Raw genomic sequence first — 922,746 nt, forward strand, 5'->3', positions numbered from 1 at the left:
CGCCGTCATCCAGGCGGGCCTCTATCCGCTCCTGCACCTCGGCCGGCCGTGGTTCGCCTACTGGCTCGTCCCCTACCCCTCCACGCTCCAGACCTGGCCCCAGTACAAGAGCGCATTGCCGTGGGACGCCGCGGCCATCTTCACGTACTTCACTGTCTCTCTCGTCTTCTGGTACGTCGGGCTCGTCCCCGACTTCGCGTCCCTCCGCGACAGGGCGCCCGGCCGGGGCCGCCGCGTCGTCTACGGCATCCTGTCGCTCGGCTGGCGCGGCTCCGCGCGCGCCTACCGCCACTACCGGCTCCTCTACGGGCTGCTCGCCGGGCTCGCGACGCCGCTCGTGGTCTCGGTGCACTCGATCGTGAGCACCGATTTCGCCATGGCGCTCGTCCCGGGCTGGCACGCGACCATCTTCCCCCCGTTCTTCGTCGCCGGGGCCATCTTCTCCGGCTTCGCGATGGTGCTGACGCTGCTCATCCCGGCGCGCCGCATCTTCCACCTCGGGAACGTGGTCACCCAGCGGCACATCGACAACCTGAGCAAGCTGACGCTCGTCACCGCGTTGATCGTCACCTACGCCTACATCATCGAGTTCTTCGCCGCCTGGTACAGCGGATCGGAGTACGAGATCCATCAGTTCTTCGTCGCGCGCCCCACGGGGCCGGGCGCCGCGGTGTTCTGGGCGCAGATGGTCTGCAACGTGGTCGTCCCCCAGCTGCTCTGGTCCTCGCGGGTCCGGAGCAACATGGTCCTGCTCTGGATCATCTCGATCCTCGTGAACGTCGGGATGTGGTCCGAGCGGTTCGTGATCATCGTCCTGTCGCTGCAGCGCGAGTTCATCCCGTCCGGGTGGCACGCCTACGGCCCGACGTGGGTCGATGTCTCGATGTTCGCCGGGACGATCAGCTTCTTCCTGCTGCTCTTCCTGATCTTCCTGCGCCTGTTCCCGTTCATCCCCGTGGCCGAGGTCAAGGAGCTGAACCGCGAGCTCGGCAAGGAGGAGCACTGAGATGAAGAGAGGACTGCTCGCCGAGTTCGAGACGCCCGAGGCGATGCTCCTGGCGATCGCGGAGCTCAGGAGCCGCGGCTACCGGCGGCTCGACGCGTTCACGCCGTACCCGATCCACGGCGTCGACGCCGCGCTCGGCCTCGGCCGCTCGCCGCTCACGTGGATCGTCCTGCCCTTCGCGATCGCGGGCGCCGCGGGCGGCTACCTCGTCCAGTGGCACAATAGCGCGTACGCCTACCCGCTCAACGTCGGCGGGCGGCCGGCGCACGCGGCCCCGGCCTTCGTGCCGATCACCTTCGAGATGATGGTGCTCGCGAGCGCCCTCGCCGGGTTCGTCGTGATGCTCTTCCTCGCGCGGCTGCCCGAGCTCTGGAGCCCGTTGTTCGACGTCCCCGGGTTCGAGCGCGCCACCATCGACAGGTTCTGGATCGGCATCGACGCCCGCGACCCGGCGCTCATCAGCCCCCTCGCCGAGCGCGATCTCACCGATCTCGGCGCGATCACCGTCGCCTGGGCCGGAGGGGCGCGCTCATGAAGCGCGGGCGGCTCCTCTCGCTCTCCTCGGTGACCGCGGCGCTCTGCCTCGCGTGCACCCCTGTGACCTCCGAAGGCCCCGAGCCCGGCGAGGGCGACACGCTGGATCTCGAGCGCATGATCCGACAGCATCGCTACGCCCCCTACCAGGCATCGGAGCTCTTCCACGACGGCGCGGTCATGCGCCGCCCGCCCGAGGGCACCGTGCCGAACGATCGCGTGACCGGCGATCCCGGGCTCACGCGGGGTGTCACGGGCGCCGCGGGCGGAGCGTACGTGGCGCGCGTCCCGGTCCCGGTGACGATCGAGCTGCTCCGGTACGGCCAGGGGCGTTACGAGATCTTCTGCGCCGCCTGCCACGGGATCGCCGGAGATGGCGAGTCGGAGGTCGCGCGCAACATGACGCAGCGCCGCCCGCCGTCGCTCGTCGACCCGCGCGTGCAGGCGTTCCCGCCGGGCCGCGTCTACCAGGTCATCGTCGAGGGCTACGGGCTCATGCGCTCTTACGAGGCGAACATCCCGCTCCGCGAGCGCTGGGCGATCGTGGCCTATGTGAAGGCGCTCGGGAGGAGCCGCGCCGCCGCGCTCGACGCGCTCCCTCCACCCCTCCGCGAGCGCGCCCGGAAGGAGCTCCCGTGACGTTTCGTATCCCGGTCTACCGGGGCGGCCGCGCGATCGTGACGCGGTCCGTCGGCCTCGCGCTCGTCGGCGCCGCGCTGCTCGTCGTCGGCGCGTTCGTGGACCGCGAGCGGCTCTTCTACGCGTACCTCGCGGCGTACACCTACGCCGTGACCACGGTGGTCGGCGCGCTCCTCTTTCTCATGATCTGCCACGCCATGAGCGCGACATGGCCGGTGGCCGTCCGGCGCCTCGCCGAGGCGATCGTCGGCGCGCTGCCTCTCCTCGCCGCGCTGTTCATCCCGCTCCTGTTCGGGCTGGACGCGCTGTACGGCGAGTGGCTCCACCCCGAGTCGATCGGCGACGAGCACGTCCGGGCGGTCGTGGTCCACAAGCAACCCTACCTGAACCTCCCCTTCTTCCTCATCAGGACGGGGATCTACTTCGCCGTGTGGCTCGCCTTCGGCGCCCTGCTCCTGCGCGGCTCGCTCCGGGGCGACGCGAGCCCGGCGCTCGCGGGCGGCGGGCGGCTCCGCACGATCAGCATCGCCGGCCTCCCGCTCGTCGCGCTCACGCTCTCGTTCGCCTCGTTCGACTGGCTCATGTCCCTCGCGCCGACGTGGGTCTCGACGATGTTCCCTGTCTACGTGTTCGCCGGCGGCTTCGTCGCGGCGATAGCGCTGCTCACGGTGCTCGCGTTCGCCGCCGAGCGCGCCGGGTTCCTGCCCGGGCTCCGCACGTCGCACTACTACGCCCTCGGCCGGCTGCTGCTCGCGTTCACCATCTTCTGGGCCTACGCCGCCTTCTTCCAGTTCATGCTGATCTGGATCGCGAACAAGCCCGAAGAGGTGGAGTTCTACCTGCTCCGCTCGCACGGCCCGTGGGGGACCGCGACCCTCGTCCTCGTGCTCGCGCGGTTCGTGATCCCGTTCGCGATCCTGCTCAATTACGGGATCAAGCGGCGGCCAGCCTGGCTGTCGGCCGTCGCCCTCTGGATCCTCGTCGCGCATTACCTCGACATGCACTGGCTCGTCGTGCCCGAGGCCCCCGGCGCGCGCGCGCCGCTCCACTGGCTCGATCTCGCGGCGCTCCTCGCCGTGGTCGGCCCGTGCGTCGCGTTCGTCGCGCTGCGCCTGCGCGGCAAGCCGCTCGCCCCCATCAACGACCCGGCCCTGCCGGCCGCCTTCCGTTACGAGAGCCTATGACGTCCCACTACCGCCGTCCCGACGTGCGCCAGGAAGAGGATCTCCTCCCCTGGCGGAGGATCCTCGCCGTCGCGTTCGCCGTCGTCGTGATCTTCTTCATCCTGGGCATCTGGTCGAGGATGATCCTGCGCGAGCGCGAGGCGGAGCTCCGCCCCGCGGGCAGGACGCTGGAGCGCGCCCGGGAGGGCTTCACGCCGCGCGGCGTGGTGGCCGGGGTGGATCAGCGGATCTTCCAGCGCCGGGCCGTCGGCGAGGAGGGGCTCGGCACGATGCTGAACCGCAGGAAGCTCGAGGAGCTCGGCCGCTTCGGCTGGGCCGATCAGGGCCGCGGGATCGTGCAGATCCCGATCGAGGACGCGATGAACCTCGTCGTTGAGGAGAGCCGCTGATGAGGATGCATCCCGTGTCCGCCGCCGCGCTCCTCTCGCTCGTGTTCACGCGCGCGCCGCTCGCCGCCGCCGCGGATCCGCCGTCGCTCCCGCCCGCCGCGCGCGAGGCCGACATCGAGGAGCGCCTCGGGGGCGCGGTCGACAAGGCGCTCCAGTTCACGGACATGGACGGGCGGCGCGCGCCGCTCGCCGAGCACTTCGACGGGCGGCGGCCGGTCCTCGTCGTCCTCGCCTATTACCGCTGCCCGACGCTCTGCGGCCTCGTGCTGCGCGGCCTCGTCGCCGGCATGGCGAAGCTCGATTACCGGCTCGGCGACCAGTACCGCGCCGTCACGGTGAGCTTCGATCCGCGGGATACCCAGGAGTCGGCGGTGCGGAAGCGCGGCGCCGCCCTGTCGGCGCTGGGCATGGCGGGCGCGCCGGAGCGGGAGACCTGGCCGTTCCTCACCGGCGAGCTGCCCGAGATCCGCGCGCTCGCCGGCGATCTCGGCTTCCGGTTCGCGTACGACCCGCGGACCGAGCAGTACGCGCACCCCGCGGCGGTCTTCGTGCTCACGCCGGACGGCCGCATCTCCCGCTATCTCTATGGCATCGAGTTCTCCGCCCTCGACCTCCGGCTCGCGCTCCTCGAGGCCAGCCGCGGGCAGGTCGGCACCTCCTTCGATCGCGTCCTCATGACGTGTTATCGCTACGACCCCGCGAGCCGCCGCTATGGCCCTTACGTGGCCGGCTTCCTGCGGATCGGCGCGGCCGCCATCCTGACCTGGGTCGCCACGATGCTCGCCTTTTTCGGGTGGCAAGGGTGGCGGCGCAGGCGGCGGGAGGGCGCGCGATGAACGAGCTCCTGCGCCAGCTGCTCTTCCTGCCCGAGCAGCGCTCCTCGCTGGCCCGCGAGATCGACGGGCTGCACTACTTCGTCATCCTCGTGACGATGGGCGGCGCCGCCCTGATCACGCTGATCGGCGGGTATTTCCTGATCCGTTATCGCCGGCGGGTCCAGGACACCTCGCGGCCGTACGCCGGGGTCCTCGCGCGGCCGGCGCTCCTCCTGGAGACGGCGGGGCTCTTCGGCCTCGGCTTCGTGTTCCTCACCTTCTGGAACATCGGCACGCGCCAGTTCGTCGACCTGCGCACGCCGCCGGACGACGCGCTCGACGTCTATGTCACGGCCAAGCAGTGGATGTGGAAGTTCAGCACGCCGGAGGGAGAGAGCATGATCTCGGTGCTCTACGTCCCTGCGCGCAGGCCGGTGAGGCTCGTCATGACGTCGCGCGACGTCATCCACAGCTTCTTCGTGCCCGCGTTCCGCATCAAGCAGGACGTCCTCCCGGGCCGGTATACAACGGCCTGGTTCGAGGCGAGCGCGCCCGGCGCGTACCCCATCCTCTGCACCGAGTACTGCGGCACGAGCCACTCGGAGATGCGCGGCCAGGTGATCGCGCTCGAGCCGGACGACTACGAGCGCTGGCTCGCGGGCGGCGCGGCGAGCACCCCGGCGTTCGCGCAGGCGGCCGCCGACGACGCCGAGCTCGCCGCGGCGGAGCCGGCGATGCCCGTCCGCGGCGAGCGCGCCGCCGCGCGGCACGGCTGCCTCCGCTGCCACACCCTCGACGGCACGCCGCACGTCGGCCCCACCTGGGCCGGGCTCTACCGCGCCGTCGTGCCGCTCGAGGACGGCGGCGAGCGCATCGCCGACGAGGCCTACATCACCGAGTCGATCATGGATCCGCTCGCCGTCATGCACCGCGGCTTCCCGCCGGTCATGCCGTCGTATCTGGGGCAGATCACGCCGCCCGACATCGCCGCGATGATCGAGCTCATCAAATCGATCCGCGACGTGCCCCGGGGTGCCGTGGTGCCGTGGGACGGCGGAGTCAGCGGGGGCGGCGCCCCCGCGCCGGGAGGGATGACGCGATGATGGCCCATGAGGTCGAGGGGACAGCGCCCGTTCACGGCTCGCACGAGCTCGATTACCTCCGCGCCGGCGTCGGCGTGCGGTCGTGGCTGCTCACGACCGATCACAAGCGCATCGGGCTCATGTTCTACGCGCTCGTGGTGCCGATGCTCATGCTCGGCGGCGCCTTCGCGCTCGTCCTCCGGACAGAGCTCCTGACCCCCGGGCCCACCGTGATCGACGCGTCGACCTACAACCGCATGTTCACGCTCCACGGCGTGGTCATGGTCTGGCTCTTCATGATCCCGTCGATCCCGAACATCTTCGGGAACTTCGTCCTCCCGCTCCAGATCGGCGCCAAGGACCTCGCCTTCCCGCGCCTCAACCTGGCGAGCCTCTACTTCTACGCGATCGGCGCCGTGGTCACGCTGGCGGCGGCGATCTTCGGGGGCGCGGACACCGGGTGGACGTTCTACCCGCCGTACAGCACGACCACGCCCACGGCCGTCATGCCGGTCGTGATCGGCATCTTCATCCTCGGCATCTCGTCGATCATGACGGCGGTGAACTTCATCGCCACGACGCACACGATGCGCGCCAGAGGGCTCGGCTGGGGCCGCCTGCCGCTCTTCACGTGGGCCATCTACAGCACGAGCATCATCATCCTGCTCGCGACGCCCGTCCTCGGCCTGACGATCCTGCTCGTCGGGCTGGACCACATCTATCATTTCGGCATCTTCGACCCGACGCTGGGCGGAGATCCCGTGCTGTTCCAGCACCTGTTCTGGTTCTACTCCCACCCGGCCGTCTACATCATGGTGCTCCCGGCGCTCGGGGTCATCAGCGACGTGGTCTGCACCTTCTCGCAGCGGCACCCGGCGTCCTACTGGGCGATCGCCATCTCGTCGCTCGGCATCGCCTTCATCGGGTTCACCGGCTGGGGGCACCACATGTTCGTGGCCGGGATGAGCGAGCTCGACGCCGGGATCTTCGGCGCGCTCTCGATGTTCGTCGCGATCTTCTCTGCCATCAAGGTCTTCACCTGGGTGGCCACGCTGCAGAAGGGGGCCATCCATTTCAACACCCCGATGCTCTATTTCTTCTGGTTTCTGTTCCTCTTCGTCTTCGGCGGCATGACCGGCGTCGCCGTCGCGACGCAGTCGCTCGACGTCCACTGGCACGACACCTACTTCGTCGTGGCCCATTTCCATTTCATCATGGTGGGCGGCACGATCACCGCGTTCCTCGCGGCCGCGCACTACTGGTTCCCCAAGATGTTCGGCCGCATGTACTCCGAGCCGATGGGGCTGCTCAGCTCATTCGGTATGTTTCTGGGGTTCATCCTGACGTTCCTCCCGCAGTTCTTGCTGGGCAACGCCGGGATGCCGCGCCGTTATTACAGCTACCCGGAGGAGTACCAGTGGCTGAACGTCATCTCGACCGGCGGCGCCTACCTGCTCGCGGGCGCGCTCGTGCTCTCGCTGGTGAACCTCCTCATCGCCATGCGCTGGGGGCCGCGCGCTGCGGCCAATCCATGGAGGTCCCGCAGCTACGAGTGGGAGACGCCGCCCATCCCACCGGCGCACAACTTCCCTGTGACCCCGATCATCGAGCGCGGCCCGTACGACTACCACCTGACCGACGAGGAGGCCCATGCCCGAATCTCAGCCGCCCGCTGAGCCGCTCGCCCCGGCGCGGCTCGCCATGCAGTTCGAGGATCTCGAGAAGCAGACCCACGCCGCGCACTTCGGGATGTGGATCTTCCTCGCCAGCGAGATCCTCCTCTTCGGCGGGCTCTTCGCCCTGTATGCCGCCTACCGCGCGGTCTTCGGCGCCGAGTTCACCGCCGGCGTCGCGCACAACAACGCCACCATCGGCACGGCGAACACGGCGATCCTCCTGACGAGCAGCCTCCTCGTCGCGCTGAGCGTCTATGCCGTGCGCCTCGATCAGCCGGTGAGGGCCGGCCGCCTCCTGCTCGGCGCCATCGCGCTCGGCCTCGCCTTCCTCGCGCTGAAGGGCGTCGAGTACACGCACCACTTCCACGAGGGCATCTTCCCCGGCGCCGCCTACCGCTTCGAGGCGCTCCCGCAGCCGGGCGCGAACGTGTTCTTCACGCTCTATTACCTGACGACCGGGCTCCACGCCATCCACGTCACGGCGGGGCTCGTGGTCCTCGGCTGGCTCGCGTGGGGGTGCTTCCGGCGCCGGTACGGCGCGGGCAACGAGACGCACGTCGAGCTCGGCGGGCTCTACTGGCACCTCGTCGACGTGATCTGGATCTTCCTCTGGCCGATGCTCTACCTGATGCACCGCTAACGGCATGTAGCGCTCATGATCGTCAAGCACCTCTCCTCGCGGACCTACGTGATCGTCTGGCTCGTCCTGATGGCGCTCACGCTGGCCTCGTACCTCCTCTCGCTCGCCCACCTCGGCCGGGCCGACGTCGTCGCGGCGCTGCTCATCGCCACGGCGAAGACGGTGCTCGTGCTCCTGTTCTTCATGCACCTCATCGAGCAGCGCTTCGCGAACGCCCTGCCCATGATCGTGTCGGCCCTCCTCCTCGGCCTGCTGCTCACGCTGATGATCGCCGACGTGGCGACGCGCGAGACGATCTCGCGCGGCCCGGTCCCGCCGGCTCCGCCGCCCGAGGCCATCGCCCCGCCCCGGTGATCCGGGGTCGCCCTGTCGGAGGACGCAGGACGCCGATCTCACCGCATCGGCCGCCGCTCAACTGGGCTGTCCACCGCCCCGGTTCGGTCCTACAAACACCTGCGCTCGGCGCTGCGTGACGGCACGGCGGAATGGCGCCTGCGCCAGGGGCATTGCACGTTCGGCAGGAGCGACCATGAAGAGGTGGATTGGACGGGCCGCTGTCTCGTGCTGTCTCGCCGCGGCGGCGTGCACCGCCGGCCCGGCGGACGCGCCGTGGCTCGCGGAGGAGGACGGGTCTCCGGTGGTGGACTGGGCGGCGCGCGCTCCGGCGGCGTTCCGCGGCGCCCCCGGCAACGACGCCCCGGCCGCGCCGTGCGCCGCGCGGGTCCTCTTCGCCGAGGGCTTCGCCGACAACGCGGCCAGGTGGAGCCTCGCGCCGGGGTGGGAGCTTGGACCGGCGAGGGCGTCCAGCGGCCAGCGCGCAGGGTTCCCGGATCCGGCGACCGATCACACGACGTCCGGCGACAACGGGGTCGCCGGCGTGCTCCTCGGCGGCAGCCCGAGCGTCACCGCCTCGCACCCGCAGCGTTACCTGACGAGCCCCGCCGTCGATGCGGCCGTGAGCGGGCGAGTCACGCTGTCCTTCTGGCGCTGGCTGAACACGACCTACCGCAACAAGGCCCGTGTCGAGGTCTTCGACGGCGCGCGCTGGAGGATCGTCTACGAATCTCCCCACGAGGACGTCACCGACCCCGCATGGTCGAACGTCATGTACGATCTCACGCCGTACAAGAACCGGAGTCTCCGGGTGCGGTTCGGCTACAGCGCCGTCCTCGCCTTCGGCGGCGCGCCGATGTCCGGCTGGAACCTCGACGACGTGCAGATCAGCGCGTGCCGGTAGGTGAAGCCGGGGTTGGACCCGGGGAGGCGGGGAGGGGGGGGCGCGGCAAAAAAATCAATGCCACCAATATCTTACCGCTCCCATGGAATCCCTCTCCAGGCGCGCTCGAACACCGCCTGCCGCTCGGCCTGGCCCCTCGCTTGCTTGGTCGAGCCGCAGAGCGCGCAAGGACGAGATCTTGCGCCATGTTGTGCCGCAGAAAGGACTTAGCGAATCATGGCCATTCAGAAAAAGCGCAAGGTGCTCCGGGCTCCCTTCATCGTGACCGTCGCCGCGGCGGCCTCGCTCGCGGGCGCCGTGGCCCTGCCGGGGTGCGACCCCACCGTGCAGGGCGGCGGCTGTCCCGAGGTGATTCCGGAAACGGGATCGAGCTGCGACGCGGACGACCTGTCCTGCGACTACATCGACTCCTGCGACAACCCCATCGAGTACGGGTGCGTGGACGGGGCGTGGCAGGTGGAGGCCGAGATGTCCTGCAACCCGCCGCCGCCGCCGGAGTGCCCGGACGAGCTGCCGGCGATCGGCAGCGCGTGCTGGCAGCTCGGGGCGAGCTGCGCCTATGCCAGCCCTCCCGATTGCCCGGAGCCGACCATCGTGACCTGCGGCGAGGACGGCGCGTGGTCCGTGACGGTCGCGGTCTCCTGCAACCCGCCGCCGCCACCGGTGTGCCCCGAGGAGAAGCCGGCCAACGGGGATCCCTGCGACGGCGGGAGCGGGACCTGCGGCTACGAGATGATGACCGGCTGCGGTCCGATGCCGATCGACGCGGCGTGCGTCCTGAAAGACGACACCTGGCGCTGGCAGGTGCACGAGATCTTCTGCAACCCGCCGCCGCCGGACCTGTGCCTCACGGCCGGCACCGCGAACGAATGCGCGGGCCTGGGACCGGCATGTCAGTGGCTCGTGCCAGGCTGCGCAGAGGGCTCAGGGACCCCGGCGCTGTCCGCGGAGGGCTGCTTCCCGAGCCTGCCGTGCGAGGCCGACGCGTCGTGTCCGGCCGGAACGCTCTGCCAGGAGGTCGTCGTCAACCCCTGCGTCGCCTCGTCTCCCGGCGGGGTGACCTGTGCCGCGTGCGGGTCGACAAAGAACGTCTGCGCGCCGCCCTCCGCGGCGACCGCCCCGGGGGCGACCGCCCCGGGGGGGTGAGCTCCTCCGCTGCCGGCGCGCTCCCGCCTCCCGGCCGCCGCGGCGGCGTGAGCCGGTCTGCGGCCGCGCACCAGCCTCCGGCTGCGGCGGCGTGAGCCGCTCCCCGGCCGGCGCGCTCCGCCTCCTGTCTTGCCGCTCCCAGACCCCGCGCATAGCGTGACCCCATGACGGACGCCCCCGACGCAAAGCAAGACGGCACCGCGGTCGCGGAGCAGGCGCCGCTCGAGCAGCCATCGCCCGTCGCTCGCGCTCCCCTCCCCCCCGCGAGCGACGCGGTGCGCGCCGAGTGGGGGCGGCGCGTCGAGGCCGAGTACCGCTCGGCGGCGATCACACAGCACCTCACGCTCTGGCTCATCCAGATGGGCGCGTCGCCGGATCTCATCGACGACGGCCTGCGCATCGTCAAGGACGAGCTCGCGCATGCGCGCCTGAGCCATCGCGTCCACGCCCTCGCGGGCGGCGGGGCCTTGCCGGCGCTGCGCCGCGAGACCCTCGGCCTGAAGAGCAGCGGCGACGATCCGCTCGAGATGGCTGTCGCCCGGGCGGGCGTCGAGGTGTTCTGTCTCGGAGAGACGGTCGCTGTCCCGCTCTTCAAGGTGCTCCGCGAGGGGTGCACCGTCCCTGTCGCGCGCCGGGCGCTCGACCGCATCCTGCGCGACGAGGTGCGGCACCGCGACTTCGGCTGGACGCTGCTCAGCTACCTGCTCGAGCTGCCGTGCGCGCCGGCGGTGAGGCAGCTCGTCGACCGCGAGCTCCACGCCATGTTCACGCGGCTGCGCAGGAGCTACATGCCTCCCGGCGGCGCGAGGCGCGCGGCGATCTCGGACGACGACCGCGCCTGGGGCCTGATGCCGGTGGCCCGTTATGGCGAGATCCTCGAGCGTGCCATCGAGCGGGACTACGTGCCTCGCTTCGGCGAGCACGGCCTCGACGCGGCCGCCGCGTGGCGCCGCTCGGCGAGCGCGCCCGACAGGGCCGCCGCGCCCACCTGAGCCGGCCCCGCCCGCCTCCGACACAGCGCCGCGAGGCCCTGGAGCCCGCGCCGGCGCGGGCGCCCGCTACGCCCTCACCCGGAGGACCCGCCGCTCCGGCAGGCTCGCGCGTCTCTGCTCCCATTCGCCGCGCGCCGCCCACTCGAGGATGCGGCGCAGGAGCAGCGTGGGCGCGTCCGCCTCGACGTGGTGCTCGCGGAAGGCGCCCTGGCCCGCGCAGGCCACCTCCGCGCTCTCCATCAGGAGCCGGTCTTGCCGGAGGATCGCCGGCTCTTCCTGGCGAAAGCGCACGCGCGCCCCGAAGGGCAGCGCCCTCGCGCTCAGCCATTCCAGGCGGCATCGATCGGGCGCGGTCGGGACGAAGTGCAGGACGATCCGGCGCGCGGGCCCGCCCAGCGAGCGGACCTCGACGCGGTCGGGGAGCTTGAACGAGAGCAGCGTCTGCGGCGACCGCTTCCCGGCCGCGCCGCCGTCCTCGCGGACCGGCCCGCGCAGCGTCATCCCGTCGGGGGTCGGCCGCATCTCGACGAGCTCCTCGCGCAGGCCGCGGAGCAGCGTGAGGTAGAACTGCCCGTGCGTCCACGGGTGCGCGAACGCCGGATGACACCAGTCGAGGTTGTTCTCCAGGCCTTTGACCGACGCGCACCCGTGCTCCACCGAGCCCTGGTCCCAGCGGTGCGCCGCGAAGCCGTCGATGCCCGGCACCGGCGGAGGCGCGCCGTCGCGGTCGCCGCCGAGCCAGACCCACACATACCCGTCCTGCTCCGCGCACGGGAACGCGGGGACACCGCACCTCTCCGGGATGCGCCTGCCCCGCGCGAGCGACGGGATATGCACGCACTCCCCGCCGCCGCCGTATCTCCAGCCGTGGTATCCGCACGCGAGGTCCCCCCGGCTCACGCGCCCGAGAGACAGCTTGACGCCGCGGTGGCAGCAGCGATCGGCGAGCGCGCGGGGACGGCCGCCGCCTCCGCGAAATACAACGATGTCCTGATCGAGCACCCGGACCGCGCGAGGGGCGTCCCCGAGCTGCGAGGACGCGCACGCAACATACCAGTACTCCCTGAGGAACATGACCTCACCTCCAGCAAACATTCACGGATGTATGTAAATTGCCAAAAAAAAGCGCCTGTCTCAGCGCCGGAGCCCGCGGACGAACGTCGCGACCATGCGGCGCACGGTGGCCCTGGGCCCCAGCGTCTTCGGGTCCATGAGGTGCAGCGCGGTCGCGCCGTTCACGAGGCTGACAGCCGCGAGCGCCGCCGCCTTCGGATCGATGGCGCGGTCGATCTGGCCGGCCGCGATCCCCTTGCGCACGAGGTCGGCGACCACGTCGACGAGGCGGCGCACGCTCGCGATCTTCTGCTGGAACCCCGGCTCGAGCTCGGGCGTGAGCTCGGTCTTGAACAGCGTGATCGAGAGGACCGCGCGGTACGCCGGATCTTCCTCCAGGTACTCGAGCGATCGCGTGAGCAGGCGCTCGATCGACTCGAGCGGCGAGTACCTCGGGGACAGGGCCTCGGCGAGGACCTCGCTCGCCCTGGCGAAGCGCTCGCCGACGAGCGCCGAGTAGAGCTCCACCTTCCCCTTGAAGTGCCAGTAGACTGCGCCCCGCGTCAGCCCGGCCTCCGCGGCGACGTCCTGGAGCGTCGCCGCCGAGTACCCCTTGCGGCTGAAGACGAGCAGCGCCGCGTCGAGGATCTGCTCGCGGGTCGCCGCCGCTTCCTCCTTCGTCCGTCGCACGCAGGGGGTATACATTCACGGATGTATGTTTGCAAGCCCGGTCGCCGCCCGGGCCGCGCCGGGCGGCGACGGCGACCGGGCGGGCCGGTGTCCTTCCGGGGACGGCGGGAGGTCAGGTCTTGAAGAGGTCGAACTCGGGGCTGTAGATCACGACGCCCCGGGCGCGCTCCAGCGCGCGCTCGGCGAGCTCCATCGCCATGAACGCCTCGTCGACCGCGTACTCGTTGCCGAGGCCGTACAGGCTGGCCTTCTTGAACCCGAACCGGGCGTAGTACCCCGGCTCGCCGAGCACGACGGCGAACGCATGGCCGGCGTCCCTGCACGCCTCGAGCCCTCGTCGCGCCAGCGCGGAGCCCACGCCGCGGCCATGGAGCTCCGGCAGCACCGCGAGCGGCGCGAGGCCGAGGCCCCCGCCGGGCGCGCCGTCGCCGGCGATCGTCACGGGGCTGAACAGGACATGTCCGACGATGGCACTCTCCATCTCCGCGACCAGCGAGACCGTGGAGCGCCCCGCGTCCCGCAGCCTGTCCACGAGCTCCACCTCGAGCGCCGAAGGAAACGCGGCGATGTGCACGGCGCGGATCCCGGCCTCGTCCCCCGCCCGCTCGGACCGGAGGTTCATCATCGACCCACCTCGCCACGACGGCGCGTCTCCACCGATCCGCCCGATCCGCCGGCGGCCTCCGGCGCGATCCCTCGCCCGCGGTCAGCGTCAAGCGCCAAGGCGCGCCTGGCTGTGACAGACCACGTCCGACCGCGGCCACGCGTGGAGAGCGTCCCGAGGACTCCAGTTCTCCACAGGCGTTCTCCACAGGAAATCCCCCGGTGCAACAGCTGGATTCTGTCGATTACCATCGCGGCGCGCGCCTCCTGTCGTCATGGCTCCCGCAGAGCCTAGCCGAACCGAGCGCGGACGGGCGATCCGGCATTCGCTCCGCGCATGCAACCATACGTAATTGTTAGATTTTCATGCGCGAGAGGCCCCGCCGTCCGACCCTGACAGGTTGGGACAATGTCCGTCCGATCGATCCCTTTCCGGACGGGTCGAAGGTGGCTATCCATGGTAGACATCAAAAACACGGCGCGACGGCGTGTCTCTCGCGCCACGCGTGTAAATGGCGCGCCGGAATGCTTCGTTTTGGAGGAGACTTCATGGAAAAGATCTCGCTCACGTACTTTGTCGACTTCGTTCTCAAGGCCGGGACGCCCAAGCTGACCGGCGTCAGGGAGTTCAAGGAGCGGAAGGATGAGCTCCACACGGACTTTTACAGGCAGGTCCGCGAGGCGATCGTCGACATGCACAGGAGCGGAAAGCCCACCAGCGTGCTCGACGGCTTCCTCGCCGCCCAGCACGACGAGCGGCGCCGCCGCATCTACCCCTCGGTGGTGAATGGATACCGCAAGTTCCTCGCCTCGACGAAGATGACGTGGTTCGAGCCGCCGGCGTCGACGTACCGCCTCGGCGATCTCGAGATCAATGTCAATCCGGAGCTCGGGCTCCTCATCGATGGGACGCCGCACGTGATCAAGATGTATTTCCGCGGGGAGCCCCTGTCGTCCAAGCGGGTGTCGGTCGTGCTGAATCTCCTGATGAACGGCCTCGCCGAGAGCACGCCGGGCGGCGCCTTCGCGGTGCTCGACGTGCGGAACGCCAAGATTCACACCTTCAAGGTGCCGAACCCACGGCTCAGCCTGCTGCTCCGCGGCGAGGCGGCCTCCTTCGCCACCATCTACACCGGGCTGTGACGGCCGCGGCGCCAGGCGAGGCGGCGGCGCGCAGCGCGAACGTCGGACGACGTCATCGCTCGGGGTCCACCGAGCCCGGAGCGCCCACCGCACCACCGGCGCCGCCGCGCCGCGCGCCCTCCGCCGCTCATCCTGGCGGCGGGCGCGCGGCGCTCGCGCCCGCCCAGCGCAGGAGCCGGCTCAGCGGACCGGCAGGCGAGCGGCCTCGCGGCGACGCCGTGACGCGGCAACGCCATGACGCGGCGGCGCCGCAACGCCGCGGCACCGTCACGCGGCAGCAGCGGAATGATGCAGCACTGAACCCGCGACGAACGGCGCACAGGCAATCAGCTGTAGGAGATCTACGCCTTTGGCCACATCGCAGCACGCACAAGCAGAGCAAAAATGACCGACTCCGTGAAAGAGAACTACGATCAAGCCGTCAGCTTCAGTTATCCTCAGGCTGCTATGGACCGCCGCGCGCAGATCACTGCAACCCCGCTTCATGTACCCAGCATTCTTGTGGTCCTTGATCCGGCGTGGCCGGCGCTCTTCAGCCTGTGCCTCACGGTGGCGCCGGGCTGCGGGGTGCTCCTGCACCGCTGCGACGCGGCCACCGCCGCGACGATCGCCGCCGAGCGGCGGCCGCTCGCGATCATCCTGTCCAACAGCGTCTACGCGATGGAGCCGGCCGAGTTCGACGCGCTCGCCCGCGACGTCCGCTCGACGCTGCTGCGGCTCGACGAGGAGGTCAGCGAGCGAGAGCTGGAGGCGATGCTGAGCGGCGCGCTGCGCGAGACGCGCGAGACGCGCGAGATGAACGCGGGGCGGCGCGACGAGGGCAGCGGGCGCTACACGCTGATCGGCGCGCAACTCAGCGAGGCTGTCGGCGCGAAGGGCGCGGACCCGCGCGCGGCGCCGAGGCCGGGCGCGAGCGCCGATCCCCGGCTCGCGCAGCGTCACCGCGAGTCGTCGCCGAGCCACAGCACGATGCCGCCGCCGTCGTCGCGCGCCGGCTCCCCGCCCTCGGTCCGGCTGCCGCTGCCGAGCCGCCCGCTCACCCCGGTGCCTCCGTCCAGCGCGCCGCCGTCGTTCCGCTCCCCGCCCTCGATGCGCTCCGCGCAGCCGAGCGCGTACGCGACGGGCGTACCCCGCTCGGTTCCACCGCCCGCCTCGCGCCCGCTCTCGGGCCTCCCGCCGGCCCATCCGGCGGTCGCCGCCAGCGCCCCGCTGTCGGTCCCGCCCCCGTCAACGCGCGCGGCGGCCGCCTCGGTGCGCGCGGAGCTGCGGTCGAGCCCGCCTCCTTCGATGCGCGCCCAGCCGAACGCGTCGCCGCCGTCGTCGCGCGCGCTGCCGGGAGGCCCGGCGACGCGGCGGCCGACGCCGATGCCGCCGTCGAGCGCGCAGGCGGGGCCGCCTCCCTCCACGCGGAGCCTGCCGAGCCCGCCGTCCATGCGCGGCATCGCGAACTCGCCGCCCTCGGTCCGCTCCACCCCGCCCGGCCGGCTCCCGGGCACCGAGCCCCCGCCGTCGATCCGGACGATGGGTCCGCTGTCGGCGCGCCTGGCCCCGCCGTCGTCGGTCCGCCCCGAGCTGTCGCCGCGCTCGGGCGTGCGGGAGCGGGGCAGCGAGGAGCTCGACGCCGTGTTCGAGGATCAGAAGCTGCCGCTCGACGCGCTCGCGCTCGGCAACCGGGGGGGCACGACGACGCGCTGAAGCGCGGGGGCCTCTGCGGCGCTGTCCGGCGAACGCTGTAGCTCGTCGGACGGCGGCGGCTATCCGCGGGGACGCGTGATCCACGACACGGTGGAGGCCGCAGCGCGCCCGAGCAGATCGCCGGCGATGTCGCTCAGCGCAGGAGGCGCGGGCGCGCCGAGATCGCGGCCCAGGTCGACGAGGATGCGGTCCACGCACTCCATCGCGCTCGAGGCGGCGAGCTCCATGCCCGCGCCGCGTCCGCCGGCGGCGCGCCCCGCGAGGTAGAGCCCTCGCACGGGCGTGTGCACCGCCGGCCGCGCGCGGCCGACCTGGCCAGGCGTCTGCGCCGTCCCCGCGGCGAGTTCGCCGCCCGGGACGCGCGCTTCCCCGCGCCCGTTCCCGGGCGAGTCGTCGACGCCGTCGACGAAGAGCGCCGCGGAGAGCAGGCCGGGCACCGCGCCGGCGAGCGCGCGCAGGAGCTCGTCGGCCGTCGCGGCGGGCGCGCCGGGCGAGGCGCCGCCGCTCGCGCCGGACACGGCGCACGCGCAGAGGAGCTCATGCCCGGGCGGCGCGAGCGACGGATCGAAGCGCGTCGGCGCGAGGCAGTAGAACGGCAAGGCCGGCGCGCCGTCGCCGCCGCCGCCGAGGCCGGCGAGCGCGCCCGCCGCGACGAGCCGCTTGCGCAGCCCGATCTTCACCTGGGCCTGCCTCGGCTGCGGCGTCAGCGCGCGGGCGCGCGCCACGTACGCCTCCGGGAAGTGCGGCTCGCCCACGAGGCCCGCGACGGTGGGCAGGAGGCCGGCCGTGCTCACCACGACGCGCGCAGACAGCGTCGTCCCGTCCTCGAGCTCCACGCCGCGCACGCGCCGAGCCTGCACCAGCACGCGGCGCACGGTCGTGCCCGTCCGCACGGCGGCGCCGTGCTCGCGGGCCAGACGGCAGAAGACGTCGGGGACCCGAGCCGCGCCGCCCTCGGGGTAGCTCTGCCGTCCGGAGCGGGCGAGCCGGCGCAAGGAGAAGAGCGCCTCGCCGGCCGACGCCTCGGATCCGGGAAGCAGCAGCGGCAGGCCGAGCAGCCCGCCGAGCCGCGCCGCGGCCGCGGCGCGCGGGAGGAAGCGGGCCGCATACGCCTCGGCCGTCACGTCATCGCACGCGGCCAGGTCCACGTCGCGCATCGCCGTGGCGTGCGCGAGGAGGCGCGCGGCGCGCGCGGCCTCCAGGGGCGTGAGCTCGAGGGCGCGCGCGAGATCCAGCGCGGACGCGGCCAGCCGCCGGTGATCCGCCGGCAAGACAACGCGGCCGCCGCGCGGCGCCCCGGCGCGAGCCCCGCGCGCGGCGCCCGCGAAGCAGAGCGCGGCGGGCTCGCTGCTCTGCCGGAAGGCGATCGCGTCGCCCTGGCCCACGCGGCGGAGCACGTCGCCGAGGGGGCCCTCCTCGCCGCGGCAGAGCATGTGCGTGCCTGTATCGACACGGAAGCTGTCCCTCTCGTAAGCCGCAGCGGAGCCGCCCAGGCGGCGCTCCTTCTCGGCGAGGAGGGTCGGGATGCCGGCGTGCGCCAGGAGGAGCGCCGCGGCAGCGCCGCCGACGCCCGAGCCGATCACCACCGCGCGCAAGGGGACCTCGTCCATGACGTCGCGAGAACATAACGCGGCGAGCCCGTGCGCGGCATGTCGTGCAGCACCCTCCGGCGTCGCAGGAATCACGCCACGTGCGCAAGGAGCACCAGAAGCGCTGGGAGCGCACACAACGCTGGGAGCGCAACGAGCGGAGCGGCGGAGCGTAAGCAACGCTGGACGCGCCAGGCGCGCGGCGCCCGCGAGTAGCGCGCAGCAGCGCAAGCCGACAAAGGGTCGAGGCGCGCGCCGAGCGTTGACCCTCGAGAGTGGCCCCTCGTAGAGTGTAGCCTTGCAGCCGACGTGCCCGCCATGAAGACCTGCCCGCAGTGCCATCAGCGTTATCCGGCCGACAGCGCCTTCTGCTTCATCGACGGCTCGTCGCTCGTCTCCGAGAAGGATCCCCGCATCGGGATGTCGATCGCGGGCCGGTACGTCATCGAGCAGGCGCTCGGGATCGGCGGGATGGCCACCGTCTACCGGGCCTACAACAAGCTCATCGGAACGCCCTGCGCCATCAAGATCCTGAGCCGCGAGTTCGCGCAGGACACGACGACGCGGGAGCGCTTCCGGCGCGAGGCGCGGCACGCGCAGCGGCTCGCGCACCCGAACATCATCGAGATCTTCGATCAGGGCGACACCGACGAGGGGCTGCCCTTCCTCGTGATGGAGCTGCTCCAGGGGACGAGCCTCGCCGACGTGGTGGAGCGCAGCCGGGTGCCGCTCGCGCGGGCGCTGCCCATCTGGGTGCAGATGGCGCGCGCCCTCGGCCGAGCGCACGACTTCGACGTCGTGCACCGCGATCTCAAGCCCGAGAACGTGTTCCTGCTGAAAGGCGACTGGGTGAAGCTGCTCGACTTCGGCATCGCCCGGTGCGCGCAGGACGCGCGGCTCACGAACCTCGGCGAGATCTTCGGCACCCCGCAGTACATGGCGCCCGAGCGCAGCACGACGATCGACGCGGGCCCCCCGGCCGACCTCTACTCGCTCGGGGTCATCATGTTCGAGATGATCACGCAGCGGCTGCCGTTCGACGCGCCCGATCCGGCGAGCTGGATCCTGAAGCACATGAACGAGCAACCGCCGGCCCTCAAGGAGCTCGCCCCCGAGATGCCCGACGCGCTCGACCGGCTGGTCAGCGCCCTGATGGCGAAGGCGCCCTCGGAGCGCCCCGTCGACGCGTACCGCGTGCTCGCGGAGCTCGAGGAGATCGCGGCGGCGAACCGGATCGCGCTCCCCCCGCCGCCCGAGGCGATGCCGCGCGACTCGGCCGTGCGGTCGCGCGGCACCGGGCGCGATCCCTGGATCAACCGGCTCGATCTGTTCGAGAAGATGACGGCCCGCGCGTTCGGCGCGTCCGCGCCGGCGGACATCCAGCGGCAGCTCGAGGGGCTGCGCGGCCTCGTGCGGGAGCACGCCGAGCTCCGCTCGAGGGCGCTCGACGAGCAACGGCGCCTCGAGGGCGTCGCCGAGGAGTGGCGCGACGGCCGGCTGCAGATCGGGCGGGCGATGGACGCGCTCACGGTCGACGCCTCGCTCACGCGCGACGAGGCCCGCTCCTTCCGCGCCAGGGTGGCGCCGCTGAACGCGGCGACGCAGGCGTTCATTCCGGCGGTGCTGAGCGCGCACAAAGAGGCCGTGCGCTGGGAGGGACGGAGCGGGTTCGCCGAGCCCTACCTCGAGCTCGCCGCCAGCTACCGCCGGCTGGCCGAGCTCGTCGAGGGCTGGTACGCGTCGCGGAAGGCGGATTACGAGGCGGAGAGCGAGGCGATCGCCCGCGAGCACGAGGTGGCCGAGGTGGACGCGCAGATCAAGAAGCTGCGCGAGCGGCTCGAGGAGCTCGATCGGCAGCTCGAGGCGCGGCGCCGGGAGTCCCAGGAGCGCATCGCCGAGATGGGGCGCAGGGCCGATCAGCTCGACGCGGAGCTGCTCCACCTGGCCAGCCGGTTCTGCGCGCCGCTCCGATCGAAGCCGGAGCTCGGCACGCTCTTCGTGGAGCTCGAGCGGCTCGCCGGCTGAGCGCTCGGCGCCGGCGCGCCTCGGACGCGCCGCCCGGCGACGAGCAGGCCGCGTCGTCCCCGCGGAGCCCGTGGATCCGGCGCGGACGCGCCTCGGCGGGGATCGCGCCGGCGTCACAGCAGGCCCCCGTCGCCTGGTTTCATGGTTTCACGTCGCGCGCCAGCGCGGTCGCCGCACCTCTTGCGTACTAAGCTACCCTCCGTGACGCTCGCCCCCGCACCAGAGCCGCGGCGCCCGCCGCCGCGTGCGCCGGGACGCATGCGCCGCGCCGCGTCCGCCGCGGCGACGACGCTCGGGCTGGCTCTGGTGTTCACCGGCGCCGCGGCCGTCGGTGTCGCGCTCCACCTCGACACGCCCGCCGCGCGCCGCGTCGCCCGGGACGCCACGAACCGGCTGCTCGGTTCCCTCTTCCAGGGGCGGATCGTCGCCGACGAGATCGACGCGCTCAGCCTGAGCGGCGTGCGGATCCGCTCCGCGGTCGCGCTCGATCCCCGGGGGAACAAGGTGATCCGTGCGGGCGGCATCGAGGCGCGCGCCGACGTGCTCTCGATGCTCCGCGGCGCGCTCCTCGGGGCGGGCGCGCTCCGCATCGAGGTCCCGTACATCCGGGTCGAGCAGATGGAGGTGCTGGTCCAGGACAGCGGCGCGGGCGGCGTCACCCTCGGCGACACGTTCACGCCGCTGCCGCCGAGCCGCCCGCCGTCGCCTGCGCCCGAGGCCCCGCCGCGCGAGGTCGTCGTCGCGCTCTCGCGCATCGAGATCGGGCGCGGGTGGATCCACGGGCAGCTCGCGCCGCCGCGCGCGCTCGACGCCGACGTCAGCCGGCTCGTCGGGTCGGTGCACATCGGCCCGGAGGGCGTGGCGGTCGACGTGGACCAGACCGGCCTCGTGGATCGCGCCTTCCTGCCCGCCAGGACCGCGGGCACGGCGAACTACCACCTCCGCGCCGGCGAGAAGGTCCGGATGTGGAGCAGCTTCGCCGGTCGGCTCGCCGACGTCGAGGTCACCGCCCGGGCCGTGCTCGACGAGGAGCACCTCGAGGCGCACGCGAGCATCCCGCGCGCGACGCCGGAGCAGCTCCGGAGCCTCCTGCCGGATCACCCCCTCACCGAGCCGGTGGCCGCGCGCGTCTCGCTGAACGGCCATCTCCCCCAGCTCGACGTGGCCGCCTCGTTCTCGGCGGACCCTCCCGGCCCGGCGGGGGGCAGCGTCGCCCTCGCGGGGCGGCTCGACGTGACGGGGCCCGTCCGGCTCGACGCCGATGTGCAGGCGCGCGACATCGATCTGCGGGTCTTCGGCGTGCACCTCTCGCCCGCGGCGGCGGGCGGCGAGCGCGGCGCGGCCCCCATCAGGACAGGCGCGGCCCCCATCAGGACAGTCGCAGCCCCCATCAGGACAGGCGCAGCGGCGAAGTCCCTGCGGGAGAGCGGTCCAGCGCCCGTGGAGGCGGCGCCCTCGATCACCGCCGAGGGCCGGGTGCGCGTCGAGCTCGGCGACGAGCTCCGGCTCACCGTCGAGGCGCGGACGGAGCCGACCGAGCTGCTCGAGGAGCGGGTGCCGGCGGCGGACGTCCACCTCGTGCTCGACCGCGGCGAGCTCCACGTACGCGCGCACCTCCACGAGCCGGGCGCGCCGATCGACGCCGCCGTCTCGCTCCTGCCGGGCGACCAGGGTATCCGCTTCGCGGCGACGGCCGACATCCCGGCCATCGCCGCGGCGCCGCGCCTCGCCGGGCCCGTCGACGGCGCCGGCCGCGTGCGCGTCGAGGGGAGCCTGCGCAAGGGGGCGCTCGACGCGCGGGTCGAGGGCGCGTTCGCCGCGCTCCGGATCGGTCCGGACGTCGCGCTCGCGAGCGCGCGCTTCGCGGGGCGGGTCTCCGGGCCGGTCGACGCGCTCACGGTGAGCGGCTCGCTCTCCGGCCAGGAGGCGCTCGCCGGCGGCCACACGTTCGACGAGGTCACGGCGCAGATCTCCGGCCCGCTCGCCGCGCCGAAGCTCCGCGCGACGGTCACCGACGGCGACGACACCCTGAACGCCTCCGCCCGGCTGAGCTCCGCCACCGGCGCGCTCCGCGACGTCGAGCTCCAGCTGAAGCGCGACGGCGCCGAGGTCGCGGGGAAGATCGCGGCGATCCACCCCTCGGCCCGCGGGCTCGCCGTCGAGGGGATCGAGCTCGCCTCCGCCGAGCTCGGCTCGCTGAAGGGTCAGCTCGCGGTGCGCGGCGACGACGTGACCGGGCGCCTCCAGGGCAAGGACATCGACGTCGGCCGCCTCGCGCGGATGCTCGGGATCCCGCTCCGCGTGCGCGGGCGCGCGAACGTCGACGTCGCGCTCGACCGCGACCGCGAGACCGGGCGCTCGGGCCACGTGCGGCTCGCTCTCACGGGCGGCGAGGTCGCGTTCCTGTCCGGCGTCTCGGCGCAGCTCACGGCGACCTTCGAGCGCGACCAGCTCAAGGCCGACGGGCTCGTGCGCCTCGACGCGAGGACGCCGCAGGCGGCCGGAGGACCGGCGGGGAACGGCGCGTGGGGCGGCGCGCTGCCGCGGTGCGCCGGCACCCTCGCGAGCGTGCGCTTGTCCGGCGCCGAGGGCACGCTGAAGGGGCCTCTCCTGCGCGCGGAGACGTGGGCCGCTCTGGTCGGGCAGGCCGAGGTCGCCGCGGACGACTGGGACCTCGGGTGCCTCGCGCAGCTCATGCCGATCGGGCACATCGTGAGCGAGGTGCGCGGCAAGCTCACGACCCGCTTCCAGGTCTCGCGCGCGCCCGGCGAGCCGTTCCCCTCGCTGCACGACGTGCTCGTGCGGACGCAGGGCCTCGCGCTCGCCGGGCCTCACCGCCTGGGCGCCGAGCGCCCGGCCTGGGAGTCGCGCTTCATCGACGCGCAGCTCAAGGGCTCGCTCGACGGGACGACCGGCAAGGCCGACGCCGCGCTGACCCTGTACGACGGCGGGCTGCTCGCCGACGCCTCCGGCTCGATCGAGCTCGATCTCGCGGCGCTCGCGGGGCCGCCCGCGGGCCGGTGGTCGTCGCTCCTGCGCTCGCCCATCGCCGCGCAGGTCTCGCTGCCGCGGCGCGCGATGGACGAGCTCACCACCCTCCCCTCGTTCGTGCGCGACGCGCTCCCGCCGCTCGCCGGCGAGCTGCGGATCGACGCCTACGCCAACGGCACCCTCGCGCGTCCATCCCTGACGGCGCGCACCCTCTGGTGGGGCTTCACGTACGTGCCACCGGGCGCGAAGGGCGCGACGGATCTCCTGTTCCCCACCGACCTCGACGCGTGGCTCACGTACGACAGTGAGAAGGCCACGCTGGACGCGCACGTCACGCGCGGCGCGGACGAGATCGCGACCGTGCGCGCCGAGGTGATCGCGCCGCTCGACCGCCTGCTCGGGGACGCCTCGGCGCGCGCGCTGAGGGGCGCGCCTCCGCCCCCGGCGTGGACCGGCCGCTTCCGCGCGACGCTGCGCAACGTCCCGCTCGGCGAGATCCCGCTGCTCGGCGACAACGGCATCGGCGGGCACCTGAGCGGCGAGATCGAGATGCGCGATCTCAACGTCGCGCCTGCGCTCACGGCGCACCTCACGCTGCCGGGCGTCACGATCGGGAGCGATCTCGCCTTCGAGCGCGGCGTGCTCTCGCTGCGGATCGACCCCAGGCGCAGGACGGGGCGCGGTGACCTCCACGTCACCGAGCTCGCGCTCGAGGGCCGGCGCGGCGGCAAGCTCCGGGCGAACGCCTACGCCAGCGTGCGCTTCCGCGACGGCTTCCTCCCGATCCCCGACGGCGAGCGCACCGACCTCGCCATCTCGGCGGAGCGCTTCCGGCTCGCGGCGCTGCAGCCGCTGGTCGGCGGATTGCTGAGCAAGCTCGACGGCACCCTGGACGGCGACCTGCACGTCGAGCTCGGCGGCGCGTCCGGGGCCGACGGGGGCAGCATCCGCGCCCATCTGGAGGTCCGGGACGGGGTCGTGCACATCCCCGAGCTCGGGCAGGAGCTGCGCGACGTGGCCGCCCGCGTCACGGCCGACAGCGGCGTCGTCCGGATCGAGGGCTTACGCGCGGCGGGCACCACCGGGCAGGCGCAGGGCTGGGCGCTGTTCCGGCTCGACGGGCTCGCGCTGCGCGACGGGGCCGGGGCGCTGACCATCGCCGACGACCAGGCGCTCCCGCTCACGCTCGAGGGGGTGCCGCTCGGGACCGCCTCGGGGACGCTGTCGTTCATCGCCGAGAAGAAGCCGGGCGAGCTCGCGCTCTACGCGACGGTCCCGAGGCTCCGCCTCTCGCTGCCGGCGACGAGCAGCCGCGACGTGCAGCCGCTCGGCGACAACCCCGACATCTCCGTCTCCCACGCGCTCGGGCCGGAGAAGCAGAAGCGCGCGGCGGACGCGCTCCGCTACACGATGACGTTCGACGTGCGCGACGCGGCGGTCAGCGGCGCCGGGCTCCGGCTGCAGCTGAGGAGCGCCGAGGACGCGCCGCCGCGGGTCGTGATCGGCGAGGACGTGGAGGTGTCGGGCGGCATCGAGCTCGCGCGGGGCGAGCTCGAGATCTACGGCAAGGTGTTCGAGATCGAGGGCGGGCGCGTGCGCCTGCGCCAGGAGGAGACCTCGAACCCGCACCTGAACGCCACGGCGCACTGGGACGCCCCGGACGGCACGCGCATCCACGTCGCCTTCAACGGCAACCTCCGGCCCATCACCGAGCGGACGCTGCGCTTCACCTCGAGCCCGCCGAGCTCGCAGCAGGACATCCTCGCGCGGCTCCTGTTCGGCGCCGATTTCTCCGAGGGCGCGCAGGCGACGGGCGCCGAGACGCCCGCGCGGCTGGCCGCGGGCCGCATGGTCGCGTCGGTCGGCGGCGAGCTCGCGGCGGCGCAGTTCAACGCGCTGCTGAGCGGCATCGCGCCGCTGCGCGGGCTGTCGACGCGGTTCGGGACGACCTCGGACGGGACGCTGCGGACGAGCCTCATCTACCGGCTGAACGACGACCTGACGGCGAAGGCCACCTTCCAGGAAGGCGCGCTGCAGGGCTCCACGACGAGCGGGGGCGGGCCGAACCCCGGGGGGACGGCGAGCGAGCGCGGCACGCGGACCGAGGTCACCGTCGACTGGCGCTTCGACGAGCACTGGACGCTCCGCGGCACGGTGGGCGTCGACGCGCGCCAGACGACCTCGGGCATGCTCGACCTGCTCTGGCAGTACCGGTACTGAGCGGCGCGAGCGGGCGGAGCTAGCTTGCGGCCCGCGCGGGCAGCCGGATCTCGCGCCCGCTGACGCAGAGCGTGGGCGGCTCGGCTTCGACGAGCAGCGGGGCGAGCTGCGACTGCGCGTGGCGCGAGAAGCGCGCATCGAGCGCGCCGCCGCGGGCGCGCGCGTACACGACGCCGTCGTCGCCGAGGGAGAGCGTCGCCGGATCGAGCGGCTCCTCGGTGCCGTCGAAGAGGAGCAGCGTGACCGCGCCGCCGTCGCCGATCCGGAGCGCGTCGACGAAGAGCGGGGCGTCGTCGGCCTGGAAGTAGCACCAGTCGTAGCCGTTCGTGAGGATCGGACGGCCGTCGTCCGGGTGCCGCGCGATCCACGACCTGAGCCCGCGCTCGAGCGCCGGGTGGTCGACACGGGCGCCGTCGTGCCAGAAGCGGCCCTCGCGATCGAGCCGGATCGAGCTCTCGCGGGACGTCCCTGGGGGCGGCGCGAACCGGAAGAAGTCAGGATGGTCGCCGGGCTTCATGGGTCACCTCGCAGGAGAGATGCGCCCCGGCGCGGCGCCGCGCAAGCCGCGCGCGCCGGGGAGTACTATAGCGAGCCCATGCGATCCCAGACGGACGAGGCCGTGGCCGACGAGCACCTGCGCGCGACGCGGGCGTACTACGACGAGTTCTCCGCGCGCTACGAGGCCCGGCGCGGGGGGCGCGATCGCGGGGGCTACCACGACCTCGTCGACGCGCTCGAGGTCGACTTCGTGCGGCGCTTCGGCGAGGGCCGCGACGTGCTCGAGGTGGGGTGCGGCACCGGGCTCCTGCTCGCGCGGATCGGCGCGTTCGCGCGCTCTGCGCGCGGGGTCGACCTCTCGCCCGGCATGCTCGAGCACGCCCGCGAGCGCGGGCTCGACGTCGTCGAGGGGAGCGCGACCACCCTGCCGTTCGCCGACGAGAGCTTCGACGTCGCCTGCTCGTTCAAGGTGCTCGCCCACGTCGAGGACGTGCGCCGCGCGCTGTCCGAGATGGCGCGCGTGGTGCGGCCCGGCGGGCACGTGATCGCCGAGTTCTACAACCCTCTCAGCCTGCGCGGGCTCGTGAAGAAGCTCGGCCCGGCGGGCGCCATCAGCGACAGGACCCGGGAGAGCGCCGTCTTCACGCGCTTCGACGCGCCGCGCGCCGCCGCGGCCCTGATGCCCGAGAGCGTGCGCGTCGTCGCCTCGCGCGGCGTGCGCATCGTGACGCCGTTCGCGGCCGCGATGCGGGTGCCCGGCCTCGGGCGGCTCCTGCACCGGGCGGAGTGGGCGCTGTGCGACACGCCGCTCGCGCAGCTCGGCGGGTTCTGGATCGCCGCCGCGCAGAAGGCGTGAGCCGCGCGGCGGCCCCGGTCAGAACCGGCCGAGGAGCCCCGCGTAGAGGCCGCCGGGGAGCACCGAGATCGTCGGCGCGGCGCGGAAGCTCGGGGGCGGCGGCACGCGGCGCGTGCGGAAGGAGACCCTCTCCGGGACGAACGTGATCTGCGCGTGGGCGATCCCGGCCGCGACGAGCGTCGCGAACGCCCCGAAGGCCACGCGGTTGACGGCGGCCGCGGTGCCGATCCGGCGGTTCAGCGCGTCGATGTCGACGCTCTGCGCGGGCCTGCCCGGCGTCGAGGGCCTCGGCGTGACGTCGACGTTCTCGTAGCTGGACAGCGCCAGCGCCGACACGATCGAGGTCCCGCCGGCGACGGCCTGGCTGACCAGGAAGAACCAGCCGATCCCCTCGTCGCCGTTCTGGAACTGCCCCACCCCGAAGGGCAGCATCGCGGTCCATCGGGAGTTCCTCTCCACGACCCGCTCGCGCCCGGCGAGGCGGCGGAGCTCGGCGACCCAGCGGCGCTCGTCCTCGCGGCCCCGCTCGATCCGCAGCCGCTCCGCGCGCTGCGCCTCGGCCTTCTGCCGCGTCATCTCCTCGATCCGCGCCCGGATGCGCGCCCGGACCGCGGTGAACCGATCGATGACCTCGGGCTGGAACACCGCCGGGTTTGGCGAGTACACCGGGTTGTCGAGGAGGATCTGCTCGATGTACGCGTCCGCCTCGCCCGTGCGCCGCAGCGCCACGAGCGCCGCGACGGCGAGGCCGCGCGCCCGCTCGACCAGGACCGGATCCGCGATCCGGCACGGCTTGCCCTCCCCCTCGGTCGCGCCGCGCTCGCAGGGCGCGTTCGCGGGGTCGAGCATCGTCGCGAAGCGGCTCACGGCCTCCTCGTAGTGCCCGGCGTCGAAGCGCGTCTTGGCGAGCTCGAACTGCTGCATGTCGTCGGCCCGCGCCGGGCCCGTGAAGAGCAGCGCGAGGGCGCCCGCCGCGGCCGCAACGAGGCGCCGCGGCGCGAGCAGGGCGCGGCGGCTCCCGACCGATGGGAAGCGAGCGCCGGGAGACTTCCCGCCTGGAGTTCGCGCAGCCATGCGGAGGGGTGCGCCGTGATGTAGCGGAGTTTGGCCGGGGATGCTGAGATTTCAGGCGCCGACGCCTTGATTCTGTCGATGCCGTCAGCCGGACGGCCAGGAAACGGTGTTCGATTCGCCGGCCACGAGCGTCACGTTGCCGACGCGCGGCGCCGCGTCCGGCGTCGCGGGCGTGAAGATGCAGCGCCCGCTCCAGGACACGTCGTTCAAGGTCACCGTCTGCGGCGTGCCCGCGTAGCCGATCAGGCCGATCTGCGGACACGCGTACTGCGCGCTCGGCGGCGCGCCGCTCAGGACGACCGTGCTGGGCAGGATCTCCAGCTTGTGCACGATCCGCTGCGGCGCGGTGACGCCGGGCTTGGGCGCGACGACCGAGATGACGCCCGAGTACGACTTGCAGCACCGCGAGCCGGGCACGCTGAGTTGGATGCTGTGCGCGCCGACCTTGAGCGGCGTGACCTTGTTCGCGCCGAACCAGTGGATCTCGACGCCATCGAGCACCACCTTGGCGCCGCTCGGGACGATCTGGAAGACGACGTCGCGGAGCGCCGGGACCTCGCCCTGAGGCGCGGCCGACGGCGCGATCGACGGCGGCTGAGGCCGCCGGCGAGGCCGCGGCGCGCTCGCGAGCTCCGTCGCGCTGGGCGCGACCGCGCGCAGGTTCGGCGGCGGGATCAGGGCCTCGAGGGGCGCCGGCCGCGGCGGCTCGGCCGCGGCCGGCGCGTCCCCCTCCGGCGACGGCGGGGGCTCGCGGAGCGCGCGGGCGACACCGAACGCGGCGACGCCGAGCGCCACCGACCCGAGCGCGACGAGCAGCGCGCGCCGCGCGAGCAGCCTCCGGCTGCGGCTCGCGTTCAGCTTCGCGATCCGCTTGAGGATGCTCAGATCGTTCGGCGCGAGGGCGAGCGCCCGGTTGTAGTCGGCGGCCGCGCCCGGCACGTCGCCGCGCTTGCGGCCGGCCTCCGCGCGCGCCACGAGGCGCGGGACGAGCCGCGCGACGTGCCGCTCGGTGTAACCCGCCGGGTCGGCGAAATAGGCGGCGAGCTCGACGCGGGGCTCCGCGATGCCGAGCTCGGTCAGCTCGGCCCGGATCAGCTCGGCGAGCGCGCGCGGGCCCGCCGCGCGGGCCGCGATGTCGTGCGCCAGGGCGCTCGCGGCGATCCGGCTCCAGCGCGCGCCCACGGCGGGCCGCTCGCGCTCCGCCTCCGGGTAGGCCCCCTCGAGCACCTTGCGGAGCACCTGCGCCGGGTTCTTGCCCTCGAACGGCAGGTGCCCGACGAGGCACTCGTAGAAGAGCACCCCGAGCGCGAAGACGTCGGTGCGCGCGTCGACCTCACCTCCCTCGATCTGCTCCGGCGCCATGTGCGCCGGCGAGCCGAGCACCTGCCCGGTCGACGTGACGCCCTGGGCGTCGAGGATCTTGGCGATGCCGAAGTCGGTGAGCTTGATGACCACGCTCGCGCCGTCCCAGCTGACGCCGGGGCGGTCGGATGGCAGCTCGACGAGCACGTTCTCCGGCTTCACGTCGCGGTGGATGATCCCCGACGCGTGCGCGTGCTCCAGCGCGTCGCAGAGCTCGAGCGCCATGGCGGCGCCGATCTCGGCCGGCAACTCGCGGTGGGAGCCCAGGATCTTGCGCAGCGTGGAGCCGCGGAGCAGCTCGACCACGAGGTAGCGCTCGCGGTCCTGCTCGCTCGAGACGTCGTACACCTCGACGATGCCGGGGTGGCGCAGCTTCGCCGCTGCGCGCGCCTCGGCGACGAAGCGGGTGCCGACCTCCGCGTTCTCGCGGAGGTGCTTGTGAATGATCTTGACTGCGACCTCGCGGCGGAGCCGCGGGTCGCGGGCGCGGTAGACCGTGGCCATGCCGCCATGGCCGATCTCCTCGATCAGCTCGTATTTCTCGAGCTTCGGGAGGCCTTCTGCGCCCGCGTGTCTGGAGAGGGATTCCTGCTCGCCCGTCGAGCCCCTATCGCGGGCGGGCAGGCTCATTCAACAACCTTCACCCGAATCGTGTTGGTCGACCCCGAGACGCCGACAGGAGCACCAAAGATGGTGACGAGCTTGTCGCCCGGCGAGACGACGCCGTTCGCAAGCAGTTGACCGGTGGCGCGCTCGACCATCTCATCCGAGTTCCGGAGCGCGTCGACGGGGAACGGCACCACGCCCCAGAGCAGCGCGAGCCGCCGGCGCGTCGTGTCGTTCGGCGAGAAGGCGACGATCGGCACCACGGGGCGCGCCTTCGACGCGTACCGCGCGGTGAGGCCGCTCTCGGTGAACGCGATGATGAGCTTCGCCCCGATGTCCCGCGCGATGTCGCACGCGGCGCGCGCGGTCGCCTCGGGGACGTTCGCGCGCTGGCCGGGCTGCTCGCTCGAGAGATAGCGGTAGAACGAGCTCTGCTCGGCCTCGGTGACGATGCGGGCCATCATCCGCACGACGAGCGGCGGGTGCGCGCCGGTCGCGGTCTCCTGCGAGAGCATGACCGCGTCGGTGCCCTCGAAGACGGCCGTCGCCACGTCGCTCGCCTCGGCGCGCGTCGGGCGCGTCGCGGTCACCATCGACTGGAGCATCTCCGTGGCGACGATGACCGGCTTCTGGTGCACGCGGGCGAGACCGAGGATCTCGCGCTGGATGATCGGCACCCGCTCCGGGTTGAACTCCACGCCGAGATCGCCGCGCGCCACCATGACCCCGTCCGAGGCGAGGATGATCGACTCGAGGTTGTCGATGGCGCCCGGCGTCTCGATCTTGGACACGATCGGCGTCGGGCGGCCCCAGGCGTCGCAGATGTCGCGGACGTGCCGGACCTCGTCCGCGTTGCGCACGAACGAGAGGGCGACGTAATCGACCCCCTGCGCGAGGCCGAAGCTCAGGTCGGCCTTGTCCTTCTCGGTGAGGGCCGAGATGCGCACGCGCCTGGCGGGCAGGTGGACGCCGACGCGATCGCGCAAGCGTCCGCCCTGCGTCACGCCGGCGTGGACGCGCTCGCCGTCGACCTTGGTGACGGTGACCACGACACGGCCGTCGTCGATCAGGACGACGTCGCCCGGCTGCAGGTCGGAGGCGAGCCCCTCGTAGAGGATCGGGATCTCGCCCGGCGTGGCGACGGGGCTGTCCCTGTTCGCCTCGACCAGTGTGACAGAAGCCCCGTCAGCCACCTCGAAGGTGTTGCCGGGGAAGCGACCGGCTCGGATCTTCGGGCCGCAGAGATCCTGCAGGATCGCCACTGGCTTTCCGCAGGCCTCCGCAGCCGCGCGGACCGTGGCAATTGCCTTGCCGTGATCCTCATGCGAGCCGTGAGAGAAGTTGAGTCGAGCGACATCCATACCGGCGCGGATCAACTGCTCCAGCGTCGTTTGAGAGTCACACGAAGGACCAATGGTACAGACGATTTTCGCTCTGCGTACGAGCACGGGCGGAGCATGCCACGAGCAGGGGTCGCGACACTACCCTGATTGTGAAGGAGCCATGCTGACTTCACCGGATTCCAACAAACCGGCCGGGGCGACGGGCCCGGACACCGCGCGCGCGTCGACGCAGCCGCCGAGCGCGCCGGCCCGCGGGCGGGCAGCGATCGCCGCGCGAGGCCGCGGATCGCTGAAAAACAGGTGATTTTTGTGAGGAGCGTGAGCGTCGGGGAGGCCGGCGCGCGCCGCAGCGCGGCATGGCCTCCCCGTGTGGGGTCGCGTGACTAGGAGCGTCGCTCGCGGCGCTCGCGCGGCGGTCCGCCTCGATCGCGATCCATGCCGGGTCGCGATCCGCGGTCGCCGCCGCGCCCTCCGCCCGGACCATCGCGTCGCGGCGGCGGGCCGGCGTCGCGCGCCTGCGCCATGCGCTCGCGCGCCCGATCGCCCTCCTCGCCCTCCGGCAGCGGCAACAGCTCGCGCCGGCTCAGCCGGATCTTGCCGTCGCGATCGACGCTCAGCACCTTCACGTCGATCGAGTCGCCCTCCTTGAGGACGTCCTCGACGCGCTCGACGCGCGTGTGGGCCATCTCCGAGATGTGCAGCAGGCCGTCGGTGTTCGGGAGGATCTCGACGAAGGCGCCGAAGTCGGTGATGCGCTTGACCGTCCCCGGGTAGGTCGCCCCGACCTCGGGCTCGGCCGTCAGCCCCTTGATGATGTCGAGCGCCCTCTTCACCGCGTCGGAGTCGGCCGACGCGACGTTCACCGTGCCGTCGTCCTCGACGTCGATCGCGACGCCGGTCTGGTCGACGATGCCCTTGATGGTCTTGCCGCCGGGGCCGATGATGAGCCGGATCTGGTCGGGCTTCACGCGCACCGTGGTGATCCGCGGCGCGTACTGGCTGAGCTCGGGCCGCGTGGTCGCCAGCGTCTCGAGCATCTTGTTCAGGATGTGGATCCGCCCCTCGCGCGCCTGATCCAGCGCCTGCATCAGGATGTGCCGGCTCAGGCCGGCGATCTTGATGTCCATCTGGATCGCGGTCACGCCGCGCGCCGTGCCGCAGACCTTGAAGTCCATGTCGCCGAGGTGGTCCTCGTCGCCGAGGATGTCCGAGAGCACCGCGTAGCGCTGGCCCTCCATGATGAGCCCCATCGCGATGCCGGCGACCGGCGACTTGATCGGCACGCCCGCGTCCATCAGCGAGAGGCACCCGCCGCAGACCGCCGCCATCGACGACGAGCCGTTCGACTCGAGCGTCTCCGACACGATCCGGATCGTGTAGGGGAACTGATCCGGCGCCGGGATCATCCGCAGGAGCGCGCGCTCGGCGAGCGCGCCGTGGCCGATCTCGCGCCGGCCGGGGCCGCGCATCGGCTTCGTCTCGCCGGTCGAGAAGGGCGGGAAGTTGTAGTGGAGGTAGAAGCGCTTCCACGTCTCCCCCATCAGGCCGTCGATCTTCTGCTCGTCGGTCGAGGTGCCGAGCGTCGTCGTGACGATCGCCTGCGTCTCGCCGCGCTGGAACAGGGCGCTGCCGTGCACGCGCGGGAGCAGGCCCACCTCGCTCATGATCGGCCGGATGCTCTTGCCGTCGCGCCCGTCGATGCGCCGGCCCTCCTCGATGACGTAGGTGCGGACGACGTGCGCCTTGCGCTCCTCGAACTCGGCCTTCACGAGCCCTTGGATGGGCAGGAGCTTGTCGGCGCCGAGCTCGGCGGCCAGGGTCTCGGTCATCCGCTTCTTGAGCGAGCTGTAGCCCTCGTAGCGCGCCTTCTTGTCGGTCACCCGCGTCGCGGCCTTGAGATCGCCGTCGACGAGCTCGGCGACGCGCCGCTTGATCTCCGCCGGGAGCTGAGGGGCGACGAACTCGCGCTTCGGTTTGCCCACCGCGGCGCGCATCTTCTCGATGAGATCGATGACCGGCTGCGCCGTCTCGTGCGCGAACATCAGCGCGTCGATGATCTCGGCCTCGGTCGCCTCCGCGGCGCCGCCCTCGACCATCACGATCGCGTCGCGCGAGCACGCGACGACGAGATCGATGTCGCACTTCTCGATATCGGCGGCCGTCGGGTACGCGACGAACTCGCCCTCGAGCCGGCCCACGCGCACGCCGACGATCGGCCCCTCCCAGGGGACGTCCGAGATGTGCAGCGCGGCGCTCGCGCCCGTCAGGGCGAGGACGTCCGCCTTGTTCTGCTTGTCGCTGGAGAGGACCGTGGCGATGATCTGCGTGTCCCGCTTGAAGCCCTCCGGGAAGAGCGGGCGGAGCGGGCGATCCATGAGGCGGCACGTGAGGATCTCCTCCTCGCGCTGGCGCGCCTCGCGCTTGAAGAACCCGCCGGGGATCTTGCCGGCGGCGTACGTCTTCTCGACGAACTCGCAGGTGAGGGGGAAGAAGTCGAGGCCCGGCCGCTCGTCCTGCGAGACAACGGTCACGAGCACCATGGTGTCGCCGTAGGTGACGAGCACGGCCCCGTGGGCCTGCTTCGCCAGGCGGCCGGTCTCGAGGGTGAGGGCACGGCCGCCCACCATGACGGATTCACGAACAAACATTGGGATTTCAGCTCTCTCTCGCGATCGCGAGGGCCGCTGCGTGCGGCGCTACGCCGAGCGCGAGGGGCTGCTCTTCTTCCTCGGTCCCTGCGCAGGAGCCGAGCTGCTGCGCACGAAGCGAAGACGAAGACGCGCGGAGCCCGCGCTCGGAAACGGCGAGGCCTATCCCCCCGCCGGTCCGTGGTCAATGAATGACCTCCTTAGAGCGTTCGCTCTTCTCTCGCCAGCGCAAAAAGCAGGCGTTCAGGGGGGCGTGCCGCAACCCCCCGAACGGAAGGGACCGGAACGCCGGCCCGTCGTTCGTGGCGCGTCGATGGATCGATGGATCGCGGAGGGAGCGTGGAGTGGAAGGGAGCTGCGCGGCAGAACGGACCACCCCGGCGGGCTGTCGCCAGGGCTCGTCGCCTGCTCGCTGGTCACGTGAGGTCACGCGGGTCGAGCGCCTCGCTCGGGCGTGCCACGCGGGCGCTCGAGGCGCCGCGGATCGCGCCGGCGGGCCGGCGCGATCTGCCCAGAAATCCGCTACTTGCGGAGGTTGAGGCGGCCGATGAGGTTGCGGTAGCGCTCGATGTCGATGCGCTTGAGGTAGTCGAGCTGCCGGCGGCGCTGGCTCACCAGCTTCAGCAGACCCCGGCGGGAGTGGTGGTCCTTCTGGTGCGTGCGGAAGTGATCCTGCAGCTGGTTGATCCGCTCGCTGAGGAGCGCGATCTGGACCTCGGGGGACCCGGTGTCACCCTCGTGAACCGCGTACTTCTGAATGATATCCGTCTTCTGAATCGAGTGCAGCATGGCTGGCTCTCCATGGCCCTTCCGGTGCGCTACCGAGCGTCCGGGCCGGGGCGTCTTACAACGCCGGCGACTGGCCAAGCGACGCCTGAAGGCGAGCCCCGCGCCCGTAGCGGCGGGAGCCCACGAAGTTCAGGCCAGTGAGCTGAGGAGCGCGCGAGTATACGCAGACGCCTCGGTCCGTCAACGCGGTCGACACGGGCGCGCGATTTGTCACCCCCTGAACGGCCGATTGGCTACCCTCGGTCCGCGATGCCCGGCACCCTCCGGCCCCCTGACGACGCTCCCCGACTGCAGTCGGACCCTTCCCGACCCCAGTCGGACCCACGCGGCTCCCGACCGCAGTCGGACGTACGGGGCTCGCAGTCGGACCTTCATATCGCGAACGCGATGACGAGCCTGTCTACCTCCGCCACCGCGCTCCCGGCCTCCGGGAGCGACAACGCGACCCCCAAGGTCTGCCCCACCTGCGGGGTGCGCTACCCGGCCGAGTTCAGGGTCTGCCCGCGCGACGCCGCGACGCTCGACGAGTCGGAGGACGACGCGCTCCGCGACGACCTCGTCGGCAAGACGATCAACGAGACGTACACGGTCGTGCGCGTCGTCGGCGAGGGCGGCATGGGGCGCGTCTACGAGGCGCGCCACACCCGGATCTCGAGCAAGCGCTTCGCCATCAAGATGCTGCACCCGGAGTTCGCGCGGCAGCCGCAGGTGATCTCGCGGTTCCAGCGCGAGGCCGAGGCCGCCGCCGCGGTGCAGAGCCCGTACGTCGTCACCGTCTTCGACGTCCACCGCACCGCGGAGGGGCGGCCGTTCCTCGTCAACGAGTTCCTCGAAGGCAGGGAGCTCGCCGACTACCTCAATGAGGTCGGCAAGATGAAGATCGGCCCCGCCGTGCGCATCGTCCGGCAGATCTGCAAGGCGCTCACCGCCGCCCACGCGAAGGGCGTGGTGCACCGCGACATGAAGCCGGAGAACGTGTTCCTCACCGGCGACCTCACGATGCCCACCGCCAAGGTGATCGACTTCGGCATCTCCAAGGTCGACGACGCGCCGGGCGCCGCGCTCACGCAGACGGGCATGATCATGGGCACGCCGTCGTACATGGCCCCGGAGCAGGCCCGCGGCGAGCGCGTCGATCACCGGGCGGACATCTACGCCGTCGGCGCGATCCTCTACTGTGCCCTCACCGGCAGCCGGCCGTTCGACCGCAACGACCCGACCGCGACGCTGACCGCGGTGCTCACCGAGGACCCGCCGCGCCCGCGCTCGCTCGAGCCGAGCATCCCCGAGCCGCTGGAGATGATCATCCAGCGGGCCATGGCGAAGGAGCCCATCCATCGCTACCAGACGATGGAGGAGCTCGACGCGGAGCTCGCGCTCTACGACAGCAACGAGACCGAGCCGAAGGAGATGAGCTCCCCCGGCATCCAGTCCGGGCCGCGCAACTCGCTGCCATCGGCGCCGCGCGTCGCGCCGACGATGACGATGCAGCTCCGCCAGGCGCAGCAGGTGAGCATGGCGAGGCCGCTCATCCTGCTGCTGTCGGTGCTCGGCATCTTCTGGATCGCCGGCGGCCTCATCACGCTGGTCACCGCGATCATCCGCCTCTCGCGCGGCGGCACCGTGACCGACAACCTGACGGGCCTCGAGGCGGTCCTGCTCGCGTCCGGCATCGGCTTCGCGCTGATCACCCCCGCGCTGATCGGCGCGCGCCACGTGCGCCGGAGCGTGTGGAACAACAGCATGAGGGCGGTCGATCTGGCCGACAACCTCCGCCGGCCGATCGTCGTCGGGCTGTGCGCTTACGGCTTCGCGTCGCTGCTCGTGCGGGTCGTCGAGGCCGTCGTCCTCCGGCGCGCGGCCGGCGTCGCGTGGCCCATGTGGGACGTCGTGCTGTTCGCGATCGGCGCGGTCGGCGCCGCCGGCGCGTACCTGCTGCTCCGCAGCGAGAGCCGCTAGCGCCAGCGAGCGCCGCCAGCGCCAGCGAGCGCCGCCAGCGCCAGCGAGCGCCGCCAGCGCCAGCGAGCGCCGCCAGCGTCAGCGAGAGCCGCCAGCGTCAGCGAGAGCCGAAGACGCCGCGGCTAACCGCGCCGCCCGTCGAGCCAGGCCTGGAGCAGCAGCGCCGCCGCCGCCCCGTCGACGCGCTCCTTGCTCTTTCGTCCCGAGACGCCCCCGTCGCGCAGCCGCCGCGCCGCCTCGACCGTCGTCAGCCGCTCGTCGACGAGCTCCACCTCGACGCCGGCCGCGTCGGCCAGCACCTGCGCGAAGGCCACCGCCCGCCGCGCGGCGGGCCCCTCGGCCCCGTTCATCTCGAGCGGCAGCCCCACCACGAACCGCGTGATCCCTTCGTCCCGGGCGAGCGCCGCGAGGGCCGTCAGGAGCGCCTTCCGGTTCCGCCCGTCGAGCAGCGGCCGCGGGTGCGCGTAGAGCCCGAGCTCGTCGGTCACGGCCACGCCGACGCGGGCCTTCCCAAGATCGATCGCCGCAGCGCGCGTCTTCGCCTTCGCCATGCTTCTCGGAGAGAGCACATAGCCCCCGGACGGTGAGGCGGCGAGACCCAACGTACCGGGAAGCATCCGACCGGCTTGACCCGCTCGCCAGCACCGACCATAAGCGCCGCGCGATGGAACTGCGTGCGGTACGGGGGATGAACGACATCCTCCCCGAAGAGGTGGAGCGCTGGCACAAGCTCGAGGGGGCCTTCCGCCTCCACGCGGAGCTCCACGGTTATGCCGAGGTGCGCACGCCGCTGATCGAGCCGACGGAGCTCTTCCGGCACCAGATGGGCGAGACGACGGACGTGGTCGAGAAGGAGATGTACTCCTTCGAGCGCCACGGCGATCAGCTCACCGTTCGCCCCGAGGGCACGGCGGGCGCCGCGCGCGCGTACGTCGAGCACGCGGTGCACGCCAAGGAGCCGGTCACCCGCTGGTACTACCTCGGGGCGATGTTCCGCGGCGAGCGGCCGGCCAAGGGGCGCTACCGCCAGTTCTACCAGGCCGGCTGCGAGCTCTTCGGCGATCCCGGACCGCTCTGCGACGCCGAGACGATCGACCTCGTCGCGGGCTTCCTGCAGCGCATCGGCGTCGACGACTTCGTCGTCCACGTGAACTCGCTCGGCAGCGCGGGCACGCGCGAGCGCTACCGCGAGGCGCTGCTCGCCCACTTCACGCCGCGCAAGGGCGAGCTCAGCGAGGACTCGCAGCGCCGCCTCGAGAAGAACCCCCTGCGCATCCTCGACTCGAAGGACCCGCGCGACCACGAGGTGGCGCGCGACGCCCCGTCGATCATCGACCTGCTCGACGACGCGGACCGGACCCACTGGGAGGGCGTGCTGCGCTGCCTCGACGTGCTCGGCGTGCGCTACGTCATCGACCGGTCGCTCGTGCGGGGGCTCGACTACTACACGCGCACGCTCTTCGAGGTGAAGGCGACCTCGAGCGATCTCGGCGCCCAGAGCACGCTCGCGGGCGGCGGTCGCTACGACAACATGGTCGCCGGGCTCGGCGGGCCGAGCGTGCCGGCGATCGGCTTCGCGATGGGGATGGAGCGGCTGCTCACGGTGATGCCCGACGCCCCCTCGCGCCGCAGGCCCGGCTGCTTCCTCGCCCCGCTCGGCCAGGCTGGCGCGGACCGGGCGCTCGTCCTGGCGAAGCAGCTGCGCGCGCTCGGCGTCTCGGTCGAGCTGGACGGACGCGGCGGGCGGCTCAAGGCGATGATCCGGCGCGCGGACGCCCTCGGCGCGCGGCTCTGCGTGATCCTGGGCGACTCGGAGGTCGAGCGCGGCGTCATCCAGATCAAGGATCTCGTGGCGCACGTGCAGGAGGAGATCCCGCTCGAAGGGGCGGCGCGCGTGCTCGCGGATCGGGCCCTCGAGGCTTCACCCATCGGCCAGCGGGGAGCGCGTTGACCTCCGAGGCGATGGGAGCACCGGGCTGCTCGCGAAGGGCGCGCGGCGCTCCGGCGGGCGAGGAACAGGGCCGGGCGCGGCGCGCGGGCGCGGCGCTCTCGCTCGCCGCCGCGCTCGCCGCGCTCGCCGCGCCGTCCGTCGCGGCGGCGCAGGTCGGCTTCGGCCAGCCCGGCATGAGCCCGCCCCCCTCGAGCTCGCCGCAGCCGCCGCCCGGCACGCCGGAGACGCACGCGGCGCCGACCGCCGAGGAGAGCCCGATCCAGACCCAGGAGCCGACCCTGCCGGAGGACCCGCTGGCCGTGCCGCCGTCGGTCAAGAAGCAGATCGGCACGAACGACCCCGGCGAGTGGGAGGTCGGGCGCGCCGAGGAGATCCAGCGCGACTGGTACGGGCTCTATTACGGCGAGCGGAGCGGCAGCTACCAGTTCCGGACGCTCTTCCCCCTGTGGGCGGAGCGCAAGATGCCCGGCGACCGCGCCACGATGGTGACGCCGCTCTACTACAACCGCCGGAGCAAGGACGTCGACGCCGACGTCCTCTTCCCGTTCTTCTGGAAGCTGCGGGACCAGAACACCTACACGACGATCGTCGGCCCGTTCATGCACCGCGAGTCCGAGGGCCGCCCCGCGAGCCCCGGCCGCAAGGCGGAGCCGGGCCGGCACGACAACTGGCTCGCGCCGCTCTTCTTCGAGGGCAAGAGCGACGATGGGAGCGGCTACCTCCACATCCCTCCCCTGCTCACCTTCACGCACCACACCGCGCGGAGCGGCTTCAACCTGGTCGGCCCCCTCTTCTGCAGCTGGAAGGGCGGCCCCGCGTGCGACGCGCGCTCGGCCGACAAGATCGATCTCGGCCTGGCCCCGCTCTACTTCTACGGTCGTGACGAGACCAGCGAGTACGAGGTCATCCCGCCGCTCCTGCACTACTACCATTACAGCGACGTCGGAGACCGCTCGACGAACATCTGGGGTCCCTTGATGTGGCAGCACTCGCGCAAGGGCGACGTGTTCAACATCATGCCCTTCTACTGGCACAGCTGGGGCAAGAACCACGATCGAACCACGCTGTTCCCGTTCTTCCATTACGGATACGAGGGCAACTCGAACCTGCTCGTCACACCGCTCTTCGTGAAGGCGCGCGGCGAGGAGGGGCAGAGCACCTTCGCGACCTGGGGCTACGCTCGCTATCGAGGGCGGACGGAGCTCGACATGATCACGCCGCTCTTCTGGCAATACAGGGATCCGGACATCGATCTCGAGCGGACGTTCCTGCTCCCGTTCTATTACCGGAACACCTCGCCGCGCAGCGATGATCTCGTCCTCTTCCCGTTCTATGGCCGCTTCAAGCGCCACGGGTTGAGCGACACCACGTGGCTCACACCGCTGGTCCGGCACACGCAGGATCTCACCGGCTGGGAGACGGACATCTACCCGTTCTTCTACTCGGGTCGAAACCGCAACTCCACGCACCTCGTGGTCGCGCCGTTCCTCTGGGACTTCGCGTCGCCGACGTCGCGCACGACGGTGGCCCTGCCGTTCTTCTTCCGGTTCGCGGACCAGAACTCGGTGACGCAGGTCGCGCTCAACACGGTCTACCTCGAGCAGCGGGTGCGCACCGGCAAGGAGTGGGAGTTCCATTTCTTCCCCGTGTTCTCGTACGGCGAGACGCCGCAGGGGCACTGGTGGAACGTCCTGTACGGGCTCGCCGGGTACACGCGCAAGGGCACGATGTCGAAGATGCGCGCCCTCTACGTCCCGATCCAGCTGAGCCAGTGAGCCGGGCGGCCACCGCGCCGGCCGCGCTCGCGGGCCAGTACGGCCGGCGCGCGCGCGGCCATGGACATCGCCGCGGAGCTCGGCAATCGTGGGCGAGGTCGCGATGAGCACCCCCGCGCGCGAAGCGCCCTCCCCCCGTGTCGAGCTCCTGAGCCTCGGCGGAGCGCCGCCGCCCCCGGAGCTCGGCGCCGACCTGCGCCGGCTCCTGGAGCTGCCCGAGGGCGCGCGGCAGCGCCTCTGGGAGGCGCTCGGGCCCAGCCTCGGCGAGCCGGTGCCCACCGCCGTGGAGCGGCTCCTCGACGCGTTCTGCCGCCGGCACGAGGTCGACGCCGAGGCGCTCGCGCGCGTGCTCAAGGCGTGCCGCTTCCTCGTCCGCGAGGCGAGCAAGCGCGACCTCGACCGCGCCGCCCTTGCGGTCGACCTCGCCGCGCTCGCGCCCGGCGAGCGCGCCGAGGAGCTCCAGGCCCTCCTGCTCGCCGGCTACGACCAGGCCAGGGCGGTCGTGCGGCGGGAGATCGTGCGCGGCGCGCTGCTCGACCACGGCAAGCTGCTCACCGGCGTCGACTGGCGCATCGACACGATCGCGGCCGCGAGCCGCGGGGCGAAGATCGCGTCGCCCGTCGTCCTGCTCACGCTGAGCTACCAGGAGGGCGAGCACCGCTCCCGGATCACCCTCCAGGCCACCCCCGACATGCTGCGGGAGCTCCAGCAGCTCTGCGCGCAGATCCTCGGCTGACCGCGCGCGTCACCGCGACTTGCCGGCGCGCTCGAACGCGTCGCGCGCTCGCAGCACCTCGGCGCGATGTCCCTGCGCCCACATCGCGAGCACGCTGACCGGATCGAGGAGCGTTCGCCCGAGCTTCGTGAGGGCGTACTCCACCTGCGGCGGGTTCGTGGGGTAGACCGTGCGCTTCACGAGCCCGTCGCGCTCGAGGCCCCGCAGCGTGGATGTGAGCATGCGCTGCGAGATGCCGTCGATCGCGCGCTTCAGCTCGTTGAAGCGCTTGGTGCCGTCGCCGAGCAGCACGACGACCAGGACGCTCCATTTGTCGCCGACACGGTTCAATATCTCGCGCGTCGCGATGCAGTCGGCGTCGAAGCCGCCGGAGAGCTTGCCGTTCCCAAGTAACTTCAAAGTGCCTCCTTCTCGTCGTTCGCGGCGGTGCGTAACGTCGCCCGGGTCACCCATAGTAAGAGGAAAGTATGACGACCGAGAGCACGGAACGCGAACTCCCCCACCAGCCCTCGAACGGGCTGCACATCGGCCTCTTGATCGTCCAGGGATTGTTGGCGCTGACCTTCGTCGGCGGGGGCCTCTGGAAGCTGAACACGCCCATTCCGGAGCTCGCGGAGAGGATGCCGTGGATGGGACAGGTGTCGCCGGGCTTTCTCTACGTCACCGCCGCCTTCGACATCCTGGGCGGGCTCGGTGTCCTGCTGCCCTCCGCCACGCGCATCAAGCCCGTGCTTGCGGTGCTGGCCGCGCTCGGCTGCGTCGCGCTGATGGTGGGCGCGATCGTATTCCACGTCACACGCGGGGAGGCGGCGAACACGCCGTTCAACTTCCTGATGGTCGCGCTCTCACTGTTCGTCGCGTGGGGCCGCCGGTCGAAGGCGCCGATCGCCCCCCGCGTCAGGGCTAGGGCCACAAGGAGAACGTACCCCCGAGCTCGACGCCGAACGTCATCGGCTGGACCCACGGCCCGTAGCTTTCCAAGGTCGCGGGGAGCCGGCAGCAGGTAGTCCGTGGCGTTCAGGTATTGATGCACCTCACCGCCGAAGAAGTTCACGCTCGCCACGTTGGCGTCTCGGGCGGCCGTTGGATTCAGGCTCCCGGGCTCCGCCACGACGGCGCGGCCCACTCGCTCGGGGTAGCGCTGGAGGAAATAGGTCGCGTACGCGCCGCCCCAGGAAATGCCTATCAAGTGGACGGGAGCGTCGGGGCTCCAGAGCTCAGCTCGAGGTCGAATCGCCACGGCCGGCCCGATGGCCCCCTCGCCATCTCCGAACTGGGGCCTCACCGGGACGCCGGAGCGCCCCAGCCGCCGTGGAATCTTGCAGTTTCGCGACTATCTTCATGGGTGTTCCCTGCGCGGGGGAACTTTTCCTGCGAGCGCGGGTCGTCTGCTCGTGCACCCGCTCCACGCGCAGGTTCCCACCGAGAGCATTTCCCGTCCGCCCGCGCCCCATGGGCCCGACGTGCCCTGTGCGGCCGCGCTCCCGTCCACGGACAGGATCCCCAGCCTGCTCTTCGTGGATCCGCCCGCGCGGACCGATCTCGACGAGCTGCGACAGTCCCTCTCGTTCGCGTTCACCAGCGGCGTCTCCGGCGGGCTCTTCGGCCAGGCGCTCGATCGGGCGCCCATCGCGCCCTCCACGTGGGATCCGAAGAACTTCGCGCCGGACCTGTTCCTGGAGGAGTTCGTGGCCCGGTGCTTCCGCGTCCGCGTCGGGGGGCACGAGGCCGTCGTCAACCGAGGGTTCATCCTCCGCGTCCTCTCCCGGCCTCCGAGCGACCCGCGCGTGACCGAGCTCCGGAGGGGGATCCTCCACGAGCTCTCGGGCTCACCCACGTTTCGCAGGCAGATCGAGAAGCTCTACACGGCCTCGTGCCGATTGCGGGGCGCGCTCGAGGGCGCGGTGGCAGGGAAGAAGTTCGATCCGACGCGGCGGCAGCTCGACGTGCTCGCGATCGTCAAAGAGGTCTTCGACCTGATGAGCGCGTCGTTCGAGGGCGCTCGTTCGGGCCTCTCCCGGCTGCGCGATTTCGGCCAGGCGGTGCAGGCGACCGAGGGATATCGATCGATGGCCGATCTCCTCGATTATGACGAGCACCTCGCGACGCTCCGCCTGGACATCCGCGTCGGCGCCGACGGCCGCATCCGCGGCTTCGACGTCGTGACCGTCCGGGAGCGGCAGGAGAACCCGTTCGTCCTGTCGCCGGTGCGGCGCTGGCTCGCGAAGCTCGAGATGTTCTTCCGCGGGTACAGCTTTGGCGACGGAGAGGTCATGGCGAGGCTCATCGACGCGGTGTTCGAGGGCATCGAGGATCAGGTCGTCAAGCTGGTCCCGCTCGTCGGAGAGATGGAGGTCTACCTGGGAGCGCTCGGCTTCCGGGATCTCACCGAGGCGGCGGGGCTCGAGGTCAGCCTGCCGGAGCTCCGGTCCGTCGCGGAGGGCGAGCGCGTGCTTCTCGGCCTCTTCAATCCGCTCCTCGTCGCCAACGGAGGCAAGGCGGTGCCGTGCGACGTCGTGACCGATCGGGCCGACACGACGCTCCTTGTCACGGGGCCGAATTCGGGCGGAAAGACTCGCCTGCTCCAGTCGGTGGCGCTGGCGCAGCTCCTCGCGCAGGCAGGCATGTTCGTGCCGGCGCGCAGGGCGAGCGTCGTCTGCGTCCCGGGGCTCGTTGTGTCGCTCATCCAGGAGACGAAGTTCGATCAGAGCGAGGGGCGGCTCGGCATGGAGCTCCTCCGGATCCGGGCGCTCTTCGAGGAGCTCGGCCCGGGAGCGATGGTGATCCTCGACGAGCTCTGCTCGGGGACGAACCCGTCCGAGGGTGAGGAGATCTTCGAGCTCGTCGTCACGCTGCTCGCGAAGCTCCGCCCGCAGGCGTTCATCACCACGCACTTCCTGACGTTCGCGGCGCGGCTCGAGCGGGAGAAGGCGATCAGGAACCTCCGGTTCGTCCAGGTGGAGCTCGACGCGGCGCAGAAGCCCACGTACCAGTTCATCGTCGGCGTGGCCGCGACCTCGCTCGCGGCCCAGGCCGCGGCTCGGCTCGGCGTGACCCGCGGCGAGCTCGATGGCCTCATCGATCGCAACCTGCTCGCCTCCCGAGCGCTCTCCAGGGAGAGCTGACGTGGCGACGTTCCTCACGACGGAGCGGATGAACCCCGCGCTCAGCGCGCGCGTGGAGCGGGCCGTCAGCCACCGGGCGCGCGCACGCCATCACGCGGCTCGAGCCGGGATCAACGGGACGTTCGCGAGCGGGCAGCCGCTCGGGCGCGCACGGCTGCTCACGCTGCTGACGGCGGTGGTCATCGGACTCCTCGCGATCGCGATGTACGTCCACGATCGCCGCACCGTCGAGGCCGAACGGCGCGCCCTGCTGACCGTGCTCGACGAGCGCCGCGCGGGGCTCCCCGCGGGCTACGAGAGCTTCGTCGAGGCGACGGATCGCTGGATCGGCGAGGCCGCGAGCGACGGGGATCCCGCCGACGTCGTCGACCCCTCGCTCCGCGCTCCGGGGGCTCTCGACGCCCTGCTCCGCCGGCCCGCGGTGTACGTGCGCGCTCCTCGCGCCGAGCTGCGCGACGCTCGCAGGATCGACGACGCCGCGCGCGGATCCGACAAGGATGCGTTCCTCCTGTGCCTCCTGAAGCCCCCGCCCTCCCCCTCGGAGCGCGATCGGCTCACGAAGGTGCGAGGCGTGTATTTCGGCGGGACAAAGGTCGACGAGGACACCGCGAACGTCCGCCGGCTGGTCGAGGCGCGGCTCGGCCTCGCGGTGCTCGGCCCCGCGTTCGAGGGCTCGGTGCGCGCGGCCCGCGAGCTCTCGGCGCTGAAGAGGCTCCGCAAGGCGCTGGAGGAGTCCCCGATCGAGCTGGCGAAGAAGGCGGCGGGCGCGGAGATCCTGATCGTCGTGGTCGAAAGCCCGATCGAGACCAAGACGTTCGTGAGCTCGGCGCGCGTCTCGATCGTGGATCTTGCGGCGAAGAAGGTTCTTTTGCGCGTGGGCCGGCGGGTCGACGAGCCAGGGCTCTCGCCGATGGGCGTGCTCCATCGCGAGCAGATCGAGGGTTGCGGCCTCGCCTTGGCGGTGCGGCGCAGCGTCGAGGAGCTGTAGAATCGCTCTACGCTGTCCACGACGATGCGCGTCAGCGCGCAGCGCACCCTCCTGGAGGAGCTGTAGAATCGCTCTACGCTGTCCACGACGATGCGCGTCAGCGCGCAGCGCACCCTTCTGGGCGAGCCTCCGCCTCCTCAGCGGGTGTCCGCGCGCGCCTCCCACTTCATCGAGCCAGCGATCTGCCTCGTGGTGACGTTGACGCGATTGAAGCAGTTGGTCAGCGCGATGTGCAGGATCAGCGCCGCGAGCGCCGGTTCGTCGTAATGCCTCGCGGCCTCCTCCCAGACGTCGTCGGGCACCGGATCCGCGCGATCGCTGAGCCTCGTCGCGGCCTCGGCGAGCGCCAGCGCGGCGCGCTCCGCGTCGGTGAAATAGGGCGCCTCGCGCCAGGCCGCCACGACGAACAGGCGCTCGTCGGTCTCGCCCGCCTTCCTGAGCTCGCGCGCGCCCATGTCGACGCAGGGGCTGCACCCGTTGATCTGGCTCGCCCGCAGGTGAACGAGCTCGAGCGTCCGCGCCGGCACGCCGCTCTTCTTCACCGCGCCGATCAGGGCGTAGATGGGCTGCATGATGTCGGGGATGAGCATCGCGGGGTTCGTCATCCGTGCTTTCAGCATGAGCGTGATCCTCTCGAGGGGTTCGGGTGTGCTCGCCAACCGTGACGGGGCGCTGAACGTCCGTTCGCGTCGTCACATCGGCTAGGGTTCGTTCGTCACAGCCATGACGAAGCGCGACGAGGGAGTGTGACCGATGGATGAAAATCGTTGGCTGGCGGAGCGGTTCGAGGGCCACCGGGCCCACCTGCGGGCGGTGGCGTACCGGATGCTCGGCTCCCTCGGCGAGGCGGAGGACGCCGTGCAGGAGTCCTGGCTCCACCTGAGCCGCGCCGACACGAGCGGCGTCGAGAACCTGGGCGGATGGCTGACGACGGTCGTGGCGCGGGTGTGCCTCGACATGCTGCGCGCGCGCAAGGCGCGGCGCGAGGAGCCCATGGCCGCGCCCGACCCCGCCGCGGACCGCGAGGCCGGGACCGACCCCGAGCGCGAGGCGGTGCTGGCCGACTCCGTCGGCCTCGCGCTGCTCGTCGTGCTCGACACGCTGACCCCCGCCGAGCGGCTCGCGTTCGTGCTGCACGACCTGTTCGCGGTACCCTTCGAGGAGGTCGCCTCCATCGTGGGCCGCTCCCCGGCCGCGGCGAGGCAGCTCGCGAGCCGCGCCCGCCGCCGCGTGCAGGGAGCGCCCGCGTCTCCGGACGCCGACGTCGGCCGCCAGCGCGAGGTCGTCGACGCCTTCCTCGCGGCCCTGCGCGGCGGCGACTTCGACGCGCTCGTGGCGATCCTCGATCCGGACGTCGTGATCCGCGCCGACGCCACGGCCGCGCCGCCGGCCGGGAACGAGGTCCGCGGCGCGCGCGCCTGGGCCAAGCAGGCGATCTCCGGCGCGCGCGGCGCCAAGCTTGCCCGCCCTGCCCTCGTGGACGGCACGGTGGGCGTCGTCGTGGCCCCGCACGGGCGGCTCTTCCGGGTGCTCCGCTTCACGCTCGCGCAGGGGAAAATCGCCCGGATCGACGTCATGGGCGACCCCGAGCAGCTCCGCGATCTCGACCTGTCGGTCCTCGACGACGGACCGCACCCGGAGACCTGGACAAGCCCTGTGTGAAGCGCGCTCCTCGGAGACGTGCTCGCCCGCATCCTGCTCCTGATCGGAGCGCTCGCGCTCGCAGCCATTGCACCGGAGCCGCGCGATGCCCCAGCAGAGCAGCCCGCAATCGAGGGACGTCCGTGAGCTGCAGCGCCAGCTACGAGCCCAAGGAGGCTCATGAGCACCGTGCCCGCTGCCCTTGCCCTGACCGCGCTCGCGCTCTGCGTGGCCGCCTGCGGGTCCGCGTCCACCGCCGGCACCGACGACGGCGACGGCGATCCCGCCGTGAGCGCGAAGCGGGACGGCTTCTGCAACATCGCCATCAAGTGCGCGCCGGGCTATCACTCGGTGGACACCGACGGCGACGGCTGCAACGACACCTGCGAGCCGGACTGCAACATCGCCATCAAGTGCGCGCCGGGCTATCACTCGGTGGACGCCGACGGCGACGGCTGCAACGACACCTGCGAGCCGGACTGATCTGCAACCGCAAGGCTCCTGAGAGATCGCCTCACCGGGACGATCCTCCACATGAAATGACCCTCGCCACCTCTCGCCGCGGAGGACGAGGGGCGTGGCAGGGTCGGGCGTGATCCAGATCTTCGGCACGGCGAAGTGCAAGACGACCTCGGCGCCGATGGCGGCTCGCGCCCTCGACGTGGAGGCTCTCGCCGCCATCCGCCCGGCGAGGCGTGCCCCGCCTCTCTGGACCAGAGGCCACGGCCAGACGATAACGCCGACTTCCGCAGCGCGAGGCGCCCTGGTGAGGCCGCCCAACGGGCGATCTCACGCCTGGCCCGGCGCTTGCTAACACTGCTAACACCAGCGATGACGCGGCGATGAACCCCGTCAACGACGGCTGCGGGAGGTACTTGAGCGCCGCAAGCGGCCTCGCCCGGGTGCCATCTTGCGGTTCACCCAGGTGCGCTGTCACCGAGAGCGTAGTTGCTCGTGGATAGCGATCCAGCCTCGATGAGGATTTCGCCGCGCGGGACAGCTCCGCCCGGCGAATTGCGGATGAACCGAGCGGGACGCGTCGAGCGCGCGACAGATCCGCTTGTTTGAGCTCGTTTTTGAGCGGAAGAGAGGACATTCAATCATGAGATCAAGTTCCAGCACTCTGTTGTCAAGGGTCACGGCCGGTCTCGCGCTCATCGCGCTGGCGAGCGGGGCGTGCGTCAGCGTCGAGCCGGGCGAAGAGGACGATGCCAATCTCGCTGCGTCGCCTCAGGCCGCCACGACGTCGGGACTGCCGCCCTCGACCGTGGCGGTGGACAGCGGGCTGCGTCCACCGCGCGGCGCGCTGCCCGGCATGGAGTCGAGGCGCGCGACAGCGCGGCCGACCGCGCTCGTGGTCGACGGCCACGGGACCGGCGCGGAGTTCGTGGCGGATGAGCTCCTCATCACGAGCGCTGACCGGGCTGCAGTGGACGCCTTCGCGGCGCGCTGGGGTGGCGCGGTTGTACACTCCGTCCCCTTGCGCGCGCTTGGCGTGACGGACGGGCGGACGACGCACCTCGTCCGCATCGACTCCCGGCGCGCGGACTCCGCGCGGCTCCCCCAGCACCTCGCCAGGCTCAGCCCAGGAGTCCGTTCGGATCTGCGCGTGTCGAGCCCCGCCGGCATCGCCACCTTGACCGCCGCCGCGGAGGCCGCGATCGAGGGCGTGAACGTCGGGATCAACTGGATCGCCGAGGGAGCGGGCTTCGACGATGGGGTCCTCACCGAGGCGCCGACTGGCACCAACGGCAACCCCGGTGGAGCAACCTACTCGCCGAACCCGTTCACCTGGGATTACCTTCGCAGCGGCGGCCCGACGGACATCGGCGTGACCGAGGCATGGCGCTTCCTGTCGCTGACCGGCAAGCTCGGCAACAAGGTGCGCGTCGGCGTGATGGACGGCGGGTTCAACTGGGCCGGCAATGCGGACATGCCCCCGGACGGCATCGCGGCCTCCGTGGTGCCCTTCGGAGCTCCCGCCGAGGTCTCGAACGACATGACGTGCGGCGGCAACCCCTGCCCGTGGCACGGAACGCAGGTCGCGCACGTGCTCACCGGCGTGGCGGACAACGGGGTTGGCACCGCGGGCGTCGCTGGCCCTGTGGGTCAGCTCGTCACCATCCGCACGTGGGGCGATTACGTCACCATGATCAGCGGCATTTCGATCGCGGCCTCGCAGGGAGTTCGGGTGTTGAACATGAGCCTCAGCGTCCCGGTCCCGGCCATCTTCGCGTGGACCGTCGCGCCGTTCGAGGCCACCACGGCCGCCGCGAGGGCCGCCGGCATGCTGATCTTCGCCGCGGCGGGCAACACGGGCGCCTCGCCCGGCGACCAGCAGAACGTCGACGACGAGGACTGCTTCCTCGGCATGTGCTGGGAGTCCACCTTGCGCACGCCTTGCGAGAACACGGGTGTCACGTGCGTCGGCGGCATCGCGAGCAACCGGACGCGACACAGCGGCTCCAACTTCGGCGCCAAGCAGGTGCTGACGTACGCGCCGTTCACGACCTTCGCTGGCCCGAATCCGGCGAACACGACCAACAGCGCGCAACCGTTCAGCGGCACGAGCGCCGCGTCGCCCTACGCTGCAGGCGTGGCGGCGCTGATCTGGGCCGCCGATCCGACGCTCAGCGCCAACGAGGTGATGGATATCCTGCGCACGACCGCCGACACGTTCAGCTTCGGGGACGCGCGCATCGTCGACGCGAGCGACGCCGTGAAGACGGTCCTGGGCAACATCCCGCCCGCCGTGGAGATCCTGAGCCCCGCGAACAACGCGAGCGTGCTGCACGGCACGGACCTCACGCTCTCGGCGCTGGCTGACGATGTCGAGGACGGCCCTGCGTGCTGCACGGTCCAATGGTCGAGCAGCCTGATGGGCTCGCTCGGCGGGGGCGCAACGCGGGAGGTGTTCCTCACCGAGGGCAGCCACACGATCACGGCCACTGCGATCGACTCGAACGGCGCCTCGACGACCACCTCGATCGTTGTGCACTCGGGGAACTCGCCGCCGGTGCCGGAGATCCAGCAGCCCACGGCCGGCAGCACCATCACCCAGAACGTGTTGACCACCCTTCAGGGCCGCGCGTTCGATGCCAATCTGGGGCTCGAGATGTTCCTGCCGTGCAGCAGCCTGCAGTGGAGCTCGCCGCAATTCCCGGGCTGGGCGCCCATCGGCTGCGCCGTCGCAAGGACGTTCCCGAACGTCGGGCCGGTGACGCTGAAGCTGAAGGCGACCGACGACAGCGGCGCGATCGGCACGGTCACGCGCACGGTCAACGTGGTGGCGCCGCCGCTCAACGCGCCGCCGAACGTGTACCTGTCCAACATCGTGAATGGCAACGGGATCGACTACCATGTCCCGAAGTTCATCAGCGGCGGCGCCGTCGACCCTGACGGCGGCAGCATCGTGTCGTACCGCTGGACGGTGATTCACGACGGGGTGGAGACCGAGATCCACGGCCCAGCGGCGACGCCCGGGTTCAGCTGGACCCCCTCGGCGCACCTGCCCACGCATTGCGGCGGCTACTCGGTGCAGCTCCGGCTGTACGCCACCGACTCGCAAGGTCAGGTCGGCTTCACCACGATCACCATCTACGTCTTCCAGCCAGTCTGCTGAGCTGCCCCGGCGCGAGTTGAGTTCGCCTCCGACGTCGAGGCGGTCCATCCGATGCGTGGATGGCGCGCGACAACGTTCCTCGCGTCGCTCCCTACCACGCTCGCAAATGGGTCGCGCGCCAGCGGGTGGCCCCTGCCGTTGACGCCGCTTGCCCGCAGCGGGAAGCTGAGAATTTGGGAGGCGCCATCATGCAGAATACATCTCGATCGCAACCGGAGAGCCGGGCTCCGCAACCGCTCGCCGGCCGCACCCGGCGGAAGATCGTGCGGGCGCTCGTCCGCGCCGAGTCACGGTCCAAGGAGGCGGGGCCGCCGCGGCTGGGGTCGCTCCTGCCGGGCATCGGGACGGCGATCGCGCTCGTGACCGACCCGACCGAGGTCCAGCGCGCAGGCCACGAGGCGCTTGGCGACGTATTCACCATCTCGCTGCTCGGGCTGCCCCTCACGTTCGTCGGCGGCACGGACGCCGCGGAGCGCTTCGTCGACGCGGGGGAAGAGCTGAACCTCGTGGACGCGTACCGGCGCCTGGCCGGCAGGATCCTCGGCGAAGACCTCTTCGTCGAGATCAAGCCCGAGGTGCTCCGCGCGCTCTCCGGCGCGTCCGTGCGTCGCCAGAGCGGCCCGCTCGCGGACTTCACGGCGCGGTTCCTGCGCGCGCGGCTCACCGGGGGCGAGGTCGACGCGCTCGCGCTCGCCAACGACCTCGTGCTCCACATGGCTTGCCGGTTCGTGTGCGGCGACACCATCTCCGAGCCGCTGTGCGACGATCTCGCCCGCCAGTTTCACATCTTCGAGAGCGAGCTGAACCTCACGGGCTTCTTCCTCCCCATCGAGACGCCCGCGGCGAAGCGCCGCAAGCAGGCGCGGGAGCGCATCCTCTCGATCTTCACGGACGCGGTGCGGCGCGTGGCGGCCGAGGGCGGCGCCGACCCGGAGGGCTACCTCCACGCGGTGATCAAGAGCGCCCTTGGAGACGAGCCCACGGCCGCGACACCGGAGCAGCTCCGCACCGCCGCGCTCGCGGTGATGGGCGCGGTGATGGGCGCGCACACGAACACGGCCATGAGCCTCGCCGTGAGCCTGTCGGAGCTGCTCGAGCACCCGCGGGTGCTCGCCGCCGTGCTCGAGGAGCAGTCTCGCGTCCTCCACCCTGGGCAAGCCCTCGATCTCGGCGCGCTCTGCCGCATGCCGGCGCTGCTCCGCTCGATCAACGAGTCGCTGCGCCTCCATGGCAACGGCGGTCTCTGGCGGCTCTCACGGAGCCCCGTGGAGCTGGGCGGACACGTCATTCCGGCCGGCAGCCTCATTGGCATGTCGATGGGGTTCGTCAACGGCGACCCGTCGGTCTACCGCGATCCGGCCCGCTACCAGCCCGATCGGTATTGCGACATGAAGACGGACGCCTTCCAGAGCCCTCCTGTCAAGGAGCGCCAGTTTGGCTCGTTCGGGCTCGGCCGTCACCTCTGCCCTGGCCGAGCGCTCGCCTACACGATGGTGGGAGTCGCGCTCACCGTGCTCCTGCGCGACTTCCGGATCGAGGTGCTCCGCCGGCCGCGCGCGTGGTTCGATCTCCTGATGGGCGGCATGGCGCGCCCGGTCGGTCAGCTCCGTATCCGTGTGACCCCCGTGACGGAGACGCAATGATCTGATCACGCCAGATCCACCCGGCGCGGCCACAGCCGCTCGCCGCCGCCGGCGCGCGCGTGTCACCGCTGAGCGCGCGTCACCGCGACCTCGCGCTCTCCCGCTCCTCGGCCTGGTTCGCCGTGACCACCTCGGCGATCGCGCTCAGCGCGTCCTCGGCGGAGAACGGCTTCTCCAGGAGCGGGCGGCCCGACGACGCGAGGAACCGCTCGAAGTCGGCGCCGAAGCCGACCCCGGTCATGAAGATGAACCCCTGCGCGAGCGCAGGATCGCTCTCGCGGATCCGCGTGTAGAAGACGTCGCCCGACATGCCGGGCATCCGCAGATCGCAGAGCACCACGTCGAACCGCTGCCCGCCGGCGAGCATCCCCATCGCCGCGTCCGCGCTCGGCGCGACGGCCACCTGGTGCACGCGGCCCAGCTGCTCGCACAGCGCCCGCGCGAGCGACGCCTCGTCCTCCACCACGAGCACCCGCGCCCGCGTCGACACGAGCCGCGGCACCGGCGCCACGCTCGGCGTCGCCTCCTCCGCGCGCCCCGCCGCGGGCAGCGAGATGACGAAGCGCGCGCCGCCCGGCGGCTCGCTCCCCGGGACCGGGCTCTCCGCCGTGATCTGCCCGCCGGCGCGCTCGATGATCTCGCGGCTGATCGACAGGCCGAGCCCCGTGCCGACCTCGGGCCCCTTCGTGGTGAAGAACGGCGTCCAGATGCGCGGGAGGTTCTCCTCCGCGATCCCGGCGCCCGTGTCGGTCACCACGATCTCGACCGTGTCCCCGTCGCTCCGCGTCTCGACCGTCACCGTCTGCTCGCGCGCCTCGTGCTTCGAGCCCGGCTTCGAGATCGCCTGCGCCGCGTTGACGAGGAGGTTCACGATGACCTGCCCGAGCCGGCCGTCCTCCATGAGGATCGGCGGCACCTCCGACAGGCTCTTCACGATCTGCGCCCGCTCGATGATCTGGCCGCGCGTGAGGCTCAGCGCCGACTCGACGGTGCGGTTCGCGTCCGTCAGCGCGCGCCGCGACCCCTCGGGCTGCGGCGGGCTCGCGAACAGCTTGAGATCGCGGACGATGTCGACGATGCGCTTGATCGAGTCGCGCAGCTCCCGGAGCAGCTCCGACGCGCTCGAGGCGGCGGCGCCCTCCATGCGCACGTTCGGGCCGCGCAGCAGGCGATCGAGCATGTCCAGGCCGAGCAGGATGAACGCGGCGGGGTTGTTGATCTCGTGCGCCACGCCGGCCGCCAGCGTGCCGAGCGTCGACAGGCGATCGACCTGGATGAGCCGGGTGCGCGCCGCGTGCTCGGTGCTCACGTCCGCGAGGACGCCCTCGATCGCCACCACGCGGCCGCGATCCGAGACGAGCGGATACACCGTGCCGCGCGCGGTGATCGCGTCGCCGCCCCGCCTGCGCAGGCGCGCCTCGTAGGACGACGAGGGGGCGCCGAGCTTGGCCCGCGCGACCGCGTCCTCGAAGCACATCACGCCCTCCGGATCGGCGTGGGCCTCGCCGAGGAAGCCCGGCGTCTTCAGCGCCTCGGTCACCGGCACGCCGAGGAGCCGCTCGGCGTGCCGGTTCAGGAACGAGAGCTCGCCGGTCTCGGGATCCAGCCGGAAGATGATCAGCGGCGCGTTGTCGAGGAGGTTCCTGTGCTGCTCCTCGAGCTCGCGGATCCTGAGGAGCCGCTCGGCGGCCTCGCGCTCACCGGCGACGACGCGCAGCGAGCGATCCAGGCCGGCGCCGAGCGTGTCGGCGAGCTGCGCCAGGAGCTCGATCGGCGCGGCGGCCGCCGCCGCGGCGTCGGCGTAGCCGAGGACGAGCGCCGCGATGACGGGGCCGCCGGACGGCCCGGAGCGCGCGGAGGCGTCGCCGCCGGGCGGCGCGGCCCGCACCGGGAGGGCGACGTACGAGAGGCACCCCGCGGAGGCCCCCATCCCGTCGAGCGCGTCGCCCGCGCGGGTGTCGACGCAGGAGAACGCCTTGCCCTCGCCGAACACCCGCCGGAAGAGCGCCACGGGCGCGGGCACCAGCGCGCTGAACGGCGCGGCGGCGAGCGTGTCGCCGCGGAAGGCCGCGTACGCGCGGAGCTCGCCCTCGGGCTCCGGAAACAGCATCGCCAGGACCTGGAACGCGGCGAACCGGCCCACGGCGTCGGCGAGCTCCTCGAACGGCCTCGGCAGGAGGAGGTTCGAGTGGCGGGCCACGACGGTGAGGACAGCGTTCAGCGCGACGAGGCGACGGTACCTCTCGCTCGCAGGCGCATCGTGCATTTCCACGCCATCTCACCACGTCAGCGCGCGGGAACGAGAGGCATTCTTCACTTTTGTCCGGCAGGCGGGTCGGATGGGGTCGCCGGGGACGCGGGCCGGGGCGCCGCGCGGTCGCACCGCTCCAGCAGGCGAAGGGCCGCGTCCCGGCGCTCCTCGCTCACGGCGGGCCCGGTGCCGGCCGCCCCGTCGTGGGCGGCGTACTGGGCGAACATCCGGCGGGCGGCCTCGGCGTCGTCGACGCCGCACGCGACCACGAGCCGCAGCCGCTTGGCCTCGATCCAGACCCGCTGGACGGGCAGGTGGGCCCCGAGCGCCCGGTCCAGGCGATCGGCCGCCTCGTCGAAGCGGCCGTCGTTCAGGTAGTGGCGGCCGAGGAGGTAGCTCGGCAGGCCGTCGCCGGGGGCCTGCGCGGCCCAGGCGCCGAGGAGCTCCGCCGCCCGGAACCGATCCGGCGCGCCGCCGCGGGTCCCGATCAGCAGCTCGACGACGGCCGCGCGCGCCCGCTCGTCGTGCGCGGCGGCGACCTTGACGTCGAGCGTCCGGAGCCGGTCCTCGTCGACGAGGCGGCCGGCGACCTCGCGGTACCAGGCCACCGCGCCCTCCCGATCGCCGGCCGAGAGCGCGACGTCGCCGAGCCGCTCCGCCGCGCGGTCGCGCAGGTGGCGCGGCACCGACGCGTCGCCGGCCAGGGCCGAGAGCTCGCGGACCCCCTCGCCCCGGCTGCCGGGCGCGTCGCTGGCGAGCCGCGTCTCCGCGATGGCGACGCGCGCCGCGGGGCTCCGGTCGAGCGCGAGGACGCGCCGGTACTCGGCGATGGCGCCCTCGTGGTCGCCGCGCGCGCGCAGCTGCTCCGCCTTCTGCGTGCACGCGTCGACCACGTGCGGGCAGCGCCGCTCGAAGACGGCGGGCCGATCGAACCGGGCCTTCGCCTGCGCCCTGGCGGCGTCGGGGAGCGACAGCGCGTCGAGCTCGGCGTGCCACGCGCGCTCCATCGGCTCCCACGAGGCGCCGGTGATCTCCGGCAGCGCCTTCCCGCCGTACCAGGCGCGCACCGCGGCGGGGCCGTACGTCGCGCGCACGTGGCCGACGAAGGCGCCGCTCACGGTGTACGCGGTCGACGAGTTCTCGGCCAGGAAGCCGAGCGCGAAGAGGCGCGAGAGCCGCGGCAAGATCCCGAGATCTCTCATGGCCTTGGCCCATTCGCGCGGGCTCAGGTCCTCGCCTTCCCTGGGCGATCCGGCGACGGCGATCCCCTCGATGAGGCCCGGGTCGGGGAGCCACCCGCCGAGCCGCCCGGCGACCTTGAACGGGCCGCGGGCGAAGGCGCCGGCGAGCACGTGCATGATCTCATGTCCGAGCGTCGGGTGCGGGAAGCCGGCGGCCTGCAGGTACACCTCGCGGCGCCACGGCTTCGCGACGTACGTGCGCGACGCGCCCATGAGCGCGCCCTTCTGCGCCGCGCTCTCGAACAGGTAGGCGCGGACCCGGAGCGGCTCGCCGTCCCGCTCGGCGGGCGCGCCGAGCCAGCGCTCGCCGGCCTCGATGTGGGCGTCGCACTCGCGCACGAAGCGCTGGATGTCGCCCTCGCGCATGCCGCGCGGGTAGACGACCTCGCAGCGCTGGCCCTGCGAGAACGCGCCGAGCTCGGCCGCGATGGTCTCGGAGGTCTGGAAGTGGCCGAGGCGCGCGCCTTCGAGGAGGTTCACGGCGCTCAGCGCGGCGCTCACCGCGCCGAGCAGGAGCAGCCCGGGGCGGCCTTGCGGCTGGAACGAGATCCGGCCGCCCGCGTCGTGCACGAGGTGCTGCGCGAGCACGGACGCGGCGAACAGGGTGGCCAGCGTCCCGGCGCGGTAGGTGAGCAGCCCGGAGGCGTCGACGACCGTGTCGTAGAGGGTGCCGCTGAAGAAGCCGACGAAGGGGTCGTAGGCGAAGACGATCGGGCTCGTGTAGAAGCGGACGGCGCTCACGCCGATCGAGGCGAGCGGGGCGGCGAGCGCGGCGAGGACGGCGACGAGCCGGCGCCGCCATGCCGGGGGTGGGGGCGCGGCGTCCTCGCGCCGGATGCCGGCGGCGAGCTCGCCCGCGACCGCGCCCCAGGCGCCGCCGAGCGCCGCGCCGAGGACGGGCCCGAGGGCGAAGTGCGCGGAGCCGCCGAGCACGTCGCAGAAGCCGGCGCGGAGGCCGTGCCCGAGCGTGGTGGCGTACGCGACGAGCGCGAGCAGGGCGCCGTTCGCGACGCCCCGCCGGAAGGCCTCGACCGGCAGGGGCCGGTGGGCGGCGACGTCGAGGGCGGTCGTGATCGCCGCGACGCTCGGCACGAGGAGGCCCGCGGCGATCGCGCTCTCGTAGCCGGGGCCGTCGAAGAGGGGCAGGAAGCCGACGAGCGCCATCGCGATCGCGACGAGCGCTGCGCCGAGCCTTACGGCCGGTGAACGGAGCAGCGTGGGCATGGGCGCGGGTGCCTCCAGGGCTGCCTTAGTAGCCGCGCCTGCCCGGAGAGGCGAGCGGGATGCGGGCCCCCCGACGCCCGGGAGTCGGGTTCAAGGCGCCTTGCCTCCCGGAGGCTCTCTCGGGCCCCTCCCTCCGGCGCGTTCCAGGAAGCTGGACTCTCCTTCCCGTTCTCTTCTCTTCTCTGCTCTGCTCTGCTCTGCTCGCCCCCCCGCGATGTCCCCTCCCCCCGCCGGCCTCTCTCGCCACCCCGATTTCCTGCGTCTCTGGGCGGCGCAGGCGGTGAGCGCGCTGGGCAGCCGCGTCAGCCGGACGGCGCTGCCCGTGATCGCCATCGTGAGCCTCGGGGCCGACGCGGGTGGCGTCGCGGTCCTCTCGGCCCTGTCCACCGCGCCGGGCGTCCTGGTGGGGCTCTTCGCGGGTGGGCTCGTCGATCGCTCGCGCAAGCGGCCGTTGCTCATCGGCGCGGATCTCGTGCGCGCCGCGCTGATCCTCTCGGTGCCGATCGCGGCCTGGGCCGGCGCGCTCACCCTTTTCCACCTCTCCGTGGTGGCCGCGCTGGTCGGCATGGCCACCTCCCTGTTCCAGATCGCCGACAACGCGTACTTGCCGGCGCTGGTCGGGCAGGACCGCCTCGTCGAGGCGAACGCCAGGCTGGAGGGGACCGAGGCCGCCGCCGAGATCGCCGGCCCCGGCGCCGCGGGCCTCCTGATCCAGGTGCTCACCGCGCCGGTGACGATGGTGGCGGACGCGCTCTCGTATCTCGGGTCGGCGGCGCTCCTCGGGCGCATCCGGGCGATCGAGGCGCCGGCCGCCGCCGGGGGCGACGCGGCCGAGGGGGGCGCCTCGCTGCTCGAGGATCTCCGGGTGGGGTTGCGCCACGGCCTCGGCCACCCCGTGATCGGGGCGACGTTCCTCGCCATGGGCGCGCACGCCCTGCTGAGCGGAGGGGCCTTCTCCGCGCTGTACATGCTCTATCTCCTGGAGCACCTGCGGCTGGATCCCGCCGCGGTCGGGCTGATCATCAGCGTGGGCGGCGTCGGCGCGCTGGGCGGCAGCGTCCTCGCGGGCTGGCTGGGCCGTCGCCTCGGCGCCGGGCCGGCGATGATCCTCAGCCTCATCGTGGGTCAGGCCGGCGCCGCGCTCATCCCGCTGGCCGCGCAGCTCGGGCCGCTCGCGGTCCCTGCCCTCGTGCTGCACCAGCTCCTCGGGGACGCGTTCCTCGTGGCGTTCATGATCCACGCGGTGAGCGTCCGGCAATCGATGCTGCCGCTGCACGTGCTCGGCCGGGTCAACGCCACGCTCCACGTGCTCACCGGCGCGCTGTTGCCGGCGGGCACCCTGGCGGCCGGATGGCTCGCCGGCCGGATCGGCGTGGAAGCGACGGTGTGGGCCGGCGTGATCGCTGGCTTCGCCGCGCCGCTCCTGCTGCTGCGCCCCGCGGTGTGGCGGCTGCGGGCGGTGTGAGCGCGCGCTGGCTCGTGGACGTGGCCGCGCGGAGGAAAGTCCTCCGTGTTCGCCGGTGCGGGCCGTTTTCACGCCCCTGTCATCGGTCGGCCGTGCCGCTCGGCTGGACAGCCGGGTCCGACTGAGATCCCGAGCCCGCCGCGCGGGCTTCCTCGACGCGGCGCAAGCAGGCCTGCCGATGGGCTCGAGCCGTGGCGTCGGGCACGCGAAGGAGCTCTGTCCTCCGCTCGATGGGCATGCAGTAGGTCGTCGCAGTCCACAGCTTCAGGTCGTCGACGCCGTGGAGCGGCTCGAGGTCGGTCCACACCCGCACCCCCTTGTCGTCCGACGCACTGACGATGCGCCGGCCATCGGGGCTGAACACCGCGGCGTTCACCGGGGAGTCGGATCCACGCAGGACCAGAGGCTCGTCCGTGCCATCGGCGTTCCATACCCGCACCGTCTTGTCCTGGGACGCGGTGACGATGCGCCGGCCATCGGGGCTGAACACCGCCGAATTGACCCAGTGCTCGTGCCCCCGGAGGACCAGTGGCTCGCCCGCGCCATCGGCGTTCCACACCCGAACGGTCTTGTTCATCAACGCGGTGACGATGCGCTTGCCGTCGGGGCTGAACGCCGCCGAAAAGATCGGAGCCTCGTCCCGGAGGACCAGGGGCTCGCCCGTGCCGTCGGCATTCCATATCCGGACCGTCCTGTCGCGGGACACCGTGAGGATGCGCCTGCCGTCAGGGCTGAACGCCGCAGAATGAACCCTGTTCTCGTGACCGCGGAGCACCGTGGGTTCCCCCGAGCCATCGGCGTTCCACACCCGCGCAGTCATGTCCTGGGAAGCGGTGACGATGCGCTTGCCGTCGGGGCTGAACGCCGCCGCGTAGATCTTCGCCTCGTGGCCACGAAGCGCGATGGGTTCTCCCGATCCGTCGGCGTTCCACACCCGCGCAATCGCGTCCTGGGACCCGGTGACGATGCGCTTGCCGTCAGGGCTGAACGCCGCCCAAAATATCGGCGCCTCGCCACGGAGGACCAGGGGCTCACCCGACCCATCGGCGCTCCACACCCGCGCAGTCTTGTCCAAGGACGCAGTGACGATGCGCTTGCCGTCGGCGCTGAACGCCGCCGAATAGACCCCATCCCCATGACCCCGGAGGACCAGGGGCTCGCCCGTGCCATCGACATTCCACACCCGCGCGGTCTTGTCGTCGGACGTGGTGACGATGCGCCTGCCGTCGGCGCTGAACGCCGCCGACTGGACCCCAGCCTCGTGCCCCCCGACGACCAGGGGCTCGCCCGTGCCATCCGCATTCCACATCCGCACGGTCCTGTCCAAAGACCCGGTGACGATGCGCCTGCCGTCGGCGCTGAACACCGCCGAATAGACCCGCTCCTCGTGCCCCCGGAGGACCAGGGGCTCGCCCGCGCCATCGGCATTCCACACCCGCGCGGTCTTGTCCCACGACGCGGTGACGATGCGCTCGCCGTCGGCGCTGAACGCCGCCGAATAGACCGCATCCTCGTGACCCCGAAGCACCATGGGCTCGCCCGCGCCATCCGCGTTCCACACCCGCGCGGTCCTGTCCAAAGACCCGGTGACGATGCGCTCGCCGTCGGCGCTGAACGCCGCCGAATAGACCCCATCCTCGTGCCCCCGGAGGACCAGGGGCTCGCCCGCGCCATCCGCGTTCCACACCCGCACGGTCTTGTCCCACGACGCGGTGACGATGCGCTCGCCGTCGGCGCTGAACGCCGCCGAATAGACCCCATCCTCGTGCCCCCGGAGGACCAGGGGCTCGCCCGCGCCGTCCGCGTTCCACACCCGCGCGGTCCTGTCCAAAGACCCGGTGACGATGCGCTTGCCATCGGCGCTGAACGCCGCCGAATAGACCCCATCCTCGTGCCCCCGGAGGACCAGGGGCTCGCCCGCGCCATCCGCGTTCCACACCCGCGCGGTCCTGTCCAGGGACGCGGTGACGATGCGCTTGCCGTCGGGGCTATACTGCGCGTTCATGACGACATCCGGGTGATTGAGCACCGCGCGAGCGACCCACCGATGCAGCGCCCAGCGCGCGAGAACGGCCCACCCTCGCGGCACGTCGGGCGGCTCGACCTCGCGCAAGATCGCGAGCACGGTCGTCGGATCGGCTTGCAGCTCGCGCGCCGCGGCCATGCGGGTGGCGTTCCGCGCCTGCAGGGCCTCGGTTTGCGCACGCGCCGCCGCCTCGTCGGCGCGGATCGCCAGGAATGACACGATGAGCGCAATCGCACCGAGCGTGGCGCTCACGCCCACGGCGAGCCGCCGGCGCAGGCGCCGCGCGCGCTCGGCGAGGGCCACGACGGCCAGAAGATAGCGCTCCTCGCGCTTGCCGAGCCCGACGCGACGGTCCGCGCCCAGCGCCGCGCGGCGGCGCGCGTACCACGCCCGGGCGTCGTCCGCCGCACGATCACGCCAGAGCAGCCCCTCGGCGTGACCGCTGGCCTCCCACTGCTGGGCCGCGGCGCGGAGCCGGGCCAGGAACTGCGCGTCGTGCTCGCTCTCGGCGAGCCACTGCCCGAGCTTCGTCCACCGATCGATCAAGGACTCGTGGACCAGCTCCACGGTCGTGCCCTCGCGCTCGCCGCCGGTCTCGATGAGCAGGAGCCGCGCGCTGGCGAGGTGCTGGATCACCTGCGCAATCGCCAGGGCAGCGTCCTCCTCGCCGCCCGTCGCGAGCTCGCAGAGCTCGTCCAGGCTCACCACCGCGCGCGTGCGCTCGTGCGTGACCAGACGCAAGAGCACCACCCGGGCCAGCCGCTGCTCGCGCGGTGGCAGCGCTGAGAGCACCGCATCCGCGTGGGCGGACAGGGCGCCGGCGACGCCGCCGAGCTTCTCGTACGTGTCTCGAGTCAAGAGCCGGCGGGCGCGATCCCGCGCCTCCCACAGCTCCGCGGCCGTGAACTGCAGGAGCGGCAAGGGGCTGCGCGTGCTCTCCAGGCTGTCCAGTATGTGCTCGACCATCTCCGCGGTCTCGAAGCGATAGCCGGTCGCTTCAATCGGCCTCGTCAAGGCATCGCGCAGGCCCTCGTGCCCTATCGGCGGCAGGAACGAGAGGCCGCCCGCCACGTCGGCCATGAGGGGGTGGTCCTCGGCCATGCGATCGAGGAAGTCCGAGCGGATGGCGAGCAGGACGCGCAGGGGCGACGAGGCGTCGTCGGCCGCACCTTCCAGGCAGGCGACGAACGCCGCCCGTTCCTCGCGGCCGGCGCCGAGCGTGTAGAGCTCCTCGAACTGATCGACGAAGAGCAGGATATGGTGCCCCGTCCCCTCACGCCGACAGCACGCGCGCAGCCGAGCGCCCAGATAGCCAGGCTGGGCGCGCAACGTGGCGACGATCTCGTCGTGCTCGGAGAGCTCGGCCGAGCCCGCTGCTCTGCCGGCGAGCTCGGACTCGTCCACCTGCACGAGCACATCGGAGAGCGCGGACAGCGGGCGGCGCCCCGGGCGCAGGATGAACGTCTCCCAGCGGTCCTCGGAGCGCTTCAAGGTCGGGATCACCCCCGCGCGCACGAACGACGACTTGCCCGCCCCGGAGGGACCCGTGACCGTGACGAGCGGCTGGTTGCGCAGCCGCGCCGTCATGGCGGCGACGTCGCGATCGCGGCCGAAGAAGCGCGCTGCGTCCACCTCCTGGAACGCGGCCAGCCCCGCGAACGGGCTCTCTCCTTCGCCGAGATCAGGCGCCTGTCGACCGGACAGGAGCGCCTCGAGCTCGGCGAGGAGCTCCTTGGCCGAGCCGATGCGCTCGTTCTTCCGCTTCTTCAGGCAGCGGTCGACGAGGGCTCCGAGCGGGCCCACGTCCGGGCGCCGCGCGCTGACGCGGGGCATGGGAACATCGAAGTTCACGACGTCCGCGAGGCGCGCGAACGAGAACGGGTCGAGCGGGTGCACCCCCGTGAGCAGCGTGTACAGCAGGATGCCCACGGCCCAGAGGTCGCTGCGAGGATCGATGTCCAGGCCCAGCAATTGCTCGGGTGACATGTAATGCGGCGTGCCGGCGAGCGCGCTCTCATGGCTCCGGCCATCGCCTCCCGCGAGCGCCGCCCGCGCGCCCGTGATCGTCGGCATCATCTTGACATCGAGCTGCTTGGCGATGCCGAAGTCGAGCACCTTGATGCATCCTGCGTCGTCGATGACGATGTTCTCCGGCTTGAGATCGCGGTGAACGATCCCGAGCTCATGCGCGCAGACCAGCGCGCGGACCACCGGAATCATGAGCTCGACCACCCGGCCGGGCGCCATCGGCCCGAGGGCGCTCGTGTGCTCGCGCTGGGCCAGCCATTCGCGCAGCGTGCGGCCCTTGACGTACTCGAGCACGATGTACGGAGTTCCGTGGATCTCGTCCACTTCGTGGATGACCACGATGTTCTCATGCCTGCAGCGCGCGGTGGCCCGCGCCTCGGCCAGAAAGCGCTCGCCCCCTTGCCCGCTCTGCTGGTGGAGGAGCTTGATCGCGACGAGGCGGCCGAGCTTCGTGTCGCGGGCCAGGTACACGATCCCCATCCCCCCCTGGCCCAGCTTGCGGATGATCTCGTAGTGCTTGATCGTGACGCCGACGTCCGCGTGCATGGATCCCTGCGTGCGCTCCGCCGGTGTCGCTCCCGCCGGCGTGCTCGCGTCCTGCGTTGGCAGGGGGGCGTCCTCATGCGCCGGCTCCTCGGATGCCGGGCTGGTCGGAGCCTGCGGGGGCGCGAAGCCGGCGAGCGCGAGCGTGCGCTCGACGTCTTCACCAGGAGCGCTGCTCGAGCTCGGGCAGTCCGGCTGTCGCCGCGCCCGCGCCTCGGAGTCGCGGCTCGCCTCCTCTCTCGGCTTCCGGCTCTCCCGCATAGCCCCTGCGATCGCCGCCGCCTCGCGCGGCGTCGGTCGGCTCCCCTCCCTGCGGACCGAGCGTGCCACAGAGCGCGCAGTGTGCAGCTCCCCCTGAGCGTGGCTCAGGCGAGGAGCCGAGTTGGCGCCGTTCGGCTGTGGCCGCGAGAGCCGACCGCAACGCCGAGCCCTGGCGTTCGCTGAGGGCGTGCGGCCTGAGCCCCCGGGGCGCGACCCCTGGTTGAAGGGCGCAAACCATTGCGGAAGCAAGCAAGCGGTTGCGGAATCCCGCTGCGACCTGGCGCCGCGCAGGTTGTCCGTCCCCCACCGTCTATACTGTGCGCCTGCGCAGGGATCCGTGCGGACGACGCGGTGTCCTGAGCTACACTTACGGGCTCCCGACAAGGTGGCCCGACCGTCTCGGGTGGAAGCGGGCACCGGACCGGCTTTCCGCTGCCCCCCGCGCCTCCCGGCGCCCGCCCCGCAGGGCGGCGCCCGGACCCGCGTCAGCCGAGCAGCGGCTCCGCGCCCGCGACCTCGCCCTCGGCGCTCTCGTCGTCCTCGTCGAGCGGCGGCGCCTCCTCGACCACCTCTCCGGGGGCGGCCGCCGTGCGCTTCAGCATCGTGAGGCCGAGCTGGATCTGCGCCTTGACCGGGAAGCCCTGCCGGAGCGTCGTCGCCCAGTCGTTGAACCAGCCGCGCAGGCCCTCGAGCGCCTCTCGCTGCTCCTTCCGGGCCCGCTCCAGCTCGGCCGCCAACACCCGGGGCGACTGCGCCGGCGCGCCGGCGCCGGCCTCCAGCCGCGCGAGCAGATCGCGCATCTGCTGCATCCTCGCCTCGGTCAGCCCGCGCGTCGCGAGCACCTTGTGGACCTTCTTCGCGTCGCCGTCGCTGTTCCGGGCGAGCCCCTCGACGCGGCGAAGGAATGTCGCGACCGACATGATCTCCGCCGGCCCGAGCGGCTGCTGCTCCAGGTGCTTGAAGAACGCGACCTCGAACCCGTCGCGCCGCTCGCGTGGCACGACGCGGCGGATGATCGCGCGCGTGCGTGGGAACCACGTGTTCTCGAACGTATCGACCTCCTGGAGCAGCTGCATCCGCTCCGCCCCCTCCACGACCCCGCCGCTCGAGGCCTCCACGAACAGGTGCTCCAGCGGGCGCTGCTCGCCCGAGGCGAGCTTGAGCAGCCGCCACCCCTCGCGGTGCTCCTCGGCCGTGTACCCCTCGCGACGGGCCCGCGCGCAGAAGGGCGCGGCCTGGACGTTGACCAGGAGCCTGAGGGCGCGACCCAGGAGATCCTGCTCCGCCGCGGTCAGCACGAGCGGCAAGGACGCCTCGGACGGCTCCGAGGTCGCGGCCCGCGCTCCCGGATTCTTCGAGGCGCTCGCGGACTTCGCTTTCGGCATGTCGTTACTCCTCTCGCCGGCGCGTACCAGAGAAGGGCTGGCGCGCTCAGCGGCCGGCGCCGATTGCAAGCTGCGCGCCAGCGGGAATGGACTGTCGCCGCGCGTCCGCTACGTTACGCCGCCCTCGCCCCCTTCCACGCTCCCCCTTCCGCCCCCCCCGCGGGCGAGGAACCTGATGAAACCGACGTTCGGAACCGATCTGACGACCGGCAGCATCCCCAGACACCTCGTGACGTTCTCGCTCCCGATGCTCCTCGGGAGCTTCCTTCAGACCGCCTACAGCTTCATCAACGCCATCTGGGTGGGTCAGTTCCTGGGCACCGGGGCCCTCGCGGCCGTCACCGTGAGCTTTCCCGTCATCTTCACGATCTTCGGCGTCGGGATGGGGATGACCCTGGCGACGAACATCCTCGTCTCGCAGAGCTTCGGCGCCAGGCGGTTCGACGAGCTGCGGCGCGTGGTGGACGGCTCCACGGTGCTCATCTACGGCCTCGGCATCGTGCTGACGGCCCTCGGAGAGGTCTTCACGCCCGAGATCCTCCGGGCGATGGACACGCCGCCAGACGTCCTCCAGCCGGCGGTGAGCTACCTCCGGATCTACCTGCTCTCGCTGCCCTTCAGCTTCGGCATGTTCGCGCTCCGGAGCATGCTCCAGGGGACGGGAGACTCGAAGACGCCTCTCTATTTTCAGCTCGGCTCCGTCCTGCTCACGACGGTGCTCGATCCGCTGCTCATCTTCGGGCGGCTGGGGCTGCCCGAGCTCGGCCTGAACGGGACGGCCTGGGCCACGCTCGTCTCTCAGATCCTCCTGCTCGCGGCGCTCAACCTCCATCTCCACGTCCGGAAATCGCCCATCGCGCCGAGGTGGCCGCGCTTCAGCCAGCTCGGTCCGACGATCCGGAAGACGTGCCGTATCGGCGTGCCAGCGTCCATCCAGCAGTCGGTGGTCTCGCTGGGCATGGTGGTGGTGACGGGGATCGTGAACGGGTTCGGGGAGGTCGCGACCGCGGCGTTCGGCGCGGCCTCGCGGATCGACCAGATCGCCGTGTTGCCGGCGATCACCCTGGGGATGGCGATATCGACGCTCGCCGGGCAGAACCTGGGCGCCGGGCGCCACGACCGCGTGCGCGAGGTCTTCACGTGGGGCTGCGTGTTCAGCGGCGGGATGACGCTCCTGATCTCGGCGGCGGCCATCATCTTCCCCGAGGCGCTCCTCCGGGTGTTCATCACCGATCCGGTCGTCATCGGGCTCGGCGTCTCGTACCTGCATATCGTGGGCGCGTGCTATCTCTTCTTCGGCCTCTCCTTCGTGAGCAACGGCATCATCAACGGCTCCGGCGCGACCGTGGTCACGACCGTGATCTCCCTGCTCAGCCTCTGGGTGATCCGCAATCCGCTCGCCTACTGGCTCTCCCGCGAGATGCACAGCGTGGAGGGCGTCTGGTACGCCATCGCGCTGAGCTTCTTCGTGTCGATGGTCGCCAGCATGGCCTACTATTTCTCGGGGCGATGGAAGCGGTCCCTCGTCCAGCCGGCCGCTCCGGAGGACGCGACACGACAGGCCGACCCCGCAAAGACCTTCGCGAACGAGGTCGGCGAGGCGTGAGGACGGCGGGGAGCCGCACCGGCCGGTCGCCCGGCGCGGCGGCTTGCCTGGCCGCGCTCCCGCAGGCAGGCTGAGCCCATGGGCCAGCCCGCCGAGAAGCCCCGCCGCGCCACATACGCCGACCTCGAGGCCGTGCCGCCGAACAAGGTGGCAGAGCTCATCCGCGGCGTGCTGCACGTCTTCCCGCGGCCGGCGCCGCGGCATGCCTACGCCGCGTCGGGCCTGGGATGCGAGCTCGGCGGTGCGTTCGATCTCGGCAAGAACGGCCCAGGCGGCTTTTGGATCCTGGACGGTCCCGAGTTGCATTTCCCCGATCCGGAGTCGCCGGGCGACGTGGAGGCGGTCGTGCCGGACATCGCCGGCTGGCGCCGCGAGCGCATGCCCGAGCTGCCCGACACAGCCTACTTCTCGCTCGCTCCGGACTGGATCTGCGAGGTCCTGAGCCCCTCGACCGAGCAGCACGATCGCAAGGAGAAGATGCCCGTCTACGCGCGCGAGGGCGTGCAGCACGCGTGGCTGGTCGATCCCATCCAGAGGACCCTGGACGTCTTCTCGCTCGCCCCGGGCCGCGGCTTCACCCTGGTCGCCACCCACCGCGGCGCCGCGCGCGTCCGCGCCGCGCCCTTCCAGGCCATCGAGATCGAGCTCGCCGTGCTCTGGGCGACGTAGCGCGACCTCAGGCGGGCGCCGGCTCGTCGTCGAGCGCCAGCGCGCCCTCCCCCTCGCCGCCCTCCCCCTCGCCGCCCTCCCCGCCGTCCGGCCCCCGGAGCCGCTCCGAGAGCAGCCCCAGGAGGTCGTGCGTCGAGAGCTTGCCCGCCGCGTCCTTGCCGCCGAGGACCTGGGCCACGAGCGACCGCTTCTGCTCGTGCAGCGACAGCATCTGCTCCTCGATCGTCCCGAGCGCCACGAGGCGGTAGATGGTGACCGGCCGCCGCTGGCCCAGCCGGTGCGCGCGATCCGAGGCCTGGTCCTCGACCGCGGGGTTCCACCAGGGATCGAGGTGGATCACGTTGGTCGCCGCCGTGAGGTTGATGCCGAAGCCGCCCGCCTTGAGCGAGATGAGGAAGAGCGGCGCCGCCCCCTCCTGGAACTCGCGCACCCGCTCGCCACGCGCCTTCCGGGGCGTCTCGCCGTCGAGGTAGACGTACGCGACGCCGCGCGCCTCGAGCGCCTCGCGCACGAGCGCGAGGTGCGAGGTGAACTGGCTGAAGACGAGGGCGCGCTGCCCCTCGGCCCGCAGCTCCTCGACGAGCTCCAGAAAGCGCGCGAGCTTCGACGAGGCGAGCTCCGAGCGCTCGTCGTAGAGGCGCGGGTGCGAGGTGAGCAGCCGCAGGCGCGTGAGCGCCGCGAGCACCTCGACGCGCCGCTCCTGCTCGCGCCGGACCGACCGGCGCGACTCGAGATCGGACAGCGCCGCGAGGCGCGCGTCCTCGTACAGCTGCCACTCGGCGCCCGAGAGGACGACCGGCACGCGCACCTCGGTGCGCGCCGGGAGCTCGGCCTCCACCTGCGCCTTGGTCCGCCGGAGGAGGAAGGGGGCGAGCACGCGCGCGAGCGCGGGCGCCGCGGCCGGGTCGCTCTGCCGCTCGATCGGCGTGGCGTAGCGGTCGCGGAACGAATCCCAGCCGCCCAGCAGGCCGGGAAAGACGATCGCGAAGAGGCTCCAGAGCTCGCCGAGGTGGTTCTCGAGCGGCGTGCCCGAGAGCGCGAACCTGAAGTCCGCCTGGAGCGCCCTCGCGGCGCGCGCGCGCAGGGTGGTCGCGTTCTTCAGGTTCTGGGCCTCGTCGAAGACGACGGTGGCGAAGCGCCGGGCCGAGAGGCGCGCGGCGTCGCGCACGAGCAGGCCGTAGCTGAGCACCAGCACGTCGCCCGGGCCGAGCCGCGCGAGCGCGTCGTCGCGGTCGGGCGCGTCCGCGTAGAGCGTGAGGCGCAGGGAGGGCGCGAAGCGCTGCGCCTCGTCCCTCCAGTTGAAGGCCACCGAGGTCGGGGCGAGGACGAGCGCCGGCCCGCGCGCGCTGCGCTCGAGCAGGACGGCCAGCGCCTGCACGGTCTTGCCGAGCCCCATGTCGTCGGCGAGCACACCGCCGGCCCCCCAGGCCGCGAGCCGCACGAGCCAGCGGTAGCCGTCGAGCTGGTACGGGCGAAGCTCGGTCCCGAGCGCCGGAGGGACGGCCGGGCAGAGCTCGCCGGCGGCGGCGACGCGCTCGGCGAGCTGCCGGAAGGCGCCGTCCGCCTCGAGCGCGGCACCGGCCCGCTCGAGCTCCCACAGCACGCCGGCGGCCGAGGGGCCCACCGAGAGGCCGTGCCGGGTGGCGTGCACGTGGTCCGACAGGCGCTCGAGGTGGAGGCGCAGGGCCTCGCCCAGCTCCACGTAGGTCTGCGCCTCGACCTGCACGTAACGCTCCCCGCGCCGCGCCGCATCGAGCAGCCGAGCCAGCTCCACGCGCTCTCCCTCGACGCGCAGGCCGCCGAGGACGCCGAACCACTCGCGCCGCCGCTCGAGGGCGACCTTGAGGGCGTGGGGACCGCGGCTCTCCACGACACGCAGCGGCGCGCCCACCCACTCGAGCTCCGGCGGCGGCTCGCGCGCCGCGCAGGCCGCGAGCAGGTCGAACGCGCCGTGCGCGCTGGCGAAGCGGTAGTGGAAGCGATGGTCCTCGAACGGCTCGGCCCCGGCGAGCGGGAGCGCGGCGGCGAGCGCGGCGGCGAAGTCCTCTTCCCGGCGCAGGTCGCGCAGCGCGTGCAGGGCCTTCTCCCCGCGCCGCACGTGCACGTCGCGGGCGCCCGCGCCCGGCACGAGGGCCGGGCCGTCGGCGAGCGGCCGGATGCGTAGCTCGACCTCCACCGCGCCGCGGGGCTGGGCCGTGAGCCGCAGCACCGGGAGCAGCTCCGGCGGGACCGACTCGCCCATCACGCTGCGCGGCATGGCGACAGGCACGCGCTGCGCCCACCGCGACAGCGCGGAGAGGAGGGCGGCGTGGCTCTCGGGCGGGAAGACGTTGCCGTCGCGCAGGAGCACGTCGACGAGCGCCCGGACCTCGGCCTTGACGTCGAGCAGCGTGAGCCGGCGCGCGCCCTTGTCCCAGTCCCAGAGGAACACCACCTCCTCGGGACGGGCCCGGCGCACGCGCTCGATCAGCGCCGGAGGCAGCGCGGTGCCCTCGACGCCGGCGCTCACCCGCACGGCGCCGTGGCGCTCCTCGGCCACGAGGCCCACCGGCGTGCGCTCGATCCGCACCGCGACGTCGGGGGCCTCGTCGAGGAAGAGACGCGGGTGGCCGATGAGCGCGTCGAGCAGCGCCCGCGACGCGAACCCATCGCCGTCGGGCAGGAGGGCGGCGACGCGGGCGTCGTCGGAGGAGAGCTTCGCGCCGTGCTCCAGGAGGAGGCGCTTCCGGCCGATCCGCGCGCCGGCGCCGCGCTGGCCCTTCTTGCCGAGCCGGTGGATCCAGGGGGCGACCGCGACGCCGGCGCCCTCGACGACGTCGAGCCGGAAGGTGAGCTCGACGCCGGCGCGCGCGCCGGGGCCGTCGTCGAGGGCCCTGTCGAGCGCCAGCAACGTACGCTCCCAGGCGGGGCGCCCGAGCTCGTCGAGCGCCCGGAAGAAGGCGTCGCCCGGGGGCTGGCGGAGCCAGAGCAGCGCCGCGTCGATGGCCGCGAGCACGTGCACGCAGTCGACCGCGCCGCAGCCGCACTCGGCGCGGGGCGCCCCGGGCGCGAGGATCAGCCGCGCCTCGGGCCGGACGAAGCCGGCGCCCACGCGCTGCGACTCGAACGGCTGCGGGTCGTCGAGGCGAAAGCCGGGCAGCGCGGCGTCGAAGCGCAGCGCGGCGGCCCGGAGCGCCCGCTCGAGGCGCGGGGCAGCGGTGTCCGGGACGCGGGCGCGCAGGGCGCAGAGCAGGTCGTGCGCCGGGAGGGCCCGCGGCTCGTCGGGCGCCCGCAGCAGCGCGGGGACGGCGGCGCGCGCGAGCGCCGCGCCGGCGCGCTCGTCCTCGAGAAAGCGGAGGACGAGGGGCGGCAGCGCGTCGCGGAGGCGCGAGGGCGGGAGCCAGTCGAGCGAGCACGCCAGCTCGTCGGCGCTCGCGAGGTCGATGAGGCGCCGCCGCGCGCCGAGGACCCGCAGCTCGGGCCAGAGGGCGGGGTCGACGCGCGGGGCCACCGCCTCGAGGTTCAGCCGGGCGACGTGCGCGATGCCGTGGTGCGCGAGCCAGGACACGAGGGCCGCGCGGGTCTCGAAGGGCGCCGCCGGGGCTGCGGGGGGGACGGCCTGGGGGTCTCCTGGCATGGTCGGGCCGCGTAACGTTGTGGGTGCGCGGGCCCGGTTCAAGGGGTTTCGGCGCGCTGCCCCCCCCGGGAGCGAGCGCGCCGCGGGGCGCGGCCGCGAGCAGCAGCGCCCCGCCCGCGGCCGTGTCGACTGAGCACGGACGCACCGCCTCGACGCCGCGCCCCGAGAAGGTCATCGCCAGCGCGAACGCGAGCAGCAGAGGCGCGTGTCGACCGCTCCAGGGCGCGAAGAGAGGCTCACTCCTTCGTCACGGTGATGATGAAATCACCGACGTAGGTTCCCTCCTTCTTCCCCGTCAGCGACGCGGCGAGATCACCCGTCTGGGCGGCGTAGACCCCTTTGCCGGTGCCCGTGTAGCGACCGAGCGTTGCGCTCTCGAACGTCAGATCGAAATCCACCGAGGTCGGGACCGACGCGTCGATGGCCCCCGAGATGGTGCCTTTCTCTCCAGGAGCGCCGCTCCCGGCGAGACCGGTCGTCGTACCCGAGACCACTCCGGGGCCGGACAGGCTCAGGGTCGTCGTCACGGAAACGGGCGGATCGGTGTTCGCGATGACGATCTCGCCGTTATAGGTCCCCGCGAGCTGGGTCTGTTCTGCGTCGTCCGGCCCCTCGTCCTCGGAGCCGCAGCCGACCGCCACCAGCGCCAGTACCCCTACGATCGCTGCCTTGACCAATTGGTATCTCATGAAAACTCCTCGAAGATCGGCCAACAACGCTAGACGAACCCATCGGGTCGAGGCAAGCGCAGAGTGAGGCGAGATACGCCTCATTTCTTCTTGGGGTTCTCGTTCTTCTCTGCTTCCTTGAGGAGCTCCCTGAGGCGCGCCTTCTTCTGGTCGTCCGTGCGATAGCCCATCCACGTTGAATCGAGCTTTGCCTTGGGAAAGTGCTTCGATTTATACAGCCTGTTGAGCGCCTTCTTCTCGCCGGGGGTGAGCTGGTCGGCGACGCGGCGCACGTCCTGCTCGAGATCGACCTTCGCCGCCTGGTACCTCTGCTGCGCCTCGGCGTTCTGGCGAGCCTGCTCCCTGAGCTTCGCCTCGCGAAAGTGGGTCAGTCGAAGGTCGCCGATGACGATCAGGGGACCTCGCGGCGCGGAGAAGGCGCACTATCCGGTGCTGGTGATGCGCGCTGTGGGCACAGGCACGGACCCCCGGCGCCGCCATGCGACCTTGTAAGCGCATGTCCGCGACTGGCTCTCCGCGATAGTTGCGCAGTCCGCGATTCCCAGGGTCCCGTCTTCAGGATACGCTCTGGGCATGCCCCGGTCCCTGGCCCAAGCGCGTCGCCCGAGAGGCACACCGACGCGTCTGGGAGACAGAGGCGGCACGGAGGTGCTCGATCGTGTTCCAGCCATCCTCGTTCGATTCACAACCCGATTCCCAGAGAAGAGACGGCGCGCGCGCCGCGGCCGCGCTCGCTGATCGACCCGCAGACTCCCGCCCAGCCTCCTCGCGCCGCGCCGGACGGATGCGAGGCCGCCTCGTCGGCGGGCGTTACCGGCTCGAGCTCCCGCTCGGGCGCGGCGCCATGGGCGAGGTCTGGCGCGCGCACGACAGCGTCCGGCGCGTCGACGTCGCGCTGAAGTTCCTCGTTGTCGCGCGGAGCGGCCGGAACCTCGACGCGATCGAGCGGTTCCGCCTGGAGGCGCGGGTCGCGGCGCAGCTCGGGCAGAAGACCAGCGGCGTCGTCGCCGTGCACGACGCCGGGGAGGACCCGGCGGCCGGGCCGTACCTCGTGATGGAGTACGTGCGCGGCAGGTCGCTGCGGCAGCTGCTCCAGGAGCGGGGGACGATGCCGGCCGTCGAGCTCACGGCGCTCCTCCGGCAGCTCGGAGAGGCGCTGTCGGTGGCGCACGGCCTCGGCATCGTGCACCGCGACATCAAGCCGGCGAACATCCTGCTCATCGAGGGGAGCGACGGGCACCTCCGCGCCAAGATCGCCGATTTCGGGATCGCCAAGTGGGTCGGGCAGGATCGGCCGGTCGACTTCCGCCGCCGGACCGCGGACGGGGTGGTGCTCGGCACGCCCGCATACCTGAGCCCGGAGCACACGTGCGACGGGCAGGCGGGCCCGCAGCTCGACATGTGGTCGCTCGCGGTCGTCGCGCACGAGGCGCTGACCGGGCAGCAGCCGTTCCCGGGGCGCAACCTGGCCGCCGTGCTCGCGGCCATCCTGGTCAGCGGGCGCCCCCCGCTGGCCACGGTGTGCCCGGGAGCGCCGCCCGCCCTGGAGGCGTGGTTCGCGCGCGCGTTCGCCATCAGCCCGTCGGAGCGGTTCCCCAGCGTGGAGGCGATGATCGCCGCCTTCGCGGCCGCGGCCGGCGCGCCGGTGGCGATGCCCGCTGCGGCGCGAGCGCAGCGTCGTCCACGGCGCCTGCGCCTCGCGGCAGCCGGCGCGGCCGCGGCGCTCGGGGTGACGCTCGCCGCGGGCCCCCTGTGGGAACGGATCGAGGCCGCCGGCGCGCGCGGCGGCGTCGACGAGGCCATCCGCAGCGCCACGCAGATCGCCGGGCGCGCCGTCCATGCGGCGCAGGCCGTGACAGCGCGCCTCCTGGAACGGCAGGGCACAACGCCCTGATCGCGGAACTCGCGCCGCATTCGCCTCGCCAGGACGCGTGCACGCCGTCCAGGAACTCTGGCGCGCCGTCCAGGAACCGGGCCGGGCCGTCCAGGAACTCTGGCGCGCCGTCCAGGAACTCTGGCGCGCCGTCCAGGAACTCTGGCGCGCCATCCAGGAACCGGGCGGGGCCGTCCAGGAACTCCGGCGCGCCGTCCAGGAACCGGGCCGGGCCGTCCAGGAACGCTGGCGCGCGGTCTGCTGCATCCGGCCAACGGGCACGTCTTCAATGCGCCATCCGCGCTCGTGACCAAGCGGGAGGCGAGCAACCCGTCCACGTCGACGTGGGGAGAGGGGTCCTGCTTCGCCGTCGTCGAGTACGGATGGATAGAGTCAGGGGGCTAGGACAATCAAACGGCTTCCGCAAAATCAAGCCCTCGCTGCTGCTCGCGTCTCATACAGCCATGCTGGAGCTGACAGACGATTAGGGTTTGCATCGTGGTCTCCATCGCGGTGATGGGCACGAGCCGCCGCGCCGGCGGCGCGGCGCCTGTGCGGCCCGCGGCGCACGGCCCGGCGCTCGTTGAGGGGCTGAGGGGCGGCTCCGGCGGGGTCGGGACGCGCGGAGCTCGCGCCGGCCCCCGGGCGACTACCGCGTCATCCAAGGACGATCGAGCCCACCGCTCGCGTCGACACGCTGCCGGAGCCTTGCCGCTCGCCGGCGCCCGCAGGCTCTGCTGAGATCGCCCACGCTCAGTAGGTGCGTGCCGAAGCGTCCCTGATGCCTCCGGGAAAGCGGGGACATCGGTGTTCGGGCCCCAACTGGACTTCTTGTCCTCCTTGCGGTAAGGCTGTATAAACGACGCTGGGAGTGTAACCGGATGCTTGAGATGAAGAGGAACACCCAAACGCGACCGAACTTCTGCGCCTTTCTCGTCGTCGCCGCCACCCTCGCTGCGGGGGCAGGATGCACCGCTCCCGACCGGCATTTCTCGGACAGCGGCGCGGGTGGCGGAACGGGCGGCGGTCCGATCGATGCGCAGGGCGGCGGGGGCGACGGCGCGTCCGGTGGGGGCGGCGGAGGCGGGGGCGGCGGGGGCGCGTCCGACGGTGGAGGCGGGGGCGGCGGTGGTGATCCTGGATGTCAGATCCCGCCAGACAGCCCCACGCTCGCCGACGCCATCATGGTGGCTGCGGGCGGCAACCATACGTGCGCGATCCGGCATGACGGCTCTCTCTACTGCTGGGGGGACAACTCGTTCGGCCAGCTGGGTGTTCCGCAGGCGATGGCGGTCTCCTCGAGCACGCCGGTGAGAGTGCTTTTTCCCGCGTCGCTCGGCACGGCGACGATCACGCAGATCGCGTTGACCGAGCAGGCGACCTTCGCCATCGACAGCCAGCTCCGACTCTGGGCCTGGGGAAACAACGAGACCGGCATCCTCGCGAATGGCTCCAAGGACTCGATGGCCCACGACGCCCCGGCGATCGTCAATGACGGTACGGCCCCGTTGCTCGTGCGCAAGATCGCGCCCGAATGGTACTCGGCGTGCGCGCTCACCTCGACCAGCAGCATTTACTGCTGGGGGGCCAACCTGTTCTCGAGCCTCGGGCCGGATGCGACCGGCGAGGAGAGCCTCGTCCCGGTCAAGGCGTTCAGCTTCACCGCGACGGCCGGTCCGAGGGCCATCCTCGCGCGGGGTATCGGCTCGATAGGCAGCTGTTTCTCGACCGGGGCCGCGGAGGACGGGCTGCGTTGCTGGGGCGCGATGGGCGGCGGATATATCCTCACGAACACCCCCGCCGGCTCCGAGGGCGGCGCGAACTACAGCGCGCACATGCCGCTCATCGAGGCGGGAGCGACGATGCCCCTCTCCGATATCTCCTACGGCACGAACTTCGGCTGTGCGCGCGACGACGTGGGAGGCATCTTCTGCTGGGGGACGAACAACAGCTCAGGTCAGCACGGCGCCGAGGCTCCCCCGGCCGGGACGGCGGCTGCGATCCCGGGTGTCTGGGGTCCGATGTCCACCGGCTACGTCTTCGTCTGCGCGATCGACGACCAAAGGCAGCTCCGCTGCCGTGGCAGCAACGAGCAAGGGCAGCTCGGTCGCAGCACGCCGATGACGGGCGACAATGCGCGAATGGAACCCGTCGTGCTCGGCGACGGCAGGGCCCTCGCCAAGGTCGTCGCGGTGAGCGCCGGCTTCTTCCACACGTGCGCGATCGTCGAGGGGGCGTGCGGCCCCACGGGCCCTGGCCAGGTCCTGTGCTGGGGCAGAGGCACCCTGGGTCAGCTCGGCGACGGCACCGGGACGAGCTCCGCGATCCCCGTCGAGGTGAAGGCGCCCTGAGCGCTCTCGCGGTCCTGTCACGCACCGTCACGCCGGCATCTCCTCCCTACCTCAGGAACGGCCGGAACTCGTCGGGCAGGACGCCCCGATCGGCGGCGCTCCGGAGCGCGTCGCGGCAAACGGCGCACGCCGGGGCGTGCTCGCGGTAGCTGTCCGTAAGGCCGTCGACGCGGAAGATGCCGGCGGCCGCGGCCTCCGTGTCCGGGTGCACGTGGAACTGGACCGGCACGCCGAGCGCATAGAGCGGCTCGCCGTCGCGCCGCAGCGCATAGAGCGAGAAGGACGCGTCGTCGCGCGTGCGCCACCCGTCGATGGAATAGAGACAGGGCGCCTCCCCCGCGACGCTCGCGTGCCGGCGCAGAAAGCACATGTCGCCCGCGTACGAGACGAGCTCGTCGAGGTCGGTCGCCAGCGAGACGGGGATCGCGCGCTCGATCCACCGCTCGAAGGTGAGCCACACGGCCGCGAGGACCTTCGGGTCGGAAGCAGCGTGCTCGTCCACCACGAGCACGCCGTCGGAGGCGCTCGCCTCCGTGGGACCGCGCACGCCGTAGATCGACGCCAGGGCCGAGAGCGCGACCTCGGCGTCGAGCGGCGCGCCGGCGCGCTCCTCGTCGCACGCGGCCGCGAAGACCGCGGCGTCGATCTGGGTGGCGAGCCCGGCGCGGCGCAGGCGCGCGAGCGCATCCTCGGGGCGCAGGAGGGTCGTCATGTCGTCATGTTATCCGCTCGATGCCACCGCGGGAGCTCGGCTCGCGCCCCCGGGGCACCCTCGCGGCAGGGTGCACGATCCCGCCGTGGAAAGGTAGCGCCGCCCGGTCCGGCGCCGCCGGAGGCCGAGCCCCCGGAAGACGCGCCGGCCGCCGGCGCTCTCAGTAAGCCAGCGCTCGGCAGTGAAGTTCGACCCTCCGGATCTGCCCCGCGACCGTGTCGTACTGGAGATCCAGGCCCGTCATCACCTCCTGGGCCGGGCAGCTCAGGGTCACGATGCTCCCGGCGTACCCGATCGCCCAGGCGGTGTAGGAAGGCGCGGCGACGTCGAGGGCCATCCCGGTCGCGTCCTTGTGAGCGTACGCGATGCGCACGTCCTTCACGTGCGTGTTGCCGCCGCCCACCCTGAGCTGCAATCCGATGGGATAGGAGTCGATCGCGGGGACCTGAGCCCAGTGCAGGCCGGGGCGGTAGCTGGCCGCAGAGAAGATGTTCGCGTACCCGAGATTGCCGGTCCGCGGAAGGGCGGGAGCCGGGAGGTCGAACTCCCGGCACATGCCGTTCATGCTGGCGATGAACTCGGCCGGATTGGCGATGGGCTCCTCGTTCACGCTGAGGTCAGTCAGCAGGTATCCTTCACCGTAGTCGCGGTTGCAGTGAATGAACCCCGAGTCGAGATTCGCGACCAGGCCCGAATTCCACGTCGCGTTCGACGCGACGGTGCTGACGATCCAGTTCTCCGAGAGGGGCGGGGCGTCCACCGCGAGATCGGGGTCGGTCGCGTCGACGGCGCAGCCGGCCGCGAACAGGGCGAAGAGCGCGAATGCAGAGCGAGCGATGCGCATGACGATGTCTCCTCAGCTATCTTGTTGTCGAGGCAGAGGCGCCGGCCGCCCAGCGGGCCAGGATGGCCCGGTCGCGGCGGCGCCCCGCGACGCCGCGACATCGCAAGCACCTTGCCAGCGCCGGGCGGACGCGACGCCGTGGCACCCGCCACGGCCATCGCGGCGGCGCCGCGCGCTCCGCGGAAGGCCCTCGACCCGGCAGCCCGCGCGTCGGCGCGCGGCGGAGGCCATGAATGTCGCCCTCGCGGCACGGCAGCGCCACGCCGGCGCCCCCTGACACACGCCGGCTGTCCCCTGTCACATCGCCGCTGTCACATCGCCCCCTGTCACACCCCCTGTGGCAGGGACAGTGGCAGCGCGCCCCGCGTACCAGGCCGCGGCGCCGCTCAGGGCGCCACCCGGCGCAGCGCGCCGCCCGCGGCCGGGAGCGGCGCGCGCTCACTCGTCCCGTCGAGCCTCCCGGCGAACGCGTCGGTCACGAACACCCCCGCCCCGGTCGGACCGGGCGCCCAGCGGCGCAGCGCCTCGGGCACGGCCGCGTGCAGCAGAAGGCGCGGGAGGACGTCAGGGCGCGCACCGGCCCGCGCGCCGAGCTCCGCCCAGAGCTCGAGGACCCACCCGAGCGCCCGCTCCGGCGCGCGCTCGTACGGCGCGGGCAGCGTCGCCAGCAGCGCGTCGGCGCTCTCGACCACGAGCGTCGCCCCGATCCGGAAGAGCGCCGCCCGCGCCGCCTGGAGCAGGCGCTCCACGTCGGCGAGCGCCTCGTCGCCGGCGTCGTCCGGCGCGGCCAGCCGGGCCTCGACGAGCAGCGCGGCGCCGGGCCCGCGCGGCTCGTCGAGGCCGCAGGGCGCCGGCGCCGCGCCCCCGGGGCCCGGCCCGGCGACGGCCCCGCGCAGGGCCGCGAGCAGCTCGGAGACGCTCGCGTACCGGTCCGCCGGCTCCTTCGCCAGGCAGCGGCGCACCACGGCGTCGAACGCGGCCGACACGGGCGCGCGCTCGCTCGGGCGGGGCGGCGGCGCGCGCAGGTGCATCTCCTCGGTCTCGACCGCATCCGCGCCCTGGAACGGCAGCTCGGCCGTCACGAGCTGGTAGGCGAGCAGGCCGACCGCATAGATGTCCGTGCGCGCGTCCACCGCGCCGCCGAGGATCTGCTCCGGCGCCATCGTGAGCGGCGTGCCGAGGATCAGGCTGCTGCTCTTTTCACCGCGCTCGCCACCGCGCCCGCCACCGCGCCCGCCGCCCGGCGGGCGGAGGAGCTTGGCGATGCCGAAATCGACGAGCTTGATGCCCCGCGCGCCGCCCCCGCCGGCGACGGGGCGGATCATGACGTTCTGGGCCTTCACGTCGCGGTGCACGACGCCGATCGCGTGCGCGGCCGCGAGCGCGCCGCCGACCTCCTCGAGCAGCGCGACCGCCTCGGACGGCGAGAGGGCGCCGCGCGCGCGCAGCTCGGCCGCGAGGCTCCGGCCCTCGACCCACTCCATCGCGATGTACGGCCGGCCGTCGTCGAGCGCGCCGACGCCGCGGATCTCGACGATCGACGGGTGCCTGAGCCGCGCGAGCACCTCCGCCTCCTGCTGGAAGCGCCGGAGCATCGCCGGCAGGAGCGACAGCTCGCGGCGGAGCACCTTCAGCGCGACCGCCGCGCCGCCCCCGAGCGGCCAGGCGCGGTGCACGACGCCGAAGCCGCCCGCGAGGCGCACCTCGTCGAGCAGGTAGCCCCCGACCACGGCGCCGGCGGGGAGCGCGTCGCCGGCGGCGGTCGTCTGCAGCTCCTCCGGGCGACCCGAGATGACGGCGGTCTCTTCAGGGATGAGCTCGGCAGGCGGCAACATGGCAACCTACCCCAGTATACTCGCGCGTCATGCGCTGCTCCGAGTGCCATCGCCGCCTGCCCGGGCAGGCCGGCGCCGCGTGCCCGGGGCACCCGCTCGCGCCGCCGCCGGTGAGCGGCGCCGCCGAGGCGGTCGATCCTCCGGAGCCGCCCCCGCGCATCCCGGGGTTCCGCGTCGAGCAGATGCTCGGCGAGGGCGGGTTCGCGCGCGTCTACGCGGCGACGCGCGAGGACGACGGCCGCGCCGTGGCGCTCAAGGTGGCGCGGGGGCAGGACGACGGCCGGATCGCGCGCGAGGCCGCAGCGCTCGCCCGCCTCGCGCCCCCGCTGGCGCCCGCGCTGCTCGGCCGCGGTCACGCCGCCGACCGCCGCCCGTTCCTCGCGCTGGAGCGGCTCGAGGGCAGCTCGCTCGCGTCGCGCCTCGCGGACCTGCCGGGCGCGGGCGCGATGTCGCTCGAGGAGGCGGCGGCGCTCGTGCGCGCGCTCGCGGCGGCGCTCGACGCGGTGCACGACGCCGGCCTCGTGCACCGCGACCTCAAGCCCGAGAACGTGTGGCTGCGGCCCGGGGGAGAGGTCGCGCTGATCGACTTCGGCCTCGCGGCGCCGGCGCGCGATGCGGACGGCGCGAAGGGCGCGCTCGGGCCCGACCTGACGCGCACCGGCGCGGTCCTCGGGACGGCGGCGTACATGGCGCCGGAGCAGTGCCTCGGCGCGGGCGGCGTGGGCCCGCGGGCGGACGTCTACGCGCTCGGCGCGGTGATCTTCGAGCTGCTCACCGGCCGGCCGCCGTTCGTGGGCGAGGCGGCGGAGGTGCGGCAGGCCCATGTGGCGCGCCGGCCGGATCCGCCCTCGTCGTTCGCGCGGCTCCCGCCGGCCGCCGACGAGGCTGTCCTCCGCTGCCTGGCGAAGGACCCCGAGGCTCGCCCGGCCCGCGCGGGCGACGTGGCGCGCGCGCTCACGGCCTCGCTGGAGGCGCGCGCTGCCGTGTACAGCGGGCGCGCAGCCAGCGCCGACGCGCGCGCGCCCGCCGCCGGCCAGCGCCGGCCCGTGGCGCTGCTCGCCCTGCGCACGGGCGAGCGCACCGGCGCGCTCGTCGTCGTCGACACCGCGCGCGACGAAGGCGGCATCCTGGCGCGCTTTCGCGGGGAGCACACGGTGCTCGCCTTCCCCGCCGCCGCGGGGCCGAGCGATGGGGTGCGCGCGGCGGTGCGCGCAGCCCGGCGCCTCCTCGCTGCCGGCCTGGCGGCGCCACCCCTCGTTGTCCACCTGGCGCAGCTCCGGGTGCGCGAGGGCGCGCACGGCATCACGCTCGCGGGCACCGCGCTGGAGACCGCCGAGGCGTGGGGGGCCGGCCCGGAGAACGCAGGCGCCGCGCCGCCGGTCCTCCTCACGGCCGAAGCCCAGCGCGCGCTCGCGGAGGACCCGCACGACACGCCCGCCGATCCGCACGACGCGCCCCCCGATCCGCACGACACGCCCCCCGGCGAGCCCGGCGAGACCGCCCTGCGCGGACGCGACGCCGCGCTCGCCGCGGCCGTCGCCGCCGTAACGGAGGCGCTCGCCGGCGGCGGGCCGGCGCTCGTCACCGTGCTCGGCGCGGAGGGGCACGGCAAGACCCGCTTCCTCGGCGCGCTCGCGGCCGCGCTCCGCGCCGGCGGCGCGACCGTGCACGCCGCGGACGCACCCGGACCGGAAGAGGCCGAGCGCGGCGCGACCCTCGTCGCGCTCCTGCGGGCCGCCCTGGACCTCCCGGCCAGCGGCGCGCTCGACGCGACCGTCGACGCGGCGCTCGCCCGCCACCTGGGCGCGCCGGAGGCCGCCCGCGCGTGGCCGGCCGTGGGGCTCGCCTTCGGGCGGATCGCCGGCCGGGATCCCGCGGCCGCGCCCCTGCTCGAGGCGGCGGGCGCGCGCCGCCACGCCGAGGCGCGGGCGCTCGCCGCCGTCCTCGCCGCCGCCGCGCCGCTCGCGCTGCTGCTCGACGACGCCGACCGCGCAGACGCGGCCGCGCTCGACGCGCTCGAGCTGGCCACCGCGGAGGGCAGCCCGGCGCGCCTCGCGATCGTGCTCGCGGCCCGGCCGTCGATCGCGTCGCTCCGTCCGGGCCTGGGCGAGCGCGCCGCCCGCCGCCTCACGCTCGACCTCGGCCCGCTCGACGCCGAGGCCGCGGGCGCGCTCCTCCAGGACCACCTGCGCCCGGTGGAGTTCGTCCCGCGCGCCGCGCTCGATCACCTGCGCGCGCTCGGGCGCGGCGTCCCGCGCGATCTCGTGGAGGTCGCCTGCGCCCTGCGCGTCGGCGGCGCGATCCGGCGCGCCCGGGGCGGCGAGGGCTGGACCCTCGCGCCGCACGAGCTGCTCTCCCTCTCCGCCGCGCCGCTCGGCGAGCGCCTCGCCGCGCGCGCGCTCGCGGCCCTCCCGCCGCCGCTCGTGGACCTGCTCGAGCGCGCGGCGATCCTCGGCGACGACCTCTCCCCGGCCGAGATCGAGGGCGCCCTCGACGCCGCGGGCGCGCCGCCGCCGGCCGGCGCGCTGGACCCCGGCGTCGGCCTCGCGCGCCTCGCCCGGGCCGGCGTGCTCGTCGCGCTCCCGACGTCGCCGCCGCGGTACGCCTTCCGGCACCCGCTCCTGCGCGAGGCCGTCGAGGCGCGCATCCCGCCCGCCCGCCGCCGCGCGCTGCACGCCGCCGTCCTCCGGCGCCTCCTCGGCGCGCCGTCCGCCGCGGGATCGCGCGCCCGGATCGCCCGCCACGCCGCGGCCGCGGGCGACGCGGCCACCGCCGCGGAGGCGCACGCCGACCTCGCGGACGAGGCGCTCGCCCGGCACGACGTCGTCGAGGCCGAGCAGCGCTTCACCGCGGCCCTGCGCCTCTTCGACGGCGGCGACGCCGCAGCCCGCGGCCGGGCCCTCGCCGGCCGCGGCCGGGCGCGCTACCGCCTGCAGCGCCTCGGCGAGTCGCTCGCCGATCTGCGCGCCGCCCGGGCGCTCGCCGAGGCCGCGGGCGACCGGGGCCGCGCGGCCGAGCTCCTGCTCGAGGAGGCGACCGCGCTCGACTGGCTCGAGGACTTCCCCGCCTCGGCGGCGGCCGCGGCGCGCGCGGCGGAGCTCTGCGCGGGCCTCGGCGACGCCCGCCTCGACGCGCGCTGCCTGCTCGCGAGCGGCCGCTCGGACTGCCGCGGCCAGCGCGTCGACGACGGGATCCCCAGGCTGGAGCAGGCCGCCCGCGGCGCGCTCGCCCTCGGCGACCACGAGGCGCACGTCATCGCGCGGCTGCTGCTCGTCGGCTCGCTCTCGGTGGCCGGCCGCCTCGACGAGGCCGAGCGCCACGGCGAGGCCGTCGTCGAGGCCTGCCTGCGCGCCGGCGACGTCTTCCACCTCTGCACCGCGTACATCAACCGGCTCTTCATGTGGGTGAAGCGGCGCGACGAGGGCCGCGCCCTCGAGGACCAGCGGGAGGCGGTCCGCCTCGCCCGCGAGCTCGGCCACGCCCAGCTCGAGCGCATGGCCACGTTGAACCTGTCCGAGCTGCGCTACTGGATGGGCGCGCTGGACGAGGCCCTCCCGCTCGCGCGCCGCAGCCTCGACCTCCAGCGACGCTTCTTCAACCAGCGCCCTTCGCCGGACGACGCCCTCCTCCTCGCCCGCATCCACCTCGCCCGCGGCGCGTACGACGAGGCGGCCAGGCACCTGGCCGAGGCCCGCGCGAGCCTCCCCGAGCTCGACCTCACCCCCTGTGCCCGGACGCTGGCACGCCTGGTGCAACAGGCCCTGGACGACCGGGCAGCCGGTCGGTTCGACGCTGCGGCGTGGCGCGCGCTCGTGCAGGAGGCGCGGCACACCGCGATCCTCCATGAGCACGCCGAGGCGCTGTACGGCGCGGTCCTCTCGGCCCTCCGGGCGGGCGCCGCGGGCGAGGCGCTCGTGTTCCTGGAGGAGGCGAGGGCGGCCTCGGCGGGCTTCTGGGAGCAGCGGTTCGACGGGATCGAGCGCGCGCTCCTCGCGCCCGGATCGCCCGTCACCGCGTGAACCGGTCCGCCGTCTCGCCGGGACACAGAAAGGAATCTGACCACGTCATGATCTACCGGATCCATGGATTGCTTGTGCTCTGTCTCGGGCTCTCGATCGCCGGCGCCGGCGCGGGGTGCGTCGTCTCCGGCGGCGACGCCCCCTCGCTCGACGGGCCGCTGGTCTCCGTGCGGGGGGCCGGCACCGGGCCGGCCCCCACCGGGCCGGCCGGCACCGGGCCGGCCGGCAGCGCGTCGGCCGGCGATCTGGTCGCGTCGTGGGCGGACGCGGTGCAGGGCGTGTACGGCAACGGCCTCTCCGCCAGGGCGCTCACCCGCAACGCGCTGATCACGAACGCGCGCGCCAATCCCGTCATGGTGAGCGTCCCGCTCGCGACCGAGAGCTACGCCGACATCGGCGGTGAGCCCGAGCTCCGCTTCCAGCTTCGCCACGAGCCCACGCGCGAGGTGATGCGCTATCTCGCCTCCTGCGCCCTGGAGCCGGACCAGAGCCTCTCGTATACCGACACATCGACAGGCGAGAAAACCACATTTCCGGGCGAGATCGGGATCTGCCCTCAGTGGGCCACGGGCCCGGCGGGGGCGAAGTGCCGGCAGCTCATCACGGCGTGCCTGCTCTCGCGGGTGAACGCCGTGGGCCGCAATGTCACCCTCTCGATGCGAGGCCAGGCGTTCCCGGAGCATCGGCCGGGGCTCCTCACGCCGGCGCCGTCCGTACGCGTGGTGACCGTCACGGAGAACAGCGATGTCATCCCGAGCTTCGCGCGGTGCACGACCGAGATCTCGGGCGCATCGCGCGACTGTGGCTGGACGGCCGGGCACATCGGCTCCTGCACCCCGGGCTCGCACGTGTACCTCGGCGTCGGCGGCGAGCCGCTCGGCGACTGTGATGCCGACCCATCGAGCGCCGTCGGGCTGTCCCCCGGCGACACGGTCGTTCGCGTCTGCAGCGGCATCCGCGGCTGCGACACCAGCTCACCCGACCACATCGAGCCGGGCGAGGCGCGGTGCAGCGGGCGCAGCGAGCCCGCGCTCCACTTCGTCTGCCCCGCCAGCGGCCACTTCAGCGTCATGAACGGCCCGCGGACGAGCGGCCGCGCCGCCGCCGGCGCCCCGGGCCTGGGGAGGGTCCTTGGCGCGGTGGTCCAGCAGCACATGCGCTTCAGCGTCACGAGCCACCCGCAGCCGCACCCCACGCCGCCGCCCGGCGCCGTCTCCATCCTCGAGGCGTCGTTCGAAGACGCGGAGTATCCGGCGCCGGAGGCGCGCGTCTTTCGCTGGCGCGAGGGCGCGTTCTACGGGAGCTTCTGGGGCGAGAACCCGCTCGACGACGTGCTCACGACGGGGATGAACGAGGTGACGAAAGACGGCGTATTCCATGGTGCTCGGGCCTCCGGACAATCCGTGTTTCGACATGCCTTCGCCTGCACGGGCGAATACTGGACCGATCAGGCAGCCTACGTGGAACACCGCCTCTGCGCCGGCGCCGGGGAGGAAAAAGACTGCGTGGCGACCTCCGTGGGCGCCTGCGGCGACGCACACGCCTTCACGGACTGTCCGCCGCTCGATCAATGCTCCGTCGCCGACGGGGGGCTCGTCGAGGGCGACGGCGATTTCCAGGAGTGCAAGGGCAGCGGTGGTGGCACATGGCACCATCCGATCACGGTCTATCTCAACCACCCGTCGGACGTCATCCGGGACTCCCCCTTTGCGCGGTTCGTGTCCGGCGCGCTGTTCATCGACGCGCCGCTCTGCCGTTGAGCGGCGGCCGCTCGGCCGTCCCGCGGCGCGCTCGGCCGCCCCGCGGCGCGCTCAGCCGTCCCGGTAGTCGGCGGGCTCGATGCCGTAGCGCGCGATCCAGCGGTGGATCTGCGTTCGCCCCTTGCCCATCGCCCTCGCCACCGCGCTGATGTTCCCCCGGTGCTCGCGCAAGAGGCGGATCAGCGCCTCGCGCCGCTCCTGATCGTCCGCGCCGGGCCGCGGCCGCTCGCTCGGCGGGGCCTCGGGCCTCGAGGCCTCGGGCGGGAGGCTGCTGCGCGGCACGGCGACGGGCGGCGGCAGGTGGTCGAGCTCCACCCTGCCGCTGCCCGCGAGCACGATCGCGGTCGCCAGGCACTTCTCCAGCTCGCGGACGTTGAGCCGCCACTCGCGCAGGAGGAGCACGCGCGCCGCCTCGCAGCTCAGCGAGATCTCCCCTGCCCGGTCCGGGGCGGCGCGGCGGAGCAGGGCGGCGATGAGCAGGCCGAGGTCCTCCCGGCGCTTTCGCAGGGGTGGCAGCTCGAGCACGAACCCCGACAGGCGCGCGAAGAGATCGCCCCGGAAGTCGCCGCGCTCCACCATCGCCGGCAGGTCGCGGTGCGTGGCGACGACCACGCGGAGGTCGACCTTCACCGGGCGCGTCGCGCCGACCGCCACGACCTCCGACTCCTGCAGCACGCGCAGAAACGCGGTCTGCGACGCCGCGGGCAGATCGCCGATCTCGTCGAGGAAGAGCGTGCCCCGGTCGGCGGTGCGGATGAGGCCGGGCCGGTCCTCGCCCGCGCCCGAGAAGGCGCCCTTCTTGTGGCCGAACAGCTCGGACTCGATGAGGCTGTCGGGCAGCGCGCCGCAGTTGATGGCGACGAACGGCCCCGGCCGCCCCGAGAGCGCGTGGACGGCGCGCGAGACGACCTCCTTGCCGGTGCCGCTCTCGCCCTGGAGGACGACGGGGATGTTCGCGGGCGCGACGGCCCGGAGCGACGCGAAGCGCTCGGCCAGCGCGGGCGAGAAGGTGGCGAGCCCGAACGGCTGATCCGGCGCCGAGGTCGCGTCGCAGAGCGCCTCGTCGGGCGCGGCGATCTCGCGGAACAGAAAGAACGTGTGCCCGAGCTCGATCAGGTCCCCCTCGGCCAGGAGCGCGCTCCGCTGGGGCACGCCGTTCACGAAGGTGCCGTTCGTCGAGCCGAGGTCCTCCAGGCGGAGCCGGCCGCCCTCGCGCGTGATCCGCGCGTGCCGCGACGACACCCAGCCGTCCTCGAGGCGCACGTCGAGCAGCGCCCGCTCCCCCTCGGACCGCCGGCCGATCGAGCGCACCGGGCCTCGCCCGAACCCCACCTCGTCGACCCCGTCGAGCGGCAGCCGCGCCGGCGCGTCCAGCGGCCGCTGGCACTGCAAGACGAGGAACAGGAACGGCCGCGGCTCGGCGCCCGAGCCGGCGCGCCGCTGGGTGCGGACCAGCGTCGTCGGCTCGTCGCGCGCCGCGCTCATGCTGCCCCTCTCCGCCCGCGGGAGGACGCACGCGGAGGCGGCGCCGGGAAGTCGACCTGTGCCTGCATGCCCCAGGTCGACGATCTACCATGCCCCGCCGGCCTGCGGCGCTTCATGGTGCCTCGCGGCCGTGTCGCCGGGCGCGGCGCGCCCCCGGGACGTCAGGGTCGCCTGATCGCGGTGAGCAGCGGTGTCGCGGTGATGCCGCGCCTCGAGCTCCGCCCGCCGGCCGGCCGCCGTGCGGGGCGATCAGCGATACGGCCCGTGCGGGCTCGGCGCCGCGAGCGCGGAGACGATCGCGATCGCGCGCTCGATCCGGTCCCGCCCCGTCTCGAGCTGGCCGAAGACGAGCGTTACAGCGGCCTCGTCGCCCACGACCGCCGCCGGGTGGAGCGCGGCGATCTCGCGCCGAAGCTCGTCGCCGAGGCGCTGCATCACCCGGTCGGGCGCTTCCGCCAGCACCTCGTAGGCCCGCGGCAGGGCGTCGTCGCCGGACGGACCTCGGGCGCCCCTGGCCGAGCCGCGCCTGGGCCGTCGCCTCAGGGTGAATCGCTCCGAGGGCGACGCGGCGCGGGCGGCGCGGACGCGGGTGCCGAAAGCGCCCTTCTTCCCTTCCCGGCCGAACTCCACGGTGAGCAGCCTGCTGCGGTGCTCGATCTCGATGGTCATCTCGCCCTCGGACGAGGCGGCGCCGGACAGCAGCCGCCCGCCGAGCTCCTGCGAGAGCGCCCGCAGCTCCTTCGAGAGCGCCCGGCCGCGGCCGGCGACGAGCGCGGCGGCGCGGATGGCGCTCACGAGCTTCTCGGCGTCGTCCTCCAGCCCGGCGCGGATGGCGGTGAGCCGGTGCGACTCGAGCGTGAGCTGGTAGTCGGCGGCCGCGCGGAGCGCCTCGCGCAGCGGCGGCGTGAGCCACCAGCGCGCGAGCGTCGGGATGCTGGCCTTGACGACGAAGGCGCCGTCCAGCGCCGGGTCGCCGACGTCCACCTGCCTCGCCCGGAAGGCCCCGCCGCTCGCCCGGCGCAGCCGCTGCTCGTGGACCCGGAGCCTGAGGCCCGACGGGTTCCGCGCCGAACCGGTGATGCGGGTGTGGTACCGCACGACGGACGCATCGCCGTGATCGATGTCGTGGTCGACGAGCAACGCGACGTTCTCGAAGACCACGGAAATCTGCATCCGGGGGTCTCCCCGCTGGCCCGGCCCTGACTTGAACTCGCCGCCGACCAGGGCCGCGGCGCGCTGCCAGATGGGCCGCGCGATCCGCCATCGGGCCTCGGCTGCCCGCCTTGCCTCCTGCCGCGCCTGCGCGAAGCACCTCGCGAGCCCCGCGATTCCCGAGAGGATCATCAGGACGAAAATGGGCTCCATCCTCCGCCATCCTACACTCCCCGCCGGGCGCGCGCCCAGGCGTGAAGAGCCGGATTGCTGGCGGCGCTGTCGCGATCTCGAGTCCGGTGCGGCCCTCGAGAGGGCTCGGGATCTACCGGTGACCGAGCGTGAGGCCCCGGGAAGCTGCGGCACCGGCGTGGCGACCGAGGTCGGTCTACCGATCGCCGTGGATCACGAGGTGGTAGATGTCGCCAGCGGACACACCGGAGATGGGACCCGGTACCTGTCAGTGTTCACGGTCTCGTACAGGGTCACGCCCCCTGCCGACGGAGCTGTCGGTCCAGCGATAGTCCAAGTCGAGACCGGCGGCGGCGAGCACAGCCGCCGACAGCGCGGCCGTCCCCCACCAGAGCGCGCGGAGCAGCTCGCGCTTCAGGGGGAGAAGGAAGTTCAATGGAGGGGGGACAGAGAAGCTCGATGTGGGAAAAGGAAGTTCAATGTAGATGAGGGAGAGGCAAGGTCAAACGCTTCGGAGACGTCAAGTCCCAACTGCGGCCCTGCCCTGGGCTGAGAGAACATCTCTCTATGCGATCCGGCCTCTCTGGAAAAGCGACACCGCAACAACAACTTATCTATGCATCGACGCGGCCGCCTTCACTCAACAGCCTTCGGGAGTTGACATCCGCTATGTGAGCGTTCACATTGACGCTCGTCGGTATTCTCTTGCTTCGAACGATGAGATTTAGATCTCCACCGAGCTCTTCGGAGCGCTGAGCCTCAGCGCCGGCGACGATGCCGTCCCGAGGGGGGTCGGCACGTCCGACGACAACCCGCGCACGGGGCTCGACGCTGCCGACAACGGCTCGATCAAGGACACCTGACCGACGCGGTGGGGGAGAAGGAGGTCCAACCGCTTCGGAGACGTCAAGCCCCAACTGCGGGAGCTGCCCTGGGTTGACAGAGCATCTTTCCATGTGATCCGGCCCCATGGGAAAGCGACACCATATCAACAACTCATCCATGGGTCGAAGGGGCCGCCTTCACGCCACAGCCTACGACATGCCCGCTTGGGTACAGGAGAACCTCATGAGAATGCGATTTGAACGATGGCCCCTGCTGGCGACGCTCGCGCTCAGCGCGTGCGTCTCCGCCGAGCAGCTCGATGAAGACGGCTACGAGTTCGACGAACTGGCTGAAAGCATCACCATCGATACCGCGGCGACCTACACGATCGTCGGCGTCCAGAGTGGAAAATGCGTCGAGGTGGCTGGAGGCAGCACCGCTGACGCAGCGGCCTTGCAGATCGCCAGCTGCAACGGCTCGACGCGGCAACAGTTCCGCATGGAATCGACAGGCGGCAGCTACTATCGCATCCGCAACGTCAACAGCAGCCGGTGCATGGACGTCGCGAGCGCCTCCACCAGCGACGGCGCCCGCATCCAGCAATATTCCTGCTGGAGTGGGGAAAACCAGCAGTGGTCGTTCACGGACGTCGCCAGCGGCGTCGTGCGCCTCACTGCGCGCAACAGCGGCAAGTCCCTGGACGTCTACGGCCGCGGCACCGCGGACGGCACCGCCGTGATTCAATGGGCGTCGAACGGCGGGACCAATCAGCAATTCCGAATCACGCCCGTGAGCTCGGGCTCGGGCACGGGCAGCGGCGGCAGCGGCGGCAGCGGCGGCAGCGGCGGCAGCGGCGGCAGCGGCGGCAGCGGCGGCAGCGGTGGCGGTGGCGGCGGCGGCAAGTTCGTCGGTAACATCACCACTGGCGGGCAGGTGCGAGCGGATCTGTCCCGATACTGGAACCAGATCACCCCGGAGAACGAGGGCAAGTGGGGCTCCGTCGAATCCACGCGGGACGTCATGAACTGGGCCGGCATGGACCGAGTCCGGAATTACGCTCGCGAAAAGGGCATTCCCTACAAGGGCCACACCCTGATCTGGGGTGCCCAGCAGCCGGGCTGGCTCGCCGGTCTGTCGCAAAGCGAGCAACGCGCAGAGGTAGAAGAGTGGATCCAGGCGTTCTGCCAGCGCTACCCGGACGTCGCCATCATCGACGTCGTGAACGAGCCGCCCCCGCACACCACCCCGGTGTACATGAACGCCCTCGGCGGCGCGGGCTCGAGCGGCCACGACTGGATCGTGCAATCTTTCAAATGGGCGCGGCAGTACTGCCCGAACGCCATTTTGCTGCTCAACGACTACAACAACATCGAGTACAGCAGTGACAATCAGAACACGATCAATATCGTCAATCGGATCCGGGCGGCAGGGGCTCCCATCGATGGCATCGGAGCTCAAGCCCACGCAGCGTTCTCGATGCCGACCAGCACGGTGAAAGGCTTCCTCGACCGGCTCGCCGGCACCGGTCTACCGGTTTACATCACCGAGTACGATATCGCCCTGGCGAACGACGCGCAGCAGCTCAGCGTGATGCAGAGCCAGTTCCCCATGTTCTACGACCATCCGAGCGTGAGAGGCATCACGCTGTGGGGGTACGTCAGCGGCCAGACGTGGGTGGCCAACTCAGGGCTCATGAGCAGCAGCGGCCAGATGCGGCCCGCCATGTCCTGGCTGATGAACACCCTGGGGCGCTGACGCTGAGCGCGCTGACGCGCGGTTCACCCAGATCCGCGCGCCCGGAGATCGCTGCGCAGACTCGCCCGCCTGGTCGCAGGCCGACGGAGTCTACCCGTAGGTGCAGAGTTTGCGCAGCCGATCCCGGGCGCCTTCAATGTGTCTTGCTTCCCGCTTCGTATACCTTTGAACAGAGGGGATAATGATGAGAATCCGATTTAGACGATGGTCGCTGGTCACGACGTTCGCCGCCACGGCTGCGTGCGTCTCCGCCGAGCAGCTCGATGAAGACGGCCACGAGTTCGGCGAACTGGCTGAAAGCATCACCATCGACACCGCGGCGACCTACACGCTCGTCGGCGTCCAGAGTGGAAAATGCGTCGAGGTGGCTGGAGGCAGCACCGCTGACGCAGCGGCCTTGCAGATCGCCAGCTGCAACGGCTCGACGCGGCAACAGTTCCGCATGGAATCGACAGGCGGCGGCTACTATCGCATCCGCAACGTCAACAGCAACCGGTGCATGGACGTCGCGGGCGCCTCCACCAGCGACGGCGCCCGCATCCAGCAATACTCCTGCTGGAGTGGGGAAAACCAGCAGTGGTCGTTCACGGACGTCGCCAGCGGCGTCGTGCGCCTCACTGCGCGCAACAGCGGCAAGTCCCTGGACGTCTACGGCCGCGGCACCGCGGACGGCACCGCCGTGATTCAATGGGCGTGGAGCGGCGGGACCAATCAGCAATTCCGAATCACGCCCGTGAGCTCGGGCTCGGGCTCGGGCAGCGGGGGCAGCGGCGGCAGCGGCGGCAGCGGCGGCAGCGGCGGCAGCGGCGGCGGCGGCGGCAGCGGCGGCAGCGGGGGCGGCGAAGGCTGCGGCTTGCCCACCACCTTCCGCTGGAAGTCGAGCGGCATGCTGGTGAGCCCGAAGTCCGACGCGACTCACAATATCGTGTCCATCAAAGATCCGACGGTCTCCTTCTTCAACGATCGATGGCACATCTACGCCACCACGGCGAACACCGCCGGGAACTGGCAGATGACTTACCTGAACTTCACCGATTGGTCCCAGGCCGCGTCCGCGCCGCATTACTACATGGATCGCACGCCTGGCTTCAGCGGCTATCGGTGCGCGCCGCAGATGTTCTTCTTCAAGCCTCAGAACAAGTGGTACCTCATCTATCAAGCGCAGCCGCCGCAGTTCTCCACGACCAGCGACCCGAGTCGCCCGGAAACCTGGACCAGACCCCAGAACTTCTTCGCGTCCACGCCGGCCGGCATGCCCAGCCTGCCCATCGATTACTGGGTGATCTGCGACAGCGCCAACTGTTACCTCTTCTTCACCGGCGACGACGGTCGGATGTACCGCAGCCAGACCACCGTGCAGAATTTTCCGAACGGGTTTGGCCCGATCTCGATCGCCCTTCAGGACTCGAATCGCAACAATCTGTTCGAGGGGAGCTCCACGTACAAGATCAAAGGCACGAACAAGTACTTGACCTTGATCGAGGCCATCGGCCCGACGGGCGCCAGGTTCTATCGCTCATTCACCGCGGATCGCCTCGATGGCACGTGGACCCCGCTCGCGCATACCTGGAACGCGCCGTTCGCAGGTCAAAACAACGTCACCTACGCGCCGGGCGCGGCTGACTGGAGCGATGACGTCAGCCATGGCGAGCTGGTGCGCGATGGCAACGACGAAACTGCGACGATCGACACCTGCAATCTGCAGTTCCTGTATCAAGGACGCAATCCGAGCTCGGGCGGCGAATACTCGCAGCTCCCGTATCGCCTCGGCTTGTTGCAGGCGGATCGCTAGAGCGACAAACGGGTTGAAACCCCGACAAAAAGCAGGAATTTCACAGGGAGGCGAGGAGGCGGGGAGCGAGAGACGGCGAGAGGGAGAGATTCTTTTTTTTCTTCCTCCCCGCCTCCTCGCCTCCCTGTGAAAATTCTCCGGGTTTCAACATGATTGGTGGTCTAGAGGCACATCTTCGAGCGTAGGTGGACTGGCGCCGCGACCGGATCGCGGCGCAGTCCATGTGCGTCGCGGCGGCGGGCCGCTCGATCACGAGGTGGGTCGTCGTCGATCCGGGGACGATGGGGCGGCGCGCGCAGGCCGGCGAGCGCCTGCGGAGCGCCTCCTCCCGACGCCGCGATGCGCGCTCAGACCTGGATGCCCGCGAGCGGTGACGTGACCCGCCCCGCGTCGAGACCGATCTCCGTCGAGCTCGAGCCCATGACCTGGGCGATCGTCAGGAGCGCTTTGCTCAGGTTATCGCCGGGGAAGTTGTGATGCTCGTCGCCGCGCAGCCGTCCTCCGGCTTTCCCCGCGAGGAGCACCGGCCATTCTGCCTTCGTGTGTACCTTACCCCAGGCGGTGTCGGACGTGACGAACACGAGCGTGTTGTCGAGCAGGTTCGAGCTGCCGTGTGGCGTGCTCTTGAGCTTCGTCAAGAACTCGTTCAGGCAGCGCATCGTGTAGATCACGCCCTTGTCGACGCGAGGCTGACCCGATTGATCTCCGGCATCCCCGTGACAGATGGTGTCGTGAAAGTCGTCGTTCATATCCTGCGCGAGGTGCCGGTAGTAGACGTGCGCGGCGGGCAGCGAGAACATGAACGAGAGCACGCGGGTCCTCTCGCAGGCGAGCGCGAGCGCCGAGAGCTCGACCATGGCCGTGTTGACCTGCGGGGGCGCTTCGCTCTGCGAGTCCTTGCCGGCGGTGGGGGCCGTCGGGCTGCTGCATGCGGGCGGCGTGCCGCCGCCGGGCGCCGTCGTCTCGAGGCGCCGCTCGATGGCGCGGATCGACTCGAGGTGCTGCTCCACGCGCTGCTTGTCGGCCGCCCCGAGCCGTTGCTGCAGGCTCGCGCCGTCTTGCAGGATCGAGTCGAGCACGCTCCTCCGGACGTTCGCGAGCTTCGTGGCCTGGTCCGCGCCTTCGTCGCTCGGCGCGGGCGTGCCGCCCATGAACAGCCGATTGAACACGGCCCTCGGATCGAACTCCGGGTTGTTGCGCGAGTTCGGTCCCTTGTGTGAGACCGTATGCAGCGAGTCCGGAGCGCCGCCCGGCGTCGCCGGCGTCAATCCCACCTCCAGAGAGCGGTACGGCGCCCCCTCGGAGATGAGGTTCGCGACGACCTGGTCGATGGATGGGGCCCGCACGGCGTTCCCGCTGAGCGGCGCGCCGGTCGTGGCCCCCGCCGACCCCGTGGGGTGCTCGGAGCCGGATACAACGAGCTTGTTCTCGAGGCCGCTGATCACCGTGAGATGAGACTTGTGCTCCGCGAGCGGCTGGAGCTGGGGACTGAGCTCCCAGGCCGAACCGGAGCCCGTGCGCGCCGGCTTCCAGCGGCCGGGCAGCGTACCGTTCCCGAAGAACCAGGTGACGTAGAGCGGCGAGACCGGGGTGTTCGACTGGGCGAACGCCGTGCCGCTCTGGTTCAGCATGATCTCCAGCAGTGGGAGCGGGATGGTGACGGCGGCGCCCGTCGCCAGCATGCCCCGGAGAATAGTCCGTCGGTCCAAAGCTTTGATGGTCATGGGGGTACCGTGCGTTCAGGGTTGGGGGGCGACGGATGAGAAGGCTTCGTTCGTCACGACGTCGATGACCAGCTCGCGCAGCTTGAGCCCCGACGCCTCGAACGAAGCGGCCAGCGTGTTCAGCACGCTGCCGTCCACGGCTCGCTCTTCGTGGCCTGCTGCATACGAGTAGTACTTGCGGACGAGGCATCGAGCGACCTCGTCGCTCGCGCTGACGGTCATGCCGAGCTCGCGCGCGTCGGCGACCGGCACGCCGTCGAAGTCGCCGCTGGGGTCGATCGGCAAGCCGTGGTCGGTCGTGCGGTAACGGCCGATCGCGTCGAACGTCTCGAGCGGCAGGCCGAGCGGGTCCATGTAGGCATGACAGGCGGCGCAGGCAGGAGCGGTCCGGTGGGCTTCGAGCCGCTGACGTTTCGTGAGGGGCCTGTCCGCAGGCGGCTCCGGGAGCTCGAGCGCGACGTTACCGGGGGGCGGCCGTACGGGCGTGCACATGAGGGCGTCACGCATGAACTTGCCGCGCAACGTGGGCGACCCCTCTTTCTGGTTGGCGAACTGCGAGAGGAAGCCGGCTTTGCCGAGGATCCCGACGCGCGGGCCGTCCGCGGGCAACGAGCGAACCTCGAAGGTGCTCGAGCTCAGGCCGGTCGTGTCGAGGCCGTAGACCTCGGCGAGCTCCGTGTTGACGACGACCTTCGTGGTCGAGAACAGGTCGAGCGCGCTCACTTGCTCATCGAACGCGAGGACCTCCCAGGTGCCCCGCATGTCGCGAACCATCGCCGCCTTCAGCGCGGCGCCGTACTCCGGAAACAGCGCCGAGTCCTTGGCCTGCGTGCCGATTCGATCGAGCCGCATGTACTCCTCGGCGAAGGCACCGATGGCCTCGCGTCCAGCGGGCGCGTCGAGCAGCCGCGTCGCCGCGGCACGAATACCCTCGACGGTGTCGAGCATCCCGCTCGCGGCCTCGTCGAGCAACGCCTTGTCCGGCAGGCTGTTCCACACGAGAAACGAGAGCCGGGACGCCATCTCGTAGCCCGTCACGCGAAGCGACCCATCGGCGCTCGGAGCTCCGAGCTCCGGACGATACAGAAAGTTCGGCGACGAGAAGAGAGCCACCGTCGCCCAGCGGGCACCCTCGACGGCGCTGCCGAGCTCGGTCGCGGCCTCGCTGGCGACCGCCGCGAGCCTGTCGACCTCGGCTGTCTCGAGCGGGCGGCGCCACGCTCGAAGCCCCAGCACCTGGAGGAAACCGCGTACGCAAGCGTCGTCTTGCGCGCCGCTGGGCGTGCAACCGATGAACTGCTCCCGCTTCGCGGAATCCTTGAACACCGCGTCCACCGCGCTCTCGATGGCCGTGTGGTACTGCTCGACGCCTCGTTCCGAAGTCACGACGGTCGCGGCGCCGATGACCGCAAAGTTTCCGTTCCAGCTGTCGGAGTCGAGCGCATCGAGATTGACCTCCACGCCGAACACGTCGCGCACGGCGTTGCGGAATTGCGTTCTCGTCAAACGACGCAGCATCCCGACCGCGGGTTGGAACGGCGGAGGGGCCGAGCTCGTCGACGATCCATCGTCTTCGGCGGGGGATCCCCCAGCGCCATCCACCGAATCACCCAGCGTGCCCGTGCACGCGGCCGCGAACGCGAGCGCACAAACGGCGGCGACTTCTCTTGAGGAACGGAGCTCGTGCCCCGACGGCTTCTTCATCTTGCTCTCCGATACTGCGAGGGGTGACGACGCACGGGTACCCACATCTGGCGACGATGCCTGAGAGCAACTGCTCGCACTGCGATGCCCATCTCGCCCGGCGTGACGGAACGTAGAGCACCTGACCGCGATCCCCGGTGGATCACCGCTGGCGGAACGCCAAGGACCCTTATCGGCGATCGCTTTCGCGGCGACCGAACGGAACCCGTGCCGAAGCCGGTCAGACGACGAAGGCCTCGGCACGCAGGACGACCCCGCAGGGCAAAGCCAAAGGATACCCCGTGCAAAATGTGAACGATCACATTTCGTATGTCAAACCCAAACGACCGGCCCGACGGGGATCCTCGAGCCCGAGGTGCGGACAACGCTGGCGGGCTCCTCCGGAGCGCCGCGTCACGGGGGGCGGGCGCCGGACCGCGGTGATCGCCGGCCCGATGCGCTCGATGCCGACCAGCGCACCGACGGCTGGCGCTCGATGCCGCAGGCGGCCGGCGCCCTGGGTATCGCCTCTTGTACGCGGCGACTCGGGCGCGTGCTCCGGCCAAGAGCTCGCCCCGCATCGGTCGATTTGGATTGACGTGCGAAATGTGAGCGTTCACATTTGCGGAACTGCGATGGGGTGGCCGAGCTTTCCTTTCACCTGGTCAGGAGACGTCCGATGTCGAGAAGCATGAAGCTGATGGGTGCCGTGATAATGAGCGTCGGCATTGGCTTTGCAGTCGGCTTTGCCGGCGGCTTTGCGGGCGCAGCATGGGCCGCGAGCGGAACGGCGGACGTCCCCGCATCGGTCGCCGAGGGCAAGGATTTCGGCTGCGGCGCAAAAGGACAGAAAGCCTGTCCCATGCAGGGCTGGATGAAGACGGTGATGCAGTCGGCGACCACGAGCGGCGACGGCGCGAAGATCGCGTCGGCGCTGGACTACGTGGCGTCGAAGCCGCCGCCCGGGATGCCGAAGTGGGTCGCGATCTCGAAGGAAGGCGCGGAGAAGGCCAAGAAGGGCGATATCGACGGCGCCAAGGCGAGCTGCAAGGCCTGCCACGATCTGTACAAGGCGGAGTACAAGGCCAAGCTCCGCGACGCCACCTTCTGAGGCGCCGCGCCCTGTTCTCGCCCTCTCCGCTCCTCGCGCAGGGCGCGCGCTCCTTCCAGCCCCTGGCCCTACCGTCGGGTCGACTCACATCGAGCGTTGACAGGCGCGCCGTCGGCCACCGGCGTCGCGCGCTGCGAGGTGCCCATGCCCACATCTGCCCAAGGTCCGAAGTCGAGCGAACCCCTCACCCCCGTGCGCTGGGGCGTCCTCGGGGCGAGCAGCTTCGCGTTGAAGGTCAGCCTGCCCAGCATGAGGCGGGGGCCCCTGACCCAGCTCGCCGCGCTGGCGTCGCGCGACATCGGCAAGGCGCGCGCCGCCGCGCAGTCGCTCGGGATTCCGAAGGCGTACGGCAGCTACGATGAGCTGCTCGACGATCCGGAGATCGAGGCCATCTACAACCCGCTGCCCAACCACCTGCACGTGAAGTGGACGGCGCGCGCGGCACGCGCCGGCAAGCACGTCCTGTGCGAAAAGCCGATCGCGCTCAGCGCCAAGGACGCCGCGGCGCTCGTCGACGTCCAGCACGAGACGGGCAAGCGGATCGCCGAAGCGTTCATGATCCGCTACCACCCGCAGTGGCATCAGGCCAGGGACTGGGTGCGAAGCGGCCAGATCGGCGGCCTGGTCAGCGTCCAGGCGGCGTTCTCGTATTTCAACCGCGACGCCGTCAACATCCGCAACAGGAGGGAAGTCGGGGGCGGCGCGCTCTACGACATCGGCTGCTACGCGGTGAACATGTCGCGCTTCCTGTTCGGACGCGAGCCCCTGCGGGCGATGGCGCTCGTCGAGCGCGATCCCGAGTTCGGCACCGATCGCTTGACCTCGGGCCTGCTCGACTACGGCGGCGCGCACCTGACGTTCACGTGCAGCACGCAGGCCGTGGCCTACCAGCGCGTGAACGCGCTTGGTACCAGGGGCCGCATCGAGATCGAGATCCCGTTCAACGCGCCCGCCGACCAGCCCTGCAAGCTCTTCCTCGATGACGGCTCGACGCTGAACTGCAGCTCGGCCCAGGTCACCTCAACTGACGTCGTCGACCAGTACCACCTCCAGAGCGAGGCGTTCTCGCGCGCCATCCGCACGGGAGGCCCCGTCGAGAACCCGATCGCGGTCGCGGCCGGCAACATGCGGGTCATCGACGCGCTCTTCCGCTCCGCCGAGAGCGGGCGCTGGGAGAAGATCTAGCGGCGCCCGCAGCGCCCGGCGTCGTCACGGCCGCGACGGCGTGGGCGCCCCGCCCCGCTGCGCCTGCGAGCATCCTGCAAGGTCAGCGACGGGTCCGGCGCCGTCGCATCGCCAGGGCGGAGAGCCCCACGGCGAGCGCCGCGGCCCACGAGTTCGCCGTGGCGCTGGCTCCGGCGACGACGCACCCGCAACCTCCGTCGGAGGACCCCTCGTCCGGCGGTGTTCCGTCGATCCCACCTCCCTCGCCCGGTGCGTCGCCGCCCCCGGAGGAGGCGCTCGCCGTCCCCGTCCCGCCCACGCCGCCCCCGGAGGAGGCGCCCGCCGTCGCCGCCCCGCCCGCCCCGCCGGCGCCGCCCCCGGAGGAGGCGCTCGCCGTCGCCGCCCCGCCCGCCCCGCCGTCGCCGCCCCCGGAGGAGGCGCTCGCCGTCGTCGCCCCGCCCGCACCCGCGCCGGTGCCTGGCTCGGTGCCCTCATCGCGGGGCACAGCTCCGGTGAATCCGACCTGCCCCTCCCGTGTCAGCGACAGCACCAGCGTGCCATCTTTCACCGTCACGTTCTGTGGGTCGAAGTCGACGCGGTTCCCATCGAACGTCCAGTCCGCCTTGCTCCATCGCGCGCCGTCCAGGGAGTCGAACTCGTCCTGCCACGCGAGCTCGAAACCGCCGTTGTTATAGCGGTAGACCTTGATCCAGTTGACGAACTGGTGCTGCGGGAGGACGGAATCGTCGAACGGTCCGACCCATTCGGTGACATCGGACGACCACGTGTTCATGCGCAGGGACTGGGGATTCTTCAGGGTGCCCACCTGCGCACCCGTCGTCCGCCTGACCTCTCGTCCGTCGAAGCTCCAGGCGACGTAGTCCGGCGTCCACTCCAGCCCGTAGGTGTGATAGCCGTCCGCGAGGGAGACGTCCGTCGGGTGCACCTGCTCCGACGTCACCCTCGTGCCCATCCCGGTGATGATGTTGGACTGCCAGCCCCGGGCGTTGTCCTTCCCGAAGACCTCGATGTCGATCTCCTCCCAGAATGCACCGGACAGCTCGGAGCCGTCCTTGTAGGTGAAGAAAGTCGAGAGGATGCCGCTCCCGCGCGCCATGCGCATGCGCACTTCGATGCGACCATGAAGAACGCCCTGGGGAGTGTAAAGCTCTGCTCCCTTGTAGGGCTTCGCGACTGCGGTCGAGCTCACCGCGAGCGCCAGCGAGGCAGCGGCGAGCATCAGACCCGCGCGGAATTTCGTGAACATACTGGAACCTCCGATGTGAACGTTAACATGGGCAGCGCCCGTGCGATAGTTCATCGTCGGCTCCTCGTGTCAGGGCCTGGCCTGTTGACCGTCAGTTCGCGGCGGCCCCGCTCCGCCCGGCTCCTCGCGCACGACGCCGCCGCGCGACGGCCGCGCCCAGCGCGAACAAGGCGGCGAGCACGCCCGCGGGGGAGCTGGGCCCTGATTTGACCCGGCACGCACACCCGCCCCCGTCTTCGCCGGCGTCGTCAGGAGGGGTACCGCCAGCGCCGCCCGTGCCGCTGCCCGCCGTTGCTCCGCTGCCGGTCGTTGCCGCGCTGCTGCTGCTGCTCCCACCCTCTCCCGAGCCGCCGCTGCCCGTGGCTCCCCCTTCACCCATGTTGGGAGCCCCCCCGGCGCCCGTCGGATCCGGGTCCGGGGCGTCGAGCGGAGTGAACTTCCACCAGTTGAAATTGAACAGGGGGCCGCCTCCACCGGTGAACTTCAGGTAGAGATCGTGGATCCCTGTCGCGCCGTCGACCGCGCAGGACGTGGTAGCCCATGTCTGGGGGCCGCCGGTCCCCTGGACTGTACAGGTTCCCACCAGCGTGCCGGTCGTGCTGTCGAGGCGCAGCTCGATGCTGCCGCCGCTGGTCGCCGAGGCCACTCTTGCGTCGAAGGACACCGCGCCGGAACCGAAATCGACGCCCTTCACCTTGATGTAGTCCCCGTTCTCGATCGACGTGACGTTCATTCCGCCTTCGCTGCAGGCCTCGGTCTCGATCCCGGATTCCCAGGCAATGGTTTCAGCCTCCCTCATGACATACGGATTCAGGTTGCCGACGCCAGGCGCGCCCGCCTCGGTCATCCTGATCGTCGGGAAGGTACCATCGGGGTTGAAGGTGAATCGCTCGACGGCCGTCGATCGGTGAAAGCCTCCACCGCCCGGCAAGGCGCCGTTGTGATAGAAGAAGTAGGAGCTCCCCTTGAAGTCGATGACGCCCGCGTGATTGGTGAAGCTGCTGCCCTCTGTGGGCATGATGACCCCCCGGTAAGTCCACGGGCCCGTGGGGCTGCTGCTCGTGGAGTAGGCGATATATTCGGAAATAGGGCCACCCGCATACACCAGGTAGTACAATCCATCGCGCTTGTAGAGCCACGGACCTTCTTCGTACTTGGTTTTATGGCGATCATCATTCTTACGCCCGGTGCTCTGCCCAAAGCTCGCCGCCGTCATGGGCACGCGTACGACGTCCCCCTGGTAGGAGATCATGTCTTCGTTCAGCTTCACGTAGCACACTTCGGGGTTTCCCCAGTACAGGTAGGCCTGGCCGTCGTCGTCGATGAACGGCGTCGGATCGATGTCGCCGCAATTGGCAGTGATCAACGGCTTTCCCAGGGCGTCTTTGAAGGGACCGGTGGGACTGTCCGACACGGCCACGCCGATGGTATGCCTGTTGAGCGAGCGGCTCGTCACAGGAACGTAGTAGTAAAACTTTCCGTTTCTGGGGATGACCTGGCCCGCCCACGCGTCTCCCTTTGCCCAGCTGAAATCGCTATACCTCAGCGGTGAACCGTGATCCGTCCAGTTCACCATATCCGTGGAGGAATACACTCTCCATTCGTTCATCCCGAACCAGTCCGTGGCGCTGTCCTCGTCGTGTCCGGTATAGAGATATACCGTGTCATTGTGGACCAAGGGAGCAGGATCGGGGGTATAAAAAGTCTGTACGATGGGATTGTCCGCCAGGGCGCCGGACGGGAGCCCGGTCACGCCACAGATCGACAATGCCGCCGTGAGGAGCTTACGCTGGAGGGAGGCCGTGATCGTTGTCATGCTTGAATCCTTGGTGCTCTCCTGAAACTTCGTCAGGTGTTGCCAATGTCGCAGATCGCTCGGTTCATGACTCTCCGGCGCGTCTCGGCGGGGTGATTCGCCAAGCCAGCCCGCTGGGCGATCTGGCAGTGATTGTCTTCCGCGAGAGATGAAAAGATCGGCGGCAGACGACGCCCGAGCCCTCACGCTCGGATCCTCTCCGACGAAGCGCGCCGAGCGCCGTGGTGCTCGACTGCGCGTGTGCGGCACCCCTCACGATCATGGTCGTCGCGAACGTGTTCCGAGACGACCGAGCGAGCGCGTTGCCGAGGCCGAACGGACGACGAAGGTCTCGGCGCGCATGACGACCCATCCGGGGCGATGCAGGAAGCAGAAGGATGCCGCTCGGAGATAATGTGAACGTTCACATGCCCGGCGTCAATCCCGATCGACCCTCCCGCGGGGGTCCACCAGCGTCTCCCCTCCCCCGTGCCCAGGGCTGCATGCCAGCAGGCGGTCGCGGCCTGGCCGCCGTGTGCTCTCGTCCAGGACCAGCTCGGCCTCGACCACGACGCGCGACCAGGAGCGCTGGCTGCCCGCATTCTGGCCGAGTACGAGGTGGAGGCAGCGGCCGAGCTCGGAGAAATCCAGGCGCACGGTCGTGCGCAACGTCGTGGATGAAGACGAGGCCAGCGCCCGTTCCTCTCGACGCCGCGCTCCGGAGGGGCCCTGCCAGCCCCATCGTCCCTCGGGATCGAGGAGACCTCGGGCCGGTCGATCGGGATTGACACAAAAAATGTGATCGTTCACATTCGCCCCTGTTGGCATCTTTTGCTTCGCCCCGGAGGGGCGCCGGGCCGCTCACGAAGCTGGCATAGCCATTCGAACGAGACGCCATGTCAACCAGCCGAAGTTCGGTGTTCCCAGCTTCCATGCCGGCGTTCTCGCCGGACGGGTGTATAATGAGAATCTCTCTGCTCGTGGTACCTGCAATCACGGTCCTTCTTGCCTGCGGCTCCGATGCCGACCCGCCTCCGGACGATCAGGCTGCCTCCAGCTCGACCGGCGCTGGAGGTTCGGGCGGAGGAGCCTCGACGGGCGTCAGCACGAGCGCCTCCAGCAGCGCGAGCTCCGGCGGGGCCGGCGGCGGCGGCGGAGCCGGCGGCGGCGGCGGAGCCGGCGGCAGCGGCGGCGAAGACCTGCTCGCGGCGGCCGCCAACATCGACGGATTTCGCTGGGAGATGCCGTGCGACCAGGACCCGGGCAACAGTGACGAATGTACGACGTCCACGCGCGTCGACGAGATGCGGACGTTCGGCGGCTCGCCCGACACGATCTACCAGGTGACCGTCCGTCTCCGCGGCGTCGTCGAACCGGAGACGTACCGGGGCGGCACGCCCGACGGCATGCACTTTCGCGTGGGCGGTACACCCGACAACCCGACGTACAACGTCTACAGCTTCTCTGTCTCCGATCCGCCCGAGGTCTACTACCTCAACGACAGCCCCACCGTGGGTCACGACGTGTTCATCATCGACCATACGAAGACCATCCCGGTTCGGGGCGGAGCCAGCGTATCCTTCCTGGGCGACGATCCAAATCAGGTCATGATCGCCAACTTCAAGCATCTGGTCGTGGACGGCGTCCCCCCGGCGCCCGCGCCTTTCATCGGCCAATTCATACAGCTCGACGTCCAGTCCGTCGAGAAGACGCAGCCCTGACCGCGCGCCCTGGCGATCTCGTTCGACGTCGCCCCCGAGCGGGAGCGCGCCTCGGCATACGCCTCCGCCCGCTCCCGCAGCTCCGTTCGCGTTGCCCCGGCCAGCGTTCAGCCCGTCGGGCGCGATGAAGAGGGTGCTGTTCTCGGCAAGGTCCCAGAGCCCGTGAAACGGGCTTTGCGTCGTGTAGCACGGGATCGATTCTCTCGTGCAATCCACGACCTGCTCCGCGCTGCCCGTGTACCAGGGGCAAGCGAGGACCCATCGGTAAGGAGGGTTGTTGTCGTGGCCGGCGGGGAGCCACAGGATGTACTTGCGATCCTTGCCACCGCTCCGGATCGTGACGGTGCTCTTGTCCTTGAGCGTGGGCAGCGTCCCGCAGCCTTCGCTCGGAACGCCCCCGCCGCCCGAGCCGCCGCTGCCGCGCGCTCAAGCTTGAGCCCGAGGGACGACAAGGCTGGCGGGGGCTCCTACTTCACGGCCTTCTCTCGGGCGAGCTCCGCTGGGCAGCACGACATGGCGGGCTGGCCAACCGGCAGCACGGCCGCACCGCAGGTCTTCCAGGATCACCGCTTGAGCGTGACGTCAATCACCACGCTCCAGGAAGTCCATCAGCCACTGCATCGCCGGCCGCATCCTGTCGTCCGGATGCTGGATGCCGGTGTTGTCCCGCCAGGTGGTGCCGACGATGTAACCCCACAAGGTGATGCCCTGGACCGAGGGGTGATTCCAGTACATCGTGAACTGCTCCTGCATCACGTTCTTCTGCTGGTTGTCGTCCGCGATGCCGATGTCGTACTCGGTGATGTGCACGGGCTTGCCCAGCGAGGCGAGCCCGTCGATGTAGCCCTTGACGGTGTTTGTGTTGATCTTGTACGCGTCGTGGGCCTGCGCGCCGATGACGTCGACCGGGGCGCCCGCGTCGATAACCGCCTTCGCGATCCTCATGAAGTTGTTGTGGTCGTTCGGGTACTCGATGTTGTTGTAGTCGTTGAGGATCAGGACCGCGTTCGGGCAGAACTCGCGGGCCCACTTGAAGGAGTTGACGATCCAGTCCCAGCCGCTGGCGCCGTCTCCGCCGATGCCGTTCTTGTAGGAGGGCGTGGTGTGGGGCGGCGGCTCGTTGACAACATCGATGTACTTCGTCTTGGGGTAGCGCTCGCAGAACGACTTCATCCAATCCCGCACGGCCGCCTGCTGGTCCGGCCCGGAGATGCTCCCGATCCAGTCGGGTTGCTGGGCGCCCCACACGAAGACGTGGTGCTTGAAGATGATGTTGTTGTCCTGCGCGTACTTGTAGATCCTGTCGAGCGCGGTCCAGTCCCTGTTCCCGCGGGACCTCTCGACGGAGCCCCACTTGCCCTCGTTCTCGGGCGTGATCTGGTTCCAGTACTTCGAGAAGCCGTCGCGCACGGCGCCGCGCGTCGTGATGTTGCCGACGAACTTCCCCGTGGGCTCGGCGCCGCCAGCTCCGGTGGACGCGCTGCTCGAGGCGGTTGAACCGCCGCCGCCCTCGTTCGATCCGCCGGTGCCGGCGCTCGTCGTGCCGGCGCCGGTCGTGCCGGCGCCGGTCGTGCCGGCGCCGGTCGTGCCGGCGCTCGTCGTGCCGCCGCTCGTCGTGCCGCCGCTCGTCGTGCCGGCGCTTGTGCTGCCAGCTCCCCCCGAGCCGCCCGCGCCACCGTCACCGCCGTCGCCCCCTTCGGCGCATCCAAAGAGAGTCGCGACCCCGAGCGCGATCCACGTCGTGCCGCACAGCCATCGAGAAGAACGGTTCTTGTTCATGTTGGACTTCCGCAAGTTGAGCGATTGAAGTTGGTGATCCCTGGAGCGGCGAGCCGATAGGCAGCGGCGCGAGCTCCGAAACGTCTGCATCTCCTGATCCGTCAGGCGATGCTCGGGTCGACGAGCCCGCCTTCGAGGCGCTCGTCGCCGAGCGGGCCTCCCTACCCGTTGGTGCAGCCGACCCACAGAAACCGTATTGTTCACTCCGTCATCGAGCGCGGCATCGCGCTGGCCTGTTGCATGTGGCCCGCAACCGTTCAACGCTGGACGACTCAGACACGATCGGACCTCGTGAGCTCGCGCACGAACGCGATCACGAGAGATCGCGCGGTCTCGAGGAAGCGGCCCGGCAGCCGGCGACCTGCGGTGCGCCGATCCGCCGCCGGCGGCGCGCACCGCCGAGCGAACGGTACCGGTGCCGAGATCCATCGGAGGACGAAGATCTCAGTGCGCATGGACGACCCACCCAAAACGAAGCAAAAGAATACTGCTCCGGAGTACTGTGAACGGTCACATGATCGATGTCAAACCCAATCGACCCGCCCACGGGCATCCTCCAGCCCGAGAGAGGACGCTGGCATGGCCCTGTGACCGTGTTAACTGGAACTTTCCAGCAGCGACACGCATGCAGAGAACGCCGCCGCGTACGCCGAGCACCGGTGCCGGGGCGACGGCGCGACGAGCGCGGAGGCTACCAGCGGTCGAAGTAGTCGAAGACGTCAGGCAGCACGAGCGGAACCATTCCCGGATGGTCCGCATCGACTTCCTTGTACGTGACCGTGTAGCCGCCAGCCATCATCCAGTCGCGCAGCTCCCGGCTGCCGGTCAGGGAAGGCGTGCCGCGGGTCCCTTCCGTCACGAAGATGGGCACGTTGCGCAGCCGGTCCCACGGATAGCCCGACTCCAGGACGAAGGGGCCGGACATGGGCGCCAGAGCCTTCCAGTAGTCGGAGTATTTGGCGCCGATGTACCAGGTGCCGCCGCTCCCCATCGAGTGTCCGGTGAGGAACATCGAGCTGCGATCGATCGGGTACTCGTTCAGCACCAGCTCCAGGACGTTGATGACGTCCTTCTCGCTGAGCTCCTGATCGCGTTCGCGCTCGGGCGTACGCTCGGCCAGGAGCTTCTCCGCCTCCTCGGGTCGCCCGAACACGGCCGGCAGCCGCAGGAAGGTGCCGTACGCGCCGTGGTAGCCGAGCGGCGAGACCAGCAGCACGCCATGCTGGTCAGCCAGATTCACCATCTGCTTGTTGTTCTGATCCAGGTACGAGCTCTCGTCGTTCGAAGCGCCGTGCAAGAACATCACGAGGGGCAACTTCGACGTGCCGTCCCAGCGATCCGGGACGCAGACGCGGTAAGGAACGTCGGCGCCAGCGGCTGGAAAGCGATAAGTCCTCCGCTGGTCACCTTTGGCGCGCCACTGCGGAGAGCTGGGATCGGCGGCGGACTCGGCGAGCGCTCGCGCCTCGAGCACCTGAGCGCGCGGATCGAGCCTGGTCCCGAACGAGATGGTCACCGGCTCGAATTCGTCTGAACCGCCCGTCCCCGCCGAGCCCCCAGCGCCGGCTTCGCCGCCGGCCGCCGTCGTTCCGCCGCTGGGCGCTCCACCGCCCATGCCGCCGCCTGCTGGACCTCCCGCGCTGGCCGAGGCGCCTCCAGGAGACCCCCCGCTGGAGCCGCCAGAGGCGGCGCTCGCCGTGCTGGCGGCTCCGCCGCCACCTTGACCGGTGGAGGTGGCGCCGCTGCCGGCGTCATCGCTTCCGCAAGCGGCGAGCGACAGCGCGCAGCCGATGCAGGCCAGTGACGAAAGGAATCGATGTTTCTTCATGCTCACTCCGGGGATGTGATCAGCCCGTTCCAAGCGCGCCGCCTCGCGCCCGGCGCGGTACGGAACGAGCGATGCCCCCGCGACCTCACCCTTCCTCGCGCCTGCGACGACCGAGCGAACAGAGTCGGTGCAGCGGCTCGATCCCGAGCCCAGGACGGAGGGCACGGTGCGCAGTGCGGCCCATCCAAGGCAAAGTAGCGGGACATCCCGAGAGCGGACTGTGAACGTTCACGTTCGAGGCGTCCAACAAATTTGACCAGCCCGCGGCTATCCTCGGTCCCGATTGCTCTGGTCAGTTTCGAGCCAGGCGGGCGGCCTGGTGATGTGCCACACCGTCCGATGGCCCAGCGAGGAGATGGCGGCTCGCGGCCGCCGCACCGCCGTGCTGGTCGACGGCGACCACCGGAATCGTAACGTCCGGCCCCCTCTCGACAGCGACCACCGGCGCAGTGCGCCGCCTCCTCGAGCCCGAGGGGCGTGGACGCCGGGCCGTGGCGCGTCGTGTCGAAGCTGAAGCTGACCAGCCCAGGGTCGGCGAGCGCCGCCGGTGACGCGCCCTGCAGTACGGAGCTCGGGCGGTAAGAGTGGAATCCACATCGACCATGACTGGAATCCACATCGACCATGACTGGAATCCACATCGACCATGACTGGAATCCACATCGACCATGACTGGAATCCACATCGACCATGACTGGAATCCACATCGACCATGACTGGAATCCACATCGACCATGACCACGGCCCCGCGCCCGCCTCGCTTGACGCGCCGCTTCGTCGGAGTAGCTACGCCAGCCCTGTTCTCCCTCGGGCTCGAGAATACCCGCGGTCCCGCCGACAAAAGTTGACATCGAAAATGTGAACGATCACAATGTGTACCCACCGCGATCGCGGCGAGCGGAGATCCAGGGGGGACGATGGCCATCTCGGAGCCGGATCTTCCGGCCAGCAAGCAGCCAGCTTGGCATCGCGCGCCAGCACCCAGCGGCGGAGCGTACGCGGGTGCGCGTAGTGAAACCTTCCTTGTCGGTGTCGACGCTCCTCGGAAACTGCATCAATTTGGGCAGGCCGACCCCCTGGGGCCCCGGGCTGCTGGTGGCGCAAGTCAGCGCCGCGTCATTGGCGCAGCGCGTAGTCGGCGCGCCGCCTCAATGAATTGTAGGTATAGCGGTAAACAGCCAGCGCTCGTCACAAAAGGTGATGGTGCTGTTCGCATAAAAATCGCGTGACATCGCTGATGTCCTAGCTCCGTCGTCGGCCTCCGATCCTTCAATCAACTGGAAACGACCCCACGCTGAGGGCGCGCCTCGAACGCTGCCGATGAGAGCGAAGTCGCGCCTGGGTATTCAAATGACAAACAAACCTATTATCGCCAGAGCCACATTGTTCGCGACGCTGGCCGGCTCTTGCGCTCTCTGGGCTTGCAGTGGTGACGGCGCGAGCTCGTCGGGCAATGACCCTGACCCCGGAACGGGCGGGGCCGCCGTCTCGAGCAGCGGCAGTAGCACCACGACGGGCGGCGGCACCACGACCGGCGACGGCGGCGCGCCCGCGGGTGGAACGGGCGGTGAGGGAGGAACGAACGGAAGCGGTGGTTCGCCAGGAACCGGTGGCTCGGGCGGATCGATGGGAGGCAAGGTCGCCCCGGAGCCGAGCACGGGTTGCAACAAGGCCAATCCGCAGACGGGCAGCGCGCAGAGCCCGCTCACCGTATCGGGTCACCAGTACTACGTGAAGCTGCCGACCAACTACGACGCCAGCAAGCCGTATCCGGTGATGATCATGTTCAACCCGACGGGCAACCCGATCAGCTGGGCAGAGCAGAACGCGGGCTTCGAGGCGACCGGCCCCAAGGAGGCCTGGATCCGCGTCTACCCTCACCCGGCCAACTCCGGCTCGGGCTGGGGGGCGAGCGATGTGTCTTTCTTTCAGCCGTTCTACGATCAGATCACGGACAACCTCTGCATCGACAAGGCTCGCGTGTTCGCGGCGGGCGAGAGCTCGGGCGGCGACTTCTCGAGTATCCTTGGCTGCGAGCACGCGGACAAGCTACGCGCGGTGGGCCCCTGCGCCACAAAGAACGTACCCCAGTATCCGCTCAACGCCAGCACCCGAGCGTGTACCGGGCAGGTCACGTCCGTCGTCATCCACGGAGAGCGCGACTCGGTGGTCGGGACGGACAACGGCCCGAAGACGCGCGACTTCTATACCGAGCTGAACCACTGCCAGGCGAGCACGACGCCCGTCGAAGGGTACACGGACGAGCTCTCGAACTGCGTCATGGTTCAGGGCTGTGACGAGGACTATCCGGTCTATTGGTGCCAGCACGGAGACCCGAACTACAGCAACACGAATCACGGCTGGCCCGCGTTCGCGCCCAAGTTCCTCTGGAGCCTGTTCTCGACCTATTGAGAATCATGATGGGCCCGGCGGCGCCCGGCTCATCATGCCTGCATCAACCAGCCGGGGGAGCATGGCGGACGACCCGCGTTCGCCCGAGCCACCGACGAGCAACAGTTAGCGAGGTTGTATCCTTATGAGTAGATCTGTAGTTGGATTGAGCGTTCTTTTCACTGTGGGCGTGGCGACGGGGCTGGTCGCTTGCTCATCGGAGCCGGATTCCGTCGACCCCGGCCCTGGTGGATCTTCTGGCGCACCCACGAGCGCCGGTTCCACCTCGGGAGCGACGTCGGGCGGAGGAGCCGGTGGAAGCGGGGGCGGAGGCGCGGGCACGACCGCGAGCGCGGGCACGACCGCGAGCGCGAGCGCGGGCACGACCGCGAGCGCGAGCGCGGGCACGACCGCGAGCGCGAGCGCGGGCAGCTCCGGCGGCACGGGCGGCGACTCGGCCGGTGCCGGCGGTTCGGCGGACCCTGGCGACAGCGGCTCGATGGGCTGCGGCGAAGCCGTGACGCGCCCGGACCCTCGCCAGCAGCAGACGCTGACGGTCGGTGGGGTGACGCGCTACTACCTGATTCACGTGCCGGAGAACTACGACCCGAGCAAGCCGCTGCCGCTGGTCTTCGGTATCCACGGCCTGAACATGAACAACGTGTGGGCTGCGCACGACAACAGCGGATTCCAGCTCATCCAGGAGACAAAGAACCAAGCGCTGCTCATCTACCCGCAGGGCTTGCCGGCGGATGGGCAATCCAGGCCTCCGAGCACCCAATCGCAGTGGGGCACAGCAGACTCCAACTGGGGCGGTCCGCCGCCCAGCGCCAATCCGGCGCGCTTGGAGGCCGACCTGGCGTTCTTCGACGCCATGCTCGAGCATGCCAAGGCGAGCTACTGCGTGGATACGAAGCGCGTCTTCGCGGTCGGGTTCAGCCAAGGTGGTTTCATGACGAACACGCTCGGCTGTCAGCGCTCTTCCGTGTTCCACGGTCTCGCTCCGGTCGCCGGATGGGGCCCCAATGGATCCCAGCCCACGTGCAGCGACGCCGGCGCCGCGCACCCGCTGATTCAAACGCAAGGCGACACCGACGGGACCGTGACCCCCGCGCTGGGACAATCCACCCGCGACTTCTGGCGCGGCCGGAACGGCTGCCAGGCGACCACGATGCCGTCGGCGGACTTCGGCGATGGGTGCGTCGAGTATCAAGGCTGCAAGGAGGGCCTGCCGCTCGTGTACTGCACGCACCCCGGCGGTCACTCCGTACCGTCCGGCGCGGGCGGGCGAGCCTGGCGCTTCTTCCAGTCGCTCGAGTGAGCCCCGCGGGCTGTGGAGTGAGCGCGGCCTCCCGCAGGCGTGAATGATGTCGCGTCCGGGATGTCGTTGAAGCCGACGATGCTGATGTCCCGCGGCGCCTCGCGCCCGCTCCTCCTGACGCCGCGCTCCGGAGGAGCCGTGCCAGCCCGCGGGTATCCTCCCCCGGGCTGGGAGGATACCCGCGGGCGGGTCGATTCGAATTGACACTGACCTTGTGAGCGCTCACATTGAGTCCGACCGGTTTCCTTTGTCTTCGCCCTGGATGGTCGTCGCGCGCGCCGAGACGTTCGTCATACCATCGAGCTCGGCACCCATGCCGTTCGCTCGGCGGTGCGCGCCGCGAACGGCGGATCGGCGCACCGCAGGTCGTCCGCTGTCGCGCCGCCCCCCCGAGACCGCGCAAGCTCTCGCGATTCGCTCCGGCGCGAGCTCACGAGCTCCGGTGGTGGTCGAACTGTCCAGCGTCAATCCGTCGCGAGCCAAATGTTGCGGGTCAAACCAATGCCTCGCTCGATTTTGCGATGAACAAGACAGTTTCTGGATGAGGGTTGCATTGTAGCTACGCTGAAATAGCTGCTTTGTCACCCGAGCTTGGGTCAGGAGACAATGATGACCTCACCGTCTTTTTCGATGACCGGCTTGCCGCGCTGCAGGCGGGCGCTCGGCGCGGGGCTCTGCGTCACGGCGCTCCTGCTCGCGGGGTGCACGGGCTCCTTGGGCGATACGGAGGGGAGCGACGGCACCGTGCCGGGCGGCGGCGGCCCCGTCACCGGCGGCGTGGCGCGCGGCATCGACATGCCGGGCGCGCCGAAGTACCACCGGCTCGTGCGCCTCACGAACTCGCAGTGGGCGAGCAGCGTGCAGGTGGTGCTGAACCTCGCCGCTCCTTCGTCGCTGTCCGACGCGTTCGAGAAGCCCGTCGCCGGCACGACGGATTTCACGAACAACGAGCTCCTGCTGAGCGTGAACCAGCGCTCGTGGAGCGACTACCAATCGGCGGCGGAGGCGCTCGCCGACGAGGTGACGGCTTCGGATGCGGCGCTCGCCAAGGTTTACCCGGATACGGACGCGGCCGGCTTCATCGAAGCCGTGGGGCGCCGCGCGTATCGCCGTCCGCTGAAGGACGGCGAGGTCGCCAGGTACACGGCGCTCTTCGAGACCGGCACGGCGATGCCCGGAACGAAGAGCGCGTTCGCCAAGGGCGCGCAGCTCGTGATTCGGACGCTGCTGCAGTCGCCGCACTTCCTCTACCGCACGGAGCTCGGCGAGGCTCGCAAGCCGCTCAACGGTTACGAGATCGCGGCGAAGCTCTCGCTCTGGCTGCGCAACGCCGCGCCGAGCGACGAGCTGCTCGACAAGGCGTCCACGCTCACGACGCCGGAAGCGATCGCCGCGGTCGCCGAGTCCATGCTGGAGGAGCCCACGGCGGTCAAGGGCATGCGGTACTTCCATGGCGAGCTGCTCCACTTCGATCGCTACGCCACGATCAGCAAGCTCGGCGTGCCGAGCTACAAGGAATCGTTGAACGCGGAGTACGAGGAGAGCGCGTACCTGTTCTTCGAAAAGATCTTCACCGAGGGTCTCGGTGTCAAGGACATCCTCACGTCCACCAAGGGCTTCGTGGGGCCGGGGATGGCGAGCCTCTACGGCCTGGCGCCGAGCGGCAGCGGCGTCGTGGAGCGAGATCTCGGTCCCGATCGCGTCGGCTTCTTCTCGCAGCTCCCTTACCTGACGCTGAACGCTCTGAACGAGGAGTCGGACTCGATCCACCGCGGCGTCAGCATCAACCTCGACGTGCTGTGCACGCCCCTCGGTTCGCCGGCCCCCGACATTCCGCCGGTCCCGCCTCTCGAGCCCGGGCAGACGAACCGTGAACGCATCACGCGGCTCACCTCCGCCTGCGGTGGCGCGTGCCACAACCTGCTCATCAATCCCGTCGGCTTCGCCTTCGAGCACTTCGACGGCATGGGGCAAACTCGGGACGAGGAGAACGGTGGCTTGCCGATCGACAGCAGCGGTGTCTACTCCTTCTCCGAGGGACCCAGGTCGTTCGCGGACGCCGGCGAGCTGATGCACCACATGGCGGAGGGCGAGCAGGCTCACCTCTGCTACGCCAAGAAGCTCGCGAGCTTCGCGCTCCAGCGCGACGTCATCCCGTCGGACTTGCCGCTCGTCGAGACGCTGGCCGAGGTGAGCCGTGGCGCCGGCGGCTCGGTGAAAGAGATGATGCTCGAGCTCGTGAAGAACGAAGCATTCCGGACTCGCATGGGAGGCACGCTGTGAACCACAAGATCGCAATGAACCTCACTCATCCGCCCGTGGCGCGCCGGCCCGGTATCAATCGGCGCGCGTTCCTGCGCGCGGGCGGCGTTGCCATCGCCCTTCCGTTCCTCGAGGGGTTGCCGTCGCGCTCCGCCTGGGCCGCGGACAGCCCGCCGGTGTTCAGCCTCTACATCGTGGCGGCGTGCGGCGTGGTGGGTGACCGCTTCTTCCCGGACAAGACTGGCCCGCTCACGACCGACGGGCTCGGCGCCATGACGGGCAAGGCGACGCACGTGCTCGCGCCTCACGCCGCGAACCTGCTGTTCATCCGCGGTATCAACTTCCCGATGGGGGGCCCCAGCAACTGCGGCCACGCGCAGGGCCTGTGTCAGGCACTCACCGCGCGCCCGGCGCAGGGCGGTGGCAGAACCGCATCCTCGGGCGGCGTGTCCGCGGACATGGTGATCGCCGAACTGGTGAACGACGGCGGCGCCGAGCCGCTCACGCTCTACGCCGGCAACCGCAAGAACGGGTACATTGCCGAGCGCATCTCTTTCAAGGGCGGTGGTGCCGGGCAGGTGCGCTCGGCGGACGACAACCCGTACACGCTCTACTCCAAGCTCGTCGGCCTCTCGAACAGCGGCGGTGATAGCGGCGGGTCGCTCGCGGAGGAGCTCATCCGCAGCCGCAAGAGCGTGAACGACTTCGTGGGCGAGGAGCTGAACAGCCTGATGCGCATGTCGGCGCTGAGCTCCGCCGACAAGCAGCGCCTCCAACAGCATTTCGACTCCATCCGCGACACCGAGGTCACGATGGGCGAGATGAGCGGGGCCTGCAGCCAGGCAGGCCTCGCGACGTCGGAGCTCGAGGCGCTCGAGAGCGGCTTCGCGTTCAAGACGGACGGCATGATAGAAGACGTCGCGAAGCTCCACCTCGAGCTCGTGGCGCTGGCATTCGCCTGCAACTTCAACCGCGTGGCGACGCTGCAGCACGGCGACGGCACGGATCATACGAAGTATGCGGTGCCGGCGAACGCGGGGCTCGGCTGGCCCTTCCACCACATCAGCCACCGTGTGCAGTCGGACGCGGCTTCGGGCAACAACCCGACGGCCGAGCAAGCACACGCCGAGATCGACGTGCTCCGCATGCAGACGCTGCTCCACGGACTCGATCAGTTCAAGGCGCGCGGCCTTTTCGACAAGTCCATCATCATGTGGACGAACCACGTCGCGGACGGCCCGTCGCACAGCTTCCGCAACGTGCCGACGATCATCGCCGGAAGCGGGGGCGACTACCTGAAGCAGGGCGAGTTCATCGACGCCGGAAACGTCACGAACAACCGCCTCTTCAACGGCCTCATCGCCGCCGCCGTTCGGGACAAGACCGAGTGGACGGAGAACTTCGGTGAGGGTCAGGGCTCCGGGCCCATCGACGGCATGCTCGCCTGAGCGGCATCGCCGGGCGGTGAGCCTCGCTGGAGGGTGCATGGTCCCTCGGTGAGCAAATCCCGATCGTAGGCGCGAGATCTACGCTCAAAGCCGGTGGTTCTTGAGACAGCCGGCTCTTGGCGGCGCGACCACCATCGCACGACCTTACCGCCGCAGCGATCGTCTACAAGGACTTAAAGAACGACCACACGTCTTCCGGGACCCAGGTACAAGGGCACGTGTCCGAGCAGGTCTTGGGAGGTGTCGCGCACGAGTTCCATAGGTCCCCGGTCCCATCTACGACGGCGTTGCCGTGCCCCGACTGGTGCACGCACCAACGGAGGGGATGCCCGCTCGAGCATCCGGCGTAGTCAGTGCAGATATGCCCCCCGGGGTTCAAATAGGGGGGAGACTGAGGCGGCTGGGGCGGGTTCTGGGGGGTGCAGCCGTTGTTCTGGACGAACCTGTCGCGCATCGGTCTTGCATGGTCGAGAGTGCATGTGTTGTCAGCAAGGCCGGCCATCTGCCAGTATGCGATGGGGTCGTTGCCGCCTTCGCAGCCGCTGAGCACGGCTCCGTTGTAGATCGCGACCCCACGGAAGACATCCGCGCGGGCACACGCGATTGCGTAGCTCATGCCGCCGCCGTAGCTGAAACCATTGGCGAAGATGTGCGTCGTGTCGACGCAGTAATTCTCCTCGATCAGCTTCACCATGTCGTCGACGAATGGCAGGTTGTCTCCGCTCCATCCGCCGTTGAGCCCGTCGGGCGCGACGAAGATCGCGCCGTTGTTCGACAGTTTTTGGAGTCCAAAATGGGCCATGTTGTACCCATTCGATCCGCCGCTGTCGACTTCCTTGGAGTTGCCGCCATTCCAGTGAAACCCGAACACCAACCAGTAGGGCTTGTTCTTGTCGTAGTTGTCGGGAAGCCTCATGGCGAAGCCCCGATTCTGGCCGCCGCTCTGAATCCTAACATAGCCGCCCTCGCCGAAGCCGTTCGGCGGCTCGTTCGGGACCGGCTCGAACCTAATCGTCGAGGTCTTGCCGCACCCCGGGCTCGGCACCGCGCCAGAGCTGCCGTCATCCGGCCCTGTACCGCCGGAACCGCCGCTCGTGGAGCCACCGCTCGTGGAGCCACCGCTCGTGGAGCCACCGCTCGTGGAGCCACCGCTCGTGGAGCCACCGCTCGTGGAGCCACCGCTCGACCCGGAGCCGCCAACCGAGCTGCCGGAGCTGGCGGATGCGCCACCGCTTCCCGAGCTTTCCCCATCGCCGGAGCTCTGGCTACATGCGACCACCAGCAAGGCGAGGTACGCGGGGATTCGCGGCAGTGCTCGATTGCGCCATGCGCGGGCAAGGCCTCGATTGTTGTTCATCATGTCTGCAATCCTCCGGGGAGCTCGGCCAGGTTGTTCGTGCCAACGCATCGATATCCCGCACCCCCGGCGCGGAGGATCGGGATGACCGCCGCCATCAGGCAGCCGGGTCGGGCGCGCCGCGCGCGGCGCTCGTCGTTCAGGTTTCGGGGGGAAGCGGGCGTGACCCGGCGCGCCGCGATGTGCATGGTCCCTCGGTGGGCAAGTCCCGCAGTTGGGGTTTGACGTCTCCGAAGCAACTCGACTTCCTTCTCGCCGCAGACAGCGCCTGTCCACTGCAAGTAGACAGCGCTATTTGCGCAGCTCCTCGATGGCCGCGGCGAGCTCCGCGGGTGGCAGAGCGTCGGCGGCGCGCCAGGGCGGCATGCGCAGCGGCGAGGTCGCGGGTTCCTGCAAGCGAGCGATGACCCGGTCCTTCATTTCTCGCGACATGCCGTCCAGGTTCTTCACGTTGAACGCGGCGCGGCTCAGCGCCGGGTTCCCGCGACCGTCGTGGCAGCGCGAGCAGAGCTGCGTGAGCACGGTGCGCCCGCTCGCCCCCGGCGGCGGCACCAGGCCGACCTTCACCTTCGCGTCTGCGGAGAAGAGGTCGCGCAGATCGAGCAGGGATTGTCGCGGGGCTGCGCCCTTCACCACGTCGAGGTAGGACGTGGTCCGCGCCGCGCGGAGCGCAGGATCCGTCACGTCCACGAACGGGTAAGGCACCGGAATCGAATCACCCGCCAGCGATACGGCGAACTGCTCCTCCCAGGTCGGGCTCGACGAGCCGGCCTTGGCCTCTGCCTCGATGCGCGGGTCGAACGCGTTCGGCTGCGCCGCCTGGCCCTCGGCGACGAGCAACGCCTCGAGCTGCGCGCCGCTGCCCTCGTCGAGGGCATCCTGGATCGTCGCGACGGGGATGCCGCCGTACTGCGCGTCGAGCGCGTGGGCTTCGAGGAACTGCGGCGTGAGCACCCGATCGGACTCCGTGCGCTGCACGAAGCGCTGCGGGAACCAGTGCAGCCAGGGGAACTCCAGCTCCTGCATGCGCAAGATCTTCTTCGTGCCGTGGCCGTCGGGCTGGTGGCACGAGCGACAGTCGAGCGACGTATTTTCGACGTCTTCCTCGCTGTAAATGCTGAACGCGGTCCAGCCGTGCTCGATCTCTTCGGTGAGCACGCTCGCGAGATCGCAGCCAGCGTCGTAGTCACACTGCCGCTCGAACGTGAACAGGTAGAAGTTGTAGTCACCGCTCGAGAGGTCGCGGCTCACGACCTCGACGAAGGGCTCGCCGCGAACGAAGCCGAGCGCGGTCATTTCAGCCGGCTTTTCGCGCATGTCGGTCACACGCGGAAAGACGATGAGGCGCGGATTGACGGCGGAGACGGCCCTCTTCACCAGCGAGGTGGAGTTACCGGTGAGCGCGAAGGCGCGATCTTCGTCGAGCTTCGCGACCCTGAGCAAGCTGGCGAAGTCGGTGATGTTCGGCCGCGGCGCGGCGCACACCGCCTGCCAGAAGCTGTCGCCGCGCGGCGTCGCGCAGAGCGCGCGATACTGCGCCTCGCGACTGGGCAGCGCCGACAGCTCCGGGTCGGGAGCGCTCACGGGCGGCAGCGTGTCCCAATCGGTCACCGCCTCGTCCTCGGCAGCGCCCTCGCCGATCTCGCCGACGCACGCCGCCAGCAGCAGCGAAACCAGGCACAGGCTCGGCAGGCGCCTCACGACGGCCTCCTGCGGCGGGCGCCGAACGCCATCGACCCGGCCACGAACGCGAAGGCCAGGAGCGGCGCGCGACGGTCGACAGGCCCGCCCGTCACGCCGCAGTGAAGGCCAAAGAAGTCGTCCGGCTCCTGACCCGCGCCGTCACCCTCGCTCGGCTCCGAGTCGACGGAGCCGTCCAGCTGCTGCACGTAGGCGATGAGCTGCCCGAGCTCGGCTTCGCTGAGCGCGCTGGTGAAGCCGTGGCGATCTTCGGGATTGGCCGTGACGAGGACGTCGCGCAGCGTCGGCGCGGAGCCGTCGTGCAAGTACGGCGCCGTCTCCCACACGCCGTTCAACGTCGGTGTGTCGATGCCGAACAGCGGCTCACCGGCGCGCATACCGGAAGACGGCTTCACGGTGCCGACGTCGTGCAGCTTGCCACGCGCGCTGTCGGTCCCGTCGGGACCCGTGTGGCAGAAGCCGCAACCCAGGCGCTGGGAGATGGCGCGACCCGCGACGCCGTCCTCGGTGAGCGAGCCGTCGGCGTTGCGGAAGGGGCTCGGGCGGTAGGTGTCGAGCGAGCCGAGGAATGCCGCCAGCGCGTCGAGCTCGGGGCTCAGGCCGGCCTTCTTGTCGCCGCGCGGCGTGGCGACGGTCCCCACGGCGAGCTGCTCGGCGCTGAGGAAACCCTTCCCGCCGAACAGGTCGCGGATGTTGTCGTCAGAGTCCTGGATCTCGTCGAAGCTGCCGCTCCAGTTGACGTTGCCGTGGCCCGCGCCGCGCCGTCCGACCAGCGAGACGGTGTTGCGAAGCCCCTCCCCCACGCTGCCGAAGTCCCACACTCGTCCGTCCTCCGCGCCGTCGAAGTGACACGACGCGCAGCTGATGTAGCCCTGATCGCTCATGCGTATGTCGGCTGAGTTGAAGAACAGCTGCTTTCCGCGCAAGACCTGCGCGTCGAGCTTCTCCGCAGCGACGGTCGGAATGTCGGCCAGCTTCTTGGTGATGAGGTCGTGCGAGCTGACGACGTCGGCGACGTCGTAGACCGCCACCGTACGGCTGAGCGATGCGTGCACGAACAGCTTGTCGGCTTCGGTCAGAGCCAGGCCGCGCGGAGCAAAGCCCGTCTCCTTCAGCGCGGTCACGAACTCGCCCGTGTAGGCGTCGCGAACCTCCACCAGCGCCGAGCCGGCGACGCTGACGAACGCATAGTCGCCGAGCGGCGTGAAAACGACCTGGTTGGGCAGGTTGCGATCGTCCAGATCGATGCGCCGCGCGACGTCTTCGACGCCCTCCGCGAGGTTCAGCAGCGCCACGAGAGGCCGCACCGTGTTGTCGTCGGTGAGCGCGAGCTGATCGCGAGATGGACCACGAAAAATGTTGTCCTTCTTGCCCAGCACCCACGCGAACAAGCCGTCGGGCGAGAGCCCCACCGAAAACAGGTAGTTCGGCAGGCCACGCCCTTGTTGATCGGTGTCCTCCGTCGTGGTGTCCGCCGCGAGCTCGAAGCGCGCGCTCACCTGGAAGGTCGCCGCGTCGATGCGCGCGACCTCGCCGTGACTGTCCTCGGAGATGAAGCGCGTGACGTAGACCTGCGCGCCGTCGTGCGACACCGAGACGCCCCGCGGCGTACCGCCCAGCACCAGCTCGGCCACGACGGCGCCGCTCGCCACGTCCAGCTTCAGCAGCTTGCCGACCGCCATCAGCGTCACGTACGCGGCGTCCCCGGTCGGGCTGATCGCAAGGCCCATCGGCTGCGACGCGTACGGCAGCATGACCTCGCTCTCCACCGCCAATGACGCGGTGTCGATGATGGAGAGCGAGTGCGCCTCGCGGTGCAGCACCCACAGCTTGCCTTGCACCGTGAGCGCGAGCCCGACCGGGCCGCGCGCCACCGGCACCTCCGCGAGCCTGGTCAGCGCGCTCGTGTCGAGCACGCTCACGCTGTCGTTCTCGTAGTTGGCCGTGAAGATCCTCGCGTTCGGCTGGTCGTAGACGAGATCGGTCGAGCCCGCCGCGCTGCCCGTGACGAGCGGCCGGTGCACCGTGTGCACGAACGCGACGCTGGTGAACCCGACATCGTCTTTGACGGTCGCCAGCACCGGGTAGTGGCCGGGCGCGGCGTAGGTGTGAACCTGCTGCACGTCGCCGACCGTGAACTCGGTGCGTGTCTCGTCCCCCATGTCCCAGCGCACCTGCACGGGGCCGACCGCGTCGCCGATCGTCAGGTCGAACGTGACGGCCTCGCCGGTGAGCGAGGGCGCGCGTTCCGGGACGCTGGCCGTGACGGCGCGCGCCTCGGCCGGCCAGGCCACCGCCCAACAGATCCCTCCGAGCAGGCCGAGGAGCTTCGGCAGCGAGCGCATGACTCAGGGACCCGTCGTGAACGTCGACTTGAACTCGGCCGCGATGCCGTTGCCGACGAGATCTTTCATGCCGTCCTTCGGCAGGACGACCTCGTAGGTGGTGTTCGGCATCATGTCCTCGTCGGGATCGAAATTCACGATGCCCATGTACAGGCCGAACTTGCCCTTCACCGGCTGCCCGCCCACCGGTCGGACGATGAAGCTGCCGTGGTGAACCGTGGCGATCTCGATGTTGTCGGTGAGGCTGAGACCGATGCGCGACTTCCTGGACAGACCCGTCGCCCCGTCCTTCGGCAATACCGTGTCGACCTCCGGGGGCGTGGTGTCCGGATCCGTGGAGTGCGCGGCGATGACCATGCCGCGGTAGGGCAGCTCGTCGTCGGCCAACACCAGCAGGCTGCCGACCGGGATCGAGAACTGGTCGTCGCCGTTCGTGAACTCGAGCCGTCCCCAGACGCGACTCTCGATCGACATCTGGTGGATGTCGTGCACGTCGATCTTGGAGACGCCGGCGTCTGGCCGCAGGTGACCCAGGAACAGATGGCCATCGGAGAAGCTCATGTACTCGGACCCGGCGGGGTAGCCCTGGGCCCTGAACGCCGAGTCGGGGAGCGTGGCGAGGGGTGAATTGGCCGAGCCGATGTCGGTGGGATCGGTCAGCACGTCCCACACGCGCAGCGGCGACTGCACGTAGACGTGCTTGCCGTACAGGCCACACATGTAGCTCTTGCTCGGGGTAATGAAGTCGAGCGCGACCGGGTTCATCGGATCGCTGATGTCCATCGTCGCGATGCCGCCGTTGTCCTTGGGCGTCGTGATGACGAGCGTATTGCCGACGGCCCACAGCGGACCGGCGCTCACGCCGCCGAACTGCGAGATCGGGATCTTCCTTACGAACCTGACGTCCTCGGGATCCGCTGCGTCCAGGATGTGCAGGCCCGTGTTGGTGCCGCCGATGTAGATGACGCTGCCCTGCCAGTACATGCCCCACACGGAGTCGGTGAAGTCCCCATAGTTGACGCCCTCGAGCCGGACGAGCCTCACGTGACGAGGCGCGTGGGCGTCAGTGACGTCCCAGATATCGACGCCGGTGCCCGAGGTGGTGACCTGGTAGAATTTGTCGCCGTAGCGGCCGATCGAGGTCTGGTGCGACTCCGCCTCGCCGACGCCCTTGGGCCCTCCCCTCGGATCGAAGCCAGGGCTCTGAATGCGCGACAGCATCCTCGGGTTGGCCGGATCGGCGATGTCGTAGAAGACGATCTCGGCGTTGCCGGCGCCTTGAACGTAGCCATTGAGGACGATCGGCTGGTTCTGGTGGTGGTCCTTCTCGAGCGTCGGCGACACCAGGCCGTCTCGCCATCTGTCACGCGGCAGGTTGATCTTGTTCGCCGGCATCGGAGTGTTCGGGATCTTGCCTTCCGGGGCGGTGATCTTGTCCGGGCTAATTTCGCCCGAGCCTCCGCTGCCGGCTGTGACGTCTCCGCCCGAGCCGCTCGTGGAGCTGCTGCTCATGGAGCTGCCGCTCGTGGTTCCTGTCACCGGCATCGGCGCTGCGCCGCCACTGCCCGTCACCACGGTTGTGGTGTCGCCGGAGCTGCCGCCGTCATTTCCTTCCGGCGTTGTGCCGAGCTCGCCGCCGGAACACGCCGCGAGCAGGGCGGCGAACGAAGAAAAGCCGAGCCAACGCATCCCTAACCTCTTCTGTAGTGTGTGGACCATGACAGATGGTCAACCTGCGGGAACCTGGAGCCGACGGCATCCACGGTGTTCCTGCGGACGCGCGGACGCGCGTCGTGCCCCCGTCCCGAACAATGTGAACGTTCACATAATGGATGTCAAGTTCGGCCCGACCGGCTGCGCGGCGACCAGCACAACAACTACCCCGGCGAAAACCTGAGCAAAGCGCTCCTGACGGTCGCCCAGATCATGGACTCGAAGCTGACGGAGATCGGCCTCGACGCGGGGCGGGTCACGTCACCGCTCGCGGGCATCCAGGTCTGAGCGCGGCGTCGCGAGGTCTGGAAGGAGCGCGCCGCCCGCGCCCGCCCACGCCTGCCCGCAAGGTCAGGCGTGGCCTGGAGGTCGACGTGGGCCTGGAGCTGCCCGGGGGTGCTCAGCCCATCAACGTCAAGGTGAGGAGCAATCGCATGCGTCGATAGCGCATGATGAACCCGATACTCGGCACGACCCGCTTGACCGCGGTCGCTGCGGTTGGCGCCCTCGGCGGTTGCTCGTCCACCGACACCTCCGTGGTCGTTGATATCGAGCCAGCCGGTGCGCCGCCCTCAGGATGGCTACGTCAGGTTCGTGAGCGGCCCGGTGCAGTACCGCGGGTCGCCGAACGTTGTCCGGTCGTCGCCGAACAGATTCAAGACCGAGACGAGCAGATCGTTGTGCGGGCGGTTCGGGTACCGGACCCAGCGTCCGGTGCGCAGGCCTCCGCCGCCGCCGGCCAGCAGGAACGGCATGTTCGTCTTGTTGTGACTCGGCGGATCCGAGAGCTCGGACCCGAAGAAGACGACGCTCTCGTCGAGCAGCGAGTGTCCACCCATGTCGACCTTCTCCATCTCCTGCAGGAGGTAGAGGTGCTGTTTCGAATACCAGTTGCAAATGCGCTCGCACTCGTCCGGCCTGAAGCCGCCGTCGTGCTGGTAGAAATGGTGGTGCTCGGTCAAGTTGAGCCAGGGGAAGGTGTGCTTCGCCTCGGTGTCGCTCCACTGCAGCGTGCCGACCGCGGTGATGTCGCAGGCGAGCGACATCACCAGCATGTCCATCATGAGCTTGCCGATCTTGGGGATCGCCGCGTCGGTCGAGGTGTCCTTGATCGAGCCGGTGTCGGAGGAGTTGAGGCCCGTGCGCGGGTTGTAGTCGGACGTGTCGACCTTCTCCGGCGCCTTGCACGCGCTCGTCTCGACCGGCACGTTGGCGAGGCTCATCTCGATCTCGCGGATCTTCGTCAGGTGCTGGTCGATCTTCTGCCTGTCGGCGGCGCCGAGCCGCGCGGACAGGGCGGAGTAGCGCCCGTCGAGGAAGTCGAGGATCGATTTCTTTCGCGCGAGGCGGCGGGCGGCTTCGTTGCCGGCGCTGGGATCCAGCGAGCCGAAGAGCTCGGTGAAGATCTCCATCGGATCGAGGCGCGGCGGGATGGGCTTGAACGGCGCGGCGTTCTCGAAGTTGGCGGCGTTCATCGGCGACAGCAGGCCGTGGGACTTGCCCGTCGCCCAGCGCACCGCGATCTGGATGCTCGCCTTCGCCTTGATACCGGCGGAGATCTGGGAGGCGATCACCTGATCGACGGACGGCCCGTTCCCGTAACCGCCGTTCGGGGAGCCCTCCTGAGGGCTGCCCGTGAGCCAGGCGATGATCCCGCTCTGGTGCTGCTCACCGCGCGCGCTCTTCATGTCGAGGCCGTCGACGACGAGCAGCCGGTCCTGCACGGGCGCGAGCGGCGACAGGATGGGGCCCAGGGTGAAGCTCGTCTCGCTGCCGGTCGGCCGCCAGCGATCGATCACGGTCCCGCCCGGCGTGTAGATGGCAAGGAAACGCTTGGCGGGGGCGGGTTGCGCGCGCGCCGTGCGTTCGGGGCCCATGATCTCCAGCCAGGGGAGCGCGATGGCGATGGCGCCAGCACCGCGCAGCATGGCACGTCGGCTCAAACGAAATTTGGACATGACCATCCCTCCTAGCGGGCAACCGTGATGTAGTGGAAAGCATCCGTCTGTGTGAGCTCGATGAGGAGCTGCTTCACGTTGTACCCGGACGCCTTGAACGCGGTCGATATCGCCTGCTTTGTGCAAGCGTCCTCGGCGCGCAGGGTGAGACCGTAGCCGTACTCGGCCCAGCGCGTCGCGAAGCAGCCATGCACCTGTTCGGCCTCGGCGAGCTTCTTCACCAGCTCGGTCGGACCGCTCACCGTGCCCGGCGTGCCCGGGAGCGAGCCGCTCGCGTCGATCGTGACGTCGTTCTCTGTCGTGCGGAACAGCCCGACAGCGTCGTAGTTCTCGAACGTGAAGCCTACCGGATCCATGTACTGGTGGCACGTCACGCAGACCGGATCCTGGCTGTGCTGGCTGAAGCGCTCCCGCGCCGTCGCGCCGGTGTACGGATCCGGCGGCTTCACCCGCTCCAGGATGTCGCCGGTGGGGAGCGGGATCTTCTCACACATCAGCTTCTGGAGCACGAACGAGCCGCGGACCACGGGGTTCGTCGTGTTCGAGTGCGTCGTTCCGGCCATCACCCCCGCCTGGGTGAGGAGCCCGAGGCGCTGGGTCGTGTCGAGCTGCACCTGCTGGAACTCGTCGCCCGTCACGCCGGAGACGCCGTAGAACGCCGCGAGAGGTCCATTCATGAACGTGTACGGGGCCGTCAGGATGGATGCCCAGGTGCCGGTCCCCTCGAAGATCTCGTGCTCGAGGAACCGCTGCGTCTCCTCACGCATGAGCGCGCCGATCGTTCGAGAGAAGGTCGGGAACGCCTCCGCGTTCCGCTCGAGATCCGCGAGGTTGCTGATGGGGAGCAGGTTGTCGAAGAAGAACCGGATGGTGGTCCGAGCCCGAGGGTCTTCGAGCATGTGCTCGGCTTGCGCGCGCACGCCTTCCTTCGTCGAGAGCTCACCTGCCCGCGCCGCGATGCGTAGCTCCTCGTCCGGCATCGTGCCCCAGAGCAGGTACGAGAGCCGCGTCGCCATCTCGTCGCCCGTGGGCCGGCGAAGCTCAGGGTGCTCCGGGTCGGAGGTGCCCCATTCGATGCGGTAGAGAAAATCTGGCGATTGGAGCAGCGCCTCGATCACCGTCGCGATGCCGACGTCGAACGTCGCATCCGTCCGCCCGACGCTGTACAGCGCGAGGAGCTCGTCCGCCTCGCCGGCGGCGAGCGGCCTTCGATAAGCGAGCGGCGCGATCCGCTCGACGAGGGTGCGCGCGCACGCTTCCTCGCTCTCCGTCGTCACATTGCCCGCGCAATCGGCGAGCTTCGCGAGCGCCTCCCGGGAGGCGGTCGCGCGCCGGGCGACGCCCTCCGCGACGGTGCTCAGCTGCTCGGCCAGCAGGCTCGAGACCGACAGCGCGTCGGCGTCATTGCCAAAGCCGTTTCCGACATCCTCGCTCGGCAGCGAAAAGGCTGGCTCGGTCGTGTCACCGAAGAGGTCGCGAACCGTCTTGTTGTACTCGAAGCGCGTCAGCCGCCGCAGCGGCGCTCGCCCGGGGTGCACCGCGCCGTCCTCGCAAGCGCGCGGGTCCACCGTGGTGGGATTCTCCGTGGGTGGATCGTCCGTGGAATCGTTGGTGCGAGTCTCGCCCAGGTTTCCCGTGCAGCCACTGGCCAGGATCAACGCTATAGAAACAGCTGACCGAGAGCCTGTGAGAGGACGCGCCCGCTCATGTTCTGAGGGCCTAGACATGGTTCTCTCTCTTCGCCCGCTGTGGGCCTACTAAGTGGAGTGTAGGCGGGACCTGGTGTTTACCCTCGCCCGTGTCGCGGTCGATGAATCTCTTGACGGTGGCGGTGGATTTGCCATCGTTCTCGGCTCCGCCTCCACCCTGCACTGCCCACCCGGCGCACCGATTCTGACTCTCATGACCTCGTTGATGGGGGCCGAACACCGTCGAGCGGCATCGCTTCCGCGACGACCGAACGGAACCGATGCCAAGATCAACCCGATGACGAAGGTCGCGGTGCGCATGACGACCCGTCCATAGCGAAGCGAAAGGATACCCCTGACCGCAATGTGAACGATCACATAAGCGGTGTCAACACCCATCAGTCGGCCCTCGCGCATCCTCGATCCCGAGGGAGGACAGGGCTGGCGGGGCGCCTCCGGAGCGCCGCGTCAAGCGGGGCGGGCGCCGGACCGAGGTCGTCGCCGGCCCGACGAGCTCGATGCCGATCAGCGCATCGACGGCTGTCGCCTCTTGTGCGCGACGTCTGGAGCGCGCTCCGGCGACGCTCGGTCAGAACCGCGATCGAGGGCAGCCGCAAGCGGTTCATTTTGTTTGACCTCGAACATGTGAACGCTCACATCAAGCGAGGAGTCGGCGACGCGGACAGCGGCGTGCGACGGCCAAGCGGCGCGGCCCCGCCACTGGCGCTCAGCCCTGCGAGGGCCGCCGCGGCGCCAGCATCCCGCTGGAATCCCTCTCGCCCACCACCCCCGCCACGTGCATCGACCGCAGGGCGGCGATGATCTCCGGCGTGACGAGCGGCCCGCCGGGGGCATAGGACGGCGCCAGCGGCTTCAGCGGCTCCGGGAGGATCTCGGCGACCCGCGCGCCGATGGCCCCGCGCGACGCCGCGTGCCCCTCGCGCTCGGCCGCGTCGCGGAGCGCCCGCGCGAAGTCGGCCGCCGTCGGCCAGCGCGCGTCGCGATCGCGCTCGAGCGCCCGCGCCACGGCGGCCGTGACCGCCTGGCCCACGCCCTCGCGCTCGCTCGAGAGCGGCGGCACCTCGCGCCCCAGCACGGCGTGGAGGATCGACAGCATGCTGCTGCCGATGAACAGGCGCCTGCCCGCCAGCACCTCCCACGCCACGACCCCGAGAGAGAACACGTCCGAGCGCCGATCCAGCGGCCGCCCGTGCGCCTGCTCCGGCGAGAGATAGCTCAGCTTCCCCTTCACCGTCCCGGTCTTCGTCCGCGTCGTGCGGCGCAGGGCGTACGCGAGCCCGAGATCGCAGATGGACGCCCGCCCGTCCACGCCGACAAGCACGTTCGACGGCGAGATGTCCCGGTGGATCACCTGGAGCAGCTCCCCCGAGCTGTCGCGCGCCTCGTGCGCCGCATGCAGCCCCTCGGCCGCCTGCGCGATGAGATCGAGCGCGTCGCCGACCCCGATCATCTCGGGAGGTCGGGTGAGGTGCTTCAGCGTCACCCCCACGACGAGCTCCATTGCGATGTAGGGCGCGCCCCCCTCGCCGAGACCGCAATCGAGGACCGGCACGAAATTCGGGCTCGCGACGCGCGACGCGATGCCCGCCTCGTCGAAGAGCATCGCCGCATACACCGACTCGTACCGTAGATCGGCGCGGATCCGCTTCACCGCGACGAGCGGCTCGCGCTCGAGCTCCGCGCCGGCCTTCGCGTTCTCCCCGCTCCCGCCGCCCGCCCCGTCGACGGCCGCCGTGCGGGCGCGACGGGCGATGTAGACCTCGGCCATGCCACCCACAGCGAGCTGCACAAGCAGCTCGTAGGGACCGACAGTGCCCAGACCAGACGAATCCATGCTCGATACTCTGGGCGGTCGGTTATCACGTCAATGGAAATCCATCAACCCGGCCATTTTACGCGCCGTCGCCTTCGTTCGTCCTTTTCGTCCTTCTGCTGCTGCTCGCTGCCGCTCTCTCACGCTTGCGCCGGGCCGCGGGCGGCGAGCGCCCCGCCGCCCGCCCGCTCGGGCTCGTCGCCCCGCTCGACGTGCTCGGCCAGCACCCGCTCGTCGGTCTCACCCACCGAGCGCAGCCAGCGCGCGGCCGCACGGTGGCCGGCGGCGCGATCGCCGTCCGTGAGCATCCCGTAGGCGGCGTCGCGCACGAGGGCGTGACGGAACGTGAGCTCCTCGTGCCCGGGGTAGCGCGACACGCCCCGCCGGGCGACGAGCTCCTCCGACAGCAGGCTCTTCAGCCAGCGATCGAGCGACTCGGCCGACGTGCCGGCGCCGAGCAGCTGCCGCACCCCCTCCGGCCAGAAGCTGCCGCCGAACAGGCTCGCCGCGCGCAGCGTGCGCCTCGCCTCGGCCGGCAGCGCCTCGATCCGCGTGTGCATCAGCGCCACCACCGTGGGCGGCAGGTCGCCCCGGCCCTCGGCGCGCGCGCGCATCAGCTCCTCGAGGAAGAACGGGTGGCCGTCCGCGTGCTCGACGAGCCGCGCCGCCTCGGACCGCGCGAGCTCGTCGCCGAACACGCTGCGGACGAGCCGATCGGCCGCCCGCGGGCTGAGCGCGCCGAGCTTGATGTGCTGCACCCCGCGCGGAACCCACAGCCCGGGGAACGTCTCCATCACGCTGTGGCGCGCGAAGCCGAGCACGAGGAGCGGGCGATCCGAGAGCGCCTGCAGCGCCTCGTCCAGCACCGAGACCGAGGCGTGATCGCTCCAGTGCATGTCCTCGAGCACCACGACGACCGGCCCCTCGCCGCACCGCGCGGTGAGCCAGTCGAGCACGGCGCGGCGCGCCTGCTCGCCCAGGAGGACCGCGTCCCCCCGGGCGACGTCGAGCTCCGGATCCGGATCGTCGAGCGGCGTGCCCGCGATCTCGCCGAGGAACCACGCGATGCGCCGCGCGTCCGCGGCCGGCACGGCGCGCGCCACGTGCTCGCGGATCTTGCCGCGCCGCGCCTCGAGCGCCTCGCCGGGCAGGCAGCCGGCCGCCGCGAGGACGATCTCGCCCAGCATGCCGAACGGCGCCCCCGCGCCGATCGGGTCGCCGCGCGCCACGTAGACCGACGCGCGCGCGTCGACCTCGCGCACGACGCGGACGAGCTCGCAGCGCAGGCGCGTCTTGCCGATGCCCGCCTCGCCGAGCACCAGCGCGGCGCGCGCCACGGGCTCGTCGGCGCTCTGCTCGAAGAGGCCCCGCAGCATCGCGAGCTCGCGGTCGCGCCCGACGAACGCGGTGACGCGCCCGAGGAGCGTGCGCTCCGGCTCCGTGCCGTCGCGCTCACCCTTCAGCAGGAACGACGGGCCGTCGCCGATCACCTCGAAGCGCGGGGCCGCGAGCCCCGCCGTGACCTCGTCGATGCACACGTCGTCCCCGGCCTCGCGCAGCCGGGCGACCGCGCGGTCGATCACGTCGCCCGCGGGCAGGCGCTCGCCCACCTGCGCGCGGCCCGTGGCGAGCGCGACCGGGCGCCCGGGCAGGCGCGCCTTCATCGCGAGGGCGCACTGCGCGGCGCGCGCCGCGAGGTCGAAGGCGACCATCGGGCCGGAGCCGCCGCGGCCGGTGAACGCCTCGTCGGCGTGCGAGGACAGGAGCACCATCCGCGTGCCGCCGGCGAGCCGCACGCGCTCGCCGCCGAACGCCTCCGCGACGTCCGAGACGACGCGCTCGACGCCTCGATCGCTCGCCGGCTCGGGGTCCGCGGCGCCCACGTCGACGAGGACGACGCTGATGAGCCGCCGCTCGTCGCCCGTGACCGACGCCGGCGCGCCGTCCCCGCCCTCGCCGGGCGAGCGCGCGAGCAGGGCGCGCATCTCCGCGAGCGCGGCCGCCGCCGCGCGGCCGCCTTCGGGGCGCGCGGCCGGGTCCTTCGCCAGGAGGCGCGCGACGAGCTCGTCGAGCGAGGGCGGCACCTCGGGGCGTCGATCGGCGAGGCGCGGCGCCTCCTCGAGGAGGATGCGGCACATCTCCGCGAGCGGGTCGTCGGCCGCGAAGGGGCGCTGCCCGGCGATGCTCTCGAAGAGCAGCACCCCGAGCGCGAAGACGTCGGCGCGCGCGTCGACCTCGGCGTCGCCGCGCGCCTGCTCGGGCGCGACGTAGCCGAGCGACCCGACGAGCGAGCTGGCCTCCGTGACGAGGGTGGTCGACGCCGCCGCCCGCGCGACGCCGAAATCGAGCAGGACCACGCCGTCGACCCTGCCGTCGCGGAGGAGCACGTTGCTCGGCTTGAGGTCGCGGTGCGTGATCCCGAGCGCGTGCACCGCGGCGAGCGCCTCCGCGATCTGGTGCGCGACGAGCAGCGCGTCGGCGACGGGGAGCGGCCCCTCCTGGAGGCGCGCGTCGAGCGTGATGCCGTCGAGCCACTCCATCGCGAGCCACAGGGCGCCGTCGTCGCTCGTGCCGTGCGCGATGTGCTGGACGATGAGCGGGTGCTGCACGGCCTCGAGCAGGCGCGCCTCGCGCCGGAAGCGGGCCGCGAGCTCCGGGAGCGCGACCTTGAGCGCCACGGGGCGGCCGGTGAGCTGGTCGGTCGCGCGGTAGACCGTGCCCATCCCGCCGGCGCCGGCAAGGCGGTGCACCTCGAACCGGCCTGCGACCAGCGTGCCCTCGCGCATGGCGAGAGCTTATCCGAGAGCTCCTGCCACGTCCGCGGTCCGCGCGCTCGGTGGTGACGGTTCGGGGTGTTTGTTGTACGCTGTGCGCGTAGACGCCCGGAGGACCGCGCTTCGCGCACAGGACGCCTTCTCGGGTCGGCGGCTCGGCGGATTGGAGAGGGACCCCGATGAACCCCGGACAGCAGGTGACGAGCACGCTCAGGCTGGCGCGCGAGCTCGGGAAGGGGGCGATGGGGAGCGTGTGGGTGGCCGATCACCTCGCGCTCGGGACGCAGGTGGCGGTGAAGTTCATGTCGCCGGCCTACGCGGACCAGAGCGGCTTCGTGGAGCGCTTCCGGCGGGAGGCGATGGCGGCCGCGCAGATCAAGAGCCCGCACGTCGCGCAGGTCTTCGATCACGGCGTCATGCAGGAGGGCGTGCCGTACATCGTGATGGAGCTGCTCGAGGGGGAGGACCTGAAGAGCCGCATCCAGCGGCTCGGCGCGCTCCCGCCCATCGAGGTCACGACGATCGTATCGCAGACGGCGAAGGCGCTCGGGCGGGCGCACCAGCTCGGGATCGTCCATCGCGACATCAAGCCGGACAACATCTTCCTGCTCGACGTCGAGGGCGAGGTGTTCGTGAAGGTGGTCGATTTCGGGGTGGCCAAGCGGGTCCAGGGCGCGCCCCAGGGCGACCTCGGCATGACGTCGACAGGGAGCGTGCTCGGCACGCCGCTCTACATGAGCCCCGAGCAGCTGCTCAGCGCGAAGCACGTCGATTTCCGCGCCGATCTCTGGGGGCTGGCGGTGGTCGCGTACCACGCGCTCACCGGGCAGGTGCCGTTCGTCGGCGAGACGCTGGGCGCGCTGTCGGTGGTGCTTCACACAGGGATCTTCACGCCGCCGAGCGCGCTGAGGCCGGAGCTCTCCCCGGCGCTCGACGCCTGGATGAAGAAGGCGCTGGCGCTCGATCCCGCGGCGCGCTTCGGGTCGGCGCGGCAGATGGCGGAGGCGCTGGAGCACGCGGTCCTCGGGCTCGCGCGCGCGCCGTTCACGAACGATCCCTCGTCCAGCGGAGATCGGGTGAGCCACGGGGTCGCGCCCGGGAGCGCGTCGCAGCCGGTGCTGTTCGGGGCGCCGACGCCGGTGCCGTCGGCGCCGGGCGCGCGGCTGTCGACCACCGGCACGCCGTCGTCGGCGCCGGGCGCGCGGCTGTCGACCACCGGCACGCCGGGGCGGACGCTCGCCGGCATGGCGACCTCGGGGACGGACGGGTCCCGCAGATGGGCGCCGGCGATCCTGGCGGCGTCGCTCGCCCTGGGGGCGGCCGTGTCGGTGGGTGTGTTCCTGGCGACGAGGCCGTCGCCCACCGTGGAGGTGTCCCCCTCCTCGGACGACCCGGGCGCCCGGCAAGCCGGGCCGGGTGCAGCGCAGCCGGCTGGGCCCGCCGCAGCGCCGGGGCAGGCGGAGCCCGCTGAGCCCGGGACGGCAACCACGGCGGCGCCTGCGAAGGCGGCCACGGCGGAGGCCGTGGAAAGCCCCCAGCTGCCGCAGGCAGGCGCGGCAGGCACTCCGGCGGCCGCGGCGGGCACCCAGGCGGGCGCGCAGGCGGCCCAGGCGGGCGCGCAGGCGGCCCGGAAGGGCGCCCTGGCGGCGACGAAGCCCAGCGCGACCGTGGTGCCGCGCGGCGTCACGGACGGCCGCGGCCGGGTCACACCGCAGGGGACGACGACAGGTCGCCCGGCGGCAACGAGGCCACCGCCCCCGCCGCTCGAGGACACGATCGGCTTCTGAGACAGCCTTTCGGGTGGTGGCCCTGAGGAATCCCCTCAAATTTTTCGGAGAATTCACAGGGAGGCGGGGAGACGGGGAGTAAAATCTCAGAAAAACTCCCCGCCTCCCCGCCTCCCTGTTCAATTTCCCGCTGTAAACGGGCACAAAATGAGGGGATTCCCCAGGTGGTGGCCCTATTTGCCCCGGAGTGAACCCCATGGAGGCGGGAAGATGGGAAGATCATTGATCTTTTCTCCGCGCCTTCCCGCCTTCATGTTCAAATCTGGCCACCAAAGCGAGGCACAGTGGGCGCAGTGCGACATCCCGCCTCGCTCACCCTCCGTGCGGGGCCGCGAAAATCGGCGCGATCGCATTGCTGCAGGAGAATTTCGCATTGGCATGGACCGTGCGGTAGCCGTCGCGGGGGCCCGGAGCGAGGACGCGCTCACGCGAAGGAGGTCTCTTCATGGCGAAGCTCGTAATTGGCCTGGTACAGACGCGCGACGAGGCGGAAGCCGCGGCGGAACGCATCATCGACTGCGGCTACACGCGACAGGACGTCAGCCTGCTGATGACCGACGCGACGCGCCACAGGTGCTTCAGGGTTCCGGACGGAACGCCGCCGGCGCACACGTTCGGCGCCGCGATCGCGATGAGCGCCGTGGTTCCCGACCTCGAATTCGTGGTGGCCGGCCCGCTGGCCGCCGTGGTGGCGAGCGCGGTCTGCGCCAGGATCACCGGCGGCCTGCGCGAGATCCTCATCACCGCCGGCGTCCCGAAGCGCTGGGCGGAACGCTACGAAACCGGCGTCAAGCAGGGCAGGATCCTTGTGAGCGTATTCGCCCACAGCGAACGAGAGGCCGGCGTGCTTCACAGGGTCCTTGACGACCCCGACCCCGACATGTACCCGGTCCGCCCCGCGATCCCCGGACGCCCGTCGTCCCACACGTTCATCTGAGCGAACAGCGCGCAGCCCGGCGCCTCACCTCCGCAGACGTGAGGCGCCGGGCGCGCCGAGTGTCGGGCTCAGCCCCCCAGGGACCTGAGCCGCGCGCGCAGCATCAGCGCCCCGATGAGGTCTTCCTCGGCGTCGCTCCGGCGCGACCAGCCCAGCGCGAGGTAGCGCAGGAGCTCGCCGAACGTCGGTCCGGCCGGCGCCGCGCTCGTGCCGCCGCGGACGACCCAGAGCTGCTCGCCGTCGGCCTCGAGCGCGACGATCGCCCGCTGGGCCGCGCCGCCGCCGAGCGCCGAGCCCAAAAGCCGCGCGATCGGGTAGAGCTGCCGCGCCGCCGCCGCGTCCCAGCCGGGCTCGCGCTCGTGGCCGCGGAGCTCGTCCTCGCGGAGGAAGCGCAGCGTGCCCTCCACGGCGCCGATCGCGAGCTCCCGGTAGAGGTCCTCCGGATCCGCCGGATCGGCCCAGTCGTAGGCGCGCGCGAACGCCGCGTACGTGGCCGGCGGGGCGACGCCGCGGACGGGCGGCGGGGGCGCCGCCGGCGCGCCGCGGCCGTCCTCGCGCCGGAGCACCCGGTTGAGCCGCTTCACCTCGTCGGCGATCGACCCCGGCCCCGGCTCGACCAGGCGCACCTCGACCCGGCGCTCGGGCGCGAAGAGGCCGCCCATGAGCGCGCCGAGCACCGGGGCGCCCAGCTCGGCCGAGAGGAACGTCGAGCCGCGGTGCGGCCGGATCGCCCGGTCCGTGGCGTCGCGCTCCTCCTGCGCGGTCGCGGCGTCCGGGAGGTCGATGTCGACCGCGGCGAGGTCGCTCCGGTCGGGCGTCTCCACGCCGGCCTCGAGGCCCTCCTCCCCTTCCCTCGCGAAATGGCGGACAAACCCGCTCGCCTCGAAGCGCCAGCCGTCGTCGTGGACGACCTCCTCCGAGAACACGAGCACGAAGATCGTCGCCCCCGGGTGGCCGAGCTCGGCGGCCGCGTCGAGCACGGCGACGGGTGGAGAGAGCTCGTCCTCGAAGAGCTCGACGAGGTGGTCGAGCTCGTCGCCGCCACCGGCGGGCTCGCCGCTCGCGTAGTACGCGGCGCAGTACCCGGGCACGCCCGGGAGCGGCGCGACGAACAGGCGCGGCGAGGCGACGCCCCAGCCGCCGAGCGCCACGGCAAAGCCCTGGGACAGCGCGCGGTCCGGGATATCGGCGGGTCGAAAGATCAACGCAGCGAACGTGGTGGCCATGGGGCGCCCAGGGTAGCCGATCGCCCACCCGCGGCCGGTGTCCGACGCGCTCCGCGCGCCTTCATGACCGCTTGCTCAAGTTCTCCGTGGTTCCCCGGGGGGCGAGCGCGGTCCTCGGAGAGGATCCCGCCACCCGCGGCCGGGCGCCTGCCGGGAAACCACGAAGAGACCTCCGGAGCGGAGGAACCGGATGCCAGGCCCCGCCGGCGAGCCGCTGCGCGCCTCGCTGCGGCCTTGGACGCGGCGCGGCGCATCGGGTAGAGGACCCTCATGCTCGGTCAATCCACCCTGTCCGTCGGTGAAATCGCCCCTGACTTCACCCTGCAATCGCAGCGGCGAGAGGCGGTGAAGCTCTCCGATTTCCGGGGCAAGAAGGCGGTCGTTCTCTTTTTCTATCCCAAGGACGACACCCTGGTATGCACCGCGGAGTCGTGCGCGTTCCGCGACCACTATGACGCGTTCGCGGAGGCCGGCGCCGAGGTCATCGGCGTGAGCGCCGACTCGGAGGGATCCCACGAGCAGTTCGCGCAGAAGCACCGCCTGCCCATGACGCTGCTCAGCGACCCCGGCGGGCAGACCGCGGCGCGCTACGGCGTGAGGCCGCTCTTCGGGCTCCTCCCGGGCCGCGTGACGTTCGTCATCGATCGCGAGGGTGTCGTTCGACATGTCTTCTCCTCCCAGCTCCGCGCGGCGAGGCACGTCGAGGAGGCGCTCGCCGTCGTGAAGCGGATCGAGGCCTCCGGCCGCGGTTGACAGGCGCCGGGAGCGGCGCCTGATCTCCACCCGTCGCCCGTCGTTGACGCCCTCGAGAGGGGCGTTATGAACCCACACGGCGGGGCCATCGCACGCCTCCGCCGGGGGGAGGCGACGATGAAGAATGGATTGTGGACGACAGCGACGCTGGCGGCCGCCGCGTTGGGTTTTTCCCGGCCGGGGGCCGCGGCGGACGCGCTCTCGCTCCGCCGGGTCGTGCTCTCGACCGGCGGCGTCGGGTATTTCGAGTACGAGGCGCGCGTCCGCGGCGACGCCGAGCTCGCGCTCGAGGTGCGGCTCGATCAGGTCGACGACGTGCTGAAGAGCATCGTCGTCTACGACGAGCGCGGCGTGACCGGGAACATCACGCTTCCCGGGAGGGAGCCGCTGCGCGACCTGTTCCGCGAGCTCCCGTTCGACGAGGCAGCGCTCGAATCCGAGGCCGCCCTGCTGAACGCCTTGCGCGGCGCCGAGGTGCGGACCCGGGGGTCCGAGGGGGCCATCGTCGGGCGGATCGTCTCGGTCACGGCGGCGCAGGTGGCGCTGCCGGGCGGCGGCTCGGAGGACCGGCACCGGCTCGCGCTGATGTCGGAAGGCGCGCTGAAGCAGGTCGTCCTGGAGGAGACGGGCGGCGTGGAGCTCGTCGAGGAGCGCCTGCGACAGCAGGTCAGCGCGGCGCTCCTCGGGCTCGCGAGCCGGCGTGAGCGCAACCGCCGCGAGCTCGTCGTGCGCACGACCGGAGAGGGCGAGCGGGTCGTCCGGGTGGCCTACGTCATCGAGGTCCCGCTCTGGAAGACATCGTATCGGCTGACCGTGCCGGAGGACCCGCAAACGACGACCGCCGCGCTCTCCGGGTGGGCCATCGTGGAGAACCAGAGCGGCGGCGACTGGGACAGCGTGGATTTCACCCTGGTGTCGGGCAACCCGGTGACGTTCCGCCAGGCGCTCTACGAGATCTACTATGTGTCCCGCCCGGAGGTGCCCGTCGACGTCGCCGAGCGGGTGCTGCCGCGGCTCGACGAGGGCGCCGCGGCGCTCACGGCCAGGGCGGCGCGACTCGCGCGCTACCACGCCGGCGCGACCGCCGAGGCGCCCCCCGCGGCCGCCGAGAAGGGCGAGCCGGAGCGCGAGGAGGCGGCGACGCAGGTCGTGTTCCACTTCCCGGCGCCCCTCACGATCGCGAGCGGGCAGACGGCGCTCCTCCCGATCGTCGAGCGCGAGGTCCCGGCAGAACGCGTGTGGCTTTACCAGCAGGAGGCGAGCGCGCGCAGCCCGCTCGCCTCGGTGCGGCTGCGGAACGATGGCGACACGAGCCTGCCGCCCGGCGCGATGACGGTCTACGAGCGCTCCGCCCGGGGGGTCGTCACCTACGTGGGCGACGCCCGGCTCGCGCCGCTGCCGCCGGGCGAGTCGCGGCTCGTGAGCTTCGCCGTGGACCGGAAGGTGCGTATCGATCGCGAGGAGCGGGCCGAGGAGGCGTTCTCGCGCGCGCGGATCCAGGGCGGGATGCTGGAGATCGTCCGGACCGCCCGCAAGGTGACGGTCTACACGATCGTGGGCGCCGCGCGCGAGCCGCGCGTCGTGCTCATCGAGCACCCGCGCCTCGCCGGCTGGGAGCTCGCCGAGCCGAAGAAAGGCGTCGAGGCGACGCGCGACCGCTACCGCATCCGGCGGGATGTTGCCGCGGGCGAGACAGCGCGGCTCACGGTCGCGCTGGAGCAGCCCATCTCGCACACGATCGCGCTCACGAGCCTCTCCAGCGAGCAGATCGGGGTGTACCTGTCCTCGCGCGAGATCCCCGAGGCGCTGCGCGCGGTGTTCGCGCGGATCGCGGAGCTCAGGGCGACGATCGAAGGCCGGCAACGCGCGCTCTCGGCGCTGGAGTCCGAGCTCGCGGCGCTGCGCGGCGAGCAGGAGCGCGTGCGCGAGAACCTCAAGGTCGTGCCCGCGGGGAGCGCGCTCCACGAGCGCTACCTCAGGACGCTCAGCGAGCAGGAAGACCGGATCGCGGCGGTGTCGGCGAAGCTCCCGGGCGCGCGCGAGGCGGTGGCCGGCGCCGAGCGGGCGCTCGCCGACTACGTGCGCGACCTGTCGCTCGCGCCCTAGCGCTGCGCGCCGAGCCGAGCTGCCCGCCCGAGGAGACGCTGTCCGTCGCGGCGCCAACGAACAGCGTCTCCTCGGATCGCCGAGGCAGTGGCCTTTGGGCGCTATCGAGCGTTCCGGGGCCATGTCGTGTCCCCTGGGTGCAGCAGCGGCAAAAGCCGAGCCCGTCTCCGGTTCCGCCGGCCGGCGCACCACCGCGCGAGCGGCAACGAGCCTATCCGCAGATCACGGCGTTACGCCGCGCTACAGCGTAATGATCCGCTGTCACGACAGAGGTGCCGCATCGCAGCACCGCGAGCACGAAGTCGATGCTGCTTCCTGTATGGTCGCCGCGCGCGCTTCGGGATAGAAAAGACGATCTTAAGGAGTCATCGTCATGAAAAGAAGCGTGAATGCAGTGCTCTCCCTGTCTGCTGCCGTGGCGCTGCTGTGCCTCGGCACGCCTGCCGACGCGACGACGGCCGTCCTGCTCTCGCGCGAGGACCTCGTGCGCAAGTCAGCGACGGTGGCGCGCGTGACCGTCGGCCAGTCGTACGCGACGGAGTCCGACGACGGGAAATCGATCGTGACCCGCACCGAGCTCACGATCACTCAGCCGCTCAAGGGAGCCGAGGCGGACAAGGGGGGCGTGAAGGTGATTGTGCTGGAGCAGGTCGGCGGGACCTACAACGGCAAGACACAGCGGCTGCTGGGCGACGCCACGCTCTCGCAGGGCGAGGACGCCGTGGTCTTCCTGCGCCCAGGCGACAAGGGGCGATGGCACTTCACGGCGCTCGCGCTGTCGGTCTATCACGTCGACACGAAGGGTCTGGCGCGGCGCAGCCTCGAGGGGCTGCACCTCGTCCAGCGGAGCGGGGGCGCGCTCGTGCCCGTCAAGGCGCCCGCCGAGGAAGTCGAGCCCATCGAGAGCCTCATGACGGACGTGGTCCGCATCGCGGGAGTGAAGTGAGGTGAGGCGCCCCGTTGCCCTCGCCGTCTTGCTCGGCGCCGTCTCGTTCCACGCCGCGGTCCCCGAGGCCGCCGCGTGGACGCCGGTCGATTCCAGCGTCCCCCGCTGGGGTCAGCTGCCCGTCAGCTACTACATCAACCACGCGTCGATCCCGAGCTCGATCGCCGGCTTCGCCGTCGCCCGCGTCGAGTCCGGGTTCGAGGCGTGGTCGAGCGTGGGGTGTACGGAGTGGCAGACCAGCCTCCTCGGTGACACCACCGATCGTCACGACTACAACGACCGCAAGAGCGTGTTCCACTGGGTCAGCGACTCCTGGCCGAACATGCTCGGCGACGTCAACTCGGTCATCGGCGTCACGATGCCGGCCTGGGGGTCGTTTGACGGCATCATCGGGGACGCCGACATGGTCTTCAACAACGTCGGGTTCTGCTGGAACGACACCGGCAACGACGGCTGTGTCGACACACAGTCGATCGCCACACACGAGGAGGGACATTTCCTCGGCCTCGGCCACTCCAGCGAGCGGAGCGCGACGATGACCCCGTACTACGTCGTGGGCGCGTCGATGCGCACGCTCGAGGACGACGACGTCGAGGGCGTGTGCGCCCTGTATCCCATCGGCGAGACCATGACCACGAGCGTCACGAGCGCCACGAGCGCCACGAGCGGCGGCGGCGACGGCTGCGATAGCTGCTTCAACGGCTCGCTCGCGGACACCTGCAGGTCGCAGTATGACGCCTGCGGCGCGTCGACCTCGTGCCGCGCCTTCGCCGGCTGTTACGCCGACTGCCAGGACAACGCCTGCGTGGAGCGCTGCATGAGCGATCATGCCGCGGGCGCCAGCATCTATACCCGCATCATCGAATGCATCTGCAACGACTGCTCGACGGAGTGCACCGCCGAGTGCGCCGGCGTCGAGGACGGGGGCGGCGGCGGGGGCAGCGGCGGCGGGGGCAGCGGCGGTGCCGGCGGAGCGGAGGCGAGCAGCACGTCGACCTCATCGGCCGGCGGCGAATCGACCGCGAGCGCGACAGCGAGCTCGTCGGTCGCCTCGGGCAGCGGCGTGGGCGGCGCCGACCCGCCGACCGAGGACCCGCCGACCGACGGGGGGTCCGGCGGCGACTCCGGGTGCTCCTGCTCGACGAGCGGTCGATCGGCCGATCTGGGAGGGCTCGTGCTCCTCGGCGTGGTCGCCGCGCTGGGTTCACGTCGGCGTCGACGCCGAGCGCCGCTCGGTCGCGGGTAAACGATCCTCCCGGGTGAACCACGCCCGGTGGCGACGTCCCTGCTCGCGGTGCGCGCGTCGAGGATCATCCCACCGAGGCGCCGCCGCTCGCGCTGATCGAGGACCCTCGATCGCGCGTGGGCAAGGCGGGGCGTCGGCGGCCAGCCAGCCACGCAAGAACGATGTAGGGCGCGCATGTCGCGCGCGGGGCGTGTGCCGAGGTGGCCGCGCGCTGGCCGGCCGTCCTGGCCGGCTGGGCGGCCACACCACGGGATGACGACGGCCCGACCCGCCGCGTGGCCCGACAATTCGGGGCACGGCAGCAGGCCGAGATTTTGCACCCTCTCCAGCCAGGTCCCGACGCTCGCGGGAAGATCAACGCGAGCTCGGCTCAATCTTGGCCCACGCATGTGCGCTAATGTAGGCAAACGTGGGAAGAGGTCAACGTGCGAACCCTGGCTATCACGGTAATAACGCTGCTCGGCGTCGCGGCCTCAGGCTGCGGCAGTCATTCGGACACGGAGGTGGGCGAAGCTCGAACCGTCGAGATTCGCGAGCTCTCAGGGGAGATGTCCGCCCCTCCGCAGGTCGCGGATCCGCGGGCGGAGGCCGCGGCTCCGCAGGTGGAGGCGGAGGTCGCGGCTCCGCAGACGGAGGCCGACGGGCCGCTGGCCGATCCCACGACGAGCGAGGCACCGGTCGCCCTGCCCGGATGGACCGAGGGGTGCCCGGGCGGGATGGTGAGGGTGGAAGGCGAGTATTGCCCCGCCGTGGTGCAAGAATGCCTCGAGTACCACCCGGAGTGGACGAAGCGCCACGGTGAGCCGGGTGTGGCCGCCCGATGCGTGCGTTTCCGTGAGCCGTCGCGATGCGTCGCCAAGAAGAACGAGAACCTCTCGTTCTGCATGGACCGGTACGAGTACCCGAACGTTCCGGGCGAGCTGCCGCGCACGCTGACCTCGTGGGAGCAAGCCGCCGATCTCTGTGCGGCGGACGGCAAGCGGCTGTGCACCGAGGCCGAGTTCAACTTCGCCTGCGAAGGCCCCGAGGCGCTGCCTTACGCCTACGGCTACCAGCGGGACGCCGAGACGTGCAATCAGGACCGAGACTACCGCTTTCCGGACCACTCGCAGCGGCTGCTCCACTACGAAGCATGCCAGCAGAACGAGCGATGCGCCGCCGAGCTGTCACGCCTGGACGGCCGCGAGCCGGCCGGCGGACGCGCGGCGTGCGCCTCGTGGGCAGGCGTCTTCGATCTGAACGGCAACGCCAACGAGTGGGTTGTGCGCACCGATCAGAAGGCCCCTTATCGCAGCGGGCTCAAGGGCGGATGGTGGGGTCCGATCCGGAGCCAGTGCCGCCCGATGACGACCTTTCACAAGGAAGACGACTACGGCTACGAGGTCGGCTTCCGCTGCTGCTCGGACGTCGAGCCGCAGGCGACGTAGGACCAGCGGGCCCGTGGTGGCGACCTCGCCTTCTGACTGACCGCAGACGCGAGCAAGGGGACGAGCTCTCACGGAGGTCTGCGGGCCCCGGCGAGCTGCAAGGTGCCGGCGGCGACTCCAGGTGCGGGCAGGAGCCAGCTCCGCGGTCAGCTGATGTGCGCAGGCCGCAAGGCTGATGCTCGAAGATCTCTGTGTCCCCTCTCGCGGACCGACCGTACGGCGTGATAGAGGTGGCGGCCCGGGGGAAGCTCGCACAAAGCGAGGCGCGCACGCGCCTTGCTCAGGGCCCCCTCGAGCGGCGCACACGCCGCCAGGAGGCTTGAGATGGACGAGAGAGTTCAGCGGTACGTGGATATGGGGGTGGCGCTCGGGGTGAGCGTCGGCGCGAAGATTGTGGGCGCGATCCTGGTCTGGATCATCGGCCGGATGATCATCCGGGGGGTCCTCTCGGTGATGCAGCGCAGCTCCACGCTGAAGAAGCTCGACGTGACGCTGGCTCATTACCTCGAGTCGGCGACGTCCGTGCTGCTGAACATCCTGCTCGTCATCGCGATGCTCAGCGTCTTCGGCGTCGAGACGACCACCTTCGCCAGCCTGCTCGCCGCGGTCGGCATCGCCGTCGGCATGGCGTGGTCCGGGCTCCTCTCGAACCTCGCGGCGGGCATCTTCATGATCCTCCTTCGCCCCTTCAAGACGGGTGATCTCGTGACGGCCGGGGGCGTGACGGGCACCGTACACTCGATCGGGCTCTTCGCCACCACCCTGGACACGCCTGACAACGTCCGCACCATCGTGGGCAACGGCAAGATCTTCAGCGACACCATCCAGAACTACAGCACGAACCCGTTCCGTCGCGTCGACTGCACCGCGCAGCTCGCGCACGGCGCGGATCACGAGGCGGCGATCACGCGGCTCAGGGCGCACCTCGCGCTCATCCCCAACGTGGTGAAGGTGCCCGCGCCCAGCGTCGAGATCCTGGACTTCACCCTCGCCGGGCCCGTGCTGGCCGTCCGGCCCTTCTGCCATACCGATCATTACTGGGACGTCTACTTCGCCACCAACAAGGCCATCCGCGAGGAGCTCGGCAAGCTGGGGCTTCCTGTCCCGAGCCAGCACGTGCACATCAACCAGCTCGCGGCGACATCTCCCCCGCGCAGCGTGGGCGCAGAGGCGCACCCGGCGGCCTGACGCGCGGCCGCTCGACCCCGCGCGGCAGCCCGCGCGCGGTCGAGCGGAGACTTCGCGAGCGGCGCGCAGCGCGGGGTCCGCTGGGCGTAAGCCAAGACGCTGGCCCGTCCCGTCGTCATTGCCCGCGCTCGCCTCCGTGGATAAGAGGCGGGGGATGAAGGACTGGGAAGCGCTCTTTGCGAGGAAGCTCGATCAGACCGACCTCGGCGATGATCCGGCCCACGATCTGGCGCACTTCACGAGGGTCGTCGCCACGGCCAAGACGCTCGCGGCGGACGAAGGGGCCAGGCTCGAGGTCGTCGTCCCCGCGGCCTGGCTGCACGATCTCGTGAACGTCCCCAAGAACGACCCGAGGCGCTCCCAGGCCTCACGGCTCTCCGCGGCGGAGGCGCTGCGCTTCCTCCGGAGCATCGCGTACCCCGAGGCCTTCCTCGCGGACATCGCCCACGCCATCGAGGCCCACAGCTACAGCGCGGGGATCGAGCCGACCACCGTCGAAGCCAGGGTCGTCCAGGATGCCGACCGGCTCGACGGGCTGGGGGCGATCGGGATCGCCCGCTGCTTCGCCGTGGGCGGCCTGCTCGGCGTGCGGTTCTACGATCCCCGGGATCCGTTCGCCGAGCGGAGGCCGTGGGACGACCGCGAGAACGCCATCGACCACTTCCACGTGAAGCTGTTCAAGACCGCCGAGAGCCTCAGGACGGCCGCCGGGCGTCGCGAGGGCGCGCGACGGGCGGAGTTCATGAGACAGTACCTCGCCCGCCTCGCGATCGAGATCCGCGGCGAGATGCCCTGAGATCAGCCCGCGCCGGCGACGGTCACCGCGGCCGCCACGGCGACCGGGATCGTGAAGTTGTCGTCCATCCGCGACGAGAACAGCTCGGTGGCCGCCCCGGCCAGGCCCGCGACGGCGGCCAGGACGAGCCGCGAGGAGAGCGACGCGGGGCCGAGCGCCCACATCACCGCGAGGGAGCTCAGCGCGCCGGCCGCGAAGAAGGCGAGCGTCCCCTCCAGCGAGCGGCCGTCGAGCAGCCGCGTGCGGCCGAAACGACGGCCGATGAGCGCCGCCGCCGGGTCGGCCACCGCGAGCACCACCACGGCGAGCGACTGGCTCAGCCGCGTCCCGAACAGCGCCAGCAAGAGGAGCGCCGTCACGTACCAGGTCGACGAGTTCACCCGGTAACGCTCGTGCGGGTGCGCCACGAACCGGAAGAGCCGCATCAGCCGATCGTTGACCCGCTCGCTCACCCGGCGGGCAATCTCCATCGACCACGCCGCCGCCGCGAACGCGCCGCTCACGGCCACCAGCCAGCCGCGCTCGGGCAGGAGCTGGATCAGCCCGAGCACCGCCAGCCCCGAGCCCACGTGCCACACGCTGCGCGCATGGTTCGTCGGCCTGACGCTCGGCGGCGCCACGACGACCCCCCGCAGCGTCAGCAGCAACGACTCGTACGCAGGCTGCACCTCCCGCTGGAACGCTATCCACGCCGCCTTGGGCGAGGGCGTGCCGGTCGGGGTCGCCCGCTCGACCGCCGCGAGCAACGCGCGAAGGCGCTCGCGGAGCCGCCCGAGCGTGCCCGCCGCATCGTCGCGCTCGGCAGCCACGACGAGCTCCCGGAGCCGCGACACCACCCGATCGACCCGGGCGCGCACCTCGGGCTCGTCTCGGAAGACGAAGACCGCGGGATCAACTTGACGCAGAAGAGCGCAGAGCTCTTCGGAGACGAGCTTGGTCTCGACGTGCAAAGCGTGGATCACGTTGGCTTTTGTGAGGATAGTCTCCGGAGCCCCGCGCGGCATGTCAGCGCTTCGTCATACCCGCAGGTGGGCTGGCTCGCTGCGCCCGAGCCGATGCGGCGCGCCGCACGGCGCGTGATTGCGTACCCGCCTTCACGCTCGAACCCGCGCCGCAAGGTCGGGTACCGCAGGAGCCGCCGCCCGCCCGGCCACGTGGCCGGATTCCGGATGAGGCCGCAGGGGCGATGCCCCCGCCTCCTGCCCAGGTTGCCCAGGTCGCGGCGACCACGGCACACCCCGCGACCGGCTCGCCCCAACTCGCCGGCAGCGACCACAACAGTGCAATTCATGGATTCATGGAGTGTGGCGAAAGGTATCCTCTCTATTCCATTCCGGCCTCGGATCCGCCCGACTCGCGCCCTGACAAGCACCGGGACGAAATCGCATGAGAGGCACCTTACGACTCCGCACAGAGCGCGAGCCGTCGCGCTTCCCCTGCACGCACGCTGCGGCTAGGGTGCCTCGCGTCGCGGATTCGACGGGTGGGCGCGAGGCGCCCTGGACGCAGCGCGCGGCCTTCGCGCGCGCGTCCGATAGGCGTCGTTCCCTCGGAATCGGAGAATCGAGGAACATGAAGGTTTCAGTTCGGTACACCGCGCTGTCGTTCGCGCTGCTCGCCGGGCCCCTCGCCCACGCGCGGGAGCGCCCGAACCACGACGCCTACTTCAAGGAGCCGCCGGCGCTGCCCGCCGGCATGGCGCGCGTCGCGAACGAGGATGCGCCGGGCGTCGTCGTCGCGTCGACCGATCCGCAGCGCGGGGTGCCGACCTTCGTGTGGGCGACCTCGCCGGAGCACCGCCCGCCGGCCGCGACCCACAGCACGGCCGAGGCCGCAGCGCGCTGGTACGTGCAGCGGTACGCGCGCCTCTACAACCTGCCGCAGGCCGCGCTCGACACGGCCGTCGTGCGGCACGTCCACGACACCGGGCGCGGCGGCATCCTCGTGACACTGGGCCAGGACGTCGACGGGGTCCCGGTCTTCCGCAGCGAGCTCGGGGTGCTCATGAAGCGCGACCTCGCGCTCGTCGCGCTCGCGGGCAACCTGCACGCGTCGGCCGTCTCGCTTCCGCCCGGCGCCGGCTCGCTGCGGCCCGGCTCGAAGCGCAGCCGCGCGTTCTCCGGCTCGCCGGCCCAGGCGATCGTCCGCGCGGTGCGCGACGCGCACCGCGTCGACATCAAGACGGCCGACCTCCGCGACCGGGGCGAGGCGAAGGGCGGGTATCGGCTCTTCGAGCTCGCGGACACCGCGCACGCGCGCCAGCGCGCCGGGAGCCTGCGCTTCACGCAGCCGGCGCGGGTCAGGAAGGTGCTGTTTCCGCTGCCCGACCGGCTCGTGCCCGGCTACTTCGTCGAGCTCATCTCGGGCGACGCCGGCAGCACGAGCTCCGGAGCGTATGCGTGGGTGTTCGGGGCCAGCGACGGGCGGTATCTCTACCGGGAAAACCTCTCCCACGCCGCCACGTTCGATTACCGGGTCTGGGCGGAGGAAGGGGACAAGCACACCCCGCTCGGCGGGCCCCTCGCGGACATGTCGCCGCACCCGACCGGGCAGCCCGACGGCCATGTCCCGCGGTTCATCGCGCCGAGCCTCATCTCCATCGAGGGGTTCAACACGAGCCCGGACGGCAAGGCCGATCCGTGGCTGCCGGCGGACGCGACATCGACCCGCGGCAACAACGTCGACGCCTACGCGGATCATCACGCGCCCGACGGGTTCTCCAGCGGCGATACGCGCGCGGCGCTCACGGGGCCGGGCGCGTTCGACCACACCTATGACCCGCTCGCCGAGCCGCTCGCCGGGCCCGAGCAGATCATGGCGGCCGTCACCCAGGTCTTCTACGTCACGAACTGGCTCCATGACTGGTACTACGACTCCGGCTTCACCGAGGCCGCCGGCAACGGCCAGCGCGACAACCTCGGTCGAGGCGGCCTCGAGGGCGACCCGCTCCTCGCCGAGGCGCAGGACGACGCGCCCGGCGGCAGCCGCGACAACGCGAACATGGACGCGACGTACGACGGCGCGTCGCCGCGGATGCAGATGTACCTGTGGTCCGGGCAGGACCTGCGGTCCCTGAGCGTCACGCCGCAGAACGCCAACTACGCGTCGAACACCGCCATGTTCGGGCCCCAGCGCTACGAGGTGGCCGGTGAGCTCGCCCTCGGCGAGGACGACGTCGCGCCCCGGGGCGACGCGTGCGGGCCGATCACGAGCGACGTGGCCGGCAAGATCGCCCTCGTCGACCGGGGCGGGTGCACCTTCGCCGAGAAGGCGCAAAGCGCGCAGGAGGCGGGCGCCGTCGGCGTCATCATCGCCAACAACCGCGTGAGCGACGGGGCCCCGCGGCTCGCCGGCGACGCGCCCGAGGTGACCACGCCGGCCCAGAGCGTCTCGCTCGAGGACGGCAGCGCGCTCAAGGCGGCGCTCGCCGGGGCGCAGGCGCCGCTCGCGGTCACGATGACCCGCGAGCCCAGCGTGGAGCGCGACGGCACGATCGACAACACCATCGTGGCGCACGAGTGGGGCCATTACATCCACCTCCGTCTGGTCGCGTGCGGCACGCAGATGTGCGGCGCGCAGAGCGAGGGCTGGGCGGACTTCATCGCGCTGCACATGGCGCTGCGCGATGGCGACGACCTCGACGGCGCCTACCCGCTCTCGAGCTACGGGAGCGCGGCGATGGGCGACAGCTACTTCGGCATCCGCCGCGCGCCCTACTCCGTCGACTTCAGCAGGAACGGGCTGACGTTCAAGCACATCTCGGACGACGAGCGCCTCCCCGACCACCCGCTCAACGTCACGGCTCCCCAGAACTCCGAGGTGCACAACGCCGGTGAGGTCTGGGCAGCCATGATGTTCGAGGCCTATGTCGCGCTGATCCGGCACGGCGGCGGCCTGACCCCGCCGCGCGCGTTCGAGCAGACCCGGCGGAGGATGAGCGATTACGTGGTGGCGGGCATGAAGCTCGCCCCGGCCAACCCGACCTACACCGAGCAGCGCGACGCCGTGCTGGCCGCCGCGCTCGCCAGCGATCAGGGCGACTTCCTCGCGATGGCGGAGGCGTTCGCGCGGCGCGGCGCCGGCACGTGCGCCGAGTCGCCGCGCGCCGACTCGCACGGCCTCTCCGGCGTGGTCGAGAGCTTCAAAATCCAGCCCGAGATCGCGCTGGTCCGCGCGGAGCTCGACGACAGCGCCGGCTCCTGCGACCGCGACGGGCTGCTCGACGCGGAGGAGTCCGGCACGGTCGCGATCGAGATCGTCAATCGCGGCACGGCGCCGCTGACCGGGGCGGTGGCGTCCATCGAGGGGCCGGGCGGCGGGGTGAGCTTCCCGGAGGGCGCGCGCGTGTCGTTCGGCGACATCGCGCCGTTCGCGACCGGGACCGCGACCGTGGCGGTGAAGCTCGACCGGAGCGTGAAGCCCGCCGAGGACCTGAAGCTCAGCCTGACGCTGAAGAGCGCCGAGGCGTGCACGCCGACGCGGGTGGAGGCCCTGGTGCGCCGCGTGAACTACGACGAGGTCCCCGGATCCTCGGCGGTCGACGGCGTGGAGACGCAGAGCACGACCTGGACCGTCGAGGGGCTCTCCAGCGAGCTCGTGTGGTCGCGCGCCGAGGGGGACGCGCCGAACCGCGTGTGGCGCGGCGTGGACCTGGGGAGCCTGTCCGACGCGGCGCTCGTGTCGCCGGCCCTGGAGGTCAGCGAGACCGAGCGCTTCGTGCTGACGTTCGCGCACCGGCACCAGTTCGAGGCGAGCGACGGCACGTCCTGGGACGGCGCGGTGATCGAGATCAGCGCCGACGGCGGCGAGACGTGGGTCGACCTCGCGAGGACCGCGGATCCGGGCTACAGCGGGAAAATCACGAGCGAGTCGGGCAATCCGCTGGCCAGGCGGATGGCCTTTGTCGGCGAGAGCCCGTCGTGGCCCGAGGCCGACAGGGTGTCTGTCGACCTGGGGACCGCGTTCGCTGGGAAGACGGTGCGGGTGCGGTTCCGCGTGGGCACCGACGAGGCCGCGGGCGACACCGGCTGGGAGCTCGACGACATCGGGTTTGCGGGCGTGAAGAACAAACCGTTCGCGACGCTCGTCGAGGACACCGCCTCTTGCCAGAGAGGGCCCGTGGCCGACGCCGGAACGGATCAGGCGGCCGCGATCGGAGAGCTTGTGACGCTCGACGCGTCGGGGAGCTCGGATCCCGAGGAGGACGAGCTGACGTTCTCCTGGACGCAGACGGCGGGGCCGGCGGTCGAGCTGACCGGCGAGGGCGCGCAGGCGACCTTCGTGGCGCCCGAGGTGGCCGCGGCGACGACCTTCGCGTTCGAGGTGAAGGTCGGCGACGGGATCCTGGAGGCGACCGACCAGGTGAGCGTGGTCGTCGATCCGGCGATGGAGCTCGCGCCGGAGGGGTGCGGGTGCGCGATCCCGGGGGGAGCGCCGCGCGCTCCGCTGGGCGCGCTCGGGGCGCTCACGGCGGTCGCGGCGCTCGCGATGCGGCGGCGGCGGCAGCGCGGCGTCGGGGGGTGACCCCGCGCGGAGCTCCGGGTAAGGCGGGAGACCGCCCATTGACGCCCGCCGCCGGGTCCACCACGGTGGCCTACCGCATGGGAATCAGCAATCCTCCGCCCTCCGCGTCCGTCATGTCCGCCGAACGGGCGCTGCAGCGGCTGGCCGAGGGCAACCGGCGCTTCGTGGACAACATCCGCAGCGAGCACGTCGTGCTGGGAAAGCGGGCGCGGGCCGCGCTCGTGGACGGGCAGCAGCCCTTCGCCATCGTCCTCTGCTGCTCGGACTCCCGGGCGCCGGCCGAGCTGATCTTCGATCAGGGGCTCGGCGAGCTGTTCGTCATCCGGGTGGCGGGCAACGTGGTGGCGCCCTCGCTGATCGGCAGCGTGGAGTTCGCCGCCGCCGCCTTCGGGACTCGCCTCGCGGTGGTGATGGGCCACTCGCGCTGCGGCGCCATCGAGGCCACGCTGAGCGAGCTGCTCCAGGAGGAGCACGGCGGTCCCCTCACCGACAACATCCGCGATATCGTCGAACGCTGCCGATCCCCGGTGGAGACGGTGCTGAGCGCCGCCGGCAGCCACGCTGCCAGGGACTTCCTGCTGCGCGAGGCGATGCGGGCGAACGTGCGCAACTCGTGCGATCACCTCCGGCACGGCAGCCGCCTGCTCGAGCGGCTCTGCGCCGAGGAGAGCATGATGATCGTGGGCGCCGAGTACGCCCTGGAGACCGGCGAGGTGACGTTCTTCAAGCGCGCGTGAAGTCCGATCGCGCCGCCTCGCCGTGCTCCGGCACGCCGGCGCTCACGGCGCCGCGCGGCGCGTGACGATCGCGCGCGACGCCTCGTCGAGCTCGATGTCGGCGCGGGGGATCTCGCCTGTCAGGGTGGCGAACCAGAGGACGATCAGGCGCACCTCCTCGTCGCGCAGCTCCTTCCCGAGCTGGTGTCTCGCCATCATCCTCACGGCCTCCTCCAGCGAGGAGACCGAGCCGTCATGGAAATAGGCAGCGCAGGATCGCGCTCTCGAGCCCCGCCGGCACGTCGATGCCCCACGCGCTGACGGCCGCCGGCGGGGACTCGAGGCCCATGGGCGTCCATGTTCTCTCGACGAGGTGGCCACGCGGAGAGGCAGCCGCGGCCTCCCGGGCCCCGCAGCGCGATGCGGTCCTGCGGTCGGGAACATGGGCAAGGCGCTCCCCACCGGCAAGGGTCCGCAGCGGGCGAGCAGCGATGTCAGGTAGAGCCGGGCTCCTCGCCCGAGGCGCCGCATCGGTTCTTCTGCGCGCCTTCTGTTCGGACGACAGCGTCCCCGCTCCGCGACCGCCTCAGATATTGATGCTCTGCGGGATCTCGGACGGCAGGAGGACGACATAGGGGGCGCGCTGGACGTTGCGCTTGCCGATGGTCGTCTCGGTCTCGATCAGCGCGCGCTGGAACGCCTCGAGGGGCTCGCGGACCCGCGCGTCGGTGAAGTAGGTGCCCGGGATGTTCCGATCGTAGTCGCCGAGCCGCGAGTAGTAGACCCCGCCGAGGAGCGTCATCACGTTCAGCTGGAGCAGCGCCTGCTGCAGGGGCGGCAGGTGCTGGTAGATCTCCGAGGACGGCAGACCCGTGGTGACGCTCGGCGCCGGGGCGTAGGCGGCGAGCGGGAGCGCCGGGGTGAAGCCCATGATGGAGCGCTGCGGAAAGTTCACCGCCGCATGCTGGGCGCTGGCGGTGAAGATCACGTGCGTCAGCAGATCCGCCAGGTAAGCCACGGTGCGGATCGCCCCGTCCTCGCCGATGTCTTTCAGGGCGCAGCCCGCCGGGGAGGACAGCTCGGCGATCCAGCTCTGCAGCTCGTAATCGCCCTGCACGTCCGCATCGCTGGTATAATAGACGGCGAGGTACCGCGACACCCACGCTTGGATCGCTCCCCAGAGGAGGATCGCGTCGTCGCGGTAGGGGTAGATCGGCAGGGCATCCGGATCGTCGACGCCCCGGCGCGCGAGCGTCGCCGGGAGGAACTGCTGATTGACGCTGTAGCTCAGCACGGAGTCGACCGCGAGCTGGGTGGACGACGCGATCGTCCCGGCAAGCAGGTTGTCCACCGGGCCTCCCGGGGCGATCAGATCGGCCTCGGCGGCGCTGTTGATCGCCAGGGTGCCCTGGAAATGCGGGGTGAGCAGGACGTTCACCGGGTGCTCGGGGGCGAGCTGCCGCGGCGTGGCCATCGCGAACGCCTCGATGACGAGGTGGGTCTGCCCGAGGTGGGAGATCAGCTCGTGGTAGTTCCCATCGGCGACCTGCACGTGGAGCTTGGCCACCTCCCACCCCACGCCGTCCGACGGCGTGAAGATCGGGCTCGCCGCGCCCGGCGTCTGCGCGCACTGGATGGCGACCGGGCGGAGCAGACGGCCAGGCGAGCCCGCGGCGGGCACCGCGAAGAGCGCGAGCGGCGCCTCGACGTACTTCTGCTGATCCGGTGCGGTCCCGGGCACGAGCTGCGAGAGCGCCTTGTAGTCGGCCAGGTAGAGGCGCCCCTCGTCACCTGCGCTCGCCAGGGAGTCGTTCTTGCCCATCACCGACTGATACTGGGCGTCGGTCACGGGAAAGCTCGGCCCGGGCGACGTGACGCGCCTGAGCACGAGCGGGTTCGGCCCCGCCACCCGCATCCAGGCGAAGGTCGTGTCGTCCTGATAGACGCTCGCGATCTCCGGCAGCCGGAACGTCTGGAACTCCAAGACATAGTCGTACACGCTGGTCGCCTGCCCGTACAGCCCGACGAGATCGAGAAGGAGCTTCCCCGCGGCGCTCAGCAGCGTCTCCAGCAGCGCTTTGATGATGTCACCCACCTTGTCGATGGGATAGTCCATCGTGCCGGGGGCGTTGCCCACAGCGCGGCCCTCCACCGCCGTGACGCTCTGCTGCGCGACCCCCTCGATCCGCGCCACAGCCGGCCGGCGCGGGGGCGGAGCGGGGGCACGCTCGGGCTCGCCGTGGAGCGGCGTCAGCCAGAGGGTGAGCTTCCGATGGCGTTGCTTCAGATCTTCGAAGACGCCCTGGATCCTCTCGCTCGTCGCCTTGTCCATCGGGGCGCCGTCGGGGGTGCGAAGCGAGCCGTCCGCAGCCACGAGCTTGGACGCCTTGGCCACCACATTGCCAACGAGCTCGAGAACCACGAGCGCCGCCGACCCCACCAGGATGGGGGCAAAGCCCTGTCCGTTCGGAACGCTCTGAGCCACCCCGAGGGGCGCCAGACGAGTGTTGTGGTTGTAAACGTAGGTCTGCTGGGCTTGAGCGAGCTCGTTTTTGCGCTGCTGCTGCTCCGCGGGAGAGTCTTTCTGCGGCAGGGACGGGTTACTCATGATGCCCTCGATGTTGTGTTGAAGGAACTGCAATGAGCGCCACGCTACGACGGGTTTCCACTGCTGGCAATCCGGCGCGTTGCCAGATCTGCAGATCGGCAGTTGAGAAACGCCGGGCGAGCGCCTCGTCCTCACGCCCACAGGAAACGAGAATCGACCACAAAGGTGAGGGGGACCTGGAGGCGTGCCGGTGACGTCGCTGCATCGTCCGGATCCCACGGCGAGCTCCCTGGCCCGGCGCTGCCGTCCCGAGGCCGACGCTCGGCCCCGGGCGAGGCGCGACAGGGGCGTGGCCGCGGCGCGCTCGCCGTACGACGGCCGCTGACAGCGGCGAGTTCAAGCTTGGGTGTCGTCGTCGCGGCGAGATCGAGCTTGTGTGTCGCTGCCGCGTGCCGGTTCGGGCTTGGCGGCGGACAAGCGGTGGTGGAGAGTAGCCGCCCGCGCCGTCCTGGGAGACGAACCAGCAAGGCCCGACGGGCGCGGGCCCGAGACCACCTCCTGACCCAGAGAAATGCGATGCGAATATCACGAACGAGACTCAAGGCGCCATGGCGCGCGCCCGCGGCAGCGGCCCTCGCCGCGGCGGCCCTCTCCGCGATCGACCCGGCCGTGGCTCACGCCCACTTTACCCTGCTCGAGCCGGCTTGCTACTCGGAGCAGAATAACCTTGGCGACCCGCAGAAGAGCGCGCCCTGCGGCCAGGCAGACCCCGGGAGGCCGGTCGAGCTGACCGGCGACGTGACCACCTATGTCCAGGGTGAGACGATCACCCTGACGATCGAGGAGACCATATTTCACCCGGGCCATTACCGCGTCTCGATCGCGCCCGATCCGGAGTCCATCCCGCCGGATCCGGAGGTGACCCCCGGCTCCACGCCGTGCGGCTCCACCGTGATCGAGACCGATCCGCAGCTCCCCCTCGTGGCGGACGGCCTGCTCGTCCACACGGCGGCGATCTCGGGGACGCAATCCGTCGAGATCAAGCTCCCCGACGATCTCACCTGCGAGAACTGCACGCTGCAGGTCAGCCAGTTCATGTCAAACCACGCGATCAACAACCCGGGCGGCTGCTTCTATCACCACTGCGCGACGATCACGATCGTCCCGCGTGGGGGTGAAGCCGCGGGGTCCGGCGGCGCAGGCGGCAAATCCGGCGAAGGCGGCGCTGCATCGAGCAGCAATAGCAGCAGCAGCAGCAGCTCCGGCGACGGCGGCACCGCGTCGGCGGGGGGCAGCCCCGGCGACGGCGGCGCCGCACCCACCGGCGACGGCGGGAGCGCCGGGGCCGAACCGTCCGATTCCTCCTCTTCGTCCGGTTGTGGATGCCGTGTCGGCGCCGCCGAGAGGCCCACCGGCGCCTACGTCGCAGGCCTGCTGGCGCTCGGGCTCCTGCGCTGGCGCCGCCGCCGCTGAGCCCGTGTGGGCGCGCGAGGCGACCGGCGGCGAGCTCGTGAGATCCTCCGAGATCCTCTGAGCCTTCGTCGCGGTTGGCTCACGGCGGCGCCTGTGCAAGAGGTGCGATATGGCCCTGCGCGCGCTCCGCACCGTCGCCGTCGTTCCCCTGCTCATGGCCGCGTGTGCCCGCGAGGCGCCGCCTCCCGCCGCCGCGCCGGCTCCCTTGCCCTCGCCGGCGCCCCCGGCGGTCGCGAGCACGGCAACGGCGGCGCCCGCTGCGCCCGCGGCGGCCCCGCGACGCCCGGCGTGGGTGGAGCGCAGCAACGAGCACGCGCAGGTGCTCCTCGACGTGCTCGCCCGGTTCTCGCCGGAGCTCGCCGGCTCGGTGGGGATCGAGCGCGCGGACGCGGAGATCACCGATCCCTCGTTGGAGGCCGAGGCGCGGTCGCGCGCGGCCTACCGCGCGGCCATCGTCGAGCTCCAGAAGCGGCGAGAGGCCGAGAATGACCCGGCGGTCGCCGAAGATCTGCAGATCCTGCTGGACGCCGCGGACCGGGCCGTTCGCGGCTCGGAGCTCGACGAGAAGCACAGGGTCACCTACGTGCACGTCACGGGGCTCGTGTTCGAGGGCATCTCGAGCCTGCTGGACGACCGGCTACCCCCGGCGCGGCGGGCCGCGGCCCTCACGCGGCTCCGGCGCTATGCCGGCCTGGAGGCGGGCTACACGCCCATCGCCGAGCGGGCCAGGACCAGGCTCACGCAGGAGCTCGGAAAGCCCGGCTTGCTCGCCCCCTCCAGGATGGAGATCGAGCGGCACCTCGCCACGAACGCCCGCGTGCGGGAGGGCATCGGCGAGCTCTTCAGGAAATACGCTATCAGCGGCCATGAAGCGCCGCTCGCCGCGCTGACTCGCCAGCTCGAGGCGTACGACGCGGCGCTGCGGGCCGACGTGCTCCCCCGGGCGCGGACCGGCTTCGCGCTGCCGCCGCCGCTCTATGCGTTCGCGCTCGAGTCGTATGGCGTCGATCTCCCGCCCGCCGAGCTCGCGTCCCTGGCCCACACCGCCTTCGACGATCTGAAGGCGCAGATGCAGAAGCTCGCGGTGTCGATCGCCGCCGCGCGCAAGCTGCCTAGCGCGGATCACCGCGACGTGATCCGCGCCCTGAAGAAGGAGCAGCTGGTGGGCGAGGCGATCTTGCCGCACTACAAGGAGCGGCTCGCCCAGATAGAGGCCATCCTCCGGAGAGAGCGCCTCGTCACCCTGCCCGACAGACCGGCGCGCATCCGGCTCGGCACGGCCGCGGAGAGCGCCGAGGCGCCTGCGCCGCACATGCGGCCGCCGCGGCTGCTCGACAACCAGGGAGAAGAAGGGGAGTTCGTGCTGCCGCTGAGCCTCCCAGGGCCGCCCGGCTCCACGGGGGAGCTGCGGAAGATCGACGATTTCACCCATGCAGCGGCGTCATGGACGCTCACCGCTCACGAGGCGCGACCCGGACACGAGCTCCAGTTCGCATCGCTCGTCGAGCGGGGCGTCTCGATCGCGCGGGCCATCTTTGCGGACAACAGCGCCAATGTGGAGGGGTGGGGTCTCTATTCCGAGGCCATCCTGCTCCCGTTCATGCCGCCCGAGGGCCAGCTCGTCTCGCTGCAATACCGCCTGCTGCGGGCCGCGCGTGCCTTCCTGGACCCGGAGCTCCAGGCCGGCAAGATCACGCCGGCGGCCGCGCGCGCCTTCCTGGAGAAGGAGGTGGTGCTGTCGGCGCCGTTAGCGCAGTCCGAGGTGGAGCGCTACACGTTCCGCGCGCCGGGACAGGCGACGTCGTATTTCTACGGGTTCACCCGGCTGATGGAGCTCCGGGCAGAGGTCGAGTCCAGGATGGGCCCTCGCTTCGACGCGCAACGGTTCCACGATTTCGTGCTCGCCCAGGGGATCCTGCCGCCGAAGCTGATGCGCAAGGCGGTGATCGAGCGGTTCGTGGGGGCTCAGCCGGCGCTCTGAGCGAGGACGCGTACGAGGAGAGGAGAGAGAGGGCCGCCTCGATCCAGCGCGGGATCCCCTTGCGGTGCGCCTCGCCGGCCCCAGCTGTCCAGGAGGACACGGCAGCGCCGGAGGGTGACGCATGGAAATCAACGAGAACGCGGCGGTAAAGCGACAGCCGGCAGCGCCCGACTGCGCCGCGGCCGGACTCAAGAAGACGGGGAAGAAAGCGCGCGAGGAGCGGACTCCGGAGACGCCGGTCGACCGCGGGGGCGCGCTCTGGCCACGGAGGACGTCGGAGGCGCTGCTCGATCCGGAGGACGTCGCGTCGGACCTGTCGTTCCCGGCGAGCGATCCTCCGGCCTGGACGCCGAGCTACCTGGGCTGAGCGCCGGAGGATCAGCAGCTTCCGCTTCCGCGGCCGCATCTGCGCGACGTCGCCGGACGCATTGCCGGCTGCGCGCCCGTCACGCCTCGGGAACGTCCCCTTCGAGCCACTTGCGCGCGCTCTCGGCGGTGAGCTTGAAGGCCGCGGGCACCCTCGCCCGCCGCACGGCCTCCCCCGCCGCGTCCCACTCGGTGAGGATGGCGTGGGGGTCGTCGTCGTCGGGCACCACGTCGAGGTCCACCCGCACCCGCGCGCCGCCCTCGACCGCCGTCGTGACGCTCCGGTGCAGCTGCGCCCGGCGTTGCTGGGCGTGGCGCGCCAGCACCTCGTTCGCCGTCTTCACCAGGGTGGCGAAGGCGTTCGCGTCGAGGGGCTTCGGGTTCTTCTTGTCACGCCCCATCGTCCACGGCCCCACCAGCGAGGGCTCGCTCTGGCCGTCGCACGTCATCTCGACGGCCCACCCGTCGTCGTCCTCGTTCTTGATGACCCGCGCCGTCCACCCGTTGCCCCTCCACAGCTTCGGGTCCTGGTCCTCAGGGCGAACGGGGGGCGCCTGCCCCACCTCGTCTTGCGTCTCGTCCGTTGCGTCGTGCGTCGTGGCCATGGGCGCCTCGGTGTACCCGGTGTTCGCACGGCGCGTCCACCCCGTCCCGCACGGCTCGGGCATTTCCTGTCAGCTCCGGCGGCTCTGGAGCGCCTCCGCGGCGCCCGTCGATCCCCCTCGACGGCCAGGGGGCGGCACGACGCTGACTGCCGGCGCGGGCGGTTCGCCGGCCCGGCGCTCCACCCGCGCCGGCGCGCGCGCCAGCGGAGCGCCCGTCACAGCGTCTTCAGGTACTCGACGAGATCCCAGCGCTCCTGCTCGGTCAGCGCGGGCCCGATGACGCCCTTTCCGCGCGGCCCGTCGCGGTACTCGTGCCCGGCGTTCGAGTTGCCGGGGAGGTCCGTCACGAGCTCGAACCCTCCCTGAGAGGGCTCCACCCGGAGGCCGACGCGCCTCGGGTCGAACTCCGCGCCGCCGAGAGGGAACCTCTTCGAGCGCCGCTCTCCTGGGAGGAGCAGCTCATAGAGGCTCGGGACAGAGCCATTGTGGAGGTACGGCGCCGTCGCCCAGATCCCGTTCAGCTCGCGCGCCCGATACGCGAGCGGCGCGCGCCACCTGTTCGGGCGGTACCCGTCCCACGCGAGCCGCTGCTCCGCCGACAGGCCGTACTCCTCGTACTTCGTCTCGCGGATCGCCCACGTGCTGAGCTCCAGCGCCTGCGCCATCCCGATCCTCCCGAGCCCGAGCGCCCCCAGATCCACCTTGCGCTCGTTGAAGCTGACGGCGTGGGTCGGATCGGTGCCGATCAGGTCGAGCGGGGACATCATCGCTCTCCGGAAGCGCCTGCCGTGCTCGTTCGGGGGAGTCAGCCCGGGTTCGTGACAGCTCGCGCAGTGCATGCTGTAGAGGCGCCTGCCGCGGGCCGCCTGCTCCTTGTCGATGCTGCCGAGGAGGTGCTCTGGCCAGCGCGGCGCGCGGAGCTTCTCGACCTGCTGTTCAATCAGGCGCAGGTTGTCCACCCGGATGCTCGACTGGACATGCACCCTCGTCCCCTGCGACTCCGGGATGAGCCGCGTGTGCGTGCCCACCCCCAGGGCCTCCGCGATGTTGCGAGCCATCGGCTGCATGATGGATCCGTTCCACTGCACCCAGTCGTAGCTCGGCGCATCCCAGAGGTGAGGATAGTCGACAGGCGCGTTGGTCACGCGGACGTTCTCCGGGTTGATCGACCCGAACAGAAGGTTGCCGGCGCGCCCGAGCGCGTCCAGCCTGCCGAAGCCCGCGACGGTGGCGTGGGACCCCTCCCCGCCCCCGGTGAACGCTTGCAGCCGGACCACCTCCAGCATCTCCCCCACCTGCGCTCGCAGGGCGCGAGCGGAGTCCTCGCCGTAGTGGTCCTTGAGGACCGTCCGGGTGAAGCGGTCCAGCTTTTCCGGCGTCTTCAGCGTGCGGTCGAGCGCGCCGAAGACAGCCTCGGTGAAGGCGACCACGTCGATCCGCGCCGGGCCGCCGTCGATCCGGATCCTCGCCCCACGGTGGGAGATCTGGCGGGTGTGGCACGTCCCGCACGTGAACCCGACGTACACCTCGCCCGTCACTGGATCGACGTCCTTGGCGAACCCCACCGGGAGGCGCTCCGGATTGCTCTTCGAGCCCGGATCCTCGATGAAGCGATAGCGCGCCACATAGTCGCTCGCGACGAACCGCTCCGCGCTGTCCCCCCGCTCCAGCGCAAGGAACCACCCGAGCGGCAAGAGCCTGGTCCCCTGGGAGGCACGGTAGAAGATCCGACGCTCCTCCTCGCCCCACCCCTGGTCGAGGTACACGACGTCTCCCGCGCGCCGGCCGCCCCTCCCTTGCGCGCAGCCGGACGCTGCGAGCATCGCGAGCGCGATCGCACCGCTCTGGATCCACATGACCATCCCCCTTCGATGAGCTCCGCCCGCGACGCGCGCCGATCGCCACACCGCGTGTCAGAATCCGGCGACAGCGCGCTTTCCCTGATCGGCTCTCCGGAGCGCGACAGGGTCCCATTCGCGCGCTGCCGCGCTCCACCCCGAGCAGAGCGCAGCGGCGCGACACCCACGCAGGGAGCGTACGACGACACAAAGCCGAGTCAAGCTTGCGGGCAGCGCAAACTCGACTCGGATGATTTGATGTTTCGGACGTGCGCTGCTCGAGCGCCGACTCAGGATCTCGGTCCCCGGCGGCGAATCGGCAGATCCCAGAAGACGGCGAAGTCCGCGGGAGGCATGGCAACAGGATAGTTCGAGCGCGGCGACTGGTCAGGACCGCCGGTGCGGGCCTTGCCGGCCGCCGCAGGGCTGCGACACTCCCCGCATGCTCCTCCCCCGGCGCCCCTTCCTGGCCCTCTGCGCCGCCGCCCTGGCCCCGCGCGCCGCCCTCGCCGACCCTGCCGGGCCCGCGCCGCCATCTCCGCCGCCCGCCGCTGCCCCGCCCGCCTTCGACGTCCGCGACCTCCAGGTCCCCGGCGACCGCGCCCTCGGCCGGCGGTTCACGCTGCTCGTCCCGAGGCACCTCGCCCCGGGCGAGCGCGTGCCGCTGCTCGTGCTCCTCCACGGCCTCGGTGAGACCGGCGACCCGCGCCTCGGCGCCTTCGCGTGGCTCGAGCGCTACGGCCTCGGGTCCGCCTACGAGCGGCTCCGCCGCCCGCCGCTCGGCCGCACCTCGCGCCGGAAGGACTGGACCGACGCGCGGCTCGCCGAGATCAACGCCGCGCTCGCGGCGCAGCCGTTCCGCGGCCTCGCGGTCGCGTGCCCGTACACGCCCAACGTCCACAAGGCGCCGAACCCCTCCGCGGCGCTCGACGGCTACGCGCGCTGGCTCGCGGAGGTGGTCCTGCCGCGCGCTCGCGCCGAGGCGCCCGTGCTCGACGGCGCGGCCCGCACCTCGCTCGACGGCTGCTCCCTCGGCGGCTACGTCGGAATCGAGGTGTTCCTCCGCAGGCCCGAGCTCTTCGGCGCCTGGGGCGGCGTGCAGTCGGCCGTCAGCGCCCACCGCGCCCCCGCCTACGCCGACCGGCTCGCCAGGGCCGTCGCCGCGGCCGGCCCGCGCGACCTCCACCTGCTCACCAGCAAGGGCGACCCGTTCCACGACGCGAACGCCGCCCTCGCCGCGCAGCTCGCGAAGCGCTCCATCCCCCACACGCTCCGCGTCCTGCCGGGCCCCCACGACCAGCCCTGGCTCCGCGAGACCGGCACCCTCGAGATGCTCCTCTTCCACGACCGCCGCCCGCGCTGACCGGCCCCCGCGCGCAGCGCGGGCACCGGCAGGTTCACCGACGGGCACGGCTCCGCGACCCAATGAAAGTAGGCCGAACCGAGCGAGCCCCCCCGTGGTCTCGAGGGAGAAGGCCGTCGACGCCCTCGCCGGCGCGTATAGCATGGCGCGGCCCATGACCACGAAGACCAACGCGGCGCGCATCCTCGACAGCCTCGGCATTCCATACGAGCTGCGCGCCTACGAGGTCGATCCGACCGACCTGACCGCAGGCACGGTGGCCAGGAAGATCGGCCTGCCGCCGGAGCAGGTGTGGAAGACGCTGGTGGCGCGCGGCGACCGCCACGGCGTCTGTCTCGCGGTGGTGCCGGGCAACGCCCAGCTCGACCTGAAAGCGATGGCGCGGCTCACGGGGGACCGCAAGGTCGACACCGTGCCTCTCAAGGAGGTCCAGCCGCTCACGGGGTACGTGCGCGGCGGGGTCACGGCGCTCGGCGCGAAGAAGGCCTATCCGGTCTACGCGGATGAGACCATCGAGCTCTTCGACGTCGTCTCCATCTCGGCCGGCGTGCGCGGCACCCAGATCCTCCTCGCTCCCGGCGACTACCTGCGCGCGACGAAGGCCAGGGTCGGCGCCATCGCCATGCCCGGCAGCGACGCAGATTGACAGCGCGCGCCGCCGGATCGCGGTAGGATGGCAGAGCTCGGCTCGGCTCCGGGTCGAGCCCTGGGCGGCGACGAGGGATATGACCAGAGCGGCCAGCGACGTGCGCGACCCGAGCGAGCTGAGCACCGCCGAGCTGCGGCAGCTGTGCCAGGGCTGCCATCCGTGGGAGCTCGGGCTCGGGGCGGTCCAGCTGGTCGCGTCGACCGCGGCGAGCGGCGCCGTGCTCGTCGCGGCCGCCGCATGCATTCCCGGGCTGGTCCAGTGCATCAGCGTGGGCCCGGCGCTCGCGGCGGGGCTCGCCGTGTGGGAATCGCTCGGGGCGGCCAGGGCGTGGCTCCCGGGCGCGGCGTACCGCGAGGAGCTCGCGTTCCGCTCGTGGCACGCCGGGCTCTCGCCCTGGGCGGGGCCCCAGGCGCTGCGGCGCTGGGCAGGGCGTGCGATGGCGCGCCGGCCGGGGCCGGACTGGCTCCTCGTCCTCGAAGGCATCGCGCCGGCCGGCGGAGGGCGCCGCTGGGTCAAGGTCGAGCTCTCGCTGTCGCCGTCCTCGGACGGCCCGTTCCGCTCGCAGGCCGGCGGGCACGCGCTGCTTCACCCGGGCGGGGGCGGCACGGCCGGGCCGCGCGAGCGGCGCCTCGCGCCGGAGGAGCTCGACGACCTGCAGCGGGCGCTCGCGGAGCTCCCCGAGGGGCTCGCGCTCGACACCCCCGCTTCGCCCGGGAACCCGGCGGTGTTCGGCGGCCATTGCGAGCTGCTCATCGCCAGGAGGGCGCCGTTCGCCGCGGTCCAGCTGACGTGCGCGTTTCCGTCGCTCGAGGCGGGCTCGCAGCCGCCCTCGCCGTCCCTGCTGCACCGCCTCGTGCAGATGGCCTGGGGCGAGGGCGAGAGGGGCCCGGCCTGATCGGCCAGACGATTCGGCCCGGCGCTCGCCCCGCCGCTCCCCCTCATCGCGCTGACAGGCGAGCTGGCGCGGCGGCGGGCGGCGGCGCCTCGCGCATCAGGCGCAGGCCGCCGAGCACGAGCAGGGCCCCGGATACGAGGAAGGCCAGATCCCAACCCAGCTGACCGGGCCCTGGACGGACGTGGTGAATCTGGAGGAGGTGATGATCGATCACCCCCTCGACCAGGTTGAACACCCCCCAGCCCACGGCGGCGGCGCCCGGGAGGATCCGCCCGGGCAGCGGAGCTCCGCCCACGCGCAGCGCGCTCCAGAGCTTGCTGACTCCTGCCACGGTGAGACTGAATGCGACAACGCTGAACAAGCCGTCTGCGAAGATGTTTCTCCTCACATCCTCGATCGTGGCGCCCGGATGGCAGCTGAAGCAGATCAGGTGATGCCACTGCAGGAGCTGATGGAACAGGATCCCATCGATCAGCCCGCCCGCGCCCATGCCAAGGAGCACGCCGGCCGTCTTCACGGCGCGTGACGTCCTCATGGGGGTGGCGTTCTCGATCGGGCGGGCTGTGCTCATGGGGTCCTCCTGGGCAGAGCGCCATGCGAGGGTCAAACCACGGGCGCGTGCGGAGCGGGGCGGATAGGCCGGGTCAGCGGGGCGACCGGCTTGCGTCCGCGGGAGCGCGGGAGCCCGGGTCGACCGCTCTTGAGGCGATGTCTCGGCGACGTGGACCGGCCAACGCGGAGCTGGCACGGAGTTGGCACATGCCCTCGATCCTAGGTTTCCGCAGAATCGTCGAAAGGTGTGAGATGGATAATCGAATGAACCCGGAACGCGCCGCAGGAACGCCGGAGCCGGAGCACCAGGGCCCCAAGCCGGTCCCCTACACGTATCACGACGGCCGCGAGGACTATCTCCATGTCGGCCGCCAGGGGGGCACGGAGGCAGACCAGTCCGAGGTGCTGATCCCCCCTTCCGAGGGGGTGCCTTCACCGCTCCAGGCGACGGCCCTGCCGCCCGAGGCGAGCGCTTTGCCGCCCGAGGCGGCGGCCATGCCGACCGAGGCGGTGACCTCGCCTGCCCAGGCGAGCGCGCTGCCGCCCGAGGCGACGGCCCTGCCGCCCGAGGCGGTGCCTGGCGCAGCGGCGCAGCGCCCTCAGCAGGGGACCCGGATGAGCGAGATCGTCACGCGCGGGCTGCGGACCGGCGCCGTGCTGACGGCAGCGACGATGTGCACGATGATGGCAGCCTCCACCCTCAAGCGCGGGTCGCCCTGGGCCTCCATGAACGCCATGGCGACGGCGGTCGGGCTCGGGGGGCGCCGCGCGAGCGACCGATTCGACCCGGTCGTCACGCCGGCCGGGGTCGCGGTGCTCGCCGGGGGCCTGCTCGTGTGGGGCATCGGCTACGAGAAGGCGCTCGACGCGACGGGGCGGCGCAGCAGCCCGCTCACGGGCGCGCTGTCGGCGCTCGGCGGCTTCCTGTTCGACGAGCTGGTCTTGCCCGACCGGCTCATGAAGAACTTCCGCGCCAAGATGGGCGTGCTCGGCACCCTCAGCAAATACGTCGCCCTGGGCGTCGCGAGCGCCGCGGCCCCTCGGTGAGCGCGCTCGGCGCCGGCGCGGTCGCCCCCGGCTCGGCCTGATGGAGGGCCGGGAGCCGGGCGATCGCGCCGGGCTCCGCACGGCCGGGCGGGGAACATCCGGGTGGACCGCAAGCGTCTATCCGGTGCCCTCCGACGGTGGATGGAGGCCAGTCGCTGCCCAGTAACGACGGAGCTCGACCATCACGGGTCGATTCATCTGGAGAGCCGCCACCGTGGTGCGTCCCGGCGCTGTACACCCCGCGATGAGGGTCGCTCCCTCGCGCCACTCGAAGTGCTCCTCCCAGGCATCGTGGATGGGATGAAACAGCGGCACGCTCTCACCGGTGATGGGATCGAGGGCGTGCCTGCGCGCCGCCTTGTGGCGGTTGCATGTCGGGCAGCAAAGGCAGAGGTTGTCGATCGAGGTCGTGCCTCCCGTCGATCGGGGCGCGACATGATCGATCTCGAACGTCACGCCCATCAGGCTCTCGGCGCAGCGGCAGAACGCACACCTGCCGGCGTCGCGGGCGAGGACCAGCTTGCGGAGCCGGAAGGGGATCCGGCCGGCGGTCACGCAGCAGCCGTGCGGTGACGTTCCAGCTGGGCGAGCGTATACGCAGCTCTGGCCTTCAGCAGCGCAATGCGGTCGGCCTCGTCGAGCAATGCGTCGAGCTCCTGCCGCTCACCGTCCCCGAGCTCCCCCCGCGAGCTCCTGCGCAGAAGCGCCGTCATCCGTCGCTGGCGGCCCGACGCGACGACGGAGCTGGACAGCGCGACGAGCTCCGTCTCGCTCATCCCTCGTAGCGGTTCGAGCCCAGGCTGGCCGGGCGGCTCGACGCCAGGCGCTCCGGCCTCACGCAGGAGCGTCTCGGCAAGCTCGGCCTGCGCCTTCCGGGGCAGACGCCGCGCTGCGGCGAGGATCTTCTCCAGCTCAGAAGGGTCCGGCACGGCCATGGACACAGGATACCACGCCCGCTCAGCCGTTGCCTGCCGGCCACCACCACCCGCGCTCCCCCGCCGCCGCGCCCTGCTACCCCTGCCCGGCGGTCCTGCGCTCCTCCGCGCTCCGCTCCTCGTGCTGCGGCAGCGCGCCCGCCACCGGCCGCGTCTCGTCGGGCGCGTCGCCGCCCTGCGCCTCCTGCTCCTCGGTCAGCGCCTCCGCGCCCTCGGCCGCGATGCTGGGGTCCCGCGGCTCGAGCGAGCCGGCCGGGCCGCCGCGACCGGACTCCTCGTAAGGACCGCCGCCGAGCGTGCCCGGCGCGCGGAGCTCGGCGTCCTTCGGGTGCGGCCCGTCGAGCCGGAAGATCCCCTTCGACTGATCGACCTCGTCGATACGCCCCTTCCCCTGCGCCTGCGGCTCGGGCCGTTCCTTCTCATCGCGCCCCATGATTCCCCTCCCTCGGCGACGCGCGCCGTGCATCCCCCGCACACGCGCGGTGCAATCCGCTGCGTGCACGCGAGGTGCCGGCGCACGCCGGCCCCGCCCGCTCACGCCGGCCGCGCCGACCGCTGCTCTCCGGGGAATCCCTCCACCGGGACCGGCTGGGTGAGCTGCTCCGCAGGCGTCCCGGCGGCCATCTGCTGGGCGATGATGAGCTCCCGCGCCTGCTGCCGCAGCCGGGGGAGCCTCGTCGCGAACACCGCCGCGGCCACGATGCAGCAGGCGCCGCCGGAGGCCACGGTCGCGGGCGCGCCGATCCGGTCCGCGAGCCAGCCGGCGAGCAGCGCGCCGAGCGGGGCCATCCCCATGAACATCATCGCGTAGACCGCCATGACGCGGCCGCGGAGCGCGTCCGGCACCATCGCCTGCACGAGCGTGTTCGACCCCGCCATCTGCACCATCATCGAGAAGCCGACGGGCACGAGCAGCAGCGCCGACAGCCAGAACGACCGCGACAGCGCGAACAGCCCGAGCGCCACCCCGAACCCCGCGCACGCCGCGGCCACCCAGTGGCCGAGGCCCCGGAGCCGCCTGCGCCCGGCGAGGACGAGCGCGCCGAGCAGCGCGCCGATGCCCGACGCGCCCATCAGGATGCCGAGCCCCCGCGCGCCGCCGCCGAGGATCCGGTCGGCGAAGATCGGCATCAGCACCGCGTACGGCATCGCGGTGACGCTCACGACCCCGAGCAGCACGAGGAGCGCGCGGACCGCCCCGGTGCGCGCCACGAACCGGAAGCCCTCGGCCGTCTCGGCGAGCGCCGAGCCGCGCCGGACGGCGGGCGGCCGGGTCGGCACGCGCATCGCGAGGAGGCTCGCGATGACGGCGAGGAAGCTCAGCCCGTTCGCGAGGAAGCACCACGCCTCGCCGATCGCGCCGACCAGGATGCCGGCCACGGCCGGGCCGATGATCCGGGCGCCGTTGAACATCGAGGAGTTCAGGGCGATGGCGTTGGCGAGGTCCTCCCTGCCGACCATCTCGACCACGAACGCCTGCCGCGTGGGGATGTCGAAGGCGTTCACGACGCCGAGGAGCACGCTGAACCCGAGGATGTGCGCGACCTCGACGCGCCCGCTCAGGGTGAGCGCGGCGAGCCCGAGGGCGAGCACCATCGCGACCGATTGCGTCGCGATGAGGATGCGGTGGCGGCTCCGCCGGTCGGCCACGGCGCCGCCGATGGGGGCGAGCAGGAAGACGGGGATCTGCGTGGCGAACCCGACGGTGCCGAGCAGCAGCGACGAGCCCGTGAGGCGGTAGACGAGCCACGACTGCGCGACCGACTGCATCCAGGTGCCGACCAGCGAGACGAGCTGCCCCGAGAAGAACAGCTGGTAGTTCCGGTGGCGGAGCGCGCGCACAAGCGACGGGGCGGAGGCCGCCGGCCGCCGGCCGTCGCCCGCCCCCCGGAGCGGCGCCGCTTCAGGTTCAGGCTGACGCATGGCCGCAGTATGGTGTGCTGGAGGCGCAGGAACCCGGGATCGGAAGAAATCGAGCGCCGCGGGCGGTCAGGCGCACCGGGATGGGCGGGCAGGCTCCGCGGCGGCGAGCGGACCAGCCGCGCCGTGGAGCGCGGCCCAGCCTGCACCCGGAGCGCGGCTCAGCCCCCGCCCGCGTAGCCCGCGGGCCACGCGGCCGAGACGAGGCCACCGTCGACGATGATGTCCTGGCCCGTGATGAACGAGGCCTTGTCGCTGAGGAGGAACACGACCGCCGCGGCCACCTCCCCCGGCTTGCCGACGCGGTTCATGGCGTGGAGCGACGCGGCGAAGGCGAGGCCCTGGGGATCGTCGAGGCGCCAGCCCGCCGTGGCCATCTCGGACTCGACGACGCCGGGGCTCACCGTGTTGACGCGGATGCCCTTCTGCGCGTGCTCGACCGCGACGGTGCGCGAGAGCGCGACGAGGCCGGCCTTGGACGCGGCGTAGGCCGACAGCCCGGGGAAGGAGCGCGACGCGGCCACCGAGGCGCAGTTGACGATGGAGCCCCCGCCGCCCGCGAGCATGGCCTTGAGCTGGTACTTCATGCACCAGAAGGCGCCGCGGAGGTTCGTGTCCATGAACTGGTCGTAATCCTCGTTGCTCATCTCGATGAACGGCACCAGATAGCCGGCCCCGGCGTTGTTGAAGCTGCCGTCGAGGCGACCGTAGGTGGAGACCGCGGCGTCCACGAGCGCCTTGACGTCGCTCTCCACCCGCACGTCGGCGGTGACCCAGGTGATCTCCCCGCCGCGGTCCTTGACGGCGGCGACGAGCTCGCGCCCCTGCGCCTCGCGCCGCGCGCTCGCGACGACCTTCGCGCCCTCGGCGGCGAGCGCGGCGGCCGTCTCCCTGCCGATGCCCGAGCTCGCGCCTGTGACGATGACGACCTTGTCTTTCAAAGCTCCCATGCCGCACATCCTCTCGCGAAGGTGATCGGCGCCGCCGTGACCGGCTCCGGCGCTCGAAATGCCGAGTTCAAGCAACCGTCCTCGCTCGCCCGGAGCACCTCCCAGCGCGCAGAACGGGCCGCGACGATGCCAAGGGCGCGACCAAATGGGAAGCGATTCCGGCGCCGTTCAGCGCAGCGCGCCTTGCGTTCTCCGTGTGCCGCGCGGCGCGGATGTAGGATGCGCGGAGCGCGCCCGGCGGGGTCGGAGTTGGGTTATAGCGCTGCTCCCATGAACCGACCCCGCCTCGTCGCCGGCGCGCTCTTTCTGACCGGCCACCTCTTCGCGCTCGGTTGCAGCGCGCCCAAGCCGGAGCCCGAGATCGCCTCGTCGGCCCCGCAGAGCGGCTACGCCGAGCGCTACCCGGCCGAGCTCCAGGCCACGGCCACGTCGTTCAGCGAGCGCGAGGACCTCGCGAAGCGCGCCACCGACCAGCTCGCGGGCTACCCGGATGAGCTCAAGGAGCCGGACTGGAAGGTGGTCGTCGACGTCATCGAGCAGGCCGACGCGGCGGGCCGGAGCTACGACTATGTGGAGCGCGTGCGCGCCGTGAACGGCGCCATGGCGTTCTTCGACGACAACAAGGACGAGCTCAATCGCAAGGTGAGCGGCGCCGCGCAGTACGTCGTCAAGCAGAAGGGGTGCGACGCCGACGTCACCGGCGCCACCGCCCACGCGCTCGAGGAGGGCGTCGCGCGCCAGCTCGAGAAGTACGTCCGCGACCGCAACGAGGCGCACCGCCGCATCGACCGTCACCGCGCCTCGCTCGGCAAGGAGAACGCCGCGGCGCTCGAGAGGCAGGCCGATGCCGTGAGCTTCGCGAGCTACACCGTTCACATCGACATGGTCGAGCACAAGCTCCGGCTCCGCCGGATGCTCGAGGAGATCGAGGCGATCAAGGCGTCGATCGACGAGGCCGTGGCGGCGGAGCGCGCGTTCCAGTCCTCGGGCGATCGCACCGACGCGGAGAAGAAGGCGTCGGACGCGCGCATCGAAGACCTCGGGCGCAGCAAGGCGATGCTCGACTCGTCCGCGACGCAGGTGAAGCAGATCGACGAGACGATGGAGGATCGCCTCGCCGCGGCCCAGAAGCGCTACCGCGAGGCGATGGACGCCCTGATCGCCACCCTCCGCAAGAACGCCGGCCTCCCGCCCGCCGCCCGCGAAGACTGAGCCCCCGCCTCAACCCTCCGCCCCCGTCCCCGCCTTTCGCGCTCGTGCGCGAGCTCGCCCCCGCTCCCCTTCTCCCCTTCCCTACCCCCCCCACCGCTCCGCAATCGCGAGCGTCTTCTGGTTATCCGGCACCGTGAGGAACCTCTCCCTCCACACCGGATCGCTGATCTTCCCCGCCCTCTCCAGCAGCCTCTCCCGCGCCGCCGCGATCACCGCCGCGCAGTCCGCCTCCATCCCGTTCGCCGCCAGCGCCTCGGCATAGACGAGCCGCACCGCGGACTCCCCCTCCTCGATCGCCCCGATCGCCTCCAGCATCGAGAACGCCTCCCCCGCCGCCGACAGCCCCTCGTCGAACCTCCCCAGCCCGAGGAGCGCCCGCGCCCGCGCCGCCACCGCCGCCGCGCGCAGCGGCGGCGCGCTCTGCAGGATCTCCGCCGCCGTCGTCGCCTCGCGCTCCGCCCCCTCGAAATCCCGGGCGAGCAGCGCGATCCGCGCGAGGTACGTCCGCGCGCTCCCCTCCTGGCGCGGATCCCCGAGCCGCTGCGACAGCGCGATCGCCTCCCGCTCGATCCGCTGCGCCTCCTCGATGCGCCCCCTGTAGCCGAGGACGTGCCCCAGGTTGCTCAGCGTCGCCGCCACGAGCTCGTGCAGCCCCATCCGCTCGGCGCCTGCCAGCGCGCTGCGCAGCACCTCCTCGGCGCCCGCGAAATCCCCGAGCTCCGCGTGCATGTAGCCCACGTTCATGCGGACCGCGCAGGCGTTGCCGCGATCGCCCGCCCGCTCGAACGCCGCGAGCGCCGCCGACAGCCCCGCGAGGCAGGCGCCGGGATCGCCGTTCACGAGCGCCCGGATCGACCGCGCCTCGTGCAGCCGCGCCACCACCTCGGCCTCCCGCTCCGCGAGGTCGGTCCCGTCGCCCTCGATCGCCTCGATCAGCGCGTCCGCGAACGCGTAGCGCCCCCCGAACACGAGCAGCAGCGCGCCCTCGCCGAGGCACATGTGCTTCGCCACGAGCGCGCCCTCCGCCTCCGCCTCGGCGGCCTGCGCCGCGCCCATCCAGCGCTCCACCCGCTCGAAGCCGCCCAGCTTGCCCGCGGCGACCGCCACCTGCTTGATCGCCGAGAACCACGGCGCCGCGCCGGCCGGCAGCCGGTCCACCGCCTCCGTCCCGCGCTGCTCCGCGAGCGCGAGCTCCCCGCGCCAGACGTGCGCCTCGGCCTCCACGAGGCGCAGCGCCCCCAGCGTCTGCGCCGTCGGGCCGCACGCGACCCCGCGCTCGGCGCGCTCGATCGCGGCCGCGAGGTCCTGCGCCCGCAGCGCCTGCTCGGCCGCGCGGCAGTAGGCGGCCGCGGCCCGCGAGAGCTCGCCGCCGCGCTCGAAGTGCTCGCCGAGCGCCATCGCGTCCGCCGCGCCCGCGCGCGAGAGCCACTCGCCCGCGAGCCTGTGCCCGAGCCGCCGGTCGCCCTCGGTCAGCATCCCGTAGGCCGCCTCCCGGACGATCGCGTGCTGGAAGCTGTACTCGACCTCGCCGGGGAGGCTGCCCTCGCCGCGCCGGGCGATGACCTCGCGCTGCTCCAGCTCGACCAGCTTCGACGCCACCTGCGCCCCGCCCACGAGCGCCGAGACGCCGCCCTGCCAGAACGTCTGCCCGAAGATGCTCGCCGCCCGCAGCGCGCGCCGCGCCTCGACGTCGAGCGCCTCGATGCGCGCCTGCACCATCGCCAGCACCGTCTCGGGCAGGTCGGCGCCCTTGCCGTCGGCGACCGCGCGGATCTGCTCCTCCAGGTAGAACGCGTTGCCGTCGGCGCGGTCGACGATCATCGCGAGGAGCTCCGGCGCCACGTCCTCGCCGAGCACCTGGCGCACGAGCCGCTCGCTCGCGCGGCGCGGCAGCCCCGAGAGCTGCACCTCGTGCACGCCGCGCCCCGCCCAGAGCTTCGGGAACAGCTCGCGCACCTCGGGCCGGCCGAGCGCGAGCACCATCAGCCGCTGATCGCCGAGGTTGCGGAGCGCCGAGTCGACGAGCATCACGCTCGGCAGGTCGCCCCAGTGCAGGTCCTCGAGCACGAGCAGCACCGGCCTCGCCGTGCACTCGGCCCGGAGCAGCTCCTCCCAGGCGAGGCGGATCTGGTCGCTCATCAGCACGGGGCTGCGCCGCGCCGCCATGAGCTGCACGCTGTCGCCGTCGGGGAACGGCACGCCCATGAGCTCCCCGAGGAACGCCGCGGTGCGCGCGGAGTCGCCCCGGCCGTACCGCTCGACGCGCGCGCGGATCTTGTGCTGCCGCGCCTCGATCGGCTCGCCGTCGAACAGGCCGATCGCGCGCCGCAGCGCCGGGGCGAGCAGGGCGAAGGCCGACCCGGCGCTCATGGGGTCGCCGCGCCCGATCCACACCTCGATCTCCTCGCCGCGGTCGCGGAGGCGCCGGAGCAGCTCGGTGCGGAGGCGCGATTTGCCGGCGCCCGCGGGCGCGGTCACGAGCACGGCGCTCGGCGCCGACTCCTCGACGCAGTGGGAGAACGCGGCCTCGAGGAGGGCGAGCTCGCGGTCGCGCCCGACGCACGGCGTGGGCTTGCCGAGCAGGGGCGGCGTCGTCGCGAGCGCCTCGCGCTCGCCGTGCACGCGGAGGGCGCCCCTGTCGCGGGTGACGTCGAACCGGGAGCCGAGCAGCCCCGCGGTCACCTCGTCCAGGCGGACGGCGTCCGCGCCGGGCGGGGCGTGGGCGCCCGGCAGGAGGTGGACGGCGCGATCGATGAGCTCGCCGACCGGCAGGCGCGAGGAGATCTCGGCGCGGCCGGTGACGAGCGCGACGGGCACGCAGCCGAGCAGCGCGTTCAGCGCGAGCGCGCAGCGCGCGGCCTGGGCGGCGAGGTCGGTCGGCGCCCCGCCGGTGGAGAGCACGATGAGCGGGGAGCGGGACTCCAGGATCTCGAGCTCGCCCTGGTAGCGCTCGGCGACCGCGATGAGCGCCTTGCTGCGCTCCAGGTCCTCTTCCTGGGAGCGCGTCGCCTCGGCGTCGCCGGTCACGTCGCGCGCGAGCACGAGGCACATCATCTTGCGCTCGTTCGTGGTGATCTCGCTCCCGCGCACGGTGTTCGAGGGGCGGCTGCTCACGACGTCCGGGCCGAGGTCGTCGAGCGCGAGGAGCTCGGCCACGACCGCGTCGCCGTCGCGGGGCCGGTCCTTCGGCGGCTTCGCGAGCATGCGCGCGACGAGATCGTCGAGCGCCTCGGGGATGTCGCCGCGGAGCTCCCGGAGCCGCGGCGGGTCCTCGAGGATGACCTTGATGAGCACCGAGAGCCCGTCGGTGCCCTGGAACGCCGAGCGCCCGGTGAGGCACTTGAAGAGCACGCAGCCGAGCGAGAAGACGTCGGCGCGGGCGTCGATGTTCGGCTCGCTGCGGGCCTGCTCCGGCGCCATGTAGCCCGGGGTGCCGAGCATCGTTCCCGGCATGGTGAGGTGCCGGTCGATGGCGCCGAGGCGCACCACGCCGAAGTCGAGGAGGGTGACCCCCTCGATGGCGCCGCCCACGAGGAGCAGGTTGCTCGGCTTGAGGTCGCGGTGGACGATGCCGGCGCGGTGGACGACGCCGAGCGTGGCGGCGATGCTGGAGCCGAGCGCGAGGGTCTCGGCGACGGTGAGCGACCTGCGGGCGAGGCGCTCGGTCAGCGTCTCGCCGGCGAGCCACTCCATGGCGAGGTAGGGCTGCCCGGTCTCGGTCGCGCCGTGCGCGGTGTAGCGCACGATGCCCGGGTGCCGGAGCGCGGTGAGCGCCTCGAGCGCCTCCACCTCCCGCGCGAACCGGATCGCCTCCTGGAGCCCCCGGCGCTGCAGGACCTTGAGCGCGACCGGCTCGTTCGTGTCCAGATCGATGGCGCGGTAGACGTCGCCCATCCCGCCGGAGCTGGCGAGGCGCTCGATGCGGAAGCGACGGTCGATGACATCTCCCACGCGCATCTCGGCTTCCCGTGTTACCTGAGATCTCGCATGAGCTTGCTTACAACGGTGAGTAGACGAACTCGGCGCCGATCGCCAGCGAGTCCGCCCGGAGCGGCCGGACACAGCAGTACATTGCCGGTCGCGACCGAGCACAGAGTGTGAGATAAAAAACATACAGCGCCGGAGCACGGGCGGAGGCTCCATGCAGCGCGGAGCGCGACCCCGTGCGGCACCAGGAACCCGGCGGCTTCCCTGGGAGCGGGCTCGCTGCCGTCGGGCTCGCCTCGCAGCGGGCTCGCTCTTGCTCGGGCTGCCCCGCGGGGGGCTCGCTGCCTGTCGGGCTCGCGTCCGCTGTCACCCTGGCGGATTTGCGCTGGGGCGTGGCCGCGCATTTTCACCACAGCGAGGCAAAACGCCCTGTCCGCAGGATGCGCGTCACGACGTTTCATCGTCTCCGTCACGGTTGTCTGAACTCGAATCCATGGCATCCAGCGTGCTGGGCTGAAGCGCAAGTCGTCATGAAGCAGAAGACGCGACGCGCCCTTCGAAGGGCGGTCAAGGCCGTGTCGACGGCGACCGCGGCCATCCTGGTCGAGCCCCTCGGCGCCACCGCAGGGAGCTTGCTGAAGGACGCGTTGAAGCGGCGGCGGCGCGCCCGTTGAGGCGTTCCGAGGCGGGCCCCGCACGAGCGTCTCGCGCCTGACGCTCTCCTGGGGTAGGTTCCGCCGCCGATGGACACCCGAACTTACTTCCAGGGCAAGAGCGTTCTCGTCACCGGCGGATCGAGCGGCATCGGGCTGTCGTTCGCGCGCCTGGTCGCCGGCTACGGCGCCGCGGTGACGCTTGTCGCGCGCCGCCGCGCCCTCCTCGACGAGGCGGCGGTGGGCATCCGGCGGGAGCACCCGTCGGCGCGGGTCGACGTCCTGGAGCTCGACATCAGCCGTGCGGAGGACGTCGCGCGGGCGATGGAGTCGCGGCTCGCCGAGCGCCCGATCGATCACCTCGTGAACAACGCGGGCATCGTGATGCCGGGGCGCTTCCTCGAGCTGCCGATCGAGGAGTTCCGCGGCATGATGGACGTGAACTTCTTCGGCGCCGTCCACCTGTGCAAGGCGGTGCTGCCGGCGATGGTGGCGCGCGGCAGCGGCCATGTGCTCAACGTCTCGTCGCTGGCGGGCGTGGTCGGCATCTACGGCTACACGCCGTACGCTGCGAGCAAGTTCGCGCTGATCGGCTTCTCGCAGTCGCTTCGCGCGGAGATGTGGCCGCACGGCGTCCGCGTGAGCGTGTGCATGCCGCCCGACACCGACACGCCGCAGCTCGCGTTCGAGAACCGGTACAAACCCGCGGAGACCAAGGCCATCGCGGGCAAAGTGAAGACGCTGGAGCCGGACGCGGTGGCGCGCAGCATGGCCGAGGGCATGGCGCGCGGCCGGTTCGAGATCTACCCCGACCTCGGCTCGCGCGTGGGCGCGATCGCGCAGGGGGTGCTCCCGGGCGTGGTCCGCTGGGTCTGCGACAGCGCGCAGCGGAAGGCCGGCCCGGCGGCGGGCTGAGCGCCCCCGGCGGGCGGCGTGGGGCTCGCCCGCTTCCGCCCCGATTCGGCACCTCCTGGCATCCCACGCATCACGTGCGCTGGCCGGCGCATCCGCTGCGTCCCGAGCTGCTCCTCGCGGCGTGCTGGCGCGGAGACGGCGAGAGGCACGCTCCTTGCGTCTCGATCACGAACACACACGAGGACATCTCAGGGGAGAAAGCCATGGAATCGAATTCTTCGAGCATTTCGAGCGACACGAGGCCGTTCAACGTCCTTGCGGCCGTGGATCTCTCTCCCGCGAGCCGGGGCGTGCTCCTCCGCGCGCTGTGGCTGGCGAACGCGGAGGAGACGGGCGGCGAGGTACACGTGGTGTCCGTGGCGGACAGCCAGCCGGAGATGCTGAGCTTGCAGGGCCTCGCCCGGACCTCGAGCGCCGCGGACGCCGCGCAGCGGCTCCAGGAGCTCGCGACAAGCGTCGTCAACGAGTTCGCCGTGCCGTCGCGGCCCGCGCACGTCGAGCGCGTGGTCACGCACCTCCTCACGGGCGATCCGGCCCGGGAGATCGTCTGGCTCGCGGCGCACGTCGACGCGGATCTCATCGTGATGGGCACGCACGGGCGCACCGGCGTGAAGCGCGTCCTGCTCGGCTCGGTCGCCGAGCGCGTCGTGCGGACCGCGGGGTGCCCTGTCTGCGTCGTGCGCGACAAGCACCACGACGACTCCTGGCGCGTGCCGGAGATCGAGCCGCCCTGCCCGGATTGCCTCGCGGCGCGCAACCGGAGCGGCGGAGCGAACCTGTGGTGCGAGCGCCACCAGGGCCATCTCCACACGCACGTTTACTCCGGTGCCGAGACGACGCGGACGGTGCGGCGCGCGATGAGGCCCTGGGGGTTCTCGACCTGACGTTGCGTGAGGCGACGTTACGTGCCGGCGAAAGGCAGATCTGGAGCACCGTTCGCCCGCTCTGCCAGCGCCAGGCGAAAGGCGCAGGCAGAGCCCGAGCCCGACCTGAGCTGAACGCTCGCCGCGCCCGCGGCCCCGAGCGCCATGGTGCTTCACGTCGCGCCGACGAGCGCGCGAGCGAGCTCGCGCAGGAGCGCAGCCCCGTCGCCCTCGTACGCCCGGCCGTGCATGCAGGCGAGCATGCGGGGGGACGTGGCCGCGAGCTTCTCGAGGAGCTGGGGCGCATCGCGGCCGTGTGCGTAATAATCCATCGCCCGGCGCATGGCCTCGCTCGGCTCGAGGATGTCGTCGCGCGTAAGCGCGGGGTGGTCGGCGCCGGGCTGCGTGAAGAGATCGCCACAGAGCAGCGTGGCGGTGGACTCCTCGAACAGGTAGCCGCACTCCCAGCCGTGCGGCAGGTGGGGCGCGTCGAGCCAGCGCACCCGCCGCCCGCCCAGATCGAGGACCTCGCCGTCCTGGAGCGCCCGCGGCGCGCGGTCGAACATGTCCGCGTCGACCATCGCGGCGATCCGCCCGCACACCGGCACCGCCTGCGGGGCGGCGTCGAGCAGCTCGTTCATGGCGCCGCACTCGTCCGACTCGCAGTGGGAGAACGCCACGTAACGAAGCCGCTCGACCGGCATCACCCGCGCGATCGCCGCGCGCACCGCCGGGAAGAGGCGGCGCGAGCCGGTGTGGAAGAGCAGCGGCGCGTCGTCGACAAGGAGATACTGGTTGAACGAGAACGCCGCATTGCCGGTCCCCACCGGGGTGTGGAGCTGGTAAATCCCATCAGCCACCTCGGTGACCCGAGCCTCCATCGACGAATCCGTCATCTGCTCCTCCTCTCTCTCAAGCCGCGCCAGGCGCCGTTCCGCACCTGCCACCGATCGCGCCGCCGCGCGCAGGCTGCAAGCGCAGGCATGAATCCGCCGACGCGGTGTGTGTGGGATGCCGTCGCGAAGAACAGTTCAGCAGGAAATCATTTGTAAGGGAACGTGATATTTTCTCGTGTCGGCCCGACTTGCTTCCATGATGCGAATTGAAAACCAGATGAAAGGACGCCGCGCGGGGCTCGCTGTCGAAAATCCAGGAGCCGTGAACGCCGCCGGGCCGGCCGGCAGGTCAGGGCGAGAGCCGCCCGGCGAGGTAAGCCAGGGCGAGCGGATACCTGTACTCGATGGCCTTGTGCGTCGCGTCGAACAGCTCGAAGCGCACGTCGGTCACGCCGATGCCGGCGAGCGCACGGCGGAACGCCTCGGCGCCCAGATCGAGATAATACTCGTCGCGGGTGCCAGAGTCGATGTAGATGGCCCTCAGGCTCCGCAGGGCGTCCGCGTGCCTGGGCACCATCCGGACCGGATCCCAGGCCAGCCAGCGCTCCCAGACCTCCGGGATCAACGCGCCCGTGCTCGTATCCATCGGCAGGCGCACGGCGCCGTCCGGGTCGGCCGAGTAGCACGCGGCCATGCAATAGGTGTCGAGGAGCTCCGCGTCCGAGTCGTTCGCCAGGGCGGGGCGGCCGCGGAAATCGGCCCAGAAGCGCTCGAACGAGCCCTGATAGCGATCGCGCAGCGTGCGCGCGACCGTCCGGAACTCGGGCAGGTAGCAGACCTCGAACAGCGCGTCGCCCGCGTGCGTGGCGAGGCCGCCCCAGAGATCGGGCCGCAGCATGGGGGTGACCATGGCGCCGTAACCGCCGCTCGACTTGCCGGCGACGCCGCGGTGCTCGCGGCGCGCCAGGGTGCGGTAGGTGCTGTCGACCCAGGGGACGATCTCGTCGCAAAGATACGTGTGGTACCGGCCCGTGGCCGGCGAGTCGATGAACTGGCTGCCGCCGAGGCTCGTCCAGCAGTCGACCCAGACCACGATGCACGGCGGCGCGCCGCCCCCGGCGAAGAGCTCGTCCACGAGCTCCGGGAAGGTCTTGCGGAACGGCATGCGGTTCCTCCACATATCGAGCTGGCCGGTGAGGCCCTGGAGCATGTACACGGAAGGGTACCGACGGTCGGGCGCGTCGTCGTAACCGGGCGGCAGATAGACCCAGAGGGGCCGCTCGCTGGGGTCGCCGAGCGCGTTTCCCTCCAGCGCTCTGCTCGAAAACACGTGCTCGCGGAGGGCGCCTTTCCATCCGATCGACCAGGGTTGCATGGCCGCGGAGGATAGCCTGGATCGATGAGGCGCGGGAGCGCGGTGCGCGCCGTCACGCGATGGTTCGGCGGACCGCTGACCGCGAGCGCCGCCCGGCCGCGCTCGTCGTCGCGGCGCTCCGTTGATGTCGGCTGCCTGACGCTCGCCCGGTGCGACGCTGGACAGCACGGCGCCGCTCGGGAACACTCCGTCGTATGCGCAACGAGGGGGACGAGGACCGCGTTCAGCTGGCTCGCCGCGTGGAGGCGATGGAGCGCGAAATGGAAGCGTTGCGGGCGGACGCGCGCAGGTGGCGGGCGCTGATGGCGGCGCGCTGCCTCAGCGTGTCGACCCACCGCCCCGTCGGCAGGACGCAGCAGGTCAATCCCGGATGGGAGGCGCTCTGGCGGGCCCCGGCCGAGGTCTTCTTGCAAATGAACTACAACATGCTGGAGGACCCGCAGCTCGTCGAGAACGGCATCATGCCGCACGTCGAGCGGTTCTTCCGCGGCGAGGAGGTCACGATACCGCCGATCAGCTACGATACCGACGCTGTCGAGGAGCTCACGGGCAGGGCCGGCGGATCCGTGTGGGTCTGCTCCTTCGGCGTGCCGGTGCGCGACGCCGAGGACGGCTTCGAGGGCGTGATGATCCAGTTCGCTGTCCCGGAGGCGGCCGAGATCCAGCACAAGTACGAGGCCCTGATCGAGGATCAGCGGGCGCTCCAGGCGTCGCTGGAGGCGCGGAACCGGGAGCTCGAGGAGACGGTGCGGCTGATCGCGGCGCAGCGGGACGCGATCCAGGCGATGAGCGTCCCGGTGATCCGCGTCGCGGACGGCGTGCTCTGCCTCCCCATCGTGGGCATGATCGACGACGTGCGGGCCGGCGCGCTCCTGGAGCGCTTGCTCGAGGCGATCGCCGCGCAGCAGGCGGCGGAGGTGCTGCTCGACATCACCGGCGTGCCGGCGCTCGACGCCCGGGCCGCCGCGCAGCTCGTCAGGGCGGCCTCCGCGGCGCGGCTCCTCGGCGCGTCTTGCACGCTCGTGGGCGTCTCGCCCGCGCTGGCGCGGACCCTTGTCGAGCTCGACATCGAGCTCGGCGGCCTCGACACCGCGGCGACGCTGGCCGAAGGGCTGACCCGGGCCCTCTCCGGCCGCCGCGGGGCGGCTCAAAGGCGCACGGTAGCCGCGACGCGCGCGCCGGCGCCGGAGCGAGACCCACGGGGAGAGGCGCCGCGGTCGGGAGCAAAGGCCCTTGGAGAGGCTCCTCCCCGCAGGCGGTGAGCGCTCCTCCAGCTACGACGAGCAGTGCGGCGGGCGGACTTCTGTGCTGCTGTCCACCACGAAGCCTCCGGCAGATCGCCTGATGACGAGGTAGGTGGGCGTGCTGCTCATGTACTCGGCGAGCGCCGGCGGCGCCGGGATCCGAGCGGTCCATAGCCACGCGGGGGCGTGCGGCGGCGTGGCGCAACCGGACACGTCGGCGAGCTCGATGCGCTCCGCGGCACGGGCGCGCTGCAGGCGCAGGTGCTGAGCCCTCAGCCCGGGCGAGCCGCTCGCCGCGGACCTGGCTTCGGTCCAGGGCTTCTCGAGCCAGGCATCGACGAACGACTCGAGGTCGCTCGGCACATCGGCCAGCGGGCACGGTGAGGCGTCGAGCACCGCGCTCACGCGGGCGGGCTGCCCGCGGGGCTGCCGGACGACGACGAAGGCCTCTCGGCTCCACGCCTGCGGCGGATCGTGCTCCGCGTGGAGCTCAAGACCGAAGACCCACGCGCGCTCTCCAGCGCGGGGCTCGCACGCCCGGACGGCGCCGTACTGCCAGCGGACCCCCTCGGCGTCGAGCGCCCGCAGCAGCGCCGTCGCCCGCGTCCCTGCGAGCTCGGTCGGGTTCTCCAGCCTGTCTCGATACGCCGGCACGCCGAGCCAGCGCTCGACGAGCTCATAGGGCACGGCGCTGTCGTCGTTGCTCCGCAACCACCGCTCGCAGAGCCGCTCGCGCTCGCGGTCCGCCGCCGGCGATTCGCCTGGATAGCCATCGCGACAGCGGACGAATCGATTCACGTCGTAGGCCGACGTGGAAGCGTCGTACTTGCCGTCGTACTCGATCACCATGCGCCCGCCGAAGCCATCCACGGGATGGAGCCGCCAGAAGCCGAGACGTAGATCCGAAAAGCCGTGCTTCCTCGTCGGAAGCGGGCGCAGTCGCGCGGGCAAATCGGCCACCACCCGCAGGCAGCGCGGGTATTCCTCCTTCACCAGCAGCCGCGTGCCGGGATTCATGAAGCCCGGTTGGTACTCGACCCGGACGTCCCGCTTGCCGTCGGCGTTCAGATCCAGATCGGTGTCCACCGTGAACGGGAACTGGCCGTCCCAATCGTGAATACCGCGGGTCGCGAGGTCCGTCGGACAGGCGCGATCGGCGAGCTCGCTGATCCGGTACGCGAACCCATCGATGCCTGGAGGCACGCCTGACTCGGTGTACTGCGCCGAGCGAACCCGGCCCCGCAGGGCATACCTGCCCGGCGCGAGCTCCACCGACAGCGCCGGGCCACACGCCAGCACGTCCCCTGGGCCGGTATCGGACATCGCCTGCACGCTGATCAGCGCGCGCGTCGTCGTCAGCTCCGGCGACGGGAACGGCCCCGTGCTGGCCCACAGCCGCAGGGGCTTCGGCACCTCGATCACCCAGAGCGGCGGATTCGCGGCGTCCGCCGCCATGGCCTCGCAGCCGAGCTCGGCCTCCGTGCGCGCCGGCGTGAGCGGCTCGGGTCGCGCGGCGTACTCTCCAAGCTGCCATTCGAGCACGGGGACCGCAGCCGCGCCGCGAGACGGCGTGACAGCCACGACCGCATCGAGAGGCGACGCTCTCTCTGCCCCAGGCGCAGCCGCGCTCGGAGCGGCCGCTTCAGCCGGCCCGAGCGCTCCGGCTTTTCGTGGGATCTGCGAGGGAGCGCTCGCTGCCGGCCCGCACGCGCACAGGCTGAGCCCAAGAGCGACCAGATTCCGGCCCAGACGCGGCCCGAACGTGCCCGGAGCCGGACTCCCCTCTCGAAGACGCTCGCCACCGTTCATGCTGCGGCGCGCGCCAGCAACCCGCGTGCCGTACGCCGCATCCCGTCGGCGCCGTTTCTTTCATGATTCGCGCACCGGAACCGTCGCCGTCGGGACACAGCGACCGTGGGCGTCGAGACGCGCTCGGCGTCGACGGGGGCCATGGAGACAGCCTCTGCGACCTGCCGCGCGCCTGGCCGGCGATCCCGCGTCACCGTCAGGCCGAAGGGTCGTCCACCTTCCGCCGCGGCGCCCCCGGCGCGCCGAGCAGAGCCGCTGCGACACTTCCGCGCGGTACCTGAGGGGCTGAGACCGGACTGCCGCACTGCACATCTCGACGGACGGTTGACGCGGGAGGGAACCCTGCCGACCATGCAGGGATGCCCTTGCCTCATCGATATTTCGCGCTCGTCGCTCTGCCCGCTGCGACTGCCGCGCTGAGCGCGGGGTGCAGCTTCCCCGACGCCGTCTTCACCGAGCAGGCGAGCTCTGGTGGCGGCGGCGCGGGCGCCTCCGCGGTGTCGGACGCGGCGGGTGGCGGGGGCGCGGCGGCGTCCGGCGGCGGCGGGAGCGGCGGGGCGCTCTCGACCTCGAGCGGCGGCGGGGCGACATCGGGCGCGGGCGGGAGCGGCGGCGGGATCGTCGACTGCGACGCGGACAAGGACGGCTATCCGTCGATCACGTGCGACGGCGGCACCGATTGCGACGACGACCATGCGCAGGTCCACCCCGACCAGCCGAATACGTTCCATGACACGCCTGTCCGCCCCGGGGGCGGCTTCGATTATGACTGCAGCGGTCATGACGAGCCGCAGATCCCCGCGGTCCGCTGCGAGTCCGGCGGGCCCTGTCAGGACGCATCCAACGTGTACCTGCTGGAGGACGTCGCGTGCGGTGAGCCAGGCCCCGTCGGCAGCTGCAATCTCCTCTGCCAGCAGCGCGTCACGTATCGCGGGCTCAAGAGGGCCTGCCATTGAGGCCACCAGCGGACCAGGATGTCGTGATCGCGCGAGGGGGGCCCATGAGGCCGGTCTCGAGCGCCCAACCTTGTCTCGTCGCCCGCCCAGCGCCCTGCCGTTCTACCGCGGGCGCTTGACGACCGTCGGCAGGACGGCAGGGAGCAGGGCGGATCGTACAGGTTTCATCGGCTTGATAGCTCGGCCGAGGGCGGGCTCAAGCTTCAACCCGCTCCTCTGCTTCCCATCGCCCGATCGGCGCGTGCGCGATGATCGTCAGCTCGTTTCCCTCGATCGTGTAGTCCATGTCGAGCCCGCCCTCGGCCCGGACGCGCGCGAGGCCCAGGCCCGAGATCCCCTCGATCATCGCCGTCTCCGTGATGAGCTGGTCGTAGTGCTTCACCGGGTCGCTCGCGGCTTTCAGCGCGATGAGCTGCCTCTCGACCTCGCGCAGGCGCTCGGGCGACGCCTCGTTCCGCGCGCGGATCTTCATGACCTGCGAGCTCTGGTCCTCCTCCAGCGCGAGCTCGAGGCTCACGCGAGAGCCGGAGGAGTACTTGGTGATGTTCTCGGCGAGCTCGTGCGCGGCCATGTAGAACCGCGAGCTCACATTCGCGTCGTCCAGCACCTGGCCGCAAAAGCTGGACACCAGCCGCAAGACCGCCGTGGACAGCCGCTCGTTCGGGAAGAACGTCACGCAGAGGAACAAAGAAGCACTCTGCGCCTGCTTGGGTGTTAACACGATCCGTGATTCTAGGGCGTTTCCCTCGCGGCGCCAACCACAACTTCCACAACAACTTCCGTTCTCACTCTCACTCCCGTTCCCCTCCACCTCCCCTATTCCCCTCCCCTATTCCCCTCCCCCTCTACCTACCCTATTCCCCTCCACCTCCCCATCCGGCGACTGCGTATCCGCGCGATCCCGACACGGCCCCCGGTGCGCCTCGGGCGCACGACGTCGCCGCCTTGCGGACACATCCTCAGCGGCGCCCGCACAAGGAGGTGACGTGCGCCCTGAAATCGCCGTACCGCATCGCACACCGCGAGCGCCCGTCATCGGTTGTTCTGCGGGGCAGGCGGCTCGCGCACGCCTCGTCTCTGCCGCGCCTGATGGCCCGGCGCTTCCGCCCGAACATTCCGCCTGGGTCGTCCAGACGAGGCGCGACATCGTCGCGGTGAGTCGCTAGCATCGCCTCGGGGTATCACCGATGTCGCGGTTCAGCGGCATCGTCTCGACGCGCGCTTGTCGCGGACGAACCGAGGAGAACTGCCGTGAAACATCACAAGGGTCTCTGGAAGCTCGCGTGTGCAGCGTTCGCCATGCTGTCGATGGCGTGGATCGCAGGCTGCGATCAGGGAGGTGGGGGCGAGGTCGTCGACAACGGCAACAGCAAGGTCAGCCAAAACACGGCCAAGGTCGTCAAGCTGGCGTTCGTGACGAGCGGCTCCAGCGAGTTCTGGAAGATCGCGCTGGCCGGCGTCCACAAGTACGAGCAAGAGGCCAAGATTCAAGTTGACATCAAGATGCCGCCCAACGGCACACCCGAGGAGCAGAACCAGATCCTCGAGAGCCTCGCCAGCCAGGGCTACGACGCCATCGGCGTGACCGTCCTCGCGCCGAACGATCAGGTGGCCGTGCTCAACAAGGTCGCCGAGAAGGTCAAGCTGATCACGTTCGACTCCGACGCTCCGAAGTCGAACCGGCTGCTCTACATCGGCACGAACAACTACGAGGCCGGCAAGGCGCTCGGCAACGAGATCGTGAAGCTCCTGCCGAACGGCGGGAAGATGGCCGTCTTCGTCGGCATGTTCGCCGTCGACAACGCCACCCAGCGCCTCAAGGGCATCCACGACGCGGTCACCCCCCACAACATCCAGATCGTCGACAAGCGCGAGGACAACGGCGATCGCGCCAAGGCGCGCGCGAACGTGGAGGACATCCTCAACGCCCACCCGGACCTCAACGTCGCGACGGGCCTCTGGTCGTACAACGGGCCGGCCATCGTCGCCGCCGTCGAGGCGCTCGGGAAGAAAGGCAAGGTCATCCCGGCCGTGTTCGATGAAGAGGACGCGACGCTCAGCGGCATCGAGAACGACACCGTCGCCTGCACCGTCGTGCAGAAGCCGTTCCAGTTCGGTTACCTGTCGAGCAAGTGGATGCACGACCTCGCCACCAAGGGCGACGCGGCCATCGCCGCCATTCCCCCGAACAAGATGGTCGACACCGGCGTCGACGTGATCAACAAGCAAAACGTCACGGACTTCAAGGCCAGGCTCGTCGAGCTGAAGAAGTAGCCCGTCCCCCGGCGGCTCGAGCGACGGCCACCTCCGCGCTCGAGCGCTCGCTCCTGCGGATGACGCTCACCCCCGATTCTCCCCCCGTCCCCCTGCTCGCGATGCGCGGGATCGTCAAGCGCTTCCCGGGCGTCACCGCGCTGGCCGGCGTCTCTCTCTCCCTGCGCGCCGGCGAGGTGCTCGCGGTCGTGGGAGAGAACGGCGCGGGCAAGAGCACGCTCATGAAGATCCTCGGCGGGGCGTGCGCCCCCGACGAGGGGCAGATCGTCATCGACGGGGCGCCCGTCGCGCTGCGCGGGGTGCGCGAGGCCAGGCGCCTCGGCGTCGCGCTGATCCATCAGGAGCTGATGCTCGCGCCGAACCTCGATATCGCCGCGAACATCTTCCTCGGCAACGAGGGGTCGAGCGGCCGCCTGCTGGTCCCGCTGCGGCGCGAGGAGCTGAGCACGAGGGCGGCGGCGCTGATGAGGCGCGTCGGCCTCTCGCTGCCACAGGCCACGCCCGTCTCGGCGCTCACCGCGGGGCAGATGCAGATGGTCGAGATCGCCAAGGCGCTCTCGGTGAACGCGCGGATCATCATCATGGACGAGCCGACGTCATCGCTCACCGCGGGCGAGTCGCGGGAGCTCTTCGCGATCGTCCGCAAGCTCCGCGAAGGCGGGATCGGCATCATCTACATCTCCCACCGCATGGACGACGTGATGAGCCTCGCCGACCGGATCGCCGTGCTGCGCGACGGCAGGCACGTCGGCGACCTCCCGCGGGCCGAGGCGACGCACGACAGGATCGTCACGATGATGGTCGGGCGGGAGCTCAGCGGACGCTACTTCCCGGAGAAGCGCGAGCGCCCGCCGCGCGAGCCCGTGCTCGTGGTGAGCGACCTCCTCGTGCCCGGCGCCCCCGCGGGCGTGAGCTTCACCGCGCTCGCCGGGGAGGTCCTCGGGTTCGCGGGGCTCGTCGGCTCGGGGCGCACCGAGCTGATGCAGGCGATCTTCGGGGCGACCCGGGCGCTCGGCGGCGCGATGACGCTCGGGGGAGCGCCCTACCTGCCGCGCTCGACGCGCGACGCCATCGACCGCGGCGTGTGCCTCGCGCCCGAGGATCGCAAGCGGCACGGGCTCGTGCTCCCGATGACGCTCGTCGAGAACACGTCGCTGCCGAGCCTCGCCCGCTACAGCCGCTGGGGGTGGCTCCGCCGCGAGGCCGAGCGCCGCGCGGCGCGCGACGAGGTCGCTCGGCTCCGCATCAAGACGCCGACGCTCGACCAGCGGGCGGTGAACCTCTCCGGCGGCAACCAGCAGAAGGTCGTCCTCGGGAAATGGCTGTCGATGAGCCCCCGCATCCTCATCCTGGACGAGCCGACCCGGGGCATCGACGTGGGCACCAAGGCCGAGATCTACCGGCACATGGCCGCGCTGGTCGACGAGGGGATGACCCTCCTGATGGTCAGCTCCGACATGGAGGAGATCCTCGGCATGAGCGATCGCGTCGTCGTCATGCACGAGCGGCGGATCAGGGGCGTGCTCCCGCGCGAGGGGCTGACCCAGGAGCGCATCGCCGCGGTGATGACGGGGAGCGCGGAAGTCACGGGAGTCACGGGAGTCACGGGAGTCACGGGAGGCGAGGTGGCGGTATGAAGCGTGAGCTGGGTATGAGCCTCGTGCTCGTCGTGATGTGCGCGGGGCTCTGGATCTCGAACCCCGACTTCCTCGGACAGTCCAACGTCGTCAACACCGCCCGGCAGATCTCGATGCTCGGCATCTTCGCCCTGGGCATGGGGCTCGTCATCATCACCGGCGGCATCGACCTGTCGATCGGCTCGGTCATCGGCCTCACGGGCGTCCTGCTCGCCAAGCTCTCGTCGTCCGGGATGGGGTGCCTCGGCTACCCGCTCTGGGTCGGCGTGCCGGTGGCGCTCGCCGCCGCGGTGCTTGTGGGGCTCGCGCAGGGGCTCCTGATCACGCGGCTCAAGCTGCAGCCGTTCGTCGTCACGCTCGGCGGCATGCTGCTCGTCCGCGGCCTGTCGCAGGCGGTGGCGGAGGGCGGCACGCTGAGCTTCGGCGACTCGCCGTTCCTCCGCCTCGCCAACGGCGGGCTCCTGCACGTCGGCGGCGACGCGCTGATCCCTTACCCGGTCGTCATCTTCCTCGCCGTCCTCGCGGCCGGCGCCTACGTCCTGCATTTCACCGTGCTCGGGCGCTACATGTTCGCGCTCGGCGGCAACCGCGAGGCCGCCGAGTACTCGGGCATCAACGTGAACCGGGTGGAGGTCCTCACGTACGTCATCTCGTCGGCGACGGGCGGCATCGCCGGCGTCTGCTACGCGTCCTACATCGGCCAGATGTCGCAGCAGGTCGGCATGGGCTACGAGCTCTACGCGATCGCCGGCGCCGTGCTCGGCGGCTGCTCGCTGCGCGGCGGCGAGGGCAGCGCGCTCGGGATCCTCATCGGCGCGGCGATCATGCGGGTCATCGACAACGGCATCAACATGTTCCAGGTCCGCTACAGCGACGGCGGCGTCCGGCGCATCTGGCGCCTCGACCCGAACTGGACGTTCATCATCATCGGCGCGGTCATCCTCGTCGCGGTCGTCTTCGACCAGGTTGTGCACATCGTCCAGGAGCAGCGGCGCGTGCGGCGCACCGCCGCGGCGAGCGCCGCGCCGCCGAGCTCGCTCGAGGCGCCCCCCACCGCCGGCGCCGGGTAGCCGCCCGCCGGGATCAGCCGCGCGTCGCCGTGCGGCGGCGCGCCCTCGCGAGCGCGTAGCGGAAGCCGCGCGCCAGGTTCGCCTGCGTCACCATCGCGCCGACGTCCAGGCCCTGAGCGACCATCATCTGCGCGGCCTCCGGCCTCATGCCGACGAGCACCGCCTCGGCGCCGAGCAGCGCGGCCGCCTGCGCCGCCTTCACGAGCTGCGACGCCGCCGACGCGTCCACGACCGCCATCCCGGTGACGTCGATCAGCACGACGCGCGCGCGCTGAGCGTCGATCGCGCGGAGCATCGACTCGATGAAGTCGCCGGAGCGCTCGGCGTCCATGACGCCCACCACGGGCATCACCAGGATGCCGTCCGCGATCGGCACGACGGGGCTCGAGAGCTGGCGGATCGTCTGGAGCATCGCCGCCTGCTGCTCGTTGGCGCGCTCGAGCGCCGCGCTCCGCTCGGAGATGCGGCGGAACAGCCGGGCGTTCTCGACGCCGACCGCCACCGTGCCGGCGACGCGGACCAGGAATGACACGTCGCCCTGCCGGCACGCTCCGCTGTGACGGCTGCTCAGGACGAGGGCGCCCAGGACGGTGCCCCGGACCTGCAGGGGCAAGGCGACGGCGGTGCGCGCACCGGCGTGGGTAGGAGGCAGGGCGGCGTCCGCGCGCGCCTCGCCCTCGGCAGGATCGATCACGAGCGGGCTGCCCGCCTCGATCGCGCGGGCCACGAGAGAGCCCGCCGGGATCGAGACCTGGTCCTCGATGACGGAGCGCGAGGGGGGCGGGAACCCGATCAGCAGGATCTCCAGCGCAGGAGCGACCGACGGGCCCCGACCGCCCTGCCCGACGGCGACGCGGCGGGCCGCGTCGAGCGTGAGATAGTCGCTCAGCGTCGTGGACCACGGCGTCCGCTCGAGGGTGACGCAATCGACGCCGGTGTGGACGACGCGCGAGGGCGGCAGCTCGGCGAGGGTCGGCTCGATGCCCTGCGTGATCATCCGGTGGATGACCTCGACGGCGCGGAAGCCCATGTCGTGCTCGCGCTGGACGATCGTCGCGTGGATCGCGCCCTGCCGGAGCAGGGCGACCGTGCCGGCCATGAGATCGAACCCGACGACCTTCAGCTCTCCGGCCCTGCCGAGGGCCCGCGCCGAGAGCCCCCAGGACGGCCCGTTGTCGGCGGCGGCCCCGAAGGCGCCGGCCACGTCGGGCCGCGCCTCGAGCGCCGCCGTCGCGAGCCGCGTGCCGGCCGCCAGATCCCAGTCGCACGCGAGGGTCGGCAGCACCGTGAGGTTCGACCCGCGGGCCGCCGCGCAGAAGCCCTCGACGCGCTCGCGGACGCCCAGCGCGAGCTCCACGGCGCCGAGGGCCGCGACGACGCCGCCGCCCGGGAGCAGCCGCTTCATCATCTCGGCCGCCAGCCTGCCCGACGCCACGTTGTCCGTCCCGATGTAGAGCGGCGCCCGGCTGCCCGGGATCGGCGGCGTGTCGATCACGACGACCGGGATGGCCACCTCCGCTGCCTGCCGGAACGCCTCCTCCGCGCTCTCGGGGTCGGCGGGCGCGATGAGGATGCCGGACACCCGCCGGCGGATCGCCTCGTCGAGCAGGGCGCGCTGCGAGCCCTCGCCCTGGCCGCCGTGGCCGGTCCGGTAGTCCACGGTGACGCCCAGGGGCCGCGCGGCGCTGTCGGCGCCGGCGCGGATGTTCTGCCAGTAGGTCGTCGGCTCCGACGCCGGCGCCCGGTACACGCGGGCGCGGCGGTCGCCCCGGCCAGGCGCGAGGCTGTCTTCCTCGAGCAGCCACAGCTCGACGGTGCTCCAGTCCGGATCGAGCTGCACGCTCTTGATACCGTGAGCGATGGTCTCGATGAGGTCGTGCAGCTCGACGGTCGTGCCCACCGCGTTCAACAGCTTCTCGAAGAGGCGGATCTCCTGCGCCGAGCTCGCCTTGTCGTCATAGAGCCGGTGGCGCTCCAGCGCGTCGCCAGCGCTGTCCGCGAGGACCTCGATCGTGGCGAGGCGCGCCTCGTCCGGAGGCTCCCGGGTCGCCTGCTCGACGGCGAGGTAGCCGACCGGCTCACCGTACATCTGGATGGGCGCGACGAGCATGCCGGCCCCCTCCGGGACGGCGCCGCCGATCCCGAGCGCGAAGGGCAGGTACGCCCGGTACCACGCGCGCGCATCGACGACGTAGCTCCCGCGCACGGCCTCGGGCGTCGCGTGGGCGAGCGCGGCCCCGTCGCCGGCGAGCACCGGCGCGACCGGCATGTGCAAACCGTGTCCAGGAGGCGCGTCGAACCCGACCAGCGCGCGCGCCACGAAGCGGTCGCCCTCGCGGAGGAGCAGGCTGCCGCGCGGCGCGCGCGAGAGGATGGCCATGGCCCGCCGCACGATCTGCTGCAGGACGGCGAGGAGGTCGGGCACCTTGAGCATGCTGGCGTACCGAGGAGCCGTAACGAGGCGCGCTGAGCTGGTTTACAAGGCGCGAAACGCCTTGCCTCTTTCAAGATCGCTCTCTGCCTCGCGACGACCGCAGCATGGATCTCGCCTGAATCCGATCAAGCTTCAACTGGTTCGCGCTTTATCCAATCAGAGAGCTCCGTAGCCGGAATAGACATAGAGGGCTGGCTGCCACTGTCGCCCGCTCCGCCCAGGAACACGTACGGGCCGCCGCGAGGGATGTACTCCGGGATCTGGTAACTGCTCGCTCCAACGAGCGATGTCGTCGACGGCGTCGACGTGGAGATCGTGATGGCCCCGTCCCACGTGAGGAGACAGCCTCGCACGAGCGCTTCATCGCCCTGAGCCAGGGCCCCGCCGGCTGCGAGGCCGCATGAAGGGCCACCTCGGCTCAGGGCGGCTGGCAGGAGACGCGGTGGATCGGCGCCTCGTCCCCCTCGCCGATCGTCACGTAGTCCCACCCGCCGGGCACCCAGGCGATCGCCTCCCCCTGGTCCTCGTCGGCCGCCGGCATCTCGCAGGGCGGCCCGGCCAGCGCCTGCGCCACGGTCTGGTCCCGCGCCATCGGATAGAAGAAGACGTGCGAGTACGTGCGGAGCAGCACGCCGGCGCCGTCCGGGTGCACGTCGCCGCCCGTGAATTGCGGCTTGCCCACGGGCGCCGTGATCGGGCCCGCGCCGGTGAGCGTCGCCGGCCGGCCGGCGGCGGGTCGCGCCAATAGCTCGTAGATGCGGGCGCTGTCCTTCTTCTTCTTCTTCACCTTCGTCACCACCGTGAACGCGCCGGTGACCGGGTGGACCAGCAGCGTCTCCGCGTTGTGGCTCCCGTCGGGGTACGCGAGCGAGATCGCCTCCGCGGACAGCGCGCGCGGCGCTCCCCCGAGCGCGTCCGGCTCCCTCACCTCGTAGAGCGCATAGCCGTCGCGCTCCCGGTCGTTGTCGCCGATGTCCCCGAAGAACAGGCAGCTCCCCCCGCCTGCGCCGCACGGACCCCGCGCGACGCCCTCCCAGTCGACCGCGGTCGCGCCCGCCACCCCGAACTCGCCCCGCGGCGCGCCGTCAAGCCCGATCGCAAAGAAGCGCGGGGCATCGCCCGAGTCGTTGTGGAGGTACAGCGCGTCCGCGTGCATCGCAGAGGCGACCACACCGGAGCACTCGTCGAGATCGCCCTTCGGCAGCGCGCCGACCCGCGCGACCCCGCCGCAGCGGGGGCAGCCCGAGGTCCGCACCGCCACGCCCGCCGGCGGCCCCGCGCCCCGGCAGCCCGCGGCGAGCAGCGCCAGCGCGAGCGCGGGCTGCAGGAGCCACCGGACTGTAGCTTTGCGACTCCAATGCAACGCGCGGGGATACCGCGGCGATATCGAGGGCTTGTGCAGAATTCCGCTTGCGGACATCCGGTGAAATTTATGTCATCATGGCGTACATACAGTAACAATTTCGCGCCGCCGCGGTGGCGCGACCCACGTGGCCCTGACGATCGAGGAGGCCGCCATCCTGGACGTCATCGAGAGATACGAGTTCAAATATCTGGTCCCGGAGCGGCTCGTACCGGCGATCCGGGAAACAGCGTGCGCTGTCGGCCGGAGGGACCGGTACGCGAACGAGGACGGCTCGTACCGCATCCGCTCGCTCTACTTTGACACGCGCGGGTTCGACCTCTTCTGGGCGAACACCCGTGAGCAGCGGGACCGCTTCAAGCTGCGGGTGCGCACCTACCCCGGCAAGAAGAGCCCGGTCTTCCTCGAGGTGAAGCGGCGCGTGCAGGACGTGATCATCAAGTCGCGCGCGTGCGTGCCTGCGGACGATTGGCGGGAGCTGATCGAGCACCACCACCCCGCCGCGCTGGAGCGGCTCGCGCCGGGTCCGCGGAAATACGCGGAGCGGTTCATCAGCGCGTTCCACCGCCACGATCTCCGGCCCGTGGTGATCGTCGACTACGAGCGCGAGGCCTACGAGAGCACCCTCGACAAGTACGCGCGCATCACGTTCGACCGGAGGGTCGTCTGCCAGCGCAGGGAAGTGCTGGATCTCGACGCGCCCGCCGGGAGGTGGCGCCCTGTCGACCACCCCGTCCAGACGCAAACGCACGAGCCCGTCTGCGTCCTGGAGCTCAAGTTCGAGCGCAGGCCGCCCGCGTGGATGGTGGCGCTCGTGCAGCGCCTCGAGCTCGTCCGACACTCGTTCTCCAAGTACTGCTACAGCGTCAACGCGCAGCTGACGCTCCCGGAGGCGCGCGCGGCCCGGATCGAGGGAGGGCCGCAGCTATGATGGACTGGCTGACGACGGTCTCGCAAGGCGGGACCGTCGAGTGGCGCAGGGCGCTCATCGCTCTCCTCGTCGCCTTCGGGCTCACGCAGGGCATCGCCGGCGTCTACATGCTCACGTTCCGCGGCCTCTCGTACTCGCGGACCATCGTCCAGAGCATGGCGCTGGGCAGCATCATCACGTGCACGCTGATGCTCGCCGTCGGCAACAACATCGCGGCCGGCATCGGGATCGCGGGGGGCGTCAGCGCGATCCGGTTCCGCACCACGATGCGCGATCCGCGCGACGTCGTGTTCGTCTTCGCGTCGCTCGCCATCGGCATGGCGAGCGGCGCGCAGGCCTACGGCGCGGCGATCGCCGGGGCGGGGATGTTCGCCGGCGCGACGCTGATGCTCCACGTCACCGGCTACGGGTCGCGCCGCCAGCCGGACGGGCTGCTCCGGTTCGTCGCGCCGTCCGGGCCGGCGGGCGCGGACCTCGGCGGCGCGATCGCGGGCGTCCTCCGCGAGCACTGCGGCTCCTTCTCGCTCGTGACCCTGCGCGAGGCGGCGCAGGGCGCCGTCATGGAGCACGCCTACCAGATCAGCGTGCGCCACCCCGACCTGCGGGTGCGCCTCGTGACGAGCCTTCAAGCGCTCCCCGGAGTGGAGGACGTGAGTCTGATGCTCCAGGAGCCGACGCTGGACCTCTAGTGATGCATCTCTGGCGAATCCGATCCGCGCTCTCCTCCGTAACCCCCGCGCTGACGATGCTGGGCACGCTCGGCCTCGCGGCGTGGCTGCGCTTCTCCGGCGCCCCGACCGGCGGGATCTTCGCGTTCGCGCAGGCCGACGTCGAGATGGTCGCCGCGATCGAGGTCGGGCGGGTGGCCTCGATCGAGGTCGACGTCGGGGACGAGGTGGCGCCGGGTCAGGTGCTCGTCGCGCTCGACAGCGGCGCGATCGACGCTGAGCTCGCCGTGGCGCGCGCCGAGGTGGAGCGCCTCCGGGCGCTGATCCCCGCGGAGCACGCGCGGCTCGATCTGGAGCTCGAGGCGGGCGTCGAGGACCTGAAGCTCGAGCTCGCGCGCGAGGTCGAGGAGCAGCGCATCGCGAGCGCCGAGGGCCAGGTGCTGGCCAGCGAGATCTCCCGGGTGAAGCGGCTGATCGAGGACAAGCAGGCGAGCCTCGACGTCCTGGGCTCGCTCGACGTGCAGCGCGCGGGCATCGACGCGATCGCGACCGAGAAGCCCCGCACCATCCAGCTCCTCCGCGCGCAGATCGCGGTGGCCGGAGAGCGCCGGAAGAAGCTCCTCCAGCAGGCGAGCCCGGAGACGGCGAAGATCGAGGCGGACCTCGCGATGGCGAGGCGGAGCGCCGAGCAGCTCGAGGTGCTGCGCGCCCAGCAGACGCTGCGCGCGACGCACGGCGGGCGCGTCTCGGCGGTGCGCAAGCGGCCTGGCGACGTCGCCGTGCCGGGCGACCCGATCGTGGAGATCGCCAACGCGCGCGGGCAGATCATCGCCTGCCTCCCGGACCACTCGGTGCTCCACGTCGAGGCGGGCGACACCGCGACGCTCTGGGCGCGCGGCGGGACCGGGCGGCCGCTCACGGGCAGAGCCGTCACGGTCGGGGCGATGGTGACGCAGCTGCCGCTCCGCTGCTGGACGGACCTGAACCTGCCGGTGTGGGGCCGCGAGGTCACGATCGCGCTCGATCACCCGGTCGATCTGCTCGCCGGCCAGCCGTTCGATGTCGCCTTCGAGCGCTCGAGCAGCGCGCCCGCCGCGCCGCCGGCCCCCGGCCCGCCGGCCGCCCCCGTGGCGAAGGCCGCGCCCGCGGCGGCGCCGCCGGCCGGGGCCGCCGACGCGCTCCGCATGACGGTCCCGGCGGCGTTGCGGCAGCGGACGCGCTTCGAGCCGTCCGGCATCCTGCCCCGCCCGACGGAGGCGCGGTACCTCCTCGTCAGCGACGACACGGGCCACAAGGACGAGAAGGACGAGGGCGTGCCCTGGCTGTTCGCGATGTCCGCGGCCGGCGCCGTCGATCCGGAGCCGGTGCCGGTGAACGGCGTGAAGGAGCTCGCGGACATCGAGTCGATCACCGCGGGCGACGGGGGCGACGTGTACCTGCTCTCGTCGCAGGGCTACAGCGCGAAGGGCAAGCGCAAGAAGGCGCGCACCGCGCTGCTCCGGCTGAAGCCGGACGGCCGCGGCTTCCGCGTCGACGCCGAGGCCCACCTCGCGGAGCTGCTCGACGCCGCGGGCCCCGCGGCCCTCGCGCAGCTCGGGCTCCCTGGCGGCACGCGCCCGCTCGAGATCGAGGGCATGGCCTACCGCGACGGCGCGCTCTACTTCGGGCTCAAGTCGCCGCTCGACGCCGAGGGCAACGCGCTGATCTGGAAGCTCGGCGCGCCGCGCGCGCTCTTCGAGGCGCGGGGCCTCGATGGCGCCGGCCTCTCGCTCTGGGCGCGCGCGCGCGTCGACGTCGAGCTCGACGGCGCGCCCACGCCGGGGGGGATCTCCGATCTGTGCTTCCTCCCGGACGGCTCGCTCGCGATCGCCTCGACCCCGTCCACCGCCGACGGCGCCGCGGGGTCGCTCTTCCACGTCCTCCGCCCCGAGGGCGGCGTCCTCTCGCCCAGCCTCGTGCGGCGCTTTCCCGGCCAGAAGCCGGAGGGGATCTCGCTCGCGCTGTCCCCGGGCAAGCTGATCGTCGTGTTCGACGCCGGCGCCGAGGCGCCTTTCTTCCTCGAGATGCCGTGGCAGGGCTGAGCGGCGCAGGGCGGCGCCGGCCCGGCCCGGAGAGATCCCCACGAAGGCCGTAAGGCATGAAAATTACTTATATTTTCACCCTGCTTCGCCGCCTCTCTGCGCGCGCGGCAGCGCGGCCCGCCGCGCCGGTGCTGTCGTCCATCGCGTGCCTCTCGCTCGTGGCCTGCGCGGCGCCCGCGCAGCTCGAGGGGTCGGAGCGCGCGATCGCGCTCTACCGCGAGGCGCGCGCCGCGAAGGCGCAGGCGCGCGCGCGCACGGGTCTCGCGGCGGGGCGCAGCGCCGCGCCGCGCGAGCTGAGCGCGGACGAGGCGGTCGCCATGGCCAGGGAGCAGAGCGGGACGGTCGCGTCGATGAGGGCGCGCGAGGTCACGGCCCGGGCGGCGATCGACGCCGCGTCGGCGGGCACCTACCGGAACCCGGAGATCCGCGTCTCGCAGCTGCGCCTCGATCAGGTGCTCGACCGCGAGCCGCGCTTCTCGGCGGGCGTCCGCATTCGCCCTCCCCGGCCCGGTGAGGCCGGCGCGGCCGCGGACGTCGCGCGCGCGGACGTGGACGTCGCGCGCGCGGAGACACGCGTCGCGGAGCTCGAGCTCGAGGCCGAGGTCCGCTGGATGTTCGACGAGGTGCTGCTGCTCGACGCCGAGCTCGAGGCGCTCGGGGCGGTCGCCGCGACGCGCCGCCGCCTCGCGGACCAGGAGCGGGCGCGGGTCGCCGTAGCGCAGGTGACCGCCGTCGACGAGGCGATGGCGGCGCTGGCGGCCGCGGTGGCCGAGGAGGACGGCGCGGCGCCGCGCGCGCGCCGCGAGGTCGTGCTCGCGGCGCTGCTCGATCGTGTCGGGCTCGACCCCGCCGCGCCGGTGCGCCTCGTGGGCGAGCCGCTCGCGACCGCGCCGCTCGTCCCCCTCGCGTCCGAGGACGCGCTGATCGAGGCCGCGCTGAGGAACCGCCCGGAGATCGCGCTCGCGGCCGCCGAGCTCGACGCCGCCGGCGCGGAGGGCGCGCTGGCGCGCACGCTGCGCTGGCCGTGGTTCTCGTTCGTCGAGTTCGGCTACGAGTTCTCGCCCGCGACGCGCGACCCGATGGGCTGGACGTTCGAGGCCGGGATCGAGCTGCCGCTCTTCGACACGCACGCGAGCGAGGTCGCCGCCGCGGACGCCGGGGCGGTCGCGGCGCAGCGCACGCTCGCCGCCGAGGTCCAGCGGGTCGCGCGCGAGGTGCGCGATCGGCTCCGGGAGGCGCGCGCGGCGGGGGCGCTGGTCGAGGAGTTCAGGGCGCGCGCGCTCCCGGCCGTCGAGCGCGCCGGGGTCGAGGTCGCGCGCGCGCTCGACAGCCGCCAGATCGACGGGGTGCGCGCGCTCGGCCTGGAGGAGCGGGGCGCCGCCGCGCGGGTCAAGCTCCTGCGGCTCGTGCGCGAGTACCGGACGGCGCTGGCCGAGCTGCGCCTCGTGGTCGGCGGCCCGCTGGACGCGAGCAGGCCGGCGGACCGGCGCTGAGCTCCGGGGCTCCGGCCCTCCTGTTCCAGGGACAGCGCGCACTTCCAGCATGGACCTGGCCGGCTTGACGCGGAATCGCAGGGAGTCGAGCCTCGCGGCATGCGGAAGCCGTGGTGGGTGGGCGTGCTTGCCTCCGTTGCGTTCGCGCCGGCTTGTGGGAACCGGATCGACGTTCTCTTCCAGGAACCCCCGGCGGACGGAGGCGAGGGCGGATCGACGGCAGGAGTTGGTGGAGCCGGCGGAGCCGGCGGCACGGGACCCAGCTCGGGCGGCCCAGCGAGCGTCACGGGCACGGGGGGCGCCGAGCAGGGGTGCGATCCGAGCCGCGTGTACAAGGGCTCTCGGAGTGTCATTCACCGGGAGGATCTCGAGGACCTGCGCGGCGTAACCGTGCTCGATGGCACGCTCTACATCAGCGGCGACGTCTCCGACCTGTCCCCGCTTGCGTGTCTAACGACCGTCACGGGCCTGCTCCAGATCATCGACGCTCCGCGGTTGTCCAAGCTGGACGGTCTCGGCTCCCTCTCCTCCATCGGGTCGCAGCTGGTGGTGAGGCGGAACTCCTCGCTGCTCCGCCTCAGCGGGCTCCGGAGCCTGCGAGAGGTCGAGGGAGGTATCCTGATCAGTGAAAACCCGCTCCTCGAGAGCGTCGCCGGCGTCGGGGTGAACGCCCCCGAGTGGCGCGTTGTCGACAACGATTCACTCGAATCCTTGTCAGGCCTCGAAGACGTCCAGGAGGGGGTACTCTGGATCGAGGGCAATGACCAGCTCGCGACGCTGGGCGGGCTGCGCAACCTGCGCCGGGGGGAGCTCAGCCTTGTCGACAACGACGCCCTGACCAGCCTCGCGGGCCTCGGCGCCGTCGAGGATCTCACGGAGCTCCTCATCTCCGAGAGCGACGAGCTCGTCAGCTTGAAAGGCATCGATCGGCTCACGATCGTCCAGGAGCTCACGTTGCGGGAGAATCGGCAGCTGAGCTCGCTGCAAGGCCTCGACGGCCTCGTTCACGCGAAGGCCATCGACATCTCGTTGAACGAGCGGCTCGTGGACCTGACCGGGCTCACAGCGCTCGAGACCGTCGACGTCCTCCTCGTCAGCGGCAATTCAGCCATGGTCAGCCTGGACGGCCTGCCCTCGCTCCGCGGTCTCCTGCGAGCCTCTGTCGAATCGAACCCCGAGCTGGTGAGCGCCGACGCCTTCGCGCGCGTTCGCTCGGACCTGGCCGACCCGCCGTCGTTTTACTTCTCGAGCAACCCCAGGCTCACCACCCTAGATCTCGGCGATGTAACACTCCTGAAGGAGCTGTTCGTCACCGAGTGTGGCTCCCTCTCGGACCTATCCGGGTTCGCCGGCATTCCTGAGATCTCAGTCCTCGCCGTGGGCCAGAACTCCGGACTCGTGAGCCTCACGGGACTCGAGCAGCTCTCGGAGGTCTATCGGCTGGAGATCATCGACAATCCTCGGCTCACGAGTCTCCAGGCCCTGAGCGGTCTCCGCAACATACGAAACGGGCTCGACATCTCCGGTAACCCCGCCCTCACCAGCCTCGACGGGCTCGGTTCGTTCAGCGAGGGAAACGGCGTGACCGAGATAGTGACGCTGGAAGGCAACGAAACACTCGTCGACATCGATGCTTTGCGCGGCCTGAGATCCGCGAACCAGCTCACAATTCAGGACAATGACGCATTGCTCGGGCTGACCGGACTCGAGGACCTGACGGAGCTCGATAGTCTCATCGTCAAGGGGAACCGGTCGCTCGCGACGCTGCGCGGCCTGGGAGCTCGATCGGTCAGTGGCGGGGTGGAGATCCTGGGCAACGAGAGCTTGCCGAGCTGCGAGATCGAGGCGTTCGTGGACCGCCTCGACTGGCCGCCCTCCAGCGTGCTCGACGAGGACAACGGCACCGGCACCTGCTCGCCCTGAGCTCGGTCAGCACGGTCAGCACGGTCAGCTCGGGCAGCTCGGTCAGCTCGGGCAGCACGGGACGTGCCAATAACGTGCCCATGGCAAAAAGCGCACGCGGCAGGCGTTCTCACCACCACCGCTGCTGATCCGCTGCTTCCCGGGCAGCAACGGATCAGCAGCGCTGCTGGCCAGGGCGCAGGATAGACATCGAGACAACTGGCGCCATCGCCGCGAGCCAGAGAACGACATCGCACGAGGCAAGTGTGCTTGCCAAGCCGAGGCGAGCAGAGTAAGAGTCGATCGCGAGATGCGCCCGCGGCTGCGCAGGCGACCCTCCTTGACGTTGGCCGCGGCTCCAAACGCGACAGCGAGGGTTTTCTCCGGAAGGACTACCGGGTCATCGCGCTCGCTCCCGCGGCGGCGAGGGTCGAAGCCACCCGTCGGCGCTGTGGCGCGCGGGTCGTGCGCGCTACAGCGCTCCTGGTCGCCCATCCGATGATCCGCCCGCCCGCCAAACGTTCAGCAAGCTGAGCAAGAGGAAGCGATGTCACGAGCTACAGTCACGTTGAAGACCCGGGACGGTCAGACCGAAGCGTCCGTCTTCCGCCCCGACGCTGGTAAGGGTCCCTGGCCCGCGGTGCTTGTGTACCAGGATGGCCGCGGCATTCGGCCCGCTCTCTTCGAGCTGGGGGAGCGCATCGCGCAGGGCGGCTACTTCGTCCTGTTGCCCGATCTGTTTTACCGCGGCGGCCCTTATCAGGCGCCGGACGCCGAGACCTTCACGCGCGACCCGGAATTTCGTAAGCAGTGGCAGCAAAAATACATCGCCACGGCCACCAAGGCCAACGTGCGCTCGGACACGGAGGCGTTCCTCGCCTTCCTGGCAGCCGAGCCCGATGTCCGCTCCCTGTCGATTGGCACCACCGGCTACTGCATGGGAGGCGGGTTGTCGCTGTCGGCCGCCGGCCATTTTCCCGACCGTGTGATCGCGGCTGCGTCTTACCACGGCGGCAACCTGGCGACCGACGACCCGGAGAGCCCGCACCTCCTGGCGCTGCGCATTCGAGCGCGCGTCTATGTCGCGGGCGCCGTCGAGGACGCGTCGTTCCCGGACCAGCAGAAGCAACGCCTGAGCGACGCCTTCGAGCAGGCCGGCGTACAGCACACGGTCGAGACGTATGCAGGCGCGAAGCATGGCTGGGTCCCCTCGGATTCAGCGGTGTACAACAAGGCCGCGTCCGAGCGCCACTACCAGACGTTGCTCGCGCTGTTCGACGCGACGCTCAAGGCGGCGGCTCCGAAGAGCTGAAGAAGAGGAGAACCATGACGGATTTACCCACTCGCCTGCTCGGACGCACCGGCGTCCGCGTCACCACGCTCGGCTTCGGCGCCATGGAGCTGCGAGGCGCCCCGCGCGGCCCGGAGCTCTCGGATCAGGAGGCGGAGCGCATCCTGAACGACGTGCTGGACACCGGGATCAACTTCATCGACACCTCCATCGATTACGGTCGCAGCGAGGAGCTCATCGGGCGCCACATCTCGCACCGCCGGAGCGAATACTTCCTGGCTTCGAAATGTGGCTGCGTCGTCGGCGGGGCCCAGGGTGAGCATGTGCACACGGCACAGAACATCCGGCACGGCGTGGAGAACAGCCTGCGCCTCCTGAAGACGGACCACCTCGACCTGGTGCAGTTTCACCGGAGCCTCACCCGGCGAGAGTTCGAGCAGGACGGCGCGCTGCAAGAGGCGCTGAAGCTCAAGAGCGAGGGCAAGGTTCGTTTCCTCGGCGTCTCGGGCACGCTGCCCAACCTGGTGGAGCAGATCGAGATCGGCGTCTTCGACGCCTTCCAGATCCCGTACTCGGCGCTGCAGCGCGAGCACGAGGACGTGATCAGCAAGGCCGCTGAGGCCGGTGCGGGCACCATCATCCGCGGCGGCGTCGCGCGCGGCGCGCCCACCGATTGGCAGCGTACGAACTATATGCTGCCGGGCACCACCATGCAGGACCGCTGGGAGCGGGCCGGGCTCGACGAGCTGCTCGACGGCCTGAGCCGGATCGAGTTCACCCTGCGCTTCACGCTCTCGCACCCGGGCCTGAGCACCACCATCGTCGGGACCCGGAACCCGCAGCACCTGCGCGACAACCTGACGTTCGCAAAGAAGGGCCCCTTGCCGAGCGAGGTGGTCGCCGAGGCGAAGCGGCGCTTGAGCCAGGCGGGGTCGGCGCCGGAGCCCGTGCCCGCGGCGGCCGCACGCGCGCCCAGCGCGGCGCAGGTCTCCGCGACGATCCGGCCCTGAGGAGCCGCGCTGGACAGCGACCCTCCCGCCGTGGCGGGAGGGTGCTCGGCAGCTTGCTGCGGCCGCCGTGAAGGACGGGACGATCTACGTCATTGAGGGCGAGGGCAACGACGTCGCGGAGGCGTTCAGGCCCTGAGCGGGCGCGTGGCTCATCGCCTTCTGTCCGCGCGAGCCTGGCCCTCTCGCCGGGAGATCAGGACGGTCATCAGTTCGCGGCAAAGCAATAGACGCGGCCGTTGCCGCCTCCGGGGGCGGTGTCGGCGCAGCTGCCGCTCGAGTGCACCGAATTCCACGGCCGGTACATGTCGGCCATGCTTTGGTTGGGGCCCGTCCCGTCGGAATGCCCGACCCAGGCGGTCTGGCCCGCGTCCTCGGAGGTCCAGTCCGCGCACGTCTGGCCGGCCTTCAGGGTGCCGTTCCGGTCGGTGCCGGTGAGGATATCGTGCTGGTTCGGCGTGGGGGAGCCCGGCCACTGACCAGGCACCATCTCGCCCTTCTCGTCGAGGAACACGGTGTGATCACCGAACCTCGAGTGCAGCTCCTCGATGTTCGCGGCCACCATCGCGAGATTCGCGTTGTACCAGGGGCCGGCGCCGATCCGGTCCTTGGCGTGCACCGGCTCGTCGTTCGGGCCCTTCTCGACGCTGAGGTAGGCGCGCCATGTCTTCGCTCCGGCGCCGACCGCTTCGGCCAGCTCCTGGCACCGGCTGTCCGCTCCGGCGAGCCCGCCCAGGTTCGCGGTCGGGCTCCCGGTGCTCGACACGAAGAAGCTGAGCGATGGCCCCGTGTCGCTGCCGCCGCTGCCACCCGTGCCGCTGGCGCCGCCCGCGCCGCCGCTGCCACCCGTGCCGCCATCGCTGCCGCCTGTGCCGCCGCCGCCGCTGCCACTGGTGGCGGTGCTGCCGCTGGTGGTGCCGCCACTGGTGGCGGTGCTGCCGCTGGTGGTGCCGGCGCTACCGCCGCTCTCCTCGTCACCGCAGCCGGCGATGGCGAGCGAGAAGCCGAGGCCGAGCAAGATGCCGAGGTTGCGAAGATTCTCTGAGCGTGATCGTTTCATGGAAGACTCCCGAACAAGGTTCCGCAGTGGGCGCGCAGGATAGCCCACTTGCTGGATCGAGAGCGGCAGATCGTTCTCGTGGGTGCCTTGACACGATAAAATTCCATCGAAGCAAGCAGGATCCCCTGCGCCGGGGGACGACCTATCCTCTGGGTGTCGAGGTCCTGTCGAGGAATTCGCGCACGTCCTGCGGGAACTCGCGGTGAAACGCCTCGCGATCGAAGCCGGCGGGGTCGCTGGCGGGCAAGAAGCCCGGGGTCCGCATCTGGGGAGGAAACGGGCTCAAGAAGGAGAAATGACCTGCATTCTCGACGATCTTGAGCGTGACCTGAGCCCGGTCGGGAATGAGGTCGAGCACGAGCTGCCCTTGCCATCTCGGCGTCATGCGGTCGTGCTCCGCGACGATCAAGAGGATGGGCACCGTGACGTCCTGCAAGGAGTCGTTGAGGCCGAACCAGCCCGTCGCGGGCGCCATCAGGACCAGCGCCTTCACGCGCGGGTCCTTCGTGACCTCGACCCGCTGCCCCGGCCCTGCCCAGGGCTTCCCGCCCGCAACGGCGAGCGCGGTGTAGCCCCCCATGGAGTGCCCGATGACCGCGATGTCATCGCCCCGCAGGTGCGGCCCGATCTCCGCGTCGGAGCAGGCGGCATCCACCGTGAGGCGGACATGCCGGGGTCGATCCCGGAGGTTCTCGACCGTCTCTGACAGGGATCGATCATTGCGATTGTCCCCAGGGTGCTCGGGCATCGCGACGACGTATCCGCTCCGCGCGAGGTGGGAAGCGATCGTCCGGTACACGAGGGGTGAGCTGCCGCTGCCGTGCGAGAGGACCACGAGGCGCAGCGGGCCCCCGTCGACGGGGGCGTTCGGGGCGATTTCGAGCGAGTAAGGACCCATCGCGACGACCTGGGCAGGGACGCGCGTCGGATACATCAGCAGAACAGGGAACGAGAGGTCCTTCGTCTCGTCTCGCACGACGAGGCTGCGGCTGCCCACGAATCGATTCATGTTGGTTTCTCCGGAGGTCATCTGGGTGAGCGGAAGGCCACGGGAGGTGGCCTTCTACTGGAGCGGGAGGAAGATGTCGGTGACGCCCTCGTGATCGGGCACCTCCGGGAAGAAGCGCACCCGCTGCAGAAAGAGCGGGAAATCCCGCGGCGCCGCTCCGCTCGCGGGGAGCCAGGTCGCGTACAGGTGCCTCACGGCCTGGAAGAGCGTGTCATCGCCCCCGATGTGCCGCAGCACGGCGCAGCGGCCGCCGGGGATCGTCTTCTCGACGACGCCGAACGGGTTCTCTGACACGGGGCGATGGATGGCCGCGCAGAGGTCGATGCGGTAGGCCTCCGGCGGGGTATCGGCCGGGTCGTCGTGGAGGATATTGAAGGTCGCGCTGCCCCTCGGCGACAGCCTGTTCTCCTTGCGCCACCCGATGAACCGCCGCACCGATTCCAGGATGAGCTTCGGGTCGCCCCGGTGCTCGAGGGCGGCGACGCGCGTCTCCTCGAAGCGCGCGATCTTCACGTCTCCGGCACGATCGTCGGCCTGCAGGGGCAACGTCCTCGCCTCTCTCAGGCGCTCGTGGGTCGCATGCCACGAGTCCCACCGGGGCTGCTCTCGAAACTCGGACGGGGTCTGACCGAAGGCCTTCTTGAAGGCGCGGGAGAACGCTTCGGGGCTCTCGTATCCGCTCGCCATCGCGATGTCGATGATCCGGGCTCGATCCTGGAGGGCGAGCCGGTACGACGCGTGTCGCAGGCGGACGAGCTTCACGTACTGGTGGACGCCTATGCCGAAGAGCTCGGAGAACTGCCGGAGAAAGTGGTACTTCGAGAACGCGGCGACGCCGCTCAGCCGCTCGAGCGTCAAGTCCTCGTCCAGGTGCGCGTCGATGTGCTCGAGCACCCTGCGGAACCGGACGAAGCAGGCGTTCGCGGTGGCCTCGGTCAAGGGGGTGTCCTCCACGGCGAGCGACAGGGTAGCGAGGGGCTGCCCGTCATGCCTGACCGAAGTTGCTGAGCTTCAGGGCGACCCCGGGCGCGGGCTGCCCGTCCAGCGCAGGTCGGCGAGGATGGGGAGGTGGTCCGAGCCGAGATCCGGGCCGATCCACGCGCGCTCGGTGGTCCAGCCCGGCCCGGCGAGCACGTGGTCGATGCGGATCCCGAACCAGCGCGTCCGCTTCGTCGCGCCGAACCCCAGCCCTGCGCGGGAGAACGCGTTCTCGAAGCCCGCCCAGAAGCGCCGGTAGATGGCGCTGTCGACCGGCATGTTGAGATCGCCGACGATCACGGCCGGATGGGGCGCCTCGTCCACCCATTGCCTCGCGAGCTCGGACTCCCAGGTGCGCAGCGCCATGACGCGGTCGTGCTCCGCTGCCTGCTTCCACAGGCCGTGGATCAGCGCCTCGATCGCGTCGCGGGGCGTCTCCAGGTGCAGGTTGAGGAGGCTGAAGGTGCGCGTCCCGGGCGCCGCTTGCGCGCCGACGTCGGCGCCTGGGCCGGGGGAGCCGGCCCGAGCGCCGGGGGCCGCGCGGTCCGGCAGCGCGATCGCGTAGCGGAGGATGGCGCCGTGGCCGCCTGCACGCCAGACGTCGCGGCGGTCCCTGGACTCGACCTCGAGGAGCGGATACCGGCTCACGAGGCACATCCCACGGTCGACGTGGACGAACCACCCCGGAAAGGCGGCAGTCAGCTCCGGCTCCGGCGTCGCGCACTCCTGCAGCGCGAGCACGTCGGGCCGGGACTCGGCCACGAAGCCCTTGAGTCGCTCCATGCTCATGGCGCGGCTCCCCGTGTTGAACGAGGCGACGCGCAGATCGCCGCGGCCCGTCCCGCCGGCGATCGCCCGGAGCGAGAGGGCGTATCCCAGGATGGGCCCGACCACGATGGCTGACGCCAGCGCCGCCAGGAGGAGGGCACGGCGCTGCAGGAGGAGCGCGGCGGGCACGATCGCGAGCAGAGGGAGAGCGATGAGCCGGCGCGGGCCGAAGAGGAAGAGCGTCGCGGGCCACCACCTGTCGCCAAGGACGGGCAGGGCGAGCCAGATCGCGACGACCACGACGAGGTAGAGCACGGCGCCGGCGAGCACGACGGCCCGGAGCCGGCGCCAGCGCGGCGGGGGCGGCGGAGGGCGCCGGGCGGCAGGCCCTTGCGAAGCGGAGGAGGCTTCTGTGGATGGCTCGCTCTGGCGCATCGATGTCTTTCCGTGGGTGTGCTCGGGTGAACGCTCGCAAGCGCGGTGCTATCCCCGCTTCCGGGCGAGCTGCGCTCGCGGCGCCGGCGCCTTTTTCTTGGCCGGAATCCCCTGCTTCGCCAACGTCGTCTTGGCCGGAATCCCCTGCTTCGCCGCCGCCCCCTTCTTCGCCGCCGTCGTCTTGGCCGGAATCCCCTTCTTCGCCGCCGCCTTCTTCGCCGGAGCCCCCTCGTCCCGCAGCTCCGGCGCCGCGTCGTCCAGCGCCCGCAAGGCCCGCTTCGGCGCCACCGCGCGGTAGCTCTCCTCGATCCACTCGAGCAGCATCGCCTCGGGCACGCGGTCCTTCGGACCGAAGCGCGCTGTCACCCACCCGCTCTTGCCGAGGTTGTACCCGGTCGGCTCCGCAAACGGCAGCATGAGCGCGGCCTCGCCCGACTGCGGGAGCTTGGCGGTGACGACGAGCTTCCCTTCGTGGGTGTTGAGGAAGACGAAGATCTTCCCGCGCACCTTGGCGACGCGATCGCTCCAGGGGAACTCCTCCACCGCCTCGGGATAGGCCAGCGCGGCGTCGCGCAGCCTCGCAAGGAGAGGTGTGAACGTCGCGCCGTCCTTGATCGTGGTCATTCGCCGAGCGTAGGGCGCACGCCGGCCCGCGTAAAGCCGGCGCCGCTCGCCGCCTCGCCCGCGCGCTCAAGGGCTGACTTCCCCGGAGCCCTCAGGTAGGGTGGGCCCCTCAGGAGCTATCCATGTTTTCGCTCGAGAACCGTGTTCAGGAGTATGCCTGGGGCTCGCGGGAGGCCATCGCGACGCTGCTCGGACAGGGACGTTCCGACAAGCCCCAGGCCGAGCTCTGGATGGGCGCCCACCCGGCGGCGTCCTCGTGCATCGAGCTCGACGGGGGCCGCGAGCGCCTGATCGACGCCATCCCCAGGCACGCGGACGCCTTCCTGGGCGGGCCGACGCGCGATCGCTTCGGCGCGCGGCTCCCCTTTCTGCTCAAGGTGCTCGCGGCCGACCAGCCGCTGTCGCTGCAGGCGCATCCGGACGAGGCGCAGGCGCGGCGCGGGTTCGACGCGGAGAACGCGGCCGGTATCCCGGTCGACGCGCCCGAGCGCACCTACCGCGACCCGCACCACAAGCCCGAGCTCCTCTGCGCGCTCACCCCGTTCGACGCGCTCTGCGGCTTCCGGCCGGCCGACGCCCTGCCGGAGGTCTTCGAGCTCCTCGCCGGAGGTCCGGCAGACGCGCTCGTCCCGCGCGGCGCCGCGCCGGTCGACGCTGCCGCCGTCGCGCGGCTCTTCCAGGGCCTCCTCGCGCTCGACCCGGCGGCGCGGCGGGAGCTCGTCTCCTCGGTGGTCGAGGCGTGCCGGGCGCGCGCGCAGGCGGGCGGCTGGCTCGCGCGGGCCTCGGGCTGGGCGCTCCGCCTGCACGAGCTCTACCCGGGCGACGTCGGCGTCGTGATCGCGCTCCTGCTCAACGATGTGCACCTCGAACCGGGCGAGGCGCTGTACCTACCGCCGCGCCGGCTGCACGCCTACGTGCAGGGGGTCGGGATCGAGATCATGGCGAGCTCCGACAACGTGCTCCGCGGCGGGCTCACGCCCAAGCACGTCAACGTCGACGAGCTCGTGCGCGTCCTCGACTTCTCCCCGTGGCGCGTCGAGCCGGTCGCGCCGCGCCGGGCCGGCGCAGAGTCGTTTTACGACACGCCCGCGCCGGAGTTCCGGCTCTCCCGCATCGAGCTCGACGCCGTGTCCACCTGGAGGACGGACGACCGGCGCGGCCCGGAGATCGTGCTGTGCACCCGGGGACACGCGTTGCTGACCGATGCGCGCGGCGTCGCCCGCGACCTCCGCCAGGGCGGATCCATCTTCGTCCCGTTCGCCTCCGGGGGCTACGCCATCGAGGGAGACGGCCAGTTCTTCCGCGCCACCGTCGGCCTCTGAGGCCCAATCGAACGGCGCCCCCCGCGCCGCCGGCTCCCCTGACGCTGCTCCTGAAAACAGAGCATCGAAGATGCGCGGAGCTATCATCCCTTCTCCCCTCTGTGCCTCTGTTCCTCTGTGGCTCACTCTCTTCCTCTTCTCATGAAACCACGGAGCCGCGTCGGCGCAACGCACTACCCGAGAGCGTCCTCCATCCGCACGCGCACGAGCCGCACGCCGGAGGGCAGCCGGAGCAGCGTATCGCACCACTCCGAGCCCCCGAAGCGATAGCGGATCTGCACGCCGAGCGCCGTCCCGTCGCCGAGCGCGCGGCGGGCGAGGGCGAGCTCGTCGCCCCCGCTACCGGCCCGCGGGAGGTCTCCGGCGCGGGCCGTCGCGCCCGCCTTGAGCGACACCGAGACGAGCTCCGCGGCCCCCACGATGTCGAGGAAGAGCTGTTCGAGGGTCGCCTCGTCGAGCACCGCCTCCTGCAAGGGCGGCAGCGGGATCTCGGGACCGATCTCCGTCTCAAGCATGGCGTGGAGCTCCCTGCGGCAAGGCGCGCGGAACGACGGTAAAGCCGCGCACCGGCGCGGGACAGACCTCGACGCAGCGGCCGCAGCCGGTGCACCTGTCCTCATCGAGCTTCGGCCGCCCGAGCTCCATCACGAGCGCGCCCTCGGCAGGACAGCGCTCCACGCACACCGAGCAGAACGACTCGAGCGCGATGCAGGCGTGCGGCAAGAGCCGCAGGACAGCGCCTGGCGGCAGCGCGCCCTCGGCCCCTCCCCGGCGCCATGGCGGCGGCGAGGGCTGCTCGGCAGCGCCGGCGCGGGGCGCGGGGACCTCGGCCGGCGCGGAGATCCCGAAGGCGGGAATCGTCTCCCCCGTGACGGCCCCGGCGCCGACCCGCTGCGCATAGAACGCGTCGAGCGAGAAGGCCGCCGCCGGCGCCGGCGCGAAGGCCGCCGCCCGCGCGGGCGCGAAGGCCGCCGCCGGTGCCCGGGTCGACCCCCGCGGCGCCTCGGGTCCCGGCGAGAAGATCCGGAGCAGATCCCGCCGGCGCATCTTCGGCCGCTCGGCGCTCATGGCCTGTCCGCTCCCATGCTCGGCGGCGGCCACGCCGAGAGCGGCCTGGGCGCGCGCTGATCCAGCTCGGCCGAAGGCGCGTGACACTGGGTGCAGCTCTGCCGGTAAGGGTGGGTCGAGCGCAGGCCGAGGGCGCCATGGACACCGTGGCAGCTCGCGCACTCCGAGCGCATCAAGGTCGGGTGCGGGATCGTCGGTGGCGCGCCCTCGTAGGCGCGCGCGCCTCGCCGCGGCGAGGCCAGGCCCGCGAAGCTGTTGTCGGGCGCCGGCGGCGTCTCCGCGAGCGGCCTCGGGTCGTCCCCGACGACATGGCACTGCGTGCAGCTCTCGTAGCGCCGGTGGCTCATCCTGGGCGCGGTGAGGTTTGCGACGCGCAGCCCGTTCTCGTGGCACGACAGGCAATCCGGCGCGCCGAGCTGCTCGATGCGGTGCGGGATCGTCGGCGGCGCGCCATCGTAGGCGCGGCGGGAGGCGCGCCGCTCGAGCGCCGCCTCGCGGTCGGCCTCGGATGGCTCCACGCGCGCGTAGAGGCCGGCGTGCGCCGCCTCCAGCCGGGAGAAGGCGCCCTCGTACAGGCTCGCGTTCGGGCCGTGCGCGCGCTCGCGCATGTCGGTATAGCTGCGCGCCTCGACGCTCGCGGCGGGCGGCGGCGAATCGCCGCGCAGCGCCGCCACCCCCTCATCCGTGCCGCGGACTCCCGAGAAGAAGCCCGCCGCCGTGATGGCGACGACCGCCGCGAGGCCGACGTGCAGGCTGCGGGCGCTCCTCATCGCGCCTCTCCCTGCGTGCCCTGCGGCTTGCGCCGGATCCGGACCGCGCACTTCTTGTAATCCGGCTGCTTCGAGAGCGGATCGTGGGCCTCCAGCGTCGCGCGGTTCACCATCACCGTCTCATCGAAGAAGGGGACGAACACCGTGCCCGGCGCGGGCGCGCCGCGGCCCTCGATCCAGACCGGCAGCTCGAGCGCGCCGCGCCGGCTCTCCAGGATCACGACCTCGCCGTCGGCGACGCCGAGCTTCCGCGCGTCCTCGCGGTTCATCTCGAGGTACGACTGCGGCATCGCCCGCTGGAGCTGGGGTATCCGCATGGTGAGCGAGCCCGTGTGCCAGTGCTCGAGCACGCGGCCCGTGCACAGCCAGAAGGGATAGTCGGCGTCGGGCGACTCGGGCGGCGGCTCGTAGGGGTGGAACCAGACGAGCGCCCGGTCGTCCCTCGTGACCGAGTGGTAGAACTGGATCTCGCCCCCCGTGACATAGGGATCGTCGAACTTCGAGAAGCGGAACCGCGTCTCCCGCCACGAGCCGTCGGGCTGCTCGACCACGGGCCAGCGCAGGCCCCGCGCCTTGACGTACTCGCGGTAAGGCGCGAGGTCCTTGTGCTTGAAGCGGGTGAACTTGCGGTACTCCTCGAAGAGGTGCTCGTCGACGTTGACGTCGTAATAGTGCCTGTGGTCCCAGGCCGGCACCTCCTTGCCGTCCTTCCGGATGTCGAACAGGAAACGCCCGTCCTTGTCCTTCATCCCGGCGAAGCCCATGTCGTGGAGCTTGCGGGCCACAGCGATGATCTGCCATCCGTCGTCCCGCGCCTCGCCCGGCGGATTGACCATCTTGAACCACTGCTGCGTGCGCCGCTCGGAGTTGCCGAACATCCCGTTCTTCTCGACCCACATGGCCGAGGGCAGGACGAGATCCGCGGCGCGCACCGTGGCCGTCGGGTAGACGTCGGACACGATGAGGAACTTGCCCGGGATCTTGCGGCTCGGGTCGAAGAGCTCGTTCGTGTTCGGCAGCGACTGGCCCGGATTGGTCACCATCACCCAGACGGTGTCGATGTCGCCCCCCTGCTCCTTCGGGGTCGAGAAGCGCTTCCAGAGCTCGACCGCGTGGTAGCCGGGCTTCGGGTTGATCCGCCCCTCGGGCAGGTTCCAGAGGTGCTCCGCCTTCTGCCGGTGCTCGCCGTTCGTGACGACGAGGCCGCCGGGGAGCCCGTTGGCCACGGTGCCGACCTCGCGCACGGTGCCGCAGGCCGACGGCTGGCCCGTCAGGCTGGTCGGGGCGTCGCCGGGCTTGCCAAAATGCCCGCTGAGCAGGTGCACGCCGTGCACCAGATCGTTGATCGCGGTGCCGCGGGTGTGCTGGTTCATCCCCATGCACCAGAGGCTCGTGATCCGCAGGTCGCGGCGCCCGAAGAGATCCGCCAGCATCCGGATGTCCTTCGCGGCGACGCCCGAGAGCGCCTCCACCCGCTCCGGCGTGTACTCGGCGAGCGCCTTCCGGTACTCCTCGAAGGTCATCGGCCGTCCGTCGAGGGTCGGGTGCTCGGTCCGCTGGCGGAAGTTGCAGAACTTCTCGACGAACGCCCGGTCGAACGTCCCGCGCTCGACGAGCAGGTGCGCGATGCCGTTCGCGATCGCGAGATCGGTGTTCGGCTTGAAGTACAGCGTGTGCTGGCAGAAGGCCGAGGTGCGCGTGCGCCGCGTCGTCAGATCGATGAGCAGCACCTGCTCGCCCCTCGAGCGCCGGTCGACGACGCGCGAGAAGAGCACGGGGTGCATCTCGGCGGGGTTGTTCCCCCACATGAGGAGGACATCGCACATGTCCAGGTCCTCGTAGCAGCCGGCCGGCTCGTCCACGCCGTAGGTCGAGAGGAACCCTGTCACCGCCGACGCCATGCAGAGGCGCGCGTTCGGGTCGATCTGGTTGTTCCCGAGCCCCGCCTTCACGAGCTTGTTCGCGGCGTACCCCTCGGGGATCGTCCACTGGCCGCTGCCGTACAGCGCGAAGCCGGCCGGGTTCTGCATCGCGCGCCTGGCGATGATCTCGATCGCCTCGTCCCAGCCGATCGGCTCGAGCTTGCCGTTCTTGCGGAGCAGCGGCCTCGTGAGCCGATCTCTGCCGTAGAGGGCGAGGCCGACATGATACCCCTTCACGCAGAGAAGGCCCTTGTTGACGTCCGCGCTCTGGTCGCCCGCGACAGCGACCACGCGGCCCCCCTTCACGCCCACCTGCACGTGGCAGCCGGTGCCGCAGAACCTGCACGGCGCCTTGTTCCACACCACATCGGCGGTGACGGGCGCCGCCTCGGCGGCGGCGGCGACCGCGTCCTTGCCCAGCGCGAGCCGGCTCGCGGCCACGGTCGCCGTGCCCATCGCGGAGTACTTCAGGAATTCACGGCGCTCCATCACTCCTCCAGATCCGAGAAGTCGACCGACACCAGATCGACGAAGTCCACGCCGTCAATGAGGAGCACCCGCTCCAGGAGCTCTGCGCCCGCGAGCAGCGACGCTGTCTCGGCGACCGCGGGCAGCCTGGAGCCGGACGGTGGACCCAGCGAGAGCGCGGCCTCTCCGGCGAGCGAGCGACACGCGCGCTCTCGCGCGCTGGGTTCATCGGCAAGGGTGATGACAAGAGCACTGATGGGCATGGCGCTTCCGTCCGCGCTCGCAAGGCCTGGGCCACGCGGGAGCGCCGCTGGAAGACCGGCGGATTGCACCTTGCGCACCGCGGCTCACCGGAGGCCCACGGCGCCCGGAGACCGGGCCTCACGCAAACCGTGCGTCCACACGCGCGCCCTGCACCCCGCCCGGGTCGCGGGCCCCGGCGCCGCCCCGGACGCGCGCGATGGCACGTGACGTGCGATGGGGACGGCGCCGTGCACTCCTCTCTTCATCATCGACCCGGGGCCGCCGCGATTCTGGGCCTCCTGTGCCTGGCCCACGCGGCCGGCTGCACGGATCGCGACCAGCCGCTGGAGCTGCGCCCCGCGCTCGACGCGACGCCGGTCGCCTCCGCGACCATCCATCGCCCTGACAAGCTCTCCGGCGTCCCTACCGACAAGCGGGACTCCCTCGGCCGGCCGATCCGCGCGGCGTGCGTCACGTGCCACTCGCTGCGCCGGCCGGAGGCGCTGCCGGCCTCGGCGACGGCGCTCGACGAGTTCCACGTCGGGCTGCGGTTCGAGCACGGCGAGCTGAGCTGCGCCTCGTGCCACGTGATCGGCGACCAGGACACGCTGCGCAAGGCCGACGGCGCGCTCGTCCCGATGCGCGACGCCATGCAGCTCTGCGCGCAGTGCCATGGCCCGCAGTTCCGCGACTACGCGAAGGGGGCGCACGGCGGCATGAGCGGCAGCTACGCGGGCGGCGCGCGGGTGCGCAACCACTGCGTCGACTGCCACGATCCACACGTGCCGGCGTTCCAGCCATCGACGCCCGTCCTGCCCCCGCGCGACCGCTTCGTGGGGAATCACGGCACCGGAGAAGGAGCCCACCGATGACCCAGCCGTCGAGGCGCGTCGCGCTCAAGGTGCTCGGAGGCACGCTCGGCGCCTCCGCCTTCGCTCACGCGATGGAGCCGCTGCGCGCGTGGAGCAAGGATCTCTCGCTCGATCAGTTCCTGCAGCGCCATTACAAGGAGCTCACCCGGGACGAGATCGGCGAGGTCATCCACCGCCTCGAGCAGCAGACGCGCGAGGAGTACGGCCGCGAGGTGACGATCCGCGACGTCCGCCCGCAGGAAGGGGTGCAGTTCGGCTACGCGCTCAGCCTGAGCGTGTGCATCGGCTGCCGCAAGTGCGTCGAGGCCTGCCACGTGGAGAACAACCACGATCGGCGCACGAACAACTCCTACATCCGCGTGCTCGAGATGGAGCAGGGCAGCTTCGACATGGAGAAGGGCAACGCGACGTACGAGCACGCGGTCCCCGCGAAGGGCAAGTACTACCTCCCCGTGCAGTGCCAGCAGTGCGACAACGCGCCGTGCGTGAAGGTCTGCCCTGTCCAGGCGACCTGGAAGGAGCCCGACGGCATCGTCGCCGTCGACTACGACTGGTGCATCGGCTGCCGCTACTGCGAGGCCGCCTGCCCCTACCACGCGCGACGCTTCAACTGGACCAAGCCCGAGATACCGGCCGACGAGATCAACCCGGACCAGGGCTACCTGTCGAACCGCATCAGGCCCCAGGGCGTGGTGGAAAAGTGCACCTTCTGCCTCCACCGGACGCGCGAGGGCCGGATGCCAGCCTGTCTCGAGGCCTGCCCCACGGGCGCGCGCGTCTTCGGCAACCTCCTGGATCCGGGGAGCGAGCTCCGCTGGGTGCTCGAGAACAAGCGGATCTTCGTCCTCAAGGAGGAGCTCGGCACGCGGCCGCGCTTCTTCTACTTCTTCGACGTCTGAGCGAGCGGAGCCACGATGCGCAAGGACACGCACGCCATCACCTACCCGCGCTTCCTGCTCCGGGTCATCGGCCAGAGCTTCGAGGGCTCGTGGCGCTTCTATCTCTGGATGACCGTGCTCACGGCGATCGCCCTCGTCGGCGCGAACGCCTGGGCGCACCAGCTCGCCGAGGGCATGCAGGTCACCGGCATGAGCGACCACGTCTCGTGGGGCCTTTACATCGCGAACTTCACCTTCGGCGTGGGGCTCGCGGCGGGCGCCGTGATGATGGTGATCCCGGCGTATCTCTACGACGACCACGAGATGCACGACGTCGTGATCCTGGGCGAGCTGCTCGCGATCGCCGCCATCGTCGTGTGCCTCCTGTTCATCGTGGCCGACATGGGGCGCCCCGACAGGTTCTGGCACATCCTGCCCGGGATCGGCCGGTTCAACTGGCCGATCTCGATGCTGACCTGGGACGTCATCGTCCTCAACGGCTACCTGCTCATCAACCTGCACATCTCGGGCTACCTCATCTACACGAGGTATCTCGGCAGGAAGCCGGACAGGAGGTGGTACCTGCCGTTCGTGTTCCTGTCGATCGGCTGGGCGGTCTCGATCCACACGGTGACGGCGTTCCTCTACTCGGGCCTCGGCGGCCGGCCGTTCTGGAACTCGGCCCTGCTCGCCCCCCGCTTCATCGCCTCGGCCTTCATCACGGGCCCCGCCTTCGTGATCCTGCTGCTCCAGCTCGTCGCCCGGCTGACCCGGTTCCGCGTGGGCGACGGGCCGATCCGCACGCTCACCTCCGTGCTCCGCGTGACCGTGCTGCTCAACCTGTTCATGCTGGGCTCGGAGCTCTTCACGTCGCTCTACACCGGAGGCACGCACGGCGCCGCGGTGACCTACCTGTTCTTCGGCCTGCACGGCAAGGCCGCGCTCGTGCCGTGGATCTGGTCGGCCGTCGCGCTGAACGTGGCCTCCGCGGCGATCCTGCACCTGCCGGCGAGCCGCAGGAGCCGGGCCTGGCTCGACGCCGCCTGCGTCGCCGCCTTCGCCGGCGTCTGGATCGAGAAGGGCATGGGCCTCATCATCCCGGGCTTCGTGCCGAGCACCCTGCACGAGCTCGTCGAGTATGCGCCCTCGATGGCCGAGTGGAAGATCACGGCGGGCATCTGGGCCGTGGGGCTCATGGTGCTCACGATCGCGATCAAGGTCGCGCTGACGGTGCTCACCGGCGAGCTCTCGGTCGAGCCGCGCGGGCGAGCGGGCAGAGCAGGTACAGCCGAGAGAGCAGGGGAGCCCGCCGCAGCGGAAGGCTCATGACGAGGTGGCGCGCGCCTGCGCCGCCCGCCGGGGGCTCGCGCCGTCCGCCGGGGCGCCTGCCGGCTCGCCGCACGGGGGCGCTTGCCGGTCCGCCGGGGCGCGCGCGAGCGACCCGGCGGCGGCGCGCCACGTCGCGAGGACGCGCCGCTTCAGCACGCGGAGCTCGTGCGCGGCGAGCTCCGCGGCGCGGCGGGCGCTGTCGTTCACCGAGGGTCGCGCGGCCCGGAGCTCGATGAGCGGCCGCGCCGACAGCGAGAGGGCCAGCTTGTACTGGCAGGGGCTGTCCAGGAAATCGTACTCGCGCCGCCCCTCCTCGATCGCGGCGCGGATGGCGTAGGCGTGGATCACGGTCCCGGGCCGGAGCCCCTTCGGCAGGTCGACCCTGCGCCCGCACTGGTAGAAGTAGAGCTTGTTGTTCCAGACGAGGTTGTAGAGCGCCGCGATGGGCTCGCCGCGCGCCGACAGCCACGCGAGGTCGAGGGCGCCGCGCTCGAACATCGCGGGCATCACCTCGTCGTGGAACTCGCGAAAGCGCCGCGAGGCGAACACGCCCGCGCGCCCCTCGGCCGACCACCGCTCGGCGTGCAGGCGGACCAGGATCGCCCGCGCCTGCGCGAGCTCCTCCCGCGTCCTCGCCCGCTCGAGCGTCAGCGCGCCGCCCGCCCACGCTTCGAGGTCGCGCATCGAGCGACGCACGAGGTAGCGGCGCGACGTGGAGAGCGCGCCAAGGTACGCCTCCCAGCTGGACGGCAGCGGGATGTACGGTGAGACGTCGGTGACCTCGATCCGCGCGTCGATGCCGTGCTGCCGGAGCTCACGCGCGAGGAGCACGGCGAGCGCGCCGTCGGTGCGCAGGGCCGGCATGACGAGCTCGTCCCAGGCGCCGAGCGCTGCGCCCGTGAGCGCGCCGGCGAGCGCGCGCGCGACGTCGGCCTCGGCGCCCCGCTCGGCGATCACACCGAGGTTGCAGGAGCAGATCTCGTCGGCCTGGTCCTCCCCCGAGGCGAGGAGCTCCAGCCGGCGGAACGGGATGCCGCTGCGGTGCCGGCAGCGGCGCTCGAGCAGCGGCGCGAGGCCGACCAGGCGGGGCCCATCGAAGAAGAGCGCGGCGCGCAGCGAGCGGCCCGGCGCCCCGAACACGCGCCACCAGGCGAGCGTCCAGTCCGGCGTGACCATCGGCTCGTTCAAGCCGCTCCGCCTCATCAGATCTTCCCACGCCCCGCGCATCGCGCAGAGCTCGGCGAACTCCGTCACCAGATGAAACCGCAACATCTCCCCTCCCCTCCGGACAACCCCGCTCCCGCTCCCGTGTCCGCCGCCCCGCCCGGGCCCTCCTCGCAGCGGCGCGGCGGCGGCATCGCTCCCCTTCAGCGCCATCGCGGCCGCAGGTGGGCGAGCGCCCCCCGCGCCGCGCCGAGGCGCGTGCCCAGCCACGTCATTCGATATCCCCCCTCGTCGGCGCGCCGCTCGGCGCGCTCGTGCTCATAAGGGACCCGGTGAAATGAGATCTCCTGCCGCCACGAGTCGAAGACGGCGAAATCCGCGAGCTTCTCGCTCCTCCGGGCCGCGTCGACCGAGCCGGGGTTGATGAAGAAGCGCTGGCGCCCGCGGCCCAGCGCGACGCGCTCGCCTGTCGGCCGCGCCGTCGCGACCCCCGCCTCGACCTCGTAGAGCGCCTGGACATGGGTGTGCCCGAAGAAACAGATACGCCCGCTCGGCTCGCGCTCGCGGAGGAGCACCGCGTTCTCCTCGATGTGGACGGGGCTCACCATGTACTGGCAGACATCGGCGACGCCGCCGTGAACGAGGACGATCTCGCCCTCGATGACGCGCCGCTTGGGCAGCAGCGCGAGCGCCCGCTTGCTGTCCGCGGAGAGCGCGCTGCGCGTGCGCCGGAGCGCGAAGGCCGCCTTGGCGCCGCAGCGCTCGACGCCCAGCCGCCCGATCGCGATGAGGTCGTGGTTGCCCGCGATCGCGAGGACCGGCGGCCGCGCGAGCAGGCGCACGCACGCGTCCGAGTCGGCGTTGTACCCGACGATATCCCCGAGGCAGATCAGGCGATCCACGCCCCGCTCCGCAAGGAACGCCTGGACTGCCGAGAGGGCCTCGATGTTACCGTGAACGTCCGCGATGATCCCGTAGAGCATGGCGCGCCACCTTTCGTGTGAGGAATGAGCTGACCCATCGCGCAAAGGGCCTCGGGTCGTCCCAGGCGAAGGCGTCATAGAGGGTGTGCGCCCCCGCGACCGAGCCGATCCAGGCCGCGAGGGGCGCGTCGCTGCGCTGCTCCCGGAACGCGCGATAGACGCGGTAGACGTCGAGCCAGCGGTGGCCCGGGGCGGCGCGCGGCGGCGCGGCCGGGCGGCGGCCCAGGGCCAGGTAGTCGTACGCGACGCGCGGCAGGTTGACGCCCGCCGCGGCGCCCACGTGGTTCCAGAGGGTGTACCGGGCGTTGACCTCGAGGGTGTAGAGCGCGCCGCTCCTCGCGTCGCGCACGAGGTCGATCTTGAAGGGCCCCTTGAGCCCGAGCTTCCCGGCGACCTCGCGCCCGACCCCGGCGACCGCCTCGTCGCCCGTGACCTCGACGATCGCGCTCTCGCCGGCGAAGGCCGGGTAGGTGCGGAGCTTGCGCCCGCAGAACCACGCGAGCAGCTCCCCCCGCTCGTCCGCGAACCCGTGGAACGACACGAGATCGACGACGGCGCACGCGATGTGCTCCTGGACGATCAGATCCTGCTCGAGGCGCGCGAAGTGCGGGTGCGCGAGGAGCTCGGCGCGCGTGCTGAAGAGGCGCGCCTTGCCCGCGCCGCCGAGGAGCTCGTGCTGGATCTCGGCCCAGGCGGACTTGCGGCGCGGCTTCACGAGGAGCGGCTCGCGCAGGCCCGCGAGATCGGCGCCCCGCCGCAGCGTGCGCGGCGCGAGGATGCCTCTCGCCTCGCAGAGGCCGTAAAACTCCTCCTTGTCGAGCAGAGACCAGCACACGTCCTCCTCGTTGAGGAGGAAGAGGAAGTGCTGCGCCAGCGCTCTCCGGTGGCGGTAGATGAGCTCGAGCTGCGGGTCGGTGCCGTAGAACAGCGGGGTCCTGCGTCCGAGGGCCGCATGGAGCCGCTCCCCGAGGCGCAGGAGGACCGCCGCGGACGCGTCCCGGTTCGCCTCCTCGAAGCCGGGAACGAGGCAGGCGGCGCTCACGTGACGCGAGAACAGGACCTCGTCGGCCGGGTCCGTCGTCGCCACGATCACCGGGGTCCCGACCATCCCGTGAGGCCGGACCAGGGTGATGTCTCCGAGCACGAGCGCCGGGGGGCGCTCGGGGGAGAAGCGGGTAACGTCGATGTCTCCTCGGTCCATGATCACTCGACGAGCGAGGAGGGCAGGCCGGGGGTTTCGTCCTGGAATCCATCGAGCGCCGGGCCCGGATCGCCCGGCGCCGCCGCGCCTCGCTGGACGACGTGCCGCGTCAGCACCTGCTTCGTCCGCAGGACGCCTGACACGGAGCGGATGAAGCTCCGGTGATCGGCGCCGAAGTCGATCCGGGGCACGGAGAACGGCGCGTCCGGGGAGCTCTGGAACCCCTCGGCGGTCGCGTAGTCGCAAGGCGAATTGGTCACGGCGCCGAGAAAGCCGAGCCGGCGCAGGGTGGCGCTCTCGCGAGGGCCGAAGTCCCTCCCCACATGCCCGTTCGGATAACAGAAGATGGGGACCGGGCGCCTGGCCTCGGCGCACAGGCGCGCCCAGGACACGAGGATCTCGTGCTTCGACTGCGCGTCGCTCGTCCTGGAGAGCACCGGATGGGTGACCGTGTGCGGACCGAACGTGATGCCGCGCGCCTCGCACGCGCGGACGTCATGCCACGACATGGGCGCGTAACGCGCGGGCGGACGCGCCGGGAGCTCGACCTCGGCGGCGGCGGCGAGCCACTCGATCGCGCGGAGCTTCTCGGCGTCGGGGACGCGCTTGCACTGCTCCATGAAGCGCCGCGCGAGCTGCGCCCGCGGGGTGCCGTCGTCCAGGCGGACGACGTGGCGCAGGCCCGCCATCATCACGCTGAGCTCGCGGCGCCGCGTCGTCTCGAACACGTACTCCACGCGGTGCCACCAGCACCACACCTCGCCGTCCAGATAGCCGGTCACGACGAAGAGGGTGGCCGGGCAATCGAACTCCGCGAAGAGCGGCGCGGCGACCGTCGCCTGGTCGCTCGTGCCGTCATCCATCGTGAAGGCGACGGCCCGGTCGATGGGCGGCGCCTCGCCCGCGAGGCTCCGGAAGACCCGCTCGAGCGACACGATCGGATACCGCTCGCTCCTCAGAAACTGCAGCGCGCGCCGGAGATCGCGCGGATCGAGGCCCGCGATGCCGCGGTCCGGGTCCGCGAGCCGATGCAGCACGATGATGGTCACGTGGCCGCGCATCATCCGCGTGAATGGCCGAGTCGCCCACGGCACGGCCAGCAGATCCGAGAGCCATTTCACCACGTTCGACATGAGTCCTCCCCCCTTCGAGAGCCTTTGGCAGCAGCAGAGATCGGTGACGGCAGCGCTCCGGCGGCCGCTCAGCTCGGGAGCGCCGCTGGCGAGCGCGGCGACGGGTGATCTCCGTGAGGCCGGCCGTCGCCGCGGTCCGGAGCGGCGGTGATCTCGCGCGGCTTCCGGTCCGCGCCCCAGATCCAGGCGAGCACGGTGCTCGGGCGGACGGCCGCGACGCGCGGCGGCTGCCGCACGAGCAGCAGCGCGTACAGGTCCATGTAGCGCTCGGCCATCCTGGCGGCGGAGTAGCGCCGGAGCGCGATCGTCCGGCCGCACCGGCCCATCTGGGCGGTGAGCCCGGGATCGGCCTGGAGCTCCGAGAGCCTCGCGGCGAGCGGCGCGACCTCGCCGGAGGGCACGAGGAAGCCCGTCTCGCCGTCCACGAGGGCGGTGGCCACGCCGCCCACGTCGGTCGCGACGGCCGGGAGCGCCGCGGCCATCGCCTCGAGGAGCGCGAGCGGCAGGCCCTCGGACAGGGAGGGCAGCGCGAACACGTCGAGCGCGGCGAGGAGCGCTGGCACGTCGTGGCGCTCGCCGGCGAACAGCACGCGATCGGACATGCCGAGCTCGCGCGCGAGGGCGGCGAGCCGCCCGCGCTCGGGTCCGTCGCCGACGATCAGGAGCCGCCCGCTCCAGGGCAGCGACCTCGCGGCGGCGCGCACGAGCAGCGCCTGGTTCTTCACGGGAGAGAGGCGCCCCACGCTCCCGACGACCCAGGCGTCCTGCGGGATCGCGAGCTCGGCCCTGACCCGGGCCCGCGCCGCCGGATCGGGCGCGAACCGCGACAGGTCGATGCCGTTCGCCACGACGTGCAGCTTCGGCGGGTCGACCTCGCGCCGGCCGAGGACGACCGCGGCGGTCGGCTGCGACACCGCGACATGGGCATCGACGAACGCCGACGCGGCGCTGCGCAGCCACCGCCGTCCTTGCATGTCCTGGGACACTCCGTGCCTCGTGTGGATGACCGGGACCCGGTGCAGCCACCCTGCGGGCGCCGCGTAGATGAGCGACAGGTGGTTGTGCGAGTGGACGAGCATGACGCCCCTCGTCGCGAACAGCGCGGCGAGGCGGGCGGTGAGCGTCCTGTCGAACCCGGGGCATTTCGGCACGAGGTGCACCTCGACCCCGCGCCGCCGGAGCTGCTCCGCGCGCGGGCCGTCCGGATCCTCGGCGATCGCGACCGCCAGCACGTCATGCCCCGCGGCGCGCTGGGACGCCGCGAGATCGACGACCACCTGCTCGGCGCCGCCGGTCTGGAAGCTGCTCACCACGTGCACGATGGCGAGCCGCCGAGGAGCCCGCGAATCCTTGCGACCGCGGTCCTCGGCACCGCAAACAGCCTGTGTCTCCATACCCCTCTCCCCCATCGAGTGGACTGCCGTTCATTCGACTCGCCTGCTCGTCCAGCGCCGGCCCTGCCTGGCTGTCCTCCTGGCCCACCGCGCCCGGCCCCTCCTGCACGGCAAACACCGTCCAGGGCATCGCCGGAGCGGACCTGGGATGGCCGGCGCCTCGATCCGACGGATCGACACGAGCGCTGCAACACGCCGCATGACTGCATGGCGGATGGCAGGGGCGCGACTCGGGTCCACTATACGGCGGATTCGAGAGCTGACAAGCGACTCAAGCAACAAACGGCAAAACCGAAGCACATGGCTGCACAACCCAGATAAGGAGTTGGTCCGCAGCGCCGAACAGAGGTGTTCCGTCCCAGTCTTCGACTGGCGTCCTCGAGAGCGGCGCCTCGCCGGGCGAGGAGCTCGTCGAGGGCGCGCCGGCGGCCGGACGTCGCCCGCAAAGCGGTTCGTTTTCGGCCAGTTACAAGAATCGTCCCCGGCCGGTCGCGAAAGGTGAGCCGCGTCCGGATCGCGCGAGCACTGTGGAGGGCGAGCGGCGGCCCGGGCGGGGGGCTGTCCTGCGAGGGAGCGTGGGTGGCGGCCGTTCGCCCAGCGGGGGCGCCGGGCGGCGACTTCGGATCCTCATCTCTTCACGTCTTCACGGAATGAAGGAGTTCGCGATGGACATTGCCGGACCGAGGACACCTCGATGAAGATCAGGAGCGGTGCTCCGGCGCGCGCCGGCGGGGCGGCGTCGGCCGCGAACGGCGTCAGCGGCTGCGCGGCGCCTGGCGAAGGTGATCGAGCAGCTGGGCCTCGTCGCTGCCGATCATCCGGTCGATGCCGTCCTCCCGGACATGGCGTTGAACCTGCAGCGCGCCCGCGGTCGTCCGTACGAGGATGGCGACGCGCCGGAAGCCGCTCAACAAGGCTGGCCGCAGCCGCTGCATCGCCGTCTCGAACTGCGGTTCATTCCGCCCCACCGCCGCGCGCAGATCGACGAGCAGGCACAGCCCGTTGCGGCCCACCCGGTCCAGCGCGCGGCTCACCTCCATCCACCGCTCCTCGAGCTGCGCCGGGGACTCCAGCGGCGTCGCGCTCCGCACGACCCGCACGAGCTGTGCCGCCGGGTCGATCGTCACGGTGTAGTGAGCATTGCGCAGGATCTCGAGCATGGTCCACGCTCATTCTATCATGAGAGCCGCCCTGGCGAGCCGGTCGTCTTAAGCTGCTGAGTTCGCCGCTCCTACCAGGCGGTCTCTTTTTTGTCCGAGTCTGCAACGACGGGCGAAGACATCGTCGAGAGCGCGTGTGAGTCGGCGTGGTTGCTGGTCCGCAATGTGGCTCGTATTCCGCCAGCTACGAAAGGTGAGCCGTCGGCAGATCGCGCGAGCACTGTGGAGGGCACGCGGCCGCCCGGACGGTGGGCTGGTCTGTAGGCGGTATAGATGTCACCGTTCGCCCTTATGTAAGGAGAGTGGTATGCGCGCTTTCTCATCGCACGTGGTCCTCTTCGGTCTCTTCGCGCTCTCCATCGCGGGATGCGGCGGCGGCGGCACAGTAGAGGTGGGGGTCACCGCACAGCCGCTCCAGGTCCCCCTTGCGCCCCCGGCGGGCGGGGATGTGGCCATAGAGGCGCGTCTCGCGGTCACGATCACCGAGGTGAGCGTCCACATCGCGGGGGACGAAGGTTCGCCCGGGGGTGACGGCGATTCGGCCGATCGAGAGGACGCAGGCGAAAAAGGCTGGACGACGCTCTTCAGCGGCGAGGTCAAGGTGGACCTCCTGGACGCGATGTCGACCGAGGAGTTCCTCGGCTCGAACGAGGTCCCCGCGGGCAAGATCACGCAGGTGCGGCTCGTGCTCGCCGGCGCCGAGCTGGTCGACGCGGCCGGCACGAGCCCGGTATCCTGTCCTTCCTGCTCGCAGTCGGGGCTCAAGATCGTGACCGAAGGCGCGGTCGAGGTGAGCCCCGGCGGTACGCTGCACCTCACGCTCGACGTCGATCAGGCCAGCTCGTTGACGCAGGACGAGAGCGGCTATCGCCTCGATCCCGTCATCAAGATCGCCCAGGCGGAAGAGCGCTGAGCCGCGCCGGCGGCGGCGCCGCACAGCGGCTTCAAATCATCATCTGTTCACGGAACCGGGGGGGACACCTGGATGAGAATTATCGAACGGAGGACACCTCGATGAAGATCGCCGATTACGCCCGTCTGGCTGCGCAGGTCGTCGCTGTCGCTCTCCCGCTCGTCGCGCTGGGCTGCGGGCCTGACCCGGAGAAGGTCGGCGATGAATGTGCTCCGGACGATGGGTGCCCGAACGGCCTCGTGTGCGCCGAGGGAGGCGAAGACCACATCTGCTACGCGCCGCCCGGCGCCGGCTGCGAGGCGGGCGGCACCGACTATTGCCTCGGCGACGCCGTCTGTGGGGAGGACAGCACGTGCCGAGTCCCGCTCGGCGGCCCCTGCGCCGGGGACGCAAAGGACTTCTGCGCGGAAGGCACGGCGTGCGGCGCGGACGGCACCTGCCAGATCCCGCCCGGCGGCGAGTGCGATCCGGCGGGCCCCGACCATTGCCTCGATGACGCGGTCTGCGGCACGACGCGGGACGGCAAGGGACTCTGTGGCATCGCCGAAGGCGGCGAGTGCGACCCGGAGGCCCCTCTGTGCGCCGGCGGGCTCACCTGCGCCGAGCTGGTCGCGGGCGGCCATGCGTGCTACCCGCCCGTGCTGGCGAAGGGGAACGTCTTCGACTCGGAGAGCACCTCGGGCATCGAGGGCGCGCTCGTGCTCGCCTTCGACGATCAGGCGACCGCGATCACGGACGTGACGACCACCGACGCCGCAGGCACTTACGTGCTCGAGGTGCCGGTGCCTCGCACGGAGAACGGCGCGCCGATCGAGGACGTCCTCTTCACGTTGCGGGCGAGCGCGCAGGACTATCAGCCCTTCCCCGGTGGGCTCCGCACCGCGCTGCCGATCGCCTCGAGCGAGGCGACGTCGGGCGACGACGGGTGGGGTATCGAGACCGCGCTGACGGACATCGCGCTGATCGCGCTCCCCGAGGACCAGCGGGGGCTGCCGAGCATCTCGGGCTCGGTGCTCGCGGACAAGCATTCCGGCGGCGTGCTCGTCGTGGCCGAGGACGGCAGCGGAAAGGGGTTCAGCGCGGTGACCGATCGCGGCGGCGCCTATACCATCTTCAACGTGCCGGGCGGCAGCTACGCCGTGAGCGGCTACGCGGCGGACCTCGCGCTCGATCCGGCGACCGCGGAGGTGGGCGACGCGGCGCTGACGGGCGTGGATCTGACGCGCTCGGAGGCCGTCCTCGGCACCCTGTCTGGCACGATCAACATCGTCAATGCGCCCGGCGGCTCGACCACCAGCGTGGTGCTCGTGGTGGCGTCCACCTTCAACGACACCTTCGTGCGAGGAGAGGTGCCGCGAGGGCTGCGCACGCCGCTCAGCGGGCCGCCCGACGTGAGCGGCGAGTTCAGCATCTCCGGCGTCCCGGCAGGCGAATACGTCGTGCTGGCCGCGTTCGAGAACGACGCCCTCGTCCGCGATCCCGATCCGAACATCGCCGGCACGCAGCTCGTCATGGTGGAGATGCCCAGCCCCGGCGAGGACATCTCGCTGCCGACCTCGTTCAAGATCACCGAATCGCTGCCGGTGATCGGCCCAGGCGCGACGGATCCCGAGCCGGTGACGGGGGCGCCCACGCTCCGGTGGGGAGATGACTCCAGCGAGGACTTCTATACCGTAGTCGTCTACGACGCCTACGGCGAGCTCGTGTGGTGCCTCTCGGACGACGAGACGTGTGCGGGACCGAGCATCCCGGGATCGAGCGGCGGAGAGGAGGTCTCGGTCGAGTACGGCGGCCCCCTCGATCCGGGCATGTACTATCAGTTCCGCGTGACCGCCTGGCGCTCCCCGGGCGGCGAGCCAGGCCCCATCTCGGCGACCGAGGATCTGCGGGGCGTATTCTACGTCGCAGGCCAGTAGCGTCACCCGCTCGGCCGACGGCGAGGCCGCTCGTCACGAGCGGTGTCGTCTCGGCCGAGCCGGAGCCCCGCCGCGCATGGGCAAACCCTGGACGGCAGACCCACGGTACGCATCGAGCAGCGGAGTCAGCGGTGCGACAACCACTCGTCCCGTCCTTGGCGGAAGGACTGAACTGCTTCGGGCGCTCGCCTCGCCGTGGACGCCCATCGACCGATCGGATTACGCTCCGCAGGTGCCGAGCCGCAGCAAGGATGACGATGAGGCGCGCTCCCCGGCAGGGAGCGCTACCGGCGGGGGCAGCGGGGCCGATGACGGCGCGCAAGCCCGGTCGTGTCGCCTCGACGATCGACGCGAGCAGCGCCCGCTCGCCCCTGGACCAGCGAAAGGCGCCTTCGGGGGGCGTGCGCGCGGCCGGCGCGCCGCGGGGGTCGCCCGCGTGCGCCCGACGCGCGGCGGACGGCTTGCGGTGGCCTGTCCTTCGTCTTAGCAACACCTGCCGAGCGCATGCAGCACGCACAGCCGACCTTGCTTGATCTCCGGGACCTCATGACGGTCGGTTCGGTGTCCGAGATGCTCGGCGTATCCGCCTGGCCCCTGCACCGCTGGGACCGGGTGGAGCGTGCGTGCTCATGAGCCCGCCGCCTCACGACAGCACCGCCGCGCTCTCGCCGGAGGCGGTCCGCTTGGAGGACGTGCTGGCCACCGAGGAGCTCGTCCGCCGCCGGTCCCGGCTGCCCGACCACGCGGCCGAGAACCGGGCCCTGCTCGCCCTTGCCGAGGCCATGGCCGGGCCCCTGGAGAACGTCCTCCCGGCGCTCGTGTCGCTCCTCCTCGAGCTGTGCCGGGCCGACTCGACGGGCGTCAGCGTGCTCGAGGAGGAGAAGGACGGCCGGGCGGTGTTCCGGTGGGTTGCCGTCGCCGGGGCGTTTGCGCCCAACCTCGGCGGTACGATGCCCCGGTACGAGAGCCCGTGCGGCCTCGTCCTCGACCGCGATGCGACGCTCCTCTTCTCGCACCCTGCCCGTCATTTCGTGGCGGGTGCCGCCGTGGAGCCTCCGGTCGTCGAGGCGCTGACCGTCCCTTTCCATGCGGGCGACACGCCGATCGGCACGGTCTGGGTCCTCGCTCATGGCGAGGAGCGGAAGTTCGATGCCGAGGACGCCCGGCTTCTTTCCAGCCTGTCGCGGTTCGCCGCCACGGCCGTGCATGCCCTTGCCCAGGCGCGGGATGCCCGGCGGGCCGCCGAGGCGCTGCGGGAGAGCGAGGGCCGGCATCGGTTCCTGGCCGGGCTGGCCGCTGCCACCCAGCCGCTCGCCGACCCCGGCGACGTCATGGCGGTGACGGCGCGCCGGCTCGCCGAGCACCTCGGCGTGGACCGGTGCGCCTACGCGGAGGTCGAGGACGAGCGTGTCTTCGTCATCACGGGCGATTACACGGCGGGGGTCCGGAGCATCGTCGGCCGGTGGCCGGTCGCCGATTTCGGCCCCGAGGTGCTGCGGCTCATGCTGGCGAACGAGCCGTATGTCATCGACGACGTCGACGTCGATCCGCGGGCCGGCGACAATCTCACGGCGTACCGGACGACGCAGATCCAGGCGGTCATCTGCGTCCCCTTGCACAAGTCCGGCCGGTTCACCGCCGCGATGGCGGTCCATCAGAGGGTGCCGCGCCGCTGGAGCGCCGCTGAGGTCGGGCTCGTGCGGCTCGTGGTGGGCCGTTGCTGGGAGGCCATCGAGCGGGCGCGGGCGGCGCGGGGCGTGCGGGAGCGGGACGAGCGGCTCGACTATGCGGTCCGGCTATCGGGCCTCGGGTTCTGGTACTGCGATCTGCCGTTCGACGACCTGATCTGGGACGACCGGGTGAAGGAGCACTTCTGGCTGCCGCGGGATGCCCGGGTGAACATCCGCACGTTCTACGAGCGCCTGCACCCGGGCGACCGGGAGCTGACCCGGCGGGCCATCGAGGCGTCGATCCGCGAGCGGATCCCGTACGACGTGGACTACCGGACGGTCGATCCTGCCACGGGGGCGATCAAGTGGGTCCGGGCGCTGGGCGGGACGGCCTATGCGCCGGACGGCGCTCCGCGGCGGTTCGACGGGGTGACGGTCGACGTCACCGCCCGCAAGCTCGATGAGGAGCGGGTCGCGCGGCTCCTCGAGCGGGAACGGGAGCAAGGCCGGCTCCTCAAGCAGGTGGCGGACGCCGCGCTCACCATCCATGCGTGCGGGTCGCTGGGCAGCGTGCTGGAGGGGATCACGGAGGAGGCGCGGCGGATCATCGGGGCGCACCTGGCGATGACCCGGGTGACCGCCGGGGACGACGGGTCACAGGCGGTCAACACCGTGTCGGTGTCCGGGAAGTACGATGGCTGGCGACTCTCCTGGGTTCCGTCCACAGAGAATTACGTCCACGCGGTGGTTTGCCATACCAACCGCCCCGTGCGGCTCACCCAGGTTGAGCTGGAGGCACCCCCGGCGTGGCTCACCCAGGTTGAGCTGGGGACGCCGCCGCCGCACCCCAACCAGGTTGAGCTGGGGGAGGCACCCCCGGCGTGGCTCACCCAGGTTGAGCTGGGGACGCCGCCGCACCCCAACCAGGTTGAGCTGGGGGAGGCACCCCCGGCGTGGCTCACCCAGGTTGAGCTGGGGACGCCGCCGCACCCCAACCAGGTTGAGCTGGGGGCGGCGCCCCCCACCCAGGTTGAGCCGGCAGCGTCCCCCACCCAGGTTGAGCCCCCGGCGCCCCTGGCCTGGCGGAGCCTCCGCGCCGAGGCCGACAGGCCTCCGCCGATGCGGGGCTGGCTGGTCGTGCCGTTCATCGGCCGGCGCGGGGAGAACCTCGGCCTCATCCATCTCTCCGACAAGCACGACGGCGAGTTCACCGAGAGCGACGAGGCGATCCTCGTCCAGCTCGCGCACATCGCGTCCGTCGCGATCGAGAACGCCCGGCTCTACGACCAGCTCCGCGACCAGGACCGGCGCAAGGACGAGTTCCTGGCCACGCTCGCCCACGAGCTGCGGAACCCGCTCGCTCCCATCCGCATGGGCCTGGAGATCCTCGAGGTCGCCGGCAACGCTGACCAGGCCCGGAAGATCCTGGACATGATGGACCGCCAGGTCGGCCACATGGTCCGGATGGTCGACGACCTGCTCGACGTCTCCCGGATCACCCGCGGCAAGGTCGAGCTGCGGAAGGAGCGCGTCGACCTCCGGGCGGTCCTGCACAGCGCCCTGGAGACGAGCCGTCCGTTGATCGAGGCGGCCGCGCACGAGCTCGCGGTCCGGCTCCCGCCGGCCCCTCTCCTGCTGGATGCCGACCCGACCCGGCTGGCCCAGGTGTTCGCGAACCTCCTCAACAATGCGGCCAAGTACACCCCCGCCGGCGGCGGCATCCGGCTCGCCGCCCAGCGGGACGGCGCCGCCGTGGTCGTCCGGGTCGCGGACAACGGGGTTGGGATCCCGGCCGACATGCTGTCGAAGGTCTTCGACATGTTCACCCAGGTTGGCCGCTCGATCGACCGGGCCCAGGGCGGCCTCGGGATCGGGCTCACCCTCGTCAAGCGCCTGGTCGAGCTGCACGGCGGCACGATCCACGCCGAGAGCGAGGGCGCCGGCCGCGGCTCCACGTTCACCGTCCGCCTCCCCCTCGCCGCCGCCGCCGAGGTCGCGTCGAGGCCATCGTCCGCCGGGCCTGCGAAGGGCGCCCCCTTGGCCACCCTCCGCGTCCTCGTCGTGGACGACAGCGTCGACGGCGCCGAGAGCCTGGCCCTGCTCCTCCGGATATCGGGGCATGAGACCCGTGCGGTTCACACCGGCCCCGAGGCGCTGACCGCGACCCGGGAGCTCGGCGCCGACATCGTGTTCCTGGACATCGGCCTGCCGGGCATGAACGGCTACGACGTGGCCCGGCGGCTCCGGGCGGAGCCCGACCTGGCCGGGCTTTTTCTCGTGGCGCTCACCGGGTGGGGGACGGAGGAGGACCGGCGGCAGGCCCGGGAAGCGGGGTTCGACCACCACCTGACGAAGCCGGTGGACGCGGCCGAGGTGAAGCGGCTCGTCGCGCGCGTCGCCGCAGCCCGCCGGCCGGGCGGCTGACGGCGGGTGCGCGGCGCGCGGCGCGCGGCGCACGGTCGACGCTCACTCGACGACGATCGCGACGGAGGCCGGCAGCGAGCCGACCTGGACGGTGACCACGCCCTCCTCGTACGAGAAGGGCACCGCGCGATCCTCCTCGAAATCGATCGACGCGACCGTCACCTCCGTCGGGCTCGCGTCCAGGGGGAAGCTCGCCGTCAACCCCTCTTGCTCCACCACGCCTTCGCTGTAAACGTGGTTGATCACGTGGAGCACCGTGCGGCCGTCCGGGAGCTGCGCGAGGTTGTGGCTCGTCTTCTTCTCGTCCGCGCAGGCCTCGGGGTCCTCGGCGGACGCGCACGCCTCGAAGGAGAGGGTCACCTCTCCTGTCAGGTCGGTCGCCCCGTGGACCAGGTCCGCGTGAGATCGGTAGAAGTCGCGGAAGCGCGCGAAGAACTCCATCATCTCGAGCGCGGTCGCCGTGTTCTCGTCCGTCGTCGTGTGCAGCGGCAGGGCGAAGTACAGGCCGTTCGCGTAGACCTCCGCGGCGAAGACACGGAAGTAGTCCTTCCGCTCCTCCAGCGGGAGCGCGTAGTAGCGGTTCATCATGTCGTTGGGCCAGTCCAGGAACAGCATCAGCGGGACTTCCTTGCCGCCGACGAGCTCCTGAACGCGCTTCGAGCGCGCCTTGAGCCCGCGCAGGGCGGTCTGGAACGACACGGTCCCGTCCAGGTGTCCATCCACGATGGGCACCCAGTCCATGCCGCGCGGACCGTCGCCGTCGATGTTCCAGTCGTACAGGCCCACGCTCTGCATGTCGACGAACGGGATGATGCCGTTCGAGGTGATGAAGATCTCGCGGCCGTGCTGCTCGCGCGCGTAGCGGCGGAGCTCGAGCACGACCTCCTGCCAGTAGACGAGCGCCGGATAGACCTCGATGAAGGTCCCGACCTGCGGATCTGGCCGGTTCCCGACGGTCCAGCCCCACTCCTCGAGGAGCAGCTTGTTCCCGCTGTCGAACGGCTTCACCGTGGCGTTCATGCGCTGGAGGTAACCGCGGAAGTCGAAGCTCCTCCCGGCGGTCTCGGGCGCTCCTCCGCAGTCGAGCCCGTCCTCCGGCAGGAGATCGAGCTCCTGCTGCCAGCCGTCCGGGCGGCCGCCGTGCTTGCGACAGAGATAGTTTCCGAAGTCCGCGACATGGTGATCGTCGAACCCCTCGTTGCCATCGTACTGCGCGCCCCCGTAGCCGCCGTTGATCTCGTCGAACGTCAGCCCGTCCACGCCGAGATCGATCTGGAGCTTGCCGATCTCGATGAGGCGCGCGCGGTAGCTCGGGGACGCCATGCTCGACCGGTGGGCGCCTGGCACGATCTGGTCGTGGGCGACGAGCTCGCCCGCGGCGTTGCGCGTGGTCTGCTCCAGGAACTGCTCCTCGCTGTCGACCTCGTCTTCGAAGATGACGGATGCGGTGCTGCCGGCGACGAAGCGGATGTCGCGCTCGCGGCAGCTCGCCGGATACGCGGCGTCGTAATCGTCGGCCGCGATCCCGGTATCGCGCCAGCGCTGCCACGCTCTCGGCACCATGTCCGGGGCGAGCTCGAGCACCTGCGGATCCTCCTCATGCACCTCCACCTGGCTGAAGGCGAACACCGTCAGCTCGGACGTGTCGAACGTGCCGAATGCCTCGGGGTGGATCTCGGGCAGGACCGGCGCGATATCGCCGCCACCGCCCTCGCCTCCCGCGCCCCCCTCGCCTCCCGCGCCCCCCGTGCCGGTCGTCGTGGTGGTGCCGCCGGCGCCCGCCTCGCCGCCCGCGCTCCCGCTGGAGGCCGCCATGCCGCCGGTTCCACCCCCGGCACCGGCGCCGCCGGGGCTCGGGTCCGAGCTGCACGCGCTCCCGGCCAGGGCGCCGGCGAGGATCCCGCACGACAGCAGCCGGGGAAAGCCCGATCTCCCGATGCGGGCCGCGCGCCGCTGCGACCTGCTCGCCGGAGCCTCTCGACGCCCGGCGCCGCCCGCAATTTCGTCTTCGCAAAGAGTTGCCATGCGCACAGCAGACGTGCACGCCATTCGCCCTGTCAAGGCCGCGTTTCCCCACCGCACGAAGTTGACATGACGAGTCGACCGGGGCGATCCGCCGAAAATTCCAGCCCTGCCCGCACGCGCCTCATGGTTGACTTGCCGGATGCACCGCTCTCGCTCGGCGCTGCGCTCTCCTCTTTACTCACGGACCTGCATTCTCGACTTGCTCTCGATGGAGACGACCATGCCTATTCGACCCTCATTGTCGCACACCATTCTCCTTGGCCTGCTCGCTGCCGCCTGCGGATCGAGTGACGCCGCCCCGGGGGGCCCCGGCGGCGCTGGCGGCGCTGGCGGCGCTGGCGGCGCTGGCGGCGCTGGCGGCTCCGGCGGCTCCGGCGGCGGCGAGTCGGCTTCCCTGCTCATCGAGACGGACCGAGGTCCGGTGGAGGGCGAGGTCGTCGGCGCGACGCGCACCTTCCTCGGCGTCCCGTACGCCGCGCCGCCGGTCGGGGAGCTGCGCTGGCGCTCGCCCGCGCCGCACGAGCCGTGGACCGAGCCGCGGAGTGCGGTGGAGGTGGGCGTCCCCTGCGCGCAGATGGGCCTGCTCACGCCGGGCTTCGACGCGAGCTCGGGAGAGGACTGCCTCACCGTGAACGTCTGGACGCCCGAGCGCCCGGCGTCCTCGTCCTTGCCTGTCCTCGTGTGGATTCACGGCGGCGGCTTCGAGCTCGGGAGCGGCGCAGACGCGGACTACGACGGCCGGCTCCTCTCCGAGACGACCGGCGCGGTGGTGGTCACCCTCAACTACCGCCTCGGCCCGCTCGGGTTCCTCGCCCTCCCGGAGCTCAAGTCGGAGGATCCCGATCACCCCTCGACGGGCGCGTACGGCCTGGAGGACCAGCGCGCCGCGCTCGAGTGGGTCAAGGCCAACATCGGCGCGTTCGGCGGCGATCCGGGCAAGGTCACCCTGTTCGGCGAGTCGGCGGGCGGCATCAGCGTCTGCATGCACCTGGTGTCGCCGGCGAGCAAAGGCCTGTTCCATCGCGCGATCATCGAGAGCGGGCCGTGCGACAGCGCCACCGACGAGGCGACGGCCACCGCGCAGGGCCAGCAGCTCGTCGAGGCGCTGGGCTGCACCGACGCGCCTTCCGTCCTCGAGTGCCTGCGCGGCAAGTCGGCCGAGGAGGTCATGAGCGCGCTGGCGGCCGGCGAAAGGTTCCTCGTGGGCGAGGGCCCGACCTGGTTCCCGGTCATCGACGGCTGGAACCTCCCCGACACGCCTGGCAAGCTCCTCGAGGCCGGCAGCTTCGAGAAGGTGCCGACGATCCTCGGCAGCAACGCCGACGAGGGCTCGCTCTTCGTCGCGCTCTGGGGCGAAACCGCGACGGTCGCCGACGACGCCGAGTTCGCGGCGTTCGCCGAGACGTTCGCCCCCGGCCACGGCGAAGCGGTGGTGGCGCTCTACCCCAGCGAGACCTACGGCTCGGCGCAGGCGGCGGCGACGGCGGCGCTGGGCGACGCGATGTTCGTGTGCCCGACGCGGCGCGCGGCGCGCGCGATCGCGAGCGCCGGCGTGGCGACGTATCTTTACCATTTCACCCATGCGCCGCAGGGCTCGCTGCTCGGCGATCTCGGCTCCTTCCATTCGGCCGAGATCAGGTACGTGTTCGGCAACCCGGGGCAGCTCGTGCCAGAGCCGCTGACCGAGGGCGAGCTCGGGATGTCGCAGGCGATCATGGGGTACTGGTCGCGCCACGCGGAGAGCGGGGACCCGAACGGCGGAAACGCCGTCGAATGGCCGAACTACGATGCGGAGACGGACGAGAACATCGTCCTCGCCATGACCCTCTCTCAGCAGGCCGGGCTGAAGAAGGACCTTTGCGACGCGTGGGACGCCTTCGCCACGGCGGCTCCCTGAGAAGGGTCTGATCCCGGGCAGGGCCATGGTGTCCTGCCGCCGTGCGGCCGCGCTCGCGCTCCAACACGACTGCGGAAAGTTGCCCTGCATCAGCAGAAAAACCGCCATGGCGCCAAGGCCGCCAATGACGAGAGGGGCCGTCCCGCCATCCCCCCTATTTCCCTGATTTCTTGGCGCCCTTGGCGTCATGGGAGCTCGCTTCCCAGCCCGACTTCCCGCAGTCGAGCTAAGTACCGGTAGACATTGTGCTATCCTCGTCTCCGTGCTCTCCTCGTACGACCTCGCCGCCATCATGGCCCGCCTCGAAGGGCGCGAGGCCGGGCTCGACGTGGTCACGCAGGAGCGTCAGGCCGCGGTCGCCGCGATCCTGCAAGCGCCGGCGGGGCCTCCGGGAGCGGCGCTCGAGCGTGCGGGGAGCCGGGAGCCCGGGGAGGCCGAGCTCCTCCTGATCCGCCGGGCCGAGCACCCGGCCGATCCGTGGTCGGGGCACATGGCGCTCCCGGGCGGGCGGCGCGAGCCGTCGGACGAGAGCCTGCTCGCCACCGCGATCCGCGAGACGCGCGAGGAGGTGGGGATCGACCTCGCGGCGCACGGCACCCTGCTCGCGCGCCTGCCCGACATCCCCGCGGTCGCGCGCGGGCGGCGCGTCGGGATGATCATCGCCCCGTTCGTCTTCGCGCTGCGCTCCACGCCGGATCTCGCCCTGAGCAACGAGGTGGCCGAGGCGCTCTGGACGCCGCTCGGCCCGCTCGCGCGCGGCGAGCGCGCCTCGAGCTATGCGTACACGCACGAGGGGAACGTCCACCAGCTCCCGTGCCTGCGCGTGGACGAGCGGGTCGTCTGGGGGCTGACCTACCTCATGCTGGAGCAGCTCTTCGACGTGCTCCACCGGTGAGCCGCCGGCCCGGGCGCTCGAGCCGGCCCATCGCCGGCGCGGGCCGGCTCGGACGTGGCGCGCCGCTGGCCGATCTCCGGTTCACCGAGTCATCGGCTCCACGCTCGCCCCTCCCCTTGGGGCGTGAGCGCTCCCCTCAGAACCCGCCCTCGATCGCGATCCCCGGCTGCGTGATGGGCCCGATCGTCTGCGGCGTGCACCCGCTGTCGTCGCAGCTCACGTCGAACACCTCCTTCGCGAGGGTCGCGTTCTGCACGTCGAGCACGAGGCCGAGGTAGCTCCGCGCGCTCAGGGCCCAGCGCTTCGACAGGCGCGCGTCGAGCCGGTAGAACGGATGGATGCGATCCGGGTGCTCGCGCGGCGGGCGGCCCGGCGCGGCCTCGTCGGCGGGGAAGCCGGTGTAGAAGACGTGGCGGATCCCGGCGCGCCAGCCCTTGCCGAGGTCGTAGAGCAGCGCGACGTGCGCGACGTGCGTCCGGTCGTAGGCGGAAGGGATCGTCACCTTGCCGCGCGTGCGCGTGGAGCGCGACAGCGTGTACGACGCCAGGAAGAACATGTTGCGCCGCAGCGCCCCGCGCGCGCCGAGCTCCAGGCCGTAGGTGTCGCCGAGGCTCCGCGTCAGGAAGCGCTCCGTGCTGAGGTTCGTGCCGCGCCCGGTGCCGATCGGATCGCTCAGGCCGAAGATCACCTGTCGAAATACCGTGGTATTGAAATTGACCGGACCCACGTTGACCTCGACGCCGAAGCTCGACTGCAGGCTGCGCTGGAGGCCCCCCGGGATGCCGCCGATCTGGAGCGCCGGCAGCGGGGCGAGGCCTGGCAGCTGCGAGGCGACGCCGAAGGCGGGGATGAGCCGCACGTGCTCGCCGATGCCGAAGCGGCCGACGATCCTCGGGTCCACGGCGACGGCGCTCCGGCCGAGCGAGGTGTAGTGGTCCACGCGCACGCCGGGCGTGACGGTCGAGCGCTCGTCGAGCACGAGCAGCGCGTCGGCCCACGCACCCAGCGCGAGATCGAGCCGGCTGCGGAAGAGCTCGGGGAAGCTCTCGTCGAGCTGGTCGATGCCCTCGGCGGGCTCGTCGTCCGCGCCCTCGGCGGGCTCGTCGTCGGGCGGCGGGCTGGGGCGCGGGGTCACCTTGTAGCGGTCGACCGCGGCGTCGACCCCGGCCCGCAGGAGCGCGCGCCCCCCGAGGATGGGCCGGGCCAGGCTGAGCCGCGCGTTGAGCTTCCAGGCCTGCGCGCTCTCCACGCCGACCCCGCGCGACTGGTCGAGCCCGAGGGTGACCGCCGCCCGGACGCGCGCGCCGGAGGCGTCGTCGCGGTCGTACCGCAGGTCCAGGCGGTGGAAGTCGCTGTCGAGCAGGACGTTGGTCGCCTCGGCGCCGCCTTCCTCGTCGACGGTGGCGAGGTAGTCGTACGCGCCGAAGGCGAACACGGTGAAGCGCTCTTCCGGCCCGAGCCGGTAGGTCATCCGGCCCTGGTAGTCGGCGTAGCCCACGTCGACGCTCGGCACGAGCGCCGAGGTGAGCGCCGCGCCGGCGGCGTAGTGGCCTCCGACGAGGACGTGCGTGTCCCTGTCCATCGGCCCCTCGACGACGCCGCCGAGGTCGACGAACCGGATGCTCCCCTCCCCGCGCCAGACGTCGGACGGAGGCGCGCTCTCGGCCTCGATGGCCGCGCCGGCGAGCCGCCCGATGTCCGCGGGATACGGGCCGAGGTGCATCTCGACGCGCTGGACCATGGAGGCCGGGATGACGCTGGGGCCGGCGCCCACGTGGAAGAGGAGCGGGACCTGGATGCCGTTGAAGAAGTAGCCGATGTTCCCGGGGGGCGCGCCGCGGATGTAGTAGTATGGCATGCCGCTCGCGATGCCGGTCACGCCGGGCTGGATCTCGATGGCGCGGTAGGGGTCGCCGAGCGCGCCCGGCAGCTCGCGGATGTCGCGTCGCGAGAGCGAGATGGAGCCCGGCGGGGCGCGGCTCCCCTCGACGGTCACCTCGATCCCGGCGGGCGCCTCAGCCGGCGCGCCGGCTGCCTCGGCGGGCGCGTCAGCCGGCGCGGTGGCCGCAGGCCGCTCGACCGGGGGCGCGGTGGCCGCTGGCGGCTCGACCGGGGGCGCGGTGGCCGCTGGCGGCTCGACCGGGGGCGCGCCGGGGATCGCCGGGGCGGGCTGGGAGTGCGCCTCGCCGGCGTGGAAGCTGGCGGCGGCGGCGATCGCGAAGGCGAGGAGGGCGCTGGAGGATCTCACGCGGATGTCGTCGATACGCCGCCGGGGAGGTGGAAGATCCGCCTCCTGGCGCCCCGGAGTTAGCAAATCCAGCCGCTCGGCGAAAGCCAGGGAGGCACGGCGGGCGCTCCTTGCCGCCGGGGACATCGCCGTTGCGGGTGCCACGGCCGCCTCCGGCCCCTCGGTGCACGGAACGACGATCTGCCGTGCCCGCCCGCGGTCTCCTGGGGCGAGCCCTCCAGCGCGTCCTTGCCGGGACCCCGGCGCGCGATCGCCGTCGTGTGCAGCGCCGGCGATCGCATCGGCGAGGCGGCGCCCCTCCGCGCTCGCCCCGTGACAGGAGCACAAAAAACAGAGCGCCCATTCGACGGCGGGGGGGGATGCCGTCACGGGCGCTCTGCCATGCATACTTAGCAGGACACGGGCCAGGGCTCGGCCCTCCTCACTTCATGCGGTTATCCCTAAGGATGACCCTTACATCTTTCGTTCCTGAGATCGGGGCTTTCAGTCCTGACACCTCGGCAGCTCCGCGCGTCCGCAGCTCCGCCGAGGTCGAGGCCGAGGCGTGCGAGCCAGCTCGGGCTCCCGGGTTGACGAACCGTACGACGTACGTTACACGGTACGCATGAGCTCGCCCTTGCCCGTGGACAGCGACATCCGGCCTTTCCGCATCGACACCCCGCAGGCTGCGCTCGACGACCTGCGCGACCGGCTCGCCCGCGCCCGCTGGCCTGACGAGCTGCCCTCTGCGGGCTGGTCGTACGGCGTCCCGCTCGGTTATTTGAAGGAGCTCGCCGGGTACTGGCGCACCACCTACGACTGGCGCAGGCACGAGGCGCGGCTGAATGAGCACCCGCAGCTCACGACGACGATCGACGGCCAGCGGATCCATTTCCTCCACGTGCGCTCGCGCGAGCCCGGCGCGCTGCCGCTGATCGTGACGCACGGCTGGCCGAGCTCCGTCGTCGAGTACCTCGACGTCATCGGTCCGCTGACCGATCCCCGCGCTCACGGCGGCGATCCCACGGACGCGTTCCACCTGATCATCCCCTCGCTCCCTGGATACGGCCTCTCCGGGCCGACCCGCGAGGCCGGATGGGGCGCGCGCCGGATCGCCCGCGCCTGGGCCGAGCTCATGCGAAGGCTCGACTACCCGCGTTACGGCGCCCAGGGCGGCGACTGGGGCACGTGGATCTCCCGCGAGGTCGGCCTCGTCGACCCCGACCACGTGATCGGCGTGCACACCAACGGCCTTGTCTCGTGGCCGTCCGGAGATCCCGAGGAGCTGATTGGCCTGACGGACGTCGAGCAGGCCCGGCTGAAAGCGTCCGAGTACTACCTGCGCGAGCTGTACGGCTACAAGAAGATCCAGTCGACCCGGCCCCAGACGCTGGCCTACGCCCTCTCGGATTCACCGGTCGGCCAGCTCGCCTGGATCGTCGGCGTGCTCAAGGAGTGGACCGACTGCAAGGACACCCCCGAGGACGCCATCGACCGCGATCGCATCCTCACGAACGTCATGCTGTACTGGCTCACCAACACCGCCGGCTCGTCGTCCCGCTCGTTCGTGGAGACCCCGGACACGCCCGACGACGCGGACCTCGCCGACGTGAAGCCCTCCACCCTGCCGACCGGGGTCGCCGTGTTCCCTCGGGACATCATCGCTCCGATCCGCAGGTTCGCCGCCCGCGACAACACGAACATCGTGCACTGGTCGGAGTTCGACCGCGGCGGCACCTTCGCGGCCATGGAGGAGCCCGACCTGTTCATCGGCGACGTGCGCGCCTTCTTCCGCCGCTTCCGCGGACCGGCGCAAAAGGGGTGATCTCATGGGCGAGGTGACGACGATTCCCGTGCTGCCGTGCGTGTCGATGCCCGAGACCCTGGCGTTCTACGGCGCCCTGGGCTTCGAGGTCACCCATCAGCAGACGAAGCCGAACGTGTACGCGGCGACGCGCCGCGGCGACATCCACCTGCACTTCATGGGCCTCAAGAAGCTGGATCCCAGCGCGTCGTACAGCACGTGCCTTGTGCTCGTCCCCGAGGTCGAGCGCCTCCACGAGACCTTCGCCGAGGGCCTGCGGCAGGCGTACGGCAAGGTGCCGATCGCCGGCTTTCCCCGGATCTCGCGCATGAAGACGGGGCAGAGCCGCTTCACGGTGGTCGACGTCGCAGGCAACTCGGTCATCTTCATCAAGCGGGACGCGCCGGACGACCACGACGAGGGGGCCGCCGGGTCGCGCTCGAATTCGAGGCTGGGCCGGGCGCTGCGCGCGGCGGCGCGGCTGCGCGATTTCAAGAACGACGACGCCGCCGCCGCCAAGGTCCTCGACGTGGCGCTCGCACGGAAGGAGGCAGATGCCCCGTTCGAACGCGCGCGCGCCCTCGCGGCCCGGATCGAGCTTGCGGTCGCCCTGGGCGAGGGCGCGCGGGCGCGCACCCTGCGCGCCGAGCTCGACGAGGCGCCGCTCTCCGATGAGGAGCGCGCGCAGCTCAAACCCCAGCTGGACGCCGTGGACGCGCTCGATCGATCGTAGAGCTCGCCAGTGACTCGTCCGGCCCGCGACCGATCCATGCTGCTCCGCCGGTCAAGATGGCTCGGTGCCAGGCGCGCCTGGGCGGGTCAGAAAGCGTCGGTCTCGACTGTCAGCACAGCTTCGTCGAACGTCTCGGGGTGCGAGAAGAACGGGAAGGTCAGCGTCGCGCTGCCGAGGATCGCCTCGAGCTCGTCGCCCACGGCCGTGAGCGCCAATCCGCTCCCCTCTCCCAGGCGGATGCCGGTGACGGCGTTCTCCTGGAGGATATTGCCGTGCCACGCTGATTGATGCCAGTAGTTGAACGTGGTGCGCGGGTTGGACGGCGCCGACGGATCAGGCACGGTGATGGGGCCGTCCAGATCGAACGCGAGGCCCACGGGGCGAGGTACGGAGATGGCCAGATCGGCCTGGGGGCCCGAGATGTCCGTGATCTCGTACGACATGAAAGGAGCGTAGCGCGCGTTCACGCCGAGGAGGCGGAGGCGAGCAGCGAGGCTCGGGTGGGTGGTCGCAAACGCGATCTGGTAGAAGTTGCGATCTCCAGCGCCCGTCGGAGGGACGACGCCGACCCCGAGCTGTGCGAAGACGCCTGGCCGGGCAAGATGGCCATTCACGCTGATCTCGGCGCAGTCCGCCGCCTGCGCGACCACGATGGCCATTCCGGGGACGGCCTCGATCACGATGTAGTCGTCCGGCACGAGCGGCGCGACGGAAGCGAAGGGGGCGAGCCCCACACCGGCGAACTCGTCGCAGTCGAGGTATCGAGCAGCGAAGTCGGGCGAGACGAAGATCGCCTCCTGCGAAGCGGCGATCTCCGGGGCGGCCTCCTGGTCGTCCGGCCCCCCCGTCGCCCCGCAGGCGGTCACGAGCATCAGCGGAAAGACCATCACGAACGCGCTCTTCTTCATCGGTTCTATCGAATCCATTCCAGAAATTCTCCCGGGCAGATGCTCCCACTGCCTTGCCGCCGCGTCTATGGCTATCGACGGGTACGGTCCCATCCTCGCGACGGCTCTCCGAGTGTTCTCCGACGAGGCGCGTGAGTGTGGCATCGGGCTGGGCGGAGCGCTGAGCCTGCTCCCTGTGCACGGCTCGGCACCGGCGCAAGAAATCTCCGCCGGGGACACACAGGCGCCGAACGCGGTCCGCCGGGCCGTCGCCGTCCACCGAGCTCGCCGGGGGCGATCGCGCTCGCTCTGGCCCCATGCGAACCCGACCCTCCCCTGCCCTCCACGTCCAGCACGCCCGGATGCGGTCCGGAAGCGATCCAGCCGCGACACGCCTTCCGTGACCAGGAGCAAAATTCTCAGAAAACAATCAGCGCACAAACATTGATAATCTAGTTGGCTTCACCGGAATGCTATCGAGGCTTCGACGCTTCACGGCAGATTGGGCTTTCCTGCCCTGGCCGACCCAAGTATGGATTCAGTGTGCGCGCTCTCCCTGCTCTGAATCGACGCTTGCGCCGCGCGCCCCGGCCGCGCGGGCCCACCGGCGTGAAGGAGCACGAGGAGAGCTTGGGGAGCCGGCGCCGAGAGATCAGCGCGGCGCAGTGACCCCTGTCCGAGAGCCGGACCGAAACACGCCAGAAAAGGGCCACCACGATGACACCAAGGAAGTACCCGATCCTGATCGCGCTCACGCTCGCTGCAGCCGGGAGCTTCGCGGGCTGCTGGCCCGGCGGCCACGTCCAGGTGTATTCGTGCGACGACCCGTGCTGGGGCCTGGAGGCCTACGAGTGCGACGAGCCGTGCGCCGTGTGCGAGGGCGCGTGCGTGGAGCTACCGTACCTCGGGTTCAGCGATCCCATGCTGCTCTGGCGGGGCGACTCGACCGACGGGGCCTCTGCGCCGGAGTGCCCGGCGGAGACACCGGACCTCGTGTTCGACGGTTACGGCGGCTTCGCCGACGCGCACAGCTGCTCGACATGCCTTTGCACACAGCCCTCCTGCGAGCTGCCGCCGGGCCTCCGGGGCAGCGCCTCGGCCACGTGCGACGGGACGGCGGCCGCGTCGTTCGACGCCCCCGACGGATGGGACGGCGCATGTACCGCGCCCGACGCAGCAGCCTCGGAAGAGCTCGGCTCGCTGCTCATCCCGGCGCCGACCGTGGACGCCTGCGCGCCGACGATCGATCCCGGAGGGGCGCCGCTCGAGCTGCCCGCCCCCTTTGCTGTGCGGGCGCGCGGCTGCGCCGGGACGGCGGACAAGCACACGTGCGGGAATCCCTCGCTGATGTGCATCGCTTCCCCCGTGCCGCGACCGGAGGGCTTCTCGATCTGCATCCACCACCTCCGCCAAGGCGAGCCGAGGTGCCCGGAGGAATACCCCGAGCTGCAAGCGCTCTACACGGGCTTCGACGACACGCGCAGCTGCACGCCGTGCGGGTGCGATCCGCCCGAGGGCAGCGCGTGCTCCGCGCTCGTGTCGGCCTACGAGGACGGCAGCTGCCGCCAGCTCCTCGGCGCCGAGACGGTGACGCTGGCCGGGCCGAAGTGCGTCGCAGGGCCGGACCTGCGGCTCGAGAGCATGGCGGCGAGCTGGGTCACGAACGAGCCGGGCACATGCGCCCCGACCGGCGGAGTCGCCACGGGGCAAGTGATACCGAAGGGCGTTTCGTATTTTTGCTGCCAGTCCGACGAGGCCGTCTTCGTGCACTGATGACCTCGCCCGCCCCGCACGCCCGTTCGACGCAGAGCGCGCGGTGCCCTTTGGCGTCGAGGACGCGACTTCGTGTACCCGGGCGCGCGCTTCGCGGCTATAGAAGCGAATCACGCGGAAGGGAGAGCGGATATGCGAATCGCACGATGGTGCTTCTGGATGGCGCTCGCAGCGAGCGGCTGCAGCGCCTCCGACAGCGGCACGTCCCCGGCAGACAGCGGCCAGCCCACAGGCGCCGGCGATAACGGCGGCGAAGGCGGCCTGGACGGCGCGGACGGCGCGGACGGCGCGGGCGGTGAAGACGAGACGTTCGGCGCCGGCGCCGGGACCGGCGGGAGCAGCGGGGACAGCGGGAGTGGGGACGCTGACAGCCGTTGCGTCGAGCGGGCGGCCTTCGTGTATGTGCTCTCGCAAGACAACGAGCTCTACAGCTTCAAACCGGATCGCAAGGAGTTCACGAAGATTGGTGTTCTGGGTTGCCAGACCAACATGGATCCGAACTCGATGGCGGTCGATCGCGACGCGGTGGCGTGGGTCAACTACGCGCAGGCCGACGACAGCGCCGGGACGCTGTTCAAGGTCAGCACCGAGGACGCGAGCTGCGAGCCCACGGAGACGCCGCTCCCGGAAGGGTGGTCCCGGCTCGGAATGGGCTTCTCGAGCGACCTCTCGCGCCCGGACGCGGAGCAGCTGTTCGTGGCGGGCGCGACAGGCACGCCGGGCATCGGGCTCGGGAGGATCGACGGTCCGTCGGTGAAGCCGGTCGGGGAGTTCAGCGGCTCGCTGCGCGGCGCCTCGGCGGAGCTCACCGGCACGGGCGATGGACGCCTCTTCGGCTTCTTCACCACCTCGCCGGTCCAGCTCGCCGAGATCGACAAGGAGACCGGCGAGATCATCGAGGCCACGGACCTGCCCGGCATCGAGACCCCCAGCGCCTGGGCGTTCACCTTCTGGGGTGGCGACTTCTACTTCTACACGGCGCCGGATCGGTTCCAGTCCGCGTCGCGAACCACCAACGTCAGCCGCTATCGCCCCTCGGACGGCTCGATCGACACGGCCTACATGACGAACATCGGCTTCCGCATCGTCGGCGCCGGCGTGTCGACCTGCGCCCCGCTCGAGACGCCGCGTTGAGGGGCTCCGGGCTCGTCGCGCCATAACGCCTCGCACGCCTCGCACGCCTCGCGCGCGCCGGCGTTCAGCCTTTCCCGACAAGACGTCTTCGTGAGAATCCCGGCACGATCGGGGGCGGATCCAGCGAACCCGTTCCCGGTCGTACCGACGTCTACCGTTCCGGCGCCGGCGGCATCACGTTGGGTGTGCCCGATCGGGCGTGGAGGTGCTGCGATGCGGATGAGGTTGCTCCCTGTGCTCTCGCTCGCGCTGCCGCTCGCTGCGGCGTGCGGGGCGGCGCCGGGCGCTGATCACCCGGCGCGCGAGGGCATCTTCGGCGCAGCGGGGCCGGGCGAGTTCATCCTGCTCACCGCCCGGGGCGAGCTCGTGAGCGCCGACATCGAGCCGGGGCGCGTCGTCGGGCCGGACGTGAACCTGGGCGTGTACGCGGCGGGCGGCGAGCGCGGCGGGCAGGCGGTCCGGGGGATCGCGTTCAACCGGGCCGTGAGCGTCACGACGACCGGGCAGGGCGCGACCGGCATCGTCGGCGCCATGCCGCTTCAGCTCTCGGTGACCCGGGCGGAGGCAGGGCTCCGCGCGCGCGGCCTCGTGGCCGGCGCCCTCTCCGACTACAGGCTGGACGACCGGCAGCTCACCGGCCAGATCGGGCGATGCAGCTACGAGCTCACACGGACGGGACGCACCTACGAGGGATCGCGCAGCTGCGGAGGCCAGCCTCACCACGTGACCGTCCTCCTGCCCCGCGGGCTGTCCTCGTGGAACGACGCCGCGCTCGCGACCACGCTCGGGCTGCTCCTTGGCGCATGAGGGCGCCGCCGCCCGTCGCGTGACGAATGACAGGCCGCGCAGCGGCTGCTAGAGCTCCGATCCACCCGGCAGGACGAGCGCCGAGAGCACGCCGGGGACGGGAAGGCCGAGCCTCCTGGGCCCCAGGCCTCGGAGGTCCTTGCCTCGCGCCTCGCACGAAAACCCCTCCTCTATCCCCGTGACGAAGCCCAGATCCGATGGCAACGCGCCGGGCAGGTCGGCCGCGGCGACTTCACCCGGCCTCCTCGAGGGGCGCTCTGCGCCCATCCCTGTCGGACCGCGGCTCGAGGCCGTGCTCGATCTCGCGTACCGCGCGCGGCGCTCGGTGCTGCTCGAGGGGCCGACGGGCATCGGCAAGAGCGAGCTCGTCCGGCAGCTCGCCGAGCGGCTCGGCATCGCCACGGTCGTGCTCGACCTGAGCCTCCTCGAGCCGCCCGATCTCGTGGGCCTGCCGGTCATCCGGGACAACCGGACCGCCTACGCGGCGCCGTCGGTGCTGCCCCAGGACGGCGCCGGCATCCTGATGCTCGAGGAGCTCAACCGGGCGGAGCGGTACATCCAGCAGCCGGCGCTCCAGCTGCTCAGCGCCCGGCGGCTGCACGAGTACGAGCTGCCCGCGGGCTGGGTGTGCTTCGCCGCCGTGAACCCCGAGTCGGCCGACTACCAGGTGACCCCGCTCGACCGCGCGCTCCGGGCGCGGTTCCTCAACCTGAGCGTCCGCGCCGACCGGGCGTCCTGGCTCGCCTGGGCGCAGGTGAGCGGGCTCCACCCGGGCGTGATCGCGCTGGGGCAGGCGCACGAGCGCATCCTGGACGACGTCCCGCCGCGCACGTGGACGTACGCGTCGCAGGTGCTGGGCGCGCTCCGTCCCGAGGAGCTCGCGGACGGCGTGCTCCTGCGCGACGCGCTCGGCGGGTACCTGCCGCCGAGCTGGGTGGAGCTCCTGCTCGCGTCGAAGGATTCCTGGTCGACGCGGCTGCCGTTCGACCTGCGCGCGCTGCTCGCCGACTACGGGCCGACCTCGCCCGCGGGCAAGGTGCTGCGCGCCGCGCGCGAGCGCGGGGAGACCGACCGGTTCGACGAGGTGACGGCGCGGCTCGCGCCGCTGCTCGAGGGGCCGGAGGTCGGCGTGCTCGCGGCGCAGCGGAAGCTGGCGCTTTCGGCGTTCGAGGCGCTGCTCGCCGACCTGCCCGGCGACCACCGCGAGCGCCTCCAGGACGCGCTCGGCGGCAACGCGACGGCGACGCAGCTCATCGACGTCCGCCCCGAGGAGCTGCTCCAGAACTACGCGGGCAGCGCCGCCGAGCAGAAGGTGCTGGGGTGGCGCGCCGATCCGCTGCGGCAGCACCGCGTGGGGCTCGTCGTGACCGCGCTGTCGGCGCACCTCGCCCAGCAGGCGAAGCTCGTCGAGGTGCGGCGGAGCAACGTCGCGCGGGCGTGCCTGGGCCAGCTGCTCGCGCAGCTGCCGGAGCGCTGGGCCCTCCGGCTCGCGGGGGCGCTGAAGAAGCACGGCGTCACGCCCATCCGGCCGCAATGAGGCGGGACAAGCAGACGGAGAAGCCAGCGCAGGGGACGGAGGAGCCGGCGCTCAGGGACGCGAAACCGGCGCGGGGGAACGCCGAGCCCGCGCCTGGAAACGCGAAACCGGCCCGGGGGAACGCCGAGCCCGCGCTCGAGAGCACAGCGCACCGCGAGGTGCCCGAGGACGAGCTCACGGCGTGGCTCGACGCCTTCGTGCGCGATCCGGGGTTCCTGGAGCGGTATCCCTGCTATGCGGCGATCCTCGCGCGGCTCGCGCCGGTCGCGGACCCCTCGGTCAAGCGCATGGCCGTCTCGCTGTTCGAGGGCCGCTTCTTCCTCCACGTCAACGTGGAGTCGTTCATGAGCGAGCCCGTGTTCCTGCGCGGCGTGCTCCTGCACGAGGTGCACCACGTGGCCCTCGGGCACCTCTGCCACCCCAAATTCGCGGGCGCGGACGAGCCGGAGCTCATGGATCTCGCGCTGGAGATGTCGGCCAACGAGTACATCGAGGAGCCGCTGCCCGACCCGATCCGCTGGCAGCCCTACGCCGCGCTCGGCCTGCGCGGCGGCCAGAGCACGCTGGAGCGTTACGAGCTGCTCGTGAGCGCGGCGCGCGAGGGCAAGCTCCCGCAGCGGGGCGGCGAGGCCGTCGACGACCACCGCGTGCTGCGCCGCCCATCGCGGGAGCCGGGCGCGGTGGAGCAGACGCGGCAGCTGCTGCTGCGTGCCGCCGAGGAGGCGGGCGCGCTCGCGGGCGACGGCGACCCGGCGGACCTGCCCGGCCTGACGCTCGCGGGCAAGACGCCCGGCCGGCTCATCGAGGAGCTCACGGACGTGCTCGGCCCGCGTGCGACCCCGCTCGACTGGAAGACCGCGCTGCGGATGTTCGTGGCGAGGGAGCGCGCGCCGGTGCACACGTACGCGCGGCCGAACCGGCGCTTCCCGGGCCGCATCGGCGAGGTGCCTGGCAGGACGTACGCGCCCCGGGCGATCGCGAAGCCGTCGGTGCTCGTGGCGATCGACACGTCGATGAGCATGCGGCGCGACGAGCTGGAGGAGGTCGCCCGGCAGCTGCAGGCGATGAGCGAGGTGGCGCGCATCACGGTGGCCGAGTGCGACACGGAGATCGGGCGCGTGTACGCCTTCGACGGCCGGCTCAACGACGTGGGCGGCCGCGGCGGGACCGATCTGCGGCCGGTGTTCGCGCCGGAGTTTCTGGCGGCGCGGAGGATCTCCGGCGTGATCTATTTCACGGACGGCGCGGGTCCCACGCCGCCGGCGCCGCCGCCGCTGCCGGTGCTCTGGATCCTGACGAAGCCGCTGGAGTTCGCGTGCCCGTGGGGGCAGCGGGCATGGCTGGACCGGAAGCCGCGGCGGGGGTGAGGGTGGCGGGCAAGGGCACGAAGAGGATCGCGCGCGGGGGGAGCGCTGCAGCGGAGCGCGGCCGCACGCCGGCTGGCCGTGCGGCGGCCTCGTCGCGCCGCGGATTCTATGGCGGCTGGTCCGAGGAGATCGTCGAGCACCTGGAAGACGAGTTCCGGAAGCTCCGCGCGCTCGCGACGCTCGAGCTCGGCCCCGAGCTGGAGATCGCGATCTGCCATGCGCTCCGGAAATTCCTCCCCGAGCGCGCGGGTGTCTGTCGCGGCTGGGTGGTGGACACCACCGGAGACAAGCAGGGCGACGACATCATCATCTACGACGCCGCGCGCTTCCCGACGCTGCGCGGGCTGGGCGGCGATCTCGCGATCCGGGAGCGCGTGCCCGCCGAGGCCGTCCTGGCGTACATCGAGGTCAAGCACACGCTGTATGTGCAGGCGAAGGTGCCCGCGAAGAGTCAGGGGCAGTCGCTCGTGAAGGCGTGTCGCCAGGTGGCGGGGGTGAAGGGGCTGCGCCGCGCCCCCGTGCCGCCGGAGATGATCGCGCCGAGGATCTTGCTGGAGAATGCGGTCAAGCGGAGCAGCGGCTTTCCAGCGATCCGCAACCCCTGGTATGCGGCCATCTGGGCGCTGAACCTCCGCGTCGACAAGGATCTAGAGCACAACCCGGCCGAGGCCGTGAAGCGCCGTATCGCTGCCGTCCGGCGGGCCGGCACCCGGGCCGAGCACCTCCCCGATGTGATCGCCGCCGGCCCGGTCCTGATGACGCCCGCGATCGTTGCCTCGGGGGTACGGGAGTCGCGGCCGTTCACCACGCCGGACACGGAGCTCATCTTCACGAACGGCATGAAGGCGCTGGGCGCGGCCATGGAGCACCTCACGTGGGCGATCGACGACATCCTTCTCGGCGAGATCCCGTGGAGGCGCATGCTCGAGCATCAGCTCCGGCAGGCGGACGATGAGGCAGGGAGCGTCCGGCTCAGGATCACCTGATCCGGCGGGAGCCAGCGCTGCTTCGAGCCGCGGTTGCCGTCTCCAGCGCATCGGAGGAGCTGTGGGACGTCAGCGACTTACGTGCTTCATCGCCAACTCGTTGCGAAATTGTGTTCCGGATCCGTTTTCCTCTGCGCAGGCGCGGAGTTCGACGAGGTGCGACTCGGTCGCCGTCAAGGCGTCTCGGTTGCGGCTTCGGGTTTCCGCCAATACACGCTGGATACGGCGGCCGGCGCCTGCTATCGCGCGGTGCCGTGGGTCAGCCCGACCAGTTCGCCAAGAGGACCTTTGCCGAGGAGACCGAGCGCATCACCGTCGGTGCGGCCAGATGGCAGGATCCTCCTGAAATCAGGCTCGAGAAGGTTCAATGCGATGGCTTCCTCGTGATCAACCGTCCAGATCGGCTCGAGCATCTTCCCGCGCCGTGGTCGGAAGCGCGAGCTCACGACGAGGTGATCATCGAGCTGAAGCTGGCCGGGGACCATGTGGACCGGATCGCGGCAGAGAGGGCTCTGCTGCGGCGTCAAGCGAGGCAGGTACAGCGCGCAGAGGAGCAGGGGCCGTCCTGGATGGGCGAGGAGCCGATCTGGATGGTCGCCGCGCACCTCCCGATGTGGCTCGCGCACACCCGCAACCCTGTTCGATTCGCCCCGGGTTGCTACCGCGTCGAACCGCTTGGACACCTTTTCCTGTGGATCGCGGCCAACGAGCTGCCTCTGCGCGACGACCTCGTGCCGTTCCTTGTCGCCCGATCGGGTCAGGCGCTCGACGAGTTCGCTCGATGGGTGGCGCCGCGAAGATCGCCCCGGTGGCTTCTGAGCATGCTACGGTATCTGGCGATGTCGACGAGCGTACGCAGGGAGCTCCTGTGGGAGTTCGAGAAGACCGAGGATCCCGAGATCCTGGCTCGGGATCAGGAAATTCTGGACGTCCTGCTCTCGGCCAGGCCTCAGATCATGGCGCGCTTGGTCGAGAAAGGGCGCCTGGAAGGGCGCCTGGAAGGGCGTCTGGAAGGGCGCCTGACCGAGGCCCGCGCCGCCCTCCGCCGTGTGCTCAGGCAACGGCGCCTCGAGCTGAGCCCGGAGAACGAGGCGCGCATCGAGGCGTGCGACGACCTGGCAACGATCGAGCGGTGGCTGGATCAAGCGGTCACGGCGACGAGCACCTCCGAAGCGCTGCAGTAGACCAGCACCTCCGCCGCTCCGCCTCTCCCTCCTCGCGGGCCCGTTCGAAGCGCGGCCGCACACGTGCTGTCCGCGCTCCCGTCCACGTCAGGACAGCGGGCCGGCTCGATGGATCTCCCCCCAGCCCCCACGGCGGCCTGCGAGCCGCCCGCAGCTTCGCAACCGCGGAGCCCCGTGCCACGCGCCGACATCATCGCGAGGCTTCGCGCCTCGACGCAGAGGCAGCATCCCGGGTCTAGCCCTGCGGGAGAGCGCGCCACATCACACACATAAACCCACACAAAACCACTTAACTCACCAAAAATTGACCAAGAATGGCAATTTTATCTTCGTAATTACAAAGGTTATGTATATCACAGCGTTGTGTCAGGACGTGCTGCGCGGGTGAAGAGCAGTGCCGGGGGCGGGTCGACGCCGGAAGCGGGGAAGAGCGACGTCACGCTCGACTCGCTGGAGGCCGTGCTCCGCGCCAGCGCCAACCCGAAGGACTGGGGCAAGCTCACCGAGGCCGCGGGCATGTCGGCGATCCCGGGTACGGGGAAGAGCAGGACGAAGGCGGACTACTCCGCCTATTTTTATGCGCTCCCGACCGGCGATCGCGGCCCCCTGTACCTCTACGGCGATCTCCGCCCCGTCCCCGGGGCGGAGACGAACGCCCAGCTGAAGCTGCGCTGGGAGATGATGCCGGAAGGCCCGACGCCGGAGCGAATCAAGAGCTCCAGCCGCGCCGTCGGAGGGTGGCCGAAGGTGCTGCAGCGCATCGCGGCGGCCTGGCCAGGGAACAAGGCCGTGAGCGTCGACGTGACAGCGACCTTCGTGGTCGATGAGGCGACCTACAGGCCGCTCCGGGCGCTGCGGCTCAAGGCCACGCCGTCGAGCGTGCGGAAGCATCGACTGACCCAGACGGCGGTCGCGTGGTCCGTTGACCCGCCGAGCGGCCCGGTAGCGCAGCTGTCGATCGCGCGGCTCCGTACGACGGAGCTCGTCCTCGTGGCCTCGGGGCGGCATGCACTGACGCTGGGCCCGGACATCGCAACAGAGCTGGAAGCTGCGGTATGGAAAGGCGCCCGCAACTTCCTCGAGGCGACGTGACCCCGCCCGGGCGCCGCCGCTCACCGCGTCCGCCCGCCAGGCTCTGGTCAGGGGGCGAGGTCATGGAGCCGTCCTCCACCGCGAAGGAGCCGGAGACGATGCGGGTGTCACGCACCACCGTCTACGAGCTCGCCGGCACAGCTGCACCGCCGACCCTCGCCGAGCACGAGGAACGCATCCGCAGCCTGGAGCAGCAGGTCGCGCAGCTCGGTCTCCAGGCCGCGCGGCGCGACGGCCTCATCACGCGACAGCTCAAGCACCTGCGGCGCGACGTCGACGGGCTCGCCCGCGAGCCGGTGCGGGGCGCTCGCCGGCCTGGGTGACGGGCGCCGGAGGCGGCGCGCCAAACGGCTCGCTGAGGAAAGGCTCGTCGAGCCAGGGCCGACCCGCCCGCTGCCCCTTCCAGGACGGCTGGGGCGCCGCGAGTTGGGCGTGCACGGCGCGCCGGGAGCCCCTCTCCTGCAACGCACGCGCTGTTCCATGCGCCGACGTCCGGTCGCTCGACGGAATCTCGAGCGCCTGAACGTCATCCACAGCGCGCCGTACGAGCCGCTCGCTCGACGCCCGTTCACCACGTTGCGACACGAGGTCTCCCCTCTGGAGTCGACTTCCCTGCGACAATGATCAGACCATGACGGACTAGATCCGCCGGGTAGGTAGCGCAAGCTCAATCACGCTGTGCTGCACGCGCAGAACGCTCACCGCAGAGCATTACGACTACGCACATCATTTTCTCACTTAACACGCAACAAGTAGATCATTGCGGCCACGCACATCATTTTCTCTCTCAGCGTGCACAACCAGAGCATTTCGTGCACGCGTCCGATTTTCGCTGCCCGACTCCTGGCTGCGCGAGGCGTCGACCCGAGACGAGCGGTCAGGTCGCCCCGCCGCGCACCGCCGGCCGCGCCCAACCACGGTCACGGTCGCCGCCGCCAGGCACGCAGGCCCGGCGGAGCGCCAGCCCCCGCGGACCACGGGCAACGCCTCCTCAGCCTGGAACAGCGGCTCGAGAGCCTGCGGCTCCGGATCGAGCGGCGCGTCGGCAAGCGTTCTTCACTTCACCTGGTAATGCAGCGCCCTCGCCTCGACCGCCATGCCCCTCGGGTCGCTCGGCACATAGAAGTACAGCTCTTGCTCGGAGTGTTTGCCGAGGTAGTCAATCGTCGCCTCGACCCGTTCCGGCCCCCGTGCTCCCGGCGGCGTGAACCGGAGCTCCACACCGAGATCGCCCAGCATCTGCCTGCCTCCGTTCTTCACCCGGACCGGCAAGATCCACGCGTCGCCTTGCTGCTTGGCCCGGTCCGGCAGCGCCTGGACCTCCGGTACGACCGACCCCTGGGAGCTCGTCAGCCCCGCGTTCACCAGGAACACGACCAAGGCGAGGATCAACGCCGTGCTGACCGCGAGCGAGACCCACTCGGCCAGCTGCCGCCCTGCCCGCCTGCCCTGCCCGCCTCCACCGGGACGTCCTTCCCGCTCCCGCCCGTCGCTCACACGACCAACCTCCCCGCCGCCCCACCGACGATCGCTGGCAGCCCGAGGGTCACCACGCTGGCCACCAGCGTCGGCAGATCACTCGTCGCCTCGCGCTCCCCGATCAGGCAAAGCAGCACCAGCGCCATCACCAGCGACACGGCGCACGTCATCAGCGTCTCGAACGCCCGGCTCTGAAACGGGCTCTTGACGTACACGTCGTGCCGCTCGAACCCGGAAGCGAACAGGATGACGTAGCACAGCGCGACGCTCACCCCGAGCATCACGAGCTGCCGCCAGGGCGAGAGCCGCGACGCGATCATCACGATCTCTTCCGTCGACGCGATGCTCATCGTGAAGAGCAACGAGCCGGCCATCGCCGCCGAGAAGTCCCGCACGTCCGCCCTGAGCTGCAGCGCCTCCGGATCCCCCTCCGGCGGCTTCTCGCCGCTCTGCGGGTCATCCCCCGTGCGCGATTTGCCCCGGACCTGCGCGTTCGCGAACGCCGCCCCGATGCTCACGGCGGCCGCCTGGAGGATGACCTTGCCGATGACCTCGCTGGGCGCGCTGTCGACCGAGATCTCGCCGACCAGCGCGAGGATGGCTGCCGAAAGGACAACCCCGATCCCGACCGACGTCACCGCTTCCATGGCGGTGCCCACGAGGCTGTCATCGTTCCGGAAGCCGGACTCCAGCGAGGACAGGAAGCTCACGACCAGCGCCAACGCCAGGATCGCCCCGAGGTGCCACTCCGAGAGCATCGTCCCGCGAAACCACATCTCCATCGTGTACAGCAGGGGCATCCCCACGATCGCTCCGCCGGCGACCGCCGCTGACAGGTCCCTCGCCTCCTGGCGCCACCCGTGCGGATCGTTGCTCTGCTGTGCTCTCGTTTCCGCCATGTCGTCGGGCTACTGCGCCCGCCGGAGCATGGCCACGCCCTTCCAGGGCGGCGTCTGGGCGTACACGATGAGCTCTCCCTGGTCCGAGAACTCGCACAGCGCCTCGTAGGCAATCCCCGCCTCGTCGTAGGAGATCAACTTGAAACGATCCCACACGGGGTCGCGGATCTCGTAGGCGCGGTCGACGTGGAGGCCGGGCGAATCCGCGAGGATGCGCTTCCCGTCGAAGCGGACGATGAGGTGCGCGTACTGGAACTCGAGCATCGACGTGAGCATCGGCTCGAGCGGGACCTCGGGCTCGAACCGCACGAGCCGGAAGCTGCCGCGCAGGCGCGCGTCGATCGACGCGAGGGCGGCGGCCGCGTCGGGCCCCTGGGACGCGCTGGAGCCGCAGCCGGCGGACTGTGCGGCAAACACGGCGGCGCAGGCGACGAGGAGGAGTCGGGAAGCGCGGAACGCTCCGGAGGGGCGCAGGGAGGGACGGCTCGCCGGGAGCGACATGGGGCGGAGCTTAGGGCGGTCGGGCGAGCAGCGCAAAGCGGAGCAGGAGCGCGCGGCTGAACGCAAACGTGCGAACGATCCTCCTTCGTCGGGCGCCTGCCGCCCTGCGGCATCGACGCTCCACCCCGGCGATCCACAGGAGCCGCGCGGCCTTGCGCGGATCTCGGGCGCTCCGCACAATCCAACGAGCGAGCCGGCCAGCCCTCGACACGCCGGCCGGACGGCGCCGCGCGGCCGGAACGACGCCCGCGCTCGCCCAGGGGGAGCCATGACCGACGTCCCGCGAGGCACCGATTTCATCGCACGCCTTCCCGAACGCGCCTGCGCCGCGCGCGAGGACGCCCTCCTGGAGGCCGTGCAGGCCGGCCACCTGGCGCCCATCTCCTGGCTCCCGGTGCACAGCGAGCACGGCGAGCACCGCGCGACCTTCCTCGTGAGCGCCGACGCGCTCCGCATCGGCGACGCGCACGACTCCGTCCGGATCAACGCGTCCGCCAGGACGACGCAGCGCATGGCGGATCAGCTCGATTGCGCGATGCTGACGACGCGCCTCTGCGATCTCGTCTGGGAGCAGGCCACCGTGCGGATCCAGCCGTGCATCGGCGCCCCGGATCCCACGATGGCGAACACCTCCCGCATGCTGGAGCACCACCGCCGCGTCGAGGAGCGGGTCGCGGGGCGCACCGGGCTCATCGAGAACGTGGGCAAGCACTGGGTGCTCACCAACCGCCTCGCCGGCAGCCGCGACCGCGCCGCCAACTACGGCTGGTTCGACCCGGGCGCCGCCCACAGGCACGGCCGGCACCCCCTGTGGCAGCCGCTCGGGCTCGCGCACGACCTGGATCACGTGGACTACTCGCAGGTCGTCCGGCTCGTGCGGCGGCGGTGCACGGTCGACGACGCGGAGCGCGACCTCCTCGAGGTGATGACCGATCCGGCGCTCGCCGGCCTCGTCTCGTCCGAAGGCCCCCTGCGCGTCCTCCGGCAGCCCGGGGTGCCGGAAGAGGCGTGATCGCCGCGCCCGCGAGCCCCGCTGGGCGCCCGCTCGCCGCAGGCGCCCCCGCGCTCTGCTCACGAAGCCCGAGCGACCTCCGCCATCGAGAGGGCGCCGGCCGTGCCGGAGACCGGCGCGCCGAGGCGCGGTCTTCCGGCCGCGGCGCTCACTGGTTCACGAGCCGCATGCCGACCTCCGCGTAGCGAGGACCGGCGGCCGCGCCCTTCGGCGCCACCGCGTCGAGGCGCCGCAGATCGGCCTCGGTGAGCGCGATCGCCTCCGCGGCGACGTTCTCCTCGAGGTAGCTGCGGCGCTTCGTGCCGGGGATCGGGACGATGAAGTCCCCCTGCGCGAGCACCCACGCGAGCGCGAGCTGCGACGCCTTCATGCCCCTCTCCCGCGCGATGTCCTCGACCTTCGCGACGAGATCGAGGTTCTTCTGGAAGTTCTCCCCCTGGAAGCGCGGCGCGAAGCGGCGGAAGTCGTCCGGCGCGAGGTCCTCGAAGCGCTTGATCTGCCCCGTGAGGAAGCCGCGGCCGAGGGGGCTGTAGGCGAGGAAGCCGATGCCGAGCTCGCGGCACGTGGCGAGCACGTCGTCCTCGGGATCCCGCGTCCAGAGCGAATACTCGGTCTGCACCGACGCGAGCGGGTGCACCGCGTGGGCGCGCCGGAGCGTCGCCGAGCCCGCCTCCGAGAGGCCGATCGCGCGCACCTTGCCCGCCTTCACGAGGTCGGCCATCGCGCCCACGCTGTCCTCGATGGGCGTCTTCGGATCGACGCGGTGCAGCTGGTAGAGATCGACGACGTCGACGCGGAGGCGCCGCAGGCTCGCGTCGCAGGCCGCGCGGATGTACTCCGGCGTGCCGTTGATGCCGCGGACCGTGACGTCGTTCGAGTCGCGGACGACGCCGCACTTGGTCGCGAGGACGACCCGATCGCGCCGGCCCTCGATGGCCCGGCCGACGAGCTCCTCGTTCGTGAAGGGACCGTACATGTCCGCGGTGTCGAGCAGCGTGACGCCGAGCTCGATCGCGCGATGGATCGTGGCGATCGACTCGGCCTCGTCGCGTGGGCCGTAGAAATCGCTCATGCCCATGCAGCCGAGACCGAGGGCGGAGACCTGGAGAGGACCGAGCTTGCGCGTGTGCATGGTTGGGCTCCTTGAGGCCGCGGGGATGGGCCGCGGCGCTTCGACGCACGCCACGGTAAGAGTGAGAGCGCGCTCGAAGTCAAGGGGAGCGGCAGGACAAGGGGACTCTGTGGCTCACGCGCTTCCCCATCGCGGAGCCACGGACGAGCCCGGGAGCTGCGTACGAGTCGCCCGTCCGTCCAGAGGCTGGCTCAGCAGCTCGGTTGATCCGCCGGCGCGTGGCCGCCGAGCGCGCGCACGTCGTCGGCCGTGTCGACGTCGATCGCCCCGCCCGCCCAGTCGATCGCCACGACGTCCTCGACGCGCAGCAGCCGGCCGGCTCCCTGGTCGCCTTCGAGGCGCGAGAGTGCGTCCCAGCGAGATCGGTCGAACACCGCCGGCGCGCCCACGACGCCGCTGAACCGCGACGCGGCGATCGGCGCGCCCGCGAGCCAGGCATTCCGCAAGGCGGTGAGGTGCTCGACCGTGATCAGCGGCTGGTCCGCGAGCGCGATCAGGAGCGCGTCGGCCTTCGAGGCCTCCGCCCATCGGACCGCGGCGCGGATCGAGGAGGCGATGCCCTCGTCCCAGCCATCGTTCGGTATGTGCGCGACGCCCAGCTCGCCGAGCGCGCGCGCGACCACGCCGGCGTGGGCGCCGAGCACGACGCCGACCGGTCCGGATCGCGCCTCGACGCACGCCGTCGCCACGCGCCGGACGAGCGGCGCCCCGTCGAGCTCGACGAGCTGCTTGGGGCGGCCGAGACGACGTGAGCCGCCGGCGGCGAGCACGACAAGCGCCAGGCCGGCATGCAGAGCTCGGGCGCGGTCGCGGAGCTTTCCCCCCTGCGCCCGGCGCGCGACGGCCTGGAGCTCGCCCACGACCGAGAGCGCGATCTGCTCGGGCGTCTCGGCGCCGAGATCGAGCCCGATCGGCGCGTGGATCCGCGGATCGTCGCCGGGGCGGCGGCCGATCTCGGCGAGGAGATCGCGCGTGCGGCGCGCGGGCCCGAGCACGCCGATGTAGCGGGCGCGCGACGCGAGGGCGACCGCGAGCGCGTCGCGATCCGGCGTGCGCTGATGATGCATGATCACGACGTACGGCTCGGACGCCGCATCGATGAGCGCGCCGAGGCGATCCATCGCGCCGCCGGTCGAGAGGACGCGATCCGCAGCGAGGAAATGGGAGCCCTGACGGAGGGTGGGAGAGGCCACCGTGACCCGGAACCCGACCGACTTCGCGAGCGTCACGAGGGGCACCGCGTCGTGGCCGCCCCCGAGCACGAAGAGCTGCGGCGACGGCGCGATCTTCTCGACGAGCACGGTGATCCCCAGCCCGTCGAGCTCCACGACCCCGGCCGGCCCCCGCGCCACGGCCTCGATCGCGGAGCGCGCGGCGGGATCGGCCACCGGGTACGCGAGCGCGCACGGCGGACCGAAGGCGAGGCGCGCGCCGACCCGGACCGCGCAGGCCGTCGAGCGGATCACCGTGACCAGCGTGCCCGTGGTCTCCTCGGCGAAGCAGGCGCCGGCGAACGCGAGCGCGTCGTGGGTCGCTCCGGCCGCGACGTGCTCGAGCAGGACATCGACGACGCCGTTGCAGCCGAGCCCCACACCCCACGCCTCCCCGTCTTCGGTTGTCGAGTCGTAGGTGACCACCACGGCGCCATCGCGGCACCGGTGCTCTCCGCGGAGCATCACGTCGCCCTCGAGGCAGCCACCGCTCACACACCCCGACAGCCATCGATCGCCGGCCACCAGCATCCGCGCGCCGGGGCGCCGGTACGACGACCCCGACACCCGCACCACGGTCGCGAGCAGAAACGGGGAACGCTCCGTCGCCAGGGCCGCCGCCTCCCGCACGATCCGCTCGATCTCATTCATGCGCCCGGCATCATTATCCTTTCGCGATGCGCCCGCCAGGGCGTTCATCGTCACTGGGCGCCACGGGTCGCCCTCGGGCGTCACAACCCGACGTCAAACCGACGTCAAACCGACGTCAAACGACGGCGTGCCGCTGGTCGATGTTGAAGAAATGATAAGAACCAGCGCAGTCGCTTGACGCCGCACCAGCGCAAAAGTATTGCGTGGACGGTCATGAAACTCGATATCAACGGCGTTGTTCGCGAGGTGGATGCCGCTCCGGAGATGCCCCTGCTCTGGGTGCTCCGGGATCTGCTGGGGTTGACCGGCACCAAGTACGGCTGTGGCATGGCCCAGTGCGGCGCCTGCACGGTCCACCTCGACGGCAAGCCCGCGCGGTCCTGCGTCCTGCCGGTGTCGAGCGTCGGGGCGCGCAAGGTGACGACGATCGAGGGCCTGTCGGCCGACGGGTCGCACGCGGTGCAACAGGCGTGGGCGCAGGCCGACGTCGTCCAGTGCGGGTACTGCCAGTCCGGGCAGATCATGACCGCGGTCGCCTTGCTCGAACAGAAGCCGGATCCGAGCGACGCCGACATCGACGCTGCGCTGTCCGGAAACGTGTGTCGATGCGGGACGTATGTGCGTGTACGCGAAGCGGTGATCCTCGCTTCGCGGCTCAAGCGAGGTGGCAAGTGACCGTCTCCCGGCGTGACTTCTTGCAAGCGACCGCGGGCTCGGCGGCGGGGCTCCTGCTCAGCTTCTACGTTCCGCAGGGGGTCCGTGCCGCGCCGAAGGCGGCGCAGCCTCCTCCGGTGTCGCCGAACGCGTTCGTGCGCGTCGGAACGGACGAGTCCGTGACCGTGCTGCTCGCGCACTCCGAGATGGGCCAGGGCATCTGGACCGGGCTCGCGATGCTGATCGCCGAGGAGCTCGAGTGCGACTGGTCGAAGGTGCGATCGGAGCACGCGCCGGCCGCGCCTGTTTACGGCCATCCGGTGATGCAGTTCCAGATGACCGGAGGGTCGTCGAGCACGAACGGCGAGTTCGAGCGGTATCGCACCGTCGGCGCGATGGCCAAGGACATGCTGCTGCGCGCGGCAGCCGCCCGATGGAAGGTGTCGCCCGCGGCGTGCGTCGCCGCGAAGGGGGTCGTCACCCACGGCAAGGATCAGCTGACCTTCGGCCAGCTCGCCGAGGACGCCATGAAGCTGACCCCGCCGGCGAAGGTGAAGCTGAAGGACCCCAAGGACTGGAAGCTGATCGGCACCCTCGTGCGCCGCATCGATACGCCGGAGAAGATCACGGGCAAGGCGCAGTTCGGGCTCGACGTGCACTTCCCCGGGTTGCGCACCGCCGTGGTGCTGCGCCCGCCGGCGTTCGGCGCCAGGCTCGTCAAGTTCGACGCCGCGGACGCCCTCAAGGTGCCCGGCGTCGAGAAGGTCGTCCCCACCGCGACCGGCGTCGCCGTCGTCGCCGCGCATTTCTGGGCCGCCAAGCTCGGGCGCGACGCGCTCCGCGCCGAGTGGACGACGCCCGAGGGCGGCGGGGCCGACAGCGCCAAGCTGCTCGCCGACTTTCGCGCGCAGGCGCGGACGCCCGGCGCGGTCGCCAGCCAGGTCGGCAAGGTCGAGGACGCCCTGGCCGCGGCCAAGTCGAGGCTCGAGGCGGAGTACGACGTGCCCTACCTCGCGCACGCCTCGATGGAGCCGCTGAACTGTACGGTCAAGATCGAGGGCGATCGCTGCGAGATCTGGACCGGCACGCAGTTCCAGACCGGCGACCAGATGGCCGCGGCGAAGATCCTCGGCACGACGCCCGAGAAGGTCCAGATCCACACGATGTTCCTCGGCGGCGGCTTCGGGCGGCGCGCCAGCCCCGTGGCGGATTTCGTCGGAGAGGCCGTGATCGTCGCGAAGGCCGCCGGCGTGCCGGTCAAGGTCGTGTGGACGCGCGAGGACGACATGCGCGGCGGCTATTACCGCCCCGCGTACGTTCATCGGGTCCGGGTCGGCGTCGACGGGCGCGGCATGCCGGCGGCGTGGGATCACATGGTCGTGGGCCAGTCGATCGTCGCCGGCACACCGCTCGAGTCGTTCATCGTAAAGAACGGCATCGACCACACCTCGGTGGAAGGGATCGCCGAGTCGCCCTACATCGAGGGGACGCCCGCGCTGCGGGTGTCGCTGCACTCGCCGAGGACGCCGGTCACCGTGCTCTGGTGGCGCTCGGTCGGCAACACGCACACGGCCTTCGCGGTGGAGAGCATGGTCGACGAGCTGGCGCACGCCGCCGGGCAGGACCCGCTCGCGTACCGCCTGGAGCTGCTCAAGAACAAGCCGCGCCACGCCCATGCGCTGAAGGTCGCCGCCGAGAAGGCCGGCTGGGGCACGGCGCCCGCGCCGGGACGGGCGCGCGGGCTCGCGATGCACGAGTCGTTCGGCTCCATCGTCGCCGAGGTCGCCGAGGTGTCGATCGAGCAGGGGCGCATCCGCGTCCACGCGGTCACCTGCAGCGTCGATTGCGGCACCGCGGTGAACCCGCTCGGCATCGAGGCGCAGGTCCAGGGCAGCGTCGCCTTCGGCCTCACGGCTGCGCTCTACGGCAAGCTCAACATCGTCGAGGGGAAGGTCCAGGAGAGCAACTTCCACGACTATCCCATGCTCCGGATGGCCGACATGCCGCGCATCGCCGTCCATCTCATCCCGAGCAAGGCCAAGATGGGCGGCATCGGGGAGCCTGCCACCGCGCCGATCGCGCCCGCCGTGGCGAACGCGGTGTTCGCGTTGACCAAGCAGCGGCTGCGCTCCCTCCCGTTCCGCCTCGCGTAGGTACTGACCATGATCCGATCGTCTCTTGTTCTCGCCTTTCTCCTCGCCGCGTGCGGGGGACAGACGCCCGGGGCCTCGCAGGGCCCCTCGTCGTCGCCCGTCAGCCGCGACGCCGCCCTCGCTGCGTTCGAGACCGTGCGCGGCGTCCTCCAGCATCCTCGCTGCCAGAACTGTCACCCCGCGGGCGACATACCGCTGCAGGGCGACGAGGGTCGTCTGCACAACCAGTTCGTGCTCCGCGGTCCCAGGGGCAACGGCATGGCCGGCGCCGAGTGCACGACGTGCCACGGGCCGACGAACCCGCCCGGCAGCTACGGCCCGCACGTGCCGCCCGGTGTCTCGAAGGGCTGGCACATGCCGCCGCCCGAGATGCCGATGGTGTTCGTCGGCGTCGCCCCGGGGGCGCTCTGCGAGCAGATCAAGGATCCGGCGCGCAACGGCGGCAAGGACATGGCGGCGTTGCGCGTCCACCTCGAGGATCCCCTCGTGACCTGGGGCTGGAACCCTGGCGCTGGCCGCACGCCCATCCCGACGCCTTACGCCCAGTTCGTGGCTGCCTGGGAGACCTGGGCCCGCGCCGGCGCCCCCTGCCCGGGCGGGTGATCGTCGTCCGCCCTCCGCGACAGGACAGTGTGCCAGGCTCTGATCGTCGTGTCATGAGGGGGCGCCGACCGCGCGTCCCGCCCCGCGAGGCGAAAGGGAGGAGCTCCCCGACGATCTCACCGGACCTGCCCGGCTGATCGGGCTCCAGGGCAGCGACGCCGGGGCGGTCGCGATTTTTTACTGTGGACGGTACGACTTTTGCAGTGGGCGTGTCGCGGAAAGGTCGCGCTCATGTCCAATTGCCTACCGTCTTCTCCTTCTGTTCGGTCATGGTCGTCCCGCACGCGAGCGGTCTCCCTGCTCGCGCTGTGCGCCATCCCGTCTGCCGGCTTCCTGGCGGGCTGCGCGGATGAGCCGGACAACTACTACAACTACTATTACACGACCGGGGAGGGCGGGGCCGGGGGCGCCGGGGGGACCGGGGGCGCCGGCGGCGCGCCCGCGGAGGAGTACCCCGGAGCGCCCACCGCGGACACCGAGGTGGCCGAGCTTGCGCTCGATGTCTTCGGCACCATCGGCAACCGCTACTGGTTCGCTGTCTCGGAAGAGCAGCTCGAGATCATGAACGAAGGGTTCGCCGGCGGCGGGATCCCCATAAAACGATCGGAGTTCGGGGATATCTATTCACCGACCGGGGAGGACGCGACCTTCGTGGATCATCTCTGGGTGACGACGGCCGGCACCGAGGGCAAGACGGCCGATTACGGCAAGGTCCAGGTGGGGATCGCCGGACAGTCGACGATGCGGCCCTGGACGAAGCGCTCGATTCCCAACCTCAACATCGACGCGGACGAGTTCGTCGAGCAGCAGCGGCTCGGCGGCGTCGAGCACCTGCGGCTCAACAACGGCCAGGTCGGGACCATCTTCCGCGAGCGCCTCACGCTCGAGCTCTATGCGCGCCTCGATTACCCGGCCCCCCTGACCAGCTACGCCTGGGTCTCGAGCAATGTCTGGGGTGCGGAGGTGTCCATCCCCTACGTCGTGGTCGAGCGTTACAAGAAGGCGTTCTGTTCGCGCCTCGAGGACAAGCTCGGCGGCGGCTGCGCCAACATGTGGGAGTTCGCCGGAGACTTCGCCGGCAACGACCCGTGGGGCGGCGGCGGGATCCCGATCGACGTGGTGCCGCCCGGGGGCAGCGTCTTCGACGATCCAGGGAGCTGCCAGCTCAAGACGTGCGACAACACCCGCGTGAAGGAGCTCGAGGAGGCGATAGCGGAGACGCCGCAAGGCGAGGGCTTCAAGGCTGCGCTCGCGGGCTGGATCGACTGGCCGGCTTTCCATCGCTTTCAGTGCCTGTCGTGGGTGCTCGCCACCGGAGACGACACGCTTCACAACGGCAACAACGTCGTGCTCGTCGAGCGGAACGATGGTCTGTTTCAGTACTTGCCGTACTCGGTCGACATCAGCCTGGGGCAGAGCTGGTATCCGCAGGTCCCTCTGCCCGGCACGAGCGCGCTGGCCCGCGGATGCCAGAACGAGCCGGCCTGCTGGGCCGACACGATCGCGGCGTGCGAGGACGTGATCGAGGACTTCGCAGCGCTGGACCCCAACGCGGTCCTGAAGGGCATCTACGAGCAACTGTCGGACGAGGGCATGCTCCGCTCGGGCGATGAGGAGCGATACGAGCTGCTGGACGCCTGGATCACGGCGCAGCTCCAGTTCCTGCCGGTGGAGCTGGAGAGGAACCGTGACGAGCCGCAGCTCTGCGTTCCTCCCCAGGTCGATTGCGGTGGCTTCTGCGGCTATCCCCAGGACTGCGGCCTGGGCGCCGGAGCGGGCGGATTCGGTGCAGGCGGGGGTGGCGCGGGCGGTGGAGAACCGGGCGGGGGTGGCGCGGGCGGTGGAGAACCGGGCGATGGTGGCGCGGGCGGTGGAAAACCGGGCGATGGTGGCGCGGGCGGGGGTGGCGCGCCCTGAGGCTCCGGGTGCCCTAGCGGCCCGTCGAGCTCAGAGCGGGCTCGCCGTCGGGCGAACGACGATCTCGTTCACGTCGACGTCTTCCGGCTGCTCGATCGCAAACGCGATCGCGCGGGCGACGGAATCCGATGAAATCGCAATTTTCCGCCACTCATTCACCGCCTGTCGCGCGCTGTCGTCCGTGATGGTATCGGCCAGCTCGGACTCGGTGACGCCGGGGGAGATCACGGTCACCCGGATGTCGGTGGACTCCTGCCGGAGACCGTCGGAGATGGCCCAGACCGCGTATTTCGTCGCGCAGTAGACCGCGGCCGTCGGGAGCACGCTGTGCGCGCCGATCGACGCGACATTGACGAACTGCCCTTGCCCCTGCGCCTTCATGATCGGCAGGCCGGCCGCGATCCCGTGCAGGACGCCGCGGATGTTGACGTCGATCATGCGGTCCCACTCCTCGACCTTCAGCGACGAGAGGGGCGAGAGCGGCATGACGCCGGCGTTGTTGACGATCACGTCGACACGGCCGAACGTCGTCTGCGCGAACGTCACGAAATCCGTCATGTCCTTTCGCTTCGTGACGTCCAGGCCTCGATACTCCACGGTGCCGCCCTCTGCGCGGATGGCGGACGCGAGCTTCTCCAGCCTGTCCGTGCGCCTGGCGCCCATCACGACCCGGGCGCCGCGCCGGGCAAGCAGGCGCGCGGTGGCCTCGCCGATACCACTGCTCGCGCCGGTGATCACAACGACCTTACCCTCGATACCAGGCATGGGAGACTCCTTGATACAGATTGCTCGCCGGCGCGGGACTGCGCCGGTCACGAGGAGAACCTAGGGCTTCACCGCGAGCACGCGGTAGTCGGTTCCTGGACGGCTCTTGCCCGATCCTGCACGGCGAGCCTCCGGCGCCCTCGCGGGCCTCTGCCGGGTGGGCGGATCGAGCGCGATGAGGTACCCTGGACTCATGCATGCAGGCGTCCCGGCGGCAGAGAGGCTGGATCGTGAGGTCGAGCGGCGGCTCGAGGAGCTGGCAGCCCTGATCGAGCGATTCGCCCCCGGGGACGGCATGCACGCGACGGTCGTGGATGGCGTGAGCTTGATCCGCGCCGCGCAGCCCTCCGAGCCGATACCGACCGTCTACAAGCCGATGCTGTGCGTCATCGCCCAGGGTCGCAAGCAGGTGATGCTGGCGGACGAGGTGTATGTCTACGGCCCCGGGCGCCACCTGGTCGTCACGGTCGACCTGCCCCTCGTCGGCGAGGTGCTCGTGGCGTCGAGGGAGCGTCCCTACCTGTGCCTCGCGCTCGACGTGCAGCCCAGCGACGTCAGCGCGCTCCTCACCGAGCCCGGTCTCCCCAGGCCGAGCGCCGCCCCCGGCAGCGAGCCCGAGGCGCGCGGCCTGTTCGTCAGCCGGACGGACCTCCCCTTGATGGACGCGGCGCTGCGGCTCATCCGCCTGCTGGAGGCGCCCCAGGACATTCCCATCCTGGCCCCGCTCGCCGTGCGCGAGATCCTCTATCGCCTGCTGCAGAGCGAGCAGGGAGGACAGCTCCTGCGGATCGCCCTGGCTGGCAGCCAGGCGCAGCGGATCGCGAAGGCGATCAGCCTCGTGAAGAGCAACTACACCCAGCCGCTGCGCATCGAGGCCATCGCGCGCGAGGTGCACATGAGCCCTTCGGCGCTGCACCATCAGTTCAAGGCCGTCACGGCCATGAGCCCGCTACAGTACCAGAAGCAGCTCCGGCTCCAGGAGGCGCGCCGCCTGATGCTCGGCGAGGTCGTGGACGCGGCGACCGCCGGTTACCGCGTCGGCTACGAGAGCCCGTCGCAGTTCAGCCGCGAGTACAGCCGGCTGTTCGGGGCGCCGCCGTCGCGCGACGTCGCGCGGCTCCGGAGCAGGATGGGCTCGAAGTCGCTGATGGGTTAGCCCCAGGGGCGCACGTCGGCACGACCGGGCAGGCGGCGACCCGCCGGGGCAGCCCGTGCTGCTGTGGCATGGATTCCTGGGGACCGGCCAAGGCCGGGGCCGCGCCGGGTGCTGTCGCTCTCCTCCTCGCGGTGCGGGACGCAAGATGCCCGGCCGGATGCGAGATGCCGTGGGTCACGCCCGCGCCCGCTCAAAAAAATCGAAGCGCGCGTAGGGAGGGCCGGCCGGGGAGCGTCCCAGGAACAGAAGCCGGCAAGAACAGGCTGGCCCTTGCACCAAGGAGCACGACCCACATGACCCTCTCCCTCTTCTCGAACACGGCCCACAGCGCCATCCGTCGCTTCGTCCTCGGCAGCTTCCTCGCGACGGCCGTGCTCGCCGGCAGCGGAGCGGCCTACGCGGCGACCCGCGGGAACGGCGCGGCGGACACGCAGGCGCCGCGCCAGGACAAGGACGCCCGGCGCGACCACCGCCCCAGGGATCCGGCCCGCCTCATCAAGCGCCTGGACAAGAACGGGGACGGCAAGCTGGCCGTCGCCGAGCTCCCGGAGAAGGCGCAGAAGCGGCTGGGCAAGGCGGACACGAACAAGGACGGCACCCTGTCGGCCGAGGAGCTCAAGGCGCACGCCGAGCAGCGCACGAAGGCGCGCGCAGCGAAGCAGCAGGCGCGCTTCGTCAGGAGCGACAAGAACGGTGACGGCTTCCTCACCAGGGACGAGGTGGGCGACAAGCGCTGGGAGCGGGTGAAGGCGGCGGACGCGAACCGCGACAACAAGCTGACCGCCGACGAGCTGCGCGCGGCGCGCCCCGCGCGCAAGCAGCCGGCAGCGCGGTAGCATCGCGGCAGACGCGCGGCGCGCCGCGGCCGTCAGGGCGTGATTCCGGAGCGCAGCGCGCCTCGAGGCGCCACGCCGGCTCGGCCGACTCCACCCGGGCGTCGCCGCGCTTCCCTCCCCCGGCGCTCGCCGCTCAGCGCCGCGAGCGCCCCTGCGCCCGCCCCGGGTGCGATGGGCGGTCGGCTGCAGGGGCGTCGCTGTCGCCTCGCCCGATGGGCGGCGAGGTCTCCTCGCCAGCGCCAGGCGCTGCCGCATCGCCCGCGCCAGGCGCTGCCGCATCGCCCGCGCCAGGCGCCGTCTCCGCGCCAGCGGCAAGCGCCGTCTCCGCGCCAGCGCCGGGCGCGACCTCGTCGCCGGCGCCCACCGGAGCGGCGGCGCGGCGCTTCCTCGGACGCCTGGGGAAGAGCGGGAGCTGCTGCTCCAGCACCTGGCTCCGCCAGGCGAGCAGCGTCTGCGCGCGCCGCCGCGCCGTCTCCTTCCCGATGCCGGCGGTGAAGCGGTAGAGGCGCCGCGCGAGCGCCCCCGTGGTGGGCGCCGCCGGATCGAAGAGATCGGGCGCGACCTCCTTCACGACGTCGCACGCGAAGATCGCGCGCCGCAGGAGCGTCCGCTCGTCGGCGGTGCCCGGGGGAGCGGCGAGCAGCTCGCGTCCAGCGGGCGTGAGCGAGGCGTCGTCGTCGCCGAGCCAGCCGAGGACGCGGGCAGCGGCGAGCGCGTAGCCGACGTGGCGCAGGGAAATGCCCGTCTGCTCCACGAGCTGCTCCTTCGCGGTCACCCCTCCGGCGAGCGCCTCGAGCACGCGCCGGACGTTGGCGAGGTTGTCGGCCTGGGGGATCTCGGTGCTGCGCAGCAGGCGGGTCGGCGGCATGGGCGACGAGGAAGCCCCGGCCCCGGCCGGGAGACGACACCATAGCGCGCACAGGAGCAGCGCGTATCTCGAACGCGTCCGCCCCGGTCCGGGCGAAAGGTCCCGCGGTCCCGCGGTGGCGCCGGTGCCAGGCCCCGCGGGGCGCCGGTGCCAGGCTCCGCGGCGGCGCCGGTGCCAGGCTCCGCGGCGGCGCCGGGAGCGCCCTGCCCTTGCTCGGCCGCCTGAGCGGCGCCCTCTCCCGCGAGGGCGTGGCGCCCGTCGTGTCGGCGCTGCGGCGCAACGGTCCCTCGCCACCGAACCAGCGTCACCCAAGGGCGAATTCGCGGTGGCGAACCGCCGCGACCTCAGAAGACAGCCGGGCTCGCAACGGCGTCGCCCGGCTGTCCTTCCCTCAATCGCTCAACTTATCGAACCCACCGATTGACGATGTTTTCGTACAGCTCTTGCTGACCGCTCGTGAGCTTGACCTCACCACCAGCGTTGCCGATCTCGGCCAGCTGCTCCAGCGTCAACTTACCCAGCTCGAACTCTGCACCCTTACCACCGTCGAAAGATGCGTAACGCGCCTTGCGCATCGACTCGAGCGGCGACTTGCGGATCAGGTCATCGGCGATGAGGAGCGAACGAGCGAACACATCCATGCCGCCGATGTGTCCGTGGAAGGTATCGGTTAGATCCGTCGAATTGCGACGACGCTTGGCGTCGAAGTTGACGCCGCCACCCTGGAACCCACCGCTGCGGAGCAGGATGAGCATCATCTCCACCGTCTCGTTGATGCTGTAGGGGAACTGATCGGTGTCCCACGCGTTCTGATAGTCGCCGCGGTTGGCGTCGATGCTACCGAGCATGCCGGCGTCCGCAGCCGCCTGCATCTCGTGGTCCATGGTGTGGCCAGCGAGCGTCGCGTGGTTCGTCTCCAGATTGAGCTTGAAGTCCTTGTCCAGACCGTGTTGACGCAAGAACCCGATCACGGTCTCAGCGTCGAAGTCATACTGGTGCTTGGAGGGCTCCATCGGCTTGGGCTCGATGAAGAAGACCCCCTTGAAGCCGCGCGAGCGCGCGTAGTCGCGCGCCATGGTCAAGAAGCGAGCGAGGTGAGCCTTCTCGCGCTTCATGTCCGTGTTCAGCAGGCTCATGTAACCTTCGCGGCCACCCCAGAACACATAGTTCTCACCGTTCAACGCGATGGTGGCGTCGAGGGCGTCCTTGAGCTGGGCGCCGGCATAGGCCACCACGGAGAAATCGGGGCTCGTGGAAGCGCCGTTCATGAAGCGCGGGTTGGTGAACAGGTTTGCCGTGCCCCACAGCAGCTTGACACCAGACTGCGATTGCTTCTGCTTGGCGTACTCGACGATGGTCTGAAGACGACGCGACGTCTCGGCGCGGCTATCGCCCTCTTCTACCAGGTCGATGTCATGAAAGCAGTAGTGCGTCGCACCCAGCTTGGTGATGAACTCGAAGTTCGCGTCCATCTTCATACGAGCACGGGCCAGCGGGTCCTTGCCCTCATCCCAGGGAAGGTGGATCGTTCCCGGACCGAACGGATCGTGCCCACGACCGCAGAACGTGTGCCAGTAACACACGGCAAACTTGAAGTGATCCTTCATGGCCTTGCCAGCGACGACGCGGTTGGCATCGTACCACTTGAAGGCGAGGGGGTTGTCGGACTCAGGCCCCTCATAGGGGATCTTGCCAACACCAGGGAAGTATTCTTTGTCGCCAGTCACAACGGTCATAAACGGATCTCCAGCTCGTGGTTTGCGTGTGCCTTATATCAGAGGGCGCCTTCGACAACAAGCCTCCGGCGCCGGCGTCTCGTGCCGGTCACCGTACCTAGCTGAGCCGCGTCGACAGCCCCCGCAGGGACGATCCGCGCGACCTTACCGCGGTTGCCTACGCTGCCCTCGCTGGATCCGTTGAGGCGCTCGTACTGCCGCACCCTGCGGCACAGGCCGTGCTGCTCGAGCCGGTCCACGACGGCGGCGGTAACCTTACAGCAACATGGTACTTCAGCGCGTGGCGGCGGCCCGTGGGCGACGCGTAAGCGGGACCAAGCCCTGCGCATCCGTCGTCTCGCGAGGCAAAAACTCACCCGCATCTTTCGCCGTCAGCCGCATTCGCGCGGACGCTACGCTCACCTACCAGATCAGCGCGTGGGTGTCAACGCTCGCCAGAAACCGCGTGAATTTGGACAGGCCGCCCTCTGGCGCCCGGGGCCGCGGGTGACGCGGGCCGGAGAGCCGCTTCGTCGATGTGCCCTATCGCTACAGCGTCTCGAGCTCGACTCCTTCAAACCCTTCACCTTCACCTGGTTCCGCGCCCACGGTAGGCCCGGCGAAGCCTCCCGCGCGACCAGGGATGAGCCTCGCCGATGACGTGCTCGTGCTGCGCGGAACTTGGCCCGCCCGCGCCCTCTCTTGCATCTGCGTCGGGTGCGATCGCGTCTCTACCTCGCGCTCGCCGCCGCGGTCGCCCTGTGGATCGCGCCGGCGACGGCATCTCCGGCGCCCCCGGGTATTCGCAAGCTCCACGTCGAGGGCGGCGCGGTCCACGCCGCGGTCGGCGCGTCGGGCAAGCAGGTGCGCCTCACGCTCGACCCCGAGCTCCAGCGCGCCGCCGAGCGCCTCCTCGCCCGCTCCGGCGCGCCCGAGGGCGCCATCGTCGCCTCCGACGTCCGCACCGGCCGCATCCTCGTCTGGGCGAGCCGCGGCAAGCGCGACTACGTCGCCACCCCGGTCGCCCCGAGCGCGAGCCTCTTCAAGATCGTCACCGCGGCGGCGCTCCTCGAGGGCGGCAAGGTGAATGTCGCGACGCCCGTCTGTTACACGGGCGGCATGAGCGCGATCACCGCGCGCGACCTTCTGGGCCGCGGCTCCACCTGCACCGTCTTCGGCGAGGCGCTCGGCCGCAGCATCAACGGCGTCTTCGCCCGCCTCGCCGGCCGGCACCTCACGGCGGCCGACCTGCGCCGCAAGGCCCGCGATCTCGGCTTCGACGGCGAGGTCCCCATCGACGTCCCGGTCGCGCCCAGCACCGCCGAGATCCCGTCCGACGCGCTCGGCCTCGCCCGCGCCGGCGCCGGCTTCTGGAGCGGGCGCCTCAGCCCACTCGGCGCCCTGTTCGCGATGCAGACCATCGCCAATGACGGCGAGCGCGTCCGGCTCTCGCTGCTCGCGCCGCCGGGCGCGCAGGCCGGCGGGGACGCGCCCGCGCCGCGGAGCACCGACGGCCGCGGACTCCGGCCCGAGGTCGCGCGCACCCTCCGGTCGATGCTCGAGGTCACGACGCGGCGGGGCACCTGCGCCAAGGCGTTCCGCAAGCCGGACGGCACGCGCGCCCTCGGCACCATGCCCGTCGCCGCCAAGACCGGCACCCTGGTCGGCGGCAGCCCCTCGCGGATGTTCTCCTGGTTCGCCTCGTTCGCGCCGTCCGATCGCCCCGAGATCGCCGTCTCGGTGATGCTGGCCAACGACATCGCGTGGCGCACCAAGGCGAACCTCGTCGGCCGCGAGCTGCTCGAGATCTACTTCGGCCGGCGGCGCTCGGGCCCCGTCGCTCGGCGGCGCTGACGGACGGCGCCAGGCTGGGGTACCCTGCGGCGACCCGCATGAACGCCCGAGATCGCGTACCCCTCCTCCTCGACCACCTGCGCGAGGCCTACCCCGCCGCGCGTTACGAGCTCAACTGGGAGACGCCGCTCGACCTGCTCGTCGCGACCATTCTGGCCGCGCAGTGCACGGACGAGCGCGTCAACCGGGTGACCGCCGCCCTCTTCAAGAAGTACACGACGGCGCAGGCGTACGCCGACGCCCCCGCCGAGGTGCTCGAGGAGGAGCTCAAGCCGACCGGCTTCTACCGGCAGAAGACGAAGACGGTGAAGGCCGCGTGCCAGGCGCTCGTCGCGCGCTTCGGCGGCGAGGTGCCCGGGACCATGGCCGAGCTCACCTCGCTGCCGGGCGTGGCCAGGAAGACGGCGAACGTCGTCCTCAACACGGCGTTCAACCTCCCCTCGGGCATCATCGTCGACACGCACGTCGCCCGCCTCAGCGGCCGCATCGGCCTCTCGAAGCGCGAGAAACCCGAGCAGATCGAGGAGGACCTCATGAGGATCGTGCCGAAGGATCAATGGACCTTCTTCGGCCCTGCCATGGTCCTGCACGGCCGGTACACGTGCGTGGCCAGGAAGCCCAGGTGCGCGGAATGTCGCATGAGCGATCTCTGTCCGAAGGAAGGGGTTTGAGCGAGAGATGAAGATCGATATGCCCGACTCATGGCAGCGCGTGCTCGCGGGAGAGCTCGAGCAGCCCTACTTCCAGCAATTGACACGCTTCCTGGAGACCGAACGGAAGGCGCACCGGGTCTTCCCGGCCGAGGACGACGTCTTCGCCGCGTTCAAGCTCACGCCGTACGATCGCGTCCGCGTGCTGCTCCTCGGCCAGGACCCGTACCACGACGACGGGCAGGCGCACGGCCTCTGCTTCTCCGTGCGCCCGGGCGTCCCGCCGCCGCCGTCGCTCGCCAACATGTACAAGGAGGCGCTCTCCGACCTGCCGGGCTTCAAGGTCCCGCGCCACGGCTGCCTCACCGCCTGGGCCAGCCAGGGCGTGCTGCTGCTGAACACCGTGCTCACCGTCCGCGCGCACACGCCGAACTCGCACAAGAACCAGGGCTGGGAGACGTTCACCGACGCCGTGATCCGGAAGGTCAACGACAGGCCGGACGGGGTGGTGTTCGTGCTCTGGGGCGGCCACGCGCAGAAGAAGGCGAAGCTCATCGACGCGCGCCGCCACACGGTGATCAAGGCGGCCCACCCCTCCCCGCTGTCGGCGAGGAGCGGCTTCTTTGGCAGCAAGCCGTTCTCGACCATCAACGCCGCCCTCCGCGCCCGCGGCGCCGACGAGATCGACTGGCGGCTCCCGGAGCTCGACTAGCGCCGCGATGTCCCGGCAGAAGCGCGTCCTGCCGCTCGCCCCCGGGACGCGGTACACCCCCGCCGTCCTCGAAGGCATCGCCGACGGCGAGCGCGCCGCCCTCGCGCTCTCGCTCGGAAAGCGCACCGAGGCCGGCGCCGTGGCGGCCGCGGCCTCGGCGCTCGCGCGCGCCGAGGCGCTGGAGGAGGCTGCGGTGGCCGCCGAGCCGCCCACCCGGCCGATCGCCTGCAGGGCCGGCTGCTCGACCTGCTGCGTCAGCAAGGTGCTCGTGCTGGCGCCGGAGGTGCTCCGCATCGCGGCCCACCTGCGCGCCACCCGGACCGAGGCGGAGCTCGCCGCGCTCGCCGAGCGCGTGCGCGCCGCCGACACCGCGACCCGCGGCCTCTCCCGGCTCGAGCGCGCCGAGGCCGGGGTCCCCTGCCCGCTCCTCGACGAGCGCGGCGCCTGCTCGGTCCACGCCGTCCGCCCGGTCGTCTGCGCGGGCTGGACCTCCCTCGACGCCGCGGCGTGCGAGCGCCATTTCGCCGCGCCCGCGGCCGTCCCCACGGCGCCCATGCACCGCCCGGGCTACGAGGTGGCGAACGCCGTCCTCGCCGGCCTGGGCTGGGCCGCGAGGGAGCTGGGCCTCGACGCCGCGCCGCTGGAGCTCATCGCCGCGCTGCGCATCGCGCTCGATCGCCCGAACGCCGGCGAGCGGTGGCTCACGCGCCTCCCCGTCTTCGCCGCGGCCCGCGACGCCGAGTGGCAGGAGGACCGGCGGCGCGAGGCGTGATCGCCCGCCGCCGGCCGTCCCGCCGCCATCCCGGCGTTGTCAGGCGAAGAAATCCGTTTACTGTGGCGCGCCGCGGAGGTCGCCGCCGGTCGGCGCCTCACGGCAGGACACAGGACAAGGAGACTCCATGAAGCTTTACGGACATCCCATGAGCACGTGTACGCGCAAGGTGCTGACGGTGCTCGCCGAGAAGGGTCACGAGGCGCAATTCGAGCTCGTCGACCTGATGAAGGGCGAGCAGAAGCAGCCCGCGCACCTCGCGCGCCAGCCCTTCGGCGTGATCCCGGTGCTCGAGGACGAGGACTTCTCCCTCTACGAGTCGAGGGCGATCATGCGTTACCTCGACCAGAAGCTCCCGGGCGCCTCGCTGACGCCGACCGAGCTCAGGGCGAGGGCGCTCATGGATCAGTGGCTCAGCGTGGAGCAATCGTACGTCTCCACACCCGCCGTCAAGATCGTCTTTCAGAGGGTCATCCACCCGATGCGCGGCCAGCAGAGCGACGAGTCCGTCGTCGACGCGGCCAGGGCCGAGATCGCGCGGGCGCTCGACGTGGTCGACCGGGCGATGGCCAGCCAGGAGTACCTCGCGGGCTCGAGCTACTCGCTGGCCGACGTCTCGTGGACGCCGTACCTCCACTGTCTCGTGATGTCGAAGGTCGAGGAGCTCATCACCGACCGGCCGAACGTCGCGGCCTGGTGGAAGCGCATCAGCGCGCGTCCGGCCTGGGTGAAGGTCTCGTCCTGACCGCCGTCGCCCCGTCCTGAACGGGGCCGCCCTCCGTGCCCGCGGGCCGCGTGAAGGAGCTGCCTGCAACAGCGCTCGCCAGAGCGCAAGCGCCCAGGGCGACGATGATGCCGCACGCCGTGACGACGCCTGCAACGAACGAGGAGCGGCGCGCCCGGGCCCAGAGCGCGCGCGTCGTTCTCCACCATGCTCTGAAGAGCGCGCAAGCCGCAAGGATCACGAGCAGCGCTGCCCCTCCGATGACGCCTGCGCCACGAATCGGGCTCGGCGCCGTGATGACGCCCGCGTACGCGAGCGGCAGAAGCACGAGATCAACGCTCAGCAGCACGCAACCCAGGCCGACAAAGGGATGCCGGAAGAGCCACGGAGCGCGCGGAAGCCATGCTCTCGCGACAGCGCTCGAACGGCGTAACCAGATCTCGACGAGCTTGCCTGCAAAGGCCATCCCAGACGTGAAGGCGAGCGTCACGTGTGTAAGGTCGATGGCGGCATCGACGGCCCGTGGATCCATGCCTCCAGTCGCGTCGAGGAGGCCTGCGCCAGCGACGGCCACGACAGCAGCCCAAAGGACGAGGAGGAGCAAGGTGACCGGCGCCGCGATCAGGAACGACAGGACCGCGAGGGCGATCGCCGCGAGCACAGCTTGCCAATGGCTCGATACGGAGCTCGATGCGGAAGAAGATGACACGGAACCAGGTGAGGTGGGGGCCATCATATCGGCCGAAATGCAAATCGCCGGCCAGTGTCTCGCGAAAGACACCAACACGCGCAGCATCCAATCGCCGCAGGACGACGCACGACGGAGGGCGGCTGCCCAGCCAGGCTCCTCGACCGCGAGGTGATCGCGCTCAGAACATGCGGCCGCGCGGGTGATCGCGATCAGCTGCGAGGCAGCTCGAAGAGCGGTGCGCCGGCATCTCGGGTGCGGGCTGCGAGCCCCGAAACGCACAGCGCGCCGTCGGCATGCCGGGTGCTCCAGCGCGGCCCGCGACAGGAGGTCATCGGCATGAGCGTTACCCAGCTCGTACGCGCTGCGCTTGTTTGATGGCCTTGAGCCGCCGGAGCAGCTGACCTCGGGAGAGCCCGAGACGTTTCGCCGCTTGAACCTGGTTATCGCCGCAGGCGTCGAGCGCCGCCAGGATCGCCTCCCGCGTCGGCGGCGGCGCTGCGACGGCCGCCGCACGCACGCCGAGCAACTGCTCCACGATCGAGAGCTTGAGCCCCGTCGTCGGATCGGCCGCCGCGACCAGCCGACCCAACCCCCGCACGTTCTCGGGCCAGTCGTGGAGCATCATGAGCTCCACCGCCTCCACGTCCACCCGCACGCGACCCAGATCCAGCGGCCCGTGCGAGCGCTCCCAGAGCGCCCGCAGGATCGCGAACACATCCTCCGGTCGCTCCCGCAGCGGCGGCAGCGCGATGCGCACCGGAAAGCGCGCCAACAGGTCGAGACGGAACCTCCCCTGCTGGACCGCCTCCTCCGGCGGGCGGTTGGTCGCCGCGATGATGGCGATATCCACGAGCGCCGGCTGCGTCGCGCCCACCGCGAGCACCTCCTGGTTCTCGAGGACCCGCAGCAGCTTGGGCTGCAGCTCGATCGGCAGCTCCCCGATCTCATCGAGGAACACCGCCCCTCCGGCGCTCGCTCGGAGCAGCCCAGGGTTGCTCGCGCCGCTTCCCGAGAACGCCCCGCGCTCCCAGCCGAAGAGCTGCCCCTCGAACACGCTTGCGACGATGCCGGCCACGTTGACGCGCGTGAAAGGACCTCTCGAGCGCCCGAGCGCCAGCACGACCGCCTCGGCGAGCATTTCCTTGCCCGTGCCGCTCTCCCCTGTGATGAGCACGTTGCGCGCGGGCCGCTTCGTCAGCCGGTCGAGCTCAGCGCGCGCTGCGCTGAGCCCCCACGGCCCCGAGAGGCCGCCGATCGCGGGCGCCGGCTCGGCTCGCCCGGTGTACGTCTCGCGGTACACGAGCAGGGTTTCGCCCGCGCGCAAGACGGACCCATCCTCGAGCGGCACCGGCTCACGTGCTGGGAGCCGGTGGCCATCGAGCCATGTCCCGTTGCGCGAGCCCACGTCCTCGACCTGGAGCCGCCCTCCCGCCCGCGTCAGGCGAAGGTGGTTGGACGAGACCTTCGTATCGTCGAGACCCGCCGCCGCGAGCCACGCTCGCCCCGCCGAGACGCCGGGGGACGGCAGAGGCACGACGACGTTGGCGGGAAAAGCGGCAAGCAGCACTGGAGAGCCCCGATCCCGGCGTGTGCCGGTCGGGGGCCGGTGCTCGTCGGTGGGCACATCGCGCGGCGGGCGGGTGGTCATGGCGCCCGCCTCATCGTACGGCCGAGGCGGCTCCCTAGCGAGCGTGCCGTGTGCCCCTCCTCATTCTGCGTCCAACGCTACGGCGACCCGCACCGACGCGCTGGTCCTCTCTCCGACGTACAGCAGCAAGCCCTGGCACAGCACGCCGCTCCTGAGCCCGTCGTAGTTGGCCGCGACGCGCCCCTCCGAAAGCGGCATACCTGCCTCCATCACCCGGACCACGACGTCGCCGCGCGCCAGCTCGGCCGTCGTGACCTGCAGTCGATCGGGCTGGCTCCGGGCTGTCGGGTCCTGCGTGAACGGGATGCAGATCTCCTCCCCAGTGGATTTGCGGTGCACGCATGCCTCTGCGGCCGGGTGGGTCTTGGCCATGTCCTCGCTGAACCCGCTTTCGCCCTCCGGCTGCCGGGCTACCCCGATGAGCCGCAGCAACCAGGCACGATCCGGTAAGGGGACGTCCTCGCACGGCGCCGGCAGGCAGGTCATCCCCGTGGAAAGACAGTCTCCCTGCTTTCTGCAGCACGGCGTGACCTCAGGCGGCTTCGGCGGCGCGACCTGGAGCGGATCGGGCCGCACGGAGGCAACGCCCGGCGCAGCGGGCGGAAGGATGGGCACAACCTCGTCGGCCTCCGGATCCGCACGACTTGCGAGCATCGCGGCGCCTGCGGAAGCAGCAACCCCGAGCGCCAGCCCCAGCGCCAGGAGGAGCGCCGATTGCCCCACGTTGCCGGGCGACCGAGGCTTGAAGGTCGGCTCCGCGTGCACCGTGCGCAGGCTCGGTGCGGGGATGGGGGTCACGGCAGACCGCCGCGGCCCAGCAGTGGAAGGCGCCGGCGAGAGCGTCGGGGCGGAGGGCCGCAGCGCCGCGGAGGGCGGCGAGGGCATCGGCGTGGTGCGGGGCGGGTCGCTCGAACGGATTCCGGACCAGGAAGCTCGTCCGGGCTGCACCTGGAGCTCGGTCGGGCCAAGGTGCGGATCCGTCGCGCTCGCGCGCGGCGACGCGACGCGCAGCCGTCCCGGGCACGCTTCCGCGGCCATGTCGATCCTCTGCAGGAGCGCCGCGCCATGGGTTAGCCGCCGCCGCGGCTGGATCTCGAGACACGCGCGGATCACCTCGGCCCAGAGAGCGTCCGGCACCTGGGGCGGCCAGGGGCGATGTCCTTGCTCCGCCGCGACATAGGCATCGACGAATGCCTCGACCGGCGCATCCGGAGAGAGCCCAGTCGGATGTGCTCCGCAGAGCAGCTCGCACGCGAGCACCCCGAACGCGAACACGTCGCGGGTGAAGCCTTCGCGCAGCGGGAGCCAGAGCCCAGGCGCGAGCAGCTCGGGCGACAGGTACGCGACGGTGCCGATGACCGCGCCCGTAGCCGTCAGCGGCCTCGGGTTTCCGGCGGGCGCGGCGATCCCGAAGTCGATGAGCCGCACGCTGCCGGGAGCATCCGAGGTGCTCCAGAACGCGTCCGTGACGAGCACGTTGGCGGGTTTCAGATCGCGATGCAAGAGGCCCAGCCCATGCACATGCGCCAGCGCGGTCGCGACCTGGGCCAGCACGGCACCGCGCTGAGCGAGCGACATCCGCACCGCCGCGTCCGTTAGCGACTGGCCTTGCACGAAGTCGAAGACCAGCCCCACAACGCCGTCCGCAGGCGCTTCGAAGAGGGCGCGGCACGGGATCAGCGCCGGATGCACGGCGCCGGCGACGGCTCTTGCCTCGCGCCGGGCACGTTCCGCGGCGCCTGCATCGAGGCCGCCGAGGAAGAACAGCTTGAGGGCGCGCAGGCTCCCATCGAGCGGATCGTGGACCTTCCAGACGGCGCCCTGCCCTCCTCGGCCGAGAGGTTCGATCAGGGTGTAGCGGTCGACGCGGACGCCGGGGTGGAGCTGCACGGTCCATAGTTACCGCAGCGTTCTGGCCAACAGAAGGGGTGATCCCGAGGTGGCACTGGGAGCGCTCGCCCACGTGAAACCCTGGCCCGACCTCTTGGATCCGCCCCGCACACATCACGCGAGGAGTCACCCATTCTGTGTGTCCTCATTCCCCTGGCGATGCAGCGCCGATCCCGTGGAGGTGAACGTGGGGCTGCTGAGGGGCTCATCGCAGCAACATCTAGACCTCTTTGCGTCGCTCTCGGCGAGCGGAGCGCACCCAGGAGCGCGAGGTCTGTTCAGGGTCATTCACGCGCATGCCCCGCCTGGAGGCACAAACGCCAGCTGCCGACAGCGCATCGGACGATCTCCCGTCGTGCGTTCAGCCTAGCTCAACTCTCCTATCGAATGGTTTTTAGAATCCGGCCGCGGATATCGATGGCCCTGCGCGAGCCTGGCGCCACCCCCTCGAGCAACCCCACCAGGTTGAACAGGTCGAAGGCCGCGGCCCAGCGCTCGAATTCCTCGGGGAGCGGCGCGTGTTCGCGGTAAACGCCCGCGAACGCCGCCACGAACTCGGGCCCCGGTCCCCAGCGCAGGAGCTGCCCGACGTCCATCAGGCTCGGGCCGGCATACGCGAACTCCCAGTCGAGCACGAGGAGCTCGCCCGACGCCAGCCAGTGCAGGTTCGAGGCCTTGAAGTCTCCGTGCAGGAGCACGGAGACGGACGCGAGCTCGCGGAGCGCCCCAGCGTTCGCGTCGAGAAAGGCGCTCACGCGCTCGCTCAGCTCGCCGCGCAGGGCAGGGTCCAGCCTGTCGAGGACCGAGGCGACATAGCCCCGAAGCGCGCCCATGCAGTCGGCAAACGGCGCGGCGACGGCGAGATCAGGCCCAAGGAAGCCCGCGCTGTTGAAGCCGACGCCGTGGATCTCGGCGAGCGCGCGCCCGACCGCAGCACCGCACGCCGCGGTGTCCTGGAGCGGTCCGTGGGGGACGTGCTCGAGAAGGAGAAAATCCTCGCCCGCCGAAAGGACCGCCGGGACGCGGAACGACCTCCAGCCCCGCGCGAGCAGGCTGGCCTCCTTCGGCGCCGCGCCCGGGTCTCGCCGGTACACCCGCAGCACCTGATCGGATCCGAGGCGCACGTTCATGTTGACGAGCCCGCCGGAGAGCACCTCCATCTCGCCGGAGAAGGGCCCGATGCGCCGCGCGATCTCCGCGCGCGTCAGGTCGATCGCGGCGCCCGCCGGGGCCTCCAGGTGCGCTGGGCGCGCCCACGCGCGCTCGGGGTTGGGGACGAGCCTCATGCGCCCGTTCACGCACGGAGCGCGCGGCGCGTCGAGCGGCAAGCGCCGGCGCCATCCCTCGGACGCCGCCGGCGGAGTACGATACACGCATGCCCGTGTACCGCTCGTCCGCCGTCGAGCACGCTGCGTCGATCACCGTGGCGGCCCGAACCGATGTCGGGCTCAGCCGCGATCACAACGAGGACGCCTTCCTGATCAGCGACCTCGCGCGCGGGCTCACCCACGGTCCTGCGGCGGCCCAGGCGTCGGTGGAGCCGCCGCTCGCCCTGGCGCTCGGCGTCTACGACGGCTCCGGCGGCGCGTCGTCCCCCGACGCGGCGAGCCGGCTCGCCGCGCGCACGGTCCACGCCGTCCTCAGCCGAGCCGCGCCCCGCTCGAGCGACGCGCTCGAGCGCAGCCTGCTCGAGGCGCTCGGCGCGGCCGGGCGCGCCGTCCTCGACAACGCCCGAAGGGGCCCGCAGCACCGGAGCAGCGGCACCACGGCCACCGTGGCCGCGCTCTGCGACGAGCGCCTGCTGCTCGCGCAGGTCGGCGACAGCCGCGCCTACCTCCTCCGCAGCGGCGCCCTCACGCAGGTCACCCGCGACCAGACCCTGGTCCAGTCGCTGCTCGAGAGCGGCAAGCTGAGGCCCGAGGAGGCCGCCACCTTCGAGCACCGGGGCGTGATGCTCCAGGCCCTCGGGCTCCGCCAGAACCTGAGCATCGCGCTCTCCGCCGTGGAGCTCCGCCGCGGGGACACCCTGCTGCTCTGCACCGATGGGCTGAGCGATCGGATCGACGATCCGCACATCGCCGCCGCGCTCGACGCCCACTCCGACCCGATGGGGGCCTCCAGCGCCCTGATCGACGCCGCGCTCGCCGCCGGAGGCCACGACAACGTGACCGTGCTTGTCGCGCGGTTCGACGGCCCGTGGCTCGCTCCGCCGGCCCGCGACGGCGACATGGAAATCATCGAAATTGCTCGATTTTCTGAAGGAACTACCCGCCGCGACGACGACGTGCTGCCGAGGCGGCGGATGATGTGAACGCCCTGAGCGCGCGCCTCACGCCGGCGCGCGACGCAACGGCGGCTGGCGCGGCGCTCGGGCGCTTGCCTTCCGCAGTGAATTCAGCGATTCCACCCGGACGGAGGCTCGCCTCGGAGAGGGGGGAGCCGCATGCTGTCTTTTCGGGACGCAGCGGAGGGTCATCGTTCTATGGAGCAGCGCAACCTCGGTTCTACGGGCGTCGAGATCCCGGTCGTCGGACAGGGCACCTGGCAGATGGAGGCGGATGACGAGGCGGCCTGCCTCGACGCCATCCGGCGGGGGATCGACGCAGGCATGACGCACATCGACACGGCCGAGATGTACGGCTCGGGCGCGGTCGAGTCGCTCGTGGGCAAGGCGATCGAGGGGCGGCGCGACGAGGTGTTCCTCGTCTCCAAGGTGCTGCCCACCAACGCGAGCTACTCCGGCACGCTCGCCGCCTGCGAGCGCAGCCTGGAGCGGCTCCGCACCGACCGGCTCGATCTCTATCTGCTCCACTGGCCCGGATCGCACCCGCTCGAGGAGACCTTTCGCGCCTTCAAGGACCTGAGGGCTCAGGGCAAGATCCGTTATTTCGGCGTCAGCAACTTCGACCAGGCGGAGCTCTCGAAGGCGATCGCGATCGCCGGCGTGCACGAGATCGCCTGCAACCAGGTGCTCTATCACCTGCTCGAGCGGGCGATCGAGCACCGCGTGCTGCCGCTCTGCGAGCGGCACGGCATCGCGGTCGTCGCCTACAGCCCCTTCGGCTCGGGCCGGTTCCCGGCGCCGAACAGCACGGCGGGCAGGGTGCTCGCGTCGATCGCGGCCGCCCACAAGGCGACCCCGCAGCAGGTCGCGCTGCGCTTCCTGCTCCGCCGCCAGCCGGTCTTCGTGATCCCGAAGGCCGCGAGCGCCGCGCACGCGCTCGACAACGCGGCCGCGGGCGATCTGCGCCTCACCGGCGAGGACATCGCCCGCCTGGAGACGGCGTTCCCGCTCGGCCGGGACCGCGGCGTGCTGCCGACGCTCTAGGAAAGAGCCCTCATGTGCGGCGATGGCCCAGGATCCCCCAGCCGGTGTCTTCGCTGCACGAGGAACGCGCGCAGGGCCCCTCTCTGGACCAGGGAGAGCAGAAGGAGCAACCGCAGGAGGCCGACCGATGTGCTAAGGATCCGGCCTGTGCCTGGACTTGTGTTCCCCTCCGGATCTTTTGCCGCCTACCTCTTTGATTGCGACGGGACGATCGCGGACTCCATGCCGGTCCATCATCGGGCCTGGCTCGAGGCGCTCGCCCCGCACGGGTGCGAGCTCACCAACGAGGATTTCTACGGCTGGGCGGGTATGCCGACCGATCGGATCGTCGAGCTCCTGAACCGGAAGTACGGGCTGCGGATGCCGCTGGGCGAGATCTCCGCGGCGAAGGAAGACGCGTACTACCGCCTGATGCCGACCGTGCGAGGCGTGCCTGAGGTCGTGTCGGCGCTCCGCGACCCTCCTCCGCGCACGAAGCGCGCCGTCGTCTCGGGGAGCCCCCGCGCCTCGGTGGAGAAGACGCTCGAATTCCTGGGTCTCCGCGGGTACATCGACGTGGTCGTCGCGGCGGAGGACTACGCGCGGGGCAAGCCGGCGCCCGACCCGTTCCTCGAGGCGGCAAAGCGCCTGGGCGTCGAGCCCGCGCAGTGCCTGGTCTTCGAGGACGCCGTGCTGGGGATCGAGTCCGCGCGGGCGGCGGGCATGCAGTGGGTCCTCGTCGATCCCCGGGCGCTCCGCGCCGAGCGGCCGGATCCTTGATCCACGCCGGAGAGCCGCGGGAGACAGCGTAGGCCGAAGCCGGCCTCCGCGAGCCGGTCTTCAGTTCACGACGGCCATAATCCGGTACTCGACCGTACCCGGGCCGAGGCGCCCCTCGCCGGCGGCGACGACCCTCGTTGCGGCGCGACGGTCTACACCGAAGCCTCGCCGGTCTTCTTCGAGCAGCGTTCGATGTTCAAGGTCGAGGTCGACACGTCGCTGCCCGCGGGCGCCGCGCGCCCGGCCGTCGTCCCCTCGCTAGCTCGCGGCGCTCGCGACGTAGGAGACTTCAGGAAGCGCAAAGGAGAGCATCCCAGAGCTCTCAGCGACCGCGCGCCGATAACGTAGAGCCGTCCACGACCAGTCCAGGTTGGCACGCATCCAGCAGCGGAGGCAATCGATGTAGCGGCTCAGCTCCGCGTCCACCTCGGGGCCGAAGCCATCCAGCGCTGTCGCCTGCTCGACGAACGCACGAACGGTCTCGTTGTGCACACGCACCGCTTCGCGCACCGCCTCATCGTTGCTCAGTCGACGCTCATTCTGCAGGACAATCACCAGGTTGTGCACGTCCCCTTGCCTCGACTCTTTGTTCACCGAGAGGATGTCGTTGCACCAGCAGATGGCACAATTGGCCAGCAACGCCAGCCGCTGCACGCCCACGTGCTGGCGCACCTCAACAGGAAGTCTGATACCGTCAGTGATCTGTGTCAGCTCGAAACAAGCGAACACGGCCCCGGTGTGCGCTCGCATCGCCTGATAGTCAGACACGCTCGGGATGACGCCGAGCAGGCGGTTCTTGGCCTCCCAGCGGTTTGCTGTGAAGTACTCCTCGACTGCGTGCGCGAAGCGGGCCAGCCATGCCGAAGAGTCACACTGGGCCATCCGCGTCCTCAGATCATGCAGGGAACGCACGAGTCGATGATCGTTCGTAGACGGCGGCGCGCCTCGAAGAACGGCGAGCAGCCGCTCGTGCATGCACATCAGCAGCTCAGGATCGCCGCCGACGCCGGTTTCGTCGCACTCATCATCCATCAGAAACAGCCAGCTGACCCAGTCAGCCGCGATCTGGAGGCGCTCCCTCTCCGCTTTGGGGTAGGCGCGAGCGGCGAGCAGACCGTACTCGATGGGCCGCGCAAGACTCAGCGCTCCGTTCCGCTTGATCAAATTGAAATTATTTGCCCACTCCAATGACCCGCGATCGACGGCAGCGGCGTGTGGACTGATCTCGGAACCAAAGGGACACCAGAGCTCCTGATCATTACAATAATACATATGTGAACCACAAAGAAATATCGGCCATGCACCGAGCAACGAACCGACTACAGCGTTCCAAGTAGCATGGTCCCAGCAGCACAGACAATCGAAATCCATCCTCGATGGATAGCGTCACTCTGCCGTAACGGCGCGGCCATCGTCCGGAGTCGTGTGCGCTGGTGAGCCTCGGCGCTCTCCTCGAGCCCTGTCTTGAGCCCTGCGAGGAATCGAGCAGACCGGCGCATGCCCGCGATTCTCATGGTGCTGCTCATCCGGAGCCGAGCGAGCTGAGGCCGCCGCCCCGCCGAGCATCGCCGGCGTCACAGCCATCCGCGGGCGGTCTGGCACATGGCGATGGCTGCATCGTTACGGTGCGACGACATCGGCTCCGCTCATCGAATACCGATTGTGCCGCTCGCTGGACCGGTGCTACTATGAAGATGTCTCGGACGCCCCGAACCAGGGGAACAGTCGCCACCCCCCTCATGCCCCAGCTGCATGGCGACGACTTGATGGACCGGCGGTCCTGCGGAGCCCTCGTCGCGGCTCCCTGACGCCTGTCTCGTCGCCAGCTGACTAGAATGACGGTCAAGCATAGCCTGCAGCGGCGCCGTCGACATCGCGCAGACCAGGCCCGGCGAGCCCCTCGTCAGCCCCGGCTGCCACTGCTGCGTTCTTCAGCCTCGTGCTCGTCGAGCTACCCGTGACGGCGCAGCCGGAGCGCGCGTTCGCGTCGCGCCACCTGGCGTCTCAGGGTCTCGTTCAGAGACCGATAGATTCGATCGCCTTTATTGTCACGAATCGTGTGCAATTTTACACAGAGAGCAAGAGTGATGATTCAAGCAGTACGTGATGGCGAGGCCTTCTCGAGGGTCGGCAGCACGGGGGCCGCGCGCGTGTCCACCTTGGCTTGTCTTGGGAAGACGGACCCTCCGCGCCAAGACTATGATCCGATCAACTCGCAGACCAAGAAGATCCTCCTCGACCTTGGCTTGTTGCACGACGAAGAACACGTCCGGACGTACGACGAGGCGAATTTTGCATCGCTCTGTGCTCATGTGTACCCAACTGCCTCTCTCGAGCAGCTGCAGGCATGCAACGACTGGAACATGTGGCTGTTTTGCTTCGACGACATGGTGGACAGCATCTGCGGTCGCTATGCGGGCAGGCTCGAAGAGATGAAGAAAGTAGCGATCAATTCGCTCATCTCGCTCCGTTACGGCGTCGAGCAGGGCGAGCCGCTGGCGAGGTACGCGCTCCACATCAGAAAACTGCTTCTCAACCTAGCGAGTGAGCGGTGGCTGCTCCGCTTCAGCGACTCGGTCGAGGATTACCTGTTCAACGGCACGTTCAAGGCGGCTCAAAACCAGATTTGTCAGCACGTCCCCGGCGTGTCGGAATACGTTGCCATGCGCGTCAGGGACAGCGGCCTTGGAACCGTAATCCGAATCACTGAGATGACATGCGGCGGTGAGATTCCTGATTGGCTGTGGCACGATCCCTACATACTCAGGATGAGAGGGCTGTGCGAGGAGGCGAGCAGCCTGCACAACGACATTTTCTCGTACGAGAAAGAGGTGCTCTGGAACCATAGCCCCAACAACCTCGTTCACGTCGTCATGGTCAACCACAAGATCGGGTTCGTGAATGCCACACGGCTGTGCATCGACATGATCAACGCGCGCCACGACGAGTTCTTGCGCATGGCCGCGAGGGTGCCTTCGTTTGGCCGCGAGGTAGACGGAGCGCTGCGGCGGTTCATCGCGGGCATGACCGCCTGGATCGAGGGGAGCGCGGATTGGCATTTAACGTCGGGTCGCTATTCATCGCCGACTTCACCATTCCTCGAGCTCGTGCGTTCGTGACGGCCTCGATGCGCCGCGGAGAGCCGCCGGCCGCGACGACGCGGCGCGTTCGACGTCGACAGCGGCGATGGGCGCAGATCCTTCCCCATAGGTTTCGACGTTCCGCGGGTGCCGCGCCGGCCATCCATAGCTCTTGAAATGCCACCAACATGAGCCCGTACATGTCGAAACGATATAATCTTCTCGCGCCTGAGGCGCGAAACGACCCATACCCCATCTACGCGGAGATGCGCCAGAGCGCGCCGGTGTGTCAGGTCGAGCCTGGCGGTCTGTGGGCCGTCAGCCGCTACAACGATGTCGCTGCCGTCCTGAGCGACAGCGCGGTGTTCTCGTCTGCGGGCTTGCGCGAGGCGACGAGACCGTCATGGCTCGGACATAACCCCGTGGCCGACTCGCTCGCGCTCTTGGACCCGCCGGTGCACACCAAGCTCCGCGCCCTGGTGAACAAGGCATTCTCGATCCGCGTCGTCCCGCGCGTCGAGCCGCTGGTCCGCGCCGCCGCCCGGCGCTTCGCCGACAGCATCGTCAGCGGCCAGCCCATCGAGGTGCAAGAGCATTTCAGCAGCGAGCTCCCGGGGGTCGCCATCGCCGAGCTGCTCGGGTTGGACCCGGCGCTGCGCCGACTCTTCGTCTCGTGGTCGGAGGCCCTCTTCAGCATACACCCCGCCACGCCGCCGGAGCACCATGCGCGCATTCGCGCCGTCATCGCCGATATCGAGAGCTACCTGAGGGAGGTGCTGGCCGACCGGCGGCGCAGCCGGCGTGACGACCTGGCGAGCGACCTGCTCGACGCCGAGGTTGACGGCAAGCGGCTCAGCGAGGCGGAGCTCATCAGCTTCCTCGCCATCGTCCTCCAGGGCGGGCACGACACGATCGCGAGCCTGCTCGCCTCATCGCTCCGCTGCCTCGCCGGACGCCCGGAGCTGCTCGCCCGACTGCGCGCCGAGCCGACCGCGATCCCCTCCTTCATCGAGGAGATGCTGCGCTTCGATCCGCCGCTGCAAGCGTCGACACGCCTGACCGCCTCCGACACCGAGCTCTCCGGCGTGTCGCTGCCGCGGGGCTCCATCGTCCTCGCCTTGATCGGCTCCGCCAACCGCGACGATCGTCATATCAAGGACCCCGACCGCGTCGACCTGAAGCGTCAGCGGAACGCTGGCCTGTCCTTTGGCCTCGGCGCCCACTTCTGCATCGGCGCCGCGCTGTCGCGGGCGGAGGGACGCATCGGCCTCGAGGAGCTGCTCCCGCGCATCCAGGGGCTCCGCATGCACGAGCGAGGCTCCGCGTGGAGCACGTCGCTGTTCTCGCGCAATCAAACCCTCCTGTGGATGGAGTTCGACCGCGCGTAGTCGATCGACCGAGGGGCGTCCACGGCTGCGGCGTGCCCGCCTTCTCGCTCCGCAGCGTCACCGCACTCTCCTGCCGACGGTGTCCCGTACCGGTTCGTCGTGAGGGCGATGGGGCGGTCTCGAGACGGAGGCCACCGACAAGCTCGTCGAGGACGCCCTCGGGAGCTACGCCCTTCGTTGCGGTGTGGCACTGGGTCAACGTCTCCTCGTCCGCCGAGCGCCGGTCCAGGACGACGAGCAGATCAAGCCGTTAAGACGCGAGAGTACGCCATCGGATTTTTTCAACCTGGACACCTTCCGACGGCTCGACGGCTCTCTCCATCGAGAGCTCCGCAGGTCTGGCCTCGTTCCGCTGATCAGCGGGGCCGCTCCTGGCCCAGGGCCGGTCGTGGCATACTCCGCCCATGAACCATGCACTCCTCCGCTCAGCTCTCTCCGGGCTCCTCCTCGCCGCCTGCGGCGGCTCCGTCGACATCCCGCCCGGCAGCGGCGGAGCGGGCGGCGCCGGGGGTGCCGGCGGCGCGGGCGGCACCGGGGGTGCCGGCGGCGCGGGCGGCACCGGGGGTGCCGGCGGCGACACCAGCTCGACCTCGAGCGGCGGCGGAACGCCGGTTGCCTGTGGCGGGCGCAGCGGGGGAATCTGCGGCGCGGAGGAATACTGCGACTTCCCCGACGATTCGTGCGGAACGTTCGACAGCGAGGGCCAGTGCTCCGCCCGGCCCGGGGGCTGTCCGGAGGATTGCCCGGGCGTCTGCGGGTGCGACGGCCAGTTCTATTGCAATGCGTGCGGCGCGCACCAGGCCGGGGTGGACGTCTCGGAGAACACCTCCTGCATCGAGCCCGTGGGCGGCGACTACACCGCGACGTACTGGCCCGGCGGGCTCGATCACCTCGTCGTCTACAAGGCCGAGCCGGAGGCGGACCGGTGCGTGACGCTCTACGCCGAAACGCCGACCGAGAGCGCGCCCGCGGGCTTCGACGTCGCCACCCTCCCGAAGGTCTGGGTCGTGACGCGCATCGAGATGTCCAGCGGGGCGGCCGGCTGCACGCCGGAGGAGATGAGGCCCGCCGGCGAGGCCGTTCTCGCGACGGACGCCATCGGGAGCCTGTCGATGGAGCTCTCGGGGGGAACCACCAAGCCGTGCACCCTCGACGTGGACATCACCGCCACCTTCCCGACGGAGCCCGCGACCGCGCACCTCCGCGCGACCGGGGTGGCCGTGGACGGCGGCTGCCCGTAGACGGGTGCCCGGAAAGGACGGGTGCCCACGGCAGAGGAGGGCGCACCGGGCGTGAAGCGACAAGGCCGGCGGCGCCCGGGGGACAGGCCTAGTACTACAGCCGCACGTCTGCGAGCACCCAACGAGCTGGGCTGCACCCGCGCGAGCAAGCAAGGCGTCACGATCGTCCGCCCGCTCATCGTAATCCGCGGTGATTCCGTGACGTGCGGCTGTAGTACTAGAGCGACAAACGGGTTGAAACCCCGAAAAAAAGCAGGAATTTCACAGGGAGGCGAGGAGGCGGGGAGCGAGAGACGGCGAGAGGGAGAGATTCTTTTTTTTCTTCCTCCCCGCCTCCTCGCCTCCCTGTGAAAATTCTCCGGGTTTCAACATGATTGGTGTTCTAGTCGCGGCCGTCTGCGCGCGCCCCCGCGTCAGCGCTTCCTCGCACCGCCGCCGCGCTGCGCCTTCTCAGCCTCGGCGAGCCGCCGCCGCGCGTCGTCCAGCGCCGCCTGGCTGGCGAGGCCCTTCGGGAGCGCCTCGTAGCCGGCCACCTCCTCGCGCAGCGTCGCGACCTGCTCCGCGCCCTGCCCGAGCCGCTGCTGGATCTCCGCGCGGAGCTTCAGGTAACGCAGCCGGCGCGGACCGTAGGCGCGGCCGATGGCGCGCTCCACCGCGGCGAGCGCCTCCGCCTCGCGGCCCATCGCGTGGAGCACCTGCGCGAGCCGCGCGGGCGGCTCGTAGGACGCCGGCATCTGCGCCTCGCGCTCCTTCAGCATCGCGACCGCCTCGTCGCCGCGCGACAGCGCGAGGTACGCCATGGCCCGCCCGTAGTCGTACGCGGCGGCCGCCTCGGGCGCCTTCGCCTCCTTCGCGGCCCGCTCCAGCACGGCGAGCTTCGACTCGTTCGCCGCGCGGGCGCCGGCCGCGTCGCCGAGCGCCTGGAGCCCCTCGGCGAGCAGGCCCCACGCGTCGGCCCGGTCGTCGGCGCTCGAGTCCGCCGGCGGGCTCTCGACGATCGACCTGAGCCGGGCGACCGCGGCCTCGCGCGCGGCCCGCTGTGCCTTGCCGTCGGGGAGCGCGGCCGCGCAGGAGAGCAGGACGCTCGCGAAATCGGCGGGCAGCGCCGCGCCCTTCACCTCGCCGACGTGCGCCCTGCCGAGGTCCGCGCACGCCGCGGCGTCCTTCCGGCGGAGCGCCGACAGGAGGCCGAGCAGCGCCTCGCTGCGCCGCGGCCACGCCTCGCCGCCCCGCGCCACGGCGCGCTGATAGGCGGACGCCGCGGCCGCGTGATCGCCGGCGCTGTGGGCCCGCTTCGCCTCGACCAGCAGGCGGTTCGGGTCGTCCGCGGGCAGCGCCGAGGCCGCCCGGGAATCCATCGCGTGCAGCGCCTCGCGGAGCAGCTCGCGCAGCTCCTGCACCGACGCGGCGCCCCGCCAGAGCCCGACCACCTCGCCGTCCGCCGGCTCGAGGACGAAGAACGTCGGCCACACCGTCACCTCGTGCCGCTCGAGGAACGGCGCGTTCTCCGGTCGATCCGTGTCGATGTCGGCGAACACCACCCGCTCCGCGAACGGGCGCAGCGACGGATCGGTCAGCACGTAATGCTTCATGCTCAGGCAGGTGTGGCACCACGGCGCCCACGCATCGACGAACAGCGCCTTGCCCTCGGCCCGGGCCTTCTCGCGCGCCCCCGGCAGGTCGTCACGGATGAACTCGAGCGGCGGCCGCGCCGCCGCCGCCGGCTCCGGCCTGGCGGCGGGCGAGGACGCCGCCGCGGCGGGCGGGGACGCCGCGGCGGCCGGGGGCGCCGACGCCCGCGGGGACGAATCGGCGGCGCAGGCGGCGAGCGAGGCAAGAGCGAGGAGAGCGGAGAGCGAGGCCGGGGAACGCACGGGCAAAGGGTAGCCCAGCAGCGGCGGTCTCGCCCTCCCTGCGACAGGCGAACCCCCACGTTGACGGGCCGTCGGCGCGGCGCGTACATACTTACCGTAGGCCGACCTCGTGCTCGCCCTCAGGGGGGGCGGCGGCGGCGCAGCTTGCCAGGGACGCCAGCACAACACATCAGGGGGAGCCCACATGATCGCGCGCGTGCTGAGGATAGGGGAGCATACGGTCCGCATCGGTGAACACGAGGACACCGTGGACCTGCTGCTGCGGGGCGACATCTCGCCGGACGAGGTGGTGCGGCTCTTCGATTTCATCGCGTCCCATTTGGCCGGGCAGAGCTACATGCTGGTCACCGGCGACGTGGTCCAGCTGGGCCGCGTTCCGGCCGAGTCCCGGAAAAGGGTCATCAAGGAATCGGGCAGGGTGCCGCCCATCCGCGGGGTGGTCTATTACCGCGTGACCTTCGCGGGGAGGGTCATGACCGAGCTGGTGCTCCGGGGCTATGCGATCGCCACGGGGGTCGACGTCGCCGCTCACTTCGTCAACGAAGAGGCGGAGGCGCGGGCGTGGCTGGCCAGGCGGCGGGCGCAGCTCGCCCGTGAACATGGCTGAGCCCGCCTGGTAGGACTCGAAGCCCCGCGACGCGGCTGCGGCGCGCGTCAGGCCGGCGGCCGGCGAGGGAGCGGCGGCGCGGGCGGTGAGCCTGCCCGGACGGCGCGCGCGGGATCCCGGCCGGAGCGCGGCGTCGCTGGCAAGCTCGACCCTGCGCCGACAATGCGCCCCCCGGACGCACGCAAAGCTGGTACAGTGCCGCCGCCGTGAACGATTACGCGGGCCGGTGCGGAAGCTGCGCGGCATACACCCGGGTGCATGAGGATCCAGTGCGCGGTCGCGTCGGCGACTGCGCCCTCGAGGTGTACCCGCCGCCGATCAAGGCGACCGCGACGTGCGGCCGCTATCGGGCCAGGGGCGCGCCGCCGCCGCCTCCTCCTCCCCGGGCCGCAGGCCAGCCGCGCGGCTCGGGCGGCAGGTCGCGGCCGGCCGAGCGGGCGCCGTCGCCGGAGCGCCGTCCCGGAGCCGCGCCGCAGCCCCTCCGTTCGCCGCTGCCAAGGGAGATCGACATCGACATGGATATCGACGAGTTCCGTCGTGTGCTGCGCGAGGTGCTGTCCGAGGAGCTCGGCGTCGGCCGCGCCGAGATGGGTGGCCGCTGGGAAGGCGGGGAGATCGTCCTCCGGCCGGGGAAGGAGGGCACGGCCGAGAAGCGCATCCCGCTCGACGTGTTCTTCCACAAGATCGTCATGCTGCGCGACAAGCTCCGCGTGCTGGAGCAGAAGATCAACGCGCACGAGGGGCTGACCGACGCAGAGAAGGTCCAGCTCCAGGCGTACATCACCGGCTGTTACGGCACGCTCACCACGTTCAACGTGCTCTTCGCCAACCGGGACGACGCCTTCGCCGGCAACGCACGCGATAGCGACTGAGCGGGCTTCGCGACACGAGACCAGCAATTCCGTCGCTGCCGCGGAGTCCGGGGCGCGCGCGAGGGCGCTCGGCGAAGAGCTGCACGAGGCGTCGCTCACCATGGTACAAGGTGCGCGGAGGTCGCCGGATGGCCATCAAGCAGCTCACGCCCGAGCAGATTCACACCATGTCCCTCGAAGAGAAGGACACATGGTGGCTGAAGAACGTCTACCGCGGCGACATGCCTCAGCTCACGTGGCGTTCGGCGATCACGGGCATGCTCCTCGGCGCGTTCCTCTCGCTCACGAACCTGTACATCGGCGCGCGCACCGGCTGGTCTCTCGGGGTCGGGATCACGAGCGTGATCCTGGCCTTCGGGCTCTTCAAGGTGCTCTCCAGGCTGGGCCTCGGCCGCGACATGACCGTGCTCGAGAACAACGCGATGCAGTCCATCGCGACGTCGGCCGGATACATGAACGCGCCGCTCTTCACGAGCCTCGCGGCCTATTCGATGGTCACGACCACGATCATCCCCATGGGCCGGGCGATGATCTGGATGTTCATCCTCGCCATCCTCGGCGTGCTCTTCGCGTTCCCGATGAAGAAGCGCTTCATCAACGACGAGCAGCTCCCCTTCCCCGAGGGCATGGCCGCCGGCGTCGTCATGGACGCGCTGCACGAGAGCGACGCGAAGGAGGGGCTCTTCAAGGCGAAGCTCCTCCTCGGCGGCGGCCTCGCGAGCGCCGCCCTCGAGCTCCTCCGCGACGACAAGGTGATGCGCGCGCTCTTCGCGCTGAAGAGCATCCCCCATTACTACGACGAGCTCTTCTATCACGGCTGGTTCGCCGACCTGATCAAGCGATGGGGCGTCTCGCCGGCGATCCGGGGCATCCCCCTGAACGAGCTCACGATCCGCTTCGATACAAGCATCATCTTCGTCGCCACAGGCGGCCTGATGGGCATCCGGACCGGCGCGTCGCTCCTCCTCGGAGGGGTCCTCAACTACTGGATCCTGGCCCCCCTCCTGATCCAGCACGGGATCATCCTGCCGAGGAACGGGCATTACGGGTTCGGGCAGATCACGCTCTGGGCGCTCTGGGGCGGCGTCGCGTGCATGACGACGTCCTCGCTTTACGCCTTCTTCTCCAAGCCCAAGGTGATCCTCGACGCGTTCCAGGGCCTCTCCAAGAAGGGCGGAGCGAGGGACGTGCTCGCGGACATCGAGCTGCCGGTGAAGCTGTCGATCATCGGCATCCCCATCGTCGGCCTGGTCGTCGTCGTGCTCGGGGAGCTCTGGTTCGGCATCTCCTGGTGGCTCGGGGTGCTCGCGATCCCGCTCGTGTTCATCTTCTCGCTCATCGCCGTCAACTCGACGGGCATGACGGCGATCACCCCGGTCGGGGCGCTCGGCAAGCTGACGCAGCTCACCTACGGCGTCCTCGCGCCGAAGAACATCACGACGAACCTGATGACGGCCGGGATCACGGCGGAGGTCTCGAGCAACACGGCGAACCTCTTGATGGATATCAAGCCGGGCTACATGCTCGGCGGCAAGCCGCGCCACCAGGCGCTGGGGCACGTGCTCGGGGCGGTCGCGGGGCTCGTGCTCTCGGTGCCTGTCTGGTATCTCGTGCTCATCCAGGGGGACATCGGGCGCTACGGGACGGAGAGGCTGCCGGTCCCGAGCGCGCTCACCTGGAAGGCCGTCGCCGAGGTGCTGATGAAGGGGATCGACTTCCTCCACCCGACCGCCAAGTCCGCGGTGGTGGTCGGGGCGATCGTCGGCATCGTCGTCGAGGTCACGAAGCAGATCACGAAGAACCGATTCCCCCTCTCCGCGGTCGCCCTCGGGCTCGCGTTCATCCTGAACTTCACCGACATCTGGTCGATGTTCCTCGGCTCGTTCCTCTTCTGGCTCATCGAGCGGCGCGCCGCGACATGGCACAAGACGCGCGAGCACAACGAGCGCGAAGCGCGGCTGAGCGCGACGGGGCCCGGTGGGCTCACCGAGGCGCCCCCCGCGCCGGTCAAGCGGCCCTGGTACGCGCTCGCCGCCGAGAACACCGAGGCCATCTGCGCGGGCGTGATCGCCGGGGGCTCGCTGATGGGCATCGGCCTGAGCGTGCTCGGCGTGCTTGTGCTGCCGGACGTGCTGGAAGCCGCGAGCCTCACCAAGGCGCTCGGGCAGCTCCTCGACTTCCTCCCGAAGTGAGGCGCCCCCCGTCGCCGGGCGGGCCCATCCGGCCCGCTCGCGGCGGCCTGCAGCGGCGCCTCAGTGTGACAGGAATGCGCGCCCTCGGGGCCCACGGCGAGCCACGGTGGGCGCAGCGCGTCGCCCCGTCGAGGCGCTCCGCTCGGAAGCGCTCGTGGCGCGGTTCATGCAGCCTTGTTTGCATCGCGTCAAACCGAGCTCAACGTAGGACGCGCGAGGAGAGGACCTTTCATGCCGGTGAATGCGCCCCCGTCCCGAGGAACGCCCAGCCCCGCGCCGGTCGGTGATCCCGAACCGGGTCCGCCGGTGCAGGATCCTGCGCCGAGCGAGCCGCCGCGGCGCGACCCGGATCCGGGCGAGCCGGCGCGTCGGGATCCCCCGCCCCCGCCTCCCGCGCCCGGAGAGCGCTCTCCGGAGATCGAAGACCCGCCGGCGCCGGGGCAGCCGCCCAGGGAGCCCGGTGTGATCGCGACGGCCGGCTCCGCTTTCAGCGCGGCGTAACGTCATCCCCTAACCATCGAGAGGTTTCCATGAACACGTGTGACTGCTGCGGCAACAGCTACGACAAGGCCTTCCAGATCATGGTGGGCGGCACGACCTACACGTTCGACTGTTTCGAGTGCGCGATTCACAAGCTCGCGCCCGTGTGCGCCCACTGCGCCTGCAGGATCGTGGGGCACGGCATCGAGGCCGGCGGGGCGTTCTACTGCTGTGCGCACTGCTCCAAGCAGGAGGGCATTCAGGGGGCGATCGACCGCGTGGCGTGAGCCGCCGCCGGGGCGCCGGCGTCGCGCGCGGGGTGGAATGGGTCGGCCTGCCCGAGGTCACCCCCCGCGCGCAGCGGGGTCGGCCCGCCCTGCGCCGTGAGCGGCGCCGCGACGTGATCTGCGACCAGAGCAGAGGCCAGGATGAAGAGCAACAGCGCGATACCCGTGTGGCCGCGAGACTGCGTGAGCATGGATCCCTCCTTCGCGGCGAGGCAGCCGCCTCGCGCTCCAGGAAGCTAGATCCGGGGCGCCTGCGTGATAATCCTGGTCCGCCGACGAAGATTGCGTCGCGGAAGGAACGAATGGCATGGATCCGGCGGGCGGTCACCTGGGTGAGATGAGGGCGTTCCTCGAGGTCGCGCGGCGGCAAAGCTTCTCGGCGGCGGCGAAGGCCCTCGGGTTCACGTCGTCGTCGGTCAGCAAGCAGATCGCGCGGCTGGAGGAGCGGCTCGGCGTGCAGCTGCTCCGGCGCACCACGCGCCGCGTGAGCCTCACGGAGGCAGGGCACCTCTACGCCGAGCGCGCAGGCCGGATCCTCGCGGACGTCGAGGAGGCGGAGCGCGCGGTCGCGGATCTCGATGGGACGCCGCGCGGGACGCTGCGCATCTCGGCGCTCCCGATCCTCGGCACGCTCCGCGTCGCGCCGGCCGTGCTGGCCTGCCGCGCGAGGTACCCGGAGCTCCGCATCGATCTCGATATCACCGATCGCCTCGTCGATCTGGTGGCCGAGCGCATCGACGTGGCGGTGCGCCTGACCGTCGCGATCTCCCCCGCATCGCTTGTCGCGCGGCGGCTGGCCGACGACCGGCGCGTGCTCTGCGCGAGCCCTCGCTACCTGCGGCGCCACGGGACGCCGCGTCGGCTGGAGGACCTGGCCGACCACGACTGCATCACGCTCAACCAGGAGCCCGTCGCCCGGTGGACGCTCGTGGGTCCCGAGGGGGAGCGCGTCGTCCCGGTGAGCGGCACGTTCCGCTCCAGCGACACCGTGACGCTGCGCGACGCCGCGGTCGCCGGCCTGGGTCTGGCCAACCTCCCCGATTACGTCGTCCAGGAGCATCTCGAGAGCGGCGCGCTGCGGCGCGTGCTCCCGGAGTACGGCACATCGAAGCGCGCCATCTTCGCGGTGTACGCAACGCCCGCGCGGGCGGCGGTCCGCGTCCTCGTCGCGGCGCTGGCCAAGGCGATGGGCTCCGGTGCGGCGGGGACGGCGAAGGCGGCGCCGTGAGCTCGGGTGAGGGTCCGAGATGGGGAGCGTCGTTATCGGCGATCGGGCGCGATCTGCGTCGCGCCGGCCGCTCGCTCCTTGTTCATCTGGCGAATGCAGTGCTGGAGCGCGGCGCGGAGGTTGCCGAGGGTCGTGATCTTGTCCAGATCCAGGCCGAGGCTCACGATGGTCTGGGCGACGTTCGACCGGATGCCCGTGACGATGCCCTCGGCGCCGAGGAGCCGGATCGCGCCGACCAGATCGAGGAGGTAGCTCGCCGTCTTCGTGTCCACCATGTCGACGCCGGTGAGATCGAGGATCGCGTAACGCGCGCCCGTGCGCACGATCGCCTCGAGGAGGGTATCCATCACCTCCGCGGTCCTCTGGCTGTCGAGGACCCCGATCATCGGCAAGGTCAGCACGCCTTCCCACACCTGGATGATGGGAGTCGACAGGTCGCGGATGACCTGCTGTTGCCGCTCGATGAGCTCCAGCTTGGTCCGGAGCTCCTGCTCCGTGCTCTTCGCCTGGCTGATATCGAGGGTGACGCCAACGACCGAGTACACCGCTCCTCGCTCGTCGCGGACGGGGACCTCCCAGTTCTCCCAGAACACCCCGTGCGTCGCGGAGTGCGAATGGGACGCCTCGCCCGCGAGCGCCCGTCGAAGCACGTCGACGCCCTCCGAGCCGGCGTAGAGCTCGAACACGTTGTGGCCAAGGTGCTCCCCCTCCTGGAGCCCCGCGCCGTCGACCCCCTTGCCCTCGTGGAACGTGAACATCCCTTCCGCGTCGATCGCCCAGACGACGATCGGCAGCGTCTGCGTGACGGTCCGCAGGATCACCTCCTTCTGCTGGTGGCGGCGGAGCTGCTCGCTCCGCTCCGTCACGTCCTGCCCGAACACCCCGACGCCGCTGACCTCCCCGCGCTCGTCGAGGAGGCGCTCGTGGCGCCACTCGAAGTACGCCACGCCGCCGTCCTTGCTGACGTGGCTCCACACCCGCGGCGCCACGCCGTCCTCCGCGAGGAGCCGCCGCCACGCATCGGGGTCGTCGGACGCCGGCAACAGCTCGTCCACGCGCCGGCCGAGCGCCTCCTGGCGCGCATGGCCGAACAGGCGCTCGGCCGCACCGTTCCAGTCCTCGATCGTGAGATCCGTGCCGTACTGGACGATCGCAAGCGGCGCCCGCTCAAAAAGGAGCGCACGCCTGCGCGCAAGCTGTCCGGCCTCGACTTCTTCCTGAGACGCAGTGGAAACGGTCATGCACACAAAAATTTAACCTGAACGCCTGCCGGTCGTCGAGAGCGGTCGTGGCCGTCCTGCATGCACTACCGGCGTGCTCCGGCCGCGCTGCCCGGGCGGGATCCACTGTTGCTGCAATCTCCCGAGCAGCGCCTGCTACGTCAGCCGCCGTCGGATCGTCGCGATCGCGGATTTGCGTCTCGCTAGCCGGCGCGCGGAAGGGGTGACTCACCCGGCCTGGGGGGCGAGCCGGGGCGACGCGGCGTCGGGCCCGAGGAAGCGCGCGATGCGCTCGCCGAGGCGCGCGCGGAAGGCGTCGTCGGTGGGGGGCGAGTGGCGGCACCCATCGAGCAGCTCGGTCTCGGCGCGCGGCAGGAGCACCTTCGCGCGCGCGAGCAGCTTCGCGCCGGGGAAGCTCACGTCGTCGTCGGCGCCGAACACGAGCGCGGGCCGCGCGAAGCCGGCGAGGGCCTCCGGCGTGGCGAGCGGCGGCACCCGCATGTCGAGCCGGTAGCTCCGCACCGCGTCGCCGAAGTAGGGGCCCCACAGGTCGTCGTGCGTGGAGAACAGCCCGGAGAGGAGGCGCGCGAGCCGCTCCTCGGAAGGGAACGCACGGTAGAGGGCCATCGGGATGGCCACGCGCGTGAGGCCCTGCCACACCGGGCCGGACACGAGGCCGCCCGGGACGATCAGGACGAGCCGATCGATGCGGGCGGGCGCGATCTGGGCCATGCGCAGGGCCACGAAGCCTCCCCAGCTCACGCCGAGGAGGTGGGCGCGCGCGAGCCCGAGCGCGTCGAGGACGTCGGTGAGCCACTCGGCGTAGGCGGGGCCGTCGAGCGGCAGGCGGACGTCGGCGCTCTTGACGGACTGGCCGATGACGTCGGGCGCGTAGACGCGATAGCGCGCGAGGAGCGGGCCGAGCTCGGGCAGGAGATGCGCGGAGCTCGCGAGCGCGCCGTGCAGGCAGACGAGCGGCGGGGCGTGCTCGGGGCCGGCGACGAGGACGTGCGTCGCGCCGAAGCGGGTCGAGACCTCGCGCGCTCGGGCCGGGACCGGGACCTTTTCGCGGAACCGCTCGAACCACGCGGCGATGCGCGCGCGCGCCTCTGGACTGCGAAAGATGATGGATGACGTCATCGAGCCCTCCTGACGTTGGCTGCGGGGCGGAGCCCGCAGAGGTGCTGAGCGACGAGCCGATCGAGCAGGGCGACGGGCGACGGGTGCGCGCCCTGGACCCACGCGATCAGCGCGAAGTAGTAGAAGGAGAAGAACGCGACGCCGAAGAGCGCGGCGTCGGCGTCGTCGGCGACCTCCCCCTGCGCGCGGGCGGCGTTGAAGAGCGCGACGACGCGGCCGTGCACGGCGGCGACCTGCTCGGTGAAGCGCGCCTGCCACGGCGGGTCGGCGAAGAGCGCCTCGCGGAGCAGCGTCTTCGACAGCGTCGGCCTGCGGGCGTAGTACGCGAAGAACGCGGCCCCGAGCCGGTGGATCCGCTGCTCGAGGGTGCCGGGCTCGTCGTCGCGGACGGCCTCGGCCGCGGTGGCGGCGAGGTCGTCGAACAGCGCGGCGTGGAGCAGGTCGCGCTTGTCGGCGAAGTGGAGGAGGACCGTGCCCGCGGCGACGCCCGCGTCCGCGGCGATGGCGCGGACGTTCGCCGCCTCGAAGCCGTGACGCTCGAAGTGGTCGCGCGCGGTCTCGAGGATCCGGGCGCGCGTCGCGTCCTTCTGGGCGTCGCGTCGGCCAGGCTTTTGAGTGAACGCGTTCACTGAACGTGTTCATTACATGGAGGCGGGCGGTGCGCAAGCGGGCAGGTACGCCTCGCCTCCGATGAGCGCGACCTCGCGACAGCCCAGCCGCAGCTCAGCTGGCCGCGGCGGACGGCTGCGCCTGGGAGCGCGCGCGGAGGCGCTGCTTGGCGGAAGGGCCGCCGGGGTGGCGGACCGAGGCGACGGCGCGATCCATGGCGTCGCGCCAGTAGCGCGCGACGTCCTCGCGGTCGGTGAGGAGGACGTCGATGGGGCCGTGGTCGCTCTCGATCTCGACCGCAAAGCGGTCGCCGCGGAGCTGCACGCCGACGCCCTGGACCTCCCCGGCGGAGATGGCGGCCCCGAGCCTGCCCTCGGGGCGCAGGTCGATGGCGCCGGTGCGGCTCACCCAGGGGGCGACGACGAAGCGGCCCGGAGCGAACGACGCCACCGGGGCCGAGCGCGCCGCATACCGGGACGAGAACCGGGCGACGCCGAGGAAGGCGTAGCCCGCGAGCGAGAGCAGCGCGGCGGCGCTGCCGATGCCGATCGCGATGCCGCTGTCGCCCGCGGAGGCGCTCCGCATGGTCTGGATCCACAGCGCGAGCGCGGCGACGAGCAGCACGGCGCCGATGAGCGCGTTGCGGGTCGCGGCCGCGCGCGGTCCCTGGCTCGCGTGGTCCCGCAGGACGAGGAGCTCGCCCTCGCTCCGGATCGCGAACCGCGCCAGCGCGGCGGCCGTCAGCGCGGGCGCGGGCGCAGCCTCCGGGAGGGGCCGCGGGGCGATGGCGCCGGGCGGCTCGGCCCCGCGCGCCGTCGCCAGCGGGACGCGCAGCGCGACCGCGAGCGGCGCCGCCACCGCCTCGACGAGCGCCTCCGCCCGGCCGGGATCGAGGTCCTGCGCCTCGGCGACGAGCAGGCGCTGGGCTGCCGAGGGGCGCGCTGGCACGGGCGGGGCGAGCGCGAGCCAGGCGGCAACGTGGGTCCGCTCGCGCGCGCACGTGGGGGCGGCGCAGCACGGGCGCTGCTCCGCGGTCACCTCGACGCGCACGGGGTCGCGCGACTCGGCCGCGCCCTCCCCTGCCCCACCCGCACCGCCGGCCGCGCCCGCGAGCCGCAGCGGCGCGAGCCGGAGGGCGCTCGCGCCGCGCTCGATCCGGAGCCAGACGGGGTCGCGCGGCGCCGGGCCGAAGCGCGCGTCCTTGTCGCGCTGCGGCGCGCCGAGCTCCGGCGCCGCGCGGAGGAGCAGCGGCGCGCCGTCGCCCTCCGCCGCGAGAGCGCGCGCCGCGCCGGCCGGATCGCCGAGCGGATCGAGCGCGGGAACGGAGCTGTCGACCTCGAGAGAGCGGAGGGCACGCGCGACCTCCGCCTCGAATGCTGCGGTGCTCGGCTCGGGCATGGCGGCACGTTTGCCCCGGCTGCGCTGGGTTGTAAAGCGGGCCCGTCCACGCGCCAACGCGGGGCGCCCGCTCTCCTGCCCCGGCCCCTGCTACCGCTCGCGAGGAGCCGGCCGCGGCTCGCGCGGAGCCGGCCGAGGTCCCCGGCGCCGGCGCGACAGGAGCGCGCCGAGCGCGGCGAGCGGCAGCGCTCCAGGAGCCCCCGGCTGCCGACCGCCGCCCGAGCAGGAGCAGCCGGCGTCGCTCTCGGTCTCGTCCACGCCGCCGCTCTTCGGCCCGTCCTCGGTCTCCGGCGCCGCACCGCCCCAGCCCGCGCCGCCGCCGGCGCCCGAGCTCGCGACGGTCGTCCCGCCGATCGGGTAGAGCGCGCACACCCCTTCGATGTCGTCGTCCTCGAGGGTGCGCGCCGACGTGCCGCCCCGGTAGGTCCCCAGCATCGTCGCGCCGCGCACGTTCGAGTGGCCGAGGCCGAGGAAATGCCCCTCTTCGTGGGTGGCGATCGACCGCAGATCGATGCAGTCGCCCTCGCCGGCGTCGTCCCAGCAGAAGCCCACGTTGTTGAACACCATGTCCGCGTCGTCGATGACGCTGTCGGTACCCCAGACCGGCATCGTGATCGCGATCACCGAGCCTGCCTGACCGAGCTCGGCAGGCCAGCTGTCGCTGAGCCAGAGGAACACGTTCTTGCCGTCGTCGAAGTCGTAGCCGGCGTCCGTGTCGCCGAGGAGCTCGGTCTCCCACGCCGTGCACGCGGGGCTCGACCAGGCCGCGAACCCGGCCTCGATGCCGGCGGCGGCGAAGCCGGAGAGCGGACCCGGGATCGTCTTGTGATGGATGTGGTAACGGACCGGAAGCGCGCTCCAGCGGGGGACGACCTCGAGGTCGAGCGGCGCCCAGGCGGCGGCCTCACGGGCCCCGGCGAGCTGCGCCAGCGCGGCCGCGAGCGCCGCGACCAGGGCGAGCGCGGCCCGGAAGCCTCTCTTCATCCCCTCATCATCGTCTCAGCGGCCCTGCGGCACCACCTCGAGCTCCTCGGGCGCCGCGCTCCCCTCGAGGGGCAGCGTCACCTCCACCCCCTCGTGGACCGGCAAGGTCGCCGCGATGGGCCAGGCACGCGGCGCCCCTCCTTCGCCCGCCGCGACCTCGCGCAGCGTGACGCCGCGCAGCGGAGCCACGCCGCCGTTGAAGAGGCACGCCCGTAGCCGGCCCTCCTCCACCGCGACCGAGCACGGGACGACGTCGGCCGTCGCACGCCGGATCCGCCCGAGCTTCTCCTCCTCCCCGGACGCGGCGGGCAGGAGCGACAGGAGCGCGTCGCGGGCGCGCGGGTCGCGAAGCCAGGCGAGCATCATCGCCGCGTGGATGCGCACCACGCGGTAGCGCGCGCGCGTCAGCTCAAAGAACGCGTCAGGCGACGCCACCCCGGTCTCGCCGTCGAGCAGGCCCGTCACCCCCGGCTCGATCTTGACCTCGGTCCCGGGCGCCTCGACGTGCCACTTCACCGCGCGCCCCGGCCCGAGCGCGCCCTCCCAGAACAGACCGCGCTCGGTGATCCCGGCGCGCTCGTCGCGGCGATCGCGCCGCGCGAACGTGAGCAGCACGCGAAAGTCGCTCACGGGAGCGCCGCTGTTGTTGACGACCGCGAGCTCGAAATCGTAGCGGCCACGCGCCGGCCGCGGCGGGCGCCCGCCCCCATCGCGGCCGGCATCGCCCGGCTCGGCGCCGGCATCGCCCGGCTCCGCCGCCGTCCCGCCCGGCTCCGCGCCGGTCTCGCCCGGCTCCGCGGCGGCCTCGTCGTCCTCCGCCCGGTCTCGCCGCAGGATCGGCGCGATCACCCCGGCGCCATCGTCGGGCCCGGTCGAGCCGAGCACGCTGAGGATGGGCACCCCCTGCCGCCAGAGCGGCGAGTCGGCGCGGTCGCAGAGGCAGTGCGGGAACGACGGCTCGGCGCGCTCCCGGGCCTCGCTCGCGAGGAGCGCTGCGGCGGCTCCGCGGGCCGCCGGGCCGACGCCGCGCGCCGCCCGCCGCTCGGCCGGAGGCAGATCGCGGGGCGCCGCGAACCGCTGCACGAACGCCATCGTGGCCACGATGCCGACCACGGCGAGCGCCGCGGGCACGAGCACGCGGGCCCGGAGCGGGAGGGCGTCGAACCCCTCCTCACCGCCGCGCTCACGCCCGGGCTGCGCGCCGAGCGGCGTCGGCCGGGGCGCGAACACGGGCGCGGCCGGCGCGTCGGGGGTCGAGGCCGCGAGGCGGTCCGACGCGAAGCCCATGCGGCGCGACAGCTCCGCCACGAGCGCGTCGCGCAGGCGATCCGAGGGCAGCCCTCCCCAGGTCACGAGCCGCGCGGCGAAGCGCAGCGCGAGCCAGGTCGCGAGCGCGACGAGGAGCGCGAGCGACGCGGTGCCGAGCGGGCCGCTCGCGAGATAGTCGGGGGACAGGGCGGCCGCGAGCACGCCGACCGGGGCCGGCGCGATCCAGCTCGCCGCGCGGGCGCGGAGGCGCGCGCGGTAGGCGCTCTCCATCGCCTCCATCGCCGCCGGCGAGATCACGCCGGGCACGCCGGGGAGATCGCCCTCGAAGCGCGCGAGGACGAAGCAGTTGTGCGGCGAGCACGCGGACGGATCGATCGCCACGCAGAGCGCCTTGCCGCGACGGAAGAGGCCACGGATCGCGGTGTAGGGGACCCCGAAGCGGACCGGCGCCGCCACGGCGCCCAGGGCGAACCCCTCGGCGTAGCCGGCGACACGGACCAGCTCGACCTCGAGCTCCGTCTCGGCGCAGGTGAAGCGCACGGCGCCGACGGCATTGGCGCCTCCCTCGGCGATCGCCAGGGCAGCGACGGAGAACGCACGAGCCAAGGTGGCCGCACCCTAACCGCGCGGGCCGGAGCGCCGCAACGGAAACCCGGCCCACGCCCGGGACCCGGGCGCGGCGGGAGACCGTTGATCGGGCCGCGCGGGGTGCGTAAGAGGTGGCGGCATGAAACCTTTCCAAATCGTCCTCGCCCTCTCCTGCGCTGTCCTCCTCGGTCCGGTCGCGGGCTGCGAGGACAAGGTCCCCGAACCGGATCTGCCGCCGGGCAGCGCCGTGCCGCAGGTGAAGCCCGCCGAGCCGGAGCCCGCCGACCTCATCAAGGAAGACACCGTCGTGGGCACCGGCCCGGAGGCGAAGGACGGCGACAAGGTCCGCGTCCACTACACAGGGCGCCTGCTGAAGACCAACGCCGAGTTCGACTCCTCCGTCGGCCGGGAGCCGTTCGTGTTCACCCTCGGCAATACGGAGGTCATCAAGGGCTGGGACCTGGGCGTGGTCGGGATGAAGGTGGGCGGCAAGCGCAAGCTCACGATCCCCTCGCGCCTCGCCTACGGCGAGTCGGGCAGCCCGCCGAAGATCCCGGGCAAGGCGACGCTCGTCTTCGACATCGAGCTGCTCGGCATCGGCGACGCCGCGAACGACGCAGCCGCCCCCGCGGGCGACAAGGCCGGGAAAACCGCGCCCGCGGCCGACAAGGCGGCCAAGCCGGCGGCCGGCAACGCGGCCAAGCCGGCGGCCGGCAACGCGGCCAAGCCGGACGCGGCCAAGGGCGACAAGCCCGCCGCCGCGCCGGCCGAGAAGTAGGGAGGCGCCCAGGGAGACGAGGTGCGCCGCGGGCGATGCGAGAGGTGCGCCGCGGGCGACGCGAGAGGTGCGCCGCGGGCGCCGCGAGAGGTGCGCCGCGAGAGAGGTGTAGCCCGGAACGCGCCGCGGGCGCAGCGGAGAGCGCGCTACGTCCAGCGGAGCTGCCGCAGGTCGTCCCAGACGTCGCGCGCGGAGAAATAGCGGTAAGCGTCGCGGCGGCGCAGCAGCTTGGCGACCACCTGGCTCAGCGGCGTGCCGAGCGCCTCGGCCTTCTGCCGCGGGGTCCCCTCGGCGATCTGCCGCGTGATCTCCTCGTAAGGGGCGTTCACGTCGATGGCCGGCTGGCCGGTGTGCATCTGGTACATGAGAAGCCCGAGCTGGTAGAGGTCGCTCTGCGTCGTCGTGTAGCCCGCCGTCACGAGCTCGGGCACGAGGATCTTCGGGTTCGCGACCTGCGGGCGGAACCAGCGGGTGACGCCGTCGAGCTGGTGGGCCACGCCGAAGTCGGTGAGCTTGACGAGCGGCCTGTGGTCAAGCTGGGAGATGAGCACGTTGCCCGCGTGCAGGTCGGCGTGCACGACGCCGTTGTCGTGCAGGTACTGCAGCGTCATCAGGAGCTGGCGCGCGAGCTCCAGGAGCAAGGGCGGCTGGAACGGGGTGCCAAGCAGCGCCCGGAGGCTCGTGTCGCACCGCTCGAGCGCCAGGTAGAAGAGGTAGTTCACCTCGAACGCGTCGTGGATGTAGACGATGTTCGGGTGGCGGAAGCTCTCCAGGCGGAGCATCTCGCGCGACCACTCCTCCTTGACGACCTGGTAGGGCTTGTTGGCCGGCCGCAGCATCTTCAGGGCGTACACCTGGTCGAACGGCCCGCTGCACTCGTACACCGAGCCATACTGGCCGTCGCCGATGAGCGCCCCGATCATGTACGTGCCCCGGGTGGAGGTCAGCGCTGAGCCCGGCACCGGAAACGGGATCAGGAAACTGCCAGTCGAGGACCAGGTCACGGCGACGCCATCGTAACCGAAAACGACGGCGCCCGTTCACCCCGCGGCGCTCGCCCCGCCCTGGAGCGCGCCCCCGCGGCCGAGCAGACCCCCGGGGCAGCCCGGGCGCAGCGCGCCGAGGGCGGCCGGACGCTCATGAAGCAGCGAGCTTCCGCAGGACGTCCGCGGCCTCGGTCTGATCGAGCTCGAGCGCCGCGGCGACGTCGAGCAGGAGCTCGCGCTCGCTGGTCCTGACGATCCCGTCGGAGACCACGACCTGGGCGGCCAGGAAAAAGGCGACCTTCCGGGCCTGCGGGGTGGCGAGCCGCTCCTTGAGCGACGCAAGCCGGGCGGCGCGGCCCTCCTTCTGGAGCTGCTCCACCACGGTACGGATGAGCTCGTCCATCGTGCTCGGAGGGATCCGGCGGTCCGTGAGCGACTCCACGCTCCGCGCGAAATGCACCTTCTCCTCCTGGCTGAACTCGCCGTCGGCGAACGCCGCGAGGAACATCAGCTCGACGAGCGCCTCGAGGTTGGGCTCGTCAAGCGTTTGCAGCGGAGGAGGGCTCATGAGCGGCATCGGATCCGTCTACACCGAGGCCCGGCGGGGGACCAGCCCCCGGCGCGCCCCCGGCCCCCCGGCGTCCGGGGCAAACGCCTCCGCGGGCGGCGTTGGGAGAGGGCGACCGGTGTGTCATGAGTTCGAGGATGCACGTGCGTGAACTCGCCCAGGCGCTCCTCGGCGCGCTCCTCCTCTGCGGCTGCGGCGGCGCGGCCACGACCACGCCGCGCCACGCCGCGGGGCCCCTCCGGCCTGCCACCGCGGCGACGCCGCCCGCCGCGGCGCCGGCCGAAGCCGCCCCACCGCCGTTCCGGCTGCCCTGCGAGCGGGACGATCTCGTGGGCTGCACGAACGGCTGCGCCGACCACCAGATCGAGGACTGCGTGACGCTCGGATCGATGTACCTGGGCGGCGCGATCGTCTCGGTCGACGTGGGGCGGGCGATGGGGCTGTTCAAGGAAGCGTGCGCGGAGGGGAGCGCGCGGGGCTGCCTGCGGCTCGGCGACGCGTACCACGATCGGCTCGCGCCCCCCGACAGAGCCGACGGGGCGAGCGCGGCGGACGGGGCGGACGCGGCGGACGCGGCGGCGCTCTACTGGCACGCGCGCGCGTGCCACGCGGGCGCAAACCTCGGCTGCCTCGCGGCCGGCAGGGCCTACCTCCACGGCCAGGGCGCGAGCGCCGACGCCGGGCGCGCGGCCGCGCTGTTCCAGCGCGTCTGCGAGCGCGGCAACGCCCCCGCCTGCGTCGAGCTCGGGCACCTCCACGCGCAGGGCGAAGGCGTGAAGCGCGACGGCCCGAAGGCGGTCGAGCTGTTCACCAAGGCGTGCAAGCTCGGCCTGGATGAGGGGTGCCTGCTGGCGAGCCGGTCCGGCGACGTCCTCCCGCCGCGCGACTGACGCGATCGCCGGCGCGGCCCGATCGCGTCAGTCGGTCCGGCGGCGCAGGGCGATGTCCAGCGCCGCCGTGATCATCGCGGTGAGCTGCGTGTCCGAGACGCTCTCGGACGGGAGAACGACGAGCTCCGCGCCGATGCGCCGCGACAGCTCGATGAACCCCTCCGGATCGAACGCCCGCACGTCCTGGGTCATCACGATGGCCAGCGGGTTCAGCCAGGCCGCGCTCCCGCGCAGCGACACGAGATCGCACGCGAGCAGGTCGGCGCCCTCGACGAAGACCAGCCGGCGGCAACGCTCCGCGAGCTGCTCGCTGGCGCTCACGATCAGCACGACCGAGGCAGAGGCCGTCCGCATGCTGCGCCCCGCGGGGCGCGTCGGTAATTCGCGCGTGCTCATCGCAGCCGAGGTCAGCGAGCGAGGAGCGGACGCCGGTAGGGGACGGGCCCGTCGCCCTCGGCCCGAGCCCGCGCGCGCTCCTCGTCGGCGAGGGCGAGGTCCATGACGAAGGAGCCGAACGACAGCCGGAAATCCCGGTCGTTCGGCTTTGTCGCGTAGAAGGCGAGCAGGGAGAGCACGCTCCCGATCTGCGCCGCGGCCGGGTCGTCCGGGCACGCGCTGAAGCGGTCGGCGAGCGTGCAGAGCTGCCGGAAGAGCGGACCGCCCGGGTGCGGGCCGGCGCTGCACATGGCGAAGGTGCCGCTGCCGCGATATCCGAGCTTCCGGCGCTTCCTTCCGGGGGTACGGGACGGGGGGACCATCGTCATGATTGCTGCCCAAGCCGCCTGTGAAGGTTGAATCGCGCCGCGCAGGGGCTGACCTGCCGCGGGACGCTCTCCATCACTAAAGAGCAGCCGGAAGAGAGTCAATCGGAGAGGACGCGGCGGGCCAGATGAGCGCGAAATTCTGCGGAATGGTCCCCCGTCCGAGCAGCGCGTGGGTATACGTCACCGCATGAAGGCAGTCGTGCTCGCCGGCGGCAAAGGCTCCCGGCTCCGCCCCTACACCGCCCTTATCCCGAAGCCGCTGATGCCGATCGGCGATCACACGATCGTCGAGATCCTCCTCCGGCAGCTCGCGCACGCCGGGGTCACCGACGTGGTGATGTGCGTCGGCCACCAGGCCGCCCTCATCGAGGCGGTCGTCGGCGAGGGGAGGCGGTACGGGCTGCGCATCTCCTACCAGCGCGAGGACACGCCGCTCGGGACCGTGGGTCCGCTCCGGATCATCGAGCGGGACCTGCCGGAGCGCTTCCTCGTGATGAACGGCGACATCCTCAGCGATATCGACTTCGCGGCGCTCCACCGCACGGGCGAGGCGGCAGGAGCGCCGCTCGCCGTCGCCGTTTGCGAGCGCGCCTCGAAGATCGACCTGGGCGTGCTCGACCTCGGCCCCGAGGGGCGCGTCGTCGGGTTCCGCGAGAAGCCCACGTACACGTTCTGGGTCAGCATGGGCATCTACGCGATGAGCCGCTCCGTGCTGCGCTTCATCCCGGAGGGCCGGCCGTTCGGGTTCGACAACCTCATGCACGCGCTGCTCGACGCCGGCGAGCAGGTGGCCACCTTCCCCTTCCGGGGCCACTGGCTCGACATCGGCAGGAGCGACGACTTCGCCGAGGCGCAGGAGGAGTTCGAGAAGAACCGGCAGCGGTACCTACCGGAGTGACGCGGCGAGCGCCTCGCACACGGCGTCGACGTCGGCGTCCTGCATGCGCGGGTGGAGCGGGAGCGTGAGCTCGCGGCCCGCGATCGCGTCCGTCCGCGAGAGCCCCTCCTTGCGCACCCGGTCCGAGGCGCCGTGGTGCGAGAAGCGGTGGATCGGCGTGTAGTGCACGCTCGTCTGGACGCCGCGCGCCTTCATGGCCTCCATCACGGCCTCGCGCGAGGCGCCGTCGGGCAGGAGCACCGGCATGAGGTGGTGCGCGCTCTCGCCCAGCCCGCGCGCGTAGAAGTCGCGGTACGGGAGCCCGACGCCCGGCAGGCCGGCGAGGCGCTCGTGGTAGCGCGCCACGAGCGCCCGCCGCCGCGCGTTGCCCGCCGCGAGCCGGCCGAGCTGCACGATGCCGATGGCGCTGCGGATCTCGTCGATGCGGTAGTTCATGCCGGCGGCCATGACGTCGTACGTGAACGCGTGCCCCTTGTGCCGGTCGAGGGTCAGCGTCGTCATCCCGTGCGCGCGGAGGAGCCGCATGCGCGCGAGGAGCGCGTCGTCCTTCGCGATCACGGCCCCCCCCTCGCCGACCGCGAGGTTCTTGTTCGAGAAGAAGCTCAGGCAGCCGACGTCGCCCAGCGTCCCGAGCGCCCTGCCCCGGAAGGTCGCGAGCGGCGCGTGCGCCGCGTCCTCGACCACGGCGATCCCCCGCTCGGCCGCGATCGCGGCGATCGCGTCCATGTCGCAGGGGTAGCCGGCGTAATGGACGACCGCGATCGCCCGCGTCCTCGGGGTGATCTTGCGGGCGATGTCGGCGGGGTCGACACTGAGGTCGTCGTCGCCGACGATGTCGGCGAGCACCACGTTCGCGCCGCACTGGAGCGCGGCGTTGGCGGTCGCCACGAACGTGAGGCTCGGGCAGATCACCTCGTCGCCAGGGCCCACCGAGAGCGCCGTGTACGCGAGGTGCAGCGCGGCGGTGCAGTTCGTCACGGCGAGCACCCTCGGGGTGCCGAGCGCCTCGCCGAGCTTCTGCTCGAACTGCGCCGTCCGCTCCCCCATCGTCAGCCAGCCCGACGCGACGACCTGCCGCGCGGCCTCCGCTTCTTCAGGCCCGAACGAGAGATCGCTGAGAGGTATCTTCCACATGGCGTTCCATCCATCCCGCCGGCGCCGCGCCGGAAGGCCGAGCGTGAGGCGCCCGCCCGGACGGCGCGGCGCCGTGCGTCAGATCGCGTACTCGCGGGGCCGGTACTCGGCGAGGTGGCGCTCGACATAGGCGTACGTGCGCGCGAGCCCCTCCTCGAGCGGCACGCGGGGCGCGTAGCCGACGAGCTCCGTGGCGCGTCGGAAATCGGCGAGCAGCACCATCACCTCGCTCGCGTCGGGGCGCACCCGGGCCTCGTCCGTCACGAGCTCCGCGCGCTTGCCGGTCACCTCGAAGATGAGCCGGACGAGATCGCCGATGGAGATGGCGCGCCCGCTCCCCACGTTGAGCGTCTGCCCCACCGCCCGCGCGCTCGAGCCGACGAGGAGGAAGCCCGCGACGGTGTCGGACACGAAGTTGAGGTCCCGCACCGGCGCGGTGCTCCCGATGCGGAGCGCGGCGCTCCCGGCGGCGAGCTGCTGCATCACGCTCGGGATGATCGCGCGCGACGACTGCCGCGGGCCGTAGGTGTTGAACGGCCTGATCGTCGCGACCTCGAGGCCGAAGGAGAGGTGGTAGCTCTCGGCGAGCTTGTCGGCGCCGATCTTCGTGGCCGAGTACGGGGACTGGCCGGTCAGGGGGTGGGCCTCGTCGATGGGGGTGTAGCGCGCGGTGCCGTAGGTCTCGCTCGTCGAGGTGTGGACCACGCGCGCGCCGTGCTCGCGCGCCGCTTCGAGGACGTTCAGCGTGCCCTGCACGTTCGTCGCCACGTACTGCTGCGGGGCCACGTACGAGTACGGGATGCCGATCAGGGCCGCGAGGTGGAACACGACGTCGGCGCCGCGCACGAGCGACCGGACCGCGCCCGCGTCCTCCACGTTGCCGGGGACGACCTCCACCTGCGCGAGGACGTCCTCGGGGAGCCGGTCGAGGTGCCCGCGCCGCGAGCCCGAGGTGTACCGGACGAGTGCCCGCACGCGCGCGCCCTCCCGGACCAGCGCCTCGACGAGGTGGCTGCCGATGAACCCGCCGGCGCCGGTCACGACGGCGCGCTTGCCGCGATAGAAGCCTTCGCTCACGGCCGCGTCCGTGGCCTCTGCGGGTGCGCGCGTCAAGCGCGTACCGACGCGCGGGGCTCGCGGTCGGGCGGCGCGGCCGCGATCACTGGATCTGGATCTGATCGGTGGGCGTGTTGCCCGCCCCCTCCGGGGTGCCGATCTCGCGGTGCACGCAGAGCCCCTGCTTGCAGTAGGACTGCGGCGGGCTCTTGCAGTCGACCTTGGGCTCCTCGCACTGGCCCGTCTTGTAGCTCTCCGCGAGGGGCTTGATCTTGTCGGAGGTCGCATTGCTGATGGGCTTCGCACAGCCCGGCCACTCGCTCTGGCGGCAGTCGGCGTCCGTGTTGCAGTGCTGCGCCTTGTTCACCATCTCGAAGGCGTCGCCGCGGAGCTTGTCGCACTCCTTGGGCTCCATCTTGCTGTCGCAGCCGGCGAGCAGCGCGAGCAGGAGGAGGCTTTCGGCCAGGCGGAGCGGGGTTCGAGATCGGAAGGAGGCCGTTTCAGGCCGCCCCCTTCGAGGAGCACTCGCGATCATTCAGGGTTCTCCCGGTCAAGGTCGCCCTTCCGCGCCGGAAGGGAGCGGCTTGCGCCGAGCCCTTCGTATCACGGCTGGATTCGGACGCGCAGCTGGCGTAGCCCGTCGGCATGGTTCGTCCTCGAGAAGGCTCCGGGGCCGGCGGCGCCGTGCACGGCGGTTCCGGCGCGGCTACCCGGAGTTGCCTGCGGGTGCTCACCCTGAACATCTGGAACCGCCACGACCCGTGGGAGGCGCGCCTCGGCCTCATCCGGAAGGGCGTTCGCGAGCTCGACCCCGACGTTGTCGGGCTCCAGGAGGTGCTGTCGTACGAGGGCCGGTCGCTGGCCGACGACATCGCCGAGGGGCTCGGCTACGAGGCCGCGTTCGGCGCCGCGCACGACCTCGGCGGCGGCGTGCTCTTCGGCAACGCCGTGCTGTCGCGCTGGCCGATCGGGCGGAGCCAGGCGTTTCCCCTGCCGACGGGCGAGACCGACGAGAAGCGCTCGATCCTGCTCGCCGAGCTCGCGTCGCCCCGCGGCGTGATCCCGTTCTTCGTCACCCACCTGAACTGGAAGTTCCACCACGGCGCCGTGCGCGAGGCGCAGGTCGCGGCCGTGGCCGAGATCGTCATGCGCGAGGCGCCGATGGAAGGCCTGCCGCCCATCGTCGTCGGCGACTTCAACGCGCAGCCCGAGTCCGCGGAGATCCGGTTCCTGAAGGGGCTGCAGACCCTGAACCAGAAGAGCGTGTACCTCGCCGACACCTTCGATCAGACGGGCGAGGGCCCCGGGTTCACCTTCGATCCCGTGCGGAACCCGTTCGCGGCGATCACGAACGAGTACCCGCGCCGCATCGACTACGTCTTCGTCCGGGGCCCGGACAAGCAAGGGCGGGGCAAGCCACTCTCGTCGCGGGTCGTCTTCGAGGAGATCGAGGACGGCGTCGCCGCCTCGGATCATTACGGGGTGCTGTCGGAGCTCTCGATCTAGGGCTCGCTCCGGCGAGCTGCCGGCGCCGGCCGTCGCCCGCCTCGACGCGGCCGAGGGCCGAGCTCGAGGCGGGCGACGGCGGGTGCTCGACGAGGGGCTCGGTGTGCCGAGCCGACGGCCGAGGAGCCCCTGCCGACCCCCGGGCATCCTCGAGGATGCCCTGTTCACGTGTACACTGGCGTCATGTCGACCCCTCGAGCCCCGGGCGACGCCCCGCCGAGCCCGCCCGACGCTCCCGGCGAGTGCTCGGCTCCCCTGCCCGCTGCTCCCCTGCGCGTCGGCCCGGTCGTGCCGGACGCCCTGGCGCTCATCGGCGGCACGCCGCTCGTCCGCCTCGCCCGGATCTCGCCCGAGGGGGGCGGCGTCATCTACGGCAAGCTCGAGTCGATGAACCCGGGCGGCAGCGTCAAGGACAGGGCGGCGCTCGGCATGGTGCTCTGCGCCGAGCGCGAAGGGGCCCTCAGGAAAGGGTCGACCCTCGTCGAGGCGACGAGCGGCAATACCGGGATCAGCCTCGCGATGATCGCGGCCGTGCGCGGCTACCGCTGCGTGGTGGTCATGCCCGAGGACATGAGCGTCGAGCGCCGGCACATCCTCCGCGCGTACGGCGCCGAGATCGTCCTCACGCCCGAGGGCCAGGGCATGGCCGGCGCGGTCGCCCGCGCGGTGGAGATCTGCCAGGCGACCCCCGGCGCCTGGATGAGCCAGCAGTTCCAGAACCCGGCGAACCCCGCCGCTCACGCGCTCGCCACCGGCCTCGAGATCCTCGCGCAGACCGGCGGCGACATCGCGGCGCTCGTCGTCGGCGTGGGCACCGGCGGCACGCTGACCGGCTGCGGGCGCGTGCTCAGGGATCAGCTGGGCAGCGCGGTCCGCATCTGCGCCGTCGAGCCGACGAACAGCGCCGTGCTCTCGGGTCGAGGCCCAGGCCCGCACGGCATCCAGGGCCTCGGCCCCGGCTTCGTGCCGGCGATCCTCGAGCGCTCGCTCATCGACGAGATCGTCACCGTCACGGAGGCGGGCGCGTCCCGCATGGTGCGGCGGCTCGCCCGCGAAGAGGGGCTCCTCGTCGGGCCGAGCTCCGGCGCCAACGTCCATGCGGCCCTGGAGGTCGCGCGCAAGGTGCGCGGGACGATCGTGACGGTGCTGCCCGATTCGGGGGAGCGCTACCTGACCTGAGCCGCGTCCGGCCGCGGCGCGCCCTGCTCGTCCGCCGGGCCCACCGCGACGGTCGTCGTCCCAGACGGGGATCCCAGGCCGCCATCGGCGATGGCTCGGCGGCTCCTCGCCGCCCCGGCGCGCATCGCTGCGCCGCGGGCCGCGCCGTGGAGCACCCGCTCGACCATCGGCTCGTGCAGCGCGAGCAGCCGCGCCGGGGCCACGCCGAGGACCACGGTGAGCGCCACCATCGCCAGCAGGAACGCCCGCTCGCGAAACAGGAGCGCCTCCACCGAGGCGCCCCGCAGGTCGCGCCCCAGCGGACCCAGGAAGGCGCGCTGGAACGCGCGGAACAGCGTGATCCCGTTGATCGCCGCCGCCGCCAGCGCCAGCACCGCCAGCACCGGGTGAATGTGTAAAATTCCATGCAGGAGCAGGTCCTCGCTCACGAACGAGAGCGCCCCCGGCATCCCGATCGCCGCGCACGCGAGCAGGAAGAAGAAGGCGGCCATGCGCGGCGTCCGGGCCACGAGGCCGCCGAGCGCCCGCGTGTCGGCGGTGCCGGTGCGCGCCTCGAGCGCTCCGATGACGATCGCGAGCCCCGTGATCGCGATCGACGACGCGACGGTCTGGAGGAGCGCGCCGCTCACGCTCTCCCGGCTCAGCGAGGCGATCCCCAGGAGCACGAGCCCCTTCTGGCTCGCCACGAGGTAGCCGAGCAGCCGGCGCAGATCCGTCTGGACGAGCGCGAGCACCGCGCCGTGCAGCGCGCTCACCAGGCCGAGGACGGCGAGGATCGGCATGCCCTCGGCGCAGCCGGCAGGCAGGAGCGCCACCCCGACGCGCAGGAGCACGCAGACGCCGACCTGCATCTCGGCGAGCAGGACGGTCACGCCGAGCGGCCCCCGCTCGAGCAGCACGGGCAGCCAGCCGTGGAACGGCACGGCGGCCATGCGCATCAGCACGGCGATCCCGACGAGCGCGAACAGCGGCGACTGCCACGCCTCGGGGATGCCGGCGCGCGAGATCTCCTCGATGTCGAACGGCAGGGCCGCCCCGCGGCGCGCGGCGAGCACGGCCATGGCGCCGATCGCCAGGGCGAGCGGCGCCGCGCCTCCCAGCAGGAAGATGCGGCAGGTGCGCCGGAGGAGCGGGTCCAGGGCGCCCTTCCTGGCGACCAGGCGCTCGACCGGCACGAGCGCGGCGAGCCACGACGCCGCGAGCACCGCGAGGTCGAGCGCGCAGAACACGCCGAGGATGGCGCTCCCCGTGGCGAGCAGCGCCGCGGCGGTGGGCCGATCGAGCGCGGCGCGCGGGCTCGCCGCGACCAGGGCGAGCAGGACGAAGCCGAGCAGCGGGAGCAGGGCGGTGGTGTAGCCGTCGAGGCCGAGCCGGAGGCGCGCCCCGAGCAGCGGCAGGGCGGGCCCGCCCGCGGTGAGCGCGACGCCGGCGCACGAGAGCGCGAGCGGGACCACCGAGAGGAGCAGGGTGAGCGCCGCGCCGACGACGGCCGCGCGGCGCGCGCCCTCGTCGCTGCGCGCCCGGGAGGCGACGAGCGCCCCGACCGCCGGCGTGAGGATGAGCGCCGCGAGGATCGGAAATGAGCTCACGTCCGGGCTCCCTTCGTGTCGCGCGCGGGGGGCTCGAAGGCCATGGCGCGCGCGTCTTCTACCCCGCGCGCGGGCTGCTCCCCCGGCTCGGCGGCGGCGCGCTCGGGCCAGCCGCTCAGCGCCGCCACCCACCGGCGCTCGCTCCGGTCGAGCAGGCGCCCGAGGCGCATCAGCGGCGCGGCGACGAGCCGCTCCTGCAGCGCCTCGAGGTGGAAGCGATCGAGGGCGAGCCAGTACGCGCGCCGCACGAGCGCCGCCGGCAGCATGCGGGCGGCGAGCCCGAGGGGCGGCAGCGGCTCGCCGGCGTGCGCGGCCCGGATCTCCTGCGCGTCGCGGAGCGCCGAGGGGGCGCGCAGCATCTGGAGGCAGCGCAGGCACGCGTGCGCGAACAGGTGGACGAGCGCGAGCCGGTAGAGCCCGAGCCCGATCTCCACGAACATGAGCCCCACCTGCGTCATCGTCGCGTGCGCGAGCGCGTTCTTCACGTCCGCCTGCACGCGCCCGACCATCGTGCCGTAGATGGCCGTCGCCGCCCCGACGCAGGCGATCACCGCGCTCGCGGCCGGAGAGCGCTGGAGCAGCGGGGCCACGCGCAGCATCAGGTACACCCCCGCGTGCACCGAGATCGCGCCGTAGAAGAGCGCGCTCGAGGGCGTCGGCCCCTCCATGGCCCGCGGCAGCCAGCTCCCCAGCGGGAACTGCGCGCTCTTGCCCATGGCGGCGAGGAACAGGCACAGCGCGATCGCCGTGGCCGCTCCGGGGCCGAGCGACGCGGCGGCCCCGGGCCAGGGGGCGCCGCCGAACGCCACGCCCCACTGCGAGGAGCGGGCGAGATCGTGCATGAGCACCGCGCCCCCGAGCAGCCCGACGTCGCAGAGCCGGTAGGTGATGTAGACGCGCACCGCGGCCCGCGGCGGCGCCGCGCGGTCGTGGAAGAAGGCCACGAGCAGCACGCTCGTCACGCCCACGAGCTCCCAGCCGGCGAAGAGCAGGTCGACGGCGCCCGCCGACACGAGCGCCAGCATGCCCGTCGAGAACAGCGCGAGGAGCAGGAAGAACCGCGCAAACCCCGGCTCGCGGTGCAGGTACGCCACCGAGAACCGGCCGACCGTGAGCGCGATCAGCGAGACGAGCACCATCATCGTCGCCGACAGGCGATCGACGAGCAGGACGATCTCGAACGCGTAGCTTCCGGTCCCGAACCAGCGGCCGAGCTCCACCGGGAGAAAGGCGTAGGGCGCCGCGACGGCCGAGCCCCAGATGGCCAGCGAGGCCGCGAGCGAGACCGAGAGCGCGGACAGCACGGCGCGCGAGATGACGCGCTCGCTCGGCGTGCGCAGGAGCAGCAGGTAGGCCCCGAGCGCGGCGAAGGTCGCCGCCGGGGAGAGCACGGCGAGCGCGGCGAGCTTGCCGAGCAGCGCGTCAGACAGCATGGCCTTTGACCTCACGTGGCCGCTTGGACGCGGCGCCGATGAGCGCTGGCGGGACGAAGCCGGATCTCCCGGCGTACCAGTCGGCGGAGCGCTGGACCGCCGGCAAGGGGTCGTCCGGGGGAGAGAACGGCGCGAAGCCGTCCCCCGTGAAGCACGCGATCCGGCGCGTCGCCGGATCGACGCAGGCGAGCTGGATCCAGCCGTTGCAGATGAGCTCGCGGAGGGCCGGCTGCCGCGCGCAGAGCGCGGCGGCCGTCTCCGTGCTCGCCTCCACGGCGACGAGCAGGCGCACCGGCTCGTGGATCTCGATCATCTGCCTCGGCAGCCCGGTGCGCAGGTCGCTCAGCGATCCCTCCATGACCCCGAGCATCGAGACCAGGTTGTGGGGGAGCTTGGTGCCGGCGCCGTAGCGGCGGTTGTCGACGCAGGAGAAGTAGTACTCGAGGTTGATCCCCGCCCCGACCGGGCCGACCGCGAGCAGGACACGCTCGAGGATCGCGCCGCCCGGGTCCTGCGTCGGGTCGTACGACACGAGGAACGCCCTGCGGTCGAGGAACAGCCCGCGGGTGAGCGCGCGGCGGCCGACCACGCAGACGGCGTTGGTCACGTGCCCGAGCTCGGGCCGGGCCTCGCTGAGATCCGCGGCGCGCGCCTCGACGTGCGCGAGCGCCCGCGCGGGGTCGCTCTCGTCAGGCGCCGACGCGAAGCGACGGCAGCGCTCGTGCGCGTGCAGCTCGCGCGCCGCGTCCAGGGCGCCGCGCAGCGCCGAGAGCTCGCCGCGGTGCGACGCCGGCGCGAGGTGCTGGTCGTAGAGGACGATCTCGTCGGTCGTCGTGTTGTTCATGCCGCCGAGGAAGAAGGTCCCGTCCGGGAGGTCGATCCCCCGGCCGCGGAGCGAGGCGCGGACCTCGGGGTCGTTCGCCATGGCCGCGAACAGCCGCGCGTTCGGGCCGCCGTGGCGGCCGCCGCACGCGCCGCAGTCGTAGGCCGACTGGTGCGGGTTGTTCACGCTGGTCGACCCGTGGCCGAGCACGGCCACGATCGGCGCGAAGCCGCGCGTGAGCCCCATGTTCTCCAGCGTGGCGGCCACCCGGGCCGCCCTCTCCGCGGCGGTGAACGGCCGCCCCTCGCCGGCCGCGCCGGAGCCCGCGTCGTGCGGGCTGTGGAGCCGCGTCGGCACCGCGGGGAGCATGCGCCGCTCGAGCGCGCGGCGCAGCCTCGCCGTCGCCCGCGGGAAGAGGATGCGCCCGACGAGCGGGAGGGTGGAGAACAGGCCCAGGGTCGGCGTGAGCAGCACGCCGCGCGCCAGGGTGCGGGTGCCGCGCCCGAGGGCGTGCAGGAGCCGCGCCCAGCGCCTGCGGCGGGCCTTTCGGCGGCGGCCCGCCTCCTCCTCGTGCGGCCGCTCGACGATCTCGTGCGCCGGCTCCACGCCGACCGGGCAGAGGCTCACGTGGCCGGCGTCGTCGAGCCCCCGGTAGCGGATCGGCACGCCGAAGAAGCCGGCCACGCCGAAGGTCTCGTGCCGCGGCGAGAGCTCCTCGAAATGCCGCCTCAGCCCCTCGCAGCGATCGTCGATGCAGAAGGCGACCTGGAAGCGGGGCTCCTTCACCGCGCGGTCGTCCTCCGGGCGGCGCAGGTTCGCGGCGATCCCGTGCAGCGCCTCGACCCGATGGTGGTGCTCGTAGGCCTCCTGCAGGACGCGGCGCCGCGCGATCCCGTCGAACGCCTCGAGCGCCGACAGCGCCCAGACGCGATCCGTCTTCGACAGCCGCTCCACCTCGGCGGCCGACAGCCCAGCGAGCTGAGCGAGCTGGAACAGGCAGAACGGCCGATCGTGATCGGGCGAGCGCGCCGGCGGCGCCGGCGGCCGTGCCGCGCGACGGGCGTGCTCGACGAGCCCGGCGAGGGGCCCCGTGTATCCGAGCCGCCGGCGCGCGACGTCGCGTAGCGCGTACCGGGCGAGGGTCAGGCGGACGGCCAGGTACTCGACAAGCGACGCGGGCGGTGAGCCCGGCGGCCGGTCGCCCGGGGTGTGCTCGAGGCGGTGGATCATGCCGGCCCACCCAGGCAGCTCGAGCAGCACGCGTGTCACGTACCCCTCCCAGGGGTCCTCGGGCACCCCGAGCTCGTCGAGGGCGCGGGCGGCGATGGCGGACGGCGGGAGCCCCGCCGCGTCGAGCCGGCGGAGCTCCGCGTCGAGCCCCGCGAAGGCCGGAGCAGCGAGGCGGGAGCCCTCGAGCACCATGTCGCGGAAGCAGCGCCAGATCCCCTGCGCCCGATCGGGCATCGCCCAGTGCGCGACGCCCTCGTCGAGGTAGGCGGCGAGGAGCCGGATCACGAGCGGATCGACGAGCTCGGCCGGATCCTCGCCTGCCAGCGCGAGCAGCAGATCGCGGTGCGACCGGTCGACGCCCACGCGATCGACGAGCGGCGGCTCCGCGGGCGGGGCGGGCGGCAGCGGCACGGCGCGGCACGCGTCCCAGAGCGCGAGCGCGGCGCGCGACTCCGGATCGCGGCCGCCCTGGTCGAGGAGGCGCGCTGCGGTCTCGGGGCGCTCCTCGAGCCAGCGCTCCGTGCTCTCCAGGATGCGCCAGCGCCGCTCGGCGGGGGCGTCGGCCCGGAGCCTCCGCGTCTCCCCCACCTCGGAGATACGCCACGAGAGGTCCGCCGCCGTCTCCGCCTCGATGGGATAGCGCAGCGCGAGCCGCTCGATCTCGTGGCGGGACAGCGGGCCTCGTCGCTCGTCCGGATGCGCCGCGAAGCGCCCCGCGAGCGCCGCCTCGAGGTCCTCGTCGTCGATGCGACCCGACGCGATGTGCGCGCGGTAATCCGCCTCCGCGAGGTACGGCTCCGCCTCGAAGACGGCGCTCGCCGCGGCGAGCGCGTCGTGGAACGGCAGGTGCTGGAACGCGTGCAGCGTGTTGTGGTGGACGAACACGCCGATGGGCCCTTGCGCCGGCAGGAGGTGCCCGGCGTGCTCGACCAGGTCGCAAAGGCGCCTCTGCCGGGCGGCGCTCGCGCGGAGATCTCGAGAGAGCTCGGTGTTCATGACGATCCTGGAGAACGGTTGTTCCTGGAGCCTCACCCGCGCGCGCCCCTGTCGTGGAGGTCGTGCCTCGCCTCGATTCAGCGCTCGGCGACAGGGCTGATGACAGCCCTCTTCCTCGCAGAGAGCGGGTGGGATGACATCTGGAAGTGATCGCCGAGGCCCGCGAGGATCAAGGTCCGCCCCTCTCGCTCCATCGTGCCCTGGAGCTCGTGCAGGTTGGACATGACCGTGTGATCGACCAGGCGGGCATTCGCGAAATTGATCTCGATGCTGGAGGCGTTCGCGTGGCTCGCGAGCCTCCGCTGGAGGCTGAGATAGTTGCTGAAGACCGCCGCGTGCTTGACGCGCAGCACGACCCGCTGTCCCTCGACGCGCTCCTCCACCTCGGAGCGGAAGAGAACGCGCAGCGGCGCGCCGTTGATCACGTGGATGAGCATCTTCACGGCGATGCCGGCCGCGACCCCGACGAGCAGATCGGAGGCGATGCACAGCGCGGCTGTGGTGCCGAAGATGAGGAGCTGCTCCCTGCCGATGCGGAGCGTCCTCACGAACTCCTTGGGGGACGCGAGGCGGGTGCCCGTGAACGTGAGCATGGCGGCCAGCGCGGCGAGGGGGATCCTGTGGATCAGCCCCGGCGCGAAGGCGACGAAGAGCAGGAGGAAGGTGCCGTGGAAGAAGTTCGACAGCCGGCTCTTCGCGCCATAGCCGATGTTCGCGGAGCTGCGGACGATCTCGGAGATCATCGGCAGCCCGCCGAGCAGGCCCGCGATGAGGTTGCCGGCGCCCGTGGCGAGCAGATCCCGGTCGAGGTCGGAGCGGCGCTTCGCGGGATCGAGCGAGTCGACGGCCTTCGCCGACAGCAGAGACTCGATGCTACCCACCAGCGAGAACATGATGATGTATTTGATCGACGCGGGCGTGCCGACGTGGCTGAAGTCCGGGAAGACGATCGCCTGGAGGAGGTTGCCCGGCAGGTTGACCAGGAAGCTCGGCCCGAGCGCGTACGTCGTCTGGGTCGCCGCGAGCGTGTAGGTGTGCTCGTGCTCGAGATCGAAGGCGTGGGCGAGCGGCACCGAGAGCGCCAGCACCAGCAGCGGCGCAGGGATCTTCTGCAGAAGGCGCGCTCTCCTGGCGACCGCTGGATAGCCGAAGAGGATGACCAGCGAGAGGACGCCGATCAAGGCGATCTCGGGGTTCAGCCGAAACAGGCTGTGCGGGATCTCGAGGATCAGGTGGAGCGGCTCTTTCGCCGCGGGCGTGACGCCGACGAGCGTATGGATCTGTTTCGAGCAGATGATGATCCCGATGGCCGCCAGCATGCCGTGCACCACCGAGCCGGGGAAGAAGTCCCCGAGCGTCCCGGCGCGCGCCAGCGCGAAGGCGATCTGTATCAGCGCGGCGACAGTGATGCACGCGAGCGCGCGGCGGTAGCCGACCGCGTTGTCCCCGCCGCCGAGCTCCTGCACGGCGCCCAGCGCGATGACGATGAGGCCCGCCGCGGGCCCCTTGATGGTCAGCGGCGCGCTGCCGAGCCACGTGGCGACCATGCCGCCGACGACGGCGGTGAGCACGCCAGCGATGGGGGGAAACCCGCTTGCCATGGCGATTCCCAGGCAGAGCGGCAGGGCGATCAAGAAGACGAGGAAGCCTGAAACGAGGTCGTTCTTCCACGAGGCGGACGCGGGCGCGTCTGAAATACTCGACTTGGACATGCGGTGCTCAGCCCTCGGATACGCGGGCCCCCTGTGGGGCCCGATGTTCGTCAGAACACGCCTCCAGGACGGGACCACTCGGCCCGAGGTTCCCACGCGGGGTGACGATTTCGACCGATGTGCAGGAACCTGCGTGCGGCTCCGTTCCGTCCCAGGGGGGCCGCCGATGTACAGCTCTCCCCCGCTCGGGGTGCCGCTGCTCGCTCCGCTGTGGCCCGAGCAACGGGTGCTACCCCGCCGTCCAATCCACGCTAGAGTTCAGGGCCTCGACGCTCCAGACGCTCGAACGGCCCTCATGACCGAATCGCGACCCCTCCTCGGCGAATCGCGCGCGCAGTTCGAGTCGGCGATACGCCCGAACCTCCCGCGCCTCTATCGATTCTGTATTTCCCTCTGCGGTGCTCGGGATCAGGCGGACGATCTGTTCCAGAACGCGCTGCTCAAGGCGTACCTGCACGCGGCGTCCTTCGAGGGGCGCTCGGACCTCGGGGTCTGGCTCTGCGGGATCGCTCGGCACGAGTACCTGGAGGCGTACCGGACCGAGGCGCGGCGCCGCGGCCTGCTCGATCGGCTCGTCGACGTGTGCACCGAGGCGCTCGGCATCCTGCCTCGCGCCGATGTCCCGAGCCCGGAGGCGGCCGTGATCCTGAGCCAGGACACGGGGGTGCTCCTCGCGTGCCTCCAGGAGCTGCCAGAGGAGTTTCGCACCGTGGTGGTGCTATGCGACATCGAGGAGCTCGGCTACGATAGCGTGGCCGAGCACCTCGGCATCCCCAAGGGGACGGTGAAGAGCCGCCACGCCCGAGGGCGCGCGCGGCTGCGCGATGCATACGAGCGTGTGGCGGCGCAACTCGTCGTGGCGGCGCGGGAGGGATCGACGTGAGCGGGCAGGACCACGATGTGCCTCCGATTCCGCAGGATCTCGCGGCGAGCGTGCGGGCGCTGCGCGCGATGAGCCCCTCCGAAGCGCTCGTCGAGCGCGCGCTGAGCAAGCTCCCGGAGCGGCCCGAGCGGCCTGCGGTGGAGGGCGGCAAGAGGTCGCAGCGGGCGCGCAGCCCCTGGAGGTGGAGGGCGATCCTCGCGGCGCCGGCGCTCGCCGCGCTGGCGCTCGCCGTCTTCCTGGCGGGCGGCGGGGGCGCGCGCTCTCCCGCGATCGAGCGCTCCGAGGAGCGCGCCGTGGCGTTGCCTGGCGACGGACACGCGTGGACGCACCTCGATCTGTGGACCCACCGCCACGCCGACGAGCCAGCGGTGGTTCACCTCGAGGTCCCCGAGCACGTGCGCGTGCGGCTCCCCGACGGCGAAGGCGGGGCGCTGGAGGAGCACTGCCAGCGGGAGCGCTGCTCGCATCGGCTGACGCGCTACCGCGGCGAGGCGCCGCTCAGCGTGGCCGTCGCCCAGCCGGGCCGCTACGAGATCCACGTCCGTCACGAGTCGAACGAGGCGCGCGTGCGGGAGCGCTTCGTGCTGACCGCGGAACGTGACTGAGCCCGCGCGCGCCTGGGAGCCCGTTCGCACAGCGTGCGCGCGTACGGCGTCGAGCTCGCCGCCGCGGTCAGGTCCGCGGCTCGCCGCGCTTGGCTTCGTCCCAGTAGCCGTCGAGCTCTTCGAGCGTGAGGGTGTCGTCCGAGGCCCTTGCCGGCCAGCCGCCGTGCCGCTCGATGACCCGGCGCTCGACGTGCTCGAAGCGCCGGGTGAACTTGTCGGTCGTCCGGCGCAGCGCCCCCTCCGCGTCCACGCCGGCGTGGCGCGCCAGGTTCCCGAGCGCGAAGAGCACGTCGCCGAGCTCCTCCTCGATCGCGGCGGGATCGCCGCTCTCGAAGGCCCGATCGAGCTCTCCGAGCTCCTCCTCGACCTTCGCGCGCGAGCCCCGCGCGTCCGGCCAGTCGAAGCCCACGCGCGCGACCTTCTCGCCGACACGTTGCGCCCGGGTCAGCGCCGGCAGGCTGCGGGGAACGCCGCCGAGCACCCCGCGGTCCTTGCCCTGCCGGGCTCGTTCGGCCGCCTTGATGCGCTCCCAGTTCTGGAGCACCTCGTCGGCGTTCTCGGCGCTCTCGTCCGCGAACACGTGGGGGTGGCGCCGCACGAGCTTCTCGCAGATCGCGGCGACCACGTCATCCGGGCCGAACGCCCCCTCGGCCCGGGCGAGCTCGGCCTGGAACACGACCTGGAGCAGGAGGTCCCCGAGCTCGGTGCACAGCTCCTTGCGGTCGCCGCCATCGATGGCGTCGATGACCTCGCAGGCCTCCTCGAGCACGTAGCGCCGCAGCGTCGCGAAGTTCTGCTCGCGATCCCACGGGCATCCGTCGGGCGCGAGGAGCCGCTGCATCAGCTCGACCAGACGCGGGAACGTGCGACCGGCCTGCTCCGGGAGCGGCGGCGCCTCCACGGGTTCGAAGGGGCGAGGCATGGAGTGCTACTAGCGCAAACCGCCCCCGCCGCGGAAGAGAAGGCGACGTTTCATGATGCAACGCGTCATCCTGGATTCGCGGACTGTGGCGTGAGAAAAGTGAAGATGTCGTCGAGGTTGCGGCGGCGAGGACGACCATGAAGAGCGCAGGCTATGTTGTGCTGTTCACGATCGCCGGGTGCTCGCAGGGGGTGTGTCGGAGCGTCGGGAGCGCGCTGGGCACGGCGCCGAGCCCGGCGGGTTCCGCGGTGCCGACCGGGGTTGCGACCGCGACGGCGACCGCGGAGCCGACCGGGGTTGAGGCCCAGGCGGCCGACAGCGGCGAGCAGCGGGCGCTGGACGAGCAGATTGCCCCGCTGCGCAAGGGCGGGCGCCACCTCATCGCGGAGCCGCCGGACGACGCGGAGGAGGAGGCGTACGTCGCGTGGGTCGCGGCGGCGGGGCTCGCCGCCCAGAACCGGCAGCCGCCGCCGGCTGCCCCACCCGGGTTCGCGCTGCGGGTGGTCCCCGGACGCGATCTCTGGGTGCTGTCCGAGGACGGGTCGCGCCGTCGGGGTGCGGCCGCGGTCGTGCTGCGCGCAGGGGCGGCAGCGCCGCTCATCGTGGAGGCGCCGCACACGTTCTTCGATCGGGGGACGCTGCCCGTCGCGCTGGCCGTCTTCGAGGCGCAGCGGGCGCGGGCGCTGGTCGTCAACACGTCGCACCGGTACGGCGGGGGCCCCAAGCCGAGCAACGCCGCCGGGGACGACGAAGGCGCAGAAGGAGCGGGCGGAGAGGGCGGCGCGGGCGCGGACGACGGGGCTGCAAAGGGGGAGGCCACGGGGAGCGGCGCTCGGGCGATCGGCGGCGGGCGCGCGGGGGCCGAGGGCGCCACAGGCGCCGGCGGCAACCACGGTGCAGGTGGCGGCGTCCAAGGCGCGGGCGGCGGCGCTCGGGGAGACATCCGTGCCGCCCGCGAGCGGTTGGTTGCATCCCTCGCCTTCGCGGACGTGGCGCACGCGGAGCGCTCGTTCTTCCTGTCGGCCCACCGGGCGCTGCTCCAGAGTTGTCCCGGCATGCCGGCGGTGCAGCTGCACGGTTTCCAGGACAGCTCGGCACCGGACGCCGCCGCCATCGCCAGCGCCGTGGGGCACGACGCCGACCTGGAGCGGCTGCTCGCCCCGCTACGTTCGGTCGTCAGCGACGGGAAGGTCCTCGCCTACCCCGCCGAGATCAACAAGCTCGGCGGCGCCACCAACGTGCAGGCGCGCTGGTCGCGCCAGATGGGCGCGCCGTTCTACCACCTCGAGCTGTCGCGAGCGCTACGCGACAAGCTGATGGAGGATGAGGATTTCCGGCGCCGCTTCGCGGCGGCGTTCGCGGGGCTCATTGCCGGAAAAGGCCAGGGGAACCCGACCCGACCCGGGTTGACGCCCTAGACTCCCCCCCAACCCGACCCGGGTTGCCCCCCGTAGCTCGGGTCCGCAAATAGGTACGGGCGGACGTAGACCGGGGCTGGGTCATGGCCGACTCCGGTCGGAAGAGCGGATGGACGCCACGGAAATGGAGCAGGTGTGGACCTGACCCGGGTTGCCCTATAGACCGTTCATGGATCGGGATGGACGAGCGCAGCTCAAGAGCTGGTTCATGGCCAAATCTGCGCGGAAGCGCGGATGATGGCGCAGGACGCGATAAGGAATGAGCTGGAATTGCCAATCTGAATCGCGCCCCCCGCCCAACCTGTGTCGGGTCGAGCATGGCGCCGCCCGCTCCGTCTTCTCGACACGGACGTTCCTCGCGATGCGACGTGGGAACCGTCGTCCGCCTCGCCCTGCAGCCGGTCGCAATAGTTATATAGCGGCTACGACGTCCGTCACGCTGGCGCCGTGAAACGTACGCATCCACCACGTCCCCGCCGGGAACACGACACTGCGCACACCGGTGCGCCACCGCTCCAGCGCGGCGCGGTATAACGCGCGAAACGCCCGTACAGCGGCGCCGGCAATTCGCAATGTGTCACCCTGGTCACGGCCGACCGCAAACGTAGGATTGCGTTCGCGCAGCGCCTCGAAGCTCGTGGCGCGCGCGTAGGGGGAGATCTTGCTGGCTCGCTCGGCGCCCAAGAAGCGACGCCCATGGTGCTGCATCTCCGCATAAATTTGCGCTTCTTGTCGCTCGAGCTCGGCGGCGACCTCTTGACGAAAGCCCTCCGCGCTGTCCATCTCTATAGCCGGCGGCAGTGAGAGTGAGAGCGTCATTTCCTCGGGCCACTGAGGATTTTCCGGGTCGAGATACACAGACGGACGCGCCGCACGCAGCACGCCGCGACCGAGCTCGACCACATCCACCTTGGCGCCCGGCCACTCATGCGCATGTCGGACGAGGCCAGCAGCGACGGGATTCGCGAGGACGTAGGCGATCTTCTCCACCACCGCCGCGCGCGTCAGCAGGCGCACGACGCTCGGGGCCTCGTGGTCCCACACCGGTCCTTCCCAAGTGCGGAGCACCTTGGTGCCGAGCGCGACGATCCGATGAAAGAACTGCAGGAAGCGCGGCAGGACGCCCGTCACGTCGGTCACAATTAGGTGCAGATGCGTTGACATCGCGCAGAGGGCATGGACCTGGAGACCGTAGCGACGCGCGGAGACGGCGAGGGCATAAATCAGGAGCTGGGTGATGGCTACGTCGGGCCGAAAGAGCAGGTGCCGGCGCAGGACGCGCCGGGTGATCATGTACGTGGCGCCGGGAGCGATCTCGCGGGGCTGGCTCATGGCCGGCGCACACCAACAAACGCCGTGCCAGTGTTGTGGTGAATCATTTCGAGGAGTTACCCCCATCGCTGGGGTGGCGGCCGCGTTCCATGGGTGGCGGCCGCCAGGACACCCGCCTGGGGTCACCCCGGGTCCGGGTCACCCGGTCACCCCAACCTGGGTGGATCCCCCCAACCTGGGTCGGGTTACCCGCCCGCCCGCCCGCCCCAACCCGGGTCGGGTCACCCCCAACCCGGGTCGGGTCACCCGCTCCTCAACCTCCCCAATCTCGGTCGGACGTCACTGTCGGACGTCACTCAACTCATCCAAGACTGCCGGCGACGCGCCGCCGGACCACACAACCTCAACCTGGGTCGGGTTGGCCCAACCTCAACTTGGGTCGGGTTGCCGTTGGGTTGCAGGTTGCCGTTGCCGTTGCCCCCGTTGCAACCTGGATCGGGTTGCCGGCCGGGTCGGGTTGCCGCGCGGGTTGCCGTTGAGATCGGGCTGCCGCTGACGGGTCGGGTTGCCGGTTGCCAACCTGGGTCGGGCGGGGGGGGCGTCAAACGAGCAGCGCCGGGATCCGGTCGGGCCCGAAGGCGGCTGCGCCGCGCGGCGCCGTCGAGAACATCGGCCGCTGGGTCGGATCGCTCCGCAACGCCGGGAAGCGCTCGAGCAGGAGCGACACCCCGATCCGCGCCTCCATCCGCGCGAGCGGCGCCCCGACGCAGTAGTGCGGGCCCACGCCGAAGCTCAAGAGCCCTGTGGGCCGCCGCTGGATGTCGAAGACCTCCGGGCGCGGGTAGGCCTCCTCGTCGTAGTGGAGCGCGGTGAGCGACACGTAGAGGAGCGTCCCCGCGGGCACCGTCTCGCCGCCGATCGTCGCCTCGCGCTCCACGAACCGCACGATCCCCGTCGCGTTGCTGCACCAGCGCATCGCCTCGTCGATGGCCTGCGGCAGGAGCGAAGGCTGCTGGCGCAGCTGGCCCATCGCGTCAGGGTGCGCGAGCAGCGCCACGAGCAGATTGGCAAGCATCCAGCTGGTCGTCTCGTAGCTGCCGAGGATCAAGCTGAGCACGACCCCCTCGCACGCCTCCACGCCGCCCAGCCCCTCCGCGGCGAGCGTCCGCGCGATCTCGCCGAGCAGCGTGTCGCTCGGACTCGCCACCTCGCGCTCCGCGATCTCCCGCAGCTGCGCGCCCATCGCGGCGTGGGCCCGCCGCCCCTCGGCCACCAGGACGGGATCCTGCGGCGCCATGGCGCTGCGGATCATCTTGCGAATCAGCACGTCATTCTCGGCGATCCGCTCCTCCGGCATCCCGAACAGGGCGCTCGTCACGCCCATGGGCATCGAGATCGCGAAATCGTCGACCAGGTCCGCCTGCTGCTTCCGCGCGAGCCTGTCCACGATCCTGCGCGCCACAGGGGTCACGATCGTCTCCTCGTAGCGGTTGACCACGCGCGGGGAGAGGACCGCGTTGAAGATCCGCCGCATGCGCGTGTGCGACGCGCCGTCGAGCGCCACGAGCGCCCCTTTCATGATCCCGATGTCGTAAGCACGATTACTGAACGTCTCGCTGTCGCGCAGCACGGCGGTCACCTCGGCGCCGCGGAGCACGACGGTCACGCCGAGCCCCTCATCGAAGTAGATGGGGTGCTCCTTCGCCGCCGCGGCGAGATAGACCCCGAACGCGGAAGGATCCTCCGTGGTGAAGGAGAAAAGGCTCGTGCGAGGTAGCATAGTTAAATTTTGGTATTCGATTTCGAAGTATCAATCAAGCCGCATTACCGCTCGCCTCGACGCAAGCTCGCTGGGACGAGCGCGTCGTGCGCCGGTCTATCCGACGTCCGTCCGGCGTGCGCATCCCTGTGGGTGGCGCCCCTGCCCTGCCACAGCCACACCGCGCGTGTGGTTATCGGCTCCGCCCTCGACGAGCTATCGAGAGGCAGCACGTCCTCCGGGCGACCTTGCCGATTCCAGCGCCCGGGCGCGCCCGTCGCCCCCTCGTGCAGGCGCACCTCTGCGAGCCCGGTGGGTCGCCGCCCGCCCGCGGGGATCCGCGCCGCGGGAGATTACGATGCGCCGGCGGCGGCGAGCTCGCTCGCAGCGTCCGCGACGTCCGCGACAAACGCGGTTAAGATCCTCGAACGAGGTTAAATTCATGAGATTGCTTGTCTCGATCGACTCTTGGGGCGCGCGGTTGCTCTCGGTGCTGGCGCTCGCGCCCGCCGTGGGCTGCGGCAGCGACGTCATGACCGAGGAGGGCTCGGGCGGAGGCGGGGGCGCAGGCTCGAGCGGGAGCACGGCGGAAGGCGCGACCACGAGCTCGGGCGAAGGCCCCTCCGGGAGCACGGGGACCGCGCCACCGGAAGGCTTCCCGTTCGCGTGCGACGATCCCGAGCCCATCATCGTCGCGGGCCAGAACACCGGGTACGTGCGCTGCGCCGGCGGCTGGATGCACCGCGCGGAGATCGTCGCCTGCCCGAGCCCGCTCCCGCGCGCCGAGGCGTGCCCGGAGCCGAGCGATAACCCCGGCGCCTGCTCTTCCGACGCCGACTGCACGGAGCAGCCCCACGGCCACTGCGACCCCGCTGCCGGAAACGATGCGCTCCCGGGGTGCTTCTGCCAGTACGGGTGCACGATCGATGCCGATTGCACCGAGGGACAGATCTGCTTGTGCGGCGATCCGGTCGGGCGCTGCGTGCCAGCGCTGTGCACCAGCGACCAGGACTGCGGCAGGCTGCTCTGCTCGAGCTACGTCCTCAACCCGGGTTGCGGCGGGACCGGCTTCGCATGCCAGACGCCCACCGACGAGTGCGCCGGCAACGACGATTGCTCAGGGGGGCAGGAGTGCTCCCTCGCGGCGCTGCGCCACGCCTGCGCGCCGTCGACCTGCGCGATCGGCCGGCCGTTCCTGGTGGACGGCGTCGAGCGCACCGCCGAGCCCGCCGCGCGCGACGACTGGCGGGCCGCCGCGCCAGACGCGCCGCCCCGCCGCGACGGACTCTCGGCCGAGCAGCAGACGGCGCTCGCCGATCACTGGACCCGCGCCGCCCTCCTCGAGCACGCGTCGATCGCCGCGTTCGCCCGCTTCGCGCTCCAGCTCCTGTCGCTCGGCGCGCCGCCGGAGCTCGTCGGCGCGGCGCAGGCGGCCATGGGCGACGAGACCGAGCACGCGCGCATGTGCTTCGAGCTGGCCAGCGCGTTCGCCGGCCGCGGCATCGGCCCGGGGCCCCTCGCCATCGACGGCGCCCTCGGCGGCGAAGGCGCCCGCGCGATCCTCGTGACGACCCTCCGCGAGGGGTGCATCGGCGAGACCATCGCCGCGATCGAGGCGGCAGAAGCCGCCCTCCACGCGACCGATCCCGCGATCCGGCGCGCCCTCGAGCAGATCGCCGAGGACGAGACGCGGCACGCCGAGCTCGCCTTCCGGTTCGCCGCCTGGGCCATCGAGCGCGACCCCTCCCTGGCGAGCGCCGTCGTCGACGAGCTCGCCGCCGCCGCCTCGGAGCCCGCCGCCCCGGGCGAGGCCGACCGCGGCGGCCTGCTCGGCTTCGGCGTGCTCTCGCCGCAGCACCGGCGGGAGATCCGGCAGCGCGCGCTCGCGCAGGTCATCGCGCCCTGCGCGCGGGCGCTGCTCGCGCGCGGCGGCGAGCGCAGCGGCCCGCGCCCCGCGGCCAGCCCTCAGCGCGAGGCGATCGAGAGCTTGGCGATGAACAGCTGACCGCCCGCGGCGTCGACCTGACAGTTCAGGAGCGGAAAATCGGCGCCCGTGGTGCCCGCCAGGAAGACGTCCGTCCCGGAGATCGCCAGCGCCTGGATCTGCTGGAGCTCCGGGCCGCCGAGCGCGCCGAGCCACTCGACTTCACCGCCCGAGGCCCTGAGCCGCGCAAGGAAGATGTCCCCCTGGCCGGCGTCGCCGCTCACCTCGGTGTCGTCGATCGTCATCTGCCGCTGGAAGTGCCCGGCCACGATGACCCGCCCGAGCGCGTCGACCCCGACGGCCTGCGCCGACTGAGCCCCGCTGCCCCCGAGGTGCTTGGCCCACGTGGCGACGCCGCCCCGGTCGAGGTGCGCCGCAAAGCCGTCCTCCTCCGTGGCGACGAGCTCGCCGGCGAGATCGATCTGCCCCTCGAACGAGCCGGCCAGGACGACGCCGGCCTCGTGCACCGCGAGGGCGCCGGCGCGCTGCTCGCCGCGGAGGGGGGAGTGGTGTTGATACCAGAGGCCCGCGCCATCGGCGCTCGATCCGTCGCAGATCCAGGACGCCGGGAACGAGGCGAGGAGGAAATCGGTCCCCTCCGCGACCGCGTCGTCGGGCGGCAGCCCGCGCTCGAAGCCGGGGAATCCGACGTTCACGCGGCCCTCGAAATCGGCGACGACAAAGGCCTCTCCGGAGGAGACGCGGAGCGCGCGGGGCCGGTAGCGCGCCCCCTCGCGGCCCGAGAAGACACCGCTGCAGGGCCTCAAGAGGGTCTGTCCATCGTAGCTGGAGAACCCCATGTCCGCCTCGCCCTGGAGCGACGTCAGGACGAAGACGCGGTCGCCCTCCACGGCCACCGCCTTCGCCTCGTCGGGGCCGCTCGACCCGTGCGTCACGCACGCCGCGACCCCGCCCGGATCGTTCTTGTCGAGCCGCGCCACGAACGCGTCGCCGGCCCCGGCGTCATCGGGCGACCCGCAGTCCGCGCCGAACGACAGGCTGCCCGTGAAGTCGCCCGCGACATAGACGCTGCTCTCGCCCAATGCGATCGAGGTCGCCTGATGGGTGCGCGTCGCGGTGTCGTTCTCCGCGTTCCCGAAGCGCTCGCTCCACACGTGGTTCCCGTCGCGCGCGAGGTGCACCACGAAGACGTCCTTGCCAGCGCCTCCCGCCGTGAGCGGCGCGCCGCCGGCGACGGTGAGGTCCCCCTTGAAGCCGCCCGCCAGCCACAAGGTACCGTCGCCGTCGGCCGCGATCCCGCCGAGCGTGGTGTCGGCGTCGCCGAACGACATCGCCCACTGGCACGTATAGCCGGGCTCGCTGACCGTCCCGCCCCCGACGCCCAGCTCGTTGACCGGCTGGATGCCGGCGATCTCCGCGCAACTCGCGCCGCCCGCCGCGACGAGGGCGCTCGCCAGCCAGAGCCGAGCACGCCGATCGAGCCTCATCGTCATCAGAACACCCCGAGGACGGCACCGCCGAGGACGCCCGGCGCGATCTGCACGCGGGCGCTCGCGCGCGGGCCGTCCGGGGGCAGCGTCAGCCAGAGGACGGCCGTGCCGGCGAGCGCCGCGCCCGCGGCAATGAAGGAGAAATCGGAGACGGTCGCGTACGACATCGCCCTTCTGGCCAGATCGGGCACCGGCTGCGCGCAGTCCAGGTAACGCGCCGGTTCCCTGCAAGTCGTCCTGGCTTTGTCCTCGACCTTGTCCCACGTGGAGATCGCCAGGCCCCCGAACGTGCTCCCGAGCGCGATGCCCGCCAGCGTGAGCCCGCCGGTCACCCACATCAGGTTCCGGTGGATCGAATCCGGCCTCTGGCCGTACGGCATCGGCCCGCGGCGCTCCAGGTCGGCGGCAGGAGGCGCCGACGCCGCCGCGTGGGGCTGGAGCGCCCTCACGTGGACCTCGATAAGCTCTCCCGGTTGCCTCGCCTCGACCTCGCGCGAGAACGGTTGCCTGCCGGGCGCGCTCGCGGTGACCCGGTGCTTCCCCGGCTCGACAGGGCGCGCCGCCCCGAGCTCGCGCTCCGCCACCCCGTCGAGCGTCACCGCGAGCCCAGGCAGCACCTTCACCTCGTCGGACACGAGGATCGCGAGCCTCGGGAGCTTCTGCGCGATCGCCGCCGCGCGGTCGCGCGCCTCGGCGCCCCGCTTCGCGTCGCCGCCCGCCGCCTCCGTCGACTCGATCTCGGTGTAGAGCGCCCACGCGCTCGCGAGGCGCCCGGCGCGCTCGTGACACATGGCGAGCTCGAGCTTCGTCTCCGTCGACGGGCGCAGCCGCTCGCTCTCCTCGAGCTTCGGACAGGCCGCGTCCGGCCGATCGTTCGCCAGGAGCGCCTGCGCTTCCCGGCGCAGCGCGTCGGCCCGCGCGCGCTCCGCGATGGTCGGCTCGGCCCAGGCTGGGGCCGCCGGCGCCGAGGCGGCCAGCGCCAGGAGGAGCCCGAGCGGAGCGCCGCCGAGGGCGCTCCGCGCCGCGCGCCCCGCGCTGCCCGCGGAGCGGCGGGGTCCTCTGCAGATCTCTTCAGGCATCGAGTCCCCTGGGCGGCCGGCGAGCAGCACCTGCGTCAGGTCCGTGCGCTGGACCGCGACGACCGATAACAGGGCACCGCGACGAGCGCCAGGCCGAAAGCCCCCGTGGGCTGGCCGCCGCGCGGGTGCCCGAGGATGGCGCGCGGCGCGGCGCAGACGGGCGCGCGGCGCGGCGCAGACGGGCCCGCGCCCGCCTGAGGCGCCCCGCGCGGCGCGACCGCACGCCCCGCGTTCCGCTTCGACCCCTGAGGCCTTTGCGCTAGCTTTCCGCCCTCGACTCCGGTCTCGTCCGTGGCTCCCGCGTCATCGAGCGTGCCGGCTGGAGCGCTCCCGCGAACAGGTGCCCTGATGTCCTCCGTGCCCGCCCCCAAGAAGAAGCGGTCCAAGAAGAGCGCGCCCTCCCTGCCTCGCCGGGACGAAGAGTGGATCGGCGGCTTCTTCTCCCTGCGCGCGTTCGTGCACGAGGGCGACGAGGCGTACCGTCCCGAGGCGGTCGTCTGGATGACCGAGCGCGGCTTCGTGCTGAGCTGCGCCGCGCTGCGCCCCGGCGACGTCGTCGCGGGCGCGGTCGACAGCTTCGAGGCCGCCGCCAGGGGCCCCCTGGAGGGGCAGCCGCGCCTGCCCGAGCGCGTGCGCGTGGCCTCGCCCGCGCTCGCCGACGCGCTGAGGGCGCGGCCCGGCCCGGCGATCGAGGTCCGCGTCGCGCCGACGCCGGAGATCGACGTCGTCGCCGAGGACCTCGAGGCGCACCTCGGCGCGCGCGACGGCCGCCTGACGCCGAGCTTCCTCGGCGGCGGCATCGAGGCGCCGGCGATGGCGTCCTTCTTCCGCGCGGCGGCCGCGCTCTACCGCACGACGCCCTGGAAGACCGTGCCCAGCGACGCGGACATCATGGCGCTGTCGATCCCGTCGCTCGGCGCGCGCGACCTCGCGCTGTGCGTCGTCGGGCAGGCGGGGCAGAGCCACGGCGTGCTCCTGTTCGAGAGCGCGCGCGGGTTCGAGCTCTACCTCGCGGAGACCGCGAAGCTCCCGGACGCGCCGCCCGCGTCGCTGCCGGCGAGCTTCTTCTCGCTGAGCTTCGACCGCGCGAGCGACCTGCACCCCGCGCTGCGCGCCGAGGTCGCCGAGCAGAGCTGGGAGCTGGCCGGGCCGGACGCCTACCCCACGCTCGCGATGGTCGACGAGGACCTGATCGGCCGCAAGCCGACGCCGAAGGAGCTCACCGCCTCCGAGGCGCTCGCGCTCGGCCTGGTCGAGCTGATGAAGCGGCGCAAGGAGATCACGAAGGCCTTCCGCGGCGGCGACCCGGTGGAGGCGAGCTACGTGGTGGAGACGCACGGGGGCCCGGTGGAAGTGCTGTTCCGCGCGCCCCACCCGGAGCGGAGCTGATCCCGGCGGTCGGACGGCAGCGCGCGCGGGCGAGCGCGCGATCAGGCCGCGGAGGCAGGCCGCGGAGGGGCGCCGGCCTCAGCGGGCGATGAGCCGGTAGAGATCGGCGTTCACGATGAACTCACAGACGACGTTGCCGAACTGGAGGATGTCGCCGCTGCGAAGGGGCGCGCCGTCCCCGGCCGGCGTGAGGAGCCGGTCGTTCAGGAACGTGCCGTTGGTGCTCTTCCTCGCGTGGAGCATCGGGGTGTCCGCGATCAGGACCGAGATGTGAGCCTGGACCTTGGAGACGGATGGATCGCGGAGCACGATATCGCTGTTCAGGGCGCGCCCGATGAGGATGCGATCCTGCCAGGGGCTCTCCGGGCGCTTCGCCACCGGCAGGAGCTCGCAGCCGTGGGACGCGACGGTCATCCCCGACGAGATCCGGTGACGGCACACGGCCGGTTGATTGCTCGATCCGGGCGAGGTGCCGGCAAAGACGGTCTTGAACGACGGGGGGGGCTGGTCCTCGGGGCCGAGCTCCCGGAGCAGCCACGCGTGAGGGTACCTCCGGTCAAAGGCCATCCGTGAGAGCGCCCGGCTCTGGGCACAAAGCGTCGCGAAGGTCAACATGAGAAGGTCTTCCCCGAGTTCCGTGCTGTTCGAGCGGGCGGCGCCCAGCCAACCAGCGCACCGCCCGCTCACCAGGGCCCGATAGGCATTTATACATCAGTCCACGACGGGATCACCGGGGGCCACGACACGCCCTGGGTGGAACGATGCAACCTCCGGCCCCGCGTGGACTACATTGGGGGCGCTCGCCATACCTTGCTCCCACAAAACTCACATCCAGCGCACACGGCACACCTGCGAGGCGCCCGGCCGGCGGCGGTGCCGTCAGGCACGCCGATCCAGGCAACGATCGACAGGCGAGCGATGCGAGAGGCCGAAAGGGCCGATGGAGATCGCACACGTACGACACCGCACCTCCCTTCCTGTTGCCGCCGCCGCGGAGTACAGACACACGAAACAATTACATTCGCATAATTGTGCTCGTGGAGATTCTCACGCTGGACTCGAGATCGCGAGCCTCGCGGAGGAGGCCTTCCACGGGACGAACCCCCAGGAGGGGCCCTGTTCGGTCGCGGCAAGGCAGGCCTCGCGCCGCTCTTCAGCCGGCTCGCGGTCCTGCTCTGTTGGAAGCCGGCGTATCCGGCGCCGAGCGCCGTCACGTTCGACCCCCGCGCCCCTGCCCCGCCCGCCTGGCCCCCGGCGGCGCCGCCCCCCTCGCAGCCGCCGTCCGGGCCCTCGCAGCCGCCGGATCGCGGCCCGACCGTCGGACGCGGACCGCCCCGCGGAGTGGTACAGGGCCGCCTTTGGGATGGCGCCGCGCGCCGTCCCGCAGGCTCGCTCCGCGGCATCGCTTCGCGAGATCGCATCGCGAGGCGGTTACGCTATGTTGCCGCCGTGACCTCCTCCTACAATGTCCAGCACGCGCCGGTCGGCGCCTTTGCCTCGTTCACGCTCGGAAGCTTCAACCGCCGGGGCGGCTTCGCCTCCCAGGTGGGCCGCCCGGGAGAATCGAACCTCTACATCGGCTACCGCGAGGGAGACGGGGACTTCTTCTGCCTCCCCTACTTCGAGGGCCACAGCGGCCCGGACGTCCCGTTCGGCGTCACCTTGACCCATGACACGCGGATGCGCCGCGTCTTCGGCGAGCAGGACATCCGCCGCGAGCTCGGGTGGGCGAGCGACACGATCCGCGCCGGGCGGCTGACGCTCGCCCTCTACTCGCCGTTCGGCCCGATCCCCGACCCGCGCACGGCGGCGCCCTCCGAGGTCGCCGAGCGGTCCTGCCCGGCGCTCATCGCGCGCCTCGAGCTCGACAACACCGGCAGCGACAAGCCGATGACGGGCGTCTTCTCGCTCGACGCGTCGAGCCTGCGCGACCTCGAGACGACGAGCGACGGCCGCCTGGTCGGCGTCGCGCACGGCCGGCGCTGGGGGCTCGCCGTCCGCCCGGAGCCGGGCATCCGCGCCTTCCAGGCCTTCGCGCCCGAGAACGCGCTCGACGGCAGCACCGATCGGCTGTTCCGCCTCGGCAAGACCGGCGGCCTGCTCATCGACGTCCCCCCGGGGGAAAAGCGCGAGGTCTGGATCGCGCTCGGGTTCCACGACGCCGGCACCATCACGACCGGGATCGAGGCGCGCTACGCCTACACCCGCTACTTCCGCAGGCTCGAGGACGTCCTCTCCTTCGCGCTCGACCGCCGCGAGGCGCTCGTCAAGGAGGCGGTCCAGCGCGATGAGGAGCTCGCGCAGTCGGCGCTCAGCCCCTCCCAGAAGTGGCTGCTCGCCCAGGCGACGCACGGCTATTTCGGGTCCACCGAGTGGCTGGACACCGCGCTCGACGACGCCTCGCCGCCCGCGCCGCTGTGGGTCGTGAACGAGGGCGAGTACGAGATGATGAACACCTTCGATCTCACGATCGATCACCTCTTCTTCGAGCTGCGTTACGCGTCCTGGGCCGTGCGCGACGTCCTCGACCTCTTCGTCGACCGCTACAGCTACCGCGACAAGGTGAAGCGCCCCGGCGCGAACGGCGAGCTCCTGCCGGGCGGCGTGTCGTTCACGCACGACATGGGCGTCGGCAACCACTTCTCGCCGGCCGGCGACTCCAGCTACGAGCGGCCGAACCTCGACGCCGCCTGCTTCAGCTACATGACGCACGAGCAGCTCACGAACTGGATCTGCTGCGCCGGCGTGTACGTCGCGCGCACCGGCGACAAGGGCTTCCTCGAGCGCCACCGGGGCCTCTTCGCCGAGCTGCTCGCGAGCCTCCTCCACCGCGACGCGCCCGAGCCCGGCGCGCGCGCCGGCGTGATGGCGCTCGACAGCAGCCGCTGCGGGACCGGCGCCGAGATCACGACCTACGACTCGCTGGATCACTCGCTCGGGCGCGCGCGCGGCAACCTCTACCTGGCCGGCAAGACGTGGGCGTCGTACGTGGTGCTCGCCGACCTCCTCCAGCGCTGCGGAGACGCCCCCCTCGCCGCGGAGTCCAGGGCGGCGAGCCAGAAGACGGCGCGCGCCATCGTGTCGGCCTTCCACGAGCCGTCGGGCTACATCCCCGCCCTGCTCGACGGGAGCTCGACGAGCGCGATCATCCCCGCGATCGAGGGGCTCCTGTACCCGCACGCCATGGGCTTGCTCGACGGCAACGCCGCGGAGGGCGAGCACGGCGAGCTCGTCCGGGTGCTCCGCCGCCACTTCCAGGCCATCGTCAAGCCCGGTGTGTGCCTGTTCCCCGAGGGCGGCTGGAAGCTCTCGAGCAGCAGCGACAACTCCTGGGCGAGCAAGATCGCGCTCTGCCAGCACATCGCGCGCGTGATCCTGAAGGCCGATCTGCCCGACGCCGAGCGCCACGAGCAGGCCCACGTCCGCTGGCAGATCGAGGGCTCCGGCTACTGGGCCTACTCCGACCAGATGCAGCGCGGCGTGCCCGTCGGCAGCCGCTACTACCCGCGCGGCGTGACGGCCATCCTCTGGCTGGACGAGGCCCCGGCGGGGGCGAAATCGCCGAGCCGGTAGCCGGCGGCGCTCCGCGCCGGAGCGGTGGGAGGGCGTTCTCCAGAGACGCCCGCCGGGCCGGCTCGCCCCTGCGGGGGCAGCCGGCCCGGGAGCAGGGCAATCGACCGAGGTGCTTTCATGAGAGTTCTCATCATTGGCGGGACCGGGCTCATCTCGACGGCCATCGTGCAGCAGCTCCTCGAGCGGGGCGATCGCGTCACGCTCTTCAACCGGGGCGTGACGGCGCGGCGGTTCGAGGGGGATGTCGAGGTCATCGTCGGTGATCGCTGGCAGTACGCCGAGTTCGAGCGCGAGATGCAGCAGCGCACGTTCGACGCCGTGATCGACATGGTCGCCTTCGCCCCCGAGAACGCCGACTCGCTGCTCAGGGCCTTCTCGGGCCGCGCGGGGCACCTGGTCGTCTGCTCGACGGTGTGCGTCTACGGCGGGCCCCTCACGCGCTCGCCGGCGACCGACGACGAGCCGCACCGCCCCGTGACGAAGTATGGACAGAACAAGTCGCGCATCGAATCGACGCTGCTCGCGGCGAACGGCCAGAACGGGCTCAAGACCACGATCTTGCGGCCGTCGTTCACGACCGGCGAGGGGCACACCGCGCTCGGCGCGCTCTATTTCGATGACTCGATGGCCGACCGCGTCCGGCGCGGCCTCCCGCTCGTCGTCCACGACGACGGCGCGGCGCCGTGGGCCATCGCGCACGTCTCCGATGTGGCCCGAGGGTTCGTGAACGCCCTCGGCAACGACAGGGCCTATGGGCAGGCCTACCACCTCACGAGCGACGAGCACACCACGTGGGGCGGCGTCTTCGCCGCGCTGCAGGAGGCCGCCGGCGGCAAGTCCCCCGTGGTCTCGATCCCGACCGGCTGGCTCTACGAGGTCGCCCCTCGCCGCATGGTGGGCGTCAAGTTCATCTATCAATACGGGTCGATCTTCGACAACAGCAAGGCCGCGCGCGACCTCGGCTTCCGGACCACCGTGCCGCTGGTCGAGACGTTCCGCCGCCAGATCGCCTGGTCGGAGCGCGCCGGGACGTACCGGCGCGCCGAGGACGAGCCGCTCCAGGACGTCCTGCTCGACGCGTTCAACCAGGGCAGGAAGCCCACCCCGGGGCAGGTGCACGACTTCAATCCATGGGGGAACGAGCCCGAGTCCTGATCCCAGCTACCGTCTCATCCGACAGGTGGCCTCGCCACCTCACGGAGCATCCCACGAGAACCTTCCGCTGGGAGCGCTCCGGTATTTTCCTTGAGCCGTGCCGGAGCGGACCTCGACGATCCCCTTCGCCAGCCGCGTCAGGGCAGGTTCTCGAGGGGATCCGTCTTGCCGACGCCCGCGTGCTCCAGGACGATGGCCTTGACGTCGGCCGCGCGGTCGAGCGGATACGCGTACGGAGCGGTCCAGGAGCAGTCTTCGCCGGACGCCTGCGTCCCGGTCGTCTCCTCGAACACGTTGTCGATGCGATGCGTGCCGCCGGCCGCGCTGTCGAGCGTGGTGATGGGGTTCTTGACCTTGTAGAAGTGGTTGCCTTCGACGCGCAGGCAGGCGCCGACGCGCGAGTTCACCCCGGACGTGGCGACGTTCTCGAAGTAGTTGTTGAAGATGTGGCCGTTGCCGCCGCGGTAGCTCGGGAGGCGGGAGTTCACGTTGCTGAAGCGGTTGTGATGGAGGGTGATGCGGCGATCGCTGTCGTCGCTGTCCGACGAGCCGACCAGCATGCCCTTCCAGTGGTCGTGCAGGTAGCTCCACGAGATCGTGATATCCGAGGACTCGTGGGTGGCGTCGATGAGGCCGTCGTACTTGTCCTTGTCCGAGTTCACGGCGGCAGAGTCGGCCCAGAGCTCGCAGTGGTCGATCCAGACGTTGTGGCTCTCGTCCATGTGGATGCCGTCGCCGTTGCCGCTGCTGGCCAGCACGTGGTGGATCTTCAGGTTGCGGAGGATGATGTTGGAGGCTCTCCTCAGGTTGAGCCCGATCCCTTGCAGCTCTCCGCTCGACCCGACCCCCACGATGGTCTTGTCGGATGCGACGCGCACGTCGTCGCCGCTGCCGCTGATCTTGCCGGTGATCTGGATGATCCGCGCGCCGTCTCTCGCGGCCTCGGTCCTCAAAGCGTCGAGCGAGCTCACGGAGACGACCTCTCCGCCCTTGCCGCCGGTGGTGCCGTCGCCGGTCGTGGCGTAGCCGTAGAGCCTGAAGTCGACGCCGCCGGGGCTGCTGCCCCCGGTGCCGCTGCTGGAGCCGCCCTCACCGCTGCTGGAGCCGCCTTCTCCGCTGCTGGAGCCGCCTTCTCCGCTGCTGGAGCCGCCCTCACCGCTGCTGGAGCCGCCCTCACCGCTGCTGGAGCCGCCCTCACCGCTGCTGGAGCCGCCCTCACCGCTGCTGGAGCCGCCTTCTCCGCTGCTGGAGCCGCCCTCTCCGCTGCCGGCACCGGTCCCGCCGGTGCTGGCGCTCGTGGTGGAGCCGCTGCTCCCGCTGCTCGTCGGCTGGCCCTCATTCTCTTCCGGATCTGACGTTTCCGAGCCGCACCCGACCACCGAGATGCCGGCGATGCCGAGCGCGATCAGCGCAGCCCAAGCGACTCGAGATTCGCACTTCATGAGCAAGTACCCTTTCCGTGATGAGCCAAGCAGCTCGCGCGACGCGGGTGGAGAAGCCGGACAGCGCACGGGCCGTTATCGGGAGCTCCATAGCAACGCATGTGCCACCAGCGCATGACGGTCCGAAGCCGCCCGGCTCCAGGCCTTCCATGGCGTTTTCCGCGGTGACAGCTGCCGCGCGCTTCCCCTCCCCCGACGGGCAACCGCGGCGCCGCGACCGAGTCTGTCAACCGCAGATTGACACTGTGGACACGTGAAGCACCGCGTCGTCGGCTTCGGCGCGATGGGCCGCCTGCGCGAGGTCGAGCGACTCGGCGTCGCCGGGCTCGCCGCCGCGGCCCTGTGTGGGGGGCTCAGGGGCCGATTCGAACGAGCTCGACCCAGTCGAGCCTGGACCCGTCCTCGCGGCACGCGAACGAGACGAGGTGACTCCCAGGCTCGAGCGCGAAGGTGAGCATCGTTCCTGTTTCGGCGTCCGAGTCGTTGACGTAATCGAGGTGGAAATCGGTGCCGATGAAATTGTACTGGTATCCCGGCGGCGGCGCCTGGTCCACGCGGACAAGGAACGAGTTGTCCGTGCTCTCGTCGGGTCCCGCGGCGACCCTGACCTTGATCTGATAAGTGCCGGCCTCGCTGATCTTGAACGAGCAGCTGACCCGGTCGTCGTCGCACCCCGCCACCTCGGGGACGACCACGTAATATCCGCCGTCGGCCAGCTCGTCTTCCACCTTGATGAAGCTGCCAGTGAGCTCGCAGGCCTCGGCCTCGAGCTTGAGCACGTCGCCCGTCGCGCCGCCCCCGCCCGCCGCGCCGCCCCCGCCCGCCGTCCCCGCGCCGCCCGGCGCGCCGCCCCCGCCCGCCGTCCCCGCGCCGCCCGTCGCGCCGCCCCCGCCCGTCGCGCCCCCGCCGCTGGACACGCCCGCCCCTCCCGCGGAGGCCGACGACGTGTCCCACGCCGCGGACAACCCCTCCAGCGAGCACGCGCAGGCCAGCACCGGCAAGAGCGCACACAAGGGTCGCCACCGCGGTGGACGCGTGTTGACCACCGTCGTGCGCGCCGGCGAAGCGCTCCCTGCATCGCCTACCGCACGACGTCTCGTCTCCGCCTGGGGGTCCGAGATCGCTTTCACTCCAACTACTTTAGCAACACACGTACCACGAGCGCGAACCAATCGTTCCTGCTGGCGCGGCCCCGAACCGGAGCGCTGGGTCGAGGGACGCTCGGGGCGCCTCAGCGCGCGGCGGGGCGCGCGTAGTCCTGGGCGCGGAAGAACACCCCGTGGACCTCGCCGTCGACAAGCGCCGGGACGAGCGCGCCGGGCAGGACGGACTCGACGTCGTTCGGCGCCCTGGGCCCGCCGAGATCGGTCCGCAGCCAGCCCGGGTCGAGGAGGTTCATCAGCACGCCTGTGCCGCGCAGCGAAGGGACCGTGTCGCGCACGAACTTGTCGAGCGCGGCCTTCGACGCGGCATAGGCCATGAGCTCCGGCTGGTCCTGGATCCCGGAGGTCACCTGGATGATGCGCCCCCAGCGGCGCTCCAGCATCGTCGGCAGCAGCCGGTAGGTGATCCGGATCGGGCTGATGACGTTCACCTCGAAGCTGAGCCGGTAATCCTCCGCCGGCGTCTCCAGGGTCGAGGTACGGAAAGGCGTCATGATGGCAGCGTTGTTGAACAGGATGTCGATCCCGCCCGACGCGGCGATCGCGCCGTCCAGCATCCGGTCGACCGCCGCCTGATCCGACAGCTCGCCCGAGACGGCGCTCACCCGGATCCCCTTGCCGGCGAGCTCGCCCTCGAGCTCCCGCGTGTGCGCCGCGTCGCGGCTGTGCAGGACCAGGTTGCAGCCGAGCCCCGCGAGGCCGCGCGCGATCTGCTTTCCGATACCCCGGCTCGCGCCGGTCACCAGCGCCCACTTTCCTTGGATTTCCACCGTCATGGCGGTGCCTTATGGCAGGGCCCGTCCCCTCTCGCACCTCAAAAGCGAGGCGCCCCACCGGCGCCCGGCGCGCGCGAGCGCCGCCGGTAGAGCCACCAGGTCCCGGCGTGATCCTGCGGAACACGGTCCCCGCGCACGCCGCCGTCACGGCACACGAGGCCGTGCATCCGACGTATCGCTGCGGTTCCAGCAGCACCGCCTGCTGATCGCGTGCTGCTGTTGCAGCAGCACCCGCCGGTCACCGCCGGGGAGCGGCCTCTGTAACCGCGCGAAACCACAGGGATCCCGCGTGGCACGGCGGCTGCCAGGAGCCTGCGGTTGCCTGCTGGCGCGATCCGCTCGCCAGTTCCTGTGTACCTGGAACCAACCAGCGCTGTCCCTGGCGAGCCGCAGGGCGTCCGGAAGAACCCTCCATGATCATCCACACCCCCTTCACGAGGATCCGCTCCGGGCTGCTTGGATGCGCTGTACTGGCGTGCGTCCTGTCCGGCTGCGACCGCGGCGGCGGTGAGCCGGGTGCCACGATCGCAAGCGATCCCGCCTCTCCGGCGCCGGCGCAGGACAGGCGCGAGGCGGGGGTCGTCCGCCTCGGGTACCAGAAGATCGGCACCCCCTATCTCCTCAAGGGCCGCGCCGACCGCCTGAAGAAGGCGCTCGAGGCGAAGAACGCCCGCGCCGAGTGGGTCGAGTTCCACGCCGGGCCTCCGCTGCTCGAGGCCATGCGCGCCGGCGCCGTGGACATCGGCCATGTCGGCGAGACGCCGCCCGTCTTCGCGCAGGCGGGCGGCGTGCCCTTCGTGTACGTCGCCACCGACCCTCCGGCCCCGAAGGCCGAGGCGATCGTCGTGCCGAAGGGCTCTCCGATCACCAGCGTCGCCGGCCTGAAGGGCAAGCGCGTCGCGGTCAACCGCGGCTCCAACGTGCATTACCTGCTGATCCGGGCCGTCGGGGGCGCCGGACTGACGCTCGACGACCTCCAGATCTCGTTCCTCGCGCCGGCGGACGCGCGGAGCGCCTTCGAGAGCGGCCAGATCGACGCCTGGGTGATCTGGGACCCGTTCCTGGCGGCGGCGGAGACCGCCGGCGCGCGCATCCTCCAGAGCGGCGAGGGGCTCGTCGACAACCACCTCTTTTACGTCGCCCGGCGCGAGTTCGCCGAGAAGCACCCGGAGCTCCTGCAGACCGTGCTCGAGGAGTACCGCGTCCTGAGCGACTGGGAGCGCGACCACACGGAGGAGGCCGCGCAGATCCTCGCGACGTCGTCGGGCGTCGACTACGGGGCGTTCCTCACCGCCGAGCGCCGGCGCTCGTTCGGCATCCTGCCGATCACGCCCGAGATCCTGAAGAAGCAGCAGGACATCGCCGACACGCTCCACAAGCTCGCGATCATCCCGCGCGACGTCCGCGTGGAGGACGCGTTCCTGTCGGCGCCCGCCCGCGGAGCCGTCCGATGACGGCCGCCGCCTCGACGGGCCGCCGCGCGCCGCGCGCGCTCGGCCGCGCCCTCGCCCCCTGGATCGCCCCGCTCGCGCTGGTGATCGTCTGGGAGGCCCTCTGCCGGCTGCAGGTCATCCCGAAGAGCCTGCTGCCGTCGCCCTCGGAGGTGGTGCTGGCCGCGGTCCACGCCACGAGGAGCGGCGACCTGCCGACGCACCTCGGCGTCAGCGCGCTGCGCGCGCTCGGCGGGCTCGTGATCGGCGCCGGCGTCGGGCTGGTGCTGGGCCTTTGCACCGGGCTCTCGCGCGCGCTCCAGCTCGTGGTCGACGGGCCCCTCCAGATGCTCCGCGCCATCCCCGCGCTGGCGCTCGTGCCGCTCGTCATCCTGTGGTTCGGCCTGGGCGAGACGGCCAAGCTCTTCATGGTCGCGGTGACGGTCCTCTTCCCCGTCTACCTGAACACCTTCCACGGCGTGCGCAGCGTCGACCCGCACATCATCGAGATGGCGCGCGTCTACGACGTCCGGGGGCTCGCGCTCTACCGCGAGGTCATCCTCCCCGGCGCGCTCCCCTCGATCCTGGTGGGCCTCCGCTTCGCGCTCGGGCTCTCGTGGCTCGTGCTGATCGTCGCCGAGACGATCGGCGCGAACAGGGGCCTCGGGTACGTCGCGATGAACGCGCGGGAGTTCATGCAGATGGACCTGCTCGTGCTCACGATCGTGCTCTGGGCGCTCCTCGGCAAGCTGGCCGACTCCCTCGCGCGCTGGGCCGAGCGCCAGCTGCTGCCCTGGCAGCCTCGATTGCAACGCATGGACGCGGGGTGACACCATGAGCGTGCGCGTACCGGACGATCGCGCGAAGGGCGCGCGGGTCGTCCTCGAGCGGCTCGAGAAGCGGTTCGACGACAGGCCTGTCCTCTCGGGCCTCGATCTCGACGTCCGCCCTGGCGAGCTCCTGACCATCGTCGGGCGGAGCGGGTCGGGCAAGAGCACCCTGCTCCGCCTCCTGTGCGGCCTGGAGCAGCCCACGGACGGCGCGGCGCGCATCGAGGCGGCGGAAGGAGGCGCCGGCGGCGCGGCCGTGCGCGTCGTCTTCCAGGAGCCCCGGCTGATGCCGTGGCGCACCGTCCTCCAGAACGTCTGCATCGGCCTGCCGGCGGCGCGCCGCGCCCGCGCGCGCGACGTCCTCGCCCAGGTCGGCCTCCTCGAGCGGCAGGACGACTACCCCGGCGTGCTCTCGGGCGGCCAGCGGCAGCGGGTCGCCCTCGCGCGCGCGCTCGTGCACGAGCCCAGGGTCCTGCTCCTCGACGAGCCGTTCGGGGCGCTCGACGCCCTCACGCGGATCGGGGCGCAGCGCCTCGTCGAGTCGCTGTGGGCCCAGCACGGCTTCACGGCCATCCTGGTGACCCACGACGTCCAGGAGGCGGTCCTGCTGGGCGACCGCGTGCTCGTGTTCGACGAGGGGCGCATCGTGGAGAGCGTCACGGTCGACCTGCCGCGGCCGCGCCCGCGAGAGCTCCCGGAGGTCGGTCGCCTCACCGGCGCGCTGCTCCAGACGATCCTCGCGTCGGGCGAGGGCCCGAAGGCGCGCCCCCCCTCACGCGCAAGCCTTCCTCCGAAGCTGGCGGAGCCCCTCCTGGCCGGCGCGGAGTGAGAGGCGACGCCTCATCGTCCGTCGCTCGTGCCGCTGCTTCATTCGAAGCACCCCTTCAGGCGCGGATCGGTCCGGAGGATCGCCTCGACCTCCGGCGCGCAGTCGCGGGCTGAGAGGATCGTGTAATAGCCGGGCTTGATCTCCGGCGCGACGCGGACCGCCTCGCGCCACTCGTCGAGCGAGAACGGGTCGGTCCGGATCGCGTCCCAGAAGCCGGTCGCGTCGAGGACGGCGGCGATGTGGTCCGTGTCTCGCCCCTGGAGCTGGCTCACGACGTAGGCGGCCGTGCCGACCTGCAGGCCGTGGAGCCGCGGCCGGCTGGAGGTCTGGTCCAGCGCGTGCGAGATGAGGTGCTCGCTGCCGCTCGCCGGCCGGGACGACCCCGCGATCTCCATGGCGATGCCGTTCAGCATGAGCGCCGTCGCGAGCAGGCGCATGCCCTCGAGGTCGCGCCGGGGGCGCGCCATGAACTGGAACACGGTCGCGTCCGAGAGCAGGGCGGCGAAGTCGTTGACCGGCTCGCCGCGCGCGTGGAACGCGAGCTTCCAGTCGCGCACCGCCGTCACCTTGGCCACGAGGTCGCCCACGCCGGAGAGCCAGAGGATCTCCGGCGCGCGCAGGCAGACGTCGGTGTCGACCACCACGCCGAACGGGACGGCGCAGCGGAGCGAGCGGCGCCTGCCGCCGATCGTGAGGCTGGCCGAGGGGCTGCAGAAGCCGTCGTTCGAGAGCGACGTGGGCACGGCGAGGAACGGCAGCCTGGCGAGGAACGCGAGGTACTTGGCCGTGTCGAGGGCGCGGCCGCCGCCGAGCCCGACGATCGCGTCGCAGCGCGCCGGGAGCGCGGGCAGGAGCGCCGAGGCCTCCTCGAAGCTGGCCGAGCTGACCTCGCGCTGCGCCACGACCTCGATCGCCTGCTCGTTCAGCCCCTCGCGCATCGCCGCCTCGATGGCGGGGGGCGTCCCCGCGCTCGACAGCAGCAGGACGTGGCGGCGCGCCGCGCGGGAGAGGTAGAGCCCGCTGCGCGGGAGCGCCCCGGGCTTGATGCGCACCAGCGTGGGGATGCCGATCTGGGTGGCTTTGGGCATGCGCCGTCTTCATAGATCCGCCGCCTCGCCGCGGCACGCCTGCGGCGGATGGCCCCGCCGCCTCGCCGCGGCACGCCTGCGGCGGACCTCCCCTGGCGGATGCACAGGAACGACGGACGACCAGCGCGCATTCGAGCGCTGGACGTCCCCCCCGGGATCCCGGTCGATTGACAGCGGTCCTGGCCTCGTGTAGCGCCTCAGTCGTCGAGGCCCAGCGCCCTGTCGCTCCGGGGCAGCTTCAACCTGCTTTCTCCTCGAGAGCGTGTCTGCCGACCCTTCCTCACGATCGAGCGCTCCCGGCTTGTCCCGGCGCGGCGCTCAGGGCGACCGCGACCATGATCATCCAGAACGTGAGCTTCTGTGCGACCGAGTGGAGCAAGGTTCCACCGGTCGAGGTCCCCGGCGAGGCTGGAATGGCCTACTGGAGGACCGTCGAGACTGGCAATATCCGGGTGCGGATGGTGGAGTACACGCCCGGCTACGTGGCAGACCACTGGTGCGAGCGCGGCCATGTGGTGCTCGTCCTCGATGGCGAGTTCGTCACCACGCTGCGCGACGGGAGAGAGATCGTCCTCGCGCCCGGGAGCAGCTACCAGGTGGCCGAGGGCGTGGAACCCCACCTGACCTCGAGCCCGAGAGGCGCCACGGTCTTCATCGTGGACTGAGCCCGCGCCATGAATGACACCCTGCTGAGCGCGCTGCGCCTCATCCCACTCTCGGAGTTCTTGATCGGCGCCCCGGCCCCGCCCGCGTTCGAGGCGGCGGTGCGCGAGGCACGGAGGCCGAGCGAGGTGCTGAGCGCCATGGCCTTCCTCTGCGCCTCGCTCGTGGCAGCTCATCCCGCGATCCGCGACCGGCAGCTCAAGCATCGCTTTCACGAGAGCCCTCCGGAGCAGCCGCAGCACTGGTCCGACTGGCAGCGCGTGGCCGACCTGTTCCTGTGGCTCAGCGAGCCGCCCGCTGCCGTGCGCGACGCGATCGCCGCCGAGAGCGCGCTCCCGCTGGCCGGACGGCGCGCCGCCGAGCAGGCCGACGCGGGCGCGCTCGCCTCGCTCCTCGACCTGGTCCACGACGTCTGGGAGCACCTCCTGCACCCGTACACTCCCCTCTTCGACGCCATCATCAAGACGATGCTCCTCCGGCATCCCCCGCGGCGGGTGGTCGATTACGGGGCCGGCGCCGGATACTTCACCTTCTACCTCGCCTCCCTCGGCTGCCATGTCCACGCCGTCGAGCTGAACCCCGTGAAGCAGGAGTTCCTGCGGTTCAGCCGGGGGCGTCGCGGGATGGAGGACCGGATCGCCCTCTCCCCGCCGGAGGCGCCGTGCGACTGCGCCCTGGCGATCAACCTCTTCGATCACATGGCCGACGCCTCGCAGATCCTGCCCGACGTCGCGGCGGCGCTCGCGCCGGGCGGCCTGCTCTTCTATCAGGCGGCCTTCCCCGCCGACGGATATCACACCTCCGACAAGGAGGTGATCGACCGGGTATTCACCGGCCTCCACACGCTCTTCGAGTCGATCTACGCGTCTCCCGTCCAGCACTTCGGATTCGAGGTGATGCGGAGGCGCGACACCCCGGCCGCGCTCCCCGAGGGCCCTTCCGGGGTCGCGCTGGTCCCCGCTCCCGAGCTCCTGGCCGGCGACCGCTCCGCGCTCCGCCCCCGCCTCCACGAGACGGTGACGGTCGAGCCCATGGAGGACGGCGAGGACTGCGTGCTGCTCCACTCACCCATGTTCTACCTCCGCACCTTCGTCGCCCCCTCCGCCCTGCTCGATCTGGTCCGCCTCTGTGACGGCGAGCACACGGTCGCCGAGATCACGGCGCACATGGAGGAGCTGGGGGCGGACGCCGAGTCGGTCTGGAAATCCCTGCTCCGGCTCTGGCAGCGGCGTTTCCTCGGCATGAAGAGGTGATCTGGCGAGGGGAGCCCCGTCCCCTCCCCAAAGGCCCCTCAGGCGGCGAGCGCGCGCTGGGTGAGCCAGCGGCGGGCCATGGCGAAGACCTCGTCGCGCTCGAAGCCGAGCTCGTCGCCCGCCCGCTGCGCCACCTCCCGCGTGGTCTCCTGCCCGTTGAACAGCGGGAACAGGGAGCGCGGCCCTTCGCGGAGGGTCCATATCCGGTGCGTCTCCCCGAGCGACGGGACGACGATCAGCAGGGAGAGCGGCTCGTCGCGAACCTCGCCGGCGCGCGGATCTCCCGAGCGGATCCAGTCGAGCAGGTTCACCGGCAGATCGACGATCGCCGTGGCCGGGGCGGCGCGGAGGCGCAGGCCTGCGAGGGTGACGTCATCGTCCAGCTCCATGTCCGTGGGCCAGGCGTCGGCCGGGATGGAGGCTGTCTTCTTGAGCAGGGCGATGACCGCGAGCTCGTAGTCCAGCACCGGCTCGATATGCTCCGGCGGCCGGCGCCGCTTGAGGATCCGCTTGCGCAGGTAGCCCGCGAAGCGCTCGCACTCGGAGAAGCGCAGGTGTCCGAGCTCCTCCCACCTGTGATGGGCGAGGTACTCGAACGAGATCTCTTGAAGCCAGTCCGGATCGCCGTGGGTGAGCAAGAGGGCCGTCCGCGGCAAGTAACTGACGAGCGACGCGGCCACCTCGGCCGCAGCGCGGAAGCGCAGGTTCTCGATATTCCACCTCGTCCCGGGCTGGCGATGGAGCTCGTCGAGGACGGCCACGTGCCGGGCGTCGAGCCCGCGGCTCGCGGCGAGCTCCGCGTGCCGTCCTACGAGGGTGGCGTCATAGAGCGCTTCGTCCGCGACGAGCATCGTCCAGACCCGGAAGGCCTCGTGGGGTTCGCAGCTCATGCGGCCACCCCTCCTCGCGCCGAGGCCCACAGGTCGCGCGCGCGCTGGAGATCGGCGTTGATCATATCGACCCAGTCCGGCGTGACCGGGCACGATCGCGAGGTGTGTCCCGGCCCTTGCACCTCGAGGCAGACGGCGCGCAGGTTCGGGGCGCGGCGAAGCACGTAATCGAGCATTTCCCAGACGGGCCCGGGGACCGGGCTATTGTGCAGGTCGTGGTACCATCCGTCGAGCCACTGGCCGCCAGCGAGGTGGATCTCGACGACGCGATCGAGAGGGAGCGTCCTCAGGTACTGCCACGAGTCGTAGGCCGCGGCGGGAGCGGCGAGCGCCGCTGCCCGCTCTCCGTTCGAGGGAGCTCCCGGGTCCGGCGCGCCTCGCGGGAGCGCGCCCGAGGCGGCCCCTCGGCCTGCGTTGAGATTGACCGAGTTGGCGTAGACGTTGTGCAGATCGAGCAGCAGGTGCGTCTGCGCCTTGTCGACGACGCCGGCGATGAACTCCGCCTCGGCCATCTCCGAGCCGGGGAACGGCGCGTAGTAGAACGCATTCTCGTGGAGGAGCGGCATCTTCAGCCGGTCCTGGAGCGCGGCCGCTCGGCCGGCGACGCGCTCGACCTCCGCCCGCGAGAACTGCAGCGGCTGCGACCACATGTACGCGCTCGCCCGGGATCCGTAGAACAGGTGATCGGCGTACCAGGGGCTCTTCATCTCGTGGGAAATGGCGATGTGCCGCAGGACGCTCGGCGTCTCGTCGAGCGGCTCGAACCCGAACTCGTTCCCGTAGTTGCCGTGGGCGATGAGCGGGCCCTCCGCCGCCAGTCGCTCGAGGAGGGGGCGCGTCCCCGGGTCGATGACATAGCCCGAATCGAGCGGCCCGGCGAACATGTCACAGAGCAGCTCGGCGAAGTCGTAATCGATCCGCTGCATCGCCTCCATGCCGAGATCGAATATCATCGTGGGGTTCAGCTGGAGCCCGACCCCGCCTGTCTCTTTGCGCATGTTGTCTCCTTGTTCCCTCAGGTTGCTCGAGAACACGCCGCTCACCCCGGCCGCCACGGCTCCGGGTCGACCGCCACCATCCGGAGCTCGCTCGTGTAGGCGCGCCCTTCGGCGTCCACGAGCCAGGTCTCGTCGAGGCTCGGCAGCATCTCGGAGATCGAGACCGCCGACGCCTTGCGGACCAGCTTGGCGAAGCTCTCCACGTAGACGGAGCTCTCCAGGTCCACATAACAGGGCTTCGGCTCTTCAGGGACCTTCACGAACACGAACCGCGGCAGGCCGCGGCTCATCGCGAAGCGGCGCGCCCCGACGAAGCGCTGGATCGGGTCTTCCGCGAGCGCGAAGCCGAGCTCGCCGGCCGCGCAGCGCCATGTCTCCCGGGCGACGACGAGGTGATCGATCGTGATCCGCGGCGTGTGCGGCGCGGGGCTCACGAGGCCGAAGTGCGCCATGCTGTCGAGGAGCAGGTAGCCCTCGAGAAACGCGATGATGTCGAAGCGGTGACGGCCCTCGAGATCTCGCACGACGAGCTGCCCCTCCTCGGTCTCCTCGACGACGAGCGAGCCCGCCTCGAGGACCTGCGCCCGCGGCCGCCGGGATCGCGTGCTCCCGACCTCCAGCTCGAGGTCGTGGCGCGACACGAGCGCCTGATACACGCGCGTCGCCTGCTCCTTCGGCTCCACCTGCGCGACGCGGACCCTCGGGAGGTCCACCTCGAGGGCGCGAAACAGCGCTTCCGGGCGAGGGTGCTGGTCGATGAAGACCGGCACCGAGAACGTGTTCCACCCGGCGTGGACCTCCCCGAGCACGAGGAGGTACTCGCCCCGGCGGATCGCGTCGAGCCCCCGCGCGGCGAGGAGCACATCCGGAGAGTGGAACCGCGCGCCCGGCCAACCCGGGTGCGGAGCTGCGAACACGTCACCGACCGCCCGCTCGAGCTCCGCGGCGCGCCGCTCGACACGCCGCTCGCCCGGCGCGACGCGGAGGAGCCGCGCCCAGCGCGCGCGGAGCTCGTCGACCACCTCCCGCACCGTCGCCGTGCCCTCCGCCTGATGGCTCGCCAGGTGAGGCTCGATGCGGCGGAAGAGCTCGAGGTACCCGACCGCGGTCCCGGTCGCCTGCGGAAGGAGCTCGCGGTACGCGCGGCGAACGATGTCGCGATAGCGCTGCGCGACCGCGTGCGTGTACCAGCGGGCGCTCTGGAGAATGAGCGAGAGCGGAGGGCCGAGCCGGTCGAGGAGCTCCGGCCCGAGGGAGAGCTCGACGTCCCGCCGGCAGTCCTCGTACACGAGCGTCCGGCCCGCATAGGCCTGGCCGGCCCGCCGGACGCCTTCCGTGGCGGTGAGGCGGGCGAAGCTCGCTTCCAGCGCCCCCATGGCCTCGTCGAGCGCCGCCGCGTCGCCGGCCGCGGCGGCGATCCCGGACCGGCCCCGCTCCATCTCATCGAGCGCCGACAGCGCCTCGGCGCGCAGCGCCGGCTCGTCCACGCGCTCGATGAGGCGCCGGAGGGTCCGCTCAGGATGGGGGTCGCCCGGAGGGAGCTCGAGCGTCCAGACGAGGAGGTGCTTGCCGGCGAGCGCCGAGAGGAGCTCGTAGACCTCCTCGTGCCCGGAGAGCTCGAGCTCCGGCTCGCCGCAGAGCTCCTCCGCGATGGCCCTGGCGCTCGTCTCGCCGTCGCAGGCGCCGAGGAGCCGCGCGAGCGCGGCGGGCAGCTCGGTGCGGCGGCCGATCGGGTAGAACAGGGTCGTCCCATCGACGCGCACCGTCGGCATCCGGCGCGGGGCGAGGTGGGGGCGCAGCGCCGGGTCCTCGGCGAGGCGGCCGGCCAGCGCGTCGATGCCCCAGTGCTCGAAATAGACCTGCCGCGTGGCCAGGAGCCCGCGCCCAGGTGCGAGCGAGACCGCCGCGCCTGCCCCGAAGCGACCCCACCCGACCGGGCCGAAGAAGCCGATCGAGTCGTTCTTCGCCGCGTAGCGCTGGAGGTAGCTCGCCACGAGCGCCTCGTTCTGCCGCGTCTTGAAGTCGGTCGCGCCGTCGGACTGCCGGAGGAGCGAGTCGACCCCCGTCCGAAGCGCGCGGCGGTTCTGCCACACGAGCGCCTCCCGGAAGCGCGGGCTCCGCGCCGCGGCCCGCAGCGCCGCGCCGGCGCGGAGGTTCGCCGGGCGCCATTGCGCCGAGAGCTCGGCGCTCGCGGCGTCGACGCCGGCGCTGGCCAGCCGGAGGGCGTGGAGCGCCGCCTTCTGCTCGTCGCCTCCGAAATCCTCCGGGATGGCGCCAGCCGCGAGCTGCTTGAGCGCGCGCACGATCGGCTTGCGCGCCTTGCCGTCGGCGAGCAGGAGCGCTCGCTCGCACGCCTCCCGCGCTCGCGCCCGCGCCGCCTCGCGCGACGCTTCTCGATCGATCTGCCTGTCCGCCGCCCGCGCGGCTTCCGGGATCGACAGCTCGAGCAGCTCGGAGGCGGCGAAGCCCGCGCCGCGCAGGCAGACCCAGCGCCAGAGCGCCCAGCCGCCCGCGATCGGGACGCGGTGGTCCTCCGCGTCCTCCGCGTCCTCCTCGCTCACGGCGCCCGCCAGGGCTCGGGGTCCAGCGCCACGATGCGCAGCTCGCTCGTGTAGGCGCGCCCCTCTGCATCGAGGAGCCACGCCTCGTCGATCGCCGGCAGCATCTCCGTGATGTTCACCACCGAGGCGCGCCGCACGAGCTTCGCGAAGATCTCGACGTACACCGGGCTGTCCAGGTCGAGATAGCAAGGCTTCACCTCTTCCGGGACCTTCACGAACAGGAGCCGCGGCAGCCCCGCTCGCTGCGCCCAGCGGCGGGCTCCGAGGAACCGCTCGAGCGGATCGGAGAGCTCGGCAAAGCCGAGATCGGCCGGCGCGAACCGCCACCGCTCGCGCGAGACGACGAGGCCGTCGAGGGAGACGCGGGGAGCGTGCGGGACCGAGGGGAGCAGGCTGAAATGCGCGAGGCTCTCGAGCTTGAGGTAATGCTCGAAGAAGGCGATCGCGTGGAACCGCCGCGCCCCGTCGCGGGTGCGGACGATGAGCTGCCCGCCCGCTTCTTCCACCACGAGCCCGGAGATCGGGACGACGTGGGTCCGCGGGCGCCACGACCGGGTGGCCCCGATCTCGACGTCGATGTCATGCGGGCAGAAGGAGATCTGATCCGCCCGGGTGCTCCGCTGCTTGGGGATCACGGGCGCGATCCGCGGCTCGGGCAGATCGAGCTCGATCGCGGAGAGCAGCGCCGCGGGGTCCCCGTGCTGGTTCAGGAACACGGGGTTCGACGCGGTGTTCTCGCCTGTGTGCAGCTCTCCGAGCACGATCCGGTAGTCGCCGCGCCGCACGGCCTCGGGGCCGGCGGCGGCGATCATCAGGTCGGGCGAGTGATAGCGGGCGCCCGGCCAGCCGGGGTGCGGCGCCGCGAACGCGACCTCGGCCTCGGCTCGAAGCGCGGCCGCCGAGCGCTCGACGCGGCGCTGATCCGGCTCGATCGCGAGCAGCTTCGCCCACCGGGCGCGGAGCTCCGCGATCACCTCGGCGACGATCGGCGAGGGCTCGTACTGGCTCCCGGTGAAGTGCGGCTCCACCGCCTGCCAGAAGCGGAGAAAGTCGATCGGCAGAGGCCCGGACTCGCGGGAGAGCTCCCGGTAGATCCCGCAGAAAAGCGCGTGATAGCGCTCAGCGATCGTGTACGTGTACCAGCGGGCGCTCCTGAGCAGGAGGAGCAGGGGCGGCGCGAGGCGCCTGAGGAGCTCCGGTCCGAGCTCGATGTCGGCGTCTCTCACGCAGTCCTCGAACACAAGCGTGCGGCCGGCATACGCCTCTCCGCCGCGGCGCTTGCCGGCAGCGCCCGTGATGCGCTCGAACGTCTCGTCCAGCTCCGAGAGGCCGCGCTCGAGGCCGATCTCGTCGTCCGGCGTTCGCGCGACCGCATCCCGCCGGCTCTCGAGGTCGGACAGCGCGCCGAGCGCATGCGCGCGGGCGTCGCCGAGCGGCATGCGCTCCAGGATCTCCCGCAGCGTCCGCTCGGGGTGCGCGACGACGGTGGGGATCTCGAGGGTCCAGGTGATGAGCCGCTTCTCGGCGAGCTGCCCGAGCAGATCGAAGACCTCGTCCTCGCCGGAGAGGCCAAGCGAGGGATCGGCGCAGAGCGCCTCGGCGATGGCCTGGGCGGTCCTCTCCCCGTCGCAGGCGGCGAGGATGCGGGCGAAGTCGACGGGGAGCTCCGAGGCACGACCGATGGAGTGATGGAGCGTCGTCCCCTCGAGCCGCACCGTGGGCAGCCTTCGCGGCGCGATGAACCGGCGCAGCTCGGGGCTCTCGGACAGGCGATCCGCGAGCACCTGGATGCCCCACGCCTCGAAGTAGACCGTGCGCTTTGCGAGCAGCGAGCGGCCGGGCCGCAGCGTCAGCGCGGGGCCGTGGTCCGACAACCTGCCCCAGCCGACAGGGCCGAAGAAGCCGATGGTGTCGTTCTTGACGCAGTAGCGCTGGATGTAGCTCGCGACGAGCCGCTCGTGCTCTCGTGTCTTCGAGTCCACCGCGCCCGCCGGCCGCCGGAGCAGCGCGTCGACCGTGCCCCGCACGGCGCCGCGGTTCTGCCAGAGCATCGCCTCGCGGAGGGCCCCCTGCCGCGCGGCCTCGCGCAGCGCCTCCCCCACGCGCCCTGTGCCCACCTCGAAGAGCGCGCGCACCTTCGCGCGCGCCGGCTCGACCGGGGCCTCCGCCCCCCGCAGCTCGGAGAGCGCGGCAGCCACCGCCGGGACGGCGTCGAACGGCTCAGGGAGCTGACCGCCGCGCAGGCGCTTGATCGCGCGCCCGAGCGCCTTCCCGACCCCCACCATGCCCAGCTGGTTGTTCTCTTCGCAGACCCTGAGCGCGTGCGCCCGCGCCGCCGCGAGCTCTGCCTCACGCGCGAGCAGCTCGTCCGCCGCCGCCGCGCACTCCGGCATCGCGAGGCTCAGCACCTGACCTGCGGGAAATCCGGCCCCTCGCACGCACACCCAGCGCCAGAGCGTCCAGCCTTCCGAGAGGAGCGCGAGGTGGTGAGGAACATGCGACGAGAGGCACACCTCGCCTCCCCGGCGTGTCTCCGTGGTCTGATGAGCTTCGAGCAAGTGAACCTCTCCGGGGTCGAAGGAACAGAAAGAAACTCTCTCCTGAGCTCACCGCGAGCGCAGGACGCCGGTCTTCCACCGCGGCGCGCCGATGCCCCGCGGCGCCTCCGATCTCGCCGCTTCCGCCCTGGAAAGCGCGGAAGCGGCGAGAGGAGCCGCGTCAGGCGGCGGGGGCGATCTTGCGCTCGACGACCTCGTCGAGGTCGTCGACGTCGAGTGACAGCGCCTTCGCCTGCACGACCATCGACAGATCCGCCTGCGCGCCCTGGCGCGCCACGCGGACGGTGACTGTCGCGCCGATCCCCGCCTGCTGGAGGACCTCCATCGCCTGCGCCGCGCTCGTGATCTTCACGCCGTGCAGAGCGAGGATCTCGTCGCCAGCCGCGATGCCGGCCTTGGCCGCCGCGCTCAGCTTGTCGACGCTCTGCACGACGGGACAGCCGTTCTGGCCGGTTTCCTTCGAGAGCACGCAGAAGCTGATGGGCCGCGGCTTCGCCGGGGCGGTGGTGGTCTTCGTCTCGTTGTTCTTCGTTTCCATGAATGATCTCCCTTTTTCACCAATCGAGCCAATGTTGCATTACGACGCGCTGCGCAGCGCGGAGGGGCACACCGGGGTGGCCCCGCGCGCTCGCGATGAAATCAGCCGTGATCAGCACGGGGAGGCGGGCACCGACTCCAGCCACCCGTAGGACACGGCCTTGCGGAGGAGCGCCTGGATCTGAGGCGCGCTCTCCTCGTAGAGGTCGAGCACCTCCTGCACGCTCCGGACCTCTGCGAAGGCCGAGAGCACCTCCCACTGGGACTCGCTCACCTCGACGATCTGGTCCGGCGACGCGAGGACCCGCCGCTCGTCGCCGCCGACGAGGAACTTGTCGTAGCGGTCGAAGCGCCGGACCCGCTCGCTCTTGCTCCCTCGCCGGCCGATCGTCAGCACGGGGCCGGCCTTGTCGTCGGAGAGGAGCTTCCTGAGCTCGTTGAAGAGCCGATAGACGTCCTTCACAGGATAGTGGAGCCGCGCGTCGCGCACCGCCATCCTGAGCCGGTCGGCTCCGGTGACCTCGGGGATGAGCCGGCGCTTCACGGCACGGGTGAAGTCGGCTGCAGCCGTGGGGCCGCACTTGCCGAAATAGATGAGGCAATGAGGCTCGAGCGACCCGCCGCCCAGAAACGGCCGGCCGAGGTGAGAGTACTTGTCGTGCGTCAGGCGGTACTCCTCGAAGAGCGCCTCGAGCTTCTCCTGCTCTTCCTCCGTCTTGCTCGGCGCCTTGGGCGCGTGGCAGACGGAGGTGGCGATGTCCTCTTCCGCGTGGACGATCGCCTCGATCCCGAACTTCTCGGCGTCGCGGTGCACCTGCGAGCCGATGTCGAGGATGAAGCTGCCCCAGCCGACCTCGCTGAGGTGCTTGTCGTTCTGCTTCAGGAACTCGATGCTCGACAGCGCCGCCTTGTAGTCCTCGTTCGGGAAGTCGAAGAACCCCATCGCGTGCGTCGCGATCCCTTCGTTGTAGAAGTTCGAGAGCGTCGCGGCGTACTGGGCGACCTTCGTCCCCTTGCTGATCGCGTCGAGGACCTCCTGGTCCATCGACTCCAACCCGAAGGCGGCGTACGTCATTCCCCCGGCGTTGAGCTTCTTGCAGCGCTCGCGGGTGAAGTTCTTTTCAGCGCGCGCCTCGAGCATCCATTTCACGTCGAGCCCCGCTTCTGGCAGGGCCGCCGCCAGCTTGTCCAGCAAGACGGGGGCGACGAGATCCACCGTGAAATCGAAATGGGTACAGCCGTGCTTCCGGTTGAGAACCGCGATGTCCTCCACGATCTTGTGAACCGAGCGCTCCCGGTACGGCGCGGTCGCGCGGCGGCCGTCGGGGACGAAGCCGTAGAAGCAGAACGTACATTTGTCCCAGTAGCAGCCGCGCGCGATCGGCAACGGCAACACGGGCGTGGGCGACCAGTAACGGTCCATCGGCAAGCTGCTGAAATCAGGGGACGGGATCTCGTCGATGTCCTCGATCACGTTGACGTCGGGGACGCCGCCCACCCCCGTCCGGCGATCGTACACGATGAGGTTCGGGGTCGGCGGCACCGGCCGACCCGCGACGACGTGCTCGATCACCGTGCGGAAAGCCACCTCGCCGTCGCTGACCGCGATGGCGTCGGCGTCTCTGAAGAGCGCGAACGAGCCGACCTTGCGGCCCCGGTTGGCGATGGTCGCGACGAGCGGGCCGCCGAGCGCGAGGTAGGTCTCCGGGAAGCGCTGCCGGACGAGCCGAGCGAGGAGCATGCCAAAGAAGAACTGATGCGCATAGGTGATCGAGATGCCGACCACGGACGGCCTGTGCCCACGGAACGTGGCGTCGAGCGCGCGGTTCAGGATGTCGAGGACCACGTTGTCCTCGATCCGCTGGAACTCGTCGATGGCCTCGTACAGCTCGACCGAGCTGTCGAAATTGTGGAGGAGCGACGAGGCCTCGGTGAAGTCCAGGGAGAACGGCGACAGCGTGGCCGAGAGCAGGCCGAAGGCGCTCTTCGCGGCCCGCGCGCCCTCGAAGTAGCTCTCGAAATCGAAGAACCGCTCCTCGTCCCGGAACACGGAGACCGCCCCTTCGATGCGGTCGGGGAGCGTGTCGAGCGACGCGTGCTGCAGCAGCGGAACATAGGAGAGCAGCGCGCGGCCCGCGAGGCGCGGGCTCGCGTCGAGGGTCGAGAAGCGGCGCCTCGCCTGCGACAGGCAGCGGCTCATCGCCTCCTTCGTCATGACGCCGTCGAAGAACGCCATGTTCAGGTCGGCGACCGTGAGGTCCAGCCCGTGACCTCGGAGGTAGCCGACGAGCTGAGAGACGCCGACCGGGGGCTCCGTCGGCGTCGCGATCGGCGAGTGAAGCAGGAATACCTTTTCGTGCATGACCATTGCTCCTTGTTCGATCCCGGTGCCGTGAGCGTTGATGTGCCTCTCGTTCCTCGTCGCTGCTCCCCTCGGAGCTCGATCATCCCAGCAGGGACCACACCTTGTAATCGATGGCCCTGAGGAGGGGGACGCCGATCCATAGATAACCAAGCGTCCTTTGTGAAAGGTAGATTCGCGCTCGTCCCGACATGCCTGAAGGCCAGCCGGGGTTCTCCATCTCCCGCGTGCCCACGACGACGAAGGCGTCGCTCCCGGCGGTCACCGGCGCGATCTCCTCGACCTCGACCTCCAGGGCGCGGTGCGGGTCGCCATGGGCGCGCAGCGCGGCCTTGCTCCCCGGCGCGAGGTCGGCGAGCGGCTCCTCCTCGGAGAGCCAGATCCGCGCGCTGATCCGGCGGAGGTCGTGAATCTCGCACAGCGCGTCCCCGCGCGCGAGCCGCGCGTGCAGGCGCTCTTCGACGTGCCGCCCGATCACCACGCCGTCGATGGGGCTCCGCACCGTGAGGTGCTCGCGGCGCACCTCGAGCCCCGCGAGCTCGGCCTCGAGCTTCCGGACGAGCGCTCCTGCCTCGGCGATGTCCTCCTCGCGGGATCCGCTCCGGAGCGCGTCGAGCTTCCGCTCGGCGAGCACCGCGTCGTCGGCGGCGCGGGTGGCGCCGTGTGCCAGGAGCAGATGTTCCTGCGCGCTGCGCAGCGCGGCGTCGACGAGGAGCGAGGAGCGACTGGCCTCCTTCCGCAGGTGATCCCGCAGCGACAGAGCTCGCCGCGAGCGCTGCTCTGCCAGCGCGATCTCCTCCTGCCGCGGCCCCTCCTCGATCGACCGGGCGCGGAGCCGCGCCTGGGCGAGCTGGATGGCGAGCCGGTCTCGCTCGATGACGAGCGCATCTGCGCGGAGCGTCGCCAGCACCTGGCCCCGCGCGACGAGCTCTCCGTCCCGCACCGCGATGCGCTCGATGATCCCGCCCTCGGCGGCGCGCACCACGGCGCGCTCGCGTGGCTCCACCACCATGCGGCCGTCCACCGAGAGCGGCCAAGGACAGCAGAGCAGCCCAGCGACCGCCGAGCCCAGGGCTGCCATCGCCAGCGTGCGGCGCCGGGTGAAGACCTGCCTCCGCTCCCGGTGGAGGAAGCGTGCAAAGGCGATCGCCGCGGACACGACCTTCGAGCCGAAGAGCTTGTAGCTGTAGAGCACCGCCAGGACGACGCCGACGCCGTGGAGGTACCGCACCGCGAGCGGGAAGAGGAACCCGAAGCAGACGCCGCCGATGAACAGGATGGAATAGACGCCGCTGGCGACCCCGAAGGCGATGAAGATCTTCCGCTCGCGCGGCGTGACCGGCCCTGCTTCCGGGCCGACCCCGAAGAGGGTGCGCCTCAGCAGCCCCCGGATGTACGCGAAGGAGCGCTCGCTCAGATCCGGCATATCAAGGTAATGCGTGAGCGCGAAATAGCCGTCGTAGCCCTTCACGAGCGGGAGCAGGTTCGTGCCGATGACGTAGAGATCGTAGGTGAACCAGACGAGGATCGCCTTGCGAAGGAAGAACGACTCTGCTGCGACGTGATAGCAGATGAGCCAGAGGCACAGCACGGCGAGCTCGACGAGCACCCCGAAGAGATAGACGACGATCTTGTGTCGCCGGTTCGAGAACTGGTGGGCGTTCGTCACGTCGCAGTACGCGCCCGGGATGACCCCGTAGAAGAGCATGAGCCCCATGCTCTCGACCTTTCCGCCGTAATGCTTGCAGGCGAGGCCGTGCCCGAGCTCGTGCAGGAACAGCGTCGAGCTGCCGATAACGAGGGGCGCGAGCAGCACATTCCCCCAGTGAAACGACGACGCCGGGGGCACGCTCACGTCGACGAGCGCCACCGCGGCGCCGACCAGGAGCAGCGCGAGGAAACAGACGCCCCACCCGCTGAAGACGAAGCGCCCGATCAGCCGGTCGAGCCTGCTCAGCAAGCGATCCGGGTTCCAGAGGTGCACCATCCTCATGTGCGACGGCAGCAGCCGGTGGCACCGGAAGAACACCTCCGCGATCGTCGAGAGGACCGCGCGCGCCCGGGTGTTGTTCGGGTTCACCTCGATCACCGCGGCGAGGTACCTGGCCGCCTGGCAGCACCTGCCCGCCTCGAGCTGCCGCAGTCCCGCCCCGAAGAGCGCAGTCTCCTCCGCGGCGAGGCGACGGCCGCCCTCCGACTCTCCCCGACGAAGAGCGAGCCCGCGCCGCCGGAGCTCCCGCAGCACGGCGCGCCGCATGCCGGGCGGGTCCACCTCGTACGAGGTGATGTCGAGCAGCATCTTCCCCGCGAGGAAGACCGTGAACCGCCGGATCCGCTCGACAGGAACCGTGATACCGTGAAGGAGCTCGAGCTCGCCTGCCACCTCGGCGAAGGAGCGCTTGCCGTCGAGGAGCTCCATGATGGCGATCTGGAGATCGCTCATCTCATAGAACGCCGAACGGAGCGGGTCCTGGACCAGCGTGACGGCGCGTACCCCGTCGTCCTGACGGTGATACACGAGGTCGTCGCGGAGCTTGCAGCGGCCGGGCGGCTTCATCAGATAAGGAACCGGAGCCGGATCCACCTGACGGTGCGGCGCAGGGCCAGCCACAGCAGGCTGCTGTCGCCGGTGTTGATCTCGCCGTAGCCCGTCATCTTCCCGAGGAGCCGCCCGTCTGGATTGTCGACCTCCGTCATCACGCGGATCACTTGCTCGCCGTTCCGCTCCTCCACGCTCCTGGAGATGAAGTTCACCGTGCCCCGGAAGGGCATGAGCGGATAGCTCTGGACCTTCACGGCCGTCGGCTGACCGAGCGCCACGACGTCCATCTCCCTTTCGGGGACGAAGATCTCGATGCGTGCTTTTCTGAGGTCCTCCACCTCGCAGAGCGTGTCGCCGGCACGGACGCTCTGCGCCACGTGCTCACGCAGCTTGGGGGTGACGACGATCCCGTCGCTCGGCGCGACGATCGTCAACCGCTCGCGCCTCCTCTCGAGGTCCTGGAGCTCGATCTTGGCGAGCTCGAGCTCCGCGACGGCGGCGTCGACCTCCTCTTGCCTCGATCCTGCGAGGAGCAGGCGCAGCTCCGCCTCGGCCATCGCGAGGTCCTTGCGCTTCACCGCCAGGTCCCGCAGGGCGCTGTCCTTTCGCTCGGCGGTCTCGACCTGCGCGGCGAAGAGGGCCGACCTGCGCTTGGCCTCGGTCTCGGCGAACTGGACGTCGTGCGCCCTCGCGGCGACAGAGGCCCTCGTCTGGTCGATCTCTTCCTGGCGCGGTCCCGCGCGGACCTTCGCGAGATCAGCGCGTCGCCGCTCGATCTCTGCATGGGCGCGCAGGAGGGCGGTGTCGATGTCGTGCGCGTCGAGCCGAGCGAGCACATCGCCGACCCTGACGTGATCTCCCTCGTCGACAAGGATCTCGGCCACGAGCCCCTCGATGTGCGCTCGCACGTCGACACGCCTGAACGGCAGCACGATGCACGGCTCCGTCACGTAAAGCGGATAGGGGATGACGGCGAGCGCGCCGAGGAGGACAGCGGCGAGGCAGAGCGGCAAGAGGCGGCGGGCGGCAGGGCGCGTCCACCAGGGCGCCTTGACCCGGACCCACGCCTCCCCGAGCGCCGGCGGCTCCTCGACGCCTCGTGCCGCGGCTCCGCCCTTCGCCTCGGCGGAGGGCGCAGCATCGGCCGGCTCCGGTGGACTGGCCGCGTCAGGCGACGGCGCCGCGGACGCTGGCTCCTCCTGCGCGGCCGGCGGCGCCGGCCCGGCGGGCAATACGGACGCCGCAGGCTCGTCCGGCGGCGACGTCGCCGGCCGCGCATTGGCGCCTTCGTCCTCCTTGCTCTCGCTGAACGCGCACGGCTCCGCGGCGCCGTCGCCGTGCACGAGCCCGTTCCCCGCCGCGCTCGGACGGCGCTCGGGCATGCCCTCGAGAGCCGCAACGAGCTGTGAACGGAAGGCATCGAAGTCGATGGCCATCCCCGCGGGCGGCTCCATCCGCGCCGCCCGGGCGTGCAGCGCAGGCTGTCGGCCGACGAGGAGCCCGAGGGCGGCGATCTGCTCGATCAGACTGGCCACCTGTTGCCGGGTGACGTCCGGAAAATGCCGACGCGCCCTCGACGTGAGCTGGTCCAGATCGCGCCTGCCGTCCATCTCCTGGGCGACGAGGCAATCCAGCTCGTAGAGCGCGTGCTGCGTGCCAGCGACCGGGTCATAGACCAGGACGACGCTCGGCTCGGAGCCCCGAAAGAACTTCAGATCCGGTCGGAGCGCAGGAACGCCCGGCGGGTGATGCTCAAAATTGGAGACCACAGCCTTCTCTAAGCACCCCAGGCGTCGAGCCTGACAAGGCATTCATTATATGGTGACGATTTCCCTGTGCCAACGTTTTTTGGCATCCAGAAACAACAGCCTGTTCCGATCCCACTCGATCCCACGCGCTCCCACGCGATCCCATCCCGCAAGTCCGCCATGGCGTGCGCGATGCCGTCTTACCCGCATGCACCCCGCGTTCACCCCATGGGCGCCGGGGTTTCGGGGAAGGGGCCCGTCGCCATGGTCAGATTGTCAGTCCAGTGTCAGTCCAGGCAGAACAGGTTGCAGCATCGTGACCATGGCGTTTCGAAGAGCTTCTGGAATCGCCAATTTTACTGGATTCTGGTCACCTTGAAAAAAGGAACAGGACCTGGTGTGACACAGCGCGCGGCGGGTCCGTCTGTGGGACAAACGTCCGGGCAACGCCGGGTGAGCCTGGTGCGCCGCCATGGAGCCGGTTGGCCCCTCCGCAGGAACCGGCTATAGCTCCGCCCCATACGACATGAAAACCATCGGGCTGATCGGGGGCATGAGCTGGGAGTCTTCCCTCTACTACTACCGAATCATCAACGAGGCCGTCAAGCAACGCCTCGGTGGCCTGCACTCCGCGGAGTGCCTGATGTTCTCCGTGGACTTCGCCCCAATTGAGAAGATGCAGGCGCAAGGTCGCTGGCAGGATGCGGGCCAGGTGCTCGCAGACGTAGCGGTGCGGCTAGAACGCGCGGGCGCCGGGTTCCTCGTCCTTTGCACGAACACGATGCACAAAGTCGCCGGGGTCATCGAGGAGCGGACGCGTCTCCCTCTTCTCCATATCGCTGACGCCACAGGCGCAGAGATCCGGCACCGGAGGCTCCGCCGGGTCGGGCTGCTCGGGACCCGCTTTACTATGGAGCAGGACTTTTATCGGCAGCGCTTGACAGAACAGCACGATCTCGACGTGCTAATTCCAAACGAGGCGGAACGGGAGACGATCCACCGGGTCATTTACGACGAACTCTGTCTTGGACAGATCCATCCGTCCTCTCGACAGAAGTATCTCGCGATCATCGAGAACCTTGTCGCTGCGGGCGCCGAAGGGATCATCCTCGGATGCACGGAGATCATGCTCCTCGTCGGGCAGCAGGACGTTCAGGTACCCGTCTTTGACACGACGAAGATCCACGCGGTGGCCGCCGCGGAGCGAGCGCTCGAAGGAGAGCCGGCTCAGCTCACCGTGTAGGAGGGGGCTCGCTCTTCCTGGGGCGCTGTGTCGGCGAGGATGGCACCGACGGCTACCCCCGCCGCCTCCCCGCGGCGCGCCTGCGGCTGACCTCCAGGCCGCGGCCGAGGCTGCGCAGGACGAGCAGGTCCTCGCCGAGGTCGACGTCGACAAGCGCGCGGGCGACCTCCGGGCGGACGCCGGTGAGGATCGGCCTGGAGCCGAGCAGCTGGATCGCGCGCGCCAGCTGCTCCAGGGCGGCGGCGCCGTCCGGATCGAGCGCGTCCGCGCCGGTGACGTCGAGGACCACGTAGGACGCCCGCTGCGCGACGATGGCGGGCAGGAGCCGCTCGCCGAGCTCGCCGGCGCGCTCGGCGTCGAGGCGCCCGATGAGCGGCACGGCGAGCGTGCCCCGGCCGACGTCGAGGATCGGCGCCGACAGCGTGAGGATCTGCCGCCGCTGCTCCTCCACGAGGGCGAGCGAGCGGTTCAGCTGGTCGATGAGCCGGACCTGCTGCTCGATCTGCCCCTCGGCGCGCCGCTGCGCCGTGACGTCGAGCTGCTGGACGAGCACCGCGCGCGCGCCGGTCACGGGATCGGTCGTGGGGCGCGCCTCCACCTGGTGCCACCGCTCGCCGTCGGTCGTGAGGACCCGCAGCTCCCCCGACCAGGGCGCCTCGGCGTCGATCACCCCGCGGACCTTCGCGCCCTCGCCCTCGTCCGGGAACGCCCCGTCGATCTGCGGCGCATCGCCGAAGGCGCGCAGGGCCGCCGGGTTGTGGAAGAGCACCGCCCCTGCGCGGTCGACGAGGCTGACCAGCACGGACGAGTGGCGGACCGCCTCCACGCCGCGCACCATGGAGGCGTCGACGCCGGAGGCCTGCGGGAGCGCCTGAAACAGGATGGCGAGCCGCCCGTCGTCGACGTGGATCGGCTGGCCGTGGAGCGTCACGGTGGCGGGCGTCCCGCGCGGGTAGAGCGTCCAGTCCTCCACGACGGTGCCGCCCTCCGCGAGGACGCGGAGGTAGCCGTCGAGCCGCGCGCGGACGGCCGGTGACAGGTCCGAGAGATCGCGGGAGTACAGCTCGGCGCGATCCAGCGCGCGCCAGAACTGGAGGGCCTTCGCGTTGGCCCAGGGAAAGCGGTGCCGGTCGTGGTCGTAGACCCACGCCGGCAGGATGGACAGCTCGAGGGCCGACAGGCGCTGGTCGAAGGACGTCATGTCGTGGCGACACGTCATACGACGCCCTCGGCCGTCCTGCACGTAGCTTCACTCGTGCGGCTGGTTCACGTACGGGTCGCGCCCCGCCTCCGCATAGCCCGCCACAGACTGGGGGCTCGAGTCGACGGCCAGCTTGCAAGGGCTCCTGAGCGTCACGTTCGAGTTGTAGAACTGCACTGCCTTGATGTCGGGATACCGCTTCAGGGCGTCGACGACGCCGCGCATCCACTCGCCCTTGCGGTTCGGGTCTGCCGGGTCCTCGTGGCTGGAGAACTCGCTCAGGATGTACGGCTTGTCGCCGTGCCAGGCCCTCTGCGCCGGCTCGTGCATCCACGCGTAGTGACTCCCGAACGTCGTCGCGGGATCTTTCCACCCCCCTCCGTTGCACACGTAGAAGTTGTAGGGGTCGTATCCGAGCCAGTCGACGTAGCTGTCTCCAGGGTAGAGGGCGGGGAGCCGGGCGCGCGTGCCGCTCCAGCCCATCGGGGTCCAGACCCACACGACGTTTGTCGCGCCCGCCTCGCGGAACAGGTCGACGACGCGCCGGTACGCGGCGACGTAATCGGCGTCCGGGCCATCTGCGCTGTGCATGTCGATGTTGTCCATCTCGTGATCGAAGGCGATCATGAGCTTGCCGGGCGCGTTCTTGACGCGCTCCGCGGCCGCCCGGATGACGGCGTCCTGCGAGCCGTTCGCGATCTCGGTCCACGTGACGTTCTGGCCCGCCGAGTAGCGGCGCGTCTCCCACGACAGGTGGACGAGATATCCTTCCCTCATCTGCGCCGCCTCGAACCTGTCCGGGAACACGCCGTTATCGGTGGTGCCCCAGTCGTGGTAGCGGTACACGATGTCGAGCTTGCGGCCGGCCTTCTGCTCGAAGTCCTTGATCGCGAGGCCCCAGTCCCAGCCATGGTTCCTCGCCGAGTTGTACCCGCCCCACCAGGCGCCGTTCCTCGGTACGAGCTTGTCCGACACGACGGGCTCGCCGTCCGGCGGCGTGCCGCCGTCCTCGTCCGGGGACGTGACATCGATCCAGACGAGCGACGAGACGAGCGACCCCTGGCCGGCGGTGTTCTGGAAGACGAGCTCGGTCCGCAGCGGGTCGCCGTTCGCCACCGCGAGGCCGCCGAACGGTTCGCTCAGGTTCTGCTGGCTCGCGCTGAGCGCGCGCGCCGGGCCGGAGCCGATCAGGGTATTTCCGTCGTAGAGATTGACGCGCACGGTGCCGGCGCCGCCGCTGATCGCCCACGCCTGGTAGTTGACGACGACCTGGCCCGCGCCGCCCGCCGGGGCGCCCGCGTAGCCGAGCGTCAGCGACGCTGCGGCGGCCCCGGGCGCGCTCCGCGCGAACGTGCCGCCGCCGTCGCTCGCCCCGAACGAGGTGCCGTCGTCGACCAGCCTGAAGATGGGCGCCGTGCCGCCCCCACCCCAGATCATGTCGAGCGCGACGTCGCTCGTCGGCACGAGGCTCACCGCCTGCGCGACGGCGGACGCGTGCTGCTCGGACAGCTCGGCGCCGGCGAGCTCTCCCGAGCCGCAGGCGGCGAGGAGGGCGGACACGGCACACAGGAGGAGTCGTTCATCGAGCAAAGGAAAGCGGGTCCGAGAAGTCATCATGGGAACAGAGAAAGCACACGCGAATCGGAGAGCAAGAGTTTGAGTGAATTTCGCGCCTTCTGCAGCCACGCTGCACGCAAAGGCCTCAGAATGACACCTTGTCATGAATCGAGATCACCGCGCTCCGCCGCGCATCATCACGCGAGTTTCCTGGGTTTCCGCGCAGCGCTTCACGCGACACGCACGCTGGATTGTTAATTAGTGTTATACCCCGGAGAAGAGTTGTAGCGCGGCGCCCGCGGCGCTCCGGGCGTGTGCGGCCGTCTCGTCCGTTGTCCGCTCTTCGCCGCCTGCTGCCTGACGCCCGCTCAGCGGGTGATCTGCCACAGCAGCTCGAGCAGCTCTTCCACCGCGAGCCGCCGGGCTCGCCGGCCTTCCCAGGCCGAGGCGGTCACGACGGCGCTCGCCCGTTTCGCCGTGTCCCTGGCGATCTCCGCCTGCCGGCGCGAGCGCTCCTCGTCCTCGATCTGCTGCTGCCGCGCCCTCGCGGTGCCGCCCGACGCGGCGAAGGCGAGGAGCAGCGGGAGCTCACCCCGGTCGAACCAGGTGCCGTGCTCCCTGCAGATGTCGACGATGATGCCGCTCTTGCCGGCGAAGTTCTTGCGGTTCATCGGCTGGCCGCACGCCGGGCAGCGGATGTAGCGCACGCGGACGTCGACCGGCTCCGGGCGCCGCGGCGGCCTCGGCGCGCTCGTGCCGTAGCTCTCGCGGCTCTCCAGGAGGTCTCGCAGGAGCGCGTGGTCGACGAGCTGGCCGCCGCATCGACCGCAGTCGCGCAGCAGGCCTGTCGCGGCGCGGAACGCCGAGAAGGGCTCGTCGCACTCGGAGCAGCGGAGCGCGTCCGGCTCCGCGATCGGCTCCAGGCCGAGCTCGTGCTCGCAGCCGTCGCAGCGCTCCGCGTCGGGCGGGTTCAGCTGGTAGCAGCCGCCGCAACGCACGGTGGCGAGCGGGCCTGTGCACCCCGGATACGGGCCTGTGCACCCCGGATAACAACGCCCCTCTGCGTCGATCAGGAGGCCGCAGCGCGAGCACGTGCGCATCCCCCGATGGTAGGCGAAGGGCGCGCTCACGAGAAGCGGCGACGCGGGCGGCGCCCTCGATCGGGAGCCGGAGTGGCCGTCGGGTCATCAGGGCCGCGCGGGCTCAGCGCACCCTGGCGGGGCGCGAAGACGGACGGGAGCTCCGGGACCGGCCGCCCGGCGGCGCGCTGGAGCGGCGCACCAGCTTCCCGAGCTCCTGGAGGAGATATCCCATCGCGATGTCGTCGTCGTGAAACACGACGACGCTGTCGTTGTTCTCCTCACGCAGGAGCCGGTTCACCTGCAAGGCGCCGACCGCCGTCCGCACGACGACGGCGACGGCGGCGAACTCCTGGCAGATCATGCTGCGGGTGCGCATCGTCGCGGCCTCGAACGCCGGATCGTTGTTCATCGCGGGCCGGCGGATATCCACGAGATGACCGAGGCTCGCGCGCTCGAGCGACTCGTAGACCTGCAGCGCCTCGGTGTGGACCCGGATGAACTCGTCGGGGGAGGCATACGGGACCTCGGAACGGGTGCTCCGGACGACCGAGCGCTCCAGATCGAGCGTGACCGTCAGGTACTCGTTCTGCAGCAGGACCGACATGCCCCCAACAGGATAGCGGGCCGACGGCGGGCGGGTACCTGAAAAGCTCTGGCGGGATCAGGGTCACGCTGCCCCTCGGCGCTACGGGGCTGGCTGCCACACCGTGTCAAACGGAAGCGCGTCGAAATCCACCGCGGCGATATCGTGAGCTCGGCGAGCTCATCTTTGGCTCACGGCGAGACAACCCCCTTCAGGACCAACTCTCGTCTCCATTCGAGACAGTCCCGCCCGCAGCCCGGGCTCACTCGAACCGCAGCGCCTCCACCGGATCGAGCCGCGCCGCGCGCCGCGCCGGCCCCACGCCGAACGTGATCCCGATCAGGATCGACACCCCGAGCGCCAGACCGACGGCATACGGCGGCACGATGGTCGCCCATTCCCCGAACCGCGACAGCAGCACCGCCGCCGCGTACCCGAGGCCCACGCCGGCCACGCCGCCCGCGAGCGACACCACGACGGCCTCGACAAGGAACTGCCGCAGGATGTCCCGCCGCCGCGCCCCGACCGCCATGCGCACGCCGATCTCGCGGGTGCGCTCCCGGACCGACACCAGCATGATGTTCATGATCCCGATGCCACCCACGATCAGCGAAACCGCCGCCACGCTGCCGAGCAGCGTCGTGAAGGTGCCCGTGATCTGCCCCATCGTCGCCAGCATCTCGGCCTGAGACCGCACCTCGAAATCGCTCGGCTGATCCGGGCGCAGCCGGTGGCGCAGCCGGAGGAGCTGATCGAGCTGCGCGATCACCACATCGGACCGATCCTCGCTCGCGAGCTGGAGGGAGATGGTCGACAGGTGGTCCTGCCCGAACAGGACCGACCGGTGCGTCGACATCGGCACGAACACCCCGTCGTCCGGCGAGCCCATCCCGGAGCCCTTCTCGGCGAGCACCCCGACCACCCGGAACGCGCTCCCGTTGATCTGGAGGCGCGTGCCGAGCGGCGAGCCGCTCGCGTCGACCCCGTACAGCTGCCGCGCCACGTTCGCGCCGAGGACCACCACGCGCGCGCGTTGCTGCTCGTCGAGGTCGGAGAACGCGACGCCGCTCGACACCGCGAGCGAGCGGACCTCGAGGTACGCCGGCGTGATCCCGGTGACGGACGCGTTCAAGTTGCTCGCCATGTACCGGAGCTGCGCGCTGCCGCTCCGCTCCGGCGCGACCGCCGAGACGCCGTCGAGCCCCTTCAGCGCCTCGGCGTCGCCCTCCGTCAGCGTCTTGACCGTCCCGGAGCGCACCCCGCTCGCGGACGCCGACCCGGGGCGCACCATCAGCAGGTTCGCGCCGAGCGACCGGATCCGCCCCTCCACGCTGCTGCGCGCGCCCTCGCCGATGCCGAGCACCGCCACGACCGCGGCGGTCCCGATGATCATGCCGAGCATCGTCAGCAGCGTGCGCATGCGGTTCGACGCGAGCGATCGCCACGCGCTCTTCGCGGTCTCCTTGATCAGCATGCCGACTCCATCTCGCTCGCGTGGAACGCCGACACCACCGTGCCCGACGGGCCGTCGGCCACGATGCGGCCGTCCTTCATGTGGATGGCGCGCGCGAGCGACCGCGCCACGCTGAGATCGTGGGTCACCATGAGGAGCGTCGTCCCGTCCGCGTTCAGCGACATCAAGAGCTCCAGCACGTCCCGCCCCGTCCGGCTGTCGAGCGCGCCCGTCGGCTCGTCGCACAGGAGGATCGACGGCCGCGTCACGATCGCCCGGGCGATCGCGACGCGCTGCCGCTGCCCGCCCGAGAGCTCCGACGGCAGGTGCCGCGCGCGCGGCGCGAGCCCGACGCGCGCGAGCGCGCTCTCCGCGAGCGCCCAGCTGTCCTTGACCGCCCCGTAGAGGAGCGGCAGCTCGACGTTCTCCACCGCCGTCATCCGCGGCAGCAGGTTGAAGCTCTGGAACACGAACCCGATGTGCCGGTTCCTGAGCGCCGCGAGCTCGTCGTCGTCGAGCTCCGCCACGTCGCGCCCCCCGAGCCGGTACGTGCCCTCCGTCGGCCGGTCGAGGCACCCGAGGATGTTCAGCAGGCTCGACTTCCCGCACCCGGACGGCCCGATGATCGCGACCGACTCGCCGCGGCGCACCTCGAAGCCGATTTGGTCGACCGCCCGCACCGCGAGGTCCTCGCGATCGGCGTGGTACACCTTGGAGAGGCCGCTCACGAAGACCGGGACGTCCATCTCAGCGGCCTCCCCCGGGGCGAGAGCCCATGCCCATGCCCATCCCGCGCATCGGGTTCTGCCCGCCCCGCTGCCCCTGCCCTTGCTGCGACCCCGGCGCGCCCGTGACGGGCGCGCTCGCGAGGACGTCGTCGCCCTCGCTCAGGCCCTCGACCACGACCATGTGCGTCCCGTCGGTCGCCCCGGTCTTGATCGGCCGCTCCTCGCCGCTCGTGAGCCGCACGAACCGCCGCTTGCCCGCCGACTGCACGGCCAGGAGCGGCACGAGCAGCACGTCCTTCTGCTCCGCCGTCACGATCTCCACGTCCGCGCTCATCCCCGACCGGAGCAGCGACGCCTCCTTGTCGTTGACGACGATCTCGACGTCGAAGGTCACGACGCTCGACACCTCCTTGCCGAGCGGGCTCACGCGATCGACGACGCCCTGGAACACCCGGTCCCCGTAGGCGTCGACGCGAATGTCGACCCGCTGGCCAGGGGCCACGCGGCCGATCTGCGCCTCGTCGATGGCGCCGACGATGCGCAGGTTCGTCAGGTCGGCGAGCGTCATCACGGCGCTCCCGCCGCTCACGTTGGTGAGCGCCGACGAGACGAGCGTCCCCTTCTCCACCGCCACGTCGAGCACCGTGCCGGCGATCGGCGCGTAGATCTGCATCTCCTTCACCCGCGTCTCGGCGTCCTGCACCGCGAGCTCGGCCTGCTTGAGCTGCGCCTGGGCCGCGGTCACCTGCGCGCGCCGCAGCGTCATGTTGGCGCCCGCGACCTTCGTCGAGTGCGCCGCCGAGCGGGCGGTGTCGGTCGAGCCCAGGCCGAGCTCGGCGCTCTTCTCGGCGATCTGCTGGCTCACCTCGTTGTTCTTGCGCTCGAGATCCGCGGCCGAGAGCGACGCCTGCGCCGCGCCGAGGTCGGCCTTCACGCGGTCGCGCGCCACGCGCGTCTCGGCGAGCTTGCGCTCCGCGTCCATCGGATCGAGGCGGACCAGGAGCTGCCCGGCCTCGACGTGGTCGCCCTCCTTCACGAGCAGCTCGATGACCTGGCCCGCGGCGCGCGACTTCACCTCGACCTGCACGTCGGGCTCGATCTTCCCGGACGCCGCGGCGGTCTCGGTCAGGCTCCCGCGGCGGATCTCGACCGTGGGGCCGGCGGGCGCCTTCGAGGGCGTCTGATACCAGGCGTACCCGCCGATCGCGAACGTCGCGATGACGGCCGCGGCCACGCCGGACATCAGGTAGCGTTTCTTGTTCCTGTTCATGACGACCTCCTGGGGAGCACCGAAGCGAAGCGATCGAGGAGCGCGCCCGTGGTGTGATCGAGCTGGAAGCGCGAGGTGAGCGCCGTGACCACGGCCCGCAGCTTGCGGAGCTCCGCCTCCCGCAGCGTCTGCTCCGCCTTCACCACGTCGGCCGACGTCGACGTCCCGAGCAGGAGCCGCTGCCGCTCCGCCTCGGCCAGCTCGCCGGCCAGGCGGGCCGTCTCCATCGCGAGCGCGACCTGATCGGCGGCGGCCTCGAGGGTCACCCGCAGCGAGGTGATCTCGGCCGCGATCGCCTCGGCGCGCGCCTGGTACCGCGCCTCCGCGACCGCGAGCTGCGTGCGCGCGCGCGCCGCGTCGGCCGGCGCCCGGCCCCCGCCGAACGGCAGCTCGAGGTCGAGCCCGCCGAGCACGCTGAACGCCGGCCGCCCGCCCGGGAGCGAGAGCCCTGGCAGGCGGTCATCGGCCCACAGCGTGCCCACGGAGGCGGTCGTGAACACGTCGAGCTTTACCTGGTCGGCGTCCTCCGCGGAGCTCACCCGCGCGCGCTGCGCCTCGAGGTCGGCGCGCAGGGCGGCGAGCTCCTGGGACCGCTCGCGCGCCGCGCGGGTCAGCGCGTCGGTCGCGGGGAGGGCCCCGAGGGAGGGCGGCGCGCCGGCCGGCGAGAGCGACGCGGCCCTCCCCGGGTCCATGCCGAGCGCGCGGCCGAGCGCGATGGCCCGCGCCGAGCGCGTCGCGCGGGCCTGCGACAGCGCGTCCGCGATCGACCCGGCCGAGGTCGAGAACTGGAGGACGTCCACCCGCGTGCCGGTGCCGAGCGTCTCGGCGCGGGTCTTCGCGTCGTTCAGCTGTCGCTGCGCGGCCGCGAGCGCCTGCTCCTGCACGCCGATCGCCTGCTCCGCGTACCAGAGCTCCCAGTAAGCATCGAGCACGTCGAGCGCGGTCCGGCTCGCCGCGAGATCGCGCTCCCGCTCCGCGGCGACCGCCGACGCCTCCGCCTGCACGACTGGCGCGAGGACGGCGTCGGTCCCGGCGCCCCGGAGGAGCGGCTGCCGCGCGGAGACGTACGCCTCCGCGGTGTACGCGGGGCCCCGGGCCCCGGAGCCCCACGCCGTGTCCGCCGACGCGCCCACCTCGAGGCCCGTCCCGATGTCGGTCGTGTACCGGAGGGCCACGTTCGACGCGACGGTCGTGCTGCCCGAGCGCGTGGCCCCGGCGTCCCCGCTGCGTAAGGCCTCGGTGTACTGTCCGGTCACGGAGGCGGAGAGCGTGGGCTTGCGGGCGCCTTGCTCGGCGGCGACGGCCTGCCGCGCGGCGGTGGCCTCGAGCAGGGCCGCGCGCAGCGACGGGTTCTGCGAGGCTGCGCGGCCGACCGCCTGCTCGGCGGTGAGCGTCTCGGCGCGCGCCGCGCTGCTCAGCGAGCACGTGGCGATCACGGCGAGGGACGCCAGCCACGGCAAGGGAACGGAGCGAGTGAGCGTCATGGAGCCCAGGCTAGGGTGCAGTGTCTCAAGAGGTGTCCGGTTCGTGTAAAGATTCGTCAAGAGCCTTTTGACCAGGCCTTACACGGCGCCGCGACGACCGCGCTACAGTCCCCGACATGGCGGATCCGCCCCAGATCCTGGTCATCGATGACGACGCCGAGCTCTGCGAGCTCCTGGCCGAGCTCCTCGGTCAGGAGGGCTACGCGGTGGAGAGCGCGCGCGACGCGATCTCCGGCCTCGCGCGCGCGCAGGAGGGGCCGTTCACCCTCGTGGTGCTCGACGTGATGCTGCCCGGACTCAACGGGTTCGAGGTGCTCACGCGGCTCCGTCGGAGCTCGCGGGTCCCTGTCCTGATGCTCACCGCGCGGGGCGAGGACGTCGACCGCATCGTCGGCCTGGAGATGGGCGCCGACGACTACCTGCCGAAGCCGTTCAACCCGCGCGAGCTCGTCGCCCGCGTGCGCGCGCTCCACCGGCGCGCATCCCACGCGGGCCACGCGGTCGCGGCGACCGCGCCGGGGGCGGGCGCTGCGGAGGCGCAGAGCGTCCTCGCGGTCGACGATCTCGAGGTGTTCCCTGCCGCGCGGCGCGTCCGGGTTCGCGGCGAGGAGGTCCGGCTCACGACGGCCGAGTACGACCTGATCGAGGTCCTGGTCCGGCAGGCGGGGGCGGTGGTCTCGCGCGAGGACCTCGCGCGGCGCGTCCTCGGCCGCCGCCTCGCGGCGTACGACCGCGGCATCGACATGCACGTCTCGAACCTCCGCCGCAAGCTCGGTCCCGGTCCGAGCGGCGGCGAGCGCATCAAGACGGTCCGCAACGCGGGCTACATCCTGGCCCGGGAGGGCGCGTGAGGCGCCTGCCCCGGAGGGCGCTCGTGAAGCGCCTTGGCCTCGGAGGCCGCGTGAGGCGCCTTGGCCTCGGAGGGCGCCCGTGAAGAGCCTGTTCCTGCGACTCCTTGTCTCGCTGTGGATCGCGATGGCGCTCCTCGTCGGCCTGTTCGCGGGGATCCACGGCTGGGCGTTCTCCGCCGAGTCGAGCTCGCTGCGCCGCCGCCTGAGCACGCGCAGCGTCGAGCTCCGGGCGGAGAGCGCGCTCTCCTGCGCGCGGGACGGGCTCGCCGGCTGCGAGCAGCGCCTCGCGCCGATCGAGCCGCGGGATCTGCGCGTCGCGGTCTACCGATCCGGCGCGCTCGTGAGCGGCGAGCCCATCGAGGGAGCGCGAGGCGTCGAGGAGCAGGCGAGGCGCTCGGCCGACGGCATCGCCGTCGAGGTGGGCGAGCGGGAGCTCGTCGCGGTCGTCCTGCGCCGCGACCCTTCCTTTGCCGCGGTCGCGACGGGTCCGGTCCGGTCGCCGTGGATGTTCTTCATCGTGCCGGAGACCTTGCCGCTCCGGCTCCTCGCGATCGTGGTCGTGACCGGGCTCGTCGCGGTGATCCTCGCGCGCTACCTGTCGCGTCCGATCCGCATCCTGCGCGGCGCCACGCAGCAGATGGCCGCGGGCGATCTCTCGGTCCGCGTCGCGCAGCAGCTCGCGGGCGCGGACGGCGAGACGCTGGCGCTCGGGCGCGACATGGACCGGATGGCCGAGCGCATCGAGGAGCTCCTGGAGACGCAGCGCCGGCTTCTCCGTGACGTCTCGCACGAGCTCCGGTCGCCGCTCGCGCGGCTCAACATCGCGCTGGAGCTCGTCCGCCGCCGGTCGCCGCCGGACGTGGAGCCGGCGTTCGACCGGATCGAGCGGGAGACGGAGCGGCTCAACGGGATGATCGGCGAGCTGCTCACGCTGAGCCGGCTGGAGTCGGGCCGGGGCATGGAGCGCACCGAGCGGGTGGATCTGACCGCGCTGGTGGAGCAGCTGGTCGACGACGCCGCGTTCGAGGCGGAGCAGCAGGGGTGCTCGGTCGAGCTCGGGGCGCGCGACGCGTGCTCCCTGGACGGGAGCGAGGAGCTGCTCCGGCGCGCCATCGAGAACGTCGTGCGCAACGCGGTGCGATTCACCGAGGCGGGCACCACGGTCCGCATCGACCTTTCGTGCGCCGGCGGCCTGGCCGAGCTGCGCGTCCGCGATCGCGGGCCGGGCGTCCCCGAGGGGACGCTCGGGGACCTCTTCAAGCCGTTCTACCGGGTCGACGATCACCGGGCACGCGGCACGGGCGGCACGGGGATCGGGCTGGCGATCACCCAGCGGGCGGTGCTGCTGCACGGCGGCGAGGTCGAGGCGAGGAACGCCGAGGGCGGCGGGCTCGAGGTCGCGCTGCGGTTGCCGGTCGGCGCGGACTGAGCGGAAGGGCTGGCAGGAGCAGTGGACAGAGCCCGCTTGGTCGTCTCCTGCGCCGACATTTGGGTATATACCCTGTCGGTGCTCGAAGAATCTCGGCTGCGCGGCGACGCACACGGCAGACGGCGACGATCATGATCCAACAGGTCTCCTTCACCAACTTCAAATCCCTGCGCAGGGTCGACGCCCACCTCGGGCGTTTCATGGTCATCGTCGGGCCGAACGGTTCCGGGAAGACGAGCATCCTTGAGGGCCTGCACTACCTCGCGCAGGCGACGCGATTGCCGCTTGCAGGGGTGATGCACGGGGCATTTGCCCCCCCGAACCTGAAGAGCCGCGGCAGCCCGGGGCCCATGCAGATCGTGGCCGCGGGAAACTTCCATGATGTCAACGTGGAGGTCGGGATCGTCGTCGACTGCAAGGACGACGCGAACGGCAACGCGAGCTGGAGCGGAACCGTCGCTCGTCGGTGGGGCGATACCGCCGAGGAGACCTCCGAGACAAAGGAGGGAGCACAGCCGCTCGTCAAGCTGGCCGACCAGCGACCGAGGCCACCACCACCTCCTCTGGTAAGCAAAGACGCGCTGCGGGGGCACGGTCGCCGCGAGATGGCAGAGCTCGCAAGAGAGCTTGGCTCCGCGCGCAAGCTCCGGCTGGACATCGAGATGCTCGCGGCGCCTTCGTACAGCGAGCAAGAGACACCTCGCCTCGACACGGACGGCAGCGGCCTGGCGTCCGTGCTGGCGGACGCGGCATCGCGCACCCCCGAGGCGTTCCAGTCGATCCAGGAGGCCGCGCGCCAGGTCATCCCGACGCTCGAGCGGATTCGCACGCGTCGCGCCAAAGTACAGAGGCAGGAACGCCAGGAGATCCGCATCGACGGTGATGAAGCGATCCATCGCCCCGTGGATCGCGTCTACTGGGGCCATCAGCTCGTGCTCGATTTCAAGGGCGCTCCAGATATCTCGGCGCCGCTCGCGAGCGAGGGCACCCTGCTCGTCATCGGCCTGCTGACCGCGCTGTGGATGGAGCCCAAACCCAGGCTGCTGCTCCTCGACGATATCGATAAGGCGCTGCACCCGCGCGCGCAGGAGGAGCTGATCGCGCAGATCCGAAGGATCCTGGGGATGACGCCCGAGCTCCAGGTCGTCGCCACCAGCCATTCGCCCTACCTGCTGGACCATTTCGATGCGCAAGACGTGCTCCTCACGGCGCTCTTGCCCGACGGCTCCACCGCCTGCGCCCGGCTCACCGACCACCCCGATTTCGATCGATGGAAGAGCACGACGCGCTCCGGCGAGCTCTGGAGCTTCGTCGGCGAGGACTGGGTCGCGCAGCAGGCGAGCGCCGCTCAGGGGCACGAGTGAGCGTGTCCACTCATCTCCTCGGGATCGTCGTCGAAGGGCCGGATGACGCGAGGACGGTGCCTGGCCTTGTCGATCGGGTCCTCGAGGACGCGGTCCCCGCCCTGAAAGACAAGCTCGGGCGATCTCGATCCTTCTGTGGGATCGATGCCAACGCGCCGCTCGTGATGTGGAGCGCGGTCCATCAGTGTCGGGTACCGCGGAGGCACGGACACTTCGGCGGAAAGCCGGCGCTCGAGGACGCTCGTACGGCCGTGCTCGCGCTCCGCGGCTTCATCGCGCGGGATCCGCAGCCCGAGGCCGTGGTTCTGGTGCGCGACAGCGATGGATAAGGAGGCCGAGCGCCGGCAGGGGTTGGAGCAGGCTCGACAGGACTGTGCGTGGCCCTTCGAGGTGCTCCTCGGCGTCGCCCACCCGATGCGGGAGTGCTGGGTGCTCGCCGGCTTCGTCGCAGAGGGCAAGCGAGAGGAGGCATCGCTCGTCGCCCTCCGGAAGGAGCTCGGATTCGACCCCACCACCAGATCGCACGAGCTCGACGCGTCGAGCAAGACGGCGAAGAAGAGCCCGAAGCGCGTTCTGGATCACCTCACCGGAGGCGAGGACGAGCGTGAGGCGCGGTGCTGGACGAAGCCGGATCTCGGCCATCTACGCCAGCGAGGAAAGGGCAACGGCCTCGCCGCGTTCCTCGGCGAGATCGAGGTTCGCCTCGTGCCCATCTTCGCGGATGCGGTCATCGGAGAGGACGCCGGCGCGGCGCTCGGCCCTCCGCAGCCGTCCGCGCAAGAGGGGGACGACACCACCGCCCCCAGCGGCTCCTGATCCCGGTTCCCGGGCATCGATCTCGATCCAGGATCGACCCGCCGCCCCCTCCGAGGCCGTCCGTCTCGATCCCGGATCGACCCGCCGCCCTCCGAGGTGGCGCCGCCATGTCGCGACCTCTCCGCGCCGCCTCCTGAGGCCACCCCTCCAGGTCCCGCATCGACCTGCCCCGCCTTCCGAGGCGGCGCCGCCATGTCGCGACCTCTCCGCACCACCTTTCGAGGTCCCCTTTTCCGGTTCCGGACCCGTCCCGTCCCCCTCGCGAGGCGGCTCCGCCACGTGGCGACCTCTCCGCACCGGCTTCGGCGGCCGCGCATCTCGGTCCCGCATCCGCCAGGAAGCCTCCCACGGCGATGCCGACACGTGACGGCCTGACGACCTCTCGATGCCCGCCCTCCCCGAGCCACGCCACGCATCACCGGCGCTTCACTACGACTGCAAGAGTCCAGCGCACGCGCGATCATCGCAAGAAACCGGCGCCGCGTGCGTCTTGACGCACGACACAACAGGACTTCCCTTACCCGCTCACCCGCAATGCCTCCTCTGGCATTGCCCGCATCACCCCATCAGGAGGTCTCTCTCATGTTGAAGCATCTGAATCTCGACGAGATGGTCGCGCTCCTCTCCCCGTGGGTGGAGGACCCGAAGCAGCGCAAGCTCTTCCTGTCGATCCCCGAGATCGCGGCGCTCCACCCGCGGGTCGTGGAGGCCCACGAGGGGGTGCTCGCGGTCCAGCCGAGCAGCGGCGACTCGGCGTCGAAGGTGCGCGCGCTCGTCGATGAGAGCAACGAGGTCGACCGGTGCCACGATCATCTCGCCCGGGCCGTATCGTACGGTATCGACACGCACCGCGAGCTCTGCCTCGCCGAGGAGCCGGCCGATACCGCCCGCGCCGCGCGGTGCGATGTCGTCCAGAAGAAGCTCTTCCCGAGCGGACTGTCCATCCTCAACGCCTCGCCGCTCGCCGAGGCGGGCAACACCAACCGTATCGCCCGGCTCCTCGAGGATGAGCCCGAGATCGTCGACCTCCTGAAGTCCATCCCCGCCCGCGGCAAGGCGTCGCTGCTCGACGTCGTGAAGCGCTGGCTCGCCAAGGGCCGCGAGCTCCAGGCGCTCGAGCGCGCCCGCACGGAGCTCGAGGCGACCAAGGCCACCACGCCGACCAGCAAGACCACCATCCAGTCCGCCCGCAGCCAGTGGTTCAAGATCGTGTCGCTCGTGCTCTCCAACCTCGAGGTGTCCCGCGCTCCGGCTCGAGATATCGAGATCATCCGCGGACCCGTGCTCCGGGCCTCGGATCGGGCGGGCAAGCGCTACGCGACCACCAGGCCCGAGGGGGCTCCGCCGGACGAGGCGCAACGCCCCGCCCCCGAGCCGAGCGCGGCCGAGCCGGAGGGAGGCGAGAGCGGCGACCTGAACGAGCTGCCCTGATCTCCCTCCCTCACCCCGCAGCGCGGCGCCCGCCGCGCTGAATACAAAGACCTGCGAGGAGCGCGCGCACGACGGACCCTCGCGCACCGGGGCGCAAGGCGGCTCGCGCCCGGCGATGGTCCGGGCCGAGCCGGTGTGCTCAACTTCCCGGATGCGCGCCGTTCCTCCGCCCGAGAGCGGGCTCGCCCGCGACCTCGTCCGGATCGGGAGGGCGCTCGCGGGCGACCTCGGTCCGCCGGGCGAACCGCTCGTGCTGTCTGGCCGCGCGGACGGCCTGGTCGTCCGGATCGGTGACGTGGTGGTCAAGGCCCATGCGCACGAGACCGACCCACGGGATCTCGTGACGCGGCTGCAGCTCGCGGCGAGCCCGCAGCTTCGCTCCGTGCTGCTCCCCCCGCTCGGCGTCCCGCCTCCCGGAGCGCCGCCGTCGTGGCGCCCGGCGCCGTCCGGCAGCGCGCCGGTCGAGGGGACGACCGAAGGCGCGCTCGCGGGGCTCGCGCTGTGGGTGAGCGGCCGGCTTGTGACGGCGTGGCCGGCGGGGGAGCCGGTGAGCCCCGACGACCCGGACGCCGCGCCGTGGGAAGAGGCCGCGAGGCTGCTCTCGCGCCTGCATGCGACCGCGCTCGACGCCGTCGCCCCGGCGGGCCGGCTGCCTCGCGCGGGCGCGCCCGGTCGGGTGGCCCGCGCGATGGCGCGCCTGCGCGCCGCGGGCCGCACGCCGGCGAGCATCGCGGTGGAAGAGGCCTTCGCCGGGCTGGCACCGCCGGCGCGCGGCGGTACAACCGAGTCCTCCGGTTCACAGGGAGCGCGCCGGCGAGGGGAGAGGAACGATGTCCTGGTTCACGGCGACTTTCATCTCGGACAGGTGGTCCGCCTGACGGACGCGCGAGCGGCCGGCGCGGGGCGCCACGACGGCGGAGCGGCGGGGCCGCGGGATGCGTCCCGAGAGGACCTGCGCGGCTTGCGCGAAGAGGGCTTTCGGCTCATCGATATCGATGATCTCGGGGTGGGTGATCCGGCCTGGGATCTCGCGCGGCCGGCCGCCTGGTATGCGGCTGGCCTGCTGCCGCCCGAGGTGTGGTGGCGGTTCCTTTCGGCTTACCGCGCGTCGGGCGGGTGCGCTGTGCCGGCGGAGGGCGACCCATGGCCGGCGCTCGACGCGCCGGCCCGCGCGCTGGCCGTGCAGTCGGCCGCGCTCGCCGTCGCAGCGGCCAGCCGGGATGGCCGCCCGCTCGATGAGGTGGAGACGGCGCTCGTCGACGCGTGCCGGCGAATGGTCCGCGTTGACAGCCCGCTTGATGTATGATGTGCAATCGAGGCCAGCTATTTTCCGCTGAAAGCCACAATTGAAACGAGGGTTTTATGCTACAATGTCCCAAGTGCCACGCCGCCATGCGGACGTACAACCGCAACGGGGTTCACATCGAGCAGTGCGAGGGCTGTCGCGGGATCTTCCTGGATTACGGCGAGCTCGAGGCCCTGGCGCGCCTGGAGTCCCAGTGGGCTCCACCCCCGCAGGCGCCGATGCACGCCGTCCCGCCGGCGCCCGCGTGGGGTGCTCCGCACCAACACTACGGGCACGTGCGACACAAGAGCTTCGCCAAGATGCTTTTCTCCTCGTGAGCCTCGCCGCCGGGGCCGCCGCGTCGCCGGTCCGGTGCGCCCAGACGGCCTGATGGCCGAAGGCCTCTCGCGACCGCGCGACGAGCGGGCGAATCCAGGTGCCGTGCGGCCGGCCGCGCGCTCAGTCGGTGCGCCGCCCGCTGCGCCACTTGGTGGCATACGGCAGCACGAACAAATACAGACCGGTGAACAGGAGCAAGGCGAGCGGGAGCAGCGCCAAGAGGCCCACCCAGACGGCAGGTGCCTCCTTTCCCATGGCGACGATGTTGACGATGACGGCCACCGTAAAGGCGATGGACAGCCAGCGGTGGGTCTGCCGAATCCAATTATTCCAGGTCAATGGGACCTCCTCTGAAGACGAGCCCGAAGCGGATCGGGCACACCTATCCGCTCATGGGATCCTCGCGAGCAGGTCGACGAGCTTGCCGCCCATCATCTTCCAGCCGTAGCGCGCGCCACCAAAGTTCTGCTTCTGGCCCGGTTTGAAGCCCGACTGCAAGAGGGACAGGCGGGTGCCCGACGCCGCGGGCGTGAGCGTGAAGGTCACGACGGTGTCCATGTCGCCGACGACCCACGCGTAGCTGAGCTTCCTATGCGCTTCGATCTCGAGGACCCGGCAGTTCACGGTGCCGTCCCACCCGGGGTATGGCTGCGTCTTGAACGTGAACGCGGACCCCGGCTCGAGCTTGAGCTCGACGACGGGCAGGAGCCACTCGGTGAGCAGCACGGGGTCGGTGAGCGCGCGCCACACCTTCTCCGGCGAATGATGCAAGTCGAATTCGAATGAAATGGATTCGGTTTGCGATGGGGCGGTCTTGTCGATGGGGTTCATCCGTCCATTTTCTCCAGCAGTTCTTCAAGCCGATCGACGTGCTCCGTCCAGAAGGCGCGGTAGTGCGCGATCCAGTCGATGAGCGGCTTCATCCCGCGCGGCTCCACCCGGTAGTAGACACAGCGCCCTTCGCGCCGGCCGTTCACCAGGCCGGCGTCTTTCAACGTGGCGAGGTGCTGCGAGACCGCCGGCTGCGAGATGTCGAAGCGCGCCGTGAGGTCCTTCACCGCCGCTTCGCCACGCGTGAGCGACTCGAAGATCGCCCGGCGGCTGGGGTCCGCCAGCGCCTCGAAGATCTTGTCTTCGGCCACGGCCGCGCTCATGCATGACTCATAAGCCAATGCTTATTGATTGTCAAGCGCGCGGATCGGGCCGCTCTGCTCCTCGTGCAGCACGTCGCGGGCCACGTCGCCGTCGACGACCTCTCTCCGCCGCCTCCCGAGGACGAGCCCGAGATCTCCGACGTCCTGAAGTCCATCGGAGGACGAGGCGGAGAGCCCCGCCACCGAGCCGAGCGGTGACGACGGGGGCGGCGCGGACGAGCTGCCTTGATCGCGCCCTCCCGTAGCCCGGGACTACGCGCGAGGAGACGAGCCCGCGCCGTCTTGAGGCCCTCCCGAACAGCAGCTTGGAGCGCCGGAGCGGTCGTGATGCCCGGGCGCCCTCAGGCTCACCGTCCTGGCCTCTCGGGGTGGGACGCGGTAGGGAGGGCGCCATGCTCAAGCACAACAGTTACTTCAACGGCAATGTCCAGAGCGTCGCCTTCGAGCGCCACGGGCGCCGGCAGACGATGGGCGTCATCGACACCGGCGAGTTTCACTTCTCGACCGAGGCGCCGGAGCGCATGACCGTCGTCGCGGGCGAGCTCGCCGTCCGCCTCGACGGCTCGCAGGAGTGGCGCGCGTACCCGGCGGGGACGTCGTTCGAGGTGGCGAGCCAGAGCGGCTTCGACGTCAAGGCCTCGCAGCCCGCCGGCTACTTCTGCGAGTTCCTCTGAGCGCAGGCGACCGCCGCCTACGCCCCCATCCACCTGCGCTCCAGCTCCAGCGTCGCCGCGTTGTCCGGCACATTGCCGAGGAACTTCGCGCGCCACACCGGATCGCCGATCTTCCTCGCCCGCTCGATCAACCGCTCGCGCGCCGAGGCGACCGCCATCACCGCCTCCCGCCGGTGGCCGCACGCCGAGAGCGCCTCGGCGTGCGCGAGGCGCACCAGCGACTCGCCCATCTCGGCGCCCACTGACTCGAGCAGGCAGAACGCCTCGGTCGTCGCCGCCAGCGCGTCCACCGCCTGCCCCCCGTCGAGCAGCGCCCGCCCGAGGACCGCATACGCGAAGGCGCGCAGCGGAGGCGCGCCGTACAGGATCGCCACCGCGGCGCGCGCCTCGCGCTCCGCCCCTCCGAGATCGCCCGACTGGAGCAGGATCCTCGCGAGGCAGGTCCGCGCGGCGCCCTCCCGGCGCGCGTCGCCGAGGCCCTGGGACGTCGCGATCGCCTCCTCCGCCGTCCGCTGCGCCTCCTCGACGAGGCCGAGCCGCGCGAGCACCGGGCCGAGGCCAAGGAGCGCCCCGAGCCGCGCGTCCGACAGCCCCATCCGCTCCGCGTCCGCGAGCGACGCGCGCAGCGCCGCCTCGGCGCCCTCGAAATCGCCGAGCTCCGCGTAGCAGGAGCCCAGGTTGTTCCTCGCCCAGCAGGCGTTGCGCCGATCGCCGGCGTGCTCGAACGCCGCGAGCGCCGCATCGAAGCCCGCGAGGCAAGCGCCGGGATCTCCGCCCGCCATCGCCCGGTACGCGCGCGCCTCGTGGAGACGCGCCAGCACCTCGACCTCCTGCTCGGTCTCCTCGGCGTCCTGCTCGATCGCGTCGAGCACCTCGTCCGCGAGCTGGTACCGCCCGCCGAAGACGAGGCGCCCGGCGCCCGCGCACAGGCACACGCTGCGCGCAGGGCGCCCCGACCTCCGCGCCTCCGTGCTCTGCGCGACGCGCAGCAGGCGCTCGACCTGGTCGTGATTCCCGCGCTTCGAGGCCGCGAGGACCATCTGCGTGAGCGCCGAGAACCACGGCGCCGACCCGGGCGAGAGCCGCTCCAGCGCCTCCATCCCCCGCCGCTCCGCCAGCGCGAACTCGCCGCGCCAGAGGTGCGCCTCGGCCTGGCAGAGCCGCAGCGCCCCCGCCGTCGCCTTCGAGGCGCCGCGCGCGATGCCGCGCTCCACCCGCTCGATCGCCGCGCCGAGATCGCTCCCGAGCAGCGCCTGCTCCGCCGCGCGCAGGGTCGCCGTCGCCGCCCGCGCCGGCTCGCCGCCGCGCTCGAAGTGCTCGGCCAGCGCCATCGGGTCCGCCGCCCCCGCCCGCTCCAGCCACTCGCCGGCGAGCCGGTGGCCGAGGCGGCGATCGTGGTCGGTCAGCATCCCGTACGCCGCCTCGCGCACGAGCGCGTGCCGGAACCGGTACTCGACCGCCTCCGGCGCGCCCTCGACCGAGCGCCGGACGATGAGCTCCCGCCCCTCGAGCTCGGCGAGCAGCGGGTCGACCTCCGCCCGGCCCACCAGCGCGGCGACCCCGCTCCGCGAGAACGTCTCGCCGAAGACCGCCCCGGCGCGCAGCACCCGCCGCGCCGCGCCGTCGAGCGCGTCGAGCTCCGCCTGCACCATCGCCAGCACCGTCTCCGGCAGGTCCGCGCCCTTGCCCGCCGCCGCGGCGCGGATCTGCTCTTCCAGGTAGAACGCATTGCCGTCCGCGCGCTCCACCAGCGTCGCCACGAACGCCTGGCTCTCGCCCTCGCCGAGCACCTGCCGCACGAGCCGCTCGCTCGATCGGCGCGAGATCCCCGCGAGGCGGAGCTTGTGCCCGCGCCGCTCGTCCCACAGCTTCGGGAAGAGCTCGTGCACCTCGGGGCGGCCGAGCGCCATCACCATGAACGGCCGGTCCTTCAGGTTCCGGAGCGCGGCGTCGACCATCGAGAGCGTGGGCAGGTCGCCCCAGTGCAGGTCCTCGAGCACGAGCAGGACCGGGTGCACCGCGCACTCGGCGCGCAGGAAATCCTCCCACGCGAGGCGCAGCTGGTCGCCCATGAGCATCGGGTTCCGCCGCGCCGCCCGGAGCTGGACGTCGTCGTCCGGGAACGGCGCGCCGACGAGCTCGCCCAGGAACGTCGCGACCCGCGCGGCGTCGAGCGCCGCGTGCCGCTCGACCCGCGCCCGCACCTTGCGCCGCCGCTCCTCGATGGAATCGCCCTCCGAGAGGCCGATCGCCCGCCGGAGCGCGTGCGCGAGCAGGCCGAAGGTCGTGCCGGCGCTCATCGAGTCCACCTGCCCGAGCCACACCTCGACCAGCTCGCCATCCGCCCGGATCGCGCGGACGAGCTCGTGGCGGAGCCGCGATTTGCCGATGCCCGCCGGCCCGGTCACGAGCACGACGCTCGGGGTCGACTCCTCGACGCACCGGGCGAGCTCGTCCCGGATGAGCGACAGCTCGCGCTCGCGCCCGACGCACGACGTCGCCTTGCCGAGCAGGTGGGGCACCTCGTCCGGCTCCTCGCGCGCGCCGTGGAGCCACGGGCCGGACTCGCCGGAGGTGATCTCGAACCGCGCCCCGAGCAGCCCCGCCGTCACCTCGTCGATGCGGATCGCCGCCGCGCGGGACGGGGCGCGGCTCTCGGGGAGCAGCTGGACCACGCGGTCGATGAGATCGCCGATCGGCATGCGGGAGGCGATCTCGGCCCTGCCCGTGACGACCGCGACCGGCGCGCCGCCGAGCAGCGCCTGGACGGCGAGCGCGCAGCGGGCCGCCCGCGCCGCGAGGTCGGTCGTCGCGCCGGCGCCGGAGAGCACGACGAGCGGCAGCCGCGCCTCGACGAGCTCGATCTGGCCCCTGTAGCGCGCCGCCGTGGCCGAGAGCGCCTGCGCGCGCGCCTGCTCGTCGACCTCGGGGAGCGCCGGCTCGGAGACGGCGGGGGCGAGGCCGTCGCGCGCGAGCACGAGGCACATCACCTTGCGCTCGCCGGTCGTGAGCTCCGGCGGGCGGATGGAGCTGGACGGCGGGCGGACCGAGAGCGTCGCGGGATCCATGAGCGAGGCGAGCTCGGCCGCGACCGCATTGCCGTCGCTCGGCCGACCGTCGGGCGACTTCGACAGCATCCGCGTGACCAGGTCGTCGAGCGCCTCGGACACGTCGTCGCGGAGCCACCGGAGCGACGGCGGCTCCTCGATGAGCACCTTGACGAGCACGGCGAGCCCGCGCGCGCCGCGGAACGGAGCGCGCCCCGAGACGCACTTGTAGAGCACGCAGCCGAGCGCGAAGACGTCGGCGCGCGCGTCGACCTGCGCCTCGCCGCGGGCCTGCTCCGGCGCCATGTAGCCGGGGGTGCCGAGGATGGCGCCGGGCATGGTGAGCTGCTGGTCGAGGCCGGACATCCGGACCACGCCGAAGTCGATGAGGGTGATGCGGTCGATCGCGCCGCCGACGAGGAGCAGGTTGCTCGGCTTGAGGTCGCGGTGGACGACGCCGAGCCGGTGCACGGACCCGAGGGTGGTCGCGATGCGCCGGGTGAGCTTGAGGCTCTCGTCCAGGGTGAACGCTTGCCGGGCGAGGCGCTGGGAGAGGGTCTCGCCGGTGAGCCACTCCATGGCAAGGTACGGGTGGCCGAGGTCGGTGAGGCCGTGCGCGATGTACCGCACCACGCCCGGCACCCGCAGCGTGGCGAGCGCCTGCGCCTCGCGCGCGAGGCGGCTCGAGTCCTGGGAGGCGGCGTTCTGGAGGACCTTGAGGGCGACGGTCTCGCCGGTGCTGAGGTCGCGCGCGCGAAAGACGTGGCCCATGCCGCCGGCGCCAGCGAGCTCCGCGATCTCGAACCGGCCGTCGATGACGTTTCCCGTTCGCATTGCCCCTACCGCCGCTCCCGCGGATCGTCCGTCCTGTGTGGGAGCTACGCGAAGTTTACGAGAATGACCAGCGGTTCGGGGGTGCTGACGTATCACCGGAGCCGGGCGCCCCGAGGCTCCGCCTCCTCCATGCAATTCCCACCGATTGCCGCGCTTCGATCGGCATCGTCACCAGAGAGCGCGGCCAGGGGCAACTCTACAGCGTCGAGGCGCCCGGCGCGCCCCCGCCCGCGTCCGGCCGCGAGGACACGCCGGTATTCCTCCGCCGCCCTCCGGGCGCGCCGAGCGGCCTTTCCAGCGGCTCACGAGGCCGGCAATGCGGGACACACACCGGAGCGGCCGCGGCGCCCCTCGCCGGTCGTCCCCGCCGCCGCGCCGCCGCGGCGCGCCTGGCAGGTGGCGCTCACCTCACCTCGCCCGCCTCGCCCGCGCCACGGGACTTTTTCGTCCAGGCGACCTCGAGCGCAACGGCGCAACGGCGCAACGGCCAGGCGATGTGAAGTGGCAGGTGTAGGCGTGGCCTCCTTTTCACGTCGCCCAGCGCGCGGCGCTTCCTCTGTCGCGCCCGCGTGATAAATGAGCTTGTCTGGGGACCGGGGGGAGGCGACCAGAATGCGCTCGACCCCTTTTTGTCAAGCGAAGGAGGCCGCTCTTGTCAATCGTGCCCGGAACCGTACTGGTCCAGCGCTACCGCGTGGTGCGCCATCTCCGCCGCGAAGGCCTCGGTGACGTGTTCAGCGCCGAGGACGCGAGCGCTGGCCGCCACGTCGCGGTGAAGGTGCTCGGCGAGCCTCCGATGCGCCTCGACCCGGGGGGCGTGCTCAGCACGCCGGAGCGCATGCCCCTGGAAGAGGCCCAGGCGCGCTTTCAGCGCGAGGCGACGGCGTGTCAGCGGCTGCGGGGCCCGCACACGCTGCCGTCGATCGATGGAGGCAAGGACCCGGAGCACGGACCGCTCCTCGTGTTCGAGCTGCGCGAGGGGGAGCTCCTCAGCGACCGCCTCGCCCGGCTGGGGCCGATCCCGTTCGACGCCCTGCACCCGCTGTTCGAGCAGCTCTGGCTGGCGATCGCCGAGCTGCACGAGATTGGCATCATCCACCGCGACATCAGCTCCACGAACGTGCTCCTCGATCGGGGTCCGCACGGCGAGCGGCTGACGCTGCTGGATCTCGGCTCGTGCAAGCTCCCGCCCGCGCACTCCGACGAGGCGGTGAGCCCGCCGAGCCGGTGTTTCGGCGATTTCAGGTTCGCGCCGCCGGAGCAGCTCGTGAAGGGGAAGGCGGTGGATCACCGGGCCGACCTCTATGCGGCCATGACGGTGGTCTTTCAGGCGCTCACCGGCGAGCTCCCCTACGCCGCGCGCAATCTGATGATGCTCGCCGACATGAAGACGAGGACGCCGCCGCGCCGCATCGGCAACCTCATGCCCCCGCCGGTCGACAAGCATGTCGAGGTGTTCGTGAACCGGGGTCTGGCCCACAGCCCCGACCGCCGCTTCGCGAACGTCGCCGAGGTGATCGACGGCTGGCGAGCGCTGCGCCCCGGCACCTGAACGTCGCGACGGCATTCGCGCGGCGCCCCACCGCTCCAGGCTGGACACCCCACAGCGCTCGCTCCGCGGCGCGCCCTCCCGTGAGCCGGAAGGCGGCCAGAGGGCGCCGTGCGCTCCTGCCTTCCTGCTCCCCTGCCGATTTCTCCGCGAGACCCGCGCCCGCCTGCGCGGCTCAGGGCGCCGATCCAGCGGCGAGCCTGACGCTCGGCTCGACCGGCAGCCACGACTGACCCATTACGGCAACGCTCCCGTTTTTCTCATCATCGCTTCCGATCGGCCCTGTTGCCGCACAGGCCGGTTGCCTCGCTGCGCGACGGCGCGCGCCGACGGGTGCTTTGCGCGATCGAGCCGCTTTATCCCGTAGCAACTTACGATCGTGCGCCGTTCCTTGTCTCGAGATCAGTCCGGGCCTTATCGCCTAGGGTCTTGACGGGAATACGCATCTTGGGACGAGAAACCGCATCTCACAGGATTGCAGAGCGTGAGCACGCATGTTAATCCGGGGTCCACACGCTCGTCGTCGCGCCCTCTTGCGCAGCGCCAGAGCAACCGGATCGACGTGCCGCTCCCGCTGCGGGGTTACCGGGCCAGGCCTGGCTTGGGCTGCCTGGCCTCTCGGGCGCCGCCGCGGTGTGTCTCGGGACCGGGCCACTCGGGGCCGGCACGTCTTCTGGGATCTCTCAACCTTTGCCGCCACCACGTTATGACGACACCTACCTACCGCTATGTCTTCCTGGGTCTCTCCATCACGTCTTCGTGGGGCAACGGCCACGCCACGACGTACAGAGCGCTCCTCCGGGCGCTCGCCTCGCGCGGCCACCACGTGCTCTTTCTGGAGCGGAGCCTCTCCATTTACGATCAGCACCGCGACCTGCCCCACCCGCCTTACGGCACGACCGAGCAGTACTCGAGCATTACCGAGCTCCGCGATCGATTCTCACGCGCGATGCGCGAAGCCGATCTCGTGGTCGTCGGCTCCTTCGTTCCGGAGGGGGCGACCGTCGGAGCGTGGCTCACGGAGGAGGCCCGCGGCAAGGCCGCGTTCTACGATCTCGACACGCCCGTCACGCTGGGCCGGCTCGCTCACGGGGATCACGCGTACCTCACGCCGGCGCTGATCCCGCGGTACGACCTCTACCTGTCGGCGACGGGGGGGCCGACGCTGGAACGGCTGGAGCGCAGCCACGGCGCGGTGCGCGCGCGGGCGCTCTATTGCGCGGCCGACACCGACGTGTATTACCCCCAGCCGACGCCGATGCGCTGGGATCTCGGCTACCTCGGCACGTACAGCGATGACCGGCAGGCAGCGGTCGAGCGGCTCCTGCTCGAGCCGGCGCGGCGCATGCGCCGCGGGCGCTTCGCGGTGGGGGGCGCGCAGTACCCGTCGTCGCTCGCGTGGCCCGAGAACCTCACCCGGACGGAGCACCTCCCGCCGGACGAGCACCGCATCTTCTACAACGCCCAGCGCTTCACGTTGAACCTGACCCGCCGGGCAATGGTCGAGTCCGGGTGGTCGCCCAGCGCGCGCCTGTTCGAGGCGGCCGCGTGCGGGACCCCGGTCCTGAGCGACACCTGGCCGGGGATCGAGACGTTCTTCCAGCCCGGCGAGGAGATCCTCCTCGTCCGCTCGCCGGAGGACGTGCTCCGGAAGCTGAGGGAGATGAAGGAGGACAAGCGCCTCACCGTGGGCCAGCGGGCGCGGCAGCGCGTCTTCGCCGAGCACACGGCGATGCACCGGGCCGAGGCGTTCGAGCGCTACACCCGCGAGGTGCTCGAGGCCTCGAGCCGGACGCGGGCGCGCCGCGAGCGCGACGGGCAGCTCACGGCGGCGCACATCGAGAGCCAGAGCGGCTGACGCCTCGGTCGGGCGCCCGCGCTCGTGCTCCCTTGCCGCTCGGGGCGGCGCGCATTACGCCACGGAGGTGCGCTCCACCCCGCTTCACCCTGTCGCCCGCCTGCCTGAAGAGTGGTCGGCCTCGCTGGCTGCCCGCGGAGAGCGGTCATTCGCGGCGAAGCAGGTATTCCACTGGATCCATCGCCGCGGCATCCTGGATCCGGCGGCGATGACGAACCTGCCGGCGCGGCTGCGCGAGCACCTCGCCGCGGAGGGGCTCGGCGAGGTGCTGACGCCCGAGCGGGTCCACCGCTCCGAGGACGGCACGCGCAAGCTGCTCCTGCGCCTCCACGACGGCGCGACCATCGAGACGGTCCTCCTCCCGTCGGTGTCGGGCCCCGGCTCGCAGGCGCAGCTCGACGCCGACGCGGCGGCGGCCGACGACGAGGACGACGAGGCGGACGCGCAGGCCGGCGCGACGCCCCGCACCCGCGTCACCCAGTGCATCTCCACGCAGGTCGGCTGCGCGATGGGGTGCGGGTTCTGCGCGAGCGGCGTGGCGGGTCTCAAGCGCCACCTCGGGGCCGAGGAGATCGCGGGCCAGGTGCTCCTCGGACGGGCGATGCTCGAGGAGGGCGAGGACCTCCGCAACGTCGTTTACATGGGCATGGGCGAGCCGCTCCACAACTACGAGGCCACCGCGCGCTCGCTGCGCCTGCTCACGCACCCGGAGGGGATCAACCTCTCGACGCGGCGGGTCACGGTGTCCACGTCGGGCCTCGTCCCGGAGATCGCGCGGCTCGGCGCGGATTTCGGCGGGCAGATCGCGCTGGCGATCTCGCTGCACGCCGCGGACGACGAGACGCGCTCGGCGCTGATGCCCATCAACCGCAAGTACCCGCTCGACGCGCTGCTCGCGGCGCTGCGCGCCTACCCGCTGCCCCGGCGCCGGCGCATCACCGTCGAGTACACGCTCGTCGCCGGGCAGAACGACGATCCGGCCGAGGCGCGCCGGCTGGCGAAGCTCCTGCGCGGGCTGCCGGTGAAGATCAACCTCATCCCGATGAACCCGATCGAGGCCTCCTCGCTGGGTCCGCCGGGCCAGGAGCGCGTGGCGGCGTTCCAGGAGGTGCTCACCGAGGCGGGATACTCCTGCTTCGTGCGCCGGCGGCGGGGCGACGACGTCTCGGCGGCGTGCGGCCAGCTCGTGCTGCTCGGCGCCAAGCCGAAGGTGCGGCGCGCGCTGGGCTGATCGCGCGGGCGCACGGTCCGGCCCGCGCGTCCGGCAGCGAGCCGGGGCGGCCGTTCGTCAGGCGCGGCCGTCAGCGCCCGTCCGGCAGCGCACGAGGGATCACGGCCTGCCGCGCGCGCCTTGACGCCCCGCCGCGCGGGGGCGTAGCTGTCGGCCGTGTTGAAGAAGATCCTCGTCGCCAACCGTGGAGAGATCGCCTGCCGCGTCCTCCGGACCTGCAAACGGCTCGGGATCGCGACGGTCGCCGTGTACTCCGACGCGGACGCGGGCGCGCCGCACGTCGCGATGGCCGACGAGGCGGTGCGCATCGGGCCGCCGCCGGTCCGGGACAGCTACCTGGTCATCCATGCGATCGTCGAGGCGGCGCGCGCGACGGGCGCCGACGGCATCCACCCCGGGTACGGGCTGCTCAGCGAGAACCAGGCGTTCGCCGAGGCGGTCCTCGCCGCCGGCATCACGTTCATCGGCCCGCCGCCCGCGGTGCTCCACGCCTTCGGCGACAAGATCCTCGCGCGCGATCACGCGCGCGGGGCCGACGTCTTCCCGCCGCCGGGCACGGGCGGCCCGATCGACCCCGCAGACGCCGAGGCCGCCCAGCGCGCCGCCGAGAGCATCGGCTTCCCGCTGCTCGTCAAGGCCGCGGGCGGCGGCGGCGGCATCGGCATGCAGATCGTCGCCGAGCCGGGCAAGCTCTCCCGCGCCCTCACCGCGTGCTCGGATCGCGGCCGCTCCGCGTTCGGGGACGCGCGCGTGTACATGGAGCGATACATCGAGCGCCCGCGCCACATCGAGGTGCAGGTGCTCTGCGACGGACAGGGCGGCGCGGTCGCGCTCGGCGAGCGCGAGTGCAGCGCGCAGCGCCGGCACCAGAAGATCATCGAGGAGACCCCGTCGCCCGCCGCGTTCTTCCAGGGAGACGCGGGCGAGACCCGCCGGAAGACGCTCCTCGACAGCGCCCTCCGGGTCGTGACCAGCGCCGGCTACGTCGGCGCCGGCACCGTCGAGTTCGTCGCGGCCGAGGGCGGCGAGATCTTCTTCCTCGAGGTCAACGCGCGGCTCCAGGTCGAGCACTGCGTCACCGAGATGTGCACCGGGCTCGACCTTGTCGAGCACCAGATCCGCATCGCGTCGGGCGAGCCGCTCGCGCCGGAGGTCCTGGGCCACACGGTCCGCGGCCACGCGATCGAGGCGCGCCTCTACGCGGAGGATCCGGCGAAGAAGTTCGCCCCCCAGCCCGGCCGCATCACCGCGCTCCGCTGGCCGGCCGCGGGCGACGACCTGCGGATCGAGACAGGCGTCGCCGAGGGGCTGGAGGTGACGCCGTTCTACGATCCGCTGCTCGCCAAGATCGTCGCCCACGGGCCGACGCGCGACGACGCGATCGCCCGCCTCGACCGGGCGCTCGCCGAGACGACGCTCGAGCTCGCCGGCCCGGCGGGGCCCGCCGCGACAAACCTCGCATTCCTCCGCCAGCTCCTGGCGGACGGCGACTTTCGTGGCGGGCAGTACGACACGCGCTTTGCCGAGGCGCTCGCCGCCGGCAAGAAGGCCGGATAGCGCCGGCCCGGGCGGACCCGGCGCCGGCCCGAGCAGGGCAGCGCGCCGCGCTCGCCGCCCACGCCGAATCGCGCGTGCGCCTGGTGCAAACCGCGGCCGGCTTGAACTAAAGATGATGTCGTGAGCCACGACTTCGTCCTCGAGCCCGCCGAGCGCTGGCTTGCCCACGACCCCGATCCGGAGACCCAGAGCGAGCTGCGCCGGCTCATCGACGCGGCCAGGGCGGGCGAGGAAGGCGTCCGCGCCGAGCTCGCCGAGCGCTTCACCGGTCCCCTGGAGTTCGGCACCGCCGGCATCCGGGGCGTCCTCGGCGCCGGCGAGAGCCGGATGAACCGCGCCGTCATCCTCCGGACGACCGCCGGGCTCGCCCGCCATCTCCTCGCCACGCTCGGCGACAAGGCGCGGAGCGCCGGCGTCGTCGTCGGCTACGACGCCCGCCGGATGAGCCGCGAGTTCGCGGAGGACACCGCCTGTGCCCTCGCCGCCGCGGGCATCCCGAGCCACCTCTCGCCCGTCCCCTGCCCCACCCCGATCGCCGCGTTCGCGGTCGGCCACCTCGGCGCGGCCGCGGGCGTGATGGTGACGGCGAGCCACAACCCGCCCGAGTACAACGGCTACAAGGTCTACTGGGACAACGCCGCACAGATCATCCCACCGCACGACACCGGCGTCGCGACGGCGATCGACGCCTCGCCGCCGGCGGACCAGGTCCCCCGCATGCCCTTCGACGAGGCGAGGCAGAAGGGCCTCGTGCGCGACTTCCCCGAGGAGCTCGAGCCGAGCTACCTCCGCGCGATCCGCGGCGTCGCGGTGCGGAGCGACGGCGATCGCAGCCTGCGCATCGTCTACACGCCGCTGCACGGGGTGGGCAACCGCCTCGTCCGCAAGGCGCTCGAGGAGGCCGGCTTCACGCGCGTGACGAGCGTGCCCGAGCAGGCCGAGCCGGACGGCGCGTTCCCCACGGTCGCGTTCCCGAACCCCGAGGAGAAGGGCGCCATGGACCTGGCGTTCGCCCTCGCGAGGAAGGAGGGCGCCGATCTCGTCCTCGCCAACGATCCGGACGTCGACCGGCTCGCCGTGGCGGTGCGGCGCGCTGACGGCGACTACGTGCAGCTCACGGGCAACCAGGTCGGCGTGCTCCTCGGCCATTACCTGCTCACCGAGGGGCGCGCCGGGAACGCCGCGAACGAGCGCCGCCTCGTGCTGGCCTCGTGCGTCTCGACCCCGCTGCTCGGGGTGATCGCCGCGGCGCTCGGGGTGCATTACGAGGAGACGCTGACCGGGTTCAAGTGGATCGCGAACCGGGCGATGGACATCGAGCGCTCGACCGGCGCCCGCTTCGTGTTCGGCTTCGAGGAGGCGCTCGGCTACACGATCGGCCCGCTCGTGCGCGACAAGGACGGCATCAGCGCCGCGGCGGTGCTCGCCGAGCTCGCGGCGGTGCGCAAGGCCGAGGGCAAGACGCTGCTCGACGAGCTCGAGGCGATCCACCGCGAGCACGGCCTCTACGTGAGCGGGCAGCGCTCCTACACGCTGCGCGGCGTCGACGGGGTCGGGAAGATCGCCGCGATCATGGACGCGCTGCGGAAGAGCCCGCCGGCCGACATCGGCGGCGTCCCCGTGACGGCGTGGCGCGATTTCGAGGCGCGCACGCGCACCTGGAGCGACGGCCGGACCGAGCCGCTCGTCCTGCCCCCGAGCAACGTGCTCGTGTACGAGCTCGACGGCGGCAGCCGGATCATCGCGCGCCCGAGCGGCACCGAGCCGAAGATCAAGTTCTACTTCGACGTGCGCGAGGGGGTCGCCGCGGGCGAGCCGCTGGGCGACGTCGAGGCCCGCGCGGCGGCGCGGCTCGACGCGCTGGCGAGGGCGTTCTCGGCCCTCGCCGGCATCGGCTGACGGGCCCCTTCAGCCGCCGGAGCAGCGGAAGGCGGCGCGGCCGACGAAGAACGGGCCCATCTGGCTGATGAACTCCGCGGTCTGCCGGGTCTTTCGCATCGCCTGCACGATGTGCGAGAGCGGGTGGAGCTCCTTGCCGACGAGCCCGATCACGAACTCGTTGTCGTGGGCGTCGAGGCCGTGGCACGCGAGGCGGACGTCGTGAGCGAGGTCCTGTGCGCCGTAGGCGCGGCCGATGGTGCCGTGCTCGCGCAGGATGCTCCCCTGCTCGCGCCCTTCGAGCTTGGCAAAGCCGCCGCTGCGGCGCAGCGGGTACCACACCGCCCAGGGCCAGGCGGGGTTGAGGACGGTCTCGGACGGGCGCCGGAGCAGCCAGTAGTCGAGGTCCTGCTCGTAGCCGGTCGAGTACGTGCGCCCCAGCATCGTGAAATCGGGGCGAAGCTCCAGGGCGCGGAGCTCGCCGCGGTTGAGCGCCGGCCGGACCGTCTGGACGAAGACGGCCGGGTCCTCCGCCCACGTGAGCACCGCGATCCCGCGCGGATCGCTGATGTCCTCGTAGACGACCGCGCCGATACGCTGGGATGAAAGCGCCTGGCCGACCGCGGCGGTCAGCTCCGCCGGATCGGCGGCGCCGGGGCAGCGGAAGACGAGCAGCTGCATGAACAGCCGGCGGTCGATGACCTGCGGCCGCCCGTCGCGCGGCGCGCCCCGCTCGGTTACGTCGATATGCGGCAGCTCCGGCTCCGCGTGCCCGGCGGCGGGCCGGCCCGTCGTGGATTCGCTCATGGGCGTAGGGGTACCGAGGTTCGCGGAGGACGGCAACTGCGAGGCGCAGCACCCCCGCCGCTCGTCCCGGGTTGCGGTCCGCTCGTCCCGGGTTGCGGTCCGCTCGTCCCGGGTTGCGGTCCGCTCGTCCCGGGTTGCGGTCCGCTCGTCCCGGGTTGCGGTCCGCTCGTCCCGGGTTGCGGTCCGCTCGTCCCGTCCGGTCGAGCCCGCCGCGCGAAGGTGCGTGATGCGCATTACACCTTTACCCACCCCCGATGCCCGATGCTGCCTCCCGGGGGTATGGCCTCTCGGGTCGAAAGGAGAGCTGGACAACGGTGTGATCTTGCCCAGGGCCGCGGCGGCTCGTGTCGCGCACCTGCTCCCGCTAATCATCTCTTGCCATCGAGCCCGACTCACGCTCCCCTGCAAGGTACAACCACGACTCCTGGAGTTGTCCCGACGATGTGCTCCCGGGAAGAGCTTCCCGCCCGAGGTTGCACGCGCCTCCGCCCGCGATCGGGCTCGGCTTCGTCGGGGCTTCCCCGCCGTAGGTTCGCCGCGATGAAGACGCACGATACGAAGAGCAAGTCCTCGACCCCCCCCGGCAAGTGCAAAGGAACGTTGCTGGTCAACCTCCGGTCGTTCGTCAACACGAACCGCGACGCCGGAGCCTGGGAGCGGCTGGTGACCTCGCTGCCCAAGTCAGACCGGGACGTACTTTATCAGCCGCTGCTGGCGAGCAGCTGGTACCCGATCGGCGTCTGGAACCGGGCCCTGCGAACGCACGTGCGGACAGCGAACGACCAGGCCGCCGAGATCAAGCGGTTTGCTCGCTACGTCGCGGACCGCGACCTCAATACGGTGTTGAAGTTCGCGCTCTCGATCGCCATGCCCGATACGATCGTCGCCCGCACTGGAATGTTCTGGTCGCGCTACTTCGACGCCGGCAAGGTCTTCCCGCGCATGGTGAAGCCGCGGGAGTGGATGCTGACCATCACGGGTCCGACCGGGGACGACGAGGGGCCCTCGGCGATGAACTGCGGAGACGGCGTCTGCGGCTGGGTCGAGCAGGCGCTGCTCCTGTGCGGCGCGTCCACCCCCAAGGTGACGCACCAGCGGTGCCGGTTCCGCGGCGCGACCGAGTGCCTCTCCGAGGTGGTATGGTGAACGACCTGATGGGGCTCGGTCTTCCCGTCGTTCTGCCGGCGCCCTCGTTTGCCTATTGACTTGTTCCTTCGCTCTGATCCAAACTGGATGCAGGCGGGACACATATGTACACGAAGCCTCTCATGGTGAGGTCGTCGTGCTGGCTCCTTCGTCCCCCGAGCGTGGGGGTCAGCCTCGTGCCCGCGCCGCGACTCGTCTCCTGACGGCCGCTGGCCGGTCAGCCTGATGGGATGTGGTGGGGGTGGAGACCGGCGGGCAGGTACGAGGGAGATTGACCCTGCAACCCTCCAGGTAATTTCATGCTGTCACCTCGCTCGCAGCGGCACAAGGAAGTCAAGGACAGCCTCAAGGCGACGCCGCATCCGGTCTGGGTCGAGGACATGATCGAGTCCCTGGCCGACCAGTGGAAGGCGGCGGTCTACACGCCGCCGATTGCGCGAACGTTGACGGAGCCGGTCGACCACGAGACCTGGGGCGTGCTCATCCGGGAGTTCTTCTGCGTGGTCGAGGCGTTCCCGAAGTACATGGGTCTCAGCCTGGCCAAGACGACCTACGGCCAGACGCCGCGCGATTTCCTGGTGCGCGACTGGCTCATCGGCAACATCCGGGTCGAGGCGCTGCATGTGCGCTGGTACCTCGACTGGGCGGCGGGGCACGGCATCAGCATGTCGGACATCACGAGCCACCGTCCGACGCCGGAGGTCGCGTCGCTCTTCGAGTGGCTCTGGTCGGTGTCCCACCGCGGCTCGCTCGCGGAGGCGGTTGGCGCCGTCAACTATGCGATCGAGGGGATCACGGGGGAGTGGTCGCGCGTGGTGCTGCCGGCCTTCACCAAGCTCTACGGTGAGGGGAGCAAGTCGCTGACGTGGCTCGCGGCGCATGCGAACTACGATGACGCGCACCCGCGCGAGGCCCTCGAGATCGTGAAGCTCGCGACCACCTCGGCCGAGGAGATCCGCCGGGTGAATTCGAGCGTCGCGCGCTCGCTCGAGCTGTTCGAGCGCGCCCTCAAGTCCTGCAGCGTCCCGCCCCGCGGCGGCAGCTGACCGGGGGCGCCCCCCGTCGCCCGCGCCGCCGGCGCGGCAGGCCGCCCTCGCCCTCTCCGGCACCGGCCCACCCGCGGCCCCCCGGCGGTCCCGGAGCGACCGCCGCGGCCCGAACGATCGCAGGCACTCCCGGAGTGCATCTGGCGCGAGAGATACCGCTCGGCGTTTGCTGCCGGGCGTGTGCCCGCCCCTGAGCTACTGCTCGGCGCGGGTCTCCCGGCGTACGACCGGCGCTCGACCTGCGGTGAAGGAGACAAGAGTTCTCCTGACAAGCCAACAGGAGACGGGGTGACTGCCGCGCGGTCTTGCCCGGAGGCGTAAACCGTCACGATTCCTGGCGCGCGGCACTACGCGGCACGCCAGAAACCGATTGGCTCGAAACGAGAAACGTCCAAGACGCCAATAGGACCAAGCGTTCTTCTTTACCCTTCTTCTCGCATCTTCACACGAAGGCCATTGACCGGCGCCGGATCGCCCGCCCCCTTCGTGCCGAAGCCTCGAGAAAACGCCCCGCACAGCGCATCCCGCTGCCCCCCCGCGGTCCCGCACGCCCCCCAATCTTCCCCCCGCGCCGCCCCGCGTCGCCCGCGCCCCCCGGACCAGAGCGGGGCTCACCCGCACAGGAGACGGGCCCAGATCGACGTTTTCGGCGCACAGGCGTACTCCAGTACGCCGAGCACCGAAAACGCCGAGATGGGCCCGTATCCGAAGCGGGTGAGCCCCGCTCTAGCGGCCGTAGACGGCTTTGCGGACCTTTTTCTTGAGATCGTCGAGCACGAAGGGCTTCGTGATGTAGTGACGAGCACCGGCCTGGATGCCGGCGATGACGTCCATCGGATCCGACTTCGCGGTCAGGAAGATGATCGGCACGCGACGCATCGGCTCGTTCTCGCGGAGCCGCTTCGTCATCGTCACCCCGTCGAGCTTCGGCATCATGATGTCCACGATCACCAGATCCGGCCGCGGCTCCTGCTGGGCCAGCGCCAGACCGTCGACCCCGTTCGTCGCGATCACGGTGTCGAACTCGTCGCTGAGGAACCGGGCGATCATCGCCGCCGTGTCCTCCTCGTCCTCCACCACCAAAACTCGCTTTTTTGTCGCGGTCACCATCTGCGCCGGGAAAGAGTAGCGCGAAGCGGACGACGGGGGCCGTGTCCCGGGATTTTTTTCCAGCACATCGGAAGCCCATCGATTTTCTTCACTGTCAGTGCAATCGCCGCGTGCGCCGGCGGCCCGCGCAACGAGGGCGCGCGGCGCCGCACGGGCGCCACCCGGAGCTGGGCAGTCCCGGGCACACCGCGCGACGTCGTGAGAGCCGGCGGCGCCGATGTCAACACCGCGCTTGCCGGGCCGCTCCGCGGAAAACCGACGGGATCGCGGGGGCTCAGGCCGTGCCCGCCGCCGCGCGCTCGAGCAGCGACGCGAGGCGGTCGAGCGGCATCGGCTCCACGAACGTGCTGCCGATGTCGCGCATCAGCACCGCCCGGACCGACGAGCCGCGGCGCTTCTTGTCGAGCGACAGGAAGCGCAGCGCGGCGGAGACCGGCTCGTCCTCGATCCGGGTGGGCAACCCGAGCCGGTCGAGCAGGCGGATCACCCGGTCGGCCGCCGCACGGTCGGTCACGCCGAGCGAGCAGCCGACGCGGAGTATGGCCACCATGCCGAGCGACACCGCCTCGCCGTGGGCCAGCCGGACGAACCCACCCTCCGCCTCGAGGGCGTGCCCGAGCGTGTGGCCGAGGTTCAGGAGGGCGCGGTCGCCCGACTCGCGCTCGTCCCGGGTGACGATGGCCGCCTTCACGGCGATCGAGCGGCGGATGATCTCGGCGAGCAGGCCGGGGTCGCGCGCGAGGACACGGTCGGCCTCGCGCTCGAGCAGCGCGTGCAGCTCCGGATCGCCGATGCAGGCCGACTTCACCACCTCGGCGAGCCCGCTCCGGTAGGCGCGGTCGGTCTCGGTCGCGAGCGCCGCCGGGCTCGCGACGACGGCGGACGGCTGGTGGAAGGTGCCGACGGCGTTCTTCGCGGGGCCGAGGTCGACCCCGGTCTTGCCGCCGACCGAGGCGTCGACCATCGAGAGGAGCGTGGTCGGCGCCGCGACCCAGCGGACGCCGCGGAGGAGCGTGGACGCAGCGAAGCCGCCGATGTCGGTCACCACGCCCCCGCCCTGCGCGAGCACCACCGCGTCGCGATCGGCCCCCGCGTCGATCATCGCCGTGAGCGCCGCCTCGACGGCCGCGAGCCGCTTGTGCTCCTCGCCGGGCTTCAGCACCGTGACCGACGCGGCCGGCTTTCCCTGCGCCGCGAGCGCGGCGAGCAGCGGGGCGCCCCAGAGGCGGCTCACGTTCTCGTCCGTGACGACGAAGACCGACGACGGCGCGAGCGCGGCGACGGCGTCGGCCGTGGACGCCGCCCCGTCGGAGGCGATGCGCACCGCGTAGCTCTTGTCGCCGAACGGCACGAAGAGCGGACGATCCGCGTAGGCGCGAAGGACGCGCGCGGCGACGTCCTCCGGGGAGACGCCGTCCGTCGCGACGCGCGCGTGGGCCTCGGCGTAGACGGGCGCGCGCGCCGTCAGGAGCTCGCGGATGCGCGCCTCCCGATCCGGCGCGCCGTCGAGCAGCGGGCGGGTGCCGCCCCGCGTGCGCGCGGCGATCGTGCGCGGGGACGCGCTGAGCGCGACGACGCAGCCGCGATCGAGCGCCTCGAGGCGGAGCGCGGGATCGACCAGGGCGCCGCCGCCGAGGGCGATGACGCGCGGGCCCGGCGTCGCGAGGAGCCGGCGCAGGGTCGCCGCCTCGAGCGCACGGAAGCTCGCCTCGCCGCGCGCGGCGAAGAGCGACGGCACGCTCTCGCCGGCCTCGGCCGCGATGGCGTCGTCGAGATCGATGAACGGGAGGCCCGCGCGCGCGGCGGCGATGCGGCCCACGGTGGACTTGCCGGCCCCCATGAAGCCGGTGAGCAGGAGCGGAGGTGCGTCGGGGTGGAGTGCCATGGCCTTCAGTAAGAGCGGACCTGCTGGAGATAGCTGTCGACGTTGCGCGAAAGCTCGGTGAGGCTGTCACCGCCGAACTTCTCGAGCAGGGCGGCGGCGAGCGTGATCGCCACCATCGCCTCGCCGACGACCGAGGCGGCCGCGACGGCGCAGACGTCGCTCCGCTCGAAGGCGGCGTCGAACGGCTCCTTGGTGCGCACGTCGACCGAGGGGAGCGCGCGCTTGAGCGTGGCGATCGGCTTCATGGCGGCCCGGCAGATGAGCGGCATGCCGTTCGTGATGCCGCCCTCGAGGCCGCCGGCGCGGTTCGACGGGCGGGTGAACGCGTGCGACCCCTGGTCGTACGCGATCGGGTCGTGCACCTCGGAGCCCGAGATCCGCGCGGCCTCGAAGCCGATGCCGATCTCGACGCCCTTGATCGCCTGGATGCTCATCAGCGCCTGCGCGAGCCGGCCGTCGAGCTTGCGGTCCCACTGCACGTGGCTCCCGAGCCCGGGCGGCAGGCCGGTGGCGATCACCTCGAAGACGCCGCCGAGCGTGTCGCCGCGGTGCGCGGCCTCGCGGATGGCGTCGCGCATCGCCTGCGCGGCCGCGGCGTCGACGCACGCGAGGTCGGAGGCGCGGGCGCGCTCGCGGAGCTCGGCGAGCGGGAGCTCGCCGCTGCCAGAGGCCGCGGAGGTCTGCGCCTGCACCGGGCCGATCGAGAGGACGTGGGCGAAGACCTCGACGCCGACCGACCGGAGGAGCTTGCGGCAGACGCCGCCCACCGCGACCCGCGCCGCGGTCTCGCGCGCGCTCGCCCGCTCGAGCACGTCGCGCAGGTCCCGCCGGGCGTACTTCAGGCCGCCGGCCAGATCCGCGTGCCCCGGGCGCGGGCGGGTCAGCGCCTCGGGCGGCTCGGGGAACGGCTCGGGGCCCATCCGCCCGGCCCAGCTCGCGTGATCGCGGTTCTCGATCACCATGGCGATGGGGCCGCCGAGCGTCTCGCCGCCGCGCACGCCGGCGACGAGGCGGACGCGATCGGTCTCGATCTTCATCCGCCCGCCGCGCCCGTAGCCGCGCTGGCGCCGCGCCAGATCCTCGTCGATGTCCTCCGCAAGGAGCGGCATGCCCGCCGGAATACCCTCGACGGTCGCAACGAGCTCCGGCCCGTGCGACTCGCCGGCCGAAAGCCACCTGAGCTGCGTCATCGTGTGGAAAACCTCCTCTGCGCCCGGAGCTCCGGGCCAAGCTTGCTGCGTATTACAGGTCGATCTGCTCCACGTCGACGCCCTGGGTGGAGGAACGGCCCGCATCGTCGTTTTCCGCTTCGATCGGGGTCAAGGACCGGCCGGCGCCGTCCCCTCCGACTACCGGCTCGCCCAGGAACCGGGTCGCCACCGCGGCGAAGCTCTTCGGCAGGTCGGTGACGAGCAGCGCGAGGCTGCCCGGCGCAGTCCGGGACGTGGCGAGCCCCCGCTCGGCGAGGAACGACGCCACGTCCTCCGCGGTCGCCGACGCGCTGTCCACGATGGGGAGAGGGCCACCGGCCAGCGCCGCCGCCTCGGCCTCGATCGCGGCGCGGAGGAGCGGGAAGTGCGTGCACCCGAGCACGACCGAGCGGGCGCCCGCGCCGATGAGCGGCTCCAGGTAGCGCCGCGCGACGAGCCGCGGGACCTCGCCCTCGACCCAGCCCTCCTCCGCCAGCGAGACGAGCAGCGGGGCCGCCTGGCCAGCGACCTCGGTGCGGGTGCTGAGCGACGCGACGGCGCGGGGATAGGCGCCCGACGCGATGGTCCCGGCCGTCCCGAGCACGCCGATCGTGGCGCCGCGCGACGCGGCGACGGCGGCGCGCGCGCCGGGCAGGATGACCCCGAGGACGGGCAGATCGAGCTCGACCCGGAGCATGTCGATCGCGACGGCGCTCACCGTGTTGCACGCGACGACGATCGCCTTGACGCCGCGCCCGATGAGCACGCGCGCGCAGCCGAGCGCGTAGCGGACCACCGTCTCCGGCGACCGGGTGCCGTACGGGACGCGCGCCGTGTCGCCGAGGTAGACGATGTCCTCCGCCGGGCAGCGCCGGCGCAGCTCGCGCACGACCGTGAGGCCGCCGAGGCCCGAGTCGAACACGCCGAGCGGCGCGTCGCGCTGGGACGTCACGGCTCCTCGATGCGGAAGAGGTGCACCGGCTCGCGGAGGAAGTGCTCGCGCGCGACCGCGTCGATCGCGCTCCGCACGAGCCCCTCCGGCGCGTCGTGCGTGATGAGCACCACGTCGACCGCGGGCTCGCGGGCCGCCGGGCCGCCCGCGGGCGCCGCGCCCGAGCTCCCCTTGGTCGGCCCCTGCTGCACGATCTGCTCGATGCTGACGCCGGCGTCGCCGAGCGCGCCGGCGAGGCGACCCATGACGCCCGGGCGGTCCTCGACCGCGAAGCGCAGGTAGTACCGCGAGACGGTCTCGCTGAGCGGGCGGACCGGGCGGGGCTTGATCGACATGCCGCGGCCCTGCATGCCCGCGACGCCCGAGGCGATCGAGCGCGCGACGTCGAGGATGTCGGAGACGACGCTGACCGCGGTCGGCATGTCGCCGGCGCCGCGCCCGTAGACGAGCGACGGGCCGACGGCGCGCCCCTCGAGGAGCACGGCGTTGAGCACGCCGGAGACGTTGGCGAGCACGCTCTGCTTCGGGATCAGCGTGGGGTGCACGCGCAGCTCGATGGAGTCGCCGAGGTCGCGGCCGATCGCGAGGTGCTTGATCGTGTAGCCGAACCGATCAGCGTAGCGGTGGTCGGCCTCCTCGATGGTGCGGATCCCGGACGTGGGCACGTCGGCGCTGTCGACCTGCGCCCCGAAGGCGAGCATCGCCAGCACGATCAGCTTGTGCGCGGCGTCATGGCCGTCGACGTCGAGCGTCGGGTCGGCCTCGGCGTAGCCGAGCTCCTGCGCCTCGCGCAGCGCGGCGTCGAACGACGACCCCGTGTCGCGCATGCGCGTGAGGATGTAGTTGCAGGTGCCGTTCAAGATCGCGGTGACGCGCTCGACCCAGTCGCTCGCGAACGCGTCGCGGAGCGTCCGGATGATCGGGATGCCGCCGCCGACCGCCCCCTCGAACGCGAGGTCGACCTGGCGCGACGCGGCCCGCGCGAGGAGCGCGGGGCCGTGGGCGGCGAGCAGCAGCTTGTTCGCGGTGACCACGCCCTTGCCGCGATCGATGGCGCGCTCGATCAGCGCGCGCGCGGGCGTATCGCCGCCCATCACCTCGACGACGACGTCGATCGTGGGGTCGTCGACCACGTCCTCGGGGTTCGTGGAGAGCAGGCCGCGATCCAGGGCCGCGACGCGCTCCTTCTCGAGGTCGCGCACGACCACGCGCTTCACCACGAGGGGCACGCCGGCGCGCTCCGCCAGGTAGCCGGAGTTCTCGGCGAGGAGGCGGAGGACGCCGCCCCCGACCGTCCCGCAGCCGAGGAGCCCGATCTGGATGGGGGCGCCGCCACGCAGGCGCCTGCGATCGCTGGCGGCGTGGGGTTCAGGGTTCAAGTTCAGGGGCGAGGCGCCTTCCGTCTTCATGCGCGCGGAGCTTAGCGCTTCTCGCGCCGAGACGTGACGCCTATGCTGCGACGGCCATGGCGGAAACGATCAAGGGCGTTCTGGGCAACGAGTTCAGGTTCCACGTGGGCGAGGACGGGGGCGCCGTGGAGCGGGGGCCGCTGCTCCCGCTGCGCGTGCTCGTGGTCGCCGATCTCACCCCGCGCGATCCTCACAACGCCGGGGCGAGCCCGCCCGCCGGCGCGGCCCGCGTCGACGCGAGCCGGTTCGATAACCTCTTCACGATACTCCGGCCGCGGATCGCGATCGAGGTGCCGAGCGTGCTCGCGGGCGGCCGGGCCGCGCGCGTCGACCTGTCGCCCACCGGCATGAAGAGCTTCCGGCCCGACGCGCTGTGCGCCGAGGTGCCGCTGCTGCGCTCGCTCCTCGACGGCCGGCGCGTCCTCGAGCGGCTACACGACGGCTCGGCCACGCTCGATCAGGCGCGCGCCGAGCTCGATCGGCTCTGGGGCGGCTCCCCGCTCGTGCGCGACATCCTCGGCCTGCTCCCGGCGGAGCGCGCGGGCGCGTCGCCGGGTCGACCCGCCGCGCCCGCGCCGGAGCGACCCGCCGCGCCCGCGCCGGGCTCGGACGTGGACGCGCTGCTCTCGATGGTCGATCTCGGCGGAGGCGGCGGCGGAGACGCCGGCGCGGCGCCCCCGCCGGCGGAGGCGGGCGGCGCCGCTCAGAGGCCCGCGGAGGGGGGACGGTTCTCGGAGCTCATCGCGACCGTGGCGGCGAGCGCCCGCCCCCGCGCGGGGCAGGCCGCTCGCCCCGCCGAGGCGATCGGGCAGATCGAGCGCGCGATCGGCGCGCAGCTCGGCGCGATCCTGCAGCACCCGGAGGTGCGGCGCCTCGAGGAGGCGTGGCGGGGGCTGAGCCTGCTCGTGGACCGCGTGAAGACGGCGGAGGGCGTCCGGGTCGAGGTCGTCAGCGCCCGGCCGGACGAGGCGGCCGGCGCGCTCGCGCGGGTGCTCGCGCAGACGGCGAAATCCGAGCCGCCGGCGTCGGTCGCGATCGTGGACGTCGCGATCGACGGCAGCGCCGCCGCGCTCGCGCGGCTCGAGGCGATCGCGCGCGTCGCCGAGGCGCACGCGCTCCCCGCCGTGGTGAACGGCGACGCGCGGCTGCTCGGGGTCGACGATCTCGGCGGCGTCGAGCGGCTCGACAACAAGGCCGCGCTGTTCCGCGCGCCGCACCGGGCGCCGTGGCGCGCCGCGGCGGCGCGGCCTTGCATGCGGTGGGTCGCGATCGCCATGAACCACGTGCTCGGCCGGATGCCCTACGACAAGTCGAGCTCGCGGATCCGGGAGGCGGCGATCGTCGAGCAGCCGGGCGACGAGGGCGGCCGCGTCTGGATCGCGCCGGCGTACGTCGTCGGCGCGCTGATCGCGGCGAGCTTCCGCGAGACGGCGTGGCCGTGCCGCATCGCGGGCGCGATCGGCGGCGGCGTGGTCGGGGACCTGCCGGTGCACGAGGTGAAGGGCGCGTACGAGGGCGACGAGGGCGTCGCGATCCCGACCGAGGCGTTCGTGTCGACCGAAACCCAGCGCGATCTCTCGACGAGCGGCGTGCTCCTGCTCGCGTCGGCCCCGAACAGCGACGCGGTGTACGTCCTCACGGCGCCGACGGCCTATGTCCCTCCGGAGAAGCTCACGTACGACAGCCCGACGGCCGAGCCCGAGGAGCGCCTCGAGCGCGTCTCGCTCGTCGACCAGCTCTTCGTCGCGCGCGTGGTCCAGTTCCTGCGCGCGCTCTGCGCGAAGCTGCCCGCGGACAGCGACCCCGCGGAGGTGCAGCCGGTCGTCGAGGGGGCGCTGTGGACGCTGTTCGAGAACGCGCCCCCGGCCAGCATCGAGCTCGCGGTGAAGGCCGGCCGCGGCGAGGGCGGGGCGCAGATCGCGGTCACGGTGCGCCCGCGCCGCTTCCTCGGGGTCGGGCTCGACGAGGTGTCGCTCGAGCTGCCGCTCGGCTGACGCCTCGGCAGGATTGACGCCGCACGGCCCGCGGGGGAAGAATCGCCCGCATGCGGCTCCGCGTCGCGATCCTCATCTCCGTCCTGAGCACCCTCGTGACGACGTGCGAACGGCCGCCGGCCCCGCAGGCGCCGACGGCCGAGTGCGGCTGCCGCAAGAAATAGCCGCCGGGTTCGCGCATCTCGGCCGGGCCCTCCTCAATCGGCCGCCTCGCGAAGAACGACACGGCGGCTCCCTGGGGCGAATCGACCCCTGTCGCCGCGGAGCACGAGCTCCTCGGGCGGCACCGACCTGTCCTGCGGGTGATGAGCTCCCGGAAGACCCGAGATCGTTCACCCCACCTCGGCGGAGCTCCGGCAGAGGAATCCTGCGTGGCGCACTCACACGCACCGCAGAATCGCCACCCGCCATCCGGAGGCATCGTCTCGACACGATCTCTCCGAGGCGGTCGGCCGGCGCTTCTCCGGTGCCGACGATGCGCGCGGAACGATCGCCTCTCTCGTCTCGACGGAGCGCATCGGATTGCGCCTTTACGCAGATGCTCCGTGGCGCGGTCGCTCATTGCGCGGCCGCTCCGCGGCGCAGTCGCCGATTGCTCAGTCGCTCCACGGCGCAGTCGCTCCGTTGCTCAGTCGCTCGGTTGCGCGGTTGCGCGGTTGCGCGCGAATTGCGCAGCTCGCGCGACGCGCGCTGACCGACTCCTCAGGAGGCGGGCGTTGCGTCCGCCCTGCGTTCGTCGGGAACGGCCCGCGTATTGCAATCGCGACGCCGCATGAAGCCTTTCACCCAGCAGAACCTCCGCTCCGATCACTCGTTCGCCGGCCGCAGGGCCGTGGTGATCGGTGGGAGCATCGCGGGCCTGGTCGCAGCCCGCGTGCTCGCCGACCATTTCGACGAGGTGGACGTTATCGAGCGCGACGGCATCCCCGACGACCTCCGCGAGGCCCGCAAGGGCGCGCCGCAGGCCCGCCACCTCCACGGCCTGCTCGCCCGGGGAGAGCGCATCCTGAACGACCTGTTCCCCGGGTTCACCGAGGACCTGATCCGGGACGGGGCCGTCGCGTACGACTTCGGGGTCGGCCTCGCCTGGCACCACCTCGGCGCGTGGAAGCCGCGCTTCCATACCGGCGTGCAGACCGTGTGCATGACCCGGCCGCTGCTCGAGGCGCACGTGCGCCGCCGCACGTTCGCGCTGCCCGCGGTGCGGCGCCTGGATCGGCGCGAGGTGATCGAGCTCTCGGCCTCTCCCGATCGCTCCCGGATCACCGGCGTCGTGGTCCGACGACGCGACGAGCCGGGCGGGCTCGAGGAGCTCTCGGCGGACCTCGTGGTGGACGCCAGCGGGCGCGGCTCGCGCGCGCCCGCGTGGATCGAGGCGCTCGGCTACGCGCGGCCCGACGAGTCGGCCATCCAGGTCCGGGTGGGGTACGCCGGCCGGCAGTACCGCCCGCGGGATCCGGCGCAGGTCCCGTGGACGTCGCTGTACGTCCTCGGCTCGCCGTCCGACAGCCGGCGGTTCGGCTGTATCGCGCCGGTCGAGGGCGGGCGCTGGGTCGTGGTGCTCGCGGGCCTGTTCGGCGACCACCCGCCCGCCGATCCCGAGGGCTTCCTGGAGTTCGCGCGCCGCCTGCCGAACGACGCGCTCTACCGGGCGCTGCTCGGGGCCGAGCCGGTGACGGACATCGCCACCTACAAGTTCCCGGCGCACCTCCGGCGGCACTACGAGCGCATGGCGAGGATGCCCGAGGGGCTCGCCGTGCTGGGCGACGCGCTCGCGAGCTTCAACCCCGTTTACGGACAGGGGATGACGTCGGCCTGTCTCCAGGCGCTCGCGCTCGACACAGCGCTCGCGGAGCAGCGCCGCCGCGCGGGCCCCGGCGCGATCGCGGGGCTCGCGCGCCGCTACCACGTGGCCGCGGCGAAGGCGGTCGATCTGCCGTGGCAGATGTCCACCGGGGAAGACCTCGCCTACCCCGAGACCGACGGCCGGAGGCCGCTCCTCCAGCCGATCGTGCGCTGGTACACCGGCATGCTGCACCGCGCCGCACAGGTCGATCGCGAGGTCTACGTGCGCTTCGTACGCGTGATGCACATGCTCGACGGGCCCGAGGTGCTCGTGGATCCCCGCCTGATCCTGCGCGTGCTGCGCGCGGGGAGATCGGCCTCGCCGCCCGAGGTGACCGCGGCCGCCCGGACGCACCGGCAGCCCGCCGACGCCTGAGCGGCCCCGGCTGCCGCCCCGCTGCGGTCGCGTGGCGGCGACAGCCTGCACCGGCATGGAGGCCGGCGCCACCAGGCGCGAACGAGGCCTTTGCAGCGTCGACAACGGCCCCTGGTGGGGAGCCGCCTCGCCGCAGAGCGCGGCGGCGGGCGTTGCCTGCCCGTCCTGTTCTGGTAAGAAGTGCGCGCATTTACCCATCACCGCTCGGCGCGCGAGGCGGCTCCTCGCGGAGGCAGGACATGACCGATCCGATGAATCCGCTGCTTGAGCTCGTCACCCGCGATCGAGAGCACGACTGCGATGGGTATGGCCACGTGAACGTCTGTGTGCGGGTGGTCGGCGTCGCCGAGCTGCCGACCCGCGCCGGGCATTTCCGCATCGTCGCGTTCTGGAACAACCGCGACGCCAAGGAGCACATCGCGATGGTGCACGGCGACGTCGTCGGCGCCTCGAACGTGCCGACAAGGCTGCACTCCGAGTGCCTGACCGGCGATGCCATGGGCTCGCTGCGCTGCGACTGCCGAGATCAGCTCCTCGAAGGGCTGAAGAAGATCAAGAGCATGGAGCGGGGCATCCTGCTCTATCTGCGCCAGGAGGGCCGCGGGATCGGCCTCATCAACAAGATCCGCGCGTATGCGCTGCAGGATCAGGGGCTCGACACGGTCGACGCGAACCTCGCGCTCGGCTTCCGGGACGATGAGCGCGACTACGCCGTGGCGGCGCACATGCTGCACAGCCTGAACGTGAGGTCGGTCGAGCTCATCACGAACAACCCCAACAAGGTCCAGCAGCTCACGCAATACGGGGTGTCCGTGACCGGGCGTATCCCGCACGTGATCCCGCCGAACGATCACAACCGCTTTTATCTGGAGACCAAGGCGAAGCGGTCGGGTCATTTCATCGATACGTGGGGCAAGCCGCACCTGGTCGAGCAGAGCGATCCGGTCGTGGTCGACGGGATGTCACCGCCCCCGTCCGAGCCGACCCCCGCGAGCTGAGGCGCCGCGCGGCGCTGTCGTCATCGTCTCACGGCGCGGCGAGCAGGCGGCGCACCCGGCCCGCGTGGGGGCTCGACGGGAACTGCGCGAGGAACGCCTCGGCGCGGGCGCGCGCGGGGTCGGCGCGCCCGCGGCGCAGCAGCGCGTCGATCGCGATGAGCTCCCGCTCCGCCGCGAGCCGGCCGTGGGGGAACTCGGCCCGGTGCTCGTCGAGCAGGGCGAGCGGCGCCTCCGGCGACCGCGCGAGCGCGGCCCTGATCTCCGCGAGCCGTCCGGCCTCCTGGAGCAGCTCGTCGCGCTCCAGCAGGGCGGCCCCGGGCGCGGCCGGCCGAGCCGCGGCACCGCCCTGGCCGGCGCTCCTCGAAGCCAGCTCCCCGCGCGCGGCGGCCCGCGGCGGCGGCTCGGCGCCGGGCACAGGCGCCCCGAGCGCCTGATCGCTGCAGCCTGCGAGGAGGACAGGGAACGCGGCGGCGAGGCCGCCTGCGATCCATCGATGGCGTGACGAATGGTGAACGACGTTCATGTCGCCGGACTCCTTCATGCGGCCGAGCTGACGGATCTCCGCTGACACGGGCTCGCGCCAAGGCGCGCGCCCGTTCCCGGCCGCAGCTCGCCGTCGCCGATGCCGCGGGGGCGGCACGGCGTATTCGACGTGTTCGGTTCGCGCTCCAGCAACGACGGCTCGAGCGCCAGCATCCGTGGCTGACAGGCGTAGTGTAAAATTGAATATCGCTTTGTCAACTCTACTTACATAGGTCGTCTGAAAGCAGCGTGGGCTCTTGTCAAAGGCGGCGGTCGCCGCACTCGGCTCACACTCAGCCCAGAAAGCTCAGAACGTGCCGGCGACGCCCGCGCCGACGCCGCCGATCGCGGGTGCGAGCGAGAGGCGGAAACTCTGCGTGTCCGGGCCGGCAACGCCCGGGCGCGGACCGTGAAACAGAGCTGGAATCAGCACGCCGGCGGCGGAGCCGAACACGGCGCCCGTGAGCACATCGGTGAAATAGTGGCGGTCGCCGGCGATGCGCAGGTAGCCGGAGAGCGTGGCGATCGCCATTCCTTGCGCCCATACCCACGGCGCCGCGCGATAGCCGCGCATCGACGCCACGGTGCCGCTCGCGGCGGCGAGGGAGAATGCGGCCGTGGCGTGGCCGGAGAAAAAGGAGAGATCGTCGTCGTGCGGGACGGGGCGTGAGCAGCTCTCGCCGGCGCAGAGCACATCCTGGTTGTCGTGGCGGGAATAGGGCCGCTGGCGGCCGACAATATACTTGGTGAGCTGGTTCAGGCCCATCGCCACCACCATCGCTTCGGTGACGATCACGAGGTCGGCGGCGGTGTTCTCGGAGCGGCCGTCGTGCCACGCGGCGAGCGCGGTGAGGCCCAGCGCGGAGACGGGCGCGACGCCGAGGACGGTCACGTTGCTGAGATCATGAGCGGTTTCCGGGTTGCCCCTCCAGACCAGCGCGTCGCGGATCGACGTGTCGAGCGCGTTGGTCGCGCACCAGCGGCACGACGCGGGCGCGAGGCCCTTCTTGGAGAGCTCGGAGATGGCCCACCCGGCGCCGCCGACGACGGTGATCGGCAGATCGATCTCCGGCCGGTACGTGAGCTCGGGAGACGGCTCGGCGGCGGCGGCGGCCGGCGACAGGGCGACAAGAAGGACGGGCAGAGCGATCGCGGCGGTACGCACAAGGAGCGCGAGCGTAACCCGGGCGACACGGCGCGGGAATGGATGCGCGCGCCGGGGATCGCCCCTCCCCTCCGCAAGGTGCCGCCGATCGCCGGTGGCGCCCGCCTCGGGTCGCCGGCGGCGTCCACCGGGGTCGCCTCCCCGATCAGGCGCGCGACGGCCCAGGCGCGGCGAGGAGCAGCCCGTCGAGCAGGCGCGCGTGGGCGTCGTCGACCAGGCACCGGAGCTCCACCGGGCCGGCCTTGGACAGCGCGCCCGACGCCGCGAGGGTCGCGAGGCCGTGGTGCATCGCCCAGATCGGGACCGCCAGCGCCATCGGATCGCCCGGCGGGAACGCCCCGGCGCGCTGCGCGTCCTCGACGAACCCGAGGAGCAGCCCGAGGTTCTGCGACGTGGCCGCCGCGACCCGCGGGTCCTCCACGTTCACCTCGCCGGAGTACATCACGTGGAAGGGCGCCGGGTGCTCCAGCGCGAAGCGGACATAGGCGAAGCCGGCGGCCAGGAAGCGCGCCCGGAGCTCGCCCCCGGCCTCGTCGAGGGCGGCCGAGATCTGCGCGCCGAGCGCCGCGCTCGCCTGCACCGCGAGCTCCGTCATCAGGGCGCGCTTGTCCGCGAAGTGACGGTACGGCGCGGCGTGCGAGACGCCGATGCGCCGCGCGACCTCGCGCAGCGTGAAGCTCGCGTTCCCCTGCGCCTCGATGAGCGCGAGCGCCTCCTCCAGCACGGCGCGCCGGAGGTCGCCGTGGTGGTAGGGCCGGTCGACGGCGCGCGACGCGGGAGCAGGAGGGGTGCGCGCGCGCGGGCGGCGGCGCTTCAGGGGGGGAGCCACAGCGCAGGCGCACGGTACCACGAAATCCGCCCGCCGCAGGGCCCGCGGGACGGCCGTGAAGAAAATGTTGGCAGTGGAAACTTTCGAATGTTGCCAGTGTCATCATCGGGCGTGCGGGCGGCCCGGAGAGGGGCCGGCGCGCCGTACCCCCGTCCAGGAAAGGAGCCCCGTATGTCCGAGCCCCGTCGATCCCCCGATCGCGAACACCTCCTCGCCGCCGTGGAGCGCGTCCGCGGCGTCGCCGCCGCCCACGCCGAGGCGTCCGAGCGGCTGCGCACGCTCGCGCCTGCGGTCGTCGACGCGCTGCGGTCGAGCGGCCTCCTCGCGATGGCCGCGCCGCGCGCGCTCGGCGGCGCGGAGAGCGATCCGCTGACGCAGCTGGAGGTCTTCGAGGCGATGGCGCGCGCGGACGCCTCCGCGGGATGGTCGCTGATGATCAGCGCGCTGCTCGCCGCCCTCGCCGGGGGCACCTTGCCCGACGAGGGGGCCCGGCAGGTGTTCGCAGGGCCGTTCCCCACCTTCGCGGGGCTCCAGGTCCCGAGCGGCCTCGCGCGGCGCGTCCCGGGGGGCTACGCGCTCGAGGGCCGCTGGGCGTTCGGCAGCGGCGTGCGGCACGCGCGCTGGGTGTTCACCTGCGCCGTCGTGGCGCCGGAGGGCGGGGCCCCTCCGGCGGGGCCGCCCGAGATGCTCAGCCTCGCCGTCCCCATCGAGCAGGTGGTGCTCGAGGACACGTGGGATGTCGCCGGCCTGCGCGGCACCGGGAGCGATCACTACCGGATCGAGGGCGCGCTCGTGCCCGAGGCGCTGACGTGCCCCTTCCCGGGGGCCCCGCGGCGGCGCGGCGGCGCGCTGTACGCGATCCCCCTGATCGCCCAGCTCGCGGCCGGTCACGTCGGCTTCGCGCTCGGCGTCGGGCGGCGCGCGCTCGACGAGATCGCCGCGGTCGCTCCGCGCCGCATCAAGGCGTGGCCGCAGCTCGCGCTGGGCAGCCACGCGGCATTCCACATGGACCTCGGGCGCGCGGAGGCGAAGCTCGCCGCGGCGCGCGCCTATGCGTTCGACACCCTCGGGCGGATGTGGGACCGGGCGCGCGCAGGGGAGACGCTCTCGATCGAGGACTGGACGGCGATCCGGCTCGTCCAGACCTACGTGACCGACGTCGCCGCGGAGGTCGCGGGCTTCGCCTACCGCGCCGGCGGCGGGGGCGCGCTGTACGCGGCGAGCCCGCTGCAGCGCTGCTTCCGCGATCTGCACGCGGCGACGCAGCACATCGCCGCGACCGACGATGCCTACGAGTTCGCCGGGCGCGCGCGGCTCGGGATCGCCGAGCTGCACCCGATGCTCGCCCCGCGACCGGCCGCGGGCGGCGATCAGGCTCGACAGGCCGGCTGATCGAGCTCACTCACGGGGCCGGGGAAGCATTCGACTCCTGGATCGACGACGTGCCGTTCCATCGATAGCTGCCGCCGGCGGCCGTCCGCCCCTTCCAGGCCCTCTCAGCGCGCCTCCGGCCACACCGGCCGATCGCCGAGGATGCGCGGCTTGTGGCGCTCCAGGTAGGCGCGACACCAGGGGTCCAGCGCCTCGCGCCGGCCGACTCGACGGATCGCCGTGTAGAGCACGAGCTCGCGCAGCTTCATGAACCGGTCGAGCTCCGCCAGCCACCGCGCGGAGAGCGCGTTTTCCCGGGCGTATCCGTCGAGGAATCGGTCGCGAAACATCTGGAGGAGCTCGAGCGGAAGGCCGGGGCCGAGCGGGTCGATCGCGACGTAGAAGAGGACGATCCCGAGATCGCTCGCGAACCACTCGTACGCGCAGTCGTCGAAATCGATCAGCGTCAGCGCGTCGCCGTCCCTGAGCACGTTGCCGAAGTGGGCGTCCGTGTGCACCAGACCGAAGGCGTCCCGGTCCGTCGGCAAGGCCCGGAGCTCCGCGATGAGCCGCTCGATCCGGCCGCCGATCGGCTCGCGCTCGTCCTCCGGCAAGAGCTCCCGTGCACGGGCGAAGTCGCCATCTTCATGCCACGCGTGGCGCCGACGCGCCGACGGCGGGACGTACGCCCTGGTCGCGGCGTGCAGCCGGCCCAGGAGACGCCCCCACGCGGTCGCCACGCCCGGCGTCAGGTCGTCGGCCGAGAGCGGCGCCCCGGGCGCCTTCGCGTACGCGCGCGCGCAGACGGCCTGGCCGGGCTCGCCGAGCAGCGCCGTATAGCTGCCGTCGGCGGCCCGGATCGCCGGCGCGGCGCGGACGCCCCGCGCCGTCAGGTACTCCAGCCACTCGCACTCGGCCTCTACCGCGTCCGGGGACCTGTACCCGGGATCCCCGAGCTTCAGGACGAAAGCGCCGTCGCGGCGCCGCGCCTCGAAGACCTGGCTCTCGAAGCCGCCGAGGAACCGGCAACTCGCCGGATCAGCCCCATAAAGCGCGAGCGCGCGCGCCAGGACCGCGGGGTCGACGGGAGTCGTCACGTCCGCACCCGGGCGGCCCCGCTCAGCGCCCCATCTTCATCTGCGGACGCGCCAGCAAGCGGTCCACGTAGGCCTCCAGCTTGGGCCGCCCCGGCGGGCCGCCCCACAGGCGCTTCCAGATGAACATCGAGCCGATCATCACGTCGGCCGCGGTGAACCAGTCGCCGAACAGGTAGGGCCCGTCCCCGAGCTCGCCTTCGACGACGTCCAGGGCCGTCTCGAAATCCGTCCACCCCCGCTGGGGTTGCGTCTCGATCTTCAACAGGTGGTCGCTCATCGCCGGCTCGAGCTGCGAGGTCGAGTAGACCATCAGCGACAGATAACGCCCCCGCTGCGGCGCGCCGATGGCGGGCGCCAGCCTGGCCTCGGGGAACTTGTCCGCCAGATACAGACAGATCGCCGCGTTCTCGAAGAGCCTGGCGTCGCCATCCACCAGCGCGGGCAGCTTGCCAGCCGGGTTGACCTTCAAGAACTCCGGCGCCTTGTGCTCCCGCTTCTCGAAGTCGATGGGAACGATCTCGTACGAGGTGCCGCACTCGTCGAGCATCCACTTGGTGACGGCCGCACGGCTCTGGGGATTGTAGTAGAGCTTCATCGCTATCTCCCTCTGGTGATCTGGTGAAACGCCCCGCAGGGTCTGTATTTCGTCTAGGACGAAGAGCCTGCCTTGAGCCGGAGGTGCACGGACAGCAGGCGCGGCAGATCGCTCCTCGGGGCCTCTGCGTCGCGCCACTCGCCCAGGTGGACGAGCTCGTACCCGGACGACAGGCCCGCGTTCACGTACTCCGAGACATCGTGCAGGAACGCGGGCACGCGCTCGGGCTCGCCCGTCTCCCGGTTGACGAAGTTGGCCTGACCGCCGCGCAGCTGCCGCATGGGGTGCAGCTCGCAGAGGAAGAGCTCGCCGCCTCCACGCAAGGCGCGGGCCGCCTCGGCGAAGACCGCCTCGACGTGCTCGATGTGCTCGAGCACGAGCATGGCAATCACGACGTCGGACGAGCCGCCGGCGACCGGCCAGGCCTCGTGAATGTCGTGCTGCACGAACCGGACGCGGGGGGAGACCACGCGGGCCCTCGCCTGCCGCAGCATCCCTTCGGAGAAATCCAGCGCGAGGACGCTCCCCGCGCGCTCGGCGAGCCACTGCGTGTTGCGCCCGGTGCCGCAGCCGATCTCGATCACGTCACGGCCGGCCAGCTCCAGGCCCCGTTGCCGGAGCACCGCGGCGGAGAGCTCGCGGGTCCGGTTGGGATCGTCATCGTACGTCGCGGCCCAGCGATCGTACGCCGTGGCGATCTCGGGCCTGCTCGGAGAGGTGGACATGCGCTTGCCCGCCTCCTAGAGCCCGAGCTCGCTCAGCCCCGGATGATCGTCGGGCCGGCGTCCGAGCGGCCAGTGGAACTTCCGGTCCTCCGCCGCGATGCGCACGTCATTGATGCTCGCCTCGCGCCGCCGCATCAACCCGTGGGCGTCGAACTCCCATTGCTCGTTGCCATGGGCTCGATACCAGCTCCCGCTGTCATCGCGCCATTCATAGACGAAGCGCACCGCGATCCGGTCCTCCGTGAACGCCCAGACCTCCTTGATCAGCCGGTAGTCGAGCTCCCGCTGCCATTTGCGGTGCAGGAACGCCTCGATCGCCTCCCTCCCCTGGAAGAACTCCGCCCGGTTCCGCCAGCGGCTATCGACGGTGTACGCCTGAGCCACGCGCGCGGGCTCACGGCTGTTCCAGGCGTCCTCAGCCAGCCGCGCTTTCCGGGCGGCGGTCTCGGCGGTGAAGGGCGGCAACGGCGGGCGCGGCGCGGCGGGATCCTGGCTCAAGGTGCACCTGAACGAACCTTCGTCCAATCTCCCCTTCCCGGCAACCCCTTTTCGCGCTCGGCTCTCCAGCGGCTCTCCGGGGCTCACCCGCTCCCCTCCTGCGGCAAGCACGCGCACGGCCGGTTCAGCGCGGGAGGGGCATCCACGCGCCGTCCGCCGGAACGTGGATGTGCGCGGACAGGCGCTTCGTCGCGGCGCGCTGCACGAACGCCGTGACCGGCTCGCGGTAATGGCCGAAGGTGGTGTGGTGGATCGGGATCACGTGGCGGGCGCGGAGGAGCGCCGCGGCGGCCACGGCCTCCTCGGCGTCCATCGTGCGGAGGCCGCGCGCGCCGTCGACGCCGACCGCGCCGAGGTGCGGCAGCCAGAGGTCGATGGGCGCGAAGCGGGCCGCCACCGCGCGCATGGGATCGGTGAAGACCGAATCGCCGGTCCAGTAGATCGAATAGGGATTCTCGCCCTCCCAGCGCAGCACATACCCGTTGCCCTTTCCGAGCGTCGCGTCGAGCGCCGCATCGTGGGCGTGGTTCGCCGGGACGGCGAGGATCCGGAGGCGGCCGGCGCGGGTCGGAATGACCGTCTCGCTGTCCCAGTCGAGCGGCGTCAGCCTCGTGAACCCCGCGGCGCGCGCCGCCTCGGCCGCGTCGGGCGGGAGGACGAAGGGGACGTCCTTCGGGAGCGTCTCCTTCGCGACCGCATCGAAGTGGTCGGCGTGGTTGTGGCTGAGGAGGATGACGTCGAGGCGCCCGAGCGGCTCGGCGGGAGGATCCGTGTAGCGGGCGACCGGCGCGTTCTCGACGCCGGTCGACGGGTGCTTCGGGAGGACGAACGCGGCAGGCCCGCGCGGCCCGAGGACGGGATCGGTGAGGAGCCGGAGCCCGTCGCGCTCGAGGATCGCCGTCGGACCGCCGCGCCACTGGAGACGCGCGCTCGTGGCCTCGGCGGCGGCCGATGCGCCGGCCGAGGGCCCGGCGGCGGCCGATACGCCGGCCGGCGGCGCGCTGGCGTCGACGCGGTTCGCCGGCGCGCACGCGGCCAGGGAGAGCGCGAGCAGCGGTGCCGCGAGGGCGGCCGCGCGCGCCGGCGGCGTCCGCGGGAGGCGCGCAGAGCGCTCGCCGGACCCGGGCACCGCCCCGGTGAAATGAGGATCTGGAAGCTCCTCGGCACGTCCAATCGACCCGCTCGAGACACGCATGCTCTGGTTCATCGTCGTCGCCTTTCTGGCCGCGCTGTGGCGAGGAGCACTTCGGCGAGGGAACGCGCGCGCGCGGCGGCGCCCGGTCCCCCCTCGCGGACGGCGGTCACCGTCGCGCCGTCGATCAGCAACAGGAGCTGCGGCGCCAGCGCGCCGGCGTCCGGCACGCCGGCGTCGCGCAGGAGCCCCTCGAGATAGTCGATGAGCCGCTGCTTGTGGCGCTGCGACGCCTCATGGGCGGGGTGGCTCCGGCTCGCGACCTCGACCATCGTGTTGAGGAACGCGCACCCGCGGAAGTCGTTCGCGGCGAACCGCTCGGCGAACGCGTCGAAGACCGCGAGCGGTCGCTCGCGCGGGTCGCTCGCGAGCTCCTCGACGCGCCCGGCCAGCCACGCGCGAAAGCGCGCGTCGCGCGCGTCGAGCACCGCCACGAGCAGCTCGTCCTTGGTCCGGAAGTGGCGATAAAAGGTGGCCTTGGCGACCTCCGCCTCGGCGATCAGGCGATCGACGCCGACGGCGCGATACCCCTCCGCATAGAAGAGGCGCTCCGCAACCTCGAGGATGTGCCGCCGGGCATCGCTCACGTCCCTGATTAAGACAGACAGGTCTGTCTTGTCAAGGGCGCGTCGCCGCCGGCGCGGGCGCGGGCGGCTCGGCGGGGAGCGCCAAGAGAAGAAGGGAGAAGACCCCTGTTTCTTCTCTTCCTGTCCTGGCGTCCTTGGCGCCTCGGCGGTTCACCCGCTCTGCGTCGCTGTACCCGACGCGGCCGAGCGCCGGTGCGCGGCGGGGACCCTCCCTCGCACCGGCGCCGCCCCTTCCTTCACTTCACGGGACGCTCATCTCGAACGCCACGCTGTAGTTCGGCTGGGCCTTGCCCGTGACCGAGCCGACGAACGGATCCGAGTCGCGCAGCTGACCCCAGCGCGTCGTGCCGCCCGTCATCGACGTTCCGTCGGTCGTCGCCGCGTAGCCGACCATCACGCCGGAAGCTGGGAGGCTCCGCGCCGTGATCTTCACCGCCTCGCCGTCGATCTCGACACCGCTGATCTCGATGCGGGTGTTGCCGCTCCAGAGCTCGAATCCGCGGCCCTGCGCCCACTCGGTGAACGCCGTCTGGTGGGGAGACGGCAGCGCGCTGTCCCAGACGAGCGGCGGCACCGGAACCTGGAAGCGCACGGTGACGACGTCGCCGCTGCGCTCGACGCGCGTCGGCTGGAGCGGCTGCCAGTCCTTCCCGAGGACGACCTTCTCGAAGTAGACCTGGCCGTATTTCTCGCCGAGCTGCTGGTACCCGTTCGCGTTGAGGTGGATGTGATCCTGCGCGTACGGATACTGGTACTTCGGACCCGAGCAGACGATATCGCCCGGATGGGTCACGCCCACGCGCCACTGCGCCAGGGTCGACGTCGACCGCGAGCCCACCTCGGCGTGCACCGAGTGCTGCTGGGATACAAGCATCGGGATGCTCCGCGACTGCCCGGTGAGCGGCAGGATGTCCTGGTTGTAGTCGGACCACAGCTTGAACAGCTCGTCCTCGTAGGTCGCGCTGCCGGCGTCGGACTCGCCGTGCGTGATGAGGATGGCGCCGACGCCAAAGGTCTTGCCGGCCTGGCTGGCGAGCCGCGCGATCGCCTCGGCCTCGAACAGCGTCGCCGCGTAGGCGCGGCCCATGGACGTGGCGCCGCTGGCCACCTCGGTGGCGCCCTTCCGAAGGACGCTCATCGGCTGGCCGCTCTCGCCGACGACCGTGTGCACGGTGACGTGGTCGCCGCCCGCGGCGGCCTTCACCAGCGACGAGATCTGGTCGGCCATCGCCGTGTGGGGCGTCTCGCCGTAGAGGTTCTTCGGGTAGGCGCTCGGGTACGTCGTCGCGAAGTTGCGGATGGGCTCGACGAGCGGCACCAGGGAGAGGGCGCTGCTCTCCGGATCGAACGGCGGCACGGTCGCGTCCCCGAGGGACAGCTTCAGGTTGTTGAAGCGCTGCTGCGTCCCGATGGGCGGCGTCCCCTCCGCGCCGACCGACAGGCTCTGTCCCGTGCCGACGATGCCGGTCCAGTCCCAGGCCGGCGCCGGAGGTACGCCGCCGCCGGCGCCGCCGGTGCCCGCCGGGCTGCCCCCGGTCCCTGCGCCGCCCCCGCCGTCCGCCGCGCCCCCGGAGCCGGCGGAGGCGCCGGAGCCGCCGGTGCCGCTCCCGCTGCTCGTCGCGCCCTGACCGCCGGAGCCTCCGTCACCCCCCGCGCCGGAGGATGAATCGCTCGATGAATCGCACCCGAGCCCCATCAGGAGAAGAACGAGGATACCTGATGAGCTGAGGCCCAAGAACAACGGATTTCGCATGATGGCTCCTTGTCGCCCACGAGCTGGTCCGCAGATCCCGCGTCCGAGGGAGTGGATCGCCGGTCCTCGCGATCGAGGCGGGGCCGGCGATGCTGCGGAGGCGATCCGCGCTGGCGTCAGGCACGGCTGTCCAGGGCCGCGGCGCAGGGCGCGGGCTGTGGTGCGCGGTAGGCGCATAGTAGAACCAAACCGGTTAAGCTTGTCAAGTTTTCAAGGTCCCACCCGATACGCTCTCACTGTAATACAAGCAACACGTGCTCGCTCCTTCGCCTGGGCATCGTGAGGGGCCGCTGTCACGCCACAGCGCTGCCGGGCGAGCCATGAGGAGGAAGATGGACTAGGCCCTCCCCCTGTCGCGCGGGGAGCGGCGTCGCCCCCGCGCCGAGGAGGACCCATCATGGACCTGCGAATTTCTGGTCAACGAGCGATTGTCACCGGCTCGACCGCCGGGATCGGGCACGCCATCGCGCAGCGCCTCGCCGGAGAGGGGGCCGAGGTCATCATCACCGGGCGCACCCAGGCTCGCGTCGACAAGGCCGTCGCCGCCATCCTCGAGCAGGCGCCCTCGGGGCGGGTGCGCGGCCTGGCCGCGGATCTGGGCACCGAAGCGGGCTGCCGCAAGCTCATCGAGGCCACGCCCGACGCCGAGATCCTCGTCAACAACGTCGGCGTTTACGGCCCCAAGCCGTTCGAGGAGATCACCGCCCGCGACTGGCAGGAGATCTTCGCCACCAACGTCATCTCGGGCGCGCTGCTCTCGCAGCACTACCTGCCTCGAATGCTCGCCCGGGGCGCAGGCCGGGTCATCTTCATCTCCAGCGAGTCGGCGGTGCAGATCCCGGCCGAGATGATTCACTACGGCGTCACAAAGACCGCCCAGTCGGCCCTCGCCCGCGGCCTCGCCGAGCTCACGCGGGGCACGGCGGTGACCGTGAACTCGGTCCTGGTCGGGCCGACCCGGTCCGAGGGCGTCGATCGCTTCGTGACCGATCTGGCGTCGAGCCGCGGCGCGAGCGTCGCGCAGGTCGAGAGCGAGTTCTTCACCACCACGCGCCCGACCTCGCTCCTCGGCCGCTTCATCACCTCCGAAGAGGTCGCCAACGTGGTCGCCTTCCTGGCGAGCGGGCTCGCCGCGGCGGTGAACGGCGCCGCCGTGCGCGCCGAGGGCGGACTCTTGAAGGGCGTCTTCTGAGATGAGCGACAAGGGATTTCTGAGCTGGGTGACGCGGCTGGTCCTCCTGCACCGCCGCGATCTGCTGGGGGTCGCGAGGCACCAGGGCCTCGCGGCCGAGGACGCGCTCGACGCCGTGCAACAGGCCTTCGTGACCTTCCTGCGATTGCCCCACGCGCGCGCCCTCACCGACGAGGAAGAGGACAGCCGCAAGCTCCTCACCGTCCTGGTGCGCAACGAGGCCCGCAATGGGCGGCGCCGGCATCATCGCAGCCGGCCGCACCTCGGCGCCCCCGCGGCGCTCGAGGAGCTCGATGCCGGCGCGCCCTCGGTCGAGGCGCTGATCACTGCGGCCGAGGCGCACGTGACCGCGCTCGGCTGCATCGACCGCCTCGGCGAGGTGCAGGCGCGGGTCGTGACGTTGCGGCTGCTCGACGAGCTCCCCGGAGAGGCCGTGGCGGAGCAGCTCGGCCTCACGGCCAACCACGTGGCCGTGCTCCTCCACCGGGCCAAGCAGCAGCTCCGCGAGTGCATCGACGAGCGAGCCTGAGCGGAGCGATCGCTCACGTCGCCGCGCCGAGGGCTCCGGCGGGCGCTCTCCTGGGCGCGCGTCGCGCCATGTACTCTCGAGCGGACTGGGCCATGGTGACCAGCGCGGCGCCGAGCATGATCGCGTCCTTGATCACCAGGCGGCCCCGCCCGCTCAAGTACGGGAACCCGTGCTCCGCGTCGCCGAGCTTCGGCACCCAGCTCTCGGGCGTGGTGATCAAGAACGACAGGGTGACGACGGACATCCCCACCACGAGGAGGCTGCCCACCGCGCCGAGCTCGGGCCTCCAGTAATGCGCGGCGATCAAGAGGCCAAGGCCGACGATCGCCGCGCCGAGCCCCCACGAGAATCGATAGGTCCCGTTGGCCTCGTGCCAGGCCCGGTTGGCCGCCACGAGCTCTCCCTCCTTGTTCATGTGCCTCGTGTACTCGGGCGCCGGGTGTTCGTAGAAGAAGCTCATCGCCGGGCTGTTGGCGACGAAGGGCACGATGCCATCGGCCTCGTAGGGAAACGCCTTGAGCCCGCCGATCCACAGGAGCACGGTGATCAGCCCGATGCGCAGCGCGTGCATTCCGATGCGATCGGCGCGCGCGGCCCATCGCATCGCAGCTTCGAACCAGGTCATGGGAATGCCTCCAGTCAGGGGAGCCCGGGGCCGGAGACTGCCCGGCCACGGGGATCACCCGCAGAGGTCGCGGAGCCGCCGGGCGTTACAAGGCGCCGCGACTTTCTGTCGGCGTGCGTCTCCAGGCCGTGCTCTCCACCCAGGCCGCCAGGTAGGGCGCGCTCGCCTCGCGTCGCTGGAGCAGCACCAGGAACGGCGACGTCACCTGGAAGGACCGGGGCGGCGGCCGCCCGTAGGAGCCGACGACGGCCTCTGCCGTCGCTCCGGCACCGCCCTCGTTCAGGTGGAACTGCACCCGCTGCTTCGCCTCGCCGAAGCACTTCCCGTGCAGCTCCTCGCCGAGTACCGCGAGGCCCCCCCTCGCGCGTCCTCTCTCCTACGGCGCGGCGAGGGCCGCCATCTCGTCGGCCGAGAGGGCACGGTCGTAGATCCGGAAGTCGTCCATGTACCCCTTGAGGAAGGGATCCGTCGGGAACTGCGAATCGCCAAGGAAGTTGCTCGCCGTGGGCGCCAGCTGGGACGGCTTCACGTCGTCTGGAGGAGTCGGCGTGGTCGATGCCACGGAGACACCATCGATCCATATCTGGTACGTGCCGCTCGAGATCGTGACGGCCACATGCTTCCAGACGTTGACGGTCAGCGGGTTCGGGACCGCCACGAACGCCTCGTTTCCATCGTTGTAGACCGCGAAATGCAACTCCCCGACAGCGTTGGACGGGGTGAGATACATGAATCCGTTACCGCCGAAGTCGAAGATGCGAGACCACATGTCGATGCTGCTCAGGTTGACCCAGGTCGCGATGGTGAGATCGTCGAGGCCGTCGGTGAGGGCGTCGGGGAGATCGACGAAGGGGTCGGCGCCCTGCAGGCTGAGCGCGCCGCCGATTCGCCCCGTCGGCGACCATCCGGCGCTCCCGGCGAGCGTCGCGTCATTCGCGTTTCCCGACGCGTCGCTGGCGATGAGGCCGGTCTCCTCGTCGAACGTATAGTGCACGACGAGCGTCGGAGCCGGCCCGGCGCCGCCGCCTCCGCCCGCTCCGCCGCCGCCTTCACCACCGCTGCCGCCGCTGCCCGTCGCACCGCCGCTGCCCGTCGCACCGCCGCTGCCCGTCGCACCGCCGCTGCCCGTCGCACCGCCGCTGCCCGTCGCACCGCCGCTGCCCGTCGCACCGCCGCTGCCCGTCGCACCGCCGCTGCCGGTCGCACCGCCGCTGCCGGTCGCACCACCGCTGCCGCCTTCACCCCCGCCGCCCGCGCCGCCGATGCCGCCTGTGCCCTCGCCGCCCGCGCCGCCCGTGCCAGGCGTGGTCCCGCCGCTGCCGCCTGAGCCGCTCGTGGTGGAGCTTCCACCCGACGTCGTCCCGCTGCCGCCGCCGCTGCCGCCGCTTCCCGGGTCGTCATCGCTCGATCCGCATCCGGTGGCGACTGTTCCGAGCATCACGGCCGTGAGCAGCATGGCCCCGAGACTACCCGACAAGATCGATGCCTCTCTCATAGCATCCTCCAATGAAGGCAATTCCTCGAGCCTCGGGGAACGGTCCGACGGTGCTCGAGAAGGGTTGTAAAGTGGAGCAGGTCGCGCCGACGACGGCGACCCTCGTCAAGATTCCAGCGTCCGGTCGCGAGATGAACCCATCTCACATACCGCGGAACGACACCGTACCATACACTCCGGTCCGGTTCGGCTCCACGGACACCGCGATCGGCCGCTCCTCCGTGGGACGGAGAAGATAGGTCAGCGCAGCGCCCGCGAACGCCGCTGCGCCTACACCGAGAGAGATGTCGGCTATCAGGTACCGCGTACGCACGCTGGCAAGATCGCTGTCCGTGCACTTCGGCCTGCAGGTCTGTTCGAGGTGGTCCTGCTCGGATCGACCCATGAGGCCCCACACCGCAAAGCTCGCCGCGCCCGCGACACCCACGCCCGCCAGCACGTAGGTCCACGCCGGCACCGGACGGTAGCTCTCCGTCACGAGGGCCTGAGCCACCGGGGCCTGCGGGACCACGACGGGCTCGAGCGCGACGTTCAGCTGCTGGAAGCGCTGCCCCTCGAAGAGGATGAGCTCCTTGGCCACCGGCCTGTACCCGTCATGCTCGACACGGTACGTATGCTTCCCCGGATCGAGCCTGAGCGGCGCACCGCTCGATGACAGCTCGACCGGCTGGCCGTCGACCAGGACCCTCGACCCGGCGACCTGCTCGCCGCCGCTCGTCACGTTGAAGACGACCGACGGCGTCGCCCTCTCGATCTCGTCGACCCACGCGGCGCAATCGCGAAGGACCGGCGCCGGGCATTCCGATCGCGCGCAGCCCTTCAGCACACGGCGTGCCTCGAGCAGGTGCTGATTCCTCCGGAGCGTCTGCACCTCGGCGTGCGCCGCGACACACTGCTCCACCCCCGAGGCCGCTCCCGCTTCCGGCGCCGCGGGCTCGTCCGCCGGAGCCGAGAGCGGCCAGAGAGAGGTCGCGAGCAGCGCGAGCACCCCGCGCCCGCCGCGCCTCATCCCGAAAGGCTTCGCCCATCGCAGCACGTCCGTCTCTCCAGCCATCACGCCGAGCTCCTCGTGTCCAGCAGACTCGCATCCGACAGCCTGTGGAGCAAACTTCCGACGGTCCGCCGGGCGCGTTCGCTCGCGGCCGCCGACCCCGGTCACAGCGCCGCGAGGGCCGCCACCTCGGCCGCCGAGAGCGCACGATCGTAGATCCTGAAGTCGTCCACGATCCCGTTCAAGTAGGGATCCGTCGCGAACTGGGAGCGGCCGATGAAGTTCTGGGTCGTGTTCCCCACCTCCGAAGGTCGGGTGTAGATCAGATCGCTGGTCATCACCTCGACCCCGTCGACGTAAATCGAAGAGCGATTCGGGTTGAAGGAGGCCGTCACCGCGACGTGCCTCCACGCCCCGACCGTCAAGGTCCAGTCCGCTGTATACTCATCGACGCCCGCAAGGGAGTTCACCGAGAAGCGGAGGCCCGGCGGATCCGCCGCCTTCGGGCACAGGTAGATCCACGCCGATTCCCCGGATCCGAAGTCGAAGATCCGCTGCCACAGCTGCTGCCGGCCGAGGGAGACCCAGAGGGAAAACGTGATCTCATCGAGCGTCTGCACGATACCGGGCGGAACGTCCACGTACTGCTCGACCCCCGAGAGGGACAGCGCGTTTCCGATGTGCCCCGGCACCCACGTCCCACCCATCACGATCGCGTCGTGCAGCACGTCGCCGGTGGCGTCCGCCGCGAGGTCTCCCTCGGTCTCGTCGAACGTGTAGTGCAGGAAGAGCCCCCTTTCGAGGTCGACGAGGGGACCGCCCCCGACGCCCCCGGCGCCGGCCTCCCCGCCGGCGCCCCCGGTAGCGCCGGCGCCCCCGGCGTTCCCGGCGCCACCATCCCCGCCATCGCCCCCGATGCCGCCGTCGCCCCCATCGCCGCCGGCGCCCCCGGTAGCGCCATTCCCGCCATCGCCGCCGCGGCCTCCCGAGCTGCTGCTGCTCTCGCTGGAGCTCTGCGTCGCAGAGCCACCCCCGGCGCTCGTCGTCCCCTGCTGGAGATGGGACAGGTCTTCGACGAACGAGCACGCCCCGAGGAGCAGGGGAGCGATCGCCAGGAGCGCACGTGCCGCCGGACGAAGAGCCGCAGGGCCGGCCAGCAACCTTCCATGACCTGCCATGTTCATGTCACCTTCCACAAGATTGACGTCTCCTGAGCGCGTGCGATGAGGCGGTCGTGGCCCGGGGACCACGGCCACCACAGGAGCACAGGGGGAAAGAGCCCGGCGCCCTCGCCGAACCGAGGCGTGGGGCACCCCCGGATGCCAGCTCACGGCCCGCCGGACTCCGGCCAGCCATCGGCGCCCCAGCTCAGCTCGGCCACGCGAAGGGCCCACATGCCGTCCGCGTCGGCGTCGTACGAATGGTAGATATGATACCAGGACTCACCATCTCGGATCAAGCCGTTGCTGCCAGGCCCGCGCCACCTCGAGCTGCCGGTCAGCACGCGCGAGCCGCCGCCGTCGAGCATGCGGCTCCCGAGCCTGTCCACGTAGGGACCGGCGAGCGCCTGGGACCGGCCGACCATGATCTTGTACGTGCTGCTCGAGCCGGCGCAGCAGGTGTCGAACGAGGCAAACAGGTAATAATGTTCGCCTCGCCTCACGACGAACGGCGCCTCGATGGCCGTGCTCGGGCGTGAGGCGACGGACGTGAGCGTCCCGTCGACGGGAGCGCCTGCGAGGGTGAGCTGCATGAGCTTGAGCCCCGACCAGAAGCTCCCGAACAGGAGCCAGGGCGTGCCCCGCTCGTCGATCACGACGTTCGGGTCGATGGCGTTGTAATCGGTGCCCTCGCTGCAGACGACGGCGCCATGATCCAACCAGCGGGTATGCGCGTCGTCCAGAGACGGCCTCGTCGCGTGACCGATGCAGGAGCGGTTCGTCCCGAAGTACGAGGCCGCGTAATACAGATGATAGAGCCCGCCCCAGTAAGAGATGTCCGGCGCCCAGAGCGAGTCGACGTCTCCCACCGCGCTCGCGACCCATTCCGGCGTGGAGCTGAATACGGCGCCGGCGAGGCCCCAGTGCACGAGGTCCGCCGAGGTCCGGATCGCGATCCCGGGGCCGGTGGAGAAGACGTAATACAGATCCCCCGCCCGGACGATCGACGGATCGTGCACTCCCTGGACGTCTCCGCTGAGGGCAAGCGCGACCGGAGGACGGTCCGTCGCAACGGGACCGCCGCCGTCACCCCCCGCGCCCCCGGTGCCGGCGCCTCCGGTGCCCGCGCCGCTACCGCCCGCGCCTCCGGTGCCCGCGCCGCTACCGCCCGCGCCTCCGGACCCCGCGCCGCTACCGCCCGCGCCTCCGGACCCCGCGCCTCCAGAGCCCGCGCTCCCGGAACCCGCGCCCCCGGTGCCCGCATCTCCAGAGCCCGCCGAGGCACCGGACGACACGCTCACCGTCGCCGGTCCGCCGGCGCCGCCCTGTATTCGTGTGTCTCCGCCTGTCCCGCAACCGCTCATCACGGCCAGGACCAGCGCGGAGAGCGCCCCCGTACCCGAGGTCGTGTCGACAGGCAATCTCACATGCACTCGACCTTGAAGCGCTTGATTCCATCGGCGTCGATGGTGTACGGCGGGTCGCATCGCGGGCTGGCAGGCACGGCGGGAGCGGGCGTGGCCGCCGACGCCGGAGGCACGGCGACCTCGACCGCGACCGGCGCCTTCACCGACGATCCGGCCTGCTTCGCCGACGGCCTGGCCGGCTTGGCGGACTTCGCGGACGGCTTGGCGGGCTTCGCGGACGGCTCTGCCGCCGTCGCGGATGGCGCAGCGGCCACCGCGACGGCGGCAGAGCCCGACGAGGGAACGGTCTCGTCGCGCAGCGGGAGCGCCGGCTTCCCGGACGCAGCGACAGCGGCGGGCGCGACGGGGATGGGCGACGGAGGCGGCGCCGCCAGCGAATCCGCGGCGTCCACGGACGGGGACGGGGAGCGCGAGGCACGGAACGTGACGCCGAGGACGACGCCGACGCCGATCACCAGCACGGCCGCGGCGAACAGCGAGCGGAACACCCGCTTCATCCACGGGCGCGGCGCCTCCCCTTGCACGTCCGTGCGCCTCGAGTCCGAGCTCGTCATCGTGGCGTAGCCGGCGCGCGCGAGCGATTGCGACAGCGGCGGCGGGGACGACGATGCGACGTCGGCCTGCGCGTACGAGCGCGCCATGGAGGCGCGGCGCTTCATCTCCTCGCCGATGATGCGCCTCGTCTCCGTGCGAAGCTCCTCGAACTCGCGCGACACGAACCTGCCGATGTCGCGGTTCGTCACGGGGATCATCCCGGCGAGGAACACCTCGAGGTCGACCTCGAGCTCCGGCGCGGTGGCATAGCGTGCCTCCCGCGAGAACGACAGCGCCTTGAGAATGATGCGCTCGAGCTCCTCGGGCACGTCGGGGTTGATCTCGCGCGGCCTCGGGAGGTTCCCGTTCAGCACGCGATTCATGATGACGACGTCGGTCAACCCCTTCCACATCCGCTCGCCCGTCGCGGCCTCCCAGAGCATGACCCCCACCGCGTACAGATCCGCTCGCCGATCGACCTGGTTCCCCTCGATCTGCTCGGGCGGCATGTACCCGATCTTGCCCTTGATCACCCCCGTCGCCGTCTCGGCCCCCGTGCCCAGGAGCTTCGCGATGCCAAAATCGATGAGCTTGACCTGACCGTCGTAGCTCACGAAGACGTTGTGCGGCGAGACGTCGCGGTGCACGACGTTGAGGGGCTCGCCGTCGAAGCCGGCGAGCTCGTGGGCGTAATGAAGGCCGCGAAGCACGTCGATGATGATGCGGAGGTGCATCTCCAGCGGGAGCTTTGTGCGCGCCCGCGTCCGGACGACCGAGAGCGGCTGGCCCTCGAGGTACTCCAGCACGATGGCGGCCCCGCGGGTCGTCTGGACGATCGCGCTCGTCTGGACGATGTTCGCGTGGTTCAAGCGAGCGGAGAACCGCGCCTCGTTGATGAACATCTCCCGCAGCTCGGCGTTGTCCTGGAAGTCGGGCCGGAGAAACTTCAGGACGACGAGCTTGTCCACGCCCTCCGCGCCGCTCTGCACGGCGAGGAAGACGTGCGCGGTTCCTCCCCGCCCGAGCTCGAGCAGGAGATGATGCCCCTCCTCGGGCGGACGACTGCTGGACGGCCCTACGTTCACCTTGTCGATGATGGCACGAAGAAAACCGCCCCGACCAGACGGTTTCAACGGACTCTCGAGCCATCGGCCGCGAGGCGCTGCATTGTTCCGCCTCCCTGCGAAAACGCAGGTGAGATATTGTCGTAGTATCGTCGCGTCAACACGGCGTACGCCCGAGCAGCGGCATCCGCGATACGGTGGTTGGCTCACATGGGCATTGCGTTGCGGCGCCGGCTCGTCACAGGGCCCGCGTGCTCGACAGGGTGGGCACGCCTCGCGCCGAGCCTAGTTGACACCCGCGGCGCATTGTCCCCAGGGGGCGCAGCTCAGGCCCGCGGCGCACGCGCCGCACGTTCCGCCGCACCTGTCGTCGCCGCACGACACGCCTGTGCAGTCCGGCTGGCAGGCGCGATCCGCCGTGCCGAGGTAGAGGTTATCGAGGGTCACCTCGGTGCCGGCGTGGCTGCTCGCTCCGTCGTTCCCGAGGTCGATCTCGAATTTGTAGGTGCCGGCGCTCTCGGGCGTGAAGCTCGGCGGGCTGCAGGTCGACCACGCCGTCCCGACATCGCAGTCGAAGGTGGCGAGCGTCGTCCAGGGATCATGGGCCAGCGCGATCTTGATGGGCACGACGCGGGGCGCGCTCGCCTTGACGTCCACCTGCCATGTGTGCTCCGTGCCGGCTGCCAGCGGGAAGCCCTCCTGCCGGACCTGGACATTCCACGGCTGCGTGCCGCCGTTATCGATGCGCACCCACTGCACGTGGCCGTGGTCGCCGCCCTCGTCGATGATCTCGGTGAGGCCGCCGCCGCCCTCGAAGAAGATGTCGCTGCGGTGGTACGTGTGGTCCTCGTTGAAGCCGCAGTTCTTGAGGACGTTGTCCGGCGCGCCGTCGCCGTCGCCGTCCTGGCAGGCGGCCGACGGCAGCCTGGGGTACCCCGAGGCGCGGTGATACCAGCGGACGTAGTCGACCTCGAGCTTGGCCAGGTCGCCCTGGGTTGCCCAGTCGACGTCGATGCACGACGCCGCGGTCTCGTCGCATTGGCCATCCACGCACGCGGCGCCGTTCGCGCACTCGGCGGCGGAGGAGCACGCGCGGTCCTTCCACCCGAGGCAGCCGAGCTCGCCGCCCACGGCGAGGTTCATGATGAGGTACATGGGCTGGCGGTACTCGGTCGCGCCCTCTCCGATGCTGAACACGCCGACGGGCGTCCCGCCGTTCTGCGGCTGGTCGTCGATGTAGATCGCGAAGCGGTCCTCGTCCCAGAGGAAGCCCCAGGTGTGCCACGCGCGATAGTCAAGGGTCACGCCGTCCCACGTCGACCTCGCGCCGCCGACGTCGGCGTCGCATTTCGCGTCGCCGCCGTTGGGCCACGCGCTGCAGGCGTTCGGCTCCCAGGCGCCTGAGTTCGCCGCGCTCTCCCCCGCCTCGGGCCGCTCGCGCCAGAGCGCGTTGAAGCCCATCGCCCGGTTGTCGGGGTAAAGGGCGGGGTTCTCCTTGATCTGGGTGTACTCCATCACGTCGATCTCGCCGTTCATCGGCCAGCCGACGCTGTCGTCCACCCCGCCGTCCTTGAGGGCGCCGTTCGCGCCGAGCAGCCAGATGGCGGGCCACATGCCGCTCGGCGGGGCGTCCCCCGCCGCGAGCTCGGCGAAGGGCATGCGCGCCCGGAACTCGAGGTAGCCGTACCGGAGCTCGATCTTCTCGTCCGTGCTGAGGCGGCCGGACGTGTACGTCATCCCGTTCGCGGGCGGGTTGGCGATGCCGGTGTGCGGAGCGCATTCGTCGTGGTCCCAGACGCTGTTCTGGTTCTGGTCGCTCAGGCAATACCCGTCCATGCAGGTCCCGTTCGCGTCGCAGTCCGCCGCGCCCGCGCACGTCTTCCAGACAACGCAATCGAGGGGCTCTTCACGCGCGAGGAGGGTGAGCTTTCCCTCCTCGACGCAGTAGTTCCAGGTGTCGGGGTGGTCGGTGCACTCGCGGTTCGAGTAGGCCTGCTGCTCGAAGTTGACGCCCAGGTTTTCTTTGCTCCAGAAGCCGGCGTTGACCTGCGACCTCGGCTGGCCTGCGCCAAGCTCGCCGCCGAACTCGTCGGCCCAGGTGAGCGTATGCGCCTCGCCGTCGATGACGATCGGCGGGCCGGCAGGCGCGCTGCCCCCGGCCCCGCTGCCCGCCCCACCGGCCCCGCTGCCCGCCCCACCGCCGCCGCCCGCCCCACCGGCCCCGCTGCCCGCCCCACCGCCGCCGCTGCCCGAGGTCGCCTGCGTCGCGCTGCCCGTGCTCGCGGTGGTCCCGGCGGCTTCGCCGCGGCCGTCCTCGCCCCCGCAGCCGAGCACGACGAGGCCGAGCGCGAGCGCGCCGTGACCGAGGGCGCCAGGTCGCCGGGTGATCGCGCGGGAGCGCGCGAGTCGTCCGTGAGATCTCGCGTCGCGGTCTTCGTTGCGCATGGGGGGCAACGATAGACAAGAGAGAGAGCGAGCTCCAGATCGAATGAGGAGCCCCCGGGAGCTCGTTGCCCCAGCCCGTCGCCTGAACCGCTTAAGCCTGGTCCGAGGGCCATGAAAAACGCGCGCTTCTTTCCTCGGGGCGCGCACACGTCGTTCGTCGCCACACCCGGGCGACGTCCCGGGTGCGCTCCGGCTTTCGTCGAGGAGCATGCAGGACCCCTCGCTCGCGCTCTGCTCTGAGGGCCGGAGGGGGTGCCGAGCCCGGGCAGGCGCTCTGTTTTGCGGTCCGGAGGGGTCCCTACCCCCCATCTGGCACAAGATCCAGCACGTTCACGGCGCTTCTGGCACAGAATTCCGGTGTGAAACGCGAATTCTGGCACAATTTTGCTCCCGGAGACGCTCTGCAGAGCGTTCTCGAGGGGTCCGGACCCCAGTGTGTCGCAATGCATTGCGTTTGTGCCAGTGCCGGACCCCCCTCGTCTGGCACAGATCACGGGGGGTTGGCACAGAGCGGCCGGTTCGTGCCGTCCAGCGGCGCGCCTCGGTAGTCGGCCCTTGTTGGGCGAGCGTGGTCCGGCTACGGTGCGTCGCCTCGCGGCCTGCTCGCGCCGATCGGAAGGGGAACACGGTGAAGCTCGAGGACGTCACGAACGGCGCGAGCCTGGAAGGCGTGGAGCCGTCGAGCGTGGTCACCGTGGTCGCGGCGATCCCCATCCCGCCGGGCTCGCTTCAGCTCATCTACCGGCTGCCGGATGGCTCCCTCCTCGACGCGGATCACTTCTACGGAAGGTTCCGCGACGGCGCGCACGCGGTCGACACGTCGGACCTCATGCGCCGCAGGGTCAAGGAGGAGGCCTCGGCGGGCGAGGTCCCGGAAACGAAGGACCCGCTCGATCTGTTCGAAGGCAAGCCATGATCAGGTCGCTTCATATCAAGAATTTCACCGCCTTCAGCGAGGCGGACCTCGACTTCGGACAGCACCTCAACGTGTTCGTGGGAGAGAACGGCACGGGAAAGACGCACGCGCTGAAGCTCGCCTACTCCATCCTCGCGACGAGCTGGGAGGAGGGGCGCAAGCCGAACGCCGCGCCCCCGACCAAGGCGGCTCTGCAGACCCGCCTCGCGGACAAGCTCGTCAGCGTCTTCCGCCCGGAGGCCCTGGGGCGCCTCGCCCGGCGGAAGCAAGGGCGTGAGCGCTGCGATGTGCGGATGACCTGCACCAACGAGGCCTGGGAGTTCTCGTTCGGCTTCTCGACGCAGAGCAAGTCGGACGTCTCGATCGACACGCTCCCCACGGAGTGGGTCGACGCGGCGCCGGCCTACCTGCCGACCCGGGAGCTCCTTACCATCTATCCAGGCTTCGTGTCCGTGTATGAGAACCACTATCTCGAATTCGAGGAGACATGGCGCGATACCTGCTTGCTCCTCGGCGCGCCCCTGAAGAGGGGCATCAAGGAAAAGCGCGTCCGGGAGCTCCTTGGGCCGCTGGAGGAGGCGATGGGCGGATGGATCGATCTCGACAAGAACGGTCGATTCTACTTCCGTAGCGGGAGCGGCCGCATGGAGATGCCGCTCGTCGCGGAGGGCCTCCGCAAGCTCGGCATGCTCGCCCGCCTCATCGCGACAGGGGCCTTGCTCGACAAAGGGTGCCTGTTCTGGGACGAGCCGGAGGCGAACCTCAACCCGCGCATCATCAAGAAGGTCGCCGGCAGCATCGTCGATCTGAGCCTCGGCGGCATCCAGGTGTTCATCGCGACGCACAGCCTGTTCTTGCTGCGCGAGATCGAGATGCTGCTCGCGCGCAAGGGGGGAGAGGTCGACGCGCGCTTCTTCGGGCTCCACCTGTCGGACGCGGGTGTCTCGGTCCAGCAAGGACCCTCCGTGGACGACATGGGGGCCATCACCGCGCTCGACGAGGAGCTCGAGCAGTCCGACCGTTTCCTGAGCCCGGAAGGCTGAGCCATGCCGACCGTCGCCGTCGATGGCCTGAATTTCGAGTTCCCGAGCACCTGGGTGGTGAGCAAGTACGACGAGTGGATGTTCTACCGCACGCAGTTCTCCGTGGTGCGCGACGGGATCAAGGCGCTCGACCTGCTCGCCGTCGATCCAGACCGGACCGCGTGGCTCATCGAGGTCAAGGACTACCGGATCCACGCGCGCACGAAGCCGTCCGCGCTCGACGACGAGGTCGCGGGCAAGGTCGTGGATACGCTCGCGGCGATGCTTCCGGCGAAGATCAACGCCAACGACGCCCAGGAGGCGGAGGTGGCCATGGCCGTGCTCGGCGCGAAGAAGCTGCGGGTCGTGCTCCATCTGGAGCAACCCAGCAAGCACTCGACGCTGCGGCCGCGCGCCATCAATCCCGCGGATGTTCAGCAGGCGCTGCGGCGCCGGCTCAAACCCATCGACGCCCACCCCTTCGTGGCGGAGACGAGCCGCATGGGATCCCTCGCCTGGAGAGTGACATGACCCCCATAAAGCCCTCGCGCGAAGTCGGAGGGTTGGCACAGGGCTCGGGGCGTTGCGCGCTGTCCGGCAGGCATGAGGAAGCGGGACGGGACACCCGGACGGCGGGACACCCGGACGGCGGGACGCCCGGATGCCGGTGGCGCCGGTGGCGCCGGTGGCGCCCGGGGCCGCCACGGCGGCGGTCAGGGCGTGCTCCTGGGCGGGTGACGCGGGGAGCGAGCGGGCGTGAGGCGGGGCGGTGTTGCGCGAGCGGGCGTCCGGTGGGCGGCGTTACGCGAGCGGGCTCAGAGGTCGACCGGCGCCGGCTGGGCGCTCGGCGCGTCGGGCGGAGGGGGCGCTGCGGGCTCGCCCTCGGGCTTGTCGTTCTTCCGGGCCGCGCCGCGACCGCTCGGCCCGACGCTCCACGTCGCGAGCGGCGCGAGCAGCTTGTCGGCGAGCTCCTGCGTCTCCGGCTCGTCGGGCTCGACCGCGCCCATCACCTTGATCACGTACGCGCGCAGCGCCTCGGTGAAGGCGTCGAGCGCCTCGCGCACGCTCGGCGGCGCCGCCGCGGCCGCGGCCGTGGGCGCGGTGACGCCGAGCGCCTTGCCGTAGGCGGCGTGCGCGGCCTCCAGGGCGACGAGGAAGCGCTTGCCGCCGAGCGCCTCGAGGCGCGCGTCGAGGCCGTTCTTGCGGATGCGCTGCAGCCGGAGCTCGCTCTCGGACCATTCCAGGACGTACGTGAGCTGGAGGAACTTGAGCCCTCCCGTGAAGATGGCCGCCTTCAGCGCGCTCGCCTCGGCGACCTCGGGCGCGCCGGACGGCAGCTTGGTGAACGCGGTCAGGAAGTCGTGGAGACCGCTCCAGCAACCGTCGATGACACGGTCGCACTGGACGGCATCCTCGCTCGCCTCCCCTCCTCCGGACAGCGACACCTGATCGCGCAGCGCCGACGCGAGCTCGCCGTGCCGCGATGAAAGCGCGGCGAGCGCCCGCGCGATGCCCTTCGCGAGCTGCTTCTTCGCGGGCTTCGCCGCCGTGAGGAGCTGCTCGCCTAGCGCCATCGCCCCGACGGCGGTGAGGCGGGGGAGCTGGATCACTTCAGAAGCGGTGTATTTGCTCATGAGATCATCCTCGTCCGTGGCAGGAGCGCGGGATTGCGCTGGAATGCCAGACGGGCAAGCGTGCTCTATTCATGATGTGAAGAGAGGTGTCCAGAGAGAAGTGGGCGGGAATGTGGACTTATAGAAGAAGATGGGGAGTCGCAATCCTGCCGTGTCGCGGGGAGCGCGAGGGGAGGATGGGTGAGAAGAACGAGGGATGTTGCGGGGATAGCTGGGCTGGCATCGTTCTGGCCAGGAGGGAGGCCGGAGGCGCTCAGTGCGGCCTCGGGAGGACCCGTCGAAAGGTTGCTTTCGGCAGCGGCGGCAGGGACGTCCCGGGCCTGGTGGTCGCTCCGCGCGACCATCGCGCCATCAGGCGGCACGCTCTTGTTGAAGGCGGACGAGCATCAGCGCGAAGTCGCAGAGGGCCGAGGCGCCGCCGAGCCGCAGGATGAGCTGGAGGACGGCCTCGGCATGGAGGTAGTGCTCCGACGGCAGATAGGCGAAGAGGGCGGGATCGCTGATGTCGATGGTCCGTCGCCACGCGTCAGCGCGCGCGCGCACCGACCAGATCGCCCGGAGCGCCGCCTCGGGCAGGCTCGCCAGCGTGTCGCAGAGCACGCCGTCCTCCGTGTCCGGCTGCGCCAGGATCGAGCGCACGGCAGCGTCGATCTCAGACGCACTGGCAGCGCGCTCGACCTCGGACAGCGACACCGCCTCGCTGGCCCACCGGCGGAGCCGCTGCTCGGGCGACAGCTCTCCTTCCCGTCCCCCGCCGTCCGCCGAGGCGTCACTCGGAGGCACCGCGTCTTCGTTCGCGTCCGAGGACGAAACCGCCTCGACCTGCGTTTCCAGCATCGCGCGCACCTCGCGAGGCAGCGTCTTTTGGTTCCAGGACATCCAGTCGAAGAACTCCGCCCCCTCCTCCAGCGCCCAGCGCAACGCCGGCTCCCACTGCGAGGCGGGCAGCACCGCCCACACCGGGTCCGGAATGGCCATCAACCGATCGCCCGCCTGTGTCCTGCCGACCTGCCCCTCCGCGACCGCGTCGAGCACGCTCCCGGCGAGCGCCACGGCGCGCTCTGCGGGCAAAAACGGCAACACGGCAGCGATCGCCTCCGCCCGATCCGCTCCGTCGAGGTCGTCGCATCCGTCCATCCAGGCCAGCGTCTCCTCGACGAGCGCCGGGCGCTGGTCGCCCTCGGCGAGCGCCGCCGCGGTGAAGAGCCCCCTCAGCCGCACATACCCGCCGCGACCGCGCACCTCGTCGAGGTAGAGCGAGAGGAGAACACCGCGCGGGACGCCACCGGCGAGCCGCGCGGCGCGCGAGAGCGTGTGGAGGATCTCCACGTTGGCCGGCCGCTCGTGGCGCGCGAGCGCCGCCCGCAGGTGCTCGCGTTGCTCCTCGGGGGAGAACAGCTCGGCGAATCCGGGGAAGTCGTAGAGCTCCTCGCCGCTCTGCAACAGCGCCCGGGCGAGCCGGGCGCGCCGCTCGCCCTCGAGCGCGCGCGCGAACTCCACCACGAGCGCCAGCTCGTCGCCGGCGGCGTGGTGCTCGGCGAAGTCCAGCACCCCGTCGAAGCCTCTGTCCGTGAGGATCGCCGCTGCGTGCTTCGGGCCAAACAGCAGCCGCCCGAGCCGCGCCTCCGGCGTCTCGGCGTGCGGCGGAGGCGCATGCTCTTCGGCCTGCGTTGCCGGGCGCGTCGCGCGCTCGCTCAGCAGTGCGCGTTCGTCAATACATCCCTCGGGTTGTCCCGCGCGCGCGAGGCGCACAGCGACCACTGCCACCGCCGCCCCGTCGGCGAACCACTCCGCCCCATCGCCGGGCTGAGGCTGCCCTACGATCGCGAGCACGGCGCGGAGCGAGGCGTCGGGAAATACCCCGAGGTGGTGGAGGACGAACGCGTGACGGCTCACGAAGTCCACGCACCTGAGCCGCTCGATCGCTTCCTCCGCGCTCCACAGCCCGGACTCCAGCGCCCTCGCGCGCAGGCTGAAGGGGATCGCCCTCTCGGCCCAGGACACCCGCTCCGCGATCTCCCTCGCGCGGAGCTGCCGCATCATCGCTTCGGCGCGCGCCCGCTCGGCCCCGGCCTCTTCGAACGACCGGTCCGCGAGGCGCCACTCGCGGAGCGAGCGAGCCAGCAACTCTTTGCCTGCCGAGGTCTCCATCAGCGATTGCATCCCGCGCGCTTACTTCTTCGGCTCGTCCTTGTCACGCGGGCCGATGTCGTTGCGTTGCTCATCGTGGTCGTCAAATCTCCTTTCGACGCGTGAATCGGAACCGAAGCGGTACATCGCTCGAGGCGACACGGGTCGCAAGCAGCGCCAGCGCCGAGCAGACCGCCCCCTCGCCCAAGCGTGCGGCGCGATTCACGTTGGCCTCCTCTCCGTCGCATCATAGACTCCATCCCGTTCGCTGGAGCCGTGACATCGATGAACCACCGACAACAGCGATGGCCGCTCCTGCTGAGCGCCCTGGCGACCTCAGAGCGCCGCGCGCAGCTCCTCTGGCTGAGCGCCCTGGCGCTGGTCTTCTTCATCGGAAGGGCGTCCGCCGGGTGCGGCGGCGCGAAGCACGCTCCCGTGTCCCAACCCCGGCTCCCGCCGGACAGCCGTGTCGCAAGCGACACCCCGGACGCGGAGGCGACCGAGGTCGCCGGCGGCGGGCCCCGCGCGGACGCGATCGCGCCGGACGCAGGACGGCGCGACCACGATGGCAGCCTCCGCGCGCTCTACCGCATCCTGCCCCGCAGGAGCGTCGCTCCCGCGATGGGCAACTCGGTCGGCGTCACCCACGACGGGCGCAGGCTCTGGCTCCTCCACAGGGATGATTCGAGGCCGATATGAGTGAACCTGAAAACGACCTTTCGCCGGCTGCACGGCAACCGCCTGTGCCAGGAGCGGCTGCACCGGCGCGACGTCCATCGCCCTCAAGCTCCGCTCGAACACGCCTCGGCACCCGCACGCGGGGCGCGATCGCCGTCCTCGGTCTGCTGGCGCTCGCGCTCGGGTGCGGCTCGGCGAGCACGGCTTCGCAACCGGTGCCGCCGGACGCTCGGCGGTCATCGCCTGCCGTCGCCCAGCCGCCGTCGCCTGCCAGCACCGCCGGGGCGCCTGCGCCTCCCGGCGTCTTGGAGCTCCAGATCCCCATGGATCCGGTCCCGCTGTTCGCGCGGATCACGGGCCCCGAGGAAGGCGAGATCCTGGTGCTGCTCGCCGGGCCGGGGGACACGCATGAGTACATGCTGCCGCTCGATCGCCTGGCCTCCGAACGACTCCGGGTGGTCGCCTACGATCAGCGCGGCGTGGGCCGCTCGCCCGCGCCGGAGGGCACCGCCCTCGCATACGCGGAGCACGTGGCCGATCTCGAGCGGCTGCGGGCCCACTTCGGGGTCGGACGCATGCACCTGCTCGGGCACTCCTGGGGCGGCGCCCTGGCCACGCTCTATGCAGCCGCCCACCCCGATCGCGTGGCATCTCTGCTCCTGGTCGGCAGTCTGGTCGTGGCCCCGGGACTGTGGGAGGCGGGTAGACAGAACCTCATGAACCGGGTCATGCAACTCACGCGGCAAGGCCTCGTCACCCGGCCGGCCGGCTTCGACTGCAACGATCGCGTCAAGGCCGCGGCACCGGCCTACTTCGCCGATCCTCGGTTCCCGGTGCCGGAGGTGATCATGGCCGGCAACATGAACTGCCAGGTCGACTGGCACATCACCGAGAGCCTCAAGGGCGTCGACGTGAGGCCGCGGCTCGCCCCGCTGCGCGTGCCGGCGATGGTGATCCAGGGCGACAGTGACTTCCTCGGGCTCGACATCGCCCAGGCGAGCATGGAGGCGCTCCGCGCGGCAAAGCCGGAGCTGGTCGTGGTTCCGAGGTGCGGCCACTTCCCGTGGTTCGAGTGTCCGACCCCCTTCTTCGCTGCTGCGCAGCGGTTCCTCCGTGAGGTCGTCGCTGCCCCTGCCCCGGCGCAATAGGGGACCAGGTGCGGCCGCGAGGTGCTGGTAGGGAACCGGGGAGGTCGACGCGGGGCAGCGTGCCCGCACGCTTGACACCCGCCTGATGCTAGACTCGGAGCATGGCCGGACCTCTGGAGCCTCCCGCCGAGGAGCGGGACGACAGCCCCTACGACGAGAACGGCGTGGACCGCTCCCTCGTCCGCTGGATGCTCAGCCTGTCCCCCACGGAGCGGCTGGCGCAGGTGCAGAGCTCGATCGACCTGATCATGAGCGTGCGCGAGCCATCCGATGGCCCTCGCTGACATCCTGCACGCACTGGTACACCGTCACATCGATTCGGCGCTCAGCGATGGTGCGCAGCGGTTTCCGCCGCACCATCCTGCTCGACTGCCCCCTCTGACGAAGCGGAGTCGTGCTCATCAGGCGATTGTCGGGCAGCAGGAGGAGCAACGGATCTTTCACCAGCTTCTCGCAAGCGCCGAAAGGACTCGAAGATCGAGTCAATATCATAATTGTGCTCCTTCGCGATAGAGTCGCGAATCGCACGGACCTCATCCACGATCGGGTCGTTTATCATGGCTTCTCCTCGAAGGTGAGCTCCTCCGGCGTGCAGAGGATGAGACCGATGACGATTCTAGCAGCCATGTGCCAGGGGCGCCGCAACACCGTGACTGCGCCCGCAGCGCAGCGAGGCGCAGCGCGCAGGCGGCCGGGGTCAAGCCACCGCGGGTAGTGGATGGCCCTCCATCCATCTGACCTGATGAAGCTCACCACGCCTGGCAGTCTGGCAGCCCTCCCCGCCCCGCTCTACTGCCTCACAGGCAGCTCCACAACGAAGCTCGCCCCCTCCCCCGGAGCGCTCTCCACCGTCACCGCCCCGCCGTGCGCCTCGACGACGCTCTTCACGATCGCCAGCCCGAGCCCCGTTCCGTTGCGGCTCTCGTCGGTCGTGAAGAACCTGTCGAAGATCCGCGCCCGATGCTGCGCCGGCACCCCCGGCCCCCGGTCGCGCACCGCGATCCTCGCCGTCTTTCCACCTGCCCCGCCCTCCCCGCCCTCCACGGTCACCACCACCGCCTCCCCCGGCGGCGAGAACCTCACCGCGTTGTCCACGAGGTTCAGCAGCGCCGTCTCCAGGTCGGTCTGCCGCGCCCGGAGCAGCCGCTTCCGCATCTCGTACCGGAGCACGACCGGCTGCCCGGGGGTCGCGCACCGCTCCACGACGCGCGCCACGAGCGCCTCCAGGTCGAACACCGTCATCGCCTCGCTCGAGGCCTCGATGCGGCTCAGCTCCAGGAGCCTCGACACAAGCCGGTCGAGCCGCGCCACGTCGAGCTCGATGTTCCGCAGAAAGCGCCGCCGCGCCTCGAGATCGTCGGCCGCCCCCTCGTCCAGCAGCTCGGCAGCCCCACGGATCGACGTGAGCGGCGACTTGAACTCGTGCGCCACGTCGGCCGCGAAATCCGAGATGTACCGCAGGCGCGCCCCCAGCCGCTCGTTCATCGCCGCGAACGACGCGCCGAGGTCGCGGATCTCGCCGCTGCCCGAGACGGGCACCACGATGTCGCGCTCCCCGGAAGCGATGCGCTTGGCCGCGCGCGAGAGCTTGCCGAGCGGCCTCGAGATCGACCACGCGAGCGCCAGCGTGATGAGGCCGGTGAACAGGCTCGCGATCAAGAGCACGCGGAGGAGCCCCGAGCGGATCCGGTGCAGCTCGACAAGCACCGGCTGCGTCGAGCGCACCACGTAGACGGCGCCCAGCACCTCGCCGCCCCGCCGGATCGGCTCGGCCAGGAACAGGAGGACCGCCGGCTGCCGCTCCCGGACGCGCGTGCTCGCAGCACGGCGCCCGGCGAGCGCGTCGCGCACCTCCGGGCGGTCCGGGACCTCGGGCCAGCGCTCGCGCGCGTCCTCGCCGAAAGGCCGCACCTCATCGGCGAGATCGGCGAGGCCCCGGCTCGAACCGCCCTGGCTGCGCGCCGAGATGAGCCGGGGGGCCGCCGGCTCCGGCCCCTCGGGCGGACCGTTCTCGTGCGAGTCGGCGACCACCGCGCCCGCCCCGTCGAGGACCCGGACGCGCGTGCGCGTGTGCCTCGCGGCCCGGGTCAGGACGTCGCCGTGCTCCGGCGCGTCGAGCTCGAGCCCCCGGTCGAGCGCCGACGTGAGCATCGCCGCCACCAGGACCGCCTGGTTCGCCATGTCGCGCTCCAGCGAGCCGAGCAGCTGCCGCTCGTAGAGGCGCGCGAACTCGAGCCCCGCCACCGGCACGAGCAGGACCACCAGGTTGACGATGAGCAGCCGGACGCGGATCCGGCCGAGCTCGCGGCGCAGGCGCTCGGTCATCGCATGGCCCGGCATCGCGCGGCCCGGCTACGCCCCGTGCAGCTTGTAGCCGACGCCGTGGACCGTCGCGATCGGATCGCCGCCAACTACGCGAAACTTAGCGCGAATCCGGCGAACGTGGGTGTCGATCGTGCGCTCCGTGATGAGGTTGTCGTAGCGGTAGGCGCGCTGCATGAGCTGGCCGCGCGAGAGCACCACCCCCGGCCGCTCCAGCAGCGCGCCGAGCACGCCGAGCTCGGTCGCGGTGAGCGACACGAGCTGCCCGAGGTAGCGGGCCTCGTGACGGTCGGTGTCGACCTCGATCGGGCCGTGGCGGAGGACCGCCGTGCGCGCGCCGGCGGGCGGCGGCGCGGGCGGCGGCGCCTCGGCCCGCCGGAGCAGCGCGCGCACGCGCGCCACGAGCTCGCGCGGCGAGAACGGCTTCGTGAGGTAGTCGTCGCCGCCGAGCTCGAGGCCGACGATCCGGTCGACCTCGTCGCCGCGCGCCGACAGGAAGAGGATCGGCGTCCTGCTCGCGGCGCGCAGCCGCCGGCACACCTCCAGGCCGTCGAGCTCGGGGAGCATGACGTCGAGCACGATGAGGTCCACCTGCCCCGCCCCCGCCGCCTCGAGCGCGGCGCGCCCGTCGGCCACCGCCGTCACGAGGTAGCCCTCCTTCTGCAGGGCGTAGAGCAGGACCTCGCGGATGCGCGCCTCATCGTCGACGACCAGGATGTGCTTGCTCACGTCGCGATCGGTTCCTCTGCGTACGTCAAGCCAAGCGATTCAACAAAACGCCTCTCGATGGCGCGGAGATGCTTGCGGCGCGCGTTCAAGAAACCGGCGACGTCGCCGCGTGCAAGTTTCCTGATGGCAATTCCAGGGATGGCATGACTATCGATCAACTCGTCACGTTCGGCTCCCTCGAGCGCAGTCAGCGCGTTGAACAGGGCACGAGACCTCTTCGGAGCGACGATCCACCGGTTCTCGGGTCCATCGGAAGACCTGCGCTCGCCGATGTCACGTGCGGAAAAGATCTTCGGGACCGCCTCGACGCCCATCTCTGCGACGAGCTCGGCCGCGTCCATCGACTCTCCACCCGGGCCTCGCGGTTCCCGCTGCACGAGGAGGAGCACCAGAGCACGGCTGCGCACCGAGTTGAAATCAAAACGGCGCAAGGGGCTTACCTCGCGCGGCAGATCCCGTGGCCTGGCACTCGCCCCTTTTGTCACGATGGCCCGCACATGCTCCACCGCGTGCCGCAGCTGAGTGCTGGTCATGCCAGAGAAATACTCGGTGTAGGTCGTCAGCCAGAACCACTGTGTCAGCGCCTCTGCTATGGCTCCTTTGAATGGGCCTCCGTTCTCACGTGCGGCGTCCGCGAGGATGGCGAGCTGGTACTTGTATGGAAGCGCCAGAGGGCCCTCGATTCGGCAGGCATGGGACAGGAATTCCGCCGTATGCTCGATGTACGTCGCCAGTTCGTCGAGCAGCGATGGGCTCTTGCGGAGCGCCCTGATCACCTCCTCTGGGGCTGCCGTATAAATATCGAGCCCCTGAGACAACTTAATCGTATTCAGGAGGATCTGGTGATCGATTTCGCCCCATCCGGAAGGCGCGAGCTGCTCGGCTATCTGCCGGAGGCGCTCGTTCAAATCGAAATCCGATGTCCACATCAATGCATTAATCATGTGGACCTCGTTCATCTTCGTCCCCTGGCTATTCACCCGTTGGAAGCTCTCGGTCACCTGTTTTAGGTCTTCGGTGACAATCGGGACACTCGGAACCTGATAGTCCTTGAACGTATTGGCAAGAGACTCCGCCTTACGCGCGAGCTTCGAGTACCCTGCATTAATCAGCTCTTTCTGAAACTCGTACAAGGCGATCGGGCTGAAGAGCCGAGACATTGGCAGCCAGGTCGCCGGCGGCTTGGTCACGCGCGACGGGAGGCGAAACTCCTCCCCTTGTAGATCATAAAAGATCGGCCACCGGGGCGACGAATCATCGACGACATCTTCCTCCTCGTCATCGTCTTCATGCTCCGTCTCCTCACGAAGTGCGCCGTAGAGCGTGGAGAGCCGTTGATGACCGTCGAGGAGATAGGTATACACCTCGTGATACTCGCGCGGCTTGGGAAGCACGAACGGTCCGAGGCGTCGATAGGTATCGAGCCTGTGGTCGCTGGTGCGCCACACGAGAAGGCTGCCGATAGGCATCCCTCGCTTGATGCTGTCGAGGAGCTGCAGGCGCTGATCGTCCTTCCAGACGAAGGGACGCTGGAACTTCGGGATGCGCAACGCTCCCTGGGCGATCTCGTCCAGGATCACCGGGAGCCGCTGAACGATGGGCTGGGCGAGGTATCCAGGCTTGGCCATGTTACATCCGGTCGAAGATGGCCTGGATCAACGTGGCTCGTACCTGGTCTGGGATCTCCTTGCGGAGCCAGTCTTCCACGACGCGTATCCCGCTGTCCTCGTCGTGGAACAATGAGCCGACGTCCTTGCCGAAGCCATGAAGGAGGTGCCGCCGAGGATCCTCGGGGAGACCTCGGAACAGCGGCGGCAACTCCGCCTCGTCGATCACGTCCGAGTCCTGTTTGATGTACGAACGCTGCCGCTCGCTCGTCAACTCGCCCCAGAGGCCTCTTTTCATATTGTAGTGTGCGCGCTGCGATGGGTTCAGCTGCTTGAACGCCTCCGCACACCGGCGCAGCCGTGTCTTCTCGGGGCCGCTCGCGAGCTCCGCCCACACGAAGAGCGCCTGGACAGGTAGATAATTCTCGATCGCCCGCCTCTCGAGGCAATGTGCCGGCACCGGCCAAGGCTGCTTGATCGCCTGACACGCGACGAGCGCCGCGCGCGCGTCGGCGCTGGGTTGCCCCGGTTGCCGCGCGTCGCTGTCGAACATCACCCAGAGCCTCATGTGCTCCCTCGGCTCTCGCGCTGCTGCGTTCACGGTGGCGGTGAGCTCGCCGAGCCCTCCACCGTTGTCGAGCTCGATCCAGCGTCGCTCCAGTGCCTCGACGAACTTCCTGCGCCATGTGGGCGGCGCGAGCTTGCGTAGGAAGGCCCCGTCGTTCCGGCGGTTCTCGACCAGCAGGCGAAGCGGTGCATGGAGCAACCGGAGGGCATCGGCGAGCATCACGGTGGGCGTGGCGCTGCGGAGATCGCTCGACGCGACGTCGCCGACCCGAATCCGCACGGCCGCCGAGGTTCGCTGCGAGGCGGCGCTCGCGCCCTCATCGAGCACGAAGGCGGCCTCGTCTTTGAGCGCCTCGGGGAGCGACGCGAGCCAGTCGTCAATGGTAGGAGAGATCCCCTTCGCAAAAGGAGGGTCGGTGAGCAGCGCGTGCCGATCGTCGAGGCACGCGTGGAACAGCGCGAGGAGCTCCAGCGAGCTCGTGCGACCCGAAGCGAACACCGCTTCTTCGACGATGACGATCATGACACCCGGGGCTTCCCTTTCAGCTGCGCCTTCATGAGCTCGCGCGCGAGCTCCCTGTGATCGGCGAAGACGTCCGGCGGCCAGTTCCCTTCAGGGCGTCCTTGATCGTCGAAGGTCACGCGCTCGGCACGGCTCCGGTGATCTTCGAGCTGGTGGACCCAGTAAGCGAGCACGCGCTCCCTGGGCAGTCGGCCCCTCGCGATCTCGAGTTGTACGGAGAGGAGCAACGGATACGAGTGCGTCTCGAGGACTATCCGCGGCGGGTTCGGACCAGCGGCAATTTCGCAGAGGTGCTCCGCGAGCTCCCGCTGAGCGTCCGGATGGAGCTGCGACTCGGGCTCCTCGATTGCCAGGATGCTCGGTCCGCCGCTCTCGTGACGACGGGCCATGGCCGCGGCCACGAGCACCGGGAAGAGCTGCATCATGCCCTCGCCAGCGTCGATCAGATCGACATCCATCGTCGGATCTGGTCGGAGCAGGATCCGGTAATGCTTCGGGGGTACCTCGACGATCGCGAAGGATCGTCCGAAGCGCTCCTTGTAGAACCGCGTGACCTCCGCGTCGATGTCGGGGTTCGATCGGAGGATGCTCGCAGCCTCTTCGCCACTGCCGCTCATGCGCTTCGGCTTCGACCCTTGATCCGGCGTCAATCGCGCGGGGGGCCGACGTAACGCGCTAAGCCACTGGATGGCCCCTCGCAGCTCCAGCATCCGCTCGCGCAGCGCTTTGAGCCGCTGAATTTCCGGGCAGAGCTCAGGCACGAGCCCCACAAAATCGAGCCGGATACGCTGCTCGGGTTGCCCTGCATCGACGATATCATAGTGAAGCTCGTTCGCTCTCGCCTCGTCGGGCTCGGGCGCGTGCGTGGCGTGGAGCACGCGCGACCCAGCGCGGTCGGAGGCGCTGAACTCCTTCACGAGGGTTATGCGTCGTTCACGTGAGAAATCTAGCCCATACTCGATGCGCGAGAGAGCAGATGAAGGAGGCCAGGAGAAGCTGAGCCGTAGATAGGGATCTTCCTTCGCCCCTTTCCAGGTGAGGTCGTGGAAGCTGCTCCCTCGGCCAGCGTCTCCAGAGAGGTCGAGGGGCGAGGAGGCCCCCTCGGCGACCGAGTCGCCGATCAGCGGAAGCGCGCGGAGCAACGCGCTCTTGCCGGCGCTGTTCCGGCCGTAAAGGAGAGTCAGCGGCCGGAGCTCGAGGGGCGTCGGATCAGCGAACGCGCGGTAGTTAGCGACGGATAGGGAGTCCAGGGTGAGCATGGAGGATCTGTCGGGTGTAGACCGGCTAGGCGGCCGCGTGATCCGGCTCCGGCGTGCGCGTACGTCGGAGACTCGGGCTACGCTATCGCCTGCGGTGGGCCTCTCGCAAGCCATCCTTCGCGAGGCTCGCCTTGCCATCGCCCGCATCCTCCGAGCTCCGCGGCCCCCCGGAGCTCAGGCCGAGCTCGCCGCGGCGCGCGTCCGCCAGCGCTTGCTCACGTCGCGATCGGTTCCTCTGATTCAGCGCCGCCGTGCGCGTCGATGGCCGCGCCGAGGCCCTCCACGCGCGCCCAGACCTCGGACACGATACCACCGACGCCCTCGACCGAGGATCCGGCGAAGCGCGCCAGGACGAGCTGCGTGCGCAGCGCCTGGACGAGATCCGCGAGCTCCTCGAGGGCGCGGGCGTCGCGGTCGCGCATCGCCTGCAGGCGGCGGATGTTCTCGAGGTGGAGGTGCGCCGTCGCCAGCGCGCGCCCGCCGGCGCCGCCGCGCTCGATCTCGGCGACGCGCGCCGCGGCGGCGACCTCGTCGAAGCCGCTCTGGCGGAGCAGCGCGTCGAGCTCGGCGTGGCGGGCGGCGGCGCGCGTCACCTCGGCCTCGATGCGCGAGGCGGCGTCGCGCGACAGGAGCGCCTCGAACGAGGTGCCGGCGCAGGCGCTGACCCCCTCGCGCAGGGCCCCCTGGACGCGCGCGGCGGCGGTCCCCGCGTCGCCGTCCGGGCGCGCGCCGCCCGCCCCGCGGCCCGCGGTGAGCGCGACGGGCGCCCAGATGGGCCAGAGCGGCACGCAGAGCGCCGCGGAGAGCGCGGCGCGCCGGCGCGCGTCGCCGCGATCGCGCGAGGCGCGGTACACCGCCACGGCGCAGGCGAGGCCCGCGATCAGGTACAGGATCGAGAGGTCGCGGAGGCTCATCGCGCCCCCTCCGGCAGGCCGCCGCGCGCGGCGTCCTCGGCGCAAGCATAGGCGCGCGCGCCGTCCGGCGGCGACGCTCGGCCGTCGTCGAGCCCCTCGAGGGAGCACGGGTCGTCGTCGTAGATCCCGAGCGCGGAGCGGCAGCTCTTCACGAACGCGTCGGCGAAGCTCCCCTCGCGGGCGCGCAGGAACGGGACCTCCGTTTCGCTCGGACGGCCGAGGTACGGCCGGAGGATCCACGCGGCCTGGCCGCCGATCGCGAAGAAGACGGCCATGAAGGCGACCGCGGTGAGCGCGCGGCCCGGGCCCGCGCCGATGCCGCGCACGAGCACGCCGAGCGCCGCGAGACCCGCGACGGCGTAGGCGAGCCAGGCGGCGACCGAGGAGGCGTGGTAGCCGAGCCCCAGATCGATGAGCAGCCAGATCACGGGCGCGAACGCGAGCAGCACGAGCGAGGAGCGGCCCGCCGACGCGAGGGCGAGGGCGATGACGGACCGCATCGGCCAGGGTCGGCCGAGGACCGCCGCGAGCGCGTGGAACGCCGGGGCGCAGAGCGCGAGCGTGATCAGCATGGCGAGCGGCACCTTGACGGCCGCGTAGAGGATCTGCTCGCTGCCGCGGAAGCTGCCGATCACGCCGCCGAACACGGCGGAGCCGAGGGCGATGGCGCCGAGCGACGCGAGCGCGATGGCGCGGATGTCCCGGTCCTCGCGGCAGCTCGCGGCCACCTCGGAGGGCGCCCGGAGCAGGCGGCTCAGGACGACGGCGCTCACGAGTTACCCCCGTCCAGGAGCGGGAGCGCTTCCCACCAGACGCGCAGGGCGAGCACGACGGCGAACGCCGCGAACCCGAGGAGCGCCGCGGTGTACCCGGACCGGGTGAGGAGGCTCTGATCGCGCCGGAGCGCGGCGCCGAGGTCGCGCAGGAAGACGCGCACGCCGAGGGCGCCGCCGACGGCGAGGCCGAGCAGCCCCATGAGCGCCGCCGTGTCCTGCGACCCGCTCGTGACGATGAAGAGCGCGGCGGCGGGCGCGAGGCCGCCGAGCACGAGGCCGGTGGCCGCGGCGGCGCGCGCCGTGGCCGACAGCACGCGCGAGGGGTCGAGCGGCGCGTCGAAGAGGGTCAAGACGATCGTCAGCGCGGGGACGCCGAGGCAGGCGACGGCGACCATGGCCGCGGGGACGCCGGCGGCGTGGTGGACGAACGACATGCCGCCCTGCCGCGCGCCGAGCGCGAGGCCATAAAGCGAGGCGAGGCCGACGCCGACGCCGAACCTGGACAGGTCCTGGCGGAGCTCGGCCGCCGGCCGCTCGACGAGGAGAGAGGCCGTCCAGCTGGGGTGTCCAGCGCGCGCCGCGGGCTCGGCGGTCGCGCCGGCCGCGGGCGGCGGCGGCGCGTCGTCTCGGGGCGCCGCGGGCCCGGGAACACCGGCTTCCGTGCCGGGCTCCGGCGAGGGTGGGATGAGAAGACAGGGAGCTTGCGCGTGCACAGGACCTCCGGGGTGGTGAGCGCTGCGCGGCACGCTCGACCGAGCCTCCTGGACCGATCGCCCGAGGAGGCTCGGCCTGCTCGCTGCCGCCGCAGGCCTCGATGGAAGTACCCCCCGGGCGAGGCGCGCCCGCGCCCGCGACAAGGAACGGACGCGGAGAGGTTGTGGCGAAGTTGTGGCAGGTCGCCCGCCGTGGCCGGAGCCACCCGGGAGCAGGGACATCGTCCACCCCCGGACAGGCGCCGGCCGCCGTCGGCCTGCAAGCCAGCGGCAGCGCGCGGTGTATGCTGGCGGGATGTCGGTCGCCTTCCAGCTCGGGCCCCGGGCCGCCCTCGCCGATCTGCTGGCCATCCCGGAGGAGCAGCGCTTTCACGAGATCCTCGACGGCGAGCTCGTGCGCAAGGCCATGCCCAGCGGCCCCCACGGGAGGGCGCAGCGCGTCCTCGGCGGCCGCATCGGCGATCCGTACGACCGGCGGCCGGGCGGGCGGCTCCCGGGCGGGTGGTGGATCGTGACCGAGGCCGAAGTGCAGCTCGAAGAGGATCAGGTCTATCGCCCCGACGGGGTCGGATGGCGGCGGGAGAGGTTGCCCGAGCTGCCCAGGACGACGCCGATCTCGGTACGGCCCGACTGGGTGTGCGAGGTGCTTTCGCCGTCCAGCGCACGCAACGATCGGGTGAAGAAGATGCGCGTCTATCAGCGATGCGGGGTGCCGCATTACTGGATCGTGGATCCCGAGGACCAGACGCTGACCGTCCACCGCTGGACGTCCGAGGGATATCTGCTGATCCTCACCGCCGAGCGCGGAGAGCGCGTCAGGGCAGAGCCGTTCGGGGAGGTCGAGCTGGAGATGGACGCGCTCTTCGGAGACGAGGCCACGTGACAGCGGTCGATCGGCCCGCCGCGACGTGCGTGGGCCGCAGGCGCATCTCATCCATGCATCGAAGGAGCCGCCTTCACTCCACGGCCTGCGGGCCGACGCCGAGGGCCGCGCGCTTTTGCTGCAGCCGCTCCTCGAACCGCCCCTGGTTGACCAGATACCGGTCGTGAATGCCCTCCCCCACCTTCTCCTGGGCGTCGTGCACGGTGAAGGCGAACCGGAGGCGCTTGCCGTCGATCTCGCGCAGCGCCACCCGGAGCTCCACGTGCGTTCCCGCCGGCGTCGGGGCCAGGTGCTGGAGCGTCACCGTCCCTCCGACCGTCATGGTGCCCGCGGGCAGGTGCGGCCGCAGCGCCTTGACGCAGGCGAGCTCCATGTATCCGAGCATCGCCGGGGTCGAGAAGGCGAGCAGCCCGTCATTTCCCCAGGAGCTCGCGCAGTCCTCGACGCGGACCGAGATGCGCTCCTGAAATTCGAGATCCGAGGGTAGGGTCATCGTATTCATGCTTTTCTCCTCCATCCCACGCCGCTTCAGCTTTCGCCGTCGCTCCTCTGAGGGTGTTGCGCCCTGAGCCTGACGAGGTGCTTGAAGATGTTCTTCTTCTGCATCTCGGTCGTCCCGCCGGCGAGCCGGAGCGCGGTCGCGTCCCGCAGGACCCGCTCGATCCCCGACGCCCGGTCGTACCCCTCGTGGCCGAAGAGCTGGATGAGCTCCAGCCCTGCCCGAACCATCCCTTCGGACGCCGCGAGCTTCGCCAGCGACGCTTGCATGCTGGAAGCAGGGTTTGCTTTGCACAGCTCCGCAGCGGCGCTGTAGGCCAGCCAGCGTGATGTCTCCATCGTCAGCTTCATGTCGACGAGCTTGTCCTGGATGTACTCGTGCTCGGCGAGCGGCACCCCGAACGCCATGCGCGAGCTGATCCGCTCCATGGCGCGCGCGATCACCGGCTCCAGGACGCCCGCCACGGCGATGCCATACATCAGCCGATCGAAGCTCAGGAACGAGTAGAGCGTCGCCAGCCCATGGCCCGGCTCGCCCACGAAATCGGCGGCCGTCACGCGCACGTCGCGCAAGCCGATGGGGCCCGTCGGGCTCGATCGCTGCCCCAGGAGGTCCTCACCGGGCCCCAGGACCACGCCCGGCTGGCCGCGCGCGACGAGGAAGAGGGTGATGTCCTGCCGCCCGAGCGACGGGATCCGCCCGACGATCAGGAGGTCATCGGCGATGGGCGCGTTGGTGATGTGCACCTTGTCTCCGGTGAGCACGTACCCGGATTCGACCGGCGTCGCCGCGGTCTTCAGGCTGGCGATGTGCGACCCGCCGCCAGGCTCCGTCGCGGCGGTCGCCCCCACCGACCCGCTCATGAGCCGCGGGAGCTGCTCACGGCGCTGCGACTCGGTGCCATGCTGGAGGAGCACCTCCAGGAGCCCCGCATGGGCGATCACCGACATGATGAGCCCGAAATCCTCGGCGGTGGACGAGAGCCCCTCGAACGCGGCCAGGAAATCCCACAGCGCGCAAGGGTCGCCGCCGGGCTCACGCCGCCTGAGCAGGCGCCAGAGGCCCGTATCCGCCAGGCGCTTCCACAGAGCGTGGTCGAACGACCCTTCCCGATCGCGCCGGACCGCGCCGGGCGCGATCTCCGCCCGAGCGAACCGCCGGAACCGCTCACGGATCTCGAGTTGCTGCTGGCTCCACTCAAGCTGCATCGTCGCCTCCTCTGCTCTCTAACGGGCCATTCCCCCCATGAGCTTCATGTGTGGCGCAGCGTCCGCTCCCGCGATCGACGCGCTGCCGGCAGGCCGTGCACAGGGCCACGAGGTCGCTGCCGCACCACGCGCAGTACCGGGCCCACGTCGCCACCTTCTCGTACTCACACTTCCCGCAGGCCCACAGGAAGGTCGCGGCGCCGGCCGGATCCGCGCCGCCGTGATCGCCTGCGCGCTCCGCAGGCGCGAGATCGCCGCCGCACCACGCACAGGTATCGGCGATCGCCGCCTGCTTCTCGTACTCGCAGCACTGGCATGTCCACAGCATGGCTGGCTCACCCGCGCGCGCCCCGCGCCGCGCCCCCGTCGCAAAGGTTGGAGATCACGCGGCCCACCGCGTCCACGAGGCGATCCACGTGAAGGGCGGTCGTCTGCGTCGACAGGCTGCCCATGCCGCGCGGGGCCAGCATCACCCCCTCGTTCAGCAGCCCGAGGAACAGGCCCTGCTGCAAGACGCTATCGGCGCGGCGGACCTCCCGGAACGTCCGCAGCGGCCCCCCGGTCATGTGGATCGTGAAGAGCGAGCCGGCCCCGGTGACCGTGACCGGCGCGCCCAGCCTCCCGAGCAGGTCGGCGATTCTCCTGCGCAGCTCGTCGCCGAGCGCGTCGAGCGACGCAAGGCGGTCGGGCGTGAGCTCGCGGAGCGTGGCGAGCCCGGCCGCGAGCGTCAGCGGATTGCCGGTGAACGTTCCGCCCTGGTAGAGGGCAGGTCCGCCCGCGCGCGGATCATACATGTCATGCCCGCCCCTCGGCTCGAGGAGCGCCATGACGTCGGCCCGCCCGCCCACGGCTCCGACGGGCAGCCCACCGCCGATGATCTTGCCCATGACCGTGAGATCTGGAGTGACCTGATAGAGCTCTTGCCCCCCTCCCGGCGCGAGCCGCAGGGAGATCACCTCGTCGAAGATCAAGAGGATGCCGTGCGTCGTACAGAGCTCCCGGAGGCGCGCCAGGTAGCCCGGGACCGGCGGGATCATCCCGCCGACGCCGAGCATCGGCTCGACGATCACCGCCGAAAGCTCGCCGGCGTGCGCCTCGATCAACGCCGTGGTCTCGTCCACATGGTTGAACGGCAGGACGAGGACGCGCTCGGCGAGGCCCGGCGGCAGCCCGTGGGTCTCGGGCAGCGCGGCGGGCTGCGCGATCGGCCCGGCCTGCGCGGGCGGCGGCCTCACGCTGACCATCACATCGTCCTGCGCGCCGTGGAACCCCCCCTCCATCTTCGCGACGCGCATGCGGCCGGTGAAGGCCCTCGCCAGGCGCAACGCGAACATCACGGCCTCGCTGCCCGAGCCCGTGAAGCGCACCCGCTCCACGGACGGCACGCGCTCGACGAGCAGCGCCGCGAGCGTCGCCTCGAGCTCGGTCGAGAACCCGAACGACGTCCCGCTCTCGAGCCGCTCGGAGATCGCGGCCGTGACGGCCGGGTGGGCGTGTCCATGAATCAACGCTGTGTAATTGTTGAGGAAATCGACGTATTCACGGCCGTCGATATCCCACACGAGCGGCCCCTTGCCCCCCCGGACATAGACCGGATGAGGCAGCCAGGAGTTCAGGCTCCGGGTCGCGCCGGCGGGCACGACGGCGCGGCTGCGCTCGAAGTGCTCTCGTGACCGGGGTGTCAGACGGACATAGTCATCGACAATCGAGCTCATCGATCCGGATGCAGTCATGCGCGCGCTCCTTCCGTGGTGCAGGGGCGAGTCACGTCGTTGCCATTGGGGGGGTCGCCCCCGGCGGTCATGGGTGAGCCAGGGCGCGCTCGGCTTTCGCGGCGTCGATGAACCGCCGGTTGTAGAGCGTCACTCCCAGCGCGCCCAGCGCTCCGATCGCGCCATAAACGAGCCATGGCCCGGCGCCGGTGAGCCGGAGGACCAGCCAGCTCCCGAGGTAGTTCCCCAGCGTGACCCCGAGGGCGTACGAGCCGCTGTAGAGCCCGAAGAAGGTCGCGCCGGTCCGCGCGTCGGCGAAGCCTGCGACCATGACGTCGGCGCACGGCTGCGTGATGGACTCGCCGAGGGTGTAGATCAGGACGCAGGCGAGCAGCCACCCCATGGCCGGGAAGAGCGGGACGAAGCCGAGGCCGAGCCCGGCGAGCACGATGCCGACGAGCAGCGACCTGTGCACCGGGAGCCGCTCGTTCAGGCGGTGCACAAGGAGTATCGCCAGCGTGCCGATGACGCCATTCACGAGGAACACCGTGCTGACCCACCGCTCGCTGCCCCCGATCTCCAGCGCCTTGACCGGCAGCGAGACGAAGAGCTGCGAGAAGAGCATCCACCAGAGCACCATGACGCCCCAGAAGGCCAGGAACGGCCGGTGCCTCAGCGCGGCGCGATAGTTCTCGAGGACGGACGGCCGTCGCTCCGGTGACTCGACGAGGGGGCCGACCACCGCCAGAAGGACGCAGAGCGCCACGAAGCACGCGGCGGCGCTCAGAAAAGGCGCACGTATCCCGTAGCCCACCAGCGCCGCGCCCAGCATGGGGCCGATGACCACGCCGATGTTCAGGAACTGATTGCGCAGCATGAACACGCGCGGGCGGATCTCGGCCGGCTGGGCCGCGAAGGTCCCGTTGACCGAGGGCTCGTACAGCGCGTCACCGACGCCGGCCAGCAGAGTCATGAAAAGCAGCTCCCACCAGCCGGTCAGGAACGCGAAGCCGGCGAATCCGGCGGCGCGCAGCAGCAAGCCAGCGATCATCATGGAGTGTCCGCCGACGCGATCGGCGATCGGGCCGGTCAGGATCTGGAGCAGACGCCCGGAGACCATCATCGCCGAGACGATCGTGCCCACCTCGGCGGGGGAGAACCGCAGGTTCTTCCCCAGGTAAATCGTGATGAACGGCGTCGCCACGAAGGCGGCCATGTTCATGAGAAGCTGAGACACGAGCGCGATCCACACCGCGAACCCGAGCGACGGGGTGGGATCCGCCTTAACCACGAGCAGGCCGCTCGGCGCGCGCCGCGATCCTCATCCTCATGGACGACAGCTCCTCTCCAGGGTTCGTAGCGCGCGATGCTCGAGCTCCTGGGCTGCCGTCCTCGTCGGGGCGGCGACCATGTACTCGACGGTCCCGGTCCGCTCCGTGTCCTCGTTGAGGACCACGACGCCTTGTTCGCGGCCGGGAGAGTACAGCAGCCCATCCTGCTCCAGGAGATCGAGCACCCGCGGGAAAGGGCCCGCCTTCACGTTGTTCCGCGTGAGCAGGGTGTGGTCGTTGCCGTAGCGAGGGCCGAAGAAGCGGCTGGCGAGCACGTGGATATGGCTGCACCCCCCCAGCCGCCCGTTGATCTCGTTGAACAGGATCCGACCATCCCGGGTCAGGATGGCGTCGCAGCTCAGCTTGCCCACGTAGCCGCGGGCGCACGCGACGTCCGCGAGCTTCATGGAGACCGAAAGCAGCTCGGCCAGGTGGTAAGGCCCGAGTGTATGACAGGGGATCATGAAGCCTACCCAGATCGGATCCAGGCGCTGCTCGCCGAAGTTCAGCAGATAGGGCCGGCTCCCGTCGACGAAGATCTCCAGCTCCGTGTAATACGAAGGCGCCTGCGGGTAGAACACCTCGACCACCAGGGTCGCGTTGCGAGGGCCGGTGAGGCGCCTCCAGAGCTGCTCGGCCACCTGGCCCTGGTCCGACGCCTCCCCGAGGAGGATCGTCTCCGCCGCCCCGCTGGCGTCCAGATCGAGGGCTTCGGTGGTGACGACCACGTTCCCGAGCCCGCCGGCGTTGAGGTCCTGCTTCACGATGACAGCGCCGGTCGGACGGAGAAACTCGTCCAGCGCAGCCCGCAGCTCCACCTCTGACGAGCAGGGCGCCCCCTCGGCGACCGGGATCCCGTGGCCAGCCGCGATACGACGGAAGTCGACCTTGCTGTTCAGCTGCTCGGCGCCGCCCTGGCGCATGGTCGCTTGCACCGAAGGATGCTCACGAAGGCCCAGACGAGCGACAAGCCAGGCGATCGCCCGGTCATAATAATAGGGCAACACCGTCCAGTCGCCACGATCCCGGGTCGCCGCGAGGAGCCGCTCCAGCATCGCGGGGCTGCTCAGCACGTCGAACGTGAGCAGCGTCGACTGACGCTCGCTCCCCGGCGGGACGACGACCCTCACGGCGCTGCGGTCGACGCCATTCAGCACGAACACGTAGCGCAGGAACGCTTCGGGCAGCGGCTGGGGCGCCAGGATGATGTCGCCGTCCTCCGCGAGCCAGGCCAGCCGATTCGCCACGGTCGACCAGCCATGCCGGTCTTCGTGGGTCATCCTCCACGTCTCGCCGAGCATGTTCTCGGTAGCGACGTTTCCGATGATCAGCTTCGGCATGAGTTTTCCTGGCCCCCTGTGTCCCCGGCTACAGCGCTCATATACGCCGCGGGAGTCGACTCGTCCAGGGCAGCCGATCTCGATGTCTTGTCGTCAATGCCCCTGCGCTGCCATGCCGCGGGCCATTGCGCCGATGTCGGTCATCCGTCGTGCAATCGGATCTCCGATCCCGCGCCGAGAGGGTCGCTACCTAGTCCCTGTCTTCGCGGCAGCTCGCGGCCACCTCGGAGGGCGCGCGGAGCAGGCGGCTCACGACATCGCCCGTCCTCGAACAGGCGCCGGCCGCCGTGAATAAGGCGCCGGCCGCAGCCGGCCTGCAGCCAGCGGCAGCGCGCGGTGTAGGCTGGCGAGGAGCTCGCAGCGGCGCGGCTACGCGCACGCCCGTGTCCGAATGCCACAAGTGCGCCATTACGCCCCGCACCGGCGCCCGAGCGGGAGGGCTTTTCCCCTCGTCTGTCCCGGCACGGCGCCTGCTGAGCTAGGCGCCCAGTGAACCTCCATGGCGTCCGCTGAGCTCGCTGCCCCAAGGGCGGCCCTGATCCCTGGCCAGGGGTCCTCGGCGAGGCGGCTGATCCCGCTGCACGGCGAGCTGCGCATGCGAGACGCCGACGCGCTCTGGCCCGAGCTGTCCGCAGCCGTCGAGGAGATCCACGACGGAACCGTGACGTTCGACCTCGCGCGCGTCAGCGTCATGGACGGCGGCATCCTGTCGCTCCTGCTGCACCTCCGCGCCGTGCTCGCGGAGCGGGGCGCACGGCTCGATCTCTCCGGGGCGAACGAGCGCATCGCGGCCCTCATCGAGCTTTACGGTGGCAACGATCGCGTCGCGCGCCTCGTGCCGAAGAGAGCGGAGGGGCTCGTCGAGCAGGTCGGTCGCGCGACCGTGTCCGTGCTCGATGAGGCCAGGCTCGTCGTCGAGTTCCTCGGACAGATGGTGGTCGCCGCGGTCAACGTCGCGCGGCGGCCGAGGACGGGCAACTGGCACGACACGCTCCCGTTCGTCGAGAAGACCGGCGTCGACGCGCTGCCGATCGTCCTCCTCATCAACACCCTCGTCGGCTTCGTCATGGCATTTCAGGCCGCGAAGCAGCTCGCGGCCTACGGCGCCAACATCTATGTCGCCGACCTCGTCGGCCTCTCCGTCACGCGCGAGCTCGCCCCGCTCATGACCGCGATCATCGTCTGTGGCCGCTCGGGCGCCGCCATCGCGGCAGAGCTCGGGACGATGAAGGTCTCCGAGGAGATCGACGCGCTGCGGATCATGGGCTTCGGGACGGTCAACTACCTCGTCTTGCCGCGCGCGCTGGCGCTCCTCCTCGTCGTCCCGGTGCTGACCCTGCTCGCCGACATCGTGGGCATCGCGGGCGGGATGCTCGTGGCGTCGTTTTCGCTCGGCGTCAGCCGGCAGGCCTACTGGAACGAGACGCTGATCGCCGTCCACCCCCACGACGTGGGGACCGGCCTGATCAAGAGCGCGGCGTTCGCCCTGACCATCGCGCTCATCGCGTGCCAGCAAGGGTTCGCGACCTCGGGCGGCGCGGAAGGGGTGGGGCGCCGCGCCACGTCGACCGTCGTCGCATCGCTCTTCTGCATCGTCCTCATCGACACCCTCTTCACCGTCCTCTTCAGGGCGCTCGACGTATGAGCGACCCGATGATCGAGGTCCTCGATCTCACCGTCGGCTGGGGCGACACCCGGCTCCTGGAGAACGCCTCGTTCCGCGTCGCGCGCGGCGATGTGTTCGCGATCCTCGGCGGGAGCGGGTGCGGCAAGTCGACGACGCTGCGCTTCCTCACCGGGCTCGAGCAGCCGATCTCGGGCAGCATTCATATCGACGGGATCGGGGCGCCGCGCCTCGTCGAGGGCCGCCCGCCGTTCGGCGTCATGTTCCAGCACGGCGCGCTGTTCGGCTCGATGACCGTGGTGGAGAACGTGGCGCTCCCCCTCCGCGAGTGGACGAGGCTGCCGCCGGACGTGGTGCACGCCATGGCGCGCGCCAAGCTGCGCCTCGTCGGCCTGGAGGGCGCGGCGGACAAGCTCCCCTCGGAGCTCTCCGGCGGCATGAAGAAGCGCGCGGCGATCGCGCGGGCCATGGCGCTCGAGCCCGAGCTCCTCTTCCTCGACGAGCCGTCGGCCGGGCTCGATCCCGTGATGTCCGCCGGGCTCGACGAGCTCATCCTCACGCTGAAGCGCGTCGTCGGCCTCACCGTGGTGGTGGTGACCCACGAGCTGCAGAGCATCTTCGCGATCGTCGACCAGTGCATCCTGCTCGACAAGGAGACGAGGAGCATCATCGCGCGCGGCCGCCCCTCCGAGCTGCGCGACAGCGGTGATCCGCGCATCCACAGCTTCTTCAACCGCACCGCCGAGGCCGTCTGATGTTCTCCACCACGAACTATTTCAAGATAGGTCTCTTCGTCCTCCTCGGGCTCGCCGCCGCCTTCGCGACAGCGGTGGCCTTCGGGGCGAACCGAAGCGAACGGCGGACGCTCGCCTACGCCACGTACTTCAACGAATCGGTGCAGGGGCTCGACCTGGGCTCGCCGGTGAAGTACCGCGGCGTGACCATCGGGACGGTCGCCGCGATCGAGATCGCGCCCGATCGGCGGCACGTGCAGGTCGTCGCAGAGCTCGATCTCGAGAGCATCCGGCGGCTCGGGCTCACGGAGACATCGCCGCCCGGCGAGGCGAACTCCGTCCGGTTCTCCGTGCCGCCCGAGCTCCGGACGCAGCTCCAGTCTCAGGGCATCACGGGCATGAAGTTCCTCGCCATCGACTTCTTCGAGACCGAGACCACCCCTCTCCCCGAGCTGCCTTTCCAGACGCCGGCGAACTACATCCCTGCCGCGCCGTCCCTCATGAAGAACCTCGAGGACAGCATCGTGCGGGCCGCGGACAGCCTCCCCGCCATGGGGGCGCAGATCTCGTCCGCCCTGAATCACATCGACGTCATGCTCGGGCAGCTCCAGGACGAGAACCTGGCGGAGAAGACGGTCGCCACCCTGGCGAACATGAATGACATGCTGGCCGACCTCCAGGGCACCGTGAAGGGCATCAACCAGGCGAAGATCCCCGAGAAGGCGGCGAGCACCCTCGCCAAGATGGATGTCGCTGTCTCGCGGCTCGACGGCGTGCTCCTGCGCTTCGGCGGAGACGGCGGGCTCGTCGCGAGCGCGACGCGGGCGACGGACGCGTTCGGTGAGGTCGGTCGCAGCGCCCACGGCACGACGCGCGAGATCGACGCGACGCTGCGCGAGTTCCGCGAGGCGCTCGAGGCGGTCCGCGACGTCTTCGAGTCGCTGGACAAGGAGCCCGATATGCTCATCAAAGGTCGCGCCGGAAAGAAGCAGCCGTGAGGATCGTGAAGACGCTCTGTTTCGCGCTGCTCCTCTCGATCCCGGGCTGCGCGCTCACCTCCAAGGCCGAGCCGCTGTCCGTCCGCTACTTCACCCCGAGATGGGATGAGTCGCCACGAGCGCCCGATCGCGGGAGCGCGGACGGGCCGCGCCTGCGCCTCGGCCGCATCTCGTCGAGCTCCCACCTGCGCAACCGCATCGTGTACCGCTCCTCCGACGTCGAGGTCGCGATGTACGAGGATCGCCGCTGGACAGAGCGGCCCGAGGAGTTCGTCCGCCGCGCGCTCGCGCGGGCGCTCTTCGAGGAGCGCCCCCTCGTGCAGGCCGTGTCCGGCGGCGGACCGGCGCTCGACGTCGAGCTGCTCGCGTTCGACGAGGTGCACCGGAGAGGCGGCCGCGCCGCGCGTGTCACCCTCCACTACGCCGTGCAGGACGACCGCACCGTGCTGGACACCCAGAGCATGACGGCGGAGGTCGAGGTCCGCGGGGACATCGAGGATCCCGGGAACATGGCCGCGGCGATGGGGGCGGCGCTCCACGAGATCGCGGAGCGGCTCGCGTCGCGCGTGGCGTCGCGGCTCGCCGCCGCCGGCGCGGGGAACGCGCAGGCGATCGCGGCCCCCTGACGGCCTGACTCGGCGCGGGTGGCTAGCGCGGGACCGGCGGGGCCACGACGTCGTTGATGCTCTCGACGTTGCCGCCGGCGGGGTAGCCGTACGAAGCGAAGAAGTCCGTGCCCCAGACGGTGACGCCGAAGGCGCCCGCGCTGCTCGCCTCGTGCTGGCTCGTCTCGCACGCTGGACTCGCGCCCACGAAGCCGCGGCTCAGATCGACGTGGGCCACCTCGAACGCGCCCGCGGTCCCGACAGGACGCCACCCGGTCACGGGACCGAGACAGCTCAGCTCCACGTCCGCGAAGCCGTTCGGGCCCCGGACGCGGGTGATCACCAGGCTGGTCGTGGCATAGGTCGGATCGGTGAAGAACACGTATCGCTCGAGGAACTGCTCGGGCGGCAGCTGGATGACCCACTCCTCGTCCCCGAGCTGGCACGGTGAGCCGGGAACCGGGATCTCCGCCACGCAGCCAGGGAGCGTCCTGGCGGGGGCGCCGGGCATGTACTGCGTGAGCATGAAGGGGTGATCGCCGTCCTGCGACCGCACCGAGAACAGCGACGTCGTCTGGAACTCCGCGACCTCGCCCGCCGCCAGGGTGGCCGGCGCGCCGGCCGGCGGCGCCGGATCCCAGGAGAGCGTCGTGGCGTCGGCCACGCCGAGCAGGCGGTAGACGACGCTCTCCGGCTCCTGCGAGGACAGCCGCGAGAGCACGCCGGCGCCGACGTACTCGCCGCCGAGAGCGCTGATGGGCGCGATCTGCTGGTGGGCGGCGTCCTGACCGCCGCCGGCCGGGGACGTCTTTGTCGCCACCTGCAGGTACGTGTTGCCGGTCCACACGCCGATGGGCTTGCTCGACTGGAGCACGGCGCCGCTCGGGTCGGCGCCCATCCACTGGACAACGTCGCCGGCGCCGAGCTTGATCTGCGTGGCGGCGTTGGCCGGAGCGCCCGGGACGCCGGGACCGCCGGGGAGGCTCGATGGGGGAACGAGATCCACCGTGGTGTCGTCCTCGGCGGCGACGAGCATCATCCACGGAACGCCGAGGCCGTGGGGGTGCGGCGCCAGGGCGTAGTAGTTGGTGCCCCACGTGCTGCGCGGGAGCAGGAGCGAGGCGCTGGGGAGGAAGCTTAACGCCCCGCCGTACGGCAGGATGTCGTACGCCGAGACGGGCGTATCCGACGCGACCTGAAACGCGGTGCCGGTGCCGCTCCTGTGCACCGCCACATCGGCCAGCACGGCGGGAGGCCGCGGGCACTCGAGCGAGCCGAAGCCGGTCGATGCACCCCTCCGGTGCGAGAGGAACAGCACCGCCACCTCGCCCGGCGGGATGCCATCCTCGGGCAAGCGCGTGTACCTGGTGCTCGGACCGATGCCGCTCGGGAGGTAGGTGAACCCCGCCGCGTCGAGCGCCTCGCCGTCGTAAGCGACGCGGAGCCTGGCGTGGCGATCCCAGGTATTCGCGAGGAAGACCGCATGGCACGCGCCGCTGAACGTGGAGCCGGCGAGATCGTTCTGGAAGAACGGCGGCGACGGCGCGAGGTAGTCGCAACCGATCGAGCCGCCCGCCTTCTCGGCGGCCTCGCAGGCGGGGATGCACTGCCCCTGGTAACACCCCAGCCGGGGCGGGCACGCGCCGAGGACGTTCCCCTCGGCGTCCACGACGTCTCTCATGTCCGCGGAGCATCCGCTCCCCGTCCAGCCGCCGCTGATGCCGCCGCCGACACCCAGGTCGCCGATGGCCCCCGAGCCGCCCGTCCCGCCCTTGCCCGCCGGTCTGGGCGGGTTCCGGAACGGGTCCGCCCTGGGGGTGCAGGCGGCGGCGAGGAGGGACGGAGGCAGTAGCGCGACAAGAAGATAAGTGAGGGAGAACCTCATCTCCTGAAGTCATCGTGTCGCCGGAGAACTGTCAAGCGCGGTCGGGCCGTCGGTGGGCGAAGCGTTCCGCAGCTGCGCGAAGTTCCTCGGCAAAATCATCGTCGCGCTCCCGCGCGAAGCAAGAAGCCGACGGAGACGCGCGGGCGCGCGAGGCCCGGCTCAGTTCGAGCGGGTCGGCGCGTACTTGTAAAAGCTCTGGGCCCACTCGATGGTCCAGATCGTCGGCTCCACGTACACGTTCTTGTCGATGCCCAGGACCATCTCCCGCTTGATCTGGGACATCGCCTTCATGAAGACGCGGCGATCGTCCTCCATCCGCGGCCTCATCACGCTCGAGGGCGGGTACAGCTCCTTGACCTGCGCCACCGTCTGCTCGTCGTCGATCCACCCGTCGACCCCGTGCTGGCCCTTCGGGAGGCGCGCGCCGCCCTCGTCCAGCCAGTCGCGCAGGTCGTTGTCGCCGCGGTTCATGCCGTCCGCGTGGCAGCCGATGCACGAGCTGCCGGTGTTCAGGCGGCGGTCCGTGCTGGCGAAGCCGATCCGGCTCGTGATCACGGCGTCCGCGTCCTGCCGGGTGATGCGCGGATCACGCACGATGTTGACGAAGGCGTCGACGCGGCGCTGGTTGAAGCCGCCCCACAGCGAGTAGCCCTGCAGGCCGTTCGGCAGATCCCAGATGACCTCTTCCGCCGACTGCTGGAGCCCCGCGGTCCCGGTGTAGTAGCGGCAGTTCAGGAAGTCGTTGCCGCCGTAGTTCGGCTGCCCATCACACCCGGACGGCTCCGAGCTCTTGAACGGCTGAGCCAGGGTCGCGACGAAGCTGAGGGTGCCCGCCGTCACGCCGCCGCCCGTCCCGGCGATGAACGTCGGGATCGGATGCGCCCAGAAGGGGAACCGGATCTGGCCCTGCTCGTACGCCTGCTCGATCGTCTGCACGCCGCCTTCGAGCTGCCCGGTGAAGATGTCCCAGGTCTTCCAGTAGTACCCGCCGCTCTTCGTCCTGGCCCGCCAGTACATGCGGGAGTCGATGGTGATGGCCTGCTTTGTGACCATGTACTCGTACGACTTCATCCCATCGTCCTTGATGACGCCGAGCTCGGTCTCGAGGTCCTGGGCATACCAGGGGATCGCCATGATGGCGTTGTATACGTCGGGGCGCGTCAGCGTGTAGACAAGCTGGCTCGTCTCGACGTAATCCGTCTTGAAGCCGTCGACATAGGGCGGCAGCACCGCGCTGTCCGTGGCGCCCTCGACGTTGCCGGCGAGGACGCGGCCCCAGACGAGCTTCGCGAAGCTCGGGTCCTCCTGGACCTCCGCCGTGTACCTGTACTTCTCCTTCGTTGTGACATCGGAGCCGACCCGCTCGCCCAGGTAGTTGACGCTGGTCCTGCCGAAGAAGACGTCGTCGTCCGAGCCGCCGAAGTGGAGCTTCGTGACGCCCTTGTTGTGACCCCAGTAGTTGCGGGTATCGAAGCGGTAGACGATGCCCTTGCCGTTGATGTCCACCGGGTTCACGATCTCGGGCGCCCAGCGCGCGGTCGAGTTCAGGGCCTTCGACAGGCCGACGCGGGCCACGTTCATGTCCTCCGCCGAGGCGCCCTTGTTGTGGATCTCGTGCAGCGAGGTGTACTTGATGAACTCAGCGTCCGCGCCGGCAGCGTGGGTGGCCTTGTCCGCCGCGATCCACTCCTTGACCTGCGCCTCGCTGATCTGCTCGCCTGCCGCGACGGGGCGCGGGGTCTCCGGGAGCGACGGCGCGACCGCGGCCGCCCACGCCTGCACGGCGGAGAGCATCTGCGCGTTCGCGTCCTTGCAGCTCGATCCGAAGCAGTTGTGCCGGTCGATGCCCATCCGGACGACGAGCTTGGAGTCCGCGGGCTTCTTGAAGTTCACGCGCGTGAGCGCGTACTCGTGGGCCAGCGCCGGGTCGACGTCGGAGTGGATGGGCGCCTGCGCCCGGCTCGTCGTGCTGTGGCAGCCCGAGCAGTTCTTTGTCAGCAGCGGGTAGACGGTCGTCTTGAAGGCCTCCAGCGACTTGGCCTTGTCGAGCCCGACCTCGTCCCCGATACAGACGGACTCGACGTTCACGCCGCCCTTGCCATCCGGGAGCTCGGTGAAGCCCAGCTCACATCCAGCGATGGGCTCCGGGCTCGGGCCGGTGCTGGTGCTGGTGCTGGTGCTGGCGCTGGTGCTGGCGCCGGTGCTGTTGCTGGTGCTGGCGCTGCCCGCGCCGGTGCCGGTGCCCGCGCCGGTGCCGCTGGACGACCCTCCAGAGCCGCTGGTCCAGCCTCCGGAGCCGCTGGAGCCGCTGGCGTTGTTATCTCCACTCGACGAAGAGCTGGGCCCCGCCCCCGCTCCGTTCGAATCGTCGGAGTCGTTGTCTCCGGCATCTCCGATCATCGCGACGCAGCCGGTCGCGAGCGAGCCCGCGACGATTGCTGCCGAACTGAGGGCGATCAAGTAAGCGATCTTGCGCATCGGCGGACCTCTCGGGCGACTGTCGTCGCGGTTCTCGGTTCTCGGCCGAGGTCGTCGGACGACCTCGGTTTCTTACGAATGAGGCTTATTTGCCGGTGGCGGAGGCCGAGCGGACCTCGCCACCTGTACAACTATCTCCACCCGGCAAGCGATTGATCACACATTGTCGCAACACACGGACCAGCGCGTTTCGAGGAAGGATCGCCCCTGGCTCCGAGCGCAATTCAGCATGCGCGTCAAGCCACGTGGCCACCTATTTACAGCTCACACGGCAGGCAGCCGAAGCAGGCGGAAAAGCGCCACCTTCTCTGTAACCCGACAGTGCGCCTGGAATGCAGGTACACCGTCGCTGGAGCGGTTCGAGCGGCGGCGGCGCCCGGCGAGCCCTCGACCCGTGCCGGGCCTTGCGTCGCCGTCATCACTCCAGCTGATATTATCGTACCTTCATCACAGCTTGGGCTGCCTTCAATGCACAATCGACTTGACGGGAATGCCAGTCAGGAACAAGAGTACCTTCATTCAGCTGCCTGATCGCACTCAGAACCGACTTATCCGCTCCGCACGCATCTTACCAGGGGCTCACCAGCTGCGACGACGGCCACCGAGGCCTCACTGGGAGCCTTCACGGCGCAACGAGCGATCCCGACGGCGCAAGGGCAGCATCGAGCTGTAGACAGCTCCGCAGTTACTTACTTAGAGGACCAGGAGAACAACATGAGATTCGCTTTCAAGCATGCCTTGCATGCCGCCGCGATGGGCCTGCTCGCCGTGTCGTGCGTCGTCGGCTCCGAGGAGGAGCTCGACCTCGAAGAGGGGGGCTCGATCGAGGGCGCCATCGCGGTCGATACGAGCGCGGTCTACACGCTCGTCGGCGTGCAGAGCAACAAGTGCGTGGAGATCCGGGGTGGGAGCACGTCGAGCTCGGCGGCCGCGCAGATCGCCACGTGCAACGGCGCCACGAGGCAGCAGTTCCGCGCGGAGTCCATGGGCGGCAATTTCTACCGGCTCAAAAACGTCAACAGCGGTCTCTGCCTCGGGACCAACGGCGGATCGGGCGCGGACGGCGCGACCATCGTCCAGTCGGCCTGCGGCACCGCCGGGAGCCAGCAATTTTCCTTCAGCGATGTCGCCGCCAACGTCCAGCGCGTCAATGTCCGCAGCAGCGGCAAGGCGCTCGATGTCATGGGGAATTCGACGTCGGACGGCACCGGCCTCCAGCAGTGGAGCTGGGCCAACGGCCAGAACCAGAAGTTCTCGCTCAGGCGCGCGGGGGGCGGCTCGACCACCAGCTCGAGCTCGACCACCAGCTCGAGCTCGACCACCAGCTCGAGCTCGAGCAGCGGGACCGGCGGGACCGGCGGCTCGGGGGGCTCTGGCGGCTCCGGCGGCTCCGGCGGTGGGGGCGGCGGTACCCCGTCTGGCGGGAAGTTCGTGGGCAACATCACGACGAGCGGGGCCGTGCGCAGCGGCTTTGCGAACTACTGGAACCAGATCACGCCCGAGAACGAGGGCAAGTGGGGCGATGTCGAGAGGTCCCGCGGCGTCCGAGACTGGAGCAAGCTCGACGCGATCTACAAGTACGCGAAGGACAACCGCATCCCGTTCAAGCAGCACGTCTTCGTGTGGGGTAGCCAGCAGCCAGGCTGGCTCGCGAATCTCTCCGGCGCGGAGCAGCAGGCGGCCGTGAAGGACTGGATGCGGTCGTTCTGCGCGCGCTACCCCGAGACGAAGTACATCGACGTCGTCAACGAACCGCCGCCCCACACGACGCCTTCCTACAAGAACGGCATCGGCGGCGACGGCGCCAGCGGCTGGGACTGGATCGTCAACTCCTTCAAGTGGGCCCGCGAGTACTGCCCGGGCGCGGTCCTGATCCTGAACGACTACAACAACATCGAGTACGAGGGCGAGCACAACAACTTCATGCGCATCGCGAGGGCGGTGATCAACGCAGGCGCCCCGGTCGACGCGCTCGGCGCGCAGGCCCACGACGCCTACAGGATCAACACGAACACGGTGAAGGGGTACATCGACAAGATGGCCGCGCTGGGCAAGCCCGTGTACATCACCGAGTACGACATCGGCATCGCGAACGACGAGGAGCAGCGCAGGGTGATGCAGGAGCAGTTCACGATGTTCTGGAATCACCCCTCCGTCCCCGGCATCACCCTGTGGGGTTACATCGTCGGCGCGACCTGGAGGGACAACACGGGTATCCAGCATTCGAACGGCACCATGCGACCGGCCATGACCTGGCTGATGGACTTCCTCGACCGCTGACGGCCCGCCGCATCGACGACGCGGCGAGGTGCACCGCGGCGTCCTGATCGCGGCCAGCGCGCGCAGAGCCTCTCCGCGCCGCGGGGCTGGACAAGCAAGAGGACGTTCGCTAGGCTGCCCCCGCGATGTCTGTCGTGCCCGCGCGCTCCCTTTGCCCCCGCCTAGGCCTACGGCCTCGGGGGCTCTGCGCGCGCTGCTGACGACGTTCATCCTCGCAGCTCGGCCCCCCTCGGTTTCTTGTCCCGGTGGGGGTTCTCGCATCGTCGTCGCGACGACTCCCATCTTCAGCTTTCAGGGAGTCCTGTCATGTCCACGATGCCCGTCCACAAGTACAAGCCGTTTCAGCCCATCCATCTGCCCGATCGGCGCTGGCCCAGCCGCGTGATCGAGAGGGCGCCGCGCTGGTGCAGCGTGGATCTGCGCGACGGCAACCAGGCCCTCGTCGAGCCCATGGGCCCCGAGCGCAAGCTCCGCATGTGGCACGAGCTCCTGCGCATGGGATTCAAGGAGATCGAGGTGGGCTTTCCCAGCGCGTCGCAGCCCGACTTCGACTTCGTGCGCCGGATCATCGACGAGGGGCTCGTCCCGGACGACGTGACCCTCCAGGTGCTCACGCAGGCGCGCGCCGACCTGATCGAGCGGACCTTCGAGGCCATCCGCGGGGCGCGCCGCGCCGTGGTTCACCTCTACAACTCCACGTCCACGCTCCAGCGGCGCGTGGTGTTCGGCCTGGACCGCGCGGGCATCGTCGACATCGCCGTGCGCGGGGCGAGGCTCGTGAAGGAGCTCTCGGCGCGCATGCCCGAGACCGACGTCGTGCTCGAGTACTCCCCCGAGAGCTTCACGGGCACCGAGCTCGATTTCGCGAAGGAGATCTGCGAGGCCGTGATGGACGTGTGGCAACCCACCCCGTCACGGAAGATCATCCTGAACCTGCCGTCCACCGTGGAGATGGCCACGCCCAACGTCTACGCGGATCAGATCGAGTGGATGCACCGGAACCTGAAGCAGCGCGACTGCATCGTGCTGAGCGTGCACCCGCACAACGATCGCGGGACCGCCGTGGCCGCGGCGGAGCTCGCCGTGATGGCGGGCGCCGACCGCGTCGAGGGCACGCTGTTCGGGAACGGCGAGCGCACGGGGAACGTGGATGTCATCACGCTGGCGCTCAACCTGTTCTCCCAGGGCGTCGATCCGGAGCTCGAGATCCACGACGTCCAGGCGATCAAGGAGACGGCAGAGCACTGCAACCGACTGCCGGTCCACCCGCGCCACCCCTATGTCGGCGAGCTCGTGTACACCGCCTTCTCGGGCTCGCACCAGGACGCGATCAAGAAGGGCTGGAAGGCGCTGCGCGAGGGCGGGAGCACGGTCTGGGAGGTGCCTTACCTGCCCATCGATCCGCAGGACGTGGGGCGCGGCTACGAGGCGGTGATCCGCGTGAACAGCCAGTCGGGGAAGAGCGGCGTGGCGTACGTGCTCGAGCACGACCATGGCTATGCGCTGCCGAAGGGGCTCGCGATCGAGCTGAGCCAGGCGGTGCAGCGCAGGGCAGAGCGGACCGAGGGCGAGGTGCAGAAGGCCGAGATCCTGGTGATCTTCGAGCGCGAGTACGTGAACCGCGGCGGGCCGCTGCGCGTGACGGAGCACAGGCGAAGCGGCCAGGGCGAGGGTGAACGACACGAGTTCCACGTCCAGATCCGCGGTGTCCCCCAGGTGCTGAGCGCCGCCGGAAAGAGCCCCGTCGAGGCCTTTGCCAGCGCGCTCTCGCGTCACGCCGGGATCGCGATCGCGCTGGACGAGCACGCGGAGCACGCGAACGAGCGGAGCGCAGGCGCCGAGTCCGTGGCTTACGCGGCGATCTCGGTCGGGCGCAAACGCACCTTCGGGGTGGGGACGCACCGGAGCGCCGTCATGGCGTCGCTCGCCGCGGTCGCGTCGGCGTGGAACCGCGCGCGGCCGACGGAGCCGGCGCGGCTCGCGGCGGCGGCGGAGTGAGCGGGCGCGCGGCCAGCGAGACCCTCTCGATCTTCTTCTTGGCGTCCTTGGCGATCAAATCACGATCGTCTGAACACCCCTCCACTCGTCAGTAGCTCAGCTCCGGCTCTCGCGTCTTACCGCGGATATGGATCTGGAGCGTGAGCATCAACGCGGTCGGCGCGGCGACGAGCACGTGCGGCGATGGCGGCGGCGGAGGAAGGCCCTTCTCGAAATTGGAGACGTACACGTACTGCGCGTCGTAATAGCGCAGGCCCAGGAGGTTCGTGCCATTGAGGGCGAGATCCATGCCGCGCCAGCCGACCGCTGCGACGGCATCGAGGCTGACCGAGTCCTTGCCGGCTCGCCCGCCCGGGAGGGAGCGCCCCGCCACGCCCTCGACGCCGGCGCCCACGCGGACCGTCACCTCCTTGCCGAAGAGCTCGCCGACGGTCCCCGAGGCGAACACGTCGTCGCGCAGCACGAACGCCGGGGCATAAGGCACCGGGTCGCCCTCCGCGAAGCGCGCGTCGGATCCGGTGAAGCGGGCGTGGGTGTACGTTCCGCTCAGGTGCGCGCCGAACGGGCCCGAGCGCGCGCTCATCACGAGCTGCGCGCCGGCGCGCACGGACGGCGGGGCCTCGACGTGCTGCCGCGAGGTCGCGTCGAACACCCGGTCGTTGCCGAGCCACGAGCCGAACCCGACGGCCGAGCCCTGAAACAACCTCCCCTCCTTGAGCCGCACCCCCGCCTCGACGCTGCGGACCTTGGTGAACGGCACGCGCTCGCCCTCGGCGAGGTCGCGCGCCTGCGGGGAGCGGAACCCCTCGCCATAGCTCGCCACGACGTGCACGCCTCCGCGGACCGCGACATCCGCCATGACCTTGCTGGACACGACGAACCCCTGCGCTGTCCGCTCGATCCCGGCGTTGCTCGTGCGATCCCGAACGCTGTACGAGAGTGAGTCGAGGCGCGAGCCGCCGCGGACGACCACGCGGCGGATCGGGTAAAGCGAGAGATCGGCGTAGGCTGCGACGTTCGTGGCGTCGACGGTCGCGTCGACGAGCGAGGCGTTCTTCGTGCCATCCTCGAACAGGCGCGTGTCGGTCTGGTCGACCGTGTCGACGCGCGAAGTGACGCCCATCTCGATGGAATCGCGCTCCGAGGTGATGTCGACGGCGTGGCGGTAATGCAGCGTGAGGCCGACGGTCGAGGCGTCGTTCACCATCTCGCTGTCGTCGCTCTCGGCGAGCGGCTCGCCGGCGAGCTGGTCGAGGGCGAACCCGGTGAGGTTCTGGTGAAACGTCGTCTTGGTCTTGCCCGCGAAGGCGCCGATGCCGAGGATGCCGTCGCCGGGGCTCCACACGACCTCCGAGCCGATGAGCGCCTGCGATGTCCGATCGCGACCGAGCGGGCGCTGCGCCGCGTAGGGGTCGCCGCCGCGCTCGACGAAGGCCTGCGGCAGGTAGCCGGGGAAGTCGAAGCGCGCCGAGCCGATCGCCACCGTCGCCCGGAAGTCGACCTGCTCGTTGCCTCCGCCGAGCTGCCCCACGAAGGAGCTGCGCTCGCCCCCGCGCGCGCCGCCCGGCCCGTCGGTCGCGTCGGTCTCGAAGGCCGCGAACGTGTCCATCATCTCGTCGTGCTCGGGCGCGAACGCGATGAGCACACGCCTCGTCCCGAACGAGCCGACTCCCCCCTTCAACCAGAAGCCCGGCGCCGGGAGGCCGAGGTCCATGCGGAGCGAGCCGGCGACGCCGAAGTCCCCTTGCCTCGGGTCGTAGGGGCCGCTGGCGATCCGGACCGACCGGATCACCTCCGGCATGATGAGGCGCATGTCGGCATAACCGGGAGCACGGATGTGCGAGACCTGGTTCATCGGGATGTTGCCCGCGAAGATCTCGACGTCCTGGCCCGACGTGCCGTCGAAGCCGCGCAGCGACAGGTGCGGCGCGCGGCCGGGCAGGCCGCGGTCGCTCACGAAGACGCCCGGGGCGACGTTCAGCACGTCGGCGCCCGAGCCGTGCGGGGCCGCCGCGATGACCTGCGCGTCCACCTCGACGTCCGAGGCGCTCCGGGCCGGCGGCTTCGCCCGCACCCTCACCTCGATGGGCTTGTCCGGTGGAGCGCACGCGTCGATCTCGGCCTGGGTCTTCGCGTCGCGGAGGCAGCGCTCGTACGGGTCGGCGCGGGCCACGGCCGGCCAGAGCGAGGTGGCGAGCATCGAGATGGCGGCGGTCAGCTGCCCCGTCGACCACGAGCGCCGCGATGAAGTTCGACTCGATTCCGGTCTCCGGCGACGCCTCATGGAGCGATGATACAGACAACGGGACCGGAGCTTGGGAGCGGCGCGCCCGTCATGACCTGGCGCTCCACGCGCCGTCGCCGCGGGGAGATTTCACAAACGACTCAAATTTTTTACGGGGCTGTATTTCCGGGGATAACCGTGCTCGAGAGACACGGTTGCGCGGGCGGGAGGATGCGGATGGATTGGCGAGCGGAATACCAGAGAATAGCGGGCCGCTCAACGTAAGGACACCTTCCCTGCACGGCGCACCCGTCGGCGACGGTCGACGCGGTGTTCGGCATCGACGTGGCGCTGCACGGGCCGGCTCGGTTCAAGGCCCCCTCCCCGCGCGGTCGCCCCGTCGATCTCCTTCCAGGAACGCGCGCGCTCGCGCAGATGGTTTATCGCGACGAGCAGCGCTCGTACCGGTCGGGCTCCGGTCTTTCGCTGGCGCTCGCAGCTGAACGCCGGTACCTTGAGCAGACGCATGACCCCGGCGCTGGTTGCAGAAGTGTCTCGCCTCTATCAGGCAGCGTGGAAGGATCCCGCTCAGTGGAGGTCCGCGCTTGTTCGCGGTGAGCGCTTGTTGCGCCAACATCTCGAAACGGAGCCGGACTGCGTAGATGCGCTGACGTCGCTCGGCGCTGTTCTGTCTGACGCGGGGCGGCATGCTGAAGCCCTGATAGCGCTGCGACGCGCCGAAGGGCTCGGCTCCACCGACGCGAACACGTATTACAATCTGGCCGTCGCCATGATGAACACGAGCGAGCGCGGCGAAGCGCGCGGCTACTTCGAGCAGGCCGCTCTGCTCGAAGCGGGGGCAGGCACCCTGCAGGCCTACTTTGATCCACACGCACACTGAACAAGCAGGCCGCAAGGAAGGCTTGACCGCCAATCTCCTCTTTCCCCTGCGTCCCTTGCCCCCTTGCGGTCCTCTTCCCCGTCTCCCCCATGTTACCCAGCAGGGCGCTGGTGCCGACCCCAGCTGCCCGCCCCGAGCAACGCGAGGAGCGCGGAGCGAGCGCGGACGCGCGCCTGGCCGGGGACTCCGGCCCCGCGGGCCGATGCGCCGTCAGGCCCGGGCGCCGTACGGGCAGCCGTTGGACCTCGCGGCGGGCGCCGCCGCGGGGGCGGCCGCGATGGGCTCCGCGGCCGCGGGCTCGCCCCGAGTCGCCGGCGCCGCGCGCGCCGCCCTCACCGGCTCCCGCCGCTTCAGGATCATGCGCATGCCGTTCACCGGCTGCAGCGAGATGAAGCCGCGGCAACGCGGGTCGAAGCCGGGGACCAGCCGGAGTCGATACCGCTGGAGCGCCATCGCGACCATGATCTTGCCTTCGAGCTGCCCCATGAACTCGCCCAGGCAGATCCGCTGGCCGGCGCCGAAGGGGATGTAGGCGAGCTTGTCGTCCGCGCTCCGCCGGTGATTCGCGAAGCGCTCGGGGTCGAACCGCAGCGGATCGCGCCAGAACTCCGGGTGCCGATGCGTGACCCACGGGACGATGGCCACCGTCGACCCCGCGGCGACGTGGTGGCCGCCGAGGACGTCATCCTCCAGCGGGCTGCGGAGGATGAACGGCACGGAGGGCAGGAGCCGGAGGCACTCGTTGAAGACCATGGCGAGGTAAGGCATCGACTCGAAGTCCTTCGCCGTCGGGGCCCGGCCGCCGAGGACGCGGTCGATCTCGTCGGTGAGCCGGGCGGACACCTCGGGGTGCTGCGCGAGGAGGTACAGCGCCCAGGAGGCGGTGACGCTCGATGTCTCGTGCCCGACCATCAGGATGGTCTTGATCTCGTCCCGCAGCTGCGCGCGGTCCATCGTGGCGCCCGTCTCGGGATCGACCGAGCTCATGAGGCGCACGAGCACGTTGTCCGCGTCGCCCGCGCCGCGCTGATAGCCGTCGATGATGCCGTCGATCACGGTGTGCACGCGGTCCATGGCCCGGCGGAAGCGCAGGTGGCTGGGCAGCGGCCAGGACAGGGGCGGGTTGACCAGGGAGTACATCCGGTTGAGCGCGATCGACAGCGCGTATTTGAACGCCTCGCGGACAGTGTCCGTGTGGGCCTGCAGCGCGGCGCCGAAGAACGCCTCGCCCGCGATACCGAACGTCACGTCCATCATGTCGTCGTTGATGTCGCGCTCGAACTCCCCCGGCTGGGCGTCCCAGCGCCGCAGCGCCGCCTCCATGTGGTCGACGATGATGGGCACGAGCTTGAGCGTGTTCGCGTGGTTGAACTGGGGCTGCACGTGCCGGCGCTGGCGCCGCCAGAGCTCGCCCTCGCTGTTCACGAGGCCCCAGCCGAGCACGTGGGCGAGCTCGTGATACCGCTTGCCCTTGGGGTAGTTCCGGATGTTCGCGCGGAGGACATGCGCGATGTCGTTCGGGTGAAACGCCATGACGAAGTCCTCGGCGCCGGGCGCCCGCAGGCGCACGACGTCGCCGTACCGCGCGAAGAGGTGCTCGTAATGACGCATGTCGCCGGTCCTGAAATTCGCCAGGTACCGCAGGCTGGCCAGCGGGCCCGGGCCCGGGGGCTGCCGATAGAGATTGGCAATCATGACTCCTCCTTCTCCGCTGTCTGAAAGGAAGCTCTCGCGAGCTCACGCGAAATTCCGCGCGCCGAAACCAGGCCGGCGCCCGCCATCGCAGCCGTCAGATGCACAGCGAGCCCCCGCCGTCGACGGTGAGGGTCGCGCCGTTGATCATCCGCGCCCCGTCCGACAGGAGCAGCAGGACGGCCTCGGCGACGTCCTCCTCGGTGCAGAGCCGGCCGCCCGGCGTGCGAGATTCCCAGTAAGGGAGGATCCGCTCGTGATCCGGGTAGTTGCTCGTCACGTGGCCGTAGATCGGCCCGGCGGAGATGCAGTTGACCTGCACGTTCCGCGGGGCGAGCTCGACGGCGAGCGCGCGCGTGAGCGACTCCACCGCGGCCTTCACGGCGCCCATGGCGCCGAAGTGCTCGAGGTACCGCGACGACCCGTTCGACGACAGCGCGACGATCCGCCCGCCGCCGTGGCGCTCCATCAGGCGCGCCGCGCGCATGGCGCACTGGTGATAGCCGATGACGTTTGTGCGGAACGCGAGCTCCCAGTGCTCCGGGGTCGTCTGATCGAGGGGGCCGAACCGGCCGTTCGACGCGTTGCTGACGAAGTGGTGCAGCTCGCCCACGTCGCGCGCGATCGCCTCGAAGAGCTTGTCGACGTGCGCGGGGTTGGCGACCGAGCCCCAGACGTGCACCGCGTCGCCGCCGGCGCCGCGGATCTCGTCGGCGGCCGCGTCGCCGTCGTCCCGCGAGTGGAAGCTGTTGATGACGACCCGCGCGCCGGCGCGCCCGAGCTGCGTCGCGATGGCGCGGCCCAGCCCGCGGCTCGATCCGGTCACGAGGACCGTCTTGCCCGCGAGCGCGGCCAGAGGAGCCGGGTTCGCGCGCTGGGCGACGGGAGCCGCCGGCGCGCGCGCCGCGACGACCTGCGCGGAGGGCGCGGGCGGCGTCGCGCCGAGGAGGCGCGCGAGGCCGGCGACCGTGCGGGCCTCGTCGAGCGCCCCCGCGAGGGCGTCCGGCAGGGCGCCGCGCTGCCGGAGGAGCGCGCGGACCTCGTCGCGGCGGCGGCGGTCGAGCCCGAGGTCCTCTTCGAGCAGCGCGTCGGGGACGAGCAGCTCGACGGGGTGGCGCGTCACGTCCGCGAGCGCCTGGACAACGACGCGGAGCGCCTCGCCCGCGGACTCCGGCGACGGCCTTGCCGTCAGGCCCGCCGGCTGGGCGGCGCTGCTCGCCGCGCCATCGCCCGCAGCGTGGCCGTTGGCGTGCCCGGCCGGCTCCGCGTGGCCGTTGGGCTCCGCGTGGCCGTTGGCGTGCCCGGCGAGCCCCGCGTGGCCGTTGGCGTGCCCGGCCGGCTCCGCGTGGCCGTTGGCATGCCCGGCGAGCCCCGCGTGGCCATTCCCATGCCTCTCGCCCCCCGCAACGTCGGGCCACGGCGCGGCGTCGGAGTGCGCCACGAGCGTGCGCGAGAGGAAGTCGCTGACGCGGGCCACCGTGCGCAGCTCGTCGGGCTTCGCCTTGAGCGCCTCCGAGAGGCCGAAATCCGCGCGCAGCGTCGCGAGGATCTCGCCGCGCTTCACGGAGTCGATACCGAGGTCCTGCTCCAGGTCGGCGTCGGCGACGACGACCTCGTCGGGGTAGCGCGTCATGCGCACGAAGACGGAGCGAACATGTTCGAGGAGATCTTGAGCTTGCATCGTGGAAACCTCGTGGTTGTGAGAGCCATTCATCCCAGAGCGGCGACCGGAGGGACCGGCACGGTCGCGACGAGCGCGAACGCACCGGTCAGCACGGCCCGGCCGAAGAACTGCCCGCCGCGCGCGGTCAGCGCGAAGGCGCGGACGGAGGGCGGCGCGAGGCGCACGCCTCCCGGCGGGAGCGCGATGTCGATGTCCCGGAAGGAGAACCGGGCGGGCAGATCGAGCGCCCCCGTCTTGTAGAGCGCCTCCTTCGCGCTCCAGAGCAGCGTCTCGAGCGCGGCGCGATCGACCCCCGCCGCGACGCCGCGCGCGAGCCCACGGCGCTCGCGCGGCGTGAAGTGCTCGTCGGCGAAGACCGCCGCGCGCGCCTCGACCCGCTCGACGTCCACGCCGACGGCGCGCGCCGTGGTGACCGCCGCCGCCGCGAGGTCGCCCGCGTGGGAGAGCGACAGCGCGAACGCGCCGTCGTCGAAGCGCGGGGGACCGCCGCCGGGCCCCGTGATCGCGCAGGCGAGGTAGTCCGCCGGCCGGTGCGCCGCGAGCGCGGCCGCGTCCAGCGAGACAAGCGGCGCGCCGCGGCCGGCTGTGAGCTCCAGCCGCAGCCACTTCGCGGCGACGCGCGCGCACGCGGACTGCGCCCGGCGGGCAGCGACGCGCTGGCCGGCGCACGCGCGGCGCTCGCCGGCGGTCAGGTAGGGCTCGAGGCGCGCCGCCGTGCCTTCGTCCGCCCGGACGACCGCGATCGCGAGCGGCGGCGTCACGACGCCCCCAGCGGCAGCGACGCCGGCGCGGCCCCGCGCGCGTCCGCAGCGACGCGGCCCACCACGAGCCCCTCGAGCCCCTCGACGTCGAGCAGCACGCCGCCCGCCGGGTCGAGCGCCTGGGCCCACGCGCCGAGGACGCGAGCGCCCGCCGCAGCCGGGACCGCGGCGACGAGCCGGACCGCGCCGCCCGCGTCGCGGATCGCGAGGTCGTTCGCGGCCGCTCCGAAGCGGATGCGATCGACGCCGCCCGCGGCGCACACCGGGAACGCGCCCGCCTCGTCGCGGCGCAGGGTGCCGAGCGTCAGGAGGGCGTCGAGCAGGAGGAACGGCGTGGCGGCCGCGCGCAGCCGCCCGAGGGCGCCGTCCTCCGGGGCGCGGAACCGGGCCGATTTGAGCGCGTCTCCGAGCACGAAGGTGCCGAGGTGATCGAACCACCCTGCGTGCCGGAGCGGCGCGCCGGGGCTCGCGTACGGATCGCGGACCGCCGGCCCCTCGACGCGCCCGGCGTGGCGCGGGGCGAGGGCGTCGCGGCGGGCGTCGAGCGCGCCGAGCTCGACGACGCAGGTCGCGAAGACCACGCCGGCGCGGAGGACCACGCCCGACCTGTGGACGAAGTCGCCGCGCACCTCGACGGCGCACGCAGCGCGGCCGCCGGCGAGCCGCTCGTGGCGGGTCGTCACCGTGCGCACCTCGCGCGCCGCGTCGTCGGGCAGGTGCAGGAACTCGAGGAAGCGCACATCGCGGACCTCGCGGACGAGCGCGCCGCCGTCCGCCGTCGCGAGCGCGTGCCGGACGGCCAGCTCGACGAGGAACGCGCCGGCCGCGACGGCGCTCGAGCGCGCCCGGTGGTCGGAGAGCCACGGATCGACGCGCGGATCGAGCGTCCACGTGCGATCCGGCGGGCTCGCCGGCGCACCGGCCGCGGCGATGCGCGGCGTCGGCGCGCCCGCCGCCGCGATGCGCGGGGCGAAGCGCTCGATCTCGCTGTCGGTGAGCAGGACGTGGGCCGCGCCGGCGGGGCGCTCGGCCACGAGATCGAGGAAGATCTGCCTCCCCTCCTCCGGCTCGATGCCCCGGAGCCCGCGCGCCGCGCCGAGCGCGCTGTACTCCGACCCGGCGGTCATGCCGACGCCGTTCCAGCCGAGCCAGGCGATGCTGGACCACGGGCCGGCGTCCGCCTCGGCCGCGAAGTACGCGGCGGCGCGGTTCAGCGCCTCGTTGGCCGCGCCGTAGTCGGGCTGCCCGTCGTTGCCGAGCACGCTGAACGCCGACGTGACGAGGTGGACGTGCGGGCGGGCGGCGGGCAGGTGGCGCGCGAGAGCGCGCCGGAGATGGCCGAGGCCCGCGAGCTTCGTGTCGACGATCCGCTCGAAGAGCTCGAGCGACTTCGACGTGAGCCGGCTCGACACCTGGATGCCCGCGCCGTGCACGATCAGGTCGACCCGGCCGTAGGCGGCAGCGACCGCGGCCACGGCGCGGTCGACGTCGGCGCCGCTCGTCACGTCGGCGGCGTGGTAGTCGACGCTGCCGCCCCGCGCGCGCAGGTGGGAGAGGACGCGGTGCGCCTCGCGCGCCGACCGGATGCGCGCGTAGCGCTCGCGCAGCGCGGGCATCCGCACGCCCCGGCCCTCGCGCAGCGCCTCGGCGTAGAATTCCCGCTCGTACGCGTCGAGCTCCGCGTCGGTCATCGCGAGCGTGCGCGGGGGAGCGTCCTCCAGCCGCGAGCGGCCGAGGAGCACGGCGCGGCAGCCGAAGCGATCGAGCAGGCCCTCGACGAACTGCGCCGTGATGCCGCGCGCGCCGCCCGTGACGATCGCGACCGCGCCGGGGCCGAGCGGCGAGGCCGCGCGCGGGGTCAGCTCCGAGGCGGCGCGGGCGAGCTGCACCACGTGCCGCACGCCGCCGAGATCGACCACCTCCTCGGGGGCGGCCGGCCGGGCGCGGCGCCACTCCTCGAAGAGCGCGCCGAGCGCCGCGGCGGCGCCCTGCGCGTCCGTGTGGACGACGCGCACGTCGCCGCCCGGGAGCTCGCGCGCCAGCGACTTCACGAAGCCGCCGACCGCGCCGCTCGCCGGCGCGAGCCGCCCGGCCGGGTCCACCGCGCCGACGACGACGGCGGCGAAGGCCACGTCGCCGCGCGCCACGGCGTCGTAGTAGCGGCGCGCAGCGCCGAACAGCGCGCGCAGCGCCGGCCGGTACGAGCCCGGCGCGCCGTCGAGGAACGCACGCGCGTCCCCGGCGCGGGTGAGCACGACGACCGCGTCGACGTCGTCGGGCGCGAGGGCCCCGAGCGACGCGCGGAGCCGCTGCTCGTCGCGGGCGTCGATCGACGGCCCCCCGCCGCCGGCCTCGGATCCCGGCGCCGCGAGATCGCCCGGGGTCCCGGGCGCGTCGTCGGGCGCCGCCTCGCCGGCGAGCTCGAGGACGCGCGCGCGCTCCTCGGCGGAGCGGGCGGCGCGACGCACGTCCGCGGCCAGCGCCGCGTCGGTGCAGACGTAGAGGATGCGGGACGGGACGCGCGCCGCGGGCCCCGTCGCCGGCACGCGCGCGATCTCGGGGACGTAGCGGTGGATCGGCGTGCCCGTCGCGAAGCCCGAGGGCGGGGGCGCCGGGGCGACGCGCACCCCCTCGGGGGGCGCGACGTGGACGGCGCGGGCGTCCGAGGGCCAGCGCACGACGGCGGCGCCGTGCGCGCGCGCGTCGCGGATCGCCGCGAGGAGCTCGACGGCGCCCTCGGCCCCGCGCAGCCGCGCGCGCGGGCCGCGCGGGTCGTTGACGACGAGCTCGCGGCCGGCGAGGCCGCCCTCCGCCGCCCCGGCGCCTGTCGCGACGTGGAGGCGCGCGAGCACCGGCCAGGCGTGGCGCGCGGCGGTGTCCTCGGTGCACAGCGCGACGAGCAGCGCCGCCTCGCCCAACGGCCGCGGGTCACGGGTCGCGGACGCGCCGCGCGCGACGTCGTCGCTGAACGCGTTGACGGCCCCGGCCAGCACGACCTCGCAGTCCTCGTCGAGCACGAGATCGGCGGCCGCGAGCGCGTCGAGCAGCGAGGTCGCGGAGGTGTCGACGACGAAGTTCGGCCCGCGCAGGCCGAAGACGTTGGCGACGCGCCCGGAGATGACGTTGGGCATGTTGCCCGGCTGCGTGTACGGCCCCGTCGCGGGCGAGCCGGCGCGGAGCGCGCCCACCGTCGCGGAGGCCAGCGCAGGGCTCACGCCGCGCGCGCGGAGCGCCCGCGCCACGCGGTCGGCGAAGAGCCGCTCGTTCGCGCGCGCGCCGCGGCGCGTCTTGCCCTCGTGGCCGACGACGACGCCGATGCGCTCGCCGAGCTCGCGCGCGGGCAGCGCCGCGAGCGCCTTCTCCGCGGCCATCGCCGCGAGCAGCTGCGTCGGGTCCATCGCCTCGAGGGCGTCCGGGAGGACCGGCGCGCGGGCCGGCAGCCGGAGCGCGCGCTCGTCGAACGCGAGGACGTCCGAGGGCGCGTCCGCGGGCGCGCCGACGGCGCCGGGGAACACGGCCCCCAGCCCGACGACGCACAGCGCGCGGGCCTCATGGCGCGGCCGCGGCCGCGGCGCGTGGCGGCCGGGCCGGTGCTCCTCGACGATGAGGTGGGCGTTGGTGCCGCCGAAGCCAAAGCTGTCGAGCGCGGCGCGCAGGGGGCGGGCGCCGTCGGCGGTCCACGGGGCGGCCGCCGTCGAGATGGCGAACGGCGAGCGCGGAAGGTCGATGCGCCCGCTCGGCGCCTTGAAGCCGTGCTGCGCGAAGAGCGTCCGCTCGCGGATCGCGAGCACGACCTTGATGAGCGACGCGACGCCGGCGGTCCAGCCCGTGTGGCCGAGCAGCGACTTGACGCTGCCCAGGGCGATGCGCGGCGCGCCCTCGTCGCCGGCGAACACCTCGGCGAGCGCCTGGAACTCGGTGGCGTCGCCGACCGGCGTCGCGGTCGCGTGCGCCTCGACGTACTGCACGGATCGCGGCGCGACGCCGGCGCGCTCGTAGGCGCGCCGCATGGCCAGGCTCTGCCCTCGGCTCTGCGGCACCGTGACCGACGGGCTCGGGCCGTCGCTCGACACGCCGCTGCCGAGGAGCACGGCGTCGACGCGATCGCCCCGCGCGCGGGCGTCGTCGAGCCGCTCGAGCACGACCACGGCGGCGCCCTCGCCGAACACGACGCCGTCGGCCGACGCGTCGAACGGGCGGCTGCCGGTCGCGGAGAGCCCGCCGAACTGCGAGAACTGGCACGCGTTGGTCGGGCCGGGCTGGTAGGCGCCGCCGGCGATCACGACGTCGGCGAGGCCGCGGCGCAGCATCGCGGCGCCGAGGTGCACCGCGTGCATCGACGACGCGCAGGCCGCGTCGACGACGACGGTGTGCACGCCCTCACGCACGACGTCGCGCACGACGCGCGCGAGCGGCTCGAGGTGGCCGCGGCACGCCGCGCGCCGCTCCGCGTCGAGCCCGAGCTCGCCCGCGAGCGCCTCCGCCACGGCCGCGCTGTCCGCCGGGCCGGCGGCGATGCCGGCGAGCGCCCGCTCGACGCCGAGCAGCAGCGTCGCCTCGTCGTGCTCGATCGAGCCGTCCGCCGTGGACCCGAGGAGGCACGCGATCCGCAGCGGCGCGCCGTCGCGGAGCACCGCCGCCTGCGACCTGGCCTCGGCGAGCGCGCACGCCAGCATGCGGGCCGTCTTGGGTAGCCGCTCGAGGGTGGGCGCGTCGTACCCGGTCCGCTCGGCGTACGGCCCGAGCGCGTCGACCGTGCCGACCAGCAGGCTGTAGGTCTTGTCGGCGGCGCGGCCTGGGTTCAGAAAGTCGGTCGCGAGCTCCGGGTGTCGCGCGCCCGTGTCGGTGATCCCGCACGTGCCTGCGCGCAGCTGCGCGCGGTAGGCGTCGACGCCGCCGGACCCCGGCAGCACCGCGCCCATGCCCACGATCGCGATCGGGGTGGCGCCCGCCGTGGAGGCGTCGTCGTCGTCCGGGGTCGCCGCGGGCGCGGCGGGGGTCGCGGGCGGCGCGGCGCTCGCGGGCATCGCGGCGCTCGCGGGCGCGGCGTCTCCGCGCGAGCCGCGGTCGTCCCGGTCTTCCTCGGGGAGCGGCGCGACCGCCGTCAGCGCATGTCCAGCGGCGCGCAGCGCCTCGACCGCGCGCCGGTGCTCGGCCACCACGTCCTCTCCGGCGCGGAACGTCGCGATCACGCGCAGGTCGGGCCCCGGCGGCGCGTTCCGCCGTACGAGGGCGGTCAGGGTGCCGCCGCCGCCGCACTCGACGAAGGTGCGGCAGCCCGCCGCGTGGAGGTCGCGCACGGCCGCTCCGAAGTCGAGCGGCGTCACGAGGTGCATGGGGAGCAGGCGCGCGGGCGCGAGCGGGCCCTCGCCGTAGTGAACGCGGTCGATCGGCGAGTACGTGGCCAGCGCGGGCCGCGCCGCGCCGGCGCGCCCGACGGCGCGCGCGAACGGACCGACCGCCGTTGCGAGCAGGGGCGAATGGAAGGCGTACCGGCTCGCGAGCACGGTCGCGCGGACGCCGGCGCCCTCGAGCCGCCGCTCCAGCGCCGCGATGCCGTCCGCCGTGCCCGATGCGACCGCCTGGTCGGCCGCGTTGGCCACCGCGACGAACACGTCGTCCCGGCCGAGCGCCTGCACCTCGTCGCGCAGCCGCTCGGCGCCTGTGTGCGCCGCGAGCATGCGGCCGGGCGGCGCGCCGCGGAGGGCGAGCACCCGCCGGCACACGATTTCCGCGGCCGTCGCGAGGGAGAAGGTCCCCCCCGCGGCCAGCGCGGCGATCTCCCCGAGGCTGTGCCCCGCCACGACGTCCGGCTCGAGCCCGGCGGACCGGAGCAGCGCGACGGCGACGTAGTCCTGGACGAGGATGCCGAGCTGATCGAGGTCGGCGCACGCCTCGAGGGCGCCCCGCGCCTCCGCCTCGCCGGCGGCCACGAGCGCCGCGAGCGACGCACCGAGCAGCGCTCGCGCCGCGGGCTCGGCCGCGGCGACGGCCGCGCGCGCGGCGTCAAAGCGCGCGTGGAGCGCGCGCAGCAGCCGGAGGTCGAACGAGCCCTGGCCGGGCAGGAGCAGCGCGACCTTCGCGGCGCCTCCGCGGCCCTCCCGCGCGGGGTCCCCTTCCCGCGCGGGCTCGTCCGCCGCGCCCGCCGCGCTCCACTGCGTGCGGTGCGGGCGCGACGCGTGCAGCGGCCCCCGCGCGACCTCGACGGCGTGCCGGAGGAGGTGCTCGGGGAAGAGCTCGCGCAGCGCGGAGCCGCCGCGCAGGGCGAGCTCGACGAAGCGCTGGTGCGGCACCTGCTCGTCGAGGGCCCCGACGTGCATCGTCACCGACCTGGACAGCGGCGCGAGCTCGTCGCTCGTCGCGGAGACGGCGACGATCCGCTGGTAGCCGCACGCCACCGGCTCGCCGTCGAAGCGGACCGTGCGGAAGTAGCCGTACGCGCTCGAGCGCGTCACGCCGCCGAGGGTCATGAAGATCGCGACGCGCTCGCCCACGCGGACCGGCGCCAGGTTCCGGCTGTAGCCCTCGGTGGTGAGCAGCCGGATCGCCGCGCGATCGTCCTCGTACGGGAGCGTGCCGTCCGCGGCCTCGGCGAAGTAGAGCGTCTCGCGCGCGATGCACTGGAAGCGGAAGTTGGTGAGATAGTGATGGCTCCCGTAAGCCATGCTGTCCTCGAACTTCACGCAGTACGGAACGACGAAGTACTCGCCCATGGGTCCTCTCCACGCAGCCCACCCCCGCGCGCGGCGACGCACGTCGTGCGTCCCTCACCGCCGCGCGGTCCGGGCTGTCGAAATAAGTGTACCTACACGTAAATGCGCACCACGGGTGCGCACCTCACCGCCGCCGCGGCCCGGGCAGCGATCCATCGACGGATCGGTCAGAGCGCGCCGGGGCCTTGAGAACCCCGGCGCCGAGCCAGCGGTCGAGCGGGGAATGCCGCCCCGCATCGTGGAAGTAGGTGTACCTGCACCTGAACAGATGTCAAGCAGTTCGGGACGTCCGAAATGGCCGGCCGGCTCGAAATGGTGTACATACACATTTGTGGTAGATTTTGCCCGGGCCTCCGAGATCATCGCGAGCCAGTGCGCCCTCGTGCGCGTGCGTCGCGCGTCGCGCGCGCTCACGCGGCTCTACGACGAGAGCCTGCGGCCCTCGGGGCTCCAGGCGACGCAGCTCACGATGCTCGTCGCGGTCGCGACGTGCGGCGACGGGGGCGTGAAGCTCGGCGCGCTCGCGGACGGGCTCGTCATGGATCGCACGACGCTCACGAGGAACCTCGTGCCGCTGGAGAAGACGGGCCTGCTCCGGGTGGCGCGCGCGCCCGACGACGCGCGCGTCCGCCTCATCTTCCTCACGCGCCAGGGGGAGCGCGCCATCGAGGCGGCGTTCCCGCTGTGGGAGCGGACCCAGAAGCACGTCCGCGAGCGGCTCGGCGCCGGCAAGGCCGACGCGCTCCGCGAGGAGCTCGGCCGCGTCGTGGCCCTGGCCGCGCGACCCGAGAAGGCGTCGGCGCCGGAGCCGCCGGCGCCGGAGCCGCCGGCGCGGCCGGCCAGGCGCAAGGCGAAGTGACGATCGCCTGAGGCGCCGCGGGGTCGCCCGGCGCTCTCGCCGGCAGCCGGCGGATCGAGCGGCCGGGCGGCGCTCAGCTCGACCTGGAGCGACACGCTGGTCGCCCTCTCCGGCGCCCGGGCGCCTACGGCGCAGAGCCGCCGGACGACATCCCCCTCGCGAGCAGCTTCATGAGCGCCGCCGGCTCGACCGGCTTCAGCAGGTGGTGATCGAACCCGGCGTCGATGGCGCGCTGTCGGTCGGCGTCCTGGCCGTAGCCGGACACCGCGATGAGCATGCACCGATCGAGCGACGGCTCGCCCCTCAGCCGCCGCGCGAGCTCGTATCCATCGATCCCCGGCAGGCCGATGTCCAGCACCGCGACGTCCGGCCTGTGCTCCCGCACCAGCTCCAGCGCCACGAGCCCGTCGTGCGCGACCACGACGTCGTGACCCCACCGCTTCAGGGAAACGGCGAGCAGGTTGGCCGCATCGTGGTTGTCGTCCACCACGGCGACGTGCAGGCGCGCCGCGCGCATCGCCGGCTCGCGCTCGCGGGCGCCCACCGCCGCGCCCTCGCCGCGCAGCGCCGGGAGGCGCACGATGAACTCGGCTCCTTGACCGACACCCGCGCTCGCGCACGAGCACGACCCCCCGTGCAGCTCGACAAGGCGCTTGACCAGCGCGAGGCCGACGCCGAGCCCGCCCCGGGAACGGTGCAGGGACTGGTCCCCTTGGACGAAGACGTCAAAGACATGCGGCAGCAGCTCCGGAGCGATGCCTCCCCCGTCGTCGCGCACCGAGACGACCACCTCGTCGTGGTCGCCGCGCGCCGACAGCCAGATGTTGCCGCCCGGCGGCGTGTACTTCGCCGCGTTGTTCAGCAGGTTGCAGAAGACCTGCTCCAGGCGCGTCGCGTCCCCCTGCACGGCTGGCAGGCCCCCGGCGATGGAGAGGTGGAGCTCGTGCCGGCCCGCCTCGATCGGCCGGCGGCTTGTCTCGACGGATTGCTGGAGCACGCGCGAGACGTCGACGACCTCCGCGCGGAGCGTGATCTTCCCCTGGCTGATCCGCGCGACGTCCAGGAGGTCGTCGACCAGCCGCGCCATGTGGCGGACCTGGCGCTCCACGACCGCAGCGGCGAACGTGACCGCCTCCGGGTCCTCGTCGGGCGCGCTCAGCAGGGTCGAGGCCGTGTGGATCGCGGCCATCGGATTGCGCAGCTCGTGCGCGAGCATGGCGAGGAACTCGTTCTTCCGGCGGTCGGCCAGGACGAGGTCCGCGAGGCGCTGCTCGGCGAGGCGCTCGAGCGCGCGGCGCTCCGCGATGGCGCGAAAGACGAGCACGGCGCCGATGATCTCGCCGCTCGCGTCCCGGATGGGCGCCGCGCTGTCGTCGATGGGCGTCGCGCCGCCGCCCCGCGCCACGAGCAGGGTGTGGTTGGCGAGGCCCACGATGCTCCCTTCCTGCAGCACCCGCCCGGTGGGGCTCTCGATCGGCTCTCGCGTCACCTCGTGGATGGCGTGGAACACCTCGTCCACCGGCCGGCCGGTCGCCTCGCCCTCGGTCCAGCCGGTGAGCTGCTCCGCAACAGGGTTCATGAAGACGACACGCCCGCCGACGTCGGTCGCGATCACGGCATCTCCGATGCTGACGAGGGTCACCCGCAGCCACTCGCGCTGCCGGTCGAGCTCCCCGCTCGCGCGCCGCTGGGCCGTGATCTCCCGCCGCAGGCGCTCGAGCGTGCGGTTGAGCTCCACGAACGCCGCCAGCGCGGCCTGCTCGTGCACGAGGCGGAGCATCACGATCGCCGGTGAGCCCTCCGACGAAGGGCGCACGACCGCGCCCTCGACACGATAGCGGCGACCCGCGTTGAGCGTGAGCGTGCCGAGCGTCGGCTGGCGCACGCGCGCGCTGCGCCTCAGCAATCCCTCGACGTGCTCCCGCGCATCGGAGCAGAGCGCGAAGAGGCGCTGGCCCTCGCTCACGCTGCCGAGCTCCTTGCGGGCGCGCTGGTTCGCGGCGACGACGAGCCCGTCGGTCGACACGAGCAGCACAGGCTCGGGCAGCACATCGGCGAGCTGGCCGAAGCTGAGCATCACCATGCAGCGCGCTTATCCCTTGAAATACACCTGACCTGCCTGCCCGTCGGGGTCGGGCGACGGCTTCAGGTGCACGACGACGCGGCAGCCGGCGTGCCCCTGCGCGATCGCCTCCTCGATGACCACGCGCGCGTAACCCAGGTTCTCTGCGGTGATGACGCCGAAGACGTTGGATGTCATCATGCACAGCGCCTGTCGGTCCTTCACCAGCTCACCGAACGGGCACGCGCGGTTGCCGAGCACGAGCTTCTCTTCGCTCTCCTCGATGACGTAGAAATCCCCCTGGATCCGCCGCTTGAGGTCCACCAGCACCTGGGTGACCTGCTCGCGTGTGAGCGTCGGCGCCTGAAACCCCGACCGGTACTCCTCGTTGAGCCTGTCGCCGATCTTCTGGCCCACGATGCTCACGAAGCCCGACGCCTGCTCGAGGCCGACGACCTCCTGCAACGTTCCGGCGAGCTCGCGCAGGAGCTGCCGCAGAAAGTGGTCTCTGTCGAGCTGTACAGGTAACCGCCGAACGGCCTCTGCCGCGCTGCTCATCAGGAAGCCTCCTCGTCACCAGGTGCACGCTGGGGTTTACCATGCGCTGCCCCCGCCAGCCGACCCGGCAAGAAGCGGCCAGTCACACCTCGACCATGGCACAGGAAAGTTCTTGCCGCATCAAAAAGCGGGCCTCCCTCCGTGACGGGGAGATCCGAAGCCCGGCGACCGCGCTCCGCGGGCGCGCCGAGACATGCGGGCGAACCCTCGCCGGCGCAGCAGGGTCGAGGCGCCGCAAGCGCGTAGTTGGAGCCAGGGAGATCAAGGAGCGCAGATGACCACGGGGGCCGAGAGCGGCAGTCGAGAGCGGCGCAGGAGCACTCGACCTGTCAAGTGCGCATACCTCGACTCGGGTCTGACGACCTGCTGGAGGAGAAAGCCGGCAGGCGGCGCGGAGCTCCGCCCCGGTGTGGCGCAGCGCGACGCATGGACCTCGTGACGAGCGTGTCCAGCGCGGACGCGCCCCTCGCGGACGGGCCACCGCGACGCGGTGTGGCCGGCGCCTCGACACAGGACGAGCGCGCCCTCGCATTACGTCAGGAACTGATCGGGAACACCGGCAATGCCGGTGATACCGGCGATACTGGTGATACCGGCAATACGACGAGAACGTATCTGCCGACATTATAAATGACGCTATCGAAGCGATGGCCTGCTGGTATACACAGGGACAGGCGCATCGATCCCATCGTGTCTGTGGAGATCGATGCGCCGCGGAACAGCACAGCCCTGTGGGTGAGTCTGCCCCAGCGAGCGAGGTCTATGAGCACGCAACCGACAGCGCAGCCTTCCTTCGAGTTGTTCTTCGAGGCCTGCCAGCAGCCCTTCTGCGTCGTGACGGCCGAGGGTCGGCTGGTGAAGTGGAACGCGGCGTGCGCGCGGGCGCTCGGCCGGTCCGCCCTGGATCTCAGCGGCAAGCCGCTCGACGAGATCGTCGTCGAGACGGATCGCGCGCAGGTGCGCTCGACGCTCGGCGGCCTCTTCCCCGGCCCCTCGACGGCGGACCTCGAGTGTCGCGTGCTCCGCGGCGACGGCTCGACGCGCCTGCTCTCGCTCCGCGCGTCGACGTACGGCCGAGACGACCTGGCGTACGGCGTCTTCGAGGACATCACCGGCCGACAGGCGAGCGCGGCCGAGAGCTTCCTCGCGGAGGAGGTCTATCAACAGATCCTCGACGTCATCGAGGACATGGTCCTCGTCAAGGGTCCGAGGTCGAAGCTGCTCTGGGCCAACAAGGCGTTCCGCGATCTCTACGGCATGAGCAACGCGGAGCTCCACGGCCTGGTCGACTCGCCGCGCACCGAGCCTGACTTCACGCAGCAGTACGTGAGGGACGACCAGCGCGTGTTCGAGACCGGCGATCGGCTGGTCATCGAGGAGGAGCCGGCCACGCGCCACGACGGCGCGGTCCGGACGCTGACCACGGTCAAATCCCCCCTGCGGGGCGCCGGAGGCGAGGTGATCGGCACGGTCGGCGTCTCGCGGGACATCACGGACAGGAGGCGCGCCGAGCGGGACCGGCAGCTCCTGGAGCAGGCGATCGGCGCGGCCTCCCAGGGCATCCTCGTCGCGGCGAGCGACGCGGAGGAGCTGCCCGTCACGTACGTGAACGCCGCCTTCGCGCGCCTGTCCGGTCGGCCTGTGGCCGAGCTCCTGGGCGCCTCGTTCCGGCGGCTCGTGGGCAACGTCGCCGACGCGGTCGCGGCCGAGCAGCTCGCGCGCGCGGTCGCCGAGCGCCGGGAGATCTCGGTCGAGTTCCCGGCCGAGCGCGACGGCGGCGCGCGCGCCTGGATGCGCATGGCGCTCACGCCGGTGCGCGACGCGTCGGGCCAGGTGACGAGCTTCGTGGCCATCCAGACCGATATCACGGCCGAGCGGGAGCGGCGGCGCCACGAGCTGGCGCTGAAGGAGCAGCAGCACCTCATCGAGCGCCAGCAGCGGACCATCCACTCCCTGGTGACGCCGATCATCGAGATCTGGGACGGGGTGCTCACGATGCCGATCATCGGCGTGATCGACAGCGTCCGCGCGGCCGAGATGATGACCGCGCTCCTCGAGGCCGTCAGCGCGCGCAGGGCGCGGTTCACCATCGTGGACCTCACCGGGGTCGACATCGTGGACACGGCGACCGCGAACCACCTGCTCAAGCTGGTGCGGGCCACCCGCCTGCTCGGGACCACGTGCGCGCTCTCCGGCATCTCGCCCGCGGTGAGCAGGACGCTGGTGGGCCTCGGCGTCGAGCTCGGCGAGCTGCGCACGTTCAGCACGCTGCGCGCCGCGCTCCGCCATGTGCTCGGCCAACTCGGCGTCTCGGTCGTCCAGGTGCACGCGTGAGCCGGGGCAACCCGGGGGATCGGCAGCGCGTCGTGTCTCCACCCATCGGCTGAGCCCGGCGGGTGCGGCGCCAGCGCTCGGTTGCGGTAAGCTCCGCGAAAAGCGCGGCTGCTTCCTGGCGGCGCTCGAGGCAGAATCCGCGCTCGCCCCCTCTCTCTCGCCCGAGCAAGAGCACCTCCTCATGGCCGATCTGAACGATCCCGCGCGCCTCGCCGAGCTGCACCAGGTGCTGCTGCGCGACGACGCGGACGCCATTCTCGACTCCTGCGTGGAGCGTGCGGCCGAGCTCGCCCAGGCGCCGATGGCGCTGGTGAGCTTGATCGTCCGCCACATCCAGCTGTTCCGCGCGCACCGCGGCCTGCCGCCGGAGCTGTGCGTGAGCTGCGCGACCTCGCGGAGCAGCTCTTTCTGTCAGCTCGTGGTCCGCCAGGAGGCGCCGCTCATCGTCGAGGATGCGGTGCACGACGAGCGCGTGCCCAAGGAGCTCGTCGAGCGTTACGGCATCCGCGCCTATGCGGGGGTGCCCATCCGGGTGCGCCGGCACGTGGTCGGCTCGTTCTGCGTGCTCGACGTCGTCCCCCGCGGGTTCGGCCCGCGCGTACTCGAGGGCCTCGAGCGGCTCGCCGCCGAGGTCGGCGCGCGGATCGAGGCCCTGGAGAGCGACGCGCCGCCGCCGAGCCGTACCGTGAAGGAGCGCCTCGCGCGGTTCGAGCAGACCGCGCGCACGCTGGAGCACGCGCTCGCGGCCATCGCTCCGGTGATCGCCGAAGCGCAGAGCGCCGCGGCGACGCTGCCGGAGGCGCCCCCGGCGTCGCTGAGCCCGGCCGACCTGCGCGCGGCGGTCGACTGCTACAGGGACATGTTCGCGATCGCGACGGAGCTGGCCGAGGACGCGATGCTCCTTTCGCGCTCGTGCTCGGCCGAGACGGCCGCCGAGATCGCCCTGGCGACGCGCTCCCTCGCGCGGGACATGGTCGAGATCAGCCCGCTCATCCGCCTCGCCGAGGGCGTGCTGCAAGGCACGCTCGACGAGAGAGCCGCCGCCAGGGCGGCGCACGTCGTGCGGGACGCGCTGGCGGCGCACGAGACCGCCTCTGCCGCGGTGCGCCGGATCCTTGCCACGGTCGAGCGCGCGCGAGCAACGGAGGCGTGGTGAAGGGCAGAGCCTACCAGCTGCTCCGTTCCTGTCTCGGCGACAAGGATCCTCCGAGCGCGCGCGATGCGTTCATCTATGCGCGGATCATCATGCGCGCGCGCGTGGTGCCCGAGGAGATCACGCCCGTACTCGACGACCCCGAGGTCGAGCGCCGGCTGGAGCACGCGCTGGACGAGATCCTCCGCCGCGCATAGGGCCACGGGCGCCCGGCGGCCGGTGCGACCTGTGTGACCGAATCGATGGCTCTCCCACTTTTACCTTCACCCCTCGGGGTGGGCCTGCTATGCAGCGAAGCTGTCTTCTTTGCTGATGCGCCTGCTTGACACCCCTTGCGCGATGCCGGGCGCTTCGATCGAGAGCCTTCCTTGGAGAGTACAATGAGCCACGATGTGACGACTGGACTGTTCGCTGGGCCGAGGTGGACGCGCGGCTTTCTGCATCTCGCGCTGCCGGCGATGATGCTGCTCGGCTGTAATGGCTCGTCGGGGGACTCGGCATCAGGGGGCGGCGACTCGACGACATCGACGTCCTCGGGAGGCAGCGGCGACGCGTCCACGTCGACCTCGACGTCCTCGGGCAGCGGAACGGGCGGCGCCGGCGGAACGGGCGGCGCCGGCGGAACGGGCGGCGCCGGCGGAACAGGCGGCGCCGGCGGAACAGGCGGCGCCGGCGGAACGGGCGGCGCCGGCGGAACGGGCGGCGCCGGCGGAACAGGCGGCGGCGACGCATCCACCGTGGCGTCCACGTCGGCCTCCTCGGGCGGCGGCATGGGCGGTTCCGGCGGCACGGGCGGCGGCGACGCATCCACCGTGGCATCCACGTCGGCCTCCTCGGGCGGCGGCGATTCCTCCACGTCGAGCGTGACCTCCACGTCCGCCTCCTCGGGCGGCGGCGCCGGCGGCATGGGCGGCGGCGATTCCTCCACGTCGGCCGTGACCTCCACGTCCGCCTCCTCGGGCGGCGGCGCCGGCGGCATGGGCGGCGGCGATTCCTCCACGTCGGCCGTGACCTCCAGCTCCAGCAGCGTGACCTCGACGACCTCGACCGGGACAGGCCCGACCACCGGAACGCCGGTCGAGCGGCACGGCCGCCTCCGCGTGATGGGCAACCGCGTCGTCGATGAGTACGGGGAAGAGCTCCAGCTCAAGGGCATGAGCATGTTCTGGAGCATCTGGGAGGGAGAGAAGTTCTACAACGCTTCCGCCGTGAACACGCTCGTGGACGACTGGGATGCGACCATCGTCCGCGCCGCGATGGCCGTCAGCATGTCGGGACTCGGCTACATCCATAGCCCGGAGGCGGAGAAGAACAAGGTCCGAGCGATCGTCAACGCCGCCATCGCCAAGGGCATCTACGTGATCATCGACTGGCACGATCACAACGCGGCCCAGGCTCCGAACAAGGAGGCAGCAAAGCGCTTCTTCCGGGAGATGGCCACGGAGTACGGCGATGAGCCCGCGGTGATCTTCGAGATCTTCAACGAGCCGGACAACGAGAGCTGGGCAGAGGTGAAGTCGTATGCCGAGGAGGTGATCGGCGTGATCCGCAACGCCGGCTCCGACAACCTCGTGATCGTCGGGACGCCGACCTGGTCGCAGGACGTGGACGTGGCCGCCAGGAACCCGATCACGAGCGACGACAACGTCGCCTACACGCTGCACTTCTATGCCACCACGCACAAAGATGCGCTGCGCACCAAGGCGAGGAACGCGATGGCCGCGGGGCTCCCGCTGTTCGTGACCGAGTGGGGCACCTGCAACGCCAGCGGGAGCGGCGCGCTGGATCTCGGCGAGGCGCAGAGGTGGCTCGACTTCCTGAACAGCAACAACATCAGCTGGCTCAACTGGTCCATCGTCGACAAGGCGGAGGCCTGCGCCGCGCTGAGGCCCGGGGCGAGCACGGGCGGCCCGTGGTCAGATGGGCAGCTGACCGAGTCGGGGCGGTGGGTGAAGGAAAAGCTCAAGGCGCCTTGAGCCGGACGGGGATGCGGAGCTCATCGCTGGAGATCGAGCTCCGCTCATGACCGTGTGGGTCCGTGTTCGTACGACATCGCGGGGCGCGCTTGCGGCGACGTCCGCGTGAGCGTGGGTGCGGTCGCTGGGCCTACCGCGCCCTCGAGAACGACGCGCTCCACGTCGGCGCCACGTCGGCGATGATCTCCCTGTACCGCGGGGGGATGTCGGAGAGCTCGGTCATCTGCTGGATCGTGAGCACCTCGGCGCTCCCGAACCCGACGGGGCAGCGCAAGGCCCATTCGATGGCCTCTTCCTTGGAGCTGACCTCGATCAGGTAGAAGCCGCCGACCAGCTCCTTCGTCTCGACGAAGGGCCCGTCGAGGACGGTGCGCTTCCCCCCGGAGATGCCGACGCGGGCGCGGGCCCCGCCGGGGTTGAGCCCCTCGGACGCGACCAGCACGCCGGCCTTCATCATCTCCTCGTTGAATTTCATGTACGCGGCGAAGAGCTCGTCGTCCGGAGGCCCATCCGCCTCCGCCTTCGCTTCGTTGGTGCCAGGTGCTGCGGTGATGATGAATCGCATCGTCGTGTCTCCTTCGGGTGGGATGCGGGGCGCCCGGACGGTCTCGACCGGCTGAGCCCTGCCACTACCGTCACGACGAACGAGGGGGCGCGCGATCGACGGGGCGGGCGCGCTTTTGTGCGGGGTCGGCAAAATTGCGACAACGAGAGAATTTTGCAATTATGCTGTTGTGATGGGATGATGTGGGCTCAGCTCAACCCGGGTGGCCGGGTCCGGGCACCTCAACCCGGGTGGCCGGGTCCGGGCACCTCAACCCGGGTGGCCGGGTCCGGTCACCTCAACCCGGGTCGGGTCACCTAGCCCGGGTCACCTCAACCCGGGAGGGTCACCTCAACCCGGGTCACCTCAACCCGGGTCGGGGCCGCGGGCACCTCAACCCGGGTCGGGTCACCTAACCCGGGTCACCTCAACCCGGGTCGGGGCCGCGGTCACCTCAACCCGGGTCGGGACCGGTCACCTCAACCCGGGTCGGGACCGGTCACCTCAACCCGGGTCGGGACCGGTCACCTCAACCCGGGTCGGGGCCGCGAGCACCTCAACCCGGGTCGGGGCCGCGGGCACCTCAACCCGGGTCGGGTCCGGGCACCTCAACCCGGGTCGGGTCCGGTCACCTCAACCCGGGTCGGGTCCGGTCACCTCAACCCGGGTCGGGTCCGGTCAGGTCCGGTCAACCCCGGTCCGGTCCGGCCGGTGAGCCCCCGCACGCAAGCGGCTGTCCCGCGCGCTCGCCCCTCCGCATCGAGGGGGTGAAAGGACCTCGGGTGCCCTCTCAGATCAGCGTCGTCAACGCGCCTCGCAGGAAGTCACGCGCGACGACGACGTCGTGAACCTCGTCCGGGCCGTCGGCGATGCGAGCGGCGCGGGCGAAGCGGTACCAGAGCGAGAACGGCATGTCCTCGCTGTATCCGAGCGAGCCGTGCATCTGGATCGCGTCATCGAGCACCTGGCAGAGGAGCCGCGCGACGTGGTTTTTCGCCATCGATGAGTAGGGTCGCGCCTCCTTCTCCTTGCCTTGCTCGAGCATCGCCGCGCAGTGCAGCGTCATCAGGTTGCCGGCGTGGATGCCCGACGCCGCGTCGGCGATCTTCTTCTGGATCATCTGGTGGTGCGCGAGCGTCTTGCCGAAGCTCTCCCGCGTGAGGACGTACTCGCGGCACATCGCGAGCGCGCGGTCGGCCCAGCCGAGCCAGCGCATGCAGTGCGTGAGGCGCGCCGGCACGAGGCGCCGCTGCGCCAGGAGGAAGCCCTCGCCGACGCCGCCGAGGACCGCGTCGTCGCCGACGCGTACGGCGTGGAAGCGGAGCTCGGCCTCGCGGTGCGCGAGCATCGGCGGGCTCATCACGGGGATGTCGCGCACGTGCTCGACGCCCTCGGCGTGACGATCGACGACGAACATCGTCGCGCCGGTGCGAGGATCGTCGGATGTCCGCGCCATCACGATGAGGAACGCCGCGTCGCCGCCGCCTGTCGTGTACCACTTGTGGCCATCGATCACCCAGCCGCCGTCGACCCGGGTCGCCTTCGTGCGCAGGTTCGACGGATCGGCGCCGGCACCGGGGGCGGGCTCGGTCATCGAGAAGCCGCTCGTGATCTCGGCCCGAGCGAGCGGCGCGAGGTACCTGGCGCGGATCGCGGGAGAGGCCGTCTTGAGCAGGAGGTCCATGTTGCCCTGATCCGGCGCATCGCAGTTGAAGCAGGCCGCGCCGAGCGGAGAGCGGCCCATCTCGCGAAAGAGCGCGCACATGCCCATGATGCCGAGCCCCAGCCCGCCGTGCTCCGCGGGCAGGTGCGGAACGAAGAGCCCCTCGGCCCGCGCCCGCGCGCGGAGCGCCGTCAGCGTGTCCTTCCGTCGCGCGCGATCCTCCTCGAGGATCGAAGTCTCGCTCGGGATGACGTGCGCGTCGACGAACGCGCGCACTCGGCCGCGGAGCTCGGCCAGCTCGGGGGGCAGATCGAAGGAGATCGTCACGGCGGCAGTATAGGAGGCCGGAGGGCTGCGTGATAGGTTCGGACGCGCGATGGCCCTCACCCCGCCGACCCACACACGCGCGCCCCGCGAGGCGCACCGGATCGACGAAGCGGCCCTCGGTCGCTGGCTCACCGAGCACGTCGAGGGCTGCGCGGGAGGCACCGTGACCGTCGCCCAGTTCAAGGGCGGCCAGTCGAACCCGACCTACTGGGTGGGCGTCGACGGCGGGGCCGGCGGAGATCTCGAGCTCGTCCTGCGAAAGAAGCCGCCTGGCAAGCTCCTTCCCTCCGCACACGCCGTCGAGCGGGAATACCGGGTCATGCGCGCTCTCCGCGACGCGGAGGTGCCCGTTCCGGACGCGCTCGCCCTCTGCGAGGACGGCTCGGTGCTCGGCACGCCGTTCTTCGTCATGCGGTACGCCGACGGGCGGATCTTCTGGGATCCGACCCTGCCCGAGGTCGGGACCGCCGGAGAGCGCCGCGCGATCTATACAGAATACATCCGTGTCCTCGCGGCGCTCCATCGCGTCGACTACGCCGCCGTGGGGCTCGCGGACTATGGCAAGGTGGGCGGCTTCGTCGCGCGGCAGGTCGACCGCTGGTCGAAGCAGTACGACGCCTCGCGCACGGGCGAGGTGCCGGCGATGGAGGCGCTGATGCGCTGGCTCGCCGCCAACGTCCCGGCGAACGACGAGACAACGCTCGTCCACGGCGACTACCGGATCGACAACCTCGTCTTTTCGTCCGGCTCTCGCCCCGAGGCGATCGCGACGCTCGACTGGGAGCTCTCCACGCTCGGCCATCCGGTGAGCGATCTCGCGTACGCCTGCATGGGCTATCACATCAACCTCCCCGGCCGCGGCGGTCTCGCCGGGGTCGATGTCGCGTCGCTCGGGATCCCGACCGAGGACGAGATGGTCGCCGCTTACTGCAAGCTCTCCTGTCGCGATGGCATCGAGGCGTGGCCGTACTTCATGGCCTTCGGCGTCTTCCGCCTCGCCGCGATCGCCCAGGGAGTCTACAGGCGGAGCCTTCAGGGCAACGCGAGCTCCGAGGACGCCGGCGGGTACGGCGCGGCCGTGACGGTGCTCTCCGAGCTCGCCTGCAGGATCGCGGGGATCTCTCCGCGGTAGTACGGTATCGCGTATTTGCTCGTTGCCCTGCGACGAGAGCACCACGTGCCCGGATGGGATGACGTGCTGGCACCTGCCCCACGCGCCCGGCGTCACGGACGAACAGGGCGTCTGCATGTGGAAGTACGAATGTGACTGAAGGTCGAGGTCGACGAACCTGGCGAATCCGTCTCGGTCCGGCCGCGAGCGCTCAGTAGAACAGATACGGCCACACGCTCTTCATCCGACGGCCGTCCGCGAACGTCTTCGCGGCGCCGAACGCGGGCATGGACTGGTACCACCACGTCAAGAACCCGCCGCCGCAGTCGCCGTGCAGCGCCTCGTAGGCGGCCCACGTCTCCGTCGTGACCGCCTCCGTCTCGTCGACGCCGCACGCCAGGCCGTTCTCGCCGAACGCGGCGCACGACGACATCACCTCGCCGGAAGGCGCGTAATCGTAGTGAGCGCGGCCATTGGGCGGGAAGTGGACATTGCCGCAGACTGCGTCGTACGGCTCGACCTCGAACCTCTCGTCGCCGGCCGTGAAGACCGCCTCCGTGGGGCCGGGGAGCTCCACGCAAGGCGGCGTCGCGCAGTCGAGGCCGTACAGGCTGGAGAACGGCAACCCATATTTCCTGTCGAGGTCGAAGGCGGCGAACGGCGCGAACCACTCCGAGAGCCCCGGCGCCACGCCATGCGCCGCGGCCGACTCCAGGCCGTGCCCCTGCGAGTGCATGTAGCAGCCCGGGCCACGCGTGTAGTTGACGAAGCCGATACGCACGCTGCGGCCGCAGAAGGGCACGTCCGGCTCGAAGCAGCCGTTGCCCGCGCACCTCTCGAACGCGCCCGCGATCCTGGTGCCCGACGCCGTGTAACGCTGCTTGTTCTCCAGCACCTCGAACGCCGGAGCGTCCGGTACGTCGCCCGACCCGACCATCCAGACCTCGTGCACGAGCCCGCGATCCAGGAGCGCGCAGAGGTCCAGGAACTGCCCCGGCTCGTCGGGATCTGAATACCCGTAGAGCTCGGCGAACTCCTCGGAGAAGAACGCCCCGTAATCGAGCACCAGGCCGTCCGGCGTGCTCTTGCGCGGGTACAGCGTGCTGTTCTCGTAGGGATAGTCGGGCGGCGCCGGCGGCCGGCCGTTCACGCCGTCGCGCAGATCGACCACCTTGTCGATCTGGTAGACGAGCTGCGGGGCCGCCTCGGCGTCCCTGTAGGCATGGAACCGCGAGCCGTCGGAGAAGCCGGCGACGACGTCGGACACGATCGTGGACGTGGCCGGGTCCGACGGGTTCGGGAAGTGCAGCACCAGGAGCCGCGGCCTCAGCACCTCGATCTCGTCGTGGTGCGCTGCGATCCACGGATCGCTGTTGGCGCGGCTCGTGGGATTGGGCCACTCCGCATGGACGCCGTCGTCCTGCAGGGCACAGGCGCCGTCCTTCTCGACGAAGCCCTCGGCGCACTCGCCGCAATCGGGCCCCGTCGCCCCGATCTCGCACGAGCAGCCCAGCGACAGAGGTTCGCACGCGCCGCGGCCGGAGCAGCCCGACGGGCACGACACGGCGCAACTTTCCCCTTCCTGCTTGAACGAGAGCGCGTCCACCGACAGCGAGAAGCCCGCGTCCCATGTATCGGTGCGGATCTCGATGGCGGACACGCGCGCCATGTCGATCGCGGGCCCCTCCACCGTCCACCCGTCGCCTCCCGCGACCGGCACCGAGAGCAGGCGCCACGCGATTCCATCGACGGGCAGGAGGACCGACCCCGGCGTGTAGATCCGCTGTGCCCCGTCCTGGTCCTCGACGACGAGCACGGGCGAGTTGATCTGCCAACCGAAGCCGCTCGTGTTGTTCGCGCGCACCGCGAGCTGCAACGACGTCGCGGCGCTCGCGTCGACAGGGAACTCCGGCTCGAAGCGCAGGTGAAACGCGAAGGCAGCCTGCGTGTCCGCCTGCACGAACGTGCCGTTCACCCCGCCGTCCGGCTGCGTGATCGACGTGATCGCGCCGTCCTCTGCAAACGCGGACCACTGTCCTGTCATGTCCGTGAGATCGGCGCACGCCACCGTCGTGATCGGAGTCGGCGCACAGCCCCCCTCGCCGCCCGCGCCCGTTCCCCCCTCGCCGCCCGCGCCTGTTCCCCCCTCGCCGCCCGCGCCTGTTCCCCCCTCGCCGCCCGCGCCCGTTCCCCCCGCGCTCGTGCTGCCCCCACCCGCGCCCGTGCCGCCTGCACCTGCGCCGCCCGCGCCAGACGCGGCCGGCGGCTCCCCATCACCGCCACACGCTGCGCCTCCGAGCAGCAAAGTCCCACACAGCCCCACACAAGCCATACGCCATCGCATACCCGGAGCTGAGCACCGCCCCGTGCGGGCGGCAATCGTCTCGCGGGAGCCCCGGCGCACCGTCGCGCAGCCGCCTGTGCGGGAGCGCGTCCGCGCCGGCCCCTGCCGATGCCATGCAGCCGTCCTCCTGCGCCTCGATCTCAGCGCGACGCCGCCTCCCAGACCTTGATCGTCCCATCATCGCTGGCGGAGGCGAGCCGGCGCCCGTCGGGGCTGAAGACGACGTGGTTGACGGCCTGGGTGTGCCCGCGAAAGGTGCGTAGCTCCCGGCAAGCAGCGACGTCCCAGACCCTCACCGTCTGGTCCTCGCTCGCCGAGGCGAGGTAGCGGCCATCCGGGCTGAACGCGACCCTGTAGACGCGCTCGGTGTGCCCGCGCAGGGCGCAGACCTCGGCGCCGGTCTCCGCCTCCCAGACCCTCACCGTCTGGTCCGCGCTCGCGGAGGCGACGCGCCGCCCATCGGGGCTGAAGGTCACCCCGAGGACCTTCAGCGTGTGTCCGCGCAGGGCGCGAATCTCCTCCCCGGTGGCCAGGCTCCACAAGCGCACGCTCCAGTCCGTGCTCGCCGACGCGAGGAGCCGTCCGTCGGCGCTGATGGCGACGCTCCAGATCCAGTTTGTGTGTCCGCGGAGCACGTGCCTTGTCTCGCCCGAGGCCACGTCCCACACGCGGACCGTCCGGTCCCAGCCACAGGAGGCGATGGCGCGGCCATCGGGGCTGAACGCCACGCCGTAGACGCGATCGGTGTGCCCCCGGAGCGTGCAGATGGGCAGTCCGCCCATGCCTTCCGTATCCCAGAGGGCGATCGTCTTGTCGGCGCTCGCGGACGCCAGGACCCGACCGTCGGGGCTGAACGCCACGCTGGTCACCAGCGCGGCGTGCCTGGACACGCTCCAGAGGCACTCCCCCTGATCCGCGTCCCACAGCCGCACCGCCCGATCCTCGCCGGCCGACGCGATCCGCCGCCCGCTCGGGCTGAACGCCACGGCATGGACGCTCGCGTCGTGGCCGTGCAGCGTCATCGGCACAGCGTCGTTGGCCGCGTCGGACGTCGCCGCGCTCCACACGCGCACCGTGCGATCGTCGCTCGCCGACGCGAGCAGCGAGCTGTCACGGTTGAAGGCCACGCAGTTCACCGTATCGGTGTGCGCGCGCAACGTCAGCGCCTCCTGGCCCGTGGCCGTGTCCCAGATACGCACCGTCTTGTCCCCGCTGCCCGAGACGAGGCGCGTCCCGTCCGAGCTGAAGACGAGGCTGAAGACGCCGCCGCTGTGCCCGCGCAGGGCGCGCACCTCTTGCCCCATCGTGGCGTCCCAGATCCGGATGATCTTGTCTCCGCCTCCGGAGGCCAGATGGCGCCCATCCGGACTGAAGGCCAGCGCCCACACGAACGCGGAGTGACCGCACAGGCGATACCGCTCCTGGCCGGTCGCGACGTCCCACACCCTCACCGTCTGGTCGTAGCTGGCCGAGGCGACGAGCTGCCCGTCCGCGCTGAAGACCGCGCTGTTCACCATGTCCGTGTGGCCGTGCAAGGTGCGGATCTCGCTCCCCGTGTCGGCGTCCCAGAGCTTCACTGTGTGATCGTCGCTCGCCGACGCGATGAGGCGCCCATCCGGGCTATAGCTGACGCTCACCACGACGTCGGTGTGGCCCTGGAAGAGGTGCACCGTCGAGCCATCGCGGACGTCCCAGACGCGGACGATGCCCTCCTGGCTGGCGGCGGCCAGGCGCTCGCCGTCCGGGCTGAAGCGCATGGCGTAGACCTGATCGGTGTGACCGCGGAAGATCCGGACCGGCGAGCCCGTCACCGCGTCCCAGATGCGGACCGTCTGATCGTCGCTCGACGTGGCGAATTGACGCCCATCCGGGCTGAAGGTGACGCAGTAGATGACGTCTTCGTGGCCGCGCACCGTGAGCAGCTTGCCCTGGCTGAGCCCGAGGAGACAGTGCCACTCCCAGCCGCGCAGCGGCGCGGGGCACGCGTTGAGCAGATCGTCCAGGCGCTGCATCTGGCCACCCGCCCACTCGCGCTCGGCCAGGGCGATGTTCTTGAAGTAGAGCTCTGCCTCCAGGCGCTCCCACGTCGAGCGCGGGCGCCCGCGGACCGGCGCGCCCTTGAGGAAGCGCTCGAGATCCTCGGCGACCGCGGCCGCGCTGGGGTAGCGCTGGTGCGGCTCCTTCTCGAGGCACTTGAGGCAGATCCCCTCGATGTCGAGCGAGATGCCGCTCTGCAGGCGGCTCGGGGGCACCGGCGGCTCCAAAAGCACCTTGTGGAGGAGGTCGACGAGCCCATTCCCGACGAAGGGCGGGCGGCCGGCGAGCAGCTCGTACAGGATGGCCCCCAGCGAGTAGACGTCGGCCGCGGGGCCGATCGCCGCGCGGCGGCCCTGGGCCTGCTCCGGAGCCATGTAGAGGGGCGTGCCGATCATGTCTCCGGTCTGCGTCTCTCCAGCGCCGCCCTCCAGCCGTTTGGCCACCCCGAAATCGCTGATCTTGGGCGAGCCGTCGCCCGCGAGCAGGACGTTGCTGGGCTTGAGATCGCGGTGGACGATGCCCCGCTGGTGGGCGGCGGCCATCGCCTCCGCCAGCGTCCGCACCAGCCGCGCCGCCTCGCGCACCGACCACGCTCCCCGCTCGAGCCTCCGCTCCAGCGTCTCTCCCTCCACGAGCTCGAGCGCGAAATAGGGGATCCCTTCGGCCTCGCCGACATCGTAGATCTGCACGATGTTCGGGTGGCTCAGCGACGCCAGCGCCTTGGCCTCGATACGAAACCTCGCGAGCTGCCTCGGGCCGGCGTGCTTCCCGGCGAGGATCACCTTCAATGCGACGAACCGATCCAGCGAGAGCTGCCGGGCCCGGTAGACGACGCCCATCGCTCCCCGGCCCAGCTCTTCCACGAGCTCATAGCCAGGGATGACCGGAGAGCGGCTGGAGTGCAGCAGCGCGACCGGCGGCCCATCCCAGCCGAGCGTCGTACCGCTCGACGCCGGAGCGGCTTCTGCTGCCGCCACGGCCACCGCGACCGCACACCCGTTTTCTGACGGCTGCATAGGCGCCCACCCCTCGCAACAGACAGAGGATCCGGCTGTGTGCCTCGAACCTACGCGGCCCCCTCACCGCCTGTCAAGCGGCGCGTAGGGTCGAGCTCGCGGCAGCGTGGCCGTGGTATGGCTGTCGCCGAGGACGACCCGATCGAGCGGCGGGCGCGCCGGAGAGCCGCTGTCGCGAGGCGCCTCCGGCGACGACACACGTCACCGCGGGTGCTCGAGGTCGTTGAAGGGGAGACGATGGATACGAGCGCGATCGCTTATTGCAAGATCTACCCGGGGATCGGCATCGCCCGGGTCGGCAACAGCCCGGAGGCCTTCTTCATCGGCCCGGAGAACCCGGGCGCGCCCGCCACCGTCCCGGGCGGCTACAAGGACGCCCAGGGCCGCGTCAAGCGCCAGGCTGCCCGCTTCCGCATCTATGCCTACGACGCCACGGGCCGCGCCCTCGGCGAGCTGACCGCGGCCCACGCGACGATCACGTGGCGTGTCGAGCTCGCCAACAAGAAGGCGTCTTTCACCCGCTTTGCCGACAAGTATATCGATCCGACGGAGGGAGACCGCAACCCCGATGTCCAGGGCGAGGATCGCGCGGGCCTCGAGATCCGACCAGGGCCGCGCGAGATCACCGGAACGTGCGCGCGCGGCGCGAAGCACCGCTTCGACAGCGGCACCTTCCGTTTCCCTCTCGGAGAAGGCAAGTACGAGACGAGGAACGTCCCCCTCGGCGAGCTGCAGACGGACGCGGAGGGCCGCCTGCTCGTCCTCGGCGGCTTCGGCAAGTCGGCCTCGGCGCTCCCGGACAACCCCGTCGGCAATCCGGAGACGGCGAAGGAGCCGCTACTCAACAACTACGCCAACAACGTGGGCTGGTACGACGACATCTCCGACGGACCGGTGAGCGCCACCGTCGTGGCGGACGACCGTCTGATCGAGGTGCGCGGCAATGCCCATGTCCTCGTCGCCCCGCCGGACTTCGCGCCCGACCTCACCAACATCGTGACGCTCCACGACGTCGCGCGCGAGGCATGGTCCCCCACCCCACCGGCGGAGGTCTCCTTTTACCGCGACGTCCTGCCGATCCTCCGGCGCATCGCCGAGCTGCGCTGGGTCAACGCGAACGCGCTGCGCGGCCACGGCCCCGGGCGCCGCGGCGATTTCCTCGACCCGAAGGTCGAGCAACAGCTCGCCAGCCCAGGGGTCGAGTCAGCCCCGCTCCGCCAGGCGATCTTCAAGCGCATCCGCAACCCGGCCGCGGTCCGTTTCCACCCGGACAACCTCCCGGCGCCCGCCCCACCCGCCTCCGATGGCATCGCCTTCTTCGCCCCTGCTCGGGTCGGGGCAGCGCCGGCGTGGACGCCCGTCGACACGCCGCTCGCCAGGGACCAGGCTTGCGAGCAATTCATGCCGATCCTGGGCGGCGACGACGGCGCGCCCGAGCAGGGCAAACCGGCGACCTGGATGACCGTGCTCCCGAGCCAGTACGAGATCCTCCGCCGCTGGGCCGAGGGGGACTTCACGCCGGGGGATCGCCCGGCGCCGAGGGCGCAACTCGAGAGCTACCCTGTCGACGAGCAGCCGGAGGCCCTCGACCGCGCGGCCCTCGAGCGGTGCGTCGGCGCGCCCTTCTACCCGGGCATCGAGATGACCTACATCGCCGCGGACCGGCGGTCGTGGGCCGACCCGTTCCGGCTGTCGCCCTCCTTCGGGCCTGGCGACGTCACGAAGCGCATGGCCGTCCCGTGGCAGGCGGACTTCTACGAGTGCAAAACGCACTGGTGGCCCGCGCAGCGGCCCGATGACGTCGCCACCGAGGCGGAGTTCGAGCGCGTCTCGGCGCGCGTCCGCGCCCAGGACGCCCCTGGCACCTTGCTCGAGCTGCTCGACGGCCGCGCGCCCTGGGATCGCGGCCTCCGCCCGAACGGCGACGACGACGATTGGCCGAGCTCCTTCGCCGGGGACAACGATATGGTCGAGCTCTGGCACCAGCTCGGCTTCATGGTGCGAAAGCAGGGCCGGAACGGCGACGAGGTCTTCGTCGAGACCGAGCGCGCTCCCTTCGTGGGCCGCAACGTCCCGGAGAACCACCGGGAGTGGTTCAACATCCTGCTCAACATCGAACAGAACCGGGCTTTCTTGCCCAAGGCGCGGGAGCTCGCGCTCGACTTCCTCGCCCAGGCCGAGGCGGTGCAGCGGGCTCCGGACTGCAAGCCGAGCCACCGGCCCTTCAGATACAGCAAAGAGGCGTTCAGCGCCCGGCTCGAGGCGATCTACGACGCGCTCGTCAACGAAGGCGCGAGTTACGACCCGACCACCGACGAGGTGATCCAGTCGTACGAGGACATGCTCGATCGCCTCTACCAGTTCGCGCCGTTCAACCAGCTCGACGGCGCCTGGCTGCGCAACGTGCCGCGCGCCGGCCCGATCGACGAGGTCCACGCCCTCCTCTTCTCCATCTGGTCCGACGAGGTCGGCAACGGCGATCCGGCGAAGAACCACTGCAACATCTACACGTCGCTGCTCCAGAGCGTCGGTTTCTACCTGCCGCCCGTCGAGTCGGAGGCCTACGCGCAGAACCCGAAGATGCTCGACTCCGCCTACACGGTGGGGGTCTTCCAGCTCGCCATATCCCAGTTCTCGGAGGACTTCCTCCCCGAGATCCTGGGCATGACGCTCCAGCTCGAGTGGGAGGCTCCCGCGCTCGTCGTCACGCGGAAGCAGCTCCGGAGCTACGGGATCGATCCGCACTTCTACGAGCTGCACATCGCCATCGACAACGCCGTCTCTGGCCACGGCGGCCAGGCCAGGACCGCGGTGGAGCTTTACCTCGACAACGCGCGGGTCCAGGGCGGCGAGGAGGCGGTGCAGGAGGCCTGGCGGCGGATCTGGAACGGCTACGTGGCCTTCGCGACCACGAGCACGCTGTTCGAGGACATGGAGGAGAAGATGGAGGTGAGGAGGAGCTTGAAAAGGCTCGCGTCCCTGGAGTCGCAGGTCGTCGCGATCATCGAGCAGAAGAGGCCTTATGCGAACCGCAACCACGGGACCAAGCGCCTCGGCCCGAACCTGCTGAACAACTGGTTCGACAATCCCAAGGGCCTGCTCGAGGAGCTGCGGCGCTCGGGCATGATCGTCGACGGCGAGCCGGAGCTGAGCCCGTTCTTCCGGCTCACGCGCTTCGGAGGGCCCATGTACAAGGTCTTCACCGACGAGCAGATCGAGGTGTGGAAGGCGTGGACGCGCGCCCTCGCGGACGAGGAGCCGCCCGGGGCGCGCCCCCGGGCGGACAAGGAGCCGCCCGTGGAGAAGTACGACGCGGGCCTCGCCATGGCCCGGCTGCTCGACACCTTCCGCGAGCGGCAGGTCGGCGCGGGGGGTCACGGCGTGCTCCTCGCCGGACCGGGCGCGAAGCCGGGCGAGTGCGCGGTGAAATCGCTGTCATCGTGGTTCGAGCGGCCCGGCGAGCCGGCCGGGAAGCTGCCCGAGAGGCCCGAGGAGGTCGACGCGCGCACGCGGACGCTCATGCAGGTGCTCGCGGAGCCGAGCAACGGCTGGGTGGTGCCCTGGTCGGCAGGCCGGAGCGCGCTGGTCATGCAGATGCTCTCGGGGAACGGCCCGATGTCCAAGGCGTTCCAGGCGATGTCGCCCGACAGGAGGGACAGGACCTACCGCGACGTGGTCGTCGCCTGGATCAACGGTGGCTGCCCCATGCCGGGCGAGGTGCTGGCGCCGTCCGAAGGCGTCGCGCGCGACGCCGCCCCCCTGCTGGCGCTGGGGCCGCTCGAAGGCGCCCCGCGCGGCGCGACCGTGCCCCGGGCCGCTGCGGCGGACGCGCGCGTGGCCAGAGAGAAGAAGGTCAAGAGGAAGGTCCGCGGCAAGGGCTTCGTGCACTGAGCTCCACGAGATCGGCTCGCTCCGCCCCGCCCGCCCATGCGCGGTCCCCTCCGGGGACCTACCCGACCGCCTCGAAGATCCCACGCGCGAGCAGCGCCTGCACGGCCACGATCACGGCGCGATCGGACGCGCCGGCCGGGTGGGCTGCCCGGTACGCCGCGACGATGGCGTGCGCCGGCGCGCCACGCTCGGCCGCGCTGCAGAGAGCCTCGACCTCCACGCCCGCCGGCAGCTCCGGGGAGGCGCTGCGCGCTCGCTGCAAGCCACGAGGCGCGAGGCGGAGGCGAGCGCGCGGATCGAGGAGGACAGGCGCCTCCTCCGGGCTTGCCCACCACCGGCGCCGCCAGAAGGACGAGCCCGGGAAGCGCGGCTCCATCCGGTAGGTTCGAGTCCGCGTCGACAGGTAGTCGTCGAACGCGCGGCGGCGGGCCTCAGCGTACCGGGAGAAGGACTGGAGATCGCCGCCGAGGTGGGCTTCGATGGCGGCGGCGGCGTCGATCGCGTCTTCCAGGGCATGTGCGATGCCCGACGAGGAGAGCGGATCGCGCGCGGTGGCGGCGTCGCCGACGGCGAGCCAGCCCGGCCCTGCGATCGGGTCGGATGCCTCGCTGCACGCCGGGCGCACGTGCCACTCGCCCGCGGGGCTGAACGGCGCGATGCGCGCGGCGGTGTGCGTGCTCTGCGCGAGGAGCGCGCCCGCGAGCGCCGCCGCGCCGCCCGCCGCGAGCGCGTCGGTGTCCGCGAAGAGCGTCACGACGAGCCGATCGCCCGCGAGGGGGGCCGAGTACAACCAGCCGCTCTCGACAGCCTCGATCCACGGCGTGTCCTCGAGCTCGACTGCGTCGCGCGGAGCGAGGAAGGCGGAGACGCCGACGAGCCGATCGCAGGCGCCCCGTCGCGCCCCCTGCGCTCGGGCGAACGATGCGGCCCGCCCTGTCGCATCGACGACCGCGGAGAACCCGAGCTTCTTGCCGCCGATGCGGGCGAGCCAGCCTGAAGGCCCACGCCTCACGAGAGGCGGCGGGTGTCCCCCCCGGATCACGCGCGCGCCGGCCGCCTCGGCGGCATCGAGGAGCATGGCGTCGAACACGGCGCGGTTCAGGTGGAAGCCCTCGCCCTCGGCGCAGAAGATGTAGTCTCGGTCCCGGAGCACGGGCTCGCCCCACGCGGACCGGACGCCGGCCGAGCGCCGGTGCCCTCCAGCCAGGACCCTGTCGAGGACGCCGAGACGCGCCAGGAGCGGAAGGGTGGGCGGCGCGAGGTGCTCGCCGATCCGCACGCCCGGCCCCTCGGCACGCTCGACGACGAGCGCCGCGATGCCACGGCGACGCAGGGCGATCGCGGCCGAAGCGCCGGCAGGGCCGCCGCCGAGCACCAGGACGTCGGCGCGCACCGGCAGCTCTCCCTGCGATCGCCCCCGAGGCGGGGCTCCTCTCGACATGAGGAACGCTCGCTCCATCGTGCCGGAACAGCAAGCCGCGCAGGCAAGCAGTTCGGCAGCCTCGGTGCCCTCGGCGCGCTGGGTCTCATGGTGCGACGGCGTGCCACGGGCGAGCCTGATCCCGGCGCGAGGGGCGGAGCTCCAGGCCGGTGGCGGCAGGCGCCCTCAAGGTGGAGGCGCAGGCCCTCAGCGTCCGGGTGCGCCGCACCCGGCGCCGCTCGACAGAGGGCCACGCGGCCCGCGGTAACGCGGGCTGGGCCGGCTGATCAGGCGCTCCCGGGGCTTCCCAGAGGGCATTCTCAGGGTTGGTTCGACTCTTGCTAATCAGGCTCGTGACGCTGGTGACGCAGTGAGGAGCGGCGTCCCGAGGCCGCGAGCGCGCTTGAGCGCCGCACGGCCTCGGGGGCGCCACCCGACCTGTTGAGTCCAAGCTCGTTGTCACCGAGGGGCGCAGTCGCCTCATGACAGCCAGCTTGGGTCCAAGGAGGCCACCGCCAGGGCAGGAGAGATCTGCCTGGCGCCTCACACCGGGATCGAGCGGCGCGCGCGAGCGCGCGACAGAGCTGAACGGGTCAACCCGATCGTGAATTCGAGAGAGGATAGGAGAGCCATGAGAACGGTATCGAGCGTTGTGGTTTCAAGCACGTTGGCGGGTCTCGCGCTCCTCGCGCTCGCGAGCGCAGGGTGCGTTGGCGTGGAGCCTGGTGACGAGGGCGAGGCGGATCTCGGCACGGCGCAGGCAGCCGCGACGTCGGCCTTGCCGCCGTCGACCATCGTGACGGACAGAACCCTGCGCTCCGCGCGCGGTCGCCTGCCGGGGGTCGAGTCGCCGCGGATCTCGCGGCCGACGGCGGTGGTGGTCGACAGCCACGGCAACACCGCGGAGTTCGTGGTGAACGAGCTGCTCGTCTCGAGCTCGAATCGAGCGGCCGTGGACGCGTTCGCCGCGCGCATGGGCGGCGCGGTCGTGCAATCGAGCGATCTCCGCGAGCTCGCAGCCGCGGGCGTCAGGTCGTCGAGCGCGGTCGCCACGCCCGCCACGACCGAGGTGCACCTCGTGCGGATCGACGCGATGCGGGCGGACGCGTCGCGGCTGCCCGAGCGCCTCGCCGCGCTGAGCCCCGAGGCGCGCGGGGATCTGCGCGTCTCGAGCGACGCGGGCGTCGCCACCGTGGCGGCGGCGGCGGAGGCCGCGGCCTCGGGCATGACGGTCGGGATCAACTGGATCGCCGAGGGCAGCAGCTTCACCGACGGCACGCTCACCGAGGCGCCCACGGGGCTGAACGGCTTCCCGGGCGGCGCGACCTACTCGCCGAACCCGTTCACGTGGGATTACCTCCGCAGCGGCGGTCCGACGGACATCGGCGTGACCCAGGCGTGGCGCTTCCTGGCCTTGGCCGGCAAGCTGGGCGCGAAGGTGAATGTCGGCGTGATGGACGGCGGGTTCAACTGGGCCGGCAACGCCGACATGCCCGCGAACGGCGTCGCGGCGTCCGTGGTGCCGTTCGGCGCGCCTGCCGAGGTCCAGAACGACATGGCGTGCGGCAGCAACCCGTGCCCGTGGCACGGCACCCAGGTTGCGCATGTGCTCGCCGGCGTGCCGGACAATGCGTTTGGCACCGCGGGCGTCGCTGGTCCGGTCGTCAACCGGCTGGTCACCATCCGCACCTGGGGCGACTACGCCACCATGATCCCGGGTATCGTGATCGCCGCGTCCCAGGGCGTCCGGGTGCTGAACATGAGCCTCGGCGTGCCTGTCCCGGCGATCCTGTCGTTCACGGTCGCGCCGTTCGAGGCCACGACGGCCCTCGCGCGGGCCGGCGGGATGCTCATCTTCGCTGCGGCAGGCAACGCGGGCGCCTCTCCCGGCGAGCTGCGGAACGTCGATGACGAGGACTGCTTCCTCGGCATCTGCTGGGAGTCCACCTTCCACACGCCCTGTGAGAACGCGGGCGTCACGTGCATTGGCGGCATCGCGAACAATCGGACCCTGAGCTCCGGCTCGAACTTCGGCGGAGAGCAGGTGCTGACGTACGCGCCCTTCACGACCTTCGCGGGCCCGACCCCGGCGAGCCCGGCGAACCAGGCGAATCGCTTCAGCGGCACGAGCGCCTCGTCGCCCTACGCCGCGGGCGTGGCGGCGCTGATCTGGGCCGCGGACACCTCGCAGAGCGCGGATGAGGTGGCGGAGGTCCTGCGCTCTACGGCCGACCTGTTCGGCTTCGGCGACGCGCGCATCGTGGACGCGGCGGACGCCGTGAAGTCGGTGCTCGGCAACCTCGCGCCCGAGGTGAAGATCGTGAGCCCGTCGAACAACACGGCCGTGCCGCACAGCACGCCGCTCACGCTGTCGGCGCAGGCGGACGACGTGGAGGACGGCCCGTCCTGCTGCACCGTGGAGTGGACGAGCAACCTCATGGGCTCTCTCGGCTTCGGCAAGACACGCGAGGTGTTCCTGACGAAGGGCACGCACACCATCAAGGCCAAGGCGGTGGACTCGGCCGGCGCGTCGCGCACGGCGTCGATCGTGGTGATTGCCTCGAACTCGCCTCCTGTGCCCGAGATCCTGAAGCCGACGGCGGGCAGCACCATCGTGCAGAACGTGCCGATGACGCTCCAGGGCCGCGCGTCCGACGCCGAGATGGGGCTGGCGATGTTCCTGCCGTGCGCCAGCATGCAGTGGAGCTCTCCGCAATTCCCGGGCTGGAGCGCGACGGGCTGCGACGCCACGAGGACGTTCCCGTCGCTCGGGCCCGTGACGCTGCAGCTGAAGGCGACCGACAGCGACGGCGAGTTCAGCACGGTCTCGCGCACGGTCAACGTCGTCGCGCCGACGCCGAACGCGCCGCCGAACGTGTTCATCTCGAACATCGTTGACGGCCAGGGCGTCGACCACTCCGTCGCGAAGTTCCTCAGCGGCGGCGCGATCGACCCCGACGGCGGCGCGATCGTGTCGTTCCGCTGGACGGTGATCCGGGATGGGGTCGAGACCGAGATCCGCGGCCCCGCGGCGCTGCCTGGCTTCAGCTGGACGCCCTCGGCGACGCTGCCGTCGCACTGCGGCGGCTACTCGCTGAAGCTCCGGCTCTACGCGACCGACGCGCAGGGTCAGGTGGGCTTCACGACGATCAACATCTACGACTTCCAGCCCGTCTGCTGAGCCGCCCTCGACGCGGTCCCTCCCTCCCGGCGGGTGGCATGCTTCGGCGTGCCACCCGCCTTCGTTTGAGCCTCCGATACGCCTGGCCGGGCCGGCGGGCAAACGGAGGCCTCGCCGGACGCGTGAGCCTGCGGCCCGCTGCAACGCTTGATGCAAGCGTTGCAGCGGGCAACTCGGTCGCCGAGTCGGCCGTTTCAAGGCTTGAGACGGCCGACTCGGCGGCCCAGCGGGGTGGATCAAGGCTTGAGACGGCCGACTCGGCGGCCGGGTGAGCCGTCTCAAGCCTTGAAATCGCCGGCTGGGCGGCCGAGGCGGCCGTCTCAAGCCTTGAAACGGGTGACTGTGCGCCAGGGAAGGCGATCTCCAGGCAATTTCAAGGCAGCTTGAGGATGTGGTGACCGGGATGTAGGCGTCGAGCTTGCCGTCGCCGTTGAAATCACTGGCCGCGACCCCACGGCGCGGGCCGCGGCGGAGCGGGAGTCGCCCCCCGCCGCGCCGAGCTGAGCGCCCTTGGTGGACCGCGGCCCGGCGACGACCGGTGGGCCGCGGCCCGGCGGTGTGCGAATTCACGTTCGATGTGAATAGCGGTTGACACAGAAGGCGCTCTTTCGTCTTTTGCGCGCCGCTCGGCGCGCTGCGCGTTCGTGCGCGTCCGGGTCACGTCATCCCGGTTCTTTGTCTTTCAACGTCCGCGGGGGGCCTGGAGATCTTGCTGATGCGTCATATCCATTACCCACTTACATTGATTGCTTGTTTGGTCTTCCCATCGCTTGCTGGGTGTGGAGCCGGCCACGCCGGCTCCACGGAGGCGCTCGCAGACGTCGACGGCGATCACGGCGGTGGACTCGGAGGCTCACCGGGCTCGGGGAGCGGGGCCGGTACGGGCGCCGGCGCGGTGGGCTGCGACGGGCTCGCCGCCAGGCTCCAGGCGGCGCTCGATGCGGCGCTCGACGCGCAGAGGCTCCCCGGAGCTGCCGCGGCCGTGGACCTCGGAGGCTGCTCGTTTCGTGGCGCTGCGGGCATGGCGGACATCGAGACGAAGACGCCGGTGAAGCCAGGGGATCTCTTTCGCGCAGGGAGCATCACCAAGACGTTCATCTCGACGCTGGTCTTGATGCTCCGCGCCGAAGGCGAGCTATCGCTCGAGGATGACATATCCAGGTACGTGAAGGGCGTCCCCGGCGGCGAGCAGATCACGATACGTCAGATCCTGAATCACACGAGCGGTCTGTTCAATTACACGGAGAGCCACAGCTTCCTGAGCGCCGCCGAGGCCGACCCGAGCCGCGTGTGGACGCCCGAGGAGCTCATCGCCTTCTCCGCCGCCGAGGCGCCGTACTTCGAACCGGGGAGGGATTTCGAGTACTCCAACACGAACTACATCGTCGCTGGCCTCATCGTCGAGGCGGTCTCCGGGAAGCCTGTCGTCGAGCTGCTGCACACGCGCATCCTCGAGCCCGCTGGCCTCGTCCACACCTACCTGGACGGCGCAGAGCCCGCCGTGCCGGGGCTCGTGCACGGCTACGGGTCGTACGACGGCGAGCTCGTCGACACGACATCCGCGGTGGATCCGTCGTCCGCATGGACGTCCGGTGGTCTTGTGTCGAACACCGAGGACCTCACCACGTTCTATGTCCGGCTCCTCGACGGCGGTCTGCTCGGCCCGGCCGAGCTCGCGGAGATGACCAGCGGGGTCGGCGCCCTGTCGGCTGACGCGCTGGACTACGGCCTCGGCCTGGCCCGGCGCTCATCGCCGGTCGGTACCACGTACGGACATGGCGGCAGCATCTGGGGCTTCGTGTCTGCGTCGTACTACGCGGTCGACCGCGGCGCCGCCATCGCCGTGCTGATCAACCACGAAGACGGCGACGCCAAGAGGATCGTCGACGATCTATCGCGCATTCTGAAGATGCCTTGATCCGATCGGTCGCGCTCTGCGACCATGCCATCGTTCACCAGGAGCTCCGTACGAGCCTGGCCCGCCCGATTCCCCTCGCTATCCGCGCCGGCGGGGATCGCGGGGCGGACCAGAATCACCGACGATCCCTGCCGTGGGGCCAGCGGCCTAGGGCTCAACCCGATGGTGACAGCGGCGCTGTCACCCGATGTTCCGGCCAAACGGGCGTACAGCTTGCATCGCCAGGCGCGGTGGCACCCCTGCGGGGCGCGCCATGTAGAAGGAGTCGACGATGAAGCCTGTAGAACTGATCGCAATCCTCGCGGCAACCGCGGCGGTTTTCGGTAGCACCCAGCTCGCCGCGGCTGACATCACCACGCCTGTCGAGGATCTCGCGCTGATCGAGGAGGTGCCGGCCCCGGACTACGCCGAAGCGATGAACGGACGCCAATGGCACCATCACGGCCACCATCACGGCCATCATCATGGTCACCATCACGGCCATCATCATGGTCACCATCACGGCCACCATCATGGTCACCATCATGGTCACCATCACGGCCATCATCACGGCCATCATCACGGCCACCATCACCACTGGCGTTCTCTCTCCGGAGCGGCTCCTTACGGTGCGCTGCCGGCTCCTGTCGTGATCCTCGCTGACAATCGCTGACAGGCCTCTTCCGGGCCGGCAGCTCAGGACGCGGGGCCCGGGTGCCCCGCTGTCCTTCGGTCGCCGCGCCCGAGCTCACCGGCGGGCGCGTGCGGCGACGAGAATCGGGTGTGAGGGGGAAACCATGGGAAGAGCGACGATGGACCGGGGACGGGCTCTCGTCCTCCTGGCCGCGGCCGCGGGGCACCTCGGCCTGGTCATCCTCTTGGGAGCGTTTCAGGTCGACCTCCGGGACCGGGGTCGGGTGGCGGACGCGGTCGCCGGGTACGGCAGGCTCACCGGCGCCGACACAAAATATTCCTTCTTCGCTCCCGGCGTTGGCTCGCTCCCCACGGCCACGTTCGAGGTCGTGGACGCGGCGGGGGCGGTGACCACCGACCGCCTCATGTCCGGGGCAAACGCCGAAGCGGAGCTACGAGCCGGGAACATCGTGGGGAGGTTCTGGCGGGAGGAGGATCCGGCGCTGAAACGCACGATCGCCGCGTCCTGGGCCGGCAAGATGTTCGCCAGGCACCCTGGAGCCGCCAGCGTCGTTGTACGCGTGGAGGAATGTCAGGTTGCTTCGATGCATGAATACCACCAGAAGGACGAGCTCAGGTGTCATCTGCACTATCAGGCGAAGCTCGTTCCCCACGCGAAGCTTCGTGCCGCCCAGGCGGCAGACCGGGAGGCGCCATGAGCGGGCACGCAGGTCCTCGTTTCGCGGTCCGGGCGGTGCTCGCGCGCGCATGGCTTTCGCTCGATCGCTTCGCCCTGGCTCCTGCGTCCGCGATGCCCCTCGCGGCGCTGCGCATCGGGCTCGCGTCGGTCCTCCTTCTACAGGCCGCGATGGTCGGTCCTGCGCTCCTCGAGCTGTACGGGCGGTCTGGCATCCTGCAGGGGCCGCTCCACGACATCCTCGCCGGGAGCGACGGGGTCCGCATCGGCTGGCTCATCGACCGTCTCGCCCCGCTGGGCATCAGCGAGGCACCCATCGTCATGGGCACCTGCGCGCTCTACACGCTCGCCCTCGTCGCGCTCCTCCTCGGGTGGCGGGCGAGGGCGGCGGCGGCGCTGGCCTGGCTCACCCATCTGACGCTGATGATGACGGCGGACAGCACGAACTACGGGGCGGACGACTACGCCAACATCTTTCTCTTCTACCTCATCTGGATGCCCTCGGGAGCAGCGCTGTCTCTGGACCGCCGGCTCGGCCGCGTGCCCGTCGACCCGCCGGAGACCACGCGGCTCTCGCTGCGCGTGATCCAGCTGCACCTCTGTATCTCCTATCTCGCGAGCGGGCTCATGAAGGCCTCCGGCGAGCAGTGGTGGACCGGGGAGGCGGTCTGGCGCTCGGTCATGCTGCCCACGTATCGCCAGGTCGACTTCTCCTGGTTCGCGCAGCACACCTGGGTCCCGATGATCGCCGGCTGGTTCGTGGTCCTGGTCGAGGTCGGCTATGCGTTCTTGATCTGGCCGCGGCGCAGCCGCCGGCTCTGGGTGGCGGCCACGCTGGCGCTCCACGTCGGCATCGCCGTCTTCATGGGGCTCGTGGTGTTCGGCGCCCTCATGGCGGTGCTCACGATCGCGGCGTTCGGGGTGAGCGCGGACGGCGCAGCCCCGCAAAGGTGCCCGCGGGCCCCCCGGCGAGCATCCCCCTCTCCAGAGCCCGTTTCCTCAGACGGTGCCCTGACGAGCCCATCCCCCGGGGTCGGCGCCGCCGATACTTCGTCACATCCACCGAGCACTGCAGCCGTGGTGCCCATCTTGTATACATAACATCTTCAACCATCGCAGCTCGTGATCAAAGGCTCGCTTCCCGGGCATACACCCGTACGCGCGGAGCTGCGCGCTCCGCGTGTGAAACGCTGACATAAGATTCTTACTTGAGCATCTTGCCGATTACCTTGCGGCTCATCCGGCCGCTCGAAGGAGAAATTTATGCGTCTTACCAGCTTATTGAGCTACGGCTCGGTCGCGCTCGCATGCTGCCTGCTCGCCTGTAGCGGCGGCCCGTACGGCGACGACGACGAGATCGAATCGCTGGAGAGCGATCTCAGCAGCGCGGACTCCGCGGTGTCGGCGGAGCTCACGCTCCAGTCGCAGTGGTCGACGGGGTACTGCGCGAACGTGACCGTGAAGAACACGGGCTCCGGCCAGATCACCGGCTGGGGCATGACCGTCGCGCTCAACGGTTCCACGATGAGCAACGCGTGGAGCGCGCGCATCACGCAGTCGAACGGGCAGCTCATCGCCTCCAATGAGAGCTACAACGGCTCGCTGAAGGCGGGAGCGACGCCGAGCACGGGAGCGACGACGAGCTGGGGCTTCTGCGCGAACGGCACCGGCAGGCCATCGCTCGTGTCCGTCAACAGCAGCGGGACCGGGGGCTCGACCTCGGCGAGCTCCAGCAGCAGCGTCAGCAGCAGCGTCAGCAGCAGCAGCAGCAGCGCTTCGAGCAGCAGCTCCTCGGCCAGCTCCGGCGCGGGCGGCGCAGGGGGCAGCGGCGGCGCAGGCGGCAGCGGCGGCGCAGGCGGCAGCGGCGGCGCAGGGGGCGGCGGCGGTACACCGGGCGGGAGCTCGGGGCTCCCGGTCCCGCCTGGCGGCGGCGTGCCCAGGCCGTCCGGCGCGCCCGGGAACCTGGCCGTGCTCAACTGGGCGGGGTTCCAGGGCGCCGTCTCGTACACCTTCGACGACTCGAACTCGAGCCAGATCCAGAACTACGACGCGCTGAACGCGCTCGACGTGCCGTTCACCTTCTACCTCCAGACTGGCAAGAGCGAATCGAACAATCCGGTGTGGCAGAGGGCGGTGATGGACGGGCACGAGCTCGGCAACCACACGAAGAGCCACTCGAGCAACGACAGCGGCGCCGATACGGACGCAGCGACGCAATTCATCGAGCAAAAGTTCGGCGTCAAGGTGTGGACGATGGCGGCCCCGAACGGCTCGTCGGTGTACTCGAACATCGCGCGGACGCGCTTCCTCATCAATCGCGGCGTGGCCAACGCCCTGATCGGCCCGAACGACTCGACCGATCCGTTCACGCTGCCCTGTTTCATCCCCCCGACCGGCGCCTCCACGGCGACGTTCGATCAGCAGGTCACGAGCGCGCGGTCCGCCAACAGGTGGCGCACCGTCCTGGTGCACGGCTTCACCGGCGGCAGCGACGGCGCCTATCAGCCCGTACCGCTCCGGGCCTTCCTCGATCACGTCCAGCACACGAAGGATCTCGGCGACGTGTGGATCGACAGCGTGGTCAACATCGGCGCCTACTGGCGCGCCCAGAAGGTGCTCTCATCGGTCACGCCCACGACGTCGGGCAGCGACAGGACCTGGAGGTGGACGCTGCCGGCCCACTTCCCGCCGGGCAAGTACGTGCGCGTCAAGGTGGGCGGCGGAACGCTCAAGCAGGGGGGCCGCACGCTCGCGTGGGACGAGCACGGCTACTACGAGGTCGCGCTCGACGAGGGCTCGCTCACCCTGTCGCCGTAGATACCCGTACTTAGAGCGCCTCTCAAAACCTCCCGTCGCCAGGCACCCGACCTGAGCGGCGGGAGGATCGGCCGGCGCGCCGTGAAGGCGGCCGACAGGCGATCTCGTCCTGACCCCGCAGGCTGTGGAGTGAAGGCTGCCCCTTCGGCGGAGCGGTCATCGAGCGCGCGCGCGGAGGGCGCGCTTGACGTCGTCCTCGGCGAGCTCCCCCTCGGCCGCCTTCTCGAGGGCCGCGCCGAGCGCGTCGTCGGCGCAGGCGCCGGCGGCGATGCGGATGCGGCGCCGGTGGCCTGGATCCGGCGCCGACGAGAGCGCCATGGCAGCGCCGATGCGGCGCTCCACGGGGGCCGCGCCGTCTTCGACGACGGAGGCGAGGTCGTCGGCGTCGAGGGGCGCGTGGCGGTAGCCGGCGCCGCCGCCGTCGCGCCGGACGAGCGCGCCGAGGGCGCTGCGCCACTCCGCGAGCGCGCGGCCGCGGCGATCGAGCGCCGCGAAGCGCGCCGCGGCGCCCTGGCCGCTGCGCGCCGCCATGGCCTCGCGCACCCGTGCGAGGAGCACCTCGGTGCTCGCGGCGAGGCTCGTGGGCGCCGGCCCCGCCGCGGCGGAGCCCTTGCTCATCCGCGCCATCGTCGGCAGGAGCGTGCGTGCGCCGCCGGGGTGAGCGAGCCAGACGCCGCGCTCGTCCGCGGACGCGCCGGTGACGAGCGCAAAGGGGATGAGGCGCCGGTGGAAGAAGCCCTTGAGGGTTATGCCGTCCGTGCCCACGAGCGCCGTCCTCGCGCCGAGGAGCCGGAGCGGCGGATAGGCGAGGAGCGGCACCGCCACGGCGAGCGCCGCCGCGAGGAGCGCCCTGGGGCCGCTCCACAGCGCGATCAGCGCGATGGGCGCGGTCGGATACCCCATGCAGACGGCGAGGCAGATGAGGCCGACGCGCTCGGCGCGGGTCAGCCGCTCCGCGGCCACGCTCACGAGGCGCGTCGAGAAGACGTGCTGATCCGCGGCGAAGCCCGCGGCCCGGAGCAGCGCGCTCGCCTCCTCCGCGCCGCGCACCCGGATCCACGCGGCGTCTCCGCCCCGGTCCCGGAACACCACGTGATGCTGGCCGGCGAATCCATCGATCCAGCCGGCCTCGAGGCGCGCGCGCGCGAGCCGCGTCGTTCGCGCGGCCTGCGCGACGACGATCTCGTCCTCCTCGACCGCGACCGTGGCGGGGCGCGCGGAGCCTCGCCTGGGCGTGCGCCCCGCGGACGTGTGATGGCTGATGAGGAAGAGCACGGCCCAGACCACCGCCCACTGCGTGAGCACGAGCAGCACGGGCGCGGCGGCCGTGAGCGCGACGCCCCCGATCAGGGCGGCCCACGCGGCGATGCGCGCGCGGCGCGCGTGGACGAACGCGACGCCCTCGCTCTCGATGCGCAAGCTGTTCACCCCAGCATCGTACACGCTCGGCCGACCCTCACCCGGACGATGTACGACGGCTCGACGCGCGTGCGGGTCGGGCGCCCGCGATCTCCGAGGGCGAGGTCGACGAGGGGCTCGCGGCGTACGCGATGCCCTCAGCGCAGAGGAAGCTGGTCAAGGCGTGGGCTTGGCCTTCTCCTGCACGTCCCGCAGGTAGAGCGCCTCCACCTGCTGCCGGGCCCACGGAGTCCGCCGCAAGAATTGCAGGCTCGATTTGATGCTGGGATCGTACTTGAAGCAGCGAATGTCGATCATGCGCCCGAGCTTCTCCCAGCCGTGCTGCGCGACCAGGTGCTCGACGATCGTCTGGAGCGTGACGCCGTGAAGTGGGTTGTTGGGCTGGGGCTGGGACATATCGATTCTGCGGGGCGGCGGGGGGATCGGGCCGGAGGGGCGGGCGCGATCCCCGCTATGTAGCACGTCTCGCGTCGCCGCGACGCGCAGGCGCGCCACGGGTCGATCCAGAGTCGCGCAATTGTGCTGTCAACCCGGGGCAGGTCCCGCAGTTGGAGCTTGACGTTTCCGAGATGTTTGGATTTCCTCCCTCCTGTCCAGCACGACGGACCGTAAGGAAGGGCCACTCATGATGAAGAAGACCTATCAGATACACCCTCGGGTCGGTGTCGCGCGCGTCGGGAACTCACCGAAGGAGTTCTACCTCGGCCCCGAGACCACGGGCGGGCTGCCCATCGAGTGCGACAGGTGGGGGAACGCCTCCGGCGACGGCGAGGTGAGGCACGTCAAGCGCTACAAGGACGCAGCCGGCGCGATCAAGCGGCAGGCGGCGCGCTTCAAGATCTACGAGCACGACGGCTCGGGGGCCGCGCGGGAGGTCTCGCTCCGCGGCGACATCGTCTCCGTCCAGTGGACGGTGCACATCGCGAACAAGAAGTCGGCCTGGTACAACTTCTCCGAGCTCCAGGGCGATCTCATGTTCGGCCAGGAGAACAGCTACAAGAACCAGCACGTCCCGCTGCGGAATGCGACGCCCGACCGCACGACCGACGCCCAGCGCCAGAAGCTCATCACCGATCCCGGCCCGCGCGCCGTGTGCCGGCCGCGCGAGCGGGTGGCGTTCTCGCGCTACAACATCCCGGCCGATTACAAGCACGGCCAGTTCCCGCCGACCGGCCTGTCGCCGATGGACATCGACTCGCTCGGCGAGATCATGATGGACGACGACGGGCGCCTGATCGTGCTCGGCGCGTTCGGCAACAACGGCGGGCCGCCCGGCACGAGCATCACCTCGTTCGCCGGGGCCGAGGGCTTCTACGACGACATCGCCGACGGCTACGTGCTCGCCACGATCACGCACAAGGACGGCACCACGGAGGATCTCGAGCCCGCGTACGTCCTCATCGGCAGCCCGAAGTATGCGCCGGAGCTGGTCAATATCATCACGCTCGAGGACACCGTCTATGACGTGGCGGTCCGCTATCAGGGCTTCGACCCGCGCCTCTACACGGGCACCCCCGCCACCGCCGCGTCCGCGGCCGCGTTCGATCCGATCGCGGGCTTCAACCCGGACTACCGCCCGAACTACAAGCGCGACATCGAGCCGATCATCACGCGGCCCCAGGGATACCGCTGGGTCGCCCAGGTCCCCACGATGATGGAGTTCGCGTTCCCGCGCTTTGACACCACGGACGCGAGCGAGAGGACGCTCGCCGCGCGGAAGCGCTACTTCAGCTATTTCCGCGTGCCGGTGACGGCCGAGAACTACCGGTACATCAACGAGATCGAGAAGGGCCCGAACCAGCTCTTCGCGGACGACGGCGTGCCGCTGATGCCGCTCCAGTCCGGAGATAACTCGGTCACGAACAAGACGATCTACAAGTTCCTCAGCCTCACGCCCACGCAGTACTTCTTCCTGAGCCAGTGGGCGAAAGGCATCTTCGACACCGGGGAGCCCGCGCCGGACGACCACGGCGGCGTGACCGCGCTCGATCGGCAGGTCATCGCGAACTGTGTCGGAGGCCCGTTCAGCCCCGGCATCGAGACGACGTGGGTGGTGCGCAACCCCGCCCTGTACGCGTCCCCGTTCCAGTTCAAGGTCGCGCACTGGGAGAAGAGCAACGGGACGCTCGAGCGGTACTACGCCGCGAACGGCCTCTCCCCCAGCAGGGACGCGCAGGAGGGCGGCGGGCTCGAGCCCGGCGATCTCACGAAGCAGATGGCAATCCCCTGGCAGGCAGACTTCTTCGATTGCACCGTCCAGACGCCGAACATCAGCAACCCCCAGGTGAACCAGAGCCCGGCGGACGATGGTATCCAGATCCCACCCACCTTCTATGTGTACTGGTGGCCGCCTCAGGCGCCGATGCAGGTGGTGGCGGGCTCCGTCGATCCGGGCATGCAGGTGCTGGATGGCTACGTCTCGAACCAGCCGGCCTGGCAGTCGGGCTCGAACGGGGTGTACTCGGTGATGAACAACTACAGCATCGTCGCCGCCGGCCAGACCGTGGCGTATCACCGCGGCGTCAACACGTTCGACCAGATGCTCGTCTCCTGGCAGGACCTCGGGTTCATCGTCAACCAGGGCACGAGCGAGTATCCGAATTTCGTCGAGATGGAGCGCAACACGAGCTTCCTGGCGCAGGGCGTCGCCACGGGCGAGAAGTAAGCCTGCGCCGGGGCGGAGGGCCGCGGCGCGTCGCCCTCCGCCCGCTGCCCGCCGCCCCTCTGGAGGACCTCATGGAAGCGGATCGATTCGATGTCGTCGTGCTGGGCGGCGGGCCCGCGGGGATGGCGGCGGCGCTCACGCTCGCGCACCACAGCGCGCTGTCGGTGGCGGTGCTCGAGAAGTCGGACTATGACGCCCCGCGCATCGGCGAGACGCTCTCGCCCGGCGTCGTGGGGCTGCTCCATTATCTGAAGGTCTGGGACGCGTTCGTCGCGGCCGGGCACCAGTCGACGTTTGGCACCTCGGCCGCGTGGGGCAGCGACGCGGTTGTGTCGCGCGATTACCTCTTCACGCCGTTCGGGCCGGGCTGGCACCTGGACCGCACGCGCTTCGACGCGCTCCTCTCGGACTCGGCCGCGCGCGCCGGCGCCGCGGTGTGGCGGGGCGCGCGCCTCGCCCACGCGCAGCGCACCTCGGACGGCTGGGAGCTCGACGTCGCCCAGGGCGACACCCCGCGCCGCGTCCGGGCCCGCTTCGTCGTCGACGCCACCGGCAAGGCGGCGATCTTCGCGAAGCGGCGCGGGGTGAAGCGGTGGAGCTTCGATCGGCAAATTGGCGCCGCGGGCCTCTTCCGCTTCCCGGGTGGCGTCCCCGACGACACGTTCACGCTGGTCGAGGCGGTCGAGACCGGCTGGTGGTACTCGGCGAAGCTGCCCGGCGGAGCGCTGATCGTCGCGCTCATGACGGACGCCGACATCGCGAACAGGCTCGGCGTGCGCGAGCCGGCGGCGTGGCTGGAGGCGCTGGAGGGGGCGGCGCACACAAAAAGCCGCCTGTCAGGCGGCGGCCTGGAGGGCGGCGTGCGCATCGTCCCCTCGCACTCGTCGCGCCTCGATCGGACGGTCGGCGAGCACTGGATCGCGGTCGGCGACGCCGCGGCGTCCCACGATCCGCTGTCCGCGAGCGGGATACCCCGCGCGCTCGACTCGGGCATCCACGCCGCGCGCGCCATTCACAGCTTCCTCGGCCGCGGCGATGGCGCGCTCCTGGCCTGGTACGAGGCGTACATCCGGCAGAGCTTCGAGTCCTACTGCGCGACCCGCGCGAGCTATTACCAACTCGAGCGGCGCTGGCCGGCCTCCCCGTTCTGGCGCAGGCGCCGGCAGGAGGTCGCGCTGGATCCGCGCGCGCTCGTCCGGTGGCGCGCGGAGGTCGAGCCGGCGGAGGCGTTCTCGACCGCCTCGCAGGACCTCGCGCTCCGCGATTACGCGCTCCTGCGCGACCTCTCGCTCGCCGCCCGCCCCGCTCACGAGGTGGTGGCGGAGCTCAAGCGGCGCAGCGGCAGCGCGCTCTGCGATCAGCGGATCATCCTGGCGCTCCAGGAGCTGACGGCGTGCGGGATCGTGGACATCGCCGCGGACGCGGGCGAAGGCGGCCTGTCGGATCCGCGAGCCAGCGGGGCTCGTCTGTCAACAACCGGTGAGGCCCGGGCGGGGAGGTAGCTCACCACGCCCGGACGGCCTGGACGGCTCGTCGGGATCCGACGTGCCGTCCAGCTCGGCCATGGGTCTCCGCCGCCATGACGCGCGCGGAAGGGGTTCGTCGTTCTACCTGGAGTTGATGCCGAGCTTGGGGTCGAACGCGTAGTACGCGATCTTGCTCCCGTCTTGATCTCCACCGGATCGTAGGGACGCACGGACGCGACGCCGCGCCGCGCCTCGGCTGCGATCCCCTCCGCGCTCTCCCGGAGCGCTGCGATCTCGGGCAGGAGCGCCTCTGCCCCCGAGAGCAAGCCGAGCGCCTGCTCGCGCCGCCGGGCCCCGTCGAGCCAGTCGACGATCTCGCGGGCCAGCGCCTCGGCGTCGGGGTAGCGCTCGGCCGGATCGCGCTCCATCGCCCGCGCGCAGACCGCGCAGAGCTCCTTCGGCACGGGCGGCCCGCCCTGCGCCGCCTCGGCCACCGGGATGGGCGGGCCCACGAGCACCTGCCGCCACACGGCGAGGCCGCTGCCCTGGTACGGCGGGCGCCCCACGAGCAGGTGGTACAGGATCGCGCCGAGGGCATACACGTCGCTCGGCGGCCCGTGCAGCGCGCGCTGACCTTGCGCTTGCTCCGGCGGCATGAACGCCGGTGTCCCCAGCACCTCGCCGTGCCGGGTGTGCCCCGCGTCCCCCGCGTCCTCGCCGCCCCGCGTGCTCGGCGGCGCGTCGAGCCTGCGCGACAGATCCCAGTCCATCACGAACGCCTCGCCCAGGTCGCCGACCATGGCGAGGACGCGGCCGAGGAGCACGTCGCGCACGCGCCGCACGTCGCCCGAGGCGCCGCGCGCGAGGCGCCCGAGATCCTGGTAACGAGGCGGCAGCGACGGACCCTCGCCGTCCACGGGATCGGCGCCGCGGACGCCGGACTCGTGCAGGGTGGGTGGGACCGTGGGCTCGGGCGCGTCATCATCGAAAGAGGTCACCGCGCGCAAGCAGTTCGCGGCGCTGGGAATCCAGAACGCGGCGGGCATCGTGGAGCGGCGGCCTGGGACCGGGGAGCTGCGCATCGGCGTGAAGAGCGTGGAGGTCACGCGGATGTGACGAGCGCGTCAGCGCCCCCACTGCCGCCGCCGTGCTCCGACCCGATCGCGACCCAGTGTGGCACCAGCAGCCGGCTGCCCTGGAGCGCCGCGCGCCTCGGGAAAATGCGGACGGCTCGCTCAGGCCCGCGACGAGGCCGTGCTACGGTCGGGCTCCGTGGTCACGAGCACCGAGGGTGGCCACCCTCACGCCCCCGCGAGCCGCCTCCGTGGTCCCAGCGACCGGACCCATCCACCCCGATCTTGATTGGAGACAGCGCATGACGAAGCTCGGCGTGTTCCTGGTCGACGATCACCCGATCGTACGCGACGGGCTGAAGGCGTTGATCAACGCACAACCTGACATGACGGTCGTCGGCGAGGCGGCGGACGGCCTCAGCGCGGTCGAGGCCGTCACGCAGCTCGGGCCGGACATCGTCCTGATGGACGTCACCCTGCCCAGGCTCGGCGGAGCGCAGGCAACCGAGCGCATCAAGCAGGCGCGCCCGGAGGTCCACGTGGTGGCCCTGACGGGCTACGAGGACAAGTCCAACGTCGAGCCGCTCCTGAGGGCCGGGGCGTCGGGGTACGTGCTCAAGGGCGTGCGGGGCGCGGAGCTGGTCCGGGCCATCCACGCCGTGGCCGCCGGGGGCGTGTACCTCGATCCGTCGATGACGGCCCACGTCGTGTCGAGCGTCGTCGGCCGCACCTTCGGGGGCGCCGGCTCGGGCTCCGAGCTGAGCGAGCGCGAGGCCGAGGTGATCCGGCTCATCGCCGAGGGGCACGCCATCAAAGAGATCGCGGCCCGCCTCGACCTGAGCGCGCGCACGATCGAGACCTACAAGGTCCGGGCGATGGAGAAGCTCGGCCTCACGAGCCGCGCGGACACGGTCCGCTACGCTCTGCAGAAGGGCTGGCTCAAGAGCGAGTAGCGCCCGCGCGGCGCCGGCTCCGGCGGCCGGCAGGCGGCTGTGGAGACGAGGGCCATACCAGCGCCTGCCCGCATCCAGGGTCGACGCTGGTTCGAGCTGTTCATGATGCGTCCCCTGGCGCGGCCGACGCCTGGTGACCCGGCCGGGAGGCCTGTTAGACGTGGAGCAGGAGGCTCTCCCTGCATGGTCGCTCCGCGGCTCTCGCCCCTCACGCTCACGCTCACGCTCGTCGCGGTCTCCTGTGGCCCCGCTGCCGGGCCGGCGCCGGCGCTCGCACCGGCGACGGTCGCCATCCCCCCCGCCCCGCCGCCGGAGGCGCCGGCGCGCGCCACGGGCGGGCCGGCCGCCGATCCCTCGGCCCCGCTCTCGCTGCCGGCCGCCGCGAGCCCTCCGGCGGCCTGGATCGAGCCGCCCCTCGCCGAGCAGGAGCGCGCGCGGGCCCACCGGAACCTCTTCCGCGAGCACCGGGAGATCGCCCTCGGCGAGCACGTCGCGATCGTCGCCGCGAACGGAGAGCTCGCCGGCCCGGGCGGCGGAGCGGGCGCCGGCCCGGGCGTCTTCGCCATCCACGAGAAGCTCGGCGTCGTCGGCCCCCTGAAGCTGCCCGCGCGCTCAACCTGGGTCGGCGTCGCCGGCTCGCCGCCCTCAACCTGGGTCGGCGTCGCCGGCTCAACCTGGGTCGGCGCGCCCTCAACCTGGGTCGGCGCGCCCTCAACCTGGGTCGGCGCGCCCTCAACCTGGGTCGGCGTCGCCGGCTCGCAGGCCGACTCCCTCTATGCGGCCACGCCGGAAGGCGCGCTCCACCGCGCGGCCGGGATCCACGAGGCGCTGAGGCCCGACGGCTTCGAGCCGCGCGGCAGCGTCGCCGGGGCGACGGCGTGGGATGCCGCCGGCGCCCTCATCGCGGCCGCGGCGGGAGAGCGCGTCAGCGTCTCCGCCGACGAGGGCCGCAGCTTCACCGCGGCCGTCGTCGCGCCCGGCAAGCGGGTGCGCGCGGTGCTCGTGCGACCCGACGGCGTGCTCGCGGCCGTGGTCGAGGCGCCGGCGCGCGGGCAGCGCCCGGGGGCGCCGGAGACGTTCCTCTCGCTGGATCGCGGGCAGACCTGGAAGCGATCCGCGTTCCAGCCGCGCACCATCGAGCGCGCGGGCTCCTGGATCTGGAACGGCGACGCGACCTGCCCCGCCGTGCTGAGCCGCGACGGCCAGCAGTGGACCCGGGCCGCTTCGCCCGACCTGCTGCACGGCAGGCCCCCCCTCGACTCGGCGCTCTACCTCTCCACCGCCATCCGGGCCAGCGCGGCGGGCTCCTTCCGCTCGGCCATCGCCCCGCCCGCGCCCGAGCCGCCTCCGCGGGGCGCCGCCGCGGTCGGGCGGGAGCCGCCGTGCAAGAGCGACGACGCGCTGGGCGCGGGCAGCGTCGTGGGCGGCATCCTGGGCGCGTACGGCGCCTCGTGCGAGGGCGCGCTCTGCCTGCTCCACCTAGGTCCGCCGCTGCCGCCGCCGACGGGCACCTGGATCACGGCGTTCGGGGACGGCCTCTGCGATCCGGCGCGCGTGCCGCCGGGCGGCGCCTGCGCCGCGCACCTCGCGCGGCCACCCACGTTCGCGGTCGTCGATGAGCTCGCGAGCACCGTGACGCCCGTCGCGGCGCCGGAGGGATGCCCGCAGCCGGTCGCGCTGCACAACGCGGCCGGCGCCGGGGTGCTGATCTGCCGCGGCGGCAGCGGGAGCGCGGCGATCTTCGTGCGGGGCGCGCACGGCCCGTGGCACGCCGAGGGGAGCCAGGCGATCCCGGCCGAGGCGCTCGGCTCGATCGCCGCGGCGCCGGACGGCACGCTGCTCCTGCGCGGGCCGGCGCTTCCGGCGAGCGCTCAGGGACGCGAGCCGCTGCAGGCGCTAGTGCGCCGCCCGCTGCCGCTCGGCGCGGCGCAGGCGTGGCGGCGCATCGTGGTGCCGGACGGGGTCGCGGCGCTGCCGGCTCCCGGCGGCGCGGCGCTCCTCGCGACCTCGCCCGCGGCCTCGGCGGGCGCACGCCTCGACCTGGCGCTGGATCGCCCGGGTCACCCGGTGCTCGGCCTGGCGGGCGATGTGGAGGTCGACCAGAACCTGATGCGGATGGAGGTGCGGGACGACGGGCGCGTGCGGTTCCGCGGGGTCCCGAAGCCGGCGCCCGAGGTCCAGGGAGGGCCCAAGGCCGCGGCATCCGGGCCGCGGGAGGCGCGCTGGTATGCACTGACCCACGGCGGCGAGTTCGTCCCGGAGGCGCCATCCGCACCGGCGCCACCGGCCGAGGAGCACCGGTTCGGGCCCGCGGGCCGCTGAGGACGCGAAGTCGGTGTGCGGCAGGTCGGTGCGCTGGTGCAGCCGCCGGGAGACCCCGCTCGGGGAGGTTGCGCCGGGGTCCCAGGGAAGCGCGCCGACGGTCGTGGCGAGGAGACCCCGGCACGGGCGGTGGGTCGCCGGGGGGATGGCGGCGGGAGCCCCGGGGCAGCGGGAGCCGTCCCCGGCTCGGAGGGCGCGAGCCCCGCGGGGGTTGAACCGAGCGAGGTGGGGATGAGTCCGGCGAAGTTGAGACGGCCGAGGTGGCCCACCCCCCAACCTGTGGCCCACCCCCAACCTGGGTCGGGTCGGCCCACCCGCAACCTGGGTCGGGACGGGTCGGGTCGGGTCGCCCGGCCCACCCGCAACCTGGGTCGGGTCGCTCAACCTGCGGGTCGGTCCCACCGCCGCCAGGTCGGTTTCGGGTCGCCTAACCTGGTCGCGGGTCCCGGTCCCGGTCCGTTCCCAACCCGGGTTGGGTCATTCCCAACCCGGGTTGGATCATTCCTGGGTCATTCCAGCTGGGTCGCCGCCGTTCGGCGTCGCCGCCGTTCGGACAGCCAGGACCTACGATTATGTTATCGTTGGCGCCCCTTGGTGCGCGCTTGGAGTGGCATCACTCATATGACGGCAGCCACGCAGCGCTATGCGAGGTGGTCGACCGCACGCCGTACGCTGTGAAGACGAGCGTTTCCCACCACGACGTGCCGAAGCCGTCGCCCGCCCTTGCCCACCGCGATGTGTAGCGCGCTCGCCCAGTGCCTACACCATGAGCACGCCGTCCATCACTCTGGCGCCATGAAACGTACGCATCCACCACGTCCCCGCCGGAAATACGACGCTGCGCACACCGGTATGCCATTGTTCGAGCGCTGCGCGATATGACGCACGAAACGCCCGTACAGCGGCACCAGCGATTCGCCATGCGTCACCCTGCTCACGGCCTACCGCAAACGTAGGATTGCGTTCGCGCAGCGCCTCGAAGCTCGTAGCACGCTCGTAGGGGGAGATCTTGCTGGCTTGCTCCGCGCCTAAGAAGCAGCGCCCATGCTGCTGCATCTCCGCATGAGCTTGCGCTTCTTGTCGCTCGAGCTCGGCGGCGACCTCTTGGAGAAAGCCCTCCGCGCTGTCCTGCTCGATAGCCGGCGGCAGCGAGAGCGGAAGCGTCACTTCATCGGGCCACAGCGGGTTTTCCGGGTCGAGGTACACAGAGGGGCGTGCCGCGCGCAGCACGCCGCGACCGAGCTCGCCCACATCCACCTTGGCGCCCGGCCACTCACGCGCATGTCGGACGAGGCCAGCAGCCACGGGATTCGCGAGGACGTAGGCGATCTTCTCCACCATCGCTGCGCGCGTCAGCAGCCGGACCACGCTCGGAGCCTCGTGGTCCCACACCGGCCCTTCCCATGTGCGGAGCACCTTCGTGCCGAGTGCGACGATGCGATGGAAGAACTGCAGGAAGCGCGGCAGGACGCCCGTCACGTCGGTCACGATCAAGTGAAGATGCGTTGACATCGCGCAGAGGGCGTGAACCTGGAGGCCGTAACGGCGCGCGGCGACCACAAGGGCATAAATCAGGAGCTGGGTGATGGCCGCGTCGGGGCGGAAGAGCAGGTGCCGACGCAGGACGCGACGGGTGATCATATACGTGGCGCCGTGAGCGATCTCGCGAGGGTGGCTCATGGCCGGCGCACACAACAAATGTCGTGCCGGGGTTGTGGTGAATCATCTCAAGGAGTTGCCACCCTTCTTGGGGGTGGCGGCCGCGTTCCGTGGGTGGCGGCCGCCAGCTGGGGTCGTCCGTCCCCGGGTTGCTAATGTGTCAGGTCTGCGGGTCTCGTCCCCGGTCTGTCTTGCGCAACCCGGGTCGGTCTCGCGCCGCGCCGCGCCGCGCAACCCGGGTCGGTCTCGCGCAACCCGGGTTGGGTCTGGGTCTGGGTCCAACCCGGGTCGGGTCTGTTGGTCGGGTCTGTTAACCCGGGTCGGGTCTGTTGTTGGTCTCCCCCGACTGGAGCCGTTACCATGCTGGACGCATGTCGCAGCAACCGCCGCCCGAGCCGCCGCACCTCCCACCCAAGCAGCCGTTCTCCCTCACCGACGGCGCCATCGCCGCCCTCGTCGCCACCGGCTACGGCATTCCGGTGCCCTCGGCGCTGCTCTTCGGCGCAGCGACCCTCGCGCCGTTCGACGGAGCGATCTTCATCGCCGTGGCGCTCTGCCTGGCGGGGTGGCTCGGCCTGACCGTATGGACGTACCGCGCGATCCGGCGCCGCGGGCGCGCCCCCTTCCAGGTCGCGTCCGAGGTGCTCGCGCTCCTCATCCTGCCCGCATGGGGCATGGCGTACAGCCACGAGGCGAACGACACGTGCGCTGTCCAGGCCTGCGACGCCGGCACCACCGCGTTCCGGCCGCTCGCCGAGCCCGAGGTCTACGGCCTGCTCGCGCTGCACGTCCTCACCGCCCTCGCGTACGTCGTGTCACGGCGCCGGCCAGGAGCGCTCCTCGGCCCCGCCGAGCTCGTCGTCCATGCAGCCTTGCTCCTCGGGATCGCCCTCCACGCCCTCCTGGCCGTCCACTTCGGCCTCTGGGTCCTCGGCGGCCTGCTCGTGCCGCCGCTGCTCCTGCCCTGCGTCGCGCCGGTGCTCACGGTCGCCTTCTATTCGGTCGAGCTGCGCGCGCGCCTCGTGCGGCGGGGCGTCGAGGCCGCCGCGCCCGCCCCGCTCGCCGCCGCGGAGGCCGCCTATCGCGCGGGGCCGCCCCAGGTCCCGCTCCCACCGCCGCCCGCGATCCACCGGCCGACGCTCTGGCGCGCCCTCGCGGTTTCCCCGCTGCTCCTCGGGATTCACGCCGTCGTTCACGCGGCCTGGCTGGGACATCCGGCGGCCGCGCTCCAGGTCTTCACCCGCACCTGCGGATACACCCTGTCGCAGCTCCCGATCGTCACGCTCCCCGGCGACTGCCATTACCTGTGCACCGTGGCGGCCCGCGGCCACGCCTGGCTCGTGCGCCCGCTCCGGCTCGGGCGGCGCGGCGGCACGCCGATCCTCGTCAATCGCCAGCTCGCGATCGCGAACGCCTTCGAGGATCTGCTGCACGAGCGCTGGCCGCGCTTCGGACGCGCGGCGCGCCGCCTCTACGACCGGCTCGGGCTTCCCGTGAGCCGGTACATCAGCGCCGCCTGGGCCGCCGATCTCGTCTATCTCGCGATGAAGCCCCTGGAATGGGCGTTCTACCTCGCGCTCCTGCTGCTCGACGCGCGCGCCCCCGAAGCGCGGATCGACCGCATGTACCGGTGATCGCCGGGCCGCCGCTACCACGTCACGACCAACCCTCTGTTCAGTTCGACGATGCCGGCGACTGGAGTCGCGCACAGGTTAGGCGGCGAGCTCAACGCCGTCGAGTTCGTGCTTCCCTCGAGCATCGCCGACGCGCCGGGAGGCGACTTCGATTATTGCAGCACGAGCCTGGCGCTCAACACCGCGCGGCTCTTCGAATTTTCCGCTTCGCAGGAGAGGCGGCTTCACATCAACACACCACCGCCGCTCAAGGCGCCCGTGCACGAGCCGCGGGATGCGGGGCACGGCTGCCTTGGCGGCGTTCGACGGCGAGGCTCCGTTCCATGATGACAATCACGACGATCCGGCGCAGCTCCTTGCAGATGGCCTGCGGCGCCGCCGCCTTGCTCGGCGGCGTGCTCCTCGGCTGCGGCGGCGATGACGCTCCAGACGACAGCGCGAGCACGGGCGGGATCCCGCTCGACGGCTACTTCCAGGCGTGGTCCGAGACCCACTGCCACCTCTCGTACTCGTGCTGCTCTCCCGCTGCCCTCGACAACCCCTTCCTCGCCGACACGGAGGAGACCTGCGTGCAGCTCGCGAGCGCCCTCCAGCAGGCGGGCACGCTGCCGCTCCTGCGCGCCTCCGTCGAGGCGGGACGCCTCGCCTACCATCCCGACAGGATGCGCGCCTGCGTCGATCTGCTGAACGGCGCCGGGTGCGCCGCGACCGACGCCGACTGGCGCTGCCTCCTCGACGCGTTCGAGGGGCAGGTGCCGCTCGGAGGAGAGTGCACCGTCGAGCACGACTGCGAGAACTGGCATTGCGTCAAAGCGGACCCTGATGCCGACGTGGGCACCTGCGCGCCGTGGGCGTCCGACGGCGCAGCGTGCCAGACGTTTGTCGACTGCGACAGCGGCCGGTGCGACATCTTCGGGACCGACACGTGCGGGCCGCGGCTCCCGGAAGGGAGCGACTGCGTCCTGGGTCCGGACTGCGAGACGGTCAACTGCGTCGAGGACACGGGGAAGTGCGGGCCGCCGCTCGACGACAACGGGTGCCCCGTCGACGGACGGCTACTCGACAACGACACGCCGGCGGGCAGCTGGTACTGATCACCTCGAGCGCGGCGCGCGCAGAGCACGGATCGAACCGCGCTCCGGCCGGCGGTGAGCTCGACCGACCGTGAACGGAGTCGCCGCCGGTGAGCTCAGTCGCCCGGAACGAGCGAGAGCGAGGTCAAATCGCCGGAGAATCCGATAACGGTCGCTGATGGGATCGCCGACTTGGACCCCCGTATCGAGAACGCCGGGGGGCGCTTCGCCCACGCTCTTCTGCCGGCCCTTCGCGCCGCCACCACCGACTGCATCACCCATGCATTGCGCCCAACCTACCTCGACGAGAGCGACGAAGACGCCCGGCGGGGCTACGAGCCCTGCGAGCGCGCGTACGGCCGGACGCCGTTCACCCCGGACGCCGGAGCGCCGTGAACGACGCCCGCTCTGCTGCAGCTCGGGTCAGGCACGGCGCAGCCGTCCGCGATAGGGACACTTCCCACGACGCCTTCGACCGGTGCGCATGCCGCCCTGTCACGGCGTGCTGGCAGGATCCGCGGGATCGCTGCACGCATCCTCCTCGTCGCCGTCGAGGAAGCCGTCGGCGTCGCGGTCGATCGCGATGCGATCCCCGGAGCCCGGCGGCGCGCAGGTATAGGTCAGGCGGGCGGCGGCGCCCGTGACGCGCGCCCGGAGCGCGGCGCCGGACACGGTCGGGCTCGCCTGGCGATCGGCCATGAGCTCGTCCGCGCCAACATAGAGATAGCTGACCGCTCGACCGGCGATCTGCCCCTTCACCACGAGATCGCACTCGCCGGCGTCGGCGCGCGACATCAGGAGATCGACGCGCGGCCCGGCCACCGCGGCGTTGGTCTGGGTCAGCGTGACCTGCTGGCCGACGATCGGCGCCAGGTTGCTGTCGAAGGCCAGCACGAAGGCCTCGAGGTTGCGCCGGATCACCTCCCCCTCCGGCGGGTCCGGGATCTCCCCGGGCGGAAACTGCGTCGAGAACCCGAGCGCGTGGAGGAATCGAAAGATGGTGTCCACGCTCCCGTCATGGATGAAGCCGAAGCCGCGGACCTGATCTCCGGTGAAGCCGTTGTCGCCGGGGATGAACCCGAACGCCGCCGGGAAGCCGAACTTCCCCACCTTCTGGTAGGCGTTGCGGAGCTGGGGCACCTTGAAGAGCTGCGTCTCCAGAGCGAAATTGGACAGCCCCGCCGTGCCGAAGAGCCCGGCGTCCGCGTCGAGCACATGGCACCCGATGCACGCCTTGCCGTTGATATCCAGCGTGGATTGAAACGCCTCGAAGCCGCTCTGCTGCTCGGCGGTCAGCGAGTTGTCGAGGGCGCGGATGGGGTTCGGCGGATACGTGATCTGCAGGACGAAGTCCGTGAACGCCTCCATGTCCGCGTCGGGGATGGGAGCGTGCCGCCCGAGGAGGTCGGTGAAGCCGCCCTGGAACTTCTCGAACGCCGCGCGCTCATCGAAGCTGCCGCTGTCCGGCTGCGCGGAGGGCGCGTCGTTGCCGCCCGTGCGGTCCCCGCGCCAGTGCATCGGGCCATGGTTCGCCATCCCTCGCAGGCTCTGGGTGGTCATCGGGCCTTTCATGGGGTGGAACGTCGGATGGGTGATGGGCTCGCCGGTGATCAGGTTGACGAGCGGATCATCAGCGAACGGCCCCGGGTGGTCGACCACGGGAGCGTCCGGGTTGCCCAGATCCCAGGCCAGGCTGTCGAGGTCGCCGAACACATGGCAGCTCGCGCAGGAAGAGTCGCCATGGCTCGATGAGAACGACGCGTCGTAGAGGAACGGGCGACCGCGGACGACGCTCTCCGGCTCGGGGTTGAACATCCAGACCTTGTCGACCTCGGCGCGCCGAGCCGTGCTGACGATGGAAATGGCATTGTCGAAGCGGGTCAGGACATATAGCTGCTGGCGGGGCTCGTCGAGCACGAGCCCCGTGGGGCCCCCGCCGGTCACGGGGATCTGGTACCTCACTGTCGGCGCGGTCATGCTCTCGAGCGCTGCGGTCCGATAGACGCCCACCTTGCTCGACCCGAGCGCGGCGACGTAGAGCGTCTCGCCGTTGCTGGAGACCGCCATCCCCGTGGGGCTCGCGAGGCTCGCGGCGTTCTCCTGGTTCGGGGTGGCCGCGCAGCACGCGGCGTAGTCGATATGGGGATTGAGGTGTCGCGGGGTCACGCCGTTCGCGCCGATGACGGTGATCCGGCTCTCGTGGAGGTGACCTCGCACGGTCCGCCCTGCAAAGGTGCCCGGGCCCTCGAAGCGGTCCAGGTTGTTCGCGTCGGTGTTGGAGACGTAGATGGCCCCGTTCACCGGGTTGACCGCCATGTTGTAGAGGACGGTGCCGACGCCCGTGAAGAACCCCGCGGACCCCGGGCGCAGCGCGGGCCGGGTCGCCATGGCGTCGATGACGAAGACGTCCTTGTCGGGGAGCGACAGCTTCACGGCGTCATCCCAGGTGCGCCCTGCCGTGTCCCCCCAGTGAGCGCCGCTCCACTTGACGATGATGCCGACCTCCGGCGCGGGCTGATGCTCGAAATTCGTGCTCGGCGGAGGGAGGCCGCCCGGCCCGAAGCCGTCGGAGACCATCGTCTCGAAGACGCTCGTGGTGCGGTTGCCCGAGTGAAAGGCGGCCGCATAGACGTGGCTGCCGTCCGGGCTTACAGCGAGCGCGCGGGGGGTATCCGCGAACAGCGTGATGACGGCGAGCGGGTCGCCGCCCAGGGAGCGCCCGAGATCTCCGGCGTCGAACACCCAGACGTCGGCGCGGCCGACGCCCGGCGTGGTGAGCTGCGGATCGAACGGGACGTTCTGGCCGCGGTGCGCCGCAGTGATGAACGCGCGCCGTCGCCCGGGCCCTGCGAACACGATGTCGCGCGGCTCGTCGCCGACCAGCAGCGTGCGGTCCACGTGGCCGGTCGCTCCGTTGCGACCGAGCCGCACGACGCTGACGCTGTCGGAGAGGTGATTGACGACCCACACTTCATCGTTGGTGCGTGCGGCCAGCGCGACGGGCTCGAGCCCCACAGGCACGGAGGTCAGGTGGACCAGGCGGCCCTGGCGGACGCTGTACACTTCGAGGCGGTTGTCGGGTGTGTTCACGGCGAACAGCCGCCGACCGTCCGGGGAGAGCGCGAGCGGCCGGACCTGCCCGCTCTCGAAGAGAGTGAATGAAGGCGCCGTGGCGTCCGCGGACGCGCTCACGACGAGAAGCGCGGCCACCACGCAGCTGGGCACGAGCCTGAACACCGCACGTCGACGGAAACAATGAATTGGCATGCCACCCCCCAGGGCGTCCGGAAGACCGACTCCGTTCCGGAAGGACGAAGGTCCGCTCACCCGCCGGGACGCCCGGGAAAGCCCCTCGACGGACGCGGCGCGGGTGCTCGGTCGACCCGTGCAACGCGGAGCAAAGACGGATGGACGCAAGCTTCAGAGTTATCATGGAAAGACTGAGATGGCTAGACGTTTGGAAGCATCTTGTCGAATCCACGAGATGCGCCCAGGGCGTGTCGGACGCCGAGCCGCGCGAAGAGCTCAATCGATCTCCGTCGTACGATCGCCACGGCAGGGCCCCGAGACGAAACGTCGATGCGTACCTGACGAGGGAGCGCCCGGCGTGTCCTTGTGCGATCTCGCAGAGGCCCTGTCAGGCAGGAGGCGTCCCGCAACGGCCGCCGCGCGCGCGGCTCGCCCGGGTGCCCGTCCCGAAGCTGCGCTTCATGGATCTTTGCAACCAGCATGAACAACCGCCTTGTCGGCGCGAAACCCGATAGGCTGCGATGCGTGGACTCGACGACACACCACGGCGCGGAGCGACCTCCGTCGGTCCCGCCTGCAGCCAGGTACAACCCCGAGCACGGGACGTTCGAGCTCGTGGAGACCGACGCCGACGGCCGTCCGTCCGGCGAGTGCCGCGTGTACCGCGCGAGCGACGGCTCATTGCTCTCGCGCTGCCGCTACGCGGACGGGGTGAAGGACGGGCCGTTCACCATGTTCCACCCGAACGGTCAACCCGCGCAGCGCGGGCGCTACCGGGACGGCCAGCTCGACGACGAGGTCGTGGTGTACGGCAGCGACGCCCCGAGCGAGCTCAAGCTGCGGCCGTGCTGTGTGCCGCCCGGCGCGTGGGAGCTGCGAACGCAGTATCGGGAGGGGCGCATCGTGCGGCAGGTCTTTCACGACCGCGCCGGAAATCCGATCTCCGCGGACGGCTCCCGCTGGCCCGACAGACCCGCCGGCGTCGCCGAGGAGGCGGACTACGAGCAGGGCTCGCAACGCTGGCTGGTCCGCGAGGAGGACGAAGCGTCGGCCACGCTCCTCCATCGCTACTTCACGCGCGAGGGCGAGCCCTCTCAGGAGATCGAAATTCGCGCTGGAGCGCGGTATCGCGAGCTCCGGTACGGCGCGCAGGGCCGCCCTTCCGAGGAGCGGCACCTCGATCCCGAGGGACGCCTCCACGGCCCGTCCGTCCGCTGGTTTCCCGATCCGGACGCGAGCCCTTACCTCGACCCGCGCGTGCGCGAGGAGCGCGGTCAGTACGCGCACGGTCACCCCGTCGGGGCGTTCACGGGGCTCGACGCGGGCGGGGCGACGGTCGTCCAACGCGAGCTCGGCGCGGCCCTCGACGAGGCCAGCCTCGTCGCGTCGCCCGCGCTCGCCGAAGATCTCGCGGCGTGGGACGCCGAGCGCGTCTGGGCCCTCGCGCGAGAGCTCTTGCAGGGCGGCCGCGCGCGCGAAGCCTGCTGCGCCGCGGCCCGCGCGGCGGTCCGCGGGGGCGAGCGCGAGAGGCTCGCCGAGTTCCTGCACGCCGCGACGCTGCGGCCACGACCCGAGGTCGCGGAGCGACGCGGGCGAGCGCTGCTCGAGACGCCCGACGCGACCGCGCTCGGCGCCCTGGACGAGCTGCTCCTCGGCGCCGAGCCGAGCGCTGCCTACCGCACGCTCGCCGCCGCCTTGCCGTGCTCGCGGCGCGTCGCGCTCTCGCTCGTCGAGGCGGCGCTGCTGCTCGAGCCCGAGCGCCGCTCGACCTGCATCACGCGCGCGCTCCTGCGGCTCCAGGTCGGCGACACGCGCGGGGTGCTCGAGGACGCCGACCGCATCGAGCCCGAGGCCGCCGCCATGGCCGAGCACCTCAGGACCTTCGTGCGGCTGCTGTTCCCGGAGTTTGCTTTCTGGCCGGCACGCCAGGTCATCGATTCGTTGCCGGCCGACGCATCGGCCACGGTCGAGCTCGATCAGCCGCTCGATCAGGTCCGGCAGAAGATCCAGCTCTACGCTACCCGCTTGCTGCGCCTGCGCGAGGCCGTGCAGCGCAGCCTGCCGGGCACGGAGCCCTGTCCGTGGCTCCCGCCCGACCTGTCGCACGTGCTGCCGGACGGGCCGGTGGAGCTCGCGCGGACGGCGGCGACCTTGACCGAGGAGACCGAGAACGGCGTGGAGACCGTCGAGCTCACCGTGGACGAGACGCTCGACCCAGGAGCGCTGCCGGTCTCTCTCCTGATGCGAAGGGCCCGAGCCGAGTGGGCCGCCCTCTGCTGGCTTTGCTGGTCGGCCGGCCTCGACCGCGTCGCGTTGCCGGAGCGCATCGCGCCCCGGCCCGACTTCACGGCGGCGGTCAACATGTCGCTCACCCGTTGCTTCCGCGCGCGCGATCAGCTGCAGACCGGCGGGCTCGTCAGCCGGGCGCGCGGCGTGCCGGGCTTCGTCTGGGAAGGGCACGCCATCGACCGGCTCGACGCCACGCTCGCGGTGATCGCGGCCGACGAATACTTCGAGATGCGCTGCCTCTTCGTGTGGCTCCTGTTTCCGGAGAACATCTCCCCGTTTCAGAGCGACATCCGCGCGGCGTGAGCCGATTCAAGACGGCAGAACGGCGAGCGCCGGTGAAGCGAACGACGGGAGTGGACGTGCACGCCGCCCGCGCGACGTTCGGCGAGCGCGGCGAGGGGCACGGGCGCGTCGTGCTAAGATCCCCCTCGTGCCGAAGGAAAAGGCCAGGCCGGGCGAGACGCTGATCGCGCGCAACAAGCGCGCGGGCTTCGATTACGACCTCGGCGACCGGTTCGAGGCGGGGATCGTCCTCAAGGGGAGCGAGGTGAAGATGCTTCGCGCCGGCAAGGCCGACTTGACCGACTCGTTCTGCACGGTCTCTCGGGGCGAGGTGTTCTTGCAAGGTGTGAGCATCGCCGCGATGGCCAGCGCCGCCTTCGGCCACTTGCCGAAGGGCGCGCGCAAGCTCCTCCTCCATCGGCGCGAGATCGAGCGCATCGACCATTCGATCGCCCGCGAGGGGATGACCGCTGTCGTTACCCGGCTCTACTTCAAGAGCGGTCGGGCCAAGGTCGAGATCGCGCTGGCGAGGGGAAAGAAGATCTACGACAAGCGCGAGGCCATCAAGGCGCAAGATGCCGAGCGCGAGGCGCGGGCCATCGTGGTGCACGGACAACGACGGTACGGACGCGCGTGACGCAGGTCGCGGCTGACTGCGGCTGGTTGCGCTGAAGCGCACGCGCAGGCCAGCGCGCGCCCCGTCGTCCTGACGGGGCGGCGTGCGCCATCGCGGCGACGTGGCACTCGAAACAGCCCACGACCGCGCGAGGGCAGCCTGCAACAGGCGCCGAGCGCGAGGTGCGCGGGAACGGCGGTGTTGCACCCGGTTGCACCCGGTTGCACCCAGGCAGGCCCGTCGGCGTGGGACCTCCACGAGCGGGGTGGCCACGAGACGATGCGCCGGACGAGGCCAGGGCGAGCGGCGCGTCCCGGCATCCCTGCGGCGTCGCGCCCGCCGAGGGCGACGGGAGGCGGCCGCCCCTGCGCCCCCGCGCTCTCGGAGCGCGCGCGGCGCACCGCGGGGAAACAGCCGATCTCTCGCCTGGCACGGCCCTTGCGAAACGGCTTTGCGTCGCGACGACACGATGAACAGGGGCGCTGAAGAGCGCTCGATGCCGTCGCGCTGACCATCGGACTCTTTTTCTTCTCTACGAGGAGCAAACTATGTTGATCCGTAATACGTGTGCGGTCGTTGTGGCTTCGCTGTTCGGGTTCGGGTGCGCCGTCGACGCGGGGGACACGGGCGGCCTTGACGAGGATCGCGAGGAGCTCGCCGGCGCCGGCGACGAGGAGGCCGTCGCGAGCGACGCCGAGGCGCTCGCCGTCGGCGCGCCGCGGCGGCACGCGAGCTTCAGCCTTCATTACGGCGGGAACATCATGGAAGAGGACCATTACCCGGAGTTCGGCGGGATGTGCTCCTCGGGGTACGAGAGGGTAAACGTCGACGTGCGCTGGAACGGGAACGGAGCCTGCGAGTTCGCCGGCTGGGTCAATCCAGGCAATCCGACCGATTGTCGCGCGAAGCTCCATGTGCACACGAACGCGTTCTGGGGCGGCGGAGAGTGCATGGCCACGAGCTTCGAGGCGCGCAGCAACGTCTACACCTGCGGCGACAGGCTCCGGAATTATTGCGGCGGAGCCGGCCCTCAGCCCAACGGTGCAGCCCCGGTGTGCTTCTGCGACAACTCTTGCACCTTGTACGGGGATTGCTGCCCCGACTACCATCTGCTGTGCCGTTGAACCACGCACGTCACCTGCGCACGTGAACGCGCTCACATGCGCAGGTGAACGCTGCCCTTCCTCACGCATCCTGCCCGTTCACGGAGGTGGGTTGTAGCCCGATCTCCCCGACGAGACAGCGTGTCAGCTCCTGGCGTTTCGATGCCGGCGACGGAACGTCAACAGCGCGAGGCCCACGGCGACGGCCGCTGCGTAGGAGCTCCTCGGCTTCGCATGGCCGACGACACAGGCGCATCCGCCGGATTCAGATGCGGGAGCCGGGTCCGCGCCGGGGTCGGCGGTGCCGGCGGTGCCGGCGGTGCCGGCTGGAGCGCTGCCGCCCGCTGCGCCGCCGCCGGCGCTTCCGCCGTCACCCGCGATGCCACCGCTCCCCGCTGCGGGTCCGGCGCCGCCGGCGTTCTCAGCCCCCCCGGCGCCGCCGCCCGAGCCGCCCGAGCCGCCCGTGCTGCCCGCGCCACCGCTGCCGCCAGAGCCCGAACAATCGGTCTCTGGATCGACACCACCGGCCTCGTCGAGACCGAAGAACGCGAGGATGGCGTCGTGCTCGTACGCCATGGAGTGCGCGCCGTCCTTTCCTGACCAGGCCTCGAACACCGTGTTACCACACTCGTTGCTCCAGAACTTGCGCTCATAGGTGGTCCCGTTCGCGGTGGTCGTGCTGTCGGTCGAGGTCGGGGTCTCGCTCAGCTCCAGGACGTTCGTCCATTCCTTGATCGCCTCGCCGTGGTTGTTGTAGTTGATCGTCGCATCTGCCGTGCCGTGGAAGATCTGAAGGCGCGGTCGATGTCCCGTATAGCCAGGATACATCGCACGAACCTGGTCTCCCCATTGCTGGGCCGTCTTGCTCGTTCTGCCCCCCGCGCAGTTGCCGCTCCACTGGTTGCTCGGGTCGAAGCCGTCCGCCCAGCACCCAGCTGGCACCCCCGCCCTCGCCGCGCCGGCCCTGAAGATGTCCGGGTACACCGCCAGCATGGCTTGAGTCATCATCGCTCCGGATGAGCCACCCATCACGTAGACGCGCTCTGCGTCGCCGCTGTACTTCTCGAGCGTGTACTTCACCATCTGAGCGACGGCCTGCGTGTCACCGCCGCCGTCGTGGGTCAGGGATTTCGTCGTGCCCACATCCCAGCAGTTTCGGCCCATGGCCTCCGGAAGGATGATGATGAAGCCGTTCTTGTCGGCCCCCGCGCGGATACCCGAGATGCTGTTGAAGAACCCACTCACCGGCGTGCTGCAAGAGTGGCAGGCCACCACGATGGGTGGATTCTCCGCCAGCTGGTCCGGGACGTAGATGTGCATGTTGACGTAGTCCGGTACGCCGCTCGCTCCCCACGTTGCCCGGTTCACCGGCACCACGGACGCCGCGTGCGCTGGCTCGGCCGCGAGCAGTCCCAGAGAGATCGACGCGACCACGAGAACGTGATTCTGAAATCGACGCATGTCCGAGTACCTCTTGAGCTGGCGTCGCCGACGATGGCGCGCGCTTCACAGGTTGATCCTAATCGACAGGAGAACTTCGGCGCAAGCCGCTTCGAGTTCTTCCATTCCGGGAAAATTGAACCAGGCGCTCCCGCGCCGCAGAACGTCACCGCATTGCAGACGGCCGTGAGCCCGCGGCCGCGCGGCGCTCCGCCGGTCAGGAGCGTGGCTATCTCCGGAACCGCTCCGCGTCGACCCCATACCGCTTCAGCCAGCGCTGGATCTGCATCCGCGCCTTGCCCATCTCGCTCGCCACGGCGGAGATATTCCCTCTGTGCACGCCGAGCAACCGGACGAGCTCCTCCCGCCGCGCGGCATCCCCTGCCTCCGGCGCTTCCAGCGCGCGCTGCACCGCAGGGGAACATCGCCCTCGCCGCGCGCGGGTGGATCCGGACCCGCGCGGCGTGCTCCGGCGGGAGGCGGGCGAGGAGCGCGCCCTGAGCGCTGCCCCAGAGGGCCGTTCGCGCCGCCCCGGGCAGCGCAGTTGCCGGGCGTACTCGGCTCCGATGCCCGCCGGCGCGCCGGTGACCACTGCCTTGCCCTTGTCCGATACGCCGCCCATGTTCGCCCTCCACGCCGCCCGGCGACGGCCCGGCGCCCGGCGGGCCGACACCGCCTCCGCTGGACGGTCGCCGCGCGACGCGCTGGTGCCCCGCGGCCCACCTTGTTTTCTTTTGCCTGGCGAGCGCGCGCCGAACGAGAATAGGGCATGCTCAACCAGGCTCACGACTCACCGGCGATGTGCAACCACGCCGTGCGTGGGAGCTCCACGCGCACGCTCCCTGCGCCAGCGGGCTATCGGCGCACGGCTCGCGCGCTGTTCGAGCAGCGGCTCGTGAAGGGCTCGGCGCTCGCCATCGCCGGGCTCCTCGCGGCGTGCGGTGCTCCATCGGAGGAACGTGCTCCGGATTCGGCGTCCAGCGGCGGCGGCACGGAGGCGACCGCAGGCGCCGCCGGCGCGGGGGGGACCGGCGGCGCCGGCGGCGCGGGGGTGACCGGGGGCGCCGGCGGCGCCGGTGGATCGCGGGAAACGAGCACGTCGACGGGCGCTGCCGGCGGCGACCCCGAGGGCTGCCGGCAGGGCACGACGAGCACGACGTGGGCGACGAGCTGCGAGACCACGGGGGCGAGCTGCACGGCGGGCACCTGGACGGCGCCGCGCGGCGGCGGTGAGACGGGCGCGCCGCTGCGCCACGAGTCCGCGCACTTCGCCTTCTACTGGCCCGAAGGCACCGAGATCACGCTGAGCCAGGCGCGGGAGGCCGCGGACACGCTCGAGAGCATCTGGGACACGTACTTCGGCAGCCCCATCTTCTTCCCCGAGCCGTACTGCGGCTCGGCGAGCAAGTGGAAGGCCGCGGTTCACTTCGACAACAGCTTTCCGCTCTGGGGCGGCGGGTGGACCCGTGACGGCATCGGCTACATGGGAATGTGGATCGGTCCCGGCGCCGCCCGCGACCCGTGGGGGCTCGCCCATGAGTTCATGCACGGCGTGCAGTCGACGACCCAGGCATTCCCGGATTGCGGCGGCACCGGCTGCTGGATCTTCGAGAGCCACGCGAACTGGATGCCGCACCAGATCTGGCGGGACAACGTGCACTGCTCGGAGATGCTGCCCAACATGCCGCACCTCTACTACGGCAACACGCGGGACCGTTACTGCAACTGGCAGTTCTTCGAGTTCCTGAAGGACAAGCACTGCTACAGCGCCGTCAACGACATGTGGGCCCACGAGGCGCCGAGCGGCCAGGGCGATCCGTGGCAGAAGCTCATGCTGAGCCGGGGCTGGGACATCGAGCAGCTCAACGACCTGTTCGGCGAGTGGGCGATGCACAACATCACCTGGGATTACAGGGACCCGCCGCCGACGGACGGCGGCGATCCATCCAGCGTATATCGCCGGGCTTACGGCTCGATCGAGGTCGACCGGACGTCGCGCGGTCGCACCGATCGGCGGCTCCGGCTCACGCGGCTCGAGGCGCTCGACGCGGACTGGGCACAGGATCGCCGCTTCGTGTCGCCGTACCACTGGGCGCCGCAGCGCTGGGGTTACAATGTCGTGCGCCTGCACCCGCAACCGGACGCGACCAGCGTGCGGGTCGCGTTCCGGGGTGTGACGCAGACAGGCGCCGACTCCGGCTGGCGCTGGGGCCTCGTGGCGACGGACCCGGAGCTCACCACGCCGCGCTACAGCCCGCTGCAGCGCGGGAGCGACGGCGAGATGGACCTCTGCATCAGCCCGGGCGAAAACGTCTATCTGGTCGTGGTCGCGACGCCGACCGAGTACCAGAAGCTCGTCTGGACGAATCCCTCGGATGGTCCGGCGTACCCGTCGATCTATCGCTATCCGTACATGGTGCAGATCGACGGCGCGTGGCCCGCCGGGTTCCAGGGCGGTCAGCTCGAGGCGTGTCCGTCGGGCACCGCGAGGCACGCGAACGGAGGCGGCTGCGCGCCCGCGGGCACGCCGTCGAGCGTCCATGTGGGCCCTTACGCCACGATCCTCGGCGGCGAGGTGAGCGGCGATGTCCGCGTCGAGGATCATGCGACGATCGTCAACGGCGCGATCTCCGGCGGCCGTATCGGCGCGCTCAGCCTCGTCGGGCAAGGCGGCTCGGGCATCCAGGCGCGCGGATTCGACGTGAGCGGCTCGGCGATCGTGCAGACCACGTTCTATCCGCTGGGCTGGTTTGGCGATAACCAGTCCGTCTCCGGAACGGCACAGCTGCTCGGAGACGTCGAGCTCGTCGCTTCGTCGAAGTCGAGCAACACATTCTACGGGTTTGTTCCCGACGACTGGAGAGGCGTCTCGACGGCGACCGAGGTGACGGTCGCACCGCCGTACGCCTGGCGGCCTTGAGGCCGCGGCGTGGCGAGGCGCGCTCAGCCCTTCCAGGGGAGGCGCCGCCCCGCGGCGGAGGCCTCGGCGATCGTGTCCACCAGGCGATGGAGCTTCAATGCGTCGCGGAACGTCGGCGCGAGCGAGGTGCCCTCCGCGAGATCCCTCGCGAAGGCCGCATAGACGTGCGCTATCTGAACTGCATCGTCGGACAGGGCGGATCGGGGTATCCAGGAGAGGCGCTCGGGCGTGGGGAGCGGCTGGAGCGGCTGTCCATCGCCACGGGCGCCCGACAGGCTCAGGTCGTGGGACAGGACGAGATCGCCCTCGGTGCCCGTGAAGGTGCAATTCACGACGGGACCATTGCGTTTTGCGGTCTCGAAATGGGCCGACAGGACCGCTCCGCCCACGAGCGTCCCCGAGATGAGCGCCTGGTCCGGCGCCGTCACCGGCACGACCTCACCGGTCTCGATCACCGTGGTCACGTCGAACTGGCGGGTGACGAGGCTGGACAGGCTCTCTAGCTCGCCGACCGCGGAGACCACCGTGTCGAGGAGGTGCGCGGCGACGATCGTGAGCACGTCGGCGCCGTTCTTCGCGTCAGCCGCATACGCCTCGGAGCGCGTCCGCCGCGCGCCGGCCATCGGCATCGCGGCGTGCACCGTCACCGAGCGCAGCTTGCCCACATATCCTTCGGCGATCAGATCGCGGAGGTGACGCACGCTCGGCGCGAGCCGCCGCTGGAGCCCGATCAGCGTGCGAACGCCGGCGGCCTCGGCGGCCCCGGCGAGCTCGGTGGCCTCGGCGAGCGAGACCCCGAGCGGCCACTCGCAGAACACGTCTTTCTTCGCGGCGATGGCGGCGCGGACGGGGCGCGCGTGCTCGGGCGTGCGGACAGAGACGACGACGAGATCCACGTCGGGGTGCTCGATCAGCGGCTCGGCGCGGTCGAACGCGTGGCGCGCCCCGAAGCGGCGCGCAGCCTCGTCGGCGCTCGCTTGCCTCGTGGTGCTCACCGCCGTGAGCTCGTAGGCGTCGAGCGACGCGAGCGCAGGCAGGTGCGTCGCCACCGCCCAGCCCCTGTCCGGGCTCGCCCCGATGATCCCGACGCGAATTTTCTTCGATCCTCTCGTTCCGCTCATGACCTCTCCATCGACGAGCCTCCGGCCTAACCGGAGGGTTGCTCCGGTTAACATACGGAGGGATCCTCCGTTTTGCAATGGCCCCTGAGCGATCGACCCCGAAGCCCCCACCCGCCGGCGGGAGCGAGGCGCCGCGCCCGCTCCGCGCGGACGCGCGGCGCAACCGCGAGCGGCTCCTCATCGTCGCCGCCGAGGTGTTCTCGGAGCGCGGCGCCGACGCGTCGATGGAGGACATCGCCCGGCGCGCCGGCGTCGGGATCGGCACGCTCTACCGGCACTTCCCGACGCGCGAGGCGCTGCTCGCCGCGACCGTCGAGGAGCACCTGCTCGCGCTCGCGCGGAAGACGCGGGCGCTCGCGGCGTCGGCGCCGCCGGGCGACGGGTTCGCGGAGTTCATGGCGGCGTTCGTCGAGCACGCGAGCACCTACCGGGGTCTGGCGGCGTCGCTCGGCGTCGTGTTCCAGTGCGGCTCGCCGGGGTGCATCGCGGCGACGGAGGCGGCCACCCACCTGCTCTCGCTCGCCCAGGCAGCAGGCGAGATACGGTGCGACGTCACCGTGGACGACATCGTGGGGCTGGTGACGGCCATCTCGGTTGCCGCGCAGCAACCCCCCGCGGACCCGGCGCGCGCGCAGCGCCTCCTGACGACGTTCATCGCGGGGCTCCGGGCGCCCTCGTCGTCGGAGCGGGCCGCCTCCTCATCCAGACGGGCGCCGCGGGCGAGGGAGGGCCATCCGGCGCCTGCCGCCGGCCGAGACGGCGCCACGGCGTCTGCGGGCAGCGGCGGTCAGCGCTCGGGCGCGATCAGGCGGCGCTAGCGTCAGGGCTCGCCGGCGCGGAGCGACACCGCGCTCCGGCCTGGCGGGCTCACGGCGCGTCGAAGCGGTACGCCGTCGCCTGGGCCGCGGCGCGCTGGCCGAACTCGTCGCAGAAGGACGTCAGGGCGCGGTAGCCGCTCGTCGGCAGCATCTTCCGGAACTCGAGGTGCGTGACGAGGCAGAACGCGCAGACCTCCAGGTAGCTGAGGTCGCGATCCTGGGGCAGCCCCGCGCGCACCGCCTGGAGGTTGTCGTCGAGCCAGGCCAGCATGTTGAGCAGGCTCTTCTGTAGCTTCGTGAGCTGCGCGTCGCCCTCCGGCGTCCCCGCGAGCTGGCCCATGATCAGCGTGACCTCGGTGGCCATGGCCTGCACGACGAGCTCCTGCGCGTTCGCGGTCAGCGCCTCGGTGAGGTGCTCGGGCCAGACCACGCGCCGCTGCACCGGCGCCCGGCGCGCGAGCTCTCGGCAGATGTTGAGCGAGCCGAGCCACGTGGTCGCCCCCGTCCGCAGGATCGGCAGGCGCAGCGCGGGGTTGCCCGCGTAGTCCGCGGTGTCCAGCGAGCGCAGGTCGGGGACGACCTCGAAGGCGCAGGCGACCCCGAGCTCGGCGGCGAAGATGCGCGTGACGCGCGTGAAATGGGAGCTCGAGCGACCGACGAGCGTGGGAACACGGCCAGGATCATGCGCGGGCTCTGTCACCCGCACGGACTACCACATGCGCCAGCCCGAGGGCCAGACGGTCACTGGGGCCGCCGGCGCGGCCGATCGGCCGGCCCTGCTGCTCCCGCCCATCACGGGGCAGGCCCGATCAGAGGCAGATCCCGAGCTCGGGGTCGCCGAAATCGGTGCAGAGCCCGCCGCTCGAGCAGGGCGTCCCGAGGCCGGAAAGCTGAAGCGCTATCCGAAAACCGAGCGCAGCGTGGCAGCCGTCCCATCGTACAGCCACGCTGCACACGCTGGTGGGTCGATGATCGCCACGCAATCCGCTCTCGTGAGAAAGCAGCGCTGATTCGAGAATCACTCACGAATCGAGATCAGGTCGCTCGCGACGCAGAGCGAACGAGACATGTCCGACAGAGGCTGGCCCGGGATCTTGCCTGGGAACGGCTCCAGGAGAAAAAACCGCCAAGGCGCCAAGAACGCCAGGTGAGGTGAGGATTTTTCCGGCGTCCTTGCCAGCTCGTCCCATTCCGGCGTGCGGGTGGCGCTGCCCGCTGCACACGAAACCAGGAACGTGGGAGTGCAACTCGATAGATATTTCCAATATCTCATCTTCATGCGGAAACCTCTCCGGGTGAACGACAACATCACCTGTGCGCGCACCATAGCAGGAGACCGCGGCCAACATCGAGGTCCAGCGTCGTGATGGCATTGCAGTGATATCATCACATGAAACGCTCAACGCGCCCGTCATCACGCATTGCATCGTGAGCGCCACCGTGCTTTCTAATCTGTTCATGAATCGATCGCGCGACGAACGTCGCGCGACCATCACCATGAAGAGGTACCTTGCTTTACTTTAACACTCCGCTTCGACTGGTCTTGTGCCTGGCCATCGGCCTCTCGGCCACGGCCTGCAATGGGTTCAACATCGATCCCGGGGTCCTTGGCGCCGGCGACACGGACGATAGCGACGCCGCCACCACGACCGGCAGCGCCAGCAGCTCGAGCCAGGGCGGTGGCAGCGCCACGGCCGGCACGGGCGGCGGCTCCACCACTGTTGGCGCCGGCGGCGAGGGCGGCGGCTCCACCACCGTTGGCGCCGGCGGTGAAGGCGGCGGCTCCACCACCGCTGGCGCCGGCGGCGAAGGCGGCGCCTCCACCACCGCTGGCGCCGGCGGCGAGGGCGGCGGCTCCACCACCGCTGGCGCCGGCGGCGAAGGCGGCGGCTCCACCACCGCCGGCAGCGGCGGCGAAGGCGGCGCCTCCACCACCGCCGGCACCGGCGGCGCGGGTGGCGGCTCCACCACCGCCGGCACCGGCGGCGCGCCTCCGATGGATCCCGCGTGCGGCCCGGATACCGCGACCTTCGCCGATGTGGTCCCGATCCTCGAGAAGAGCTGCTCGACCTGCCACGGGAACCCCGCCTTTCTGGCCGGCGGGCTCGACCTCCGCCCGAGCGAGGCGGTCGGCGCGATGGTCCATCAGGACGCCGGCTCGTGCTCCCGCGAGCAGGCGCTCGTCGTACCGTTCATGCCGAGCAGCAGCTATCTCATGAACAAGCTGAAGGAAACCGGCCTGTGCGACCCTGACGAAAGCAAGATGCCCCCAGGCGCGTCTCTACCCGAGGCCGAGATCAAGACGATCAACGACTGGATCTGCGCGGGCGCTCCCGACAACTGAGCATCGCCCCCCTCGCTGCGCCCCCACCGGCGGCGTACGCATCAATCGCCAGCGCTCCCCGCCATCCCGCAGATCGCCCCGTCCGGGGCTGACGAACGGCCGATCAGGCCGAAATCCACGGCGCACCCCCGGCACCGCGAGCCCGCAGCCGCGACCTGGCGCGCGGGCGGGACGACGCCAGGTGTCCCTGTGCGCCGCAGCGTCAGAGCCACGTTCCGGAGATCGATGGAGCCCTCTGCCGGCGGCGTACGCGGGTGTTCACCTACATCGCGGCAACTACCAGCCAGCGTGGACGTCCTCCGCATCCGCGGGACGGCGTAGTGATCCGTGCTCTTCACTTACTTTGCTGTTGTCAGTCGCAACACGTTCTGTAGCATCCGAAGCTGAGCACCTTTCCTTCGCTTGCCTCTTCAACACGCACCAGCACCACCCCCCCTTAAAGGAGGACGCATGAACGCCAGGAGCATCGGGCTCTCGAGGCGCGGCATTGGCCGTGCCCTCTCGAGGGCTGCCTTCGCCACGACGCTGATCGCCGGCCTGTCCATCTGCCCGGAGGCGATCGCCACGCCGTCCTACAGGCTGTTCGAGAGCGGGCAGGTCCGTCCCCTCGCCCTCTCGCCGAGCGGCAAGCTGCTCTTCGCCGTCAACACGCCGGACAACCGACTGGAGGTCTTTGCCGTCAACACGGGCGGACTGACCCACCGCGCCTCGATCCCCGTCGGGCTCGAGCCCGTCGCGGTCGCGGCGCGGAGCGACGAGGAGGTCTGGGTCGTCAACCACCTGTCCGACAGCGTGAGCGTGGTCCGCCTCGGCCCGCTCGGGTACCGGGGCGCCGTCGTGCGCACCCTGCTCGTCGGCGACGAGCCGCGTGATATCGTCTTCGCCGGGCCGAACAAGCGGCGCGCCTTCATCACCGCGGCCCATCGCGGCCAGAACATACCCCACGATCCGCAGCTCACAACACCCGGGGTCGGCCGCGCCGACGTGTGGGTCTTCGACGCCGCGAGCCTCGGCGCCTCGCTCGGCGGCGACCCGCTCACCATCGTCACCCTGTTCAGCGACACGCCCCGCGCGCTGGCGGCGACGCCGGACGGATCCCGCGTCTATGCGGCGGCATTCCACTCCGGCAACCGCACCACCATCGTCCACGACTCCCTCGTTCCCGACGGGGGCGAGACGGCCGGCGGGCTGCCCGGGCCCACGACGAACTTCGAGGAGATCCCGAGGCCCGAGGTGGGGCTCATCGTCAAGTTCGACGGCGAGCACTGGGTCGATGAGCTGAACCGTCCCTGGGACGACAAGCTGCGGCTCTCCCTGCCGGACAAGGACGTGTTCGTCATCGACGCAACGGCCCATCCGCCGGCGCAGCTCGCGGGCTCGGGCGGCTTCTACACCGGCGTCGGCACCGTCCTCTTCAACATGGCCGTGAACCCGGTGAGCGGGAAGGTGTATGTCAGCAACACCGAGGCGCGCAACGACCTCCGCTTCGAGGGGCCGGGCATCTTCGCCGGGAGCAGCCTGCGGGGTCACCTGCACGAGAGCCGGATCACGGTGCTGAGCTCCGCGGGTGCCGCCCCGCGGCACCTCAACAAGCACATCGAGTACGACGCCTGCTGCGCGCCGCTCCCGAACGACGAGAACGAGAAGAGCCTCGCGCAGCCGCTCGGCATGGCGGTGAGCGGCGACGGCGAGACGCTGTACGTCGCCGCGTTCGGCTCCTCCAGGATCGGCGTCTACGACACCGCCGCGCTCGAGGGCGACACCTTCGTGCCGAGCACGGCCGACCAGATCCCGCTCACCGGCGGCGGCCCGACCGGGATGGTGCTCGACGAGGCCCGCGGGCGCATCTACGTGATGACCCGCTTCGATAACGCGATCTCGGTGGTGAACACCGCCGCGCGCGAGGAGATCGCGCACCTGTCCATGTACAACCCCGAGCCGCCGAGCGTCGTCGAGGGGCGGCCGTTCCTCTATGACGCCCGGAGGAGCTCGAGCCACGGGGACTCGTCCTGCGGGAGCTGCCATATCTTCGGCGACCTCGACAGCCTCGCCTGGGACCTCGGCAATCCGGACGGCTCGGTGCTCGACAACCCGACGCTCGTCGTTCCGCCCATCCCCGGCGCCGGGTTCGGCGAGGACGGGTTCTTCGGCGAGAACGCCGATTTCCACCCGATGAAGGGGCCAATGACGACCCAGAGCCTGCGCGGCATGGAAAACCACGGCCCCATGCACTGGCGCGGCGACCGCACCGGCGGCAACGCCGAGGCCACGTCGCAGCCAGACGAGGGCGGCTTCGACGAGGAGGCCGCGTTCAAGAGGTTCAACCCCGCGTTCATGGATCTGCTCGGGCGGCACGCCGAGCTCGATGACCCGGAGATGCAGGCCTTCACCGACTTCGTCCTCCAGGTCACCTACCCGCCCAACCCGATCCGGAGCCTCGACAACTCGCTCACCCCCTCCCAGGAGAGCGGGCGCGACGCCTTCCTGAACACCGTCGTCACGCCGACGGGCACCTGCGACGGCTGTCACCGGCTCGACCCCGACGCCAACCCCTCCGAGGGCGCCTTCGCCGGCTTCTTCGGGACCGACGGCCGCGCGGGGACCTCACCGGATCCCCAGTTCTTCAAGGTCCCGCACCTCCGCGGCCTCTACCAGAAGGTCGGCATGTTCGGCGCGGGCTTCACCCACGTCTCGCTCGGCCCCGATCCGTTCCTCGGCGATCAGGTGCGCGGCTTCGGCTTCAACCACGACGGCGCCTTCCCGGATCTGTTCCGCTTCAACAGCGGATTCGACCTGTTCGCGGGCAACCCCCTCGGCCTCCCGGTGACGCCTGAGAACGCCCAGATCAAGCGGGATATCGAGCAGTTCATGCTGGCCTTCGACACGAACCTCGCGCCGATCGTCGGGCAGCAGGCGACGCTCACCGCGAGCAGTTACGCCGCGGTCACGGAGCGCATCGATCTCCTGAGGGAGCGCGCGGACGCCGGCGAGTGCGATCTCATCGCGAAGGGCCGGCTCGCGCACCACGATTTCGGGTTCCTCTACCTCGGCGGCGGCCAGTTCGCGGGCGACCGGCAGCTGCTCGACGCCATCCCGGATACGCTGCTGCGATTGCTTGTCGCCTTGCCCGGCAGCGCGCTGACCTATACCTGCGCGCCCCCCGGATCCGGCGAGCGCATGGGGGTCGACCGCGATCTCGACGGCCATCTCGACGGCGACGAGATCGCGGCGGGCAGCGATCCGGCCGATCCCCAGAGCACGCCCTGAGGCGTGCGCCCGCCGGCGACGGCATGTCGACGTTGGCGCCGCGGAAGCGCGCGAGCACTCCGGCGTTCAGCGCGATTGCAGGAAGTACCTGCGCGCCGCCTCGCAGAGCTCCGGCCAGCGCTGGGCGAGCGCGGGATCGGCGGCGAGGCGGGTTGCCCAGAAGGCGTCGAGCGCGGCGCGCGCGGCTGGAGTGGGAACGCCGTAACGCGCGTGCGTGCTCTCGACGTAGGCGGGGTACAGCTCGCACGCGACGACGAGGCCGGCGTACTGGTTGAGCGTGAGCGAGAGCGGGGGCGTCGAGCGCGTGCTGAGCGGGTCGCCGGAGCTCGCAGGCGCCGGCGCGGAGGGAGGCGGGACGCTCGGCAGGGGGGCCGGCTGAGCGCTCGGGATGGCCGAGGGCGGGACGCTCGGCGCGGCGGCCGGAAAGGCGCTCGGGCCGGCCGCGACGAGGGAGCGCTCGAGAGGGGGCGACGGCGCCGCGGGGCCGTGGTGCGCCGCCGCCGGGGGGATCTCGTGCGGCGGTGTTCCGTTGTGGCCCGCGACGGGCTGAAAAGGAAGGGCCGCGTCGAAGCGCGCGACGGCCGGCCGCGGGCGATCCTCGGAGGCCACCGGGATGAAGGGCAGCGCCGAGTCGACGAGCCTCGCCGTCTCGGGAAGTGTCTTGCTGAGGGGCCTGGGCTCGTCGCCCCACGCGGGCGGCCCCGCCCGGGAAGACGGTGGCTCCGTCCGGGGAGCGGACGCCGCCACCGGCACGGGCTCGGGCACAGCCATCGGCGCGGGCACAGGCACGGCCATCGGCGCGGGCGCGGGCGCGGGCGCGGCGACCGGCGCGGACATGGCCATCGGCGCGGACATGGCCATCGGCGCGGACATGGCCATCGGCGCGGACATGGCCATCGGCGCGGACATGGCCATCGGCGCGGACATGGCCATCGGCGCGGGCGCGAACATGGCGACCGGCGTGGACATGGCCATCGGCGCGGACACGAAGGGCAAGCCCGCGCCCGGCCGAGAGAGCGGCCCCGACGCCTCGACAAGCGCCGGCGCGCCCGTCGCGACAGCGTCAGCGGCTGCCTCCGCCTCGCGCCGCGCCGCGGCCCGCTTCGCCTCCGCCAGCCGCTCGTCGAGCACCCGATGCACGCCCTGGAGCACGCCCATCGCCTCGGCGCTCTCGCCCTCCGGGCCGAGGACGCGGCCGATCGCCAGGATCATCTCGCGCGCGGCGCGCAGCGCCGGCTCGTCCACCGCGCGGCCCGGCAGGTGCCGCCTGGCGAAGGCCGACAGGTCGCCGTCCTCGCAGCGGGCCAGGTCCGCGAGCCGGACCGCCACGCGGCGCCGCTCCGGATCGAGGCTGCTGCCCCGCGGCGGGCGCATCGCCTCGTCGAGCCGAACGAGCGCCTCGGCGAGCGGGCTCCTCTCGGGCGTGGTCGCCTCCATCACGGGTCCAGGGCGCGCGCCGCTCACGGGGAGAGCACGATGACCGTGGTGATGCTCGGCACGATCGCCATGCCTACCGCGTTCGTGCTGTTTTGCAGCGAGATGCTCGTCAGGCGCGTCATCGGCGCGCAGCCGACGATCACCGTGAAGGCCGCGGTCACGTTGCGCGACGGGCCCATCACCATCCCGGACGCGACGCCGAGCGCGACGCCCGGGTTGTCCCCCATCGTGAGCGGCGCGACGGTCAGCATGTTGTGCGCCGGCGCGCACGTGACGAGCACGTTCGGCACGAACATCACGCTCATCGGATGCAGCGAGATGTTCGGATACGGGATCGGCACCGGGGCCGGCGTCGGGGTCAGGCACACGTCGGGGAACGCCAGGCACATCCCCCCTGCGGTCGTCTTCGCGAGCATCGATTCACCCCTCGTCCTTGCCGGCGTCCGCGACGCCGCGCGGGCACGCCGTTCAGCCGATCTTCACCTGCTCGCCGTCGAGCTTCGCGAGCGTCCGCGCGGCGACGATCGTGTTCTCCCCGCGGACGGCCGCGAGGCCCTCCGCGCGGAGGTCGAAGATGCCCGCGCGCACCTGATCGAGCGCCTCGATGAAGCGGAACGCCTTCTTCGCGCGCTGCACGAGGCGGTCGGCGCGCACCTCCATGCGCTCGGCGACGAGCACCGCCTGCTGGAGGTGCGCCTCGAGCGAGCGGCCGACGAGCCCGAGCTCCTCGATCGCGGCCGCCGCCGCCTGCGCGCGGATCTGGAGCTTGCCCGTGAACAGACCCACCTCCCGGGCCGCGGCGATCTCGATCTGATCGCCCGCGCAGAGCCCGAGGCGCCCCGTCGCCTGCACCTTCAGGTCGCCCTCGGCCACGATCCGCGTCGTCGCGCCGGCCTCGCCCTCGAGCACCGCGAGGACGAACACCTGGTCGCCGTCCGCCGCGCAGAGCACGCGATCCCCCGCGTCCGGCGCGACGAGGCAGCTCTTCGCCCGCCGCGCGAGGGCTGGACCGCCGCCGAGCTCGACAAGGAGCCCCGACGCCGTGCCCCGGACGACGCCCGTCTCGAGCGACGGCGCGCGCCGCGGCGACGCCTCCATCGACGGCAGATCCACCGCGGCCAGGAGATCGTCCTGCGCGCTGTCGTCGTGTGCCACCGTCAGGGGCTCGCGGGCCGCCATGCTCTGCATCTCGGGTCTCCTCGGCCTGGCTCCGCCCGTCCGGGACGTGCGCGCAGCAGCGCTAGTCTCGGGGAGTTTTCGGAGAGAATCAACGGCATCCTCGCGCTTCACCGAAGCTTCACGGGCGCTGGGCGTCGCGCTCGCCGCCGCGCTTCGGCTTCCAGTCCTCGAGCGCGGCGAGCTTCTCGTCGTCGCCGAGCCACCCTGCCCCGGCCGGCAGCCGCGCGCCGTCGCGGCGGGCGCGGTGCAGCTTCGCGCGGAACATCCCCGCCTGCGTGAAGTCCGCGCCCGAGAGATCGCAGTGCGAGAGGTCGGCGTACGCGAGCTTCGCGCCGATGAAGCGCGCGCCGGGGCACGAGGCGAAGGCGAGGTACGCCTCGACGAGCTCCGCGCCCGAGAAATCGGCCTCCGCGAGCGCGGCCCGCTCGAAGATCGCCTGCTGGAGCCGCGCCCTCGAGAACCGCGCCCGCGCCGCCTTCGCCTCGCCGAAGAGCGCCTGCGTCAGGACCGCGTCGCTGAAGTCGCAGCCCGAGACGTCGGCCCCGGTGAAGTTGCACTGCGTCGCGTCGCAGCCCGCGAAGCTCGATCCCGCGACGCTGCCGCGCATGAACTGCGTGCGGAAGAGCTTCGTCCCCTGGAACGCCCGCGCGCCGAGCTCGGACTCGAGCAGCGTCGTGAGCGTCAGGTTCGCGCCGTCGAGCAGCGCGGTGCGCAGGTCGAGCTTGTACATCGTCGCCTTCTCGAGGTTCGCGCGCGAGAAATTCGCGCCGTCGGCCGTGATCTCGATGAGGTTCGACCGGTCGAGGTTCGCCCCCTCGAGCGAGGCGCGCGTGAACGAGCACTTCGCCCAGTTCGCGACCTGCGCCTCCGCGCCCGACAGCGCCGCGCCCTCGAACGTCGTCTCGACGAAGCTCGCGCCGATGAGCTTTGACCCCGACAGCGCCGCCCCGTCGAGGCAGCTCTGCACGAAGCTCGTCAGGTGCAGGTCCGCGCCCGTCATGTCCGCGCCCGACAGATCGCACTCGGAGAACGTCGACTCCTTGATGAGCGCGCCCCGCATCGCGCGCGGCATGCGCACGCGGTCGAACACCGCGCCCGAGAGATCCGCGCCCGTCAGGTCGAGCCCGGAGAGGTCCACGGCCTGGATCGCCTCGCCGTGGCGGATCTTGTCGAGCACCTCGTCGCGGTTCATGTCGCGCCTCCAGCGGCCGGCGCGCCCTGCCGGTCGAACCGGGTGAAGTCGACCGCCGCCTCGGCGAAGGTCGTCCGGCCGTCCCCGCGCGCGCGGCTGAAATCGGCGCGGCAGAGCTGGGCGCCGGTGAAATCCGCCCCTGCGAGGCGCGATTTCGAGAGGATCGCCTCGGTCAGGTTGCATCCGCGGAGCGAGGCGCCGTCCAGGATCGTCCGGATCAGGAGGGCGCTCTTCAGGACGGCGCGGTCGAAGATCGCGCCCGTCGCGTCCGCCTCGGAGAGATCGGTCATCGTCATCTGGGCGCGATCGAAGCGCGCGCCGCGCAGGTCCGTCGTCCGGAAGCACGTCTTCTCGAGCACGGCGTCGCGGAAGTCGGCCTCCGGCAGGCCGCTCTTGTAGATGGCGACCCCCTCGGAGAAGCGCGCCCCCACGAAGCGCGCCCGCGCCCCCGTGCAGCTCATCAGCGTCGCCTTGTGCAGCCGGGCGCCCGAGAGATCCGCGCCGTCGAGCGAGCACTCGAGCAGCATCGCCCGCTCGAGGTTCACCCCGGTGAGGTTCGCCCCGGCGAAGCTCGCCTGGAGGAACGTGCAGACCGCGAGGTCCGCGCCGGAGAGATCCACGCCCTCCCAGCTCACCTGCAGGACGTCGGCGCGCTCGAGCCGCGCGCGCTGGAGCCGCGCCCCGGCGAGCTTCGCGCCCATCAGGACGGACTCGGTCAGATCGGCGTCGTCGAGCACGGCGCGCTCGAGGTTCGCCTTGCCCAGGTTCGCGCCCCGGAGCCGCGCGCCCGTGAGGTTCGCCCCCGTGAGGTCGGCCTTCGCGAGCACCGCGCCCTCGAGCACCGCGCCGGAGAGGTCGCAGCCGCGCAGGTCGGCCCCCTCCAGCAACGCGCGCGCGAAGCTCATCCCCCGCAGGTCGACCCCGCGCAGGTCGGCGCCGGTGAGATCGCGATCGTCGAGCGGCTCGCGCGCGTCGCGCGCCGCCTCGATGACGACGCGCGCCATCAGGGCGGCCTCGGAGGTCATCGGCAGGGCCGCGGGCGTGAGGTGCGCCGAGCCGCGGTAGCCCTCGCGCGCCGCCTGCTCCAGGCGGACCAGCTGCTCGTGGAACGCCGGATCCGCGAGCATCGCCTCGAGCTCTTCGTTGGGCACGCCGCCGCGGCGCCCCGCCTCGGCCAGCTCGGCGTACTGCTGGAGCTGCGCCTGGGCCGAGAACTTCGGCGGGCCGCCGGGGGGCTCCCCCTCGGTCTCGGCGCGCCGGAGCGTCTCCTCGGACACCCCCATGTCCGCGGCCCGCGCCCGCATGCGCGCCTCGGCCTCGTCCTTCGTGCGGGCGGCCTTCACCTGTTCCTCCTCGAACTTTCGCGACGCGTCGTCCAGGTACACGACCAGCGCGTCGAGGTCGTCGACGGGCGGAGGCGCCTCCTCCTCGGGCAGCGGCGCGTCGAGGCCGTAGCGCGCCGGATCGTCGCCGTCGGCCAGGAGCTCCTCGCGGCGACGCTCGCGGTCCCGCTCCGCGCCGCGCCGCAGGTTCTTCGCGGCCAGGTTCTCGCTCTTGATCCACTGCATCATGTCGAGCCCGGCGATGTTCGCCGCGACGCCCGACTCGCGCGGCGGCATGAGATCGCTGTCGCTGAGCCCCGCGATCGCGCCCCGGTCCTTGTCGAGCCGCCGGGCGAGCGCCTCGCGGTAGTGCTCGATCGGCCGGGGGCGGCCGATCTCCTCGCAGGCCACGACGAGATCGACGATCTCCGCCGCGTCGTCGTCGGCCACCGGCATCGAGCCGTGGAAGATCACGACGCCGAGGTTGGCCGAGGGGAGGAGCCACACCGTGTCGCAGCGGACCGGGAGCTCCAGGAACGCCTCCCCGCTCGCGTCGCGGCGGGTGACGAGCACGCGCGCGCAGAGGCCGGGGAGCGCGCCCTCGATGCGCGGGCGCGCCGGGTGCATGTTCTCCACGAGGAACGCCTCGTCGCCCCGGAACGGCTCGGCGCTCCACTGATCGCTCGGCGCGACGTTGAAGAACGACGGATCGACGTCGGGCGGCAGGCCGGGCGCCCACTTCTCGGCGTAGTCCCCGCCGTACGTCCCCGCGCGGGCGCGGCGCTGGGCGAAGCTCACGTCCATCGGGAGGAAGGACGCCGGGCCCGGCCGGTCGGACGGCGAGCGGATCAGCGCGCCGTAGTGCTCCACGTTCGGGAGCAGCCGGACGCGCTGCCCGCCGCGCTCGACCTCCTCGATCCCCTTGCCATAGGGGTTCGCCGGGTCCTTCGGCCCGCCGAGAGCGCGCGCCCAGTCGATGGGCATGTCCGAGAACGGCTCCGGCTCGGTGAAGCCGCGGCCGGTCCAGTGCCGGTCGCCCAGCACGGCCAGGCGCTTGTCGATGGATCCGAGCCGCGCGCGCACGAACGACGCGGCGACGCGGCGGCCCTCCGGGGCGTGGCACCGGCCCGCGACGAGCAGCTCGCCGCGCGCCTTGGCGATGCCGTCGTCGAGCGCGATGTTGCCGAGCTCCGCCATCGCGGCCGGCCAGAAGGTCATCTCGTCGACGACCGCGCGCGGCGCGTCGAGCGGGAACGCGACCATGGCGCCCACGTGGAACCTGAGCCGACGCGCGACCTCGACGACGCGCGTGAGCGCCGGGATCTTGAGGGGTTTAACGACTCGCATCCGCGCTCACAGCTTCGTCACGGCGATCTGGTGCGCGAGGACCGCCCCGATGATCGCGCCAATCGCCTGCTGCTTCACGTAGGCGCCGACCTGCTTCAGCTTCACGCCGACGGCCTTCTTGTCCATCCCGACATAGTCGAGCTTGATCCCCACGAACTCGAGCTTGATCCCGTACAGCGTCTGGTACAGCGCGGCGTGGTCGGTCTTGAGGACGCCGCTCGCGCCCTTGTAGACGTAGAGCTCGTGCTTGTTCGGCGTGATGTCGAACGTCATCCCGAGCACCTCCCACTTCAGGTCGGTGGCCGTGATCTTCGCCTTGGGCGCCTTGATCACGAAGCTCGTGTCGCTCTCCAGGTCGACGTTCCCGCCGAAGTGGCCCTTCCAGGTGGTGGCGACCTCCGTCTGCCAGCTCTTGTAGTCGTCGAAGCTCAGGGCCGTGACCTTGTGCGTCCACGGACCGGTCACCGTCGATGAGCCCTCCGGCTCGATGGTCTGCGTGTACTTGCCGTGGACGTCGTGCTTCATCCCGCCGCTCGTGATGGTCAGCTCCATCCCGTCGGTGATCGTCTGCTTCATGCCCCCGGCTTCGACCGTGTCCACGCGGCCCGTCTTGATCGTGGTCGTGCGCGTCGCGTAGTACGTCTCCGTCGCCGCGGCGGTGACCTGGAGCGTATAGGTCCCCCCGATGCCCGCCCAGAGGTTGCACACCACCATGCTGGACTTGTTGCCGCCGACGTTCTCCCAGGAGTCGCCGCCGATCCAGGACCCGCCGTCGCCCCCCGTCGTCTCGAGGTAGCTGAACGTGACGCTGACGAGGCTGCTGCCCGCGATCGCCGGGTCGGCGTTCTCGGGGGACAGGAACGTGCCGACCTGCGTCTCGCCGTCGCCCGTGTAGACCGAGGAGTGGCCGCCGCTCGGCGTGCCCATGTAGATGCCGGTGCGGTTGTTCGGCGTGTGGAGGAAGATGAACTCCTTGCCCTGCTCGTCCTCGAGCACGAGCTGGTTGCCGGCGCCGGTCCGGATGATGTTCTGGCTGTGGTTGCGCTCCGCGACGACGCTCGGCCGGTGCGCGTTGGGCACGACCCCGGCGATGAACGGCCGGTCCGGGTCGCCGCCGAGGAAGGCGATCATCACCTCGGTGCCCTTGCGCAGCGGGAAGTGGAAGCCCTCCGTGGTCCCGCCGTGGGGCTGCATCATGCGCACCCGCGTCGAGACGCGCGCGTCGGGCAGCCCGCTCGTGTCGAACTCGAAGCGCACGAGGTAGCGGCCGTCGGCGTCGATCTGGGCGTACTGGCTGTCGGCGGCGCCGCAGACGATGGCGTTCTCGAACCCGTAGATGCGCGGCCACGGCGTCGTCTGCGGCGCGCGGAACTGCGCGTCGGCCGGGATGGCGAGCAGCTTCATGCCGTAGATGTCCTTGCCCGAGAGCCGCGTCAGCCGCGCGATCTCGGGCGTGATCCCGGCGATCGACGCGGTGTGGTGCACCTCCAGCGCGAGCCACTGGTCGCCCACGTCGGCCGGCTGGTCCTCCAGCGAGAACCGGTACCCGGCGCGCGGGCCGAGCAGGTCGCCGCTGCCGCGCAGGGTCACCTCGCGGCAGCCGATCGACTGCGCGCGCACCTGCGCGAGGCGCTCGGCGTCGCTCTGCAGGAAGACGCGGTAGCCGTACTCGCGGATCGCGCCCATCCCCTTCGCGGTGATGCTGCTCTCGCCCTTCACCGACGCGGACGGGTTCGCGTAGTTGTAGTCGGCGATGGTGACGCTCTTCGGGAGCCACTGCACGTCCTGCTCGAGGTGGTGCAGGCCCGGCGGCGCGGTCACGTCGTCGCCGAAGAGGGGGATGTAGCGCACCGTGCCGCCGCCCGGGAAATCGTCGTGCAGCCCGCGGTCGTCCACGATGACGAGCACCTCGCTCGAGCCGTCCTCGGGGTGCTCGAAGAAGTAGTAGAGCCCCTCGCGCTCGAGCCACCGGTGGAAGAACGCGAGGTGCGTCTCGCGGTACTGCGCGACGAACTCCTCGTTCGGGTAGTCGCCCTCGTCGATCGAGAAGCGGAACTCGCTTGTCGCGAGCCCGCCGCTCTGGAGCGTCGACGAGAGGAACTCCTTCACGGGCTGGTTCGTGAAGACGTGGCTGCGCCAGAAGTGGCGCAGGAGCCACAGCTTCGGCACGAGCAGCGCCTGGTAGAGCGCCCGGTCCGCGTTCTGGTGCAGGAGCCGCACGCTCGCGATGACCCCGTGCAGCACGAAGGGGTCGTTCTCCTCGCCGCGGCCCGCGCGCACGGTCGCGCGCTCGCCCACCGCCTTGCGCACGTCGGTGTTCGCTGGGACGGAGAAGAAGAGCTCGAACTCGTACGGCTGCGAGACGTGCTCGGTGCCCCGGAAACCGATGAAAGCGACGCTGGCGAGCGCCGAGCACGAGAGCGTGAGACCGTCGTGGCGCATCAAGAGCCTCCCCATCCCAAGCCTGGGTGTTGAGGGCGGAATCTCGGCGCGTCGCGCCGCGGCGTCAACGCTCGCCTGCTCCCGGGCGGCGCAACAGAACAGCGGATCCAGCGGTGGGATGAGCGCGCACCTGTACGCGTCCGGCGCCGGGCCGCGCAGCTTCGCGGGCGTGCGCGCACCGCGAGATCGTGCCGAATCTTCGCGCGATGGCGGATTCGTGCAGCATCATCGCACTGCGTCGTCGTGCGACGGTGGATTCATGCAGCGACATCGCACGAACGCGGCCTTGTGCAGCGGCCTCGCGCCGTCTCAGCGCGCGGCGGCCGTGAGCGCGGCCACGGCGCTGCGCGTGAAGTCCCGGAGGCGCGCGACGTCCTCGGGGCGAGGGGCCAGCGAGCGCGCGTCGCAGTAGAGCCGGCGGGCGATCTCGATCTGGAGCGCGTGCACCCCCTCGTCGCGGCGCGCGTGCCGCTCGACCGCGTGGCCGCCGGGGAACGGGTCGTCCAGCGCGAGCGAGAGGCCGTGCGCGCGCGCGACGGCGGCGACCGCGTCGCGCGCCCACGCGGCCGCGCTGGCGCCGCCCCGGGTCCCGAGCACGACGTCGGCCACGCCCGGGAACATGACGTCGGGATAGCTGTGCGCCGAGACCAGGATCGCGACCCCGTGACGCGCGCGCGCGCCGGCGAGGCGCGCGGCGATCTCGGCGTGGTACGGCTCGAGCACCTCGCGCACGCGGCGCTCGACCTCGGCGCGGGGCGGCGGGCTCTCGAGCCACTGCTCGCCGCTCGCGGACCGCCGCCGCACCTCCCGCAGCCCGTAGGGGAGCTTGTCCTCGTAGGGCGTGGGCACGCGCGGGGCCGTGTTGAGGTCGATGACGAAGCGGCTCAGCGTCGCGACGACGAGCGCGGCGCCCTCGAGCGCGACGTCGCCGAAGAGCGCGTCCGCCGCGATGTCCGCGTCGGCCACGAGGGCGCGCTCCGGCACGCGGGTGAAGCGCGCCGTGAGCTCGTCCACGACGAGGCCCGCGTGCGGGACCTCGACGACGACCGGCCCCGGCGTGGCGGGCTCGTGGACGCGGAAGGGAGACGGCGGCGCGGACATCGTTGCTCCGGAGGGTGGGCGCGGCGCGGGCCCCTGGCAACGCCGGGTTTTTCGCACGGGCGCCCCGGTTTGCGCTCTCATGGCCGGCCATGGACCACCCGACGTGGCTGCTCGCGAGCCGCTACCACCTCGACACCTGGCTGTCGTTGCTCCTTGTGTACGTCGTCGCGACGGCCGGCCTGCTCGCCCTCGCCGCCAAGGCGCTCCGGGCGTCGCTCCGGGAGCGCCGCGCCGCCGCGCAGGCCGATGCCTCGTTCAACCCCGGCGTCGCGCTCGCGCCCGGCGAGGCCGTCGTCAAGGGCACCGTCGAGCGGGAGCAAGGCGCGGACGTGGCCGTGCGCGTCGAGGTCGAGCAGGAGGGGTCCGAGACCGAGAGCTCCGGGGTCTGGAGCCACGAATGGTCCGAGACCGACCGCAAGGTCCGGGTCCACCCCTTCTACCTTCGCCACGCCTCCGGCGTCCGCATCCGCGTGGAGCCGGGCGAGGACGTGCAGCTCGTCGACGCGCTCGACGGCATGATCCTTGTCGATCGCAAGAAGCGCGTTCGCGTGGCCGAGCTCGTGCCCGACGAACAGGTCTTCGCGGTCGGCGAGCTCCGGCGCGCGCCGGATCCCGAGGCGCCGACCCAGGGGTACCGCGGCGTGGCGCAGGGATACCTGCTCGTGCCCCCGCCCTGGCGGCCCATGCTCCTCTCGTCCGAGCCGCTCGGACAGCGGTTCGCGCGCAGGGCCGCGTTCCACCTGCGGTGGGCCGTCGTGGCCGCCGTCGCGGCGCTCGCGTTCAACGCCGCGTTCGCGCCCTTCCACGCGCGCCTCTGGCTGGGGGAGACGGTCGACGTCGGCGTGACGGATCTCAAGAAACGCGAGAGCGGTGACGACGAGACCCACTTCGATGTTTCGATGCGGACCGCCGGCGGCGTCGCCCTCTCGGACGAGGCGTCCCACACCGACTTCGTCCGGCTCCGCGGGGTGCAGCGGATCAAGGCGCGCTACGTCCCGTCGTGGCCCTCCGCCAGCACGCTCGGCCCCGACGTGACGGTGCATTCCGCCGCCTTCGTCGCCGTGCCGCTCCTCGGCGCCCTCGCGCTCGCGTACGTCCTCCGCACGCACTCGTCGCGGCCCTGGTACGACAAGAAGCTTGTCGAGCAGGGGAGCGGCAAGCTGCCCGACAGCGAGCTTGCCGCGCAGAAGCCCCCGAAGCGCCCGGAAGGTCGCCGCCGGGAGACCTCCTCAGGATAGGCGCGCCTCGTCGCGGCGCCTCGTGAGCCGATGAGACGACCGGAGCGCATTGCGATGACCCGGAGCGCATTGCTATGCGTCGCTCCTTTCTTCACCCCGCCGCGCGCGGCGGGCTCGTATAAGGGACCTGCACCATGAAGATCTCCGAGTACACCGCCTTCGATGCCCTGGGCCTCGCGGAGCTGGTCCGCCGGCGCGAGGTCACCCCTGCCGAGCTCATGGACGTGGCGTCGGCCGCCGTCGAGCAGGTGAACCCCGCGCTCAACGCGGTGATCTCCTCGCTGCGCGACGACGCCGAGCGGGCGATCCGCGCGGGGCTCCCGGAGGGGCCGTTCACCGGCGTGCCGTACCTGGTGAAGGACCTCGGCCTCCTCGTCGCGGGCACGCCGACCGGCATGGGCTCTCGCCTCTTCCAGGGCCTCGTGTCGCCCGCGGACGACGAGCTCATGACGCGCTTCCGGCGCGCGGGGCTCGTGTCGCTGGGCAAGACGAACACCCCGGAGCTCGGCCTCAACGTGGTCACCGAGCCGGCCGCGCACGGGCCGACGCGCAACCCGTGGCGCCCGGATCGCACGCCCGGCGGCTCGAGCGGCGGCGCGGCGGCCGCGGTGGCGGCGCGGATGGTGCCCATGGCCCACGGCAACGACGTCGCCGGGTCGATCCGCGTCCCGGCGTCGTGCTGCAACCTCTTCGGGCTGAAGCCCACGCGCGGCCGCGTCCCGACCGGCCCGATCGAGGGCGAGGTCCTGATGGGCTTCGCCACCGACCACGTGCTGACGCGCTCGGTGCGGGACAGCGCGGCGCTGCTCGACGCGATCGCCGGGCCCGATCCGGGCGCGCCGTACTTCGCGCCGCCGGGGCCGCGGTCGTTCCTGGAGGAGGCGCGCACGCCGCCCGGACGGCTGCGGATCGCGTTCAGCGACGCCGCCTGGAGCGGGGTGCCGGTGCACGACGAATGCAAGCTGGCGGTGCGCCGGGCCGCGGCGCTGTGCGAGCAGCTGGGGCACGAGGTCGTGCCCGCGCGGCCGGAGATCGACTGGGAGCGGGTGCGGATCGCCTTCAGGATGCTGCTGTCGTACCAGGCCCACCTGCTCGATCGCGTCTGCCCGCTGTTCGGGCTCGCGCCGGGGCCCGACACGCTCGAGGCGGCCACGCTGATCATGGCCGAGGCCGGCCGGAGGATGAGCGCCGTGGATGTGCACGACGTGCTCGTCGCGCGCGATCAGCTCTCGCGGGAGCTCGGGCAGTTCTTCACGCAGTTCGACGTCCTGCTCACGCCGACGCTGGCCACGCTCCCGATCCCGCCCGGCACGCTCGACGCGAGCGATCCGACCGTGGGGGCCGAGGCCTGGCTGGACCGGCTCTTCGAGTTCGCGGCGTTCACGCCGCTGTTCAACGTGAATGGGAGCCCGGCCATGTCGGTGCCCCTCCACGTGACCGCCGACGGCCTGCCGGTCGGCGTGCAGTTCGCGGGCCGGTACGCGGACGACGCCACCTTGCTGCGCCTCGCGGGTCAGCTCGAGCAGGCGGCGCCGTGGGACAGGCGCCGGCCGGGGATCTGCGCGGAGTGAGCGGCCCCGTGAGCCGCCGCCGGGATCAGGCCCCGGGAGCGGCTCGCCCTCCTCCGGGTTGACGACGGCAAGCACGTCGAAATTTACAGCGTCAGTGACACCGCACAGGCAGGAAACGGCCGGGTCGGTGCGCGCGGTGAGGATCGATGATCAGAACCGAACCCTTCGGGAATCTGACTACGCGCAAAGTGCGCGCCGTTCGCTGCGCCAGGACGATGCCCCCGAAGAGAAGCGATTCGCGAGTGCGACGAGACCGAGCTGCCGTCGGCGGCTCGGCGAGCGCCGGCGGCAATCCGGAGGCGGGGGCAGGCGGCTCGCCCCCCACGGAGGAACCGCCGACGCCTGAGCCTGTGTTGATCACCTCCAGTCCAGACGCCTACTGGAAAGAGGGGACGGTGACCGAGGTCACGACCGAGGCTGCCGATGTGACCGTCAACGACGCCTCCACGGCGCAGGACTGGGCCGGCTTCGGCGGAACCTTCAATGAGAAGGGCTGGGAAGCCCTCTCCGCGCTCAGCCCGGAAGATAGAGACCGAGCGATCAAGCTCCTGTTCGACGCGGCGGACGGCGCGAAGTTCATCTACGGGAGGATCCCGATCGGGGCGAGCGACTATGCCACGAGCCGCTACACGCTCAACGACACGGCCAACGACACGTCGATGGAAAGCTTCTCCATCGCGCGGGACAAGGAGAAGCTGATCCCCTTCATCAAGGCGGCGATGGCGGTCAATCCTGACATTCACTTCTGGGGCAGCCCCTGGACACCTCCCCCGTGGATGAAGGACAACAACGCGTACGATCGCGGGAACATGAAGGACAACGCCGCGAACCTGGACGCGTATGCCCTCTATTTCGCCAGGTTCGTGGAAGAGTACGGCAAGGAAGGCATCGAGATCGAGGCCGTCCACCCGCAGAACGAGCCAGGCTTCCCTCAGGACTATCCGTCCTGTCTCTGGACGGGGGCGCTGATGGCCAAGTTCATCGGGAGCCATCTGGGGCCGACGTTCGAAGAGCGGGGCATCAGCGCCGACATCTTCGTGGGCACCATGTCCAACACCCAGACGGACGGCAGCATCGTGACCACCGTCATGGACAACGCCACCGCCAAGTCCTACGTCAAAGGCTACGGCTTCCAGTGGGGCATGCTGGACACCTTCACCGGCCTGGGTCTGAACAAGAGCTTGACCATCTGGCAGACCGAGCACAAGTGCGGCAATTACCCATGGCAGAGCGGGACCAACCAGACCAAGGCCCCGAACGACCATGCGTATGCCGTGGAGAGCTGGGGCCTCATCAGGGACTGGATCAAGAAAGGCGTGAACGCCTACTCCGCCTGGAACATGGTGCTGGACACGGCGGGCAGGAGCCTGGATACGGTGCGGCCCTGGGCGCAGAACGCGCTTCTGGCCGTGGACGTTTCGGGGAAGAAGCTGAACATCACCCCCGCCTATTACGTCTTCCGCCACGTCTCCCAGTACGTCGATCCAGGAGCCAAGGTCGTCGCGACGAGCGGCGGTGATGCGCTGGCCTTCAAGAACCCTGACGGCACCCTCGTCGCGGTCATGTACAACTCTGGAGACGCCAAGCAGGCGGTCGTCGCGGTGGGCGGCAAGAAGCTGCAGTTCGAGCTGCCTGCCAGGGGATGGGCCACCGTCAACTGGAAGTGATCCCCGCCTGAGCCACGGGCGCCGCGCACGTCTTGCGGGATTCCTCCTGTACGCCGCCAGACAGCATTCTAAGGAGGTGTTTCCAGCTTTGCTACACAGGAGAGCACGTACCTGCTGAGCACGTCTCCGGAAGGTCATCGACAACAGGTCGCGCGCCGCTCCGGGAAATGTACCGCCGAGTTGCGGATCTTTGTCGTGAAGAAAACGACTGCCATATTCCGGCCGGAGCGCGGATGTGGCATCATCCGCCAATGCATACCCTCACGTACAGATTCATTCGTAGCATTCGATGCCTCGTCCTCGTAGGCCTGCCGCTCGCCGCGCTGAACTGCTCCAGCAGTGACCCCGATCCGTCGGGGGACGGCGGCGGCGGCGCCGCCGCAGCGACGAGCAGCGGAACCACCACCAGCACTGGCACCGACAGCACGAGCTCGTCCAGCAGCTCCACCTCGTCGGCGACGTCCGGGAGCGGCGGAGCGGGTGGCGCGGGAGACGGCGGCGGCAGCGGAGTGGGTGGAGAGGCCGGCGGCGGCGGCGAGCCCTCCAGTGCATTCACGCTCACGAGCCCCAATCACGCGGAAGGCGCCGAGTTCGCCGACAAGTACACCTGCGCGGCCGCCGGCTTCAACAACAGCCTGCTGCCGGAGCTCAACTGGACCGCAGGCCCTCCGGGCACGAAGAGCTACGCCATCACCTTCATCGATGTCACCCTGTCGACCAAGACGCCGCCCGACCCTAACGGCTATCACTGGGTCATCTACAACATTCCAGCCGACGTCACCTCGCTGCCCGAGGAGTTCAAGGACGCAGCGTCGATAGGCGCCAAGCAGAACAACAACTACCTCGGGCCTTGCCCCAATTTCGCCGGCGGGAACGCCAACACCGACACCTACGAGTTCACGATCTACGCGCTCGCCGAGGAGTCGGTGACGATCACGGGCAACGGCACGGCCGCGGCGAGGGACGCGGAGACGAAGCTCGAGGCGAACAATCTGGCGAAGGCGAAGCTCACCGGCACGTCCGATGCCTCCCAGCCTCGATGAGCGGTAGCGGGCGTCGGTGGTCGTAGGGGGATGACCTGGCGGGCCGGTTCGCGAGCGTGAGCGGAGACCTGTCGCCGCTCGCCGGGGCAGGCCATCCTTCACCGATGCAGCTGTGGCTCGCCTTCACCTCCCCCTTCGCCCGCAAGGTCCGCATCGCCGCCCACGAGCTGGGCCTCGCGGGAGAGATCGAGCTCGTGGAGACCGATCCGTGGACGGATGCGCGCCTGCGGGCGGTCAACCCCCTGGCCAAGGTCCCCACCCTCATCCTCGAAGACGGCGAGGTCCTCTACGAGTCGTCGGCGATCTGCGACCATCTGGACGAGCGGGCCGGCGGCGGACGGCTCTTTCCCCGGTCCGGCCGCGAGCGTCGCCGCGCCTTGCGGCTTCAGGGCCTGACCGACGGCGCGGCCACGGCCGCCGGGCGGCTGTTCGCCGCCGAACGACGCGCCCCGCCGCAGCTGGACCCGATGACACCGAGGTTCGAACAAGCGATCGCCGCGTCGCTCGACGCGATCGAGACCGAGTCGCTGTCGAAGGACGTCTTCACGATGGCCGAGGTCGGGGTCGCGTGCCTGCTCGGCTACCTCGACTTCCGCTGGCCCGAGCGCGACTTCCGCGCCGGACGCCCGGCCCTTTCGGATTGGTGGACCGCCATGGCGGACCGCCCTTCGATCGTCGCGACGGCGCACCGCTTGCCGGCGGTCGATCCCCTCCCCTGATCGCGCATCGCCTCGGAGCGTCGTCCGACAGCCCTGCTTCAGGTGCACGCCTGCTCCAGGGCGCTCACGAGGGTCGCCGTCGCCCGGCGCTGTGGCGCGCCGCATCGCCGGGCGTCCGCGACCGCGCGCGGATCAGTACTGGGTGTTGTTGGACGTGGTGATCTTCGAGGAGCTCACGCCCATGAAGAGCTCCTTGCCGATGTCTCTGTAGCGGGTGTTCGTCATCGTCACGCTGCTGCTGCTGCTGTCCGTCCTGAAGATGGACTCCTTCATCTTCGAGATGTCACAGCGGTCGATGAAGACGTCGACCTTGAAGTCGGTGCCGCCGTTCTGCCGGATGAACTTGCCGGCGTTCTCCGCCTTGAAATTCGAGACCCTGAACGTGCTGGCCGCATTGATCTGGAAGACCTTGTCGTCGCCGTTCTTCGCGGAGCCGCCGTTCAGGACCACGGTGCCGGACTTCTTGACCGTCAGGGCATCTTCGCCGATGTCCTCCCAGACGATGTTCTCGAGCGTGACGTTGCCGTACGTGTGAATGCCGTCGGCGGCCGGAGCGCCGAGGACGACGTTCTTCAGCTTCGCGCCGTCCTCGAGCTTGAACACCGGCTTCTGCCCCTCTCCCTGGCTGCCGTCGCCGAGCGTGTCCTTGTTGGCGATGAACCGCTTACCGCCGCCGTCGAACGTCTCGCCGGCCTTCACGAGGATCGTCGCGTTGACGACGCCGCCGCTCCCTGGCGTCGTGGAGCCGCCGCCCGAGTCGCCGCCGCCCGAGTCGCCGCCGCCGTCCACCGGGACGAGCTCGATGTAGTCGATCTTGAGGTCGTAGCCGGACGCGGAGGAGTTCTTGCCCGTGACCTTGAAGGTGAATTCGACATTCCCGGAGAGCGACTTCTCCGCGAGCTTCGCCGTCGTCCAGCTGTCGCCCGTGGCGGAGGTATAGGCGTCGAAGGACTTCACCGAGGAGCCGTTCGCGCTCAGCTCGTACTTGCCGTACACGTTCCGCTTGGCATACCGGAGGACGATCTCGTACTTGCCGGACGCGACCGACGTGGAGAACTTGAAGGTATCGCCGCTCTGGTTAGCGCGGAGCTTCACGTTGTCCGCGTTGTCCTCGACCCTGTCGCCGGAGGAGATGGACCAGGACTGATCCTCCGCCTGGATCTTGACGACGCTGAGCGCATCGCTCGTCGCATCCATGTCCACCGCGCCCTCGTCGGCCGCGATGCAGCCGACAAGAGCGAGCGACAGCAGCGAACCCAAAGCACCGACCCATTTCAAGCTCATGGTATCATCCCTCGCTGGTTGCATTCCGCGCGACCGAGCTCGTAGCCAAGCTATGTCAGAAGATCTCAACCTGCTCGACGGTCCAGAGCCCTGCGCCCCTCGCCTCGATGCAGCGCCCCGCCGCGCGTCTCGACAGGTCTCCAAAGCAACGCTCGGGCCACGAAGCGACTTTGCCCGAGATCGCCCAAATGCACGCTATTGTTGCATTTTTCCGCCCGAAAACCGCGGTTCGAGCGTTCCGGCTTCAAGGCATGCTCGCCGCTGTCGCGCGGGGTTGTCAACCACGTCAACGCGAGGTTGACAGGCGAACCCCGCCGGCGACTCGGCACCTCACGCCCGACACAGGGCCACACGGTGGGAGCGCGTGGCCCAGAGCGCTCCTATGGCAGCACCTGACCTGAGCTGTCCACGCTGGTCCCCGGGCGCCACGGTCCGCCGGGCTGCGGGGGCGGTCGTTCCGGCACTTTTCCAGGGGCAGCGGACCTGGTAGACACGGGGCCGGTCGATTTTTTCGCCCGACCGATGAATCCGACCCCCTGCGGGGGTCAGTAGCTTCGAACCTATCCCACTGTGGAGGCGACCATGTCAGCGAACAGTTCCCGCAAGCTCTTCGTCAACCTCTCCGTCCGTGACCTGAAGCGGTCGGTCGAGTTCTTCACCAGGCTCGGCTTCTCGTTCAACCCGCAGTTCACCGACGAGAAGGCGACCTGTATGATCCTCAGCGAGGAGGCGTACGTGATGCTCCTCGTCGAGGAGCGCTTCAAGGACTTCACAAGGAAGCAGATCTGCGACACCGCCACGTCGACCGAGGGCATCTTCGCGCTCTCGGCCAGCAGCCGGGCCGAGGTCGACGAGATGGTCAACACCGCCATCGCGTCCGGCGGGACGGAGGCGGGCGACCCGGCCGATATGGGCTTCATGTACTACCGGCGCTTCTACGATCTCGACGGCCACCACTGGGAGGTGTTGCACATGGACCCGAACGCCGTCCCGCCGCAGTAGGCGCCGGCGCATCTCGCGGGGTAGGGCCGACTCTACCCTCGGATACGAAAGCACGAGCGCGGCGGCGCAGGAGAGCTTGCGCCTCCGGTGTCACGGCCATCCGCTCTCACGACCCCTCGGCCGATCCCCCGCAGCGGCCCTGCCTACCGGCCCGCACCGTTCGCGGGCAGCGCCGCCGCGCGCGGGCGCGCCACGAGCGGCTCCTCGCCCGGGATGCGCAGGGGGCTCGGCAAGTACGGATCCAGCTCGCCGGGCTCGAAGCGGCAGAGGCCGATCACGTGCCAGAACGAGCCGGCGATGTCGCCGCCGAGCTTGTAACGGCCATCCGGGCTGAAGGCGGCCCAGCCCTCGGGACAGGGCAGCAAGATCGCGAGACAGCCGCCCGTCGCCACGTCCCATAGACGCAGGGTGCCGTCGGCAGACGCGGAGGCGAGGAGGAGGCCGTCGGGGCTGAAGGCGATCCCCTGGACCGATGCCTTGTGACCCTCCAGGGTGCGGAGGACACGACCCCGCTTCACATCCCACAGGCGCACCGTCTTGTCCGACGACCCCGACGCGAGCATCTGGCTGGCCGGGTTGAACGCCACCCCCCGCACCCCGCGGGTGTGCCCCTCGAAGGAGAACAAGGCACGACCGCTCCCGACCTCCCAGAGTCGCACCGTCCGATCGTCCGACCCAGACACGAGCAGGACCCCATCGGGGCTGAATGAAACGCCGCGGATCCCGTCGGTGTGCCCCTCGAACGCGCGCAGCGCCCGGCCGCTCGCGACCTCCCAAAGACGCACCGTCCTGTCGTCCGAGCCCGTCGCCAGCGTCAGCCCGACCGGGCTCCACGCCACGCTGCACACCCGGTGCGTGTGGCCCTCGAGCGTGCGAATCGCTCGGCCGCTACCCACCTCCCAGAGACGCACCGTCCTGTCGTCCGATACCGACGCCAGCGTCTCCCCCTCCGGGCTGAACGAAACGCCGCGGATCGCCTGCGCGTGGCCCTCGAACGAGCGCAGGAGCCGGCCCCGGGCGACCTCCCAGAGACGCACCGTCTTGTCGTCCGAGCCCGACGCCAGCGCCTGACCATCCGGGCTGAACGCGACGCTGCGGATCCCGTGCGTGTGCCCCTTGAACGTGCGAATCGCGCGGCCGCTCTTGATCTCCCAGAGACGCACCGTCTTGTCGTCCGAGCCCGACGCCAGCGCCTGACCATCCGGGCTGCACGCCACCCCGAGCACCCAGTCGGTATGGCCCTCGAAGCTGCGCAGCGCGTGACCCCGCGCGACCTCCCAGAGACGCACCGTCTTGTCGCGCGACCCCGACGCCAGCGTCTGGCCGCTCGGGCTGAACGCCACGCTGCACACCCCGTGCGTGTGCCCCTCGAACGCGCGCAGCGCCCGGCCGCTCGCGACCTCCCAGAGACGCACCGTCCTGTCCAGCGACCCCGACGCCAGCGTGAGACCGTCGGAGCTCCAGGAGACCCCGAAGACCCAGTCGGTGTGGCCCACGAACGTGCGCAGCGCGCGGCCACCCCCCGCATCCCACAGGCGCGCCGTCCGGTCCGACGACCCCGACGCGAGCGCCTGACCGTCCGGGCTCCACGCCACGGCGAGGACCCAGTCGGTGTGCCCCTCGAAGCTGCGCAGCGCATGGCCGCTCCGGACCCGCCACAGGCGCACCGTCTTGTCCGACGAGCCCGACGCGAGCGTCTGGCCATCCGGGCTGAACGCCACGCTGCGCACCCCGAGCGTGTGGCCCTTGAACGCGCGCACCAGGCGGCCGGTCCCGGCCTCCCACAGGCGCACCGTCTTGTCCGACGACCCCGACGCGAGCAGCAGCCCGTCCGGGCTCCACGCGACGCTGCGCACCCCGTGCGTGTGCCCCTCGAACGTGCGCAGCGCGCGGCCGGTCGTCACCTCCCACACGCGCACCGTGTTGTCCGACGAGCCCGACGCGAGCAGCAGCCCGTCCGGGCTGAACGCCACGCTCATCGCCGCGCCGAGGTGCCCGTGCATCGCCCGGATCGCCTGCCCGGTGACCGCATCCCAGAGCCGGACCGAGCCGTCCTCGTGGCTCGCCGCCAGGAGATCGCCCAGCCGGCTCCACGCCACCGCGTTGCACGGCGAGACCGGGACCCACATCGGATCGGCCGCCCGCGGCCGGGGCGGCGCCGCGCCGTCCGCCGAGAGCGACCCGAGCGACACCCCCCGCGCGCCGACCAGCTTCGCGCCGCGCAGCTGCGCGTCCGTGAGATCGGCGCGCGTCAGATCCGCGCCGACAAGCCGCGCGAACGAGAGATCCGCGCCCCGCAGATCCGCGCCCGCGAGGTCGGCGCCGGTGAGATCCGCCCGCGCGAGCTGCGCCGCGCCCAGCGACGCGCCGGCGAGCCGAGCCTCGACAAGCGTGGCGCTCCAGAGGTTCGCCTGCGTCAGATCGGCCTTCCGCAGGTCGGCGCAGGCGAGGTTGCACCCGCTCAGGTCCTGCCCCGCCAGGTTGACGCCGGCCACCACGTCGAGCTCGTCGCGGACGACCCCGCCCGCGTCGTCCCTCGCCTCGTCGTCCTTGGCCAGGAAGCGCGCGACGCGCAGGGCGTTGTCCTTGGCGTTCCCCTCGGCCGCCCCGTGCAGGATCCGCTGCGCCCACGACGCCGCCACCCCGCGCCCCGCGAGCGACACGAAGAAATCGACCATGAGCTCGCTCATCTCGTCGGCGCCGAGCGCGGCGCTGTCGCCCGTCTCCTTCACCTCGCGCGCCGCCGCCTCGGCCACGAGCCACTCCAGCGCCGACCGGTGCACGAACGAGAACGACCCCTCCGCGTCCCGCACGAGCAGCGAGCCCGAGCCGATCAGGTGCTCGACGATCCCCCGCTCGATCGGCGGCGCGTCCGGCGGCTGCACGCCCTTGATCAGGCTGTCCGGCAGCTCGCCGAGCACGACCGCCGGCGTGTTCCGATCCCAGAGCAGCCGCGCCAGCCGGGTCATCGCGGCCCGCAGCGCGTCCCGCGGGATCCCGCGCGGCGCGCCCCGCGGGTTCGCGCGCGCGTGCTCGTGATCGAGCCACTGCTCGACGAGCACCTCGTACAGCTTCGCCGACGTGATCTTCCCCGTCCGCGCCTTCGCCTGCCGCAGCTTGTCCGGATCGATCTTCGCGATGAACCCGAGCATGCGCGGGTTCTCGGACAGGCCGAGCAGGTCCTTGACCTCGTGGAGCAGCCGGTAGCGCGCCTCCGCCTCCGCGGGCTCCGGGCTCAGGTTGCCCAGAAACCGCCGGATCTGCGGCTCCCCGAACCCCTGGAGCTGCACGAGGCGGTAGCCCTGCAGCTGCTCGGCCCGCCGGGCGAGCTCGCGCTTGATCGGCGGATCGGTGAGAAAATGCTGCGTCCGGCTGGTCACCACGACCTTGGCGATCCCCTCCGCCGCCTGGACCACGGTGTCGAAGTGCTCGAGCGCGCGGTCGTAGGTGAGCCGCAGGGCGAGCTCGTCGAAGCCGTCGAAGAGGAGCGCGACCCTCCCCTCGGCCAGCATGTACCGGAAGGCCCGCAGATCGACGGGCTCGTTCGCGAGCGCGAAGTGCTGCGCCAGGAGCGAGTCGAGCGAGCGCTGCTTCTCGATGCGGCCGAGCTCGATGAGCACCGGCACGAGCGGGTGCCTGTCCCGCGCCATCCGCCGGGCGAGCTCGCGCAAGAGGAACGTCTTGCCGGCGCCGAAGTCGCCGAGCACCAGCGCGAAGCGCCGGTGGGGCGCGTCGAGCAGCCGCCAGAGCGCCCCGAGCGCGCTGTCGGTCGCGCTCTTCTCGCGATCGCCGAGGCTCACCACCGCCGGCTGCTCGACGTAGAGCCACGGCGGGTACGACGGGTCGGCCTCGATGCGCTCGGTCTGCCACGCGAGGTACCGGCCGAAGTCGATGAGCCCCTGGACCTCGGAGAAGCTCTTCAGCACGACGCCGCGGCGCGCCGCGCTCCGGGCGAGATCGGGTGGCGCCTGCGGGTCGGTGTGGATCAGCGTGGAGCGCAGGTACGGGTCCTGCTGCCGGAAGCGGTGCTCCACCTCGGTGACGTACCGCGTGACGAGCTCCTCGGTGATCGACCGGTCCAGCACGCCGATCACGCGGACGTCGAGGCGCCGGCCGTCCGGCACCGCCACCTCGAGCACGCCCGCGAACGGCGGGGGCGCCCGGTGCTTGGTCACGGTCGCCCCGGGATCGCGCAGGAGCGCCACGCGCTCGACGCGGTCGAGGAAGCTGTCCCGCCGGTCGTCGAACACGCGCTCCCGCTCGCCGTGAGGGCGCTCGCCGTCCTCGGCCGGCTCGCGCAGATCCGGCGCCGAGGCGCGCTCGATCCTCGGCTCGGGCGCGAGGTGCTGCTGCAGGAACGCGAGCAGCGCGGCCGCCGAGGCGCGGCAGGCGAACGCGCGCAGGCCGTCGTCGCCGTCGCGCCCTCCGGGGTCGCCCACCGCGCGCATCAGGATCGAGCGCCTCTGGAAGCGCGCCGCGAGGTCGCCGATGGCCGCGCCCCCGGCCTCCAGGCCGAGCGTGCCCGGCACGACCCGCTGGAGCCGGTCCCAGATGCCCGCGTCCTGCAGGGCCGCCGAGAAGCTGGCGATCGCGCCTACTTGCACGCGGAGCGGAGGATCGGCCGGCAGGGCGTCGGGGTAGAGGAGCCGCTCCTCCAGCACCTTCTCGCGCCCGGCCGCGGTGAGGCCGAGGGCGCCGCCCTTCATCGAGACGAGGCCTTCCTCGAGCGCCTCCTTGAGCCGCGCGGTCCACCCCGGGCAGGCGCGTCGCCGGTCCGGGTGCGCCACGGGGGTCGGCCCGCCCTCGGCCTCGTGCGCGTGGAGCGCGTGCAGGAGCCACCGCAGCGCGGCCGTCCTGGAGGGCGGGCGCGCGCGGGAGAGCGCCGAGAGGTCGAGCTCGCGCGCGAGGTAGGCGGCGTCCATCTTCCACGCGGCCTGGAGGTTGAAGGTGCGCAGGTCGTGGAAGAGCTCCGCCTCGTCGCCCGGCTGCGCGGCCCGCTTGCCGTGGTCGAAGCTGTAGAGCTGATCGGCGACGATCACGTCGCCCGGCGAGACCTTCCTGGGGTCGCCGGCGCAGACGCCGCACATCGCGAGGCAGGCCGGGTCGAGCTCGGCGAGGAGGTGCTGCCCCCGGATGGTCGCGGTGCGCTGCCCCGCCTCGCCGATCCACGCGGCGGCCACGACGAGGAGGCCTCCGCGCGCGCTCGCGAGCGTGCGCCGGTGGTAGCGGAGGCCGCCGAGATCCCGGAGCTCGCGCCACCCCCTGTCGCCCGCCTCGCCTTCGCCCGCCGCGCCCTCGGCGAGGATCGCGTCGAGCTCGTCCTTCTGCGCCGTGACGACGAGCACGTCGACGGGCCCGGCGTCGCGCTCGGCGCCCTGGCCTGCGCCCGAGGCCGCGTCCTTCTGCGCGTCCGCCGCGTGGAGCGCCTTGGCCTCCGCGATGCGCTCCCGGCCTTTCTGGGCGTCGTGCCGGCCGATCGCCGCGAGCGCCTGGGCGGCCACGGCGGAGGCCTCGAGGGCGCGGTCGCCGAGCCGCTCGGCGATGGCGCGCGCCTCGGCGAGCGGCGCCTCGGCCTCGGCGGCGCGGCCTGTGCGCGCGGCGATCCGGAAGGCGCCGATCAGCGCCCGGGCCTCGGGCTCGGGGTCCACGACCTGGCGCGCCAGCGCGAGCGCCTCGCGGTAGCTCGACTCGGCGCGCGCGAGGTCGCCGCCGTCCTCGAGCAGTCCGGCCATCTCGAGCTGGGCGCGGAGGCGCGCCTGGGGCGCGGCGCCTGGCCGCGCGAGCAGGGCGCCGAGGGTCGCCGCCGCCGCGACGACGTGGCCGCGGCGCCGCTCGACGGTGGCCTGGCGCAGGAGCAGCTCCGCCGGGGGCTCCGCCGCGCCCTGCGGCGGGGTGCGCTGCGAGCTCGCGGCGGCGCCCGGGCGGTGCGCAGCGATCTCCACAAGTGCGCCCGGTTCGTGGGCGCCCGGCGAGGGCTCGTCGAGGAGGCGGATCTCGGGGGTGCGGATGGCCCAGAAGTCGGGCGCCTCTTCCCGGCACAGGCCGAGGAAGCTCGGCGGGCCGCACCAGAGCAGGGGGCAGCCGAGGCGGCTCGACAGGGTGTCGTGCCGCTGGTGCTGGTTGAGGAGCCGGAGGCCCTCGCGCACGGCCGCCGGAGGGGGGTCGGAGCCGACGAGGATCACGACCCCCCTCGGCTCGGGCTCTGCCTTGTAGAGGGTGGTGACGAGGTCCTTCCAGGTGGCCTCGTCGTCGCGCGGCTCGATGACCATCGCGCGGCGTCCCTCGCGGGTGAGGAAGTCGCCGAGCGCGCGGCCCACGTCGGGGCCGGGGATCTCGACGGGGAGCAGGACGAAGCCGGGGGTGCGCTCGAGGACCCGGAGCACCTCGCGGAAGCTCCCCAGGAACGGGGACATCGAGGCCGGCAGCGGGGGGCTCGAGGCGCTCATGATCCCGCGCCGAGGCGCTCGGCCAGGTCGGGCGCGCGGCCGGGCGCGCGAGGACGCAGGAGCGCGCGGAGGGCGCGCCGGGGCGAGCCGTCGCGCAGGGGGAGGTCGAGGGGTGGGCCGTCCAGGGACGGCGTGATCACGGAGCTCCTCGAAGAGATCGTCTTCGTCGACTGGATCAACAAGATGCCTTCCCCCCGCGATGCCTGGCAGGGCCGCGCCGCGCCGCGCCGTGACTCTGCCCAGGCCACACCCCGCATGGTGCGGCCAAAGCGCGGGGCCCTGCAATAGGCTGTCGAGGGCGCCGGCGCGGGTGCTGCGGCGGCGCGGAGAGGGGCCAACGTTGCCGTCCTCGGGGCCAACGTTGGCCCCGCGCGGGGCGCGGCGACCGCAGGATGCCCTACACGCCGGCGCGGCCGTGGGCGTTCGCTTGCTCGTCGCCCCACATCGAGGGACGCGCCGGCGAGCTCAGCGCCGTCGTCGTCGCTGCCCGGCCCGCATGGGGGGTGGGGGCATTTGCCCAGAGAGATCTCCCATGAAGGCGGGAAGGCGGGAAGATCATTGATGATTTTCTTCCCGCCTTCATGTTCAAATGACCCCACCACCCCCGCATGCGGGGTACTGCTCGCCAGGGAAGGTAGCGACCTGCGACGACGCCGTCGACTGCCACTGAGTGGACAGCGACAACGGGGATCTGAGAATCGCGAACAAGACCCTCTTGCCTCTCCCATCCTCCCTCTTCCGGGCGATTACGTAGACGCTTGCTGCGTTGTTCACGGAGCGCCCGCTCTCCACGGCAGATGGGAGACGGCAGGCGGCAGGCGGCAACGGCATACAGAATACGGAATACGGGCACGGTCCACGCGAACGCTCTTACAGCGGCGGCCGGGGGCTCCACGCGGCGCCCTCGTCGGGCGTCGCGGCCGGGATCGTGCTCCGCGGGCTTCTCACAACGCATCGGCCTACCGATGCCGTCGGAGGTTTGGTAGTGTCGACCACTCAATGTCCGGCGACAGAAGCTCATCAACGAAGAGCCTCAGCACCACAGCATCGATGCAAATTTACGTCCCGGCCGTCCGGTACGCGAGCTCGGGGGCCGGGATCGTGCTGCTCTATGCCCCCAGCTACGAGCAGTTTCGCCCGGCGTACCCCCTGTCCGAGTCAGGATCAGTCCTCGGCCGCGATCCGAGCGCGGACATCTACATACCGACGCGCACAGCGTCGCGTCAACACGCTCGCATCGAGCTGCGCGGGGGCGTCTGGCAGCTCTCCGATCTCGGCGGTCGCAACGGCACGATCCATAACGGCGAGTTCGTGACCGAGGCGGTCCTCGCGCACCTCGACGAGATCCGGATCGGCGACGCCATCTTCAAGTTCGTCGAGAGCGACGCCGAGGCCTACGCGCACTACCGCATCGACGGCGCGTATTTCGACGATCCGGACTCGCCGGAGAAGGTCCGGCCGCGCTTCTCGACGAGCCGGATCGTCGGCGGCTACCAGAGCCAGCGCCTCGCCGGGCGCCTGCGCGAGATCGCGCGCAGCGAGCTGTCGGTGCTGATCCTCGGCGAGAGCGGGACGGGAAAGGAGATCTTCGCCGAGCAGCTCCACGACTGGAGCGGCAGGCGCGGGCCGCTCCAGGCCGTCAACTGCGCGGCCATCCCCGCCACGCTCGTCGAGGGGGAGCTCTTCGGACACCGGCGCGGCGCGTTCTCGGGCGCCGACCGCGATCGGGTCGGCATCCTCCGCGCGGCACACCAGGGCACGCTCCTTTTCGACGAGATCGGGGATATGCCGGTGGAGGCCCAGGCGAAGCTCCTCCGGGTGATCCAGTCGAAGGAGATCACGCCGCTCGGCGCGGCCCAACCCGAGCAGGTCGACGTGCGGATCGTCGCCGCCACCCACCGCGATCTCGACGCGCTCCAGCAGGCCGGCGCCTTCCGCGCCGACCTGTTCGCTCGCCTGAACGAATTCAGCATCACCCTGCCCCCCCTGCGCGAGCGCAAGGAAGACATGTTCTCGCTCTGCGTCGCGCTCGCGAGGCGCCACGGCCGGCCCGAGGTGCGCCCCAGCATGGCCTTCATGGTGGCTCTGCTCCACCACGACTTTCCCTACAACGTGCGAGAGCTCGAGGCGCTCATCAAGCGCTGGGCCGCCACGGCTCGCGGCCCCGAGCTCGATCTCCAGGACCTCAGCGACGAGATCCGGGACCGGATGAGGACCTACGGAGCCCGGAGCTCGGCGCCTCCGCCTCCGCCCGCGGACGAGGCCCGCACCACGCTGATCCCGGAGGACGGGGCGGCGCTCTCGGCGGTCGAGGGAGCGTACGCACCGAAGGGGACGCTGCCGCCGCGGACCTCCCCGGACGAGAAGGCGCTGCGAGAGCTCCTTGTGCAGCAGCGGGGAAACGTCGCCGCGGTGGCGCGCGAGCTCGGAAGAGATCGCGCGCAGGTGCACCGGTGGCTCAGGCGGTACAACATGAATGTCGACGAGTTCCGCTGACCGCGCAGCCCGGGAGGCCTGCCCCGCGCAGGCCTCGAGCGCGGCGACGCGAAGCGCCGAGGCATGACCCGGACCGCGTCAATCCCGTGGTCTCTCGGCGGGCATCGTGGGGAAGCCGGGCAGGGAGCCCGCCCGCGGCTGTCCTTCACCCCGCCCTCGACAGCGCGAACCCCTCGTAATGCTGGGCCGCGATCTCCTCGCACCGCTTCCTGTAGGCCCCCACGCCGCCGGCATACGGCATGAGGACGCGCGGCTTGCCGGGGATGTTGGCCCCGATGTACCAGGAGTTGGCCAGGGGATAGAGCGTGCCGTCGGCCACCTCCTTGACGTGCGCAACCCACCTGTCCTCCGCCTCGGGGGTGGCCTCGATGCGCTCGAAGCCGCGCTCCCGCAGGTACGCGATGCAGTCCGCGACCCACTCGACGTGCTGCTCGATGGAGACGACCGCGTTGCTGAACACAGACGGGCTGCCGGGGCCGGTGAGGGTGAACAGGTTCGGGAATCCAGCGACGGCGATGCCGAGGTACGTGCGCGGGCCGCCGGCCCACTTCCGCTTCAGCGACGCGCCGCCCCTCCCCCGGAGATCGATGCTTGTCAGCGCCCCCGTCATGGCGTCGAAGCCCGTCGCGAACACGAGGCTGTCCAGCGCGTGCTCCCCGCTCCGCGTCCGGAGCCCCGCGGGCGTGATCTCCTCGATCGGCGACGCCCTCACGTCGACCAGGGTGACGTTGTCGCGATTGAACGTCTCGTAATAGCGGGTGTCGACGCAGAGACGCCGGGTGCCGAGCGGGTACTCCCTCGGGCACAGCGCCTCGGCGACGGCCGGGTCGCGGACCGTCGCGCGGATCCGGGATCGGACGAACTCGGCGGCGGTCTCGTTGGCCTCCCGGGAGCGCATCACGTCCGAGAACGTGGCGAGAAAGGCGGTGCCGCCCTGCGCCCATCGCGCCTCGTACGCGCGCTCCCGCTCCTCGGGCGACACCTCCAGCGCGGACTTCGGGTTGACCTCCATGACGATCCCGGCGCGGGTCTCGCGGGCCTTGCGCCGGTACTCGGCATAGCTCGCCTTCATCGACGACGCGTAGGCGGGGTCGAGGGGCGCGTTGCGCGCGGGCACGCTGAAGCTCGGGGTCCGCTGGAACACGACGAGGCGGGCCGCCTGCTCGGCGATCACGGGGATGACCTGGACGCCGGTCGAGCCCGTGCCGAGGACGCCGACGCGCTTGCCGGTGAAGTCGACGCCCTCCTGCGGCCAGCGGCTTGTGTGGTACCGCTCGCCCTGGAAGCGCTCGATCCCCTTGAAATCGGGCGTCTTCGCGACGGACAGGCAGCCCGTCGCCATGATCAGGAACCTGGCGGACACGCTCGCGCCGTCGCCGGTCCGGATCGCCCACCGATCCGCGACCTCGTCGAAGGCAGCCGCGGTCACGCGCGTCCTCAGCTGGATGTCCCGGCGGAGCGCGAACCTGTCCGCGACGTGGTCGAGATAGCGCAGGATCTCGGGCTGGGTGGCGTATCGCTCGGTCCACTGCCATTCCTGCTGGAGCTCGGGCGAGAACGAATAGGAGTAATCCATGCTGGGGATATCGCAGCGCGCGCCCGGGTAGCGGTTCCAGAACCACGTGCCGCCCACGCCGCTGCCCGCCTCGTAAACCCGCACCGAGAGGCCGAGCTGACGCAGGCGGTAGAGCATGTACAGCCCCGCGAACCCGGCGCCGACGACGACCGCGTCGAAGCGGGCCGCAGGCGCCGCGCCGTCTCCTGAACGATTCGACTCCACCTCAGACATGATGTTCACCTCCCTTCGAGCACGGATTTGCGCGCGGGCGCTTCACGCCCCCGCGCGGCACTTGCGATGATGCGCGATGCGCGGCGCCGCCCCGCTTCAGGCGCGGTGGACGTTCCAGGCGAGCGCCATCAAGCCCACGACCAGCAAGAGGCCGAGGTGCAGCAAGCCGCTCCACCCCAGCGCCGACAGGAGCGCTCCGGACGTCAGCGACGCCGCGCCGCTGGCGGCGAACACGCACAGGTCGTTGACGCCCTGGGCGCGAAAACGTTCGGAGCCCGAGCGGCTGCGCGCGACAAGGGTCGTCGCGGTCACGAACACATAGCACCACCCGACCCCGACCAGCGCCAGGCCGACCAGGTGCCCTTCGAAGCCCGGGACCCAGCTGAGCAGGAACCCCACGAGCAGGAACATGAGCCCGAGGCCCTGCAGCGCCGCGATCGACGCCCACCTGAGCAGGGCGCCGACCGAGAGCGCCGGCAGGTACATGCTCAGCAGGTGCACCTGGATCACCCAGCTCGCCTCCTGGACCGAGCGCCGCTCGACGCCGCACATCTGCAAGGGCGTCGGCACCATGATCAGGCTCATCACCAGGAAGGCGCCGGCGCCCAGGGCGACCATCGGCCAGTACAGCGCACGAGCGCGCGCGTCGGGCGCGGCGGAGGCCCCGGCGACGAGCGCCTCCTGCGGCCTGTACGCCACGAGCGAGAGCGCCGCCAGCGCCTGGAGCGCCGCGAGGATCCGCAGGACACACGGCATGGGGCTGGACGTCCGCCCCTCCAGCAGGCCGAAGAGCGAGATTCCGGGGACGATGCCCGCCGCGCTGGCGAGCTGGATCAGGGTCAGCAGGCGCGGCGCGCTGCTGCTCGGCTGCCCTTCGAGGATCGCGAATCGAACCTGCTGCACGAAGGCGCCTTGCAGGCCGACACCGACGACCGCCGCGCAGAACAGCGCGAGATCCGAGCGCTCCACCGCGCGCGCGGCGAGCGCGAGGCAGCCGGCGGACAGCAGCGCCGCGGCGATGAAGCAGGGCCGGCGCCCGAAGCGCCGCATCAGCTGGCTCGCCGGCCAGGTGCCCAGGGCCGAGGACAGCACCAGCACGGCGACCGGCAGGGTCGCGAGCCGCATGTCCATCGCGAGCCGCTCGCCCACCACGCTGCCGACGAACTGGATCGAGACCACGCCGGCAATCCCCAGGACCTGACACAGCAGCAGGACCCCCGTGTTGACGGCCGTGGCCGGCGCGGCCCCGAGCGCCGCGAGAGCCCGATGCATCAATGGACGCGCTCCGCGCCGGGCCGCGCGGCCTGGTCCTCCGCCTCGAGCGCCGCGATGGCCTCCAGGGAGAGGCCCAGACGCTCGCTGAGGAACCGCGCCATCGTCCAGTGGGGCAGCGCGCCCGCGTCGAAGGGGCCGAACTCCTCGCGGTAGAGCGGCAGCCAGCGCAGCGCCTCCTCGAGCGCCTGCTCCCGGCCGGGCTGCGTCTCCTGGTAGTCCTCGTAAGGAAGGCTGCGGTGATGGATGAAGAAGCGCCCCGGCAGGCGCTCTTCACACAGCTCGCGGTACTCCCGCGTCTGCAAGATCAGGTAGTGCCAGACCTCGTCGATCGCCTGCTCCACGGGCAGGAACAGCCCGGCCAACCGCTCCGGGTAGCGCGAGACCAGGTATAGATATCTCAGGCATTCGATGATCTGACGCTCGACGTACGCGGGCTCCTCGCCGGTGGTCCGGGCGAAGTGCCGCACGACCCCGGAGAAGAACGCGTCATCGAGCATCGCCTTCAGCGCGGCGGTCGTCATCCTGGGTTGTTCGATCTTCACAGGTCACCTCGTTCCGTGGTCTCGACTTCCTGCACCAGCCAGGCGTATTTCCCCGACTTGCCGATCGCGATGTGCTCTCGGTGATCGAGGGCGCAGTCGAGCCCGGCGCCCTCCAGGATCCTCTGTCGGAGCTCGCGCGCCGCGGCCGGCTCGACGGGCGCGCCGTCGAAGGTTGTGTACAAGAGCCGCGCCTGCTCCGGCCCCCTCGGGTGGAGCTGGTAGACGAAGACGGACGGCGCGGCGGCGGCGATCCAGTCGTCGAGGTGCGCCTGGGAGAGGAGGCCGCCACGCTCGAGCCGCAGCAGCTCTCGCTCGCGCCCGCAGAACCGGCGGATGCGGAGCGGGTCGGGAGAGCCGTCGACCGTCTCGGCGCAATCGCCCGAGCGATAGCGGATCAGCGGCATCCAGGGGTTGCGGACGCTCGACACGATGAGGCTGTAAATCGTGCTGCCTTCCTCGACCGGGATCAGCTCCAGGTGCATCCTGTCGAGGTAGGGCCAGTAACGCCCGTGACGATCGCTGTAATACAGGTATCCCAGCTCGGTGCTGCCGAAGAGGTCGATGATCGGGCAGTCGATGTGTCGCTGGAGGAACCGCCGCACGTTCGTCGGCGTGTACTCGTAAGCGTGGATGACGCTGGCCGGCCTCGGAAAGCGCTGCCAGGCGCCCCACGACAGGGCTTTTTGCACCAGATGAGCGAGGTGGTAGCTGTCGCAGTCGAGGTGGTACCCGCCTCGCGGATGCGCCGCCTGGACGGCGGTCATCTCATCGAGCATGCGCTCCACGTCGCTGCGATCCCAGAGCGCCGGGTCGAGCCGCAGGTTGAGGTAGAGCGTGCGCTCGTCGAGCCGGCGCTCTTCAAGGCTCGGCGGCGCCGGGAGGCTCGGCAGCGCCGGCGCCTCGGCGCCGCGCCTCCTCGCGTTGACCCGCGCCACGTGCTCGGTCGCCAGGAGTGTGGTGATCGAGACGCGCTGGCAGCCCTGCTGCCAGGTGACGGCCACGTCGGGGTGCTCGCTCCACAGCCGGTAGTAGGACTTGAGCAGGAAGAAGGGCGGGCGGATGATCTGCATCCGCGCGTGATGGGTCCCGGTCGAGAGCACGAGCTCCGCCTCGCCGGCCGAAAGCGCTCTGGCCAGCCCCGGGGTCATCCAGTTGTCCGGGAAGCCCCTGGCGATCTCCGGCTTCTCGAGGATCGGGAAGGAGCCCTCCTCGATCGACGTGCGGTAGATGGGGATGTCCCTGACCTCTTCGATCATCTCTGCGAGCGTCTGTCGTTGGGCGTCCATCGGTCGACTCCGGACGACGGCCGGGCGGGCCATCGAGAAGCGTTGCACTCACGGTTCCGGGGGGGGGTCGCGAGCGAGGCAGAAGCGATGACCTTCCGCCTCGCCCGCCGACCCGGGTGGCCCTGTCAGCTGATGCAGCCGGCCTTCTTCGAGATGCAGCCGGCCTTCTTCGAGATGCAGCCGGCCTTCTTCGAGATGCAGCCGGCCTTCTTCGAGATACAGCCCTCCTTCCTCGAGATGCAGCCGGATTCGACCGTCGATTCACCGGCCGAGTTGGCCGCGACCCACTGGTTCCAGAGACGGTCCTGGGCGATCTTCCGAATCAGGTGATCCATTCAAACCTCCGAGTTCGTGATGGTGGATGATGCGTGAACGGCGCACACGTCCACAACCCGCGCGCCGCTGCGGTCGTGTGCTCGACGGCCTGGCAGACACGCAGTGTGTGCAGCCCAACCGTCTCGCTGACTATATGGGCCCAGCAAGGAGGGTCAAGGAGAGCAGCTCGGGGGTGGATCGCGCCGCTCGGCCATCGGCAACAACGTTGCTCCAGGCGCAGCGTAACTATCTTGACGCGCACCCGCGAGCACACCCATCCAATGGATACGATACGATCTCGGCGCGGACACCTGCGAGCACAACGTGATGACGGCGTAGCAAATTGTCCCGCATCGACCGGGCAACGTGTTCCACCTCGACGGATACCGCCGGCGCGGGATCGGCCCTGGATGGCGGGCTTGACACATGGGCCGGAGTCGCTAGCGCAGCGCGGCCCCCGCACGTCATCCGCGGTGGAGGGGCGAGCCAGCTTGGGCCGATAGTCGAGCCCGCTGCTCGCCTCGAGCCGCCGCCGGAGCCTTCCAGCTCGCCGGCACCCGCTGGCTCTGCTGAGATCGCCCACGCGCGGTGCGTGCGTGCCGAAACGCCCCGGACGTCGTCGGGAAAACGGCGTCGGCGCGAGCTGCGGGGCTGGGTTCTTCGGTCCGGTTGTGGTTCGCCGACCGCATTGTATTGTTGTAGAGTGGCGCGATGCTGCATGAATTCCTTACCGCGAACACCCAGACGATCATCGCCCGCGCCCGGTCGAAGGTCGCCGTGCGGACGACCCCGGTGCCGACCGAGGACGAGCTGAAGAACGGTGTGCCGCTCTTCCTGGACCAGATCATTGACCGGCTGCGCCTCGCCACGCTCGACACCGGAGTGATCGGGGAGAGCGCCGCCGTGCACGGCGGCGAGCTGCTCGCGATGGGCTTCACCGTGAGCCAGGTCATCCACGGCTACGGGGACGTCTGCCAGGTCGTCACGCAGCTGGCCGACGAGACGGATGCGCTGATCACCGCCGACGAGTTCAACACATTCAACGCCTGCCTCGACGACGCCATCGCCGGCGCGGTCACCGAGTACGAGCGCCAGCGCGACGCGTCGGTCGCCTACGAGGGGACGGAGCGCCTCGGCATCCTCGCGCACGAATTACGCAACCGGCTGGCCGTCGCGATGCTCGCGTTCACCATGCTCCAGGCGGGGACGGTCGGTATCGGCGGGAGCACCGGCGCCATGCTCGGCCGCAGCCTGCGGGCGCTCCGCGACCTCATCAACAACTCGCTTGCCGGCGTGCGCCTCGAGTCCGGACTCGGGCAGCACCGCCGCGTCTCGGTGTCCGAGATCGTCGGACAGGCGGTGGTCGAGGCGGCCCTGGGAGCGGGCGTCGGCGGCTTCTCGCTGACCGCCCCCCCCGTCACGGAGGGCATCGACGTGCGTGCCGATCCGCAGATCCTCCTGGCCGCGCTCGGCAATCTGCTCCAGAACGCGTTCAAGTTCAGCCGCCCCAGCGGCCACATATCGCTTCGAACGAGCGCGACCGCCGAGCGCGTGCTGATCGAGGTCCAGGACCAGTGCGGCGGCTTGCCGCCGGGCAAGAGCGAGGAGCTGTTTCGCCCCTTCACTCAGCGGAGCGCCAATCGAACCGGTCTCGGGCTCGGGCTCTCCATCTGCCGCAAGGGGGTCGAGGCCATGGGCGGAAAGCTCGGCGTGCGTGACCTGCCGGGCAAGGGATGCGTCTTCTCCATCGATCTGCCGAGGCTGCCGCCGGCGACGACCTCCACACCCGGATCGTTGGCTCGTGAACCTCGATGAGCACGTCCAGCGCCTCGCTCTCGCTCGCGCTGAGGGGGCGCCTTCGCCCCACAGCCTGCGGGGCGGCCTGGCCGTCAGACGGTGGGTCCAAGGCGCGGCGTGATTCGATGTACCTGGCTCACGTCATCGCGTGCACCACCTCGCGAACACCTCCCTTGCGCGAGAGGCGCGCGATGTGCGAGAACACCTTGTACAGCGTCTTTCCCCACGTGTCGGTCTTGTAATTGACGCCATATCGCTCACAGAGGGTCCGCACCTCGGGGGCGATCTCGCGCAGACGCGACGGGGGCAGCGTCGGGAAAAGATGATGCTCGATCTGTCGGTCCAGGCCGCCGCATAGAATCGACACCGGCAGGCTCACTTCGAAGTCGTTTGTCGCTTCGACCTGCATGGCGTACCACTCGCCGCGCCCGTGCGCGCGTGTTCCTGCCGGCCAGCTCTTCACGTCGTCCCCGACATGGCCGCAGAAGATCGTGGCCGCCGAGTAGACGTCGCGCATCGTCTCGGCGAGCCAGTTGCCGAATAGCACTTTTCCGAAGAACGGTCCTGCGAGCGCGGGAAAGAAGAAATAGTTCTTGACGTAATACGGAACGTACTTGCGAAGCGCCCGCCTCCATGCATCACGCACGCTCTCCTTCGATCGGTCGGGTAGAAAGTCGAGCTTCTCAGGCCGGCCGTTGTCGAAAAATACATCATTCAATCCGGCGACGTGCGAGCCGATAACAAAAAGAAAATTCGGAAAAATCCACGCCACCGTGAATGGGACGGCCCAGCAGTTCCATGGAGAATACGGCGTCTGTTCGGTGAGACGCACCGGGCCGAAGTGGATGTCCGGATCCCTGGCAGCGACGTTGGTATTGCCGTGATGGCGCACGTTGTGGCCGCGTCGCCACGACTCTTCGTCGACGGGCGTGTCCCACCGAAACGTCTTGGACGCGAACTTTTCGGCGCCGGGAAGCGTATCCCACGCTCCGTGGAGCGCGCTGTGACCGATCTCGGTTGCCTGAAGCTGCTTGTTGACCCAGAGCGCTCCGACGCCGAGGAAGAACGTGACCGGCTCCAGACTGAACTGGATGAGCACGCGCCCGGCGAGCTCCATCCTGCGCGCAAAACGATCGATCCGTCGAATGTAGGCGACGTCGTCACCGCCCAGCCGCGCGAAGGCGCGTTGCTTGAGCGCGTCGAGCTCCTCGCCGAAGAGGCGATAGCGTTCGGCATCAGAGAGCGATTTCGGGTCGATCGGTGGGCACACGGATACGTCCTCACTGAATGAATCGATGCGCATGATCTCCTCCTCCCTGGGCACGAGGCGGGGGGCTGTGACACGCAATAGCTGCACCCGCCTCTCCTCGTGTGAAACTACTGCGTATTGTGCGTATACCGTTGACATCGTGGAGCGTCAAGACGCCCTGTGTCACCGACGGGTCACATCGCGGCTCCAGGGCAGGCGGGCGTAGCAACTGGATCGGCGCGCTTCAGAACCGGGCGCGCTCGATCACAGGGCGCGCCGGTTGAACGTGCTTCCGTCGGTGCGGTCGTGACACGGCGTTACCAGCGTGGCAAATCGATGCGCTGGGACATTCTGTCAACTTCCGGCGAGGTGGCGTGGTCGCCGCGTTTCCTCGTGGACGCGGTGGAGCCAGGCACCGGCGAGCCCCGTTCTGCCCTGCGCAATGGGACAATGTGTCTCGATGGCCGTGAAGCGCGCGCCTCGCCCGATCCGCGTTGCTCTCGGAGCGTGATGGCGATTCGGCTGAATTCACCCATCGAGAGCGGGCGCCGCCGCTTCCGGCGTGGGTTGGGCCGCATCTTGCTATATATGATGAGGATCGATCGTCCGCGCCGCAGCAGCGCGGGTGGGCCGAGTTCGGTGCACGATCGGTAACGGGTGGGCTCAGGAGCGGCGCCAAGAGGCGCGGGTCGAACCGTGAACGTTCAAAACGGTCACTGTGGATCCCGTCGCTGAGCTCGCGCTGGTAGCGTTTCGAACAAAAAAAAGTGAGATATGATGAATAATATCATCAACATGACATGCATCGCCGGCGTCCTGATCGCGTCGGCGATTGGCTGCGCCGCGACCTCGGCCGAGGAGCAGCGGCGCGCGGTGACCCATCAGCACAATGCGGATGAAGCGGCCCATCAGGGGCAGTACGGTGTGGCGGGCGACGAGCAGCGGAGGGCCGAAGAGGCGCACGCCAGGGCCGTGAAGAAGGCGATGGATGAGGGCAAGCCGATCCCTCGCCAGACAAGGCCGGGGGATCCGCCGCCTCCTCCTCCCACGGAATGACGCGCGACCTGCGCGGGTGAGGCGCCCCTGTGAAACGACCCTCTATTGAACCACGTGAGGCAATCTTGAAGACATTGATAGCATCTGGAGTCCTCGCTTCTGCGGTCTTTCTCCTCGCGCCTGGATGCGCGAGGGACAGCGAGGCCGGGCGCACCGTCGACTGCGCCAACATCTGTTCAAAATACTCCGAATGTATCGAGGAGGTCGACGTGTCTTCGTGCACCAGCGAGTGTGAGGACAAGGCGGACGCGGACTCGAGCTATCAAGAGAGCGCCGCCGCGTGTACGGAGTGCACGGACGACAGGACATGCAAGGAGGCCGAGTCTTGCTGGGCGAGCTGTCCGGACATGCCCGCCGTGAGCACGTGACCGGACACCCTGGCCGCCTCGGCGAGGGCGGAATGATCCCGGCTCGTTGCGAGGGCTGGCACCAGCGAAGCTCTGGGAGTCCCTGCCCGCCCAGCTTTGAACTTCATCGTCCGACGCGGACCGGGTGTACGTTGCTCGATCGCCTGTGCTGGCTGCTACACGCGAGGTGAATGAATCATGAAGGAATCATCGATCGAGAAGAAGGTCCTGGCCGCGAACGAGCGACTCAGTGTCGCACAAGAGCGGCTCGACGCGGCGATCCAGACAAACGATGGGAGCTGGCCGCATGCCGAGGCGATGAAGGAAATATCCGAGAGGCTGAGAGAAGCACGCGTGTGCAATGACCAGGTACAGCAGCACATCGAAGCCAGCGCCGGGGTTGTGCCGTCGGGGCGCGACTGCCCGGCGTGCGGAACGTCCATCCGCGCTCAGGCAACATTGTGCGGCTACTGCTGGACGAGGCTCAGCCCCTCTTTGTAGCCCAGATCGCGGCGATTTCTGTCTTCCTTCGCGCTGTACCACCGAGCTCCGGCCTCATCCCCTGGACCGAGGCGGCACGCAGGGCGTGAGGACTTCCGTCCAGCTAGCGTTCTCCAGATCCGACCAGCCCGGTCCAACCTGGCCAGGCTGCCGGGCGAGCGGCACGGACCCCGCTTTTGATGTAGATCGATCCATCGACGCGTGCGTCCGTGCGTGACGCGGCGGTTTCGCTCCGCCGCGCGAACCGGTGGGAGACAGCGATGGCAGAGACCGATCGAGAGGACGAAACGGCAGCGCGCGTGTGGACCGGAGCCGGTGGGGGCGCTCTCGATGCACAACGGTGGCAGCGCGCGCGTCGTCCGGTCCGGCGGTGGCGCCCAGCTGCATGCGCCCTGACGGGTGTGCTCGCAGCCGGCGCGCTCGGGCTGGGGACCGCAGCCTGCTCGCGCGCCGCGCCGGACCGGTCAGGGACGAGCCCTGTCGAGGCCAGGCCGGTCGCCAGCGCGGCGCCCGTCGCCACCTCCGCGCCCGTCGCCACCTCCGCGCCCGTCGCCAGCGCCGCGCCCGCCGCGACGCCGCGGCCGGGGGCCGCCGCGGGGTGGCGGCTCGAGAGCTCCCTCGGCGTGCAGATCGAGGTCCCGGCCGACTGGGCCGTCAACGACTACGGCTGCAACATGAGCGACAGGCCCACGGTCGTCCGGGCGCAGGGACCCCAGCGCGGGTGCCTGACGCCGGAGAAGCCGACGAAGCAGGTCGCGCAGATCGGCCCCGATTCACCGGAAGCTGTCGAGAAGGGCCCGGAATTCACGCGCCGCGACGCGTCGCTCGGCGGCGTGAGCGCCGAGCGCACGGAGGGGCGGGGCGCGGACGGTCGCCATTTCGGATGGCTGCGGATCCCGTCGAGGCGGATCCTGATCTCGGTCCGGAGCCACGATCCCGAGATCACACGCCGGATCCTCGACAGCGCGCAGCTCGTCAGCGTCGATCACAACGGGTGCCCTGACAGGCGCCCTCCCACGGCACGTCCCGAGGCAACACACCCCGGCGCGCGTTCGGCGATGGCTCCTCGCCACCCGGCATCGATCTCCATCTGCTACTACGGCGCGACAGGCGATGCGCTGCTGACCTCCGCGCGCCTGTCCGGGCCAGAGGCCGCCGCGCTGGCCGCCGGCCTGATCTCGGCGGCGCCCGGACCGAACCCCGACGTCGACCCGAGGGAGTGCCTGCACCCGCCGGCACCGCCCCCGGCAGATGCGGTGTTGCTCGTGGAGGACGCCGCCGGCAAGGGCACGGTCCACGTCGCGTTCTCCGGCTGCACGGGGCGCGGCCTGGACAACGGCGCGCTGCGCGCGCACGTCAACCAGCCGCTGATCCAGCGCCTCATGGGCCCGCTGGGCACCGGCTTCACATTCAACGGCGACCTGGGCCCCTGAACGGCCCGCGGCGCGCCTCCCCGGCGCGCTCGCGGGCTCGTGCGAGCCGGTCGGGCCAGGCCGAGCCGGCCGGCTACGCTCACGGGAGAATGGCCGGGGACGGCTCCCCCGTGTAGACCTGCGAGCAGCGGGGCTTCTTCACGTCGCCTGGGCAGCGGAGCCCCTGGTAGAAGCTCAGCGAGTTCGCCGGGGCGGCGTAGCCGCTCGGGATCTGGAGCTTCGACACCTGGCCGAAGTAGGTGAGGCACGCGTCGCGCCACCAGCGCGCCTCGTAGTGCTGGATCTCCAGGAACTCGGTCACGTTACCGAAGCGCTTTTCGTCGATACGCCCCTTGACCGACTCCCATGCTTCTCGCATGAGCCCCACCTCATCGACGCCGCTGCTGTACTGGTGGACGAGCTCCTCCCAGACCGTCCTCCCCGAGCTCAGCTCGTCCTTCCAGCCGACGCGGTGGAAGAAGAGCAGGAGATCCTCGGGCACCGTCTCCCGGCTCCCGAACTGCTGTCCCACCGGCCCGAAGTACTGGGCGACAGCGTTGCTGCCCGAAGGTGACCTGTCGAAGCCGATGCCGCTCTCGTTCGCCTTGTGATAGTAGACCGGGTTCCACTCGGCGCGACTCAGGGTGTTCGACCATGGGGCCGGCCCGTAGTGATGGTCGTTGCCCATGATGTGGACCAGGCCGAGAGGCGTCATGTAGTCGGCGAGCGCATCGCGGGATTTCATCATCATCTCGACGACCGGCTCTCGAACGACGGGGTCGCTCGAGAAGGTCTGGCGGACCCACTCGTCTGCGATGGCCTCCGAGGAGAGGTCTGGATTCCATGCCAGCCGTCCGAACACGTACCAGTTCGCCTGGTTCATGTGGGACCCGGTCCAGTTCGCGTCGTCACCGACGTTGGCGACGCCCGCGATCGCGGTGGTCGCATAGTCATGGAGGGTGCCGTCGATGACCCGTGCCACGGTCGAGCCCGCGCCGTCCGCGTGGGTGTCCGCCTTGAGGACCTCCTCGAACATCGGCCCGAGATAGGCGAGGTGCGTATCTTCGCCGAGGTACTCCTTCGTGATCTGGAGCTCGAGGACCAAGGGCGTCTTGGGCATGGCTCCAAACAGCGGATGGAACGGCTCTCGGGGCTGGAAATCGAGGGGGCCGTTCTTGGCCTGCACGAGGACGTTGCCCTTGAACTTACCGTCCAGAGGCTTGAACTCCTCGTACGCCTCCTTGATGCGGTCCGGGGGGCTATCGTCCGAGTAGACGAAGGCGCGCCACATCACGATGCCCTTGTGAGGCGCGAGGGCGTCGGCGAGCATGTTGGCGCCGTCGGCGTGGTTCCGCCCGTAATCCTGCGGCCCCGGCTGCCCCTCGGAGTTCGCCTTCACCAGGAAGCCTCCGAAGTCGGGGATCTGCCGGTAGATCTCGTCCACCTTGTTCACCCACCATTGCTTGACGCCGGAGTTGGTCGGATCGGCCGTGTTCAGATTGCCGATCTCGATCGGGGCGCTGAAGCGGGCCGTGAGGTAGACCTTGATGCCATAAGGACGGAAGACATCGGCGAGCGCCTTGACCTTCGTGAGGTACGAGGCCGTCAGGACCTGTGCGTTGGCGTTCACGTTCGTGAGCACGGTTCCATTGATGCCGATGGAGGCGTTGGCCCTCGCATAGTCCTTGTAACGGGGAGAGAGGGTGCCCGGCAGCGCATTCCAGTCCCAGATGGAGCGGCCCGCGTAGCCGCGCTCGACGGTGCGATCGAGGTTATCCCAGTGGTTCAGGATGCGGTTCTCGACCTTGGGAGAGCCGGAGAGCGACAGCTTCGAGAGAGAGCTGTGACTCTGGGCGTGCCGGAGCAGCGCGAAGGTGCCATAGAGCACGCCCACCTCCGTGTTGCCGGCCACGGCGATCACCGATTGACCTCCCACGTCGGCGGTCTCGATGAGGTAGCCCTCGGGGCCCAGGGCTGCGAGGCGCGCGGCGAGCGGCAGGTCTTTGATGATGTCGGCGGTGGCCGTCCCGATCACCACGGCGCCCGGACCGTCGACGGCCGCGCCGGTATCGACCGTCGCGCCGGTCAGGCCGCTCAGGCCTTTGACGAGCTCGGCCTCGGCGATGTCAAGGCTCGCTCCGCTCCCCGACTTGACCACGCGCTTGAAAGCCGCCTGATACTCCCCGAGGCGCCCCGGAATCGGAACTTGCGGGTACCTGAGCCAGAGGTCTGCACCGGTCTCGTCCGGCAGGGAGTCCGGCACGGGATACACCTCGTCGGAGCCCGACTCTCCACCCGTGGTCCCGGTCGAGCCTCCCGTGCCCGTGCCCGTGCCCGTGCCCGAGCCCGTGCCCGTGCCGCCTCCGCTTCCAGGGATGACGCTGCCCGAGCCCCCGACGCCATCGTCGCCGCCAACGCCGCCCAGGCCGGCCCCACCACCACCGGTCGTCCCGTTCGACCCATTGGCGCCGCTCGAGGAGCAGGCGCTTGTGAGCGCGACGCCCAGGAGCCCGACCAGCAGGAGCGGCACCCTCAGGATCGTCATCGAATGGGATCGCCTTGGGGGCGGTCGGCGTGAGCAACTTGAAATCTGATTTTCCGAAGGAGGCGTCATCTGCATCAGCCTTTCCAGTGGAGGTGGCCCAGGGCGAAGGAAAGGCATACCGATTGCGGAAGTCAAGCGTGAACCACGACGCTCGTCTCGGGCTGACATTCGGAGATCGGCGTCACCTTCGCCGCCCTCCAACTCGGATCTCGATGTGACAGAAGATTCCTTGCACGATCCGCTACCCCTGGAAAACAACAGGAACAACTCCCATCCTCTCGTGGCCGGGGACAGCAGCACCGCAGCGCCCGGACTACGGATCTTCCGTGACGCGCGCATGGCACAGGATCGCGCTCGGCGATCGCGGCTCGATCCACGCCGCGCCGTCGGATAGGCTCCGGCGGCGTACCGCCGGTGCCTCCTGCGGCGGTCCCGACAGCCTGAGCTCAGGAGGCGGAGGTGACCTGAATGGGTCGTGACATCGATCACCTGCACCACGTCGGCCACGTCGTGACCGACATGAAGGAAGGGCTCGAGCTGTACCGCCGGCTCGGCTTTCGCCTGTCGCCGCCCGCCTATCCCATGCTGTCGCCCAGGGAGGGCGAGCCTCCACGGCCGTTCGGCGCGGCGAACACCCACGCCAACTTCCCACGCAACTTCGTCGAGGTCGTGAGCTGCGTCCGGGACGACGACCCCGACCGGATCCCGAGCGATGCCAAGCTCGTTCCCATCCAGGCGCCACCCGAGCACCTGCCGCGGCTCACCGAGGCCATCCGCAGGACCGTCGCCAAGATCGCCTCGTGCCTCGCGCGCTTCGAGGGCCTGCACATCCTCGTCTTCAAGACCCCCGACGCCGACGCCGTGGCCGGCAGGCTGAGCTCCGGAGGCATCCGCCACGGGGGCGTCAGCGCGGTTCGACGGCCGGTGGACACCGCAAAGGGACCTCGGATGGAGCCGCTCCGCTTCATCGAGCTCGACAGCGACGCTCCGGAGGACGCCGGGTCGGGCCGCGTGCCCGAGGGGAGGCTCGCGATCGCGGAGAACCCGTCGGCGGAGCTGCTCGAGGCGCAGCTCCACATGGACCATCCGAACGGCGCGGTGGACCTCGTGGACTCCGTGCTCTGCGTCGCCCGGGCGGCGCTGCCCGACGTCGAGCGCCGCTACGAGACGTACCTCGGCCGCCCGGCCCGCGCCGAGGGGCCGGCGCGCGTCTTCGATCTCGATAGCTCCCGCGTCACCCTCGTCGCCGACGCCGATCTGGAGGCGATCCTGCCAGGCGAGCGCGCCCCCGCGCTCCCGGCCTTCGTCGCGTATGCGGTCGCGGTGCGCGACGTCGGCGTCGCGCGAAAGCTCCTGGAGGAGAACGGATTCCCGCTGAGGGCGTCGGCCTCGGGCGACCTCTTCGTTCCCGCCGCGGCGGCGCTCGGCGCCGCGATCCTCTTCCGGAAGGCCGAGGGTCCGAAAGCGGGCTGAACCGCGCGACCCTCCCGGAGCGCGGGATCGGCCGAGATGCAGGGCGTGACCGCGGCGCTCAACGCCCTGCTCGCGGCGCTCGCATTTATTTTGAGCACAAACTATTTCGCGATCTCCAGTCAGAGCGCAAATGTCAAGCGTGAACCGGATTGCGACGCCGGGCGCTCGCTCGTGCCACAGCAGCAGAAAGGAAGCACCGACTCCACCCGGCGCTGCATCGCGCAATGCGCGTCATTCGTCAGCGGAGCTCCCTTGGCGTCCGCCGAGAACGGGTTGTCGTGGCGATGTGCCCGAGTGGAGGAGGATGAAGTAATTTTCGTCTAGAGGTGCGAAGGGCGCCCGGGCTACCCTGGAACAGGGTCGTCCGACTTCCTGCCCGAGCGCATCCGCTCCTGTTCGTCGAGGTGTGTCGTGAGTTTGAGAACGTCTTATCTGGCTTTGGCGGTGGGATTAATGCAAGTAGCTGCCGCCTGCGGAGGGGACGCGCCCTCCACGGGCGACCCCGGCGCAGGCGGCGCGGGGAGCGGCACGAACTCGAGTGGTTCCGGCGGCGAGACCGGGAGCGGCGGCATCGACTTCGCCGGGAGCGTCGGCTCGGGCGGCAGCGGCGGAGAGAGGCCGGATCCCTGCGCCGGCGACGACCCGCCCCCCGAGTGCAACCTGCCCCAGGAGCCCGCCTGCGGCGACGGCGAGATCAACCAGGCCAGCGAGACGTGCGACGACGGCAACAGCCTGCCGGGCGACTGCTGCTCCGGCCTGTGCGAGATCGAGCCCTACTGCGAGTGTCCCACGCCCGGCGCGCCGTGCGTGCTGACCATCGCGTGCGGCGATGGCGTGGTCGATCCGGGCGAGTTCTGCGACGACGGCAACACCGTGGATGGCGACGGATGCAGCGCCGATTGCTACTCGGTCGACCCCTCGTACGTCTGTCCGATGCCGGGCAAGCCCTGCACGCTCCTCTACGACTGCGGCGACGGCCGCGTGAACGGCTCGGAGACGTGCGACGACCGCAACGCGGTGTCCGGCGACGGCTGCAGCGCGGACTGCAAGCGCGAGTCGGGCTTCGCGTGCTCGCGGCCCGGACAGCGCTGCGAGCGCCTGCCGGTCTGCGGCAACGGGGCCAGGGAGACCGGCGAGACGTGCGACGACGGCAACACGGCGAGCGGCGACGGCTGCTCGGGCCTCTGCCGGCAGGAGTCCTTCTACAACTGTCCGACGCCGGGGCAGCCGTGCGAGCTGCTGATCCGGTGCGGCGACGGCGCGGTGGATCCCGGCGAGCTCTGCGACGACGGGAACACGACGGGCGGCGACGGCTGCAGCGCCGACTGCAAGGTGCTCGACCCGCTTTACGTGTGCGCCAAGCCGGGTGAGCCCTGCCTCCTCCTCTACCGCTGCGGCGATGGCCGCGTGAACAACGGCGAGCAGTGCGAGGACGGCGACAAGCCGCCCGCGTCCGGCGACGGCTGCAGCGCCGACTGCATGCGCGAGCCGGGCTACGTGTGCCCGCGGCCCGGGCAAGCCTGCGAGCTCCTGCCCGTCTGCGGCAACGGCCGCCTGGAGAGCGGCGAGCAGTGCGACGACGGCAACACGGCGGGCGGCGACGGCTGCTCCACCCTGTGCCGGCAGGAGGCGTTCTATGCCTGTCCGACCCCGGGGCAGCCGTGCGAGCTGCTGATCTGGTGCGGCGACGGCGACATCAATCCGGGCGAGATCTGCGACGACGGCAACAACGTGAGCGGCGACGGCTGCGCCGCCGACTGCAGCGCGGTGGAGCCGATCTACTCGTGCCCCACGCCGGGCGTGCCCTGCACGCTCCTCTACTGGTGCGGCGACGGCCGCGTGAACGGCTCCGAGCAGTGCGAGGACGGCGACAGCCCGCCCGCGTCCGGCGACGGCTGCAACGCTGACTGCATGCGCGAGGAGGGGTATCAGTGCAGCCGGCCCGGCCAGCCGTGCACGCAGCTGCCCGTCTGCGGCAACGGCCGCAGGGAGGCCGGCGAGGTGTGCGACGACGGCAACACGGCGAGCGGCGACGGCTGCTCGAGCCTGTGCCGGCAGGAGTCCTTCTACAACTGCCCGACCCCGGGGCGGCCGTGCGAGCTGCTGATCCGGTGCGGCGACGGCGCGGTGGATCCCGGCGAGATCTGCGACGACGGCAACACCGCGAGCGGCGACGGCTGCAGCGCCGACTGCAAGGCGGTGGACCCGGCGTACGTGTGCCCCGAGCCGGGTGAGTCGTGCATCCTCGTCTACCGGTGCGGCGACGGCCGCGTGAACGGCGGCGAGCAGTGCGACGACGGCGCCGACCCGCCCGTGTCCGGCGACGGCTGCACGGCGAATTGCCGGCTCGAGGAGGGCTGGATCTGCCGGCCGGGCCAGCCCTGCACCGAGAGGACCTATTGCGGCGACGGCGTGGTGCAGCTCGGCGAGCAGTGCGACGACGGCGGCGAGGCGAGCCCTGTCGGCGGCGACGGCTGCACCTCGCAGTGCAAGATCGAGGTGGGCTGGACGTGCCCGCCGGCCGGCGGCTTCTGCAACCCGCCCCCGCCGCCCGTGTGCGGCGACGGCCGCGTGAACGGCAGCGAGCAGTGCGACGACGGCGGGGAGCCCCCGGCCGGCGGCGACGGCTGCAGCGCCGACTGCCAGCTCATCGAGGACGGCTGGGATTGCTCGCGCGTCGGGTTCCCGTGCAAGACCGTCTGCGGCGACGGGCTCAAGGCCGGCGCCGAGCAGTGCGACGACGGGGATCTCTTCCCGGGCGACGGCTGCGACGACACCTGCCGCATCGAGGCCGGCAGCGTGTGCGACGACGGCGAGCCCCAGGACTGCACGGGCTTCTCCGTCTGCGGCGACGGCGTCCGCGAGGGCACCGAGGCGTGCGACGACGGCAACGGCGACTGGCGCGACGGCTGCACGCCGGACTGCAAGGGCGAGCCGGACTGCAGCGGCGGCGCGTGCATCTCGGCGTGCGGCGACGGCATCCTCCTGCCCGGCGACACCACCGAGCAGTGCGACGACGGCAATACCGAGAGCGGCGACGGATGCTCCGCCGAGTGCACGGTCGAGGCCGGCTACGTCTGCACCGTGTCCCCGACCGAGATGCGGCTGCCGATGGTCCTCCGCGACTTCATCGGCTGGTGCCCGGAAACCTACAACACCGCCACGAGCAACGCCGAGTGCGACGCCAACCTGACGGATGGGATCAACGGGCACTTCGATTTCGAGATCACCCCCAGCGGCACACCGCTGCAGCTCGACGGCACGGTCCAGACGACGCTCGATGTTGACGGCAAGCCCGTGAACCGATTCGGCCCCGGCTCGCTCACGCCGAGCGCCGCGAACGGCTGGACCACGGGGCAGAACAACTTCCGGTGGTGGTACCGGGACAACCCGAACTTCAACCGGACGCTCATCACCACCATCGAGCTGCTCGAGCAGCCCGATGGCAGGTTCCTGTACCAGCGGAACCCGTTCTGGCCGGTGGACCTCGACCCGCCCGGCGTCGTCGATCCCGCGCTCGACAGCTTCGTGACCGACGGGCGGGAGAGGACGCGCACCGACGGGCACAACTTCTACTTCACGAGCGAGGTCCGGTACTGGTTCCAGTTCACGCCGAACGGCGCCGCGGCCGATCCGGTGCTCAGCTTCTTCGGTGACGACGACGTCTGGGTGTTCATCAAGAACACGCTGACCGCGGACATCGGCGGCATCCACGGGCAGGCCCAGGAGAGCGTGACCATCCTCGACAACGGCGACGCCCGCGTGACCCCCTGCACCACCGGCGAAGGCTGCGTGAGCCGCGCCGCGTACCTCGTCGACCTCAACCTCGAGCCGGGCAAGGTCTACGAGATCGCTGTGTTCCAGGCCGAGCGCCACATCACCGGGTCGAACTACCAGCTCACGCTGTCGGGCTTCAGCGCCGGCACGTCGGTGTGCACGCCGCAGTGCGGGGTCGAGGATCCGGTGGTGACGCCGGGAGAGGAGTGCGACGACGGCCCCGAGAACGGGACGGGCTATGGCCAGTGCAACAACTGCCAGCTCGGCGCCTACTGCGGCGACGGCGTGAGGAACGGCCCCGAGGCGTGCGACAACGGCGCCAACAACAGCACGTACGCCAACGCGTCCGGCGCCTGCGCGCCGGGGTGCGTGGCCCCGCCCCGCTGCGGCGACGGCGCGGTCAACGCGCCGTACGAGGCGTGCGATCTCGGCACCGGCAACACCGCGAACGGCTATGGCGGCTGCACGACGTCGTGCGAGATCGGGCCGTCCTGCGGCGACGGCGTCGTCAACGGCACCGAGAGGTGCGACGACGGCGTGAACGACGGCTTCTACGGCACCTGCAACCCGAACTGCACGCCGGCCCCGCAGTGCGGTGACAACCGCGTCGACGCGGACTGGGGCGAGGAGTGCGACAGCGACAGCGACACCAGCTGCGTGAGCTGCCAGCTCGGGGAGCACTGCGGCGACGGCGTGCTGCAGCCGGAGTTCGGCGAGGAGTGCGACGACGGCATCAACGACGGCGGGTACGGCCGGTGCGCGCCCTCGTGCCTGTACGGGCCGCGCTGCGGCGACGGCATCGTCCAGCGCGAGGACGAGCGCTGCGATCTCGGCGAGGGGATGAACACCGGCGCGTACGGCGGGTGCAATGCCTCCTGCAACTACGGGCCGTACTGCGGCGACGGCGTGCGCAACGGCGCCGAGGTGTGCGACGACGGCGTGAACGACGGCGCCTACGGCACCTGCGCCACGGGCTGCACGCCGGCGCCGAGGTGCGGTGACAACCGCGTCGACGCGGACTGGGGCGAGGAGTGCGACAGCGCGGGCGACACGAGCTGCGTGAACTGCCGGCTCGCCTCGCAATGCGGCAACGGGATCGTTCAGCCGCAGCTCGGCGAGCAGTGCGACGACGGCGTGAACGACGGCGGGTACGAGCAGTGCGGCCCTGCGTGCCTGTACGGCCCGCGCTGCGGCGACGGCTTCGTCCTGGAGTCGGAGGAGGCCTGCGATCTCGGCGATGGGCTGAACAACGGCGCTTACGGCGGGTGCGATGCCTCCTGCAACTACGCGCCGTACTGCGGCGACGGCGTGCGCAACGGCGCCGAGGCGTGCGACGACGGCGTGAACGACGGCACCTACGGGACCTGCGCCCCGGGCTGCACGCCGGCGCCGACGTGCGGCGATAACCGCGTCGACACGGAGTGGGGCGAGGAGTGCGACAGCGACAGCGACACGGGCTGCGCGAGCTGCCGGCTCGGCGCGCACTGCGGCGACGGGGTGACGCAGCCGCAGTACGGCGAGGAGTGCGACGACGCCTTCAACGACGGTGGGTATGGCGAGTGCGGCCCCGCGTGCGTCTACGGGCCGCGCTGCGGCGACGGCATCGTCCAGGCGTCGGAGGAGGACTGCGATCTCGGCGATGACGAGAACGGCGGCGAGTACGGCGGGTGCACCGGGATCTGCCAGTACGGGCCGTACTGCGGCGACGGCCTCGTCAACGGCACGGAGACCTGCGACGACGGCGTGAACGACGGCTTCTACGGCAGCTGCCTCCCTGCCTGCACGCCGGCGGCCAAGTGCGGTGACGACCGTGTCGACGAGGAGTGGGGCGAGCAGTGCGATCCGCCGAACGAGGCCACGGGCTGCAGCAACAACTGCCGCCTCGGCGCCCAGTGCGGCGACAAGGTCGTCCAGGCCGGCGAGCAGTGCGACGACGGCGAGAACGACGGCGGCTACGGCGAGTGCGGCCCGCGCTGCCAGCTCGGCCCGCGCTGCGGCGACGGCATCCGCAACGGCACCGAGCAGTGCGACGACGGCGACGGCAACAACACCGGCGGCTACGGCAAGTGCGCGCCGGGCTGCGTCTACGGTCCGTACTGCGGAGACGGCAAGCTGCAGAGCCTCTACGAGGCGTGCGACGACGGCAACCGCGTGAACGGCGACGGCTGCAGCCTGACCTGCCAGCACGACGGCATCCCGAACTAGCCCGTCGCGAGCGGACTCGCGGGGCGCAGGCGTCGAAAGAGGCCTGCCCCCGCGAACCCGGCCGGCCCCGCCCCGAGGGGCGCGGCAAGCAAAAACCGCTGCTCATCGCCTTCCTGAACCACCTGCTCGAGCTCGACGAGACGCACCGGATCGTCTCGATCGAGCAACCGCCCCGGCGACCACGATGTCACCTGGCATCAGCAGGCTCGTGCGAGGACCATGTTCCAGGACCCGCGGACGGATGCCGCGATCGAGAGGGTCAGGACCGCCGGGGGCGCTGACCGAGGCTGGTGAAGAACCGCAGCAGATAGCCGTCAGGGTCGGCGACGACGAACTGGCCGTTGCCTGCCTCCGTGTCGCCCGTGCGGTACCATCTCTCCTCGAAGGGGAGGACGATCTGGAAGCCGCCTGCGCGCACGCGCTCGTACAGGCCGGTGACATCGGCGATCTCGATCTGGAAGTTCACGCCGCGGCCGTAAGGATGCTCCAGCGGCGCCGTGCGGAACCTGCGGCCCGGCCCCGCCCCCTCTTGCAGCATGAGCTGCGCGCCTTCGAGATCGAGAAAGGCGAACTTCTCCTCGGGTCTCTCGAACAGCAGCGTGCAGCCGACGACGCCGATGTAAAAGCCGAGCGACGCGCCGAGGTCCGCCACGTCGAGCTCCGGAATGATCCTCTGTCCGCTCATCGTCCTTCTTCCTTGACCTTCCCGCCGAACGCTGTGCCAGCTGCATCTCAAGTGACATCGTGGTCGGGGTTGAGCGCCGCGCGTGGACCGGTCGGCGCTCGCCCCCGGCGGCAAGCTCGCCCTCGCCGTCTTGCCCGGTGGTCGCAGCCCCGCCGGGCCATGACGCCTGACCCGCGGGTCAGGCGGCCGTGGACGAGGCGGACACCTGCCCCGCAGACGGCGCGCGCCGCGCTCGCTGCGTGAGCCCGCGCAGCGCCAGCGCCGCGAGCAGCGCGGCCAGCCACGCGAGGCCGTAGGCGCTCGCCGGCGGCATCCGCCCGAGCGCCGCATGCAGCGCGACGAAGAACGCCGCGAATCCGAGCAGGCCGCGCACGAAGCCCGCGAGCAAGGCCGCCGTGGCGGCGGCGCCGTGCCTGGGCAGGGTGAAGCACGGAAGGATGTTGCCGGTGATCGGGATGGCGAGCAGCAGGCCGCTGAGGCCTGCGGGCGCGACGCCGGCGCTGCGCATGATGCACCAGGCCATGGCCATCGCGGCCACCACGCGGCAGGCGAGCTCGGCGCGCGGAATGGCCGCTACAGCGGGCGCCTCACAGCGGCGCGGCAAGGCCAGCGTGCCCAGGGCGGGCGACAGCAGCGCCACGGCGCAGGCCCAGAGCGGGGGCAATCGCAGCGCGAGCAGCGCCGCCCCCAGCGACAGGAAGGCCACGTTGGCCGCGAGCAGCGCCACGCCCCAGCGAAAGCGCGTCGCGCACCACGCAAAGCCGAGCACATGAACGATCGTCGCCGGCAGGCACACAAGCGTCGCGAGCGCGATCGCGCTCGCCTGGGCGGGCGTCTCCTGCAGCAGCACGAAGCCCATGATCGGGCCCACGATCATCGGTAGCCCGGCGATCGTGCCGCCCATCCCATGGCCGAAACGGCGCGCCGCCAGCGTGGACAGCAGCACCGATGCGCCCACCAATGTGAGCTTCAGCAGCACGCTGGCCCGGGCATCCATCGATCGCGTTGCAGGACGCGCATCGCTCGCCGGGTCCCTGTAGGGCAACGTTCCAGCGGAGACAATGCCGGAGCTCTCCTCGTCGGCGCACCGCGAGCCGACGCGCCGCGCGACGCCGGCTCACCGGAGCCACCGGCCGGTTGCGATCGGCCCGAGCAGGCGGCCTCGTCCCGAGCCGGCTCGGCACCTACGGACGTCCGAGCGCTTCCCTCATGACGCTGTCGTCGACCAGCGTCGCGAGCTCGTCGCGGGCACGCGGGGTGCGGCCTGTCTGCGCGGCGACCCAGCCCTCTTCTTCCTCGAGCACGTCCAGGATGTCGGGCACCAGCGTGCCCAGGAACAGCTCGTCTTCCCAAACCTCCTCGAGCACGGAGGGCTCGATGCCGATCGCCTCCGAGATCCTCGGCCAGACGGCCTGCGGGCTGGTGCGATAGAGCTCCTGCGCCTGCGAGAGCGCTCGCACGAACTCGACGATACCGCGCCGCTTCTCGGGATCCGCCAGCTTCTCGGCGGTGCTGTGGAGGTTCACGATCTCACGGTAGAGCGAGCGATCCTGAAAGAAGATGGCGTCGCTGCCGATCGCCTCCGCCGCGAGCTGAGTGGAGGGCTCCCAGAGCGCGACGGCGTCCACCTCGCCCCGCTCGAGCAGGGAGGGCAGCGTGTTCGTCCCGCAGGGGGTGGCCATGCAGATGCCGCCGGGACGAATCGTGTAGTCGTCCGGCGTGAGGCCCACGGTGCCCAGATACTTGTGGATGAAGTAGGCCGCCGACGTGTTCGGGATCGTCCCGATCCGCTTCCCTCGGAGATCTGCGAGCGAGCTGATCCCCGCCGCGCGGTTCGCGACGATCCGGTAGAACGTCTCCGTCACCGTGAAGATGATGCGCAGATTCGGATGAGCCACCGATTGCCGTAGCGTCTGCGTCTCCGCGTTGGTGCCGAGATCGACGCTGGGGTCGTTGAGCAGGCCCACGATGCCACCGGACTGGACGGTCGCCTCCCCAGGATAATAGTCCTGCGTCGCGATCAGCACAGGAGTGAACTCGATGGATGCCGTGTCGCTCGTGATCCTGAGCGAAGGGAAGGATGCTGCTCCGCCCTGACCACCGGCGCCGGCGTCCCCGCCCGCGCCGCCGTCCCCGCCCGCGCCCGCGCCGCCGTCCCCGCCCGCGCTCACGCTCGTGCTCGGCGGGCCACCACCGCCGCTGCTCGCGCCGGAACCGCCCGCGCCGCCGGAGCGGCCTCCAGAGCCGCCAACGCCACCCGAAGGCGCTCCACCACCCACGCCGCCAGCCATGACGCCACCCGTCGAGCTGGAGCCTGCCGCGTCGGCGTTCCCGCCGGGAGTCGAGTTACTGTCGCAAGCGACAAATCCAATTGCAACGAAAAAGACGAGGCGGAAGAGAGCTCGCATGCGTCATGCCTCCTTCGACCGGCGGACTCATCCACGGCCGTATCCATCAGCCATCGACTCTATCCATCAGCCATCGACTAATGGGGGGCTCTGGGTGGGTCAAGTGGCATTTGTGCTCGGGGTGACATCGTAGCGGTGTGCGTGAGCCGCGGAGAAGAAGTGGCGAACCCGAGCGCGATGAAGGAACGAACCCGACGCGGATTCAGCATGATACCTTCCTTTTCTGCTGTGCTCTCTGTCGCTTCAAGGAACTTCTCCTCGCCGACAGGCCTGCGCGCCGTTCCTGCGCGAATCGCGCGATCTCGGCGCCGGGAATGCGCTATGACGGCGCGCGAGCGCGCGTGGAGCCCAGAGGACGGGACATGGTCGACGAGACGGTATTCCAGGGCGGGGTGAACACCGTGCGCCGGCGCGGGGACCGGGTCCACCGGCCCGTGACGGCGGCGGCGCCGGCCATCCACCGGCTGCTGCGGCACCTGCGGGCGGCGGGGTTCGACGCGGCGCCGGAGCCGCTCGGGTACGACGACGAGGGGAACGAGGTGCTGTCGTACCTCGACGGCGACGTGCACAACGCGCTCCCGGCCGAGCTGCGCACGCCCGAGCTCCTGGCGTCCGCCGCCACCTTGCTGCGCCGCTGCCACGACGCGAGCGCGACGTTCGTGCCCGAGCCGGACGACCGGTGGCAGCTGCCGCCCCGGTCGCCAGTCGAGGTGGTCTGTCACGGCGACCTCGCGCCCTACAACTGCGTCGTCCGCGCCGGCCGGGTGGTCGGCTTCATCGATTTCGACAACGCCCACCCGGCGCCGCGCGTGTGGGACCTGGCCTATGCAGTCTACCGGTTCGCGCCGCTGCACGCGCCGACCAACCCGGACAGCGCTGGCACCCCGGAGGAGCAGGCACAGCGCGCCGCCGCGTTCTGCCGCGCCTACGGCATCGCGCCCAGGGCCGAGCTGCTCGACACGGTGGTCGACCGGCTGACAGCGCTCCTCGCCACCCTGCGCGGGCGGGCCGAGGCAGGCGACGCCGCATCCCAGGCGCACATCGCCGCCGGCCACCCCGCGCTGTACGAAGAGGATATCCGCTACGTGCGGGCGCAGCGCGACCGGCTGCTGCACGTCTTCGCCGCTGCACCGGACCACCCGTGGTGACAGCTCTCCTCAGCGCAGTCGAGATCCGCGGCGCTCGCTCTCAGCTCCTCTGGCCATGAACGGCGCCGGGGGTGGTGCTGTCATTCGCCCAGAGAGGTTTCACATGAAGTCGGGGAGTTAGGAAGATAGGAGGGTTTTCTTCCCGCCTTCATGTTCAAATGACTGCACCACCGCGCCGCGCGACGCCGGTCGCGCCGCCAGGCAGCCGCTCGCCCGGAGGCCGGGCGCTATGGTGGGGACCGTGGATCCTGGTGTAACCTCGCGCCCGAAGCCGAGGGCGCATGGAGCAGCAAGAGCCGAGATCCAGGGTGCTCGTCGTCGATGACAACGAGCAGAACCGCGCCCTGGCCCAGGCCACGCTCGAGGACGACGGCTACGAGGTCGTGCTCGCCGTCACGGGCGAGGAGGGGATCCAGCAGTTCGAGCGCCACAAGCCGGATTGCGTGCTGCTCGACGTGCGGATGCCGGGGATGGACGGGTTCGCCGTGTGCGCCCGGATCCGCGGCCTGCCCGGGGGCGAGAGCGCGCCGATCGTGTTCCTGACGGCGCTCCGCGACGTCGAGACGTTCGACAGCGCGCTGCGCGCCGGCGGCGACGACTTCCTGACGAAGCCGGTCCGCCCGTCGGAGCTCCTCGCGCGGGTGCAGGCCGCGCTACGGCTGCGCCGGCTCGGCGCGGAGCTGCGCGAGCACGTCGAGCTCGTCCGGCAGCAGCGGGACGCGCTCATGCGCCTCCAGCTCCAGAAGGAGCAGCTCACGGCCTTCGTCGTGCACGATCTGAAGAACCCCGTGAGCAGCATGGACCTGCACGCGCAGTTCCTGCTCCGGGACCGCTCGCTCCCGGAGCAGGCGCGCGACTCCGTGCGGCACGTCCGCGATCAGGCGCGCTCCCTGCTGCGGCTCATCTACAACCTGCTCGACATCAGCAAGAGCGAGGAAGGGAGGCTCGCCCCCGAGCGCACGCGCGTCGACCTCCGCGCGGTCGTCCTCGAGACGTTCGCCGCGCTCGACCTGCGCGCGAGCTCCCGGTCGCTCGCGCTGCGCGAGGCCATCGAGGTGCCCGCCGTCCAGGCCGACCCGGACCTGCTGCGCCGCACGCTCGAGAACCTCGTCGAGAACGCCGTCCACCACGCCCCGGCCGGGACCGCGGTGACCGTGAGCGCCGTGAAGGACGGCGCCGCGGTGGAGATCCGCGTGGCGGACACGGGGTCGGGCATCCCCGCCGAGATGCGCGCGAGGGTGTTCGATCGCTTCGTTCAGCTCGGCGGCGAGGATCCGGTCGTCCACCGCGCCGGCCGCGGCCTCGGGCTCGCGTTCTGCAGGATGGCCGTCGAGGCGCACGGCGGCACCCTCCGGATCGAGGACAACGCGCCCGGCGCCATCTTCTGCGTGAGGCTCCCCGATGACCCTTGAACACTCCTCCATCGACCGCCTGTCTCCATCCGGCCAGGCGCCCCACGGGCCCGGAGCTCCGCCGCTCGACGACGGCACGTTCCGCCTGCTCATCGACGCGGCGCCCGACGCGATGGTGGTCGTCGACGAGCAGGGACGCATCGTGTTCGTCAACGTCCAGACCGAGCGGATGTTCGGCTACGCGCGCGGCGAGCTCCTCGGGCAGGCCATCGAGATCCTCCTGCCGGAGCGCTTCCAGCGGGCGCACGTCGCGAACCGATCGGCGTTCATCGCCGCGCCCAAGGCGCGCCCGATGGGGTCGGGGGTGGAGCTGTTCGGCCGCCGGAAGGACGGCGGCGAGTTCCCGGTCGAGATCAGCCTCAGCCCGCTGATGACCGAGCGGGGCACGCTCGTCTCGAGCGCCATCCGCGACATCAGCGACCGCAAGCGGGTCGACCTCGCGATGCGGCGGCTGGCCGCGATCGTCGACTCCTCCGAGGACGCCGTCATCGGCGAGGCGCTCGACGGGCGCATCGCCAGCTGGAACCGGGGCGCACAGGCGATCTTCGGCTACACCGCCGAGGAGATGATCGGCAAGCCCCTCACCGCGCTCTCCCCGCCGGGGCGGGAGGACGAGGTGCCGCGGATGCTCGATCGGCTCAGGCGCGGCGAGCACATGGATCACTTCGAGACGGTGCGCAGGCGCAAGGACGGCAGGGACATCGACGTCTCGATCACCCTCTCTCCGATCTACGACGCGATGGGCAAGGTCGTCGGCACCTCGAAGGTGGCCCGCGACATCAGCGAGCGAAGGCGCCTGGAGGCCGAGGCGAAGCGCACGACCGATCTCCTGCGGAGCGCGGTGGAGAGCATCCAGGGCGCGTTCGCCGTGTTCGACGCGCACGATCGGCTCGCCCTCTGCAACAGCGTGTACCGGCACTGGCTCGGCGCGCGGGTGAGCGGCCCCATCGTCGGGCGGAGCTATGATGAGCTCATCGACGAGGGCATCGCCGCGGGGCTGTTCGCCCTCGGCGGCGAGCCCCAGGCCGACTTCCGCGGGAGGCTGCTCGCCTACCACGCCGAGCCGAACGGCACGCTCGATCTCTGCACGAGCGACGGGCGCAGCCTGCGCGCGACCGAGCGCCGCACGGCCGAGGGCGGGACCGTGTGCACCCTCTGGGACATGACCGGAGACGTGCAGCGCGCCGAGGAGCTCCGCAAGGCGCGGGCCCTCGCCGAGGCCGCCAGCTCCGCGAAGAGCGAGTTCCTCGCCTCGATGAGCCACGAGCTCCGCACGCCGCTCAACGCGATCCTCGGCTTCGCGCAGCTGCTCCAGCGCGACCGGAAGACGCCGCTCACCGACCGCCAGAAGGAGCGGATAGAGCACGTCCTGAAGGGCGGCGAGCACCTGCTCAAGCTCATCGACGACATCCTGGACCTCTCGCGCATCGAGGCCGGCCGCGTGACCGTGTCGATCGAGCCGGTGAACATCCCCGAGGTGCTGGACGAGGTGAAGACCACGCTCGACCCGATGGCCCAGCGCGCCGGGATCGAGATCGCCCTCGCGCCCCTGCCCGCGGAGCTCCCGAAGATCACCGCGGATCGCACGCGCTTCGCGCAGATCCTCATGAACTACGGCTCGAACGCGATCAAGTATGGCCGGAGGGGGGGTCGCGCCACGATCGCCGTGTCGATGCCGGAGGACGGCGTCGTGCGGATCTGCGTGGCGGACAACGGCGTCGGCGTCCCGCGAGAGCAGCACACGAAGCTCTTCCAGCCCTTCCAGCGCGCCGGCCAGGAGACAGGGCCGATCGAGGGGACCGGGATCGGCCTCGCCATCAGCAAGCGGCTCGCGGAGCTCATGGGCGGCGGCGTCGGCTTCAACAGCGTGCCGGGCGAAGGGTCCGAGTTCTGGATCGAGCTCCCGGCGCACGAGGAGCTGCCGCAGGTCGCCGCCCCGGAGCAGGCCGATGCGCGCGCGGAGGGGTCGCCGCTCGCCGGGCCCGGCGGCGTCCGGCATTCGGTCCTCTACGTCGAGGACAACCCGTCGAACATCGCGTTCATGGAGGAGCTCATCTCCGAGCTCGAGCGCGTCCACCTGATCACCGCGCCGAACGCCGAGATCGGCATCGAGCTCGCGCGGTCGCGGCGGCCCGAGGTCGTCATCATGGACATCAACCTCCCCGGGATGAGCGGCTACGAGGCCATGCGCAGGCTCGAGGAGTGGCCGGAGACGCGCGACATCCCCGTGATCGCGCTCAGCGCGGCGGCGATGGCCCGGGATACCCGCCGCGCCGAGCAGGCCGGGTTCTACCGCTACCTGACCAAGCCGGTGAGGGTCGACGAGCTGACCTCCGTCCTCGAGGAGATCCTCGTCCAGGCGGCGCACTGACGGCGGCCGGCGCCTACCGCGCCGCCCAGACGGCGAGGAGGCGTACGCGATCGCCACGGCCTGGATGACCGCGAAGCTCAGGAGGCCGGTAACACCGTCGCAGGGCCGACGTACATCACGCCTTGAGCTCCCACGCGCACCGTACACACCGCGGCTTTATCCCACGCAGAGCCCGCTCGCCGGCCAATACCCGATCTGCGGCGAGGCCGATTTCGCTCGACGAGGCCGCGGCATTTTGGCGTAGCGTGGCTGTATGACCCTGCGACGCGATCATGTCCTCTCCTGCACGACGCTCCTGCTCATCGCGTGTGGACTGGCCGGGTGCGGCAAGGCCTCCACGCGACCTGCGGCCGCGCCGGAGGCCGCGGCGGCGGCCGAGCCGCTCACGCTCAGGCGCTCGGCGGACGACATCCTCCTCGCGGCGAAGCTGCCGCCCGAGACCGCGCCGCGCGCGTCGCTCGAGATCCACCGCCTCGACGCCTACGCCGTGTGCAACGCGGCGCAGGTGCGCCTCTCCGCCAGCGTGAACGTGAACGCGAGCGCCGGCGCCGGGCCGAGCGCGCTCACGCTGTCGAGCCTCGTCATCGGCGGCCTGGGGCTCACGGGCGGCATCGTCACCACGGCGCTCGCCGCGGGCCTGGAGGCGCCGCCGATCCCGGCGGGCACGCCGTCGCTCCCGGACGCCGAGCCCCCGGACATCGAGGGCAAGACCGGCGTCCTCGTGGCGGGCGTCGTCACCGGCGTCGTCGTCGTGGGCGCGGTGGTCGGCACGCTCCTGCTCGTCGGAGGCGACGACGACGACGACGGGCGCAAGGGCAAGCTCGACCTCGGCGCCGGCGGCCCCGGCATGCGCGGGCTCCGCGACGCCATCCGCGACTTCGAGGCCTCGTGCCCCGACGAGCCGGCAGAGGACGCCCTCACGTTGTGCATCGACAAGGCGCGCGCCCTCCGCAAGACCTGCGCAGCCCGGTGACGCGGACGGCGGTCGCTCGACGCGACCTCTCGACCTCCCGGCGCAGAGTCGAATAGCCTCACGAGCACCATGCAACCCGCGCGGGGACGAGCAGCAGCCCCGAGGGCCCCGCCGCTCGACCCGCGCTGCCGCTCACGGCCGAGCCGCACGACCCCGAGGAACGAATGAAGCGCATCCATCTGTTCGAGCTCGAAGACTTCAGCTGGTTTCCAGGGTGGCTACGGTCCTGCATGACCCGCCTGATCGTGACCGTGCACAGGACGCTGGGATCGAGCGAGGAGCTGGCGGAGCTCCTCGCCAGAGCGCTGAAGGAGTCGAGCTCGACCAGCATCGTCGACCTCTGCTCCGGGAGCGGGGGCCCGATGCTCGATGTCCTGGAGCGCCTGAACAAGAAGCCTGGGCTCGAGGACGTCACGCTGATGCTCACCGATCTCTATCCCAGCGCGGAGGCGGCGAGGAGCATCAACGCCCGGGAAGGGAGCAACGTATCGTATCGGACGAGCCCGGTCGACGCCACGGAGCTGAGCGGCGAGACGGCGGGGCTCAGGACCCTGGTCAGCAGCTTCCATCACATGAGGCCGGAGAGCGCGAGAAAGATCCTCGAGTCGGCCCAGAAGAGCAGACAGCCCATCTGCATCTTCGAGATCAGCGACAACAGCTTTCCGAAGTTTCTCTGGTGGACCGCCCTGCCGGTCAACTTCCTGATGTGCCTCCTCATCACGCCCCTGGCGAGGCCCGTGACGGCGCGGCAGCTCGTCTTCACCTACCTCCTCCCGATCATCCCGCTGTGCTTCGCCTGGGACGGGGCGGTCTCGAACGCGAGGACCTACACGCTCGGCGACCTGGACGAGCTGCTGCGAGGGCTCGGAGATGAAGGTTACCGGTGGGAAAAGGGGGTGATCGGCGGCAGCATGAAGAAGATCTATCTGCTCGGCATTCCCACCCAGCGCGCCGGCTCCGGCGACTGAGCCGCTCCGACGCGGACGAACCGGTATGTACGGGTCGTACGACTGCCGGCGTTTGCCGGCGGGCGCGGCCGGAGCCGCCGCGTCGCTGCCGTACGATCCGGAGATCGGGTTAAGGCGAAGCCCTGGTCCGCGTTCCGGATTGCCCCCTACTATCCGAGTGCGGTCATCGATGTAACGTGGGATGCGCAACCGCGCGCTGGCTGTCCGGTTGCGGAGGGGAGTACGATGACCGAAGCGAATGGATCGCTTGGTTCGCTGGACGATTTCATCGCACACTCTACAGAGATGCTGTTCGTCGCGAGGGGCGACGGCGCGCTGCTGCGATGGAGTGACGCGCTGGGCCGGGCCATCGGACCTGCGCTCGCACAAGGGACCCCGTTGACCGAGCTCTTCCACCCGGAGGACCGCTGCACGCTCACGGCGCGGTGGGAGCAGGTCCGCGGGAGCGCCGCCCCCGTCCAGGTCCACGGCCGGATCATGAGCGCGGAGCGCAGCTACCGGCCGTTCTCGTGCTTCGTGCGCGGCTCGCGCACGGATGGGCTGGTTTACGGCTCGTTCCGCGACGCGCCTCCCGACGACGGCGTCCTCGACGAGCTGGCCCGGCTGAAGGATCGGGACCGGATCCTCGGCGCGCTGATCAACGCCCTCCCGATGGTGATCTGGGCCATCGACTCGGAGGGAACGTACACCTGCCACGAAGGCAAGGGGCTCGAGGCCGCCGGTCATCAGCCTGGACAGCACGTTGGAAAGAACATCTTCGAGCTTTACGGCGACCTCGCGGGCGGCATCGAGCGCGCGCTGGCCGGCGAGGCGGTGCACGGGCTGGCCGAGGTCCACGGCTGCGTCTGGGAGAACTGGATGGTCCCGCTCTCGGAGTCCGCGGGGCACGTCCGCTCCGTCATCGGGTTCTCGCTCGACGTGACGGAGGGCCAGCGCGCGCAGCAGGCCCTCCAGACGAAGCTCGACGTGATCGAGGCGCAGCAGCGGGTCATCCGGGAGCTCGCGGCGCCGATCATCGAGGTGTGGGACGGCGTCCTGGCGCTGCCCATGATCGGCGTCGTCGACAGCGCGAGGACGGCCGAGGCGATGGAGAGCCTGCTCGAGGCGATCTCCAGCCGCTCGGCGCGCTACGCGGTCCTGGATCTCACCGGCGTGCAGGTGGTGGACACGAAGGTCGCGGATCACCTGATCAAGCTCGTGCGAGCCATCCAGCTGCTCGGCGCCGAGGGGATCATCTGCGGCATTCGCCCGAACGTGGCGCAAACGATGGTGGCGCTGGGGCTCGACCTCAGCGCCATCGTGACCAAGGCCAACCTGCGGGCCGGCCTCACCTACTGCATGCGGCGATTGAACGCGCGCGAGCCGACGCCGCGCACGAGCCCGTGAGCGCCCCGGCTGGCTGAGCTCAGAACAGCTGGACGTCGTCGAGCTCGATGCCGAGCGGCTGCCCCCCGGGCGTGCGCCAGCTCAGGTTCATGACCGCCCACGGCTCGAACGGCGCCGGCGTGCCCCACCCCTGCTGCATCAGATGCCACCAGTACAGCTCGATGGTGACCCACTCCGTTCCGACCCCGAGATCGATTCCGTGGCTGTCGAAGCAATCCGAGCAGAACCCGCCCTCGGGCGTGGTGAGGAGCGTACCGATCTCGAAGCGAACCGGAGCGCCATGGGAACGGACGTTGAAGCGGATGCCCTGGAACCCCGACACGTCGACGGGCCACGTATCGAAGGTGAGCATGACGCCGGCGCCCGACGCGGACGGCCCCCCCGGGGAGTGAGCTCCGAGCGCCGTCGACCCGAAAGGCCCCGGCACGGGGAGCAAATCGACCGGGATGGGCCCGTCGCCGTACGTCACCCACGGCCCGGTGTACGGCGGCAAGCGGCTGGCGTACGGCGGGGAGCTGAAGAAATCGCCGTCCTCGAAGTCCTCGATGAGGAGGCCCGACGTCGCGCAGAAGGGCAGCCACCCGCAGTCCAGATCGCTGCAATCCGCGAGCCCATCCCCATCGTCATCGTAGCCGTTGCTGCAGGCCACATCGGTGTACTCGCCCCACGGCGCGCAGGAGGGCTGCCCCTGGCACTCCGGATCGCTGCAATCCGCGAGCCCGTCCCCATCATCATCGTAGCCGTTGCTGCAGGCCGCATCGGTGTCCTCGCGCCACGGTACGCAGTAGGGCTGCCACTGGCACTCCGGGTCGCTGCAATCGGCGTAGCCGTCCCCATCGTCATCGTAGCCGTTGCTGCAGGCCGCATCGGTGTCCTCGCGCCACGGTACGCAGAAGGGCTGCCACTGGCACTCCGGGTCGCTGCAATCGGCGTAGCCGTCCCCATCGTCATCGTAGCCGTTGCTGCAGGCCACATCGGTGTACTCGCCCCCCGGTGCGCAGAAGGGTTGCCACTGGCAGTCCGGGTCGCTGCAATCCGCGTAGCCGTCCCCATCGTCATCGTAGCCGTTGCTGCAGGCCACATCGGTGTCCTCGCGCCACGGTACGCAGAAGGGCTGCCACTGGCAGTCCGGATCGCTACAATCCGCGTATCCGTCCCCATCGTCATCGTAGCCGTTGCTGCAGGCCACATCGGTGTCCTCGCTCAGCGGCGTCGTGTCGTCGACCCCGATGACGATATCGAGCGTCCCCTGGCCGACGGAGACGACATCGCCGTCCGCCCGGAACTGGAACGCGACCGTCGACGTCGCGCCTTCGTTGATGAAGACCGACGTCGGGTTCGCCGACGTCAGGCCCGCCGGGACGTACTGGTAACCGGAGCCGGTCCACCGCTCGAGGACCCAGCCGGGCTCCAGATACACGTCATAGTGGCCGACCGGCAGCACCGCCGTGAGCACCGTCGTGTCGCCGTCTCCATAGAAGAGCCGGTGCGTCGGACCGTAGATATTGAACAACGCGTTGGATAGGCGGTACGTCGCGCCCGTGGCGCTGGTCCCGACGAGGGAGAGGCTGATCGAGCCGACATCGGACGCCTGCTCGGCGCCGTCCGGCGCCCCCGCTCCACAGCCGACCGGGATCGTAGCGACCGCCAACACCGAGCATACGAAGAGTTGTCGCAAGTGTCTCATGATGAATTCGTATCAGAGACGCTCGCGCAGGAAAAGTGGGATCCTTGGGCGCCCGATGACGGCGCGCGGCCGTTCCTCGCCTGGCTTCGACAACCGGCAAGGACCGTCTCGTGTCGGTGCATGTAGTAAATGTGCGCGTTTTCGCGCGCTTTCATGCGTTTTCTTCACATCAAGCGCCGGAGCCGATCCTGGTCATCGGGCATCGGGCATCGGGCATCGGGCGTGCGGTCAACGGTCATCGCTCACGCGGTGGCGTGCCCAGCGGCGGCCGAGGCGCCCTTCGCGTGCCGCGCGAGCTCCCGGACGTAGCGCGCCCGCTCCTCGGCGAAGGCGCGCGCCACGCTGGGGCGCGCCAGGAGGCGCGCATGGTACGCGGGGAGCGCCGGCCAGGTCTTCAGATCGACGGGCGTGACCTGTGACCAGTTGAGCACCGTGAAGAGGTAGGCGTCGGCGACCGAGAAGCGATCGAGCAGGAACTCCCGCCCTTCGAGCCGCCGGGCCACCCAGCCGAGGCGCGCGTCCGCCCGGGCGAGCGCGTAGGCCTTGACCTCGGCCGGGGCCGCCTCGTCCAGGAGCGGCAGGTAGACCGCCTTGTGGAGCTCGGTGCCGATGAAGCAGAGCCACTGCTGGAGGCGCGCCCGGCCGAGCGGATCCCGCGGCGCGAGCTCCGCTTCCGGGAACCGCTCCGCGACGAGCTGCAGGACCGCCGCGTTCTCGGTGAGGATCTCGCCGCCCTCGATCTCGAGCGCGGGCACGAGCCCGAGCGGGTGGATCGCGCGGAAATCGGCGCCCTCCTCGGTCCGATTCGTCTTCAGGTCGACCTCGACATACGAGGCCTCGGCGCCGGCCTCGTAGAGCGCGATGCGCGTGGCGAGAGAGCATGCGAGCGGGGAGAAATAGAGCTTCATGAAGACCTCCTGAGGGCGAGGAAGGTGCGCCGCGAGGGGCCGTGCGTCCAACGCATCGTCGTGATAGGAGCTATGCGTGTCCCGCATAGCTTCTCCTCCCGCGCCCCCGGCGCTCGGCCCGCGGCCTCAGCTCGAGGTCCGCGACCTGGAGCTCGTCCTCTCGCTGGCGGCCGCCGGGAGCACGGCGGGCGCGGCGTCGACGATGCACATCACGCAGTCCGCCGTGAGCCGGGCGCTCGCCCAGGCGGAGGAGCGGGTCGGCGCGCGCCTCTTCGAGCGCGCCGCGCGCGGGGTCACCCCGACCGCCGCGGGCGAGCGGCTCATCGCGGGCGCCGGGCTCGTCCTCGCACAGCTCCGGGAGCTCGAGCGGGAGGTCGCGGCGCCGGCCGCCGCGACGACGCGCGTCCGCCTCGTGTGCGAGTGCTACACGGCGTACCGCTGGCTGCCCTCGGCGATGGCGAGCCTCCGGCGCACGCTGCCCCGCCTCGCGGTGGAGCTCGCGGTGGAGCACACCCAGGATCCGGTCGGCGCGCTCGTCCGGGGCGACATCGACGTCGCGCTGCTCACCACCGCCTCTTTGCCGCGAGCCCGCGAGGGGGGCGGCGCCCTCGTGGAGCGGCCGCTCTTCTCGGACGAGGTCGTCTTCGTGGTCTCGACCGCGCACCCGCTCGCCGCGCAGGGGTCGCTCACGCGCGACCACCTCCAGAGGAGCCCGCTGCTCACGCCGACCGCGTCGCCCGCCGAGGTGCGCTGGTTCATGAGCACCGTCTTCGGGCGCCGGAAGCCCAGGCTCGAGTCCCTGCCCTTTCCGCTGACCGAGGCCATCATCGACGCGGCGCGCGCCGGCATGGGGATCGCTGTCCTCTCGGAATGGATAGCGGACGGCTATCTCGGGGGCGGCGATCTGAGGGTCAAGCGGCTGTCGTCCGGCCCGCTGCGCCGGCCCTGGCGGATCGCCTGCCGACGCGCGTCGGCGTGCGTCGCCGACAGCCTGATCGCCGCCCTCCAGAGCTCGGCGCCGCGGCTCACCACGCGCGCCGGGTGAGGGCGGACGGCGCGGGCGCCCCCTCCCCCGGGCTGCCGCAGAAAAAAAACGAAGGGGCGTGTCGATCTCGCGGCCCCTCGTTCGTCGTCACCAGAGAGCGAGGGCTCACGCCCGGTCGAGGCCCTGCGGAGCCCTGTACCGAGAAGGAGACACGACGATGCGGTTCATGATGCTGATGATCCCGAGGGGATACGAGAGCGCGGCGCCGGGCACGATGCCGGACGCCAAGGCGGTCGCTGCGATGATGAGGTACAACGACTCCCTGCAGAAGGCCGGCGTGCTGCTCGCCGTCGACGGCCTCCACCCGCCCTCGATGGGCGCGCGCATCTCGTTCCCCGGAGGGAAGCCCCAGGTGATCGACGGGCCCTTCGCCGAGGCGAAGGAGGTGCTCGGTGGCTACTGGGTAATCCAGGTGAAATCGAGGGAAGAGGCGATCGCGTGGGCGTCGCGCTGCCCCGGTTCGGACGACGCGATCATCGAGGTTCGCCAGGTACAGGAGCTCTCGGACTTCCCCGCCGACGTCCAGGAGGCCGCGGCCGGGCTCCCGGAGATGCAAGCGCACGCCGCGCAGCGCAACGGGGCGTGACACCGCGGCCGCGGCGCAGCGCGAGGGTCAGTCGAGGCCGGCGCTCTCCGGCGTGCCGAGCATCAGATTCAGGTTCTGCACCGCCGCGCCGGAGGCGCCTTTGCCGAGGTTGTCGAGGCGCGCCATGACAAGGATCTGGTCGGGCTTGCCGAACACGAACACATCGAGGCGGTTCGTGTCGTTGCACTCCAGGGCGCTCAGGGAGCCGTCCTCCAGCGCGCCCTGGCCGCCGAGCGGCATCACCCGGATGAACGGCTCGCCGGCGTAATACGACGCGTAGAGCTCGTGCACCGACGCGGGCGTCGCGGGTCGGCTCAGGGCGTCCACGAACAGGGGCACCGAGACGAGCATGCCTTTGTAGAAGTCGCCCACGACCGGCTGGAAGAGCGGCGCCCGCTCGAGCCCTGCGATGGCGCGCATCTCGGGCAGGTGCTTGTGCTGCAGGGTGAGCCCGTACGGGCGCGGGCCGCGGAGCTGCTCGCGGCGGGCCTCGCCGGCCTGCTCGTAGGCCTGGATCATCTTGCGCCCGCCGCCGCTGTAGCCGGTGAGCGAGTGGGCGATCACGCGGGCGTCCCTGGGCAGGAGCTCCTGGTCGACCAGCGGGACCACGAGGGTGAGGAACCCGGTCGCGTGACACCCGGGGACGGCGACGCGCCGCGCGCTCCGGATGGCCTCGCGCTGCCCGGAGCGGAGCTCCGGGAAGCCGTACACCCAGCCGTCGGCGGTGCGGTGCGCGGTGCTCGGATCGATGACGCGCGTGCTCGGGTTCTCGATCCACCCGATGGACTCGCGGGCGGCGTCGTCGGGCAGACAGGTGATGAGCAGATCCGCCTCGTTGATCAGCGCGCGACGCGCCGCCGGGTCCTTGCGTCGCTCCGGGTCGATCTCGAGCAGCTGGAGATCGCGGCGGCCCTGCAGCCGCTCGCGGATCTGGAGCCCTGTCGTCCCTTCCTGTCCGTCGATGAACACCCGATGCATGGTGGCCCTGTTCATACGCCGAGCGCGCCGCCCCGACCAGGGGTTCGCGCGACCCGAGCGGCAGCCGCGGACGACGACGTCGCGCCCGAGGTATCCGCCCACGCGCGCCGGGTGGTGGCCGCGCCCCGGGTAGCGGCCTCCGACGGCCCGGGCGAAGCACCGAGGCCGCGAGGGCCCCGAAGCCTATCACGCCGCGCGCCACGTGCGCGACGAGGCTCTTGCTCGCGAACATGCCCCTACCCTCCTTCGTTCCGCGCGGGAGACGCAGGAGACGCGGGGCGCGCGCCCTCCCGCCGGAGGACCTCCGCCCGCACCAGCTGCCGCGCCCGGTGCAGCCGGCTCTTCATGGCCGCCTCGCCGATCCCGAGCATCCGGCACACCTCGTCGCCCGTCAGCCCCTCGACGTCGCGCAGCACGATCACCTCGCGGTAAGGCCGCTCCAGCGCGGCGATCGCCTCGTGCACGGCGCGCACGAGCCGCCAGCGCTCGAGCGCCGCCTGCGGGTCGAGCTCGCCCGAGGGCACCGCGTCGGCGTCGTCCACCCGCCGCCCGAGCCGCGAGCGCTCCCGCGCGAACGGGCGCAGCATGCGCATGCACGCGTTCCGGACCACCGTCATGAGCCACGAGAGGACGCCCGGGTCGCGCGCCACCTCCGGGCGGCGCGCGAGCCTCGTGAACGCCTCCTGGACCGCATCGTCCGCGTCGAAGGCGTCGCGGCACACGCGCAGCCCGAAGCGGTACACGCGGTCGTGGTAGGCCCGCACGAGCAGCTCCAGCGCGCCGTCGTCGCCGCGCGCCGCCGCCGCCGTGAGGACCGAATCGTGTGAGGTCGACGCGTCCATCCAGCGCCTCAGCTTCGCGGGAGCGGGCAGGTCGACCTGCCCATCAGAGCGTACCCGAGGCACGTGCCCGAGAGCGCCGTGAACAGCAGGTACACGCCCGCGGCGCCGAATGCGACCAGGCGCGCCGCGAGCGGCAGCGGCGCCGCCCAGGCGCACGCCAGCAGGGCCAGCGCCCCCAGACCACGGAACAGGCGATCCATCTTCCCGAGATTGCGTTTCATGCGCTCCTCCATCCCTCGCCCGGAGAAGCCCCGGCGCGGGACGAAGGATTCAGGAAATCGTCACCGGCGCGAGGCGCGCCCCTGGGACTGGACGAGATCCCGGCAGCGAGCCGGCGCGGCCACACACGTAAGATAGCTTACCCACCGACGGAGATGCGGCTCATCTGCGAGACGCGCAGATAGTTCACGGGCGAGTGAGCTTCCCAGGAGTAAGGGAAGGGTATCCGGCCGAGGACGGGGATACCGGCCAGCTGGTCCATGACGAAGGCCGTGATGCCGGTGAGCGTGCTTCCAACCAAGCTGCGCGCCTGGCTCACGAGCTTGCTCTGATAGATCCAGCCCCGGTCCGTTGAGTGGTACTCCTCGCCCATATGCCTGAAATCCCCTGCGGTGCGCGGAGGCATCCGCGGCACGACGTCGTTCTCGTAGATGTGCCGGAAGAGCATATGTCCGAATCCCCGCTCGTAACGCCGAACGAACTCTTGATCGCCGACCATCGGCTGACCGAACGTATAGATGCCGCGCAGCTTCTTCCAGTGCCACTCGTGGAGGATGCCTACCGTATAAAGACGCGCCGCAGCGAGCACGGCCAGCGCGCCACCCAGGCTGTGACCTGTGATGTAGAGCGCCGGCTCGTCCTCGTCTCCGGCGGCCGGAGCGTCGCCGGCTCGGGTGGGTCCGACGTTCGAGAGCATGGGCTCTCTCGAGTCGCGCTCGTCGCCGCAGTCTGGCTCGGCAGTGTCGCCGGAGGTCGGGGCGTCGGTACCGGCGGAACGGCAGTGGTACTTAGCCATCGCCCGATGGCTCACGTCGCAGAGAGACATCCCTCGCAGAGCGGCGCCGAGCAGCGGCGAGAGCGTGGGCCACAACGCCAGGAAAGACCGGTAGAACCCGCCGTGCACATGCCCCATGGCATGGAACGGCTCCACCTTGGCGTTGATGTTCGCCATCCAGTTGATCAGGCTACGCGGCTCTGTCCCGCGGAACGACAGCACCACCACGCGTTTATCCGCGCTCTGGAGGATGAGCGCTGTGGTGCCCACCAGAAGCGCGTCGTTCTGGAGGTTGATGGACACCGCATTTCCGCCGCCGAATCCGCGATGGCTCATCACGTCGGCAAACGTGGTTATATCGGAGTACGACCAGGACGCCGCGGCCGACATGAGGAGCGCGGCTTGGCGTTCATACATTCCTTGCCGCACCTGAAGCAGGCCGTCGATGACCGGGTTGCCAGACTTCGCCGGGGTCGACTCGCACTTCACGGGATACCGGTCCACGACCGGCAGAAACGCAGCCTCGATTTTCATTTGCTCCCCCCATCGGCTCAAGCCAACGCGATCGAGCATGCTACTTCAAGACCAGCGATGGTCAATCGAGGCGTCAGCGTTGATATGAATATCCGCTCGAATATGTCGAGTTCAAAGCGGTTCCGACCTTCACGAATCGGGGTGGAGTGCTAGCATCGCCGCATGGCCGATGACCTGAGCAGGGACGTGCAGCTCCTCGATCGCGATCTCGTCGCCGTGCGGCGCGATCTGCACCGGCACCCCGAGCTCGGCTACACCGAGGTGCGCACGTCGCAGCTCGTCGCGGAGCGCCTGCGCAAGCTCGGCCTGTCGGTGCGCACGGGCGTGGCCGGGACGGGCGTCATCGCCGATCTCGAGGGCGAGCGCTCCGGCGGCACCCTGCTGCTGCGCGCCGACATGGATGCGCTCCCTGTGGAGGAGCAGTCGGGCCATGACTTCCCGTCCGAGACGAGGGGCGTCATGCACGCGTGCGGCCATGACGCCCACGTGAGCGCGCTCCTCGGCGCCGCCACGCTGCTCTCGGCACGCAGGGACCGCATCGCCGGCAGGGTCCGCTTCCTCTTCCAGCCCGCGGAGGAGCTCGCGGACGGCGCGCTGCAGATGATCGAGGCGGGGGCGCTCGACGGCGTCGACCAGGCGCTCGGCGCGCACGTGATCTCGCCTTTCCCGTTCGGCGTCGTGGCGACGCGGCCCGGGCCGTTCTTCGCGGGGATCGACACGTTCGAGATCGCGGTCGTCGGGAAGGCGGGCCACGGCGGGCTGCCGCACATGTCGGTCGACCCGATCTACGCGGCGGCGCAGGTCGTGACCGCGCTCCAGTCGATCGTCTCGCGCGAGACGAAGCCGGGCGAGCCGCTCGTCGTGAGCATCTCGGCCATCTCCGGCGGGAACGCCTCCAACGTCGTCGTGGAGCGCGTGGCACTCCAGGGCACCGTGCGCTGGTTCTCGCAGCCGAGCCGGGAGCACGCGCTCGAGCGCATCCAGGGGATCGCCTCGGGCGTGTGCTCGGCGCTGCGCGCCTCCTGCGAGTTCAGGGTGCTGTCGAGCTCGCCTGTCACGGTCAACGCCGCCGCGCCCGTGGATCTGGTCGTGGCCGCCGCGCGGGCGACGCAGCGCGCCGAGGTCCTGGATCCCGGCCCGCTCACGGTCAGCGAGGACTTCTCGGAGTTCACGAGCCGCGTTCCCGGCTGCCTCTTCACCGTGGGCGCGGGCGGGCCGACCGCGGCGCCGCACCACCACCACGCGTTCGACCTCGACGAGCGCGCGATCGGGCTCATCGCGGAGATCTTCACCCGCGTCACGCTCTCCGCGCTCAGGCCGGAGTGACGCGTCCGGCGAAACCCGCGCGCTCCTCGCGGCATGCTGGCGCATGCTGGCGCCCGCGATGACGAGAACGCTGCGGACCCTCCTCACGTCCAACCGCTTCACGCTGCTCCTGCTCGCCTCGATCGCCGCCGGCGCAGGCCTCGGCCTCGCGCTCGGCGAGCGGGCGGCGGTGCTCAAGCCGTTCGGCGACCTCTTCCTCAACCTGCTGTTCACCCTCGTGGTGCCGCTGATCTTCTTCTCCATCTCGTCCGCGGTGGCGGGCATGAGCAGCCTGCGGCGCCTCGGGCGCATCGTGACCGCGATGCTGGGCGTCTTCGTCGGGACCGGCCTTGTCGCGTCGGCGCTGATGCTCGTGGCGGTCGAGCTCTACCCGCCCGCGGAGGGGCTGCAGGTGACGCTCCCTGGGCGGCCGGAGGTCGCGCCGGTCAGCCTGGGCGACCAGCTGGTGGGCGCGATCAGCGTGCCGGACTTCGGCGACCTGCTCTCGCGCAGGAACGTGCTGCCGCTGATCGTGATGGCCTTCCTGGTCGGCCTCGGGACCACGGCGGCCGGCGAGCGCGGCCAGCCGGTCGCGCGGCTGCTCGCCTCGGCGAACGAGGTGATGCTCAAGCTTGTCGACTTCGTGATGTATTACGCGCCGATCGGCCTCGGCGCCTACTTCGCGCACCTCGTCGGCGCCTTCGGCCCGACCCTGCTGCAGTCCTACGTGCGCGCGATCGGGCTCTTCTATCCGCTCGCCGTCGCGTACTTCTTCCTCGCCTTCACGCTCTACGCGTGGCTCGCCGGCCGGGGGCGCGCGGTGAGGGCGTTCTGGAAGAACATCCCGGCGCCGGCGCTCACCGCGCTCGCGACCTCGAGCAGCATGGCGGCGATCCCCTCGAACCTCGAGGCGGCGCGGCGCTCCCGGGTGCCTGACGACATCGCGGAGGTGGTCATTCCGATCGGCGCGACCGTCCACATGGAGGGCTCGTGCCTCTCGGCGGTGCTCAAGACGGCGCTGCTGTTCGGCGTCTTCGGCCGCGAGCTCGGCGGGGCGGACACTTACCTCGCCGTCGTGGGGGTCGCGATCCTGAGCGGCACCGTGATGAGCGGCATCCCCGGCGGGGGCTTCATCGGAGAGCTGGTGATCGTCTCGCTCTTTGGATTCCCGATGGAGGCGCTGCCCATCATCTCCACCGTCGGGGCGCTCGTGGATCCGCCGGCCACGCTGGTCAACGCCGTCGGCGACAACGTGAGCAGCATGATGGTGGCCCGCATCCTCGACGGTCCGGGCTGGAGCGAGCAGCCGCCGGACACCTCTCCGCCGGAGGCGGGCGCCTAGTGCCCAGCGCCGCGTATCAGAAATCCCGCCAGAACAACCGGTCAATGACGAGCGGTCGCCGAAATAGTGGCGATCGCCATCGTTTTCCGCCTGTTTCGCCGCCGAGGGCGGCTCCGGTGCCGCCCATCGGGGCGCCCTCCGCCGCCGCGTCGCCCGTGGTCAAGGGCCCGCAGCATCACCGGTGTGGTTGGCATCATGGGTCCAGGCGCCGCTTGGGCTGCCACGCGCCGAGGCGGGAGCCATGAACGCGGCGGGCAGAAAAATTCAAATCTGCCGCACCTGGCGCCGCGCCCAACGGGGCCGGCCTCTGGTAGCCTCCGCCGCGCCGCCGACCGACCGGCGGAAACGAACGGAGAAAGAGACACCACCATGGCCATCGTTCTTTACCACCACCCGTTTTCGCGCGCCGCCAACACTGTGTGGATGCTCGAGGAAGTCGGCGTCGAGTACGAGCTCAAGTTCGTCGACATCATGGCCGGCGACCAGAAGAAGGAGGACGTCACGAAGCTCAATCCGATGGGCAAGCTGCCCTTGCTCGTCGACGGCGACACTGTCGTCACCGAATCCGCGGCGATCGGCCTCTATCTCGCGGATCGTTATGCCCCGGGCCGCCTCGCGCCGAAGCTCGACGACGCGGCGCGCGGCACTTATTTTCGCTGGTCGCTCTTCGCCCCCTCCGTCATCGAGCCCGGCTCGATGGCCAAGGCCGGCAACTGGGAGGTCCGCACCGGCTCCGCCGGTTGGGGCAACTACGACGACATCATCGCGACGATGGAATCGGCCATCTCTGGCCGTGACTTCGTCCTCGGCAAGGAGTTCTCGATGGCCGACGTCATCTTCGGCGGCACCATCGCGTTCATGCTCGACTTCAAGATGATCGAGCCGCGCCCGAGCTTCACCGGATATGCCGAGCGGGTCAGAGCCCGCCCGGCGTACGCGAAGAGCGAGGCGCGCAACAAAGCCGTGATGGACGAGCGCGGCCTCAAGATGCCTGGGGCTTAGAGCTCCCTGAAGGATTGAAGCGGAGCGCCTCGGCGAGCGCCGTAGGAGCGCCGCGTCCTCTTCCTGCGCTGTGCGCTACGGCGACGTGGGAAGAGAGCCTATGCGCTGCGGCATTACCCACTTCGTCATCGATCGCGGTATCGGCATCGTAGAGCTGGCGCGCGCCGTAGAGGCGCGCGGCTTCGACTCGCCCACGGCGTCGACTTCCGCCGCCGCCGGGCGCTGGTGCGCGAGCAAATCCTCGCCATGCAGCGCCTGTGGAGCGACGAGGTCGCCTCCTTCGAGGGCGAGCTCGTCCACCTCCCGCCCTCGTGGGCCTGGCCCAAGCCGATGCAGCGCCCGCGTCCCCCCATCCTTATCGGCGGCGCCCCTTCGCCGCGCCTCTTCGAGCACATCGCCGAGTACGCCGACGGCTGGCTGCCCATCGGGGGCGCGGGCGTGGCAGCGGCGGTGCCGGACCTCCACCGCGCCTTCGAGCGCGCCGCGCGAACCCCGTCGGCGCGGGCGCGCCGCCACCAGCCGCGCCGCCGCCCGTCGCGCTGCCGGTGCCCGCGCCGCTGCCCGAGGTGGCGCCGGTGCCAGCGCCCGCGCCTGCGCCGGTGCCGCCCTGGCCAGAGCCGGCGCCGGAGCCCACGTTGCTGCCGCCCGCTCCGGTCCCGTCCCCGCCAGCGCCTCCCGCGCCGACTCCGGGCTCGTCCGCCCCGCATGCCGGGAGCGCGGCAGCGAGCGAGAAACAGCTCAAGAGTGTAAGCCGCTTCATCGCGTACCTCGCATTGCCGCTCTTCCTGGGACTGGCGAGGCGCCTCCCGGCCTTGAGCGGACTGATGGTCTTCGTTCTCGCCTAGTACAGCGTTCCCGAAGTTCGTCCCTGGATCTACGGCGCGCCAGCCCAGGCGCTCGCGGTAGCTCGTGGCCCGAGCGCGGCGAGCGTACGCACGGTAGATTCCGGAGCGCGAGGCGGTTTTCCCAGCCCATGCAGGACCGCTTGCGCTTTTGAAGCCCTCAGCGCCGGGCAAGTCCCACGCGCGTAGGTGGCCCACGCTCGCGCCAGATCGGTCCTGTTGCCTGCGCCGCTGCGCCAGAAGCTGGAGCACACGACGCGCTCGCCCAAGGCCTCGCAGCGCGATGCGCAGCGCGCCAGGATCGCGCTCTTGGCCGATGAGGGATGGAGCAACGAGCAAATCCAGCGCGAGCTGGACTGCGACATCAAGACGGTGCGCAAGTGGCGCAACCGGATCGCGGAGGTTGCTGACGAGGCGATGCTGCAGGACAGAGCGCGCTCAGGCCGACCGCCGCGCGTGGCGACCGCAGTGCATTACGAGCTCATCAAGCTGGCCTGCAGCCGTCCCGACGAACACAAGGTCCCGTTCGAGCAGGTCTGGACGCTGGAGCAGCTGGCGAAGGCCCTGAAGCTCGAGACCCAGGTGGAGCTGAGCCGCACCGAGATCTGGCGCGTGCTGCGGGGAGCCAGCCTCCGACCGCATCGCGTCCGGCTGTGGCTGCACAGCCCGGACCCGGACTTCCGCCCCAAGGTCGAGGCGATCTGCAAGCTGTACCTGGAGACTCCCGCAGGCGTCACCGTGCTCTGCGTCGACGAGAAGACCGGCATGCAGGCGCTGGAGCATCGGTTCGTCATGCAGCCGTGTCGTAGCCGCCAAGCCGCGCGCAAGGAGTTCGAGTACAAGCGCAACGGCACGCGCACGCTGATCGGTGCCTTCAACGTCAAGACGGGCGAGGTGGTGGCGCGCTGCGAACCGACGCGCACCGCCGCCGATCTGCTCGCGTTCATGGACAAGGTGGCGGAGCGCTACCCCACGGGCGACGTCTACATCGTCTGGGACAACCTCAACATTCACCACGGTGCCAGGTGGAACGAGTTCAGCGCGCGGCACGGCGGGCGCTTTCACTTCGTCTACACGCCTCTGCATGCGTCGTGGGTCAATCAGATCGAGCTGTGGTTCAGCATCCTGAGCCGTCGGGTGCTCAAGAACGCCTCCTTCGGCTCCGCCGAGGAGTTGAGCCGTCGCGTGCTCGACTTCGTGCGCCACTGGAACGAGCACGACGCGCGACCTTTTCGGTGGAAATTTCGGGGCCAGTGGAGGGCGACCTTGCCGTCCTACGCAGCCTGGGCTTCGGTGCAAGCTCATGACGAAGCAGCATGCCGCCCCTGAGCACGCCGCCGCGGTCCGCTCCTACCTCGCAGCCCAGGGGCTCTCCCACCTGCGGGCCCGCAAGCACGGGCAGATGGTGATCATGGAGTCGGGTCCTGAAGCCGACCCGATCGCCCACGCCAGGCTGCGCCGCGACACCGTCCACCTCTGGACGCTCGAGATCGCGACCCACACCGGCAGGTGGGAGAAGACCGGCTTCCGCGGCCTGTGGCAGGACTTGCTCAAGCTGCTGATGACCGACTTCCCCTGGACTCTCGCGCCGATCGAATAACCCCCGCCGCGATGGTGGTGCGTCGTCGGGGCGTTCCGTCCGCGTCCCGCGACGACTTCGCTTCATTCACAAGCCCGGCCGGCCAGCCAGGACCGTAGCCGGATGGCACCCCGCCCCCCGCCGATCCAGGGACGAACTTCGGGAACGCTGTACTAGCCCGGGCTGTACCAAGACCACCGCAGTTAGAGGTACAGGTACACCACGACGCACACGGCAGCGGACATGATGACGTGCGCACCGTGGGCGACGGCCAGATCGATGGCACGGGCGAGGTCGAGCTGAGAGCAGCCCTGACGCGCCGGGGCTCTCGGGCGGGCTCGGCTCTCTGCGCTGCTTACGGGATCGGCCTCTTCCGGAGGGCCGCGTTTGCCTTGTAGGCTGCCTTGTAGGCGTCATGGCACGCTTTGCAGTCGGCCTTCACGTCGTCCGTCTTGTTGGCCTTGAGGTCGTCGACCGTCTTCTTGGCCAGCTTGGTCCAGTCCTTCATATCAGGGCCGCCGAACGTTTGTATTTTCTCTATCCCTTTGACGATCGCAGCGAGGTCGCCACTTGCCATGGGCGTACCCGCGTTGTCACGCATCCACTTCTGGAGCGGGCAGGGCTTCGTCGTGCCATTGCACTGCACCTCGGCGATCGCTGTGCTCGGGAGCGCTGCGACACCGACGGCACCGGTCACGACCACTGCCAGGACGGCCAGCCACGCTTTCTGCATCCTTACCATGAAAGAATCCTCCAGGTTGGACCTCGCCAGGGCGCCGTCTTCGCCGGGAATGCGGCTCCCTCACAAGAATCATCGAGCAATGGGCAAGCAAGACGTGTACCATGCCGTGGGGGCGCTGGTAGATGATTTCAGGCCGCTATGCGACCGGCGAAAACGCCCCGGCGCGCCTTGGGAAACGGCAGCGAGAGCTGCCCCAGGGGCACAGCCTTACGCCTCGGCAGCCCCCGCGCCACGTGAGGACAGGTGTCCGCATGAACGTGAGGACAGATGTCCGCATGAACGTGAGGACAGATGTCCGCATGAACGTGAGGACAGGTGTCCGCATGAACTGACGCTGGGTCGGGAACGTCATTGAATGTGATCGAGCGCGGCGGACGAGAATGAGAGGGCGGCGGCGAAAGCGAGATAGCCTGAGCACAGGCGCCGCACAGAGGGCCTCCGCGGATAAGGCCGCGAACATGGCCTCAAGCTCCTCGCGGCTCGTTACGCTCTACCTGCAGAGATGCGACCATATCGCATGCCTTCTACTGAATACACCACAAGCGCCGACCAGACGAGCAGGAAACCGATCAGCTTCACGTAATCGAACGGCTCATGGTAGAGAAACACCCCGAGCAGGAACTGCAGCGTCGGACTAACGTACTGCAGAAAACCCAGCGGCGAGAAGGGGATGCGCCGCGCACCGGCAGCAAATAGCACGAGCGGCACCGCGGTGAACGGCCCGGCCAGGAGCAGCAGCGCGCGCGTGCCGGCGTCGGCCTGGCCGAACGCAGCCCGGCCCTCGGCAGAGAGCCATCCCAGCGTGGCGGCGGCGAATGGGAACAGCAGCATGGCCTCCAGCGTCAGCCCTTCGAGCGCGCCCAACGATGCGGTCTTGCGTAGCAGGCCATACGCGCTGAAGCTGAGCGCTAGCACCAGAGCGAGCCAGGGCAGCTGGCCCACGCGTGCGGTCAGCCACGCCACACCTATGCCTGCCATCGCCACCGACAGCCACTGTCCCAGTCGCAGGCGCTCCCTCAGCAGCACGACGCCGAACAGCACGCTGATCAGTGGATTGATGAAGAAACCGAGGCTCGCGTCGACCACGCGATCGCTGTTCACTGCCCAGATGTAGATGAGCCAGTTGACCGACAGCAGCATCGCGGTGGCGATGAAGCGGCCGATCACGGTCGGGCTGCGGAGCGCCGGCGCGTAGGCAAATCAAGCCGGATCGCAGCGCGAGGAACTGTAGTGCGGCAGAGCGAAAGGATGGGACCGCGAGCGTCGTGATGGCTCGGTCCTGGGTCGAAAGAGCGTGGTCCGGGCGGCGCGGCGCGCGCTAAGGGGCGCATCGGCGTGCCGTGGGCACACGTGTCCGTCCGGGCGTTGGTCTGGCCCGAGAGGCGCGTCGCGAGACGCTATACGGCGTCACCGAGCGCCTTGCGGCGCACAACGGTGCTTTTCCAGTACAGTGGTCCCTGGTTGGGAGAGCGTGCTGGAACATCGGTCGGCTCGCCGAGCGCGCAGAGGAAGCGGACGATGTGCCGGGGCTCAGTGACCATGGCGACGAGCTTCATCCGCCCCTTGCAAGTTGGGCACTCGAGGACATCGATCGCAACTGTGCGGCGCAAGAGCTCGGCGCGGTTTGTCGACCGCCCGATAGCCGCCACGCTTGCGTTTCGGAGCGGCGTCATCGTCCGCCTTCGTAGACTCTTCTGGCTTCGCAGGGCGCGGTCCGATGCGCTTGCGCCATGGACTCGCCGACGCGAGCACGCCCGCGTACTTGACGGTGTGAAAGCGCGGCGGCGGAACGCTGGCCGCGAGGCGGCACAAGAGCGAGAGCGGATCCCTGTCCACCGCGACAGTCCCGTCAGCGAAGGCGCGCCTCCGCGACAGCCGCACCAGGCCGTCCTGCTGCGGCTCGACGCGCTCGTTTGCGATCGGGGGTCGCAGCACGTAATGCAGCAGCGCCTCCCTCGCCTCGGCATGGTGCGCACCGGCGCGCGTCGCTGCGTGCAAGGTGAAGCCATCGAGCGCAGCGCACAGCGGCTTGTCGTACGCGAGCGCACTCGGACAATACGACGAGAGCCCGCGGAGCCATTGCGGGCCGGCGGGCGGCTCTCGTCCCGAGACGGCGGAGGCACAGAGCGCTGCCTCGGGCTCGTCCTCCTCCTCGACGTCGTGCTCGATCTCGAGATGCCCGTGCCGCCGGAGGTAACGGAGCATCCGCCCGACGGCGTGCTCCAGGACCTGACCGACCTCGCCCGTTCGCAGGTGACAGAGCTCGTTCCACACGAGCTCGGTGCCGTCTTCGTGATAAGCCCCGTCGAGGAAGACCACGTGCAGATGCGGATTGAGCCGCATGTCGCCGGACGTGCGTTGCACGACGGTCACCGCGCCGCTCTTGGCCGCGCCGCACGCGCCTCGGCGCGAGGCGCGCTTTTCGTAGGCTCGCGCGCGAGCGCCGCATCCGAGCGAACCGGCGCCCGAGCGCCGCGGGGGCGAGCGCGGCCGGGTGACCTGCTCGCTACGTCAACGTCAACGCGCCCCCGCCCCGACGCGCGCGAGCGCGTCGGGAAAGAGGCCCACCTCGGCCTCGCTGCGCGTCTCCAGCGTCTCGGGATCGGGCCGGAGCACCTTGCCCGGCGTCACGGTCTGGTCGCCCTCGCAGACGATGAAGAGCCCGTGCTCCTGGTCGAGCTCCGCGAGGTGCGGCCTGGGGCATTCCGCGCTGATGTTCCGGGAGACGGCGCCGCTGTCGTCCGGGGCCATGCCGCTCCGCGCGATCGTGTCGGGCACCTGCGTCGGCACGTAGATGGCGCTCCCGTCCGGGGCCCACGCGCTGAAGTAGGGGGCGCCGATCGAGCGCGCGCTTGAGATCGAAATGAGAGACGACCACGCGCCCGCCGTCCTCCGAGATCGCGATGTCGCCCGGGTTGGGCTCGACGCGCGCCTGCCCGAGGACGCGCAGGTCGTCGAGCGCGAGCTTCTGGACATAGCCGGCCACCGCGCTCCCGCCGTGCACCGCGTGGGGGCCGCTCGAGCCGGCGGTGGCCGGGTAGCGATGTAGAGCGCGCCGCCCGCGGCGTCCACGACCACGCGATGGGGCCCATCGATCGTCACGGGATCGCGGCCCACGGGGCGGACGCCGAACCGCTCCCCGGTCTCGAGCGCGATGAGGGAGATCGTCTCGGAGAGGCTATCGGTCACCACGCCCATCCCGCCGTCTGGAATCGCGATCTCCGGGCGCCGGTCCGGATAGGCGTCGCCCTCGTAAGCGCCGTAGCGGGTTTCGATGAGGGGATCGGGGTCGCTGCAGCTCGCCAGCGCCGCCGCCGCGAGCGCGCACCCCAGGAATCGCGCGATGACCATGGATGACCTCGAGAGGAGCGCCGCCAGCCCGGGCACGCCGCATCCTAGCAGCCGCCCGCGCGGGCGGGCTCGCCCTACTACGGATCAGCCCGCCCGTGCGCTCCGAGGCGCCCGATGGTGCGGCGACCTTGCAGGAAGGCTCCAGTCTTACAGGGTGAGAGACACTCGAGTCTCCCGGTATCGGTTCCGCTTGGGGTCGCATCAGCGCTGAAGATTTCCTGCGTGACTGCGTGTTTCTCCTGTGTTCGCCGTCCTCGCGCTCATCGGCTGCTCCACGCGCCACGTACACGCTCGCGGGGGGCGCGCGCGGGCCGCCGCCGTCGTTGCCACCGCCGCTGCCACGATTGCCGCCGCCCTCGTTGCCGGCGCCGCCGCTGCCCGCACTGCCGCCGCTGCCCCAACATCCGATGCGAGACGGCACATCGATGCCTCGACAGCGCTGCATGCAACTGCACCATACCCCTGCTTCCTGGCACGGCTCGCTACTGGCCACAGCCGGAGTGCGTCCATGCATGCAGGCAAAAATCTCAGATCATGTCAAGATTTCAATCATGGCCGCAACGTAAAAAACGTGTTTCCAGCCAACGTACGAAATCTCGCGAATCTGGGCCCTGGACTTCCAGTCCCTGCGGCTCTCCACCCGAACAAGCCTGTTGAACTTGGGTTCCGGATGGCGACCCGCAACCGAGCCACATCGATAGCATTCTGTATAAAATTTCGAAAATCCGACTGCATTCGATCATTGTCATTATTCGCGATATTAACCATCTGCTGCAGCCGACGACGAACCCCCTGATCGTAGTTCGGATAATCGGAAAACCCATCAAACTGATCGACGGCACGAATGATGTCGATCAAATTTCTCGCCCCGCGTGCCCCGAATTGAGAAGGATCGGTCGCCAATCGATTCTCCAGAACCCGTTGCATCCACCCCATACTCTCCAATGTGTCTGCTGCCAGGTAGTCTGCGTGGGAAGGACCGCGGGCCTCCGACATCAATAGTCTGACGACAGCTCCAGCTTCAGTAGCAGGATCCGGCAACTCTATCGCAACGTCAACCACAACCCTTAGTGTCGCCTGGATTCCTGACCGTGTCGCCGCAGTCACCGTTACAGCGCCACTACCTGATGTTGTAGCAAGCGCGCTGAGGTAAAACGAAAAATTGCCAACGGCGCGTATACGAGGTATGCCATCGACGCTAACCACATCAGGATCACTGCTCGTTATTCTGGGAACGACATCCGAGCGTGGAACATCGGCGAGCTCGATGCCGGCCGAAGAGTTCCCTTCGATGCTCGATATGTGAATAGTCACAGCCGTAACATCTGTTCCATGTCGCCGAAAACGCATATATCACCTTCATATAGCGCAAGGCCCAAATCGACGCTTTACTCCTGCATCACTCTCCAGGCCTGTGCAAGGCCAGGGTCTCTCCCAGCGACTCGCAATCCCACAGCAACGAGTCGACCCACATCTTCGTTACGATGCTGGCGGATAATTGGAAACATGACCGTCCGTAGCGCAAGCGCCCGACCAACGCCAGCGTGATCGTCGGCGCAGCGCCGGTTACCTGTCCCCCTTCGCGACGAAGGAGGAAGCGATGGCAACGAGGGTGGAGGGGGTCGAGCGATGGGAGCGCAGCGGGCTGATTGCCGAGAAGCTCGCGCGGCACGAGGGGTACAAGCTTCACCAGCTGTACTGGTGCCGCTGCAAGCTGCGGGCCTACGGACCTTCGCAGCCCCTGCCGTGGTCCTCGACGGAGGCGCCGCGCTTCCTGCCGGTGCAGTGGTGGCCGACGCCTCGCCGGTCGTGGCGGAGCCGCTCGAGATCGCGCTGTCCAAGGGGCGGGTGGTTCGCGTTCGGCCGGGCTTCGATCTCGCCACGCTCGAGCGCCGCGTCGGAGACGTCGTGCTGACGCTGCCGCCGTCGATGCGCGTCTGCGTCGCGGCCGAGCCGGCTGACCTGAGGAAGCGCTTCAATGGCCTGTCGTCGTTGGTCGCGCAGCGCCTCGATGCCGACCCGCGCTGCGGACATCTGTTCGTGTGCAGGAAACGGCGAGGGAACCAGATCCGCGTCTTGTTCTGGGACCGCACTGGATAACGCCATCTTCGCCGAAAAACTCGCTCATGGTCGCTTCCAGCTCTCAAGTCGAAGCCGGCCACCTCATGCATTCCGGAGGCAGTGATGCTTATCTCATCTTATGTCTTCTCGTCATCAATGCGGAATAAAGTAATTAAAATTACATTTTTGCCCGTTCGAGGTTGGTCGCCCCATCTAAGGCAGTACTCCGGCGCACCGGCCCTCCGGCGCCCGCGCACGGGCCGGTCGGTTTCCAAACGGACCCCGTGAGCTGCCCGCAAATCTGGGCATGAGCACACTTGCACACTTTTTCCCCCGACCGACGACCCCTCCCGCGCTCCCAGCTGGAATTCCGTTCACGCCGCCGCGATGCAGCTCCTCCCGCGCTCGCTCCGGCTCCTGGGGGTCGCCGAGCCCGACCTCGACGACCTCTCCCAGGACGTCCTGCTCGCTGCGTACGAGAGCCTGGATCGGTTCGATCCCGCCTACCCCGCCTCCTCGCCGCCGCCTCCGCAGGAGGCCGCCCCGTCCGGCGACCCGCCGCCGCGGGATGCCAGGCGCCAGCGCGGCAGCGCGGAGGCCCGCTGGGTGTTCGGGATCGCCTGGCGGAAGGTCAGCCACTACCTCGACCGCGCCTACCGCCGCCGCGAGGTGCCGAACGGCTTGCACCCCGGACCGTACCACCAGGCCGCCGAGCAGCGAGCAGCGCCTCGCCGAGCGAGAGCGGCTCGCGCTCGCGGTCGAGGTGCTCGGCACGATCGCCCCCGAGCGGCGCATCCTCCTCGTCCTGCACGAGGCCTACGAGGTGCCGATCGTCGATGTCGCGCGCGCCCTCGGCATCAACTACAACACCGCCACCAACCGGCTGCGCCTCGCCCGCGAGGACTACCGCGCCGCCGTCGCGCGGCTGCGCCCCGAGCAGCGACAGGCGCTGCGCGCCGGCTGGCTCGTGTTCCCGCTGGCGTCCGACTTCCTCGTGCGCGACGGCGGCGCGAGCGCCCCGGCGCCGGCCGGCGTCCACCGCGCGATGGCTCACGCTGCAGGTGATTGCTCGGGTCAAGGAGACGCCGGCCGGAGGGGCCCCCGGCCGACGACACGTTCAGCGCAGCCGGACCCTGACCGGGCCGGAGCTCAGCCGGCCAACGCGCTCCTCGACCTCCATGGCCGCGCGAGCCTACACTCGAGTGCCTTGCCCAGGTCGGCTCAGTGCGCCTAATGCGAAATTGAGCTGCCTGCGGGCTCTGCCCGCGCGTCAGATCCAATTGGGGCTCGGGCGGCTCTTCCTTGTTCGGACGGTCGATGTTTGCCCTGCACTTCCGAGTCATACCGCATGTCCACTTGTACACCCCAAAGCTTCTCAGTCGGGGTCGCTGCGGACATGGGGCCTCCCGGCGCTCGGCGAGGGTGCGAGCGTCCTGCCCTGAGCTACCCCCTTCCGCGCCCCGCGCAGAAGTCGACGAGCGCGCCCGCTTCAAGGCGCCGGCGCCGCGTCCGCGAGGCCGTCGGCGGCCCGCCCGATCCGCTCCAAGATCTCGCCCACTTCCTCGTCGGAGGTGTCGTGCTCGACCCCGACGTACTCGCGCAGCTCCGCGGTGTACCCGGCGCGCCGCAGCTCGGCGATCGAGGCGCGCGCGCCTTGGGTCGGCACCGCCAGGTCGGAGGCGCCGTGGAAGGCCGTGACCGGCGGGAGCGTCGCCGGGCGCGGCCCCGAGCTTAGCGCCGCCGACGGGTAGAGCGACGGCGGGAGCAGGCCGCTGATGGGGAAGGCGGCCGCCAGCGCCTCGGGGTGGGTGACCGCCAGGGCGAAGGTCATGATGCCGCCCTGGGAGAAGCCGGTGACGAGGGGCTTGCCGACGGTGGGGCGGGCGGCTACCAGGGCGGCGAGCGCGGCGGCGATCCGATCTGCTTCCCGCGTGACCAGGGGGGCGGCGACGTCGTCGCTGACGGAGTCGTACCAGATGTACATCCCGCCGCTCGGGTGGCCGTACGGGAGGATGAGCCGGGCGCGGCGGCGGTAGCGCCGGAGCAGCTGCAGGAAGTCCGCGGGGTCCCCGCCCATGGGGTGCAGCGCGACGATGATCGGCACCCGCTCGTCGGGTCGCGCCCCGCCCGTCATGTGCTCGAGGTAGCGCACGCCCGCGATCTCGCCCCGGGTGGTGCTCCCCGGCGCTCCCGCCGGCGGCGGAGGCGCGACCGGCACCGCTGCCGGCGTCTCCGACGACGGACGCGCGGCCGCCGACCCCGCTGGGGGCGCCGGCGCCGGCTCGCGGCTGCACCCAGGCCCCGCCAGGAGGACCACGCCGATGGAGAGGAGCAGGCGCAAGCGAAGGGGATCGGCCGACGGGTGGCGCATCGGTACAACATTACTCCGATCGCGGGAGCGATGCCGCGCGCAAGCCACCGAGCGCGGTGAGGAAGCGGGCGATGTTGCTCGGCTCGGTGATCATGGCGACGCGCTTCATCCTGCCCTTGCAGGCCGGGCACTCGAGGACATGAGACCACGCGCGAGGGCGGTTGCACATCGCTACTTGCGCAGCGCGAGACGCGCGGCCCATCGTTAAGAAGCCGTGAGTGAGCCCGGGGCCCTCGATGAGGTCCACCGCGACTCCATCGCCGTCTGCCGTTGGGTGTCGGAGCGGCTCGGTGGGTCGGTGGCGCGAACGGATAGTCGATTGGCACCCGTTGCGAGTGTGGACACGGTCGGCGACGCCTACGTTGGGTCGCAGGAGATTCACCACATGACCAAGACGATTCTCATTACCGGAAGTTCGAGCGGTCTCGGCCGCGCCACGGCCAAGCATTTTCACGCAAAGGGGTGGAACGTCGTCGCGACGATGCGCAACCCCGAACGCGAGGAGGAGCTGATTCGGCTCGACCGGGTGCTCGTCACCCGTCTCGACGTGCAGGACCTTGCCTCCATCCAAGCCGCCGTCGACGCGGGCATCTCCAAGTTCGGGCGCATCGACGCGCTCATGAACAACGCGGGCTACGGGGCGTACGGACCGCTCGAGGTGACCTCGCTCGACAAGATACGTCGCCAGTTCGACGTGAACGTCCTCGGCGTCCTCGCGACGACGAAGGCGCTCTTGCCGCACTTTCGCGCGAACCGAAGCGGCGTCATCGTCAACATCTCCTCTGGGGGCGGCCGCGTCACGCTCCCGCTTGGCACGCTGTATCACGGGACGAAGTTCGCGGTCGAGGGGCTCTCCGAGTCGCTCCACTTCGAGCTCGCGCCGCTCGGGGTTCGCGTGAAGATCGTCGAGCCGGGCGCGATTAAGACGGATTTCATGAGCCGCTCGCTCGACTTCAGCAACGACCCGCAGCTCAGCGAGTACCAGCCGCTCGTGCAGAAGGTCCTCGCCGTGATAGGCCCCATGATGGAACAGGGTGCGCCGCCAGAGAGAGTCGCCGAGAGCGTGTACACCGCGACCACCGACGACTCGAACCAGCTCCGGTACGAGGTCGGCGTTGACGTCGTAGAACTGCTCGGGAGCCGCCGCTCGATGGACGACGCCGCCTTCCTTGGCGGTATGCGGACCCAGTTCGGGCTGGAGGGGTAGCGCCAGGCCATTGCGGCGCGATCGGATCGCGTGGCACACTCCGAGCGATGGTCGTCATGCACGCGCAGTCCTACACCCTCGACACGACCTGGCGCGCCTTGCTGAAGGATCTCGGCGTCTCGTCGGCGAACGTGCTGCGCCGTGCTGGCCTCGCGGAGGATCTCCTCCAGCAGCCTTCCGTGCGACTCGCGTCCGAGGACTACTACCGGCTCTGGGATGGCATCGAGGCTGAGCTGGGCGACGCGCTCCTCCCGCTCCGCTTGTGCGGGGCGATCCGCAGCGAGTCGTTCTCGCCGCCTCTGTTCGCCGCGCTGTGCAGCCCGAACCTCCTCTGCGCCGCGCGGCGCGTCGCGCAATACAAGCGCCTCATCGGGCCCATGCGCATCGATGTCACCGAGGAGCGCGAGGTGGTGTCCTTCGAGTTGACCTGGCTCGACGCGCCGCTCACGCCGCCGCTCTCGTTGGTCGTGACCGAGCTCCTGTTCTCGGTCGCGATCGCGCGCATGGCGACCCGCGAACCCGTGCGGCCGATCGAGGTGACGACCACGGTGCTGCCGTCGCCGATCGCGGCCTACGAGCAGTTCCTCGGCGTGCGCATGAGGAGGGGCACCAAGCACCGCGTGTCGTTCACGGCTGCTGATGCGCACCGGCATTTTCTGACCTCGGACGACAGCCGGTGGCGCACGTTCGAACCGACGTTGCGCCAGCGCCTCGCCGACCTCGACTCGTCGGTGCCCACCTCGGAGCGCGTGAGCGCCGCGCTGCTCGAAGGGCTCCCAAGCGGCCTCGTTACGATGGAGACGATCGCGCTGCGCCTCGGGCTCAGCAAACGGACGCTGCAACGGCGGATCGAAGACGAGGGGACGAGCTTCCAGCAGATCTTGAAGGAGACGCGCGAAGCGCTCGCGCGCCACTACCTGGAGAAGACTTCGCTGCCTGTCGCAGAGATCTCCTTCCTGCTCGGCTTCTCGGAGCCGAACTCGTTCTACCGCGCCTTCCGAGCATGGACTGGAACCACGCCAGACCAGGCCCGGCGCGCTGTTTGATCGGCGAGGCGCGTCAGTCCACGTCCTCGGCGAAGGCTCGCCGAAGATGTCTGCCATGCGCTGCCTCCCGGGTGGAAAGCCGTCCGGGGAGGCGCGTCGGGGTAAGGGCGCGTGGATCGTACAGAAAGCTGCGGTCAGGGAGCCGGTTTCGCATTGTTCATCGGGAAAGCGCGCTGCGCCGGGCGCGCGAGGTGCTCTGCCTCGATCAGCGTCTTCAGCCGCCCCATCTCCTCGCGCACGTCCCTCGCCAGCCATTCACGCAGGAACGGATCCATCACCCAGCGCCACGGCGCGAAGAAGCGGAAGCGCTCGGTATGCACCACGCGGGTGCCCACGGCGGTCTCGTCGAGATCGAAGCCGCCCTCGAAGGTGAGGAACAGGCAAGCGGGGAACGAGCGCAGGCTGCGATAGCGCACCGCGTGGCGGCCAAGGATCGTCATCTCGAGCGTCACCGGCGGCCCCGGGAGGCCGCGCAGCTTGCCGTCGTGGCGCATCCAGATGCGGTCGCCCTCGCGGCGCATGCCGAGGACGCGGCCGATCTTCCAGTCGGCAAGCTTGTACCGATGGAGGTCCGTCACGAAGTCGATGATGGCTTCCGGCGGTCGCTGGATGACCGCCTCGCTGATCCCCTCGATCATGCCGCCGTCATAGGGCCCCCCGCGCTGCGAGGGAAGGCCTGTAGACGGCCATCACGATCCGCGGGTTCCGGACGCGATCTCGCCGTCGGCTGACGAGACCGCGCCCGGGTTCCGCGTCGTCACCGCCGCGGCCTGGGCGTGCGGCCTTTCTTCTCCAGCCGCTCCTTGTCGCGCCACGAGTCGGCGTCGATGTCGAGGACGTGGCAGTGCTGGGCGAAGCGGTCGACCAGCGCCCCGAGGCACGGCGCATCTCCAAACACCGTGCCCCACTGCTTGTAGGGCCCGGGAGGCGCGTCGCGAGACGCTATACGGCGTCACCGAGACTCGAGGACATCGATCGCACATGTGCGGCGCAAGAGCTCGGCGCGGTTTGTCGACCGCCCGATAGCCGCCACGCTTGCGTTTCGGAGCGGCGTCATCGTCCGCCTTCGTAGACTCTTCTGGCTTCGCAGGGCGCGGTCCGATGCGCTTGCGCCATGGACTCGCCGACGCGAGCACGCCCGCGTACTTGACGGTGTGAAAGCGCGGCGGCGGAACGCTGGCCGCGAGGCGGCACAAGAGCGAGAGCGGATCCATGTCCACCGCGACAGTCCCGTCAGCGAAGGCGCGCCTCCGCGACAGCCGCACCAGGCCGTCCTGCTGCGGCTCGACGCGCTCGTTTGCGATCGGGGGTCGCAGCACGTAACGCAGCAGCGCCTCCCTCGCCGCGGCATGGTGCGCACCGGCGCGCGTCGCTGCGTGCAAGGTGAAGCCATCGAGCGCAGCGCACAGCGGCTTGTCGTACGCGAGCGCGCTCGGACAATACGACGAGAGCCCGCGGAGCCATTGCGGGCCGGCGGGCGGCTCTCGTCCCGAGACGGCGGAGGCACAGAGCGCGGCCTCGGGCTCGTCGTCCTCCTCGACGTCGTGCTCGATCTCGAGATGCCCGTGCCGCCGGAGGTTACGGAGCATCCGCCCGACGGCGTGCTCTAGGACCTGACCGACCTCGCCCGTTCGCAGGTGACCGAGCTCGTTCCACACGAGCTCGGTGCCGTCTTCGTGGCTGCACAGGCCCACGAGCGCGGCCCTGCCTCCCGAGCGGGAGGATGCGGCGGCCCATCGCTCGCGGGATATGCTGGATATCGAATCCATTCTGTGCGTGCATGACGACATCGACGAAAGGGAGCTTACGACCGTGAGGTGGCCCGATCCGAGGAGCCGGATGCTAGCTTCACGAAGGCGCGTACAGCGCCGGCGGTCTCGTCAGCGCGGCCGATCAGGAGCAGCTCGGCGAAGACGTTCTTCGGCGCGACGAACGGACGATAGACGATGCGGGGAACCTTCACCTGAATCAGCGGTTTTGGAGCCAGCGCCACGCCCAGGCCTGCGCCGGCCAACGACAGCATGCTCAAGGTGGTGTCGGCGCGGTGGACCCGGCGCGGCTCGCGTCCTAGCACGAGAATCAATCTCTTCAGCACGTCGCCACCGGCCTCCTCCGATGGGAACATGATGAGCGGCTCTCCGGCGAGCATCTTCGGCGTCACGCGCCTGTGCGCCGCGAGCGTGTGGTCCTCTGCCATCGCGACCACCAGCGGCCAAGCGCCGATCGGTTGGACGCTCAACCGCGGATCTACCTTGAGAGCGAGCGCCGGGCAGTAGCCGACGTCAACCTCGCCGACCAACACGGCTTCCGCCTGCCTCGAAGGTGGCATCTCGCGCAGCTCGATCTCCGCGGCAGGATGGGCTTTGCGGAACGCTCGCAGGTGGTCCGTCATCTTGCCAGTGAGAATCGCGTTGCCCACGTAACCGATGCGAACTTTGCCGATGTCGCCGCGCAGCGATTGCTGGACGATCTCCTTGGCCCGCTCCGCCTGCGCGACCGCCCGCTGCGCCTCGACGACCAGCAATGCGCCGGCTTCGGTCAGCTCCACGCGCCGACTCGTCCGCACGAACAGCGCGCCGCCGATCTCGTCTTCGAGCGCCCGAATCTGCATGCTCAGCGCCGGCTGAACGATGTGCAGTCGCTGCGCGGCGCGGCCAAAATGGCGTTCTTCGGCGACGGCCAGGAAATAGCGAAGGTGTCGTAGGTCCACGACATTCGACCGTACCATGGATCCATCAGTAGATCAAATCGATCGATTGGATCAATATATTGTTATTTTAGTGAATGGGCGGCTATGGTCTTCGTGATTCACCGCGGAGAGCCCATGAATAATCATGTGCGGACAGGGCCGGTCCGCTCGCGATCCTTGACGAGGCAAGGAACCAGGGGCTCCACGTGGCCGGACACCTGCCGGCCTCGATCAGCGCCGTGGACGCCTCCAATGCCGGATGGCGCGCGGTAGGTTTCGCCAAGACGCAAATCTCATCTACGTCGACGAGACGACACGGGCCCCGCGGGAGAGCCTGGCGCAGCAATCTATCGATACTGTCCCAGCCAGCGCCGCGGCCACGCTCCACCGTTACTATGAATTTCAACGCAAGGTGGCCGCGCGGATGAGGGAAGCGGGCTATTTTCAACCAACGAGAGTCAGGAGCCTATCACCATGAACCGAAGTACCCTGGGAAGAGTCGTTCTCACGTTCGTTCTGGCGAGCGGCGCCATCGTCGCTGTCGGCGTGGACTGGAATGAAACCCACCTGTTCAACCCTGCATGGCATGAGCATGCGCGCTTTCATGACGCCCTCATGCTGCTCATCCTGTGTGGCGTGACGATCGTCGGATTGTGGATGATGTGGCGGCGGTCCATGGAGCCGCAGGTCGGGTTCAACGTGGCGGCCTGGATCGTCGTCATCATCTGGACGCCCTTCTTCTACATTACGTGGCTCATCCCGGGGACCAGCCTGCTCGCGGGACCCGACGTGCCGCTCCCGGTCGTCGCGGGCGTCCCGCTCTACCCGAACGTGCTCATCGCAGGTACCGAGCTCTTGCTCGCGGCGCTCGCCTACAAGCTCTTCCACAGCGATCCTGCATCGACGGCAGCGCGCGTGGCGAACGCCTGACGAGGAGAGGCGCTTCATGAAATCCACGATGCAAAAGACGATGGGATGGGCTTCATGTCCCGGCGCGCGCGCCCTGCTCGTCGCCACGCTCGTCTCGTGGCCCTCCGTGAGCTGGGCGCACCCGGGCGGCGCCGATGCGGGATTTCTGAAGGGCCTCTTCCATCCGGTGTTCGGCGCGGACCACCTGCTCGCGATGGTGAGCGTCGGTGTCGTCAGCTCGCAGCTCGGCGGAAAGCACATCCTCCGGATCCCCGCCACGTTCGTCGCCGCGATGCTGGTCGGCGGCCTCCTGGGAATGGCGCAATGGCCCATGCCCCTGGGCGAGCTTTGCATCGCGGCGTCGGTCGCGGCGCTCGGTCTCGGCATCGTCACCACGACCCGTGGCTCCTCACCGCTCCTGCTCTCCGGATGCGTGGCGATGTTCGGTGTCTTTCACGGACATGCCCACGGCCTGGAGATGCCTCATGCGGTCAGCCCGGCGCTGTATGCCATGGGCTTTCTGCTGAGCACGACCGTGCTTCATCTCTGCGGTCTCGTCCTCGGCGAGCTCGCCGCCGGTCGAGAGTCCCTGTCGCGGGGGCTGCGCTATGCCGGCGCCGCCGTGATGGGGACGGGGATGGTCCTTCTGGTGCGCGGGGCCGGCATCTGACTGGAAGCGGCCCGCCGCGACGGATGCGGAAGGCGAAGAGGGCGCGCGCCGCGGCCGCCCTGTATCCCCGGGCCGCCAGCCAGTCGGTGGCGCTGCGCACCTTGCTGGACGACTTCCTGGCCAGCCGACCCATCGAGGTCGATGCCGCGCCGTCGTGACCCTGCCCCGGCGCGTCCGCCCCCAAGACCCTCCTGGTCGAGGAGACGGGCGCCGTGATCTGGCTCGTATGCTTATGCGCTCCGCCCCCCCCTGCGTCGCGCCATCGAGTCAAGCAGGGCGAGGTTGCCTTCCGCCCGTGAGTCAGCGCGGCTCGCCCCCTGCCCACAGCGGAGGCTCAAGGCCCAGGGCTCACTTCATCGACACGCTCACGTCAGCGCTCCCACTGCTCTGATACCCTTCCACGACCATCGAGACCTCGTACAGGTTCCCCATAGTCATCCCCAGGCGCTGCCATGCATCGAAGTGGTTGGCGACAGAGATGGTTCCACTCGTGCGCTTCGCGGTACGGACGCTCCAGAACTGATAAAAAGTCTTGTTGCCTTCGATGGAAGGCTGGTTGACTCGCTGGGTCCGATAGATGTCATAGGTACCGCCATCACTGGTGACGGTGCCCATGCGCCCCTCCCCGCCCGGCGGACGCCAGCTGCCCCAGCTATCAATGATGTAGTACTCCACGAGCGGGCTCTTCGTCCACCCATAGACGCCCAGGTAGGAGTTGCCGTTCGGCCGGTAGTCGGCCTCGTAGGTCACGATTTGATTCTTTGACCCAGGCCTCAGACCCTTACGACCCAACAGATTATTGATATTGTTCCAATCGACGCTGAAGCCATCCGCTGTGTTGATCTGGCATCCGCTCCCTGAGTCCTTCCAGTACTCAAAGGTGAAGCCGCAGTGGGTGCCAGTCAGATTGCTGCAGACCGACTGGTCGGGTGCCGTGCACGTGCTGGAGGAGCCGCCCGAGCCGCCCGAGCCGCCCGCGCCGCCTGCCCCGCCCGCGCCGCCTGCCCCGCCCGCGCCGCCTGCCCCCGAGCTGCTGCTCGACGACGCGCTCGAGCTGCTGCTCGACGACGCGCTCGAGCTGCTGCTCGACGAGGTCGAGCTGCTGCTCGACGACGCGGAAGTGCTGGAGCCTCCGCTGCCGGTGACCGATGCGACAGAAGGCTTGCCGGAGCCGGTCGCGCAGAATCCGAACGTCGTCGAGGCGCTCGGCCGCAGCGCTCCGTTCCAGCCCAGGTTCGAGCCGGTGAGCTGCCCGTTCGACGAGGCAAAGGTCGCGTTCCACTGGTTGTTCACCGTCGAGCCGTTGAGCGCGATCCCCACGCGCCAGCTCGTGGTGTTCTGCTGGCTGATGTTCTTGACCGTCACGTTCGCGCAGTAGCCACCCGACCACTGCGACTGAAGTGCGACATCCGCGGACAGCGTGCCGTCCGGGCTGTTCAACGCGGAGTCCAGAAGCTCGATGTCCTCGTCCACGATGCTGTCAACGCTGCACGCCAGCAGGCTGCATGCGATCGAAGCGGAGAGGTAGCCAAGTAAGGGAACGATGCGCATTTAAGATTTCTCCATGTTCGGACCGGGTGAGTCGCGGGCATCTGCTCGAGATGGAGTTTTGAACCATCGAGATGCCTGCGAGCCCTCCGATCTTCTATCGGTTAAAGTTCAAAATTTCCGACCAGCGTGCCCGTGATCCCGGTAATCCCGGTGATCACAGAACCACACGCGGGCCTGCGCCGACCACATGCCTGGCAATCACGATGTTTGTCGGACAGATGCTCACATGCGAACACCCCGTGTGATGGGGCCGAGCATCAACTCAGAAAAAGCAAGAACAACTCGGACGTGCAGCCGTAAGAAGCAAGCAACCCCGGCAGTAGCCACACTCGGAGTCGACCCTTGAGCGATCGTGCAACCGGCTGCGGCACCCGCCGAAGCGGCCCTGACCGCCAAGGTAGATTAGAGCATTCTCACAAACAGGAGGAGAATGTCAAGACTCTTTTCTTAGTCGTGGCCGTTTGCGTTTGCCGTGGTTTGCCGTGGTTTGCCGTGCAGCGTCCGTTCTGCGGTTTCTGCGTACAGTCACGTTGCACGCGTGGGTTCGATCATGGAACTCAGATCCGTCAGATTCGTTCACTCTCGTGGAAAAGTGACGATATATCGATAATCGACCCATGCATCGACGGGGCCCTATTCAGTGCCGCGGCCCACGAGCGCTCATCCCGTGCGACTCGGTGTCCACTGTGGTTCATTCTCGGTCTTCAAGCGGATCGGCGCTCTGGCTGGAGCGACAAACGGGTTGAAACCGCCGGGAGAGAGCAGCATTTCGAACCGCCAAGGCGCCAAGAAATAGAGCCCTGTCTTGGCGCTCTTGGCGGTTCGTTTCTCGCTCGATCAACGTGTCGCAACGTGTCGGTGGTCTGACTACCAGCCGGAGTCGTCGTCGCCGTCGTCCAGCACGCCGCCGATCAGGCCGGCTGCGCCCCCGACGGCCGCGCCGCCGCCGCCTGCCAGGAGACCCCCGATGAGCGCGCCCTTGGCAGCACCGCCGACGGGATCCCCCTCGGAGGACTCCGTCGCCTTCCTCTCGACGACCGGGGCCGGCGCCTCCTGCGGGGTCGTCGTCTTCGCCGGCGGGTTCTTCTTCTGCTTCTTCATGGTGAGCTTGACTGCAACACCCGCGCCAGCAGCGGCGGGCGCTCACCGGACGGACGCAGACCGGCTAGCCCGGTCGGTTGCGCATGAAGTCCGCCACCTCGCCGAAGCGCTGGTCGAGGAAAGCGTGGAGCTCCGCGGGCACGCCGAGCTCGGCCATGGCCGCGCGCATGCAGCGCAGCCAGGCGTCGCGCATTGCCACATCGACAGGTACGCGGGCGTGGCGCATCCGCAGCCGCGGGTGGCCGTGCGCCGCGATGTAGTCCTGCGGGCCGCCCAGCCAGCCGATCAGGAAGAGCGCGAAGCGGTCGCGGCTCTCCCGCGAGACCTGGCCGCGCTCGTCGCACACATGGAGGCGCGCGAGCGCCGGCTCGTCGCGGGCCATCAGGTCGTAGAAGCGCTCGACAAGCCGGCGCACCGCCGGCTCGCCGCCCAGCAGGTCGAATGGGGTCTCGGACGGCTCGGGCATCGGCACGCCGTCTAGCGATCTGCCGCGGCGCCGTCAACGTGGGTCGGGTCGCCCGCTCGGCGCTGCGCTCGACGCGCTGGCAGCGCGCGGGTCGCCCGCTCGGCGCTGCGCTCGACGCGCTGGCAGCGCGCGGGTCGCCCGCTCGGCGCTGCGCTCTACGCGCTGGCAGCGCGCCGGCGCCGGACGACGCGCGGGGGCCACTTTATGAAATGGTGGGCAGCGACATCGGCCGCCCGAGCATCGGACCGACCACATCGTCGAGCTCTGCCGGCGCACGCGCTGAACGAGCTCGACAGCCGCGATCGTCGCGATGCTCTCGTGGTGCGGCGCCTTCCGCCCGAAGCCGCCGCGGGGAGGCGGCCGCCACCGGAGGGGTTGCGATGAACCGGGAGACTCTCGCTCCAGGGATGGTGTTCCAGGGCCGCTACGAGCTCCTCTCCTTGCTCCGGGAGAGCAGCCTCGGCGCCGTCTACGCCGGGCGACAGATCGACAGCGGGCAGCCGATCGCCCTCACGCTGATGCCCCTCGCCCCGGACGGAGATCCCGCGGATCCAGCGCGCGGCGACCGCGCGCGCGCCCTGCAAGCGATGCGTGGCTGCGCGCGACTCCAGCACCCCAACATCGTCCGGCTCATCGACTGGGGGCAGACGGACACAGGGCAGCTTTATACGATCTGCGAGCTCGTGCCCGGGCAGAGCCTGGCCGAGCTGCTCGCGGAGCACGGCGCGCTCGATCTGCAGGAAGCGCGGCACCTGATGCGGCAGGTCCTCGGCGCGCTGGCCTGCGCGCACCGGCAGGGCATCGTTCACGGGGCGCTCAGGCCGAGCCACGTGATGATCGTGCCCTCGGCGGGGCGGCGCGACGCGCGGGTGCTCGATTTCGGCCTCGCCGCCGTGGCCGCGAGCCTGCGGAGCGGCCGGGGTGGAGCGCCCCCCTCGGGCACCGAGCCCCTGGGCTCGCTGGCCTATGCAGCACCCGAGCAGCTCCAGGGGCTCTCGCCGACGGTGCGCTCGGATCTGTACGCCTGGGGGCTCATGTTTCTCGAGTGCCTCGCCGGCAGGCGCGTGGACCGGGCCAGCCCTCCGGACAGGGAGGGTCTCCAGCAGGAGAGCCGCGGGCCGGTCCGGATCCCCCCCGCCCTCCTCGGACACCCGATCGGCGCGATCTTGCGGCGGGCGACGACCGAGAAGGCCGGCGAGCGGGCCGTCACGGCCGAGGGCCTCCTGCGCGAGCTCGACGCCTGCGAGCCGGGCGGGCTCCGCCGGGCAGGCGCCGTCGAGCTCGGCGCGCCCCTCGGCGCGGAGACGACGGAGGGCGGGGGCTCGGGGGCGCCGGCACGGCGGCAGCCCGAGCCGCCCGCGGCGGGCGCGCTCCCCGAGGAGGTGGAGACGCCGGAGATGGACGGGCTCGCGCCTCCCACGGAGGAGGCGCCGACGACGCCGGCGGACGCCCTCGGGGGCTTCGTGCCCCCGGACGTCGGCGACACCATCAAGCACTACGAGATCATCCGCAAGCTGGGCCAGGGCGGCATGGGGGTCGTGTTGCTGGCCCGCGACACGCGGCTCGGCCGCCTTGTCGCCATCAAGCTCCTCCGCGAGCACAGCTGGCAAGGAACCGGGCGCTTCCTGGCCGAGGCGCGGGCCACGGCGCGCTGCAGGCACGAGAACATCGTGGTCATCCACGAGGTGGACGAGATCCACGGACATCCCTATCTCGTGCTCGAGTACGTCAAGGGTCGCACGCTGCGCGAGTGGATGGCGCATCGCGAGCACCCCAGCGCGCCCGGGTCGCCCGTCGCGCACACGCCGCCCGGCCCCCTGTCGCCCAGCCTGGCCGTCGAGCTCATGATCCCCGTGGTCCGCGCGCTGATCTGCGCGCATGAGCTCGGGATCGTGCACCGCGATCTCAAGCCGGAGAACATCCTCCTGGAGGACACCGGGGCCATCAAGGTGCTCGATTTCGGCATCGCCAAGCAGATCGAGGCCGAGAAGATCTCGATGTTCACCGGGGTGCGGAGGGTGCTCGCGGGGGGCGCTCGGCCGAACGGGCAAAGCACGGTCCTCGGCACGCCCCGGTACATGTCGCCCGAGCAGCTGCGGGGCGGGGACATCGATGCTCGCTCCGACCTCTGGGCGGCGGGCATCATCCTCCACGAGCTGGTCACGGGGGCGCACCCGCTCGACCCGTTCTCGGCCGCGCGGCTCGTGGAGATCGTGAACCTCGAGCTCCCCATGCCGCTCGCCAGCGAGCGGCGCTCGGACGTGGGCGCGCTCGGCGCCCTCATCGACCGTTGCCTGAAGAAGCGCCCGGACGAGCGCATCGGCTCGGCCAGGGAGCTCCTCGCCGAGCTCGAGGCCCTCCTGCCCGGTCGAACGGCGCTCGATCTGGGCGAGGACGAGAACCCGTTCGCCGGCCTCGCCGCGTTCCAGGAGGCCGACGCCCCGCGCTTCTTCGGCCGCGAGCGCGAGGTCGCCGCCCTCGTGACGCGGCTGCGCAACCAGCAGCTCGTCGCCGTCGCCGGGCCCTCGGGGGCGGGCAAGTCGTCGTTCGTCCGCGCGGGGGTGATCCCGGCGTTGAAGCGCTCGGGGGACCGCTGGGAAGCGTTCATCCTGCGCCCGGGGCACCGCCCGCTGTCGGCGCTCGTCGACGTGCTCGCGCAGGTCGCCGAGGCGGAGTCCGCCGGCGCGACGAGCTCGTCCGAGCTCCCCGATCACGACGCGCTCGTCGCCACGCTGCAGGCCCAGCCGGGCCGCCTGGGTGCCCGGCTGCGCGCGCGCTGTCGCCGGGAGGGGAGGAGGCACCGCATCCTGCTCTTCGTCGATCAGTTCGAGGAGCTCTACACGCTCGGCGTCGCCGCCGAGGTGCGGGCGGCGTTCGTCGCTTGCCTCGCGGGCGCGGCCGACGACGCCTCGTCGCCGCTGCGCGTCCTGCTCGCCATCCGCTCGGACTTCCTCGATCGCATCGCCGACGACCACCACTTCATGACCGAGGTGACCCGCGGGCTCCTGTTCCTGCCGCCCATGGCGCGCGACGGCCTGCACGAGGCGCTGACGCGGCCCACCGAGGCGACCGGTCACCGGTTCGAGACCGCGGAGATGGTCGAGCACATGCTGGGCACGCTCGAGAGCACCCGGAGCCCCTTGCCGCTCCTGCAATTCACGGCCGCGAAGCTGTGGGAGGCGCGGGATCGCGAGCGCCGGATCCTGACGCGGGACAGCTACGAGCGGCTCGGCGGCGTGGCCGGCGCCCTGTCCGCCCACGCGGACGCGGTGCTCTCGGCGCTGCCGCTCGCCGAGCAGCAGCTGGCCCGGGCGGTGCTCCTGCGCCTCGTGACGCCCGAGCGCACGCGCGCCGTCGTGCGCATGGAGGAGCTCCGCGAGCTCTCGCGGGACGGCCAGGGGGACGCCGCCCAGGCGATCGCGCAGGTGGTCCAGCACCTCGCCGGCGCGCGGCTCCTGCTCATCGAGACCGGCGGCGAGCGCGAGGGCACGACCGTGGAGCTCGTGCACGACGCCTTGATCGATCGGTGGGCGAGGCTCGGGCAGTGGCTCGCCGAGAGCGAGCAAGACGCCGAGTTCCTGGCCCGGCTCCGCGCCGCGGCCCAGCAGTGGGAGGCGAGCGGGCAGGCCGAGGGGCTGCTCTGGCGCGATCGTGCGGCGGAGGACGCCCGGGCCTGGTACGCGCGCCGCCGCGCCGAGCAGGGGGCCGAGTGGCGCGCCGGGCTCGGCGGCCGCGAGGAGCGCTACCTCCTGGCCGTCGTGGCCCACTGCGAGCGGGCGCGCCGCCTGCGCCGGCGGCTCACCACGGGCGTGATCGCCGCGCTCACGGCGTTCGCGGTCACGGTGTCGTACCTGGCGGTCCGCGCCGACCAGCAGGCCACGCGCGCCGATCGGGAGGCCCTGCGCGCGCGCAACGCCACCCGCGTGGCCGCGGCGCGCGAGCTGCAAGCCGACCCCACGAGCGTGCTCGCGCTCCTGCGCGAGGTCGAGCCGCCCGACGAGCCGCGGGGGTGGGCCGTCCTCGCGCGCTGGGCGCTGTACAGCAGGATCTCGCGCGCGGTGCTCGTCCACCCGGACGGGGTGCTGGACGCGGACTATAGCCCTGACGGCAAGCGCATCGTCACCGCGTCCTGGGACAAGACCGCGCGGGTGTGGAACGCCGACGGCACGGGCGAGCCCCTCGTCCTCCGCGGCCACACGGATGTGGTCTATTCGGCGGCGTTCAGCCCCGACGGCGAGCGCGTCGTCACCGCGTCGGCCGACAGGACCGCGCGGGTGTGGAACGCCGATGGCACGGGCGAGCCCCTCGTCCTCCGCGGTCACGAGGACTGGGGCCAGTCGGCGGCGTTCAGCCCCGATGGCGAGCGCATCGTCACGGCGTCGGCCGACAGGACCGCGCGGGTGTGGAACGCCGACGGCACCGGCGAGCCCCTCGTCCTCCGAGGCCACACGGATCAGGTCTATGCGGCGGCGTTCAGCCCCGATGGCAAGCGCATCGTCACCGGGGCGCAGGACCGCACCGCGCGGGTGTGGAACGCCGACGGCACGGGCGAGCCCCTCGTCCTCCGCGGCCACGAGGATCGGGTCTATTCGGTGGCGTTCAGCCCCGATGGCAAGCGCATCGTCACCGCGTCGTGGGACAGGACGGTGCGGGTGTGGAACGCCGATGGCACGGGCGAGCCCCTCGTCCTCCGCGGCCACACCGATCGGGTCTACTCGGCGGCGTTCAGCCCCGACAGCAAGCGCATCGCCACCGGATCGCAGGACGAGACGGTGCGGATATGGAACGCCGACGGCACGGGTGAGCCGTTCGTCCTTCGCGGTCACGATGATCAGGTCTATTCCGTGGCGTTCAGCCCCGACGGCCACCGCCTCGTCAGCGCGTCTCACGACAGGACCGCGCGCGTGTGGGACGCCGACGGCACGGGCGAGCCCATCGCCCTCCGCGGCCACACGGATCGAATCTACGGGGTGGCGTTCAGCCCCGATGGCCGGCGCGCCGCCTCCGCGTCGCTGGACAGGACGGTGCGGGTGTGGAACGCCGACGGCACCGGCGAGCCGCTCGTCCTCCGCGGTCACGACGACGAGGTCAACTCGGTAGCGTTCAGCCCCGACGGCCAGCGCATCGCCAGCGGGTCCGCCGACAAGACCGTGCGGGTGTGGAGCGCCGACGGCGCCGGCGAGCCCCTCGTCCTCCGCGGTCACGAGGATCAGGTCTACTCGGCGGTGTTCAGCCCCGATGGCCGGCGCATCGCCACCGGGTCATGGGACAGGACGGTGCGGGTATGGAACGCCGACGGCAGCGGCAAGCCCCTCGTCCTCCGCGGTCACGAGGATCGGGTCTATTCGGTGGCGTTCAGCCCGGATGGCAAGCGCATCGTCTCCGGGTCGTCGGACAACACCGCCCGGGTGTGGCGCGCCGACGGCGCGGGCGAGCCGACCGTCTTTCGTGGTCACGACGGCGGGATCAACGCGGTGGCGTTCAGCCCCGATGGCCAGCGCATCGCCACCGCGTCATGGGACAGGACCGCGCGGGTGTGGCGCGCCGACGGCGCGGGCGAGCCCCTGGTCCTCCGCGGTCACGAGCACTGGGTGCTGGGGGTGGCGTTCAGCCCCGACGGCAAGCGCATCGCCACCGGAGCGCAGGACAACACCGTGCGGGTGTGGAACGCCGACGGCACGGGCGAGCCGCTGGTCCTCCGCGCCTCCGATTCGCCGATCAACGCCGTGGCGTTCAGCCCGGATGGCCAGCGCATCGTGGCCGCGGCGGACGACAGGGTGGTGCGGGTGTGGACCGATCTCGAGGAGCTCCGCGGCGTCGACGACCCGAAGCTGTGGGCCGCGACCACCTACTGCATGCCGCTCGACCGGAGGATGGAGCTCCTGCGCGTGTCCGAGGCCGCCGCCGGGGCCAGCCGGGAGGCCTGCGTGCGCCGGGTCGAGCAGGCGCGCGCGGCAGCCAAAGAGCCCTAGAACCGCGGGGCAGAACTCCTGCCAGGATTCCTGAGACGATGCGGCGGGGTTGGAGTGCTTCAACATCGCAAAGACCTCCTCGTCCGGGGTGCAGAGTCTCCGGTCAGGAGACGGCGACGCGGCAGAGCTCGTCAGGCGGCCCGCAGGTTTGCGACGGATCGAGACCAACCCGGCCGCCTGAAAAGGAGGTGCCACGGAGGTCACGACCATCGCCGGCGCTCGTTACGAGGCCGCGGAAAGGCCGCGACCCATCGCCGGTGGTCTTTTCACGCCTGAACGAAGGTCCCAACCGAAGAAATTGAATTTTTTCATACAAATGGATAGGTCGCGACCGGTCCACCGGCTTCCGAGGAGCCTCCGCGCCGGGTCGAGACCACACCGAGGACATCCGAACGATCGGCCCTGCACCACGCGCGGTGGGAACCTGCACCGCGCACGGTGTCCACGATCGAAGGTGGCAAGCTGGAGCCGGGGGAGACGCACGTGGTGTGCTGCAACCGCTAGCCCGGCCCCTTCCCGGTCCCGCAGACCCTGCTACCTAGAGCGACAAACGGGTTGAAACCCCGAGAAAAAGCAGGAATTTCACAGGGAGGCGAGGAGGCGGGGAGCGAGAGACGGCGAGAGGGAGAGATTCTTTTCTTCCTCCCCGCCTCCTCGCCTCCCTGTGAAAATTCTCCGGGTTTCAACATGATTGGTGTTCTAAAGCCCCACGTGCCAGCGCTCGGCGCGGCTCCCCACACCGAGCGGGCGATCGATGGCTCCGCTGCCTGCGTCATGGTCGAGCTCAAGCAGGGGGAGACGGCGGCCCGCGCCGCGCGCCGCGCGCCGCCAACCGGTGAGCAGTGTCAGGGCGAGAGCTACACCCTATCATTTCCTTTCAATGCTCGCGCGCATCGTTCAGCCAAATCATGTATCTCTTGAGCCGCTTGACACGCTTCGCTACTATCCAATCCCGGCTCGATCAGCTGGTTGATTCGCTTGACCACCTCCAGGTTCCCCGCTGAGAAGTCGGCCGTTCCGACGCCGAGCTTGCCCGCTGCAGATGGTCGCGCAGATGCGCCTGCTGATGGACGGCGGGCTCGCCGCCGAGAGGCGCTCCCGCGCTTGGCGACGGATTGTCAACGCCAAAAAAAATAATGATCGGGCTCGTCTGTTTGTGCGGTCCTCGATGACCGTTGACATGGCGGATGGTGCCGTGACGTGTTACGCAGCATACACCGATGACATGCCCTCCGTGCGCCACTCGGACATGAATCTTCACCAGGAGAACACCGCTCATGAAACTCGGTACCATTGAGCGTGGTGCTGCTTTCTCGAGGCTCCTTGCGGCCTCGGTCATCCTTGGCTCACTCGCGGCATCCGGATGCACCACCGAGGTCGACGCGCTGCCCGCGTCGTCCGAGGTCGCGCTCGCCGGAGCACCCGGCGCGGATCCGGCCGCCAGGGCGCACGAAGGGGCCTCCGTCGCGGCCGAGCCGGAGGGGGATGCCCTGGGCTCGTTCGAGGGCGCGTATGCCATGGGGCTCACATCATCGTTCGGCGGCTGCCCCGGCGCTTTTCCGTCGTGCACCACGTGCGGCCCCCATGCATGCGGCCAGACGTGCTGCGCAACGGAGCGGGAGCCTGGGTTCGAGCTGTCGTACCCCGATGACTGCTCGAGCTGGACCCGCCCCGAGTGGCAGCCGACGAGCGATCCGCCGCTCTTGTGCCACATCGATCCGGACAGGCACTGGGATGGTGTCGAAGTCGAGCTCTACGCGGCCAAGCGCTATGAAGACACGAGCTGCATGCCGCAACCGAGCCGGTGGCAAAAGAACAAGGTCGCGGAGGTCGGGTGCAGCTGGTGGACCGCCCTCACGGACGGGAGCGAATGCGGGCGGCGCGTGATGAACAAGGTGGTCGCGCTCGCGGCCGAGGGATACATGCCGTATCTTCCGGACCCGGAAGCCGACAACTGCCCCACCGGCGCCGCACCGCCGCCGCCGCCGCTGCCGCCCCCGCCCCCGCCGCCGCCGCCCCCCGACGAGGATCCGTGTAGCAACTGCCGCCCAGGGTACTCGTGCTTCTGCGGCGACGACGTGTGCCGCTCCACGCGCACGTACTGCCCCTGATCCGATCGACGACGGCCGTCGCCCGGCGAGCGCCGCCGTGAGGCCATTTCCTCACGGACGGCCCTCGGAGTGGGAAGACGACCGGCCGAGGGCTCAACGGTCGGCGCAGCAGGTGGACCAGGCAAACTTATGTCTAGCCCCCGTACATGGCGCGCAGCGCCCGCGTCGCCTCGTCCGCGGCGACGTTCACCGGGCCGACCGCCGCCGCGTCCATGCCGAACGTCGTGCGCAGCGGTCGCTGGCCGTGCGGCATCTTCAGGAGCTCCAGCAGCACGCCGGCGAGCTCCGCCGGGTCGGGCCCCGTCATGGCCTTGGCCATCTCGACACCGGTGAGCGCCAGGCCGCCGAGCGCCCCGTACTCGGCGGCGCGGGCCTCGTCGTCGTTCAACCAGATGTTGTCGAAGATCTTGGTCTGGACCAGGCCCGGCTCCAGGATCACGACGTCGATCCCGAACGACGCGAGCTCGTGCTTGTAGCCCTCGGCAATCATCTCCATCGCGGCCTTGGCCGCCGAGTAGTGCACCGCGTTCGGCAGGACGATGCGCCCCCCCATGCTGGATGTGAAGGCGAGCACCCCCGTCCTTCGCCGGCGCATGTGCGGCAACGCCGCGCGACAGACGCGCTGCGTCCCGAAGACGTGCGTCTCGAAGAGCCGTCGCAGCTGCTCGACGCTGCTGCACTCGGTCAGCCCTGCCAGGCTGTTGCCCGCGTTGTTCAGGAGCACATCGATCTGCCCCGCCTTCTCCACCACCGTCGCGACCGCCGCGACCACGGACGCGTCGTCCGTCACGTCGAGCTCGACCGCCTCGATCGGGACCCCTGCGGCCGCCGAGCCGGCCATCTCGTCGCGCGCCGCCCGGTTCTTGCCATCGGGATCGCGCATGCCCGCGAAGGCCACGTAGCCATTCCGGGCGAGCGCCTCCGCCACGCTCCGGCCGATCCCCGTGCTCGCACCCGTCACCAGCGCCACTCTCTTCGCCATCATCGATGATCCCTGCCTCCTCGAGCGCCGAGGCCTCCCCTGGCGCGCGTTTCGCGGTCGACGGTAGCACGCGGTCCGGTGGAGAGGCGCCCACGAACGCCCTGGGTCGGTCGGATCGGGTCGCACGGTCACGACGAAGTGACGCTGTATCAGCAACTTATCCATGCATCGAGGAGGCCGCGTTCACTCCACAGCCTGCGGGCAACTGGTGTACTGGATGGCGTGTGCGTCGGCCTGAAGATAACCCGAGGAGCCGCGGTGCCCCGTGGCCGCCGAGCTCAGCTCTGGGCTGCTCCCTCGACATCGATCCACGCTCCGCAGGTGCTGCAGAGCTTCGCCGAGGCATCGAGCACGAAGTCACAGGTCGAGCAGTACCTCTTTCCGTCGGGAGGCGGCGGCATGGGCGGGCGGGGCGGCGGCGGATTCCAGTTCCACACCCTGGGCTCCGGCGGTAGCCACGGCGGTGGAGCTCCCTCCCAGCCGTTCAGCGCGATCGGCGCGCCCGCCCTGTCGCCCGGCACGCAACGCAGCGCCGGCCCGCCGAGTTGGTCGCGCCGCGACCAGAAATCGCCGTTGCTCATCCGGGACTGCAGCTTCGTGCCGTGCACGCTCGAGGGCAAGAGCGGCCGGTGCGCCACCGCATCATCGCGGTAACGGACCGGCAGGCCCTCGGGCTTCAGGGCCGAGCCAAAGGCGATGTGGTGATCGACCTCGACCGTCGCCCCGAGATCGGGCGGGTTGCCGTCGTGCGCGTCGAGCGCGGGCGCGAACAGCCACTCCGGGTACCTGGGCTCGTACCACCACAGGAGCGGCTCGGGCTGGAGATTGCCGTTCCAGCAACAGACCGCCACCGGCCAGTCGGGGTAGTAGGCCTCGAACGCCTGAAGCATGCGGTCGTTGAGCGCAGGCCGCTTGGGCTCCGGGACCTGCCCGAGGACGGAGAGCACCGCGCGCGGCGACTCGGCGAGCACCACCGCATAGCTGCCCACGTCGAAGACCACGGCCCGGGCGGCGGGCGCCGCGGCGAACGGCGGCGGGCCGTAGCTTGGCTGGATCGGCCGGCGCGTCGCCTCGCGGATGTCCTCGAGGAAGGTGCGGAACGGGCGCGTGTCGACCGCATTCTGCGGGCCGAGCCGTGTGGCCGGAATCGGCAGGATCATGGCGTTCGGGCCGGAGGTCGACGCCGTGTTCTGGTAGGCGAGGACGTGGACGTAAAGGCCGTTCCACCGCGCATCGCCGGCATAGAGGAGGGTGCTGGAGAGCCTCGCGGGGGAGAAGGTGCAGCACATTGTCGCTGCAGGATACACGAACAGCAGCCTTTCACCCCGGTCTCCTTCGCGTCGTCCCCGCCAGCGAGCAGCGGGGCGTATCCGCGCAGCGCGCCGTGGTAACTTCCGGCCGTCTTCCCTGGAGGCGTCATGCGCCGCAGAGCCGGTCGTCCACGAGCTTGCTCCGCCGCAGCCACCGCATCATGCGCTTCTCGACGCGCGCGGCGACAGCGGCGATGTCGTCGCGCGAGGGCGCAGGGCCCTCGTGGAAAACGACCTCGGGACCGTCCTTTCGAGTGAATACGCCATCGAGCGCGACGAGGTGGAAGTGCACGAAGCTCCCGAGCGTGGAGTCGAACCGTTGCACGAAGGTCACCGAGCCGGTCTCGCCGCCGGGCGTGCCGCGTTCGGTCGACTTCTGCTTCTGCCAGCGCGCGAGCTCATCGACGAAGATGCTGCACGCCGCGGTCAGTGATCGGGCCGCAGGCGATCGAACGGTGCGGCAGGCCGGTAGACGGCCCCGGTGGCAGCCCGCCGATGTGACGCACGCGCTCGTTATATCCCTGGCATGCCCTTCGCAACGCAATGCCGCGCCCGACAGATCGCGTCGCGTGGAGGTGGCACATGCACACCAGGATCGGCTTGGCCATGGTCGCGCTCATCGGAGTGCCGGCCTGCGGCACAGCGGACGAAGAAGCCCGCATTCCTGCGTCCGTGCAGTACAAGAGCAAGATCGACCTGGCGCTCGGCATGCTCGAGCGCGCTGTGCGCGAGGGGATCCCCGGCGACATCGTGCTCGCCGACCCCTTCTACGGCAACGCCCATGAGTTCCGGGAAACCGTGCGCCTGCTCGGGCTCGACTACGCCGTGGGGATCGAAGCCCGCACCAAAGTCGTGCTGCTCGGCGGAAGCGACTCCGAGCACTGCACCCCGGTGAGCGTGGGCGAGCTGGGGCGACGGCTCGGCCGCCGGGCCTTTCGTCGGATTGCGTGGCGCGAAGGGACTGGACGCACGCTCTCGTCGCGCTTTGCACTGCGACGGGTGCGCGTAGCGAACCGCGATGGCATTCCGATCGCGCACCACGAGCGGGTCTGGCTACTGATCGAGTGGCTCGACGGAGAACGTCGGCCGACGAAGTTCGCCCTCACAACGCTGCCGGCCCGGATGTCCCGGCGGGAGATCGTGCGCATCTACAAGGAGCGCTACCGTACCGAAAAGGTCTACGAGGAGTTGAAGGGCGAGCTCGGGCTGGATCATTTCGAAGGCCGGCGCTTCCCCGGCTGGCACCACCATGTGACCGTCGCCCTGAGCTGCTACGCGTTCATTGTCGCCGAACGCGCGCGGCATTTTTCCCCCTCGGCCGAACGGACGCGTAGCCCTGCGCCGCTCCGGCTCGCGGCCTGAGCGCCATTTTAGCGACTCCTTCGCCACCTATCGACTCGCGACCGCCCACGTGCTGACCCGCTGGCTGCCCCGGTGCCCCAGCTGCCACCGTCGACACGCCGAGGTCCCCAGGCTCCAGTCCCTCCGGCTGTGACACAGTGGTGCTAGAGCTTTGCCAAGAAGCTCCAGCCGAATCGTGTGAGCCAGGGGGCGCTTCTCGCTTGACGTTCGTCCAGGTCCATGCTCCGTCGTGGGTGCACCGGCCGATACGGGCGTGCTCCACCCTCCAGGGGTCCTGGCAGGCGTGCTGCCACCTCCACCGCTGCCGAGCCCCTGACGCGCCTAGGTCGAACTCGCGGAACTCGGCGCCCCTAGTTCGAGCTGTCGAGCGACGCGCAGGGACCGAGTCTGTTCCCGCGGAGACCGTCGCGCGACACCGAGTGCACGCAGTGGTCACGAGTAACACCGAGGCAGCGTTCAGGGGCCGGTAGCGTCAGCGACGAGTCGGCTCTTATGGCGATGAGTTGGCCCTCGCAATGAGAGCTCCACCTAGCCGAGTACGCCGATCAGCACGAGTGCCATACTTGGAGTGTGTAAGAAAGGTCCGTCTTGGCGTCAAGCCACCAGTGAACGGACACAGCCTCGCTATCCTGCTTCGTGATTTCGACGTCTCCGCGTCCGATTAGGCCACCGATGCTCTTGCTGAGCTTGACGCGAATGACGGTCTTGCCGCTCATTGGAAACGAGTCGTCTCCGCGCTTCCCCAAAAACCTTGTGTTGTAGCTCATACTGTATTCGCTCATGCATTCTTCGGCTTCCAGCTGTGCGTCGATGATGTCCTCACCTTCTGGATCCGGCACGTTCGCTTCTAGCCCGTCCCCCGTCACGAGCGAATCGTCGGAGCATCCGAGAGGAACACAGACCACCAGCGCGAGCATAGCGATATTCATCAAGCACGTCCTGTTTGCATGTTTCATCGTTAAATCTCCCATGCCATTGGTTGCCTGGCGCGCCCCCAAAGTATTCTGGATTGCGCAACCGCGAGCGGGTGCTCCCAATCTCCCTGTCGACGCAGTTCCTGCTCGATGGCAGGCCACCGTCGGCGTCCAGTGCAACGGTCCTCTGTGGGAGCAACCTTGAGTGAATTGTGGATGACGCAGTCTGTGCTCGCCATAGTGGAAAGCCGCGTACCAAAAATCTCGTCCCACTGAATCGCTCCTCACGTCATGGCTCGTCGCTTCCCGACGCGCGGGACGGATGAACGAGGGTGGCGCCGGACGCGGCGCATTCTTCATCTCTTCTTCCAGAACAACCAGACCAGCATACCGCGGGTCTCGGTTCCCGTTTTATCCAGGAGCTTGGTCATGTGCTGTTCAACTGTCCGTTCTTCGCAGCCCAGCTTTTTCGCGATCGACTTATTCGCCTCGCCTTGAAGCACGAGCCGCAGCACGTCGCACTGTCTCGGCGTGAGGCCCCACTGCGCGCGCGCTAAGTGAACGACGTCATCGACGTGCCGCGCCGGAGCCTGATCTTCGACGGACAGCCGGGCCGAGTCGATCAAAAGCGAGAACCACGGCACCAGCGTCTCCAGAACGTCCTGTTTTGAGCCGGGGCCTGGCTCAACATCGAGGCGACCTACCTCGCGCCCTGAATGCTGGAGATCTACACGGGCCACGTGCGCGCCGGCCCTCGTGCCGGCGCGCCGCGCGAAGGTCAGCTTGTCGTGACCTATCGAACTGATCCACAGCTCGACCCAAGGAAACAAGAGATGGTCGTGAACGATGTCCAGAATCGCGGCCGAGAGCGATTCGAGATCCGGCAGTGCCCGCAATTCGTTGAGGATGTCTGGGATGTCTGAGAGCGAAGGCTGCTTCCACCCAAGCGGAACGTCGTGCATGAGCTGCCATTCGAATGAGAAGATGCAGACGTCGGCTCCGTGGGCGCGGCACAACCTGTGGGCCTTCTGCGGCACCTTGCCGTAGAACTCCAGGGTACGGCCGATGTAGCCGAGAAATCTGCGGCACATAGCCGCGTCGCGAATGTCCCAATCGAACAGCTTCGCCGTAATCTTGTCCCTGCGAGTCTCTGTCTCCCAGCGCCCCGTGTCATGTGCATAGCGCCAGTAAAAATTGATGTGCTGGAGCGCGAACGAGGGTCGAGTCAATCGCAAGACCCAGCGGTGAAATTTCGTAAAATCTCTATCTGCCGAGAATCGTCCAAGCTCCTCCGCCGCGGCTAAGTCGCCATCATAGAAGATGTCGCAAAATGCACGATTTATTCTTGTATGGACTGAATTTTCGTACCAAGCCTCTGCGACTACGACGGAAAGAACCTTTCTGTCGTGCTCGGGAAGCGCGTCGAGGAGCTCGCTCCAAGCGCATGGCCCGATGCGCTCCCTGAGGTATGCCTGTGTGTGCGTGATACTGATGCCCTTCATGTGACCCATTTGGGACCCCATCCATTCAGCGACGTTCCCCACCGGCAGCACGTCCCCGCGGCCGCGTCCTCGCGCCGTGTCCCTGCGGGTCGTGGTGAGAACGAGCGCACTCACCGGTGGCGCGGCGGTCCAAGCAAGAGGCAAGCTCGACGCGCAAGAGCGTAGCTCATACAGGATCGCCCCTGTAGCGCCTGGATAGTTATGCTATGGCTATATCCACTCGATAGTGGAAGCGCGGGCATGAGAAAGCGAGCCAGAGCACGGCAAAAAGCAATTATGGTGCTAAGCGGAGGAATCGGCACCCGCGCAGGTGGATGCCTGGACCGGGATACGGATGATAAAAGTGCCCAGGTTAGCACCACTGTGTCGCGACCGGTCGGGGTGAGGCGAAGCTGCCTCAGGAATCTCCCGGAAAGCTGGAGCCTTTCTGCGGACCGGAGCTTGCTGCCCGGTAGGCGCGACGCAGCCTCTTGGCCGTGGAGTACACGATGGACGCTGCCGCCCAGCGGCGGCTGGACGCCTACTTCTCGGACATCGGGGCCATCCTGGCCCATCCGCTGCGGCGCGAGTCGTTCGCGATCTACGCGATGGGGCTGCTCGGCGAGGCGGAGCGCAAGAGCATCGAGCCGATCGCCGCCCGAGCCTGCCCCGACCCGGCGCGCGTACAGGCGGCGCACCAGAGCCTGCAGCATTTCATCACGAACGCGCACTGGGACGACCATGCCGTGCGCCGGTATGCGGCCCGCTACGCCATCGCGGCGATGGCTAAGCACACTCCCGGTCCAACCCGACGTTTGCGGGACTGCGCCGGGACCTCGCCGCCGCTGCTGCTCAGGCACAATCCCGCAAACGCCTATTCGCTTCCGCGGGGTTATTTCCGTCGCCCGGAGCTCAGCTGAGGACGAGATACGAGTCGCCGAACTCGTGGCAGAGATACCCCGCCTGCTCGGCGTGAGCGTTGGCGCGGTGGAGCAGCGGGGCCGGCGCGAACGCCTCGAGGAGCCGGAAATGGCTCTCTGTCGGGTCGTGCACGCCGGTCAGGAGCCCGTCGACCACCCTCGGCCGGAAGCCGGGGTGGAGGACCAGATCGGTGACGCCCGGGCCGGCCCGGAGCTCACCGCCATTCTGGGCGGCGCAGCCCTCCAGGGCGCGCGTCACCGTCGTGCCCACCGCGACGACCCGACGCCCGCGCGCCCTGGCCTCGCGCACGGCCGCCACCGTCTCTTCCGGGATCTCGAAGCGCTCCGGCAGGGGGAGCAGCGCGTCGAGCGCCGGCTCGCCGGTCGACGAGATCCCGGCCGCGTGGGTGAGCGAGGCGACGCCGACGCCGCGGCGGACAAGCTCGAGCAGGAGCCCCCACACGAGCGGCCGTCCGGCCGAGGGGAGCTCGGCGCACAGAGGCCGGCCCGCGTAGCGCGTCTGCGTGTGCCAGATCTCGAGCGGGGCCGCGACGTACGCATACTGGATCGGGCGCCCCCGCCGGTAGAGCGCCGACCAGAGCGGGGCGCCCCGCTCGCGAAAGGCGATCTCCACGAGGCGCGGTGAGGCCGACGACACGCGCTCGACCGTGGCCGACAGGTCGTCGCCGAACGTCACCGCGTCCCCGGGGCCGAGGGCGGGCGGCGCCGGGCGATCCTCGGTGCGCGAGCGCCAGTCGCCGGCGCCGAACAAGAGGGCCGAATAGCGCCCCTCGGACAGCTCGCCGATGAGGCGCACCTCCACCGCGGCGCCGTGGGCGGTCGCGCCGTGGAGCGAGGCCGGCAGCGTGGCGCCGTCGTTGACGACCAGGAGATCACCCGGCTCGAGGAGCGCGGGCAGATCCGCGATGCGCGCGTCGCGCAGGCGCCCGAGGCGCGGGTCCACGTGGAGGAGCCGCTCCGAAAGGGGGTTGTCGCGGGGCCAGGCGGCGGGGCTCATGGCGCCTCCGGGAGGCGCGCGGCCTCGAAGCGCGCGCCGCTCGGCGCCTCACCGGCGCGGGCGACGAGCGCGACGATGCGCCTCGCCACGTCCGTCGGATCGGCCAGCGTGCTCGGATCGGCGTCGGGGATGGCCTCGGCGTGCATCCGCGTGTTCATCTCGCCGGGATCCACCGCGTAGAACGCGACGCCCGTGCCTTCGAGCTCGACGGCCCAGGTGCGGCTCAGGTGATCGAGCGCCGCCTTGGAGGCGCCGTAAGCGCCCCACCGCGGATAGGCGTTCACGGCCGCGTCCGAGCTGATGTGGACGACGACCCCGCGCCGCCGCAGCGCCATCGCGCCCGCGACCACCTTGGTGAGGCGGAACGGGCCGACCACGTTGACCTCGAGCACGCGGCCGAGATCCTCGCACTCGGTGTCGAGCAGGATCGGCAGCGGCGTCCGGCCGAGCGTGCTCGCGTTGTGGATGAGCAGATCGATCGGCCCGACCAGCGCCGCCGCCGCGCCCGCGATCGCGTGGGTCTGCCCCTTGTCGCCGATGTCCGCCGCGAGCGCGTGCGCCACCCCGCCCTGCGCGGTGATCTCGGCCGCCACGGCCTCGAGCGGCGCGCGCTCGCGCGCGACAAGCACCACCTTCGCGCCCCTCCGGGCGAGCTCCCGCGCGAGCGCGGCGCCGAGCCCGCGGCTCGCCCCCGTCACGAGCGCGGCGCGCGGCGCGAACGGCCCGTCCCCCGCGGCGCGCGGGGAAGGCGGCTCGTGGTTTGCCCCGGCCTGGATGAGCGCGTCGCTTCCGGTCGATTCGTTGTTCATCGTGAATTCCTCCTCGACCCACAGGCTAACCCGCGCAGGCTCACCCGTTGGAGTTAGCTCCAATATCCTGGATACGTGCTAATCTCCGGGCATGGACCAGGACGCCGAGCTCGCGGGGAGGCTCGCGAAGAACATCAAGCAGCTGCGGGAGGCCCGTGGGCTGACGCAGCAGCAGCTCGCCAAGCTCGCCGGCGTGCCGCGGGCGACCTGGGCGCACCTCGAGTCCGGCGCGGCGAACCCGACGCTCGGCGTCCTGCACCGCGCCGCCGCCGCGCTCCAGGTCTCGATCGAGGAAATGCTCTCGGCCCCTCGCGCGATATGCCAGCTCTATGCGCGCGACACGCTGCCCACGCGCTCTCCCGGTCAGGCGCTCGTCCGCAAGCTCCTGCCGGATCCGATCCCGGGCATGGAGATGGATCGCATCGAGATCCCCCCGGGCGGGAGGATGACGGGCGTCCCGCACACCCCGGGCACCCGCGAGTACCTGACGTGCGAGTCGGGGGAGCTCCAGCTCGTGGTGAGCGGCGAGCGGTTCACGCTCGGCTCGGGCGACGTCGCGGTGTTCCGCGGCGATCAGCGCCACTCGTACAACAACCCCGGCAAGCAGCCGGCGGTCGGCTACTCGGTCGTGGTCCTGGCGCGGGTGCTCTGAGGCAGCACCGGCCGCGGGGCGACCCCGCCTTCAGCGCTTCCTTCGCCCGCCGAGCGCCGCGCACGCGAGCAGCGCGAGCGCCGCGATCGCGGCTCTCCCCTGCCCGCCCGATCCGCCGTCCGCGCGGAAGCTACAGCCGCGCTCCACCGTCTCGCCATCTCCGTCGCTGCCGCCCGCGCCGCCGCTGTCGCCTCCCACGCCGCCGCCAGCGCCGCCGCTGCCCGGCCCCATCCCGGAGTCGCACGTTCCCCCCGGATAGATGTCCGCCTCCGCCCACGCCGGCTCGGATGGCGGGGTGGAGCCCGGTTGCGCCGTATCCGGGTCCTTCCGGTAGTAGCAAGGCTTGCAGGCGTGCACGGTCTCGCCCGCGACGTTCCCGGCCGTGTCCATCGCGGCCGCCCGGAAGCACAGCGCCTCGGGGGCGTCGGCGCCATCGAGCACATCCGCTGTCCGGCCGATACCGAGGGTCACCGACGCGGCGTTCATGAGCCTGCTCTCCGAGAGCACGAGGTCCGTGAACGTGTCGTCCCGGAACGCCTCGATCGTGTAGATCACCGGAGCCTCGCCGCTCCCGGCGCTCTCCCCCTCGGCCGTGACCCAGAAGGAGAGATCGGTGTCGAGCTGGCAGTCTCCGCCGCCCGACTCGAAGTCGACATGATCGTGAACGTCGAACGAGAGCCCCCTCGGCCCCGGAGGAGCGTCCGTGTCAGCGGCGCCGGCCGTGAGCTCGATCCGCGCCGCGTCGCAACCTTCCAGCGGCTCGCAGAAATCGCCCTCGATCACGATCGCCTGCCCCTCGCCGGGCGACGGCTCGATCCGCGCGGCGAGGCTGTACCCCGACGCCCGCACATCCGGCATGGCCACGAGGCTCGCCGGCGCGCCGTCGACCGTCACCGACACCCCGTCCAGCGAGATGGAGTAGCCGGAAAAGAAGACCGCGGCGTTCGCGGCGAGCGTCCCGCCGCTCTCCGGAAATGTGCCCGTCAGCCCCGACAGCGGAGGGCTGCACGCGTCCGCGCTCGACTCCGTGGCGAGCGTACAGGCCAGCGCCGCGATGATCCCAGCAGTCCACGAACAGTGTCTCGTCATGAGCGCGATCCTACCAGGCCGAGGTAGCTGGCGACGAGGAACCCGAGAGGGGCGGGCCCCTCCGAGAGCGCTTCGCCTCCGGTGAGAGCTTCCGCGAACGCCACCCCGCCTCGGTTCTCGTCAGGGGGGAGGTGACGCAACCAAGAGCAAACACTGCGTTCCCCGGGCCGAACAGAAAGCATTTTTTGCCGAGTCGGCAATCTTTGCTTGACGCGTCTGGCTTCGCGCTCACGCAGGCCAAGCCAGCTCCTCCGCCTGCTTCTGACTGTGCGTTCATCGTCCGAGCCTCGCGGGCGAGGGGCGTGCAGCGTTTGCAGATCGGGCGCGGCCCATGGCCCCTTTCGTGCACTCCTGCCGGCGGAGCCGCTGCATCCTCCCGCGAGGGTCGCCGCGGTCCCCCGATGACTCTGGACAGGACCACACACATGAATCGCACATCGATGATCGCTGCTTACCTCATCCCGCTTTCCATCAGCGCTGGATGCAGCCCCGGGAGCCTTGATGAAGGGGCCCAGTCTATCGATCCAGCGACGGAGAGCGCCCAGCAGGCGCTCATCGGCGGGGAGCGGACGGTCACCCGCATGATCTGGCGGGTCAAGGTCGGGACTCGGCCCGATCACATGAGCACCATCCAGGCGGGCGAGCGGGACTCGTTTCCGAGCGACGGGTCGGTCTGGTACCTGCCCGCGAGCGCCATCAGCGGGACCGCCCCGCTGTATCGGCTGCTTTCTCCCAGCGGCACGGATCACATGGATTCCACGACGCCGGGCGAGGGCGGTTACCGGACCGAGCACACGCTCGGACACGGGTTCACCAGCAGCGGCGGCGCCCCTGGCCTCAGCCGGCTATACCGCACGTACAGCTCGACCACGGGGGATCACGGCACGCGCTCCGCGAACGAGGTCCTCCCCGCGGGCTATGCCGACGAGGCCCTGAGCATCCACGGCTGGTCCCGCTACAACAACGCGGTGACTTCGATGATGAGCACGACCGCAGGCGGCGTGACGATCAAGTCCAATAAGGTGGCCGGCGGCGCGATCGCGCACTGGACACACGACGGCACCCAGTACATCAACAACTTCGACTTTGGCCGGATGCTGCAGTCCGCGATGTTCTTCGACGACGGCGCCGGTGCCCGCAACCCCACCGAGGCAGGCGACGCCTACACCTATCCGGCCCTCCCGGCGTCGCAGCGGCACGGCGCACCCCTGATCAGCGCGTCCAGCACGAGCACCAGCCAGTCCACCCGGGCGTTGCCGCTGGAGTGGGACGTCTGGCCGGTCGGCGGCAGCGATACGAGCCCGGTGGTCTGGAAGAACATGGTCCTCGGCAAGGACATCCAGCTCAACTACAACAACATGGGCGCCGTCGCGCGGTACACGACGGTCGTCACCGTGCCGGCAGCGCAGCACGTCGATCTGCTCCACATCCCGGTCGCGTTTCTGCGCGGTGAGTTCGGCCGGTTCTATACCTATGATCCCACGCTGGCCGCCGGCAATCGGCTCATCGCGATGGACTCGGCCGTCCAGGCCGGGGGCGACGGCGGGCACTATTATCAGCAGAGCTACGGCGGCCCCATCGTCGCCAACGCGGATGGAACGCGCGCCATGGGCATGTACGCCGTGAGCCGCGCGGTGGGCGGGTCCGCGACCCACTTCGGGATGCATGACCTCCGCCACCTCGGCGGCACCGGCGAGTTCGACCCCGGCACGAGCGCCCTGCAGGCCGCGTTCGTGGGCGACCTCCCGGCGGGCACCAGCCGCTTTGATGCGTGGGTCATCACCGGGACGCTCGCTGATGTGCAGAACAAGATGCAGGCGCTGTTCTCCCCGTCCCTCCCCCCGCCCCCCGGCTGCGGGACACTGAGCAGCGGCGCATCGCTCTCCAGGGGTCAGAGCCTCGCTTCGTGCACCAGCGCCGCCAGCCTCGTCCACCAGACCGATGGCAATATCGTCCTCTACGACCGGCTCGGCGCGCTGTGGCACTCGGCGACCTTCGGCCGCTCGACGTCCTCGTTGGCCATGCAGAGCGACGGCAACCTGGTGCTCTACAGCCCCACCGGCGCCGTACTCTGGAACAGCGGCACGTGGGGCCACCCGGGAGCGTCCCTGCACGTGCAGAGCGATTGCAACCTGGTCATCTACAGCAGCTCCGGGGCAGCCATCTGGAACACCGGTACGGTCTGCCGCTGACTACATCGCCGCCAGCACGGTATCCGCCCGGTGCTTGACGTAGTGCAGGAGGGCCTCGGGCAATGTCGGCAGGGTCGCGCGGCGGCAGCTGTGCAGCCCTCCCTGGCGGGGCAGGTTCGCCCGGAGCCCGAGGGTGTGCGCAGGACAGGGATGCACCGCCCGCGAGGGCAGGCCGAACGCGTCGCACATCATCTTCGCCCAGGAGGCGAAGCTGAGGACACCGTCGTTCGCCAGGTGCCATACCCCCTCGGCCTGGTCGATCGCGAGATCCAGACACGTGTGCGCCAGGTGCGGCAGGTAGGTGGGCGACACGAGGAGGTCATCCGCCGCGCGGAAGTCCTCCCCGCGCTGCACGACCGAGAGCGCGAGCGCGGCGAAGCTGCGCGCCTCGAACGGCCCGAACAGGCTGCCCGTGCGGACGACCAGCGCGCTCGGCAGGGCGTCGACGACGCTCTTCTCGCCCAGCACCTGCGCCTCGCCGAACGCGTTGATGGGCGCGACCGGATCATCCTCCACATACGGGCCGGATTTGCTCCCGTCGAACACGAAGGACGACGAGAACATGAGCAGCCGCGAGCCGTGGCGCCGGCACGCCTCCGCCAGCAACGTCGGCCCGACCACGTTCGCGCGGTGACACGCCTCTAGCTCGTCCTCGGCGTCGTGCACGCGCGTGTAGCCCGCAGCGTTGACCACCAGCCACGGATGGACGTCCGCGATCACGCGCTCCATGGCCGACGCATCGGCGATGTCGAGCTCGCCGCGCGTCATGGCCCGGACATGGATGCCGCGCTCCTCGCACGCGCGCGCCAGCGCCGCGCCGAGCACCCCGCCCGCGCCCGTGATCAAGATCGGGCGCTCGCGCGACCGGCAGATCGTCCGCGTCGTCGAGCGCGGCGCTCCGTAGAGCAGCCGCTCGTCGCGGCGCCACCAGCCCGGGGCCCCGGCGAGCGGGTGCTCGGTGCGGCCGGCGGACGCGAGCTCCTTCGCGACCGCCGCGAGCGCCGTGGGCCGCGGCGCAGGCCCGCGCACGTCGAAGGCCCCCGGCTCGTAGTGGCCGCGCGCCTGGGTGACCAGGCTGTCCCAGTCGTACGCCCCGAAGGTCGACCACAGCGTCACCGCCCGCACGTCGGCGCCCTCCGCGCGGGCCGCGAGCGCGCCCTCCCAGGCCTCGACCAGCCAGCGGACCTGCTCCTCCGGCGTGCACCCGAGGTGGACCTCGGTGATCGCGATCGGCGTCCCGTACCGCTGCCACACCTCGCGCAGCACGCGCTGGTGGCCGAAGATCCCCTCCTCCCGGACGCGCACCGCCTCCACGTCGGCGTACGCGTCGCGCCCGTTGCCGCCGTGCGTCCAGGAGGGGTAGCGCTCGAGGCGGTGATCGAGGAACCGGTCGCTCGTCAGGTAGTAGTTCACGCCGATCACGTCCGGCGGGCAGGGCTCCGCCGCGAGCCGCGCGAGCTCCTCGTCGGCGACGCCGCAGTCGCGGAGGTGCTGGTGGAGCGGGTGCGCGGCGTCCACGCGCCCGTACAGCAGATCGAGGCTCAGCCAGCGCCGGTGGTTCTCGAACGCGGCCTGGTAGGCGAGCCTGGGCGTGCTGGCGGTCGCGCCCAGGTCCTCCGTCTGCACGAGGCGCGCGTCCGGGCGCACGCGCCGGATCGCGCGCATCGCGGCCTGGGTGGCGCGCGTCTCGACGAGCAGCGCGCGCAGGAGGGAGGCCGAGTCCCGCCGGTGCGGGTACCAGTGCCCGTAGAGCGCGCTGAAGCGCGCTGTCGTGAGCGGCTCGTTGACCGGCGTGAAATCGCGCACCCACGGGTAGCGCTCCGCCACGGCCCCGGCGAGCTCCGCGAGGCCGCTCACGAAGCTGTCTTCCATCAGGCTGGTCCACGGCGGCCCGCTGCCGTGATGGACGAGCCCGACGATCACGTCGATGCCGAGCTCCCTCAGCCGGTGGAGCCGCTCATCTGCCCAGGAAAAATCGGCGCTCTGCAGGCCGTTCGGCGCCGTGCGCTCCCACAGGACGGGGTACCTGACGGCCGTGACGCCGAGCTCCGCGAGCCGGTCCAGGTCGGTGATGCGCGCGTGGTGGCCGGTGCGCTCCAGCTGGTTGAAGTACCGGTCGCCGACGCGGTTGACCGTGCACTCGACGCCGGCCCAGAGCGCGAGCCCGGCGCGCTCGCTCATGCGACGAGGCCGCCCACGAGCACCGTCGCCCGGCGGTTCGGCGCGCGCGCGTAGGCCTCCACGACCGCCCGCCCCACCCTCGCCGCGCACCCGCGCTTCACCAGGGCCACGATCGCGCCGCCGAAGCCGCCGCCGGTCAGCCGGGCGCCGAAGACGTCCGGCTGCGCCCGCGCGCTCTCCACGAGATCGTCGACCGCCGGCACCGACACCTCGAAGTCGTCGCGCATCGACCGGTGCGACGCGTCGAAGAGCTCGCCCAGGCGGCCGAGATCCCCGGCGCGGAGCGCGGCCACGGCGGCGAGCACCCGGGCGTTCTCGGTCACGACGTGGCGCGCCCGCCGGTCGAGGGGCGCCGGGAGCGACGCGATGCGCGTCTCCGCGGCCGCGTCGACGTCCCGGAGCTGCGGGACGCCGAGCGCCGCGGCCGCGCGCTCGCACTCGGCGCGCCGCGTCTTGTAGTCGCCGCTCGCGTGCTGGTGCGCCACCCCGGAGTCCACCACGAGCAGCTCGGCCTCCGCGGGCAGCGGGATGCGCTCGAACGCGAGCGTCCTCGTGTCGAGGAAGAGCGCCGTGCTCTCGTCGGCGAGGCTCGCGGCCATCTGATCCATCATCCCGACGGGCGCGCCCACGAAGTCGTGCTCCGCCGCGTGCGCGATCCGGGCGATCTCCACGTCGTCGATGGACAGGCCGAGCATCGCGCGCAGGGCGCGGGCGAGCGCCACGAGCAGCGAGGCGCTCGACGACAGGCCGCTGCCGAGCGGCACCGTCGATTCGATCCTCGCGTCGAAGCCTGGGATCGAGACCCCCCGGCCGCGGAGGACCGCGGTGATGCCCTGCACGTAGTCGAGCCACAGGCCGCGGCGCGACTCCTCGCCGGCGCGGAACGAGAGCTGCGCGACGCCGTCCACGTCGTCCACCTTCAGCGTCGCGACCTGGATGAGCCCGTCGTCCCGCGGCGCGATCTCGATGCGCGTCCTCTGCGGGATCGCCATCGGCAGCACGTACCCGCCGCTGTAGTCCGTGTGCTCGCCGATCAGGTTCACGCGCCCCGGCGCCTCGGCCAGGAGCTTCGCCGGACGGCCGAAGAGGGCCTCGAAGCCCCGCCCGCGCGCCGTCATCGGGGCGCACCCATGTCCGCGAGCCCGGGCATGTCCGCCAGCGCGGGCATGTCCGCCAGCCCCCCGTCGCTCAGCGTCGAGGGCGTCTCGTTCGGGCCGACGAACGGCATCCCCTGCGTCGCGGCGGCCATCTTGTGCAGCGGGAACTTTGGCGTGCGGTCGGCGTAAAGGAGGCCGTTCGCCTCCTGGTACGTATCGGCGAACTGCGTGTAACAGAAGCCGGCGAGGAGCTCGAGCGAGTTGATCACCTTCATGAGCTTCTTATAGCGCTCGGCGAACTCCTCCGGGGTCCTGCATGCAGAGTACCCCCACGTGCCGCTGTCCCCGCTGCCGGGCGCCACCGCGATCCCGCCGAACTCCGACAGCATGATCGCCGTCTCGTGGCTGACCGACGGGTCGAGCACGAGGGCGCGGCCCCCGGGCCTCTCCCGCTTCAGCAGCTTGGGCACGACGTCATGCGCGAAGTAGCGGCGGGCGATGCGCTCGGGCGAAGGGTCGTAGTCATGGATCCCGATGATGTCGGTCGCCACGCTCTCCCACCCGTCGTTGCCGACGACCGGCCGCGTGTAGTCCATCGACCTCGTGAGGTGATAGAGCGCCTGCACGTAGTGCCGCTCGTTGGGGTTGTCCGGGAGGTTCGGGACGCCCCACGACTCGTTGAACGGCACCCACGCGACGATGCACGGGTGGCTGATGTCCCGCCGTATCGCCTCCAGCCACTGCCGCGCGAGCCGCTCGATCGACTTGCGCGTGTGCCGGTAGGCGCTCGGCATCTCCTCCCAGACGAGCAGGCCGAGCTTGTCTGCCCAGTAGAGGTACCGCGGATCCTCGATCTTCTGGTGCTTCCGGGCGCCGTTGAAGCCCATCTGCTTCGTGAGCTCGACGTCGCGGCGCAGCGCCTCGTCGTCGGGCGCGGTGATCCCGGTCCCGTCCCAGTAGCCTTGGTCGAGCACCATCCGGAGGACGTACGCCCGCCCGTTCAGGAGGAAGCGGTCGCCGCGGACGGCGACCGAGCGCAGCGCCGTGTAGCTCTTCACGCGGTCGATCGTCATCCCGGCCTGATCGTAGAGGACGATGTCGGCGTCGATCAGCGTCGGGCGCTCGGGGCACCAGAGGAGCTCGTTGCGGAAGTCGTCGATGCCGGGGTCGGAGAGCGTGATGCGCCGGTGGGCCTCCCCGGCCACGACCGTGTACTGGTCGTTCGCGATCGTCACGTCGCCGACGCGCAGCCGCACCCCGACGCGGGCGCCCTCCACCGGCGCGTTGGCCACGCGGACCTCGACCGCGATCTCCCAGCGCTCGAGGTTCGGGGTCCACCGGAGGTACTCGACGTGCATGCGCGGCACGCGCTCGAGCCACACGGTCTGCCAGATCCCCGTCGTCCGCGGGTACCAGATGGAGTGAGGCTCGAGCTTCCAGTCCTGCTTGCCGCGCGGCTTCGCGAGGTCGTTCGGATCGTCGTGGGCCTGCACCACGATCGTGACGCCCTCGCGCCCCTTCACGTGCTCGGTGATGTCGATCTCGAACGGCGTGTAACCGCCCTCGTGCTCACCGACGAAGCTGCCGTCGACCCACACCTTGGCCAGGTAGTCCACGGCGCCGAAGTGCAGGATGAGCCGCTCGGACGCGCCGAGCTCCGGCACCTTGACCCGCCGTCGATACCAGCAGGCCTTGTAGAAGCCGGTCTCGCCGATCCCGCTCCGCGGCGTCTCCGGGGCGAACGGCACCTCGATCGTCCTGTCGAAGCGCACGTCGGCCGGGGAGCACCACTCCGCCCGGGGATCGAGGGCGAACTCCCACGCCCCGTCCAGCGAGCTCCAGTCTTCTCGCCGGAGCAGAGGGCGCGGGTAACCGCGGGCGCCGCCGTCGCTTTCGGCCGGCGGCGACGCCGAGCCTGGAATACCGATCTGTGCGAGGTGCTGTCGAGGCATGGGTCTATTCAGGCAGCGACGGTCACCGCCGCTTCGTCGAGCTTGGCTTCGCGAATGTGGTCGAAGGAGGCGAGGGCCTGACCCACGACCTGGTCCATGTTGTAGTACCGGTACGTCGCGAGCCTCCCGACGAAGCGCACGTTCGGCGTCGCGTCGGCGAGGGCCTTGTACTTCCGATACAGCTCCGCGTTCTCGGGCCGCGGCACCGGGTAGTAGGGGTCGCCCTCGGCCTGCGGGAACTCGTACACGACGCTCGTCTTCGGGTGCTGCTGTCCCGTGAGGTACTTGAACTCGGTGATGCGGGTGTAGGCGTGCTCGTTCGGGTAGTTGATGACCGCGCCCGGCTGGAAGACTTCCTTATCATGCGTCTCGACCTTGAACTCGATCGAGCGGTAGGGAAGCTTCCCGTAGCGGAAGTCGAAGAAGGCGTCTACCGGTCCGGTGTAGATCATCTCCCTGAAGTTCACCTCGTTCATGATGTCACGGTAATCGGCGTTCAGGAGGACACGGATGTTCTTGTGATCCAGCATGTTCTCGAACATCCGCGTGTAGCCGCGCAGCGGCATCGCCTGGAACTCGTCCGTGAAGTACCGAGAGTCGTAGTTCGTGCGCGCCGGCACGCGCGAGGCGACCGCGGCGTCGAGCTCCGACGGGTCGAGCCCCCACTGCTTCCGCGTGTAGTTGCGGAAGAACTTCTCGTAGAGCTCCCGGCCCACCTTGCTGACGACCGCGTCCTCGGAGGTGCGGCAGTGCTCGATCGGCTCGGCGACGCGCGCGAAGAACGCCTCGACCTCGGCGGGTGAGTAGCTGGTGCCGTAGAGGGCGTTGACCGTATCCACGTTGATGGGGAACGGGACGAGCTTGCCGTCGACGTCCGCGAGCACGCGGTGCTCGTAGGGGCGCCACTCCGTGAACTGCGACAGGTAGCGGAAGATGCGCGGCGACGCGGTGTGGAAGATGTGAGGGCCGTACTTGTGAATGAGGACCCCGGCGTCATCGTAGCAGTCGTACGCGTTCCCGCCGATGTGCGGCCGCTTGTCGCACAGGAGGACGGACTTGTTCATCTGCGAGGCGAGTCGCTCCGCGAGCACGCTGCCGGCAAACCCAGCACCCACGATCAGATAGTCGAACACGGTACGTTCCCTTCCGTCCGGACGGCCGCCGAACGCTTGGATTGGAGTGCCTCAGTGATGAGCTTCGACATCGAGCGCCATGTCTTGTCCCATGACGTCGCGCTCACCATCTCGTCCGCGATCGCGAGGTGCGCCTCTCGCGGCCCTGCGAGCGCCGCCTCGACCGCGGCCACGAACGTGGAGGCGTCGGCGATGTGCACTGCCTTCTTCTCGCCGTACGGCGTGACCACGTCACGGATAGCGGTGGAGACGACCGGCTTGCCCGCGGCGAGGTACTCGAGCGTCTTCGTCGGGCTGATGAACCGGGTCGCCTCGTTGAGCGCGAACGGCATGATCGCGACGTCCCAGCCGCCGAGGTAGGCCGGAAGCTCCTGATATGACTTCTGACCGAGCCAGTGGATGTTCGGCCGCCGGGGCAGCGAGGCGGGGTCGATCTTCACGACCGGTCCGAGCATCATGAGCTGGAGGTCGGGCCGCTCCTCGGCGACGCGGGCGACGAGCTCGATGTCGAGCCGCTCGTCGATGACGCCGAAGAACCCGAGGCGCGGCCTCGGGATGTGGCGCTGGTCGTACGGATCCGAGGACTGCCCGCGCGCCTTCGCGAAGTGGGCCGCGTCGACGCTGCTCGGGAAGGCGTGCACGGACGGGTGCTGGGCGCGCTTCGCCTCGTAGAGGCTCTGGCCGCCCGTGAACACGAGATCGGCGCGCGCGAAGAGCTCGCGCTCCCTCTCCCGGAGCAGCGGCGGAGCGCCCCGGAAGGCGGAGAGCTCATCCATGCAGTCGTAGACGACGAGCGACGCCTCCACGTCGGCGGCGATCGGCAGCGACATCGGCGTGTAGAGCCAGAGGATCGGCTGCCGGATGTCCTGGTCACGCACGAGGGAGTTGAGCAGGCGGCGCTGCTGCGCGAGGGCCTCCTCCTGCTCGGTGCCGTCGCGGAGGTGGGGTACGACGACGGTGAGATTGGCCTCGATGTGTCTCGCCTCGAGCCTCGGAGGCCCGTCCTCGAACACGGGCTCTTCGACGAAATACACCCGCCTCTCCTGCGCGAAGCGGCTCATCAAGTGGTTCGGCCGCTGGAAGACAAAGTTCCAGCGCAGGTGCGACAAGCAGATGAGATCGGGCCCGGCCTGCTTCATCTTGTCTCCAATGTTTGTGGAAATGGGAACCTATCCGCACCGGGTCTTTAGCAACTTACGGACCGACGCCGGGATGAAGCCATCGACGGAGACATCGCGACCAGGCGGATCGCCGCCCTGAACCCCCGCGGCGATCCGCCACATGACCTGACCAGAGCGCTGAACAGCGAAGTACTCTCACCCGCGCTGTGCTCCTTGGACGCCATGACGGACGAACTTGCCACAGATGGGGCAGAATGCGTCGCGCTCGGGCGTGCCCTGCTGGAGCTTCACAAAGTATGCAACTGCGCTGCGCCCGGAAAGGCGCCTCCTGAGGCGAGCACGGTTGTGGATGCACAACGCTTGCCGGACTTCCGTTCAGAGAGCGGGAGAAAAAGACTCGAGTCGACGGAATGCACATCGCTCTGGGAGCTGGACGAGAGCGAGAGGAAGCCGAGCTGAGCTCGCGCTTGCCCGGCGGCTCGACGGCGCGCGCGGCGCTCGTCGAGGTGGCCTAATTTGCCCCGGAGTGAATCCCATGAAGGCGGGAAGGCAGGAAGATCATTGATCTTTTCTTCCCGCCTTTCCGCCTTCATGTTCAGATCCGGCCACCCCCCTCGTCGGGCTGTCTCTGGACATCGAGCGAGGCGCCTATCTCTCGCCAGGCGTCATCCACTTGTACTCGGCGCTCGGGCGCCAGGCGGCGAGCAGCTCCAGGAGGGCCGCTGCGTCGCCTTCGACCTGGAGCATCGCGCGGTGGCCCGGCTTGAGGAACTGCTCGGCCACCATGTGATCCAGAAAGGCGATCAGCGGGCGGTAGTACCCCTCGGCGTCGAGCAGCCCGACCGGCTTCTCCTGAGAGCCGAGCTGCGTCCAGGTCCACACCTCGAACAGCTCCTCCAGCGTCCCGATGCCTCCTGGCAGGGCGACGAAGGCGTCGGAGAGCGCGGCCATCTTCGCCTTGCGCTCGTGCATCGTCTCGACCACGTGGAGCTCCGTCAGGCCCCGGTGCTCGATCTCTCGCTGGTTGAGGAAGTGGGGGATGACGCCGATCACCTCGCCGCCGCGCGCGAGCACCGCGTCGGCGACCGCGCCCATCAGCCCCACGCGGCCGCCCCCGTACACGAGCCCGATCCCGCGCGCGGCAAGGAGCTCCCCGACCCGCACGGCCGCCGCGCGGTAGCCCGGCGACGCGCCGGGGCTCGACCCGCAATACACGCAGATCCTTGAGAGTTTCCTCATCGCGCGAGCCTACGCCGGCGGGCGGGCTCGTACCAGCGGCGATCCGGGGGGCTCGTGCGCCGCGCTATTGCCCGCGCGGCGTGAGCGCGCCCTGGCACCGCACGCGGCCACGGCCTGGCGCAGCGCGCGCTGCGCGGCCTGGCACCGCGCGCGCTGCGCGGTGCCGTGGCCGGCCGCTCACTCCTTGTCGAGCTTGCCGACGAGGCTCAGCGTGAAGAACGCGCCCATGTACTTGAAGTGCGGGCGCACCTGCATGTCGACCTTGTACCAGCCGGCGTTGCCCGGCACCTCGGTCACGATGATCTTCGCCTTGCGGAGCGGCCTGCGCCCGCGGGTCGCCGCGGAGACGACGTCCTGATCGGCGACGTACTGGCCGATCCAGTCGTTCAGCTCCTTCTCGAGATCGGCGCGCTCCTTCCACGTCCCGATCTGCTCGCGCTGCAGCACCTTCAGGTAGTGCGCGATACGGCACATGATGAACATGTACGGCAGCTGCGTCCCGAGCCGGTAGTTCATCTCGGCCGCCCTGCCCTCGTCGCTCTGCCCGTAGAACTTGGGCTTCTGCGCCGAGTTGGCCGAGAAGAAGCAGGCGTTGTCCGAGTCCTTGCGGAACGTGAGCCCGATGAAGCCCTCCTCGGACAGCTCGAACTCGCGCCGCTCGGTGAGCATGATCTCGGTCGGGACCTTCGTCTGGATCTCGCCCATCGCCTCGTACTGGTGGAGCGGCAGGTTCTCGACCGAGCCGCCCGCCTGCGGGCCGATGATGTTTGGACACCAGCGGTACTTGGCGAAGCTGTCGGCGAGCCGGGTCGCGAAGGCGAACGTCGCGTTGCCCCAGCAGTACGCGTCGTGCTGGCCGACCACGTCCTCTTCGTAGTTGAACGCCTTCACCGGGACGGTGTTGGCGCCGAAGGGCAGGCGGAGCAGGAAGCGCGGCATCACGAGCCCGACGTAGCGCGCGTCCTCGGTCTCGCGGAACGCGTTCCACTTCGTGTACTGCGGCCCCTCGAAGAGCGCCTTCAGGTCCTTCAGGTTGGGCAGCCCCATGAAGTCCTTGAGGCCGAAGAACTGCGCCCCCGCCGCCGCGATGAAGGGCGCGTGCGACATCGTCGCGACCGCGGCGCACTTCTGCAGGAGCGCGATGTCCTGCGGACCCGGGCCGAAATCGTAGTTCGCGATGATCGCGCCGACCGGCTTGCCGCCGAACTGGCCGAACTCCGCCGAGTAGACGAGCTTGTACAGGCCGCTCTTCGGCACCTCGGGGGCGTCCTCGAAATCGGCGAGGAGGTCCTCCTTGGAGCAGTTGAGCACCTCGACCTTCACGTTCTCGCGGAAGTCGCAGCGGTCGATGACGAACTTGAGGCCGCGCCAGGCGGACTCGAGCTTCTGGAAGCTGGGGTGGTGGAGGATCTCGTTGATCTGCCGCGAGAGCTTGACGTCGATCTCCGCGATCAGCGCGTCGACGAAGGCCTTGTCGACCTTCTCGCCCTCGCGCCGCGGGGCGACGAGCTCCGAGATGAAGGCCTGCACGCCCCGCTTGGCGATCTCATACCCCTCGTCGCCGGGCGTCATCTTCGTCTCGGCGAGGATCTCGTCGAGCAGGGACCCTCCCTCGAGCGTCTGGACGCCTGCGCTCCCCGCGACCTGTGTCTCCGTCGCCATCGCTCACTCCCCTTCCTTCTCGAGCCCGAGCTCGCTCACGATCTTGTTGCGCTGAGCCGGGTCGCTCAGGATCTGCTGAATCTTGTTGCGGAACGCCTTCTCGTTGCCGAGAGGCCCCTTGAGGGCCGTCAGCGCGGCGCGCAGGTCGAGCAGCTTCTTGAGCTCCGGCACCTGGTTCGCGATCGCCTCGGGCTCCATGTCGCTCAGCCGGCGGAACTTGAGGTTGACCGTGAGCTCGCTGTTCTCCTGCTCGGAGAGGACGTCCTTCACGTTGAAGGCGAGCGCGAGCTTCTGCTCGCTCATGACCTTCTGGAAGTTGTCCTTGTCCACGTTGATGGGCTTGCGGTCCTCGAGGGGCCGCGGATCCGCCCGCTGCGTGTAGTCGCCGAGCATCAGGAGCTTCAGCGGGAGCTCGACATCCTCCTTCGCGTTCCCCGTGGCCGGCTTGTACGTGATATTCACGCGCTCCTTCGGCGCGACCGATCCCTCTTTCATCGCAGGCTCCTTTCCCCGTCAGCAGCGGGCGGAGCGCCCGCAGGCCGCACGAGCATAGACCAAAACCCCCGCCTGTCGGGCAAGCTTCTCGGCGCGTCGCGCATCCGCCTTTTGTCGCGCGTCTCCTCGGGCCCCCACGGAGGCCCCACTCAGGCCCCCAGGGAGAGCTTCAGGGCGAGCGCAGCGTCGAGCTGGCAGACGCGCTCGAAGCAGAGCGCCTCCTTCGCCTTGGCCTCGGGGGTGGCGTCGTAGCCCTGGTTCAGGGCTCGGTAGCATGTGTGGAGCGCGGCGTAGAGCTCCGCGCAGAGATCCGGCTGCCAGGTGATGAGTCGGTGGTGGTCGACGATCTGCTCCAGCGCCTCGAGCTGCGCGCGCGCCACGAGGAACTGGGACAGATCGATGTTGATCTGCGCCATCGCGAGCCTCACGCGGAAGCGGTCCAGCGCCGACGGAGCGGTGGCCGCGGCCTTCTCGAGGAGCGCCATCGCGTCGACGGGCTGCTCGTTCGCCACGAGCCCGCGGGCGTCGGAGAGCGGCTTATCGAGGTAGCTCCGCGGCCTCGCCGCGGCCCCGGCGCCGTTGCCTCCCGAGCCGCCGAGGGCGGCGGCCACCTCGGTCGAGAGCCAGGTCTGCGTCTCGGCGTCCGCGAACGGCGTGCCGTCGTTGAACTTGAGGGTCGGCAGGAGCGGTGCGCGGAGCATCAGGGCGCCCACCTCGACGAGCACGGCCCGCCGGGCCTCGGCGTGGTCGTCGCCGAGCTGTTCGAGCGCGTTCGCCGCGAACCGATGCGGATCGAGCCAGAGGGGGTAGTTCTGCGCGTACTCGTCGGCGATCGGCAGGATGTCGGCGAACGCCCCCTGGCTCGTCAGCGCCGGGAGCGTCCGCAGCACGTGCTCGGGCGGCGGCGGGATCGCCGTGGTGCCGGTCTGGGACGCGGCCCCCGGATCGTCCAGGAGGTCGACCCAGAGCCCGACGCGGAGGATGCGGTACGCGGCCGCGCGCTTCGGATCCGCCGACCGGAGCGCGTCGCCCGCGCGCGCGATGAGCGACGCGCAGCGGCCGAGGGCGGTGAGCGCGGAGTCCTCGTCGACGATCGCCTCGAGGCTGAGCGCCGGGTCGGCCGTGCCGACGACCGGCGGCGGGGCCGGCGGCGGGGCGACGACCACCGCGGTGGCCGCCGGCGCCTGGACCAGCGCCGCCTCGGCGGCCTTCGGCGGCGGCGGCGGGGGCGGCGGCGGAGGTGGAGGCGGCGGCGGCGCCTCTGCGGGGAGGCTTGCGACGAGGCTGCGGACCGCGTTCGGGAGCGGGCCGAACCCGCCGTAGGCTTCGCCGAGCCTGGTGCTGAGGTCGGCGTCCACGGCGCGGCTCACCCGGTCGAGGGCGTTCACCACGTCGCGCTCCGCGGCGGAGGGCGTGAGGCCGGTGAGCGCGGCTGCCGCGATGTCGCCGAACCAGGCGCACAGGTTGCCGCGCGCCTTGGGCCGCCGGATCGCGGGGTACATCGTGTCCCAGAACGCGCTGTTCATCTCCTGCACGAGCACGAGCCCGTCGAGCAGGCCGGGGAGCTTGTCGAGCTGCGCCTTCGCCGCCGCGTAGTAGAGCGCGACGCGGAAGTCCTTGGACTTCTCGCTCAGGATCTCGTCGGCGCCGGTCGCGATGCGGGCCCAGTCGACCTTGCCGCCCGCGAGCGACTGGAGCTTGTCGACCTCGTTCTTGAGGGCCTCGAATGCCGCGTCGTAGGTGACGTCGGCGCCGACGCCGCCGTCGATGGGGGCGAACAGCGCCTCGACCCGCGCTCTGGATTGCTGGATGGCGTCTTCAGCGGCCATGGGGCGCGCAGGATATCAAGACGTCCGGGGTGCGGACGGCGAATCGGACGGCGAATCGGACGGCGACAAACCGGAGCGGCGGCGCGAGCGGCGGGTCGGATGTCATGGGCTCGGTCACGGGCTCAGCCGAGGGCTTCCAGGAAGCTGTCGAGTGACAGGTCGGTCCGCGCGACGAGGGCGTCGAGCTCCGGCCCGAGCGCATGTCGGGAAACATGCTCTTCGACCGGCGGGGGTCCGCAGAGGTCGGCGATGTGCTCGGCCTGGGAGGTGGGCGCGATCATCTCGCGGAACGACCCCATGTGGGGGGGACCGAGGTGGAGGAGCAAGGTGCGCTGGGGTGTCCAGAACGCGTTCATCAGCGTGCGTTCCCATTTCGACAGGCGGAGGGTCATGTCCATCCACACGGCGGCGGCGTAGGCGTCTCCGGCGCCGAGCGGCAGCCTGAGCGCGAGCCCTGTCCTGGGGAGCTCCTGGCCGCGGAACGGCGTCACCGAGTCGAGGATGTTCTGCATCACCCAGAAGCGGCTTGCGTCGGTGCCGAAGCCGGCGTCCCAGAGCGCCTTCATCGGCTGGGTTTTCAGCCATGCGCGGTAGGCGGCGTTCGACGCGTCCGGGTCGTCGAGCGACGGCGGAGCGATCTGGGAGACGCGGTGGAGGAAGGCGTCGACGGGCAGGGTCCGGCCGTTCGTCGCGGCGTCGTGGGCGGCGGCGAGGAGCGGGAACAGGGTGATGGGGAGCGACGGCCCGGCGGCGACGAGCTGGTCGTAGTCGTACGAGCCGAACACGACGATCGGGTAGAGCCGGCCGGCGTTGTCGCCGCTGGCGGCCCAGGCGCCCACGAGCCCGCGGGTGGGCGGCTCGTCGCCCTTCGGGTCGCCGTGGAAGACGAAGAGGCCCAGCGCTGGCTGGTAGTACGCCTCGAAATGGGGGCTCATGGCGCGCCGGGCGAAATCGATGGACGCGCCCAGCCATCGGTCGAAGGCGGCGAGCTCTTCTCCACCGGCGTTCAGCCGGATGAAATCGCCCGTGGCGGGCAGCTTGCCGAAGCAGCCGATCTGCGGCGGAGCGGCAGAGCCCTTCTTGCGGCGCCAGAACATGACGGCCTCGGAGTGAACCACGAACCGCTCACCGAGCGCTACAACCTTCCCGGTTGCGCCCCGGTTGCCCCCCGATCGCGGCGGGAGCGGGCGGGTCCAGGACGACAGCCTCGAGGCTCGACCCCGGCGATCCCCCCTCTCCGCCCTCCCCCGCTGGCTCCGTTGCTGCTCGGCTCACCCTTTCCCGAAGCGATCACCGATGCTGGCCGGGCAGTTGGTCGCCCGGAAGAAGCTCATCGGGAACGGATGATTCCCTCGGGTCGGCCGTATCTCCATGGTGACGGTCACTGGCGGAGCGGTCATCTGCCAGGTCACCGTGAAGAGCGCGTCGTTGTCTCTCTGTGCGGTCGTGGTCCCGGCCTCGAACAGCCGGAAGATCCCCCACGGCCCTTCGCGCACGAGCTCCTCGTCGAGCCCGCCTGCCCCGCGCACCTGGATCCGCGCGCCCTTCGCGCCTTCCCCGGGCCAGTTGAAGGTGTGCCAGAACTCCTTCTCGTTGCGATAGAGCCTCTTCTGGCCGTCGACCTCGAAGACCACCTCGCTCACGATGGGGCTGACCGTCTTCATGTTGATGTGGAAGACGACCTTGGGTTCCGCGCCCCCGCTGCTCCCGAACAGCGCGTCGGAGATCTCGTCCGAGCGCCTCAGGCAGTTGTAGAGGTTCGCGTTGAACGGCGTGAACGGCTTCGCTGCCTGCGGCTGCCCCGACAGGTGCGACTTCGGGAAGTACTCGTGCCCGACCTGGTAGTGGAAGCCCTTGAGGTACGTCTCGTAGAAGCCCCAGAGCACCCCCTCCTTCGGCTTGAAGAAGGCCATCGCGTCCTCGAGCGAGGCGTCGCGTGAGGAGGCGAGGTTGAACGGGTAGCGGTCCTTGATCTTGTCGCGGTAATGCGGCCAGACCTCGACCTCCCAGATCCCGCTCGCCGCGCCGCCGGCGCGCCGCACGACCGCCTTGTACGCCTGCCGCAGGGGGTTCATGAGGAGCGGCTCCATCAGCCGCTGCCCGGTCTGGTCCATCGAGAGCAGGAGCCCCTGGGTCTCTTTCACCGCGTCCTGGAACGCCTCGGTGGCCCGCGAGGTGTCCGTATCCGGCGGCCCGTCCTCGACGACGCTCATCTCGCCCGCGAGCCGCTCGAGGTGGCCGATGTACGCGTTGAGCTTGGGCGCGGGCGGCGGCTGCCCTTCGGGCGCGGGCGGCGGCGCGCCGAAGCTCGCCATCGACTCGAACTTGTCGGGCACCGGATCGTAGTGCTCGCGCCGGTTGCCCCCCGGGAGGATCTGGTCGAGCCGCGCGCCCGTCCGCTGGTCGACCTTCTGCTGGATGATGTTCTTGGCCTGGTCGATCAGCCCGCCGTCCGCGGTCAGCGCGCTCGGCTTCTCTTCCTTGAACTGCGTCTCGTTCGACAGGCGCTGGAGCAGCCGCCGGTAGGGCCAGTCGGGCGTGGAGAGGACCCGGAACTCGTGGATCGCTTCGCGGTTCGTCTGCGGGATGTCGACCTGGATGTCGCGGAAGAACGCCTCCCATTGCGAGATGTACGCGTTGTCGTAGTCCTGCCGGACGCGGTCGAGCTCCTTCTGGATCTGGTCGCCCGTCCGCTTCTCGTCGCTCGACAGGGGGAGCACCCAGAGCTCGCGCTCGAGCTCCTTCCTCCCCTCCTTGAGCGACTCGATCACCTGCGCGTGCCCCTTGGCCGTGTAGGGCCCCTGCACCTCGAACCAGGTCCCGGCCCGGTTCTTCTGGGCGCTGTGGATGACGGTCAGCACCTCGGGCCGGTCCGCGAACATCTCGTTCAGGGACACCGGCGGGTACTTCAGGTTCTCGGGCGTGTTCGGCCCCGACTCGTCGTACTTCTGGTCGATCAGCCGCGTCACGAACTGGTCGTAGTAGCGCTTCGTCGGGTCGACCCGGAGCAGGTCGGCGCGCGCCCTGGCGATGAGGGGCTCGTTCAGCTCCTCGGCCTCGAGCTTCTTGCGCTTCACGAGGTCGATGTAATAGGCGACGTGCGGCGTGAGCCGCTCCTTGAGGTCGCTCTCGGGCAGGTCGGTGAGGGGCTTCAGGATGTCGGCCCAGACCTGGACGAGCCGGCCGGTCTGCCACCTCGCCGCCTGCTCATCCATGTGGTCCTGGTAGTCCTTGCCGAGCAGGAGGTAGCTCCGCAGGGCGTTGTAGCCGTCGAGGAAATCCCCGTCGCGCACCCGCTCGAGCTTCGCCTCGAGCTGCGCCTTCGCCGGGCCCACGAACCCCTGCTTCAGGCTCTTGATGTACTGCCCCATCGTCGGGGGGAAGAGCTTGTCCCCCTGGAACATGAACCAGCCGTGGTCGAGGGGCGTGTTCTCGACGTACCGATCGAGCAGCCCCACGTGCCCCTGCAGCCGGTCGAGCTTGTCGATGTTCGCGGGCACGTTCGGCGGCGTGCCGCTCCGCCCGGACCAGTCCACGAACGCGATCTCGTCCGAGATGCGCCTCGTCTCGGCGACGAGCGCCTTGTTGTTGAAGTACGAGATCAGCGCCGGGAGCAGGAACAGGAGGGCGACGAGCGCCGCCGCCGCCGCCACGAGGATCCGCTGCATCCGGCGCCGCCGGAGCTCGACCTCGGTGCGCGCCGCGAGATCCTGATCGGGGAAGACGACGCCGGTGAAGACGTCGTGCAGGAAGAAGCTCTTCGACTCCTTCGGGAGCGCGGCCTCCTCCTCGTCCTCGCCGAGCCCCGTGCGCAGCCCGAACGCCCGCCCCATCGCCCCGACCACGCGGTCGAGCGGCCGCCCCTCCTGGACGCCGCTCGTGAAGTAGAACCCGCGCAGGATCGGCGTCGGCGCCGCGCCGGCCCCGGGCGCGAACGCCGCCCCGATGAAGTCCGCCAGGTTGCGCTTCACCGCCGCGAACTCGAGCGGGAACTGGTAGCTCTTCTCCTTCACGTCGCGGTTCCGCTCGACGATGAGCCGCTTCGTCAGGCGCGAGTGGAGCCGCTCGACGAGCACGTCGAACTCGCGATCGAAGATCTTTCCGGGCTCGGACTTGTTCTCGTCGAGCCGCACGGTGGCGCCCCAGGGCTGGGCGCGCTCGCTCTTCTTGAGGTCGCCGAAGTACTCGGTGAAGCCCGCCACCAGGTCGGTCTTCGTGAAGAGCACGTAGACCGGCAGGATCATGTGCAGCGTCTGCTGCATCTCGTCGATGCGCGCGCGGATCTTCTTGCCGGTCTGGTCGATCTGCTCGTCGCTCGCGTCGAGCAGCTCGCTCATGCTCACCGCGACGATGATCCCGTTCAGCGGCTTGTGCTCGCGGTACTGGAGCAGGAGCTCGAGGAACGCCATCCACTCGTCGTGGTCGTCGCTCTCGGTCGTGTACCGGCCGGCGGTGTCGAGGAGGATCGCCTCGTTCGTGAACCACCACTCGCAGTTCCTCGTGCCGCCGACGCCGCGCACGCCGGTGCGCTCGGGGTCGATGTACGGGAACACGAGCCCCGAGTGCCGGAGCGCGGTGGTCTTGCCGGCGCCGGGCGGGCCGACCATCACGTACCAGGGCAGGACGTAGAGCGCGTCGGCGCCCCGCTTGCCCCCGCCGAGCTTCGAGGTCTTGAGCGCGGCGATGCCCTCCTGCATCTGCCGGCTCAGCTCCTGGATCTCCGCGCGCCGCTCCGGCTTCGCGTTGATCACCTGCTCCTGCGCCTGCTGCGCGATCGCCTTCTCGAGCGCCCGCGCCGCCCGCGCGGCCCGGATACGCCGGTAGACCGCGATCCCCACGAGCAGCGCGAGGACGGCCACCGTCGCCGCGATCGGGATCTCGATCGGCAACGCCTCGGCCCCCTCCCCTGCCGCGGGGCGCAGCATGAACCACACTCCCCACACGGCGGTGAGGAACAGGGCGCTCAGGATCCACAGCCACATCGGAAGTCTCCCTCGGAAACAGCAGAGAACGGGCGGAGCCGCCTAGGTCCCTGTACTGATCAGCTTCTTGATCTGGTCGGCCACGCCCTCCGCGTCCGAGGCCACGACGAGCCGGAGCACGATGACCACGAGGACGGCCAGCACGAGCAGGCCGAGCGCGATCGCCAGAAAGGGCAGCTCGCGGCGCACCGCGCCGGCGCCCCCGTCCTTGCGCTCCGCGTTCGGCGCGAGGACGTCCCCGCCCCCCTCGGCGACGGCGACGTGGTTGCCCACACCCTCGATGACCGCGCCGAGGCCCTCCTGCTGCCGGAGACGGTATTTCCCCTGGAAGCCGAGGGCCAAGCACAGGAAGTAGATTTGCGCGACGTGGTTTCTGCCGCGCTGGCCGTAGAGGTTGTCGAGGTTCGTGAAGAACCCGTCGCCGGCCGTATTCAGCTGGAAGAACTGGAACTGCAGCGGGTTCTGGAGCCACTGCGTCCTGCCGGGCCAGTTCGAGTTGAAGATCACCTCGTCGGCGAAGGCCGCGAGCGCGAACTTCGCGTCGATCATGTCCTGCTCGGGGATGCGGGCCTCTCGCCCGTTCTGCATCATCGTGTCGAACAGGCCGAGGACGCGCCGCTGGAGGATGTCCGGCGCCGGCAGGTCGCGCGAGTTCCTGAGCTGCAGGATCAGCGACAGCACGTCGGAGCAAACAAAGTACATCGTCTGCGAGAGGCTCATGGGCTCCTCACCCCGAAGGGACGGCCTGGCACGGTCACTTCGCCGCCGGGACCGCGATCAACCGGAGGTCGACCTTCTGCGGTTCGATCGGCTGGTAGATGGCGATCGTGCCAGAGCCGAGGATGTCGTTCCAGTAATCGCCAGTCTGGTTGACGCGGAGGTAGACGAGCCCCGGCCTGACCGGGATGGCGCCCGGCGGCCGGTACTCGATGGCGACGGCCACGCCGGGCGTCGCGGAGTGCAAGATGTGCCCGATCTGCGTCCACGAGCCGATCTTGAGCAGGCGCGGGAGCCGCTCGCGCAGCGTGCCCTCGTCCGCCCCCTTCGCCTCGAGGAACATCTCGTGGTTGCGCGGCAGCTTCGGGTCCTCGAACCTGCCGAGGTACATGCCGTCCTCGCGCTTCTCCAGCGGCACGATGACGAACTGATCCGTGGCGATCCCGCTGATGAGCGTGACCGCCCGGTCGAACATCGGGTCGAAGACGCCCTCCAGCTCGAGGTAGTTGAACTTCGGGAGCGTCGTCGGGTCGCTGTCCGCCGCCGAGAAGGTGCAGAGCTCGCCGATGAGCGAGCCGAGGACGACGAAGCACTGCTCCGGGTGCGCGCCGCCGTGATCGACGAGGTGCGACACGACCGGGATGTACGAGTTCACGGTGTGGAGCAGCCAGAACTTCGTGAGGTCGGAGGCCTGGAAGTCGACCGAGGCCGCGGTGCGCATGCGCCGCCCCTCGACGAGCGACTTCTGCTTGCCGACCAGGGCCGAGAGCACCCGCCGGAGGCCGGACATCATGTGGTCGGACGTGTTGATGCGGAGGACCGACGGGATGAAGCTCTTCCGCAGGACGATGGCGCCGGAGCGGTCGCGGACGAGCTGCGCGACGCGCACGGTCTGGTAGGCGTCGCGCGGCTCGGTGCCGAAGATGAGCCGCAGGTTGGTGCGCGCCCAGGTGACCGACGTGTCGTTGCGCCCGGAGTTCACGTCCGGCACCGTCGTCTGGGCCGCCACGAAGCGCTGGGCCGGCCCCGCCTTCGCCGGGTCGAGGCTGATGTTCGCGGCGGTCTCGCGCAGGTTCGGGATGCCGAGGTAGACGTCGAGCGCCTCCAGCGCGGCCGGGAAGGCGCCCTCGAGCGGCCGCGCCTCGACCTGGTCCTCGCCGCGATCGCCGATGAAGAACGGCGTCCCGTCGGGGAAGATGCCGTGGCATTTGACCACCTTGAACTGCCCGGAGGAGAGCGCGCGCTCATCGAACTGCGCGGCCGAGATGCCCCAGTCGTAGCCCACGACCGCGTGGAGGCGCGCGTGGAGCAGCGTCTCGTGGTACTGGTCCGACTGCTGCAGATGCTGAGGGGTCATGAAGAGCCCCTCGGTCCAGACAGGCTTACGCGGGTGGATCATGTCGCCCGTCCACTTCTATCAGATGTGCTGCGCAGCGCGGCGCGAAAGCTGGACGCGCGCGCGGGGCCCCGACGCCGCGCGCGTCCAGCTTTCGCGCCGCGCGCTTCTCCTGCGACCGCGCGAGCACAGCATCGAGGACGATCGGGGCGCGCCATGGCCGCTACTTCCCCCGAGCGGCTGGCGCCTCCGGCGCGGCCACCTTCTTCGGCAGGCTGAGCCGGCGGACGGCGCTCGCGTTGGGGAACATCGACTCGTCGAACTCGACCCCGTTGTCGATCTTTGTCGAGTCGATGAAGAACGCGACCCGCGGGTCGGCCACGGGCGGCCCCGCGTCGGTCTCGCGCCCGCCGCACTGGGCCTCTCCGGGCGGGAGCGGGAACTCGTAGAACGTCTTCCAGCTGCTGCCCTTCGGGCTGTGGAACAGGGCGGCGCCGACGAGGTGGCTCGCGTCCGGCAGGCGCTCGAACTTCACCTCGACGAGGTCGTTCGGGAAGACCTCGACCTCGTCGACCTTGGCGAGGTCGTCCTCGAGCGTCTCCTTGTCCCGGAGCAGGATCTGATCGTACGTCGCGTTCTCCATGCGCGCGCTGCTCTTCAGCTGGTAGAGCCGCACAACGACGGGCCTCGGGTTCCCGTTCTCGTTGGGGTTGATGTTGTCGGACGCGTAGATCGACAGCGTCACGATCTGCACGTCGCACGGCTCGGGGGCCGCGGGCGGCGGCGCGGCGGACGTGCAGCCCGAGACCGCGGCCGGCAGGGCGACGCCCAGCGACGCGGCGAGCAAGGCTGCGGCGGCGCCGGCGGCGACGCGGACCGCACGCGATCTGGCGGGAGACGGCGGCGTGCGGCGAGATCCGGCCGGGCACGCCGTCCGCTCCCGTGATGGGTGGGGCGAGCGCGGATCCCCGGCCGTCGCCGAAGCCGGGAGGAGCGTTTCGAGCGCGACCATGCCTCAGGGTTGTATGCGGAGTCGCGGCGGCCGTGCAACTTTCGGAGCAACCGTGGCGGATTGCGGTGCTGTCAAGGCACGGGGACCGGAGGCTTCAGGGCCCGCGCCGCGCCCGAGGCCGCGCGCGCCCGTCTACCCCCCCTGCCGTCTGCTCCCCGGGACGGTGCACGCGTAGGCGGAGTCGTCTCGCGCATGCAGCAACCAGAAAAGGGTGCGCAGGAGGCCGCCGAGGCTTGCGCAGGAGGCCGCCGAGGCTTGCGCAGGCGACGTTCGATTGCAACGCAGGACACCAACATGGGCGCGCAGGAGGGGCGCCGGGGCTGCGCCTCTGTGGTTCAAGAACTCTCTCTCTCGCGGCCTTTCGAGGCACCTCCCGAGCTGGCAGCGATCCGCGGCGCGCGTCGTTCAGTCCGAGAACGAGACCGTGAAGTTCTTCTCGGCGTCGACCCCGATCTGGACCCGCTTGGGGAGCGCCCCCTCCGCCATCTTCTCCAGCACGGCGACCGAGAGCTGCGGCAGGAGCGACGCCCGGAGGATGTGATCGATGTTGCGCGCCCCCGTGTCGACCTCGGTGCAGCGCGCCGCGATCGTCTCGACGAGCGCGTCCGAGTACGACGCCTCGATCCGCTGGCTCTTGCGCAGGCGGTCGACGAGCGCGTCGAGCTTGAGCCGCGTGATCTCGCCGAGCGCGTCGGGCGAGATCGGCAGGTACGGCACCGTCGTCATGCGGGCGAGCAACGCCGGCTTGAAGTGCGCGGAGAGCGTCGGCTTGATGGCCTCGACGATCTCCTTGATGAACGCGCCGTCCGCGTCGAGCTGCCGCGCCGGGTCCTCCTCGCGCGCCGCGATCGTCATGTTCGTGATCTTGTCGGTCGCGAGGTTGCTCGTCAGGATGATGACCGTGTTCTTGAAGTCGACCAGCCGCCCCTCGCCGTCGCTGAGCATGCCCTTGTCGAACACCTGGTAGAACAGGTTCAGCACGTCGGGATCGGCCTTCTCGACCTCGTCGAGGAGCACGACCGTGTAGGGCCGCTGGCGCACGGCCTCGGTGAGCATGCCGCCCTCGCCGTAGCCGACGTAGCCGGGGGGCGAGCCGATGAGCCGGGAGACGGTGTGCTTCTCCTGGAACTCGGACATGTTGATGACCGTCATCATCCGCTCGCCGCCGAACATGAGGTCGGCGATCCCGAGCGCGGTCTCCGTCTTGCCGACGCCGCTCGGCCCGACGAGCAGGAACACGCCCTGCGGCGTGCTCAGCGGCTTCAGGCCCGCCCGCGCGCTCCGGAGCTCCTTGGAGATGGTCACGATGCCGTTCGTCTGCCCCTTGATCCGCCGGGTCAGCCGGCCCTCCATCTCGAGGAGCGCCTTCACGTCGTCCTGGACCATCTTGCCGACGGGGATGCCCGTCCACGCCGCCACGACGCTCGCGACCATGGCCTCGTCGACGTCCGGCCGGATCAGCGGCACCTCGCCCTGGCTCTGCTTGAGCTCGTCGAGGGCCTTCACCACCTCGCGGCGCGCGGCGTCCCGCTCCTCGCTCGTCTTCGCCTCGTCCATCTTCTTGCGGACGTCGATGACCCGCTGCGTGCCGGCCGTCTCCTTCGCGTAGGCGGCGCGCACCGTCTCGAGCTCGGTCTTCGCCTTGGCGAGCCTGTCCTTGAGCTGGGCGACCCGCTCGCCGTCGATGTGCACGCCCTTGTCCCGGTCGCGCTCGAGCGCCGCGAGCTCGGTCTCGGTGTTCACGATGAGGATCTCGGCGTCCTCGACCGCGGCGGGGCGCTGCTGCAGCGCGACCTTCACCCGGGCCGAGCAGGTGTCGAGCAGGTCGACCGCCTTGTCCGGCAGCTGCCTGCCGGTCAGGTAGCGCGCCGAGAGCCGCACGGCGGCGGTCACCGCCTCGTCCTGGATGACGACGTTGTGGGCCTGCTCGAACTTCGGCCGGAGCCCGCGGAGCATCACGACGGCCGCCGGCTCGCTCGGCTCGTCGACCTTGACGGGCTGGAAGCGCCGCTCCAGCGCCGCGTCCTTCTCGATGTACTTCTTGTATTCGCTCCACGTCGTGGCCGCGATCGTCCGGAGCTCGCCGCGGGCGAGCGCCGGCTTGAGCAGGTTGGCCGCGTCGCCGCCGCCCTGCTGGCCGCCCGCGCCGATCAGCGTGTGCGCCTCGTCGATGAAGAGGATGATCGGCTTCGACGACCCCTTCACCTCGGCGATCACCTGCTTCATCCGGTTCTCGAACTCGCCCTTCACGCCGGCGCCTGCCTGGAGCAGCCCCATGTCGAGCCCGAGGATGTCGACCCCTTGCAGGAGCGGCGGCACCTTCGGGTTCTCCGGCGTGCTCTCGACGATGAGCAGCGCGAGCCCCTCGACGAGCGCCGTCTTCCCGACGCCCGCGTCGCCGACGATGATCGGGTTATTCTTGCGCCGCCGCGCGAGGATATCGATCACCTGCCGGATCTCCCGCTCGCGGCCGAAGATCGGATCGATCTGCCCCGCGCGCGCCTTCCCCGTGTAATCGATGCAGAACTTCGCCAGGGCCGAGTCGGCTCCGGCGCTCGCCATCCCTGCCGGCAGCTTCCCCGCCCCGGGCGCGCCCGCGGACGCCGCGGCGGCCTCGGCCTCTTCCTTCGAGCCGGAGACGATCTTGGAGAGGTTGGTCTTGAGATCGTCTTTGGAGATGCCCTCGAGGTAAGCGCCGATGCCGCTCACCGAGTACCGGGTCGGCTGCTGGACGAGGCGCTGGAAGAGCACGCCGCTCCGCACCCGCTGGTAGCCGTACTCCATGGATCCGACGAGATAGGCGTCCTGCATCCACTCGAGCATCGTCGGCGAGAGCACGGGCCTCCCGGCGTTGCCCTTCCTCAGCTCTTCCAGGCTGCGCTGGAGCGCGGCGCGGAGGTGCGACGGGTCGAGATCATAGTGGGATACGAGAAACGCGATGTCGGAGTTCGCGTCGTCGAGCAGCGCGAGGAGCAGGTGCTCGAGCGTGACCTCGTAGTGGCGCGCGTTGACACACTGGCCAATCGCCGCCTCGAGGGCTGAAGTGCAGTTCTTTGTGAGTCGCTTGACGATGGCCTTGGTGTCGACGAGCTGCATGCGAGGCATGCTAACCGAGGCCCGCCCTCGTCCGAAAGCGCCGTCGTCAGCCGCGCCCCTTGGGCTTCTTCTCCGCGGCCTCGGGGGCGCGGCCCTCGGCTCCGCCGGCCTCTCCGCGCTCCCGCGCGAGCGGCTTGGCCCCGCCGCGGGCGGCCTCACCGCGCGGCGCCGCGCCACGCGACGCCGGCGCCGCGGCGTCTTGGGCCTTGTCGTCCTTTGCCTGCGCGACGAGCGCCTCGCTCGAGGCGATGCGGTCCACCATGTCGGGCCGTATCCGCAGCTTCAACAGGGCGCCGACGCGGAGCTTCTGGTCCGGATCAATCCTGTTATCGCGCGCGACGTCCTCGACGTCTATGACGAACTGCCGCGCCACGCCGATCAGCGTATCGCCGGGCCCGACGCGGTAGAGCATCACCTCACGCGCTGGCCTCGCCGCCAGGCCGCGCGGGGCCTGCGATCGCGGCGGGGCGTACTCCGCGTCGTCGTCGGACGGGCGCTCCGCGTCGTCGTCGAGCGAGGCCACGGGGTCGCGCATCGAGCGCCGCTTGCTGATCCCGGGTCGGTCGTCGTCGTCCACCGTGTCCACCGCCCGCTTCCGCTTGGGCTTCGGGAGGAGCGAGAGCAGGCTCTCGTCCTCGCTGCCCCCCCGCCGCGGCCTGAAGTCGCGTCCGCCGAGCAGGTCGACCGGATCGAGGACCGACGCGTCTTCGGGGGCGAGCTGCTCCGCGGAGAGCATCGCGGGCAGGGCCGCCTGCGCCCGCGCGAGCGTATCCGGCGGGAGCATCACGATGAAGTCCCCCCGCCCCGGCGGCACGCGGTCCCCCAGGATGTCGGGGTTCAGCGTCCGGAGCGTCGACGTCGCGATGCCCGCTGCCTTCGCCAGCGTCTTGAGCGGCGTCCCCGGGGGCGCCGCGATCTCGGCGGCGTCGACCGGCCGGTTCACCGCGACCTGGTCGAACCCGAACCGCTCCAGGTTGTTCGCCACGATCGCCGCCGCCCCGATCTTCGGCACGTAGGCGGCCGTCTCCGAGGGGATCGCCTCCTGGCGTGCCAGCTCGTTGAAGTCGGACGTGCCGTACCGATCGATGCGGTCGAGCAGCTGCTCATAGCCCATGTTGTAGGCCGCGAGCGCGAGGTCCCAGCTGCCAAAGCGCATGTACAGATCGCGCAGGTGGTGGGCCGCCGCCTGCGTGGCGAGGCGCGGGTTCTTGCGCTGGTCGAGGTGCCGCGTCTTCTGGAGCCCGTAGACCTCCCCGGTGGCGGGCATGAACTGCCAGAGCCCGACGGCGCCCGCCGGCGATTTCGCCCTCGGGTCGAAGCCGCTCTCGATCATGGAGACCCAGATGAGATCTTCCGGCAGCCGCCTGTCCCTGAGCTCGGCCTGGATCATCTCCTGGTACCGCCCGCTCCGCTTCAGCCACGTCTCGAACATGTGCCGCCCGCGGTCGGTGCGCGTGAAGAAGCGGACGTACTTGAGGGTGCGGCGCGACACGGCGAGCCGGAGGTCCGGCAGCTGCAGCTTCGAGAGCGCCTCGGCGCCGGCCGAGTCGAGGTCGTCCACGTCGTCGGCGTAGCGGCCCTCGGCGGAGAACGTGCGCGGCGGCTGCGAGAAGCTCGGCCGATCCAGCTCGCAGGCGGCGCCCTCCCGCGCCTCGCGCCCGGCGACGTCGCGCAGCCGGAGGAGCTCCCGCGACTCGCCCCCCGGCGGCAGCGCCGGCGCGGCGAGCCCGCGCGCCGGCGGCGCGTACGGCCCCGGCGCGGCGGCCATCGGCACGGCGGCCAGGGCCGTGACCGACGCCGCGGTGTGCGCTCCGCCCAGCTGGTAGGTCGACACCGCCGAATGGACCGACGAGATCGCCGCCTGGGGCGCCGCCATCCCGACCCCGTAGCCGAACGCCAGGGCCGAGACCATGGGAGGGATCTTATGGACGAGGCTCATGTGTGGTTTAAGGTCGCACCATGTAGGCAAACAGGTCAAGAAAGCGACCGGCCTGCTGGAGCCGTGCGCTGCGGGCTCTCGGGGTGGACCGCGCATCGAGGGGCCGCCTGGTGCGGATGGGGCGTCAGGCACTCCCGTGCGGCGGAGAGGGTCTGCTAGTCTGCCTCCATGCCGGCGGCGCTCTCGGCCCGCGTGTCCGACACCCAGGCCAACCAAAGCTTCGACGTTTCGTTCGAGCGCTTTCCTGTCCGGATCGGCAGGAACCAGCTGAACGACCTTCACATCGACCGGCCGTACATCTCCCAGTTCCATGCGGCGGTGGACGTCCGCGATCGCCGGATCCTCGTCCGGGACCTCGGCTCGACCAACGGGACGATGTTCGCCGGGCACCGGCTGGCGCGCGACACCTCGGTGGACGTGAGCGGCCAGCCGGAGATCACGATCGGCCCGATCCAGATCCGGCTCGCGATCATCGAGGCGCCGCTGAAGTCGGAGAGCCCGAACGACGGCACGCTGCTCGGCACGGGCGGCGAGAACCTCTCCGCGCTGCTCAACCCGCAGAAGCGCGCCGCTCACGGCGGCGAGGACCCGTACCTGCGTCAGGTGGTCCCGTACCTGGAGGCGTACCGGACCGCGTGGGCTGCGGTCTACCGGATGATCTGGGATCACCTCGCGCGCCTCCCGCCCGACGCGCGTCAGAGCTACCTGCGCCGGCTGGGCGAGGAGCACCCGAGCGTCCTTGCGGAGCGGGACTTCCAGAAGATCTCCCAGTACTACGGCGTCGACTACCGCACGCTCGGCGAGCTGGCGCCGGCGAACGCGGCGTTCGCGGCGCTCTCCGAGCTGGCGGGGGCCCTCGCGCCCGGCACGAAGCCGCCGGACGACGTCGCGGGCATCGTCAACTTCGCGCGGCGGCTCCGCGACACGATGGAGGTCTTCCTGAAGTGCTTCGTGAGCTTGCGCGACGGCTACCAGGAGTTCGAGGCCGAGGTGCTGGCCCGCGATCGCTCTGCGGAGACGGACAAGGTCGCGAACGCGCAGGACGCGAAGGAGCTCGGCACCGTCCTGCTCACGCCCGTCGGGGGTCAGGACGCCGCGCGGCACCTCCACGAGATCTTCGTCGACGTCATGAGCCACCAGATCGCGCTCCTGAACGGCGTGATGGGGGGCGTGAGGTCGCTGCTCGTGAAGCTCGCGCCGAAGACGCTCGAAGAGAAGCTCGAGCGCGATGGCAAGAAAGGCGGGCTGTTCTCCAGCAAGTACGAGGAGCTCTGGAAGCTCTACGAGCGCCGCCACGGCGACTATTCGGGGGAGGACAAGGAGACGTTTCGGGAAATATTTGGCGAGCAGTTCTCTCGGGCGTACGCTGCGACCGCCGCAGAGGACGATGGGTCATCCGGCGAATCGGGAGGCAGGAGCATCGTCCGCTTCCCCGTCTCTGGGAATCCGAACAAACGGTAGCGCCCCTCAACGGCTGGGCTTCGCGCGGTGCGCCGCGCATCGGGCTCGCCGATCTCCGCCGGTGGCGCGGCCGAACGCGAGGCGCGGTTCATGCGAATCAGGGAGAAAGTCGTAGCAGCAGGTTGTCTGGCGGTCGCCGCGTGCCTCCTCGCCCCGGGCGAGGCGGCTGCGCAGACGAGGGTCGAACGCGATAAGGGCTGGGCCACGGTCTCGGACGTGAGCCTCGTGCTGGGCTCCTCGGTCGTCTTCCTGATGCCGCGCGTTTATTACAGCGATCCCGAGTCCACGGTCGGCTGGAAGGGGCGCTGGCATTTCTCGGTCCTGGCGCCCGCCATGACGATGACCGCGCTGACGCTGCTCGTGGACCTGCCGATCAAGGACGCGATCGAGTCGACCCGCCCCGGTTGCGGGGTCGAGGCGACGAAGACGGCCCTGGCCGACTCGGGCTGCGAGTCCTTCGGCGGCCCGTCGACGCACGCGTTCGCCTCGTGGGGGGCGACGGGCGCGGGCACCGGCATCTTCGTTGTCGACACGTTCCGTTACTCGTCAGGCCGCTTCAATGCCGGCGGCTTCATCGGCCATGTCGCCTTCCCCCTGACGGCCTCGGTCGTGACCACGATCGCCCGCGGCGTCGCCACGGACGGCACGCGGCCGCACGAGAACGCCGGTCAGATCGCGATCGGCGGCGTCACCGGCTTCCTGAGCGGCCTCGCCGTCGGCACCGCGTACGCGATGTTCCAGCCCCCGAACTGCGGCTACGGCAACGCGCTGTTCTGCTGGTAGCCGCTGCGCTCGCCGGCGAGCGTCCCTCGCCGGCGGGCCCCCGCCCGCCCCCCCGGGCGCTCCCCCCTCCCCCTCCGGCCCCCTGGCCGCCGCTACCGTTCTAGTCCTGTCCGACGACGCGCTCCCAGAGCGGATCATTCGACGAGAAGATCGTATCCCGCTCCACCCGGAGGAAGCGCTGGAATTCGACACGGCGGAGCTCGCGGTCGCTGTCGCGGTTGCTGTCGTCGTACTTCACGATCTTCACGCGCACCTGCTCGAGCAGCTGGATGCCGTTCGGCTTGTAGGAGACGTCTGTGCGCAGCACGTAGCGCGCGTAGAGGCCGCGCTCCGTGACGGAGGGCACCACCGCGGTCCGCTCCAGGTCGACGGAGGCCGCCTCGATGAGCCGCCCCCGCCGCGCCAGGTAGAAGTGGGCCCGTTGCCGGCAGTCGTCGGGATCCGGGCAGCTCTTCGTCTCGGCGACGACGAGGTTGTCGTTGCCGAGGCGTACCGGGGACAGCTTGGTCCCCTTCGCGGGCGCGCGGAAGCTGCCGACGCCGTAGACGTCCGCCCGGTCGCCCGATGCGCGCACGAGCGCGACGAGGCCGCCCTCGTCGCCGTTCTCGAACGTGAGAGCGCGCACCCAGATGGCGCGCAGCCCTTCCGGCCCGGAGCGAACCTCGACCGCGTCCGGGTCGAGCTTGCGTGGCCAGCCGGACTTGGAGATGCCGCCGCGCAGCGTCTCGTTGGCGAATATGTAGTGGCCGGTGCAGTCGACGTCGGTCGGCCCGAGCCCGCGCTCCTCGCTGTAGCCGGGGACGACGACCCCCAGCCACTGGTCGGGATCGAGGGTTCGGACGGCCGCCTTGTCGCCAGCCGCGCGCCGCGCGGGTGGGAGCTGGGTCGTGCATACCGGAATCGGGTTCTGCTTGCGTGTCTGCAGCTCGCCGTGCGGCTGCTCGGGGTACGATCCGCATCCCGCGAGGGTGGCGGCGAGCCCCAGGCCGACGACGTAGCCGAAACGAACGATGCTCACGCGTCCTTCGTACCATGCAAGACCTCGCCGAGGCGAGTTCGCGACCTAACGCTCTGGCCGGCCCCGTTGGCCGGCCAGCCCGGTTGGCCGGCCAGCACGTTGGCCGGCCAGGCCACCTTGTTCTCCAGCGGTCTTGCTCACGCCGGGATCGAGCCGCCGGGCCGCGCGTCGTCACGTCGCCCACAACCTCCGCAACGCGCATGACACCCCTGCGCCGCCTTATCGAAGCGATGGCCGATGGCCGATGGCCCAGCGACGGAATATTGCGTACCTCAGGAACTGAGGTGCCGAACCGGAAGACGGACCAGAAGCGGGATCAGAAAGCGCGCGCTGCCCTGGGACACAAAAGTCTTGACGCTCCCATATAGGGAGTTACCTTCTGGGCTCCCTGCGATGAACAGGGCTAGAGAGAGGATGAGAGTCTTATCTCTAGGCATCTAGACTCCTACTCCCGACGGGACGAACCGTCTGCCAGCGCGCAATGGGGCGTAGACTGAGCCCAGGCGGCGAGGCCTTGAAGGAAGAGGCATTTGATCATGGCGTTGCAAGCTCATCTCAAGTTGAAGGGTGTTACTCAGGGCCCCATCGACGGCTCGGTCACCCAGAAGGGTCGCGAGAAGACCATCGCTATCATCGCGGTGCAGCACACGGTCGTGAGCCCGCGTGACCCGTCGACCGGGATGCCCAGCGGGAAGCGCCAGCACAAGCCCTTCGTGATCACGAAGGAGCTCGACAAGGCAACCCCCCTTATTTACAACGCCCTGGTCAACAACGAGAGCATCTCGGAGTGGGAGCTCAAGTTCTACACGCCCGGCACCGCGGCGTCGAAGAACGTCGGCAAGGAGCAGAACCACTACACCGTCAAGCTCACGAACGCGACGGTCGCCAGCGTCGACTTCCACATGGAGAACACCCGCCGCCCCGACGCCAGGGAGATCCCCGAGTACGAGAAGGTCTCCTTCACGTACCAGAAGATCGAGTGGTCGTACGACGACGGCGACGGCGCCCGCCAGGCGGACGACGACTGGGAGTCGCCGAACCAGTAGCCCCTAGCTCCTAGCTTCGGGTCTCGTCGCGCCGGGCGGCCTTCGGGTCGCCCGGTCGCGTTTGTCGTCCTGGAGTTGAGCTGGCCGGGAAGTCGCTCGAATTCAGGCATGGCGATACCGCGTCCTACGATCAGAATGTTGGCATGCCCCTCAACGCCTACCTCAGACTCGTCGGCGAAAGACAGGGGGAAGTCAGGGGCTCCGTCACCCAGAAGGGGCGAGAAGGTAGCATTCTGGTCACAGAGGTATTCCACTCGCTGGTGGGACCGCGCGACCCGGTGACCGGGCGCCCGACCGGCAAGCGGATGCACAAGCCCTTCATCGTGACGAAGGACCTCGATCGATCGACCCCGCTCCTCCTCAGCATGCTCAGCCACAACGAGGGCATCCCCCGCTGGGAGCTCCAGTTCTACCGGTCGGCAGCGATCGGCGTCGAGAAGCCGGTCTTCACGGTCCAGCTCACGAACGCGAACATCTCGAGCATCCAGTTCCACATGCTCAACGTGAGGAACCCGTCGCAAGCGCGCGTGCCCGAGCAGGAGGAGATCGCGTTCACGTACCAGAAGGTCCTCTGGATCTGGAACGACGGGGGCCTCTCGGCGGCGGACGACTGGCTCACCCCGCGCTGAAACACCGGGCTTCCGCTCGAGGCGCGAGCTGAGCTACGATCCGCCCCGTGGCCGGCGCATCGCTCCTTACCCGAATCATGCACGCGGCCGACCCGCACTCGACGGAGCGGCACACCTACCGGGATCACGACCTCGAGTCGGCCATCCTGACGCACCTCGGGCACATGCTGAACACCCGCCAGGGCAGCTCGCTGACCTGCCCGGACTACGGCCTCATGGAGGTGTCCGAGGTGCTGCACGAGTTCCCCGAGGCGATCGGCCTGGTGCAGCGCTCGCTCAAGAACTGCATCCAGGCCTACGAGCCGCGGCTGAAGAACGTCCAGGTCCGGCACCTGCGCAGCGACTCGGTGCTGCAGTCGATGATCCTCGAGTTCGAGATCACCGCGCAGATCCAGTTCCCCGACGGCCGGCGCCAGGCGCTCCGGCTCGGCGCTGCGGTCGACCAGAGCGGCAACGTCCGGATGACGTAGCTTCTGTCCTGCGGCCGGGCTCACGGCGGTTGACACGCTTCGGCCCAGACGGTCGACTGGCGGTGCGAGAGGATGTTCAACAAGTACTACCAGGACGAGCTCACCTACCTGCGGGATCTGGGGCGGGAGTTCGCCGCCGCCTACCCCGGGATCGCGCCCATGCTCGCCGAGCGCGGTGGCGACCCCGACGTCGAGCGCCTGCTCGAGGGCGTCGCCTTCCTGACGGGCAAGATCCGCCAGAAGCTCGACGACGAGCTCCCCGAGGTGATCCACTCGGTCGCGTCGCTGCTCTTTCCGCACTACCTCCGTCAGATCCCGGCCACCTCGATCATCGAGTTCACGCCGCTCCCGAACGTCGTGCGCGAGAAGCTCGTCGTGGCCCGGCACGCGGAGGTCGGGTCGGTGCCGGTCGACGGCGTCTCGTGCCGGTTCCGCACGACCCAGGACGTCGAGCTCGTCCCGCTCGCGGTGGAGGACGTGCGCGTCGACACGGGCGCGCAGCTCGCGCAGACGCTCCGCATCGAGCTCCGTCTCACCGGCGGGGCCGCGATCTCGGGCCTGTCGCTCTCGTCGCTCCGCTTCTACATCCACGGCGAGCGCAGGCTCCAGGACGACCTCCGCCTCTGGGTCGGCGCGCACGTCGATACCGTCGCGCTCGCCGCGGTGGACGCCGCCGGTCGCGACACGACGATCGCGTCGCTCCCGGCGCGCGCCGTGCGGCTCACCGGCTTCACCGATGAGGAGGCGCTGATCCCGTACCCGAAGACGGTCTACCCGGGCTTCCGGCTCCTGCAGGAGTTCTTCACGCTCCCGCAGAAGTTCGCGTTCTTCGAGGTGACCGGCCTCCAGGCGCTCTCGGCGGAGCGGATCTCGGACAGGTTCGCGATCCTGCTGCAGTTCAAGGACGGGCTGCCGCCGGGGACCCGGGTCGGCAGGGAGAACCTCCGGCTGTTCTGCTCGCCGGTCGTGAACCTGTTCGAGCACACGAGCGATCCGATCAAGCCCGAGGCCACCAAGCACGAGTACCTCTGCCGCCCGGCAGGCGCGACGCCCGCGGCCTTCGAGATCCACAGCATCGACAAGGTCGTCGGGATCGCCAGGCGCACGAGCCAGCGCGTCGAGATCCCCTCGTTCTTCAGCTTCCAGCACGAGCTCGATCCGGAGGCCGCCGCGCGGACGATCTTCTACCAGGCGCACCTCCGCCCGGCCGCGATCGGCGACGGGATCGACATGTACCTCTCGTTCGGCTCCCCGCAGGACGCGGGGGCGCTCCCCGAGTTCGACGTGATCAGCATCGAGGCGACGAGCACGAACCGCCGCCTGCCGGCGCAGCTGAAGCTCGGCGATCTGCGCGTGCCGACGGCGACCTCCCCCGCGGTCGCGAGCTTCACCAACCTCACCGGCGTCACCGCGCCGCTCCCACCGCCGATCGGGCGCGAACTGCAGTGGCGCGTGCTGGCCCACATGGCGATGAGCTACCGCTCGATCACCGAGCTCGAGGTGCTCCGGGCGACCGTCGATCTCTACAATTTTCAGGCGATCGTCGACCGTCAGGCCGCGCGCGCGAGCCAGCTCCGCCTGGCCGCGATCAAGTCGATCCGGGTGCGGCCGACCGACCGGCTGTACCGAGGCGCGCCGGTGCGCGGCGTCGCGGTCGATATCGAGCTCGACGAGGGCGGGTTCGTCGGCGAGGGGGAGATGTACCTGTTCGCGAGCATCCTGAACGAGATCCTCGGGTCCTACGTCTCGTTGAACTCGTTCACGCAGCTGACGGTCACCGGCACGAACACACGCGTGGTGCACAAATGGGACCCGAAGAGCGGCAGCCTGACGCTGATCTGAGGGCAGCTGCGCCGAGGGGTGCCGCGACCGCCGACCCCGTCGCCCTGGCGACGCTACGGGGCTTCGCGGAGACCGCGCCGCGCTTCTCGTACTACCGCCTCGTCTACCTGCTCGAGCGGCTCTTCCCCGCCGCGCCGCCGGTGGGCCAGCTCGGGCCCGTGCAGGACGAGCGCATCCGGCTGCGCGGCGACCCGTCCCTCATCTTCGCGTCGAGCGACGTGAGCGAGCTCGCGGTGGTCAAGTCCCCGGACGCGGTCCAGCGGGCGCGCGTCTCGACCACGTTCCTCGGCCTGTACGGCTCGGTGTCGCCGCTGCCGGCGTACTTCATCGAGCAGATCGCGCTGGCCGACTACCAGGGCGGGCCGCAGCCGATCCGCGAGCTCCTCGACGTCTTCCACCACCGGCTCCTGTCGCTGCTCTACCGCGCGTGGACCAAGTACCGGCTGCCCGTCACGTACCGCAAGCAGGGCGCCGATCCGTTCTCGCGCCGGATGCTCTGCGCGGTCGGGCTCGACGGGTTCCGCGACTACGGGACCCCGCTCGATCGCTTCTTCTTCCTCCGCTACGCGCCGATCCTCGCCTCGAAGTCGCGCTCGGCGCGGAACCTCGAGACGGTGCTGTCCGAGATGCTCGGGCGCATCGACGTGCGGATCGAGCAGTTCGTCGGCCACTGGACGAAGATCGAGAAGCCGTTCAGGAACAAGCTCGGCGTGATGAACCATCAGCTCGGCGAGAGCCTGACCCTGGGGCGCTACGTGTTCGACGGCTCCGGCCGCTACAAGGTCGTGCTCGGCCCGGTCGGCTACGACGAGTACCTCTCGTTCTTGCCGGGCGGTCGGCGTCAGGAGCTCGTCCGCGGCATCATCGAGACGTTCACGCCGGGCATCCACGACGTGATGCTCGAGATCCACGTGGACACGGAGGAGGCGCCCCGGTTCCAGCTCGGCTCACCGCGCGCCGCGACGCTCAAGCGCACCGCGTGGATCGGAGGATCTGCGGCGGAGCGGCTCGTGATCACGATCCCCCTCGACGACAAGCACCTCGCCGGCGGCGACGATGAGGACGATGAGGATCGGGGCGAGCCCCCGCCGATGTGAGCGAGGCGGGCGGCGCCGCGGCGGCCCCTCGGGATCGAGGCGGGTGGCTGCGGCCCTGGCGCGGCGGGCGCCGGTCAGGGCGCGCCGGGCGCTCAGTACACCGTGAGGCTCTGCAGCGCGGCCGTGATCTCGTCGGCGTTCGCGTCGATGTTCTCGTGGTGCACGATCTGCACGAGCAGGACGCGGCGGGGGCTCCGGACGAGGATCTCGTGGGCGAAGGCCTCGGAGACGGGCTTCGAGGGGATCTTCGCCTTGACGAGGTAGCTGCGCCCCTGCGTGTTCGCGGTCGCCACGGGCGCGCGGCCGGAGAGGATCTCCGCGCCCTGCTCGTCGAGGTCGGCCTCGTAGCGCTTGAGCACGTCGGGCCACGAGTCCTCGGGGCTGTCGATGCGCTCGTAGATCGAGAACAGGAACTGGCGCGGCGACTGGTACGTGATGAAGCGGCGCTCGGGCGTGTAGTCGGCGCCGCCGACGTTCCAGTCCATCGGGCGGCTGATGCGGACGTCGCCGTTCATGAGGCCCACGCCGATCCGGCGTGGCACCCGCTCGGTGGCCGGGGCGTCGAGCGGCGGGAAGTGCACCTCGAAGCTCGAGTCCTTGCTCAGAAGCCCGCTGGCGCCGTGGAGATAGAAGACGTCGTCCTGCCTGGGGGCGGTGGGCGACCCGCCGCAGCCGGCGAGCAGCGCGATCGCGGCCGCGGCGGCGCAGGCCGCTCCGGCGCGCCCAGCTGCGGCCGCGGGCAGACGCCGGGCGCGGAGGGCGGGGACGTGCGCGAACATCGGCATTCCGAGGTGCCTCATCGGGCCAACTCTAGGCCAGCGGGGGCGCGCCAGCCAAATGTTCGCAGAGGAGTTTGCCCTCGGGGCGTCCGGCATTGAATGATTGCCCGGCCCGGGCAGCGCTGCGCCCACCGATCGAGGCGGCGCCCCAGGTGCCGCGAGAGAGCCATGTCGAACGAAAGCAAACCGAGTCGCAAGGGCGCGCCCGCCGGAGCACCGGCGTCGAGCGCGCCGAGCCCCCCCTGCAGCATGAGCCCCGACCGCGGGCGTCCAGCGCCGAGCCGCCGCAGGCCCCGACGCCCCGCGCTCGCCATGGCCTTCGCGCTTGCGCTGGGAGCCCCGGCGTGCAGCGGCATCGACGCCGGCGTGACGTACCCGAACGACCTGCCCGAGGTCGATCGCTACCTCTTGACGCCCGAGAACGGCCCCGAGCCGCCGCTCGCGCTGGGCGAGTTCAAGGTCGGCCCCGAGACGTGCAAGGGCGTCGACACGCACCCGGTCACGCAGAAGCTCGCGCCCGATGACCTCAGCCGCTTCCTGTCGGCGCAGGGCGCCGGGAGCATCGCCCCGAAGCAGGCGAGGTCGAACCTGTACTGGTTCGATTTCCCGGCGAGCGACAAGTCGTTCGTCCGGCTGCGGCTCGCGGTGCTCGAGGACGCGAAGCACGCGACGCAGGATCTCCACGACGCGGTGTTGCAGCACGGGCCGGGCTGGTGGGGCGTCCGCCGCTCGAACCTCGCCGTGCTCGCGCCGAAGGCCAGCCTGCGGGAGGCGATGGCGTTCGCCATCAAGTACAAGCTCGTCTGCTGGGGGGTGTTCACGTACGCGGGCAACGACGACGCGTACGTGGTCCCCGGGCCCTACACCGAGCTGTGAGCCGAGCCGACCGCGCGCGGGGCGCCGGAGCGCGCCGACCGCGCGCAGCCGGTCGACCTGTGCGAAGCTGGCCCACGTGCGGGGAGAACGCGTAGACTGCGCCCATGCGCCGTCACGTCTTGCTCGCCGCCGCCGTCGCTCCGATCCTCGCCGTGACCGCAGCCGTCTCTGTGCCAGGCTGCGGTGAGGAGTTCGAGAACATCTGCGCGTTTCTCAAGGATCCGAACAGCTGTTACCAGACGTTCCACGTCGAGACCGACGCCCGGTGCGCGGTGCCGCGCGGGGGGGACGCGCCGACAGGCAAATTCGCCAGCCGAGAGACCCTCGACGTCTGCTTCCTGACCAGCGGCGGTCAGGTGGTGTTCGATCCGCCGCTCGATCTTGCGGCGTTCCCTCCGAAGAGCCTCACGTTCAAGCGCCTCGACGCCCAGGCGCAGGAATGTGGCTCATTCACGTTCTCGGGGGACTTCAACTATTCGGTTTCGATTGCCTGCAACCAGGACGACGTGGATGCCGGCGTCGCGAGCTGCCCTGAGGCCGGTCCCGCGGAAGACGGAACGGTCGCGGTGCGCGGGACAGTCGCCGCCACGACACCTGAGGGCCGCGACACGCTCGACGTGAGCTGCGCAGACGGCACGTCTCACCACTTCAACCGGCTCGACGCCGAAAGGAAGTGCCCGGAGTACGCGCAGCTGCTTCCGAGGGCGGTGCTCAGGACGAGCCTGGGCAACCAACCGCCTCCGGATGCCGGCCCGGCGGCGCCAGACGGCTTTGAGGGCTTCATCTCCTTCAGCGTCCACTACCCGCCGCGCGAGGCTACCCCGAACGCCGAGGGGGAGCTTGACGCGGACACCGCGGCTGAGGTGGTGGAGTATTTCTACTGCGAGTTCCCGCCGCCTCCGGCGCTCTGCTTCAACGGCGTCAAGGACGGCCCGGAGACCGACATCGACTGTGGTGGAACGCTCTGCGAAGGGCGGTGCGGTGATGGCCAGGCGTGCGTCGTCGAAGATGACTGCGCGGCGGAGCTGGAGTGCGGCCTCGTGGACGGCTTCTCCAAGTGCAAGGCCCCGGAGCCGGTGGACGACGGCGCGGGCGGCGCGGGCGGCGTAGGCGGCGCAGGCGGCGCAGGCGGCGCAGGCGGACAGTAAGCTCCGCAGGACCGGGATCTGTCACGCAGCGTCCCGCCCGCCTGAGCTCACGCCACAAGCACCTTCACCACGAACGTCGTGCTCCCGAGCCGCAGCCGGTCGTTGTCGCGCAGCTGCCGGCGCTCGCCCTGCCCGAGGCGCTGCTCGTTGACGAAGGAGCCGTTGCGCGAGCCGTCGTCCTCGATGAAGACCTGGCCCGTCGTCGGGTCCGCATGGACCGACGCGTGCCGCGACGAGGCGCTCGCGTCGGCGAGCCCGATCTCCGTCGCCGGATCCGCCCCGGCGCGCCCCACCTGGGTGCGGCCGCTGTAGATCGGCCAGAAGCTGCCCCCAGGGTCGTTCTGGAACGTCACGATGAAGCCCACGAGCACGCGCGACGGCTGCGCCGTGACCGGCTGCACCACGCCCGGCACCGCGCCCTGAACGACCGGCGGCGCGACGATCGCCGGCGCTCTGCCCTGCGCCGCCGCAGGCACCCCGCCCTGCATGAGCGGCGGCGGCGCGACCCCTCCGCCCTGCACCATCGGCGGCGGCGCGACCCCTCCGCCCTGCACCATCGGCGGCGGCGCGACCATCCCCGGCGTCCCCGCCGGCACGACCATCGGCGGCGGCGCCACCCTCTGCGGAGGCGCGCCGAACATGGGTGACGGCGATCCGGCCTGCTGCCCCATCGCGCCGCCCATGGCAGCGCCGGGCACCATGCCCTGGATCGGCGACCCGAGCGGCGGCTGGGCGGGCGTGACACCCGGCGCGTTCATCGGAGGAGACGAAGGTTGCGACGTGAGCCCCGCCGAGGGAGCAGCACGCGCCCAGGGAGAGACAGGGAAGGCAGCGTCCGCGCCGCCGGAGAAGGGGACGCCGCCCCCCGGCGACGCAGTCGCCGGGTGACCGCCGCCCATCCCGACCTGAGGAGGAGGAGGATAGGCACCCTGCCCGCCGCCCATCGCGCCGTAACCCGGGGATACCGGCGGCACCGCGCCGCCATAGCCGGAGACGACCGGCTGCCCCGGATAGCCCGGCGGGCCGGGCGGAGCATAGGCGCCAGCCCCCCCCTGCATCGGCGGCAGCGGCGCAACCGCGGAGGCTGAAGGCGCTGCGCCGGCCACGCTCGCACCGCACATCGTGCAGGCTGCGTCGGTCTCCTTGAGCATCCACGCGCAGTTCGGACACGGCCTCATGCGATGACGAGGCTACCGATTCGCTTGACTTCCGTCGAGACGAAAGGCCGACGGCGGCAGCGAGGCGGCCCGCCGCAGCGCGACCCTCATGACGAAAAAAGGCGCCGCGCGTTCAAGCCGCGCGGCGCCCTGGAGACACAGATCGCTCAGCGATCGATCCGTGGATCAGTTGCTGGCGATCGAGCTCTTGTCCGACTTCTCGAGCTCCTTCTTCTCACCGTCCTTCGACTCCTCGGTCACGGGCGCGGGCTCGGGCAGCCGCTCGAGCGCGGCCTCCAGGACCTGCTCCATCCGGCTGACGAAGAAGAACTGCAGCTCGTCCACGACCTCCTTCGGGACCTCCTCGAGATCCGCCCGGTTGCGCTCGGGGACGATGATGCGCTTGATGCCGGCGCGGTGCGCCGCCAGCACCTTCTCCTTCAGGCCGCCGATCGGGAGCACCCGACCGCGGAGCGTGATCTCGCCCGTCATCGCGACGTCGTGGCGGACCTTGATCCCGGTGAGGAGCGAGACGAGCGCGGTGAACATCGTCACGCCCGCGCTCGGCCCGTCCTTGGGCATCGCGCCGGCGGGGATGTGGATGTGCAGGTCGCTCTTCTCCAGGAAGTCCTTCGCGATGCTGTACATCGACGCGTTGCTGCGCACGAAGGACAGCGCCGCCTGCGCGGACTCCTTCATCACGTCGCCGAGCTGGCCCGTCAGCTGGAGCTTGCCCGTGCCGTACATCCGCGTCGCCTCGATGAAGAGGATCTCGCCGCCGACGCTCGTCCACGCGAGGCCCGTCGCGACGCCGCTCTCGGCGGTGCGCTCGGCGACCTCGCTCGTGTACTTCGCCGCGCCGAGGAACTCGTGCAGGTCGTCCTCGTTGTCGACGCGCCGCTTCTGCGTGTCGCCCTCCGCGACCTTCACCGCCACGCCGCGGATGACGCCCGCGATCTGCCGCTCGAGCGAGCGGACGCCGGCCTCACGCGTGTAGTGATCGATGATCTCCTCCAGCGCCTTGTCGGTGACCTCGAGCTGCTCGGTCGTGAGCCCGTGCTCGGACAGCTGCTTCGGGAGCAGGTGCTGCCGCGCGATCGCGAGCTTCTCCTTCCGCGTGTAGCCGGGGATCTCCAGGATCTCCATGCGGTCGCGGAGGGGCGGCGGGATCGGATCGGCCACGTTCGCGGTCGCGACGAACATCACGTGCGACAGGTCGTACGGGATCTCCAGGTAGTGATCCGCGAACGTGTTGTTCTGCTCCGGGTCGAGCACCTCGAGCAGCGCCGCCGAGGGGTCGCCCCGGAAGTCGTGCCCGATCTTGTCGACCTCATCCATCATGAAGACCGGGTTGATCATCCCCGACTTCTTCATGCCCTGGATGATCTGGCCAGGGAGCGCGCCGACGTAGGTCCGCCGGTGGCCGCGGATCGCCGCCTCGTCGTGCACGCCGCCGAGCGAGACGCGGTGGAACTTGCGGCCGAGGGCGCGCGCGATGCTCCTGCCGAGCGACGTCTTGCCGACGCCGGGCGGCCCGAGCAGGCAGAGGATCGGGCCCTTCTTGTCCTGCTTCAGCTTCCGGACCGCGAGGTACTCGAGGATGCGCTTCTTGACCTTCTCCAGGCCGTAGTGATCCTCGTCGAGCACCTTGCGGACGCTCCCGATGTCGAGGTTGTCCTGCGTCGACTGCGTCCAGGGCACGTCGAGGATCCAGTCGAGGTACGTCCGCACCACGGTGTACTCGGCGGACCCGACCTGCATCGTCCGCAGCCGCTTCAGCTGCTTCTTCGCGACGGTCTCCGCCTCGGTCGGCAGGTTCGCCTTCGCGATGCGATCCTCGAGCCCGTCGAGGTCGCCCTGATCGCCGTCGTCCTCGCCGAGCTCCTCCTTGATGGCCTTGAGCTGCTGGCGGAGCACGTACTCGCGCTGGTTCTTGCCCATCTCCTCCTTGATCTGGGAGTTGATGCGCTCGCGCATCTTCAGGATCTCCAGCTGCCGCGTGAGCAGCCGGAGCACCTTGCGGATGCGCTCCTTGACGTCGATCGTCTCGATGAGCTGCGCCTTCTCCTCGACCGGCGCGTCGAGGTTCGCCGCGACGAGATCGGCGAGCGCCCCGGGCGCCTGGATCGAGTCGATGAGCGAGCCCGCCTCGCGCGGGAGCTCGGGCATCAGCTGGATGACCTGCTTGGCGATGTCGCGCAGGCTCATCGCGAGCGCCTCCGCCTCGACGTCCTCCGTCACCGGCTCGTCCATGCGGCGGATCTTGGCGCGCAGGTACGGCGCGTGGGCCGTGACGGTGTCGAGCCGGATCCTCGTGAGGCCCTGCAGGATCAGCGAGTAGTTGCCGGAGCTGTGCTTGAGCGCCTTCAGCACGCGCGCGGCGCAGCCCACCGGGTACAGGTCCTCGGCGCCGGGATCGTCGGTCGACGGATCGCGCTGGGCAAAGATCGCGATGACCGGGCCGGGGAGGTTGTCGACATCCTCGACCAGCGCGACCGACTTCTCGCGGCCGACATCGAAGGGCGCAACGGCGCCCGGGAACAGGACCGCATTGCGGATCGGCAGGACCGGCAGCTCGTCGCCGAAGACGACCTCTTCGTCGGAGCGCGGCGGCATCGGCGGGTTCTTTTTCTCGGACATGGCGATCTCCTCTAGGCACCCGACCGGGGGAGGTAAACCCCTTGATCAACCTGCGGCCGGTCCGCGCGGTCGACGCGTGCCCCGGTCATCCTGGCTTGCATCCAGACGGATGCGGATGGTGCGACGCGGAGCCCTGCTGGCAGCTCTGTTGGAAGACAGCCCGCGAGGCTACTGGAGCTCACCATAGACACGGCGCATGCCGCGTGCCACAGCCCTGGCCATTTTTTTGAATGAGGTTACTCTGCGGGTCAGCTCCGACCTGCAGCGCTCGCCTGTCAGGCGACATGACGGCGCGGCGCGGCGTCCCCCGCGGCGGAGGAGAGGCAGCAGCGCCAGCCTCGCCCTCGCGCCGCCGAGTCGCGCCACCTCCGGCCGCGCGGCGCGGCCTGGCCGCGGCGGCGACCGGCACGGAGCGACACCGGAGCCCTCGCTGAACGATGATCGATCCCCTGCTCGGCCTCGGCGCGCTCGCGCTCGCGATGCTCAGCCTGCCAGCGGCGCCGTCCCTCGATCCAGGGCCCAGCCCGGCGTGCCCGGCGGACATGCGGCTCGTCACCGGCACCCACCATGACGACGTCCAGCACGTCTGCGTCGAGCCGGTCAAGACCGGCAAGGCCACCCACTGCTTCGCGTACTGGGAGGGCATCACCGCGGAGGAGGGGCCGACCACCGAGATCTCGGCGTGCATGGACCAGTTCGAGGCGCCGAACCAGCGGGGGGCGAAGCCGCTCGTCATGCAGTCGTTCGAGATGGCGACCGCGTGGTGCGCGGCGCGCGGCAAGCGGGTGTGCGCCGAGCAGGAGTGGGAGCTCGCGTGCGAGGGCCCCGAGCGGCGCCCCCTCGTCTACGGCTGGCGCGTGGACAGGACGGTCTGCAACAGCGGCAAGGCGTGGCGGCCGGTCGACGAGCGGAAGCTCGGCGCCTCCGGCGAGGTGGCGCGGCGCGAGGTGGAGCGGCTCTGGCAGGGCGCCCCGAGCGGCTCGTACCCCGGGTGCGCCTCGTCCTTCGGCGTCTTCGATATGATGGGCAACGTCGAGGAGTGGGTCGCCTCGCGCCGCGGCCGCCGGTGGTCGGGCGCGCTCATGGGCGGCTTCTGGGCCAAGCCCTGGACAGGCTGCCGCGGGACGAACGACGCGCACGATCCGAAGTTCGTGTTCTACGAGACCGGCTTCCGCTGCTGCGCCGATCCGCGCGGCGCGGGGTCGGACGCGCGCAGCGGGCCGCCGGCGCCTCCGCCCTGAGCCCGCCGCGGGCCGCGGCGAAGCTCGCGCGACCGAGGAAGGAAGAAGGCGCCGTGCCGGGGCGCAGCTCCTGCTAGAGCTAGCGCGTGCGCGCGCTCTTCTTCGGTACCCCCGCCATCGCCGTGCCCTCGCTCGAGGCGCTCGCGTCGATCGCGGACGTCGTCGGCGTCGTCTGCCAGCCGGACCGGCCAGCCGGCCGTGGGCTCGAGCTGAAGGCGCCGCCGGTGAAGGTGAAGGCGAGCGAGCTCGGTCTGCCGGTCGTGCAGCCCGAGAAGATCCGCACGCCCGAGTTCGCCGCGTGGGTGAAGGACGCCGCGGCGGACGTCGCGCTCGTGATCGCCTACGGGCGCATCCTGCCGAAGGCGGTGCTCGATGCGCCGCGGCGCGGCTGCATGAACCTGCACGCGTCGATCCTGCCGCGCTACCGCGGCGCGGCGCCGATCACCTGGGCGATCGCCGGCGGCGAGGCCGAGACGGGCATCTCGCTGATGCAGATGGACGAGGGCATGGACACCGGGCCGATCTTCACGATCCACCGGACGCCAATCGGCCCCGCCACGACCGCCGACGAGCTCGCGATCGAGCTCGGGGAGCTCGCGGCGCGCGTCGTGCGCGAGGACCTCCGCCGCGCGGCGGGCGGCGAGCTCGAGGCGACGCCGCAGGACCACGCGGCGGCGACGCACGCGCCGCTCCTGAAGAAGGAGGATGGGCGCGTGCGGTGGGATCGGGGCGCCCGGCAGATCCACGACCACATCCGGGGGATGACCTCGTGGCCGGGCGCCTTCACGACCCTCGAGGGCAAGACGCTCAAGGTGCTCGCTGCGCGCGTGGAGAGCGAGACCGACAGCGGCGGGGCGCCGCCGGGCACCGTGGTGATGGCCGGCCGCAGCGTCGTGATCGTCGCCTGCGGCGAAGGCGCGATCCAGATCCTGCGGGCGCAGGCCGAGGGGCGGAAGCCGCTCGCGGCGGCGGACCTCGTCGCCGGGCGGACGCTGCAGACCGGGATGGTGCTCGGCCGCTGAGCGGCGCGCGGCCCGACGCCGGCGCTACGGCCCGACCGGGTGCCAGATCGTCTTCATCTCGACGAACCGCTCGATCCAGCGGGGAGACGTCGCCGCCCCATCGTCGAACCACTCCGCCTCGCCGAGCGAGCGGGCGCGCACCCGCTTGACGCTCGCCGCGGCCGCCTCCTCGAGGCGCTTCGCCAGGGCCGCGTCCACGCCGTGAAGATCGAGCGCGGCGACCTCCATGTGCGCGGCGAGGTGCGGCAGCACCTCCGCGAGCTGGCCGGTGAGGAGGTTGACGACGCCGCCCGGGAGATCGCTCGTGGCGAGCGCCTCGCCGAGGACGAGGGCGGTGCGCGGATCCGCCTCGCTGGCGAGCACGACGCAGGTGTTGCCGGCGGTGATCACCGGCAGGAGAGCGCCCGCGAGGCCGAGGAGCGCCGGGCGCGGCGGCGCCGCGATGACGACGACCCCCATCGGCTCGGGCACCGTGAACGTGAAGTGCGGGCCGGACACGGGGTTCAGGCTCGAGAAGAGGCTCTGGTACTTGTCGGCCCAGCCCGCGTAGGCGACCGCGCGATCGATCGCCGACACGACCTCGCGCTCCGCGGCGCCGGCGTCGAGACCGCCGCGCTCGAGCGAGGCCGCGAGCTCCGCGCGCCGCGCCTCGAGCATCTCGGCGAGGCGGTAGAGGATCTGCCCGCGGTTGTACGCCGAGCGCGACGACCAGCCGCCGAGCGCGCCGGCCGCCGCGAGCACCGCGTCGCGCCCGTCCTTGCGCGAGGCGCGCGGGATGTTCTCGACCGCGCCCGCGCCGCTGTGATCGCGCACCTGCGTGTACCTCCCGGACTCGGAGCGCACGAACGCGCCGCCCACGAACATCTTGTACGCCTTGCGCACGCCGACGCGCGCGCGCGCCTCGCCGCCGCCGCTGTCCTGGTTGCCGAGCGCCATCAGTCCACCTCGAGGTAGGCGAGCAGCCCCTGGCGCCCGCCCTCGCGGCCGAAGCCGCTCTCCTTGTAGCCGCCGAACGGGGAGCTGGGGTCGAGCTTGTTGAAGGTGTTCGCCCAGACGACGCCGGCGCGGAGGCGCTGCGCGACCCAGAAGCTCTTCGAGCCCTTGCTGGTCCAGACGCCGGCCGACAGCCCGTACATCGTGTTGTTCGCCTTCTCGATCGCCTCCTCGGGCGTGCGGAAGGTCAGGATCGAGAGCACCGGGCCGAAGATCTCCTCGCGCGCGATCCGGTGCGACTGCGCGACGCCCGTGAAGAGCGTCGGCGCGAACCAGTAGCCGCGCTGCGGGAGCGCGCAGCTCACCGAGAAGCGCGCGGCCCCCTCGCGCTCCCCCGCCGCCACGAGCTCCTGGATCTTCTCGAGCTGCGCCCGCGAGTTGATGGCGCCGACGTCCGTGTTCTTGTCGAGCGGATCGCCGACGCGCAGGGTCGCCATGCGCTCGCGCAGCTTGAGGAGGAGGGCGTCGTGGACGCTCTCCTCGACGAGGAGGCGCGAGCCCGCGCAGCACACGTGGCCCTGGTTGAAGAAGATGCCGCCGATGATCCCCTCGACCGCCTGATCGAGCGGCGCGTCCTCGAACACGATGTTCGCGGCCTTGCCGCCGAGCTCGAGCGTGAGCCGCTTGCCGGTGCCGGCGAGCGCGCGCTGGATGCGCTTGCCGACCTCGGTCGAGCCGGTGAAGGCGACCTTGTCGACGCCGGGGTGGCCGACGACCGCGGCGCCCGTCGCGCCCGCGCCCGTGACCACGTTGACGACGCCGGGCGGCAGGTCCGCCTCCTCGATGATCTTCGCGAGGAGCAGCGACGTGAGCGGCGTCGTCTCGGCGGGCTTGAGGACGCACGTGTTGCCCGCGGCGAGCGCCGGGGCGAGCTTCCACGCCGCCATGAGGAGCGGGAAGTTCCACGGGATCACCTGGCCCGCGACGCCGAGCGGCCGCGGGTCGCGCCCCGGGAAGGCGTGCTCGAGCTTGTCGGCCCAGCCCGCGTAGTAGAAGAAGTGCGCGGCCGCGAGCGGGAGATCGACGTCGCGGGACTCCTTGATGGGCTTGCCGCCGTCGAGCGACTCGACGACGGCGAGCTCGCGCGACTTCTCCTGGAGGGCCCGGGCGATGCGGTAGATGTACTTGCCGCGCTCGAGCGGGCGCAGGCGCGACCAGTGCTTCTCGTATGCGGCCCGGGCCGCCTGCACGGCGAGGTCGACGTCCCGCTCGGAGGCCTCGGCGAACTCGCAGAGCTTCTCCTCGGTCGACGGGCTGATGCTGTCGAGGTAGCGGCCCGACTCCGGGGCGCGCCACGCGCCGCCGATGAAGAGGTCGTACCGCGGCGCGATCTTCACGTGGTCGCGCCCCTCGGGCGCCGGCGCGTAGCGCCACGCATCGCCGAACACGACGGCCGCGTCCGCGGCCGTGTCGCGCGCCGCGCTCGGTTGCCGGGGTGAGCCCCCGTCGCCGCCTGCCGCGGCGGTGCCCTTGTCGCTCATGCGGCGCACTTTACGCCGGCGGCGCCGGGTTGAACATGCGAGCGCGCCGGGGCCCGCGCCGCGCGCGCTCCCGGCCCCGCGCGGTCAGTCCTTGCTGAAATAGTCGCCGCCCTGGTAGGCGCCGGTCCGCTCCTTCTCGAGCTGCATGAGCACGTCGTTGAGGAGCGTCGACGCGCCGAAGCGGAAGAGGTCGCTCGTGAGCCAGGCGTCGCCGAGGGTCTCCTTGACCATCACGAGGTAGTGGAGCGCCTGCTTCGCCGTCCGGATGCCGCCGGCCGGCTTCATCCCGATGCGCCGGCCGGTCGCGTGCGCGTGATCGCGGATCGCCTCGAGCATCACCAGCGTCACCGGGGGCGTCGCCGCCGGGATGACCTTCCCGGTCGACGTCTTGATGAAATCGGCGCCGGCGAGGATCGCGATGCGGCTCGCCTTGCGGACGCGGTCGTAGCTCCCGAGCTCGCCGGTCTCCAGGATCACCTTGAGGTGCGCGTGCCCGCACGCCTCCTTTGTCGCGGCGATCTCGTCGTACACGGCCCGGTATTCGCCGGCGAGCATCGCGCCGCGGTCGATCACCATGTCGATCTCGTCGGCGCCGAGCTCGACCGCCTGGCGCACGTCGGCGAGCTTGACCTCGAGCGTGGACAGCCCGCTCGGGAAGGCGGTCGCCACACTCGCCACCTTGACGGTCGAGCCCTCGACCGCTCGCTTCGCGACGGGCACGAGCTTCGGATAAACGCACACCGCCGCACACGGAGGGATGTCCGCGCGCTCGTGGGGGCGAAGCGCCTTCTGACAGAGCTGATGGACTTTTCCCGGGGAGTCTTTTCCCTCGAGGGTGGTGAGGTCCATCATGGAGATGGCGAGCTTGAGGCCGGCGATCTTGGCCGGGCCCTTGATGCTTCGTTTGCCGAGCCCGGCTGCGCGCTCTTCGACCATGACCTTATCCACGGTGGGCGAAGAGAAATCGGGGTAGGTGATTCCCCTGCCCTGGCCCACCGCGCCGGGGGTGGCGCCGCTGCCGTTTCCGAAGGTCGCCATCGGTCTCGTCTCCTGTCGGCGCAAGGTATCAGAAGGGTCGGATCGATCCTACCGAGTGCGTGCTAACGTGGCGCCCTGATGAAGAGACGCTTCCCGACTGCCCTCGTTTTTGTCGTTGTTGCTGTCGTCTTTGCCTTTGTCTCGCTGCTCGCGTGTGGCGCGGCCGAGCGACCCGACGGTGGACAGGGGCTGCTTCCGGTCGGTGCGCCGGCGCCCGACGTGTTCGCCGCCGACCAGCACGGCGCGATCCAGCGGCTGTCCGACCAGCGGGGTCGGGCCGTCGTCGTGTACTTCTATCCGAAGGACGGGACGCCGGGCTGCACGGAGGAGGCGTGCGCGTTCCGCGACGCGTGGGATCGCTTCAAGCAGGCGAACGTGCAGGTCTTCGGCGTCTCCGCCGACACGCGCGAGTCGCACGAGGCGTTCGCGACCGAGCACAGGCTGCCGTTCCCGATCCTTGTCGACACCGATCACACGTGGTCCAACGCGTTCGGCGTGCCGATGCGGCTCGGGACGGTCGCGCGCGTGACCTTCCTGATCGATCCCGACGGCAAGGTCGCAAAGGTCTACCCGGACGTGGATCCCGGCGTGCACGCGGACGAGGTGCTGAAGGACGCCGCGCAGCTCACGGGCGCCGCGCTCCCGGTGGCGCCTGCGGCGCCGGGGAGCGCCGCGCCCGCAGGCGCCGACACAGCGTCGCCCGGCGCGCCGGGTGGTGCGGCCGCGCCGGGTGGTGCGGGTGCGCCGGGCGGCGCCGGTGCGGCGCCTGCGGGCGCGGCCGCGCCCGGCGCCGCCGTGCCGGTGGCGACGGGGACGGTGCTGCCCCCGGCGGCTCCTGCGGCCCCGCCCGCGAGGAGGTGACGGTGCCGGGCGCGCGGAGCACGCAGAGCGCGCGGGGGGTTGACGGGAGCACCGACACGCGAGAGCACGCGCGTGGTGCGTAGAACGTCGGACCCCTGGAAGACCAACGGGCTGGAGCTGTGCGTCCATCGCTTCCGCGACGACGGCGCGCGGCCGACCGGCCTCACGTTGCTGCTGCTCCACGGCTTCCTCGACGCCGGCAGCACGTGGGACCTCGTGGCGGAGCCGCTCGCGCGGGCAGGGCACGACGTTGTCGCGCCCGACCTGCGCGGCTTCGGCCGGAGCGCCCGCGTCGCTGCGGGCAGCTACTACTACTTCCCCGACTACATCGCCGACGTCGCGGCGCTCGTCGACGCGCTCGCGCCGGCGCGGCTCGGCGTGGTGGGCCACTCGATGGGCGGCGCGGTCGCGGTGTACTACGCGGGCGCATGCCCCGATCGCGTCGAGCGCCTGGCGCTGCTCGAGGGCATGGGGCCGCCGTCGCACGGGCCCGAGGTCGCCGTCGCGCGCATGGAGACGTGGCTGCGCGAGATGAAGGGGCTCGATCGGACGCCGCGGAGGCTCGCGTCGATGCAGGACGCGATCGCGCGGCTCGTGGCGCACCACCCGCGCGTGCCGCGCGACGTGCTGGCGACGCGCGCGCGGCTGCTCACCCGCGAGGAGCCGGGCGGCGGGCTCGCGTGGGCGTACGATCCGATGCACCGCACGACGTCGCCGCTGGCGTTCCAGGCGGAGGCGTTCGCGACGTTCCTGGAGCGCATCGCGTGCCCGACGCTTGTCGTAAGCGGCGGGCCCACCGGATGGCACCCCCCGGAGGAGGCGGCGCGGGTGGCGAAGCTCGCGCGCGCGGAGCACGTCGAGCTGCCCGACGCCGGGCACATGATGCACTGGTCGGCGGCGAGCGAGCTGGCGGAGCGGCTGGACGAGTTCTTCGCCGGCGGGGACGCCGGCGACGCGGCGGGCCAGGGGAGCGGCGAATCAGGGAAGGAGGCGAAGGAGGCGAGGCTGGTCGGGGGCGCGAATAAAAGAGCTTGACTCGGCGGGGCGAGTGGGTAATCTGCGCGCCTCCTCAACGAGAGGCGTGCCACCTTAGCTCAGTGGTAGAGCAACGGTTTCGTAAACCGTAGGTCTCGAGTTCAAGTCTCGAAGGTGGCTCAAAGGAAGAGATTGCCGGTGTGTTCGCTCGCCTGTGGGTGAGCAGGAGACACGCTGGCGTGTGGCGGGACGCGTGGCACGCGGTGAGCCGGCTGCGCTTTCGCTCGTGAAGCGGGAGCTTCGGTTGAGGAAACCGCTGCTCTACTGAGCTGCGCTCTGGAGCGCCGCCGCTGCTGGTCGTGCAGCCGCGGCCGCCTTATCGTTGGCCCATGTCGAGCGCCGCCCCGGGACGCCGCCTTGCGACGGTGGAGGACCTCCTCGCCCTTCCCGAGGCGGAGCGCTTCCATGAGATCGTCGATGGCGAGCTCGTCCAGAAGGCGATGCCGAGCCCTCGCCACGGCGCGGCGCAGGTGGAGCTCACCACGGAGATCGCCGGGGCTTACGGACCGCGCGCCCGGGGGCGCGGGCCAGGGGGCTGGGTCTTCGCGACCGAGGTCGAGAACTTCTTCGAGGAGCCGCATGTCTATCGGCCTGATGTGTCCGGATGGCGGCGCGAGCGGCTCCCTCGGCTGCCGGACCAGAGCCCCATCGCGCTCCGGCCGGACTGGGTCTGCGAGATCCTCTCTCCCTCGAACAAGCAGAACGACCTGTTCAAGAAGCTGCGCACGTACCAGCGATGCCAGGTGCCTCATTATTGGATCCTCGATCCGGAGGTCGAGGTGCTTGCCGTTTATCGCTGGACGGCGGAGGGCTACCTCCTCGTGCTGACGGCCGAAGGCCAGGAGAGCATCCGGGCCGAGCCGTTCGATGCAGTCGAGTTCTCGGTGCACAGCCTGCTTGCGGGAGATGAGGGCGAGCAGGGGGCGTAATCAGCTGACATCGCCTGTCCAACGACAAGAACGGCAAGAAACACCATAAGACCGAGCACCAACGCCAGGACGAGCCCGCAGCTCGTCCGAGAGGACGCCGCGCTCTTCGCCATCACGCCAGCCCTGGCCTGCTCCCAGGGTTCTGTCCTCGCCAACCGCTCTCTGGGTGCCATTCCCGCCATGGCAGCGGACGTCACCATGGACGCCGCAGAGTTTCAGCTCTCCCCGAAGCCTCTCGGCAGCCTCCGGCCAGAGTTTCAACTGTCCCCGGAGCCTCTCGACAGCTTCCGAGTTGAGTTTCAACTGTCCCCGGAGCCTCTCGACAGCCTCCGCCCGGGGCTTCAGCTCTCCGCGGCGCCCTGCATCGTCAGCACCAGCTTGCCCACCGTGCTGCCCGACTCGATCGCGCGGTGCGCGTCCGCGACCCGCTCCAGCGGGAACGTCGTCACCGGCGGCGCCGAGAGGCGCCCCTCGTCCACCCAGCCCGCGAGGTGGTCCATGGCCTCGCGCAGCATCTCCGTCTTGTTGAACAGGTACGAGAGGTTGAAGGCCAGCACGCTCTTGTTGTCGTTGCAGAGATCGAGCGGGTTGAAGCGGGGCATGCGGAGGAAGTCGAGCGCGAGCTTCGGGTAGCTCGGGCGGCCGCCCTGCCGCGGGAGCATCGTGTGGAAGCCGTACACGACGAGCTTCCCCGAAGGCGCCAGGTGCCGGTAGCTCTGCCGCAGCGTCTCGACCCCGTTCGCGTCGAGGACCACGTCGTACCCCTCGGGCGCGAGCCGCTCCGCCGCCGCCCAGAGCGGCTCGCTGCTCTTGTCGATCACCGCGTCGGCGCCGAGGCGCCTCGCCGTCTCGACCTTGTGCGCCGCGCCCACCACGCCCACCACCCGGCAGCCGGCGATCTTGCCGAGCTGCACAAGCGCGCTGCCGACGCCGCCGGCGGCCGAGTGCACGAGCACGACCATGCCCGGTCGCAGCCGCAGGAGCTCGAAGAGCGCGTAGTACGCCGTCATGAACACCGCCGGGAAGCCTGCCGCCTGCTCCGGGGTGAGCCGCGCCGGGAGCGGGAAGACCTGATGGCGCGGGACCACGACGCGAGAGGCGTAGCCGCCGAAGCGGACCACGCCGAAGATGGGCGCCCCCGGCGCGAGATCCGGGACGCCCTCGCCGAGCGCGGCGACGGTGCCCGCGACTTCGAAGCCGGGCGTGATGGGCCAGCCGACGTACTTCTTCGCCGACTCGTAGAGGCCCATGCGGACGACGCAATCCGCGTAGTTGACGCCCGCCGCCTGCACGTCGAGGAGCACCTCGCCGCGCCCGGGGACCGGGTCGGGGTGCTCCTCGAGGCGAAGCTTGTCGTGGCTGCCGGGCTCGTGGACGACGATCTTGCGCATGGGCACCTGCTTGGCTGTCGTGGCGTCACCACAGAACCACGGTTCGAGATGGTGACGGAGACGGCGGCTGCCGTAGTACACCGATCCGAATAGGAAAGGAAACGCGCTCCGGGGGCGCCCGAGGCACGCTCCGGACACGCTCCAGAGCAGCCCGTCCCGGTCTCGCGGTTCTTCGTGCTGCGCCGCGACGGCGGGGAGCTATTCGATCGATGTCGCGAAGATCGTGGGGAGCCTCCTCGATTTCATCAAGGAGGGCTCGGCCTCATCAGGACCATCAATTGATCTGCACCGAGCCGCCCTGGATCCGGTTCACCCCGGAGGACCGCGTGAGCAAATAGGCGCCACGAATCAGGATCTTGCCAGCCCGCGTCAGCGTGATGCTGGCCTTCCCGCACTGGAGCACGATCTCCTTCTCCGCTGTGAGCACCAGCCGCTCGCCGTCCGCCGTCGCCGTCGAGTCAGCGCGCTTCGCGCTCGCGCCCTCCCCCGCCACGTGCATCCGCCCCATCACCACCGGCCTGTCGCGCCGCCCCCCCTCGAACAGGAGCGCGACCTCCCGCCCCTCGTCCTCCGGCCCGAGCGCCGTCATCGCCCGCGCAGGAATACCCCCGCGCGCGCCGTCCCCCAGGACAGCCGCCTCGACGAGCGGATCGCCGTTGTGCCCGAATCCCACGATCCGACCCACCACAACCCCCTCGATCGGACCGGCCTTCGCCGCCTCCGCCGCCACGCGCTCCTCGTGCGCCGCCATCACCAGCTCGATCAGCCCCTCCGCGCCCTCGATCGCGCCCGCCTCTCCCTCCGCCTCGTCCGCGCCCTCCCCGCCGGCGACCACCGACTCGCCTTCCCCCTCCTCGATCAGAATCACCTCACCGCCCAGCTCCGCCGCCGGCGCACGCCCATCGTCCCTCATCGCCCTGCTCCTCTGGTCCCGCTCGCCCCGAAGCGCCCGTATCCCCCCTCCCGCCTCAGTTCACCCCCACATTGTCTCCTTCACCCCCTCCTTCGCGCTCTTCCCGATGGTCACCGTCATGTCCTTGCCCACCGTCAACGTGTAGCCCTCGTCCACGCTCGTGGACTTGCCCTTGGAGACGCTCTCCGAGCTCGATACACGGAGCTCGTGTCCAGTCCGTCGACCTGAAACAAGTGCATTGCTTCTCCCCTGTACCGTGCGCGGACGGGCCGCGGGCAGCATTCAGCCGGATGCCATCCTACGGGCGACGCTCGCGCGACCGCAATGACGACGGCCCTCGACCAAGGCGCCAACGCCGCCACGAGGAGAGAGGAGGGCCGGCCCCACCGGCAGACCACCCGCGTCCCCGAGGCCGGGCGAACGCACGAGGGGCGGCGCCGCCTGGACCTGCGCCACCACGAGAGGCGCCGGCGCCAGGTCGGCGCGGAGCGGGATCGGCGCGCCAGCGCGCGGCGCGGCCTGCGGGAGGCGGTTCAGCCGCGCGACGCCGCGCGCCTCGGGCACCGCGCGTGGCACGCTGGCTGCGCGACCAGCAGCATGATGTCGTCTCAATCTACGAGGATGCCCGCGGGCGTCGATGATGCCGACGTGCTTGCGATGGCCGTCCGCGAGGATCGGATCCTGATCACCAACTGCATGCGCGCCTCGACCTCCTCCGCCTCGGTCACGAGCGCGACCGGCAGCCGCGCGAAGCGGATTCGCCATCCGGCGTCGCTCTGACCCGCCCGATGGCGGCGAAGCTCGCGGCGACCCTGAAGGACCTGCTCGGCGAGACGATCCGACTCCGGAGCACGCGATGGACCGGCGCCTCGGATCTCCTGCGCAAGCCGAGGTCGTGAGCGCGTGCCCCCGGGATGCGCGGCCGGGCGGCCACACGCTCCGCCCCCGGGTGTGCTAGACCGGCGCCCGAATGCGCATCGCGCTCGTCTATCCGCCGACCTGTGACCCCACGGCCCCGTACCTCGCGGTGCCGATGCTGACCGGCTTCCTCCGCGCGAACGGCGTGGAGGTGCTGCCCGTCGACGCGAACGTCGAGGCGTTCGACGCGCTCCTCACGCCGGAGCGCATGGCAGGGCTCCTCGATCGCCTCGAGGCGCGCCTCGGCGAGCTCGATCGGCGCGCGGCGCTCCCGCACGCCGATCAGCTCGAGTACCTGGCGCTCGCCCGCGCGCGCGGCGACGCGCACGCCGTCCCGGGCGCGGTCGACGCCGCCAAGGCCACGCTCCGCTCCGCCGAGGCCTTCTACGATCCGGACGCGTACGCGCGCGCGGTCGCGACGATCGAGGCGGCGCTCGGCGTCGTGTCCGCCACGCACCACCCGCTCAAGCTCGACTTCACGGCGTACCGGACGCCCTTCGGCCTGACGTCGATGGACGAGATCGCCCGGTCGAGCCGCCCGGAGCACGATCCGTTCGACGCCTGGGTGCAGCAGACGCTCGTGCCCCGGCTCCGCGACGCGCGCGCCGACATCGTCGGCCTCTCGGTGTGCTTCCCGGGCCAGCTCCAGCCCGCATACGCGTTCGCGCGCAAGATCAAGGAGGCGCTGCCCGGCGTGCACGTCACGTGCGGCGGCCCCGGCGTCACGCAGCTGCTCCTCCGGCTCTCGGGCGAGCGGCTCGCGCGCGCGCTCGGCCCGTTCGACTCGGCGTGCCTCTTCGAGGGCGAGCACACCCTGCTCGCGCTCGCCCGCGCGCTCGACGAAGGACGGCCGCTGCGCGACGTGCCGAACGTCGTCGTGCGCGACCGGCTGATGGGCGCGCGCTTCACGTCCGGCCACGGCATGGAGGACCTGAAGGCGCTCCCCGCGCCCGACTTCGACGGGCTCCCGCTCGGCGCCTACCTCGCGCCGACCCTCGTGCTCCCGTACGACCCCACGCGGGGCTGTTACTGGGGCAAATGCACCTTCTGCCATTACGGCCTCGCGGAGGTCGGCACCGCCGCGTACCGAGAGCGCGCCGTGGAGACCATCGTGGCGCACCTCTCGGCGCTCGCCGAGCGGCACGGCACGCGCCACTTCTACCTGTCGCAGGACTCGGTCGCGCCGAAGACGCTCGTGAAGATGGCGCAGGCGATCATCGACGCCGGCCTCGACGTGCGGTGGGCGACCGACCTCAAGCCGGAGAAGTACCTGACCCAGGAGCGCGCGGACGTGCTGCGCCGCGCCGGCGCCGTCGCGTGCGCGCTCGGCGTCGAGTCCGCGTCGCCGCGCGTCCTCGGGCTCATCGACAAGGGCGCGCCCGTCGAGGTCGTCTCCGACGTGATCGACCACCTCGCGTCCGCGGGCGTGGCCGCCGAGGCGATGTGCTTCACGGAGTTCCCCACCGAGACGCACGCCGAGGCCGTCGAGACGCTCGACTTCCTGCGCGCGCGGCGGGAGGCGCTCGCGGTCTACATCGTCGGCGAGTTCGGGCTGACGCACGGCTCGCTCGTCGCGCAGACACCGGAGCGCTTCGGGATCGACGAGGTGTTCGAGATCGAGGGCGACGAGCTCGGGCTCGGCCTGTTCTTCGTCCCGCGTACGCCGTGGAAGACCGACGCCGAGCGCGCCGACGTCGACGAGCGGCTCGCCGACCTGTCGCGCGGCTGGACCCTGCGCACGTATCCGTGGGCCGGCGCCGTGTCGACCGCGCACACGATCCTCCAGTACGACCGCTTCGGGCCCGGCGTCTTCCGCGATCGGGCGGCGCGCCGCCCCGAGGACGGCGTGCCCGGCGCGACCGCCCTCGAGCGAGGGCTGCGCTTCGATCCGCGCGCGGCCGCGCTCGCGGAGGGGCGCGAGGCGGAGATCTGGGCGACCCTCGTCCACGAGGAGCGGCGCGTGGGGCGCGACGCCTACGAGACGCTCGCGCGGTCGCTGCCGCCGCTCCGGCCGAAGCCGGTGCGCGTCAGGTTCATCGCGGGCGCCGCGCCGGCCGTGACGTCGGGGCGACGGCCGTCGCACGCGACGAGCGCGGCGCGCTGAGCAACCCCTGAGGGGCCAGCTCCACCGCCCGCCGTCCCGGGCGCGGCGGGGGCGCGATCGCGGCCGGCTGCGCGCCGCGCCTGTCCCATCAATCTTGCCCAGGCCGCCCCGGTCGAGCGTCAATGGTCTCGGACGCGAAGCATGACGCGTGGCACGAACCGCGAATCGCTCGCGCTCGGGCGCCGCGCGCAGAAGCGCCACAGGGCCTGTGGACCCTCGGGATCACGTCCGGGAGCAGATCACATGAAACGATTGCAGGACAAAGTCGCGCTCATCACGGGCGGCAATGCGGGGATTGGCAAGGCCGCAGCGCTCCTGTTCGCCCAGGAGGGCGCCAGGGTGGTCGTCGCCGCTCGCCGGGAGGACGAGGGCGCACAGACGGTCGCGGAGATCATCGCCCAGGGGGGCGAAGCCATGTTCGTCCGGGCCGACATATCGCGCTCGGCCGATTGCGCCGCCATGGTGACAGCCACCGTGAAGAGGTTCGGGCGGCTCGATGTCGCGTTCAACAACGCGGGCGTCGTGCAGTACGGAAAGACCGTGATCGAGCTCGAGGAAGAGGAGTGGGATCGCGTGCTCGCCATCAACCTGAAGGGCGTCTTCCTGTCGATGAAGCACGAGATCCCCGAGATGCTCAAGACGGGCGGGGGAGCCATCGTCAACAACTCCTCGATCGGGGGTCTCGTCGTGATCCCGGGCATGTCCGCGTACCAGTCGTCGAAGCATGGCCTCATCGGGCTGACCAAGGTCGCGGCCCTCGAGTTCGCCGCGCGCAACGTGCGGGTGAACGCGATCTGCCCGGCGGGCACGGACACGCCGATGCTCGCCAGCTGGACGGCGGATCCGGAGCTGAAGCAGCGCCTCGTCGCGACCCACCCCATCGGTCGCCTGGCGGACCCGATCGAGCCGGCGCGGGCGGCCCTCTTCCTGGCGAGCGACGAGGCGTCGTTCATCACCGGGGTCGCCCTGCCCGTCGACGGCGGTAGTATCCTGCCCTGACGCCGTCGGTCCCGGGCGCCGGCGAGGGCGGCTGATCTCGACGAGCACGCCGCCGGGAGCGCGCAGGTAGAAGGCCGGCCCGCCGCGGAGCATCCTGTCGGGTACGTCAAGCAGCGCGAAGGTGGCAGCGCGAGTCAGGGTCCTCGCGGGTGCCGCGCCGGCTTTACCGTCGGAGCGGTGGCCGTCACAACCGCGTGAGATGAACTCATGTCGGCTCCCTCCAGTTCTCCAAAATCAGTGGGTAGCCGGCTGATTGAACACGGCTGTAATCGGACGTGTTGCCTGTCACGAGCGGCAGCCCGTGATGAATGGCGGTCGCGGCGATCATCGTATCTGGTACGCCGATCGGCGTGCCGGCCATCTGCAAATCGGCCATGATGCGACCAGCGAGCTCAGCCGCGATCGCGTCCAGGAGCAGCACCTCGCTCCGATGCGCCATCTCCAGGAACTGCCTCGTCTTCTGCTCTGCTTGCCGCTGCGAGTAGCCAGCGACGACCTCCATGACAGAGACGACGGAGAACGTGAAACGGCCGTGGAAGGCGACGTACGAGCGCGCGCGTGCCACGACAGCCGGGCTCTTCGCCTTGGTGATCTCGGACAGGATATCCGTGTCAAGGAGAGCCTTTTTCACCCGTTTCCCCCACGTCGCGCAACCTGGAGGAGCGACGATTCTCCCGGACGACCTCCATCATGGCATCGACCGCCTCGGGGTCATCGGCGAAGAGCCCGATCAGAGACGGAGCTGCTTCTGCTTCACGTGATAGCTCCTCGCTTGCGGATCGATCCGCGAGTTCATGGACCACACGCTCGACGAGCCGGAGTCGCTCCTGGACCGGTAGGCCCTGGATGGCCTGGAAAATTCGCTCCACGTCGGTCATCGGTAGACCTCCCTGTTCACACGCACCGCGGCCCAGCGTAGCGCGATCCCGGGAGCACGGGCGGCCTCTCCCGGACGCAGGGAGCCGCCGCCGCCTGGGGTGGCCAGCGGGCGCCCCTCGGCGCCCGGCAGCCGCTCCCCGCCTCTTAAACCGCTGCCGACCCGCCCCCGCCGGCCGCCTGCGCGCGCGCGCGCTTGCGGACCTGGATCTCCGGCGACTCCGCGACCGCCATCCCCACGAGGCGCATGCCCTCCAGGAAGTGCCGCGCCCCGGTCCGGACGAGCTCGTGGCTCGCCTCCCCGACCTCCGGATAGCCGCGCCCCTCCGCGTCGGGCTGCACCTTGCCCCAGTTCGCGAACAGCCGCCCCCACGGGCTCTCCAGCACGGGCGCCATCTTCTCCTTGGCGTAGCGCGGGTACCAGAACATGTCGTGGTACGTGACCGACGCGACGTAGGCCCACGGCGCGAGCCAGGTCTTGAGCGACCACTCCACCGGCTTCTTCAGGGGCCCCCAGTAGATGCGGTGCTGGTTGCGCGAGGCGAACGTCATCTCCTTGAAGGGTCCCTCGAAGTTCCACTGCTCGTTCGCCGCGTCCACGTCGCCCACGAGCTCGATGTCGCGCACGTCGCCCGTCCCGAGGCCGAGGTCGTGCGCGAGCCGCACGAACTTGAGGTCGCGCAGCGGGTCGAACCCCATCAGCTTCGCCGCCACCGCGTCGATCGCCACCTGGTCCGACGACGCGAGCAGGACGTTCTTCACGTGCGGCACCATGCAGCGCGGCCCCGGGCCGTCGCCCGCGAAGGTGCCGTCCATCACCGCGAAGACCCCGCGGTGGATCTTCTTCTGGATCATCAGCAGGTCCACGAGCGTCTCGTGGATCACCGGGTGCGTCCAGTGCCGGTGCTCGTTCAGCAGGCCGCCGAACGCGTTCTTCATCGCGCCCGTGGTCGTCGTGAAGATGTGGGTCTTCACCGTGGGCAGGTGGATGATGTTCTCCCCGATGAAGCGCTTCGGGATCGAGAACCCCTTCGGGTACACGTCGTTCAGACAGAGGAACTTCTTCCGCAGATCCCCGACCGCGTCCCCGATCGGGATCCACTCCTCGCCCTCGTAGAGGTGGACGTTGCGCAGTCCGTGCGCCTGCACGACGTCGATCTGCTTGTTCTCGCGCTCGCCGAGGTGGGCGTCGATGACCACCGTACGGTTGTGGCACGCGTGGATCAGGTCCTTCGAGTACCCGTCCTGCGTCATCGCCCGGATGACGCCCTCCAGCTGCCAGGGCGTCGTGGATGAGCTCGGGTAGAAGAAGTGCCAGGAGATGTTCACCTTGAGCGCCGTGTCGGCGTCCTTGGCGATCACATCCTGATAACCGGCCAGGTTCATCAGCCGGTGGTAGTCCGAGAGCACCGTCGCAGGCGACGTGCGGATCACAGCAACCTTCGATTTCGGCATGGCCGGGTCCTTATAGCCCGTCCCGAGTTGCCCGATCCGGGAAGTTGCGGGGGATCCGTGTGGAGCCTCCGTGCAGCGCGGTCACCGCGGAGCCGCGCGGCGCGCCGTGCGGCTGACGGCCGCGCCCGCATCCGCACAGGTCCACCCTGTCACGATCGGGGCATCCTGCCCCAGGGAAGAGGCCGCCGTGCACGCCCCCGGACGGAAGCGACGACGCCGAGCTCGACGCCGCGCCGCCGCACGGGCGCAGAAGGTCGCGGAACCCGCCGGCCGCCGGCCTCGGCCGCCCTTTCGGCACGGGGGGTGCAATCAGGTGGGAACAGACTGCGAACAGACTGCAACCAGACTGCAAACAGACTGCAAACAGAATCGCGTTGAGGTCGTCTCCCGCGAAGACAACGGATCGACCCCTGAGCCCCCCTTGGAGGACATCATGCTCGGCTGGACTGTCACCTTCTTCATCATTGCGATCATCGCTGCCGTCTTCGGGTTCGGCGGTATTGCCGCGAGCGCCGCGTCCATCGCGAAGATCCTGTTCGTCGCGTTCCTTGTGCTCGCCGTGGTCTCGTTCGCGCTCGGGCGCCGCGTCCCCACATGACCCAAGGAACAGGTGAAGCCATGAAGAACGCGTCGCAACAATGGAACGGTGAGCCCTGGAGACCCGGTGTGCCGCAGCCGAGGATGAGCCCTCCCGGCGAGCCGCCGGGAACCCCCGGCTCGCCCCCGGGAACCCCCGGCTCGCCCCCGGGTACGTCGCCGGATCGTGAGATCCAGCTCCCGGGCACCGAGCAGCCCGGCGGGGATCCGACGCCGGGGAAGCACCAGCCCGAGGTGCCGACGCCCGCGCCCACGCCCGAGATCCCCGACCCGTCGCCCTACGAGGTCCCACGCCATGACTTCCCGCGCGCGGGGGGCGGGCGATAACAGGCCGGAGCGCTGCTGCCTCCACGCCGCGGGCGGCCGCCCTCCAGCTCCGCCCGCCAGAAGTCCGGCCAGGGATGGCCGAAGAGAGATTTCAACGCGAAGGCGCAAAGGCGCAAAGGCGCAAGAAGAACAAATTTCATGCATTTTTGCGTCTTTGCGCTCTTGGCGTCTTTGCGTTGAAATCTCTCTTCGCTCGCGAGGCAGATCCCTGGCACGATTTCTGACGCGCGGAACCAGCTGATCCCTATGCCTGAAGATCCCGCCCACCCTCCCGTGCCCAGCACAGCCATCGCGCACGGGCGGGGCCGCTTCCGCCGGGCGCTCGCGCGCGCGGCCGGCGTGACGGCCAGCGTGATCGGCCTGGGAGGCGTCTTCGTCGCCGCGGTGGGGGTCGGCGCGGTCGTTCACCTGAACACCGCCTCGACGCGCAACCTGACAAGGCAGCTCGTCAACGACATCCTGCGCTCCAGCCTGCAGGGAGAGATCGAGATCGCGCGCATCGACCGTCTCGGCCTCTTCACCACCGATATCTCCGCGGTGACGGTGCGCCACCCCAGCGGCGCGGAGCTGCTCCGCGTCAGCGGCGTCCACGCCGAGTTCAACGCGCCCTCGATCGTGCGAGAGCTCGTCCTCGGCGACGGCGATCTCGCCATCACGATCCCGCTCGTCCGGGTCGCCGATGCGGACGTCCTGCTCGAGCAGGACCCGCAAGGCGCGCTCACCCTCGCCGAGGCGTTCACGCCGAAGCCGTCCGAGGAGCCGCCCGCCGAGGAAAGCCGGCCGCTCCGCCTCGAGCTGTCGCGCGTCGTCCTCGATCACGCCGCGGTCCACGGCACGGTCGCCCCCGGGAGCCCCATCGACGCGACGATCGAGGACGTCGCCGGCGGCATCGTCGTCGCGGACCGGAGCCAGTACGCGCTCGAGCGCCTGCGCATCACCGAGCGGCGCCTCCTGCCGGTCCCTGTCGAGGTCACCCGCGTCTCCGGGAACGTGAGCGTCCCCGCGGACGCGCCGATGGAGCTCACCGCGAAGCTCGAGGGGAGCGTCGGGGCGATCCCGCTCACGGCCGAGGGGACCTTGAAGGACGAGCGCCTCTCGGCGCGGATCTCGTCCGCGCGCGTGACCCCCGAGGCGGCCCTCGCGATCGACCCCAGCGTGCCGCTGGCGCGGCCGCTCTCGGTCCTGATCACGGCCGACGGAGAGCTCTCGGACCTCGCCGTCACGGCGCGCGTCGCGGTCCTCGATCCGCTCGTCACCGACGACGCCGTGACCGGCGAGATCACCGCCCGCGCCCGGCTGAACGCCCTCGATCCGAGGCGCATCACGGCCGAGGTCCGGATCGCCGAGCTCGACCCGCGCGCCTTCGCCGGGACGGCGCCGGCCGCGCGGGTGAGCGCGGAGGCCCGCGGGGAGATCCACCTCGACGCGGAGGGCGGGCCGCGCATCGTCGGCGAGGCGAAGACGGAGCCGTTCCTCGCCGTGGGGCAGCGCGTGCCGGCGCTCGATGCGCGCGCGACGTTCGAGCGCGGAGCGCTGCGCGCCGCCGCGACGATCCACGAGCCCGGCGCGCCCATCGAGGCCACCGTCGCCCTCTCCAGAGAGGGGGAGATCCAGTTCGAGGCGCAGAGCGAGATCCCGTCCCTCAGCGCGGTGCAGCACGTCCCGAGCGGCATCCACGGCAGCGCCGCGCTCCACGTCGAGGGCGCGCTCAAGAACGACGCGCTCGACGCGAGGGCGACCGTGCGCGTCGCCGGGCTCCGCGTCGGGTCGGAGCTGCGGCTCGGGCGCGGCGAGCTCCGGGCAAGGGCCACGGGGCCCCTCGACAAGCTCACGATCGAGGGCGACTTCCGGGGCGCGGATCTCCGCGCGCAGCAGTACGCGTTCAGCCGCGTCGCGGCGAGCGCCGCAGGGCCCGCCACCGCGCCGCGCGTCCGCGTATCGCTGGCCAGCGCGGAGCGCCGGATCACGGCCTCGGCCGACCTCGACATCGAGCGGAGCGAGGCGCGGCGGATCCGCGTGGAGGTGGCGCGCGGGGAGGACGAGATGACCGCGCAGGCGGCCCGCGTCGCGTGGGGCCGCGGGATCGCCCTCCGCGGGCTCGAGCTGCGCGGCGACGGCGTGGGCGAGCTCCAGGGGAACCTGTCGCTCACCGGGAACGAGGTCGAGGGCGACCTCCGCGGCACCGCGATCCACCTCGAGCGCATCGCCGACATCGCCGGGGTGCCGCTCGGGGTCGGGGGCCTCGCGAACCTCGATGTGTCGATGCACGGCCGGGGGAAGCGCCGCGCCGGGCACGTGCAGGTCGAGCTCGAGGACGGCTCCATCCCGGGCGTGGCGCCGCGGCTGTCGATGAACATGACGGCGCGCGTCGACGGCGAGGCGCTGAAGGCCGACGGCCTGGTCCGGCTGATCGCGCCGCCCGAGCCGCCGCCGGCCCGATCGCGGGAGGCCCAGCGCCAGGGCGCGACGCCGGGCGAGCCGTCGGCCACGATCGGCGACCTGGCGAGGCGCCAGAAGACGCCGCCGCCGCCGGTGTGCCAGGGCGCGATCGCGCGCGTCCTGGTCGACGGGAGCGCGGCGCAGCTGCGCGGGCCGCTCCTCTCCGGACGCACCTGGCAGACCGTCACCGGCGCGGCGCGCATGGACGCCGACGCCTGGCAGCTCGGGTGCCTGGCCCAGGCCTCGCCGGTCCCGCTCGCCCTGAGCGAGCTCGCGGGCCGGCTGACCGCGCGCCTCGCGGTGGTGCGCGAGGCGGGAGAGCGGCTCCCGTCGGTGCGGAGCCTCCTGATCCGCACCGAGGGCCTGCGCGCCGCGGGGCCCGTCGACGAGGCGACGGGCGCGCCGGCGTGGGTGTCGAGGAAGCTCGACGCGCGGATCGCCGGCGATCTCGACGCGAAGACGGGCGACGCGCAAGTCACGCTGTCGGTGTTCGACCGCCAGCTCGTGGCGGAGCTCTCGGCCGCGCTCGACGCCGATCTTCCGGCGCTCCTGGCCGATCCGGTCGCGGCGCTCCCGCGGATGCCGGTCGCGGCGCACCTCCGCGTGCCGCGCCGCCGGCTCAACGATCTCGCCGAGCTGGCCGCCTTCGGCAAGAGGACCCCGGTGCTCTCCGGCGCCGCGGGGCTCGACGTGTACTTCGCGGGGACGATGGCCGAGCCCAGGCTCGTGGCCCGCGCGATGGCGTCGAACGTGGGCGGCGCGGGGGGCCCCTCGCCGCTCGGCAAGCTCCGGCTCGACACGCTGCTCGTATACGACGGGCGCGACGCGGCGCTCGACGCCTATGCCTTCCGCGGCCCGCGCACCTACATGACGGCGACGGCGAAGCTCGGCGCGAACGCCGCCGCCCTCCTCGGCGGTGCCCAGGGCGGTCCGCTCTTCACCAAGGGCAGCCTCGAGGCGAAGATCGCGGACCTGCCGCTCGCCGAGATCCCCGTCCTCGCCGACATGCAGATCAGCGGTCAGGCGCGAGGCGAGGTCGCCGTGCGGGGCCTGTTCGAGCCCGCCCCCGAGGTCGTGGCGCGCCTCGAGTTCCCGGGCCTGAAGCTCGGCCCCGACGTGGAGTACGAGACCGCCGAGGTCTCGTTCAACATCGCGCCGCCGGGCGACGCCGGGCGCACCGCGGCGGTGGCCAACGTGCGGCTCGTGGGGCGCGACGGCGGTCGGCTCGAGGCCAAGGCGGTGGCGCCGGTGGTGTGGGAGGCGAACGCGATCCCGACGCTCACGGACGACCAGAACGCCGAGGTGTCGCTCGCGGTCGATCGCTTCCGTCTAGCGGCGCTGGAGCCGTTCCTCCAGGGCTCGGTGAACCGGCTCGACGGCACGCTCGACGGCGAGGTGCGGCTCGGGCTCGGCGCGCAGGCGGGCTTCTCCGGCCAGATGCGCCTCACCGGCGGCCTGGTCCACGTGGCCACGATCGGCCAGCCGTTCGAGAACGCGTCGTTCCGCGTGACGGCGAGCCCCTCCGGCGAGCTGCGCATCGAGGACATCCGCGCCGAGGCCGGCAGCGGCCAGGTCCGCGGCAAGGCGACCCTCCAGATGGAGGGGTTCGCGTTCCGGAGCGCCCGCGCCGAGCTGGAGATCCCGGAGCGCCGGGATCTCCCGATCGCGCTGGAGGGCGTCCCCATGGGCGACGTGCGCGGCAGGGTGGTGCTCGCGGCGGAGAGCCGGGACGAGCAGATCGCCGTGCGCGTGGATGTGCCCACGCTCCACGTCACCCTGCCGCCCACGATCGGGCGGAGCGTGCAGCCGCTCGACGAGAACAAGGACATCACCACGTCGGTGCCGCTCAGCCGGGAAGAGTACGAGGCGCGGCGGGCGCCGGCCGAGCCGACGGACCAGGCGAAGCGGAGCGCGGGCGGCACGCCGCTCGTCATGGAGGTCCACCTCGGCAGGATCGGCATCGAGGGCGACATGGTGCAGGCCTCGCTGTCCGGGGATCCGGCGCACCCCCTCCGCATCCAGGTCGCGGAGGAGACCCGGATCGACGGCAACGTGAACATCCTCTCGGGCAAGCTCGAGGTGATCGGCAAGGAGTTCGAGATCGAGCCGGGCGTCGTCGCGCTGCAGGGGGATCCCTCGAATCCATACCTGAACGTGAAGGCGTTCCACGACACGCGGGAGGGGACCCGCATCTTCATCGACTATGTGGGGGAGCTCAACCCGATCACCGAGGAGAAGATCACCTTCCGTTCGGAGCCCCCGCGCCCGGAGAACGAGGTGATCGCCGAGCTCCTGCTCGGCAAGCAGTACGCGGAAGGGACGCTGGCGGGCGGCACGTCCACCGAGGAGCCTGGCTCCGGGGGCGGCAGCAACGCGGCCGGAGGGGTCGCGGCCGGCGTGGGCACGGGGCTCGCGTCCGCGCAGATCAACATGATCCTCCAGAGCATCGGTCCGCTCCAGAACTTCGAGACGCAGCTGGACACGACCGACGAGGGCGCGCTGAAGACCACCGTGGGCTACCAGCTCGGGGAGCAGGTGACCGCGAGCGCGAGCTACGAGGCGGGGCCCACGGGGCAGGGTCAGGGGGCCGGGTCCCCGAGCAGCCCCGCCGCGGCCCGTGCCCGCACCGAGGTGAGCCTGGAGTGGCGGTTCCGCCGGGACTGGTCCGTGCGGGCCGGGATGGCGACGGGCGAGAGCCCGGGGACGACGCTCGACCTGCTCTGGAAGCACCGGTACTGAGCGCGCTCCGGCGCGGGGCGCGCTCTTCGTGAGGGCGGCGCGCCTCCTGCGCGCCGGCTCAACGCTTCACGCAGATACCGCCGCAGTCTGCGCCGATCTTCGGATCGCAGTCGTCGCCCGGGTCGTCGATGCACTCCAGCCCCTCGGGGCACGGGCGCGCCGTGATGCCGCCGCACCCCTCCGGCGCGGGCTCGGGCGCCACGCAGATGCCGCCGCAGTCCGCCCCGCCGTGCTCCGGGTCGCAGTCGTCGGACGGATCATCGATGCACTCCCGCCCGTCGGGGCACTCCAGCCCCGCGAAGCCCCCGCACTCCGGCCCCCTCGGCCGCGGCTCCACGCAGATGCCGCCGCAGTCCGCCCCGCCGCGCTTCGGGTCGCAATCGTCGGCCGGGTCGTCGATGCACTCCAGCCCCTCGGGGCACTCGATCCCAGCGATGCCCCCGCACATCGTCGGCGCGGGCTTCGGCTCCACGCAGATGCCGCCGCAGTCCGCCCCGCCGTGCTTCGGGTCGCAGTCGTCGGCCGGGTCGTCGACGCACTCCCGCCCTTCGGGGCACTCCAGCCCCAGGAAGCCCCCGCACTCCGGCCCCCCCGGCGGCGTCGGCTCCACGCAGATGCCGCCGCAGTCCGCCCCGCCGTGCTTCGGGTCGCAGTCGTCGGCCGGGTCGTCGATGCACTCCCGCCCTTCGGGGCACTCCAGCCCCAGGAATCCCCCGCACTCCGGCCCCCCAGGCGGCGGCGGCTCCACGCAGATGCCGCCGCAGTCCGCGCCGCCGCGCTTCGGGTCGCAGTCGTCCGACGGGTCATCGACGCACTCCCGCCCCTCGGGGCACTCGATCCCAGCGAAGCCCCCGCACTCCGGCCCCCCCGGCGGCGTCGGCTCCACGCAGATGCCGCCGCAGTCCGCCCCGCCGTGCTCCGGGTCGCAGTCGTCGGCCGGATCATCGATGCACTCCAGCCCGTCGGGACAGCCCGTCCCGAGGAGCCCGCCGCACGTCTGAGCTCCGGGCGGCTCCTGCGGTCCTCCGCCCCCGCCGCCGTCTTCCTCTTCGTCGCAGCCCACGAGCCCGAACACGATCAGCAAGAGAGCCAGTCCTTTGTGACGCATCAGAACCTCCGCGTTGTGGTTGTCCGAACCCCGACGCGGCCACCGGACCGGCGACCGCGCGGCGAGCCTTTCGCGCGGGCGCCGCCGAGGACGACGCCTCCAGCGCGACCGCCCAGGCCGCCAGCAGCGCTGCTGCGGTCTGCGCTCTCCAGCAGAGCGTCCTTCGAGGGGCCGCGTCGCGCCATCGGTCCGCCTTAAGCAGGTTCGGTGCCACTGAGAATCGCTGCGATTTGCACGGAGCTCACGGTGTCGAGCTCGGTCACCGCGATCGCGATGTCTTGCTGTGTCTCGATTGTGCCAGCGGCTTGATCGGAGGGTCCGCGGGCCTCCTCGGCGGAGGCCCTCCCCGTTTGCGCGCCCGGGCGGCGCTCGCGTGAGGCGCGCCTCCCGGGCACGGGCCGCGGAGCGCGGCCGCTACCGCCGTCAGAGCGACGCGTCGAGCCGGTCGAGCACCGCCCGGATGACGGGCGTGTAACCGTAGTCGCCGTCGTCGCTGAGCGGATCGCTCGTCTGCGCCGGGCAGATCGAGCCCGTGATCCCCTGCGCCCCGAGGCTCCGGAGCAGGTGCAGCTCGCGGACGCCCGGGTACGCCTTGGCCTTGTACTGCGTCGTCGTCCGCGGGAGGGGCGCCGCCGGATCGTTCATGGTCTCCGGCACGCACAGCGGATTGTCGATGTTCTGGCTCCCGATCTGTCTGCAATCGCAGCTCTGGTTCATTCCCTCGCAGCTGCGCTCCTCGACGTCGAAGATGCAAGCGTACTGGAGATCGCCGGTGCCCCCCGGCGGGACCGTGTACTCGCGGCCGTTGATCGCGTTCCATCCCGTGGCGTTCGGCGGGACGATCGGATCGCCGGTGATCGGGTTCGTGCCCGAGCGCGGAGCCATCGACTCGACCATGAACGGGTCCGCGGGCGGGACGTGGTTCGCCGGATCGCCGAGGATGATGTCCCAGGCGTTGCTGGAGCTGCCGGTCACCGGCGCCTCGAGCTCAGCCGCGCTCTTGAGCCCGCCGACCGGATGGCCCTGATCGTCGAGGCCCTGCGAGAGATCGGGGGCGCCGCTTGCGTCCTGGCGCGCGAGGTCCTGCCACGGCACCCCGAGGATGCCGGTGAAGATGACGTGCTGCGGCCCCCGGGTCAGCGTGCTGCCGTTCTCGAGATTCGTGAAGAGCGGGTTCGGCACGAGCTCTCCGGTGCGCGACGGCACGACGGGCGACGAGAGCGCCTCGAAGTACCGCTCGATCGGGTAGAGGAAGTCGACCCCGAAGCGGCGCTTCTGGTCCCAGCACCGGGAGTTCACCGGGTCCTCGTCCTGGGAGAGCCTGGCGGGATAGCCATCGGGGCCCGTGCAGGCCGGTTCCACGGGGCAGCCTGTCTGGTCCTGGCTGCAGGACCTGCAGCATTCGTGGTTCGGGTCGATGGCGCACTCGCTCCGCGGCCGCCACATCCTGAAGTTCCTGCTGGTCTCGGCGACGAGGTAGTTCTTGGCTTCGTCCCTGATCGAGCAGTCGTTCTCGTCGGAGAGCATCACGATGAGCACGAGCGAGTCCGGCCGGAGAAAGGCTTTCCGTTGCTCCAGGACCGTCTGGTCGACCCCTACCGGCGTGGCGACCTGGCTGTCCCCCACGATCGCGATACTCTCGTACGGCTCGGGGTCGGCAAGGAAGCGATACATGCTCTCCAGCGGCGCCTCGAAGCCGCACCCCGCCTGCCCGACCCCGTCCACGATGGCGCCGAGCTTGCTGTAGAGCGTCTCGACATCGGAGTCTCCTGCCGGGTCGTGACTTCCGGCCGGATCCCACACGAGGAAGCCCTTGTCCTGGTAGGTCGGCAGATCGTTCGTTCCGCTCTCCTCCGTGGAGCGCGCGAGGAGGTGGGCCATGTCGACGTTCGAAGTGGACGTCGACGCAGGGCAGGCGCCCGATCCGTGGCCGCCGAGGCTGCTGCTGATGACGCCGATGTGCATGTCGTGCACCGGGTTGCGCACGCGCGAGGAGCCGGCCGGGCATGCGTCGAACCCGGTCGCGGGCTGCTCCGACTCGCCCACCGGCTCGCCGGTCGGTGACACGCAGACGGGGTTGACGATATTGAACACGAGGTCGGCGGTCGCCAGCCGCAACATCTCCTGCTTGTCCGCCATCGAGCCGGAGTTATCGACCACGAAGAGGACGTCGACCTTGTCCGGCGTGAAATCCGGCCAATCCCAGCCTCCTGCGCCTGTGCTGCCGCTGCCGCTGGTGCTGACGGGCAAGTCAGAGCCGCCGGTGCCATCGCCGCCGCTGCCGCCGACTCCCGAGCCCGACGTCGAGCTGGTGTTCGCTCCGCCGAGCGAGATATCCACCTGACATGCGGCGAGCGACACGGCGCTCACGACGAGAATTGGCGACATGGTTCGTAATAGCTTCGATGACATGGCTCCTCCATGAGCGGCGCCGAGAGCCGCCTGCGAAGATCTGCTGTGACCCCGCATGAAGGGACGCTCGCGCGTTCCCCCATTTCAAAAAATTCATCTCCGCTAACGAATCCCCGGCCCCCCGCCCTCTCCCTCACGTCCCGACCCGCCCCCAAGACGCGCCTCTCCCCCGACGCCATCCCCATCGCCCCCCCAGCCAACTCCCCCTCTCTCTCCCCCCGCCCCCCGCTCTCAATCTCTTCCGCCCCCCGCGTCCCAGAGCGGTGCTCTCCCGCACAGGAGACGGGCCCAGATCGACGTTTTCGGCGCACAGGCGTACTCCAGTACGCCGAGCACCGAAAACGCCGAGATGGGCCCGTATCCGAAGCGGGAGAGCTCCGCTCTAGTGGGTGAAGGAGTGGAGGCGAGAGACGTGGGGGCTGGACGGGTAGGCGCGGAGGAAGGCCGAGGCGCGCTGCGCCGCGGCCGCGCGCTGGCCGCTGTGCCAGAGCGCCTCGATGGTGAGCGCCTCCCGCTCCTGCGCCAGCGCGCCGCCCGGGAAGCGGAGCCGCGCTTGCTCGGCGATCATCAGCGCGCCGGCGGCGTTGCCGCGCCGGAGCGCCGCGCGCGCGTCGGCGAGGAGCGTCAGCTCCTCGCCGAGCCGGCTCTCTCGAAGGGTCGCCGGGCTGGGCGCGCCGTCCGCGAGGGCTGCGCCTGCGGATTCCACCGCGGGCGCTGCCTCGGCGACCTCCGCCTCGTCTGCGAGCGGCGGGCTCGCGGCGTGCTCCTGCCGCGGCGCCTCCGGCTTCGGGGGTGCCGCGGTCGTACGGGGCCTGGCCGGTGTGATCCGCCTGGCCGGCGGCGGCACCGCGACCGGCGGAGCCACCTGGACCGGTACAGGCGCCTCGGCCGGCTGCGCCGCCGTCTTCTGCGCCGGCACCGCTGCGGGCGCGGAGGCCGGCGGCACGACGGCCGGCGCGACCTCGACGACCTGAGCCGGCGGCGCCGCGCTCGGCGGGGCCACGACGGCATAGCTGACGAGGAACAGGACCCCGCAGGCGGCGCCGAGGAGCATCGACTTCACGATGCCCGCAGCGCCCGCGGCTGCGGCGACCGCTGCCGCCGCGCTGGCGGCACCGGCGGCGCCCGCACCGGCGGCGCCCGCACCCGCGCCGACAGCACCGGCGGCGCCGAAGCCTGCGGCCGATGCCACCTTGCCCATGGACGCCGCGGCGGCCACCTTGCCCGCGGACGCCGCGGCGGCGACCTCGCCGGCGCCGCCCGCGGCAGCGCTCGCCGCGCCGCCCGCGTTCGCGGAGAGCGCCCCTCCTCCCGCGCCCTGGATCCCGCCGAGGGCGGCTGTTCCGGCGAGGCCGAGCTGCGCGGCCATCGCGGCCCACACCTGCTCCTGCGCGCCGTCGGGTGGGTCCGCCGGCGGAGCAGCACGGAGGAGATCGCGCTCCATCTCGAGCGCGCTCACCTCGGCATCGAGCCAGCGCACGGGATCGCTCATCGCTCCCCTCCCGCGCGCTTCCAGATGGATCGCTGCTCGACCCCCGGCAGCGGGACGAGCAGCGAGGAGGGCCCTGGCGGCGCCGGCCCCCGCTCCAGGGCCGGGAGCCCGGCGTCGACGGCCGCCGCCTTCAGCACGGGCTGCGACTTCGTGGCCGGGGCCCCGCCCACGTGGAACCGGTCGCGCGCGTTCAGGCGCGTGACGGCGCGGCGGAACGCGTCGCGCGCGAGGCGGAGGCGCGAGTAGACGGTCCCCAGCGGGACGTCGAGCAGCTCGGCGACCTCGTCGCCGCCCATGCCGTCGAGCTCGAAGAGCGTGAACACGGCGCGTTGCTCGAGGGGCAGCTCGTCGAGGAGGGTCTCCAGCAGCGCGATCGCCTGGCGCCGCTCCGCCTCCGCGCCGACGTCGGCCCGGTCGTCGGCGCAGTCGAGCAGCGGCTCGTCGTCGTGAGCGCGCCGCCTCATGTGAGCGAGCTTGCGCCGGTCGCGGGCGACGTGAAAGCAGATACTGTACAGCCAGGTCGTGATCTTCGATCTACCTTCGAATTCGGGCAACCGACGGTGGACGACGAGGAAGACGTCCTGGACCGCGTCGGCGGCGTCGCTCTCGGGCACGCCGAGGCGTCGCAGCGACCGCCACACGAACCGGAAATGCTGCGCATAGACCTCTCCGAAGGTCATTCTGTCCTGCCGCTCTTCGCCATGCTCACCCCGTCTGTGGAGGGTCTCCGGCCTCGCCATCAGAAAATCGACACGCGGGCGCTCAGGCCGACGAGCAACCCCACCGGGGAGGGGTCGAGCGCGGGGTCCTCGATCACGGCGGCGCCGGCGTCGGTGCCCGAGCGGCGCTCGACCGTGATGCGCGCCCGCACGACCGGAGCGAGGAGCGTGGCGCGCGCGGCCCAGCCGAGCGCGCGCGTGCGCGTGCCGCCGAAGAGGGTCCCTTCCGCGATGGCCGAGCCGCCGACGGCGAGCCAGGGCGCGGAGGCCTCGCGATCCTGGACGAACCCCTTGCCCGTGCCGTGGACGGCGCCGAACAGCGAGACCGCGCAGGCCGAGAGCCGGGTGCCGTCGAGCTCGCCGAGGATCGTCGCGCAGCCGCGCGCGGTCGCGGCGACGAGCCCGACGGAGACTGCGCCCGACGTGAGCTCGATGTCCTGGCGCGGCAGCCACACCGCGCCGAGGCCGGCGGACCAGGCGCTGCGCCGCAGGGAGACGTCGGCCGTCGCGGCCGGCCGGAACGGATCGAGCATGCCCACGGTCCCCGCGGCGCCGAGCTCCAGCGAGACGTCCCCGCGCGGCGCCTGACGCGGCGGGCGCGGCGGCGAGGGCGCGACCGGGGCCGGGGCGGGGGCGGCCGGGGCCGGCGCGGGTGGAGGCGCCGGCTTGCTGTCGAGCAGGATGGCGACGGTCAGCGCCACCGCCCCGACGAGCTCGTCGCAGGTCGCTCCCGCTTCGGACGAGAGCTGCCGGGCGCGTCCTCCCGCTTGGAGGACAGCGGTGTACGTGGAATCGGCGCGGAGAAAGTGGACCTCGAACTCGGGAGCAACGCCGGAGCTCGCGGGGGCGCCGCCGGGGGCACCGGCGCCTTCCGGGGCACCGGCGCCTTCCGGGGCACCGGCGCCTTCCGGGGCGCCGCCAGCGCCTTCCGGGGCGCCGCCAGCGCCTTCCGGGGCGCCGCCAGCGCCTTCCGGGGCGCCGGCGGCGCTCGCAGGCTCCAGGGCGCGCCGGTTCATCACGTGTTCGACCGCAGCGGCGAGCGACGGCGCGTCGGGGCAATCGGTCGCCGAGGGCGCCCGGTGGACGGCGAGCCGAGGGAGCGGCGGGGCGGCCGAGGCCACGCGCGGCGAGCCGAGGGGAAAGGCACACAGGGCCAGGACGACGCAGAGCGCGCCCCGACGCGAGAGACGAGGGCAGGTCACGGGGCCTCCCATGAGCGCAAGGAACGGCGCAAGCGGAATTAGGACGCGCCGGCCCCGGCCATCTTGGGCCGGCGCGTTGCGATCTCGCGCGAGAGCGCGGTCGGCCCGATCCGCCCTGGCCAGGCCGACGCGGGTCGCGAGCACCGCGCGCGCAGGATCGGATAGAGTGGCGCCCCATGAACTCCTACGATCTGGTTACGTGCACGAGCTGCTACGGCGAAGGCGAGATCAACACCGACTCCGGTCCCTTTCTGTGCAAGGACTGCAACGGCAACGGCCGCATCTTTCCGACCGGAGAGCAGATCGAGGAGCGCATCCGCGAGATCGAGGTCGAGCTGGAGCGTCACCCGCTGGAGGCGCGGCCGGAGACCCGGTGGCTCGTCTTCGAGCTGCGGCGCACGCGCAAGCTGCTCTGGCAGATCCGGTCGCTCTGCGAGGAGACCGACGGCGACGCAGAGAGCGCGCTCATCGTCAAGGTCCGCGATCTGGCCGACGCGGCCGTCGCCCCGAGGAGCCCCGCGCTGCCGCGCGAGATGCTCCCGGAGGATGGCTGACGGCCGATCCCGCGGTGGAGCCGAGCCTCGGCGAGGCGTCCTCTCGCACCTGTCCGGTCGCGACGCCTGGTGTCCTGATGCCTGCTCTTTACCCTGCCCTCCTCGGCCCCGCGTGGGCTGCGCTCGCGCCGCGGGTCCGGGACCTCCACGCGGGCGGCGCGCGCGCCCGCGGCCGCTTCCGCGTGCGTCGCGGCCCCGGGCTCGCGGCGCGCCTGATCGCCGCCCTGCTGCGCATGCCGGAGGCGGCGGAGGACGTGGCCGTGACGCTCGCGGTCGAGCCGGTGGGCGACGGCGAGCGGTGGATCCGCACCTTCGGGGGCCGCCTGCTCTGCTCGTCGCAGTGGCGATCGGGGGATCTGCTGGTGGAGGCGCTCGGCGTCATCCAGTGCTGGTTCCGGCTCCGCGCCGAGGGCGGAGCGCTCGTGTTCGAGCAGGCGCGGTCGACGTTCGGGCTCCGCGGCTTCGGGCTGCCGCTGCCCCGGTGGCTCGCCCCGCGCGTCGAGGGGCGGGCCGAGCCCCTGCGCGGTGAGGTCCGCGTCGACGTACGGATCTTCGCGCCGGTCGCCGGCCTGCTCGTCGCGTACGACGGGCTCGTGGCCGGCGAGAAGCGCGGCGCGACCCCCTCCGCGCGCGCCGGCGCGCCGCCGCCGGGGACCGGAGCGCCATCGCCGGAGCCCCGCGCGTGATCACGGCGCTCGTGCTCCTCGCGGTGCAGGGCGCGCTCGGCGCGTTCGACACGCTCTACTACCACGAGTGGCGCGCGCGCCTGCCCGGCGGCGTGCCCGGCACCGCGCCAGAGCTCGTCCTCCACGGCACCCGCGATCTCGTGTATGCGGTGCTCTTCGCCTCCCTGCCCTTCGTGCGCTGGGAGGGGCTCGCCGCCTGGCTGCTCGCGGCGCTCCTCCTCGTCGAGATCGTGATCACGCTCCGCGATTTCGTCGTCGAGGACACGGTCCGCGGGCCGCTCGGGGGCGTCTATCCGGGAGAGCGGGTGATGCACGCCGTGATGGGCATCGTCTACGGCGCCGCCCTCGCGCACCTCCTCCCCGAGCTCCGGCGCTGGTCGCTCGGCGCCACCGGTTTTTCCCGCTGGGAGGCGCCGCTCGCTCTCCGCGTGATCCTGCCGCTCATGGCCGCCGGCGTGCTGCTCTCGGGGCTGCGCGACCTCGGCGCCGTCTACGGGCCTCGCTGGCTCCGCTTCCCCTGGGGGCGCGCGTGATCCGGGCGCCCGCGCCGCGCGGGCCCCTTCAGCCCTTCACCGCGCCCGCCGTGAGGCCCGCGAGGATCCGCCGCTGGAAGACCAGCGTCAGCACGACAAGCGGCACGGTCACGACGATGGACGCCGCCATGGTCTGCCCCCAGGGGATCTCGTAGAGCCCGCTTGTCGTCGTCGAGAACGCCTGGATCGCGTAGGTCACCGTGCGCTTGTCCGGCGTCTGGGTGAACGAGAGCGCGAACAGGAACTCGTTCCAGGCGGCGATGAAGGCGAGGATGCCGGTCGTCGCCATCCCCGGGACCGAGAGCGGCAGCATGATCCTGGTGAACACCTGCCACGGCGTCGCGCCGTCGACGTAGGCCGCCTCCTCGATCTCGCGCGGGATCGCCTTCAAGAACCCGGTGAGCACCCACACCGTGAAGGGGAGCGTGAAGATGAGGTACGTCAGGATCAGCGCGGGGAGCTGGTTGTAGAGGTTGAAGAAGTTGATCATCTCGAACAGGGCGCCGAGGACGGCGATCTGCGGGAAGATGGTCATCGCCAGGACGATGTAGAGCACGGCGCTGCGCCCGCGGAACCGGAACCTCCCGAGCGCGTAGGCGGCCAGGGAGCCGATGGCGAGCGAGACCGCCGTGACCGAGACGGCGACGATCACGCTGTTCATGAGCGCCGTCTGGAACTCGCCGTTCTCCAGGACGAGGCGGTAGTTGTCGAGCGTCGCGCGGCCGGGCCAGTAGCGGACCGGGGTCGTGAAGAGCTCGTCGTCGGGCTTGATGGAGGAGACGAACGCCCAGACGAACGGGAAGACGGTGAACCCGACGACCGCGGCGACGAGCAGGTAGAACAGGGCCCGCAAGGCGCCCTGTCCCGGCGAGCGCCGCCCCCCGGAGTCCCGCGAAGAGCCCTTCATCTCACGCCTCCTCGGTGCGGAACACCGCGAGATAGATCATGATGAACACGGCGATGATCAGGAAGAGAGCGACGGAGATCGCCGAGCCGTATCCGATGTTCGAGATGCTGACGAGCGTCTGCTGGGCGTACGTCGCCATGGTCTGCATGTCCGGCCGGTTGCCGAACATGACGAAGAAGACGTCGAACACCCGGAGCGCGTCGAGCGTGCGGAAGATGAGCGCGACGAGCATCGAGGGCTTGAGGAGCGGCAGGGTGATCCGGGTGAACTGCTGGAGCGCCGTGGCGCCGTCGACCCGCGCGGCCTCGTAGAGATCGCTCGGGATGAGCTGCAGCCCGGCGAGCAGGAGGAGCGCCATGAACGGCGTCGTCTTCCAGATGTCGATGACCGCGACCGCCCAGAAGGACACGTCGGGATCGGCGACGAAGGCGATGTTGCGATCCAGGACGCCGAGCCGGTTGACGAGGAGATCGTTGAAGACGCCGTAAACGTCGTTGTACATCCACTTCCACATCTGGGCGGAGATCACGGTCGGTATGGCCCAGGGGATGAGCATGGCCGCGCGCACCGCCGAGCGCCCCTTGAACTGGGAGTTGACGATGAGCGCGACGCCGAGCCCGAGGGTGAGCTCGCTCAGCACGGTGACGACCGTGAAGAGGACCGTGAGCAGGACCGCGTCGTGGAAGTAGCTGTCCTGCGCGAGATCGACGTAGTTCTGCACCCCGACGAACCTGGCCGGCTCCCCCGTGCCGAGGCGCGCGTTGGTGAAGCTCAGGTAGAACGTCTCGGCCAGGGGGTAGAGGGCGACGAAGGCGACGACCACGAGCGTCGGCAGGAGGAACAGCCAGGCGCGCCGCTGCCGCCGCTTCTCGAACGATGCGCTGGCCGCGCGGGGCGCCGCGCTCGTGGCCTCTGGGTTCTCCGGCGTGCTCATGGGGTGGTCCGTCCTCGCGAGGGGGTGTGGCCGGGAGATCTCGTGCGCGGCGCGCCGCACCCGAGATCGACGCGATGGAGCCGTGTCAGCGGAGCGCGCGCGTGATGCGCTGCTCCACCTGCCCGAGCACCTCCTTCGGCTCCTTGCCCTGCAGGACCTGGCTCACCCCCTGGAAGAACGCGATCGACGCCTCGTTGTACCGGGCGCCGGTGCTGTTCGAGGGGCGCGGCACGAGCGTGATGTCCTTCGCGTTCGCCAGGAAGGGCAGCGACTTCACCACCTCCGGATCCTGCTGCACCGACGGGATCGTCGGGATGAACGAGCCCGCGGTCGCGCGGAACTTCTGCGCCTCGGGGCTCGTCATGTAACGGACGAGCTCGATCGCCGCGTCCTTGTTCGGCGAGAACTTCGAGACGGCGAGCTGCCACCCGCCGACGGTGCCCGCGCTCTTCTGGCCGGGCTCGTGCGGCAGCGGGCCCGCCCCGAACTTGCCCTTGATCGGCGACTTCTCGGCGTTGCCCGCCGCGTAGGCATAGGGCCAGTTGCGCATGAAGGCGGCGTTCCCGCCCTGGAACGTGTTGCGGGCGTCCTCCTCCTCGTAGCTCGTCACGCCGGCGGAGGAGATCGAGCCCACCCAGCCCTTGGCGCGCGCGAGCGCCTTCTGGGCGCCCGGGTTGTTCACGGTGATCTTGCCGTCCTCGATGATCGCGCCGCCGCCGTGCGAGGCGATCCACTCCAGCGCGTTGCAGGTCAGCCCCTCGTAGGCCTTGCCCTGCCAGACGAAGCCGAGGAAGTTCGGGTTGCTCGCCCGCTCCCCGTCCTGGATCTTCTTCGCCATCTGCTCGAGCTCGTCCCACGTCTCCGGCGGCTTCTTGTAACCGTATTTCTCCAGCAGATCGGTGCGGTGGTAGAGCAGCCCGAAGTCGGTGAACCACGGCATCGCCACGAGCTTGCCGTCGACCGTGTTGTTCCGCACGATGCTCTCGATGTGCGGCTTGGCCGCCTCGCCGAGCTTCTCGTTCAGGTCGACGAGGTTCTGCGCGAAGGCGCCGGGCCAGATGACGTCCAGCATCAGGACGTCGACGTCCCCGGACTGCGCCTGGAAGAGGCGCTGGTAGACGGCGTAGGTCTCGGTCGCGTCCTTGGGCCTCGGGATGATGGTCACCTCGATGCCTGTGTCCTGCTGGAACCGCTTGATCATCACCCTGTCGAGCTCGGCGCCCACGCCCACCGGCTCGCTGTAATACTTGAGCTTGCTACCGGCGTATTTCTTCGCCTCGGCGGCGTTCGACACCGCGGGAGGCTGCGCCTTGATCGCGCTGTCGCCCGGCGCCTCTGCGACCGCGGTCGTGGCGGCGGCGGGAGGGCGGCTATCGCCCGCGGGCGGGCTCTTGTCGCCGCGGCAGGCGCACAGCCCGACGACGAAGAGGAGGAGCGCTGTGGCTCGCCACGCGCGGAGGTCATGCTGCCGAGTGAGGTCCATCGCAGGATCCTTTCTGAGCTCAGTGGTGAGGAGTTTCTGCATGTCCGGGGCCGGAGCTGTCGTGACGCGCCGCTCACGAGCGCCGCGAAGGTGAAGCCCGCGGCAGCATCGAACAATTGCGCGCTCCGGGGCAAGGGTTCGCACCGCATCGGTGCGTCAACACCGCGGGCGAGAGCCCACGGATCACAGATGGGACGGAGCACGGCGCGCTGCTGGCGATGGCGCCAGATGATCGCGCGACCGCGACACGGCGCTTGGCGAGCGCGACAGGAGGTGATGACAGCGTGGGCGTGGGCGCAGGCGCAGGGAGGAAGCGCGCGCGGTCTTGCGCGAGGCGAGGCGCGCACGGTCTGCTCGAGGTGACGCGCGCCTCGCTTCGCGCATGGTTTGCGCGAAGCGAGGCGCGCGTCTGAAAGCGCGATTTCAGCGGCCGAACGCCGCGCGCGCGCGGGCTGCTTTGCGCTTGCGGAGCCTTTCCGGAGGCGGTAGAGCCGATGCTGCGCGGCCGGCGCTCGCGATCCGGCATGGTGCCGCGGGCTCTCGGCCTGCTGTTCCAGGCGGGTCCTGCCGAGCAGGGCGAGCCCAAACCGGTCTGCGCACGGCGGTGCATGACCCCCCTGACGCTCTCCTCTCCGGCCGATGCCCCTCGCCTTGCGGCGCGGCTCGTCGCCCGCACCATCCGGCTCGATGCTGACACGCTCGCGAGGATGCCCGGCGGCATCTCGTCGCTCGCGGGCGACAGCGCGCGCGTCTGGCTGCACCCCAGCGCGCAGCTGATCGCGCACGGGGTCGCCGCCCGCCTGGAGCTGCCGCAGGGCATCGAGGGCGGCGTGGCGTGGGTCCAGGAGGCGCTCTCGTCGGTCGCCGCCTCCGACGCCGTGGGCCGCCCCGGCTGCGGCCCGGTGGCGCTCGGCGCCCTGCCGTTCGACCGGACGGAGCCCGCCATGCTCGTCGTGCCGGCCCAGGTCGTCGGCGTGGCGCCCGACGGGACCGCGTGGGTCACAACCATCGGCGAGGGCGCCGCCCCCGCGCCGCGCCTGGAGCCGGTCGAGGGCCACCGGCGCTCGCCCGACAGCTTCACGCTCAAATCGGCGCTCCCGCACGACGAGTGGTGCGGGCGCATCGCGCGCGCGGTGGCCGACATCCAGCACGGGGATCTCTCCAAGGTCGTTGTGGCGCGCGCGGTCGACGTCGAGGCGAACCGGCCCATCGTCGTCGAGGAGGTCCTGCGCCGCCTCACCGCGCTCTACCCCTCATGCGCGATCTTCCACTTCGACGGTTTCCTCGGCGCGAGCCCGGAGCTCCTGCTCTCGCGCCGCGCGCGCGCCGTCTCCTCGCACCCGCTCGCCGGCACCTACGCCGTCTCGGCCGACGTCGACGCCGACCGCCGGTTCTCCGAGGTCCTCCGGAAGTCGGCCAAGGACCAGCGCGAGCACCGCTTCGTGGTGGAGGCCGTGGCCGCGGCGCTCGCGCCGGAGTGCGCGTCGCTCGACGTCCCGAGCGAGCCGTCGATCCTGAGCCTCCGCAACGTGATGCACCTCGGCACGTCGATCCACGGCGACCTCAAGGAGACGGCGCCGGACGCGCTCACGCTCGCCGCGCGGCTGCACCCGACGCCCGCCGTGTGCGGCACCCCGCGCGACGCGGCGGAGGCCTGGCTGGCCGAGCACGAGGGCATCCGCCGCGGGCTCTACGCGGGGCTCGTGGGCTGGGTCGACGCCCGCGGCGACGGCGACTGGTTCATCGGCATCCGGAGCGCCACGGTCGACGGCGCGCGCGCGCGCATGGTCGCGGGCGTCGGGGTCGTCGCCGGCTCGAGCCCGGAGGCCGAGCTGGTCGAGACGCAGCTCAAGCTCCAGGCCATGCTCGCCGCCATCATCCGCCCCTGATGCCAGGGCCGCCCGGGCGCCTCACCCGCGCCGCGCTCCGCGCCGTCGGGGCCGCGCTGACGGGCTCCGCGCGGGCCCGAAGGGGAGCTTCGCCGTGAAGACACTCCTCATCGACAACTACGACTCGTACACCCATATCCTCGGTCAGTACCTCTGGGAGGTGAACGGCGAGGAGCCGATCATCGTCAGGAACGACCGCCTCTCGCTCGCCGAGATCAGGGACCTGGAGGTCGACAGCATCGTCATCTCGCCCGGCCCTGGCCGCCCCGAGCGCCGGGCCGATTTCGGTGTCTGCATGGAGGTGATCGAGGCGCTCGCCGACACGCCGATCCTCGGGGTCTGCCTCGGCCACCAGGGGCTCGCCGCGCGCTTCGGCGGGCGCGTCCAGCACGCCCCGCGGGTGATGCACGGCAAGGTCACGGAGGTCGAGCACGACGGCACCGGCCTGTTCGAGGGCGTGCCCAGCCCGTTCAAGGTGGTGCGTTACCACTCGCTGATCGTCGGCGACGACGCGCTCCCGGCGGAGATCGAGGTGACCGCCCGGACGCGCGGCGACGGGCTCATCATGGCCCTCAAGATCAAGGACCGGCCGCTCCACGGCGTGCAGTTCCACCCCGAGTCGATCGGCACGGAGCACGGCAAGAGAATTCTCAGCAATTTCCGTGACATGGCCGCGCGCGCGGCGCGCGACCGGAGGGCTCCGGCGCCCGGCGGACGCGCACGCGCGCCGGGGGCGCTGGCGGGCGCGCCGGAACGCGGCCGCGTGCGTCACCTCCGGCTCCCCTGGGTCGACCCCGAGCGGGCCTTCGCCGGGCTCTTTGCCGCGGCCCCGTACGCGTTCTGGCTCGACTCGAGCGCGCCCGGCCGCGACGGGCGCTTCTCGTTCATGGGGAGCGCGACCGAGGCCATCGAGAGCCACGGCGCCGCCGTGACGCGATGGAGCGCCGGCGGCCCGGGGGGCCTCCTCACCCCGGCCCTGTCCGAGGGGAGCCCGTTCGCGGCGCTCCGGCGGGAGCTCGCGTCGGTGGCGCTCGCGCCGAGCGGCTTGCCCTTCCATTTCACCGGCGGCCTCGTGGGCTATCTCGGCTACGAGCTCAAGGAGCACCTCGGCTTCGGCGCGTCCGCCCACCCGCGCCGCGCGCTCCCGGACAGCGCGATGATGATCGCGCGGCGGCTCCTCGCCTTCGACCACGTCGAGCGCGCGGTGTACGCGTGCGCGATCGACGCGCCCGGCGCGGACGAGCCCTCGCCTCCCTCGCCTCCCTCGGCTGACGCGTGGCTCGACGAGATCGCGGCGCGCCTCCAGGGCCTCCCGGCCCTCCCGGAGCCGGTCCTCCCGCCCGTCCCGGAGGGCTTCGCCGATCGCGTCGCGCTCTCCCAGCGCCTCTCGCGCAGGGAGCACCTCGACGCCGTCGCGGCCATCCTCGGCGAGATCCACGAGGGCGAGACGTACGAGGTGTGCCTCACCAACGAGTTCCATGCGCGGACGTCGCTGGACCCGCTCGCCCTCTACCGCGTCCTGCGCCGCACGAACCCCGCGCCGTTCTCGGCCTACCTCAAGCTGCCGGACGGCGCGGTGCTGTCGTCCTCGCCGGAGCGGTTCCTTTCGGTGGACCGGGAGCGGCGCGTGCGCAGCGAGCCCATCAAGGGGACGCGGCCGAAGGGCGCCACCGAGGAGGAGACCCTGGCCCTGCGCCGCGATCTCGCGACCAGCGAGAAGGACCGCTCCGAGCTCCTCATGATCATCGACCTCGTCCGCAACGACCTCAGCCGGGTCTGCGCCATGGGCTCGATCGAGGTCGAGGAGCTCCTGCGGATCACCGAGCACGCGACCCTGCTCCAGCTCTCCTCGGTCATCACGGGCGCGCTGCGCGAGGGCCGGGGCGCCCTCGACGCGCTCGAGGCGTGCTTCCCCGGCGGCTCGATCACCGGGGCGCCGAAGCACCGGACGATCGCGATCATCGACGCGCTGGAGCGGCGCACGCGGGGCGTGTACACGGGCAGCATCGGGTACCTCGCCCACGAGGGCCCCATGGACATGAACATCGCCATCCGGACCCTCGTCGCCGACCGCGAGGGGGTCAGCTTCGGCAGCGGCGGCGCGGTGGTCGCGGAGTCGAGCGCGGAGGCCGAGTACGAGGAGGTCCTCGTCAAGAGCTTCCCCCTGCTCCGCGCCATCTACCTCGCGGAGCGCGTCGCGGACGCCGGCCGAGCGTCCGCGCGGTGCGCCCAGGCGACGGGCGCGCCGCGCCGATGACGTGCCCGACGGACCCGTGCGCGCGGCGAAGAAGCGAGTGCGGCGCGCATGCCGCACCGCGTATACTCGCCGCGCAGAAGGAGACGTGGCCTTGAAACGAGACAGCAACATTACGCAGAGGGGGGTCACGGTGCGTCGAGAGGTCGAGGACCTCGTCGTCGACGGCGCGATCCAGCCCATCGTCGAGGCGCTCGACAGCCACCTCGGCGTGGTCCTGGCGTCGAGCTACGAGGTGCCCGGCCGGTACACGCGCTGGGACATCGGCTTCATCAATCCCCCGCTCGTGCTCGTCTCCCGGGGCCGCGACTTCCGGTTCACCGCGCTGAACGAGCGCGGGCGGGTGATCCTGCCGGCCATCGACGAGGCCCTCCGGAATTTCGACGCGGTCGCGGCCATCGAGCGCCGCGCGGACGAGGTGGTCGGCGCGGTCCGGCCGCCGGGCGAGCGGGTGCCGGAGGAGCTGCGCAGCCGGCAGCCGTCCATCTTCTCGGTGCTGCGGCGGATGATCGAGCTCTTCGGGGTCCCGGGCGACTCGCTCTTCGGGCTCTACGGCGCGTTCGCGTACGATCTCGCCTTCCAGTTCGAGCCCATCCGGCTCCGCCTCGAGCGCCCGGCGGATCAGCGGGATCTCGTGCTCTACCTCCCCGACGAGATCGTCGCCGTCGACCATCGCCGCGAGCGGGCGACGCGCACGCGCTACGAGCTCGAGTTCGGCGATCGCTCGACCGACGGGCTGCCGCGCGAGGGCGCGGCGCGCGCCTACGTCGGCGCCGATCGCGCGCCGCCGAACGAGTACGCGCCGGGCGAGTACGCCGAGCTCGTCCGGGTCGCGCGGGAGTCGTTCAAGCGGGGCGATCTCTTCGAGGTCGTCCCGGGCCAGACGCTCCACGAGCCGTGCCCGGTCGCGCCCACCGAGCTGTTCCACCGCCTGCGCGAGCGCAACCCGGCGCCCTACGGCTTCCTGATGAACCTCGGCGAGTCCGAGTACCTGATCGGCGCCTCGCCGGAGATGTACGTGCGCGTCGAGGGCAACCGCGTCGAGACGTGCCCCATCTCGGGCACGATCGCGCGCGGCAGCGACCCGATCGCCGACGCGGCCCAGATCGCGCGCCTGCTCGCCTCCGCCAAGGACGAGTCGGAGCTCACGATGTGCACGGACGTCGATCGCAACGACAAGTCCCGCATCTGCGTGCCGGGGAGCGTCCGCGTGATCGGGCGCCGCCAGATCGAGATGTACTCGCGGCTGATCCACACGGTCGATCACATCGAGGGGCGGCTGCGCGAGGGGTTCGACGCGCTCGACGCGTTCCTCGCGCACACCTGGGCGGTCACGGTCACGGGGGCGCCGAAGGCCTGGGCCATGCAGTTCATCGAGGATCACGAGCGCTCGCCGCGCGCGTGGTACGGGGCCGCGGTCGGGATCGTCGGCTTCGACGGCAGCATGAACACGGGGCTCACGCTGCGCACGATCCGCCTCAAGGACGGCGTGGCGCAGGTCCGGGTGGGCGCGACGCTGCTCTACGACTCCGATCCCGACGAGGAGGAGCGCGAGACCCACGTGAAGGCGTCGGCGCTCATCGACGCGATCCGGAGGCCGCGCGGGGTCCCCACGACGGCTCCGGCGGCCATCCACCCGGTGCCGGGGGGCGGCCTCAAGGTGCTGCTCGTGGATCACCAGGACTCGTTCGTGCACACGCTGGCCAACTACCTCCGGCAGACGGGCGCCGAGGTGATGACGCTCCGCGCCGGCTTCCCGCACAAGGAGATCGACGCCTACGCTCCCGATCTCGTGGTGCTCTCGCCCGGCCCTGGGACGCCGAGCGATTTCGATCTCTCGGGGACGCTCTCGGCGCTGATCGAGCGGCGGCTGCCCGTCTTCGGCGTCTGCCTGGGCCTTCAGGGGATGGTCGAGCACTTCGGGGGCAAGCTCGGCGTGCTCGACTACCCGATGCACGGCAAGGCCTCGAAGGTGCGCGTGCTGGGCGGGCGCCTCTTCGAGGGGCTGCCGCGCGAGTTCCACGCGGGGCGCTACCACTCGCTCTATGCGCTGCGCGACGCGCTCCCCTCTTCGCTGAAGGTCACGGCCGAGACCGAGGACGGGGTCGTCATGGCGCTCGAGCACACGGAGCTGCCGATGGCGGCGGTGCAGTTCCACCCCGAGTCGATCCTCTCACAGCACGACAACGTGGGGCTGCGGCTCGTGTGGAACGCGGTCGCGGATCTGCGCCGGGAGCGGCGCTGAGAGCGCCTGAACCGGTTCAGACCACAAAATGAAAAAGCGCCGCCGGGGCCTCGGGGGGGGAGAGGCCACGCCAGCGACGCTGGGCTGCATAAGAGCATCAGGCGTGCCAGGCGTGATTCCGTCGTAGTCGCGCACTTCGCATGGATGTCCAGGGCGGTCGTTTCGCTTCTGCAAGCGCAGTGCTGCACACCTGCAAATGCGGGGGCGCCCGGGAACGCTCAGGCCGGTGCCTGCGCGCTCTCGCTACGCCGCACAAAAACACCCTTGCTGTACGCCATGAAGAACCCGAGCCGCATGGCGTTGCGCTCGGTGGGGATACCGGGACTGGCGCTGATGCACGCCAGGTGGCGACCCCGCTCGCGCACCCGCTCCAGGCGGCGGACGATGAGCGCCTGCTGGATGCCGCGCTCGCGGAACCGGGGGAGCACCGAGGCGCCGAAGAGCGCGGCGCCGTCGCCGGCGATCTCCACGCTGCCGCCGCCGGCGGGCTCGCCGTTCACGAGCGCGAGGTACGCGTCGCAACCGGGTTGCGCGACCACCCGGCGGGTGATCTCGAAGAGCGCGGGCGCGAGCGGCTCGCCCTCGGCCCGGAAGCCGCTCGTCGACACCTCGATGAACACCCGGACCTGCGCCTCGTCGCCCGGATCGACGCGCACGATCTCGAGCCCCTCGGGGCCTCGGTACGGCACCAGCGCGCGGAGGTCCTCGTCCGGCGCGATCTCGCGCGCCAGCACGTTCTCGAACTCGCGCAGCACGAACCCCCGCGCGGCGAGGCCGCGCACCAGCGACTCGTGCGCGAAGGGACAGACATGGATCTGCGGCTCCGTGCCCCGCGTCGCGTAGAACGCCACGAGACGATCGAGCTCCTCGACGGAGACGGGCCCATCGAGCCCGAGCCCCGCGGCGAAGTTGCCCCAGGAGCCGTCTCCGTCGAAGGCCATCGACCCGCCCGCGATGGGCTCGGCGCAGGCGACCACGGAGGAGGTGCCGAGCGCCAGCCGGCGCTCCTCGAGCCGGGCGATCTCGGCGTACGACGGCCTCGACACGGGCCTGCTCGTCATCGGAGTCGGAATCGGAATCGGAGAGAAGCGCTCACGTGACATGGTGTTCTCCATCCTAGTCCGCCGAGCGCGCCTCGTGCAGTCGTGCAGAGGAGCACGAGCGCGCCTCCGGCGCCGCCGCCAGGAGGCCGCGCCGCCGGGCGGAGGCCGCGCGCCCGAGCCGTCCCCGGGGAGCGCGCTCGGCTGCCGCCGGCGCCGTCCGGGGCTGCGCCGCCCCACGATCTCCGCTCGCGCGGCCGCGGGCGTTGCGGCTATGCTGCGCCGCCATGAGTAGGATCTTCCGTTCACTTCCCCCGGCCGGCACCCAGCTCGGCATCGCGTTCTCGGGCGGGCTCGACACGCGCTGTGCGGTGGCGTGGCTCGCGCGCAACGGGCTCAAGGTGCACGCGTACACCGCCGATCTGGCGCAGCCGGACGAGGACTCCCCCGGCGACATCCCGCCGATCGCCCTGCAGCACGGCGCCGTCTCCGCCAGGCTCGTGGACTGTCGCGACGCGCTCGTCCGCGAGGGCATCCTCGCCATCCAGTGCGGCGCCTTCCACCTCTCGACGGGCGGCAAGAAGTACTTCAACACCACGCCGCTCGGCCGCGCGGTGACCACGACCGCGATCGTGCGCGCGATGCGCGACGACGACGTCCACGTCTTCGGCGACGGCAGCACGCACAAGGGCAACGACATCCAGCGGTTCTATCGGTATGGCATCTTCGTCGACCCCTCGCTCAGGATCTACAAGCCCTGGCTCGACCCGAAGTTCGTGGGCGAGCTCGGCGGGCGCAAGGAGATGAGCGAGTACCTCGAGCGCCACGGGCTGCCCTACCGCATGGGGACGGAGAAGGCCTACAGCACCGACGCGAACGTGCTCGGCGCGACGCACGAGGCGAAGGATCTCGAGCACCTGAACACCGGCATCAAGATCGTCCAGCCGATCATGGGGGTCGCCTCGTTCCGGCCGGAGGTCGCCATCGAGGCCGAGACGATCACCCTCGGGTTCGAGCGCGGCGTCCCGACGGCCATCAACGGCAAGCGCTTCGGCTCCCTGTTCGAGCTGTTCGTCGAGTGCAACCGGATCGGCGGGCGCCACGGGCTCGGCATGAGCGATCAGATCGAGAACCGGGTGATCGACGCGAAGAGCCGCGGCATCTACGAGGCGCCGGGCATGGCCCTCCTCCACGCCGTCTACGAGCGGCTCCTGTCCGCCATTCACAACGAGAACACCCTCGACGTGTACTTCACCCAGGGCCGGCGCCTCGGGCGCCTGCTCTACGAGGGCAAGTGGTACGACCCCGAGGCCATGATGCTGAAGGACGCGCTCTCGCGCTGGATCGCGCCCGGCGTGACCGGCGAGGTGACGCTCGAGCTGCGCCGCGGCGACGACTACAGCCTCCTCAACACGCGCGCCGACTACATGGCCTACGCGCCGGACAAGCTCTCGATGGAGAAGGTCGAGGAGGCCTATTTCACCCCCGAGGACCGCATCGGCGCGCTCGAGCTCCAGAACCTCTCGGTGACGGACAACCGCCAGTTCCTCATCCACCTCATCGAGAGCACGCAGGCCCTCGGCCCGGGCGGCGCCCCCGCCATCGGCGAGCTGCTCGGCGGCGACAAGCCGAAGCAATGAGCCGAGACGAGCGGAAACGATAGCTGAGCGGAGGCGGCGCGGCCGGCTTCGCTCGCGAGGCGCCGCGGCCCGGGGCACCCCGCTCTGGCCGCGGCGCTCGCCCTTCCGGCCCGGCAAGGTTGCGCCCGGCGCGCGCCTGGGTCACCAAGAACGTCCAAACCCGGCCCGCCTGGAGCGGCGCCGGCCCAGGGAGGTGGTCTCATGTTCAAGCAGTTCATCGTCCAGGCGCTCGCCGCGGGCCTCGCGGTCATCGTCGGCGCCAAGCTCATGCCGGGCGTCCGCATCCGCAAGATCCAGACGGCGCTGGTCGTCGCCGGCGTCTTCGCGCTCCTCAACCTCCTGCTCGGCTGGCTCGTGAACTTCCTCGTCGCCGTGGCGCTCCTGCCCGCCGCCATCCTCACGCTCGGCCTGGCCTATCTCTTCTTCGGCCTCGTCGTGAACTCGGTGCTGCTCTACGCGACGGACAAGCTCATCGACGATTTCGAGATCCGGGGACTCGGGCCGCTCTTCGGGACGGCCGCCCTCATCTCGATCGCCGGGTGGCTCTTGCCGCGCCTCCTGTGAGCTCACCCGGCTGAGCGCGAAGGTTGATCAACGCGATCGCTGTCCAGAGATCGAGGACCGGTCTGTAGAAGACCGGCGACCGAGCCGCCGGTCGTCTCGCGTCCCTTCGCGCGTGGGTGATGCATCGCGCTATCCTTGCTCCCCGGGCGACCCCAATGGCGAGGGCGCACGCGCGGCGGGGCAACTGCACCATGGCTCATGGTGGGTTAAGACTCTTGACATACTCAACTTGGTGAGCTCCCATGCTTTGAACCAAAGGAGGGGCATTGGTGGAGCTGCCGCACTACACGCTGCGGGACAAGCTGTACGACAGCGCCGGACGGGTGCTGTACCGTGGCATTCGCGACAACGATGGCATCCCCGTCGTCATCAAGTTCCTCAAGGACGAGCACGCGAACCCGCGCGACCTGGCCAAGCTGCGACACGAGTTCAGCATCCTGCGAGAGATCGACTGGCCGGGGGTCATCAAGGCGCACGCGATCGAGGTCCATGAACAGTGCGCCGGGCTTGTCCTCGAGGACGTCGGCGAGACGCCGCTGAGCGAGCGCCTGCGCGGCCGCGCGCTCGACCTCGCGCAGGCGCTCCACGTCGCTCGCGCGCTGGCGACGATCCTCGACGGCGTCCACGCGCACGGCGTGATCCACAAGGACATCAAGCCGGCAAACATCGTCGTGGACGACAGGTTGCAGAGCGTCCACCTGATCGACTTCAGCATCGCCACGCGCCTCTCGCAGGAGGCGCAGACGGCCCTGCGCCCCGACACGCTCGAAGGGACCCTCGCCTATATCTCGCCCGAGCAGACGGGGCGGATGAATCGAGTCGTCGACTACCGGACAGACTTCTATTCGCTCGGTGTCACCTTCTACGAGATGCTCACCGGGGCCCTCCCGTTCGACTGCACCGATCCCACGGAGGTGGTCCACAGCCACATCGCGAGGACGCCTATCGCGCCGCACGAGCGCGATCCGACGATCCCCGAGATGGTATCGATGATCGCGATGAAGCTGCTCGCCAAGGCGGCGGAGGACCGGTACCAGCGGGCGGAGGGGCTGGCAGCGGATCTCGAGCGGTGCCTCTCCGAATGGCAGCAGAAGGGGAGGATCGCGCCGTTCGAGCTGGGGCGGCGGGACGTCAGCGAAAGGCTCCAGATCCCGCAGAAGCTCTACGGGCGAGCGGCGGAGATCGGGGCCCTGGTCTCGGCGTTCGATCGCGTGAGCGAGGGGGCGGCGGAGCTCGTGCTCGTGACGGGAGCGGGCGGGATCGGCAAGTCGGCGCTGGTCCACGAGCTGCACAAGCACGTCGCCCGGCGCCATGGCAGCTTCGTCGCCGGCAAGTTCGATCAGCTCCACCGCGAGGTCCCTTTCGCCGCCTTCACGCAGGCCATTCGGGCGCTCATCTCGCACCTGCTCGGGGAGTCGTCCGTCAAGCTCGCGGCGTGGAGGTCCGCGCTGCTCGAGGCGCTGGGCGCGAACGGGCAGCTGCTCGTCGACCTGATCCCCGAGCTCGAGCTGATCGTCGGCCCGCAGCCCGTGGCCGTCGCCCTCGGGCCCTCGGAGTCCCAGAGCCGCCTGAGCCTCTTGATGCAGAGCTTCGTCCGGGTGTTCTGCTCGCCGTCGCACCCCCTCGTGCTCTTCTTCGACGATCTGCAATGGGCCGACGCGGCGTCGCTCTGGCTCTTGCGCCAGCTGCTCTCTGGGCCCGGGCGTGGGCACCTGCTCGTCGTGGGGGCCTATCGGGACAGCGAGGTGGACGGGGCCCACCCGCTGCGCGCCGCGCTAGAGGAGCTGCGCAAGCAGGGGCTCGATCCGTCCGAGATCAGGCTCGGCCCGCTCGATCTGCCGAGCGTGCGGCTGCTCCTCGCGGAGACGTTCAAGGAGAGCGAGGTCGAGCGCGTGGAATGGCTCGCCGCTCAGGCGATCGCGAAGACCGAGGGCAATCCGTTCTTTCTCTCCCAGTTCTTGATCGGGCTCCACGGCGCGAAGCTCGTGCGGCTCGACCGGGCCACGGGGCGCTGGGTCTGGGACGAGGCGACGATCGCGTCGGCGCCGGTGACCGACAACGTCGTCGATTTCATGGCCACGCGAATACAGGCGCTGGAGCCGAGCACGCGGCGCGTGCTCTCGCTCGCCGCGTGTATCGGCCACCAGGTCGACCTGACGACGCTGGCGACGATCGCGGAGCTGCCGCATGCCCAGACGGCGGTGGCGCTCTGGCCATCCCTGCGGGACGGGCTGCTCTTGCCGATCGGCGGAGACTACCGGCTGCTTCCTGTGGTGAGCGATCCGGACGACCTCGATCCGGGCGCGCTGGCCAAGCTGGACGCGTCCTACCGGTTCCTGCACGATCGCGTGCAGCAGGCGGCGTACTCCCTCATCCCGGCGGAGGAGCGGGAAGATGTCCACCTCCGCATCGGGAGGTGCTTGCGCAGGACGCTCCCGGACGAGCCGCGGGCCGAGCTCGCCTTCGAGCTGGTCCGGCACCTCAACCTCGGCGCCGCGCGGATGCGCGACAGGGAGGAGCGCGCCGATCTCGCGCGGCAGAACCTCGCGGCCGGCCGCATGGCGAAGGCGGCGACGGCGTTCGCGTCGGCGGCCGGCCTCTACGCCGCGGGGATCACGGCGCTCGACGAGGGGAGCTGGGAAGAGCTCTACGATCTCACGTTCGCGCTGCACCGCGAGCGCGCCGAGTGCGAGTACATGGCGGGCCGCCTCGAGGAGGCCGAGGCGCACCTGGACGGGCTGCTCGCCCACGTGCGCCACAGCGGGCAACGCGGAGGGATCTTCGGGTTGCGGGTCACGCTCTACCTCGCCCAGGCGCGGTTCGCCGAGGCGCTCGCCGCGGGGCGCCAGGGCCTCGCGCTCTTCGGCATCGACGCGCCGGGGACGAGCGAGGAGACCCAGGCGGCCTGCGACGGGCTGCTCGCGACGATCGATGAGCTCCTCGCCGGCCGAACGATCGAGTCGCTCCTCGACGCGCCCACGGTGTCCGACCCGGATCTCCAAACCTGCCTTCAGCTCCTCGCCGAGCTCAAGGTGCCGGCCTATTTCGTCGAGCCGGGCCTGTACTCGTACGTCGTGCTCAAGGCGGTTCATCTCTCGCTATTGCATGGCAATTGTCGCTCGTCTGCGGACATCTTCGTCACGTTCGGGTTCTTTCTCTCTGGCAGCCTGGCCCGCTACGCGGAGAGCGTCCGTTTCGGCAAGCTCGCCCTCGATCTCACCGAGAGGTTCGGCGCGACGAGCGCCTCTCACAGGGTCTTCTATGTGCTCGGGTACCTGATGCCCTACGGCGAGCCCTTGCGCGCGGCGCTCACCTATTTCGAGCGCGCCAAGCAGCTCGGCCTCGAGTGCGGGGATCTCGTCCACGGCTCCGCGGCGATCGGGGAGCTCGCCGCCGCGACGCTCCGCGTGGGCGAGCCGCTCGACAGGGTTCGCGAGGAGATCCAGCGCGGTTTCCTTGTCACGCGGCGCACGCAGGTCGTGCTGGCCAGCGAGATGCTCACGCTCCTGCAGCAGGTCGTCGCCTGCCTGGAGGGCCGCACGGCGTCGCCAACATCGCTCAGTGACGACGTCGTGGAGGAGGAGGCCTGGGTCGCGCGCCTCGCCAGCCTCGGGATGAACCACCTCCGGTTCTACCATCTCCTCACCAAGATGCAGCTCCTGTTCCTCCATGGGGACGCCGCTGGGGCGTTCGCCATGATCGAGGCCGCAGAGCAGTTGCGCGCAGGCGCGTTCGGGCAGCACTGGCCGACGGAGCTCCCGTTCTACGCGGGGCTCATCCTCGCGGCGGTCTATCCCACCGCGCCCGCGGAGGAGCAGCCGCGCTTGCGCGAGGCGCTGGTCCGTCAGCAAGAGCGACTCGCGATCTTCGCGGACGCCTGTCCGGCGAACGCACGGCACCAGCAGAAGCTCGTCGCCGCGGAGGTCGCCCGGATCGAGGGCCGCCCCTCCGAGGCGATCGACGCCTATGAGCAGGCCATCCAGCTCTCGCGCCAGCATGGCTTTCCCCATCACGAGGCGCTGGCCAACGAGCTCTGTGCCGGGTTCTTCATGGCGCGCGGGCAGACCAGGGTCGCTCACGTCTACGTGTCCGAGGCGCTCGGCGGCTACGCGCGCTGGGGCGCCGTTGTGAAGGTCGCCCAGCTCAGGGAGCGGTACCCCTCCATGGTCCCGGCCCCGGTGATGCTGCCGTTGAGCGCGTCGGCCGTGACGGCGGAGAGCACGACGAACGGGACGACCGGCGCCCAGCTGCTCGACGTCACCGCCGCCCTCCGCGCGGCGCAGGCCATCGCCAGCGAGATCGTGCTGAGCAGGGTGGTTCATCGGGTCATGCGCATCGTGCTGGCGAACGCCGGAGCCGAGCGCGGCTTCTTGATCCTGAATCAAGGCGCCGATCTGCGGGTGGAGGCGTTCCTGCAGGTCGGCCCGGACACCGTGCAGGTGGGGCTCAACACCCCGCTCGAGTCGCGCGCGGATCTGGCGCAATCCGTGGTCCAGCTCGTCGCCCGCACGCTCGATCCGGTGGTGCTGAGCGACGCCCGGTACGACCTCCGGTTCGCCGGCGACCCCTACGTCATCGCCGCCCAGCCGAGGTCCCTCTTGTGCATCCCGCTGACGCACCAGGGGCGGCTGCGGGGCGTCCTCTACCTGGAGAACAACGTCGCCCAGGCCGCCTTCACCGAAGGCCGGATCGAGCTCTTGCAGATGCTCTGCGCTCAGGCGGCGATCGCCGTGGAAAACTCGCTGCTCTATGCCCATGTTCAGGAGGTGAGCGCGCAGCTCCAGGAGGCGAACCGAGGTCTGGAGAAGGAGGTCGCCGAGCGCACGGAGGAGCTGCGCGCCGCCAATCAGCACCTGCAGCATCAGACGGAGCAGCTCCACGTCGCCAATGGGCGCTTGCAGCACGAGCTGGCGGAGCGGGAGAAGACCGAGCGTTCGCGCGCTGATTTGCAGGGAGAGGTCATCCGCATGCAGAGCGATCTGCTGGAGGAGCTGTCCACGCCCCTCATCCCGATCACGAATCAGCTCATGGTGCTGCCCCTGATCGGCACGGTGGACAGGCGGCGCGCCGAGCGGATGCTGCACACGATCTTGCAAGGCGTCGAGCGCCACCAGGCGCGCGTCGTGATCATCGACGTCACGGGGCTGAAGCAGATCGACGTTCAGGTCGCCGAGACGCTGATCCGCGCCACGTCGGCGCTTCGCCTGCTCGGCGCGAAGGCGGTCATCACGGGGATGCGGCCGGAGGTGGCGCGGCTGCTCGTGGAGATCGGCGTGGATCTGAGCCGCGTGGAGACCCGCGGCACGCTGCAGAGCGGGATCGCGCGCGCGATCGGGGGCCTCGGGCGGCGCAGCTGAGTGGGGAAGTCAGATCACGGGTGGTCGGTCGGGTCGGCCGGGTCGGTGTGATGGTCCTCCTCATCGCCGTCCCGGAAGCCATCCTCATCGCGGTCGAGGCCGATGCGCACCCCTGAACCGGGCGGTACACAGGTGTACGTCAGCTCCCTGTCCGCGGCGAGCGAGAGCTGCCGGAGCAGCGCGTCGGCGATCGGCGGGAGGGCCACGCGGTTGCTGATGAACTTGCCATTACGGTAGAGGAAGCCGAGGTCGGCGTGGAGGACGCGCGCCTTGGCCACCAGATCGCACTCGCCGACGTCCGCCCGCGCGATCAGGAGGTCGATGCGCGGCCCGACCGCCGCCGCGTTGCTGCTCGTGAGCGTCGCCTGCTGGCCCACGATCGGCGCCATGTTGCTGGCGAAGACGAGCAGGTAGGCCTCCACGGCCCGGCGCAGGGGGTTGCCGGGCGGGCCATCCGGGAAGGCGCCCGAGGCGAACCCGAAGGGGCTCGCCTGGCTGAAGCCGAGGTTCGTGTGGAAGCGGAACATCGTGTCCGTGCTTCCATCATGCACGAACCCGAAGCCGCGGACCTGATCGCCCATGTGCTCGTGATCGATGGCGTTGAAGTTCGGGTGAGGCGCGAAGCCGAACATGCCGACCTTCTGGTAGAGATTGCGGAGGTGGGGGATCTTGAACCCCTCTGTCGCGGCGTCGAAGTTCCGCCGGCCGTCCGTCCCGAAGAAGCCCGGGATGGCGACGCCGAACTCGGCGTTGGCCGTGGGGTCGAGGACGTGGCAACGGGAGCAGGGGAACTCTCCGGGCTCCGATGGCGAGTTCTCGAAGAAGTCCCGGCCGATGTCCTGCTCCGGCGTGAGGGCGTTGTCCAGGGCGCGGATCGGGTTCGGCGGATAGGTGATCTGCAGGGCGAAGTCGGTGAACGCCTGCATGTCCTCGTCGGGGATGGGCTCGCTCCGCCCGAGGAGGCCCGTGAAGGCCACGTTGAACTCCTTGAACGCGGTGTCCTCGTCGAAGATGCCGCTGTCCGGCTGGACGCTGGGCCCGTCATCGCCGCCGGTGCGGTCGCCCCGCCAGTGCATCGGGCCGTGGTTGGCGAGCCCGCGGAGGCTCTGCGTCGTCATCGGGCCCTTCATGGAGTGGAAGTCGTCGTTGAACCCGAAGTCCGACGGCCTGAGCACGAACAGCCCTTCATCCGTCCTCACGACGTCGTCCGGGTTGCCGAGGTTCCACGCGAGGCTGTCGAAATCGCCGAAGACGTGGCAGCTCCCGCACGACGAGTCGCCGTGGCTCGAGCTGAAGGCGGCGTCGTAGAGGAAGCGGCGGCCGCGGACGATGCTCTCCGGCTCGGGGCTATACATCGGGACGTGCGCCACCTCGGTGTTCGTCGTCGTGTTGATCACCGAGATCGAGTTGTCGAACCGGGTGAGCACGTAGAGCTTCTTGCGTGGCTCGTCCAGGACCAGGCCGGTCGGGCCGCCGCCGCTCACGGGGATCTGGCTCGCCGCGCTCGGGACGAACGTGTCGCTCTCGAGCTGGGCGGTGCTGAAGACACCGATCTTGCTCGAGCCAAAGGCCGAGACATACAGCTTGGCGCCGTTCTTTGTGATCGCCATCCCGAGCGGCGTGGCGAGGCTCTTCGCGTTCTCGGCGTTCGGGAGCGGGGCGCAGCACGCGCTGTAATCGATGTGTTTGTTCAGGTGGCGCGGCGCGACGCCGGCGCCGCTGAGGACGGTGATCCGGCTCTCGTGCAGGTGTCCCCGGACGGTCTGTCCGCCAAAGATGCCGGGGCCCTCGAAGCGCTTGTCGTTCAACGCCTCGGTGTTTGTGACGTAGATCTTCCCGTTCACCGGGTTGACGGCCATGTTGTAGAGGATGGTGCCGACGCCCTGGAAGTAGCCGGCCGGGCCGGCGACCTTCGCGGGAGGGTTGGCCATCGCATCGATGACGAAGACGTCCTTGTCGGGCAGGGAGAACTTCACCTTGTCGTCCCACACCCGGCCGAGCTCATCGACCCAGTGGGTCCCGTCGAACTTGGCGATGAGGCTCGTCTCGGGGCGCGGGACGCCCTCGAAGTTCGTGGCTGGCCCGGGGATGCCGCCGGCGGCTTCACCGCCGTCGGGGACGTGGTTCTCGTGGATGCTCGTGGTGCGGTTCCCCGAGTGGAATGCCGCGGCGTACACCCGCTTGCCGTCGGGCGTCACCTCCAGCGCGCGAGGCGTGTCGCCGAAGAGCGCGACGATGCTCAGGGGATTGCCGCCGAGCGTGCTGCCGAGGTTGTCGGCGTCGAAGACCCAGACGTCAGCGCGGCCCACGCCGGGCGTCGTGAGCTGCGGATCGTTCGGTCTGTTCTGACCGCGGTGCGCCGTCGTGATGAAGGCGCGGCGCCGGCCCGGGCCGGCGAAGACGATGTCGCGGGGCTCGTCGCCGACGAGCAGGGTGCGGACGACGCGGCTCCTCCGCGGGTTCTTGACGTTCACGACGCTGACGCTGTCCGAGAGGTGATTGACCACCCAGACCTCATGGTTATTGCGCGCGGCGACGGCCACCGGCTCGAGGCCGACGGACACCGACGCGCGATGCGTAAGGCCATGCGGACCGACGTCGAAGATCTCGAGGCGATTGTCAGGCGTGTTGACCGCGAAGAGCCGCGATCTGTCGGGCGAGAGCGCCAGCGGGCGAACCTGTCCGCTCTCGAAGAGCGTGAACGATCGCGGCGCGCTCTCGACGCGCTCCTGACTGCTTGCGATGGCCGGAGCGTCGGCGGCCGAGTCAAGCTCGGTGTCATCCTGAGAAGGTGAGCAGGAAGAGATTAAACAGACCGTGCACAGGTAGGCGACTCTTCTCATGGGGCATCTCCTTGAATATCGGGCATGATATTTCGCTGACCGATCATAGGGATGGGAAAGGGCATCGTTATGATGTACAAGCTCCGGCGCGATGGGCATCGGGCGCGCCGGACAACGGCTGCCATGTCGAATGCAGCCTCGCAGCGGCAAGCTGAGTTGTTACCGGGAGAGCATTCTATGCGAATGCAACAATGAAATAATTCGCGCTCGAGATGACGACGATGTGCGCGGCTGTGCGGGGCTGGCGACCGCCCCTTGGAGCCCTGGTACCGCCGGCTGGTCGTTCGGCTGCGCCGCGAACTCGGCGCGGCGCAGCCGGCGCGTTCGGCGCCCGCACGCGTGCGCGCAGGGCGTTGGGCGCATTCGCCCCCCCGCGCAGCGGCTTCCTTAGTCCCCCTTGATTGTAATCCCGCCCAACTTAGATCTAACAGTCTAGCACGAGCGTGATAAATCGAAAAGGCGGCGACTCAATGCAAAACGGCAGCACGGCAGCGACCCGAGTTGGCGGCGCGGCGTGGGTTGCGCGACAGCGGTATCCAGCCTCGATCGGGTGACGGCGATGCCCTCGCGACGCGCCGCGGCTCCAGCCAGCCGCGGCGCGCTCTCGCCGAGGCCCTACCAGAGCTGGTGAACGGCAGGCCGCAGCCGGCGATCGTAGATCTCGCGGATCTTCGCCATCGTCTCCTGCGGCAGGGCGGGCAGGTCCGCCGCGCTCGCGTTCTCGTCCACCTGATCAGGGCGCTTCGCGCCGGGGATCACGCACGTGACCGCGTCCTGCATGAGGATCCAGCGCATCGTCCACGCGCCCATGCTCACGCCGGCAGGCACGAGCGGGCGGAGCTCCTCGACCACCTCGAGGCCCAGATTGTAGTCGACCCCCGAGAACGTCTCGCCCTTGTCGAACGCGGCGCCCTCGCGGTTGAAGTTGCGGTGATCGTCGGCCGCGAACTTCGTCGCGGCGCTCATCTTGCCGGTGAGCAGCCCCGATGAGAGCGGCAGCCGCGCCAGGATCCCGACCTGCCGGCGCTTCGCCTCGACGAAGAAGAGGTCGGCCGGGCGCTGCCGGAGGACGTTGTAGATGATCTGCACCGACTGCACACCGGGGTATTCGATGGCCTTGAGCGCCTCTTCCACCCGCTCGACGCTGACCCCGTAGAAACGGATCTTGCCCGCCTTCACCAGCCGATCGAGAGCGTCGAACGCCTCGGGCCGATAGTAGACGTCCGTCGGCGGGCAGTGCAGCTGGACCAGGTCGAGCGCGTCCGTCTCGAGGTTCTTCAGGCTGCGGTCGATGAAGGCCGTGAGGTTCTCCGCGGTGTAGCTGGCCGCGGTGTGCGGGCTCAGCCGCCGGCCCGCCTTCGTCGCGATGACGATCTCCTCGCGCCGCTCCCGCCGGAGGCGCGCGAGCAGCCGCTCGCTCCGACCGTCGCCGTACACGTCCGCGGTGTCGAAGAAGTTCACGCCGCGATCGACGGCCCGGTGCAGCGCCGCGAGCGACTCCGTGTCGTCGACGTCGCCCCAGGTGCCCCCGATCGCCCAGGCGCCGAAGCTCACCGAGGAGACACGGAGACCCGTCCTGCCAAGTGGTCGATATTCCATGGCGGCGCATACAACCAGATTTCATCGGCCACGGCGAGCGCGCCGTGGGCACGCTCAGGCGGGCTCGACCCCGCGGCGGCGGTGCGCGCGCTTGCTGCGCTCGACGAGCGCGACGAGCTCCTCCCGCGTGACCCCGAGCCGCGCCGCGGTCCGATGCGCGAGCGACGTGCGGGCGACCCCGTCCACGAACTGGTATGTCGGCCACTGCTGCTCGTCGAGCTCGACCTGCAGGAACACGAGCCGATCGACCGGCCGGTCCCGCTCGAGCCGCGCCGCGAGCTCCAGGAAATGCGTCGTGATGAAGGCCTGAGGGCGGAGCTCCGCGAGGAGCGAGATCACGAGCTGGAAGATCTCCTCTCCCTCCGACGGGTTCGTGCCAGAGCAGAGCTCGTCGAGCACCACCATGTCGCCGACCTGCATCGCCTCGAAGAGCGACCGGATGCGCAGGAGCTCCATCCCGAGTCGGCCCTCGCTCTGGTCGGCCTGCGCCTGCTCGATCAGCGAGACGAAGAGCCCGTGGCACGGCGACAGGCGGGCCTCCGCGGCCGGCACGAAGAAGCCCGCCTGCCCGAGCATCTGGGCGAGCGAGAGCGCCTCGAGCAGCCGCGTCTTTCCCCCCGAGTTCGGCCCGGTCACGATGACGGTCGCGTCGTGAGGGTCGGTCGCGATGTCGCACGCGACGACGCGCGACGAGCTCGCGAGCAGGATCGGATTGAAGAGCCCCTTGAGCGCCCGCCCGGGGGCCTCGTCGCGCGCGCCGATCGGCCGGGCGAGCTCGGGGCCGCTTGGCCAGGCGAGCTCGGGCAGGCAGACGGAGAGCCCGGCCGCGCGGGCGCGCTCGCGCAGCGCGAGGCCGGCGAGGTAGAACTCGAGATCTCCGAGCAGCTGGATGAGCGCGACGAGATCGTCCTCGATGCCCTCGAATACGCTGTTGACGTAGCGGATGAGCAGCTCGTCGTCGCTGAACCGGTATCCCCGCCAGAGCATCACGAGCTTCGTGAAGACGCGCCCGATCGGCGACTTGTAGAAGCGGTTCTCGCTGTTCTCGCGGATCGACAGGGCGCGGAGGTCGCGGACGTGGCCGTCGGAGCCGACGCGGATCCGGACATCCAGCGTCGCGAGCTCCTCGTCGTACGCGAGCAGGTCCGCGAGGCGGCGGTACGCCTCGGTCTCGCGCACGGCCGCGCCGAACGCGGAGAGCCGCGCGAGGCCGGAGCGGGCGCCCGCGAAGCCGTCGGCGAGCGCGTCGAACGCCTCCTTCGCGGCGACGAGGATGTCCAGCCGGCGCCGGCTGCCCTCCCGGCGAGAGATGGAGATCGTCTCCAGCTGGCCCACCCAGCGGCGCAGCGCCGCGTAGGCGCGCGCGAGGTCGCGGCGCTGCGCCTCCGAGCCGGTGAGCTCGCGGAAGATCTCGCGCCGGAGCTCGACGGTATCGCGGTCGCTCGGCGGCCGGGAGAGCGCGCGGCCGAGCAGCGCCGGGCTCGGGATGTACGTGCGCCCCTCGCTCGTGAAGTGGAGGCAGCCCACGATGAGCTCCTGCAGGAAGACGTGCTGCGCGAAGCGGGCCGGGTCCCAGGTCGACGCGGGCAGCGACGCGGAATCGATGTGCCGGTCGAACGCCCCGCCGGGCGCGCCGCCCGCGAACGCGAACGTCAGCGACTCCTTGACGGCCCGCGCGTCGACCCGGAGCGCCGGCCGGTGCGAGAGGAGGTCGGGCGCGGAGCGCTGCCCGGGCGGGGCGTCTGGCAGGACGGGTTCCGGCGACGCCGCGCTCACGACCTCGAGCCTACGCGGTGTCAGGCCGGAGCGCTCGTCCGGTGTCCGCTGCCGCCTCTGCGCGGTGGCCAGGGAAGGTCTCGGCATGGTCGTCCCGACACGCGCGCCGCGCGGTTGTTCCCGAGCGGCCGGGAGCGACCGCGTTCATGGCACGAGGCCTGCCTCGGTGAGCAGCCGGAGATGCACCATGAGCTATCGCTGCACGATGAGCAGAATACGTTGGTTCTCCGGCCCAACCGTCCTCGCGCTCGCCCTCGTCGGCACGGCCTGCAGGAGCGAGAGCGAGAGAGCGGAGGGAGCGGTCCGCGAGCCGGGGGACCAGACAACGGGCGACAGGATCGCGCCGCCCGAAGGCCAGAACCAGAAGCCGGGCCAGGAGGCGCGCGAGCAGGCCGAGCGCGCGGGTGAGAAGGCCGAGCAGCTCGCCCAGAAGGGCCAGGAGCTCGGCCAGGAGGCGCGCGAGCAGGCCGAGCGCGTGGGTGAGAAGGCCGAGCAGCTCGCCGAGCGAGGGCGCGAGGTGGGCCGCGAGGTCAACGACCAGATGAACCGGGCCGGCGAGCAGACCGGCGCCCTCAAGGACGACCGGGGCTCAGGCGCGCGCGACCAGGCCGCGCCACCCGCGGCTCCCAAGGATCAACGCGCGCAGCAAGGCCGAGATGCGCAGGGCGCGCAGCAAGGCCGAGAGGCGCAGGGCGCGCAGCAAGGCCGGGAGGCGCAGGGCCAGGCCGGCGGCGCCAAGGACAAAGATCAGGCTGGAAGCACCGCCGCGAGCGCGCGCGATGTCTGGACGCAGGCGGCAAAGGACAACGATTATAAGGTCAGCTTCAACCGCGACGGTGCAGTCGTCGCCACCAAGGAGGCGAAGGGCACAGGCGAGCGTCCGCCCGACGAGACGCTCCGGAACGCGGTGGGCGGCAAGCTCGCTGGCAGCGACCATGAAGGAGTGAAGAAGCTGACCGTGACGGTGCGCGACGGGGTGGTCACCCTGCAGGGCAATGTCTCGAGCATGAAGGAGGCGACCGAGGCGGTGAAGGAGGCCCTGGAGGCCGATGGCGTCACCAAGGTGATCTCCTACATCCGTCACGGGTCATGACCGTGACCTCTTCTCCAGCTGCCGTCAGGGCGGCGCGGCAACCGTCAGCGCGCTAGGGAGTGCCTCCGGCCGTGGATGGCCGGCTGGGCGCGGTAGCGAAGTTCGTGGGCCGCAGCTTGACGGAACGCTCGACCGCCTCCGCAGGGGTGAGCGTCAGCATGATCGTCTCATCGAAGCAGTCGGACCTCGACACGACCACGACCTGCGTGCCCACGGGCAGCTCGGTCTTGAGCGGCGTCTTGCCGAGCATCGTTCCCTTCCAGCTCACGGTGGCGTCGGGCGGGTCGCTCGCGATCACCACGCTCACCTTGGGGGCTTCGTCGGGCTTCTTCTCGACAGCCCCCCCGGCCTCCGCGCCGCGCGCAGCGGCGGCAGCCACCGGAGGCTCGGTCACGGGCGCGCGCTTGCTCGCGACATGCAGCGCGCCACCGGCCACCGCGACCAGCGCGGCCAGGCCGGTCGCTCCGATCAGGTAGCTGCGCCTCGAGGTGGACGCGGGCACCGTCGTGGTGGCGCGCAGGCTCACGGAGTCGCTCACCGGGGTCCTCGGCCGCCCGAGGCCCGAGCCCCGCCCGAGGCCCGAGCCCCGCCCGAGGCCCGAGCCCCGCTCGAGACCCGAGCCCCGCTCGAGACCCGAGCCCCGCTCGAGACCCGAGCCCCGCTCGAGACCCGAGCCCCGCTCGAGACCCGAGCCCCGCTCGAGACCCGAAGCTCGATCGAGGCCGGAGCTGCTGGGCTCGCCGACATAGGGGAGCCTGCTGCCCGAGCGCGAGCTCGAGGGACCCGCCGCGAGGCCGATACCGCTCAGCGTCACCGGGCCGGGGGCCTCGCTCATGAGCAACGAGCTCGTCACCCGCTCGATCTGCCCCTTGATCTGCTGGCGGATGGTGGCCCTGCTCTCCGCGAAAATGCCCCGCATGCAGGCGCCGAGGAACTCGCCGCGGATGTCCTCGCCCGACCACTGCAGGTAGCTCTCGAGCACGTCGCACATCTCCTGCGCCGTCGCGAAGCGCTTCGACGGCTCGCGCTCCAGCGCCTTCGCGGCGATCTGGTCGAGCGCGATCGGGATCCCCGGGACGACGGTCGAGAGCCGGGGGATCTTCCCCAGCAGGAGCTGGTGCATCACGCTGATCTGGTCGCCCTCGAACAGCCGCCGCCCGGCGAGGAGCTCCCAGAACACGACGCCCACGGCGAAGATGTCTGCCCGGCGATCCGCCGTCTTGCCCGCCGTGACCTGCTCGGGCGCCATATAGGTGAGCTTGCCCTTGAAGGTCCCGCTCTCGGTGTTGGAGGAGTTGACGGCGGCCTTGGCCACGCCGAAGTCCACGAGCTTCACCGCGCCGTCGTACGTGACGAAGATGTTGTGCGGAGAGACGTCGCGATGCACGATCCCGAGCGGCCTGCCATCGAAGTCGCAGAGCTCGTGCGCGTAATGGAGGCCGCGCAGCACCTCGGCGACGATCCGGATCCACGTGCCGCGGACGAGCCCGCCGGTGCCGGACGCCCGATCGGCGGCCGCCTTGATGACGCGCTTCAGCGGCTGGCCGTCCAGGTACTCCATCACGATGAAGTACCCTTCCTGGTCGCTGCCGACCTCGTAGGTCTGGACGACATTGGGGTGGTTCATGCGCGCCGAGAGCTTGGCCTCGTCCATGAACATGAGGACCTGGCGGTCCTCCTCATCCGCGAAGCTGCGAAGGCGCTTGACGACGACCAGCTTGTTCACGGAGGCCGGCCCGTGAGCCATGGCCAGGAAGACGTCCGCCATCCCGCCGCGGCCGAGCTTCGCAATGGGACGATATCGCCCGAGCCCAAGCTGGGTCGGCGTGTCTCTCAGGATCGACGCTCCGTGTTCTCCGATCACACCCACCTCAGTATGCAAAATTCATTAATTGTGCGTCCAAGTCAATACGAAGAGTTTGCGTTGTCGTCATTGAGGCAACACTGCCCCAGTGAAGTGAAAAACCTGGAACCGTGTGAGCAAGAGAGACACAGGACGACATCCGAACACAGGCGCTCACGCGCGTCTTGACATCACACGCCCGCGTGCGCTGACCATTGGCCATTGCCATTGGCCGTTTGATCGCCGCTCGTTCGCCGCTTGTTCGCGGTCGCTTCGCGCTTCGTTCGGCGGACGCTGGCCGGAGGGGTGCCGATGCAGCTGAGCCGTGACGTGGCTCCCCTGCCGGTTGTGCCGGTGCCTGATTGACCGCGCTGCCGACGCGGGGTTCGCCGCAGGCGGTGATGGAAACGTAACAAAGGCAACGCCGTGTGCAACACGCCACAGCGCGCTTGGTCGAAAATCCAGCGGTCCTCCACGCCACGCCGAGCGCGACAGCACGCCAGGCGCTGCCGCCGCACCGCGATGGCGCTAACGCCGCACCGCGATGATGCCCGCGAGCTCGAAATCGAGCGGGATGCCGTCAGGCTCCCGGTACGCCTCCAGCCGGGTCGCGAACTCGTCGCAGAGCGGCTGGAGCACCTCCGGCGGGAACTCCCGCAGCGCGGCGTGGGTCACGAACCCGCTCTCCTGAAGCCAGCTCGCCACCTGCGCGCCGGAGCCGAACCACAGCCGGAACCGGTGGGTCCACGCCTCCACGGTGCGGAGGCCGCCGCGCTGGAGCACCTCGCTGACCTGCCCGGCGCTTTCCGGGACCGGCAGCTCCACCCTGCCGAGGTTGAGCTCGTCGGCCATCCGGCAATAGACCGCGTACGCCTGCGGCGTGCTGCTCGAGAGGTTCGTGAGGATCCCCGCGCGACCCCCGGACCGGAGCATGCGCCCGAGGCACGGCAACGCTGAGCGCCAGTTCAGGTAGGCGAGACAGAAGCGGAGGGTGACGACATCGAAGCTCGATGCCGCCGCGCGCCGGATGAAGAGCTCGCCCTCCGCGCGCCTCGTCGAGAGCTGCAGCCCCGCGTCCGCGGCTCGGGCCCTGGCGGCCCGGAGCATCTCCTCGGAGCAGTCGACGCCGACGACTTCGCCGGGCGCGACCTGCCTGAGCATCTCCACGGTCTCGATCCCCGTGCCGCACCCGATGTCGGCGCAGCGCGCGCCGGGAACGAGCGCGAGCCCCGCCGTGAGCCGGTCCTGAGGCTGCCTCATATGGCGCCCCCACCGGTCGTCGTACCGCTCGGCGATCCGGTCGTACACCGACCGCACCAGCTGTTCTGCGCTGTGCACCCCCGCCGCGCTCCTTCCTGCTCAGGCGGCCGAGGCGCGCGGAATCGGACGAATCAACGAACCAACGAGCCGACGAACCGACGAATCCGACGGTTCAGACGAATCCGACGGTTCGGACGAATCCGACCGGCGCACCCCTCCGCCGGCCCGCAGGCGAAGCGAGAACGGTGCCAGGCCCAGCAGGGAGTCGGGCCGGCGATTTATGTACAGCGGCTCAGATCAGAGCTTCCAGAGCGCGCAGCCCCAGTGGACGCCGGTCCCGAGCGCGAGCACCATGGCGAGCTGCCCTTTCTTCAGCCTGCCGGCGCGCATCTCCTCGTCGACGAGGATGGGCACGGTGGCGCCGCTCGTGTTGCCGAATCGGTCGATGTTGCTCGGGAGCTTCTCGACGGGCACGCCGAGATCCTTGCGGATGTGCTCGTTGATGCGTCCGTTCGCCTGGTGCGCCAGGAACACGTCGATCTGCTCGATCGCGACGCCCTGAGAGGCGCAGAGCTCCCGCACCGTCGCCGGGAGCTTGGTCACCGCGAACTTGAAGAGCTCGCGGCCGTCCATGCGGGGGATGTGGGCGTCGTCCTCGAACGACGTCTCCTTCCAGTAAGGCCGCGAGCGGAAGCCGCCGCCGGGCACGAAGAGGAGCTCGGCGAAGCGCCCGTCAGAGCAGATCTTGTTGCCGCGCAGGCCCGCGTCCCGATCGGTCGCACGGAGGACGAGCGCGCCCGATCCGTCCCCGAACAGGACGGCGAGGTTCCGGTGGCGGTCAGCGCGCGCCCGCGCCTCCGGCGTCGCGGACCGGCCGTTCTTCGGGTCGAGCGCTCCCCAGTCCTCCCAGGGCATGAAGCCGGCGTGCGCCTCGGCGCCCACGAACAGGATGGTCTTGGCGGCCCCCGTCTGGATGAGCCCGTCGATCGTCTGAAGGCCGAACAGCATCGCAGCGCACTGCTGCCGGATGTCGAGCGCAGGGACGCCGGGGATGCCCAGCTTCGCGCCGAGCACCGCCCCGGAGCCGGGAAAGATGTAGTCCGGCGTCATCGTGGCAAAGAGGATGTAATCGATCTCCGACGGTGAAATTCGCGCGGACTCGATGGCGCGCTTCGCCGCCTCGCACCCGAGGTCGCTCGCCCCCGTGCCGTCCGGCGCGTAGTGCCGCTGGCGGATACCGGAGCGCTGGTAGATCCACTCGTCGGAGGTCGTGATCACCCGCGCGAGGTCGTCGTTGGTGACAGGTTCGCCGGGCACGTAGTGCCCCGTCCCGATGATCTCAAATCCCATCTTTGACACAGACCTGCCTTACTCGAACCGCACGCCCGCGGCGACCGGGAACGGCACGAGGCCGCGCCCGAGCGGCAGTAGAAGCCGCCGAGCCGCGACGGGGCGATCCGCGCATTCCCGCGGTCGGCCTCATGACGCCGCCGGAGCGGTGCTCCCTGCTTGACGGCCGCCGGCGCTCCGGATAGCCTGTCGCGTCCCCGGGCACGATAGGTCCGCCGCTGGCCCGGGCCCGCCGCCGCCGCTCAACGCCGGCGCGCGGCCCAGCTGCAGATGAGGCAGCCGGCCATGTCGTGGCGCAGCGCCGGGCAGTGCTCGCGGCCGAAGTAGATGAGCTGCAGGTGGAGCTTGTTCCACCGCTCGGGGGGGAACGTGCGCTTGAGGTCGCGCTCCGTCTCGACGACGTCCTTTCCGGACGACAGGCCCCAGCGGAACGCGAGCCGGTGAATGTGGGTGTCGACCGGGAAGGCGGGATGGCCGAAGGCCTGCGCCATGACCACCGAGGCCGTCTTGTGACCGACCCCCGGCAGGGACTCCAGGGCCTCGAACGAGGCGGGGACGACGCCGCCGTGCTCGATCGCGATCCGCTCGCTCAGCGCCTTCAGGCGCCTCGCCTTCGTGGGCGCGAACCCGATCCTCCGGATGAGCCCGGCGATCTCCTCGGCCGGCACCGCCGCCATCTCCGCGGGCGTCCGGGCGCGCGCGAGGAGCGCCGGCATCACGGCGTTGACCATCTTGTCCGTCGTCTGCGCGCTGAGCATCACCGCCACGAGCAGCGAATACGGATCCTCGTGGAACAGCGGAATGGCCGGCTGCGGGTACAACCGGTCGAGGACCTCGCCGATCCTCGCGGCTTTCTCGGCGCGCTTCACGGTGGATGTCAGAGCAGCCCGTAGAACGACAGGAGATCGCCGAGCTCCTCGTCGGAGAGGACCTCGGCGGAGAACGGCGGCATCTGCCCGCCGTAGCCGATGAAGGAGCCGTGCCGGACCTTCTCGACGAAGACCATCAGCCGCTCGCGCTCCGTGTACTCGCCGAACGGGTGCTCCTCGAGCGTCCGGTCCGGCAGCGCCGGGGCCCGCTCGACGAGCCGCCCTTCCCCCGAACGAGCGCGCCCGTGGCACGAGGCACAGGCGCGATCGTGGATGAGCTCGCCCCGCCCCGGGTCGCCGGGCGGCGGCTCGCTCAACGTGTAGATCGGCGTGAACGGGACGGCCTCGGCCGCGTCGCCGTCGCTGGGCAGCGACTCCAGGTAGGCGTACATGGCCTGTGCAGCGGGGTCGTCCGCGGTCCAGGGCAGATCCTTGGTCATGAAGAAATAGAGGCAATGGTTGATCGCGCCGAGGAGATCGACCTCCTGCCCGCCCCAGTAGTGCGGGCGCGCGAGGGCGCCGGCGAGCGGGGCGCCGGGGAGCATGGCGCCCCCCGCCTCGCCGGCGATCGCTTCATGGCACGTCGAGCATGCATAGCGATTGAAGCGCGTCTCCGCGATCGAGGGATCCCGGAAGAGCGCCGCGCCGTGCTCCACGGCCGTCGCGTCGACGATCTTCGTCTCGGGATCGCCCGTGCAACCGCAGAGGAGCGCCGCGCAGGCGAGCGCGGCCGGTGCGCCGGAGAGCGCCTTCATCGCGCCCCCGCGGCGACGCGCGCGAACGCGTCGGGATAGAGGCCCACCTCGGTGTCGCTGCGCGTCTCCAGCGTCTCGGGATCGAGCCGGAGCACCCTGCCGGGGGTCTCGGTCTGATCCCCCTCGCAGACGAGGAAGAGCCCGTGCTCCTCGTCGAGATCCGCAAGGTGCGGCCTGAAGCATTCCCCGGAGAGCTCCCGTGAGACGATGTCGTCGTCGCCCGGGGCCACGCCGATCAGCGCGATCGCGTCGGGCACCTGCGTCGGCAGGTAGATGCGGCTCCCGTCGGGGGTCCACGCGACGAAGTAGGGCGCGCCGATCACGGGGATGGTGCGGGATTCGTCGAACGTCTCCGACGCGACATCGAAGAAGCGCACGTCCCTCGTCTCTATGTTGCTCACGGCGATGGTCTTCTGATCGGGCGACATGACGGCGGCGTAGGGCCCGTAGGTGGGGTTGGCGATGCGCGGGCTCGGTCCGACGGGGACGCGCTTCACCTCGGCGTCCGGGTCCGTCAGGTCGACGATCGCGAGGACATCCTCGCCATAGCAGGCGACGTAGGCGCGGGCGGCGTCCGGGCGCGAGAGGACGATGCCGTGCGCGGCCATGCAGACGGGGATGAGCCTCGGCGCGGCCGAGCCCGTGGGCAGGACGGCGTCGGCGTCGATCACCGCGAGGGACGAGCGCGCCGCCTCGATGTCCCCCGGATTGTCGAGCACGCGCTTGAGATCGTAATGAGAGACGACGATGCGGCTGCCATCCTCGGAGATCACGATGTCGCCCGGGTTGGGCTCGACGCGCACCTGTCCGAGGACGCGCATGTCGTCGAGCGCGAGCTTCTGGACATAGCCGGCCACCGCGCTCGATCCGTGGGTCGCGTGGGGGCCGATCGTGCCGGCGAGGACAGGGTACGACAGCGCGACATAGAGCGCGTTTCCCGGGGCGTCCACGGCGACATGATGAGGCCCGTCGAGCGTCACCGGATCGCGGCCCACAGGGTAAACACCGAACCGCTCTCCCGTCGCGAGCGAGATGAGGGAGAGCGTGTCGGAGCGGCTATCGGTGACCACACCCATTCCCCCCTCCGGAACGACGATCTCCGGACGCCGGTCCGGATAGGCGTCCCCCTCATAAGCACCGTAATGGGTCTCGATGAGGGGATCGGGCTCGCTGCAGCCCACCAGCGCCGCCGCCGCGAGGGCGCAGCCCAGGAATCGCGAAATGACCATGGATGACCTCGAAAGGGGCGCCCGGAGCCCGGACGCGCCGCATCCTAGCAGCAGCCGGCGCGCTGGCCGCGGCTCCGCCCTACCATGGTTCAGTCCGCCCGTGCTCATCCACGTGACGCTCCGCGGCGACCCCCGGAACACGTGGGGTAGTTAACACGCATTCCGGAAACTCTCGTTTCTTTGTCGATGCCGGCCGTCAGCAAGGACGATACCGCCTGAATGAACATTTCTTGATCGGGCGCTGCTGTCTTGTCATGTAAGGAAGCGATGAGCCAGACACGAGCTGTGGGCACGAGAACGGCGGAGCCCGACCGATCGCTCCGCACACGCGCGCGCGGAGGTCGCCCCGCGGCGGTCTTCCTCCTTGCGCTCGCGGCCTGCGCGGCGGAGGAGTCCGTCGAGCCCGCGCCCCTGCCTGCGCCGACGCCGCTGCCGGCGCTCGCGGGCGCGCCGCCGCTGACGACCGAGCGCACCCTCGTGCCGCGCACCGCGGTGATCGATCCGCCGGCCAGGAACCCCGCGGTGCCGGTGGAGATCGAGCAGATGCTCGCCGAGGGCTACGGCGAGCTCGAGATCGGGCCGGGACAGCCGCTCGCGCCGGCGACGCTCGACGGCACGCCCCCGCCGCCGCGCGGCCCGCGCCCGAAGCTGCTGACGCGGTTCGTGCACCTCGCCGATACCCAGCTCGCCGACGACGAGTCGCCCGCGCGGCTCGCGATCTTCGACGGGCCCGGCCCCTTCGCGTCGGCGTTCCGCCCGCAGGAAGGGCACGAGTGCCGGATCCTCAACGCCGCCGTCCGCACCATCAACGCGTTCCACCGGAGCACGCCGATCGACTTCGTCCTGCTCGGCGGCGACAACGCCGACAGCGCGCAGACGAACGAGATCGCGTGGTTCACGGCCATCCTCGACGGCGCCGAGCGCGTCGAGTGCGACTCGGGCGACGACGACGATCCCGTCCAGGGCCCGGACAACGATCCCAAGGACCCGTTCTTCGCCGAGGGGCTGCTCATGCCGTGGCGCTGGGTGACCGGCAACCACGATGTCCTGCACCAGGGGAACTTCCCGGTCGACACCCGCGCCGAGCTCGTGACGGGGAGCCTCTCGGACGGCGGGACGCGCGACTGGTCGCTCCCCGGCGGTCCGGTGGTCACCGGCGAGGTCGTGCCCGACCCGAGGCGAGCGCTCCTGAGCCGCCCCGCGCTGCTCGATCAGCTGGCGGCGACGGGCGATGGGCACGGGATCGGGCCCGACGAGCAGGCGTACGGGAAGGCGTTCTACGAGTTCGACGTGAAGGACACGCCCCTCCGCGTCCTCGTGCTCGACACGGCCGCCGAGACCGGAGGCCCGAACGGCGTGCTCCTCGAGGACGACGTCGAGCGGTTCATCCGCCCGGCGCTCGACCGAGCGCAGCGCGATCGCAGGTGGGTCGTCCTCGCGTCCCACCACGCGTCGCGCCTGCTCGGGGATGGCTCCTTCGCCGCGACGGGCACCCCCGTCGTGCCCGGCGCGCTCAGCGTCGAGGCGTGGCAGGCGCTCGTCGGCGGCTACGACAACGTGCTCCTCCACCTCGCGGGCCACACGCACGTGCACCGGGTGACCCCGGTGACGCCGAGCGGCGGGCACGCGTACTGGGAGCTCGAGACCTCCGCGCTCTCCGATTACCCCCACCAGGTCCGCGTCATCGAGATCTGGGACGAGGACAACGGCTTCGCCGCCATCCGGGGGGTCGCCCTCGACTACGCCGTCGACGACGACCCGGTCGCCGCCGAGGGGCGGCGCCGGGCCGTCGTGGACGTCACCTCCGGCTTCGGCCGCGACGGCAGCGGCGCGCCGTCGTGGCGCAACGTCGAGCTCTCGATCGAGCGGCCGGACTGACCGCGCCGCGCGGGCGGCCCGCGCCGCCGCTCATCCGCCGTCGCGCAGCGGCACCGTCTCCCGGAGCTCGATCGACAGCGGAGGCTCGCCTCCCGTGCGGATGGCGGCGGCCATCCTGTGCCGCGCCGAGGGCTGGTAGAGCGCGAACTGCCAGGCCGAGCGATCGTCGCCGAGCCGCGGATCGAAGGAGATGCCGATCGCCGGCCCGTCGTCGAGGTGGAACGAGAACTGGTCGAGCGGGATCGCGAGCCCCATCCCGCGCGCCTTGATGTACGACTCCTTGAGCGTCCAGTACTCGAAGAAGCGCGCGCGCTGCGCCTCCTTCGGCAGGGCGCGCAGCGCGCGCACCTCGATGGGCGAGAAGAAGCGGTCGGCGATGTCCACCGCGCTGCTCGATCGCTCGGTGTCCTCGACGTCGACCCCCACGTCGCGGTCCAGCGCGACCAGGCATGCGATGAGCCCCCGCGTGTTGGACAAGTTGAACCGGAGCGGCGGCACGCCCGGCGGCCCCGCGATCTGCGGCCGACCAAATTCGTTCCGGACGAACGTCCATGCCTCGGGCGCGACGTCCGCGTACTTCGAGAGGACCGTGCGCACGAGCGCGCGGGTGAGCAGGTACTCGTGCCGGTTCTCGGCGAACAGGAAGCGCGCCTGCTGCACCGCCTCGTCCGGCGCCATCAGCCGGTGGTACGCCGCGAGCAGCGCCTCGTCGCAGACCGGCTCGGAGAAGACGTACCAGAGGTGCGCGGTGCCGGGACCGATCTCGATCATCTACGCCCCCAGCGGAGCCGCGTCCGCGGGCCCCGGCAGGATCTCGCGCAGGCAGCTGTCGACGGTGAGCCCGGCGGGCCGCTGGCGCGGGTAGCCGAACGACACCTCCTCGAAACGAACACCGTCGATCCAGTCGGTGCGGGGGATGTGGAGGTGCCCTGAGACGACCACCCGCGCGCGGAACCGCGTGTGCCAATCGTGCGTGCGCCGCGTCCCGCACCAGATCGAGAAGCGCGGGATGCGCCACAGGCGCACGAGCTCTTCCCGCAGCGGGAAGTGGTTGATGAGCACCGTGGGGTGGTCTTCGATCGCGGCGAGTCGCGCCTCGGTCTCGGCGAGGCGGGCCCGGCACCACGCAGGCCGGCTCGCGTACGGGGCCGGGTCGAGCAGCTCCTCGTCCATGCAGAGGACGCCGCTCTGCATCGCCCACGCCACCGCGTCGCGCTCGGCCACGCCGGCCGGCCGGAAGCTGTGGTCATAGAGCAGAAACATCGGCGCCAGCACGTGCGGCCCGCCCTCGCCCTCCCAAAGCACGTAAGGGTCCTCCGGCGTAATCACCCCGCGGCTCCGGCATAGCTCGACCAGCCGATCGTAGCGAGCCCGGCCGCGCGGCGCGCCGCGCTCACTCGGCACCGTATAGAGCTCGTGGTTGCCCGGCGCCCACACGAGCTGCTTGAACCGCGGGCCCAGGGTATCGAGCACGTAGAGCAGGTGCTGCTCCGTCTCCCCGAGGTCGCCAGCGAGGATGAGCCAGTCGTTCGGCCGCGGCGTCATGCGCTCGATGGCGCACCGGTTCTCCGCATAACCGACGTGGAGATCACTGAGCGCGAAGAGCTTCATCCGAATGACACGTCGCCGGTGGACGGGCCAGCAAGCCGGCCAGCCCCACCCACACCACGGGCGGCGACGGGCGTCCACTGCCGAGCGCCGCCCGCCCCCGGCCCATCCGGGCCGCGGAGGGGGGACCGCTCCCCCGGTTTTGCGCCCGATTCGGCGGGTACTGGCGCGCCGCATTAACTAGGGCTCCAATCCTTGTGCCACATGTGCTACGCGCGTGTGAAGTCAGCACCATGCCTCTGCCCCAACGACAAGGTCTTTACGATCCGGCTTTCGAACACGACGCCTGCGGTCTCGGATTCGTCGCCACGCTCCGCCGTGAAGCGACGCACGAGGTCGTTTGCCAAGCGCTCGAGATCCTCGAAAATCTAACCCATCGCGGCGCCGCTGGCTGCGACCCCTGCACCGGCGACGGCGCGGGCGTCCTCCTCCAGATCCCGCACGAGCTGTACGCCGCATCCCTGGCTGCCGTGGGCATCGCGCTGCCTCCTCCCGGCGACTACGCCGTCGCGACGGTGTTCTTCTCGCAGAGCCCGTCCCGGCGCCGCCAGTGCGAGGCGATCCTCGAGGCCGCGGTCGTGCATCACGGCCAGCGCGTCCTCGGCTGGCGCGACGTCCCCATCGACGACGCGGCGATCGGCCCGGTCGCGCGCGACTCGCGCCCCGCGATCCGCCAGCTGTTCATCGGCAGGGTCGCGCCTCGCCAGTCCTTCGAGCAGGTCCTCTATGCGGTCCGCAAGCGCGCCGGCCGCACCGCCCACTCCGATGACTTCTACATCGCCTCCTGTTCATCGCGGACCGTCGTCTACAAGGGCCTGATGCTCGCGGAGCAGGTCGCGGCGTTCTACCCCGATCTGTCCGACAAGCGCGCCGTGTCGCGGCTCGCGATGGTGCACTCGCGCTTCTCGACGAACACCTTCCCCACGTGGGAGCGCGCGCACCCGTACCGGGTCATCGCGCACAACGGCGAGATCAACACGGTGCGCGGCAACACCGCCTGGATGTCGGCGCGCGAGGCGCTGCTCAAGAGCGATGTGTTCGCGAACGCGATCGAGGACTTCAAGCCGATCATCCGGGCCGGCGGGTCCGACTCGTCCGCGCTCGACAACGTTGTCGACTTCCTGCTCGCGAGCGGCCGGTCGCTGCCGCACGTGATGATGATGCTCGTGCCGGAGGCCTGGGCGCACGACCCGGACATGTCGGCCGAGAAGAAGGCGTTCTACGAGTACCACGGCTGCCTCATCGAGCCCTGGGACGGCCCCGCGGCGCTGTGCTTCACCGACGGCCAGCTGATCGGCGCGACGCTCGACCGCAACGGGCTGCGCCCGGCGAAGTACGTCGTGACGGGCGACGGGCTCGTCGTGCTCGCGAGCGAGTTCGGCGTGCTCGACATCGAGCCGGCGCGCGTCATCCAGAAGGGGCGCCTCCAGCCGGGCAAGATGTTCCTCGTCGACACGAGCGAGGGGCGCGTCGTCAGCGACGACGAGATCAAGCGCCGGGTCGCGACGCAGAAGCCGTACGCGGCGTGGGTCGCCGAGAACAAGATCGACCTGCGCGCCCTCGAGGACGTGCCGAGCCTCTACACCATCCCGCACGCGGACCTCCGGTCCCTGCAGCAGACGTTCGGCTACACCGAGGAGGACCTGCGGATGATCCTCGCGTCGATGGCCACCCTCGGCGAGGAGCCGGTGGGCTCGATGGGCGTCGACATCCCGCTCGCCGTCCTCTCCGAGAAGCCCCAGCTGCTCTTCCGCTACTTCAAGCAGCTGTTCGCGCAGGTCACCAACCCGCCGGTCGACCCGCTCCGCGAGGAGATCGTGATGTCGCTCGTGAGCTGCGTCGGCGGCGAGGGCAACCTCCTCGAGGAGACGCCCCGCCAGTGCCGGATGCTCGAGCTGCCGCACCCGATCCTCACGCAGGACGATCTGTCCAAGCTGCGCAAGAACGTCTTCCCCGACTTCCGCGCGGCCACGCTGCCGATGTACTTCTCGGTCGACGGTGACCCGGAGGACAACCTGCGCAACGCGCTCGCCAAGCTCTGCAAGGACGCGAGCCGCGCGATCGCCGACGGCGCGAGCATCCTCATCCTGAGCGACCGCGGCATCGACGAGACGCTCGCCCCCATCCCGAGCCTGCTCGCGACGGGCGCCGTGCACCACCACCTCATCAACGAGGGGACGCGCACGCGCGCCGGCATCATCGTCGAGACCGGCGAGGCGCGCGAGGTCGGCCACATGGCGCTGCTCATCGGCTACGGCGCGGGCGCGGTGAACCCGTACCTCGCGTTCGAGTCGATCGCGGCGATGTGCCGCGACAAGACCCTCGGCCCCGACCTGTCGCCCCCGGCGGCGAGCTCGCGGTACGTGAAGGCGCTCAAGAAGGGCATCCTGAAGATCATGTCCAAGATGGGGATCAGCGCGCTCTCCAGCTACCAGGGCGCGCAGATCTTCGAGGCGATCGGCGTCGACCAGCTCGTCATCGACGCGTACTTCACCGGCACGGCGTCGCGCGTCCGCGGCGTCGGGCTGCGCGAGATCGCGGAGGAGACGCTCGCCCGCCACCAGGCGGCGTACGGCGAGCGGGCGCGCGCGCACCTCGACGTCGGCGGCCACCACCACTTCCGCGTGTTCGGCGAGCGGCACCTCTGGACGCCGCAGTCGATCTCGACGCTCCAGCGGGCGGTCCGCCTCGACGACGCGAAGAGCTACGCCGAGTACTCCGCGATCATCAACGAGCAGCACGAGCACCCGATGTCGCTCCGCGGGCTGTGGGACTTCAAGCCCGTCGGCCCGCCGGTGCCGATCGAGGAGGTCGAGCCCGCTACCTCGCTCGTCAGGCGCTTCGCCACGGGCGCCATGTCCTTCGGCAGCATCTCGAAGGAGGCCCACGAGACCCTCGCCGTCGCGATGAACCGCATCGGTGCGCGGTCGAACACCGGCGAGGGCGGCGAGGACCCGGGGCGCTTCCTCCGGCTGCCGAACGGCGACTCGAAGCGGAGCGCGGTGAAGCAGGTCGCGTCGGGGCGGTTCGGCGTCACGGCCCAGTACCTCGTCAACGCCGACGAGCTGCAGATCAAGATGGCGCAGGGGGCCAAGCCCGGCGAGGGCGGCCAGCTCCCGGGCCACAAGGTCGACGCGGTGATCGCGAAGGTGCGCCACTCGACCGCCGGCGTGACGCTGATCTCGCCGCCGCCGCACCACGACATCTACTCGATCGAGGATCTCGCGCAGCTCATCTTCGACCTGAAGAACATCAACTCGAAGGCGCGCATCAGCGTGAAGCTCGTCGCCGAGGCGGGCGTCGGCACCATCGCCGCGGGCGTCGTGAAGGCGCACGCCGACGTGGTGCTGATCAGCGGCGACTCGGGCGGCACCGGCGCCTCCCCGCTCACGTCGATCCACCACGCGGGCGTGCCGTGGGAGCTCGGGCTCGCCGAGGCGCACCAGGTGCTCGTGATGAACGGGCTCCGCGGCCGCGCCATCGTGCAGACCGACGGCAAGCTGATGACCGGCCGGGACGTGGCGTTCGCCGCCTTGCTCGGCGCCGAGGAGTTCGGCTTCTCCACGGCGCCCCTCGTCGCGGCGGGCTGCATCATGATGCGCAAGTGCCACCTCAACACCTGCCCGGTCGGCATCGCCACGCAGGACCCGGAGCTCCGCAAGAAGTTCACGGGCGCGCCGGAGCACGTCATCAACTTCTTCTTCTACGTGGCGGAGGAGCTCCGGCAGATCATGGCGAGCCTGGGCTTCCGCACCCTGACCGAGATGGTCGGGCGCTCCGACTGCATCGTGCAGCGGCGCACCGGGCTCCACGCGAAGGCGAGGAAGATCGACTGCTCCGAGGTGCTCTACCGCCCGAAGGAGGCCCTCACGAGCCCGAACCACTGCGTCGAGCCGCAGGACCACAAGCTCGACCGGGTGCTCGACCTCAGGCTGATCGAGCAGGCGCGCGCCACGATCGACGGCGGGTCGCCCGTCGTCATCGAGACCCGCGTGCGGAACTCGGACCGGACGCTCGGCGCCATGCTGAGCGGTGAGATCGCGCGCCGCCACGGCGGCGTCGGGCTGCCCGAGGACAGCATCGTGGTGAAGTGCACCGGCAGCTCCGGCCAGAGCTTCGGCGCCTTCGCCTCGCGGGGCATGACGCTCGAGCTCGAGGGCGACGCGAACGATTACGTCGGCAAGGGCCTCTCGGGCGGCGTGGTGGCGGTGCGCCCGCCGCGCGAGGCGCCGTTCAAGCCGGACGACCAGGTCATCGTCGGCAACGTCGTGCTCTACGGCGCGACGAGCGGCCGCGCGTTCTTCAACGGCCGCGCCGGCGAGCGCTTCGCGGTCAGGAACAGCGGGGCCACCACCGTCGTCGAGGGCGTGGGCGACCACGGCTGCGAGTACATGACGGGCGGCACCGTGATCATCCTCGGCACCACCGGCCGCAACTTCGGGGCCGGCATGAGCGGCGGGCTCGCCTACGTCTTCGACGAGGACGCGCTCTTCGAGGCGCGCTGCAACAAGGAGATGGTGCAGCTCGAGACGATGACCGCGTCCGACGCCGAGTCGGTGCGGGCGCTGCTCGAGGAGCACGTGCGGCGCACGGGCAGCCGGAAGGCGACCGAGCTGCTCGACTCCTGGCAGGCCGTCCTGTCGAAGTTCGTGAAGGTCGTCCCGAGCGAGTACCGGCGCGCCCTCGAGGCCGCGGCGTCGCCCGCGACGAACGGGGCCGACGCGACGGACGGGATCGTGTCCCTCCTTTCACCCTCCACCCCCTACGTTTCCACTGGACGTTACATCCCCGCCAACGCGGGCCCCGCGAGCACGGGAGAGAGGTCGGCCGCCCATGGGTAAGGTACGAGGCTTCCTCGAGATCCAGCGGGTCGACATCAAGAAGCGACCCGTCTCCGAGCGTTTGAACGACTGGCAGGAGTTCGAGCTCCCGATCCCCGATCCCGAGCTGCGCGATCAGGCGGCGCGGTGCATGGACTGCGGCATCCCGTTCTGTCACGACGGGTGTCCGCTCGGGAACCTGATCCCCGACTGGAACGATCACATGTTCCGCGAGCGCCTCCCCGAGGCGATCGCGGCGCTCGACGCGACGAACAACTTCCCCGAGTTCACCGGGCGCGTGTGCCCGGCGCCCTGCGAGGCGGCGTGCGTGCTGAACATCGAGGGCAAGCCGGTCACGATCAAGAACGTCGAGCGCGGCGTCGCCGATCGCGCCTTCGAGCGGAACCTTGTCGTGCCGGTCATCGCGAAGCAGCGCACGGGCAAGAAGGTCGCGGTGATCGGGTCGGGGCCGGCCGGCCTCGCGGCCGCGCAGCAGCTCGCGCGCAAGGGGCACGACGTGACGCTCTTCGAGCGCGACGACCGCATCGGCGGCCTGCTCCGTTACGGCATCCCCGACTTCAAGATGGAGAAGCACCTCATCGACCGCCGCATGGAGCAGATGCAGGCCGAGGGGGTGACCTTCCGCACGGGCGTCCACTGCGGCGTCGACATCACCGGCGACGCGCTGCGCGAGCAGTACGACGCCATCGTGCTCTGCGGCGGGGCGCGCCGGCCGCGCGACCTGGCGGTGCCGGGCCGGGAGCTGAAGGGCGTCCATTTCGCGATGGATTTCCTGACGCAGCAGAACAAGCGGGTCGCCGGCGACGTGATCCCCGACAGCGAGGCGATCCTCGCGACGGGCAAGCGCGTGGTCGTCATCGGCGGCGGCGACACCGGCTCGGACTGCCTCGGCACGAGCCACCGGCACAACGCGGCGCACGTGACGCAGCTCGAGCTCCTCCCCCGCCCGCCCGAGCAGCGCTCCCTGACGAACCCGTGGCCCGCGTGGCCGCTCATCCTCCGTTCGTCGTCCTCGCACGAGGAGGGCGGCGAGCGCGACTGGTCGGTCTCGACCACCGCGTTCCTCGGGGACGAGCACGGGCACGTGCGCGCCCTCAAGGCGGCGCGGGTGAGCCTGGAAGGCGGGAAGTTCGTGCCGGTCCCGGGGAGCGAGTTCGAGATCCCGTGCGAGCTCGTCCTGTTCGCGATGGGCTTCGTCGGCTCCGAGCGCGAGGGGCTGATCGAGCAGCTCGGCGTCGCGATGGACCAGCGCGGCAACGTGAAGGCGCCGGGCGGGCGCACGAGCGTGGAGGGCGTCTTCGCCGCCGGCGACATGTCGCGCGGCCAGAGCCTCGTCGTGTGGGCGATCGCGGAGGGGCGCAAGGCCGCCGAGGCGGTCGACGCGTACCTGATGCAGGCGGCGAAGCGCCGGCTGGCGCTCGCGGCAGGCTAGAGCTCGCCCGTGCGAGCGCTGGTCTGGGACGGCACGGCGGCGCGCGTCATCGACCGCGACCCGCCCTCGATCACGGCCGGCATGGCCGTGGTCGAGGTGCGGTGCGCGGGGATCTGCAACACGGATCTCGAAATCACCAAGGGTTACATGGGCTTCCGCGGCACGCTCGGGCACGAGTTCGTCGGGGAGGTCGTGGACGGGCCGGCCGCCTGGCGCGGCCGCCGCGTGGTCGGGGAGATCAACTTCGCGTGCGGCCGCTGCAGCACGTGCGCGCGCGGGCTGGGGCGGCACTGCCCGGCGCGCACGGTGATGGGCATCGTCGGCGCCGACGGCGCGCTGGCGGAGCGCGTCGCGGTGCCCGTGGCGAACCTCCACGCCGTGGACGACCGGGTGGACGACGAGGAGGCGGTGTTCACGGAGCCGCTCGCGGCGGCGTTCGCGATCCTGGAGCAAGTGCGCGTGGCGCCGGGCACCTCGGCGCTCGTGTTCGGCGACGGGAAGCTCGGCCTGCTCATCGCCCAGGTGCTGCACCAGGCCGGCGCCCGCGTCCTCGCGGTCGGCAAGCACGAGGAGAAGCTCGCCCTGCTGCGCGCGCAGGGCATCGCGACCGAGCTCTTTCGCCCGGTCGCGCCGGTCGACACCGACGCCGCGCCTCCGCAGGGCGCCTGGGCCGGCGAGCCGGCCGAGCTCGTGGTCGAGGCCACCGGCACGGCCGAGGGCTTCACGAGGGCGGTCCGCGCGACCCGGCCGCGGGGCACGCTCGTGCTGAAGAGCACGGTCGCCGGGCTCTCCAGCGTCCACCTCGCGGACCTCGTCGTCCACGAGATCACCGTGGTCGGCTCGCGCTGCGGGCTGTTCGATCCAGCCCTGCGCGCCCTCGAGGGCCGGACCGTCGACGTCCGCTCGCTCGTGTCGGCCCGCCTCCCGCTGGAGCGCGCCGAGGAGGCGCTGCGGGCCGCGGCTGCGCCGGGCGCCCTCAAGGTGCTCGTGACCCGCTGAGCTCATCCCTGAGCTCGGCGGTGGCACTTTCACTCAGAGCGCCGGCCAATCCCCCCGACCGGGCACGGAGCAGCCATGAGCGCCAACAACAGCCCACACCACAACGACCGCTCAGCGGACGATTCGCACGAGGCCCGCGCCGCGGGCGTCCTCGACAAGCGAGCGCTCAGCCGGCCCGGCGGAACAGCCCGGAGATGAACCGCGATGGCGGCGGCACCGGCCGCGGGCGCCACGCCGACGCGGACACGATGGACACCCCGTTGCGCATGAGCAGCAGCGCCGGCTCGTCCGTCCGGACGTCGAACCCCTGGCTGAGGCGCAGCCCTCCGCGGACCGGCGGCTCGTGCTGGGAGACGCGCAGCGGCTCGAAGCCGTTCATGCGGAGGCGGCGCTGCCAGGCGCCACGGCGCTCGTGCCGCTCGACCCGCGCCGACCCCTCGCCCACCACCACGTTCATCACCTCCTGACCGAAGAAGACCTGCTCGATGGTCTCGCGCGCGGCGATGTGCGGCGGGAGCAGCGCCTCGAGCGCCTGGAATACCGCATAGTAATGGCCGATCGCCTCGGAGAGGCGCGGGAGGAACTGCAGCGCGTTGTGCTCCACGTCCGGCTCGACGAGCGTCAGCACGCGCGGTGACAGCGCGCGGATCCGCGTGAGAATGGTGTCGCGGTTCGCGGTGGCGTGCACCGAGGCGTCGGGTACGTGGTGCAATGCGAACGCCGCATTGACGGCGATGGGCGCCGTCGCGCGGGACGCAATACGGCTCCAGTCGACGCGCTCCACCGAGGACGCGACGCCGTGGAACTCGAAGGGGACCTTCAGCCGCTCCGCCCATCCCCCGATGAACGCGCCCGCCCAGCGCAGCCGCTGCTCGGGATCCGGGCCCCGGCACGGCAGGTCGATCCCGGTCAACCGGACCCGCGGCGGGCCGCCGGGCCGCGTCGCCAGCCGATGTAGCAGGAACGGCCACTGGGTACCGCCCCCGACGCCGATGTCGATGACGTGGATCTCCCGCTCGTCCTGGAACGCCTCGACGATCGCCGCGTTCGCGCTGAGGTATCCGAAACGGATGAGCGGCGTCGCGTGCACGAGCAGCTGAAACGCCGCGAGCATGTCCCGCGGTCCAGCGCTGCGCAGGTAGAGGTTGCCGTCGCCGGAGCGATCTCCGTCCAGGCGAGCGAGCAACGCTCGGCCGAACACACCTGAAATGCGCTCCGAGGCGTCCCCCGTATCGGGCTCCGCCCGCAGGATGCCCTCCAAGAGGGCCCTCGCGCTCTCGCCATCCCCCGCGTCGATCGCCTCGCCCGCCGCCAGCAGGCGGCTCAGGAACGGGCGGCGCCGGGAGTGGGTCTGCCGGGTACCCGAGCTTGGCTGCTGTCCGAGCCCGGGGCCGGACGCGGCCGAGCTGGTCGGCCCCTCGATGTGCTCTCGTAGGCTGACAGACGCCTCTTCGGCCGATGCGTGTCTACGGATCGCGTTCATGGTGTCCAGGGCTGTTCAACCAGGCAGCCCGCCGTCCTGGCTGGGCTCTCCGCGATCGGCCGGGTTCAAGCGCGAACGCATGACGTCGATCACCTCGCAGGAGCCGGGGGTTTCAATGTTTGCTGATGTCGCTGCGGGAGAGCCCGACGGCGAGCCGGGAGCAGGCGTTCGGCGGCCGCGCGCCCGCGGTAACGCTGCGAAGCGCAGCGCACGCCCATGACGCGACGGGACCTGAGCTCGCACGAGGGCCCGACAGACAACTCTCTGTACATCGATGAAGCCGCTCGTCCGGTCAAGTCCAAGATCATGATTGTGCATCGCGCTCCCTTCTTCGCGCGCCTCGCGCCGTCCGAACCTGCCTTCTGGCGGCAGACGTAGGCATTCGTAGGCACCGCACGAGGCGACCGCCGCCGCCCCCCAGGAAGGAGTCCCCGCCCGCCGCGGGGCGCGGGCGGACCGCGATGCGCGCGGCCTCGACGTCGCGGACCTGGTGGCTCGCGCGCGGCGCGATGACGCGCGCGGCGCGCCGCGCAGCACACGGCACACCTTACCGCTGCATTCTTTAGAGCGCATCGCGCCCTCCGACCTGGCGCGCCGCGCGCGCGCCGGACGCGTTGACTTGACCGTGGTCGTGACAGCACCTCGCTGGGAGACGGGGCTTACACACTATATTACAACCCGCAACACCACGTCTGTAAAGTCCCTATACATGGGCGCTCGGTCGATCGAGCCAGCGTTGCGTCGCCGGATGGAGGCAACCCTGCGACGACCTGCCTCCTCGACGGCAGGGCTTGGTTCGCCGGAGAGGAGCGGCGCCGCGGCCCAGCAATCGCCCGGGGGAACAGAGGGCTTGCTGGAGGCAATGTATGGAACGAACGTCCTGGCGGCCTCAGCAGCCTACGCCCGGAGCGACTTCGTCATCGAAGCGCAGCGCGGTGGGCAAACGCTTTCCATCGATGCGGTGTCGTCATTGACGTGATCCTGTACTTGTGCTTACGAAGTCGGTGAGCTGCTCAGTCGTTATCGGACAGATCGCTCCCCTCGGCGAAGTGGGAGCGATCCACGCCATTCTTCTCTAGCCAGCGCCGAATTCGATTCCTGTGCACGCCGAGCCTGCTGGCCGCGCGAGACACATTGCCTCGCTCGAGGCGAAGCGCCTCGGCGATCTCATCTTCGGGCGGCGCCTGGCTCGCGCGCGAAGGGCCCGGCCTCACATCGCTGCTCGCCTGCCGGGTGCGCGGTTCCAGCGTCTCCGGGCCCAGCCCGATACCCGCGAGCGGGTCGAGATCCTTGGCCTCGACCGAGCGCCGGCCCTCGTCGAGCGCGCGCGTCACGGCGCGCCGGGCCTCGCCGACGAACTCGCGCAGGTTCCCTGGCCAGCGGCGCATCGCACACGCGAGGATCATTGAATGGTGAATCGTCGGCGGCGCCTTGCCGTAGGCCGTGCCGACCGCCTTCGCGCATTGCGTGAGCAGCCAGGGGATCTCCTCGGTGCGCTCACGGAGCGGCGGGAGCCGGACCTCGGGCCGGCCGATGCGGTAGTAGAGATCGTCCCGGAAGCGGCCCTGGGCGACCCGCGCGCGCAGGTCGTGTGTCGCGGCGCAGATCTGGATCTGCACCGGGCGAGGCGCGACCGCGCCGAGCTCGAGCACCTGCCGGGTGTCGATCGTCCGCAGCAGCTTCGCCTGGACGGCCGCGTCGAGCTCGGCCACCTCGTCGAGGAAGAGCGTGCCCCCGTGGGCGGCCTGCACGTAGCCCTCGGTGTCGTGCGTCGCGCCGGAGTAGGCGCCGCGCCGGGCGCCGAAGAGGAGCCGTTCGGCCAGGCCCTCCGGGATGGCCGCGCAGTTGACGGCCACGAACGGCCCGCGCGCCTGCGGCCCTGCCTCGTGGTAGGCGCGCGCCGCGAGCTCCTTGCCCGTACCGCTCTCGCCCGTCACGAGGAGGCTGTCGCCCGCGGCCGCGGCGCGGAGGATGGTGTCGTAGACCAGCTGCAGCCTGGGCCCGAGGACGCTCTCCTTCTCGATCTGCACGCCCCCGCGCGAGAAGCTCCGGATGTCGGCGAGCGCGAGGAACACCGACGTCCCCGCGCCGACGATCTGGATCGCCTCCCTCCGGACCTCGCCGCGGATGGGCTCGCCGTTGACCGATGTCCCGTTGGTGCTGCCGAGGTCCTCCACGGTCCAGGCGGCCCCGTCGTACGCGATGCGGGCGTGTCGCCGCGACATGAGCGAGTCATCCACCAGGGGCACGCCGGCGACGCCCCCGCGCCCCAGCACCACGGCGCCACGATCGAGGGGGATCGGCGCGCATCGCGGCTGATCCCCCGAGAAAATCAGCACGATACCGGGAACAGGCTCGGCGACCGAGGCCTCCGGGGGGACCGAGACGCGGACGGTGGAGTGGTCCATCAGGATCTATCTTACCTGTTCAAGAACCTGGCCGGCCAGTGGCCGGCCATCCCATCGGTCGCTTCGGGTTACCAGGGCAGAACTCCTGGTAAATCAAGGTCCTCCCGTTCGCCAGGCTCGGCACGAGTTGTGCTTGTTTTGTCGGCATGGTGGCCTCTGCAAGAGCTCGCATCCATCGGGACCGGGGGTCCGCCCTCGAGGTGAACATGGGTTCCGGCCGCAACATCGACGACGCGGGCCGCCGCTCACCCCGGCGTCTGCACACATCCCGCACCCTGCCGAGCTTCCCTACCCATCCCGGCCTCCAGAGCATCAGCGGCCTCCGCGGCGCGCTCGAGTTCCTGGAGTGGCCGGCCTCCGAGTGGACGCTCAAGGACCTCCAGGACTGGTTCGTGGACCACCTCGTGACCCCGGGCCTGATGAAGCGCCCGCAGATCGTGCGCGAGCCCGGCGCGACGCCCGTCATGCTCGACCCGCGCGCCGACGGCGGCAGCAACCTCGAGGAGCTGATCCACAAGGCCCGCGGTCGCGTCATCACGGCGCTCCGGGGCCTCATCGCTCCCGTCGCCGACGATCGATTCCTGAACGCGGCGATCTACGGGGGCAGGGTCCGCCGGGCCGCGGTCGGCGGCCGTCCCGTCTGGGTCGCCTCGCCGCGCGAGATCGACTTCCTGGGCGACATTGTGCTCAGTTTGCTCGCCGCCGACATCCTGCTCGATCGCGAGTTCTATCGCGCACACCTCTGCATCTGTGAAGTGTGCGGGAGGGTGTCATTCAAGGACAACCCGGACGCGCGAGGCGTATGCAGCGAGCACCGGAGCAGTGTGTCCGGGTTCACGCCGCGGGTGCGCTGAGCGCCTGCGGCGGAGGCGTGATGATGGAGACGATAAAGGCCGGCTGAAGAGCCGGCCTTCGTCATTTCTCTCGTTACGGATCCTGTCCGCCCGTCACGCGACGAGGCGCCCGCGTGGACGGCGCGGCGTCAGTTCGCGTCGAACGAGACCCAGGCGCCGGTCGCCCAGGTGTCATCCGCCTCGAAGGCGCCGATGTAGCTCGCCTCCGCGTCGAAGAAGCCGTCGTCGGGCGGCGTCGCCGCGTTCTCGGAGAGCGTGGCCGCCGGCCGGAAGTCGGGCGTCGTGGCGAAGCAGTCGGCGAGCCCCGGATCCTCGACGCTGTTGGACGCCTCGCCCTCGAACCACGCGATCTCGTCCGCTCCCGCGTCGTCGTCGTCATCCAGCTTCGACTCGGTGGTCTCGTTCGCGTCGTTCTCCACGTGGGCGATGTTCCCCGCGATGTTGCCGAAGAAGATCGAGCTCGCGAGCTCGACCTCGGTGAGCTCGTCGCGGAGGTCCACCCCCGCCTCGAAGCCGGTCACGATGGTGTTGAAGATATGGGCCTTCGTCGAGTGGCGGAGCAGCATGCCGTACTGCTGCTTGTCGACGTCCTTGTTCTTGCCGCACAGGGTCGCGTTGTAGATCGTCGGCTCGCTGACCGGCGTGTTGATCGACGAGTCGGCGTCGTTGTCGCCCTCGAAGCCGTTCGTGTCGTCGGCCACCGACGGATCCTGCTGGACCGCGATGAACTGGAGCTTGCCGACGTAGCCGAGGTCCCAGTCGATGCCGTCGTCGCCGTTCTGCGCGCAGATGAGGTGCTTCGCGTTGACGGTGCCGCCGAAGAACTCGAAGCAATCGTCGAGCGTGTGGTGGACCATCACGTGATCGACCGTCGTCCCGGAGCCCACCCCGGCGAAGGTGAGGCCGTTCACCTCGTTGTCCTGAGAGAGCAGGATCCCGCTGTACTCGATGCGCACGTACTCGAGGACACCGCTGTTGTCCTCCGGCTTATCGCCGCCGTACTCGGTTCCTTCGCCGGTGATGCCCTCGACGGCGGACTTGCCGCCTTCGACGTTGATGGGCGCCTCGCCGAGCAGGATGACGCCGCCCCAGTCGCCCGCGGCGCGGTCCCCCTTCTCGCCCTGGCTCGTGAACACGATGGGCTTGTCGGCGGTGCCCTTGGCGTGGAGCTTCGCGCCGGGCTTCACGACCAGCGTCGCGAGGCTCACCTTCTCGCCCATGATCGTCGTGCCGGGCTCGACGGTCAGCGTGGCGCCGGACTCGACGAAGACGATCCCCTTCATGAGGTAGCACTTGTCGGCGGTCCACGTCGCGTCGTCGGTGATCGCCTCGGTGACCTCCACCGGGGCGGCGCAATCGGCACCACCACCACCACCACCACCGCCGCCGCCACCACCACGACCACCGGCGCCGCCATCGCCACCGCCGGAGCCGCTCGTGGACGAGGAGCTGGACGTGGACGGGGCGATCGACTCGTCGTCGCCGCAAGCGGCGAGCGCCGCGACGGAGAGCGCCGAGGCGCAAACCAAGGCAATTTTGAATGTACGCATATTAGTCTACCTCCTGAACCAACATGGAGCAGGCAGGCAAAATCGCGACGATCGCCGCGTGACGATTCAATGGCATATGCTCAGTAGGTGAGCGCCGCGCTCAACGTCACAGTCGTCCCAACACTGTATTGGCTGACGATCTTGTCCTCGCCGCCCTCTTTCCCCTGCGTGACGAGGACAGGAGCGTCGATGAGGTTCTCACCGGCCAGCTTCAGCTCGACATGCTCACCGAGGCGCTGGGCGACGGTCAGGTCGATCTGATGCCGCGGCTGCTCGTACTCGTCCTCCAGCCCTCTGCTGCCCACCCTCTTGAGCCGGGCGCCGAACAGGTTGTAGAGGAGGCGGGCGCTCGTGCCGGTCGACTCTCCGGCGTAGTCGAGCCCCAGGTTCACGACGAAGGGGGATTGCCCCTGGAGCGGGTGCGTCGGGTTGCTCTGGATGGTGACCCCCCCCGCGTTGGCCTCGGGATCGACCGTCACCTCCGACTGCACGAACGTGATGTTGCCGAGCGCGGTAACCTCCCGCAGGAGCGGGGCGATGAAGCCCAAGCCCTTCCTGAGCTCGAGCTCGACCCCGGCGACATAGCCGGTGTCTCCGTTCACGTAGCTGAGCCTGCCTCTGCTGCCGTTCGGGAAGAGGATCTCCTCGATCGGATCCTGGAAGTGCTTGTAAAAGACGCTGACCGCGGCCACCTCACCGGCCGTCGGGAAGATCTCGAAGCGGAGATCGCCGTTCACGACGCTGGTCCGTTCGAGGTCGGGATTGCCTTGCGCCTCCCTCCCGCTGTACCCCTCCTGATACAAGGACGGGCTGAGCTCGCGGAGCTGTGGCCGAGCCAGCGTCCTGGACACGCCGAGCCTGACGTTCGAACTCGAGCTCGCCTTGACGATGACGTTGGCCGCGGGCAAGAGATCGACCTTGTCGCTCTCGGCCTTGATCTCGGGGTTCTCTGGGGAGTACCTGTCGAACGCCCTCAGCGATAGCGAGGAGGCCTCGATCCGCGCGCCGACCACCACGCGAAGCCATCGTGTGATGGCGGCGTCGGTCATCACGTAACCCGCATAGAGATCGCCGTTCGCCGTGTAGGAGTCGGTCTCGCGCGTGATCTCCTCCAGCTCAAGCACCGTGCCGATGTTCTCGTCCGAGAACAGCTGACCCGGCTCCTGACGCAGGAGCGTCGGGTCCGATCCCGGGCGCTGCTTGAATCGGAACCGGCGCGCGTTGAACTCGCGCTCTCGAAAATTGACCAGACCCCCCAGCTTCAGCCGGGTCGGGGTGTCCCCGCGGACGAGAGGCTGGGTGTAGGAGAGCTGCCCGCCGTAGTTCGCGTCCGTCATATCGCTGAAGAAGTGCGCGCCGCTCAACGTGCCCTCATCCCACGAGAAGGCGCCGCTCGTGTCGTCCCTGATGTAGACGGTCTCCCTCGTATCGGGCTCGTCCGACGACGCGAGGGAGATCGACGCTTTCCAGTCGAGGGTCCCGCCGTCCAGCGCCCCGAAGCGATGCTCCCCCTGGAGCTGACCCAGGGTGAGGGATCGTGAGATGAACCGCTGCAGCGTGTCGCGAAACGCGCTGCTACCGTCCGTGGGGTTCCCGCCGGCCTCGCTGGCCAGGTCCTCCGACGAGCGGCTGTGAAGCCCGGTGATCGTCACCTTGTGGTTCTGGTCCGGGTTGTAGGTGACGCTGGCGAAGCTGCCCCAGGACACCTGATCACGGATGCTTCCCGTGCTGATGTCGCTGACGGAGCGAGCCTCGCCGCCCTGCGGGTCGGGCACGAAGGTGCCGGTGAGCTCGTCGACGCGCGGAGAGAACTTCCGGCCGTAGCTCAGCGTGGCGATGTAGCCGAGGCGCTGCTCGCCGCCGAGCTTCAGGGTGTCGCCGACGACCACGCTGCCGCTCCCGTTCGGCGGGGTGAACGACCGCGTCGTCGCCATCGACGAGTTGATGGCCCTACCATAGGCCGTCATCTCGTCCCTCGAGAGCGTGCCGCCGCCCGGCTTGGGGCCGAGGCGCACCACCTTGTACTCGGGGATCTCGCTGGGGAGCGCGCGAGCGCCTCCGTCGATGCCGAGCCAGTCGGTGCCCGATCCGGCGTAGCTCAGGCGATCCCGGAACGTCGCCTGGCTGTTCAGTCCGAGCGACAGCGAGGCCTGGAAGAGGAACTTGGTCGGCAGCTCACGCGTGTTGATCTGGACCGAGCCGCCCGCGAAATCGCCGGGGATGTCGGGGGTGAACGTCTTGACGACGGTGATGTCGCTGAGGACGAGCGACGGGAAGAGATCCAGCGGGACGGCCTGCCGGTCGGGCTCGGGGCTCGGCAGCGGGGCGCCGTTCAAGAGGGCGTTCGTGTAGCGCTCGCCCAGGCCGCGCACGTACACGTATCTGCTGTCGACCACGGTCGCTCCGACGATGCGCTTCGCGGCCTCCGCGGCGTTGCGATCGGGCGTCTTCGCGATCTCCTTCGCGCCGACCGCGTCGCCCACGTGAGCCGCGTTCTTCCGGATGAGCAGCTGCGCCGCGACGCTCGCCCGCTCCGGCTCGAACTCGACCTCGATGACCTCCTCCGCCTGCTGATCCGGATCGAGGCCGACGTCGATCTGGCTCACCTGCCCGGCGGTCACGCGCACGTCCTGCACGCGCTGGGGCCTGTACGCCTCGTACCAGATCCGAAGCTGGTAGCTCCCCGGCGGGAGCTCCAGGCGATAGCGGCCGTCGAGATCCGCGATGGCCTTGAGCTTCGTCCCGACGACCGACACCTGGGCGTCGAGGAGGGGCTCCTTCGTGGCGGTGTCCGTGACGACGCCCCACACGGCGCCCTTCCCCGCCGGCGGCAGGCGCGACGGGCTCGGTTCGTCGATCCCCGCGGCGTCCTCCGCCGCCGGGGCGCCGGCCGGGGTCCCCGCGCCTTCGGGCGGCGGCGCGGTCGCTCCAGGGTCGCCCTGGGCGAGGGCCGTGGCCCCCCAGCAAAGCGGCGCCACGAGCGCTGCGACTACCCCCGAGATCCTTCTGCGATTCATGCACCTGTCCCTTCACGCCCCGAGCTCGGGCGCGCCTGTCGATCCGATGGCTGGGCGCACCTGCGCCCGTCGATGAGGAGAGCGGAGAGCCAGCTCCCCGCCGCCCGCTCCTGTGCACCGCGCCGCGAGCGCGCCCTCGGGCGTCGGCCCCGCGCGCGCCCTGTCAGCGCCGCATCGGGGCCGAGCGCCGCGCCGGCTCAGCGCCCGGTCTTCTCTGTCAGGACGGCGATCGTCTTCGCCCCGCCCATGCGCGCGGCGTCCATGGCCTCCACCGCGATCGCGTAGACGGCCTCGTCCTCCGCGTCGAAGTAAAGCACGCTGTCCGAGCGCGCCGCGAAGATGCGGGCGAGCCGCTCTTTCAGCTCGCCGCGCTGCACCTCGGCCTGGTTGATGCGGATGACGCCGCGCTGATCCACCGTGAGCACCACGGGCTTGCTGGCGTCGTCGGGGGGTGGTGCGAGCTTCGCGGTGTCGTCCTTCCTGGGCAGGTTCAGCCAGAACTGCTTCGCGAGCAGCGGCGTCACGACCATGAAGATGATGAGGAGCACGAGCACCACGTCGACCAGCGGCGTGACGTTCATGCTCGGCGTGACGCCGGCCCTCTTGCCTCCGCCCTGTGAAACGCTCATCCCCACGACGCTAGCCCTCCTCCGGCTCCGGGGAGGCCCCGCCGCCCCGCTGGCTCACCTGCAGCGAGATCCCGCCGAAGCCGACCTCCTGGCACAGCGCGAAGGCCTCCCGCACGCGACCGTACTTCACGGAGGCGTCGCCCTTGATGACCACCCGGCGCTCCGGCTCCGCGGCGCGGATGGCCCGTAGCCTCTCTCCGAGCGACGGGAGGTCGGCGACGGCCTCCTTCTCCAGGAACACGGTGCCGGCGCCGGTGATCGTCACGTAGATCGGATCGAGCGTCGATTTCGACCTCCGATCGGGCTGAAACACCGCCGGGAGCTCGACCCGCTCGCCGTGCTCCATCTGGGGCGCGATCACCATGAAGATGATGAGGAGCACGAGCACCACGTCGACGAGCGGCGTGACATTGATCTCCGGCTCAGGCGGCGGCTGCCGACCCGAACGACCGCTCTCCGCTCGAACGCCCATGCTCGTTCTCCATTTCGTCGATGAGCTCACCCGCGCTGCGCTCGAGCGCGAGCTCCACCGCGGCGATGCGGGTGGTGAGGTAGTTGAAGCAAAGCACCGCCGGGATGGCGACCCCGAGCCCGAGGGCGGTGACGATGAGCGCCTCGGAGATGCCGCCGCTCACGGCGCCGAGGCCGCCCGAACCGGTCGAGGCGATGGTCTGGAAGGCGGTGATGATGCCGATGACCGTGCCGAGCAGCCCGACGAACGGGGCCACCGAGCCCACCGTCGCCAGCACCGAGAGGCCGCGGCGCAGGTCGGCGGAGATCGCCTCGCGGCGCCGCGACACCTCGCGGCGCGCGAGCTCCACCGGGGGCACGCCGCCCTCGCCGGCGTCGACGGCGCGCTGGAAGCGGCGCACCGCCGCCGCGACGAGCCGGGCGAGCGCAGAGCGCCCGTACCGGTCGGCGATCGCGGCGAGCCCCGCGGTGTCCCACGCTTCCATCACCGGCCGCGCCTCGCTCGCGAAGCGCCGGGTCTCCGAGGCCTGACGCGCCAGCGCGATGAGCCGCTCCACCACGACAGCGACGCTCGCCAGCGCCATGAGCACGAGGGCGAACGCGACGAGCTTGCTGAGAAGCCCCATGGTCGCCCAGATGTGCCCGAGATCAAACTGCATCATGGCTCTACTCCTTCACTCCTCTCGCGAGAGGCCGCCTCCGCGACCCCGCGCTCGACGTCATCTCTTCGCCTTGAAGGGGATCCTGACCGTCTTGAAGGTCGACACCGGCCTCCCCTCGTGAACCGCCGGCCGGTAGCGCCACGTCTTCACCGTCGCGAGGACCACGTCGTTGAAGAGCGGATGGCCGCGGACGATGGTGACGTTCGTGACCTCGCCCGTCTCGGTCACCACGAACCTGACGACCACGGTGGCCTCTACCCCTGCGCTCAGCGCCGCCGCGGGGACGGAAGGAAGCGTGTTGGAGAGCGCGACCGGCGGCGTCGCGTTCTCCGGGAGGTGAATCGGCCCTCTCGGCGGCGGCGGCGGCGGGGGTGGCGGCGGCGGCGGCGGGGGCGCCGCCACGGCGGCCGTTCCCGTGCCGCCGGGGACCCCGCCGGGCACGCCGCCCGGCGCACCGCCCGGCTCTCCGTAGGTGGCGTCGTCGCTCGCCCTGGCCTGGCTCGGGTCCGCCTCCGCCGGCGCCTCGGTGGGCACCGCGGTCGGCGCGACGAGCGCCGGGCGCCGGGGCGCCGCGGGGCGAGGCGCCGAGGCCTCCGCCGCCGGCGGCGGGGGCGCCGGCGCCGCTGCGACGGGAGGCGCCTCGGGGAGCCGGGCGGCGAGCTTGACGTCGACGACCTCCTCCTCGGGCGGAGGCCTGATCGCGCCGCTCAGGCGGGCGGCGGAGAGCGCGATGCCCGCGAACAGCAGGAGCCCGGCCGCGTACCCGATCGCGAGCCGCTTCGCTCGGTCAGGATCGGCCTCCCCCGCATTCCACGTCTCAAGGTGCATCGAGGCTCCAGGCGCCAGCCAGCGAAAAGACCAGAGCTCCACCTGAGCTCAGAATAAGGACAAGCGGCTTCAATGGGTTAGCCCATCGTGGGATTCAACGTTCGGACTGTATACCGGCTTGCGTTACGGCAGAATGGCGTGGCGGCAACGATTGTCGTGGCTCGCCTGGCATCGCGATCACGCGCTGCGGCTCTCGGGCACGTCGGGCGACGCGGCGAATCGATAGCCGATACCGCGGACGGTCTGGATGTAATCGCCCGCGCGGCGCAGCTTGTCGCGCAGGCGCTTGACGTGGGTGTCCACGGTCCTCGTCGTGATGCTCACGTCGATGCCCCAGACGCCGTCGAGGAGCGCGGTGCGCGTCTGCACGCGCTCGCGCGCCTCGTACAGCGCGACGAGGAGCTTGAACTCGAGGAGCGTCAGCTCGACCTCCTCGCGATCGACCCACACGCGATGAGCGCCCTCGTCGATCCGGAGACACCCGAACTCGATGCACCGCTCTCCGTCGCCGGAGGACTTCGCGCGGCGGAGCACGGCCTGCACGCGCAGCACGAGCTCCCGCACGCTGAACGGCTTGACGACATAATCGACGGCGCCGAGCTCGAAGCCGACAATGCGATCGACCTCGTCCCCGCGCGCCGAGACGATCATCACGGGGATTCGCTGGGTGTCCTCGCTCTGCTGGAGAGCGCGACACACCTCGGTGCCCGAGATGTCGGGCAACATGAGATCGAGCAAGACGAGATCGGGTCGCTGGTCCAAGGCCAGTCGGACCCCCTCACCGCCCTGCCCCGAGAGGAGCACCTCATGCCCGGCTTGCCTGAGGTTGTAATCGAGCACCTTCTGGAGCGCCGGCTCGTCCTCGATGACCAAAATCCGCGCCATGCTGAATAGCAGCGTGTACCCGAGCGATGTGACGGGCCGATGACCGGATGGCAACAGCGCGGTGCGCCCGCTCCTCCGGAGGAGAATGCGCCGCGATTTCTCCTGAAGGTGGGCCCGCGCAGCAGAGGGGGGGTGCACGGTCGCGCGGCGAAAGCTCGCACGGTCGGGGCGAGGTGCGCTAGTCTCGCGGGGATGCTGCGGACTTTGCGACTCATCGCTGCCGACGTGCGTAAGAAGGCGACATGGTGCTACGGCAGCGATCCATTGCCGACGCTCCTGAAGACGCTGGCGACCGACGGCACGGCGGCGATGGTCCTCTACCGGTTCACGCAGGCCGCGCGAGCCCACCGGATGCCCGTGGTCGAGATGCTGCTCAACAAGGCGACCAACCTCGCCGGCGGCTGCGTCATCGGGCGCGGCGCGGACTTCGGGCCGGGCTTCGTGCTCATCCACTCGAACGGTGTCGTCATCAACGGCAACGTCCGTGGTGGCACGAACGTGCTCATCGAGCACCAGGTGACGATCGGCGCCGACCGGCGTCAGACGCCGGTGCTCGGGAGCGACCTCTTCATCGGCGCGGGCGCCAAGATCGTCGGCGGCGTCACGGTCGGCGACGGCGCCCGGATCGGCGCCAACGCCGTGGTCGTGCACGACGTCGCGCCGAACACGACGGTCGTCGGCATCCCCGCGAAGCCCGTGCAACGGCGCGAGGACCGCCCCGCCCCCCGCCCCATCACAGACGACACAACCGGCTCACAAAGCTGACCCCCCCACCCGCGACGCCTGGGCTCCAGCTCCAGAGCGGCGGTCCCCCGCACAGGAGACGGGCCCAGATCGGCGTTTTCGGCGCGGAGGCGTACTCTCGTACGCCGAGCACCGAAAACGTCGAGATGGGCCCGTATCCGAAGCGGGTGGCCGCCGCTCTAGTGAGGGGAGCGGGTCCGGAGCTCTTGCCGGAGCTGCGCGATCTCGTGGCGGAGCGGACCGATGAAGTCGGCACTGAGCGTCCGGTTCCGCCCCTCCATCGCGCGCGCCGTGTGCCACTTGCTGAGGGCGAGCCGCGCGCCAGCGCGGATGAAGCTCCGCCCGGTGGCCCCGCGCCAGCCGAGGGTGCACCGGAGCCGGCCGATCGGTGAGCAGACGAGCTCGAGCTCGTCCTGGGTGAGCATGCCGAGCGCGACCTCGTCGCGCAGATGATCCCGGATCACCCAGCCCTTGCGGACGACGAGCGCCACGATGATCCCGAAGAACGACGCGACGAAACAGAGCCAGAGCAGCAGCCACGGCATGAAGAGGTCCCCCATCGCGCGCCCCAGCGCGGTCGGGAGGAAGTTCCACACCGCGTGCAGCGCGACGCCGAGCAGGTAGCCGCCGATCGGGGCCGCGACGCGCACCCAGGTCTTCGACGACTCCCGGGCCAGGCCGAAGCCGATCCCGGTCATCGACGTGAACAGCGGGTGGAGCCAGGGCGTGAACACACCGCGCAGGACGAAGGTGCCGGCGAGCACGTCGCTGCCCTGCATCGAGGCGCGCGCGTAATAGAGCACGTTCTCCACCGCGGCGAAGCCGAGCGCGCAGAACGTGGCGTAGATGATGCCGTCGACGATGCCGTCGAACTCCCGGCGCAAGAAGTAGAAGAAGCCGAACACGCCGAGCCCCTTGAAGAGCTCCTCCGCGAACGGGGCGCTGACCGACGCGCTGACGAGCTCGCCCACCGGCTCGCCGAAGTTGCTGGAGACGCCGACGTGGACGCCGGTGTTGATCAGGATCGAGAAGCCGGTCGCCGCGAGCGCGCCCCACAGGAACGCCATCAGCAGGCACCACCACGGCTCAGGATCGTACCGATCGATGACCATCGGGACGAAGAGGTAGAGGACGAGCGGCGGGAAAGCGAAGAGCGCTCCGACGAGCATGGCGCTCAGCATGCTCCCCCCGGACTCGATCACGCCGAAGAGCGTGAAGATCACGTTGAGGACCGCGCCCGCGATGATGCCGTTGGCCCACAGCCACAGCCCGGCGATGCGCCGCCGCCGGTCCGGGTCGGGCCTTCGCGCTACCCGGATGACCGCGGGGTAGCCAGCGTGGGGATGCGCAGGCGCAGGCTGCGCGGCGCCGTGCAGCGCGGGAGCGCCGTGCGGCGGAGCAGGGCCCTGCGCTGGCATCGGCGCACGGGCCGGCGGCCAGTAGCCAGGCGGCGCCTGCCCGTAGCCCGGTGGCGCCTGCCCGTAGCCCGGTGGCGCCCGCCCGTAGCCCGGCGGCGCCTGCACATGACCCTGCGGCGCCGTCCCGTAGCCCGGCGGCGCCTGCCCGTAGCCCGGCGGCGCCTGCCCGTAGCCCGGCGGCGCCTGCCCGTAGCCCGGCGGCGCCTGCACATGGCCCGGCGGCGCCTGCCCGTGCCCCTGCGGCGCCTGCCCGTGCCCCTGCGGCCAGTGCGGCGGCTGTCCCGAGGAGAGCTGCCCCGCGCCGTGCGCCGGGGACCCCGGGCGAACCTGCCCGCCGCCCGGCTGGGCGTGCTCGCTCGGGCGCTCCGCCGGCCGGGGTTGCTGCGGCAGGCCGGGGAAATCGGGACGGCGTCCGTGGGCGTTGTTCATGGATCGAGCGCTCTCGCGAAATCCTCGTGACAGCGGGTGACCTTCAGCCGAGACGAACCCCCACCGCACACGTGGAGCCGCCAGAAGCGGCGACGATCCGAGGCGGGCAACGGCAGTCTCGGAGCTGTCGCTCACACCCGTCGGATCGAAGCATCACACGATATTTCTACCACGGCAGAGACGCGCCGGGCATATCTCCCAGCAGCATCGGCGCGTCGCGCGGCCGGCGAGGAGCGCGGGCGCGTGACGCTCCGCTTCCTCGATCTGTCGGCAGTGGCAGCGCGGCGGTGGCTCCGCGCCGGGAACATGGCGGGAATGGCGTCAGGGGCGGACGACGCGCGTGCCGGGAGGGGGCGTGAAGTCGAACTCGTTCTTCGCGGTCGGCTGATTGACGACCGGCGACGCGAAGTCGAACCGATTCCGGTTGCCCTGCGCGTCGAGGATCAGCACGCGCCGGACCTGGTTGGTCTGCCCGTCCACGTAGAGGAGCATCTTCTGATAGGCAGGGGTCGCCTCCTTCGGCGTCCCCTCGAGGACATAGCCGCCCTCGAACTTCATCTGCGCCGGGTCGAGCAGGCGCAGCGAGAAATCCTTCGTGAGCTGCCCCTTGCCCATCAGGAACGAGAGCGCCGCCGGGTACTGGGAGCCCTTCACCGGCGTCTCGAACATCTGCTCGTTGTCCTTCTCGTAGACCTTGATCGTGACGCCGTCGGAGACGACGCGGTTCCCGTTCGGCGCGTCGTAGACCCAGCTCATCTTGCCGGGCTTCTCGAAGATCACCTTGCCAGTGGAGACCTTCTTCACGTCCTGGACCTTGATCGTGTACGTCTGCGTGAAGCTCGCCTTGAAGGTCTTCGTGGAGTCGTAGAACTGCTGGACGCGCCTGCCGAGCTCCTCGGCGGTAGGGCCCGCGGCCTGGGACTCGCCGGCGGTCGCGAGCACGACCATGGCAGGCGCCGTCAGCCCGATGAGGCACGCGGCGGCCAGGCGGTAAAGTGAGGTTCGCGTCATCCTTCCCGATCTCCTTTGATGTCCAGAGGCGTGTCGCCTCCGCGCTTCGTGAGACAGGGGCACCGGTGATGCACGGCCGGTTCCCCCGGCGACCGCCGCCCTCGCTGAAGCCGGGGCGCGCCGCACGTTTTCACTTTGGACGCGGCGCGGGCGCGTCCAATGCAGGCTCCATAGCACACGGGGTGTGCACCCGGACCGCCCGGGTCGCGCCCGGCGGATCCACGTCGAGCCCAGCCGCCGCGCCCGGCGGGCCCACGCTCAACCCGGGCGCGCCCGGCGCGGCCGGGCCCGGGACCGGACGGGCGCGCCGGACGCCGCCAGCGCGGCCGCGAAGCCCGCGGCGCTGAGGTGGGTCATCGCGATGGCGAGCGCGTCGGCCGCGTCCGGCCGCGGGGGCGCGGCGAGGCGCAGGACCGCGGTCATCACCTGCGCCACCTGCGCCTTCTCGGCCGCGCCCCGGCCGACGATGGTCCGCTTCACCAGCGCCGGCGCATACTCCGAGATCGGCACGCCGGCGCGCGCCAGCCGCAGCAGCACGACCCCGCGCGCGTGGCCGAGCTTCGCCGCGCTCTGCGCGTCCTTCGCGAAGAACAGGCTCTCCACCGCGGCCGCGTCGGGCGCGTGCGCGGCGATCACCTTCCCGAGCTCGTCGTCGATCTCCACCAGCCGGCCGGCGAACGTCCCGGTCGTGTCGATGTCGATGACGCCGTGCGCGATGTGCTCGATGCGCGTGCCCTGCCGCACGAGCAGGCCCCAGCCGAGGTGGCGCGACCCGGGATCGATGCCGAGGACCCGCATCGGCTCAGCAGGCCCCGTGCGACGGCGCCGCGACGTGGGTCGGGAAGCCCGGCGCGCGCTCGGTCCCCCCGTCGCGCTCGCCCCGCTCGACCGCGGTGAGCGCGCGCCGCGGGAAGATCTTGTGCGGGTTGAGCAGGCCCTTCGGGTCGAACACCGCCTTGATCCGGCGCTCGATCGCGATGAGCTCCGGCGACTGCTCGAGCGCGAGGAACTCGGCCTTCGACGTCCCGATGCCGTGCTCGCCGCTCAGCGTGCCGCGCATGCCGATCACCGCGTGGAACAGGCGCGACAGCGCCGTCTCCACCTGGGGGACGAGCTCCGGATCGTTCCAGAGCAGGTTGACGTGGAGGTTGCCGTCCCCGGCGTGGCCGTACGTCAGCATGCGGACGCCGGTCGCCGCCGAGATCTCCGCGACCTCGTCGAGCAGCGCCGGGATCTTGTTGCGCGGGACCACGACGTCCTCGGAGATCTTGTAGCGCGCCATGGCGCGCGTCGTGGGCGAGAGCTGGCGGCGCGCCTCCCAGAGCCGGTCGCGCTGCGCCTTGTCCTGCGCGACGAGGACGTCGAGCGCCCCGGCGTCCATGCAGACCTCCCCCACCCGCTCGGTCTGGACCTCGCAGTCCGCGGGCTCGCCGTCGACCTCGATGATCAGCATCGCGCCCGAGCGCTCGTCGACCCCGACGCCGCGCGCCCGGACCGCATCGAGCGTCGAGCGGTCGAGCAGCTCGAGGCAGCGCGGCACGACGCCGGCAGCGACGAGGGCGCTCACGGCGCGCCCGCTCGCGTGCACGTCCGGGAACAGGCAGAGCAGCGTCATGACCGACGGGGGCTTCGCGATCAGCCGGAGCGTCGCCTCGGTCGTGATCGCCAGCGTGCCCTCGCTGCCGACGAGCAGCGCCGTGACGTCGTAGCCCGTCACGCCCTTCACCGTGCGCCGGCCGGTGCGGAGGCGCGTGCCGTCGATGAGGATCGCCTCGAGGCCGAGCACGTACTCGCGCGTGACGCCGTACTTGAAGGCGCGCGGGCCGCCGGCGTTCTCGGCGATGTTGCCGCCGAGCGCGCACATCTTGAGCGAGTTCGGATCGGGCGGGTAGAAGAGCCCCTCGGCCTCCACGGCCGCGTGCAGATCGGCGAGGATGACGCCCGGCTCGACGACCGCGACCTGCTCCTCACGGCTGATCTCCTTGATGGAGCTCATGCCGATGGTGGCGATGACGATGCCGCCCGCCACAGGCACCGCGCCGCCCGACTTGCCGCTGCCGGCGGCGCGCGGCACGACCGGCACCTCCGCCTCGCTCGCCGCCCGCACCGCCTTCTCGATGTCGGCCGCCGAGGACGCGAGCACGACCGCATCCGGGCTCACCGGCGGCTGATCCGACTCGTCCCCCGCGTAGGCGGCGCATCCCTCGGCCGACGTGATGACCTTCGAGGGGCCGAGCGCGCGCTCGAGGAGCCGGCGCGCCTTGTCGATGGCCGCCGCCGACGGGCGCGGGAACGTGGGGTGAAGTCGCATCTCGCCTATTTACCGCGGATCGCGCGGCGACGCTGCGGGATCCGCGCGGGCAGGCCCAGGCCTCGGCCGTTCGCGAAAAAGGTGGACAGGCGCGCCCGCGCAGAAGGCGAGCGCTCGGCGCGCGCGCGGTCGGCCGGCGCGCGCGCCGAGCGCCGCGCGGTCAGAGCAGATCGAGGAAGGCGAGCAGCGCCTCGATCGCCCCGGCGTCCAGCGCGGCGAGGCCCTCGCCCGCGGGGGCGCCGTCGTGGAAAAAGGCACCCGGCGCGGCGGCGGCGCTCGGCTCGCGGTCGGCGGCGGCGCGGCCGCCCGTGTCGCCGAAGCGCGCTCGCTCGAGCACCTCCCGCAGGCTCTTCGCCGAGCCGTTCGTGAAGTACGGCCGCTTCTTGTAGAGCCGGCGGAGCGACGGCACCCGCGCGCCGTCCTCGTGCACGTACGGCACGACGCCGGTCCTCTCGTACCCGGCCCGGCCCCACACGATCGCCCCCTCGGGCGCGAGCACGAGCTCCTCCCAGCGCTCGAACGGCGCCGCGGAGCCGGGATCGTCGCTGCGGAGCACGGGCGCGTGGCAGCGCGCGCAGCGGTCCCGGAACACCCGAGCGCCGTCGCGCTCGAGCGGGGTGAAGCTCGAGCGGCCGAGGGCGGCGGGATTCGCGCGGTGCGAGAACGCCATGAGAAAGCTCATGAGCGCGCGGCGGAGCGCCTCGGGCGGCAGCCCGGCGCGCGCGGCGTCGGCCAGCCCGAGATCGACGAGCCACGGGGCGTCGGCGGCGGAGAGGGCGAACCACGGGTCGTGGCCGCTCAGCGCGCCGGCGACGCGGAACTCGTTGTCCGCCACCGCGGTGAGATCCGGATCGAGGGCGCGGGAAAAGTGGGGGCGGTTGTTGAACAGGCCGAGCAGCGGCTTGGTCGTGGCGCGCACGTCGCCGCGGCCCGTGTGGTGCGTGCGGCCGTCGACGTAGCCCTCGAAGTGGCACGTCTCGCACGTGAAGCGGCTGAGCGGCCCATCGGTCCCGTTCCAGGGCGCCATCAGCGACGTGAAGAAGAGCGCCTCTCCGAGGCGGAGCTCCTCGGAGCGAGCGTCCTCGCCGCCGTCCTGGACCGGCCGCTTCGAGACGGCGCCGTCGTCGCCCGCGTCGAGCAGCCACGCGTCGAGCAGGGGGTTCGCATAGGCGAAGGCGCCGCCGCCGAGCGCGGCCATGCCGGCGACGCCGGGGGCGAGCGGACGGGTGGAGACCTCCGGCGCGGCCGAGAGGACGGCGTCCGTCGCGCGGAAGAGGAGCTCGGCACGGCGGTCGCCGCCGTAGCCGGTCGCGACCACGCGCACGCCGGCCGCGCCCGGGAGCGCCGAGAGCGCGATCGCCTTCGGGGTGAGCACGCCGAGCTCCGAGACGTTCACGGCCGAGAGGCGCTCCGCCTCGGGCCGGGCGCCGGTGGTGACGCGGTAGAGGAAGACGAACGAGTCGATGTAGCCGAACGAGCCGCCGGTCCGGTCGAGCGGGCGATCCTCGACCCCGCCCGCGGCGAGCAGGAGCCCGCCCCCGGGGCCGGCCGTCTCGAGCGCGTCGAAGCTCCAGATCGGGCCGTCGTGGCGGATGCGCGCCGCGCCGCCCGGAAGCGGGCGGCCGTCCGCGCCGACCGGGAGCACGACGAGCGTGTGGTCGAGGAGGCAGTCGACGATCAGATGGCGCGCGAGGCGCACGACGCGGAACGGGCCGGCGCCGATCGGCTCGTCCCAGCGCTCGACCTCGAGGCGTCCGTCCGCGCGGGCGGGACCAGGGCGCAGCGTGAGGAGCACGCCGGCGCGCTCGTCGAGCGCATAGAGGACGCCCTCGGGGCCGGCCGCGACGTCACGGACGCCGTGGAGTCCCGCGAGCTCGATGCGCCCCGCAGGCTCGAGCGAGGCGCCGCGCACGACGTAGCGGAAGAGCGCGGGCGACGCCTCGCCGCTCGCGAAGACCTCGCCGGACGGCATGACCGCGACCCCCGTCGGCGAGGCCGGCGCGGGGGCGCGGGAGAGCTCGCGCAGCGACGCGTCGAGCAGGACGAGCGCATCGCGGCCGCGGAGCGGCGAGAGCAGCGCGGGCGCGCCCGGCGCGGCGGGGCGACCCCGCGGATCCACGGGGCGAAGCGCGATCGGATCGGGCCCGAGCAGCCGGTCGGAGCTGGGCAGACGGGAGAAGTCGGTCGCGGCGCGGCGGGACGCCTCGAAGCGCCGCAGCGGCTCGAGCGGGTCGGGGCTGCCGCCGCCGGGGGCCGGCGCCGCGGAGCCGGGGCCGCCGCCGGGGGCCGGCGCCGCGGGGCGGCCGTCACAGGACGCGGCGGCGAGGCCGAGCGAGAGCGAGAGCGCGAGGCGGAGCATGCGCCGATGCCACGGGGCAGCGGGCCGAGCCGCCGCGCCGATCACCAGCCGCCGGTGCTCGCCGGCTTGGCGGTCTCGGCCGGCGCCGCCTTCGCGGGCTCGGCCGCCTTGGGCGCGGGCTTCACCGGCTCGGCCGTCGTCGCGGCCTTCGGCGGCTCGGGCGTCACCTGCTGGTGCTTGTCCTCGCAGCCGATGAGACACACGGCGCCGAGCGCCACAAGCACGGTCAAGAAATTCTTCATGGGGCTCCTCCTGAATGAGCGGCGCAAGCGAAGCACATTCGCTGGGCGCTCGGAAGGGGGGCGCTCCGCCCGCAGCGAGCGGACGCGGCACGACGGTTGCTGCGGCGATGGAGGGTTGCTGCGGTGATGCGAAGCGGGCGCGCGTCGACGCGCGCGCCGGGGGGGGGTGCGCGCACAGGCGGGCGCGCGCTGGAGGCAGGGCGCGAGGCGCCGGCTATCCGGCGCCCGCACCCTGACCGCGCTCGCTCACGTCCCGGGGACGATCTTCACCAGGCTGTTGCGGTTCGCCACGAAGTAGAGCTCGCCGGCGTTGTCCTCGACGATCGCGGTGAGCGCCTGGAACGCCGGCAGGCCGCCCTGGCGCGTGAACGCCGGAGCGTTGGGCGTGTTCGGATCGGGGTTCTTGTTGAGGAGCGTGACAGGCGACGTCTTGTCCCCGCACTGGACGAGCGCGCCCATGCGCGCTCCGGTGTAGTCGCCGAACAGGTACACGCCCTTGAGCTGCGGCACCTCGCTGCCCCGGTAAACGAAGCCGCCGATGACCGACACGTAATCGCGGTACGGCCCCGTCGCGCTCTGCCGCCGGTCCATGTCGACGATGGGCGGCGTGTGCGTCGTTCCCGCACGCAGGTCGCGTCCGCGGCAGGTATCCGCGTGGTCGCCCTCGTGCTTCGCCCAGCCGAAGTTCAGCCCCGACACGCCCGCGGGAACGAAGTCGACCTCCTCGTAATCATTCTGGCCGACGTCGCCGATGTAGAGGTCGCCCGTCGCGCGATCGAAGCCGAAGCGCCACGGATTGCGCATGCCGTAATGCCATGTCCGCGCGCCGTCGCCCGGGAAGGGATTTCCGGTCGCGGCGTACGGCGCCGGAGCATTCGGATCGAGGCGCAGGATCTTGCCGAACGGCGAGCTCGGGTCCTGCGGTGTCCCGGGCTTGTCGCTGTTGCAGGAACCACCTCCGTCGCCCGTGCCGACGTAGAGCATGCCGTCGGGCCCGAACACGATATGGCCGCCGTTGTGGTTCACCATGGAGCTGTCGAGCTGCAGGATCGTCTTCGTGGGCGTCGGGTTGGCCACGTAAGGGTCGTCGGAGCGCTGGTACTCGAGCACCGTATCGCGGTTCATGCTCGAGCCCGCGGTCGGCGTCATCATGATGTAGAACTTGCCGCTCGTCGCGTAGTCGGGCGGGAACGCGATGGTGAAGAGCCCGCGCTCGTCGTCGAACGCACCGCTGAGGAGCTGGATGTCTTTGCTCACGTCGAGGAAGACCGCCGGCCGCAGCGCGCCGCCCGTGAACACGCGGATCTGCCCGGTCTGCTGCACGAGGTACCAGTCGCTCGATCCCTTCGGCTGAGCGGCGTAAACCATCTTGTCCAGGCCGGTGACGACGGGAGCGAGCGCCAGCTTTCCGACGTCGGGAGCCGCGCTGGCGTCGCACACCGGCGGCTCGCCGCCGCCCGTGCCGCCCTGTCCCGTGGTGCTCCCGGTCGCCGACGTGCTGCCGCCGGCACCACCGGAACCGCTCGCCGTCCCGCTCCCGGCCCCCGTCCCGCTCCCGGCCCCCGTCCCGCTCCCGGCCCCCGTCCCGCTCCCGGCCGTCCCGGTGGAGCCCTGGCTCCCGGCGTTGGACGTTGCGTCGCCGGAGCTGGTCGCCCCGTCATCGCTGCATGCGCCGGCGCCCAGCGCGAGACACGCGCTGCCAACCAGCGAGAGGGACATCCAGAAAGCCAAGGTCGTTCGCTGCTTTGTCATGGGACGCATTCTACCTGACAGGCGCCGTGACGCCCACATGATCTATTGCCCGGGCGAAAGAGCCTGGTCTGCAGTCGCAGAGGCCATGGCCCGCGGGCCCAAAGGCAGCCGATAGGCCCGCTCGGCCGCTCGCCGCCGTTCGTCGCTATCGAATGGCATGGTCTTGCCCATGCAGTCAATCGGGGCGTTCAGGTGGAATGCGCCTGACACGCGCCGAGGCGTTCCGGCGATGCGCCGGATGTCTCTCCAAGGCAGACAATTGAAACAGAGCGGTAGTCAAGAATCCCGCTTGCAGGTCGGGCTGGGCTATATTCCCGCCCAGCATCCTTCTGATCATCGCCTGCACGGATCACCACCGGCGACGCCCACCGCCGAGGCTCACCGGACGTCGGTCATCGCGGATCAGAGAAGAGATCTTGTGGAGGGGGCGGCGGGCGCCGAGGCAGCGGCTGCGCAGGCCGCACCGGCGGCTGTATGACCGGCGCGGGAGCGCTCGCCGGCCGCGCCGTGGGCTCGCTCGCCGGCGGCGGCGCACGCGAGGCCCCGAGCGCGCCTGGCTCCGGCGCGGGGCCGCCGTCGAGCAGCTCCGGGAGCTTGCCGGCCGCGGGCCCGGGCAGCGCCACGGGCGCGGCCTCGCCGTGCGGCGGCGTCTCCGGCGACAGGGAGGCGCCGAGCTCCGTGCCCGGCGCCGGAGGGCGCAGCGCGACCCACCCGAAGCCCGCGCCGACCAGGAGCGCCGCGGCGAGGCCCGCCGCGATCCCGAACGTGCGCGCCCCGGTGCGGCCAAGGCTCGCGGAGGCGCGTGCGCCGCTCCAGGAGCGATCCGTGGCCGCGCCGTCGGTCACGAGCGCCGCGGGCGCGCCGGACCACGCGGAGATGGCCGGCACGCCGGGGCCGCCCGAGCTGCCGCCGGACTGCGGCGGCGCGCTGGCGGGACCGGGCGCCGTGGAGAGCGGGCGCCGCGGCGACGCGAGCCCGCTGCGCCCTTCGACGATCGCGTCGAGGCGGATCCGCAGCACGCGCGCGGCCCGCTCGGCCAGGTGCCGCGCGTGCGGGGGCGCGAAATGGGCGAGCTCCGCGGCGAGCTCGGCGATGTTGCCGAATCGCTCGGCAGGGTTCCTCTGGAGGCAGCGGTGCACCACCCACTCGAGGCGCTCGGGCACGTCGGCGCGCACCCCGCGGAGCCGCGGCGGCCCCTCCAGGATGCGGTCGTAGATCTCCATCACCGACTCGCCCCGGAAGGGCATGGCGCCCGTGAGCAGCTGATGGAGGATCGCGCCCATCGACCAGACGTCGGCGCGCGCATCGACCGTCTTCGAGGAGACCATCTGCTCGGGCGCCATGTAGAGCGGAGAGCCCAGCATCGTCGATGTCCGGGTCATGTCGGACACCTCGGGCGCCGTCATCTCCGCCGCGAGGGTCATCTTGGAGATGCCGAAATCGATGACCTTGATGAGCGGGCTGCCGTCGGCCCGCTGGCTCAGGAACAGGTTGTCCGGCTTCAGATCCCGATGGATGATGCCGAGCGCGTGCGCCTCCGCGAGCGCCTCGCACGCCTGCAGCAGGTAGTCGCACGCGAGCTCGACCGGCAGCGGCCCGCGGTCGCGCAGGAGGGCCTTCAGGTCGGTCCCCTCGAGGTACTCCATCACGAGGTACGGCTCGCCCCCGGCGAGCTTGCCGACGTCGTACACCCGCGTCACGTGCTCGCTCCGGATGCGCGCCGCGGCCTGCGCCTCGCGCAGGAAGCGGGCCACGAGCTCCGGGCGCGACAGCGCCTGCGGCAGCAGGAACTTGATGGCCACCCGCTCGCCGAGCAGGAGATGGCGGGCGGCGACCACCACGCCCATCCCGCCTTCTCCGAGGACGCGCTCGACCTGGTATTTCCCCGCGAGGACGTCCCCCTCGCTGACCGGTGCGCCCATGCACGTCCTCGCCTTCGTGCTCCCGATTATCAAATTGGAGAGGCCGTCACAACTCAGGCGCTCCCGAATACCTCGCCGTCCACAGCGACGTTGAGGCCCGACTGGACCTCTTCCCCGCCGATGAGGCGGCTCACCCGGCTCGATGCCGAAGATCGCATTGCAGCCCGCGAGCACCATCACGGCCACGAAGCTGCCACTCCGGCTCCTCTCGCGCTCCGCTCAGAAAGTGCCCGTGATCCACGCGCTCCCGGGGCCGAGGCCGACGCGCGCGCGGAAGGGAGCGTCGCCCGCCCGACCGCGCCCGCCCGCGGATGCCGTCCCGCTGTCGGGCGCAGAGGGCGCGGTGATCCAGAGGACCGCCCCGCCGACCGCGAGGACCGCCCCCGCGATGAACACCACCGTCCCGAGGTTGCCCGTCCTGACCGCGTCGCCGCGGAGATCGAGGCCCGTCTGATCGATGCAGCGGCCCTCCTCGTCGCAGTGGCCGCCCTCGGTGGCCTCGTCGAAGGTCGACTTGGCCATGAAGCCGAGCACCGTGCCGACACCGAGCCCGACCGCGCCGAGCCCGACCCCCACCATGCCGATCGGCCTGCGGATGCTCCCGCCCTGCGGCGGCGGCGGGGCGGTCACCGGCGGACGGGCCGGAGGCGGCGGCGCGACCGTCACGCTCGACGTGGCGCCCGATCCCGCCGCGGAGTCCGGCTCGGCCGCGCGCTCGAGCGCGGGCACGGTGACGCTCACCACGCCCGGCTTGTCGATCACGACCTTCGTCTCCCAGGGCTCGTGCCCGGGCGCCGCGGCGGCGACCCGATGCTCGCCGGGGTCGAGCGGCACCGCCGTCCCCCAGAGCGCCCGCCCCAGGGCGACGCCGTCCCGCGTGAGCTCCAGCCCGGAGAGCGCCGCCTCTTTCGGGACCACGATCTGCAGGCGCGAGAGGCGCGGCTCGAGCGCGGCGGCCCGGGCGCGCGCCACCCGCTCGCGCTCCGCCTGCCCGGCCGACAGCGAGGCAGCCGCGACGTCGCGGAAGCCGATCCACGCCGTCGCGGTCCGGCCGATGCGCTCGTAGCAGTCGGAGAGGTTGAAGAGGGTGCCGATGCCCGGGTCGATCTGATGGCTCTCGGCGAGCTTCGGGCAGGCCTCGGCGTGCTTGCCCGCGGCCATCAGCGCGCGCCCCTCGTCGAACAGCGCGACCGCGGCGGCGCGCTCCTCCCGGGTGGGCTCCGCGGCGCGCGCGGCCGGCGCGAGCGCCGTGAGCGCGGCGAGCGTCGACAGGAGCGCGAGCGCTCGGCGGCGCGCGCCCCCGGTCAACGGTGCGCCGGAGGTCGCCGCGCGGTAGCCAGCTTCAGGAGAGGTGCTCGAGTGACGATGATGGCAAAGCAAGACAGGACCTCTCTTGGGCTCACGTGATGTCATCGTGGATCGGAAAACAGGTCTTGCGGCCGGGACGACGTGGGCCGAGGCGGCGGCGAGGGCCGCCCGGGCGGCCGCGTCCCCTTCGCTGACACGGCCGGCTGGGGCGCCGTGGACCCGCTCGCCACAGGCTCCACCGTCCCGAGCGCGCTGACGGCCACGGTCGCGCTCGCCCCCGGCGGCGCCGCGGGGCCGCCGTCGGGGAGCTCGGCGAGCCCGCCGGCCGTGGGATCCGCCGCAGGCGCCGCCGCATCGCGCGACGGCGTCTCCGGCGACGACGAGGGCGCCGGCGCGCCGGGCGCGACGTCCGGCGCGGGGGGGCGGAGCGCGAACCACGCGAGCCCCGCGGCGCCCAGGAGCGCCGTGGTGATGGCCACCACGATCCCGAGGGCGCGCGCCCTGGTGCGACCGCTGCCCGACGAGGCGCGCGTGCCGCCCCAGGAGCGATCCGTGGCCGCACCATCCGTCAGGACCGCCGTGGGCGCGCCGCCCCACACCGCGCCGGCCGGCGCACCCAGGCCGCCCGAGCTGCCGCCGGGCTGCGGCGACGCGCTGGCGGGCCCGGGCGCCGTGGAGAGCGGGCGCCGCGGCGACGCGAGCTCGTGGCGCCCGTCCGCGCCTGCCTCGGCGAGCGCGTCGAGGCGGATCCGCAGCACGCGCGCGGCCCGCTCGGCCAGGTGCCGCGCGTGCGGGGGCGCGAAATGGGCGAGCTCCGCGGCGAGCTCGGCGATGTTGCCGAATCGCTCGGCAGGGTTCCTCTGGAGGCAGCGGTGCACCGCCCACTCGAGGCGCTCGGGCACGTCGGCGCGCACCCCGCGGAGCTGCGGCGGCCCCTCCAGGATGCGGTCGTAGATCTCCATCACCGACTCGCCCCGGAAGGGCATGGCGCCCGTGAGCAGCTGATGGAGGATCGCGCCCATCGACCAGACGTCGGCGCGCGCATCGACCGTCTTCGAGGAGACCATCTGCTCGGGCGCCATGTAGAGCGGAGAGCCCAGCATCGCCGAGCTCTCGGTCATGTCGCGCACCTTGGGTCCCGTCGTCTCCGCCGCGAGGGCCATCTTGGAGATGCCGAAATCGATGACCTTGATGAGCGGGCTGCCGTCGGCCCGCTGGCTCAGGAACAGATTGCCCGGCTTCAGATCCCGATGGATGATGCCGAGCGCATGCGCCTCCGCGAGCGCCTCGCACGCCTGCAGCAGGTAGTCGCACGCGAGCTCGACCGGCAGCGGCCCGCGGTCGCGCAGCAGGGCCTTCAGGTCGGTCCCCTCGAGGTACTCCATCACGAGGTACGGCTCGCCCCCGGCGAGCTTGCCGACGTCGTACACCCGCGTCACGTGCTCGCTCCGGATGCGCGCTGCGGCCTGCGCCTCGCGCAGGAAGCGGGCCACGAGATCAGCGCGCTGGCGTGCCTGCGGCAGCAGGAACTTGATGGCCACCCGCTCGCCGAGCAGGAGATGGCGGGCGGCGACCACCACGCCCATCCCGCCTTCTCCGAGGACGCGCTCGACCTCGTATTTCTCCGCGAGGACGTCCCCCACGTTGACCGGTACGACCATGCACGCCCTCGCTCTGAGTCTTCGCTAGTATCAAAACGGCGAGTGCGCGACAACGCGAGCTTTCCCGGAAAGAAAAGCCGCCACGCCCTCCTCGCCGCCGAGGGCGCGCGCATGGCCGCCGGGAGAACGCGCGCGCCTTGTTTCCTCGCCGCCTCGACACGGCGCGTTCGCGGGGCCAAGGGGCCCGTTCGGGTTCGCCAGGCGCGCTCGCTGCCTGTATATGCATGCCGCAGTTTCACCATGACCAACGAGCCGACCGACCCCTTCGCCCTCGCGCGCGAGCTCCTGGAGCAGCGGCAAACCACTGAACCGACCGACGCGACCGCCATGACGCTGGCCACGGCGGACGCGTCCGGGCGCCCCTCGGCGCGGATGGTGCTGCTGAAGGGCATCGACGAGCGCGGGTTCGTGTTCTTCACCAACTACGAGAGCCGCAAGGCGCTGGAGATCACGGCGAACCCGTTCGCCGCGCTGTGCATCCACTGGGCGAAGGCGGCCGAGCAGGTCCGCGTCGAGGGCCGCATCGAGCGGATCAGCGACGCAGAGTCGGACGCCTACTTCGAGACCCGCGCGCGGGGCAGCCAGATCGGCGCGTGGGCGTCGCGGCAGAGCGCGCCGCTGCCCTCGCGCGAGGAGCTCATCGAGCGGGTGCGCGAGATCGAGGCCCGCTTCGAGGGACGGCCGGTGCCCCGGCCGGCGTTCTGGGGCGGCTACCGCGTGGTGCCGGAGCGCATCGAGCTCTGGCGCGGCCAGGAGAGCCGCCTGCACGACCGCGTGCTCTACCTCCGCGACGGCGACCGCTGGCGCGTCGAGCGGCTCTACCCCTGAGCGGCGCGGTCGTTGATCGCGCGCTCCGTCACGCTCCGTGACGTGCGCGCGCGGGAGGAGCCATGAAGTCGAAGACCGAGTATTTCTACTTCGAGACGAAGGCCAAGCGCGAGCTCATCAACGTCACCGATCGCGTCGCGGCCGTCGTCGCCGCGAGCGGCATCCAGGAGGGCATGGTCCTCGTGAGCGCCATGCACATCACCGCCGGCGTGTTCGTGAACGACCACGAGCCGGGCCTCTGGGAGGACATCTGGGCGTGGCTCCAGCAGCTCGCCCCCGAGGGGCCCGACTACCACCACCACCGGACCGGCGAGGACAACGGCGACGCCCACCTCAAATCGATCCTCGTGCACCACCAGGTGATCGTGCCGATCACCGCGGGGAAGCTCGATCTCGGGCCGTGGCAGCAGATCTTCTACGCCGAGTTCGACGGCAAGCGGCGCAAGCGCGTCGTCGTCAAGGCGATGGGAGAGTGACGCCCCCGGCGCGCCGCGCCAGCCCGGCGGGCGGCGAGGTCGAGGGGGACGTCGTCCCGGTTCCGCGCGCCAGCGATCCCTGGCGCGCGGAGAGGCGGGCGCGACGTGCGCGCCGGATCATAACATACCGAATTTGTTGATATTTTTGCCGGATCGACGCGCTAGCCGCCGACCTGCGCAGCGGGCGCCGGCGCGTCGGGCCGGCCGGCGCAATACGTCCTCGCTCCGCGCTGCATGAGCGAGGCGATCGCGCCGAGCGCGTCCGTCCAGGCCTGCTGGTGCTCGGGGGTCCAGTCGGCGGCGGCGACCTGGGCCATCGCGGAGATCAGCGCGTCGGCGACCCAGGGGTACATCGCGTCCGTGACGCCGTAGTCGACGTGCTTGGCCCCCATCGCCATGAGCTTCTCCTCGAGCCAGGACGCGTCTTCCAGCCGGTCGATGACCGCGGCGAGCGTCTCCGTGAGCATCTTCTCCTGATGGTCCTGGCTGTTGCGCCCGAAGAGCGGCTTCACCTGCGGATACCGCGAGAACAGGATGCCGTAGAAACGGTGTGTGAGGTTGGGCTCCCTCTCGATCACGAGCTCGAAGCTCTCCCGCAGCAGGCCCACGTTCAATCCCATGACAACCCTCCGAGCCGGGCGCGGTGCCCGCGCGCCAGCCGTTTTCTTCGCCGTCCAGCTCCCCCGCCGGCGCGCAGGGACATCGCACGGGCCGTGCCATGAGCGTCTCTCCGCCGGATCGCGCCGATCCCGCCCGCCCGGCGCGCGCCGCGACCGGCGACGGTTTCCTCCAGGAAACCAGGCCCGCGGCCGCGCGCGGCCGCGAAGGCGACGCCGCGCCCGCGAGACGCCCAGCCGCGCTTGCGCCGCCGGACCCCAGGGTGTTTCCTGCGGTGGTTTCCGGAAGGAAACCGCCGTCGCATCCGTCTCCTCGAGGAACCCCGTGACCCTGCTCGACGCCGTGCTCAGCCTGTCCGAAGCGCCCGTCCGCGACGAGGCGCTGCAGCGGATCCTGCGCGCGCTCGCGCAGGTGACGGCGGCGGACGCGCTCTCGGTGCTCGCGGCCGCAGAGGACGGGTCGGTCGGCGTCGCCGCGCAGATCGGGCTGTCGCCAGCCGCCCTCGGGATCAGCTTCCAGCCCGCGGAGCACCCGCGGCTCCGCAGGGCGGCGCTCGCGGCCGGGCCGATCCGGTTCCTCGACCCGAGCGAGCCCGACCCCTACAGCGGCTGGCTGCTCGGCAGCGCCGGCGAGATCAACCCGATCCACGCCTGCATGGCCATCCCGCTCCGCGTGCAGGGCCGCCTCGCGGGGCTGCTCACGCTCGACGCCTGCGATCCCCACGGCCTTCGCGGCCTGCGCGACGAGGACGCGCGCGTGTTCGCGGGGCTCTGCGCCGGCGCGCTGCGGCTCGACGCCGGCCTCGCGCCGGCCCTCGCCACGGAGGCGGGCCTCGCGCTCAGCGGCGCGCCCGGGGGCCCGGCGCTGCCCGGCAGGTCGGCCGCGATGCAGCGGATCGAGCGCGAGATCGCGATGCTCGCCCCGTTGCCCGTGCCGGTGCTCATCACGGGCGAGACGGGCGTGGGCAAGGAGCTCGTCGCCCGCGCGCTGCACGAGCGGTCGCCCCGCGCGGGGCGGGCCCTCGTGATCGTCAACTGCGCGGCGATACCGGCCCAGCTCGTCGAGTCGGAGCTCTTCGGCCACAGGAAAGGCGCCTTCACCGGCGCCACGGCGGCGCGCGCCGGCAGGTTCGAGGCGGCGCACGGCGGGACGATCTTCCTCGACGAGATCGGCGAGCTCCCGCTCCCGGCGCAGGCGCAGCTCCTGCGCGCGCTGCAGGAGGGGGAGATCCAGCCCGTGGGCGAGGACCGGGCGCGCCGCGTCGAGGTGCGGGTCGTCGCGGCCACGAACCGCGATCTCCGGCGGGAGGTCGCGGAGGGTCGCTTCCGCGCCGATCTGTTCCACCGGCTCTGGGTCTACCCGATCTGCGTGCCGCCCTTGCGCGAGCGGCGCGAGGACATCCCGGCGCTCTCGGAGCGCTTCGCCGCGGAGGTCGCGGCCGAGCTCGGCGCGGAGCGCGTGGACTTCACCGAGCCGGCGCTGCTCGCGCTCACGCAGGGCGCCTTTCCAGGCAACGTCCGCGAGCTGAAGAACACCGTGCAGCGCGCCGCGCTGCGCCGGACGATCGCGGAGGGCAAGAGCGCCGCCGGCAGGCAGCTCGTGCTGCGGCGCGAGGACATCGATCCCGTCGAGGCCGTCGCCGGCGACGCGCCGGAGCGCCCCGGCGCGCTGCTGCTCGAGCCCGCTGGAGCGCCGCTGTGGCTCGGGGACGCGCCGCCGGAGGAGCCGGTTGCGCCGCTGGTCGAGACGCTGGAGAGGGCGCGTCGCGAGGCGTTCGCGCGCGCCTTCCGGGCCGCCGGCGGCAACGCGGCGACGGCGGGCCGGCTGCTCGGGCTGAGCCGCTCGTTCGCCTACAAGGAGGCGGTGCGCCTCGGGCTCGTCCCCGCCCCGCGCAAGCGCTGAGGAGCTCGCGGAGGCGGCGCGCCTCGGGCCCGCGCCGGCGCCCGGGCCGCGCGCGCGCCGAGGCGCTCGAGAGCGACGCCGTCGCCTCGACGGGCGAAGCTCAGCGCCCCTGCTCCGGGGCGCCGATCCCCTCCAGCGGCACGCGCGCGAGCGCCGTGTAGCGCGCGCCCTTCGGGGTCATCTCGCTCTGGTAGACGATGATCTCCTCGATCCGCGTCTCGCCGAAGTCGACGTTGCCGACCGCCTGAGCGCACGAGTCGAGCGCCGGATCGCCGCGCGGGTCGCGCGACCGGGCGAGGGTGAGGTGCGGCGCGAACGGCCGGTCCTCCGGCACGTAGCCCGTCGACATCGAGAGCGTCTGCTCCAGGTCGCGGTGGATCGCGGTGAGGGCGCCGACCGCGCCGCCCACGCCGAGCCAGAGCACGCGCGGGCGCCGCCGCGTGCCGAACGCCCCGCCCTTCTCGATGCTCAGCCTGAGCGGCCTGTGGAAGGCGGCGACGCTCCCGGCCGCCGCGATGACGAGCGGCAGGCGCTCCTCTCCGATCTCGCCCATGAAGGCGAGCGTGATATGCAACCCGGCAGGCTCCACCCACTTGGCGGACGGAGCCCGGGGCGAGATCTCCCGCAGGAGCTCTCCGACCTTGGCGAGGAGCTCAGCTCCTGGATCAACAGCGACGAAGACACGCACAGCTCACCTACGCTCGATTACCACCCACAGACTTCACCCTTGTTCTGCTCCTTGAGCCACCTCCTAAGCGGCTCGAAGTACTCCAGCATCGCGCTCGGATCGGCCCCGGTTTCGCCCGTCATCGCCTGCATCGCCTCCTGCCACGGGCGGCTCGCGCCGAGCGACAGCATGGCGCGCAGCTTCTCGCCAGCGGCCTCGCTGCCGTGGATCGAGCACGCATGGAGCGGCCCCGTGTGCCCGGCCGCCTTGCAGAGCGCCCGGTGGAACTGGAACTGATAGATGTGCGCGAGAAAATACCGCGTGTACGGGACGTTCGCCGGGACGTGGAACTTCGCCCCCGGGTCGAAGTCGGCCTCGCTGCGCGGCACGGGCGGCGCGACGCCCTGGTACTTGAGCCGGAGCGCCCACCACGCCTTGTTGTAGTCGGCCGGCTTCGTCCTGCCCGAGAAGACGTCCCACCGCCACTGGTCGATGAGCTTGCCGAACGGCAGGAACGCGATCTTGTCGAGCGCCTTCTTGAAGAGGAAATTGATGAGCCCCTTGTCGTCCGCGGGCACCCTGTCGATGAGCCCCAGCGTCTTCAGGTAGCTCGGCGTCACGGAGAGGGCGAGCGTGTCCCCGATCCCCTCGTGGAAGCCGTCGTTGGCGCCCGCCTGGAACAGGATCGGGAGCTTGTAATACTGATGGTTGTAATAGATGTGCCCGAGCTCGTGGTGGATCGTGATGAGATCCTCCTCGGTCGGCTCGATGCACATCTTGATGCGGAGATCGTCCCGGTCGCCCACGTCCCAGGCGCTCGCATGACAGACGACCTCGCGATCGACGGGCTTCTTGAGCAGCGACCGCTCCCAGAACGTCGCCGGCAGCGGGTCGAAGCCGAGCGAGGTGAAGAACCGCTCGCCGAGCGAGACCATCTGCTTCTCGTCGAGCTTCTTCGCCTTGATCTTGCGCGTCACGTCGAGCGAGGGCTGGCCTTTGTACGGCTCCATGAGCGCGTAGACGTTCGACCACTCCTGCGCCCACATGTTGCCGAGCACGTGCGCCGGGATCGGGGCCTTGTCGCCGATCCTGTCCTTCCCGTGGGTCGCGCGCAGCCTCGCGCGCACGTAGCAGTGCAGCTCATCATAGAGCGGCTTCAGCTTGCCCCAGAGCCGCTCGGTCTCGGCCTCGAACGCCTCGGGGGGCATGTCGTACCCGGCCCGCCAGAGCGCGCCGACGTCCGGGAAGCCGATCTCCGCGGCCCCCTTGTTGCCGAGGGCGACGTAGCGCTCGAACTTCGGGCGGAGCGGCGGGGCGATCGCGTGCCAGCCCGCCCACGCATCGAGCAGCTCGTCCCACTTGCGGCTGGTCTTCAGGAGGTTGGAGAGCTCGTCGAGCGCGAGGCACTTCGGCGCCGCCGCGCCCGCCGCTGGCGCGGCGCCCGCTGGCGCGGCGCGTCCCGGCGTGCCCTTCGGGCAGTACTTGCCCTTGCCGTAGAGGCTCGTCATCTCGACCGCGAGCGCGGCCAGCTCCGCGCGCTCGGCCGGGTCGCTCGGCGCCGGCAGGGTGGTCGAGATCTTGAGGAGGGTGAGCTGGCGGGCGAGCTCCGCGGGCAGCGCGAGGCCATCGAAGCGCCTCGCCGCCTTCATCGCGCGGTTGAGGTACTCCATGCTCGCCTCCTCGGCGGAGGCGGAGAGCGCGTCGGTGTCGTCCGTGATGAAGGTCTGGTTGACCCACGCCGCGCGCGCGGCCTGGAGCCGCAGCCGGCGCAGCTCCCTGTCGACGCCGGCCAGGAAGGCCTGCGCCTCGGCCACGCTGGGAGGCGCCTCCTGCGGGGGGGCCGCCTGAGGCCGGGGGGCCGCGGACGCCGCCAGGGGCGCGGGCGCCTCTCCGCCGGGGAGCGGCGGCGCCGGAGACGCGGCGCCGCCGCAGGCCGACCCGAGCCCGAGCGCGACGAGCATCAGGGGGCGCAGGATCGCCGTCCGGGCGGGGGAGTCGCGGACCACGGGCCCTTCATACACGCCGGACCGTGCCGAGGGAACCAGGAGCGACGTGCGATCGTCGCGGCTCGGCCCCGCCGCTCCTCCCCCGCTCCCCGGGGGTGGCCGGATTTGAACATGATGGCGGGAAGGCGGGAAGAAAAGATCAATGATCTTCCTGCCTTCCCGCCTTCGTGGGGTTCACTGCGGGGTAAATTGGGCCACCACCGGCTCCCCGCTCCCCCGCGACCAGGACGAACCGAGCTTGCCGTGACGGCTGCCAAGCGGCCGTGAAGTACCGTTACAATGCGGACCCACCATGAGGAATGCTCTCGCGCCCAGGCCCACGCTCCCGGCGGTCCGCGGCCTCGCCGCCACCGCCCTGCCCGGCGCCTCGCTCGCCCGAGGACGCAGCGCGCAACCGATGCGCGACGGCCCGGAGCAGCGCCCTGCCGCGTCGATCCGCGAGGAGACGACGGGGGACGGGGTGAGCTGCGACCTCCAGGGCCGATGCGGGCAGACCCCCTACCGCGAGGCGCAGGCCACGACCCTGTGCGCGCCAGGCGGCGGCCATGAGTGAGCTCGAACATTTCTCCTTCGTCATCCCCGGCGAGCTCGCCGGCATGGCGTACCCCCACGCGCCGCGGGCGGTCGAGGAGCTCGCGGAGCTCGGTTTCCGCAGCATGGTGTCGCTCTCGCGGCGAGCGCCTCCGCCGCACGCGCTCGGCTCGCTCGTCCACCTGCACTGCCCGCTCGCGGACTTCACGCGCATCCCGAGCGTGGACCTCCTGCGCGCCGTGGCGTTCCTCGACCGGGCGCCGCGGCCGATCGTCGTGCACGGAGAGGGCGGCATCGGGCGCACCGGGGTGGTGCTCGCGTGCCGCCTCGTGTCGCTGGGCCGGTCGCCGGCCGAGGCCATCAACGAGGTGCGGCGCGCGCGGCCGGGCTCGATCGACGACCCCGAGCTCGAGGCGTCCGTCGCGGAGTTCGAGCTCTTCTACCGGAGCGAGCGCGAGCAGTCGACGCCGGTCCCCTTCAACTTCGCGTCCGCGTCGCCGCTCGACAGGGTCGTGCACGGCGCGGAGCGCCCCGGCTTCGGGATGGCGCTCTGGTCGGCCTCCGGGATCCGCTCGTCCGTGGCCGCGACGCCGGGCGCCGCGCAGCAGCCCGATCCGAGCGACGGCCCCGTCGAGGCGTGGCTCGGCTTCATGGCGCGGCACGGCATGCGCGAGGTGCTGTGCCTGCTCGACGAGGGGGAGCTGGCGCTCCACCGGGTCCCGCTCCTCAGCCGCTACCAGCGCGAGTTCCTCCGGGTGACGCACGTGCCGCTCGAGGGGGGCGCGATCCCCTCGCCCGACGCGCTGGAGCAGGCGCTCGTCGCGCTCCGGCGCGCGGAGGCCGGCGGCGCGCCCATCGTCGTGCACTGCGCCTCCGGCGCGGGCCGCGCGGGCATCGTGCTGGCGGCGTGGCTGCGCGCCCGGCACGGCCTCGCCCCCGAGGCGGCGATCGGGGCGGTCCGGGATCACGCGCGGCACTTCGGGGCGCACCGCGAGCCGCTGAAGGCAGGGCCGGCGGTGCGGGACCTGCTCGCGAGCGTGCCGGCGCGCGGGTGAGCGCGGAGAACCGGCGCGCGGGTGAGCGCGGCGGCGGCGCCGTGCGTCACCCGCCGGCGTGGAGCCCGGCCTTGCGGTGCCGCTGCTCGCGGTACAGGCGCTGGACGAACGCGCCGGCCGGCTCGTCGCGGAGCGACTCGACGAGATCGCGAAGGCCGGACGGCAGCGCGCCCGGCGGCGGGAGGGGCACCGGATGCCGCTCGGGCACGAGCAGCGGCGCGGCGAGCGCGGCGAACGCGAGATCGGCGGCCGAGAACCGGTCGCCGACGAGGAACGGGCGCCCGTCGCGCAGGCGCTCGTTCACCGCGTCGAAGACCGCGCGGATCTTGCCCCGCGAGCGCTCGGCGCCGACGGCGTCGATGCGCATCGCGCGCCTCATGACCGCGCGCGCGACAGGGAAGTAGGCGCGAAAGGCGCCGCGCCCGAGCCAGAAGCGCGGCGCCGCGCCGGCGCCCTCGAGCGAGCGGAACGACCCGCGCATCAAGGCGAACGCGGCCTCCTCGTCGGGCAGGAGGTGGAAATACACGACGCGGCGGGCGGCGGGGCCGAGCTCGCGGTCGAAGCGCTCCTCGAGCGCCTCGACCTCGGCGCGGCGCGCGTCGGACTCGCCGAGGAAGAGCGCGTGCTCCGACGGGACGAACGCGTCGGCGTAGCGCAGGATGTCGGTCGAGTCGCCGAGCGCACCCGCCCGCGTGACGAGCACCGGCACGGAGCGGCGCCCGCCCGCGCGCAGCGCCGGGAGCGCGTGGGCGAGCGGGAGGTAGGCGTCCTCCCGGTACGGCACGCCGGCGCGGTCGAGCGCCCACCGCGCCTTCTCGCAGTAGTGGCTGAAAGGGATGGTGATGAGGCGGAAAGGCGCGGCGGCGCCGGCATCCGACATGAGGACCTCCGAGCTTGCACCGACCCGGGCGCGCCGGCCGCTCAGCGCCGGATCTCGAAGAGGTGGGTGCCGTACGCGGGGAGCTCGACGCCGAGGCCGCGCGACAGATCGACGAGCTCGTCGCCGTCGCGCGGGTGCTCGTTGCCGGTCATGAGGTCGACGAGCAGGACCTTGCGGCCCGCGATGCCGGCGATGTCGAGCGGGATGCGGCACCCGCTGCGCGACGGGGCGAAATTGACCACCGCCACGAGCGGCGCCGCGCTGCGGGGCGCGCCGCAGGCCGGGAGCGGCTCCCACCGGTAGGCGACGAACGCGTCGGCGCCCGGGCCGCGCGGGGTGAGCGTGGCGAAGCTCCCGGTGCGCAGGATGGGACGACGCACCGCGGCGAGGAGCCGCTCGTGGAAGGCGAGGCACGCCTGATCGACCGGCTCCTCGGGGGCGCGGGCGAGGTGCAGCGAGGCGCGCACCGTGCGCCCCTCGAGCTGGCCGTGGTGGATGAACCGCATGCCGGGCACCGTCGCGGCGATGAACTCCGCGGCCCGGCGCCGGTCCGGCGGGAGCACGGCCGCGATGCGCGGCTCGTCGTGGTGCTCGATGAAGCGGACGCTCCGCCGCTGGTAGTCCGGCGTGGCCGCGAGGTGGCCGCGGACGGAGGACGCGGAGGCGTGGCTCAGCCGATCGTAAAGGCTCTTGTCGAAGGTGTAGTCGAACCCGAGCATCTGCAGCCGCCACTCGAGATCCCAGAACGCCTCGGCGATGAAGACGAAGCTCGGGTGGTCGCGGCGGACGGCGTCGATGGCCTCCGCCCAGAACTCGCCGGTGGCCTCGGCCTTTCGCGCTGCGGGCGGCCGCTTGGCCCACGTGTGGCGGAAGACGTCGTCGATCACCAGCATGGCCATGTCGCAGCGGACGCCGTCGCAGCGCGCCGCGACGCTGCGGAGCGCCTCGATGGAGGCGGCGCGCGTCGCCGCGAGGCGGTAGTCGAGCTGGGCGGTGTCGGGCCACGGCGGGATGTAGGGGTCGCGCCCGCTGAGCGGGGCGCCGTCGTCGCCGACGACGAAGCACTCGGGCTTCTCCTTCACCCAGTGGTGGTCGCGCGCGACGTGGTTGGGGACGAAGTCAAGGAGGATCCCGATGCCGCGCGCCGCGAGGCGCCGGCGCAGATCCGCGAGCGCGGCGTCGCCGCCGAACGCGGGGCTCACCTCGTACCGCGCGACGGCGAACGGGGAGCCGGCCACGTCGGCCTCGGTCCAGTCCGGCAGCACGCGGTCGTACTCGGCGCGCAGGTCGGGGTGCGTGAGCGAGAGGCGCGGGCCCTCCTGGCCGAGCGTCCAGACGCCCATCAGGTACACGTAGTCGACGCCGAGCGCGGCGAGCCGGTCGAGCGCCGCGTCGGGCACGCTGGCGAGCGTCACCCTGGCCTTGGCGGCGCGCGAGAGCTCATGGAGCCAGACGCGCACGAAGACCGCGTACAGCAGGGGGTGCTGGTGGGCAGGGACTAGAGAGCTCATCGATTGGATTGGGGACGGCGGGCCCGCGAGGGAGTCGCGGGCAGTCGGCGTCGGCAGAGGGATTGTCTGCGGGCTCGGGTGGTCCCTGCAAGGGCGATCACGAGGTGCGGGCGCCGCGGGCCGAGGCCGCGCGCGCCGTCCAGCGCAGAGGCTGTCTCGCAAAGAGCCGTCCGCCCGGGCTGCGGGCGCGGGCGATCGGCGCGCGCTGCGACCGATCGCGGCGTGCGCCCGACCGCGGCGTGCGACGCTAGCCGCGGCGCGCGCGGCGCCTTCGCGCGATCGCGGCCGCCGCGCCCAGGGCGACGAGCGGCAAGGCGAGGGGCGTCGCGGCCTCCTCGGGCGAGAGCCGGCAGCCGCAGCCGCCCTGCTTCGGCGAGACCGGGGGCGGCGCCTCGTCGGGCGGGAGCTCGGCGTCGGAGGGCGCCTCCGCCTCCGCGGGGTCGGACGCGGGCTCGGCGTCGGACGCGGGCTCCTTCTCGGCCTCGTCGCTCTTCTCGGTCTCGGCGCCGGCCGCCTTGTCGTCCTTCTTCTTCTTCTTCTCGCCGGTGAAGACGATCGCGCGGCGATCCATGATCTCGTTGTCGCCCTTCAGGGTGATCTTCTGCTTCTGCCCCATCTGCACGCCGTCGCTCGCGCGCTTGATCACGAGCTCGTACTCGCCGGCCTCGAAGCCGCGATCGCGCCGGAGGACGAAGTCGAACTTGGTGATCGTGAAGACCTTGCCGCTGCCGTCGGAGAAGCCGACGTCCATGCTCTCGTTGATCGACTGCTGGTTCTGGAGCGGGATGCGGTTGAGGATCGGCTTCTCGGGCGACTGGTCGGTGAGCGCTCGCTCGTAGTGCATCGTCGGCGTGAACGAGAACAGCATCGGGATGTGCGAGAGGTGCGGCGTCCCTCCGTAGTTGATCGTCATCTTGAGCTTCCAGCGGCCGCCGTCCTCCTTGGGCGCGCGATCGGCGATGGTGACGGTGCCCGCCGCGTGCGCCGCGGTCGCGGGCAGCCACGCCCCGATCAGGGCGAGCGCGGCCGCGACGACGCGCGCGAGCAGGAGCCCGCGGCCGCCTCCGGCGAGGCGGCGCGCCGCTCCGGAGCGGGCGTGGGCGGGGCGGGCGTGAGAACGCTCGGCGCGCTGACGTCGCGCGCCGGGCTGAGAGAGGTGACCGGTTCGAGGTCGGGCGGTTCGCATGCGCAGCACGCTACCAGGGATTTCTTGGAAACGAGGCGCGGACGAGAGGGCCGGCGGCGCGGACGAGGAGGCCGGCGGCGCGGACGAGGGGCCGGCGGCGCGGGCACTCCGCGGCCGCTGGTGCGGTCCGCTGGCGCCCCCGGCGTCCGCCGGGAGCGCGGGCTCAGTCCGGGAACCAGAGCAGCTCGTCGGAGGTGGGCTTGTAACAGGCCTGGCGGCCCGCCTCCTCGTTGTCGGTGCAGCTCGCGTTGTCGAGGCAGTCGATGATCTCGTAGCGGCCGGCGCCGTTGTAGATCGTGGTGAACATCGCGCGCTGGGCCGTCTCGAGCTTGCTGAACGCGGTCTTGCAGTCCGCGACGGGGATCTTCTCGCAGCGGGCCATGCGCGCACAGCGGGAGTCGATGACGGACCTCGCCGTCGGCTCGTCCGGGTTGATCTTGACGGCCACCTCGTCGTTGCACTCGAGGATGATCTGGCTCCGGTCAGGCGAGCTCTCGGTGGAGGCCTCCATCCGTCGCGAGAAGCAGCTCGTCATCGCACGGAGATAGGTGGGCGAGGAGGTCGGGTAGGCGGCCTTGCACGCGTTGAGGTGCTCCCAGGACGCGCCGGCGCGCTGGAGCTTGGCGAGCGCGGCGCACCACTCGGCCTGGGCGGCGATGACGCCGTCGCGATCGGGAAAGCTCGTAGGCCGCTCGGAGCAAGCGGTCAGCGGGCCGAGCATCGACGCGGCCACCGCCATCGGCAAGGCCAAGGATCGAAGGGCGGGCATGGGCCGACCCTAGCACGGAGGTCCGCCGGAGCGGAGTTTCCGGGGACGCGCCGCGCGTCAGGGCCGGTCCGGCAGGAGCTCGCAGCGGAGCCGCGCGCCGCCGCCGCGGAGGGCCGCGGCCCCGCCGGGGCCGAACACCGCGCCGAGGTCCTGCGCGCCCCGGGCAGCGGCGCGGATCTCGATCGCCTCGACGCACAGCGCGCCGCCGCCGCCGGCGAGCAGCGCGGCCCCGGGGGCGTCCTCCTCGAGCAGCGGGGTCCCGCTCCTCGACGCCACCCGGAGCGTGACGGGCAGCTCGGCGATGAACCGGTGGGACGGCCGAGCGCCGCCGCAGTCGCCAGCGCCGATCTCGGCGAGCGACGCGAGGGATCCGAGCGGCTCGAGGGGGCCGACCTGACCCCGGGCGACGTCGAGCAGCCCGGCGACCACCTCCCCCGAGGCGACGGAGTAGCCGACGAGCACGAGGCCGGGGGCGTCGAGCCGCCGGCCGAGGGTGAGCCGGGCGCCCGCGACATCGGGGACAGGCGCGAGCCCGGCGACCGGGAGGGTGGCCCGCCGCGTGACGAGGAGGAGGCTCCGCTTGCCGGCGTCGAAGGCGAGCAGGTCGCCGCCCGGCAGCTCGGCCGCGGCGGCGATCGTGCCGGCGTGGTCGAACGGCAGCAGCGCCGGGGGCGCGGCGCCCGCGCGCACGCGGAGGCCGCGCCGCCCCTGCGGGCCGCTGGCGTCGAAGAGCAGCAGCAGGTCCACGGGCGCTCCGGCGCCGGGCGCGAGCAACACGGGGAGGGCGGCGCCGGACGCCGCGGCGAGCGAGCGGTCGCGGAGGGACAGGCGGCGCGGGGCGGCGGCGGTCGCGAACGGCTGGAGCACGCTGGCGGTGAAGACGCCGTCGCGGAGCGCGCCCAGGGGGGAGAACGGGGCGGTCCACAGCGAGACGGCCGGGGGCGCGCCGCCGGAGAGCCGGGCCGCCGCGGGGGCGCCCGGCGCTGCGAGCGCGATGCGGGGGGCGCGGCCCGGAACGGGACGAGCCGGGGGGCGCGCCGCCGGGAGGGCGGCAGGGGGCGGGAAGGACGGAGGGTCGCCGTCGAGGCGGCAGGAGACGAGCGGCGGAGGGGCGGTCCGGGGCGCGGGGCCCGCCGCGGGGGCGTAGGGCGGCGGCGCGCTGCGCGGCGGCGGCGGAGGGCTGCCCCAGCCGAGGCGGACGAGGCCGTGATCGCCCATCGCGCAGCCGATCGGAGAGCAGGCGAAGGGGGTGCCCTCGTCGAGCGGAGGCTCGATCTGACGAGCGGGAGGGCCCTCGACGGGGCGCCACGAGCGGCCGCCGTCGGTCGACTCGAAGTAGGCCGGCGGGTCGTCGCCGGTGGCGGCGAGCGCGAACCGGCCGCCAGCGACGACGTGCGCGACGGCGGCCGGGAGGGGATAGACGGTGATGCCGCCGCGCGGGTCGATGCGCACGCCGGCGATGCGGCCGCCGCGGCGGCGCGAGAGGAGGCGCGCGGCGGGTCCGGGCGCGCCTTCCCCCGGCAGCGCCGCGCGGTCCGGCGAGGCGCCGCCGGCCGCGTCGGGCAGGTGGAGCCAGCCGCGCACGGCGCCGTCGTCGTCCTCCCAGAAGTCGGTGTCGACGAGGCGCGGCGAGGCGGGGTCGGCAAGCGCCGGGAAGACGCCGCCGGCGAGCGCCGGGTCGCGCTCGCGCACGCGGATCACGCGGACGCCCTCGGACGGGCTCGCGGGAAGAAGAGGCTCGCGGTCGCGCGAGACGGGAGGCGACGTGCGCGGCGCTTCCTCCCCGGTGATCCGCGGTCGCGGCGCCTCCCCCTCGGCGGGCGGCGGGCGCCGCGCTCCCGCCTCGGCGGTCCGCGTTCCCGGCCCCCTCGGCGCCTCCAGCACGAGCGCGGTCACGGTCCCGCGCTCACCGGCGATCCAGCGGTAGAGGCGGGCGGCATCCTCGCCCTCGAGCCGGCGCTCGACCCAGCGGCCGCCGCCGGTGCGCACGCACACGCGCGCGGCGTGGTCCTCGGCGGGCTCGCCGCTGCCGGACGAGCCGCGCTCCGCGATGGCGCGCGGCTCGTCCGGCAGCGGCAGCGCAGAAGGCCAGGGCGACCGCTCGCCGTCCGGCGAGTCGGCGCCGTCCGGGCTCTCCTGGAAGTCGTGGACCCCCGGAGGCGCGCTGCCGCACCGGCCGGAGAAGGCGAGGCGGCCTCGATCGTCGCCGACGAACGCCCCCCGCGAGGGCGCGATCGGATCGGGGTCGCGGCCGCGGGGCGGGAACGTGGCCTCCAGCCGCGGCGCGGCGAGCGTCGTCACGAGCCGGAGCACCTGGGCGGCCTCGTGCGCGCACGCGAGCAGGACGTCCTCGCCTGCCCGGAACGGCTGACAGCGCGCGTAGCGCGGGTCAAGGCCTTCGATCGCCGCGTCGGCGATGGGCTGGGCCGTCGCCGCGGCGAGGACGGCGAGGCCGCCGTTGCGGGCGACGAGCAGCCTGCCGCCGCGGAGGAGGGCGCCGGTGGCCGCGGCCAGCGCGAGCGCCTCCGGGGCGAGCGCGCGGCCCGAGGAGGCCTCGCGCGGCGGGTCCTGCGCCAGCGGGAGGTGGAGCGACGGGCTCGGGCCGTCGCTCGGCGGAGCGGGCACGGCAGGCACGAGGCCGGCGGCGGTCACGCGGAGCGCAGGGCCGCCGGAGGGGCCGAGCAGCGCGACCTCCCCGCCCCCCTCCTCGAGGAGCGTCGTGGCGAGCCCGTGGGTCTCGAGCACGTCGATCCAGGTGGCGCCCCCGTCGAGCGTGACCGAGGCGCGGCCGAGCAGGTCGAGGCGCGCCGCGCGCCGCGCGTCGACGGCCACCGCGTCGACCACGCCCGCGGCGCCGAAGCGGCGAAGGGCGAGCGTGGACGGGTCGATCTCGAGGAGCCCTCGATCGCTGCGCAGGAGGATCGCGTCGAGGTACGGCCGGGCGCCGCCGGGGGCGCCGACGTCGACGATGGGCGCGAGCGCGCCGAGGAAGTCGCTGGCGCGGTAGACGCGGCCCTCGGACCACAGGACGAACCCACCCCCGAGGCGCGCCGGGATCGACCGGAACCCGCGGAGCAGCTCGGACGCGGGCGCGGCGGCGAGCACGACGCCGCGCTCGAGGAGCACGCGGATCCCTTCGTGGAGCGCCGGTTGCCGGCCGGGCGCGGGCGAGCCTTCGCCGGACGCGGCGGCGGCGTCGAAGAGGACCCCGACGCCCTCGGTGAGCACGTAACGCGCCGGAGCGAGCGGCGGCGCGTCGGAGAGCGCGGAGGCCGGGGGGCCGGCCGGCCGCGGGGCGCGCTCCGGGGCGGCGCTGCAGGCAGCGGCGAGGGCGAGCCCGAGGAGGACGCCTGTGCGGGAGGGCATCGCGGCGGCAGCGACGGCGGCGCGGCGCAGGAGCGAGCGCCGCGGCGTCAGCAGAGCGCGCCGGCGGCGAGCTTCGCGCCCCGGACGCCGCCGATCCCCCGGGCGAGGGCCGCGCGCTCGACGCGCTCCCGTGCGGGCCGGGGGAACATCGCTCTGGGCTCGCTCTGCCGTTCCATGTTCAGCGCCTCCAGCGCCACCCGCGGGGCTCAGGCGGCGCATTGTAAACGATCCGAGCGAACGCCGCAGCGTGCTCCTGGCCGGACCGCCCGGGCGCAGCGAACGCGGCCTGGACCCGCGTGAGGCGGCTCGCTCCGCCGCCGCGCGCCAAGGCCGAGCGGATCGCGAGCACGCCCGATCGCCTCAGCGCACCCTCACGACCGCCTTGCATTGCACCGGCTGCCGCACCTCCTGGCCGTGCTGGACGAGCACGAGCGTGCCTCCACCAGCGCCCTGCGCCGGCTCGCCCCGCCGCGCGGGCGCGGGGCTCGGCCCGCCGCGCGCGCCGAGCGAGGCCGCGGGCGGCGGCCCCGCGAAGCGCGCGACGAGCTTCTTCACGACGCCGGGCGGCTCGTAGAAGCCGAGGTCGACCTCGTAGCGCTCGTCCCGCACGGTGAGCTCCACGGCGTCGAGGCACGCGCGATCGCGCGACCACCGGATCACCGCGACGCCGGCCGTCCCGGCCTCGGTGATCCCTGGCAGCGCGCCGGGCGCGAGGCCGATCTCCGTATCGAACGGCAGGACCACGCGCGCCTCCCCGCGGCGCGGCGCGCACGACGGCTCGCTGCCCGCGATGAGCTCGCCGAGCGGCGCGAGCGCCTCCTCGGGGCCCAGCTCGCCGAGCTCGGGCTCGACAGGCGAGAGCACCGCGCCGCCGTCGCCGGCGACCGCCACGGCGACCGGCGCGCCCGCACGCACGCCCGCGCCGAAGGCGAAGCGCGCCTGCTGCGCCGCCGCCCGCGCCGAGCGCTGCTGGTGGAGCTCCCGGAGCGCCGGCGGCGGCCCGCTGCCCCCGGGTCGCGCGCTCGCCGGAGCCCCGCGCGCGGCCCCCGCCTCCCCGCGCAGGTCGACGGCGCTCACCGCGAGGCCGTCGTACCCGGGGCTGAGGAACACCGCGCGATCGCCGAGATCGACGCCGACCGAGAGCTGGGGGACGCAGCCGCCGATCGGCCGCGTCACGCGCGCGGCGTCCAGCAGGCCGGCGAGGCACGTCTCCTTCGGGCCGCCCGCGACGGGGGCCACGCGGCCGTCGCGATCGATCACGAGCCCGACCTGCGCCTCGTAGGGCCGGTACGCGAGCTGGGGCAGCCCGGCGCTCGCGAGCGGCACGGTCGCGCGGCGGATCTCGGCGCGCAGATCGAGCGGGGCGATCCAGGCGAGCTCCGCGTCGGCGAAGGCCGCCGGCTGCGCGCCGCCGAACGACGGCAGCGTCAGCACTCCGAGCGTGCCGAGCCGCAGCGGGCTCGTCGTGCGCAGGGGCGGCGCGGCCACGGCGCCGAAGCCGTACGACTCCGGCACGCGCGCGGCGGCGATCGGCCCTGCGAAGCTGCAGGCGAGCCGCGCGATGGGCGGCGGGACCGGCGGCCGCGCCGACCCGTCGCGCTCGCTCCGCGGACGCCCGGCGGACGGCTCCGCCGCGGCCGCATCGGGCAACGACGCCCCGCGCGCCCCGCCGCCGCTCGCGGCCGACGCCCACCCGAGCCGGAGGAACGGGCCGAGGCGGCACCCCACCGCGGAGCAGCCCGCGAGCCCGGCCGCCGCGCTGCCCGGCGGCGGCGCGACGGGCGCCCACCGCCTCCCGCGATCGATCGTCTCGAAGAGCCTGCCGTCCTCCGTCTCGACGAGCGCGAACGGGCCCGACGCCTCGATCGAGCTCGCGCGCGCCGGCAGCGAGAGGCGGCGCAGCCGGCCGGCGGCGTCGATCGCGATCGGCGCGAGGCCGACCGCGCCTTGCACGGGGAGCCAGCCCTCGATGGCGCCGCCCGCGAGCACGGCGAGCGCGCGCGAGAGCAGCTCCGGCCGCCGGTCGCCGTACGCGGGCAGGACGAGCGGCGGCTCGCTGCGCGCGATCCGCACGACGCGGAGCGCGCCGCGCACCTCGACGCGCTCGCCGTCCGGCAGGAACGCGCCCGGTCGCGCGACGAGGGCGACCGCGCCCCCGCCGCCGCGCGGGATCCACGCGAGCACGTCGGTCGCGTCCGCCGGATCGAGGCGGTGCTCGACCCAGACGAGAGGCCCGCTCCGCACGCAGAACACCGCGCTCCGCAGCGCCGGGTCGCCGGCGAACGCCGCGCGCGAGATCGCGCGGAGGTCGAGCCGCGGCTTCGGCAGCCCCTCGCACGGCCCGAGGTAGCCGAGCGCCTCGCCGTCCACGCCGACGAAGCGGCCGGCCTCCCGCTCCGGCTCGGGCCGGAGCTCGAACGCGCGCTCGATCCGGAGCGCGCGCGGCGCGCGCGCATCGCTGGCGACGTCCACGACGCTCGCGCGATCCGGGCCGGCGCAGACGGCGAGCAGCGCGTCGCTCGCGCGAAACGGCGCGCACTGGCCGCTGCCGGGCGGCAACGGCGCGACGGACGAGGCGCGACCGGTCGCGAGATCGATGCGGCCGATGGAGCCATCCGCGGCGATCACCGCCCCGCCGTCGGCGAGCGGCAGGCCCGAGGCCACGGCGTCCGCGAGCTGATCGAAGGGGGCGCCGGGGAGCCACCCGGCGTCGACGCCGGCCGGCGGCCGCGCGCGCGGGGCGCGGGGCTCGCCGATGCGGCCGCTCGGATCGACGGCGCGCTCGAGGCCGCCGAGGAGCGAGACGACGATCTCCTCGCCGCGGACATCGAGCGCGATCGCGCCGCCGAGGTCCGCGGTGACGTCGCGGTAGGAGGCGCCCGCGTCCAGCGTGAGGAGCGCGCGCCCGAAGACGGTCAGGCCGAGCGCGCGGCGCTCGCCGGCGGCCGCGGCCGCGACGAGGGACGGCAGGCCGAGCGGCCGCAGCGCGCCGCTCGCGCCCTGGACGACGAAGCTCCCGACCGGCGTGATCAGGCCGATTCCGTCGAGCCATGGGAACACGCCGGCGACGCTGCCCGGCAAGGTCGCGCGCTTGCGGAGCTCCCCGGCAAACGTGGCCGCCGTGGTGATCTCGCCGCCGCTCCAGAACACGTAGCGCGGCCCGGCCGGCGCGCTGGCCTGAGCCCAGACGGGGAACGCTGCGCCGCCGGCGAGCCCCAGGCCGTCTGCGCCGAGCGGCTCGATCCGCTCGAGGCCGTGCAGCTCGACGCGCTGGCCGTTGACGACCGCCCTGCCGACCTCCTCGCCGCCGACGATCACGCGCTCGACGAGGCCCTGCGCCGGCGGCGCGACGTACCGGGCCGGGCCGAGCATGACGACGGAAGACGCGGGGCGAGGCGGCTCGGGTGCGCCGGGCGGCGCGGGCGCCGGCTCGGGCGCCCCGCAGGCCGCGAGCGCCGGCGCGGCGACGAGCGATAGCCGGCCGAGCGCGCGGGAGAGCGCGCCCGAGGAGCGCGGGTCGGCGGCCCCGCGCCTCACTCGTCGCCCGACCGGGCGCCCGCAGCGCACGTCAGGCGCTGCATCGTCGACGCGGTCCGCAACACACCTTCTCCGCCTCCCTCCCCGCTCCCCTGCCCGCGCGGCGCCGTCCACCGCGCGATCAGCGCCGCGCCCACCGCCGCCTCGCCGCGCCGCCTCGAGTCGGCGACCGCGAGGTGCAGCGCTTCGAGACAGACGCGCTCGCGCCCCCAGCGCACCTGCGCGATGCCCTGGTTCCCGGGGGCGATCGCGGGCAACGCCCTCCGATCGAGGCGCAGCGCGCTCTCCGGATCGAGCGCCACGAGCGCGCGCCACGCGCCCCGCATGGCGCGGCAGCGCGCGTCGCTCGCGGCGGTCAGCGTCGACCAGGGCGCGAGCGCGACCACCTCGCCCGCCGTCGCGGCCGTACGGTCGAGCACCGCGGCCCCTGCGGTCTCGGGGGCCGGGCCGTCGAGCACCAGCACGCCGGTCTCGCCGTCGTCGCGCCGGGCCAGCGCCATCGGCCGGCCCCGCAGCTCCTCGCGGTCGAGCCCCACGATGCGCGCGGGCTGCCGGGGCTCCGGCGTGTGCTCCTCGATGGCCGCGCGGCGCCGGTGCTCGCCGAGCACGAGGGCGCGGCCCGGGCCGAGCAGCAGACCAGGGGTCCGCCCCGCGGAGGCGTCCGCCGGGCTCCGGCGAGGCTCGAACGCCGGGAGCGCCCGCGCGCCCCCGGGGCCGAGCAGCAGCTCGCCCACCTCGGCGAGGACGAGCAGCGCCGTCTCGCCGCCCGCGGCGAGCAGCGGCACCGAGGTCGCCCGCTGCGCGCCGCGCCCGCCGCTCAGCGCGAGCTCGGTCGCGTTCAGCCGCAGCACCTCGCCGCGCAGGTCGAACGGAAGGCGAAACAGCGCGCTGTGCGTCCGCAGCGCCGCGGCCTTCGGACCGCCCTTCCCGGGCGCCGCGTCCTCGGGCGGCGCCGCGTCCTCGGGCGGCGGCGCCTCCTCGGGCGGCGGCGTGGCGCGCTCGGACGCCGGCGCGTCAGCGACGATCTCCAGCGTCTCGCCGTACGGCGTCGACACGGTCCATCGCTCCGCGCCGGCCGCGGGCGCGGCGCGCGGGAGCGGCGCCGGCAGGCCGACCGGCGCGCACGACAGCACCGGCAGCCCCGCCGTCGTCTCCTGCGGCCGGCCGCCTCCGCTCGGGCAAACCGCCGCGCCTGCGCCCGCCCCGCTCGCCTCCGCAAGCCCGCAGCCTAGGCCCGGCGCGGGGGCGACGTCCGGCGACAGCTCGCCCGCGCCCCAGCCGAGCCGCACCACCACGCCGGCCAGCGCGCAGCCGAGCGCGGAGCACGCGCCCTGGAACGACGACGGTGGCACCGGCGAACGCCCCGCAGCGCGCCACGTCCGGCCGTGATCGAGCGTCTCGTGGAGCTCCGCGCCGCGCGTGACGAGCACACCGTGATCGCCGGTCACCACCATCCCCGCCGGATCCTGCGGCAAGGCGTGCGTCTGGATCGCCCCGTCCGCCGCGATCGAGACGCCCAGGCTCGCTTGCCTGACGGGATCGGGCCACTCGATCGACGACAGCCACCCGTCGACCCCGCCGTCCTCGCGCGCACGGAAGCGCCGGTCGACGAGCACCCGCGCCCCGTCCCGCGGAGGCGGCGTCCAGTACCAGCCGGGGAGATGCCCGCGTAGCTGCACGACCCGCACGCCCCCCTCGTCGCGGCCCAGCGGCGCGCCGACCGGCGCCGGCAGCGCGTCGCGCTCGCCCTGCAGCAGCGCGACAGCGCTCCCGTCCCGGCGCGGCGCCCAGCCGACCAGCGCCTCCGCCTCGCCGATCTCGACCGCGTGCTCCACCCACGCGCTCGCGCCGCGCCGCACGCAGATCCTCGGCGAAACCACGACCGCTCCGTAACGGCGATCGCGCTCCTCGTCGCTCACGAGCCGCGGAGACGCCGAGCAGCCGCCGACGTAGCCGAGCGCGCCGCCGTCGTCGGCCACGAAGAACCCCTCGTCGCTGAAGGCGCGCTCCACCCGCGGCGCCTCGCCGCGCTCCGAGCGCAGGACGTAGCTGCCGTAGCCCTCGTAATCGTCCCACGCGCACAGGAAGAGCAGCCCGTCCTCCGCGCGCATCGGCGCGCAGTCCAGCCCGTCCGGAAACCAGCCGGCGAGCCGCTCGCGCGTCGCCCCCGTGCGCGCGTCGATCCGCGCGACCCCGCCCTCGAACACCCCGAGCGCCGTCCCGTCCGGCAGGAGCGCGCCGGCGGAGACGACCGCCTCGAGCGGCGCGAGCGGCGCGCGCTCCTCGAGGGCCAGCTCCCCGCGCTCGCCGGCCCGGGGGCCCGCGAAGAGCAGCTGGAACGAGCCGCCCGGCGACATCGCGCGGAGATCGCCGTCGGGGCGCCCGAGCGACCCGTCCGGCAGCACGGCCACACGCCCGAGCGTCGTGCCGAGCCAGAGCGCGTCCGGCGCGACGACGAGGCCGCGCGAGGCGAGGCCGATCCGCCGGCCGACATCGCTCCATGTCCTGCCGCCGTCCACGGTCGTCGCCGCGCGGCCGAAGACGTCGAGGCGCGCCGCGCGCGCCGCGTCCAGCGCGGCGAGATCGTGGATCGCCGGCGCATCGAGCGGCCGGCCGCGATCCTCGCCCGGCAGGAGCGCCCGCGGCCCCTGCTCCGTGAAGACCACGACGCCGTGCAGGCCGTTCCGGGCGCCCCGCACGGCGCTGGCGCCGCCGCCGATCGCCACCTCCGCGAGCGGCCCCGTGAAGCCGCGCGACCGGAACGCCCTGCGCCGGGTCCAGTGCAGGAAGCCCCCGCCGAGGTGGGGCGCGACCGCGAGCGACCCGACGACGGGATCGCCGGACGCCCACAGATCGGGCTCCCACGCCGCCGCGACGACGCGCCCGCCCCCGCCGAGCTCGAGCCGCGCGCCGGCCGCGACGACGCGGCCCACGACGGCCGCGTCCGGTCCGCCGTGGGTCACGCGGAACACGCCGTCCGCGAGCCCCTGGAACGCGAGCCCCTGGAAATAGCGAGCCCCCGCCGGCGCCGCGCCTGCCGCGCCCGCTCCGCCCCACGCGCCCGACACGCTCGACACACGCGCAACCTGCGCAGACCGAGCCGCCCCCGCAGCGCCGCGCGCAGGGGTCGGCTCGGGCGCGAGCGCGCAGGCGGCCGCGAGGAGCGCCGTGAGCAGACCGAGCGAGCGCGCCAGCATCGGGGAAGACACGACGGTATCCGCTGTACCGCCCCCGTCCAGCGCCGATCCGCCTCCCCCAGCCGACAGCCGCGCTCTCCCCTCGCTCCCCATCGTAAGCTGCGGCCCGCGGCGCCCTGCGCCCGCCCGGAAAGCCGTGCCCACCCCTCGCCGACCTCGAAGGCCCACCCGCGAAGAGCTCCTCGCCGCCGCCGGCAAGACGGTGCCGGACGTCATCGCCCCCGACCTCCGCGTCCTCTTCTGCGGCATCAACCCGGGCCTCTACACGGCCGCTGTCGGGCACAACTTCGCCCGCCCCGGCAACCGGTTCTGGCCGGCGCTGCACGCCGGCGGGTTCACCGATCGCGTGCTCGCTCCCTCCGAGGAGCGCGAGTTGCTGACGCTCGGTTACGGGATCACCAATGTGGTCGAGCGAGCGACCGCATCGGCCGATGAGCTCTCCACCGACGAGCTCGCCGCCGGGGGGCAACGGCTCGCCGCCAAGGTGCGTCGCTACCGCCCCCGCTTCCTGGCCGTGCTCGGGATCGGCGCCTACCGGAGCGCTTTCGGCAGGCCCCACGCCGCGCCCGGCCCGCAGCCGGAGACGCTCGAAGCGACGAGGCTCTGGGTGCTGCCGAATCCGAGCGGGCTCAACGCCAGCTACCAGCCGGAGAAGCTCGCGGCGATGTTTCGCGCCCTCCACGACGCGGTCGCGTCTACCACCGTCTCACCGTGAGCTGCTGAGTCCGCCGACTCCGCTCTCCCGAAAGGTGGTGCCCGCCTACCGCCGTCGCGACTCGGCTGTTCCCCCTCAAGCCAGCTCGGCGGTCGCGGTGGACAGGCGGGTTCCCCGCGGACGCGCGCTCGCCGCCTCGCCCGCGCGCCTACTCGGGCAGCGCGCTCTCCTCCTCCTGAGGCACCTTTGCGCGCGCGCTGCGGGCCTCCTCCCGCAGGGCCGCGAGGCCGGGCGGCCCCTCGGGCGAGCGCGCGCCGCGGTTGCTCACCGCAGCGAGCCAGGCCATCGGCGAGTCGGGCATCCTTTGCGTGACGAGGAGCACTCCGCGCGACGCGTAACGCGAACAGCCTTCTTCGCACATGGGCAGCACGAGGCGGAGCCCACCGCCGCCGCCTCGGCTCACGAGGGGCGCCACGCGCATCTCGGCCGGAGGCGGCGCGAAGGCGGCCACCATCGTGCGCTCGACCAGCGCCACGAACGTCCCTCGAGACGTCGCGGGCGGCTCCGCCGCCTGGATCGCGGCGCTCACCGACGCCTCGGACCGGCCCGGCGGGAGCGCGTAGAGCCCCGCCCCGTCGGCCGCGTTCGCCGGCGACGGCGGCAGCGCGCCCACGAGCGCTCCGCCAAGCGCGCCGACGAACGAAGCCAGCTTGAGTCCGAATCGCATAGGTGCTCCCTCGGCGGCACATCCAGCAGGCTTCATGCCAGCCACGCGCGGCCGCCTGCAGCGGCGCATCGCGACGCCGGCGCCTGTCGCTCCGCTCGCCACGCGTGCCGGATCGCCTCAGCGTGGCGTTCGGGGGCCCGGCGCCGCGCGGCGCGGTGCGGCGTGGTGGCTGGGATGCTGGAGAATCCGCCGCTGCCGTGCGAGCGCCGCTTTCGCTTGCCAGACGGTCCGGGCGCCGTTAACCGTCATCGTTATGCCCGACAGAAGGCCAGGGCTGAGCCCTTACGAGAAGAAGGCCCCTCTCCCGCCTGGCGCCCCCCTCCCCTCCACGCCTTCCGAGCCCGTCGCGAGCATTCTGCTCGTCGACGATCACCGCCCGAACCTCCTCGCCCTCGAGGCCGTGCTCGATTCGCTGCGCCAGCGGCTCGTCACCGCGCAATCCGGCGAGGAGGCGCTCGAACACCTCACCCGCGAGGAGTTCGCGCTCATCCTCATGGACGTGAAGATGCGCGGTATCGACGGCTTCGAGACGGCCGCTCGCGTGAGGGGGCTCGATCAGGCGAGGCACACGCCGATTATCTTCATCTCGGGGCTGCCGGAGGACGAGGATCGATTGTATCGCGGCTACCGCGAGGGCGCGGTCGATTATGTCGTCAAGCCGTTCAATCCCGACATCCTCCGCGCCAAGGTGGCCGTCTTCGTCGAGCTGCACCGCAGGGCCGAGCAGATCAAGCGGCAGGAGGCGGCGCTCCGCCAGCTGGAGCGCCAGGCGAGCGACGAGGTGTTCCGGCGCATCATGGACACCAGCATGATGGGCCTGCTCTTCAGCGACTACGAAGGGCGCGTGATCGAGGCGAACGACTGCTTCCTCTCGATGGTCGGCTACACCCGCGAGGACCTCAAGGCGGGCTCGCTCACCTGGCAGCAGCTCTCCCCCCCGGAGTACGAGCACGTGCATCGCGACGCGGTCCACGAGCTGAGCGTCCACGGGGCCACGAAGCAGTTCGAGAAGGAGTACATCCGCAAGGACGGCAAGCGCGTGGCGGTCCTCGTCGGCTCCGCCCGCATCGAGACGCAGCGGCGCAACCTCACTTACGTGCTCAACATCAGCGAGCGCAAGCGCGCCGAGGCCAACGTCAGCCTGCTCGCGGGCGCGGGCGAGATCCTCTCCTCCTCGCTCGATTTCCGCGTGACGCTCGGGCAGCTCGCCCGGCTCATCGTCCCGCTCCTCGCCGACTGGTGCGCGGTGGACATCCAGGCGCAGGACGGCGTCATCCAGCGCGTCGCCGTCCAGCACACCGACCCCGAGAAGGTGACGCTCGTCCGGCAGATCGAGGAGAGATACCCAGTCGATCCCGGGGCGAACCGCGGAGTGCCGAAGGTGCTCCGGACCGGCGAGACCGAGTGGGCCCAGGACATCCCGGACGCGTTGATCGTCGAGAACGCGCGGGACGAGGAGCACCTCCGGATGGCGCGCCAGCTCGGCCTCCGGTCGTACCTGGTCGTGCCGCTGGCGGCGCGCGGGCGCGTCCTCGGCGCGATCACGCTCGCGCATGCGGAGTCGGGCCGGCGCTACACGAAGGCGGACGTGCAGTTCGCCGAGGAGCTCGCCCGGCGCGCCGCCCTCAGCGTCGACAACGCGCTGCTCTTCGAGCGCGAGGTCACGGTGCGCAAGGAGGTCGAGACGCTCGCGGAGGAGCTGAAGCACAGCGAGGCGCAGTTCCGGCTGCTCGCCGAGACGATGCCGCAGCTCGTGTGGACCAACCGCCCGGACGGCCATCACGAGTACTTCAACCAGCGCTGGTACGACTACACGGGGCTGACGGCCGAGGACACGGGGGGCGAGGGCTGGAGCCGGATCATCCACCCCGAGGAGCACGAGCCGGCGATCGAGACGTGGCGGCAGGCGCTCCGCACGGGCGAGCCGTACGAGAGCCAGTGCCGGCTCCGGCGGGCCGACGGGGTCTACCGCTGGTTCATCGGCCGGGCGGTCGCGGCGCGCGACGGGTCGGGCCGCATCGTGCGCTGGTTCGGCACGTACACGGACATCGACGATCAGAAGCGGGCCGAGGAGGAGCGGCAGCGGCTCGTCCAGGCGCTGGAGCGCAGCAACAAGGAGCTCGATCAGTTCGCGTACGTCACGAGCCACGACCTCAAGGCGCCGCTGCGGGGCATCGCCAACCTCTCGCAGTGGATCGAGGAGGATCTGAACGACAAGATGACGGCGGAGAGCCGGAAGCAGCTCGATCTGCTCCGCGGGCGCGTCCACCGGCTGGAGAACCTCATCGACGGGATCCTGAGCTACTCGCGGGCGGGCCGCGTCCGCGAGAAGCCCGAGGCGATCGACGTCGGCAAGCTCCTCCGGGAGATCGTCGAGCTGCTCGCGCCCCCGCCGGAGACGCGGGTGGAGATCGCCCCCGACATGCCGGTCCTCGTCACCGAGCGCGCGCCGCTCCAGCAGACGTTCCTGAACCTCATCAGCAACGCGCTGAAGCACGCGGGGCGCGCCGATCCGGAGGTCCGGCTCAGCGCGCGGGACGCCGGCCCGTTCTGGGAGTTCTCGGTCTCCGACAACGGCTCGGGCATCGCGCCCGAGTACCACGACCGGATCTGGGGCATCTTCCAGACGCTGAAGGCGCGCGACAAGGTCGAGGGCACGGGCATCGGCCTGTCGGTCGTGCAGAAGATCGTCCAGAGCAAGGGCGCGCGCGCGTGGGTCGAGTCCGCCGTCGGCGCCGGCGCCACCTTCCGTTTCACCTGGCCGAAGCTCGAGGCCAGAGAGCCCTCCTCGCCCGGATGACCCTGCCGGTCGCCGCGCGCTGCGCGTGACGCAGCGCCGCGCGCGGACTCAGCAGCATCGCGGCAGCCACCGCCTGAGCTGCACGTCGGGTCGAGACGTGACGCCTCACGCGGCTCGAGGCGCGCCCGGCGATCGCGCCGTGACTTCCGGCTCGGCACGGAGTTTGAACACCCCTCCGCGATACAACAGGCGACCTGAGACGACGCGCGCCGGGATGGCGGAACGAAGAAGGCATTGCTCCTTACTCTTCCGGCGCCGTGTCGCTTCTCTCGGGCCGCAGACCTCGAAAAGGAGGGTATTCATGCCGTCGATATTCAACCTGCCCAGGGTCTACCTGGGCGCGCTTGCGATCTCGCTTCTCTCCGCGTGCGCCGCGGCCCCGCCTCCGGAGCAGGCGCGATCTGAGCCGAGATTGCCCAACCCGGGCCCCGATGGGGTCTACAAGGTCGAGTGGCCCGATCTGAGGGAGGGCGAGGATCGGTTCATCGGGCTCACCCTCGGTGCCGACATCGCCGATGTCTGCCGGCTGCCCAAGACGAACTTCGCCTTCGACTCCGCCGAGCCGCTGCCGCAGGAGCACCTGGAGCTCCGGGCTGTCGTCGACTGCCTGCTCACCTCCAACCTCAAGGATGCGAGGATAGAGCTCATTGGCCGGGCCGATCCGCGAGGTGCGCAGGCCTACAACCAGGATCTCTCGCTCCGCCGCGCCACGCGGGTGAAGGAGATCCTCGTGAAGGAGGGCATCTCTGCGGATCGCATCGCGGTGCGCGCGACGGGCGCGTCCGAGGCGGTCGGCACTCAGCCGATGTACTCCTACGGCTATGATCGCCGGGTCGACGTAGCTCTCATCGGCATCGCCCACTCCCCCCGGTGAGCGGGGAGCGCCCGCTGCGGATACGGGCCCATCTCGACGTTTTCGGTGCTCGGCGTACTGGAGTACGCCTCCGCGCCGAAAACGCCGATCTGGGCCCGTCTCCTGTGCGGGCGCACCCCGCTCGGCGGGCGCGGATCGGAGGGCGCGAAGAGCGCGCGTCTCGCGTGGGCGCAGCGCGGCTTCAGATCCTGAGTTCACATCTTACGTTTGCGACGGCACGATGGCACGACGGCGCGGCGCCGGGGCGGACTGGGGAGGCGCGTCACGACAGATGTGGCATTTCGTCACGGAGGCGCCACGGTGAGGGGGCGCGGCTGCGGGGGTAAGCGGGCCGCGCAGCGCGATCTGGGGGTTGGTCCGGGGCCTGCAATGCATCCGCTCACGAACCGGCGGACGTCATGTCCGTCACAAGGAGACAAGAGCCATGACGAGACTGAATGACGCGGTGGGGACTGCGAAGGGTGTGTACGAGGCGGCGGCTGGCGGCGCGGGTGTCGCCGCGACGACGGCGAAGATGACCGCGTTCGACGTCGCGAAGGCGGCCGCCGGGATCGCCGCGACCCTCGGGGCGCTCGGCTTCGACGACGTGCTCGGCTGGGTCGGCCTGGCGCGCAAGCGGAGCCCGCTCACGACGCTCGCGTTCTTCGGCGCCGGCATCGCGGTGGGCGCGGGCGTGGCCATGCTGCTCTCGCCGAAGTCCGGCGAGGCGCTGCGCCGCGACATCCTGAACCGCCTCGACGGCCTGAAGCGCCAGGCGACCCGCGGGGTCGAGCAGGCCGAGCGCACGGTCCACGACAAGGTCGACGGCGCCGTCGACGCGGTGAAGGGCGCGGTCTCGTCGTCCGAAACCGGGAACTCGCATTACGGCACCGAGGGCGGGCGAGCCCAGGGCGGCGAGAGCGGTCACCACCTGAGCTGAGGCGGAAGCCGTGTGGCTCGAAGCCATCATCACGCGTGAGGATCTCGTCCAGGTGCTGGGCGAGTTCCTCCCTGTGAAGATCCACCTGGACGACGACGAGAAGACCGACCGCTGGCTCTACCTGGGCAAGGCGACCGACATCACCTTGGTCGAGGACATGGGCCTGCGCGTCACCTGTCCTGCGGAGCTGAAGTGGTCCATCGCGGGCGTGAACCCCACCATCCAGCTCGACGAGCTCAGGGTGCTGATCTCCCCCGAGATCATCGAGAGGAACAAGGGGAACGTCCTCGCGTTCAACGTCGAGCTCGAGGAGGCTGACATCCGCGGCCTCCCCTCGATCATCGACCACACCATCATGAAGGCCGTCAACTCGGCGCTTGCGAACAAGAAGCCGGAGTGGAACTTCACGAAGACGCTCACGAACACCGTGGGTCTCCCCTCCAACCTCGAGCCGATCGAGGGGCTGCACATCGGGGTCGCCTGGGGCAAGCGGCGTATCAGTCAGGACGCGCTCGTGCTCGTGGTCTCCTTCAAGCTCAATTTCGTGCGAAACGATTGAGTCTCCGCCTCTCCGGGACGCGTCCCAACGCCCCGCCCCCAACTCCGGGGGGCGGGGCGTTTTCGCGCGAGCCACGCCTCATCAGCTCAACCGTGGGCCCCAGCTACCCCGCCTGAGCCGCCAGCCGGATCCTCCCGAGCCTCCCCCCGCGCCCCCGCGTGAGCGCCCCCGCGATGTCCGAGTGCTTCACGAGCCCGAGGTAGCTCTCCCCGTCGAAGACCGCGACCACCGGCGTGTTCTTCTCGACCATCTTCCGCCCCACCTCGTCGAGCGACACGTCCGCCGCCACCCGCGGCACGTCGCAGCGCATGATCCAGGCGATGAACGACCCCTCCTCGCCGGCAGCCAGCGCGCGCATCACGTCCGTGCGCGTCACGATCCCGATCACGCGATCCTCGTAGACCACCGGGAAGTCGGGCTCCTGGCTCGCGAGCATGCGCCGCGCGGCGTCGCGAACGAGCTCGCCGGGCCACAGCTGGACCGCCCTGCCCTCGCGCGCCTGGGACGACGCGACAGGCGCCATCACCGCCTGCGCCGCGCTCCACTCCCGCCGCGCCCCCAGGAACAGGAGCGCCGACAGCACCGCGATGAGGAGCTGACCGCCGATCAGCGCGATGAAGAACAGCACGGCCGCCATCGCCTGCCCGATCGTCGCCGCCATCGACGTCGCGAGCCAGGTGCCCGTGAGCGGCGACAGCGCCTCGCGCAGCACCCGGCCCCCCTCGAGCGGCAGCGCGGGGAACAGGCCGAGCAGCGCGATCCCGAGGTTCGCGCTGGCAATCCACACGATCGCCGTCTCGCGCGAGGGCGCCTCCGCCGCCTGCAGGACCGACGCCCACCGGAGCTCCTCCGCCCCGTGCTGCGCCCCGGCGGCCACAAAGAAGAGCACCGCCAGCGCGAAGTTCGCCGCGAGGCCGAGGGCGCCGCTCTGCGCCCACCCCGCATCGGGCCGCGAGCGCCTCGCGATCGCGCCGATCGGTGAGAGCAGCACCTCGCTCAGCCGGAGCCCGAGCTGCCGCGCCACGATCCCGTGCACGAGCGCCTGCAGCGCCACGCACGCGAGCAACGCCGCCCCCAGCGCGCAGCCGAAGAGCGCGCCGCCCCCGCCGTGCCGCGCCCCCCACTGGAGCGCCCCGATCGGGATGAGCAGGCCGAACGCCGCGTGCGCGACGACATCAATTCCGCCGATCCGCGTGATCCTGATGACCCAATTCATGGCGTGTTGCTCCTGGATTCCCGCGCAGACAGCTGCGCAGAGCGGGAGGGGCAGTGACGACCTGCCACGCCCCAGTCCCCCCAGGGCGTGGCGAAACCTCGTCGCGCGGTCGACGGCTGACGGGCCAACGTGCCGGATCTTTCTATGTTCACAGCAAAATGCATGCCGCTTTCCTGCGCCCGCCGGCGCGCGGCACCCACCGCCGCGCAAAGGCGGGTCGCGGCGGGCGATGGAGCGCGCGGAGGGGCTCGAAGGCCCGTTCCGCGCTCCGCCTGTTTCATCGAGTCGACGCGGGCGCGACGGGACACTCACGCGGCCGTGATGCGCCGGATGAGCGCGCCGGCGTCATCGCCTCTGCCTCGATGTCGCGGTGTGGCGTTCCGCTACGTAGCGGGCGCGCTCCGTCACGGCGCCACATCGGCCACGCCGTCGCCCGCTCCAGCCCGCCGCGCGCGGCCCGAGGCCGGATCCCGCCGCTCGACCCCCTCGGCGACCGGAGACGCCCGCGAGAAGCGCTCCTGCGGCAGGTACATCCCCTCCTCGAGCTCCTGGATCCAGCGCAGCATCTCCTCGCGAAGCCAGCACCGCAGATCGAACAGCTCCCCAGCATCACGGGCCGAGACAAGAAAGCGCACCTCGACCGTGCGCTCTGTCACCTTCGTGACCTGGACGGCCTTCACGCGCTTGTCCCAGAGCTGGCTCTTCGGGAGGGTGGACTCGAAGTGCCGCCGCACGGCGTCCACCGGCGTGCGGTAATCCACGTAGAGCTCGACGGTGCCCAGCTTCTCCGAGCCGTGCTTCGTCCAGTTCTGGAACGACTGATCGAGGAGCCGCGCGGTCGGGACGATGAGCCGCCGCTCGTCCCAGATCTTCACCACCACGTGGGTGAGCCGGATCTCCTCGACGGTCCCGAACTCTCCATCCACCACGACCTTGTCCCCGAAGTCGATGGGCCGGGTGAACAGGATGTGGAGGCCCGACAGGATCGCGCCGACCGGCTTCTGTGCCGCAAGGCCGAGCACGACGCCCGCGATGCCGGCGGAAGCCAGGAGCGAGACGCCGACGTTCCTCACCGTCTCGAAGTTCAGGAGCACGAGCGCGCCCGCCACGATCGCGATGACCACCCGCGCGACCCGCTCGAGCACACGCGCCTGGGTGCGGAGCCCGCGGGACGACTCGCTCCCCTCCTCGAGGTGCCGCAGGGCGCGCGCGTCCAGCACCTCCGTCAGGATCCCCACCATGCGCATGAGCAGCCACGCAACCCCGCCGATGAACAGCGCCGAGAGAAGCGACCGCAGATCGGCCACGAGGTCCTGACCGAGCGGCGTCATCTTGGCGAGGCTCGCCGTCAGGATGATCCCGAGACAAAGCGTCACGGGGCCGATTGCCGCGTCGAGCGTCTTTTCGTCCCATGGCGTCGCCGTCCGTCGCACGATGACCGAACCGGCGCGCCGGAAGAGCCCCACAACCAGCCGAGCGAGCGCGAAGCCGACCGGAACGCTCGCCGCGACGATCACCCACTGCCACAAACCGTCGGTCGGGAGCCCCAGCCGGGCGCCGAGCGATTCAAAGTTCGAGTTCTGCACGGGCCTGCTCCTTCAATCAGCGCCTCGCGCGCCGTCATGCCAGGTCCACTCCCGAGGCACGGCCCTCCCGTGGCGCCCCGCGAGCGCGACGGAAGAGGCCATGACGCAGCGAGGCGCGACGGGCTCATCCATCCTGTATGCGGCCTTGCCACGGCACAGAGCGTGCCGCCGAGTCCGCTCCGGCATTTCCCTCTGGATGTCCGGCGCGCTCTGCTGGCGAACAGCCGACATCGCGATTACAGGTGGAGGCAGCCCTGCCACGCTGCGACAAATCGCTACAACGCCGCACGACTCCTCCTTATCCGTTCCGTTCCAACAGTCTGCGCTGGCCCGGCATGCGGTGTGCAGCTAAGTCAACCAGAGAGTCGAGATCAGCTGAAGAGACGCAGCAAAGGACTCGTTTATGTCAGAGCGCCGAAGCCAGGTCGATGATTTCACGCGGCTCACCGAGGAGACGGAGCGGCTCGCGAAGCACGTCGAGGATCTCCGGCTCCGGATCGCCGCGACGACCGCGAAGCGGCGCGCATCATCCGGCACGCTCCCTGCGCAGAATGCTGCCGCCATCGAGGGGCTCCTCGGCTCGCCCTCGGAGCGGCCGCATCCCGGCTCGCTCTCGGAGCGGCTGCATCCCAGATCGCTCTCGGAGCGGCTGCACGACGCCGCCTCGGAGCGGGCCCACGACGCCGCCTCGGAGCGGGCCCACGACGCTGCCGAGCGGGTTCACGACGCCGCCTCGGAGCGGGCCCACGACGCCGCCTCGGAGCGGGCCCACGACGCCATCGAGCGACCGCACGACGCCGCCTCGGAGCGGCCTCACGGCGCCCTCTCGGAGCGGCCGCGCCCCCGTCACTCTCCGTTCCCCGAGCGCCCCTCGTGCCTCGCCAACGTGTCGCGATGGCTGCCGCCGCTGAAGCCGGCGCGAGAGGCCATGGAGTCGGGCGTCCACGAGAGGGTAGGCGAGGCAGGGCGTTACTGCATCGTCACGCCACGAGAGAAGCCCAGCGCTCCCCCGCCGAGGCGCCGCACGCCCAAGGCCGACGTGGCCTGAGGCAGCGCCTCGGCCACCACCTGCGCCCGCGCAACACCCGCGCCTACGCGCAACACCCGCGCCGACGCGCAACACCCGCGCCGACGCGCAACACCCGCGCCCACGGCAGCATGCGGCCAGCGCGCGCACGCGGCGCGAAGCTTGCCTGGCTGCGCGCCTGCGTAGTATACGAAACCGCATGCTGCGGCGCGGTGGGTGCAGACGCGCATGGCCACCGTGCCTCGAAGCCTGAACCCGATGGGCCCCGACGGAATCTTCACGGTCGGGCTGCGAGAGCCCCGCCTCCTGGCGGCGCGAGGCGCCCCGCCGAAGCCCGAGGCGGTCGATGATTCCGCCGCGCAGGCGAGAGGGCAACTCCACCTCTCCTCCTCTCGCCGCCTTGCGATGATGCCACGGCGCCCGGGGGGCGCGCCGGGGCGCCGGGTCCCACCGCTTCAGGCGCTCCGGGGTCCCTCCGCGGCCGGGGCGCGCTCTCGTTTCCCTTAACAGATTGGCCCTGCCCGCAAGGCAGGGCCAGGAGAACAGCGGCATGGAGCAGCGAAGCGACCTCGACAAGGCCCGGAAAGCGAAAGCTGGCAATGGCAAGAGCAAGAAGGGCGCGTCCGGCGAGGGATTGCACGGCGCCGCGCGCGCGACAAAGGCCCCCGCGGCGGTGAGCCCGCCCATCGAGCGCGACGGGCTCGACCAGCGAACGCTGCTGACCTCGCTGATGAGCCTCAAGAAGGGCGATTTCTCGGTGCGGTTGCCCGTCGACTGGATCGGGCTCGACGGAAAGATCGCAGACACGTTCAACGATGTCGTCGAGCTCAACGACAGGATGGCGAAGGAGCTCGACCGCCTGAGCCGCGTGGTGGGCAAGGAGGGCAAGCTCTCGCAGCGCGCCTTCATCGGCGAGGTGAACGGCGCGTGGGCCGACGAGGTCGCGTGCATCAACGCGCTGATCGGCGATCTCGTCCACCCCACCGCCGAGACGGCGCGCGTCATCGGGGCCGTCGCCAAGGGCGATCTCTCGCAGGTCATGGCCCTGGAGGTCGACGGCAGGCCGCTCGACGGCGAGTTCCTCCGGACGGCCAAGACCGTCAACACGATGGTCGAGCAGCTGGGCTCCTTCGCCTCCGAGGTCACCCGCGTCGCGCGCGAGGTCGGCACCGAGGGCAAGCTCGGCGGACAGGCCGACGTCCGCGGCGTCGCCGGCACCTGGAAGGACCTCACCGACTCGGTCAACTCGATGGCCGGCAACCTCACCGCCCAGGTGCGCAACATCGCGACCGTCACCACCGCCGTCGCCAACGGCGACCTTTCCAAGAAGATCACCGTCGACGTCAAGGGCGAGATCCTCGAGCTCAAGGACACCATCAACACGATGGTCGATCAGCTCCGCTCGTTCGCCTCCGAGGTCACCCGCGTCGCGCGCGAGGTCGGCACCGAGGGCAAGCTCGGCGGGCAGGCCGACGTCAAGGGCGTCGCCGGCACCTGGAAGGACCTCACCGACTCGGTCAACTCGATGGCCGGCAACCTCACCTCCCAGGTGCGCAACATCGCCGCCGTCACCACCGCCGTCGCCAACGGCGACCTCTCCAAGAAGATCACCGTCGACGTCAAGGGCGAGATCCTCGAGCTCAAGAACACCATCAACACGATGGTCGATCAGCTCAACTCCTTCGCCTCCGAGGTCACCCGCGTCGCGCGCGAGGTCGGCACCGAGGGCAAGCTCGGCGGGCAGGCCGAGGTGACCGGCGTCGCCGGCACCTGGAAGGACCTCACCGACTCGGTCAACTCGATGGCATCGAACCTCACGGCGCAGGTGCGCAACATCGCGACCGTCACCACCGCCGTCGCGAAGGGCGACCTCTCCAAGAAGATCACCGTCGACGTCAAGGGCGAGATCCTCGAGCTCAAGGACACCATCAACACGATGGTCGATCAGCTGAGCTCTCTCGCGGCCGAGGTCACCCGCGTCGCGCGCGAGGTCGGCACCGAGGGCAAGCTCGGCGGGCAGGCCGACGTCCGCGGCGTCGCCGGCACCTGGAAGGACCTCACCGACTCGGTCAACTCGATGGCCGGCAACCTCACCGCCCAGGTGCGCAACATCGCGACCGTCACCACCGCCGTCGCCAACGGCGACCTTTCCAAGAAGATCACCGTCGACGTCAAGGGCGAGATCCTCGAGCTCAAGAACACCATCAACACGATGGTCGATCAGCTCAACTCCTTCGCCTCCGAGGTCACCCGCGTCGCGCGCGAGGTCGGCACCGAGGGCAAGCTCGGCGGACAGGCCGACGTCCGCGGCGTCGCCGGCACCTGGAAGGACCTCACCGACTCGGTCAACTCGATGGCCGGCAACCTCACCGCGCAAGTGCGCAACATCGCCGCCGTCACCACCGCCGTCGCCACGGGCGATCTCTCGAAGAAGATCACCGTCGACGTCAAGGGCGAGATCCTCGAGCTCAAGAACACCATCAACACGATGGTCGACCAGCTGAGCGCCTTCGCGGCGCAGGTGACGCGCGTCGCGCGCGAGGTCGGCACCGAGGGCAAGCTCGGCGGGCAGGCCGAGGTGACCGGCGTCGCCGGCACCTGGAAGGACCTCACCGACTCGGTCAACTCGATGGCCGGCAACCTCACCGCCCAGGTGCGCAACATCGCCGCCGTCACCACCGCCGTCGCCAACGGCGACCTCTCCAAGAAGATCACCGTCGACGTCCGCGGCGAGATCCTCGAGCTCAAGGACACCATCAACACGATGGTCGATCAGCTCCGCTCGTTCGCCTCCGAGGTCACCCGCGTCGCGCGCGAGGTCGGCACCGAGGGCAAGCTCGGCGGACAGGCCGACGTCAAGGGCGTCGCCGGCACCTGGAAGGACCTCACCGACTCGGTCAACTCGATGGCCGGCAACCTCACCTCCCAGGTGCGCAACATCGCCGCCGTCACCACCGCCGTCGCCAACGGCGACCTCTCCAAGAAGATCACCGTCGACGTCAAGGGCGAGATCCTCGAGCTCAAGAACACCATCAACACGATGGTCGATCAGCTCAACTCCTTCGCCTCCGAGGTCACCCGCGTCGCGCGCGAGGTCGGCACCGAGGGCAAGCTCGGCGGACAGGCCGACGTCCGCGGCGTCGCCGGCACCTGGAAGGACCTCACCGACAACGTGAACTCGATGGCCGGCAACCTGACGAACCAGGTGCGCGGCATCGCCAAGGTCGTGACCGCGGTCGCCAACGGCGATCTCAAGCGCAAGCTGGTCGTCGACGCGAAGGGCGAGATCGCCGCGCTCGCGGACACGATCAACGGCATGATCGAGACGCTCGCGACGTTCGCGGATCAGGTGACGACGGTGGCGCGCGAGGTCGGGGTCGAGGGCAAGCTCGGCGGGCAGGCGAGCGTGCCCGGCGCGGCCGGCACCTGGAAGGACCTCACCGACAACGTGAACCAGCTCGCGGCGAACCTCACGACGCAGGTGCGCGCGATCGCCGAGGTCGCCACCGCCGTGACCAAGGGCGACCTCACCCGGTCGATCAAGGTCGAGGCGCAGGGCGAGGTCGCGGCGCTGAAGGACAACATCAATGAGATGATCCGCAACCTCAAGGACACGACGCTGAAGAACAGCGAGCAGGACTGGCTCAAGACCAACCTCGCCAAGTTCTCGCGCATGCTCCAGGGGCAGAAGGCGCTCCTCACCGTCGGCCGCCTCATCCTGTCCGAGCTCGCCCCCGTGGTCACGGCGCAGCAGGGCGTCTTCTACATCATGGACTCCTCCCGGGAGGAGCCCGTGCTGAAGCTGCTCGCGAGCTACGCGTTCAAGGAGCGCAAGCACGTCGACAACCAGTTCAAGCTCGGCGAGGGGCTCGTCGGGCAGTGCGCGCTCGAGAAGGAGAAGATCCTCCTCGTCAACGCGCCGCCCGACTACATCACGATCACGAGCGGCCTCGGCGGGGCGCCCCCGGTCAACATCATCGTGATGCCCGTGCTCTTCGAGGGGCAGGTGAAGGCCGTCATCGAGCTCGCGTCGCTCGAGCGCTTCAGCCCGACCCACCAGGCGTTCCTCGGTCAGCTCACCGAGTCGATCGGCATCGTGCTCAACACGATCGAGGCCAACATGCGCACCGAGGACCTGCTCAAGCAGTCCCAGTCGCTGGCGCGCGAGCTCCAGAGCCAGCAGGAGGAGCTCCAGGAGACGAACGCCGCGCTCGGCGAGAAGGCGCGCCTCCTGGCCGAGCAGAACGTCGAGGTCGAGCGGAAGAACCACGAGGTCGAGCAGGCCCGCCAGGCCCTCGAGGAGAAGGCGCGGCAGCTCGCCCTCACGTCGAAATACAAATCGGAGTTCATGGCCAACATGTCCCATGAGCTCAGGACCCCGCTGAACAGCCTCCTCATCCTCTCGGACCAGCTCTCCAGGAACAACGACCAGAACCTCACCGCGCGGCAGGTCGAGTTCGCGAAGACGATCCACGCGTCGGGGACCGATCTCCTGGCGCTCATCAACGACATCCTCGACCTCTCGAAGATCGAGTCGGGCACCGTCGTCGTCGACGTGGGCGAGATCAACTTCAAGGACCTGTCCGACTACGTACAACGTACGTTCCGGCACGTCGCCGAGTCCAAGAAAGTCGATTTCGAGCTCGCCTTCTCGTCGATGCTGCCGTCCTCGATGCTCACCGACGCGAAGCGGCTGCAGCAGGTGCTCAAGAACCTGCTGTCCAACGCCTTCAAGTTCACCGAGCGCGGCAAGGTGATCCTGGAGGTGACAGTGGCCCGCGACGGCTGGAGCCGTGAGAACGATGTGCTCAGCCGGGCCGACGCGGTGATCGCCCTCTCCGTCCACGACACGGGCATCGGGATCGCGCCGGACAAACAGCAGATCATCTTCGAGGCGTTCCAGCAGGCGGACGGGAGCACGAGCCGCAAGTACGGGGGCACCGGGCTCGGGCTCGCGATCAGCCGGGAGATCGCGCGGTTGCTCGGCGGCGATCTCACGCTCATCAGCGCGCCGGGCCGCGGCAGCACGTTCACGCTCTATCTGCCGCGCAGCCACCGGCCCGTGCGCGCCGCGCGGCGGCAGCCGGCGCACGTCCTCGACGCGCCGCCCGCCCTCGACGAAACCGTCCACAGCAGCCGGCCGTCGGAGCGCATGGCCACGGTCGCAGACACGCAGATCATCGACGACAGCGAGACCGTCCGCCCCGGCGACCGCGCGATCGTGATCGTCGAGAACGACACAGCGTTCGCCCGTTTCCTCGTGGATGTCGTGCGAGAGCACGGCTTCAAGGCGGTCGTCGCCGTCCGCGGCGCGACGGGGCTCTCGCTGGTGCGCGAGCTCAAGCCGTCGGCGATCACGCTGGACATCAACCTGCCCGACATCGACGGCTGGCGCGTGCTCGACTGCCTGAAGCGCGATCTGTCGGCGCGGCACGTCCCGGTCCAGGTGATCACGACGGAGACGGAGGAGGAGCGGAGCCGCGCGCGGCGGATGGGCGCGGTGGGGCTCCTCATCAAGCCGCTCAGCAGCAGGACCGCGCTCGACGAGGCGTTCGCGCGGCTCGACGGGCTGGTCAGCTCGCCGCGGCGCCGGCTGCTCGTGGTCGAGCCGGACAGGGCATCGGGCGATCCCGTGGTCGAGCTGCTCGGGGACGAGGGGCTCGCGATCACCAGCGTGACGACGGGCCAGGAGGCGCTCGCCGCGCTCGAGCGCGAGCCGTGCGACGCGCTCGTCCTCGGGCTGCGCCTGCCCGACATGCCCGGCTTCGAGCTCATCGAGCACCTCGACCGCGCCGGGCGCTTCGCCGATCTGACGGCCATCGTGTACACACCGGCCGATATCGCCGGGGACGACGAGGTGCAGATCGGCCGCCTCGCGCAGCGGCTGCCCGTGAAGCACGTCCAGTCGCGGGAGCGGCTGCTCGACGAGGTCACGCTCGCGCTGCACCGCCGGATCTCGGATCTGCCCGAGCCGAAGCGGCTCATCGTGGAGCAGCTCCACGAGTCGGCCGCCGCGCTCTCCGGCAAGTTCGCGCTGATCGTCGACGACGATTTCCGCAACATCTACGCGCTGAAGACCGTCCTCGAGAGCCACGGGATGACCACGCTCGCCGCCGACACGGGCAAGGCCGCCATCGAGCGTCTGGAGAGGACGAGCGGCATCGATGTCGTCCTCATGGACATCATGATGCCGGAGATGGACGGATACGACACGATGCGGGCGATCCGGAATCGGCCCGCCTTCCAGACGCTGCCGATCATCGCCGTCACGGCCAGGGCGATGAAGGGCGATCGCGAAAAATGCCTGGAGGCCGGCGCGACAGACTACATCTCCAAGCCGGTCGACACGGAGCAGCTGCTCGCGCTGCTCCGGATCTGGCTGCATCGCTGAGCTCGCTTCATCCCCGGTTCACCGCCGCGCGGCCGTGCCCGAGCGCGCGCGGCGGTTCGTCTTGGCTGCAATGACGCCCCAGTGTGGCGTCTCTGCGCAGGCTCGCGCGCCGACCGTCCACAGCCGACGGCGCAGGACAGCGTGCATTTGAGGCATTCCTTGCTGGCACGGAGCCTGCTGTGCCGGTGTGGGATTCCAGAGTACAGAGCGGGGACGCGCCCGGCGAGGACGTTCTTCGGGAAAGGAGCTGTAGGTGAGGGCAAAGCTGGTGACCGGTCTTGTGAGGACACGGCTCGACGCCGACAGAACGGTTGAGCGCGTCATGAGCTGTGGCTACAAGCGCGACGCCATCAGCCTTGTCATGAGCGACGCTCCGGGCAGCCACCCTGTCGACGGCGGAAACGGATCGAGGGCGGACGTCGGCGGCGCGGTCGGGGCGGCCTTCGCCGCGTTCGCGGGGGTCGACGCGAGCGTGGCGTTCCCTGGCCTGGGGCTCGTCGTGGCGGGCCCCATCGAGGCAGCGCTCGCGGGCGCGGGCGGCGCGGCCGGCGGTTTCGTCGGTGCGCTCGTCGGCGCTGGAATCCCCGAGCACCGCGCGCGCGTCTACGAGAGCGGCCTGCGGCAAGGTGCGATCCTCGTGGGCGTTCATGCGACCTCGGGGCGAGACGCCGAGATCCTGGAGATGATCCTCGAGTATTCCGGCGCCGAGAACGTCCGGAGCGAGAGCGCGCGACGCCCTTATGACAGCTTCATCTAGTCGACTCGCGGGGCGGCTCGCGTGCTGCCGGGGCGCTCGGCGCGTGGCAACTTGCCTCGATGGGGTTCGCCGCCGCTGACGGCCCCGTGCGGCATTTCAGGCGCTCCCCGAGAGGAACGCCTGGCACGAGCGATGCTCCAGGTTTGGCCCGTGGCGAAGCGTGACGTGGTGGGCGGCGGATGGCCGAAGCAGGCGGCAGGAGAGCGCATGTCGAGCAACATGACCCAGGGGTTCGAGCACACCTTAGGGGAGCGCTTCGAGGCCGGCACCGTGGTGGGCGACAAGTACCAGCTTCTGCGCAAGGCGGGAGAGGGGGCGATGGGCTCTGTCTGGGTCGCCGCGAACACGGCGCTCGAGGCCAACGTGGCCATCAAGGTGCTGCGGCCGGAGATGCGCTCTCCCGCGATCGCGGAGCGCCTGCTGCGCGAGGCGCGGGCTGCGGCGAAGCTCAGTCATCCGGGGATCGTGCGCGTCTTCGATCTGGGCAAGACCGCGGACGGCACGCCGTACATCGTGATGGAGCTGCTGGAGGGCGAGGCCCTTCGGGACGTGCTCTGCCGCGAGCAGCGGCTCTCACCCGAGGCGGCGATCGCGATCCTGCTGCCGGTCGCGAGCGCGATGCACGCGGCGCATGAGCGCGGCGTCGTCCACCGGGATCTCAAGCCGGACAACGTGATGCTCGCGGCTCAGGGCGACGGGAGGATCCATCCGAAGGTCGTCGATTTCGGGATCGCGAAGGTGACGTGGACCGAGCCCGAGTCCGGCTCGACGGGCGCGGCCGTGATCGGGACCCCGCAGTACATGCCGCCCGAGCAGGCGCTGGGACAGGGCCGGATCGATCATCGCGCGGACATCTGGGCGCTCTGCACGATGCTGTACGAGTCGATCGCGGGCGAGACGCCCTATGCCGGGGAGCAGGGGTTCGGGACGCTTCGGGCGGTCATCCAGGATCCGGTGCTGTCGCTCGTCGAGCGGTGCGGCACCGACCCGGCGCTGTGGACGATCATCGAGCGCGGGCTGCGCAAGGCCCCGGCGGATCGCTGGGGGAGCATGCGTGAGCTCGGCGTCGCGCTCGCGACGTGGCTCCTCTCGCGGGGTGTTTCGGAGGACGTGTCCGGCGCGTCGCTCCGCGCGCAGTGGCTGGACGAGCGGACGAGCCAGCTCCCCGCGCAGTCACCGCGGCCGATGGTGGTGAGCGCTGCGCCGACGCTGCACTCGCGCCGCGCCGACGACTCGCTGGAGCTGCAGCTGCCCATGGCGTCCGCGCGCCGGATGCCCGGGGAGTCGAGCCGCAGGGCGCCGGTTCTGGTGGGGCGCGGGGCGCTGGACGAGAGCGGCGAGCGCGCGTGGTCCGAGGCGACCGCGATGGTGAATCCGCCGGGGGTGGCGTCCGCGTCGGTGCGGCCGTCGTTGCGGGAGCGCTTCCCGTTCCGTCGCGTCGCGGCGGCGGGGTTCGTCCTCATGGCGGGGGCGGCGGCGTGGAGCGTGGCGCCTGTCGCGACGCGCCCCGCCGTCGAGCTGACGCCGGCGTCTCCGGCCGCGCCTGCGGCGACGGTGGTCGAGGAGCCGCCTCCGGTGCGTCCGGCGGCCGAGCCGAGCTCCCTCACGGCCGCCATGGCGCTCGGCGTCGTGGTGCCGCCGGCCGAGCCCGTGGCCTCGGCGCCCACGCGCGCCCCGAAGACGTTTCCCCCTCCGACCCCGTCCCCGGCACCCGCCGCCGCGCCTGTCAGGTCGCCGGCGCCGACCGCGAGGGCGCCGCTCCCGGATCTACCCGTGGCCGACGCGGGCGTGGAGGCGCCGCGGCTCTATGCGCAGGCGTCCCCGATCGACGCGCCGCACGAGCCCGTGGCCGCGGCCTGCCCTGCTGGCGGGGCACAGGAGGCCGGGGAATCGGCCTGCCCGCCGGTGGCCGATGCCTCGACCCCCGCCGTCGAGGTGGACGAGGACGCAGCGGCGGCCAAGCGGGAGTCCGCCCCGCCCCCGCCGGCGGCCGAGCAAGCGCCGCCGCCCGCGGATGCGCCGCCGCCTGTGGATGCCGGGGTAGCGGAGGAGCCCCCGAGCGCCCCAGCAGCGCCGTAGCAGCTCGGGTTCACCGGGCCCGGGCGACATCGAGGCCCCGGGTCGGTGTGCTCGAATGAGAAGAAGACAGACCGCCAAGGCACCAGGACACCTGGAGAAGAATTTTATTCCTCGTGGCAGACTGCCACGCTCGACCGCGGCGCCACATCGCCGCCGGGGCAAGGGGCCTCTCCTGCGCAGCCCAGCTCTACGTCTTCCTGCGCGAGCTGACCGCGGCATCACTCTTGTACGGCGGGTGCGCGATGGTCCCGTCCCGTCATGAGATCTCTGCTCCTCAGCCCGCCCAGGTAAACGGGCGCGCTCGCGCGGCGCCGCCCGAGCCGCCTCTCGCGCCGGCCATGCGGCGCCGGCTGGAGCTGAGCCCGAAGCACGCGATCGGCGCGTTCGCGCTCGCCTGCGTGGCGGCCAGCGCCCTGTTCATGCACGCCCGGGAGACGCGCGAGGCGACGGCGCCGGGGCTCGCGCTGCGCGTCGCGTACCCCGAGCGGATGCGCTTCCGCGACAGCGAGCGGCTCACCATCGACGTGACGCGCACGGCGGACGCGCCTTGCCGGGCCGCCGCGCTCACGATCGACGAGGCCTACCTGGACAGCTTCGAGGAGCGCCGCGCCACGCCCGCGGAGACGACCCTCGGGCGCTTCGAGCTGGGCGGCCTCGCGCCCGGCGAGCAGCGCCGGATCGTCCTCGAGCTCCGGGGTGAGCGCTCCTGGCTCACCTCGGGCAACGTAACCCTCTCGTGCGACGGGGAGCGCGGCGCCGAGGTGCCGCTCCGCACGTTCATCTTCCCCTGACAGCCATGGAAACCGTAGCCCGCGTCGCCGTCGTCTATGTGTTCCTCGCCGTGGCGTTCCGCGTGCTCGGCAAGCGCGAGCTCAGCTCGCTGTCTGCCTTCGAGCTCGTCACGCTCATGCTGATTCCGGAGATCGTCTCTCAGGCCCTCGTCCGCGAGGCGTCGCTCGCGAACGCGCTCGCGGGCGTGTCCACGCTGCTCGTGCTCGTGTTCCTGACGTCGGTCCTGACGCACCTCGTCCCGCGGGCGTCCAAGGTCATCGACGGCTCGCCCACGGTCCTGGTCGCGAAGGGTCGGCTCCTGGAAGAGGCGTGCAACCGCGAGCGCATCCAGCCGGAGGAGATCGTCTCCGAGATGCACAAGAGCGGGCTGGAGCACCTCTCCCAGGTGCGCTGGGCCATCCTCGAGGCGGACGGCGATCTCAGCATCATTCCGGAGCAGGGCCACGGCCTGCCCGTCGCGCGGCGGGGGGCGAGGGACGCGGGCGTCTGAGCGCCGGTCAGGCGGGGCGCGAGGCGAAGCGGCGCGCGCCGCGGCGGGCGATCGCCGCCGCGAGGGCGAGGGCGCCGAGCGTCATGCCCACGAGCGTGCCCTGCCCGCGCGTCCGCGAGGCGCGGTCGCCGTCGACGAGGGGGAGCGCCGCGCCGCAGAGCACCTCGGCGTGGACGCTCACGCGGGCGCGCATCCAGTTGTCGACCCGCTCCTGCTTCGCGGGGATCAGCTCGAGGTCCGTGTCGAGCGCCGCGCGCGGCAGGTTCGCCTCGAGGCGCGTGAGCCAGACGTCCTTCGGGTGCAGGCCGACCATCGCGACCGCGAGGTCGTCGAGCTCCCCGCACGCGAGCTCGCGCGCGTCGATCTGTCCGGCAGCGACCTCGCCGCAGCTCGGATCGTCGGGCCGGACGCCGGCGGGGCACGGGTTCGCCACGACGCGGTCCTCCATCGCGATCTCGGCGAAGCGCACGGCGCACGCGCTGTCCTGGGCCTCGCCGTTCGCGAGCCCCTGCTGGGCGAACGCCGCCGCGATCGTGTCGACCGGGGTGGTCGAGCCGCTCGTCGTGTACTGCACGCCGAACGGCGCCGCGGAGCTCGACACGGGCGAGAACAGCGAGCCCTGCTGCGCGTACGGCGTGAGGAACGCGCGGCCGCCGTCGGCCGCCGCGAGCGCCTTCTCGCGGAGCTCGCCGTAGTTCGAGTCCTGCGAGGCGAAGTCCCACGCGAGGAGGTCGTGGGGGACGGCCGCGGCCGCGAACCCCTCCGGAGCGAGCCGCGCCTCGCTGATGGTGAAGAGGGTGATCGCGACGTTCGCGCCCGTCCCGGCGGCGACCATCCGGAGCGGGAGCGTGGGGCTCGCCCCCGGCATGACGACCCGCACCGGCTTCATCTCCTTCACGTCCTTGCCCGGCTGGAGCCTGAGGGCGATGAAGTCGAAGCGCTCCTCGACATAGGCGTCGATGACCGGCTGCGTCGACGCGTCGACGCCGAAGCCGTTCGCCTCCAGCCACTTGTTCAGCGCGCCGGGCGTGTCGGTCGCGAGCGTCACGGTGTCGTACGGGCCGACGGTGCCGCGGTGGAGCACCGTGACCTGCTCGCCGCCGAACGCCCCATTCCCGGCCGCCGAGTCGCTGCTGCCCAGCGTGCCGCAGCCCCCCCCGCTCGAGGCGCACATGGAGTTGGGCGGGGTGATGCGGACCGACGTGGCCGCGTCGAGCGTCTCGAACCAGGCGTCCGAGCCGACCTCGATGGTCGCCCCGGGCTTCACCGGGAGCACCCAGGCGAACTCGCTCGGATCGCCGGCGTACTGGATCTGATCCCAGAGCACCGACTGGACGGGCGACAAGGAGAGGACCATCCGGTGCGCGTTGACGACCGTGGTCTCGGTCGTCGGGGCGAAGCACCCGCCGCAGGCGAGCGCCTCGCGCGGCGGCAGGAGCGTCACGGAAGGAACGGCGAGCGCAAGGAGCGAGAACAAGCGAAGTTTCATCGGTTACCTCCATGGGCGCGGGTCCGCGCGTGCGGATCCCGGAGCGCGCGGGCGGCGCGCAGCGCACCACCGCCAGGGTATCCAAGCCCGCGCGTGGCAGGCGGCCCGCGCACGATTGGCGCGTCGCTGGCGCGCGGCGGCGCCGCGGGACGGGGGTCAGCGTCCGCAGGAAGGCGGGAAGACAGGAACAAACATCAATGCTTTTCCCGAGTTACCGTCTTCATGGGCGCTCGTCTGGGCCCATGCGCCGACGGCTCCGTCGAGGCCGCCATCATGGCCCGCCGGGACCACCGTCACGCCCGCCGGGGCCGCCCGTCAGCCCGCTGCCCACCATGCGTCGAGGTCGCGGAGGGCGCGCTCGGCCATCGCCTCGTAGCGCGCGCGCTTGCGCAGCCTGCCGCTCGCGGGATCGAGCGGCGCGATGTGCGCCCAGGTGATGTTCGACGGCTGGTACGACGGCTGCGTCCGGCCGAGGTGCGTGAGGATGCCGCCGAGCGCCGTCGTGGGCGGCGGCGGCCGGAGCGGCTCGTTCCGCAGCTGCTGCGCGAGGAGGAGCGCGCACACGAACCCGGCCGCGGCGCTCTCCACGTAGCCCTCGACGCCCGCGATCTGTCCGGCCAGGTGCACGCCCGGGAGCGCGCGGAGCTCCATCGCCGGGCCGAGGAGCACCGGCGCGTTGACGAAGGTGTTCCGGTGCACGGAGCCCATGCGCAGGAACTCGGCCTCCTCCAGGCCGGGCACCATCCGGAACACCCGGAGCTGCTCGGCGTACTTCATGCGCGTCTGGAAGCCGACCAGGTTGTACGCCGTCGCCGCCTCGTCCTCCGGGCGCAGCTGGAGCACCGCGTACGGGCGCCTGCCGGTGCGCGGATCGGTGAGCCCGACCGGCTTCATCGGCCCGAACGAGAGCGTCTGCTCGCCGCGCGCGGCCATCACCTCGCACGGCAGGCACCCCTCGAAGTAGCGCACCTCCTCGAAGGCGCGGGCCTCCACCTTCTCCGACTCGACGAGGGCCCGGACGAACGCCTTGTACTGCGCCTCGTCGAAGGGGCAGTTCACATACGCCTCGTCGCCGGCCTCGGCGTCATCGCGGCGCTCGGCCGCGTCCTCCGGCTGCACGGCCCGCTCCGGCGGCGCGGCCCGCTCCGGCTGCGCGGCCCCCTCCGGCGGCGCAGCTCGCTCGCCGCGGACCGCGCCCCCCTTGCCGTAGCGCGACTGCTTCCACACGCGCGACCAGTCGATCGAGTCGGCGCTGACGATCGGCGCGATCGCGTCGTAGTAGGCGAGGTGCTCGGCGCCCACGGCCGCGGCGAGGCTCGCCGCGAGGGCGTCGGACGTGAGCGGCCCGGTCGCGAGGATCACGGGGCGCCCTTCGGGGATCTCCGTCACCTCCCGCCGCTCCACGGCGATGCGCGGGTGGGCCTCGATCGCCCGCGTCATCGCCTCGGCGAACCGCTCGCGGTCGACCGCCAGCGCGCCCCCGGCAGGCACCGAGGTCTCGTCGGCGCACCGCAGGGCGAGCGAGCCCACGCGCCGGAGCTCTTCCTTGAGCAGCCCCACCGCGTTGCTCAGCGCGGCGCCGCGCAGCGAGTTCGAGCACACGAGCTCGGCCATCCGATCGCTCGTCTGCGCGGGGGTGCGCTTGTGCGGCTTCATCTCGACGAGGCGCACGCGTAGCCCGCGCTGCGCGAGCTGGTACGCCGCCTCGCAACCGGCCAAGCCGCCTCCGACGACGACGACGACGTCGTGCGGGCTCTCCGCTCCGTTCATACAGGTCACCAGGATGGGGGGTTCGCGGCCTTCTTAGCTCGCCGTGCGCCGGGCGCGCACGGCCCGCGCGGGCTTTTCGGCTGCCCCCTGGGGCGCGCCGGCCTTCGGAGGCACAGCCTCGGGCCGGGCGGCCGGCGCGGGCTCCGCCGGCTCGGGCCGGACGGCCGGCGCCGCCGCGGCGCTCGCGACGATCGCCGCGGCGTCGAGGGGGGCGGAGCCGTTCACGGCGCCGTCCTCCCCCTCCGCCTCGACGATCTCCTGCTTGAAGCCGCACTCCTTTGTCGCGCAGACGAGCATCGCCTTCTTGCCGGCGGTGCGGGAGACGAACTTCGCGCCGCACTGCGGGCACGGGATCGGCACCGGCTTCTGCCAGAGCTTGAACTCGCACTTCTGCTCGGCGTTCCAGTTCGAACAGCCGTAGAAGGTGCGCCCGCCCTTCTTGCGGGGCCGGATCTCGATGAGGTCGCCGCCGCAGCTCGGGCACGCGACGCCGAGCGGCACCGGGCGCGTGTTCTTGCAGGTCGGGTAGCCGGTGCACGACAGGAAGTCGCCGAAGCGGCCCGTCTTGATGATCATCGGCTTCCCGCACTTGTCGCACGAGATGTCGGTCTCGCGGACGGCGGCTGTCCCCCGCGCGTCGGACAGGTCGCGCGTGGCCTTGCACTTCGGGTAGCGCTCGCAGCTCAAGAACCAGCCGTTCTTGCCCCACTTCTTGAGCATCATCGACCCACACTCGTCGCAGACGATGTCGGTCTTCTCTGCCTCGGGCTTCCACGGCGCGAGCTTCTTCGACTTGTCGAGCTGCTCCCTGAACTTCTTGTAGAAGCGCTTGAGCAGCTGCTCGCGCTTCAAGGTGCCGGCGCCGACCTCGTCGAGCTCCTCCTCCATCTGCGCCGTGAAGTTCGGATCCATGATGTCGAGGTTCGACCGGACGAGGCCGTCGACCACGAACTTCCCGAGGAGCGTCGGCTGGAACGCGCCGCCCTCCCGCTTCTCCACGTACGCGCGCTGCTGCACCTTGCTGATGATCTCGGCGTACGTCGACGGGCGGCCGATGCCGCGCTTCTCCAGCTCGCGCACCAGCGAGCCCTCGTTGTAGCGGGGCGGCGGCTGCGTGAACTTCTGGTCGGTGACGACCCCCGGCGGCGTCACGGCGAGCGCCTCGCCCTCCTTCATGTCGGGCAGGAGCGCCTCCGAGTCCTCCTCGGCCGCGGGCCCCGGCGCCGCCCGCTCCGCCTCGGCGGCGCTCGCCTCGGCGGGCGCAGGCGCGGCGCCTCCACCGCCGTCCGGCGCGGCGCCGGCGCTCTCCTCCTCGCCGGCGAACTCCTGCTGGCCCTCGGTCACCTGCAGCCAGCCGGCGAACTTCAGGATCCGCCCGCTCGCCCTCGCGAGGTAGCTCCGGTACGTGGGCGCCGCGATCGTCGGCGAGACGTCGATCTCGACCGTCGTGCGGTCGTAGACCGCCGGGTTCATCTGCGAGGCGACGAAGCGGTTCCAGATGAGCTTGTACAGCTTGTACTGCTCGTCCTTGAGGTACTTCTTGATCGAGTCCGGGTGGATCTCGACGCTCGTCGGCCGGATCGCCTCGTGCGCGTCCTGCGCGTTCTTCTTCGACTTGTAGATGTTCGGGCGCTCGGGGACGAACTCCTTGCCCCACCGCTTCGCGACCACGCCGCGCACCTCGGCGATCGCGTCGTCGCTCACGCGCGTCGAGTCGGTACGCATGTACGTGATGAGGCCGACCGGGCCGCCGTCGCGCTTGAGGTCGATGCCCTCGTAGAGCGCCTGCGCGATCTGCATCGTCCGCTTGGCGCCGAAGTGCAGGTAGTTCGTCGCGTCCTGCTGGAGCTTGGACGTCGTGTACGGGGCGGGCGGGTTGCGCTTCTGCTCGCGCCGCGCGACCTTCGCCACCCGGTAGCCGGCCGTCTCGAGGTCGGCGCGCACCTTCGCGGCGACCTCGCCGTTCGTCACCTCGAGCTTCTTGCCGTCGGCGGAGGCGAGCTTCCCGACGAACGACGCGCGCTGCGGCGGGCTCGCCGCGGTGAGGCCGACCGCGATGTTCCAGTACTCCTCCGGGACGAACGCCTCGACCTCGCGCTCGCGATCCACGATGAGCCGCAGCGCGACCGACTGCACCCGCCCCGCGGACAGGCCGAACGCGAGCTTCGACCACACGAGCGCCGAGACGTCGTAGCCGACGATGCGATCGAGCACGCGCCGCGCCCGCTGGGCGTCGTAGAGGTTCTCGTCGAGCTTGCGGGGGTTGTGGACGCCGTGGTCGACCCCCTTCTTCGTGATCTCGTGGAACTCCACCCGGGCCACCTTGAGCCTCGGGTTCTTGATCTCCTCCGAGATGTGGAACGCGATCGCCTCCCCCTCGCGATCGGGGTCGGTCGCCAGGAGCACCTCGTCCGCCCTCTTCGCGGCGGACTTCAGCTCCTCCAGCACCTTCTCCTTGCCCTCGATGACCTCGTAGGTCTCGGCAAAATCGTTCAGCACGTCGACAGCGTTCTGCTTCTTGGGCAGGTCCTTGACGTGCCCCTTCGAGGCGAACACCTCGTACCCGTTGCCGAGATACTTCTTGATGGTCTTCGCCTTCGCCGGCGACTCCACGATGACGAGCGTCTTGGCCATCACCACCTTCTGAGCAACGAGATATGGGCTTGTTGAGAGGATTGAAGGGCGCCCTTCGGTGCGGGGGAGGCCCCCCCGCGGAGGAGGCAGCCCCCCCGAAACCGCACTGGGCAGGGTGGGCCGGCGCGCCCTTCAACGAAGAGCCCGCCGAAACAACCCGGCGGGCCCCTCTACTACTACGGCCTGGAGCGTCAACGTCAAGAGTGCCTCCACGGCGTGCCTGGGCGGAAGCCCCGTCCTCTCGCAGACCTCATCCACGTGCGCCGGGTGGGCGTCCAGGGCGTCGAGGACGGCGCGCTCGGCCGCGCTCATCGACGGGATTTGCGCGGTTTTCTCGGGCGGGACGCTCGCCCGCGGGGCGAAGGCCGCGTCGGGCAGCGGCAGGGTGCCGGCGGCGGGCGAGCTGTTGCGCAGCGAACGCCGCGCCCGCCTGCGGGGCGGCGGCGCCGGCCCGCCGAGGACGTCGATCACGTCGGCGGCGCGCGTGATGGGGCGCGCGCCGGAGGCGAGCTCAAGCGCGCAGCCGACGCCGCGCGGGCTCCACGGGGCGTGGGGGACGACGCAGAGGTGGCGCCCGAGGCGGCGAGCCGCCGCGGCGGCGGAGCGGGCGCCGCTCTCGATGCCCGCCTCGACCACGACGGTCGCGAGGGTGAGCGCGGCGAGGACCGCGTTGCGCTGGAGGAACAGCCCCGGCAGCGGCGGCGTGTCGTCGGGGACGCGCGCGAGCAGCGCGCCGCCCGCGGCGAGGATGCGATCGAAGAGCGCCGCGTGCTCCCGCGGGTAGGGGTGCGCGTGGCCGCCGCCGCTGACGACCACGGTCGGCGCGCGCGCATCGAGCGCGCCCTCGTGCGCGGCCGCGTCGACGCCGCGCGCGCCGCCCGACCAGATCGAGAAGCCCGCCTCGCCGAGCGACGCGGCGAGCGCGCGGGTGAACCGGAGCGCCTCGTCGCTCGCGGCGCGCGTCCCGACGATCGCGACGCCCGGGCGCGACGGGAGCGCGCCGCGCAGATAGAGCGTCGGCGGTGCGGCCTCGGACTCGGTCACGAGGGCCCAGAGCGGCGCGGGGTAGGTTGGATCTGCGGGCAGGATCTCGATCGACGCCATACGCGGCGTGTCGACCGGCGCCCGGGACGAGTTGCGCAAAATGAGGAGCGCGCGGCCCCGCGCGTCGCGGGCCGCCGCGGCGCTACGGGAGCGGCGTGGCGCCGGGCGGCGCCGCGCCGGGGGACGGCGCGCCCGGCGGCGCGGCGCTCGGCGGCGCCGTGTCGGGCGGGGTCGCGCCGGGCGGCGCCGCGCCGGGGGGAGCGGCCGGGCGCGGGCCGCGGTAGGCCTGCACGAGCACGACGCCCGCGCCGCGCCGCACCTGCGCGTGCAGGCTCACGGCGAGCGGCGCGTCGCCGGGCAGGGTGAAGCACGCGCCCCGGCCGCCGATCACCGCGATCGGCCCGCTGTCCGCGTCCTGGGCGACGATCTCGAGCGAAGGCGGCGCGCCCTTCGTGACGAAGAGGTCGACCTCGATCACGCCGAGCCCGCCCTGCGCGATGAACACCGCGCACGCCTCCGGCGCGACGCGCACCGGGATCGCGGCGCTCTCCCCCTCCCCGATCGCGAGCGACACGACGTCGCCCTGCGGCGTCATCCCCCTCGCCTCACCGCGCGCCGTGTTGGCGAGCGCGAGCGCGGTCACGCGCGGCGCCGGCGCGCTCGCCGCGGGCCGCCGCTGCCCCGCGCGGCTCAGGAACAGACGCGCCGCCTCCGGGTCCGGCTCGGGCGCATCGCTCGGCGGCGGTGGGTTCCGCGCCGCGCGCGCGGGCGCGGCGGCCGGCGCGCGCGGCGGGCTAGGCTGCAGGACCTCCGCGCGGGACGCCGAGGCGCCGGCGCCGCAGCCCGGAGCGACGAGCGCGAGCGCGAGCGGCGCAGCGAGCCGCGCCGCGATCGGTGCAGCGGACGAGCGGCGCGCCGGCCTGAACGGATGCAGTGCGAGGAGAACGAGGGCGCGCCGCACGGCGCGGAGACTACCAGAACCGCCGCGCGATGCCCGGTCCGCGAGCGGCGGGCCGTGGGTCGTGCTACCCCCTCGCCCGATGAAGCCCAGGGACATCGTCGTCGCGACGCACGGCCACTGCTTCGACGGCATGGCGAGCGCGGCGCTGTTCACCCGCTTGATGCAGGCGCTCCGCCCCGGCGAGCCGCTCGCGCTCCGGTACCGCTCCTGCGGGTACGGCCCGGGCATGTCGATGATCCCGCCCTCGTGGCTCGACGGCGACGACAACGCGATCCTCGACTTCCGCTACACGCCGACGAAGAAGCTGACGTGGTACTTCGACCACCACATCACCGGGTTCGGCTCGGACGACGAGCGCGACGCGGCGCTCGCCGGCGCGTCGAGCTCGCGCGCCGCGGGCGACGCGCCCCACGTCTTCTACGACGCCGCCTACGGCTCGTGCACGAAGCTCATCGCGGACGTCAGCCGCGATCACTTCGGCGTCGAGATGTCCGGCGTCGATGAGCTCATCCGCTGGGCCGACCTCATCGACACAGCGCGCTTCCCCTCGGCCGAGGCCGCCGTGAGCCGCGAGGAGCCGATCATGCAGCTCGCCTCGGTCGTCGAGCACCACGGCGACGGGCGCTTCCTCGCCTCCGTGGTGCCCCGCCTCGTCGAGCGACCCGTGAGCGAGGTGGCGCGCGCGCCCGACATCCAGGATCTCTGGCGCCCGCTCTCCCTCTCGCGGCAGACCTTCGTCGCGCGCATCGAGCACGGCGCGCGGAAGCTCGGCCGCGTCGTGCTGGTCGATCTCTCCGACGCGCCGCTCGAGGCGGTCGGCAAGTTCATGACGTACGCGATGTTCCCGGACTGCGTGTACTCGGTCACGCTGTCCCGGCAGAAGCAGCACTACAAGCTCTCGGTCGGCTACAATCCCTGGTGCGGCGTCGCGCGCGATCGTGACATCGCGCCCATCTGCCGCCGCTACGATGGAGGCGGGCACCCGGCCGTCGGCGCGGCGTCCTTCCCGCTCTCCGCGCTCGAGCGCGCGCGGGAGGCGGCCCGCACCGTCGCGGAGGAGCTCAACGAGGAGCCCGAGCGGTGACCTGGGCCGAGCAGCGCTTCCGCCGGAGCGCGCGCGGGCCGGGGCAGGCGATGTCGCGGGGCGAGCCCGGGACGGCGGCGTCGCGCGCGCCGCTCCTCTTCGGGCACCGGGGCGTGCGCGGCGAGGGCGCCCCCCCGGAGAACACCCTCGCCGCCTTCGCCGAGGCGGCCGCGCAAGGGGCCGACGGGATCGAGCTCGACGTGCGGGTGTGCGGCTCGGGCGAGCTCGTGGCGCTGCACGACCCGGACCTCGAGCGGGTGACCCAGGGCGCGGACCCGCGCGCGGCCGCGGCGCTCCGCTGGGACGAGCTCCGGCAGGTCGACCTGGGCGGCGACCGGGTGCCGCTCCTCTCCGAGGTGCTCGCGTTTGCGCGCGGGCGGCGGCTCGCGGTCAACGTCGAGATGAAGCGCGACGTGCCCGACCGCGCCGCCGTCGCGCTCGCGACCGCGCGCCTGCTGCGCGCCTGGGATCCTCGCCACCCGGTGCTCGTCTCGTCGTTCGACCCGGTCATGCTGGCGTCCTTCCGGGTCATGGCGCCGGCCGTGCCGCGCGCGCTCCTCGTGCACCGGAGCCGCTACCACGACACCGCCGTGCGCCTCGCCCCGGCGCTCGGCGCGCTCGCCGCGCACATCGAGCGGACGATCGCGTCGCCCGAGCGCATCGCGCTGCTGAAGCGGCAGGGGCGCGTGATCAACGTGTGGACGGTGAACGATCCGGGGGAAGCGCGGGACCTCGCGGCGCTCGGCGTCGACGGGCTGATCACCGACGCCCCGCGCCGCATCCGCGACGCGCTCGCCTGACCGACCAGCCGCTGCCGACCGGGGCGCCGTCGGGCGCGACCCGCCGCTACGGACCGGCGCCGCCGGCCGCTGCCGGCCGGCGCCATCGGGCGCGACCGGCCGCTATCGTCGCTGCCAGGGGTCGATGATCTCGCGCGCCCGGTGCGGGACCCGGCGCGGAGCGGACCGCGCCGGCCGGTCCTTTCGCGCGGCGGACGCCGCCGGCTCCGCCGTGCCCGAGGGCGCCAGCGAGGGCGGCGCCGTGTCCGCGGCCGGCGCGTCCGCGGCGACGAGCAGGAGATCCATCTCGGGCGTCGACGCGCGGGCGACCTCCACCGGCGGCGATGCCGAGCTCACGGGCGCGGGCTGGAGCGGCGCGACCACGGGAGCGGCGCCCTCCTTGGCCTCCTTGCCGATGGCGCGCAGCGCCGTGATCGCGACCGTCCCGCTGAGCACGAAGAGCGCGCCGCACGCCAGCAGCCAGCGGCGCGTCGCGCTCGCGCGCGGCCTGCGGGCGTCGTGGACCTCCCCGGCCGCGGCGGCCGTGAGCGTCCCCTGATCGAGCGGATCGGGCAGCGGCGTGAGCGCGTCGTTCCGCGGGCCTGCGCCCTCGTCCTCGGACCCGGAGAGCGCGCCGAGGTCGCCTGCCCCCGTGAGCTCGGCGGCGCCGCCCGGCGACAGCCCGAGCAGCGTCCCCGTGCGCGACGTCACCGGCTCCGGCCGCGGCACGGAGGGCGCAGGCAGCGGGATGCCGAGGTCGCCCGCCGCGGCCACGAAGGCGTGCACCATCTCCTGCGCCGACTGGAACCGCTGGGCCCGGTCGCGCGAGAGCGCGCGCAGGAAGAACGCGTCGAGCTCGGCCGGCAGATCGCTCACGAGCTGCGTCGCCAGCGGGATCGGCTCGACGAGGATCCGCGACAGGACCGCGCCGAGCACGTCGCCCTCGAACGGGAGCTTGCCCGTGACCGCGCGGAAGAGGATGACCCCGAGCGACCACAGGTCGCTGCGCGCGTCGAGGTCCTTGTCGCCGCGCGCCTGCTCCGGGCTCATGTAGAACGGGGAGCCCAGGAGCTCGCCGGTCTTCGTGGTCTCGTCGCTGAGCAGCTTGCCCGTGAGCTGCTTGGCGATGCCGAAATCGAGGACCTTGACGATCTCCTCCTCGTCATCGACGCGCGAGAGGAACAGGTTGCCCGGCTTGAGGTCGCGGTGGACGAGCCCGGACTCGTGCGCCCGGCGCAGCGCCTTGCCGGTCTGGAGGACGATGCGCGCCGCCTCGGCGACGGAGAGGCGCCGGACCCGCCTCAGACGGCGGCTCAGGTCCTCGCCCCGGAGCAGCTCCATGACGAGGTACGGGACGGTCCCCTGGATCCCGTAGTCCTGCACGCTCACCACGTGCGGGCTCTCGAGGTTCGCCGCCGTGCGCGCCTCACGGTAGAAGCGCGCGCGGAACTCGGGCGAGGCCGCGTGCTCCGGGTCCATGAACTTGATCGCCACCGGCGCGCCCAGCTGGACGTGCCGGGCCACCCACACGGAGCCCATCCCGCCCCGCGAGAGCGGCCCTTCCAGGCGGTATTTTTCGCCGACGATCGTTCCCGGCTCGACGTCCATCGCCGACTCCTCCCGCCATGGCGAGGTGGGATTGCGCAGATCTAGACGTTCAGCCGAGCGGCGTCCACGCCGTAAGGCGAGCGCCGCTGGCGGCGACCGGCGCCGCCGGTGAGGTAGGTAGTCCCCTCAGGAACCACCTGAGCGCCGGACTCAGTCCTGGCAGTCGACGTGGCGACGGACGACGCCGCCGGGGATCGGCTGGGTGAACGCCCCTGAGATGAGGGGCGGATTCCACTTCGCCTCCTTGTATTGAAAGATGACGTCGTCCTCTGTATTGGGCACCCGCATGCGGATCGAGCGGGGGATCTCGGCCTCGCAGGCGCCGCCGCTCGGCGGGATCGGCTCGTCGATTCCCTCCGGGTCGACGCGCGGCGCCGCGGTGCGGATGGTCCCGTGATGGCTGAGCTCGGCGTGATAGAGGTCCAGCCCGCGCTGCGCGACCCGGACCTCCCTGACGCGCAGGCGCTGCTGGCTCCACGGCAAGCGCCAGTCGTCCGGGCGCGGCTCGAGGTGGATCTCCTCCACCGCGTCGCGGGTGCTCTGGATCAGCACGCGGTAGAAGCCGCCGCCGTCCCAGGCGATCGAGGCGCCGTTCGGCTCGTGCAAGAGCACCGGCGCCTCGCCGCGAAGCAGCGAGACGAGCGCGTGCCCGGGGATGGGCACCTGGGTGAGCCGCGACAGGTTGCACGCGCTCGCGGGCCCATGCAAAAGCTGCTTCTCCCCGACATCGAGCATCTGGAACAGGGTGCCATTCGACGTGAGCGTGTAGAGCGTCGCGCCGAAGGGGCTCACGATATCGAAGCGGACCCGATCGGGATTGACCGCCAGGATGTACACGTCACCGCGGATCCTCCCCTGACGCGAGAAGTGGTCGATCTTGGCGGTGCCCTGGACGCCGTTCACGCAGGCATACGTGGCCTTCATCCGGCCGAGCGCCGCGTCGGCGGTCGGGAACCGGGATGGCGGCGGAGCCACGGAAGCACAGCCGGTCACGAGCACGGCGAGGGACGCGGACCAGGCGATCGCGCAATGGCGCATGGGCGCGGACGCTGACAAGGATCGCCGAGCCCGTCAACCGCGGAAGCGGTGCGGGCGGCGTCACCGTGGAGGAAGGTGGAGGAAGGGCGCCGAAGACGGCGCCGAGGGGAGGAGCAGAAGAGCGGCGCCGCGCATCCGGCCGGAGCGAGCCCCCGGCCGGACGCGCGCGGCCGGGGTCAGGACGCCCGGAGCGCTTCGAGCAGATCGACGTCGGGGATCGCGATCGGCAGGCGGGCGCGGAGGACAGCGACGTCGTTCTCCTCGCAGACGCGAGCCACCGCGAGCCCGTCGAAGAGGGAGATCGGCGCGGTCCCCGGGATCGCGGCCTCCTCGCGCGCGCCGGAGAGCATCTGACCGGCGGTCAGGATCCAGCCGGCGGTCGCGGGGCCGTAGTGGTGGAGCGAGCCGCGCAGCTCGGTCACCCGCTCGCGGCCGACCTCGCGGCCGTCCCGACGGACGACCAGCGCCAGCTTGATCTCGTCGCCCGCCGTGCGGAGCGCCCCGGAGAAGTGGCTCTCGCCGCCCGGCGCACCGGCGCGGCGCACCGCGCGCAGCTGGCCGAGGCCGATGCGCTCGAGGGCGAGGACACAGATCTCGACGAAGGCGTGGCCCGGGAGCTCGGAGAGCTTGCGCGCGAAGGCTCGCCGCGCGGCGTCGCGGTAGCGGTCCACGGCGGCGAGCGCCTCCTGCTCCAGCCGCGCGAGGTCGCCCGGCAGCAGCCAGTCGGTCAGCGCGATCCGGCCGCCGGCGAAGCGGAAGCGGGGCCGCTGCCCCGCGGCGATGCGGCGCGCGTTGTCGGCGCGCACGGCGGCCGCGACCTGGGACTGCACGAGCTGCACGTCGCCGGCGAGCCGGCCGCGGCGCTGCGCCGTCTCCGCGATCTGCCGGAGCGAGACCGCACCCGCGTTCCGATCGAAGGTCGAGAGGATGCCCGCGATCGCATCGGCGAGATCGCGGCCGGCCAGGTCGTCGAGCGCGTGCCCCTCGCCGCCTGTGAGCTCGATCACCTGAGGGCCGCGGTAGACCGGCTCGGCGCCGAAGCCCTCGGCGCGCTCGACGCGCTCGGGGCGGTCGAAGCGCTCGGGGCGGTCGGCGCGCTCGGGGCGGTCGGCGCGCTCAGGGCGGTCGGCGCGCTCAGGACGCTCGACGCGCTCGACGACGCGCTCGACCCGGTCGGTGCTCCGGTCGGAGCGCGGCGGCTCGCGGCCGTTCTCGCGCCGCGCCTCGAACACCGGCGTCGCGACGTAGGAAGGCAGCCCACCGGCGCTCGGGGTGGCCTCCGCGGTCCCGCGGCCGCGGCGGCGGCGGCGGCGGCGGCGGCGTCCCTCGCCCTGCTCACCCGACGAGCCGGGGGTCGCGCGGTCGTCGCCGCCGAGGATCGGCTGATCGTCGTCGTCCTCCTCGTCGAAGAGCTCGGCGGCGCCGGCGACGGCCTCGGCGCGCATCGCCTCGTCCGGCCCCGGCGGCTCGGCGTCCTCGAGCTCGCCTTCCTCCTCGTCGAGGTAGGCGCCTACGGCCCGCGGGGACGAGGGCGCCGGCGACGGAACGGCCTCGCGCGCTGCCGGGATCTCCACCCCGTTCAACCCGGCCATCCCGACCGCGCTCGTCGCGCCGGCCACGACCTCGTCGTCGTCGTCGTCGTCGTCCTCGTCGAACGCCGGCGCAGCCTGCGCCGCCCCCCCTGCGGCCTCGACCGCCTCGCCGTCGACCGCCGGAGCGCCCGAATCGCTCTCTTCCACCGCCTCGCCGTCGGCGGCCGTCTCGAACAGGGTCGGCTGCTCCCCCTTGCGCGCCTTGGCCGCCTCGGGCTTGCCGCCGCGCTTCGCCTTCTTGCCGTCGACCCCGGACTTGATCGTCTTCTCGTCCCACTCGCGCAGCGCGAAGACGCCCGGCTTGACCCGCACCAGGGGGTTGTCCGCCGTGTCCTTCTTCAGCGTCGCCGCCAGGCGGGCGCCCATCGTGACCTCCGGGCTCTTGCCAACGTGGCTAAGGAGGTTCTTCTCGATCGCGATATCGGTGATCTCTTTATAGTGAAGCGGTCTACCGATGAGGCGAAGGACCTCGGCGGCTGCATCCGTGAACGTCATCTTGTTCGCCCTTCGGGGCGCACCGCCCGGCGGGCGCCCTCGTCGTCCCCATCGCGGCCGCCCCGTCCTACTGTGGCTGACGAAGCGCGCGGGATACCCCACCGCGGCCGGGAAACGCACATTCGCTCCCACTCGGCCACGACGCGCGGAACGGCGTGCTCGTAGCATGCACGGGAACGGCGGTCAACGGGCGGCGCGATCTGGCTCAAGATAAGCCGCTGGCCGAGCTCTGGGGGTGGAACCGGCGCGCGGCCGGCGCGAAGCCCGGGGGTCGGCCGCGCGCGGCAGCGAGCGCGGGCGTGAGCGTGGCGCGGGCGTGAGCGCGGCGCAATTGCGCGCGCGGGCCCTGCTGCACAAGCATCGATGTGGCGCGTGAGCGGCTGTAGGCCAGTCCGGAACACGGGATAAGCCGGAGGCGGGAAATCGGTTGACGCTTGACGCTTGACGGTTGAGCGGCTTTCGCAGGGCGCGGGGCCTCCCGCGCGGCCGCGGCGGCCACAACATCGCTTTTGCGCTTTGCCATCTCCTGGATAAGGCGGTTACGCTTCGTGGGTGGAGCTTTCGCGGTTGCTCGATGAGCTCACCCTGGCGGCCAACAGGGTCGGCATCGCCGTCAGGATGGAGGCGTTCGATCCGCACCTGTCGGACGCGCGCAATCCGCGTGGCGGGCTCTGCACCGTGCTCGGCCGGCGGCTCATCCTTGTCGACGCCAACGCGTCGCTGCCCGATCGCATCGCCACCCTCGCGACCGCGCTCGCGCGCGTGGACCTGGAGTCCATCTTCCTGCCGCCGATCGTGCGCGCGACCATCGGCGCCCACGCCCGCGGCGCGCGGCCGCGGGCGCCCGCGCCGGGCGAGCCGGTGCGGCTGCCGACGCGCCACGGGAGGAGCGGAAAACCCCCGAAGCTCCTCCCGCTCGCCCGCACCAAGTGGCGTGACGCCTGAGCGCAGCGGCGCGCCCGCCCCCTCGGGCGCGCCGCGCGTGCAGCGCGCTACGATGCGAGCGCCCGCTCGACCTCGGCGTAGATCGCCGCGATCGCCGCATCCAGCTGCCCGACGTCGGTCCCGCCGGCCTGCGCCATGTCGGGGCGGCCGCCGCCCGAGCCGCCCACGATGCGGGCGATCGGCTTGATCAGCTCCCCGGCCTTGAGCCGCTCGGTCGCCGGCTTGGAGACCATCACCGCGAGCTGCGCCTTGTCGCCCACGGCCGCGCCGAGCAGCACCGCCGCGCGATCGCCGAGCTTGTCGCGCAGCTTCTCCGCCAGGTCGCGCAGCGCGCCCGGGTTGGTGCCGTCCGGCATCCGGCGCGCCAGCACCTTGATCCCGCCGATCTCCCGCGCGCCCTCCAGCATCGCCTCGATGCCGCCGCCGCCGCCCTGCGCCGGACCGGCGCCCTCCAGGATCCGCCGCTCGAGGTCCGCCACCTTCTTCTCGAGCTCCCGCTCGTGCGCCACGATCTTCCCGATCTTCTCGGCGAGATCGCCGCCCTGCGCCTTCGCGACCTGCCGCGCCCGCGCGAGCTCGGCCTCGACGCCGCGCGCGTAACCGAGCGCGTTCAGCCCCGTCGACGCGAGGATCCGGCGCACGCCCGCGGCCACCCCGCCCTCGCTCGTGATCTTGAACAGCCCGATGTCGCCGAGCGCGCGCGCGTGCGTGCCGCCGCAGAGCTCCACCACCTCGGGCGTCATCGTGAGCATTCGCACCGTGTCGCCGTACTTCTCCTCGAAGATCGCCATCGCGCCCCGCCGCCGCGCCTCGTCCATCGGCAGGATCTCGGTCGTCACCCGCGCGTTCGTGAGGACCTTCTCGTTCACCAGATCCTCGATCTGCGCGATCTCCTCGCGGGTGAGGGGCCTGTTGTGCGTGAAGTCGAAGCGGAGGATGTCCGGGCCGACCCGCGAGCCCTTCTGCTGCGCGTGCTCCCCGAGCACCTTGCGCAGCGCCCAGTGCAGGACGTGGGTCGCCGAGTGGTTGCGGCGCGTCGCCGACCGCGCCGCGTGGTCGACCTCCAGGTGGACGCGCTGCCCCACCTCGATCGCCCCCTCGCGGACCACGCCCTCGTGCACGACCAGCCCGGCGACCGGCTTCTGCGCGTCCTTCACCTCGACGCGCGCCCCGTCCGCCGTCACCTCGCCGCTGTCGCCGACCTGGCCGCCCGACTCGGCGTAGAACGGCGTCTCGCGGACGACGATCTCGACCGCCTCCCCCGCCTCCGCGCGCGGGACAGGCGTCCTCACCTTGCGCGCCTTCTCGCCCTCGCCCTGCGCCTCGACCCGGAGGATCGCGACGATCTCGCTGTCGCCCTCCTCGTGCTCGTAGCCCGTGAAGACGACCGGCTGCGCGAGCTGCGCGCGCGCCGCGCGGTGCGCGGGATCCACGGCGGCGTTCGGATCGATCGGGCCGTCGGCCTCGGCCGCGCCGTGGATGACCGCCTCGGCCCCCGGGACGTCGACGTCGAAGTTCGACTCGGCGCAGATGACCTGCGTCAGATCCAGCGGGAAGCCGTAGGTGGTGTAGAGATCGGCGGCCGCCGCGGCCGCGAGCGTCCTCTCGCCCGACGAGCGCATCTCCGCGAAGCGCTCGTCCAGGATCTTCATCCCGCGCTTCAGCGTGGAGCGGAAGCGGACCTCCTCGTCCTCGGTGACGCGGGCGATGAGCTCCCGCCGGTCCCTGAGCTCCGGATACGTCTCGCCCATCCGGCGGACCACCTCGAGCGCGACCTCGTGCAAGAACGGCCTGTCGATCCCGAGCCGGTGCCCGTGCCGGATCGCGCGGCGCATCACCCGGCGGAGCACGTACTCGCGCCGCTGCCGCTCGGGCATCACGCCCTCGGCGATCAGGAACGCTGTCGTCCGCGCGTGATCGGCGATGACCCGCATCGACACGTCGTCGTCGGCGCTCCCGCCCGTGTACGGCTTGCCGCTGAGCTCCGCGGCCTTGTCGACGAGCCCCCGGAGCAGATCCGTATCGTAGTTCGACGTCGCGCCCTGGAGCACGCTCGCGATCCGCTCCAGGCCCATGCCCGTATCGATGCTCGGCGCCGGCAGCGGGACGAGCGGGCCGTCCTTCTCGACGCGCTCGTACTGCATGAACACGTTGTTCCAGATCTCGGTCCAGCCGGTGCCGTCCATGCGCGGCTCCTCGCCGAAGCGCGAGACGTCAGGCTCGTTCCCGTGGAAGAAGTGGATCTCGGAGCAGGGCCCGCACGGGCCGACGTCGCCCATCGTCCAGAAGTTGTCGGCCAGCCCCAGCCGGAGGATCCGGTCGTCGCCGAAGCCGGTGACCTTGCGCCAGATCGCCGCGGCCTCCTCGTCGGCAGGAAAGCCCCCCTCGCCGTTGTAGATCGTGACCACGAGCCGCGAGGGAGAGACCTCGTAAACCTTCGTCAGGAGCTCCCAGGCAAAGGCGATCGCGTCTTCCTTGAAGTAGTCGCCAAAGCTGAAGTTGCCGAGCATCTCGAAGAACGTCTGATGGCGCGCGGTCACGCCGACGTTCTCCAGGTCGTTGTGCTTGCCGCTGATCCGGATGCACTTCTGGCTCGAGGCGGCGCGCTGGTAGGGGCGCTTGTCCTTGCCTGTGAACACGTCCTTGAACGGCACCATGCCCGCGTTCACGAACATCAGCGTCGGATCGTTCTGCGGCAGCAGCGGCGCGCTCGGAACGACCTCGTGCCCGCGCTGGGCGAAGAACTCGAGGAACGTGCGTCGGATCAGATCGGAGCTGGCAGGCGTTGCGATGGACATAGGAGGAGGCGCGGTCTAGCACGACCGGAGAGCGGCTTCCGCCCGCTCGATGGGCCGGCCCCGGCCGCCGCGGACGCGCGCGCGCCGGCCAGGCCCGCCGGCGCCGCCGGACGATCGCGGCCGGCGCGCGCCTGCGGCGCCGGCGCGGCGCGCGGGTCAGCGGCCGGAGGGGACGACGCTGCTGCCGGAGGCGGCCTCGAGGGCGAGGGGCGCCCGCTGCAGCGCGCTCTCGATCGCGCCCGCGACGGCGTCGGTCTGCAGCTGGGCGAGCTCCCGCCGGCCGCTGGCGCGCCGCGCCTCGGCGACCGCCTGGGCCGAGCCGGTCATCGAGCCCTTCAGCGTCTGGCTGGGCATCTCGCGGATCACGTACTCGACCCTGGCCGAGAAGCCGATCCCGTCGGACCCCTGGCGCCTGTTCAGCTGCGTGACCGAGCCGTCCAGCGTGAAGGCCGGCAGCTTGCGGCTCTTGCCCTGCGCCGCCACGTCCGTGCCGTCAGCGACGACCTCGATGTCGGCGAACTGCGCCACGCGGTTGCGCGTCTGCTGCTTGAGCAGCGAGCCGATCATCGCGTCCTTCACGCCGGAGCGGTTCTCGAACTTGCCCAGGCTGACCAGGAATCGCGCCTTCGCCGACGACTTCGAGAGCCGCTCGATGGCGGCCTCGATCGGGCGCTTCCGGCCGGCGGCGGGCTCGAGGCTGAGCGCCGCCTTGAGCGCCGGCACCGCCGCGGGGTTGCCCAGCGCGCCGAGCGCGGCCGCGGCCGAGGCGCGCACCGCCGGGTGCGGATCCTTGAGCGCCTTCTCCAGGGCGGGCCGCGCGCCCTGGCTCTTCGACCTGCCGAGCGCCAGCGCCGCCGCGACCCGCAGCCGGTAATCCTTGCCTACCGCGATGTCGCGGAAAGCGGACGTGTCGCCGTCCTGCGCGCTCGACAGGGAGGTCGACCCGAGAACCATCGAAGTCGCCAAGAACATCGCAATGAAGAGACGACGAACCATCACGTCCCTCCGGAGAACGGCGACCCTCGCCACCTGCTCTCCTCGGTGAACCACGGAAGTCTCGCGACGCGCCTGGCGTCCAGACGGTCTTATCCTTGGCCAGGACGGTCGCGAGATCAAGGCCCCTTTGGCCCGCGATGGCTCATGCAGGACTCGTGACGAGGGCGACGACGTCGTCGCTTCACGCCGCTTTACCGCCCCGAGCGCTCATTTCCAGACACACTGCCACGAACGAGCCCGGGACGGCTTGTCGACTCAGAAGAGGATACCGAGATACCAGCGCACGGTCTGTGCGGTCTCGAGGTCGACCTTCTGGACAGCCTGCTCCCCCGGGAGCTGGCCGAGGCCGCCGAGCGGGAACAGCACGCCGTACTGCACCGCCGTGTAGAAGCCGCCCATCTTGTCCGGATCGTCGTTGAGCGTCCCGTCCTTCGACTGGAAGTACAGCTGGCCGTTCAGCTCGAGGCCGAGATCCCTGGAGTTCCCGGGCGCCTGCACGAACTCCGAGGCGCGGCTCCAGATGGCCGCGGCGCCGATGCCGGCGCGCTGGCCGTTCTTGTCACGAGCGAAGTCCCAGTCCACGCCGGGGCGGAAATAATAGGCCCCCTGGACCCGAGACAGGATGTTCCTGAACAGGATCTGGTCGACGCGGTAATCCGGGTGGAAACGGAAGGTCGAGTAGGTGCGATCGGTCGAGTTCTGGGGGTCCATGCCCCCGGCCACGGGCTTGAGGGAGGGCACGTCGTCGTCGCCGGTCGCGTAGCCGAAGCCGAAATGCAGCCGCAGGCGGCCCTCCATCTCGGTGAGCTCGGCCTGGCTCGCGATCCCGAACTGCCGGACGCCCCAGCCCGTGTCCTTGTCGGAGAGGACGTTCGCGTAATCGGCCTCAGCCTGCCCGCGCAGGTCGATGGATCCGTAGATCATCGCCGCCTCGAGCTCGAAGCGGAACTTCTTGTAGAGGAACTGGAACCACACGTCGGGGAGGATCATCTCCGCACCCCGGTGCACGTACCCAGTCGCGACGTCGTCGGCGCTCGCGCCGAGCGAGGCAGACGTGCTGGCGTCGGCGCCGCCGGTGGTGTCGTTCGCCAGGGTCTGCTGTCGGTAAGCGAAGTAGACGCCGCCGTTCACGACCGCGTTGCCGCGGGCGAGCTCGAGCTTCTGGAGCTCCGGGTTCTTGCGGCGGACGGCGACGAACACGTACTGATCGACGTCATCGGCCTGGGCGAGGTCGTAGGGCTGGCCCTCCAGGTCCTGGAGGGAGGCGCTCGTCGCGCCCTCGTTGGTCCAGTCCCACGCACCGGCGAAGTAGAGGTCGTATTTCTTGATCCCCGTGACGAACATCAGCCGATCGACGGTCGACTGGTAATCGGAGTCGTGCCCATCGCCGCTGTTCGCCACCATGCCGAGGCCCCAGTGGTTCGGCATGCGGCCGAAGCGCAGGAGCCCCACGGGGGTCATGTACTCGCCCCAGATCCGCTTGACGGAGATCGAGTCCTTGGGGGAGTTGACGCCGGCGCTCGGCGCCCACTGGGTGCCCGCGAAGGCCCCGAGCGGCGAGTACCCGCCCCGGCGGACGACCTCGTAGCCGCCGTTCGCCCCCGGCCGGTTCGCGTAGCCCTCCGGGGTCGAGCCGAGCACCACGTTGTCGAGCAGATCGACCTGCGAGAGGATCCGCAGGTTGTCGCTGACGTGCAGCTCGGGGTTGAGCCGGAAGCGCATGTTCGCGCCGGCCTGGGTGTCGTTCGTGCACGGCTCGAACGTGCGCGAGCCGCCGCTCGTGGTCTCGCTCGGGTTGCAGACGTCGACCGAGTGGGTCGCGTTGTAGGAGTTGTCGGCCGGCTGCGGCCAGAGCGCCCTGTCGCGCGGGTCGACGCGGCCGAGGGCGAAGCTGTTGAAGAGCTCCCACCGGAGCCGGTAGTAACCGTGGAACTCGAACGTCGGCCGCGCGTGGGACCACCAGTCCTCGGCGTAGACCTCGCTGGGCCGGGCGCCGATCTCCCCCTGGGTCGCCTTCCGCTCCGGCTGCTCGGCGGCCGTGGCCGCCGCCGGCCCTTCCGAGGCCTCCGGCCCGGCCGGCTGCGGCGCGGCGGGGGCGGCCGTGTCGGCCGGCGGCATCAGCGGCTCGCGCGACGGCGCCGGGGGCTCGAGCGCCTCCACGTCGTTGCCGCCGACCGGCGCCGCGCCGGGCTGCGCCGGAGCCGCGCCGGGCTGCGCGGCGCCGGGCTGCGCCGGAGCCACGCCGGGCTGGGCCGCGGGACGCTGCGCTGCACCGGGCTGGGCCGCGGCGCCGGGCTGGGCTGCGGCGGCGCCGGGCTGCGGAGCAGGAGCGCCCGCCTGGCCGGCAGGCGGCTGCGCTGGGGCCGCCGGCGGCTGGGCCGGCCGGCCCGCCGGCTGGGCGGACGCGGAGGACGCGCCCAGCACGAGCGCGAGCGCGAGGCCCGACCGGAGGCGACGGCGAGGGGTGCCAGGGCTGCACGACGTTCCCGGAGACCGCAACGAGATGGGCATCTGCTTGGTTTCGTTCGCGCGTTTTCGCCCCGCGCGCAGGAAGAGGTTGAAAGTTCCGAGCTCTCGGTGGCCCGGAGGCCGGGGGCCGATGTCTCATGCCCGGCTTGTGTGGTCAAGGCGCCGCTCGGGGCCGACCTCTGGAACCCGCGGGGCCGCTTATTTGAGCCCTCTTGGAAATCCGCGCATGATCCGGGAAGATCCACCCGCAGCGGTGGATGCCGCCGCGCGTCTCGGCTGCCGTACTCGCCTCACCGTCCGCGCGGAGCGCCGCTGTCCCGGCGCACGCCCGCCCTGCAAGGCGCCGTGCGCTGCTGGATGCTCACCGACCGGGAAGATGTCTGAAAGGGGATAGATGAGAACGCTGCGAGCGCTGAGTCTGCTGTCGATCGTGGGCGCTGGGGTGGGGCTCGCCTCGAGCGTGGCGCGCGCGCAGGAGGCGGTCCGCGAGGGGGAGTTCTCGGTGCAGCGGTTCGAGCCGGCGCCGGGCTCGAAGAACTACCTGAGCGTCGAGGGCGCCCGGATGGAGGCGTCGCTCGGGGTCACGGCCGGCCTGATGTTCGACTACGCCCGGGAGCCGTTCGTCGTGGAGCGCTGCGTCTCGGCGACCGACTGCTCCGCGGCCGACGCGCGGGACAAGCGGGAGGTGCCGGTCATCTCGGACCTGCTGACCTGGAACCTGCTGGCCTCGATCACGCCGGCGCCGTGGCTCCAGGCCGGCCTGCGCTTCCCCGTCGCCTACGCGAGCGGCCAGGGCATCGACGCCGCGACCGGCGCGGCGCCCGCGGAGGGGCTGAAGGCGTTCGGCGCGGGCGACCCGACGCTCGAGGCCAAGGTGCGGTTCTTCGGCGGGCCGCGGGATCCGCTGGTGCTCGGCGCGGCGGCGGACGTGAGCTTCCCGCTCGGGCACGCGACGAGCGAGGGGAGCTACCTCGGCAGCTCGTCGCCGGTGACCGCGGGGCTGCGCCTCATCGTGGACGGCAGCGCCGGGCCGCTGTCGTTCGGGCTCAACCTGCGCGGCAAGCTGCTCCCCGAGACGGCGCGGATCGCGACGACGGAGGTCGGCCCTGTCGAATTCCGCTACGGCGGGGGGCTCGGCTACCAGATCAACCCGACGCTCCGCGTGCTCGCCGAGGGGTACGGCGCGACCCAGTTCAAGGCGCGGGGCGGGACGAACTCGCTCGAGGTCGACGGCGCGCTCCAGATCGCCCCGCGCGACCTCGGCCTCGTGTTCACGGTCGGCGGCGGCGCGGGCATCGTCGAGGGGATCGGCGTGCCCGTCGCGCGCGGCATCGCGGGGATCCTCTTCGTGCACGAGCCCGGCGACGCCGACGCCGACGGGATCGGCGACGCGGCGGACCAGTGCCCGGCGCTGCCCGAGGACCGGGACGGGATCGCCGACGAGGACGGCTGCCCCGAGGACGACGGCGACGCGGACGGCATCCCGGACGAGAGCGACCGCTGCCCGGCGAAGGCGGAGGTCATCAACGGGTTCGACGACAAGGACGGCTGCCCCGACGAGCTGGCGGATCGCGACAAGGATCGGGTCGCCGACGCCCAGGACAAGTGCCCGGATCAGGCGGGCCGCGTGCTCCTGCCCGAGCACTACGGCTGCCCCGACACGGACGAGGACGGCGTGCCGGATCGGGTCGACAGGTGCGTCGACGCGATCGAGGACACCGACGGGTTCGAGGACGAGGACGGCTGCCCCGACCCGGACAACGACCGCGACGGCGTGCTCGACGCGCAGGACGAGTGCGTCGACCAGCCCGAGGTCAAGAACGGCTTCAAGGACGAGGATGGCTGCCCCGACGAGCTCCCCGACACCGACGGGGACGGCATCCCGGACGAGAAGGACAAGTGCCCGAAGCAGCCCGAAAACCTGAACGGTGTCGAGGACCTGGACGGCTGCCCGGACCGCGGCGCGAGCCTCGTGCAGGTCGGCGAGGCGGACATCAAGATCCTCCAGCGGATCGAGTTCGCGCTCAACAACGACAAGATCCAGGGCGCGCAGAGCTTCGCTGTGCTCGACGCCGTGGTGTCGGCGCTGATGCTCCACCCGGAAATCTTCAAGGTGGAGGTCGCGGGCCACACGGACAACGCCGGGCCGGCGGACCTGAACCGCGCGCTGTCGCAGCGGCGCGCCGAGGCCGTGGTCGCCTACCTCACGAGCAAGGGCATCGATCCGAAGCAGCTCGTGGCGCGGGGCTACGGGCCGGACAAGCCGATCGACGACAACAAGACCGCCAAGGGGCGCCAGAAGAACCGGCGCGTCGAGTTCACCATCCTGCACTCGGTGAAGAAGCCGCTGCAGGCGCCCGGGGATCCGGCGGCGCCGGCGACGACGGCGCCGTCCGCCTCGACGCCGGCAGCGCCGCCTGCGGATCCGCTGCCGCTGGCCCCTCCGCCGCCGAAGCCCTGATCCCTCCTGTCCCGCGGCGCACGGCCGCGCGGACGGGCGGAGCTCGGCGTCCTCCCCTCTGGATCTCTCGCCCGAGCTGAGCGAGGCTCTGGCCCGCGGCACCCCGCTCCGCGGGACGGAGCCATGGAGAAAGCATGAACCGGACACTCATTGCGCTACCCCTCGTGCTGTCGTCGCTGTTCGCCGCGGGCTGCGGCCACTCCGAGCAGGAGTGGAAGGCGCAGCTCGCCAAGTACAACGACCTCCAGAACCGGAGCCAGAAGAAGGAGGCGGACCTCGAGAAGGAGCTCGCCGAGGCGAAGCAGCGCGTCGAGGAGCTGGAGAAGCAGCTCGCGGACCAGGGCGCCGACATCACGAAGATGACCTCGACGCTGGAGGACCGCGACAAGGCCCTGGCGGAGTACAAGGCGCGCGCGAAGCAGCTGGAGGCGATCCAGGCGCGGTTCGACCTGCTCCGGAAGAAGCTCGAGGAGCTGACCAAGCTCGGCCTGGAGGTCCAGGTCCGCCGGAACCGGATGGTCATCTCGCTGCCCGGGGACGTCCTGTTCGACTCGGGCAAGGACACCCTGAGCAAGGAGGGCCAGGCGATCCTGAAGAAGATCGCGGACGTCATCCGCGGCGACAAGTCGCTTGTGGACCGCGATTACCAGGTCGCCGGGCACACGGACAGCCAGCCGTACAAGAACGGTCCGTACTACGACAACTGGGGGCTGTCGCTGATGCGCGCGCGGGCCGTGCTGCTGTTCCTGATCGGGCGGGAAGGCCAGCTGCCGACGCGGCACTGGAGCGCGGCCGGGTTCGGGGACACCGACCCCATCGCGAACAACGCCACGCCGGCCGGCAAGCAGAAGAACCGCCGGTGCGACCTGATCGTGATGCCGGATGTGGACGAAATGCTCGACCTGACGAAGCTCGCCACGAAGTGAGGGCGGGCGGGTGAGCAGGGGCTCGCAACGCGCGGGCCCCGCGTCGCCGCGGGGGCGGCACGGCGGCGTTCCTGGCCGGCAATTCGTGAGCCGGCTCACATCAACATGAAAAAGCTGGGCGATTTCGAGATCCTGGCTCCTGAATCCACCACAACGCGTTGAGGTGGCGGGCGTCCGCGGACGCCGGCGACCTCAACGCGCTCAGGTGCGCGGGAGCGAAGGCATGCCTGAGACGCGTCCGCTCCATGACGTTGCGAACAACAAGGAGAAAAGGGTCATGAAGATTCGTGCCATCCCGCTCGTGATCTGCGTCTTCGCCCTCGGTGCTGCGTCGTGCTCGAAGGAAGCGCCGAGCGCCGGCAAGGCCGCGCCCGAGCCGACGCAGGCGGCGCACGCGCCAGCCGACGTGAAGCCCGGGTCCCACGAGGACTGGTGTGGAGAGCACGGCGTGCCCGAGTCCCAGTGCACGCGCTGCAACCCGGAGCTGACGCCGGCCTTCAAGGCCACGGGCGACTGGTGCGCGGAGCACGGGCTGCCCGAGTCGCAGTGCCTCAAGTGCAACCCCGACCTGAAAATCGTCAGGCCGCCAAAGGAGAGCTGAGATGCACGGCCGCCTTCACGTTGTGTGGCCACTGCTCCTCGCCGCTCTTTCGGGGTGCGGGGCCAAGGGGACCGGCAACGCGGCGCCGGAGAAGGCCGAGGCGACGCCCAGGCCGGCGCCGGCCGTCGAGGGCGCCATGTGCAAGGAGCACGGCGTGCTGGAAGCGCTCTGCACGAAGTGCAATCCGAAGCTCGCCCCGGTCTTCCAGGCAAAGGGGGACTGGTGCAAAGAGCACGAATTGCCGGAGTCCATCTGTCCCATCTGCCACCCCGAGCGCGGCGGCAAGCCGGCGGCCGACGTGGCGAGCGACGGAGCGCCGGCCGACGGGACGAAGGTCAAGCTCAAGACCCGGGACACGGCCCGGCTCGCCGGCATCCTCACGGCGAAGGCCGTCGAGCGACAGGGCAGCGGAGGCATCCCCGCCACCGCCAGGATCGTCTACGACGCGCTCAAGGTGGCGGAGCTCAACGCCCGCTCTCCGGGGGTCGTCCGGCAGCTGCACGTGGACGTGGGCTCGGCGGTCAAGAAGGGCGCGGCGCTCGCCGTCATCGACAGCGCCGACGTGGGGGCCGATCGCTCGCGGCTGGCCGGCGCGCTCTCGCGCCTCAAGGTGGCCGAGGAGCACCTGATGCGCGAGGAGCAGCTCGAGAAAGAAGGGCTGGCGGCGCGCAAGAGCGTCCTCGCCGCGCAGCAGGAGCTCGACGCCGCCCGCGCCGAGCGCGCCTCGCTCGCGGCCTCCCTGGCCGTCGTGGGCGCCAGCGCGGGCGGGAGCGGGGGCTACACGCTCACGACGCCGCTCGCAGGGGTCGTGACCCAGCGCAAGGCGACCGTGGGCAGGCTCGTCGGGGTCGAGGAGACCCTGTTCGAGGTGGTCGACGTCTCGAGCATGTGGGCCGAGCTCGATGTCCCCGAGACCGACCTTCCGGCCGTCTCGCTGAAGCAGCCGGTGGTCATCGAGGTCGACGGCATCGAGGGGCGCGAGCTCAGAGGGGAGATCACGTACGTGGCGCCGGCCATCGACCCGGCGACGCGCACGGCCAAGGCGCGCGTCCCGCTCGAGAACCCGGGCGGCGCGCTGCGGGCCAACATGTTCGGCCGGGCGCGCATCCTCGCCCCCGCGCGCGCCGCGGTCATGGTGCCCCGCGCCGCGGTGCAGCGCGCGAGGACGGTGAAGCTCGTGTTCGTACGGCTCGCGGAGGATCAGTTCGAGGCGCGGCGGGTGGAGATCGGGGCGACCGAGGGTGACCTCGTCGAGGTGAAGAAGGGCGTGCGCCCGGGCGAGGAGGTCGCGACCGAAGGGAGCTTCCTGCTCAAGACCGAGACCCTCAAGGAGAGCATCGGCGCCGGCTGCTGCGGCGAGGACTGAGGCGCGGTCATGCTGAACGCCGTCATCACGTGGTCGCTCCGCCACCGACTGCTCGTGATCCTGGCCTCGATCGGCCTCGCTCTGGCGGGCGTCCTCGCGCTCCGCCGCCTGCCGATCGACGCCTTCCCGGACACGACGCCGGTGCAGGTGCAGATCAACACCGTGGCCCCTGCCCTCGCCCCCGTCGAGATCGAGCGCCAGATCACGGCGCCCGTCGAGCAGGCGATCTCGGGGCTGCCGAGGCTCGAGGAGGTCCGCTCGCTCTCGCGCTTCGGCCTCTCGCAGGTCACGGCCCGGTTCGAGGACGACACGGACATCTACCTGGCCCGCCAGGTCGTCATGGAACGGCTCCAGACCGTGACGCTGCCGAAGGGGATCGAGCGGCCGGAGCTCGGTCCGGTCGCCACGGGGCTCGGCGAGGTGTTCCACTACGTGGTCACGGGCAAGGGCAAGTCGCTGAGCGAGCTGCGCACGGTCCACGACTGGGTCATCGCGCCGCAGCTCCGCTCGGTGCGCGGCGTGGCCGAGGTCAACGCCTGGGGCGGCGACGAGCGGCAGATCCAGGTCCTCGTCGACCCGGCGGAGCTCACGGGGCGGGGGCTGTCGCTCCACGACTTGTCCGGAGCGCTGGAGCGCAACAACGCCAACGTGGGCGGGGGCAGCCTGGACCAGGCCGGCGAGTCGAGCCTGATCCAGGGCATCGGCATCGCCACGCGCGTGAGCGACATCGAGGACATCGTGGTCGCCGCCAGGGGCGGGGCGCCCATCCGGGTGCGCGACGTCGCCCAGGTGGTCGAGGGGCGCGAGATCCGGCGGGGCGCGGTCACCGCGGATGGCCAGAGAGAGGTCGTGCTCGGCCTCGGCTTCATGCTGATGGGCGAGAACAGCCACGACGTCACGACGCGGCTCAAGGCGCGCCTCTCGGAGGTCAAGAAGAGCCTCCCGGAAGGGGTCGACGTCGCCGTCGTGTACGACCGCACCGAGCTCATCGACCGGGTGCTCGGCACCGTGAAGAGGAACCTGATCGAGGGCGCGCTCCTCGTCGTCGCGGTGCTCTTCGCCTTCCTCGGCAACCTCCGCGCCGGGCTCATCGTGGCCTCGGCCATCCCGCTGTCGATGCTGTTCGCCTTCGATCTGATGCTGCGCGCCGGCGTGGCGGGGAGCCTGATGAGCCTCGGCGCGATCGACTTCGGCCTCGTCGTCGACAGCTCGGTGATCATGGTCGAGAACTCGGTCCGGCGGCTCTCCGAGGAGCCGGGCGACCGGAGCACGACGGACGTCGTGCGCGACGCCTCGCTCGAGGTCCGCAAGCCGACGATGTTCGGCGAGCTCATCATCATGATCGTCTACCTGCCGATCCTCGCCCTCGAGGGGGCGGAGGGGAAGCTGTTCCGGCCGATGGCGCTCACGGTGATCTTCGCGCTCGTCGGCTCGATGATCCTGTCGCTCACGCTCATGCCGGTGCTCGCGAGCCTCCTCTTGCCGCGCCACATGAAGGCGCGCGAGAACGCGCTCGTTCGCCTGCTGAAGCGGGCCTACCGGCCCGTGCTGCAGCTGGCGCTGCAGTGGCGCTGGGCGGTGCTCGCCGGCGCGGCGCTGCTCCTCGGCAACGCGGTCTTCCTGGCGACGCGGCTCGGCGCCGAGTTCGTGCCGCGGCTCCGCGAGGGCACCCTCGTCGCCAACACCGTGCGGCTCTCGGGGGTCTCGGTGGGCGAGTCGATCCGCTACGGGACCCAGCTGGAGCGGGTCCTGCTCGACAGGTTTCCGGACGAGATCGAGCGCGTCTGGACCCGCACGGGCACCGCGGAGGTGGCGACGGATCCCATGGGGCTCGAGCTGTCCGACATGTTCATCACGCTCAGGCCGCGGGAGGCCTGGAAGCGCGCCGCGACGCAGGACGAGCTCGTGCAGGCGATGGAGTCGGAGCTCGCGGGGATGCCGGGCATGCGCGTCATCTACACGCAGCCGATCGAGATGCGGGTCAACGAGATGGTGGCGGGGATCCGGGCCGATCTGGGGGTGAAGCTGTTCGGCGACGACTTCGACACGCTGAAGCAGAAGGCGCGCGAGATCGAGGCCGTCCTGAAGAAGATCCCCGGCGCCGCGGACGTTGTGACCGAGCAGGTCACAGGCCAGCCCGTGCTCGAGATCGAGGTCGACCGCGCCGCCATCGGCCGGCACGGCATCGCCGCCGCCGATGTCCTGGAGGTCGTCGAGGCGCTCGGCGCGCGGGAGGTGGGGCAGCTCCAGGAGGGCGAGCGCCGCTTCCCCGTGGTGCTGCGCATCGACGATCGCTACCGGGAGGACCCGACCTCCATCGGCCGCATCCTGGTCACGTCGGCCGGCGGGGAGCGCATCCCGCTCGCGCGGCTCGCGAAGATCCGCACAGCCGAGGGGCCCACCGCGATCCACCGCGAGTGGGCGAAGCGCCGGATCGTTGTGCAGGCGAACGTCCGCGGCCGCGACGTGGGCACCTATGTCGAGGAGGCGAGAGCCAGGCTGGATCGGGAGGTCGAGCTCCCGCCCGGCTACTACGTCCGCTTCGGCGGGCAGTTCGAGCACCTCGAGCGGGCACAGGCACGCCTGCTCGTCGTGGTGCCCGTGGCCCTGGGGCTGATCCTGCTCCTGCTCTACTTCACGTACGGGCGGCTCCTCGATGCGGTCCGCGTCTTCACGGGCGTCCCGTTCGCCGCGATCGGCGGCGTCGTCGCGCTCTGGCTCCGCGGCCTGCCGTTCAGCATCTCCGCGGGCGTCGGGTTCGTGGCGCTGTCGGGCGTCGCGGTGCTCGGGGACATGGTGCTCGTCTCCACGATCCGGCAGCTCACCGCGGCCGGGATGCCGGTGCGGGCCGCCATCGAGCTCGCGGCGGAGCGGCGCCTGCGCCCGGTCCTGATGACGGCGCTCGTCGCTTCGCTGGGCTTCGTGCCGATGGCGCTGAACACGGGGGTCGGCGCCGAGGTGCAACGCCCGCTCGCGACGGTCGTGATCGGCGGCGTGATCTCCTCCACGCTGCTCACGCTGCTCGTTCTGCCGGTCCTCTACAGCGTGGCCGGCGGACGCCTGCGCACGGGCGCCGCCGGCGAGCCGGGCGCCGCCGATCGCCCGCCGAGCTCGGGCGCGGCCCTGTCGCCCGCCGCGGAGTAGGCGATGAGCGCGCGCTCCCGCCTCCGCGTGATCGCCGCCACCGCGGGCATCCTGGTCCTGGCTCAGGCGCTCGCAGCGGGGATCTACTGGGCCGTGGAGCATCGCCGCGAGGCGGAGCGGCCGGGTCGTCCCTTTGCGTACGAGCAGCTCAGCGGCGCCCAGCCGGTGCCGGACGCCGCCTTCGAGCAACCGGACGGGACCTTGCTCCGGTCGGGCGCCCTGCGCGGCCGGCCCGTGCTGCTCCACTTCTGGGCCACCTGGTGCGCCCCGTGCCGCGCTGAGCTCCCGCTGCTGCTGGAGCTTGGCCGAGAGGTGGAGCAAGCCGGGAGGCTCCAGCTCGTGGCCGTGAGCGTCGACGAGAACTGGGAGGTCGTGCGCGCCTTCTTCGGGGGCGAGGTTCCTCCGGGGGTCGTGCGGGCCGGATCGCCCGCCGTGCAGCGACAATTCGGGGTCTCGACGTTGCCTGACACCTTCCTGGTGAAGGCGGACGGCACGATGGCTCTCCGGTTCACGGGCGCGCGAGACTGGCGAGCGCCCGAAGCGAAAGCGCTGCTGATGGGACAGGAGCGAGCAGGACCCTGACCGCTCAGCTGCCTGCAACCCGGTTGAACAGCAAGATTGGAGCTCACGATGACTCGTCCCTGGTTCGCCCTTGCTCTGTACGCCGTCTACATGGCGCTCGCGTTCGGGTGGCGGTCGCTCCGGCAGCGCCGTGCGACCGGATCCACGGGCTTCCGCGGCATCTCGGGGCCGCCGGGATCGCTGCCGTGGGTCGGCGGGGTGCTCTTCGTGATCGCGATCCTGCTCGGTGTGGCGGCTCCTCTCGGGGAGCTCGCGGGCTGGATAGGGCCGCTTGTCGAGCCCGGCGCTCTGGTCGTCGGGCTCGGCGCGGCCATGACGATCGCAGGTACGCTCGGCACGCTGTGGTCACAGGGCGCGATGGGTGAGTCGTGGCGCATCGGCGTCAGCGAGGCGGAGCGCACGAGCCTCGTGACCCGAGGGCCGTTCGCCGTGGTGAGGAACCCCATCTTCAGCTTCATGATGCTGGCCGCGCTCGGGATGGCGCTGATCGTCCCGAACGCCGCTGCGCTCGCCTCGTTCGGGGCGCTGGTCTTCGCGATAGAGCTGCAGGTTCGGTGGGTCGAAGAGCCGTACCTGCTCGGCGCCCACGGCGAGGCTTACGCAGCGTACTGCGCGAAGGTAGGGCGCTTTGTGCCTGGCCTCGGCGTCGGGGTCCGGTCGCCTTCGCAGTGAATGCAGAGGAGCGATCTCAACCCGGGTGTCGCTCCAGCCATGACGTACGGCTCAGCCGCCGAGCCATTGCCGCGCGAGATCGAGCGTGCGAGCGTTGTCCGGAACGTCGCGGAGGAAGCGCTCGCGCCAGGTCGGGTCGATGAGCTTCTCGGCGCGCGCGAGCAGCGCAGTCCTGGCCGACGCGATGGCGGCCATCGCCTCGGCATGCCTGCCGCTCGCGGCGAGCGCCTCGGCATACGTCAGCCGGACCAGCGGCTCGCCCCCTTCCAGGGTGCCGAGCTCCGACAGCTGCGAGCTCGCCTCGGCGGCAGCCCGCATCGCCTCGTCGGTACGACCGAGCCCGAGCAGCGCGCGGGCGAGGACGGCAGAGGCCTGCACGGCAAACGTCGGTGCGCTCGGCGCGAGCGCCACCGCGGCGCGCGCTTCGCGCTCGGCGACCCCGAGACCCCCGCTGGCGAGAGCGATCTTCGCGAGGTAACAACGAGCAATCAGCTCCGTGCGCACCACCCCCGCTTGACCGCTCAGCGTCGCAGCGGACTCGGCGAGCGTCCGCGCCTCGGCCAGATGACCGCGATACGCGAGGACCTGCGCAAGGTTCAGCTCCACCGCGAAGCTCATGTCATGCAGATGCAACCGGCCAGCCTCCGCCAGCGCCACGCGCAGCATCGACTCCGCCGGCTCGAAGTCGCCGAGCTCCGCATAGCCAACCCCGAGGTTCGCGCGCATGTTACAGGCGTTGCGATGATCGCCCGCTTGCTCGAACGCAAGCGCCGCAGCCTCCAGGCCGCTCACGCCGGCGCCCAGATCACCAGCGCACATCGCGAGGTAGGACCGCGCCTGGTGGAGGTGCGCACCCACCTCGATATCCTGGTCCTCTGCTCGTGCAAGAGCGCGCTCGACGGTCTCGATCAGGGCATTCCCTTCGGCATAACGCCCACCCAGGATCAGCCCGGACGCGCCGTCGGCAAGACAGATGAGCTTGACGCGCTGAGCGTTGTCCACGACCGGGGCATCCGCCGCCGCGGTCGTCCATCGCTCGACGTCATCGAGCCCTCCCAGCTTGTATGCAGCGATGATCATCTGGTCGATGATCAAAAACCATGCGGTCGTGCCGCGCTCGAGCCGCTCGATCGCCTCGGTGCCTCGCTCCACCGCGAGGGCGGCATCGCCGCGCCACACATGGGCTTCGGCCTGGACTCGGCGGAGCCTGCCTGCGGTGTCCCCGGCTGCCCCGCAGCCGATACCGCGGTCGGCTCGCGCCAGCGCCATGGCCAGGTCGTTGCCGCGAAGCGCCTCCTCGGCCGCGCGCAGGAACGCATCCGCCGCCCGCGCCGGTGCGCCACCGATCTCGAAGTGCTCGGCCTGCGCCATGGCATCCGCGCCGCCGGCCCGATCCAGCCAGTCGCCCGCAAGGCCGTGCCCGACGCGCCGGTCGCGCTCCGTCAGCATGCCGTAGGCGGCTTCCCGCACCAGCGCATGGCGGAACCCGTACTCGACCTCGCCCGCAATGCGCCCCTCGCGGCGCCGCTGCACGAGCTCCCGCCGCACAAGCTCGGCGAGCCGCGGCGCCACCGGCGCGCCGCCCACGAGGGCCGCCACCCCGCCCTCCCAGAACGTCTCGCCGAAGACGCTCGCCGCGCGCAGCACGCGCCGCTCCTCGACCTCCAGCGCCTCCAGCCGCGCCTGCACCATCGCCAGCGCCGTCTCGGGCATGCCCTCGCTCCTGCCCTCGGCGACCGCGCGGATCTGCTCCTCCAGCACGAACGCATTGCCGTCGGCGCGCGCGAGGAGCGTTTCCACCTGCTCATCCCCGATGCCATCGCCGAGCACCTCGCGCACGAGCCGCTCGCTTGCGCGACGGGGCAGCGGCGCAAGGCGGAGCCGGAGACCGTTGCGCTCGCTCCACAGCGCCGGGAAGAGCTCGTCGACCTCCGGACGGGCGAGCGCCAGCACGAAGAACGGCAGGTCCCGGGCGTGCCTTAGCGCGGCGTCGACCAGGGTCACCGTGGGCAGGTCGCCCCAGTGCAGGTCCTCCAGCACCAGCAGCACCGGCTGTCGCTGGCACTCGGCCCGGACGAAGTCCTCGAACACCTGGCGGAGGCGGTCGCTCATCAGCATCGGGCTCTGGCGCGCCGCACGGAGCTGCACGTCGCCCTCGTCGGGAAACGCCGCCCCCACGAGCTCGCCGAGGAACGCCGCGACCTGCGGGCCCTTGCTCCGGAATGCATCGAGCCGCTCGACCCGGGCGAGCACCTTGCGCCGCCGCGCCTCCAGCGGCTCGCCGTCGAGGAGGCCCAGGGCGCGGCGGAGCGCCCGGGCGAGCAGGCCGAACGCCGAGCCGGCCGCGATGGGATCGGCCCTGCCGATCCAGACCTCGGCGGCCTCGCTCCGCTCCTTGAGGGCATGGAGGAACTCCCAGGCGAGGCGCGACTTGCCGACGCCCGGGGCGCCCACGACGACCACGGCGCCCGCGGAGGGCTCGTCCACGCAATGGCGCCACTCGGTCGCGAGCTGCAACAGCTCGCGCTCTCGCCCCACGCACGGCGTCGGCTTGCCGAGGAGCCGAGGCACGGTGTCCGGCTCCTCCTTCGGGCCGCGAAGCCAGCACCCTCCGGGCCCCTGCGCCGTCTCGAAGCGGCTCGCGACCAGGCTGGCCGTCGTGTCGTCGAGCCGGATCTCCCGGGGCAGCGGGCTGTCGCGCCCGGCGATGAGCTGCGCGACCCGATCGACCAGCTCGCCGACCGGCAGCTTCCCCTCGATCTCCGTCAGCCCCGTCGCGATGGATAGGGGCACACCGCCGAGCACCGTTTGCAGCGCAAGGGCGCAGTGGGCTGCCCGCGTGGCGAGATCTGTCGGGGACTCGGCGCCGGACAGCGCGATGAGCAGCCAGCGCGACTGCAGTCGATCGAGGCTCCCACCGTGGCGCGCCGCGACCTGGCGCAGCGCCTCGGCCCGCGCGGCGCCGTCGGCCTCCGAGAGCGTGGCGTCCGTCTCGGTGCTGCCGTCTTCGGCCAGGAGGACGCACATGACCCGGCGCTCCGCCGTCGTGATCTCTTCGCCCGGCGCGGGCGGCGCCGCGACCGCGCTCGCTCCGGCGGAGAGCCCATCACCGGCCGCGGCCGCGAGCTCCGCTGCGACCGCAGCGCCGTCGCGCGGCCGCGCCCCCGCTTCCTTCGCCAGCATCCGCGTCACCAGGCGCTCGATCGGCTCCGGGACGTCGCCGCGGAGCTCCCCGAGCCGCGGCGGCTCTTCCAGGACCACCTTCATGAGGAGCGCGAGCGCGCTGTTGCCGAGGAACGGCGGGCGCCCCGCGAGGCACTGGAACAGGACGCACCCGAGCGCGAACACGTCGGCCCGGGCGTCGATCGACGACTCGCCGCGCGCCTGCTCGGGGGCCATGTACCCGGGCGTGCCGAGCACCGCCCCGGGTGATGTGAGGCTCTGCGTGAGCCGGAGGTCGCGCGCGATGCCGAAGTCGAGCAGCGTGGCGCGCTCGACCGCGCCGTCCACGAGCATCAGGTTGCTCGGCTTCAGGTCGCGGTGAACGATGCCGAGCCGGTGGACCGCGCCGAGCGTCGCCGCCACCCGCGCCGCCAGCGTCGCGCTCTCGGCGAGCGAGAGCGCTCCTTCGGCGAGCCGCTCCTCCAGCGTCACGCCGTCGAGCCACTCCATCGCCAGGTACGGCCGCCCTGCAGCGGTCATTCCATGCGCCACGTACTGCGCGACCCCCGGTAGCCGCAGCGTGACGAGCGCCTCCGCCTCTCGCGCGAACCGGCGCAGGTCGTCCGCGCTCGCGCCCTGCAGCACCTTGAGCGCTATCGCCTCGCCCGACAGCCGGTCGCGCGCGCGGTACACGTCCCCCATCCCGCCGGAGCCGGCGAGCCGCTCGATCTCGAACCGATCCTCGACCACTTCCCCGGCGCGCATCGCCGTTCTTGTGTACTTCGAATGAGCCCCCGGGTGTGTGTTCTCCCACGGGTGGCACTGCACTATTCCCGCGCAGGTGCCACGCAACCGAGTTGACACAACACAAGGAGCTCGAAGTCACCAGCGCCGGCGAGCGTACCGAGAGGCCGACCTGCTGGTCATGACGTCCGGCTCAACCGACGAGCCATTGCCGCGCGAGCTCGAGCGTGCGGGCGTTATCCGGGACGTCGCGGAGGAAGCGCTCGCGCCAGGTCGGGTCGATGAGCTTCTCGGCGCGCGCGAGCAGCGCAGTCCTGGCCGACGCGATGGCGGCAATCGCCTCGTGCTGTCTGCCGCTCGCGGAGAGCGCCTCGGCATACGTCAGCCGGACCAGCGACTCGCCCTCTTCGAGGGTGCCGAACGACTCCAGCATGGAGTTCGCCTCGGTGGCTGTCCTGACAGCCTCGTCGATGCGCCCGAGCCCCAGCAGCGCGCGCGCGAGGACCGCGTACGCCGGGACGCCGAGCGTCGGGGCGCTCTGCACGAGCGCTACCGCGGCGCGCGCTTCGGCCTCGGCGGCCTCGAAGTCGCCGAGTGCGACGCAGATCTTGGCAAGGTAGCTGCGAGCAAACAGCTCGGTACGCGCGATCCCCGATCGCCGGCTCGCCGAGGCAGCCGACTCGGCGAACGCCCGCCCCTCGGCCAGCTGGCCGCGATACGCGAGGGCCAGCGCGAGGTTGGCCTCCGAGGCCATCTTCAGGTCATGCAGATGCATCCGGTCAGCCTCCTCCACGACCGCCCGCAGCACCGCCTCCGCCCTCTCGAAGTCGCCGAGCTCGACGTAGATGGCGCCCAAGCTACCGCGTGAGCTGCAGGCGTTGCGGCGATCACCGGCCTGCTCGAAGGCAAGGCTTGTGGCTTCCATCCCGCGCGCGCCGGCAACCATGTCGCCCGTGCACATCGCATAGCAAGAGCGCGCCTCATGGAGCTGCGCGAGCGGCCCCACGTCCCGTACATTGCTGTTCGTGAGAGCGCGCTCGACGATCTCGATCAGAGCGCGCGCTTCTGCGTAGCGACCGACCACCGACAGCACCGTTGCGCCGTTGGCAAGACAGACGAGCTTGACGCTCTGCGCGTCGACCGTGGCCTCCGCGTCGGCCGCCAGGGACATCCAGCGCTCGATCTCGTCGAGCCGGCCCATCTTGTACGACGCGATGACCACCTGCATGATGGCCGAAAACCAGGCGGCCGAGCCACGCTCGATCCGCTCGATCGCCTCCGTGGCGCGCTCCACGGCGAGGGGGAGCTCGCCGCGCCACACATCGGCCTCTGCCTGGACCCGGCGGAGCCTGCCGGCGGTGTCCCCAGCCGCCCCGCAGCCGATGCCGCGATCGGCCCGCCGGACCGCCGCGGCGAGATCGCCGCCCCGCAGCGCCTCCTCGGCCGCGCGCAGGTAGGCATCGGCCGCCCGCGCCGGCGCGCCGCCGATCTCGAAATGCTCGGCCAGCGCCATGGCGTCCGCGCCGCCGCCCCGGTCCAGCCAGTCGCCTGCGAGCGCGTGCCCGACGCGGCGGTCGCGCTCCGTGAGCATGCCGTAGGCGGCCTCCCGCACCAGCGCGTGCCGGAACTCGTACTCCACCTCGCCCGCAATGCGCCCCTCGCGGCGCCGCAGGATCAGCTCCCGCCGCACGAGCTCGGCGAGCCGCCACGCCACCGGCGCGCCGCCCACGAGGGCTCGGGCCCCGCCTTCCCAGAACGTCTCGCCGAAGACGCTCGCCGCGCGCAGGACGCGGCGCTCCTCGATGCCCAGCGCCTCGAGCCGCGCCTGCACCAGCGCCAGCGCCGTCTCGGGCATGCCCTCGCTCCTGCCCTCCGCGACCGCGCGGAGCTGCTCCTCCAGCACGAACGCATTGCCCTCGGCGCGCGCGAGCAGCCGCTCGACCTGGTCGGCATCGACGCCGTCGCCGAGCACCTCCCGCACGAGCCGCTCGCTCGCGCGCCGGGGCAGCGGCGCAAGGCGGAGCCGGAGGCCGTTGCGCTCGCTCCAGAGCCCGGGGAAGAGCTCGTCGGCCTCCGGACGGGCGAGCGCCAGCACGAAGAAGGGCAGGTCCCTCGCGTGCTGGAGCGCGGCGTCGACCAGGTTCACCGTGGGCAGGTCGCCCCAGTGCAGATCCTCGATCAGGAGGAGCACCGGCTGCCTCTGGCACTCGGCCCGGGCGAAGTCCTCGAAGGCCTGACGGATGCGATCGCCCATCAGCATCACGTTCTGGCGCGCCGCGCGGAGCTGCACGTCGCCCTCGTCGGGAAATGGCGCTCCGACGAGCTCGCCGAGGAACGCCGCCACGTGCCGACGCTTGTCCCCGAGCCCGTCGAGCCGCTCCACCCGGGCGAGCACCTTGCGCCGCCGCACCTCCAGCGGCTCGCCGTCGAGGATGCCCATGGCGCGGCGGAGCGCCCGGGCGAGCAGGCCGAACGCGGACCCGGCGGCCATGGGATCGGCCCTGCCGATCCAGACCTCGGCGGCCTCGCTCCGCTCCTTGAGGGTGCGGAGGAACTCCCAGGCGAGGCGCGACTTGCCCATGCCCGGAGCGCCCATGACGATCACGGCGCTCGCGGAGGGCTCGTCCATGCAATGGCGCCACTCGGTCGCGAGCTGCGCGAGCTCGCGCTCTCGCCCCACGCACGGCGTCGGCTTGCCGAGGAGCCGAGGGACGGTGTCCGGCTCCTCCTTGGGGCCGCGCAGCCAGGATCCTTCGGGCCCCTGCGTCGTGTCGAAGCGGCTGGCGAGCAGCCCCGCCGTCGCGCTGTCGAGCTGGATGCCCGACCCCGGCAGCCGAGAGCGCTGCGGGAGGAGCTGCACGACACGGTCGATCAGCGCGCCCACCGGCAGCCTCCCTGCGACCTCCGTCAGCCCCGTGGCGATGGACATGGGCACGCTCCCGAGCTCGGCCCGCAGGGCGATCGCGCAATGGGCCGCGCGCACGGCGAGATCCGTCGGCGTCTCGGCGCCGGACAGCGCGATGAGCAACCACTGCGACTGCAGGAGCTCGAGGCGCCCGCCGTGGCGCGCCGCGACCTGGCGCAGGGCCTCGATTCGCGAGGCGCACTCGGCCTCGGAGAGCGTGGCGTCCGCCTCCGCGCTGCCCTCGGCGGCCAGGATCACGCACATGACCCGGCGCTCGGCCGTCGTGATCTCCTCGCTCGGCACGGACGGCGCCGCGACCGCGCTCGCTCCGGCGGAGAGCCCATCACCGGCGGCGACCGCGAGCTCCGCTGCGACTGCAGCGCCGTCGCGCGGCCTCGCCCCCGCTTCCTTCGCCAGCATCCGCGTCACCAGGCGCTCGATCGGCTCCGGGACGTCGCCGCGGAGCTCCCCGAGCCGCGGCGGCTCCTCCAGGACCACCTTCATGAGGAGCGCGAGCGCGCTGTTGCCGAGGAACGGCGGGCGCCCCGCGAGGCACTGGAAAAGGACGCACCCGAGCGCGAACACGTCGGCCCGGGCGTCGATCGACGACTCGCCGCGCGCCTGCTCGGGGGCCATGTACCCGGGCGTGCCGAGCACCGCGCCGGGCGAGGTGAGGCTCTGCGTGAGCCGGAGGTCGCGCGCGATGCCGAAGTCGAGCAGCGTGGCGCGCTCGACCGCGCCGTCCACGAGCATCAGGTTGCTCGGCTTGAGGTCGCGGTGAACGATGCCGAGCCGGTGCACGGCGCCGAGCGTCGCCGCCACCCGCGCCGCCAGCCTCACGCTCTCGGCGAGCGTGAGCGACGCTTCGGCGAGCCGCTCCTCCAGCGTGATGCCGTCGAGCCACTCCATGGCCAGGTACGGCCGCCCTGCAGCGGTCATTCCATGCGCCACGTACTGCGCGACCCCCGGTAGCCGCAGCGTGACGAGCGCCTCCGCCTCTCGCGCGAACCGGCGCAGGTCGTCCGCGCTCGCGCCCTGCAGCACCTTGAGCGCTATCGCCTCGCCCGACAGCCGGTCGCGCGCGCGGTACACGTCCCCCATCCCGCCGGAGCCGGCGAGCCGCTCGATCTCGAACCGATCCTCGATCACATCCGCAGCGCGCATCGCGACGCCAGTGTACTTCGCGCGAGCTCGGCCCCCTACGCCGTGCGCAGCTGCGCCCGGTCGAGCACCTCCGGCAACCCGGTATCCCCGAACACGACGGTCACCCCTTGCGCGCGCAGCGACTCGACGGCGCGCAGGTCCTCCTCGATGACGACATACGGCTTGCTGGGGTGTCGCCGATGATGCCGGGCGCGAACGGGCCGATGGCGACCCCGCCGAGCACGTAGCCGAGGATGAGCGGCTGGCGGAGGCGCAGCGCGACGGCGGCGCCGAGCAGCGCGGCGCCCAGGGCGGTGACGAGGTGAGCGAGGAGGCCGCTGTTCTGCATCAGGTCGGCGGTGATGCGGCCTGAGAAGACGGCACCACCAGGACGTCGCACGCCACCGCGCGCAGCACGTCCCCGGCCACGGTCCCCAGGAAGGCGTGCGCGACGCCGCTGCGGCCCTGGGTTCCGAGCACCAGGAGATCGTTCTCCGCCTTTTTGACGGCCTTCTCGATGAGGACCCTCGGCGACCCGTACTTGACGCGGGTCTTCCAGGCCGGCGCGTCGTCCGGCGGGACGTTCGCCTCGGCGAGCGCAGCAGCCAGGATCTGCGCCAGCTCGAGGAGCGCCTTCCGCCGGTACTCCTCGCAGTACTGCTCGGCCTCCTCCATCGACAAGCTGGGATAGGCCGACTTCAGATACGGAGCGTCGTAGGCGTGGATGACCGATATCGTCGGGCGCGGCGGCGGGATCACCCGGAGCAGCGAGGTGACGACGTCACGACCCGCGTCGTCGAGCGCCAGCGCGAGCGCTGGATGCCGGTAAGGGGCGCGCGGGCGCTGGCGAACCACCAGCACCGGAAGCCGCGCTTGCCGGACGACGCGCTCGGCGGTCGAGCCCAGGAAGAGGTCGCGAATCCCGCGGCCTCCGCCTCGACCCACGACGATCAGATCGGCGGCGACGGCGGCCGCGTGCTGGACGATCTCGACGGCAGGAGCGCCCCCCCGCACGGCATGCCGGATCGTGACAGTCCGGGGCAGCGTCCGGGCCAGGGCCTCCACCTCGGCCTGGAGCGCCTTCCTCGCGTCGTTCTCGGCGCGCTCCTGGGAAAGGGGCTTGAGCCCCTCGGGGACCACGTGCAGGAGGGTGATCCGGGCGTCATCCGCCAGGGGCAGGAGCGCGGTCCGCCCGATCACCCGATCCGACGCCGGCGAGAGGTCCATGGGGACGAGCAGCGAGCGGAACCTGCCGGGCGCATGGAGCGCTTCGTGGTGCGATGCGGGGGTGCTCTGGGTCATCGGTCAATCCTACCCGCCCAGCGGGACAGCGCGAGGAAGCGCCCGCGCAGCGTCGATGGCGTCGTGGCTGCCCGCCGCGTCAGGCGGTTCCCCTCGCGGCCCGACGTCCCGCAGCAGGGGAGGGAGCTCGCCGCGCGGGGCGGGCTCTCTCCCCTCGGGCCGGGCTACTCCGTGGCCGTAGCCTCCCCCGCCCCGGCCGCCGCGCCCGCCGCCGCCGCCTCCACCTCGCAGCGCACCACCACGACCTCGCCGTCCGCGAGCTCCGGCCGCTCCACGAGCACGTGCGCGCCCGCGCGCACCGCCGCGAGCAGGTCACCCAGCGAGGGCCGCAAACGGGCGAGCGTCGCGGCGTTCGCGCCCAGCGCGAGATCCGTCACCACGCGCCCCACGCTCGCGCCGAGCTCGCTCTTGCGCTTGTTGACGGCCGCCATCGCCGCCGCCGCGAGATCCAGGAGCCCGGCGTCCGCCGGCGCCGCGACGTCCGCGAAATCCGCCGCCGCCGGCCACGTCGCCCGGTGGATCGAGGCCTGCCCCGTCTCCTCCGCGTACACCCAGCGCCAGACCTCGTCCGTGATGTACGGCAAGACCGGCGCGAACAGCCGCAGCAGCACCGACAGCCCGAGCCGCAGCGCCGCCACCGCCGAGCCGCGCGCCGCCTCCCCGGCGCCGCCCTCGCCGCGCGCGCGCGCCTTCGCGAGCTCCAGGTAGGCGTCGGTGAACCAGCGCCAGAAGAAATCCTCGGTGCGCTCGAGCGCCGCCGCGAACTCGTGCTCATCGAACGAGCGCGTCGCGTCCGCCACCACCGCCGACAGCTTGTGCAAGAACGCCCGGTCGAGCTCCTCGGAGACCGGATGGAGCTCCGCAGACTGGCTGAGCACGTACTTGCTCGCATTCCAGATCTTCGTGACGAGGCGCTTTCCGATCTTCAGCACCTTCTCGTCGAACGCCGTGTCCGTGCCGAGCCGCGCGCTCGCCGACCAGTAGCGGACCGCGTCGGAAGAATACGCGTCGAGCAGGTGCATCGGCGTGACGACATTGCCCTTGCTCTTCGACATCTTCTTGCGATCGGGGTCGAGGATCCACCCCGAGATCGCGATATGACGCCACGGGATCGACGACTCGTGCAGCATCGCCTTGGCGATCGTGTAGAACGCCCACGTCCTGATGATGTCGTGGGCCTGCGGCCGCAGATCGGCCGGGAACAGCCGCGCGTGGCGCGCCTTGTCGTCCCCCCAGTGCGAGCTGATCTGCGGTGTGAGCGAGCTCGTGAACCACGTGTCGAAGACGTCGGACTCCGCGGTGAAGCCGCCCGGCTGGTCGCGCTGCGACGGCTCGTACCCGGGCGGCGCGTCGACCGTCGGGTCGACCGGGAGCCTCTCGCGCGTCGCGAGCAGCGGCCTACCGTGATCCGGGTTGCCCTCGGCGTCGAGCGGATACCAGACAGGGAACTGCACGCCGAAATAACGCTGGCGGCTGATGCACCAGTCGCCCTGGAGCCCCTCGGTCCAGTTGCGGTACCGGAGGCGCATGAAATCCGGGTGCCACGCGATCTTGTCGCCGAACTCGAGGAGCTCGGCCTTCTTGTCGGAGAGCCGGACGAACCACTGCCGCGTGGGCACGAACTCGAGCGGCTGGTCGCCCTTCTCGAAGAACTTCACCGCGCGCTCGATCGGCTTCGGCTCGCCCCGGAGCGCCGGGCCGGCGCCGGGCGCCGCCGCGTGCTCGTCGCGGCGGAGGAGCTCGACGACCGCGGTGCGCGCCTGCTTCACCCCCTTGCCCTGGAGCGGCGCATAGGCGGCGTTGGCCGCGGCCGGGTCGCGGCTCTGCCACTCGCCCTCGCCGAACGTCACCGGGAGGACACGGCCGTTCTTGCCGAGCATCTGCCGCAGAGGGAGCTTCTGCTCCCGCCACCAGATCACGTCCGTCGCGTCACCGAAGGTACAGACCATCAGGATGCCCGTGCCCTTCTCGCGATCGACGAGCGGGCTCGGGAAGATGGGCACCGGGGCGCGGAAGATGGGGGTGAGCGCCGTCTTGCCGAAGAGGTGCCGATACCGCGGGTCCTCCGGGTGCGCCGTGACGCCGACGCAGGCGGCGAGCAGCTCCGGGCGCGTCGTGGCGATGATGAGCTGCTCGCCCGTCCCCTCCACCGCGAACGCGATGTCGTGGAACGCGCCGGACTGCTGGCGATCCTCGACCTCCGCCTGGGCCACGGCGGTCTGGAAATCGACGTCCCACATCGTGGGCGCGAAGACCGAGTAGAGATGGCCCTTCTCGTGCAGATCCAGGAACGACAGCTGCGCCGTCCTGCGGCAGTGATCATCGATGGTGGCGTACTCGTGCTGCCAGTCGACCGAGAGGCCCACCCGGCGGAAGAGCGCCTTGAAGACCTGCTCGTCCTCGCGCGTGACCTTGTGACAGAGCTCGATGAAGTTGGGCCGCGACACGATGCGCGGCGGCTCCTTCTTCATCGCCTCCGGCGACGCCTGCGGCAAGGTCAGGCCGCGCTCGTACGGCGTGCGCACGTCGGTGCGGACGTGGAAGTAGTTCTGCACGCGCCGCTCGGTGGGCAGGCCGTTGTCGTCCCAGCCCATCGGGTAGAAGATGTTGAAGCCGCGCATCCGGCGCTGGCGGACGACGACGTCCGTGTGCGTGTAGCTGAAGACGTGGCCGATGTGCAGCGAGCCCGAGGCGGTCGGCGGCGGCGTGTCGACGACGAAGGTCTCCTCGCGCGGACGCGACGGGTCGTATCGGTACGTCCCGTCGGCCTCCCACACGTCGGCCAGGCGCTGCTCGGCGACGGGCGAGTCGAAGTGCTTCGGGAGCGTCGCGGGATCGATGGTGCGGAACGTCTTCTTGGTCGTCACGTGGTCACCTGCAGAACAGACCCCGCAGGAACCGCCCGCGGGGGCGGCATCCTACGTCGTACCCCGGGTGCCGCTCAAGGCGCGCCGCGCCGCGGGGCGGCGATCCGCGAGCGCGTCCGCCCGAGGCCGGCGGCTCCGCCGTGGCGCCGTGGCGAGGCCGGCGGCGCGGTCGCGGAGGGGCCGGAGGCTCAGTCGTAGCGCTCGATGTGGACGTGCTTGCGGGGGACGCCGAGCTCGCCGCGGGCGAGCTCGCGAACGGACGAGACCATCCGATCGAGGCCGCAGATGAAGACGTGCGGGGCCGGATCGCCGCTCTTCTCCGCGAGCGCCCGGTAGAGCTCGGGCGCGTGCGCCTGCACGTAGCCGCGGCGGCCGGACCACGAAGGGCCGCCCCGCGAGAGCGTGATCTCGTAGCGGATCCGGTCGGATCCGCGCGCCAGCGCCTCGAGCTCGTCGCGGTAGATGGCGTCCTCCTCGAAGCGCGCGCCGAACAGGATCCACAGGTGGGGCGCGGCGAGCCCTGCGCGCAGGGAGGCGTGCAGCATGCTCCGGAGCGGCGTGATGCCGGTGCCCGTGGCGACGAACAAGGAGGGCGCGGAATCCCCGGGATCGCGGGTGAAGAGCCCGTGCGGGCCGATGGCGCGGAGCGTGGCGCCGGGCTCGAGCCGGTGCAGGTGCTCCGAGCCGGCCCCGCCCTCCACGAGCGTGACCGCGAGATCGAAGCGAGGCGAGCCGTCGGGAGCGGAGGCGATCGAGTAGGCGCGCTTCACCTCGCCGCCCGAGAGCGGGAGCACGAGGTTGACCCACTGTCCTGCCTCGAACAGGAACGACCTCCCGTCGGCGCGCTCGAACGAGAGCTCGCGCACGAAGGGGCTGAGAGGCCGGGCGGCGACGAGGCGGGCTTCGAACGGTTCGGCGTGGATCATGGTCGGGCCCGGCGAGGCTCAGGCTGCGGGAGCCGCGCCGGGTGGCGAGGTCTTACCGCAGCCTGCGCCTCGGCCCAATCACCATCGAAGCCGGGAGGGCGCCGCCGGAGGGCGCCATCGAGGGAATCCCGGGCCTCAGGTCCGGGACACCGCCGGAGGGCGGCCACGCCGCCGAGCGCGGCCGGGCCGGAAGCCCGGGGTCCGCGCTCCGGCGGGGGAGCCGGCGCGGGATCTACCGCTGCACGCCCATGCGGCGGCGCTGCGGGATGTTCACCGCCGGCCGGGAGCGATCCTGGCTGGGGAGCGCGCGCGGCGGGCGGATGTCCCGGTGCGCGGGCTTCGGCGCAGGGGGCTGCCCTCTCTGCGGCGGGCGCGGGTCGGGTGTCTTGGCCGAGCCCTGCGCGAGGTCGGAGACGGGGAGATGCGCGCGTCGTTGCATAGAATCCTCCAGTCGATCGGTCATCACCACATCAGGAAGAGCACCAAGGCTGAACGAAACCTTCGAAGAACCGGTTCTCATCTACCCTCCATTCATCGTACGACCCCGGACTGAAGACAGACCGACACCGCGACGGACGCCGGCTCTCTGAGCCTCTCCCCGGCCGCTCGACTGGCGCTCTCTCGACGCACCTCCGCCTCTCGTCGGGACGGGGCGGTCCGCCTCGCCGCACGCTCCCTGTCGAGAGGCCTCAGCGTCTCGACGTCAGGAGAGATGGCGAGTCGGCCCGTCGCGCCACGAACCTTCCGGCTCGGTGCTCCGAGCGCGCGGCCAGCGAGCGAGAGACAACCCCCAGGAGATCGCGGATCTCCTGGAGATCGACCTCCAGCGCATCAGGCTCGTTCGCTCGTCGGCCGCGCTCCGTCCTCATGAGCGCACGACGCGAGCTCGCGCGGGGTTCCGCGGGTCGCCGTCGTGGCGGCTCATGCGCGACAACACAAGGACGCCGTGCCACCCTGGGCAACAGGCGTTCAACCTTGACGGTCGCGCGACGGAGCGGTGGTTTCAGCCGGGAGTGCGCATGGTCGACGCGGGCTACGCGTCGAGAGGAACGCTAGCACTCGGCCGGGAGCATGCCCAGCAATTTTGTAAAGGAGGGCAGTTCGCGCGCTGGCCTCGCGCTGGCTTGCATCCTTTTGCCGCGGACACTGAGACATGGATATCGTTGAGCTGGAGACACGAGGCGCTCGTGCTCAGAACGCGACGCGCAGCCCCGCGCTCAGGGGGCCAGCTCCGGGCGACGCAGCGACGGCGCCCGGACCGACGAGGAGCCGCGCGACGACAGGCGCGCTCGACGCGGCGTCGCTCCGCACCCGCTTCTTGCCGATCACGTAGAGCGGCAGGCCGACGGCGACGCCGGCCACCCCGCCGGCCGCGGCGGCGATCGCCAGCTTGGACGCTTCGCTGCGCCCCGCGCTGCTGTCGTCGTAACTCGCGAAGACCAGCACCGCGCCGCCGAGGATGGCGGCGCCGCCGAGGCTCGCGAGGACGAGCCCCGAGATCGCCATGACAGGGCTGTTCCACTCCGTCGTTCGCTCCTCGAAATCGTCGAAGTCCCTCCGCGCCGCCGCGAGCTCCAGCTCGATCCGGCGCTGCGCGGCGCGCCGCTCGTCCTCGGAGCCGATCTCGTGGACGCGGCGCGCCTGGCTCTCCAGCGCCGCGATGCGCGCCTCGTGCGCAGCGGCGGTCTCCTCCCACGTGGCCCCCGGCCGGAGACCCGCCACGGCCGGCGCGACAGGAGGCGCGGGCGGCGGGGTCGAGACGCGCGCCGCGCCTTCCGCCGGCGGCTCCGCGGCGGCGGAAGGCGCGGGCGCCGCGGCGGCGAAGGCCAGCGCCCACGCGACGAGACGACAGCGCGCTGCGCGACCCTGGCGGTGCGCCGACGACACGCGCGAACGCACGAATCGGGACTGGACCGGTTCCATCGACGCAGCGTCATCGGTCGAACGAGCGGGGTCAAGGCGCGTCCCTCAGGCCCTTCCCGACCCGATCGAGACGTCCGCGCGCGACTCCCCCGCGGCCCCGAGCAGCCTGGTTCTTCGAGTTGCTCATTCCTCGCCGCGGCCCGAGCGGGCGAGCGGGGCACCAGGCCCCTAGGCCCCCAGGAACGAACGCCTCTCACGACGTCTTATAGGATGGACAACCCGGGGCGGCTGAGTATAGTGCACGTCGTTGCTAGCACTCACATCTCGCGAGTGCCAGAACCCCAAGCCAACGCCAGCATCCAGCCAGACGGCAGAGGCGCGCCCGAAGCTGTTCCCGGGGAGACCCGGGAGCCGAGGCACGAGCGTGCCGCCATGCACGACGCACGGGATGAAGTGACGTCAGGTCGTGACCGGTGGGTCACGCCAGGAGAAAACAAAATGAAAATCCGACCGCTCCAGGACCGTGTGATCGTTCGTCGCGTGCAGGAAGAGGAGAAGACCAAGGGTGGCCTCTTCATCCCGGACAGCGCCAAGGAGAAGCCGATGGAGGCCATCGTGCTCGCCGTGGGCAACGGGAAGACCCTCGAGGACGGCACCGTCCGCAAGCTCGATGTGAAGGAGGGCGACCGCGTCCTCTTCGGCAAGTACACGGGGAACGAGATCAAGATCGACGGCGAGCAGGCCCTCATCCTCCGTGAAGAAGACATCCTCGGCGTTATCGAGAGCTGATTCGGGCAAGACCGTTTCAAGGAGATTCGCACCATGGCAGCCAAAGAAATCATCTACAACGAGTCGGCCCGAAGCATGATCCTCGCGGGCGTCAACGCCCTCGCGGACGCGGTGAAGGTCACCCTCGGCCCCAAGGGCCGGAACGTCGTCATCGAGCGGAGCTTCGGCGCTCCCACGATCACCAAGGACGGCGTGACCGTCGCCAAGGAGATCGAGCTAGAGAACCGCTTCGAGAACATGGGCGCCCAGATGGTCCGCGAGGTCGCCTCGAAGACCAGCGACATCGCCGGCGACGGCACGACGACCGCGACCGTGCTCGCCCAGGCGATCTACCGCGAGGGCTCGAAGCTCGTCGCCGCGGGCCACAACCCGATGGAGATCAAGCGCGGCATCGACAAGGCCGTCGAGGCCGTCGTGGCGCACCTCAAGGGCGCCGCCAAGTCGACCCAGGACGCGAAGGAGATCGCGCAGGTCGGCACCATCAGCGCCAACGGCGATCTCACCATCGGCAAGCTCCTCGCGGACGCGATGGAGAAGGTCGGCAAGGAGGGCGTGATCACGGTCGAGGAGGCGAAGAGCCTCGAGACGACGCTCGATGTCGTCGAGGGCATGCAGTTCGACCGCGGCTACCTCTCGCCCTACTTCGTGACCGACCCCGAGGCCATGAAGTGCACGATGGAGGACGCGTATGTCCTCATCTCGGAGAAGAAGATCTCCAACATGAAGGACATCCTGCCGGTGCTCGAGGCGATCGCCAAGAGCCAGAAGCAGCTCCTCATCATCGCGGAGGACATCGAGGGCGAGGCGCTCGCGACGCTCGTCGTCAACAAGCTCCGCGGCACGCTCCACTGCGCCGCCGTCAAGGCCCCCGGCTTCGGCGACCGCCGCAAGGAGATGCTCAAGGACATCGCGGTGCTCACGGACGGCCAGGTGATCGCGGAGGAGCTCGGGCTCAAGCTCGAGAACGTCACGCTCAGCGACCTCGGCCGCGTGAAGACCGTGATCATCGACAAGGACAACACGACGCTCGTCGGCGGCGAGGGCAAGAAGGACAAGATCAAGGCCCGCCTGACGGAGATGCGCGGGCAGATCGAGAACTCGACGAGCGACTACGACCGCGAGAAGCTCCAGGAGCGCCTGGCGAAGCTCGTCGGCGGCGTGGCGGTGGTCAAGGTCGGCGCCGCGACCGAGACCGAGATGAAGGAGAAGAAGGCCCGCGTCGAGGACGCGCTCCACGCGACCCGCGCGGCCGTCGAGGAGGGCATCGTCGCCGGCGGCGGCGTCGCGCTCATCCGGGCCCAGGCCGCCCTCGAGAAGCTCCAGGTGAGCGACGAGCAGCGGACCGGCGTGAACATCATCCGCCGCTCCATCGAGGAGCCCCTCCGCCAGATCGCCGCCAACGCCGGCGAAGAGGGCTCGATCGTGGTGCAGAAGGTCCGCGACGGGAAGGGCTCGTTCGGATACAACGCCGCGACCGGCGAGTACGGCGACCTGATCGCGATGGGCGTCATCGACCCCGCGAAGGTCGTCCGCTCGGCGCTCCAGAACGCGGCGAGCGTCGCGAGCCTGATGCTGACGACCGAGGCGCTCATCGCCGAGCGTCCGAAGGACGAGAAGTCGTCCGGCGCCGGTGGTGGCCACGCGGGCCACGGCCACGGCGACTTCTAGTCTCCTGAGGGCGCGCGCCGGGCGATGAGCCCGCGCGCGCCGCCGGGAGGAGCGTGAGGGCCGGTCTCCCGGGCGGGAGACCGGCTCTTCGCTTTTTGTGGCCGGGAAGCGCCCGGCCGGGCGCGCTCACTCCTGGCCGCTCTCCGCCACCGGCGGCCGGCCGCGGCGCCGCCTCCCCTCCCCCGCCGGCCGCGCGTCCGCGGCCACGCGGAGCAGCTCCTGGAAGTGCCGCTCCACCGGGCCCAGGTCGATGCCGTCCATGAACGAGGTGAACGCGAAGTAGGGCAGCAGCGTCTGCCATGCGCGCAGCCAGGCCGGGAGGTAGCGCGGCCGCTCCAGCACGCCGGCGGCGCGCAGCTCGGCCAGCACCGCGATGTCGTCGAGCGCGATCCGGCCGCACACGAGCAGCTCCACCTCGTCGCGCAGCCCGCCGCGCAGGACCGCGGCCAGGAAGGCGTAGACCTCGAGCAGGCCGGCCAGGTAGCAGGCGTCCTTGGTGAAGGGCGCGCCGCCCTCGACGAGCCCGCCGCGGCAGACGCGCTGGGCGTCGAAGTAGGCGTCGCGGCGCTCGGCGCCGCGCTCGCGCAGGTGGCGGTAGAGGTCGAGGAAGCTCGCGCCCTGCTCGGCCATGTCCACGAGCCGCACCCGCTCGGCGAGCCGGGTGAGGCGGCCGATGGAGAGCGAGCGGCTGTACAGCTCGGCGAAGATGGCGAGCCCCTCCTGGGTGCGCGTGGTGCGGGGGCCGCCCGAGCGCAGGAACGAGCACCGCGGCTGCGCCGCGCCGTTGTGCGCGGTGAGCGCGTGCGTCTCGACCTCGTGGTGCCACAGCCCCTCGGCCTCCCAGGACGCGAAGGTGGCCTCCGGGCGGATGCGGATCCGGCTCATGCCGGCCACCACCTTGGCGGTGATGCGCGGGTCGAGGGTGACCTCGATGTCGAGCGGCGGCCGGCGCGCGGCCACGCGGGCGGCGAGCATGTCCCGGAGCGCGCCGGCGTCGAGCGGCTCCTCCTCGGGATCGCTGGCCTCGTCCCAGCCGTGGACGCGCAGGCGCTCGGTGAGGTGCTCGGCGAGGTCGATGTTCCTGAGGGCGCCCCCGAAGAACGGCGAGCGCGCGCCGCCGTAGAGCGCCCGCGACCGCGCCGAGAACTCGCGGGTGCCCGCCGCCTCGAGCAGCTCCGCGGCCTCGATCTGCGCGCGGACGCTGTCCCGCAGCCAGGCGAGCGCAGGGGCGTCGCCGTCGATCGACCGCAGCAGCTCGCGCAGCTCGGCGACGCGCCGGGCGAGCCCGTCGCGATCGACGCGGAGCTCGACCTCGGGGAGGCGGTCCTCGCCAGAGGCGAAGAAGCGCTCCTCCACCTCGCGCGGCCAGGCGATGTCGTCGAGCAGCTTGAAGGCCTTGCCCTCCGAGAGGCGGCCGCCGACCCGTTCGAGCTGCTCCAGCACGGCGCGGTCGATGCTCATGAATCGCAGGATCGCCCGAACCGCGGGGCGCGGGAAGCGGCTGCGCGCCAGCCGGCGAGCTCGGGCAGAGCGGGCGATCGGGCTGCCCGGGCTGCGCGAGGGGATCCATGACGCCGCTCGTCGAGGGCCGTCGGCCCGGCCAACTCGAGTAAGCTGCTCGCCATGGACCCTGCCCTGCTCCGTTATCTCGATCTCGTGCAGCGCGAGCTGTCCGCCGATGACGTCCTGATCGAGCTCGGCGGCAGGCCGCCCGGCGATCCGCGCGCGGTGTGGTGCGCGCTGCCGAACGGCTCGCGGCTGGTCGCGCGCTTCGCCGAGCCGCCCGGCGAGCCCGCCAGGGTCTCGAGGCAGCTGGAGGAGCTCGCCGCGTCGTTCTCGGGGCTCTCGTCAGGGGGTGAGGACCCGCGGCCCTCGCGCAGCGGGTCGACCCACCGCCTCGACGACGAGCTGGAAGGGCTGGCGTCGCGCGCGGGCGCGCTCGGCGCGATCGTCGTGGATGACACCTCCCCGGTGATCTGGGGGACCTCGGAGCCGCGCCGGGACGAGGTGGACGTCGACGATGCGTTGCTCCTGGCGCAGTGGGCCGACGACGTGGAGCGCGTCGGCGTGAACCTGATCGATCTGCTCGAGCTCGACGACGCCGCGCTGGAGCAGGCGCTCGCGACAACGTCGCTCGGCCCCGGGGCGCGCGAGACCATCGCCGGCCACCTCCAGAAGATCCGGGAGCGCGGCTCGCGCAGCCCGATGGCGTGGCGGCGGCAGGTCGCCATCGCGCGCGCCATCGACCGCGTGCGGGGCCCTGCGGCCTCGGAGAGCGCCGCTCACGGCAGGTTCATCGGCCAGCACGAGCAGGTCGGCGTGTACGCGCGCGCCTTCGCGAACATCTACCGCCTGATCCTCGCCTATCCTGGCCCGTTCTCCGAGCTCCAGGCAGAAGGCTCGGTGCAGCACGCATTGCCGCTGATCGAGCGGCTCGTGCTCGCGTTACCCCCGATCGATCCCCATCGAGGAGCGAAGATCCTCCGCCTGCGGCGCCCGAGCTGATGCAGGGAGGGTGTTCCGGGGCTGGGTCGTGAGCGCCCTTTGACCCCCACCCGGGACACCGATGCTCCGCGCCGAGCACGCGTGACCGGTGGACCCGCCGGAGAGCCAATGATACCGTCCGGCCGATGTCGGAGAGTGTAGCTGAGCTCGAAGAACACCGCGCCGCGCTCACCGGGCACTGCTACCGGATGCTGGGTTCGGTGGTCGACGCCGACGACGCCGTCCAGGAGACGATGGTGCGCGCCTGGCGCAGCCTCGATCGGTTCGACGGGCGCTCGTCGCTGCGCACCTGGCTCTACCGCATCGCGACCAACGTCTGCATCGACCTGCGGACCGACCGCGCGCGCCGGGCGCGCCCCATCGAGGAAGGCCCGGTGGGCACCGTGGACGACACGCTCGAGACGCGCCCGCGCACGCACTGGCTGGAGCCCGTTCCCGACGCGCACGCCCTGCCGGCGGACATCGATGCTGCCGAGAAGGCGATGCTCCGCCAGAGCATCCGCCTCGCGTTCGTCGCGGCGCTCCAGCACCTGCCGCCGAAGCAGCGCGCCGCGCTGCTGCTCACCGAGGTGCTCGGCTGGTCCGCCGCGGAGGTCGCCGACAGCCTCAACACCTCGGTCGCCGCGATCAACAGCGCGCTCCAGCGCGCGCGGGCGACGCTCGCGGGCCGCGATCTCGGCGACGCGCGCGTCTCGCTGCCCGAAACGCAGTCCGCCCTGGTCGACCGCTACGTCGCCGCCTTCGAGCAGTACGACGTGGACGCGCTCGCGGCGCTGCTGCACCAGGACGCGATCCTGTCGATGCCGCCCTACACCCTCTGGCTGCGCGGCCCCGAGGCGATCCGCACCTGGCTTCTGGGCCGGGGGGCGGGCTGCCGCGGGTCGCGGCTCGTGCCGACGGCGGCCTCCGGCGCGCCGGCGTTCGCACAGTATCGCCCCACCCCCGAGGGCGGCCACCGGGCCTGGGCGCTCATCGTGCTCGACATCGCCGGGGACCGCATCGCCAGCATGACGTCCTTCCTCGACGCCGAGACGCTCTTCCCGCGGTTCGGGCTGCCGCTCGATCTTCCGGCCTGACCTTCCGGCCTGACCTTCCGGCCTGACCGCGGGCGCCCGGCCAGGAGCGGCGCGGCGATCTTTTTTCTCGGCGACCGATGATCCCCGACGGGCGCGGGGGTCTACGGGGTGAATCCAGCACGGAGGCACCCATGACCGCGAACGTCGCCAGCATCCATCATCGTGACCAAGATCTCACCACCGGGCCCCGGACCGAGGCGCCTACCCGCGTCGCAGCGCCCGGCGCGGCGCCGTCCAGGCGAGCGCTGTGGGCGGGTCGCGTCCTGAGCGGGCTGGGCGTGCTGTTCCTGACGTTCGATGCCGCGGTGAAGGTGCTGCGGCTGGTCCCCGCGGAGGCGGGGACCGCCGATCTCGGATTCCCGGCCAGCCTCGTCCCCACCCTCGGCTACCTCCAGATCGCCTGTCTGGTGACGTACCTGATCCCGCGCACCGCGGTGCTCGGCGCGATCCTGTGGACCGGTTACCTGGGCGGCGCGATCGCGATCCACGTGCGGGTCGGGAGCCCGCTCTTCAGCCACACGCTCTTTCCGATCTACATCGCCGCGCTCCTCTGGGCGGGGCTCTGGCTGCGCGACCGCCGCGCGCGCGCGCTGCTCGCGAGCCCGGCGTCGCTCGACCGATGAGCTTCACGCTTCCCCGGAGTCCATCACAGCAAAGGAGAAGAGAGCCATGACGACGAACAACCCTCGCAAGATCTTTGTCAACCTGTCCGTCCGCGATCTGAAGCGGTCGATGGAGTTCTTCAGCAAGCTCGGGTTCGAGTTCAACCCGCAGTTCACGGACGAGAACGCCGCCTGCATGGTCATCAGCGAGGAGGCCTATGTCATGCTCCTCGCGGAGCCGTACTTCAAGACGTTCACGAAGAAGGCGATCTGCAGCACGAGCACGCACACGGAAGGGCTCTTCGCGCTCTCGTGCAGCAGCCGGGGCGAGGTCGACGAGATGGTGAAGAAGGCGCTCGCGGCGGGCGGGTCGCACGCGATGGATCCGCAGGATCACGGCTTCATGTACGGCTCCAGCTTCTACGACCTGGATGGCCACCACTGGGAGGTCCTCTGGATGGACCCTGCGGCGATCCAGCCGTAGCCCGCGGCGGCGGGCGCGCCGCCCGGAGAGAGCTCACATGAAGGCACCTCAGCTCGCGCTGATGCCTATCTCTGCTGCGACCTTCCGCATCTTCCGATCGTCCGGCTCAAGAGCGCTCAGGACGAGCCGAGTGAGCTCGGGGCCTGCAGCTTCCGGCGTCCCCGCGTTGAACGGCGGAGCAGGGTCGTATTCGAGCATCAGCTGCGTCAGCTTCGCGGCATCGTCTCCGCGCAACAGCGCCAGGAGCGCCAGCCCGAAATCGATGCCCGCCGTCACCCCGCCGCCCGAGATCCGGTTGCGATCGACCACCACGCGCGCCTGGACACACTCGACGCCGAGCGCCTCGAGGATGTGGCGCGTGGCCCAGTGCGTCGTGGCCTTGTATCCCTGCATCAAGCCCGCCGCGGCGAGGATGAGCGATCCTGTGCACACGGAGGTCACGTACCTGGAGCGAGGGCCTCGATCCCTCAGAAACGCGAGGATCTCCTCGTCTGCCATGGCGTCGGACGTGCCCAGGCCGCCGGGCACGAACAGGATGTCCAGGTTGTCCGGACAGTCGCCGAAGGTCGCGGTCGGCTGGATAGAGACCCCGGAGTCGGACGTGACCAGGGCGCGCGTCTTCCAGAGGAGGTGGGTCGTCGCGTGAGGGCCCAGCACGCTTTGAGGACCGATCAGATCCAGCGCTGTGAGCCCCGGATAAAGCACCATCCCGATCTGGAGCAGCGGCTGCGGGCCTGGCAGCTTGAGTTCATACGCTTCCGTCATCTTTCGTCCCTGATCCTTTCATTCCTTCATCCGCCGATCATCCCCATCGCGGATCTTCGCCTCGACGCGGCGCCGCGCCTGGCCATGACGAGCGCCCTGTCGACGGCGCTCGGTGGACCTGACTGTGAGCGACGCCGAGGTGAACCGACAGGACATTCCACCCTGCTTTCAGGACACGAGGCTCAGGACCCCGGCGCTCCTCGTCACGCGGTCACGCGCGGCCGCGCGCTCGGGGTCCGCTCACGCTCGGCCGAAGCGCCGGCGATAGTCCTCCGGCGTGACCTGCAGGGCGCGCTGGAACGCGCGCCGCATCCGCTCGTCCGTGCCGAAGCCGCAGTCGCCCGCGAGCTGCTTGATGGACGCGCGGCCCCCCTCGAGGCAGGAGCGCGCCTGCTCCAGCCGCGCCGCCTCGACGAATTTTGCGGGGGTCATCTGCATGTCGCGGGTGAACGTCCGCGCGAAGTTGCGAGGGCTCATACCGGCCTTCTCGGCCAGCGCCTCGACGCGCAGATCGGCGTCGAGGTGCCGGAGGACCCAGTCGACGACACCCCGCAGCGGCCCCGTGGCGACCGTCTGCGCGTGCAGCGGGCGGCTGAACTGGGACTGTCCGCCAGGGCGCTTGAGGAACACCACGAGATCCCTCGCCACCTCGAGCGCCACGTCGTACCCGAGATCCTCCTCCACCAGCGAGAGCGCGAGATCGATGCTCGCGGTGGTGCCCGCGGACGTGTAGATCTTCCCGGATCGAATGAAGATCGCGTCGGGGTCGACATCGACACCGGGAAACTCGCGCGCCAGCGCGGCCGCCGAGCGCCAGTGCGTGGCCGCCCGGTGACCCGTGAGCAGCCCGGCGGCGGCGAGGATGAAGGCGCCGGTGCAGACAGCGCCCATGCGCCTCACCCCGGGCGTGGTCGCGCGGAGCCAGCCGAGCAGCCGGGCGTCACGCATCGCTCCACGGTAATCGCCCCCGGCGACAAGCACCGTATCGACGCCGGGAGCCAGGTCCGCGAGCGCCCTCTGAGCGACGATCTGCGTCCCGGTCAACGTCCGGACCACGCCGCCCGACACGGCGGCGATCTCGACATCATAGGCCGGGGGAGCCCCACGGAGCTTCGCCTTGACCAGCTCCGAGGCCAGGGCGAATACGTCGGCGGGCGCCACCACGTCGATGGCGCATGCGCCGTCGTAGGCCACGACCACGATCCTGCGCGTCGGCGCGTGACGGCCCGCGCCCGGCGTCACGCGGGGAGCGATCTTCGATGGACGGGGCCGGTTCACGCGATGACGCTACCCCGCTGCGCAGTTGACCGTCAAGACAAGGTACCTGCATTTCCTGCCAAGCACCCTGAGCGCGGAGAAGGTGATACGGGACCGCCCTCCGAGTGACCTGCGCAGAGGGCTCAGCGCTTCGAGCGCTCACCCTGGCTCTCCTGCTCCTTCAGCTCCTCCAGCAGGGCGTCGAGGCGCTCGTAGCTGCCCTCCCAGAAACGACGGTAGTTGTCCAGCCAGCCGCTCGCGTCCTCGAGCGGCTTGGCCTCGATCCGGCACGGCCGTCGCTGCGCGTCGCGACCACGCGAGATCAGGCCCGCGCGCTCCAGCACCTTGAGGTGCTTCGAGATCGCGGGCTGGCTCATCGCGAACGGCTTCGCCAGCTCGTTCACCGACGCCTCGCCGGACGCGAGGCGCGCGAGGATCGCTCGCCGGGTCGGATCGGCGAGCGCAGCGAACGTTGCGTCGAGGCGCTCGGAGGGCGTCATATTATAACTCCTTGGTTAAAAAACCATATGGTTATACAATGTACGGGCCCCACCGTCAAGCCTCGCGGCGACGGTGGCTCGGCCCGGCCGTTGTCTGTCCTCGCCGCGCGCTGGGCGCCGAGAGCTCCGCGCCTACGTGCGTCCACGAGCCCCTGCGTGCGCCGCGGCGAGCACTTCCTGCAGCGTGGCGCCGACCACGGGCTTGGTCAGGTGCAGGTCGAAGCCGGCCCGCCTGGACCTGGCCTGATCCTCGGGCCCGCCGTAGCCCGAGAGCGCCACAAGGTAGAGCGCCTCGCCGCCCGGCGCGGCCCGCGCCCGGCGGGCGACCTCGTAGCCGTCGAGGCCGGGCAGCCCGATGTCCACGAAGGCCACCTCGGGGCGCAGCTCCACGAGCTTCGCCACGCCCTCCAGCCCGTCCGCCGCGACCGTCACCTCGTGCCCCAGCGCCTCGATGTACGCCCGCATCACGCGGCGCACGTCCTCCGCGTCCTCCACGACGAGCACCCGGCGCCGCCCGGCCGCCGGCGCCTCCTGCTCCTCGGCGCGCGCCGCCGGAGCTGGCGGCGGCCCGTCGCGCGGCGCGAGCGGCGGCGGCGGCTCGGCGCTCGGGGCGGGCCGCGGCGCCGCGCCCGGGCCGAGCGGCAGGCGCACGGTGAACTCGCTGCCCAGGCCCGGTCCGGCGCTCGCCGCGACCACGCTGCCGCCGTGCAGCTCCACCAGCCGCCGCACCAGCGTGAGCCCGAGCCCCAGCCCGCCCGTGCTCCGGTCGATGGTCTGATCGACCTGCGTGAAGAGATCGAACACCCTGTCGAGCATCGCCGCCGGGATGCCGCGGCCCGTGTCGCGCACCCGCAGCACGGCCTCGGGCGCGCCGCCCGCCACCTCGCGGGTGAGGCGCACCGAGATCGAGCCGCCGGGCGGGGTGTACTTCGCGGCGTTGGTCAGGAGGTTCGTCACCACCTGCTCCAGCCGCGTGGCGTCGGCCCTCATGCCGAAGTCCCCGGACCCCACCGACAGCGCGAGCGCGTGGCGCCGGGCCTGGACGGCCGGCCTCACCGCGGCGGCGGCGCTCTGCACCACCGCCGCGAGATCGACGTCCTCGAGGCGCAGCTCCACCGTGCCGCGCGTGATGCGCGACACGTCGAGGAGATCGTCCACCAGCCGCACGAGGTGGCCCATCTGTCGCCGCGCGATCTCCCGGTAGCGCGCCGACTTGGGCTCGTCGCCGTCCACGTCGTCGAGCAGCGACAGCGACAGGCTGATCGAGGCCATCGGGTTGCGGAGCTCGTGCGCGAGCATCGCGAGGAACTCGTCCTTGCGCTGATCGGCGAGCTTGAGCGCCTCGACGAGCGCCTCCACGCGCCGGCGGGCGCTCACCTGGTCGGTCACGTCGAACGCGAACACGAAGACGCCCTCGATCGCCCCGTCGCGATCGCGCATCGGCTGGTAGACGAAGTTGAAGAAGACCTCCTCCGTCGTGCCGTCGCCCCGGCGGTCGAGCCGCACGGGCAGCTCCTTGCCGGCGATGGGCTCGCCGGTGCGGAACACGGTGTCCAGGAGGCTCCAGATGGGCTGTCCCTCGAGCTCGGGCAGGGCCGCGCGGATGGGCTTTCCCACGAGCGATCGCGCGCCGACGAGCTGCTGGTACTGCGCGTTGACCACCTCGAAGACGTGCTCCGGCCCGCGGAGGATGGCGATGGGCCCCGGGGCCTGCATGAAGAGGTCGTTCAGGTACTGGCGCTGCCCCTCGGCCTCGCGCCGCCGGCGCGCGAGCTCCACGTGGATGCGGACCCGCGCGAGGAGCTCCTTCGCGGAGAACGGCTTCACGAGGAAGTCGTCGGCGCCGGCCTCGAGGCTGTCGACGCGCGCCTCCTCGCCCGCGCGCGCCGAGAGCATCACCACGGCCACGCCGCGGGTGCGCTCGTCGGCGCGCAGCGCCCTCAGCAGGCCGAAGCCGTCGAGCCGCGGCATCATCACGTCGGTGAGCACGAGATCCGGGGGGTGCGCGCAGGCGCGCTCCAGGGCGGCCTGACCGTCGGCCACGGCCTCCACCGTCCACCCCTCCGCGACGAGCAGCCGCCGCGCGTACTCGCGCATGTCCGCGTTGTCGTCGGCGACGAGGACGTGCCCCGGCAGTTTCACGGCCGGCCCCTCGCCCGCCGGCAGGGCAGCCGGCGCCTGCTCGCCGCGGATCCACTGCGCGGCCTCGTCGAAGAACGGCGCGGCGCCGCGCCCCCCCACGGACGGCGAGGAGCCCGGCGCGACGTGGTCCTCGGGCAGGTGCGCCCTGCCGAGCGGGATGGACACCGTGAAGCGGCTGCCCTCGCCGGAGCGGCTCTCCACGGTCACGCTGCCGCCGTGGAGCTTCGCCAGCTCCTGCACCAGGGCGAGTCCGATGCCGCTGCCCTCGTAGCTGCGGCCCGTGGCCCCCTCGACGCGGTGGAACCGCTCGAACACGTGCGGCAGCTCCGCCTCCGGGATGCCGGTGCCGGTGTCCGCGACCGACAGGACGACCGACCCGCCGGCCGCCTCCAGCGAGACCCGCACGCCCCCCGTGAAGGTGAACTTGAAGGCGTTCGAGACGAGGTTGAGCACGATCTTCTCCCAGAGCTCCCGGTCGACGTAGGCCGGCTCGGAGAGGGGCGGGCAGTCCACCGCGAGGGAGAGGCCGGCCCGCTCCAGGAGCGAGCGGAACGAGCTCGCCAGTTCGGCGGTGAAGGAGCCGAGATCGGTCGGCTGGTAGCTGGCCTGGATGCGGCCCGCCTCGATGCGCGAGAAGTCGAGCAGCGTGTTGACGAGCCGGAGGAGCCGGAGGCTGTTGCGGTGGACGATCGCGAGGCGCTCGCGCTGCCGGGGGGGCAAAGGCTGCTCGGCGTCCGAGAGGCCGTCCTCCACGGGCCCCAGGATCAGCGTCAGCGGGGTGCGGAACTCGTGGCTGACGTTGCTGAAGAAGGCCGTCTTCACGCGGTCGAGCTCGGCGAGCGCCAGCAGCCTGCGCCGCTCCTCCTCGCTGGCCCGGGCGCTCTGGATGGCCGTCGCGCAGTGACCGGCCACGAGCCGCAGGAAGGCGCGGTAGTCGTCGTCCAGCAGGAGCCGGGGGCTGACGCCCGCGACGAGGAACCCGGCCGGCCGCCCGCCGGCGCCGGCGCGGTGCAGCGGCAGCACCACCGCCCGGCGCGCGGCGTCCGGCCACGGCCCTCCCGGGAGCGGGCCGACGCCCGCGGGCAGCTCCGCCAGATCCACCTCGACGTCCTCGCGCAGCGCGCGATGCAGCGGCCACACTGCGCCTCCGGCCGCGGCGTCGAGGCGCGCTGTGGCCGGCGCTGCGGCGTGGCCGGGGTCGAGCCCGGCGATCGCCGCGAGGCGGGCCTGCGCGCCGTCGTCGTCGGCGAGATAGAGGAGGGCGAACGGCAGGTCGCGCCCGGCCTCCGCGACGGTCCCCATCATCACACGACAGGCATCCTCGACGTTCTTGGCGTCGGCCGCCCTGGCTCCGAGCGTCCCGAGGAGCTTTAGCCGGCGCTGCCCGAGGATGTGCCCGGTGCTCTCGGAGCACGCCACGAAGACGCCCGCGACAGCGCCCGTCTCGTCCCGGATCGGGCTGTAGCCGTAGTTGAAGTAGCACTCCTCCAGGAAGCCGTTCCGATCGAGGATGAGCAGGCCGTCCCGGAGGTACGTGGCGCCTCCTGCGAAGACCTTCTCGATCATCGGCTCGATGACGTCCCAGATCTCCTTCCAGCACGCGCGGCCCGCCTGGCCCATGGCGGCCGGGTGCTTCCTGGAGCCGAGGATGGGGCGGTAGCCGTCGTTGTAGAACTGGATCAGCTCACGGCCCCACCAGAGAAACATCGGGTGCTCGGACGAGAGCAGGATGGACAGCGCCGTGCGCAGCGACTGGGGCCACCCCTCGACGGGGCCGAGCGCCGTCTGCGACCAGTCGATCGCGCGGATGAGCGCCCCCATCTCCCCGCCGCCGGAGAGCGCGGCGCCGGCCGGATCCAGCCAGTTCCCGGCGCTCGCCGCCTCGACCCAGCTCATGTCAGCCTCCGCTCCTCGCTCGGATCGAGGTGGCTCGTGCGCTGTCCCGTCATGGCGACCGTTCGCTTGTATCACACCCCCCGGGCTCGGCGGTCATCCGGCGCCGCCGCGCGGATCGCGGTCCCCGCCCGCTTTGCCTCGATGAGTTCGTCAGAGGCCCTGTACACCCGCTGGACACGAGCGCACAGGACAGGGCCTGTCTCGCCAGGGCCGCGCGCTCCCGGCGCGGAGCGCTCCCTCGATGGCAGGACCCGAGGGCGACGTCGATGCGCTCGCCGGCGAGATCGACATGGCGATCGACGGTGAGGCCCTCGACGCCGAAATCGGGCGGAGCTCCGCCTTGACAAGCGCGGGGCGGCGATGTACTTAACCCAAAGGTTAATTAACCAATTGGTTAGATACGGGTGCCGGCCCATCCGCTGGGCACCCCGTTCAGGATCAGGGACGACAGCGCAGGAGGAGAAGAGTCATGGTCGCAACCAGCGTCGCAAACAAGAACAGCTTCCAGGTCACGACGCCGTCGGAACAGGAGATCTGCATGACGCGCCTGTTCAATGCGCCGAGGCACCTCGTGTTCGAGGCGATGACGAAGCCCGAGCACGTGAAGCGATGGTGGGGCTGCCTGAGCGAGGGATACTCGGTGCCCGTCTGCGAGATCGACCTTCGCCCGGGCGGCGCGTGGCGCTTCGTGAACCGCTTCCCCGAGGGCGAGGCCGCTTTCCACGGCGAGTACAAGGAGATCACGCCGCCGAGCCGGATCGTGTTCACCGAGATCTTCGAGCAGTTTCCGGACACCGTCTCGGTGGTGACATCGGTCTTCACCGACGAGGGCGGCAAGACGCGCGTCACGACCACGGTGCGCTATCCGTCGAAGGAAGTGCGCGACGCGGTCGTCGCGTCCGGAATGGAGCAGGGCGCGGGTACGAGCTACGACCGCCTCGAGGAGCTGGTCGCGCAGCTGCAGTAGCGAAGAGGCTGCGGGCCGGCCGGCGCGGGCCGGACGCGCTCTCTGCCTAGCAGGCGCCCCCGGCGCCCTCCAGCGCCACAACGACCTCGCCGAGCGGCGCCGCGAGGCGGAGCCACGCCTCGCCGCCCACGCGCAGCGCGGCGAGCACGTCGTCCGCGCGGCCGTGGAACGCGCCTAGCGAGCGAGCCGGGCCGCCCTCGTCGACCGCGAGCACGGCCACCTCGCCCCCTGCGCGCCCGACCACGACGAGCACGCCCGTGTCGGTCGCGCCAAGCCACGCCGGGCGGCCGTCGAGCGCGACCTTCCGGGGGGCGCCGCGCCTCGGCGCCTCGTACAGGAGCCCGCGGGGCACGTCGCACCCCCAGAACGAGCGCAGCCGCAGCGCGGCCGGCAACGCGCCGCCGAAGACCTCGTAGGCGTCGCAGGCGTCGTGGCCAGGGTCGAGCGGGAGCAGATCGGCGTCGTCCGGGACGAGGCGGACGAGCGCCGCGTCGCGCGCCTCCACGAAGCGCGAGAGCGCGCGGCGCAGGCGGGCAGGGGGCAAGTTGAAGAGCGGGCCGACGCGCGCGCGGACCTCCCCGCCCTCCACGGAGATGCTGTGCACGCCGCTCCGCTTGAGAAAAAACACGCTGCCCCGGCGCACGGCGAGCGGGCTCCCGGGGGCGAGCATCCTGGTCAGCTCGGTCGCGCCGCACCCCCGCTCCAGGCGCACGAGCTCGTGACCGTCGATGCCGAACGCGCGGACACCCTCCGTGCAGAGCCGATTGAACCGCCCGCCCGACGACGCGGCAACGAGCTCCGTTCCCGGCGGGGCGAGGTCGCCCTCGCCGAATAGCAGGCGCCTTGCGCGCACGACGTTCTCCTGGGCGCCGGAGTCCCGCGCCGCCGAGAACAGCGCCTCGCGCTCGGCTCGAGGCATGCGCTGCTCTATCCCCCATCGCGCGCGCCAGGTGATGTGCTCGACCAGGAACCGCACGATCCCCGCGCGCGACGCGACGGGCACGCCCGCGAGCGCCGCCTCGAAGACCGCGTGGATGCCGAGGCTGCGGAGCATCGCCTCGGGCACGGCCTCGAAGGCATACGCCTCGTCCCACGCACCTCGCCGAGCGCCGTACCAGGCGCCGAGCGCCCACGCCGCCTCGGGCATGCCGCCCCGGGCCGCGTGCACGGCCTTCAGGGCCGCGCCGAGCCACCCGGCGTCGAGCACGACGCACCCCTCCCGCCACAACGCGTCCAAATGCCTGCCAAGCTCGGGCGGCGCGGCGGCGCGCCAGGCGCCCAGAGCAGCGGCGATCTCCGGCGAGCGGCCCCGCTCCAGCGCGCGCAGCTGCTCCCCGACGCCGCGCGCCGAGAGCCACGCCGCGAGCGCGGCGGGCTCCTCCAGGTCGACGGCCTCGCTCCACGAGAGCAGCTGCACGGAGCAATCGCCGTGGACCCGGAGCGCGCTGGACGGCCGGCAGGCACGCTCGAGCGCGAGGGTCACCGGCCGCGCCCAGGCCGCGCGGCCGGCGCGTGCCCCCCCGCGGATGCGGAGCAGCTGTCGGAGCGGGCCGAGCGCGGAGCGACCGACGCGGACCCGGCGCTGGTCCTCGCGGACGAGCCACACCGCCGTGGCCTCGTCGAGAGCACGATCGAGATCGGCCTGCGCCGGAGGCGGGGAAGGCGCTGTCGGCCATACCGCCATGGTCACGGCTTCGGTGCCACGGGGACGTAGCCGTCCGGACCGCTCGTGGGAATGGGCTTGTTGGTCGCCGGATCGAGCCAGTTATTCCCGGTCACCGGGTGCTTGGCGACGCCGTGCACCTTGGGATCCCACGGCGTGCCGCTCATCTCGCCGGGGTGGATCACGCCCTTCGGCCCATTCACGTAGTCCTTGCCGTCGATCGTCGTCTCCGACTTCGACCAGAAATTGTACCAGGGCCGCGGCTTGACGAAATTCCCTTCCCAGTCCCCAGCGCGGTCACCTTGGCCATCGCGTCAGACCTCCTGGAGGGGAGTGTACATGGCGCCTCAGGGCGAGCCAACAGGCCTCCCGGCAGGACCGGCGACGGCCACGCAGCAGGACCCGCGCCGCGGGCGGACGCGCGCGCGACGCCTGCCCGCGTCATCGCCGCATGTCACACCGCATCTGCATCCGACGTCCGGCGGATCCACTCGACGGCAGCCAGGCGCGTCTCGAACACCCCGAAGTGCGCGCCGCGGCGCTCCTCGGCCACCATCTCACCGAACCGGCTGCTGAAATCGGGTCCCCCCGGCGGACACACCACGGCGAGCCGGATCCGGTAGTTCCTTAGCTTCTGCAGAAGCTCTCCGGCCTCTCTCGAGCTGAGATCGAAGAAGGCGGCCGGCAGGTTCGCCGCGTAGAGGAGGGCGCACCGCGCGCCGTCCGAGAAACAGGCCTCGAGCACGCGATCGACGTCGCGAGCGCTCGACATGAGGGCCTGGTCCGGCAGGCCTTCCACGAACCTCACAGCGCCCTCATCGACCGCCGTCAACTCCATCGCTGCCCTCGCATGCGGCTCCGGCGCCGCGGGCCCAACGCCTCAAGAATTGCTGGGCCCACGCAGGGTAACCCCGGGAGATGGCCACTGTACAGGCGTCGCGCGCGACGCGCCGGGCTCGCTCGAACCGGCCGTACGGTGCGCTGGTTCGGTCGAGCACCGCTCTCCCTAGGACGCCGCTCCCCCTCAGACAACCACCGTGCCGGCGATCTTCGTGATCGCGAGGACGGCGCGGAGCAGCTCGCGCGCGCTCGGGGCGACGTAGCGCACGCGGCGCGCGTCCAGGCGGACCACCCCGGGCACGAGCTCCGCCGCGTCCGCGTAGGCGGTCGTGAGCAGCGAGAACGTCACGCCGATCGGCAGCGGGAGCGTGTACGGCCTGACCCGCGCGAGCCCCCGCAGCGCCTCGCCCGCCGCGGCCCGGATGCGCCGGCACGCCTCGTCGGGGTGGATCGACCGCGCGCTGTAGCGCGTGATCGATGCCTTCACCGCCACGGTCGTCACCCCCGGGAACCGCTCGCTCGCGTGCGCGGTCACGGCCTCGTCCCCCGTGACCAGCGCCACGGGCACCCCCGCCTCTCCCAGGACGAGCGCGTTGATGGCGGCCTCGTCGACCCACAGCCCGGGATCGTCCGCCGCGCTCTTCGCGGGGTGCAGCCGGATCTCGCCCACCACCGCGCCGTAGTAGGTGTGGTCGAGCACGCTCGCGCGCAGGCCCGAGCCCCCGTGGTAGCCGACGAAGAACGCGGCGTCGGGCTGCCCCGCGTCCAGCCCCTGCACCATCGACAGCGGCTTCAGCGCGCCCGAGATCACCTCGACCCGGGGATCCAGCTCCTCGAAGAGGAGGTTGCGCATGTCCGCGTGGCTGTCGTTGACGACGACCCGCGTGGCTCCCGCGCCGAACGCGCCGAGCGCGGCGGCGTTCGCCTCGCGGCTCATCCACGCCCGCGCGCGCTCATAGTCGCCGCCGCCCCGGCGCGTCTGGTCGACATGCACCACCCCCGCGCATCCCTCCAGGTCGATCGAGATCAGCACGAACATCGGTGTCCCTCCTAGCGCCGCCGCGGCGGTCACGCGAGGGGGCCTAGCGCCGCGCGCCGGCAGAGGCCACGTCGGGCTGACGTCGAGACCCAGGTCGCGCTCGCCCGCCCTGCGGCAGGCCAGCGCGACCTCATGTGCGGCACCGCAGCGACGCTATCTCCCGGAGAACGGGAACGGCGTGGGAGGACAGCTCGCCAGGCACCTCCAGTAGCGCTGGTAGCACACGTGGGGCAGCGCAAATGACACGCACGCTCGATACATGCGCTGGCACCTGAACCTGCAATAGGGCGAGATGGCTTCGACGGCGCTGCCGATCGTCTCGGAGTCTGTCTCCTCGACGGCCCGGGGCTGAACCTCTCCCTCGGCTCCGCCCGGCAAGAGCTCCTCTGCGCTGGCCGGGCGCGCCCCGCCGTCGAAGGCCGCCAGCATGCCGAAAGCGAGGACTGCCTGAATTCTTCTCGTCGTTCTCATGGTCCCCCCCTCCGCGTGGAATCCGCTGCACAAGACGAACGATCGGAATTGCGCATCGTCTTATGCCCGCACGACATGTTGTGCGGGCATCGCTGGATGTCCACCCGGCCGGGCGCGGCCGCGCGCTGTCGCTTTTCTCTGTGTCCGAGTTCGCGTCCGAGTTCGCGTCCGAGCGACCTATCCACGCTCGCTCATCGAGCGCGGTCGACCGGCGACCTCACTGGGCGCGCTGGATCTCGTCGGAGAACCTCACCGCCTCGCGGAGGACGTGATCGGCGAGCGACGGATCGATGATGCTCTTGATCTGCCCCGTCTCGATGCCCTGCTCCGCGGCCGTCTTGAAGTCGATGACCTCGTCGGCCATGATCGCGAGCTGCCCGCTGCCGACGCGCTGCGTGTGCGCCTGATACAGCTGCTCCGCGCGCGCCTTCGCGTCCGCGACGAGCGTGCGCTCCTGCGGGTCGAGCAGGTGCGCGACGAACTCGAGGTGCTCCGCCATGATCGTCGTCCAGAACGCCGAGACCTCGTCGCGCTGGAGCGCGGCGCTGCCGTTCGCGAGCAGCGCGAGCCGGGCGGCGAAGCGCTCGGCCTCGCGCGCGATGTGGTCGAAGAAGAGCGGCCAGACGAGGCTCCGGAGCGTGCCGGCCTCCTGCGCGCGCTGCATGCGGCGCTTGTACTCGATCAACTGGAGGACGCTCGCCCGCGTCGAGGAGAGGAGCGAGGAGAGCCCGTCGTCGCGATAGCCGCCGTCACGGGCCGAGAGGAAGTGTCTCGCAAAGACGAGCTGGAACTGCCGCGCCTCGCTCCGGGGCCCGCGGAGGTGGTCGCCCGGCATGAGCAGCGACATGAACATCGCGTGCTCCATCATGATGTCCGTCCAGAAGAGGACCTCCGAGATGGCGTACCCGGCGAGCCCGGCGTTCATGCCGGGCAGGTAGATCGGCTTCCTCGCGCGCTGATCGACGAAGACACCGGGCGTGAACGCCGTCCCTTCCGGCAGGGAGAGCGGCCCGATCGGCTCGCAGCTGCCCTGACCCTTGCTCGGCTCGATCGCGAGGCCCGGTGTGGCGATCAGCGATACACCGGCGGCGACCGCCGCCGTGCCGGCGAATTGCCGGCGTCCAAGTTTCCCTTGCAAAGCACGCTTCTCCATCGACGCTCCTCCAGGTTCGTACGGCGTTGAGAATCCGAGCGCGAGGGTGCATGTCCCGCGCCCGGGCCGAGGCGCGGGCCGGAGAGCCGTCCGCGGGCGCGCGTCCCGCAGATCCCATCGACCCGCGACACCGGCATTCACCACGCCCTGGCGCCTCGTCACGAGGGAAGCCGCCGGAGGAGGCGTCGGACGCATGACCGCGGAATCCGCCCGTGATGGGAGGTCAGCGGGCGACAACCTGCGAAGACCGAGCACATGCCCCTTCATTCGCTGGCCACCTGCGACTGCCGAGCACATGGAGCCCGCCATCTACCGTCCGCGGGAGAGCCCCGGACGGGCTTCTAGGACGTACCGCCGCTCGCCCCCTGCCGGCGCACGACGCGGGCGGAGCGGACAACGTCGCCCACGCAAGCGCAACGGCCAGGTCGCCGGCGCGACAGACACCGCCGACACACGCCCGCCGCCACGCCGGCGACACCTACATTCCCCTACTCTTGCCCCTGTGTTGGTCCTGAAATTTTTTGGCTATCGTCGCCCGGCATGTCGAGACCCCGCCCTCGGCTCCGACCTGCCCATGAACGCGCCCCGATGCCGGGGCGAGAGCGATGAGAAGGAGTCGACAATGAAATACATCATGATGATGCACACCCCGAGCGACGGTCCGTACCAGGTTGCCAGCTGGCCTCAGAAGGACTTCCAGGCGCACATCGCGTTCATGAAGCGCTTTCACGCGCAGCTCAGCGAGTCGGGTGAGCTCGTGGCGGCCGAGGGCCTGGCGGGGCCCGACCAGGCCAAGCTCGTGCGCGCCGGCAAGGACGGCAAGCCGGTCACCGACGGGGTGTTCCCGGAGACCAAGGAGTTCCTCGCCGGGTACTGGATCGTGGACGTCGACCGCCCCGAACGCGCCTACGAGCTCGCCGCGCAGGCGTCCGCCGCGCCGGGCCCCGGCGGCGGGCCGCTCAACCTGGCGATCGAAGTGCGAGAGGTGATGAGCGCGCCGCCGCCCCAAGAACTCCCTTGATCTCGCGGTCACGGGATGCCCCGGCCGAGCGCCTGCTGCGCGACCTCGCGCCGCAGGTGCTCGGCGCCGTCCTCCGGCGGTTCCACGACTTCGGCGCCGCCGAGGACGCCGTCCAGGAGGCGCTGATCGCGGCGGCCGCGCAGTGGCCGCGCGACGGCCTGCCCGACGAGCCGCGCGCCTGGCTCATCCAGGTGGCGTCGCGGCGCATCACCGATCACGTCCGGAGCGAGGCCGCCCGCCGCCGCCGCGAGGCGTTCGTGGTCAGCCTCGTGCCGCCGGAGCAGCAGATCGCCCTCGCCGCCGACAGCGACGAGGCGCCCCTGCAGGACGACACGCTCACCCTGCTCTTCATGTGCTGCCACCCCGCGCTGTCGACGTCCTCCGCGATCGCGCTCACGCTGCGCGCCGTCGGCGGCCTGACGACGGCCGAGATCGCCAGGGCGTTCCTGGTCCCCGAAGCGACCATGGCGCAGCGGATCAGCCGCGCCAAGCAGACCATCAAGGCCTCCGGCGTGCCGTTCGAGATGCCCACGGCGCCCACGCCCGAAGAGCGCGCGGCGCGGCTCGGCGCCGTCTTGCACGTGCTCTATCTGATCTTCAACGAGGGTTACACGACGAGCTCCGGCCCCGAGCTGCACCGCGACGATCTGTCGAGCGAGGCGATCCGCCTGACGCGCGCCGTGCACGCGCTCCTCCCGGACGACGGCGAGATCGCCGGCCTGCTCGCGCTGATGCTCCTGACCGACGCGCGCCGCGCGGCGCGGACCGGGCCCGCGGGCGAGCTGATCCCGCTCGCCGAGCAGGATCGAAGCCTGTGGGATCAGGGCGCGATCGCCGAGGGCGTCGCCCTCGTCACCGCGGCGCTGTCCCGGGGCGCGATCGGCGTGTACCCGCTGCAAGCCGCGATCGCGGCGGTGCATGACGAGGCGGCGCGCGCCGAGGACACGGACTGGCCGCAGATCCTGGCGCTGTACGACGTGCTGATGCGGATGTCCGACAACCCCATGGTGGCGCTCAGCCACGCGATCGCCACGGCCATGGTGCGCGGCCCCGAGGCGGGGCTCGAGCTGCTGAGGACGCTCGACGCCGATCCGCGCCTCGCCGGCCATCACCGCCTCGACGCCGCCCGCGCGCACCTCCTGGAGCGGGCCGGGGATCACGACGCGGCGATAGCGCACTACCGGCGAGCGGCCAGCCGCACGACGAACCTCCCCGAGCAGAACTACCTCACGTCGCAGGCGGCTCGGCTGAGCGACGCCCGGAAATAGCGAGTCGCGGGCCTCCGCGGCGACAGGCACGCGGTCATGCCGGCGTAAGGGAGAGCCCGATGCACCGTGTGCATGACGCCCATGCCGCATATCCATTGGGACCGCGCCACCCGGGAAACTAGAGTCCGCGACTGACCTGCTCTCGTGGCTCGAGGAGCCTGAGCGCGTCAGTATCCGTAAGATGATCCGTGAGATGTCAGATTCGTGCTCGGGGCCGGATCAAGCGTTGATGCCCCCGTCCGAGATCGCCAGCTGATCCCCGCGCCGCGTCGCCCATGGCGCGGGCTCACAGGGCGGCTCGACTCGCTTCCTTGCGCCTCGGGTCGACGCGCGTCGCAGCTTGGCGCGCGTCGACCCGAGGCACGGCCGCGAAGGAAGGCCTCGCAGCGCATTCGATGTCCTTGCATTACAAATCGGGAGTTTGCCATGAAGATAATTCGACTGATCGCTTGTACTGGTCTTGTATTCGCGGGGACCGGCGTGGCGTGCTCGACGCCCGTCGAGGACGAGGCCACCGGCCAGGTCCGCTCCGAGGTCATCTATGGCGACGATGACCGGGAGGAGCCGTTCACGTACTCGGATCCCGTGTGGGCGCAGCGCGTGCTCGACTTCACCGTGGCCCTGGTCCCCACCTCGGCGGTCGACGACTCGGACCCGAACGACATCCAGATCGCCGGGCCCGACTGGATCGGGCGGGACGACGTGTGCCCCGACGAGCGCTTCGCCACGCAGCCGGCGCTCGCCGACTGCAGCGGCACGCTGATCGACGACGACCTGGTGCTGACGGCCGGGCATTGCATCAACAACTGCGGCGACAGCCGCTTCGTCTTCGATTACGCGATGAACCCCTCCACCGGCCAGCTCAACCAGATCACGAGCGACGACCTCTACAGCTGCGTGGATTTCATCACCTGGTACAGGGATCCCAGCGGAGCGGACTACACGGTCGTGCGCCTGGACCGGCCGGTCGTGGGGCGGCAGCCCGCCGCGGTGCGCGTGTCGAGCGAGCCGCTGGAAGAAGACGAGACCGATCTCATCGTGCACGGCTTCCCCCGCGGGTTGCCGCTCAAGCTGGCCGACGGCGCCACGATCCGCAGCAACGCGTCGAGCCTCGACTTCTTCGTCGCGAACCTGGACACGTTCGTGGGCAACTCGGGCTCGGGCGTGTTCGACCTCGACACGCACGAGCTCGTCGGCATCCTGGTGCGCGGCGCGCAGGACTTCGAGCCGGACGAGGACGAGGACTGCGTGCGCCCGAAGCAGTGCTTGAACGACGAATGCCGCGGCGAGGACGTGACCTATGCCTTCCGCGCGGTCCAGGCCATGTGCGAGAAGACGGTGTCCGACGTGTGCTCCTGCGGCGACGGCGCCTGCGGCCCGCTCGAGAGCCCGGCCTCGTGCGCGAGCGACTGCTCCTGCGGCGACGGCGTCTGCAGCACCGGCGAGAGCACCTCGTCCTGCCCGGCGGACTGCCAGCTGGAGGTGCTGTACGACGAGCACACGCCGCAGCCGAACTGGGTGACGCCGGGCATCCAGGTGCGCAATGCAGGGACCGACAGCCTCTACGTCGGGAGCGCGATCGTGCGTTACTATTTCACCAAGGAGCCGACTGGCACGCTCGCGGGGGAGTGCTGGGGCTGCTCGACCACGCCGGCGATGAGCTTCCATGAGGTGCCCGGCGGCGGGTGCGCGGACGCGACCCACTACGTCGACGTGGAGCTCCCGAGTGTCTCGCTCGCCCCCTCGGGCACCACCGAGCAGCTCCGCCTCGCGTTCCACGCGTCCAGCTGGCAGGCGTTCAACCAGTCGAACGACCACTCCTACGCCGGAGGCAGCTGGAACTGGGCGCCCAACCCGAAGATCACGATGTACCGGCTCGGCGTCAGGGTCTTCGGCGACGAGCCCTGCCCGGGCGTCTTCATCCCGCCGCCCAACTGAACCGGTACAGTGAGAGAGGAGCGATACCGTGAGCCTGATGGCGACTGAAGGGTGATCGCGCGGAGATGGTAAGGATGACCCTGGATCCTGCGCGAAGGCGGGCGACGAGGATTGCCCGCCCCGCTCTGCTCGTGCATACCGGCGTCTGGTGCAGTCAGGGGCGGGGGCAGGAGAACGGGAGATCACGATGCGCGTTATCCATGGATCGGTAGCTGGCTGGGCCGGTGCAGCCCTCATGGCCTTGGGCCTCTTCGCCGGGTGCGGCGAAGCGGACGAACAGCCGGGCTCGGGGCAGGAGGCGACCGGATCGGGCGGCGGCGCGTCGGGCACGGGCGGCGATGCCACCGGCGCCACGTCCGGCGCCGGCGCCGGCAGCGCGACGTCCGGCGCCGGCGCCGGCAGCGCGACGTCCGGCGCCGGCGGCGACACCTCCGGCACGAGCGCCACCTCCGGCACGGGTGCCACCTCCGGCACGGGTGCCACCTCCGGCACGGGCGCCGGGGGCGGGGATGTCACCGGGCCGGGGTTCTCGGTGCGAGGCCGCTTCCTCCACGACCGCTGCGGCGAGAAGGTGCTGCTCCGGGGCGTCAACGAGATGATCGTCTGGCTCTCGTCGGGGTCCGACGGCATGCCGGAGTTCCAGGAGATCGCGAAGACAGGCGCCAACACGGTGCGGATCGTGTGGGAGACCAAGGCGTCCGTGGCGGGCCTCGATCAGGCCATCACGAACGCGCTCTCGCAGAAGCTCATTCCGATCGTCGAGCTGCACGACGCCACGGGCAAATGGGAGCTCCTGCCCAGCCTCGTCGACTACTGGACGAAACCGGAGGCCGTCGCCGTGATCAAGAAGCACGAGCAGAACCTGCTCGTCAACATCGGCAACGAGGTCGGGGACGTGGTGGACAACGCGGCGTGGGAGGCGGGCTACAAGCAGGCGATCACCCGGATGCGCGACGCCGGCATCACGACGCCGCTCATCATCGACGCCTCCAAGTGGGGGCAGAACATCGACCAGCTCCAGGCCGTCGGCCCCGCGCTCGTCGCGCACGATCCGAACATCCTGCTCAGCGTGCACATGTGGTGGACGGACGGGAGCGGGGCCACGATCACGAAGGAGCTCAACGAGTCCGTGGCGCTGAACCTGCCTCTGATGGTCGGCGAGTTCGCGCAGCACGCCGTGTACGAGTGCAGCCGGCACCCGTTCGATTACAAGACCCTCCTGGCCAAGAGCGTCGAGCTCGAGGTGGGGTGGCTCGCCTGGTCGTGGGGCGCCGCCGAGAACGGTGACTGCAAGGACGACGGGCCGTTCGACATGACGACCGACGGGACCTTCGCGGGGCTCACCGGCTGGGGCCGCGAGGTCGCGGTGACCGACCCGAACAGCATCCAGAACACCTCGGTGCGCCCGCACTCCATCGAGACGGGCTCGTGCAGGTAGCGCGGCGGCCGCCTCAGGCGCGCACCAGCGCGCCGGCGAGGCGGATCGCCGCGTCCAGGTCCTCCGCGATGTAAACGCGCCTGGACCTCTCCTCCAGGCGCGCCTTGTCGAAGATCTCGCGCGGCCTGGGCAGCGGGCCGGCCAGGACCACCGTCTTCTGGCGCCGCACGAGCCCGTCGATCGCGTTCTCGAGGGCGACGAACCCCGTGCTGTCGATGAACGGGACCTTGCCGAGGTGGAGGATCATCACCTCGTAGCTATCCCCACGGATCGCGTGCAGCGCCGCCATCGCCTTCTGGACGGCGCCGAAGAACAGCGGGCCATTGATCTCGTACAGGGCGACCCGCTCCGGAAGCACGAACTCGCCCAGCTCGTCGGCGGTGTTCAGCACCGTTCGACCCCCCGTCAGCTCGGCCATCCGGCGCATGAAGAGCATGGCGGCCAGGACCACGCCGGCCGACACCGCGACCACCATGTCCATCACCACGGTGAGCCCGTAGCAGGTGAGCAGCACGAACACATCACTCCTCGGCGCGAGCTTCACGATACGGATGAAATGGTGGAGCTCCGACATGTTCCACGCGACGAGCAGCAGCAGCGCTGCCAGCGACGCCATGGGGACGTAGGCCACGAGCGGGGCGAGGAAGAGGATCGACAGCAGGACGACAACGGCGTGCGTGAAGGCCGCGATCGGAGAGCGCGCGCCTGCCCGGATGTTCGTGGCGGTGCGCGCGAGCGCGCCGGTCGCCGCGATGCCGCCGAAGATCGGCGCGACGATGTTCCCGATCCCGAGGCCGATGAGCTCCGAGTCCGGATCATGCTTGGTCCCCGTCATGCCATCGGCGATGACCGCCGACAGCAGCGACTCGATGGCGCCGAGCATGGCGATGGCGAACGCGGAGGGGAGCAGCTCCCTCACGAGCTCGTGCGAGAGCCCGTCGCCCCACGGGAGCGAGGGAGTCGGGAGGACCGGCGGGATCCCGGCGAGCTCCACGCCGTCGAGGGTGGTGTGAAAGCGGCTGCCGATCGTCGCCACGGAGAACACGGGGTAGACCTCGGCGACGACCACCGCAGCGAGCGACACGAGGGTGATGGCGAGGAGCGGCGCCGGCACCTTCTTGACGACGCGGGGGATGACCAGGAGCAGGGCGAGCGTCGAGACGGCGACGGCCAGCTCGAAGACGTCGGCCGTCCCGCGAGCCGCCCACAAGGCGGCCACCTTGGCCGCGTAGTGCTCCGGGAGCGGCCCTGCCTCGAGGCCCAGGACGTCCTTCACCTGAAGCGTCGCGATCACGGTGGCGATCCCTGCGGTGAAGCCGGTCGTCACCGGATACGGGATGTATTCGATGAGCCGGCCGAGCCGCGCGAGCCCCATGATCACGAGCAGCACGCCGGCCATCAGCCCCGCCGTCATCAGCCCTGCCACCCCGTGCTTCGTCACGATCGGCGCGAGGATCACCACGAAGGCCGCCGTCGGGCCGGTGACCTGGAACTTGCAACCGCCCAGGAGCGCCACGAGCGCGCCGGCCACGATCGCCGTGTAAAGCCCGTGCTGAGGCGGAGCGCCCACCGCGATGGCGAGGGCCATCGAGAGGGGGAGCGCCACGACGCCGACGACGGTGCCGGCCAGGAGGTCGGCCTGGAAATCGCCGAGGCCGTATCCCTTGCTGAAGCTGCGCCGGAGGGCAGCCGCCACCGGGATTCGACGCCTCACCGGCTCGGGCTGAAGAGAAGGCTGAGGAGAAGAAGACATCGTCACACCTCCACCACCCGCGCACGGATGGTGTCCAGGATCGTCCATCCCCAGGCGGGCTTCGGGATGATCGTGAGGAGATGGCGCGCGCCTCCGCCGGTCGCGAGCGCCGCGAAGCCTCGAGGATTCCGGGTCACGAGGAGGGGGAGCACGCCGGGACGGTCACGCGTGATGCGCTCGACCGCCGCCTCGACCTCGGCCAGCGGGTAATCGTCCGGGAAGAGCACGATCGCCGAGATGGCGGCGCCGTCCAGCACCGGCGCGCGCAGGTGGCGCGTCACGTGCGCCGTCACGCCGGCGCGCTGGAGGTACTCTTGCAGCCCATCCAGCGTCTCCGCGTTGTCCGAGACGATCACCACGTGAAGCGGATCGCCCCGCCGTCGTCGCACGCTGGAGTGCACCGCGGCCCTTGTCTTCCTCACCATCAGTTCGACGCCATCTTCAGGCGGTGGACGATGCCTTCGTGCTCGCCGCGCAGCGCTTCGGGCAAGCGGTTTCCGAAGCGCGCGAGGAGCTCCTGATTGCGGGCCATCTGCTCTGTCCAGGCGCGGAGATCGACCTCGTGCAGCTGCTGGGCGTGGTCCGCGGAGAGGCCGAGGCCGCCCACGTCGAGCTCGGTGGGAACGAACCCGATCGGCGTGAGCCGCGCGGCGGCGCTGCGCTGCACGCGCTGGACGATCCACTTCAGGACGCGCGCATCGTGCCCGCGGCCGGGCCACAGGGGCTTGCCCCTGTCGGCGCGGTGCCAGTTGACATGGAAGACCCGCGGCGCCCTCGGCAGCCGCGCGCCGAAAGACAGCCAGTGAGCGAAGTAGTCGCCCATGTTGTAACCGCAATAGGAGAGCATCCCCATCGGGTCGCTCCGCGGCGCCGCGGCGGGCGTCGTCTGCGAGAGCAGGGTGGCTCCGATGTACACGCCTTGCGCCCAGCTCGTGGCCTCGTACACGAGCGGCGCCACCTCCGCCCCGCCGCCGGCGAAGACGATGGCGGAGAGGGGCACGCCCTTCGGGTTGAGGATCGCGCGCGTCACGGTGGGGCACTGGCTCGCCGCGACGGTGAACCGCGCGTCCGGGTGCGCCGCGGGCTCCGGCGACGAGGCCGACCACGGGCGCCCCCGCCAGTCGACGAGCCCGTCTCTCGGCTCCTCGCCCATGCCCTCCCACCACGGCGCGCCGTCCTGCTGAAGCGCGGTGTTCGTGAACAGGACATCGTGACCCAGGAGCTGCTTGATGCTGGGGTTCTGCTTGAGGCTCGTCCCGGGCACGACGCCGGACATCCCGGCCAGCGGGTTGATGGCCCAGAGCTGTCCGTCCTCCCCCGGGTGCATCCAGCAGACATCGTCGCCGACCACCTTCGCCGACCATCCGGGCACGTCCGGGACCAGCGTCGACAGGCGCGTGTTCCCGCCGGCGCCGGGGCTGGCCACGGCGAGATAATGCAGCTCTCCCTCCGGATCGGTCAGCTCCAGGAGGAGCATGCGCTCCGCGAGCCAACCTTCCTTCCGTGCCTGCGCGCTCGCCATGCGGAGGGCGTGGCACGACGTGCCGAGGACCGCGCTGTCGCCGTGCCCGGAGCCGATGCTCCAGATCGTCTTCGTCGAGGGGAAGTGGACGACGTACCGGCGGTCCGGGGAGAGATCGCCCGTGCTGTGGAGACCTCGAACGAAGTCGGAGGAGCTGCCGAGGTGCTCCAGGGCCGCCTTCCCCATGCGCGTCATGAGCCGAAGGCTCGCGACGACGTACGGGCTGTCCGTGAGCTGCACCCCCACGCGGCTGAAGCGCGAGTCGCACTGGCCGAGGAGGTACGGGACCACGAACAGCGTCCGGCCAGCCATCGCCCCGGCGAACAGCGGCCACACGATCCGGTTCGCGTCGTCCTCGGATATCCAGGGGTTCGTCGGCCCGGCGTCGACGCGCTGCTGCGTGCAGAGGAGCGGCCGAGACTCCGCGCGAGCCACGTCGTCCGGCGGGGAGCGATGCAGGAAGCTCCGCGGGTATCTGTCCGGATCGAGCGGCGCCAGCACGCCCTTCGCGACCATTTGCTTCTGGAGCCACCTGATCTCCGCGTCCGTACCGTCACACCAGTGGATGCTCGAGGGGCGGACGTGCGTCGCGACCGAGAGTACCCAGGAGTCGAGCTCTTCGTTCTGCATGCTTGTTCTTTCCTTCAGGTGCCTCTCCGCTGCTTCGATGGCGACCGCCGCGCGGCGCCGCGATGCGCCTTCTCCAGCGCAGCCACGTCGGCCACAGCGACATCGGCCACAGCCACATCGGTCACAGCCACGTCGGTCACAGCCACGGCGTGCAGCAACATCGGTGCCACGCGACGATGTCCTCTGTTTGTCGCGCGCTCGCTACCCGTTCAACGCGAACAGCGGGACGAATGTGGCATGGCGACAGATTGTCGCTATAATTTGCTCGTGAACCGCCGATCACGACAACTTGACGTAGTTATTGAGCCCGTGATGCGGTCGGTTGCGATGCGGGATCTCGGCCGCGTTCTTCGCACGGTCGCCCCGAAGGAGGTGGGGATCTCGCTCGTCGGCGAGAGCGGGACCGGCAAGGAAGTGCTCGCCCGCCAGATCCATGATCTGTCGCTCCGTCGCTCGGGTCCTTTCATCCCCATCAACTGCGCTGCCGTGCCGGAGGCGCTCTTCGAGAGCGAGCTGTTCGGCCACGAGAGAGGCGCCTTCACCGGAGCGGTCGAGAGGACGCGCGGCAAGATCCAGGCGGCGGACGGCGGGACGCTCTTCCTCGACGAGATCGGCGAGATGCCGATCTCGGTTCAGGCAAAGCTCCTGCGCTTCCTTGAGAACAGGAAGTTCATGCGCGTGGGCGGCACCGAGAAGCTCTCCGTGGATGCCCGCATCGTGTGCGCGACGCTTCGGCCGCTGGAGGAGGAGGTGAAGGCCGGCCGTTTCCGGGCCGACCTTTATTATCGTATCCAGGGGGTGACGCTGCTGGTGCCGCCCCTCCGGGAGCGACAGGCCGATTTCCCGCCGCTCGTGCACCTGTTCCTGCAGCAGCTCGCCGCCAAGCACGGGGAGCCGCCGGCCCGGATGACGCGGGCGGCGATGGCCGCTTTGCGCCGGCACGACTGGCCGGGCAACGTGCGCGAGCTCCGGAGCGTCATCGAGCTGCTCACGCTCCTGCGATCGGGCAAGCAGGTCCGGCTGCGCGATCTTCCAAGGCCGCTCCGGGAGCTGGCCCCGGCCTTCGAGGCCCCCTCCGCCTCGGGCTCCGGAGGCGCTCGCGTGCTGGAGATCTCGCTCGACGCCACGCTGGACGAGTCGATCCGGAAGATCCTCGACGCCGCGCTGGCGCTGGAGAGCGGCAATCGTTCGAGGGCCGCAAAGCGGCTCGGGATCAGCCTTCGCACGGTGCAGCGGTATCTCGCTGCGTCGGGTCCGGTCGGCCCGGCCGCGCCGCCCCGATAGAGGACCGCGGCACGAGCGAATCCGTCAGTCTCCTGATGGCACTGCTGAATAACTCCTGGTCTCTTGAGAGTAATGCAACAAAGAGCCCGAGTGTCCGCTGTGTCAAGGATCGCCGCGCAGGAGCGCGCGCCGTTCGATGTCGTGTCGATGTCTTGCCCGCGCCTCAGGGGGCTCGCTCGCCGAACCGGCGCTCGCCATCACTCGCATGGCGCCCTAAACTACCGTGGGGCCAGCGTGATGGTCTGGAGTTCCGGGACATCGTCCGAGATTCACCGTTGCCGGTATTTTGTGATTTCCAGGCACACGATGAACGGCAGGACGGTCGTGCGCAAGAGCGTCCTGCCGGGCCCGTGTTCGCCGCGCGCGACCGAGCTGCTGCGCGGCGAACAGGGTGTCCTTCTCGCGCTCGACGCTCCCGGGGTCGCGCGTCCGCTCCGATGGGAGGATCAGGAGCAGACGCCGACACTCGTGCTGGAGGACGCGGGCCCCGAGGACCTCGAGCAGCGGCTCGACGCGGGCCCCCTGCCCATCGACGCCTTTCTCGAGATCGCTTCCGAGCTCGCGGACATCTGTGCCCGCATTCACGCCAAGAACGTCGTCCACCGAGCGATCGCGCCGTCTCGCGTGGTGCTCGGTCCGGGCGGGAGGGTCACGCTGATCCACTTCGTCGAGACGTCCGCGCGCACGAGCGTCACCGGGGCGTTCGATCTGAAACAGACCCGTAAGCTCTCGTGGATCTCGCCGGAGCAGACGGGGCGGATGAACCGGTTCGTCGATTGGCGCTCGGACCTCTACTCTCTGGGAGCGACGTTCTATGCGGCGCTCACCGGCGCACCCCCCTTCCGCTCCTCGGATCCGCTCGAGCTCACGCATGCACATATCGCGCGAGTGCCGGTGCCCGCGTCGATCGTGAATCCGCGCGTCCCGCCGCTGCTCGCCGATCTCGTGCAGAAGCTCCTCGCCAAGATGCCGGAGCAGCGATACCAGAGCGCCGATGCCCTCTCCGCCGACCTCCATCAAGCGCGGCGGCAATGGCTCGCGTCCCGCACGATCGAGCCGTTCGAGCTGGGCCGGCTCGACCTGGGCAAGGAGCTGCCGCTGCCGAAGCGCCTGTATGGCCGCCAGCGCGAGCTCGCCGTGCTGCGAGACGCCCTCGCCCGCGTCTCGACCCACGGGACCGAGCTCATGCTCGTAGCGGGAGATGCTGGCGTCGGCAAGACCGCCCTCGTCGCGGCGGTGCGTGACGCGGCGCTCGCGCGAGGCGGCCGGTTCGCCTCCGGCAAATTCGACCTGCGCGCGGCGAACGTGCCCTATGCATCGGTATTGGAGGCGCTCCGCGCCCTCGCGCGCGCGGTCCTCTCCGAGTCCGAGCCCGAGGCGTCTCGGGCGCAGGAGCTCCGGCGCCTCCGGGAGGCCGTTGGAGCCAACGGCCGCGTGCTCGCAGATCTCGTCCCGGAGCTCCGGGGTGTCATTGGTGATTTGCCCGAGGTTCCCGTGCTCGGTCCGATGGAGACGGAGAACCGCTTCCACCTCACGCTCCAGGTCTTCGTGCGCGCCGTTGCCGCGCTCCGGCCCCTCGTGCTCTTCCTCGACGACCTGCAATGGACGGACGCGGCCTCGCTCCGGGTCCTGCGGGCCCTCGTTACGGACGCCGAGAGCAGGCGCGTGCTCCTGCTCGGCGCGTTCCGGCCGCGGGACGTCGGCCCCGATCACCCCCTCGCCAGGGCGCTGGACGAGGTCCGGAGGGTGGGCGCCGTCATCATGCGTCTGGACCTCGGTCCGCTCGGCATCGATGCGCTCGTCGCGCTCCTCACCGACCTCCTCCGCTGCAAGCCCGATGATCGCGTGAGACCGCTCGCAGCGCTGGTCCTCGCGAAAACCGGGGGCAATCCGTTCTTCGTCAGAACGCTCCTTTGCTCGCTTCACCGCGACCGCCTCCTTGCCTTCGACAGCGCGCGAGGGACGTGGACCTGGAACCTGCGGCGGATCGAGCGGGTCGGAATTACCGAAAACGTGATCGAGCTGACGACGGCGGCCATCCGCAGGTTGTCCGAAGAGGCGCAACAGCTCCTCCAGCTCGCGGCGTGCGTCGGCAAGCACGTGGACCTGCGAATCCTCGCGACCCTCTGGGGCAAGTCAATCGACGAGACGACCCCCTGGCTGGACGAGGCGCTGCGCGAGGGGCTGCTCGTCCCCGATGACGAGCACGGGTCGAAAGATGCGGTGCTCCGCGCCCGGTTCGTCCACGATCGCGTCCAGCAGGCCGCCTACGCGCTTCTCTCCGAGGAGCAGCAGAAGAAGCTCCATTTGCAGATCGGACGCAGCCTCTTGGTGCTCTTTCGGGGCGACGAGCTCGAGGAGAGGCTGTTCGACGTCGTCGACCAGCTCGATCTGGGCCGAGACCTGCTCGCAGGGCTCGAGCGGGTCGAGCTCGCGAGGTTGAACCAACGCGCTGGGATCAAGGCGCGGCGCGCTGCGGCCTTTGGCCCCGCGCTCGCGTACTTCCGGACTGCGCTCGGATTGCTGCCGGACGGCGCGTGGCGCTCGCACTACGAGCTTTGCTTCTCCCTTCACTGCGCCGCGGCCGAATGCGCCTCGCTGACGGGCGACCATGCGCTGTGCAGCGCGCTCGTCGAGGAGGGGCTCGGCCATGCCGCCTCCCTGCTCGAGGCGGTGGATCTCCAGGAGATTCGCATTGCGAGCGCGACGACCACGGGCGAATACAAGGCAGCGATCGAGTGGGGGAGGGCGGCCTGGCAAGCGCTTGGCCTCGAGCTGCCGCGGGAGGATCTCGGCCGCGCGGTGGAATCGGAGCGGGAGGCCATTCGGGCCCTGCTCGGGGATCGCTCCCCGGCGGCGCTCCTCGGCGCTCCGCACGTGAAAAGCGCCGAGGAAGACGCCTCCGTGCGGCTCACATCGGCCATGCTGCAGCCCGCCTGGTTCGCTGATCGCGATCTCTTCGTGCTGGTCGCGGCGAGGGGGGTCCGCTTCGCGCTCGAGCGCGGCCAGGGCGCCTATTCCACGGCGTACGGCTGCTATTCCATGTACCTGGCCGCCGTCGGCGAATTCGCGGAGGCCGAGGCGTTCAGCCGCGTCGCCCTGGAGCTGGCCGAGAGATCCGGGGACGCCGCGCGGCAGGTCGAGGCTTCCCACTGCCACAACGCGTTCGTCCGTCCTTGGCGGCAGCCTTTCGCCTCCTGCGCGACAGCGAGCTACCACGACTTCACGCTGGGGCGGCAATCGGGCCAGTTTCGCATGGCCGCCTATGCCAGCAGGGCGATGGTCGTCTATTCATTTACAGCGGGGATGGAGCTTGACCGGGTGCTGGTCGAGCTGAACGACGGTCTGTCATTCTGCCGGAGGGCCGGCAATCAGGGGATCGCTCTCTGCCACCTCGCCTATCGGCAGGCGATTTGCTGCCTGAGGGGGATGACGCACGGACGCAACCGCTTCGACGACGGCGAGTTCAGCGAGGCGACGTTCCTCGCATCTGCCTCGAACGAGCCGACGGTGTCGTGCATGTATGGCATCCTGCGCCTCGAGACCTCGTACCTGTTCGGCGAGATCGGGGAGGCTCGGAGGTGGTCCGAGGCGGCGCTCGTCCACCTCGACCTTCTGGGCGGGTTTGGCCCCGTAGCTGAGCATGTGCTGTTCACCGCGCTCACCCTGCTTTCGCTTCATGACGGGGCCACGGCTCCGGAGCGGACCGAGCTCTTGACCCGCGTGGCGGGCTTGCAGGCTCAGATGCGGCGGTGGGAAGAGAGCTGCGCCGAGAACTTCCGCCACAAACGCCTCATCGTGGACGCGGAGATTGCCCGAGTGGAGGGGCGTTTCCTCGATTCCGCCCAGGCCTACGATCAGGCCATCGAGGAGGCGGCGCGGGCGGGATTTCTGCAATATACGGCGCTGGCGAGCGAGCTCGGCGGTCGCCTGCTCCGCGCGTTTGGCAGGAGCCGCGTCGCGGACGCCATGTATTTGCGCCCAGCTGTGCAGGGCTGGGCGCGGTGGGGAGCTCTGGAAAAGGCGCGCGCGCTCGAGCGCGAGTTCGCCCTCGACGGGGGGATCGCGGCATCCAGCGTTGCCGACGAGCCCTCCCGCGGGGAGATGCTCGACGCGCTCAGCCTGCTCAAGGCGGCAGAGGCCATCACGAGCGAGATCGTGCTCGAGCGTCTGCTCGGAAAACTGATGGAGACATGCCTCCAGGCGGCCGGCGCCGAGCGGGGCGTGCTCGTCTTCGAGGAAGCGGGCGCTCCCTTCGTCCGGGCGAGCGGGCGAGCGGTCAAGCCGGTATTCATCGAGCGGACGCCGCTCGAAGGCGCGCGGCAGGTCCCGCGGGAGATCATCGAGCACGTGCGCAGGACCCGGAAGGTCCTCGTGCTGGACGACGCATCCATGGACGCAACATTCGCGTCTGACCCCTACCTGGCCGATGGAAACGTGAAGTCGCTCCTCGTGCTCCCCATCCAGCGGAAGGAGTCGCTGCTCGGCACCTTCCTCTTCGAAAACGACCTGACGACCTACGCCTTCACGAAGGAGCGCGTGCGGGTGCTGGAGGTCTTGTCGGCCCAGATTGCCATTGCGATCGAGAACAGCCTCCTCTTCGAGAAGCTCAAGGTGGAGGTCGACGAGCGGACGCGCGCGGAGCAGGCCGTGCGCTTCCTGGCCAGCGCGAGCGAGGTGCTCGCCGCATCGCTCGACTATCCGACGACCCTGCAGAGCCTCGCGTCGCTCGTCGTTCCCACGCTCGCTGCATGGTGCTTCATCGACGTGATCGAGGAGGACGGACAGATCCGACGCGTGGCCGAGAAGCACGCCGACCCTGCAAAGGAAATGGCGCTCCGCGCGCTGCAGGAGCGGGACCCGCCCGACTGGACCTCACCCCAGCTGTCGACCGGCGTGCTTGCCGCCGGCGTGCCGGTCGTGCTGCCGGAGCTCACGGAGGCCGTCGTGCAATCCCATACCCGGGACGACGAGCACGCCCGGCTTCTCCGCGAGCTCGGGGCGCACAGCGCCATGGCCGTGCCGCTGATCGCTCGGGGAAGGACGCTCGGGGCCATCACCCTGAGCGCCGCGGACCCGACACGCTCGTACGGGCCTTCGGATCTGGCCGTTGCCGAGGAGCTGGCGCATCGAGCCGCGATGGCTGTCGACAACGCCCGTCTCTATCGCGACGCCCAGGAGGGGGTGCGCGTCCGCGAGGAGTTCATCACCATCGCCTCCCACGAGCTGAGAACCCCGATCGCCTCGATGAGGTTAGCCATTCAGGGGCTCTTGCGCCGGAAGCGCGAGCCCGCGACCGAGGAGCAGATCACGCGAGCCTTGCGGACCACGGAGAGGCAGATCGATCGGCTCGTGCGCCTCATCGACGAGCTGCTCGACGTCTCCCGGCTCCATGCCGGTCGGATCCCTCTCCACCTCGAGCAGGTCGACCTCGCCGCGGTCGTGCGCGAGGCCGTCGAGCCATTCCGCGAGCGCATAGCGCAATCCCGGTCGTCGCTCCACGTGCATGCCGAGGCGCCCGTCGTCGGGACGTGGGATCGATTCAGGCTGGAGCAGGTGATGGCGAATCTTCTCGACAACGCCCTCAAGTTCGGCGCCGGCGAGCCCATCTCAATCACAGTTGCACGGAGGAACGGCATGGCACAGCTCACGGTGGAGGACCGTGGCATCGGGATCCCGCCCGCGCGGCTCGCCCGCGTGTTCGAGCGCTTCGAGCGCGCGGTGTCGACGCACAACTATGGAG

689 protein-coding genes, 1 tRNA gene and 6 pseudogenes (2 of these 696 only partly in view) are annotated in these 922,746 nt (G+C 71.2%); 327 read left to right on the plus strand and 369 right to left on the minus strand.

The genetic code is table 11. The features are described from left to right. The 13 genes from nrfD to WMF36_RS24130 all read left to right on the plus strand — a co-directional run. A protein-coding gene (gene nrfD, locus WMF36_RS24070; protein WP_437573077.1) for an NrfD/PsrC family molybdoenzyme membrane anchor subunit crosses the window boundary here: on the plus strand, window positions 1-1,006 show its 3' portion. 338 nt of this gene lie to the left of the window's left edge; 1,006 of the gene's 1,344 nt are visible here — the last part of the coding sequence; its start codon lies off the left edge, out of view; its stop codon occupies window positions 1,004-1,006. A gap of 1 nt (window position 1,007) precedes the next feature. Then, a complete protein-coding gene (locus tag WMF36_RS24075; protein WP_437573078.1) occupies window positions 1,008-1,541 on the plus strand; it encodes a DUF3341 domain-containing protein in 534 nt (177 codons plus the stop codon). Beyond that, window positions 1,538-2,179, plus strand: a complete 642-nt coding sequence (locus WMF36_RS24080) for a c-type cytochrome (RefSeq protein ID WP_437573079.1) — start codon at window positions 1,538-1,540, stop codon at window positions 2,177-2,179. The genes WMF36_RS24075 and WMF36_RS24080 overlap by 4 nt, the downstream gene beginning before the upstream one ends. Beyond that, the gene (locus WMF36_RS24085; RefSeq protein WP_437573080.1) at window positions 2,176-3,363 is read left to right on the plus strand and encodes a hypothetical protein; all 1,188 of its coding nucleotides are present in this window, start codon (window positions 2,176-2,178) and stop codon (window positions 3,361-3,363) included. Before WMF36_RS24080 ends, WMF36_RS24085 begins: the two co-directional genes overlap by 4 nt. After that, window positions 3,360-3,752, plus strand: coding sequence for a hypothetical protein (locus WMF36_RS24090; RefSeq protein WP_437573081.1), 393 nt, complete (start codon window positions 3,360-3,362; stop codon window positions 3,750-3,752). Before WMF36_RS24085 ends, WMF36_RS24090 begins: the two co-directional genes overlap by 4 nt. Beyond that, window positions 3,752-4,588 carry an SCO family protein gene (locus WMF36_RS24095; protein ID WP_437573082.1) on the plus strand — a complete coding sequence of 279 codons (837 nt, stop codon included), beginning with the start codon at window positions 3,752-3,754 and terminating at the stop codon, window positions 4,586-4,588. The genes WMF36_RS24090 and WMF36_RS24095 overlap by 1 nt, the downstream gene beginning before the upstream one ends. Further along, window positions 4,585-5,670, plus strand: coding sequence for a cytochrome c oxidase subunit II (gene coxB / locus WMF36_RS24100; protein WP_437573083.1), 1,086 nt, complete (start codon window positions 4,585-4,587; stop codon window positions 5,668-5,670). The genes WMF36_RS24095 and coxB overlap by 4 nt, the downstream gene beginning before the upstream one ends. Next, a complete protein-coding gene (locus tag WMF36_RS24105) occupies window positions 5,667-7,325 on the plus strand; it encodes a cytochrome c oxidase subunit I (RefSeq protein WP_437573084.1) in 1,659 nt (552 codons plus the stop codon). Before coxB ends, WMF36_RS24105 begins: the two co-directional genes overlap by 4 nt. Beyond that, window positions 7,300-7,965 (plus strand): cytochrome c oxidase subunit 3 family protein, encoded by a 666-nt coding sequence (locus tag WMF36_RS24110; RefSeq protein WP_437573085.1) that lies wholly within the window; start codon window positions 7,300-7,302, stop codon window positions 7,963-7,965. Before WMF36_RS24105 ends, WMF36_RS24110 begins: the two co-directional genes overlap by 26 nt. Window positions 7,966-7,980: 15 nt before the next feature. Further along, window positions 7,981-8,319: a cytochrome C oxidase subunit IV family protein gene (locus WMF36_RS24115; RefSeq protein ID WP_437573086.1), complete on the plus strand. Its 339-nt coding sequence runs from the start codon at window positions 7,981-7,983 to the stop codon at window positions 8,317-8,319. 175 nt (window positions 8,320-8,494) lie between these two features. Next, window positions 8,495-9,202: a hypothetical protein gene (locus WMF36_RS24120; RefSeq protein WP_437573087.1), complete on the plus strand. Its 708-nt coding sequence runs from the start codon at window positions 8,495-8,497 to the stop codon at window positions 9,200-9,202. Between the two features lie 216 nt (window positions 9,203-9,418). Continuing rightward, window positions 9,419-10,348 carry a hypothetical protein gene (locus WMF36_RS24125; RefSeq protein WP_437573088.1) on the plus strand — a complete coding sequence of 310 codons (930 nt, stop codon included), beginning with the start codon at window positions 9,419-9,421 and terminating at the stop codon, window positions 10,346-10,348. A gap of 164 nt (window positions 10,349-10,512) precedes the next feature. Continuing rightward, entirely contained in the window at window positions 10,513-11,340 is an 828-nt protein-coding gene (locus WMF36_RS24130; protein WP_437573090.1) for a ferritin-like domain-containing protein, read from the plus strand. Between the two features lie 66 nt (window positions 11,341-11,406). On the opposite strand, the gene WMF36_RS24135 is transcribed toward WMF36_RS24130, so the two are convergent. The 3 genes from WMF36_RS24135 to WMF36_RS24145 form a co-directional block, all read right to left on the minus strand. After that, complete coding sequence (locus WMF36_RS24135) at window positions 11,407-12,414, minus strand: Rieske 2Fe-2S domain-containing protein (protein ID WP_437573091.1); 1,008 nt, start codon at window positions 12,412-12,414, stop codon at window positions 11,407-11,409. Between the two features lie 60 nt (window positions 12,415-12,474). Then, window positions 12,475-13,083, minus strand: a complete 609-nt coding sequence (locus WMF36_RS24140) for a TetR family transcriptional regulator (protein WP_437573092.1) — start codon at window positions 13,081-13,083, stop codon at window positions 12,475-12,477. A 112-nt stretch (window positions 13,084-13,195) separates the two neighbouring features. Then, window positions 13,196-13,708 (minus strand): GNAT family N-acetyltransferase, encoded by a 513-nt coding sequence (locus WMF36_RS24145; RefSeq protein WP_437573093.1) that lies wholly within the window; start codon window positions 13,706-13,708, stop codon window positions 13,196-13,198. 527 nt (window positions 13,709-14,235) lie between these two features. On the opposite strand from WMF36_RS24145, the gene WMF36_RS24150 reads away from it, so the two are divergent. Beyond that, entirely contained in the window at window positions 14,236-14,829 is a 594-nt protein-coding gene (locus WMF36_RS24150; protein ID WP_437475705.1) for a hypothetical protein, read from the plus strand. A gap of 501 nt (window positions 14,830-15,330) precedes the next feature. After that, window positions 15,331-16,524 carry a hypothetical protein gene (locus WMF36_RS24155; protein WP_437573094.1) on the plus strand — a complete coding sequence of 398 codons (1,194 nt, stop codon included), beginning with the start codon at window positions 15,331-15,333 and terminating at the stop codon, window positions 16,522-16,524. Window positions 16,525-16,583: 59 nt separating this feature from the next. Here WMF36_RS24155 and WMF36_RS24160 read toward each other — a convergent pair whose 3' ends face one another. Beyond that, the gene (locus tag WMF36_RS24160; RefSeq protein WP_437573095.1) at window positions 16,584-18,134 is read right to left on the minus strand and encodes a phytoene desaturase family protein; all 1,551 of its coding nucleotides are present in this window, start codon (window positions 18,132-18,134) and stop codon (window positions 16,584-16,586) included. 297 nt (window positions 18,135-18,431) lie between these two features. Here WMF36_RS24160 and WMF36_RS24165 point away from each other — a divergent pair, with 297 nt between their 5' ends. Further along, window positions 18,432-20,138 (plus strand): protein kinase domain-containing protein, encoded by a 1,707-nt coding sequence (locus WMF36_RS24165; protein ID WP_437573096.1) that lies wholly within the window; start codon window positions 18,432-18,434, stop codon window positions 20,136-20,138. A gap of 201 nt (window positions 20,139-20,339) precedes the next feature. Further along, window positions 20,340-25,349, plus strand: a complete 5,010-nt coding sequence (locus WMF36_RS24170) for a translocation/assembly module TamB domain-containing protein (RefSeq protein ID WP_437573097.1) — start codon at window positions 20,340-20,342, stop codon at window positions 25,347-25,349. A gap of 19 nt (window positions 25,350-25,368) precedes the next feature. Here the strand turns inward: WMF36_RS24170 and WMF36_RS24175 are convergent, their stop codons facing one another. Then, window positions 25,369-25,866, minus strand: coding sequence for a hypothetical protein (locus WMF36_RS24175; protein WP_437573098.1), 498 nt, complete (start codon window positions 25,864-25,866; stop codon window positions 25,369-25,371). 78 nt (window positions 25,867-25,944) lie between these two features. Here WMF36_RS24175 and WMF36_RS24180 point away from each other — a divergent pair, with 78 nt between their 5' ends. Further along, entirely contained in the window at window positions 25,945-26,703 is a 759-nt protein-coding gene (locus WMF36_RS24180; protein WP_437573099.1) for a class I SAM-dependent methyltransferase, read from the plus strand. An 18-nt stretch (window positions 26,704-26,721) separates the two neighbouring features. Here the strand turns inward: WMF36_RS24180 and WMF36_RS24185 are convergent, their stop codons facing one another. From WMF36_RS24185 to rpsO, 5 genes are all read right to left on the minus strand, one after another. Further along, the gene (locus WMF36_RS24185) at window positions 26,722-27,777 is read right to left on the minus strand and encodes a hypothetical protein (RefSeq protein ID WP_437573100.1); all 1,056 of its coding nucleotides are present in this window, start codon (window positions 27,775-27,777) and stop codon (window positions 26,722-26,724) included. An 84-nt stretch (window positions 27,778-27,861) separates the two neighbouring features. Next, entirely contained in the window at window positions 27,862-29,769 is a 1,908-nt protein-coding gene (locus tag WMF36_RS24190) for a serine/threonine-protein kinase (protein ID WP_437573101.1), read from the minus strand. Beyond that, the gene (pyk, locus tag WMF36_RS24195; RefSeq protein ID WP_437573102.1) at window positions 29,766-31,193 is read right to left on the minus strand and encodes a pyruvate kinase; all 1,428 of its coding nucleotides are present in this window, start codon (window positions 31,191-31,193) and stop codon (window positions 29,766-29,768) included. Before pyk ends, WMF36_RS24190 begins: the two co-directional genes overlap by 4 nt. A gap of 278 nt (window positions 31,194-31,471) precedes the next feature. Further along, entirely contained in the window at window positions 31,472-33,736 is a 2,265-nt protein-coding gene (gene pnp, locus WMF36_RS24200; RefSeq protein WP_437573103.1) for a polyribonucleotide nucleotidyltransferase, read from the minus strand. Window positions 33,737-34,258: 522 nt separating this feature from the next. Next, window positions 34,259-34,525, minus strand: a complete 267-nt coding sequence (gene rpsO, locus WMF36_RS24205; RefSeq protein ID WP_437573104.1) for a 30S ribosomal protein S15 — start codon at window positions 34,523-34,525, stop codon at window positions 34,259-34,261. Between the two features lie 387 nt (window positions 34,526-34,912). On the opposite strand from rpsO, the gene WMF36_RS24210 reads away from it, so the two are divergent. After that, window positions 34,913-36,484, plus strand: coding sequence for a serine/threonine-protein kinase (locus WMF36_RS24210; RefSeq protein WP_437573105.1), 1,572 nt, complete (start codon window positions 34,913-34,915; stop codon window positions 36,482-36,484). Window positions 36,485-36,606: 122 nt separating this feature from the next. Here WMF36_RS24210 and ruvX read toward each other — a convergent pair whose 3' ends face one another. Continuing rightward, window positions 36,607-37,035 (minus strand): Holliday junction resolvase RuvX, encoded by a 429-nt coding sequence (gene ruvX / locus WMF36_RS24215; RefSeq protein ID WP_437475727.1) that lies wholly within the window; start codon window positions 37,033-37,035, stop codon window positions 36,607-36,609. Between the two features lie 113 nt (window positions 37,036-37,148). On the opposite strand from ruvX, the gene hisS reads away from it, so the two are divergent. The 3 genes from hisS (at window position 37,149) to WMF36_RS24230 (ending at window position 40,946) form a co-directional block, all read left to right on the plus strand. Then, window positions 37,149-38,435 carry a histidine--tRNA ligase gene (hisS, locus tag WMF36_RS24220; RefSeq protein WP_437573106.1) on the plus strand — a complete coding sequence of 429 codons (1,287 nt, stop codon included), beginning with the start codon at window positions 37,149-37,151 and terminating at the stop codon, window positions 38,433-38,435. Continuing rightward, window positions 38,432-40,210 carry a hypothetical protein gene (locus tag WMF36_RS24225; protein WP_437573107.1) on the plus strand — a complete coding sequence of 593 codons (1,779 nt, stop codon included), beginning with the start codon at window positions 38,432-38,434 and terminating at the stop codon, window positions 40,208-40,210. Before hisS ends, WMF36_RS24225 begins: the two co-directional genes overlap by 4 nt. Before the next feature lie 103 nt (window positions 40,211-40,313). Continuing rightward, window positions 40,314-40,946: a COMM domain-containing protein gene (locus WMF36_RS24230; RefSeq protein ID WP_437573108.1), complete on the plus strand. Its 633-nt coding sequence runs from the start codon at window positions 40,314-40,316 to the stop codon at window positions 40,944-40,946. 9 nt (window positions 40,947-40,955) lie between these two features. On the opposite strand, the gene WMF36_RS24235 is transcribed toward WMF36_RS24230, so the two are convergent. After that, the gene (locus WMF36_RS24235; RefSeq protein WP_437573109.1) at window positions 40,956-41,345 is read right to left on the minus strand and encodes a winged helix-turn-helix transcriptional regulator; all 390 of its coding nucleotides are present in this window, start codon (window positions 41,343-41,345) and stop codon (window positions 40,956-40,958) included. Window positions 41,346-41,413: 68 nt separating this feature from the next. On the opposite strand from WMF36_RS24235, the gene WMF36_RS24240 reads away from it, so the two are divergent. Next, entirely contained in the window at window positions 41,414-41,953 is a 540-nt protein-coding gene (locus WMF36_RS24240; protein ID WP_437573110.1) for a DoxX family protein, read from the plus strand. A gap of 38 nt (window positions 41,954-41,991) precedes the next feature. Here WMF36_RS24240 and WMF36_RS24245 read toward each other — a convergent pair. Beyond that, a pseudogene (locus WMF36_RS24245) lies at window positions 41,992-42,231 on the minus strand (alpha/beta fold hydrolase); the annotation flags it as partial. A 178-nt stretch (window positions 42,232-42,409) separates the two neighbouring features. Here WMF36_RS24245 and WMF36_RS24250 point away from each other — a divergent pair. Beyond that, a complete protein-coding gene (locus WMF36_RS24250) occupies window positions 42,410-44,071 on the plus strand; it encodes a MutS-related protein (protein ID WP_437573111.1) in 1,662 nt (553 codons plus the stop codon). 1 nt (window position 44,072) lies between these two features. After that, complete coding sequence (locus WMF36_RS24255; RefSeq protein ID WP_437573112.1) at window positions 44,073-45,059, plus strand: hypothetical protein; 987 nt, start codon at window positions 44,073-44,075, stop codon at window positions 45,057-45,059. A 137-nt stretch (window positions 45,060-45,196) separates the two neighbouring features. On the opposite strand, the gene WMF36_RS24260 is transcribed toward WMF36_RS24255, so the two are convergent. Beyond that, the gene (locus WMF36_RS24260) at window positions 45,197-45,676 is read right to left on the minus strand and encodes a carboxymuconolactone decarboxylase family protein (RefSeq protein ID WP_437581952.1); all 480 of its coding nucleotides are present in this window, start codon (window positions 45,674-45,676) and stop codon (window positions 45,197-45,199) included. A 136-nt stretch (window positions 45,677-45,812) separates the two neighbouring features. Here WMF36_RS24260 and WMF36_RS24265 point away from each other — a divergent pair, with 136 nt between their 5' ends. The 4 genes from WMF36_RS24265 to WMF36_RS24280 all read left to right on the plus strand — a co-directional run bounded on the left by WMF36_RS24265 (window position 45,813) and on the right by WMF36_RS24280 (window position 51,965). Further along, window positions 45,813-46,721 (plus strand): sigma-70 family RNA polymerase sigma factor, encoded by a 909-nt coding sequence (locus tag WMF36_RS24265; protein WP_437573113.1) that lies wholly within the window; start codon window positions 45,813-45,815, stop codon window positions 46,719-46,721. Window positions 46,722-46,880: 159 nt separating this feature from the next. Then, window positions 46,881-47,183, plus strand: coding sequence for a hypothetical protein (locus WMF36_RS24270; protein WP_437573114.1), 303 nt, complete (start codon window positions 46,881-46,883; stop codon window positions 47,181-47,183). Window positions 47,184-47,802: 619 nt separating this feature from the next. Continuing rightward, complete coding sequence (locus WMF36_RS24275; RefSeq protein WP_437573115.1) at window positions 47,803-50,322, plus strand: S8 family peptidase; 2,520 nt, start codon at window positions 47,803-47,805, stop codon at window positions 50,320-50,322. Between the two features lie 188 nt (window positions 50,323-50,510). Then, window positions 50,511-51,965, plus strand: coding sequence for a cytochrome P450 (locus WMF36_RS24280; protein WP_437573116.1), 1,455 nt, complete (start codon window positions 50,511-50,513; stop codon window positions 51,963-51,965). 79 nt (window positions 51,966-52,044) lie between these two features. On the opposite strand, the gene WMF36_RS24285 is transcribed toward WMF36_RS24280, so the two are convergent. Together WMF36_RS24285 and WMF36_RS24290 are read right to left on the minus strand one after the other, a co-directional pair. After that, window positions 52,045-54,231 (minus strand): hybrid sensor histidine kinase/response regulator, encoded by a 2,187-nt coding sequence (locus WMF36_RS24285; RefSeq protein WP_437573117.1) that lies wholly within the window; start codon window positions 54,229-54,231, stop codon window positions 52,045-52,047. A 47-nt stretch (window positions 54,232-54,278) separates the two neighbouring features. Beyond that, window positions 54,279-56,681: a hypothetical protein gene (locus tag WMF36_RS24290; protein WP_437573118.1), complete on the minus strand. Its 2,403-nt coding sequence runs from the start codon at window positions 56,679-56,681 to the stop codon at window positions 54,279-54,281. A gap of 214 nt (window positions 56,682-56,895) precedes the next feature. Between WMF36_RS24290 and WMF36_RS24295 the strand changes: the two genes are divergently transcribed. After that, window positions 56,896-58,146, plus strand: coding sequence for an MFS transporter (locus tag WMF36_RS24295; protein ID WP_437573119.1), 1,251 nt, complete (start codon window positions 56,896-56,898; stop codon window positions 58,144-58,146). A gap of 79 nt (window positions 58,147-58,225) precedes the next feature. Here the strand turns inward: WMF36_RS24295 and WMF36_RS24300 are convergent, their stop codons facing one another. Together WMF36_RS24300 and WMF36_RS24305 are read right to left on the minus strand one after the other, a co-directional pair. Beyond that, entirely contained in the window at window positions 58,226-62,746 is a 4,521-nt protein-coding gene (locus WMF36_RS24300; protein ID WP_437573120.1) for an nSTAND1 domain-containing NTPase, read from the minus strand. 743 nt (window positions 62,747-63,489) lie between these two features. Continuing rightward, a complete protein-coding gene (locus WMF36_RS24305) occupies window positions 63,490-64,389 on the minus strand; it encodes a hypothetical protein (protein ID WP_437573121.1) in 900 nt (299 codons plus the stop codon). Window positions 64,390-64,564: 175 nt separating this feature from the next. Here WMF36_RS24305 and WMF36_RS24310 point away from each other — a divergent pair, with 175 nt between their 5' ends. Further along, on the plus strand, window positions 64,565-65,995 hold the full coding sequence (locus WMF36_RS24310; protein ID WP_437573122.1) for an MATE family efflux transporter: 1,431 nt from the start codon (window positions 64,565-64,567) through the stop codon (window positions 65,993-65,995). A gap of 78 nt (window positions 65,996-66,073) precedes the next feature. After that, window positions 66,074-66,664 (plus strand): Uma2 family endonuclease, encoded by a 591-nt coding sequence (locus WMF36_RS24315; protein ID WP_437573123.1) that lies wholly within the window; start codon window positions 66,074-66,076, stop codon window positions 66,662-66,664. Between the two features lie 7 nt (window positions 66,665-66,671). On the opposite strand, the gene WMF36_RS24320 is transcribed toward WMF36_RS24315, so the two are convergent. The 3 genes from WMF36_RS24320 to WMF36_RS24330 form a co-directional block, all read right to left on the minus strand. After that, window positions 66,672-70,280 (minus strand): DEAD/DEAH box helicase, encoded by a 3,609-nt coding sequence (locus tag WMF36_RS24320; RefSeq protein ID WP_437573124.1) that lies wholly within the window; start codon window positions 70,278-70,280, stop codon window positions 66,672-66,674. Between the two features lie 236 nt (window positions 70,281-70,516). Continuing rightward, window positions 70,517-70,957: a hypothetical protein gene (locus WMF36_RS24325; RefSeq protein ID WP_437573125.1), complete on the minus strand. Its 441-nt coding sequence runs from the start codon at window positions 70,955-70,957 to the stop codon at window positions 70,517-70,519. A gap of 92 nt (window positions 70,958-71,049) precedes the next feature. Continuing rightward, entirely contained in the window at window positions 71,050-71,241 is a 192-nt protein-coding gene (locus WMF36_RS24330) for a hypothetical protein (protein ID WP_437573126.1), read from the minus strand. Between the two features lie 512 nt (window positions 71,242-71,753). On the opposite strand from WMF36_RS24330, the gene WMF36_RS24335 reads away from it, so the two are divergent. The 3 genes from WMF36_RS24335 to WMF36_RS24345 all read left to right on the plus strand — a co-directional run bounded on the left by WMF36_RS24335 (window position 71,754) and on the right by WMF36_RS24345 (window position 75,193). Continuing rightward, window positions 71,754-72,863 carry a serine/threonine-protein kinase gene (locus WMF36_RS24335; RefSeq protein WP_437573127.1) on the plus strand — a complete coding sequence of 370 codons (1,110 nt, stop codon included), beginning with the start codon at window positions 71,754-71,756 and terminating at the stop codon, window positions 72,861-72,863. A gap of 37 nt (window positions 72,864-72,900) precedes the next feature. Next, a complete protein-coding gene (locus WMF36_RS24340; protein ID WP_437573128.1) occupies window positions 72,901-73,152 on the plus strand; it encodes a hypothetical protein in 252 nt (83 codons plus the stop codon). Window positions 73,153-73,732: 580 nt separating this feature from the next. Next, complete coding sequence (locus tag WMF36_RS24345; RefSeq protein WP_437573129.1) at window positions 73,733-75,193, plus strand: RCC1 domain-containing protein; 1,461 nt, start codon at window positions 73,733-73,735, stop codon at window positions 75,191-75,193. A 46-nt stretch (window positions 75,194-75,239) separates the two neighbouring features. Here WMF36_RS24345 and WMF36_RS24350 read toward each other — a convergent pair whose 3' ends face one another. The 3 genes from WMF36_RS24350 to WMF36_RS24360 all read right to left on the minus strand — a co-directional run bounded on the left by WMF36_RS24350 (window position 75,240) and on the right by WMF36_RS24360 (window position 78,584). Further along, window positions 75,240-75,905 (minus strand): hypothetical protein, encoded by a 666-nt coding sequence (locus WMF36_RS24350; RefSeq protein WP_437573130.1) that lies wholly within the window; start codon window positions 75,903-75,905, stop codon window positions 75,240-75,242. Window positions 75,906-76,065: 160 nt separating this feature from the next. Then, window positions 76,066-76,749, minus strand: a complete 684-nt coding sequence (locus WMF36_RS24355; protein WP_437573131.1) for a hypothetical protein — start codon at window positions 76,747-76,749, stop codon at window positions 76,066-76,068. Between the two features lie 386 nt (window positions 76,750-77,135). Further along, window positions 77,136-78,584: a serine/threonine-protein kinase gene (locus WMF36_RS24360; RefSeq protein ID WP_437573132.1), complete on the minus strand. Its 1,449-nt coding sequence runs from the start codon at window positions 78,582-78,584 to the stop codon at window positions 77,136-77,138. A gap of 29 nt (window positions 78,585-78,613) precedes the next feature. Here WMF36_RS24360 and WMF36_RS24365 point away from each other — a divergent pair, with 29 nt between their 5' ends. Both WMF36_RS24365 and WMF36_RS24370 read left to right on the plus strand, forming a co-directional pair. Beyond that, complete coding sequence (locus WMF36_RS24365) at window positions 78,614-82,603, plus strand: protein kinase domain-containing protein (protein WP_437573133.1); 3,990 nt, start codon at window positions 78,614-78,616, stop codon at window positions 82,601-82,603. Window positions 82,604-82,650: 47 nt separating this feature from the next. Beyond that, the gene (locus tag WMF36_RS24370) at window positions 82,651-84,363 is read left to right on the plus strand and encodes a hypothetical protein (protein ID WP_437573134.1); all 1,713 of its coding nucleotides are present in this window, start codon (window positions 82,651-82,653) and stop codon (window positions 84,361-84,363) included. Window positions 84,364-84,414: 51 nt separating this feature from the next. Here WMF36_RS24370 and WMF36_RS24375 read toward each other — a convergent pair whose 3' ends face one another. Then, window positions 84,415-85,848: a sigma 54-interacting transcriptional regulator gene (locus tag WMF36_RS24375; RefSeq protein ID WP_437573135.1), complete on the minus strand. Its 1,434-nt coding sequence runs from the start codon at window positions 85,846-85,848 to the stop codon at window positions 84,415-84,417. Between the two features lie 249 nt (window positions 85,849-86,097). Then, window positions 86,098-87,213 carry a hypothetical protein gene (locus WMF36_RS24380; protein ID WP_437573136.1) on the minus strand — a complete coding sequence of 372 codons (1,116 nt, stop codon included), beginning with the start codon at window positions 87,211-87,213 and terminating at the stop codon, window positions 86,098-86,100. 1,047 nt (window positions 87,214-88,260) lie between these two features. On the opposite strand from WMF36_RS24380, the gene WMF36_RS24385 reads away from it, so the two are divergent. Both WMF36_RS24385 and WMF36_RS24390 read left to right on the plus strand, forming a co-directional pair. After that, entirely contained in the window at window positions 88,261-89,772 is a 1,512-nt protein-coding gene (locus WMF36_RS24385) for an endo-1,4-beta-xylanase (RefSeq protein ID WP_437573137.1), read from the plus strand. A gap of 181 nt (window positions 89,773-89,953) precedes the next feature. Continuing rightward, entirely contained in the window at window positions 89,954-91,564 is a 1,611-nt protein-coding gene (locus WMF36_RS24390; protein WP_437573138.1) for a non-reducing end alpha-L-arabinofuranosidase family hydrolase, read from the plus strand. 347 nt (window positions 91,565-91,911) lie between these two features. Here the strand turns inward: WMF36_RS24390 and WMF36_RS24395 are convergent, their stop codons facing one another. Continuing rightward, a complete protein-coding gene (locus WMF36_RS24395; RefSeq protein ID WP_437573139.1) occupies window positions 91,912-93,246 on the minus strand; it encodes a DUF1552 domain-containing protein in 1,335 nt (444 codons plus the stop codon). A gap of 57 nt (window positions 93,247-93,303) precedes the next feature. Continuing rightward, window positions 93,304-94,794, minus strand: a complete 1,491-nt coding sequence (locus WMF36_RS24400) for a DUF1592 domain-containing protein (RefSeq protein WP_437573140.1) — start codon at window positions 94,792-94,794, stop codon at window positions 93,304-93,306. Window positions 94,795-95,611: 817 nt separating this feature from the next. Between WMF36_RS24400 and WMF36_RS24405 the strand changes: the two genes are divergently transcribed. Together WMF36_RS24405 and WMF36_RS24410 are read left to right on the plus strand one after the other, a co-directional pair. Further along, complete coding sequence (locus WMF36_RS24405; protein ID WP_437573141.1) at window positions 95,612-96,082, plus strand: hypothetical protein; 471 nt, start codon at window positions 95,612-95,614, stop codon at window positions 96,080-96,082. 144 nt (window positions 96,083-96,226) lie between these two features. Further along, window positions 96,227-97,267 carry a Gfo/Idh/MocA family protein gene (locus WMF36_RS24410; RefSeq protein ID WP_437573142.1) on the plus strand — a complete coding sequence of 347 codons (1,041 nt, stop codon included), beginning with the start codon at window positions 96,227-96,229 and terminating at the stop codon, window positions 97,265-97,267. Window positions 97,268-97,349: 82 nt separating this feature from the next. Here the strand turns inward: WMF36_RS24410 and WMF36_RS24415 are convergent, their stop codons facing one another. From WMF36_RS24415 to WMF36_RS24425, 3 genes are all read right to left on the minus strand, one after another. Further along, the gene (locus tag WMF36_RS24415) at window positions 97,350-98,513 is read right to left on the minus strand and encodes a family 16 glycosylhydrolase (protein ID WP_437573143.1); all 1,164 of its coding nucleotides are present in this window, start codon (window positions 98,511-98,513) and stop codon (window positions 97,350-97,352) included. A 91-nt stretch (window positions 98,514-98,604) separates the two neighbouring features. Then, the gene (locus tag WMF36_RS24420; protein ID WP_437573144.1) at window positions 98,605-100,329 is read right to left on the minus strand and encodes a glycoside hydrolase family 43 protein; all 1,725 of its coding nucleotides are present in this window, start codon (window positions 100,327-100,329) and stop codon (window positions 98,605-98,607) included. A 417-nt stretch (window positions 100,330-100,746) separates the two neighbouring features. Then, on the minus strand, window positions 100,747-100,977 hold the full coding sequence (locus WMF36_RS24425; RefSeq protein ID WP_437573145.1) for a hypothetical protein: 231 nt from the start codon (window positions 100,975-100,977) through the stop codon (window positions 100,747-100,749). Between the two features lie 311 nt (window positions 100,978-101,288). Between WMF36_RS24425 and WMF36_RS24430 the strand changes: the two genes are divergently transcribed. Next, a complete protein-coding gene (locus tag WMF36_RS24430; protein ID WP_437573146.1) occupies window positions 101,289-102,029 on the plus strand; it encodes a hypothetical protein in 741 nt (246 codons plus the stop codon). Between the two features lie 582 nt (window positions 102,030-102,611). On the opposite strand, the gene WMF36_RS24435 is transcribed toward WMF36_RS24430, so the two are convergent. Both WMF36_RS24435 and WMF36_RS24440 read right to left on the minus strand, forming a co-directional pair. Further along, window positions 102,612-103,808, minus strand: coding sequence for an endo-1,4-beta-xylanase (locus WMF36_RS24435; protein WP_437573147.1), 1,197 nt, complete (start codon window positions 103,806-103,808; stop codon window positions 102,612-102,614). A gap of 691 nt (window positions 103,809-104,499) precedes the next feature. Continuing rightward, entirely contained in the window at window positions 104,500-105,324 is an 825-nt protein-coding gene (locus tag WMF36_RS24440) for a hypothetical protein (protein WP_437573148.1), read from the minus strand. A 1,938-nt stretch (window positions 105,325-107,262) separates the two neighbouring features. Here WMF36_RS24440 and WMF36_RS24445 point away from each other — a divergent pair. The 4 genes from WMF36_RS24445 (at window position 107,263) to WMF36_RS24460 (ending at window position 113,058) form a co-directional block, all read left to right on the plus strand. Continuing rightward, window positions 107,263-108,048, plus strand: a complete 786-nt coding sequence (locus WMF36_RS24445; RefSeq protein WP_437573149.1) for an alpha/beta hydrolase family esterase — start codon at window positions 107,263-107,265, stop codon at window positions 108,046-108,048. A 496-nt stretch (window positions 108,049-108,544) separates the two neighbouring features. After that, window positions 108,545-109,348 carry an alpha/beta hydrolase family esterase gene (locus WMF36_RS24450; RefSeq protein WP_437573150.1) on the plus strand — a complete coding sequence of 268 codons (804 nt, stop codon included), beginning with the start codon at window positions 108,545-108,547 and terminating at the stop codon, window positions 109,346-109,348. Between the two features lie 609 nt (window positions 109,349-109,957). Beyond that, window positions 109,958-111,631 carry a DUF1592 domain-containing protein gene (locus WMF36_RS24455; protein ID WP_437573151.1) on the plus strand — a complete coding sequence of 558 codons (1,674 nt, stop codon included), beginning with the start codon at window positions 109,958-109,960 and terminating at the stop codon, window positions 111,629-111,631. 14 nt (window positions 111,632-111,645) lie between these two features. Then, complete coding sequence (locus tag WMF36_RS24460; RefSeq protein WP_437573152.1) at window positions 111,646-113,058, plus strand: DUF1552 domain-containing protein; 1,413 nt, start codon at window positions 111,646-111,648, stop codon at window positions 113,056-113,058. Window positions 113,059-113,221: 163 nt separating this feature from the next. Here WMF36_RS24460 and WMF36_RS24465 read toward each other — a convergent pair whose 3' ends face one another. From WMF36_RS24465 to WMF36_RS24480, 4 genes are all read right to left on the minus strand, one after another. Continuing rightward, the gene (locus WMF36_RS24465) at window positions 113,222-114,418 is read right to left on the minus strand and encodes an alpha/beta hydrolase family esterase (protein WP_437573153.1); all 1,197 of its coding nucleotides are present in this window, start codon (window positions 114,416-114,418) and stop codon (window positions 113,222-113,224) included. Window positions 114,419-114,706: 288 nt separating this feature from the next. Next, a complete protein-coding gene (locus tag WMF36_RS24470) occupies window positions 114,707-116,116 on the minus strand; it encodes a hypothetical protein (protein WP_437573154.1) in 1,410 nt (469 codons plus the stop codon). After that, on the minus strand, window positions 116,113-118,461 hold the full coding sequence (locus tag WMF36_RS24475) for a PKD domain-containing protein (RefSeq protein ID WP_437573155.1): 2,349 nt from the start codon (window positions 118,459-118,461) through the stop codon (window positions 116,113-116,115). The genes WMF36_RS24470 and WMF36_RS24475 overlap by 4 nt, the downstream gene beginning before the upstream one ends. A 3-nt stretch (window positions 118,462-118,464) precedes the next feature. Continuing rightward, complete coding sequence (locus WMF36_RS24480; RefSeq protein ID WP_437573156.1) at window positions 118,465-120,150, minus strand: Ig-like domain-containing protein; 1,686 nt, start codon at window positions 120,148-120,150, stop codon at window positions 118,465-118,467. Between the two features lie 75 nt (window positions 120,151-120,225). Between WMF36_RS24480 and WMF36_RS24485 the strand changes: the two genes are divergently transcribed. After that, window positions 120,226-120,462, plus strand: a complete 237-nt coding sequence (locus tag WMF36_RS24485; protein WP_437573157.1) for a hypothetical protein — start codon at window positions 120,226-120,228, stop codon at window positions 120,460-120,462. A 293-nt stretch (window positions 120,463-120,755) separates the two neighbouring features. On the opposite strand, the gene WMF36_RS24490 is transcribed toward WMF36_RS24485, so the two are convergent. Beyond that, a complete protein-coding gene (locus tag WMF36_RS24490) occupies window positions 120,756-122,102 on the minus strand; it encodes a DUF1552 domain-containing protein (protein ID WP_437581954.1) in 1,347 nt (448 codons plus the stop codon). Window positions 122,103-122,143: 41 nt separating this feature from the next. After that, window positions 122,144-123,700 (minus strand): DUF1592 domain-containing protein, encoded by a 1,557-nt coding sequence (locus WMF36_RS24495; RefSeq protein ID WP_437573158.1) that lies wholly within the window; start codon window positions 123,698-123,700, stop codon window positions 122,144-122,146. Between the two features lie 214 nt (window positions 123,701-123,914). On the opposite strand from WMF36_RS24495, the gene WMF36_RS24500 reads away from it, so the two are divergent. Further along, the gene (locus tag WMF36_RS24500) at window positions 123,915-124,157 is read left to right on the plus strand and encodes a hypothetical protein (protein ID WP_437573159.1); all 243 of its coding nucleotides are present in this window, start codon (window positions 123,915-123,917) and stop codon (window positions 124,155-124,157) included. A gap of 390 nt (window positions 124,158-124,547) precedes the next feature. Here WMF36_RS24500 and WMF36_RS24505 read toward each other — a convergent pair whose 3' ends face one another. Together WMF36_RS24505 and WMF36_RS24510 are read right to left on the minus strand one after the other, a co-directional pair. Then, complete coding sequence (locus WMF36_RS24505) at window positions 124,548-125,675, minus strand: serine/threonine-protein kinase (protein ID WP_437573160.1); 1,128 nt, start codon at window positions 125,673-125,675, stop codon at window positions 124,548-124,550. A gap of 119 nt (window positions 125,676-125,794) precedes the next feature. Then, window positions 125,795-128,440, minus strand: coding sequence for a protein kinase domain-containing protein (locus tag WMF36_RS24510; protein WP_437573161.1), 2,646 nt, complete (start codon window positions 128,438-128,440; stop codon window positions 125,795-125,797). Window positions 128,441-128,607: 167 nt separating this feature from the next. On the opposite strand from WMF36_RS24510, the gene WMF36_RS24515 reads away from it, so the two are divergent. Together WMF36_RS24515 and WMF36_RS24520 are read left to right on the plus strand one after the other, a co-directional pair. Further along, window positions 128,608-130,215: a serine/threonine-protein kinase gene (locus tag WMF36_RS24515; protein WP_437573163.1), complete on the plus strand. Its 1,608-nt coding sequence runs from the start codon at window positions 128,608-128,610 to the stop codon at window positions 130,213-130,215. Window positions 130,216-130,660: 445 nt separating this feature from the next. Next, window positions 130,661-131,152, plus strand: coding sequence for a hypothetical protein (locus WMF36_RS24520; protein ID WP_437573164.1), 492 nt, complete (start codon window positions 130,661-130,663; stop codon window positions 131,150-131,152). Window positions 131,153-131,220: 68 nt separating this feature from the next. On the opposite strand, the gene WMF36_RS24525 is transcribed toward WMF36_RS24520, so the two are convergent. Then, window positions 131,221-132,378, minus strand: a complete 1,158-nt coding sequence (locus WMF36_RS24525) for a hypothetical protein (RefSeq protein ID WP_437573165.1) — start codon at window positions 132,376-132,378, stop codon at window positions 131,221-131,223. A gap of 270 nt (window positions 132,379-132,648) precedes the next feature. Between WMF36_RS24525 and WMF36_RS24530 the strand changes: the two genes are divergently transcribed. From WMF36_RS24530 to WMF36_RS24560, 7 genes are all read left to right on the plus strand, one after another. Continuing rightward, window positions 132,649-133,131 carry a peroxiredoxin gene (locus WMF36_RS24530; protein WP_437475784.1) on the plus strand — a complete coding sequence of 161 codons (483 nt, stop codon included), beginning with the start codon at window positions 132,649-132,651 and terminating at the stop codon, window positions 133,129-133,131. A gap of 117 nt (window positions 133,132-133,248) precedes the next feature. Continuing rightward, a complete protein-coding gene (locus WMF36_RS24535) occupies window positions 133,249-135,237 on the plus strand; it encodes a DUF4139 domain-containing protein (RefSeq protein ID WP_437573166.1) in 1,989 nt (662 codons plus the stop codon). Window positions 135,238-135,610: 373 nt separating this feature from the next. Then, a complete protein-coding gene (locus tag WMF36_RS24540; protein WP_437573167.1) occupies window positions 135,611-136,183 on the plus strand; it encodes a hypothetical protein in 573 nt (190 codons plus the stop codon). Between the two features lies 1 nt (window position 136,184). Then, window positions 136,185-137,429 carry a matrixin family metalloprotease gene (locus WMF36_RS24545; protein ID WP_437573168.1) on the plus strand — a complete coding sequence of 415 codons (1,245 nt, stop codon included), beginning with the start codon at window positions 136,185-136,187 and terminating at the stop codon, window positions 137,427-137,429. A gap of 548 nt (window positions 137,430-137,977) precedes the next feature. Next, complete coding sequence (locus WMF36_RS24550; RefSeq protein WP_437573169.1) at window positions 137,978-138,856, plus strand: SUMF1/EgtB/PvdO family nonheme iron enzyme; 879 nt, start codon at window positions 137,978-137,980, stop codon at window positions 138,854-138,856. A 324-nt stretch (window positions 138,857-139,180) separates the two neighbouring features. After that, window positions 139,181-140,044, plus strand: coding sequence for a mechanosensitive ion channel family protein (locus WMF36_RS24555; RefSeq protein ID WP_437573170.1), 864 nt, complete (start codon window positions 139,181-139,183; stop codon window positions 140,042-140,044). 154 nt (window positions 140,045-140,198) lie between these two features. Next, window positions 140,199-140,840, plus strand: a complete 642-nt coding sequence (locus tag WMF36_RS24560) for an HD domain-containing protein (RefSeq protein WP_437573171.1) — start codon at window positions 140,199-140,201, stop codon at window positions 140,838-140,840. Window positions 140,841-140,842: 2 nt separating this feature from the next. Here the strand turns inward: WMF36_RS24560 and WMF36_RS24565 are convergent, their stop codons facing one another. Further along, window positions 140,843-141,802: a diacylglycerol/polyprenol kinase family protein gene (locus WMF36_RS24565; protein WP_437573172.1), complete on the minus strand. Its 960-nt coding sequence runs from the start codon at window positions 141,800-141,802 to the stop codon at window positions 140,843-140,845. A 610-nt stretch (window positions 141,803-142,412) separates the two neighbouring features. Between WMF36_RS24565 and WMF36_RS24570 the strand changes: the two genes are divergently transcribed. Both WMF36_RS24570 and WMF36_RS24575 read left to right on the plus strand, forming a co-directional pair. Further along, on the plus strand, window positions 142,413-146,363 hold the full coding sequence (locus WMF36_RS24570; RefSeq protein ID WP_437573173.1) for a M36 family metallopeptidase: 3,951 nt from the start codon (window positions 142,413-142,415) through the stop codon (window positions 146,361-146,363). A 113-nt stretch (window positions 146,364-146,476) separates the two neighbouring features. Next, a complete protein-coding gene (locus tag WMF36_RS24575) occupies window positions 146,477-147,100 on the plus strand; it encodes a carbonic anhydrase (protein WP_437573174.1) in 624 nt (207 codons plus the stop codon). A gap of 42 nt (window positions 147,101-147,142) precedes the next feature. Here the strand turns inward: WMF36_RS24575 and WMF36_RS24580 are convergent, their stop codons facing one another. Together WMF36_RS24580 and WMF36_RS24585 are read right to left on the minus strand one after the other, a co-directional pair. After that, window positions 147,143-147,298: a hypothetical protein gene (locus tag WMF36_RS24580; RefSeq protein ID WP_437573175.1), complete on the minus strand. Its 156-nt coding sequence runs from the start codon at window positions 147,296-147,298 to the stop codon at window positions 147,143-147,145. A gap of 367 nt (window positions 147,299-147,665) precedes the next feature. Then, a complete protein-coding gene (locus tag WMF36_RS24585) occupies window positions 147,666-149,687 on the minus strand; it encodes a lipoxygenase family protein (protein ID WP_437573176.1) in 2,022 nt (673 codons plus the stop codon). A 516-nt stretch (window positions 149,688-150,203) separates the two neighbouring features. Here WMF36_RS24585 and WMF36_RS24590 point away from each other — a divergent pair. From WMF36_RS24590 to WMF36_RS24600, 3 genes are all read left to right on the plus strand, one after another. Further along, entirely contained in the window at window positions 150,204-151,100 is an 897-nt protein-coding gene (locus tag WMF36_RS24590; protein WP_437573177.1) for an SCE4755 family polysaccharide monooxygenase-like protein, read from the plus strand. Window positions 151,101-151,209: 109 nt separating this feature from the next. After that, window positions 151,210-153,081 carry a DUF885 domain-containing protein gene (locus WMF36_RS24595; protein ID WP_437573178.1) on the plus strand — a complete coding sequence of 624 codons (1,872 nt, stop codon included), beginning with the start codon at window positions 151,210-151,212 and terminating at the stop codon, window positions 153,079-153,081. A 121-nt stretch (window positions 153,082-153,202) separates the two neighbouring features. Further along, a complete protein-coding gene (locus WMF36_RS24600; RefSeq protein WP_437573179.1) occupies window positions 153,203-153,448 on the plus strand; it encodes a hypothetical protein in 246 nt (81 codons plus the stop codon). A 79-nt stretch (window positions 153,449-153,527) separates the two neighbouring features. On the opposite strand, the gene WMF36_RS24605 is transcribed toward WMF36_RS24600, so the two are convergent. Both WMF36_RS24605 and WMF36_RS24610 read right to left on the minus strand, forming a co-directional pair. Further along, entirely contained in the window at window positions 153,528-154,052 is a 525-nt protein-coding gene (locus WMF36_RS24605) for a hypothetical protein (RefSeq protein WP_437573180.1), read from the minus strand. 215 nt (window positions 154,053-154,267) lie between these two features. Continuing rightward, window positions 154,268-155,908 (minus strand): di-heme-cytochrome C peroxidase, encoded by a 1,641-nt coding sequence (locus WMF36_RS24610; RefSeq protein ID WP_437573181.1) that lies wholly within the window; start codon window positions 155,906-155,908, stop codon window positions 154,268-154,270. A 424-nt stretch (window positions 155,909-156,332) separates the two neighbouring features. Here WMF36_RS24610 and WMF36_RS24615 point away from each other — a divergent pair, with 424 nt between their 5' ends. The 3 genes from WMF36_RS24615 (at window position 156,333) to WMF36_RS24625 (ending at window position 158,797) form a co-directional block, all read left to right on the plus strand. After that, window positions 156,333-157,253, plus strand: a complete 921-nt coding sequence (locus WMF36_RS24615; protein WP_437573182.1) for a hypothetical protein — start codon at window positions 156,333-156,335, stop codon at window positions 157,251-157,253. A gap of 154 nt (window positions 157,254-157,407) precedes the next feature. Further along, window positions 157,408-157,899 (plus strand): Cys-tRNA(Pro) deacylase, encoded by a 492-nt coding sequence (gene ybaK, locus WMF36_RS24620; RefSeq protein WP_437581956.1) that lies wholly within the window; start codon window positions 157,408-157,410, stop codon window positions 157,897-157,899. Between the two features lie 79 nt (window positions 157,900-157,978). Beyond that, window positions 157,979-158,797 carry a hypothetical protein gene (locus tag WMF36_RS24625; protein ID WP_437573183.1) on the plus strand — a complete coding sequence of 273 codons (819 nt, stop codon included), beginning with the start codon at window positions 157,979-157,981 and terminating at the stop codon, window positions 158,795-158,797. Window positions 158,798-158,840: 43 nt separating this feature from the next. On the opposite strand, the gene WMF36_RS24630 is transcribed toward WMF36_RS24625, so the two are convergent. Further along, window positions 158,841-159,368 (minus strand): DUF2243 domain-containing protein, encoded by a 528-nt coding sequence (locus WMF36_RS24630; RefSeq protein WP_437573184.1) that lies wholly within the window; start codon window positions 159,366-159,368, stop codon window positions 158,841-158,843. 245 nt (window positions 159,369-159,613) lie between these two features. On the opposite strand from WMF36_RS24630, the gene WMF36_RS24635 reads away from it, so the two are divergent. Then, window positions 159,614-160,396, plus strand: coding sequence for a hypothetical protein (locus WMF36_RS24635; RefSeq protein ID WP_437573185.1), 783 nt, complete (start codon window positions 159,614-159,616; stop codon window positions 160,394-160,396). Window positions 160,397-160,513: 117 nt separating this feature from the next. Here the strand turns inward: WMF36_RS24635 and WMF36_RS24640 are convergent, their stop codons facing one another. From WMF36_RS24640 to WMF36_RS24660, 5 genes are all read right to left on the minus strand, one after another. Beyond that, window positions 160,514-160,951 (minus strand): HNH endonuclease, encoded by a 438-nt coding sequence (locus WMF36_RS24640; protein ID WP_437573186.1) that lies wholly within the window; start codon window positions 160,949-160,951, stop codon window positions 160,514-160,516. Further along, window positions 160,948-161,331, minus strand: coding sequence for a hypothetical protein (locus WMF36_RS24645; protein WP_437573187.1), 384 nt, complete (start codon window positions 161,329-161,331; stop codon window positions 160,948-160,950). The genes WMF36_RS24640 and WMF36_RS24645 overlap by 4 nt, the downstream gene beginning before the upstream one ends. A 76-nt stretch (window positions 161,332-161,407) precedes the next feature. Then, complete coding sequence (locus WMF36_RS24650) at window positions 161,408-161,764, minus strand: hypothetical protein (RefSeq protein ID WP_437573188.1); 357 nt, start codon at window positions 161,762-161,764, stop codon at window positions 161,408-161,410. A 101-nt stretch (window positions 161,765-161,865) separates the two neighbouring features. After that, on the minus strand, window positions 161,866-163,254 hold the full coding sequence (locus WMF36_RS24655) for an MFS transporter (RefSeq protein WP_437573189.1): 1,389 nt from the start codon (window positions 163,252-163,254) through the stop codon (window positions 161,866-161,868). Window positions 163,255-163,412: 158 nt separating this feature from the next. Next, the gene (locus WMF36_RS24660; RefSeq protein ID WP_437573190.1) at window positions 163,413-164,201 is read right to left on the minus strand and encodes an SDR family NAD(P)-dependent oxidoreductase; all 789 of its coding nucleotides are present in this window, start codon (window positions 164,199-164,201) and stop codon (window positions 163,413-163,415) included. Window positions 164,202-164,471: 270 nt separating this feature from the next. Here WMF36_RS24660 and WMF36_RS24665 point away from each other — a divergent pair, with 270 nt between their 5' ends. Beyond that, the gene (locus tag WMF36_RS24665) at window positions 164,472-165,413 is read left to right on the plus strand and encodes a hypothetical protein (RefSeq protein ID WP_437573191.1); all 942 of its coding nucleotides are present in this window, start codon (window positions 164,472-164,474) and stop codon (window positions 165,411-165,413) included. Between the two features lie 81 nt (window positions 165,414-165,494). Here WMF36_RS24665 and WMF36_RS24670 read toward each other — a convergent pair whose 3' ends face one another. Beyond that, a complete protein-coding gene (locus tag WMF36_RS24670; protein WP_437573192.1) occupies window positions 165,495-169,370 on the minus strand; it encodes a serine/threonine-protein kinase in 3,876 nt (1,291 codons plus the stop codon). Between the two features lie 500 nt (window positions 169,371-169,870). Here WMF36_RS24670 and WMF36_RS24675 point away from each other — a divergent pair, with 500 nt between their 5' ends. The 3 genes from WMF36_RS24675 to WMF36_RS24685 all read left to right on the plus strand — a co-directional run bounded on the left by WMF36_RS24675 (window position 169,871) and on the right by WMF36_RS24685 (window position 171,792). Then, window positions 169,871-170,014 (plus strand): hypothetical protein, encoded by a 144-nt coding sequence (locus WMF36_RS24675; protein WP_437573193.1) that lies wholly within the window; start codon window positions 169,871-169,873, stop codon window positions 170,012-170,014. A 69-nt stretch (window positions 170,015-170,083) separates the two neighbouring features. Beyond that, a complete protein-coding gene (locus tag WMF36_RS24680) occupies window positions 170,084-170,908 on the plus strand; it encodes an SDR family oxidoreductase (RefSeq protein ID WP_437573194.1) in 825 nt (274 codons plus the stop codon). Between the two features lie 203 nt (window positions 170,909-171,111). After that, on the plus strand, window positions 171,112-171,792 hold the full coding sequence (locus WMF36_RS24685; protein WP_437573195.1) for a universal stress protein: 681 nt from the start codon (window positions 171,112-171,114) through the stop codon (window positions 171,790-171,792). 152 nt (window positions 171,793-171,944) lie between these two features. Here WMF36_RS24685 and WMF36_RS24690 read toward each other — a convergent pair whose 3' ends face one another. Next, entirely contained in the window at window positions 171,945-172,667 is a 723-nt protein-coding gene (locus tag WMF36_RS24690; RefSeq protein ID WP_437573196.1) for an MBL fold metallo-hydrolase, read from the minus strand. Between the two features lie 289 nt (window positions 172,668-172,956). Beyond that, the gene (locus WMF36_RS24695; RefSeq protein WP_437573197.1) at window positions 172,957-173,982 is read right to left on the minus strand and encodes an alpha/beta hydrolase; all 1,026 of its coding nucleotides are present in this window, start codon (window positions 173,980-173,982) and stop codon (window positions 172,957-172,959) included. A 260-nt stretch (window positions 173,983-174,242) separates the two neighbouring features. Between WMF36_RS24695 and WMF36_RS24700 the strand changes: the two genes are divergently transcribed. Then, a complete protein-coding gene (locus WMF36_RS24700; protein ID WP_437573198.1) occupies window positions 174,243-175,244 on the plus strand; it encodes an STAS domain-containing protein in 1,002 nt (333 codons plus the stop codon). 12 nt (window positions 175,245-175,256) lie between these two features. Here the strand turns inward: WMF36_RS24700 and WMF36_RS24705 are convergent, their stop codons facing one another. Then, window positions 175,257-176,768: a hypothetical protein gene (locus tag WMF36_RS24705; RefSeq protein ID WP_437573199.1), complete on the minus strand. Its 1,512-nt coding sequence runs from the start codon at window positions 176,766-176,768 to the stop codon at window positions 175,257-175,259. Window positions 176,769-177,400: 632 nt separating this feature from the next. Here WMF36_RS24705 and WMF36_RS24710 point away from each other — a divergent pair. Continuing rightward, window positions 177,401-177,991 carry a hypothetical protein gene (locus tag WMF36_RS24710; RefSeq protein WP_437573200.1) on the plus strand — a complete coding sequence of 197 codons (591 nt, stop codon included), beginning with the start codon at window positions 177,401-177,403 and terminating at the stop codon, window positions 177,989-177,991. Between the two features lie 196 nt (window positions 177,992-178,187). Here the strand turns inward: WMF36_RS24710 and WMF36_RS24715 are convergent, their stop codons facing one another. Beyond that, window positions 178,188-178,712 carry a hypothetical protein gene (locus tag WMF36_RS24715; protein WP_437573201.1) on the minus strand — a complete coding sequence of 175 codons (525 nt, stop codon included), beginning with the start codon at window positions 178,710-178,712 and terminating at the stop codon, window positions 178,188-178,190. 530 nt (window positions 178,713-179,242) lie between these two features. Between WMF36_RS24715 and WMF36_RS24720 the strand changes: the two genes are divergently transcribed. The 3 genes from WMF36_RS24720 to WMF36_RS24730 are packed head-to-tail and all read left to right on the plus strand — an operon-like array spanning window position 179,243 to window position 182,972. Further along, a complete protein-coding gene (locus tag WMF36_RS24720; protein WP_437573202.1) occupies window positions 179,243-180,265 on the plus strand; it encodes a sugar-binding protein in 1,023 nt (340 codons plus the stop codon). 59 nt (window positions 180,266-180,324) lie between these two features. Beyond that, entirely contained in the window at window positions 180,325-181,902 is a 1,578-nt protein-coding gene (locus WMF36_RS24725) for a sugar ABC transporter ATP-binding protein (protein ID WP_437573203.1), read from the plus strand. After that, window positions 181,899-182,972: an ABC transporter permease gene (locus tag WMF36_RS24730; RefSeq protein WP_437573204.1), complete on the plus strand. Its 1,074-nt coding sequence runs from the start codon at window positions 181,899-181,901 to the stop codon at window positions 182,970-182,972. The genes WMF36_RS24725 and WMF36_RS24730 overlap by 4 nt, the downstream gene beginning before the upstream one ends. A 13-nt stretch (window positions 182,973-182,985) precedes the next feature. Here WMF36_RS24730 and WMF36_RS24735 read toward each other — a convergent pair whose 3' ends face one another. Both WMF36_RS24735 and WMF36_RS24740 read right to left on the minus strand, forming a co-directional pair. After that, on the minus strand, window positions 182,986-185,406 hold the full coding sequence (locus WMF36_RS24735; RefSeq protein WP_437573205.1) for a substrate-binding domain-containing protein: 2,421 nt from the start codon (window positions 185,404-185,406) through the stop codon (window positions 182,986-182,988). Window positions 185,407-185,824: 418 nt separating this feature from the next. After that, the gene (locus WMF36_RS24740; RefSeq protein WP_437573206.1) at window positions 185,825-186,769 is read right to left on the minus strand and encodes a hypothetical protein; all 945 of its coding nucleotides are present in this window, start codon (window positions 186,767-186,769) and stop codon (window positions 185,825-185,827) included. A gap of 127 nt (window positions 186,770-186,896) precedes the next feature. Between WMF36_RS24740 and WMF36_RS24745 the strand changes: the two genes are divergently transcribed. The 7 genes from WMF36_RS24745 (at window position 186,897) to WMF36_RS24775 (ending at window position 196,145) form a co-directional block, all read left to right on the plus strand. Further along, window positions 186,897-187,700 (plus strand): polyphosphate polymerase domain-containing protein, encoded by an 804-nt coding sequence (locus WMF36_RS24745; RefSeq protein ID WP_437573208.1) that lies wholly within the window; start codon window positions 186,897-186,899, stop codon window positions 187,698-187,700. Further along, window positions 187,697-188,389, plus strand: coding sequence for a DUF4956 domain-containing protein (locus WMF36_RS24750; RefSeq protein ID WP_437475831.1), 693 nt, complete (start codon window positions 187,697-187,699; stop codon window positions 188,387-188,389). The genes WMF36_RS24745 and WMF36_RS24750 overlap by 4 nt, the downstream gene beginning before the upstream one ends. Before the next feature lie 2 nt (window positions 188,390-188,391). Further along, window positions 188,392-190,449 (plus strand): HlyD family secretion protein, encoded by a 2,058-nt coding sequence (locus tag WMF36_RS24755; RefSeq protein WP_437573209.1) that lies wholly within the window; start codon window positions 188,392-188,394, stop codon window positions 190,447-190,449. A gap of 56 nt (window positions 190,450-190,505) precedes the next feature. After that, complete coding sequence (locus tag WMF36_RS24760; RefSeq protein WP_437573210.1) at window positions 190,506-191,942, plus strand: TolC family protein; 1,437 nt, start codon at window positions 190,506-190,508, stop codon at window positions 191,940-191,942. 327 nt (window positions 191,943-192,269) lie between these two features. After that, a complete protein-coding gene (locus tag WMF36_RS24765) occupies window positions 192,270-193,865 on the plus strand; it encodes a leucine-rich repeat domain-containing protein (RefSeq protein ID WP_437573211.1) in 1,596 nt (531 codons plus the stop codon). A gap of 526 nt (window positions 193,866-194,391) precedes the next feature. After that, window positions 194,392-195,156, plus strand: a complete 765-nt coding sequence (locus WMF36_RS24770; protein ID WP_437573212.1) for a dienelactone hydrolase family protein — start codon at window positions 194,392-194,394, stop codon at window positions 195,154-195,156. Between the two features lie 14 nt (window positions 195,157-195,170). Beyond that, window positions 195,171-196,145 (plus strand): aldo/keto reductase, encoded by a 975-nt coding sequence (locus tag WMF36_RS24775; protein WP_437573213.1) that lies wholly within the window; start codon window positions 195,171-195,173, stop codon window positions 196,143-196,145. Window positions 196,146-196,350: 205 nt separating this feature from the next. Here the strand turns inward: WMF36_RS24775 and WMF36_RS24780 are convergent, their stop codons facing one another. From WMF36_RS24780 to WMF36_RS24800, 5 genes are all read right to left on the minus strand, one after another. Continuing rightward, window positions 196,351-197,202: a hypothetical protein gene (locus WMF36_RS24780; RefSeq protein WP_437573214.1), complete on the minus strand. Its 852-nt coding sequence runs from the start codon at window positions 197,200-197,202 to the stop codon at window positions 196,351-196,353. A gap of 142 nt (window positions 197,203-197,344) precedes the next feature. After that, a complete protein-coding gene (locus WMF36_RS24785; RefSeq protein ID WP_437573215.1) occupies window positions 197,345-198,211 on the minus strand; it encodes an alpha/beta hydrolase family protein in 867 nt (288 codons plus the stop codon). Between the two features lie 54 nt (window positions 198,212-198,265). Continuing rightward, a complete protein-coding gene (locus WMF36_RS24790; protein ID WP_437573216.1) occupies window positions 198,266-199,150 on the minus strand; it encodes an AraC family transcriptional regulator in 885 nt (294 codons plus the stop codon). A 72-nt stretch (window positions 199,151-199,222) separates the two neighbouring features. Next, window positions 199,223-200,287 (minus strand): endonuclease/exonuclease/phosphatase family protein, encoded by a 1,065-nt coding sequence (locus tag WMF36_RS24795; protein WP_437573217.1) that lies wholly within the window; start codon window positions 200,285-200,287, stop codon window positions 199,223-199,225. Between the two features lie 153 nt (window positions 200,288-200,440). Continuing rightward, window positions 200,441-201,016: an MmcQ/YjbR family DNA-binding protein gene (locus WMF36_RS24800; protein ID WP_437573218.1), complete on the minus strand. Its 576-nt coding sequence runs from the start codon at window positions 201,014-201,016 to the stop codon at window positions 200,441-200,443. Window positions 201,017-201,138: 122 nt separating this feature from the next. Here WMF36_RS24800 and manA point away from each other — a divergent pair, with 122 nt between their 5' ends. Then, window positions 201,139-202,338: a mannose-6-phosphate isomerase, class I gene (gene manA / locus WMF36_RS24805; protein WP_437573219.1), complete on the plus strand. Its 1,200-nt coding sequence runs from the start codon at window positions 201,139-201,141 to the stop codon at window positions 202,336-202,338. Window positions 202,339-202,511: 173 nt separating this feature from the next. On the opposite strand, the gene WMF36_RS24810 is transcribed toward manA, so the two are convergent. The 5 genes from WMF36_RS24810 to WMF36_RS24830 are packed head-to-tail and all read right to left on the minus strand — an operon-like array spanning window position 202,512 to window position 206,829. After that, on the minus strand, window positions 202,512-202,853 hold the full coding sequence (locus WMF36_RS24810) for a hypothetical protein (RefSeq protein ID WP_437573220.1): 342 nt from the start codon (window positions 202,851-202,853) through the stop codon (window positions 202,512-202,514). Continuing rightward, complete coding sequence (locus WMF36_RS24815; RefSeq protein WP_437573221.1) at window positions 202,846-203,406, minus strand: 4Fe-4S dicluster domain-containing protein; 561 nt, start codon at window positions 203,404-203,406, stop codon at window positions 202,846-202,848. The genes WMF36_RS24810 and WMF36_RS24815 overlap by 8 nt, the downstream gene beginning before the upstream one ends. Then, window positions 203,403-204,176 carry a nitrate reductase cytochrome c-type subunit gene (locus tag WMF36_RS24820; protein WP_437573222.1) on the minus strand — a complete coding sequence of 258 codons (774 nt, stop codon included), beginning with the start codon at window positions 204,174-204,176 and terminating at the stop codon, window positions 203,403-203,405. The genes WMF36_RS24815 and WMF36_RS24820 overlap by 4 nt, the downstream gene beginning before the upstream one ends. Beyond that, on the minus strand, window positions 204,173-206,587 hold the full coding sequence (locus tag WMF36_RS24825; protein ID WP_437573223.1) for a molybdopterin-dependent oxidoreductase: 2,415 nt from the start codon (window positions 206,585-206,587) through the stop codon (window positions 204,173-204,175). The genes WMF36_RS24820 and WMF36_RS24825 overlap by 4 nt, the downstream gene beginning before the upstream one ends. Beyond that, the gene (locus WMF36_RS24830; RefSeq protein ID WP_437573224.1) at window positions 206,587-206,829 is read right to left on the minus strand and encodes a hypothetical protein; all 243 of its coding nucleotides are present in this window, start codon (window positions 206,827-206,829) and stop codon (window positions 206,587-206,589) included. Before WMF36_RS24830 ends, WMF36_RS24825 begins: the two co-directional genes overlap by 1 nt. Window positions 206,830-207,057: 228 nt before the next feature. On the opposite strand from WMF36_RS24830, the gene WMF36_RS24835 reads away from it, so the two are divergent. The 3 genes from WMF36_RS24835 to dsrP are packed head-to-tail and all read left to right on the plus strand — an operon-like array spanning window position 207,058 to window position 209,888. Next, window positions 207,058-207,681, plus strand: a complete 624-nt coding sequence (locus WMF36_RS24835) for a hypothetical protein (protein ID WP_437573225.1) — start codon at window positions 207,058-207,060, stop codon at window positions 207,679-207,681. Continuing rightward, a complete protein-coding gene (locus WMF36_RS24840) occupies window positions 207,678-208,580 on the plus strand; it encodes a 4Fe-4S dicluster domain-containing protein (protein WP_437573226.1) in 903 nt (300 codons plus the stop codon). Before WMF36_RS24835 ends, WMF36_RS24840 begins: the two co-directional genes overlap by 4 nt. Before the next feature lie 15 nt (window positions 208,581-208,595). Further along, window positions 208,596-209,888: a sulfate reduction electron transfer complex DsrMKJOP subunit DsrP gene (dsrP, locus tag WMF36_RS24845; RefSeq protein WP_437573227.1), complete on the plus strand. Its 1,293-nt coding sequence runs from the start codon at window positions 208,596-208,598 to the stop codon at window positions 209,886-209,888. Here the strand turns inward: dsrP and WMF36_RS24850 are convergent. From WMF36_RS24850 to WMF36_RS24875, 6 genes are all read right to left on the minus strand, one after another. After that, window positions 209,883-211,160 (minus strand): GNAT family N-acetyltransferase, encoded by a 1,278-nt coding sequence (locus WMF36_RS24850; protein ID WP_437573228.1) that lies wholly within the window; start codon window positions 211,158-211,160, stop codon window positions 209,883-209,885. The two genes, dsrP and WMF36_RS24850, sit on opposite strands and share 6 nt — an antisense overlap. 95 nt (window positions 211,161-211,255) lie before the next feature. Beyond that, window positions 211,256-212,035: a metallophosphoesterase family protein gene (locus tag WMF36_RS24855; RefSeq protein ID WP_437573229.1), complete on the minus strand. Its 780-nt coding sequence runs from the start codon at window positions 212,033-212,035 to the stop codon at window positions 211,256-211,258. Beyond that, window positions 212,001-213,236, minus strand: a complete 1,236-nt coding sequence (locus WMF36_RS24860; RefSeq protein ID WP_437573230.1) for a carboxylate--amine ligase — start codon at window positions 213,234-213,236, stop codon at window positions 212,001-212,003. Before WMF36_RS24860 ends, WMF36_RS24855 begins: the two co-directional genes overlap by 35 nt. A gap of 2 nt (window positions 213,237-213,238) precedes the next feature. Beyond that, window positions 213,239-214,369, minus strand: coding sequence for a polysaccharide deacetylase family protein (locus tag WMF36_RS24865; protein WP_437573231.1), 1,131 nt, complete (start codon window positions 214,367-214,369; stop codon window positions 213,239-213,241). A 68-nt stretch (window positions 214,370-214,437) separates the two neighbouring features. Continuing rightward, a complete protein-coding gene (locus WMF36_RS24870; RefSeq protein ID WP_437573232.1) occupies window positions 214,438-215,763 on the minus strand; it encodes a glycosyltransferase in 1,326 nt (441 codons plus the stop codon). A gap of 755 nt (window positions 215,764-216,518) precedes the next feature. Further along, window positions 216,519-216,923 (minus strand): hypothetical protein, encoded by a 405-nt coding sequence (locus WMF36_RS24875; protein WP_437573233.1) that lies wholly within the window; start codon window positions 216,921-216,923, stop codon window positions 216,519-216,521. Between the two features lie 307 nt (window positions 216,924-217,230). Between WMF36_RS24875 and WMF36_RS24880 the strand changes: the two genes are divergently transcribed. The 3 genes from WMF36_RS24880 (at window position 217,231) to WMF36_RS24890 (ending at window position 223,846) form a co-directional block, all read left to right on the plus strand. Next, window positions 217,231-217,836 (plus strand): DUF4382 domain-containing protein, encoded by a 606-nt coding sequence (locus WMF36_RS24880; RefSeq protein WP_437573234.1) that lies wholly within the window; start codon window positions 217,231-217,233, stop codon window positions 217,834-217,836. A gap of 101 nt (window positions 217,837-217,937) precedes the next feature. Beyond that, window positions 217,938-219,752, plus strand: a complete 1,815-nt coding sequence (locus tag WMF36_RS24885; protein WP_437573235.1) for a hypothetical protein — start codon at window positions 217,938-217,940, stop codon at window positions 219,750-219,752. Between the two features lie 629 nt (window positions 219,753-220,381). Beyond that, entirely contained in the window at window positions 220,382-223,846 is a 3,465-nt protein-coding gene (locus WMF36_RS24890) for an ATP-binding protein (protein WP_437573236.1), read from the plus strand. A gap of 42 nt (window positions 223,847-223,888) precedes the next feature. On the opposite strand, the gene WMF36_RS24895 is transcribed toward WMF36_RS24890, so the two are convergent. Next, the gene (locus tag WMF36_RS24895; protein ID WP_437573237.1) at window positions 223,889-225,661 is read right to left on the minus strand and encodes a hypothetical protein; all 1,773 of its coding nucleotides are present in this window, start codon (window positions 225,659-225,661) and stop codon (window positions 223,889-223,891) included. Window positions 225,662-226,091: 430 nt separating this feature from the next. Here WMF36_RS24895 and WMF36_RS24900 point away from each other — a divergent pair, with 430 nt between their 5' ends. Further along, window positions 226,092-227,768 carry a carboxylesterase/lipase family protein gene (locus tag WMF36_RS24900; protein ID WP_437573238.1) on the plus strand — a complete coding sequence of 559 codons (1,677 nt, stop codon included), beginning with the start codon at window positions 226,092-226,094 and terminating at the stop codon, window positions 227,766-227,768. A gap of 262 nt (window positions 227,769-228,030) precedes the next feature. Continuing rightward, window positions 228,031-228,663, plus strand: coding sequence for an NUDIX hydrolase (locus WMF36_RS24905; protein WP_437573239.1), 633 nt, complete (start codon window positions 228,031-228,033; stop codon window positions 228,661-228,663). Between the two features lie 136 nt (window positions 228,664-228,799). Here the strand turns inward: WMF36_RS24905 and WMF36_RS24910 are convergent, their stop codons facing one another. Next, complete coding sequence (locus WMF36_RS24910) at window positions 228,800-230,911, minus strand: TonB-dependent receptor plug domain-containing protein (RefSeq protein WP_437573240.1); 2,112 nt, start codon at window positions 230,909-230,911, stop codon at window positions 228,800-228,802. 604 nt (window positions 230,912-231,515) lie between these two features. Between WMF36_RS24910 and WMF36_RS24915 the strand changes: the two genes are divergently transcribed. Then, complete coding sequence (locus tag WMF36_RS24915; RefSeq protein ID WP_437573241.1) at window positions 231,516-232,715, plus strand: epoxide hydrolase family protein; 1,200 nt, start codon at window positions 231,516-231,518, stop codon at window positions 232,713-232,715. Between the two features lie 4 nt (window positions 232,716-232,719). Further along, window positions 232,720-233,427 carry a hypothetical protein gene (locus tag WMF36_RS24920; protein ID WP_437573242.1) on the plus strand — a complete coding sequence of 236 codons (708 nt, stop codon included), beginning with the start codon at window positions 232,720-232,722 and terminating at the stop codon, window positions 233,425-233,427. Window positions 233,428-233,513: 86 nt separating this feature from the next. Here the strand turns inward: WMF36_RS24920 and WMF36_RS24925 are convergent, their stop codons facing one another. Next, window positions 233,514-234,353 (minus strand): hypothetical protein, encoded by an 840-nt coding sequence (locus tag WMF36_RS24925; protein WP_437573243.1) that lies wholly within the window; start codon window positions 234,351-234,353, stop codon window positions 233,514-233,516. Window positions 234,354-235,031: 678 nt separating this feature from the next. Between WMF36_RS24925 and WMF36_RS24930 the strand changes: the two genes are divergently transcribed. The 9 genes from WMF36_RS24930 to WMF36_RS24970 all read left to right on the plus strand — a co-directional run bounded on the left by WMF36_RS24930 (window position 235,032) and on the right by WMF36_RS24970 (window position 244,517). Then, a complete protein-coding gene (locus WMF36_RS24930; RefSeq protein WP_437573244.1) occupies window positions 235,032-236,087 on the plus strand; it encodes a hypothetical protein in 1,056 nt (351 codons plus the stop codon). Between the two features lie 132 nt (window positions 236,088-236,219). Further along, on the plus strand, window positions 236,220-237,221 hold the full coding sequence (locus WMF36_RS24935; protein ID WP_437573245.1) for a hypothetical protein: 1,002 nt from the start codon (window positions 236,220-236,222) through the stop codon (window positions 237,219-237,221). Between the two features lie 219 nt (window positions 237,222-237,440). Next, window positions 237,441-238,028, plus strand: coding sequence for a hypothetical protein (locus tag WMF36_RS24940; protein ID WP_437573246.1), 588 nt, complete (start codon window positions 237,441-237,443; stop codon window positions 238,026-238,028). Between the two features lie 178 nt (window positions 238,029-238,206). Further along, window positions 238,207-239,565: an AAA family ATPase gene (locus tag WMF36_RS24945; protein WP_437573247.1), complete on the plus strand. Its 1,359-nt coding sequence runs from the start codon at window positions 238,207-238,209 to the stop codon at window positions 239,563-239,565. Beyond that, the gene (locus WMF36_RS24950; RefSeq protein WP_437573248.1) at window positions 239,562-240,932 is read left to right on the plus strand and encodes a vWA domain-containing protein; all 1,371 of its coding nucleotides are present in this window, start codon (window positions 239,562-239,564) and stop codon (window positions 240,930-240,932) included. The genes WMF36_RS24945 and WMF36_RS24950 overlap by 4 nt, the downstream gene beginning before the upstream one ends. Then, complete coding sequence (locus WMF36_RS24955) at window positions 240,902-241,918, plus strand: DUF6602 domain-containing protein (RefSeq protein ID WP_437573249.1); 1,017 nt, start codon at window positions 240,902-240,904, stop codon at window positions 241,916-241,918. Before WMF36_RS24950 ends, WMF36_RS24955 begins: the two co-directional genes overlap by 31 nt. A gap of 254 nt (window positions 241,919-242,172) precedes the next feature. After that, window positions 242,173-243,102 carry a hypothetical protein gene (locus WMF36_RS24960; protein ID WP_437573250.1) on the plus strand — a complete coding sequence of 310 codons (930 nt, stop codon included), beginning with the start codon at window positions 242,173-242,175 and terminating at the stop codon, window positions 243,100-243,102. A 384-nt stretch (window positions 243,103-243,486) separates the two neighbouring features. Next, window positions 243,487-244,194 (plus strand): hypothetical protein, encoded by a 708-nt coding sequence (locus WMF36_RS24965; protein WP_437573251.1) that lies wholly within the window; start codon window positions 243,487-243,489, stop codon window positions 244,192-244,194. A 62-nt stretch (window positions 244,195-244,256) separates the two neighbouring features. Further along, complete coding sequence (locus WMF36_RS24970; RefSeq protein WP_437573252.1) at window positions 244,257-244,517, plus strand: hypothetical protein; 261 nt, start codon at window positions 244,257-244,259, stop codon at window positions 244,515-244,517. A gap of 733 nt (window positions 244,518-245,250) precedes the next feature. Here WMF36_RS24970 and WMF36_RS24975 read toward each other — a convergent pair. Genes WMF36_RS24975 through WMF36_RS24985 form a run of 3 tightly spaced genes read right to left on the minus strand, consistent with a single transcriptional unit; the run spans window position 245,251 to window position 247,073 of the window. Continuing rightward, window positions 245,251-245,691 carry a hypothetical protein gene (locus tag WMF36_RS24975; RefSeq protein ID WP_437573253.1) on the minus strand — a complete coding sequence of 147 codons (441 nt, stop codon included), beginning with the start codon at window positions 245,689-245,691 and terminating at the stop codon, window positions 245,251-245,253. Next, window positions 245,688-246,572, minus strand: coding sequence for a DUF2391 family protein (locus WMF36_RS24980; RefSeq protein ID WP_437573254.1), 885 nt, complete (start codon window positions 246,570-246,572; stop codon window positions 245,688-245,690). Before WMF36_RS24980 ends, WMF36_RS24975 begins: the two co-directional genes overlap by 4 nt. Window positions 246,573-246,581: 9 nt before the next feature. Then, window positions 246,582-247,073: a hypothetical protein gene (locus WMF36_RS24985; protein ID WP_437573255.1), complete on the minus strand. Its 492-nt coding sequence runs from the start codon at window positions 247,071-247,073 to the stop codon at window positions 246,582-246,584. Window positions 247,074-247,341: 268 nt separating this feature from the next. Here WMF36_RS24985 and WMF36_RS24990 point away from each other — a divergent pair, with 268 nt between their 5' ends. Then, on the plus strand, window positions 247,342-248,085 hold the full coding sequence (locus WMF36_RS24990) for a hypothetical protein (protein ID WP_437573256.1): 744 nt from the start codon (window positions 247,342-247,344) through the stop codon (window positions 248,083-248,085). Window positions 248,086-248,233: 148 nt separating this feature from the next. Here WMF36_RS24990 and WMF36_RS24995 read toward each other — a convergent pair whose 3' ends face one another. Further along, the gene (locus WMF36_RS24995; protein WP_437573257.1) at window positions 248,234-249,217 is read right to left on the minus strand and encodes an aldo/keto reductase; all 984 of its coding nucleotides are present in this window, start codon (window positions 249,215-249,217) and stop codon (window positions 248,234-248,236) included. Window positions 249,218-249,408: 191 nt separating this feature from the next. Then, window positions 249,409-251,079, minus strand: a complete 1,671-nt coding sequence (locus WMF36_RS25000; protein WP_437573258.1) for an NTP transferase domain-containing protein — start codon at window positions 251,077-251,079, stop codon at window positions 249,409-249,411. A gap of 213 nt (window positions 251,080-251,292) precedes the next feature. Between WMF36_RS25000 and WMF36_RS25005 the strand changes: the two genes are divergently transcribed. The 4 genes from WMF36_RS25005 (at window position 251,293) to WMF36_RS25020 (ending at window position 256,406) form a co-directional block, all read left to right on the plus strand. Next, on the plus strand, window positions 251,293-251,754 hold the full coding sequence (locus tag WMF36_RS25005; RefSeq protein WP_437573259.1) for a (2Fe-2S)-binding protein: 462 nt from the start codon (window positions 251,293-251,295) through the stop codon (window positions 251,752-251,754). Further along, a complete protein-coding gene (locus WMF36_RS25010; RefSeq protein WP_437573260.1) occupies window positions 251,751-253,886 on the plus strand; it encodes a molybdopterin cofactor-binding domain-containing protein in 2,136 nt (711 codons plus the stop codon). Before WMF36_RS25005 ends, WMF36_RS25010 begins: the two co-directional genes overlap by 4 nt. A 9-nt stretch (window positions 253,887-253,895) precedes the next feature. Further along, entirely contained in the window at window positions 253,896-254,489 is a 594-nt protein-coding gene (locus WMF36_RS25015) for a hypothetical protein (RefSeq protein ID WP_437573261.1), read from the plus strand. Window positions 254,490-254,720: 231 nt separating this feature from the next. After that, window positions 254,721-256,406, plus strand: a complete 1,686-nt coding sequence (locus WMF36_RS25020; RefSeq protein ID WP_437573262.1) for a hypothetical protein — start codon at window positions 254,721-254,723, stop codon at window positions 256,404-256,406. A 30-nt stretch (window positions 256,407-256,436) separates the two neighbouring features. Here WMF36_RS25020 and WMF36_RS25025 read toward each other — a convergent pair whose 3' ends face one another. Continuing rightward, complete coding sequence (locus tag WMF36_RS25025) at window positions 256,437-257,171, minus strand: SDR family oxidoreductase (protein WP_437573263.1); 735 nt, start codon at window positions 257,169-257,171, stop codon at window positions 256,437-256,439. 193 nt (window positions 257,172-257,364) lie between these two features. Here WMF36_RS25025 and WMF36_RS25030 point away from each other — a divergent pair, with 193 nt between their 5' ends. Continuing rightward, on the plus strand, window positions 257,365-258,327 hold the full coding sequence (locus tag WMF36_RS25030; RefSeq protein WP_437573264.1) for an AraC family transcriptional regulator: 963 nt from the start codon (window positions 257,365-257,367) through the stop codon (window positions 258,325-258,327). Window positions 258,328-258,620: 293 nt separating this feature from the next. Then, window positions 258,621-259,163, plus strand: coding sequence for an EF-hand domain-containing protein (locus WMF36_RS25035; RefSeq protein WP_437573265.1), 543 nt, complete (start codon window positions 258,621-258,623; stop codon window positions 259,161-259,163). Between the two features lie 133 nt (window positions 259,164-259,296). Here WMF36_RS25035 and WMF36_RS25040 read toward each other — a convergent pair whose 3' ends face one another. Continuing rightward, the gene (locus WMF36_RS25040; protein ID WP_437573266.1) at window positions 259,297-260,031 is read right to left on the minus strand and encodes a hypothetical protein; all 735 of its coding nucleotides are present in this window, start codon (window positions 260,029-260,031) and stop codon (window positions 259,297-259,299) included. A gap of 404 nt (window positions 260,032-260,435) precedes the next feature. Next, a complete protein-coding gene (gene xylA / locus WMF36_RS25045) occupies window positions 260,436-261,767 on the minus strand; it encodes a xylose isomerase (RefSeq protein WP_437573267.1) in 1,332 nt (443 codons plus the stop codon). A 696-nt stretch (window positions 261,768-262,463) separates the two neighbouring features. Between xylA and WMF36_RS25050 the strand changes: the two genes are divergently transcribed. The 5 genes from WMF36_RS25050 (at window position 262,464) to WMF36_RS25070 (ending at window position 266,479) form a co-directional block, all read left to right on the plus strand. Beyond that, the gene (locus WMF36_RS25050) at window positions 262,464-263,600 is read left to right on the plus strand and encodes a penicillin-binding transpeptidase domain-containing protein (protein WP_437573268.1); all 1,137 of its coding nucleotides are present in this window, start codon (window positions 262,464-262,466) and stop codon (window positions 263,598-263,600) included. Window positions 263,601-263,638: 38 nt separating this feature from the next. Continuing rightward, on the plus strand, window positions 263,639-264,271 hold the full coding sequence (nth, locus tag WMF36_RS25055) for an endonuclease III (RefSeq protein WP_437573269.1): 633 nt from the start codon (window positions 263,639-263,641) through the stop codon (window positions 264,269-264,271). A gap of 7 nt (window positions 264,272-264,278) precedes the next feature. After that, window positions 264,279-264,962, plus strand: coding sequence for a uracil-DNA glycosylase (gene ung, locus WMF36_RS25060; RefSeq protein WP_437573270.1), 684 nt, complete (start codon window positions 264,279-264,281; stop codon window positions 264,960-264,962). Window positions 264,963-264,969: 7 nt separating this feature from the next. Further along, on the plus strand, window positions 264,970-265,734 hold the full coding sequence (locus WMF36_RS25065; RefSeq protein ID WP_437573271.1) for a YkgJ family cysteine cluster protein: 765 nt from the start codon (window positions 264,970-264,972) through the stop codon (window positions 265,732-265,734). A 127-nt stretch (window positions 265,735-265,861) separates the two neighbouring features. Beyond that, window positions 265,862-266,479 carry a glutathione S-transferase family protein gene (locus tag WMF36_RS25070; RefSeq protein WP_437573272.1) on the plus strand — a complete coding sequence of 206 codons (618 nt, stop codon included), beginning with the start codon at window positions 265,862-265,864 and terminating at the stop codon, window positions 266,477-266,479. Here WMF36_RS25070 and WMF36_RS25075 read toward each other — a convergent pair. The 4 genes from WMF36_RS25075 to WMF36_RS25090 all read right to left on the minus strand — a co-directional run bounded on the left by WMF36_RS25075 (window position 266,442) and on the right by WMF36_RS25090 (window position 271,973). Beyond that, window positions 266,442-267,245, minus strand: a complete 804-nt coding sequence (locus WMF36_RS25075; RefSeq protein ID WP_437573273.1) for a hypothetical protein — start codon at window positions 267,243-267,245, stop codon at window positions 266,442-266,444. The genes WMF36_RS25070 and WMF36_RS25075 overlap by 38 nt on opposite strands. Window positions 267,246-267,492: 247 nt before the next feature. After that, window positions 267,493-268,797: a sigma 54-interacting transcriptional regulator gene (locus WMF36_RS25080; protein WP_437573274.1), complete on the minus strand. Its 1,305-nt coding sequence runs from the start codon at window positions 268,795-268,797 to the stop codon at window positions 267,493-267,495. A 60-nt stretch (window positions 268,798-268,857) separates the two neighbouring features. Next, complete coding sequence (locus WMF36_RS25085) at window positions 268,858-270,687, minus strand: protein kinase domain-containing protein (protein ID WP_437573275.1); 1,830 nt, start codon at window positions 270,685-270,687, stop codon at window positions 268,858-268,860. A gap of 380 nt (window positions 270,688-271,067) precedes the next feature. Next, entirely contained in the window at window positions 271,068-271,973 is a 906-nt protein-coding gene (locus WMF36_RS25090) for a phosphotransferase family protein (protein ID WP_437573276.1), read from the minus strand. Between the two features lie 89 nt (window positions 271,974-272,062). Between WMF36_RS25090 and WMF36_RS25095 the strand changes: the two genes are divergently transcribed. The 3 genes from WMF36_RS25095 (at window position 272,063) to WMF36_RS25105 (ending at window position 274,774) form a co-directional block, all read left to right on the plus strand. Further along, the gene (locus WMF36_RS25095; RefSeq protein ID WP_437573277.1) at window positions 272,063-272,998 is read left to right on the plus strand and encodes a PP2C family protein-serine/threonine phosphatase; all 936 of its coding nucleotides are present in this window, start codon (window positions 272,063-272,065) and stop codon (window positions 272,996-272,998) included. A gap of 171 nt (window positions 272,999-273,169) precedes the next feature. After that, window positions 273,170-274,015 (plus strand): aldo/keto reductase, encoded by an 846-nt coding sequence (locus WMF36_RS25100; protein WP_437573278.1) that lies wholly within the window; start codon window positions 273,170-273,172, stop codon window positions 274,013-274,015. Between the two features lie 147 nt (window positions 274,016-274,162). Then, window positions 274,163-274,774: an HAD family hydrolase gene (locus WMF36_RS25105; protein ID WP_437573279.1), complete on the plus strand. Its 612-nt coding sequence runs from the start codon at window positions 274,163-274,165 to the stop codon at window positions 274,772-274,774. A 258-nt stretch (window positions 274,775-275,032) separates the two neighbouring features. On the opposite strand, the gene WMF36_RS25110 is transcribed toward WMF36_RS25105, so the two are convergent. Next, window positions 275,033-275,938, minus strand: coding sequence for a terpene synthase family protein (locus WMF36_RS25110; protein WP_437573280.1), 906 nt, complete (start codon window positions 275,936-275,938; stop codon window positions 275,033-275,035). Between the two features lie 923 nt (window positions 275,939-276,861). Between WMF36_RS25110 and WMF36_RS25115 the strand changes: the two genes are divergently transcribed. The 3 genes from WMF36_RS25115 (at window position 276,862) to WMF36_RS25125 (ending at window position 280,483) form a co-directional block, all read left to right on the plus strand. Next, complete coding sequence (locus WMF36_RS25115; protein ID WP_437573281.1) at window positions 276,862-277,893, plus strand: terpene synthase family protein; 1,032 nt, start codon at window positions 276,862-276,864, stop codon at window positions 277,891-277,893. A 227-nt stretch (window positions 277,894-278,120) separates the two neighbouring features. After that, complete coding sequence (locus tag WMF36_RS25120) at window positions 278,121-279,242, plus strand: cytochrome P450 (protein WP_437573282.1); 1,122 nt, start codon at window positions 278,121-278,123, stop codon at window positions 279,240-279,242. Between the two features lie 404 nt (window positions 279,243-279,646). Beyond that, the gene (locus WMF36_RS25125) at window positions 279,647-280,483 is read left to right on the plus strand and encodes a hypothetical protein (RefSeq protein ID WP_437573283.1); all 837 of its coding nucleotides are present in this window, start codon (window positions 279,647-279,649) and stop codon (window positions 280,481-280,483) included. A gap of 413 nt (window positions 280,484-280,896) precedes the next feature. Here WMF36_RS25125 and WMF36_RS25130 read toward each other — a convergent pair whose 3' ends face one another. Beyond that, entirely contained in the window at window positions 280,897-282,357 is a 1,461-nt protein-coding gene (locus tag WMF36_RS25130; RefSeq protein ID WP_437573284.1) for a thioredoxin family protein, read from the minus strand. Window positions 282,358-282,541: 184 nt separating this feature from the next. On the opposite strand from WMF36_RS25130, the gene WMF36_RS25135 reads away from it, so the two are divergent. From WMF36_RS25135 to WMF36_RS25150, 4 genes are all read left to right on the plus strand, one after another. Further along, window positions 282,542-282,964, plus strand: a complete 423-nt coding sequence (locus tag WMF36_RS25135) for a hypothetical protein (protein WP_437573285.1) — start codon at window positions 282,542-282,544, stop codon at window positions 282,962-282,964. Window positions 282,965-283,233: 269 nt separating this feature from the next. Continuing rightward, on the plus strand, window positions 283,234-283,836 hold the full coding sequence (locus tag WMF36_RS25140; RefSeq protein WP_437573286.1) for a hypothetical protein: 603 nt from the start codon (window positions 283,234-283,236) through the stop codon (window positions 283,834-283,836). A 128-nt stretch (window positions 283,837-283,964) separates the two neighbouring features. After that, window positions 283,965-286,028 (plus strand): OPT family oligopeptide transporter, encoded by a 2,064-nt coding sequence (locus WMF36_RS25145; protein ID WP_437573287.1) that lies wholly within the window; start codon window positions 283,965-283,967, stop codon window positions 286,026-286,028. Window positions 286,029-286,558: 530 nt separating this feature from the next. Further along, window positions 286,559-286,795, plus strand: a complete 237-nt coding sequence (locus WMF36_RS25150) for a hypothetical protein (RefSeq protein ID WP_437573288.1) — start codon at window positions 286,559-286,561, stop codon at window positions 286,793-286,795. Here WMF36_RS25150 and WMF36_RS25155 read toward each other — a convergent pair. Continuing rightward, a complete protein-coding gene (locus tag WMF36_RS25155) occupies window positions 286,768-286,986 on the minus strand; it encodes a hypothetical protein (RefSeq protein ID WP_437573289.1) in 219 nt (72 codons plus the stop codon). The genes WMF36_RS25150 and WMF36_RS25155 overlap by 28 nt on opposite strands. A gap of 116 nt (window positions 286,987-287,102) precedes the next feature. On the opposite strand from WMF36_RS25155, the gene WMF36_RS25160 reads away from it, so the two are divergent. Next, entirely contained in the window at window positions 287,103-288,023 is a 921-nt protein-coding gene (locus WMF36_RS25160; RefSeq protein ID WP_437573290.1) for a LysR substrate-binding domain-containing protein, read from the plus strand. 32 nt (window positions 288,024-288,055) lie between these two features. On the opposite strand, the gene WMF36_RS25165 is transcribed toward WMF36_RS25160, so the two are convergent. From WMF36_RS25165 to WMF36_RS25190, 6 genes are all read right to left on the minus strand, one after another. After that, a complete protein-coding gene (locus tag WMF36_RS25165) occupies window positions 288,056-289,264 on the minus strand; it encodes a PAS domain S-box protein (RefSeq protein ID WP_437573291.1) in 1,209 nt (402 codons plus the stop codon). 207 nt (window positions 289,265-289,471) lie between these two features. Next, window positions 289,472-290,383, minus strand: a complete 912-nt coding sequence (locus WMF36_RS25170; RefSeq protein ID WP_437573292.1) for an alpha/beta fold hydrolase — start codon at window positions 290,381-290,383, stop codon at window positions 289,472-289,474. Further along, entirely contained in the window at window positions 290,380-291,012 is a 633-nt protein-coding gene (locus WMF36_RS25175) for a TetR/AcrR family transcriptional regulator (protein ID WP_437573293.1), read from the minus strand. Before WMF36_RS25175 ends, WMF36_RS25170 begins: the two co-directional genes overlap by 4 nt. 94 nt (window positions 291,013-291,106) lie before the next feature. After that, window positions 291,107-292,390, minus strand: a complete 1,284-nt coding sequence (locus tag WMF36_RS25180) for a hypothetical protein (RefSeq protein ID WP_437573294.1) — start codon at window positions 292,388-292,390, stop codon at window positions 291,107-291,109. A 90-nt stretch (window positions 292,391-292,480) separates the two neighbouring features. Further along, entirely contained in the window at window positions 292,481-293,374 is an 894-nt protein-coding gene (locus tag WMF36_RS25185; protein ID WP_437573295.1) for a matrixin family metalloprotease, read from the minus strand. Window positions 293,375-293,389: 15 nt separating this feature from the next. Beyond that, window positions 293,390-295,249: a hypothetical protein gene (locus WMF36_RS25190; protein WP_437573296.1), complete on the minus strand. Its 1,860-nt coding sequence runs from the start codon at window positions 295,247-295,249 to the stop codon at window positions 293,390-293,392. Window positions 295,250-295,370: 121 nt separating this feature from the next. Here WMF36_RS25190 and WMF36_RS25195 point away from each other — a divergent pair, with 121 nt between their 5' ends. Next, window positions 295,371-296,009, plus strand: a complete 639-nt coding sequence (locus WMF36_RS25195) for an FKBP-type peptidyl-prolyl cis-trans isomerase (RefSeq protein ID WP_437573297.1) — start codon at window positions 295,371-295,373, stop codon at window positions 296,007-296,009. A 146-nt stretch (window positions 296,010-296,155) separates the two neighbouring features. On the opposite strand, the gene WMF36_RS25200 is transcribed toward WMF36_RS25195, so the two are convergent. Continuing rightward, on the minus strand, window positions 296,156-297,013 hold the full coding sequence (locus WMF36_RS25200) for a serine/threonine protein kinase (RefSeq protein WP_437475906.1): 858 nt from the start codon (window positions 297,011-297,013) through the stop codon (window positions 296,156-296,158). Between the two features lie 133 nt (window positions 297,014-297,146). Next, complete coding sequence (locus WMF36_RS25205; RefSeq protein ID WP_437573298.1) at window positions 297,147-297,563, minus strand: tellurite resistance TerB family protein; 417 nt, start codon at window positions 297,561-297,563, stop codon at window positions 297,147-297,149. A 137-nt stretch (window positions 297,564-297,700) separates the two neighbouring features. Between WMF36_RS25205 and WMF36_RS25210 the strand changes: the two genes are divergently transcribed. Further along, window positions 297,701-298,453 carry a tetratricopeptide repeat protein gene (locus WMF36_RS25210; RefSeq protein WP_437573299.1) on the plus strand — a complete coding sequence of 251 codons (753 nt, stop codon included), beginning with the start codon at window positions 297,701-297,703 and terminating at the stop codon, window positions 298,451-298,453. Window positions 298,454-298,480: 27 nt separating this feature from the next. On the opposite strand, the gene WMF36_RS25215 is transcribed toward WMF36_RS25210, so the two are convergent. Both WMF36_RS25215 and WMF36_RS25220 read right to left on the minus strand, forming a co-directional pair. Next, window positions 298,481-298,807: a hypothetical protein gene (locus tag WMF36_RS25215; RefSeq protein WP_437475909.1), complete on the minus strand. Its 327-nt coding sequence runs from the start codon at window positions 298,805-298,807 to the stop codon at window positions 298,481-298,483. 53 nt (window positions 298,808-298,860) lie between these two features. Next, window positions 298,861-299,217, minus strand: a complete 357-nt coding sequence (locus WMF36_RS25220) for a hypothetical protein (protein ID WP_437475910.1) — start codon at window positions 299,215-299,217, stop codon at window positions 298,861-298,863. 187 nt (window positions 299,218-299,404) lie between these two features. Here WMF36_RS25220 and WMF36_RS25225 point away from each other — a divergent pair, with 187 nt between their 5' ends. Beyond that, window positions 299,405-300,115, plus strand: a complete 711-nt coding sequence (locus WMF36_RS25225; protein WP_437573300.1) for a nucleotidyltransferase family protein — start codon at window positions 299,405-299,407, stop codon at window positions 300,113-300,115. On the opposite strand, the gene WMF36_RS25230 is transcribed toward WMF36_RS25225, so the two are convergent. From WMF36_RS25230 to WMF36_RS25240, 3 genes are all read right to left on the minus strand, one after another. Then, on the minus strand, window positions 300,104-301,249 hold the full coding sequence (locus tag WMF36_RS25230; RefSeq protein WP_437573301.1) for a DegT/DnrJ/EryC1/StrS family aminotransferase: 1,146 nt from the start codon (window positions 301,247-301,249) through the stop codon (window positions 300,104-300,106). The two genes, WMF36_RS25225 and WMF36_RS25230, sit on opposite strands and share 12 nt — an antisense overlap. Window positions 301,250-301,327: 78 nt before the next feature. Further along, window positions 301,328-302,326: an SDR family NAD(P)-dependent oxidoreductase gene (locus tag WMF36_RS25235; RefSeq protein ID WP_437475913.1), complete on the minus strand. Its 999-nt coding sequence runs from the start codon at window positions 302,324-302,326 to the stop codon at window positions 301,328-301,330. Window positions 302,327-302,408: 82 nt separating this feature from the next. Beyond that, a complete protein-coding gene (locus tag WMF36_RS25240; RefSeq protein WP_437573302.1) occupies window positions 302,409-302,840 on the minus strand; it encodes a hypothetical protein in 432 nt (143 codons plus the stop codon). Window positions 302,841-302,950: 110 nt separating this feature from the next. On the opposite strand from WMF36_RS25240, the gene WMF36_RS25245 reads away from it, so the two are divergent. Beyond that, window positions 302,951-303,811: an endonuclease/exonuclease/phosphatase family protein gene (locus tag WMF36_RS25245; RefSeq protein WP_437573303.1), complete on the plus strand. Its 861-nt coding sequence runs from the start codon at window positions 302,951-302,953 to the stop codon at window positions 303,809-303,811. Window positions 303,812-304,099: 288 nt separating this feature from the next. Further along, window positions 304,100-304,990, plus strand: a complete 891-nt coding sequence (cysK, locus tag WMF36_RS25250; RefSeq protein ID WP_437581957.1) for a cysteine synthase A — start codon at window positions 304,100-304,102, stop codon at window positions 304,988-304,990. Here cysK and WMF36_RS25255 read toward each other — a convergent pair. From WMF36_RS25255 to WMF36_RS25270, 4 genes are all read right to left on the minus strand, one after another. Continuing rightward, the gene (locus WMF36_RS25255) at window positions 304,978-306,579 is read right to left on the minus strand and encodes a complex I subunit 4 family protein (RefSeq protein WP_437573304.1); all 1,602 of its coding nucleotides are present in this window, start codon (window positions 306,577-306,579) and stop codon (window positions 304,978-304,980) included. The two genes, cysK and WMF36_RS25255, sit on opposite strands and share 13 nt — an antisense overlap. Continuing rightward, window positions 306,576-308,012: an NADH-quinone oxidoreductase subunit 5 family protein gene (locus WMF36_RS25260; protein WP_437573305.1), complete on the minus strand. Its 1,437-nt coding sequence runs from the start codon at window positions 308,010-308,012 to the stop codon at window positions 306,576-306,578. The genes WMF36_RS25255 and WMF36_RS25260 overlap by 4 nt, the downstream gene beginning before the upstream one ends. Further along, complete coding sequence (locus WMF36_RS25265) at window positions 308,002-311,061, minus strand: YbcC family protein (RefSeq protein WP_437573306.1); 3,060 nt, start codon at window positions 311,059-311,061, stop codon at window positions 308,002-308,004. The genes WMF36_RS25260 and WMF36_RS25265 overlap by 11 nt, the downstream gene beginning before the upstream one ends. A 77-nt stretch (window positions 311,062-311,138) precedes the next feature. Beyond that, the gene (locus WMF36_RS25270; protein WP_437573307.1) at window positions 311,139-312,773 is read right to left on the minus strand and encodes a SulP family inorganic anion transporter; all 1,635 of its coding nucleotides are present in this window, start codon (window positions 312,771-312,773) and stop codon (window positions 311,139-311,141) included. Between the two features lie 295 nt (window positions 312,774-313,068). Here WMF36_RS25270 and WMF36_RS25275 point away from each other — a divergent pair, with 295 nt between their 5' ends. Together WMF36_RS25275 and WMF36_RS25280 are read left to right on the plus strand one after the other, a co-directional pair. Beyond that, window positions 313,069-313,656, plus strand: coding sequence for an RNA polymerase sigma factor (locus WMF36_RS25275; RefSeq protein WP_437573308.1), 588 nt, complete (start codon window positions 313,069-313,071; stop codon window positions 313,654-313,656). Continuing rightward, window positions 313,653-314,261 carry a hypothetical protein gene (locus WMF36_RS25280; protein ID WP_437573309.1) on the plus strand — a complete coding sequence of 203 codons (609 nt, stop codon included), beginning with the start codon at window positions 313,653-313,655 and terminating at the stop codon, window positions 314,259-314,261. The genes WMF36_RS25275 and WMF36_RS25280 overlap by 4 nt, the downstream gene beginning before the upstream one ends. A 67-nt stretch (window positions 314,262-314,328) precedes the next feature. Here the strand turns inward: WMF36_RS25280 and mazG are convergent, their stop codons facing one another. Further along, on the minus strand, window positions 314,329-315,183 hold the full coding sequence (mazG, locus tag WMF36_RS25285) for a nucleoside triphosphate pyrophosphohydrolase (RefSeq protein WP_437573310.1): 855 nt from the start codon (window positions 315,181-315,183) through the stop codon (window positions 314,329-314,331). Window positions 315,184-315,320: 137 nt separating this feature from the next. Between mazG and WMF36_RS25290 the strand changes: the two genes are divergently transcribed. After that, window positions 315,321-316,601 (plus strand): hypothetical protein, encoded by a 1,281-nt coding sequence (locus tag WMF36_RS25290; RefSeq protein ID WP_437573311.1) that lies wholly within the window; start codon window positions 315,321-315,323, stop codon window positions 316,599-316,601. A gap of 411 nt (window positions 316,602-317,012) precedes the next feature. On the opposite strand, the gene WMF36_RS25295 is transcribed toward WMF36_RS25290, so the two are convergent. Further along, complete coding sequence (locus tag WMF36_RS25295) at window positions 317,013-317,933, minus strand: transposase (RefSeq protein WP_437573312.1); 921 nt, start codon at window positions 317,931-317,933, stop codon at window positions 317,013-317,015. Window positions 317,934-318,474: 541 nt separating this feature from the next. Next, window positions 318,475-319,653: a cytochrome P450 gene (locus WMF36_RS25300; RefSeq protein WP_437573313.1), complete on the minus strand. Its 1,179-nt coding sequence runs from the start codon at window positions 319,651-319,653 to the stop codon at window positions 318,475-318,477. Window positions 319,654-320,074: 421 nt separating this feature from the next. Here WMF36_RS25300 and WMF36_RS25305 point away from each other — a divergent pair, with 421 nt between their 5' ends. Then, window positions 320,075-321,637, plus strand: coding sequence for a ferritin-like domain-containing protein (locus tag WMF36_RS25305; protein ID WP_437573314.1), 1,563 nt, complete (start codon window positions 320,075-320,077; stop codon window positions 321,635-321,637). On the opposite strand, the gene WMF36_RS25310 is transcribed toward WMF36_RS25305, so the two are convergent. Together WMF36_RS25310 and WMF36_RS25315 are read right to left on the minus strand one after the other, a co-directional pair. Beyond that, window positions 321,598-323,070: a hypothetical protein gene (locus tag WMF36_RS25310; RefSeq protein ID WP_437573315.1), complete on the minus strand. Its 1,473-nt coding sequence runs from the start codon at window positions 323,068-323,070 to the stop codon at window positions 321,598-321,600. The two genes, WMF36_RS25305 and WMF36_RS25310, sit on opposite strands and share 40 nt — an antisense overlap. Beyond that, on the minus strand, window positions 323,070-324,146 hold the full coding sequence (locus WMF36_RS25315) for a hypothetical protein (protein WP_437573316.1): 1,077 nt from the start codon (window positions 324,144-324,146) through the stop codon (window positions 323,070-323,072). The genes WMF36_RS25310 and WMF36_RS25315 overlap by 1 nt, the downstream gene beginning before the upstream one ends. Window positions 324,147-324,494: 348 nt before the next feature. Between WMF36_RS25315 and WMF36_RS25320 the strand changes: the two genes are divergently transcribed. After that, on the plus strand, window positions 324,495-325,535 hold the full coding sequence (locus WMF36_RS25320; protein ID WP_437573317.1) for a hypothetical protein: 1,041 nt from the start codon (window positions 324,495-324,497) through the stop codon (window positions 325,533-325,535). A gap of 78 nt (window positions 325,536-325,613) precedes the next feature. Here the strand turns inward: WMF36_RS25320 and WMF36_RS25325 are convergent, their stop codons facing one another. Then, window positions 325,614-326,150 (minus strand): FHA domain-containing protein, encoded by a 537-nt coding sequence (locus WMF36_RS25325; protein ID WP_437573318.1) that lies wholly within the window; start codon window positions 326,148-326,150, stop codon window positions 325,614-325,616. Between the two features lie 834 nt (window positions 326,151-326,984). On the opposite strand from WMF36_RS25325, the gene WMF36_RS25330 reads away from it, so the two are divergent. Next, window positions 326,985-329,108, plus strand: a complete 2,124-nt coding sequence (locus WMF36_RS25330; RefSeq protein WP_437573319.1) for a glycoside hydrolase family 52 protein — start codon at window positions 326,985-326,987, stop codon at window positions 329,106-329,108. Between the two features lie 117 nt (window positions 329,109-329,225). Further along, entirely contained in the window at window positions 329,226-330,263 is a 1,038-nt protein-coding gene (locus WMF36_RS25335) for an NAD-dependent epimerase/dehydratase family protein (RefSeq protein WP_437573320.1), read from the plus strand. Between the two features lie 137 nt (window positions 330,264-330,400). Here the strand turns inward: WMF36_RS25335 and WMF36_RS25340 are convergent, their stop codons facing one another. From WMF36_RS25340 to WMF36_RS25350, 3 genes are all read right to left on the minus strand, one after another. Then, a complete protein-coding gene (locus WMF36_RS25340; RefSeq protein WP_437573321.1) occupies window positions 330,401-331,705 on the minus strand; it encodes a pectate lyase family protein in 1,305 nt (434 codons plus the stop codon). Between the two features lie 353 nt (window positions 331,706-332,058). Next, window positions 332,059-332,718 (minus strand): hypothetical protein, encoded by a 660-nt coding sequence (locus WMF36_RS25345; protein WP_437573322.1) that lies wholly within the window; start codon window positions 332,716-332,718, stop codon window positions 332,059-332,061. Window positions 332,719-332,936: 218 nt separating this feature from the next. Continuing rightward, a complete protein-coding gene (locus tag WMF36_RS25350) occupies window positions 332,937-333,644 on the minus strand; it encodes an SDR family NAD(P)-dependent oxidoreductase (RefSeq protein ID WP_437475935.1) in 708 nt (235 codons plus the stop codon). Between the two features lie 413 nt (window positions 333,645-334,057). Between WMF36_RS25350 and WMF36_RS25355 the strand changes: the two genes are divergently transcribed. Genes WMF36_RS25355 through WMF36_RS25365 form a run of 3 tightly spaced genes read left to right on the plus strand, consistent with a single transcriptional unit; the run spans window position 334,058 to window position 336,733 of the window. Then, window positions 334,058-335,098: a sulfonate ABC transporter substrate-binding protein gene (locus tag WMF36_RS25355; RefSeq protein ID WP_437573323.1), complete on the plus strand. Its 1,041-nt coding sequence runs from the start codon at window positions 334,058-334,060 to the stop codon at window positions 335,096-335,098. After that, window positions 335,095-335,904, plus strand: a complete 810-nt coding sequence (locus WMF36_RS25360; RefSeq protein WP_437573324.1) for an ABC transporter permease subunit — start codon at window positions 335,095-335,097, stop codon at window positions 335,902-335,904. Before WMF36_RS25355 ends, WMF36_RS25360 begins: the two co-directional genes overlap by 4 nt. A 4-nt stretch (window positions 335,905-335,908) precedes the next feature. Continuing rightward, window positions 335,909-336,733 (plus strand): ABC transporter ATP-binding protein, encoded by an 825-nt coding sequence (locus tag WMF36_RS25365; RefSeq protein WP_437573325.1) that lies wholly within the window; start codon window positions 335,909-335,911, stop codon window positions 336,731-336,733. Between the two features lie 38 nt (window positions 336,734-336,771). Here WMF36_RS25365 and WMF36_RS25370 read toward each other — a convergent pair whose 3' ends face one another. Continuing rightward, on the minus strand, window positions 336,772-337,821 hold the full coding sequence (locus WMF36_RS25370) for an iron-containing alcohol dehydrogenase family protein (RefSeq protein ID WP_437573326.1): 1,050 nt from the start codon (window positions 337,819-337,821) through the stop codon (window positions 336,772-336,774). Between the two features lie 335 nt (window positions 337,822-338,156). Between WMF36_RS25370 and WMF36_RS25375 the strand changes: the two genes are divergently transcribed. Further along, entirely contained in the window at window positions 338,157-338,486 is a 330-nt protein-coding gene (locus tag WMF36_RS25375) for a DHCW motif cupin fold protein (protein ID WP_437475937.1), read from the plus strand. A gap of 9 nt (window positions 338,487-338,495) precedes the next feature. Then, window positions 338,496-339,737, plus strand: coding sequence for a class I SAM-dependent methyltransferase (locus WMF36_RS25380; protein ID WP_437573327.1), 1,242 nt, complete (start codon window positions 338,496-338,498; stop codon window positions 339,735-339,737). A 38-nt stretch (window positions 339,738-339,775) separates the two neighbouring features. On the opposite strand, the gene WMF36_RS25385 is transcribed toward WMF36_RS25380, so the two are convergent. The 8 genes from WMF36_RS25385 to WMF36_RS25420 form a co-directional block, all read right to left on the minus strand. Continuing rightward, window positions 339,776-340,627 (minus strand): hypothetical protein, encoded by an 852-nt coding sequence (locus tag WMF36_RS25385; RefSeq protein WP_437573328.1) that lies wholly within the window; start codon window positions 340,625-340,627, stop codon window positions 339,776-339,778. Next, the gene (locus tag WMF36_RS25390; RefSeq protein WP_437573329.1) at window positions 340,624-341,625 is read right to left on the minus strand and encodes a DUF692 domain-containing protein; all 1,002 of its coding nucleotides are present in this window, start codon (window positions 341,623-341,625) and stop codon (window positions 340,624-340,626) included. The genes WMF36_RS25385 and WMF36_RS25390 overlap by 4 nt, the downstream gene beginning before the upstream one ends. Window positions 341,626-341,666: 41 nt before the next feature. Then, window positions 341,667-344,186, minus strand: coding sequence for a lantibiotic dehydratase (locus WMF36_RS25395; protein WP_437573330.1), 2,520 nt, complete (start codon window positions 344,184-344,186; stop codon window positions 341,667-341,669). Then, the gene (locus tag WMF36_RS25400) at window positions 344,183-346,744 is read right to left on the minus strand and encodes a lantibiotic dehydratase (protein ID WP_437573331.1); all 2,562 of its coding nucleotides are present in this window, start codon (window positions 346,742-346,744) and stop codon (window positions 344,183-344,185) included. Before WMF36_RS25400 ends, WMF36_RS25395 begins: the two co-directional genes overlap by 4 nt. A gap of 160 nt (window positions 346,745-346,904) precedes the next feature. Beyond that, on the minus strand, window positions 346,905-347,282 hold the full coding sequence (locus WMF36_RS25405) for a PDZ domain-containing protein (protein WP_437573332.1): 378 nt from the start codon (window positions 347,280-347,282) through the stop codon (window positions 346,905-346,907). Between the two features lie 111 nt (window positions 347,283-347,393). Further along, a complete protein-coding gene (locus WMF36_RS25410; protein ID WP_437573333.1) occupies window positions 347,394-349,643 on the minus strand; it encodes a B12-binding domain-containing radical SAM protein in 2,250 nt (749 codons plus the stop codon). An 82-nt stretch (window positions 349,644-349,725) separates the two neighbouring features. Continuing rightward, window positions 349,726-352,200, minus strand: coding sequence for an HlyD family efflux transporter periplasmic adaptor subunit (locus tag WMF36_RS25415; RefSeq protein WP_437573334.1), 2,475 nt, complete (start codon window positions 352,198-352,200; stop codon window positions 349,726-349,728). After that, window positions 352,200-353,954, minus strand: coding sequence for an HlyD family secretion protein (locus WMF36_RS25420; protein ID WP_437573335.1), 1,755 nt, complete (start codon window positions 353,952-353,954; stop codon window positions 352,200-352,202). Before WMF36_RS25420 ends, WMF36_RS25415 begins: the two co-directional genes overlap by 1 nt. A 505-nt stretch (window positions 353,955-354,459) precedes the next feature. On the opposite strand from WMF36_RS25420, the gene WMF36_RS25425 reads away from it, so the two are divergent. Continuing rightward, complete coding sequence (locus WMF36_RS25425) at window positions 354,460-355,176, plus strand: aspartate/glutamate racemase family protein (RefSeq protein WP_437573336.1); 717 nt, start codon at window positions 354,460-354,462, stop codon at window positions 355,174-355,176. Between the two features lie 52 nt (window positions 355,177-355,228). Here the strand turns inward: WMF36_RS25425 and WMF36_RS25430 are convergent, their stop codons facing one another. The 8 genes from WMF36_RS25430 to WMF36_RS25465 all read right to left on the minus strand — a co-directional run bounded on the left by WMF36_RS25430 (window position 355,229) and on the right by WMF36_RS25465 (window position 364,534). Then, complete coding sequence (locus WMF36_RS25430; RefSeq protein ID WP_437573337.1) at window positions 355,229-356,377, minus strand: PAS domain-containing protein; 1,149 nt, start codon at window positions 356,375-356,377, stop codon at window positions 355,229-355,231. Window positions 356,378-356,425: 48 nt separating this feature from the next. Further along, complete coding sequence (locus WMF36_RS25435) at window positions 356,426-357,994, minus strand: glycoside hydrolase family 26 protein (RefSeq protein ID WP_437573338.1); 1,569 nt, start codon at window positions 357,992-357,994, stop codon at window positions 356,426-356,428. A 308-nt stretch (window positions 357,995-358,302) separates the two neighbouring features. Next, window positions 358,303-359,034, minus strand: a complete 732-nt coding sequence (locus WMF36_RS25440; protein ID WP_437573339.1) for a zf-TFIIB domain-containing protein — start codon at window positions 359,032-359,034, stop codon at window positions 358,303-358,305. 103 nt (window positions 359,035-359,137) lie between these two features. After that, window positions 359,138-359,620 carry a hypothetical protein gene (locus tag WMF36_RS25445; protein WP_437573340.1) on the minus strand — a complete coding sequence of 161 codons (483 nt, stop codon included), beginning with the start codon at window positions 359,618-359,620 and terminating at the stop codon, window positions 359,138-359,140. 241 nt (window positions 359,621-359,861) lie between these two features. Next, on the minus strand, window positions 359,862-361,073 hold the full coding sequence (locus WMF36_RS25450; RefSeq protein ID WP_437573341.1) for an ABC transporter permease: 1,212 nt from the start codon (window positions 361,071-361,073) through the stop codon (window positions 359,862-359,864). Continuing rightward, complete coding sequence (locus tag WMF36_RS25455) at window positions 361,067-361,798, minus strand: ABC transporter ATP-binding protein (RefSeq protein ID WP_437573342.1); 732 nt, start codon at window positions 361,796-361,798, stop codon at window positions 361,067-361,069. The genes WMF36_RS25450 and WMF36_RS25455 overlap by 7 nt, the downstream gene beginning before the upstream one ends. A 1-nt stretch (window position 361,799) precedes the next feature. Continuing rightward, window positions 361,800-363,050: an efflux RND transporter periplasmic adaptor subunit gene (locus tag WMF36_RS25460; RefSeq protein WP_437573343.1), complete on the minus strand. Its 1,251-nt coding sequence runs from the start codon at window positions 363,048-363,050 to the stop codon at window positions 361,800-361,802. Further along, complete coding sequence (locus tag WMF36_RS25465; protein WP_437573344.1) at window positions 363,047-364,534, minus strand: TolC family protein; 1,488 nt, start codon at window positions 364,532-364,534, stop codon at window positions 363,047-363,049. Before WMF36_RS25465 ends, WMF36_RS25460 begins: the two co-directional genes overlap by 4 nt. Window positions 364,535-364,650: 116 nt before the next feature. Between WMF36_RS25465 and WMF36_RS25470 the strand changes: the two genes are divergently transcribed. From WMF36_RS25470 to WMF36_RS25505, 8 genes are all read left to right on the plus strand, one after another. Continuing rightward, window positions 364,651-365,385, plus strand: a complete 735-nt coding sequence (locus tag WMF36_RS25470; RefSeq protein ID WP_437573345.1) for a response regulator transcription factor — start codon at window positions 364,651-364,653, stop codon at window positions 365,383-365,385. A 79-nt stretch (window positions 365,386-365,464) separates the two neighbouring features. After that, on the plus strand, window positions 365,465-366,814 hold the full coding sequence (locus tag WMF36_RS25475) for a sensor histidine kinase (RefSeq protein ID WP_437573346.1): 1,350 nt from the start codon (window positions 365,465-365,467) through the stop codon (window positions 366,812-366,814). Between the two features lie 131 nt (window positions 366,815-366,945). Beyond that, the gene (locus WMF36_RS25480) at window positions 366,946-368,178 is read left to right on the plus strand and encodes an AAA family ATPase (RefSeq protein WP_437573347.1); all 1,233 of its coding nucleotides are present in this window, start codon (window positions 366,946-366,948) and stop codon (window positions 368,176-368,178) included. A 2-nt stretch (window positions 368,179-368,180) separates the two neighbouring features. Further along, window positions 368,181-368,507: a hypothetical protein gene (locus WMF36_RS25485; RefSeq protein ID WP_437573348.1), complete on the plus strand. Its 327-nt coding sequence runs from the start codon at window positions 368,181-368,183 to the stop codon at window positions 368,505-368,507. Then, complete coding sequence (locus WMF36_RS25490) at window positions 368,500-368,994, plus strand: hypothetical protein (RefSeq protein WP_437573349.1); 495 nt, start codon at window positions 368,500-368,502, stop codon at window positions 368,992-368,994. Before WMF36_RS25485 ends, WMF36_RS25490 begins: the two co-directional genes overlap by 8 nt. A gap of 582 nt (window positions 368,995-369,576) precedes the next feature. Continuing rightward, window positions 369,577-370,425, plus strand: coding sequence for a hypothetical protein (locus WMF36_RS25495; protein WP_437573350.1), 849 nt, complete (start codon window positions 369,577-369,579; stop codon window positions 370,423-370,425). 151 nt (window positions 370,426-370,576) lie between these two features. Beyond that, the gene (locus WMF36_RS25500; RefSeq protein ID WP_437573351.1) at window positions 370,577-371,731 is read left to right on the plus strand and encodes an aminoglycoside phosphotransferase family protein; all 1,155 of its coding nucleotides are present in this window, start codon (window positions 370,577-370,579) and stop codon (window positions 371,729-371,731) included. Between the two features lie 56 nt (window positions 371,732-371,787). Further along, the gene (locus WMF36_RS25505; protein WP_437573352.1) at window positions 371,788-372,048 is read left to right on the plus strand and encodes a zf-TFIIB domain-containing protein; all 261 of its coding nucleotides are present in this window, start codon (window positions 371,788-371,790) and stop codon (window positions 372,046-372,048) included. Window positions 372,049-372,169: 121 nt separating this feature from the next. On the opposite strand, the gene WMF36_RS25510 is transcribed toward WMF36_RS25505, so the two are convergent. Genes WMF36_RS25510 through WMF36_RS25520 form a run of 3 tightly spaced genes read right to left on the minus strand, consistent with a single transcriptional unit; the run spans window position 372,170 to window position 373,203 of the window. Then, window positions 372,170-372,388: a hypothetical protein gene (locus tag WMF36_RS25510; protein ID WP_437573353.1), complete on the minus strand. Its 219-nt coding sequence runs from the start codon at window positions 372,386-372,388 to the stop codon at window positions 372,170-372,172. Window positions 372,389-372,439: 51 nt separating this feature from the next. After that, window positions 372,440-372,880 carry an SRPBCC family protein gene (locus tag WMF36_RS25515; RefSeq protein WP_437573354.1) on the minus strand — a complete coding sequence of 147 codons (441 nt, stop codon included), beginning with the start codon at window positions 372,878-372,880 and terminating at the stop codon, window positions 372,440-372,442. Beyond that, window positions 372,877-373,203 (minus strand): ArsR/SmtB family transcription factor, encoded by a 327-nt coding sequence (locus WMF36_RS25520; protein WP_437573355.1) that lies wholly within the window; start codon window positions 373,201-373,203, stop codon window positions 372,877-372,879. Before WMF36_RS25520 ends, WMF36_RS25515 begins: the two co-directional genes overlap by 4 nt. Window positions 373,204-373,227: 24 nt before the next feature. On the opposite strand from WMF36_RS25520, the gene WMF36_RS25525 reads away from it, so the two are divergent. Both WMF36_RS25525 and WMF36_RS25530 read left to right on the plus strand, forming a co-directional pair. Then, a complete protein-coding gene (locus WMF36_RS25525) occupies window positions 373,228-373,401 on the plus strand; it encodes a hypothetical protein (protein ID WP_437573356.1) in 174 nt (57 codons plus the stop codon). 194 nt (window positions 373,402-373,595) lie between these two features. Beyond that, window positions 373,596-373,877 carry a pyrimidine/purine nucleoside phosphorylase gene (locus WMF36_RS25530; RefSeq protein ID WP_437573357.1) on the plus strand — a complete coding sequence of 94 codons (282 nt, stop codon included), beginning with the start codon at window positions 373,596-373,598 and terminating at the stop codon, window positions 373,875-373,877. A 17-nt stretch (window positions 373,878-373,894) separates the two neighbouring features. Here the strand turns inward: WMF36_RS25530 and WMF36_RS25535 are convergent, their stop codons facing one another. After that, entirely contained in the window at window positions 373,895-377,758 is a 3,864-nt protein-coding gene (locus tag WMF36_RS25535) for a serine/threonine-protein kinase (protein ID WP_437573358.1), read from the minus strand. A 661-nt stretch (window positions 377,759-378,419) separates the two neighbouring features. Between WMF36_RS25535 and WMF36_RS25540 the strand changes: the two genes are divergently transcribed. The 5 genes from WMF36_RS25540 (at window position 378,420) to WMF36_RS25560 (ending at window position 385,852) form a co-directional block, all read left to right on the plus strand. Beyond that, the gene (locus tag WMF36_RS25540; RefSeq protein ID WP_437581958.1) at window positions 378,420-379,310 is read left to right on the plus strand and encodes a serine/threonine-protein kinase; all 891 of its coding nucleotides are present in this window, start codon (window positions 378,420-378,422) and stop codon (window positions 379,308-379,310) included. A 703-nt stretch (window positions 379,311-380,013) separates the two neighbouring features. Next, on the plus strand, window positions 380,014-381,165 hold the full coding sequence (locus WMF36_RS25545) for a CgeB family protein (RefSeq protein WP_437573359.1): 1,152 nt from the start codon (window positions 380,014-380,016) through the stop codon (window positions 381,163-381,165). A gap of 67 nt (window positions 381,166-381,232) precedes the next feature. Next, on the plus strand, window positions 381,233-382,396 hold the full coding sequence (gene rlmN, locus WMF36_RS25550; protein WP_437573360.1) for a 23S rRNA (adenine(2503)-C(2))-methyltransferase RlmN: 1,164 nt from the start codon (window positions 381,233-381,235) through the stop codon (window positions 382,394-382,396). A 156-nt stretch (window positions 382,397-382,552) separates the two neighbouring features. Then, the gene (locus WMF36_RS25555; RefSeq protein WP_437573361.1) at window positions 382,553-383,953 is read left to right on the plus strand and encodes an acetyl-CoA carboxylase biotin carboxylase subunit; all 1,401 of its coding nucleotides are present in this window, start codon (window positions 382,553-382,555) and stop codon (window positions 383,951-383,953) included. A 120-nt stretch (window positions 383,954-384,073) separates the two neighbouring features. Further along, window positions 384,074-385,852, plus strand: a complete 1,779-nt coding sequence (locus WMF36_RS25560; RefSeq protein ID WP_437573362.1) for a phospho-sugar mutase — start codon at window positions 384,074-384,076, stop codon at window positions 385,850-385,852. Window positions 385,853-385,861: 9 nt separating this feature from the next. Here WMF36_RS25560 and WMF36_RS25565 read toward each other — a convergent pair whose 3' ends face one another. After that, complete coding sequence (locus WMF36_RS25565; protein WP_437573363.1) at window positions 385,862-386,638, minus strand: chlorite dismutase family protein; 777 nt, start codon at window positions 386,636-386,638, stop codon at window positions 385,862-385,864. A gap of 540 nt (window positions 386,639-387,178) precedes the next feature. Here WMF36_RS25565 and WMF36_RS25570 point away from each other — a divergent pair. Together WMF36_RS25570 and WMF36_RS25575 are read left to right on the plus strand one after the other, a co-directional pair. Continuing rightward, a complete protein-coding gene (locus WMF36_RS25570) occupies window positions 387,179-387,784 on the plus strand; it encodes a hypothetical protein (protein WP_437475966.1) in 606 nt (201 codons plus the stop codon). 299 nt (window positions 387,785-388,083) lie between these two features. Continuing rightward, on the plus strand, window positions 388,084-388,830 hold the full coding sequence (locus WMF36_RS25575) for a TenA family transcriptional regulator (RefSeq protein ID WP_437573364.1): 747 nt from the start codon (window positions 388,084-388,086) through the stop codon (window positions 388,828-388,830). Between the two features lie 726 nt (window positions 388,831-389,556). Here WMF36_RS25575 and WMF36_RS25580 read toward each other — a convergent pair. The 5 genes from WMF36_RS25580 to WMF36_RS25600 all read right to left on the minus strand — a co-directional run bounded on the left by WMF36_RS25580 (window position 389,557) and on the right by WMF36_RS25600 (window position 395,376). Next, a complete protein-coding gene (locus tag WMF36_RS25580; protein ID WP_437573365.1) occupies window positions 389,557-389,910 on the minus strand; it encodes a response regulator transcription factor in 354 nt (117 codons plus the stop codon). A gap of 304 nt (window positions 389,911-390,214) precedes the next feature. After that, the gene (gene aroB / locus WMF36_RS25585) at window positions 390,215-391,825 is read right to left on the minus strand and encodes a 3-dehydroquinate synthase (protein ID WP_437573366.1); all 1,611 of its coding nucleotides are present in this window, start codon (window positions 391,823-391,825) and stop codon (window positions 390,215-390,217) included. 5 nt (window positions 391,826-391,830) lie between these two features. Then, window positions 391,831-393,015, minus strand: a complete 1,185-nt coding sequence (gene aroC / locus WMF36_RS25590; RefSeq protein WP_437475970.1) for a chorismate synthase — start codon at window positions 393,013-393,015, stop codon at window positions 391,831-391,833. A 52-nt stretch (window positions 393,016-393,067) separates the two neighbouring features. Beyond that, window positions 393,068-393,967 carry a glutamate racemase gene (murI, locus tag WMF36_RS25595; protein WP_437573367.1) on the minus strand — a complete coding sequence of 300 codons (900 nt, stop codon included), beginning with the start codon at window positions 393,965-393,967 and terminating at the stop codon, window positions 393,068-393,070. Then, window positions 393,964-395,376 carry a homoserine dehydrogenase gene (locus tag WMF36_RS25600; protein ID WP_437573368.1) on the minus strand — a complete coding sequence of 471 codons (1,413 nt, stop codon included), beginning with the start codon at window positions 395,374-395,376 and terminating at the stop codon, window positions 393,964-393,966. The genes murI and WMF36_RS25600 overlap by 4 nt, the downstream gene beginning before the upstream one ends. Window positions 395,377-395,432: 56 nt before the next feature. Here WMF36_RS25600 and WMF36_RS25605 point away from each other — a divergent pair, with 56 nt between their 5' ends. The 3 genes from WMF36_RS25605 to ribA all read left to right on the plus strand — a co-directional run bounded on the left by WMF36_RS25605 (window position 395,433) and on the right by ribA (window position 400,589). Next, window positions 395,433-397,370 (plus strand): type VI secretion system contractile sheath domain-containing protein, encoded by a 1,938-nt coding sequence (locus tag WMF36_RS25605; RefSeq protein WP_437573369.1) that lies wholly within the window; start codon window positions 395,433-395,435, stop codon window positions 397,368-397,370. A 772-nt stretch (window positions 397,371-398,142) separates the two neighbouring features. Continuing rightward, a complete protein-coding gene (locus tag WMF36_RS25610; protein WP_437573370.1) occupies window positions 398,143-399,591 on the plus strand; it encodes an FAD-dependent oxidoreductase in 1,449 nt (482 codons plus the stop codon). 251 nt (window positions 399,592-399,842) lie between these two features. Beyond that, window positions 399,843-400,589 (plus strand): GTP cyclohydrolase II, encoded by a 747-nt coding sequence (gene ribA / locus WMF36_RS25615; RefSeq protein WP_437475975.1) that lies wholly within the window; start codon window positions 399,843-399,845, stop codon window positions 400,587-400,589. A 28-nt stretch (window positions 400,590-400,617) separates the two neighbouring features. On the opposite strand, the gene WMF36_RS25620 is transcribed toward ribA, so the two are convergent. From WMF36_RS25620 to WMF36_RS25630, 3 genes are all read right to left on the minus strand, one after another. Then, window positions 400,618-401,112: a hypothetical protein gene (locus WMF36_RS25620; RefSeq protein ID WP_437573371.1), complete on the minus strand. Its 495-nt coding sequence runs from the start codon at window positions 401,110-401,112 to the stop codon at window positions 400,618-400,620. Window positions 401,113-401,418: 306 nt separating this feature from the next. After that, window positions 401,419-402,276 carry a phosphatase PAP2 family protein gene (locus WMF36_RS25625; RefSeq protein ID WP_437573372.1) on the minus strand — a complete coding sequence of 286 codons (858 nt, stop codon included), beginning with the start codon at window positions 402,274-402,276 and terminating at the stop codon, window positions 401,419-401,421. Between the two features lie 145 nt (window positions 402,277-402,421). Continuing rightward, complete coding sequence (locus tag WMF36_RS25630; RefSeq protein ID WP_437573373.1) at window positions 402,422-403,105, minus strand: TetR/AcrR family transcriptional regulator; 684 nt, start codon at window positions 403,103-403,105, stop codon at window positions 402,422-402,424. A 171-nt stretch (window positions 403,106-403,276) separates the two neighbouring features. Here WMF36_RS25630 and WMF36_RS25635 point away from each other — a divergent pair, with 171 nt between their 5' ends. Further along, the gene (locus WMF36_RS25635) at window positions 403,277-404,497 is read left to right on the plus strand and encodes an acyl-CoA dehydrogenase family protein (protein WP_437573374.1); all 1,221 of its coding nucleotides are present in this window, start codon (window positions 403,277-403,279) and stop codon (window positions 404,495-404,497) included. 104 nt (window positions 404,498-404,601) lie between these two features. On the opposite strand, the gene WMF36_RS25640 is transcribed toward WMF36_RS25635, so the two are convergent. The 7 genes from WMF36_RS25640 to WMF36_RS25670 form a co-directional block, all read right to left on the minus strand. Next, window positions 404,602-405,573 (minus strand): phosphotransferase enzyme family protein, encoded by a 972-nt coding sequence (locus tag WMF36_RS25640; RefSeq protein ID WP_437573375.1) that lies wholly within the window; start codon window positions 405,571-405,573, stop codon window positions 404,602-404,604. Between the two features lie 22 nt (window positions 405,574-405,595). Beyond that, the gene (locus WMF36_RS25645) at window positions 405,596-406,168 is read right to left on the minus strand and encodes a glutathione S-transferase family protein (RefSeq protein ID WP_437573376.1); all 573 of its coding nucleotides are present in this window, start codon (window positions 406,166-406,168) and stop codon (window positions 405,596-405,598) included. 53 nt (window positions 406,169-406,221) lie between these two features. Next, window positions 406,222-406,893: a class I SAM-dependent methyltransferase gene (locus WMF36_RS25650; protein ID WP_437573377.1), complete on the minus strand. Its 672-nt coding sequence runs from the start codon at window positions 406,891-406,893 to the stop codon at window positions 406,222-406,224. A gap of 15 nt (window positions 406,894-406,908) precedes the next feature. Beyond that, window positions 406,909-407,391, minus strand: coding sequence for a DUF1348 family protein (locus WMF36_RS25655; RefSeq protein WP_437573378.1), 483 nt, complete (start codon window positions 407,389-407,391; stop codon window positions 406,909-406,911). A gap of 124 nt (window positions 407,392-407,515) precedes the next feature. Further along, window positions 407,516-408,598 (minus strand): MBL fold metallo-hydrolase, encoded by a 1,083-nt coding sequence (locus WMF36_RS25660; protein WP_437573379.1) that lies wholly within the window; start codon window positions 408,596-408,598, stop codon window positions 407,516-407,518. Next, the gene (locus tag WMF36_RS25665) at window positions 408,595-409,170 is read right to left on the minus strand and encodes a TetR/AcrR family transcriptional regulator (protein WP_437573380.1); all 576 of its coding nucleotides are present in this window, start codon (window positions 409,168-409,170) and stop codon (window positions 408,595-408,597) included. Before WMF36_RS25665 ends, WMF36_RS25660 begins: the two co-directional genes overlap by 4 nt. Window positions 409,171-409,411: 241 nt before the next feature. Next, entirely contained in the window at window positions 409,412-410,923 is a 1,512-nt protein-coding gene (locus WMF36_RS25670; RefSeq protein ID WP_437573381.1) for a sialate O-acetylesterase, read from the minus strand. 397 nt (window positions 410,924-411,320) lie between these two features. Between WMF36_RS25670 and WMF36_RS25675 the strand changes: the two genes are divergently transcribed. Both WMF36_RS25675 and WMF36_RS25680 read left to right on the plus strand, forming a co-directional pair. Then, window positions 411,321-412,115, plus strand: a complete 795-nt coding sequence (locus WMF36_RS25675; protein WP_437573382.1) for an SDR family NAD(P)-dependent oxidoreductase — start codon at window positions 411,321-411,323, stop codon at window positions 412,113-412,115. A 1-nt stretch (window position 412,116) separates the two neighbouring features. Next, window positions 412,117-412,644: an RNA polymerase sigma factor gene (locus WMF36_RS25680; protein WP_437573383.1), complete on the plus strand. Its 528-nt coding sequence runs from the start codon at window positions 412,117-412,119 to the stop codon at window positions 412,642-412,644. A 13-nt stretch (window positions 412,645-412,657) separates the two neighbouring features. On the opposite strand, the gene WMF36_RS25685 is transcribed toward WMF36_RS25680, so the two are convergent. The 8 genes from WMF36_RS25685 to WMF36_RS25720 all read right to left on the minus strand — a co-directional run bounded on the left by WMF36_RS25685 (window position 412,658) and on the right by WMF36_RS25720 (window position 422,385). Further along, window positions 412,658-413,269: a DUF417 family protein gene (locus WMF36_RS25685; RefSeq protein WP_437573384.1), complete on the minus strand. Its 612-nt coding sequence runs from the start codon at window positions 413,267-413,269 to the stop codon at window positions 412,658-412,660. A gap of 85 nt (window positions 413,270-413,354) precedes the next feature. After that, window positions 413,355-413,564 (minus strand): hypothetical protein, encoded by a 210-nt coding sequence (locus tag WMF36_RS25690; protein WP_437573385.1) that lies wholly within the window; start codon window positions 413,562-413,564, stop codon window positions 413,355-413,357. An 81-nt stretch (window positions 413,565-413,645) separates the two neighbouring features. Next, window positions 413,646-414,725, minus strand: a complete 1,080-nt coding sequence (locus WMF36_RS25695) for a LamG domain-containing protein (protein ID WP_437573386.1) — start codon at window positions 414,723-414,725, stop codon at window positions 413,646-413,648. Between the two features lie 181 nt (window positions 414,726-414,906). Further along, a complete protein-coding gene (locus WMF36_RS25700) occupies window positions 414,907-415,818 on the minus strand; it encodes a hypothetical protein (RefSeq protein WP_437573387.1) in 912 nt (303 codons plus the stop codon). A 101-nt stretch (window positions 415,819-415,919) separates the two neighbouring features. Beyond that, complete coding sequence (locus WMF36_RS25705) at window positions 415,920-416,933, minus strand: LamG domain-containing protein (protein ID WP_437573388.1); 1,014 nt, start codon at window positions 416,931-416,933, stop codon at window positions 415,920-415,922. 149 nt (window positions 416,934-417,082) lie between these two features. Continuing rightward, window positions 417,083-418,342 carry an arabinan endo-1,5-alpha-L-arabinosidase gene (locus tag WMF36_RS25710; RefSeq protein ID WP_437573389.1) on the minus strand — a complete coding sequence of 420 codons (1,260 nt, stop codon included), beginning with the start codon at window positions 418,340-418,342 and terminating at the stop codon, window positions 417,083-417,085. After that, on the minus strand, window positions 418,339-419,961 hold the full coding sequence (locus WMF36_RS25715; RefSeq protein WP_437573390.1) for a serine/threonine protein kinase: 1,623 nt from the start codon (window positions 419,959-419,961) through the stop codon (window positions 418,339-418,341). The genes WMF36_RS25710 and WMF36_RS25715 overlap by 4 nt, the downstream gene beginning before the upstream one ends. Before the next feature lie 264 nt (window positions 419,962-420,225). Beyond that, window positions 420,226-422,385, minus strand: a complete 2,160-nt coding sequence (locus tag WMF36_RS25720; RefSeq protein ID WP_437573391.1) for a carbohydrate binding domain-containing protein — start codon at window positions 422,383-422,385, stop codon at window positions 420,226-420,228. Between the two features lie 628 nt (window positions 422,386-423,013). Here WMF36_RS25720 and WMF36_RS25725 point away from each other — a divergent pair. Genes WMF36_RS25725 through WMF36_RS25735 form a run of 3 tightly spaced genes read left to right on the plus strand, consistent with a single transcriptional unit; the run spans window position 423,014 to window position 424,854 of the window. Then, window positions 423,014-423,301 carry a hypothetical protein gene (locus WMF36_RS25725; protein WP_437573392.1) on the plus strand — a complete coding sequence of 96 codons (288 nt, stop codon included), beginning with the start codon at window positions 423,014-423,016 and terminating at the stop codon, window positions 423,299-423,301. Further along, window positions 423,298-424,344 (plus strand): AAA family ATPase, encoded by a 1,047-nt coding sequence (locus WMF36_RS25730; protein WP_437573393.1) that lies wholly within the window; start codon window positions 423,298-423,300, stop codon window positions 424,342-424,344. The genes WMF36_RS25725 and WMF36_RS25730 overlap by 4 nt, the downstream gene beginning before the upstream one ends. Before the next feature lie 3 nt (window positions 424,345-424,347). Next, the gene (locus WMF36_RS25735) at window positions 424,348-424,854 is read left to right on the plus strand and encodes a hypothetical protein (RefSeq protein WP_437573394.1); all 507 of its coding nucleotides are present in this window, start codon (window positions 424,348-424,350) and stop codon (window positions 424,852-424,854) included. 284 nt (window positions 424,855-425,138) lie between these two features. Here the strand turns inward: WMF36_RS25735 and WMF36_RS25740 are convergent, their stop codons facing one another. Beyond that, a complete protein-coding gene (locus WMF36_RS25740; protein ID WP_437573395.1) occupies window positions 425,139-425,957 on the minus strand; it encodes a hypothetical protein in 819 nt (272 codons plus the stop codon). A gap of 351 nt (window positions 425,958-426,308) precedes the next feature. Continuing rightward, window positions 426,309-428,120 carry a hypothetical protein gene (locus WMF36_RS25745; protein ID WP_437573396.1) on the minus strand — a complete coding sequence of 604 codons (1,812 nt, stop codon included), beginning with the start codon at window positions 428,118-428,120 and terminating at the stop codon, window positions 426,309-426,311. Window positions 428,121-428,372: 252 nt separating this feature from the next. Here WMF36_RS25745 and WMF36_RS25750 point away from each other — a divergent pair, with 252 nt between their 5' ends. From WMF36_RS25750 to WMF36_RS25760, 3 genes are all read left to right on the plus strand, one after another. Continuing rightward, window positions 428,373-428,786, plus strand: coding sequence for a hypothetical protein (locus tag WMF36_RS25750; protein WP_437573397.1), 414 nt, complete (start codon window positions 428,373-428,375; stop codon window positions 428,784-428,786). 284 nt (window positions 428,787-429,070) lie between these two features. After that, entirely contained in the window at window positions 429,071-429,913 is an 843-nt protein-coding gene (locus tag WMF36_RS25755; protein ID WP_437573398.1) for an alpha/beta fold hydrolase, read from the plus strand. 101 nt (window positions 429,914-430,014) lie between these two features. Beyond that, window positions 430,015-430,197, plus strand: a complete 183-nt coding sequence (locus tag WMF36_RS25760) for a hypothetical protein (protein WP_437573399.1) — start codon at window positions 430,015-430,017, stop codon at window positions 430,195-430,197. Window positions 430,198-430,238: 41 nt separating this feature from the next. Here WMF36_RS25760 and WMF36_RS25765 read toward each other — a convergent pair whose 3' ends face one another. From WMF36_RS25765 to WMF36_RS25805, 9 genes are all read right to left on the minus strand, one after another. Further along, window positions 430,239-430,472, minus strand: coding sequence for a hypothetical protein (locus tag WMF36_RS25765; protein WP_437573400.1), 234 nt, complete (start codon window positions 430,470-430,472; stop codon window positions 430,239-430,241). A 230-nt stretch (window positions 430,473-430,702) separates the two neighbouring features. After that, window positions 430,703-432,253 (minus strand): sensor histidine kinase, encoded by a 1,551-nt coding sequence (locus WMF36_RS25770; protein ID WP_437573401.1) that lies wholly within the window; start codon window positions 432,251-432,253, stop codon window positions 430,703-430,705. 12 nt (window positions 432,254-432,265) lie between these two features. Then, window positions 432,266-432,964: a response regulator gene (locus WMF36_RS25775; protein WP_437573403.1), complete on the minus strand. Its 699-nt coding sequence runs from the start codon at window positions 432,962-432,964 to the stop codon at window positions 432,266-432,268. Beyond that, window positions 432,961-434,592 carry a DUF262 domain-containing protein gene (locus WMF36_RS25780; RefSeq protein ID WP_437573405.1) on the minus strand — a complete coding sequence of 544 codons (1,632 nt, stop codon included), beginning with the start codon at window positions 434,590-434,592 and terminating at the stop codon, window positions 432,961-432,963. Before WMF36_RS25780 ends, WMF36_RS25775 begins: the two co-directional genes overlap by 4 nt. 1 nt (window position 434,593) lies before the next feature. After that, window positions 434,594-435,661, minus strand: coding sequence for a hypothetical protein (locus WMF36_RS25785; protein ID WP_437573407.1), 1,068 nt, complete (start codon window positions 435,659-435,661; stop codon window positions 434,594-434,596). Further along, window positions 435,658-436,920, minus strand: coding sequence for an AAA family ATPase (locus WMF36_RS25790; protein ID WP_437573408.1), 1,263 nt, complete (start codon window positions 436,918-436,920; stop codon window positions 435,658-435,660). Before WMF36_RS25790 ends, WMF36_RS25785 begins: the two co-directional genes overlap by 4 nt. Before the next feature lie 215 nt (window positions 436,921-437,135). Continuing rightward, on the minus strand, window positions 437,136-437,834 hold the full coding sequence (locus tag WMF36_RS25795; RefSeq protein ID WP_437573409.1) for a hypothetical protein: 699 nt from the start codon (window positions 437,832-437,834) through the stop codon (window positions 437,136-437,138). Further along, window positions 437,831-438,607 (minus strand): hypothetical protein, encoded by a 777-nt coding sequence (locus WMF36_RS25800; RefSeq protein WP_437573410.1) that lies wholly within the window; start codon window positions 438,605-438,607, stop codon window positions 437,831-437,833. Before WMF36_RS25800 ends, WMF36_RS25795 begins: the two co-directional genes overlap by 4 nt. Then, complete coding sequence (locus WMF36_RS25805) at window positions 438,604-439,323, minus strand: hypothetical protein (protein WP_437573411.1); 720 nt, start codon at window positions 439,321-439,323, stop codon at window positions 438,604-438,606. The genes WMF36_RS25800 and WMF36_RS25805 overlap by 4 nt, the downstream gene beginning before the upstream one ends. 295 nt (window positions 439,324-439,618) lie before the next feature. Here WMF36_RS25805 and WMF36_RS25810 point away from each other — a divergent pair, with 295 nt between their 5' ends. Beyond that, window positions 439,619-440,206: a Uma2 family endonuclease gene (locus tag WMF36_RS25810; RefSeq protein WP_437573412.1), complete on the plus strand. Its 588-nt coding sequence runs from the start codon at window positions 439,619-439,621 to the stop codon at window positions 440,204-440,206. Window positions 440,207-440,279: 73 nt separating this feature from the next. Here the strand turns inward: WMF36_RS25810 and WMF36_RS25815 are convergent, their stop codons facing one another. The 6 genes from WMF36_RS25815 to WMF36_RS25840 form a co-directional block, all read right to left on the minus strand. Next, entirely contained in the window at window positions 440,280-440,708 is a 429-nt protein-coding gene (locus tag WMF36_RS25815) for a thioesterase family protein (protein WP_437573413.1), read from the minus strand. A gap of 26 nt (window positions 440,709-440,734) precedes the next feature. Beyond that, window positions 440,735-441,913 carry an acyl-CoA dehydrogenase family protein gene (locus WMF36_RS25820; RefSeq protein ID WP_437573414.1) on the minus strand — a complete coding sequence of 393 codons (1,179 nt, stop codon included), beginning with the start codon at window positions 441,911-441,913 and terminating at the stop codon, window positions 440,735-440,737. Continuing rightward, the gene (locus tag WMF36_RS25825; protein ID WP_437573415.1) at window positions 441,903-442,241 is read right to left on the minus strand and encodes a hypothetical protein; all 339 of its coding nucleotides are present in this window, start codon (window positions 442,239-442,241) and stop codon (window positions 441,903-441,905) included. The genes WMF36_RS25820 and WMF36_RS25825 overlap by 11 nt, the downstream gene beginning before the upstream one ends. A 7-nt stretch (window positions 442,242-442,248) precedes the next feature. After that, window positions 442,249-443,628: an aspartate aminotransferase family protein gene (locus tag WMF36_RS25830; RefSeq protein WP_437573416.1), complete on the minus strand. Its 1,380-nt coding sequence runs from the start codon at window positions 443,626-443,628 to the stop codon at window positions 442,249-442,251. Between the two features lie 85 nt (window positions 443,629-443,713). Further along, the gene (locus WMF36_RS25835) at window positions 443,714-444,862 is read right to left on the minus strand and encodes an MDR family MFS transporter (protein WP_437573417.1); all 1,149 of its coding nucleotides are present in this window, start codon (window positions 444,860-444,862) and stop codon (window positions 443,714-443,716) included. Between the two features lie 90 nt (window positions 444,863-444,952). Then, window positions 444,953-446,296: a peptide ligase PGM1-related protein gene (locus WMF36_RS25840; protein ID WP_437573418.1), complete on the minus strand. Its 1,344-nt coding sequence runs from the start codon at window positions 446,294-446,296 to the stop codon at window positions 444,953-444,955. A gap of 499 nt (window positions 446,297-446,795) precedes the next feature. Between WMF36_RS25840 and WMF36_RS25845 the strand changes: the two genes are divergently transcribed. The 4 genes from WMF36_RS25845 to WMF36_RS25860 are packed head-to-tail and all read left to right on the plus strand — an operon-like array spanning window position 446,796 to window position 450,278. Beyond that, on the plus strand, window positions 446,796-447,941 hold the full coding sequence (locus tag WMF36_RS25845) for an ABC transporter permease (protein ID WP_437573419.1): 1,146 nt from the start codon (window positions 446,796-446,798) through the stop codon (window positions 447,939-447,941). Further along, window positions 447,938-448,675, plus strand: a complete 738-nt coding sequence (locus WMF36_RS25850; protein WP_437573420.1) for an ABC transporter ATP-binding protein — start codon at window positions 447,938-447,940, stop codon at window positions 448,673-448,675. Before WMF36_RS25845 ends, WMF36_RS25850 begins: the two co-directional genes overlap by 4 nt. Beyond that, window positions 448,675-449,652, plus strand: a complete 978-nt coding sequence (locus WMF36_RS25855) for an MlaD family protein (RefSeq protein WP_437573421.1) — start codon at window positions 448,675-448,677, stop codon at window positions 449,650-449,652. The genes WMF36_RS25850 and WMF36_RS25855 overlap by 1 nt, the downstream gene beginning before the upstream one ends. 5 nt (window positions 449,653-449,657) lie before the next feature. Next, window positions 449,658-450,278, plus strand: a complete 621-nt coding sequence (locus tag WMF36_RS25860; RefSeq protein ID WP_437573422.1) for an ABC-type transport auxiliary lipoprotein family protein — start codon at window positions 449,658-449,660, stop codon at window positions 450,276-450,278. Window positions 450,279-450,300: 22 nt separating this feature from the next. On the opposite strand, the gene WMF36_RS25865 is transcribed toward WMF36_RS25860, so the two are convergent. Together WMF36_RS25865 and WMF36_RS25870 are read right to left on the minus strand one after the other, a co-directional pair. Continuing rightward, window positions 450,301-451,926, minus strand: a complete 1,626-nt coding sequence (locus WMF36_RS25865; protein WP_437573423.1) for an IgGFc-binding protein — start codon at window positions 451,924-451,926, stop codon at window positions 450,301-450,303. Window positions 451,927-452,301: 375 nt separating this feature from the next. Beyond that, window positions 452,302-454,230 carry a hypothetical protein gene (locus WMF36_RS25870; protein ID WP_437573424.1) on the minus strand — a complete coding sequence of 643 codons (1,929 nt, stop codon included), beginning with the start codon at window positions 454,228-454,230 and terminating at the stop codon, window positions 452,302-452,304. Window positions 454,231-454,279: 49 nt separating this feature from the next. On the opposite strand from WMF36_RS25870, the gene WMF36_RS25875 reads away from it, so the two are divergent. The 3 genes from WMF36_RS25875 to leuA all read left to right on the plus strand — a co-directional run bounded on the left by WMF36_RS25875 (window position 454,280) and on the right by leuA (window position 458,898). Then, window positions 454,280-454,606 carry a hypothetical protein gene (locus WMF36_RS25875; RefSeq protein ID WP_437573425.1) on the plus strand — a complete coding sequence of 109 codons (327 nt, stop codon included), beginning with the start codon at window positions 454,280-454,282 and terminating at the stop codon, window positions 454,604-454,606. A 728-nt stretch (window positions 454,607-455,334) separates the two neighbouring features. Next, window positions 455,335-456,900, plus strand: coding sequence for an endo-1,4-beta-xylanase (locus tag WMF36_RS25880; protein ID WP_437573426.1), 1,566 nt, complete (start codon window positions 455,335-455,337; stop codon window positions 456,898-456,900). Between the two features lie 306 nt (window positions 456,901-457,206). Beyond that, complete coding sequence (leuA, locus tag WMF36_RS25885; RefSeq protein WP_437573427.1) at window positions 457,207-458,898, plus strand: 2-isopropylmalate synthase; 1,692 nt, start codon at window positions 457,207-457,209, stop codon at window positions 458,896-458,898. Window positions 458,899-458,986: 88 nt separating this feature from the next. On the opposite strand, the gene WMF36_RS25890 is transcribed toward leuA, so the two are convergent. After that, on the minus strand, window positions 458,987-461,098 hold the full coding sequence (locus WMF36_RS25890; protein ID WP_437573428.1) for a TonB-dependent receptor: 2,112 nt from the start codon (window positions 461,096-461,098) through the stop codon (window positions 458,987-458,989). A gap of 550 nt (window positions 461,099-461,648) precedes the next feature. On the opposite strand from WMF36_RS25890, the gene WMF36_RS25895 reads away from it, so the two are divergent. After that, window positions 461,649-462,023: a UDP-N-acetylglucosamine-peptide N-acetylglucosaminyltransferase gene (locus WMF36_RS25895; RefSeq protein WP_437573429.1), complete on the plus strand. Its 375-nt coding sequence runs from the start codon at window positions 461,649-461,651 to the stop codon at window positions 462,021-462,023. Window positions 462,024-462,233: 210 nt separating this feature from the next. On the opposite strand, the gene WMF36_RS25900 is transcribed toward WMF36_RS25895, so the two are convergent. From WMF36_RS25900 to WMF36_RS25915, 4 genes are all read right to left on the minus strand, one after another. Beyond that, a complete protein-coding gene (locus tag WMF36_RS25900) occupies window positions 462,234-463,718 on the minus strand; it encodes a cytochrome P450 (RefSeq protein WP_437573430.1) in 1,485 nt (494 codons plus the stop codon). A 94-nt stretch (window positions 463,719-463,812) separates the two neighbouring features. Next, window positions 463,813-465,396, minus strand: a complete 1,584-nt coding sequence (locus WMF36_RS25905; protein ID WP_437573431.1) for an SDR family oxidoreductase — start codon at window positions 465,394-465,396, stop codon at window positions 463,813-463,815. A 29-nt stretch (window positions 465,397-465,425) separates the two neighbouring features. Continuing rightward, window positions 465,426-466,160 carry a 4'-phosphopantetheinyl transferase family protein gene (locus WMF36_RS25910; protein WP_437573432.1) on the minus strand — a complete coding sequence of 245 codons (735 nt, stop codon included), beginning with the start codon at window positions 466,158-466,160 and terminating at the stop codon, window positions 465,426-465,428. Beyond that, window positions 466,157-472,873 carry an SDR family NAD(P)-dependent oxidoreductase gene (locus WMF36_RS25915; RefSeq protein WP_437573433.1) on the minus strand — a complete coding sequence of 2,239 codons (6,717 nt, stop codon included), beginning with the start codon at window positions 472,871-472,873 and terminating at the stop codon, window positions 466,157-466,159. The genes WMF36_RS25910 and WMF36_RS25915 overlap by 4 nt, the downstream gene beginning before the upstream one ends. Window positions 472,874-473,204: 331 nt before the next feature. On the opposite strand from WMF36_RS25915, the gene WMF36_RS25920 reads away from it, so the two are divergent. Then, window positions 473,205-473,732 (plus strand): MarR family winged helix-turn-helix transcriptional regulator, encoded by a 528-nt coding sequence (locus tag WMF36_RS25920; protein ID WP_437573434.1) that lies wholly within the window; start codon window positions 473,205-473,207, stop codon window positions 473,730-473,732. Window positions 473,733-473,856: 124 nt separating this feature from the next. Here the strand turns inward: WMF36_RS25920 and WMF36_RS25925 are convergent, their stop codons facing one another. Together WMF36_RS25925 and WMF36_RS25930 are read right to left on the minus strand one after the other, a co-directional pair. Continuing rightward, the gene (locus WMF36_RS25925; RefSeq protein WP_437573435.1) at window positions 473,857-475,815 is read right to left on the minus strand and encodes an ATP-binding response regulator; all 1,959 of its coding nucleotides are present in this window, start codon (window positions 475,813-475,815) and stop codon (window positions 473,857-473,859) included. 9 nt (window positions 475,816-475,824) lie between these two features. Then, on the minus strand, window positions 475,825-476,352 hold the full coding sequence (locus WMF36_RS25930; RefSeq protein WP_437573437.1) for a methanogen output domain 1-containing protein: 528 nt from the start codon (window positions 476,350-476,352) through the stop codon (window positions 475,825-475,827). Between the two features lie 762 nt (window positions 476,353-477,114). Between WMF36_RS25930 and WMF36_RS25935 the strand changes: the two genes are divergently transcribed. The 4 genes from WMF36_RS25935 (at window position 477,115) to WMF36_RS25950 (ending at window position 481,815) form a co-directional block, all read left to right on the plus strand. After that, a complete protein-coding gene (locus WMF36_RS25935; RefSeq protein ID WP_437573438.1) occupies window positions 477,115-478,686 on the plus strand; it encodes a PAS domain-containing protein in 1,572 nt (523 codons plus the stop codon). 181 nt (window positions 478,687-478,867) lie between these two features. Beyond that, window positions 478,868-479,842, plus strand: a complete 975-nt coding sequence (locus WMF36_RS25940) for a GAF domain-containing protein (RefSeq protein ID WP_437573439.1) — start codon at window positions 478,868-478,870, stop codon at window positions 479,840-479,842. After that, window positions 479,836-480,036: a hypothetical protein gene (locus WMF36_RS25945; protein ID WP_437573440.1), complete on the plus strand. Its 201-nt coding sequence runs from the start codon at window positions 479,836-479,838 to the stop codon at window positions 480,034-480,036. The genes WMF36_RS25940 and WMF36_RS25945 overlap by 7 nt, the downstream gene beginning before the upstream one ends. 195 nt (window positions 480,037-480,231) lie before the next feature. Further along, window positions 480,232-481,815, plus strand: a complete 1,584-nt coding sequence (locus tag WMF36_RS25950; protein WP_437573441.1) for a glycoside hydrolase family 5 protein — start codon at window positions 480,232-480,234, stop codon at window positions 481,813-481,815. 130 nt (window positions 481,816-481,945) lie between these two features. Here the strand turns inward: WMF36_RS25950 and WMF36_RS25955 are convergent, their stop codons facing one another. Both WMF36_RS25955 and WMF36_RS25960 read right to left on the minus strand, forming a co-directional pair. Further along, complete coding sequence (locus tag WMF36_RS25955) at window positions 481,946-482,380, minus strand: YciI family protein (RefSeq protein ID WP_437573442.1); 435 nt, start codon at window positions 482,378-482,380, stop codon at window positions 481,946-481,948. Between the two features lie 769 nt (window positions 482,381-483,149). After that, complete coding sequence (locus tag WMF36_RS25960) at window positions 483,150-484,349, minus strand: acyl-CoA dehydrogenase family protein (protein WP_437573444.1); 1,200 nt, start codon at window positions 484,347-484,349, stop codon at window positions 483,150-483,152. 49 nt (window positions 484,350-484,398) lie between these two features. Between WMF36_RS25960 and WMF36_RS25965 the strand changes: the two genes are divergently transcribed. Then, the gene (locus WMF36_RS25965) at window positions 484,399-485,481 is read left to right on the plus strand and encodes a phosphotransferase family protein (protein WP_437573446.1); all 1,083 of its coding nucleotides are present in this window, start codon (window positions 484,399-484,401) and stop codon (window positions 485,479-485,481) included. Between the two features lie 190 nt (window positions 485,482-485,671). Here WMF36_RS25965 and WMF36_RS25970 read toward each other — a convergent pair whose 3' ends face one another. After that, window positions 485,672-487,765, minus strand: coding sequence for a calcium-binding EGF-like domain-containing protein (locus WMF36_RS25970; RefSeq protein WP_437573447.1), 2,094 nt, complete (start codon window positions 487,763-487,765; stop codon window positions 485,672-485,674). A gap of 179 nt (window positions 487,766-487,944) precedes the next feature. Then, the gene (locus WMF36_RS25975; RefSeq protein WP_437573448.1) at window positions 487,945-490,857 is read right to left on the minus strand and encodes a WD40 repeat domain-containing serine/threonine protein kinase; all 2,913 of its coding nucleotides are present in this window, start codon (window positions 490,855-490,857) and stop codon (window positions 487,945-487,947) included. Window positions 490,858-491,094: 237 nt separating this feature from the next. Between WMF36_RS25975 and WMF36_RS25980 the strand changes: the two genes are divergently transcribed. After that, complete coding sequence (locus tag WMF36_RS25980; RefSeq protein ID WP_437573449.1) at window positions 491,095-494,748, plus strand: LodA/GoxA family CTQ-dependent oxidase; 3,654 nt, start codon at window positions 491,095-491,097, stop codon at window positions 494,746-494,748. A gap of 58 nt (window positions 494,749-494,806) precedes the next feature. Here WMF36_RS25980 and WMF36_RS25985 read toward each other — a convergent pair whose 3' ends face one another. Beyond that, complete coding sequence (locus tag WMF36_RS25985) at window positions 494,807-496,141, minus strand: NAD(P)/FAD-dependent oxidoreductase (RefSeq protein WP_437573450.1); 1,335 nt, start codon at window positions 496,139-496,141, stop codon at window positions 494,807-494,809. A 742-nt stretch (window positions 496,142-496,883) separates the two neighbouring features. On the opposite strand from WMF36_RS25985, the gene WMF36_RS25990 reads away from it, so the two are divergent. From WMF36_RS25990 to WMF36_RS26015, 6 genes are all read left to right on the plus strand, one after another. Next, window positions 496,884-499,349, plus strand: a complete 2,466-nt coding sequence (locus WMF36_RS25990) for a S8 family serine peptidase (RefSeq protein WP_437573451.1) — start codon at window positions 496,884-496,886, stop codon at window positions 499,347-499,349. A gap of 754 nt (window positions 499,350-500,103) precedes the next feature. Next, window positions 500,104-501,267, plus strand: coding sequence for a serine hydrolase domain-containing protein (locus tag WMF36_RS25995; RefSeq protein ID WP_437573452.1), 1,164 nt, complete (start codon window positions 500,104-500,106; stop codon window positions 501,265-501,267). 271 nt (window positions 501,268-501,538) lie between these two features. After that, window positions 501,539-501,919 carry a hypothetical protein gene (locus tag WMF36_RS26000; protein ID WP_437573453.1) on the plus strand — a complete coding sequence of 127 codons (381 nt, stop codon included), beginning with the start codon at window positions 501,539-501,541 and terminating at the stop codon, window positions 501,917-501,919. 139 nt (window positions 501,920-502,058) lie between these two features. Beyond that, window positions 502,059-502,598 carry a hypothetical protein gene (locus tag WMF36_RS26005; RefSeq protein WP_437573454.1) on the plus strand — a complete coding sequence of 180 codons (540 nt, stop codon included), beginning with the start codon at window positions 502,059-502,061 and terminating at the stop codon, window positions 502,596-502,598. After that, a complete protein-coding gene (locus WMF36_RS26010) occupies window positions 502,595-503,677 on the plus strand; it encodes a hypothetical protein (RefSeq protein ID WP_437573455.1) in 1,083 nt (360 codons plus the stop codon). Before WMF36_RS26005 ends, WMF36_RS26010 begins: the two co-directional genes overlap by 4 nt. Window positions 503,678-503,839: 162 nt before the next feature. Then, window positions 503,840-505,393 (plus strand): cellulose binding domain-containing protein, encoded by a 1,554-nt coding sequence (locus tag WMF36_RS26015; RefSeq protein WP_437573456.1) that lies wholly within the window; start codon window positions 503,840-503,842, stop codon window positions 505,391-505,393. Between the two features lie 156 nt (window positions 505,394-505,549). Here the strand turns inward: WMF36_RS26015 and WMF36_RS26020 are convergent, their stop codons facing one another. Continuing rightward, window positions 505,550-506,821 carry a hypothetical protein gene (locus tag WMF36_RS26020; RefSeq protein WP_437573457.1) on the minus strand — a complete coding sequence of 424 codons (1,272 nt, stop codon included), beginning with the start codon at window positions 506,819-506,821 and terminating at the stop codon, window positions 505,550-505,552. A gap of 147 nt (window positions 506,822-506,968) precedes the next feature. Next, complete coding sequence (locus WMF36_RS26025; protein WP_437573458.1) at window positions 506,969-507,208, minus strand: VF530 family DNA-binding protein; 240 nt, start codon at window positions 507,206-507,208, stop codon at window positions 506,969-506,971. A gap of 229 nt (window positions 507,209-507,437) precedes the next feature. Between WMF36_RS26025 and lodA the strand changes: the two genes are divergently transcribed. Both lodA and WMF36_RS26035 read left to right on the plus strand, forming a co-directional pair. Next, on the plus strand, window positions 507,438-509,477 hold the full coding sequence (gene lodA / locus WMF36_RS26030) for a CTQ-dependent lysine 6-oxidase LodA (RefSeq protein ID WP_437573459.1): 2,040 nt from the start codon (window positions 507,438-507,440) through the stop codon (window positions 509,475-509,477). 71 nt (window positions 509,478-509,548) lie between these two features. Further along, entirely contained in the window at window positions 509,549-510,979 is a 1,431-nt protein-coding gene (locus WMF36_RS26035; RefSeq protein WP_437573460.1) for a tryptophan 7-halogenase, read from the plus strand. 362 nt (window positions 510,980-511,341) lie between these two features. On the opposite strand, the pseudogene WMF36_RS26040 reads toward WMF36_RS26035, so the two are convergent. Further along, a pseudogene (locus WMF36_RS26040) lies at window positions 511,342-512,025 on the minus strand (protein kinase domain-containing protein); the annotation flags it as partial. Between the two features lie 293 nt (window positions 512,026-512,318). Between WMF36_RS26040 and WMF36_RS26045 the strand changes: the two are divergent. Then, entirely contained in the window at window positions 512,319-512,969 is a 651-nt protein-coding gene (locus WMF36_RS26045; RefSeq protein ID WP_437573461.1) for a response regulator transcription factor, read from the plus strand. 183 nt (window positions 512,970-513,152) lie between these two features. Next, on the plus strand, window positions 513,153-515,291 hold the full coding sequence (locus WMF36_RS26050; protein WP_437573462.1) for a hypothetical protein: 2,139 nt from the start codon (window positions 513,153-513,155) through the stop codon (window positions 515,289-515,291). Between the two features lie 759 nt (window positions 515,292-516,050). On the opposite strand, the gene WMF36_RS26055 is transcribed toward WMF36_RS26050, so the two are convergent. After that, a complete protein-coding gene (locus WMF36_RS26055; protein WP_437573463.1) occupies window positions 516,051-516,971 on the minus strand; it encodes a transposase in 921 nt (306 codons plus the stop codon). A 350-nt stretch (window positions 516,972-517,321) separates the two neighbouring features. Here WMF36_RS26055 and WMF36_RS26060 point away from each other — a divergent pair, with 350 nt between their 5' ends. The 4 genes from WMF36_RS26060 to WMF36_RS26075 all read left to right on the plus strand — a co-directional run bounded on the left by WMF36_RS26060 (window position 517,322) and on the right by WMF36_RS26075 (window position 520,053). Next, complete coding sequence (locus WMF36_RS26060; RefSeq protein ID WP_437573464.1) at window positions 517,322-518,584, plus strand: DUF6688 family protein; 1,263 nt, start codon at window positions 517,322-517,324, stop codon at window positions 518,582-518,584. Between the two features lie 51 nt (window positions 518,585-518,635). After that, on the plus strand, window positions 518,636-518,911 hold the full coding sequence (locus WMF36_RS26065) for a hypothetical protein (RefSeq protein WP_437573465.1): 276 nt from the start codon (window positions 518,636-518,638) through the stop codon (window positions 518,909-518,911). Continuing rightward, window positions 518,908-519,678, plus strand: coding sequence for a hypothetical protein (locus tag WMF36_RS26070; RefSeq protein ID WP_437573466.1), 771 nt, complete (start codon window positions 518,908-518,910; stop codon window positions 519,676-519,678). Before WMF36_RS26065 ends, WMF36_RS26070 begins: the two co-directional genes overlap by 4 nt. A gap of 171 nt (window positions 519,679-519,849) precedes the next feature. Continuing rightward, complete coding sequence (locus WMF36_RS26075) at window positions 519,850-520,053, plus strand: hypothetical protein (RefSeq protein ID WP_437573467.1); 204 nt, start codon at window positions 519,850-519,852, stop codon at window positions 520,051-520,053. 99 nt (window positions 520,054-520,152) lie between these two features. Here WMF36_RS26075 and WMF36_RS26080 read toward each other — a convergent pair whose 3' ends face one another. Further along, window positions 520,153-522,924 carry a YncE family protein gene (locus WMF36_RS26080; RefSeq protein ID WP_437573468.1) on the minus strand — a complete coding sequence of 924 codons (2,772 nt, stop codon included), beginning with the start codon at window positions 522,922-522,924 and terminating at the stop codon, window positions 520,153-520,155. 507 nt (window positions 522,925-523,431) lie between these two features. Between WMF36_RS26080 and WMF36_RS26085 the strand changes: the two genes are divergently transcribed. The 3 genes from WMF36_RS26085 (at window position 523,432) to WMF36_RS26095 (ending at window position 527,217) form a co-directional block, all read left to right on the plus strand. Then, a complete protein-coding gene (locus WMF36_RS26085; RefSeq protein ID WP_437573469.1) occupies window positions 523,432-525,498 on the plus strand; it encodes a toxin-antitoxin system YwqK family antitoxin in 2,067 nt (688 codons plus the stop codon). Window positions 525,499-525,625: 127 nt separating this feature from the next. Then, on the plus strand, window positions 525,626-526,114 hold the full coding sequence (gene smpB / locus WMF36_RS26090; RefSeq protein WP_437573470.1) for an SsrA-binding protein SmpB: 489 nt from the start codon (window positions 525,626-525,628) through the stop codon (window positions 526,112-526,114). A gap of 527 nt (window positions 526,115-526,641) precedes the next feature. Continuing rightward, the gene (locus WMF36_RS26095; protein WP_437573471.1) at window positions 526,642-527,217 is read left to right on the plus strand and encodes a hypothetical protein; all 576 of its coding nucleotides are present in this window, start codon (window positions 526,642-526,644) and stop codon (window positions 527,215-527,217) included. A 123-nt stretch (window positions 527,218-527,340) separates the two neighbouring features. On the opposite strand, the gene WMF36_RS26100 is transcribed toward WMF36_RS26095, so the two are convergent. Together WMF36_RS26100 and WMF36_RS26105 are read right to left on the minus strand one after the other, a co-directional pair. Then, a complete protein-coding gene (locus WMF36_RS26100; protein WP_437573472.1) occupies window positions 527,341-528,630 on the minus strand; it encodes an extracellular catalytic domain type 1 short-chain-length polyhydroxyalkanoate depolymerase in 1,290 nt (429 codons plus the stop codon). 235 nt (window positions 528,631-528,865) lie between these two features. Next, on the minus strand, window positions 528,866-529,048 hold the full coding sequence (locus tag WMF36_RS26105; protein ID WP_437573473.1) for a hypothetical protein: 183 nt from the start codon (window positions 529,046-529,048) through the stop codon (window positions 528,866-528,868). 357 nt (window positions 529,049-529,405) lie between these two features. Here WMF36_RS26105 and WMF36_RS26110 point away from each other — a divergent pair, with 357 nt between their 5' ends. Further along, complete coding sequence (locus WMF36_RS26110; protein WP_437573474.1) at window positions 529,406-531,556, plus strand: DUF6055 domain-containing protein; 2,151 nt, start codon at window positions 529,406-529,408, stop codon at window positions 531,554-531,556. A 23-nt stretch (window positions 531,557-531,579) separates the two neighbouring features. On the opposite strand, the gene WMF36_RS26115 is transcribed toward WMF36_RS26110, so the two are convergent. After that, entirely contained in the window at window positions 531,580-532,677 is a 1,098-nt protein-coding gene (locus WMF36_RS26115) for a Gfo/Idh/MocA family protein (RefSeq protein WP_437573475.1), read from the minus strand. 77 nt (window positions 532,678-532,754) lie between these two features. Between WMF36_RS26115 and WMF36_RS26120 the strand changes: the two genes are divergently transcribed. Further along, window positions 532,755-533,495: a TetR/AcrR family transcriptional regulator gene (locus tag WMF36_RS26120; protein ID WP_437573476.1), complete on the plus strand. Its 741-nt coding sequence runs from the start codon at window positions 532,755-532,757 to the stop codon at window positions 533,493-533,495. A gap of 49 nt (window positions 533,496-533,544) precedes the next feature. Here the strand turns inward: WMF36_RS26120 and WMF36_RS26125 are convergent, their stop codons facing one another. Both WMF36_RS26125 and WMF36_RS26130 read right to left on the minus strand, forming a co-directional pair. Continuing rightward, entirely contained in the window at window positions 533,545-534,201 is a 657-nt protein-coding gene (locus WMF36_RS26125) for a glutathione S-transferase N-terminal domain-containing protein (protein WP_437573477.1), read from the minus strand. Window positions 534,202-534,517: 316 nt separating this feature from the next. Further along, a complete protein-coding gene (locus WMF36_RS26130) occupies window positions 534,518-534,994 on the minus strand; it encodes a hypothetical protein (protein WP_437573478.1) in 477 nt (158 codons plus the stop codon). An 11-nt stretch (window positions 534,995-535,005) separates the two neighbouring features. On the opposite strand from WMF36_RS26130, the gene WMF36_RS26135 reads away from it, so the two are divergent. Next, entirely contained in the window at window positions 535,006-535,839 is an 834-nt protein-coding gene (locus WMF36_RS26135) for a hypothetical protein (protein ID WP_437573479.1), read from the plus strand. Window positions 535,840-536,289: 450 nt separating this feature from the next. Then, window positions 536,290-539,106 carry a hypothetical protein gene (locus WMF36_RS26140; RefSeq protein ID WP_437573480.1) on the plus strand — a complete coding sequence of 939 codons (2,817 nt, stop codon included), beginning with the start codon at window positions 536,290-536,292 and terminating at the stop codon, window positions 539,104-539,106. A gap of 66 nt (window positions 539,107-539,172) precedes the next feature. On the opposite strand, the gene WMF36_RS26145 is transcribed toward WMF36_RS26140, so the two are convergent. The 7 genes from WMF36_RS26145 to WMF36_RS26175 all read right to left on the minus strand — a co-directional run bounded on the left by WMF36_RS26145 (window position 539,173) and on the right by WMF36_RS26175 (window position 549,126). Then, window positions 539,173-540,543 carry a hypothetical protein gene (locus tag WMF36_RS26145; RefSeq protein ID WP_437573481.1) on the minus strand — a complete coding sequence of 457 codons (1,371 nt, stop codon included), beginning with the start codon at window positions 540,541-540,543 and terminating at the stop codon, window positions 539,173-539,175. Between the two features lie 23 nt (window positions 540,544-540,566). Continuing rightward, the gene (locus WMF36_RS26150; protein ID WP_437476167.1) at window positions 540,567-540,959 is read right to left on the minus strand and encodes a DUF4150 domain-containing protein; all 393 of its coding nucleotides are present in this window, start codon (window positions 540,957-540,959) and stop codon (window positions 540,567-540,569) included. 52 nt (window positions 540,960-541,011) lie between these two features. Next, window positions 541,012-541,731, minus strand: a complete 720-nt coding sequence (locus WMF36_RS26155) for a DUF3540 domain-containing protein (RefSeq protein ID WP_437573482.1) — start codon at window positions 541,729-541,731, stop codon at window positions 541,012-541,014. Between the two features lie 109 nt (window positions 541,732-541,840). Next, the gene (locus WMF36_RS26160; protein WP_437573483.1) at window positions 541,841-542,914 is read right to left on the minus strand and encodes a pentapeptide repeat-containing protein; all 1,074 of its coding nucleotides are present in this window, start codon (window positions 542,912-542,914) and stop codon (window positions 541,841-541,843) included. After that, window positions 542,911-545,583 (minus strand): DUF2169 family type VI secretion system accessory protein, encoded by a 2,673-nt coding sequence (locus tag WMF36_RS26165; RefSeq protein ID WP_437573484.1) that lies wholly within the window; start codon window positions 545,581-545,583, stop codon window positions 542,911-542,913. The genes WMF36_RS26160 and WMF36_RS26165 overlap by 4 nt, the downstream gene beginning before the upstream one ends. A 6-nt stretch (window positions 545,584-545,589) precedes the next feature. Next, entirely contained in the window at window positions 545,590-548,025 is a 2,436-nt protein-coding gene (locus WMF36_RS26170; protein ID WP_437573485.1) for a type VI secretion system Vgr family protein, read from the minus strand. Between the two features lie 309 nt (window positions 548,026-548,334). Continuing rightward, window positions 548,335-549,126, minus strand: coding sequence for an N-formylglutamate amidohydrolase (locus tag WMF36_RS26175; protein WP_437573486.1), 792 nt, complete (start codon window positions 549,124-549,126; stop codon window positions 548,335-548,337). Window positions 549,127-549,215: 89 nt separating this feature from the next. On the opposite strand from WMF36_RS26175, the gene WMF36_RS26180 reads away from it, so the two are divergent. The 5 genes from WMF36_RS26180 (at window position 549,216) to WMF36_RS26200 (ending at window position 555,364) form a co-directional block, all read left to right on the plus strand. Further along, complete coding sequence (locus WMF36_RS26180) at window positions 549,216-550,364, plus strand: hypothetical protein (protein WP_437573487.1); 1,149 nt, start codon at window positions 549,216-549,218, stop codon at window positions 550,362-550,364. Window positions 550,365-550,498: 134 nt separating this feature from the next. After that, the gene (locus WMF36_RS26185; RefSeq protein ID WP_437573488.1) at window positions 550,499-551,935 is read left to right on the plus strand and encodes an amidase; all 1,437 of its coding nucleotides are present in this window, start codon (window positions 550,499-550,501) and stop codon (window positions 551,933-551,935) included. Window positions 551,936-552,177: 242 nt separating this feature from the next. Then, window positions 552,178-553,602, plus strand: coding sequence for a glycoside hydrolase family 30 protein (locus WMF36_RS26190; protein WP_437573490.1), 1,425 nt, complete (start codon window positions 552,178-552,180; stop codon window positions 553,600-553,602). Between the two features lie 251 nt (window positions 553,603-553,853). Further along, window positions 553,854-554,645, plus strand: coding sequence for a YbhB/YbcL family Raf kinase inhibitor-like protein (locus WMF36_RS26195; RefSeq protein WP_437573491.1), 792 nt, complete (start codon window positions 553,854-553,856; stop codon window positions 554,643-554,645). A 104-nt stretch (window positions 554,646-554,749) separates the two neighbouring features. Further along, entirely contained in the window at window positions 554,750-555,364 is a 615-nt protein-coding gene (locus tag WMF36_RS26200; protein ID WP_437573492.1) for a glutathione S-transferase family protein, read from the plus strand. A gap of 132 nt (window positions 555,365-555,496) precedes the next feature. On the opposite strand, the gene WMF36_RS26205 is transcribed toward WMF36_RS26200, so the two are convergent. Then, a complete protein-coding gene (locus WMF36_RS26205) occupies window positions 555,497-556,168 on the minus strand; it encodes a pectate lyase (protein WP_437581959.1) in 672 nt (223 codons plus the stop codon). Then, window positions 556,160-556,672 (minus strand): annotated as a pseudogene (locus WMF36_RS26210) (pectate lyase); the annotation flags it as partial. The pseudogene WMF36_RS26210 and the gene WMF36_RS26205, both read right to left, overlap by 9 nt. 558 nt (window positions 556,673-557,230) lie before the next feature. Between WMF36_RS26210 and WMF36_RS26215 the strand changes: the two are divergent. Continuing rightward, window positions 557,231-557,650 (plus strand): VOC family protein, encoded by a 420-nt coding sequence (locus tag WMF36_RS26215; RefSeq protein ID WP_437476194.1) that lies wholly within the window; start codon window positions 557,231-557,233, stop codon window positions 557,648-557,650. Between the two features lie 143 nt (window positions 557,651-557,793). On the opposite strand, the gene WMF36_RS26220 is transcribed toward WMF36_RS26215, so the two are convergent. Both WMF36_RS26220 and WMF36_RS26225 read right to left on the minus strand, forming a co-directional pair. After that, the gene (locus tag WMF36_RS26220) at window positions 557,794-564,096 is read right to left on the minus strand and encodes a pentapeptide repeat-containing protein (RefSeq protein WP_437573493.1); all 6,303 of its coding nucleotides are present in this window, start codon (window positions 564,094-564,096) and stop codon (window positions 557,794-557,796) included. Beyond that, entirely contained in the window at window positions 564,093-564,236 is a 144-nt protein-coding gene (locus tag WMF36_RS26225; RefSeq protein ID WP_437573494.1) for a hypothetical protein, read from the minus strand. Before WMF36_RS26225 ends, WMF36_RS26220 begins: the two co-directional genes overlap by 4 nt. Window positions 564,237-565,146: 910 nt before the next feature. On the opposite strand from WMF36_RS26225, the gene WMF36_RS26230 reads away from it, so the two are divergent. Next, window positions 565,147-566,592, plus strand: coding sequence for a sigma 54-interacting transcriptional regulator (locus WMF36_RS26230; RefSeq protein ID WP_437573495.1), 1,446 nt, complete (start codon window positions 565,147-565,149; stop codon window positions 566,590-566,592). 145 nt (window positions 566,593-566,737) lie between these two features. Here WMF36_RS26230 and WMF36_RS26235 read toward each other — a convergent pair whose 3' ends face one another. The 5 genes from WMF36_RS26235 to WMF36_RS26255 form a co-directional block, all read right to left on the minus strand. Then, window positions 566,738-568,381 carry a flavin-containing monooxygenase gene (locus WMF36_RS26235; RefSeq protein WP_437573496.1) on the minus strand — a complete coding sequence of 548 codons (1,644 nt, stop codon included), beginning with the start codon at window positions 568,379-568,381 and terminating at the stop codon, window positions 566,738-566,740. A gap of 96 nt (window positions 568,382-568,477) precedes the next feature. Next, window positions 568,478-569,653 carry an MFS transporter gene (locus WMF36_RS26240; RefSeq protein WP_437573497.1) on the minus strand — a complete coding sequence of 392 codons (1,176 nt, stop codon included), beginning with the start codon at window positions 569,651-569,653 and terminating at the stop codon, window positions 568,478-568,480. Then, window positions 569,653-570,177 carry a glycine-rich domain-containing protein gene (locus WMF36_RS26245; protein ID WP_437581960.1) on the minus strand — a complete coding sequence of 175 codons (525 nt, stop codon included), beginning with the start codon at window positions 570,175-570,177 and terminating at the stop codon, window positions 569,653-569,655. The genes WMF36_RS26240 and WMF36_RS26245 overlap by 1 nt, the downstream gene beginning before the upstream one ends. Window positions 570,178-570,194: 17 nt before the next feature. Next, the gene (locus tag WMF36_RS26250; RefSeq protein WP_437573498.1) at window positions 570,195-571,484 is read right to left on the minus strand and encodes a hypothetical protein; all 1,290 of its coding nucleotides are present in this window, start codon (window positions 571,482-571,484) and stop codon (window positions 570,195-570,197) included. A gap of 125 nt (window positions 571,485-571,609) precedes the next feature. Next, on the minus strand, window positions 571,610-571,819 hold the full coding sequence (locus tag WMF36_RS26255) for a hypothetical protein (RefSeq protein WP_437573499.1): 210 nt from the start codon (window positions 571,817-571,819) through the stop codon (window positions 571,610-571,612). 691 nt (window positions 571,820-572,510) lie between these two features. On the opposite strand from WMF36_RS26255, the gene WMF36_RS26260 reads away from it, so the two are divergent. Then, window positions 572,511-573,614 carry a sensor histidine kinase gene (locus WMF36_RS26260; protein ID WP_437573500.1) on the plus strand — a complete coding sequence of 368 codons (1,104 nt, stop codon included), beginning with the start codon at window positions 572,511-572,513 and terminating at the stop codon, window positions 573,612-573,614. A gap of 118 nt (window positions 573,615-573,732) precedes the next feature. On the opposite strand, the gene WMF36_RS26265 is transcribed toward WMF36_RS26260, so the two are convergent. Further along, complete coding sequence (locus WMF36_RS26265) at window positions 573,733-574,899, minus strand: fatty acid desaturase family protein (protein WP_437573501.1); 1,167 nt, start codon at window positions 574,897-574,899, stop codon at window positions 573,733-573,735. Window positions 574,900-575,619: 720 nt separating this feature from the next. On the opposite strand from WMF36_RS26265, the gene WMF36_RS26270 reads away from it, so the two are divergent. The 4 genes from WMF36_RS26270 to WMF36_RS26285 all read left to right on the plus strand — a co-directional run bounded on the left by WMF36_RS26270 (window position 575,620) and on the right by WMF36_RS26285 (window position 578,182). Beyond that, on the plus strand, window positions 575,620-575,901 hold the full coding sequence (locus WMF36_RS26270) for a hypothetical protein (protein WP_437573502.1): 282 nt from the start codon (window positions 575,620-575,622) through the stop codon (window positions 575,899-575,901). A gap of 209 nt (window positions 575,902-576,110) precedes the next feature. Beyond that, window positions 576,111-576,269: a hypothetical protein gene (locus WMF36_RS26275; protein WP_437311936.1), complete on the plus strand. Its 159-nt coding sequence runs from the start codon at window positions 576,111-576,113 to the stop codon at window positions 576,267-576,269. A gap of 177 nt (window positions 576,270-576,446) precedes the next feature. Continuing rightward, window positions 576,447-576,749 (plus strand): hypothetical protein, encoded by a 303-nt coding sequence (locus WMF36_RS26280; RefSeq protein WP_437573503.1) that lies wholly within the window; start codon window positions 576,447-576,449, stop codon window positions 576,747-576,749. Between the two features lie 401 nt (window positions 576,750-577,150). Beyond that, the gene (locus tag WMF36_RS26285) at window positions 577,151-578,182 is read left to right on the plus strand and encodes a hypothetical protein (protein WP_437573504.1); all 1,032 of its coding nucleotides are present in this window, start codon (window positions 577,151-577,153) and stop codon (window positions 578,180-578,182) included. A gap of 79 nt (window positions 578,183-578,261) precedes the next feature. Here WMF36_RS26285 and WMF36_RS26290 read toward each other — a convergent pair whose 3' ends face one another. Then, window positions 578,262-580,706 carry an alpha-glucuronidase family glycosyl hydrolase gene (locus WMF36_RS26290; protein WP_437573505.1) on the minus strand — a complete coding sequence of 815 codons (2,445 nt, stop codon included), beginning with the start codon at window positions 580,704-580,706 and terminating at the stop codon, window positions 578,262-578,264. A gap of 468 nt (window positions 580,707-581,174) precedes the next feature. Between WMF36_RS26290 and WMF36_RS26295 the strand changes: the two genes are divergently transcribed. The 3 genes from WMF36_RS26295 to WMF36_RS26305 all read left to right on the plus strand — a co-directional run bounded on the left by WMF36_RS26295 (window position 581,175) and on the right by WMF36_RS26305 (window position 588,161). Beyond that, entirely contained in the window at window positions 581,175-582,179 is a 1,005-nt protein-coding gene (locus tag WMF36_RS26295; protein WP_437573506.1) for a VOC family protein, read from the plus strand. Window positions 582,180-582,215: 36 nt separating this feature from the next. Continuing rightward, window positions 582,216-582,503: a hypothetical protein gene (locus tag WMF36_RS26300; RefSeq protein ID WP_437573507.1), complete on the plus strand. Its 288-nt coding sequence runs from the start codon at window positions 582,216-582,218 to the stop codon at window positions 582,501-582,503. Between the two features lie 129 nt (window positions 582,504-582,632). Then, window positions 582,633-588,161, plus strand: a complete 5,529-nt coding sequence (locus tag WMF36_RS26305) for a DUF4215 domain-containing protein (RefSeq protein ID WP_437573508.1) — start codon at window positions 582,633-582,635, stop codon at window positions 588,159-588,161. A gap of 259 nt (window positions 588,162-588,420) precedes the next feature. On the opposite strand, the gene WMF36_RS26310 is transcribed toward WMF36_RS26305, so the two are convergent. The 3 genes from WMF36_RS26310 to WMF36_RS26320 all read right to left on the minus strand — a co-directional run bounded on the left by WMF36_RS26310 (window position 588,421) and on the right by WMF36_RS26320 (window position 591,017). Next, a complete protein-coding gene (locus WMF36_RS26310; protein WP_437573509.1) occupies window positions 588,421-588,846 on the minus strand; it encodes a bleomycin resistance protein in 426 nt (141 codons plus the stop codon). 178 nt (window positions 588,847-589,024) lie between these two features. After that, window positions 589,025-589,825, minus strand: a complete 801-nt coding sequence (locus tag WMF36_RS26315; protein WP_437573510.1) for a hypothetical protein — start codon at window positions 589,823-589,825, stop codon at window positions 589,025-589,027. A gap of 205 nt (window positions 589,826-590,030) precedes the next feature. Continuing rightward, window positions 590,031-591,017, minus strand: a complete 987-nt coding sequence (locus tag WMF36_RS26320; protein WP_437573511.1) for an ABC transporter substrate-binding protein — start codon at window positions 591,015-591,017, stop codon at window positions 590,031-590,033. Window positions 591,018-591,616: 599 nt separating this feature from the next. Here WMF36_RS26320 and WMF36_RS26325 point away from each other — a divergent pair. From WMF36_RS26325 to WMF36_RS26350, 6 genes are all read left to right on the plus strand, one after another. Beyond that, window positions 591,617-592,402 (plus strand): phosphotransferase enzyme family protein, encoded by a 786-nt coding sequence (locus WMF36_RS26325; RefSeq protein WP_437573512.1) that lies wholly within the window; start codon window positions 591,617-591,619, stop codon window positions 592,400-592,402. A 281-nt stretch (window positions 592,403-592,683) separates the two neighbouring features. After that, window positions 592,684-593,814 (plus strand): hybrid sensor histidine kinase/response regulator, encoded by a 1,131-nt coding sequence (locus WMF36_RS26330; RefSeq protein WP_437573513.1) that lies wholly within the window; start codon window positions 592,684-592,686, stop codon window positions 593,812-593,814. Next, a complete protein-coding gene (locus WMF36_RS26335; protein WP_437573514.1) occupies window positions 593,804-596,185 on the plus strand; it encodes a PAS domain S-box protein in 2,382 nt (793 codons plus the stop codon). The genes WMF36_RS26330 and WMF36_RS26335 overlap by 11 nt, the downstream gene beginning before the upstream one ends. Window positions 596,186-596,438: 253 nt before the next feature. After that, a complete protein-coding gene (locus WMF36_RS26340; protein ID WP_437573515.1) occupies window positions 596,439-597,158 on the plus strand; it encodes a transcriptional regulator in 720 nt (239 codons plus the stop codon). Window positions 597,159-597,322: 164 nt separating this feature from the next. Continuing rightward, the gene (locus WMF36_RS26345) at window positions 597,323-598,126 is read left to right on the plus strand and encodes a class I SAM-dependent methyltransferase (protein WP_437573516.1); all 804 of its coding nucleotides are present in this window, start codon (window positions 597,323-597,325) and stop codon (window positions 598,124-598,126) included. Between the two features lie 225 nt (window positions 598,127-598,351). Next, window positions 598,352-599,512 (plus strand): STAS domain-containing protein, encoded by a 1,161-nt coding sequence (locus WMF36_RS26350; RefSeq protein ID WP_437573517.1) that lies wholly within the window; start codon window positions 598,352-598,354, stop codon window positions 599,510-599,512. Window positions 599,513-599,531: 19 nt separating this feature from the next. Here WMF36_RS26350 and WMF36_RS26355 read toward each other — a convergent pair whose 3' ends face one another. Both WMF36_RS26355 and WMF36_RS26360 read right to left on the minus strand, forming a co-directional pair. Next, window positions 599,532-601,199 (minus strand): hypothetical protein, encoded by a 1,668-nt coding sequence (locus WMF36_RS26355; protein WP_437573518.1) that lies wholly within the window; start codon window positions 601,197-601,199, stop codon window positions 599,532-599,534. A 242-nt stretch (window positions 601,200-601,441) separates the two neighbouring features. Next, window positions 601,442-602,107 carry a glutathione binding-like protein gene (locus WMF36_RS26360; RefSeq protein ID WP_437573519.1) on the minus strand — a complete coding sequence of 222 codons (666 nt, stop codon included), beginning with the start codon at window positions 602,105-602,107 and terminating at the stop codon, window positions 601,442-601,444. Window positions 602,108-602,183: 76 nt separating this feature from the next. Here WMF36_RS26360 and WMF36_RS26365 point away from each other — a divergent pair, with 76 nt between their 5' ends. Together WMF36_RS26365 and WMF36_RS26370 are read left to right on the plus strand one after the other, a co-directional pair. Then, window positions 602,184-603,152: a LysR family transcriptional regulator gene (locus tag WMF36_RS26365; RefSeq protein WP_437573520.1), complete on the plus strand. Its 969-nt coding sequence runs from the start codon at window positions 602,184-602,186 to the stop codon at window positions 603,150-603,152. Window positions 603,153-603,309: 157 nt separating this feature from the next. Further along, window positions 603,310-603,738, plus strand: coding sequence for a YciI family protein (locus WMF36_RS26370; protein WP_437573521.1), 429 nt, complete (start codon window positions 603,310-603,312; stop codon window positions 603,736-603,738). 27 nt (window positions 603,739-603,765) lie between these two features. Here the strand turns inward: WMF36_RS26370 and argC are convergent, their stop codons facing one another. The 4 genes from argC to WMF36_RS26390 all read right to left on the minus strand — a co-directional run bounded on the left by argC (window position 603,766) and on the right by WMF36_RS26390 (window position 607,086). Next, window positions 603,766-604,716, minus strand: coding sequence for an N-acetyl-gamma-glutamyl-phosphate reductase (gene argC / locus WMF36_RS26375; RefSeq protein WP_437573522.1), 951 nt, complete (start codon window positions 604,714-604,716; stop codon window positions 603,766-603,768). 236 nt (window positions 604,717-604,952) lie between these two features. Next, window positions 604,953-605,558 carry an RNA polymerase sigma factor gene (locus WMF36_RS26380; protein WP_437573523.1) on the minus strand — a complete coding sequence of 202 codons (606 nt, stop codon included), beginning with the start codon at window positions 605,556-605,558 and terminating at the stop codon, window positions 604,953-604,955. 8 nt (window positions 605,559-605,566) lie between these two features. Beyond that, a complete protein-coding gene (locus WMF36_RS26385; RefSeq protein WP_437573524.1) occupies window positions 605,567-605,779 on the minus strand; it encodes a YgaP family membrane protein in 213 nt (70 codons plus the stop codon). Between the two features lie 137 nt (window positions 605,780-605,916). Then, entirely contained in the window at window positions 605,917-607,086 is a 1,170-nt protein-coding gene (locus tag WMF36_RS26390) for a lipase family protein (RefSeq protein ID WP_437573525.1), read from the minus strand. 162 nt (window positions 607,087-607,248) lie between these two features. On the opposite strand from WMF36_RS26390, the gene WMF36_RS26395 reads away from it, so the two are divergent. The 6 genes from WMF36_RS26395 to WMF36_RS26420 all read left to right on the plus strand — a co-directional run bounded on the left by WMF36_RS26395 (window position 607,249) and on the right by WMF36_RS26420 (window position 613,177). Continuing rightward, entirely contained in the window at window positions 607,249-608,412 is a 1,164-nt protein-coding gene (locus WMF36_RS26395) for a M20 metallopeptidase family protein (protein ID WP_437573526.1), read from the plus strand. Between the two features lie 58 nt (window positions 608,413-608,470). Beyond that, the gene (locus tag WMF36_RS26400; RefSeq protein ID WP_437573527.1) at window positions 608,471-609,733 is read left to right on the plus strand and encodes a dicarboxylate/amino acid:cation symporter; all 1,263 of its coding nucleotides are present in this window, start codon (window positions 608,471-608,473) and stop codon (window positions 609,731-609,733) included. 369 nt (window positions 609,734-610,102) lie between these two features. After that, on the plus strand, window positions 610,103-610,735 hold the full coding sequence (locus tag WMF36_RS26405) for a glutathione S-transferase family protein (protein WP_437573528.1): 633 nt from the start codon (window positions 610,103-610,105) through the stop codon (window positions 610,733-610,735). 105 nt (window positions 610,736-610,840) lie between these two features. Then, a complete protein-coding gene (locus tag WMF36_RS26410; protein ID WP_437581961.1) occupies window positions 610,841-611,485 on the plus strand; it encodes an LLM class flavin-dependent oxidoreductase in 645 nt (214 codons plus the stop codon). Window positions 611,486-611,796: 311 nt separating this feature from the next. Next, entirely contained in the window at window positions 611,797-612,906 is a 1,110-nt protein-coding gene (locus WMF36_RS26415; RefSeq protein ID WP_437573529.1) for an IS630 family transposase, read from the plus strand. Further along, on the plus strand, window positions 612,881-613,177 hold the full coding sequence (locus WMF36_RS26420) for a hypothetical protein (protein WP_437573530.1): 297 nt from the start codon (window positions 612,881-612,883) through the stop codon (window positions 613,175-613,177). The genes WMF36_RS26415 and WMF36_RS26420 overlap by 26 nt, the downstream gene beginning before the upstream one ends. 334 nt (window positions 613,178-613,511) lie before the next feature. On the opposite strand, the gene WMF36_RS26425 is transcribed toward WMF36_RS26420, so the two are convergent. The 5 genes and pseudogenes from WMF36_RS26425 to WMF36_RS26445 form a co-directional block, all read right to left on the minus strand. Next, window positions 613,512-613,898, minus strand: coding sequence for a hypothetical protein (locus tag WMF36_RS26425; protein WP_437573531.1), 387 nt, complete (start codon window positions 613,896-613,898; stop codon window positions 613,512-613,514). Window positions 613,899-614,381: 483 nt separating this feature from the next. Further along, a pseudogene (rarD, locus tag WMF36_RS26430) lies at window positions 614,382-615,077 on the minus strand (EamA family transporter RarD); the annotation flags it as partial. Between the two features lie 351 nt (window positions 615,078-615,428). Continuing rightward, complete coding sequence (locus tag WMF36_RS26435; RefSeq protein ID WP_437573532.1) at window positions 615,429-616,271, minus strand: transposase; 843 nt, start codon at window positions 616,269-616,271, stop codon at window positions 615,429-615,431. 144 nt (window positions 616,272-616,415) lie between these two features. Further along, window positions 616,416-617,249 (minus strand): hypothetical protein, encoded by an 834-nt coding sequence (locus WMF36_RS26440; protein ID WP_437573533.1) that lies wholly within the window; start codon window positions 617,247-617,249, stop codon window positions 616,416-616,418. A 549-nt stretch (window positions 617,250-617,798) separates the two neighbouring features. Beyond that, window positions 617,799-618,599 carry a hypothetical protein gene (locus WMF36_RS26445; protein WP_437573535.1) on the minus strand — a complete coding sequence of 267 codons (801 nt, stop codon included), beginning with the start codon at window positions 618,597-618,599 and terminating at the stop codon, window positions 617,799-617,801. A 396-nt stretch (window positions 618,600-618,995) separates the two neighbouring features. On the opposite strand from WMF36_RS26445, the gene tnpB reads away from it, so the two are divergent. Together tnpB and WMF36_RS26455 are read left to right on the plus strand one after the other, a co-directional pair. Further along, window positions 618,996-619,349, plus strand: coding sequence for an IS66 family insertion sequence element accessory protein TnpB (gene tnpB, locus WMF36_RS26450; protein WP_437573536.1), 354 nt, complete (start codon window positions 618,996-618,998; stop codon window positions 619,347-619,349). 724 nt (window positions 619,350-620,073) lie between these two features. Continuing rightward, the gene (locus tag WMF36_RS26455; protein WP_437573537.1) at window positions 620,074-620,544 is read left to right on the plus strand and encodes a hypothetical protein; all 471 of its coding nucleotides are present in this window, start codon (window positions 620,074-620,076) and stop codon (window positions 620,542-620,544) included. Window positions 620,545-620,799: 255 nt separating this feature from the next. On the opposite strand, the gene WMF36_RS26460 is transcribed toward WMF36_RS26455, so the two are convergent. After that, entirely contained in the window at window positions 620,800-621,681 is an 882-nt protein-coding gene (locus tag WMF36_RS26460) for an alpha/beta hydrolase (protein WP_437573538.1), read from the minus strand. A 385-nt stretch (window positions 621,682-622,066) separates the two neighbouring features. Here WMF36_RS26460 and WMF36_RS26465 point away from each other — a divergent pair, with 385 nt between their 5' ends. After that, the gene (locus tag WMF36_RS26465; protein WP_437581962.1) at window positions 622,067-622,888 is read left to right on the plus strand and encodes an SDR family oxidoreductase; all 822 of its coding nucleotides are present in this window, start codon (window positions 622,067-622,069) and stop codon (window positions 622,886-622,888) included. Window positions 622,889-622,944: 56 nt separating this feature from the next. After that, a complete protein-coding gene (locus WMF36_RS26470; RefSeq protein ID WP_437581963.1) occupies window positions 622,945-623,934 on the plus strand; it encodes an AraC family transcriptional regulator ligand-binding domain-containing protein in 990 nt (329 codons plus the stop codon). 134 nt (window positions 623,935-624,068) lie between these two features. Here WMF36_RS26470 and WMF36_RS26475 read toward each other — a convergent pair whose 3' ends face one another. From WMF36_RS26475 to WMF36_RS26490, 4 genes and pseudogenes are all read right to left on the minus strand, one after another. After that, window positions 624,069-624,572 carry an SRPBCC family protein gene (locus WMF36_RS26475; protein ID WP_437573539.1) on the minus strand — a complete coding sequence of 168 codons (504 nt, stop codon included), beginning with the start codon at window positions 624,570-624,572 and terminating at the stop codon, window positions 624,069-624,071. A 119-nt stretch (window positions 624,573-624,691) separates the two neighbouring features. Beyond that, complete coding sequence (locus tag WMF36_RS26480; RefSeq protein WP_437581964.1) at window positions 624,692-624,880, minus strand: ATP-binding protein; 189 nt, start codon at window positions 624,878-624,880, stop codon at window positions 624,692-624,694. 235 nt (window positions 624,881-625,115) lie between these two features. After that, window positions 625,116-625,724, minus strand: a pseudogene (locus tag WMF36_RS26485) (transposase); the annotation flags it as partial. Between the two features lie 14 nt (window positions 625,725-625,738). Further along, window positions 625,739-626,644: a LysR substrate-binding domain-containing protein gene (locus WMF36_RS26490; protein ID WP_437581965.1), complete on the minus strand. Its 906-nt coding sequence runs from the start codon at window positions 626,642-626,644 to the stop codon at window positions 625,739-625,741. 453 nt (window positions 626,645-627,097) lie between these two features. On the opposite strand from WMF36_RS26490, the gene WMF36_RS26495 reads away from it, so the two are divergent. From WMF36_RS26495 to WMF36_RS26505, 3 genes are read left to right on the plus strand one after another with little or no spacing between them, the layout of a single operon-like run. Continuing rightward, window positions 627,098-627,553: a DUF6640 family protein gene (locus WMF36_RS26495; protein WP_437573540.1), complete on the plus strand. Its 456-nt coding sequence runs from the start codon at window positions 627,098-627,100 to the stop codon at window positions 627,551-627,553. Between the two features lie 16 nt (window positions 627,554-627,569). Further along, the gene (locus WMF36_RS26500) at window positions 627,570-628,202 is read left to right on the plus strand and encodes a HupE/UreJ family protein (protein ID WP_437573541.1); all 633 of its coding nucleotides are present in this window, start codon (window positions 627,570-627,572) and stop codon (window positions 628,200-628,202) included. Between the two features lie 23 nt (window positions 628,203-628,225). Next, window positions 628,226-628,360 (plus strand): hypothetical protein, encoded by a 135-nt coding sequence (locus WMF36_RS26505; protein WP_437573542.1) that lies wholly within the window; start codon window positions 628,226-628,228, stop codon window positions 628,358-628,360. A 190-nt stretch (window positions 628,361-628,550) separates the two neighbouring features. Here WMF36_RS26505 and WMF36_RS26510 read toward each other — a convergent pair whose 3' ends face one another. From WMF36_RS26510 to WMF36_RS26520, 3 genes are all read right to left on the minus strand, one after another. Then, window positions 628,551-629,753 carry a glycoside hydrolase family 11 protein gene (locus WMF36_RS26510; RefSeq protein ID WP_437573543.1) on the minus strand — a complete coding sequence of 401 codons (1,203 nt, stop codon included), beginning with the start codon at window positions 629,751-629,753 and terminating at the stop codon, window positions 628,551-628,553. Window positions 629,754-630,620: 867 nt separating this feature from the next. Next, entirely contained in the window at window positions 630,621-630,854 is a 234-nt protein-coding gene (locus WMF36_RS26515) for a hypothetical protein (RefSeq protein WP_437573544.1), read from the minus strand. Window positions 630,855-630,918: 64 nt separating this feature from the next. Then, on the minus strand, window positions 630,919-631,320 hold the full coding sequence (locus WMF36_RS26520) for a group II truncated hemoglobin (RefSeq protein WP_437573545.1): 402 nt from the start codon (window positions 631,318-631,320) through the stop codon (window positions 630,919-630,921). A 380-nt stretch (window positions 631,321-631,700) separates the two neighbouring features. Between WMF36_RS26520 and WMF36_RS26525 the strand changes: the two genes are divergently transcribed. Together WMF36_RS26525 and WMF36_RS26530 are read left to right on the plus strand one after the other, a co-directional pair. After that, window positions 631,701-637,292: an nSTAND1 domain-containing NTPase gene (locus WMF36_RS26525; RefSeq protein WP_437573546.1), complete on the plus strand. Its 5,592-nt coding sequence runs from the start codon at window positions 631,701-631,703 to the stop codon at window positions 637,290-637,292. 1,277 nt (window positions 637,293-638,569) lie between these two features. Continuing rightward, a complete protein-coding gene (locus tag WMF36_RS26530; RefSeq protein ID WP_437573548.1) occupies window positions 638,570-639,403 on the plus strand; it encodes a hypothetical protein in 834 nt (277 codons plus the stop codon). Window positions 639,404-639,536: 133 nt separating this feature from the next. Here WMF36_RS26530 and WMF36_RS26535 read toward each other — a convergent pair whose 3' ends face one another. The 3 genes from WMF36_RS26535 to WMF36_RS26545 all read right to left on the minus strand — a co-directional run bounded on the left by WMF36_RS26535 (window position 639,537) and on the right by WMF36_RS26545 (window position 642,239). Continuing rightward, window positions 639,537-640,388, minus strand: a complete 852-nt coding sequence (locus tag WMF36_RS26535; RefSeq protein ID WP_437573549.1) for an SDR family NAD(P)-dependent oxidoreductase — start codon at window positions 640,386-640,388, stop codon at window positions 639,537-639,539. Window positions 640,389-640,663: 275 nt separating this feature from the next. Beyond that, a complete protein-coding gene (locus WMF36_RS26540; RefSeq protein WP_437573550.1) occupies window positions 640,664-641,674 on the minus strand; it encodes a hypothetical protein in 1,011 nt (336 codons plus the stop codon). Between the two features lie 127 nt (window positions 641,675-641,801). Continuing rightward, entirely contained in the window at window positions 641,802-642,239 is a 438-nt protein-coding gene (locus WMF36_RS26545; RefSeq protein WP_437573551.1) for a hypothetical protein, read from the minus strand. 38 nt (window positions 642,240-642,277) lie between these two features. Here WMF36_RS26545 and WMF36_RS26550 point away from each other — a divergent pair, with 38 nt between their 5' ends. Beyond that, entirely contained in the window at window positions 642,278-643,057 is a 780-nt protein-coding gene (locus WMF36_RS26550; RefSeq protein ID WP_437573552.1) for an IS701 family transposase, read from the plus strand. Between the two features lie 545 nt (window positions 643,058-643,602). Here WMF36_RS26550 and WMF36_RS26555 read toward each other — a convergent pair. Beyond that, window positions 643,603-644,013: a hypothetical protein gene (locus WMF36_RS26555; RefSeq protein WP_437573553.1), complete on the minus strand. Its 411-nt coding sequence runs from the start codon at window positions 644,011-644,013 to the stop codon at window positions 643,603-643,605. 314 nt (window positions 644,014-644,327) lie between these two features. Continuing rightward, window positions 644,328-645,482, minus strand: a complete 1,155-nt coding sequence (locus WMF36_RS26560; RefSeq protein ID WP_437573554.1) for a helix-turn-helix transcriptional regulator — start codon at window positions 645,480-645,482, stop codon at window positions 644,328-644,330. A 479-nt stretch (window positions 645,483-645,961) separates the two neighbouring features. Here WMF36_RS26560 and WMF36_RS26565 point away from each other — a divergent pair, with 479 nt between their 5' ends. Next, window positions 645,962-646,372 carry a transposase gene (locus WMF36_RS26565; protein ID WP_437573555.1) on the plus strand — a complete coding sequence of 137 codons (411 nt, stop codon included), beginning with the start codon at window positions 645,962-645,964 and terminating at the stop codon, window positions 646,370-646,372. On the opposite strand, the gene WMF36_RS26570 is transcribed toward WMF36_RS26565, so the two are convergent. Both WMF36_RS26570 and WMF36_RS26575 read right to left on the minus strand, forming a co-directional pair. Further along, the gene (locus WMF36_RS26570; protein WP_437573556.1) at window positions 646,365-647,390 is read right to left on the minus strand and encodes an S-adenosylmethionine:tRNA ribosyltransferase-isomerase; all 1,026 of its coding nucleotides are present in this window, start codon (window positions 647,388-647,390) and stop codon (window positions 646,365-646,367) included. The two genes, WMF36_RS26565 and WMF36_RS26570, sit on opposite strands and share 8 nt — an antisense overlap. Further along, a complete protein-coding gene (locus WMF36_RS26575; protein WP_437573557.1) occupies window positions 647,387-648,199 on the minus strand; it encodes an SDR family NAD(P)-dependent oxidoreductase in 813 nt (270 codons plus the stop codon). The genes WMF36_RS26570 and WMF36_RS26575 overlap by 4 nt, the downstream gene beginning before the upstream one ends. A 91-nt stretch (window positions 648,200-648,290) precedes the next feature. Here WMF36_RS26575 and WMF36_RS26580 point away from each other — a divergent pair, with 91 nt between their 5' ends. Beyond that, window positions 648,291-648,851, plus strand: a complete 561-nt coding sequence (locus tag WMF36_RS26580) for a helix-turn-helix domain-containing protein (RefSeq protein WP_437573558.1) — start codon at window positions 648,291-648,293, stop codon at window positions 648,849-648,851. Window positions 648,852-648,881: 30 nt separating this feature from the next. Here WMF36_RS26580 and WMF36_RS26585 read toward each other — a convergent pair whose 3' ends face one another. Next, complete coding sequence (locus WMF36_RS26585; protein ID WP_437573560.1) at window positions 648,882-649,940, minus strand: hypothetical protein; 1,059 nt, start codon at window positions 649,938-649,940, stop codon at window positions 648,882-648,884. A gap of 440 nt (window positions 649,941-650,380) precedes the next feature. On the opposite strand from WMF36_RS26585, the gene WMF36_RS26590 reads away from it, so the two are divergent. Continuing rightward, window positions 650,381-652,132: a hypothetical protein gene (locus tag WMF36_RS26590; protein ID WP_437573561.1), complete on the plus strand. Its 1,752-nt coding sequence runs from the start codon at window positions 650,381-650,383 to the stop codon at window positions 652,130-652,132. On the opposite strand, the gene WMF36_RS26595 is transcribed toward WMF36_RS26590, so the two are convergent. The 16 genes from WMF36_RS26595 to WMF36_RS26670 all read right to left on the minus strand — a co-directional run bounded on the left by WMF36_RS26595 (window position 652,133) and on the right by WMF36_RS26670 (window position 677,896). Continuing rightward, the gene (locus tag WMF36_RS26595) at window positions 652,133-654,313 is read right to left on the minus strand and encodes a family 1 glycosylhydrolase (protein WP_437573563.1); all 2,181 of its coding nucleotides are present in this window, start codon (window positions 654,311-654,313) and stop codon (window positions 652,133-652,135) included. It abuts the gene before it with no gap. After that, complete coding sequence (gene galK, locus WMF36_RS26600) at window positions 654,310-655,431, minus strand: galactokinase (protein ID WP_437573564.1); 1,122 nt, start codon at window positions 655,429-655,431, stop codon at window positions 654,310-654,312. Before galK ends, WMF36_RS26595 begins: the two co-directional genes overlap by 4 nt. Further along, entirely contained in the window at window positions 655,428-657,362 is a 1,935-nt protein-coding gene (locus WMF36_RS26605) for a glycoside hydrolase family 2 protein (RefSeq protein ID WP_437573565.1), read from the minus strand. The genes galK and WMF36_RS26605 overlap by 4 nt, the downstream gene beginning before the upstream one ends. Before the next feature lie 8 nt (window positions 657,363-657,370). Beyond that, window positions 657,371-658,495: a UDP-galactopyranose mutase gene (glf, locus tag WMF36_RS26610; protein WP_437573566.1), complete on the minus strand. Its 1,125-nt coding sequence runs from the start codon at window positions 658,493-658,495 to the stop codon at window positions 657,371-657,373. Beyond that, window positions 658,480-659,634 (minus strand): glycosyltransferase family 1 protein, encoded by a 1,155-nt coding sequence (locus WMF36_RS26615; protein ID WP_437573567.1) that lies wholly within the window; start codon window positions 659,632-659,634, stop codon window positions 658,480-658,482. The genes glf and WMF36_RS26615 overlap by 16 nt, the downstream gene beginning before the upstream one ends. Before the next feature lie 630 nt (window positions 659,635-660,264). Then, window positions 660,265-660,855 carry a TIGR00730 family Rossman fold protein gene (locus WMF36_RS26620; protein ID WP_437573568.1) on the minus strand — a complete coding sequence of 197 codons (591 nt, stop codon included), beginning with the start codon at window positions 660,853-660,855 and terminating at the stop codon, window positions 660,265-660,267. A 177-nt stretch (window positions 660,856-661,032) separates the two neighbouring features. Beyond that, complete coding sequence (gene tssC / locus WMF36_RS26625) at window positions 661,033-662,517, minus strand: type VI secretion system contractile sheath large subunit (RefSeq protein ID WP_437573569.1); 1,485 nt, start codon at window positions 662,515-662,517, stop codon at window positions 661,033-661,035. A gap of 3 nt (window positions 662,518-662,520) precedes the next feature. Beyond that, complete coding sequence (gene tssB, locus WMF36_RS26630; protein ID WP_437476489.1) at window positions 662,521-663,012, minus strand: type VI secretion system contractile sheath small subunit; 492 nt, start codon at window positions 663,010-663,012, stop codon at window positions 662,521-662,523. Between the two features lie 149 nt (window positions 663,013-663,161). Then, window positions 663,162-664,841 (minus strand): type VI secretion system protein TssA, encoded by a 1,680-nt coding sequence (gene tssA, locus WMF36_RS26635; RefSeq protein WP_437573570.1) that lies wholly within the window; start codon window positions 664,839-664,841, stop codon window positions 663,162-663,164. A 122-nt stretch (window positions 664,842-664,963) separates the two neighbouring features. Further along, window positions 664,964-665,959 carry a type VI secretion system-associated protein TagF gene (tagF, locus tag WMF36_RS26640; RefSeq protein ID WP_437573572.1) on the minus strand — a complete coding sequence of 332 codons (996 nt, stop codon included), beginning with the start codon at window positions 665,957-665,959 and terminating at the stop codon, window positions 664,964-664,966. Between the two features lie 153 nt (window positions 665,960-666,112). Beyond that, window positions 666,113-669,823 (minus strand): type VI secretion system membrane subunit TssM, encoded by a 3,711-nt coding sequence (tssM, locus tag WMF36_RS26645; protein WP_437573574.1) that lies wholly within the window; start codon window positions 669,821-669,823, stop codon window positions 666,113-666,115. Between the two features lie 42 nt (window positions 669,824-669,865). Further along, the gene (locus WMF36_RS26650) at window positions 669,866-670,543 is read right to left on the minus strand and encodes a DotU family type IV/VI secretion system protein (protein ID WP_437573575.1); all 678 of its coding nucleotides are present in this window, start codon (window positions 670,541-670,543) and stop codon (window positions 669,866-669,868) included. 34 nt (window positions 670,544-670,577) lie between these two features. Continuing rightward, complete coding sequence (tssK, locus tag WMF36_RS26655) at window positions 670,578-671,939, minus strand: type VI secretion system baseplate subunit TssK (protein WP_437573576.1); 1,362 nt, start codon at window positions 671,937-671,939, stop codon at window positions 670,578-670,580. Between the two features lie 160 nt (window positions 671,940-672,099). Next, a complete protein-coding gene (tssJ, locus tag WMF36_RS26660; RefSeq protein WP_437573577.1) occupies window positions 672,100-672,723 on the minus strand; it encodes a type VI secretion system lipoprotein TssJ in 624 nt (207 codons plus the stop codon). A 570-nt stretch (window positions 672,724-673,293) separates the two neighbouring features. Beyond that, window positions 673,294-675,993: a type VI secretion system ATPase TssH gene (gene tssH, locus WMF36_RS26665; protein WP_437573578.1), complete on the minus strand. Its 2,700-nt coding sequence runs from the start codon at window positions 675,991-675,993 to the stop codon at window positions 673,294-673,296. A 37-nt stretch (window positions 675,994-676,030) separates the two neighbouring features. After that, window positions 676,031-677,896, minus strand: coding sequence for a transglycosylase SLT domain-containing protein (locus tag WMF36_RS26670; protein ID WP_437573579.1), 1,866 nt, complete (start codon window positions 677,894-677,896; stop codon window positions 676,031-676,033). A 195-nt stretch (window positions 677,897-678,091) separates the two neighbouring features. Here WMF36_RS26670 and WMF36_RS26675 point away from each other — a divergent pair, with 195 nt between their 5' ends. Both WMF36_RS26675 and WMF36_RS26680 read left to right on the plus strand, forming a co-directional pair. Further along, a complete protein-coding gene (locus WMF36_RS26675) occupies window positions 678,092-679,384 on the plus strand; it encodes a type VI secretion system-associated FHA domain protein (protein ID WP_437573580.1) in 1,293 nt (430 codons plus the stop codon). A gap of 90 nt (window positions 679,385-679,474) precedes the next feature. After that, window positions 679,475-680,167 carry a hypothetical protein gene (locus WMF36_RS26680; protein ID WP_437573581.1) on the plus strand — a complete coding sequence of 231 codons (693 nt, stop codon included), beginning with the start codon at window positions 679,475-679,477 and terminating at the stop codon, window positions 680,165-680,167. 100 nt (window positions 680,168-680,267) lie between these two features. Here WMF36_RS26680 and WMF36_RS26685 read toward each other — a convergent pair whose 3' ends face one another. Beyond that, on the minus strand, window positions 680,268-681,185 hold the full coding sequence (locus tag WMF36_RS26685) for a hypothetical protein (RefSeq protein WP_437573582.1): 918 nt from the start codon (window positions 681,183-681,185) through the stop codon (window positions 680,268-680,270). Between the two features lie 536 nt (window positions 681,186-681,721). On the opposite strand from WMF36_RS26685, the gene WMF36_RS26690 reads away from it, so the two are divergent. The 5 genes from WMF36_RS26690 to tssG all read left to right on the plus strand — a co-directional run bounded on the left by WMF36_RS26690 (window position 681,722) and on the right by tssG (window position 686,269). After that, window positions 681,722-682,231 (plus strand): Hcp family type VI secretion system effector, encoded by a 510-nt coding sequence (locus WMF36_RS26690; protein ID WP_437573583.1) that lies wholly within the window; start codon window positions 681,722-681,724, stop codon window positions 682,229-682,231. Window positions 682,232-682,374: 143 nt separating this feature from the next. Further along, the gene (tssD, locus tag WMF36_RS26695; RefSeq protein ID WP_437573585.1) at window positions 682,375-682,860 is read left to right on the plus strand and encodes a type VI secretion system tube protein TssD; all 486 of its coding nucleotides are present in this window, start codon (window positions 682,375-682,377) and stop codon (window positions 682,858-682,860) included. Between the two features lie 47 nt (window positions 682,861-682,907). Then, entirely contained in the window at window positions 682,908-683,330 is a 423-nt protein-coding gene (gene tssE, locus WMF36_RS26700; RefSeq protein WP_437573586.1) for a type VI secretion system baseplate subunit TssE, read from the plus strand. 72 nt (window positions 683,331-683,402) lie between these two features. Beyond that, on the plus strand, window positions 683,403-685,172 hold the full coding sequence (tssF, locus tag WMF36_RS26705) for a type VI secretion system baseplate subunit TssF (RefSeq protein WP_437573587.1): 1,770 nt from the start codon (window positions 683,403-683,405) through the stop codon (window positions 685,170-685,172). Next, window positions 685,136-686,269 (plus strand): type VI secretion system baseplate subunit TssG, encoded by a 1,134-nt coding sequence (tssG, locus tag WMF36_RS26710; RefSeq protein WP_437573588.1) that lies wholly within the window; start codon window positions 685,136-685,138, stop codon window positions 686,267-686,269. Before tssF ends, tssG begins: the two co-directional genes overlap by 37 nt. 92 nt (window positions 686,270-686,361) lie before the next feature. On the opposite strand, the gene WMF36_RS26715 is transcribed toward tssG, so the two are convergent. Further along, window positions 686,362-687,069 (minus strand): hypothetical protein, encoded by a 708-nt coding sequence (locus WMF36_RS26715; RefSeq protein ID WP_437573589.1) that lies wholly within the window; start codon window positions 687,067-687,069, stop codon window positions 686,362-686,364. A 291-nt stretch (window positions 687,070-687,360) separates the two neighbouring features. Between WMF36_RS26715 and WMF36_RS26720 the strand changes: the two genes are divergently transcribed. Together WMF36_RS26720 and WMF36_RS26725 are read left to right on the plus strand one after the other, a co-directional pair. Beyond that, window positions 687,361-687,924, plus strand: a complete 564-nt coding sequence (locus tag WMF36_RS26720; protein ID WP_437573590.1) for a hypothetical protein — start codon at window positions 687,361-687,363, stop codon at window positions 687,922-687,924. 104 nt (window positions 687,925-688,028) lie between these two features. Continuing rightward, complete coding sequence (locus WMF36_RS26725; RefSeq protein ID WP_437573591.1) at window positions 688,029-689,072, plus strand: hypothetical protein; 1,044 nt, start codon at window positions 688,029-688,031, stop codon at window positions 689,070-689,072. Between the two features lie 47 nt (window positions 689,073-689,119). Here WMF36_RS26725 and WMF36_RS26730 read toward each other — a convergent pair whose 3' ends face one another. Further along, window positions 689,120-690,250 carry an FHA domain-containing protein gene (locus WMF36_RS26730; protein WP_437573592.1) on the minus strand — a complete coding sequence of 377 codons (1,131 nt, stop codon included), beginning with the start codon at window positions 690,248-690,250 and terminating at the stop codon, window positions 689,120-689,122. Window positions 690,251-690,415: 165 nt separating this feature from the next. Next, the gene (gene lon / locus WMF36_RS26735) at window positions 690,416-692,869 is read right to left on the minus strand and encodes an endopeptidase La (RefSeq protein ID WP_437476544.1); all 2,454 of its coding nucleotides are present in this window, start codon (window positions 692,867-692,869) and stop codon (window positions 690,416-690,418) included. Window positions 692,870-693,306: 437 nt separating this feature from the next. Here lon and WMF36_RS26740 point away from each other — a divergent pair, with 437 nt between their 5' ends. Continuing rightward, window positions 693,307-694,110 carry a formylglycine-generating enzyme family protein gene (locus WMF36_RS26740; RefSeq protein ID WP_437573593.1) on the plus strand — a complete coding sequence of 268 codons (804 nt, stop codon included), beginning with the start codon at window positions 693,307-693,309 and terminating at the stop codon, window positions 694,108-694,110. An 86-nt stretch (window positions 694,111-694,196) separates the two neighbouring features. Continuing rightward, window positions 694,197-695,132, plus strand: a complete 936-nt coding sequence (fmt, locus tag WMF36_RS26745; protein WP_437573594.1) for a methionyl-tRNA formyltransferase — start codon at window positions 694,197-694,199, stop codon at window positions 695,130-695,132. 24 nt (window positions 695,133-695,156) lie between these two features. Here the strand turns inward: fmt and WMF36_RS26750 are convergent, their stop codons facing one another. The 3 genes from WMF36_RS26750 to deoC form a co-directional block, all read right to left on the minus strand. Continuing rightward, window positions 695,157-696,068: an aldehyde dehydrogenase family protein gene (locus tag WMF36_RS26750; RefSeq protein ID WP_437573595.1), complete on the minus strand. Its 912-nt coding sequence runs from the start codon at window positions 696,066-696,068 to the stop codon at window positions 695,157-695,159. Continuing rightward, window positions 696,068-697,606, minus strand: a complete 1,539-nt coding sequence (locus WMF36_RS26755; RefSeq protein ID WP_437476553.1) for an aldehyde dehydrogenase family protein — start codon at window positions 697,604-697,606, stop codon at window positions 696,068-696,070. Before WMF36_RS26755 ends, WMF36_RS26750 begins: the two co-directional genes overlap by 1 nt. An 84-nt stretch (window positions 697,607-697,690) precedes the next feature. Continuing rightward, a complete protein-coding gene (gene deoC, locus WMF36_RS26760) occupies window positions 697,691-698,644 on the minus strand; it encodes a deoxyribose-phosphate aldolase (protein WP_437573596.1) in 954 nt (317 codons plus the stop codon). Window positions 698,645-698,722: 78 nt separating this feature from the next. On the opposite strand from deoC, the gene WMF36_RS26765 reads away from it, so the two are divergent. The 4 genes from WMF36_RS26765 to WMF36_RS26780 all read left to right on the plus strand — a co-directional run bounded on the left by WMF36_RS26765 (window position 698,723) and on the right by WMF36_RS26780 (window position 701,469). Next, window positions 698,723-699,505, plus strand: coding sequence for a peroxiredoxin (locus tag WMF36_RS26765; RefSeq protein WP_437573597.1), 783 nt, complete (start codon window positions 698,723-698,725; stop codon window positions 699,503-699,505). 75 nt (window positions 699,506-699,580) lie between these two features. Continuing rightward, window positions 699,581-700,540: an alpha/beta fold hydrolase gene (locus WMF36_RS26770; RefSeq protein ID WP_437573598.1), complete on the plus strand. Its 960-nt coding sequence runs from the start codon at window positions 699,581-699,583 to the stop codon at window positions 700,538-700,540. Between the two features lie 48 nt (window positions 700,541-700,588). Next, window positions 700,589-700,660: transfer RNA gene (locus WMF36_RS26775), tRNA-Thr, on the plus strand. A 209-nt stretch (window positions 700,661-700,869) separates the two neighbouring features. After that, window positions 700,870-701,469 (plus strand): Uma2 family endonuclease, encoded by a 600-nt coding sequence (locus tag WMF36_RS26780; protein WP_437573599.1) that lies wholly within the window; start codon window positions 700,870-700,872, stop codon window positions 701,467-701,469. Between the two features lie 341 nt (window positions 701,470-701,810). On the opposite strand, the gene WMF36_RS26785 is transcribed toward WMF36_RS26780, so the two are convergent. Both WMF36_RS26785 and WMF36_RS26790 read right to left on the minus strand, forming a co-directional pair. Continuing rightward, the gene (locus WMF36_RS26785; RefSeq protein WP_437573600.1) at window positions 701,811-702,860 is read right to left on the minus strand and encodes a synaptic vesicle VAT-1 family membrane protein; all 1,050 of its coding nucleotides are present in this window, start codon (window positions 702,858-702,860) and stop codon (window positions 701,811-701,813) included. Between the two features lie 274 nt (window positions 702,861-703,134). Further along, the gene (locus WMF36_RS26790; RefSeq protein ID WP_437573601.1) at window positions 703,135-703,773 is read right to left on the minus strand and encodes a DUF6484 domain-containing protein; all 639 of its coding nucleotides are present in this window, start codon (window positions 703,771-703,773) and stop codon (window positions 703,135-703,137) included. 324 nt (window positions 703,774-704,097) lie between these two features. On the opposite strand from WMF36_RS26790, the gene WMF36_RS26795 reads away from it, so the two are divergent. From WMF36_RS26795 to WMF36_RS26805, 3 genes are all read left to right on the plus strand, one after another. Further along, window positions 704,098-704,553 carry a hypothetical protein gene (locus tag WMF36_RS26795; protein WP_437573602.1) on the plus strand — a complete coding sequence of 152 codons (456 nt, stop codon included), beginning with the start codon at window positions 704,098-704,100 and terminating at the stop codon, window positions 704,551-704,553. A gap of 190 nt (window positions 704,554-704,743) precedes the next feature. Then, a complete protein-coding gene (locus WMF36_RS26800; protein ID WP_437573603.1) occupies window positions 704,744-706,795 on the plus strand; it encodes a B12-binding domain-containing radical SAM protein in 2,052 nt (683 codons plus the stop codon). Window positions 706,796-707,038: 243 nt separating this feature from the next. Then, window positions 707,039-707,794 (plus strand): SDR family NAD(P)-dependent oxidoreductase, encoded by a 756-nt coding sequence (locus tag WMF36_RS26805; RefSeq protein WP_437573604.1) that lies wholly within the window; start codon window positions 707,039-707,041, stop codon window positions 707,792-707,794. A gap of 205 nt (window positions 707,795-707,999) precedes the next feature. Here WMF36_RS26805 and WMF36_RS26810 read toward each other — a convergent pair whose 3' ends face one another. The 3 genes from WMF36_RS26810 to WMF36_RS26820 all read right to left on the minus strand — a co-directional run bounded on the left by WMF36_RS26810 (window position 708,000) and on the right by WMF36_RS26820 (window position 710,125). Further along, window positions 708,000-708,425: a type II toxin-antitoxin system VapC family toxin gene (locus WMF36_RS26810; protein WP_437573605.1), complete on the minus strand. Its 426-nt coding sequence runs from the start codon at window positions 708,423-708,425 to the stop codon at window positions 708,000-708,002. Then, complete coding sequence (locus WMF36_RS26815) at window positions 708,406-708,672, minus strand: hypothetical protein (protein WP_437573606.1); 267 nt, start codon at window positions 708,670-708,672, stop codon at window positions 708,406-708,408. The genes WMF36_RS26810 and WMF36_RS26815 overlap by 20 nt, the downstream gene beginning before the upstream one ends. A gap of 145 nt (window positions 708,673-708,817) precedes the next feature. Next, window positions 708,818-710,125, minus strand: a complete 1,308-nt coding sequence (locus tag WMF36_RS26820) for a DUF362 domain-containing protein (RefSeq protein WP_437573607.1) — start codon at window positions 710,123-710,125, stop codon at window positions 708,818-708,820. Between the two features lie 433 nt (window positions 710,126-710,558). Here WMF36_RS26820 and WMF36_RS26825 point away from each other — a divergent pair, with 433 nt between their 5' ends. From WMF36_RS26825 to WMF36_RS26835, 3 genes are all read left to right on the plus strand, one after another. Further along, window positions 710,559-710,723 (plus strand): DUF1328 domain-containing protein, encoded by a 165-nt coding sequence (locus tag WMF36_RS26825; protein ID WP_437573608.1) that lies wholly within the window; start codon window positions 710,559-710,561, stop codon window positions 710,721-710,723. Window positions 710,724-710,743: 20 nt separating this feature from the next. Further along, the gene (locus WMF36_RS26830; protein ID WP_437573609.1) at window positions 710,744-711,049 is read left to right on the plus strand and encodes a hypothetical protein; all 306 of its coding nucleotides are present in this window, start codon (window positions 710,744-710,746) and stop codon (window positions 711,047-711,049) included. 246 nt (window positions 711,050-711,295) lie between these two features. Next, window positions 711,296-716,227 carry a translocation/assembly module TamB domain-containing protein gene (locus tag WMF36_RS26835; protein ID WP_437573610.1) on the plus strand — a complete coding sequence of 1,644 codons (4,932 nt, stop codon included), beginning with the start codon at window positions 711,296-711,298 and terminating at the stop codon, window positions 716,225-716,227. Window positions 716,228-716,285: 58 nt separating this feature from the next. Here the strand turns inward: WMF36_RS26835 and WMF36_RS26840 are convergent, their stop codons facing one another. From WMF36_RS26840 to WMF36_RS26860, 5 genes are all read right to left on the minus strand, one after another. Then, a complete protein-coding gene (locus tag WMF36_RS26840) occupies window positions 716,286-717,335 on the minus strand; it encodes a hypothetical protein (protein ID WP_437573611.1) in 1,050 nt (349 codons plus the stop codon). A 423-nt stretch (window positions 717,336-717,758) separates the two neighbouring features. Further along, window positions 717,759-719,723 (minus strand): hypothetical protein, encoded by a 1,965-nt coding sequence (locus WMF36_RS26845; protein WP_437573612.1) that lies wholly within the window; start codon window positions 719,721-719,723, stop codon window positions 717,759-717,761. A gap of 406 nt (window positions 719,724-720,129) precedes the next feature. Beyond that, window positions 720,130-721,239 (minus strand): hypothetical protein, encoded by a 1,110-nt coding sequence (locus tag WMF36_RS26850; RefSeq protein WP_437573613.1) that lies wholly within the window; start codon window positions 721,237-721,239, stop codon window positions 720,130-720,132. After that, a complete protein-coding gene (locus tag WMF36_RS26855; RefSeq protein WP_437573614.1) occupies window positions 721,236-721,919 on the minus strand; it encodes an RNA polymerase sigma factor in 684 nt (227 codons plus the stop codon). Before WMF36_RS26855 ends, WMF36_RS26850 begins: the two co-directional genes overlap by 4 nt. Before the next feature lie 59 nt (window positions 721,920-721,978). Further along, window positions 721,979-723,160, minus strand: a complete 1,182-nt coding sequence (locus WMF36_RS26860; protein ID WP_437573615.1) for a hypothetical protein — start codon at window positions 723,158-723,160, stop codon at window positions 721,979-721,981. Between the two features lie 176 nt (window positions 723,161-723,336). On the opposite strand from WMF36_RS26860, the gene WMF36_RS26865 reads away from it, so the two are divergent. The 3 genes from WMF36_RS26865 to WMF36_RS26875 all read left to right on the plus strand — a co-directional run bounded on the left by WMF36_RS26865 (window position 723,337) and on the right by WMF36_RS26875 (window position 724,933). Continuing rightward, complete coding sequence (locus WMF36_RS26865) at window positions 723,337-723,714, plus strand: hypothetical protein (RefSeq protein WP_437476619.1); 378 nt, start codon at window positions 723,337-723,339, stop codon at window positions 723,712-723,714. Window positions 723,715-723,791: 77 nt separating this feature from the next. Beyond that, on the plus strand, window positions 723,792-724,400 hold the full coding sequence (locus tag WMF36_RS26870; protein WP_437573616.1) for a DUF4166 domain-containing protein: 609 nt from the start codon (window positions 723,792-723,794) through the stop codon (window positions 724,398-724,400). Continuing rightward, the gene (locus WMF36_RS26875) at window positions 724,397-724,933 is read left to right on the plus strand and encodes a hypothetical protein (RefSeq protein ID WP_437573617.1); all 537 of its coding nucleotides are present in this window, start codon (window positions 724,397-724,399) and stop codon (window positions 724,931-724,933) included. The genes WMF36_RS26870 and WMF36_RS26875 overlap by 4 nt, the downstream gene beginning before the upstream one ends. Window positions 724,934-724,961: 28 nt before the next feature. Here WMF36_RS26875 and WMF36_RS26880 read toward each other — a convergent pair whose 3' ends face one another. From WMF36_RS26880 to WMF36_RS26890, 3 genes are all read right to left on the minus strand, one after another. Continuing rightward, window positions 724,962-725,840, minus strand: coding sequence for a carbohydrate ABC transporter permease (locus tag WMF36_RS26880; RefSeq protein WP_437573618.1), 879 nt, complete (start codon window positions 725,838-725,840; stop codon window positions 724,962-724,964). 1 nt (window position 725,841) lies between these two features. Beyond that, window positions 725,842-726,774: a carbohydrate ABC transporter permease gene (locus tag WMF36_RS26885; RefSeq protein WP_437573619.1), complete on the minus strand. Its 933-nt coding sequence runs from the start codon at window positions 726,772-726,774 to the stop codon at window positions 725,842-725,844. A gap of 85 nt (window positions 726,775-726,859) precedes the next feature. Further along, the gene (locus tag WMF36_RS26890) at window positions 726,860-728,257 is read right to left on the minus strand and encodes an ABC transporter substrate-binding protein (protein WP_437573620.1); all 1,398 of its coding nucleotides are present in this window, start codon (window positions 728,255-728,257) and stop codon (window positions 726,860-726,862) included. Between the two features lie 608 nt (window positions 728,258-728,865). Here WMF36_RS26890 and WMF36_RS26895 point away from each other — a divergent pair. The 3 genes from WMF36_RS26895 (at window position 728,866) to WMF36_RS26905 (ending at window position 734,645) form a co-directional block, all read left to right on the plus strand. Then, complete coding sequence (locus tag WMF36_RS26895; protein ID WP_437573621.1) at window positions 728,866-730,146, plus strand: isochorismate synthase; 1,281 nt, start codon at window positions 728,866-728,868, stop codon at window positions 730,144-730,146. A 94-nt stretch (window positions 730,147-730,240) separates the two neighbouring features. Next, a complete protein-coding gene (gene pabB, locus WMF36_RS26900) occupies window positions 730,241-732,403 on the plus strand; it encodes an aminodeoxychorismate synthase component I (RefSeq protein ID WP_437573622.1) in 2,163 nt (720 codons plus the stop codon). 85 nt (window positions 732,404-732,488) lie between these two features. After that, window positions 732,489-734,645, plus strand: a complete 2,157-nt coding sequence (locus tag WMF36_RS26905) for an anthranilate synthase component I (RefSeq protein WP_437573623.1) — start codon at window positions 732,489-732,491, stop codon at window positions 734,643-734,645. A 218-nt stretch (window positions 734,646-734,863) separates the two neighbouring features. Here the strand turns inward: WMF36_RS26905 and WMF36_RS26910 are convergent, their stop codons facing one another. Beyond that, a complete protein-coding gene (locus WMF36_RS26910) occupies window positions 734,864-735,691 on the minus strand; it encodes a GNAT family N-acetyltransferase (protein WP_437573624.1) in 828 nt (275 codons plus the stop codon). 281 nt (window positions 735,692-735,972) lie between these two features. Here WMF36_RS26910 and argG point away from each other — a divergent pair, with 281 nt between their 5' ends. The 3 genes from argG (at window position 735,973) to WMF36_RS26925 (ending at window position 743,246) form a co-directional block, all read left to right on the plus strand. Further along, complete coding sequence (gene argG, locus WMF36_RS26915) at window positions 735,973-737,325, plus strand: argininosuccinate synthase (protein ID WP_437573625.1); 1,353 nt, start codon at window positions 735,973-735,975, stop codon at window positions 737,323-737,325. Window positions 737,326-737,526: 201 nt separating this feature from the next. Beyond that, a complete protein-coding gene (locus WMF36_RS26920; protein ID WP_437573626.1) occupies window positions 737,527-737,889 on the plus strand; it encodes a phage holin family protein in 363 nt (120 codons plus the stop codon). A 269-nt stretch (window positions 737,890-738,158) separates the two neighbouring features. Then, window positions 738,159-743,246, plus strand: coding sequence for an AAA family ATPase (locus WMF36_RS26925; protein WP_437573627.1), 5,088 nt, complete (start codon window positions 738,159-738,161; stop codon window positions 743,244-743,246). 14 nt (window positions 743,247-743,260) lie between these two features. Here WMF36_RS26925 and WMF36_RS26930 read toward each other — a convergent pair whose 3' ends face one another. The 3 genes from WMF36_RS26930 to WMF36_RS26940 all read right to left on the minus strand — a co-directional run bounded on the left by WMF36_RS26930 (window position 743,261) and on the right by WMF36_RS26940 (window position 749,464). Further along, a complete protein-coding gene (locus WMF36_RS26930; RefSeq protein WP_437573628.1) occupies window positions 743,261-746,089 on the minus strand; it encodes a beta-propeller fold lactonase family protein in 2,829 nt (942 codons plus the stop codon). A 615-nt stretch (window positions 746,090-746,704) separates the two neighbouring features. After that, complete coding sequence (locus WMF36_RS26935) at window positions 746,705-747,688, minus strand: aldo/keto reductase (RefSeq protein WP_437573629.1); 984 nt, start codon at window positions 747,686-747,688, stop codon at window positions 746,705-746,707. 54 nt (window positions 747,689-747,742) lie between these two features. Next, the gene (locus tag WMF36_RS26940; RefSeq protein ID WP_437573630.1) at window positions 747,743-749,464 is read right to left on the minus strand and encodes a MutS-related protein; all 1,722 of its coding nucleotides are present in this window, start codon (window positions 749,462-749,464) and stop codon (window positions 747,743-747,745) included. A gap of 187 nt (window positions 749,465-749,651) precedes the next feature. Between WMF36_RS26940 and WMF36_RS26945 the strand changes: the two genes are divergently transcribed. Then, on the plus strand, window positions 749,652-750,557 hold the full coding sequence (locus tag WMF36_RS26945; RefSeq protein ID WP_437573631.1) for a BON domain-containing protein: 906 nt from the start codon (window positions 749,652-749,654) through the stop codon (window positions 750,555-750,557). A gap of 52 nt (window positions 750,558-750,609) precedes the next feature. On the opposite strand, the gene WMF36_RS26950 is transcribed toward WMF36_RS26945, so the two are convergent. The 6 genes from WMF36_RS26950 to WMF36_RS26975 form a co-directional block, all read right to left on the minus strand. Further along, the gene (locus tag WMF36_RS26950; RefSeq protein ID WP_437573632.1) at window positions 750,610-752,421 is read right to left on the minus strand and encodes a protein kinase domain-containing protein; all 1,812 of its coding nucleotides are present in this window, start codon (window positions 752,419-752,421) and stop codon (window positions 750,610-750,612) included. 507 nt (window positions 752,422-752,928) lie between these two features. Next, window positions 752,929-753,738 (minus strand): class I SAM-dependent methyltransferase, encoded by an 810-nt coding sequence (locus WMF36_RS26955; RefSeq protein WP_437573633.1) that lies wholly within the window; start codon window positions 753,736-753,738, stop codon window positions 752,929-752,931. 219 nt (window positions 753,739-753,957) lie between these two features. Then, window positions 753,958-755,010 carry a 3-oxoacyl-ACP synthase III family protein gene (locus WMF36_RS26960; RefSeq protein ID WP_437573634.1) on the minus strand — a complete coding sequence of 351 codons (1,053 nt, stop codon included), beginning with the start codon at window positions 755,008-755,010 and terminating at the stop codon, window positions 753,958-753,960. A 242-nt stretch (window positions 755,011-755,252) separates the two neighbouring features. After that, the gene (locus WMF36_RS26965) at window positions 755,253-755,879 is read right to left on the minus strand and encodes an endonuclease III domain-containing protein (protein ID WP_437573635.1); all 627 of its coding nucleotides are present in this window, start codon (window positions 755,877-755,879) and stop codon (window positions 755,253-755,255) included. Window positions 755,880-755,887: 8 nt separating this feature from the next. Further along, entirely contained in the window at window positions 755,888-756,634 is a 747-nt protein-coding gene (locus WMF36_RS26970; RefSeq protein WP_437573636.1) for a c-type cytochrome, read from the minus strand. Further along, the gene (locus tag WMF36_RS26975; protein WP_437573637.1) at window positions 756,631-757,863 is read right to left on the minus strand and encodes a YncE family protein; all 1,233 of its coding nucleotides are present in this window, start codon (window positions 757,861-757,863) and stop codon (window positions 756,631-756,633) included. Before WMF36_RS26975 ends, WMF36_RS26970 begins: the two co-directional genes overlap by 4 nt. Window positions 757,864-758,130: 267 nt before the next feature. On the opposite strand from WMF36_RS26975, the gene WMF36_RS26980 reads away from it, so the two are divergent. Next, window positions 758,131-759,741: a metallophosphoesterase gene (locus tag WMF36_RS26980; RefSeq protein ID WP_437573638.1), complete on the plus strand. Its 1,611-nt coding sequence runs from the start codon at window positions 758,131-758,133 to the stop codon at window positions 759,739-759,741. Between the two features lie 30 nt (window positions 759,742-759,771). On the opposite strand, the gene WMF36_RS26985 is transcribed toward WMF36_RS26980, so the two are convergent. Beyond that, a complete protein-coding gene (locus WMF36_RS26985) occupies window positions 759,772-760,512 on the minus strand; it encodes a 4'-phosphopantetheinyl transferase family protein (protein ID WP_437573639.1) in 741 nt (246 codons plus the stop codon). Beyond that, window positions 760,513-761,352, minus strand: a complete 840-nt coding sequence (locus WMF36_RS26990) for a metallophosphoesterase family protein (protein ID WP_437573640.1) — start codon at window positions 761,350-761,352, stop codon at window positions 760,513-760,515. It abuts the gene before it with no gap. Window positions 761,353-761,582: 230 nt separating this feature from the next. Here WMF36_RS26990 and gltB point away from each other — a divergent pair, with 230 nt between their 5' ends. The 3 genes from gltB to WMF36_RS27005 are packed head-to-tail and all read left to right on the plus strand — an operon-like array spanning window position 761,583 to window position 768,621. Further along, window positions 761,583-766,190, plus strand: coding sequence for a glutamate synthase large subunit (gene gltB / locus WMF36_RS26995; RefSeq protein WP_437573641.1), 4,608 nt, complete (start codon window positions 761,583-761,585; stop codon window positions 766,188-766,190). After that, entirely contained in the window at window positions 766,183-767,622 is a 1,440-nt protein-coding gene (locus WMF36_RS27000) for a glutamate synthase subunit beta (protein WP_437573642.1), read from the plus strand. The genes gltB and WMF36_RS27000 overlap by 8 nt, the downstream gene beginning before the upstream one ends. Window positions 767,623-767,631: 9 nt before the next feature. Beyond that, entirely contained in the window at window positions 767,632-768,621 is a 990-nt protein-coding gene (locus WMF36_RS27005) for an MDR/zinc-dependent alcohol dehydrogenase-like family protein (protein WP_437573643.1), read from the plus strand. A gap of 166 nt (window positions 768,622-768,787) precedes the next feature. On the opposite strand, the gene WMF36_RS27010 is transcribed toward WMF36_RS27005, so the two are convergent. Further along, window positions 768,788-770,104 (minus strand): GRAS family protein, encoded by a 1,317-nt coding sequence (locus WMF36_RS27010; protein ID WP_437573644.1) that lies wholly within the window; start codon window positions 770,102-770,104, stop codon window positions 768,788-768,790. A gap of 1,013 nt (window positions 770,105-771,117) precedes the next feature. Next, window positions 771,118-772,512, minus strand: coding sequence for a sigma 54-interacting transcriptional regulator (locus WMF36_RS27015; protein ID WP_437573645.1), 1,395 nt, complete (start codon window positions 772,510-772,512; stop codon window positions 771,118-771,120). A gap of 206 nt (window positions 772,513-772,718) precedes the next feature. Between WMF36_RS27015 and WMF36_RS27020 the strand changes: the two genes are divergently transcribed. Then, window positions 772,719-773,366, plus strand: coding sequence for a hypothetical protein (locus WMF36_RS27020; protein WP_437573646.1), 648 nt, complete (start codon window positions 772,719-772,721; stop codon window positions 773,364-773,366). Window positions 773,367-773,494: 128 nt separating this feature from the next. On the opposite strand, the gene WMF36_RS27025 is transcribed toward WMF36_RS27020, so the two are convergent. From WMF36_RS27025 to WMF36_RS27055, 7 genes are all read right to left on the minus strand, one after another. Beyond that, complete coding sequence (locus tag WMF36_RS27025) at window positions 773,495-774,916, minus strand: T9SS C-terminal target domain-containing protein (RefSeq protein ID WP_437573647.1); 1,422 nt, start codon at window positions 774,914-774,916, stop codon at window positions 773,495-773,497. A gap of 80 nt (window positions 774,917-774,996) precedes the next feature. Beyond that, window positions 774,997-777,933 (minus strand): carboxypeptidase regulatory-like domain-containing protein, encoded by a 2,937-nt coding sequence (locus tag WMF36_RS27030; RefSeq protein WP_437573648.1) that lies wholly within the window; start codon window positions 777,931-777,933, stop codon window positions 774,997-774,999. Window positions 777,934-778,130: 197 nt separating this feature from the next. Further along, window positions 778,131-778,562 carry an ExbD/TolR family protein gene (locus tag WMF36_RS27035; protein WP_437573649.1) on the minus strand — a complete coding sequence of 144 codons (432 nt, stop codon included), beginning with the start codon at window positions 778,560-778,562 and terminating at the stop codon, window positions 778,131-778,133. A gap of 10 nt (window positions 778,563-778,572) precedes the next feature. Then, window positions 778,573-779,034, minus strand: a complete 462-nt coding sequence (locus WMF36_RS27040) for an ExbD/TolR family protein (RefSeq protein ID WP_437573650.1) — start codon at window positions 779,032-779,034, stop codon at window positions 778,573-778,575. Continuing rightward, window positions 778,985-779,695 carry a MotA/TolQ/ExbB proton channel family protein gene (locus tag WMF36_RS27045; RefSeq protein ID WP_437573651.1) on the minus strand — a complete coding sequence of 237 codons (711 nt, stop codon included), beginning with the start codon at window positions 779,693-779,695 and terminating at the stop codon, window positions 778,985-778,987. Before WMF36_RS27045 ends, WMF36_RS27040 begins: the two co-directional genes overlap by 50 nt. 57 nt (window positions 779,696-779,752) lie before the next feature. After that, window positions 779,753-780,523: an energy transducer TonB gene (locus tag WMF36_RS27050; protein ID WP_437573652.1), complete on the minus strand. Its 771-nt coding sequence runs from the start codon at window positions 780,521-780,523 to the stop codon at window positions 779,753-779,755. Window positions 780,524-780,700: 177 nt separating this feature from the next. Beyond that, entirely contained in the window at window positions 780,701-781,408 is a 708-nt protein-coding gene (locus WMF36_RS27055; RefSeq protein ID WP_437573653.1) for a response regulator, read from the minus strand. A gap of 225 nt (window positions 781,409-781,633) precedes the next feature. Between WMF36_RS27055 and WMF36_RS27060 the strand changes: the two genes are divergently transcribed. Continuing rightward, window positions 781,634-782,173, plus strand: a complete 540-nt coding sequence (locus WMF36_RS27060; protein ID WP_437573654.1) for a serine O-acetyltransferase — start codon at window positions 781,634-781,636, stop codon at window positions 782,171-782,173. 158 nt (window positions 782,174-782,331) lie between these two features. On the opposite strand, the gene WMF36_RS27065 is transcribed toward WMF36_RS27060, so the two are convergent. The 10 genes from WMF36_RS27065 to WMF36_RS27110 all read right to left on the minus strand — a co-directional run bounded on the left by WMF36_RS27065 (window position 782,332) and on the right by WMF36_RS27110 (window position 796,565). Then, window positions 782,332-783,999, minus strand: a complete 1,668-nt coding sequence (locus WMF36_RS27065) for a PrsW family glutamic-type intramembrane protease (RefSeq protein WP_437573655.1) — start codon at window positions 783,997-783,999, stop codon at window positions 782,332-782,334. A 321-nt stretch (window positions 784,000-784,320) separates the two neighbouring features. Continuing rightward, entirely contained in the window at window positions 784,321-785,010 is a 690-nt protein-coding gene (locus WMF36_RS27070; RefSeq protein WP_437573656.1) for a LolA family protein, read from the minus strand. A gap of 258 nt (window positions 785,011-785,268) precedes the next feature. Further along, a complete protein-coding gene (gene ruvC / locus WMF36_RS27075) occupies window positions 785,269-785,808 on the minus strand; it encodes a crossover junction endodeoxyribonuclease RuvC (protein WP_437476738.1) in 540 nt (179 codons plus the stop codon). A gap of 4 nt (window positions 785,809-785,812) precedes the next feature. Further along, window positions 785,813-787,321: an FAD-binding oxidoreductase gene (locus WMF36_RS27080; RefSeq protein WP_437573657.1), complete on the minus strand. Its 1,509-nt coding sequence runs from the start codon at window positions 787,319-787,321 to the stop codon at window positions 785,813-785,815. A gap of 160 nt (window positions 787,322-787,481) precedes the next feature. Next, window positions 787,482-789,680, minus strand: a complete 2,199-nt coding sequence (locus tag WMF36_RS27085; RefSeq protein ID WP_437573658.1) for a hypothetical protein — start codon at window positions 789,678-789,680, stop codon at window positions 787,482-787,484. A 41-nt stretch (window positions 789,681-789,721) separates the two neighbouring features. After that, complete coding sequence (locus WMF36_RS27090; protein ID WP_437573659.1) at window positions 789,722-789,922, minus strand: hypothetical protein; 201 nt, start codon at window positions 789,920-789,922, stop codon at window positions 789,722-789,724. A gap of 246 nt (window positions 789,923-790,168) precedes the next feature. Continuing rightward, window positions 790,169-791,674 (minus strand): PQQ-dependent sugar dehydrogenase, encoded by a 1,506-nt coding sequence (locus tag WMF36_RS27095; protein WP_437573660.1) that lies wholly within the window; start codon window positions 791,672-791,674, stop codon window positions 790,169-790,171. A 392-nt stretch (window positions 791,675-792,066) separates the two neighbouring features. Next, window positions 792,067-793,596, minus strand: coding sequence for a protein kinase domain-containing protein (locus WMF36_RS27100; RefSeq protein ID WP_437573661.1), 1,530 nt, complete (start codon window positions 793,594-793,596; stop codon window positions 792,067-792,069). A 219-nt stretch (window positions 793,597-793,815) separates the two neighbouring features. Next, the gene (locus WMF36_RS27105) at window positions 793,816-794,976 is read right to left on the minus strand and encodes a hypothetical protein (protein ID WP_437573662.1); all 1,161 of its coding nucleotides are present in this window, start codon (window positions 794,974-794,976) and stop codon (window positions 793,816-793,818) included. Between the two features lie 29 nt (window positions 794,977-795,005). Continuing rightward, window positions 795,006-796,565, minus strand: coding sequence for a protein kinase domain-containing protein (locus WMF36_RS27110; RefSeq protein WP_437573663.1), 1,560 nt, complete (start codon window positions 796,563-796,565; stop codon window positions 795,006-795,008). A 240-nt stretch (window positions 796,566-796,805) separates the two neighbouring features. On the opposite strand from WMF36_RS27110, the gene pdxH reads away from it, so the two are divergent. Both pdxH and WMF36_RS27120 read left to right on the plus strand, forming a co-directional pair. After that, window positions 796,806-797,393, plus strand: coding sequence for a pyridoxamine 5'-phosphate oxidase (gene pdxH, locus WMF36_RS27115; RefSeq protein WP_437573664.1), 588 nt, complete (start codon window positions 796,806-796,808; stop codon window positions 797,391-797,393). Between the two features lie 62 nt (window positions 797,394-797,455). After that, window positions 797,456-797,869 carry a secondary thiamine-phosphate synthase enzyme YjbQ gene (locus WMF36_RS27120; RefSeq protein ID WP_437476763.1) on the plus strand — a complete coding sequence of 138 codons (414 nt, stop codon included), beginning with the start codon at window positions 797,456-797,458 and terminating at the stop codon, window positions 797,867-797,869. Window positions 797,870-798,030: 161 nt separating this feature from the next. Here the strand turns inward: WMF36_RS27120 and WMF36_RS27125 are convergent, their stop codons facing one another. Continuing rightward, window positions 798,031-798,489: a globin domain-containing protein gene (locus WMF36_RS27125; RefSeq protein ID WP_437573665.1), complete on the minus strand. Its 459-nt coding sequence runs from the start codon at window positions 798,487-798,489 to the stop codon at window positions 798,031-798,033. A gap of 322 nt (window positions 798,490-798,811) precedes the next feature. Between WMF36_RS27125 and norR the strand changes: the two genes are divergently transcribed. Then, window positions 798,812-800,389 carry a nitric oxide reductase transcriptional regulator NorR gene (norR, locus tag WMF36_RS27130; protein ID WP_437573666.1) on the plus strand — a complete coding sequence of 526 codons (1,578 nt, stop codon included), beginning with the start codon at window positions 798,812-798,814 and terminating at the stop codon, window positions 800,387-800,389. A 100-nt stretch (window positions 800,390-800,489) separates the two neighbouring features. Here the strand turns inward: norR and thpR are convergent, their stop codons facing one another. Together thpR and WMF36_RS27140 are read right to left on the minus strand one after the other, a co-directional pair. Continuing rightward, the gene (gene thpR, locus WMF36_RS27135; protein WP_437573667.1) at window positions 800,490-801,077 is read right to left on the minus strand and encodes an RNA 2',3'-cyclic phosphodiesterase; all 588 of its coding nucleotides are present in this window, start codon (window positions 801,075-801,077) and stop codon (window positions 800,490-800,492) included. Window positions 801,078-801,094: 17 nt separating this feature from the next. Then, the gene (locus WMF36_RS27140; protein WP_437581966.1) at window positions 801,095-803,017 is read right to left on the minus strand and encodes a M2 family metallopeptidase; all 1,923 of its coding nucleotides are present in this window, start codon (window positions 803,015-803,017) and stop codon (window positions 801,095-801,097) included. Window positions 803,018-803,354: 337 nt separating this feature from the next. Here WMF36_RS27140 and WMF36_RS27145 point away from each other — a divergent pair, with 337 nt between their 5' ends. Next, a complete protein-coding gene (locus WMF36_RS27145; RefSeq protein WP_437573668.1) occupies window positions 803,355-803,615 on the plus strand; it encodes a hypothetical protein in 261 nt (86 codons plus the stop codon). Next, the gene (locus tag WMF36_RS27150; RefSeq protein WP_437573669.1) at window positions 803,608-804,648 is read left to right on the plus strand and encodes a phosphatase domain-containing protein; all 1,041 of its coding nucleotides are present in this window, start codon (window positions 803,608-803,610) and stop codon (window positions 804,646-804,648) included. Before WMF36_RS27145 ends, WMF36_RS27150 begins: the two co-directional genes overlap by 8 nt. A gap of 46 nt (window positions 804,649-804,694) precedes the next feature. Here the strand turns inward: WMF36_RS27150 and WMF36_RS27155 are convergent, their stop codons facing one another. The 8 genes from WMF36_RS27155 to WMF36_RS27190 form a co-directional block, all read right to left on the minus strand. Beyond that, window positions 804,695-805,528 carry a glutathione S-transferase family protein gene (locus WMF36_RS27155; protein WP_437573670.1) on the minus strand — a complete coding sequence of 278 codons (834 nt, stop codon included), beginning with the start codon at window positions 805,526-805,528 and terminating at the stop codon, window positions 804,695-804,697. A gap of 41 nt (window positions 805,529-805,569) precedes the next feature. After that, complete coding sequence (locus WMF36_RS27160; RefSeq protein ID WP_437573671.1) at window positions 805,570-807,039, minus strand: alpha-amylase family glycosyl hydrolase; 1,470 nt, start codon at window positions 807,037-807,039, stop codon at window positions 805,570-805,572. A gap of 247 nt (window positions 807,040-807,286) precedes the next feature. Further along, window positions 807,287-808,225 carry an MYXO-CTERM sorting domain-containing protein gene (locus WMF36_RS27165; RefSeq protein ID WP_437573672.1) on the minus strand — a complete coding sequence of 313 codons (939 nt, stop codon included), beginning with the start codon at window positions 808,223-808,225 and terminating at the stop codon, window positions 807,287-807,289. A gap of 163 nt (window positions 808,226-808,388) precedes the next feature. Beyond that, window positions 808,389-808,994 carry a hypothetical protein gene (locus WMF36_RS27170; protein WP_437573673.1) on the minus strand — a complete coding sequence of 202 codons (606 nt, stop codon included), beginning with the start codon at window positions 808,992-808,994 and terminating at the stop codon, window positions 808,389-808,391. Between the two features lie 57 nt (window positions 808,995-809,051). Further along, window positions 809,052-812,360 (minus strand): hypothetical protein, encoded by a 3,309-nt coding sequence (locus WMF36_RS27175; protein ID WP_437573674.1) that lies wholly within the window; start codon window positions 812,358-812,360, stop codon window positions 809,052-809,054. Window positions 812,361-812,407: 47 nt separating this feature from the next. After that, a complete protein-coding gene (locus tag WMF36_RS27180; protein WP_437573675.1) occupies window positions 812,408-812,536 on the minus strand; it encodes a hypothetical protein in 129 nt (42 codons plus the stop codon). A 184-nt stretch (window positions 812,537-812,720) separates the two neighbouring features. Further along, entirely contained in the window at window positions 812,721-815,897 is a 3,177-nt protein-coding gene (locus WMF36_RS27185; RefSeq protein WP_437573676.1) for a hypothetical protein, read from the minus strand. Continuing rightward, window positions 815,894-819,106, minus strand: coding sequence for a hypothetical protein (locus tag WMF36_RS27190; RefSeq protein WP_437573677.1), 3,213 nt, complete (start codon window positions 819,104-819,106; stop codon window positions 815,894-815,896). The genes WMF36_RS27185 and WMF36_RS27190 overlap by 4 nt, the downstream gene beginning before the upstream one ends. A gap of 190 nt (window positions 819,107-819,296) precedes the next feature. On the opposite strand from WMF36_RS27190, the gene mug reads away from it, so the two are divergent. Continuing rightward, window positions 819,297-819,809, plus strand: coding sequence for a G/U mismatch-specific DNA glycosylase (gene mug / locus WMF36_RS27195; RefSeq protein ID WP_437581968.1), 513 nt, complete (start codon window positions 819,297-819,299; stop codon window positions 819,807-819,809). Window positions 819,810-819,957: 148 nt separating this feature from the next. Here the strand turns inward: mug and WMF36_RS27200 are convergent, their stop codons facing one another. Continuing rightward, window positions 819,958-820,476: a hypothetical protein gene (locus tag WMF36_RS27200; protein WP_437573678.1), complete on the minus strand. Its 519-nt coding sequence runs from the start codon at window positions 820,474-820,476 to the stop codon at window positions 819,958-819,960. A 253-nt stretch (window positions 820,477-820,729) separates the two neighbouring features. Between WMF36_RS27200 and WMF36_RS27205 the strand changes: the two genes are divergently transcribed. The 4 genes from WMF36_RS27205 to WMF36_RS27220 all read left to right on the plus strand — a co-directional run bounded on the left by WMF36_RS27205 (window position 820,730) and on the right by WMF36_RS27220 (window position 825,628). Further along, window positions 820,730-823,276, plus strand: coding sequence for a PAS domain S-box protein (locus WMF36_RS27205; RefSeq protein WP_437573679.1), 2,547 nt, complete (start codon window positions 820,730-820,732; stop codon window positions 823,274-823,276). Window positions 823,277-823,577: 301 nt separating this feature from the next. After that, window positions 823,578-824,150: an OmpA family protein gene (locus tag WMF36_RS27210; RefSeq protein WP_437573680.1), complete on the plus strand. Its 573-nt coding sequence runs from the start codon at window positions 823,578-823,580 to the stop codon at window positions 824,148-824,150. Between the two features lie 424 nt (window positions 824,151-824,574). Further along, window positions 824,575-825,069, plus strand: coding sequence for a YtxH domain-containing protein (locus WMF36_RS27215; RefSeq protein ID WP_437573681.1), 495 nt, complete (start codon window positions 824,575-824,577; stop codon window positions 825,067-825,069). Window positions 825,070-825,079: 10 nt separating this feature from the next. Further along, window positions 825,080-825,628 carry a hypothetical protein gene (locus tag WMF36_RS27220; RefSeq protein ID WP_437476810.1) on the plus strand — a complete coding sequence of 183 codons (549 nt, stop codon included), beginning with the start codon at window positions 825,080-825,082 and terminating at the stop codon, window positions 825,626-825,628. Between the two features lie 103 nt (window positions 825,629-825,731). Here the strand turns inward: WMF36_RS27220 and WMF36_RS27225 are convergent, their stop codons facing one another. Together WMF36_RS27225 and WMF36_RS27230 are read right to left on the minus strand one after the other, a co-directional pair. Beyond that, complete coding sequence (locus WMF36_RS27225; protein ID WP_437573682.1) at window positions 825,732-826,844, minus strand: CBS domain-containing protein; 1,113 nt, start codon at window positions 826,842-826,844, stop codon at window positions 825,732-825,734. A 404-nt stretch (window positions 826,845-827,248) separates the two neighbouring features. Further along, on the minus strand, window positions 827,249-828,430 hold the full coding sequence (locus tag WMF36_RS27230) for a mechanosensitive ion channel family protein (RefSeq protein WP_437573683.1): 1,182 nt from the start codon (window positions 828,428-828,430) through the stop codon (window positions 827,249-827,251). Window positions 828,431-828,833: 403 nt separating this feature from the next. Between WMF36_RS27230 and WMF36_RS27235 the strand changes: the two genes are divergently transcribed. The 6 genes from WMF36_RS27235 to WMF36_RS27260 all read left to right on the plus strand — a co-directional run bounded on the left by WMF36_RS27235 (window position 828,834) and on the right by WMF36_RS27260 (window position 839,966). Beyond that, window positions 828,834-829,478, plus strand: a complete 645-nt coding sequence (locus WMF36_RS27235; RefSeq protein WP_437573684.1) for a hypothetical protein — start codon at window positions 828,834-828,836, stop codon at window positions 829,476-829,478. Between the two features lie 529 nt (window positions 829,479-830,007). Further along, entirely contained in the window at window positions 830,008-835,848 is a 5,841-nt protein-coding gene (locus tag WMF36_RS27240; RefSeq protein ID WP_437573685.1) for a HAMP domain-containing protein, read from the plus strand. A gap of 322 nt (window positions 835,849-836,170) precedes the next feature. Further along, the gene (locus WMF36_RS27245; RefSeq protein ID WP_437573686.1) at window positions 836,171-836,605 is read left to right on the plus strand and encodes a hypothetical protein; all 435 of its coding nucleotides are present in this window, start codon (window positions 836,171-836,173) and stop codon (window positions 836,603-836,605) included. Window positions 836,606-836,755: 150 nt separating this feature from the next. Further along, on the plus strand, window positions 836,756-838,684 hold the full coding sequence (locus tag WMF36_RS27250; RefSeq protein ID WP_437573687.1) for a protein kinase domain-containing protein: 1,929 nt from the start codon (window positions 836,756-836,758) through the stop codon (window positions 838,682-838,684). Window positions 838,685-838,797: 113 nt separating this feature from the next. Further along, window positions 838,798-839,475 (plus strand): hypothetical protein, encoded by a 678-nt coding sequence (locus WMF36_RS27255; protein WP_437573688.1) that lies wholly within the window; start codon window positions 838,798-838,800, stop codon window positions 839,473-839,475. A 5-nt stretch (window positions 839,476-839,480) separates the two neighbouring features. Beyond that, window positions 839,481-839,966: a DUF421 domain-containing protein gene (locus WMF36_RS27260; protein ID WP_437573689.1), complete on the plus strand. Its 486-nt coding sequence runs from the start codon at window positions 839,481-839,483 to the stop codon at window positions 839,964-839,966. A 7-nt stretch (window positions 839,967-839,973) separates the two neighbouring features. Here WMF36_RS27260 and WMF36_RS27265 read toward each other — a convergent pair whose 3' ends face one another. The 5 genes from WMF36_RS27265 to WMF36_RS27285 all read right to left on the minus strand — a co-directional run bounded on the left by WMF36_RS27265 (window position 839,974) and on the right by WMF36_RS27285 (window position 847,864). Further along, window positions 839,974-841,455 (minus strand): DUF2330 domain-containing protein, encoded by a 1,482-nt coding sequence (locus tag WMF36_RS27265; protein ID WP_437573690.1) that lies wholly within the window; start codon window positions 841,453-841,455, stop codon window positions 839,974-839,976. A gap of 315 nt (window positions 841,456-841,770) precedes the next feature. After that, window positions 841,771-843,225, minus strand: coding sequence for a methylenetetrahydrofolate--tRNA-(uracil(54)-C(5))-methyltransferase (FADH(2)-oxidizing) TrmFO (trmFO, locus tag WMF36_RS27270; protein WP_437573691.1), 1,455 nt, complete (start codon window positions 843,223-843,225; stop codon window positions 841,771-841,773). 33 nt (window positions 843,226-843,258) lie between these two features. Beyond that, the gene (topA, locus tag WMF36_RS27275) at window positions 843,259-845,859 is read right to left on the minus strand and encodes a type I DNA topoisomerase (RefSeq protein WP_437573692.1); all 2,601 of its coding nucleotides are present in this window, start codon (window positions 845,857-845,859) and stop codon (window positions 843,259-843,261) included. A gap of 132 nt (window positions 845,860-845,991) precedes the next feature. Continuing rightward, on the minus strand, window positions 845,992-846,963 hold the full coding sequence (locus WMF36_RS27280) for a DNA-processing protein DprA (protein ID WP_437573693.1): 972 nt from the start codon (window positions 846,961-846,963) through the stop codon (window positions 845,992-845,994). An 82-nt stretch (window positions 846,964-847,045) separates the two neighbouring features. Further along, entirely contained in the window at window positions 847,046-847,864 is an 819-nt protein-coding gene (locus tag WMF36_RS27285; protein ID WP_437573694.1) for a hypothetical protein, read from the minus strand. A gap of 79 nt (window positions 847,865-847,943) precedes the next feature. Here WMF36_RS27285 and WMF36_RS27290 point away from each other — a divergent pair, with 79 nt between their 5' ends. Then, entirely contained in the window at window positions 847,944-848,948 is a 1,005-nt protein-coding gene (locus tag WMF36_RS27290; RefSeq protein WP_437573695.1) for a hypothetical protein, read from the plus strand. Beyond that, complete coding sequence (locus tag WMF36_RS27295; protein WP_437573696.1) at window positions 848,945-849,748, plus strand: glycerophosphodiester phosphodiesterase; 804 nt, start codon at window positions 848,945-848,947, stop codon at window positions 849,746-849,748. The genes WMF36_RS27290 and WMF36_RS27295 overlap by 4 nt, the downstream gene beginning before the upstream one ends. Window positions 849,749-849,850: 102 nt before the next feature. Here the strand turns inward: WMF36_RS27295 and WMF36_RS27300 are convergent, their stop codons facing one another. The 3 genes from WMF36_RS27300 to WMF36_RS27310 form a co-directional block, all read right to left on the minus strand. Next, window positions 849,851-851,335, minus strand: a complete 1,485-nt coding sequence (locus WMF36_RS27300; protein ID WP_437573697.1) for a serine/threonine-protein kinase — start codon at window positions 851,333-851,335, stop codon at window positions 849,851-849,853. Between the two features lie 150 nt (window positions 851,336-851,485). Then, a complete protein-coding gene (locus WMF36_RS27305; protein WP_437573698.1) occupies window positions 851,486-852,373 on the minus strand; it encodes a LolA family protein in 888 nt (295 codons plus the stop codon). Between the two features lie 176 nt (window positions 852,374-852,549). Then, a complete protein-coding gene (locus tag WMF36_RS27310; protein WP_437573699.1) occupies window positions 852,550-854,460 on the minus strand; it encodes an HTH domain-containing protein in 1,911 nt (636 codons plus the stop codon). A gap of 552 nt (window positions 854,461-855,012) precedes the next feature. Between WMF36_RS27310 and WMF36_RS27315 the strand changes: the two genes are divergently transcribed. Then, a complete protein-coding gene (locus WMF36_RS27315) occupies window positions 855,013-855,405 on the plus strand; it encodes a hypothetical protein (protein WP_437573700.1) in 393 nt (130 codons plus the stop codon). A 47-nt stretch (window positions 855,406-855,452) separates the two neighbouring features. On the opposite strand, the gene alaS is transcribed toward WMF36_RS27315, so the two are convergent. The 3 genes from alaS to WMF36_RS27330 all read right to left on the minus strand — a co-directional run bounded on the left by alaS (window position 855,453) and on the right by WMF36_RS27330 (window position 861,710). Further along, window positions 855,453-858,203, minus strand: a complete 2,751-nt coding sequence (alaS, locus tag WMF36_RS27320; RefSeq protein ID WP_437573701.1) for an alanine--tRNA ligase — start codon at window positions 858,201-858,203, stop codon at window positions 855,453-855,455. Between the two features lie 156 nt (window positions 858,204-858,359). Continuing rightward, window positions 858,360-859,157 (minus strand): HEAT repeat domain-containing protein, encoded by a 798-nt coding sequence (locus WMF36_RS27325; protein WP_437573702.1) that lies wholly within the window; start codon window positions 859,155-859,157, stop codon window positions 858,360-858,362. 297 nt (window positions 859,158-859,454) lie between these two features. Next, window positions 859,455-861,710, minus strand: a complete 2,256-nt coding sequence (locus WMF36_RS27330; protein WP_437573703.1) for a TIGR04551 family protein — start codon at window positions 861,708-861,710, stop codon at window positions 859,455-859,457. 352 nt (window positions 861,711-862,062) lie between these two features. Between WMF36_RS27330 and WMF36_RS27335 the strand changes: the two genes are divergently transcribed. From WMF36_RS27335 to WMF36_RS27365, 7 genes are all read left to right on the plus strand, one after another. Continuing rightward, window positions 862,063-864,129, plus strand: a complete 2,067-nt coding sequence (locus WMF36_RS27335) for an OmpA family protein (RefSeq protein WP_437573704.1) — start codon at window positions 862,063-862,065, stop codon at window positions 864,127-864,129. A 134-nt stretch (window positions 864,130-864,263) separates the two neighbouring features. Then, window positions 864,264-865,055, plus strand: coding sequence for an OmpA family protein (locus tag WMF36_RS27340; protein ID WP_437573705.1), 792 nt, complete (start codon window positions 864,264-864,266; stop codon window positions 865,053-865,055). Between the two features lie 277 nt (window positions 865,056-865,332). Continuing rightward, window positions 865,333-865,656 (plus strand): hypothetical protein, encoded by a 324-nt coding sequence (locus WMF36_RS27345; RefSeq protein WP_437573706.1) that lies wholly within the window; start codon window positions 865,333-865,335, stop codon window positions 865,654-865,656. A 1-nt stretch (window position 865,657) separates the two neighbouring features. Then, window positions 865,658-867,022 (plus strand): efflux RND transporter periplasmic adaptor subunit, encoded by a 1,365-nt coding sequence (locus WMF36_RS27350; RefSeq protein WP_437573707.1) that lies wholly within the window; start codon window positions 865,658-865,660, stop codon window positions 867,020-867,022. Between the two features lie 9 nt (window positions 867,023-867,031). Further along, window positions 867,032-870,166: an efflux RND transporter permease subunit gene (locus WMF36_RS27355; RefSeq protein WP_437573708.1), complete on the plus strand. Its 3,135-nt coding sequence runs from the start codon at window positions 867,032-867,034 to the stop codon at window positions 870,164-870,166. Between the two features lie 3 nt (window positions 870,167-870,169). Next, window positions 870,170-870,748, plus strand: coding sequence for a TlpA family protein disulfide reductase (locus WMF36_RS27360; RefSeq protein WP_437573709.1), 579 nt, complete (start codon window positions 870,170-870,172; stop codon window positions 870,746-870,748). Between the two features lie 48 nt (window positions 870,749-870,796). Next, window positions 870,797-871,420 (plus strand): methyltransferase family protein, encoded by a 624-nt coding sequence (locus WMF36_RS27365; protein ID WP_437573710.1) that lies wholly within the window; start codon window positions 870,797-870,799, stop codon window positions 871,418-871,420. A 51-nt stretch (window positions 871,421-871,471) separates the two neighbouring features. Here the strand turns inward: WMF36_RS27365 and WMF36_RS27370 are convergent, their stop codons facing one another. The 8 genes from WMF36_RS27370 to WMF36_RS27405 all read right to left on the minus strand — a co-directional run bounded on the left by WMF36_RS27370 (window position 871,472) and on the right by WMF36_RS27405 (window position 886,368). Beyond that, complete coding sequence (locus WMF36_RS27370; RefSeq protein WP_437581969.1) at window positions 871,472-875,347, minus strand: protein kinase domain-containing protein; 3,876 nt, start codon at window positions 875,345-875,347, stop codon at window positions 871,472-871,474. Window positions 875,348-875,519: 172 nt separating this feature from the next. Then, entirely contained in the window at window positions 875,520-879,395 is a 3,876-nt protein-coding gene (locus WMF36_RS27375; RefSeq protein ID WP_437573711.1) for a protein kinase domain-containing protein, read from the minus strand. 100 nt (window positions 879,396-879,495) lie between these two features. Continuing rightward, the gene (locus WMF36_RS27380; RefSeq protein WP_437573712.1) at window positions 879,496-879,723 is read right to left on the minus strand and encodes a hypothetical protein; all 228 of its coding nucleotides are present in this window, start codon (window positions 879,721-879,723) and stop codon (window positions 879,496-879,498) included. Then, entirely contained in the window at window positions 879,723-880,676 is a 954-nt protein-coding gene (locus tag WMF36_RS27385) for a universal stress protein (RefSeq protein ID WP_437573713.1), read from the minus strand. The genes WMF36_RS27380 and WMF36_RS27385 overlap by 1 nt, the downstream gene beginning before the upstream one ends. 164 nt (window positions 880,677-880,840) lie before the next feature. Beyond that, on the minus strand, window positions 880,841-883,543 hold the full coding sequence (gene valS / locus WMF36_RS27390; RefSeq protein WP_437573714.1) for a valine--tRNA ligase: 2,703 nt from the start codon (window positions 883,541-883,543) through the stop codon (window positions 880,841-880,843). 188 nt (window positions 883,544-883,731) lie between these two features. Then, window positions 883,732-884,469, minus strand: coding sequence for a ferredoxin--NADP reductase (locus WMF36_RS27395; protein ID WP_437573715.1), 738 nt, complete (start codon window positions 884,467-884,469; stop codon window positions 883,732-883,734). 232 nt (window positions 884,470-884,701) lie between these two features. Then, a complete protein-coding gene (locus WMF36_RS27400; protein WP_437573716.1) occupies window positions 884,702-884,908 on the minus strand; it encodes a hypothetical protein in 207 nt (68 codons plus the stop codon). A 752-nt stretch (window positions 884,909-885,660) separates the two neighbouring features. Beyond that, the gene (locus WMF36_RS27405) at window positions 885,661-886,368 is read right to left on the minus strand and encodes a hypothetical protein (protein WP_437573717.1); all 708 of its coding nucleotides are present in this window, start codon (window positions 886,366-886,368) and stop codon (window positions 885,661-885,663) included. A 462-nt stretch (window positions 886,369-886,830) separates the two neighbouring features. Here WMF36_RS27405 and groES point away from each other — a divergent pair, with 462 nt between their 5' ends. Then, on the plus strand, window positions 886,831-887,121 hold the full coding sequence (gene groES, locus WMF36_RS27410; RefSeq protein WP_437476915.1) for a co-chaperone GroES: 291 nt from the start codon (window positions 886,831-886,833) through the stop codon (window positions 887,119-887,121). Window positions 887,122-887,154: 33 nt separating this feature from the next. Further along, complete coding sequence (gene groL / locus WMF36_RS27415) at window positions 887,155-888,789, plus strand: chaperonin GroEL (protein ID WP_437573718.1); 1,635 nt, start codon at window positions 887,155-887,157, stop codon at window positions 888,787-888,789. Between the two features lie 126 nt (window positions 888,790-888,915). Here the strand turns inward: groL and WMF36_RS27420 are convergent, their stop codons facing one another. Next, on the minus strand, window positions 888,916-890,250 hold the full coding sequence (locus tag WMF36_RS27420; RefSeq protein WP_437573719.1) for a flavohemoglobin expression-modulating QEGLA motif protein: 1,335 nt from the start codon (window positions 890,248-890,250) through the stop codon (window positions 888,916-888,918). Window positions 890,251-890,412: 162 nt separating this feature from the next. Here WMF36_RS27420 and WMF36_RS27425 point away from each other — a divergent pair, with 162 nt between their 5' ends. From WMF36_RS27425 to WMF36_RS27440, 4 genes and pseudogenes are all read left to right on the plus strand, one after another. After that, window positions 890,413-891,294 carry a hypothetical protein gene (locus tag WMF36_RS27425; protein WP_437573720.1) on the plus strand — a complete coding sequence of 294 codons (882 nt, stop codon included), beginning with the start codon at window positions 890,413-890,415 and terminating at the stop codon, window positions 891,292-891,294. A 65-nt stretch (window positions 891,295-891,359) separates the two neighbouring features. Continuing rightward, window positions 891,360-892,370: pseudogene (locus WMF36_RS27430) on the plus strand (sigma-70 family RNA polymerase sigma factor); the annotation flags it as partial. Between the two features lie 131 nt (window positions 892,371-892,501). After that, window positions 892,502-892,993, plus strand: a complete 492-nt coding sequence (locus WMF36_RS27435; RefSeq protein WP_437573721.1) for a DoxX family protein — start codon at window positions 892,502-892,504, stop codon at window positions 892,991-892,993. A 46-nt stretch (window positions 892,994-893,039) separates the two neighbouring features. Beyond that, window positions 893,040-893,456: a VOC family protein gene (locus WMF36_RS27440; protein WP_437573722.1), complete on the plus strand. Its 417-nt coding sequence runs from the start codon at window positions 893,040-893,042 to the stop codon at window positions 893,454-893,456. 48 nt (window positions 893,457-893,504) lie between these two features. Here the strand turns inward: WMF36_RS27440 and WMF36_RS27445 are convergent, their stop codons facing one another. The 4 genes from WMF36_RS27445 to WMF36_RS27460 all read right to left on the minus strand — a co-directional run bounded on the left by WMF36_RS27445 (window position 893,505) and on the right by WMF36_RS27460 (window position 900,016). Further along, the gene (locus WMF36_RS27445; RefSeq protein ID WP_437573723.1) at window positions 893,505-894,221 is read right to left on the minus strand and encodes a DJ-1/PfpI family protein; all 717 of its coding nucleotides are present in this window, start codon (window positions 894,219-894,221) and stop codon (window positions 893,505-893,507) included. A gap of 240 nt (window positions 894,222-894,461) precedes the next feature. Next, entirely contained in the window at window positions 894,462-895,421 is a 960-nt protein-coding gene (locus WMF36_RS27450) for a GlxA family transcriptional regulator (RefSeq protein WP_437581970.1), read from the minus strand. A 200-nt stretch (window positions 895,422-895,621) separates the two neighbouring features. Further along, window positions 895,622-895,978, minus strand: a complete 357-nt coding sequence (locus WMF36_RS27455) for an ArsR/SmtB family transcription factor (protein ID WP_437476938.1) — start codon at window positions 895,976-895,978, stop codon at window positions 895,622-895,624. Between the two features lie 132 nt (window positions 895,979-896,110). After that, the gene (locus WMF36_RS27460) at window positions 896,111-900,016 is read right to left on the minus strand and encodes an ATP-binding protein (RefSeq protein WP_437573724.1); all 3,906 of its coding nucleotides are present in this window, start codon (window positions 900,014-900,016) and stop codon (window positions 896,111-896,113) included. Between the two features lie 469 nt (window positions 900,017-900,485). Here WMF36_RS27460 and WMF36_RS27465 point away from each other — a divergent pair, with 469 nt between their 5' ends. Further along, window positions 900,486-900,983 (plus strand): SRPBCC family protein, encoded by a 498-nt coding sequence (locus tag WMF36_RS27465; protein WP_437573725.1) that lies wholly within the window; start codon window positions 900,486-900,488, stop codon window positions 900,981-900,983. Window positions 900,984-901,029: 46 nt separating this feature from the next. Here the strand turns inward: WMF36_RS27465 and WMF36_RS27470 are convergent, their stop codons facing one another. The 6 genes from WMF36_RS27470 to WMF36_RS27495 form a co-directional block, all read right to left on the minus strand. Then, on the minus strand, window positions 901,030-902,667 hold the full coding sequence (locus tag WMF36_RS27470) for a hypothetical protein (RefSeq protein ID WP_437573726.1): 1,638 nt from the start codon (window positions 902,665-902,667) through the stop codon (window positions 901,030-901,032). A 2-nt stretch (window positions 902,668-902,669) separates the two neighbouring features. Further along, a complete protein-coding gene (locus tag WMF36_RS27475) occupies window positions 902,670-902,849 on the minus strand; it encodes a hypothetical protein (RefSeq protein WP_437573727.1) in 180 nt (59 codons plus the stop codon). A 251-nt stretch (window positions 902,850-903,100) separates the two neighbouring features. Beyond that, window positions 903,101-903,454, minus strand: a complete 354-nt coding sequence (locus WMF36_RS27480; RefSeq protein WP_437573728.1) for a DUF4180 domain-containing protein — start codon at window positions 903,452-903,454, stop codon at window positions 903,101-903,103. A 216-nt stretch (window positions 903,455-903,670) separates the two neighbouring features. Then, window positions 903,671-904,525, minus strand: a complete 855-nt coding sequence (locus tag WMF36_RS27485; RefSeq protein WP_437573729.1) for a M55 family metallopeptidase — start codon at window positions 904,523-904,525, stop codon at window positions 903,671-903,673. A 153-nt stretch (window positions 904,526-904,678) separates the two neighbouring features. Beyond that, the gene (locus WMF36_RS27490; protein WP_437573730.1) at window positions 904,679-904,996 is read right to left on the minus strand and encodes a hypothetical protein; all 318 of its coding nucleotides are present in this window, start codon (window positions 904,994-904,996) and stop codon (window positions 904,679-904,681) included. Window positions 904,997-905,213: 217 nt separating this feature from the next. Next, the gene (locus WMF36_RS27495) at window positions 905,214-906,149 is read right to left on the minus strand and encodes a DUF2935 domain-containing protein (protein ID WP_437573731.1); all 936 of its coding nucleotides are present in this window, start codon (window positions 906,147-906,149) and stop codon (window positions 905,214-905,216) included. 622 nt (window positions 906,150-906,771) lie between these two features. Between WMF36_RS27495 and WMF36_RS27500 the strand changes: the two genes are divergently transcribed. From WMF36_RS27500 to WMF36_RS27515, 4 genes are all read left to right on the plus strand, one after another. Further along, window positions 906,772-907,170: a YciI family protein gene (locus WMF36_RS27500; RefSeq protein WP_437573732.1), complete on the plus strand. Its 399-nt coding sequence runs from the start codon at window positions 906,772-906,774 to the stop codon at window positions 907,168-907,170. Next, complete coding sequence (locus tag WMF36_RS27505) at window positions 907,167-908,438, plus strand: RNA polymerase sigma factor (RefSeq protein ID WP_437573733.1); 1,272 nt, start codon at window positions 907,167-907,169, stop codon at window positions 908,436-908,438. The genes WMF36_RS27500 and WMF36_RS27505 overlap by 4 nt, the downstream gene beginning before the upstream one ends. A 426-nt stretch (window positions 908,439-908,864) precedes the next feature. Further along, window positions 908,865-910,376 (plus strand): trypsin-like serine peptidase, encoded by a 1,512-nt coding sequence (locus tag WMF36_RS27510; RefSeq protein WP_437573734.1) that lies wholly within the window; start codon window positions 908,865-908,867, stop codon window positions 910,374-910,376. A gap of 235 nt (window positions 910,377-910,611) precedes the next feature. Continuing rightward, window positions 910,612-911,814 carry a cellulase family glycosylhydrolase gene (locus WMF36_RS27515; protein ID WP_437573735.1) on the plus strand — a complete coding sequence of 401 codons (1,203 nt, stop codon included), beginning with the start codon at window positions 910,612-910,614 and terminating at the stop codon, window positions 911,812-911,814. A 13-nt stretch (window positions 911,815-911,827) separates the two neighbouring features. On the opposite strand, the gene dauA is transcribed toward WMF36_RS27515, so the two are convergent. The 4 genes from dauA to WMF36_RS27535 are packed head-to-tail and all read right to left on the minus strand — an operon-like array spanning window position 911,828 to window position 915,889. Continuing rightward, window positions 911,828-913,567 carry a C4-dicarboxylic acid transporter DauA gene (gene dauA, locus WMF36_RS27520; RefSeq protein WP_437573736.1) on the minus strand — a complete coding sequence of 580 codons (1,740 nt, stop codon included), beginning with the start codon at window positions 913,565-913,567 and terminating at the stop codon, window positions 911,828-911,830. A gap of 2 nt (window positions 913,568-913,569) precedes the next feature. Then, the gene (locus WMF36_RS27525) at window positions 913,570-913,992 is read right to left on the minus strand and encodes a hypothetical protein (protein WP_437573737.1); all 423 of its coding nucleotides are present in this window, start codon (window positions 913,990-913,992) and stop codon (window positions 913,570-913,572) included. Continuing rightward, window positions 913,992-915,719, minus strand: a complete 1,728-nt coding sequence (locus tag WMF36_RS27530; RefSeq protein WP_437573738.1) for a phosphoenolpyruvate carboxykinase (GTP) — start codon at window positions 915,717-915,719, stop codon at window positions 913,992-913,994. Before WMF36_RS27530 ends, WMF36_RS27525 begins: the two co-directional genes overlap by 1 nt. A gap of 14 nt (window positions 915,720-915,733) precedes the next feature. Continuing rightward, window positions 915,734-915,889, minus strand: a complete 156-nt coding sequence (locus WMF36_RS27535; RefSeq protein WP_437573739.1) for a hypothetical protein — start codon at window positions 915,887-915,889, stop codon at window positions 915,734-915,736. A gap of 142 nt (window positions 915,890-916,031) precedes the next feature. On the opposite strand from WMF36_RS27535, the gene WMF36_RS27540 reads away from it, so the two are divergent. Beyond that, complete coding sequence (locus WMF36_RS27540) at window positions 916,032-917,003, plus strand: sigma-54 interaction domain-containing protein (protein WP_437581971.1); 972 nt, start codon at window positions 916,032-916,034, stop codon at window positions 917,001-917,003. 237 nt (window positions 917,004-917,240) lie between these two features. Then, a protein-coding gene (locus tag WMF36_RS27545; RefSeq protein WP_437573740.1) for an AAA family ATPase crosses the window boundary here: on the plus strand, window positions 917,241-922,746 show its 5' portion. The gene runs 149 nt beyond the window's last position; the window shows 5,506 of its 5,655 coding nt (coding positions 1-5,506); its start codon is at window positions 917,241-917,243; its stop codon lies off the right edge, out of view.

It is taken from the genome of Sorangium sp. So ce887 (assembly GCF_051521455.1).
Classification (GTDB): Bacteria; Myxococcota_A; Polyangia; order Polyangiales; family Polyangiaceae; genus Sorangium.

Bases quoted from the DNA above. Each gene is read 5' to 3' on its own strand.
- WMF36_RS24075 (WP_437573078.1), top strand. From the start codon at position 1,008: ATGAAGAGAGGACTGCTCGCCGAGTTCGAGACGCCCGAGGCGATGCTC.
- WMF36_RS24080 (WP_437573079.1), top strand. From the start codon at position 1,538: ATGAAGCGCGGGCGGCTCCTCTCGCTCTCCTCGGTGACCGCGGCGCTC.
- WMF36_RS24090 (WP_437573081.1), top strand. From the start codon at position 3,360: ATGACGTCCCACTACCGCCGTCCCGACGTGCGCCAGGAAGAGGATCTC.
- WMF36_RS24095 (WP_437573082.1), top strand. From the start codon at position 3,752: ATGAGGATGCATCCCGTGTCCGCCGCCGCGCTCCTCTCGCTCGTGTTC.
- coxB (WP_437573083.1), top strand. From the start codon at position 4,585: ATGAACGAGCTCCTGCGCCAGCTGCTCTTCCTGCCCGAGCAGCGCTCC.
- WMF36_RS24105 (WP_437573084.1), top strand. From the start codon at position 5,667: ATGATGGCCCATGAGGTCGAGGGGACAGCGCCCGTTCACGGCTCGCAC.
- WMF36_RS24110 (WP_437573085.1), top strand. From the start codon at position 7,300: ATGCCCGAATCTCAGCCGCCCGCTGAGCCGCTCGCCCCGGCGCGGCTC.
- WMF36_RS24115 (WP_437573086.1), top strand. From the start codon at position 7,981: ATGATCGTCAAGCACCTCTCCTCGCGGACCTACGTGATCGTCTGGCTC.
- WMF36_RS24120 (WP_437573087.1), top strand. From the start codon at position 8,495: ATGAAGAGGTGGATTGGACGGGCCGCTGTCTCGTGCTGTCTCGCCGCG.
- WMF36_RS24125 (WP_437573088.1), top strand. From the start codon at position 9,419: ATGGCCATTCAGAAAAAGCGCAAGGTGCTCCGGGCTCCCTTCATCGTG.
- WMF36_RS24130 (WP_437573090.1), top strand. From the start codon at position 10,513: ATGACGGACGCCCCCGACGCAAAGCAAGACGGCACCGCGGTCGCGGAG.
- WMF36_RS24135 (WP_437573091.1), bottom strand. From the start codon at position 12,414: ATGTTCCTCAGGGAGTACTGGTATGTTGCGTGCGCGTCCTCGCAGCTC.
- WMF36_RS24145 (WP_437573093.1), bottom strand. From the start codon at position 13,708: ATGATGAACCTCCGGTCCGAGCGGGCGGGGGACGAGGCCGGGATCCGC.
- WMF36_RS24150 (WP_437475705.1), top strand. From the start codon at position 14,236: ATGGAAAAGATCTCGCTCACGTACTTTGTCGACTTCGTTCTCAAGGCC.
- WMF36_RS24160 (WP_437573095.1), bottom strand. From the start codon at position 18,134: ATGGACGAGGTCCCCTTGCGCGCGGTGGTGATCGGCTCGGGCGTCGGC.
- WMF36_RS24165 (WP_437573096.1), top strand. From the start codon at position 18,432: ATGAAGACCTGCCCGCAGTGCCATCAGCGTTATCCGGCCGACAGCGCC.
- WMF36_RS24175 (WP_437573098.1), bottom strand. From the start codon at position 25,866: ATGAAGCCCGGCGACCATCCTGACTTCTTCCGGTTCGCGCCGCCCCCA.
- WMF36_RS24180 (WP_437573099.1), top strand. From the start codon at position 25,945: ATGCGATCCCAGACGGACGAGGCCGTGGCCGACGAGCACCTGCGCGCG.
- WMF36_RS24185 (WP_437573100.1), bottom strand. From the start codon at position 27,777: ATGGCTGCGCGAACTCCAGGCGGGAAGTCTCCCGGCGCTCGCTTCCCA.
- WMF36_RS24190 (WP_437573101.1), bottom strand. From the start codon at position 29,769: ATGAGCCTGCCCGCCCGCGATAGGGGCTCGACGGGCGAGCAGGAATCC.
- pnp (WP_437573103.1), bottom strand. From the start codon at position 33,736: ATGTTTGTTCGTGAATCCGTCATGGTGGGCGGCCGTGCCCTCACCCTC.
- rpsO (WP_437573104.1), bottom strand. From the start codon at position 34,525: ATGCTGCACTCGATTCAGAAGACGGATATCATTCAGAAGTACGCGGTT.
- WMF36_RS24210 (WP_437573105.1), top strand. From the start codon at position 34,913: ATGACGAGCCTGTCTACCTCCGCCACCGCGCTCCCGGCCTCCGGGAGC.
- ruvX (WP_437475727.1), bottom strand. From the start codon at position 37,035: ATGGCGAAGGCGAAGACGCGCGCTGCGGCGATCGATCTTGGGAAGGCC.
- hisS (WP_437573106.1), top strand. From the start codon at position 37,149: ATGGAACTGCGTGCGGTACGGGGGATGAACGACATCCTCCCCGAAGAG.
- WMF36_RS24230 (WP_437573108.1), top strand. From the start codon at position 40,314: ATGAGCACCCCCGCGCGCGAAGCGCCCTCCCCCCGTGTCGAGCTCCTG.
- WMF36_RS24240 (WP_437573110.1), top strand. From the start codon at position 41,414: ATGACGACCGAGAGCACGGAACGCGAACTCCCCCACCAGCCCTCGAAC.
- WMF36_RS24265 (WP_437573113.1), top strand. From the start codon at position 45,813: ATGGATGAAAATCGTTGGCTGGCGGAGCGGTTCGAGGGCCACCGGGCC.
- WMF36_RS24270 (WP_437573114.1), top strand. From the start codon at position 46,881: ATGAGCACCGTGCCCGCTGCCCTTGCCCTGACCGCGCTCGCGCTCTGC.
- WMF36_RS24275 (WP_437573115.1), top strand. From the start codon at position 47,803: ATGAGATCAAGTTCCAGCACTCTGTTGTCAAGGGTCACGGCCGGTCTC.
- WMF36_RS24280 (WP_437573116.1), top strand. From the start codon at position 50,511: ATGCAGAATACATCTCGATCGCAACCGGAGAGCCGGGCTCCGCAACCG.
- WMF36_RS24285 (WP_437573117.1), bottom strand. From the start codon at position 54,231: ATGCACGATGCGCCTGCGAGCGAGAGGTACCGTCGCCTCGTCGCGCTG.
- WMF36_RS24290 (WP_437573118.1), bottom strand. From the start codon at position 56,681: ATGCCCACGCTGCTCCGTTCACCGGCCGTAAGGCTCGGCGCAGCGCTC.
- WMF36_RS24295 (WP_437573119.1), top strand. From the start codon at position 56,896: ATGTCCCCTCCCCCCGCCGGCCTCTCTCGCCACCCCGATTTCCTGCGT.
- WMF36_RS24300 (WP_437573120.1), bottom strand. From the start codon at position 62,746: ATGCACGCGGACGTCGGCGTCACGATCAAGCACTACGAGATCATCCGC.
- WMF36_RS24305 (WP_437573121.1), bottom strand. From the start codon at position 64,389: ATGCCGAAAGCGAAGTCCGCGAGCGCCTCGAAGAATCCGGGAGCGCGG.
- WMF36_RS24310 (WP_437573122.1), top strand. From the start codon at position 64,565: ATGAAACCGACGTTCGGAACCGATCTGACGACCGGCAGCATCCCCAGA.
- WMF36_RS24315 (WP_437573123.1), top strand. From the start codon at position 66,074: ATGGGCCAGCCCGCCGAGAAGCCCCGCCGCGCCACATACGCCGACCTC.
- WMF36_RS24320 (WP_437573124.1), bottom strand. From the start codon at position 70,280: ATGCCAGGAGACCCCCAGGCCGTCCCCCCCGCAGCCCCGGCGGCGCCC.
- WMF36_RS24335 (WP_437573127.1), top strand. From the start codon at position 71,754: ATGCGAGGCCGCCTCGTCGGCGGGCGTTACCGGCTCGAGCTCCCGCTC.
- WMF36_RS24345 (WP_437573129.1), top strand. From the start codon at position 73,733: ATGAAGAGGAACACCCAAACGCGACCGAACTTCTGCGCCTTTCTCGTC.
- WMF36_RS24350 (WP_437573130.1), bottom strand. From the start codon at position 75,905: ATGACGACCCTCCTGCGCCCCGAGGATGCGCTCGCGCGCCTGCGCCGC.
- WMF36_RS24355 (WP_437573131.1), bottom strand. From the start codon at position 76,749: ATGCGCATCGCTCGCTCTGCATTCGCGCTCTTCGCCCTGTTCGCGGCC.
- WMF36_RS24360 (WP_437573132.1), bottom strand. From the start codon at position 78,584: ATGTTGCCGCCTGCCGAGCTCATCCCTGAAGAGACCGCCGTCATCTCG.
- WMF36_RS24365 (WP_437573133.1), top strand. From the start codon at position 78,614: ATGCGCTGCTCCGAGTGCCATCGCCGCCTGCCCGGGCAGGCCGGCGCC.
- WMF36_RS24370 (WP_437573134.1), top strand. From the start codon at position 82,651: ATGATCTACCGGATCCATGGATTGCTTGTGCTCTGTCTCGGGCTCTCG.
- WMF36_RS24375 (WP_437573135.1), bottom strand. From the start codon at position 85,848: ATGAGCGCGGCGCGCGACGAGCCGACGACGCTGGTCCGCACCCAGCGG.
- WMF36_RS24380 (WP_437573136.1), bottom strand. From the start codon at position 87,213: ATGGAGCCCATTTTCGTCCTGATGATCCTCTCGGGAATCGCGGGGCTC.
- WMF36_RS24385 (WP_437573137.1), top strand. From the start codon at position 88,261: ATGAGAATGCGATTTGAACGATGGCCCCTGCTGGCGACGCTCGCGCTC.
- WMF36_RS24390 (WP_437573138.1), top strand. From the start codon at position 89,954: ATGATGAGAATCCGATTTAGACGATGGTCGCTGGTCACGACGTTCGCC.
- WMF36_RS24395 (WP_437573139.1), bottom strand. From the start codon at position 93,246: ATGCTGGCGACGGGCGCCGCCGTCACCATCCCGCTCCCACTGCTGGAG.
- WMF36_RS24410 (WP_437573142.1), top strand. From the start codon at position 96,227: ATGCCCACATCTGCCCAAGGTCCGAAGTCGAGCGAACCCCTCACCCCC.
- WMF36_RS24415 (WP_437573143.1), bottom strand. From the start codon at position 98,513: ATGTTCACGAAATTCCGCGCGGGTCTGATGCTCGCCGCTGCCTCGCTG.
- WMF36_RS24420 (WP_437573144.1), bottom strand. From the start codon at position 100,329: ATGACAACGATCACGGCCTCCCTCCAGCGTAAGCTCCTCACGGCGGCA.
- WMF36_RS24435 (WP_437573147.1), bottom strand. From the start codon at position 103,808: ATGAACAAGAACCGTTCTTCTCGATGGCTGTGCGGCACGACGTGGATC.
- WMF36_RS24445 (WP_437573149.1), top strand. From the start codon at position 107,263: ATGGGAGGCAAGGTCGCCCCGGAGCCGAGCACGGGTTGCAACAAGGCC.
- WMF36_RS24455 (WP_437573151.1), top strand. From the start codon at position 109,958: ATGACCTCACCGTCTTTTTCGATGACCGGCTTGCCGCGCTGCAGGCGG.
- WMF36_RS24460 (WP_437573152.1), top strand. From the start codon at position 111,646: ATGAACCTCACTCATCCGCCCGTGGCGCGCCGGCCCGGTATCAATCGG.
- WMF36_RS24465 (WP_437573153.1), bottom strand. From the start codon at position 114,418: ATGATGAACAACAATCGAGGCCTTGCCCGCGCATGGCGCAATCGAGCA.
- WMF36_RS24475 (WP_437573155.1), bottom strand. From the start codon at position 118,461: ATGCGCTCGCTGCCGAAGCTCCTCGGCCTGCTCGGAGGGATCTGTTGG.
- WMF36_RS24480 (WP_437573156.1), bottom strand. From the start codon at position 120,150: ATGCGTTGGCTCGGCTTTTCTTCGTTCGCCGCCCTGCTCGCGGCGTGT.
- WMF36_RS24490 (WP_437581954.1), bottom strand. From the start codon at position 122,102: ATGCTGCGCGGTGCTGGCGCCATCGCCATCGCGCTCCCCTGGCTGGAG.
- WMF36_RS24505 (WP_437573160.1), bottom strand. From the start codon at position 125,675: ATGGATTCGTCTGGTCTGGGCACTGTCGGTCCCTACGAGCTGCTTGTG.
- WMF36_RS24510 (WP_437573161.1), bottom strand. From the start codon at position 128,440: ATGCGCGAGGGCACGCTGGTCGCAGGCCGGTTCGAGGTGCACCGCCTT.
- WMF36_RS24515 (WP_437573163.1), top strand. From the start codon at position 128,608: ATGAACCCCGGACAGCAGGTGACGAGCACGCTCAGGCTGGCGCGCGAG.
- WMF36_RS24520 (WP_437573164.1), top strand. From the start codon at position 130,661: ATGGCGAAGCTCGTAATTGGCCTGGTACAGACGCGCGACGAGGCGGAA.
- WMF36_RS24525 (WP_437573165.1), bottom strand. From the start codon at position 132,378: ATGGCCACCACGTTCGCTGCGTTGATCTTTCGACCCGCCGATATCCCG.
- WMF36_RS24530 (WP_437475784.1), top strand. From the start codon at position 132,649: ATGCTCGGTCAATCCACCCTGTCCGTCGGTGAAATCGCCCCTGACTTC.
- WMF36_RS24535 (WP_437573166.1), top strand. From the start codon at position 133,249: ATGAAGAATGGATTGTGGACGACAGCGACGCTGGCGGCCGCCGCGTTG.
- WMF36_RS24540 (WP_437573167.1), top strand. From the start codon at position 135,611: ATGAAAAGAAGCGTGAATGCAGTGCTCTCCCTGTCTGCTGCCGTGGCG.
- WMF36_RS24550 (WP_437573169.1), top strand. From the start codon at position 137,978: ATGTCCGCCCCTCCGCAGGTCGCGGATCCGCGGGCGGAGGCCGCGGCT.
- WMF36_RS24555 (WP_437573170.1), top strand. From the start codon at position 139,181: ATGGACGAGAGAGTTCAGCGGTACGTGGATATGGGGGTGGCGCTCGGG.
- WMF36_RS24560 (WP_437573171.1), top strand. From the start codon at position 140,199: ATGAAGGACTGGGAAGCGCTCTTTGCGAGGAAGCTCGATCAGACCGAC.
- WMF36_RS24570 (WP_437573173.1), top strand. From the start codon at position 142,413: ATGAAGGTTTCAGTTCGGTACACCGCGCTGTCGTTCGCGCTGCTCGCC.
- WMF36_RS24575 (WP_437573174.1), top strand. From the start codon at position 146,477: ATGTCCGCCGAACGGGCGCTGCAGCGGCTGGCCGAGGGCAACCGGCGC.
- WMF36_RS24580 (WP_437573175.1), bottom strand. From the start codon at position 147,298: ATGATGGCGAGACACCAGCTCGGGAAGGAGCTGCGCGACGAGGAGGTG.
- WMF36_RS24585 (WP_437573176.1), bottom strand. From the start codon at position 149,687: ATGAGTAACCCGTCCCTGCCGCAGAAAGACTCTCCCGCGGAGCAGCAG.
- WMF36_RS24590 (WP_437573177.1), top strand. From the start codon at position 150,204: ATGCGAATATCACGAACGAGACTCAAGGCGCCATGGCGCGCGCCCGCG.
- WMF36_RS24595 (WP_437573178.1), top strand. From the start codon at position 151,210: ATGGCCCTGCGCGCGCTCCGCACCGTCGCCGTCGTTCCCCTGCTCATG.
- WMF36_RS24600 (WP_437573179.1), top strand. From the start codon at position 153,203: ATGGAAATCAACGAGAACGCGGCGGTAAAGCGACAGCCGGCAGCGCCC.
- WMF36_RS24605 (WP_437573180.1), bottom strand. From the start codon at position 154,052: ATGGCCACGACGCACGACGCAACGGACGAGACGCAAGACGAGGTGGGG.
- WMF36_RS24610 (WP_437573181.1), bottom strand. From the start codon at position 155,908: ATGTGGATCCAGAGCGGTGCGATCGCGCTCGCGATGCTCGCAGCGTCC.
- WMF36_RS24615 (WP_437573182.1), top strand. From the start codon at position 156,333: ATGCTCCTCCCCCGGCGCCCCTTCCTGGCCCTCTGCGCCGCCGCCCTG.
- ybaK (WP_437581956.1), top strand. From the start codon at position 157,408: ATGACCACGAAGACCAACGCGGCGCGCATCCTCGACAGCCTCGGCATT.
- WMF36_RS24625 (WP_437573183.1), top strand. From the start codon at position 157,979: ATGACCAGAGCGGCCAGCGACGTGCGCGACCCGAGCGAGCTGAGCACC.
- WMF36_RS24630 (WP_437573184.1), bottom strand. From the start codon at position 159,368: ATGAGCACAGCCCGCCCGATCGAGAACGCCACCCCCATGAGGACGTCA.
- WMF36_RS24635 (WP_437573185.1), top strand. From the start codon at position 159,614: ATGAACCCGGAACGCGCCGCAGGAACGCCGGAGCCGGAGCACCAGGGC.
- WMF36_RS24645 (WP_437573187.1), bottom strand. From the start codon at position 161,331: ATGGCCGTGCCGGACCCTTCTGAGCTGGAGAAGATCCTCGCCGCAGCG.
- WMF36_RS24650 (WP_437573188.1), bottom strand. From the start codon at position 161,764: ATGGGGCGCGATGAGAAGGAACGGCCCGAGCCGCAGGCGCAGGGGAAG.
- WMF36_RS24655 (WP_437573189.1), bottom strand. From the start codon at position 163,254: ATGCGTCAGCCTGAACCTGAAGCGGCGCCGCTCCGGGGGGCGGGCGAC.
- WMF36_RS24660 (WP_437573190.1), bottom strand. From the start codon at position 164,201: ATGGGAGCTTTGAAAGACAAGGTCGTCATCGTCACAGGCGCGAGCTCG.
- WMF36_RS24665 (WP_437573191.1), top strand. From the start codon at position 164,472: ATGAACCGACCCCGCCTCGTCGCCGGCGCGCTCTTTCTGACCGGCCAC.
- WMF36_RS24670 (WP_437573192.1), bottom strand. From the start codon at position 169,370: ATGCGCGTGGGAGATGTCATCGACCGTCGCTTCCGCATCGAGCGCCTC.
- WMF36_RS24675 (WP_437573193.1), top strand. From the start codon at position 169,871: ATGAAGCAGAAGACGCGACGCGCCCTTCGAAGGGCGGTCAAGGCCGTG.
- WMF36_RS24680 (WP_437573194.1), top strand. From the start codon at position 170,084: ATGGACACCCGAACTTACTTCCAGGGCAAGAGCGTTCTCGTCACCGGC.
- WMF36_RS24685 (WP_437573195.1), top strand. From the start codon at position 171,112: ATGGAATCGAATTCTTCGAGCATTTCGAGCGACACGAGGCCGTTCAAC.
- WMF36_RS24690 (WP_437573196.1), bottom strand. From the start codon at position 172,667: ATGACGGATTCGTCGATGGAGGCTCGGGTCACCGAGGTGGCTGATGGG.
- WMF36_RS24695 (WP_437573197.1), bottom strand. From the start codon at position 173,982: ATGCAACCCTGGTCGATCGGATGGAAAGGCGCCCTCCGCGAGCACGTG.
- WMF36_RS24700 (WP_437573198.1), top strand. From the start codon at position 174,243: ATGGAAGCGTTGCGGGCGGACGCGCGCAGGTGGCGGGCGCTGATGGCG.
- WMF36_RS24725 (WP_437573203.1), top strand. From the start codon at position 180,325: ATGACGCTCACCCCCGATTCTCCCCCCGTCCCCCTGCTCGCGATGCGC.
- WMF36_RS24730 (WP_437573204.1), top strand. From the start codon at position 181,899: ATGAAGCGTGAGCTGGGTATGAGCCTCGTGCTCGTCGTGATGTGCGCG.
- WMF36_RS24735 (WP_437573205.1), bottom strand. From the start codon at position 185,406: ATGCTCAAGGTGCCCGACCTCCTCGCCGTCCTGCAGCAGATCGTGCGG.
- WMF36_RS24750 (WP_437475831.1), top strand. From the start codon at position 187,697: ATGATGGACTGGCTGACGACGGTCTCGCAAGGCGGGACCGTCGAGTGG.
- WMF36_RS24755 (WP_437573209.1), top strand. From the start codon at position 188,392: ATGCATCTCTGGCGAATCCGATCCGCGCTCTCCTCCGTAACCCCCGCG.
- WMF36_RS24760 (WP_437573210.1), top strand. From the start codon at position 190,506: ATGAAAATTACTTATATTTTCACCCTGCTTCGCCGCCTCTCTGCGCGC.
- WMF36_RS24770 (WP_437573212.1), top strand. From the start codon at position 194,392: ATGTCACGAGCTACAGTCACGTTGAAGACCCGGGACGGTCAGACCGAA.
- WMF36_RS24775 (WP_437573213.1), top strand. From the start codon at position 195,171: ATGACGGATTTACCCACTCGCCTGCTCGGACGCACCGGCGTCCGCGTC.
- WMF36_RS24780 (WP_437573214.1), bottom strand. From the start codon at position 197,202: ATGAAACGATCACGCTCAGAGAATCTTCGCAACCTCGGCATCTTGCTC.
- WMF36_RS24785 (WP_437573215.1), bottom strand. From the start codon at position 198,211: ATGAATCGATTCGTGGGCAGCCGCAGCCTCGTCGTGCGAGACGAGACG.
- WMF36_RS24800 (WP_437573218.1), bottom strand. From the start codon at position 201,016: ATGACCACGATCAAGGACGGCGCGACGTTCACACCTCTCCTTGCGAGG.
- manA (WP_437573219.1), top strand. From the start codon at position 201,139: ATGTTTTCGCTCGAGAACCGTGTTCAGGAGTATGCCTGGGGCTCGCGG.
- WMF36_RS24810 (WP_437573220.1), bottom strand. From the start codon at position 202,853: ATGCTTGAGACGGAGATCGGTCCCGAGATCCCGCTGCCGCCCTTGCAG.
- WMF36_RS24815 (WP_437573221.1), bottom strand. From the start codon at position 203,406: ATGAGCGCCGAGCGGCCGAAGATGCGCCGGCGGGATCTGCTCCGGATC.
- WMF36_RS24820 (WP_437573222.1), bottom strand. From the start codon at position 204,176: ATGAGGAGCGCCCGCAGCCTGCACGTCGGCCTCGCGGCGGTCGTCGCC.
- WMF36_RS24825 (WP_437573223.1), bottom strand. From the start codon at position 206,587: ATGGAGCGCCGTGAATTCCTGAAGTACTCCGCGATGGGCACGGCGACC.
- WMF36_RS24830 (WP_437573224.1), bottom strand. From the start codon at position 206,829: ATGCCCATCAGTGCTCTTGTCATCACCCTTGCCGATGAACCCAGCGCG.
- WMF36_RS24840 (WP_437573226.1), top strand. From the start codon at position 207,678: ATGACCCAGCCGTCGAGGCGCGTCGCGCTCAAGGTGCTCGGAGGCACG.
- dsrP (WP_437573227.1), top strand. From the start codon at position 208,596: ATGCGCAAGGACACGCACGCCATCACCTACCCGCGCTTCCTGCTCCGG.
- WMF36_RS24850 (WP_437573228.1), bottom strand. From the start codon at position 211,160: ATGTTGCGGTTTCATCTGGTGACGGAGTTCGCCGAGCTCTGCGCGATG.
- WMF36_RS24855 (WP_437573229.1), bottom strand. From the start codon at position 212,035: ATGCTCTACGGGATCATCGCGGACGTTCACGGTAACATCGAGGCCCTC.
- WMF36_RS24860 (WP_437573230.1), bottom strand. From the start codon at position 213,236: ATGGACCGAGGAGACATCGACGTTACCCGCTTCTCCCCCGAGCGCCCC.
- WMF36_RS24865 (WP_437573231.1), bottom strand. From the start codon at position 214,369: ATGTCGAACGTGGTGAAATGGCTCTCGGATCTGCTGGCCGTGCCGTGG.
- WMF36_RS24870 (WP_437573232.1), bottom strand. From the start codon at position 215,763: ATGGAGACACAGGCTGTTTGCGGTGCCGAGGACCGCGGTCGCAAGGAT.
- WMF36_RS24875 (WP_437573233.1), bottom strand. From the start codon at position 216,923: ATGCTCGAGATCCTGCGCAATGCTCACTACACCGTGACGATCGACCCG.
- WMF36_RS24880 (WP_437573234.1), top strand. From the start codon at position 217,231: ATGCGCGCTTTCTCATCGCACGTGGTCCTCTTCGGTCTCTTCGCGCTC.
- WMF36_RS24885 (WP_437573235.1), top strand. From the start codon at position 217,938: ATGAAGATCGCCGATTACGCCCGTCTGGCTGCGCAGGTCGTCGCTGTC.
- WMF36_RS24890 (WP_437573236.1), top strand. From the start codon at position 220,382: ATGAGCCCGCCGCCTCACGACAGCACCGCCGCGCTCTCGCCGGAGGCG.
- WMF36_RS24895 (WP_437573237.1), bottom strand. From the start codon at position 225,661: ATGGCGGCCTCCAGCGGGAGCGCGGGCGGCGAGGCGGGCGCCGGCGGC.
- WMF36_RS24900 (WP_437573238.1), top strand. From the start codon at position 226,092: ATGCCTATTCGACCCTCATTGTCGCACACCATTCTCCTTGGCCTGCTC.
- WMF36_RS24915 (WP_437573241.1), top strand. From the start codon at position 231,516: ATGAGCTCGCCCTTGCCCGTGGACAGCGACATCCGGCCTTTCCGCATC.
- WMF36_RS24920 (WP_437573242.1), top strand. From the start codon at position 232,720: ATGGGCGAGGTGACGACGATTCCCGTGCTGCCGTGCGTGTCGATGCCC.
- WMF36_RS24925 (WP_437573243.1), bottom strand. From the start codon at position 234,353: ATGGATTCGATAGAACCGATGAAGAAGAGCGCGTTCGTGATGGTCTTT.
- WMF36_RS24930 (WP_437573244.1), top strand. From the start codon at position 235,032: ATGACACCAAGGAAGTACCCGATCCTGATCGCGCTCACGCTCGCTGCA.
- WMF36_RS24935 (WP_437573245.1), top strand. From the start codon at position 236,220: ATGCGAATCGCACGATGGTGCTTCTGGATGGCGCTCGCAGCGAGCGGC.
- WMF36_RS24940 (WP_437573246.1), top strand. From the start codon at position 237,441: ATGAGGTTGCTCCCTGTGCTCTCGCTCGCGCTGCCGCTCGCTGCGGCG.
- WMF36_RS24950 (WP_437573248.1), top strand. From the start codon at position 239,562: ATGAGGCGGGACAAGCAGACGGAGAAGCCAGCGCAGGGGACGGAGGAG.
- WMF36_RS24955 (WP_437573249.1), top strand. From the start codon at position 240,902: ATGGCTGGACCGGAAGCCGCGGCGGGGGTGAGGGTGGCGGGCAAGGGC.
- WMF36_RS24970 (WP_437573252.1), top strand. From the start codon at position 244,257: ATGGAGCCGTCCTCCACCGCGAAGGAGCCGGAGACGATGCGGGTGTCA.
- WMF36_RS24980 (WP_437573254.1), bottom strand. From the start codon at position 246,572: ATGGCGGAAACGAGAGCACAGCAGAGCAACGATCCGCACGGGTGGCGC.
- WMF36_RS24985 (WP_437573255.1), bottom strand. From the start codon at position 247,073: ATGTCGCTCCCGGCGAGCCGTCCCTCCCTGCGCCCCTCCGGAGCGTTC.
- WMF36_RS24990 (WP_437573256.1), top strand. From the start codon at position 247,342: ATGACCGACGTCCCGCGAGGCACCGATTTCATCGCACGCCTTCCCGAA.
- WMF36_RS24995 (WP_437573257.1), bottom strand. From the start codon at position 249,217: ATGCACACGCGCAAGCTCGGTCCTCTCCAGGTCTCCGCCCTCGGTCTC.
- WMF36_RS25000 (WP_437573258.1), bottom strand. From the start codon at position 251,079: ATGAATGAGATCGAGCGGATCGTGCGGGAGGCGGCGGCCCTGGCGACG.
- WMF36_RS25005 (WP_437573259.1), top strand. From the start codon at position 251,293: ATGAAACTCGATATCAACGGCGTTGTTCGCGAGGTGGATGCCGCTCCG.
- WMF36_RS25015 (WP_437573261.1), top strand. From the start codon at position 253,896: ATGATCCGATCGTCTCTTGTTCTCGCCTTTCTCCTCGCCGCGTGCGGG.
- WMF36_RS25020 (WP_437573262.1), top strand. From the start codon at position 254,721: ATGTCCAATTGCCTACCGTCTTCTCCTTCTGTTCGGTCATGGTCGTCC.
- WMF36_RS25025 (WP_437573263.1), bottom strand. From the start codon at position 257,171: ATGCCTGGTATCGAGGGTAAGGTCGTTGTGATCACCGGCGCGAGCAGT.
- WMF36_RS25030 (WP_437573264.1), top strand. From the start codon at position 257,365: ATGCATGCAGGCGTCCCGGCGGCAGAGAGGCTGGATCGTGAGGTCGAG.
- WMF36_RS25035 (WP_437573265.1), top strand. From the start codon at position 258,621: ATGACCCTCTCCCTCTTCTCGAACACGGCCCACAGCGCCATCCGTCGC.
- WMF36_RS25040 (WP_437573266.1), bottom strand. From the start codon at position 260,031: ATGCCGCCGACCCGCCTGCTGCGCAGCACCGAGATCCCCCAGGCCGAC.
- xylA (WP_437573267.1), bottom strand. From the start codon at position 261,767: ATGACCGTTGTGACTGGCGACAAAGAATACTTCCCTGGTGTTGGCAAG.
- nth (WP_437573269.1), top strand. From the start codon at position 263,639: ATGAACGCCCGAGATCGCGTACCCCTCCTCCTCGACCACCTGCGCGAG.
- ung (WP_437573270.1), top strand. From the start codon at position 264,279: ATGAAGATCGATATGCCCGACTCATGGCAGCGCGTGCTCGCGGGAGAG.
- WMF36_RS25065 (WP_437573271.1), top strand. From the start codon at position 264,970: ATGTCCCGGCAGAAGCGCGTCCTGCCGCTCGCCCCCGGGACGCGGTAC.
- WMF36_RS25070 (WP_437573272.1), top strand. From the start codon at position 265,862: ATGAAGCTTTACGGACATCCCATGAGCACGTGTACGCGCAAGGTGCTG.
- WMF36_RS25080 (WP_437573274.1), bottom strand. From the start codon at position 268,797: ATGACCACCCGCCCGCCGCGCGATGTGCCCACCGACGAGCACCGGCCC.
- WMF36_RS25090 (WP_437573276.1), bottom strand. From the start codon at position 271,973: ATGAGGCTCGTCCCCAACCCCGAGCGCGCGTGGGCGCGCCCAGCGCAC.
- WMF36_RS25095 (WP_437573277.1), top strand. From the start codon at position 272,063: ATGCCCGTGTACCGCTCGTCCGCCGTCGAGCACGCTGCGTCGATCACC.
- WMF36_RS25100 (WP_437573278.1), top strand. From the start codon at position 273,170: ATGGAGCAGCGCAACCTCGGTTCTACGGGCGTCGAGATCCCGGTCGTC.
- WMF36_RS25115 (WP_437573281.1), top strand. From the start codon at position 276,862: ATGATTCAAGCAGTACGTGATGGCGAGGCCTTCTCGAGGGTCGGCAGC.
- WMF36_RS25120 (WP_437573282.1), top strand. From the start codon at position 278,121: ATGCGCCAGAGCGCGCCGGTGTGTCAGGTCGAGCCTGGCGGTCTGTGG.
- WMF36_RS25125 (WP_437573283.1), top strand. From the start codon at position 279,647: ATGAACCATGCACTCCTCCGCTCAGCTCTCTCCGGGCTCCTCCTCGCC.
- WMF36_RS25135 (WP_437573285.1), top strand. From the start codon at position 282,542: ATGATCGCGCGCGTGCTGAGGATAGGGGAGCATACGGTCCGCATCGGT.
- WMF36_RS25145 (WP_437573287.1), top strand. From the start codon at position 283,965: ATGGCCATCAAGCAGCTCACGCCCGAGCAGATTCACACCATGTCCCTC.
- WMF36_RS25150 (WP_437573288.1), top strand. From the start codon at position 286,559: ATGAACACGTGTGACTGCTGCGGCAACAGCTACGACAAGGCCTTCCAG.
- WMF36_RS25155 (WP_437573289.1), bottom strand. From the start codon at position 286,986: ATGCTCACGCAGTCTCGCGGCCACACGGGTATCGCGCTGTTGCTCTTC.
- WMF36_RS25160 (WP_437573290.1), top strand. From the start codon at position 287,103: ATGGATCCGGCGGGCGGTCACCTGGGTGAGATGAGGGCGTTCCTCGAG.
- WMF36_RS25165 (WP_437573291.1), bottom strand. From the start codon at position 289,264: ATGACCGTTTCCACTGCGTCTCAGGAAGAAGTCGAGGCCGGACAGCTT.
- WMF36_RS25170 (WP_437573292.1), bottom strand. From the start codon at position 290,383: ATGACGTCATCCATCATCTTTCGCAGTCCAGAGGCGCGCGCGCGCATC.
- WMF36_RS25180 (WP_437573294.1), bottom strand. From the start codon at position 292,390: ATGCCCGAGCCGAGCACCGCAGCATTCGAGGCGGAGGTCGCGCGTGCC.
- WMF36_RS25185 (WP_437573295.1), bottom strand. From the start codon at position 293,374: ATGAAGAGAGGCTTCCGGGCCGCGCTCGCCCTGGTCGCGGCGCTCGCG.
- WMF36_RS25195 (WP_437573297.1), top strand. From the start codon at position 295,371: ATGAAACCTTTCCAAATCGTCCTCGCCCTCTCCTGCGCTGTCCTCCTC.
- WMF36_RS25205 (WP_437573298.1), bottom strand. From the start codon at position 297,563: ATGAGCCCTCCTCCGCTGCAAACGCTTGACGAGCCCAACCTCGAGGCG.
- WMF36_RS25210 (WP_437573299.1), top strand. From the start codon at position 297,701: ATGCACGTGCGTGAACTCGCCCAGGCGCTCCTCGGCGCGCTCCTCCTC.
- WMF36_RS25215 (WP_437475909.1), bottom strand. From the start codon at position 298,807: ATGCGGACGGCCTCTGCCTCGGTCGTGCTGATCGTGAGCGCCAGCGAG.
- WMF36_RS25220 (WP_437475910.1), bottom strand. From the start codon at position 299,217: ATGACGATGGTCCCCCCGTCCCGTACCCCCGGAAGGAAGCGCCGGAAG.
- WMF36_RS25225 (WP_437573300.1), top strand. From the start codon at position 299,405: ATGAAGGCAGTCGTGCTCGCCGGCGGCAAAGGCTCCCGGCTCCGCCCC.
- WMF36_RS25230 (WP_437573301.1), bottom strand. From the start codon at position 301,249: ATGTGGAAGATACCTCTCAGCGATCTCTCGTTCGGGCCTGAAGAAGCG.
- WMF36_RS25240 (WP_437573302.1), bottom strand. From the start codon at position 302,840: ATGATCGCGAGTGCTCCTCGAAGGGGGCGGCCTGAAACGGCCTCCTTC.
- WMF36_RS25245 (WP_437573303.1), top strand. From the start codon at position 302,951: ATGGTTCGTCCTCGAGAAGGCTCCGGGGCCGGCGGCGCCGTGCACGGC.
- WMF36_RS25260 (WP_437573305.1), bottom strand. From the start codon at position 308,012: ATGCTGTCTGACGCGCTGCTCGGCAAGCTCGCCGCGCTCGCCGTGCTC.
- WMF36_RS25265 (WP_437573306.1), bottom strand. From the start codon at position 311,061: ATGAACACCGAGCTCTCTCGAGATCTCCGCGCGAGCGCCGCCCGGCAG.
- WMF36_RS25270 (WP_437573307.1), bottom strand. From the start codon at position 312,773: ATGTCCAAGTCGAGTATTTCAGACGCGCCCGCGTCCGCCTCGTGGAAG.
- WMF36_RS25275 (WP_437573308.1), top strand. From the start codon at position 313,069: ATGACCGAATCGCGACCCCTCCTCGGCGAATCGCGCGCGCAGTTCGAG.
- mazG (WP_437573310.1), bottom strand. From the start codon at position 315,183: ATGCCTCGCCCCTTCGAACCCGTGGAGGCGCCGCCGCTCCCGGAGCAG.
- WMF36_RS25290 (WP_437573311.1), top strand. From the start codon at position 315,321: ATGAAGAGCGCAGGCTATGTTGTGCTGTTCACGATCGCCGGGTGCTCG.
- WMF36_RS25295 (WP_437573312.1), bottom strand. From the start codon at position 317,933: ATGAGCCAGCCCCGCGAGATCGCTCCCGGCGCCACGTACATGATCACC.
- WMF36_RS25300 (WP_437573313.1), bottom strand. From the start codon at position 319,653: ATGCTACCTCGCACGAGCCTTTTCTCCTTCACCACGGAGGATCCTTCC.
- WMF36_RS25305 (WP_437573314.1), top strand. From the start codon at position 320,075: ATGAGATTGCTTGTCTCGATCGACTCTTGGGGCGCGCGGTTGCTCTCG.
- WMF36_RS25310 (WP_437573315.1), bottom strand. From the start codon at position 323,070: ATGACGATGAGGCTCGATCGGCGTGCTCGGCTCTGGCTGGCGAGCGCC.
- WMF36_RS25315 (WP_437573316.1), bottom strand. From the start codon at position 324,146: ATGCCTGAAGAGATCTGCAGAGGACCCCGCCGCTCCGCGGGCAGCGCG.
- WMF36_RS25320 (WP_437573317.1), top strand. From the start codon at position 324,495: ATGTCCTCCGTGCCCGCCCCCAAGAAGAAGCGGTCCAAGAAGAGCGCG.
- WMF36_RS25325 (WP_437573318.1), bottom strand. From the start codon at position 326,150: ATGTTGACCTTCGCGACGCTTTGTGCCCAGAGCCGGGCGCTCTCACGG.
- WMF36_RS25335 (WP_437573320.1), top strand. From the start codon at position 329,226: ATGAGAGTTCTCATCATTGGCGGGACCGGGCTCATCTCGACGGCCATC.
- WMF36_RS25340 (WP_437573321.1), bottom strand. From the start codon at position 331,705: ATGAAGTGCGAATCTCGAGTCGCTTGGGCTGCGCTGATCGCGCTCGGC.
- WMF36_RS25350 (WP_437475935.1), bottom strand. From the start codon at position 333,644: ATGACGGTGGAAATCCAAGGAAAGTGGGCGCTGGTGACCGGCGCGAGC.
- WMF36_RS25355 (WP_437573323.1), top strand. From the start codon at position 334,058: ATGATCATCCACACCCCCTTCACGAGGATCCGCTCCGGGCTGCTTGGA.
- WMF36_RS25360 (WP_437573324.1), top strand. From the start codon at position 335,095: ATGACGGCCGCCGCCTCGACGGGCCGCCGCGCGCCGCGCGCGCTCGGC.
- WMF36_RS25365 (WP_437573325.1), top strand. From the start codon at position 335,909: ATGAGCGTGCGCGTACCGGACGATCGCGCGAAGGGCGCGCGGGTCGTC.
- WMF36_RS25370 (WP_437573326.1), bottom strand. From the start codon at position 337,821: ATGCCCAAAGCCACCCAGATCGGCATCCCCACGCTGGTGCGCATCAAG.
- WMF36_RS25375 (WP_437475937.1), top strand. From the start codon at position 338,157: ATGATCATCCAGAACGTGAGCTTCTGTGCGACCGAGTGGAGCAAGGTT.
- WMF36_RS25380 (WP_437573327.1), top strand. From the start codon at position 338,496: ATGAATGACACCCTGCTGAGCGCGCTGCGCCTCATCCCACTCTCGGAG.
- WMF36_RS25385 (WP_437573328.1), bottom strand. From the start codon at position 340,627: ATGAGCTGCGAACCCCACGAGGCCTTCCGGGTCTGGACGATGCTCGTC.
- WMF36_RS25390 (WP_437573329.1), bottom strand. From the start codon at position 341,625: ATGCGCAAAGAGACAGGCGGGGTCGGGCTCCAGCTGAACCCCACGATG.
- WMF36_RS25405 (WP_437573332.1), bottom strand. From the start codon at position 347,282: ATGGAAACGAAGAACAACGAGACGAAGACCACCACCGCCCCGGCGAAG.
- WMF36_RS25410 (WP_437573333.1), bottom strand. From the start codon at position 349,643: ATGCACGAAAAGGTATTCCTGCTTCACTCGCCGATCGCGACGCCGACG.
- WMF36_RS25415 (WP_437573334.1), bottom strand. From the start codon at position 352,200: ATGAAGCCGCCCGGCCGCTGCAAGCTCCGCGACGACCTCGTGTATCAC.
- WMF36_RS25425 (WP_437573336.1), top strand. From the start codon at position 354,460: ATGAAAACCATCGGGCTGATCGGGGGCATGAGCTGGGAGTCTTCCCTC.
- WMF36_RS25430 (WP_437573337.1), bottom strand. From the start codon at position 356,377: ATGACGTCCTTCGACCAGCGCCTGTCGGCCCTCGAGCTGTCCATCCTG.
- WMF36_RS25435 (WP_437573338.1), bottom strand. From the start codon at position 357,994: ATGATGACTTCTCGGACCCGCTTTCCTTTGCTCGATGAACGACTCCTC.
- WMF36_RS25440 (WP_437573339.1), bottom strand. From the start codon at position 359,034: ATGCGCACGTGCTCGCGCTGCGGCCTCCTGATCGACGCAGAGGGGCGT.
- WMF36_RS25445 (WP_437573340.1), bottom strand. From the start codon at position 359,620: ATGTCGGTCCTGCTGCAGAACGAGTACCTGACGGTCACGCTCGATCTG.
- WMF36_RS25450 (WP_437573341.1), bottom strand. From the start codon at position 361,073: ATGCTGATCAAGGAGACCGCGAAGAGCGCGTGGCGATCGCTCGCGTCG.
- WMF36_RS25455 (WP_437573342.1), bottom strand. From the start codon at position 361,798: ATGGACGTCCCGGTCTTCGTGAGCGGCCTCTCCAAGGTGTACCACGCC.
- WMF36_RS25460 (WP_437573343.1), bottom strand. From the start codon at position 363,050: ATGAACAGGAACAAGAAACGCTACCTGATGTCCGGCGTGGCCGCGGCC.
- WMF36_RS25465 (WP_437573344.1), bottom strand. From the start codon at position 364,534: ATGACGCTCACTCGCTCCGTTCCCTTGCCGTGGCTGGCGTCCCTCGCC.
- WMF36_RS25470 (WP_437573345.1), top strand. From the start codon at position 364,651: ATGGCGGATCCGCCCCAGATCCTGGTCATCGATGACGACGCCGAGCTC.
- WMF36_RS25480 (WP_437573347.1), top strand. From the start codon at position 366,946: ATGATCCAACAGGTCTCCTTCACCAACTTCAAATCCCTGCGCAGGGTC.
- WMF36_RS25490 (WP_437573349.1), top strand. From the start codon at position 368,500: ATGGATAAGGAGGCCGAGCGCCGGCAGGGGTTGGAGCAGGCTCGACAG.
- WMF36_RS25495 (WP_437573350.1), top strand. From the start codon at position 369,577: ATGTTGAAGCATCTGAATCTCGACGAGATGGTCGCGCTCCTCTCCCCG.
- WMF36_RS25500 (WP_437573351.1), top strand. From the start codon at position 370,577: ATGCGCGCCGTTCCTCCGCCCGAGAGCGGGCTCGCCCGCGACCTCGTC.
- WMF36_RS25505 (WP_437573352.1), top strand. From the start codon at position 371,788: ATGCTACAATGTCCCAAGTGCCACGCCGCCATGCGGACGTACAACCGC.
- WMF36_RS25515 (WP_437573354.1), bottom strand. From the start codon at position 372,880: ATGAACCCCATCGACAAGACCGCCCCATCGCAAACCGAATCCATTTCA.
- WMF36_RS25520 (WP_437573355.1), bottom strand. From the start codon at position 373,203: ATGAGCGCGGCCGTGGCCGAAGACAAGATCTTCGAGGCGCTGGCGGAC.
- WMF36_RS25530 (WP_437573357.1), top strand. From the start codon at position 373,596: ATGCTCAAGCACAACAGTTACTTCAACGGCAATGTCCAGAGCGTCGCC.
- WMF36_RS25535 (WP_437573358.1), bottom strand. From the start codon at position 377,758: ATGCGAACGGGAAACGTCATCGACGGCCGGTTCGAGATCGCGGAGCTC.
- WMF36_RS25545 (WP_437573359.1), top strand. From the start codon at position 380,014: ATGACGACACCTACCTACCGCTATGTCTTCCTGGGTCTCTCCATCACG.
- WMF36_RS25565 (WP_437573363.1), bottom strand. From the start codon at position 386,638: ATGAGCGAATCCACGACGGGCCGGCCCGCCGCCGGGCACGCGGAGCCG.
- WMF36_RS25570 (WP_437475966.1), top strand. From the start codon at position 387,179: ATGAAGACGCACGATACGAAGAGCAAGTCCTCGACCCCCCCCGGCAAG.
- WMF36_RS25575 (WP_437573364.1), top strand. From the start codon at position 388,084: ATGCTGTCACCTCGCTCGCAGCGGCACAAGGAAGTCAAGGACAGCCTC.
- aroB (WP_437573366.1), bottom strand. From the start codon at position 391,825: ATGGCACTCCACCCCGACGCACCTCCGCTCCTGCTCACCGGCTTCATG.
- aroC (WP_437475970.1), bottom strand. From the start codon at position 393,015: ATGACGCAGCTCAGGTGGCTTTCGGCCGGCGAGTCGCACGGGCCGGAG.
- WMF36_RS25600 (WP_437573368.1), bottom strand. From the start codon at position 395,376: ATGAAGACGGAAGGCGCCTCGCCCCTGAACTTGAACCCTGAACCCCAC.
- WMF36_RS25605 (WP_437573369.1), top strand. From the start codon at position 395,433: ATGGCGGAAACGATCAAGGGCGTTCTGGGCAACGAGTTCAGGTTCCAC.
- WMF36_RS25610 (WP_437573370.1), top strand. From the start codon at position 398,143: ATGAAGCCTTTCACCCAGCAGAACCTCCGCTCCGATCACTCGTTCGCC.
- ribA (WP_437475975.1), top strand. From the start codon at position 399,843: ATGAATCCGCTGCTTGAGCTCGTCACCCGCGATCGAGAGCACGACTGC.
- WMF36_RS25620 (WP_437573371.1), bottom strand. From the start codon at position 401,112: ATGAACGTCGTTCACCATTCGTCACGCCATCGATGGATCGCAGGCGGC.
- WMF36_RS25635 (WP_437573374.1), top strand. From the start codon at position 403,277: ATGTCCGAGCCCCGTCGATCCCCCGATCGCGAACACCTCCTCGCCGCC.
- WMF36_RS25645 (WP_437573376.1), bottom strand. From the start codon at position 406,168: ATGAAGCTCTACTACAATCCCCAGAGCCGTGCGGCCGTCACCAAGTGG.
- WMF36_RS25650 (WP_437573377.1), bottom strand. From the start codon at position 406,893: ATGTCCACCTCTCCGAGCAGGCCCGAGATCGCCACGGCGTACGATCGC.
- WMF36_RS25660 (WP_437573379.1), bottom strand. From the start codon at position 408,598: ATGAACCAGAGCATGCGTGTCTCGAGCGGGTCGATTGGACGTGCCGAG.
- WMF36_RS25670 (WP_437573381.1), bottom strand. From the start codon at position 410,923: ATGCGAAATCCGTTGTTCTTGGGCCTCAGCTCATCAGGTATCCTCGTT.
- WMF36_RS25675 (WP_437573382.1), top strand. From the start codon at position 411,321: ATGGACCTGCGAATTTCTGGTCAACGAGCGATTGTCACCGGCTCGACC.
- WMF36_RS25680 (WP_437573383.1), top strand. From the start codon at position 412,117: ATGAGCGACAAGGGATTTCTGAGCTGGGTGACGCGGCTGGTCCTCCTG.
- WMF36_RS25685 (WP_437573384.1), bottom strand. From the start codon at position 413,269: ATGACCTGGTTCGAAGCTGCGATGCGATGGGCCGCGCGCGCCGATCGC.
- WMF36_RS25695 (WP_437573386.1), bottom strand. From the start codon at position 414,725: ATGCTGCTCACGGCCGTGATGCTCGGAACAGTCGCCACCGGATGCGGA.
- WMF36_RS25700 (WP_437573387.1), bottom strand. From the start codon at position 415,818: ATGGCTGGAGAGACGGACGTGCTGCGATGGGCGAAGCCTTTCGGGATG.
- WMF36_RS25705 (WP_437573388.1), bottom strand. From the start codon at position 416,933: ATGGCAGGTCATGGAAGGTTGCTGGCCGGCCCTGCGGCTCTTCGTCCG.
- WMF36_RS25720 (WP_437573391.1), bottom strand. From the start codon at position 422,385: ATGCGCAACGAAGACCGCGACGCGAGATCTCACGGACGACTCGCGCGC.
- WMF36_RS25730 (WP_437573393.1), top strand. From the start codon at position 423,298: ATGATCAGGTCGCTTCATATCAAGAATTTCACCGCCTTCAGCGAGGCG.
- WMF36_RS25735 (WP_437573394.1), top strand. From the start codon at position 424,348: ATGCCGACCGTCGCCGTCGATGGCCTGAATTTCGAGTTCCCGAGCACC.
- WMF36_RS25740 (WP_437573395.1), bottom strand. From the start codon at position 425,957: ATGAGCAAATACACCGCTTCTGAAGTGATCCAGCTCCCCCGCCTCACC.
- WMF36_RS25745 (WP_437573396.1), bottom strand. From the start codon at position 428,120: ATGCAATCGCTGATGGAGACCTCGGCAGGCAAAGAGTTGCTGGCTCGC.
- WMF36_RS25750 (WP_437573397.1), top strand. From the start codon at position 428,373: ATGAACCACCGACAACAGCGATGGCCGCTCCTGCTGAGCGCCCTGGCG.
- WMF36_RS25760 (WP_437573399.1), top strand. From the start codon at position 430,015: ATGGCCGGACCTCTGGAGCCTCCCGCCGAGGAGCGGGACGACAGCCCC.
- WMF36_RS25765 (WP_437573400.1), bottom strand. From the start codon at position 430,472: ATGATAAACGACCCGATCGTGGATGAGGTCCGTGCGATTCGCGACTCT.
- WMF36_RS25770 (WP_437573401.1), bottom strand. From the start codon at position 432,253: ATGCCGGGCCATGCGATGACCGAGCGCCTGCGCCGCGAGCTCGGCCGG.
- WMF36_RS25780 (WP_437573405.1), bottom strand. From the start codon at position 434,592: ATGGCCAAGCCTGGATACCTCGCCCAGCCCATCGTTCAGCGGCTCCCG.
- WMF36_RS25785 (WP_437573407.1), bottom strand. From the start codon at position 435,661: ATGATCGTCATCGTCGAAGAAGCGGTGTTCGCTTCGGGTCGCACGAGC.
- WMF36_RS25790 (WP_437573408.1), bottom strand. From the start codon at position 436,920: ATGCTCACCCTGGACTCCCTATCCGTCGCTAACTACCGCGCGTTCGCT.
- WMF36_RS25795 (WP_437573409.1), bottom strand. From the start codon at position 437,834: ATGAGCCTCCGCGACCTCTCGATCCTGTACCTGATCGCGGGCCTCGCC.
- WMF36_RS25810 (WP_437573412.1), top strand. From the start codon at position 439,619: ATGTCGGTCGCCTTCCAGCTCGGGCCCCGGGCCGCCCTCGCCGATCTG.
- WMF36_RS25815 (WP_437573413.1), bottom strand. From the start codon at position 440,708: ATGAATACGATGACCCTACCCTCGGATCTCGAATTTCAGGAGCGCATC.
- WMF36_RS25820 (WP_437573414.1), bottom strand. From the start codon at position 441,913: ATGCAGCTTGAGTGGAGCCAGCAGCAACTCGAGATCCGTGAGCGGTTC.
- WMF36_RS25825 (WP_437573415.1), bottom strand. From the start codon at position 442,241: ATGCTGTGGACATGCCAGTGCTGCGAGTACGAGAAGCAGGCGGCGATC.
- WMF36_RS25830 (WP_437573416.1), bottom strand. From the start codon at position 443,628: ATGAGCTCGATTGTCGATGACTATGTCCGTCTGACACCCCGGTCACGA.
- WMF36_RS25840 (WP_437573418.1), bottom strand. From the start codon at position 446,296: ATGCCGAAGCTGATCATCGGAAACGTCGCTACCGAGAACATGCTCGGC.
- WMF36_RS25845 (WP_437573419.1), top strand. From the start codon at position 446,796: ATGGCGTCCGCTGAGCTCGCTGCCCCAAGGGCGGCCCTGATCCCTGGC.
- WMF36_RS25850 (WP_437573420.1), top strand. From the start codon at position 447,938: ATGAGCGACCCGATGATCGAGGTCCTCGATCTCACCGTCGGCTGGGGC.
- WMF36_RS25855 (WP_437573421.1), top strand. From the start codon at position 448,675: ATGTTCTCCACCACGAACTATTTCAAGATAGGTCTCTTCGTCCTCCTC.
- WMF36_RS25875 (WP_437573425.1), top strand. From the start codon at position 454,280: ATGGGCTCCGGGCTCGGGCCGGTGCTGGTGCTGGTGCTGGTGCTGGCG.
- WMF36_RS25880 (WP_437573426.1), top strand. From the start codon at position 455,335: ATGAGATTCGCTTTCAAGCATGCCTTGCATGCCGCCGCGATGGGCCTG.
- leuA (WP_437573427.1), top strand. From the start codon at position 457,207: ATGTCCACGATGCCCGTCCACAAGTACAAGCCGTTTCAGCCCATCCAT.
- WMF36_RS25890 (WP_437573428.1), bottom strand. From the start codon at position 461,098: ATGCTCGCCACCTCGCTCTGGCCGGCCGTGGCCCGCGCCGACCCGTAC.
- WMF36_RS25895 (WP_437573429.1), top strand. From the start codon at position 461,649: ATGACCCCGGCGCTGGTTGCAGAAGTGTCTCGCCTCTATCAGGCAGCG.
- WMF36_RS25900 (WP_437573430.1), bottom strand. From the start codon at position 463,718: ATGATTGCCAATCTCTATCGGCAGCCCCCGGGCCCGGGCCCGCTGGCC.
- WMF36_RS25905 (WP_437573431.1), bottom strand. From the start codon at position 465,396: ATGCAAGCTCAAGATCTCCTCGAACATGTTCGCTCCGTCTTCGTGCGC.
- WMF36_RS25915 (WP_437573433.1), bottom strand. From the start codon at position 472,873: ATGGGCGAGTACTTCGTCGTTCCGTACTGCGTGAAGTTCGAGGACAGC.
- WMF36_RS25925 (WP_437573435.1), bottom strand. From the start codon at position 475,815: ATGGTGATGCTCAGCTTCGGCCAGCTCGCCGATGTGCTGCCCGAGCCT.
- WMF36_RS25930 (WP_437573437.1), bottom strand. From the start codon at position 476,352: ATGAGCAGCGCGGCAGAGGCCGTTCGGCGGTTACCTGTACAGCTCGAC.
- WMF36_RS25935 (WP_437573438.1), top strand. From the start codon at position 477,115: ATGAGCACGCAACCGACAGCGCAGCCTTCCTTCGAGTTGTTCTTCGAG.
- WMF36_RS25940 (WP_437573439.1), top strand. From the start codon at position 478,868: ATGGCCGATCTGAACGATCCCGCGCGCCTCGCCGAGCTGCACCAGGTG.
- WMF36_RS25955 (WP_437573442.1), bottom strand. From the start codon at position 482,380: ATGCGATTCATCATCACCGCAGCACCTGGCACCAACGAAGCGAAGGCG.
- WMF36_RS25965 (WP_437573446.1), top strand. From the start codon at position 484,399: ATGGCCCTCACCCCGCCGACCCACACACGCGCGCCCCGCGAGGCGCAC.
- WMF36_RS25975 (WP_437573448.1), bottom strand. From the start codon at position 490,857: ATGCAGCCGTCAGAAAACGGGTGTGCGGTCGCGGTGGCCGTGGCGGCA.
- WMF36_RS25980 (WP_437573449.1), top strand. From the start codon at position 491,095: ATGGATACGAGCGCGATCGCTTATTGCAAGATCTACCCGGGGATCGGC.
- WMF36_RS26000 (WP_437573453.1), top strand. From the start codon at position 501,539: ATGAAGCCTGTAGAACTGATCGCAATCCTCGCGGCAACCGCGGCGGTT.
- WMF36_RS26005 (WP_437573454.1), top strand. From the start codon at position 502,059: ATGGACCGGGGACGGGCTCTCGTCCTCCTGGCCGCGGCCGCGGGGCAC.
- WMF36_RS26010 (WP_437573455.1), top strand. From the start codon at position 502,595: ATGAGCGGGCACGCAGGTCCTCGTTTCGCGGTCCGGGCGGTGCTCGCG.
- WMF36_RS26015 (WP_437573456.1), top strand. From the start codon at position 503,840: ATGCGTCTTACCAGCTTATTGAGCTACGGCTCGGTCGCGCTCGCATGC.
- WMF36_RS26025 (WP_437573458.1), bottom strand. From the start codon at position 507,208: ATGTCCCAGCCCCAGCCCAACAACCCACTTCACGGCGTCACGCTCCAG.
- lodA (WP_437573459.1), top strand. From the start codon at position 507,438: ATGATGAAGAAGACCTATCAGATACACCCTCGGGTCGGTGTCGCGCGC.
- WMF36_RS26035 (WP_437573460.1), top strand. From the start codon at position 509,549: ATGGAAGCGGATCGATTCGATGTCGTCGTGCTGGGCGGCGGGCCCGCG.
- WMF36_RS26045 (WP_437573461.1), top strand. From the start codon at position 512,319: ATGACGAAGCTCGGCGTGTTCCTGGTCGACGATCACCCGATCGTACGC.
- WMF36_RS26050 (WP_437573462.1), top strand. From the start codon at position 513,153: ATGGTCGCTCCGCGGCTCTCGCCCCTCACGCTCACGCTCACGCTCGTC.
- WMF36_RS26055 (WP_437573463.1), bottom strand. From the start codon at position 516,971: ATGAGCCACCCTCGCGAGATCGCTCACGGCGCCACGTATATGATCACC.
- WMF36_RS26060 (WP_437573464.1), top strand. From the start codon at position 517,322: ATGTCGCAGCAACCGCCGCCCGAGCCGCCGCACCTCCCACCCAAGCAG.
- WMF36_RS26065 (WP_437573465.1), top strand. From the start codon at position 518,636: ATGCCGGCGACTGGAGTCGCGCACAGGTTAGGCGGCGAGCTCAACGCC.
- WMF36_RS26070 (WP_437573466.1), top strand. From the start codon at position 518,908: ATGATGACAATCACGACGATCCGGCGCAGCTCCTTGCAGATGGCCTGC.
- WMF36_RS26080 (WP_437573468.1), bottom strand. From the start codon at position 522,924: ATGCCAATTCATTGTTTCCGTCGACGTGCGGTGTTCAGGCTCGTGCCC.
- WMF36_RS26095 (WP_437573471.1), top strand. From the start codon at position 526,642: ATGTTGATCCGTAATACGTGTGCGGTCGTTGTGGCTTCGCTGTTCGGG.
- WMF36_RS26110 (WP_437573474.1), top strand. From the start codon at position 529,406: ATGCTCAACCAGGCTCACGACTCACCGGCGATGTGCAACCACGCCGTG.
- WMF36_RS26115 (WP_437573475.1), bottom strand. From the start codon at position 532,677: ATGAGCGGAACGAGAGGATCGAAGAAAATTCGCGTCGGGATCATCGGG.
- WMF36_RS26120 (WP_437573476.1), top strand. From the start codon at position 532,755: ATGGCCCCTGAGCGATCGACCCCGAAGCCCCCACCCGCCGGCGGGAGC.
- WMF36_RS26130 (WP_437573478.1), bottom strand. From the start codon at position 534,994: ATGGTGATGGTCGCGCGACGTTCGTCGCGCGATCGATTCATGAACAGA.
- WMF36_RS26140 (WP_437573480.1), top strand. From the start codon at position 536,290: ATGAACGCCAGGAGCATCGGGCTCTCGAGGCGCGGCATTGGCCGTGCC.
- WMF36_RS26145 (WP_437573481.1), bottom strand. From the start codon at position 540,543: ATGGAGGCGACCACGCCCGAGAGGAGCCCGCTCGCCGAGGCGCTCGTT.
- WMF36_RS26150 (WP_437476167.1), bottom strand. From the start codon at position 540,959: ATGCTCGCGAAGACGACCGCAGGGGGGATGTGCCTGGCGTTCCCCGAC.
- WMF36_RS26155 (WP_437573482.1), bottom strand. From the start codon at position 541,731: ATGCAGAGCATGGCGGCCCGCGAGCCCCTGACGGTGGCACACGACGAC.
- WMF36_RS26160 (WP_437573483.1), bottom strand. From the start codon at position 542,914: ATGAACCGCGACGAGGTGCTCGACAAGATCCGCCACGGCGAGGCGATC.
- WMF36_RS26165 (WP_437573484.1), bottom strand. From the start codon at position 545,583: ATGCGAGTCGTTAAACCCCTCAAGATCCCGGCGCTCACGCGCGTCGTC.
- WMF36_RS26170 (WP_437573485.1), bottom strand. From the start codon at position 548,025: ATGCGCCACGACGGTCTCACGCTCTCGTGCTCGGCGCTCGCCAGCGTC.
- WMF36_RS26175 (WP_437573486.1), bottom strand. From the start codon at position 549,126: ATGTCCGCGCCGCCGTCTCCCTTCCGCGTCCACGAGCCCGCCACGCCG.
- WMF36_RS26180 (WP_437573487.1), top strand. From the start codon at position 549,216: ATGGACCACCCGACGTGGCTGCTCGCGAGCCGCTACCACCTCGACACC.
- WMF36_RS26185 (WP_437573488.1), top strand. From the start codon at position 550,499: ATGAAGATCTCCGAGTACACCGCCTTCGATGCCCTGGGCCTCGCGGAG.
- WMF36_RS26195 (WP_437573491.1), top strand. From the start codon at position 553,854: ATGCATACCCTCACGTACAGATTCATTCGTAGCATTCGATGCCTCGTC.
- WMF36_RS26200 (WP_437573492.1), top strand. From the start codon at position 554,750: ATGCAGCTGTGGCTCGCCTTCACCTCCCCCTTCGCCCGCAAGGTCCGC.
- WMF36_RS26215 (WP_437476194.1), top strand. From the start codon at position 557,231: ATGTCAGCGAACAGTTCCCGCAAGCTCTTCGTCAACCTCTCCGTCCGT.
- WMF36_RS26220 (WP_437573493.1), bottom strand. From the start codon at position 564,096: ATGAGCGCCTCGAGCCCCCCGCTGCCGGCCTCGATGTCCCCGTTCCTG.
- WMF36_RS26230 (WP_437573495.1), top strand. From the start codon at position 565,147: ATGCAAATTTACGTCCCGGCCGTCCGGTACGCGAGCTCGGGGGCCGGG.
- WMF36_RS26235 (WP_437573496.1), bottom strand. From the start codon at position 568,381: ATGTCTGAGGTGGAGTCGAATCGTTCAGGAGACGGCGCGGCGCCTGCG.
- WMF36_RS26240 (WP_437573497.1), bottom strand. From the start codon at position 569,653: ATGCATCGGGCTCTCGCGGCGCTCGGGGCCGCGCCGGCCACGGCCGTC.
- WMF36_RS26245 (WP_437581960.1), bottom strand. From the start codon at position 570,177: ATGACGACCGCCGCGCTGAAGGCGATGCTCGATGACGCGTTCTTCTCC.
- WMF36_RS26250 (WP_437573498.1), bottom strand. From the start codon at position 571,484: ATGGACGCCCAACGACAGACGCTCGCAGAGATGATCGAAGAGGTCAGG.
- WMF36_RS26255 (WP_437573499.1), bottom strand. From the start codon at position 571,819: ATGGATCACCTGATTCGGAAGATCGCCCAGGACCGTCTCTGGAACCAG.
- WMF36_RS26260 (WP_437573500.1), top strand. From the start codon at position 572,511: ATGCTGCATGAATTCCTTACCGCGAACACCCAGACGATCATCGCCCGC.
- WMF36_RS26265 (WP_437573501.1), bottom strand. From the start codon at position 574,899: ATGCGCATCGATTCATTCAGTGAGGACGTATCCGTGTGCCCACCGATC.
- WMF36_RS26270 (WP_437573502.1), top strand. From the start codon at position 575,620: ATGATGAATAATATCATCAACATGACATGCATCGCCGGCGTCCTGATC.
- WMF36_RS26280 (WP_437573503.1), top strand. From the start codon at position 576,447: ATGAAGGAATCATCGATCGAGAAGAAGGTCCTGGCCGCGAACGAGCGA.
- WMF36_RS26290 (WP_437573505.1), bottom strand. From the start codon at position 580,706: ATGACGATCCTGAGGGTGCCGCTCCTGCTGGTCGGGCTCCTGGGCGTC.
- WMF36_RS26295 (WP_437573506.1), top strand. From the start codon at position 581,175: ATGGGTCGTGACATCGATCACCTGCACCACGTCGGCCACGTCGTGACC.
- WMF36_RS26300 (WP_437573507.1), top strand. From the start codon at position 582,216: ATGCAGGGCGTGACCGCGGCGCTCAACGCCCTGCTCGCGGCGCTCGCA.
- WMF36_RS26305 (WP_437573508.1), top strand. From the start codon at position 582,633: ATGCAAGTAGCTGCCGCCTGCGGAGGGGACGCGCCCTCCACGGGCGAC.
- WMF36_RS26310 (WP_437573509.1), bottom strand. From the start codon at position 588,846: ATGAGCGGACAGAGGATCATTCCGGAGCTCGACGTGGCGGACCTCGGC.
- WMF36_RS26325 (WP_437573512.1), top strand. From the start codon at position 591,617: ATGGTCGACGAGACGGTATTCCAGGGCGGGGTGAACACCGTGCGCCGG.
- WMF36_RS26330 (WP_437573513.1), top strand. From the start codon at position 592,684: ATGGAGCAGCAAGAGCCGAGATCCAGGGTGCTCGTCGTCGATGACAAC.
- WMF36_RS26335 (WP_437573514.1), top strand. From the start codon at position 593,804: ATGACCCTTGAACACTCCTCCATCGACCGCCTGTCTCCATCCGGCCAG.
- WMF36_RS26340 (WP_437573515.1), top strand. From the start codon at position 596,439: ATGACCCTGCGACGCGATCATGTCCTCTCCTGCACGACGCTCCTGCTC.
- WMF36_RS26345 (WP_437573516.1), top strand. From the start codon at position 597,323: ATGAAGCGCATCCATCTGTTCGAGCTCGAAGACTTCAGCTGGTTTCCA.
- WMF36_RS26350 (WP_437573517.1), top strand. From the start codon at position 598,352: ATGACCGAAGCGAATGGATCGCTTGGTTCGCTGGACGATTTCATCGCA.
- WMF36_RS26355 (WP_437573518.1), bottom strand. From the start codon at position 601,199: ATGAGACACTTGCGACAACTCTTCGTATGCTCGGTGTTGGCGGTCGCT.
- WMF36_RS26360 (WP_437573519.1), bottom strand. From the start codon at position 602,107: ATGAAGCTCTATTTCTCCCCGCTCGCATGCTCTCTCGCCACGCGCATC.
- WMF36_RS26370 (WP_437573521.1), top strand. From the start codon at position 603,310: ATGCGGTTCATGATGCTGATGATCCCGAGGGGATACGAGAGCGCGGCG.
- argC (WP_437573522.1), bottom strand. From the start codon at position 604,716: ATGCATCGGGTGTTCATCGACGGACAGGAAGGGACGACAGGGCTCCAG.
- WMF36_RS26380 (WP_437573523.1), bottom strand. From the start codon at position 605,558: ATGGACGCGTCGACCTCACACGATTCGGTCCTCACGGCGGCGGCGGCG.
- WMF36_RS26385 (WP_437573524.1), bottom strand. From the start codon at position 605,779: ATGAAACGCAATCTCGGGAAGATGGATCGCCTGTTCCGTGGTCTGGGG.
- WMF36_RS26390 (WP_437573525.1), bottom strand. From the start codon at position 607,086: ATGAAAATCGAGGCTGCGTTTCTGCCGGTCGTGGACCGGTATCCCGTG.
- WMF36_RS26395 (WP_437573526.1), top strand. From the start codon at position 607,249: ATGGCCGATGACCTGAGCAGGGACGTGCAGCTCCTCGATCGCGATCTC.
- WMF36_RS26400 (WP_437573527.1), top strand. From the start codon at position 608,471: ATGACGAGAACGCTGCGGACCCTCCTCACGTCCAACCGCTTCACGCTG.
- WMF36_RS26405 (WP_437573528.1), top strand. From the start codon at position 610,103: ATGGCCATCGTTCTTTACCACCACCCGTTTTCGCGCGCCGCCAACACT.
- WMF36_RS26420 (WP_437573530.1), top strand. From the start codon at position 612,881: ATGACGAAGCAGCATGCCGCCCCTGAGCACGCCGCCGCGGTCCGCTCC.
- WMF36_RS26425 (WP_437573531.1), bottom strand. From the start codon at position 613,898: ATGGTAAGGATGCAGAAAGCGTGGCTGGCCGTCCTGGCAGTGGTCGTG.
- WMF36_RS26440 (WP_437573533.1), bottom strand. From the start codon at position 617,249: ATGGTCATCGCGCGATTCCTGGGGTGCGCGCTCGCGGCGGCGGCGCTG.
- WMF36_RS26445 (WP_437573535.1), bottom strand. From the start codon at position 618,599: ATGCGTTTTCGGCGACATGGAACAGATGTTACGGCTGTGACTATTCAC.
- WMF36_RS26460 (WP_437573538.1), bottom strand. From the start codon at position 621,681: ATGCGCCACCCGTCGGCCGATCCCCTTCGCTTGCGCCTGCTCCTCTCC.
- WMF36_RS26465 (WP_437581962.1), top strand. From the start codon at position 622,067: ATGACCAAGACGATTCTCATTACCGGAAGTTCGAGCGGTCTCGGCCGC.
- WMF36_RS26470 (WP_437581963.1), top strand. From the start codon at position 622,945: ATGCACGCGCAGTCCTACACCCTCGACACGACCTGGCGCGCCTTGCTG.
- WMF36_RS26475 (WP_437573539.1), bottom strand. From the start codon at position 624,572: ATGATCGAGGGGATCAGCGAGGCGGTCATCCAGCGACCGCCGGAAGCC.
- WMF36_RS26495 (WP_437573540.1), top strand. From the start codon at position 627,098: ATGAACCGAAGTACCCTGGGAAGAGTCGTTCTCACGTTCGTTCTGGCG.
- WMF36_RS26500 (WP_437573541.1), top strand. From the start codon at position 627,570: ATGAAATCCACGATGCAAAAGACGATGGGATGGGCTTCATGTCCCGGC.
- WMF36_RS26505 (WP_437573542.1), top strand. From the start codon at position 628,226: ATGCGGAAGGCGAAGAGGGCGCGCGCCGCGGCCGCCCTGTATCCCCGG.
- WMF36_RS26510 (WP_437573543.1), bottom strand. From the start codon at position 629,753: ATGCGCATCGTTCCCTTACTTGGCTACCTCTCCGCTTCGATCGCATGC.
- WMF36_RS26515 (WP_437573544.1), bottom strand. From the start codon at position 630,854: ATGAAGAAGCAGAAGAAGAACCCGCCGGCGAAGACGACGACCCCGCAG.
- WMF36_RS26520 (WP_437573545.1), bottom strand. From the start codon at position 631,320: ATGCCCGAGCCGTCCGAGACCCCATTCGACCTGCTGGGCGGCGAGCCG.
- WMF36_RS26525 (WP_437573546.1), top strand. From the start codon at position 631,701: ATGAACCGGGAGACTCTCGCTCCAGGGATGGTGTTCCAGGGCCGCTAC.
- WMF36_RS26530 (WP_437573548.1), top strand. From the start codon at position 638,570: ATGAAACTCGGTACCATTGAGCGTGGTGCTGCTTTCTCGAGGCTCCTT.
- WMF36_RS26535 (WP_437573549.1), bottom strand. From the start codon at position 640,388: ATGATGGCGAAGAGAGTGGCGCTGGTGACGGGTGCGAGCACGGGGATC.
- WMF36_RS26540 (WP_437573550.1), bottom strand. From the start codon at position 641,674: ATGTGCTGCACCTTCTCCCCCGCGAGGCTCTCCAGCACCCTCCTCTAT.
- WMF36_RS26550 (WP_437573552.1), top strand. From the start codon at position 642,278: ATGCACACCAGGATCGGCTTGGCCATGGTCGCGCTCATCGGAGTGCCG.
- WMF36_RS26555 (WP_437573553.1), bottom strand. From the start codon at position 644,013: ATGAAACATGCAAACAGGACGTGCTTGATGAATATCGCTATGCTCGCG.
- WMF36_RS26560 (WP_437573554.1), bottom strand. From the start codon at position 645,482: ATGGGTCACATGAAGGGCATCAGTATCACGCACACACAGGCATACCTC.
- WMF36_RS26565 (WP_437573555.1), top strand. From the start codon at position 645,962: ATGGACGCTGCCGCCCAGCGGCGGCTGGACGCCTACTTCTCGGACATC.
- WMF36_RS26570 (WP_437573556.1), bottom strand. From the start codon at position 647,390: ATGAGCCCCGCCGCCTGGCCCCGCGACAACCCCCTTTCGGAGCGGCTC.
- WMF36_RS26575 (WP_437573557.1), bottom strand. From the start codon at position 648,199: ATGAACAACGAATCGACCGGAAGCGACGCGCTCATCCAGGCCGGGGCA.
- WMF36_RS26580 (WP_437573558.1), top strand. From the start codon at position 648,291: ATGGACCAGGACGCCGAGCTCGCGGGGAGGCTCGCGAAGAACATCAAG.
- WMF36_RS26585 (WP_437573560.1), bottom strand. From the start codon at position 649,940: ATGACGAGACACTGTTCGTGGACTGCTGGGATCATCGCGGCGCTGGCC.
- WMF36_RS26590 (WP_437573561.1), top strand. From the start codon at position 650,381: ATGATCGCTGCTTACCTCATCCCGCTTTCCATCAGCGCTGGATGCAGC.
- WMF36_RS26595 (WP_437573563.1), bottom strand. From the start codon at position 654,313: ATGAGCGAGCGCGCCGGGCTCGCGCTCTGGGCCGGCGTCGAGTGCACG.
- galK (WP_437573564.1), bottom strand. From the start codon at position 655,431: ATGACGGCGCGCGGGCGGGGCTTCGAGGCCCTCTTCGGCCGTCCGGCG.
- WMF36_RS26605 (WP_437573565.1), bottom strand. From the start codon at position 657,362: ATGCCTCGACAGCACCTCGCACAGATCGGTATTCCAGGCTCGGCGTCG.
- WMF36_RS26615 (WP_437573567.1), bottom strand. From the start codon at position 659,634: ATGAAGCAGGCCGGGCCCGATCTCATCTGCTTGTCGCACCTGCGCTGG.
- WMF36_RS26620 (WP_437573568.1), bottom strand. From the start codon at position 660,855: ATGAGGAAACTCTCAAGGATCTGCGTGTATTGCGGGTCGAGCCCCGGC.
- tssC (WP_437573569.1), bottom strand. From the start codon at position 662,517: ATGGCGACGGAGACACAGGTCGCGGGGAGCGCAGGCGTCCAGACGCTC.
- tssB (WP_437476489.1), bottom strand. From the start codon at position 663,012: ATGAAAGAGGGATCGGTCGCGCCGAAGGAGCGCGTGAATATCACGTAC.
- tssA (WP_437573570.1), bottom strand. From the start codon at position 664,841: ATGGCCGCTGAAGACGCCATCCAGCAATCCAGAGCGCGGGTCGAGGCG.
- tssM (WP_437573574.1), bottom strand. From the start codon at position 669,823: ATGTGGCTGTGGATCCTGAGCGCCCTGTTCCTCACCGCCGTGTGGGGA.
- WMF36_RS26650 (WP_437573575.1), bottom strand. From the start codon at position 670,543: ATGAGCCTCTCGCAGACGATGTACTTTGTTTGCTCCGACGTGCTGTCG.
- tssK (WP_437573576.1), bottom strand. From the start codon at position 671,939: ATGATCCACCCGCGTAAGCCTGTCTGGACCGAGGGGCTCTTCATGACC.
- tssH (WP_437573578.1), bottom strand. From the start codon at position 675,993: ATGCCTCGCATGCAGCTCGTCGACACCAAGGCCATCGTCAAGCGACTC.
- WMF36_RS26670 (WP_437573579.1), bottom strand. From the start codon at position 677,896: ATGGTCTCGGCCCTGGCGTTCGGCTACGGGGTCGGGATGGCGGCGCCC.
- WMF36_RS26675 (WP_437573580.1), top strand. From the start codon at position 678,092: ATGCCGGCGGCGCTCTCGGCCCGCGTGTCCGACACCCAGGCCAACCAA.
- WMF36_RS26680 (WP_437573581.1), top strand. From the start codon at position 679,475: ATGCGAATCAGGGAGAAAGTCGTAGCAGCAGGTTGTCTGGCGGTCGCC.
- WMF36_RS26690 (WP_437573583.1), top strand. From the start codon at position 681,722: ATGGCGTTGCAAGCTCATCTCAAGTTGAAGGGTGTTACTCAGGGCCCC.
- tssD (WP_437573585.1), top strand. From the start codon at position 682,375: ATGCCCCTCAACGCCTACCTCAGACTCGTCGGCGAAAGACAGGGGGAA.
- tssF (WP_437573587.1), top strand. From the start codon at position 683,403: ATGTTCAACAAGTACTACCAGGACGAGCTCACCTACCTGCGGGATCTG.
- tssG (WP_437573588.1), top strand. From the start codon at position 685,136: ATGGGACCCGAAGAGCGGCAGCCTGACGCTGATCTGAGGGCAGCTGCG.
- WMF36_RS26715 (WP_437573589.1), bottom strand. From the start codon at position 687,069: ATGAGGCACCTCGGAATGCCGATGTTCGCGCACGTCCCCGCCCTCCGC.
- WMF36_RS26720 (WP_437573590.1), top strand. From the start codon at position 687,361: ATGGCCTTCGCGCTTGCGCTGGGAGCCCCGGCGTGCAGCGGCATCGAC.
- WMF36_RS26725 (WP_437573591.1), top strand. From the start codon at position 688,029: ATGCGCCGTCACGTCTTGCTCGCCGCCGCCGTCGCTCCGATCCTCGCC.
- WMF36_RS26730 (WP_437573592.1), bottom strand. From the start codon at position 690,250: ATGAGGCCGTGTCCGAACTGCGCGTGGATGCTCAAGGAGACCGACGCA.
- lon (WP_437476544.1), bottom strand. From the start codon at position 692,869: ATGTCCGAGAAAAAGAACCCGCCGATGCCGCCGCGCTCCGACGAAGAG.
- WMF36_RS26740 (WP_437573593.1), top strand. From the start codon at position 693,307: ATGATCGATCCCCTGCTCGGCCTCGGCGCGCTCGCGCTCGCGATGCTC.
- WMF36_RS26750 (WP_437573595.1), bottom strand. From the start codon at position 696,068: ATGGCGCTCGGCAACCAGGACAGCGGCGGCGGCGAGGCGCGCGCGCGC.
- WMF36_RS26755 (WP_437476553.1), bottom strand. From the start codon at position 697,606: ATGAGCGACAAGGGCACCGCCGCGGCAGGCGGCGACGGGGGCTCACCC.
- deoC (WP_437573596.1), bottom strand. From the start codon at position 698,644: ATGGCGACCTTCGGAAACGGCAGCGGCGCCACCCCCGGCGCGGTGGGC.
- WMF36_RS26765 (WP_437573597.1), top strand. From the start codon at position 698,723: ATGAAGAGACGCTTCCCGACTGCCCTCGTTTTTGTCGTTGTTGCTGTC.
- WMF36_RS26780 (WP_437573599.1), top strand. From the start codon at position 700,870: ATGTCGAGCGCCGCCCCGGGACGCCGCCTTGCGACGGTGGAGGACCTC.
- WMF36_RS26785 (WP_437573600.1), bottom strand. From the start codon at position 702,860: ATGCGCAAGATCGTCGTCCACGAGCCCGGCAGCCACGACAAGCTTCGC.
- WMF36_RS26790 (WP_437573601.1), bottom strand. From the start codon at position 703,773: ATGAGGGACGATGGGCGTGCGCCGGCGGCGGAGCTGGGCGGTGAGGTG.
- WMF36_RS26795 (WP_437573602.1), top strand. From the start codon at position 704,098: ATGACGACGGCCCTCGACCAAGGCGCCAACGCCGCCACGAGGAGAGAG.
- WMF36_RS26800 (WP_437573603.1), top strand. From the start codon at position 704,744: ATGCGCATCGCGCTCGTCTATCCGCCGACCTGTGACCCCACGGCCCCG.
- WMF36_RS26805 (WP_437573604.1), top strand. From the start codon at position 707,039: ATGAAACGATTGCAGGACAAAGTCGCGCTCATCACGGGCGGCAATGCG.
- WMF36_RS26815 (WP_437573606.1), bottom strand. From the start codon at position 708,672: ATGACCGACGTGGAGCGAATTTTCCAGGCCATCCAGGGCCTACCGGTC.
- WMF36_RS26820 (WP_437573607.1), bottom strand. From the start codon at position 710,125: ATGCCGAAATCGAAGGTTGCTGTGATCCGCACGTCGCCTGCGACGGTG.
- WMF36_RS26825 (WP_437573608.1), top strand. From the start codon at position 710,559: ATGCTCGGCTGGACTGTCACCTTCTTCATCATTGCGATCATCGCTGCC.
- WMF36_RS26830 (WP_437573609.1), top strand. From the start codon at position 710,744: ATGAAGAACGCGTCGCAACAATGGAACGGTGAGCCCTGGAGACCCGGT.
- WMF36_RS26835 (WP_437573610.1), top strand. From the start codon at position 711,296: ATGCCTGAAGATCCCGCCCACCCTCCCGTGCCCAGCACAGCCATCGCG.
- WMF36_RS26840 (WP_437573611.1), bottom strand. From the start codon at position 717,335: ATGCGTCACAAAGGACTGGCTCTCTTGCTGATCGTGTTCGGGCTCGTG.
- WMF36_RS26845 (WP_437573612.1), bottom strand. From the start codon at position 719,723: ATGTCGCCAATTCTCGTCGTGAGCGCCGTGTCGCTCGCCGCATGTCAG.
- WMF36_RS26850 (WP_437573613.1), bottom strand. From the start codon at position 721,239: ATGAGCGATCCCGTGCGCTGGCTCGATGCCGAGGTGAGCGCGCTCGAG.
- WMF36_RS26855 (WP_437573614.1), bottom strand. From the start codon at position 721,919: ATGACCTTCGGAGAGGTCTATGCGCAGCATTTCCGGTTCGTGTGGCGG.
- WMF36_RS26865 (WP_437476619.1), top strand. From the start codon at position 723,337: ATGAACTCCTACGATCTGGTTACGTGCACGAGCTGCTACGGCGAAGGC.
- WMF36_RS26870 (WP_437573616.1), top strand. From the start codon at position 723,792: ATGCCTGCTCTTTACCCTGCCCTCCTCGGCCCCGCGTGGGCTGCGCTC.
- WMF36_RS26880 (WP_437573618.1), bottom strand. From the start codon at position 725,840: ATGAAGGGCTCTTCGCGGGACTCCGGGGGGCGGCGCTCGCCGGGACAG.
- WMF36_RS26885 (WP_437573619.1), bottom strand. From the start codon at position 726,774: ATGAGCACGCCGGAGAACCCAGAGGCCACGAGCGCGGCGCCCCGCGCG.
- WMF36_RS26890 (WP_437573620.1), bottom strand. From the start codon at position 728,257: ATGGACCTCACTCGGCAGCATGACCTCCGCGCGTGGCGAGCCACAGCG.
- WMF36_RS26895 (WP_437573621.1), top strand. From the start codon at position 728,866: ATGACCCCCCTGACGCTCTCCTCTCCGGCCGATGCCCCTCGCCTTGCG.
- argG (WP_437573625.1), top strand. From the start codon at position 735,973: ATGAGTAGGATCTTCCGTTCACTTCCCCCGGCCGGCACCCAGCTCGGC.
- WMF36_RS26920 (WP_437573626.1), top strand. From the start codon at position 737,527: ATGTTCAAGCAGTTCATCGTCCAGGCGCTCGCCGCGGGCCTCGCGGTC.
- WMF36_RS26930 (WP_437573628.1), bottom strand. From the start codon at position 746,089: ATGAGAAGAGTCGCCTACCTGTGCACGGTCTGTTTAATCTCTTCCTGC.
- WMF36_RS26935 (WP_437573629.1), bottom strand. From the start codon at position 747,688: ATGGAATATCGACCACTTGGCAGGACGGGTCTCCGTGTCTCCTCGGTG.
- WMF36_RS26945 (WP_437573631.1), top strand. From the start codon at position 749,652: ATGAGCTATCGCTGCACGATGAGCAGAATACGTTGGTTCTCCGGCCCA.
- WMF36_RS26960 (WP_437573634.1), bottom strand. From the start codon at position 755,010: ATGGGATTTGAGATCATCGGGACGGGGCACTACGTGCCCGGCGAACCT.
- WMF36_RS26970 (WP_437573636.1), bottom strand. From the start codon at position 756,634: ATGAAGGCGCTCTCCGGCGCACCGGCCGCGCTCGCCTGCGCGGCGCTC.
- WMF36_RS26975 (WP_437573637.1), bottom strand. From the start codon at position 757,863: ATGGTCATTTCGCGATTCCTGGGCTGCGCCCTCGCGGCGGCGGCGCTG.
- WMF36_RS26980 (WP_437573638.1), top strand. From the start codon at position 758,131: ATGAGCCAGACACGAGCTGTGGGCACGAGAACGGCGGAGCCCGACCGA.
- WMF36_RS26985 (WP_437573639.1), bottom strand. From the start codon at position 760,512: ATGATCGAGATCGGTCCCGGCACCGCGCACCTCTGGTACGTCTTCTCC.
- WMF36_RS26990 (WP_437573640.1), bottom strand. From the start codon at position 761,352: ATGAAGCTCTTCGCGCTCAGTGATCTCCACGTCGGTTATGCGGAGAAC.
- gltB (WP_437573641.1), top strand. From the start codon at position 761,583: ATGCCTCTGCCCCAACGACAAGGTCTTTACGATCCGGCTTTCGAACAC.
- WMF36_RS27000 (WP_437573642.1), top strand. From the start codon at position 766,183: ATGGGTAAGGTACGAGGCTTCCTCGAGATCCAGCGGGTCGACATCAAG.
- WMF36_RS27010 (WP_437573644.1), bottom strand. From the start codon at position 770,104: ATGAACGCGATCCGTAGACACGCATCGGCCGAAGAGGCGTCTGTCAGC.
- WMF36_RS27015 (WP_437573645.1), bottom strand. From the start codon at position 772,512: ATGGACCACTCCACCGTCCGCGTCTCGGTCCCCCCGGAGGCCTCGGTC.
- WMF36_RS27020 (WP_437573646.1), top strand. From the start codon at position 772,719: ATGGGTTCCGGCCGCAACATCGACGACGCGGGCCGCCGCTCACCCCGG.
- WMF36_RS27025 (WP_437573647.1), bottom strand. From the start codon at position 774,916: ATGCGTACATTCAAAATTGCCTTGGTTTGCGCCTCGGCGCTCTCCGTC.
- WMF36_RS27030 (WP_437573648.1), bottom strand. From the start codon at position 777,933: ATGAATCGCAGAAGGATCTCGGGGGTAGTCGCAGCGCTCGTGGCGCCG.
- WMF36_RS27035 (WP_437573649.1), bottom strand. From the start codon at position 778,562: ATGAGCGTTTCACAGGGCGGAGGCAAGAGGGCCGGCGTCACGCCGAGC.
- WMF36_RS27040 (WP_437573650.1), bottom strand. From the start codon at position 779,034: ATGGGCGTTCGAGCGGAGAGCGGTCGTTCGGGTCGGCAGCCGCCGCCT.
- WMF36_RS27045 (WP_437573651.1), bottom strand. From the start codon at position 779,695: ATGATGCAGTTTGATCTCGGGCACATCTGGGCGACCATGGGGCTTCTC.
- WMF36_RS27050 (WP_437573652.1), bottom strand. From the start codon at position 780,523: ATGCACCTTGAGACGTGGAATGCGGGGGAGGCCGATCCTGACCGAGCG.
- WMF36_RS27055 (WP_437573653.1), bottom strand. From the start codon at position 781,408: ATGGCGCGGATTTTGGTCATCGAGGACGAGCCGGCGCTCCAGAAGGTG.
- WMF36_RS27065 (WP_437573655.1), bottom strand. From the start codon at position 783,999: ATGAACAACGCCCACGGACGCCGTCCCGATTTCCCCGGCCTGCCGCAG.
- WMF36_RS27070 (WP_437573656.1), bottom strand. From the start codon at position 785,010: ATGACGCGAACCTCACTTTACCGCCTGGCCGCCGCGTGCCTCATCGGG.
- ruvC (WP_437476738.1), bottom strand. From the start codon at position 785,808: ATGCGGGTCCTCGGCATCGATCCCGGGTCGCGCCACCTCGGCTGGGGC.
- WMF36_RS27080 (WP_437573657.1), bottom strand. From the start codon at position 787,321: ATGCGACTTCACCCCACGTTCCCGCGCCCGTCGGCGGCGGCCATCGAC.
- WMF36_RS27085 (WP_437573658.1), bottom strand. From the start codon at position 789,680: ATGCTCCGCCTCGCGCTCTCGCTCTCGCTCGGCCTCGCCGCCGCGTCC.
- WMF36_RS27090 (WP_437573659.1), bottom strand. From the start codon at position 789,922: ATGAAGAATTTCTTGACCGTGCTTGTGGCGCTCGGCGCCGTGTGTCTC.
- WMF36_RS27095 (WP_437573660.1), bottom strand. From the start codon at position 791,674: ATGACAAAGCAGCGAACGACCTTGGCTTTCTGGATGTCCCTCTCGCTG.
- WMF36_RS27100 (WP_437573661.1), bottom strand. From the start codon at position 793,596: ATGGGCGCACCGGTCAGCGAGGGGGACGTCCTCGCGGGGAAATACCAG.
- WMF36_RS27110 (WP_437573663.1), bottom strand. From the start codon at position 796,565: ATGGTCGTACCGGTCAACGTGGGGGACGTCCTCGCGGAGAAATACGAG.
- pdxH (WP_437573664.1), top strand. From the start codon at position 796,806: ATGACCAACGAGCCGACCGACCCCTTCGCCCTCGCGCGCGAGCTCCTG.
- WMF36_RS27120 (WP_437476763.1), top strand. From the start codon at position 797,456: ATGAAGTCGAAGACCGAGTATTTCTACTTCGAGACGAAGGCCAAGCGC.
- WMF36_RS27125 (WP_437573665.1), bottom strand. From the start codon at position 798,489: ATGGGATTGAACGTGGGCCTGCTGCGGGAGAGCTTCGAGCTCGTGATC.
- WMF36_RS27140 (WP_437581966.1), bottom strand. From the start codon at position 803,017: ATGCTCGTCGCGCTCGGGCTCGGGTCGGCCTGCGGCGGCGCCGCGTCT.
- WMF36_RS27145 (WP_437573668.1), top strand. From the start codon at position 803,355: ATGAGGAATGCTCTCGCGCCCAGGCCCACGCTCCCGGCGGTCCGCGGC.
- WMF36_RS27150 (WP_437573669.1), top strand. From the start codon at position 803,608: ATGAGTGAGCTCGAACATTTCTCCTTCGTCATCCCCGGCGAGCTCGCC.
- WMF36_RS27155 (WP_437573670.1), bottom strand. From the start codon at position 805,528: ATGTCGGATGCCGGCGCCGCCGCGCCTTTCCGCCTCATCACCATCCCT.
- WMF36_RS27160 (WP_437573671.1), bottom strand. From the start codon at position 807,039: ATGAGCTCTCTAGTCCCTGCCCACCAGCACCCCCTGCTGTACGCGGTC.
- WMF36_RS27165 (WP_437573672.1), bottom strand. From the start codon at position 808,225: ATGCGAACCGCCCGACCTCGAACCGGTCACCTCTCTCAGCCCGGCGCG.
- WMF36_RS27170 (WP_437573673.1), bottom strand. From the start codon at position 808,994: ATGCCCGCCCTTCGATCCTTGGCCTTGCCGATGGCGGTGGCCGCGTCG.
- WMF36_RS27175 (WP_437573674.1), bottom strand. From the start codon at position 812,360: ATGCCCTCCCGCACAGGCGTCCTCCTCGGGCTCGCCCTCGCCGCTGCC.
- WMF36_RS27180 (WP_437573675.1), bottom strand. From the start codon at position 812,536: ATGGAACGGCAGAGCGAGCCCAGAGCGATGTTCCCCCGGCCCGCACGG.
- WMF36_RS27200 (WP_437573678.1), bottom strand. From the start codon at position 820,476: ATGCGATTCGGACTCAAGCTGGCTTCGTTCGTCGGCGCGCTTGGCGGA.
- WMF36_RS27205 (WP_437573679.1), top strand. From the start codon at position 820,730: ATGCCCGACAGAAGGCCAGGGCTGAGCCCTTACGAGAAGAAGGCCCCT.
- WMF36_RS27210 (WP_437573680.1), top strand. From the start codon at position 823,578: ATGCCGTCGATATTCAACCTGCCCAGGGTCTACCTGGGCGCGCTTGCG.
- WMF36_RS27215 (WP_437573681.1), top strand. From the start codon at position 824,575: ATGACGAGACTGAATGACGCGGTGGGGACTGCGAAGGGTGTGTACGAG.
- WMF36_RS27225 (WP_437573682.1), bottom strand. From the start codon at position 826,844: ATGAATTGGGTCATCAGGATCACGCGGATCGGCGGAATTGATGTCGTC.
- WMF36_RS27235 (WP_437573684.1), top strand. From the start codon at position 828,834: ATGTCAGAGCGCCGAAGCCAGGTCGATGATTTCACGCGGCTCACCGAG.
- WMF36_RS27240 (WP_437573685.1), top strand. From the start codon at position 830,008: ATGGAGCAGCGAAGCGACCTCGACAAGGCCCGGAAAGCGAAAGCTGGC.
- WMF36_RS27245 (WP_437573686.1), top strand. From the start codon at position 836,171: ATGAGCTGTGGCTACAAGCGCGACGCCATCAGCCTTGTCATGAGCGAC.
- WMF36_RS27260 (WP_437573689.1), top strand. From the start codon at position 839,481: ATGGAAACCGTAGCCCGCGTCGCCGTCGTCTATGTGTTCCTCGCCGTG.
- WMF36_RS27265 (WP_437573690.1), bottom strand. From the start codon at position 841,455: ATGAAACTTCGCTTGTTCTCGCTCCTTGCGCTCGCCGTTCCTTCCGTG.
- trmFO (WP_437573691.1), bottom strand. From the start codon at position 843,225: ATGAACGGAGCGGAGAGCCCGCACGACGTCGTCGTCGTCGTCGGAGGC.
- topA (WP_437573692.1), bottom strand. From the start codon at position 845,859: ATGGCCAAGACGCTCGTCATCGTGGAGTCGCCGGCGAAGGCGAAGACC.
- WMF36_RS27280 (WP_437573693.1), bottom strand. From the start codon at position 846,963: ATGGCGTCGATCGAGATCCTGCCCGCAGATCCAACCTACCCCGCGCCG.
- WMF36_RS27290 (WP_437573695.1), top strand. From the start codon at position 847,944: ATGAAGCCCAGGGACATCGTCGTCGCGACGCACGGCCACTGCTTCGAC.
- WMF36_RS27300 (WP_437573697.1), bottom strand. From the start codon at position 851,335: ATGGACGTCGAGCCGGGAACGATCGTCGGCGAAAAATACCGCCTGGAA.
- WMF36_RS27305 (WP_437573698.1), bottom strand. From the start codon at position 852,373: ATGCGCCATTGCGCGATCGCCTGGTCCGCGTCCCTCGCCGTGCTCGTG.
- WMF36_RS27310 (WP_437573699.1), bottom strand. From the start codon at position 854,460: ATGACGTTCACGGATGCAGCCGCCGAGGTCCTTCGCCTCATCGGTAGA.
- alaS (WP_437573701.1), bottom strand. From the start codon at position 858,203: ATGTCCATCGCAACGCCTGCCAGCTCCGATCTGATCCGACGCACGTTC.
- WMF36_RS27325 (WP_437573702.1), bottom strand. From the start codon at position 859,157: ATGGTTCTCGGGTCGACCTCCCTGTCGAGCGCGCAGGACGGCGACACG.
- WMF36_RS27330 (WP_437573703.1), bottom strand. From the start codon at position 861,710: ATGCCCATCTCGTTGCGGTCTCCGGGAACGTCGTGCAGCCCTGGCACC.
- WMF36_RS27335 (WP_437573704.1), top strand. From the start codon at position 862,063: ATGAGAACGCTGCGAGCGCTGAGTCTGCTGTCGATCGTGGGCGCTGGG.
- WMF36_RS27340 (WP_437573705.1), top strand. From the start codon at position 864,264: ATGAACCGGACACTCATTGCGCTACCCCTCGTGCTGTCGTCGCTGTTC.
- WMF36_RS27345 (WP_437573706.1), top strand. From the start codon at position 865,333: ATGAAGATTCGTGCCATCCCGCTCGTGATCTGCGTCTTCGCCCTCGGT.
- WMF36_RS27350 (WP_437573707.1), top strand. From the start codon at position 865,658: ATGCACGGCCGCCTTCACGTTGTGTGGCCACTGCTCCTCGCCGCTCTT.
- WMF36_RS27355 (WP_437573708.1), top strand. From the start codon at position 867,032: ATGCTGAACGCCGTCATCACGTGGTCGCTCCGCCACCGACTGCTCGTG.
- WMF36_RS27360 (WP_437573709.1), top strand. From the start codon at position 870,170: ATGAGCGCGCGCTCCCGCCTCCGCGTGATCGCCGCCACCGCGGGCATC.
- WMF36_RS27365 (WP_437573710.1), top strand. From the start codon at position 870,797: ATGACTCGTCCCTGGTTCGCCCTTGCTCTGTACGCCGTCTACATGGCG.
- WMF36_RS27370 (WP_437581969.1), bottom strand. From the start codon at position 875,347: ATGCGCGCCGGGGAAGTGGTCGAGGATCGGTTCGAGATCGAGCGGCTC.
- WMF36_RS27375 (WP_437573711.1), bottom strand. From the start codon at position 879,395: ATGCGCGCTGCGGATGTGATCGAGGATCGGTTCGAGATCGAGCGGCTC.
- WMF36_RS27380 (WP_437573712.1), bottom strand. From the start codon at position 879,723: ATGCAGAACAGCGGCCTCCTCGCTCACCTCGTCACCGCCCTGGGCGCC.
- WMF36_RS27385 (WP_437573713.1), bottom strand. From the start codon at position 880,676: ATGACCCAGAGCACCCCCGCATCGCACCACGAAGCGCTCCATGCGCCC.
- WMF36_RS27395 (WP_437573715.1), bottom strand. From the start codon at position 884,469: ATGATCCACGCCGAACCGTTCGAAGCCCGCCTCGTCGCCGCCCGGCCT.
- WMF36_RS27400 (WP_437573716.1), bottom strand. From the start codon at position 884,908: ATGCAACGACGCGCGCATCTCCCCGTCTCCGACCTCGCGCAGGGCTCG.
- groES (WP_437476915.1), top strand. From the start codon at position 886,831: ATGAAAATCCGACCGCTCCAGGACCGTGTGATCGTTCGTCGCGTGCAG.
- groL (WP_437573718.1), top strand. From the start codon at position 887,155: ATGGCAGCCAAAGAAATCATCTACAACGAGTCGGCCCGAAGCATGATC.
- WMF36_RS27420 (WP_437573719.1), bottom strand. From the start codon at position 890,250: ATGAGCATCGACCGCGCCGTGCTGGAGCAGCTCGAACGGGTCGGCGGC.
- WMF36_RS27425 (WP_437573720.1), top strand. From the start codon at position 890,413: ATGGACCCTGCCCTGCTCCGTTATCTCGATCTCGTGCAGCGCGAGCTG.
- WMF36_RS27435 (WP_437573721.1), top strand. From the start codon at position 892,502: ATGACCGCGAACGTCGCCAGCATCCATCATCGTGACCAAGATCTCACC.
- WMF36_RS27440 (WP_437573722.1), top strand. From the start codon at position 893,040: ATGACGACGAACAACCCTCGCAAGATCTTTGTCAACCTGTCCGTCCGC.
- WMF36_RS27445 (WP_437573723.1), bottom strand. From the start codon at position 894,221: ATGACGGAAGCGTATGAACTCAAGCTGCCAGGCCCGCAGCCGCTGCTC.
- WMF36_RS27455 (WP_437476938.1), bottom strand. From the start codon at position 895,978: ATGACGCCCTCCGAGCGCCTCGACGCAACGTTCGCTGCGCTCGCCGAT.
- WMF36_RS27460 (WP_437573724.1), bottom strand. From the start codon at position 900,016: ATGAGCTGGGTCGAGGCGGCGAGCGCCGGGAACTGGCTGGATCCGGCC.
- WMF36_RS27465 (WP_437573725.1), top strand. From the start codon at position 900,486: ATGGTCGCAACCAGCGTCGCAAACAAGAACAGCTTCCAGGTCACGACG.
- WMF36_RS27470 (WP_437573726.1), bottom strand. From the start codon at position 902,667: ATGGCGGTATGGCCGACAGCGCCTTCCCCGCCTCCGGCGCAGGCCGAT.
- WMF36_RS27485 (WP_437573729.1), bottom strand. From the start codon at position 904,525: ATGTTCGTGCTGATCTCGATCGACCTGGAGGGATGCGCGGGGGTGGTG.
- WMF36_RS27490 (WP_437573730.1), bottom strand. From the start codon at position 904,996: ATGAGAACGACGAGAAGAATTCAGGCAGTCCTCGCTTTCGGCATGCTG.
- WMF36_RS27495 (WP_437573731.1), bottom strand. From the start codon at position 906,149: ATGGAGAAGCGTGCTTTGCAAGGGAAACTTGGACGCCGGCAATTCGCC.
- WMF36_RS27500 (WP_437573732.1), top strand. From the start codon at position 906,772: ATGAAATACATCATGATGATGCACACCCCGAGCGACGGTCCGTACCAG.
- WMF36_RS27510 (WP_437573734.1), top strand. From the start codon at position 908,865: ATGAAGATAATTCGACTGATCGCTTGTACTGGTCTTGTATTCGCGGGG.
- WMF36_RS27515 (WP_437573735.1), top strand. From the start codon at position 910,612: ATGGCCTTGGGCCTCTTCGCCGGGTGCGGCGAAGCGGACGAACAGCCG.
- dauA (WP_437573736.1), bottom strand. From the start codon at position 913,567: ATGTCTTCTTCTCCTCAGCCTTCTCTTCAGCCCGAGCCGGTGAGGCGT.
- WMF36_RS27525 (WP_437573737.1), bottom strand. From the start codon at position 913,992: ATGGTGAGGAAGACAAGGGCCGCGGTGCACTCCAGCGTGCGACGACGG.
- WMF36_RS27530 (WP_437573738.1), bottom strand. From the start codon at position 915,719: ATGCAGAACGAAGAGCTCGACTCCTGGGTACTCTCGGTCGCGACGCAC.
- WMF36_RS27540 (WP_437581971.1), top strand. From the start codon at position 916,032: ATGCGGTCGGTTGCGATGCGGGATCTCGGCCGCGTTCTTCGCACGGTC.